Source organism: Candidatus Microthrix subdominans (assembly GCA_016719385.1).
Lineage (GTDB): Bacteria > Actinomycetota > Acidimicrobiia > Acidimicrobiales > Microtrichaceae > Microthrix > Microthrix subdominans.
The window spans coordinates 285,843-1,208,588 of record JADJZA010000001.1 but is presented as its reverse complement, the minus strand read 5'-3'; the positions used below and the strand labels follow the sequence as shown (position 1 = coordinate 1,208,588).

Genomic DNA, 922,746 nt, shown 5'->3' with positions numbered 1-922,746 from the left:
ACCTCGGGGGTGGCTTCGGTGGTCTCTCGGCGCGCCGGCCAGGTTCGTGGCCGGGCTTCTCGATCCGGTCACCATCGTCGTTCACGAACCCCGCCCCGTCGCCTCGAACCAACCCTCCCGCTCGACCAGCGCGCCCCGGTGGCACAAGCGACCAACCGCTGCGGCGACGTCGACCAGGCTGACGTCGACCTGGGCGGAATCCAGGGCATCGGCGATGCGCTCCAGGCTGACGCGCTGCCACCCCGCAGCATCCAACACCGCCGTTTCGATCGGGTCGAACCCCTCGCCGGTGGCATGCGAGCCATCGCCGGCGGGCACGGACCCCTGGCCAGCGCCGCTGCCGGGGTCATTATCCGGCTCGCCGTCCGTCTGAGCTCCGGGTTTGTCGCCGATCTCGGACGTCAGGTCGAACAACGGGGTTTGAGACGGCGGGCGGCGGCGGCGAGGAACGGGTGGGCAACTGCTCGCCTGACGAGACAACGCCGTCAGCACGTCGAGCACGTCGACGCACGGGTCGCAGCCTTCGGAGATCAACATGTTGGTGCCCTCCGAGGCTCGGGAGCGCACCGATCCGGGCACCGCCAGCACGGGCCGGGAACGATCGATCGCCTCCCGTACCGTGTGCATCGATCCGCCCGAGCGGGCCGACTCGACGACGACGACCACGTCGGCGAGGGCGGCCAGTAGCCGGTTACGGGCAGGAAAGCGCCACGCGTTGGGGGGAATGCCAGGCGGCCACTCCCCCAGCAGCCCACCTCCCGCCGCCACCTCCTCCCACAGGCGTCGGTGTTCGGGCGGATAGATCACGTCGGGGCCGCAGCCGATGACGCCGATCGCCACGGTGGCCTCGACAGCAAGGGCGCCCCGATGGGCGGCTGCGTCGATCCCGCGCGCCAAGCCGGACAGCACGGTGATCGAGCGACCGGCAAGCTCGGCCCCAAGCTCGGCCGCCACCTCCCGGCCCACCTGCGATGCGCGCCTGGTACCGATGATCGCGACGGTTGCGTCGTGTTCGTCCGGACCGGCGCCGCGCCCCCGCCGGAGGAGAACGGCGGGGGCGCGGGGATCGTCGGACAGTCGGGTCGGGTAGCCCTCCTCCCCGGGCATCACAGCCCGGGCATCGGCTGCGGCCAAACGCTCAGCCGTGCGGGCCACCGCGTCGCATGAGGCCACCTGTCCCTGCCAGGTTCGCCAGCGTTCGGGCTCGACATCACCACACACTGGCGAGCGCAGACGGCGAAGACGGTCGATGGCCTCGTGTGGTCCCGGGTCGGCACACCAGCGGGCCAACAGGCCCATGCCCATCCCCTCAAGGCCGGCCAGAGTGGCCGCCGCCAGCGCCGTCTCGCTTCCAACTGCCGCGTCGGTTGTCGACGGCTCGTGCGGGACGGCACCTGCATCGCCCATCACGCCACCGCCATCAGCTGGATGCCCACCTCGGCCCGCAACCCCAAGGCCACCTGCATCGTGGCCTCGTCGAGGGTGCCATCGGCGCCGCCGAGGTCGCGCAAGGTCAGGGCCACGGCCCGCAGTCGTGCCATGCCCCGCCCGCTCAACCGTCCGCTTCGCAAGGCCTGATCGAGCACCTCGCGCGCGCCGGGGGTCAGCCGGGTGTGGTGTTCGAGGGCCTCCAGGTCGAGCTCTCGGTTGGCCGCAACGCCGCGACCCCGGGCGGCTGCACGCGCCCGCGCCACCCGTTCGGCCACCTGCGCCGACGGTTCGCCCGCCGGGGCATCGACCAGCTCCTCCGGGGCGAGCGCCTCGACCCGCACCCGCAGGTCGAACCGGTCGAGCAGGGGGCCCGAGATGCGCCGGGCGTACCGCCGCAGCGCCGGTTCGCTGCAACGGCACCGTTCGGGCGTGCCCGAGCCGCACGGGCACGGGTTCATCGCTGCCACCAACAGGCAGCGAGCGGGAAACGACACGGTGGCATGGGCCCGGCTCACCCGGATTGCGCCGTCCTCCAACGGCTGTCGCAGGGCGTCCAGGGCATGGGCGGGAAACTCGGCCAACTCGTCCAGAAAAAGCACACCACCGTGGGCCAGGCTGACCTCGCCCGGACGCATCTGGCCGCTGCCCCCACCGACCAGCGACACGACGGTGGCGGTGTGATGGGGCGCCCGAAACGGGGCCACGACGACCAGTTCACCTTCGGCACCGCGGCGCAACGGACCGGCGGCTGCCCCGTTGCCGGCGGACGAGGCCCGACCGAACAACAACCCGGCCGCCGAGTGCACCCGGATCACCTCGGCGCCACGGTCGGAGTCGAGGTTGGGCAAAAGCCCGATGCTGCGCTGGGCCAGCATCGTCTTGCCCGACCCCGGAGGGCCGAGCATCAGCAGGTGGTGGCCGCCGCCCGCCGCCACCTCGATCGCCAGCTTGGCCACGCGATGACCGCGCACCTCGGACAGGTCGGGCCCTGGGGTGACCTGTGGCACCGTCAGCTCGGGGGGATCGGGCCAGCGCTCCTCGCCGGCCAGGGCTGCGACCACCTCAGCCAGCGTGGTGCCCACCAGGATCTGCCGGTCGGACAGCTGCGCTTCGGCGGCATTCTCCGACGGCACGACCACCCGGGGTGCAGCGGTGGCCTCGACCAACGGCAACACACCCCGCACGCCGCGCACCGTGCCGTCGAGACCCAGTTCGCCGAGCAGGCCGGTGTTCTCGACTGCGGCGGCATCGAGCTGACCGGAGGCGACCAGGTAGGCGATGGCGATCGGCAGGTCCAGCGCCGAACCGCTCTTGCGCAGGCCGGAGGGTGCCAGGTTGACCGTGACGACCTCGCTGCCGCTGAACGTGAGACCGGCGTTGAGGATCGCCGCCCTGATCCGATCGCGCGACTCCCGGCACGCCGCATCGGGCAGGCCGACCATGACGAACCGGGGAAGTCCCATCTTGGAGACGTGTACCTCGACCCATACGCCGCGTCCATCGACACCGAGCAGGGTTGCGGACGCGACGGTGGCCAGCATGATGCCTCGAGTTTCGTCAGGGAAGGTTTCGTCATGGAGTGGCGAGGTGTGGGCCACCTGCGAGCCGTGCACTGACCCTACGAACGATGGGTGACGCTGGGAACCCCCGGCGGCCGGGCCGCGCGACCCGCGTTGCGCCGCAGCGCCCGCCGCAGGAAGGCCCGCCGCAGGAAGGCCCGCCGCAGGAACCCGCCGAGCGGGGCGCACTGCCGGCTGGGCCGCCCTTCGGGCACACTGGTGCGATGGGATTCAATCCTCATCTCAAGTCCGACAAGACGCCCGCCGACTATCTGCTGGTGGCGGTGGCGCTGATCGTCTGTGCCGGCCTGGTGATCTGGGGCATCCTCGGGTGAGTGCTCGACGGCGGCGACCGGCGCCACCCGATCCGTTCGATCCCGGCGCCGTCGAGGTTCGTCGCGTCCAGCCGTATCAGGCCAACAAGGCCTACACCTGCCCATGGTGTCATCGCGAGCTGCCCCGGGGCCTGGGCCATGTGGTGGTCGTCCCCTACGGCGCTGCCGACCTGCGCCGCCACTGGCACCACGGTTGTTGGCAGAAGCGAGTGCGGGTCGGCTGATCCGCCCGGCGCTCAGCCGATGCGGTCCACCTGCACACTGTCGCCGTCCGGCTGCAGCACCATCGTGCCGTCCAGGCTGATCGAGGCCGGGCCGGTCGGGGCCTGCGGGCCCACCTCGACCACCTCACCGACGGTGGTGATCACGACCAGCTTGGAAGGCGGTTGGTCCTCGCTCGGCCCTTCGACATCGGCTTCGGCATCCGTCCGGTCCAGCTCGGCGACGCTGAGCAGCGCGCGATCGTCGCCTCCGCCGTAGAGGTCGACCAACGGCGTGTCGTAGGTGACCACCGACCGCTCCTCCGCTTCGCCGGTCACGGTATCGAGTTCGGCCAGCGTCACCTCGCTGCCTCCATCCTCGCTCGGCCCGACGGCCACATTGGTCAGTCGCCCATCACCGCACATCACTGCGCCGACCAGTCGGGCGTCGAAGCTGTCGATGTCCAGCTCAAAGAGTCGGGCCACGTCGCCCGCCTTGGCCCCAGCGGGGCTGGGCATCACCTCGACCGTGCGCGACGCGGGCTCGGCCGACCCGCGATGTTCCGGCGAGGACATCACGTAGGCGGCATCGTCACCGGCGCAGAACCGAAATCGAGGGGTGTCGTACTCGGCCTCCCCACCGGCGGCCTCGGCGGCGTCTCGGATGGCCGCTGCGTCATAGGGTGCCGAACGAAAGGCCTGATCGACCTCCTCGACCGTCGTGGCATCAACCCAGTAGGCGGTGACCGCCGCGTCGGTGCGCACCGAGACCAGCACCAGCGACCCACTCGAACCCACCACCTCGTAGGTGCCCGGCTCGTCCCACAGCTCCCCCGTCGCCTCCACCCGACCTTCCGGGCTCAGGACGATGCCACCGACGTCGCCGCAGACCCCTGACGTTCCCTGGCACGAGGAGTTGAGGACGAACCAGCTGCCGTCGTCCAGCTGAGTGCCACCGATCATGGCGCCGTCCTCGGGCCAGTCGAGCTGACCGTCGACACCGACTTTGACCAGGTGCGTGGGCCGCCCGGGCTTCCCGGTCGAGACCAGAAATTCGGAGTCGCCGGCCACGGTCGGCCCGTCGTTGGGCTCGACCGAGATCGGTTTCGGCTCGGGTGTCGAGTCCTCATCGCCCCCGCCGCAACCCGCAGCCAGAAGCGTGAGCCCAACGAGCACGGCGAGCGCACGAATGCCGAGCCTCCAACGCCGTTCCATCGCAGCGACGGTAGTTCGGTGCATCCTCAGACCGCCTCGACATAGACGTCATCTGCCCGCTCAGCCAGCGCGCAGATGTCGCTGCTGTCCCCGGTGACGACGACTCCGCCCGGTTCCGCCAGAGCCACGATCAGCGCGTCGACGGCGGAGCCTCGACCAGCCGAGGTTCGGAGCCGAGCCGCCCGTCGGGCCAGTCTCTCGGAGACGACCGGCTCGATTCGACACGACTTCAAAAACTGGTTGGTCGGCGCATCGGGCCCGGGTCGTCCTTGGAGCGCCTCGACCATCGTCATCGTCGAGACGACCGGTGGCCAGTGACCACGACGCTCGAGCAGAACAGCCACAGCCAAGCTCCTCACCGACCGCGTTGCGAGCAGCGTGAGGCCACCACTGTCCAGCACTGCGATGCGGCTAGCCATCGGATTTGCTGAGGTGCAGGTCGATCCGATCGACGATCTCCTCGGCCCAGGCCCAGTCCTCGGTGGACGGCTCCCCCACCTCCGCCCGGAGTTCATCGAGGTAGACCTCGAGCGCAGCCACCTTGTCCCTCCGGTCGAGTTCCTCCCGCACCGCGTTCTGGAACAGCTTCGATGCCGGCAGGTCATACTCCTTCACTTGCTGATACAGATCGTCAGGCAGGTACAGCTGAATCCGGGGCATGCGCCTAAGTATGCGCCTACCACCAAACCTGTCAACCGCCATCAGAACGCGCTCTCGATGACCGAGACCTCGCCCGCCAGCACCGAGGCCACGTCGAAGCGCACCCGACCGAGCCCTCCGCCGTGTTCGACCAGCCAGGCCGCACCGAGACGACGTAGCCGCGCCTGCTTGGCGTAGCCCACCGCCAACGCCGGCACACCGAAGCGATCGCTGGTGCGGGTCTTCACCTCGACGATCGCCACCTCGCCCGGGCGACCGACCACCAGGTCGATCTCGCCTCGGGCGCAGCGCCAGTTGCGATCGAGCACCTCATAGCCGCGGGCCTCGTACCAGCGAGCCACCCTGGCCTCGCCCCAGGCGCCGAGCGCTTGACGAGATCGATCGACCGTCTTGGCGGCGGGCTGCACATCGGAAGACTGCCCGACGGGATGACCGCCAGAGGGTGACACGTCGCTGCGGGGCATCACCCCAGCATGGGCGACTCTGACCACCGGCCGACATGGTGCGCGCACCCCGGGGAGTGCAGCCCGCAAACTGAAGACGCGAGCCTCAGCGGATCGCCGAGGCCGGGTTGCCGACGTCAGGTACGAGGTATCAGTTGCGCAGTTCGCGGATCTTGGCCCGCTTACCCACCCGATCGCGCAGGTAGTACAGCTTGGCCCTGCGCACGTCGCCGCGGCTGACCACCTCGAGGTGATCGATCGTCGGGCAGTGCACCGGCCAGATGCGCTCGACGCCGACGCCGTAGGACACCTTGCGGACGGTGAAGGTCTCGTGCACCCCGCCGTGCTCACGACGAATCACCGAGCCCTGGAACACCTGGATGCGCTCCTTCTGACCCTCAACCACCTTCACGTGAACCTTCACGTTGTCGCCGACGGCAAAATCCGGCAGGTCGTCTCGGACGGTACCGGCGTCGATGAAATCGGTGGCCTTCATAATGAGCTCCGGAGGATTGCGGCGTGGCGACGGGCGAGCCACGGAGTGGCTCGGGGGTTCGCAACGAGCGCCGCGGTCAGGCGAACGGGGAACCGGGAAATGGTAGCGGTCGTCGGGCCTCCGGACCAAGCGCAGACCGGCCCGGGCTGCGTCACGGTCGGGTGGGCGGCCGGCGACCCGAGCGGTCAGACCCGCTCGATCACCGTCGCTGCGCCCATGCCGCCGGCGGCACACATCGTGGCAACGCCCCACTGCTTGTCGGTGCGGGCCAACTGGTGCGCCATCGTGACGAGCATGCGGGCACCGGTGCAGGCGACCGGGTGGCCAAGCGAACAGCCCGAGCCCACCTGGTTGGTGATCTCGTCGTCGAGGCCCAGCTCCCGGGCGGAGGCGACCGCCATCGACGAGAACGCCTCGTTGATCTCGATGGCGTCGATGTCCTCGATGCCGATGCCGGCCAGCTTGAGCGCCTTGGGTACCGCCAGCGTGGGCGCGAGACCGTTGCGCTCCACGGTGTCGGCCACCGAGGCCCACGAGCGGACGATCGCCAACGGCGTCAGGCCGTGGCTTTCGGCGAACTCCCGGCTGCACAGCACCATCGCTGCGGCGGCGTCGTTAAGGCCGGAGCTGTTGCCGGGGGTGACGATCGCCCCTTCGAGCATCGGGTTGATCACGGGAAGCGAGGCCAGCTTCTCCAGCGAGGAAGTGCGCCGGGGATGCTCGTCGACGCTGAACTCGGCGCCGTCGCCCAGCGGTACACTCACCAGTTCGGCATCGAAGTAGCCGTTGTCGATGGCGGCGATCGCCCGCTGGTGGGAGTGGAACGCCCACTCGTCTGCCTGCTCGCGGGTGACGCCGGCGATGCGGGCGGTGTTCTCGCCCACGGTCATCGCCATGTTCATCGCCGGCGTGATGTCGGTCTCGGGATGGGCCGCAGGGAACCACGGCGCCTGGACCCCGTCCGGGCCGGGCTTCATCGTGGCGGGGGCGGTCGACATGGACTCGACGCCGCCCGCGATGCCGCACTCGACCATGCCGGCAGCGATGTTGGCCGCCAGGTAGTTCACCGCCGACATCCCCGAGGCACACCAGCGCTGGATCGCGGCGCCCGGCACGTTGTCGAGCCCCAGCTCGATGGCGGTGTAGCGGGCGATGTTGCCGCCACCCTGCATCGACTCCCCCATCACCAGGTCCTCGATCGCCTCGCCGGGAACACCGGAGCGTTCCAGAGCGGCCCCGACCGCCACCTGGGACAGCTCCAACGCGGAGGTTCCCACCAGCGAGCCCTTGTAGGCGGTTGCGATGGGGGTACGAACAGCGCTTGCGATTACGACGTCAGCCATCGGCGCAGCCTACCCGTCAGCCCAAAACAAGAACACGTTCTCGTTTCGGTGCGACCCGACGTTGTCACCGATCGGCGCGATGATTTCCGACGACGCGATCCGTCCATCAACCGGGCCCAACGACGAACAGCCCCTCCCGACAACAGAAACCGGCAACACCATGACCGCAATCATCGAGGCCACGGGGCTTCGCAAGACCTATGGCGACACCACCGCCATGGACGGCATCGACCTGGTCGCCCAGAGCGGCTGCCTGACGGCCCTGCTCGGACCCAACGGCGCCGGCAAGACCACCTTCATCTCGGCGGTGGCCACCCTGGTGAAGCCCGACTCGGGCACGCTGCTGGTCGGCGGCATCGACGCCGTGGCTCACCCCCAGCGGGTGCGGCCCATCCTGGGCCTGGCCGGACAGTATGCGTCGGTCGAACCGGCGATGACCGGCCGGGAAAACGTTCAGCAAATCGGCCGCCTGTTCGGGCTCAACCGCAGCGACGCCCGATCGGCTGCCGACGACGTCCTGGCCAAGCTGGGCCTGAGCGATGCCGCCGACCGGTTGGTCCGCACCTACTCGGGCGGCATGCGCCGCCGGCTGGACCTGGGCGCCAGCCTGGTGGGCAACCCACGGCTGCTGCTGTTGGACGAGCCGACCACCGGGCTGGACCCCGGCAGCCGCCTGGAGCTGTGGGAGGCGATCCGCCAGCTGGTGGCCGGCGGCACCGACGTGCTGCTGACCACGCAGTACCTGGAGGAGGCCGACCACCTGGCACGCGACGTGATCATCATCGACCACGGCAAGGTGATTGCTTCGGGCACGCCCAACGAACTGAAGAGCCGCTCGGGCCGCGACGTGATCGAGATCCACCCGGCCCGCCAGGAGGACCTGGCGGCGGTGGCCGCCATCGTTCAGTCGGTGATCGACCACGATGTCCACGTCGAGCAGGAATCGCTCGAGGTGACCGCCGCCATCGACGACGCAGCACAGTTTGCGGCGATCGTTCGGGCCGTCACCGACAGCGGCATCGATCTGGACGACATCGCCAAGCGGCGTCCCACCCTGGACGAGGTGTTCCTCGGAATGACCGGGCAACCAGCATCCGAGACCCCAACGACCGAGGGAGCAGCGGCATGACCGTCGACACCAATACATCCCCAACAGGCACATCCCCAGGTGGCACATCCCCCACCCGCACGACACCGAACAGCACGGCCGACCTCGCCCGTCCGCGGGCCGACCGACCGGCGACGACCGGTGCCGGATTTGTCGTGACCTCGATGGAGTCGGCCCGACGCACCGTGCTGCAGTTCTTCCGCACCCCGCAGGTGCTCGTCATGAGCACCGTCCAGGGCGCCATGTTTCTGTTCATGTTCCGCTACGTATTCGGCGGCGCAATCTCCACCGGCGGGGACCTCTCCTACGTCAACTTCCTCGTTCCCGGGTTCCTGGTCACCGTGATCCTGTGGACGGGCATGGGCGCCGCCTCGGGCGTGGCCGAGGACTCGGCCAGCGGCGTGTACGACCGCATGCGCTCGTTGCCCGTGCCCCGCTCCGCCGTCATGGTCGGACGGGCGCTGGCCGACATCGGCCTGGTCTCCTGGGGAGTGCTGACGACGGCCATCATCGGGTTCCTCATCGGGTTTCGTCCCGACGGATCGGTGCTTGCAGTGCTCGCCGGGTTTGGCCTGATCATCGTCGCCTCAGGTGCGTTCGCCTGGGTGTTCATCGTGCTCGGCCTCGTCTCCGGCAACGCCCAGGCCGCGCAAGGCATGTCGATGCTCATCATCCCCTTCTCGTTCATCTCCAGCGCCAACGTGCCGGTGTCGTCGATGCCCGGCTGGATGCAGCCCTTCGCCGCCAACCAGCCGATCTCGGTCATCATCAACGCAGTGCGGTCGCTGATGGTTGGCGGCACCGACGTGGTCGGCATCGGCCACACCACTACCTACTGGGTGGCACTCAGCCTGGTCTGGAGCGCCGGGATAGCGCTGGTGTTCGCCACCGTTGCAACCCTGCGCTTCGGCCGCCGCCGCTGACCCGCCATGATGCCGCCGTTGGTCAGAGGTCGGTCGGGCCGTCGGTGATGATCGGCTCGTAGGCGGCGGCGAACAGTTCGTCGACCGTCGTCCCGGCGGCGTCGATGCCGAGCTCGCCAAGGCGGGCCAACACCCGGTGGGGAGGGTCGGGCGCGGGCGACACGCGAACGTGGAGCGGCCGAGCGCCGGCGTCCAATCTTCCGGGGGTGAGGGGCCACCACGACGGCAGGCCGGCGCTGCCGCTCGCACCTTCTGCGCCGGCGGCTTGGAGGAAGGCCAGCACCTCGTCACGGCCACGGCCGTGCCACTCCAACAGCTTCCACGGGTCGTCGTCGAGCTGGTCGGCGAACACGTACAGCACCGCGGCAATGTGTTTGCACGGGTTCTCCCAGTCCGGACACGAGCAGGTGGCCCGCAGGTCGGACCAGGTGGCGGGAAAAAGGGAGAACCCGGCATCGGCGCAGGCGGCTTCCAGCTCGGGCGGCACCTCACCGGCCAGCAGACCCGCAGCGAAGCGCACCTGGGATCGCAGCGTCTGCTCCAACGCCAGCCACTGCGCGTCGGTCGGCTCGTCGCAGCGGACCGTGACCGCGTACGGGGTGCGGCGCGAACCCTGCACCTGGGCGACGATCATGCCGGGGTTCACCTCCACCGACAGCACCTGGCCGCTGCGGGCGTAGCGGCGACCCCGCTGCATGCGCCCGCCCAGCCCGTAGCTGTCCAACATGGTGACGAAGCGCCCCGACCACCACTGCTCGGCCATGGCGCCGCGCTGCTTGGACGTGGCGATGCCATCGGCGGGCAGCGGCTTGGATGCCGGATAGTTCTGCCAGCGATCGTCCCAACCCCGGCGTGCCATCAGCCGACCTCCCGGTCCCGCAGCGAGATCACGCTGCGCAACTCGGCGGTGCTCAGCTCGGTTACCCAGCCCTCGCCGGTGCCAACCACCGCTTCGGCCAGCGCCCGCTTCTCGTTGATCATGGCGTCGATGCGCTCCTCGATCGTGCCCACCGACACCAGCTTGTGCACGTCGACCGCGCTGGTTTGCCCGATGCGATAAGCGCGGTCGGTCGCCTGATCCTCCACCGCCGGGTTCCACCAGCGGTCGAGGTGGATCACGTGGCTGGCGGCGGTGAGGTTCAGCCCGGTTCCACCCGCCTTGAGCGACAGGAGGAAGATCGGCGGGCCGTCGGGATCGTCGAAGGCGGTCACCATCTCGTCCCGGCGTTTGCGGGGAACGCCGCCGTGCAGCCACAGCGGTTCGATGCCGTACCGGCGGGCGAAGTGGGCCGCCAACAGGTCGCCCCACGCCGTGTACTGGGTGAAGCACAGCACCTTGTCGCCGACGTCGATGATCTCGTCGAGCAGTTCCTCGGTGCGGGCGAGCTTGCCCGACCGCCCCCGCAGCGCCGACCCATCGCCCAGGAAGTGGGCCGGATGGTTGCAGACCTGCTTCAGCTTGGCGATCGCCGCCAGCACCATCCCGCGGCGGGTGATGTCGGAGTCGTCGGGCGGATCCTCCGGCGGCGCCGCGGCGCCGCCGGCCTTCGAGGGGCGACGCTTTTTGGGTTGTTCGGGCCGCTCCAGCCGCTCGTCCATCTCGTCCATCGATTTCAGCAGGTCATCGACCACCGCCTGGTACAGCGTCGCCTGCTCGTCGGTCAGCGTGCACAGCTGGGTCCGCTCGATCTTGTCGGGCAGGTCGTCGATGATGCTGCGGTCGGACTTCAGGCGGCGCAGCACGAACGGGCCGGTGATGCGTCGCAGCAGCGCCGTGGTCTCCTCGTCGCCGTCGCGTTCGATCGGCCCGGCAAAGCGCTTGGTGAAGCCGGTGATCGTCCCGAGCAGGCCGGGGTTCAGCACGTTCATCAACGACCACAGCTCGGCCAGACGGTTCTCCACCGGGGTGCCGGTGAGGGCGATGCGCCGGGAGGCGACCAGCGCGGCGGTGGCCTTGGCAGCGTTGGTTCGGGGGTTCTTGATGTGCTGGGCCTCGTCCAGCGCCAGCCGACCCCAACTCACGGCGGCGAGATGGTCGGCGTCTCGGGCGACCAGCGAATAGGTGGTGAGCACCACGTCGGTGGCCGCCGCCCGCTCGACAAATTGGGACTCGTGGTCGTGCCGGTCGCCGCCGTGGTGCACCAGCACCGACAGCCCGGGGGCGAACCGTGCGATCTCCCGCTGCCAGTTGCCCAGCACCGACACCGGTGCGATCACCAGGGTGGGCCCGGGCGCCGGGTCGGCCAGCACGGTGGCGATGAGCTGGGCGGTCTTGCCCAGGCCCATGTCGTCGGCCAGGCATGCACCCAACCCGAGCCGTCCGAGGAAGGCCAGCCAGCCCACGCCCCGCTGCTGGTAGGGGCGGAGGACGCCCTCGAACCCGGGCGGGTCGACCACCGGGGTGACCGTTCCCGACAGCGCGTCGTCGAGCAGTTGACCCAGCCACCCGGTGGCGGCCACGCCCTCGATCTCGAGCTCGTCGGGTGCGTCCAGGTCGCCGAGGCCCAAATGGGCTCGCAACAGCTCGGACACCTCGGCCTCGCCGACCGTGCCCGCTGCCGCCACGAGTGCGGCCACCCGGTTGGGGTCGATCTGCACCCACTGGCCCCGAATTCGCACCAGCTGCGACTTGGCGGCTGCGGCGGCCTCAAGCCGCCTCAGATCGGCCTTGTTCAGCTTGGTGTCGCCAAGCGCGGCCTGCCAGGTGAAGGACACCAGGGTCTCCAACCCGAGGCCCGACCCGGTGACCACGCCCGGCGGGCTCACCGCCTTGGCCCGCAGCCCGAGGCGCGCCCGGTTGGTCCACCACGAGGGCAACAGCACCGATACCCCCACCTCGGCCAACGGCTCCACCCGCTCGGCGAACGTCAGCAGCCGGGGCGTGTCCAGCGTGAGCGAGTTCGGGACGGCCTCGTCGAGCACGGGTGCCAGCTCGGGCGCCAACCTCACAGCCCGGCCAAGCTGGCCGAGCAACTCGACCACCCCGTCGGCACCGAACAGCGCCCGGTCCTCCCACAGCTCGGCCAGGGTGATCAGCAGGGAGGTCTCGTCGGTGTCCTGGGCCAGCAACTGCAGCCGCCACTGGCTCGCCGCCGTTCCGCGGGCGCCTGGGGGCGGCTCGTGTACCCGGATCGCCAGGCGAACCCGGGTGGCATGATCGGCGCCCGCAGCGATCCACCTATCGACCCGCTGGGCCAGCGCGCCCACCCGTTCCGGGTCGATGCCGTCGGCCAGTCGGCCGTCGTCTCGACCCAGGGCTTCCACCCACGCATGGGGCACGGTCCGCCGGCCGGGCCGACTTGGCACCAGCGCGTGCCCGCTGTTGGCAAGCCGCTCCCTCACCTGCCTGTCGAGCGTCCCGGCCAGTGCCAAAGCCGCCGCACGGTGCCCCTCGGGGGTGTCCTCCACCACGAGCGCGGCGATCATGTCACGGTCGCCGACGGCGGGCAGCGGCCACCACTCCGCCCTACCTCGGCCGTCAGCACTGCGGGTGAGGGCCGGGACGAACCTTCCGGCGTCCACCAGCGAACGCGCGACCGCTGCCGTCCGTTCCTCGTCAGGCAACAGCCGGCGAGCGCCCAGGTTTGGGCTCAGCGTCGCCGATGACTGATCAATAGCGGCGTCGCCGCGCTTTGGGCTGGACGCGCTCCGCCGCTCGTTCGAGGTCGCCCGAGTCGCCATCGCCCCTCGCTGTTGTCGTTGGGTGGTCGCCAGATTCGCGCTCAAAGTCTGGCAGGGAACAATCCTCGCGGGCGCATTGGGTGCTGGGTGACCTGGCGGCCTGGAATCGCGCACTGCCTGGCCACGGCACGCCTACTCTCAGCCTTTTCTCAGCCAATGCTCAGGCGGCGGTGGAAAGCTGTGGCGATGAGCGCCGAACGGTTGTTGCTGGTGGACGATGACGACAACCTGCGATCGATGCTCGATGCTGCGCTCAACCATCACGGCTTTGCGGTGACGGCGCTGGCGAGCGGACGCGACGCTCTGGCAGCGCTGCCCACGGTCGCCCCCGACCTGGTCGTGCTCGACGTGATGATGCCCGACCTCGACGGCTTCGAGGTGTGTCGCCGGCTGCGGGCCGACGGCTCCAAGGTGCCGGTGTTGTTCCTCACCGCCAAGGACGCCACCGAGGACAAGGTGCGGGGCCTCACGCTGGGTGGCGACGACTACCTGGTGAAGCCCTTCAGCCTGGAAGAATTGGTGGCCCGGGTCCAGGCGCTGCTGCGCCGCTCGGGCATGACCCGAAGCGACGGCTCGCTTCTGGAATGCGCTGACCTCGTGCTCGACGAGGACGCCCACCGCGTCACCCGGGCCGGCGCAGAGGTATCGCTGTCGCCGACCGAGTTCAACCTGCTGCGTTACCTGCTCGTGAACCAGGGCCGGGTCCTGTCCAAGGCACAGATTCTCGACCACGTGTGGCACTACGACTTCGGTGGCGACGGCGGCATCGTCGAGACCTACATCGGCTACCTACGCAAGAAGCTGGACAGCGCAGACCCTCGCCTCATCCACACGATCCGCGGGGTGGGCTACACCTTGCGGACCGGCTGAGGGCCCGATGTCGCTCCGCTCCCGGGTGATGGCGGGCATCGCCCTGATCGCCGTCGTGCTGGGCATCGTCACGGTGGCGATCACCAGGATCACCGAGAACAACCTGCTCGGCCAGGTGGATCGCCAGCTGGCCGAGGCGGTCGGACCGATCCGGAACCTCGGCGACTTCGGTCCCCCCGGGCGCGACCGGAGCGGACCCGGCAGCCCAGCCCGCGACGCCCCCGATGCGCCCGGGGGGCCATCCCGATCCCTCAGCTCGCTCTATATCGGCGTTGTCCGCAACGACCGGGTGGAGACAGTGCTCACCCCCGGGCTGCGGGGTGAGCAGGCATCCCCGCCCTCCATCGACGCAGGCACGGCGACGGCTGCAGCCGACTCGAGTCAGGCGTTCACCGTTATGGGCTCGGGAGCCTCCCCCGATTACCGGGTGCTCAGCTACACCGACGACCGGTCGAACACCGTGGTCACCCTGGCGATGCCGCTCGACTCGGTCGATGCCGCCGTCGCCGACCTCATCAAGGTCGAGGCGGCCGGGGCCCTGGTGATCCTCGCGGCGCTCGGCGCCCTTGGCTGGTGGGTCATCCACCTGGGGGTCCGTCCGGTGAAGACGATGACCGGGGTGGCAACGTCGATCGCCGCCGGGGACCTGTCCCAACGCGTGCCCGAAGCCGACGAGCGAACCGAGGCCGGCGAGCTGGCGGCCGCGCTCAACACGATGCTCGGCCACATCGAGACGGCGTTCGAGGAGCGGATCCGCAGCGAGGCCCGCCTGCGGGCCTTTGTGGCCGACGCCTCCCACGAGCTGCGCACGCCGGTAGCGACGATCCGGGGATACGCCGAGCTGTATCGGACGCGGGGCCTGGAATCGCCGGGCGCCTTGGACGATGCGATGGCCCGCACCGAGGCGGAGGCGATTCGCATGGGGTCCCTGGTCGAGGACCTGCTGACGCTCGCCCGCGCCGATCAGGATCGTCCGCTCGACGTGGCGCCCGTCGATCTGAGCGAGCTGGCCGCCGACGCCGCCGCAGACGCACGGGCGGTGGACCCGGACCGCCCGATCGACACCGCCCTGGCCGGGCCGCTTCAAGTGGCGGGCGACCAGGCACGCTTGCATCAGGTGGCGGCCAACCTGCTCACCAACGCGCTGGTGCACACGCCCCCGGGCACGCCGGTTCGGGTGGCGACCAGCCGTGACGGCGACACTGCTGTGCTGACCATCAGCGACGACGGCCCCGGCATGACGCCGGAGACCGCCGCTCGGGCCTTCGAACGCTTCTATCGGGCCGACCCTTCCCGGTCGAGGCACAGCGGCGGCAGCGGCCTTGGACTGTCGATCGTCGAGTCGATGGCGAAGGCACACCACGGCACCGTCGCGCTCGACAGCGGACCGGGCCACGGCACCACTGTGACCGTGCGTTTGCCGCTCAGCGGCCCGTTGAGCCCGGAGTAGACCGCGTCATGGCTGATTCTGAGGTGTGGCCTGGGGCGAGATCCCGGCCGGGGTCGCCGCCGTGCGCTCGTGGATCTCTGCAGCGAGGACGAGGATGGCCTTGATGTCGACCCGAGATGGCGCCGCCAGGTCGCCGTATGGATCCTGCCGCTGAATCGTCCAGTCCCGAACCCAGTCTCAACCAGGCGCTATGCGGACGGAAGGGACACGACCAGACGTGCGCCTCCCAGCGGGCTGTCGTCCACGCGCACCCGACCGCCCAGGTCGCCCACGATTTCGGCGACGATGGCCAGGCCCAACCCGGTGCCCTGATCGGCGGTTCGGGCCGCGTCGAGGCGCGTGAACGGTTCGAACACCCGTTGGCGGTCGGCCTCGGCAATGCCCGGCCCGTCATCGTCCACCGTGATGTCGACGGTCGAGCTGGCGGCGGTCACCGCCACCGCCGTCCGCGATCGGCGGTGGCGGGCTGCATTGTCGAGCAGGTTGGTCAGCACCCGATCCAGCTGGGGCCCGTCGGCCAGGACGATCGCAGGACCGACGCCGGCGAACTCAACGGCGGGCTCGATCCGACGCTCGATCACCGTCCGCGTCAGCGCCTCCACGTCGGTCGCCACCCGCCGGATGGCGGTCTGGGATCCGTCCAGACGGGCAAGCATCAGCAGGTCGGATACCAGGGTCTCGAGCCGTTGGTGATCGATCAGCGAGTCGCCGATGGCGGCCACCAGGTCGTCGACGGATCCCGGGTGCAGGGCGGCCACCTCCAGCACTGCCCGGGAGGATGCCAGGGGGCTTCGCATCTCGTGGGAGGCGTCGGCGACGAAGCGCTGCTGGCGGGTCGACGACGACTCCAGCCGTGCCAGCATGTCGTTCATGGTGGAGGCAAGCCGCGCAATCTCGTCGGTGCTGGCCGGTTGGGGCACCCGGCGGTGCAGGTCGGCCTGGGTGATGTCGGCCACCTCGTCGGTGATCGCACCCACCGGGCGCAGCGCCCGCCCCACCAACAACCTGGTGGTGCCGGCGACCAGCAGGGTCAGCAGCGGAATCCCCCACAGGAAGGTGCGCCACAGCGTCTCCACCGTGTCGTCGGCCGACTCGAGCGATGCAGCGGCCAGCACGGTGAGGTTGTCGCCCGACACCTCGGCGGTGGTCGCCACGATCACGTACCGATCGTCGTCCTCCAGCGGGACGTCGGTGAGGATCTCGGACTCGTGGTCGCCAACGTCGGGACGAAGCTCACTGAGGGCGGGTTCGTCCTCGAGGTTGCCGGTGGCGTCGATCACCGTCCCCTTCGAATCGAGGACCTGGGTGGCGCCCGATTCCTCGCCCGGATAGGCCAGTGGGTTGGGGAGCCTGCCGGTTCGGGCGAGGGCGACCACGTCGTCGGCCCGCACCCGGGCGGCCACCCGCTCGGCATCGACGAGGCGATGGCGAACCAGGCCGGTGAGACCAACCGCCGAGATGACGAGCACCAAGGCGACCACCCCGGCGGCCACCAGCGTGGTCTGGGTGCGCACCGAGCCCCGCCTCGGCGCCCGCCTCACGGCGCAACCATCTGGTATCCGGCGCCTCGTACGGTGCGGATCGTGTCGGTGCCGAAGGGCGCATCGATCTTGCGACGCAGCGCACTGACGTGCACCTCGACCACGTTGAGGTCGCCGTCATAGGCCGCATCCCAGACGTGCTCGACGATCTGAGACTTGGTCACGACGTCGCCCTTGGACCTCATGAGAAACTCGAGCACCGAGAACTCCTTGGCGGTCAGGTCGATCGCCATATCGCCACGGATACACGAGCGGGCCGCCGGGTCGAGCACCAGGTCGCCGACGCTGAGCTTGGCAGGGCGCTCGGTGGCGCCTCGCCTCAGCAACGCCCGGATGTGGGCGACGAGGACGACAAACGAAAATGGCTTCGACAGGTAGCCGTCCGCACCGGTGTCGAGCGCTTCGGCCTCGTCGTACTCACCGTTCTTGGCCGTCAGCATCAGGATCGGAGTCCACACACCGGCCTCGCGAAGACGGGCGCACACGGTGTAACCGCTGATACCCGGCAACATGATGTCCAACACGATGGCGTCGTAGGCCACTTCGGTTGCCATCCAGAGCCCCTCGTCGCCGGTGGCCGCAACGTCCACGGCAAAGCCTTCGGCCTCCAAGCCGCGTTTGACCGCGGCGGCCAGCCGAGGTTCGTCGTCCACCACCAGAATTCTCATGGCCTGCCCGGGTTCGTCGTCGTCAATTGAAGCATGTGACCCTGGAGTGTGACCGGTCTATCTGAGGTTGAGCTGAAGAACAGCAGCCGGTCCTGGCGGCACTGTCAGTCGTCGACCCTCCGGTGGTGGAGCAGGCCGTCCAGATGCTGACGAAGGGTGCGTGAGTGATCGCCCAACGGGCCTTCCAGGCCGGCGGCTTTCGGCAGCGCCTTGAAGGTTGCTGCATCCATGTCCAAGGCCACGTGGTCGTTGGACACCCGGGCCACGCTGCCCATGGGAACCAACGTGTGGTGCGCAAGACCCAGATGCCCTCGCTCGACCACGACGCCGGTCAGGTGATCGCCGTCGGCGACGAACCCGGCCACGTGGCCAATGCACTGGCCGCCGTCGACCAGCACTGCGCTGCTTCGACGAACCTCGCACTCACCCTTCGGTACCCGGTCCCACTGGATCATGGCCGCCGAGTCGTCGTAGCTGGTCATCGCCGTGGACCCCCACGAATACGGCATCGCCAGCACGTCCTCGGTGCCGATGTCCCAGTTGCCGTCCCGCCCCGCCCCCCCCCCCGCCCCGGCCCCGCCCCCCCCCCGCCGGCGCCCCCGCCCCCCCCCGCCCCCGCCCCCCCCCGCCCCCCCCGCCCCCCCCCCCCCGGCGGCGCCCCGCGCCCCGGGGCGCCGCCCGCCCGGCGGCCCGCCCCCCGCGCGGGCCGCCGCGCCGTCCGCAACCGCCGCCGGCCGTCGCAGTTGAACCGTATGGGCCTCCGGCACTGGCTGCTGTGTCTCGATGGGTTTCAACACTCCTCCAACGCTTTGGCGTACAAATCGTTCAGCTTGCGGTTTCCGGCGTCGGTTGGGTGCACCGAGTCCTCGGTCAGGGTGCTGTACGGCGGCACCTTGTCGTTGAGCGACGCCGCCGCCACCGAGTTCCAGTCGATCACCGAAATCCGAGGGTCGGAGGCCGCCAGTTCATCGAACGCGGCGTTGAAACGCTTGGCATCGTCGGTGGTGGCCTGGTTGGTCTGGTGATCGATCATGTGCTCGTTGATGTTGACGAGAAAGATGCAGCGGGCGGAGGGGTAATAACCGATCTCCCGCTTGAGGTCGGCCATTGAGCTCTCGACCTTGTAGTCCTGAAGCACATCGTTGGTGCCGATGTTGAAGATCACCTGGTCGTGGGGTTTCGACCCGACGAACTTGGCTTCCGGGTCGACCTCTGCGGTCGTGAACCCGAAATTGCCGGAGATCACCAGGTGGTAGTCCGAGCCGAGTTGCTCATGCAGATCGGTCTGGTCGAAGTCGGTGATGGAGTCGCCGATGATCGCAACCGAGTCACCCTGGTTCGGATTACCACAGGCGGCCAGACCGGCGCCCATCAATGCGACTGCCGCACACCGCCGAAATCCGCCTCTTCGCCCCATTCCGGCCACAGTACGTCCGCGTGGCCGGTTGTGGGAGCGATCCACCCCTCCGGTGTGCGCGCCAACCCGCCGTCGACACTAGGTGCTTCCGAGGGTTCCGCCGTGACTGAACCGAGCGGCACGACGGTGCACACGATGGGCCCGTCCGCGCCGGAGAGGCCGATCGGCCCTGGTTTCGTGCGCCCGGTAGAAGAAGTACTTCGCAACCTCGATGCTCGCCAGGTAAGCGATGACGAACCCGACCAGCACGGCGAAGAAGCCGAGCGGCAGCGACGAAAAGCCGAGAGGTGAGCCGAGCGGACTCTCAGGGATGGCGATCCCGATGGCGACGACGGCCAATACCGAGATCAACAACGGACGTGAGGGTCGGGAACGAAAGAAGGGTATGCGGCGGGTGCGGATCACGAACACGATGAGGCACTGCGTGGCGAGCGACTCGACGAACCACCCGGCGCGGAACAGCGGCGCCGCTGCGTGGAAGACCCACAGCATCACCGCGAACGTTGCGAAGTCGTACAGGGAGCTGATCGGGCCGAACCGAAACATGAACCGACGGATGAACGCGATGTCCCAGTGTGATGGGCGGGTGAGTTGTTCGGCGTCCACGTGATCGGTCGGGATGGCCAGCTGGCTCGTGTCGTACAAGAGGTTGTTCAACAGGATCTGGAACGGGAGCATCGGCAGGAACGGTAGGAACGCAGCTGCGACGGTGACGCTGAACATGTTGCCGAAGTTCGAAGAGGTTCCCATCAGCACGTACTTGATGGTGTTGGCAAAGATGCGCCGCCCCTCCTCGACCCCGTCGGCCACGACACCGAGGTCGCGTTCCAACAAGATGATGTCCGCAGCATCCTTCGCCACGTCGGTGGCCGAGTCCACCGAGATGCCAACGTCGGCGTGATGAATCGCCAGGGCGTCGTTGACCCCGTCACCGAGGAACGCAACGGCCGACCCAGCGCTGCGTTGTGCCTCCACCACCCGGGCCTTCTGAGCGGGGCTGACCCGAGCGAACACCGTCGTGTCGCCAACGGCGGCCTGCAACTGGTCGTCGTCGAGGGCGTCGAGTTCGGGGCCGGTCAGGGTGTTGTGCACCTCGATGCCGATCGAGGTGCACATCGTGGCGGCAACCCGTGGGTTGTCGCCCGTGACGACCTTCAGCCCGATCCCCAGTTCGGCGAGCCGGGCGATCGACGCAGCGGCCGATTCCTTCGGGAGATCGAAGAAGACGAGGAATCCCCGAAGCTCCAGGTCGTGTTCATCCGATGCGTGCACCTCGCTCGCTCCGGCTGCTGGTCGGGTGGCCACGGCGACGACTCGCAACCCGGCGGAGAACTGGATATCGAGCACGTCGCGGGCGGTGTCGTCGACCGAGGCGCACCGTTGAAGTACCGCTTCGGGCGCGCCCTTGGTGATGATCAACCGCTTTTCGCCGTGGTCCACCAGCACCGACACGCAGCGACGATCGTGATCGAACGGAGCCACAGCTCTCCGCCGGAAGTCGTCGATCGACACCAACTCCGCCGCCGGTGTCTCCCACAATGCGACGTCGAGCGAGTTCCCACCGACCGCCTCTCCCTCGGTCACCGTGGCCTCGTTGCACACGAGTCCCAGGGCGAGCACGTCGTCGTTTGGCTCGCCCGTTGCGTCCATTGCTCGGTCGAAGCTGATGTGACCGTCGGTCAGCGTGCCGGTCTTGTCGGTGAACAACACGTCCATGTCACCCAGGTCTTCGATGCACACGAGGCGCTTCACCAGAACTTTGCGCTCTGCCAGGCGTCGCGAGCCGGTGGCGAGGCTCATCGAGACCACCGCTGGGAGCAGCTGCGGGGTGATGCCGACTGCGATGGCGAGCGAGAAGAGCACGGCATCGATCAAGGGGCGACCGAGAGCGACGTTGCCGGCCAGGATCGCGACGCTGAGGACGCCGCCGACCTTGGCCAACAGGGCGGAGAACCTCCCGAGTCCACGCTGGAAGTCCGTGCGGGGCTGCTGCTCACCCAACCCGGCGGCAATCTCCCCGAACCGGGTGGACCGACCGGTTGAAACGACGACCGCCTCGGCCGACCCGCTGCGCACAACGGTCCCCATGAACGCACACGAGGCCAGCTCCGCAAGCGGCGCGCCGGTGACCGCCGGTTCGACCGACTTGACCGCTGGTTCGGGTTCGCCGGTCAGGATCGACTCGTCGCACTCCAACTCGACCGTCGACAACAACCGCACGTCCGCCGGAACGACCGACCCCATCTCCAGATGGATCACGTCGCCGGGAACCAGGTGGGTCACTTCGACGCTGACGGGAACACCATCGCGAACAGCGGTCACCACGTGCCGGATACCGGAATGCAGCGCCTGCGCAGCTCGCTCAGCGCGGAACTCGTTGACAAATCCCAGAGCCACCGACGCTGCCAGAATCACCGCAATGATCATCGCATCGAGGCCCTCGCCGACGAATGCAGAGATCGCAGCGGCTGCAAACAACAGCCACAGCAACGGACTGTTGAGCTGCCGGCCAAGCACCGACAGCGCGCTCGCGTGGTGGGAACGGATCGCATTCGGGCCAAACACCGCGACACGCCGATCCACCTCGGAGCGGTCGAGCCCCCCGCGACACGAGTCAACGGCCAAAAGCACTTCGTCTGCCGTCATCGTCGCGGCGGTATCGATCGTGGGCGCCGTCATATCCACAAAAATCATCATCGCACGCCGTTTCACCCGAGAACGTCACTTCGTGACGGGACTGGCGACTCCCGATTTCATGCCCTGGTTACGATGACTCTGGCGCCTCCGTTGTTGAGCGTGGGCAGGCGGAGATTCTCCGGACCTCGGTGTCGTCCCGCTGGGTCATGGTCGAAACAACATCTGCGGCCCGAGGGCCGCACCAAGGAAATGGAGCATCTCATGGCAGATCTCATCATGTTGAACTTCGATTCGGTCCACGGGGCCCAGTCCGCCTTGGGTGCGGTCCGAGCGTTGGAGGAACTCGACTACGCGTGGATCGACGACGTTGCCGTCGTCGAGAAGCACCAGCACGGCCACATCTCGTTGCACACCCCCCACGGGTCGCTCAGCGGCGGAGCGTGGGCGGGGGCGCTCGTCGGCATGCTGGCGCTGTGGTGGTTCCCGCCAGCCTGGTTTCTCCTCGGAGCCGTCGGTGGCGCAGCGGTCGGTGCGGGCGTCGGCGAGCTGATGAAGCAAGCCGGCCTGGACGACACCCTCGTCGACCGTGTGAAGGGCCAACTCACCAACGGCTCCTCTGCGCTCCTCCTCATCGGCGTCACAGGCGACGTCGACCAGATGTCTCGGGCATTCGAGAGTCACCACCCCACCAACGTGATCCGCGAGCCCATTCCCGAGGCCACCGTCGACCACCTGAAGGAGAAGCTGGCCGGGTAAGGGCCGGCGAACCGGCGGTGAGTGACGAACCAAAGGGGCACCGGCGTGCAGTGCTGGTCGCCCTCGCAGCAAACGTGGCCGTCGGTGTCTCCAAGCTGCTCGGGTTTCTACTGACCGGGTCGGTAGCCCTGTTGGCCGAGTGCCTGCATTCCCTGGCCGACTCCGGAAACCAGGGCCTGTTGTTGCTGGGCGCGCGTCGGGCTCGGGCTGCGCCGACGCAGGAGCGCCCGTTCGGCCGCGGCCGGGAGCGCTACTTCTGGGCGTTCGTCGTCGGGCTGATCCTGTTCGGTTTGGGCGGCGTCGTGTCGATCATCGAGGGTGTCCGCAAGTTGGGCGACCCGTCACATGGCGTCGACCATGCAGCGGTTGCGCTGACGCTCATCGGTGTAGCAGCACTCTTCGAAGCCTCGTCGCTACGTGTCGGGGTGCGAGCCGCTCGGCGCTCGATTCGCCCGGGCGCGGGTTTGTGGCAAGGGCTGCGGGAGTCTCGGGATCCAGAGGTGGCGGTGGTGGTGTACGAGGACACGGGTGCCCTGATCGGCCTGGCCCTGGCCGCATCCGGCATCGGTGCCAGCGCCCTCACGGACAACGGCGTGTTCGACGCAGCGGCGACCATTGCAATCGGCATGTTGCTGTGCGGCATCGCAACCCGGCTGACGATCGAGATGCACAGCCTCCTCATCGGCGAACCCGCCACCGCCCTGGACCTGGAACGCATCCGTTCGGCGGTCAGCTCCGTGGACGGAGTGGCGAGCATTCTCAACCTCCGGACCGAGCACATCGGCCCAGACGACCTGCTGGTGTGCGTCAAGGTTGCCTTCAGCGAACCGGTCGACTTCGACGGCCTGATTCGGGTGATCGACGAGATCGAAGCAGGTGTTGTCGCCGCGGTTCCCGCCACGTTGACGTGTTACGTCGAACCGGATCGCCGCGACTCACGGCGGATCGGCAAGGTCTGGACCTAGACAACCTGAAGGTGGGCTGAAGACCTGGTGGCATTCCGCCATCGCTTCAGCGTGGCCACAGGAGGCCCTGTGCAGAGTGGCGTCCTCGGAACCCTCCAACACCCACAAAGGAGCCGCAATGGCAACCACCAGCAAGGTCAAGAAAGTGATCTACTCGTCCCTCTTCGGGCTGGGCCTCACCGCCGGAGGCGTCACCCTGGCGTCGGCGGCCACCACTCAGGAGAAGCCCCCGACCACCATCGAAGCGCCGGGCAACAAGACCGACACCGAGTCAACGGATTCGAAGGCAACGGAGCACGACGAGGCCGATGAGAAGCCCGACTACACCAGCTCGGTGACCGTCCCGGTCACCAAGGAAGGCCCAGAAGGCAGCGATGCCGATGAAGCCAAGGCTGACAGGGCCGAGCAGGCCAAGCTGGAGAAGGTTGCCAAGATCGACGCCAAGGCAGCATCGAAGGCCGCCACCGACAAAGTGCCCGGCACCGTCGATGAGATCGACCTTGACGAGGAAGGCGGCAACGTGGTCTACGAGGTTGAAGTGACCGCCAAGGACGGCACCGAAACCGACGTGATCGTCGACGCCGGCAACGGCAAGATCCTTGCCCAGGAGACCGACGACAAGTCCGACGACAAGGGCGACGACGCCGATGACAAGGCCGAGCAGGCCAAGCTTGAGAAGGCCGCCAAAATCGACGCCAAGGCAGCGTCGAAGGCCGCCACCGACAAAGTGCCCGGCACCGTCGATGAAGCCGACCTGGACGAGGTCGACGGCAAGGTGGTCTACGAGGTTGAGGTGACCGCCAAGGACGGCACCGAAACCGACGTGATCGTCGACGCCACCAACGGAAAGGTGCTCAGCCAGCAGGCCGACTGAGCCTCCCGGCGCAGGAACGACCGGCCGGGCCTCGCCCGGTCGGTCGTTGCTTTGGCCGCAAGGCGCACGACGACGGCGCCGGAATCCCGGTAGCATTTCTGATCGAGGTCGGACCGACGACGGCGTGTCTGGTGATCAGGAGCGCCCTCGATGTCCACTACAACGCCGTAGTGCTCAAACTCGGGACCGCCGAACTTTGGCGCTGCTCAAACTCGGGGACGCCGCTTCCAAGAACGAGGACCAACACGACATGAACCTGTCCCCCAGCCACCTGGTTGACGCCTTCGGGCTGATCGGCATCGCTGCGATCATCTTCGCCGAGACCGGGCTGCTCATCGGGTTCTTTCTCCCCGGCGATTCGCTGCTGTTCACCGCCGGAGCAGCGGCGGCGGGTGCACTGCCGCAGCTGACGTTCCGCCCCAACATCTGGGTGCTGCTCATCGTGGTGGTCGTCGCCGCCATCGCCGGAGACCAGACCGGATACCTGCTCGGCCGCCGTGCAGGCCCGGCCTTGTTCGACCGTCCCGATCGACGGCTACTCAAAGCCGAGCACCGAGACCGCACCATTCGCTTCTTCGACCGGCACGGGCCGAAGGCCATCGTCCTCGCTCGGTTCGTGCCGATCGTGCGAACGCTGTGTCCCATGGTGGCCGGCGTCGGCGACATGGGATACCGGTCGTTCGTTCGCTACAACGTTGTAGGCGCCACGATGTGGGGCGCCGGGGTCACATTCCTCGGCTATCGGTTTGGCAACCTGGCGATCGTCCGCGATCACCTCGAGCTCAGTCTGCTGGCCATCGTGGCCATCTCGGTGTTGCCCGCCGTCATCGCCGTTGTCCGAGAGCGGGTTCGTCACGACGATCGACGCGTGGCCGAGCCGAAGCCTCAGCGCTGAGGGGAGCATCGACCGGTCGCCGCTCACCCGGCGTGCATCATGGCGACGTTCCGGTGGCCGGGGGAGGACCGTTGCGTTCATGGCCGCTGCTGCGATCTCGGGCGATCATGGACTGAGACGGGGTCTCGTCGGCACCCGCACCACGCTGCCGGCGGCTCGAGATCGATCGCCAGACGACGAGGCCGACGACGACCGCCACAGCGATCAGCATGCCCGCCCGCCCCAGCCACTTCTCGATCACCCGGTAGCTGTTTCCCGCCAGGTAGCCGGCGATGACCATGGTGGGCGCCCAAGTCAGGGCGCCGAGCACATTCCAGACCAGGAAGTTCCGGTAACCCATGGCGCTCATGCCGGCCACGCCGGGGATGAGGGCCCGCATCACGCTGACCCAGCCGCCCGGGGCCCGCGAGCTCTGCAGAAACTCCCAGCCTGCGGTGGGGCTGGCGCTCATGTGGGTCTCCGATGATCTGTTCAGCCCCGCAACGAGCGAGGCACGACGAGAGGACAAAACTCATGAACAAGCTGCAAAAACGACTGGCCGGCGTGGCCGCCGCCGGAGCGCTGGTGCTCTCCGGCGCCGCCGGAGCCTGGACGATGACCGGCATCGCCGGAGCTCAGGACACCACCGCTGCGACCGCTACGACCACGGCCGCCCAACCCGGCGAGACCTCGACGAAGGCCTCCGAGACCAAAACCAGCGACGACAAGGCAGGCGAGGACAAGGCTGGCGAGGCAGGCGGGCATCAGGCCGGCGAGGCTGGCAGCCGGCCGGAGGGCTGCAGCGGACCGGGTGGGCACCCGGGACGACCGCCACACCCGGATAACGGGATGACCGAGGAGGAGCTGAGCGGTGACCAGGCCGAGAAGGTAACCGCGGCCGTCGAGGCCAAGCTGCCCGGTGCGACGATCGAGCGGATGGAGACCGACGCCGAAGCCGGCGCTTTCGAGGCCCACGTCACCGACGCCGACGGCAAGCACCTGACCGTCACGCTGGACAAGGACTACAAGGTGACCGGCACCGAGGAAGGCCCAGGCCCTCGGCCGCAACGCGGCTCGTAGACCGATCCAGGCAGTCTCGGCCGAGTGACCCCTACTCGGCCGGGTCACCGGGCTCGAACTCGAACTCGAACTCGAATTCGGCGAGCAACGACCGGTCGGCGCCGGTGAGACCCCCTCTGGCGTCGATCAGGTCGGGGCGGTCGGCCAGGGTGCGGGCCAGAGACTGCGCACGGCGCCAGCGGGCGACCCGGGCGTGATCGCCGGAGCGCAACACCTCCGGCACCTCCCAGCCGCGAAACTCCGCCGGCCGGGTGTAGTGGGGGTACTCCAGCAGCCCGTCGGAGTGAGACTCCTCCAACGCCGACGTGGCATTGCCCATCACGCCGGGCACCAGCCGGGCGGTCGCCTCGATGATCGCCAGCGCCGCCACCTCGCCGCCGGCGAGCACGAAGTCGCCCAGCGACACCTCGCCATCGACCAGGTGGTTGCGCACCCGGGCGTCGATCGCCTCGTAACGCCCGCACAGCAGCGAGAACCCGCCGCCCTCGGCCAGCTCGGCGGCCATCGACTGATCGAAGGGTCTGCCCGCCGGGCCGAGCATCAACAGCGGCCGGGGGGGCGCCGTCGCCTCGACGGCCGCGAAGATCGGCTCGGGGGTCATCACCATGCCCGCTCCCCCGCCAAATGGAGCATCGTCGACGCTGCGATGAACATCGTCGGTGTAGTCGCGCAGGTCGTGGGTGGCCACGCGTATCAGCCCCCGCCGCTGAGCGCGCCCGAGTAACGACTCGGCGGCAAAGCTGTCGACGAGCTGCGGAAAGATCGTGAACACGGCCACGTCGAGGCCCAGCGGGTCGAGTGCCGGGTCGGCGTCGGACGTCGCCGGCCGTGTGCCGGTCCCGATACCGGTGTCAGGCGTAGAGCTCGAAGAGCCCATCGGGCACCTCAACGGTGACGCGACCGTCGGCGGGCCCGTCGACGATGAACGTCACCGGAACCAGGGCGCCGCCGTCGAGCACCAGCAGGTCGTTGGCCGGGTTGGCCTGCACCGATTCGACCACACCTCGCTCGACGCCGTCAGCGGTCACGACCGTCGCCCCGACCAGCTCGTGCACCCAGTAGCCGTCGGCGTCGTCGAGGGGCGGCGCAGTCAGCGTCCGTCCGCGCAGGGCATCGCACTGCTCGCGGCTGGACACCTCATCGAAGCGCACCAGATAACGGTCCTGGTGCGGGCGTGACGACCGCACGGTCAGCGCGCCACCCTCGTGGTACAGCACCGAGCCCTTGGCCACGCGCTCGGTGCGGTCGCTCAATAACTGGACGACCATCTCGCCGGCCAAGCCGTGCGGCTTGAGCAGGCGGCCCACCTCCAGACGGTCCCCACTTGGGGCGGGGGCTGCGGCGTCGGTCAGGAGTCGAACTCCACGTCCACCTGGGAATCATCCAGGTGAGCGGCGGCGCGAACGACGGTGCGGAAGGCGTTGGCCACGCGACCGCGCTTGCCGATCACCCGGCCGAGGTCGCCTTGGGCGACCGTGACGTCGATCTGTGGGGTGTCCCCATCGGTGTTGACCGCAACCGACACTGCGTCGGGCTCGTCGGCCAGCGACTTGGCGAGGTATTCGGCCACCTCGGAGGCGCGGGTGAGGTCGCTCACGCGTCGCTCCCGTCGGCCACGGCGCTGACCGGCTCGGAGGTCGGCTCCGGCGCTGCGGTCGGTTCGGGCACCTCAAACATCTCGGGCGCGTCGGCCCCGGTGGTGTGGGCGGCCCAGGCGCCGCTCAACTCGAGCAGCTTCTTCACTCGCTCGGAGGGCTGGGCACCGTTCTTGAGCCACTTGAGAGCGGCGGTGTTGTCGACCTTGATCGCCGAAGGCTCCGCCCGCGGGTTGTAGGTGCCGATGATCTCGATGAATCGGCCATCGCGGGGGGAGCGTCGATCAGCAGCGACGATGCGGTAGGTCGGCTGCTTCTTCTTGCCCACCCGGGTGAGGCGGAGGCGTACGGCCACGGTTGAACTTCCTGACGTTGACGTTGTTGAGAAGGGTGTAACAGTTCTTGCGGTGTCACGGTTCTTGCGGGGGCACCGTTGTTGACGCGGAGCGACCGTCCATTCTTGCCGCTGGTCGATGCCGGAACAACTCAGCCTCCCGACCGGGGCCAATTCAGCGGCGATCGACGGGCGGTGGACGCCCGAGGTGATCTCAGCCGAGCCCGGGGAAACCCTCCGGCAGTCCGCCGCCAACCGGATTGCCGCGCTCGTCGAGCTGGGGCAGCTGAAACGCGCCTGCGGGGATCTTGGGAGCGTTGGAACCCTTGGGCGTCGTGCGGCCACCACCCTTCTTGCGCACCTTCTTCTTGTTCTTCTTCATCTTGCGGGCCTTCTGTTTGGAGAACCCGTCACCCATCGACTGCATCATCTTGCGCATCTCGCCGAACTGGCTGAGCAGCTGGCTGACCTCGCCGGGCGAGGTTCCCGACCCCTTGGCGATGCGGGCCCGGCGCGACCCGTCGACGATGTCGGGTTCGTTGCGCTCCGCCCGGTTCATCGAGTGGATGATCGCCTCGACGCGGGCCAGGTGCGAGTCCTCCAGCTCGACATCGCGGATCTCCTTGGGCATGCCGGGCATCATCCCGACCAGGTTTTGCAGCGGGCCCATCTTCTTGATCGCCGCCAGCTGGTCGAGGAAGTCGTCCAGCGTGAAGGTGCCGGCCATCATCCGCTCGGCGGCGACCTCGGCCTCTTCGGTCTCGTAGACCGCCTCGGCCTTCTCGATCAGGGTGAGCATGTCGCCCATGCCGAGGATGCGTCCGGCCAGGCGGTCGGGGTGGAACAACTCGAAGTCGTCGAGCTTTTCGCCGGTCGACGCAAAGGCGATCGGCCGGCCGACCACCTCCTTCACCGACAGGGCGGCGCCGCCGCGCGCGTCGCCGTCCAGCTTGGTGAGGATGACGCCGTCCAGCTCGAGGGTCTGGTGGAACGACTCGGCGACGCCGACGGCATCCTGACCGGTCATGGCGTCGACGACGAGGAACGTGTAGTCCGGGCTGACCTCGTCGGAAATCCGGCGAACCTGGCCCATCAGCTCGGCGTCGATGGCCAGCCGACCGGCGGTGTCGACGATCATCACGTCGCGGCCGGTGCGGCGGGCCTCGGCCAGCGCGCCGGCGGCGACTGCGACCGGGTCGCCGACGCCCGAGGCGACCACATCGTCGGGGGCGGAGTACACCGGCACGTCCACCTGGGCGGCCAGCGTCCGCAGCTGGGCGACGGCGGCGGGCCGCTGCAGGTCGGCACCGACCAGCATCGGGTTGCGACCCTGGGCCTTGAACCAGCGGGCCAACTTGGCCGAGTTGGTCGTCTTGCCCGAGCCCTGAAGGCCGGCCATCAGCACGACGGTCGGCGGCTTGGAGGCGAAGCTGATGCGGATCGCTTCACCGCCGAGCGTGGCGGTCAGCTCCTCGTTGACGATCTTGACGACCTGCTGAGCGGGGTTGAGCGCCCCGGACAGCTCCTCGCCCACCGCCCGCTCGCGGATGCGGCCCTGCAACGTCTTGACGACGGACAGGTTGACGTCGGCTTCCAGCAGCGCCAGGCGGATTTCTCGCAGCACCTCGTCGACGTCGGCCTCGGAGAGCTTCCCCTTGCCGCGCAGCTTGGTGAAGATGCCTTCAAAACGGTCGGTCAGTGATTCGAACATGGGGGGACGATCCTAATGGGGGTGCGACGGTGACGAGCCACGGCGGCATGACGGTTGTGGGAATGCAGGTGGTGCCGCAGCGTCCGAAATCGGGGCGTGGGGTGGGCGAAGTGACGCTCCGAACACAAGACCTGGAAGCTTCAACTCGAGAGAGAGGATCACGTCGTCCGACCCGACTGGACGTACTGGACAGGTCGTCGGGAGGTGTTCGTCGATGGGGTCGACCACGTAACCGAGCGTCGGTCCAACCAGCGGGGCACCGACCTGCAGTAGCGCTCGAACTCATCCCCGAACTCCGCAGCCAAGGCATCCTCCTCGACGCGGATCTGGGAGCGGTCGATCGCCAAGACAAACGCAGCCGCAGGCAGCACCGCGACGGCAGATCGCCGCAGGATCGCATTCGCAATCAGCAGGCCGGCCATTCCGACGTACATCGGATTCCTCGTCAACCTGTTCGGGCCCCGGATCACGAGCGACCTGGCCCCAGCAACATCAACAGGATTGACGCTCGTGCGCTGTCGACGGAACTCCTGAACGCTCCCTGCGAGAAGCCATCCGGAAGCCAACGAGACAACCGCTGCTACCACAGCGGAAGCCGGCCTCACCGCACGGTGGCGAGCGATGAGATGCTGGCCGGTCGCCAGACCCGCAACCAGCAGTGCCGGGGGAACACGGAGTTGGCTCACTTCTTCCCTCCAAACGACAACCCACTTCGGAACCCCACGATAGAAGTCGGTCGCAACCTTGGCTACGTCCCTTCCAAGGAGACGTTCGAGGATGCTGATCACTGCGGTCGGTAGACGACGGAGCGGTGATCGATGCGGTGGACCGGCTGGCTTGAGCCGCTGCGAGCCGTCCCAGGCCATCTCCGATCCGAAGCGGCGCCTACCAGCCCGAGCGGGCGGTCGGCAGCGCGTCGAGCACCGACCTGGGGCCCCGACGCCGGTACCACTCCAGCCCGTACACATCGCCGAACTGTGCCCTTGCCAGACGCATGGCCGAGGAGTGCGCTGGCACCTGACTGGAGTGCGCAGCCATCGCCGCCCGCTTCAGCGCCAGGTGGGCCGACACGTCGACGGTGAGGTCGATCTCGACGCTCGGCGTGCCCAACGCTGCGGTCACCAGGCCCAAGTCAGAGCTGCGGTGGGCCTCCTCGACCAAGTGACTCTCGACGAAGTGGAGGTACTCCCGGTCGACCGTCGCCTCGTACACGGTGGAGCAGCCGACCAGCGTGGCCGCCGCGTGGGCCACCCGGCACACCGCCACGTGGTCGGGGTGACCGTAGATACCGGTTTCGTCGTAGCCGACGACGCAGGTCGCCTCGACTTCGACGAGCACCTCGCCCAGCCGCTGGGCCGCAGCGGCCACGTTCTGGTGGGCGAACCCCTCGGGGCCGGAGCCGACCGCCGAGGATTCATGAGACGGCCGGTCACTGCCCCCGGACGCCATGCCGCTGTCGGCAAAGCCCAACCAGCGGACGTCGGTGACGCCGAGCGCCCCGGCGGCCCATTCGGCCTCCGTCCGCCGGATCGATGCCAGTTGGGGGTCGTCGCCACCCAGCTCGCCGGCGGTGGCGAACACCAGCGTGACCCCGATACCGGCCTGGGCGAGGGCCACCATGGTGCCGCCGGTGAAGATCGCCTCGTCATCGGGATGGGCGTGCAGGAAGACCGCCTGGCCCGCGCCTTGGGCGTCAGGCCTCGAAAAGGGCATCGACGAAGGCGTCGGCGTCGAAATCGATCAGGTCGTCGGCACCCTCGCCCAACCCGACCAGCTTCACCGGGATGCCCAGGTCGGAGGCGATGGCGAACACGATGCCACCCTTGGCCGAGCCGTCGAGCTTGGTCAGCACCACGCCGGTCACCTCGACGGCCTCGGTGAACATGCGGGCCTGGTTAAGCCCGTTCTGTCCGGTGGTGGCGTCGAGCACCAACAACACCTCGACCACCGAGCCCTCGCCCTTGTCGGCCACCCGCCGCACCTTGGACAGCTCGTCCATCAGGTTGGACTTGGTGTGCAGGCGGCCGGCGGTGTCGGCCAGCACGACATCGATGTTCTGGGCGGCGGCCTTGGCCACGCCGTCGAAGATCACCGACGACGGGTCGGCGCCCTCGGCTCCCCGCACCAGTTCGGCGCCGCAGCGGTCGGCCCACATGCCCAACTGCTCGGCGGCCGCAGCGCGGAACGTGTCGCCGGCGGCCATCAGGACCGAGGTGTCATCGTCGATCAGGCGGCGTCCCACCTTGCCGATCGTCGTCGTCTTGCCGACGCCGTTCACCCCGACGAACAGCCAGATGCTGGGCGGCTCGTCCGCTCGTGCGAGCCCGACCGGCGTGGCGAGCCGCGCCTTCATCTCGTCCTTGACCGCCTCGATCAGTTGGATGGGCTCGGTGATCTCCCGCTCCTTGACCGTTGCGCGCACCGAGTCCAACAGCTCCTGGGTGGGACCAACACCCACATCGGCGCGGATCAACGCCTCCTCGAGTTCGTCCCAGGTCTCGTCGTCGATGGTGGACCGGGACAGGATCGAGCCCACATAGCCGGTGAACGCCGACCGTGCCCGACCCAAACGGTCGCGAAACGACGGCCGGACGGGTTCCGGAGGGGCCGTGACCTCGGGTGGAGCCTCCGCCTCGGGCGGAGCCAGATCCTCCGGAGGCGCCCTGTCTTCTGGAGGAGCTGCAACCAGCGTGTCGCCAGGCGGCCGTTCCTCCTCGGGGGTGCCGATCTCGGGTGTCGCGTCCCTCGCTTTGGGCCCGACGAAGGCAAACGCCACCGCAGCGGCGACGGCCACGAGGAAGACGACGAGCAGTATCCATTCGAGGAGATCCACGGCCCGACACTACCGCCGCCGCCTTGACAGCTTCCCGCCGGTTGCGCCGGTCGCTCGCGCCGCAGCGGAGGCCCGTCTGAGAACCGGCCCAGCACGGCTACGACCTGCACGTCGAAGCGCTGCGGGCCCCGTACGCTTGAGCTGCGCCACACCCTCGTCAGAACCGCCAAGCGATCAGGAGCACCGGTGGACCAACACACCCCCAACGACTGGACGGCCCCCTCGGGCCCACCGCTGGTCGGTTCGATCTCCCCCGAGCCGCCCAGTTTCACCGAGCCTCCCAGCTTCACCGAGCCGCCACGCTTCGACGCGCCGGAGCGGTCGACCCCCACCGGCACCCCGGCCGCTGCACCGAAGGGGACCGGCCAGGCCACCGCCCAGGCGGAGACCCTCGAACGTGTGCTGTTCGAGATCAAAAAGGTCATCGTCGGCCAGGACCGGGCGATCGAGCGCCTGCTGGTGTGTTTGATCTCCGGTGGCCACTGCCTGCTCGAGTCGGTGCCGGGCCTGGCGAAGACCATGTCGGCCGAGACGCTTGCCAAAGCGGTCGGGGGCACGTTCTCGCGCATTCAGTTCACACCCGACCTGTTGCCCTCCGACATCACCGGCACGCGGATCTACCGGGCGAGCTCGGAGACCTTCGACGTCGAGCTCGGGCCGGTGTTCGCCAACTTCCTGCTCGCCGACGAGATCAACCGGGCGCCGGCCAAGGTGCAGTCGGCCCTGCTCGAAGTGATGGCCGAGCACCAGGTGAGCCTCGGCGGCAAGACGCACACGCTGCCCGACCCGTTCCTCGTGCTCGCCACCCAGAACCCGATCGAGTCCGAGGGCGTGTACCCCCTGCCCGAGGCCCAGCGGGACCGGTTCATGATGAAGGTGGTCCTGGGCTACCCCTCCCCCGGCGAGGAGGTGGCGATCGTCGAGCGCATGGGTCGCACGCCTCCCAAGGCCAGCCAGGTGATCTCGCCCGACGCGGTGCTGGAGCTGCAGGCGGCCGCCCGCGACCTCTACATCGACCGCAGCGTGGTCGAGTACGCCGTCAACCTGGTGCTCGCCACGCGGGCACCGGAGAACTTCGGCCTGGGCGACCTGCGCCCGCTGGTCGAGTTCGGGGCCAGCCCCCGGGCCAGCCTGGCCCTGGTCAAGGCCAGCCGTTCATTGGCGCTGCTGCGAGGCCGGTCCTACGTGCTTCCCCAGGACGTGTTCGACGTGGCGCCGGAGATCCTGCGTCACCGGTTGGTGCTGACCTACGAGGCGCTGGCCCAGGACATCGACACCGAGGCGGTCGTCACCCGCATTCTCACCACGGTGCCCGCCCCCCGGGTGGCGCCATCGCAGTCCAACGGCCACGGCGACGCCTACCACGGCACGACCACCGACGCCGTCGCCTGGCCGGCCTGAGCGGCGCCATGGCCCGGAGTTCCCAACGTCCGTCAGCGACCGGCCCCGACCGGGCAGCGCCTGGCCACTCGCCGGCCGCCGGCACCCAGGAGGTGCTGCGGCGACTGGAGCTCAACGTCAACCGACGTCTCGATGGCATCCTCCACGGTGAGTACCGCGGATTGGTTCCCGGGCACGGCTCCGAGCCGGGCGAGACCCGCATCTATGCGCCCGGGGACGACACCCGACGCATCGACTGGAACGTCACCGCCCGCATGCAGACGCCCCACATCCGCGAGGCGGTCGCCGACCGCGAGCTGGAAGCGTGGCTGTGCGTCGACCTCTCCCCCAGCCTCGACTTTGGCACCCACACCTGGGAAAAGCGGGACCTGGCGCTGGCCACCGCCGCCGGGATCGGCTTCCTCACCGCACGCTCGGGCAACCGGATCGGTGCGGTGTTGAACCTGGGATCCGAGCTGTCGGTCATCCCGGCCAAGCAGGGCCGTCGCCACCTCCAGGCCATCCTGGGGCGCATCCAGTCGGCGCCTCGCGCCGCCCGCGGGCAGATCGGGCTGGGCGAAACCCTCGAGCGGCTCGGCCGGGTGGCACGTCGCCGAGGTCTGGCCGCCGTGATCTCCGACTTTCTCGATCCGTCCGAGCAGTGGCGCCAACCGCTGGCCGCCCTCGGGCTGCGCCACCAAGTGGTCGCCGCCGAGGTGATCGACCCGCGTGAGCTCGACCTCCCGCCGCTCGGCTACGTCGAGCTGGTCGACCCGGAAAGTGGACGCACCCGCGAGGTGCACGTCACCAAGGCGGTGCGTGCCCGCTTCGCCGAGGCAGCCCAGGAACAACGCCGGGAGATCGGCCTGACCATCCGCAACGCCGGAGCCGACCACCTGATCGTGCGCACCGACGGCGACTGGCTATTGGAGCTGGTCCGTTTCGTGGCCAAACGACGGCATCGGGCCGCCAACCTGGGTGCAGCCCGGGTCGCCCCGTGAGTTGTGATGATGCAACCACTTGAACTTGTGAGGAGTTCCCAAACGTGAGCAACTTCGTGAGCCCCTTGTGGCTCTTGGCCGAGCTGGTCGTGGTGGCGCTCGCCGTCGCCTACGTCGCCTGGTCGCTGTTTGGGCGCCAACGCTTTGCGGTGCGCTTCTCCAACGTCGAGCTGCTCGACAAGGTGGCGCCCAGCCGGGCCGGTTGGCGACGCCACGTCGTGTCCGGCCTGTTCCTCCTCGCCTTGGCGGTGATGGTCGTCGCCGTGGCCCGGCCTCAGACCGAGGTGACCGTGCCCACCGAAAAGGCGACGCTGATGCTGGCGATCGACACGTCGCTGTCGATGGAAGCGACCGACGTCGATCCCAACCGGCTCAAGGCCGCCCAGGACGCAGCGGTCAACTTCATCGACAACCTGCCCGAGAAGTTCAACGTCGGGCTGGTCGAGTTTGCCGGGTCGGCCCAGACGCTCGTGCCGCCGACCACCGATCACACCCGGGTGCAACGCTCGATCAACAAGCTCGAGCTGAGGGAGGGCACGGCGATCGGCGACGCGGTCGACGTCAGCCTGAAAACCATCGCCGATTTCACCGCGGACGCCGAGCTCTCGGGCGACAGTGCCCCGGCGGCGATCATCGTGCTCTCCGACGGCGAAACCACCGTCGGTCGCCCGACTGCGGACGCCATCCCGCTGGCCAAGGAAGCGGGAGTGCCCGTGTGGACCATCTCCTTTGGCACCCCCGACGGCGTCATCACCATGCCGGGAGAATTCGGCGGCGAGCAGGCGATCCCGGTGCCGGTGGCTCCCGAGCCGCTCGAGCAGCTGGCGAAGGACACCGGTGGACAGGCCTATACCGCCGAGTCGGCCAATCAGCTCAACGACGTCTACAAGGAACTCGGCTCCGCGATCGGCGACGAGACCGAGCTGAGCGAGATTGGCTGGCGCTGGACGCTGGCCGGCTTCGCCCTGCTGGTCGTTGCCGGTGGCCTGTCCACCTGGTGGTTCCGACGCATGATCTGAGCCTCGGTCAACTCACCAGCCAGGCGGACAGCAACAGCTCACCCGCCAACTCGTCCAGGTCGTCGCCGTCACAGCCGTCGACCTGAATCGGCTCGATGTAGCCCCGGCCGACCGCCTCCGAGCTCAGGCCGGTCAGGAACAACACCTTCGGGTCAGCAAGCGCTGCGGCGAGCAGCCGGTTCTCCGGCTCGTCGCCAACCAGTTCCGGATCTACGACCGCTCGACGCCCCTCGGCGGTGAGCATCACCGCAGCGCCGGCGTCGTCGGCACGCTCGAGGCAGGCCCGAATCCGGTCGGCGCGCGCAGACCCGTCCCCGGCGGTCGGCCGGGCGACGACGAAGCCGATCGGCTCGCCGACCTTCGGGGTGACGGTGGCGCCATCCTGCAACAGGACGTAGGGGGGATCGCCGTTGGCGGCCAGCCGGTGATCGCCGTAACCGGCCCGAAGCGCCTTGACCCCGCCGACGGTGAGGGTGCCGGCGCCGTGCTCCTCCATGTCCAGCATCAGCGCCGGTTGGAGGCCGCCGGCCGAGATGGGACCGACCGAACGAAAGCGCACCGGGCCCCGATCACCCCAGGCTCCGCGCACGGCGGGGGCCAGGGCTCGGGATCCGCCCAGCCACGGGTCGGCCACCGTCGGCTCGAGGGGCCGCGTGCCCACGAGCGCAGCGCTGCCGGCCAGCACGATCACCGCAACCAGCGCCCCGACCCGTCGACGGTTCCGGGCCTGCCCTGTTTGGCCTTCGGCCTGGCGTCTCACCCGATTGGCCATCATCCGCGACGAGCCCAGCGTCAACAACGCCCCCAGCCAAACGACCGCCCCCGCGATCACGATCCAGCGATTGTTGTTCGGTTTCAGGACGGCAAGCCCCCGCAACCGGCTGGCGAACAGGACGCCGATCAACGCCAACACCACGCCGCACAACAGCACCGTCGCCCCGCTGGTCAGCCGGCGCGCCGCCACCATCGCGTCGGCTCGATCCTCTCCGTCCGGGAGCTTCGTGGCCCGGCGGCCCCGGCGAAGACCGATCACGAACGAGGACAGACCCGCGATCACTGCTCCGGCGCCGACCGCCAAGCCGACGTTGGTCTGGGCATCGCTCCGATCGAAGTACCACACCCCCAGCGGCCGATCCGGCGGGGCCAGCAGAGCGGGGATGGGGCCGAAGACCGACGCCAGCCCGCTCGTCAGCTCGTCGGTTGGACGCTCCACGCCGGCCGCTGCGGTCCCGCCGCTAGCGGCGCTGAACACCTTGGCCATGTTGCCCGTGTCGGAGAACTGATCGATCAGCGGCGGCGCCCACATGGCGACGCCGATGACGACACCCGCGACCGCCCACGGGGCGAACCAGGAAGCACCGTCGCGGCGCGTCCGCCAGATGCCGACCGCGAGCGCTGCGACGAGCAGCGGAATGACCAGCAGCCCGTATCCAACCAGGCTGAGGTGTACCTGGAGCACGTAGGACGACACCGCCACCGCCAACGGAAACAACCGGAGATCGCCGGTGACGACCATGGCGCAGATCAGCACTGCGAAGAGGGCGGGGAGCTGGCCGTGGCTCGAGCTGATCACGGCGACGAGGGCACCGGCCCCCAGCTGCGCCTCGACGACGATGACGATCAGCGCAGCTGCTGCTGCGCCCAACACCCCGAAGCGACGCAGGATCACCCAGACCACGCCGACGGCGGCCGACGCCGATGCGACGGCCGCGAACAACAGCGACCCCAGGTCGCCCCCAAGCCACCCGACCCACGGCGCCTGGGCAAAGAACTGGGCCGGGCCGGGTTGCATGATCATGACGGCGGTCGCGACCGAGCTCTGGCTGCCGACCAGGGGAGTCGGCCCGGCAAACACGTCGCGGCTGCGAAGTGCCAGGTAGGCGGAATCGCCGAACGCGGTGAAGCGGGGCGCCGCTCCGACGAGCCCCTGAATGCGAAGAAACGCAAGAACCACCGGCGCTGTCACGCAGGCGACGAGGAACACAGCGGTCAACCGGGCCACGGGTGAAAGCGACCGGATGAGCACGACCTGGTCATCGGGCCGTGGACCCCTTCGGCGGGAAGCTGGAGCGATCCTCACGTCGTCGATCGCAATGCCCTCGATCGGTACGTGCTCGATCGGTACGTGCTCGATCGGTACGTGCTCGATCGGCATGTGCCCGATCGCTACGTCCTGAAAAGCAGTACCCCCCTCAGCCCTCCCGACATTTCCGGTTTCGAGGTCATCGTCCAGCCGTGCGACCAGGCGTCGGTCGCCGCCCGGCGGCACCTCGCGGCCCGGAGCCGGGCGTCCGCGGCGGGCGTTGCCGTGCGCGATCAGCTCTCCCAACAGCCCGAACGACAACAGCTGCACCGACATGATCGTGAAGAGCACCCCGGCGATGAGCGCCGGACGGGTGCCGATCGTCGCCCCGCTCAACCGATCGATCAGCATCCAGACGAGCAGCCCGCTGCCGACGAGGCCGCTGATCAATCCGATGCCACCGAAGAGGTGAAACGGGCGGCCGGTGTACCGGGTGAGAAACCGCACGGTCAGGAGGTCCAACAGGCCCCGCCAGAACCGGTTGACACCAAACTTGGTCTCGCCGGCGAGACGCTGGCGGTGGGTCACCGGCACCTCCCCCACCGAGAAACCCGACCACGCCGCCAGCACGGGGAGGTAGCGGTGCAGTTCCCCGTGGATGGTCAGGGCGTTGGCGGTCTCGCTTCGCATCACCTTGAACCCGCTGTTCATGTCAGCGGCGTCGATGCCGGTGACCGCGCGGGTCACCCGGTTGTACACCCTGGAGGTCGAACGCTTCACCAGCCGGTCTGCCCGATTGGCCGACCGGCTGCCGGTCACCATGTCCAGGCCGTCGTCGATCGCCGACAGCAGCTTGGGCAGTTCGGCCGGATCGTCCTGGCCGTCGGCGTCCATCAGCACGATTACCTCACCACCCGCCCGTCCCAGCCCGGCGTCGAGAGCCGCCGACTTTCCCAGGTTGGAGCCCAAGCGCACCTGGCGCAGCCCCGGCACTTCGGTTTCCAGGCGGTCGAGCACGGTCCGAGTGGCGTCGGTGGAACCGTCATCGACGACCACTATTTCCCAGGGCAGCCGGAGGCCGTCGAGCACGTCGCGCAGTTCGCTGAGCACGACGGGGAGGTTCACCGCTTCGTTGTAGGCCGGCATCACGACGGAGACGGCCAGCGGGTCCATGCGGGGCAACACTAACGACCGCTGATCGACCTTCGAACCCTCAAGCCGCCGACCAAGGTGTCGGCGGCAGCCGAGGGAATCAACCCGGGAGCAGGTGTTCTGGCACGTCGAGGTCCAGTTCCTCAGCCAGCGCCAGGCCCTTGCGATCCACCTTGACGCCGAGGGTGTCCAGCAGGCGGTTCATCATCTGGAAGGTGCCGACGCAGCCAGCGGCCCGAACGACGGCGTCCCGGCCGCCCAGCGCTGCCAGCGCCGCCCTCGTCGAAGCCATCGTCTCGGGATCCCGACCAATCGCTGCATCGGTGAAGGCCAGAAGCTCCCGTCCCCACCTCAGGTGCGAGTCGGTGTCCGGGTCAACGATCGCTTCCAGCGAGAAGCTGCGGTTGGTTTGGATGGCGCTCGCACGGAGCATGCCGGCATGTGCGAGCAGTCAAAAGAAGCACTCGTTCAGCAACGAGGTGCGTGCGGCCACCAGCTCCATCTGGGTGCGGTGCAACCCTCGCTGCACGTCAAGCTCGCCCATCTCACCTGTTGCCAGATAGAAGGCGGCCTGAAGCTGATGCATGGCCCGGTTCTCGCTGGGCACGGCCGAGAGCGCATTGGTTGGCCAGGCCGGTCCAACGGTCGGCAGCCAACCGCCGTTGCAGGCCGCAGAAGCGTCGACCTCTCCGTGAGGACCGGCCTCCACGTGAGCCCCACTGGGCGGGTCCGGGAGCGGCCATGCATCAACGCCGAGGGCAAAGCAGAACGTATCGATCGCCATGGTTCTCGCGACAACACCGAGCAGTTCGACCAGGTCGAGGGGCCCCACTCCCCGCTCTGACAACGACGCGATCCACTCGGGCCGCACGCCCTGCGCGTTCAGCGCCAGCTGGGCGATGATGTTGGATGTGACCCCGTCGGTGGAGACCGTGGCGCCCATGGCGACCTGGCGGGTCCCGGTTGCGACCGCCTGACGCCGAGACCCGGCGAACAGCGCGCCTGGGCCGCAGATCTGGTTCACCGTTTCGTCGAGGATCAAGGCCTCGGCGGGCGGAACGGAAGGACGGACCATGCTCAACCCTAGGAGAGGTGACACGACCGACCACTCAGGTCGATACCGTCGTCGTCGTGGACGAGCACACCTTCCGCCCGTGGATTGCGGCCGATGTGCCGTTCCTGTGGGACATGTTGCACCTGGCACTGTTCGTTCCCGTCGGGGCCGAACCGCTGCCGCGGTCGGTCCTGGACGAGCCGAAGGTCGCTCACTACCTCCGCAGCTTCGGCGAACGCACCGGGGACGACGCCCAGGTCTGTGAGGGATCGGATGGTCCGGTTGGAGCGGCCTGGTGTCGCAAGCTCGACTCGACCGACCCCGGGTACGGATACGTCGCCGACGAGGTGCCGGAACTGGGCATGGCGATCGTTGGCTCATGGCGAGGTCGGGGCATCGGCCGCCGCCTTCTGGGCGACCTGCTCCAACGCCACCCGGCGATGAGCCTGAGCGTCGACGATGCCAACACCGCCGCAGTCGAGTTGTACCGGTCGTTGGGCTTTCGGCCGGTTGCGAGCGCCGCCGGCTCCACCACCATGGCGCGCACCCAACGGGAGGTGCCATCGGCACTCCTGCTGGAACAGCCTCGGCCGCCCCAGACCAATCCCGACGAACAGGACTCATCATGACCAGCTACGGATTCCTGTTGTTCGATGACGCCGAAGAACTGGACTTTGTCGGACCGTGGGAGGTGATCACCGCGTCGTCGATGCTCCGCGTCCGCGATGGCGCCGACCCGGACACGACGGTGATGATCGCCGAGACCGACAGCCCGGTGAGGTGCGCCAAGGGCATGGTGGTCCTCCCCCATCACTCGATCGACGATCATCCGCCGCTGGACGTGATCGTGGTACCCGGTGGCCAGGGCACGCGGGCCGAGATCGACAACGAGACGCTTCTCGCCTGGCTTGGCAACACCGGCCCATTGGCGACGTGGGTCACCAGCGTGTGCACGGGCTCGCTGTTGTTGGTCGGTGCCGGGCTGGCCACCAACAAGCGGGTGGCCACCCACTGGTCGTTCGAGGGCACCCTGGCCGAGCGGGGCGACTGCACGGTCGTCCGTGACGCCCGCTGGGTGCGCGACGGCAACGTCGTCACCAGCCAAGGCGTCTCGGCGGGCATCGACATGGCGCTGTGGCTGATCGGCCAGATCCACAACCCGGCCCACGCCCGGGCCGTTCAGCGCTACATCGCCTACGAGCCGGCGCCGCCGTACCAGGCCGACGTGTGAACGGATCGGCTTTGAGGGCCACCGCGGTCACCGACCTGCCGGTGGACGCCGGGTGGTCCAATCAGGCTCGTCGGAGGGCGGGGGCGATCGTTGCCTGCCTCCTGTTTCTTATCGCCGCTTCAGGTTCCCTGGTCACAGCCAACCGCACCAACTACAACGATGAAGTCTTGTGGCAAGAGCGGTCTCAACAGTTCGCCACCGGTTTGATCACCGGCGACGCCCGCCTCTTGACCGCTTACAACGTCAACTTCGACACCACATCCGCGAGCATCACGATGCCGGGTATTCCAACGCTGTGGGTTGGCTCCGGGGTCATCATTGCGGAGTGCGCCACATCGGACACGCCAGTGTCACTGGGCGAGTGCGTCAAGCAATCCAGCGGACCGAGCCTGCCGAACGCCCATCGGGCGATGGCATTGTTTGGGGCGGCATCGGTTGCGCTCCTGTGGCTGGTGAGTCGTCGGCTCCTGGGCTCGATGACCGCGTTCCTTGCCTGCCTTCTGGTTGCAACAGAACCGTTCCTGGCAACCCTCCGCACCATGTTCCATACCGACTCGCTGGTGATGTCGTTCTCATTGATCGGTTTCGTGGCCCTCTGCCGAGCGCTCGAGTTGGCAGGCAAGGAACACAACCGGGTCGCGCTGGGTGCTCTGGCCGGTGTCACACTCGCTGGTGCTGCGCTGACCAAACTGTCGGCTGCAGCCGTGGTTCCTGCGCTCGTCGTCTGCGTGACCTGGGCAGCTGTGCGAGTGTGGCTCAAGCAATCCGGCTCCATGAGAACCCGGATCCGGGGACTGCTGAACAGCCATCTCACTGCGGTGCTCGGGGCCTGCCTGGTCGCCGGGCTGATCACGGTTGTGGTGGCCTGGCCTGCCCTTGCCGTGGACCCCACTCGACAGCTCGGAGCCCTCAGGTCCTCAGCGCTCCTGGCGGACGAAGGGCATATCCAGTTCTTCCGAGGGGCCGTGACCAGGTCGCCGCCCTGGTACTACTACCTCTGGGTGCTCGCATACCGCCTGACCCCGTGGTCGTTCCTCGGCCTGCTCGCGATTCCTGGAACGCTCGTCGCTCGGCGAGTCGACTCGAGGTGGCTGCTCTTCGGTGTCTTCAGCGCATCGCAGTTGCTCATCATCGGAGCGTCTGCGAAGAAGTTCGACCGCTACGGCGCAGCCTTGGTTGCAGGGTGCCTGGTTCTGATCGCCATCTCGATCGATCTACTCGTTGGCGACCGGGTCCGCCGCTGGGCTCGGAATCGACCAGCGGCGATCACCGGGGCCGTCTGCACGACGGTCGTGATTGCCCTCTGGGGTCACGTTCTGCTGGTCGCTCCTCGCGACATCACCTACTTCAATCCGTTGGTAGGCGGGCTGAGGTCGGCCTCTGGCCAACTGATGGTGAGTTGGGGCGAGGAACGATTCGTCGCAGACGACTGGCTTGACGACCACTTCGGAGACGGCGGCTACACCCTCTGCAAGGTACGCGTGCTCGGGGTGATCTGCCCGCCTGGGAAGGGCCCTCGCGTTGCGGTCACCTACATCTCCAATACCCAGCGCGGACTGCTGGTGATACCCCCTGAGGAGAAGGACCGCTGGACTCAGATCGGCTCACACCAGATTGACGGCGTTGAGATGGTTCAGTTCTGGCAGGAGCAATAGCGGCGACAGATGTCCGCTCGATGGCTGATGGCTACGGGCTCGCCGTTGGCTCTGGTGCGAACCGCCCGGTGAGCTCCGCTCGGATCTCGTAGTGGCGTGTCAGGAAGGTGGCCTCGTCGAGGCGTTTGCGCCGAAGCCAACCGGTCACCTCGTCGTTACACTTGCTGGCATTGCACGAGCGGCAGGCCGGAACGATGTTGTCCAGCGTGTAGCGCCCGCCCCGCGACAGGGCCAGCAGGCAGTCTTTCTGCATGGGCACGCCGGTGGCCCCGCAATAGGCACATCCGCCCCAGGCCGCCTGAACCGCGTCCCAGTGTTCGTCGGTGAGGTCATGTTCGACCCGATCCATGCGCCGTTTGCGCTTGCGGGACGCCCTGGCCCGGCGGCTGCGGTTCACTGCCATGGCCGACGACGGTAGGCGACCTGCGGGCCTACCTGGGCGATCCTCCTCGTCCGCACCGAAAGACGGGGTGAACGGCCGACCGGCGAGCTTTGGGATGATGACGGGTCACCCCCCGGCCCTTAATCGTCCCAAAGCGACCGAGCGACGGCTCAAAGACGTGGATGAGTGCCAGGAAGCCGAGGGAGCGGTGGGGTCGGTCCGTCGGGAGGGCCACAATAGGTGCTGTGAGTGAGACGGAGCGCACCAAACCGAAGGCAGCACCGAACCGCGTTGCCCAGGCTCAAGCACAACTGCGCCCGACGGTGGTGCTGGTCGCGCTGTTCCTGGTCGCCGCTGCGGTCGCCGGCGCCGTGCCCCACTCGACCGGATCGTGGTTGCCGTTGCACCTGGCCCTGGCCGGAGCGCTCCTTGTGGCGATCTCGGGCGTGACGCAGTTCCTCGGGGTCACCTGGGGAGCCGCTCCTGCACCCCGGTCGATCCTGGTGAGCTTTCAACGGGTCCTGATCGCAGCCGGGGTCGTCCTGGTGGCGATCGGACGCGAGGTGCCAATCGATGCTCTCACCGGGTTGGGCGGGACGCTGGTGCTCGCCGGGCTTGTGCTGCTCATCGTCATCCTGGTCGGCATCGGCCGGAGCGCCATCCAACGGAGGCTTCGTCCGGCGATCGTCGCCTATGTCACCGGCGCCGGGCTGGGAGCGGTCGGCGTGACCCTTGGGGCGGTGCTGGGCTCGGGCGGTGGCGGTGGGTACTACGGCCAACTGCGCGACGTGCATGCGACGATCAACCTGCTCGGCCTGTCCGGGCTGGTGATCGCCGGCACCCTGCCGTTCTTCGTCGCTACCCAGGCCAAGACGAAGCCGTCGCCCCGGGCCACCCAGCAGGCTCAGTTCGGCGTGCAGGCAACGATGGCAACGGGGCTGACGCTGGCGGTGATCGGTTCGTTGGGCGAATGGCCTGTGGTGACGACGGTCGGCCTGGCCACCTATGCGCTGACGCTGCTCGTCCTCGCATCGCTGCTGCCGGACTTGGGCGCCAAGCAGTTCCGGTGGGCCGGACCCCGGCTGATCCAAGCAGGAGCGTCGATCGCGTGGTGGGTCGGTGCCGTCGCACTGGCAGCGGTTCACGCCGCCAACGGCCATCCACCCTTCTCGGGGGCGGTGATCCCCGCGCTTGCCCTCGGCGCCTACGTGCAGCTGCTGGTGGCGTCGTTGTCCTATCTCGGACCGGTGTTGGTGGGCGGGGGTCACCGGCGCCTGACGGCGAACTTTGCCCTCACCCGCTCCTGGGTGGGGTTGATCGCCGGCAACGTCGCCGCTATCGCCGCCGTCGCCGGGTTGGGAACTCCGCTCTATGTCGGCGCAATCGCCGCCTGGACGCTCGACGGCGCGGTGCGGGCCGGGCTGCTGATCGCCTCCCGGGTGCGCCCGGCTCCAACCCCCGCTGCCTGAGCCAAGCGCTGCACCGGGCGTTGCCCGGAGGTGATCAGCCGGGCTGATTCTCCAGCTCCACCGTGTGCAGCAGGATCCGGGTGGATGTCTCGGCCAGAAACGAGTGACCCCAGTTGCGCACGATGTCGTCCAGCCGAGGCACCCCCGCCACCGCCATCAGGATCAGGTAGTCGAACGGGCCGGTGACGTGGGCTGCGAGGTCGACCTCATCGAGGGTGGCCAGGCCGGCCTCAAAGCCCTCGTGATCGCCGTCGGCCGGCAAGCGAACGTCGATCGCAGCCCGCAGTGTGCGCCCGATCGTCTCCGGGTCGATCACCGCCGAGTAACCGGCGATCACCCCTGCGCGCTCCAGCCGCTTCACCCGATCGGCGGTGGCGCTGGCGCCAAGGGCCACCTCCATGCCCAGATCGCGGTATGACATCCGTCCCGTTCGGCGGAGAAGTCCAACAAGAGCACGGTCAATATCGTCTAACTCCACGTTTTCCACGGTCATACACTCGTTCTAGCCGCTGTTGACCCCGATCGCCACGGGGTCGTTGTGGTCAGACTGCGGTCATGAACGGATTGATCGTGGGATTCACCAGTTCCCTCCCCTTGTTGTTGATCGTCGGCCCTGTCTCGCTGATGGTGCTCGACACCGGCCTGACCACCGGCGTGCGAGGCGGCTGGCCGGCGCCGTTGGGCGTCGCCGGCGTCGACCTGGCCTACGCCTCGGCCACCGCCGCCGCCGGGCTGGGCCTGCAGCGGCTGCTCAACGAGCATCAGCAGGCCCTGGGATGGGGCGGAGGTCTGGCGCTGATGGTCCTGGCCGCTTACCTGCTCATCCACGCCCGCTCCCAGCGGGGCGGCGCCGACAGCGTCGGGCCAACCGATTCGGCACCGGCGCCGATGGCGGTGCCGGTGCCGGTGCCGGTGCCGGTGCCGGTGGGCTCATCCGGACCACTCCCGACACCTTCGGCGATCGCCGCCGGACGAGCGGATGCGCCTCGGCCGGCCCCCGTCGGGCTGGCCGCCCGGTTCGCGGCGTTGTGCGCCATCAACCCGCTGACGTTGGTGGCGTTTGCCACGCTGGCGATGAGCGCCGGCGCCGCGCTGGGCCCCGGGTGGGTCCTCGGCATCGTGTCGGCATCCGTGCTGGTCCACGGCGGTTTCCTAGTGCTCGGCGACGCCCTCGGCCGGGTGCTCACCCCGCAGCTCATCCACCGTGGGCGGATGCTGGGCTGTCTCGGCGTGGCGGTACTCGGCATCCACACGTTGCTCGGGGTTGCCGTGTAGGAAGTTCGGCGGCCACTCGGCACGCAAACGCAGAGTTCGAACGGCGTTAACCGACGGGTTCTTCGACCTCGATGCTCGGCAGAGGGACGCCCGGACGATAGAAGGTGTACAGCTCCTCCATGATCGCCTTGGCGACGTCCGCGTCCGTTCCAAAGGACATCTCGACGGTGACCATGCCCCCGAGGATGTGGATCGACTCGAGGCCGCGCACCTGCTCAAAGAGCCGTCGGGCGAGGAGGTCGGGCGGCCGGTGGCCGGAGATCGGCGAGTCGGGAAGGTACACCTCGTGACCGGTACCCGTCAGCGTGCGGTTGAGCTCGTAACGAACCACACCCGGGCGACTGGAATTCTTCTGCGTAACGACGACCGGCTGACCCATGGACCGAGATCGTACCGGCTCAGGGGCGTTCCACCCCAAAGGTGTCGCAGCGCTCGGCCGCCCCGCTGTCGAAGCCCACCCGGAACCACCTCACCCGTTGCTCGGAGCTGCCGTGGTTCCAGGACTCCGGGTCGATGCGACCGGTCGCCTGCTCCTGGATGCGATCGTCGCCCACGGCCGCCGCCGCGCCGAGGCCCTCCTCGATGTCGCCGGGTTCCAGCCCGCGCTCCGAGGAGTCGTCTTGGTAGACGTTGCGGGCCCACACACCGGCCAGGCAATCCGCCTGGAGTTCCAACCGGATCGAGAGGGCGTTGGCCTCGTCGGGGTGCTTCCGGCTGAGCCGCTGCACTTCGTCGGAGGTACCGACGAGGTTCTGAACGTGATGACCAACCTCATGGGCGACCACGTAGGCCTGAGCAAAATCACCCGGGGCACCGAAACGGCTGGACAGCTCGTCGAAGAAGGTCTCGTCGATGTACACCTCGGAGTCCGCCGGGCAATAGAACGGACCCATCGCTGAGGACGCCCGGCCGCAACCGCTGTCGACCGAACCCCGAAACAGGTTGAGCTTGGCGTCCTCGTAGTTTCGACCGCCGTCGGCAAACTGCTTCGTCCACGTGCGCTGCACGTCGTTGAACACCCACACCACGAAACGTCCGGCCTCATCGGTCGGCGGGACATCGTCAACCCGTCCACCCTGCCCGGATGCCTGCGGCACCGAACCCGGAAGGTCCAAACCGTCGACGTTGAAGGGCAGCCCCTCCCCGCCCCCTCCCAGCCGGGGCAGCACGAACACCACCGCCAAGGCAATCACCAGGCCGAGGATGCCGCCGCCCTTGCCGATGGGCAGGCCACCCGACCCGCCGCGGCCGCCGGCACCACCGGGGAACGGAAACCGCAGGCCGCCACCCGAGCGGGGGCCATCGGCCCGCCGATCGTCGACGTTGGTCATGTCCGGCGAGGCCTCTTCGTCCCACTTCACGCCGTCACGCTACCGGGCCTCGTCACCCGAACAGGGAGAGCTGCGGGTCGGGACGCACGTAGCGCTGACCAGGCCACGGTAGATCGTCGCAGAACGACCAGCTGCGCCGGTGGATCGCAGTCGGGCCGTAGCCGAGCAGGGCAAGTTGGTGACGTGGGCACGGGTAGCCCTTGTTGTATTCAAAGTCGTAGCCGGGGTGATCGGCGGCCGCTGCCCGCATCATCCGGTCCCGGCTGACCTTGGCCAGGATCGAGGCGGTGGCGATCGACCGGCAGCGGGCGTCGCCCTTGACGAGCATCGTCGTGTTCTCGTGTCCGACGAAGTCCCACTTGCCGTCGAGCAGCACGGCATCGACCGGGAGGTTCAGCGCGTCGAGCGCCCGACGTGCGGCCAACCGCTGGGCGGCGGACATACCCAGCTCGTCACACTCTCCCGGCCAGGCGTGGCCGACCGCCCAACCCGCACACCGCTCGGCCACCCGGTCGAAGAGTTCCTCGCGACGTGCCTCGCTGAGCATCTTGGAGTCACGCACGCCGTTGACCCGCCGATCGGTGGCCAACACCGCCACCCCGACGGTGAGCGGGCCCGCCCACGAACCCCTGCCCACCTCGTCGATGCCGACGACGCATTCGGCGCCCTCATCCCACCAGCGACGCTCGAACTCCAGGCTGGGCGCCCGCTTGGTGCTGACCGCCCGCTTGCCCGACCGGCGCGAACCTGCCGACGCCGAGCGGGACGCCTTGGCAACCGCACCGGACCCGCCCGTCGGGCCCGGGCCCTCAGGCATCGCCATCGCCCGTTGTGCGCGCCGGCTCAACGGCGGCGATCGTGGCCACCTCATCGGCATCGGGCTCGCCGGCCAGAAACGCGGCAATGATCTCCTTGGCCACGTCCTCGGTGGTGAGCCGCTGCGACAGGGCGAGCACGTTGGCGTCGTTCCAGCGGCGAGCGCCGGTCGCCGTCGCCGCATCGACGCACAGCGCAGCCCGCGCGCCGGCCACCTTGTTGGCGGCGATCGACACCCCGGTGCCGGTGTAACACCACACGATGCCCGCCTCGCACTCGCCGTCGACCACCGCCTGGGCCACACCGGCGCCCACGGAGGGCCACGGTCGATCGATCATGTTGATGACCACCTCGTGCCCCTGGCCGCCGATCCACTCGGCGATCCGCTCGGTGACGAGGGTCGACTCGTCTGCCCCATAAGCGATGCGCATGTCCGTACGGTACCCGCCGCCGGCCTCGCCCCTCAGGCTCCGAACGCACGTCAACGGCCGACCTGTCTCCTTCGTGGCGGTGGCGCATCCGCCTAGCCTGAGGGGGTGATCGACGACACCGCCGGATCGGCGGCCGAACAGCTCAGCGCCCTGCGGGCGCTGGTGGCCGATGGACGAGGCGAGTTGGCGGTGATCCGGCTGCGTCGGCTGCTCCAGGGCGAACCGCGCTCGATCGAGGCCCAGGCACTGCTGGCGTCCACGCTCCTCAGCCTCCATCAGCCCGAGGAGGCGTTGCGCTCCGCCGATGCGGTTGTGGCGGCGGAGCCGAACAACCCGGAGGGCCACCACCTGCGAGCCCGGGTGCTGTTGCAACTCGGGCAGGCCTCACCGGCCCTGGCCGCCTCGGAAGCCGCCGTCGACCGCGAACCGCTGGTGCCCGCCTACCACAAGGCGTTGGTGCGCGCAGCCCTGCGCTGCGGCGACCTCGATGCGGCCCAATCGAGTTCGGCCGCCCTCGGCCGCCTGGCCCCCGAGGAGCCCGAGGGGCGCCTGGGTGAGGCCGAGGTAGCGCGCCGCCGGGGCCATCTGAAGCGGGCCGACGCCCTCATCGGCCACCTGGAGGTCTCCCATCCCGACCATTCGGGGGTTCGTCGACTTCGCCGGGCGATCGATGAAGCCAAGGCGGCGGCACCGCAGCGCCGGGGCTTCTTCGCCCGGCTAGCCGACCGCTTTCGCCGCCGCTAAGCGCCTCGAACTCTGACCGGCGCAGCGAGGCGCGGCCCGGGCGGCGCGGTACCCCCGACTCCTGCCAGCGGAACGGCGCCGCGACTCAGGCGCCGTCGGAGCGGCGCCGCGTGGGGATGCCGACGTTCATCGTCACCCCGCCGCCAGCCCGGCCATCACCGGTCTGAGGTTCACCAGCTGAAGCGCCGCGGTCGTCGGTCGACGAACCAGCCTCCTGCGGGGTGCCCGTCCCCGAGGTCTCCGCGGCGGCCTCGGCTGCCTGGGCGGCCTCGGCCCTGGCGGTGAGGAACTCGGCGGCTCCCGGGGGCATCGCCAGAAGGGCCTCGCCGTCCAGATCCTCGGCCGCAAACGCCGGGTCGAGCGCCGGTGCGCTCAGCCGGCGGCCCTCGGAGCGCTTCGATGCCCCTCGACCTGCGTCGGGCCTCAGCTCCCAGATCAGCGCCGGGCGTGCCCCGTGCCAGCGCAGGGCGCACGAGGCCGAGCCGCCGAGCACCGCCATCGCGCTGAACTGAGCGGGCTTGCCCCACCACTCGGGCGGGAACGCCGGAAACACGACCAAGCCATCCGCCTGGATCGGCGCCGACAGCTCGAAGGTGGCCGCCAGCAGGTGTGCCATCGTGGCCACCGATGCTCCGTCCTCGCCCACGCCCAACGGACGGATGGGGTGCACTGCGTCGGGCCAACACTCCAGACGGTTCAGCAGCGAGGCCACCGCAGCGACGGTCACCGCCCCGGCGGGGTCACCGCAAGCGATATCGGCTCGTGCCGCGGCCAGGGTGGCCGGCAGATCGAGATCGGCGCCCGGGGTTCGACGTACCCAGCGCACCTCGGTCGTCAGCCCGGACTGCAGCTCCTGATCCCCCGGGTCGGATACCCCGTCCACGGTCGCCCCGTCGTCGGCGCGCGCTGCCCCGACGGACGACCGTTCGGGGTCCACAGCCTCGGCGATCACAGGTGCCACAGGCTCAGTCTTTGCCCCCTCCACCAACAGCTCGGCCACCGCCCGGGCATTGTCCGCCACCCCGTCCTGGTCCCAGCCGTCGGCGAGCACGGTGGCGACGGCAACCAGACGCCGCAGCTCGTCGCGACCGGCGGCCGGCCACCACCCGACGCCGCAGCGGCGCAGCCGTCGCCGACATACGTGCAGCGCCCGCGCCAGGTGCACGAGCAGGTCTTCGGGCGCATCGGCGACCTCGTCGGCCGACATGGTGATGCCGAGGCCAACGCACGCCTCCAACACCGCTGTCAAGCCAGCCGGATCGTCGTCGGTCAGGCGGGCCACCTCGCCGACCACGCCCCGGGCCAACGTGCCGTGCCCGGCCCTGGCCACCGCCCCGGCGGCGATCGCCGCCGAGTGGGCGTCCGCCCCGGTGAACCAAGCGCCGTCGGACGCCGCCAACAGCTGGGCCAACGCAGCCCGCGCCACGGCGGTCAGCGTCGCGTCGGGCAACTCGATCGTCGGTTCGGCGGCCAGGTGCAGCGCCCATCCTTTGGCAACGGCATCAACGTCGCCCAGGCCGGTCAGCTCGTCGGGATCCAGCTCGACGCCAGGCTCCGAAGGCCCGATCGGCACACCGAGGCGAAGCGTGCTGCGATGCGCCATCGGCCAGATGAGCGCTGCGCCGGCCACACCGTCGGGCGACTGGGCCACCAACGTGCTGGCCGCCACCTCCCGGGCCGAACCCTCGCCCGCCGAGGCGGGTTGGTCGATCACGGCGAGCTCATCGACCAGCTCATCGGCCACCTCGACGACGTGCACGGCACGAGGAAGTCGCTCGGCGACCAACGCCGGCCGACCATCGACCGTCAGGAGGCCGTTCTCCACCTGCACGTGGTCGATCCGGCCCTGATCCCTCAGCGTCCAGGGTGTTGCGACGATCGCCAGACCAATCGGGTCCGGACCATCGACCTCGATCTCGATCGTCACCCAGGCAGCCCCCGGCGGGCCCGTCCTGGGGGCAGCTCCGTGACGCACGATCAGCTCGTTGGGCCCCACACGGACCCGTGTGTCAGCCACCGGTAGACCATCGGTGCGCCGCTGGCGGACACCACCGACGCTCGACGCCCGCTTCCAGGTGCCGTCGTGGTTGAACCACCAGTCGAGCACCCAGGACGCGTCCGGTAGCTGGAGCACGCCGCGCCGGTCCAGCGCCGCGGCGCCGGCCCCGTCGAGCGTGGACACCAACGACCAACCGACCTCGAGGCGGTTTCGGGCCGCCAGGGGTGTCGGCAGGTACAACGACGACTCGGGGTCGTGTTGGCGGACCCACCAGCCGGGGGCCACCCGGGTCTGGGGCGACACCGATCGAGCGGACCGTCCGACGGGGCGGAGGCGGCCCGTCACTCCCTTGGGAGTGCTCACTCGTAGCCCAGGTGCTCAACGCCAGTCCGGCCGCCCAGCAGGCCGCTGTAGGCGTCGGCTGCGGAGCGCCCCTCGTGGCATACCGCCTGCACCTGAGCGGTGATCGGCACATCCACCTCGTACTCGCGAGCCAACTCCATCACGACGTTGGAGGTCTTGACCCCCTCGGCCACCATGTTCATCTCGTCGACGATCTCCTCGATACTGCGGCCCTTACCCAGTTGCTCGCCGACGTGTCGGTTGCGGCTCTGGGGCGAGATGCAGGTGGCGATCAGGTCGCCCATGCCGGCCAGGCCGGCAAAGGTCACCTGCTGGCCACCCATCGCCACCCCCAAAGCGGTCAACTCGGCCAGGCCCCGGGTGATCACTGCCGCACGCGTATTGTCGCCCGTGCCAAGCCCGTCCGCCATGCCCGAGGCGATGGCGATCACGTTCTTGAGCGCGCCACCCAGTTCGCAGCCGATCACGTCCGGGTTGGCATAGACGCGAAAACGTTCGGTGGCGAACACCGCCTGCAGCGTCTCGGCAACCACCGGGTCCGGCGTGGCGATCACGGTGGCGGCCGCATCACCCACCAGGATCTCCTTGGCCAGGTTGGGCCCGGTCAACACGGCGGCCGGGTGACCGGGCAACACCTCGTGGATCACCTGGCTCATGCGCTTGCGGGTGCTCAGCTCGAGGCCCTTGGTCAGCGACACGACCGGCACCCATGGGCGCAGGAACTGCCCCACCTGCCCCAACGTCTCGCGAAACGCCTGGCTCGGAACGCCCATCACCAACACGTCGGCGCAGCGCACCGCCTCCTCCAGGTCCGAAGTGGCTCGCAGGCCCGGATGGAGGTTGTAGCCCTCGAGATACCGGAGGTTGGCGTTGTAGTCGTTGATGTCGGACACCGTCGCTTCCGAGCGCGCCCACAACAGGGTCTGGGCGTTGTGCGCCGCCAAGTGGCCCACCGTGGTGCCCCACGATCCGCCCCCGATGACCGATACCGAAACTGGTTTCATGTCTGGACCCCTCTACGTCGTGACCACGTTGACCGACGACAGCTCACCACCTGCGGCGACGTGGCCGAGCCGAGGTTGGCCGAGGGTACCTCAGCCAACGATCCGACCTCCGCCCAAACGTCGGTACCTTCGCCGCTACGATCGAGGTGGATGGCGAGCGAGCGAGCGAGATGACGAGCCCGCACGTGCGCACCGACGAGACCCTCGTCAACCTCCACGCTCAGGATCGGGTGTCGAGCGACATGGTCGTTCTGATCCCGGTGAAGTCGTTCGCCACCGCCAAGGCTCGCCTCGGGCCGGTGCTCGGCCCCGACGAACGTGCCGCCTTGGCCCGGGGCATGGCCGCCCGTGTGATCGAGGCTGCCGCACCCGCTGCGGTCTGGGTGGTCTGCGACGACGAGGAGGTGGCCGGCTTCGCCCGCCTCCACAGGGCCGACGTGTGTTGGACCCCGGGGCTCGGCCTCAACGGCGCCCTCGCCGAGGCGCTCTCCCGAGCCAAGCGTGCCGGGGCGTCCCACGCGGTGATCGCGCACGCCGACCTGCCCTTCGCAGCCGACCTTCCGTCGTTGGTGCACCCCGGCCGAGCTGTGCTGGTGCCCGACCGGCACCGGGACGGCACCAACGTGATGTGCCTGCCCACCTCGGTTGGGTTCCGGCCCGCCTACGGCCCCCGTTCCTATGCACGGCACCGAGCGGAGGCAAGGCGGCTCGGTCTGGGCGTCGACTCGATCGACGTCCCGACCCTGGCCTGGGACGTCGACCGCTCCGACGACCTGTGGCCGCCCCAGGAACTCGGGGCCTGGCCGCCCGAGCTGCCACGCCCCACGGCCACACCCACACCCACACCCACACCCACACCAGAGGTTCGCCCGTGACCCCACCAGAGGTTCCCCCGGCAGCGTCTCCGCCGCCGACGTCTCACCAAGTCACATCTGCCCCACCGGGGCAGTCCCCAGCGGCCCGGCCAGCCTCGGCTCTCGGGCTGCCCCGGCCCGACGTGGCGATGGCGATCGGCGCCCACCCCGACGACGTCGAGTTCGGCTGCGGAGCGACCCTGGCCCGCTGGGCCGCCGCCGGCACCCGCATCCATCACCTGATTTGCACCGACGGCTCGAAGGGCACGTGGGACCCGTCCGCCAACCTTCCCGAGCTGGTGCGCCGACGTCAGGAGGAGCAGCGAGCGGCCTCACGCTGTCTCGGCGGGACCGGCGAGGTGACGTTCCTCGGGCGCATCGACGGCGAGCTCGCCAACGATGCCGGTGCCCGGTCGGAGGTGGTCGCGGCGATCAGGACCGTCCGGCCCGACGTCATCTTGGGACACGACCCGTGGAAGCGTTACCGGCTCCACCCCGATCACCGGGCCGCTGGTTGGCTGACGATCGACGGAATCGTCGCCGCTCGGGACCCCCACTTCCTGCCCGAGCTCGGCCTGGAGCGCCACCGCCCGAGTGCGCTGCTGCTCTTCGAGGCCGACGAGGTCGATCACGTGGAACCGGCCGAGCCCCAACACCTCCGGGCGCGGATCGCTGCGCTGGAGGCACATCGCTCCCAGTTCGAAACCACCCACTACCACCGGGTGGGGGGCGCCGGGTCCGGACTGGACCCGGCGGAACTGCACGCCGAATTCGTCGACCGGGAACGCCGCCTGCTCGCCGAGGCCGGCCATCCGTTCGGGGTGGCGCTCGGCGAGGTCTTCAAGCTGATGGATGACCTGTGACGCACCGAGCGTCGGCGCTCTAGCCCACGGTGGTCGGTGGAGGGATGCCGTCGTCGGTCTCGTTGGCCGGGGCCTTTTCCAGCTTGCCGTCGTCGAGCTTGTTGGTCGATTGCGGCGGAAGCGGCGTCACCCCGGCGACCGTTGTCGACGTGTCGCCGAAGTCGTCGGGGCTGACCCGGGTGAGGATGGTCTCCTCGACGTCGGACATCAGGTTGCGACTGGGTCGCTCCGACCCGGCATAGTGAAGCGCAACGACCGATGAACCCACTTGGAACACGGTTCTGATGTCGTAGTTGCCGCCGCCCTCCACCTGAAAAACCCGACTGACGTAGTCGGTGATCGGCTGCTTGGTACCCAGATCGGTCACTTCGACCTTGACCTTCGACTTTCCGTCGAAGCCAGGCTCGAAGTAGCTCGGGCAGTCCAGCATCACCTCGGTGACGTCGCTCACGTAGTTCGCGGCGAACTGGGGACGATCAAAGCTGGCGACCTCGGAGACCAACACGCTGTTGTTCTCGGGAAACAGAAAGGTGGCCGTATCGATCGGGGAGGACCGCATGCCGGTCGTCTCCACCTCTTCACCGCACCAGGTTCCGCCGACCAGGCCGGGGAATGAAGGGGCGACCTTCCAGTCGGCGGGCAGGTCGCCTTCTTCCAACAGCAGCGTCGTCGGATCGATGCCGCCCAGGCTGAGCTGATCGAGCACGACGGCACCCTCGGTGGGGTCGGGCAGCTTGGAGATCGCCTGCCCCATCGCCTGGCCGATACCCAGGCCGACCGCGCCAACGATGACGGCCACCATCACCAACCGAACGGCCGAGCCGCTCAGTCGTTGCAAGATTGGGTGTTTGGGGGCTGAAGCGTCCGCCACGGGCGGAGATGCTACTCGCCTGAGGGGTTGAGCCCGGGCAGGCCGTCACGCTGGCCACTCGCCGCCCATGCGGCAGCCAGCCGCTGCGCCACCCCGGCGGCCTGCTCGTCGGTGTCGTAGCGGGTTCTCGGCCAAAAGAACCCGCGCAGTCCGTCCTTGGGTCGACGGGGCACCACGTGGGTGTGGAGGTAGGGCACCGACTGGCTGACTCGGTTGTTCATCGCCACGAACGTGCCTTTGGCGTCCAAGGCCTCTTCGACCACGTCGGCCAGGCGCTGCACGCGTAGAAAGAACGGGCCCACCAACGACGCTGGCAGGTCGGACAGCGTGTCGACGTGCGCCCGGGGGACGATCAGGGTGTGCCCGTGGAACAGCGGAACCCGGTCGAGAAAGGCGACGGCCACGTCATCGGAGAACACGACGTGGGCAGGGTCGGCGCCTGAGACGACACGACAGAAGACGCACGCCGCAGCTGCGCTCTCGTCGTCGCGGTGATCATCGGCACGGTTGGCGTCGGTCTGGCTGTCACTGGCCATGGCGATCATGGTGCCACGGGTCGGACTCGCCCACTCCCGGGTCTCGAAAACAGGTGGCGTTCGTCGCCGCCCCCCCATTCGGGAGTTCGCATGTCTTCAAACGACCAGACCCCAAACAATCAGTTCCCAGCGGTTCCGCCTCCAACCAAACCTGCACCGGCCGGCCGCCGGGTACTCCCGTTGTCCCCCGGTCGACAGGCGGCTTTGCCCCTGTCCAGCCGCTCCCCCGCCGCCTGGGCCGCAGCGCTTGTCGACCTGGGTGATCCCCGGGACGCACTGGTCGAAATCACCGCCTCCGGGCTGCTTCGCTGGTGGTCGCCCCAACCGGGCCGTCGCACCGCTGACGGCCAGGCCGGCTCGCCCGACCCCCTCCAGTTGGTGTGGTGCCGCCGAGCAGCTCCCGACGTCGAGCTCGTCGCCCTTGCCGTTGGTGCGCTGGTCGCTCCCGGCCCCAACTCTGCGGGCACCGGCGGCGAGCCGGGTGCGCCGATGTGCGTGGCGGTCGCCGCCACGCGATGCGGCGAGTATGCGGTCACCGTCGGCAACTGGCGTGAGGGCACGACGACGGTCGCCGGACGGGGCGCTGCCGTCGATGCCGTGTTGTTGTACCTGGGGCTGTCGACAGCGCCTGAAGCCCGCACCCCCGCCGACCTCGTCTGCTCGATGTGGGTGGACCGGTTGCTGGCCGCCGGTGCACTCCACCCGGGACGGGTCAGAACCTGGGCCGACGCGGTCCGCCATCACCCGCTGGGCGCGTCCGCCCCGACGTCGATGCAGCTCAGCGCCGCCTCCAGGGACCTGGGCCGATTCGGATGGGACCGGATACGTCTCGCCGTGGGTGCGGGGCGGGCCGAGTGGTCCGAGCTCAGCCCCTCCGCCGCCCGCTGGATGGACCGAGGTGCCTTCGCCCGCTGGCTGCTCGACCGCTACCCCGACCTGGACGACCAGCGTCTCGCCCTCCGGGCGGTGCTGCCGGCCAGGCTGGCCACCACCGTAGGCCGGACGATCGAGGCCTCTCTCGGCTAGCGCCGTCGCCCTGATTTCGCCGACACTGCGCCTTGACAGCGGCTACACAGGAGACATGCGACTCCACCTGACCAGCGACGAGCTTCTCGCCACCACGCGCGCCGTGCGCAAGCGCTTGGACTTCGAACGGGAGGTCGAGCCCGAGGTGATCGACGAGTGTCTCGATGCGGCGCTTCAGGCCCCGACGGGATCGAATGCCCAGGGGTGGCACTTTCTCGTCGTTCGGGATCCGAAGCTGCGTCTCGGTCTGGCCGAGCTGTACCGGGAGGCGTTCTCCGGGTACATCGCCATGCAAAAAGAGGCGGCGGCCAAAGCGGGTGACACCGATGACGGCTCGGTACAGAATCGCGTCCGTTCGTCAGCGGAGTACCTGGCGGAACACCTGCACGAGGTACCGGTGCACCTCATCCCGTGCATCTACGGCCGACCGGAGGGATTGGACCAGTCGATGATGGCCGGGCTGTACGGGTCGATCCTGCCGGCGACCTGGAGCTACATGCTGGCGGCTCGCGAGCGAGGCCTGGGCACGGTCTGGACCACGTTGCACCTGCCCTTCGAGAAGCAGGCCGCCGAGCTGTTGGACATCCCCTATGACCGGGTGACCCAGGTGGCCCTCATTCCGACCGCCTACACCCTGGGCACCGACTTCAAGCCCGGGCCGCGTCGCGACAAGTCCAACGTGATCCACCACGACCGTTGGTCGTGAACCGGAGCGACGCGGCGCTACCCTCGGCCAGGTGACCACCCGCGTTCGCTTTGCCCCGTCCCCCACCGGCTCGCTGCACCTCGGCTCGGCCAGGACCGCTCTGTTCAACTGGCTGTTCGCCCGAGCGGTCGGCGGCGAGTTTCTGGTCCGCATCGAGGACACCGACGCCGAGCGGTCGCGACCCGAGCTGGTGACGATGGTGTTCGACACGTTGGAATGGCTGGGCCTCGACTGGGACAACCGAGGCGAGGAGCTGCGCCAGTCCGAGCGCGCCGACGTCTATCGCCAGGCGGTCGGCCGGCTGCTCGAGGAGAACAAGGCCTACGCCTGCGATTGCCTGCGCAGCGACGTCGATGCCCGCAATGCCGAGGCCAACCGACCGCCGGGCTACGACGGGTTCTGCCGTGAGCGCGACCTGCCGGTCGGCGAGGACACCGTGGTGCGCTTTGCCACCCCCGATACCGGAACGGTCGCCTTCGACGACGTGATCCGCGGCAACGTCAGCTTCGAATGCTCCAACCTGGAGGACTTCGTCATCGCCCGCAGCGACGGGTCGGTGACCTTCCTCATCGCCAACGCCATCGACGACGCCGCCATGGGGATCACCCACGTCGTTCGCGGCGAAGACCTGCTCAACACCACCCCCAAGGCGGTGCTGTTGCGCCGGGCGATGGGCATCGAGGATCAGCCGATCTTCGCCCACCTGCCGCTGATCGTCGGCGAGGGACGTAAGAAGCTGTCGAAGCGGCGCGACGACGTGGCGGTGGAGAACTACCGGCAGGCCGGGTACCTCCCGGAGGCGATGGTCAACTACCTGGCCCTGCTCGGCTGGGGGCCCAACGACGGCATCGAGGTCCGTCCGGTCGGCGAGATCATCGAGCAGTTCACGCTGGAGGGCATCAACCCCGCACCGGCCGCCTTCGACCCCAAAAAGCTGGCCCACGTCAACGCCGAGAAGGTACGCGCCTTGAGCCCGGAGGAGTTTCTCGACGCGGCGGAGCCCTACCTGGCCCAGGGGCCGTGGAACGCAGACGACTTCGACCGAGACGTGTTTCTGGCGCTGGCCGGCGAAGTGCAGAGCCGGGTGAAGACCTTGGCCGAGGTTCCGTCGATGGTCGACTTCCTCTTTCTCGATCAGCCCGAGATGGACGAGGCATCGGTCGCCAAGGCCCTCACCGGCAACGAGGCGGCACCTGCATTGCTCGACGGTGCCATCGCGGCCCTCGCCGACATCGAGTGGACCGCCGAAGCGCTCCACGCTGCGACGCTGGCCCTCGGCGAGGCCAACGGGCTCAAGCTTGGCAAGGCCCAGGCGCCCATCCGCGTGGCGGTCACCGGCCGCACGGTCGGACCACCGCTGTTCGAGGCGCTCGCCCTTCTCGGACGCAGCGCCACGATCGACCGGTTGCAGCGCGCCCGTGCGCTCACCGGCGGCTAGCGGGTCGTGCCCCGCCCTCGCCGTGCTCGCTGGTGGGTCCTGCTCGCCATCCCGGTGTTGGTCGTCGGGTACCTGGGCATCACGTTCGTTCAGGTTCGCAGCGCTGCGGGACGCGACGATCGCACGCCGGTCGATGCCATCGTCGTGCTGGGCGCGGCGCAATACGACGGCCGGCCGAGCCCCGTGCTGAAGCGACGCCTCGACCATGCCCTGGAGCTCTACCGAGCGGATGTGGCCCCCGAGATCGTGCTGACCGGCGGAAAGCGGGACGGCGACCGGTTCACCGAGGCGTTCACCGGGTTCAAGTACCTGCGACAAGCGGGCGTGCCCGACGACGCATTGGTGATCATCTCCGACGGCGCCAACACCTGGGAGTCCCTGGCTGCCGCCGCCCGTCAGCTGAAAGCGCAAGGCGACAACCGGATCGTGTTGGTGTCGGACCCCTACCACAACGAACGGCTGCTCGGCACCGCTGAGGAACTCGGCCTCTCCGCCGGCGTGTCCTCGACCGGTGCCGAGGCCAGCCTGCGCCAGCTCGCCGGGGAGACTGCCGCAGTCGCACTCGGTCGCCTGATCGGGTATCGCAGGTTGCTCCGCCTCGGTTGAGGCGCCGCCCAACCGGGGCGGTGACCCGAGTGTGCGGCCGCGCGAGGTTGCCGCTAAGCTCATCGAGCCCTTCGGGGGTGGTGTAATCGGCAACACAGGTGGTTCTGGTCCATCTATTGGGGGTTCGAGTCCTCCCCCCCGAGCTCAACAACTACATACGGGCCACGCCCGCCAGAGCGACCGACCACAATGGTCGGCCGGGATGCGATTTTTCGCTCTCCCGGTGGCGTCGCTAGCGTGACCCGCCGTCCTGCCCCCATCGTCTAGCGGCCTAGGACACCACCCTCTCAAGGTGGCGGCACGGGTTCGAATCCCGTTGGGGGTGCCAGTACCGAAACCCTTGGTCTGGGCCGCTCTCGGCTCCAGACCAAGGGTTTCATCGTTTCCCGGGACGATCAACCGGGCCGCCCCTTCGATCATGGCGGGGTCTGTGGCCTCGGCTCACGTACCACGACCCACGCCTGTTCCGTTAGGGTCCGCGCATGCGCCTCGAGCCGGCTGGCTACCTGTGACTCGGATCCTCTCCTACGACGCCTGGGTTCCAGCGGAGGAGGGCCTGCGAGAAGCGCTGTGCGCGCTCGGCAACGGTGTGTTCGTCACCCGCGGAGCGGCCGCATGGGCGCAGGCCGATGAGGTGCACTACCCCGGAACGTACCTGGCCGGCGGGTACAGCCGTGCCACCAGCGCCGTCGACGGTCGCGAGGTCGAGAACGAGGACCTGGTCAACCAGGCGAACTGGCTCCCCATCACCTTCCGCATCGATGGATCGGAGTGGTTTGGCCTGCGAGACGTGGAAATTCTCGAGTACCGCCAAGAGCTGCACCTGAGACGCGGGGTGCTGGAACGACACGTTGAGATCATCGATCGGGCCGGACACCGGATTCGGGTCACCGAGACCCGGTTCGTCGACATGGCCAACGCCCACCTGGCAGCCCAGCGCATGGTCATCGAAGTACATGACCCATCGACGATCGAATCGTTGGAGGTTCGTGCGGGCATCGACGGCGAGATCGACAACCATGGGGTCGAGCGCTACGAGAAGCTGAACCACCACCACAACGAGGTCCTCGAAACCGGCGGTCACGAGAACCGGGTGTGGCTGCGAACCCGGACGTTGTCGAGTGGGCTGGAGGTGGCTCTGGGTGCCACGGTCCGCATCGACGGTCTCGACGACGTCGACACCCGCGCCCTGATCGAGGAGAAACGGGTCGACGTGGTGGCGATCGGCGCTCCCTCCGCACGCGTCCAGATCGACAAGGTCGTGACGCTGCACACCTCGCTCGATCCAGCGGGTTATCAGCCGTTGGTCGACGTGCACCGCAGCCTTGACCTCGCCGGGGATTTCGATGACCTCCTGTTGGGTCACGAGCGAGCGTGGGACGCGTTGTGGACGCGCAGCGACATCCAGTTCCACGCTGGCGACCACTGGGCCGATACCGTGCTCGCTCTTCACATTTTCCAGATGCACCAAAGCTTCACGGCGCACAGCACCGATCGTGATGTCGGGGTCCCCGCCAGGGGTTGGCACGGCGAGGCCTACCGCGGCCACATCTTCTGGGACGAGCTGTTCGTGCTACCGCTGTTCGACTACCAGTTCCCCGATCGAGCGCGTGCCGCGATCAGGTACCGGCACCGGCGTCTCCCCGAAGCGCGCCGAGCAGCAGCTGAGGAGGGCCGACGGGGCGCAATGTTCCCTTGGCAGAGCGGCAGCACCGGGCGCGAGGAGAACCAGCAGTGGCACCTCAACCCGCGATCCGGACGCTGGTTGGCCGATGTGACGCACCTCCAACGCCACATCGGCCTGGCCATAGCCTTCAACGTCTGGCACCACTGGAAGGTGACCGCTGACGACGAGTTCCTCCACGACGTCGGGGCCGAGCTGCTGTTGTCGATCGCCGACTTCTTCGCCGACCTCGCCCGCTGGGACGCCAACCGCGAGCGCTACGTCATCGAAGGTGTGCTCGGGCCCGACGAATACCACACGGGCTACCCCGACGCCGGCGAGCCCGGACTCGACAACAACTCGTACACCAACGTGATGACGGCCTGGCTGCTGAGCCGCGCACTTTGGATGCTTGACCAACTCCCGCCGCTGCGACGCCGCGAGCTGACCGAGAAACTCGGCATCAACGACGAGCACCTGGCTCGCTGGAACGCTGTGAGCACGACCCTGTTCGTGCCCTTCAACCCCGATGGGATCATCGAGCAGTTCGAGGGTTACGGTGCGCTGGAGGAGTTCGACTGGCAGGGCTACCGGGACCGCTTGGGCGACATCTCACGCCTCGACCGCATCCTCGAGGCCGAGAACGACACCGTCAATCGCTACAAGGCCTCCAAGCAACCCGATGTGGTCATGCTGTTCTACCTGCTCACGGCCGACGAGCTGGTGGGGGTATTCACCCAACTGGGATACGCCTTCGAACCCGACGACATCCCCCGCAACGTCGAGTATTACGTCGCTCGCACCTCTCACGGTTCCACGCTGTCGCGGGTGGTGCACTCGTGGGTACAGGCGCGCACCGACCGCGCAGAATCCTGGGATGCCTACCAGGAGGCGCTCGCCAGCGACGTCTCCGACATTCAGGGCGGTACGACCGCTGAAGGCATCCACCTGGGCGCCATGGCCGGTACCGTGGACATGGTTCAGCGAGGCTACAGCGGCCTGACCATCGACGGGCACATCGTCAGGTTCAACCCACGACTCCCCGAGGAGGTCCCATCGCTTCGTTTCTCCATCCGATTCCGGACCCACTGGATCCTGTGGGTGCACATCGACGATCGGACGCTCACGGTGCGCTGCGAGGCATCGGTGTCTGATCCCGTGCACGTGGCCGTCAAGGACGAAACAGTTGAGCTCAGCGCGGGTCAACAACACCGCTTTGACCTCACGGAGTTGAAGGGCTGAGGCCCAGCCCTCTAGCCACCCCCGCAGCGTCCATCTCGTAGTTTGTGATGATGGTGACGGCTCCACGACCCGGGCGTTCAATCCGGCTGTTCTCGAGTGGTTCGTCGGGGACCCGGGAACGCTCGGCCTCGGATCTGGCCCTGGCAATCTTCACGTTGGTTCCCACCCTTCTGCTGTCGCGCATTGCGGTACCCGAATCCGGTTTCGAGCGGTCGGTCGCTGCACTCTTCGACGCGGTACCCGGCGCCCTGGATGTGCTGTGGCGCCTCAGCCTCGTCGGGCTGGGTTTTTGGTGTCTCGTCGTGATCCTCGGAGCGATGCTTCAGCGACGATGGGGCGTCGTGGCCGAGATCGGGCTGAGCGCGGTCCTGGCCCTCGGCCTGGGGCTGCTGATGTGGCAGCGGGTCAACGGCGGATGGCCCAGCATCGATCAGGTGGTGACCGGCGGCCGAGGTGGGGCCGTTCCGTTAATGCTCCTGGCTGCGGCCACGTCGCTGGCGTCCGCCTCCTCCCCCCACCTCACCAAGCCCGTGCGCGCCTCCGGCCGATCGAGCGTCGCCATCGGCGTCACGTCGGCCGTGATCCTGGGGGCCACCACCCCCGTTGGGGCGACCCTCAGCGTTCTCCTGGGCGTGGCAGCTGCCGCCCTGGTGCACCTGGGCCTCGGAACCTCCGCCGGCCGGCCGACCGTCGAGCAGACCGAGACCGCACTGCGTGCCTTGGATCTGGTGGTCACGGGACTCGCCACCTCGCCCCGCCAGTCCTCGGGGGTGGTGGCCATGAACGGTGTCGACGCAGCCGGCGATCAGGTTCGCGTCAAGGTCTATGGGCGCGACGCCCGCGATGCTCAGCTGCTCAACGCCATCTGGCGGCGAATGTGGTACAGCAACGACTCATCGTTCTCGGGGAGCCGGGAACGACAGGTCGAACATGAGGCCTTCATCACCCTGCTCGCCGCCACCTCCGGCGTGACGGTTCCCAGCGTGGCGGTGGCCGGGATGACCGCCGAGGGCGACGCCGTGATCGCCGTCCGGGACGCGGGCCGACCGCTCAGCGCCGTCGAGGAGCTCAGCCGCGTCGACGCCGTGCCACAACTCTGGCGGCTGGTGCGCCGCCTTCACGGCGCCCGCATCGTCCACGGTGAGCTGAGCCTCGACGCGTTCGGCATCGTCGACGGAGCGGCGGTGTTGCGCGAGTTGGCCCCGGCCACCATGTCGATCAGCGATGAGGCGCGCACGACCGACTGGGCGCAGCTGACCTGCATCACCGCAACGCTGCTCGGGATCGACGCTGCGGTCGCTCTGGCGGCCAAGGAACTGGGATCGGCCGGCGTCGAAACGATGCTGGCGTACCTGCAACTCCCTGCGCTCGGCCGCGACCTTCGACGAGCCGTGAAGGCCTCCGACGTCAACCTGGGCGACCTTCGCGCCGCCTTGGCCGCGGAGGTCTCGGTCGAGCCACCCGATACCGCCAGACTGCGACGGGTTTCGCCCCAGTCACTCGCCACGGTCGGCCTGCTCGCCTTGGTCGCCTTTGCGCTCTTCAGCGCCTTTGGCGACCTCGACCTGGAGGAGCTCGCCGACCTGATCGCCGGCATGTCACCGGGGTGGGCGATCGCAGCCCTGAGCGTGGCCCAGATCGTGTTCGTGTTCAGGGCGTTCTCGGTCAAAGGGGCCTCACCCAAGGACCTTCCACTCGGCCCGCTGACCATCTTGCAGACCGCGGTTGCGTTCATCGCATTGGCGGTCCCCTCGACCGCCGGGCGGCTGGCCATGAACATCCGGTTCTTTCAGCGCCAGGGCATGACCGCCCCGACAGCGATGTCCGTGGCGGCGATCGACAGCTTCAGCGGGTTTCTCATCCAGATCTCGCTGTTGTTCCTGACGCTCGTCGTCGGGATCGGGCAGGTGGACCTCCACCTGGACCTGACGTCGACGAGTTCCAAACTGGAGTGGATCCCCACCGCGCTCGGGGTGTTTGCGGCGCTCGTGGCAGTGGGTGCCGTCGTCGCCGTTGCGGTGCCCCGACTTCGCACCCGCATCGGCGATCGCGTCGGGCCGATCGTCGCCGACGCCAGGTCGACCTTGGCCTCGCTGCGCACGCCGACCAAGCTGGCGCAGCTGTTCGGAGGGAACTTCGTGACCGAGCTGGTGCTCGCCGCCACACTCGGGTTGTCGCTTCAGGCCTTCGGCGCGTCGGCGAACCTGGCCACGCTGCTGGTCATCTCGGTGGGGGCCGCGCTCTTCGGCGGTCTCATGCCCGTGCCCGGCGGCATCGGCGTGATGGAGGCGGCCCTGGCGACCGGCCTGGTCGCCGCCGGAATCGAGGCGCCGACCGCAACGGCGACGGCGCTGCTGTTCCGGGCGACGACCTACTACCTCCCGCCGCTGTGGGGCTGGATCGCCATGAGGTGGCTTCAGCGCAACAGCTACCTGTAGGCGGTTACAACGCACCGCCACGATGTGACACCTCTCGCCGCCTGGCGACTTGGGGAGGCATATCGCATTACGATATTTTAAGGGAGTGCGACTCCCGGTCATGCTCGACGAAGCCTCCATCCGTGTCCGACAGGGGCTCGGACTCGCCATCGTCGGCGTAGGGATCGCCGGCGGTGCGATCGGGGCCGCCTACGTGGGGGCGCTGCACGTCCTCGGCCGGGTGATCGGGCCGGAGCACCACGCCGCCGGAATCCAACTCTTGATTTTCATCGCCGTGGGCGGGCTGGTCGCGCTGATCACCCGGCTGTGGGGAGAGACCGGCAACGTCGAGTTGCTCGTCGACAACATCCATGTGATGGGCGGTGCCGATGATGTCCGCTCGCTTCGACCGTTGATCCCCACCTCGTTACTGTGCGTCGCCTCGGGGGCCGGCATGGGCCCGGAGGCGCCGCTGGTCCAGACGACCGGCGCGTTCGGCACCTTGTTGGGCTCGCGCAGGGGGCACTCGACGACCGACGTCCGGGTGTTGACGATCACCGGCATGGCCGCCGGGTTCACCGTTCTGTTCGGCGCACCGCTGGGATCGGCGCTCTTCGCCCTGGAAATCCTCCACCGCCGGGGACTGCAGTACTACGAGGCCCTCCTGCCGGCGGTCGTCGGCTCCCTGTGCGGCTATGGCGTCTACCTGGGGCTCAGCGGCCTGGGCGTCAGCTCGATCTGGAACTTCCCTCCCGTCGGCGACCTTGCCGTCCACGATCTGGCGCTTGCCGCCGGCATCGGCCTCATCGGCGCGGCGGGCGCCGCCATCTTCACCGGTGCTACCCACCTCGGCAGATGGGCATTCGGCATGGTGCCGGTCTCGGCCCGCTACATCCTCGGTGGTCTGGCCCTCGGGCTGCTCGGGTGGTGGTCGCCCTACGCGCTCACCTTCGGCGAGGTGCAGCTCTCCGAACTCCTCGACGTCCGCATCGGCGTTGGGGCGCTGGCGGTCGCCATGGCGGCCAAGCTCCTCGGTACCACCGTGACGCTGGCAGCGGGCTGGAAGGGCGGCTTCATCATCCCGCTCTTCTTCATCGGCGCCGTGTTCGGCCAGCTGGCCCATCACGTGTTGAGCGGAACCAACGTCTCGGTGCTCATGGCATGTTCGATGGTGGCGCTGTGCGTCGGGGTGACCAAGACGCCGTTGGGCACCACCCTCGTCGTGACCGAGATGGCCGGCCTTCCGCTGCTGCCGGTTCTGCTGATCGCAGCGGTGACCTCCATACTGGTCACCAATCGAGTCACGCTGATCGAGACCCAGCGCGAACGCAGCGCCGAAGTTCGAGTTTCGTCGCCGGGAGGCCCATGAACGACCGTCCGCTCTCCAACGCCGACTATCAAGTGCTGGCAAGCTTTCGCCATGCGTTGCGGGTGTTCGCCCGATTCTCCGAGAACGCCGCCCGGTCGGCCGGCGTCACGCCCGCCCAGCACCAGCTGATGCTGGCGATCAAGGGCTGGCCCGAGGGCTCGCCGACGATCGCAGCGCTCGCCGATCGCCTCCAGCTGAAACACAACTCCACGGTCGAGTTGATCCAGCGTGCGGCTGCGGCGGGGTTGGTTGAGGGCGAGACCAACGCCGAGGATCGGCGCGAGCACCTCACCAAGCTCACCGAACGAGGTGATGGAATCCTGGCGTCGCTCTCTCTGGAGCATCGCGACGAGCTCCGACGCTTTCGGGCCGAGATGAACGACGTCCTCTTGGAGCTAGACTGACGAGCGCGGCTTGGCGGGTGAACGCACCGGGTCGACCCCCGGTGCAAGACTGACCCCTCCAGATGACGGCGCTGACGTAGGCGAGGACCGATGGCCAGTTTCCCTCCACTCCGACCGATGACGCCGCTGCGAGTTCGCCGATGAGCGCGATCCGCCGCAAGCAGGCGATCGCAGCTGCGATCGCCGTGACCGTTGTCGGCTTGGCCCTGGTGCTCGCCGCCCGGGGCGGCGCCTCCGATCGGGCTTCGGCGCCGCTGATCGCCCCCTCAAGCACCGGAACGCCACAGTCGTCGTCGACCACCAAGGCGACCACCTCAACCGCCAAGCCAGCCCCCAGCGCCAAGCCCGTCGCCGCCAAGGCAACCACGAGCTCAAAGCCGGCGGATGCTCCCGCGCCGACCGCCCCGGCCGGTCCCGCGCCGCGCAGCGGCGCAGGCCCCTACCAGGTGGCCACCGCCAAGGGTCCGGCGGTGGCCGTGCAGCTCGCCGCCCCGGCCGGGGTGGACGACGGCCCGCCCACGCTGGACGCTCGCCCCGCATTCTCAAGCGTTCAACAGGCCACGTCGCCGCTGCCGCGTATGGAGCAACCGGTGCAGGGGCGCTTCGCCACCGACACCGGCTACCGCTTCGACAACCCCCAGCCCTTCGGCGACGCGATGACCTTCCTCGTCGTGCGTCGGTCGGGCGACTGGCTGCAGGTGCAACTACCCGTCCGGCCCAACGGCACGATGGGATGGGTGAAGCGGTCCGACGTCCAAGAGTCCGAGGTGAGCTCCCACGTGGAGGTCAACGTGGCCGATCGGACGCTGCGGATCTTCCAAGGCACCTCGATGGTCGCCGAAGCCCCGGTGGCGGTGGGCACCGACGCCACCCGCACGCCGACCGGCCGCCATTTCCTGACCGACAAGCTCAGCGAACCCAGTGGCGCCAAGCGTCACCCGTGGAGCCTCGGCATCAGCGCCTACTCCGAACAGCTCGACACCTTCGACGGCGGCGCCCCACAGATCGCCATGCACGGCTGGAGCGACCCGTCGGTGTTCGGCCAGGCCAGATCCAACGGCTGCATCCGCGTGCCCAGCGCTACGGTCGAGCAACTGGCGGCGTTGCCCCTGGGCACCCCGATCGACGTCTACGCCAGCTAAGGCCTCCGCCGGTGCCGGCGCATCGCTGGAAACAGGTGAGGGTCAGGCCTGGCCAAGGTCGAAGAGCGAGCGCCAGTCGGCCGCGTGGGCCTCGGCGACCGCTCCAGGGGTCTGACGCAGTGAGGCCTCCGGCACCAGGTCGACCAGCGCCCGACGGGCCTGGTAGTGGTGGGGATCGGCGATGCCTTCGAAGGCCCGCCGACGCAGCTCGGCCAGCTCTGGGTCGACCGACGACGAGCCGAAGCCCCAGATCGTGACCGCAACGTCGAGGTCGTGGCGCACCGGGGCTCGGCCGTAGGACGCCGCCCGCTTGGCGGCCACCGCCGCCAGACCGGATGCCACGTCGTCGCGGTGCTCACCGGCCCCCAGCGTCAGCTCGTCAACGCAGCGCTCGACCAGCTTGAGGGCGTAGCCGGTGTCGGGGCCGGGGGTCCCCAACTGGTCACCCCACGGCTGCGGGCCGTTCAGCTCCCCCGGCCGACCCGGCTTCCACGGGGTGGGCACCCGAGGCGCCGACGTGTAGCTGCGGGCCGGCTGGACGGGATTCTCGACGATATAGGTGGGTGCTCCCATGGACGGCCCACCCTACCCGTCTGCGCGTTTGAGGCCGAAGACCAACGAGTCGATCAGCGCCATCCACGACGCCTCAATGACGTTGGGCGATACCCCGATCGTCGTCCAGGTGTCGTGGCCGTCGGTCGAGTCGATCAGCACCCGCGTGACCGCGCCGGTGGCCGCTCCACCGTCGAGCACCCGCACCTTGAAGTCGGTGAGATGGATCCGCTCGAGGTGGGGGTAGTGGCGTCCCAGCGCCGTGCGCAGGGCGGCGTCGAGGGCGTTGACCGGGCCGTTGCCCTCCCCCACCGCGGCGATCCGCTCGTCGCCGACCCACACCTTCACCGTCGCCTCGGTCGACAGGTGGGCGCCTTGCCGGGGTTGGTTCGGGTCGGCCCGGTGATAGCCCGACACCCGATAGGCCTCGGTGCGAAAATACGGCTGCTCCCATCCGGCCGCGCTGGCCATCAGCAGCTCGAGCGACGCATCGGCGGCCTCAAACACCCAACCGTCGGCCTCCAGGCCCTTCAGAGTGTCGTTGAGCGTGGCGGCCTCCGCAGCGTCGAGGTCGACACCGAGCTCCTCGGCCTTCATCGACATGCCGGTCCGACCGCCCAGGTCGGAGACCAACACCCGGCTGTGGTTGCCGACCAAGGCCGGGTCGACATGCTCGTACGCGGCCGTGCCCGCCCGGCGCAGCGCCGAGGTGTGGAGCCCGCCCTTGTGGGCGAACGCCGAGGTGCCCACGTAGGGCGCCGCCGGGTTGAGCGGCAGGTTGACCAGCTCGGCGACGTGCCGGCTGACCGGGCCCAACCGCTCCAGCCGCCCCTCGGGCAGCGTTCCCACCCCCAGCTTCAGGGTCAGGTTGGGGATCACGGTGATCAGATCGGCGTTGCCGGTGCGCTCGCCGTATCCGTTGATCGTGCCCTGCACCTGGGTAGCGCCGCTCAGCACGGCGGCGACCGCGTTGGCCACGGCGCAACCGGTGTCGTCCTGGGTGTGGATTCCCAGCTGCAGCCCATCGAAGCGATGGGCGATCTCGGCGGTGATCGCCTGCACCTCGTGTGGAAGCGACCCGCCCTTGGTGTCGCACAGCACGACGCAGTCGGCACCGGCGAGCGCCGCCGCTTCGATCACTGACAGGGTGAAGTCCGGGTCCTCCTTGTAGCCGTCGAAGCAGTGCTCGACGTCGAAGAACACCCGGCGGCCGGCCGCCTTGAGGTATCGGACCGAGTCCGACGTCATCGCCCGGCCCTCGTCCAGGGTCGTGTTCAGCGTCTTGCGCACCTGCCAGGCCGATCCCTTGCCGACGATGCACAGCGTCTCGGTACCCGCGTCGAGGAGGGTGGTCAGGGTGGCGTCGCTGTCGGTGACGCCCCCAGGCTTGCGGGTAGAACCGAAGGCGACCAGCCGAGACGTATCGAGCTTCAGCTCGCCGGCGGCCGCCCGACGAAAGAACTCGGCGTCCTTGGGGTTGGCCTGCGGAAAGCCGCCCTCGATCCAGGCGACGCCCAGGTAATCGAGCTGCTCGGCGATGCGCAGCTTGTCGTCGACCGACAGCGAGATGCCCTCGAACTGCGAGCCGTCCCGCAGCGTGGTGTCGAACACGTCGACCCGTTCGGGCAGGGCGATCTCGGGGGCCGCGCCGGGTGGCGCCGCAGCGCCGGACGGAGCGGTGTCACGCTCCTCGCTCATGGCAGCTCCACCCAGGACCGGTACTTGTCGTCACCGCCGCGGACGACGTTGGCATAGCGCTTGGCCAGCTCGGTGGTGATCGCACCCGGACAGGCAATTGGACGGTCGTCGACCGAGTTCACCGCCGACACCTCGGCAGCGGTTCCGACAAGAAACGCCTCGTCGGCGGTGTAGAGATCCGAGCGCACCAGGTTGTTCTCCACCACCTCATGACCCATATCGGCGAGCAGCTGGGTGACCGTGTGCTGGGTGATGCCCTCGAGCGCCCCGGCATGCAGCGGCGGGGTGGTGATCTTTCCGTTGGTGATGACGAAGAGGTTTTCACCCGAGCACTCGGCGATGCAGCCGGCCCGGTTCAGCAGCACAGCCTCGTCGTAGCCGGCGTTGAGCGCCTCCACCTTGGCCAGCGAGGAGTTGACGTAGTTACCGGTGGTCTTGGCCGCCGGCGGCATGGTGTTGTGGTCGTGGCGTTGCCACGAGCTGATCTTCAGCTTCACACCCTTGGTCACCGCGTCGTCGCCCAGGTAGGCGCCCCACGGCCAGCAGGCGATGGCGACGTCGACGCTCAGCCCGATCGTCGACAGCCCCATCTCGCCGTATCCGTAGTAGGCGATCGGGCGCACGTAGCAGCCGTCGAGCCCGGTGGAGGCCACGGTCTCCTTGGTGGCGGCCACTAGCTCATCCACGCTGTAGGGCAGCGGCATCGCCAGGATGTCGGCCGAACGCTTGAGACGGGCGATGTGATCGGTCAGCCGGAAGATGCCGGGCCCGTCAGGCGTCGGGTAGGCACGGATGCCCTCGAACACGCCGGTGCCGTAGTGCAGCGTGTGGGTGAGCACGTGGATCTGCGCCTCGTCCCAGGGCACCAAGGAACCGTTCATCCAGATGAAGGGCGTGGGGGTCAATGGCATGGCGCAACTCCTTGGCGGTGACCAGAGCCGGGATAGGTGGCCGGCGGCCGGTCGATGTGGTGGACGGCCGTCGGCGAGCGATCGGCGGTGTACTCGGGTGAGAACGGAGGGTCAGGCGGACACGGCGGCGACGAGGGCGTCGCCGATGTCGGAGGTGGAACCGCTGTAGCGCTGCGGGTCCGAGGTGGCGCCGGCGATTGCGTCGGCCACGGCATCGTCGCCGAGGAACCGGGCCATCAGACCGGCGGAGATCACCGCAGCGATCGGGTTGGCCTGGTTGGTGCCGGCGATGTCGGGTGCGGTTCCATGCACCGGTTCGAACATCGACGGGCCGGTGCGATCCGGGTTGAGGTTGGCCGAGGCCGCATAGGCGACCCCGCCGGCCACCGCCCCACCCAGATCGGTGAGGATGTCGCCAAACAGGTTGTCGGTGACGATGACGTCGTAGCTCTCGGGCCGCTCGACGAAGTGGATACAGGCGGCGTCGACGTGCTGGTAGGCGGTGTCGACCTGGGGATAGTCCACGGCCACCTCGTCGAAGGTGCGCTGCCAGAGGTCGCCGGCAAAGGTCAACACGTTCTTCTTGTGGACCAGCGTGAGGTGGTGGCGTTCGCTCGCCACCGCCTGGTCGAAGGCGTAGCGGATGCAGCGCTCGACGCCGTGGCGGGTGTTGACCGAACCCTGGGTGGCCACCTCGTACGGGGTGCCCCGGCGCAGAAAGCCGCCTTCCCCGGCATAGGCGCCTTCGGTGTTCTCGCGGATCACCTCAAAGTTCACCGCCGGCGGCAGGCGGAACGGCCGGTAGTTGATGTACATGTCGAGCTCGAAGCGCATGCGCAGCAGGATCCCCCGCTCGACCAGGCCGGCCGGTGCTGCCTGTCCCGGTGCCGGGTCGCCGACCGCGCCGAGCAGCAGCGCGTCGAGGCCCCGCCACTCCTCCATCACCGGGTCGGGCAGCACGGTGCCGTCGCGCAGGTAGCGGGCGGCGCCCAGGTCGTAGTGGGTCAGCTCCATCTCCAGGCCGGCCGCCTCGAGCACCCGCAGCGCCTGGGCGGTCACCTCGGGGCCGATGCCATCGCCGCCGATCACACCAATGCGGTGCGGTCGGCGGGCGGACTCCTGCTCGTCGGGTGTCTGCGCGTCGGGAGCTTGTTGGTCGGGTGCGCCGGTTGGCGTGACCTGGCTGGTGTTCATCATCAACTCATGTTCCGGCTAGTGGGGGGATGGGCGGCTGCTCGTACTGGCCGGCCTGGTGTTCGGGCGGACAGCATCGGCTTTGGGACAAGAAAAAACCGCCCACGAAGTGGACGGCTGGACGCACGCATCGGAAACCGATGCGTGCTAACGAATGATCGCTACGGCGGTGCGGAAGGCGGTCCGGTTCATCACGAGCGATGCTACCAGCGCGCCACCGGGCGGGCACGACCCGGTATCGTGGTCGGGCTATGGCCAACACCCACGAGCTGTCACAGGCTGCCTACGACCGACTGAGCGCCGAGCTGAACACCCTGACGTCCAGTGGACGCCTGGAGATCGCCGAAAAGATCGAGGCCGCCCGCGAGCTGGGCGACCTCAAGGAGAACGGCGACTACCACGCGGCCAAGGACGAACAGGGCAAGATGGAGGCCAGGATCGGTCAGATCGCCGGACTCCTCGAGGACGCTGTGGTCGTCGGCGACGACGGCCCGATCGACGCGGTGCGAACCGGCGTGACGGTTTCACTGCGCTACGAGGGTGACGACGAGATCGACCGCTACCTGTACGGGTCGATCGAGGAACAGTCGGGCGACATCGACGTCGTCTCCCCCACCTCACCGCTCGGTGTGCAGCTTGGAGGCAAAAAGGTGGGCGACACCGTCTCGTTCACCGCACCCAACGGCAACGTGTTGAACGTGGAGATCGTGGCGATCGACCTCTGAGCCTGCATGGGCGAGTACCGTGCAAAGCGATGTGAGACCTCCCATCGTTATTCCGTGAAAGCGCTCAGGAGTACAACCATGATCGAAGACTTCAAGAAGTTCATCAACCAGGGCAGCGTGTTGGACCTGGCAGTCGGCCTGGTGATCGGCGCCGCTTTTGCGGTGGTGATCAACTCCTTCGTCGACGGCCTGCTCAGCCCACTGGTCGGGCTCATCCTGCCCAATACCGACAGCCTCGCCACGGCCAGCTTCACGATCAGCGGAGCAGAGTTCATGTGGGGCTCGGTGATCATCGCTGTCATCAACTTCCTCGCCATCGCCGCCGCGGTGTTCTTCGTGGTCGTGCGCCCCTACAACCACTGGAAGGAACGGTCGGCCACCGACGCCGACGTCGAGCCGACCAACGAGGAGAAGATGGTGGCGCTGCTCGAAGAGATCGCCCGCCAGCCTCGCTAGCGGACTGAGGCTCGTCGGCGCTGCGCTTCTCGACGCACCCAAGTCCGAGGCGCTCCAAACCTCCGTCGCTCCGGTCCGGGTCCGTCAGTTCGCTGACGGTACCGGGCCGGTGACGTTCACGCCGCGCCGGAGACGCTGACGCTCCGGCCGAGCACCTCGGCCAGCAGGTTGGTGTTGGCCGCACCGGCGTACAGCTCCAGGTCGATATCGCCGCCCGCTTCAGTGGGGCTTGCCACCACCGACACCTCGTCGGCCGAGACCAGCACCTCGACGTCGCCCACCTTGTTGGCGTGCGAGCGGTCGAGGCCCACAGCCACCCGCAGGATGCCGGCCAGGGTGCGCACGACCGCCCGGTCGACCAGCGATAGGGCGCCAAACTCGGGGTGGCGCTGCTCGTCGGGGCGGGCCTTGCGGTGGAAGCGGGCCAGCTGGGCGACCATCTCGATCTCGCGGTCGTTAAACCCGGACAAACGGTCGGTGTTGCGGACGATGTAGTAGCTGTGCTTGTGGTGGGCGCTGTGGCTGATCATCAGCCCCACGTTGGCCAGCAGCGCACCGGCCTCGAGCAGCTCGCGGTGTTCGGCGCCCAGGCCGTGCACCCGCTCCAAGCCATCGAAGATCGCCAGGCTCAGGCGAGCGATGCAGCGGGCATGGTCGGGGTCCTCGTCGGTGGCGATCAGCAGGTGCTCCACCGAATGGCGACGAAGGTCGGCCAGGTGCGCTGTGTCGCCGCCGGTCAGCCGTGCCTGGGCCTCCTCCAGCACCCCCTCGCGCAGGGAGCCCTCCGAAATGGTCAGGCGCTCCCACCCGAAGGCGTCCATCGCGCCCTGAACGATCAGGGCCCCTCCAACGATGATGTCGGCCCGGCTTGGCTCCATCCCGGGCAGGGACTTGAGGTCGTCGAGCGACGTCGCCTCCAGGATGGCGTCGACCACGGCGTCGAGCTCGCGGCGGGTCATCGTCGACCCGTTGGCCGACCGCCCGTTCTCCCCCGCCTTGGCCCGCGCCATGGCCGCCAGCGTCTCGATCGTCCCCGAGCACCCGGCCACCACCTCGGCCGGCAGGTCCGCCACAGCAGTGGCGAACGGTGCCAGCGCTGATGCCACGTGAGCCTGGGCTGCCCTCATCTGCCTGCTGCGGGCCTTCTCGGGCCCCTCGCCGAACAATCCGTCAGGGAAGAACCGACGGGTGGTCCGAATGGCGCCCAGCTTGAAGCTGCGCGACGCGGTCACCTCGTCGCCGGTGCCGTAGAGCACCTCGGTGCTTCCACCCCCGATATCGATCAGCGCATGGGGCCGATCGAATACCGGCAGCGCACCCAGAACACCCAGGTGGATCAACCGAGCCTCCTCGACCCCTGAGATCACCTCGACGCTCACGCCGGCCTCGTCGCGCGCCCGACGGATGAACGCCTTGGAGTTGGAGGCCTCGCGCACGGCGCTGGTCGCCACGGCGACGACGAGAGCGTTGCGCTCGACAGCCAGCTGCGCCGCCCTGGTCAGGGCAGCGATGCCCCGGTCGATCGCATCAGCGTCCAGGGTGTCCATGTCGCCGCCGCCCGACCCGAGCCGAACGGTGGCCTTCTCGCGGGTCAACACCTCGTAGCGTCCCCGGTCGAGCACTCGCGCCAACACGGTGTGGATCGAGTTGGTGCCGATGTCGATCGCAGCGATGGCGCCGAGATCCTGCCCGGAGGTTTCGGTGGGTTCGTCGACGCTCACCAACCCAAGGTACCCGTGCTCGTCCCGGTGTCGGCACGGGGCGACGGACGCCACCGACGCACGACACAGTGCCGTCCGGCCAGACTGGAGGGGTGCAGCAACGCGAGCTCGGCTGGGATGACGCTTGGGAATCGACCTGGGCGGCGGCGGCAACCGACCACCTGATACCCGCCCGCATCACCCGCATCGACAAGGGCGGGCTCAGCGTCGACGGTGCCGGGGTGTCCTTCGGACGGCAGCTGATCGTCGCCAACAAGGAGGCCCGGGACGCGGTGGTCGGCGACTGGTGCGGCCTCAACCCCGACGCCGCCCGCATCGAGGTGCGCCTGCCGCGTCGCAGCGTGCTCGAGCGTCGGTCGCCCGGGGCAGATCGCGACGATCTCGCTTTGAGCGCCAAGGCGGTGGCCGCCAACCTCGACCACCTGTTGGTATTGCAACCCCTCGACACCGGGGTCAACCCCGCCCGGCTGGTGCGCGAGCTGGTGATCGCCTGGGAGAGCGGAGCCCGGCCGGCGGTGGTGCTGACCAAGTCCGACCAGGTCGACGCCACCCAGCTGGCCGCCGCCCGGTCGGCGGCAACGGTGGCCGCGCCCGGGGTCGACGTCGTCGCTGTGTCCAACCTCACCGGCAGCGGCCTCGACGAGCTGCGGCCGCTGTTGGCGCCGGGGGTCACCGTTGCGCTGCTGGGTGCATCGGGGGCGGGCAAGTCCAGCCTGGTCAACGCTCTGGCCGGGCGGCGGGTGGCGCTCACCGGCAACGTCCGCGAAAGCGACCTGCGGGGGCGCCATACGACGGTCACCGGGCAGCTGTTGGCGCTGAGCGGGGGCGGGCTGCTGATCGACACCCCCGGCATCCGCGGCGTTGGGCTGTGGCAGGCCTGGGACGGCCTGGCGCTCGCCTTTCCCGAGGTGACCTCGGCAGCGCGCTCATGTCGCTTCGAGGACTGCGCCCACCAGGGTGAGGACGGCTGTGCCGCCGAGACGGCCGTATCGACCGAGCGCCTGGAGCAGTACCGCTCGCTCGCCGACGAGCTCACCCGGCTGGACGAACAGCTCGAGGTGCGCTCCCGCGACCGGCAGCGGGAGACCAACCAGCGAGCCCGTCGCAAGGCCCAACGGCGCCGACCCAAGGGCTAGCCCGGCGCCATCCGCAACTCGGGAGCCCAAACGACCGCCAGACCGCGGTCCCAACTCCCCGCTTGCGCGCCACCCGCAACTCGGGAGCCCAAACAACCGCCAGACCGCGCCCCCCACTCCCCAGTTCGGCAAGAGGCGGGGTTGGACAGCACGTTGGACGCGGCCGGGTTGGTCCGAGGTCTCGTTCGCTAGGGTCCCGTGCCTATGGCACCGCCTGTTTCGGACCTGTTCGACCCGCAGCGCTGGGAGGACGTTCCCGGCTTCGATGACCTCAACGACATCACCTACCACCGGGCCGTCGATCAGGGCACGGTGCGGGTGGCCTTCGATCGGCCCGAGATCCGCAACGCGTTCCGGCCCGACACCGTCGACGAGCTCTACCGGGTGCTCGAACACGCCCGGACCACCTCCGACGTCGGCTGCGTGCTGCTGACCGGCAACGGCCCGTCCCCCAAGGACGGCGGATGGGCGTTCTGTTCGGGTGGCGACCAGCGCATCCGGGGGAAGGATGGCTACCGCTACGCCGAAGGCGACACCGCCGAGAGCATCGACCCGGCCCGCTCCGGCCGGCTGCACATCCTGGAGGTGCAACGCCTCATCCGCTTCATGCCCAAGGTGGTGATCTGCGTCGTGCCCGGCTGGGCCGCAGGCGGCGGGCACAGCCTGCACGTCGTCTCCGACCTGACGCTGGCCAGCCGGGAGCACGCCCGTTTCAAGCAGACCGACGCCGATGTGGCCAGCTTCGACGGCGGCTACGGGTCGGCCTACCTGGCCCGCCAAGTGGGCCAGAAGTTCGCCCGGGAGATCTTCTTCCTCGGCGACGAATATTCGGCCGACGATGCCCACCGCATGGGCATGGTCAACGCCGTGGTCGACCACGAGCGGCTCGAGGAGGTGGCGCTGGAGTGGGGGGCCAAGATCAATGGCAAAAGCCCGATGGGCCAACGCATGCTGAAGTACTCCTTCAACCTGATCGACGACGGCCTGGTCGGCCAGCAGCTGTTCGCCGGGGAGGCCACCCGCCTGGGTTACATGACCGACGAGGCAGCCGAAGGCCGGGACTCGTTCCTCGAGAAGCGTGACCCGGACTGGTCCCCCTACCCCTGGTACTACTAGATCATTCCGGCCTGATCACTCGGATTGCGCCGCCGCGGCGGGGGTCGCCGACGGCCACGTCCGGCGTGGCCACCAGGTGGAGCCCGCCGAAGTACAGGTCCCGGTGACCCCATTCGACCACCGGGTATCGGGCGGCGAGCGCCTCGAGCACCGCCGCCGGGAAGCCCGGCTCGGCCTGGAGCGACGAGCCGTCCCAGTGCAGACGGGGGGCGGCCACCGCCTGGTCGGCCGGTAAGGCCTCGCTGACCAGGTCGGCGGTCACCTGGGTGATCGTCGAGCGGATGCGCTCCGATCCGCCGCTGCCGAGCGCCACGGATCGACCCCCACGGTCGAGGCGCAGGGCGGTCGGCGCCATCATCGACGGGATCCGCGTGCCCGGCACCGCGGCGTCGAACCCGGCGGGGTGCAGGTCCTCCTCCCCCATCATGTTGTTCAGCTGGACGCCCGAGCCGGGTGCGAACTCTCCGGAGCCCGAGCCATTGGAGGCGGTCATCGACGCCAGGTTGCCCCAGCGGTCGATCACCGACAGGTGCGTGGTGCCCTGCACGGCGCCGACGAGACGCCGGCGGGCGTCTCCCTGGGCGACCAGCACGTCGGCAATGGCCAATGCGCCGTCGGGCGTGCGCCTGTCCGATCCCCTCGGGTCACCGGCCAAACGCTCCAGCCCGAGGGCCACCAGGCGGCCACCGAATGCAGGGGCCGGGTTGGTCCAGCCCGCGACACCGTCGAGGTCGAGCGTCAAGGGCCGTCGCTCCTCTACCCGGTACTCGTCCAGATCGGCGGAGGTGACCGCTCCCCCCAACTCGTCGGGGGCAAAGCCGTCCCGGCCACCCGCGCCCACCTCGCCGAGTACCGCCGCGAGCTGCGGGTTGTGGAAATGATCGTCCTCGGCGAGGGGACGGCCGTCGCGCAGGTACAGCTCGGCACCGGTGGGCGTCCGTCCCATCACGGGGGCCAGCAGACCGGCCACCCGCACCATCGCGCCCACCCGCTGGCCGATGGCGGCCGCCTCGATCGCCGGTGCCACCACCTGGGCAAGGGGCAACGTGCCCAGACGCCGGTGCACGGCCAGCAGACCGGCGAGCAGCCCGGGGACCGCCACCGACCCCGGCCCGACGTGAAAGGTCTGGGTGGCGGCACCGAAACGGATCGGCACCGGAACGGGCGCCTCGACCGGGCGGGTGCGACCCAAGCCCGGCACCGATACGAAAAAGTCGAACAGGATCGACCCCAAACCTGGCCCCGTCGCCAGCAGAAAGCCGCCGCCCGCCAGGCTGGTGTACAGGGGTTCGGCGGCGGTGGCAGCGAACCCGGCGGCGACCGCTGCGTCCCAGGCGTTGCCTCCGGCGGCGAGCATCAGCGCGGCGGCATCCGCGGTCACTTCGTGACCGGCCGCCACCAACCCGACACCGTTCGCCGTCGCGTCCGGTGAGCCGGCAGCGGACGCCCATCCCGGTTCAGCCATGGCGGGGCGGCACCCCGAGCGCCTCGGACAGCTCGTTGGCCGCAGCGACCACATCGGCGCCGAAGCGGGCGCCGGGATCCTCGCCCAGGCGGTCGACGGGGCCGGAGATCCCGACCGCAGCGACCACGCTGCCGGACGGCCCGAGCACCCCGGCGGACACCGATCCCACCCCGTCGGCCCGCTCACCGACGGTGGCCACCCATCCGGCCGTGCCGGCCTCGCCCTGAAGGGCCCGCCCGCCCGAACCGACGTCGATCGCCACACGGGACCCTTCGTCGACGATCGTGCGCAGCTCGTGAGTGGCTTCGACCGACAGCAAACACACGCGCCACTCCCCGTCGGGCAGCCACAACTGGGCGCTCTCGCCGGTGACGTCGCGCAACGCTGTCACCGTCGGGCGCGCCGTCTCGGCCAGCGCCGACCCGCCGAGCGCTCGGGCAGCCAGCCCCACCAGCCGGTAGCCCAGCGCAAAGCTGCCGTCGGTCGTGCGCCGCACCAGGCCATGCTCGTCGAGCGAGCTGGCCAGGCGGTGAACGGTGGCCCGGCTCATGCCGGTGCGGTCGGTCAGCTCGCTCAGCCGTGCGGGGCCGTCCTCGAGTGCGGCGACGATCGTCATCGACTTGTCGAGCACGCCGACGCCGGTGGCGAGCGCCGGCGCTAGCGCAACGTCAAGTGGCTCGCCCCCACTCGTCTTCGCTCGAGGCCGGTTGCCTCCGGTGTTGGGCATGGGTACCATCGTACCACGGAGCAAGACTCGCATCTCACTATGTGAGACAATAGTGCCCCGACGCCCTCCACATGCCGAGGACGGACTCCCGCAGCCGATCGCTTCGTGCAACTGCTGCCATCCGCTCGGCAGCCGTCCCTTCCCGCCCAGCATCCAAAGGAGCCGAAGTGTCCCCCACCACCAACCCCGCAGGCCCACGCACGATCAGCCAAAAGGTGTGGGACAACCACGTCGTCCACTCGGCCCCCGGCGAGCCCGACGTGTTGTACATCGACCTGCACCTGGTACACGAGGTGACCTCTCCCCAGGCGTTCGAGGGCCTGCGCATGGCCGGCCGCACAATGCGCCGCCCCGAACTCACACTGGCCACCGAGGACCACAACGTGCCCACCGCCGACATCGGCGCCCCGATCGTCGATCCGGTGTCGCGCAAGCAGATCGACACGCTGCGCAGCAACGCCAAGGATTACGGCGTGACCGCGTACCCGATGGGCAACAAGCTTCAGGGGATCGTGCACATCATCGGCCCCGAACAGGGCCTCACTTTGCCCGGGATGACGATCGTGTGCGGCGACTCCCACACCGCTACCCACGGCGCCTTCGGTTCGTTGGCCTTCGGCATCGGCACCTCCGAGGTGGAGCACGTCATGGCCACCCAGTGCCTCAGCCAGGTGCGTCCAAAGACCCTGGGGATCAACGTCGACGGCGAGCTGCCGGCCGGTTCGACCGCCAAGGACATCATCCTGGCCATCCTCGGTCGGCTCGGCACCGGCGGCGGCATCGGCTACATCGCCGAGTACCGCGGCTCTGCCATCCGGGCGCTGTCGATGGAGGGGCGCATGACCGTCTGCAACATGTCGATCGAGGCCGGCGCCAAAGCGGGGCTGATCGCCCCGGATCAGACCACCTACGACTACGTCGAGGGCCGCCCCCACGCGCCGACCGGCGAGGCCTGGGAGCAGGCGCTGGCCGACTGGGCGCAGCTGGTCACCGACGACGACGCCGTGTTCGACAAGGAGATCTTCCTCGACGCAGCCGAGATCCGCCCCCACATCTCCTGGGGCACCAACCCGGGCCAGGTGGTGCCGCTCGACGGCGCCGTGCCCGACCCGGCCTCCTTCGACGACCCGACCGAGGCGGCGGCCGCCGCGCGGGCGCTCGAGTACATGGACCTGTCCGCCGGCCAGCCGATGAAGGAGGTGGGCGTCGACGTGATCTTCATCGGATCGTGCACCAACGCCCGCATCGAGGACCTGCGCGCCGCCGCGGCCGTTGTGCGGGGGCGAACGATCGCCTCCAACCTGCGCACTTACGTCGTCCCTGGCTCCCACGCGGTCAAGGCTCAGGCCGAGGCCGAGGGGCTCGACGCCGTGTTCAGCGACGCCGGGTTCGACTGGCGCGAGCCCGGCTGCTCGATGTGTCTGGGCATGAACCCGGACACCCTCGCCCCCGGCGAGCGATCGGCGTCCACGTCGAACCGCAACTTCGAGGGCCGCCAGGGCCGCGGCGGACGCACCCACCTGGTGTCGCCCGAGGTGGCCGCCGCCACCGCCATCGCCGGGCACTTCGCCGAGCCCGCCGACCTGTAGGCCGACTCCTCGCTCCCAGGCCACGCCTTCCCACCGCTTGGATCCCGCCTACCCGCCGCCCAAATTCCGCTCACCTATCGGCCCGGTCCGGTCAGCCACAGCGCCGACCAGCGCCCTCACCTCCCGCCCGAATCAGTTCTCCGTTTCCCCGAAAGGACCACCACCATGGAACCCGTCCGCATCATCACCGGCCGCGCCGTGCCCCTCGACCGCTCCGACGTCGACACCGACCAGATCATCCCCTCCGACTGGCTCAAGCGGGTCGAGCGCACCGGCTTTGACCGGGGCCTGTTCTCCGAATGGCGCGACGACCGCAACTTCGTGCTCAACGACGAGCGCTACCAGGGGGCCAACATCCTCGTCGCCGGGCCCAACTTCGGCACCGGATCGTCGCGGGAGCACGCGGTGTGGGCGCTGCAGCAGTACGGCTTCGACGCGGTGATCTCACCCCGGTTCGGGCCGATCTTCGTCAACAACGCCACCAAGGTCGGTTTGGTGCCGGTCACGGTCAGTTTCGAGCTGGGCGAGCGCCTGCTGCGGGCGCTCGAGGACGACCCGTCCCTGATGTTGGAGATCGACGTCGAAACCGCCACCGTCGAGGTGCAGTCGCTCGGTGTCGAGGAGCGCTTCGAGCTGGAGCCGTCGGCCCAGCACCGCCTGGTCAACGGCCTGGACGACATCGCCCTCACCCTGTCCCACGCCGACGCCATCAGTGCCTTCGAGGCCCGGCGACCAGCATGGATGCCCAGCCTGGCGACCGCCGGGTGATGCCGCCAGGTTGGCCCGATTTCTCAGTAGGCTGAGCCGATGGCCAACCCAATGCTCAACGACAAATCGCTGGAGAAGGCGTCCACCTGGGGCCCCGGGTCGGCGGCCTCGGCCGACACGATGACCCAATGGCCGCCCCCCGGCATGGAACGCCCTGTAGGCCTCGACGGCGAGAGCCGGGGCATGACGATGCGGGGCACCGCGTGGGCCACCTCGGTGCTGATGGCGCTGCTGTTGCTCAGCGCAGCGTTCGGCTGGGTGCAGACCGCCTCGCCCACGACGGGCTTCAACGCCGCAGGCCAGCAGGTGACCAACTTCACGATCCCGATGCTGGCCTGGGTCGGCGTCGGCGTCGGGTTCGTCTGCCTGATCGGCCTGTGGTTCAGGCCTCGGATGGCCAAGTTCATCGCCCCCGTCTACGCGCTGGCCCAAGGCTTCTTCGTCGGCGCCATCTCCAAGATGTACGAGTCGTTCCAGGGCGGCATCGTCGTGCAGGCGATCGGGGCCACGCTCGCCGTGTTCCTGGTCATGTTGTTCCTGTACGGCTTCCGCATCATCAAGGTGACCGACAAGTTCCGTCGCACGGTCATCTTCGCCACCCTCGGAATCATGGTGTTCTACGGCATCAGCTTCCTGATCAGCCTGTTCGCCGGAGCCCAAGCGGTGAGCTTCCTCTCCAGCTCGACCCCACTCAGCATCGGCTTCAGCGTCATCGTCGCCGGCATCGCCGCCATGAACCTGGCGCTCGACTTCGACTTCATCGAGCGGGGCGAGAAGATGGGCCTCGACCGCGACTTCGAGTGGTACGGCGCCTTCGGGCTGCTGGTCACCATCATCTGGCTGTACCTGGAGCTGCTGCGGCTGCTCTCCAAGCTCCGCAACTGAGGCGGCCCGCATCCCTCAGCGTGACGCGCCGCCGACCCGACGAGCGGGCCCGGGCTGGGTTCGGGGCGCCCCCGGTCGGCCGCCAGGCCTAGGTTGAGGTGTGGCTGGCCATTCCAGCCCTGACCCGCAGGATTTTGGCCAGACGCACGAGCGTTGCCTCAAGGTCGTACTTCACCTGCCCCCAGGTGATGCGCACGGTCAGGTATCCGAACGAGGCCGCCTCGGCGTCGCGTTGGCGATCCGAGTCGAAATCACGCTCCCTGGTGTGCCAGCTGCGGGAGTCGTTCTCGCCGATCACCATCTCGTCGTCCCACAGGTGGTCGACCCGGGCGTGCCATGGCATCTGCACCTGTTGACGACCCGGCACGCCCCCGGCCGCGGTCCAGCCCTCCAGGAACAGCCGTTCCAGCTCGCTCTCCGAGCCGCCCTCGCTGCGTCGCGATGCCAGCAGATGACGCAGCGCCGGCGTACCGCGCACGCCGCGACCCGACAGCTCCTCCACGGAGAGCTCCAGCACCGACAACGGAAGTCGGCGCTGGGCAAGGCTCAGGTCGACGACCCGGTCCAGCTCTTCGACGGGCAGCACCGCCGCCAGATCGAACAGGGTCTGTGGCACCGTGGTGATGGCCATTCCGCCGAGATGCTGGAAGCGGGTACGATGGGTGCGGCGAAAGAGGCGCACGTCCGCAGGGCCGACGGCGCTGAGCACGGTCGTCGACAGGTCGATGGGCGCCCGGGTCGCCGGGCTCAGACCCGGGAGACCATGGAGAGCGCCTGCGGTTCGATGGCTGACCGTGGCGCTGGGCACCGCCAGCACGCCGGCCTGAGCGCGACCCCAGATGTCGGTGGGCACCGGCCCGAGCGCGACCACGTTCCGACCGATGGACACCCACCGTCCCGTTGCGATCCGGTGCCGAATTGCCCGAGGGGTGAGCCCGGCCTGTTGCAGCTGCACGCGTGACGCAACCCCGTGTTGGGTGGCCGCCAGCTCCCTCAGGGCCGCTTCGTCCAGCATGAGCGGATCTTCGGTCAGGGTTGGCTGGCCGTCACTGGGTGGAGATCCCCGGGGCCGGTGACCCGCTCGCCCCGGCGGCGGGCCGGCTGGGCTCAACTGTGTCCAGCAGCCGTCACAGCGGCTCCAAGGCACATTTGAGCATTGGCCACCGACGGACCGTCGGGCTGAAGACGTCGGCCCCGGCGGTTGTCCGGGACCGACCCCCGCTCAGCCGACCGAGCGGACCGACTCGATCCCCTCGCCCTTGCGCAGCGCCTCGACGACGTCGGGTGGTGTGGACTGCGTGGTGGTCACCACCATGAGCGAGCCTTCGCCCGAGGGGTTCTTGCCCACGTTCATGTCCTCGATGTTCACCCCGGCCTCGCCGAGCACACCCCCGACGAACCCGATGCGGCCCGGGACGTCTCGGTTGTGGATCACCAGCATGTGCGAGGCGACGGTGATATCGACGGTGTGATCGTCCATACCCACCACCTTGGGCACGTGCTGAAGACCGACCAACGCGCCCGAGACGGAGTGACCACCGCCGGACAGCGTGATGCGGCTGAGGTAGTCGACCGGGTCGGTGCAGGTGACCGTCCGCAGCTCGATTCCCTGCTGCTCGGCGATCTGTGGGGCGTTGACGTAGCTGACCGGCTGGCCGGTCACCGCCCCGAAGAACCCCTTTTGCGCCGACAGGGCCAGCAGGCGGGTGTCGTGCTCGGCGATCTGGCCGCACATCTCGATCTCCAGGGCCGGCGTGTTGTCGCCGACCAGGCCGGCGAAGATCCGCCCGAGATCGTCGGCAAGGCCCAGGTAGGGCCGAACGGTCTCGGGCACCTCGGCCGCTTCGACGTTGACGGCGAACGGCACGAAGTCGCCGGCCAACGCCAGCAGCACCATGTCGGCGATGACGTCGCCCGCCTTGTCCTGGGCCTCGGTGGTCGACGCCCCGAGGTGCGGGGTGACGATGACGTTGTCCAGGTCGAACAGTGGCGACTCGGTCGTTGGCTCGGAGGCGAACACGTCGAGTGCAGCTCCTGCGACGTGGCCGGAACGAACCGCGTCGGCCAGGTCGTCTTCGACGATGATGCCGCCCCGTGCAACGTTGACAATCCGCAGTCCGGGCCTGGCGGCCGCCAGGCGCTTGGCGTCGAGCATGCCGATCGTTTCGGGGGTCTTGGCAAGGTGCAGGGTGACAAAGTCGGCCTGCTGGAGCAGCTCGTCCAAGTCGAGCAGCTCGACGTTGAGCTGCCGGGCCCGCTCGACGGAGAGGAAGGGGTCGTAGGCGACCAGCCGCATGCCGAAGGCCATCGCCCGTTGGGCCACCAAGGTGCCGATACGGCCCAGACCGATGACGCCCAAGGTCTTGTCGGCTAGCTCGACGCCGTTCCATTGGCTGCGCTCCCAGCGGCCCTGGCGCAACGCTGCGCATGCCTGGGGGATGTTGCGTGCCAGCGCCAGCAGCATCGCCATCGTGTGCTCGGCTGCGGACAGCGTGTTGGACTGCGGCGCGTTGACCACCATGACGCCGCGCCGGGTGGCCGCCTCCAGGTCGACGTTGTCGAGGCCGATGCCCGCCCGGCCCACCATGACCAGGTCGGTGCCCGCCGCCAACACCTCGTCGGTCACCTGGGTCGACGAGCGGATGATCAGCGCCGCAGCGCCTGGGATGGTTGCGATCAGCTCCTCGGGGGACAGCCCCACCTGGATGTCCACGGTATGACCGGCCTCCCGGAGGCGGTCGAGGCCTGGATCGGCGATCTTCTCGGTAACCAAAATTCGAGCCATAGGCCTTCATCGTGACCGCGCCCCGGCCCCGGCGACAACGTGACGGGCGCTGCAGTGCGATCGGGCACACCCGCCGGGCGGGCGCTCGGGCGTGGACCGGCGGGGCATGGGGGCGGTGGACGCAGCAGTCTGGGCGGATGAAGATCCTGCTCACCGGAGCGACCGGCTACATCGGCGGACGGCTTGCGCCGCGCCTCATCGAGGATGGGCACGGCGTGCGCTGTCTGGTGCGAACCCCGTCGAAGCTGCGCGACGTGCCCTGGAGGGACTCGATCGAGGTGGCCGAGGGCGACGTCACCGAGCCCGAGACGCTCGAAGCGGCGATGGAGGGCATCGACGTCGTCTACTACCTGGTGCACTCGCTGGGGGGCGCCGACTTTGTCGAGGTCGATCGCCGGGCGGCCACCAACGTGGCCAAGGCAGCCGAGCACGCCGGGGTGAAGCGCATCATCTATCTCGGTGGCCTGCACCCCGAGGGTGAATTGTCCGATCACCTGGCCTCCCGCCTGGAGGTTGGGCAGGTGTTTCTCGACGGCCAGGTGCCCGCTGCGGTTCTTCAGGCGGCGATCATTCTGGGTTCGGGGTCGGCGTCGTTCGAGATGATGCGCTACCTCACCGAGCGCCTGCCGGCGATGATCACGCCCCGGTGGGTACACAACCGCATCCAGCCGATCGCTGTGCGCGACGTCATCTGGTACCTGGCCCAGGCGGTCCACCTCGACGACGACGCCAACCGCACCTTCGACATCGGCGGGCCCGAGGTGTTCACCTACGTCGAGATGATGCAGCGTTACGCCAAGGTGGCCGGGCTGCGCCGCCGCATCATCATCCCGGTGCCGGTGCTGACGCCCAAGTCGTCGGCCCACTGGGTCAACGTGGTCACGCCGGTGCCCAGGTCGATCGCTGCGCCGCTGATCGAGTCGGTGATCCACGAAGTGGTCACCGAGGAGCACGACCTGGCCGATCAGGTCGGCGAGCCCCCGTGGGGCCCCACCGGGTACGAGGAGGCGGTGTCGCTGGCTCTCGAACGCATCAAGCGGGGGGAGGTCACCACCCGATGGTCGGGCGCTTCGACCGCCGGCGCACCGTCCGACCCGCTACCCAGCGACCCGGACTGGACCGGCGGCAGCATCTACCACGATGAGCGGCAGCTCGACTGTGACGCCGGATCGGACGTGTTGTGGGAGGTGGTCGAGGGCATCGGCGGCGACCGGGGCTGGTACTCGTTCCCCCTCGCCTGGTCGGTGCGAGGCTGGATGGACCGGCTGGTCGGCGGCGTCGGTCTGCGGCGCGGCCGCCGCAACCCCAATCGACTCTTCGTCGGCGAGGCGCTGGACTTCTGGCGCGTCGAGGAACTCGATCGCGGCCATCTGCTTCGGCTGCGGGCCGAGATGAAGGTGCCCGGTCGGGCCTGGCTCGAGTTCCGGGTCGAGCCGGGGGCCGACGACGCGTCGGGTTCGACACTGCATCAGCTGGCCACCTTCGTGCCCACCGGCTTGGCCGGTCACGTCTACTGGTGGGCGGTGTGGCCGTTCCATGGCATCGTTTTTGGCGGCATGTTGAGGAACATCGCCAAGAGCGCCGAGCGTCATCGGGCGTCCATGAAAGCCGCCTGAGACGATCTCAGCCGTGGGTCGACGCAGCGGCCGTTCATGCGAAAAGCTTCCTGAAATGTTCGATGACGCCCGCTCCTCAAGCACCCCCGCAGGCGGCCCACGCACGCCCAGCCCGTCGAAGCCGGCACCCGCCATCGAGGCACACGGCATCACCAAGCGTTACGGCGATGTCACCGCCCTCGGCGGAGTGGACCTGTCGATCCCCACCGGCACGGTGCTGGGCCTGCTCGGCCCAAACGGCGCCGGCAAGACCACGATGGTGCGGGCGCTCACCACCACATTGATCCCCGATGAGGGGCGGGCCACGGTGCTCGGCCACGACGTCGTGACCGAGGCGGACGCCGTGCGCAAGGTGATCGGGCTGGCGGGCCAGTACGCCGCGGTGGACGAACTGCTCACCGGCCAGGAGAACCTGGAGATGATCGGACGGCTGGCCCACCTGTCCCGCAAGGTGGTCGCCCGGCGCGCCACCGAACTGCTCGACCAGTTCGACCTGGCCGACGCCGGCGGCCGCCCGGCGAAGACGTACTCGGGCGGCATGCGACGCCGGCTCGACCTGGCGGCCGCCCTCGTCCACAAGCCGCCGGTGCTGTTCCTCGACGAACCGACCACCGGGCTGGACCCCAAATCGCGCAGCGACCTGTGGGAGGTCATCCGCCAGCTGGTGGCCGACGGCACCACCCTGTTGCTCACCACCCAGTACCTGGAGGAGGCCGACCTGCTCGCCGACGAGATCGTGGTGATCGATCACGGCCTGGCCATCGCTCGCGGTACGGCAGCGGAGCTCAAGCGCCAGCTGGGCGCCACCGTGCTCGAGGTGAACCTCGTCGACTCCAGGGCGGCGACCGCTGCCCTGGCGGAGTTACAGGAGGTGCCCGGCGCCGAGGGCAGCCCGGAGCAGGACGGCACCATGGTGCGCCTGGCCACCGCCGACGGCCCGGCGACCGCCATGGCGGTGCTGCGCTCGCTCGACGCCGCAAAGATCGGCGTCGCCGGTCTGGCATTGCGGGAGCCGAGCCTCGACGACGTCTTCCTGTCCCTTACCGGTCACGCCGCCGAGGAGACCGCCGACACCCCCCAGGAGGCAACCTCATGACCAACACGACGGTTACCACGTCCACAGCCAACCTTGGGGGAAGCGAAGCGCTGCAGACCGAGGAACGCTCGGCGCTGGCCTGGGCGATCAGCGACACGCTGGTCCTCACCCGTCGCAACCTGCTTCACCTGGTCCGCCAACCCCAGCTGCTGGTGTTCACCTTCATCCAGCCGGTCATGTTCACCCTCCTGTTTCGCTACGTCTTCGGCGGGGCCATCCAGACGGGCAGCGTCGCCTACGTCAACTTCCTGATGCCCGGCATCTTCGTGCAGACCGTCGTCTTCGGTTCGACGGCCACCGGTATCGGCCTGGCCGAGGACCTGGCCACCGGGGTGGTCGACCGCTTTCGGTCGCTGCCGATGTCGCGCCTGGCCGTCCTGGCGGGTCGCACGCTGGCCGACCTGACCCGCAACACCTTCGTCGTGGCCCTGATGACCGTCATCGGGCTGCTGGTCGGGTTTCGCCCATCGGGTGGGATCACCGGCTTTGCCCTGGGTTCGATCATGATCCTGCTGGCTGCGTTCTCGCTCAGCTGGGTGTTCGCCCTCGTCGGGCTCAAAGCGGCCAACGCCGAGGCGGCCCAGGCGGTGGCGTTTCCGCTGATCTTCCCGCTCACCTTCGCGTCCTCGGCCTTCGTGCCGGTGCAGACGATGCCGGGCTGGCTTCAGGCCTTCGCCAAGCACCAGCCGATCACGGTGATCATCGACTCGGTGCGGGGTCTGATGGCCGGTCCCGTCGAGGCTGCGGCGCTTCGCAAGCAGGGTCTGCTCAACGCGTCGACCGGCACGTCGACCGTGCTGGCGCTGCTGTGGATTGCAGCGATCCTGGCGACCGCCGCGCCGACGGCGGTCCGCTGGTACCGCCAAGCCACCTGAGCCGCGTGACCCCACGGTGGCAGCTACCTGAAACGCGGAGCCACCGACAACGGCTCGACGGTTCCCGACCCGACCGGGGCCAGGCCACCTGAGCCGGGTTACCCCACGGTGGCCAGGCCACCGTCCACGGGAATGATGGCGCCGGTGACGTAGGCGCCGGCCCGGGAGGCCAGAAAACGGGCGACCCCCGCCATGTCGTCGGGACGGCCGATCCGCTTCATCGGGGCCTGATCGGCGATCGCGTCGCCGAAGCTCTCCAGGGTCGCCGCCATCATCTTGGACTCGAAAGGTCCGGGTGCCACGGCGTTGACGGTGATGTCGGGGGCCAGTTGCTTGGCGAGGTGGCGCGTCAGCTGGTGCACCGCCGCCTTGGACGCCGAGTACGAGTAGGTCTCCATGATCGGCACGTGGATGCCGTCGATCGAGCCGATGTTGATCACCCGGGCGGGCTCGTCGGCAGTGCCCGCCGCACGCAGCAGCGGTAGGCAGAACTTGGTCACGTGGAACACGCCGGCCACGTTGAGGTTGAGCACCCGGTCCCATGACGCCTGGTCGTGCTCCTCCAGCGGGACGCCCCAGGTGGCGCCGGCGTTGTTGACGAGCACGTCGAGGTGGTCGGTCTGCTCGGCGACCGCGGCGGCCAGCGCACGGGCACCCTCCTCCGAGCCGAGATCGGCGACGATCGCTGTGGCGCTGCCCTCGCCGGGCAGCGCGTTCAGGTCCGCTGCGGTCGCTTCCAACTCGGCCGCCTTCCGAGCTGCGATGATCACTCGGGCCCCGTCGGCGACGAAACCCCGGGCGATCATGGCGCCGATGCCCCGCGACCCACCGGTGATCAACGCCGTCTTACCGCTGACCGAAAAGAGCTCGTCGCTCATCTGTCTCCCCCATCGTCGTGGTAGCGGGCGAGTGTATCGAGACCATACCCAGGCCCAGTTGGGTAGCCGACGCCCCGACCGGGCCGAGACACGCGCATCCTCCTGCTGAATCGCCGTAGCGCGCCCCGGACCTTGCCTGGTTGTGGAGGTGTGCCGGGGTGTGGAGGTGTGCCGGTGAATTTCACCGGCACACCTCCACACCTTCGCTCCACACCTCCGCTCCGCACCTCGCCTCTGTTCCACACCCCGCTCGGCGGTCTCGCGAGAGGAGGCCAGGCGGGCGCGGCTGGCAGGATGATGCGGTGTCCCAGCGCCGCTCCGCCGCCAACGTGCTCGGCGACGCCCCGGTGGCTGCGTTCATCCTCGGTGGGATCTCGCTCTATGTCGGCGCCTCTCTGGCGGTCGGCATGTTCGACGAGGTCGGCGCCGGCAGCACCGCCTGGCTTCGGCTCGCCGGTGCCAGCGCCGCCCTGTTGGTGCTCACCCGGCCATGGCGGCGCTCGGTACGTTCCCGGGTGACCTCCCGGGCGGTGCTGGGCGCCGCCCTCGCCTTCGGGGTCACCTCGGCGGTCATGAACACGTCGTTCTACCTGGCCATCGATCACCTGCCGCTGGGGACGGCGGTGGCGCTGGAGTTCACCGGCCCGATCGGTGTTGCCCTGTGGGCCGCCCGCACCCGCCGCAACCTGGCCGCCGTCGCCCTGGCGTCGGCCGGCGTTGTGCTGTTGGCCCGCATCGAGTGGCGGGCCAACGCAGCCGGCTTGGTCTTCGTTGCCATCGCAGCAGCGTGCTGGGCCGGATATGTGGTTCTGGGCAAACGCCTGGCCCACCTTGGGCTGGGCACGACCGGGCTGACGCTGTCGACCGCTCTGGGCACGCTGGTGCTGGCGCCGGTGTTCGCCCCCGGGGCCGCCCGGGCGTTCACCCGCCCGCCGCTGTTGGCGACCGCCCTGGCGGTCGGGGTGTTCGCCAACGTCGTGCCCTACGGCATCGACCAAGTGGTGCTGCCCCGCTTGACCCACGGCCAGTTCGCCCTGTTGTTGGCCGTGCTTCCGGCCACTGCCACCCTGGTGGCGGCGATCACCCTTCGCCAGATTCCGACCGCTTCCGAGCTGCTCGGAATCGCTGCGGTGTCGGCGGGGGTCGCCCTACGCGATCCCCCACCGTCCGCGGACCTGCCAAGCGACGTCCCCCTCTGAGAACCGTCAGCGTCGGCTTGAGCGGCGGTCACACTCAACCGCTTCACCGCTCGAGATCGGGAGGTGCTCGAGTCGATCGCCCGGGGAGGCTCGAACGCCGAAATCGCCGCCGAGCTCTACGTCAGCCACGCCACCGGCACGACCCCCATCAGTCCTCGGCTGACGAAACTCGACGCGGTGGACCTCGCCCAGCTGGTGATGATCGCCTACGAGACCGGCGTCGCCGTTACCGGCGACGCGGATCGGCGAACGGGCGGGACGACCTACTCCGCCAGGGACGCGGCCTCGGGGTGCAGGGCCAGCCAGCCCTCCCACGCCGAACTCACCATGTCGTCCAGGTTGCGGCTGGTCGACCAACCGAGCACGTCGGTGATCCTGTCCACCGACGCCACCAGGGCCGCCGGGTCGCCGGGGCGGCGCTCGACGACCTCGACGTCGACCGGGTGGCCCAGCACCCGTCCGACGGCGTCGATCACCTCCTGCACCGACGAACCCTGGCCGGTCCCCACGTTGAGAACCAGGCCATCGACGGTCTCCGCTGCATCGGCCTCCGGCGCCACCTCGCCCCCAGTCGCCTGGAGGGCGTCCAGGGCCCGAATGTGAGCGTCGGCCAGGTCGGCGACGTGCACGTAGTCGCGGACGCACGTTCCGTCCGGCGTGGGCCAGTCGGCGCCAAAGATCCGGGGTCGTTCGCCACGGGTGAGGGCGTCAAACACCATCGGGACCAGGTTGAACACGCCGGGGTCACCCAGCTCGGGCGACACTGCGCCGGCCACGTTGAAATACCTCAGGGCGGCGTAGCGCAGGCCGGTGGCCCGGGCGACGTCGGCCAGCAGCCACTCCCCGATCAGCTTTGATTCCCCGTACGGGTTGATCGGTCGGGGCGGGTCGTCCTCCTCGATCACTCCTCCGCTGCCCATGCCGTAGGTGGCGGCCGAGGAGGAGAACAGGAACCGGCCGACGCCTGCGTCGACGCACCCTTCGAGCAGGGTGGCCATGGCGGTGACGTTCTGGCGGTAGTACCACAGCGGGCGGGCCACCGATTCGCCCACCTGCTTCTTGGCGGCGATGTGGATCACCGCCGTCACGCCGTGGTCGTGGAGCGCCGCCCCCACCACAGCGGCGTCGCCGACATCGCCCTCGATCAACGTCACGCCGTCGGGCACCCGGTCGGCCGTCCCGGTCGACAGGTCGTCGAGCACGACGACGCTGCGACCGGAGGCGGCGAGGGCGGCGGTGACGTGGGCCCCGATGTACCCGGCCCCTCCGGTCACCAGGATCGTCTCGGGTGAAGGGTCGCTCTGCGCGCCGGAGGAAGCCATGGCGCTTAGGTTAGGAGACGGCGCGGAGGGGCAACCCGAGCGCCCGCAGTTGGGCTCGCAGCCGCTGCGGATCGGTGAAGAGGATCGCCGGCAACCCGAAATGTTGCGCCGCCGCGACATTGTCGGCCCGGTCGTCGATGAACACCGCCTCCGATGGGTCGACATCGAAGCGCTCACAGGCGATGGCGTAGATCTCCGGATCCGGTTTGATCACGCCAACCTCACCGGACAACAACCAACCGTCGAGCCGGTGAAGCACCTCGAAGCGGGGGTCGTCCACGATGCGCTCGAAGGTGGTTGTGGCAAAGTTCGACAGCGCATAGCGGGGCACCCCGGCGGCGCCCAGCTCGTCGATGATCGCCACCGTTCCGGCAATCGGGTCGGCCAGCGTTTCGGGCCACCGGTCCCAGAAGGTCCAGATCAGCTCGGCGTGGTCGGGATGGGCCAGGGCGACCTCGCCCAACACCTCGGTGTGCGGGCGCCCACGGTCCATCTCCTCGTTGACCGCCACCGTGATCACCTCGGAGGTGAACCAGTCGAGCATGGCCACGTCGGGCATCAGCTCGGCGTACAACCGACGCGGCGACCACGGCATCACCACGTTGCCCAGGTCGAAGAACACCACCCGCGGGGTGCTCGACGCACCGTCGGCGTTGCCGGATCGTCGGTCAAGGAGCATGACCGGGTTCTAGCCCAGGCCCGTCGCCGTCGTCACAGCGGTACGATGATCCAATGGCATCGGGCCCGACCAACCCCACTTCCGGCAACGACCACCCCGCCTCCGATGGCGGCACCAGCACCGCGCCAGGCGGGCAGGCCCCAGCGGCGGGCTCTCGGGCCGCCTGGGAGGCCGCCTTCGCCGCCAGCCCCGGCGCCGACGCCCCGCACACGACCATGTCGGGCGTGCCGGTCGAGGGGGTGTACGGCGACGGCCCCTACCCGGGCGAGTTCCCCTACACCCGCGGCATCCATGCGTCGATGTACCGCAGCCGCAGCTGGACGATGCGCCTCTTCGCCGGTTTCGGCACGGCCGCCGACACCAACGCACGCTTCCACGAGCTGCTCGCTGCGGGCAGCACGGGCCTGTCGACCGCCTTCGACATGCCCACCCTGCTCGGCCGGGACTCCGACCACGAGTGGGCGATCGGCGAGGTGGGGCGCGCCGGAGTTGCCGTCGACAGCCTCTCCGACATGACCGAGCTGTTCGCGGGCGTCGATTTGGGCCAGGTGACCACCTCGATGACGATCAACGGGCCGGCCGCCCCGATCATGGCCGCCTACATCGCCGTCGCCGAGGCCAACGGCACGCCGCGGGCCCAGCTGGGCGGCACGATCCAGAACGACATCCTCAAGGAGTACCACGCACAGAAGGAGTACCTCTTTCCGCCTCGGCCCTCGATGCGGTTGGTCACCGACGTCATCTCCTTCTGCGCCGCCGAGATGCCGCGCTGGAATCCGGTGTCGGTGTCCGGCTACCACATCCGCGAGGCGGGCTCGACCGCTGCCCAGGAGCTGGCCTTCACCCTGGCGGACGGCTTCGCCTACGTCGAAGCGGCCCTTGCAGCCGGTTTGGCGGTCGACGACTTTGCCCCTCGCCTGTCGTTCTTCTTCAACTCCCACTCGGACTTCTTCGAGGAGATCGGCAAGTTCCGCGCCGCCCGCCGGATCTGGGCCCGCTGGCTTCGGGACCGCTATGGCGCCCGCGATGAACGATCGATGAAGCTGCGGTTTCACACCCAAACCGCCGGGGTGTCCCTGACCGCCCAACAGCCCAAGATCAATATCGCCCGGGTGGCCACCCAGGCGCTGGCCGCAGTGCTCGGCGGCACGCAGAGCCTCCACACCGACAGCTACGACGAGGCGCTGGCCTTGCCCACCGAGGAGGCGGCACGCATCGCGCTGCGCACCCAGCAGATCATTGCCGAGGAAACCGGCGTTGCCTCGGTCGCCGATCCCCTCGGCGGATCCGCCTATGTCGAGTGGATGACCGACGAGATGGAGCGGCAGGCCGAGGAGATCTTCGCCGACCTCGATCGGCTCGGCTCGGGCTCGATGCTGGAGGGGGTCTACGAGGGCATCGATCGCGGCTACTTCGTCGGCGAGATCGCCGAGGCGGCCTACACCTTCGAGCGGGCGGTCAATGCCGGCGAGCGCATCACGGTCGGGGTCAACGCCTATACCGACGGCGACGACCGCGCCCCTCGCCTCCTCTCGATCGACCCCGAGGTCGAGGCGCTGCAGTTGAAGCGTCTCGAGGGGGTGCGCCACAGTCGGCATGACGACCGGGTACGAACGTCCCTCGACGGCCTGGCCGCCCAGGCCGCCGACCCGTCGATCAACCTGATGCCCGCCTTGATCGACGCGATGTCCGCTCACGTCACGCTGGGCGAGATCACCACGTGCCTCGAGGGCGTGTTCGGGACCTACCGAGAGCCGGAGGTGCTGTGAGCGAACCAACGACCACGACGAGCAAGGCCCTACGCCCGGATGGCCAGCCGATCCGGGTGGTGCTGGCCAAGATGGGCCTCGACGGTCACGACCGCGGGCTCAAGGTGGTGGCCCGTACCCTGCGCGACGCCGGCTGCGAAGTGATCTATCTCGGGCTTCGTCAGAGCGCCGCCACGATCGTGGCCGCCGCCATCGACGAGGACGCCGATGCCATCGGCATCTCGATGCACAACGGCGGTCACCTCACGCTGGCACCCCGGATGGTGGACGCGGTCGTCGAGGCGGAACTCGACACACCGGTCATCGTCGGCGGCATCATTCCCGATGTCGATCGCCCCACGTTGACCGATGCGGGTGTGGCCGCCATCCTCAGCCCCGGCAGCTCGGACACCGACGTCATCGTTGCGGTCACCGAGGCGGTGAGGGCGGCCGGGTCGACCTAGACCTCAGAACCGGCGGGGTCCGGTCGCCCGGGCGACGAAGGCCGAACGGATCTCACGGCAGCCCTGCCGGTTGGCGGAAGCTCATCACCCTCCGTGACCTTGGACACCAACGCTCGACCTCGTAACCTGATCGACACGTTGTCATCACTTCGACATGTTGACCAGGGCTTGCTACGCGAGCCTCAACCAAGAGACCGAGGAGCCCCTGTGAAGATCCGCCCCCGCCAGTTCGCGCTCGCAGCCGTCGTGGCGCTGCTCGCGATCATTGTCGCCTCCTGCGACGAGACCACCAACTCCCAGCGATCCCAGGTGATCTCCCTGATCAACAAGGAACGCTCCAGCCGCAAACTGCCGAGGCTGGTCCAGGCCGGCGACCTGAACTCCAAGGCCGGCGGTTGGGCGGCAAAGATGCGCAACGAATGTCGGCTGAGCCACTCCAAGCTCAGCGACGGGGTCACCCTGAGCTGGCGGGCGCTCGGCGAGAACGTCGCCTATGCTTCGTCGATCCCCAAGACCCACACCAGCCTGATGAACTCGTCGCGACACCGGGCGAACATCCTCAAGTCGAACTACAACCGGGTGGGGGTTGGGGTCGCAACCGGTAAGTGCGGCGGTTACAACGTCGTCTACGTCGCCCAGGTGTTCGCTGACGCCCGTTAGCGAGAGCCGGCGCGCCCGTCGAGCGCTTCTATCCCGCCTGCACCAGCGGCAGGATGGCAACGAAGAAGATGGCGCCCGCCGCCACACCGAGCGTGTGCCACACCTCGTGATAGCCGTACCAGCGCGGAAGCGGGTTGGGGCGGCCGAGCGCGAACAGCACCGCTCCTACCGTGTAGGTCACGCCGGCCGCCACGACGAGGGCCAACAAGCGAGGCTGGGCCCAGAAGTAGGGCAGGAGGGCCAGGCCCGTCCAGCCGAGCCCGATGTAGAGCACCCACCCCATCGTTCGGAATCGTTCCATCGAGAGCACCTTGAGCACGATGCCGAGGGCTGCCCCGGCCCACATCAGGCTGAACATCAGCCAGCGCCACATTCCGGAGGCGGCCAGCAGGTACATCGGCGTGGCCGTGCCAGCGATCAGCACGTAGATCATGGCGTGATCGGCCTGGCGCCAACGGCGGCGCGCCCCGGGGGTGCGGGCATAGACGTGATAGGTGGCGCTGGTGGCGTAACAGGCGATCGCCGACAGCCCGTAGATCCAGGCGGCAACCTCGGCGCGCGGCGTGGTGGCGACCATCACCAGCCAGACGAGCGCAGCGACCGACACGACGGCGGCCGCCAAGTGGATGCGACCCCGCAGCCGTGGACGGGCATCGAGCTCCTGATAGTGGCGCACAGTTGTGAACTCGGGCCCCGTCTCGGCCAGGTGTTCACCTGCGATCAGCTGGTCAGGTGCGATCACGACTGACGACGCTACACCCAGAAGTTTGCGTGTGTCGGCGGTAGCTGAGCGTTCTGAGCAGAGCAGCCATCGCCCGCCCTGACGCCGCACCTGGCTCACCCTCGGAAGGGTTGCAGCGCTCCGGGCGGGACCGTTCCTAAACGCCCGGCCTCGTAGTCGGCAAAGGCGGTGGCCAGTTCGTCGCGGGTGTTCATCACGAACGGGCCGGCGTGGGCCACCGGTTCCCCAATCGGTGCCCCGCCCAGGATGACGACCTCAACTGCCGGGTGGCGCGACTCCTGAACCGGGTCGGCGCGCAACCGCATTCGGTCCCCGTCGCCGAAAAGGGCAAGTTGTCCGGTGGCGATCGGCGCCGCTTCGACGCCCGCACGCCCCGACCCGGCCAGCACGTAGGCCAGGGCATTGTGGGTGGGGTTCCACGGCAGGACCAACTGCGCGCCGGGCTGAAGCGTGGCGTGAAGCATCGTGATCGGGCTGCGGGTCGACCCCGGCCCCGACACCGCCCGATCGCCGAGCGACACCTCACCGGCGATCACCCGCACCAGCGCGCCGCCGTCGGCCGAGGACAGCAGGGTCAGCTCGTCGCCCTCGATCGCCTGGTAGGCGGGCGGGGTCATCTTGTCCTTGGCAGGCAGGTTGACCCACAGCTGCACGCCGTGAAAGAGGCCGCCGGCACGGACCAACGCCTCAGGCGGGGTTTCGATGTGGAGGATCCCCGACCCGGCGGTCATCCACTGCGTTGCGCTGTCGGCGATCAGCCCACCGCCCCCATGGCTGTCCTGGTGAACCATCTCTCCGTCGATCATGTAGGTGACGGTCTCGAATCCGCGGTGCGGGTGCCACGGGGTGCCCTTGGGCTCCATCGGCGCATACTCGACCTCGCCCATCTGGTCGAAGTGTACGAACGGGTCCAGATCGGCCAGCGACACGCCGGCGAACCCCCGGCGCACCGGAAAGCCCTCCCCCTCGAAGCCGGATGGGGCGGTGGTGATCGTTCGCACCGGGCGGTCCCGCTGGTCGTGTCGCTCGGGCGGCAGCTGCGCCAACGAGGCGGTTTCGGCGGTGATGGCGGGCATGGCGTCGCTCCTCGGTCTCGTCCAACCTGTTCCAGGTAGAACAACTTGCCGAGGCAGGGCCCTATTCCTTCGGCCGACACCCCACCGGTCAGCAACGCTCAGAAGTAGATGATCTCCTCGGCTTTGACAGCTGCAGCGTCGAGGTCGCCGCTGTAGGCGCCCGTCGACAGGTACTTCCACCCGCCATCACAGATCACGAAGACGATCGTGCCCGCCTCGATGCGCTTGGCCACCTTGATCGCTCCGGCCAGCGCTGCGCCGGATGAGATCCCGGCAAACACTCCCACATCGCCGAGGCGACGGGTCCAGATCAGCGACTCCCTCGGGCGAACGATCGACTTGCCGTCGAGCAGGTCGACGCCTCCCCACTTATCGAATACCGGCGGGATGTAGCCATCGTCGAGGCTCCGCAGGCCCTCGACCTGCTCGCCACTCGGCGGCTCGACGGCCAGCACTTTGACGTCCGGGTTGAGCTCCTTCAGGTACGTGCCGACCCCCAGCAGGGTGCCCGACGTGCCCAGGCCGGCGACGAAGTGGGTGATCTCGGGACAATCGGTTGCGATCTCCGGACCGGTGGTCTCGTAGTGGGCACGGGGGTTTGCCTCGTTGGCGTACTGGTACAAGAACACCCACTCCGGATGCTGGTCGGACAGCTCCAAGGCACGCCGTACCGCCCCGTTGGAACCTTCCGCCCCCGGCGAGTCGATCACCTCGGCGCCAAAGGCCAGCAACGCCGCCCGACGCTCCTCGGTCACGTTCTCGGGCAGCACCACCTTGAGGTGATAGCCCCGAACCCGGCAGATCATCGCCAGGGCGATGCCGGTGTTGCCAGAGGACGGTTCGATGATCACCGAACCCGGACGCAGCGTGCCGTCCTCCTCCGCCTCGAGGATCATCTGGCGAGCGATGCGGTCTTTGACCGACCCGGCGGGGTTGAGAAACTCGGCCTTACCCAGGATGCGCACGTTGGGGTTGGGACTCAGCTCGGAGACATCGATCAGCGGTGTCGAGCCGATCAGATCCAACACGCTGGCGACGACTGCCATGGGGAGACCTCACTGGATGGGAGCGGTGGCCGGGCCAATCCCGACTAATCCGACCACTTCGGTAGGGATTGTACCCCTGCCAACGCGTTCCAACCCAACGATGTCGCGCGTCGCCAATCTGCAGTGCCGCCAGCTCAGGCTGAATCGACGACGGTGACAGGCTCCTCGACCACCTGCCCATCGACGATGCCAAAGCTGCGCATCACCGGCTGGGGGCCGCGCAGCGACACGATCGGGTAGTGCCACTGGGGATCCGGCGCAGCGGCGATGTCGGTCGGTGAGGGGTAGGCGTCGGTGTGGGTATGGGTGTGCACCACCCCGATGATCGCCAGCCCGTCGTCGTCGGCGACCCGCTCGACGCGCAGGAAGTCCCGCCCGTCCACCTCGTAGGTCCGGCTCGACCGGGCTGCGTTGGGTGTCGGCTCGAAGCGGATCACCCGGTCGCCCTGCCACTCGCCGATCAGCAGCCCGCACGCCTCGAGCGGGTAGGCCCGCAGGCCATGTGCGCAGATCGCGTCCCAATGTTCGTCCCTCAGCTCCAGCACCGGGCCAATCTGCCACACCGGCCGAGGCTCGACCCAGCGGCGGGTAGCCTGCGGTGATGGGTGACGAGGAGAAGCTGATCGCCACCAACCGCCAGGCCTCTCGCCGCTACGAGCTGCGCGACACCTACGAGGCGGGCTTGGTGCTGGTCGGGTCCGAGGTGAAGTCGTTACGCGAGGCCAAGGGCGTGCAGCTCACCGAGTCCTACGCCGACGTGTCCCAAAGCGGGGAGATGTGGCTCCGCAGCCTGCACATCGCCGCCTACACCCATGCCCAGGACCACTCGGGCCACGAGCCCACCCGCCCCAGGAAAATGCTGTTGCACCGCCTCGAGCTGGACCGGATCGCCGCCAAGGTCGCCCAGGAGCGCTTGTCGATCGTGCCGCTCCGGCTGTACTTCAAGGGCAGCCGGGTGAAGGTGGAGTTTGCGCTCGGCAAGCCCAAGAAGACGGTCGACCGGCGGCGCGACATCGCTGAGCGGGACGTCAAAAGGGAAACCGAACGGGAGCTGGCCCGCTCGGCCAAGCAGCGGTGAGCGGCGCCCGACCTCGCCACAGGTCGGCCGAACGGGCGCGACGGTCGATGACTACGCCGAGGGCCCGCCTCCTCGCCGTTCTCGCAGCACTGTTGCTGATCGCCACCCCGGCCTGCGCCGAGGAGGTGGCGACGAACCCGCTCGACGAGCTGCTCATCGCCATCGACGCCACCCGCGCCGTCCCTACCGGCCGCTACTCGACCACGTCACCTCGGCAATCCGCCTTGGGCGAGTACGACGCCGACGGGGTTCGCCTGATGGCGGCGGCGTGCCCGGACATCCAACCGCCCTGCCCGGAGATCCGGTTGATCGGTCGGCTGGCCTACGTCAGGTCGTCGTCGCTTCCCGCCATCGGGGCCTCGACCGGCTGGTTGACGGTTCCGCTCGACGAGCTGGGGCCATTGGAGAACCGCTCGCCGGGGCTTGCCGACGAGGTCGCCGCCCTCGGCGGGGCGCCGCCGCCCGGCATCGGGCCGACCCTTGCGGCGCTCCGCACCTCGAGGCGAGCGCCACGGATGGACACCGGGCCGCTGCGGGCCGAACTCGACCTGACCGACCTGGACCGGCTGTCACCGCGCGACCAGGATGCGGTCGTCGCCTGGGCTGCGTTGTGGGCCCGGCGGGGCGGCGAGCGAAACGTCACCGCCGACGTGTCGATCACGTCGGATGGCCATGTCGAGATGGTGGTGTTCGATCCCGACGGCGACACCCCGGCCGGGCCGATGACGGTCAAGCTCTTCGACCTGGGCGCTCCGATCGAGGTGACCACCCCCTCGATCACCGAGTCGACCCCGCTCCGCTGAGGTCAACCGGTCACCTCATCACCCAGCGGCCAGTCCGACACGGCGATTGGGCGGCGGGCGAGTATCTTGGATGGCTGACACCAGGGGCTGATCGGTTTCGACGTTGAGACCAGGAAGTCGCTCGTGCGACCCGAGTTGCTCAGACTCGCTAAACGGGGCAACCAAAAGAACCGGCAAATCCGAGTTCGCTCTCGCAGCCTGATTTAGTTCAGTCTGAAGAGAGTCATAGTGACCGGCAACGGCGCACGGGGCCAGATCCTCACAGCCCGGCAACAGAAGTGGGGATGGACAGCAGGGAAAGACCGCTGACGGTGAGAAAGACCACTGACTCCGAGGAAAGACTCGGCGGTGATCGAAAGATCAGTTGACCCGCCAGCGTGGCAGCCGCAAGCCACAAGTCGGGAACGGTCGTAGCGCGGTCGATAACCACTTAGCGGACGGGGGTTCGATTCCCCCCAGCTCCACCAAACGAACCGAGCACGGCACAGTTGCAGTTCTCTCTCGATCCCGGAGGTTGAGCGTGATCAGCGATCGTCAACGCTTTCCCCAACAGGGCCTTCGATCGGCCCATAGCGGTCCCTCGCAGGACCACGCACGGCGCGTCCTCGCCGGCCGCGGCACCCGCGGGCTCGGCCCGATCACGATGCGGGTGGGCGACGAGGTCATCACCGTCCTTCCGGCCGACCCCGCCATCCTCGACGACCCCGTGACCATCGTCGATGGGCCAAGCGACGACGCCGAGGTCGTGGTCGAGTTCGCGAGCCCCGAGGCCTTCTCCGACTTCAGCCACGAAATGCGCACCGTCGCCGGGCTGCACGTCACCGGCGCAGTCAGCCACCCGGTCGGTGGATTCGCCGAGTTCGATGACTGGGAGCCGGCCCTTCGGGCGCTGTACCACGGGCGTCCGGTGTACGACCCCGCAGATATCGACCTCGCCGACGCTGAGCGCTCGTTCGACTGGGACGAGGTCGACAACGACCCCGACGTCGCCGACGATCTGGCAGCCTTCCTACGACGCTACGGCTGGGCTCACGTGCGCAACGTGTTCAACGCCGGGGAGATCGCCACGCTCAACGCCGAGGTTGATCGGGTCGAGGCGGCCGCCAGCCCGGACACGCCCGGATCGTGGTGGACCCACGATGGTGACGGCGATGAGCAGCCCTGTCAGCTGCACTACCTCGGCCTCGCCTCGACGGTGATCGGCGCACTCGACCACGATCGTCGCGTCGAACGACTCGTCGGGCTCAGCGGCGACGACCTGGCCAACCACCCGGACCGGGCACTCGGCACGTTTGCCGTGCTCAAACGACCGACCGCCGCGGAGGGGCTGACCAACCTGCCCTGGCATATCGACTGCGGCCTGGGCGGGCACCCCTTGACGTGTCCGGGTCTCCACCTCGCCGTCCAGCTCACCGCGTCCAATCCCGACCTCGGTGCCTTCAAGATCGTCCCGGGGAGCCACGACGCCAGCGTGCGACGCTCCGACGTCGAGGCAGGCCGCTGCCCGGTCGTCACCGCCGACACCCAGACGGGCGACGTGACGCTGCACATGACCCACGCCGTCCACGCCGCCCCGGCGCCGCTCAGCAGTTCGACCGGCCGACGCACCATGTACCTCGGGTTCGGCCCGCAGGACCTGGAGAACGTCATAGGCGCCGGTCAGTCCTTCGACGACTTGATTACGCAGACCAGCACCGACGGCCACGTTCGTTTCAATGCGGGGGCGCCGGGCGCCGTCTAACCGCTGAGCGCACCAGCGGGACGGTGCTTCGCTGACCCCCTGTCGGTGCCGGCGTGTGTCAGCAGGTGGTCTAGAGCGCCGGCGAACCGCTCATGGGTGAACTCGAACCCCGCATGGTCAAGCACGTTCGGGATGCACCGACGGCCGGTCAATGCCAGTCCAGGATCGGTCCGCAGCAGCACCGCACCGACGTGGACGAGCGGCGCCGGCATCGGTGGGGACCACGGTCGATGAACCGCGCGGCGCAGCTCGGTCATCATGTCGCGGTTGCGCACCGGGTTGGGCGAGGTCACGTGCACGACGCCGTCGACCGCCTGAGCATCGAGGAGAAACCTGACGGAGGCGAGGAAGTCGTCGATGTGGATCCAGCTGACCCACTGGTCGCCCGGGCCCATCCGGCCGCCGAGGCCCCAGCGGGCGAGGCGGGTCAGCCGGTTGAACGCCGGGGTGTCGTTGTCGAGCACCACCCCGGTGCGAAGCCGGACGATCCGGTCGGCGACCACGGCCTTGGTGGCCGCCTCCCAGGCCGTCGCTACTCCGGCCATCTGTGGTGGCCCGTCGGCGGGAGGATGGGTCTCGTCGATAACGTCGTTGCCCGCGTCGCCGTAGATGGCCAAGGTGCTCATCTGCAACCACAGGCGTGGTGGCACGCCGCACGCCCGTGACGCCGCCGCCAGCGCAGCGGTGGGCTCCACCCGGGACCGCCGGAGCAACTCGATGTTGGTGGCTGTCGGCCGACGGTCCACCAGTTCTCCGGCGAGGTTGACGACGATCGCCCCCTCCAACTCGGACGCCCAGTCGCCCACCGCCCTCCCGTCCCACAGTGCCTGGCGAAACCGTAGATCGGACTTCGGTGACCGGGTCAGAATCACCACGTCGTGGCCGGCACCCTCGAAGTCGGTGGCCAGCCGTCGCCCCAACGCACCCGCTCCGCCGGCGATCACCACCCTCATCGGGCCGGCTCCGCAACGTTGGAAACGTGCGTCGGGACCATGGACGGGACCGGTGTCCAAGTGACGTCGACGTGTTCCATCAGGTAGGCGTTCGCCGACTCGGCGGTGGCGAATCCGCCCAGAAAGGCCGACGTCAGCGAGAGGACGTGCACTGGACGAACATCTGTGCGGTTCGGCTGCATGCGCACGGCCTCCACGCCACCGTGCCGATCGGGGGAAAGGCCCACCTGGGCGCCGACGCACACCAGGCCCACCTCGGGCTGACGCTCGGCGACGATGCGGTCCGTGTCGATGTCGACGGCCAGCCCGAGCCCGGTCGCCAAGCCACCGGCATCGGCATCGGCATCGGCATCGGCATCGGCATCGGGCTGCTCAATGGTGCTCATGATCGTTATGCTATCATGTGCTCACGCATTATCCACCCATCGAACGGACAAGCAGTGACCGACGAGTTCCGTCTTGACGAACTGGCACGACGGGCCGAGGTGGCCTCCACCACCGTGCGCCTCTATAGAAACCGAGGACTGCTCCCGCCACCGCGGCTGGTTGGCCGGACCGGATGGTACGACGCTGGCCACCTCAACCGCCTGCGGCTCATCACGCGCCTGCAATCTCAGGGTTTCTCCCTCTCGGGCATCCGCGAACTCCTCGACCAATGGGAGCAGGGCCGAAGCTTGGACGCCATGCTGGGAGTGGAGGATCAGTTGGGTGCGCTACTCGGCGAACCGCAGGCCACCACGATCGCTCCGTCCGAGCTCGCCTCGCAGTTTCCAGACAACGCCCTCACCGTGGAGCTGATGCAACGGGCCACCGAGCTTGGACTGGTCGAAATCCTCGACCAGGACACCGTTCGAGTGGCCGATCGCCGATTTATCGGCGCCGGGGCCACCCTGGCCCACCTTGGCATTCCGTTGGCTGAAATCCTGGACGAGTGGCAGGCCCTGCGCTCCCAGACCGATCTGGTCGCCGACCGGTTTATCGGGCTGTTCGAACGCCACCTGGTACCCGATGAGTGGCGGACAGATCTGAGCACCGAGCGGGCCAAGGATCTGGCTGACGTGCTCGCTCAACTTCGGGCGACGGCGCAACAGGTGCTGGCGGCAGCCCTCGACGCCAGCATCGCCGGGCTAGGACGTGAACGCCTCGCCGAGCTGCTGCCCGATGGCTGAGCGGCGACAACGCTCGGCGGGTCACCGCCGCTCCCTACCAGCTGCCGCCTCCACCGCCGCCGAAGCCTCCGCCGGAGAACCCTCCCCCACCGAAGCCGGACATGCCGCCCGCTCCCCCGGCGCTGGAGCGCTGCACCGCCGAGAACGTGCCGGCGGCGTAGGAACCGAAGTGGTTGAGGCTGTGGGAGAAGATGATCCAGTCGAAGGGCCGCGGTGACACCCACCACCCCATCTGCTCGGACGGCACCACTCCCTCGGCGCTCAGCTGGGCGAAGGTCTGGGCCCACCGTTCGGTCATGCCGAACACCATCGCATAGGGCAGGTAGCGGCTAAAGAGGTTTTGTTCGGCGGCCCAGTTCTGACGGTCGCCCTCACCGGCGGCGAACATCTCGCGAAAGCCCAGCACCCGCCGGTACATGGCGGTTCCCTTGCCGGTCCGGGCCGGCATGTTGATCGACAGCGCCATCAGCGCAAAGGCACCGAGGACCAACGGTAGGCCGACCAGCGCCCAGCGGGTGAAGGCGATGAGCAGCACCCACAGGCCCCCCGCCGCCAGCAGCGCCATGACGCCGACGCCGAGCCAGCTGGCGCGGGTGCGATCGGGGCGCTTGCGATACCAACCGTGGGACACCATCTCGTCGTACATCTGCGACTGCACGATCTTCAACCGGGAGCTGAACGAGTACTTCAGTTCCGCCAGGGTCGTTTCGCTGCCGGAGGCGAACACCGACGTCAGCAGGGTTGTCTCGTAGGGAACCAGGCCGGTGTGGTCGGTGTTGAGCTGCACGAGCCGGTAGTCGCCATCGGTCAGGTCCTCGACCCGCAGGTAGCCCCGCACGGCCAGGTCGATCAGCGTGGCGGACACATCGATGTTGTCGGCCCGCTCGTCGATGATCGTGCCGGCCGCTCCCGGCAGGATCTGGTTGGGGGGAACGAACTCCACCGTGACGCCGTCGTGACGGGCAAGCCCCATGCGTTGCTCGTCCTCGGTATCGCTGCCAAAGCTCTGGTCGACCGCCGATCCGACGAACGTGCGGTCGCGTCCCACCCGGTACCCCAACAGCGCCACCACCGCCGCCACCAGCGCGCTCAGCAGCGCGCCGACGCCCACGGTGGCTGGGGTCAGCGAGAACGCCCGCTGCAAGCTCCACACCTCGTCGAGGATGGGCTCGGAGTTGGAAAAGGTCCCCTCGGGCACCTTCAGGTAGAGCGTGGCGCCCTGGCCGTTGCCCAGGCCGGACTGGCTGACCTTGGCCGTATCGCCGGAGAAGGTGGCCTGGTCGCAACCCTCGGTGCCGCCGTACCGACCGGAGAAGCAGTTGATGTCGTCGATCGTGCCCGGCATTTTCACCGTTGCGGTGGCGGCGTCGATCGGCACCCGCCACTGGTCCCCCACCAGGTTGAGCGGCACCTCTTCGTAGCCATCGAACGCGTTGACCACGCCCTTCAGCTCGTATCGGAGCACGTAGGTCTGGGGACCGGAGACCGTTTTGTCGGGGTCGCCGACCCGGATGCGCTCGATGCTGTCCTCGTGGATCACTTCCACGTCGCTGGGCGCACCGGTAGGGCTGCTCGCCGAGAGGTTGGTCAACGGAGTGACACGCTCCCACCGACCGGAACTGTCCCGACCATCCAGGATCGGGTCATCGGCGTTGAGTGAGGTTCGAACCTGGATGAAGCGTTCCAGGCCGTGACGCGACGCTGTCCCGAAGTCGTAGTCGATCGTCTCGGTGACCTTGGCGGTGCCGTCCTTGGTGAGCTCGGCCTCGAAGTTGTAGTCGGTGATGCGCTCGCCGAATTGAGCTCGCAGCGCTCCGCCCGACTGAACAGAGGACCAACCCCGGCCGTCCAGGTGGCCCGAGGCCCCCGCCGGCGCGGCCCCGCCACCGACGGCCACCAGGCCGAAGACGACGCTGAGCAGCCCGAGGACCACCGCTCGTCGCGAGCGTCCAAGCCAACCCGACTGGTACCGATCGATCATCGGGCCACCATACCGGGGCGAACTAGGTCTTCAGATACCAGGAGACCGACAGCGTCGAGCCGATCGCACCGACGACCAACGCCACGCCGATCAGAAGCAGCATCACCCAGGCGACGTTGCCGTCGGTCCACCAGATCGCCCCGAAGAACGACTGCACGTCCTTGTTGACGAAGCTGGTGCGCCACACCCAGGTGAGCCCCCACAGGCCGGCGGTGGCAGCCGCCCACCCGATGAGGGCGTGCACCACCCCCTCGAGGATGAAGGGAATCCTGATGAACCAGTTGGTTGCCCCCACCAGGCGTTGCACTTCTATCTCTCTTCGGCGCGCAAACACCGCCGTCTGGATCATGAACACGATCAACAGCGCGGTGGCGACCAACAACACGACCGCCAACACGATGAAGAACGTCGACAGGTTCGACAGGAAGCTCTCCATCTGCTTCACCGCGTCGAGCGCGAACTCCACCTTGTACACGCCGGGCTCGTTCTGAAAGCTCTGCCCCAGCTCGGACACCACGTTGGACTGCGGGTTGGTCGGGGTCACCCGGAACGACTGCGGAAGGTCCTGCGGCTCGACCGACGCGACGATGTCGGGATCGTCGCGGAACAGCTGCTGGAACTCCTTGAAGGTCTTCTCGGTGTCGACAAAGGTGATGTCGGACACCTGCGGCGAGGCCGCAAGCTTGCCCTCGACCTGATCGATCTTCTCCTGGTCGGCGCCGGGTTGCATGTAGACGATGAACTCGACGCCGTCCTTCCAACGCTCGAAAGCGTGGTCCACACCGGCCACGAACAGCAGTGCCCCGCCGAGGATGCCCAGCGACACCCCGAACGTGATGATGCTGGCAACCGTCAACAACAGGTTGCGCAGCAGGTTGTTGGTCGTCTCGCGTACGACGTAGTCGAGTCGCATCGCCATGGTTCAGCCTCGCTGAGGTTCGCGGTTGAGCAGGTGGGAGGGGGTGAGCATCATTCGTACACGCCGCGGGCCTGGTCGCGCACGATGCGGCCCCGGTCGAGCTCGATCACCCGGCGGCGCATCGTGTCGACGATGCCCCGGTCGTGGGTGGCCATCACCACCGTGGTTCCGGTGCGGTTGATTCGGTCGAGCAACTTCATGATGCCCACCGACGTCGCCGGGTCCAGGTTGCCGGTCGGCTCGTCGGCCAAGAGGATCAGCGGCCGGTTGACGAACGCCCGTGCGATCGACACCCGCTGCTGCTCGCCGCCGGACAACTCGTGAGGGAAGTTCTCCGACTTCTTTGATAACCCGACCAGGTCCAGGATCGCCGGCACCTGGGTGCGCACGACGTGGCGCGGCCGGCCGATCGCCTCCAGCGCAAACGCAACGTTCTCGGACACCGTTTTGTTGGGCAACAACTTGAAGTCCTGAAAGACCGCTCCGATGTTGCGGCGCAGGTACGGCACCTTGTACCCGGGCAGTTCCCCGATGTCCTTGCCCGCCACGAAGATGCGGCCTTCCTCGGGCCGCTCCGACTTGTTGACCAGGCGCATAAACGTCGACTTGCCCGACCCGGACGGGCCGACGAGAAACACGAACTCACCCTTGTTGATGTCGACGTTGGCGTCGCGCAGCGCCACCGAGTCGGACCGGTAGGCCTTGGTGACGCTTTCAAACTTGATCACGTAGTCAACCTCTCGGGCAGGTGGTTCCGGGCTGTGACAACCGGGTATCGGCGATGGTCGGGGGCCACGGTGCCGGAATGTGTCGCCAGACCAGGCACTCTGTGACCAGCCGACTGAAAGATGTTACAAAGCCGCAACACCATGCGGGTGACACCCCGTCCGAAATCGCCCGACATCGCGGGAAACCCGGGGCGGACCACGGTGTGCTGACGGCAGGCCGGCGAGCTCAGGATGCTGTTGCGCCGGCGTTGGCTGTGCGGTTCCAGCGCAACCAGGCCTCCATGAAGGCGTCCAGGTCACCGTCGAGCACCGCCTCTGGGTTGGAGGACTCCATGCCGGAACGAAGATCCTTGACCTGCTGATAGGGCTGGAGGACGTAGTTGCGGTCCTGGCTGCCGAAGTCGACCGCCGCCCCATCGCCGGAGAGGGCGTCGATCGCATCGAGGCGCTTGCGGCGTTCGAGCTCCAACAGCTTCGACTTCAGCAGCGCCATCGCCTTGTCCTTGTTCTGGAACTGCGATCGTTCGTTCTGCACCGCCACCACCGTGCCGGTCGGCAGGTGGGTGATCCGTACGGCCGAGTCGGTCGTGTTGACGTGCTGGCCACCTGCGCCCGACGACCGGTAGACGTCGATGCGCAGATCCTTGTCGTCGATGTTCATTTCCTTGTCGACGTCCTCGAGGAACGGGGTCACCCGCACCGACGCAAAGCTGGTCTGGCGCCGGGCATTGTTGTCGAAGGGTGAGATGCGCACCAGACGGTGCACGCCATGCTCGGAGTGGAACCAGCCGTAGGCGTTGCGACCCTTCAGCAGGAAGGTGGCCGACGACAGCCCCGCCTCCGTGCCCTCCGAGACCTCCTGGAGTTCCAGCGTGAAATCGTGGCGTTCGACCCAGCGCTGATACATGCGCAGCAGCATCTCGGTCCAGTCCTGGGCATCCACCCCGCCGGCACCCGAGTTGAGCTCCACGATGGCATCGCCCTCGTCGTAGTCACCCGTGAAGAGCGCCCGCAGCTCGAGCCGATCGAACTCCTCGGTCAGCGACTCGACGCCGGCCGAGATCTCGGGTTCCAGCGACTCGTCGTCCTCCTCGCGCGCCAGCTCGTGCAGGGTGGTCAGGTCCTCGAGCGCAGCGTCGAGACGTTCGAAGAGCTGGACGTCATCGCTCGCCCCGGCGAACTCCCGCTGGATCGCCTGGGCCTCCTCGGCGTTGTCCCACAGGTCGGGACGGGCCAACTCCACCTCCAGCTGGGGTAGGCGTCGACGAAGCTGCTCGACCCGCAGGTACTCGGCCGCCTCGTCGCGCTCTCCGGCGAGGCGCCGCAGTGCATCGGTGAAATCCTGCATCTACACCGCTCCCGAACTCGCCGCGCCGCCCGCTGGGTCGCCGATCACTGGGCTCCAGCGGGGGCGCCGTGACACTTCTTAAACTTCTTCCCGCTGCCGCAGGGGCACGGCGCGTTGCGCGGGGTCTTGTCCCAGTCGCTCTTCACCACCGGCTGCGCAGCCTCCGGCTCCGCAGGTGCGGCCTGGGCGCCGTCGCCGGAGTCCGCCTCCTCCTGGCCGCCCCCCATGAGCGCCATCGCCGGCGTCCCCGAGTCATCGCTGGGGTCGGTCGGGCCCTGGGTGACGATGTTGCCCACTTGAGCCTCCGGCACCTCGTCGCGCACCACGTTGACGTGCATCAGGTACTTGACGAACTCCTGGGCGATCGTATGGATCAACTGCTCGAACATGCCGTAGCCCTCGCGCTGCCACTCGGTGAGTGGGTCGCGCTGGCCCATCGCCCGCAGGCCGATGCCGTCCTCGAGGTAGTCCATCTCGCGAAGATGGTCGCGCCAGCGCCCGTCGATGATCCGCAGCATCACCTGGCGCTCGATGTCGCGCATCGTCTCCTCGCCCAGGGTTTCCTCCCGCGCCAGGTACTGGGCGTTGGCCTCGCCCATCAGCAGGTCGTACAGCTCGTCGGTCGACACCGCCTCGTCGAGGGTCGCCTCGGTCAGCTCGGTCGGCCAGAAGGTGCCGATCTCTGACAACAGGCCCTTGAGGTCCCATTCCTCGGAGAACTCCGACACGCAGTAGGTGCGGATGGTGGAGTCGAGCGCGACGGCCAACGCCTCGAGGGCCTCTTCACGCAGGTCGAGACCGTCGAGCACCTCGTCCCGGCGACGGTAGATCACCTTCCGCTGCTCGTTCATCACCTCGTCGTACTTCAGCACGTTCTTGCGGATCTCACCGTTGCGCGTCTCGACGGTGTTCTGTGCCCGCTCGATCGCCTTGGTGACCATCTTGGCCTCGATCGGCACGTCCTCGGGCCAGTCCTTGCCCATCACGAACTGGATGGCCCCGGTGGCGAAGATCCGCATCAGCTCGTCCTCGAGGGACAGATAGAAGCGGCTTTCACCCGGGTCACCCTGGCGACCGGCCCGGCCCCGCAGCTGGTTATCGATCCGACGGCTCTCGTGGCGTTCGGTACCCAGCACGTACAGGCCGCCGAGCTCGCGCACCTTGTCGCCTTCGGCCTTGACCTCGGCGGCCCAATGGGCCCGTCGTTCATCGAGGAAGGCCAGTCCCTCCTCGCTCTCGGGATCGATGTCCTCGCCGGCAAGGTCACGCTCGGCCAAGCCTTCCGGGTTGCCGCCCAGGATGATGTCCACTCCCCGACCGGCCATGTTGGTGGCGACCGTGACCCCGCCGATGCGACCGGCCTGGGCCACCACTTCGGCCTCACGGGTGTGCTGCTTGGCGTTGAGCACCTCGTGGGCGATCCCGCGCTTCTGAAGCTCGCGCGACAGCACCTCGGACTTCTCGACCGAGACCGTGCCCACCAGCACCGGCTGCCCGGTGGCGATGCGCTCTTCGATGTCGTCGGCAACCGCCGAGAACTTGCCCATCTCCCCGCGGAAGATCAGATCGCCCTCGTCCTTGCGGGCCAACGGCTTGTTGGTGGGGATCGGGACCACCTGCATGCCGTAGGTGCTCATGAACTCGGCGGCCTCGGTCACCGCCGTGCCGGTCATGCCGGCCAGCTTCTCGTACATGCGGAAGTAGTTCTGCAGCGTGACGGTGGCCAGGGTCTGGTTCTCTTCCTTGATCCGCACCCCCTCCTTGGCCTCGACCGCCTGGTGCAGGCCCTCCGACCAGCGGCGGCCTTCAAGCACGCGGCCGGTGAACTCGTCAACGATCTTCACCTGACCCTGGCCGACCAGGTAGTCCTTGTCGCGCTGGTACAGCTCCTTGGCCTTGAGGGCCACGGTGAGCTGATGCACGAAGTTGGCGGTCGGGTCGTCGTAGAGGTTCTCGACGCCGAGCGCCTTCTCCACCTTCTCGATGCCCGGCTCGAGGGGCGCCACCTGACGCTTCTCCTCGTCGACCTCGTAGTCGACGTCGCGCTTCAGCGCCCGGACCACCGCAGCAAAGCGGTAGTACAGCTTGGCCGCATCGGTGACCTGGCCCGAGATGATCAGCGGCGTACGCGCCTCGTCGATCAGGATCGAGTCGACCTCGTCGACGATGCAGTAGTTGAAGCCCCGCTGCACCTGTTCGCCACGGGACAGCGACATGTTGTCGCGCAGGTAGTCGAAGCCGAACTCGTTGTTGGTGCCGTAGGTGATGTCACACGCGTACTGGGAGCGCTTGAACACCGGGTCGTTCTGGTTGGGTAGCACCATGCCGATGTCCAGGCCGAGAAAGCCGTGGACCTGGCCCATCCACTCCGCGTCGCGCTTGGCCAGGTACTCGTTGACCGTGACGACGTGAACGCCCTTGCCGGTCAGCCCGTTGAGATACACCGGCAGCGTCGAGACCAGGGTTTTTCCCTCACCGGTCTTCATCTCGGCGATCCAGCCGAAGTGAAGCGCTGCGCCGCCCATCAGCTGCACGTCGTAGTGCCGTTGACCGATCACCCGCTTGGCGGTTTCACGAACGACGGCGAAAGCCTCGATCACCAACGTGTCCAGCTCCTCCCCGTTGTCGAGACGGTTGCGGAAATCGGTGGTGCGGCCGCTCAGGTCGCCATCGGAGAGCGTTTCCATCTCCGGCTCGAGCGCGCCGATTTCTGGGACGAGGTCGGAGAGGGCGCGGACTTTGCGTCCCTCACCGGCCCGAAGAATTTTGTCTAGGAAGCCCATAACGTCGACGAGTCTACCGATGCGGTGGTGGGTGGTAGGGGGTCGCTGCGACGCAGAGGGCGTGCACCGACCGGGCCCCGGCGCCACGAAGCGCCATCGCAGCCCGGGACAGGCTCGAACCGGTCGTCGTGACGTCGTCGATGACGACCACCCGGACGGGCGACGGGCCGGTGGGGCGCAGCACGGGGCCCGTCAGGCGCTGCGCTCGCGAGCGTCCGGTCTGCCCGTGGGGGCCGCCGCTCACCGGGGCCGGGTCACGGCGCAGCAGTCGGGCCGTGCCGGCTGACGGGATCGCCATCCGTCGCGCCGCCGCGGTCGCCGCCTGTGCCAGCAGCTCGGCCTGATCGAAGCCGCGCTCGGCACGGTTCGCCGGGGCTGCGGGCACCCAGCACACCGTGGCTCCGTCCAGCCACGTGCCGCCCATCACCGCCAGGGCCGCCCCCAAGGACCGCACCGCATCGCGATGGCGGCCGTACTTCAGCGACGTGATCAGGGTGGTGGCTACCCCCTCGTAGCGGCACAGCGCGGCGGCGCCGTCGAGCCCATCGGGCGGAGGGCACAGTTCGCCCGCCGCCAGCGGCCGCAGCGCATCGACGCACGCCGCACACGGGCTGGGGCCACTTCGATGACACACGACGCACGACGACCACAGCCACACCCGTAAGTGTGGCTGTGGTCGTGTTCGGTTGTCACCGGGCCGTGCGACCCGTTGTGTTGTCCGCTACTCGGGAGCGACGATGTCGACCATTTTGCGGTTGCGCCGCTGGTCGAAGCTCACCATGCCGTCGGCGAGGGCGAACAACGTGTCGTCCTTGCCGCGACCGACGTTGTTACCGGCGTGAATACGGGTACCGCGCTGACGCACGATGATTGATCCTGCGGTCACCTCGGTGCCGGCATACACCTTGATGCCGAGGCGCTGACTGTTTGAATCACGACCGTTCCGAGTAGAACCGCCGCCCTTGGTCTTTGACATCTATGCCCTCCGTGCTTCAGCGGCTGATGCCGACGATTTCGATGGTCGAGAAGCTCTGCCGGTGCCCATAGCGACGCCGGTTGTTGCTCTTGTTCTTGTACGTGAAGCCGTCGATCTTTTTGCCGCGACCCTCGCCGACCACCCGGGCCGACACGCTGGCGCCACCGAGTTGCTCCGGCGTTGCCAGCACGGTGTCGCCGTCGACCACCATGACCGGGGTCAGGGACAGGTCCTCGGAGTCGTCGTTGAGACGCTCGACGTTGAGCCGTTGGCCCTCTTCAACGCGGTACTGCTTACCGCCGGTCTTGATGACTGCATACATAGTTTGCCGATCGTAGCGTTCCCTCACCCAAACCGTCACGTCGGGGTCGAATGCTCGTTGCAGGAGGGCCGAAGCCGCCCCGGACGTGCGAGGCGTCATGGTACAGCCTGACGGGTGGCCCCCCTCAGCCCGAGACCCGCCGTCGATACGGGCCTCAGCCCAGCAACTCCTCGGGCAACGTCATGCCCCGTCCTTCACAGGAGGCACAGCGGTCGGCGAAGCTCTCCAACAACCCCTCCCCGATCCGCTTCCTGGTCATCTCGACCAGACCCAGATCGGAGATGGGCGCCACGTGCGTTCGGGTCTTGTCCCGGGCCAGGGCGGCCTTAAAGATCTTCAGCACCTCGTCGCGGTGCTTCTTGACGTCCATGTCGACGAAGTCGATGACGATGATGCCGCCGATGTCGCGCAGGCGCAGCTGGCGGGCCACCTCCTCGGCGGCCTCCAGGTTGTTGCGAAAGACGGTCTCCTCGAGCGAGGACTTGCCGACGTTGCGGCCGGTGTTGACGTCGATGACCGTGAGTGCCTCGGTGCCCTCGATGATCAGCGACCCGCCGGACGGCAGCCACACCTTGCGGTCGAGTGCCTTGTGGAGTTGCTCGTACACGTGATGGCGCTCGAAGAGCGACAGCCCCTCCGCAGCCGGGTCATAGTGCTCGATGCGGTCGGCGAGCGCCGGCGACACCGAGGTGACGTACTCGGAGAGCTCTTCGAAGAGCTTGCGATCGTCGACGACCACGGAACGGTGATCGGCGTTGAACTCCTCCCGCACGATCCGGGTGGCAACGTCGGGCTCGCGGTAGAGCAGCCCGGGCTTGGTCTGGGACTTGGCCAGCGCTTCGATCTGGTCCCACTGCCGCAACAGCCGAGCCACGTCGCGCTGAATCTCCTCGGCGGTGATGTTCTGAGCGGCGGTGCGCACGATCACGCCGTGTTGCTTGGGCTTCGCCTTGTCGAGGATCTTGCGCAGGCGTTTGCGCTCATCGTCGGGCAGGCGCTTCGAAATGCCATAGGTGGTCGAGTTCGGCACGAGCACGACGAATCGGCCGGGCAGCGAGACCTCCTGTGTGAGGCGGGCACCCTTGTGGGCGATCGGGTTCTTCGTCACCTGGCACAGGATGAGCTGCCGGGCCTTGAGCACCTCTTCGATGCGTGCCGAGCGCTTGTTCTGGCCCTCGGGCACGATGACGTCGCTGCGATAGACCACAGCGTTCTTGGGCGTGGAGATGTCGACAAACGCCGCCTCCATGCCGGGCAACACGTTCTCGACGCGGCCCATGTAGATGTTGCCGTGGATCTGGGAGGCGTCGTCGGCCTTGCGGGAGACGTAATGCTCGATCAGCTGACGACCCTCCATCACGGCGACGTGGGTGGCCTCGGCCGTGACGTGGATGTTCATTTGGAACCGGCCGACGGCCTGTCCGTTGCGGTGGCGACCCCGGCGGCTGGCCAGCGTCGCCTCGTCGAGCTCGATCGGATCGCCGTCGTCGGTGAGCACCGCCTCGATCGGCGTGGCGCTGGGGCCTCCGCCGCCGCCCTTGCCCTTACCGCCCCGACGGCGGCGCCGACGCTTGGGAGCACCCGAGCTGCCGGAGCCCGACCCTGACGCGCCGTCATCGGACACCTGGGATGCGGAATCCTGGCCACCGGACTCAGCAGCCGGCGCGTCCGAGGGCTGGTTGTGAGCGCCACCCGTGCCCGAGTTGCGTGGGCGCCGTCGCCGGTTCGGCGACTTGTTGGCCTCACCCGATCCTCCCTCGGAGGGCGGCTCGGCACCGCCGGGGCTTCGTTCAGCGACCACCTTGGCCGGGATCGAGTCCCCGATCTGTGGCTTGCGGCGGGGGGCGGGTGATGTCGTGGGGCCTTCTTCGGCCATGGTGGAGTCCTCTCATGACGCACGCCTCAAGGCGTGGCTCACTCGAGGGGGCATCGGCACCGGTTCGGTGCGGCTCCCCTCGGTGGTCGTCCATTGGTTGATACGCGTCACCCGGGCCGAGAACGTCAGCGGCTTGAAGGCCGCCAACAGTTCGGGAATCCGGATGCCGCGGGGCGCGGTGGCCAGCTCGATAACGAGCAGGGTTGCGCCGTTGTCGGGGGTGACGTCGATGCTGCGGATGATCGGGCGAAGATCCCAATCGACGTCCTTGCCCTTGCGGCTGACCGTCGCCGGCAACGCCGGCGCAGCCAACAGTTCGGCCGCACGGTCAGCCGCGGCCTGGGTGTCGACGTCGATGCTGCGCAGGTGCCAGGTGCAGGCGTCGACGATCGCCTGCAATGAGCCGTCGGAGCGCTGCACCGCCACGGCGGCGACGGCGTCGATCCCCTCGGGGAGGTGGTTCGACAGTTCGGGCGGCAGCTTGGCGGTGTCGACCGGCCCGGAGAAGTCGACGTCGACGTACTCGGCGAGCGATTCGTGCCCCACCGACAGCGCCAACCCGAAGTGCAGCTTGGGCCGGGGCGAGAAACCTTCCGAGTAGGCCACCGGCTGACCGGCACGGCGCAGGGCCCGCTCCCAGGCCCGCGCCACATCTCGGTGGCCCAGGAACCGGATCTTGCCGGTGACCGTATAGCGGATCCGCACCCTCATGAGCTGACCCCGACGCCCGCCCGGACCGGCGTGCCCAGGCGCACGGGCACGGCACCCAGGTCCGAGGTGACGTTCTGGCCGGTGCCCTGGCTGCCGCCGGCCGGCGGAACCGCCGAGGCCACCACGTGCTCGACGCCGTACCCGGTGCACGCGCCGCAGTCGTAACACGGCGTCCAGCGACAGTCGGGAAGGCCCACTTCGGCCAGCGCATCGGCCCAGTCCTGGGCCAGGAAGTCCTTGTGGAGGCCGGCCGACAGGTGATCCCACGGCAGCGTTTCGTCGGTGTCGCGGTGGCGGTTGGCGTAGTACTCGGGGCTGAGCTCGGCCTCGGCCAGGGCGCGTTCCCAGCGGTCGAGCTCGAAGTACTCGCTCCACTCCTGGAACGTGCCTCCGTCGCGCCACACCGACTCGAGCACCGCTCCGAGGCGGCGGTCGCCGCGGCTGAGCACGCCCTCGATCAACGTGGTCTTGGGGTCGTGCCACTTCAGCTGCACCCCGTGATCGCGACGTAGCTCGTCGCGCAGCAGGTAGATCTTGCGCTGGAGCTCGGTGACCGTGTTCTGTCCGAACCACTGGAACGGGGTGTTGGCCTTGGGCACGAACCCACCCACCGACACGGTCACCGACGGGAACTTGTGATACTTCTTTCCGATCTCGACGCAGCGCCGGGCCAGTTTGGCGATGCCCAGCGTGTCCTCGTCGGTCTCCGACGGCAGCCCGGTGAGGAAGTACAGCTTCATGCGCCGCCAGCCCTCCGAGTAGGCCGCTTCGACCGCGTCGTAGAGGTCCTCTTCCCGGATGAGTTTGTTGATGATCTGGCGCATCCGCCACGTGCCGGCCTCGGGGGCGAAGGTCAGCCCGGTGCGGCGGCCCTGGCGGATCGAGGTGGCCAGACCGACGGTGAAGGCGTCCACCCGGAGGCTGGGGAGCGACACCGACACCTGTCCCGCCGAGATCGGGTCGGACACGATGGCCTGAACCACCGGCTCGATACCCGAGAAATCGGCGGTTGACAGCGACGTCAACGCCACCTCGTCGTAGCCGGTGCGGGCCAGCCCGTTCGAGATCATCGAGGCGACCTGCTCGGCGGGCCGCTCGCGCACCGGACGGGTGATCATCCCCGCCTGACAGAACCGGCAACCCCTGGTGCAGCCGCGGAACACCTCGACGTTGAGGCGATCGTGGACCACCTCGGTCAGCGGCACGAGCTGGTTGCGCGGGTAGGGCCACTCGGCCAGGTCGGCCACCGTGCGTTTCTCGACGACGTCGGGCGCCGAGGCGGCGATGGCCACCGTCTCGATCAGATCGCCGCTACCCGAGTACACCGGCTCGTACAGCGACGGCACGTACACGCCCTCGACCTCGGCCAGCGCTTCGAGCAGCTCCTGGCGGTCGGCGACGCCGGCCCGCTTCGAGCAGGCGATCACCTCGGTGAGCTCCCCCACCGCCTCCTCGCCGTCGCCGAGCACGACAAAGTCGAGGAAGTCGGCCAGCGGCTCGGGGTTGGTCGTGCAGTGGCCCCCGGCGCCGACGAGCGGGTGATCGCCGGTGCGGTCCGCCGAGCGAAGCGGCACGCCGGCCAGGTCGATGCAGTTCAACACGTTGGTAAAGGTGAGCTCGGCCGACAGGTTGAAGGCCACGACGTCGAACTCGACGGCCGGCCGATGGTTGCCGACCGAAAACAGCGGCAGCCCGGCGGCGCGCAGCTCGGCCTCGAGGTCGACCCAGGGCGCATAGGCGCGTTCGGCGACGGCATCGTCGCGTTCGTTGAGGATCTCGCACAGGATTTGCAGGCCCTGGTTGGGCAGCCCGATCTCGTAGCTGTCCGGGTAGACGAGCAGCCAGGCGACCGTGTCGTCGTCGCGTCCCGCCTCGGGGTCGGGAACGATCGCCCCGTCCTCCATGCCGATATAGCGAGCCGGGCGCTGCACCCGCTCTAGCAGGGGTTCGAGGGAACTCCAGATCGACGACATGATCCAGTCAATCTACCGGAGCCGGGCCGGGTGGTGGGCCCGGACCGGGGACGGGCACGCTGGCCCGGCTACGCGACGTCCCACTGGCGCATCTGCACGTTGAGCACCAGACCGACGGCGGCGAACATCGTGATCAACGACGAACCGCCGTAGCTGATGAACGGCAGCGGAATGCCGGTGACCGGCATCATGCCGATCGACATGCCGATGTTCTCGAACAGGTGGAACATGCACATCACCATCACCCCCACGCAGATCAGGCGTCCTTGAGGGTCGGGCGCCACCATGGCGGCGTACCACATCCGCCAGATCAGCACGGCGAACAGACCGATGATCAGGGCCGAACCGGCGAAGCCGAACTCTTCGCCGGCGACGGTGAAGATGAAGTCGGTCTGCTGTTCGGGAACGAAGCGCCCGGTGGTCTGCGGGCCCCGGCCGTACCCGTAGCCGGTGAGGCCACCCGACGACACGGCGATCTCCGCTTGACGAACGTTGTAACAGGCGTCCTCGTTGCCCGGGCAGCGCTCCTGTACGAACGTGGTGAGGCGGTCCTGCTGGTAGTCGTCGAGCGCACCCGAGTTGAGGATGCCGACGACACCGAGCACGGCGATGGCGGCGAGCGCCACCAGGTACCGCCCGCGAATGCCACCGACGAACATCACGCCGGCCCCGATGAAGACGAAGACCAGTGCGGACCCCAGGTCGGGCTGCACCATCACCATCCCCACCGGAAGGCCGACCAGGGCCAGCGAGGCGACCAGCCGGAGAGGCCGGCTGGCAATGCGGTCCCCGCCCAACAAGGCGGCCAGCATCACGATCGTGGCCAGCTTGGCGGTCTCGGCCGGCTGGAAGGAGAACACGCCCAGGTCGAACCAGCCCTGGGTGCCGTTGACCGTTTTGGACACGCCCGGCACCAGCACCGCAACCAACAGGAGCAGTGAACCCAGGTACACCCACTGAGCCTTGGCGATGATCCGGCGGTAGTCGATGGCGGCGACCGCTGCCATGACGCCGACCGACATCAGGGCGAACACCAGCTGACGGGGCAGCATCGATCCGGTCTCGAACTGGCGGCTGGCCGAGTGGACCAGCGCGAAACCGATCAGGGTCAGCGCGCTGACGACCGCCACGATCACCCAGTCGACGTGGCGCCACGCAGCGGTCATGTCGCGGGTGCGAACCGACAACGGTTGCAGCGCCGGGCGGCGATAGTCCGACTGCAGGCTCATCCCACGTTCCCGATCCGTGCACACCTGACCACCGGACGTTCCAACACTGTGCACCTCATCACTTGACGTCCAACGGGGGAACGTCCGGCAACGTGCGATCCTCGCCGACCAGCGGCGCCGGTGGGAGGTTGCCGTCGACGATTGGCCGCATGATCCGCACTGCGGTGGGGCCGGCGGTGTCGCCGCCGAAGCCCGATTCGGGGATGATCACCGAGATCGAGTAGTTGGGCCCGAACGGAGCGTCGATCGGCCCGTACATGGCGAAGACCGATCCGTCGGCCTTCGGGTTGGACTTGGTGCCCGCCTCGGACGTACCGGTCTTGGCCGACCAACGGCCGGGCAGCCCGCCGTACTGCTCCCACATCTTGTTGGCCGTGCCGCGACCGTTGTTGATCACGCCTTCGAAGCCGGCCTGCATCGTCTGCAGGTGATCCTCGCTGAAGGGCACCAGGTCCTTCAGCACCGGGTTGAACACCTCCTGGGCTTTCACCGGGCTGTCCGGCTTGGGGGCGGTGTTGGCGTCGGTTGGGATGGTCACCTTCTGCACGAGCAACGGCTTGTAGTGCCGGCCGCCGTTGGCGATGGTGGCATAGGCGTTGGACAGCTGGAGCGGGGTGACCAGCACCTCGCCCTGGCCGATCGACATGTTGACGTTGTCACCGGCGGTCCAGTTGCGCCGTCCCCAGGGATTCTCCTCGTCGGGCCCCAGGTCCTTCTCGGCGGCGTCGTAGCGCTCGCGGAACAGCTCGGGCGTCGGCAGCCGGCCGGTCTGCTCACCCGCCAGCGCAATGCCGGTCGTGTCCCCCAGGCCGAACTTGGTGCCGGCGTCCTGGATCGGGGTCTCGCCCAGCAGGCCCCGGCCCTGCCACATGCGGTCGGCCAGCCAGTAGTAAAAGACGTCGGAGCTGATCGTCAGCGACGTCTGGGGGTCGGCGAAGCCCAGTGCCGTTCCACCCGCGTTCTGCCGGGTGCAGCCCGGACCGTTGCAGTCGGCGATCGTGTACCTGCCGGTACTGTCCTCGAAGCCGGTCGGGTTACCCGGCCCGAACAGACCGTTCTCCAGCGCTGCGTACAGCGTGACCAACTTGAAGGTCGACCCCGGGGGAAACTGCCCGCTGACCGCCCAGTTGTTGAGCGGATAGCCGTTCTGGGGATCGTTCAGCTCCTCCCACACATCGGTGGAGATGCCGCCCACCAGCGCGCTGGGGTCGTAGGTGGGTACCGAGGCCAACGCCAAGATCGAGCCGTCGTGGGGGGAAATGATCGACGCCGCTCCCTCGGGGGCGCGGTACATCCGGCCGTCCTTGTCGCGCTTGCCCCGCACGTCCGACATGTGCTGCTTCAACACGTGCTCGGCCCACGCCTGGGCATCGACATCGATGTTGAGCCAGATGTCCGACCCCACCTCGGGAGGCGTCTCGTCGCGCACCTGCACCACCTCGCCGGTGCGCGACACCTCCACCGTCGTGCTGCCGGGCGTGCCGCGCAGCTCGGCCTCCATCGACTGCTCAACCCCGCCCTTGCCAACCTCGTCGCCCGGTTCGTAAGGCTTGCCCACCTTGGCTGCCGCGCCGACGAGCGCCTCGTTGTCGAGTTCCGCCTCGTCGACCTGACCGATGTAGCCGAGGATGTTCGACGCGACGTGGCCGTACGGGTAGGTGCGCACCGTCTCGCGTCGCACGCGCACACCGGGGTACTCCTCGCGGTGTTCGGCGAAGAACAGCTCCATCTCCGGGGGTGCGTCCTGGTACAGCGGGATGAAATCCAGGGGCGCATACCGTTGATCGTTCACCCGGTCGGCGATGTCGGAACGCTTCAGCGCCTCGAGGTCGTAGCGGTTGAACTTGTCGGCCAGCGCGCCGTACAGGTCGTTGCGCTCCAATTCGCTCAGGGAGTTGACATCGTCGCGCACCATGCCGACAACGACCGACAGCCGGTTGTCGACCAGGATCTTGCCGTTGCGGTCGAGAATGCGTCCCCGGGGCCCCTGCTGCTTCACCGTCCGCAGGCGGCTGACCTCGCCGGTGGTGGCGAACTCCTCGCGGTTGAGCACCTGGAGGTACCAGAGGCGCGCCGTCAGCGACGCGAAGAGGGAAATACACACGATTCCCACAATCGAAAGCCGCAGGCGCGGGGTGTCATCCATGGCGATCGACCAGTTTGCCAGGCCCCGGTGTCGGAGCGGACCGCGCCCGGTGCAAAACTGTGGATCTCAACATGTCGCGTTCGTCACCTCGTCATCGTCGGTCGCCCCCGTCGATCGTGGGGGTTGGGGCGCCAGCGCTAACGGGCGATGTTCGAGCGGCCGTCCTCGGCCCACTCGATGACGGCGATCGTCGGCAATGCCAGCAACGCGTTGGTCGCCGAGATCAGGCCGACGATGCGCCCGACGTCGGAACCGGAGAGCGTCTCTGCGCCGAAGAGCTGTCCGACCACCGCGTAGAGCAGCGAGCCTCCGGCCGAACCTCCGAGGACGAACAGGGACAATCCCAGCGGGGTGTGGCTGTTGATCATCTCCTCGGCCATCCCCGCCATGAAGCCGACCATGGCCCACACCAGGGCGGTCATGCCGAGCGGGGTTGGCAGCACCGGGTCGATCAGCAGCCCAGCCCAGAACCCGATGACCACGCCACGCCGGGGGCCGGCGACCAGGCCCGCCACGACGGCGATCAACAGGGTGACGTCAGGGTGGACGCCGCCCAGGCGCAGGTCGGAAAACACCCCCAGCTGGAGGATGATCACGCTCGCCAGCACCAGGGCGTACCGCCCCCGCGCCATCCAGCTCATCGATGACCGCAGCGGTTGCTAGGGGCCAACGGGGTTCCCACCGGCACCGGTCGTCGAGTTCGCACCCGATTTGGTCGGATCGGCCGTGGTCGTCGAGGACCCCGGGTTGATCCCCACGTCGCTATCGCCCGGGTCGAAGGGGTCGGCGCTGGGACGCCCGGCCTCGGTGGTCGGGGTCGACGACTCTCCATCGCCGGTGGTTCCATCGCCGGTGCCGCCTGCGTCCGACTTGTCCGCCTCGGGCGTGGTGTCGGGCCGAGGACCGTCCGGGGTCCACTTGATCACCTGGACGAAGTCGAAGGTGGCAAAGTCCGCCGCCAGGTTCACGTCCAGCCGGGTCAGCTTGCGGGCGTCGTCGGCCTGGATTCGACCGACCGTACCCACCGGCAGATCGGCGGGAAAGCGGCTGTCGGCCACACCGGAGGTGACGACCTGCTGGCCCAGCGACACGTCCGCTCCGAGGTCGACCGCCGAGTCGATCACCCACGGCCGGTCAAAGGTGCCAACGCCGTGGCCCACGCCGGGCAGGCCTTGATCGCCGATGCGGACGCTGAAGCGCAGGTCCACCTCGGTGATCAGGCGGATCTGTGAGCGGGTCTCGTAGGCCTTCTCCACTTGGCCGAGCAGACCGTCGGCGTTGACGACGGGCATGCCCTCGGTCACCCCGTCCGCTCGGCCGACGTCGAGGTACGCGGTGTTGGAATCCCAGTTGCTGTTCGGCCCGGACGTCCGGCGGGCCACGACGGTGTCGTAGTCGGCGGTGAACGTGACCCCGACCAGGTCGGCCAGCTCGGTCAGCTTGCGCGACGCCAGCGCCTCGTCCCGGCCCTGGTTCTTCTGAGCGGCCAGTTCCTCGCGCAGCCTGCCGTTCTCCTCCTTGAGCTCGTCGTACTCCGAGATCCCGTGCCACATGTTGCGGAAGGGACGGGTCAGCGAGCCGAGCGCGCCGTCGCCGCCGGTGAGCCCATCGCCCATCGCCGACTTGGTCGTCTCGATCACCCCGACATCGCGCCCGTCGAGGGTGATCAGCGTGATCGAGGCCAGCACGACCACCGAGATGGTGAGGCGCAGGCGCGTTCGACGATCGAAGGATCCCACGGCGACTCCCGTACTACTCGGGGTCGGTCATCAGGACCGTGCCGTAGGCGTCGAACGCCTCCAGCGACTGGCCCGATCCCAAGGCCACCGCGTCCAGCGGGTAGGCCGCCAGGTTGACCGGCATGCCGGTTTCGTTGGCCAGCCTCACATCGAGCCCGCGCAGGTAGGCGCCACCGCCGGACAGCACGATCCCTTGATCCATGATGTCGGCGGAGAGCTCGGGCGGCGTCTTGTCCAATGTGACCTTCACCGCGTCGACGATGGCCGACACCTGCTCGGCGATCGCTTCGCGCACCTCCTTGGTCGAGGTGACGACGGTCTTGGGCAGCCCGGACACCAGATCCCGGCCGCGAATCTCGGCGTAGATCTCTTCTTCCATCGCGTTGGCGGAGCCCAGCTTGATCTTGATCTCCTCGGCCGAACGCTCGCCGAGGGCCAGGCTGTATTCCTTCTTGACGTACTGGATGATGGCATCGTCGAGTTCGTCGCCCCCGACGCGGACCGACTGGCTGGCGACAACGCCGCCCAACGAGATGACCGCCACTTCGGTGGTGCCACCGCCGATGTCGACGATCATGTTGCCGCGGGGCTCGTGAATGGGCAGGCCGGCACCGATGGCGGCGGCGACCGGTTCCTCGATGATGTACACCGGCTTGCGGGCCCCGGCGCGCTCGGCGGCCTCCTTGACCGCCCGCTGCTCCACCCCGGTGACCCCGCCGGGAACGCAGATCACCATGCGGGGCTTGGCGAAGCGACCTTTATGCACCTTCTGGATGAAGTAGCGCAGCATCTTTTCGCAGATCTCGAAGTCGGAGATCACGCCGTCCTTCAGCGGACGGATTGCCTGGATGTGGCTCGGGGTGCGGCCGATCATCTTCTTGGCCTCGTGGCCGACCGCCAGCGGCGAACCATCGATGGTGTTGACCGCCACCACGGAGGGTTCGGACAGGACGATGCCTTCACCCCGGACATACACCAACGTGTTGGCCGTGCCGAGGTCGATCGCGAGATCTCGGCCCATCGAGAAGGTGTTGCGCATGGACATGGGAATACCTCTGCCTCGCCGGCGCCGGTCAGAGCCGGTCAACGGACCAACACTAGACCAGACCGACGACAGCGAACGATCGGCGGGTGCATTTTTTTCGGGGTGTTTTGATGGCTTTTGTTACGACACAAGCGACATCTCGTAACCGAAACTCAATGTTACGGCCTGACGTTCCGCAGGTCTAGGGCGGGGGCAGGTCTTTTCGAGGAATCCCTGCCGACGGCCAGTCAGCGCCGACCCGCCCGCTGGTCCTGGCTACAGGTCGGGAAAGAAGATCCCGATCTCCCGCTCGGCCGACTCGGCCGAGTCCGAACCGTGGATCAGGTTCTCGGTGAACAACGTCGCCAGGTCGCCGCGGATCGTGCCGGGCGCAGCCTCAGCCGGGTTGGTGGCCCCCATCATCGAGCGAACCATCGACCACGTGTCATCGGTGCCCTCGAGCACGCCGAGCAGGCTCGGCCCCCGCGTGATGAACTCCTCCAGCTCGCCGTAGAAGGGCTTGTCGACGTGCTCGGCGTAGTGCTGCCGCGAGGTGGCGACGTCGACGGTGCGCAGCTCGGCGGCCACGAGGCTCAGGCCCTTCGCTTCGAATCGACGCAGTATCTCCCCCACGAGATTGCGTTCGACGGCATCGGGCTTACAGATGATCAGGGTGCGGTTCACGGCGCCCGACGATAGTTGACCCGATGAGGTCGGTCCCCAACCGAGGACGTCAGTCCGGCTCGTGGAACTCAGGCTCGACGGCGTCGGCGGCCACCTCGAGGATCGCCTCGATCACGTCGCGCGCCAGGGGCAACAGCGTCATCGAACCGGCGACGACCAGCAGGTCCTCCTCATCGGTGTGGCGCATCGCCCTGGCCAGCGCCGTCTCCGGGTCGGCCACCGACTCGACCGAGAGGCCGGCCGAAGTGAACGCCTCGACCACCGGGGCAAGTTCGGCCGCCCTCGGCGAGGGCGGTTGCGTGATGATCACCGAGTCGAGACGGGCCCCGAGCAGGGCCTGGGCGTAGGCGAGGGGATCCCGGCCGGCGAGCAAACCCACGACGGCCAGCCTCGCCCCGATGACGTCAAACTCATCGCTCAGCGTTTCGCCGAGGGCCTGCGCTGCGTCCGGGTTGTGGGCCGCGTCGAGGATCACGAGGGGTTGATGGGAGATCACCTCGGCCCGACCCCGAAGTTTGACGCCGGCGAACGCCTCGTCGATCACCTCGTCGGCCACCGCCCGGTCGAAGAAGGCCTCGGCTGCGGCGACGGCGAGCAACGCTGCACCGGCCACCCACGACCCGAAGGCCGGTACGAACACCTCCGGGTGGATTCCCCACTCGGTGCGCAACTCCGTCTGGTGCCCTCCGATGGCCACCAGGTCGCTGTCGACGCTCAGGCCGTCGCCCACCCGGACGGTTCGCGCCGGACCCTCGGCCTCGATCACCGCAGCCAAGTCGTCGCTCATCGGCCCGAGCACCAGGGTGGCGTCGGGGCGGACGATGCCCGCCTTGGCGGTGGCCACCGCCTGCTCCCAGCCCGCACCGCCGGGGTGATGATCCCGTCCGATGTTGGTCACGACCGCCACGACGGCGTCGGCCACGTTGGTGGCGTCGTCGCGACCCAACATGCCCACTTCGACAACGACGGCCTCGACGGCCGCGTCGGCGAAGGTTCGATAGGCCGCAGCGATCAGCGCCTCGAACCGGGTGGGCGGCGCGTCCATCGAGCGGGCGGCCAAGGAGACGGCCGCCAGCGCCTCGCCAAGCGTCTCGACCTCGACCGGCTCGTCATCGATCGCCACCCGCTCGAGCACCGAGCCCAGGTCCGGCGAGGTGGTCGTGCCAACGGTCAGCCCCGAGGCCATCAACAGTCGGGTCAGCAGCGTGGCGACCGTGCCCTTGCCGTTGGTGCCGGTGATCATGATCACCGGTGCCGCACGTTGGGGATCCCCGAGCAGCGCGCACAGGCGACGCATCGGATCGAGCGCGTCGTCGGCGCCGCCCGATCCTGCGACCGGAGGCCCCCCGGGTCGAAGCCTGCCCTCGGCGATGCCCGGCGAGGAGGTCTCGTGATCGACCAGGCCGTCGAGCCAACGGTACGGGTCGCCCAGGCCGACGCCGGCCGGCCCGCCCTTGGGCACGCGTCGGCCCGAGCGGCTCAGGAGGCGGCCCGACGGGGTCGGGTGGTGCGCGCCATCTCCTTGCGCAACACGAGCGTCGGGTTCACCTTGTCGAGCACGACCGCATCGTCGATCACGACCTTGCCGACGTCGCTGCGACCGGGCAGGTCGTACATCACGCCGAGGAGCACTTCCTCCATCAGCGCCCGCAGGCCGCGGGCACCGGTGCCGCGAGCCAGGGCCAGATCCGCAATCGCGTCGAGGGCCTCGGGGCTGAACTCCAGCTCGACGTCGTCGAGCTCGAACATGCGCTGAAACTGGGCGACCAGGGCGTTCTTGGGCTCGGTAAGGATCGAGGTCAGGGCCTCACGGTCCAAGCCGTCGACCACGCCGATCACCGGCAGACGGCCAACGAACTCGGGGATCAGCCCGAACTTCAGCAGGTCCTCGGGCATCACGTTGCGGAACAACGCACCCTCATCGCGCTCGTGCAGCGTGCGCACCTCGGCGCCGAAGCCCATCGACTTCTTGCCCACCCGGTTTTCGATGATTCCCTCGAGGCCGGCGAACGCTCCGGCGCACACGAACAACACGTTGGACGTGTCGATCTGGATGAACTCCTGGTGGGGGTGCTTGCGACCGCCCTGGGGCGGCACCGAGGCCACCGTGCCCTCGATGATCTTCAGCAACGCCTGCTGGACGCCTTCGCCGGACACGTCGCGCGTGATCGACGGGTTCTCGGCCTTGCGGGCCACCTTGTCGATCTCGTCGATGTAGATGATGCCGGTCTCGGCCTTCTTCACGTCGAAGTCGGCGGCCTGCAACAGCTTCAACAGGATGTTTTCAACATCCTCGCCCACGTAGCCGGCCTCGGTCAGGCTGGTGGCGTCGGCGACGGCGAACGGCACGTTCAGCATGCGGGCCAACGTCTGGGCCATCAGCGTCTTGCCGCAGCCGGTCGGGCCGAGCAGCAACAGGTTGCTCTTCGACAGCTCGACGTCGTCGCGTCCGGTCTTCTGGGCGTGCTTCACCCGCTTGTAATGGTTGTAGACCGCGACGCTGAAGACCTTCTTGGCCTGCTCCTGACCGATGATGTACTCGTCGAGGAACGCCGAGATCTCCTTGGGCTTGGGCAGGTGCTCCAGCGTGAACTCGGAACCCTCGGCCAGTTCCTCCTCGATGATCTCGTTGCACAGCTCGATGCACTCGTCACAGATGTAGACGCCGGGCCCGGCGATCAACTTTTTCACCTGCTTCTGGGACTTGCCGCAGAATGAGCACTTGAGGAGTTCGCTTCCTCCGTCGAACTTAGCCACGTTGCTGGCCTCTCCCTGATCGGTCGGCTGGGCTGGCCAGCGTAGGCGGCCGGCCATCGTGCTTCGGGGACCGTTGCCGGTGACACTCGCCGCCCACTTCGGCCACGACCTGGTGCCGCGACGCGTCGCATAGCGGCCCGACCAGCGGGTCCCCCGCTCTTCTGGTCAACATCCTAGGGCACCGCCCCGGCCACGGAGTCCCGGATGGCCGACGGCGGCCGAACGGGATGCGCGCCGCCACCGCCGCGGTCGTCCGGCCGACTACTTCGGTGGGGCGATCGGCCCGTCGGTGCGCTCGCCGCTGCGGATGTCGATGACCTCGTCGATCACGCCGTAGTCCTTCGCTTCCTGGGCGGTCATGATGAAGTCGCGCTCGGTGTCGGCGGCGATCCTGGCCAGGTCCTGGCCGGTGTGCTCGGCCAGCACCTCCTCGAGCGCCTGCTTCAGGCGCATGATCTCCCTGGCGGCAATCTCGATGTCGGAGGCCTGGGCATAACCCGACTGCCCGTGGGGCTGGTGGATCAGCACCCGGGCGTGGGGCAACGCCAGGCGCTTGCCCTTGGTGCCGGCCGCCAGCAGCACGGCGGCCGCCGAGGCCGCCTGACCGAGGCAGATCGTGTTGATCTCCGGCCGGATGTACTGCATCGTGTCGTAGATCGCGAACAGGGCATTGATGTCGCCGCCCGGCGAGTTGATGTACAGGTTGATGTCCTTATCGGGGTCTTCACCCTCGAGGAACAACAGCTGGGCGCACACCAGGTTGGCGACCGTGTCGTCGATCGGTGTCGACAGGAAGATGATGTTCTCCCGCAGCAACCGCGAGTACAGGTCGCTGTAGCGCTCCCCCCGCGAGGTCTGCTCGATCACGTTGGGCACCATGTAGTTGGTGGCGCTCAGCGAGGCCAGGCCGTCGGCGGGCTGGTTCACGCTGGCGGTCGGGGGCAGGTGCAGGGTCATCTAGGCCTCAGCTTCGGGGTCGCTCGAATCGGTGTCGCCGTCGGCGCTGTCAGCGTCGACCGGCTGACCAGTGTCGGGCGCGTCCCCCGTCGCTGCCTCGTCACCCGCGTGATCGCCGTGGTCGTCACCGTGATCGTGGGGATCCAGCTTGAGTAGTTCCGGATCGACCGGCGCGCCGGATGAATCGGTGATCGTGGCGGTGTCGATCAACCAGTCCATCGCCTTGCGCTTGGCCAGGTCGGCACGGAGCGCCGGCATCTGACCGTTGGAGGCCAGGTTGGTGCGGGCGACCTCGATGTCCACCTCGGCGTGGAAGGCCAAGTGCGCCAGCTCCTCGTCGAGCTCGTCATCGGTCGGCTTCAGGCCCTGATCGGCGGCGACCGCACGCAAAGCAAGATCGACCTTCGCCTGCCGTTCGCCCTCCTGGGTGAGCTGAGCGCGGAAGGCATCGGGCTCCTGCCCGGTCATCTGCAGGTACTGGCCGAGCTCGATGCCCGACTGGGACAAGGTGCGGGCCATCGATTCCAGCTGCTCCTGAGCACCGGACTGGACCAACGCCTCGGGGACGTCCTCGGTCACCAGGTCGACCAGTGCGGTCGCCAGCTCGTTGCGGACCTCGTTCTGGGCCCGCTCCCGCTGCTGTGCGCTCAACTTCTCGACAAAGTCGTCGCGCAGCTCGGCCACGGTCTCGAACTCGGTGGCGTCGGCCACCCACTCATCGGTCAGGTCGGGCAACTGGCGCTCCTGGACGCCGAGCACCTCCACCTCGAAGGTGATCGTCGGCGGCTCGGCCGCGTCCGGCTCGTCCGAATCGGCGTCGTCGTCAGGCTCGACCGGCGCGGCCGGATCGGCCGCCTCGAACGTGGTCGTCTCGCCGTTCTCCAACCCGATGAGGTTGGTGTCCAGCTCCGGGACCACACCGCCCGAACCCACCTGGTACAGGTAGTTCTCGGCGGTCATGCCGGCGATTTCCTCGCCGTCCCGACTACCCACCAGGTTGAGCGTGACGTAGTCGTCGTCCTCCACCGGACGCTCAGCATCGACCAGCTCGCCGAACTGGGTGCGCAGCTTGTCGATCTGGTCGGCGACCTCATCGTCACCCGCATGCGGGTTGACGATGCTCACCTCGAGGCTTCCGTAGCCCTCGATGGTGAGTTCGGGCCGAACCTCGACGGTGGCGGTGAAGACGACCGGACCCTCTTCGGCCCCCTCGTCAAGCTCGATATCGGGCTGATCGATCGCATCGACCTCGAGCTCGCGGATGGCCTCGTCATAGGCGCGCGGCACGGCCACCTGGATCGCTTCGCCCCGGGCATAGCCGGCGTCGACGTGGCTCTTCACCACCTGCTTGGGCACCTTGCCCTGACGAAAGCCGGGCAAGCGCGCCTCTTTGGCGATCTTTACCCAGGCTTCATCGAGTGCGGAATCGAACTCCGCGTCCTCGAGTTCGATGCGGACCTTGACCTTGTTGCCTTCGAGAGGCTCTACGACAGACTTCATTGGTCGGGCATCCTAGGGGTCAATTGGCCGGGACTCCGAACGGGACGGCGGGATCACGCCATTCTCCACCGCCGAGATCACCGGCCGAACCTTCAGCAGGTACCACAGCGAGAGCCCGACCCCGAGCACCGACAGGAAGGTCCCGAGGAGGATCATCGCCATCCACATCGCCTGTGGGCGTTCGGCCAGCGACCAGGCCCACGCCGGTCGTCGAGCCGCGTCCAAGAGGGCGAACACCGACAGCGCCAGCGGGGCGGCCGCTACGAGCAGCACGCCAAACATGGCCAGGAAGTCACTCACGATTCCAGTCTGCCCGACCGGGCGATCCGCTGCCGGGGCGCCTCGGGCCGCTCCGATAGTGTGTCCAAGGTCGGCCCTGTCGACGGGACGTGGCGCAGCCTGGTAGCGCACCTGCTTTGGGAGCAGGGGGTCGGGAGTTCAAATCTCCCCGTCCCGACCAACACATGTGAGCGTGCGATGTTTGGTCCCCCAGAGGTGGGGGGAAGGGCCGTCGACGCGTCTCCCACGCTTACCTGGGCGTCCGCCAGCTGGGCTAGGATCGTGGGCCTTGCGGGTGTAGCTCAATGGCTAGAGTCCCAGTCTTCCAAACTGGTTATGCGAGTTCGATTCTCGTCACCCGCTCTCTCCGCGTCGACGGCACGACCCTCAAGTCGTGTAGTCGGCGTTGATGCGGACATAGCCGTCGGTCAGGTCGCAGCCGTAGACCACCCAGGCGCCGTCGGCGATGGCCAGGTCGACGGTGATCAGCACCTCGTCGCCGGCCATGTAGTCAGACAGCGCGGTCAGGTCCACGTCGTCCGGAGGCTTTGGGTACACCTCGGCCTCACCGAAGCGCACCGACACCGCTTGCTGGTCGATGTCGTTGTCGTCGGACAGCTTGCCGATCGCCATCACGACCCGACCCCAGTTGGGGTCGGCGCCGTGCACGGCGGTCTTGACCAACGGCGAGTTGACCACCGCCTTGGCCGCCCGCCGGGCCTGATCGTCGTCGCGGGCGCCCTCGACCCGCACGACGATCAGCGTTTGCGCCCCTTCCCCGTCGCTGGCCAGCTGACGGGTCAGGTCCAGACAGACCGCTTCCAGGCCGACCTCGAACGACGCCGGATTGACCGGGCCACCAAGCCCGGAGGCGAGCACCGCCGCCGTGTCGGATGTCGAGGTGTCGGTATCGACCGAGAGCGAGTTGAACGTGCGGTCGACCACCCGGCCGAACATGCGGTCCAGTTCGGCGGCGGGCAGCTCGGCGTCGGTGAACACGAAGGCCAACATCGTCGCCATGTCCGGCTCGATCATGCCGACACCCTTGGCCACGCCCACGATCCGGCAGTCGCCCACCTGCGCCTCGGCCATCTTGGGAACGGTGTCGGTCGTCATCATCGCCTCGGCGACGGCGCCGGCGTCGGTGACCGGAAAGCGCTCGGCCCGACCGGCGTGGCTGGTGAGGTCGTCGAGGTAACGGCGCACCCGGTCCATGGGATAGGGCCGCCCGATCACCCCGGTCGACGTGACCAGCACGTCGGTGGGCTCCCCCTCGACCAGGTCCCCGACCCGCTGCGCGAGTTCCTCGGCATCGGCCAAACCCGCAGCGCCGGTGGCCACGTTGGCGTTCTTCGACACGACGACCACCGCCCGCAGCCGCTCATCGGCCAGCGCCCGACGAGAGACCTCCACCGACGGCCCGGCGAAGCGGCTGCGGGTGAAACGCGCCGCAGCGGTGGCAACCCCCGAGCAGGCGATCACCGCAAAGTCGGTGGTGTCGTCGCGAATACCGATGTTTCCGACGTGGGCGGTGAAGCCGGGAGGCAGTTCCATGACGACACATTAGATTCCGCACCACCGGTTCCACCCCCGATGAGCAATCGCTCACCGCCGGTACCGACCCCCGAGGAGCGCCATGGATCGCGACCTGTTCGATGACGAGCACGAACTGTTTCGGGCCAGCGTGGCCGACTGGATCTCGGCCGAGGTCACCCCGCACTACCTCGACTGGGAGCGGGACGGCCTGGCGCCCCGCAGCCTCTTCAGCGACGCCGGATCCCACGGTTTCGTCGGCATGGCCGTACCCGAGGAGTACGGCGGTGGTGGCAGCGATGACTTCCGCTTCAACGTGGTGCTCGCCGAGGAGTTGGCGGCGGCGGGCATCGGTGGGGCCGGCCTGGGCCTCACCCTGCACAACGACATCACGACGCCGTATTTCCTTGCGTACTGCGGCGAGGCCCAACGACGGCGTTGGCTGCCCGGGATCGCCTCGGGCGAGCTGATCACAGCGGTGGCGATGACCGAGCCGGGCATCGGCTCCGACCTGGCATCGATGTCGACCACCGCCATCCGGGACGGCGACCATTACCGGCTCTCCGGCTCCAAGACCTTCATCACCAACGGCATCAACGCCGACCTGGTGATCGTCGCCGCCAAGACCGACCCGACCCAGCGCCACCGGGGGATCTCGCTCATGGTGGTCGAGGCGGGGATGGAGGGCTTCGAACGCGGCCGCAACCTGGACAAGGTCGGGATGCACAGCCAGGACACCGCCGAGCTGTTCTTCAACGACGTCGCCGTGCCGGTCGACAACCTGCTGGGCGAGGAGGGGGCCGGCTTCAGCTACCTGGTGTCCAACCTGGCCCAGGAACGCCTCAGCATCGCCGTCACCGGGGTGGCAACCGCTCGCGCAGCGCTCGGCTGGACGCTCGACTACGTCCGCGAACGTCAGGCCTTCGGTCAGAACATCGGCTCGTTTCAGAACAGCCGATTTACGCTGGCCGAGTGCCACACCGAGGTTGAGGTCGCCCAGGCGTTCATCGACCGGGCGATCGTCGCGCTCAACGCCGGCAGCCTGACCGTCGAAGAAGCGGCGATGGCCAAGTGGTGGTGCACCGAGTTGCAGGGCAGGGTCGTCGATCGGGGCGTTCAGCTCCACGGTGGGTACGGCTACATGACCGAGTACCCGATCGGTCGGGCCTACGCCGATGCCCGCGTCACCACGATCTATGGCGGTACCACCGAGATCATGAAGGAGATCATCGGGCGTTCGCTCGGGCTGTAACCGCTCGGACCCGTCCGGTCCTCGGCACGCCAACCCGGCGGAATCGGTAGCGTGGCGCGATGCCCGACTCGGTTTGCAGCGATGCCAGCACCGCCGACACCGAGGGCGAGGCGTCTCCCGAGGCGGGAAGAGGAGCCAGGAAGGCAGCGCACGCCTTCCGGTCGGTGCTCGGCGTTGCCGTCGTGGCCGTCACCGGCGTTTTCATCGTCATCTACGCCTTGCCGGACGCACCGATCACCCGGCACATTCCGAAGTGGGTGTACAGCACCGGTGACGCCGTCAGCCTCAACCAAAACTGGGCCTTGTTTGCGCCCGACCCGCCAACCACCGATGTGCAGCTCGACTTCGTCATCACCGATGCCGACGGGAAGGTCACCGTCGAATCGTTGCCGAGCGGGCCCGCCTGGCTGCCGACCGCCCGGTCGGAGCGCTGGCGCAAGGTCCGGGAGCGGGTGACCCCAACGTCGGCGGCCACACGGTGGCCGGAGGTGCTCCAGTGGTCGCTGGCGCAGTTGAAAGCATCGGGGCGATCCTCAGAAGATCGAGCTCCGCCGCCGCTGGATCGACCGGGAGGCCGACAACCCGGACGACGCCGGCACCGAACGAGCATTTACGTTCGCCCGCTTGGACATCCCGACCAACGAGTACGTCGTGCTCGACCCGGAGGCTCCCGGTGCGGTCAAGGAAAAGCCCGCCGACGCCTCCCCCGACGGGCGGGTCGAGAAGACCGACCAATGACCGAGATCATCGGGTCACCGCAAACCGATCCAACGCCCAGTCCGCCCGAGCCCCGAGCAACCGACCCGGCATCAACCAACCCGGCGACGATCGAGCCGGCGACAACCGACCCGCCGACGATCGAGCCAGCGGCAACCGATCCTCCGGGAGATGGCGGAACGGCCCAGAAGGCCCGGCGCGTCAACCCCGCTCGGCGGTTGGCCCGTACGGTCACCGACCCGCTCCTTCGCACCCAACGGCTCGACAACTGGGTGCTGCTGCGCAGCGGCGTCGGCGCCTTGGTCATGTTCTGGGGGCTGACGTTGCTGCCCGACCTCGCCGACCTGTACGGCTCGTCCTCGATCGTGCCGTCCCAGGGACCCCGCGCCGGCCAGTTCTCGGTCTTCAGATGGTGGACCGGGGACATAGCGGTGGGTGTGGTGCTGGGCCTGGCCGTGCTCGGAGGCCTGGCGATGGCGCTCGGGGTGGCTGTCAGGCTGGCGGCCCCGGTGGCTTTTGTGGCGGTGACCAGCCTGATGGCCTCGGCGCCGCTGATGCTCAACGGCGGCGACGACGTCCTCCGCCTGTTGTTGTTGTTCATCGCCCTGTACGCCGTGATCGCCCCTGCCGATGGGCTCAACACGGCGGTGGGTCGACTCGGGCTGAGCGAGCCGCCGACGGGCCCCCCATGGGGCCTCGTGGTCATCCGCATCCAGATCATCGCCATGTACATCGTCACCGTCTTGGACAAGATGGAGGGCAGCACCTGGCTCGGCGGCACGGCAACCATCCGTGCGCTCAACCTGCAGTCGATGCGGCGTTTCTGGGTGCCTGAGTTCATGCTGACCTCGTCGGCGGCCCACAACCTGATGACCTGGGGCACCCTCGCCACCGAGGTGGCCATCCCGATCCTGTTGATCAACCGACGAACCCGCCGCTGGGGCATCGTGCTCGGCGTGGGGTTCCATGCGGCGCTGGGCTACGTGTTGCGGCTCGGCCTGTTTCCCGCCACGGTCACCATTGCGTATCTGGCCTTTCTCACGCCGGCGGAGGCCTCGGCCATCGTCGGCTGGGTACGGCGTGGGGCCGACCGGATCGTCGGGCTGAGGGCCAAGGTCCCCTCCCCCGGCACGGATCAGGCGGATGACCCGTAGAACGGTCCACGTGTTCCGCTTCGCCACCTTCGGGTCACCGTGCAACCAACGGTCGGGGTCGCAACTGGCCGGTCTTTGAAGCGGATAAGGCCGATGGAAAGCGCACTGATCCTCGCAGGAGCGCCTTCAATCCCGGCGACCCTCGGCCCTGCCCGGCGGCAGGTTCCAGCCTAGACTGGCAAGAGTCTGACTCGTCCGGGGGTTGATCATGACGGTGCTCGTTGGTTACGCCAGCGCCTACGGATCGACGAAGGGCATTGCATCGAGGGTGGGTGAGCACCTCAGAGCAGCGGGCTTCGAGGTCGACGTGCACCCAGTGGACGAGATCGATGCTGTGAACGCCTACGAGGCGGTGATCATCGGCAGCGCGATCCACAACCAGAAGTGGCTTCCGAGCGGCGATGAATTCATGCGGGCGCACGCTGAGGCCTTAGCGAGCCCTGTCTGGCTCTTCAGCGTTTGTTCCATCGGGGAGACGACCAGCTTCCTCAGCGAACGGTTGGCCCGGATAGCGACGACGCCGGAAAGTCCCACCGACCGTCTCCGAGGTCCAACGCCCAATCGATCTCCGTGACCATCGATACTTCGCCGGAGCGATTGAACGGACGCACTGGTCGGCGGCAGGCAACCTCTTTCTTCGGCTCTGTGGCGGGACGTATGGCGATCACCGCGATTGGATGGACATCGAACGGTGGACCGCGGGAATTGCGACGGCCCTGGGAGCGCGAGGAACTCCGGCCAATCAGGGCTGACACTCCGACGGCCTGGTGGGTCCAGTCCCCTTGTGCGTCAAGATCCCTTTGCCCACACGGGTTCTGGAAGTGCCCCTCATCGACCAGCTCTCTAACCCTGTTGTACAGGATCGGGTGCAACGTGTGGCGCGCTGAAGCGACGGTCACGCGCGAAGTATGACGACGTACGGCGGAGTACTACTGGATGTCATTGGAGACTCAGCGCTTGGGCTCACCCAGCTCCTCAACGCGGACGTCGTAGAGAATCCCTAAACGGCTGAGTAGCTCATCATAGGTAATGACAGTCATACTAAACAGTCCCTGCCGGAAGAAATTGAACGAAGCCTTCTTTCGCTCCGTGAGACCCGACGAATCGCCGACAATCAAAACGCCTTTGGGATGGATCTGATTCAGGTCCTTGAACTCATCACCGATTACTGATTTGAAGTGGTCAACCGCTACCGCCATCTGATTCCGCGTTTGGACAACTCCGCCGCTAAGTCCGGGAGAGGCCGAATAGATCTCTTGGGCATCGCCGCTATCTGCCCCTACCTCGATGCAGCCCACCAACGAGCTTCTCTCCAGGTGTCTTAATCTCGACGACCGCGAAACTTTTGTGCTTTCGTCTGAAAAGAGGAAATCCGTTGCTACGCCACCGCTGCCCTGTCGACCAGCGGCTCGTTTCCCGCCTACGTACGCCTCGCCCCGTAGCATGAATACAGGGGAGGAGAATGCAGCTTGGAGCATCCACGGATGGGTCTCAAAGAACTGTTGCCAGTGATCCTCGTCGCTAACGTAGGTGGCAATATCATCGGCAAACTGCCGTATCGCAGTTTCTCGGACAAGCTGGAGCTGACTAGCAGCAAGGCGAGATGCAAGATCGGCATCCTTCTTGGCAAGTTCGTTCCAGAACTCCTCGGAATGGTCTCCGTCAACCAGTTCCTTGATCGCCTTCTGTCGCGTGGCACCGGTTACTAGAACAACCTCATCGCTCCCGGCGACAACATAGCTATGGTCACCAGGCGCAGCCCCTTTCTGCTTCTGGACTTCGTATAGCTGCGTGAGTTTCGTGTGTAGAAGAGCGGTGGCTTCGGTGCTTAGCTCAATCGCCACACCGCAATCAGCCGGAAGCTTTCGGAAATCGACATCATTGATGTCAGCCCAATTGCCCTCTTCTCCGATCTTCTGGCGAATGACCTCCCCTCTGACGCCACCAGCGTGAAGCGCAGGGCGGAGCACGGTACGCGTGGTCGGCGTCTGGCTCAGCACAATGTCGTCGGACGTTGCGTACCCGCTCTTCACGTAGTGAGTCGATATATGGTCAGCCATAGTACTCCTTCCTCATGAAGCCGATCAGAGCTAGCGCTTGGAGCCGAGATGAGCGGTTTCTAAGGGTTCCTCTCAAACCTGGAAAACGGCGATTCAGGGCGACCGTCTAGCATCTTGTCCGCTAAGTCCCACGGATCTCGTCATCTGGCACTTTGGCGAAGATCGAACCAATATCATCCCACCCTTCGAGCCGCCCAACTGTCGACAGGATGCTCTCCTCGGCTTCGCGCAGCAAGGACTTGTCCTCGCCGCAACGAATGACCATTCCGAGCAACTGAGTCGTCGTCATTAGGCAATGGCTGCGCGCCGTACTGAAGCCAACCATCTGATTTGGAAAGACTGGCGAGCAGCGACTCGACAACGGTCGATCTCTCCATCCATTGACAATCAGGATACCCTTGCGTCGCTCGTCGGCATCCATGGCCTCTAGCACCCACTTCTCAAGCTGGGCCGCATTCCGTTCACTTGCGCTCTTGGAAACCCCTTTGACCTCGACAAGAACTCTGTCGCCGCTACTGCCAGTGGCATAGATATCGGCTCGACGCCCCTCGCGCTCTTCTACTTTGAAGCCTAGAAAGCAAAGGGCTTCAGAAACAACTTCCTCAAGCGGCTTTCCAGTCGCGGCTATGAGCTGTTTAAGACGATCATCCTGCATCTGGGAACTTGCCAATGCCTCAAGGTTCTTTGAGGCGTTGCTACGCTGCTCTTCGAGTTTCTGCCGCGTAGCGTCTCGTTTCAGCTCTGACGCAAACTGATAGATTTTAGTCCAGTCTGGTAGCTCATTTGGCTCTTCTGTGAACGTTTCAGCCAACCAACGATTGAACTCGTCGGCTAGTACATCGCTGCCACGACTCGCTTGGTTCGACCCGCTATTGATGCCGGAACCCTCGCGCTGAACATCAGGCAGCAGTACTACCGTGCCTCTTTCCTCACCCTTAACACGCCCGCCTACTACCCGCTGGGTGCCTTGGATTCGCAGTCCCGGCGCCAGCGTGGCTACAGGCGCCGTGATTGATCGATGGTAAGTCAAGTGGCCGTCCCAAGCCGCAGCCAGCCCTGAAAATCTGGGGTCAGTTATCTCAATCATGCGACCCGTTCCTCCAAGGACGTCTTCACGCCGAGCGGGATGGCCGTCAGAATGTCCAACGCTGTATTTGGAAGGATTCGAATTGCTCCACGAGTTGCGCGCGATGCGTTCGAGGTCTCTCTCCAGCATCAGCCTGACGTCATCAGGGAGCAAAACGACCAGAATGCCACCGTCCACCATATATTCCCGAAATCTCTTCCGCCATTCGTTTGTAAGGGCGCGAAGCTTGCCCCTATGTCCACCGACAGCGCAGGACGGCCCTTCTCCAAGTTTCCATTTGCGCGATCTTCGTAGCGTCGGAACGTGTGGTGCGGCTCCCAGACGACCACGTCGTAGTCGTGCGGTGACACCGAGGCCTCAAAGACCGACCGATCCTGTACTGGACCAAGGTAGCTATCCAGGTACAAGGTGCGCATGTGATGGATGACCTAACAGAGGAGGATCACTGGTTGTGACCAGCTGGAGGTGGTAGCTCAAGACTACACGGCTGCAACTTGAGCACCTCTTGGTGATGCGGTGACCGTCAGTACCTACCCCTTCGCGCGCATCCGACCTACGCCCAGCGGCTGAAGCGAACCCCAACGGTGCCAGACTTGAGTTTCAGAATGAGCGTGGCGTTGCCGCAGATACTTCACGGTCCAGCGTCCAGACGAACGCCACGCCTGATCGTGGGAAGATCCAGCCGTCGAGGTCGACTCGGATGGTGCGGTTGGGTTGGGAACGCTGTCTGGGGAGTGTTCGATGCGCGTGGGTCTGACGGACGGGATGAGGTCGAGGGTGCTAACGGTGTCGATGCCGCAATCGGTGTAGTCGAAGTCGACCTTGAGGTCTCGGGTGGGTTGCTCGATATCGAAGAACAGCAGATGGCCATGCTGGCGCGTGATGGTCTGGTAGGTGTACGAGATGGTTACGGGTTCGGCTGCGTCAATGAGGCCTTGGCCGACGTTGGCGGTGTAGGTCTGACCCGTCTTCTTGGCAGAGCGTCGAATAGCACGCTCTTCCCCGTTGACGGCAAAGCGAAGTAGCTGGAACGAGTCCGGCTTGCTGGCGTCGACTCCATCCACCGGCTTGAGGAACCAGGCTGAGGTTGCTCCCCGCTGGCCTGCCAGTTCGGCGTACTCGTCTCGGTCAGACAGGCAGACGAAGCGGCGTTGCGGATGCTTGGGAATAGCGGTGTACTCCCAGCGGACCGTAACGGTGAAGAATCCGCTGGTATCGGCTTCGGTGGTGTTGGACTTGGCGACACCACTTCCCATGGGAAGTGGACTGAGTTCGATGGATAGATGGGCGTCATGCCACCGTTCGCTGGCGCCGACGGCCTGCTCGCGGATGTCGGTGTAGATCTCGCTGGCGAACTGCTGGTCATCCAGACGCAGCGCCAGGCTGTTGGTGATGACGTGATCCAGCATGTGGGGTGGCCACTCGGGCCAGGTCTTCATGATTGGCGGCGAAGGCTTCCAGGACGGCGTCCCGCATGGCAGGCGCCTGCTCATGGAGGATGGTGCGCAGTCGAAGCTCCTCGATTGCCGCTTGCTCGCGGTTGAGGAAGTGGTCGAGCCAGACCGAGAGCAGACCAGCACCGATCAGGATGCCGCCCAGCTCGGACCATGGGAGCAGGGCGATCCAACTGGTTGCGTCGCCGTCCAGGCGTTTGCCGATGACCATGAGGAGGACGCCAGCCATGACCAAGACGACGCTTGAGAGGAGCGTCTTGGTGCGGTAGAGCCGGGTCAGTAGGTCTTGCATTGCTGTACTTCATTGTACCAAAGATTGTGAAAAATGCAGAAGGCTCCAGGGGTCCACCGTTGAGTGGTCCTGGAGCCTTCGTGGTTGTCTCGGACCGACCATCGGGACAGCGGTGCTGCCGGGCTGGTCGGTGTAGAGACTGGGATCTGCGGCTGGTCTAGCCGTCGCCTCCTCCGATCATGGCTCACCTCCTTCTGCTGGAGTGCCGATCGGTCGATCGGCGCCCTTGCAGACTATATGCTGTAGATAGATGTTCTGCACGGCCCGACGATGGGCGGGTGGCAGACGAGCTGGAGGCAGCGTTCGGGCAAGTGGTGCGTCAGCTGCGCGAGGCCAAGGGGATGTCCCAGGAGGAGCTGTCGTTTGCCTGTGGGCGGCATCGGACGTACATCTCGCTGATTGAGCGAGGCAAGAACAGTCCGAGCATGAGGACGCTGTGGATGTTGGCGGAGGCGTTGGGAGTGAGGCCGGATGAGTTGGTGCGGGTGACGGTCGATCGCCTTGGAGCGTAGGGCTACCCCCGCCAGTAGCGGGCGCGCTGATGAGCGACTACGACGCGATACGGAGGTGCTGAAGGTTGCGGCGAAAGCCAAGCACCTGTTTGCCAGAGGCAAGCCCTTTGGGAAACAGTCCGCTTTCGTACGCCCTATCCTACTGAGCCATGGATACAGGCCACTTTCCAAGTGAATCCGACCTCCTAAGCCTCATTCAGCATGTGTACGAGACGGATGCCAACAACGAGTCGTACGCCCTGGAGTGGAAGTCAGCACTGGTCTTCAAGGGTGATGGGCTGCTTCCCATAGTGACGAACATTCTGGGCTTCGCGAATCGAGACCCCAGCAAGGCTGGACGGTTCTACGACGGCTACGGACACTTCGTAGTCGGAGTGGAGCCCGGCAGTGTCTATGGGATCGATGATCCCTTGGATCCTGCCGATCTCACCAACAAGATTGGTCCCTACGTCGGCGACGACGGGCCGTTGTGGAAACCAACCTGGTTGACCTATCCAGGTACAGATCATTCGATTCTGGTCATCACGGTGGCACCCCCACGAGATGGTGATCCAATCCACACGATGAGGAAGCAGCTCGGAACCAGCACCAACGGTCAGGTCTATCTGCGGCGTTCGGGCCAGACGCGGCAGGCAAACTCGGCAGAGCTGCGGGTGCTCCAAGAACGCTTGTTGTCGGGCCGTAAGAATCTCAGCGAGATCACTGTGTTAGCAATCGGAGAGGCGCTGGAATCGGTGGACTTGAGTCAGGTCTCGTCGGATCACTGGCGCACGAAGCAAGAGGCGATCCTCTTGCAACCACTTGAGCAATGGGAAGCCGCCGCGCAGCGTCGAGGTCAAGTGGCAGACGAGGAACGCAAGACCATTGACCTTGATGCCTTACGTGCATCGATCAAGGAACCCGAGAGCGACGCGAGTAGCGAAGAAGCAGCCAACAGAGCCAAAACCCTGGCTACCCGAATGATGGAGGAGGCCTGGTCAAAGCGGCCAGAGGATCGAACCCCAGAGAAGTACCGCCGCGAGGTGACAGAATATTTGGATGAGTGTATTCGGGTACTCCCCTACGCAATCATCGCCAACCAAGAATCCAATTGGTCCTCAAGCTTTCAGCTGGAGTTGTCGAACCCTTCTGACCGCAATATCAAGGGTCTGGCGATCCGTGTGGAATTCACCGACGCAGTAGTCGCCGTTCCGCCTGACGTCGACCTAGTGGATCTTCCCAAGCCACCACGATCGTGGGGTCCACGAGACTTCAAACTCAATCTGGGAGGATCGATCTTGCCCTCAGCACTAACAGCATCGATTTCGCCCATGAACTTTGATTGGTTGCCTGGCTACGAGGTTCTACAGAGCTATCCAGTTGAGATTGACTTTGACCCTGTTGACCTTCGACCGTACGAGACCGCGGCGCTTCCAGAAGTACCCATGATCATGATGCGGCCATCAGACAGCATGAGCGTCACCGGCACATGGGCCGCCACCTCAAGTGAACTCGATGGGATACGGACAGGTGAGTTCCAAGTCACTTCCAGGCACCTCTCGATACTGAGGAAGCAATCGAAAGGTGTAGACGGCAGTTAACCTGAAGATGTGATGACATGCCGATCGCTCAAGCGAGCTGATGCACGGCATTGCTGATATCACAGCAGCCTCCTCTCCCTCACTCTATGCGATACGTGCGAGTAGTCAGGCTGGTCTGGCTTTCTCCGATTTCGCTAACACATACGAGGTGGCGACTCTCGTTCCTCCAAGGTTCCGTTGGCCTGTCGCATCCAGTGCACTCCCTCCGAATCCGTGAAGGCAACTTGGGCGACGAGTCCAGGGAAGACAATCAGCTCTGGGTTGATCCAGTCCCGAGACACTGTGTCGCTGATCGTCTCACCTGGCGGCAAGGTGCCAATGTGCACTTCCCAGCGGGCGTGGTCGGGATGCTCAGGATCATCATTAGGACCGCCAATCGGATGGAGAACATGCGCGACGCAGTTGTCGACAGGTGAACCGCTGACGTTTCGGATCTTGACGATCGTGCCACCGTTCTCCTGCGAGCCATCAGGCATCAGCTCACCTTCGATCCAGACTGCGATCGACTGTGCCTGGGCACGCCGTCGCCGCGCATCTTCCTCGCGACGACGCAATGCCTCCAGCTTTCTTTCAACCCGCTCCCGATTGATAACCCATAGCGCCGCACCGAAGGCAAGAATCGTTCCGATGGCGGCAGCCCAGTCGGCTGCTGTTCCCCACTGGATATCGGAGGGGTTCATGAATCCCCTGGGCCTGTCAGCGAGAGACCTGCTTGGAGGGTCCAGATCGTCGGATTGCAGAACACCAGTCCCCACTGGGCGGTCTCGCTGAGCGGGGCAGGAGTGCCGTCATCCTCTTCGAGAATCCAGCGACACTTGAAGGTTCCTGGCTGCCCGTTGACCGTGGCTGTCCCGTGCACGTTGTAGATGACGGGCGCTTCGTTGTCTATCTCCGAAAGCTCGTACTCGGACAGGTGGAAGAAATCGAACAGGTCACGCATCTGGCCTGCCTGAGCGCCCGGTGAATCACCAGCCACGAGCATGCGCCGTTGGAATGTGGCGAGCATCCCGTAGTTCCCGGACTCCCAGGCGTTCATGAAATCTCTGGTCCGCTCAGCAATCTCGTGCTCGTTGAAGCCCGCGTCTGATTGAGAGAATGACTGCGGCTCCCACGCTTCGGTGCCTTGCTTCAGCCGCTGCGTCTTGGCCAGCTGAGCAAACACCTCTCGCAACTGCGGCTCAGGGTCGGCTGGACGCTGAGCCTTGATGGTTGCCTTCGCCCAGTCATCCAGAGCGAAGAGAAGGTTCCAAGCTTTGGAGGCCACGATGACGTTGTCGAAGTTGATAACCGAACCATGGACAATGCCGTGACGGAAGACGTCGTGGACCTCCTTGTCGATCCGCTTCTTGATTGTCTTGGTGAACGGCTTAAGCGCGTTGGACAGTCCGAGGCTGTGGCCGACAACGCTGTCCCAAGCGACCATCTCTTCAGGGTCGCGAGCAGCCAGGCCCTGTCGCTTCTCAGGCTCGAAGTCGTTGACGAATCCGTCCATGACAGCGATCAGTTGGAGTACGCAGGAATCGAACTGGTCAGCTTGGTAGTGATCCATAGCACGCTTGATCTGGTGCATCCGTTGGCGCAAGCCATCGGTACCTTGGAGCCGCATCAGCCAGAACTTGGTCGTTTCGGGGTTGCGGTGGAGCTCGATCAGCTGGGCCTCAGCAGCTTCCGCGTCATCGGTCGAATCGAGGATCTTCTCGATGTCGTCGACGGAGAAGCAGTCAGTGAAGACCCAGTGGCGGGCGCCCAGCAGATTGTAGAACTGGTCGACGGTGCCCATGAGTCGACGCAGCTCGGCTTCCAGGTCGACGAGCTTCTGTCGCTGATCACGAGCAATGACCCGCGTGACCAGCTTGCCGCCCTGCAGGAGCTTAAGTTGTTTTTGGACGCTCGGGAGATCCATGGCAGAGCCGTACGGCGACGGTTCGGGATGGACGACGGCTGATTTCCTAGACATGATGTTCATTGTAACAACGAACGTGCGTTCGTTCCAGGGAGTTACCGCTGCAACGTCAAGCGCCGCGGGTAGGGGGGCTATCGGATCCTGCTCTTGTTGTTCATCCATTCAGCTCAGGGACCACAAGCATTGCCCCGCCCTCCGTGCAACGCTTGTGGGTACGCCAGCCAGCACGAGTGATCAGATCCCGCAGCCACTGGACGATCCATGGCGGATCGTCCGACTCCAGTCCCTCGGCTCTGCGCAGACGTTCAGCGTCGTCCGCTAGTCCACTCAACCGATTCGTGCCCTTGCGCCATAGCCAGTCCCAACAGCCACAAGAATCGCCACTCGGCAACCGCGAACTACGTATGCGCGCTGCCGCGAGGCCACTAGAGTCACAGGCCGTGAAGAACTCTCACCTGGTCTTGTTGGTGGCACTGCTCGTTCTCGTGTCAGGTAGTTGCGGCGGTTTCCCGCCTGAACCGATCCCAGTCTCGGCGTTCGCCGACACCATCCAGGCTACATCGTGCTCCGATGACGCAGCCCGAGCGGTATTTGAGGACCTCACGACCTGTTGGGACCTCGTCGAGTCCACCGGCGTGGAGCGCGACGACAATTCCGGGGCATGGGTACTTCACATCGGGGTTACGGACGTGATAGCAAACCCCCCTAACTCCTTCGTCGAACTTCAGGGCGACGCTTTGTGGGCAAGTTGCCGTTGGCGACTATGGCGGCGCGGCAGATGTAGCGGTCAGCAGCGAAGACGAAGCGGCGATGCTGGCGCAGGGGACGGTGTTGCACCCAAGCGGACGGTGGCGGAGAACAGGTTGCGTCGTGCCAGCGCCCGTCGGCTCGGATGGCTTGCTCGCGCATTTCGGGGTAGATCTCCCGAGGGATCTCCTCGTTGTCGAGCCAGGTAGCCCAGAAAGAGGCGGAGTAAATGTCGGCTACCTGCCGCCTACTGAACCCAGGTGGCGCTTCCTTACAGCCTTTCGGGAAGCTCGATCCGCGGAACCGCACGAGCCGAAACATTGTGCCTTGCAATGGACCGCTGGCGGGAGAATAATGACCGGGCCAGAGCTAACGAGTGGACATGTCGAGCCCACTACAGCTGCCGCGGCGGACCATTCGAGCAGATCGCCTTAGGAATTCCCCCGCACCGTGCCCAGGCAAAGGCTCTATTTCGGGCTGCAAGGACGGCACTGTGTACGAATTTGCTGGGAAAATCGCTTGCGTTCGAACAAGGCGTGAATTACGCTGCTCATCCGTGGGGCACCCCTCGCACAGAGCAGAATCCCTCCAAGAAGGGAGGTGATAATATGAACGATCTCACCATTGCCTCCTCCGTCAAGACGCCCGAGAAGGGCTCGCTCTTGGCTGAGTTTGAAATGGACGAAGACGTTGCTGAGCTGGCAATCGTCGACGACCTGTGGTACTTCATCAAGAAGAAGGGCAATTGGATTGCCGGTTCCGGCTAGTCCGGCCAACTTCAAGAAGTGTTAAGCACACGACTGTCTGGGCGAAGGGGTGCCTCATCTCAGTCGTTTGCCACCAATAACACGCCTATCACTGGAGCCCCCGTGACTAACCGACCAAAGCAGAGCATCGGGCTCAACTTCGACGCCCGTTGCAATGCGGAATGCGCACACTGCTGCGTCTCTAGCTCACCACGGGCCAAGAGCCGCCTCAACGAGGAAACCATCTGGCGTATTGTTGACGATGCCGTCAATCATCCAGACGTGATAGAGGTAGGGCTCACTGGTGGCGAACCGCTGTTGCGAGTCAATCTTGCGCTAGACATCATCCGAACCGTCTCGAAGGCCGGGAAGCGCGTAACCTGTGTTAGTAATGCGTACTGGGCAAGAACCCCAGCAACTGCAAGTGAGATGTTCGACAAGCTAGGACAGGCAGGTCTTGACTCCCTGACCATTAGCTATGATGAGTTCCATGCCGACGACGTACCGTTGGACACAATAAAGAATGCTCTCAACGCGTCGAAGGCCAGCCACATCCCGGTGATTCTCAACATGGCAGTAAGCCGGACCCGCGACTCTTTCAAAATTATCGAGAACCTCGGGACTGCCGCCTATTGCGTCCCCATCACTCGTTTCCCTATCGTTCCAGCCGGGGCCGCACGCGACTTGCCAGACTCTGAGTTTGAGCGGGAGCCGATCACGGAGTCAAGCTACCGGTGCCCCGGGTTTGAACTGATCCTTCACCACGATGGAAATGCTTACCCATGTTGCTCGCCGGTCATCTTTGATACTCCCCTAACGTTGGGAAAGGTAGAAACCGAGTCGATCGAGACACTGATCACCAAGGTCGAAAGAAATGCCGTGCTGTCGATCATCCAGCGAGAGGGCTTGGGATGGTTCAAATCCCGCATAGCTGAAGCCCTACCAGAAAGCGATGTTGCTAAAGTCGACTCAGTGGTATCGGCATGTGAACTTTGCGGTATCATTTTTCAGCGATGAATCGTATGTCCGAGCCATAAAATCGGAGATCTTGGATTACGCTAAGGTCGTAGCTTGACTGTCTTAGCACTTCGAACACCCGATCTAGAGGTAAGCGTCGAAAACCGCATTGCAGTCATTTGCCATAAAGAATCCGGCCGCTACTTCCAATCGAACGTCGAGGTTCTTCCTCACGATCTGCGAACGGCCCTGCAGGTTCGTCAGCCACGTGTGTCGAATCGATTTGGCATAGGGTTGCTGTTCGTCGTGATGTCAGCCCTTGTGGGTCAGCTCCTCTTCTTAGGACTGGCTTCGCCTGGCCAGGCGGGACTGGATTCCATCCTTCCCTTGGTCATGTTCGCGTTCCTCACGATCGCAGTGCATGAGGCAGGTCACGTTTTGGCGCTGCGATGGTTTGGCCGGAAAGCCGATAAGGTCGGCTTCAAACTTCACTTTGTGGTGTTGCCAGCATTCTACGTACGGATGAATGAATCGCTTCTCCTTTCCAAGTATGAAAAGGTTGTTGTGCACAGTGCGGGAATCGGTGCAAACGTGATTCTCAACTCGATTGCGATCGTGGTGAACATCGCAGTCCTACACTCCGATGGCCTTCTCTTTGCAATCCAATTGATGGTGCTTAGCCTCGTCTTCAACGCGGTGCCGTTCTTGAACTCGGACGGGTACCGTGTCATCCTAGCTCTGACGGGCACGAACGAGTTGAAGTCAAAGCTGGCGAACCCCTGGTGGGTTAAGGCCCTGAAGCTCACAAGCGTGGTACTCGTATTGTGGTACACTTGGAGTTGGGTATCGCCATTGCTTAACCGCTGAAAGGAGGCTGACTTGGAACCTATAATCGCACTCAATGAGCTTACCTTGAAGTTTGGCAAGAGTCTGGCCCTCGACCAAGTCTCTCTGGATCTGCCGGACGATGCAGGCCTGGTCGGTCTCTTTGGAGTGAACGGCGCTGGCAAGACTTCTCTGCTTCGATGTTTAGCGGGTTTGATTTCGTCATTCGATGGCCGCATCAAAGCGCCCGATCCGGGTTCGATCACCTTTCTTCCAGACAAACCTTTCCTCTATCAGTTTCTTACACTGAGGGAGTGCCTGCAATTGTTTTCGCGTCTCTATCCCGATTTTGATGAGCCGCTGGCCAGCCAAATTCTTTCGCGCTTGCAGCTCGACTTGGATAAGAAAGTTGGTGAGTGTTCTCGCGGCATGTCGGAACAGCTTCATCTCGGCCTATCTCTCGCGCGGCGCTCGAATGTTTACCTATTTGATGAGCCACTCGCTGCCGTCGACCCTCTTACACGGGACGCACTCAAGGACATGATCCAGGAATACCGAACTCCGAACTCCTTGGTGATTCTGAGCACTCATCTGATCGACGACATGGATGGGCTTTTCGATTGGGTGGTCATACTAGGCCATGGCAGGCTCGTAGCCAATCAGTCGACGGATTCGGTTTTGGAGACAGGTGTCTCATTGGAAGTATTCTTTAAGGAGACGGTACGTGCCCTGGCGAATTGAGGCAAGAAAGCACTTTTGGCCGTTCGCGTTTGCGGCATTCGCGAATGTGTCACTTGGTATAGCGTGGCTCGTTCTACGTTCGGATACTATGCTTCTCCTCTACTCCCTGACCAAGATGTTGGTTTGGTTCTTCGTGGCAGGGTACTGCATTTACGTGCTATATTCGTTCTATTATTTGGGATCAGATGTGCTGATGCATCTGAGTCCCCTTCCTCAGCGAAGGGTGCTTCTGGCCAAGGCGGCCGTGCTGGGGGCATATCTTTATGTCTTGTTCTTGATTGCACTCCCGGTGGACGTGGTTCAACTCGGTGACGCGCGGCATGGTAATCTTTTAATCGTCGTAATGTACTACCTTGGCGCTAAGGCGATTTCGATCGTCTCCTACCTATCGTTGTGCATGGTCGCTGTCTGGCTAGCGAAACGCTTCCGGAACAGGGTGCTCAGCGTTGCGGCGATGGCTTTGACGTTGGGAGTCGTTACGATCGTGCTTGGTGTTCTGCTTTTCGCTTTGGTATCGAGCCCTGGTTGGCAATGGTCTATAGGTGTAAGTGACATGCCTGACAGTGTCAATCAGTATTCGAGCCTCTTGCCAATTACTGTGGCGAGTATTGACCCTCGTCCTCTGGACGCTACCTTCTCCTTCGGATCTTTCGCTCCCAATGTGTTGTTGCTGCTCGTTTCGTGTATTTTTTGGGCGTTCTTGGTCCCTCGCTTCAAGTTTGACTTCTATCCGAGATAGGTGCCGGTCTGTCAGACGTGGGCCAATGAGCGGCGTAGCCACTTGCGGGTCCTATTCCGATCTAGCCAGATTGGCACTCTGTTCCTCTGTCCATTCAAGTGGCTTCCACCTTTAGGTTGCTCGGCTAGCTGTCGACAGAGCTGAGGTGGTTGTAGAGATTCTGATGACCTTTGGCAGTGGCAGGTGGCGGCTGAACCTCGGTGCATCCGGGCGGTTGAGGACGTTCGACAACGTCATGTTCGGCGCAGCTGGGGCAGCCGCAGCCGGCTCGTATATCCCTGAGCCCTCGGTGAGCAAGGCCGTAGCGGCGATCCTGGCAGTCTTCTCCGGCTATGCGGGCTGGGCGTACAACCGTGGCGGCTGTCTGGCGGTTCACCGTTCATGGACCGGCCAGTACTGGGTTTGGCACTACTACGGTGGTTCCTGCCGCTGAGCATGGCGCACAAACGGCGAGAGATACTAAATAGCTCGCCGTCGAGAGGGAACGGAGGGATCGCAGTTGCGATCTCACCGTTCCCTCTTTCGGGGGTCAGCTGTCAGTTTGTGGTTGTGTTTTGTCGACATCTTACGTAGACTAGAAACAATATGAACAAATCTACTCGAAACCGTCGTTACGTTATTGCTACAGTAGGACTGGTTATTGTTGTCTTGCTATACCTACTCAACTGGAGCTGGTTATTAGTGCCGGTGGTTGTGCTGGCCATCCTTCTGGCGTTCTGGAGCTGAGAATTCAACGGTTGCCAACTCTCGTAACAAATCGCTCGCCAGAGGAAGTTGGTGGCGAATTTGTAAGCGCTTCGCCGCCAATTCCGACCCTCACCTGCTCCTCCAACCCATACCAATCCGCAATCCTCCTCCAGTCCTCATCAACCAGCAGCAAGAAGTCGGTGCAGGCTCGGATGACCTGGTGGGGCTGGCAGTCGGCCTGGATGCATGGGTGGGTTCGGCTGGTCGGGAAGTGCTCTCGGTCTGTCTGGCTGTCGTCGTGCGTCCAGGTGCATTGGCAGGTTCGTAGCCAGTCTTGCCACTCGTCGTGGGTCACCATGCCGACCTGCTTGTCGGCTGCCAGCAGAGTCAGGAACTGGTGGATCTCGCCGCCCGCTTTTTGGTGCAGGCTGCGTAGGTACGAGTCATCTCGTTGGTTCATCTCACTGACGTGCCAGCCGATGCGGTAAGTGGCATCGGCAACGTCTTGCTCTGCTTCCCCATCACTGAGGAGCCACTGCCCACCGAAGCGTGTCATGAAGCCATCCAGCCGCACCAGAAACGTCGCGTAGTGGAAGAGCGCTGAGCGGCCGTAACCTTCGGCCTGGAACTCTTGGGTGTACCCGTCGGGCCAGTCCTCACTGGGCGGCTGGTCCCACGGTCGGTCTTCTTCGAGCAACGTAGATCGGTAGGCCGTCAGGTCGCCGCCCAGTCCCGAGACGGTGCTCCAGATGCGGTAGTAGGCCTCGAACCGCTCCAGCCAGTTGACGGCCAGGCGTGAGTCGGTCGGTAGACGGCGGGCCATCTCAAGGTGTGTCAGGTGCATCGACCGCCGTTGGATCTGGGCGAGGATCATCTCAGCAGTCTGGGACAGCACTTGAGTCTCGGGCTGTCGACGGAAGTGCTCCAAGCTGACGCCCCATTCAGCGGCTGCCAGGCGGCGTAGCTGGGCGGGTTCTCGGTCTCGGTCGCCTTCGGTCAGTCCGAGGAGTACCCGCGCCGTCAACCCGATCCTCGACTCGCCTAGCTCGACGACGGCGCTTCGGATTAGCTGCTCGATGGATGGTGCGGTGACCGCACGGTCCATCTCAACCAGGTCGAGAGCGCGGACCGACTGGGCCAGCGCAGGGAGGTCCAGCTGACGGAGCTGGAGCAGTCCGTTACGGCGCAGTTGTTTCAGGTCGCTCAGTAGATCATCGAAGAGCGGCGGTTCGACCTGGGGTGGCATGACGCAGCCAGTTCAGCAGAGCCAACCGAGGAACCACCAGAAGACCACCTGAGGGACCACCAGGGCAACCACCACCTGCGGTGCTGTGGTGACGCTCGTCAGGCAACGGAGGACGCTCGAAGGTTTCGGGTGGCGGTCTGGCATCAACCACGGAGGTTGCTCATGTCCGAACTCATTCCCTACTCCCAGCAGTCCAGCGAGGTGGTACCAACCGGTGTCGGTGCACTGGTGGAGCGCAAGGCCGACCGTCTGGCTCGCAAGCAGGTCGAGCAGTTGCAGCGCACCAAGCGGGTCGGGCTGGCTCGGCTGGAGGTGCAGGCACAGCTGGAGTCGGCTCGGGCTCAGGCTGTCGGCTACGTCGGACAGCAGGCGATGCAGACGGTGGCCATGGTGTCGCAGTTGGAAGGACAGCTCGGTATGGCGTGCCCGTTGGCGGTGTCCAGGTTGCAGGGCATTGCTGACATGACGGCGTTGTCGCTGGCTGAAGTGGTGTCCGATGCTGCTCGGAAGATGGGGCGGTGAGCGGGATGATCGTCTTTCTCATCGGAGTGGTGCTGGGCATGCTGGCACTGGGTGGTCTGGTGGTGACCTGGGCGGTATACGCACCTTCGGCTGCTGAGCTGGCCGAGAAGGCTCGGCTGCACGACGAAGCCCAGAAGGCGTCCTGGCGGATGCATCAGCAGGCCACGCAGGCCTTTGCGCAGATGCTGGAGGTGTCACGGCAGCGGCTGCCTGGTGCTTCGCCTGGCGGCGACGGCACCGAGTGGTCCTCCACTGACGAGCAGTGGGAGGACTGAGCATGGCTGAGCCTGGCCCACTGCGCCAACTGTTTCGGTCGGCGTGGTGGGTGGTGCTCAACCTGGTCGGGTTGGTGTTGGTTGGGCAGTGGCTGTGGGAAGTGGTGCAGGGACTGCAACCGCTGCTCCTGGTGGCAGCGGGGTTGGTGCTCGTGCTGAGCGCCCTCGTGGTCTGGCAGCGCTGGCGCTGGAGGTAGGGACGCCCTGCCCTTCGGGCATGGCTCGGATCACAGTGCACAGAGATCAGGGAGCAGACAACAAGGACGGCTCGGTGTCCCGTTTCCCTGTTCGCCACTTTCGTCCTCCGCCCTCCGTCATGTCGACAGTGCCGTCCACGGCGTCAGCAGATCGTCAGCGACGCGGAGACCGCCGGCACCAGCAGGACGAACGAAGCTAATTCCACAACGTCGAAATTTCGAATCGACCAGCTCTGGTAAATGACGAGATTGGACGGTTTGTGGTGGTTGGAGAGCTTGACTGTCGCTTGCAAGCGACGCATAACAATAGATAGGGGTTTGTGGTGAATGGTTGGAGATTTAGAGCTGGGTGGATGTGGGATGTCGCTGGGAAGCATCGCCTAAGAATCAAATATCGAGCGCGGATGCAAAGCAAGGTCAAATGAACGAAAGGAGCGAGGCAATGAGTAAAAATCGGAATAAGGACGCCGGAACAATGAAGCAAGTGGCGAGCAAGCCAGGGGTTCGGATTCGTGCTGTGCGGCGCTCCAAGCCAGATGTGCAGCGGTTGGCGCAGGCGCTCATTGAGATCGCCATGAGTCAGGCGGAAGTAGTGGTGGATGAGCCTGAGGACGACGCTGGTGAAGCGACCAAGGCGGCATCGTGAGACGCCCCGACTTGGTGTGGTGCGAGCTGCGCTTCCCCGCCGAGATGGAGGCAGAGCTGGCGGTTGCCTGGCTGCGCTCGCTGGCGGCACGGGGTCGGGCTGGCTGGTGGTCGGTGGTGCAGCCACTGGTGTTCGAGCTGCGACTGGATGCTGCCGGAGCGAGTTGGTGGGTTGGACTGCATAGGAGCGAAGCGACCGCCCTGCGGCGTCAGTTAGAGGACTGGCTACCTGGTGTGGCGGTGCTGCCCGAGGAAGCAGCGAAGGCGTCTGTGGGCTCTCCGACTGCTTCAGCGGGCACGACGCTGGCCGTTGAGCTGGGGCTGCGCTCCAAGCGACGCACCTTGCGAGCGGAGCTGCAGGCCGAGATTGCACGCGGGCTACTTGAGATCGGGGTTGGGCTGCGTGGCAAGGAGACGGTGGTCGTGCAGTGGCTGGTTGGCGGCTGGCTGGCTCGCTCACCTGTGGCGCCGCCCGCTCATGGGCGGGCAGATGACTCTCCTATCTCAGCTGCTTGGGGATTATTGCGGGGCGAAGCTGCGCCTGTACTGGACAGCGAAGCCACCTTGGCAGCGCGCAAGAAGCAGTCCGAGCAGCTGTTTGCCTGTGTTGGGCGGGTGGCGGTGTGGGCTGCCAGTGGTGGTCGGCGGCAACGTCTGGTGTCCCAAGTGGTCGGCGTCTTCAAGGTGGCCCAGGTGCCTGGTGCCAGCTTGCAGCCGCGCTGGTTGACGTCGTGGTGGGTGCGGTCACGAAGCAATCGGCTGGTGCTGCCACAACTGGATCCGCCGGCAGTGCTGCAAGCAGATGAGCTGGCAGCGGTGCTGGGTTGGCCTCTGGGCCTGAGTGCTGAGCAGGCTCCGAGTGCGGACATGCCAGCGACGCGGTTACTGCGACCGAGCGCACGTGTATGTCGACCACTGGTGGATGAGTCGGTGGACGGAGCGGTTGTCAGCAAGGCGGAAGTCCAACGGCGGTTGCGTCAACGAGTGGTTGCGGTGTCTGCGTTCCCATCGGTCAACGGCACGTTGGTGCTCGATGAAGTATCTGGTCTGCGGCATTTGCATGTGCTGGGACCGTCAGGCGTTGGAAAATCCACGCTGTTGGCAAACCTCATCCTGCAAGACATTGCGGCGCAGCGCGGCGTTGTGGTGGTCGATCCCAAGGGCGATCTTGTCGACGACGTGCTGCGCCGCTTGCCCAGCCATGCGCTGGAGCGAGTTGCGGTGTTGGATCCGACCGACCGAGCGCCGTTGGGTATCAACCCGCTGGCGGGTGGGACTGGTGGCCCGGGATCAGGGCTGGCGGTGGAAGGACTGTTCGGGGTGTTGCATTCGCTGTGGGCTGAGTCGTGGGGACCACGGCTGGGAGATGTGCTGCACGCTGGGTTGCTGACGTTGGCACTGGAACCTGGGCACAGCCTGGTGGAGCTGCCGCTGCTGTTGACCAACCCTGGCTTCCGTCGTCCGTTGGTGGCGCTGGCACGACAGCGAGACCCGCTGGGACTGGCCGGGTTCTGGGGCTGGTTCGACGAACTGTCACCTGGGCAGTCGGCTCAGGTGCTGGCGCCGGTCATGAACAAGCTGCGCAGCTTCTTGTTGCGACCTGACCTGCGGGCGGTGCTCGGACAGACCGAGCCACGCTTCGGCCTCAGCGAGATCTTCGGAGCGGAGGCGGCGCTAGGTCGAGCATTGTTGGTTCGGCTGCCGCGGGGTGAGCTGGGGGCTGAGGCTGCCACGCTGCTGGGAAGCTTGGTGTTGCACCAGGTCTGGCAGGCCAGCCAGGCCCGATCAGGAATGCGCAGCGGTAAGCGCTCGCCCGTCTTCGTCTACCTCGATGAGTTTCAGGACCTGCTGCGACTGCCGCTGGCGCTGGGCGAGGCGTTGGTGCAAGCGCGGGGTCTGGGGGTCGGGTTGGTGCTGGCACACCAGCATCTCGGACAACTCAGCCCAGAGGTGCGGGCAGCAGTGTTGGCCAACGCAGGCAGTCGGGTGGTGTTTGGACTGGACCACGACGACGCCGTGCTCATGAGTAAGCGCTCGGGCGGAACACTTCAGCCGAGCGACTTCGCTGGCTTGCCTGCCTTCGAGGCCTACGTCGACCTGGTGTCAGGCAACCAGGCCAGCGGCTACGCCTCGGCACGAACGGTGCCGCTGACCGCCGCCCAGCGTTCGCTCAGTTCGGTGCTCAGCACCAATCGTCGACGGGTTGGAGTGGATCGGCGGGAAACCGAGCGACGGCTGAGCGAGTTGGTTGAAGGTTCGGGTGGTGGCAGTGACGTCAATGGGCGATCCACGACCGCCGCTGGCGGTCCGAGTGCTGACGCTTTCGGGGACTTCGGGACCATCCCAGGTAATGACGATGGGGGTCGGTCGTGAACCGCCTGTTGAGCGCGCTTAAGTCGGGAGTTTCTCGCTCTTGGGGGCTCTTCTGCCACCTGCTCTCTGCTTCCTGCTCCATGCCCCTCCGGGGCGTTCGCGTCGGTCTTCGCGTCCCTGCGCTGAGCCAGGGGTCGCTTCCCATTGGGGCGACTGCGTTCTGGCACCGAGAACTGCCGTTGACTGTCTCCCCTTCTTGGGGTGAGCAGGCCGTGAGGTGGCGCTGGGAACCGGTGCTGGGCGTCGTATTGGGTGGTTGGTCATGAGTCGGCGCCGAGCACCAGTGGCCGAACCGTCGAAGCGTGACCTTGCGGTGCTGCGAGATGTTGGGCGACTGGGCCATGCCAGTGCCGACCAACTGCGCCGACTGCACTTCGCTGAAGGGTCTGAGGTCGGTCGGCGACGCCGAGCGCAGGCGGTGCTGCGAAGACTGAGCGAGGACGGCTACCTGCACCGACTGCCGCGGCGGGTCGGTGGCAGCGGAAGCGGTTCGGCCGGGTTTGTCTACTGCCTCGGCTACCGAGGGCAGCGACTGGTCTTCCCTGCGCTGTTTCCAGGCCGACGGGCCCGAACGCCCGAGGAGGTTGGCACCAGCTTCGTCGGGCACAGCCTGGCGGTGGCCGAGCTGGTAGCGGCGTTGGTGGAAGCCGAGCGGGAGGAGCGCTGCTCGGGTATGGCGCTGGAAACCGAACCATCGTGTTGGCGGGACTACCTCGGGCTCCATGGGGCCAAGCGGAGTCTGCGCCCTGACCTGGGCGTGCGGCTGAGTGTCGGCGGGCAGCAGCTGGTCTGGTTCGTAGAGGTGGATCGAGGCACCGAAGGGCTGCGACGGATCCGAGCCAAAGGACGGCAGTACCTCGAGTACTGGCGCACTGGCCAAGAGCAGCAGCAGCTCGGTGGGGTCTTCCCCAAAGTGCTCTGGTCGGTGCCCGACCGACGGCGGAAAGAGCTGTTGCTGCGCACGCTGGCGGAGCTGCCGCCACCTGGAAGCGAGATGTTCGAGGTGAGGACGGCGAAGGGCAGCGCATCGCTGCTGCTCGGTGACGAGATGGAAGCAAACGAAGGAACGGAAGGAGACGAAGCATGACGAAGAACGAAGGACGAATGGAGAAGGCAGACGGCCAGGGCGCAGAGCTGCAAGGGGCTGCAGGTCGACCAACGAGCGGCGCTGCCGCTCGGACAGATAAGGAAGTGGTTGAGCTGGTCGAGGCAGATGAGGTCGGTGGTCGGGGTGGTTGTGGGCGGATTCTGCTTGGTGACGCGCTGGAACGGCTGCAGGAGCTGTCGACGGGATCGGTCGACACTGTGGTGACCTCGCCTCCCTACTTTCTGCTGCGCAACTACGGAGTGGATGGACAACTGGGTGCGGAGCAGACGGTTGCCCAGTGGGTGTCAGGGCTGCGGGCGGTCATGGCCGAGGTGGCACGAGTCCTCAAGGAGGACGGGTCGGTCTGGTTGAACCTGGGTGACACCTACTCCCGCCATGACAAGCACGGTGCCCCGCCCAAGAGTCTGCTGCTGGGGCCTGAGCGGCTGCTGGTGGGACTCATTGAAGACGGCTGGGTGGTCAGAAACAAGCTGGTCTGGGCCAAGCCCAACCCGATGCCCGCCTCGGTACGGGATCGGCTGAGCTGCACCTGGGAGCCGATCTACCTGTTGGTGCGTTCACGCAGCTACTTCTTTGACCTGGATGCGGTGCGGGTGGCGCCAACTGAGGGGACGACTCGCAAGAAGCCATCGGGCAAGCGTGGATGTGCCGCCAAGTACGAGGCGGCAGCTGGTGGTCGGCCGAGCTGGTCGGGACCGCTGGCCGGGGACAATTCAGGGCTGAGTGCGATGAAGCGGGCTGGGCGGTCGTCGCATCCGCTGGGCAAGAACCCAGGTGATGTCTGGACACAACCGACTGCCGCCTACCGCGGTGCCCACTTCGCCACCTTCCCCGAAGGGCTGGTCGAGCGCCCACTGCTGGCAGGCTGCCCGGAACGGACCTGTCTGAGCTGTGGGACGGCTTGGCGGCGACCGCCACTGGAGCAGCGGCTCGGTTCGTTGGCAGTACGAGCGGTGGTCAGAAAGTCCTGTAGTTGCGCCAAACGAGACTGGCAACCAGGGCTGGTGCTCGATCCGTTCATGGGGGCGGGCACGGTCGGCGTGGTGGCGGAGCGGCTGGGACGGCGCTGGCTGGGAATTGAGCTCAGTGAGGAGTTCATCGGGCTGGCTGAGCAGCGGATCGCTGGCGCTCGCGCCGAGCGTGAGGCAGCAACGGAAACGGTGGTCGACACCACGACGGTCGTCGACGGAGAGAAACAAGCACGTAACGGGCGCGGAGCGACCCGAGAGGAGGTGGAACATGAGGATTGACGAGACGAGCGGAGCACAGCAAGCAGAGGGTGCGGTGGACGCGGCAGATGACGAGGTGGTCCAGGCTGCTGTGCATGGAGAAGAAGGGCGACTGAGTCGAGAACGGCCTCCGACTCCGCCCCGCATCTACCTGGCATCGCTGACCGACTACAACGCCGGGGTCCTACATGGGCGCTGGGTCGATGCAGACCACGAGGCTGAGATTCTCGGTGAGGTTGCCCAGGAGATGCTGGCAGAATCACCGACGGCTGAGCGGTATGGGGAGGTTGCTGAGGAGTACGCCGTCCACGACTACGAGGGTTTCGGCAACGTGCGCATCGGTGAGTACCAGTCGCTGGCGGAAATTGGCGAGCTGGCGCAGGGCATTGTCGAGCACGGCGCTGCCTTCGGGGTCTGGTGGGATGACATTCGGGACATGGCGCCCGAGGATGATCCGTTCCACAGCTTCGAGGAGCGCTTTGAGGGGGAATTCAGCTCCACCACTGAGTGGGCTGAGTCGATGCTCGACGACATGGGGGTGTCGATCGACCACTTCCCTGGCGTACCCGAAGGACTGTGGCCGTATGTGCAGCTGGATGTTGAAGGCTGGGTACGAGACATGGAGATGAATGGGGAGATACGGGTGGTTGAGGGAGGACGTGGGGTGTATGTGTTTGGGTTGTTGTAGCTCACCGTTCGTGGTTGCGCCGCCCCTTGGTACGCTGGCCGGTTCATCCATGCGGCGGTTGGAGGCTCAGATGAACGACGTGACAGACGAACCGCAGCAGAGAGAATCGAACGATCCGACCTTCTGGTCTCGACAGTTGGAGATTCTGTACAGCGTGCTGCTCAGTGCATCGCTCGGGGTGGCGCTCGGAACCGGGCTACCCGACGCAACTTGGACGGAGTTTCAAGGAGCCCGAACCGTTTGGGCGGTGACCATCCTCGGCGTCACGGCCGTGTCGATCGACGCATGGTACAACCTCAATCAGATCATTCGGAGCGCAAAATTCGGTAGAAGCCAGGGAGTGCAAACAGGCATTCTTGCGTTGTCGTTCCTCGTCTTTACGTTCTTCCCATTTCAGTTCCTGGTCCGCCAAACTGCTGGCACCAACATTTGGATGGCGGTCGTTCCTATCTCGGCGTTGGTCATCAACCTGATAGCAATCTGTCTTCTCCAAGCCATCTTCATGAAGGTGGCAGAGGTCAAACGACGTAACCCGCCGACAAAGGGCGCAACTGTGGACATCGAACTGTCGCAGGATGCCCGGTCGATGTTTGGAGACAAACAGCTCGACCTGCTCGCCTTCTCACGGTTCCTACTAGCTGTCGCATTCGCTGTGCTGTACTTGGCAGCCTTCTCGCCAGTCAACGCGAAGGCATCGGCCATGTCGACTTGGCCCGCATTTGCGGTCGTCGGACTTTGGGCGATTTGGCGCGTTCTGGAGCACACGGTCGGCCTATGGGTGATTGTCCAATATTGGCAAAAGTTTACTAAAAGGACTACAATTGATGTAGAAGGTACGGAAAAGCCAAATGAGTATTGAACGTCTCGCGTTAGTTACGGATGGGCCGATTGAACGCCAGGATGGCGTGCAACGCTACACGGCAACAGTCGGTGAATGGATGGCCGACCAAGGCATCGACGTTCACTACTTTACGAGTGGACCGCGCTCCGAACCCTACGAGGCGCACTCGGGAACCGTTCACACCCTCGCACGCACAGTGTCGATGTCTGGAAATGGTAATGAGTTCGGAGCTGCAGTCTTCCCCCGGCGTGCGCAGCGAAGTATGGATCTGCTCCGTGAGGGCGGATTCGATATTGCCCATGTGCAACTGCCCGATGGGCCCTTTGTAGGGGCTCGGGTTAGGCGAGCGCTGGGAAGGACCGCCACTGCGGTGGTCGGCACCTATCACTTGATGCCTATGGGAAAGTCGGACGAGGTTCTACTCGGGGCTGTCGGCCGACTGAGTAGACACCTTGATCGCAAGCTCGACGGCCTAACGGCCACTTCGGGGATGGTTGCCGAGTTTGCCTCGTCGGTCACTGGGCGAGCGTGCGACGTCGTGCCCCCACCTGTTCAGTTGGGATCGGTTACCAAAACCACTCACACGGATCCGGTCATCACCTACACCGGTCGTCTCGCGAAACGAAAGGGAGTTGAGTCCTTGCTGCACGGCTACGCCGAGCTTGCGAACCAATGGAGCGATGCTCCTCCCTTGCAGCTAATTGGCGATGGTCCAGAGCGGCACCGCCTGGAACGGATCACGGGCCAACTCGGGCTGCAATCACGGGTGTCTTTTCTAGGCCGTCTCTCGGATGACGAAATGGTTGACCATCTGCGTCGATCCGCGATGGCCGTCTACCCAGCCATCGGCGGCGAGAGTTTCGGTCTCGTTCTAGTGGAAGCAATGAGATCCGGCGTCCCAGTCATTGCTGCTTCCAACCCAGGCTACGCAAGCACCTTGCAGGGGCATGAAAGCCAACTCTTTCCGCCATCCAACCCCGGAGCTTTCGCTGAGGCTGCCCGAAGGGTCCTATCTTTAGATAATGCAGAACGCAAAGAGCTTATTACGAAGCAACACGTCACTGCAGAACAGTTCAGCCTGAACCAGGTCGGACCAGCACTAATCGAATCCTATGAGCAAGCCATGGTATCCCTACATGCTGTTGTAGAATGAACAAATACTGTTTACCATTCGCGACGTGGAGCGTACAATTGTAGTAGAACGAAAGGAAGTGGAGATGGCAGATAGCAATACGAAACAGATTGAACCAGATGGGGTACGTCTCGGTGACGCGATTCGTAGGGCACGAGAGGCTCTGGCACTGTCGCTTCGTCAGCTGGCGCCACTGGTGCAGCTGCACCACTCCTTCCTGGCACGGCTGGAGGCCGGGGACTACCAAACGGCCAAGCCTGCGGTGCTCCAGCGACTCAGCCGGGTGCTGGAGCTGGACGAGCGGGACTTGTTCGCCCTGGCAGGGCTGGATGCTCCCGAAGGACTCCCGGCCTTCACACCGTATCTGCGAGCCAAGTACGACATGAGCGACGAGGCAGCCCAAGCCTTGCATGAGTACTTCAGCTTCGTCAGCGAGAAGTACGAGGTCAAAGAGCGAGGCAAGCCTGGCGGCGACCAGCGGGCTGCGTGAAACTTCGAAAGAAGTATCAAGGGGCAGGAAGGATGCGAATCGACCACCATCAATGCTGGATGGTTGGAGCTTCGCCCCTCCCTACTTTCTACCAACTATGAACTACCAACTAACAACGACTTCCACGAAAGGGGGCACTATGACAACACAATCTACGACACTGAACCTGGCAGCTCTGTCGACAGCGGCCTTGCCTCGTCACCAAGTCTTGGCAGCGGTGCGCGCCCTGATGCCGCCCCGCCCGCTGGAAGTTCACGAAGCTCGCTCTATTGCTGAGCGTCAAGCGGGACGGCTGCGCAACTTGCTGGATCTGGATGGCCCGATGGTCGACCTCGATGCGGTGGCGTCGTTGCCACGGCTCCACGTGCGTTCCCAGGTTGGGCTACCGGTGTCGGGGTTCTCTGAATGGAGTCGCAGTCGTTGGGTGATCGCCATAAACGGCGATGACCACTGGACGAGGCGACGCTTCACGCTGGCGCATGAACTCAAGCACGTGCTGGACAATCCGTACATTGAGATGCTCTACCCAGGACGGGATGGAGCACCGTCGGGTCAGCGAGCAGAGACCATCTGCGACTACTTCGCCGCCTGCCTGCTCATGCCACGACTATCTGTCAAGGCAGCCTGGGGGCAGGGCAACCAGCGACCTGACGACCTGGCGGCACACTTTGGGGTGTCCCGAGCTGCCATGGGACTGCGGTTGCACCAGTTGGGACTGACCAGCACCAGGCGACGTTGCGGCGGGGTTGGCAGTCTGGCGAAGGGGCGCCGCTACGAACGAGCGGCAGCACCTGCTGTCTGGCCTTCCTTTGGGCTGGCGACAGCGCAAGGATCGCTGACATGACCGCCACCACGACCAACCAGACCGACCCAGCAGCCCGCCCGACGCGGGCTGTTTTGTACCTGCGGGTCAGTACCGCTAAGCAAGCTAAGACTGATCTGGACCCTGAGGGATTGTCGCTGCCCGCCCAGCGGGAGTCATGCCTCCGCAAGGCCGAGGAGTTGGGGGCTGAAGTGGTCGATGAGTACGTCGACCGTGGTGAGTCGGCCAAGACAGTCGACCGGCCACAGTTTCGCAAGATGGTCAGTCGAGTGCAGGCCGACCGAGATATCGACTACGTCATCTTGGACAAGATCAACAGGTTCGCTCGGAACCGTCGAGACGACGCCAACATGCTGTTCGAACTACGAGCGGCTGGCGCCACCGTGATCTCGGTCAAGGAGAACATCGACGACACGCCTGCAGGCATGCTGATGCACGGCATCCTGGCAACGCTGGCCGAGTACGAGTCGCGCAACAACGGCACCGAAGCGCTCAAGGGAATGACCCGCAAAGCCCAGGTCGGTGGCACGCCGGGGAGAGCCCCGATCGGGTACCTCAACGTCCGACTGCCCGTACCTGGACAACCCAGAGGTATGGCAGACGTTGAAGTTGATCCTGAGCGGGCGCCGCATGTGCGCTGGGCATTCGAGCAATACGCCACCGGGGAATGGACCACGCAGTCACTGGCCGATGCCCTCGATGCACGGGGCCTGCGCTCGGTGTCAGTCGGCAAGCGACCATCCAAGCCGCTACTCAAGTCGCGGGTGGCCCACATGTTGGGGAATCGGTACTACGTCGGAACGGTGACGTTTCGAGGAGTGCAGTACAAGGGACGCCACGAGCCGATCGTGGACAAGGCACTGTTCGAACGAGTCCAGACGGTGCTCAGGGTCAAGGCAACCACTGGCGAGAAGACGTCGAAGCACCACCACTACCTGAAGGGCACGGTGTTCTGCGGGGAGTGCCATTCTCGGTTGGTGTTCTCCCGCAACCGTGGCAACGGTGGCAGCTACGACTACTTCAAGTGCATGGGACGACAGAACGGTGTCGCCTGCACGGTCGGGTACGTCCGAGCCGACTGGCTGGAGAGCCAAGTTGATACCGAGTGGCAACAGAACGTCTTCCCCACCGAGCTGGCAGCCGAGCTACGTGGGGCGGTGCTGGCTCGGCTCCAGGTCATGCACCAAGGTGCCAGCGAGCAGCTGGGAGTCCAAACCAAGCGGTTGCAGGACCTGGATGGTGAACGGTCGACGCTGCTGAAGGCCCATCTGGCGGGAGCGGTGCCACTGGATCTGTTGAAGTCGGAGCAGGATCGGATTGCTCGGGAGATGAGCCAGGCACAGGTGGAGATAGCGGCGGCGTCGATGGAGTCCGCCGAGGTGGAACGGACGCTCAATGCTGCGTTGAAGCTGGCCGAGGATTGCCAGGAAACCTACCTGGATGCCAAGCCAGTCAGACGGCGGGAGCTGAACCAGGCGTTCTTCGAGCGCATCGAGGTGGTGCCAGATGAAGGTGTTGAGCTGACGCTCAACAGTCCATTCAGGGAACTGCGGGAGCTACGGGGACTCCGAGACGGCGACGAGGAAGCCACTGGACGACTGGATGGCGTGCTCGGTCGTCAGGGTTCGGCCGGGAATGAAGAAGCTCCAGCCGAGTGGGCTGGAGCTGAAGATGAGGTCGTTGGATGGGAGCCGACGGACGGCTGGGAGAGCGATGTCCAACGGGGGCGACGGTACTGCCGTACCGATGGTTGGAACATGCGTGATTTGGTGCCCCCGGCAGGACTCGAACCTGCAACCGTCGGATTAGAAGTCCGATGCTCTATCCAATTGAGCTACAGGGGCCAGCACGGGATCGGCGACGGGCATAGGCCCAGCGCCGCCGGTACCCACGCACTTTATGGGCTGACCCGAGGTCGAGCCCCACGTGGGCACGATGCCGGTCCCGTCGGACCATCGGCGATCCGGCAACGTTGCGTCGCTGGTGGTGCGTCCGTCGCCCAGAGGGTGTTTGCGCCGAGTCCAGTATGCTCAGCGCCGATTCGTACACAGAAAGCGTTCAAGTCGCCACCGATGGCGGCGAGAGCTCCGGAGCGAAAGCGCAACTCACGACCATGTCTCAAGCGAACGGGCCCCTGTCGACGACGATCGCGACGAAGCGCTACCTCAGGCTGAGCCTGATGGCGACAGTGTGTGCTGCGCTGCTTGCGCTGGCCCCGATCGGCACCGCCGGCGCCCAGGACGAACCCGCCTGGGATGCGTGGGACCAGGTGACCGGCAACAACGGATCCGAGTACATCGCCGACAGCCAGGGTCGGGCGCTGCAGTTGCGGGGTGTCAACATCAAGACGGGCAATCCCGCAGACGGCGCTCGCGATGAGGTGCTGGACGCCATCGCAGCTCGCGGCTTCAACCTGCTGCGGCTGTCGCTCTTCTGGGAACAGTTGGAGCCGCAGCAAGGCGACTTCGATCAGGCCTACCTCGACGACATCGACGCCGTGATCACTGCGGCCGAGCAGCGCGGCATCTGGGTGGTCGTCAGCTTCCACCAGGACACATTCGGGTCGGCCTTCGGCGGCCATGGCATCCCACCGTGGGCCACCAAGGATGACGGCCTGCCCTTCGAGCCCACGGGCAGCTTCCTCACCGACTACCTCCAGCCGGGCGTGCAGGCGGCCTGGGAGAACCTGTACGAGGATCCCGAAATCCGTGCCGCCCAGGCCAACGCATGGACCCATGTCGCCGCCGAGTACGCGGATCACCCCAACGTGATCGGTTACGACCTACTGAACGAACCGTTCGGGAAGATCCGAGAAGGCGAGGACCTGCTCACGGCCGCCAAGCGGGTCGAGTCGGTGCAACTGACCGCCATGTACCAACGCCTCACCGACGCGATCCGCACGGTCGATGCTCGGTCTTGGATGTTCATCGAGGCCCCCAATCTGGCCTCCCTTGGCATCTCCACGTCGCTCGGTCGGGTCAACGACGAGCGGGTGGTGTTTTTCCCTCACTTGTACAACACCGACATCGAGTTCGAGATCTACAACGGTTCCGGCGACCCCAGCGGCTTCAACCCAGACTTCTTCGAAGGTTGGGCGACGGCAATCGCCACCTATACGGACACGTATCCGGTGCCGATGATGGTGGGCGAGTGGGGTGTCCCCACCCCCTACCCCGGCATCGACCGCTACATCGCCGAGGTGCTTGAGACGATGGAGGCGACCACTTCCGGGTGGGCCCAGTTCAACGGCTGTTTTGGTGAGGGATACTGCACCTTCGGGCCCGAGGGTCAAGATCGCGAGCAGATCGACCAGATCGTCCAGCCCTTTGCCCGGGCGATCGCCGGCGCACCCGACGATCACCACTTCGACCCGGCGACGCGCACCCTTCGGGTCACCTTCGCCGACAACGATGCGACGGGCCCCACCGAGATCGTTGTGCCGGCGGCCAAGCGCTACCCCGACGGCTGGCGTCTGGATGTCGACGAGACGACGGTGGAGCCCGCCGTCGAGCGGCTGGCGCCCGGACTGGACCTCATCTCGGTCGATGTCCCCAAGGACGGCTCGACTCACACCCTGTGCCTCACGCCCGAGGAGGCCCCGCAATCGTGCGCACCGCCAGCGCCGGAGATCGAGCCAGCCCCGTCCACAGACAGCGACCCAGCCCCAGACAACGGTCGACCGTCGACGGCCAATGTGGCCGACCCGTTGGCCGCCAGGTTCACCGGCTGACCCGCTACTGGCGCAACCAACTTCCACACCGACGGGCCCAGGGCCTAGCATTGGGTGCACTTGGTGGGCGTAGCTCAGCTGGTTAGAGCGCCAGGTTGTGATCCTGGAGGCCGGGGGTTCGAGTCCCCTCGCTCACCCCACCGACGACCGCCCGGCCCTGTGGGTCGGGCGGTCGTTTCGCGCCCGGCCTGCCGGTGGACGACGAGCCATTCGCCACGACAGTTTCGTTGGTGGCGCGTGGCGCTCGGGCTGTACAGTGGTCGGTCTTGCGCCTCTAGCTCAATTGGTTAGAGCGTCGGACTCTTAATCCGTAGGTTCCGGGTTCGAGTCCCGGGGGGCGTACAAAACCGAGACCCCAGGTCACACCGGACTTCCGGGAGACCTGGGGTTTCGTTTGTCCCGGCGAGGCGTGGGTACCGCTCCTCGACCCTCTGGCTCTTTCGGCCCTCCCCACACCTTTCCCCTGAGGAGCCATCCGTGAAGCCACTGCGTCCCTACTTACTCTCGATCACGTTGGTTGCGTCGATCGGATTGGCCGCGTGCGGCGGCTCCGACGAGGCCGACAGCACGGGCGACTCCGTGAGCGCGACGACCGCCGAGGCCACGACGACCACCGTCGCAGCCCCGACTTCGGAGCCACCCGAGACGAGCGAGCCGAGTACCACCGTGCCCAGCAGCCCGACCACGGCCACCCCCGGCCCGCCGACCGACGCCCCCGCCGCCTCGGAACTGGCCGGCTTCGAGGAGTACGCCGTGCTCCAAAGCACGATCGGCAACCTCGACTCCCTGACCCCGGAGATCGAGACCGATAACCCGAACACGCGGGTGATCCTGTACGCCGACGCCGACGGGCGGAAGGTGTACAAGTCGATCTACGTCAAGCGCAACAATCGTCTGAAGGTCATCGACCTCAACGGTGGCGGCCCGCCTCTGTACAACGACACGATCTAGTCGCCAGCGCCGCCGAGAAGCCCGGTCATTCCAGCTGTGATCCGTCGGGCCGGATCGTGTGCCAGTTGCCGGTGGGGTCTCGGTGGATTTGGAAGCCCTTCTGTTTCCAGCGGTTGTGTTTGCCGCACAGCGGGGCTGCGTTGGAAGGACTGGTCGGGCCACCACGGCCGTATTCGGTGAGGTGGTCGACCTCACAGGCGCTGGCCGGGACGGTGCAGCCCGGCCACACACAACAGGTGTGCCCGGCGGTGGCGGCTGTGCGGGCCGAACCGGTGAACCGTCGGGCCCGGCCGAGGTCGATGACCACACCGGCGGCATCGACGATCACGCGGCGGATCTGGGCGGCGAGACCGTCGAGGCTGTTGGTGGCCGCTTCGGTCGGGTCAACGCCGTGACCGTCACCGGTGCGACACATGAACGTGTCCGGATCGAACCTCGGGGCCCGGTCGGCGTCGAGCGCCCTGAGCATCTCTTGATAGGCCGCGGCCGACCAGTGAATGTTGTGGACGAACCCCGGAGGGACGGCCCCGGCCGGTGAGCCGGCTGCGTCTTGGAACAGCCGGTGGAGCGCGTCGGCGCGCCGTTGGGGTGCGGTCCGCTCCAGGTCGGCGTTGGTGACGGCGTCGCCGAAAATGGCCTTGGCCTGGTTCCAGTCGGTTTGAAACTCGGCATCGACGTAGTGGTCGAGGATCTCGCGCATCTCGGCGCCCTGCAGCGACGCGTAAAACCCGGTGAGGTCCCACGAGCCGTCCCACGGGTTGGGGACCAGTTTGGCGTCACGGTTTGTGTGGTTGCGTTCGTTGGCCGGTTCGGGGCCGTCCTCGTCGATCAACCGCTCCCACTGGCGGGTTTTCGACTCGAACTGCTTCGCCGACATCGTTTCGGCGTCAGCCAGGAACTCATCCTGGCGGGCCTCCATGGCCGGCGCAACACGCTCGTTGGCGTGGACCCGCCCCAGCAGGTGCATCTGGTCGGTGCCGATCTCACCATGGGCCCAAGCATCGGCCAACTTCGGCAGGTCACGACATGCCCGCGCAGTCTTCTCACGGGCTGCCGCCTCGCCACCGGACAGCTTGGCGTGGTGTTTGGCCATCACCGTGGCCGAGGCGTGCCCATCGTCGACGTACAGGCCGTCACGGTCGATCGCACCCACCAGGCCGGTGGCCGCAGCGTCGACCCGACGGCGCAACACCTCGAGCTCACGCAACCACACGATGGCGTCCTTGCCGTCGATCGGCACCACCCCGGCCGCAAACAACCGATCGAGACCGACATTGATCCCGTCGATCGCAGCAACCGCATCGTGTGCCAACACCATCGAACCCATGTACCCCAGTATGAGGCGACACAGGGACAACCAACCCTCGAATCCACCTGCTCCTCAAAGAAATCTCGTCGATCCTGTCGATCGCTGCCGGTTCGTTCGTTGTACTGGTGTCTGGCAGAGTGCCGGACACCAAAACGATGGAGACGACAACATGGCGCAGTACCTGCTTTCGGTGTGGCACGCTGAGGACGACGAGGTCTACCCGGACGACGAGACGATGCAGAGGGCCTTCGCCCAGGTCGACCGGTTCAACGAGTCGCTGCAGGCCAGCGGATCGTGGGTGTTCGCCGGCGGGCTGCAGCCGGCCTCGTCCGCCAGCGTGGTGAGGGCGACCGAGGCGGGCATGTCGGTCACCGATGGTCCCCTCGCCGAGGCCAAGGAGCAGATCGGTGGATTCTGGATCATCGATGTCGCCGACCTGGACGCCGCCCTCGAGTGGGCACGCAAGGGCTCCGAGGCGTGCATGAACCCCGTCGAGGTTCGCCCGCTGCAGGGCGAATAGACCGACAGCGCCCACCGCTCCAGTCGTGACCCACCTCCGCCCGTCCGATGCCCAACCGCCCAACGGTCGACCTCGCGATACTCGGCCGCTGCGGTCGAAGCCGTTCGACAGCGGCGCGTTCGACGCGATCTACCGGGCGGAGGTGGGCCGGTGCACGGCCACGATGGTGCGGGTGCTCGGCGACATCGACCTCGCCGAGGACGCCGTGGGCGAGGCTTTCGCCATCGCTGCGCAGCGATGGCCGGACAGCGGCATCCCGCCCAACCCGGGCGCATGGATCACCACGACGGCGCGCAACCGGGGCATCGACCACGTCCGTCGCGAGGCCAAGCGACCTCAGCACCACCGGGCCGCCCACCACCTGGCGACGATCGCGACCGACCAGCCGGATCCACCGGTGATCGACGAGCTGGGCGACACCGACGTGGTCGCGGACGATCAGTTGCGGCTGATCTTCCTGTGCTGTCACCCGGCCCTGGCGCCCGACACGCAAGTAGCGCTCACCCTGCGGTTGCTCGGGGGGTTGCAGACCGACGAGATCGCCCGGGCCTTTCTGGTGCCCGCGGCCACCATGGCCCAGCGCCTGGTGCGGGCCAAGCGCAAGATCCGCCACAACCACATCGCCTACCGGATACCGGCCGACCACGAACTCCCCGACCGCCTCGGCGCCGTGATGGCCACGATCTACCTCATCTACAACGAAGGGCACACCGCCACCTCCGGCCCCAGTTTGGTCCGAACCGAGCTGGCCGCCGAAGCGATCCGGCTGGCCCGGCTGCTCACCGAGCTGATGCCGGACGAACCTGGGGTCGTCGGCCTGCTGGCATTCCTCCTGCTCACCGAGTCACGTCGGCCTGCCCGCACCGACGTCGACGGATTGCCGGTCCGTCTGGGCGACCAGGACCGCGACCGCTGGGATCGTGGGATGATCGACGAGGGCCACCGCCTGGTACCTCGGTGATCGTGCGTGTCGAGATCGACCGGCTCGGCGGCGGCGGACCCTGGATCAGCGCCTGACCACTCTCATCGACCCAGTGCTGCCCTCTCTCGCATCTGAAGCCCGCACGCCGCCCACCTCGGCGCGCATCCGACGCAATGTTCAGAGCTGGAGCGGCAGACAGGCCAGGCGAGCCCCGGCCATCCCGTTTGGCATCCTCGCCATCGCATGGATCACGATCGAGCGCGCACCGGGCGGGACGACGAAGGGAACCAGCGCGACTGCCAACGCGGTCCCGTCGGGCCGGACTGTGAAGTCCAGCCAGACCTCAGTGGACGGTCCAACGACCGCACCACCCGTGGAGTTGTAGTGCGGTCCTGCGGCCGCTCCGTCGCCGGCGACACAAGGTCCGGCATGGACGTGCGCGCCGGTACCTCGTCCCCGCGACCGCTCGGTCGATACCCCGCACCTGAAACGCCACCAGCGACCCTCGGTTCCGCCGGCTGACGACCAGTGCCGCAGCGGTTGAGCCATCGGTTGGATCGACCGTCGACGGCGCCAAATCTGACATCGTCCCCGCACGACGACGCCGCCGGACGGGCGATTGACCAGGTGCCGACCGGTCGGGGCATGGTCCGAGCGACGATCGTGATGTCCAGCGCCTGAACCAGCCGCGACAGCACGATAGACAGCTCCATCTGAGCCAACGCAAAGCCGAACCACATGTGCGGTCCCCGGCCGAAGGGAACCCACGCCTGGCGGGCGAGCCCGCGCTGGTGATCGGTCGGGTCCTCGAACCGGTCCGGATCGAACCGCTCAGCATCGGGCCACGAGCGTTCGTCGCGCCCAGCGAGATAGGCGACCACATCAGCAGGCTGGGCCTGGCGATCCCAGCGTCGCTGCACGTCTACCGCGGTGCCCACGACGAGGCGGACGCCGACATCGAGGCCGGCCTGGCCGACATCGACGACGCCGACAGCATGAACTTCAGGCCTTACTTCCTGGCGCTGCGCTCACGGCTGGCGCTGCGCTCACGGCTGGCGCTGCGACGAGGCGGCCTCGAGGGTGCCCGGTCCGAGGTGGAACACGGAAGGGCGATCCTGGCGTCCGGCAGCACGCTGTTCGGAACCGACTGGCTTCTCGATGCTCAGGTCCAGTGCCTGTGGGCTGACGGTGATGAGGATGGCGCGCTTCCCTTGGCGGAGACGACCTGGGAGCAAACCGCCTTCATGCGCTGCTTCCACGGCGGCCTGAACGTGGCGTCGAGACAGCATTCACTTTGCCCACCATCGACGGGCGAGTCAGCCGCCGGAATGGACGCTCACCGGATCGCCCGGCTCCACCCGCCCGGGGGTGAGGACGCTGGCGTACCAGCGAGCGCGACCCGGGCTGACGTCGTGGCCCAGGCGTCGGTGATCCCGATCGGAAAACCAGCGGCTGTTCTTGGTGCATGGCACCGCCGGAGCGGACACGCGGGCCGTCATGTCGCCAACCTGCACGATGAGACCGGCCCGAATCTGTGACCAGTCGAGACCGCTCAGGCTGAGGTTTTCCCCAGCGGCACCGGGGAAGATCGGATGCCCCTCCGCGGCCCACGCCTCGACCACTTCGGTGGACCACAGACACAACGCCTGCCACGGCCGCCCGTGATACTGGCGGGCCGCCTGGGCATCGCCGACAACCCCGCCGACATCGATCTCGGCCGACGGAATCTCAGGTTTGGGCACACCACCACCGCTTGCATGCAGCGATGCCACCGTGCCTCCCCCAAGCGTCAACACGTCGCCCAGCCGCTGGCGCACACCAGCGATGGCCCACAGGTGGTGCATCACCTCGTGAGCGCTGTGGCGCACGCCCCAGTCCAGCGAGAACGACTCGCCACCGACGGTGATCGCGTTGGCCCAGGTCGCTTCATCGACCGACCGCAGGTACGCACCGTGACGGCTGGCCATGACCCGCAACGCCTCCAGCGAGTTCGCACGATCGAGGTTGGCACCATCGCCGATGATCGGCTGCTCGGGAGACTCGGCGACATCGATTCCGAGCGCATCGACCAAGAGCTCGGCACGCATCAACCAGGTCGCCATCACCGAGGCCAGATGGTCCACGTGTTCGCCGATCGCCGGCATCGACCGATCGGGCCGGGTGAGCCAGACACCATCCGGCAACCGCTCCACGGCCAAGGCCGTCAGCCACTCGGCCTTTTCGACGGTGCGGATGGCATCCTGGCGAGACCAACGCATCGAGTCGAACCCACAGTCGTCACACGTTTCCCGGGGGGTGACCAGCCCTGCGCTGGTCTCGGCGGCGCTGACCGATGGTGCCATGGTGCGAGGGTATCCCGCGTCCATGCCAGGACGGGCCGGGCCGAGCGCCAAACCCGCCGGTGACCGAGGAAGTGCTTCCCCCTTGGATGTGACCGGCGTAGCGTGACGCACGGCGCTGGGACTCCCGAAAGGGACGTCCATCACGACAGCAACGCCAAAGGAAAGCACGTGACCGCACCTACCGATCCATCGCTGAGCTTCCGCAGCAGGACCGAGCAGCCTCGTGCGACATCGGACGGTCTGGGGCCACTGTTGGTGGCGACCGGGGACGTCACCGGCGGCGAGTTCGGGTTGTTCGAGGTGGACATCACCCCCGACGGCAGGGCTGGGGCGCACTACCACACCGGTTTCACCGAATCTTTCTACGTCCTTGAGGGATCGGTGGCGCTGACGCTGGGTGACGAGGTGGTCATCGCTGGGTCGGGGGACTTCGCCTTCGTGCCGCGCCACGGCGTTCACGGGTTCGCCAACGCCAGCGAGGACGAACCGGCTCGCATGCTGATCCTGTTCACTCCCGGGGTGGCCCGGGAGGAGTACTTCCGGGAACTGATCGAGCTGCACGTGAACGATCCCGATCCGACCCCGGAGCAGATCGACGCGGTCGCCGCCCGCCACGACCAGGTCAACCTCCGCGACCGCGACGGGTTCCTGGCACCTGGGAGCTGACACCGGCCTCAGGAAACCCGCAGCTTCGGCGTTTCGGAGGCGTCAGATTTGTCGCTTGCGGCGAGCCGCGCTGGGGTATGGTCCCAACCATGAGCATCACCTTTGACGAGATCCGTACCGACTGGCCCGAAGACGACACGATCGTTGCCTCCACCGATGGTGACGGCGACGGGACCGACCCCGGTGACGGCGACGGGGACGCCGGCGACGATGGCGATGGGGACGGCGACGCCGGTGCGGGCGACACCGACGGTGGTGACACCGACGGCGGGGACGCCTGAGCCTGCCCACCGAACGCGCCGCTCCCAGCGGCGACCAGAACAGGGTCGACACCGCCCCGGCGGCCGTCGGCGCCACCGGGAACGCATCGGTCGACGCCGCACGTTCCGGCGCTTATCCGATCAGCCGGCGCGAGTTTCACCCCGACGCGGCCCGCCTATCCGACCTGAGCGATCAGCAAGGGGTCGCCGCCGGCGAGCCGCTGGGCACGATCCCTCGATACCTCGCGGGCCGCGTGGCCCAAGCGCACCTCGCCGACCCCGAGCGCTGGTGGGACGATCTGTTGACCCGCTCTGCCAGGGCACCGGCGTTTCGCATGGTCCGCGACGGCGCCACCCTGCCCCGCACCCAGCTGTGCCGCAGTGCCGGCGTCGGCCATCAGCGCCTTGACGATCTGATCGAACCCAACCGGGTACTCGAGGCCTACGACGAGGGGGCGTCGCTGGTGCTCCAGGGCCTGCAACACAGCGACCCGGCGATGGCACGCCTGTCGACCAACCTGGCCCTCGAACTCGACCAGCCCGTCCAGCTCAACGCCTACCTCAGCCCCGCAGCAGCCCGCGGCCTGGACCTGCACTTCGACTACCACGACGTGATCGTCGTGCAGCTCAGCGGAACCAAGGCATGGCGCATCTGGGCGCCACTCGTGCGGTCGCTGTTGCCCCAAAAGCGTGGGCCGGGCATCGCCAAACCTGGCTGGGACGAGGTGGGCGAGCCCGTGATCGACGTGGTGGTGCAACCCGGCGATGCGTTGGTGATCCCGCGTGGCCACCCACACGCTGCGTCGACGATCGACGATGAATCCGCCCACCTGACGATCGGGATCATGTCGCTCACCTGGCAGGCGCTGATCGGCAACAGGCTGAGGGACACCGTCGGGGGTTCCTCACTGTCCGCCACCGCAGCGCCCACTCATCCTGGGCACGAAGGGGGTTGGGCTGCGGCGATGGCCGCCCTGGCCGAGAACCTCGACGAGCGCTCCCTGCTGCGCGCCCACCGGCTCGAAGTGTGGCGGCGCCAACCGCGCACCCGTCTGCGACCCCGAAGAACCGCGTGGGATCTGGAACGACCGCTGCACGTCACCCCCGGACCGCTGTTGTGGTTGGACGAGGAACGCTCCCCCACCGAGTCGACGGTGGCGCTGCAGCTCGGGGACCGGGCGATGACCCTGCCCGCTGCGGCCGGGCCGCTGCTGGCCTGGGTGCTGCGGCGCGAGGGGGAGTTCACCGCCGAGCCGGACCATGGCCTGGATGCCGAGTCGGTGCGGGCGATACTGACCGCCCTGTACCGGGAAGGAGTGGTGGCACATGGCCCCCTTTAGCTGCGCCCGTGCGGCGATGGAACGTTCCGAGGCGATCTTCGCCACCGCATCGGGCGTTCGGCGCTGGCTACTCGTCGAGGTGCGCGGCCCGTGGGGACACAACGCTGCGCTCGACTCCGACCTGGGCGACTTCGTCGACAAGGCATGGCTGGCGACAAACAAGGAGCGCGGCATACGGACGCTGAACGTGCGCCGCAACCTGCGCCGGGCCTCGGCCGGCGACAGCTCCACCAATGGCCGGGCCGGCGACGGCGGCGTCGAGCTGATCTATATCGACCCGGCGGTTCCCGGAGGGCGGGCGGGACGAACCTGGCATCGGGTGGTCGACGGCCTTCCCGATGTGGCAGCCGCCACCGCCGATCTGCCCGGGGTCGCCCGCAGTGGCGAGCCGGAGGGCTGGACGTCGTGGGACCGTCCGCTGACGCTGGTGTGCACCCACGGCCGCCACGACAGCTGCTGTGCCACCTTTGGGCGGCCCACGATCCGTCACCTGCGCGAGAGCCGCTGGGCCGACAGTGCCTGGGAGACCTCACACGTCGGCGGTGACCGGTTTGCCGCAAACCTCGTGCTGCTGCCCGACAGCCTGTACTTCGGCCGCTGCGACCCCGAGTCGGCCGAGGCCGTACTCGAGGCCTACGAAGACGGTCGTATCCACCTCTCCAACTACCGGGGTCGGTCCACGCTGGGCTTCACCCAGCAGGCGGCCGAGTACTTCGTCCGCACCGAGGTGGGGCTGGACCGACTCGACGCCGTCGGCGGCGTTCACCGGTTGGAGCAACCCAAGCGAGGCGACGGGGCGAGCACGCTGAGGTTCCGGGTCGCAACCGGGCGGGGCACCGCTGACGGTCACCCCCGTTCGATCGACGATGTGGTCGGCTATGACGTCACGCTCGAGCGGACGACGCAGCCAAGCCCGACGCCCCTCACCTGCAAGGGAAACGATGGCGTGTCCTACCCCGTCTACCGGCTGGTCGACCTCACCGAGTCGAGCGAGAACGATGCGGCTGACCGGCCGGCCGGCGAAGGCTCCACGGCACCAACGGGTTGAGGGTCAGCGTGCCGGGCAGCCGAGGAATGGTCCACCGGCCGCGACGCTGCCAAGCCAGAATCCTGGCCACCTCGTGGGGCCGGGCCGCCGGCAGCTCCAGCCGCTCCCGCACGACGGGCGGCAACAGGTCGCACGCCAGCACCGCACCGAAGCGCTTCGCCGACCCGGGCACCCAACGCAAAGGCGGGTCGAGGATCGATCGCGCCGAGCTGCGGGATCGATCGTCGGGCTTGAGCGTGTCCGCCCGCTCGCCAAACCATTGACGGAACCCGGCGGCGTCGATGGGGAACTCGTCGAGATCGACGTTGAATGACCGCGCCAGCAGCCGGGTTTCGACGACCGAGCGGTCGCGATCGGTTTCGGTGAGCCGGCCGACGAAGCGGCGCTCGACCTCCCACAGGCTGTCGATCAGGGTGGCCAACACCCAGGCCTGGGCGTCGGGATCGGTGGCGTCGTAGGCCACATCGTCGGCGGTCCGCCCCACGATCGACCCATGCACCCGGCCGAGCGCCTCCGATTGGGCGTGCGCCGCTGACGCCGACCCGAAGGACAGCCTGAGCATGGCGGTCAGCGTCGACACCAAACGGTGCAGGCTGCGCGCCTCCCAATCCGAGTGCTCGGCGACCGCTGCGGCCACCTCGGGGTGGGCCACCTGCAACAGCAGGGCCCGCTGACCGCCGAGCACCGCCCACCATCGGGCTGCGGTCGCCCAGGCCACCGAGGTGTCGTCGAGCAGCGCTCCCGGCGCCGGCGCGGCGATCGGGCTCACCGGTCCCCCTCGATAGGCTCGAAGTTGACGACGAACGCCGCCGGCCACAGCTTGCCGGTGAGGAGGAATGACCCGTCGGGCAGCGCTGCGATGCCGTTGAGCACATCCGCCTCGGCTCGCTCGTCCTCGGTGAGTAGACCCGACGCATCGACGGTGGCATCGAGCGAGCCGTCAACCGGGTCGATCACCACGATCGTGTCGGTCTGCCAGACGTTGGCCCACACCCTGCCGTCGACGCACTCCAGCTCGTTCAGCTCGCTGACCGGCGCCCCCCCGTCATCGATCACGTCGACCGAACCCTCCACAGCGAAGGTGTCCGGGTCTCGGAAGGTCAGCGTGGCCGAGCCATCGCTCATCACCAGGCGGTCGTTTGGTTCGTCCATGCAGATCCCCCACCCCTCCCCCTCGTAGTCGAAACGGCCGACCTCGGCCAACGTGTCGGGGTTACGCACGAACGCCGTACCTTCCTTCCAGGTGAGCTGCACCAGGCGGCCGTCGGGCAGCGCGGTCACCCCTTCGGCGAAGAACTCCTGCGGGACATCGACCTGGTCGACCGTTCGCCCGGTGTCGAGGTCCCAGCGGCGCACGCTCGACTCACCGTAGAGCCCGGTGGACTCGATGACTTCGCCATCGACCACCTCGAGGCCCTGGGTGAACGCCTCCGGATCGTGGGGCAGGCGCCGCTCGACGACCGGCCGAAGCCCTCCCTGAGCGGCCGGTCCGGTCTCCCGACCGGCCCGCACCCACACGGCCGCCGCCAACAGCCCGACGAGCACCACGCCGATGGCCACCAGCACGAGCGCCCGACGTGCGCGACGGTCCGTCGACCCCGCGACGACCCGAGCGGACGCGCCGTCCTCGGTCTGGTGCACCCGGTCGGCGCCCGGGGGGAGATGATCCACGCCCGCGACGATAACGGCCGGCGGCCTGCCCTCAACCCCGGTCTCGCGAGAGGTGACAACCCCCACACCGATCGCCTTTCAACGCCCAGTGACATTGTCTCAGCTCAGGAGTAACTTGATCGGCGGTGGGCGATTGGCGGGTCGCCCACCCACAATGCTGGCGGAGGCGCACATGGGACATGGGTCGAGAACGCGAAGGCTGTCGACGGTGCTCGTCGTTGCAACGATGGTGGTCGGCTTGGCCGGGATCGTTGAGGTAGGTGCCCAGCCGGTGCCCTATGCCGACACTCCCGTCGGCGGTTGGGCGGTCAATGGCAGGGTGATGGCCACCGAGATCATCGGCAACACCGTCTACGTCGGCGGCACCTTCACGTCGGTCAGCGGGCCCGGTGGCTCCGTCGCCCGTCAGAACCTGGCCGCATTCGACTCCCGCACCGGTGCCCTCCGCACCGAGTTTGTGGCCAACGCCAACCAAGCGGTTCGAGCGCTCGACACCAACGGAACCAGCTTGTTCGTTGGGGGGAGCTTCAGCTCGATCGCCGGAGTCACCAGGCAACGCGTCGCTTCGCTCAACCCCACCAGCGGTGCCGTCAACGCTGGGTTCACCGCCAACGCCAACGGCTACGTCAATGCGTTGAAGGTGTCGGGCAGCCGGCTCTACGTCGGCGGGACGTTCTCCACGCTCGCCGGACACAGCATCAGCCGGGCGGGCGCTGTCAGCCTGGCGAACGGCGCAGCAATCACCTCCTTCGCTCCACGCCCCAACGGCACGGTCCACGGGCTGGAAACCACGCCCGACGGCTCCCAGGTGTTCGTCGCAGGGGAGTTCACTTCGATCGCCGGGGTCGGTCGGCGTTACATCGCCGCTGTGACGCCCAACGGCGCGTCCACCGGCCCCAGCTACGGATCGGTGGTGAAATACGCGGTCCTTCAGATGGCCTACGACCCCCACACCGGCCTGCTGTTCGCTGCGGTAGCCGGATACGGCAACCAGGTGGCCGCGCTCAACCCTCTCACCGGAGCGCGACCGTGGCACCAGTACGCGGACGGCGACGTCCAAGCGGTGGCGGTCGACGGAGACAACGTGTACTTCGGTTTCCACGAGGGGTTCAAAGGTGACAGCAAAGTGAAGATGGTGGCCGCCAACTCGAGGACCGGAGCGATCGTGGCCGGCTGGAAGCTGCACGCCTCCAGCTACATGGGCGTCATGTCGATCAGCACCAACGGATCAACCCTCGTCGCCGGAGGCGAACTCGGCTGGATCAACGGCACGAATGCGGGCGGCATGGCGATCCTGCCCCGCCCGGGTCAGCAACCGCCGCCACCTCCCCCGCCGCCGCCACCGCCGCCGCCACCCCCACCCCCACCCCCACCTCCACCCCCGCCGGCCGGTGGCGTGCTGGTGCCCGCCGGGGCCGACTGGCACTACCGAATGGGTGATGCCCCGGCCAACTGGGCCGATCCGGCGTTCAACGACGGCGCCTGGGCCCAGGGCTCGGCCGAGCTGGGCTACGGCGACGGGGACGAAGCCACCGTGATCGGCCCCGCTGCCAACACCGCCTACTTCCGCAACTCGTTCTCGCTCACTTCGGTTCCGACCCAGCCGATCACCTTGTCGGTCGTCTCTGACGACGGCGCGCTCGCCCGCCTCAACGGGGTCGAGGTGATGCGCGACAACCTGCCGGCCGGAACGATCGGTTCGTCGTCCTTCGCCTCCGCCTACAAGAACGGCGCCGCCGAAACGCGATGGGTGAGCGTCACCGTCCCACCGTCGGCGCTGCGCGTCGGCACCAACACGCTGGCGGTCGAGGTTCACCAGGCCGGGGCGTCGTCGGACCTCAGCTTCAACGCTTCGCTGAGTGCGCCGTAACGAGCGCTATCTGGAGAACACCGCCACCGACTCGGTGTGGTGGGTGTGGGGGAACAGGTCGACCAGGGTGACCGAGTCGAGGCTGAAGCCCCGCCTGACGAGCAGACCGGCGTCGCGCCCGGCAGAGGCAGCGTCGCAGCTGATCAACACCACCCGTCCGGCCCCGGTGGCCTCGACCTTGCCGACGCCCTGCTTGCCCAGGCCGGCGCGGGGCGGGTCGGCCACGACGGCGTCGGCCTTGGAGGGGCGCCACTTGGCCATCGTGGAGGCAATCACCCGCGCCTGTCCCGTCTCGGCGGCACCTGCGAGGTTGACCTTGGCGTCGGCGACCGACGACCGGGCCGATTCGACCGCAGTCACCCTGAGACCGGGCGTCCGATCGGCCAGCGTTGCACCAAAGAGGCCCACACCGGCGTAGGCGTCGACCAACCGATCGCCGGCCGACATCGGACCCAGGCCATCGGCGACCAGCTGCACCAACGCCTCAGCCCCGTCACGGCGGGTCTGAAAGAACGATTGGGCCGAGATACGAAAACGTCGCCCGGCGACCTCCTCGTGGATCCACGCCCGGTTCCGTTCCAGCTCGTCGAGACCCACCACCCGCACGTTGTCGATCGGCACCGACACCCCGGTGGCGTTCGGCGTCACCATCACGAGCGCCTCGCCGGTGGCCGCACCGACCCGAGCCATCACCTCGGTGGCCGGTCCAAAGTCGCTCTCGGTCACGATCTGCTCCAACAACGGATGGGCCACAACGCACACCGACAGCGGCACCAGCTCGTGGGTGCCCAGCTCGAACAGCCCGGCCCGGCCGTCGGTCACCCCCAAGCGCAGGGTGGTCCGGAAGTCAGCGGTGGGCAGATCGGGCCCGGGCTGGATCTCCGGCGCGTCGATCTTGCCCAGGCGACGGATGGCATCGGCGAGCACCTCGGCCTTCATGCGTCGAAGCAGGGCAGGCTGGGCATCGGCGTGATCGCAGCCACCGCATCCGTCGGCGACGTGGGGGCAATGCGCCACCTCGACCCGCTCGGGGTTGGCTTCGAGCACCTCGGTCACCTCGCCAAACGTGGTGTGCTGCTCCTCGCTGAGCGTCACCCGTACCAGCTCTCCGGGCAGGCCGCCGTCGACGAGCACCACCCGGCCGTCATCTCGACGGGCCAGTCCCATACCGCCGGCCACCGGTCGTTCTACCCGCAACTCGATCTGTTCCACGAACAATTCGTAGCATGACCCCGTGACCTCAACTGCTTCACCCCCAACCGCTGCCTCCTCGTCGAAGCCGGCACCCGGCACCGACCGGCCGATCGAAATCGTGCCGTCGGTGCTCCCCGCCGACTTCTCCAAGCTGGGCGAGGAGTGTGCGGCCCTCGCCGACGCCGGGGTCGACCGCATCCAATGGGACGTGATGGATGGTCAGTTCGTCCCCAACCTGACCTTCGGTCCCGACGTGATCGCGGCATGCCGAAACGCCACCGACGTGCCCTTCGAGGCCCACCTGATGGTGGAACGGCCCGAGGAGCTGGCCCACCTGTACGTCGAGGCCGGGTGCCAGATGCTGATCGTGCACGCCGAGTCGACCAAGCACCTCCACCGCACGCTCGGGTCGATCCGCGAGTTGGGCGCCCAACCGGCGGTGGCCCTCAACCCCTCGACCCCGCCCGAGGACGTGCGCTACGTGCTCGAGCTGTGCGACATGGTGCTGGTGATGACGGTCAACCCGGGGTTTGGCGGGCAGGCCTACATCGCCGAAATGGAGCCCAAGGTCGCCACCCTGCGCCGTTGGATCACCGAGGCCGGACTCGACTGCGACATCGAGGTCGACGGCGGGATCGGGTCTGCCACGATCGCCGGGGCGGCGAGCGCCGGCGCCAACGTGTTGGTCGCCGGCAGCGCCCTGTACCGGGATCCCGAGGGCCTGGCCCACGCGGTTTCTGAGCTACGGGCCACCGCCACCGCTGCCGCCACCACCTGACCGCAAACCCGGCCTCCGTGGCCCGAACTGCCTCAGCGGAGCGGTCAACCTGGCCTAGCCGCGATCCGGCACGTTTTTTCGCTGGTGGCGGCTTGAAGGCTGTTTTATTGTGATGGTGGCTGGTTGCGGGCTCGGCGGGGTGCTCTCGGAGGGTTTGGGGTGTGGCTGACTTCCTTCACGGTGCGGTGAGGGTCGTTCGGGTTGGTGTGTGGGGTCGGTGAAACAGCCCGGCCGAATGTTCGGGCGGGCTGGCTGGTTGCTCGGCGTGGCGCTCGGTCAGATCCGGAGTGGTGTGGGGGTGTTCATGGTCCGGAGGCGTCGCCCGGCGGCGCGGAGGTGGGGGTTCCATGGCCAGCCTTTGGGCCACATTGTCCAGGTCTGCCGGTTCTTAACGCGCAGGATTGCTGGGGTGCTGAACAGGCAGCGTCTCAGCTTTTTGGGGTGGGCGTGTTCGAACTCGCTGCCTGCGAGGAGGTCGAGTTGGAACCATCGGCAGAGGGTGTGGGCCCAGCCGACCATTGAGGTCCAGACCTTGTTGCGGGCGGTGTCGGGGAACGGGAACCGGTCAAGGCCGGTGGTCTTGAGTCGTTTGATGTTCTCCTCGACGTGGGCGTGTTCGCGTTGGAGCCGGTCGATCTCCAACGGGCTGTCGTCGGGGAGATCGGAGACGATGATGGTGTGGCGCCAGCCGTTCGTGTCGAACATCCGTTGTTGAGCACCGGGGTGTAACGGTTCACGTCGGATGATCATCCGGGTGCCTGGCGGATAGTGGACATCGAGGTCGTCTTTGGGCCGATTCTTCAGGCCAACCCAGTCCGTGATTGCCGGGTCATGGGTGACCTCAACAACCTGCGCGTTGCGGGCGTCGACATCAGAATCGTTGCCGTCCCAGTCGATGTTGCGGGGCCGCAAAGCGTTCTCCCAGTTGGTGTTTTCGTCGAAGGCGAGGATCACCGAGCTCACGATGTTGTTCGACCGGCCGGTGACACAGAACCGCAGGTTGCGGTTCCACATGTCCCACAAGAATCCGAGGGTGTGCCCGGCCGAATCGGAGCGGACAAGGATCTCGTTGGTCGCTTCAGCGGTGTTAGCGCCGGGACGATGGGACCGGGCGACCGTGTCGGGAAGCGCGTCCAGTCCGGCGTCGATGATGCCAACCAGATCGACGATCGTGTTCGCGCCGGCGTTGCCGGGGCGGTGCTCGATTGCGAGGGCCTCTCCTGAGCAGTCAGCGAAACACGCGACCGGGTGGAACCCGAAACCGCGTTTGTAGTTGCCTTTGGCGTCTTCCTTCTCCGAATGTGCGGGTGTCAGGGTGGCGTCGATGTCCAGGACCACCCGGCAGCCGGGGTTGGACCAGCCGTGTTCGGCCCACACCCTGGTGCGGACCTCGCGCATCACGTCATCAACAGCGCCGACCGATCCGGGTGTCTTGGCCATGTCGGTGATCATCCGCCGGAACGTCGTCTCTGAACCAACCGAACCCAGCACTCCTCCGGCTGCCTGGAGCATTCCAAGATCGGTGCAACAGTCGCCACCGGCGTTCAACATCAACAGACTGTGGACCAACAGCCCACCCCGATCGACCACCGGCATGGCGGCACCCCGATAGGGCACCGCCGAGGCGAATCCGTCGGTCAGACCAAGGCGGTCCGCGTACTCGGCGAGCGGCCCCAAACCGCCCAACGCGACGATCTTGTCGGTCTCATCGACGCCGTCATATCGCACCGAAGCCGACGCGCTAGATTGCACCTGACGAATGCGTTCCAAACCAGCTCCCTTGTGGTCCTTAACACCCTCAAGTTTGCTGGAACGGAGCGCATTTGTCGCGTCCGAACCTAATTCTTCACGATCTCAGCGTGCCGGATCGAGGCTAGGCCAGTTCGCCCTTACCGATGATCACGTTGTCGATAATGCCGTACTCCTTGGCCTCTTCGGCGGTGAACCAGCGGTCACGGTCGGAGTCGGTGTTGATCTGCTCGGGCGTCTGACCGGTGTGGTGGGCGATCCGATCGGCCAGCATCCGCTTGACATAGATCATCTGCTCAGCCTGGATGGCGATGTCGGCGGCCTGACCCTGAATGCCGCCGAGCGGCTGGTGCATCATGATGCGGCTGTGGGGCAGCGCAAAGCGCTTGCCGGCGGTGCCGGCGCACAGCAGAAACTGGCCCATCGAAGCCGCCAGGCCAACGCACACCGTGCCGACATCGGCATTGACGAACTGCATCGTGTCGTAGATCGCCATGCCGGCGGTCACCGAGCCGCCGGGCGAGTTGACGTACAACATGATGTCCTTGCTGGAGTCCTCTGCGTCGAGGTACAGCATCTGGGCGGTGACGAAGTTGGCCAGCTCGTCGGACACCTCGGCGCCCAGGAACACGATCCGGTCCTTCAACAGCAGCTTGTAGATGTCCGCCGAGGGGTCCATGCCCGACAGCGGGCCCGAGCGGGGGGCCTGGTGGCTGGTGAATGCGGACAACGCGTCGCTCATGGATCTCCTCGAAAGTAGGACTGACGTCAGACTGGCTGTACCCGGGCATGATGACGCCGTTGTGAGGGCGCCATCGGACCGGTGGGTGAGGCTACCCGGTGCTCACTCCATCGCCTTGCCGGAGACACATCGGGTGTCGAAGCACGGTCGACCCCACGTCAACGACGACCTCACGCGACGGGTAGCGTGACCTGCGCAGCGAGCACCGCAACGCGGACGTGGCGGAATTGGCAGACGCGCCAGGTTTAGGTCCTGGTATCCGAAAGGTTGTGTGGGTTCGAGTCCCACCGTCCGCACCAGGGTTTTGCGCCCCAAGAGAATGTTGGTTCGACCAGATCGTCGCGGCAATCGTCGCGATTCTCCCAACCCGACGTGCAGGAGACTCGCTAGCGTTATCCCTATGGCACGCACGGTCGGTTGGGTCCCGAAGAAGGGCGGGAAGGCCGGCGAAGGCTCGTGGCGAGTCCGCGTTTCACACAAGGACGACAGCGGCAAAACGAAGTGGGACTCAGCGACGATCAAAGCCGCGGACCACGGCGGCAAGCGGTCTTCGAAAGTCATCGCTGAGAAGTTGGCGATCCGAATGGAAGACGACCGGGCAGCGTCCGCTATGGCACCAGTTCGCCCAGAAACGATGACCGTCGCCGAACTTGCTCACCGCTGGCTTGCTGCAACCGCTGAACGTCGCGTCCCAGACGCGCAAGCAACTGAGGTGCAACGCACCAACGATTACATCATTGCGGCGATCGGTCCGGTCCTCATCGTGCACGTCAACGCAGCACACATCCGGAGAGTTCACGAGGAATCCCGCACCGGCACCCGCGGGCAACCGCTGTCACAAACAACCCGCCGCCACGTCCATATGACATGCGTCGCGATGTTCCGATGGGCAGTCCGACAAGGGTTCCTCGAAGCAAACCCGACAGACAAAACCGATCCACCAAAAAAGGGGTTCATCCCCCGATTTATCATCCCGGCGACCCAGCAAGCTGCCGTCGTGAAGGCGGTCCAAACGATGGGACCGCAACGGGAGAGTACCGAATGGTTGATGTCCGCTGCTGTCAGAATCTCGCTGGCAACCGGTGTCCGACAGGGAGAACTTGTCGGATTCCAGTGGGGAGACTGGAACCCGAAAAGCCAAATCCTCACAGTCGCGCGGTCGATCACGCGACAAAACACGATCAGAGAAGGCGGCAAATCACAGCGCATCCGCCATGTCCGCCTAGGCGATGCGATGACCGGATGGATGGGTCGCTGGCGTGACACTCTCGATGCACTGGGCGACGCTCACGGACTCCCCCGCACCACCGGCGAAGACCCGATCGTTACGTGGGTGACGCCCCGAGGACCGCCAGCGTGGCGCGGCCACATCCGTCCCCAGGTGCTTAGTCGTTGGTGGTCTCACAACCGTTTGGAGGTTGCCGAGATTGTTAATGACCCTGCGATCGCCGACGTTGTTTGGCACGGCCAACGGCACAGTTTTGTGACAGCGGCCATCGAGGCAGGCGCGTCCCCGCATGATGTCGGAACGGTCGTCGGACATCACGCAGTCGAAACAACCCGAGATTATTGGCGCGACCATGGGGCGTCTGCTGGCCGCGTTTCGGATGCTCTGCCCGATTTTGGATGAAGATATTTCGGTGACGAATCAGCAACTCTTTCCGCTCGCACCTAACCCTTGAAGCACCCCAGCTACTACCCCAACTGACCCACGCTGCCGCACCCACTCGACCCCCTCCACCACTCTCTATTGGTTTCTTCTATTGGTTTCTTCTGGTGGGTGTCTGTATCTGGACATCCTGTGTTGGGGCTTTTCAGCTCAGTCGGATGGTTCGGTTCAAATGCAGTGCAGAGCGGGGAAGGTGGGCTGGCGGAGGTGGGTGAACTGAAACGCGGCTGTCTGGGTCTGGGGTTCGTGGCGGCGCTGGTGACTGATGAGTGGAGTGACTAAACGGGGAAGGGAAGTGAGGCACCAGCGGAAGGAAGAGCGGCTGGACGGTGGTGGGGAAGACCAGACGTTTAGGCAGATGAATAAGGTCTCGGTAGACACAGCTCACCATTCGGAATCGACCACAACTTCTAGCACATCATCCTGACAGCAACGAGCGGCTCAGAGTGCTACACGGTAGTCTCAGTTGCCTGTCACACCCTGCTGGGAGTCTGGAGCCATGCTCATCGACGTAGTGCAGGATAATGACACCGGCCAAGTCGGGATCGTGGTCACAGCCGATGCTCTGCCTGCTGCAGTTCATCACCCAGAATGGTTCGCTTGGCAACTAACTGTTGACGAAAGCTTGGAGTTCTGTGCGATCACGATGCCCACGCATCCGATCGGAGATCCGCCTCAGTGCGTGATGAGGTTTTCGGACGTGGGATCGAACGTTGCTGACGGTCGTGCGTGGGCGCTTGCCCTGCTTGTTAGTGGACCGGTGATGGTCACTGTGGTTGATCCCACTGGCCACACGTTTTGTTTCGAGACGATCCCTCACATTGGCACCGGCGATCACGGGTGGCGGCAAGAACTGCTGGGGCGGCCGTGAGCGGGCAGGTTGCGTGTCGTGTCGATTCTGACTCTGATGGCAGTGGGTGGTCTTTGGTGGTTGAGGCGCCGGCGTTGGCGACGATCGAGCATCGTCTCTTCCGTGGCCCTTGGTCAGCTTGCTGCGCTCTAGCCCGATCCCGGGTGTTCAAGTTCTAGGTAAAGCTGGGAGTGCGACTATCGATTGCTCCGGATGGTCGGCGTGGGGTGGGTGATCCGGCGGCTCCCTCGCGGAGGACTGGGAGTTCATTTCGTCGTTGACCTGGATGAGGAGGGCGCCGACGAGGCAGATGACTGATTCGGTGTTGAGGAATTTTTGGACGACGTCGGTGCGGCGTGTCAGTTGGCGGTTGAGTTGCTCCTTGGGGTCGTTCGGCCAGACCTTGCTCCAGTGGGCTTCTGGGAAAGCGGTGTAGGCGAGGAGGTCGTGCTCGGCGCCTTCGAGTTTGGTGGTGACGGGGGGTGCGACCGGCTCGATCTGGTCGACCACGTTGCGGTGCTGGGCTCTGGCGCCTTCCGGGTCGGGTTGAGCGATGATCGTGCGGTTCAACGCGGCGACGACAGCGCGGTGTTGGTGTTTGCCGGCTCAACGGGCGGCGGGTTGCCCACGCTGGCATGTGTCCGGCACTGTAAGGGGCCAGCGGCAGGGCTGAATCTGACCGGGCGGACGGGACTCCCCATTAGAGCAGGCGTCGAGAGCGCACAGGCGGCGTGGATGTGCCGCATGAATGCCCTTCCCCAACCAAGAGCCCTCATGCCGACGTCGGTTTGCGTCCCACCTGTGGGTCCTCCAACGGCACGTGGCGCTCTGATACCTGGGCGGCGTGAAGCTGCCGGACGTGGTCAACAATGCTGATTCGTAATGGTCCGGGCAGCTCGTCCATCAACCGAAGTAGCTCAACTGCCGAAGCGAAGGGTCCGGGCGCCTCCCGGATGGTTGCGGCTGCGTCGGGAATGCTGGCGGGATCTTCACCCGCCAAGATGCGGTGAAGGGCTGTGTCTGGCCAGCGCAACGTCCGCGAGGCTGCGACAAGGGTGGACGCTCTTGGAACTCTGGCTCCGAGTCGCTCCAGGCACTCCCACGTGGGGTGCGACAGCGAGGAACGCTCGCAGGCCTCCTTGACCGTAAGCCCGAGGAGCTCGCGCCTGCCCCGTACTGCCTCATGCGGCTCAACCATGCTCATAGTTTAACCCACATCTAGGCAAACCTGCGAACGTTTGAAAGAAACTTGCGTGAAAGAGGTTGCCACCTGTGGATAACCGTGATAGCCTGTGGATATGAACCTGAAGAACCGACCACTCTCGTCTCCTCGGGGAGACCCTCAGGTTTTCGATAAAGCGCGCCCGGCGCTCACTCGTTCCAAGGGCGCTCCCGCTGAGTTAGACGAACTACTCAGCGGAGATCAGCAATGCGGAGTTCCCATCACCTAGCTAGCGCTGGGACTGACCTTGTCCTCTCTACGAGAGATGACCTCAAGGCGGCCCTGCGCGAAGTCCTAGACGAAGCAGCGGCTACGCAGGCCCCGAGCCTGCCAGCTGTCATGACCACCAGCCAGGCCGCGAAGCACCTGTGCGCTACCGACGCTTGGGTTCGCACTCAAGTTAGAGCGGGGAGCCTGGCGGAGGCTCCCCCGAGCAACAGCCGCCGGCTCCTGATCACGCGTGAGTCAGTCGAACGGCTGCTCCGAAATGGGTAGCCGCGAAGATGGGAAGCGGGCAGGAGTGGCTAGCGGGAGCCGCCGTGCCGTGCGGACCAGGACCGCATCCGAGCGCGTAGAACGTGTCGGGATGGCGGACGGGTGCAGCGCCTGCGTTGTTGGGAGGTGGCCCCGATGAGCGCGCCGACTCTCACCTACGACCAAGACGAGCTACTGGCCGCCCCTGAAGGAAGCCCTTCACACGACCCCACCGATCTGCCGCTATCTGACATCTCTCCTCCGCCCGAGCCTGACCCTGAGGCTCTTCGCTGGTGGCTGCACCATCTGTTCGACAGGTGCAACCCGAACGGCTGGGTGATCGCCTCAACCCTTCCGCGCGGTGACGATAGATGGCGTGAGAACGTGCACGCCTTCACCGTGGGCGAGCGAGCCAGCGCTGTCGACAAGTTGTCCTCACTGGCTCGTGGAGGTGACTTGTACGTGACCTGCTGCCCCCGGGCTAAGCGCCCACCACGAATGAAGCGTGGAGGTGCTGACACCGTAGGAACGCTCCCCGGGCTCTGGGCAGATATCGATGTGCGCGGACCCCGCCACGCCGCCACGAACCTCCCGCCGACCGATGCAGAAGCCCTCGCTATCGCGTATGACGTGGGTAAACCGCCGTCTCTAACGCTCTACAGCGGTGGGGGGCTTCAGCTCTGGTGGCTCTTTGAAGAGCCGCTAGTGATCAACGACGACAACCGCGCCAAAGTAGCCGAGCTGGTTGAGGGCTGGGGTCGGACGATGTTCAACGCTGGAGCACTGAAGGGGTGGCACGTCGACAAGGTGAGCGACCTGCCCCGAGTGTTGCGCCCCGCCGGGACCGTCAATCGCAAGAGCGACCAGAACGGGCAACCCTTGCCACCACTCGCCGTAGAGGTGGGCGACGGCCCCGACGTTCCGACTCGCTACAGCGTCAGTGAGCTGAGCACCCTCATCGTGCCCGAGAAACCGAAACCGAAACCGACAGCGCTGCGCCGACCACTGGACAACCAGCCGCCTCCTCTCGGGGTGCCCAATGGACCCGCCGACCTAGTCGCAGCGCTTCCCTGGTCCGCCATTTTAGAGCCGTTGGACTGGCAGTTCGTCCGCATGATCGATGTTCCCCCGGGGTAGGGCCGAGCAATGGCGCCGACCTGGATCGACGAGCGACCACAGCGGCAACTTCTGGGAGTGCTACGGCGCGATCCACAGCGACAACGCTGGCACCGCTCTGACTCACGTGGCGCTCAGCAAGTTCACGATCTACGCCGAACTCTATTACCAGGGTGACACAGCTGCCGCCGGTCGGGCGGTGTGGGAAACGACCGTGGCGCGCTGGGGAGTGGCACGATGAGCGATCTAGTAGCAGCGGCAGCCGCTGACACCGAAGCCGCTCGAAAGCTAGTAGCGCACCGACAGAACTATCGGATCAAGGCCCCTCAGACAACCTCCCCCGATACCACCGAGGCCGATCGATTCTTCGGGCAGGAGGCCGACAACCCGTACGCCGTCGCACGGGTGGACCTTGACGCACTTATTGAACGGGGCCCGCCGCCCGCAAACTGGCTCATCGAGCCCATTATCGCCGTAGGCCGTTCCCATGCACTGGTCGCTCCGTCGAAGGCCGGAAAGTCGCTGTTGACGCTCGGATTGTGCTCTGCTTGCCTCGGCATTCACCCGCTCACTGGGCAATCTATGACACCCCTCAAGGTCCTCTACGTCGACTACGAGATGACCGAGGGCGACCTTTTCGAACGCCTGGAAGCCTTGGGATTCACAGACCCTAAACACCGAAAGCTACTTGGAGATCAGCTGGTCTATGTCCAGCTGCCCGCCTCCTCGCCGCTCGACACGGCTGCCGGGGGGGCTCAACTGCTGGCCTACGCCACCGCCGAGCGTGCCGACCTGGTGGTAATCGACACTCTGAGCCGAGTCACCGAAGGTCCCGAGAACGACTCAGATACCTACCGCAATCTCTATCGGCACACATGGCTACCGCTTAAACGCGCAGGCATTGCCGCCGTCCGCCTCGATCACACGGGCCACGAAGGCACACGAGCGCGCGGTTCATCCGCAAAGGGTGACGATGTAGACGTGGTGTGGTTACTTAAGCCGACCGACAAGGACTTCGGGTGGAAGCTCACCCTTGCCGCCGCTCGTATGGGCTGGGTGCCCGAGTCGGTATCTATCGAGAAGGTGCGAGGCAAAGCTCTCACCTTCCAGCGCGTGTCCAAGGGGTGGTTACCTGGAGTGGCCGACGTGGTGGCTGACCTCGACGCCATCGGCTGGACCACCGGCGCCGGCACCGGCACCGGATACCGAAAGGCAAAGACAGCACTAGTCGAAGCCGGAAAGTCAACCGCATCGACCGCCGTGATGGGTCAAGCGTTACGCTTTCGCCGAGAGCGGAGCCAAGGGCGGGCTTAAAGCGATCTCCTGTTAGCTGGGAGCACCTCAAAAGCACCTCCGGCGAGCCTGCCACGAAGCACTCTTGGAAGCAGCGTCTAGAACCCTAGGCGTGTCTGGCAGAAGCACCCCAAGAAGCAGTTAGAAGCACCCTATCCAGGCACCCCGGAAGCAGTGCTCCCCCCTTAAGGGGGAGCACCGGCGCCCATGTCAGAGCCTCGACGATCATGTGAGGCAACGCCGAAGCACGCCTCGTCCCGGTATGCCCGATCCCTTGTGCTGACGACGCGCTGCAAGTGCTCGCCCGGCAATGCCCACCCTCAAATTACCTGGCCCTCCCTCGTCCCCAACGAAAGTGGTGCCCAACAACATCTAGCCATCTAAACTCAGATTAGCCCGGTGGAACGCATCTTGGCATGACGTCAGGGTGATTCGACCTCGATGAATGCATGCAGCTAAAGGAGGCGTCGATATCGAACCTGCAAACAGCTAACTTCCATTCGATGGATTCCGCCAAGCGTGTAGTCATCGACGACGGATCGTTGATGCCCCATCCAACAGGTCCGTAAGGCGAATCCACGGCTGCTTCGCGACTTCGGTTCCAGAAACCACAATGGCGCGTCTTGAGTAGCGTCGGAGTTGGCGTGTTGAAGGCGTCATGCTTGTGGACTTTCAATGAGCCGTCGCTGTGCCCCGACTGTTATGTCCTATCGTCCCGCCTCTTCGCCCGATCGCGTCGAAACGAACTCCGGACCTCGACGAAATGCCAGCACGACGAGCGTCTCCCGCTCTGGCGAGGACTGCGAGGGCAGGGCTCAGGCATCGTGCTCGGCAGAGCGTCCTCCACCGCTACAACATCTATTTCAGGGCAGTTCGAGCCCACGCCGAGTAGGACCCCCAAGCCTGCCTCTCTGTGCACAGCGTTGCCGGATCAGGGGGTCAGCGTGGGCTTCGTGAAGCACCACCGTGGGTGTGAGCACTTCACCCTTGCTGCAACCCAAGATCACCAAGCGCTGCGCCAAGTAGAGGGAGCGCGCACCCTCGGAGTACAGGAGACCTCCCTCTAACGGAACCTGCCGGACAGACAAGGTGCCACCAGATCATGCAGCAGTCCCGTTCACCAAGTCGAGCGTTGATGACGCGAGCCAAGATTCATAGCGTTCCTCCATCGCTGTCACAGCCCGATGCCACACTTCTTGACATGCTTTCAGCAAGATTCGATCTCGATGAAACGACACGGACGATGGCTGTGTCGATACCGAACCTGCCAACAGCCATCCTCTGTTCGGTCGGCTTCGCCTGGAACGTGGTCATCGACGAGTCTCTGCTGTTCTGTTCTTTCTCCGTACGAGACTCCCAGACACGACCACCCTTCATCTTCCTGTTCGACCGCACAGAAACGACCACCAAGGCGGACGCAAGGTCTACGGCGCTACAGCTCTTGGATGGCCCAATCGACGTAACACTCACAAATTCACGTGGCAGATCGGAAACCTGGGCGGTGACACCCCAGCTCGGACCGGGACCCGATAGCCCTCCCTGGCGTAGCGAGCTACTTCAATCACTCAACCAAGGCAGCGGTACGGCGGGATAACACGACCTTCACAGGACCGAATCACTCGACACCGATACTCGCCCTCTTGGACCAGCCAATCGCCCGGCGCCCGAGGACCCAGGAGCGGTGGAAGTCGGTGCGTTCATACCAACGCTGTGCCCGTCTGGATCAGTACGAGGGGCTCAGCTCACCATCATCGGAACTCATCTGCTTTTCGAAGGACTGGCGGACGAGACCCATCACGTAACTCAAATCATCGGGTGAAGAGAGCCCGATCTCGACATCTCCGTTGCCCCAGCGGCCCATGCCGGTCACGTCTCGGGCGAGTCCTCGCGGGTCGACCAGCTCATGGAACTGCATGTTGAGCGAGAGGAGCAGCCGACCCATCTGAGGAACGACGTCGACAAAGTTGGTCTCCGCCTTGTAAGCGACATAGAGCTTCAAGAACCCCTCGGTCACCGTGGGGTCCAGAGCAAGCACCCGAACTCGTACCTCGTCGAAGAGCTGACGCATTGGGGCGCCCTCCGCCAGTTGCTGGTGGTCGTCGATGGTGTAGGTGGCGACCGTCTTCTCGGCCCTCGGCGGCCGATAGTCGGCGAGTTCCGCCGGGTCGAGCCTCGGCGCCGCCCAGACTTCTGTTCCGCGCTTTGCCAGCCGTAGAGCACGCTCGTCGATTGCGGATTCGTTCCAGTGCTCGATCGTGCCGAGGCCTTCGTTGAGTCGGAGAGGACTCTCCTTAAAGCCGCCTGCCATGTCTCGCTTCTGGACGAACGGTCGGTCACTGTACTCGCTGTTGTAGCCGGTCAGGGTGAGGTTGCCGAGGGTGTGCAGCTTGGTCTCATGCACACGCTCCCAGTCGGCCCCAAGGTCCTCTCTCCACTCACGGGAGAGGTCCTCGTTCTGCGGCATGATGTGCTCGATCGTGTACTCATCGACGGGCACGCGTTCCTTGCGGCCGTCGTTCTCCAAGCGGCGGAGCCAGTAGCTCCGGCTGCGGAAGCTGTACAGGTCACGCACCGCGAACTCCCGCATGAACTCGTCATCGCTCGGGAAGCGGCGGTAGGAGGGAAGGAGCAGGTAGGCAGCCTCGATGCTCTCCAGGAAGCGGTCCTTCTTCAGGCTTCGCCCGAAGTTGGCGAACGTCTTGTTCATCGAGTTCGTCGGAATCGCGCAGATGGCGCGACGGAACACGAAGGCTTCGGTCAGGCGCACCGCCCGGATCAGATCGTCCCGGCTGAGGACACCCGACGAGTAGTCGTCGTAAAGCTCAAGCAGGAACGGGTACGCGACGTCGACTTTCAGCTCACGAAGATCCTGGAAGGTGTCGGCCAGCGCCGTGTCTGGCTCCTTACCGAGCGCCATCGCGCAGTAGTGGCTTGCGAACTCGTGGATGTCCCGGACCAAGTCATCGACCCCGGCCACATCCACCTCGGGCTGACGGGCGTAGGCCTTGAAGGCCTCGTACACAGCCCGGACGTTCGGGATTTCTCCCGTCTTGAACGTCAGGTAGTGCCGCATGAACTTGTCGAAGTGAGATCCGTAGGCTTCTTGACCGAACTGGACCTCCATCGGGCGCCAGTGGTCCTCGTACAGCTCGGACTGCTGTCTGGGTTCGAGGCCCATCAGGATGAAGTTGCGGATCAGGTCGGCCTGGCTCAGCTCACGACCGGTTGAGTTCATGCTCTCGAAGATGAGCTGCGGGTTGTCCTGGTCCCGGTTGAGAGCAACATCCACGATGACCAGCTTGCTTAGTCCCCTGCAGAGGGCCTCAACGTTGCCGTCAAGCGCTGCCACGAGCCCATCGAACAGCTCGAAGTTCTGCGTAATGCGCACCGAGATCTCAGCCGGGAGAGCCTTCTGCTGGACAATCGCAGTCAGGCTGTCCTTGTCCGTCTGGGTCAACACAAGCTTGAAGTGACGCTCGCCGTCCTCCAGCGGGTTAAGCAGGAAGTAGTTGCGGATCTTCTTGGCCGAGAATCCATCGACCGGCTCTCTGTCACCAAGGTGGCGGGCAAGGGCCTCAAGGAGCAGCGTCACCGACGTGAGCCGCTGCTGACCATCGATGACCAGCAACGGAGCCTGACTGGAGACCTGGGAAAGCCCCTTCTCGATGTAGACGACCGAACCAACGAAGTGGGCGCTGACTTCGTCGTTGCGTCCTGCCCTCATGATGTCGTCCCACAGCTTCTGGCACTCCCCTTCGGTCCAGCTGTAGGTCCGCTGGTAGATCGGGATCACAAGCTGCGGCGATGTCCTCAAGAACTGAAGCAGCGAGGCCTCGGTCGCCTTCATTGGTTCAGTCCTTCAGCGGGTAGTGAGCCGATGATGTCGAGGGTGCGGAGCGAGAGGGTGATGACTCGTCCAATGAGGTCGAGGATGTAGCGGGGGTCGTTGTGTCCGTCGGCCCATGCGTTGGGGTCGTTGACGATGCCGGAGGCTTTGTCCGTTTTGATGTAGTAGCGGTCGATGATCCAGTCGATCCCGCTGCGCGTGCCGAGCTTGTACTCATGCGTTCGTTCGGGGATACCCGACAGGGTCAGATATTGGTTGTAGATCAGCTGGGTGCGGTCGGTGACCTTGTCGCCGGTCTCGGGGTCGGTGACCTTCGGGTAGCGCATCTTCTTATCGCCGACGCGCAGCACTTTCGGGTCGACCCCGGGGTCGGCACCATGTGCCCAGTGCTCTTCGATGGGGTACGGCTCGACGGTTTCGTACCCGATGTGGAGTTCCATGAGTTCGGCGCCGGCGTCGCGGTAGGCGTCGAAAGTGACCCGATCGGGCGCCATTGGAACCCGTGATGCTTCCTTCTTCAAGTTCGATTCATACCGGGAGCGGAACTCGGGTGAGTGCAAGGCGCCGTAGACGTAGTGGAACACGTCATCGTCAGTGATGTCCGCGCCCAGTTCGGTCTGGAACTGGCGGAAGGCTGTTGGGTTGAGGTTCGAGACCCTTTTCCACCTGTCATCGGTGCCGTCGTCGAGAAGGGTGGGTTCAGTGCTGGGTTCCTCGTATCGCCACCTGGCGAAGTGGTATGTCGGATTGCCAGCACCGACCAGCACCAGGTCGGTGATGGCGTCGCTGGCGAACACGCTGAACGGTGCCGGACCAGTTTGCTGAACGACTATGGCTCGGTTCACGGCATGAGGGGTTGGGTACAGTTTGGGGAGCCGGTAGGTGCGGTGATTGAGAGATCCATCGAAAGCGACCTCTTGCTTGAAGAACGGTCGGTACAGACTGGTTCGGACCATCTCATGAGTGAACTGGTGTCGCTCTCCTCGCACCACCCGGGGGAAGTCGCTCGATGCCCAGCTGTACTTGGTTGTGTCTCTGTCTACGAACTCCGCCGCCGCCTTGGCGTCGCTTGCAGCGTCCCCGGCTGTCGAGTGTCGCCGGAATGCGTCGGCCTGACCGTTGTAGTGGTGGACCATCCGCTCGACGTTCTCGGTTAGTTCAGTCGACGAAGAGTTGTAGACCCAGGCGTCGCGGTTGGTTTGGAGGCCATTGGATCTAATCTGGAAGATCCCGTTGGCACCGGACAGCGGCAGATGCTGGTCGTAGGTGACGTCTCGTTGGTTGATCCAGTCGCCGGTCTCGTTCGGTACAAGGGATGCCCATGGCATGTTTTCGACGGTTGAGGCTTCGATGGCGGTGAGTTTGTTCTCGCGGTTGAGGTAGTCGCCGATGTCTCGGTAGTGGATCCGAGCCCCACTAGCTGGGACTGGGCCGGGTTGTTTGACGAGGAGGGTGATGGCGATGGTGTTGCGGCTGCCTTGTCCGAAGACTTTGCCGCCTTCGCGGCGTGATTGTTCGCCGCTGGTTCGTTGGTTGCCTCGGAGGTTGTAGATGTAGATGTGGTGGAACTCGTTGGGGAGTGTGAGGCGGATGCCATCGGCAGTGTTGCCGTCGATCCAGCCGCCGTTTGAGACGAATCCGATCACGCCGCCGTTGGGTGCATCTTGGATTCGGTTTGATGCCCAGCGGATGGCCCGGATGTAGGAGTCGTAGAGGGAGTTCTTGTTGGTGGCGGTCGAGCGCTTGGCGTAGGTCTCCGCTATCGATGTGTCGAGGGTGGGATAGCCGAGGTTCTGGTTGTCGTCGTTCTCTGAGGTTTGGCCGACGGAGTAGGGCGGGTTCCCGACGATGACCCGAATATCGAGGCCTTTTTGGTGGTCGGCTCGTGCGTTGTTGCTGGGGAAGAAGACTGCGTCCATGGGGTCGCCGTCTTCGGAGAGTTGGAACGTGTCGGTGAGCACGATCCCTTCGAACGGCTGATACCCGTCGACCCCCGCCAGGGTGTTGTAGGTGGTCTCGATGTTGATTGCTGCGATGTAGTAGGCGAGCAGCATGATCTCGTTGGCGTGCAACTCGCTGGCGTATTTGCGGGCGAGGTCGGCGGGGTTGATCAGCCCGGTTTGGAGGAGCCGGGTGATGAACGTGCCGGTGCCGGTGAACGGATCGAGGATGTGGACCCCTTCGTCGGACAGGGTGGTGCCGTCGAAGTGCTCGATGAGGAGGTCGTTGACCGCTCGGTTGATGAAGTCGACGATCTCGATCGGGGTGTAGACGATCCCGAGTGATTCGACAGCTCTGGGGAGTGCCCGTTTGAAGAACTTCTCGTACAGCTCGGTGATGACCTTCTGGCGGGCCTCGGCGGTGTTGATCCCGCCGATGAGCATCCGGATGTGCTTGTAGAACCCCTCCAGGGTGGCGGTTTCTGATTGGAGGTTGGCGTCGTCGAGGGTGTCGATCATGGACTGCATCACCTGGGACACCGGGTTGCTGGTTGTGAACTGGTCGCCGCCGAAGAGCGCTTCGAACACCGGCCGGGTGATCAGATGCTGGGAGAGCATCCCGATCGCGTCGTCGCGGGTGACGCCGTCGTTGAGGTTGTTCCGCAACGCGGTGAGGAACTCGTCGAAACGTGCGACGGCCTCCGGGTTTTGGTCGGCGTGTTCGAGGAGGGTGCGGATGCGGGTTTCTTGGGCGGCTGCGATTTGGGCGATGTCTTTCGCCCAGGACTCCATGTAGCGCCGGTTGCCGACCTTCTCGACGATGCGTGCGTAGATGGCGTCGTGGACCACCTGAAGGTCGGGCAACTCCAGCTGGGTGCCAGCAGATTGGGCGCTTGTGGTGGTGATCTTCTCGCCGGGGTTGGCCGGGTCGTCGCCGCCGTTGCCGAGGCCGATCCCGATGACCTCAACTTTGGAGGAGGTCTTGTTGATGTCGATCTTGTTGATCTCAGCGGCGAGGCGTTCGTCGTGTGAGCGCAGCGCCTGGAGGACCTGCCACACCACCTGGTAGCTCTTGTGGTTACGGAGGGCGTCCTCGGGGGCGACCCCTGCTGGGATGACGACCGGTAGGACGACGTAGCCGAACTCTTTGTCGGGGGCGAGGCGCATCACCCGGCCGACCGCCTGGACCACATCGACGATGCTTTTGCGCGGTTGGAGGAACAGCACCGCGTCCAACGCGGGAACGTCGACGCCTTCGGTGAGGCATTTGGCGTTCGACAGCACGCGGCAAACACCCTGACCAGGTGGTTCCTCGAGCCACGCGATCGCCTCGGAGCGAACTTTAACGTTGGTTTTGCCGTCGACGTGTTGTGCTTCGATCTTCACCGCGTTGCGGTGGGCTCGTTCTTCGAGCGCCTCGTTGACGATCTGAGGGAATGCCGTGGTGAAGGCCTTGGACTGGTCGATCGTCGAGGAGAACGCGACCGCCCTGCGCATCGGGGTGTTGTCACCCTCGAACTGGGGGCCTCGCTTCGACAGACCGTGCCAGCAACCCACGATTTTAGCGACGTCATCAAGAGCGAGGTCGCCATCGGTGCCGGCGAGTTGCCGTTGGAACGCCGACGAGACGGCATCTTCGTTGACCGCAAGGACAAGCACCTTGTAGTCGGTCAACAGCTGTTGGGCGACAGCGTCGCCGAACCCGAGTTCGTGGAACACCGGCCCGAACGTCGAGCGATCGTCCATCGACGCCACCAACACATCGGCATCCGCGGCCTTCGCTTTGGCCTGATCCCCGTACACCCGCGGGGTGGCAGTCATGTAGAGGCGTCGGTCGGAGTCGACGAACTCGTTGAAGTGGACCTTGGTGAACATCGACTGGTCATCGATGTCGGTGAACGCACCCGTGGTCCGGTGGGCTTCGTCGCAGATGACCAGATCGAACCGACCCAACCCAGCCTGCTGTTGCGCTTGGGTGATCACGTCGATCGACTGGTAGGTGGAGAACACCACCGACATCGACGACTTCGACGCCCTCGCGTCGATCGCTCGCATCAACGTGTCGGTGTTCGTCGACGCCGGGACTGACAGGTCGTTTGCGGACATGTCCTCGTCTTGGCGACGCCGGCCGGCGTGGGTGTCCGAACACACCGCAAACGTCGCCAATGGGACGGTGGCATCGTTCGCCCATGCCTTCACCGACTGGGACAACAGGTTGATCGACGGGACCAGGAACAACACCCGCCCGCCAGCACCCACCACCCGCTCAGCGAGACGGAGCGATGTGAGGGTCTTGCCGGTGCCGCACGCCATGATCAACTGACCACGATCCGAACTTTGGAAGCCCTCGGTCACGTCTGTGACTGCTGCCTCCTGGTGAGGGCGCAGCGTCAACGGTGGGCGGATCCGCAGCTGCGACGGGCTCGACAAGGTGAACTGGTCCCAATCGATCGCAGACCGCTCGAAGTCGTCGACCCGCCACATCGTGGTCGCCTTGGCGTGCTTGTCGAGGTTCACCTCGACCTTTGGTGACTCTGACCCCGCAGTCGACACGATCATCCCCGAGGTGAACTCGGGCTGACCCAGCATCCCCACAAATGTCGACACACCAGACCACGACAACGTGGCGGTCGGCGCGTAGAACTTGCACTGGATCGCTACCAGAGCCCCGGTGCCCCGCTCACGAGCCACCAAGTCGATCCCTGTGTCAGCCTGACCATCACGGTCCGGCCAGTCCATCCACAACCACACCTCATCAAAACGCTCAGCCCAAAGCGGATCGGTCTGAAAGTAGGCACGGCAGAACTTCTCGAACCGGGTGCCCTTCGCTGCGGTCGTCTTTGCCGAAGCGTCGAACTCCTCCAACAACTGGCGGAACGTCGTCATATGAGCCGCAAACCTCCCCGGGGTTGACGAAGGTGAGGGTAGTTCCGTCAGGTCCGTGGTTGCGGATTGGCGTGGTGTCGTCGCGTCGTCGCCCGGCTCGGTGTTCAGAAACGACCGTATTTGAGGCATCCGTCGATCCCTGCCAAGAGCGCCAGTCTCGACGTTCAGAACCCGTGTTCAGGTTCAACGTCTCAAGTCCACCCGTATCGACCGTTTTTGGTGCAGCCGACGCATGGGTGCGTCACCCGCACTAGCGGCCTTCTCGGCTCCCCGCCTCAGACTCTGACCGGGCTAGTACCCAACTAGATCGGATCGAATTGAGCGGGGCTTGGTGAAGAGACGTAGTCAGTCCACGCGTTGCCGTCCCAGTACCTGTACTCGTATCGCTCGGCTGGGTCGGAGTGCCAGCCCTCTGGTGCCAACTGATCATCGGTCTGACAAGCGTAGAGCGGGTCGAAGTCTGCAACGCCTGCGGTTGCGACGTGGTCAGTCCACCCGTCACCGTCCCAGTACCGGTGCTCGTATCGTCCCGCTGGATCGTCATGCCAGCCCTCGGACGGCGACTGATCGGCTGCCCGCCGAGCCAATTTCCGGCCACGACGCTCACCCAGGAATCCGGCGGCGTCATACATCAAATCCCCAATGACAGCGCCCTGTATGTAACCTTCAGTGAACGGACCGAGAGCCATTCGATCACCCTATACCTGGCAGCGCCTCGCTCACATCGGCGAGAAAAGATCGTCCCACCGGTATCTTCCGGCCTGCTCCCAGCAGCCAGTGCGTCAATCAGGGCGTACCTGAACGCACACCTAACGATTCCCCTTTCGACCGTCCAACCGGGTTCGGCTAGGGTTTCGTTAGACACATATGCAGAGGGGTCTAGAGGTGAATGGACACAAGGGCCAGATTGTCGGTTATGCGAGGGTCAGCGCTGCCGATCAGAATGAGGCGCGGCAGGTCGAGGCATTGTCCGACGTCGACCGTCTGTTCTGCGAGAAGGTCTCAGGCAAGAATGTCGAAGACCGAACACAGTTGCGTGAATTGTTGGAATGGGTGCGCGATGGCGATAAGGTGCGGGTGAAGTCGCCTGACCGTCTCGCGAGATCGACGAGAGACCTCCTCGATCTCATCGAGCAGTTCCATGCGAAGGGTGTCGCTCTTGAGTTCGTCGACAACCCAGCGCTGAACACCGACACTCCGCAGGGCGCGTTCATGCTGACGATCCTCGGTGCCGTCGCCCAGCTCGAACGCGCCACGATCCGAGAGCGCCAAGCTGAAGGCATCGCCATCGCCAAACGGAACGGCGTCTACGAACGGGCCCCGAAGCTCTCCGCCGAGCAGATAGCGCACGCTCGAGAGCGGGTCGAGGCCGACGTTCCAAAGGCAAAGGTCGCTTGTGACCTTGGGGTGTCTAGGCAGACCTTGTATTCAGCTTTGGGTGGCAAAGGCACGTACGCCTAGGCGAGCACCTGAGTGACGGCTGCCACCGGGAGTAACTCACGCTAGATGCCGGGATCTAATTGTCGTGCGCCTAATTGGCAATGCCAGTAGCTACATTGGTTCACGCACGACGGGCGATCTTGCCAGGAATGCGGTGATCGACCACCAGACGCACCGCCTTCGCGCGGGTCTCTTCGTCGTACTTGCTTGGCATCGACACAACCTCTCAGGAAAGAGGAGTGCACCGAACCCGGGGTGGTTCAGTGATATCTCCGGCAGGTGTGGAGAGGAGCTTGTTGCGGTGCCCGTTCCGCAGGTTCGTTCGGGCCAGCGATCGTTCGTTGGGTTCGCTGCCGATCCGGGCCGACAGTTCCGCTTCTATCGGCTCTTGGATCGCGTCGGTGAGGATCTCGGCCAGGTTCGCCGCCAACGGCGAATGAACCGAGGTGAGTGACGTCGACAGTGCGTTCAGCGCAGAATCAGGTGTGGTCATCGTGCGGCGTTCCTCTCAGGTACTTAATCGTTTCTGAGAATCGCACGGTGACCACCACCATCACGGTGATGGTCCCGAACTACACCACCAGGCGGGACTCACCCTGCTCCCGCTTCCTGCGGAGCGGGTTTGCTAGTAAAACGACACCACTTTGCCCGAGTGGCTTGCCGGGGTGTACTTGATCGCGACCAGATAGCGGCGGGCTTTGCCGGTGTCGTCGGGGAATTCCACTTGCACGTCAAACATCAATGCGTCGTTCTCGGGAGCGGGATCGTCGTCTCGGGTCCCACGAACGAATCGCAAGTGGAACACAAGGCCACTCCGGATCTTGGTCTCAATAGCTTGGATGAGCTCCTCGCGGCTTAGCCCGTCGAGCCGGGCACTGCGCACTGACCCCAGGTGACCATCAGGCTCGGCGGTCTTCAAGTACGCGAATCTTCGTTCATCGAGATCAAGCTTCAGTTCCCTTAGCGGGCTCTGTCCGCCACCCAGAGCGGTCAAGGTGAGCACGCTGTCTTCATCGGCCCACGCCGGAACACCGTTGTCCATGCGGTGGTCGAGCAGCACTCCGTAGAGCGCTTCTTCTACGCCAACGAGATTGAACCGATGACCCCCGGTGGGCGGCGTGATGTACGGTGAACCGTCCTCGTCGGCTGCAACGACGAGCGCATCGCCATCGCGGAACGCATACTGTGGGAGCAGCATGAACGACTTAAGAGGGGTCCACGTCGAACAGTCGATGTACCCCAAGTATGCAGCCGTCGAATCTCGCAAGGCGGCATCTATCGCGCTGACATGTGTTCGCGCCATGTTCGTGAGATAAAGGACGTAGTAGTGCTCGGTGTGCAACCGAGGAAAGTCGTTCGTCCGAACGAGGTGCTCCTCAAGTTCCCTCCAAACCCAAGCGGCCGGTGCCTTGAGGATGTCGCCCTGACTGATAGCGGTCCGTTGGGGCCCGTCGCGCCAAAGCGCCGACAGCCACACCTTCGAGAATTCAAGCCCGTAGTGGTCGCTCCCGGCAGCCGTGGAGTCGAAGATGAAAGCAATCTCCTTATGCGTTCGTCGAGGCATCAGAGCCCACTTCAGCTTGGCATACTCCACGCCGCCCGTAGCGAGTTGTCGGGTCACCTCACGATGCAACGCGCGGATCAGATCACCGACATTTCTGCTGTCGAGATCGAGGGCTGCCACACTCGATGAGAGGTAGAAATTGGTGTAGTTGTTCAACGAGTGAATAGCAAAGGCAGACTCCTGCGAGTCTGAGGGAAACTTGGAATAGCGAGCCATACGGCAATCCTCTCATGCGGCGCCCCGCTTCCTCCGAGTCGGCTCCTTACTAGGAGGCGCCGCTGTCGTCCCGTTGTCGAACTCTGTTTGACCGCCGCTGGCGGGTGTTGAGCGCCACGTTCGTTGGTGACGGGTGGGTTGGGGTCATTGATGGTGGGCACGACTGGAGTGGCGTTGCTGGTGTCGCTGGGGTGAGGCTCGCGTCTTTGTAGACGCGCAAGAGCCCTCCCGCAATTCTCTGGGTGAGTGATCTGGAGGGCTCTTCCTGATGCCTTGGGGGCACTGGTGAAGTTCGTAGAAACTGACGCGGTGGAAGTCGAGCGCGCGATATTGAACGGCGTGTTGGATTGTCCGGGTTGTGGTGGGGATTGAGGGGGTAGCTGGGGGTCCAACACTGGTGGGGCCATCGGCGTGATGCTCGGTGTGTACGTCCAAGTGCACCCCAAGGAGAACACACCGATGGCTCTTTCCCAGTCTGCCGTTTCTGACCTGCTCGACGCGCTTCGTGTCGGGGAAGGCACCGACCTGGTCCGCGAACTCGCCGAGTGGGCGCTCCAGCAGCTGATCGAGGCCGAAGCAACCGAGAAGATCGGCGCCGGCCCATACGAACGGTCCGACCAGCGCTCCAAGGAACGCCACGGTCACCGCCCGAGGATCGTCTCGACGAAGGCCGGCGATTTGGAGGTCGCGATCCCGAAGCTCCGCAAGGGCAGCTTCTTCCCGGAGGTCCTCGAACGCCGCCGCCGGGTCGACCAGGCGTTGTATGCGGTGATCATGGAGGCCTACGTCAACGGGGTCTCCACCCGCTCGGTCGACAATCTCGTCGCGGCGATGGGTGTCGAGGCCGGGATCTCCAAGTCGGAGGTCTCGAGGATCTGTGAGCGGCTCGACGAACGCGTCGCAGCGTTCCGGGGTCGCACCCTCGGCCACGTCAGGTTCCCGTACGTCTATCTCGATGCCACCTACATCCATGTCCGTGCCGACGCCTTGGGTCAGGTCGTCTCCCGTGCGGTTGTGATCGCAACGGGGATCACCGCCAACGGGACACGGGAAATCCTCGGTGTCGACATCGGCGACTCCGAAGACGAAACCTTTTGGACCCGGTTCCTCCGGTCGCTCCGCACACGCGGGCTGGCTGGTGTGCGGCTGGTGATCTCCGACGCGCACGCCGGCCTGAAAGCCGCAATCCGTAAATGCTTCGCCGGGGCGTCGTGGCAACGATGCAGGGTCCACTACGCCCGCAACCTGCTCGCCACAGTCCCCAAAGCCCATCAAGAGATGGTCTCTGCAGCGTTCAGGTCGATCTTCGCTCTCGGCACCGCCACAGAGGTCATCGCCCGCTACGACGAGGTCACTACCACCCTCACCGACCGGTTCCCCAAAGCCGCCACCTCGATGGCAGACGCCCGCACCGACGTCCTCGCATTCGCCGCGTTCCCCAGATCCCATTGGCGGAAGATCTGGTCGAACAACCCGCTCGAGCGGCTCAACAAAGAAGTGAAACGCCGCACCAACGTCGTCGGGATCTTCCCCAACGACACCGCCGCAATCCGCCTCATCGGCGCCGTCCTCGCCGACCAACATGACGAATGGGCCATCGCCCGCCGCTACCTCTCCGAAGCCTCGATGGCCGAACTCAACAAACCATGCGACACTGAACCCGAACAGCCAGCAATCACTGGCTGAACACACCGAGGATCACCCTCGAAACCCCACCACCACGCGGGACTCTGTCCGACCGGGATCAGATCGGCTGCCAGCCGCTCCCGCTTCCGGCGTTTGCGAAGAATCCAGCAACTCTGTCGGCGATTTCCCCAAAGAATTGCCCCCTATATACCCTTCAGTTATCGGACCGAGACCCATGCAACAATGCTACGCCTGACAAGACCGACGTGAGATCGTCCACGACCGATCCCTGCGCCCTCCTGCCTCTTCAAGCGCTGAGCACAGGGATGAGCCTCATAGGCCCGAGCGACGCCAGAGCGGAGACCCGATGCGTGTCGAGGATCGGCAGTATGAGTTGCCACCAAGCCCGACATGTTCGATCGCCGATCAAGAACATAGCGCTGGCACTCAGACAGATGAGAACGGCGCACTACCGAGCCTACTTGAGCGACCACAATGGTGACCGACTCAGGTATCAAGAGTCCAGCAATCCTCGCCCGCATCAGATCCGGCGCGGTTCTCAAAGTGGGGTGACCCCTTACACCCCCCAAAAGCAAGCCCCGGTCTGCATAGCAAGTGCCATCGTGTACGAGTTTCGAGCTTCGTGGGATGCTCGTGGACATGTTCCCACGAGTCAGGCTCTTCCTCCATGTCTACGCTTTCATCATCGTCGGACTTCTCGGCTTCGGTTTCCTTCAATCCGGAGCCGAAAGAGAAGACGTAGCTCGGGTAGAGGTTGGCGGCGCTCTCGTGAGCGGCGTGGTCATCTCCCTCGGGTTGCTCTCGTTAGAACGTCATATCGAACAAGCCGTTACGGAACGTCAAACTCGGGAGCAGTACCAACTGGCGCTGGCCATGGAACGCGACTTGACGGACCGGGACTTCTCCGGCCTGAAACTATCCAACCTCAGACTTGAAGGAAGAGACCTGCACGGGAGTCGATTTCGAGGTGCTGACCTATCCAGGGTTGACCTCTCACTCGCGACACTGAAGGAATCTGACTTCTCCTACGCCGACCTGAGACATGCCGTCCTTAGGGGAGCGAATCTGTCAAATGCAGAATTCGATGGAGCAGACTTGTCGGAAGCGGATCTCCGGGGTGCGGACCTCAGTGGGGCCGAGATGGGCACTGCGAAACTCAGCGGCGCATCTCTTCCAGAAGTAACCATTTCTGGCTCCAACATGCTTCTCACAAACCTTGGGTCGTTCAAAGGCGATTCCACACAATCTGGTTGGTACTTGGCGGCCAAAACCAATCGGCTCGCAGCCTCGCTAATCCATGCGAAGTGGGACCCCGCTAACCCGCCGATCTGGCCTGATGGGTACACGCCACCTGACAACAACTGGCCGGTGGATGCCACACCTCAGTAGGCGTGACCTAGTTCGTGGGATGATGGTCGGGTGGAGAAATGTACTCGGATTCTGTTTTGGTGCCTGGTAACCGGAGTTGGTGTTTTCGGGGTCGTCTTGATCCTGTGGTCCTCAGGTGCTGTCGTTGACCCGCCGACCTTCTTGCTCAGCGACATATTTGACCGGTACTTTGACTCCGACATTGACCTAGCCGTGGGAGAGATCGGATCGGCGTTGGTTAGCGGTTCCGTCATTGCGGGACTCTTCTTGCTCATCGAACTTCGCGAACGAGGACTCACGTAAGGAAGATCGCGCGATCGCTGACTCTGCACGGGAGCAAGATCGTACGATCGCTGAGGATGCCCGCAAGCAGGACCGTGAAATCGCTGAGGCCGCCCGGACACTTGATCGCCAACTAGCGTTAGAAGCCCGCAAGCAAGACCGGAAGCTCGCTGACCGTCAGGCGCTCCAACTGTTCATCTGGTCTGAACGCGACCTGAACAACCGCTCTTTCCATAGGGCGGATATGTCGGAACTCCAACTCAGTGGACGTTCACTGCATAATACGGACCTCGAATGGTGCGACATGACGGATTGCGGACTCGTAAAGGCTGACTTAAGCGGGGCAAAGCTCTTTCAGGCGATTCTGAACGGTATTGAGGGGACGGAATGCCAGTTCGTGGCAGCCGAGATGGAGGCGGTGGTGATGCGGAAGGCCCGCTTCATGCGTCGATCGAACTTCCGGAAGGCCAACCTGAGCTATGCGACCTTAACCGATACTCGATTTATCGAGGCCAGTTTCGAGGGAGCCAATCTGACCGGGACGGATTTCACCGGATCGACGCTCGAAGAAGAAGCGTTCGCCGGAGCACATTGGGATTGGGATAGGAAACCAATATGGCCGGAGGGTTTCTGCCCTCCGGACAATGCTCGCCCCCTGGAGGAAGAGGGCTAGGACTCGCCCTCCTGCCTGTGTCGTCTTAGCTGAAGCGTGGTGTTTCTTAGTCCACACGTAGCGAGATGGAGCAGTTGGTAGCTCGCCGGGTTCATATCCCGGAGTCCGCAGGTTCGAGTCCTGTTCTCGCCCACCAAAGCAAGCGGATAGCCCGAACCCCTGGAGGGTGGTGGCGTCCTGAGCCCTGGAGGCATCATGGAGGGAACACGCGGCCCGGTGGGCAAACGCGACGCGGAACGGCGTCGACGGAACAAAGACTCAGGGTGATGACGTTGTTACAGCGTCGGGCAAAGTGAAGCAGCAGGTCGCGTTGTCCGAGTGGCCTCCTGCGATGAAGCGTTGGGTACAAGGGACTCAGCTCATAAGAGCTTACGACAAGCAGTCAGGCACAGTTCTACGAACCATCCGACTGGGAAGCCGCTCGGTTCAGGCGGATGTTGGCCAAACGGCCTTCCCAGACGCCGGGACAAACAGGACGTGTGCAACGTTGAGCAGACTGACAGGCGGGATAATGCAGCGAAGTCCTGGCAGGAAGAAGTGCTTGACGATTTCACAGCCCAGCTTGCTGCTGCGATCAAGTAGTCCGACAAGGATTGCCCCACAAGAATAGAGTTGATCCGTCTCGGTAGGCAGGTCGAGATCGACGGACTGAAAGGCCGGCAGGGCGAGCTGTTGCTCTCTCTCGCTGACGCTGGACGTTGGGCGCACTGCTCCTGGCGGGCTCGCGAGCGGGCTATCAGTCTCGGTGCGACCGTCCCTGAGATGTACGGACTGTGACATTCCGCTGGCGAAGATCGACGCAGAACAGACCGCGACTGAAGAGCGTCACGTTTCCGGTTGGAACAGCAGGATCTCAAGGAGCGCTAGCACAACGACGGTTGCTTCCCATTGTTGAATCGGGCGTTCGGCCAGTCCGTGGAGGATCTCGTTCCGCAGGTTGAACCCCTGGATGTCGTCGGTCAGCAAGAAGTCGATACGGCGCGCGAGTTCCTCCGGAAATGTGTCCGGCGATGCCTTCCTTAGATTGCGGAGCAATCCTCCGAACGTGGACACGCCGCCACGCTCGTCACCTTTGGGTTCCTTGATAATCGGCACGTTCGCTTCGACCGCGGTACGTCTGACCAGCTGCTCGATTCGTGGCAGCAGGGTGCACGCGGATGATTCCCAACGCTGTTCCGTGTAGAGCACAAGTCCGTCGATCAATGCTTCGATGTTCGTTTCGTCGATGTGTGGGTGAGGGTCTAGCAGCCGTCGAAGTTCGTCCGTGTCGGGGTCGTAGTGGGTGAAGATTTGTTTAAGGGAGGGCGCAAGGAAGTTGGCGGTTAGAGACGCGTTGATATTGCGAGACACTGCATTGCTGGAGTGTCTCGGCGGTTCTGCGTTGGGGTCACCGCAGTCCTGAGCATCCGTGTTGCGGAGGGTGCTGTTGTATAGCCCGAAAGTTCGAACGGGCAAGTAGTCAAGGAAGCTCTGGCGTTCGGTGTCTGGTTCCCCGTCCCCATTGACGGCGGACCGTCCGTTGGTCACGAGCCGTCTGAGCGATGATTGCAGGTCGTCCGACCCGACAGTTTCGGCGATCCATTGGTGTACCGCTTCGGCGGGAACCGTTCCTCCGATCCGTGTCGGCACGGTGCCCTCCCAAACGTCGATGTGTTGGATCGCAGCCTTGATCGCAGCTTGTCGCGGGTGTCCAACACGGGTAGCGATGCCCAATGCGTTTTTGGCTGCGGCGTAACTTCTCATTCCAATACTTGACTCGGACTCGTCCATGAATGCTTGGATTGCCTTGTCGTAGTTGTCCCACGCATCGGGGCAGAATTTGTTCCGGACATCAGCAAGCACTTCCAGATCGTGTGGCCCGGCGAACCTGTTCTCTACCTCATCCAGTAGCCGAACTGCTTCCGGGGATGGGACAACAACATCGGCCCAAATCCGGGTTGCAGCACAAAGAGAGTCGTCGGGACCTCCCAACCCGCCATGAGTGATCCCTTCCATGATGTCCCGCATTAGCTGCTCGGTCTGCTGAGCCGCTTCACCGTTCCGCTGACCCATTCTGCGAACCAGTTCCGCTACCCGTTCAGCGCCTCGGATGCGCTCCATGACGTGAGCGTCAGAATCACTGAGCACTTCGAAGTGCGCGTCAAGTGACGCGGGACCGTGAGGCTTGCTGCCGTGGATGTGCTCGGTGAGCCAGAGCGTGTCTTCTATCCAAGACTTCGCCATCGGGTTACTGACCAAGGTTGCGACGGTCACAACGTCTGACCATTCGTCCGCATCGAAGTCCGTAACAGATGCCCGAAGCTCCCTCGGCAGCATCTCCGGTTTGTCGAAACTGCCCGCCGGCGCGTGATCAAGGACGGCCACCATCGTCCGTTGGCTAGCAGACAGTTCATCCCATCGACCCCACTTCCGGAAGAGCGCCGATGGGATGTCGTGTCGAAGCTCCACCTGCCCGCACACCTCGTCGATGTCTGCTGCTGCCTGCTTCAAATCTTCCATCCGTTCAACCCTAGGGAACCGCCGGTGGCGGCACCGGCGCAATATCTCGACCCAGAATGCGTGAACTATCTATGGAGCTCCAGGACGGAACCTTCAGCCGCAACCATCATCGGAAAGGGCCCGAACGAGCTTGATGCCCGTACCGTGGTCCAAGCTGTCGTCGGTGCTAGCGGCATCCTCGTCGGTGTCCTGCCGGTCTTCGCACCGCTCGGCGTTGCCAATTTGCCGGAGCTTTTGGGTGCGTTGACACCGTGCAGAGTGGTGCTCACATCGACCGTTCAGAAGGTGTTGAACGGTGCCCGGTCGGACAGTTAGCTGACCGGAGAATCGTCGCGAAATCGTCGCGCTTTTCGGTTTCGGGGGGTCGGGCCAGGTTTAGGTCCTGGTATCCGAAAGGTTGTGTGGGTTCGAGTCCCACCGTCCGCACCAGCAACCTCGCCGCAACAGCTGGGCTTGGCGAACTAGTCGGTGAGGCGGCGGGCCTGGCCCACCCAGTCGCCCTGTCGAAGCCGACCGCGCAGGCCCTCGATCGAAGTCGGCAGCGGGCCGTCGAGGTCGAGGCCGGCCAGGTCGGCGAGGGTGACCACCCCGGCCTGGCGGAGCTGGTCGGCGATCTTTGGCCCGATGCCGACGATGTCGATCAACTCCTCGCCCTGCCGGGAGGCGGGAGGCACGATGTCGGCTGCCGGGGGTACCCGGCGCTGATCGCGCAGGTCGATCACCTCAGGCTCCTCTCGGGTCAGGCCAGGGGCGATGAGGCGCACCGACAGCTCGGCCGAGGAGCCGGCGTCGGGCACGTCGGCCTCCGGACCCGGTGGGCGGGATTGCCCCCCGTTGGAGTGGGCGCTGCCGACGGGGTCGTCGCCTGACGACGGCTTGGGTTTCGACTCGGGGTTGATCGGCTGACCGGTCGCCGGGTCGATGACCGCTCGCCGACCTCTCTTGGCGGGTGCCGGAGCGGCACGGGCCAATCCGGAGACGGCGGGGGCGGCGCCAGTCGATCCGGAGGCGGCTGGGGTCTCTGCGGTGGCCGGCGGAGACGAAGTGGGCGGCGTCCTGGGTTCGGCCGGTTCGGCCGGTTCGGTGGACGGGCCGACGGGCCGTTCGTTGCGGCGCGTTGGTTCGGCTGTCGAGGGCTCGGGCTCCTGTCGCCCGGGGGCGGAGGGCACCGGGGTGGGGGGCTGGCCGTCCGACGCCCCTTCATCGCGCAACTCGGCCAGCTCGCCTTCCCGCTGTCGGAGCTGCTCGACCACCTTGCGACCGGCGGTGATCAGCTCGGCCTCCCGCTTGGAGAACACCTCGACCCGCCGGGCGTAGTCGGCCTCCAGACGAGCGACGCGCTCATCGACATCGTCCGAGCCGGGCTCGGCCCCATCCGCGTCGGAGCGCCCTTGCGCGACCCCGTCCGGCCCCCGCCCGGCCCTGGCGAAGAACCAGCCGACGACGAAGCCGATCGCAGCGGCGACCACCAAGGGCACGACGAGACCGCCGATCGTTCCCAACTGCCCCCTCCTTCGAGTTGGTCGACCCCGCCGTGATGCGGAGGAAAACCGCTGCCTACGCTACGTGCCCGCCGGGTGCGCCGCTGACCGTTGGTTCAGGCGGCGACCGGGAGGAAGGGGCGCCAGGCCACCGGCACGTCATCCAGGTCGAACAGGGGCGTCGCATGGGCCGGGTCAACCCGGTGCAGTGACCAGCCCAGCTCCCGCAGCGTGCTGTTGGCTTTCAGCTGGTTGCAGGGCACGCAGGCCGCCACCAGGTTGGTCGGCTCGTCGCCACCACCCCGAGACCGAGGGACGACGTGATCGACCGAAGCGGCGCGGGTGGCGCACACGGGACTCGACGCTCGATAGGCACACAGAAACCCATCGCGCCGCAGCACCGACCGTCTCGAGCAGCCCAGGGAACTCGCCCGGGTCGCCGGCACGTACCGGCGCAGCCTGACCACAGCCGGATAGGGAAACTCGGCGGTGGCCGAGCGAAGCGCACGGCCTTCCTCGACCGCCTCGACAGTGACCTTTTCGGCCATGACCAAACAGATCGCTCGGTGCCAATGGATCAAGATGACCGGCTCGTAGGAGACGTTGAGTACGAGCACCTGATCGTTGGCCACGGCACTCCTTCGTGCTCGTCGTTCGCTGAGCGGCGTCCCGTGGGCGGCGACCGCAGCAACCAGCATTGCCGATTGCGGACGCGTGCGTGCGGTATTTCCGCTCAGGTGTCCTCGGGCCACCCCGAGGCCTCAATGATCCTGATCAGCTCCGCCAGGGCGCGGCCCCGGTGGGAGATCGCCGCTTTTGCATCGGAATCCATCTCGGCGAAGGTCGATCCGTCGCCGTCGTCGGGCACGAACATCGGGTCGTACCCAAACCCGCCATCGCCCCGCTGCTCGGTGATGATCTCCCCCTCGACCGCACCTTCGGCCCGGAGCGCCACCCTGCCGCTCGGGTCGGCCAGCGCCAGGGCACATCGGAATCGAGCGGAGCGCCGGAAGCCGACGCCGGCCTCCGTGAGGCGGTCGCTCAGCGCCCGCCGGTTGGCCTCGTCGGTCGAATTGCCCGATGACGGCGTCCCGCCCCGCTCGGTAGTGGCCATGTCGGCGGCGAACCGGGCCGATCGCACCCCCGGCGCCCCGTTCAGGGCGTCGACCTCGAGGCCCGAATCGTCGGCGAGCGCCCACTCACCCACGGCATTGGCCACGGCGATCGCTTTCAGATCGGCGTTGGCGACAAACGTGGTTCCGGTCTCGTCGACATCGTCGAGCCACTCGGGCCGCGGCAGAACCTCGACCGGCACCGACAATGCGGCCAGCAGGCTGCTCAGCTCGGTCACCTTGTGTGGGTTGTCGGTGGCCAGGACGATCGTCCTGGAACGCTCGGCGATCACGACGGACCCGCTGCTCTTCAGTCCGACCGACCGATCGTGCGCGGCTCGGGCGGGGTGGCGGTGTAGCTGCGCTGCAGGTCGAACAGCGTGGCGGCGCCGCCCTCGGCCAACACCATCAGCTCGTCCAGCTGATTGCGGCTGAACGGTTGGCCCTCGGCCGTGCCCTGCACCTCGACAAAGCGGCCGTCGCCGGCGACGACAACGTTCATGTCCACCTCGGCCCTGGAGTCCTCCTCATAGGGCAGGTCGAGCCGGGCCTCGCCGTCGACGAGCCCCACCGACAGCGCCGCCAGCGGCTGAAGGATCGGGTTGGCGGGAACCAGGCCGGCCGCCACCAGGCGCTCGCAGGCGTCCCACAGCGCCAGCCAGGCTCCGGTGATCGAGGTGGTGCGGGTGCCACCGTCGGCCTGGAGCACGTCACAGTCCACCAGCAGCTGGCGTTCGCCCAGGGCCTCGTGGTCGACCACGGCGCGCAGCGAGCGACCGATCAGGCGCTGGATCTCCTGGGTGCGACCCTTCGGGCCTTTGGTCTCGCGACGGATCCGTTCGGGCGACGAACCGGGCAGCATCGAGTACTCGGCGGTCACCCACCCGGACCCGCGGCCCCGCATCCAGCGGGGAACGTCCTCATCGAGGCTGACCGTGCACAGCACTTTGGTACGGCCCGACGAGGCCATCACCGAACCCAACGCAAACTCGGTGGCGTCGCGCTCGAAGGTGACGGGGCGCAACTCGTCGGGGGCACGGCCGTCGGCTCGGGGGGTGGGGCTCATGTGGGGATCACGCTCACAGTTCAAATCGAAGATGGGGGGTGGCCAGGTGCACTTTCCCGCCGAAGGCGGAGGTGGCCGCCCCCAGGATGGCATCTCGATCCTGTCCGGGCACGATGTGGGTGGCGGCCAGGAAGGACACACCCGCGTCTCGGCACATCGCACCGGCCTCCGCAGCCGTCAGGTGCATGCCGCCGGTGTCGCCGGCCTCGACGTAGGACGTCTCGCACAGGCCAAGCGTCACCGGGGCGTTGAACTCCTTGTAACTCCAACCGGGGCCGGTGTCCGCCGAGTACCCGATGGCGACGTCGCCGGCGGACAGGTGGAACCCGAGCGTCACGCCCGGATGATCGGTGGCCGAACACCGCAGCTCGATCGGCCCCAGTTCAAACTCGTCGCCATCACCCGCCTCCTCCAAGGCGAAGGTGGGGCTCGTCGACCCACCCAGCGCCGCCTCGACGCAGGCGAGCGCGTCTGCGGGCCCGAGCACCGGGAGGTCGTCGCGGCCGAGCACGTAGCGGTAGGCGTTGCACAGCGTGGGCAACTCGCCCCAATGGTCGGGGTGAGCGTGGGACAACAACACCGCGTCGATCCGGTCGAGGGGCAGGTGCCGCTGAAGGTTGGCCAGGGTGCCGGGGCCGACGTCCATCACCAACCGAAACCCGTCGTGCTCGACGAGGTATCCGGAACAGGCGTCATCCGGGCCGGCGAAGGTGCCCGACGATCCAAGGACGGTAAGGCGCATGGGGCTGGGGTTCCTCCCGCTCGGTGCAGTTGTTCCAACCCGGAGCGTAGTGGCATCCGGGGTGGCGCTCAGCCCCCTCCGGCGACGGTGGTCCCGGTGGACGCCGCAACCGGTCGACCGAGTGAAACGTTCACCGGGGTGGCCGCCCCGGCCGACGATGGGCGGCCGCCCGAGGCGAGCGCCAACGCCTCGATCAGCACCTGGTTGGCATCAAAGTTCGACACGGTCGCCAGGTGGGCGATGTCGTCGGGGTGCGGTTGGAACGGCGCCTCGCTGCTGCCCTGCAGACCGACGCCGTAGTGGCGGGCATAGGACCCACCGACGAAGCGGTAGGCGGCCGCCATCATCGGCGAGCTGCGCCTGATCTGGGCCCAGGTTCGGCGCCGACGGGCGCTGGAGGAATAGAACGCCCCGTACGCCCAGCGGGCGCCGGCATCGAGCATGGCCACCGACATCTGCGCCGGCTCGAAGAGTGTCCGGTAGGCGTTGTAGTGCGACCAGTCGTAGTCGAAGATTCGACCCTCGCCATGGAGACGGGAAAACGTCTGTGTGCCCGGCAGCGGGGTGAGGATGGTGAAGTGGGCGGTGTCGACGCCGATCTCGTCGGCAGCGCGTACCGTGTCGGCAAACGCGCCGGGCCCGTCGGAATCGAACCCGAAGATGAAGCCGCCCTCGACGGCGATGTGGGCGTCGTGAAGACGCTGCACCAGCTCGGCGAACTCGGCAGGACGGTTCTTCTTGTTGGCCTCCTTGAGCGCCTGGCGGTTGACGCTCTCGAAGCCGATGAAGAACAGGGCCGCTCCGGCCGCCTCGGCCAGCCGGAGCAGCTCGGGGTTACGGGCCAGGCCGATCGACGTCTGCGCAGCGAAACGAACCGGCAGGTTGGCCGAGGCCATCGCCTCGAACAGCGACCCGCAGTACTCCTGGTCGGCGGCCAGGTCGTCGTCGGTGAAAAACACGACGATCGGGGTTCCCGGCGGCCGGCCGGGCATCTTCACCCGGATGCGCAGCTCGTCGACCACGGCGGCCGGGTCGCGGTGGCGCTGACCTCGTCCGTTGATGCGGATCACCGAGCAGAAGTCGCAGTTGAAGCGACACCCGCGGGTGGTCTGGGTGGTGTGGGTGGGCAGGTATCGCCCGCGCGGAAACTGTTCGTAGCGGGGCATCAGCTCGTCGATGGTCGGCGCCAGCGACAGGTCCTCCCACGACCCCTCGTAGAACTGCTTCAGACGGTTGGCGGCGGCATCGGCGAGCACCCTGCCGAAGATCGCTTCGCACTCCCCCACCACGACGGCGTCGGCATGACGGGCGGCCTCGCCCGGCAACATCGATGGGTGCACGCCGCCCATGACCACCGGGATGCCTTTGGCGCGATAGGCCGCTGCGATCCGGTAGGTGCGGGGAGCGTTGGCCGTCCAGGTGGTCATCGCCACCAGATCGGTCGGTGCGTCGAGGTCGAGCTGTTCGGCGTCCTCGTCGATCATGGCGGTGTCCCAGCCCTCGCGGCGGGCGAGCGCCTCGATGGTCATCGCCGCCAGCGGGGGGAACCGGTGCAACGACACATGGTGCAGCCCCACCGAACCCCAGCGGGCCTTGATCACGGTGACGTGAGGTCGATTGCCGCGTCGAGCTACTGCGCACATGAGGTTCTCTCCCCGTCGTCGGGAACGCCCGGTGGCCGAGTCAGGGTACCAGCACGGATTGAAACAAGATTCGTGTCGCCGGGGACCACCGGGAGGGTCGACGGGCTCGGATCGGTCAGATCGACAGGAAGAAATTCAGCTCCGTCTCGAGGGCGTCGATGATCGTCTGCGCGCGCCGCCAGCCGTGGGCCTCACCCTCGTAGCGCCGTTCCTCCACCCGGCCTCCCCGGCTACGCAACGCGTCGACGAGAGCGTCCGCCTGGCTGGGCGGCACCACGGGGTCGTCGGACCCCTGCAGCACCAGCACCGGTACGTCGATGGTGTCGACGTGGAAGAGCGGCGATCGGGCCGCGTACACCTGGGCCTGCTCGGGATAGGGGCCGACCAGCCCATCGAGGTAGCGGCTTTCGAACTTGTGGGTTTCGGCGGCCAGCAGGGCCAGGTCGGCGATGCCGTAGCTCGAGGCCGCCGCAGCGAAGGTGTCATGAAAGGTGACGGCGGCCAGCGCTGTGAACCCGCCGGCTGAGCCGCCCCGGATGAACAACCGGTCCGGATCGGCAAGGCCCCGTTGGGCCAGGCCCTCAGCCACCGTCACGCAATCGGCCACATCGGCGACCCCCCACGCTCCCCGCAAAGCCTCCCGATAGGGACGGCCGTATCCGGTCGAGCCGCGATAGTTGACGTCGGCGACGGCGAACCCGCGCGTGGTCCAAAACTGCACGTCGGCCCGGTAGCGCCACTCGGCGGCAGCGGTAGGGCCGCCGTGGATGCGCACTACCAACGGCGGCGGCTCCGACACGTCGCCAACCTCAGGGTTGCGCGGCGGGTAGTACAACGCAAAGGTGTGCCCGACCGCCGCCCCACCCTGTATCCCAGAGGCTTCCGCTCCCGCTTCCGTCGCGCTCTCGGTCGAAAACGCCAGATGCTGCGGCTTGGAGACCCACTCGGGTGCCAGGGACACCAGACCCTGCGACGTGCCCGGTCCGCTCAGGAACCGCCCGTCGGGATGCCGTTGCGCTCCCGCGCCTTCCTCGGGACGGTTGCCGGCCGCCTCGGCGGCCGTCACGGTCAGATCGTGTTCATGCCACCAGCGGACGTGCGGCGAGCTGTCGGCGCCGGCGACGACCGCCGCCACGATGAACGCGCCGGCCGGCCCGGACCCGACCGAAAAAGTCTCCACCTGGGTGACATCGTCGGCCAGGGTGGGGGCCGGCAGTTCGACGGCCACCCCACCGCCCTGTCCGCCGCCGGGCGGCGCCGCCAACAGCGTCAACACATCGCGTCCGTCGATGCGACGAGCGCTCAACGCCCCGCCGCCGGGCAGCGGCGCCAGGCGGCATCGACCGAACACCCAATGGGGTTGGGCCACCTCCCACCGGCCCAGCCCGACCGGGCGGCCCGATCCGGCCTCGGGTAGCCCCGGCGGGCAGGCCATGGCGTTCCAGTAGCCGTTGAGGTGGTCGCTGGCGAACCACAGCGCCCCGTCCGGGCCCCAGGCCGCATCGGAGACCGACGCCGGGGCTCCGCCGGCCTCGAGGGCCGTGCGGCCGCCGGCCACCACGCGCGGCTCTGCGATGTCCAACATGGCGGTCCCGGTGATCGCCAGGTCGGCGGCCCACAGAGTGGTGGCGTCCCAGGGCATGTCCGGATGGCTCCAGGACAACCAGCAGATCGTGGCCCCGTCCGGCGAGATCCGAGGATCGGCGACAAAGCTCGACCCCGCGGCGAGGATGGAGACCCGCCCGTCGGACACCCTCACCGCAACCAGTTCCTGTACCGGCTCGAGGCCGGGCACCGGCCGCTCCCGCACGCAGACCAGGAACTGACCGTCTGGGGTCAGCTGCAGGTCGGCGTACCGACTGACCGCATCGGGCGGGCACTCGGCGGTGATCGGTCGGGGCTCGCCCGCCACCCCGTCGGCGTCGATTGGGATGGCCCAGACGCGGGCGTCGGAGCGCAGCGAGGCGTAGACGACACCCGGGGCGGCCCGCCAGGCGCCGCCGCCGTATTCGTTGACGCGCGTGCGCACGTCGGCGTCCACGGGCACGACGTCGACCGCGCCCCGCTCCGGATTCCAACGAACGACCGCCACCCGGCCGTCCTCGTCGGGGCGGCTCTCCGACCAGAAGATCGAACCGTCGGCCACCTGCACTTCGCTCGGGCGCGATCCGGGCGCCGCCACCTGGGCCGCGCTCAGCGGGCTGGGCCACCACCCCGGGCGATACCCGTCAGGCCCACCCTGCCCGGACGAGGCGTCGGCGGAGGGCGCTCCGTCGGTCATCCTGCGGCGACCAGCCGGGCGATGCGAGCGATGCCCTCCTCCATGTCGTCATCGGCCAGCGCAAAGGAGAAGCGCCCGTAGCCCGGGGCACCAAACGCCTCACCCGGCACGAACGCCACCTTGGCGTGCTCGAGCACCAGGTCGGCCAGCTCGAGCGAGGTCGCCGGCACATGGCCGGCGAGGGGCCGGCCCAACAGCCCGGCGAAGCTGGGGAACGCGTAGAACGCCCCCTCGGGCTCCAGGCAGGTCACCCCAGGGATCTCGTTGAGCATGCGATGGATCGTCACGCGGCGCCGGTCGAACACGTCGCGCATCCCCGCCACCGCCTCGAGGTCACCGCTGACCGCAGCGAGGGCGGCGCGCTGGGCGACGTTGCAGACGTTGGAGGTGGAGTGGCTCTGCAGGTTGGTGGCCGCCTTGATCACGTCGGCGGGGCCGATCATCCAGCCGACACGCCAGCCGGTCATCGCGTAGGTCTTGGCGACGCCGTTGAGCACCACGCACCGGTCGGCGAGCTCGGGGACGACCACCGGCATCGAGTGGAACTCGGCATCGCCGTAGACCAGGTGCTCGTAGATCTCGTCGGTCACCACCCAGATGTCGTGCTCGAGTGCCCACCGGCCGATCGCCTCGATCTGGTCGCGTGGGTACACCGCCCCGGTTGGGTTGGACGGCGACACGAACACCAACAGCTTGGTGCGCTCGGTGCGGGCGGCCTCCAGCTGCTCGATGGTCACGCGGAACCCGGAGGTCTCGTCGGTGGCCAGGTACACCGGGGTGGCGCCGGCCAGCCGAACCGGTTCTGGGTAGGTCGTCCAATACGGCGCCGGGATGATCGCCTCGTCCCCCGGGTCGAGCAGCGCCAGCAGCGTCTGGTACACCGCCTGCTTGCCGCCGTTGGTGACGAGCACCTGGGAGGCCTCCACCTTGTAGCTCGAATCGCGGGCGGTCTTCTGGGCGATCGCCTCTTTCAGGTCGGGATGACCGGCCACGGGCGAGTAGCGGTGCCACCTGGGGTCCCGGGTCGCCTCGGCGGCGGCCTCGACGATGGCCTCCGGGGTCGGGAAGTCCGGTTCGCCGGCACCGAAGCCGACGACCGACTCGCCGGCGGCTCGCAGGGCCTTGGCTTTGGCATCGACCGCCAGGGTGGCCGACGGAGATATGCCGCCGATCAGTGCGGAAACTCGTGAGTTCGTCATCAAAGTGGTCCTCGGTTGGGTCGTCGTGGCCGGTGCGAGGGTACCTGGGGTTCGGTGCGTCCCCACGATCGGTTTCTCCACCGCCCAGATTGGCACCGACGCCCTTGCTCACCCACACTGAGCAGGTGACCAACTCTCCCATGCCCACCATTCCGGACGACCTCCGCCCCTCCGACGGCCGCTTCGGCGCCGGCCCGTCCAAGGTCCGGCCCGAGGCGATGGCAACGCTCGCCTCGCTGGGCGGCGACCTGATGGGCACCAGCCATCGTCAGCTGCCGGTGAAGTTTCTTGTTGGCGAGCTTCGTAACGGGCTGTCCGAGCTGCTGTGCCTCCCCGACGGCTACGAGGTGCTGCTCGGCAACGGTGGCACCACCGCCTTCTGGGACGCCGCCACCTTCAACCTGATCTCCGAGCGCAGCCACCACCTGAACTTCGGCGAGTTCAGCTCCAAATTCACGACGGCCGCACGTAAGGCCCCCCACATCGGCGAGCCGTCGGTGGCGACTGCCGACCCCGGTTCGGCCCCGTTGCTGGAGGCCGTCGCCGGCGTCGACCTGTACGGGCTGACCCACAACGAAACCTCGACGGGGGTGGCCATCCCCTTGGCTCGCCCTGAGGGTGCCGACGATGGCGCCCTGGTCGCCGTCGACGCCACCTCGGCCGCAGGGGGCATCCGCTTCGACGCCGCCGCCACCGACGTCTACTACTTCGCACCCCAGAAATGCCTGGCCGCCGACGGCGGCCTCTGGCTGGCAGCGTGCTCCCCCGCCGCCATCGAGCGCATCGAGTCGTTGTCCGGCCGCTGGGTGCCCGAGTTCCTCAACCTGGGCACCGCCCTGGACAACTCCCGCAAGGATCAGACCTACAACACCCCCGCGCTGGCGACGCTGGTGCTGGCCAATGCCCAGGTGCAGTGGATCCTGGAGAACGGCGGGCTGCCCTTCTCGGCCGGCCGCTGCGCCGACTCGGCCGCTCGGCTCTACGGCTGGGCGGACGCCCACGCACTGGCGGAGCCCTTCGTCACCGACCCGGCGCTGCGCTCGCCAGTCGTCGGCACGATCGACTTCGACGACTCGGTCGATGCGGCCGAGGTGGCGGCGGTGCTGCGGGCCAACGACATCGTCGACACCGAGCCCTACCGCAAGCTGGGCCGCAACCAGCTGCGCGTCGCCATGTTCCCGGCGATCGAGCCCGACGACATCACCGCCCTGACCGGCTGCATCGACTGGGTCATCGAGCAGCTCGCCTGATCCCAGCGAGGCCGGATGGCCTTGGCCGCCCCATCCAGGGCGCAACCGTCGGCGCGTCGGCCGCTCCCCCGGGATGCCCGGTCACTGCAGTGCGATGTAGGGCTGCTGTTCGACCTTGACGATCGTCCCGCCCTCGATCGTAAAGAACAGCACCGACGAGTCGCCGACGGCGAAGCCGGTGTCCTTCTTACCCATCGTGTTCCACAGCTCCCGTTGGGTGGCCGGACGCAGACCGCCGCCCTCGGTCGGCAACAACAGGATCTCGGTGTCGCCGTTCGTGGGGCGATCGACGAGCCCCAGCGGGTCCTCGTCGGTGGCGATGGGCACGCCGCCCTGGTCGCTGACCGTCACCAGGTTAAGGCCAAGCGACGCGTTCTCTGCATCGACGCTGTTAAGCGTGGCGGCGTAGATCCCGTCCGGAAGCCCGGTACCCACGGCGCTCTCAGGTCCCAGCGCCGGAAGCTGGAACGGAGCGGGCGTGGTCGGCGCTGCCATCGTCTCGTCGGTGGTAGGTCCAGCGGTGCTCGAAGGTGCCGAAGCGCTGGTTGCATCGGCACCGGCGTCCTCGGACGGGCCATCGTCGCCGGCGTTGCACCCGGCCAGCACCACCCCGGCGACGAGCAGCGCGGCCGACCAGCGTCGCGCTGAGCGGCCCAGGGTCGCAACGGTCACCGGACGGTCGGGGGTCGAGAGGTCACATGACGAACGAGCACGCTGGGTCACGGCCGGACCTTACCGGGCCCTCGTGGTCGCTCCGAGCCCCTCGTATCGCCGACGCGCAACGCTCGCCGGCCCGAGCGCGTTGGAACCCACCCCGCAATCACCGAACGACTTTTCCAGTTTCGCGTGGGTGACGTTGACCAGAATGAGACCTATGACACAGCCGACCAACCCATCCACCGCCCGATCGGATGCTGCGGGCCCGGCGTCTCCGGCGACGGTGATCGCCGACGTGCGAGAAGAACTCACCGGGGCGGGCGGAACCTTCGAGGTGATCATCGACGACGTGGCCGGGATCGGAGGGCCCGAGCCGCTCCCGATGAAGGTGTATGCCAGCCGGATGGCCAACCTGCGCGAGGTGTTCGCGTTCGCTGCGGCACATGGCGACGCCACCTTCATCGTCTACGGCGATCGCCGGATCACCTTCGCCGAGTTCGCAGCCGACGCCAACCGCATTGCCGCCAACCTGGCTGCGGCCGGGGTGCAACACGGCGACCGCGTAGCGGTGCTCAGCCAGAACAACCCGGAGTGGTGCCTGACGTTCTGGGCAACGGTCAACCTGGGCGCCGTCCTCGTCGGGCTCAACGGCTGGTGGAACACCGACGAGATCCGCTTCGGGCTGGAGGACAGCGGCGCCAAGGTGCTCGTCGCCGATGATAAGCGCCTGGCACGGGTGGTCGATCACCTCGACGAGCTTCCACAGCTCGAACGTGTCTTCGCCATCGACGGCGATCACGCCCACCCGCTGGTCTCGCAGTTCGCCGAGCTGACCGCCGGCGACGATCCGGGCCCGCCCGAGGTCGCCCTCGACGAGGGGGATGCGGCGGTGATCTTCTACACCTCGGGGACGACCGGCCGACCCAAGGGGGCCATCTCCACCCATCGGGGCATGGTGGCCAACCTGCAGAACACCGTGTTCCTGCTGACCGCCAACGCCGCCGTGCTCGATCGCCTCGGCGAACCTGCCGCTGCGTCGACGGGCGGCCAGACCGCGGCGCTGTTCACCTCGCCGCTGTTCCACGTGTCCGGATGCCACTCCACGCTCGTCGTCGGACTGCTCGGCGGCCTCCGGCTGGTGATGGTGCCCGGCAGGTTCACACCGGAGCTGGCCCTCGAGCTGATCGAGCGCGAGCGGGTGAGCATCTGGTCGACCGTCCCCACGATGATCTGGCGCACCTGCGAGTTCCCGGGCCGCGGCGACTACGACACCTCGTCGGTCACGTCGGTCGCCTTCGGCGGTTCCCCCTCCGCGTTGGAACTGCAGCGGATGATCAGGGACACGTTCCCCAACGTGCGGGCCACCTCCAACGCCTATGGGCTGACCGAGTCGTCCTCGGTGGCCACCGTGCACCTGGCGGGATCGCGCGTCGACCGACCCGATTCGGTCGGGCTGCCCATGCCCGTCGTCGACGTTGCGATCGCCGGGGCCGACGGGGTTCACCTGGGACCCGAGGAACAAGGCGAGGTGTTGCTGAGAGGGCCGATCATCATGCCCGGTTACTGGAACCGGCCCGATGCCACCGCCCAGGCCATCCGCAATGGGTGGCTTCACACCGGCGACCTGGGGCATCTCGACGCCGAGGGGTACCTGTTCATCACCGATCGAGCCAAGGACATGATCATCCGAGGGGGAGAGAACGTCTATTGCGTCGAGATCGAACAGCGCCTGGTCGAGCACCCCGAGGTGGCCGACGCAGCCGTCGTCGGCGTGCCCCACCCGGCCCTGGGCGAGGAGGTGAAGGCGGTGGTCGAGCTCACCGAGGGAGCCGCTGTGACCGACGCCGAGCTTCAGTCCTGGGTGGCCGAGCGGCTGGCTGGGTTCAAGGTGCCGTCCATCATCGAGCGCTGGCCGGAGAAGCTGCCCCGCAACGCATCCGGCAAGCTCCTCAAGAATGTGCTGCGCGGCGAGGGACCGGTCAGCTTCGCCGAAACGATGTAGGACCGCCGACGCCATGACCCAGCGGGTGCGAGTGCGCTTTGGAACACGATGCTCATTCGCGTCCGATTCTTGAGGCGGATGCCTAGCAACGGGCTGATTGTGTGACTAGCGTTCGTGAAATGCGACACACCATCTCCATCAAAGCGGTCATGGCCGCCACCCTCCTCATCGCCGCCGTGTTGGCCACCGGCTGTCAACCGGCCCCGGTTCCCGGACGCAATCCGGTCATCATCGTCGCCGGCACCTTCTCACCCAGCTTCGCCAACGAGATCCTTGCCAACCGGCTGCGGGCCGACGGCTACGACACGACCATCTTCGAGCTGCCCACGTTGGGCGCCCAGGACATCAGCCTCACCGCTCAGGCGCTGTGTTCGGAGATCGACGTCGTACAGGCCAAGACCGGCGCAACCAAGGTCGACCTCGTCGGCCACAGCCAGGGTGGCCTGGTGGCTCGCGACTGCGTCAAGAACTACGGCGGCAACACCAAGGTGGACACGCTGGTCATGCTGGGTGCGCCCAACTACGGCACGGTGTTGACCAACCTGCTCGCCGCACTCACGTTTGGTACCTGCCTCGGCCACACCGCCTGCTTGCAGATGGCCATCGATTCGCCGTACCTCAACGCGTTGAACGCCGGCCCCGACGTCATCGCACCGGTGAAGTACGTCAGCATCTACTCCGCCATTGACGAGTTGGTGATCCCGCCCAGCAACGCGGCGCTCAAGGACGGAGCCACCAACGTCGAGTTGCAGAGCCAATGCCCGCAGCGGGCCATCGAGCACCTCGGGCTGATCATCGATGCGACGGTGTACTCGGGAGTCGAAGATGCCCTCGCCGGTCGAGAGATCGACATGAACTGCTCCGCCTTCTGACCTTTGAGGCTCTCCGGCTGCTCTTGGGTCACCCCGACTACGGGAACGACTCGCAACTCGGGGCACCCGCAACTCGGGAGCCCAAACGACCGCCAGAGCGCGCTCTGCACTCCCGACTACGGGGAGCGCCCGCAACTCGGGAGTGCACACGACCGCCAGAGCGCGCTTTGGGCTCCCCAGTTCGGGTGGGTCCTGTAGGTTCGCCCCCATGTCCGACGCCGCTGACTCGACGAAGGGTGGGGCCGAGGACGCACCGCCGGACGCCGCTCCCCTTCCCGACGGCAGCTACGACGTCTTCGTCATCGACGCCGATCAGGATCCGAAGGATGAACGCACGGTCGTCATCGAGGTGACCCTGCTCGACGGAGAACACAAGGGCGAGGTGCTTGCGCTGGGTTGCCCTGCGAGCGAACTGGTGCCGGGGGGAGCCGATCCCATCGAACTGTTGGGCGAAACCGGGGTGCTGGCCGTCGTCGACGGCGCACCCCGGTTCCAACTCGACCGCTGAGCCGCCGCTGCGCTCAGGCTCGGTCCCCCGCTGCGCTCAGGCTCGGTTCCCCGCTGCGCTCAGGCTCGGTTTCCCCCTGCGCTCAGGCTTGGGCCGCAGCGGCGAATCCAACCTTGAGGTCGGCGATGATGTCGTCGATGCTCTCGAGGCCCACCGAGAGGCGCACCAGGCCGGGCTCGACACCCGCCGAGCGCTGCTCCTCGTCGTTGAGCTGACTGTGGGTGGTCGACGCCGGGTGGACCACCAGGGAGCGAACGTCGCCCAGGTTGGCCAACTGATAGTGCAGCTCGAGTGCGTTGGCGAACGTCTCGCCGGCGGCGCGGCCGCCCTTGATGACGAAGCTGGGTACCGACCCGGCGCCGGCGGGCACGTACTTGGCGGCGTGCTCAGCCCACGGCGAGCTGGCCAGCCCCGCGTAGTTCACCCGCTCCACCTGATTGTGGGCATCGAGGAACTCGACGACCGCCTGGGCGTTGGAGACGTGGCGCTCCATGCGCAGCGACAGCGTCTCCAGGCCCTGCAGCATCATGAAGGCGTTGAACGGCGAGATCGCCGCGCCGGTGTCGCGCAGCCACTGCAGGCGTGCCTTGAGGATGTACGAGCCGTGGCCCAGCGAGGGCCAGAACGTGAGGCCGTTGTAGCTCTCGTCGGGCTCGTTGAACCCGGGGAACTTCTCGGCGTCGCCAAAATCGAAGCTGCCGCCGTCGACGATGATGCCGCCGATTGAGGTGCCGTGGCCGCCGATGAACTTGGTGGCCGAGTGCACGACGATGTCGGCACCGTGCTCCAGCGGGCGGCACAGGAAGGGCGAGGCGACCGTGTTGTCGACGATCAGCGGCACGCCCGCCTCGTGGGCGGCGTCGGCCACGGCCGAGATGTTGAGGATGTCGTTGCGCGGGTTGCCGATCGTCTCGCCGTAGAACGCCTTGGTGTTGGGCTGCACCGCGGCCTTCCACGCCTCGATGTCACCGGCGTCCTCGACGAAGGTCACCTCGATGCCCATCTTGGGCAGGGTGTGACGGAACAGGTTGTAGGTTCCGCCGTACAGCGAGGCGGCGGTGACGATGTGTGAGCCGGCCTCGGCCAGCGTCATGATCGCGCAGGTCTCGGCGGCCATGCCGCTGGCGACCGCCAGGGCGCCGGGGAGTCCGACAGCCGTGGTCACGCCACCCTCGAGCGCCGCCAGCCTCGCCTCGAAGACGCCCTGCGTCGGGTTCATGATGCGGGTGTAGATGTTGCCGATCTCCTCGAGGGAGAACAGCGCCGCACCGTGGGCGGCGTCGCGGAAGCTGTAGGCGGTCGTCTGATAGATCGGGGCGGCGCACGCACCGGTCGTCGGGTCGGGCTCCTGGCCGGCGTGGATCTGACGGGTCTCGAAGCCCTGCTGACGGTCGGGGGTCTGTTCGCTCATGTGGGGTACGCCTCTTCTGTGGTGACTCGAAGTTGGAACGGGCAGAGCCTAGAAGGACCTAATCCCGACTTACAAGGTCGGGATTAGGTAGAGGCCGTCGCAGCCCTCCCGAGCCGCCGGTAGCCTGGCCCGATGGGGAGACTTGGACAGGTTCCACTCGACGAGGTGAGCGACCCGCGGGTGGCGGCAACGTACGCCTACATCTTCGGCGACAAGGACCCGGTGTCCGACCCGGGTACCGCCACCGGCTCCCCCGGGGACTGGTGGACGACCTTCGCCGCCTCCCCCGACGTGTTCGCCCACTGCCTGGCAGGGTTCGCCCTGTACCGGGACCCGGAGCGCCGTCTGGACCCCGTCCTGCGGGAACTGGGCCAGACCCGGGCCGGATGGCTGCGCCAGAGCAATTTTGTGTACAGCCAGCATCGCAAGTCGTGCCGCGGGCTCGGCATGGACGAGGCCAAGATCGACGCTATTGCGTCGTGGGAGGTGTCGGCGTTGTTCGAGCCGGCCGAACGGGCCGTCCTCGCCTACACCGACGGGCTGGTCGGGGCCAACGGGCGGGTCAGCGACGCCGTGTTCGTCGAGCTCCGGGCGCACCTGAGCGACGAGGAGATCATCGAGTTCACCTACATCACCGCCTGGTACGCCATGCACGCCGACATCTCCAAGGCCCTTCGCCTGGAGTGGGACGACGTCGACGACCCGATCCGCGAGATCGACGGCGGCGAGGGTGCATCCGACGTGATCGAGCCCGGCCCGGGCGGCGGCCGACCACCGGGATGAGCCGTTACCGGCCGGTCATGGGAACGCTGGGCTTCGTCTGGGATCGGGCCAACGACCTGGTGCTGCTCGTCCACCGCACCAACCGGCCGGACCAGAAACACAACGGGCTGGGCGGCAAGCTGGAGCCCGACGAGGACGTCGCCACCGGCATGGCCCGTGAGCTGCACGAAGAGGCGGCAATCGTGCCCCTCAAGATGCGGCTGCGAGGAACCATCTCCTGGCCCGGCTTCGAGGGCCCTGGGGGCGACGACTGGTTCGGGTTTCTGTTTCTCATAACCGAGTGGCGCGGCCAGGTGCCCGCCGCCAACGACGAGGGCGAGCTGGCCTGGGTGCCCCGCAGCGCTCTGATGGCCTGGTGCGATCCCGCCACCCGCCCCGACAGCGGACTCGACTTCCACGAGGGCGATGCCCATTTTCTGGCGTTGATGTTCGACGATGACCCCCGCCAGTTCCACGCGCTGATGCCCTGGGATGACGGCCGCCCAACCGGCTGGACGGTCTCGCGGCTGTAACACCCCCCGGCCCCCCCCCCCCCCCCCCCCCCCCCCCCCCCAACGAGGGGCCCACAGCACAACAACCCCCCCCCCGCCCCCCCCCGCCCGGCACGGCCCCCCCCGGACCGGGATACAGCAGGCCAGTGAGCACCTCGCGGGTGCCGGCACCCTCCTCACCGGGGAGGAACTCGACCGCAGCAAAGTCGGTGACGCCGATCTCGGCCAGCTCGCCGATCCGCTCGCCGACCTCCCCAGCCGAGCCGATGATCGCCACGTCTGCGGGGCCGTCGGCACCCTCCCGGTCCAGCATGGCCCGGTATGAGGGCAACATCCCATAGATGCTGAAGGCCTTGGCGGCCCGCTCCTTGGCGCCGGCGACGTCGGCGGTCACCGCAACCGGCAGCGCCGCCGTGACCCGTGCAGGCCCCTTGCCCAGCTCCTCGCGAGCGGCCGCCAACGTGGGGATCGTGTGGCTGGACAGCGTCTTCGGCCCGGTCATCCAGGTGATCGTCCCATCGGCGTACTCGGCGGCGAGCCTCAGCATCCTCGGGCCGAGGGCGGCGACGAGCAGCGGCACCGGGTCGGCGCCGATCTCCAGGCTGGCATGGGCCGAAATGCGCTCGCCGGAGGCGTCAGCAGCCTCGCCCCTCAACAGCGGGGTGAGCGCCGCCAGGTACTCCTCCATGTGGGCCGCCGGGCGGTCGAAGGACAAGCCGAACATTCCCTCGATCACCATCTGGTGGCTGAGGCCGATGCCGAGGTGCAGCCGTCCGCCGGAGATCTTCTGGGTGGTCAACGCTTCGGCGGCCATCGTGATCGGGTGGCGGGGGTAGGTGGGCACCACCGAGGTGCCGAGCGCAATGCCGGGCACCTCGCGGCCGACGACCGCCAGCAGCGTCAGCGCTTCCATCCCGAAGATCTGGGGAAGCCAGTAGCTGTCGAAGCCGGCCTCGGCCGCCGCCCGAGCATTGGCCACATAGTCGTCAACCGTGACCTGTGGCCCGGAGTTACCGTCGAAAATCCCCAACTTCATGGTGCGCCCCCTCGGCGTCGTTCACGGGCGGCAGTGGCCCTGATGATCAGAAATGCAGTCTGGCACTCCTGACGACCAGCGGACCGACCGTCCCCGAAAACGACGCTGGGACCGCCGACCCCGCCATGGCGGTGTCGACGGTCCCAATGCGCAGAAAACGGACGGAGGCGACTAGTCGCCGCCGGAGATGTCCTCGACCTTCGTCTTGCCCTGGGAGATCCACGGCATCATCGACCGCAGCTCGGCGCCGACCTGCTCCACCTGGTGCTCCTGGCCGGCCTTGCGCAGCTCGGCGAAGCGCGACCCGCCGGAGCGGACCTCGTCGATGAACTCGGTGGCAAACTCACCGCTGCGGATCTCGTCGAGGATCTTGCCCATCTCGGCGCGGACCCCCTCGTTGATCACGCGGGGTCCACGGGTGAGGTCGCCGTACTCGGCGGTGGTCGAGATCGAGTAGCGCATACCGGAGATGCCCTGCTCGTACATGAGGTCGATGATCAGCTTCAGCTCGTGCAGGCACTCGAAGTAGGCCGACTCGGGCTGATACCCGGCGTCGACGAGCGTCTCGAAGCCGGCCTGGACCAGTGCGGTCAGCCCGCCGCACAGCACAACCTGCTCACCGAACAGGTCGGTCTCGGTCTCCTCCTCGAAGGTGGTGTCGAGCACGCCGGCACGGGTGCCACCGATCGCATCGGCGTAGGCGAGGGCCAGGCCCCGAGCCGAGCCGCTGGCGTCCTGGGAAACGGCGATCAGGCAGGGAACGCCGCCGCCCTCGGTGTAGGTGCGGCGCACCAGGTGACCGGGCCCCTTGGGTGCGACCATGGCGACGTCGACGCCCTCGGGCGCTTTGACGTATCCGAACCGCACGTTGAACCCGTGGGCGAAGAACAGGGCATCACCGTCGTTGAGGTTGGGGGCAACGAACTCCTCGTATGCGGGACCGATGTCGGTGTCGGGCAGCAACATCATGATCAGGTCGGCCTCGGCGGCCGCCGAGGCCAGGTCGGTCACCGCCAAGCCGGCCGACTCGGCCTTGGCCCGCGACGACGAACCCTCGCGCAGGCCCACGCGGACGTCGACGCCCGACTCGAGCAGGTTGAGGGCGTGGGCGTGGCCCTGGGACCCGTAACCGAGGATGGCCACCTTGCGGTCGGCGATCAGCGATCGGTCAGCGTCGCGTTCATAGGACACGGTTGCCATGTCGGGGGCTCCTTGTTGGTGAGTGATCGGTTGGTTGGAAAGATCCGTTGGTCGGGAGGGAACTCCGCAGCGGTGGCGTAGCGACCCGGGACCGGTCAATGTTCGGCCCCCCAGCGTAGGCGCCCACGCCCAACCGTCCCGCAGGGACGGGCGAGGAGAGACGGTCGCTCGGCGAACGGTGCCTTCACCCGAGGCGGGATCCTCGCCCCTAACGCAGCGCGATCCGAGCTTTTCTCCCCTCGGGGATGCGAAGTCGCCCATACCGGCGGTAGCCTCTCCCACCGTGAGCACCGTCTTCAGTTCCAAACGTGGCCATCGCCAATCTGCCCGGTCGGCGCTTGCCGTCATCTCCGGCTTGCTGTTGCTGGCAGGCTCGCTGAGCGCCTGCGGCAACGACATCGAGGCCGCCAGCTCGACGACCAAGGCGAGCACGACCACGAGTGACGAGGCGCAAACGACCACCTCCGATGCCGGTGGGCTCACCGGTGGCAACGTCGGCCTGGGGTCGAAGCTGGGCGAGGAGGCGGTGTCGCTCCCCGGCCTCAACGGCGGGTCCTCCGACGAGACGTTCGGGCCGGACGTGGAGTCCTGCCTGGACGAGGAGGCCGCCGATCTCTCGGAGGCCGATTACGACGCGGTGATCAACGACGACGATTTCGCCGGGCTCTCGCCCGAGGGCACCGAGATCGTCACCGCAGCGATGAACACCTGCATCCCGCCGGAAGAGATCGCCACCGTGTTTTCCGAAGAGTTCTCCAAGGAGCTGGGCAGCGAGCCCAACCCACAGTTCACCGCGTGCCTCAGCACCGAACTCGAAGGCCAGGTCGGCGACCTGCTCGTCGAAGCGTCGCTCGCCGAGAATGCTGGAGGCGACGAGATTCCCCAGCCGGTCATCGACCTGCTGGACGCCTGCGGCGACATCATCATCAGCGACCTGTTTTTCCAGCAGTTCAAGGAGAGCGGGCTGCGCGACGAGGTCGCCCAGTGCATTGCGGACGGGCTTGAGGGCAAGGTGACGATGTCCGACCTGATCGAACTCGGACAGGGCGGCGAACTCCCGGCCTCCCTGGAGGCCGATATCGAGAAGCTGGCCAAAGAGTGCGAGGCAGCCGGATAGCTCCACCGGGCTGGTGGCACCAGGTGGTCGCAGCGCCACCGACACTCGATATCCTCGGGCGGTGTTCCATTGCCGACGCCCTCGCGTCTTGTCCGGTCATGTTGCGGCGCTGCGCCGGACCCCGACGCAACCCAGCTCCGCAGCCCTGATCGGCGCGGCCGCGCTGCTGACCGTGCTGTTGGCGGGCCCGGGGTGCGCGTCCGGTGGCGACGAGCGCGCACGCCGGGCCGGCAGCTCCGATGCCCCCGGGACGAACGATGAGGTCGCCCAGCCCGGTTCGCAGGACACCGGCGTGGGCGCTTCGACCGGTGGGACCAGGGTGATCGCCGGGCTCGGCGGACCCCTCGCCCAGTTGGTGGATCGGGCCGGCGTGCCCGGCCTGGGTGAGACCTCGACCAACGGTGTGGCGGTCTCGTCCGAGCAACGGACCTGCCTGGAACGTCAGGCATCGGCTTTGCCCCCGCAGGACCTCAGCGTGGTGACCGCCGGTGGGGGTCTCGGCGAGCTCACCCCCACCGGCGGGACGATCGTCGCCGACGCCATCAGCCGCTGCGTCGACGCCGGGTTTCTGGGTGAGCGGCTCGGCGAGGAGTACGTCATCCGCCTTGGTCTGGACGCCACGTTGGACCCCGGCTTTGCCACCTGCATCGCTGGGGAACTCGACGGCGCAACCGGCGCGCTGGTGACCGAGGTGGCGCGGCAGTCGACCGGGACAACCACCGAGCTGCTCGGACCGGTCGCCGAGGCGGTCGACCCGTGCGGAGCCACCCACCTCGTACAGCTGTTGACCGACCACTACGCCGCCCAGGGCCTCAACGCCGAGGCTGCGTCGTGCGTCGGCGTCGGTCTCGCCGAACGCGTCAGCCTGTCCGAGGTTCTGAACAGCGGCAGCGTCGCCAAGTTGGAAGCCGAGTTCTCTCCCACCCTTCAGCTCGACCTCGAGGATCTCTTCGAGCAATGCGGGGCACCGCCACGCAACGGCACGTAAGCGACGTCGGTGTCAACCGACCGGTCCGCTACGACCTGCCGGGCTCGTCGTCGATCTTGGGCAGCGCCACCCTGCCGGTCCGCTGGAGCGAGGCCACGCCGTAGGGCGTGAGCAACCGCTCGAAGGTGTCGAGCCGGTCCGGGCGGGCATCGAGGGCCACCGTCACCGCATGGTGACCGACGTCGAGGATCCGCCCGTTGAACACCTGGGTGAGCTCGATCACCTCGCGCCGACGGTCGGGTTCGGCCCGCACGGTCACCAACATCAGCTCCCGCTCCACCGAGTGCCGGGGAGCAAGCTCGGTGATCTTCAGCACGTTGACCAGCTTGTTGAGCTGCTTGACCATCTGCTCGAGCGGTGCCGTGTCGACGTTGACCGTGATCGTGATCCGGCTCAGGCCCGGATCCGAGGACGGGGCGACCGCCAGGGATTCAATGTTGTACCCGCGCTGGGCAAACAGCCCGGCGACCCGGGCGAGCACGCCCGACTTGTCCTCGACGAGCACCGACAGCACGTGGTGGTGGTCTTCATCGATCATTGGGTGATCCCTTCGGCTTCGTCGGAGTCCTGCGACACCACAATCTCGTCGTTGCCTTTACCGGAAGGCACCATGGGGAACACCTTCTCCGAGCTGTCGGTGCGGAACTCGATGACGACCGGGCGGTCGTCGATCTCGTTGGCCTTACGGATCGTCGGCGCCACCTCCTCGGGTGACTCGACGCGAAACGCCACGCAGCCCATCGCTTCGGCCCACTTCACGTAGTCGGGCAGGTCGGGGCTGAGGTAGACCTCGCTGTAGCGCTCCTCGTAGAACATCTCCTGCCACTGGCGAACCATGCCCAGATAGGCGTTGTTCAAGATGGCCACCTTCACCGGGATGCGTTCGGTTGCGGCGGTGACCAATTCCTGAGCGGTCATCTGGAAACAGCCGTCGCCGTCGACCGACCACACCGTGCGGTCCGGCATGCCGACCTTTGCCCCGATCGCCGCCGGCACCGAGAAGCCCATCGTGCCCAGGCCCCCGGAGTTGATCCAGGTGTAGGGGTGCCGGAATGTCCAGAACTGGCTGGCCCACATCTGGTGCTGGCCCACGCCCGACACGACGATCGTGTCCTCTGGCGACAGGTCGCGCAGCTGCTCGAGCACGTACTGCGGCTTGAGCAGCTCCCCCGGCTCGGACTGGTCGTAGGCGAGCGGGTACTTCTCCTGCCATCCCGACACCGTCGAGCGCCACGCCGTGATGTCGGTGGCCGCGTCGGCGCCACCCAGATGGATGAGGTCGGCAAGGATCGCATCGATCACCTGCCGGCAATCCCCGACGATCGGGACATTGGCGTTGCGCACCTTGCCCAGTTCAGCCGGGTCGATGTCGACGTGGATCACCTTGGCAAGAGGTGCAAACTCGGCCAGTTTGCCGGTGACCCGGTCGTCGAACCGGCTGCCCAACGCGATCAGCAGGTCGCTCCGCTGCATGGCGGTGACCGCGGTGTAGTTACCGTGCATGCCGGGCATGCCCAGGCACAACGGATGGTCGTCGGGAAACGCCCCCCGGGCCATCAGCGTGGTCACCACCGGGATGTCGAGCAGCTCGGCCAGCTCGCGCAGCGACTCGGCCGCCCGGGCCTTCAGCACTCCCCCGCCGACGTAAAGCACCGGCCGCTCGGCGGCGAGGATCATTTCCGCCGCCTCGCGCACCTTACGGGGGTGGCCAGTCGTCGTCGGCCGGTAGCCGGGCAGGGACGCACGCACCTCGTCGTCGGTGGGCCAGACCCAATCGAACCAAGCGTCGGGGTTGTTCGGGTCGACGATGTCCTTGGGGATGTCGAGCAGCACCGGACCCGGCCGCCCGGTCGTCGCCAGGTGAAAGGCCTGACGAACCTTCAGCGGGATATCGGCCGCCGAGGTCACGAGCTCGTTGTGCTTGGTCACCGACCGGGTGATACCGACCGTGTCGGCTTCCTGGAAGGCGTCGGTCCCCAGCGATGCGGTGGCCACCTGCCCGGTGATGCAGATCATCGGCACCGAGTCCATGTAGGCGTCGGCCAGCGGGGTCACGATGTTGGTGGCCGCCGGGCCGGAGGTCACCATCGCCACCCCCGGACGTCCGGTGGCGTGGGCGTAGCCCTCGGCCATGTGCCCGGCGCCCTGCTCGTGCCGGACGAGGATGTGACGGATCGGGCTGTCGAGGATCGGGTCGTACACCGGGAGGATCGCCCCGCCCGGCAACCCGAAGATCGTGTCGGTTCCTTCCAGCTCGAGCGAGCGGATCAGCGCCTGGCCGCCGTTGATCCGCTCGGGGGCGGCGCCGACGGTGGACGAACCATCAGCGGGGGTGGCGGCCGGGTCGTCGCCGAGGTGCGGGGTGGGGTCCATGATCGTTCCTGTGAGGGTGGGCTAATGGGGAAGGCTGGGCTGGGCGGTTGGAGCGGTGATGCTTGGTATGAGCCTGGCTCGACGGTGTGCGGCGCCGCCGTGGTGTGCTTCGATAGCACGGTGACGTGCGCACGACCGATTCGGGCCGAAAACTGCGATGACCTCCCACCTGGGGAGGTCATCACGCACGCCAACGAACTGAATCGGGTGTGCGCGTCAGCGCGGTACTACAAGGATGGGGAGACACAAGGGGGAAGGGATCGCTGTGGCCACGTGCCCAGTCTGTCTCGCGCCCGGCGGCTTTCACAACCACTAGGTTCCAGACAACAGGCCGCGCACCGGCTCGGGTGTTGCTGGAGGCACAGATGTTGCTCGGACTTTTGATGTGCGGTCAGGTGGCACCGGCCGCCCAAGGCCCCGGCGGCAACTATCCCGAGCTGTTCGCCTCGTTCTTCGCCGAACACGACGTGACCCTCCTGCGGGTGGACCTCGACCGCGGCGAGGTTCCGGACGATCTCGACGCCGTCGACGGCTGGATCACCACCGGCTCGGCCCATTCGCTCGTCAGCGATGAGCTTCCCTGGCTACCGAGCGCCCTCGAGCTGGTGCGCACGTTGGTCGACGAGGACCGGCCCTACATCGGCGACTGCTTCGGCCACCAACTGCTGGCCGTCGCACTGGGGGGCACCGTGGAGCGGGCCGCCGTCGGTTGGCGGGTCGGCGTCCAGACGTACCGGGTGACCCGGCCTCAGCCATGGATGGTGCCGGCGGCTGAGGAGTTCAGGCTGATCGCTTCCCACCAGGACCAGGTGATCGTGCCGCCCGAGGGCGCCGTCGTGTTCGCCGAGGGGCCGGGCTGCCCGGTCGCCGGCATGGCCTACGGCTCCGCCATCTCGTTCCAGGGCCACCCCGAGTACACCCCGGAGTTGTCGCAGTTGCTGACGCTCGACCGATGGGAACGCATCGGCGACGAGGAGACCCGCCGTGGGCTCGCGTCGCTGGATCTGGGGGTCACCCAGGGGTTGACCGCCGACTGGATCGTCGAGTTCGTGCGTCGCGCCGCTACGCAACGCAACGTCGGCTGAGTGGCGGCGGATCAACCCCGTCGGGGGATCTACCCCGGGTCGTTTCACCCTCTGACCGTCGCCCACGTGGCGGTCATCGACGCGGCGCTGGAGCAGCGCCGGCTGGATCGACTCGACCTGGCGATCAGCCAGGCCGCCTTCGACAAGGCCCACCTCAGCGAACAGATCGAACAGCGCGTCGCTGCGCTGCACCGCTTCGCCGATGGGCGCAGCGACATCGGGATCGTCGTCTCGCAGCATCGGCTGATCGCCGACCTGGCCGTCGGCTACGACGCCGTGGTGATGGGCGCCGACAAGTGGCACCAGCTCCACGAGCTGCGCTTCTACGGTGGGGACCAAGCTGCGCAGCGGGCCGCCCTCGCCTCGCTGCCCGAAGTGGCCGTCGCCCCTCGCCAGGGATGGTCCACCCCCGGCGAACACCGCCTGTGGCTTCCGCCGGAGTTCGCCGAGGTGTCGGCGACGGCGGTGCGAGCGGGCCGCACCGACTGGCGCGCCCACTGATCCAACGAGGCGCTCAGGTGGGCGTCACCGCGTCGAGCACCCGGTCGGCACGGCCGGTCAGCATCCGGGTGGCCGTGCGCTCGGCCAGCGCCCCCAGCGCAACGTCGACGGCGAGGGAGACGGCGACCAAGGCCACCACCAACGCAGGCCGCCCCGGCCCGAAATACCCGATCACCAGCGCCGGCGGGATCGTGACGATGCCCATCAACGCCAGGCTGAAACCGAGAAACAGGCCCGACAGGCAACCCTGCCCGGCGTCCGCTGACGCAAACGGATTGGAGGATTCGGGCTGGGCCATCGGCGCGTTCACGCTGACGAACATGGCCACACCGGAGGCGAGGACGGCAGCGCCGGCACCGAGGAGCAGCCCGATCGGCACCAGCGACCACCCACCGGTGAGCGCCGCCACCATCGGTGGCACCACCACGACCGGCGGGACCCCGGAGAAGAGCGCAGCCAGCCGCTTGCCCCGCACGAGGTGGGACAGGTCGCCGTTGGCGATCAGGTCGGCGCCGAGCGCCCGACCATCGGTGCCGAAGACGTTTTGGTTGTCGAAGATCACGGCAAACTGGGCGGCGGTCCCCAGCAACACCATGGTGGGGTTGCGGCCATCCCCGGAGGACAGCACGACGGCCAGCGACCCACCGATCGCCAACGCCAGCGCGGCGACCAGCCCGGTCAGGAGGCGCGGTTCCCGCAACTTCAGGCGCACCGAGCGCACCGCCACTGTCCAGGCGGGCGACTCGGGCAGCCATCGCGGGTAGGGCCGCCGCTGCCGTCGAGCACGTTTCGAGGCTGCGCCGGCGCCGGGCGTCGCCACCAGAAACAGGCGAAAGGTGCGTCCGTGCAACACGAACAGCACCGGCAACACCGCCAGACCTGCCAGCAGGTGCGCCGTCGCCGCCCCGGGACTGGTGCCGGCCTGGGTGACCGCACGGGCGAGCTGGGCGGTGGGCGTCCAGGCCATTGCGTCGGCGGCGTTCTCCCACCACCCGGTGGGCCGCGTCATCAGGAAGCTGATCAGCTGCGCACCCGCCGCCAGCAACAGCCCGGCGGAGGCGGTGAGGAGGTTGGCGAAGCGCCGGCCCCGACCCCCGGCCAGCATGCCCAACACGTTGGTGGCCAGCCGGGCGCAGGTAACGGTCAACGTCGCCAGGCCGACGACGCCCGCCACGACGATCAGCGCCCCGGGACCCGCCGGTACGTAGCCGGCCACCGTGCCGGCCGCCAGCAACATGCCGGCCAGCCCTGCCGGTCCGACGAGCGCTGCGGTCAGCGTGCCGGCCGAGAGGGCCGAGTTGGACAGCGGCAACACCGCCAGCCGCCGAGGGTCGATCGTGCCTTCGGCCCCGACCATCGCCCCGAAGAGAACCGCCACCACCGGCAGCGCGGTGGCGCCGACGACGAGCACCGGGTCGAGCCAGTCCACCTGGCGGGCTCCCACGGCGATCCCCACGCCCATGGCTCCGCCAACCACCGCCGCCACGGCGGTGCCGACCGCCAGCCCAACCGCATGCATGATCGAGGTGCGGGCCAGCGCCGTCAGCAACGCCACCTTCAGCTCGACGATGCGCCGGGCGGCGAGTGCCGGGCCCAACGGCGGCGGCGCCGAATGGGCAGCCACCTCAGCGGGGGCGGGCCGCACCGAGGTCCGACCGGCCACGACGCCCGGCTCGGTCACGTCGGCGCGTCCAACCAGTCCAACAAGCGTGCGTCGGTGGGCGACTCGCCGACGATGGCGATGAACGCCTCCTCCAGGGTGGTGCTGTCGCCGGCCAGCTCGTCCAGCGGTCCGGCGGCCAGCACCTGGCCCCGGTCGATGATGGCCACCCGGTCGCAGAAGCGCTGCAAAACCTCCATCACGTGGCTGGAGACGACGACGGTGCCGCCGGCGTGGCGATAGCGGTCGAGCACCCGCCGCACCGTGAGCGCCGAAACCGGATCGACGCCCTCGAACGGTTCGTCGAGCAACAACAGTGCGGGGCGATGCAGCATCGCAGCGGCCAGCGACAGCTTCTTGCGCATGCCGTGGCTGTAGTCGCCGATCACCTCGCCGGCCGCACCGGTCAGGCCGAGCACCTCCAGCAACGCCCAGGACCGCTCCTCGGTCACGGCTCGACCGAGGTTGCGCAGCAGGCCGGTGTGCACCAGTTGCTCGATGCCGGACAGGCGCTCGAACAACAACAGCGGATCGGGCACGACGCCGATGCGGCGGCGGGCCTCAACCGGGTCGACCCACACGTCGACGCCATCGACGCTCGCCCGTCCGCTGTCGGGACGCAGCAGCCCGGCGCACATCCTCATCGTCGTCGTCTTGCCCGAGCCGTTGGGTCCGATCAGCCCGAAACAGCTCCCTTGGGGCACCACGAGGCTGAGCCCGCCGACCGCGACGTTGGCACCGAAGGCCTTGGCCAGATCCTCGGTGACGAGCGCAGCGGGCATCGGTGGAGCGTAGCGACGCCCCGCAGCCGCGGCGGCGCAGCCCGGATGTCTAATCGACGGTGCCTTCGTGCACCGAGAGGTCGTCGTCGCCGTCGTCGCGTGACACGTAGCGGGCGATGCTCACGCAGAAGCTCCCCAACGCCGCCCGCAACGCCGTCGCGCCCCCGGCGGATTGCACCCCGTTGACCGGTACGAACGATCCGGCCCACGTCAGCAGGCTGCCGTCGGTCACCTGCTCCACCATCACCGACGCCTCGTAGTCCTGAAGTGGGAGGCCGGTCAGCAGCTTGTAGCTGAGCGATCGGGGCGGATCGAAGGCGGTGATCTCCTCGCGGCTGGCGACCGGCGCTCGTCCCACCTTGCGGATTGCACCCACGCCATCGGGATGGTCGTGGCCCTCCGCCTCGCGTTCGGATTCGAGGCCGATCGCCCACCTCCCCCACGCCGAGTTGTCGGCGATCAGGTCGAAGACCACCTCGGGTGGCGCAGCGATGAAACGGCGGACGGTGACGGTGCGGCGGCTCATGGGTCCATCTTCGCGCTCGGCGCCACCGTCGCGCGCCGCTTCGGCGTTTGCGGCTTCGAACCGCCTCAGCGAAGCCCGACGGGCCGACCGACCAGAATGGGGCGATGGCCACCGACTGGAACCCGCTGCTGGGTCGTGAGCTACAGGACCCCTATTGGGCCGAGCTGATGACCTTTGTCGATGCCGAGCGGGTTCGCGGGCCGGTGTACCCGCCCCGCGCTGAGGTGTTCGCCGCCCTCCACCTCACGTCCTACGCCGACCTGCGGGTGGTGATCCTGGGCCAGGATCCCTACCACGGCCCCGGCCAGGCCCATGGCCTGGCGTTCTCGGTGAGCGACGGCGTTCCGCCGCCCCCGTCGCTGAAGAACATCTTCTCCGAACTCACCGCCGATGTCGGCTGCCCCAACCCGTCGGGCGGCAACCTGTCGGCGTGGGCTACGCAGGGCGTGCTGTTGTTGAACACCTCGCTCACCGTGCGGGGCGGCGCAGCCGGCTCCCACCAGGGAAAGGGCTGGGAGCGCTTCACCGACCGGGTCATGACCACCGCCGCGGCCAAGCCGGAGCGGGTGGTGTTCGTGCTGTGGGGTGCGGCGGCCCAGAAGAAGCGTCCCCTCATCGAGGGTGGACCGCACGTCGTGATCGCCTCGCCGCACCCCTCGCCGCTCTCGGCCCACCGTGGGTTCTTCGGATCAAAGCCGTTCAGTCGGGCCAACGCTGCGCTCGTCGAGGCCGGCCGGCCGCCGATCGACTGGTGTCTGCGGTGACGGTCGGAAGGCCGACCCAGCCGGAACGGTGATGAGCAGCGAGCGCCGCTGGGATGGTGAGATCGTTGCTCTGGCGGTGCCCGCAGCCGCCACGCTGGCCGCCGAGCCCGCCTACCTGCTGACCGACACCGCCCTGGTCGGCACGCTCGGGACCGAAGCGCTGGCCAGCCTGGCGGTGGCCAGCACGATCGTGATGGCCGCCTACACCATCTTCATCTTCCTCACGTTCGCCACCACCGCTGCGGTTGCCCGACTTCTCGGCGCCGGGCGCCAACGGGATGCGGCCGAGGAGGGCGTGACCGCCACGTGGCTCGGCGCCCTGCTCGGCGTGGCGGTGGCGCTGGTGGTGCTGCCGTTGGCACCGGCGCTCGCCCGGCTCTTCGGTGCCGAGCCCCAGGTGGTCGACGGCGCCGTGACGTATTTGCGCATCTCCACCGCCGGATTTCCTGCGCTGTTGATCGTCATGGCGGGCGCCGGGTTTCGTCGGGGTCACCACGACACCCGCACACCGCTGTACGTCGGGCTGGTGACCGCCCTGATCAACCTCGTGATCGAGGTCGCCCTCATCATCGTGCTCGACTTTGGCATCGGCGCCTCGGCGCTGTCGACGGTGATCGCCCAGTGGTGCGGGGCCCTCGTTTACGTCGCCCTGGTCGGCGCCGAGGCCCGGCGCCACCAGGTGGGGCTCGCCCCACATCTGGGGCGCATCGCCATCCAGCTGCGGGTGGGCTCAGCGCTGATCGTGCGCACGGTGGCCCTTCGGTCGATCTTTCTGATGGCCGTGGCGGTGGCCGGCCGGATGGGCACGGTCGAGCTCGCCGCCTACCAGATCGGAATCGGGGTGTGGACGTTTCTCGCCTTCGCCTACGACGGCATCGAAACCGCCGGACAAGCGCTGGTGGCCCGTGAGTTGGGCGGCCGGCGGAGCGATGAGGCGCGATCGGCAGCCGGCCGGGTGTTGCTGTGGGCGATCGGCGCTTCGGTCGTGCTGGGCGTCGTCACGCTGCTCGGTCATCGGGTGCTCGCCAACCTGTTCAGCTCCGACGACGTCGTCGTGGCGGCGGCCGCCGGTGCGCTGTTGTGGGTCGGCGTCGGTCAGCCGATCGCCGGTCCTGCCTACGCGCTCGACGGAGTGCTCGTCGGCGCCGGCGACCTGCGGTTTCTGGCCGGGGCGATGCTGGCGGTCGCCGTCACCTTCGGGGCCGGAGCCGCGCTCACCCTGAGCACCGGGGCCGGTCTGTGGGCCCTGTGGGCCACGCTGCTCGTCTCGATGGCCGTGCGCACGGCGCTGATGAGCCGACGGTTCCGGTCGGGGGCGTGGGTCCGCACCGGCCTGCCGGCCGGCAGCGCGTAACTCGATCGAGCTATGACGGGGCGGGCCTGCGCCGGACACCGTTCAGGTTTGGAGGCTTCCCGAGCTGTGGGTGCGCCGGTGACGCTGGCGAGGGATCATGGTGAGATGACGTCCCGCACCCGTCCCTTGGCGGCACTGGCCCTACTGCTCACCATGTCGCTGCTGGCGGCGTGTGGCGACGGCCTCGGCGGCGAGTCGGCCTCCTCGACCTCAGCGGCCGACGGCACCGCACCTCCTCCCGCTGGAGGTGCCGCTCTCGATTGGGACGGTGTTCGGTACGACTTTGGTCGCATCACCGGCCTGAGCAGCAATGAGAACCAGGACCTGATGACGTTCGACCGCTACCAGCTCTACGGCGACAACGGCAAGCTGCAATCGGCGCCCGACTTCACCGAGGAGCCGATCGTCGTCGGCAACAGCGACGTTCCGTGGGTGAACGAAAACCCGAAGGAACGCACCTACGCGCTGGACCCGGAGGCCGAGGTCCTCAACCTGGCGAATCGGGGCGAGATCCAGTGCGGCGGCAACGACAAGACCGAACGACCCGCCTGGAAGTCCTCCACGGTCGACGACCTGTTCGCTGCGGGTATCCCGGACAGCGATCAGGTGTCGCTCACGTTCAGCGATGCCGGCAAGGTCACCCGCATTCGCATCTCACAAGGATGCTGAGCCGACAAACCCCTGCGCAGCCTTGAGCATGGTCACGGCCTGGCGAATTGCTGGATGCGCCGATCACGACTGCGAGTCATCATGGGGCCATGCCCAACATCCCTCGTCCCTTGACGGCAGTTGCCCTACTGAGCACGGTGTTGCTGTTGGTGGGTTGCGGCAACGACGTCACTGACCAATCGGCCTCCTCGACAACGGCCACCCCGACGACGATCGTCGTCGTCACCAGCGTCGTCACGGTGCCCGACACGAGAGCGCCCACCACCGTCCGAGCAACGACCACCGCTGCCACGAGTCCCTCGGCCAGCCCACCCCCCACTGCGCCGCCGGGGGCCAGCGCTCTCGATTGGGATGGCGTGCGCTACGACTTTGGTCGCATCACCGGCCTGAGCAGCAACGACAACCAGGACCTGATGACGTTCGACCGCTACCAGCTCTACGGCGACAACGGAGAGCTCCAGTCGGCGGCCGACTTCACCGAGGAGCCGATCGTCGTCGGCAACAGCGACGTGCCATGGGTCAACGACAATCCCCAGGAGCGCACCTACGTCATCGCTCCGGATGCCGAGGTGCTGACGCTGGCCAATCGCGGCGAGTTCGAGTGCGGTGGCAACGGCCAAAGCGGCAGTCCAGCCTGGCAGTCGAACACCGTCGACGACCTGTTCGCCGCAGGCACCCCCCAGAGCGATCAGGTGTCCCTGATGTTTGGCGATGACGGCAGGGTCACGCTGATCCGCATCTCGGAAGGCTGCTGAGGGAGCCAGAGCGGGAGGCGCCGATCACATGAGCGGTTCCCCCCCCTCAAGGCGCCAGGGTCGACGCTGACCACCCACGACCGGTGCCAACACCAGCCCCAGCCCCAGCGGACGATGCGGCGCACCAAGCGCGGTGTTCCCGACGCAGCTCCACCGGCATGCGTTCCAACTGTCGCGTGGATACCGACGGCATCGTCGTTCGGAACTCCACCACCGACTCATCGAGGCGGCGGCCCAGCTCGAACGTCTCCAGCCTCATCAGGCTGCGACGCAGGGGCGACTGTCGAGCGGTGCCTGCGCCCAGCCCGATGCGGAGGGCCAACTCATCCGAGCCGACAGTGAAGGGCACATACTGTCCCTCACGGCGTCGGTCTTCCAGCTCACGCTGCACCCAGCGCAGCAACCACAGGCTCGATGGCCCGATCACCGGCAGCCAGAACCGTTCGGCGTAGTCGCTCTGCGGCCGATGCGCCTCCGGCGTCGGTCGTGGCCATGGGTTGATGTTGAGGGTGGCTGAGAGGTGCATGGCAGTTTCGAACGTACCGAGCACTCGGCGAGAATTCGATGGGGAGCGCGACCCGCGAGCCCTACGGTGGGCGGGTGAGCGCCGACCAGCCACACCGGTGGCGACCGATGACATCCGCCCCCACCGATCAGCACCGCTGGGAGCGGGCCGCCGCTCTCGGCTTCGGTGAGACCGAGCCGGTCGACCCGTGGAGCATCGAGCAGGTCGAGGGGCTGGGCCGCCAGGCGTGGGTGGTCGAGGACCGGGACACGATCGTGGGCACCAGCGCCGACCTGACGTGGCAGCTCACGCTGCCCGGGGGCACCACCACGCCGGTCGGCGCAGTCATCGCGGTGACCACCCGGGCGTCACACCGGCGCCGAGGGGTGCTGACCGCGCTGATGGGCGCCCAACTGGGCGCCATGACCGCCGGGGGCATCGCTGCAGCCGTGCTCACCGCTTCGGAGGGCACGATCTACGGTCGCTTCGGCTTCGGCGTCGCCGCCTCGCAGCATCAGCTTGTGGCGCCAACGGGTCGGCACGGGCTCGACCATGTTCCGCTGGGACGCATCGACCTGGACGAGGCGTCGGTATTCCGCGCCGAGATCGTGGCTTTTCGACGGCGCGTCGAGGGGCAGCGGCCGGGCACACTGTCGCGACCGGAGCTGTGGTGGGACCATGTGGTGTTGGGCGAGCGACGCTCGTTTGGGGGCGGCGGACCGCAGTTCGTATCGCTGCACCGTGACGCCGACGGTTCGGTCGACGGCTACGCGCTCTGGCGTCTCGACGGAGAAGGGGGCGAACGCACCATCGCCGTCCGTGAGCTGCACACCCTCGACCCTCGGGTCGAGCTGGCGTTGTTTCGTCACTGCGCCGAGATCGATCTGTCGAGCTCGGTGCGTTGGGACACGGCACCGGCGGATTCGCCCATACCGGCGGCAACGACCGATCCCCGCAACTGCCATGTCGCCGGCATGCGCGATCAGCTGTGGCTGGGCCCGCTCGATCCGGCGGCGCTGCTGGCAGCTCGCACCTACGAGGCGCCGATCGACCTCACCCTCCGTATCGTGGGAAGCGCGTCCGGCTGGTCGGCTCCGACCGTCACCGTCCGGCTGCGGTCACGACCCGGGGAGCCGGCGGAGGTCATCGTGCTCGACCAATCGTCGTCGGACGCGCCGGGCACACCCTCGGCCGGTCGGTCCCGCGAAGCGGCGCCGCCGAGCGCACCGGGACCGACGGCGTCGAGCGAGTCGATCGCCTCAACCCAGCCAGGCGGGCCACACGTGCCCGACCTCACCTGTGACCGGGCCACCCTGGGCATGGCCATCCTGGGCACCACCCCGTGGCGCACCCTCGCCGCCGCCGGAAGGGCGCACGTCACCAACCCCGACGTGCTGTCCATCCTCGACGCCGCCTTCGCATCGCACCCGGCACCCAACAGCCAGGACTACTTCTAGGGCGACACCCCGCCTCCCACCCGCCCACCACTCCCGCACCACTGGCAACTCGGGAGCCCAAACGACCGCCAGACCGCGCTCCGCACTCCCCAGTTGCCGACCACCTACCCACTACTGGCAACTCGGGAGCCCAAACGACCGCCAGACCGCAGTGTGCACTCCCCAGTTGCCGACCACCTACCCACTTCTCGCAACTCGGGAGCCCGAACGACCGCCAGAGCGCGCTCCGGGCTCCCCACTTCGGAGGGCGGCGGGCGGGCTGGACGCCCGGCTCAGGCCTCGGGGGCGGCGAAGCGCTCGACCAGGCGCAGCAGGGTGCGGACGCCGAAGCCGGTGGCGCCCTTGCACGTCTCTGCGGTGTCCTCGTCCGACCACGCCGTGCCGGCGATGTCGAGGTGGGCCCAGGGAAGACCCTCGGGCACGAACTCGGACAGGAACAACCCTGCGGTGAGAGCACCGCCGTAGCGATCCCCGCCGATGTTCTTCAGGTCGGCGACCGGGCTGTCCAGTGCGGAGCGGTACTCGTCGGGCAGCGGCAGGGTCCACACCGACTCACCGGCCCACTTGGCGGCATCGGAGACCTGGCCGGTGAAGTCGTCGTTGTTGCCCATCAGCCCGGCGATTCGCTTGCCCAGCGCCACCATGACGGCGCCGGTCAGCGTGGCCAGGTCGATGATGGCGTCCGGCTTGGCGTCGGCGGCCACCGACAGGGCGTCGGCCAGCACCAGGCGACCCTCTGCGTCGGTGTTGAGCACCTCGACCGTCTTGCCGTTGTGTGCTCGAAACACGTCGCCAGGGCGTTGTGCGTCCGGGCCGGGCATGTTGTCGGTTAGCGGCACGAAGGCCGTCACCCGCTGGCGGACCTTCAGCGCGGGAAGGGCGCACATGGCGGCGAGCACCGAGGCCCCACCGCCCTTGTCCATCTTCATCGTCATCATGCCGTCACCGGTCTTGAGCGACAGGCCGCCGGAGTCGAACGTGATGCCCTTGCCGACCAGCGCCAGGTGCGCCCCCGCCCCATCGGCGCTCTTCGAGGTGCCGCTGGGCTGATAGGTCAGCTGGATGAACCTCGGCGGCTGAGTGGATCCCTTGTTGACGGCGATCAGCCCGCCCATGCCGGCCTTGGCGATCGCCTTCTCGTCCATCAGCTTCACGCCGAGCCCGGCGGCCATCGCCCGTTCGGCCACCGTCTTGGCCAGCGCGGCCGGGGTCGCCGACCCGCCCGGCTCGTTGACCAGGTCGCGGGCGAAGGCGACGGCCTCCCCCACCACGCGGCCCCGCTGCACGCCCGACGACAGCTCCCGACCCAGCTTCGACACGATGACGATGTCGCGCAGCTTCACCTCGGAGGTCTTGTACTCGTCGTAGCTGTAGGCGCCCGACACGAGCCCCTCGGCGAGCGCCTGGCCCATCGCCCGGGGGTCGAGCAGCTCGGAGGAGGCGTCGGGAAAGTCGACGTTGATGCGCTTGAACTTGGCGCCGGCCTTGGCCGCCACCGCGCCAGCTCGCCGGAAGGTGTCGGGCGTGACCTCGGCCCGGTCGCCCATGCCGACCAGGATCCGCACCAGGTCGCCGTCGCCGGGCACCATGACGTGCGACCCCACCTTGGCCTCGAAGCCCACCCGTTCGAGGTAGCCCCAGTCGATCCCGTCGGTCTCGGTGCGTCCGTTGTCGACCAGCATCACCAGCGCATCGGTGCGGATCGGCGGCTTGGCGCTGACCTTGATCTGGGGCACATCAGCCATCGGTGGAGGCTCCTGGGTTCTCGTCGGTCGGATCGGGGTCGTCGCCCAAATCCCGGGTTTCGGTCGGGTCGGGAGCGTCGCTCGGCACCGAACGGGTGGTCAGCGAATCGCCCTCCACCCAGCGGGCCAGCGTCCAGAGCAGGTCGGACAACCGGTTGAGGTAGGCGATCGCCTGGGCACCCACACCCTCGATTCCCAGGGCCGATCGCTCGGCGCGCCGGATGACGGTCCGGGCGACGTCCAGTTGGGCAGCCACCACCGACTCGCCGGGGACGACGAACTCGCTCGGCGGTTCGAACAGGGCGGACGTGTGGTCGATCAGCTGCTCCAGACGCTCAACCATGGCGGCCGTCACCCGGGTGCCGCCGTCCTCCAGCTTGTGGTGGTTCTCGGGGGCAGTCGCCAGCTCGGCCATCAACACCCACAGGTCGCGACCGACCGAGACGAGGATCTCGTCGAGCAGCCCGTGACCACCGGGCACCTGTTGAGTCTCCGCCGCTTGGGCTCGGGCGACGCCGATCTGGGCCTGCGCCTCGTCCACGTCGCCGTAGGCGGTCCCCCCCCCCCCCCCCCCCCCCCCCCCCCCCCCCCCCCCCCCCCCCCCCCCCCCCCCCCCCCCCCCCCCCCACCCCCCCCCCCCCGCCCCCCGCCCCCCCCCCCCCCCCCCCCCCCCCCCCCCCCCCCCCCCGCCCCCCCCCCGCCCCCCCCCCCCCCCCGCCCCCGCGGGGGGGGCCCCCCCCCCCCCCCCCCCCCCCCCCCCCCCCCCCCCCCCCCCCCCCCCCCCCCCCCCCCCCCCCCCCCCCCCCCCCCCCCCCCCCCCCCCCCCCCCCCCCCCCCCCCCCCCCCCCTCCCCCCCGGGGGGCCCCCGGGCCCCCCCCCCCCCCCCCCCCCCCCCCCCCCCCCCCCCCCCCCCCCCCCCCCCCCCCCCCCCCCCCCCCCCCCCCCCCGGCCCCCCCCCCCCCCCCCCCCCGCCCCCCCCCCCCCCCCCCCCCCCCCCCCCCCCCCCCCCCGCCCCCCCCCCCGCCCCCCCCCCCCCCCCCCCCCCCCCCCCCCCCCCCCCCCCCCCCCCCCCCCCTCCCCCCCCCCCCCCCCCCCCCCCCCCCCCCCCCCCCCCGCCCCACCCCCCCCCCCCCCCCCCCCCCCCCCACCCCCCCCCGCCCGCCCCCCCCCCCCCCCCCCGCCCCCCCCCCCACCCCCCCCCCCCCCCCCCCCCCCCCCCCCCCCCCCGGGGGCCCCCCCCCCCCCCACCACCCCGCGCCCGCCTCCGCGTTTGGGGTCCGTTTTTCACGCTTGGTGGACCTCGACCGGCACAGAATCGAGCAACGTCCGGAGATGCAGTTCATGTCGGTAGATGCCGTCACTTCCAGTGTTCGGATGACCATTCTGGAGACCACCCGTCCGCCGGGCGCCGACGATGACACGGTTATCTCCGAGGCGAGCTTCACCGGTGCGCAGCCGACGTAACACGTTGGCCTGACGTCGGAAGGCTGACCCCTCCGCAGCGCCCCAGGCGATGGCCGGATAAAACCGATCGGCTTCGCGGTAATTTGCCCCGAGGCAGTAACCTTGCGCTTCTTATGACTGACAGCTCTTACCTTTCGGCCATCCGCGAGCGGGTCGTCGTGTTCGACGGCGCCTCGGGGACCTGGTTGCAGGGGCACGATCTGGGGCCCGACGACTTCGGGGGCGATGCGCTGGAGGGCTGCAACGAGATCCTCTGCGACACCCGTCCCGAGTTGATCACCCAGATGCACCGGGAGTACCTGGAAGCCGGGGCGGACGCCATCGAGACCAACAGCTTCGGTGCCTTCGGCGTGCCGTTGCGCGAGTACGACATCGCCGACCGGGCCCACGAGCTGTCGCTGAAGGCGGCGCAGCTGGCTCGTGCCGCAGCCGATGAGTTCTCGACCGACGAGCGTCCCCGCTGGGTGGGCGGATCGATGGGCCCCGGCACCCAGTTCGCCACCCTGGGCAACATCTCCTACGAGGACCTGCGGGCCAGCTACTACCAGTCCGCCCTGGGCCTCATCGAGGGCGGCATCGACCTGTACGTCATCGAGACCCAGTTCGATCTGCTGGGGGCCAAGGCGGCGATGACCGCCTGCCGGGACGCCATGGCCGAGGTGGGTCGTGAGGTCCCGATCCAGGTGCAGGTGACCATCGAGCTCACCGGGCGCATGCTGCCCGGCACCGAGATCTCTGCGGCGCTGGTTGCGCTCGATGCGATGGGTCCCGACGTCATCGGCATCAACTGCGCTACCGGCCCGGTGGAGATGGCCGAGCACGTGCGCCACCTGGCCCAGACCAGCCGGGTGCCCATCGTCGTCATGCCCAACGCCGGGTTGCCCTCGGTCGTCGACGGCAAGATGCACTACGACCTCACCGCCGAGCAGTTCGTCGAGCACCAGACCCGCTTCGTCGAGGAGCTGGGCGTCAGCGTCGTCGGCGGCTGCTGCGGCACCACGCCCGAGTACATCCGCGGTCTTGCCGAGGCGGTCGGCGGCCGCAAAGTCGACTGGAAAGAGGGCGAGTTCGAGCACGGCGCCACCTCGATCTACAGCCTGGTGCCCTTCGAGCAGGACGCCAGCTTCATGATCATCGGCGAGCGCACCAACGCCAACGGCTCCAAGCGGTTCCGCGAGGCGCTGCTCGAGGGCGACTACGACACCTGCGTCAAGATGGCCAAGGACCAGGTGAAGGAGGGTGCCCACGTCCTCGACGTGTGCGTCGACTACGTCGGCCGCGACGGCGTCGCCGACATGGAGGAGATCGCCAGCCGCTTCGCCACCCAGTCGACCGCACCGCTGGTGTTGGACTCGACCGAGCCCGAGGTGATGGAGGCCGGCCTGCGCTGGATGGGCGGTCGGGCCATCCTCAACTCGGCCAACCTGGAGGACGGCGAGGCCGAGGGCAGCCGCCTCGACCGGGTGATGAAGCTGGCCGGTCAGTACGGCGCGGCGGTCATCTGCCTCTTGATCGACGAGAAGGGCCAGGCCCGCGACGTCGAATGGAAAGTGCAGATCGCTCACCGCATCCACGACCTGGCGATCAACCGCTACGGGCTGGAGTCGTCCGACCTGATCTTCGATGCCCTCACCTTCCCGCTGTCGACCGGCGACGACGACCTGCGCGGCGACGCGATGGCCACGATGGATGCGATCACCCGCATCAAGGCCGAGCTGCCGGGCGTGCACACGGCCCTCGGCGTTTCCAACGCCAGCTTCGGCCTCAACCCCGCCGCCCGTCACGTGCTCAACTCGGTGTTTCTCAGCGAGTGCGTCAAGGCCGGACTGGACTCGGCGATCGTTCACGCAGCCCGCATCATGCCGCTGGCCAAAATCCCCGAGGAGCAGAAGGAGGTGGCGCTCGACCTCATCTACGACCGTCGGGGCGCCGAAGGCACGCTGTCGGACGGCGACAAGGACTACGACCCGCTGGTGAAGCTGCTCGAGATCTTCAGCGACGTCAGCGCCGCCGAGGCCGTCGTGGAGGACCGCACCGACTGGACGCTGGAGGACATCCTCAGCCACCGCATCATCGACGGCGACAAGGAGGGCCTCACCGAGGACCTCGACAAGGCGATGGCCCAGGGCATCGCACCGCTGGCCATCATCAACGACATCCTGCTGGCCGGCATGAAGATCGTCGGCGAGCGCTTCGGTGCCGGCGAGATGCAGCTGCCGTTCGTGCTGCAGTCGGCCGAGACGATGAAGGCCTCGGTCGCCCACCTCGAGCCGCACATGGAGAAGGACGAGAACGACACCGGCAAGGGGTCGATCGTGCTGGGCACCGTCAAGGGCGACGTGCACGACATCGGCAAGAACCTGGTCGACATCATCCTCACCAACAACGGCTACACCGTGCACAACATGGGCATCAAGGTGCCGATCACCGAGATGATCGAGAAGGCGCTGGAAACCAAGGCCGACGCGATCGGCATGTCCGGCCTGCTCGTGAAGTCCACGCTGATCATGCGCGACAACCTGCTCGAGCTGGCCAGCCGCAACCTGGAGCGCATCCCGGTGATGCTCGGCGGCGCCGCCCTCACCCGGGCCTACGTGGAGCGTGACCTGCGCGAGAACCATCCCGGCAGGCTGTTCTACGGCAAGGACGCCTTCGAGGGCCTGCACACGATGGACCGCCTCATGAAGATCAAGGCCGAGGGCGAGACCGACGAGGACAAGGGGTGGGGCATCGAGCCGTCAGGCCGTGAGATCCCCGGGCTGTCGGCCCGCCTGGCCGCAAGGGCCGGCGAAGGCCCCGATGCGCCCACCGACCTGCCCGCCCGCTCCCCCGAGGTGGCGACCGACAACCACGTGTTCGTCCCGCCGTTCCTCGGTACCCGAGTGGTGAAGGGAATCCCGATCGACGACATCGCCGGCTGGGTCAACGAGACCGCCCTGTACCGCAACCAGTGGCAGTTCCGCCCCGAGGGCGACGAGGACGACGCCGCGTTCAAGGAGCGGGTGCGCAACCGCTTCCGCTCCGAGCTGGCCGACGCCCGCGAACAGGACCTGCTCATCCCCACGGTCGCCTACGGATTCTTCCCGGCCAACGGCGACGGCGACGACCTGGTGATCTGGACCGACGAGAACCGCAACGTCGAGCGTGCCCGCTTCCCGCTGCCCCGCCAGACCAAGTCGCCGTACCTGTGCATCGCCGACTTCTTCCGCTCGGTCGAGTCCGGCGAGCCCGACTACGTGGCCGCCCAGATCGCCACGATGGGCTCCAAGGTGTCAGAGCGCACGGCCGAGCTGTTCGCCGCCGACAAGTACACCGAGTACCTGTTCCTCCATGGCCTCGGCGTCGAGATGGCCGAGTCGCTGGCCGAGCGCTGGCACCGCCGCATCCGCGAGGAGTGGGGCTTCGCCGACGAGGATCCGCACTGGGCCGGCCAGACCCCCGACAGGACCGCCCTCACCGGCCTGTTCCGCCAGAAGTACCGGGGAGGCCGCTACAGCTTCGGCTACCCCGCCTGCCCCGACCTGGAGGCCAACGCCATCCTCGGCGAGCTCCTCGGCGCCGAGGCGATCGGCATCGAGTGCAACGAGGACACCGGCTGGCAGTACCACCCCGAGCAGACCACGTCGGCGATCATCTGCCACCACCCCCAGTCCAAGTACTTCGTCGCTCGCTGACCGGCCGACCCCAACAGACGAACGATCCCCCTCGACAGGCTGGCCTACAAACCGGAAACCCTCCGGCGCTGCGGCCGAGGTACACGTCTTCCCCGAGACCGGGGACGCCCTCGGGTCGTCATCTGTCGCCTCCTGCTCTTTCGAAACGACGGAACGCCCGGCAAGGCGTGGCGCTGCTCAGATCGGTCGGCGACCATTCTAAGCATCTGTAGGTGGTCGCGTCAGGGCGGCCGCCAAGCATGCACGGTGGATGGCCGTGAGGCAGAGCCAGGGATATGTGCACGGTGAAAGCCGCAGCGACCACTCACCTCGGATCCATCCAGAGATGAAAGCGTACGAATCACTCGACGCGGAGCTACGGGAGTTCGACCGTCGTGCCATTCGAGACCTGCCACTTCTTCTCCGTCGTGTTCGCTTTACGGGTGCGCCAACGGCACGCGCAGGCAGCTCTTCGACAGCACCACTGGCTTCGCTGCCCAGGGCTTCGCTGCCGACGGATTCGTCGCCGATCGTGCCAGCCGTCGGCGCCACCCGAATTCAGCCCTTCGGTTAACTTGGACCATGGCTATACCGGCACACATCAAAGCGTTGCTTGACGGCCCAGCGGATTGGAATGACCTCCGTGTGGGGGTCTCCAAGCCCGACCTATCCACTTCGAAATTGGCTGGCGCGAACCTTCGCGATATGAACTTGCGTGACGCAGACCTTCACGGGGCAGACCTTCACGGGGCAGATCTGCGGGGAGCAGATCTGCAAGGAGCGAGTCTGCGCGGGGCCAACTTAGGCGTCGCAAACTTGTCGGAAGCCCATCTAGTCGGCGGGTCGCTGGCCGGAGCGTATCTGGGCGGATCAACCCTCAGCGGAGCGAACCTGAGCCGGGCAGACCTTGGGAGCGCGAATCTCTACAAGGCCCACCTGACCGGCGCGAAGCTGTCCGGGGCAAACCTCCACGGCGCCAACCTCCAAGGAGCGACGCTGAATAGCGCGAACCTGCCCGGGGCCAATCTGTCTGGGGCCAACCTGCGCGAGGTCAACGCAGCCGGCGCCAACTTGGACCGCACCAACCTGTTGGGCACCAACCTGTTGGGCGCCTACCTGGCTCGGGCTCGATTACGAGGTGTCACCTGGGACTCGTCGACAGAATGGCCCCTGGGATTTCGGCCACCAGCAGCACCTTCCGCCACGGCCCCCCCGGGCCAGAATTTCGAACGTGAGGCCCTTCCCTCCGTTGCAGAGTTGCGACCGATACGGGTAGACCGGCTCGATCTCGACGATCTCGCTGCACTGGGGAGAGACCTAGAACCCTTTTTGACCGACGTTCGGCAACGCCTGCATAATGATGAGTTCTCGGAGTTCGAGGCGCTGAGCGTCGAACACTCCCTGAACGGGCTCGACTCTGAGATGTGGCGAAACCCAGGCGAGCGGTCACCAGGGGTGATCGCAGGCCATACCGCACAACTGTTCCGCCTGGTCGGTGGACAATTGCCACCGCGCTCCGGAGCCAACGACGCTGCAACAGCGGCCGCCCGACAAGCCTTGGAATATGCGGGCCAACTCGACTCCGCCACCGCAGATGACTCAGCGTCCGAGGTTGAGGCAACAGTCGATGCGCTGACAGACGTAGTCGAGGCACTGATGGATGCCAAAGCCTCCGACGATGACACCGAGGACACACCTCACCCGATCGGCCAACCCGCCCACATGCGTGCATGGTCAAGGGTTCATCAAGCGCTCCGTTGGGGGATTGCACCCGGAGGTGCCGCTGGAGTCGGCGCCGCCACGAGCCAGCAACTCATCACAGCACTCTTCAAGGGATTCTCGCCAGCATGGGCCGCAGCCCTTGGTGCCGTAGCTGGCCTCGTTGCCAGCACCTTCTTTCCGTCACAGCAGGGCCCGATGGCCCCCCAAGCTCCGACTACGAGAGGCCCGCAGTGACGCCATCCTAGTGTTTCAGCCCGTTCACGAAGCATGGCGACCGGACCCCAGCACCCACAATCCGTAGAGGTCCCCGCCGCCGAACCCAGAGATATCCGGGCCTGAAAACGGGAACATGATCTGTCGAGCATCCTGCACGTGGCCGAGATTCATCGCGTGCCCGAGCTCGTGAAGCAGCACATTTCCAACGCCTTGAGGCCCGAAGCCTTCGTCGTAGTCGAGGAAGGCACGGACGGTTGCCACCCCGCCAGACAGAACGGCACCGGTGCTCCGCGGGCCGCCGAGTCCAATGACCTTGCCCTCCACCATGCGCCCGCTGTCGTCCTCCTCGGGGAAAATCCATCCGATCCAGAGACCCCTCAGATGCTGGTCGAACCCCGGAAAACGATCGTCCATTCCTGCGTACTTGAAGCGAAAGCCCGTGGCGTCCGCGATGCGCTGGAGACACTCGCGCACCAACTTCAGTCCATCGGCAGGCCCGCCGGTCTCCCGAACCTTGAAGGGGATCGGCTCACCTAGGTCGAATCGGTGTGGCTGACCATCGACCTGGATCATAAAGTCGTACGGTCCGTCAGGGCTCGGCGGGATGATCGCGCCCGAGGGGTTGACGAAGGTCCCGACTGGAAAGGTGTCGATCGGCTCGATCACTCGTTGACGGAGCGAATCCATGACATCATCGCTGACGCGAGGAACCGGAGTGTTTCGCCGCTCTGCCGACGGCCTAAAGCGTGTTGGATCCACCTCGCGTGCGGCGTCAGCTGAGAGAAGGGCGCTTCGCTCTCGGTCGATACTTCCAAACTCGATGGCGACCGTCTGGAGCATCAACCGTTGTTCTTCCCTCCGAGCGACACGGACTGCAACCCCTTCGTGCTCGGCCAAGCCGGCTGCGACTATTGACTGAGGGCCAATGCGTGCGGCCGTCGTCACCGCCACCTGTTCTCGGTGGAAGCCCGCCAAGTTCGTCCGGATGAACGGCACCTCATTCTGTTCGTAGGCTTCAGCGAGGAAGCGCACGCCCGCAGAGGCGTCTGTAGCCGCTGGCGCCCTGAGGTTGACCAGACCATCGATCAGCTCATCGGGTGGTTGCTCCGCTAGCCATCTGAATCCTTCACCCGCCCACTTCACCCTCACCTCACTGCGTCGAGCAGCATTCTGAGCGTCCTGCAAGAGTGCGGTGCGAGCGGTGTCGGTCATGTCCGGCGGGCTGTCATCGGCGTCGGGGTTGGCACGCTCACGGACGATGCTCTTCTGATCAGCGAACCTGTCCATCGACGCGTCCAGCAAGTCGTCGAAAGCAGCCCTCAACCAACCCGGGACGAACTTCTGTTGACGAAGCCCCGCAGTCAGCCGCCGAATTCTGGGTTCGCCCACCGCACCGATTGCGACCTGATGGGAATGCAACTCCTGCAAGGAAACCGCTCCGGCGGCAGGCTCCGATTCGAATGGTCCACCGAGCGGTTGAGCGACGAAGGCCCTCAGCCCTCCTGACCATTCCACAAAGATCTCATAGACATGGTACAGCCGAACGAGTTCGGCGACCGACAGGTAGATAGCCCGCGACGCGAAGCTCCGCTCCGACTCCCCCTTCGGGAGCCGGACGCTCCGTTCCCAGCGGCGTCGGATCCAACGTGCTGCCCAAGCCGTCAGCGAAATCAAACAGCCGATGACGTAGACGGTCACCAGCGCGACCAGCACGGCACCAGCCAGCGGGAGCAACACCAGCGCCATGATGCCGACGACCGCTACAACGAGCGCCGCCACCGGCCGCCAAATCCGTCGTAAGACGCCCCGTCGACGGTGCTTGGATGGGTCGTCGCCAGGGGCCGCTGGGCCTCCATCCGACATCGCTTTAAAGAACGACGTCGACCGCTGCTGTGCGAGGTCGATCTCGGAAAGGATCCGTTTCGACACCTGTCCCACAAACGACGACCCGAGCTGGCTCTGAACAGTCCGCAAGCGATCCAGCTGCTGGGTCGTCAGCTTGATCAGGCGGTCGCGTTCCTCAGGGTCGTCCGGCAGTTCGGTGCCAGCCGGAAGGGCTCGAGCTGCCTCAAGCCGGAGTTCTGCTGCCGAAGCAACCGCGGGCGCGGCGGCGCGGCTGTGGGCCCAACGAGCGAGACCAAACAGAACCAGCGAGGCGATTGCCGCCCCGGCCGCCGCTGGCGCCCGTTGTGATTCAGTCGCTTCCCACCCAAACCATGCCCACACCCCCGCCCCGGCGGTCAGGAGGCCGCAAATCACGAGCAATGGCGCCAGTTTCCCCTTGATTCCCCCTGAGGTTGCTGCTCGCCCGGAGGTTGCTGCCTCCCCCGCTTGGGGCATGCCGATCATCAGGAAACGGAGGTAGGCCGCAACGAGGTCGACCACGTCGGCGAGTCCAGCAGCATCACCTGGCCGCAACAGCTCGTCAGGAGGCATCAGGGTGGAGCGAAGCTCTTCGTTGAGGAGATGAGGCCCGATATCTGGCCCCATCACTACGTCGGGCGTTCTGGCCAACGGCCGCCTGGATGGCGCCGCGCCGGCAGCAACCCCGGGAAGTTGTCCGCTATCGAGGAGACCAAACGCAATTGACCGGAAGTCCGACCAGTCCTGTTCACAGTCGCCGGGGCCTTGCACATCGCTGTATCCCTCGAACCAGGTGACGAAGGTGTCCCGGAGCGTTGGCATCGAACCCAACCCGTGGTCGTCCCCGACTTCGATCTCGTGAAACCTGTCCCTACTTAGGGTCAGTCTGTACCTGGCGTCCTCACCAAAGATGACGCGGTCGGCCTTGTGAGCGAGCCGATCTTTGGCTCGAGCAACGTTGTTTTCAACGCTCTTCTCTACTTCGCGTGGCAGGTCGCGACGGAGAAACTTCAAAATCATGCGAAGCGTTCCCATTAGCCCGCTCCACTCGGGTCGTGGAGGAGGCGGCGGCTTGGGGTCGGCAAAGCGGAAAGGGTGCTCACGCAGAGGATCGGAAATCCAAGCATCGACGATGCTCTCGCTCCATGTGGCGACCGTCGCATCCTGAGCCGTCGCAACCTGCAGCCCATCTCGGAGGACCACCAAATCATCCGGCGCGCCGTCATGTAGGGCGCCCCGCACAGCCCGCTCAGCGATACGGTCAACCATCAAGGTCCGGCTGAATGAACGGGCCACCAGCAGCTGAGATTCGGTTCCGTCGTGTTCACCAACCGGTATGGGCACCTCCCCCTGCGCTACCCACAGCCCGCAAACGCTGAGGACCGAAGCGGCGGCATGCGCGACGTACCGGTCTCCCACCTCGATCGTCACCACCCCGGAGGGTGAGTGGTCCTCTGGCGACACGAGCACGTTTCGCCAACCCTGCCGACAGGACAACTGCGTCAGGGTCGGCGACTCGGGGTCCTCCGTAGGGATGTGGAGCGTCACGAGCTCAGGCGATTGTCCCTTGCCGATGACGCGCAGCCGGTGCTCCAGACGCTCGAGCCGTGGGTCCTCTCCGTCAACGGCATCGTCGCCGGGGACGAGCAGCCGGACAAACCAGACCTGTTCTCCGCGTTCACGGAGCGCCAGGTGTTCGTCCAGCGAACGAATGTCCAGCCCGTCGTCAATCCGCTGGCACGGCGGCGACTCCTCATCAAGGTCGTCGCCCCATATCCAGTAGAACGGACGTGCCAGATGCCCGGCTACCAACTGGGAGAGTTCCTCGTGAACCCAGCGCGCAACCTGGCCGTTTCCAGCGATGACAACGACCGTGCCCATCACAAGCGAATCCCCCGTTCCCTCGTCGAGAACGAGGCATTTGCCCAGGTTCTTGCAGCCTCCGCCAGCAATGGAGCGAAGTCGGCCCTACGGGCGACGTAGCCTTCGCCTTCGCTTAGCGAGATCTCGGCCATCTCCTCGCCGAGCTGCGCATCGATCCACTTCTTAAACTGGTCCCGACGCTCACCGTCAGAGTCAGCCTCACCGGCACCGACAACGCCGAGTCCCCCGGACGGCAACGTACCGTTGGCGATCCACTTCTGGCACGCACCATCGATGTCGCCCATCTCATAGAGAACATCGAAGGCTCGGAGCGAGTCTTCTGCTTGCCCGGTTTCTGCGTGGCGCAGCAGTTCCATGCCAAAGGCTTCCATGGCGACGTGGAAGTACTCACGGCTATCGTGCGCAGCCCCCTCGGGGCCGCGAACGGGGAGGGTCCGCCAGCGGTCGCCGTCGAGTAGCTCGGCCCCGTCGCTGGACGGGATCTCGCGAACTAGTCCAGCAAATCGGGCCCACTGCCAACCTCGGGCCATCTGCACGATTCCACGACGGGAGATGGGGATCGTCTCGGTACGGGAACGAGCGCGTCGTGCAAAATCGAACGGATTGTCCCGGTCCCCGGAGCGGAGCCACTCCTGATACACCCCCGACCTGAACCCGGGCATGACCGCTGGGTGCACCGGGGCCGACGATGTGAAGATGGACACCGACCGGATTCGATCCTCCGCCAACTCTGCCACCGCGCCCTTGGCAAAGTACTGTCCGACGTTGGCTGGCGGCACCCCGGTGCTGATCAACACCTCCTCGGCCTTCTGTCGCCCTCGGGTGCCCTGCGGGATCGGCAGCGGGGTCATGGTCATTCCGCTCTCACCGGGTCGTTCTTCGTACAGCCGACCGAGCGAACTCGGGTCGGTCTCAGCCAACGGGCTCGAAAGCAGGATCGCGTACTTCAGACGATTGCCGAAGTGATCGATCTGGTCGTCATCGGCTGTCTCCAGGAACCCGGCAAGGTCGGCGGACAGATATTGGCCCAACCCGCTGGTTGGGTCCTTTCGCATCCATTCCTTAGACCGACGTCGTAGGTCGCGCACGGACAGGCGGACGTGTTGGAGTGGCGTCTCGGCGGAGCGACCTCGCTGCCATTGCCACTCACCGAGTGCCAGCAGCTGAGAGTCTTCCTTCCGAGCGCCCCTCGCTGTCGCTTCGGGCATTTCGGCGTCGTCCAGCATGCGGCTCGACGCGTCAGACACCGGATCGGCGGTGTTTCCGATGGTGGCACGCAGGAGCTCGTCGAGAACTTCCGGATACTCGTCGACGTCAACCAGCAACACGTCGGTTGGGTTCGGGCGAAGCCGGTCCGCCACCGGCCCCGACGACAGGTCGCGAAAGTCCGCCGACTCGCGGTATTCGGTCAGACGGGCCATCTCGTTGGTGAAGAGCGACCGGAACGGTCGCAGGACATTGGTCACCAGATCCGACAACACCGAAACTGCGGTCTCATGCCGCGCCGCGCCAAGCTTCCCGCGGATCCCGAAGTCGAAGATGTAACTATACCGATCCTGCAGGGCCGAATGGTCGCCACGCACCTGGCTGCCGCCACGGAACCGCTTGCCACCTTCTTCGAGTCCCTGTTGAGCAGACCCGGCAGCACCCGCCGACTGGTCGAGGCGGACCTGCCGTTCGCTCGGCAGCTCGTGGGTCAACACATACGTGAGCTCCTCGTCGAGCCGCTTCAGTAATTCAAGAACCACCCACCCGCCGCGCCGTCGCACGTAGTTGCTCACCACCTCGCTAAACGTTGCCGGGAACTGCTCCGAGAAACGCCGTGCGTTGGCGTCGAACAAGAGGCTCATCTGGGCTAGGAAGTCCCCCTCCCGGGTGTCGCTCAGCCGAGCGACACGCTTCACCCACGCAGCCGGCGAGAGCATCTCAGCACCGTCGACTCCGCTGTTGGCGAGGACCTCCTGTCGGAACGCTAACGCATGACCTTCAAACTCATCGGTCGGGCACACCGCCTCCAACATGTCATTGCTCTCTTCACCCCGCTCATTCAGCCCCAGATCGGTGATGAACTGCCGGATCAGCTGCCCCTGGTTGGCCTCGACGACGTGCTGGACGTCCTCCTCCCGGGTTCGGTCGACGCTCGCTGTAGTGTCCACTTCGCCGAGCACCTGGCGGGCCTGACCCTTGTGTGCCAGCACGACGTGGTTGATCGCCGACCGGCACAGGCGATCGGAGGCAAACTCCTCGAACCGCTCGCGTCCGAGCCCAAACCGGCAGAACCCGAACGACGCCGTCGGCACCGGCTCCCTGAGCATCAGGGGTCGGAGCCTGGCCGACGATGCCCCAAAGTTGCCGGTGATGTGGCTGTTGTAGTTGGTCGCAAAGCTGTCGTCGAGCGCCAGCTGGGCCAGCAACTCACCGACCGCAGCGAACACAGCGTTGGGCTCGGTCAGCGTCAGGTTGCTGTTGCCACGTCCGATCAGAAAGTTGTAGCTGGCACCCCGTCGATCCAACCCATCGACCGCGATGCCGGCGCCCTTATGATGCGGCAGGCTGGGCGAAGTATCCCATGCCGCGTTCAACAGCTCGCTGATCGCCCAGTAGCTGTTGTGTTCCACCCCACTACGAGCAGCGGGGGGTAAGGCGTCGAACACGCTCGGAAGGTAGAGGATCGACGAGTGTGTGGTGGCCCAGGCATGCCCGATTGCGGTGCGAAGGAGGTCGGAGACATCGAGGAAGATGCCTGAACCCGAACCGCCAGCGACCGACCCGACCACTACCACCAACGGGTCCTCCTCGTCACCACCTCCGCCCATCAGTTGGCACAGATCGGTGAACTGCTTATTGGAGTCGGTGCTGGTGAGGCTCTCGACCGAGTTATCGAACGCTTGCCGGACGCTCGTCATCTCATCGACCAACACGGTCCGGCCGACCGCCCGAAACTGCCCAGCGCCGAGCCACGGGGCTTGCCAAACGCTCGAAACGTCGGGACGCCAGGTCGCAAACTCGCGGTTTCCACGAGCCTGCATCAGGCTGGCGTCATAGTCGCGGTATGGCTTGCCCTGCGGAGCAATGCCGAAGTACTCCCGCCGGTGAACGAGATCGGAGCTCAGCGCCTCGTCGGTCTCGGTGGCGGGGGGGAGGTCCAGGTTGAGCAAGCTCCACCCTGACGGGAAGTGTCCGCGATAGTTCAAAGATTCGAGGCGCCGTTCCAGGGTCGCCTTCGCATATCGGAGGGTACGCGCCCCCGAACCCCCGACGCCGATTAGCCATACCTTTCTTGGCATATTTCTTCACCTTTCCCTGTGAGCTTGCGGATTCGAACTGTTGGGTGACGAGCTACGCCGGCGGAGGCGTTAAATCAAGATCTTGCGACGGCTCGTCGTCGCCACCACCTCGCGTGTGTGATCGATCGATCGCAGCTTTGAAGCGGTCGGCGATTCCGCTGCGGGTGTCTTGATCCGGCGGCAAGTGGCTCACCGCAGTTTTGATGCGGGAGGTCGTCAGTCCGTGGCGAAGCTGGGCGGCAAGCTTCTCGACCGGTTGTTCCAAACCCGGTCCGGATGCAGCGAAGGCGATCAGCAGGCCGTCGACCTTGATCGGGTCATCCTCGACCTCGCCGGGCGCGGCGTGAGTGACGACCAGCGCCCACCCACCGAGGAGTTCGAGCGGCACACACCCCGAGGTTCTGCGACCACGTCGAGAGACCAATCCGTCGTGGCTACCCACCACCTCGCCCAGATCAGAGCGCACCTGGGCTTGAGGTAGCCCAAACAAACGCGGTTTGGCTACGACGTTCACGCGTTCGCCCGCCAACACGCCATCACGCTTGCGCAAGGACTCCTTCACATAGGACGAGAAGTCCGCGGGTACCGGTGATACCAGGCCTTCAACGACCGAACCATGCAGTTGGAGTTCTTGCGGGATCGCCGCAAACAACACCGTGGTTTGCAGGTCTGAGGAGAGCCTGCCGGTTCGGCGAGCGACGATGTACAACACCAACAGGCCGAGGAGCATCACGCCCATCACGATGCCGACCAGGATCAGAATCGCCACGGCTTGGCAGGTCGCCTCGCTCCCAGCGAAGGAGATCGGCACTTGAACCCGACGAACCCCCTCCTCAGAGCTCGACCGAAGTTCGATCTGGAGGAAGCCGTCGTACTCACCCGACCGAACATCGTCGACCACGATGCCAACATCGACCTCCGCCGGCTTTCCCGCCGTCAGCTCCGAGCATGTCGACGGCTCCAAGCCGTCGACAACGGCATCTTCGGGCACCTCGCTCATCTGGACCGACTTCAGACAGATCTCGCCGCCCTCGTTTCCCGCAAGCGCCTTGAGGGTGCCACGGGCAATCGGTTCGCCGTCACTCCCGCCACTCACGCCGGAGAGCCGTAGCCCGCCGGGGGGCACATCGAGGACTCGAAAGCCTTCGCTACGAAGCAGCACCGAAGTAGTGGCCCGGCCGTCCGGGCGGAGAACCTCCGTCGGGGGTGTCCCAACCGGCGGGAACGCCCCAGTCACCGTGAATTCGGCTGTGACCGCCGCTTGCTCCAGATCTGGAACCGCTGGCACCGTGAGCTCGACCGTGCCATCGGCGTTCGGGCCCGCGCTCGTCGACGACATCTCGGAGGACTGTCCCGGCACGACGACGCGCCCGTCGACGTCGACCGTTCCGGCCACTTCGGCCAACGTGATCGGCAGCCCATCACCGACGATGAACTGGCCGGTCACCCGGCCGGGCTGGCCGATGGTCCACTCTGCCCATCAGGAAGCTCGAGTGAGAGGTTCGAGTTGACGGCCGCGACTAGGCCGACGCCGCTGTCTTTCGCCGCTGCCAGCGTCCACTGTCCGACCTGCGCGTCTCCGGCCTGATCGAAGTCGATCGTCAAGGTGGCGAGCTTGGCGGATTGGGGTCGCACACGTGCTTGTCCGCCCAGGACGCTAAAGGACGTCTCCTTGCTGAGCGGAACCGCTTCGACCCGCCCCGTAGGATCGGTCACTTCAAGCTTGCCATCGGGCGTCGCCAGCACTGTCTGCACCACGATCGACTCGACCGTCCGGTCAACGGTCAGGGGGTCTGACAGCACGCAGTGCTGAATCATGCAGAAGATCTTGATCACTATCTCGCCGAAGTCGTCTGCCGTGACGACGGCGCCGAACTTCCCGGAATCTGGGTTGCCACAGCTGAACCCGCCGCCCTGCCCCATCGCCAAGGCGTTGAAGAAGTCAACCGGAGCCACATTCTCAAGTTCGGCGTCGGGATGAATGTCCTTTTTGAGCTGAAGACCCATTCCCAACGTGACGGTCTCGGTGCTTCGCAGTTGGTCGGCCAGGCCACCCGGACGACAAAGCTCCTTCAAGCCAATCTGCACCGCCTCCCTTTGGCCTTTCAGCGACGTGAGCGACACCGACTCCGCATACGGCTTCCTGTCGGTGCGGGTTCCCAAGGAATATTCACCATCGCTGAGGATGACCATCAGCCGGCAGGCCTCGCCGGCCGCAGAAGTTGCGGCTGCGCGCTGATCCAATGCGTCCTGAGCTCCTTGCAACGCCAGGACATAGTCGGTGTCGATCGCCTTGTTCCGGTCCCTGAAGCCTTCAGCGACACCAGCTAGTTCGGGAGTATCCGTCTCGTTGACCGTGACCCAATCCGTCGCCGGAAGGTATTCCTCACCGAAGCCAGCAACCAAGACATCAACGTCCAAGCTCGTTCCCCCGGTTGTCACCAGTTGGGAGAGCGTGTCCAACACCGAATCGAGCGCACCAACGCGCTCATTGTCCGGGTCGGTTGCAGCGCGCACCCCGTAGCCCTTGAGGCTCGCCGATTCATCGACCAGCACAACCGCCATCAATCGCTTCTTCTGAACAAAGCAATCCTGAAGCGTTGCAACACCACCTTCAGTCGGAACCTGCGACTCCGACGCTGCTGCGGAACTTCCCATCGAGATGACGCAGACCACCGCTACGGCGATGAGAAGCGCTCTTTGAATACGCCCGTCGGTCGCGGAAGCCCTCAGTTGCATGCCCGCGTCGCTATCTCACTGGCGATCGGCCACGTATGCAACGCTGCAAGGAGCAGGCTCGCTGATAGCAGTGTGACAACGGTGGGGTTGGTTCTCGTGGAGCGCACGAAGTTGGGATCGCTGGACATCCTCACGATGTGCTGTTTGAAGAACAGCAGAGCGAGCAGCCCGACAACGGCGAACGCAAAGCCGATCTGGTGGATGCGCAGTGACCCGCCGAGCACCAACAAGACCGCCGAGACACAGACGGGCAGAGCAGCTACAGCGAGCAGCAGGGAGCTGGCACGCGGCCCACTGACTTGGGCGCCGAAATCAAACTGATTCAACGGAACGAACTCTGTTCTCGGCGCCCGGTACCAAACGAGCTCACGTCTCGGGGTGCTGTCGAATTGACGGATCCACGATGCCTGACCACACGACCAACCATCACCTGTCCCCGAGCATGATCCGAGTATGTCGGGTGTCGCTGGGCACACCTGAACTGTAGGGCTCGGTTCGAGCTGGTAGCAAAACGTCACCGTCGAGCTACCGTGCGCGAGAAACCATGCGCACCCTGATCACAACCAGAGGCCGTTCGCCGGCCGCTGCGCCGCGTTTCGGGGTGCTCCCGCTCCGCCAGGTCCGCCCCCTATCGCTTCCGAGGGCCAAGATGGGGCCGGCCCCCACGCTTGAACATGAAGATGCGAGACGTAGGCTGAACGAGATACTGTCGGCGTTCATGCAAATCCAGCAGGAACGATTGCGCTGACCATGCATTCAGACCGAAAACCGGTGGATGCAGCGCAGGTGCCATCTACTGAGCTGCCGACTTTGACCCGACGGGCCGGCAAGCCATGGTCGGCGCGAACCACCCGATTGTTCTGCAGCGGAACAATGATGTTGTTCGGCCTGGCCCTTCCGTGGTTGGGTCCTTCGGTGCTGACCAGCCCGGGCGTCATCTACCTCTGGGAGGTTCCGGTCGCAGCAGCGATAGCGATGGCAGCGGCAGCTGCGATCGGTGTAACGGCGGTAGCACCAGTTGCTGCTGCCTCGCCTGACGGCCCTCCAATTGCCAAGAGCCGGACGGTCACGATTGCAGCGCTGGTGGCCGCGTCAATAGTGCTGGGTACCAACATCGTCGCCGAGTTGTTTTCAGTGGTTTCGATCGGCCGATCGGCTCTCGAGCTGTTCGATGGGGAGCCGTTGCGCCTACTTCCGGGTCCTGGCCAGCTCCTTTTTGCCGGCGCGGCCGGGGCGGCATTGATGAGCGGTGCCGGCCTACCCCCCATATCGACCTTGCGTGACCGCGTAGCCAGAGGGCGCATGGGCAGCTTGCGGGGTTGGACAGTTCTTGCTGGCGTGCTGTTGGTGGTGCTGTCGCGCCTCGATGCCTGGCTGACCGTCGGCAATTATTCCTTGACCGGAGCCGAGCTCCCAGTTCTGGGGCAGATCCTGGGCACCCTGACCTTGGGGATAGCGATCGCCGCCGCCTGGCTGATGTGGCGAGGAGGAGCGTGGCCCAGGTTGTTGGGCAGCTTCTGCGGGTTCTTCATCGCACTCCTAGCCGCTGGGACGATGCTTGTTAGCGGCTTTGTTGTCGGCCACCTACCTACCGACCGGATCGAGGCTCAACTGGTTTCAGTCCTGCCGGCCGAGCTCGGTGCGGACGCGGCCCATACGGCGGCCGACGAGATTCGAGACGCCGGTGCGGGGAACGGGCCGTTGTGGTCCCTCATTGGGATCGGCCTGCTTGCATCCGCAGCGGCGCTTCCCTCCCGCAGGCTCGCTAGTCGTCGAAGGTCCAGTGACTCGGCCGGCCCGTACCTGAAGACTGATACCACGGAGCAACAGCGATGACCGCTCTGACATGGGCGCTCAACGTCGTGGCTGTGGCGGGCGCTGCATGGGCGGTGACCTGGGGTTCCATCGGTTGGTCCGCCGGTCGCCGGGCCGGCGTCGACCCCGCAAAAGCAGCAGTGCTGTGTTGGCTCATCGGTCCGATCGGACTACCCATCCTCAAGAGATGGCAACGAGCTCGAACTGGTTCTGTTGCCTTTGCCGAACGCGTCGGGAAGGGCGCCCAACTCGGCGCCGCGGCGATCAGAAAGCCCGCTGAGCGGCGCAACAACGACCGGTAGATCAGCTGTCGTTGGCGGCTGACGGCAGACAAGCGCCCGCACGCTTGCGCAGCTCTACCGCTCGTGGGAAGCCAACACGATCAGCGCGTCGCCCTCGTTCAAGACGAACTCGGCACTCTTGGGCGGGTTGATCAATACTTCGTTACCGAGGGCCGCCTCATGCCGTTTCCGTCGGTATCCGATTGCAATCTCATCCCGACGCTGCGCTGCCAGCGTCAAAGTCGCAAAGGTAGCTGTGTGGTCGACTCGCCCATACCAGTGGATAGGCTTGCAGTAGATTTCAGTGCCTTCAGCATCCAAGAGGTCGTCGAACACCGGAGCAAGGTTGACATTCTCGGATACCTGGGTGAGGAACAGACTGCTCAAGTGCTCGGTGAGCACAAGCTGGTCCGACCAGTCCGCCGGCACCAGAGCAATATCGGCGGCGTCGAGCAACTCAGCGACCACATTGGTTTCCATGTTGGCCGTAGTGATGGCCCCGCCAATCTCCAGGAAGGCCATCAGTGTGCGGGCATCCGCATCGGTCGGAGTGAGAGAACCCCGACAACACAACACGATCACGTAGTCCGGGTCCGTTTCGGCGAGAAGCTTCGGCCCCGGCGCCGGGGCCCGGGGGGCGCCGCCGTCGCGGTGGCGGGTCGGGGGCCTGGCCGGCCGACCCGGGGGGGGCCGGGCCGGCGGGCGCTGGGGGCGGGGGGGGGCCGTGGTGGGGGGGGGGGGGGGGGGGGGGGGGGCGGCGGGGGGGGGGTGGGGGGGGCGGGGGGGGGTGTGGGGGGGGGGGGGGCGGGGGGTGCGGGGGGGCGGTGCCGCTCTTCTGGCTGGGCAGGGTGGGGGGGGGGTTGGTGGGTGGGGGGGTGGTGGGCGGCGGTCGCCGCGCCCGCGCGGTGGTGGGGGGCTGCCGCCGTGGGGTGTGGGGGGGGGGGGGGGCCGGGGCCCGGCCCCCGCGGGGGGGGGCCCCCCGGCGCCACCCCCGCGATAAAAGGGGGAGGTGAGGATGCCCTGGTTCCTACACCACCGGGCCTGGCTCGACTGATACCGAGATTGGCCAGGTTGGTTGGCAGGCGCCCTTCCAAGTCGCCGACCAGATCGGGGTCTGCCACCACGGTGATGGTCGAGCCATGCGGCACATAGTCGTTGAGCTCCTCCAGCACGAGCGGAGCGAACTCGTTGAATCCGAACATCAATGCCCGTTCGGGTTCCCGTGTCGCGCTTGGTCGCTCGGGCACCGGGCCGGAGGCGCTCACGTCGGGCGCAGGTCGGAAGTGGATGCTCGAAGCATCCTCGGCGATGACAACTAGCTGGTCATCCTCGGCCACAACCGTTGACCCCGGCGGCCTCACGCTAACCCTCCCGTCGGCCGTGATCAGTCCAATCGGCACCGAGCGCTCAAAGCACAGCGCCGTGTCGGCAAGGCTCATGCCGACCACCTGGGGTATCCGCCGTGTGTAGATCTCGGAGCCTGAATAGTCGAACAGCTCAGCCAGCACACGGTCTACCCCTGGGTGGCGGCAGGCTTGGGCGATCACTCGCGCAGCGAGATTGCCTGTTTCGACCACCACGACCCGATCGCCCACCACGCTGCGCAAGGCTTCGGCAGATGCCCCGGTGCTCAGCTCTGCGACGATCGGTATATCGTCAGGGACCTTGAGGTCATAAAGCAGCGCAAGCACCGTCTTAATCACGCGTGCGTCACCGTCGATGGTCCCGTTGCGCATTACGACGACCGACCGAGCGAGCTGCGGATTGACAATACGCAGGTCGTTCGCGACATGGGGTTCACCCGTGCGAGTCACCACGCGAAGTCGCGGCGCCGCCCGCGTCCAGCCAGCGACATGCTCGTCCATCTCGGCCTTTTCACGCCCTGCGAGGATTACCAGCGACGCGCCCCGGTCGCCCTCACGTCCCTTCGCCAATTCGGCCACTAGGGTTTGTACCTTTGGAGACCAGCCCAACACCAGTGTGTGTCCGCTCTCAATCATGGGTGCCCTACCCCGCCCAATCCGACCCAGACGGGCGCTGATGCCGGTAGCTGTGATACCGATGACCGTGCTGACCAACAGCACGCCGAATAGCGTCACAGCCAGCGACGTCAGCCGCAACGGCCACGCCTCATCGCTGGCCATGGTGCCCGGGTCGAGCGCTCGGAGCAGAGCCTGCCAGAAGCCCTCGACGTAACCGAACTCGCGGCCCGACTCGTCGGTCAGTCCGAGCGCTCCGATCAACGTTGCCATCAGCAGCAGGAACCCCAGAATCAAGGCGGCCAGCCACACGATGACCCACCACACATCCCCGGTCGTCAGAGCGTTGTCTACGCGATAGCGCAGACGATCCCTGCGAGTGAATGACGGTCTCTTTCGCATCAGTTCGTTCCGATGCTGCGCTGCCGCCCGTTACTCATCGGTCAGTTCCAGCGCTCGTGCTCGGTCAAGCCGAGTGCGCGCTTCGTCGGCGAATGCTGCGTTGGTGAGACGGTCCGCATCGACGCTTATCCGGCTCATGCGACCGCCGCGGTCCAACACCAACAGATCATCGCTTCCGTCGACAGGAAGCACGGTTCGCACCCATGTCACAAGCATCGTCAGTCGGATAGTCGTTGGTTGAGAGTGTCTGACTGGTCGCAGGATGAATCGCCGACTTGTATGTGGGCACCGGTTCTTGGGGCTTTAGGGCCGTAGGTTCCGGTAGGTCGTCGGCCGGGGTGGCTCGTGAAGCGCCTGCCGCCTCCGGGTTGGCTCACCCAGGGTGTGCCTTCCCGGTCGACGACCGGCTGCGGTCTGGCTCAACAGAGGCGTGATTCCCATTGCAGCTGGTCTCGAAGCCGGCATGCCGACTGTGGTCTTCCATGTCAATGAGACCAAGGGACCAGGACCATGATCATTGAGTAGACCCGCACAAAGCCAGCCACACCGCAACGGCGTTGGATCCGGCGACGAACACGCCGGTGTCGTCGATCAGGATCGACGCCAGCATCGCCGGCTATCGCCAGCTGATCCGGTGGGCAGCCCAGTTCGAGAGCGCCGCTGGGCGATCGAGAACGCCAAAGGCCTCGGATCTCATCTGACCCAATGGCTGATCGCGAGGGATGAGGCAGTCGTCGACGTTGCGACGACAGCGACGTCACGGGTCCGCGAACTTTCGCGTGGCGGCCGCCGAAAGAACGATGTGATCGATGCGTCCGCTGCTGCGAGCGTCGCTGCACTCCATGGTGACGCGACCGTTGCGACCGCAGACGACGAGACCACAGTGTTTGCCCTGTTAGAAGAACGACGAGCAAACCTGGCTGCGCAGCGGGTGCGGACGGTCAACCAGCTGCACGCCCTCATGCGAGACCTGACGGCGGGTGGGGCCCGAGTTGCGTTGAGCGCCAATGTCGCGGCGGCGAAGCTTCGATCGGTGCGACCATCGACTCCGACAGGCAAAGCCCGCAAAGCAATCGCTTGGGACCTCGTCCGCGACATCCGTGCGCTCGACCGTCAACTCGCCGCAATAGCCGACCAGATGACGGTTGCGCTTGACGACTACGAGACCAGCCTCCTCGAGGTCGACGGGGTCGGACCGGTCCTCGCAACCAGATTGCTGGGGCGAACCGGCCGGCCCTCGCGGTTCCGGAGCGCGGACGCGTTTGCCAGCTACACCGGATCCGCGCCCATCGAAGCGTCCAGCGGTGAACGCGTTGTACACCGGCTTTCACGCAGCGGTGACCGCCAGCTCAACTCAGCGCTCCACCTCGTCGCGGTCACCCAGGTCCGCATGCGCAACAGCGCCGGGCGCGCCTACTTCGACCGCAAGATCGCAGAAGGCAAGACCCGCAATGAAGCAATGCGATGCCTCAAACGCAAGCTCGCCGGCCACATCTGGCGGCGCATGCTCGCCGACGAACGCACCCGCCTCAACCGCCACGACCCCGTCACCATCGCCGCTTGACAGAACACAGAGGCACCCTGGGTTTGATGGAGGCTCGGGCCATTTGGTTTCGACCAGCTCGCCGGTGTTGCTGAGCTGACGGTAGTGGTGCTCTTCGAACTCTGCTGGTGGGATGTCGCCGAGGGAGCTGTGGAGCCGTTCGGTGTTGAACCAGGACCCACCCGAGGGTGGCGAGTTCGACGGCGTCGACGTCGCGCCACGCACTTAAGGTGGATCAGTTCGGTCTTGTAAGACCGTTCACGGTCTCGGCCAGGGCGCTACCGTGGAGTCGGCGACCGAGCCGATTGACGGTGTGGCGCCGATCTCGGCGAGTCGTTCGGTGTAGCGAATCGAGGTGTATTGACCAGGTTCAACCAGTCGTTGCAACACTTGCCTGTCGGAGGGGCCGAAGTTGTTCGTCGAGGGCTTCGGCGGGGGTCTTCCAGCCGAGGATCTTGCGGGGTCTGTTGTTGAGGGCGTTCTGGACTGCGAGGAGTTCTTCAAGACTCCAACGGGAAAGGTCAGTTCCCCTGGGGAAGTATTAGCGGAGCAGTCCGTTGGTGTTCTCGTTCGTGGCGCGCTGCCATGGCGAGTGCGGCTCGGCGAAGAAGACCTTGAAGCCGGTGTCGATCGTGAACTGTGCGTGGGCTGACAGCTCTTTGCCTCAGTCCCTGGTGAGCGAACGACCGAAGCAGCCCTGCAGGCATGGACCCCATGGTTGATCCGAGGGCGTCCTTCATGGCAGTGGCGCCGTAGCCGCCGAGGGCCGGACCGTTCTTGACTGGTGGCTGGACGCCGTAGCCCTCGAGTCGGGGCACGTGGACGAGGACGGTGTAGCGGCAGGTGCGTTCCACGACAGTGCCGGTCGCAAAGCGGCCGCAGGCCGATGATGAGATCACCTTCCTTACGTTGGTGGTGGGGCCGGTGCGCTGGTTCGTAGCGTTCTGGTCACCCTTCGGCTAGCGGGCATGTGAGAGGGCCCGATAGTTGGTCCAGGGTCTTTGCGGGTTGGGGTTGGTGGGTGGTGGTCCAGTGGTGGGCGAACTCGGTGGGGGTGAGCCCCCGGTGGGCGGAGTGGGGTCGGTTGATGTTGTAGTCGATGCGGTGGTCCTCGATGAGGACTTGGGCTTCGAGGAGTGAGTCGAATTGCCAGCCGTTGAGGAGTTCGTCGCGGAGCCGGCTGTTGAACGATTCGATCCAGGCGTTCTGCCAGGGCGAGCCGGGGTCGATGAGCACTGCGTCGACGCCGGTGTCTGAGCACCAGTTGGCGATGGTGTGCGACACGAATTCTGGTCCGTTGTCGAACCGGATAAACGCTGGGGCTTGGCCCCGCTCGAGGGCGAGGCGGGCGAGGGCTCCAACAAGGCGTTCGGCGTCAATGGAGTGATCGACCACGATCGCCTGGCATTTGCGTGTGTATTCGTCGATGATGTTCAACAACTTGACCTGCTGTCCGTTGATCATCTGGTCGAACTGGAAGTCCATGGCCCACAGGGCGTTCGGTCGGATGAGGCTCATCGCCCCGATGCGGGTGCCGACCCCGGTGAGGCGTTTCTTCTTGCGTCGGGTTGGCACGCGGAGTCCTTCCTCGCGCCACAGGCGGCGCCCACGCCTGTTGTTGATCGGGTGGCCGTTGTTGCGAAGGTCAGTGGCCGCGCGGCGCCACCCCCAGCCGGGACGGTCTTTGCCGAACTGGCGCAGATGGGCCCGGATCTCGGCGTCGTCATCAGCTGGGACGGGCGGGGTCAGTCGTTGGGTTGAGCGGTGTTGGCCAACAGTGCGGCATGCGAATCGTTCTGAGACCGCGAAACGGGTTTGGGCCATCTCGACGGCGGCCCGTTTCCGGTTCGGGGTCAGAAGTTTCCAGTGATGATGTGAGGACCGGAATCTCCGGTGATGATCGAGCTGGGGCCTGCTGGTGTGACTCCGAAGTTTCCTGATCCGAACGGTGTCTTTCGAAGGACCTGTCGACCACCTGGATCCCCAGCTCGATCGTCTGAACCAACGCAGCCGTGCGTCGAGTGTGCCTCATAGGAGCCGGCCCCGACACTGTTGGCGGCCCATCACTGGCCTGTCCATCGAAGCCACGTCTGCCTATCGACAGGGAGAAGGACCATGGTTGGCATCATTGGTGGCGTCGATACTCACGCGGCCACACATCACGCTGCGATCATCGACGACGTTGGCCGCGCTCGAGGCGGCGAGTAGTTTCCTGCAACAACGCAGGGCTACTCCCGGATGCTCCGCTGGATGAAACAGCACGGCACCCTCACCGTTGTTGGTGTTGAAGGCTGCGGGATCTACGGGGCAGGGCTGGCACGACATCTCGACCGCAAAGGCATCGCCGTGGTCGAAGTACCTCGCCCTGACCGGCGTCTACGCCGTAACAGCGGCAAGTCCGACCCGATCGATGCAGAAGCAGCCGCCAGGGCCGTACTCGCTGGGACAGCCACTGTTCAGCCCAAGCTCGGCGACGGACCAATCGAAGCAATCAGAGCCCTGCGGGTCGCCAGAATCGGTGCTGTCAAAGCCAAAACGGCTGCCACCAACGCGCTCAAAGCGCTGGTCATCACCGCCCCTGAACCTCTCCGATCCCAGCTGGCCGGCCTCACCACCATCCAGCTCGTCAACCCCTGCGCCCGGTTCAGGTCCGAGCTGAGCGCACCCTACGATCCGACTCAAGCAACCAAGACCGCAATGCGTTCGATCGCTGTCCGAGCACGGCACCTGATCGACGAAACCCGCGCTCTCAAACGCCAACTCGACACACTCACCCAACACACAGCCCCGGCGACCACCTCCGTATTCGCAATCGGCCCTGAGACCGCAGCGGCACTGCTCGTCACCATCGGCGACAACCCGGACCGGCTCCGTAGCGAAGCCGCTTTCGCCCACCTCTGCGGCGTCGCCCCGATCCCCGCATCGTTAGGGAAGACCGACAGGCACCGGTCCACCGCGCATCGATAGTCCTTCCATGCCTGTACCACGATGATGCAGACGATCAGACCACACGAGCCCTGCACCAGTTGAAGGGGCTCAGCTCAACGCCGCCAAACAGCTCTCGGCCGATTGACCCCAATCGAGTACGAGACCATCATCGAACCAGGCGCCACCCAACAGCCTACCCCCAAATCCGAGCTCACCAGATCACGCGGCAGTCCCCTCCTAGCCAGCTGGGCGCATGGACCTAGCCGAATGGGACTAACAGGAGCCGGTGATCAGCCTCAATCAGAACGTCAGGCTGAGGAAAGAAGGCATCCATCTGCAGTCGACCCGATCCTGGCTCGTTCTCGACGCGTTCCACTCGGCGTACCTTCGCCAACCCCAGAAGTTGGAGTGGCGGCTGGGACCTCTGCCGAACCGCCAGGCAGGCCTCGTCAAAGGGTAGGCCGACCAACGCACTACCGGGACTGAGACCGCCACCAATAAATGGATCCGCACCCCGCCGAATTTCGTAATGCCGAAAGTGTTCTGCGTATTTGACAGCGGTACAGAACTCATCAAACTCGAGTGCGGACGACGTGCCTTCACTCTGTTCGACCGTTCGAAAATAGCTATCGACAAGATTGCGAAAAAAGTTGCGTCTTGGGACCTCAGTGTCAAAGATCCTATCCACAAACAGTTGCTCAAAGAGGAACCGAGAACTCTGGTGACGCGACTCGACGGCCACGTAAACACCGTCATGGGTAACAGACCCACCGAAGCCTGACGTATCGCCCAAGCCAGCATCCAGATTCTCAATGAAGCGGAGAGAATCCAAGTCCGTGACAGAGCGTCCTTCCCGGGGCGAAAACACATACACACGCTCACCAGGTTTAAGACAATCCACCGACTCAGGGTCACAGAGAGCTTTCACAATATCAACCATCTCCCGGTTCCGGCGGACCGTCACCACGTCGATACGCGCCTCCAAAGCGCTGGGTATTTCGGCACCGTGTTGGACATGCAAGATCAAGCCAATACCTTCGAGTAGATCTTCATCCAGCTTTCGAACAACGGACATCGCAAACGCCAAGGAGTCAGGTGTGGCGTAAACTATGTGGACTCGCGGGCCACCCCGGGAATCACCGGTGCGCGTCTCGCTCTGTTGAAGAATCCCGACTCGAAGCACGTCTCCGCACTGAAGGCTCAAAGCTGCAGCTGGCACACCGAGGAGGGCGTTGGAACCGCCGAGTGCCACATCAAGGCAAACTATTTGTGAAGCCCTGCATTCAAGCCGACTCGCCAGCTCTTCAAGCACGTCCTCTAGGTCAAGACGAAGCTGAGCGGCGTGCGTCCGGCCGAGGTCAGTTGCGGCCTGACCGACAACATGCCGAGCGAACTCGGCAAAAAGCTGACGTTCTTCAGGGGCCAGGACCACCAGATTGAGCCGCCATCCTGCCTCGCCTAAACCTCGCGCCGCCAGACCCTCGCGATACAACCCGGTAAACGCATAGAGACGCTCGATCGATTCAACAGTTGCAGACAAGTCGGCGCTGAGGTGATCCCCGAGGGCATCACCCGAGGTAGCCACCACGATTCGCTGGACGAGGTCATTGCTGATAGATCTTGCCAAAAGCCCTTCAACTCGCCTATTGCTGCACTCAAATAGAATCTTTGGCAACCTCGACTGAGTTCCGCCGTCAATTGATTCATGGACTAGGTTATCTAAAGCTCCAAGGTACTGAAGATTTGCATAGTCTGCTGAACTCGTACCATCGGCCAAAAAGATGATTTCCTGCGCTTCTATCACTCGAAACGAAGCCATGTCGTCGTGGACATCACCGCTAAGGACTTTGAGATGTAAGCGATCTCGTTGCTCAGCAGATTCGAGGACTGACGACGCTAGTCCTTGGTCTCGTGTCATGACAACTACAAATCTATCACTATGCTCCAGCAATTCCGAGATCACCGCAATATCATTGATCGTGGCTCCGATCAAGACACAGCGTGAAACTGGCGCCCCTCCCCGCGCCAGAATCTCCCCAAATTTCTGATGGGATGCACTTGATGGAGCACGCAGAATCTGAATGATCCCAGCAATCCCGACGAGCGGGAGCAGTCCAGCTAGCATAATACCTAAGATGGAATTGGGAAAGAGCTCACTCTCGTATCCCGATCCCAAAAAGGCTACGATCCAGACCAGAAATTCCTTCAGCGACTGATATTCAGGCTCGCCGCCATAGAGTTTAGTGTGGAATCCCTCCGACCAATATAGAAAACCGGCTGCGGACCCGATGAATAGCATGACGCTGAGGACTGCGTACGCAATCTTGTGCTTCAGAGCGAGGAGGGACAGGCGGTTGAACACAACGAAGGCATCTCTAAAGTGGGACAGAACTACTTGGCGGCGCCTTAGCTCGCGTCGGAACATGACGATGGAGGCCACTGCCACGCCAACTCCGATCATCGCCAAAATGGCGCGTGCGGGCGTATCATACATAACTATGGGCGTATCAAGTCCTGTGATGACGTAGGCCAGAGCACCATTTAGACCATAGATGACGGCACCAAGTGCCAGACCCACCGCTGCAAAGGTGAACGTGCCGAACCTCACAAGATCACCTCGGTCCGGAACTTCAATGACCAACTCTGCACCTCTGGTACGTCGCAGACGATTTACCTCACGCTGAATCACATTGAACCAAAGTAGGCCGGCTAGCGCTCCGACAGGAGTGACGTAGGTGCTGATGTTGACCCCGACCAAGCTTGCCTGCTTTGAAACGTTACGCGCCAAATCATTCTGGAAATTGATTTTGGGTAGCGCCTCATTCACCAGGGCTGAGGCCGGGAGATCGTTGAAGAGGTTAACTAATGCTCCAGTGCCACCGATCCCGATAAATGGCGAGAGTGGGTCCCCGTTGGCGAGGCGCGCATTTAACCAAGGGACGATTTCGTTGGAGAACACGGAGAGGCTCGAAAATGCATCTGCCAGAACGAAAAAGGCCATACCGAAAAAGAATATTCCGGCAGGCATTGTCAGGAGGAGGGAACTCACTTTGCGCTTCGGAGCAGCGGATGAGCTTGATTCGGATCCTCGCCGAGCGAGCGGACGGACCCAAAGCCAAATCGCGAGGCACGCTATCGGCAAGGCCGCTAAATAGAGTGACAACCGGAGTTGTGAGACTAGCGCTAGCAGTACAACCGACGCTCCGAATGCAGCTACCCACTTCAGCATCTCCGGTGTAAGATTTCGATACTTGCTGAACTGCGGCACGTCGTACGAGGCGTCATACTCCCAACCACGAGTGAGTCGTTTGAATATACGCCCACCCGGAGTTTCGACCTTTCGCACCAATACGCTGATCGCAAGGTATGTAAGAAAGAAGGCAAATAGGGTGACCGGGGCCATGATGAAGAGATACGACCCGAAACTCAAATTCAATCCATCTGCAACAATAATGTTCGACGGCGAGCCAATAAGCAGACCCATAGCGACCGTATTTGCAGCGATGAACTGAGCGAGGAGTATGAGCTTTACATTTCGTATACGCGCCTGCACGCAAACCGAAAGTATAATCGGAGTGAGGGCCAGGATGACTATATCGTTTGATGTGAAAAATGTTAGCACTGAAGTGAGGATGAAGAAATACAGTATGAGGCGTGATGTCGACCCCCTGCACCGTTCGGCAACCTGGAATGCCACGAAGTGGAAGAAGCCGGACTCGCCGAGTCCTTCGGAGATGAGAGCGAAGGAAAGAATAAACGCCACGATTCCTCCCTTAGAAAGTAGCGCTGACGTCACCGATCCAAAGGGAAGTATATTGAATGCAAGGCCGATGGCGACAAGAGCGATTGGAAGCCAAGCCTCCCTTGAAGGTAAAGATCGTGCCTCCAACCAGCGTTCGAACGGTAGTCGTCCGGACGAAACGATCGCTACGATAGTTGTAAAGGCTCCTAGGAGAATGAACGCAGCGCCGGTTCCGTGGGTTGACAGATGGGCTGCAACGGGGGCGACTAGCGCAAGTGCCGGAAGAGCCAGGTCGCCGGGTACGAATTTTCTTGTCGTGCCTACTGAGTCCATGATGGGTCAACGTTAGTTCGGCGACTTTCGCAGTCCCGAATTGACAGATTCATAGGGTCAGGGGTGCGTCAGTTATCTGGCGTGACCCACCGCTGGCCGCGCATTGAGCCCAGGAGCAGCCGGGCACACGGACCAAAGCTGCTGTGCTTGAAAGATTCAGCGAATCGTCGGGCAGCGGGTCAGCCTGTTCAGAGATTCGGATCTTCCAAATCCTGCAGGATGCGGGCGCCTCAGAAGCGATGTCCAGCTATTCATCGTTGCGACGACCGCCGGACGACTAGCACCCGACGCTAGCTCCCGATGTCTTGAGAACCATGATCCGCTCGACCGAGCGATCGACTTGGGATTCGCTCAGGCGGCCATCGGCAACTGCGGCCTCCAGTTGGTCGAGCACCTGGTTCATCTGGTCGACATCGCCGAAATACAGGGCCAGGTCGTTGCCGGCGACGAGCGACGCCTCGACAGCATCGGGCACGGAGATATCACGGGCGGTGATCGCCCCCATCTCGGCCAGCTCATCGGTCACGGTCACCCCCTGGTAGCCGAGGTCGTTGCGCAACCAGGCCATCGCCTCGGGGTTCATCGAGAACGGTTCGCCGCCGTCGGTCAACCCGGGAACGTCAAGGTGGCCGGTCATCAGCATCGACCGATCCCCCATCTGCTCGAACATGCCAGTGAACGCCACGATGTCGTTCCCTTCGAGCGAGCTCAGCTCGGGCGTCTCGGCCGGGGCGTCGTCGCCGTGGGCGTCCGCCCGGCCATGTCCCGGAAAGTGCTTGAACGTGGGCAGAACGCCGGCCTCGCACAGCCCTTCGGCGAACACCCCGGCGGTGGCGACCACCTCGGCCGGGTCGTCCGACCAGGTGCGGTCACCGAGCGGGTTGGACCCGCCGGCCACGTCGACCACCGGCGCAAAATCCACGGTGACACCCAGTTCGGCCAGGCCGGCGCCCCGTGACCGGCCGGCCTCGCGGATGCGGTCCGCCTCCCACGCAGCCATCTCGCGTGCGGCCGGAAGCGGCTCGAGGATCGAGGCCAGCAGGTCGACCTGTCCCCCCTCGGCGTCCGTCGCCACGAACGGCGCCACCGGCCGGTCGGCGGCGTTGACGAACACCGGCGATGCGAAGACCTGTGTCTCCTTGCGCCCGGCGAACACTCCCCCGGCTCCGGCATCGATCAGCTCCTGGATTTTCGTCGGATCGGTGGCGCTGTCCTCCGGCGCATTGGTGCCGGTGAACAGCATCTGAGCCAGCTTCTGGCGCAGGGGCCAAGTGGATGGGGCGCCGTCGTCGGTCGGGGCCTCGGTTGCGGGCTCCGAGTCGGGTTCGGTGACAGCCGAGGTGTCCGGGGCCGCTGACGACGGGGTTGCCGCTGACGACGAGCTTGCCGCTGGGACCTTCGACGAGGCCGGCACTTCGGACGACTCCGCGTCATCGCCGCAGGCACTGGCGAACACCAGCGTCGCCACCACGAACGCGGACCAGCCGGCAGACCGTTTCGACCTACTCATCGTCGTTCGTTTCCTCACGTGTTCGGGGCTCAGTTTCGTTTGGGAAGATGCTGTTTCAGGGTGAGCGTGTCGGCGAACAGGTCGCCCAGTCGCTCGACCCGGGCCCGCACGTCGTCGATGTCGAAGGTGAGCGGTTCGCCCTCGGCGCCGGCGGTCACCTCGTCCCAACCGATCGGTGTGGACACCGTAGGCCGGTCTCGTGCCCGGGTGGAATAGGGCGTAATCGTCGTCTTGTGACGGCTGTTCTGCGACCAGTCGACCAACACCTTGTTGTTGCGCTTGGCCTTGGTCATCTCGGTCAGGACTCGCTTGGGCTCGCGCTTGGCCAGCAGCTGGCCCATGGCCAGAGCGAAGCTGGAGGTGTGGTCGTAATCGTGGGGCGTGTTCAACGGCACATACATCTGCAGGCCCTTGGACCCCGAGGTCTTGGCGAACGCGACCAGGTCGACGGACTCGAGAATCTCCCGCAGCCACAACGCCACCTCGCAGCAGCCGGACAGGTCGACGCCGGGGCCCGGGTCGAGGTCCAACACCAACATGGAGGGTGCGTCGAGGTCGCAGCCCTTCGACATATGGGTGTGCAGCTCTAAGGCCGCCAGGTTGGCGGTCCACACCAGCGACGCCGGCTCGTCGAGGGCGCACGCGGCGATTGCGCCCCGCCGGTCGCCAGGATCGTCCACGGTGCCCAGCCAGTCGGGACGGTGCGAGGGACAACGCTTCTCGAAGAAGCCATCGGTGCCGACGCCGTTGGGGTGGCGCACCAGGGTGACGCCCCGGCCGGCAAGGTGGGGCAGCATTACCGGGGCGATGGCGACGTAGTAGGCGATCAGGTTGGCCTTGGTGGTGCCCGTAAGCGGGTACAACACCTTGTCCAGGTTGGACACCTTCAACTGGCGCCCGTCGATGTCGACGGTCTGGGAGGTGGGCTCGGGCACCGTTCGATCCTGGTGAGCTAGGCCGACTCGGCAGCGGGCTCGTCCGCCTCGTCCTTCGGGGCCTTGCGGGCCTCCTTGGCCGCAGCCACGCTGGCCTCGAGCGCCGCCATCAGATCGATCACCTGATCCTCGCCGTCGTCGGTGGGTGCGCTGACCGATGTTTCGCTTCCGTCGGCCTTTCGCTCGATGAGCTCGAGGACGGCCTCACGGTAGGTGTCGCTGTATTTGGACGGGTCGAACGCCTCGGTGAGCGAGTCGATCAGCGACGAGGCCATCGCCAGCTCCTTCTCGGACAACTCGACGTCGGCGGGCTTCTCCATGCCGGGAATGACCTCGGGGGCGTTCACCTCGTCGGCCCACACCATCACCGACAACATCAGCTTGGTCTCAACCGAGCGGACGACGACCAGGTGCTGCTTGGAACGCATGACGAAGCGCCCCAGCCCCACCTTGTTGGCGTTCTCCAGCGCGGTGGCGAGCAGGGCGTAGGGCTTGGCGGCGTCGGCCGGAGCCGCCCAGTAGCTACCCGAGAAGTACACGGGGTCGATCTCGTCAAGGTCGACGAACTCCTCCAGCTCGATCAGCCGGTTCTGTTCGGGCATCAACTGCGCCATGTCGTCGTCGGTGACCACCACCCAGCTGCCCGAGCTCAGCTCGTATCCCTTGACGATCTCGTCGTAGGGCACCTCTTCGCCGGTCGATTCGTTCACCCGCTTCTGGCGGACACGTGCGTGGTCACGGCCGTCGAGTTGGTTGAAGCGAACCGATTGCTCGGACACCGCCGAGAACAGCTTCACTGGGATCGAGACCAGCCCAAAACTGATCGATCCGCTCCAGATTGCGCGTGGCATGGCACTCCCAGAACCGCCCGAGGACCTACATCCTACCGACCGCAGCGCGCAACCGGCGGACATCGGGCTCCGCCCACCGAGCTCGTCACAACCAGAGCGATGTTGCGAAAAGGTTACGAACGCGAAACACTTGTGCTGTCGCGCGTCGCCTGTCGACCGCTTCCCACGCAATCTCCCCCCCACCTGGAGCCCAGCCTTGGACGCCGAACGCTTGCACGACCTCTCACCCGAGCGACGTGCCCGCATCTATCGAGCCCGTCGCATTCGGGTGCTGATCGGGGCGATCGCCACCGGCACGCTCTTGGCCGGCACTGCGGTGGCTGCCGCCAGCACCTTCAGCAAGTCCGAGACGACGACCGCAGCAGCTTCGACACGGCGCAGCGACGACGGCACGCGCCGTCGGATGACCGATGCTGCAGGCCGCAAGGCCAGCGCGAACCGCGCCGAACAGGAAGACTGGGAGTTCTCCCGTCTGGTCGCCGAGACGCGTCGCGAGACCGAGCGCCGCACCGCCGAAGCCGAGGCCGCCGTGGCGGCGGCCGAGCAACGACAGGCCGATCAGGCTGCAGCCAAGGCCAAGGCGGCCGAGCAGGAGAAGGCAACTGCAGCCGCCGAGGCGGAGCAGGCGGCAACGGGCGCCGAGCGCATCGCCAAGGCCAAGCAGGCCGCCAAGGCCGAGAAGGGCGCCGAGCTTGCCGCTGCTTCTGGCCGCGACTCGACACCACCAGCCGACGCCGCCGCCGCCACGCAGCAGGCCAGCGCAGCCGAACTGGCAGCCGCCAAGAAGGCCGCCGATGGCAAGGCCTGGATGGAAGCAGCCGCCCGGGCCGAACAACAGCGAGCGGCTGCACCGGCGCCATCGGTTTCGGGGTCGATCGGTGAACCTTGGGTGGCACTCGCCGAGTGCGAAGCGAGCGGCAACTGGGCGATGAATTCCGGCAACGGTTACTACGGCGGCCTGCAGTTCAACCTGGGCACCTGGAAGTCCCACGGCGGCGTCGGGATGCCCCACGAGAACAGCCCTGCCCAGCAGATCGAGATCGCCAAGCGAGTGCAAGCCTCTCAGGGTTGGGGAGCCTGGCCCGCCTGCTCTCGCAAGATCGGGCTGCGCTAACCCGAGCCCGCATCCATCATGCGGGCTCGGCGATCACGCGGTTCTCAAGTCGGCCGATGCCGTCGATCTCGACGGTGACGGTGTCCCCCGGCACCAGCCAGCGAGGCGGGTCGAACCCGGCGCCCACCCCGGCGGGCGTCCCGGTGGTGATGACGTCCCCCGCCTCCAACGTCATCGACTGCGACAGGTACGCGATCTGCTCGGCGACGGGGAGCACCATCTGCGAGGTCGACCCGTCCTGGCGGAGTTCGTCGTTCACCCAGGTGCGAATGCGCAGGTCCTGGGGGTCGGGTACCTCGTCAGGCGTGACGACCCAGGGACCGATCGGCCCGTGCGTGTCGAACGACTTGCCCAGGGTGAAGGTGGGGCTGCGGCGCTGCCACTCCCGAACCGACACGTCGTTGACGACCAGGTAGCCGCCGACCGCCCCAAGCGCCTCCTCGACGCCGACGCGCCGGGTGCTCCGGCCGATCACCACGCCCAATTCGCCCTCGTAGTCGACTGACGCTGCATCTCGAGGCACCCAGATGTCGTCGGTCGGACCGGTGACGCAGGTGCTCTGCTTGTTGAAGAACAGCGGAGCGTCGGGCGCCGGCATGCCCATCTCGGCAGTGTGGGCGGCGTAGTTCTTCCCGATGGCCAGAAACTTGGGCGGCCGCGCAATCGGTGCCAGCAGGCGCACCTGCGACCGGGCCCAACGTCGCCCGGACAACTCGAGTGGTTGCCCCAACGGCACCCGGTCGGTCGGATTCGCCAGCTCGGCGATCTCGTCGTTCTCCACCACGCCGACCGCCACCACACCGTCGCCGGTGCTGAACCTCACCAACCGCATCGTGTCCCCCTCCTCGGCCAGCCCGTGTCACACGAGCGGGATCAGCCGACCGCAGCTACGCACCCGACAGCAGCGCACGAGCGACCAGGTCGGTGCCGAATGCCGTGAGGATGGCCAAATACAACAACCCGGTGGCCGCCATGACCGCGGCGTACTGGCGCTCCTTGAGTGCCGCCCGGGTGACGATGACCAGCACGATCGTCGTCACGGCGCTCGCCGCCCAGAACCAGCCGAGCATGCCCCCGTAGGCATCGTCGATCGTGCCGTTGAACACCGACACCATGCCGACGGGGACGAGGAACAGCGCCACCTCGACCGGCCAGGTGTACCCGACCCAGCGCACCAGCTCGAGCAACGGGGCCCGCGGCAAGCCAGGCTGCACCAGGTACCAGTGGCCAAGCAGCATCCCATCGGACACCGCGCCGAGGAACGCCGCCCCCGCCAGCCATCGGGCCACCGACAACACCGGGGCGTCGCCCCCCGAAGCCACTCCGCCGGCGATCAACGCAACGATGCCGAAGGCCACGGGGATGAGATCGAGCATCGGGGGGAACTCGGGGACCAACTCGTCGAAGACCTGCTCGTCCTTCTCGATGCCGGTCATCTGGGCGACCCGCTCCGAACGGGCCTGGCTGCGCTCCCGCTGGAGCGCCACCCCGGCGCCGCGGCGCTGCCACGACACAAAGGTCACCCCCACGGTGGTGATCAAGGCGAGCGCAGCCGCAACGTCGCGCACGGCGTTGGGTTCGTAGCGCAGCCCGACGACGACGGCGCCGGCGAACAGCACGCCCGTCGTGCCGCGGATCGTCCAGCCGTATCCGATGCCCACCTCGCGCCGGCGGCCGGTCAGGGCCAGAAAGGCGCCCATGCCGGTCGCCCAGGCGACCATGAACGTGGCGGCGTCCAAGGTGATCATCGACGCAATGCCTTTCGCTCGGGCGAGGGGGGGGTCGCAACTCGATGTGAGTTGCGACGGTGCAGTGCCCGGACGCTAGCCCGGTTGGGGTTGGAGGTCGCTTCGAGCGCGTGGCCCGGCTGTGCTGCGCGCCCCGCCGGCCCCATGAGCGGCCGCGGCGTCGGCCGCCTGGGCAGCATGGTGGGAGCTGCGGGTGAACGGGGACGACTCGGCGTGGGCGATGCCGGCCTCCCGTGCCAAGGCGCCGAACCGGTCGAAGTCGGCGGGGGTCCACCAGTGCGACACCGGCAGGTGGGCTGCGGTGGGCCTCAGGTACTGGCCCATCGTGACGATGCTGACGCCGACCCCGGCCAGATCGGCGAGGGTGGAGGCGATCTCCGCCTCGGTTTCGCCCATGCCCAGCACCATGCCGGACTTGGTGACCAACCCAGCGTCGGCCGCCCGGGCGAGCACGGCGAGGCTGCGGGTGTAGTCGGCGGAGGGCCGGGCGGCCCGCTGGAGCCGGGCGACCGTCTCGATGTTGTGGTTGAGCACGTCGGGGCGGGCGTCGAAGATGAGGTCGAGCGACTCCGGGTCGCCTTTGCAATCCGAGATGAGCACCTCGACCCGACATCCCGGCCGGGCCCGACGGATCGCTTCGATCGTCGCCGCAAACGCCCCGGCGCCGCCGTCGGGCAGGTCATCGCGAGCCACCGTGGTGACGACGGCGAAGTCGAGCCCCATCGAGACGACCGCCTCGGCCACCCGCTGGGGCTCGCCGTCATCGAGCGGGCCAGGGCGGCGGGTGTCGACCAGGCAGAACCCGCAGGCGCGGGTGCAGCGCTCGCCGTTGATCATGAACGTGGCGGTCCCGTCGGACCAGCACTCGGACAGGTTGGGGCAGCCGGCCTCCTCGCAGACCGTCACCAGGTCCAGCCCGGCGATCTGACGCTTGAGCGCCGTCACCTCGGGGCCGTGCTCGACTCGGGACCGCATCCACGAAGGCTTGCGCTCCCGGTAGGGCACCGCCTGGTCCACCCCCGCATCGGCCAGACGCTTGGATCGCCTTGGCGACAGCGTGACCGGCGAGGTTGTTGCGCCTCCATCTACGGGGTCGGCGGCAACCGATCGGGCTGTCGCTCCCCCTCCGGCGGATGCACCGGCCATGCTGACCCCGGCGTTGGCACCGGCTGCACCCGGGTCGGAGACGGGGGCGCGCCGTTGCGGCTGAACGGGGCCAGATCGTCGACATGATGGCGCCACACGACGTCGGAGCGGTCCCACGCCCGGCCATGCCCAAACGCCTCGGCGGGCGGCGCCCAGCGCTCGACCGCCCGGGCGATGAAGGCGTCGGTCGCTTCGGCCAGGCCGGCGTCGATCCCCTCGGCGGCCAAGGAGGTGATCCCGTACTCGGCGATGCCGCAGGGCACGATGTGGTCGAAGTAGCTCAGGTCGGGGTGGACGTTGAGGGCTACGCCGTGCAGGGTGCGGTTGCGCACGAGGCGCACGCCGATGGCGGCGATCTTGCGGGGCCGTTCACCCTCCGGCGCGATCCACACGCCGGGGTAGTCGTCCATCCGGGTCGCGCCGGGCAGGCCCAGGTCGGCCAGCGTGTCGATCACCACCTGTTCGACCGTGCGCACGTAGGCGACCGTGTCGGGCTTGTCGCCCCCGCCCCTCCCCGGCAGCGTCAGCACGGGATAGGCGGTCAGCTGCCCGGGCCCGTGAAAAGTGACGTCGCCGCCGCGGTCGGCCCGCACCAGCTCGGCCCCCGCCGTGGTGGGGTCGACGAGGATGTTGGCCGGGTCGGTGCGCACGCCCATCGTGTACGTGGGCTCGTGCTCCTGGCAGAGCAGCCAGTTGTCGGCGCCCCGCTGTGACAGCGCGTGCTGCAGGGCGTAGGCATCCCGGTATCGGGTGCGGCCCAACCAGCGGACGTGCAGGGGCGCCGGCTTCATCGGCGGGCGCTCACAGCTCGCCCGTCCAGTCGCGGGTTTGGAGGATCTCCTTCATGCGGGCGAGGAAGGCGGCGGCGTAGCCGCCGTCGAATGCCCGGTGATCCCAGGACATGGTGAGGTTGCCCACGGAATGGATGGCGATCGACTCGTGGCCCCGCTCGTCGGTGATCGCCACCGGGCGGCGGGTGATGCCGTCGGTCGAGAGGATCGCCACCTGGGGCTGGTTGATGATCGGCGCCACAAACAGCGTGCCGAAGCTGCCCGAGTTAGACAGCGTGAACGTGCCGCCCACCAGATCGTCCGGGCCGAGCGCCTTGGTGCGGGCCCGGCCGGCCAGGTCGGCGATGTCACGGGCGATCGCCCGCAGACGCTTGTCGGAGGCATGACGCACCACGGGGGCCAGGAGCCCCTCGAAGTTGAGATCGACCGCCACCGACAGGTTGACGTTGCGGTGAACGACCAAACCGTTCTCGTCGACCGAGGCGTTGATGTAGGGGAACTCCTCGATGGCGTCGACCGCCGCCCGGGCGATGAACGGCAGGTAGGTGAGGCTGTAGCCCTCGGTCGCCTTGAAGTCGGCGCCGAACAGGCTGCGGGCCGTCTCCACGCCCTCGAAGTCCACCTCGACGGCGGTGATGGCGTGGGGAGAGGTGGCCTTGGACGCCACCATGTGATCGCCGGTGCGGCGACGGATGTTGGTGAACGGAACCTCGGTGTCGTCCGCGCTGAGCGTGACGGGCGCCGGGGTGGGCACCGACGACTGAGGCTGGCTCTGCGGGGCCGGGGCGGGCGAAGCGGGCGCACCGAGGGCGAACGCCGGGGCCTGAGGTGCCGCTGGCGGAGCCTGGGCGCGGGCGGGCTGTGCAGCCGCGCGGCCGGAGCGCTGGGCGCCTGTGCGGGGGGTGCGGAGGCTGGCGCACCCTGACCGCGGGCCTCGATGGCGTTGACCGCGTCCTCGCGGGTGATGCGCCCCCCGGGGCCGGTACCGGTCACCTCGGAGGCGTCGAGGTCGGCCCCGTCCAGCAGCCGACGAACGAGCGGCGACAACAGCACGCCACTGTCGCTCGCCTCGGCCGCCGAACTCTCCGGCTTGGCCTCGCCGCTGGGTGCCGCCTGCTGGGGCTCTTCCTTCGGCTCGTCCTCGGGCTGAGCAGCCTCATCAACCGGGGTCTCTTCGGCTTCGGCCTGGTCCTCCGGCTGAGGTTCTGGCTCCGGCTCGCTGGCCTGCGCCACCTCGGGCTCGGCGGGCGCCTCTTCTTCGCCGCTGCCGGCGTCCTCGTCGGACGCGCTGGGCGCCGCTCCCTCGCCGACGACGGCGATCACCGTGCCGACATCGACCGTGTCACCCTCGGCGGCGCGCAACTCCTGCACCGTGCCGGCGATCGGGGAGGGCACCTCGGTGTCGACCTTGTCGGTCGACACCTCCAGCAACACTTCGTCCTCGGCCACCTCGTCACCGGGTTGCTTGAACCAGCGGGTGATCGTTCCTTCGGTGACGGACTCGCCCAGCTGGGGCATGGTGACGTCGGACATGGTTGCTGCTCCTGTGATGTGCGAACGGTGTGATGGCGAATTCGTTGATCTGGGGACGGGGCGCTACCCGTGGAGGCCGCGGCCTGTGAGGGTCATCACCGTCTCGCCGAAGAGCTCCGACAGGCTGGGGTGGGTCTCGAGGTAGTGGGCGATCTCGTCCACGGTCGCCTCCCCAGTTGACCGCCAGGTACCCCTGGCCGAGCTGTTCGGTGACCCACGGGCCGACCATGTGAACTCCGAGCACGCGACCGCCGGTGCCGTCGCCTTGATCCTCGGCGATGATCTTCACCAGACCATCTGTCTCGCCGATGATCTGTGCGCGGCTGTTGCCCATGTAGCGGCTGCTCGACACGACGACGTCGAAGCCGGCCTCCTTGGCCGCCTCCTCGGAGTATCCGGCGAAGGCCACCTCCGGCTTGCAGTAGATCGCCCAGGGAACAGCGTGGTAGTCGACCGGCACGGGGTGCTCACCGAGGATGTCGCCGATGGCGCAGATGCCTTCGGCGAAGCCGACGTGGGCCAGCTGGGGCGTGGCGATGCAGTCGCCGATCGACCACACCCCGTCGGCACTCGTCCGGCGCAGCTCGTCGACGGTGACGAATCCGCGGTCGTCGAGGTCGACTCCGGCGCCGTCGTCGACCAGCGAGTCGGTGTAGGGCCGGCGGCCGACCGAGACGACGACCAGATCGGTCTCGATCGTCTCGCCGTCGCCGAAGCTGACGGTGGTGGCACCCGAACCGTCCGGCTCGTGGCCGGTGACCTTCACCCCGGCGCACGTCGATCTTCTTCTTCTTGAACGCCCGCAACACCTGCTTGGCGACGTCCTCGTCCAGGCCGGGCAGGATTTTGGGCAGCGCTTCGAGAATGGTCACGTCTGCGCCCATGTCGGCCAGGGTCGAGGCGAACTCGCAGCCGATGGCACCGCCGCCGATGACGACGGCGCGACGGGGCAGATTGGCCAGCTCCAGGAACTCGTCGGAGGTGCACACGACCGAACCGTCGGGCTCGAAGCCGGGGATGGTGCGTGGCACGGACCCGGTGGCCAGGATGACGGCGTCGCCCTTCAGGGTGCGGGTGCCGCCGTCGGACAGTTCAACGGTGACCGAATGGTCGGATTCGAGGCGACCGGTCCCGGCGACGGTTTCGATCTTGCGCTGCTTGATCAGCCCGGACAGCCCCTTGTGCAGCTGATCGACAACCTTCTGCTTGCGGCTCTGGGTCACCGACCAGTCGACCTCGGGAGCATCGGTGGTGATACCAAAGGTCCCGGCGCCGAGCACGGTCTGATGGACGTGGGCGGTCTCGAGCAGTTCCTTGGCCGGGATGCACCCGCGGTGCAGGCAGGTGCCACCGACCTTCTCCTTCTCCACCATGGCGATCCGCAGACCGGCGCTGGCGCCGTAGAGCGCAGCGCCGTAGCCCCCGGGGCCTCCACCGATGATCACCACATCAAAATCGTCGGCGCCCTGCTGCGACCCTGACCCCTGCTGCGAAGCGTTGCTCACGCCGATCTCCTCACCACCGCGCCGTTCGGCCCCGGTGCCCATCCGAGACTACCCCGGTGTGACGCCGACACCGGCCGGTCGTCGCCCGCTCCATCGAAAGGACGGTCGCCAGCCGGCCGAACGGGCTCAGGTGTTGCCGGTCGCCATGACCACCTGGGTGACGAACGCCGCCACAATCAGGACCCCGCAGATGACGGCGGCGATGATCAAACGCTTGGTGCTCACGCCGAGGCAGGTTAGTCAGCGGTCGGTTCGGCAGCTGAACCTCGACGGCGGTTGACTAGGCGGATGGATATTGCGATCACCGGATCCGGCGGGCTTATCGGCACCGCTCTGAGCAAGGCGTTGACCGATCGGGGCGATCGGGTGCTGTCGCTGACCCGGTCGGCCGATAAGGCCAAGGGCGACCCCGACGCCGCCTACTGGTCGCCCTCCTACGGCAGGATCGACGCCGGTGCGCTCGAAGGCCTCGATGCCGTCATCCACCTGGCGGGTGAGCCGATCGCCGACAAGCGCTGGACCGACGATCAGAAGGCCAAGCTGCTCAACAGCCGCACCGAGGGCACCACGTTGATCGCCGAAACGCTCGCCGGGCTGGCCCGCCCACCGGCCACGCTGCTGTCGGCGTCGGCGATCGGCTACTACGGCGATACCGGCCAGCAACTGGTGGATGAGACCTCGCCGGCGGGGTCGGACTTCCTCGCCAACATCTGCGTTGCCTGGGAAGCGTCGACCGCTCCCGCCGAGGCCGCGGGGATCCGCACCGTCCACCTGCGCACCGGCATCGTGCAGTCGACCCAGGGTGGCGCGCTGCAGAAGCAGCTGTTGCCCTTCAAGATGGGGCTGGGCGGCAAGGTGCTGCCCGGCACCCAATGGGTCAGCTGGATCACGATCGACGATGAGGTGGGCTCGATCATCCACGCTTTGGACACACCCGAGGTGACCGGCGCAGTCAACCTGGTGGCCCCCAAACCCGGTGACCAACGCCGACTACGCGTCCGCGTTGGGCAAGGTGTTGCACCGGCCGACGTTCATCATCCCGCTCATCGGACCGAAGGTGCTGTTCGGCTCGGAGCTGGCCGAGTCGCTGCTGAAGACCAGCCAGCGGATCGACGACGGCGTGCTCGAGCGGACCGGCTACCGCTTTGCCCATAGCGACCTGGAGGCCGGGCTGCGCAGCCTGATCGACGGGGACCGCTAGGACGGCGGGGCGCCATCGTCCAAACTGGGAGCGCCGGGCCGGGAAGCTCCCGCCGGGCAGGACGGAAACATGATGGTCGAGAAGACAGCCAAGGACCAGGTTTCGGTGTCGCGACAGATCGACGCCAGCCCTGAAGAGATCTTCGACGTATTGGCCCATCCGGCCCGCCACTCCGAGATCGATGGCTCCGGCACGGTGAAGGACAGCCGCGACGGCCAGCAGCTGCGCCTGTCCCCCGGCGCCAAGTTCTCCATGGACATGCGCCTCGGGTTGCCCTACCGGATCAAGAACACGGTGGTGGAGTTCGAGGAGGGCCGCCTCATTGCGTGGCGACACTTCGGCCGCCACATCTGGCGCTACGAGCTCGAGGCCCGTCGACGGCGGCACCCTGGTGACCGAGACGTTCGACTGGTCGGGCGTGCCGGTGAAGGCCTACATCACCCTGATGAAGTGGCCGGAGCGTCACGAGAAGAACATGGCCGCCACGCTGGAGCGCCTGGCCGAGGTCACCGAAGACGGGGCCACCAAGGGCTAGCCGGTGAGTTTACCGAGCGCCGGCACCGACCCGGCCGACCGGCCCGGGGTGGCCGCCTTCGACTTCGACGGCACGCTCAGCGTGCGAGACACCCTCGTGCCGTTCCTCGTCGGCCTGGCCGGCCGACGGGCGATGGCGTCGCTGCTGGGCGGCTCCGGCGCCGAGCTGGTGCGCGGCCGAGGCCGCAGTCGCGACGCGGCCAAAACGATCGTGCTGCGGCGCGTGATGACCGGCCGCCCGGCGGTGGACGTGGCGGCGGCCGGCACGCGCTACGCAGCACGGCTGTTGCCCAGGCTGCGTCCCGACGGCCTCGAGCGGGTGCGCTGGCATCAGCAACGCGGCGACCGGGTGGTGCTCGTGTCCGCCTCGCTGGGCGTCTACCTACGACCCTTGGCCGACGAGCTCGGCCTGGACGGGGTCGAAGCCGTCGAGCTCGTCGTCGACGCTGACGGCCTGCTGACCGGCGCCATGATCGGACCCAACTGCCGGGGCCCCGAGAAGGTGGTGCGCCTCGACGGCTGGCTGGCCGGGGCAGGACTGGACCGCTCCAGCATCGAGCTGTGGGCGTATGGCGACTCGACGGGCGACGACGAGTTGTTGGCGGCGGCCGATCACGCCCATCGCTGCGGACGTCCACCGCGCAAATCGGGCGATCGCCGGGGTGTCCGCATCACCGGGTGACGGCGGCTACTCGATCACCGGCTTGACGTCGGTCAGGCCGATGTACACCGGGCCCGATTTCAGAGCGATCGGGTTGCCGGCATCGTCGGTCAGGTGCCAGGTGTCGTCCGGGTTGGCGCGGGACCAGGTGCCGTGGATGTAGTCCCGGCCGGTCATCACCCACGCTTCGCCTCCGCCAGTGGACGCCGCCTCGGGCGACCGGTCGTCGGCCGGCGACGGTGGGTACCCGGTGCCCAGGATCACCACCGAGGTGCGCCCGATCTGGTAGCCGGTGTCCTTGTCGATGTGGGGGCGGCCGTGCTGGAAGCGAAGCCACATCTGGGAGGTGTCGTCCCACTGCCACCACGAGTGCGACTGGCCGATGTCGACCGACACCTTCACCGGTTGCCCACTCACCGTGTTCACCCCGGCGCCGGCACCAAAAAAGTCGGTCTGCCTCCTCGGTGGCAGGGCCTCTGCGCCACGCGCGGCGATCCAGCCCGGGCGGTGACCGTAAAAGTTGTGCGGCTGCTGTCGGTCGTCGCTGCGGAAGAAGGAGCCGACCGCGTTGCGGTTGAGCATGCGCACCAACGTGCCGTCCGTCTCCCGGGCCTCCATCATCGCCATCACGTAGTCGTTACCGCCCGAGAACACCAGCATCGGCCGGCCCAGGCTCTTGATGATCGGCGGATCGGCGGTGCGCCCCGATCGGATCGGCCCGATCACGTCGGCCGCCCGGGAGTGGTACACGGCGATGAACCGGCTGACATCCTCGGCGCGGAGCTCGTAGATCAGGTCGGCACGATGCAGGTTGGTATGAGGATCGACCTCGGGGGCGTTGGACACCTTCACCGCGACCGCCGGCCCGGCAGCGCCCTCCGGCGAGTCGAAGCCCAGGTTGGTCAGCGGAGCACAGCACCCCTGGGGCCACGGCTCGGGCGGCAACACCGGCAACAGCTGGGGCCCCGCCTTGCCGCCGGAATCCGTTCCGATCGGCACCACCTCGACGTCTGTGACGGGCGCGACGGCCTGGGTGGTCGACGTGACCTCCTCCGGGACGCTCGACGGCGCCGAAGCCTTCTTCGAGGTACCGCTGACGCCCTTGGACGTCGACACGATGCGTCGACGAGCGATGGGCGTCTCGTCATTGGTCGAGACGGTGGAATCATCGCCCGTGCGCAGGACCAGCACCCCGGCCACCGCAGCGACGACGACGATCGGTGTAAGGAAGGCCAGTTGCCGGGGTGACATCGAGCGGACGGCCGCCCACAGTCGACCCATCGTGTCGCCCACCGTCGAGCGAAGGCGATCGATCACTGGCTACGTGACGGTGGGGGCCGTGGTGACCAAACCGACGTAGATCGGGCCTCGCTGCAGGCCGATCGGACGCCCGTTGAGGTCGTTCATCTGGAACGTTGCCGTATCTGCGCCTCGGCTCCAGCTGCCTTGGGTGACGGTCTGTCCGGTCAGCACCCACACCTGTCCGGAGGCCGCGACGCCCGGCTGCGTGGGGTACGTGACCGCTTCCAGGCTTCCGAAAGACTGCTGGTAGGCGGTGGTCATCACGATCACGGAGCTGCGACCGATCTGGGAGCCGTCGGTCTTGTTGATATGGGGCCGCCCGGACTGGAAGCGCACCCACTGCTTTGACGCGTCGTCGAAGACAAAGCCCGATCGCTGGCCGGCCACCTGCAGGTCGACGCGGCGAGCGGGTGTGGCTCCGGCGTTCTGCTGTCCATCCGCGAGGAACGCAAACTGGGGGTTGGGCGGGTAGGTGTAGGGGGCGTACTTCTGCACCAGGTTGTTGCGGCTGACGAACAGGTTGTAGTCGGTCGCTTTGGGGGACGTTCGGAAAAACTGGGGCGAGCCGTCCTGGTTCTCTTGGGCGTGAACCAGCCATCCCTCCTGCTGGCGCAGGTCAACCCTGGCCTGCACGCCCTCGTTGGCTCCCGCGTAGGCCAGGATCGGGCGCCCCAGCGGCGCCAGCAGTGGCAGGTCGCCGCTGCGCGCCGACCGGACGGCGCCGATCGTGTCGACATTCCGGGAGTGATACACCGCCAGAAAGCGACTGGCATCCCCGATTTGGTGGGCTGGTTCCTCGTAGATCAGGTCGGCCATGTGCAGCCCGGTCTGTGGGTACGCTTTTGGGGCATTGGACACCTTGACCGCCAACGCCGGCCCGCCCTGACCGAATGGTGAGTCGACCCCCAGACCGGTGAGCGGGGCGCAGCGACAGCCCTCCGGCCAGGCGACCGGCGGCACCGGGCCGATCAGCCCCGCGGTGAGGTCGACAGGGGTCGGCTGGCCGGGCTCGGGCGCACGCAGTTGATCGGATTCGCCTGGCGGGGCTGTCGGCACCGGGTCGACCGGGCCCTGGTCCTGGGGAAAGACCTGCGCATCGGCCTTCGCCTTGGCGTCGACCTTCGCCTTCTTGGCATTGGCGGCCGCATCGGCCTTGGCCTTTGCATCCAAGGCGTCGCCCATGCCTTGGGACGTGGAGACCAAACGTCGCGCCGGGACGGCCACGTCGTCTCGGGTCTCCACTTTGGCGGGGTCGGTGCGGTTCGATGCCATGGCGATGCCTGCCACCAGTGCCACCGCCACCACTGGGCTGGCCGCGAGCGCCCGCCGAGAGGTGACAGCTGTCGCCAAACCCTTAGGAAGCTTGGCGATGAAGTCTGGCAGCGCCACCCTGAACCTCCTAGGTCGGACTAGTGGATGCTAGCCCGACCACCCTGGCATTGGAATGAACGAATGCGAGGGGGCCGGGCCGGCGTATCGCTGGTCCCGCTACTACTTGGGCTGCATCCGGGTGCCGGCGTCGAGGCGCACCGTCTCGGCGTTGAAGTACGAGTTGGTGATCATCTCGACGGCGAGCGAAGCGAACTCGGACGAGAAGCCGAGGCGCTTGGGGAACAGCAGGTTGGCCGCCAGCTTCTCCTTGAACTGCTCGGAGGCCTCGCCGGTGCCGTAGATCGGGGTGTCGAACAGACCGGGGGCGATCGTGTTGATGCGAATACCCGAGGCGGACAGGTCGCGTGCAACCGGCAGGGTCATGCCGACGACGCCGCCCTTGGAGGCGGAGTAGGAGGCCTGGCCGATCTGGCCATCGAACGCCGCCACCGAGGCGGTGTTGACGATGGCGCCACGCTCGCCGGACTCGTTGGGCTCGGTCTGGCTCATCGCCGTCGCCGCCAAGCGGATGGCGTCGAAGCTGCCGATCAGGTTGATCTCGATCACCTTCTTGAAGATGTCGAGGTCGTGGGCCGAGCTGTACTCGCCGTCGCGCCCGATGGTGCGGGTGGCCCAGCCGATGCCGGCACAGTTCACCAGCGCCCGGACGGGGCCGAGCTCCTTGGCGGCCTCGACGGCGGCGATGATCTGGTCGGTGTCGGTCACGTCGGTGGCGACATAGACGCCACCGATCTCCTTGGCCAGCGCCTCGCCGGCCTCGGCCTGGCGGTCCAGGTCGCAGACGACGACCTTGGCGCCCTTGTCGGCCAGCGCCTTGGCGGTGGCCTCTCCGAGGCCAGAGGCCCCACCGGTCACGAGTGCGGAAGCTCCGTTGATGTCAAGCATTCGAACATCGTAGGGAGCGAGGCCGCCCGCGCGCAGATTGAGGCCTCCGACGGTCGCCCCCGGACGCCCGGCTCGACCCCAAACCCACCGAACCGGGGAGCCCAAACAACCGCCAGACGGGCCACCCCACTCCCGAGTTGCAAGCGGGCTGCGAACCGGGGAGCCCAAACGACCGCCAGACGGGCCACCCCACTCCCGAGTTGCAAGCGGGCTGCGGACCGGGGAGCCCAAACGACCGCCTGACGGGCCACCCCACTCCCGAGTTGGCTGTTTAGGCGGGCGAGCCCCAGCCGGCGCCCCCGGGGGTGAGCATGCGGATCACGTCACCGGTTTCGAGCTGCAGGGTGCACTTGCCGGGGAGCCGTCGGGCCTGCGCCTCGTCGCCGCCGGGCAACAGCCAGTTCTCGCCCACGGCCCCGTCACCTCCGCCCGCCCTGCCGTGGGGCGCCACCTCTCGTCGCTCGCAGATCAGCGACACGGTGACCGGCTCGAGCACCTCCAGCTCACGCTCGATGCCCTCGCCGCCCGCAGCGAGCCCGGTTCCCCCACTCCCCCGGCGCAGGCGGTAGCGCCGCACCCGCACGCCCAACGCCCGCTCGGTTGCTTCCACAGGCGTGTTCAGCGTGTTGGTCATCGCCGTGTGCACACCGGACATGCCGGGTCGAGCCTTGGCGCCATCGGCCACCGGTCGACCGCCCTGTCCGCCACCGACCGTCTCGTAGCTCACCCAGCCGTCGCCGCCCAACAGGATGCTGTTCATCGTCCCCTGAGAGTCGGCGGGAACCCGATCGGGGAATGCACCGGCCAGCGCACCCAGCGCCACGTCGGCCACCCGCTGGCTCACCTCGACGTTGCCCGCCCCGACCGCAGTTGGCGCCAGCGCATCGGTCACCGTGCCGGGACGGGTGATCACCTGCAGCCGGCGGAGCGTGCCGCCGTTGGCGGGGAGGGTCGGATCGAGAATCGACCGCAGGGCCCAGAACGTCGCCGAGACCGTGACCGCCTTCGGCGCCCAGACGTTGCCCGGCGCCGAGGCACCGCATTGCGAATAGTCGAACGTGGCGCTGGAGCCATCCAAACGGAGCCGCACCCTCACCGGCACCGGTCTGCGCTGCGACGGCGCCGGCCCGGACGAGTCCATCACGTCGTCGTAGCTCCACTCCCCCAGGGGCGCCGCCGCCAAAGCGGCGGCCACCGTGCGCTCACCGTGGTCGAGCACCTCCTCGAAGGCACGAGCCGCCACGGCCGCGCCGCCCAGCTCCTCGACGATGACCGCCAGGCGCCTGGCCGCCACGCGGTTGGCGCCGACCTGGGCGTCGAGGTCACCCCGGCGCTCCTCCGGGGTACGACTGTTGGCCGAGATGAGGCGGGCCACCTCGGAGGTGAACACCATCGGCGGGATGCGCAGCCCCTCCTGGGCGATGTGAGTGGCCTCGGCGGGCAACGAGCCCGGTGCCGCACCACCGACATCGGCGTGGTGGGCCCGCGTCGCCACCCAGCCGACCAGCGTTGCGTCGGCATCGCCGGTCATCGAGGTGTCACCGACCACCCCCGCCCGAACCCCCTCGGAGGTGGTGGCCCCGGCGGGCCCTGCAACGTAGACGGGAGCAACCAGCGTCAGGTCGTTCAGGTGGGTGCCACCGGCGAACGGGTCGTTGACCACCGCCTGGGTGCCCGGGGGCAGCGGGCCCAGAGCGTCGATCACCGCCGCCACCGCCGCCGGCATCGACCCGAGGTGAACCGGGATGTGCTCGGCCTGCACCAGCAGCTCACCGGCTGCGGTGAACAGCGCCACCGAACAGTCGGCGCGCTCCTTGATGTTGGGGCTGAACGCGGCCCGCCGCAGCACGGCACCGGCCTCGTCGGCCACCCCGGCGAGCCGTGCCAACAGCACCGCCAACGCCGCACTGTCGAGGCTGCCGTGCCATCGATTGCCGGCCTCCGGAGCCGAGCCGCTAGGGCCGGCATCAGTGTCGGCAGCCACGCCAGCATCCGCACCGATACTCCCATCCGCTGTCACCGCAGCATCCGCTGTCACCGCAGCATCCGCTGTGTCCTCGGTGATGACCAGCGCGCCCAGGGGGCCGGGCCGACCGGTCCAGCCTTCAGGGATCCAGACGGTGTGATCAGCGGCCGGCACCGACACCGGGCCGGACACCACCTGATCGCTGACCGCATCGGCACGCTCCAGCAGCTCGATCGGGCCGACCGGCGATCGCCGCTCGCCGAAGGCCCGGAGGGCGATGACCTCCACCGGGGTCTGCGGCAGCGAAAAGCCGTTGCGCTCCTCGTGGACGGTCCCGAAGCGTTGGACGTCGTCGACCTCGATCTCGTGGCCCTGCCCGGCGTACCGACACGACAGCACCGAGGCAACCTCGATGGGACGGTCGGCTTCACCATCGTCAACCTCGGCACGGTCGACTTCGGCACGGTCGGTCGCACCGGAATCGTGCTCGAACTCGGCTCGAACCCGGTCCTCCAGGGCGCGCCTCGCCTCGGCGAGCCCGTCGTGGTCGTGAGGGGTCGGCCACGAATGAGTCAGGTCGTGACGCTCGGGAGCGCCCACGATGCCAACCGCCGACAACACCCCAGCGAGCGGCGGCACGATGACCGCCGCCATGCCCAACAATCGGGCCAGGTCACAGGCATGCAACGGCCCGGCGCCACCGAAGGCGACCAGGGCCAAACCAGACGGGTCGACACCGCGGGCCACGCTGACGCTGCGCAGCGCGCCCTCCATGTTGGCCGTGACCACCGCCAGGGCCCCTTCGGCTTCGATGCCCTCCCGGGCAAACGCCTGGGAGGCTCCCCCGCCGTCGAGCGAGCCCAGCGCACCGTGACCCTGAGCGGGGATGCGGCCCAGCACCACGTTGGCGTCGGTCACCGTCGGCTCGATGCCACCTCGTCCGTAGGCGACCGGGCCCGGCTGTGCGCCGGCCGACCGGGGGCCGACCGTGACCGCTCCGCCGGCGTCGGTCGACACGATCGACCCTCCCCCCGCCCCGACGGTGACCACATCCAATGACGGCATCCGCACCGGGTAGCCGACGAGGTCGCGGTCGACCGCAGGCGCCGGGTCGCCGTCGAGGATGAGGCAGACGTCGGTCGAGGTGCCACCCATGTCGAAGGAGATCGCATCGGGGAACCCACAGGCGCTCGCCACCACCGCTGCAGCCCGAACCCCGCCTGCCGGTCCGGACAGCGCCAGCCCGGCGGGGGCGGCGGCCGCGTCGCCCAACGGCCACAGGCCTCCCGCCGACGTCATCACCCACAACCGTTCGGCCAACGGCGCCAGCCCTTCCAGGTAGCGACGCACCCGGGGTCGCAACGCGGCGTTCATCACGGTGGTGGAGGCCCGCTCGTACTCTCGGAACAGCGGCGACAGCTCGTGGCTGGCGGTGACGTCCCAGCCCGCCTCCCGGTAGGCCTGAGCGACCAGTTCCTCATGTTTCGGGTTCAGGTCGGAGTGTAGGAGGCACACGGCGAGCGCCTCGACGCCACCTGGGATGTCGGGCAGCGCTGCGACCTCCGGGGCGAGCTCCACCTCGCCGGTCGGTGACAGGCGTTCGGCGACGTCCAAGCGGTCGCGTCGGGCGACCAGGGGCGGAGGCCGGTCGGCGAAGTGGTCGGCCAGGGAGGGGCGGTTCTGTCGGCCGATCTCGATCAGGTCGGCAAACCCGGACGTGCCGAGCTGGGCCACCCGGGCCAGCGTGCCCTCGAGCACCGCGTTGGTGGCCACCGTGGTGCCGTGGGCCAGGTGCAGGGGCGCCGGATTGCCGGGGTCCGCCCTGAGGTCGCCACGGGCGAACGCTTCGGCTCGCAGGCGCTCGACGCCCTCCCGGATGGCAGCGCCAGGATCGGCCGGCGTCGACGGCAGCTTGACGATCGACCCGTCGGGTCCAACCAGGTCGGTGAACGTGCCGCCGGTATCCACCCCGATGTGCCACGCCGACCGTTCCGCCACGCCTCCGAAGCTACTGCCGAGGACGCGCCGGCCGGTGCCCAGAGCGCCACCGGAACCCACCGTCAGACGGCTCAGGACCAGCAGTGTCCCCCATGCACAACGCGAAGTGAGGTTCAACGCACATGGCGCCACCGTGGGTTTGAATGGACCGATGGGGCTCTCCACCGCAGTGACCACCTGTCCGCTCTGCGAGGCGATGTGCGGCCTCGAGCTGTCGCTTGATGGCGGACGTGTGACCCGCATTCGCGGCGATCGCGACGACGTGTTTTCCGGCGGTTATCTGTGCCCCAAGGGCACCACCCTCGGGCGGCTTCACGACGACCCCGACCGCTTGCGTGCCCCGGTGCATCAGCCCAATGCCCGCAGCGCCGCCGCCGGAGCGGCCCAACCGGTCACCTGGACCGAGGCCTGGCACCTCACTGAGGAGTTGCTGCGCACTGCGATCGACACGCACGGGCGCGACAGCGTGGCGATCTACCTGGGCAACCCCAACGTGCACCACCTGGACGGCACCCTGTTCGCCAAGCCGCTGATCCGGGGCCTCGGAAAGCCCAAGGTATTCTCGGCCAGCACGGTTGACCAGCGCCCCAAGGAGGTGGCCTCCGGGCTGATGTTCGGTACCACCCTGTCGGTGGCGGTGCCCGATATCGACCGCACCGACCTGGTGGTGCTCATGGGGGCCAACCCGCTGGAGTCCAACGGCAGCCTGGCCACGGCACCCGACTGGCCGGGCCGGCTGGCCGCCGTACGCGATCGTGGCGGCCGGGTGGTGGTGATCGACCCGCGCCGCACCAAGACGGCGCGGGCAGCCGATACCCACCTGGCCATCCGCCCCGGGGCCGATGCGCTGTTGCTCGCAGCGGTCGTCACCGAACTGGCGCGAACCGGTCGGGTCGATCCGGGCCACGCTGGGGAGTGGACCGTCGACCTCGACGAGGCCATCGCCTCGCTGGCGGCGTTCACCCCCGAGTCGGTCGCCGTCCGCTCTGGGGTGAGCCCAGACGAGATCCGCTCGTTGGCGGCGCAGCTCGCCGACGCCAAGTCGGCGGTGGTCTACGGCCGCATCGGCACCACCACCCAACGCTTTGGCACGCTGGCCAGTTGGCTGGTCGATCTGGTCAACCTGTGCACCGGCAACCTCGACCGAGCCGGCGGCGCGATGTTCACCAAGGCCGCCGCCGGCGCCGCCAACACCCGGGGCACCCCCGGCGTCGGTCGTGGCGTGCGCATCGGCCGCTTCGCCTCCCGGGTGCGCGGCCTGGGCGAGACGATGGGCGAGCTGCCGGTGGCGGCGCTGGCCGAGGAGATCGACACCGACGGCCCCGGCCAGATCAAGGTGCTGATCACGGTCGCCGGCAACCCGCTGCTGTCGACTCCCAACTCGGCGCGCCTCGAGGCGGCGATGGAACACCTGGAGCTGATGATCTCGGTCGACCCCTACGTCAACGAGACCACCCGCCACGCCGACATCGTGTTGCCCCCGCCCTCGCCGATACAGCGACCCCATTACGACCTGGCCTTCACCCAGCTGGCCGTGCGCAACGTGGCCAACTACTCCCCACCCGTCATGGAGCGCGACCCCGACACGCCCGAGGAGTGGGAGATCCTGGCCCGGCTGGCAGCCTTTGCTCAGGGCTTGGGACCCGAGGCCGACCCGGCCGACGTGGACGACCTGATGATCACCACTCTGGTCGGCGCCGCCGTCGCCGACGAGACCGGGCCGGTGCACGGCCGGGACGCCACCGATCTGCTCGCCGAGCTGGCTCCCCGCACCGGACCCGAGCGCATGCTCGACCTGATGCTGCGGATTGGCCCGTACGGTGATGCCTTCGGCGCCGTCACCGAGCCGGTGCCGCTGGGGCTCGACGAGGAGGGCCGTCCCATCTCGGTTCAGCCGCTCAGCCTGAACGAGCTGGAGGCCCATCCCCACGGGGTCGACCTGGGCCCGCTTCAGCCTCGCCTGCCCGAGGTGCTGCGCACCCCGTCCGGGCGGATCGAGGCCGCACCTCCCGAGATCGTTGCCGACGTGCGGCGACTCACCGCACTGCTCGACGACGGGGAGGACGGCTCCCTCGTCCTGGTTGGGCGTCGCGACCTGCGCTCCAATAACTCCTGGATGCACAACGTCGAGGTGCTCGTCAAGGGCAAGGAGCGCTGCACCCTGCACATCCACCCCGACGATGCCGCGCCGCTGCGGCTGACGAACGGCGAGCTGTGCGTGGTGTCGTCGCGGGTAGGCCAGTTGGAGGTACCGGTGGAGCTGACCGAGGACATCGCCCCCGGAGTGGTGTCGCTCCCCCACGGCTGGGGCCACAACCAGCCCGGCACCCGGCTGGCGGTGGCCAACGAGCGCGCCGGGGTGAACTCCAACCTGCTCACCGACGAGGACGACGTCGAGGCGATCACCGGCACCGCCGTGCTGTCCGGCATCCCCGTCGAGGTCGCCCGGGCCTGAGGTCGATCCACGCTCGGACGGAAGGGATGGCCGCCCACAGCGATCGCACCCAAGCCGCCTCTGGGTGTGATTGCTGTGGCCCGTCCCACAGCAATCACACCCAGTTGGACCGTGGGTGTGATTACTGAGGGGGCCCGGGGGACGAAGCCAGACCGGAGATCGGCTACGGAAGGGCGGACAGGTCGAGGTCCCACACCTCGTCACCCAGACGGCCGAAGCGGCGCAGTAGCGCCCGACCCTCGGTCGTGTCGCCCCGTCGGACGAGCAGCGCCCCGTCGGCCACCTTGGCCAGCCAGCCGTCGCGTCGAGCCAGCGCTTGGCTGCGACCGTCGGCGTCGGACGGGGCCTTCGATTCGAGCACGACCGTGTCGGCCACCCGCCCCAGCAACTCGGCGAACGCGGAGCGGTCGGCCGAACGCAGCGTCGCCTGCGGGTCGGGCCACGGCAACACCGCCACCACGGCGATCCCGGCGTCGAGGGCCACCTGCGCTCCGATCGCTTCGGGCCCAGGGCGCAACCCGGACAGCACAACCAGGTCGGGATGAAACTCGCCCTGGGCGGAAAGGATCTTGGCCAGCTGGCTGCGCGCCGCCGCCAACGACCGGGCGTCGAGTCGACGGATGCCGGAGACGGCATAGCGATACCCATCGGGGGCGCGCCGATCGGCGCTGCGACCGGTCGGCGCCTCATCGGTGGTGACAGCCGTTGAGGCATCGACGCTGGCGGGATCGGAGCCTGCTCCGTCGGCGGAAGACCCGCCTCCCGATTCGGAGACCGCGATGATCGTTGCCACCGCGGCGGGAGCAGAGCCGGCGGCGGCGGAGTTGGCTCCGCCGGCGGAGTTGGCTCCGCCGGCGGAGTTGGAGCCTCCGGCGGCGACCGTTGCAGCCGCCTCGGTGGCCAACCGGTCGGCCTCCTCGTTCATCGGATCGCCGGCGTGGCCCTTCACCCAGCTGAAGGTGACCTGGCCGTGCGCAGCCACCTCGTCGACGAACGGCTTCCACAGGTCCTGGTTGGCCACCGGCTCCTTCTTGGAGTTCTTCCAGCCCCGGCGCAGCCAGCCGTCGATCCACCCCTCGTTGAACGCCGACACGACGTATTTGGAATCGGACACCACCTCGACCGCACCGGGGTGCGCCGCCACCGCCTGACGCGCCGCTTGGAGTTCCATGCGCTGGTTGGTCGTGCCCCGTTCGCCTCCGGAGTCACACTCGCCGCGCTCGTCCACCCACCCCCAACCGCCGGGGCCCGGGTTGCCGAGGCAGGCCCCGTCGGTCCAGACGCGAACCACGTCAGAGGGTCCAGGGCGGATCGACGTCGGCGTCGATGCCGAAGCGGTCGATCGCCTTCATTGCCAGCGAGGCCTCGATCGTCCCGCTGCGGGACATGGCCGACAGCACACCGACGACCACGTGGGCGGCGTCGGTCTCGAAAAAGCGCCGCAGGTGGGCGCGGTCGTCGGAGCGTCCGAATCCGTCGGTACCCAGCACGGTCAACGGCCGGGGCACCCAGCGGACCACCTGATCGGCCCACGACGACAGGAAGTCCGAGACCGCCAACACCGGCCCCTCGCCCTCGGACAGCAGCTCGGTAATGAGCGGCGTCCGCTCGGGCGACTCCGGATGCAGTCGGTTCCACCGCTCGACTGCCAGCGCCTCCCGACGCAGCTCGTTGTAGGAGGTGGCCGACCACAGGTCGACCCCGACGTCGTAGTCCTCCGCCAGGATCCGCTGAGCCTCGACGGCCGCCGACCAACCCGTGCCGGAGTACAGGACCGACCCGCGGTGGGTCGCTTCGGGGGCGGCATGGCTGCGGTACAACCCGCGAGTGACCCACTCGGTCAGCTGCTCGATGCCGCCCTCGGCCTCGGGGGCCGGCGGCATCTCGTAGTTCTCGTTGTACAGGGTGAGGTAATAGAAGACGTCCTCGCCGCCGGCGGGGTCGCCGGCGGTCGACGCCGGGTACATCCGTGCGAGGCCGTCCTTGATGATCAGGGCCATCTCCCAGGCGAACGCCGGGTCGTAGGCCCGGCAGTTGGGCACGGTCGAGGCGAGCAGTTGGCTGTGCCCGTCGGTGTGTTGGAGCCCCTCGCCCTCAAGCGTGGTGCGACCGGCGGTCGCCCCAAGCAGAAACCCGCGAGCCCGGGCGTCGCCGGCGGCCCAGATCAGGTCGCCGACCCGCTGGAAGCCGAACATCGAATAGAAGATGAAGAACGGCAGCATCGGCACGCCGGTGGTGGCATAGGAGGTTGCCGCGGCGGTCCACGACGCCATGGACCCGGCCTCGGTGATGCCCTCCTCGAGGATCTGGCCTTGGGCCGACTCGACGTAGGACAACAACAGGTGGTGGTCGACCGGCTCGTAGCGCTGACCCTGCGCGGCGTAGATCTCCAGCTCGCGGAACAGCGCGTCCATCCCGAAGGTCCGGGCCTCGTCGGGCACGATCGGCACCACCCGATCACCGACCGTCTGATCCCGGGCCAAGCTGCGCAGCAGCCGGGTGAATGCCATCGTCGACGACACCTGCTGGCCGTTCGAACCCGACAGCAGCTCGTCCCACGTGTGGTCCTCCACTGCACCGAGGCCGCGACGCACGGGCAGCGAGCGGGCGGGCAGCGGCCCGTCCAGGTTGCGCCGACGTTCCATCAAGTAGCGGTGTTCGGGCGAATCCTCGCTGAAACGCAGGTACGGCGGATCACCGTCGGCGATCGCCTCCTCCGAGACGTCGGACTCGAGGTGCAGACGTTGGCGCAGTTCGCGCAGCTGCTCGGTGTCCATCTTCTTGATCTGGTGGGTGGAGTTCCGGCCCTCGACCTTCGACCCGAGCGCCCAACCCTTCACCGTCTTGGCCAGGATCACCGTCGGGGCACCCGCCATCTCGGTGGCCGACCGGTAGGCGGCGTACACCTTGGAGTAGTCGTGGCCGCCGCGGGGCAGGCTCTGGAGTTCCTCGTCGGACAGGTGCTCGACCAGCTTGCGCAGCCGGGGATCCGGCCCGAAGAAGTGCTCGCGGATGTAGGCACCCGATTCGGTGGCGTAGCGCTGAAACTCACCATCGACCGTCGTGTTCATCTTCTCGAGCAACACCCCGTCGACGTCATTGGCCAACAGCTCGTCCCAAGCGGCCCCCCAGACAACCTTGATGACGTTCCACCCGTTCCCCCTGAAGACACCCTCCAACTCCTGGATGATCTTGTTGTTGCCGCGCACCGGCCCATCGAGACGCTGCAGGTTGCAGTTGATCACCCAGGTGAGGTTGTCGAGGCCCTCGCGTGCGGCCAGGTTGATCGCCCCCAGGGTCTCGGGCTCGTCGACCTCACCGTCGCCAAGGAAGGCCCACACCCGCGAGTTGGACGTGTCGTCGATGCGCCGGTTGTGCAGGTACCGATCGAAGCGTGCCTGGTAGATCGAGTTGATCGGCCCCAGGCCCATCGACACGGTGGGAAACTGCCAGAAGTCACCCATCATGTGGGGGTGGGGGTAGCTCGTCAGGCCCCGCCCCGAACGGTCGGGCGTGTCGATGTCGAGGCGGAAACGGTCGAGGTCGGCCTCGTCGAAGCGACCCTCGAGGAAGGCGCGTGCATAGATGCCCGGCGAGGCGTGACCTTGGATGTAGACGTGGTCGCCGGGCGTACCGTCGGCCTGTCCCCGGAAGAAGTGGTTGAAGCCCACCTCGTAGAGCGCAGCGGAGGATGCATAGGTGGCCAGGTGTCCGCCGATGCCCGGCGAGGCCCGGTTGGCGCGGATCACCATCGCGACCGCGTTCCAACGGATGAATGCCCGAATGCGCCGCTCCATCTCGAAGTCGCCGGGAAACCACGGCTGAACGTCGGTGGGGATCGTGTTGATGTAGGGCGTCCACACCGATGCCGCCACCCCCAGCTGACCGGCATGCGCCGCCTCACCCAGACGGGCAAGCAGGTATCGGGCCCGCGCCTTGCCCCGGTGCTCGACCACCGCCTCCAGCGAATCGAGCCATTCCTGGGTCTCGCCAGGGTCGATGTCGGGCAGCTGGTGCGAGAACGCATCGTTGAGCATCGGAACTCCTCGTCGTTGCGGGCGTGAGGCCAGACTACGGCGCTCGGCTTGGGAGTGGGTCCACGAACCAGAGTGTCGGAGGGTCCACCGCTGCGTTTGGTGTACCCGACTAGGACTGCAGCGACCGGGAGGTGCGCGACAGCCAGCCGGTGAGCATCGCCACCGCCCGGGGGTCGTGGCGCAACTCGTGCCCGGCCCCCTCGATCAGGCGAAACTCGGCGGTGCCGTGGGCGTCGGCCAGCGCCAGCGGGTCGACGGCCGGCACCACCTCGTCGGCCGAACCGTGCAACAAGAACAGCGGCCGGGAGGCCAGTTCGGTCACCCGGTCCAATGGGCGGGTGGAGCGCAGGGCACGCCCCCAGGCGTCCTCATCGGCGGGGAAGTCGTCGTCGCGGATCACCCCGACCAGCCGGGAGTGCTCCAGCAGGTCGCGGGGGTGTTTGGCCCAGTCGTCGAAGTCGGCCGGGGATCCGGCGGCGGCAACGCCCGCCACCTTGGGGTTGGACGCTCCCTCGCAAATGCACAGCGAACCGCCGGTGCCGAACCCGACGAGCCACACGTGGGCGATGCCCAAAGCGGCCACCTCGTCGATGGCGGCGGCAATGTCGTGCTGCCAACCGTCGAGGGAGAAGTCGCCCTCCGACTTGGCGCACCCCCGGAAGTTGATCGTCAACACCGGCCACCCGAGGGACTCGCTGAGGCGATCGGCCAGCTGGGGGAATGATTTACCGGAGTTCTCGGCACCGCGACCCTTGTTGGGGTAGCCGTGGCACAGCACGACCCCGTGATCCGACGGCCGTGGACCGGCCGGCGCTGCCAGATACCCGGCCAGCGACAGCCCTTCCGAGCTGAACCTCAGCCAGGCCACGGCCCAGCTCCGTTGACCGCCAGCCCGGCCCGGTCGAGCGACCTCGTGGCATCGAGTACCTGCGGGGAGGCCCGACTCCACGGGAAAGCGGCTCTGCTCGAAGTGCACACGGCAGCGGCTCCCCGACCGATCAGCTCGATGCCGTCGCCCTGCGTCCGCCGTAGGGGCGATAGCCCCGGTTGTGGGCCTCCGCCAACGTGTCGGGACCGAAACAGATGTAGGTCTCGGCCGTCATCAGCTCGGTGATCAACGCCTCGTCGGCGCCCGAGATGGCATCGACGTCGTACACGACCTGCGTGCGCTTGTCGCCGACGTACTGATTCTCAGAAAACTGCTTGGGACGCTCCATGGCGCAAGCTCCTCCAACGGTGCCGAGCGGGGTTTTGGGCGAAGGTTACTCGTCGCCAACGGGGTCGTCGCCGAGCGCCGAGCCGACCGCCCCGATGCTGCGTTGAAACTCCCCCTCGGCGCGCAGCACGATCACCACCTGTTCGTCGCTCAGGTCGCGGTCCTCCACCTCGCCGAGCACCCAGGCCAGCGGCTCGTCCTCGTCGACGACGACCAGGTCGTCGGCCACCGTGTCGAACGTGCGGGGCGAGGCCAACCCGCGCCGGGACATGTAGGCGATGTGGGCCTCGATCACCGCCCGCACGTCGTCGTAGCTGATCTGAGCGGCCACGTCCGGCGGCAGGTGATCGGCGACGTAGTCGACCGCGTCCTCGACCACGTACACCGCCCGCATCGGCCGCTGGGCCTGCACGCCGGTGACCGACCCGACCGCCACCGCGGCGATCACAAAGGACACCAGCGCGCACAGCACCCAAAAGAGGGCGATCATCGCGTTGCTCCCGTCGAAATTGGACGACCGGTGGGACCGAACACGTTCACGCGCTCACGCTACCGGAGCGTTCAGATGCCGATCGCCTGAGCGAGCAGTTCCCGGTGGTAGGTCGGGTCGCCGAAGAGCAGCTCGGAGCTTTTGGCCCGCTTGAAGTACAGGTGGGCCGGGTGCTCCCAGGTGAAGCCGATGCCACCGTGGATCTGGATGTTCTCGGCGGTCGTGTGGAAGTAGGCCTCCGAGCAGTAGGCCTTGGCCAGCGACGACACCGAGGTCAGCTCGTCGTTCATCTCCGCACCGCACCAGGCGGCGTAGTAGGCGGCCGACTTACCGGACTCCACCTCGAGCAGCATGTCGGCCAGCTTGTGCTTGATCGCCTGGAACGAGCCGATCGGCCGACCGAACTGCACCCGGTCCTTGGCGTACTGCACGGCGGAGTCGAGGCACTCCTGGGCGCCGCCCATCTGCTCGGAAGCGAGGGCGACCACCGCCAGCTGCAGCATCTTGGTGAGCGTGTGCCAGCCTCCGCCAGCGGCGCCGATCAGCTTGCCCGGCGTCGCATCGAAGTCGAGCTTGGCCTGCTTACGGGTCTGGTCCATCGTCGACAGCGACGTGCGGGTCAGCCCGGAGGCATCACCGTCGACCGCGAACAGGCTGACGCCCTCGGCGGTGCGGGCAGCGACGATGATCAACGAAGCGAGGTGGCCGTCGATGACGTAGCTCTTGGTACCCGTCAGAGTGTGGCCGTCGTCAGAGGCGGCAGCCTCCATCTCGATGCCGGACTCGTCCCAGCGGCCGTTCTCCTCGGTGAAGGCCACGGTGGCGATCGTCTCGCCCGAGGCGATCCCGGGCAGGTACTCGGCCTTGGCGGCGGCGTCGTCAGACTGCAACAGCGCGTTGGCGGCCAGGGCGACCGTCGAGAAGAACGGCGCACACAGCAGGCGGCGGCCCATTTCCTCAAAGATCACGCACAGCTCGACATAGGAATACCCCGACCCGCCGAACTCCTCGGGAATCGCCAGACCCTGCAATCCCAACTGCTCGGCCATCTGGCTCCACACCGCCGGGTCGTAGCCGTCCTCGGTCTCCATCAGGCGGCGGACCTCGGCCTCGCTGCTTTTGTTGGTCAAAAAGTCGGCTGCGACCTTGCGCAGTTCCTCTTGCTCTTCGGAGAAGGCGAAGTTCATGGATGTCCCCCTGGGTCACGACCCCTCGTCGATGGCGTGTTCGCCATCCGAGCGGTGCGGTGTGGTCATGTGGTGTTGGGACCAGTGTGATCGCGTGCCGGCCGCCGTGTCATCTCGGTGTGTGTACATCTGTGTACGCCATAGTCAGCCGGGCGGATAGCGTGACCGCATGGATCAGGGTGATGGAACCCGCCCCGCCGGGACGATCGAGATCGGGGTGCGGCGGCTGCGCAGCGAATTGGCGGCGCTGGTGCGGCGTGCCGGTGCGGGCGAGCGGGTGGTGATCACGGTGGCGGGACGGCCGGTGGCCCAGCTGGGCCCGGTCGAGCCGACCGCCGGCCCGCCCACGCTGGCCGACCTGATCGCCCGGGGCGACGTGGATGCGCCGCGCCGCGCCGACCGGCCCGAGCCGTCGATCACCGTGCCCACCTGGGCCGGGGTTCGCCTCGACACCCTCGTCCGCGAGGTGCGAGGCCGATGAACTTCACCTGGCATGCACAGCCCTTCTTGCAGGACGAGACCCGGCCGGCGAGGCCCACATGACGTTGGCCATGGACACGACCGGCCTGCTCGCCCGCTACCTGGAGGGCCCCACCCACGCGGTGGCGCTGCGTGCCATGGCCGCGGATCCGGACTGGTGCGCCTCGGCGCTGGTGCTGAGCGAGGCAATGATGCTGATCGACCGGCTGGGCCTCGACGGCGAGCGCTCCGACGAGCTGCGTCGCTCCCTGCGAGACGATTGGGAGCGCTGCGCCGTCGTACCCCTCGACCGCAAGTGCCTGGACCGCGCCGCCGAGCTGGGCCGCACCCAACCCCTGCGCACCGTCGATGCGCTGCACCTGGCCGCCGCCGACCGGTTGCCAAGGCCCATCACCTACCTGACGTTCGACCCGGCCCAGATCCCGGTGGCGCTGGCTCTGGGCTTCTCGATTCCCGAGGACTGAAGCTCCCCCAGGGACCGAAGACTCCCGAGAACCGAAGACTCCCGAGAACCGACTCAACCGTTGGGCGGGCGACGGCGAGCGGCCCGGCACGCCAGGTTCGGTCCGCCAGGTGCGGGTCGCCCGGGGCGCTCAGCCGTCTCCGGAGGTCCGCCGCCAGGTGGCCCCGTCGGCGGTGTCGGTGATCGCTACTCCCTCGGTCGCAAGCAGGTCTCGAATCTCATCCGCTCGAGCAAAGTTCCGCTCGCCGCGCGCCGCCTCCCGCTCGGCGAGCAACTCGTCGATCCGCTGGTCCGACCCGGTGGCGTCGGCGGCCTCGTCGGGATCGACCGCAGCGGCCAGGCCGAGGCCCAGGGCGCGGTCGGCGTCGGCGAGCAGCGCCCACCGCTGCGCTGAGCTCAGCGCCTCGTCCCGCACGGCCTCCCAGATCACCGCCAGCGCCCGTGGGGCCGCCAGGTCGTCGGCCAGCGCCTCCCAGATTCGGGTGGAGTACCCGGCCACAGCCGGGTCGTCCAGGTAGGCGGCGGCGCCGACCGGCAGCTGGACCGCTGTGAGATCGGACGGCTCCGCCACCGTGAGATCGGACGCATCCGCCGCCTGTGCCGTCGGCGCCCCCTCAGGCGGCGCCTCGCCTCCGCCGTCGGGGCCCAGCGCCTGGGCACGGCCGGTCGCCGCAACCTTGGACAACCGCCTGAAGGCGGCGGCCGCCTGGTCCATCGCCTCCCAGGTGAAGTCCTTTTGCTGGCGGTAGTGGCCGGTGAGAAACAGATACCGGAACGCCAGCGGGTCGTAACCCCGCTCGATGAGGGTGTCGGCGGTCAGCACGTGCCCCGCCGACTTCGAGAGTTTGGCGCCGGACAGGTTGAGGAACTCGTTGTGCACCCAGAACCGAACCCAAGGGTGCACGCCCAGCGCCGACTCGCTCTGGGCCACCTCGTTGGTGTGGTGCACGCCGATGTGGTCGATGCCGCCGGTGTGGATGTCGAACGAGTCGCCCAGGTAGCGCCTCGACATCGCCGAGCACTCGATGTGCCAGCCGGGGAAGCCCCGACCCCACGGCGAGTCCCACTCCTGTTGGCGGGTGACCCCTGGGGCGGTGAACTTCCACAGGGCGAAGTCGGCCGGGTTGCGCTTGGCGCCGGTGTTGTCCACCCGTCCGCTGCCGGTCTGGGCGGCCACGTTGAGCCCGGCGAAGTCGGCGTAGGTGGGGAACGTGGCGATGTCGAAGTAGACGCCGTCGTCGATGACGTAGGCGTGCCCGCCGGACTCGAGCATGGTGATCATCTCGATCTGCTCGGCGACGTGTGCAGCCGCCCGGGGCAGCTCGTCGGGTTCGAGGCAGCCGAGCAGGCGGCGGTCGGTGGCCCATTGCTCGGTGTAGTGGGCCGCGATCTCGGCGGCGGTCCGCCCGGTGCGCTTCGCCGCAGCTTCGACCTTGTCGTCGCCGTCGTCGCCGTCGTCGGTCAGGTGCCCGACGTCGGTGATGTTGGTGACGTAAGTGACGTCGTACCCGGCGACCAGCAGCACCCGCCGCAACAGGTCCGGCGTCAGTTGGCTGATCATGTTGCCCAGGTGCTGAGGCGCATACACGGTGGGGCCGCAGGTATAGATGCCGACGTGGGGGGCATCGATCGGCTCGAAGCGCTCGATGCTGCGCCGGCGCGTGTCGTGCAGGCGAAGGTCGGCCAGGGCAGCGGGCGCAGCGGCGCCCAACGGGGCGGCCGGGTCGGTGGGAGGGGCCATGGCACCATCATGGCCCAGCTCCCGCCGGTCGATCATCGACGGCAGGAGCCGGTTGAGCGACGAGGAACAGAGCGCTCTGGGTCAACGATGGGCACAGCTTGGCCGGGGACGCTGCCGCGGGGAACCCGACGCGACCGGCGGCGGTACCCTCAACACATGGCCCTCGAAACCGACACGACCCGCATCTGGTCCGACACCGCCGCCGAGATCCACCAGGTGGTCGTCGGGCCGATGGACAACAACGTCTACGTGCTGCGCTGTCGATCCACCGGCGACGCCGTGCTGATCGACGCCGCCAACGAACACGACCTCCTGTTGGAGCTGGCTCGAAGCCTCGGGGTGCGCCAAGTGCTCGAAACCCACGGGCACTGGGACCACATACAGGCGGTGACCGAGATGCGCGACGCCGGCTATTCGGTGGGTGTGACCTCCGAGGACGCGTCGATGCTGCCGTCCTATGACGAGATCCTGGCCGACGACGAGCTGATCGAGGTTGGTGACCTCCGGCTGCGCACGATCCACACGCCCGGCCACACGCCCGGTTCGATGTGCTTTGCCATCGAGGGCACCCCGGTGCTGTTCTCGGGCGACACCCTGTTTCCGGGCGGGCCGGGCAACACCACCTTCGAGGGCGGCGACTTCCCGACGATCATCGAGTCGCTCGAACAGCGGCTGTTCCGCCCCTTCGGTGGCGACACCCTCGTGCTGCCGGGACACGGCGACCACACGACGATCGGCGCCGAGGCACCACATCTTGACGAGTGGGTCGAGCGCGGCTGGTGAGCTCCAGCGGGCGCTGCCACGGTCACCTCGTCGTGCGGACCGAACGGTCCGACCAGCCTGTGGGGGCGGCCTCGCCCGGCGTCCTAAGGTGACGGGTCCCTCTTTCGACTTTCGATCTAGGAGAAATACACTGAAGCCCATGGCCAAGCTCTCCCATCATCCGGTGAGCGCATGAACGACCTGCGCAACCTGCCTGGCGACCCCCTCGACTCGGTTGCCATCCGGGCGCAGTTCCCCGTACTCCAGCGGGAGATCAAGGGCCATCGCATGGCCTTTCTGGACAGCGCTGCATCTTCACAGAAGCCCCAGCGGGTCATCGACTCCATGTCGCGCTTCTACGAGACGATCAACGCCAACGTTCACCGCGGCGTGTACGAGATCTCCGAACAGTCGACGACGGCGGTGGAGCAGGCGCGCCGCGACATCGCTCGGTTTATCGGTGCCGCCGACGCTGCCGAGGTCGTGTTCACCAAGAACGCCACCGAATCGCTGAACCTGGTTGCCGGCTCCTGGGGACGAGCCAACCTCGGGCCCGGGGATGCCATCGTGCTCTCGATGCTCGAGCACCACGCCAACATCGTGCCGTGGCACATGCTGGCCGCCGAGAAGGGCTTCGAGATCCGTTGGATCCCGCTGACCGACGACGCCCAACTCGACCTGAGCTCACTCGACACCCTGCTCGACGGCGCCAAGCTGGTCGGCGTCACCGCCGCCTCCAACGTCACCGGCACCCTGACCCCGGTTCGGCGCATTGCCGATGCCGCCCACCAAGCCGGCGCCGTCGTGTGCGTCGACGCCTGCCAGTTCGTGCCCCACAGCCGCTGCGACGTCGAAGAGCTCGGCGCCGACTTCCTGGCCTTCTCCGGGCACAAGATGTGCGGCCCGACCGGCATCGGCGTGTTGTGGGGCCGTCGGACCCTCCTTGAGGAGATGCCGCCGTTCCTTGGCGGCGGGTCGATGATCCGCGACGTCCGCCTCGACGGGTTCACCGCCAACGAGATCCCGCACAAGTTTGAGGCCGGCACCCCACCGATCGCCGAGATCATCGGCCTCGGCGAGGCGGTCGCCTTCCTCGAGGAGCTGGGCATGGACAACGTCTTGGCTCACGAACAGGCGATGTCGGCCTATGCCTTCCGGACGCTGACCGAACGCTTCGGCGAGCGGCTGACGATTCACGGGCCGGCGGAGCCCGGCCAGCGGGCGGGCGTGATGAGCTTCGCCCTCGGCGACGTGCACCCCCACGACGTGTCGCAGATCCTCGACGAGCACGGCGTGGCGGTGCGGGCCGGGCACCACTGCGCCAAGCCGCTCATGAAGGAGCTCGGAGTCGGGGCAACCGCACGCGCCTCCTGGTACCTGTACAACACACCCGACGATGTCGATGCCCTGGCGGACGCCCTGGACGCCACGGCCGAGTTCTTTCTGTAACCGTTCTTTCTCCACAACGTGCGCCGCAGCCTGCGACGCTCGCCACCCGCACCTGGCCGGGCCTTCGGGGCTCGACCGACCAACCCTCCGGAGCCACCATGGCCGGTCTTGAGGATCTGTACCGAGAGATCATCCTCGATCACTACCGCAGCCCCCGCCATCGCGGGCAGCTCGACACCCCACCGGCCGTCAAGGCCGAGGGGTTCAACCCGTTGTGCGGGGACGAGGTGGTCGTCTACCTGGCCGTTGACGACGGCGTCGTCACCGACGTCGCCATCGATGGGCAGGGCTGCTCGATCAGCCAGTCGTCCGCCTCGATGATGAGCGCTGCGATCAAGGGCCGTTCGGTCGACGAGGTGCGTGCCCTCGTCGGCTCATTCAAGCAGATGATGTCGAGCCACGAGACCGAACTGAGCGGCGACGACGACGACGCGCCGACCGAGACGGCGGACAGCCCCGATCTGGGTGACCTGGCGGCGCTTCAGGGGGTCGTGAAGTTCCCGGTCCGCATCAAGTGCGCCACCCTCAGCTGGAACACCCTCGTCCATGCACTCGACGAGGCAACCGCGTAACGTCTGAGTCTCGGGCCGACAGGCTGCGCTGGCGCCGCCTCGCCCTCAAGCCCGGGACGGCTTCGCAGGCTCCCGCGCAGACTCGAGGTCGCTCCAGAGCCGATCGAGCCTGGCGGCAACTACCCGGCCGGGCCCGCCTGGCTGGTCGGCGGAGCGGCCATGGGGGGCTTAGCGCCCGCCGGGATCGGCACCGGAGGCGCCGTCGTCGGCGCCACGCCGCCGGTGACGGTGGGCAGCGCTGCCGGGTCGACCTTGTCACCAAGGCGGGTCGATACCTCGGCGGCGACCGCCGGATCGCCCAGCGACAGCGCTTCCACCGGAAGCACCGTGCGGTTGATCAGCTTGATCCAGTCGTCGGAGCCGAGGCGGCCCAGCGTGTCCGAGCGGACCTTGCCCTCGGCCCACAGCGTGCGACCGAGTTGGTCGGGCAACACGAGCAGGTCTTGAGCCCGCACCGTGGGGGTGGCCCCGCCCTGACGGGCCTGGGCGACCGTCATGGCGAGAGCCTTGAGCATCGGGTACGGGTTGGAGGTTTCGCCGCCGGCGGGCTGCACCTCGAAGTGCAGGTGCGGCGGCGTGCCGATGGCGTTGCCGGAGGTACCAACCTTGCCCATCACCTGCCCGACCTCCACCTGCTGGCCGTCGATGCCATCCTCAACCGCAGAGAGGTGGGCGTAGTAGTAACGGTTGCCCGACCGGCCGTACAGGTACACCGTGTTGCCGCCCAGGCTGTTGGTCGCCACCCGCACGACGCCGTCCTCAACGGCCACCACCGGGTTGCCGTAGCGGGAGAACAGGTCGTTGCCCTTGTGCGAGCGCTTGCCGCCCGCCCGCTCGAAGCCCCATGAGTCGACGAAGTTCCAGTCGCCGGCGATCGGGTAGGTGACGGTCAGGTCGTTGCTCACCAGCGCGTTCAACGCCGCATCGGGCCCAGCGCCTGCGGTCGGGTCGCCGCCGGTCGTCGTCGATGCCAGAGCGCCCTCGGGCAGGTCGGGCAGCGCCGCCGGCTGCTCTGCGGGGGCCTCCTCGGGGGCGGCTGCTGGGGCCTGATCCAAATTCAGCGCACTCGCCTGGGAGACGACCTTGGCCAAGCTGGCCTCGGTCTCGGCGAGCGCCTTGCGGCTCTCCGCCAGCGCAGCCTTGGCGCTGTCGCGGTTGGCGGTGTTTTTCATGACCGCAGCCTTGGCCCCATCGAGGCCATCGGAGGCCGAGGCCTGGTTCTCGTCGGCGCCGACCAGGACGGTGCCCGAATACTCCCGCACCGCGCTTGCCCGCATCGTCTGGCCAGTGAGCGCCAGGATGTCGGGGTCATTCTCACCGTACAGGTTGGTATAGGAGGCGACGCTCATCCGGGCGAGCTGCTTGCGCGCCTTTTCGGCGGCCGACTCACGCCGCTCGAGTTCCACCCGGGCCTCGTTGAGCGCCCGCTCGGACTGCACCATGGCCGTCTCGGCCCCAATGACCCCGGCCTTGGATGCCGAGCGCTGTTCGTCAACCGTGAACGCTGCGGATTCGGCCTCCTTGCGCACCTTCGTGACCGTCTCGCGCAGGCTGACCCCCTGCACACCGGCCTGACCGCCGATGAGCACCGGGGTCTCCCACACGCCGGGTGCCAGCTCCCGGATCGGGTTCTCGCCGATGACCGCACCGCCGCCGGTGTTGCCGCCACCGGAGCTTTCCGAGTTTCCGGGCGGGGTGACCGGCTCGCCGACGTCGCCGCCGCCCTCATCTTCCGGTTCGTCCTGCTTGGGGGGAAGGGTGGCCTCCGGAAGGGTCTCCTGCGGGCCTTCGGGCTCCTGCGGGGCGGGGGGCGTCGTCGCCGGTCCGGGCGCGTTGGTGGTCGGCGCTACCGGCGGCGGGGCCTGCGTGGTCGGCGGCCTCGTCGTCGGTGCAGCCGACGTCGGCGCCGCTGTCGTTGGCGGAGCGGTCGTCGGGGGCGCGGTCGGCCGTGCCGTTGTGGGCGTCGTCGTGGGTGCAGCGGTGGTCGGGGGAGGCGTCGGGTCCTGTGCCCCGACGGGAGCGACGGCAACAACCGTGCCCATGAGGACCGCCCCGGCCATGACGGTGGCGCCCAGCGAGCGACGGCCAAACCGGTTCTTCAAGGTATTCAACAGGGGTTCCTCACCAGGGTGCCAGAGGGTCGTGACCGTGTGCAGAGTATCGGCCATGGGACTGCCCATGAGACGTCGCTAGACTCCATCTATGGAGACCCAGCACCGCCGCCCCGATCGCTCCGGGTCGAGCGGCCTACCTTACGCTTCGGAGCCCGCAAACGACAGCGGGGACGAAGAATCCGACTTCGTCGCCCGCTTCGGCCCACCCGGGCTGACCTTCGATGACGTCATGCTCATGCCCGCAGCCTCCGACGTACTCCCCCAAAACGTCGACACGTCGGCATCGTTCGCTCAGGACATTCGCCTGGCCGTCCCGATCGTGTCGGCGGCCATGGACACGGTCACCGAGGCGGGCATGGCGATCGCACTCGCGCGGATGGGCGGGCTTGGCGTGGTCCATCGCAACCTGTCGCCCGAAGAACAGGCCCACGAGGTGGACCGCGTGAAGCGGTCCGAGTCGGGCATGATCTCCGACCCGGTCACCCTGACGGCGAACCGTCCGGTGTCCGATGCGCTCGACCTGATGGCCCGGTTTCACATATCAGGGGTGCCGATCACCGATCATGCCGGGTTACTCGTCGGCATCCTCACCAACCGCGACCTGCGCTTCGAGACCGATGACACCCAGCTGATCTCCGAGGTGATGACGCCGCTGCCGTTGGTGACCGCTCCGGAGGGCACCACGCTCGATCAGGCCCAGGTGCTGTTCGCCCGCCACAAAATCGAAAAGCTTCCCGTCGTCGATTCGGGCGGCAGGCTGTGCGGCCTGATCACCGTCAAGGACCTGCAGAAGCGGATGGACCACCCCGAGGCAACCAAGGACGCCGACGGCCGCCTGCGTGGCCGCCGCGCTGGGTGTGGGGCCCGATGCGCTCGACCGGGCCAAGCTGCTCATCGACGTCGGCGTGGACGCATTGATCGTCGACACCTCCCACGGCCACTCCTCGTCGGTGCTCGAGACGGTGCGCAACCTGCGCGCCGAGTGGGCCGGGCCGATCGCCGCAGGCAACATCGCCACCGGCGAGGCCGCCCAGGCGCTGATCGACGCCGGCGCCGATGCGATCAAGGTGGGCATCGGCCCGGGTTCGATCTGCACGACCCGGGTGGTGACCGGCGTCGGGGTTCCCCAAATCACCGCCGTGTGGGAGTGCGCCGAGGTCGCCAGGCGCCACGGCATCCCCGTGATCGCCGACGGCGGCATCCAGTACACCGGCGACGTCCCCAAAGCGATCGGTGCGGGGGCCAACACCGTCATGCTGGGCAGCTACCTGGCCGGGGTGGATGAAAGCCCGGGCGAGATCGTCTTCTACCAAGGCGAGCGGTACAAGGAGTATCGAGGCATGGGTTCGATGGGGGCAATGAAGGCCCGCTCGTTCTCCAAGGACCGCTACTTCCAGGCCCACATCACCGAGGCGGACAAGCTGGTGCCCGAAGGCATCGAGGCTCGGGTGCCCTACAAGGGACCGCTGCGCAACGTTGTCGGTCAGCTGGTGGGCGGCCTGCAACAGGCGATGGGCTACACCGGGTGCGGCGACCTCGACCGGCTGCGCAGCGAGGCCAGGTTTGTGCGCATGACCTCCGCCGGGTTGCGGGAGAGCCACCCCCACGACGTGTCGATCACCGAGGCGGCCCCCAACTACCGGCTGCGCTGAGCCCGGCCCGGTCCTCCCACGCGAGCCCACATTCCGGTGCGGTGTCGCCGCCGAGTGCAACGATGGGCCGATGACCAGGCCCTTCCGCTTCGCCATCCAGCTCTCCCAGCCCCTACCCGGCACGTCCTGGGGTGACACCGCCCGCCGGGTCGAGGAGGCGGGCTTCTCGGCCCTGCACATGCCCGACCACTTCGGCGATCAACTGGCGCCCTTGGCGGCGATGACCTGGGCGGCGGCCGTCACCGAGCGGTTGCGGGTGGGCGCACTGGTCTTCGACAACGACTACCGCCACCCGGTGGTGCTGCACAAGGAACTCGCCACCATCGACCAGCTGTCAGGCGGGCGGGTCGAGTTGGGCCTGGGCGCCGGCTGGATGCGCTGGGACTACGAGAAGGCGGGCTTGGACTATGACGCGCCCAAGGTGCGGGTCGACCGCTTCGAGGAGGCGCTCATCGTGCTCAAAGGTCTCTTCCGCGAGAGCGAGTTCAGCCACGACGGCGAGCACTACTGCATCGATGCGCTGGAAGGGTTGCCCCGGCCACACGCGCCGGGCGGCCCTCCGCTGATGATCGGCGCCGGCGGGCCGCGCATGCTCGGCATCGCCGGCGCTCACGCCGACATCGTCGGGATCAACCCCCGGATCCCCTCCGGTGCGGTCGACGCAGAGGCCGCCCGCGACTTTGCCGCCGACCGGGTCGACCAGAAGCTGGAGTGGATCAAACGCGGTGCCGGGGACCGCTTCGACGACATCGAGCTGAACGTTCTCGTGTTTCTGGCCACCGTCACCGACGATGCCAGGGGCATGGCCGAGGGCATCGCCGCCATGTTCAGCGCGGAGCCCGAGATCCCCAAAGGGGTGGGCGATGCGGTCAACGCAGCGGCGACCGGCGGCGCCACCAACGACGATGCTTCGGGGGGCGACTTCAGCACCGAGACGGTCCTTGAGGCGCCCGCCATCCTGCTGGGGTCGTTCGAGGAGATGGCCGCCACCCTGCGCCAACGGCGCGAACGCTGGGGCATCAGCTACATCACGTTGCAGGGCCCCGACGCCATGGAGATGGCGCCGCTGATCGCCGAGCTGTCCGGCACCTAGCGCCGTGGTCGTGGCGACCCCGACGTGGTTAGGCCACCCGCTGGATCGCCTTGGCCAGGGTGATATCGCGGTCGGTGAGGGTGCCGACGTCGTGGCTGATCAGGTCGATCGTCACCGTGTTGTAGCTGTTGGACCAATCGGGGTGATGGTTGGCCTCCTCGGCCAGCGGTGCCACCCGGATCATAAACGCAAAGGCCTCGGAGAAATCGGCGAACTCAAAGGTGCGGTGCAGGGCTCCCTCGGCCAGCCGCCACCCCGGCAACTCATTGAGCGCCGCCCGGAGCTCGTCGTCGGTCAGCCCCTCGTCGCCCTCTGCCCGTGCGCCCATGATGTTGCCTTTCGTTCAAACTCGTCGTCAGGGGACGCCTGGGGCCTCCCCCAGGCCACCGTAGGGGCTATCTCCGATTCCAACCGGTTCCAAACCGGGCCAGGATCACTCCCATGACCACGCCCGACACCAGCGCCACCAGCGCCGCCCAGCCCGCTGTGGGCGCCTGTCCCCGCTGCGGCGCCCGCCTCAGCGCCGCCATCGGCACCCCCAACGCGGCCTGCCCCAGCTGCCACCTCGCCCTCGGCGGACCCCTCGTCGCCGAGCTGAGCGACCTCAACCGCCGCCATGGGGAGCTCCATCGGTACCGGAACGAGGTCCTGGCGATCGTTGCGCACGACCTGGAGGCCAACGAGCGGCGTCGTGGAGAAGTGCTCGCCGCCTTGGAGCCGGCCAGCCCGACGGCCGCCGGTCAGCCGCCTCACCAGGCCGCTGAGCGCGGACGACCGGCCGGCGGCAACGGCCGGGGAACCCAGGCGTTGCTTCTGGGCCTCGGCGTGTTGTGCCTGGCGATCGCCGTCGCCGTGTTTGCCGCCGTCGGGTGGGGTCGGCTCAACCCTGCCGGCCAGGCCGCCGTGCTGCTGGCCGCAACGGTGGTGGCCGGATTTGGCGGGCTGGCGCTGCACCGTCGGGGCCTGAGGGCGACGGGCGAAGCGGTGCTGTGCCTGGCCGCGGCCATGGTGCTGGTCGACATTGCGGTGTTCGGCGACGCCCTCGGCGCCGGCGCAGGCGATCTCCGGTTCTGGAGCGGTGGCCTGGCGTTGCTCGCCGCCCTGGGCGCCGCCACCCGGCGCTGGGGCGGAGCCGGCGGCCTGGCCCCGCCATCGTCCGGGGCCCTGATCGGCGTGGTCGCTGCGCAGCTGACCTTGCCGATGGCGGTGGGGGCGGCGCTCGGCCGCCACTCGAGCACCGGGTTCGACCTCACGCTGGGGGATCCGGGCCTGACCCAGGTGGGCATCGCCGGGGTGGCTGTCGTCGGCATCGTGCAGGCGATCGTCGTCACGCTGGGCACCCGTGAGCGACGCTGGTCGCCGGCCTCACCGGTGGTGGGCATGGCGCTGCTGACCGCGGCCGCCGGTTGGTTTGTGTCGGCGAGCATGGCGCTGGCGCTGAACGAGCCGACCGCCGCCGCGGCGATTCTGGCGGGGGCGGCGATCGCTGCGACCCTGGCGGCGTTGCTGCCGCAGCTCGGCTCGGCCTGGACCAACCTGGCGGCGGCCGGAACAGCCGCTGCGGCGCTCGGGGCGTGGACGGCGCTGGCCCCGGACGCACTCTCGCTCACCGTGTGGGTGGCCACCGGCGCTGCGTTGGCCGTGCTCGCCGCCTGCACAACCCCGCAGCGCTCCAGGTGGGGCGGGGCGCTCGTCGCCGGCCTCGTCCTGGCGGGGACGACGTGGGTGCTCCTCGCCGCCGGCGGCAGTGCTCTTGACGACTTGACGACACGCCTCGGCGGCACCCCGGAGGGCACCGCCGGCGCCGACTACTCCTGGGCCGAGGTCCTCGCCGTGGCGATGATCGTCACCGCAGCCGTCGTCGGCGCCCTGATGATCCTCGCCCGACATCGCAACCGAAGGGCCTGGATCGGACCTCTCACTGCCGCTGCGGTGGTGTTGATCGCTTATCTGGCCATGGCGCTGCCGCCGTTGATCGGCGTGAGCCAGCTCACCTGGGCGATCGTATTGACCCTGGCAGCCGCGGCCGGCGCGGCCGCCGTGACTGCGATCTCGATCAGCGGCGCAGCGGGCGCGGCCATCCGGGCCGCGGGATGGGCAGCGGCGGGCACCACCGCAGCCGCTGCGCTCGCGCTGGGGTTCGTCGGGGACGACCTGGACCTGTGGTGGGCGCTCACCGGCGTCGCTGCGCTCCTCGCCGTGCTGACCGGGCGGGCGGGACGGACCATCGAAAGCACCGGCCTGGCCGGCGTGGCCGGCCTGCTCACCGTCGTCGGCGCCGCCTCGACCGCAGCGCTGTTCGACGCCGGGCCGACCTGGGTGGCCATCGTCGCCGTCACCACCTCGGGCGTCCTCGCCGTGGCGGCTGCCGCCGTCGTGTGGGCCGCCGAGGAAGTCGCTGCGGCGGGCCGGGGTCCCCGATCGGTCGCCGGCGCCATCTGGAGCACCGTCGCCCGCCCGTTCATCGCCCTGATGCTCGGTGCCCAGGCGGTGGCCCTGGTCGTGGCGGTGGTCGACTCGATCGACCGCCAGGCAGCCGTCTCCGGCACGGTCAACCTGCTGATCGGCGCGATCTGTTGGTTCGCCGTCTCCATCCTCATCCGACAGGGCCTTGCCGCTGCGGTCGGCGCAGTGCTCTCCCAGTTCGCCGCCTGGCTGGCCCTGGGGATCGCCGGGGTGGGGCTCGTCGAGGCCTACACCGTGCCGGGCGCGCTGGTGCTGCTGGCGCTGGGCGCCGAGGCGATGCGGCGTTCCCCGCAGCGGGGCTCCTGGATGTCGTTGTCACCGGCGCTGGTCGTTGCCCTGGTGCCGTCATCGATGGTCGCGATCGCCGATGGCGGCGCCCGGATGCTGGCGCTCATCGCCGTCGGTGCGCTGCTCGTCATCGTCGGTGGCCTGCTCAGGCTGGGTGCCCCGGTCGTTGCCGGAGCGTGCTGCGTGGTGACGCTGTCGTTCGTCGAGGTGGCGCCGCTGGTCGGATCGCTGCCCCGCTACCTCACTTTCGGCACCGCCGGCGCGGTGTTGCTCGTCACCGGGGCCACGTTCGAGCGCCGCCGGGCCGAGCTGCGCTCGCTGCACCGTCAACTTCGGTCGCTGCGCTGAGGTCTCGCCCGGAAGGGCGCCGGGTTCCGGACGGCGTTACCCTCATCGAGTGTCCGACTTCAGCACCGCCGACGCCACGCCCGACCTGCCACTGATCCACTGGGTGGACGAGGCCCACGTCACGCGAGAGCCGGTTCCGGCCCAGACGCTGCTCGGCTGGATCGACGCCGGTCACCTGCCGGCAGAGACCCCGGCATGGTGGGATGGCCTCGACGGTTGGACGACCGCCATCGAGCTGAGGGCGATCGTCGCACCCCAGGCGGGCGCCGCCGCCGAGCCCACCGCCGATGCCCAGCCAACCGCCGGGGACACCCAACCGACAGCCGGGGATACACAGCCGACATCCGGGTACACACGACCGACAGCCGGGGATACACAGCCGACCAGCGGCGCCACCCAACCGGCCGTCCCCGCGATCGACGAGCCCGACGACCAGCCGCGCCCCGCTCCGATGACGCCGGGATCGCTGACCGAGCGCTTTGACGATCAGGATCTCGACGACACCTTCATGGAGCTGGTCGAGCGCAGCTCGGAGATCTATAAGGAGTCCGAGCAGGCCACCTCGGTGGACGAGGTGTTTCTGGGAGGCGTGATCGCCGCGCTGGGCGACAGCGGGTACGTGCTGATCGACATCCTCACCGGGGGTTCACTCCGCAACGCCGGTGCCACATCGTCGACCACCCAGGTGGCGCTGCCCTTCAACCGTCATGAGCTCCGCTTCGAGGATCCGGCCACCGGCGCTCGCGTGGCGCTCGTGCTCGATCACCTCACGCCCGACGTCGGCTCGGCCAAGGTGCTCGGCCAGCGCGCCCGCATCCAGCTCGGCTACGGCCAGCGGGTTCCCAACTTCGGCCAGGTGGGCCGGGCCCTGCGCCAAGAGATGGCTTCGACGTTCGTCGTGTCCCCCGAGCCGGGTCGGGTGACCTTCGACGCCGACCTCTCCAGCGGGTTCGTCTACTGCCAGGTCGACCTGCTGTGGGAGCTGGACCGCTATGTCGACGACTCGATGGACGTCGATGCCGATCTGCTCCGCAAGCACCTGGCCGCGACGGTCCACACCCTCCGCAAGTTTCTTCAGCTGCGCTTCGCCGGCTGATCATCCACCTTCAACGGGAGTCCTCCATGGGCCTGTTCGACACCGCCACCGGCTACCAACACAAGGCCGAGCTTCGCGAGTCCAAAGACGAGATCCTCGTCGGCGAGCTGATCCGAGGCCTCTCTGCGCTGGGCTGGAACCCCTATCGGCTGATCGCCGACTCCGACCGTCAGGCGGTGGGGTTCAAGGTGCCCGCCGACCCGGTGATCTCGGCCTACTCGCTGACCGTCGACCGCAAGAGCGGATCGGGCATGATCACCCAGAAGCTGGGCTCCCGGACGGTGCTCGGGTTCGTCGCCGAGATTCACAACAAGGTGGTCGACCCCGACGATCTGGCCACGATGTGGCGCACCGACATGGCCAACCTGTTCAAGTTGCCCGTGGCGGGCGAGGTGCGCATCAACCACCAGCTCAACCGCGTGGTCGCCCGCACACACCATCTGGTGGACATCGATTCCTACGTCGACGGCACCAACGTCAACCTGGGCGCCCTGGTCGAGTGGACCCAGACCCAGTTCCTTGCGCTCCGTGAGCAGCTGCTCCCGCTGAAGAAGGGCTGACCAGCGGACGAACTCGCTGGGGGCCGGGCCGGTCGTGCACCTAGGTTGACGCGATGTTGACTCAACCGGGGCTCACCTCTCCGGGCGTCGCTCCGAGCGGCTCCCACCCCCTCCGCCGGCTGTGGAACTTCGCCCAGGCGGATCATCGGGCGGTGATCGTCGGCACCGTCCTGTCGGTGCTCAACAAGTTCTTCGACGTGCTCCCCGAGCTGCTGATCGGTGTCGCGGTCGACGTGGTCGTCCGGGGCAACCAATCGCTGGTGTCCGACTGGTTCGGTATCGAGGACCGCTGGTCCCAGCTGCTGCTGCTGGCCGGGGTCACCGTCGTCATCTGGGTGTTCGAGTCGATCACCGACTACGCCTCGTCGATCGTTTGGCGCAACCTGGCCCAATCGGTCGAGCACACCGCCCGCTCCGACCTCTACCGCCACCTGCAGACGCTGGAGCTGGCCTGGTTTGAGGACCGGTCGTCAGGCGGCTTGTTGTCGGTGGTCAACGACGACGTCAACCAGCTGGAACGGTTTTTGGACGTCGGGGCCAGCGAGGTGATCCGCACCGCCACCAACGTCGTGTTGGTGGGCGCCTTCTTCTTCATCGTGTCGCCGACGCTGGCCCTGGTCGCCTTCTTGCCGATCCCCTTGATCATCGCCGGCTCGCTGCGCTACCAGCGCCGACTCGAGCCCCACTACGCAGCGGTTCGTGACAGCGTCGGTGACCTCTCGACGACGCTGACCAACAACCTGGGAGGCATCGCCACGATCCGGTCGTTCGTCGCCGAGGAGCGGGAGGCCCGCCGGGTCGACCGCCTCAGCGAGAACTACCGCGACGCCAACCGTCGGGCGATCAAGGTGTCCTCTGCGTTCGTTCCTCTCATTCGCATGGCGATCCTGGCGGCGTTCACCGTCACGCTGCTCGTCGGCGGCCGGGCGGCGATCGAGGGCGCCTTGGCGGTCGGGCTGTTCTCGACCCTGGTGTTCATGACCCAGCGATTGTTGTGGCCGCTCACCCGCATGGGCGAGGTGATGGACCTTTACCAGCGGGCGGCCGCCTCGGTCGTCCGCATCCTCGACCTGTTGGCGGTGCAACCCGGCATCCGCCCGGGAGCTCGGGAGCTGGCCGCGCCCGTGCGTGGCGCCGTGCGCTTCGACCGGGTGGACTTCGCCTACGGCGCAACCGCGGCGGCGCCGGGTGAGCGCCCCGAGGCACACCCGGTGCTGTCCGGGTTCGACCTCGACATCGCGGCCGGCGAAACCCACGCCCTCGTCGGCACCACCGGGGCGGGTAAGTCCACCGTGCTCAAGTTGCTGCTCCGGTTCTATGAACCGACCGGCGGCACGATCAGCATCGACGGGATCGACACCGCCGAGTTGGGCTTCGCCTCCCTTCGGGGCGCGATCGGCTATGTCAGCCAGGACACCTTCCTCTTCGACGGCACCGTCGCCGAGAACCTGGCCTACGGTCGCCCCGACGCGCCCCGGGAGGAGCTGGTCCGCGCCGCCGAGTTGGCCGAGGCCGGCGACTTCATCCGGGCGTTGCCCCACGGCTACGACACCAGGGTGGGCGAACGGGGCCAGAAGCTGTCGGGCGGCCAGCGCCAGCGCCTGTCGATCGCTCGGGCCATCGTGGCCGACCCGGCCATCCTCGTGCTCGACGAGGCCACCTCGGCGGTCGACAACGAGACCGAGGCCGCCATCCAGCGGTCGCTGGCCAAAGTGTCGGCCGAGCGCACCACGCTGATCATCGCCCACCGCCTGTCCACCGTCCGCTGGGCTCATGCCATCCACGTGCTGGAGGCGGGCAGGATCGTCGAGTCCGGCACCCACGACGAGCTGCTCGCCGACGGCGGCATGTACGCAGCCCTGTGGCGGGTGCAGACCGGCGAGGCGGCCCTCAGCGGTTGATGAGGGCTTCGAGGGCCTGCCACTGCTCGGGGGTGATCACCGACGGGTTGCCGATTCGGGGCACCCGCCGCACCTCGAGGCGGCGCAGCACCGGCACGCCATCGGTGCGCTCGACCTCCACCGGTCGAACGAGCACGTCCAACGCAACCTGCACCCTGGGCCTCGGTCGATCCCGGGCGGCCGTGCTGACCCAACGGTGGTCGTCCACGTCGCCCGGTTGCAGCTCACAGCGGTCCGGTCGCTCGATCACCGTGCCGGCGGCCACCACGCCGGCTGGGCCCGTCCACCCTCGGGTACGCCACAGCACCACCGGATCCCCGGGCTCGATCAGCTCGACCCGGTAGGTGGACGCCAGCCGCCAGGACGTCGGCACCTCACCCGCCGCCAACGCCCCCTCCAGGTCCCACACCCCGGGGGCCGCCTTGAGCAGCCAGCCGGCGATACGGGTGCCGTCTCGCAGCGTGCGCTTCAGCGGCGCTTCCAGAACTTCCAGCGGGGCCCCTTGGCCTTTCGGCTGCGGTCGGCGTCCACCTCGGAACGGATGCGGGGGCCGGCCTCGTTGACGATATCCTCGGCCTCGTCGAGCAGCGCACCGATCGACGGGTCCTCGCCGACGCTCTTGGGTGCAACGGGGGTGGGGGGCGTCACCAGCGAGCCGTGGGCCCAATTCACGTCGGCCATCCGCGGCGTGTACGACGAACAGTCGTCGGGGCAGCGCCACGGCGCCTCCGGCGCCAGGTCCAGGTCGCACTTCCGCACGGTATCGCCGTTGGGGTAGCTGCGGCTCTCGAAGTATTTACAGTTCTGCCGCATCGTCATCGTGGGCGTCCTCCCGGGGTCGACCTCAGGATATTGGCTGATCGCGTCGCTGGGTCGACACCACCGACGTCCCGGTGCGGGTGACGGCGCGCCGTCGACGGTCGCACCTCGGTCACTAGGGTGGGTTGCGTGCACCAGCAGTTCAGCTCCGTCACCCCCCGGGACCACCTGGACGAGGGCACGGCGACACCTGACGGCCAGGAACACGGCGCCAGGGAACACGGTGCTTCCGATCGTCGCACCATCTCCTCTGAGGCCACCGGCCATCACGCCGCCGACCCTGGCGCCGCCGCTGCGGCGGCGAGGTGGCGTCGGCTGGCTCCGCTGGCCGTCGGCGGGCTGACCGCTGCGGCCACCCTGGCGGTCACCTGGTGGAACCCGAGCGACACCGGGGCGCCACTGTGCCCGTCCAAGTTCGTGTTCGGCGTCGACTGCCCGTTCTGTGGCACCACCCGCGCCACCGCTGCGCTCGCCCGAGGCCAGTTTGGCCGGGCCCTCGACCACAATGCGTTGTGGGTGGTGCTGATCCCCTTCATCGGTGTGGCGTTCGTGCTCTGGGTGGTCTCGGCATTCCGCGACCGGCCGATGCCCACCGTGTCGCTGCCCCGCTGGGCCTGGATCGGGCTCGGGGTGGCGTTCGTCGCCTTCGGCGTCTCCAGAAACCTCGACGTCACCGCGTTCACCCGCTGGCTGGGTGCCGACGCCGGAGCGCTCTAAGCCGTTGGCACCCGAAGCGTCGTCTGAGGCTGCCGGGCACCCGCCCACCTCACGTCAGGGAGCGGTCGGCCCGATCACCCGCAGCGTCTCGTGGTACCAGCGGGCCTTCTCGACGTAGGTGTCCACACCGGAGGCCCACTGCTCGTAGGAGGCCACACCCTCGGTGCACACCGCCGGGATCCCGAGCGCCCGGGCCTGGGCGGGCACCGACTTGTTGTTGCCGACCAGGGCGCCGGCCCCGACCAGGGCCTCCTCCCCCACCTCGGCGTGGTGCAACACGATCGAGCCGGAACCGATCAGCGCCCGGTTGGCGATGCGACAGCCCTCGAGGTGCGCGTTGTGGCCGACGGTGACCTCGTCGCCGATCGTGGTCGGCGACGATGGGATGGTGTGCACGATCGTGCCGTCCTGGACCGAGGTGCGGGCCCCGACGATGATCGGCCCGTTGTCGCCGCGGAGCACGGCGGTCGGCCACACCGAGCTGTGCTCACCGATGGTGACGTCGCCGATCACCACAGCGTCGGGGTGAACAAACGCCGATGGGGCAATGGTTGGGGTCGAGTCGCCGATCGCATACAGCGTCATCGCGTCACGAACCCCTGAGTGTTTCGGCGTCGGTGAACCCGCCGTAGGCACGGCGGTGGAAGATCAACGGTCCCAAACCATGATCGGCGTTGGCCTCGAAGGCCTCCACCCGGCCGATAACCAGATCGTGATCGCCCGCCGGATGGATGGCGTCGATCGTGCAGTCGACCCACGCCGGTACGCCGTCGAGCACCGGCGCACCGCTCACCGGCGCGCTGGAGTGGCTCAGCCCAGAGAACCGGTCGCCGGGACTCGACATTTGCGAGGACAGCTCGCGCTGATCGGTGCCGAGGATGTTGACGCAGAACGACCCGACCAGCTTGATCGCCGCCCAAGTGGACGAGTTTCGTCCGGCGGCGAAGCCCACCAGGAGCGGGTCAAGCGACACCGAAAAGAACGAGCCGACCACGAAGCCGACCGGGCCGGCCTCGGTGCGCGCCGTCACGACCGTCACCCCGGTGGGAAAGTGCCCCAGGCACTCCCGAAACGCCGCAACGTCCGCGCTGGTGACCACTGGTTCCTCCCCTGCTGTCACGGCCCCTCGAGGGGCCGGGTCGGCCAGTGTAGTTGAGGGTCCCAGTCCGGCCGTGAGGGCCCTCAGCCGTCGATGAGCAGCGTCGGGGCCGCTGCGTCAACCGGACGTGGTGCGGTCTCGACGGGCTTGGGCGCCTCCATGGCGACGGTCAAGCCCTCGGCTGCAGCGAAGGTCTCCTCGACCCCCAGCTCGTTGCCGAGCAACCGGGCCGCGGCGGTCAGCGCATCGATCGATTCATCGTCGTGGCTGGGGTCGTGATGAAACAGCGCCAACCGTCGGGCACCGGCCTGCGCCGCGACGTGCACGGCGTATTCCACCGTGCAATGGCCCCAATCCGACTTGGCGGCGAAGTCGGCGGCGTCGAACTGGGCGTCGTGGATCAACAGGTCGACGTCGCGCACCAGCTCGAGCACACCGGGCGCCACCTCGGTGGCGTCGGGCCCGGGTTGCTGGTGATCGGGCACGTACCCGATCGACATACCGGCGACGTCGATGCGGTAGCCGAGCGTCCTCCCGCAATGGGGGACCTCGGCGGAGGTGACCCGGGCATCACCCACCGAGAAGGGCCCCTCCGGAGTCGAGCGGACGGTGATGTCGCCGCGCAGCGCGTCGAGCGAGACGGGAAAGAAGGGAGGGCCCAGAAACGTCCGAATGGCCGAATCGGCATCGAGGCCGCCGCCTTCGTGGTCCGTTGCCGGAGCGACGATCTCAAGGCGGGCACCCTCGGCGAGGACCGGCGAGAAAAACGGCAGGCCCTGCACGTGGTCCCAATGCAGGTGGGAGACCAAGGCGGTGCCCGCGAAGGGCGTCGTGTGGTCGTGCGTGCGCCCAAAGAACCGCAGGCCGGTACCCATGTCGAGGATGATCGGGGCAACACCAGGCCGTTCGAGCACCACGCAGGAGGTGTTGCCGCCGTAGCGCTGCACCCCCTTCTCACAGCTGGGAGTCGAGCCCCTCACCCCATAGAACGTGACGTTCAGCGTGGCGGCCCTCCTAGCCTCGTGCTGTTGATCGCCCGGAAAGCCCCGAGCGCATCGGTCCCCAACCCCAGTGTCGCAGGTGCTGAGGCGCCCCATCGAACCGAGTCATCCTCCAGTACCCCCATGCTGGGAGGATAAACGGGCGGACGTGACCAAGGGGTGTGACTTTCAGCACTCGGCGGTAGGGGCGGGCGGTATCCTACGGGCGACGAATCATTTCCGGCGATCGATGGCCCAGGGGGATCGATGACCCAGACCGACACCCTCACCGTCGTCGTCAAGGCGGACTGTCCCACCTGCGTCATAGCGGCACCAGCCCTGCGCACCCTGGCCGACGCCGGCGTCGAAATCGTCTCCCAAGACGATCCCGCTTTCCCGGGCGGCATCGATCGTGTCGTCGACGACACGACCCTCGAGCGATCGGCCGAGCTGGCGATCGAGGTGGTGCCGACCCTGGTGCGCTTCACCAATGGCATCGAATCGTCTCGGGTCGAGGGTTGGGATCGGGCCCGCTGGGCCGAGGTGTCCGGCATCGCCGGCCTGGGTGCCGACCTGCCCGAGCGGCGGCCGGGCTGCGGCTCGTTGACCCTCGACCCGAGAAGAGCCGATGAACTGCTGGTGCGCCAGCGCGCAGGCACGCTCGCCAGCCGCCGGGTGACGCTGTCCGCCCTTGAGGACGACGTCGATGCCTTCGACGCCCGGGGCTGGGGCGACGGCCTTCCGGTGGTCCCGCCCACCGAGGCGCGGGTGCTGCGGATGCTGGAGGGCACCGATCGCGCGCCCGACGAGGTGGTGGCCGTCGTGCCGCCCGACCTCACCCCGGCGACGGTCGAGAAGGTGGCGATCAACGCCGTGCTGGCCGGGTGCCGGCCCGAGTACCTGCCGGTGGTGCTCGCCGCGGTCGAGGCGGCGTGCACCGACGGGTTCAACATGCACGGGCTACTCGCCACCACCTGGTTTGCCGGCCCGATGGTGGTGGTCTCTGGGCCGGTCGCCCGGGACATCGGCATGAACGACGCCATGAACGCCCTGGGGCAGGGCAACCGAGCCAACGCCACAATCGGCCGAGCGCTGCAGTTGATCGTCCGCAACGTCGGCGGCGGACGCCCGGGCGGCGTCGACCGGGCCACCCTGGGCAATCCGGGCAAGTACACGTTCTGTTTCGCCGAGACGCCACCCGCGGATTCCGACTGGCCCAACCAGGCCGTCGAGCTGGGCGAGGACCCCGCCGGGTCGGCGGTCACCCTGGTGGCGGCCGAGGGCGTGCGGGGCATCATCGACCAGCTGTCGCGCACCCCCGAGTCGCTCGCCCGCTCGTTCGCCGAGGTGCTCGCCGGCGTCGCCCATCCCAAGCTGGCGATCGCCTTCGACGCCTCGCTGGTGATCTCGCCCGAACACCTGCGGGTGTTTCGGGAGGCGGGTTGGACCAAGGGCCGACTCCGCCAGGAGTTGGCCACCCTGCTCACCCTGGACGGGGCCCTGCTGGCGCGTGGCGCCCGGGGCATCGCCGAGGGCATGCCCGAGGCTTTCTGCACCGGCACCCTTCCCAAGTTTCGAGATGGGGGGCTGACGATCTTTCAGGCGGGCGGCGGCGCCGGCATGTTCTCGGCGGTCATCGGTGGCTGGGCCGCCGGCGAGATGGGCAGCTCGCCGGTGAGCCGGGCCATCGGCACCGCAGCGCCGGCCACCCGATGACCTCCACCCCGACGATGCAACCAACGAGCGAGGAGCGATCACGATGACGTCGACCCCACCGGCCACCGGCGAACGGACCGTCCTCGACCCCACCGGGGAACGATCCGAGGCCACGCGTGAACTCAGCGAGCGGCCACCCTCGCTCGACGGGCTCACCGTCGGGTTGCTCGACATCTCCAAGGCACGGGGTGACGTGTTTCTCGACCGGGTCGAGCACGCCTTCGGCGAGCGGGGCGTCACCACCAGGCGCTACCACAAGCCGACCTTCACCAAACCGGCGCCCACCGACCTGCGGGCCCAGATCGCCCGGGAGTGCGGGGCGGTGGTCGAGGCGTTGGCCGATTGAGGCAGTTGCACGTCGTGCAGTGTGCACGACCTCGACGACCTGGAGCGCCGGGGCATTCCGTCGGTGTTCGTGGCCTCCTCGGAGTTCATCGATGCCGCCGACACCCAGCGGGCCGCCCTCGGCTCACCGGTGCGCGGCGTGTTCGTCCCCCACCCGATTCAGGACCGCACCGACGACGAGATGACCGCGCTGGCCGACGCCGCCGTCGAGGAACTGATCGCCGCTCTCACCGCTACCACCGCGTAGTCGCCACTCCCGCGTCACGGAGCGGCCAGAGGCACTCCCCAACCAGGCGAGGCCAACCGGGAGAAACAATGACGGTCACCAGATGCAGTTGATCCGCCGGTGCTCGGTGGCCCAGCTGCAAATTCTGTCGTCCTTGGTCAGCAGTGGGACACCGAGCGACTGGGCGGTGGCGACCAGGACGCGATCGACCGGGTCTCCGGGAAACTCGGGCAGCTCTCCCGCCGCCACCGCGATCGCGGGCGTGAGCGGCGCTTCTTCGGTGGCCTCCTGAGCAAGCACATCGTTGGCCCACGTGGCCGTCGGCCGGTCGAGCTCGATCCGACCTTTGGTCACCAACGTGGCGACCTCCCAGAACGAGATGGGGCTGATGAGCAGCCCGTCCGCATCCACCATCGCCCGGGCGGCGGGTTCGGACAGCAGGTCGGGGTCGGTGAACCACCACAGCAACGCATGGGTATCGACCAGCATCCGCTTAGACATCTGAGCTCCAAACTTCGCCGGTCGAGAACAGCTCGTCCTCGTCGGGTGACACGATGGTGACCGAGCCCTGGAGGTCGGCGGGTGGATCGATGGGCACCAGCTTGGCGACCGGGCGGCCGCGTTTGGTCACCACGACCTCCCGCCGGGTTTCGGCCACCTCGTCCAACAACGCCAGGCACTTGGCTTTGAACTCGCTGGCCCGGATCTCGGTGTTCATGCACCTACTCAACCATGGTCATTGACCATGGTCAACAAGACTCGGTCAGCGACCGGTTGGGGGTGGGCCGATATAGCGGGAGCTGGGACGGATCAGCTTTCCTGCAGCCGCCTGCTCCACGATGTGGGCGCACCAGCCGGCGGTGCGGCTGACGGCAAAAGTCGGGGTGAACATGTCGCGCGGCAACCCGGCGGTTTCCATCACCACCCCGGCGTAGAACTCCACGTTGCTCGGCAGCGGACGGCCGGGCTTCAGCTCGGCCAGTGTGACGAGGATCTCGGCCTCGATCGCCACCGCCCGCTCCACCAGCGGACCGCCCAAACGTTCGGCCACCTCCCGCAGCAGGCCCGACCGAGGGTCCGATGCCCGGTAGACGGCGTGGCCGAACCCCATGATCCTGCGCCCTGTTCCCACCTCCCCCCGCACCCAGTCGGCCGCCCGCTGCGGATCGCCGATCTGGTCGAGGGCGTCCAGCGCCCGGCTGGGCGCTCCACCGTGCAGGGGCCCGGCAAGCGCGCCGAGGGCGGCGCTGACGGCGTCGGCCACGTCGGCGCCGGTCGAGGCGACCACCCTTGCGGTAAAGGTCGAGGCGTTGAACCCGTGATCCAGCGTCAGGATCAGGTACTGCTCCACCGCCCGGGCGTCGACCGGCGTCGGCACCACGCCCGTGGTTTCGTACAGGTAGGACGCAGCGTGTCCAAGCGACGGGTCCGGCTCGACCGGCGGCTCGCCCCGACCTCGGCGGTTGAGGGCGGCCACCACCGGTGCCACGATGGCGGCCAACCGCAGCGACTGCTCCCGACGGCCGTCATCGTCGAGGTCGATCACCGGTGCCAGGTTGAGCACCTGGCTGCTCGCCGACAGCACGGCCCGCAGCTTGGCCAGCGGCGGCGCGTCCATGGCGGCGACCACCTCGATCAGTGGCTTCAGGCCTTGCGGCACCCGTCGCTGCTGTGCCAGCGATCGCCGAAACTGCGCCAGTTCGTCCGCCGACGGCAGCCGGCCTTCCCGGATGAGCCACCACACCTCTTCGAAGGTGCGGGTGCGGGCCAACTCGATGGCGTCGTACGCGCCGTAGTGGAAGTAGCCCTCATCGCCATGCACAGCGCCGATGGCGGTGTCGGCCGCCACCACACCGTGAAGGCCGGGGGGAACATCGATCAGTTGCTCGGTCATGACGTCGAGTGTCACCCGGACCCGACCAGTAATCAACGTTGATTCGATCAACGTTGACCCGATCAACCGAACCGGTCAGGCTCGGGGGATGAGCACGTTGGTCAAGGCCGGCGAGGCCGCCCGCATCCTCGGGGTGTCCAAGGCCACCCTGTACGCCTACGTCAGCCGGGGCCGAGTCGGCCGCAGCACTGCAGCCGACGGACGCACCTCCCTGTTCGCCCTCGACGAGCTGGAGGCGCTCGCCGCTCGGGGCCGCCGGAGCGAGCCGGTGCCGAGGCCGACGATCGACGTCCAGATCACCTCGGCGATCACCGTCCTCGACGAATCCGGGGTGAGCATCCGGGGGCACGACCTGGGTGAACTGGTCGTCGACGGCCAGTTCGAGGACGTGGCCGAGCTGCTGTGGACCGGCGAGTGGTCGCCGGGCACCACGTGGCCGGCGGCCCATCGCGGCGACCTGGCACGGGTATCGGCCATGGCCGACTCGGCCCTGGCGCCCATCCCCCGATTGGCGGTCGCCGCCCACGTCCTCGATGCCGCCCACCCAGGAGACGACGCCCCCACCGCCGCCCGGCGGTTGTTGGCCGTGGCGCCCGGAATGTGCGGCTCCCGGCGCACCAGGGGCCGGTACGCCCACCGGCTGGCTGCCGCGTGGCGCACCGACCCCAATCCCGAACTGGTGCATGCGGTCGACCTGGCGCTGTGCCTGCTGGCCGACCACGAGCTGGCCACCTCGACGCTTGCCGTGCGGGTCGCCGCGTCGGTGCGGGCCAGCCCGTACGGGGCGATCGCTGCGGGCCTGGCCACCGTCGACGGAGCCCTGCACGGCTCGGCCTCCCGCGAGGCCCACCGCTTCCTGGAGGAGTGCTCGGCCGACGGCCCCGCTGTTGTCGTCGCCCGCTCCCGCGACGGGCGCCGACGGGCGCCCGGGTTCGGCCACCCGATCTATCGCGGGCTCGACCCCCGGTTCGCTTCGCTGCTCGCCGCCGTGCGGCACCTGGATACCACCGGCGAACGCATGGCCATCGTCGACGACGCCATCGCCACTGTTGGCCAAGCCATGCCCCAGCAACCCAACATCGACCTGGCTCTCGGCGCGCTCACCTGGGTGGCCGACCTCGATACCGACGTGCCCATCTTCGCCGTCGCCCGCATCGCCGGGTGGGCCGCCCACTACGCCGAGGAGCTCGACGAGCGGCCCGTCCGCTACCGCGGCCTCGCCCGGAACCCATGACGACCGCCGACCGGCATCCGGACGAGCCGCTTCGGCGGGAACTCTGCCGCTATCGCGCGCTCTACGACGCGATAGCGGCAGAGTTCCGGGAGTACACGCGATTCGGCGCAACTCCCCCCGTGGGGTAGGACCACGATATGGAATGGTGGAGCGCTCCGGGTGATGCGTTGGCCCGCCTGGCGTTCAGCCGGGCGCTCGCCGGCGTCTACCTGCTGGCGTTCCTCGCTGCGCTGAGACAGTTCCGACCGCTGCTGGGCGAGCGCGGCCTGATGCCGATCCCCCGCTACACCGCCTCCTCGCCGTTCGCTCGGTCGCCCAGCGTGTTCCACCTGCACTACAGCGACCGGTTCTTCGCCGCATGCTGTTGGGTGGGCATGGTGTTGGCCGGGCTGGCGGTGGTCGGAGTGGTCGACCGGGCGCCGCTCTGGGGCTGGATGATCATCTGGGCGGTGCTGTGGGCGCTGCAGCTCTCCATCCTCAACGTCGGCCAGCGCTGGTACTCCTTCGGGTGGGAGACGCTGCTGGCCGAGGCCGGGTTTCTCGCCATCCTTCTTGGACCCGCCGACGTGGCCCCTCCGCTGTTGATCATGTGGGCGCTGCGGTGGCTGCTGTTTCGGGTGGAGTTCGGCGCCGGCCTGGTGAAGATGCGCGGCGACCGATGCTGGCGAGACCTGACGTGCCTCGACTACCACCACGAAACCCAGCCGATGCCCAACCCGCTCAGTTGGCGCTTTCATCACCTGCCCACGCCCCTGCACCGGACGGAGGTGCTGGCCAACCACATCACCCAGCTGGTCGTCGTGTTCGGACTGTTTGCGCCCCAACCGTTCGCCACCGTCGCTGCGCTCGTCATGATCGTCACCCAGGGGTGGCTGATGCTCAGCGGCAACTTCGCGTGGCTCAACCTGCTGACCGCCACATTGGCCCTGTCGGTGCTCGATGACCGGTTGCTCGCCTGGATCCTGCCGATCGACCGGCCGGTCGACCTGGCCGAGCCCGTGTGGCTGGGCGTGCTGGTCGCCGTGGTGGCGCTCGGCCTGGCGGTGCTCAGCTACCAGCCGATCCGCAACCTGGCCTCGAAGCGCCAAGCGATGAACGCCAGCTTTGATCCGCTGCGGTTGGTCAACACGTACGGGGCTTTTGGCAGCGTCACCAAGGAGCGTCGGGAGGTGATCCTCGAGGCGACCGACGATCCTCAACCCGGGCCCAACACCGTGTGGGTCGAATACCGGTTCAAAGCCAAGCCCGGCGACGTGACGCTACGGCCGCCGCAGTTTGCGCCGTACCACCTGCGGCTGGATTGGCTGATGTGGTTTGTCGCCATCTCACCCAACTACGGCGCCGGCTGGTTGCGGCCACTGATGTCCCGCCTGGCCGCCAACGATGCCGGCGTGCAGTCGCTGCTGGCCTACTCCCCCTTCACCGACGAGGGCCCCACCTACGTGCGGGCCCTCGTCTACCGCTACCGCTTCACCACCGCCGAGGAACGACGGTCGACCGGCGCCTGGTGGCATCGCACCTATCTGGGCGAACTGATCGGCCCGGTCAAAGGTGCGAGCTGATCGCTCGCTACTCGCCCCGATAGTCGCCGAAGCTCCAGAGGTTGCCCTCGGCGTCGGCCACCGTGCCGCCCCGACCCCCGTAGTCCTGGTCCTCCATCGTTCGGAACGCGGTGGCACCGGCGGCAAGCGCACGGTCGAACGCAGCGTCGGGGTCGGCGGTCACCACGTAGACGGCGCCGCAGCCGGTCGGGCGCTGCGAGAACTCGTTGGCCTCGCGGTTGGCGGTGCCCAACATGACGCCGCCACCCTCGGGCCAGCGCAGCTGGCTGTGCTCGACGACCGTCTCGTCGTGCTCGTTGGGCACCACGATCGACTTGGTGAACCCGACGGCGAGGAGAAACTCGATCGCCGCCGGCGCATCGTCGTAGATCAAGGTGGGCCAGACCGTGCTCGACGGTTCGGTGGATGCTGGGTCGCTCGATGCGTTCATGGCCCCCACGATGTCAGCGTTGAGGCTCGTCGTCTTGAACAAATGGGATCGGTCGGCGGGCTCCGGGGTCGGCACTCAAAGGTCAGCGACCCTCGGAGGCGAGCATTACCAGCGTGTCGTCGCGCATCCACTGGGTTGGCGCCGACCCGGCCAGCGCCTTCCACTCGCGGCTCAGGTGGGCCTGATCGGCGTAGCCGCAGGTCGCAGCCACGCTGGCCAGGGAGGGGCGCGTGGGTGCCTGCAGCAAGCCCTTGGCGTGTTCGAAGCGCAGCACCCGGCTCATCACCTTGGGGGTGAGCCCGTACTGCGCCGCGAACCGCTGGGTGAGGTGGCGTCGGCTCCAGCCGACCCGGTCGGCCACGTCTCCAACCTGTGCCAGGCCCCGGCCCGCCACCAGCAGCGCCCAGGCGTGTTCCAGCTCGGACGGGATCTCGGCCTCGACGTTCAGCTCCCGCAGCAGGACGGCGTCGAGCGTCGTCCAGCGCTCCGCCCAGCATCCGGCCTCGGAGAGGCGTTCGATGAGCTCGGTGGCAAACCGGGGCACCACCGTCTGCAGGTGCACCGCCGTCGAGCCCAACTCCGCCGCCGGCACTCCGAACAGCGCCCCGGCACCTCGAGGGGTCACGTCCAGCTGCACCCCGTGTTGGCTGCCGTCATGGCGAACGAGCGCCGGCGACGCATGCAACCCGGCCAGCATCGCCCAGTAACGATCGCGCTGTTCGTGTTCGATCGTGGTGGTGACGTCCAGCGGCTCGTCGAAGGCGACGATGAACGTCAGGGACTTCGACGGCAGACCCATGTGGACGCCGGGCGCGGCACCCTCGATGCGGTAGCCGGTGTAGGTCGACACGTACGGGCGCAGCCGAGGGTGCGGCACCCCCGTCGCAAAGTCGTTGACCAGCGTCCCCACCCGGCCAGCCTACGACCCGATGCGCTTTCTGCGATGTCCCACGACGACGCTCCCGGCGAGAACAGCGATCACGACGAGGACCATCCCGGCGACGAGCCCTCTCGAACGGTCAATCCCGGTGTGACTCGCTGCGGACGTCGACGCTGCGACGGCAGCGACCGCTGCCAACGCGGCGGGCGGGGTCACGCTCACGCGTGACCATGGGATCGGCTCGACGACCGGGACCCAACCGCTGGTGCGGGGCAGCTGCACCTCGCTGGCGGTGAAGTAGGCGTCGCCGCCCGCCGACCAGGCCACCGCCTCGCCCTGGGGTTCGGGCCTCGACGGCGCCACGCAGGGGGCTCCCTCCAGTGCCTCGGCCACCGACTCGTCCCAGGATCTGGTGAAGGCCAGCACCTGCTGGTAGGTCCGCACCAGGATGATGCTGCCGTCTGGCGAGATGTCAGCGGCGGTCACCAGCGTGGAGGGAAGCGGTGCCACCGGGGTGGGCGCGTCCGCCTCCGGTGCGAGCACATCAAACACCCCGACCGTCTCCATGGCGACCGGGGTACCGGTGAGCAGTTGGTCGGTCTTGGCCGCGAAGACCGCCGACCGGCCGCTGACCTCCTTGGTGATGATGACCAGGTCGCCCGACCGCGGGTCGACGAGTAACGCTTCGGCGTCGGCAGGCCCGGTGCCGTAGCGCAGATCGATGGCCTCGGCGCCCTCGAGCGTGCCGTCGCCCGCCGGGACGACGTCCGGCTCGGGCACCCGGTACACCGTGAGGTGATCCCGAGCGGCGAGATTGTCGCCAATGTCGCCGATGTAGAGGTAGGAGCGGTCGCTGTCCGGCCCCGGACCGGCTGCGATGTCCTCCCAATCGACGGCCTCCGCACCGGCGACCGCCCACCGCCCGATCGCCTCGCCGGCCTCGTTCATCGCCAGCAGCCGGGGCACGTCGCCCGAATCGTTGTGGGCCCAGAGCATTCCTGGGAACGCCCGACTTGCGATGAGGCCGGAGAGCTCATCGAAGTTCTCAGCCTGGACAACCCCGGGGGGCGAGTCGAGTTCGAACCGATCGCAGGTGTCCTCCGAGGCGGACGCAGGACCGGCCGACGCTGCGCCGATGGCGACACCGATCACGACCGCTGCCACGCTCGCGAGGATCCGGCGCACCGCCGCTCGGGGCCTGCCCGCCGGGGTCAGGCCGCAACCGGTCGACCGGTTAGGCCGATGGCGGGTCCCGCCGATCATCAGATCGTCGACGTCCGAACGGGATCACCGCTCAGGTGCACGGCGTCACCGGTCGTCGACACCAGCCCTTCGGCCACCAGCTGTTCGAGGGCCTCGACCACCCGCAGGTCGTTCGTCGTCGGAAACGCCACGGGCTCGGGGGCGAGGAGTGCGGCGGCGCGGGCGGCCAGGTCATCGCGCTGGGTCGGGCCGTCGGCGAGTACATCGAGCACCCGGCCCCGGGCCTCGCGCATCGACCCCTTGTACGGAGCCTGGCGCACCGACACCCCGGCCGACTTGGCCGCCGGATCGGGTTCGGGCCAACCGTCGAGCGCCCACCGGCACTCGGCCGCCAGCGGGCAGGGCTCGCACGATGGTGCGCCCGGCCGGCACAGCAACGCCCCCAGGTCGAGCATCGCCTGGTTCCAGGCCCAGCCCTCCCCATCCGGTACCCAGCGGTCGGCCTCGGCCTGGGCCTCACGGGCACCGAGGCGAGCACCGCCCACCCGGGCGAGGATGCGACCCGAGTTGGTGTCGACTATCCCGACGTCCGCCTCGTGGGCGAAGGCGAGAACGGCCCGGGCGGTGTAGGGCCCGATCCCGGGCAGCGCAAGCAGGCCATCGAGGGTGGACGGCAGTTCGCCGCCGAGGTCGGGGTCGGCCACCACCGCCTGGGCGCTGCGGTGCAGGTTGGCTGCCCGACGCGGGTAGCCCAACCCCTGCCAGGCGCGCAGCACCTCGGCCAACGGCGTGGTGGCCAGCGCGGTTGGCGTCGGCCAGCGCCCCAGAAAGGCGTGCCACCGGGGCACCACCCGGTCGACCTGGGTTTGTTGGGCCATCACCTCGGCCACCAACACGGCCCACGGGTCGCGTGTGTTGCGCCAGGGCAGCTCACGCCGGTGCAGCGCCCACCACCCCAGCACTCCGCTCTGGTCGACCGGTGGGGTCATGCCCGTAGGCGGCACCAGTAGATCTTGGTGTTGTAGGGGATCGTGATGCGGTCCAGGCCCCGGGTGTCGGGGTGGGTCGCAACCAGCTCGGCCACCTCGTCGAGCACGTGTTGGTGCCGGTCGGGCGGCAACGCCGCGATGAAGCTGGTCGATCGGGTGCGCTCGACGATCAACTCGGGCGTCCCCGACTGTTCGTGGGGCACCGAGCGGTACTCGAGCGGCTCGAAGCTGCCCGACTCGGCCACCACGTCCTCCCACAGACGCTCGCGGTGGTCGGAGTACGGCCGGCCGCCTCCGAGTTCGGCCACCAGGTCGCCCCAGCGGTTCATCCAGTCGACGTCCTCGTCGCGGGCGTTCCACACCATCAACAACACGCCACCGGGCCGCAGCACCCGGGCGATCTCGGCCAGCGCTGGTTGGGGGTCGAACCAGTGGAACGCCTGGCCGACCGTGACCGCATCGACCGAGGCGTCCTCGAGCGGAAGGTCCTCGGCGGTGGCGTTGAGGATGCTCACGCTGGTGACCCCGGCCTTGTCCAGTTGCCGCTCGAGCTCCTCGCGCATGCTGAGCAACGGCTCGACGGCGGTCACGTAATAGCCGCTGTCGAGCAACTGACGGGTGAGGATGCCGGTGCCGGCGGCCAGGTCGCAGACGTGCGCGTCGGATGTCGGCGGCAGCAGGCCCATGAGGGTCTCCATCACCGCTGCGGGATAGGCCGGTCGCACTTTGGCGTAGGAGCCCGCCTGTCGGCCGAACCCCACCGCTGCCGCCGGTTCCACCCCGTCGCGGTGTAGGTCGTCGTCGTCCAACTCGGTGCTACCGGTTTTTTCGGTGCCGGTCACCCCAGTCCCCATCACCCGATCCTACGACGCCGCCCAACGTGGGTGGCCGGGATCGCAAGGCTTTCTTTGGCAGTCCTGCCCCGGGCAGGCCTTCGCTGACCTGGCGGCAGTCGCCGGGCGCTGGAAGAGGCTTTGCGTCTGGGAGCAAAAGGCTACCGCTCGGTAACATGGCGCCATGACCGACGTCGCCGCACCCCCCGTCACCCCCGACCTCACCGCCGCCGCTGCCGCCCTGGATGTTGGCCAGGCCGTCATCGACTCGGCCGTCGGCCGGTTGGCCGAGGACGGCATCGACGCCAACCAGGTGTTGGCCTACGACGTCGCCCACGCCGCCGCTGCGCTGATGTGCGGCCGGGGGCTGCTCGACTATGGCTCCAAGGGCGACGACGAGGGCCTGATTACCGCCGCGTTCATCGCCGATGCGCTGGCCGAGCTGGGTGCCAAGCTGTTCGGCCGGGAGGCCGAGTGGGGTGTCGCCCCCGATGCGCTCGACGGCGCCCGGGACTTCGTGGCCACCTACCGGGCAGCGGACTTCCTCGCCTCGCTGGCCAACACCGACGGCCCCCGCCACCTGGGCGACGACTTTGAGATGGTGCAGGACGCCTTTCGCCGGTTCGCCGAAGACAAGATCATGCCGATCGCCGAGGAGATCCACCGCCACAACGGCGACATCCCCGAGGAGATCGTCACCGGCCTGGCCGAGATGGGTGCGTTCGGCCTGTCGATCCCCGAGGAATACGGCGGCTTCGCCTCCGGCGGCGCCTCGGACTACATCGCCATGGTCGTCGCCACCGAGGAGCTGTCCCGCGGCTCGCTGGGCGCCGGCGGCTCGCTGATCACCCGCCCCGAGATCCTGGCCCGCGCTCTCGAGGCCGGCGGCACCGAGGCCCAGAAGCAGGAGTGGATGCCGAAGCTGGCCTCCGCCGAGGTGATGAACGCCGTTGCGGTGACCGAGCCGGACTTTGGCTCCGACGTCGCCGGCGTCAAGGTGACCGCCACCCAGACCGATGGCGGCTGGCTGCTCAACGGCGTGAAGACCTGGTGCACCTACGGCGCCCGCGCGGATGTGCTGATGGTGCTGGCCCGCACCGACACCGACCGCTCGGTGGGCCACAGGGGCCTGTCGATGTTCATCGTGCCCAAGGAGCGCGGCGACGGCCACGGCTTCGAGCTGACCCAGGAGAACGCGTCGGGCGGCGGCAAGATGGAGGGCCGCCCGATCGACACGATCGGCTACCGCGGCATGCACAGCTACGAGGTGGCGATCGAGAACTGGTTCGTCCCCGACGAGAACCTCATCGGCGGCGAGGACGGCAAAGGCCGCGGCTTCTACTACCAGATGGCCGGCTTCGAGAACGGCCGTCTGCAGACCGCAGCCCGCGCCGTCGGCGTCATGCAGTCCGCCTTGGAGCAGGCCCGCGAGTACGCCAACAACCGGGTGGTGTTCGGCGAGAACATCGCCGAGTTCCAGCTGACCCAGGCCAAGCTGGCCCGCATGGCGGTCATCATCCAGGGCGCCCGCCAGTACAGCTTTGAGGTCGCCAGGCTGATGGCCAAGGGCGAGGGCGTGATGGAGGCCTCGATGGTGAAGGCCTACGTGTGCAAGGCGGCCGAGTGGGTCACCCGCGAGGCCATGCAGATCCACGGCGGCATGGGTTACGCCGAGGAGTACACGGTGAGCCGCCTGTTCGTCGACGCCCGCGTGCTGTCGATCTTCGAGGGCGCCGACGAGGTGCTGTGCGTCAAGGTGATCGCCCGCCAACTGGTCGGCCGCCACAACGCCGACAAGTAGCCGTCCTTGGGTAAGCGTCGCTCAGCCGGCTCCTCCCACCCCAGATCGGGTCTGCAGATTGCGGGCGGACGCAGGTCGGACCCACCTCGCCGCATCATCAGATCGGGTCCGTCGCCTCCCGGATTCGCAGCCCGATAGTGGGCACATCGGTCAGCTCGCCAGCAGCAATCGCCATGATGAAGCCGTACGCCTCGTCGTTGCTCCACGTCAGCCGGTGCCCGTTGATCCCGAGGAACACGATCAGCGAGCCCAAGGCCAGCCGCTTGTTTCCGTCAACCAAAGCGTGATTGGCGCACACAATGCACCAGCGCCGCCGCCTGCTCCTCCAGCGTTGGGTATGCAGGCTCGCCAAATGGCGAAGCGGCGGGCCGGGCCGCAGCCGACTCAAGCAATCCAACGTCATGGATCGGCGGTGGCCCGCCCAGTGTCCGCTCAGCGATGCGAAGCAGATCCTCCGCTCGCAGAAACAACGTCACGCCGATGCCTACTCCCCCAGCCGCCTGAGGGCCTCGTCATAGCGGGGAAGCTCCTGATCCAGCACCCGCTCGAGCAGCTCGGCACGGCTGCGGTCCTCGATGTAGTTGCGGACGGCCTCGCGAGCCACCTCCTGCATCGAGCGTTGCTCCAAGTCCACTCTCGCCCGCAACGCATCTGATTCCTCATCGGTCAGTCGAAGCGTCATCGCCATGACGCCAGGGTACGCCAGCGGTATCACAGCCGATACCACTCGACACCACCTCGGCCTCAGCGAATTATCGCCAACCCGGCCGCTGCGAGGACCACCGGAATCTGGCGGATGGGGGCCAAGTCCTTCTCCTGCTCGGATGCGGGCAGCTCGTCCCACGGGAGCAAGCTGGGGTGACGCAGGTCTGCCCCTTCCAGAATCAGCTCCGGGCCGAAGCGGTAACCCTGCTCACGTTTCTGGTGTGACCACCGGTCATGTTCGGCGACGCCCATGTTGGCGAGGTCGACCTCCCCCAACTGGACGGGGTCGCTCGAGAGCAATCCGGCCGCCACGACGCTCAGCCCAAGGGAGTGCAGGTTCGAGATGTTGTCCCGCGCCTGGTCCCGGTTCTGAGCTCGAAACCTCTCGTCAAGCTCAGCCCAAGGCCGCAAGGCAGGAAGGTTCGCCTGCTCGGCCTGCTCGGCCAGATAGTGCTCGTGAATCGCTAGGGCCATCACCTCGATGGTCTCGTCCGAGGGCATCTCAACCGGGCCGACGTCCCCATCGGACTCCCACAGGGGCGGGATCGCCATCAATCCTTCGCGCTGCAACTCGTACAGCAAGTGCGAGGGGTCGGCCGCAAGGTCAGGCGACGTGCGGAGCACCTTGGCCGAACCCGAGTCGAAGTACTTCGGCAATCTGCTCCGTTCGGCGGGTCGCAGGTCCGATTCGGGCACCACCGCCCACCCTTGGTCGAGCAGGACCGCAACGGCTCGTCGGACCGACTCTGCGTCCGGCACCGGTGTCGGCCGCCCGGAACGCTGTGCTCGCTTCGCTGCGATTCGACCAAACGGTCCATGCAGCGCCCCCGCCTTGGCCACTGCCGACAACGAGACCTGACGAAGGTCCACCGAAGCCCCATCGCCGGGGGGAGCAGTCGCTGCCCACGGAAGAGCAAAACCGTGCGTCGTCCACACCACACTTCCCGGGCGCCGTAGAGCCGCCTCCGTCGCCAACGTCGCAGACCGCTCCTCGTCGTCGAGATCAATCACCAAGTGGACCGGCGCACCGGGTTCGAAGATCCGTCAACCGTCGGGTCGTACTAACGACGACCCGACGGTTGTCAACCACCTCGGCCGCTGGTTCCATCCCGGCGGACCGGACCCGCAAGATGCATGGTCTGACAGCACCTCCCCGAAGCGCTGACCGTGTGAAGGCCCGCACCATCTGCTCGGTCACCCGATCACACGTGGGGGTGTCACCCACGATCGAGACCGACCAACCCCGGCCCGACCCGTGTGAGCGAGCCAACTCATCGACGACACTGGTGGTGACCAACTGTGCGTCCAGTTCGTTGGGGCACACAAAGTCGATGTCGGCATCGGGTCGTTCGCCGGCCATAGCGACCGCCATCCGCCCGCTCAACTCAAGACTATGGAGCTCGATCACCAGGCTGGCGTCCGCTTTGGGGATGCCTTGGTCGAGAGCTCCCCGAAGCGCCGACAACGTGAGGTCGTCCCGGCCAAGCGCGAGCACGATACGGCGTGCCGCCCGTGCCGGAGTCAGGTCCACCCACCCGATTGGGGTGGGTGGAGACGGCAGCCCGATCACCGCCGAGCCCAGCGAACCACCGTCGTGTCCGATGTGCACTACCAACTCGGCGTCCGCGCCCAGCCCTCGATCGTCAGCAGAGCCCTGGAGATATGGACGCACCCGTTTCGCTGGACCCACGACGAGCACGTGGCCCGATGCCAGCGACGCAGCCCAGCGGCGAATCCGCTGGGCGAAGGCCGCCAGCAACACCTCCACCAACACGCCAAAGGTCACCAAGGGTGCCAACATCCGGGCGATGCCCAGTTGCCAAGGAACGGGCGCAACATCGGCGCCGTTAATGAACAGGTTCATCGTGCCGTACAGCCACTCCGGCCACCCCATGCCGGCATCGGGATACTGCCCGGAGTACCTGCGGAACCCCCACCACCCGAGCACCACTGTCAGCAACCCAACCAAAGCCAAGCCGGTCCGCCTCACCGAAGCCGCGTGGTCGCCCATGGAACTGACGCGAGCCAGCAGCACCGACCAGCCACCAACAGGCCGCAACGCCCACCCCGCCCTCATGGTGTCGCTTCCGTCGGCTGGCCCAGTTCGGCGCGTACGTGATGAGTTTCGATGGCGCCCAATTTACTCTCATAGTGTGCGGACAACGCAGAGTTGGCCGGTCGAGCATCATTAGAAGGGGCACCAGTTGGAGCCAGGGTATTCGTCAGTTACCGCAAGGACGGGGTGAGTCCCATCACGTGGTGTAGTTCGGGACCATCACCGTGAGGGTGGCGGTCATCGTGCGATTCTCGGAAACGACCAAGTACCTGAGAGGAACACCGCACGATGACCACACCTGATTCTGCCCTGAACGCGCTGTCTGCGTCACTCACCGCCGTTGATTCGCCGTTAGCGGCGAGCCTGGCCGAGATCGTGGCCGACGCGATCCAAGAGCTGATCGAGGCCGAACTGTCGGCCCTGATCGGCGCCGAGCCCAACGAACGATCCATGTCCCGGACGAACCTTTGTAACGGGCACCGCGACAAGCTCGTGTCCACACCTGCTGGTGACATCACCGTTGGGATCCCGAAACTCCGCAAAGGGTCGGTGGGTTCTATCGGTCACTGCCCGCGAGGGCGTCAGCGCAACGCTCGTCTGCTGATTGAAGGCCATGTTGACGGCGTGGCTGACTGTTGAGCACGGCGCACGCATGGTCGTATTCGGCCTGGCTGTAGCCGCGTAGGTCGGTGCCTTTGGGGAACCAGAAACGCAGCTGCCGGTTGGAGTTCTCGTTCTTCGGACGCTGCCACGGTGGAGAGCGTGCTGAGTGCACTGTTGCGGTGACACTGTGTTCCGTGGAAAAGGTCGATGACACCCTTATCGCTGACGCACTGGAACTCAACGAGGGGCCATTGTCAGCACGGTGACGGGGCTACCAACGCGCAGAGTTGACGCCTCAGTTCGCGTCGGGGTGGCCAGAGCTGAGCGCCATCGATTGTGAACCGTTCAAAGACAGGTTCATAGTCACCCGATTCGTCGTCAGACAGAAAGGCACCCCAGTCCCACCGGTATTCGCCAGCTACCGATGCAGTCGTCCTGAGGCTCGCTGCAGGCGTGATGTGAAGAAACGAATGGGGTATAGACAGCTCCACGGCGTTGGTGTGTCGGGGCGACATGAGCAGCGACCCATCGTTGGCATCAAAAACCAACATCTTCCCACCCTTATTCCCCTGGCCCGTGGCCAACGCACGTCCATCGAAGCTCAGCGCCCATGGCGAGATGTCCGGTGTGGGCGTTCGCCACGTCGAGACAACCCGAGCACGTCCGCCCTCCAACCTGAGTAGCTTCATCTGGTTTGTTGCGAGGTCACGTGCCATGAGCCGCTGGGGTGCAGCTGAGACCGCCACGCTGTCGGAATCAGCATCGAACGGAAGGGTGTACTTCCGCCAGATGCTGCGCTTGCGGTCGAAAACGTTGACCTCGCGAAATGACCGGGCCCAGGGGTCGCCAGCAACAGCGAATGCTGACAAATCACCGGCATCGCTGGTGGCCAAGACGAATCGATTGGGTGTGACGACCGATCCGTTCAAACATTTCTTCCACTCCTTGGTGGGGGCCAAGTCCTCGCCGAACTCCTTCCCGCCGTCGTAGTGGCTTACTGCGAACACGGCCTTGTCAAGCTGCGGATTGGAACGCGTATCGCCGAGCACGTAGGAAGAGGCCGTGCAATCTTCTAGGTCTGGCGTAGTCGACGGATAGAACGGCTTGCGAGCCAGGGTCGGCGGCTTGCTCGTGGTCGACGGGCTTTGGGTGATGAGCACGCTCGAGCCGAGAGCGATGGCCACCTCCCCGGGGGTATCCGACGCCGATACCCCGCCAACGTTAAGACCGAGCGCGAGATCGGGTCCATCCTCGAGTATCATCCCAGCGGGCCCCGTCTTTAGGCCGTTACTGAACCCGACCACCGCACCATCCAATTGGACAACGCCGGTCGTGTCGCCAGGCGCCACATCGACTGTACCGAAGGTGAGCGGTGTTTTTGCCAGACCGGAGACCACCGTGTCTGGCTTGGCGTCGTCGCTGGTGATCGCGACTATCTGTGAACGGTCGCCGAGAAGAATCAGCTTGTTGTCCGAGTCCAAGGGCGGCGAAAATGAATCCGACACAGCGTCACGAAAGGACCCAGAGGAGAAGGTCAACTCGACAACGAAACCCTTTGGCGGTGCATCGCCTGACGCTCCGGTCAGTGTGGCCGACTGAGCGGCGACAAGCGCAGCTGGGGCGAGAACGACCGACTCATCCGCCGTCTGCACCACAACTCGAGACCCGATCGCCTTTATGTCTAGAGAATAAATCGTATCCGACGAGCTCATCATCGGCATCTCGTCGAATTGTGACGAAGTGAACTCTTTGAGTCCCGTCGCAACGATGCTGCCGTCAGGCGACGTCACCGTCGTGTCCCGGTTGAGCACCCAGAAACCAGAACCCGAGCTTGGGAATGAAGCGGCAATTGCTCCGTTCAGTTCGTCGTGCAAGACAAGCGGGCCATCAATCGGCGCCACAAAGATGAACTGCCGCGATACTCCCGTCTTCGTCTCGCAGTCGCCGCATGAAATGAGGACGTCGCCAGACACGGACTTATCATGAATGGACCATTGGGATGAGAACACGTCTTCCATCGCGATGTCGATTCCCAGCGCATCGAAGTAGGACTGATCGAGATCAACCTCGGAGTTTCCCGAGACATCGGATCGTCCCCTCACGAGCTGTGGGTCGGCGTGCTTGACTGAGCCCGTCAAGTAGTCGCCAGTCCACCCCTTGACCAACGCTACGAACCCTTCGTCGCCAGCGACCCAGTCAACCGTGCCGTCGTAAGCGTCGATCACGTCGAGCTTGTCAGCGTTGTCGCGCAACACGACGACCGAATTCAGATCCTCGATCAACACGTAGGTCTTGTAGCGATGGATCACACAGACACCGCCGTACTCCTCAACCCTTTGCGAGTCGGTCCGTATCCGTCCCTTGTCGTATCGGTCGACGATCCCGGCCTCTCCAAGTAGGACGATGGAGTCGTCAATGCAACCGACTACCTGCGGGCGTCCCTTCTTGGATGTGCGCAATATGAAGCGGGGCTCCGACCATTGCGCCCGTTTCGGCAAGGCGATTGAAGCTATCGGACGGCCACGGTCGACATCCCAGACCTGGAAGCCCGTTCCATCGCGACGCTGCATCGACACGAACTTGCCGTCTGACGAAATCGACACCGAACTACCCACGAATCCGTCGCCTGTGTCGAGGATCGATCGGAAGCCTGCCAACTGATTAACAATTGCGTGGGCCTGGGCCTCAACGTTGGAACCATCGGTATTAAGCGCCTCGGTCATCTCTCCCACGGCATCGACCGGATCGAGTCTGGCGTTGTCGGTGGCGTGCGCTGCTGCGGATTGGGCCAGTGATATGCGTTGTTCGCGGGCGACTTGGCCCTGTCGAACGTACGCGACGAGCGTGGCCAACAGCGCAACTACCAACAGCACGGAAAGCCCACCCGTCGTGGACAGGACGCGGCGGCGTCGGCGACGCTCGTCGTGAACCTCTATCTGCAGAATCTCTTCCACTGGGCGCTGAAGAACGGACGCAACGAGTCGCGGCATCTCCCGTCGCTGTAGGTCGGCGGTCGACACGTCGGCCCAGATTGGCTCGGAGGGAACGCTCCGCGGAGAGGCTCAGGGACATTGCTGGCCGCCGTGAAGTCTTGGAGGTCGGAATCCCACCCAAGAACGGTGTCAGGCGACTGTTTGAGAAGGTGGAGATGGGACGCGTCGTGGTTGGCATCGGCCCAACTACGGATCTCAAGGTCCACCCACTTTGACGCTTGCGCCTCCGGTGACAACAAGACAACGAGGTTTGCCGACCGAGCGAGCGCATCGGTGAGTCGCTCGCTGAGCTCAGCACCAAGCGCCAGTGAAGTCTCGTCACGAAAGCACCTGATGGTCGTGCCTGCGTTCTTCGCAACCCGCTCTATCGAACGCTGGATCTGGGCAGCTTTGGGTCCCGCTGAGCTCCTAGAATAGGAGATGAACAGGTCCCATTGAGGCTCGCCTTCGTGCACCATACGCTGCTCCCGACTCACGACTGATCTAACGATTTAGGTTCCGGTGGGCGGTGGAGTCCAGCGTGGATCGTTAAGAAGGGCGATGAATAATCCGAGGACGCCGTGGCCGTATTCATCGGTGGTGCTGCTATAGAACCGGACGGATACGAAGCATTCAAGGTTGCGACCCGGAACGGGTCGAGACGCTCAGCGGCCACTCTTGGGACGCCCAAACGTTTCGCGGACACGCTGAGGGTGAAGGGAACCGCACAGTTTTGCGGCATCGTTCAGACCCGCAGCCCGATGCCGCAACGGGGCGGGACTGACCAATCCAGCGAACGCGGTGGCGCCCACTTCGCCTTGCTCTCCGCGACGGGCATTGCGGTCGATCATATGTCGGATGATATACGACGAACTTCGACTGTGATCTTATGACTCTCACGCAAATGACTCGCACTCTGAATCAGTGGCGGGTTGACAACACAACCCGTGGGAGGGGCTAACACCGGCACATCTCTATTACCCGTCCGCGCGGCCCCTAAGCCCGACGCCCTCATCCAATGGTGACCACGAAGCGGAACTCGCACTGCGAGCCTGGCGCGTTTACAAGTCGGGCATCCGCCGTCACCAACGGGCAGTCGAGCAGTTCTGCGAGTGCGACATAGGCCGCGTCATATGGGCTCAGGTTGTGTCGCAACTCCAGTGCTCGAGACAACATCGGGCGAGCGGAGTACCGCTCCAGCTCAAGATCGCACAAGGCATCGACGCTCTCGGCAATCTCTTCATCGTTCAGGTCCCCGGTCAGCCAGCGCTTTCGCAGGACCGAAAGCGTCTCCCAGTCCACCAAATCCGGCGCCGCCAGCTGCATCCTCGCGCAGCCGCGGCATCACCCGCCTCGTGTCCATCTCCAAGCGCATTCGCCAGCACCGAAGCGTCGACGACGATCATCGCTCCGCCCTGATGACACGAAGGTCGGCAACCGCCTCCTCAAGGCCGATCCGACCGGATGCTCGTCGGGCAACGCGTTCCAGAAGCTCGTCGGACGTTGGGCGTTCTACTACTCGGGCCAACTGCATGGATAGGTAGCTCTGGAGCGACTGCCCGCTTGCCTCGGCCCGTCGCCGCAGTTCTCGATGCACGTCGTCGGGAAGATCTCTGATCAGCACGTTTGCCATAGCTTGCATGTTGTAAGCACCCCTTGTGGATGTCAAGCAACCAGGTCGAGGCCGGCCGCACGCGCCTGGATCACGGCATCGGTCCGATCGAGCGCCGGCAGCTTCATCAGGATGTTCGAGACGTGGTTGGCCACGGTTCGGGGGCTGATCGTCAGCGACCTGGCGATCGTCTGGTTGGCCTCGCCTCTCGCAAGATGGCCCAGCACCTCAAGCTCGCGGTCGGTCAGCATCGGGAAGGGCCGCTCCGCCACCGGAGCCGGTCGTCGGTGTACAAGCCGTTCGACCATCCGGGAATCGAAGACGGCGCCTCCCGCTGCGACCGTCCGGATGGCGTGCGGCAACTGGTCGGTTGTCGAGGCCTTGAGGATGTAGCCCGACGCCTTGGCTTCGATCGCCGCCGCCAGGCTGGCATCGTCCTCGACCATCGACAGCACCAGCACCACCACCTCGGGATGCCGTTCCAGCACCAGCCGGGTGGCGGTGATCCCATCCATGCCAGCCATGTTGACGTCCATCACCACCACATCCGGACGGGTGGCATCGACGACGGCCAGCAACGCTTCGCCGTCGGCGGCGTCACCCACCAGTTCGAGATCGTCCAACGAGTCCAGCAACGTGGCGATGCCCGTCCGGATCAACGCGTGGTCGTCGGCGACCACCACCCGGATGGTGACGGGCTCGCCCATCAGCTGACCGGAACCGCGCACGAGACGGTCGCCCCGACGTCGCCGTCGACGATGCTGAACCGGCCGCCGAGGCGCTCGATGCGGTGCCGCATCGAGCCGACGCCCACACCGGGGGTGAAGCCGCTTCCCAAGCCGCCCCCGTCGTCGGTGATGGTGAGCAACAGGTCCCGGTCTCGTCGCAACTCGACGCAGCAGCTCTGGGCAGCGGTGTGTCGCAGCACGTTGGTCACCGCCTCGCAGGCGACGGCGAGGATGGCGGATTCGATCGCGGCGGACAACGCCCCGAGGTCACCGATCGTCACCCGCATATCGACCGGCCTGGCGCTGGTCAGGCTGGCGATGCGTTCCAACAGCGCTTCTCGTAGCCCGGATGCGGCCACCATCGAATCGCCCAACTGGTCGATGTAGGTGCGGATCTCGTCGACCCCGTCCCGCAGCTCGGCCCGGGCGTCGTCCGCCAGCACCCTGGCCGCGTCGGGTCGACCAGCATTCAGGTGATTGGAGATGGCGTCCAGCCTGAACACCACCGAGGTGAGCCGCGGCCCCAGCCCGTCGTGAAGATCCCGCTGGTACCGGGAGCGCTCCTCGTCTCGAGCGATCAGCAGGCGGTCCCGGGCCACCTGGAGGTGATCCGCCGCACGGCGCGCCGCCACGACTGCGGCGACGGCGTCGGCCAGCGAGTTCAGCAGCGGTCGGTCGGCCTCGGTCAGGCCGTCGGTACCCCGCCGCGCCGCAATCTGCAGTGTGCCGACCCGCTCCCCGAGGTGCCGGAGCTCGAGCCGGTCGGCGGCGGGCAGGTCGGTGTCACCGACCTGAGCGAGCACATCGCCGTCGTCGGCCCTCACTGCGGCGCCCGGCAGCCGAAGCTCGGCGCAGATCGATGCGAGCAGGCGGTCGAGGGCGTCATCGACGTCGGAGGCCTCCGCCTGTCCGCGGCCGACCGATGCCAGCACCGAGTACGGGTCGTCACGCCGCCCGTAGAAGAACCGGTTGACCCGGCGCCGGACCACCAACGACAGCGGTCCGAAGGCAAAGACGGCCACCATCGCCCCCACCGTCGCCGGCAGCGGTCCGAACCCACCGACGGCCACGGCCGTCACCACCACCACCGCGCCGTACACCCCCAGTGCGACGGCCAGCAGAGCTGCGGCCAGCGCCGATCGCCGCAGCACCACCCCTGCCTCGTAGACGTCCCACTTCAGGATGGCCACCACCAGGAACATCTGGAACGCGAAGGTTGTGCCCACGGCGACGAACGGGCCGATCCACACCGGGAACACGACAACCAGTGGTGCCACCAGCGAGCTCCCGATCGACAGCAGGAACACCCAGCGGTACTGCCGCCGCTCGACGCCCGAGGCCCTCCACCAACGGGTGGCGATCAGGCCAAGAATCACCAGGTTCAGCACCAACGTCAGGGCCAGGTAGGCGCCGCCGACCGAGTCGACGATGCCCCTCAGCCCGGGGACGCCGGCCGGGTTCAGCGTGTGCACCGGGGCACCGTCGGGATTGTCCGGCGTGGTCACGATCAGCCCGGGCCGCAACGCCGCCGCCACCATCGAGACGCCCGTCGAGACCGCGACGATCCCGATCAGCACCCGATCCAGCCGGCCGCGGGGCACCCGACGGGGGAACAGCACGACCACGACGGTGATCACGGAGTCGTGCACCAGCCACAGCCACGACACCACCCACATCGACCAGGCCACCAGCGCTGCATGGTCCGGGTAGGCCACTCCGGCGATCCCGGCGGCCATCCCGGTGATCGCCGTCGATAGGCCTGCGATCAGGTACAGCCGGCCGATCCACATGCCGGGTCGGCGGCTCAGCAGCCACCACCCGGCCACGGCGAAACCGGGCGTGAACGTGACGAAGATCCATTCGCCCACGATCTGATCCGTCCCCTGTTGGACGGTCACGACCGCCAGCGGGATGGTGGCCAACGCGCACACAGCCGTGACCGCAAGGGTCAGGACCCACGGCCACGGCAACGACGCGAGCGGCCTGCGCAGCGGAGCTACTCCATCACGCAGCGGAGCTTCTCCGTCACGCAGCGAAGCTTGTACGGCCGGCTGGCCGTCAATGGTCATGTCGTCATCGTCGCACCGGGCGAGCCCGATGTCATGGGAAAGGGTCACGACGCGGTCGTGCAGATCTCACGGGTGATCGGCACCGGTCGCCCATGACGGCGTGATCGCCACCGAGGTCCACTCGGATCATGAACAATCAACTCAAGCAACGCAGCCATCAACAACCAACCAAGATCCGTCGCGCCTCTCGGTGCGGCGCCGCCCTCGCCGGTGTGCTCCTGCTCACCGGCGTCGCAGCGTGCGGCGACCAGGACAGCCCCCCGCAGGCGGAGGCCGAAGCGACCGTGGCCAGGCCGAAGAGCGAGATCAGGCTGAGCGACACGGCAATCGACATGCCCGCTCAGATGCCGGGCGGCCTGGTCGACGTGCAACTCGACGCCTCGCCGAGCACCAAGCGCAGCCACCACCTGGCCTTCTTCCGCCGAAACGACGGGGTCAGCGTGAAGCAACTCGAGCAGGCCAGCGACGCCGAGTTCGACTCGCTGGTCACCTACGAGGGCGGCAACGCCCAGGTGAACGCCGGCGCATCGCAGGCGGTCACCTTCGACCTCGACCCCGGCAACTACACCGTGATCGACTTCGACGAGCAGCAGAACATGCTCATCGCAGAGACCACGGTGGGTGCCCCGACTGAGGGAGCCGCCGAGCCGACCGCCAAGGGAACGATCAAGCTCGGACCGGGCATGAAGATCACGCTGCCCAAGGGGTTCGACGGCAGCGGCGTGTGGAAGGTGGTCAACGACGACCCATCCATGCCCCACGAGGCGGGGGTGGGCAGGCTCGCTCCGAACAAAACGAGCGCCGACGCGGTCGCCTGGGCCAAGGACTTCAACGGCCCTCCGCCGCTGGAGACCGTGGGCGGGTTCGGGGCGATCAGCCCCGGCCATCAGGGGTGGGTCGACCTCGGCCCGAAGCAGGACCCGGGCAACTACCTCGTGTACTGCGCCCTGCCCGGCAGCGACGGCGTGCTCCATCTGGCCATGGGCATGGCCACCGAGTTCCCCGTCAACTGAAAGGACACGTCATGGTTCAACTTGCAGCACTGTTGCTCGGCTTTCCGGCCGGCTACCTCATCCGCAACAAGCACCTCGCTCTCGTGGCGATGGGGGTCCTCCTGACGGCATTGCTCGTCGTCCAGACGATCGCCGTCGGACACGACGACCGCATCGACGCCATCTACTGGGTGATCCAGGCGGTCACCTATGCGGTGGCGGCGGGCCTGGTCGTGTGGGGACACCACGTCTCGACCAACCGCCGTGGGGCGACGCAGCAACCGGTCGTCACCCATCGGTAACTCGGAGCGTCGCTCAGGGCCGGATCGGGGCGGGGCGAACGGCGGATGGTGAACCGGACGTTGCGGACGTCGGCGCCGCCAGAGGCTCAGACGCGCTGGCCCAGTTCGGCCTTGGCGACGATCGTTGCGATCCGTCGCCGGCGCGTCGAGTCCTGAGCGGCGCTGACCACCGACCACAGCATCATCTTGCGAGCGCTGGGGGGAAATCCGTCCCACGCGAGCCGGGCGCACGGATTGGCATCGAGCGCCTCACGCAACTGGTCCGGCTCGATCAGATCCTCCACCTGGTCGTAGATCGTCCACCAGCCGTTGTCCCGAGCCACCCGAACCGCCCGGCGACCGGCCTCGGTCATCAGCCCGGCCGCTTCCATCTCCGCCACCCGCCGACGGTTCAGCCGGGTCCAGGAACTCTTCGCCCGGCGCGGGGTCAGCAGCTTGAGCCCGCGGTCATCGTCAAGCGTGTTGACCGTCGAGTCGATCCATCCGAAACAGATGGCCTCCTCGTTGATTTCGGGGGACGGGCACCGGGGTCCCGCTGTCGGCGTCCGCCACGAACACAGCCAGACACCCTTCTCGGCGGCGTGGTTCTCCTCCAGCCAGGCACGCACCTGGTCCCGGGTCTCGGCGTGGTAGATCGGGTAGCCAAACTTCCACGTGGCCGGATGGCTCGACGACGACTGCGGCACGTTTGCCATCACCACAGGCTACGGCCCAGCCGTCACCACCGGGCCGTGTCCGGGGTAGTCACCGGCCGCGCAGGAGCTGGTTGACCCGGGCGGCCTGCCTGGTCAGATGCTGACGCTCCGGCACGCTGGGCGCCTGGCGCGCCGCTTCGGCATACAACTCAGCAGCGGTCGGGAGGGCTCCGTTGCATTCGTGCAGATAGGCCGCCACCGCGCTGCGTCGGGGCACGCCCTCGGCGACCTCCGCCAGCGCCGTCAGGCCCGAAGGCGCTCCGTCGGCCTCGCACACCACCACCGCCCGGTTGAGCCGCACGACGGGTGTGTCGGTGAGCCCGAGCAGCTCGTCGTACCACTCGACGATCTGGATCCAGTCGGTCTCCTCGACGCTTGGCGCGTCGGCGTGCAGCGCCGCGATTGCAGCCTGGGCCTGGTAGGGCCCAAGCCGGTTCTCGGCGAGCGCCCGCTGCAACAGCGTCACACCTTCGGTGATCACCCCGACGTCCCACAGGCTGCGGTCCTGTTCGGCCAGCGGCACCAGGCTGCCGTCGGCGCGGGTTCGGGCCGGTCGCCGGGCATGGTGCAACAGCATCAGGGACGCCAGCCCGGCCACCTCGGGGTCGTCGACGACGCGGGTCAACCGCAACGCCAGCGAAATGGCCTCGGCCGCCAGGTCGACGTCGCCGGAGTAGCCCTCGTTGAACATCAGGTACAACACGTGCATCACGGCGACGAGATCGCCGGGCTGGTCGAGGCTGACGCCGGACACCTTGGTCTTGGCCCGGCTGATGCGTTGAGCCATCGTCGCCTCCGGCACCAGGTACGCCTCGGCGATCTGGCGGGTGGTCAGCCCCCCGACCGCACGAAGCGTCAGCGCAACCGCCGACGCCGGCGACAGCACCGGGTGAGCGCACAGAAAGTAGAGGGCCAGCGTGTCGTCGGCACCCGACGCGTCGCCCGGCTGCGGTTCGGTGGCCACGCGACGTTCCCGGTCGCTGCGGGCCGATTGCGACCGCACCAGGTCGAGGTACCCCCGCCACGCAACGGTGGTCAGCCAGGCCGTGAGGTCGTCGGGCTCGGTCCGCTCCCACGCTCCGAGCGCTTTGATCAGCGCCTCCTGCACGGCGTCCTCGGCCGTCGCGAAGTCGGCTCCGCGACGGACGAGGACGGCCAGCACCTTGGGTACTGACGAGCGCAGCAGCGATGTGTCGACACCCACCGGCGTGGTCAGACGTCCGCTGACGAGGGGGCCGACATGAACTTTCGCAGCTCGAGCCATTCGTGAATTGGCTCGCCGCCCGCACCAAGCGCAGCGGAGAGCTCGCCGGCGATCTCGATGGCACGCTCCTCACTCTCGACGTCGATCACCAACCATCCGGCGATCAGGTCCTTGGACTCGGCGAACGGCCCGTCGGTGACGGGCGGCTTGCCCGCGCCATCGGAGCGAACCCACATCCCGTCCGGCGACAGGCCCTGGCCGTCGACGAACTCGCCCGTCGTCTCCAACCGCGAGTTGAGGTCGTGCATGAACTGAACGTGGGCATCCACCTCGTCGGGTGACCATCGATCCATCGCAACGTCGTTGATCGGGGCCGGCGCTCCCCGGTAATGCTTGAGCAGCAGGTACTTGGCCATGTCGTTCTCCTTGATGTGGAGCGACCGGGGTGGTCGCACTCATCTTGATGACGGAGCCGCCGTCGGGTTCTCGACATCGTGCGTCAACAAAATGCACCGATGCCCGTTCCACCTAACGACTTCGGCTGGAGGGGTGACAGTGTTGCCCAATGGCCGACCTTCCACCCCGCCCGCCAGCCCGGTGAGCGACGTTGACGTCGTCGTCGTCGGTGCGGGCATCAGTGGCCTGGCCGTCGCCGACGGGCTGATCAGGGCAGGCCGCTCCGTCCGGGTGTTCGAGGCCGGACCGTCGCTCGGTGGCCGGATCCGGTCGGTTGAGGTACCCGGCGGGCACGCCGACCTGGGCCCCACCTGGTTTTGGCCCGGCGAGCAACGGGTCGCCCGCCTGGTCGACGAGTTCGGGCTGCCGGTTCACGATCAGTGGACCACCGGCGACGCGCTCGTCGCCGCCGACGGGGAAGTTCGACGCATCGATCGTCCGGTTATGCCGCCGTCCTACCGGTTCACCAACGGCGCCATCTCGCTCGTCGACGGACTGGCGGGCCGACTGCCCTCCGGCGCGGTGACGGTCGACTGCCCGGTCACGCGGGTCGAGCGAGCCACCGCTCACCTCACCGTCCACACCTCCGGGGGAGCATGGACCGCCGGCGCCGTCATCATCGCCGTCCCGCCGTCGCTCGCCATGGACAGCGGGATGATCGACCCGGACCATCTCGAGCCGTCGGTCGCCGAAGCGGCGTCGTCGATCCCGGTGTGGATGGGCGGCGTTACGAAGGCTGTGGCCATCTATCCCGAGCCGTTCTGGCGACAACTCGGGCTGTCCGGAACGGCCTTCGGCCCAGGCCAGCCGTTCGGTGAGGTTCACGACATGAGCGGCCCGAACGGCACACCCGCCGTGCTTTTCGGGTTCGCCCAGGCGCCGCTCGCGGATCCAGCCGAAGCGTTCGTCGGACAGCTGACCGCCCTGTTCGGGCCGAAGGCCGCAGAACCGGCTCAGGTGCTGGCCGTCGACTGGGGCCGGCAACCGTTCACTGCGCCGACCCGCCTCGGACTCACCAGCCGCTACGACCTGTACGGATCGCCGCACCTCACCACGCCGAGCTGGGCGGGTCGGCTCCACTGGGCGTCGACCGAGACCGCCACCACCGCGCCGGGCCACATCGAGGGAGCCCTCGCCGCAGCCGAGCGAACCCTCGGGGCCCTTCTCGCTGGCTGACGAGCGGACCCTCGGGCCTAATTGGCCGCTTTCATTCGGAACCAGCCGAAGGCGGACGCCGCCAAGATCACGGCCACTCCGATGAGGGCGAGCCAGAGCACACCTTTGATGACGGCGCCCAAGACGCCGAATAGAAGCAGGACGATCACGATGAGCAGGAAGGCAGTCACGAAGACCCACTACCCGTTCGGTCGAGGAAGAAACCCTGCGACGCCCTGGGTTTCGATACGGGGCCGTCACCTTCAACTTGTGCGCCGATTGGATCTGGGGCCAACCGAAGACGATCGTGGGGCTCGGGAAGCCGGTCAAAGTCCGGCGCTGTGCCTGCGCACCCAACCAAAGGAGACCCTGCGAGGTCACCACATCGATTTGGCATCGGCCTGGTGACGCTGGTGTTTGCGGCCATCGGCGTTGGGTGCGGATGTGCATCCACGCCTCCACCACCCCCGCCCGGGCCGCACACCTGCCCGCCTGCAGCGGCGGGCCAGCTTCGCCACGCTGACCAAGCGGTAGCGCCTACCCCTCAGACGACGTCGCGCCGCTCGACGGCGACGAGACCGATCGCCGCCGGGACGAGCGCCCAGGTGGCGAGTGCCGCCAGAGCCGCCGGTGTGCTGACGTCGGTTCCGGCGCCGGCGAGCACGTTTGCGAGGATGTTGGGCATCCAGGATGCGGTGTCGTTCGCCATCTGCACGATCAGCGGTGGGGCGATGATGAGCGCGATGGTGGTGCCGGTGACGGCCCCGCCAACGGAGCGCACGATCGAACCAAACCCGGCGCCGAATACCGCACCGGCCGCTCCGGCGAACGCGGCGGCGCCGAGGAGTCGCAGCACGTTGCCGGCCGACAGGAGGAAGCCGTAGTCGGTGGTGGGCAACGCCAACGCAACGGCGGCAATCGTCAGTGCCGTGCCGACGACGCTCAGCACGGCTCCGCCGACTGCGACCGCACCGAGCTGCGCCCCGACCGCCCGGTGCCGTCGGGGCGAGGCGAGAAACATCGGAATGACGGTGTGATGCCCGTATTCGCGGGCGACGGCGATCGCACCGAACAGTGCGGCGAGGATGAAGCCGTTGGCGGCGAACGCAACCAGCGATTGCTGGTCGGCAGCGGTCGAGATGAAGGTTTTGGAACCGTCCATGTCGGTACCGGCAACGACGATGACCGCGTTGATGACCGCAAAGGCGAGCAGCACCCCAAGGAACGCCAACGGCATCTTGGTACTGGTGAGCTTGCGAAACTCCGATCGAACCAGTCGTCTCATGGTCATGGCGTGAGGCCCTCCTCGGCGGTGGTCAGGTCGGAGGTCCAACCCAGAAACAGCTCTTCGAGCGATTCCCCGTGTGGCGACAGCTCGTTCAGGGCGATGCCGTTGGTGAAGGCCCGGTCGCCGATCTCGTCGATCGGCATGCCGCGAACGACCAGCGTGTTGGTTGCGTGGGCCGACGTGGTGGCGCCCTCGCCCTCGAGCACTGCGGCGAGTCGATCCGACTCGCGGGCCCGGACGAGCGACGCCGGCTGCTGTAGATCTGCGAGGGCACCCTGGGCGACCAATCGGCCCTCGTTGATGACGATGACATCGTCGACCAGGTGCTCGACCTCCCCGAGCAGGTGGCTCGACACCAGCACCGTCCCGCCACCTGCGGCGTGGGCACGGAGCAGGTCGCGCAGCGTTCGGGTGCCCTGGGGATCGAGCCCGTTGCCCGGCTCGTCGAGGATGAGCACCTTCGGCTCACCGAGGAGCGCAGCAGCAAGGCCGAGGCGCTGACCCATGCCAAGCGAGTAGGCGCCCGCTCGTCGGTTCGCTGCGTGGGCGAGCCCGACCTGTTCGAGCATCTCGTCCACCCGCGAGTGAGGGGTACCGGTGGCATCGGCCAGAAACATCAGATGGTTGCGGCCGCTTCGGCCCGGGTGAAAGGCGTTGGACTCGAGCAGCGCCCCAACGGTGCGGGCGGGGTTCGCCAGATCGCGGTAGCGGCGACCGCCGATCGTGCACGTCCCTTGGTCGGCGGCGGCAAGATCGAGCATGACCTTCATGGCCGTGGACTTGCCGGAGCCGTTCGGCCCAAGAAATCCGGTCACCCGGCCGGGCGACGCCACGAAGGTGAGGTCATCGACCACCGTGTGGTCGCCGTAGCGCTTCGTGAGGTGATCAACGCGAAGGACAACGTCACCTTCGGCCGAAGCGTCCTCCGGGTTCCGTCCCGTCGGTGCAGCGGATGCGTGCGATTCCGGTCTCATAGGTCGTTACCTCGCTGAAACGTGTGCGTTCTTTCGTCGTGCGTTCGGTGCATGCGTCGTCCGCGCGTCACCCTAGGGGCCCACCTGTCGAAGTTCGGCAGCGTCGTTCGTCGCCGTTGGCGTAGGATCGCAAGACGTGGGGACGACAGCAACCGTCTTGGCAGCTGCAGCGCTGGTAGCGCTTGTTGCGGCCGTCGCCTGCCTGGTCCAACTTCATCGCGTGGCGCCCGACGTGGCACCGTTGCATGACCCGGTCAGCGACTACGGCGCCGGCCCGCACGCTGCGTGGTACCGCGCTCAGGTCGTTTTGGTCGGGCTCGCGTCCGTCGCCATCTGGGTTGGGTTGCGGTCGGCGGATCTCGACGGCGACGGCAGCACCTGGCTGCTCGTCTTCGCGATCAGCCGCGTGCTGATCGCCGGGTTCCCGACCGACCTGCCCGGGGCCGAGCGGACCAGCACCGGCATCATCCACAACCTGCTCGCGGCCACGGCGTTCGCGGCCATCGCGATCGCAGCCAGCAGACTCGGAGGCGGACTCGCGGACAGTCCGTCGTGGGTCTTTGCCGGCTCGTGGTTCGGGTGGCTGGGGGCCTTGGTGGCGATCACCGCCGTCGCGCTGGCGGTCGCCTGGCTTGCCCCCTGCATCTTGCGCACCTACTTCGGCCTGGTCGAGCGGTGTTGGTATGCGGCGATGTTCGCCTGGCTGGTGGCCACGGCGATTGGCCTGCTCGTCGGCTGAGCGGCCCTGAGACCGCTCGTTGACGCACGCCCATCGGTGATGACCGCCAAACCGCGTGGGCAGCGCCCCGCCACGATTGGGCTTCTCATACCCCCATGGGTATGGTCAGGACCCGACCTCTGAGACGCCCGCGACGGAGTGATCATGGCCGAAACCCCCACCACCGCCTGCCCCAATTGCGGGACGCCCGCCACAGACCAAACCCACTTCTGCGCCTCGTGTGGGACCGAACTGCCGATGCAGGTTGAGCCCCAGGTGGACGGCGCAGCGCCACGAGCGTGGTGGGTCATCGGCGGGGTCGCAGTGGCTCTCATCATTGCGGGGATCGCAGCGGTTCTCCTGCTCCGCAATGACGGGTCTATCTCCACCGAGGACGTGGTCGCCGAGCCCGGTGCCACCGAGACAACCCTTTCGACGACCACCGGGGTGCCGCCCGGCGACGCCCAGCCCGGCGCAGGCGACACCGAAGCGACGCAGGCGCCGACCTCCGAAGATGCAGCGGCGAGCACCGCCCCCAGGCAGTCGCCGACGACCAAGGGTTCGCAGGCGACCACAGCCGCGCCGAGCCCGACCACAGCGCCAACGACCGCACCCGAGGCGGCTCCGACCGACCGAAGCGAAGTGGCCGCTGGACTCGTCGGTGAGGCCATCGAGAACTGCGGAGGGCTTGGCTTTGTCGACACCATCAAGGGTTCCCCGACCGGCAACGACAGCATCTACAAGGTTGAGGCCCGCTTCGTGTGGGACGATTCCGACCCGTTCACCGCCTCCTACACCGTCGACGTCGACTCGGGCAGCATCACCGCCGCCGATTCGGAGGCGGCGTACCTGGCCTGCCTGTGACGGGCAGTTCCACTTCGGTCGCTCAAGTGCGATGATCGAATCCATGCTCGACCATCTCTCCATTCAGTGCTCCGTCAGCGGTCTGTGGCCGCGCCGAACCAGGCGGTAAGCGCCGCGTGCAGATCGTCCTGGCCGACGTCGCCGGTCCAGGCGACGTAACCGTCGGGGCGGATCAGCACTGCGGCGGGAGCCGGCACCTCGCCGATCACCGGCAGCTCCCACGCCCCGCTGTGCGTGGCGACGACCACGGTGACCCGATCGGCCCACACCCCGGGGTCGACGTCGCCCGAGCCGGCGAGATTCAATAGGACCGGCCGGGCCTTCTGGAGCAGATCGAACACCCGGATCCGTCCGTCGGCGGTGTCGAGTTCCAGGTCGGGCATCCGCCGTCCCACCAGCGGGTGGCTTCCGCCCAGGTCGTAGTGGACGTCGAGGCCGGACAACATGGCGGCCACGTGGCGACGTGGTTCGTCCATCTCGAGCAGTTCGCCCATCGCGTCACGCAGCGCCTGGTGCCGATCATCGGCCTTGGCGAGCGCCACCTGGACCATCGTGTTGCGCAGCACCCGGGTGCCGACCGGGTGGCGCTCGGCCGTGTAGGTGTCGAGCAGGCTGTCCGGTGAGATGCCGTCGACCACCTGGGCGAGCTTCCAACCCAGGTTGACCGCATCCTGAACGCCGATGTTGAGGCCCTGGCCGCCCTGCGGCGGGTGGACGTGGGCGGCATCGCCGGCCAGCAGCACCCTCCGGTCGCGGTAGGTCGTCGCCTGGCGGGTCATGTCGGTGAACCTGGAGATCCAGTCGGCGCTGCGCAGGCCAAAGTCGCTGCCGTACACAACCTTGAGTGCGGCGCGCAGGTCGTCAAGGTCGGGGCGGCCCTCGCCGAGCTCCCGTTCGGTCAGCACCACGCGCATCAACCCGTCGTTGCCGCTCGGGCCGATGCCATGGGTGCCGAGGCTGTCGTGGCGCATTCCCACCTCGGGTTCGCCGTCCATCACCACCTCGGCGATGACCCAACTGGTGGCTGCGTCCAACCCGACAAAGTCGATGCCGGCGGCCGTCCGCACCGTGCTGCGGCCACCGTCGCATCCCACCAGATACTGGCTCCGCAGCCGCCGACCGTCGGACAGTTCGGTCGTGACGCCCCCGTCGACCTGGACGAAACCGGCCACGTCGGTCTGGCGGTAGGACGGCACCCCGAGCTCGTCGATCCAGCCGGCCAGGATCGGCTCGAAGTCCTTCTGCCACAACGCCAGCACGTAGGGGTGACGGGTCGGGAAATCGGTGATGTCCAGCCAGAACCCGGAGTAGCCGAGGGCCGGGTGCGTCTGCCCGGCCTCGACGAACCGATCGACGATGCCGCGCTGGTCGAGCACCTCGAGCGTGCGGGCATGCAGCCCACCCGCCCGGGAGCCGTCCAGGCTCTGGTCCGCCCGCCGTTCGACGATGGCGACATCGACGCCCGCAAGGGCCAGTTCTCCCGCCAGCATCAATCCGGTCGGCCCACCTCCTGCAATAACCACCGCATGCTCTCGCGCCGACGCGTCGTGTTGGTTCATCAATCGCTCCCCTGTTCTACCGGCCGAGCTGACTGCCATCGCCCGGTGGCGCTGCTGGTCGGCGCGCCCGGATCGGGCTCGCGGTGAGGTTGACGAAACCAGAAATCTGCACTTGCTACAAGCCCCCCGATACGCCCTACATTGAGAATGGCGAGACCGGCCGACAGCGGGGCGCACCCATGGCATGCGCCGCGTGCAACGGGACCGGTCAGAGACCCAGCGCAGCCCGCAGACGTTCGGGGCTCATGCCGACGTCACCCGCTTCCAGCTCCGGGAACGTCGCCAGCAGCCGTATCAGCTCTTCGCGGGCGATCGGGTCGGCGGCCGCATCGCGAGGCGTCCGGCCACCCAGTGCCGGAATGGGGCTGTCGAGCCACTCCGCTTCGTAGTTCGCCATGTGTGCTTCCATCGCGGCCCGAATCTCAGGGTTGGCCAGCAACTCGGACTGATCGGGCAGAGCGGGTGCGTCGCTTGAGTCGATCTCGTCGAGATCGACCACCTCCGTGCTCAGATGGACGGCGTCCGGCAGGTGCTCGGCGACCAGCTCGACGAGTTCTCCGGCCCGTTCGGCTGAGTTGACGTTGCCCTCGATCGTGTCGCCGTCCAGCCGGAGCGATGCGACCACCGCACCCGATTGGTTGGCGGTGTCGCGCACGAGCGTCCAGGCCCCTCCTGCATCGGTGAAGCCCGCCCGGGTGAGCGCAACGGTCACGTCGGAGTCGTCGGGCAACGACCAGGTGATCGTGGTTGGCTCCATGTCCTGGCCGTCGGTGTTTCGCATGACGGGCGCTCGATGCATCGAGCCGAGTAACGCAACCAACGCATCAGGATCCTTCTCGTCCAGCACCGACAGGGCGTCCTGGACTAAGTCCGGCCGCAGTCCCATGAAGCCTGAAAAGGCGCGGTAGATATCGCCTACCGGCAGCGGACGGCCAATCAGGAGCGTCCCGGGCGTCGACGCCGGGCCATCCTCCACGTTGACGACTTCGATCGATTCGCCGGTGGCGAGGTCACGAACCACGATGACGTCCGGACCAGTCGACTCGACCTCAAACACGCTGCGGTCGACCAGTTGCCACTGCTGGGCCAGAAGCATCTCATCGTCTGGCAGGGTTGATCGCCGACCGTCGAGGAAACGCTGACCGAGGTGCTCCTCGTGAAGCACCATGTCGGGGATCATCGGCGCCTTAACCATCTCCACCCAGCGATGGGGCTCGTCCATGGCACCGGTCATCGCCCAGGCGAGCGAGTCGATCGATTCCTCTTCCTGCTCCCGAACGAAACGGACCATCTTGTGGTAGAGCCAAAGTGAGCGGTCTCCGATCGGGTGCAGCTCGCGCCCCAGGTGACACACCTTGTACTTGCGGCCCGATCCGCACGGGCAGCGTTCGTTTCGACGCGCCATCGGCCTCGGCTGGTTGTCGGCCCACACCTCCACCTCCTCGTTGAGCTCACCGATCAACTGCCGATACCCGAAGGACAACAGGGCCATCCTGGGGAGGTCGTCGGCCAGCCGCTCGGCCGCCGTCAGAAGCCGCCTGGCTTCCTTGGCCTGGCTGCGCTCGATGGCGAGCCGGGCCCGGTCGATCAACACCGGCAGGTGATCGATGTCGGAGGGCAGCCCATCGAGCAACACGGCCGCGTCATCAACGTCGCCGCTGACAAGCTGGCAGTGGGCGACCAGCCAACCTGCGGCCCAGCTGGTCGGGTCGTCCTCGAAGACCGCAGCGATCGACTCGGCCCATCCTCTGGCGGCGTCGCACATCTCGGCACCGGAGCATTCGGAGGCGACGATGTTGGCGACCGGCTTCCGCTCGAGCAGCGCCTCGAACAACGCAGGGGACATCTCCTGATCCTCGGAGGTTGTCCCAAACGCGATCGGGCTCCCCCCACCGTGAAGCCTGATCGCCCCCAGCAGTATCTGCGCCGCCAGCGCGTCCTCGGCATCGACGCCCCACCGAACCATGGCCAGACGTTCGGCCTCTGCGGCGGCGAAGGTCTCGGGATCAAGGTCGGCGGGCACGACCCAGGGCCGCTCGAAGCGCAGACCAGCTGCGGCGAGCAGGTCGGCCGACGGCGCCAGCGGGTCGCCCACAAACAGCGAACCGTCAGCGCGCAACGCCTCCTGGAGCAACGTCGACACCTCGCTCCGCGGGACGTCGACCAGTTCGTCGCGGTCATGGGGTTGGTACTGCTGAACCTCTGCAACAGCGTCGAACGCCGCCCGCACGGCAGCGGCACGAGCGGGTTCAACCGGGGGCGGATCGGCGAGCCGCTCGATGACGAGCGCTCCCTGTCGGACGCGAAACGCCACCCACGAGTCGGCGAACTGGTTCAGCCATCCTTCGGGGCCCACCAGGACGTCGGTGTCGACATCGTCGATGAGCCAGCCGTCGCTCTCGACGGCGCCGATCCGCTCACCGGTCTCATCGAACAGGTCGACCGGGCATTCCACGAGCCACCACCCGATCACGTCCAGCGTCGGGTACATCAGGAGGTAGTCCTCTGCGGCGGTCTCGGGGTCGATCCACACGCTGAACGCCACCCCCTCCGTCAGGCCGGGGAGATACCCCACTGTGTCGCCCATCTCGAAGAAGCGGGTGTCGCCCTGGATCCCGCGCTCGAGGGTCTCCGCTCCAATTCGATACCCCGCCTCGACCAGCCGATCCTTGAGCTCGGTGCGGGGGACCACCCCACCACCGATCACCTCGGCGAGGGCGGCACCAACATCTTCGTCACTCATCACCATCGGGCCAGCATGGCACCATCGCGAGCATGCCCACGGCACGTCGGCGCCCACCCTTGAGGCCTTTCGTACAACCGGGCAACAAGCGGCCCCTACCGCTACTCGATCTCGAGCATGCAGAGCTCGGGCGAGGCGTCCAGCCAGGCTTGGCCCCCGACCGGAATGGTCAGGATGGGGTCGGTGTGGCCGAAGTCGAGGTTGGCGACGATCGGTAGCTCGGCGAGACGCCGGTTGGAATCGATGATGTGTTGGAGCTTCGACCGCGTCATGCCCACCTCGGCTTGAAACCGGCCGATGAGTACTCCCCTGACGCCCTCAAATCCGGGTTGGTGGCTCAACGAGGTGAGCTGGCGATCGAAGTTCTCGGGGAACGACAAATAGTCGTCCTCGAGGAACAGCACTGAGCCGTCCAAACCCGGCATGTGTTCGGTGCCCTGCAGGAGACTGAGCGTGCTGAGGTTCCCGCCGATCAGCTGGCCTGAAGCTTCCCCAGATGTCAGGACCCACGGCCCGTCTGTCGAGCGCTCGGTCCTGTCGTCCTGATCGAGATACCAGGCGTCGTCGGTCCAGCGTGCGGAGTGGTCAACCTGACGGCGGGCCGGGTTGAACAGCGCGTCGACGAACCGCTGCTGCGTGCCCTCGAAGTGCCGCTCCATGCCGAACGTCGAGTAGTGCGGGCCGGAGTAGGTGACCAGCCCGGTGTGGGCATACATGGCGCAGGACAGCGCCGTGATGTCCGAGTAGCCGCAGAACACCTTGGGGTTCGCAGCGATCAGATCCCAGTCGATGAACGGGAGCATCTGGTTGCAGTTGTAGCCCCCGATGGCGGTCAGGATTCCATCAACCGTGGGGTCCGCAAACGCAGCGTGCAGGTCGCTGACCCTGTGGTCGATGGTCGTCGAGCCGAACTCGTCGCTCTCCTCGACGTGAGCCCCAAACGACAGGGTGAGCCCCATCTCGGCAAACCGTCGGTTGGCGATGGTGCGAGTCCCCTCCGAAATGATGGCCAGTGATCTCGACGGGGCGATCACGCGGACGTGGCTGCCATGAGCCAGCGGTTTGGGTTTCACGGACGCTCGATGCACGGCGTCATCCTCACACGCGGCATCGGCAGGCGGCACGCAATTTGGGAATCACTGAAAGGCGCCCGCCTTCGGCCAGACTCGTGCCGTGACTCAGTTCATCAAAGCGCGACGCCACGAGCGTCGCTTCAGCACGGAACGCGCAGGTGCGTCTGGGCGGGCGTTCGCATCCGAGCGGCTACGGGCATTCGTCCGGCGCGTGGCGGCACATCTTGCAATCACAACGGCGGTAGCGATCTCGCTCGGCGCGCTTGTCTTCCTTCTACCCAGCCAGTTCGACGCGGTGAAAGGGTTCGCGTTCGGGGCATGGACCGCCTTCGTCATCACGTCCGCCTACAACTGGTGCATGATCGCAAGTGGCGCTTCTCAATCGATGATGGGCGAACAAGGCGAGGTCTGGACCGATGGGGAACTCCGGTCACTCCGAAAGCGGGGGTGGCGGGTGGTGAATCACCTCACGCTGAAGCACGGCGACATCGACCACGTCGCCATCGGGCCAGGCGGGCTCATGGTCATCGAGTCCAAGTGGAACAGCTCACCGCTGGCACTCGACGGGACTGATCGCTGGGTCGGAAATTGGGCCGACCAGGCGAGGCGCAACACCGACGACGTGAAGCGGTTTATCGGCTGGGGCGCACGGGCAGACGCACCGATCAGCCCCCTCCTCGTCGTCTGGGGCCCTCACGTCCGGCCGACCACTGACGAATTTCATCGCGCCGACAACGGCGTCACCATCGTTGCCGGCAAGCGGCTACGTCAGGCCCTCGACGACCTCGCCGACGAGCGCACGGATCGAGACGAAATTGAGCGCGCCTACGCCAAACTCGCCGAGCACGCCGAGCGCCGAGATCGTGCGGACATCGAGCGCGATGGGCCCAGACCCCGCTCGGCTAACGAGATCATGACCCAAGCGGCGCTGCTGGCGTTGACGGGCTTGGCTTCAATGATGGCGTCCGCATTCGCCCTCCGTCTTCCTCTATGGGCGTGGGTTCCCGCCGCCATCGCCATCGTGGCTCCTGGCATCGTGGCGACCCGTCGTCCAAGCGTGAGGCGCTTGGGGGTCGCGTGGCTCGCCGGCTTCGGAGCGACAGTTGTTCTTCTGATTGCCGTCATCATCACCAACCTCGGATAGCGACTGGCCAGGGGCGCCACTTGGCGCCATCATTTGAGCTGCATCTAGGAACCCGGCAGGATTCAGAGACTCTGGAGGCAGCTTGAAAGCGAACGACACCTCTTCTTCTGCACGTGAGGATCAGGTGCAGAGGTGGCGAGTTATGTCACCTGCCGAAAAATCGGCATGCGTCGATGCGCTCAACCGTGACGTCCATCTGATGGCGGAGGCCGGAATACGTCGGCGTTACCCGACAGCGTCCGATCGGGAGGTCTTCCTTCGATTGGCAGCTTTGCGAAACGGCCGAGATCTCAGCATCGCAGCGTACGGCTGGGACCCCGACACCGAAGGCTGGTAGCGCTGGGCCCGTTTGAGCACGCTGTTGCGATCGGCGCGGCATTGGATGCGCTCGAAATCCCCTGGGTGCTCGGGGGTTCAACGGCTGGCTCGCTTGTGGACGAACCCAGGTCGACCAACGACATCGACGTTGCCGTCCGGCTGCCTTTGCGAGTGCACGGAAGTGTTCCAGGGCGGTACCGTGGGCTCATGTCGATTGACTCGGTCCTTCGTGAGGCGTTGACCCTGCCAAGCCGGGAGCGCTCCGAAGTTGTAGCCAAACTGCTCGCCAGCCTCGACGACGAGGCAAGCCATGACGATCTTGACGGCGTGCGTGCCGCGTGGTCAGAAGAACTCGAGCATCGGGCTCGCTTGGCCCTTTCAGGCGAGGATCCGGGAGAACCCTGGTCGGTCGTTCGAGACCGGGCTCAAGCCAAACTTGCACGGTGACGAGCTCCGATCTCTCGGTTTCCCTACCACGTTGCCTACATCGTTGCGGATGACCCAGCTCGAATCCTGGCCATCGCTCACGACCGTCGTCGGCCCAACTACTGGGCGTCTCGGGCGACCTGGTAGCAAGGTCACGTCGCCGGATCGGCCGTCGACCTGCCGCCTGACGACTGCAAGAAGTCCGATGAGTAGGTCTGGCGAGCAGGTCTACGCGAGCTACGCAGTTGCCCTCGCTGAGCCGACGAGCACGATTTGGGGACTGGATCAGCCGCGGCCAACTACCGTCCGATCGAGCTCGGCATTACCCATCACCTGAGCATGGAGCCGTGCGTCCTCGGTCAGTAGTCGATGTTCGACCGAGTCGATGCAGCACGAGCTCAAGCGTCTGTCTTCGCAACTCGACGCTCGCTGCGCCAACTGCGTCGGCCCGAGCGACGTGTTCACAGACCACGGCCGACGTGTCGAGCATCAACGCCACAGAGCGTCTCGGTCGGACCGCGCGACAACGTCGGCGGCTTTGGCCTCGAACAGTTCCTCGTACAAAAACGCAGGTGCTCCGGCAGAGAGTCGTACTCATCAGCTTGGCTTGCGTGGGAGCGGTCGCCCGCCGGGCGTTCTCGGGCTAGACCTACAGGTCTCATCCACCGACGAAGGACAGCCGTTGAGCGACAGCAACTTGAACGACGAGGGACCGAACCCGTTTGTCACGAACATCGAGGCCGACACGCTGGCCAACGACAACTACCGCACCACCCGCTGGACCGGGTCCAACATCCAGCTGACGCTGATGAGCATCGAGCCGGGCCGGGACATCGGCCTTGAGGTCCACGAACATGGCGACCAGTTTCTGCGGGTCGAAGCCGGGCGGGCACGGGTGCAGATGGGCCCGACCGAAGATGACCTGAACTTCGACCGCGAGGTCGGCGACGACTGGGCGATCTTCGTGCCGGCTGGGGCTTGGCACAACATCACCAACATCGGAGACGAGCCGCTCAAGGTCTACGCGATCTACGGACCACCCGAGCACCCCCACGGCACCGACCATGCAACGAAGGCCGAGGCCGACGCGGACGAGCACCACCACCACTGAGTCCGACCGACATGTCGGCTGTGCGCCTGGGCGCCCGTCTGCCGACCGCGGGTACCGGGCTGCTCGGCTGAAGCGATGAGGCTGAGATGACCGGGAACCGGCGCGGCTTCGGCGTCGAGCGGGGGTGGCGTCGGTGAACGACCCGGAGCGGGAGGGACGCGACGTGCAGATCCTGCTCGACCGGGTGGCCGAACAACCCGAGGCGGAGCTCGACGCAGCGGGTGACCCTAGGGCCGGCATGATCGGAGCGTCCTACGGCGGCGGCATCCAGCTGACGGTAGCCAGTATCGACTGCCTGGTGGACGCCCTGGTGCCCAACATGGCCTGGCACTCCCTCAAAACCAGCCTGTATCCGACAAGATGGTCAACGCGGGCTGGGCCGGCAAGCTGGTGAGCTGTCTCACCAGCGAGGGCAACACCGACCGGGTGACCGAAGCGACGACCGCATGGCTGGACCGCTACCTGAAGGACGACACCTCGGTCGACCTGGGCAGCCCAGTGGAGATCGTCGACCAGAACGACCAGCACTGGGTGGGCGACGACTATCCAACCGCCGACCAGCCCGGCTCTGGGACGGTCAGCGGTAGCTCCGACGGCTCGACGCTGAGGCTGACCGCCGACAGCCAATCCGGGCCGCTCCCGGACGGCGCGGGAAAGGGCCTGCTCGGCGGGCTCGTCACCCCGCTCACCCCGTATCCCGTGGCGGCCGACCAGGCGGTTGAAGCCAAGGTGACCGCCGAAGGCGAGGTGCTGGTCGTCGGTGCCCCCAAGCTGGCGATGACCTATTCGGGCACTACCCGGGCGAGGGCCTCCACCCACGTGTTTGCGCAGCTGGTCGACCCCGAAACCAACACGGTGGTCGGCAACCAGATCACCCCGGTACCGGTGACCCTCGACGGCGAGGAGCACACCGCCGAGGTGGACCTGGAGGTCATCGCCCAGCACATGAAGGCCGACTCCTCGCTCACGTTGCAGGTGGTGGCCTCGACGGGCGCCTTTGCCAAGCCCGAGCTCGGCGGCGAGATCGACGTGTCCTCGCTGGACGTGTCGCTTCCCACCACCACGGAGCTCACCGAGGCGTAGCGGGTTCAGACCGGTCGTCCGACGCTCCCAGCATACCAAATCCTAAGGCACTCTAACTTTAAACTTAGGATGCCTTAGGGTTCGATATACTTGCGGGATGGACCCGCGCAACAACCCGTACAACCCAGGGGCCGGCCTCCGACCAGTCGCTCTCGCTGGACGGGACAGGGACATTGAGGCGTTCGAGATTCTCGCTGACCGGGCACAGAGCGGGAAGTTGGCGCGAAGCGTCGTGTTCACCGGACTGCGGGGCGTGGGAAAGACGGTTCTGCTCGGCGAGCTCGCCGGCAGAGCGTTGAGTCGCCGGTGGCTCGTCGTCCAGATCGAAGCGGAACCAACCCGGTTCGATAAATCGTTGGCCACCGGGCTGGCCAACGGGGCCCGACGTAATCGGGGGTGGATGTCCAAGGCAACGGAGAACGCCACCAACGCTCTCGGCTCGATCACGTCGTTCCAGGCCACGGTCGGCGCTTCTGGGCTGTCCCTTGGCTTCGACCGTGTTCCGGGTCGTGCCGACACCGGCAATCTTGCACACGACCTGGTCGACCTTGTCGAGGCGATTGGTCAGGCGGCAAAGGACGACGGCACAGGAGTCTTGTTAGTCATCGACGAGATGCAAGAGCTCACGAAGAAGCAGATGTCTGCTGTGTGCAGGTCGTGCCACAGCGCCGGACAGCTGAACTTGCCGTGGTTCGTCATCGGAGGTGGCCTGCCCAACCTGCCCACTCAATTGGCTGAGGCAGAGTCATACGCCGAGCGGCTGTTCGACTACCGACTTGTCGACAAGCTGTCCCCAACTGACGCCCGAGTTGCCTTGCTGGATCCGGCAACAGCCGAGGGGGTCGAATGGGATCAAGGCGCCGAGCAGTTCGTCCTGGACGAGGCGCGTGGCTACCCGTACTTCCTGCAACAGTTTGGGAACACAGTGTGGAACGCGGCTGTCGGCCCATCGCTGATTTCATTTGACGACGCCGTAGTGGGTGTTACAGACGGGCAGGACAAGCTCGACGAGGGGTTCTATCTGTCGCGCTGGGAGCGCGCCACCAAGAGCGAACGCAAACTTCTCGAAGCCATGGCTCTCGACGATGGTGCGCCCTCAAGGATTGGTGACGTGGTCAAGCGGATGAAGAAGAGGTCCCAAAGCGACATCGGCCCGGCACGAGCAAGCCTTATCAGCAAGGGCATCACCTATTCGCCAGAGCACGGCATGCTGGCGTTCACCGTCCCGGGAATGGCCGATTACGTTCGACGCGTCAAGAGCAGCTGAATTCTCCGGCCCCCGCTTTGAGCGCCCACCCTGGCATGTGGCCAAGAACCGCGAAGACAAGACCGGCGTCATTCTGGCCGATCTCCTCGTCCGGACTGACGTCGACTCCTACGTGCTGGGTGGCCCTAGCCTGGGCGCCAGAGCGATGGCGGTAACGGCCCAAGCCCTTGGTAGCAATCCGGACGGCCCGAAGATTGAGGAAGCAAGCGAACGTCACGCTGCTTTGAGACTCGCCCTTCGCACAGCTTGCGCTCTGGCCGGATCATCTCGTCAGAGATCCGGATTGTGCCGCCGTGCCGCTCGTCTACGCGTTGGCTCCCGTTGGACCGACGAGCACGACTTGAGGGCTCGACCAGCCCTGGCCAACCACCGTCCGGTCGAGCTCGGCGTTACCCATCACTTGAGCGCGGAGTCTGGCGTCCTCGGTGAGTAGGCGATGTCCACCGATGATCGAAGCCGCAACGATCCACTTGTCGTTGTGTGACAGCTTTCTGCTGGTGCAGGCCGAGAGACGGCCGAAGCACTCTGCATCCACTTCGGACGGCCCCGGAGTTCGACCGAGCCGTTGCAGTACGAACTCGAGCGTCTGCCTTCGCTGATCGGTGCTCGCTGCGTCGACTGCCTCGGCCCGAGCGACCCCCTCTTCGAGCTCGGCAAGCGTGGCGATGTGGATCAGCGGAGTCGCTCCGGTCGAGCGGACAGCGTCGCTGACCCCGGGAGTCTTCCGTTCAAGCCAGCCGAGCACGGCCGACGTGTCGAGCATCAACGCCACAGAGCGTCTCGGTCGGACTGCGCAGCAACGTCGTCGTCCTTGGCCTCGAACAGTTCGTCGTACATCCCGGTGTCGACAGCGGGCAACCGGTCGGCGTCTGCGAGAAGCCGTTCGATCTCCTCGACCGGCTCGGGCACCCGTAGCTCTGCCACCCTGGCCCCGCGCCGCGTGATGAAGACCTGGTGCCCGGAGTCAAGGGCATCAAGAAGAGAGTTCGTGTCATTTCGAAGCTCACGTATCCCAAACTCTTTGACGGCCACCAACAAAATGTAGCACCTGAAGAGCGCAGGTGCTACCGCCGACGGAGGTGCCGGACGTCCTTCAGTAACGGCGCCGCAGCGCCACCTCACCGAGGATTGAGCGCCCAAACCGGCCGAGGTGCGTCCATGAGCTCTCACGACTTGGGAGCACGGCAACAGGATGACCTCGGGTGATTCGACCACCATCCGTAACCACGCCGCGTTCATCGGGTCGGTCGCCCACCTACAGCGCGGCGACCACAAGCAGTCCGAGTACGGCAAGGTGATCCTGCCCCTTACCGTGCTGCGACGGCTGGACTGCGCGTTCAAGCCCACCAAGCAGGTGGAAGCAGTTTCGATGGGCAGGTGGGCTCCGTCCGATCGTGAGCAAAGAAGCGCAATCCGAGCGACGACCTCCTCGCCTGCATCCGTCCTTCACACCCTCGACAGGTCAGCATCGGCCTTGGGCGGACCTTGTGGATTGTTGCCCAGGTTTCGTCCGTCACCAAGCTGGCATCGACGGTCCCCAGCTTCGGGTGCACGGCGGTCAGCGGCATGCCTGCACCCGCTTCCAAGCAGCAACCGACTCCAACGGAATAGTATTCACCTCAGCGTACCAAGGGGGAGATGGCGTGGAAGCCACATTGGAACGGCTCAAGCGGCCGACATCGGTCGATGACTTGCGACGCCTCGGCATGGAGGTCCGAACCCACGCCGAGATGCTGGACGAGGAGAGCCTCGCTCAACCCCACATCGACTACGAGCTCGCACAGAAGATCGCCTCGGCGATCAACAGCCTCATCGACGACGCTCCGGCCCTCGATCCGTCCCAGCGTGAGAGGCTCGGCGCGGTTGCGCGCTACTTCGTTCTCACGGAAGACGAGTCTTCGGACTTGGCCCCTGACGGGCTCGTCGACGACGCCTCGGCCGTTCGTGAGCTCTGCTTGGACCTCCAGCGTCCCGATCTGGCTTCCAGCATCTGAGCCAACCGTCAGGCCCGCAACAATTCGGCCAGGACGTCGGCGGTGCGTCCCCTGTCGAGGGTCTCGTGCCTGCGTTGATTGCCGTAGCTCCGAAGGCACGAATAGCACGAGGTATCGCGACCGCAGCTGCACGAGTCCGCTCGTCGGAAGGCATGTTGGATGAGCGCCGGCAGCTGACGGGCGATGCGCTGGCAGTGCCCAGCGCCGCCCGGCACCGCGTCGAACAGTACGATTGCTGGAGAGCTGCCTTTCGAGAAGACGTACAGGGTGCCGTCCAGCTCTTCCCGGTTGACGCCCAGGTCTCTGGACGACTCGATGAGCGAGTACAGGACGCCATACGCGGTATCCAGGTCGAAACGCGACGCGATCTTCAACTCCACCACGTCGGTCAGGAACTCATGCCCGAGATGGCGGTTGGTCAGGGGCCCTTCGCAGGTTCTGCCCGGGCGGCGAAGATCTTCGTGGCTTCGCTTTCCTCGAGAGCCACCGACCGGCGCAGAGCCGAAGCCACACCAGCTGCACACCTGGTAGCCAGCGCCACCGCCTCGATTGATCATGGTGATCCGGCCTTGCCGCGACATCCTTGAGGAGAGGATCGCACTCGCCAGGCCGTCCTCGACCTCGAACTCCGCGTCGTCATCGGTGCTGAAGTAAGGCTCTGCGAACGCGATCTTTCGGGGCCGACTCTCGCCCGAGTCACCTTCGGCCCGTCCCACAAAGCCGTAGATCGGCACGATGAACTTGCCACTTTGCTTCGTTTTGAGCGATCCGCAGACGTGGCATTCTTCCGGCCGTTCCGCCAACGCACGCCTGAACGACTGACAATCCTCACAGACCGCCCACCCGTAGACCGGCCAAGCGTGGCCGGGCCGGGTGGCCAGACCGGTGCTGATCCATCGGGTCTTGCCGGCTACTACTTGGTTGCCCGGCGAATAATCGGTGATCGCCAACTTCAGGTCCCGTGTGAGCTCCACTCGGCCAGCAAGCGGGTGGCCCGATCCACGCAGGTTGAGCTCGACGACATCGACAGGAAAGCCGTACTTGGGGAGCACGTTGCGTGAGGCCAAGAAGCCGACAAGCTGCCGATTACGGAGAGTCTTCTCCAGGTGCTTGAACCCGTTGAGGGCGGCGTAACGTTTCTCCTCAATCGCTTCGTTGAGCATCGTTTCGATCTGGTCGAGTTCACCGCTGACCTCCGCCCCGGCTCGGGCGTACCAGCCGTGGGTCGGGTCCTCCTCGTTCTCATCGAGGAGCGCAGGCACCCAGTCCCAGCCGTCGACCCCGATCGAATCGGTAATCGGGGCGGGCAACAGCCGCTTCAACGCCGTCTGCAACTCGTCTGGCCCCTCGCACAACCACGCTGCAAAGTCATCCGCCGGATTCGAATCGGTCGACTCCGGCGAGAAGAAGTCACCAACCGTGTTGACCCGTTGTCCAAGCTCCGCCAGCTGCCGAAGGTACTGGGCAAAGGCGACCGAGTGGCTGTGGCGACGCGCTATGTGCACGTTGTCCAACACGACCGAGGGCGTCGGCACCACCCCATCGATCATCTGGTCGGGGTGCTCGTAGAAGTTGCGATCATGATTTCGTCGCTGCGCAAACGTCACCACTAGTGCAGCCGAGTCGGTGCGACGGCCGGCACGTCCTGCGCGCTGCACGTAGTTGGCGACTCCAGGTGGAACGTTTCGCAGCAGCACGGCCTGGATATCGCCGACGTCCACACCCATTTCGAAAGTTGTCGAGCAACTGAGCACGTTGACGTCTCCGTCGACGAACTTGTCCTGGACGGCGCTTGCCTCCTTCGACGTCCACTGCGCAGTGTGCTCCTGGGCACTCAGCGAGATCGGCTGGAGGCGCCTGTACAACTTGGCGTAGTGCCCATCAAGAATCTCCTCGCTGTCCACAACCCGCTCGAGGGTCCCACTGCACCGCCAGGCCGGACAGATCTCGGCGACGTTCCACCAAGACACCTGAGAACAGCGGTTGCAGCGAAAGGGCTGCTTGCCCGGAGACAGCGGGATGAACTCAAATCTCGCGCTGTCCAATGTCCAGAGCGCTCCCTGCTTTCTGTCGGAACTCTCGATGAGCGTCTGCTTCCACGGTCCCTTCCGATCGCTGAGGTGAGCCCAGATCGACCGGATCACCTCAACGGGGTCGTCGTCGATGTTGAGCCGCTCGAACACTTTGCGGGCGATGTCCAGACGGCGGTTGAGGCTGGGTGCTGATGGCGCCCACCCCAGAACCCCAAAATCTGCGCCTTCGATTCTGAGGCTGACCGCACGGTTTCGAGGGGCGAAGCGTTCGTCCCGGATATCAACGCCCGGCGGCGCTGAGATCGCTCCGCCGGATCGGAGCGTGCTGAGTAGCAGCTGGATGAAACCGTCTGCCTGCTGCTGTGTCAGGCCGAGCGTTAAGAGCGGAGGGGGTGTCTCATACCTGCTCGGGACCGCCGTCGTGATGTGCACCAGGCCCGTACCCTCCAGGCTTTGGCGTCGGTCGATCGCCAGAAGCTCTTCGTGCAACCACCCCGCGACCTCGTTTCGATTGGTGACTCGCCCTTGATCGATATCGAGGACCTTGTGCTCCTCGGCGAGCCTCATCACCTCGTCCACCACGTTGTCGGTACGCAACGTGTCGCGAGCCTCCGAAACAACCTTCCAAATCAGAGCGCGGTGCAGCGCCCGTCCGTAGGTGCGCTCCAGGTATCCGGCGAAGAAGGCAGCGTCCTGCCGACTGTCGGAAAACGTCAACAGCTTGCGCCCTTCCCCCACCTGATCGGCGGCCTCATCATCAGCCGAGGGCGGGAGGTTCTGGTACAGCTCGGTCGCCACCACGGACACCGGAGCATCGGTGCCTGTCAGAAACCGGAACAGCACTTCGCCAGAGGAACGACCTGCGCACGAGGCACACCGCTGTACGGCCCCCCGATGGCCCTTCCCAGGCTCAACCAGCGTGACCTCCATTCGATGACTCGACCCGCCGCACGCGCACTGACCACCAATCTCCAACACGCTTCCGCACGACGTGCACAGCTCCAACCCACCGGTGGTGGTCTCAGCCGCAATGTTGGTGGACATCTGATCATCGTCATCGGCGTCCACCGCCTCACCGAGCAGGTAGTACCTCCGGTCACCATCAAATTCGTTGGCGCGCGCCAGTCGTTCGTATCCACCGCTCGTCGGCTCGGGAACGCCAACGATGTACTCGGCACGACAGTGCCGACACGTTGCAAGCTCGAGAAGCGCTGTCGTTCTGCCGGCCGCAGAGCACCCCTGGCAGTGGGCGAACCGCTGCAATGAAATCTTCGGAGTGGCCGGCGGATGGTCGGGATGCAGGCAGACGAACGCGCCCTCAAGGGATCGAACGAAGTGGTGGTACCTGGCGGGCAACAACGGTGTATCCGAAGCCTGGTGGCGGGCATTAACACACAAATCGATCAGTTGAACGGTGAGTGCGTCCCGCCCGGAGACGGCCGGGAAGGTCAACGCCGCAAGGCGCTGTAGCTCGACAGAGCCTTCGGCGAGCGCCTGTTGCAGCCGGAGAACGTTGGCGTCTTGGCCGAGCAGGTTGTGCAGTGTGGACGGCACGTCGTTGTCGACCACCAGATCCGTTCGATCTGCGATCTTTCCCAAACGCGCCGCCGCTGGCTCCTTCTGCCGGAAGCACTCGTGCAGGTGCTCGATGATGGTGGGAGTGAACTCATGGGCCGATTGCTGGTGAGTTGTCAACGGCAACCGCGTTGCCGAGACGACGTCCTGTCGGGACGGGTCCGCCTCGCTCCACTCGAACGACTCGCCAAAGAGCTGCTCGGCAAATTCCACGAGCTGCGGGTTGTCCTCCACCCCGCGTCCCAACGTTGCGCTTGTGGCGAAACATCGAAGCCGGCCCTGCTCGCTCTTCAGCACCCGGTCCTTCAGCCGCCGAAGTAGGTAGGCCACCTCGGTTCCCTGAGCACCGTTGTAGACGTGGGCCTCGTCGAGCACGAGGAACTTCCAGCTCTTGGCGTGCTCGCCGTCAAAGAACGGAGTGTCGTCCGGCCGGAGGAGGAGGTACTCCAGCATTGCGTAGTTGGTGAGCAACAGATGAGGCGGCCGTTCCTTCATGACCTGCCGCGAGATCAGCTCGTTCGGGTGCAGGGTGGCGCCCGGGTATCGCTGCTGGAAATCGCTCTCGGCCCGAAGTTGCGTCTCCTCGGTCTCACCGGTGTAGCGGCCAAATGTGATCTCGGGCAACGGAGCGAGCAGGCCTCGGAGGCGCTTCACCTGATCGTTGGCCAACGCATTCATCGGGTAGAGCAGCAAGGCCCGCACGCCGGGTTTACCCAGCGTTCCCGCTTCTCGTTCCCCCAACAGGTGCTCGATGATCGGGAAGAGAAACGCCTCGGTCTTGCCCGAGCCCGTCCCCGTTGACACCACCAGATTCCGCTCATGCTCAACCGATTTCAGGATGGCGGCTTCCTGGTGACCGTGCAGCGGACGGTCCAGCGGGAATGATTCCGCCAGGTCCCGCATGCCTGCGGAGAGAACGCCAGCCCGGATCAGCTCGTCGACGCTGCGCCCTGGTTTGAACGGAGCGGTGGCCTGAACGAACGGACCGCGGCTGAGGTCGCCACCTTCATTCAGCGCCCGGTGGTACGCGTCGCGCAACTCCGGCCGTCGTGGGCCGAATGACGATCGCAGGTAGCCGAGAAAGGCGTCGTCGATCCTGCGAGTGGTTTCCAGGGGGTCAAGCATGGCGATTCATCCGTTGGGTAGGGAGGCTGTCCAACTCGTAGGTGGCAAGCAGGTCGGCGGTGAGTACCCGGGCCAGAATCAGGTCTCGTCGAACTTGAAGTGGAGCAAACTCGATGGCGCTGTCCAGCGCCGCCTGGGAAGTCGTAGCCAGGTCTGTGTCGCCACAGACGTGCAGGGCAGCAGCAAGGGTGAGTTGAGGAAATGCACCCCATGGGGCAGCCCCGACGGCCGCAGCCCGAGACGACAGGTGCAGCACGATCCACTCCGACGTGGGTGCCGGATGGTTCAGCAGGCGGTGATGGGACGACATCCAGCTCGAGACGGTGGGACCGACGGAAGCCTTTTCAGCCCGGAGCCATTGCAGGTTCGCTTCTACGCCCCCATCAAGAGTCAGCGGCTTCGGGAGTAGCTCCTTCTGAAGAATCCCCGAGACTGCATCGAACTGCTCCAGTTCCATGCCGAGCCACAGCTGTTCAATCTTCGGGGCAACAGGTAGCGCTTCGACACCGGACGCCGGGGACCAACCGAGAAACTCCTCGGGATTTCGGGTATCGCTGTCCACTCCGAGATCGAACCCCACGATGGTGGCCAAGCCCGTCGCCAACTGCCAGAGTGGCCTCAGCTCCTCGTCCGAGCATTTGGTCCCACCCGGAACGACGAGCGGGGCAAGCGCAACAGCCAGGCGCAAAAGTTCACTCCTGTCGAGTTCCTCGATACCTGCCAGCTCATCAACAACGGACGGCAGCGAGCCGTGAGCGCGAGCGATCATCGCTACGAGGGCTGCAGCGGCCCGCTGCTCACGGGCTCGTCGGCTCCTTGAGCGGTTGATCACCGTCCAGCTCTGTACCGCTTCGAGGAGCACCGCCTCCAGCTCCGCCTCAGTCAGCTCTCGTACCGGCACGCCCCATGCGTTAATGGACTCGATCACCGTCAGCGGGTCATCGACGGCGCGCTGCTGAAGGTCGCTCCACGCTTCTCCGCCGCCGCCTAGACCAACTGCAACCACACCCCGACCCACGGATCCAGGCCGGACAGCGACCGTCCAACCGTCATCAATCAGGAGTTCCGCCAGGTATTCGCCGGGGGGCGGAGCCGGATCGAGCAGCAGCGTTGTGCCACCGATGGACTCATCGGGGAGCGAGATGCAATACGGCTCCTCCCAGAGACGACCTACTGACCAGAGCCGGAGCACCCGGCCTTTGACCGGACGACTCTCTTTGACCCTGATATCAAGAAGTCGCTGGCCGGAGTGACCGATCGATTCGATCTCTAGGTCGACAAACTCGTAATGCGGCACGATCTTGGCAATCGGGACAGACCGCCGAGCCCAGCCGATGAGCAGGTTCAGCTCAGCCGATTCAGCGAGCGAGCCGACGGTATCGGCGAAGCGGCCGAGATCGAACCGACACTGCCCGACCGCACTGGTCTTCATAGCGTGCTCTGAGCGCTGCCGCTCCTCCCCTCCAATCGACAGGCTGAGTTCAATTGGCAGGTCTCGTTCTCCAGTGGACACGGCAAGACCAGGCGGATTGGACCCGGTCACATCCAGCGCCGACATCGGGGCCTGGGCAGTTCCGAACTCGCAACGCCCTTCACGGATCAGGCCCCAACGGAGCCTGGGCACCCGGACCCGGATCGTGACGGCACCACCAGCGGCCTCAACTTTGAAGGTGATGGAGTTTCCGTCACCTTCGGGCTTCGCTACGAGTTCCTCACCGAAAGCCGCGCCAACCAGAGCGACAACGGGCGACGAGACCCGGATCGTCGGCGGCGGCTCGTTGGGGAGCGCCAGTCGCTCTGGACGCGACAGTGCGAGGCCCGGAACCCAGACGAACTGGCAGCGAAGGTCGGAGCCGAGGGCTCCTCGAGCCAGCAGGCTGACTGGCGCAGCCCGGTCGAGAGGTAGGCGGGTTGTCAGGTCAACCCGTTGCCCACCGGGATGAGCAGTGGTGATCGTTTCACCGTCAACCGTCAGCTTGACGGTCCATCCAATCGACGAGGCGGGCAGGGTCAGCGCTGCGTCGGCAACCAACACCTGTACGCCGTCGCCGGCGGTCGCGCCGTCCAGAATCTGACCCCCGAGGGTTGGGCGTTCGAAGGAGCGCACGCTCACTCGGCGCTCCCTCGCCCCATCTTGACCGCCCACGATCAGCGCCTCGCAGCCTCGGAGGTCGATGCGATCCATTCGGAAGCCGGACCACGCGCCGCTGAGCTCCGGGAGCTCCTCGATCACTCGCACGTCCTCAGCATCTCCAGCGCGCACCCATCGACACGCTTGGGAGTAGGGCCGAAGTACCAGCACGTCTTCGCCCCTGATGCTCCGCCCCTGAGGAATCAACGTCATCGACGTCGAGTCGATAAACAGCGCCGGGACGTCGTCAAGACCCTCGAACACGGTCTCCGAGCGAAGGTCACCATCGGAGATCAAGCGGACCTCCCATTGGCGGTCGGGTCCAACCGTCACCGACTTATCGGCGGTGCGCGAGGCCACCTCTCGCCGCACGCCGGAGGGCGACGAGATCGTCCAGTAGCTCGCTCCAGCCTGGCTTTCAACTGCAGGCAGCGTGATCGATGGACCACCCAGATCCCAGGGGTCGCAAACGAACTTCGGCCGCAATGAGGGGCGCTGAGCTCGACGTGAGGTGGCGGTGCCCGCCTTCAGCGCTCCAGCGGAAGCCAGTCTTCTGAAGCCGGTAAGAACGTACGCCGGAAGCCCGGCCTCGTCGGACGACAGCAGCGTCTTCGACCGAGACCACTCACGGAAGAGGTCGATACAGCGGTCGAGGAAGTCGTGGGCCAGCTCGCCGCCGAACAGAAGGAACCTCCGCACTGGCTTGCTGGCCCGAAATGCCTCGCCTCTGGCCCGCCAGAACGCCAACAGGTCGGTCGCATCGCCGGCACCTCGCGCAAAGCCTTGATCCATCAGCCCAAAAAAGTCGGGGAGGCAGCGTTTCGGGATGCCCCCGTGGGCCAGGATCGGCGCTACGTATCGGAGCGCCCGGTCTTCGGCGACCATGTCGGCAAACGTCTCCAAGTTGAGGAGTTCAAGCGCTCGCAAGAACGCTGGTCCATAACTTTGGGCGAGCCCCTTGACCGGAATGTCACCCCAGAAGCTGCCGAGTTCGTAGTAGTAGATGCCATGGCCGACGAGCCCCACCACCAGGAGCGCTCGTGCATCCCGAGCGACCTCCCCCGGCCCTGGGAGGTCCTGGCACGCCTCACCTAGACCATCCATCACCTCTTGATGAAGCGCTGCCCCAAGGCCAATTTCGGCCACCATGCGGCAGCCCCTCAATTGGGATCGAAGGTCCCGCTCCAGCTCCCTCCAGCCAGGTTGCAAGGATCTTTCTTCAGCGACCGGCTCTACTTGTTTCGTCGACGAGTACCGCCCCGGTGAGCTCTGCACAAAACGATCGCGTTGGGCCGTAAGCACGGTGTCAACAACGCTTGCACCCCGGACCTTCGACTGGGCGCGGCCCAGACGCTGGTACAGCTCATCCGGAGTTAGCCCCGGGTCGTCGATCAACAGGCGCTCAAGTAGGTCAGCAAGTGACATTTTTCACCCTCCCCCTCAGAAATGAACCATAGCGATCAGCTGTGACAGTGACCGTCGGCACGAGCCGTTTCGGCAACAACCCGCAGCTGGGAACCGGCTTTCCGGCGGCCCATCTCGAAACACTTCCCTTCCCCCATGAGGCCCGCGCCAACGCGCAGACCGGCACAGAGCCCGAAGGACGGAAGCCGGCCGCCGCCTGCTGACTTCAGAACACGTCCGAAAGCAGGTATTCGGCTCAGTAGTGTCGCGGTATGACCCCTCCAGACCCAGCCACCAAGTCCGATGGCCCGACGCAGCGTGAGGGGCTCCGCCTTCGACTTCGTGAACTGGCTGGGTCCGAGGAGGAGGGAAATCTGCTCGAGAGCGGCCGGGGAGACCTAGTCAACCGCTTGAAGAAGGCCAGTGGGTCCGCCGCAGAAGGAACACGCAAGGTCAGCGCTCGGCTGCCGCTTCCCGTTGCGGCCCAGCGCCGCCTCCACATCCAGTCGGAGCCAACACCCGACACAGCTGACCATGTTGCTGGCGACCAGGCCCCAGATGACGAAACCTGGACGCTCGCCTTGTCGATTGGCACGTACCTGGTCGCTGCCTCGATCGCATCGCTTACGACAGGCGACCGCTGCGTGAAGATGAAGCGCGTCGTGGACAAGCTTCGTTCATCGCTCACCCAACTGGCCGCCGAGGGCGAGCTTGGGTCATCTGAGCTGGAGGCCATCTTTGCGAATTTGGTCAGCGAGTGGCCCGAAGCGGACCGCATCCGCCTCCTCATCGATCTCAACTTCGGTGAGCCATTCTTTCCCTACTCCCTCAAGGTCAAGCCCGCCGACTTCGAGCAGGCCCTGCGATCAATCGCGACGCTGAGCGGGTTTGGCCGTGACGTGATCGGTGAGATTCAAGCCACCCGAGCAAGCGCGCAACGGGCTCACTCCTCCATGAACTGGGTAAAGATCGGGGTAACTGTTCAGGGGTCTGATCTGCTGGTATGACTTGGGCAGGGGGCCCCGCTTTTCCGCGGCGACCGGGGCCCCACCACTGCGCGCGGGGTGGGGTAGACCTTCGTGTGTGGCCGTAGACCCGTGGGAGATTGTCGCCGACCTGCAAGCAACGGTCGCCAAACAGGCGAAGCTGATCGACCAGTTGATGGTCCAGGTCGCCGAGTTGAAGGCCAAAGCGGGGATGAACCCGAGGAACTCCTCGAACCCGCCGTCGTCGGAGGGCTACTCGAAGCCGTCCCCGAAATCGCGGCGTGTCCGCTCCGGGCGCAAGCCCGGCAAACAGCCCGGTGATCCGGGCAAACATCTGGGTCGCCGTGACACCCCGGACCGGATGGTCACCCACGAACCGGAGGTGTGCTCCGGCTGCGGTGACAGCCTCGACGGGTCCGCACCGCTGGTTGGTGAGAGTTCCCGGCAGGTCTTCGACATCCCACCCGTCAAGTTGTCCTGTGTTGAACACGTTGCCCGTCGACGCCGGTGTTCGTGCGGGACCGACACGTCCGCCGGGTTCCCGCCGTGGGTGTCCGCACCAACCTGTTACGGGCCCGCGATGCGGGCCCACGTCTGTTACCTCGTCACCCACCAGCACATCCCGATCGCCCGGGTCGCCGAACACCTCAAAGAGACCTACGGGACCACGATCTCGCCGGGCACGATCGTGGCGATGGTCAACGAAGGCTCGAACATGCTCGCCGAGTTCCTCGCCGACACAACCGCGAAACTTGGCGGGTCACCGGTCGTGTGCGCCGACGAGACCGGGCTACGAGTCGCGGGGAGTCTGCACTGGGTCCACTCGGCGTCGACGGGATGGTTCACCCTCTACCACCTCGACACCAAACGTGGTGTCGAGGCCATGGGCAACGCCGGGATCCTCGACCTGCTCACCGGCGTGTTGGTCCACGACGGCTGGACCCCATACCGGCACTACACCGAACTTGAACACCAATTGTGTAACGCACATCACTTGAGGGAGCTTCAGGCCGCCACCGAAACCGGTGTCCAGCCGTGGGCCGCCGACATGGCCGGCCTGCTCACCAACACCTGGAAAGCCGTGCTCGCTGCGATGGCCGCCGGGAACACCACTTTCACCGCCGCCCAGATCAAGACCATCAACACCGACTACGACCAGATCATCGCCGCCGGATACGACACGAACCCCGAACCGGCGCCGACCGGGACACGAGGGCGTCCCAAACGGTCCAAGTCAGCGAACCTTCTTCTCCGCTTGGACACGTTCCGTGCCGACGTCCTCCGGTTCACCACCAACTTCGATATCCCGTTCGACAACAACCTCGCCGAACGCGACATCCGGATGGTCAAAGTCCACCAGAAAATCTCCGGCGGGTTCCGCACCCGCGAAGGCGCCACCGCCTTCCTCAACCTCCGCAGCTACCTCTCCACCGCCCGCAAACACCGCATCAGCGCCCTCACCGCACTCGACCACCTCTACACAGGCACCACCTGGGCACCCGCGCTACCCGCCGCCGGACCATGACACCTGAACAGTTACAGATCGGGATCTTCGGTGCCGGAGGCGTGGTGTTGGTCGGCACCGGCGCCTTCGCTCTGGCTCCGATCATCGGGACCGCCATCGGCGCACGCCGCCGGGCTACTCAGGGGCGGCAGCTACGTCCTATGGGATGGCGTTCTGGCGGCTCCCTTTCGGCAGCGCGAGGCGCAGGGATGGCGGTGGATTGTGGCTCGTCACCGGGGGCTGGCGCCACTGCCGGACTCCTGGGTGGCAGCGGAGCGGCAGCCATCTTCGAGCTTGGCGCCAAACAGGTACGGGTTGAACCGACCAGGCTCCAAGTAACCATGAAGATGACCATGCTGACCGGCCAGGTGGACCTGCTGAAGGCACAGTCGGTCCTTCGCTCCCTGGAAGGACAGGCGCGACGCACTTCAAACGACGCTTGAAGAAGAGCAGGTTGCTCAACGACGAAAGGAGCACGCGGATCAAAGACTCAACGACAAACTGGGCGCGTTGTCGCCGATGCCATCGGTTGGATAGAAGACGAGGAAGTCGCCGACGCATGACCGGCGAGAAGCTCACTGTCGGTCTCACCTACCAGGCAACAGGCTTCCAAGACCTTGCCGAGCTCTCAAACGAACTCGCCAACGATGGCCAAGCGGCAGATCAAGGACTCGAGGAAGCAGCCAGAAAGGTCGACAAGCTCCTGGCGGCTACCGGCGCAGTGCCAGCTGCCGCTACCCCCACCTCCACGACCCCCCGCACACGCCCGCGCCCGCCCAAGACGGTCCAAGAGCGGCCCTCGTGGCAAGACATGGTCGCCGAGAGTGAACGCCGCCTCCGAGCACGAGGTATCGACACTTCAGAAGTAGACATCGACGAACTTCTTGACCCCGCCGAGGTGAAACGCCTCAATCGTCAGACACGAAGGCGGCTTCAAGCGGTCCACGCCGACCTCGACGCCGCTGACATATCGATTTCCGATCGCAGCCGGGGCTGTGGCGGCCCCTCATCGACGTTCTTGTCGTGCGCATTCCTCAAGATTCCCAGTGGTGGACCCAGGGGACGGCAGCGCAGGAGAACACGCTTACGACCTGGCTTCAGTGCAATGGATGGCGATAACGCCCTCTCAGGCTGGGCAAAGACTGCCTACGACCGAGTAGCAAACTTGCCGGAACCAGTTGTAGGGCTCTCCGGCCGGACCCACCGTGTCCAGACCCTCGGCCACGACCCGCTGCTCGGCATGATGTTCGGCACGCTCGACATCATGGGCGGCACGATGACGGCGGTACCTCGCGGCGGGGGACTCCAAATCATGGACAACGGAGACCCGCTCACCAATCCCTTCCTGGCGCTCACCAAGCAGATCGCTCACCTGCTCTCCGATGTCTTCACCCACGACGGGCTGCCGCTACCGGGATGGGTTGGTCTTGCAACGGTCAAGGCTGGCAGCTTCGGACCAATGGATCAGTCCGTCGGCGGAATCGCTCAGAAGCATGTATATGAACGGCTACGACTCTGTGACCTACTCACCATGATGACGGGCGTCGGGGCGCTGAAAGTGTTGCGCAGCTACTGGGGGTTGCGCAGAAGGTTCGACGAGGAATGGGAAGCCTCGACCGACATCCAGGGCCACGTCGCCGGATCAACTGGATTGACCGATCATCCACGTTTCGCCGCAATGTCGCTCACCGCTCATGGGGTTGCCACCGCAGCCAACGTCGGCAAGATCGTATTCACGGACGGGAACCCGCTCGCGCTCAACTACGCACAGTGGGCGGCGTTCCTCAGTTCGTTTTCAAATGGGCTCAACTCCAGAGGATCACCCCAACCAGCATCGTGGATAGGCAAGATAGCGCCAACGCTATGGCCATCGCTAACGGCTGGGAGGGCCTTGATTTCTCCGATCCGAACTTCCCGCTTCCCGAGTGACGACGGGGACAAGTCCTCGTTCTACCCGAAGGGCTGGCTGAGCCAGCAGCGAGCGGAGAGGGAAAGGATCACCCAGGTCCACGGGGCGGATACATAGCCCGGTGGCTGCTGGTGAACAACGAGAAGGGCGCTACGGCGCCGTCGCCCACAGGATTGAGCGCACGAACCGGCCGGGGTGTCACGATGGGCTCTCACCAACTTGGGAGTATCGCCACCCCATGACTTCGGGTGATTCGAACACCATCCAGAACCACGCCCAGTTTTCATCTGGTCGGTCGCCGACCTGCTGCGCGGGGACTACAAGCAGTCCGAGTACGGCCAGGTGATCCTGCCGCTCACCGTGCTGCGTCGGTTGGACTGCGTGCTGGAGCCCACCAAGCAGGCCGTGCTCGACCGGGCCGAACAGCTGGCGGGCAAGGTGGACAACCTCGACCCGATCCTCGAGAAGGTCGCCGGTGAGCAGTTCTACAACACCTCCCGGTTCGACTTCGCCACGCTGATCGCCGCCCCGGACAAACTGGCCGACAACCTCAAGCACTACGTCGCCAGCTTCTAGGCCTCGGCCCGCGACGTGCTGGACAAGTTCGACGTCACCACCCAAATCGACCGGCTGGATCGCTCCAAGCTGCGCTACCTGGTGGTCTCCAAGTTCGCCGAGATCGACCTGCACCCCGACAAGGTCTCCTCGGGACTGTTGCGTCGTGTGTGTAAGCCGGGCGCCATCAAGACCATCTACGACAGCGCTTGTGGCACCGGTCAATCCAAATACCAAAGGGGGTTCGGCCTGTGTCCATCGAGGACGGAACCACCTGCAACCGAATGAGTTCCGCCGAGCTGGTGTCATCAAGCATCTTGACCTGAAGCGGCCGAAGACGGTGATCGCCACTTCGAAGAGCTATCTGCGACCACTCCTCGGAACACGATTCCCAGAACAAGCGACCTGCATCCGATGGCTCATGCCAGCACAGCAGGAAGATCTCCACCGAGTCGAGCGTCATCTCCACGAGTCTGTCCGTGCGCACGCCGATGGCGTACACAGAGTCTGAGATTTCTTCGTAGAGGTCCGGATCGCCCTCTGCGAGCCGTCGCAACGCTGCGACCAACGGCTCCGACACCGACTGAAGGAGGGCAGGATCAAACGCCGGACGGCTATGAATGAGCGCTATTCGCTGCCCGATCACGAGCCGTTTGGTCTCGTCCGTTGAAACCATCAATGGGTTCCCGGCCAAGCAGCCAGCTCTTCTCAAGCGGAAGCAGAAGCCGAAGGTCGGCTGCCCAGACGCCCTCAGTCTCGGGAATGTCGGGCACCCAGATGTAGTGCTGTAGGCGGCCCTTCTTGAGATGACCAACCTGGCCGGGATCCAGACCCCGTTGGGGGTCGTCCACCCGATAGACGGGGCAGCAGTGGAACCACGGCTGCTTCGGCTTCTTTCATCCTCTTCCCGTAGGTCGCAGGTTTGCGTCGCGATCATGCCGTACTGGAGGTCCTCGGCGTCCCAGACGAGTTCAGGGGAATCATCGTCAGCGGTCCGCCCTTGACCAAAAACCGGGTAGGCCGAGTTAGTGAAGTAGAAGAACGGGAGCCCGCTCACCAAGTGCCCTTGTTCGAACCGGCGCAGGTGATCGAGCACGCCAGGCGGCCACTCGTCTCTCCCGTTGGGTATCCCTGAGGGGATCATCCCGGAAACCGTCTGCCGGGTTCGTCGCGTCACGGCCCGAAGCCGTCGTTTTCCGGCGGGCTCTCCCGAGCTAGGTCCTTGGTCTTCTGCGATCTCGCCATCCTCTGGGTCAAGAAGGTCCTCTGCCGAAGGCAGGAGAGAGGGCGTTGGCGCCACTGCCCTCGAACTCTCGAACAGATGATCCAGGACCACTGCGGGGCCAGACGCTTCACTAAGTACGTCGATGAGGGGCTCGTCGAGACCGAGGCGGGTCTGAGCCCTCGCCGGGTCGAATTCGGCCTCACCTCCCATCGCATCTACCAGCAGGTCGACGGCGCCGAGCACATCGGCGAGGCGACGCAACGACCGTTCTTGCGGTGTCCTGCCCTGCTGCCAGTTCCAAAGGGACGGCCGGGAGACCCCCGCCATGCCAGCGACTTCTTCCTGGCTGAGACCAAGCAGTCGCTGGAGTCGTTGCACGGCCGCTAGTGCATACAGCCGTCGATCGTCTTCAGGAGTCGTGCTCTCGACTTCATAGTCAGCGACTCCTGAGATCAACCAGCGGGGCAACTCGGAGGGGGCTCAGCGACGTCACCATGGTTGCCATCGAAGCCTGGAGTTGTTCCGTTAAGGCGCTGATGCTCTCAGCAGCACCTGTGACAACCAGATCCCAGGTCGAGCTTCTGAATAGGGCACCGCTCGAAAGCAGGTCGCACTGCCAATGATTCGCCAGCAGCGGCGAAGGGCTGGAAAAAGTAGTGGTGTCCACATAGCGGCAGTCGATGTCATGGGCTGCGAATGGGGTGGACTCCACGAGGCTCATCTCCTTCACTCTGACACACCCCCACCCCTCAACTCGTTGTGGAGCTCTGGGGTGATGGCCTTCTGGAACACCTGCAAAGCCAGGGTGTGAAGCGCCTCAAGGGTCTCCACGATGTCCGCGCTCTCGAATGGTCGTCCCCGCTGACGTGAGCAGTCATGGTCGAGCCTGTAGGCCGTCCCACCGCCGCTTGCCAGAGGTTCACATCCGTGGCGGAGGGTGACCCTGGTCTGTTCGGGTCCCTCGAACTCAATCACCTGTTGGGCTGCTCTGACGGAGGGTCCGACCTCGGGATCGCCCAGCGGCCCCAACACCCCCGGTTGAATGAGCCCGGTCCAATCCGATGGCTCCTTTGCGCTTGGCCGCTCGATCTCGTCGAGATACCTCAGTCCGATCCGCTGTTGCAGCTTTGGGTTGTACTGATCGACAACCGCATCTAGGAGCTCCTGGAATCTCTCTCGAAAGTCGTCCCAATCGACGTACGCACTGGTCTCTAAGGAGAAGTAGCTCGTCTGCAGCGTGATGGTCCACTGTTCGTCATCCGACTTGAATTGCCATCCCGGCTGAGGCTGCTTGGTATTGGCGTTCGCCCGTTCAGGCCCGGCGGTGAAGATCACCTCGGCCTGTTTCGCCGCAATGTTGCTCACCGGTATGGGGTCACCGCAGCCAACGTCGGCAAGATCGGATTCACGGCCGGGAACCGCCTCGGCGCTCAACTACGCACAGTGGGTGGCGTTCCTGCCAGCCAAACGGGCCAACTCCAGAGGATCACCCCAACCAGCATCGTGTGATAGGCTGGGTAGCGCCAACGCTATGGCCATCGCTAACGCCTGGGAGGCTTGATTTCTCCGATCCGAACTTCCCCTTCCCGAGTGACGAGGGAAAGTCGTTCTACCGGAAGGGCTGGCTGAGCCAGCAGCGCGCGGAGAGGAAGGATCTCCCAGGGCCACCGGCGGATACATAGCCCGGTGGCTGCTGGTGAACAACGAGAAGGGCGCTACGGCGCCGTCGCCCACAGGATTGAGCGCACGAACCGGCCGGGGTGTCACGATGGGCTCTCACCAACTTGGGAGCACTGCAACACGATGACCTCGGGTGACTCGAACACCATCCAGAACCACGAAGTATTCATCTGGTCGGTCGCCGACCTGCTGCGGGGCGACTACAAGCAGTCCGAGTACGGCAAGGTGATCCTGCCCCTCACCGTGCTGCGCCGCCTGGACTGCGTGCTCGAGCCCACCAAGCAGGCCGTGCTCGACCGGGCCGCGCAGCTGGCGGGCAAGGTCCACAACCTCGACCCGATCCTCCAGAAGGAGGCCGGCGAGCAGTTCTACAACACCTCTCGGTTCGACTTCGCCACACTGGTCGCCGCCCCCGACGACCTGGCGGACAACCTCCGGCACTACATCGCCAGCTTCTCCGCCTCGGCCCGCGACGTGCTCGACAAGTTCGACTTCACCACCCAGATCAACCGGCTCGACCGCTCCAAGCTGCTCTACCTGGTGATGTCCAAGTTCGCCGAGATCGACCTGCACCCCGACAAGGTCTCCAATCTGGAGATGGGCTACCTGTACGAGGAACTGATCCGGAAGTTCTCCGAGCTGTCCAACGAGACCGCTGGCGAGCACTTCACCCCTCGCGAGGTCATCCGCCTGATGGTCGACCTGTTGTTCATCGAGGACGACGACCAGCTGACCAAGCCGGGCGCCATCAAGACGATCTACGACGGCGCCTGTGGCACCGGCGGCATGTTGTCGGTGGCCGAGGACCGCCTGCGCGAGCTCAACCCCGCCGCCAAGCTCCAGGTGTACGGCCAGGAGTTGAACGCCGAGACCTACGCCATCTGCCGCTCCGACATGATGTTGAAGGGCCAGGACGCCACCAACATCGCCTACGGCAACAGCTTCTCCGAGGACGGCCACGCCGGCCTCAAGGTGGACTACTCCATCCAGAACCCGCCCTTCGGCGTGGAGTGGAAGAAGGTGGCCGAAGCAGTCAAGGACGAGCACAACCAGCGGGGTTTCGCCGGGCGCTTCGGTGCCGGCCTGCCCCGCATCAACGACGGCAGCTTCCTGTTCCTCCAGAACGCCATCTCCAAGATGAAGCCGGTGGCCGACGGCGGCTCGCGGGTGGCCATCGTGTTCAACGGCTCGCCGCTGTTCACCGGTGCGGCCGGGTCGGGCGAGTCCGAGATCCGGCGCTGGATCATCGAGAACGACTGGCTGGAGGCGATCGTCGCCCTTCCCGACCAGCTCTTCTACAACACCGGCATCTCGACCTACATCTGGGTCGTGACCAACCGCAAGGCCCCCGAACGCCGGGGCAAGGTGCAACTCATCGACGCCAGCGAGTGCTTCGTGAAGATGCGCAAGAGCCTGGGCGAGAAGCGCAAGCAGGTGAGCGACAACCAGATCGCCGACATCGTCCGTGCCTACGGCGAGTTCACCGAGGTCGACGGCGGCAGCGCCGACGACAACGGCGACGGTCCCAAGCCCAGCGTCAAGGTCTTCCCCAACGAGGCGTTCGGCTTCCTGCGCATCACCGTCGAACGGCCGCTGCGCCTGCGCTGGGAGGTCACCGACGACGGCGTCGAGGCGCTCCGGGCCGACAAGAAGTTCGCCAAACTCACCGAGGACGACCAGAACTCGATCATCGCCGACCTGGGCCACAGCATTCGCTCCCACGAAACTGACGACGAGTTGCGCGATCTAGCCAAGACCGCGCTGAAGCGGGCGGGTGTCGACGCCAAGAAGCCGCTGGTGGATGCAATCGTCGCTGCGTTCGCCGTCCGCGACCCAGACGCCGACCCGGTGACCGACAGCAAGGGCAACGTCCAGCCCGACCCCGACCTACGCGACAACGAGAACGTCCCACTCCCCGCCAAGCCCGTCACCTACGAGGCCGACGTCGACGGCAGGCTCCAGAGCATCGAGTACCGCACCGCCATCGACGACTACATGACCGCCGAAGTTCACCCGTATGTGCCCGACGCCTGGGTCGATTACGACAAGACCAAGATCGGGTACGAAATCCCGCTCACCCGGCACTTCTACACCTACACCCCACCCCGCCCGCTCGACGAGATCGACGCCGAGATCAAGCAGCTGGAGACGGAGATCCAGGACCTCCTCGCCGAGGTGACCGAGTGACCCAGGTCCGACCGCTGCGGGCCTATGCCGAGGTTGCGCTTGGGAGGCAGCGATCCCCACAACACGCCGACGGCCCACACATGACTCCGTACCTGAGGGCTGCAAACGTAAACGACGGGTTCCTAGATCTCGATGACGTCGGCGAGATGAACTTCGACCCCAAAGAGCAGGAGACCTTTGCGCTGAAACGGGGGGACGTGCTCGTCACTGAGGGGTCCGGGAGCCTCTCAGCCGTAGGGGCTTCCGCAGTCTGGATGACCGACATCGAAGGCACCGTGTGTTTCCAGAACACGCTCCTGCGATTGCGGTCGCGACCATCAACGGACGGCAGGTTCCTTGCGTGGTGGTGTCGCCATGCTTTCGCGGATGGTCTGTTCGCCGGTATTGCAACGGGGGCGAACATTTTTCACATCTCAGCAGAACGGGTCCGGTCGCTCCCGATGACCTACATACCTATGGCGGAGCAGCGAGCGATTGCCGACTACCTCGACGCCGAGACCACCCGCATCGACGCCCTCATCACCAAGAAGCGCCGCATGATCGAACTCCTCGTAGAGAAGGTCGATTCCCAGATCTTCTCAGCGGTGAGCGGGACCGTTACTTCACCGGCGTCTTCTCGCCAGGGCACCCAGATTCCGTGGTTGGACACCATTCCCAGCCACTGGGACAGCCCGTGGCTGGGAGCGACCCACTCGACACAACTGGGCAAGATGTTGAGCGCCTCTGCGGCCTCGGGCCCAGAACAGCATCGGTACGTGAAAAACACCAACGTCCAATGGGACCGTCTCGACCTGACCGACCTTCCGACGATGACGTTCGATGCGAATGATCGGGCCCGATGCAGCCTGGAGAAGGGTGACCTACTCGTGTGCGAAGGTGGCGAGGTCGGCAGGGCAGCGGTCTGGCCGGGAACCCAAACAGATGTCTACTTCCAGAAGGCCATCCATCGAGTCCGACCAATTGGTGATGCCGAGCCTCGGTACACCATGTACGCGTTCTGGGCGGCTGCAAAGATGAATGTCTTCGCGGTGGAAGGCAACCAGGCGACCATCGTCCACCTTACCGGGGAGAAGCTGCGTGAGCATCGGTTCCCTTGGCCACCGATCGAGGAGCAACGCGAGATTGTTCGGCAACTTGACGCCACACGCAAGAAGATAGGCGCAACCACCTCGCAGTTGAACCAGCAGATCGACCTACTGAACGAACGGCGGCAGGCGTTGATCACCGCTGCCGTCACCGGCGAGTTGGAGATCCTGGGGGTGGCGGCATGAGCAACGTCGACGAGGCAGCGTTCGAGACATTCATCGCCGATTGGCTGGTCGGCTCCGGCGGCTACGACACCGTGAAGGTCGGCAACCCCAAGGATCCACAGCCGGACTTCGACGCGGAGAGGGCGCTGGACACCGCCGAGTTGTTCAAGTTCATCGGCAGCACTCAGGCCGCCGAATGGGACAAGTTGGTGACGCTCTACGGCGGCGACATCACCAAGGCCCAGAAAGGCTTCGCCGACCGGCTCGCCCAAGCCCTAAACACTCGCAGAACCGTCGACGTGTTGCGCCACGGCGTGGTCGACCTAGGCCAAACGATCAAGCTGGCGTTCTTCCGGCCGGCGTCGGGGCTCTCGCCCCAGCTGATCGAGCGCTACGGCAAGAACCGGCTGACCGTCACCCGGCAGCTGCCCTATGAGCCGGGCACTAACAAGTCGCTGGACCTGTGCCTGTTCGTCAATGGGGTGCCAGTAGCAACCGCCGAGTTGAAGAACGGTCTGACCGGGCAGACGGTGGCGCAGGCCATCGAGCAGTACCGCACCGATCGAGATCCAAAGAACACATTGCTGCGTCGGGCGGTGGTGCACTTTGCCGTCGACACCGAGCAGGCGGCGATGACGACACGCTTGGCGGGCAAGACCACCCGGTTCCTTCCCTTCAACCGTGGCCACGAACTGGGAGCCGGCAATCCGGCCAACCCCACCGGCCACCGCACCGCTTACCTGTGGGAACGGGTGTGGCAACGCAACGCCTGGCTGGACCTGCTGAACCGTTTCGTCCACGTGGAGCCCACGCCGAAGGGCTCGAAGAAGCAGGCGCCGGTCACCATCTTCCCCCGGTTCCACCAGTGGGATGCGGTGCTCGCCATGAGCGCCGCCGCCCGCAGCAACGGCGCCGGGGACGACTACCTGGTGCAGCACTCGGCCGGATCAGGCAAGAGCAACACGATCGCCTGGCTGGCGCACCGGCTGTCGTCGCTGCACAACGACGCCGACGAGAAGGTGTTCGACAAGGTGGTGGTGATCACCGACCGGCGGGTGCTCGACCAGCAGTTGCAGGACACGATCTATCAGTTCGAGCACGTGCACGGGGTGGTGCAGCGGATCGATGAGGACTCGACCCAGTTGGCCGATGCGCTGACCGGCCAGCGGGCCCGCATCATCATCACGACGCTGCAGAAGTTTCCGTACGTCACCGACAAGATCGACTCGCTGCCCGACCGCACCTATGCGGTGATCGTGGACGAGGCCCACAGCAGCCAAACCGGCGACTCGGCCACGAAGCTGAAGCAGGTGCTGGGGTCGGCCGACGGCGCCGCGGCGCCGGACGAGCTGACCGACCCGGCAGAGGACGCGCTGGCCGCAGCGGTGGCGGCCCGGGGTAAGCAGCCCAACCTGTCGTTCTTTGCGTTCACCGCCACGCCGAAGGCCCGCACGTTGGAGCTGTTCGGTCGCATGGACCACGGCACCGGGCGGCACGTGCCGTTCCACCTGTACTCGATGCGCCAGGCGATCGAGGAGGGGTTCATCCTCGACGTGCTGGCCAGCTACGTCACGTACCAGACCTACTGGAACATCGAGAGCACTACACCGGACGACCCCGAGTACGACCCGGGCAAGGCCAGGGCGGCGATCGCCAAGTCAGTGGGGCTGCACCCGCACACGCTGGGTCAGAAGGCGGAGGTGATCGTCGAGCATTTCCGGGCGCACGTGGCCCAGCGCATCGGGGGTATGGCCAAGGCGATGGTGGTGACGTCGTCGCGGGAGCACGCCGCCCGCTACGTGCTTGCGCTGCGCAAGTACGTCAACGACAAGGGCTACACCGACGTTGGGGTGCTGGTGGCGTTCTCCGGCTCGTTGGACCTGGACGGTGGCACCGAGACCGAGTCGTCGATGAACGGCTTCCCCGACCGCCAGACCCCGACCGAGTTCGACACTTCGGAGTGGCAGATTTTGGTGGTGGCCGAGAAGTACCAGACCGGGTTTGACCAGCCGAAGCTGTATGCGATGTACGTCGACAAGCCGCTGAACGGCCTGGCCACCGTGCAGACGCTGTCGCGCCTCAACCGCACCTACGACCGCGACGGGGTGCGCAAGGACGGCACCTTCGTGCTGGACTTCCGCAACGACGCCGACGACATCCGGGCGTCGTTCGAGCCCTGGTACGGCGAGACGGTGGCGCCGCCCACCGACCCCAACCTGCTCTACGACACCCGCCATGCGCTCGACGAGTTTGGGGTGCTGTGGCCCGACGAGATCGAACGCACCGTCGAGCTGCTGATGTCCAATGGGCCTGGGGTGACCGGCCGGGTGCACGCCGCGTTGGCGCCGGCGATCGACCGGTTCAAGCACAACTTGGACGAGGACGAACAGGAACGGTTCCGCGACACCCTCAACCGGTTCGTGCGCACCTACGCGTTTTTGTCGCAGGTGGTGGCGTTCACCGACATCAAGCTGGAACGCGACTACCTGTACTGCAAGGCCCTCGCAGCGTTTGTGAAGGCCGACGGGTCGGTGGCGGTGCACCCCGACGTGGAGCTGACCCACCTGAAGCTGGAGCAGACCTTTGAGGGGTCGGTCACCCTGGACGGCACCGTCGGCGAGGTGGTGTCGATCTTCGGTGGCACCGGCAAGATGCACGAGCCCGAACCCGAGCCGCTGTCCAACATCATCGCCCTGCTCAACGAGCGCTTCGGCACCAACTGGGACCCCCGCGATCGGGTGTTCTACGACACCGTCGCCGAGAAGCTGGTCGGTCGCAGCGACATCCAACAGCAGGCATCGGCCAACTCACCCGAGAACTTCGGGCTGATCCTGGAAAAGGAGTTCCAGTCGGGCGTGCTCGACCAGCTCGGCGTCTCCGAGGACATGGCGCTGACCTACATCGACAACCCCGACCTCCAGGCCGAGGTGTTGAAGGCGTACCTGCCGTTCATCCAGGGCAAGGCCAAAGTGGCCCACCAGGAACACTGCGACGTGACCGAACTCCTCGGCCCCGACCGCGAGTCATCGACCCTGGAGTACAAGGCCACCCTGCGCACCCACGCCGACTCGGGCGAGACGTTCAAGCCACTCGAGAGCGCCACACTGAAGACGATCGCTGCGTTCATGAACGGGCGAGAGGGCGGCACGCTGCTGATCGGCGTGGCCGATGACGGCACCATCCACGGGCTGGAGGCCGACTACGCCAGCCGATCCAAGCAAGACCGTGATCCGCGGGACTGGTTCCAACAGCACCTGTCGAACATCATCTCGACGTCGATGGGCGACGCAGCGGTCACGAACGTGCGGGCACAGATGCACCACGTCGACGGACACGACATTTGCCGGGTACAGGTCGACCCCTCCGGGTTCCCCGTCGACGCCAAGGTGATCAAGCAGAAGCCCGGCGGCCCCAAGGAGCAGCTCACCGAGTTCTACGTACGGAAGCTGAACGGCACCGTGGCCCTCGACGTCGTCGAGAAACAGAAGTACATCGCCCAACGCTGGCCCGCTAACTCTGAGAACAACTGAGAAGTACCCCGGGTCACTACTCAATCAACGGCTGTCGCTCTGGAACACAACCATACGAAACCGCCGAGACCTCATCTCAGATTCGACGATCAATCGCGCTGCCACCCGCACCCTGCGAGCCATCCCGAGGCAAATCCAAATTGGCCATTGACAGGGGTTCAAAGGGAACTTAGATTGCCTTCAACATTAGGCTCAGCTGAGCACGAATCAAGGAACCGGGTACCAACATGATCACGCGACTTTTACGCATATCGGCTATCGCCGCTGGCCTCACCATGGTCTTGGCAACGATGTCTATACCTGCATCCGCTGCGACCGCCAACGCCGGCGTCTACGGCATTGCCCCGCAGTCGGCGGGGTGGTGCCCCAAGGGACCAGGCCTTCTCAAGACCAACAAAGTCACCGAGGTTTGGTACGTCAACCACACGACTGGCAAGCAAGGTCGTGACGGTGGCGACGACATCATTTGGATCCCAGTGCGGACCGGCACCAGCAACAGCATCTCGTTCGGAGTCAGGTGCAGGTGGAACACACCTCAAGGATCCAACTACACAATTCGCCCCTCGCGAAACAAGCAGTCATGGTGGTTCACGTATCCCGCCGGAGCTCGTTCGAACTGACCAGTGATCCATCGCGAAGAGCCAGACGAGTCCAAGATTCTGGCCGAGCGGGCTAGTTGGTCCTGACCCGCCGGCAGAACTGGGAAGTTATGGTGAGCCCCGGAAACCGTCCGTAAGGCCAGTTTCCGGGGTTCGGCGCGCTTGGTCTCAAACCAGCCCTTAAGAGCTATCAGACCGCTTCGCCCAAGCCGTCAACATTGTCCCCACTCTACGCAACCGGTTGTTGAAACGGGTTAGCGGGCTCGTCAGGAGCAGTCATGTCAGCACGAAAACGTGACGAGGGGTTCAGTCGGATCCCTTCTTGTTCCCCGGCAACGCAGCTGTCGTCAAGCACGTCGGCGGTCACGAACGTGCGGGCACAGATCCACCACGTCGACGGCCACGACATCTGCCGGGTGCAGGTGGACCCATCCGGGTTCCCCGTCGACGCCACCGTCATCAAGCAGAAGCCCGACGGCCCCAAGGAGCAGCTCACCGAGTACTACGTGCGACGACTGAACGGCACCGTTGCCCTCGACGTGGTCGAGAAGCAGAAGTACCTCGCCCAACGCTGGCCCGCCACCCCCGACACACCCTGACCGATCAGCGGTTGAACTCCTTGTCCCACAGCATTGCGACGCCCTGCTCGGCCCAAAAATAGCCTTGTCGTTGGTAGTTGACGCGATATGATGCACCGTGATGCGAACGACCGTCGATCTCGATCCTGGAGCTTCATGCCGGAAGCCCAGGCCGAAGCTCGTCGTTGCCGCGTGTCGCTGAGTTCGCTCGTCAACGAGGCACTTCGCAAATCGCTCCGGCCCATGCCGCCGGTTGAGCGCGACGCCCTGACCGGCCTGGGCGTGGTCCAACTTGGCTACCCCGTGAGTTCCGATGACGTAGCGGATGCCCTCGACGACTGACGCGCTGCTCCTCGACGCCAACGTGTTGATCGCCGCCACCATCGTCGATCACGAACACCATGAGCGGGCGCGAAAGTGGCTCGGGGACAGCCGCCGATTCGCCACCTGCCCGTCGACCCAGGGTTCACTGGTCCGGTACCTGGTGCGAGTCGCGAGTGCTGAGCACGCACTCGACGCGCTGAGACTGCTGAATCAGAACGAGCGCCACGAGTTCTGGCCGGATCAACTTCCCTACAGCAACGACGTGCTTCTGGGCGTGGTCGGACATCGCCAGGTGACCGACGCGTACCTCGCTGCTCTTGCCGCCAGCCGAGGCACGAAAGTCGCCACCTTCAACCGCGGCCTGACGATCCTGCGAGATCAGCACACGTTTCTGCTTCCGTGACTGCCACCACAACGCCCTGGCTGCGTTCGTGAAGGTCGACGGGTCGGTGGCGGTCGACCCCGAGGTGGAGTTGACCCGCCTGAAGCTGCAAAAGAGCTTCGAGGGCTCGGTCACCCTGGACGGCACCGAGGGCGAGGTGACGACGAGCTTCCTCGAGTACACGGCGATGCTGCGCGCCCACGCCGACTCGGGCGAAACGTTCAAGCCGCTCGAGAGCGCCACGCTGAAGACGGTCGCTGCGTTCATGAACGGACGAGAGGGCGGCACGCTGATGATCGGCGTGGTCGACGACGGCACCATCCACGGGCTCGACAGCGACTACGCCAGCCGGTCCAAGCGACCAGGACTCGAGGGACTGGTTTCAACAGCACCTCTCCAACATCATCTCCACGTCGATGGGCGACGCCGCTGCCACCAACGTACGGGCCCAGATCCATCACGTCGACGGCCACGACATCTGCCGGGTGCAGGTTGATCCGTCCGGGTTCCCCGCCGACGCCACCGTCATCAAGCAAAAGCCCGGCGGCCCCAAGGAGAAGCTCACCGAGTTCTACGTGCGAAAGCTGAACGGCACCGTTGCCCTCGACGTAGTCGAGAAGCAGAAATACATCACCCAACGCTGGCCTACTATCCCCGAGCTTCAATAGCGGGAACGCGACCATCGACCCATTCAGTTCTCGGACGGAGACCGCCAATCCCCACACAAGCACGCCTGCTCAACGCTCTAGCTTCCACCCATCCAACGTCCTGCGCCTTTACGGCCGGATCGAGTGGAAGCCGCCCGCTCCCGGTGTGGCGCAAGCCTCCTTCGACCTACCAATTCAGCCGAGTCTTACGAGCCGACAACCGCGTGCCACCAGGAGATCTGAGTCGTTCAACGCCACGAAGAGACCCACTCCACACTCACCGGCCCCATCACCAGGCGTAGGATGCCCCTGTGAGCGACGAGCCAACATCCGGCGCCGACTGCCGCCAAGTCTTGGCCGAGGTCTTTGGCGCGTACAAGCAGGAGCGAATGAACCTCGACATGTTCGAGCACTTCATAACCCCGGGTTACTTCCCTGAACTCCGCACACGAACTCCTTGTGTAATGATCGGAGGCCGTGGGACTGGGAAGACCACGGCACTCTGGGGCTTAAGCTACGAGGGAACCTACATCCGGTCAGGGCGCAACGCTGGGCTCCTTGAGACGTCGGAGATCATCGGCGTCTACCTTCGGTGTGATCGCGCCGTGTCCCAAACCTTCTCTGGTTCCTCTCGGTCGGCCGAGGACTGGCAGAAGCTCTTCATTCACTACGTCAACCTCGTATTCTGCGACCTTGTCCTAGAGTTCATAGATTGGGCAGAACGGGAACTCGGTGACACTATACGCCTCTCGTCAGATTCACTTGAGGCTGTGCAATTGAACTTAGGCTTGACCTCTGAGACCATAGAGACAACATCACGAGGCCTCCAAAAGCGCTTGCGGACCCTCATCACTCAGCTGGAACTGGCGGTCAACAACAACCGGCCTTTGGCTGATCTCCAGCTATCGGTACTCGGCAAGCCGCTTGAGCCATTAGTCGCAGCTGTTTCGGCAGCCACGGCTAGCATCGTGCATGGCAAGGCAATAGCATTTCTGCTGGACGAATATGAGTCATACAGCGCAGAGCAACAACAGGTAGTCAACACCCTGCTGAAAAATTCGGAACTCGACTACACAATCAAGATAGCCGTTCGAGAACTCGGTTTCCATAGTCGATCCGTCATAGGCGGGGGCGAGCCCCTAATAGCGCCAGCGGACTTTTCTGTCATAGACCTAAGTCGCTTGTTGATTGGGTCACGTTTCAATTCCTTCGCGAAGGACGTCATACAAGCACGAATTGACGAATACTATCGCCAGACCGACACTTCAAACCCGCCCAATACCCGCATCCTCTTTCCCGACCTTACAATCTCCGCCGAGGCTGGTCTTCTGGGCGCATCTGGAATCGCCGCAGATGTCCGAAGTGAGATACTCGACAACACAGCTTCCTCTCGGGTCGAATCCTTTCTCGCCAGCTCGACCGACTTGGCGCTGGTGGTCCTAAAGTACTGGGCGGAGTCTGACGGAATCGGTTTGGCGACGGCGGCTGAACGGGCTGCAGCGAACTCAAAGAAGTGGGAATCTCGACTCGTCAACTATGCATACGCAAGCCTATTCACTCTCAAGTCACAGCGAGCCGCTAAGATTCGCAAATATTATGCGGGTTGGGACACCCTCGCCCTAATGTCAGCCGGTAATATCAGGTTCCTTCTTCTGATCGTCGCAGAGGCACTAAGGATGTCAAATGAAAACATTACTGCACCGGAGTTGGTGCCTGTAACTCCTGAGATCCAAACACTCGCGTCGCAAGCAGTTGGGAGCGAGCACCTGTTGGAGATCCGTGAGATTGACCAGGTGGGCCCGGATCTCCTTCGGCTTGCATTGGGCCTAGGACGCCTCTTCGAGACAATGGCTAGAGATCCTCATGGCCACACACCTGAGGTGAACGAATTCTATCTACCGCCCTCCGATCTCGAACAGATGAAGGCTGCCCAGCGCGCCCAGCTTGAGGATCTGCTCCGGGCAGCGGTCCAGCATTCAGTGGTTCTGAGGATCCCATCCAGCAAGAGACGAGATGTGCTTACAACACGCGAAGACGACTATTTGCTTCATCCAATTCTAAGTGCGGCGTTTGTATTCTCCCACCGCAGAAAACGCAAAGTATTGGTGCGGCCTCAAGAACTATTGGATCTCGTCACAGATCCGCGAACGGCACTTAGGGCGATCCTAACGCGCACGGGAAGAACCGGGCCTCCGACCACGGAGTTCCTACCTGATCAACTTGATCTGTTCAAAGATTATTTTGATGCTGGGATAGAGTAATGAATGTCAGCGCATTTAACGAAACAGCCGAAGACGGTGACATTTCGCAGCGAGCCTTCATCCTTGCTGATTCGGATGAGCCTCGTGGTAAACAAATTTCGGATATACTGCGAGCAGCTGCCGGAAACACGTTGGTCGTTCAACACGAGCAGCAGTCCAGACGGGAACTTCTCGATGTCGTCTCAGTAGTTGATGGCGCAGACCGGACCGACTTGGCGCTGCGTGACACGGCACAAGTGGCCGATTTCCTACGAGCCCAGACGTTTCCGGTCACAATCGACATTTCTTGTCTGCCTCATGCAGTTTGGTCCGCATTCGTCCGTGGTGCGGTCCATCATAAGGTTCCTCTCACTGCTTGGTATGTCGAGCCTTCAAGGTACGAGACCGAAGACGCTCAGATTCGCAATGGACGCTATTTGAGCCGGTCAGTGGGCGGAGCCGGACCGTTGCCGGGATTCTCGACGCTGGCAACTGGCGGGAGTGGCGATCGCACGATCGTGTTTCTTCTAGGGTTCGAAGGCTCTCGTCTTGGGCACATGGCGGCAGCGCTTGACGCTTTCGGGGCACGTGTACATGCGGTAGTGGCTGACCCAGGCTTCAAAGACGAGTATGTCGCCACAGCGATGAAAGGGAATCTTCAAGCACTATCCAGGCTAGGTATCGGCCCGAATGTACATTTGGAGCGGGTCCCAGCTAATGAACCACTCGAGGATCGTTAGGCTGCTCGATCGGTTAGGTAAAGACGATGGCTCCGAGATGATCGTCGTCCCGCTCGGGCCCAGGACGCATGCGCTCGGGGCCGTTATCTACTACCTACAGAGAGAACTAGAGGGTAACCATATGCCGAAACTTGTCTACGACCATGCGGTTCGCAATCCGCAGGGATCCAGCGGGATGGGCCGCATTTTCAGTTATAGCGTGCTCGGTCTAATCAGTGCAAGGGCTGATAATGTCGAGATTTGAGTCGCTGCCAGAGCCCCTTGTCGCGGCTGCGGCAAGGGGGGAACTCGTCCTGCTCGTAGGGTCCGGAATGTCCCGCCAAGCGGACCCTACTATGCCCAATTGGCGCCAGCTACTCGAGCGGCTTACCGACCATGCCGCATCCACGAATCGAGTTAGCGGCGAGGCGAGAGCTGAACTGTTGGAATTGATATCGGGCCAAAAGTACCTCGCTGTAGCTGAGGAGTTGCGCGAAGTCATGCCCCTGGATGAGTTCCGTGCTCAGCTCGAACTTGAAATCGAACATTACGTCAGGCCTTCTGAGGCCCACAAATTGCTCTGGGAACTTGAGCCGGAGATCGTTCTGACAACCAATTATGATCGTTTTCTAGAACACACATTTGCAGCAATTAGGGAGCGTTCTGTAAGAGTCTTGGACTATACACAGGCACCGCAGCTTCAGCGGCTGTTGCAGAGCTCAAGTCTCAGTTCCGAAGACCCCGTTGTGGTTCACCTACACGGTTCCGTCGCAGACACTGAGAAGGTCATTCTATCGGAACGAGATTATCGCCACCTGCTATATGAACAACCCGGCTATCGGATGGTGCTTTCTGCGCTCTTTATCACTCGCACGGTTCTCATGTTGGGTTTCTCTGTGGATGATAGAGAACTCCTTGCCCTTTTGGAGATGCTCAGACAGTCGCTCAAGGACGGAAGTTCGCCTGATTACGCTCTGATTCCAACTTCAGCAGGCTCGGTCTCGGCTGGGCGGCTTCGAAAGGACTTTGGAGTCGACGTGATTGGGTATGAGCCTGCTGACGATACCCATGCGGAGGTCATAGATTTTCTAACCACACTCAAGAGCGAGGCTGACGGATTGAGGGCGACGGGCCCGTAGATGGACCGCGACTTCTTCGAGACACCCAGTGCAATTGCTGGGGACCTCCATTTGGCGGTGACTGAGCCCGTCGGTGAGATGGTGCGCGGCGTTCTTGATCCGACTATTGGTTCAGGAGCCCTGCTCCTGCCCTTCCAGCGCCACCATCCCGACGTTCCATTGTTCGGGGTGGACGTGGATCCGAATGCTATCCGATTACTCGGGTCAAGCTTCCCAGGTCTTGAGCTTGATTGCTTTGACTTCCTCCATGCCAACTCCTCCAACATCCCCGCTGAATGGAAGACGTTTGGCGTAGATGCCGTAGTAATGAATCCGCCATTTTCCGAACGCGGGGCAGCGACTACGTCGGTTCGAGTATCCGGCCAAGAGATTTCCTGCGCCCGAAGTCTCGCCTTTGTGCTCCGGGCTACAGAGTATGTTGTAGATGATGGTGTTCTTGTATCAGTGCTCCCGTACAGTGTTCAGCACGCTGTTAAAAACCGCAAGGCGCTGGAGTATCTTCACTCTACTGGACAGATTGAATGGCTCACTTCTTACCCTCGCCGGGCATTCAAGGGGGCAGTCACTCAAACCAGAGTTCTTCGGTGGCGACGGGTTGCAGACACTGTTGCGGGGCCAAGTCTTGATAGACCCTCCGCGAAGTCCAGCCAAAGGATTCTTGTTCGTGGCTGGGTACCGATGCATTCTCGGAGAAATCGTCGAGGTCCGTGGCGTAGCCTTGTGCATTCAACAGATTTGAGTTCTCTCGTTCGTGAGCCAGAGATTGAAATGCGGAGGTGCCGGTCGGTGAGGTACCTCGCTGGACCAGCGGTTTTGCTCCCCCGTGTGGGCCGCCTCACTTCACAGAGCGTGGCCATTCTTTTAGCCGGCAGGACGGTATGCCTGAGCGATTGTGTTATCGCCATTGTGACGCCCAGCACAGACTCGGCCCGAGAACTCGCCTCCCTCATACGGTCTCGTCTCTCTTGTTTGAATGCTGAGTTCGAAGCTACCGGAGCGCCGTATATAACCTTGGAAAGACTGAATGGCTGGCTGGACCACCAGGGCTTTGGGGACCTCTTCCGCAAGAGTTGATCGATAGCAAGTCGCGTGGGACACCGTCCCGTTCGTTCGCATTCAGGCCGACAGTACCTACGCTCGGCGGAATTGTCTCTGAATCCTCGTTGAGGTTTGTTAGTTTTTTAGTGTTAAAAGACTTGATCCAGCGAGAGCTGATAACGCAAACGCTTAACAATCAAACGGATAGCATGATTTCCAATCCATCAAAGCACGATCGGGATGCGGGTGACTGGTTCCGATAGCGCCTGTCCAACATCATCTCCAGGTCGATGGGCGATGCCGCTGCCACCAGCGTGCGGGCACAGATTCACCACGTCGACGGCCACGACATTTGCCGGGTGCAGGTGGACCCCTCCGGGTTCCCCATCGACGCCACCGTCATCAAGCAAAAGCCCGGCGGCCCCAAGGAGAAGCTCGCCGAGTTCTACGTGCGACGACTGAACCGCACCGTCGCCCTCGACATCGTCGAAAAGCAGAAGTACCTCGCCCAACGCTGGCCCGCCACCCCCGACGCTCCGTAGGTAGGTGGCCCAGGCGCAGTTCGGCGCTACTCGGCCCGATCCGCGGCTCGACGAAAGTTGCCTCGTTCATACTCGTCAGCCTCAGCCTCGATCACCTGAATGGTGGCGTGTCGCCCGTCGAGAATGTCGGGCTCGCCAGTTGGCTTGTAGAGATAGCCATCGGCATCCGCCAGGTAGTCGCCGTAGGGGTACAGGGGGGTCTCGGGTGTTGGCCTCGGGGCGTTCCGTGGCGTCGTTTCGGGTAGAGCTGTGGTCATAGAAATCGGCCCGTGTGCTCGGCCTCAGCTTCATGGAGTGGATCACTCGATGTTCAGTATCGGACGGGATACAGACAATTTCCAGTAGCAGTCCTGACCGGGTTGGCCCGATCACAAGGACTCGTTCGTCAGGTCGGTCGGGGGGATCTGCCGCCAATGGCCAACTCCCGACTGCGTGGGAGAGAGCATGGAGAGTGTCAGCGTGCCCGACGCCGTGCCGCAGCGCCGACCCTTCCAACGCGTAGGTGACCTCCATAGGGCGAACCTACGAATGGACCGCCTGAACGACTATGGGCACCACTCCCCGGGGAGGACGATCTGCCCCAATCCGGCCAGCTCACCCACGTGATGCCCAGTATGTTGGCCCCATGAGCCGTCCAGCCCGAGTCACCAATGTGGAGTACCTCGGTGGCCGAGTGCTTCGGCTGTGTTCTCCGATGGCCTGGCTCGCGAATTGGACTTTGCCGGTTCGCTACCCGGCATGCTCGCCACCGTCGACGAGGACAGCGTTTTTGCGACCGCTTCGGTAGATCCGGTCGCAGGCACCGTCTCGTGGCCAACCGGTGTGGACCTCGATCCCGACGTCCTCCACGGAGACTATGAGTCAGCCGGTGCGGTGGACCCCCGACTGGTGTCGGAGTACCGACTTCAGGACGCTCGCTGAAGCTGTTCGGCAGAGCAGCCACGACTCAATCAACATCCGGCAGGATGGCGGCCGGCGTCAGCAAGTCCGAGCCTCGCACAGCCCTCGCCGGGCGCGACCTAAGACGCAGCTGACATCGGTCCGTACTTCTGCTGAGCGGCTTGCTTGCTCACGCCGAGCATGGTTGCGATCTCGGACCAGCTTCGGCCGTCCTGCCGAGCCGCTCGCACCGCCGCCCACAGCTCGTCGGCCACAGCGTTGCGCTGATCGACAACCTTCGCAATGGCTCGTAGCGAACCAGTTTCAGCTTCCTTGAGATCTTCGAACTCGACGTTTTCGGCCCACACTTCCAGCGCCGCCGCTTGTTCTGCTCGGGACTTGGTCATGGTTTCCACCATCCTCTCAGGAACTTGTCTCTGGCCGGCATGGCTTGAATCACGACAGCGTCATCGCCGTCAACCACAACCCCAACTTCCAGTGGGTCAGCATTGAATGTGGGGCCGATGTACATGGTGACCGCCGGATCTTCGGTCTCGAAAGACCGCCAGTGATTTCGATACGCGTGGATCATGTCGTCGTCGGAGACACCGTGCTTGCGGGCGCTCGCCTCGATGTCCACTAAGGCAGGGTATGTACGTCCACCTGATTCGTCAACACGTCTTGACGACTGCCGTCGACTCCAGCGGCAAGCTTCCGGCTGATCCTGGAAAGGGAGTTTCACCCGGGCGTACGCGACATGGCCTCGACGCCCCGGAGGACAGTCAGCAAGATTCGGTGGCTTGTCCTCTGAGGTTGAGAGGCGCAGACTGACGGGTGCCGAAGTCTTTGACGACGGAAGTGATTCCCGGAACCCGACCGGACGGTCGGTGTCCGGGTTTTGCGCGTCTACGCAGAGTTCTTCACTACTGCGGGCGCAACGGTGATTCGCTGTCGTTCTTCCACATTCATGGCGCTGCTCCTGGCCTCGGTGACGAGCCGATGTCCCCGGTCTCGTCCAGGTGCACCAGCTGCCGCGCGATTGCCCATCGCCGAGCCGCCGGCTCTTTGCGTTTCGACTCAAACACCATCGTCGTCACCGGCAGTTTCGCCATGATGGACAGCAGCTTGTGGCGACGAGACGGCTTCTCAGTGTTGAGGACCACCCCATCCCCACCCAAGCTGTCCCAAACCCAGGCCCCCATACTCACCTCAGCTGGCGGTCAACATCTTCAACGGGCCCAACTCACCATCAGCAACTATCTGAAGCAGGTGAAGGGAACCTTGAACGATCCCTCCATCTACGCCTACAGCGGCCTGACCAAGATGACCGTTCGATCAAGCGGTGCCTGCGCCAGCGAGCTGACACAGGTGCACAGGCCATAGCCGTCGATGTGATCGGCGCGCTCAAGGTAGAACCACCCGCATCCGATTCCGGTCGGGCCGAGCCGGAATCGAGGCCCTCTGCAATGAGCCCGCTGGGCCGACGGACGGCCTCGTCCTGCTGGTCGCGGCGAATGAGGTCGCGAAGGTGCTCGCTGGTGTTGCTGCTCACGCGGCCACGTTGATTCGCCCAACAACTGTTGTCAACCGTTCCGGCGCATGATGAGCGGTGGGGCCGGTCGCCGGGCTCAGGTGATCTTTCAAATGGACTGTTGCCGGAGTCGGCGACGTACACGGTGCCGTCGGCGCCAACCGCTACACCAAACGGTCGGTTGAACTTGGCAGCGGCGCCAGCTCCCTCGGCGAACCCAACGCTGCTGCGAACACGGCGGCGCCCACCGAGTCGAGCACGTGGGTGGCTGTGATGGCCGGGTCGTAGACCACCAACTCATCCCCCACCGTTCGGACGACCACGCCGTCGAAGCGCACCGGAGCGGCCTTCGAGTCGCTTGCATGCGAGCGAGCCAGAGAATGTAGAAAAATGATTCGTCGAGTAACGAGATGTCTTTAAATGCCCCCACGATCACTCGGGATCGGCGGCCCCTTGGTTCACGACGTCCTCCGGCGCCAACTGGCCGCCCCGTTCGTACTCGTGGGCGTAGTTGGCGCCGAGTAGCGCCTGTGCTCGCCTGCGCACGGCGTCCGCATCCTCGTGCTCCCGCTGTGCGGCCAGGGCGCCGCTCTTGCGCCGAAGCTGATCCGCAGCGCCGAGAAGCCGTGCGGCCCACCGCCCGTCGCCCGACGCAGCCGTCGCAGCGGCAAGGCCAACCAACGCTACGGCCAGGGCCCGGGGCTGCCCGGCCAGATGGGCGTGGCGGAAGCTCTGGCGCTGCCACTCGATCGCCCGAGAGGTATCACCTCGAGCGGTGGCGACGAAGCCAAGGACCGAGGTCGACGTGGCCAGGCCGACCGGAACGTCGAAGGCGGCCGTGGCACGGGAGAACGAGCCGGAGAACCGAGGCCCGGCCGCGTCGTAGAGTTCGAAGGCAGCCAGGGCGGCATTCTCGGCCTCGTCGAGGCGACCGCCACGTCGTCGCAGATCGCCCAGCGCGTTGAGCGCCATGGCCCGCACCGGCGCAGCCTTGAGGTCCGAGGCCAGCGACATTGCGGCCCGCAGGTGTTGTTCGGCCGCTGCGTCGGCTCCGACCAGCACCGACGAGGCACCCAGCCGGGCCAGCAGGGCAGCCTCAAAGCGGGCCATGCGCAGGTTGGTGACGATGTCGAGCGCCTCGGACCGCTGGGTGATCGCTGCGTCGATGGCGCCGGTGGCCTCGTCAAACTCGGCCACCAGGTCAAGGCAGACGGCGGTCATGAACTCGTCCCCGGCCAAACGAAGCTCGGGAATCACCCTGCGGAGCAGGGCCTCGTGCGAGGCGGCGTCGACATCGCGACGAAGGGCCAGGCCGGCCTGCAGCCAGGTGCGGAACGCTCGCACCCACGGGTCGTCCGCCGCCCCGCTGAGCACCTCGTGCGCGGCGGCGAGGATGGCAGCCGCGCGCCCGGTTGGCCCGCCTCGGTGGCGATCTGGGCCCGGAAGCTCATGGCATAGGCCTCGAAGACCGGGCCGGCGTGGGCTCGAAGCAGTGCAATGCCCTCGGCGAACTGGGCATCGGCGTCGTCGGCGTTGCCGCTGAGATAGCCGAGGAAGCCTCGCCACATCAGGGCCCAGCCGAGGGTGAACGGAGCGGTCGCACCGGGGCAGGCAAAGGCCGACTCGAGCCACCGATAGCCCTCGCCAACTGTGCCCGTCACCCAACGGTGCAGCGCCAGGTCGGCCGCGATGCCCAGCGCCACCTCCCGGTCGCCAAAGTCGATCGCCCGGTTGAACGCAACCCTGACGTTGTCCCGGTCGGACTGCATGGCGTGGTGCCAGGCGCGCTGATTCCGCCCCTGGAACGCCGCCCGACCCCCGGTGCACAGCCGGGCGTAGTGGCTGCCGAGGCGGTCGAGCGCCTCGTCCAGTTCCTCCCGCTCGATCAACCGCTCCCGCCCGTACTGCCGCAGCGTCTCGAGCATGCGGTAGCGGGGCTTGCGGCTGCTGCGGTCGACTGTGAGCAACGACTTCTGCACGAGGGCCGCCAGCAGATCGGCGATGTCATCGCGTTGCAGCGGGTCGGTGCCGCAGATGGCCTCGGCGTCATCGAGCACGCAACCCCCGGCAAACACGGATAGGCGCTCGAAGAGGCATCGTTCGTCGTCGTTCAGCAGGTCGTAGCTCCACCGCACGACGGCCTCGAGCGTCGCCTGGCGCGCCGCCGCCGTGCGGGACCCGCCGGTGAGCAGGTGAAAGCGGTCGTCGAGCCGCTCGGCGATCTGGGTGACGGAGAAGGCACGTGCTCGAGCCGCTGCGAGCTCGATGGCCAGGGGCAGGCCGTCCAGCCGGGTGCAGATGTTGTCGATGACGGCTGCGGCCTCGCCGTCGGGTTGGAAGCCGGGGTCGGCTGCGGTCGCCCGGCGGGTGAACAGCAGGGACGCATCCGCCGGGGTCAGCGGCGGGATCGGCCACACCTGCTCGCCCGGGACCAGCAGCGATTCCCGGCTCGTGGCGAGGACGTGGACGTGCTCGCTCGCCGAGAGCAGGTCGTCGACGAACGCCGCTGCCGCGCCCACCAGGTGTTCGCAATTGTCGAGCACCAGCAGCACCCGGCGGTCGCCACACCAGTCTCGGACGCGCTGCTCCGGGGCATCGGCAGACTCCGCGATGTCGAGCGCGGTTGCCACCACAGCCGCTACCAGAGCGGGATCGGCCACCGGTGCCAGCTCGACGACGAACGTGCCGTCCCAGCTTGCGTGCGTGGCCCGGGCCACCTCGACGGCCAGCCGCGTCTTGCCGGCACCGCCGGGGCCGACCACCGTCGCCAGGCGGGTCCGTTGGAGCAACTCGGAGACGTCGCTCACCTCGCGGTCGCGCCCGATGAGCGGCGTCAGCGACGCCCTGAGGTTGCCGTTGCTCCGGCCCGACGACGGCGCCGGCACGGGCGGGGCCGGATCGACGAGCAGCGCCGGGTCGTGTCGCAGCACGGCCGACTCCAGGCGTTGCAGCTCGGGTCCGGGTTCCAGCCCGAGTTGCTCGGCCAGCGATGCGCCCGTCCTGGTAGACCCGCAGCGCGTCCCGCCTGTCGCCCGGCCCGATACAGCGCCACCATCAGCTGGGCCCGCAGCCGCTCGCGCAGGGGATGCTCGGCGACCAGGGCGTTGAGTTCGGCGACGAGTTGTGCGTCACGTCCCATGGCCAGCTCGACGTCAACCCGCTCCTCCGCGAGCGCCAACCGAAGCTCGTCGAGGTGAACGATGTGCGACCGGGCAAAGTCGTCGGAGGCGAAGTCGGCGAGGGCTGGGCCACGCCACAGCCCCTCCGCCGCTGCGAAGTGTGCCAACGCCAGCGGGAGATCCCCGACGGCCACCGACCTCCTGGCAGTCGCTGCGAGCGCCTCCAGCCGGCTTGCATCGACGTCGACCGGGTCGACCGCCAGCACGTATCCGGACGGTCCCAGCACCACCAGATCCGGCGATCCGAGCGCCCTGCGCAGCTTGGACACCAGCCGCTGGAGTGCGTTGGTCGCCCCGGCCGGCGGGTCGTCCTGCCAGAGAGCCTCGGCCAGCCGGTCGGTCGACACAGCCCGTCCCGCGTCCAGGGCGAGCATCGCCAGCACGGCGCGGAGCTTGGAGCCGCTGATCGGAAGGGGCCCGTCCTCGCCCTCGATCTCAAGTGGGCCCAGGAGTCTCACCTGCACCAGCCGGACGCTACCGGGTGGGCGACGGAACGGGTCCTCGGTCGCCACGAGGCCGTGAGGTCAGCAAACGGTCAGCTGGGGTCAGCGGTTGGGTGCACCGTGAACGGAGACCCACGAGCAAGGAGTCCATCCCATGACCAACCTGATCGACGCAGCCCGACGCCCGTCCGAGCCCACAGGCGGACACCCCAGGATCGACGGGGCCCCTCCGAGCCGATTCGGATTTTGGTCCTCGCTGAGCTGGGGCCGAAGGGGTGGCCCTCGCCGGGGGCATCGCCTACCTGCTCACCTTCGTCTTTTCGATCCCGACCCTGGGCATGAAGGCGCCGCTGGACGACCCATCCTTCGTGCTCGGGGTCGGGTCGTCGACGTCGGTCGTCTGGGCCGGCCTGTTTGACGTGCTCACCGGGTTCGCCGGAATCGCCACGGCCGTGGCGCTCTACCCGGTGATCCGCCGCCAAAGCCGGCGGTGCTCGCTGGGCTTCCTCGCCTCCCGCACGCTCGAAGCGGCACTCCTCACCGTCGGAGCCCTCAGCCTGATGTCGATCGTTACGCTGCGTCTCGACGGCACCGGCACCCCCGACACTCTCGTGTCGATCGCCCACGCGTTGCTCGCATTCCACGACTGGGCCTTTCTCTTCGGGCCAGGCGTCATGTCGCCGATCAACGCCCTGCTGTTGGGCACGGTGATGTACCGATCCGGGCTGGTGCCACGCTGGATCCCCGCCCTGGGACTGATCGGCGCACCCCTCGGGCTCGCCTCCGCCGCCGCCACGCTGTTCGGCGTCTGGGAGCAGGTGTCCGGACCCGCCACGCTCGCCATGGCACCCGTCGCCATCTGGGAGCTCTCCCTGGGCATCTACCTCACGTTCAAGGGGTTCAAGCCCTCGCCGCTCACCGACGAGATCGTGCCCTCGGACGCCTGCGCCGTCGCAGCATGAGGACGCCACCCGCAGCCGAAACACCCAGCATGTCAGTCGTGCAGGTGGGCCAGGGCGCCATCGCGATCGAAAATCATCAGCACCTCGGCCGGGCGGTCGACCGCCACGACGGCGTGCGGCGTCATCGTGGAGAACTCGGCCGACTCCCCGGAGCTGACGACATGGTCGACACCACCGAGCGTCAGGCGGACCGTGCCGTCGAGGACGAACATGAAGTCGTGGCCGGGGTGAACCTGGGGCTCCGGGTCGGGGGCGTCGGGCTCGATGCGCATCTTCACCGCCTGCATGGCGCTGCCGGGGCGGGACAGCGTCCACACCGACATCCCTGGCGAGTGGTGCGGCTCGGGCCGAATCACGACCTCGTCGTGACGATCGTTGGCAATCAGCTCGTCGACACTGACGTCCAGGCCCGCGCCAGGGGACGAGCACGTCGAAGCTGATCGTGCGGCGCCCGGTTTCGATGCGGCTGATCGTCGAGGCCCCGACGCCGGTCTTGGCCGCCAGGTCGTCGAGCGACCAGCCGAGGTGTTGGCGGATCGCCCGCAGGCGGGACCGCACCAGATCGTCGACCGGTTGCGTCATGCGGTCCACACTCGCATCATCTTGCGAATACTGCAAGGTACTTTGCATTTATCGACAACCGACGTAGCGTCGGCGCCATGAACACAACGATCGATGTACTCGTGATCGGCGGAGGCGCAGCCGGATCTGCCGCCGCCCTGCAGTTGGGCCGGATCAGGCGCTCGGTGGTCGTCATCGACGGCGGCGAACCCCGCAATGCCCCGGCCGCGCACATGCACGGCTACCTCGGACACGACGGGCGGCCACCCGGCGAGTTCCTCACGACCGCACACGCCGAACTGGCCGCCTACGGCGTCGACGTCGTCGGCGGGCGGGTCACCGGCGTGGTCGAGGACGGCGACCACCTGGCATGCACCTGCGAGAACGGTGACGTCTACCGGGCCCGGCGGGTGGTGCTGGCGACCGGGCTGACCAACGTGCTGCCCGACATCCCGGGCATCGCAGAGCACTGGGGCGACCGGGTGATCCACTGCCCCTGGTGCCACGGCTGGGAGGTGCGCGACCAGCGGATCGCAGTGACCGACACCAGCGGCATAGGCACCCACCAGGCACTGCTGTTTGCCCAGTTGAGCGACGACGTGACGTTGATCCGCAACCACGACCAGCCGCTGACCGACGACGACGCCGAGAGGTTGGGCTTGGGCGGCGTTCGGGTGGAGCATCGGCAGGCGACCGGCGTCGCCGAGCACTCCGGCGCCCTGGAGGTGGCGCTGGAAGGCGGGTCGATCACCGTCGACGCCGTGGCGGTGGGACCGCAATTCGAACCGAACGCCTCGATGGTCGAGGCACTGGTCGACATCGGGGATCACCCCTCGGGCATGGGCCGCCACGTGCTGGCCAACGACCTGGGCCAGACGAGCCACCCGCTGATCTCTGCCGCCGGCAACGTCCTCAACCTGGCCCGGACACGCGAGGCGGAGCGACGCGAGTGGGACGAGCGCTACGCCGGCCACGACATCGCCATGTTCAGCGGTCGGCCCAACGCCGCCCCTGCTCGCCGAGGCCTCGCACCTGCAGACGGGACGTGCGCTCGATGTCGGATGCGGGGAGGGTGCCGACGCCATCTGGCTGGCAAAGCAGGGCTGGGACGTCACCGCCACCGACATCTCCGCCGTCGCCATCGACCGGGCCAGGGCCGCCGCCGACGAGGCGGACGTGGACCCAACCTTCACGGCCGTCGACTCGGTCGTCGATCGGCCGGCGCCGCAGGCGTTCGACCTCGTCATGCTCGCCTTCCCGCGCTGAGGCGGGCCCCCGGGCTTACGTCGTTCCCCGGGATCGCCGACGCCGTGGCCCCCGACGGGCGCCTGCTGCTGATCGGCCACGTTCACGACGAGGCAGCGCTGGCCGCGGCCGCTGGGCACGGGTTTAACCCGGACGACTACCTGTCGGTCGACGACATGGTCACCCTGCTCGGCGGCGAGTTCGACGTCGAAGTGGACGAGCAGCGCCCCCAGCCACGCTCACCGGACGGCGGCCACAACCACACCGACCGCGTCGTCGTCGCACGCCGACGGACGTCCTGAGGGAAGTGAGGATCCCTCCTCTCGCGTCATCCAGCAACGCGATAGGGGGGATCCTCGCGCAGGTGGTTCAATCCGCCAGACTGGGTCGGTGCGCGACGAACTCACCGAGGCCGGTGCGCGAACCATTCGAAACTGCACAATCTTTTGGTCGCGGTGCTCATCGCACAGGGCGCCTGGATCTCGCTCTTCGCCACCATCGGCCCACCAATCGGTTGCGCCCGCCCAGAGGCGACCGGTACACCGGTTGCATGAGCACCAACGCCGCTACTCCGATCCAGATCGTCATCGATGCGACCGACCCTCTCGCCCAGGCCCGCTTCTGGGCCGATGCCCTGCACTACGAGGTTGAGGACACCACCGATCTGATCAACCGTGTGCTCGAGGCCGGGCTGGCCACACGAGACCTCATCCACGAGGACGGCGGACGCCTCTACTGGAACGACCTCGTCGGCGTCGGCGACCCCGGCAAGGCCGGGCCGCGCCTGCTGTTTCAACGCAACCCCACGGCCAAGACCGGCAAGAACCGGCTGCACCTCGACCTCAACGTCGGCAACGACCGCAGGGACGGCGAGGTCGAGCGGCTCCAGCGGCTTGGCGGCGAGGTCCTGTACGAGATCGACGAGCCCGGGGGCCATCACGTGACGATGGCCGACCCCGAGGGCAACGAGTTCTGCGTGCAGTAGTCCCCTCCGACAAACCCATTGACATGTAACCTTTTGGTTTCCTATTGTTCAGGCATGGAACTGGTGTTCAAGGCGCTGGCCGACCCGACACGGCGGGAACTGCTCGACGAGCTGTTCCGGCGCGACGGGCAGCCGCTGAATGCCTTGGTCGAGCGTTTCGACATGTCCCGCATCGGGGTGGCCAAGCACCTGCGTCTGCTGGAAGAGGCAGGGCTGGTCGTCACCAAGCGACGGGGCCGCGAGAAGCTGCACTACCTCAACCCGGTTCCCATCCGGCTGGTCCACGACCGCTGGGTGTCCAAGTTCACCGAAGGCTGGACCGCCGGCCTCGTCGACCTCAAGGAAGAACTGGAGCACACCATGGAAAAGGTTTTCGAGATCTACATTCGAACCACGCCCGAGCGGCTGTGGGAGGCGATCACCGACCCGAACATCAGGGCGAAGTACAACTTCGGGGCCGGCGTGAGATCGGACTGGACGCCCGGCTCCTCGTTCACCATGGCCCACCCGAACGGCTTGGACCTGCTCGGCGAGGGCGAGAACCTGGAGGTGGAGCCACCCCGCAGGCTGGTGCAATCGATGCGGGCGCTGTGGGGGCCCGAGGTGATCGCCGAGGGAACCAGCCGGGTCACCTGGGAGATCGAACCCGTCGGCGACTCGTGCCGTTTGACCGTCACCCACGACCAACTGCGAGAGGGCGCCAACGACCAGCTGTTCGGCGGCTGGCCGATGATCCTCTCCGGCCTGAAGACCTGGCTCGAGACCGGCGAACTGCTCACCACCCCCGGCTCGATGATGTACCAAGGGAACGGGCACCCGGGAGCTCGCGCTGACAGAGCGTCGCCCTGATCAGCGGGTCTGTCGGGCTGCGAGCACTGCCTTCATGGCGCCGTCGACGGTCACGTGGAAGTGATCCGGCCCGAGGCGATCGACCACACCGTCCGCCGCAAGTACCGCTCGCACGTCGTCCTTCATGCGGGCGAAGTGGACCGTGATCCCCAGGTCGCCGTCGACACCCGCCAAGCGGTCGAGTTCGCCGACACCCTGTGAGTCGATGAAGTTGACGGCCTCGAAGTCCAAGATGACATCCTCGATCGGCGGGTCGGCATCGACCACCTTGTCGCGCAGTCGGTCGGTCAGCACCTCGGTCGTGGCGAAGTAGAGGCCGCCATCGAAGCCAAGCACGAGAACCCCGGGGTAGGTCTCGTCGTCCGGGTACTGCTCGAGCGGGCGGAACGTGGTGGTCCCAGGACGACGGCCAAGCTCGGGGGTCGGGGGGCGAGCGTTCACGTACACCAGCCACCCCAGCGACAGCACGATCCCGATGATGACACCGGCCAGCACTCCGCTGGTCAACACTCCCAGGATCGCGCCGATAGCGATCCAGAAATCGACACGCGCAACCCGCCAGAGACGGCGCATCTCGGCAACGTCCATCATGCCGAACACCACTGCGTCGATGATGATCGCCGCGAGCACCGGCTTGGGAAGGTCGGAGAACAGCGGTGCGAACACGAGCAGCGTCAGGATCACCATCGCACCCGTGACGACCGAGCTCATCTGGGTGCGCGCCCCGGTCGAGTCGCTGAGCGAGCTTGCCGACAGGCTCGTTGAGACCGGCATGCCTTGAAACAGGCCGCTCCCCACATTGGACATGCCCTGGGCGAGCGACTCCTGGTCGACGTCGATTCGATACTTGTGCCGGGAGGCGAACATGCGGGCGTCGCCGGCGGTCTGAGAGAAGCCGATCAGCAGCAACGCAATCGCAGCGACGGTGATCGTCGGAAAGTTCTCTGTAAACACCGACAATCCGGGGAACGCAGGCGCCGGCACGCCGCGAGGCACCTCACCAACCGTCGCCACGCCGCGATCCGCCAGGTTGAACACCTGGGCCGCCACGAGACCGCCCACCACCAACACCAGCGCTCCGGGCACCCGCGGCCAGATGAACCGCATTGCGAGGATGGCCCCCAGAGCAACCGCGCCGACCAGCAGCGTGGTGCCATGGAAGGAGTCGAGCGAGTTCCACCAACTGGCGAACTCGCGCCAGCTGTTCTCACCCGACGCCTCCGTACCGGTCGTCTTGGGCAGCTCACCGACGACCACCTCGATCGCAGCGCCAAACAAGAAGCCGGTGATCACCGCCTTGGAGAGGAACCGCGAGATCCACCCCATCTTGAGCACCGACAGCGCGAGGAACAGGACTCCCGCCATCAAGGTCACCGCCGCAACCAGCTGTGGGGCCTCGTCGGCCGGCAGCCCCGTCGTCACCACTGCGCTGGCGGCAACAGCGGCGATCGCCGAGCTGGGGCCGGTGGAGATCTGGCGCGACGTTCCGAAGATCGCGTAGATCAACGCACCCGCAGCCGCGGCGTAGAGCCCGTTCTGGATCGGAATGAGGGCGATCCCTGCGTAGCCGAGCGCTTTTGGCACCACAAGGGCCGACACGGTCACGCCGGCGATCACGTCGTAGCGCAGGTCGGATCGCTGATACCTGGGCAGCCACTCGAAGATGGGCAGCAGGCGCTTCACCGGTGGCACCCCACCCGGGTGGGTTTGAACGAAGCGAACGTGGACCACCACGCAGCCCAACCGCTGGGCTCTGATGTGGTTCCGTCATCCTCGGACATGTGCCACCATCCGCATCGTCGCGTCGCCAGCGGAGCCGACCGCGACCTGGAGGTCGATGTCGAAAAGCGTAGCCCACGACTTTCCCGTCGGAGCACGAAAAACCGACGTTGGGAGGTGGAAGCTCACGGGTGTTGCCGAACAACCTCGGGGGGGCGGTGCGATAGACACAACGGAACGGATCCGCAGGGTCGGAGGGCAGATGGGCATGACCGCATCGACCAACTGGAACACCTTCCACGTCACCGGCGGGGGCAGCGGCATCGGCCGTCACCTCGCCGGGATGCTGGCCGGGCGAGGCGCTGCGGTGGCGGTGTTCGACCGGAACATCCCGGCCGACGCCACAGCCGAGATCGAGGCGGCTCGGAGCGACGTCGACCGGCCGGTGCACACCGCCGAGGTGGACGTGTGCGACGCCGACGCGCTGGCTGCGGCGGTCGCCGAGGCCGTGACCGCCATCGGCCCGCCACGGCTGGCGATCAACAGCGCCGGGGTGAGCATCAACGACCGCTTCGCCGAGGCGCGGCGGGAGGACTTTGAGCGCACCGTGGCGGTCAACCTGTTCGGCAGCCGCAACTTTGCCGCAGCCGTGCTTCCCCACATGGGCACGGGCTCCCGGCTGGGGCTGATCGCATCCCTGGCCGGCATCACCGGCGGTTACACCTACGCCGGGTACGCCGCCTCCAAGGCGGGCGTGATCGGCCTGGCCCGGGTGCTGCGCCTGGAGTACGCGCCCGAGGGCATCGGCGTGTCGGTGATCTGCCCGCCGGAGATCATGACGCCGATGGTGCGCCAGTACGACACCACGATGCACCCCGCTACCCGAGCGCTGAAGGACGTCGCCGGCACGCTGCCGCTCGACGAGGCATGCCGGGAGATGCTCGAAAAGCTCGGTAGGGACCAGTTCACCATCATCCCCGGGACCAAGGCACGCCGCGCTGCCCTCATGACCCGGCTGCTGCCCGAACGGGTGTCCACCGCGGTTGCCGACCGCATCGTCGCCAAAGCGCTGAAGGGTGCACGGTGAAAGCACCAATCACCGTTGCCCCTGGCCCTTTGGCCCCGCGTCGTCCATCCTCTCATGATGGCCGATGACCAAACGATGATGACCGTGGGCGAGCTGATGGCGAAGTGCCTCCAGGCCGAGGGGGTGACGTTTATGTGCGGCATCGTCGACGGTGCGCACATTCCGCTCGTCTCCCAGTTGGGCGACTACGGCATCGAGTACCTGAACACGCACCACGAGGAGGCGGCCACCCACATCGCCGAGGCCCACGCCCGCATCAGCCACAGGCCGACCGTCGTCATCGGAAACCCGGGGCCGGGCGGGGCCAACATGCTGGCCGGGCTCACCAGTGCCCATGGCGAGGGACACCCGGTGGTGGCCATTGCGTGCACCCGGCGCAGCGCCACCACCCAGCCCGAGCGAGGTGGCGCCTGGCAGGCGACCGACCTGGTGGACATGGCCAAGCCGATCACCAAGTACTCGGCGCTGATCGCGCGGGCCGACCGGGTACCCGAACTGATCCGGGCGGCCTTTCGCGCCGCCACCACCGGCCGCCATGGCCCGGCGTTTCTGGCCATCCCCGACGAGCTGCTGGCCGAGGAGATCGACATCTCGACCATGCGCATCACCCCGGCCGACCGCAACCGGGTGATCAGCATGGGTGCCGGCGACCCGGCCGCCATCGAGCGGGCGGCCGACGCGCTGGCCAACGCCGAGCGCCCCTTTCTCTATGCGGGCAAGGGCGTGGCCTGGGCGGGGGCGGCGGACGAGTTCGTGGCGCTGGGCGACCACCTCGCCGCCGCCATGTCCACCAGCCTGGGCGCACGCGGCGTGGTGCCCGAGGATCACCCCCACTACTTCCACATCTTCGACATGGCCACCACCACCGCCGTGCGCAGCGACGCCGACGTTGTGCTGGTGGTGGGCGCCCGCCTGGGCGAGTACGACGGCTGGGGCATGCCCCCGGCCTGGGGCGACCCCGACGCCCAGCACACGATCCAGATCGACTGCGACCCGATGTCGATGGGCCTCAACCGCCCGGTGGACGAGGCGGTCGTCGCCGACGCCAAGGCTGCGCTGACAGCGCTGAGCGAGGCGGTGCGGGCCCGCTGCGAACCTCGCACCGAGCTGGTCGACGCCGAGCGGTACGCCACCATGAACGCCGAGACCGTCAACAACGCGGTGCCGTTCGTGATGGCCGAGGGCACCGACGGCGTGAACCCCGGCCAGATGGTGATGGCCGCCCGCGAGTTCTTTGCCCGCGACGCCATCTGCGTGGTCGACGGCGGCAACACCACCCTGTGGGCGGTGGCGCTCAACCCCATCTTCGGACCCGACTCGTTCCTGTACTCGGTGAAGATGGGCTACCTGGGAACGGGCCTGCCCTTCGCCATCGGTGCGCAGCTGGCCGCCCCCGAACGACGTGTCTACCTGTTCAGCGGCGACGGAGCCTTCGGGTTCAACCCGATGGAGGTGGAGACGGCGGTTCGAGCGGGCGCGCCGGTGATCACCATCGTGGCGGTGGACAGCGGCTGGGGCATGGAGCGGGCGGCCCACCGGTTTAAGGGCATCGACGAAGCCCGCTACCAGGGCACCGACATCTCCCCCGACGTGCGCTACGACCTGATGGCCGAGGCGATGGGCGCCCACGGCGCCTACGTCACGGCGATGGACGAGTTCGTTCCGGCGCTGGAGGCCGCAGTGGCCTCGGGCAAGCCGGCGGTGATCCACGTGCGGGTCGACGGCGAGCTGAACACCAACGCCATCGGCTACGAGCAGTTCCAGTACAGCCGGACGCTGTGACTGAGCTCCCCGATCTCGACGGGCGCCAGGTGTTCATCACCGGCGCCAACGGCTTCGTGGGCCGGGCGCTGGCCGACCGCTGCCGGGGCCTGGGTGCCGACGTGGTCGGCCTGGACACCGATGCCGCACTGGAACGGGGCGTCGTGGCAGGCGACATCACCAATCCGGCGCCGTGGCAAGGGCTGCTACACGGCTGCGACCTCGTGATCCACACCGCTGCGGTGATGACCAACAACGTCGACCCCGCGCTGGCGTGGTCGGTCAACGTGGTCGGCACCCGCCGGGTGATCGAGGCCTCAGCCGACGCCGGGGTCGGCCGGTTGGTGCACCTGTCCTCCATGGGCGTCGCCCGGTTTGCCCAGACGCAGACCGAGGCCGTGCAGCGATTCAACCCCGGAGCGCCGCTGGACGAGCGCTGGCCGCTGATGCCGACCGGCAACCCCTACACCGACACCAAGATCGCCGGCGAGCATGCAGTTTTGGCAGCGCATGCAGCCGGCGAGTTGGCCGCCACCATCATCCGACCGGCCGACGTCTACGGGCCGGGGTGTCGGCCTTGGGTGCTGGAACCGCTGGCTGCCATCCGGGCAGGCCACTTTCTGCTGCCCAACCATGGTGAGGGGCTGTTCACCGCCATCTATGTGGACGACCTGGTCGACGGCATCCTGACCGCAGCCACCACCGAGGCGGCCGCCGGGCACATCATTCACCTGGGCGGTGAGCAGCCGGTCACCACTGCGGAGTACTTCGGCCACTTCTACCGCATGCTCGGGCTGGAGGGCCCGCCCCGCAGCTATTCCACCCGCACCGCCGTCGCCATCGCCGAGGCGGCGCGGCGCAGCTACCAGCTGGCCCACAAACCCACCGAGTTGGGCCGGGGCGTCATGGAGATGCTCAACAAGTCGCGCCCCGTCTCCAACGCAAAGGCCCACCAGCTGCTGGGCTGGGAGCCGCAGGTGAGCCTGTCCGAGGGGATGGCCCGCACCGAGGCGTGGTTGCGAACCGAAGGTCATCTCGGCGACGCCGCCAGGTGACCCACCGGTTGACGATCCGGCGACGCAGGCCACGCCGACGAGCCCCGGAGGGCGATGCCAACTACCGGGTGCCCTGAGCCGTCGGTCAGCAGCCTTCGAGCGCCGCGGCGTACAGGTCGTTGAGCTTGCGGTTGCCCTCGGTGGTGGGATGGACCGAATCCTGGGTCAGCCTGCTGACCGGCGGGTCATCGTTGTTGAGCGTCGACGAGGTCGCATCCCTCCAGTCGATGACCGAGATCCGCGGGTTCTCGTCTGTCAGCTGGTCAAAAGCGGCGTTGAACCGCACCGCGGCATCGGTGGTCACTTCTCCGGTGCGACGGTTGATCATGTGTTCGTTGATGTTGACGAGAAACACGCACCGGGCGGAGTCGTAGTAGCCGATCTCCTCCCTCAGCGCGGCGACCGAAGTGTCGACGTCCAGGTTCTCGATCACGTCGTTGGTGCCGATGTTGAAGATCACCTGATCGAAGTCGCGTGCCCCAACAAACTTGGCCTCCTGTTGGACCGCTTCGATGGTGGACCCGAAGTTGCCGGAGATCACCAGTTGGTACTCGTCTCCCAGCTGCTCGTGCAGGTCGGTCTGGTCCAAGTCGGTGATCGAGTCGCCGATGACGGCCACCGAATCGCCCTCATTGGGGTTGGCGCAGCCAGCCAGCCCACAGCTGAGCACCGCCACCGCCGCCGCCGCCAGAGAGAGCCCACCACCTCGCCAATTCATCGGAAATCCAACCTACCGGTCGAGCGGAACTCCCCTTCAGTTGCGGGTCCGTGGTGGATCGATGCCACGGCACCAACGGTGCACGCACCACGACGGCAACCGAGGAAGTAGTGTTCGGCGGTCGTGCACTGACCGCAGCCACCGCCCGGTGCCGGCCAACGCGACAGGGGACCACGTGAACGACGACACCACGACCACCGCCAAGCCCGCAAAGGCGGCCACGGCCGCCAAGAGGGCGAAGACGGCCAGGACGTCGAAGACGGCCAAAGCTTCGGCGGGTCAGCCGACCGATGACACGGCGAAGCCTCTGAGCGATACCGAGCCCGGCGATGCCTCCCAGGATGCCGGCGTGACCGAGGTGGACCGGCTGCGCAAGGAGACCAAGCGCAAAAATCGGGAGCACCGGAAGCTGGTCAAGCGAGACCGGCGCGAGGAGGACCTCAAGCCCTACCAGGTGGAGTTGCTGAAGCTGCAAAGTCACCTGGAGCACACCGACAAGCGCATGATCGTGCTGTTCGAGGGACGCGACGCTGCCGGCAAGGGCGGCACCATCCGCCGGGTCACCCGCTACATGAACGAGAAGCACTACCGCGTGGTGGCGTTGGGCAAGCCCACCGACGAGCAGCGCACCCAGTGGTACGTGCAGCGCTACGTCGCCCAATTCCCCCATGGCGGCGAGATGGTGCTCTTCGATCGCAGTTGGTACAACCGGGCCATGGTGGAGCCTGTGTTCGGGTTTTGCACCCAGAAGGAATACGACGACTTCCTGCGCGGCGTCGGGGGCTTCGAAAAAGACCTGGTGCGCCAGGGCACAGCGCTGGTGAAGCTGTACTTCTCGGTGACCAAGAAGGAACAACAGCGCCGCTTCGAACGGCGCCGCGACGATCCGCTGCGGCAATGGAAGCTGTCGGAGATCGACCTTCAGGCCCAGGAGCACTGGGATGACTTCACCACCCACAAGTACGAAATGCTGCGGCGTAGCCACACCAGCCACACACCGTGGACGGTGATCCGCTCGGAGAACAAGCACAAGGCACGCCTCAATGCCATGAAGGTGATCCTCAACGCTGTGGACTACGAGGGCCGCAACCCCGATCTCGACTTCGTGCCCGACCCCAAGGTGGTGCTCTCGGGCGCCCATGAGGTGGAGCTGATGGAGGCCGACCGCCTCCGTCGAGGCAAGTTCCGGGCCTGAGCCCGCCTACGATCCCACCGGGAGCCATATGCCCAAGAATCGCATGTCCAAATCCGACTACGAGGACGAGCTGGATGCCCTCCAACGCGAGCTGGTGAAGCTGCAGGAGTGGGTGTACGAGAAGGGTCTGCGGGTGTGCGTCCTCTTCGAAGGACGCGACGCTGCCGGCAAGGGCGGCGCCATCAAGCGCATCGTGGAGCGCACCAACCCCCGCATTGTCCAAGTGGTCGCCCTCGACAAACCGACCGAACGCGAACAGTCGCAGTGGTACTTCCAGCGCTACGTCTCCGAACTTCCGTCGGCCAGCGAGGTGATGCTGTTCGACCGCAGCTGGTACAACCGGGCCGGGGTCGAACGCGTGATGGGGTTTTGCACCGACGCTCAGTACGAGGAGTTTCTGCGCTCGTGCCCCGACTTCGAACGCATGCTGGTTCGCTCCGGCATGATCCTGTTGAAGTACTGGTTCTCGGTGTCCGACGACGAGCAGGAGCGGCGTTTCCAGAAGCGCATCGACAACATCGAGAAGCGCTGGAAGCTGAGCCCGATGGACCTGGAGTCACGTGCCCGGTGGGTGGACTACTCCAAGGCGAAGGACCGGATGTTCGCCACGACCGACACCAAGGAGTGCCCGTGGTGGGTGGTGGACGCCGACGACAAGCGCAAGGCCCGACTCAACTGCATCCGACACCTGTTGAGCTCGATCCCCTATGAGGACCTCACCTCCAAGCGCCTGGAGCTGCCACCCCGCCAGCCCGACACCTACGTCCGGCCGCCGATCGACACCCAGACCTACGTGCCCGACCACTACTCCTGAGAGCGTGGGATTGGGACGGTTCGAGGGTTGACCCGGCGGTGACCGGCGGACGTCCACGCCGCTCACAGCCGCTCCGCAGGCCGATCTGTCGGTTGTCTCCGGCCGCTGCTCCGCCCGATGAGCACCAGGCCGGCGCAGACGATCAGCGCCAGCACGCTGATGGCTGCGCCGGCGATCAGGCCCGGCGGACGGAAGCGCAGCTCCACCGTGCCGGACCTGCTCACCGGCACAGCCATATGGGAATGATTTGCCCGCAGGATGCGGACAGGTTCGCCATCGACGGTGGCGCCCCAACCGGGAGCTTCGTTGACCCCGACCAGCAACCATGTCGGCCCCGACGTCTGCACCTCAACCCTCAGGCTGTTGATTCCACGATCGGCGATCTTCGCTGACGTGGCGCCCCCTGCCGAGCCGGTGCGATTCCACGCTACGACGTCATCGGCGCTGAGGTCCGAATCCTCAACGGCAGCCTTGCTGGTCAAAATTGGGCCGTCCGCAGCGGACGAGCTTGCCAAGGCTTCGAGCACATCGACGTCACCAGGGACCACCTCCACCCGGCCATGCACCGACACCAGCCCCACCGGCTTGGCACCCTCGATGTCGCCGAGCCGGAGCAGGTTGCCGTCGGGCCCCGAATAGGCCACCTCGAAGGGGCGCAGTGGTGCGAGGGCCGGGTCGTTCGGGTCGATCTCTGGCACGGTCACCACCGCTGAGATCCCCTGGGAGCGAAACGCGTCGTAGCGGGTGAAGCTCAGCTCCAGGTTGGGCGCGAACGCACCGACCAGCGGGTCGGCCAGCACCTGTATCGCCGAGCGACCGCCGAGGTAGCGCAGCGTCTGGGCGGCTTCGAGGGGGAGGGTCGAGTCGTATCCAGACGTCGAATCGAGCCCGAGCGCAGCTGCGTGGTTGGCCGGAAACACCAACGGCCCACCCTCGGCGATTCCCACGCGATCCAACACGATCGGGGCCAGGCGTCCGCCGCGGGGGTTGTCGCTCTGCAGCGCGCGGGCCGCCTCGATCAGCGGGGTATCGGGAAACCAGTCGGCGTCGTCGCGGGTCTGGAACGGCGGGTTGAGGTTGCGGCCAAGCGGCACCAGCTGGGCGACGGTCAGCACGGTGATCAGCACCCCGGCGATCGGCACGACCGGCCAACCAACCAGGCGGTCGCCGAGGTTGGTGCCACCGAACCACCCGACCATCGCGTCGAAGCCGATCGCTGCGGCCAACACCGCGCCGAGGGCGAACCAGCCGGCCAGGCGACCGTACGGGTAGAACACGTTCATGCCGGGGACGACCTCGTAGGCCAGCCGTCTCAGAGGGCCCACCGTGGCCACCCCGGCGGTGACCAACATGATCGTGCGGGCCAGCCCGCTGCCTTGGCGGCGGCTGAAGAACCCGATGACGGCCAGCACGGCGACCAGCGTGCCGACGAAGGCCAGCCGGTAGTTCATCACCTCGGTGGTCATCGTCTCGAAGGACGGGCCCCGTAGGAAGTCGGTGGTAAACGTGGCCGCCGGGGTCTCGAACACGCCCAACAGATCGACAGCGAACGCCTCGCGCGGCGTCTGGGAGAGGTTGATCCACGTCGGCACCAGCACGACGGCGGCGAGGGCGCCCCCCAGACCGAAGGCCAGCGGCGGCCGCCACAGGTGGCCCCACGCCGTGCTGCGGTCGCCGGAGCGCCAGGCCTGCAGTGCCGAAGTGATCCCCAGCGCAGCGGCGTACAGCGCCGGGATCATCCAGATGAGCACCTGCCACAGCAGGTGGCCCGAGATCGTCAGCAGTGCGAAACCGGCTGCGGTTGCCACGACCGACCCCAAGGTCCGCCTGCGCCACATGCGGTGCACGAGCAGCGGGCCAAGCGGCAGGGCGATCATCATCGACGTCACCACCTCGAGGTGGGCCCAGCCCAGGTTGAAGCTGCCCAGCATCCAGGCGGTACCGGCGATCACCCCGGCCAGCGCCGACCGCTTGAACTCGCGACACAACAGGTAGGTGACCATGCCGCCGACGATCAGGTGGAAAGCGACGTACAGGTCGTGGGACCAGCGCTCCGGTGCCAGCGCCGCCACCAGCCTCGGCGGGTAGAGCTGCCCGCTGGTCCCGTTGGAGTACAGCGGCGCCCCGCCGTCGAAGACGTCGGGTGACCAGAACGGCAGCGTGCCCTCGTCGATGGCGTCCTGCAACAGCAGCTGCCACTGATAGGACAGGTCGGCCGAGTCGAACTGGGCCGGCACCTGCGGTGGGCCAATCTGGGCGGTCCACGGGTAGACGTCGCTCTGACGGGACCCGACCACGGAGAACGATTTGCCACCGAACAGCGGTGCCAGAAACATCGCCGCCACGAGCATGAACCACGCCAGCGCCACCAAGTGTCCCCGGAGCGTTCCTCGGGTGTGGGCGACGCCCCAGGTGTCGAAGCGATTCACGTCAGGTTCGACCTGGTGCCCCACATCCGGCGAGGCGTTGCCGAAGGTGCGAGGGTGGCCGAAGTCGATGTCGTGCCCACTCATGTGGCTACCAGGAAGCAGAGGCGTCTGCGGGTTCGGCCCCCCAGCCGGCGAAGCACTTGACTGGTCAGGTGACCTTGCATGGCGAGCCCCCCGTCGAATGATCGCTGCTGAGAGCTCAAGTTTGGCCGCCACCAGCGATGAACGGCGACTCGCCATGTTTATCGTGGGCGCTGGCTCGCTCCTCATGTTGGCCTTCGTGACGCGTGGAGTGCCTTGGCATCTCTTCAGCCCCGGCGAGTACACCTCCGACTTCTACGACGAGCAGGCCCGAGCCTTCCTGGCGGGTCACCTGGACGTCGATCCTCGTGTTGCGACCATCGAGGGCTTCACGATCGACGGGAAGACGTACTTCTACTTCGGCCCGTTTCTTGCCCTCGTCCGCATCCCGGTTGTGGGCCTGTTCGGCGGGCTCGCCGGGCGGCTGACGGCACTGTCGATCGTCATCGCCTACGCCATCTCGTTGTTCGGCGCGTTTCACCTGGCGATCGCCGTGCGTTCCGTCGTGCGCCCAATCGCCGAAAACCTGCCGGGGGACCGGTTGCGGATCGCTGCGATGATGCTCGCCGTCGGGGTATCCCCGGCCCTCTTCGCCGGGGGCTGGTTGACGATCTACCACGAGACCGAAATCTGGGCGTTGGCCCTTGGCATCGTCGCCGTGGCGGCAGCGGTGCGGCTGTTGTCCGAGCCCCGTCCCGCCTACGCCATCGTGGCCGCAACCGCAGCGGCCGCGTGCGTGCTCACCCGGGTGACCGTCGGGCTGGGGGTCACGCTGGCGGTCGGGCTGATCGTGATCCTCGCCCTGCGGCACCGCCCGCGCCCGACGTTGGCGGCCGGCGGGATCCTCGCAGCCGGGGTGGCGGCCTCGGCCGCCGTGAACTACGCCAGGTTCAGCACGCTGTTTTCGCTTCCCATGGACCGCCAGCAGATGACCGGGCTCACCCCGGCACGGGCGCAATGGTTTGCCGAACATGGCGGCAGCTTCTTTTCTCCGGAGTTCATCCCCACCAACCTGTGGGCCTACCTGCGACCCGACGCCATCGCCTTAGAGCGATTGCTTCCCATCGTTCGTTTCGGCCCCCGGGCCACCGAGATCGGGGGCGTCAACCTCGAGAGCATCACCCCGACCACCTCGCTCACCGTCTCGGCCACGCTGCTGGCGATCCTGGCCGTCATCGGGTTCGTGGCGGCCTGCCGCACCCGCAGGTGGCTGTGGATCATCCTGGCCGGCACCCTCGGCGTCGGCGGCGCCGGCAGCCTCGCCATCGGTTTCGTGGCCAACCGGTACCTCATCGACTTTCTGCTGCCGTTGGTGCTGCTCGCTGCGGTCGCGATGGCCTCCAACGTGTGGCCGGCGTGGCTCACCCGTCGACGGGCGGTCGCCGGCCTCTCGCTGCTGACCGCCTGGGGACTTCTGGTCAACATCGGGCTTGGCCTGTGGGCCGGGCTGGCCCGGGAGCCGTCGTTCACCTCGGCGCGCTATCGCGTCGACGCAGCTGCGTTCCCTGCGCCCTCACCTGCGCTCGTCGAGATCAACGACCAGACCGACCTCGACGACCGCCCGCGCCTGGGCATCGTCGGGATCGACACGACGGGGGGCACGTGCGAAGGGGTCTACATGAGCACGTTCGACGAATGGACCGTGCTGGATCTGGGGGCAAGCCGATCCCTCACCGGTGACCTCGATGTGCCCGGACGGGGTGACGACCCGGTCCTCCTGGCCGGCCGCGACAACTGGCGGATCGACGTTGATCCAACCGGTCGGGTCACCCTCACCGACGACGGTCTCGAGTCGACGCTCGTCAAGCTCGACCTGCCCGTGGGCGATCCCCTCCCGGTCGAGGTCACGCTCGACCCGGTCTCAGGGTTCGCCGGCCTGAGGGTCGGCGAGGAGTTCACCTTTCTTCCACCGTCGCTGATCGGGAGCGCTTCCCCGTTGGACGGCGAGTTGGACGTTCAACCCTCCAACGAGCTCTGCACCTTGCTGCAAGAACGCATCGGGAGCCCCCAGGGGTGACGCCCGGGCGCCCTCGCCCCGCTGGGCTCAGGTTCCCACCGACGACGTCCCGACAGACGCCGAGCCGCCCGCCATGTACTTACGACCGGTCAAGAAGGCTGCGCCGTAGAGCAGGGCGACGATGATCAGCAACGCCCGGTATCCGGTGATCAGAGCCAGGTACTCGAGCACCCCACCGAACATCGCGCCCAGCAGGTTGGCACCAAAGGCGGTCACCGAGTCGCCGGTGTCCTTGAAACGCTGGGTAAACACCAGGTTGGCCGTGAAGATCGGGAAGAACGCCAGGACGACCGCCGCCAGGAACCTTGGGATGATCGGCAGGCTGAGGAGCGCACTACCCGGCAGCAGCCAGGCGACCACCAGCGAGACAAGCAGCGCGCCGTAGAGCAGTTCCGGGCGCTTGAACGTGACGCGTTGAGAGACAGCTACCGCCACGAGCACGCTCATCAACACCCCGGCAAAGACCAACGCGTTGACGAACCACGTGGTCCCGAACAGCAGGGCGAACTGCACGACGTTCTTGGTCTCCAGCAGCAGAAACGCGACGCCCATGAAGAAGAGGTCGCTGAAGCGAAGCATCGGCTTGAGCGGGCCTGCGGTCAGCCGGATGGCGAACAGTGAGACGACCAGGATCAGGGCCAGGCTGATGACGTAGAGCGACGGCAGCGTGCGCGTTCTCAGGTACGGGAAGGGGTGATCGTCGGTTGCCGCTTCGGGCACCGAATCGGAACTGGCGGCCCAGGTGCTCGCCACCGCCGGCGCATCGCAGTTGATCGAGGCCTCATTCTTGGCTGCGATGAACGCGTCCAAGGAGATGTCCTCCTCGCCCAACCCGGGTGCCAGCTCCTGGAAGCAGGGCTCATGACCGTAGACGTCGGTCAGGGTGGCCCCGTAGCGATCGATCAACCAGTCGTTGCGGTAGTAGTTGAACATGGCGAACACGCCGTCATCGTTCAACCGGTCCCGTGCCGTCGCCAGCGCCTCCTTGGTGAAGAGGTAGCTCTCGAGCCGCAGCGACGACTGGCCCGAGATCAGGGTGATCGAATCGGGCAACGCCAACAGGATGAGGTCGTACTCGGTCGTCGAACGTTCGAGAAAGGCCCGGCCGTCATCGATGTGCACGTCGACCCGGGGGTCGGAGTACGGCTGATCGGGATGATGGTCCCGACCGAGTTCGTACAGGACCGGGTCGATCTCGACCGCGTCGATGTGTTTGGCGCCCTTCTGGAGGGCCAACGCCACGTCGTTGCCGCCACCGGCGCCGATGATCAGCACGTTGTCGAGCTTCGGCGGCTGCGCCGTCTCGTACACGGCCTTCCCTTGGGCGTTCTCGCCTTCGAGGTGGGCCTGGTGGGGCACACCGTTGACGCTGATGAACAGGTTCTGGTTGTTCTCGGAGGTCTCGGAATAGGAGACCTTGTAGTACGGCGACCACAGGTTGCCCGCGGTGAACGACTCGACGGCCAACACCACTACCAGCGCGATCCCAGCGCCGACCTGGGTCAGCGACGGCCGCTGCGGCACCAACAGGGCTGCCACGACGATGACGGTCACGACACCCCAGACCACCGGGGAGAGCCGCAGAAAGCTGAGGATCGAGAACCCGAGGATGCCGGCGACGCTGCCGACCAGGTCCCACTTGTAGGCCTCCAATGCCTCAAACCTGCCGAAGGTCCGCGCCACCCCTTCGCTGATCAGGGCCATCACGGTCGCCGAGAAGAAGAAGACCACCGCCAAGATGACCTCCCGCGGGGGCCCCTTTGGCGTCAGCGTGGAGAAGAAGAAGACCGACGGGTCGTCCTGGCTGATGTTGACCGGGAACACGGCGACCAGGAGGACGAAGAGGGCCAGGGCAACCGGTGCGGCGCCCGACAGGTCAACCTTCTTTCGTGCCCGCAGGAAGCCCAGACCGATACCCAGAAAGCTCCCCAGCAACACGAAGTTGGAGAAGTACGACAGGTAGATGATGTTGGAGCCGGACCAGCGGATCAGCGCCAACTCGACGAACAACATGAGGAAGCTCAGGGCGATCAGCCGATGACGGTCGCTCAGGCGCCCGGAGGTGGCCAGAGACGGGATCTGACGGGTCCAGCGGGGCATGTCCGACGCTGACGCGTCCCCCTCGGAGGAAGGCACCGTGCCGGAATCGTCAGCTGCCATGGATTCTCCTCACGAAACGGTGAGTGGTTGGGGCGGGGCGTTGCGGGGGGGTGCCGGTGGAGGCGAGCAGACTCTAGTGGCGGCGGCCAGACGCCCTGAATGCGAGCGATCGTCCCCGGTTGGTCAGTCTCGGGCAGGCGGGGTTTCGACCGGGGTTGGGGGCAGCTCGTCGGGACAGCCCTCGGCGGGGCGCCGCTGCCACAGCTCGAAGCTATCGCCATAGGAGCGATACCGACAGAAGTTCTGACGCAATACCTCGTTGGGCCGGTCCGACCCCGGTTCGACGGATGAATTGGCCTCGTCCCAGGCGTCCCAAACGTGGGACAGGATGATCCAGTCGGCAGTGCCCACGTCGTCGGCCAGGCCGGAGTCGGCGGCGTCGGCGATGCCCGGGTCCATCTCGATGTAGCGGGTGGCGGGCGTGAGATCGCCGAAGATGTAATACCAATAGGCGTCGCTATAGGGGGTTCTCGACAGGTCGGCCGGCCCCACCAACAACCGCTGGCCGGGCTCGGACAGGGCGTCGAGGTCCTCGGTCAACTGTTGGGCTGCGACCGTGATCGCCGATCCGCCGAGCCAGAAGTTTCGGCCATTTCGGTTGAGCGACCATTCATCCGGGGGCGGCGACCCCGCCGACTCGGCCACGCGGTCGAGATACGGGCGCACCGTGTAGATCGGGGCAACGACCACCAGCGCCACGACCAGGCCGCCCCCCAGGGCGGCGGCCCACGTTCCGCGGAGCGGCGCTCGAAACCAGTGCCGCGTGAGCTGGAACAGCAACGCCGGCACCAGCGGGATGACGATGCAGCCGACCCACGCCAGGTGGGTCGTGTCGGCTCGCTGGAGGCCCTGGGGCAGGATCCCCACCACGAGCGGCGCCACCAACATGGTGGTGAGCACCGCCCGGTCGCCGCGCATCGCATCGGCGTTCCATGCCCAACGGCGGCCCGTCACGGCGGCGGTCACCACCGCCAGGGCCGTGCTGGCGATCAGCAACACAAACCACAAGAACACCTGCTGGGAGGGTGCCGGCATGGGCAGCGGCCAGCTGGGAACCTCGATCATGGCGACCCGCTGGGCGAACCCGTCGATGAACCCCCAGGATGGTGGCACGGGCAGGGCCCGACCGCCGCGCAGGTCGAAGACCGGCTGGGTGATCATGCCTTCGATGGCGGCGCTGGGCCCGGCCATCGCCACCTGCACCAGGATCAGCGAGCCCACTGCGGCGAGCCCCGCTGCGGCGCGCCACAACAGCCGGCGTCGCTCCCCCGCCAGCCAGACCGCCACGCCGGCGATCAGACCAACGGTCAACACCAGGTCGGGCCGAAACAGCAGCGCTGCACCGGCGAGCGCGCCGGCCGCCACCAGCCAACCGGTGCCCCGGACCTCGTTGTCCAGCGCTCGCCGCAGAGCGACGACCGAGCAGACCAGCAGCGCCAGGCCACCGTTCCACGCCATCGCAGCCAGGCCAACCGCCGTGAACGAGATGATGACGCACACCACCCCGGCTGCGACCATCAACCGCCGACCCCATGCCCTCGCCAGCGCGGCAACGCCGCCGACAATGCCGAGCAGCTGGATCAGACCAAACCACCGTTCTGCGGCCAGGTTGACCCCGAACACCTTGAACCAGCCGGCCAGGGCCCACAGGCTGCCCGGACCATAGAGGTGCAGGAAGTCGGCGTTGGGGACATCGCCCGAAAGCACCCGCTCCGGGAAGGCCAGCATGAAGCCCTCCTCCATCGGCACGCCCTGCCGCCGAAGCAGTTCCCGCAGCGGCGCGAGGACGGCGACGGCGATGATGGCGATGCCCACGCCGCTGCGCCACCCCGGGTGATCGGCCCACCAACGACCCGGGCTGGCCCGCCACCACGCGGCGACGGCGGCCGCCCTGGAGTGGTTGCCACCCGGTGGCTCCGGCTCGCTCGCCTCAGCCGGGTCGGTGTCCTCGACCGGGTCGGTGCTCTCAACCGGCTCGGCCTGCTCGGCGCCGGTCGGCTGCGAAGCGAGCTCGATCAACGCAGGCCCATCGCTTGCGAGCAGCCGGGCGGCCAACGGTGAGGTCAACAGGCGAGGCGCCGCCCACCTCGTGGCCGACGCCAGTGCGACTGCGGCGGCCACGATGACGGCCAAGTCCAACGGGGGACGGAATCGCACGTGCCCGTAGACCACGACGGTGACGGCCATCACCATCGTCACCTGCGACCACAGTGGCCACGTCCACACGCCGCGCCGGCGCAACAGCCACGACCCAGCCGCCGCCAACGGCAACATGGCCCACCACATCACCTGACCGAACTGGGTCCACCCCAACGGTCGTCCCTCGATCGACAAGATTCTGGCGCCCTGTGCCGGTCGGTACACCTCGAGCATCCGTCCGACGCGAGCCGCGACAACGACCGGCCAGCGGCTCTTGTGGCTCATCGCGTAGTCGATGCCCTTGTCGCGCCAGAACTTCACCCGCACCGCCTCGTCGCGGGGCTCCTGAACCACCTCGCGCTCGCGCTCCTGGCACGGGAAGGACCAGTAGCCGATGAAGTCGCCGTAGTAGCTGTCGACGCAGTTGGCGTAGTACAGCACCTCATCGGAATTGGACGAGATGGTGATCGGCTCGTCGAAGGCGGTCATGTTGCGGGCCACCCACGGCGCGATCGGCAGGGTGACCGCCAAGGCCGCCAGCACCAGCCGCAGCGATCGCTCGCGCCAGTTCAGGACATGGTCGTTGGCGCCACGCCCGTCCTCGCCGGACCGCTCAACCTCGTCGAACGCCTCACCCGCATCGTCGGCGGCGGACCGCTCAGCCCGGACTCGCCAGCGGGTCCGGAGATCCTTCAGCATCCGAAGCGGCCGTGGACCGAAGAACACCAGCGGCGCCACCAGCAGCGGCGCCAGGATGAGCGCCTCGCCCCGGGTGAGCACCGCCCCGGACACGGCCAGGCCCAGCCACACCGCACCCCACCGGCTGGGCCGGTCGTAGTAGAGGTAGGCCGCCCATACGGTCAAGGCGATGAACAGGGTGAAGAGGCCCTCGGACCACAGGATTCCGTCGACGATCCAGAACTGCGGGTAGAACGCAGCGATGGCGGCCGCGATCCACCCGGCCCAGTCGCCGCCCACCCGCCGGGCGATCAGGCCGATCATCACGACGACGCCCACGCCGGCGAGGATCGACAGCGTCTTGTGGGCCAGGTAGGTGTCGGCACCCAGAAACGATGAGATCGACAGGTACATCGAGTACAGCGGAGGATGGATGGCGGTCGGCTCCAACGTCCCGTCCTGCACCCACCTGAACGGCTCCGAGAAGCCCCGACCGGCGCTGAGCAGGCCGGCCTGGATGTGGTAGTAGAACGGGTCCCCGCCGTCGGGGAGCACCGTGGTGATGTGCAGTATCGAGACCAGGCGCCACAACAGCCCTGCGGCCCCGATCGCCGACAACCCCTTGGCGAACGTGCTGATGCGACGCGAACCAAGCCGCATCGCCGGCTGCTCCACCAGTTGGAACAGCAACCAACTGCTGACGAGCACCACCGGCACCACGAAGACGCTCATCTGCCAGATCGGAATGGCGAACTCGTCCTGCGGGCGGCGCGACAGGAAGATCCCGATCACCAGGATCTGCGTCAGGTAGATGCCATAGGAGATGCGCCCGAGGAACCGAAACGGCGCCGAGCCGAGCAGGCGGGGCCCAAACCAGTTGCTGCGCACCCCCACGACGGCGGAGACGACCAGCCCGCCGCCGATCGCGGTGTAGAGCAGGTGACGGGCCCATTCCTGCCCCGGCGAGTACAGCAGCGACTGAACGGAGAGATCCACCCAGCTCGACGACACCACAGCGAACGCAACCAGAGCAACGACCGCTCCGGCGATGGAGATCGCTCGCCCCGACGCCCCGGGCCACCCGTCGACGGTGACCTCGCCCCGATCGGACGCCGACCGGGACCGCTCCTCCCGTCCCGCCTGGATGAGGGCCAGACCCATCCCGACGGCGAACGTGTCGAGGTGGTTGAAGATCCACGCCTTCAGCGAGATGACGGTGAGCGGATCGACCACACCCTGCGAGCCGGTCTGGCCCGAGACCCGCACCTCCAGCGACACCAGCCAGGCTCGAAAGGCGAACCCCACGACAACCATGGCCGCCAGTCCAAACCACTGGTTTCTGATGCGGGCGGACCGCGACGATGCCGGGATGCGCGAGATGGCAAAGGCGAAGATCGGCAGGAACGCGTAGAAGGCCAGCTCGGTCGAGAGGCTCCAGGCCTGCGGGACCGGGTTGTCGAAGGTGGACGGGGTGTAGATGTGGGTCAGCGTGAGGTAGCGGGCCAGCTGCGACGCGGTCATCGGCATGCCGCGCCCGTAGATGAACGCCGAGATACCCATGACGACCAGGTAGGCCGGAAAGATCCTCAGGAGTCGGCGGCGCGCGTACCCGCGAACATCGGGACGCGAACGGTCCCCGGTCAGCGAGCGTGCAAACGGCAGGTAGAGCAGGTACGCGGAGATGACGAAGAAGATCGTGACGCCAACATCGAGCCGCCCGGTGAAACGCGCGTACCAGTACTGGTTTCCGCTCGCAGAACTCGCCAGGTGGGTCACGAGAACGGCGATGGCGCCGACCGCCCGCAGCCCCTCGAGTGGCTGGTTGCGCCAGCCGCGGGACCGTGTGGCCTGGCCCGTTCCGACCGACTGGCTGGTAGCTGCCGGCGCAGTGGCGTCGGAGGGGGTCACTGGCGCAACTCTAGTTGCTGCGGAAGATGCCCACTGAAGGTAGCGTCGGCGCTCATGCCACCGCCGCCGACCAACGAAAACGACCTTCGTTGGACCTCGCCGAGGTGGCGCAACTCGGACGTCACGCTGCCGATCGTCGCGCTGCTCGTGCTCATCCCGCTGGCCGCCACCGTGGTGGCGCTGGCATTTCGAGACTGGTATCCCACCGGCGACCTGGCCCAGGCCGCCATGCGCATGCTGAGCTTTCCCGATCATCCCCCGCTGGTCGGGGCGGCCGGCCGGATCATGTCCGACGCAGGCGTCCAGGGCAACCATCCGGGACCCGCGTTCTTTTGGGCGCTCTACCCCTTGTACCTGCTGCTCGGTCGGTCGTCGTGGGCGCTCGAAAGCGCCGTCGCCATCATCGGGACCATATGGATCGGTGTGGGCCTGTGGCTGGTGCGCCGGGTGGCGGGCACCAACGTACTGATCTGCATCGCCGTGACGTTCGCCGTGCTGCTCGGCGGGTACGGCCTCGACGCCGGCACGCAGCCGTGGAATCCCTGGATGGCGCTCTGGCCCTTCACCGTTCTGACGCTGGCCACCTGGGCGGCGCTGCAGGGGCATCGCACGCTGCCCCTGGCCGCCTTCGCCGCATCCTGGTGCGTGCAGGCCCACGTGGGATACGCCGTGGTGGCGCCGGCGTTGCTCGTGTTCGGTGTGGCCGGCCTGGGTGGGCAGCTGTGGTGGGCCGGGCGTCGCGACGATGACGCCTGCTCACCGGTTGTCGGCCGGTCCACCGCCTCGACGTTTGGCCGGGACATCGCCCTGACCTTCGCCGTCGGCCTGTTGGCCTGGTTGCCGCCGCTGATCAACCAGTTCACCAACGACCCGGGCAACCTCACCATCCTGTGGCAGCACTTCACGGCGCCGGAGGAGGCCGTTCTGGGCCTCCGACAGGCACTGTCGATCACCGTGCGCATGCTCGACCCGTTTGGGCAGTGGCTCAACGGAGGCACCGAGATCGAGGGGTCCCTGTGGATCGGCGCCGCTTTCGCGGCCGCCTGGGCAGCCACCGGTGTGCTGGCCTGGAAGAAGCAGTGGTGGATCATCCTTCGCCTCGACGCCACGATCGCCGTCGGCATCGTGGCGACCGTCCTCTCGATCTCTCGTGCGTTCGGCGTCGTGTTTCTCTACCTCTTTCGTTGGACGTTCACGTTCACCGCACTGATGCTGGTGGCCACCGCTTGGACGCTGGTGAGGGCGGCTCGTGAACGAGCGACCGACCGGGCCACCACGAGCGGGTGGCAATTGCCTGCCCCGCTGCTTCGGCTGACGCCCTGGATCGGCATCTTTGTGCTCGCCGGCCTCGCAGCGGCCAACACGGCACGGATGGTCGGCGAACCGATCCCTTACGCCGAGAGCTGGGAGGCCGTCGCAGAACTGGCGCAACCGACGGCCGCCGGCCTGGAAGAGGATCAGCTCTACGACGTGCGCTGGGACGACCCGCTCAACCTGGGGGGAATCGGCTTCGGGATGATGCTCGAGTTGGAGCGGCAGGGCTACGACGTGGGTGCACCCTCCAACTTTGCGGCCGCCGTTGAGCCCCACCGGGTCCTCAAGCCCGGTGAGGCAGACACCGACCTGTGGGTGGTGACCGGGCCGAGGGTCGCCGAGTGGCGCCGCAGCGCCGAAGCCACCGAGATCGCGGCGGCCGACCTTCGAACCCCGGCGCAACTGCAGCAGACCGAGCGCCTACAGCGCGAGATCGATAGCGAGCTCGCCGACCTGGGGATCGACTACGACCCGTCTGCGCCGGTTGCCGCCTACCTCTTCGGGGAGGACCTTCCTCGCGCTACCTACGACAAGCTGGCAACGTTGATCGATCTCGGCGACGAGACCGCCGTGTTTACCGCTCCTCCGGGCTTCCTTCCAAGCGACTGAGCCCGGCCCGCTCGGGCTCGTCGGCCGTGCCGGGCGGACCGAACAGGCTGGCGGCCAACAGGATGAGGAACGGGATGACCGGCACCTTGAACCGGGGGTCGCCAAAGAAGGCCAGCGGCACGACCGCCAGGATGATCATCGTCCACACGAAGATCTGACGGCGCGTCGTGTGCCACCACTGGCGACGCCAGAACAGGGCAACGAGGCCCCCGATGGCCACCAGCGCATAGGCGCCGTTGGCGGCGATGCGCAGCGCACCCTCCTGCCACGGCGCCAGCCACTCCTCGTCGATGTAGTTCTGGACGACCAGCACCGCATCGTCGTCGGCGTGGAACGTATGGTAAATCCGGCTCACCATGAGGCGGGGTTCCTCGCCTGGGTTGTCGATCGTCCAGCGGATCGCCCGCTTGGTCAGCTCCTTGTCGTGGGCCACCTCGGCTGCCGTGCCGTCGGCAACGTCCCCGGCCTCGGCGACGCAGCCGGGCCTCAGATGGAACCCACCGGTGGCCTGGCTGGTGTGGCCGATGCACAGGTTGTCGCCTGTGTTGGTCGAGATCAGCACCGGTTCGTCCATACGCACAACGTTGCGCACCGTCCATGCCCCGATCACCGCGCCGGTGGCGACGATGGCGACGGCGCTCCAACGCAGCGCTGAGCGGCGATCCCAGCTCCGGGCATCGCCGTCGTCGGCCCGGCCGTCCCGACCCCGAAGCCAGACGATGACCAGGACCACCAGCGCCGGAAGTGCCAGCGGTCGCACCAGCGCCGCCAGGCCGAACAGCAGGCCAAATCCCCCCGCCCGAAGCACGCCCTGGCGAAGTGACCAGGTCGAGAAGGGCACGGCCAGCAACACGTACAGCGCTGCGACGAGCAGGAAGATGTACAGGGTCTCGCCGAGCACGCCGGCGGTGTGCATCACCAGGTTGGGGTACAGCGCCAGGATCAGCGCGGCGACCAGCCCAACCTTGCGCGACCACAGGCTGCGACCGAGCAACCCGAGCAAGTAGATGCTGGCAGCGCCCAGACATGCCTGAACGAGGGCGACCGCCTGGGGGAGCCAGTTATCGAGCAATCCGAACGGGCGCAGTACCGCGGCGATCGCCCCGACGAACAGCGGGTAACCGGGCGGGTAGTAGGCGGTGGGCTGACCGGTGGAAAAGTCGACATAGCCGTTCCCCAGCGCGATGTCGCGGCCGGCGGTCAGGTATCGCATCGGGTCGGTGAGGCCCACGGGCTGACGCGCTGCGATGAGGACCCACACCAACCGCAGCACCAGGCCGGCGGCGGTGATCATCAACAACCGTCTGTGAAACGAGCCGTCCGACCCGGCGGTGCCGTCGGTGAGCGGGTCGCGAGACGAGTGATCGAGGCCCGCGTCACTCCCAGCCGGGGAGGCACCGGCGTCGCCGACCGTCACCGGCGCAACGCTCGGCTCCTGGACTGGTTCGGCCACGCCGAGAGCGTAGTTGTCGGGGACATCGCTGCTGGAGTGCCCCGTCGCGCCTGCGATCGCGACGCCAACGTGACGCCAACGGCGCTCCTGGGAGAAGCTGGCACGGTGCAACTCCTGCGTCGGCCGAAGGGCGACCTGATCGCCTGGGCCGTGTTAGCGGCGGCACTGCTCGCACCGCTCCCCGGCCTGATCACCTTCACCGGTCCGCCGATGGAGGAGGGCTTCATGCTGGTGTTCCCCCAGCTGGTCGTCGCCGGCAAGGTGCCTCACGTCGACTTCCTCCACCTGTACGGCCCGGGCAGCCTGTGGGTGCTGGCCGCGATCTACAAGGTGTTCGGCGCCACGCTGGAGGTGCAGCGCATGGTCGGCTGGCTGCAGCACGGGGCCCTGGTGTTCGGCCTGTTCGCCCTGATCCGCCCCTGGTCGCGGGTGCTGGCCACCGGGTTGGCCCTGACGGCACTGGTGCAGGTGATCACGCCGGTCGGCCTGACCGCGCTGGCCTGGGACGGCGCCATCGCCCTGGCCGTGTGGGCACTGGTGCTGGCCACCGCCTCGCTCGATGCCCAGGCCGCCGGGCCGCTGCAGCCCGACGGGAGGCTCCGAACGAGCAGCACCGACGAGGCCGGCCGCCTCAACTGGTGGCTGCGCTGGCGGCCGGCGGTGGCCGGGCTGCTCGCCGGCCTGGCCCTGTTGTACCGGCCCGACCTGATCGTGGCGATCGGCCTGGCGGTGGCGCTGATGTGGTGGCTGCTCGCCGGGCGCGACCGGCGGTTGCTGGCTGTGGGCACGGCGGTCGGCGTGGCGCCAATGCTCATCCACCTGGCCATCTCCGGGCCGTTTCGGGCGATCAACGGCATGGTGCTCGACCCGGTGCTGCGGCTGCGGGGCGGCCGCACCCTGCCCTCGCCGCCGTCGACCGACGAGCTGGCCTCCACCCTGCAACGGGCCGCCGCGCTGCGCACCAACGGTTGGCCCTTCCCCCAGCCGGGCGCACCGATGCAGGTGGTCGTCTGGTTCTACGCGCTACTGCTGGGCAGCCTGGCGATCATCGTCGTCGCAGCGCTGGTGTGGCGGAACCGCAGCCACCCGCTCACCGCCCGGTTTCTTGCCTTGGGGGCGCTCGCTCTGGGCGTGCTCCCCCAGGCGTTGCAGCGGCCCGACACCACCCACCTGGCCTGGGTGGGCTGCCTCACCCTGCCGGCGGCCGGCGTGGCGCTCGCCGAGCTGATCCGCACCCGGGGGTGGCTGTCCGGCCCCTGGGAGGTGCGTGGCCACCGCCTCGACGCCAATTCGACCAGCCGCTTCGCGCCGGCGCTGATCGCCCTGATCGTCGGCGGTGGCCTGGCGGTGTCGGCGCCGCAGTACACCTCGAGGGCCTACGTCGACCTGGTCGGCCAGGGGGTCGGCATCAACGACACCGTGGTCAAGGTCACCCGCGGCGACCGCCACTACTACTACGGCGACCCCCAGCGGGCGGCCGACCTTCAGGCGGCGATCGATCTGCTCGACGAGCGCTCCAAGCCCGGCGAAACCCTGGTGGTCGGCACCGGGGACCTTCGCTTCACCCCGTACTCCGATGCGATCGTCTACTGGATGTTCCCCGAGCTCAAGCCCGGCACGTTCTTCATCGAGATGGACCCCGGGCTGGCCAACCTGGCGGGCAACGGCCTGGCTGAGGACATCGCCGACGCCGACTGGGTGCTGCAGACCCGCTTCTGGGACGAATGGGACGAGCCCAACGACTCGGCCAACCCGGGCGATCCGCTGCCCAACCAGGTCTTGGCCGAGGACTTCTGCGTGGTCGGCGAGTGGCCGACCGTGATCCTGTCGGAGCGGTGCCGATGATCGGCGGACGCAGCTCCGGGGTGGGCGGCCCGGAGCCCACCGGAGCGACCGCGCCCAGCGGCGCCGAACCCGCCGGCGGCGCCCGGGCTCCGGTGGGCGGTGCGGCGCCGGTCCGTCAGCCAACGAGCGGCGACCGGGCCCGCCTGCTCGGCCTCGACGGCCTGCGCGGTGTGGCCGCCTCGCTGATCGTCGTGCATCACGCCGCCAACGTGTCCGGTGCGCAGCGCTCCGCCCCCTTCACCCAGCTGGCGGCGGTCGCCGACGTCGGCGTCGCCGTGTTCTTCGTGCTGTCGGGCTTCGTCATCTACCGGCCCTTCGCCGCCGCCCACGCCGACGGCGCTCAGGTGCCCGAGGCGGTCTCCTTCTGGTGGCGCCGGGCCCTTCGGGTGTTGCCCGCCTACTGGTTTGCCTTGTTCGGCCTGTGGGCGTTGGGGCTCAACTCGTTCGACTCGCTCGGCGAGGTCGCCGCCCAGGCATCGCTGACCCACGTCTTCAGCCCCGGCATGGCGTTCTCGGGCATCTCCCAGAGCTGGTCGTTGTCGGTCGAGCTCAGCTTCTATGCCGTCGTGCCGCTGATCTCCTGGGCGCTGCGGCGCCGCCGGGCCGGGGGCGCCGCAGCGGCGGTGTCGGCGCGGCGCGAGTGGGCGATGGTGGCGGCCCTGTTCGCCACCGGCTACCTGGTGCGCCTGGTGTTGTCGCTCGGTGAGGTCACCTGGGGCGACTCGACGCTGCGGGGCATGTCGTTCCTGTGGCTGCCGACCAACATCGACCTGTTCGCCATCGGGATGGCGGTGGCGGTGTTCCACGCCCGCAACTTCGATGGGCAGGGGCTGACCGAACACCTCCGGCCCCGTGCCCGTGCGGTGTCGGAGCGCCTGCGCACCCTGTCGCGGGCGGTGGGGCCCTGGTGGCTGGTCGCCGCCGCGCTGCTCGCTGCCTACGCCTACGCGGTCGGACCGGCCGACTTCGACGTTGGCTACCGGGGCTGGTTCTGGGAGCGGCGCCAGCTCACCTACGGGCTGATCGGCCTGGCGCTCGTGTTTCCGCTCAGCTGGCGTGGCGGCCGTGGGGTGACCCGCCGCGTGCTCGCCTCGAGCGTCGGGGTGTGGTTCGGCGCGTTCTCCTATGGGCTCTATCTGTGGCACAACAGCTGGATCGAGCGGGTCGGCACCGAGCTGGCTCAGCCCGTCCCCGGCCTTCCAGCGTTCCTCGGCACCGGTCCGGGCAACGTCTGGTTTCCCGCCACCCTGGTAGTGGGCTTTGGCCTGGGGCTGCTCTGCGGAGCGATCGGCTGGTTCGTCGTCGAGGAACCGACGCAGCGGTTTCGTTCGCCTCGCTGGCTACCCCGCCGCTCCGGGCGACGCCGGTAGTATGACGGGGACAGCCCCGACCGAATGAGCGCTGCCCCATGACGCCGTCCCCCCGATCGCAGAGCTGGTCCGTCGTCGCCTCGGACCTCGACGGCACCCTGCTCGACTCGGGGCGAGGCGTCACCAAACGGACCGCCAAGGCGGTCGAGCGGGTGCGCCGCAACGACGGTCGCTTCCTGATGGTCACCGGCCGGCCGGTGCGTTGGATCACCCAAATCGTCGAACAGCTGGGCACGACCGACCCGGTGATCGCCCTCAACGGAGCGGTCGTGTGGGACCCGGTCAGCGGTGACGTGCTCAGCTCACGGCCCCTCGACCTGGAGCTGGTCATCGATCTCGTCGAACGCCTCTCCGAACAGGACCCCGACCTGTGCTGGGCGATCGAACGACCGCTCGGGTATGCCCGTTCCCCCGAGTTTGCTCCCGGACACAACGCCGACGGCAGCGAGATCGCACCGATCGACGAGCTGCTGACCGGCGAGTTGACCAAGCTGCTGGGACGGTCCCACAACTTCAGCCCCGAGCGCTTCGAACGGATCCGCGCCTTGGTCGGCGATGCGGCCCAGGTGACCCACTCGGGCAACGAGGCACTGATCGAGATCGCCGCCCCCGGCGTGCACAAGGCGGCGACGCTGGCCTCGCTGGTCGACGGCTGGGCGCTGTCGCCCGACGACGTGATCGCGTTCGGCGATCAGGTCAACGACGAGGAAATGCTCGCCTGGGCCGGGTGGGGCGTGGCGATGGGCAACGCCGCCCCGCACGTGCAGCGGCTGGCCGACGAGGTCACCCTGAGCAACGACCAGGCCGGCGTGGCCCGCATCCTTGAGCGCGAGTTTCCAACAGCCTGACTAATACGCGCCACCCAACTTGGTGTGGTCCCAGGTGACGATCTTGTCGGCATGGATGATCACGCCGGCGCGCTTGTTGGCCATCGCCTCGGCGACCGCACGGCCCTCCTCCGGGCTCGACGTGTCGATGTAGCGGGTCACCACCGACTCGGCGATGTCGATCACCCGAGGGTCGCCCTCCTCGATCAGCTCGGCTCGACCGACGATCTGCACGCCGCGCAACGTCTCGTAGGTGTCGCCGTCCTCGACGAGCACGGTCAGGTTGGGGTTGCGGCGCAGGTTGAGCACCTTCTGGCTGCGGGCAAAGGTCTCGAAGGCCGGGCGCTCGCCGTCGAAGCCGTACCACATGGCAACCAGGTGGATCGTCCCGTCAGCACCGTGGGTGGCCACCTGCATCGTGCGTCGCCCGCCGAGAAACTCGGCCCGCTCCTCGTCGGTCATGCGAATCTGATCTCGACGGTTGTTGGCCACGCGTCCCCCTGGAACCTCGATCCGGCATGGCGGTGCGCCGGCCGGGTTGGGGCCCCAGTCTGTCAGGACCGACGTGGGCGGCCCGGCCCGGTTGGACCTGCCCGGTTGAACCCGTCAGGCCGGCGGGTCGGCGAGGACGACGCCGAAGCGTTCCAGCTCGGGCACCCGAGGGAAGTTGGGGGTGCTCGGAATCGGCGGCGCCGCAAGCGGACCCGCCTCGCACACCACCTTGTCGAGCAGCCCGACGGATAGGCGCTCCTCGTCCAACAGGATGAGGCGGTCCGGCCCCTGATCCCGATCCTGAGCATCGGACGTGCCCGGGTTGGCCACGTCCGATGATCGGAGCGCTGCATCACCGGTCGGGACGTCGGCGCCGTGTTGGGCGGCCCAACGGGCGGTGGCGGAGTCGTACAGCGTCTTCGGCAGGCGGTAGCCGACACCGGCGATCAGCCACACCGGCACTCCGAGGTGGGCCGCGACGGCGGCGGTGGGCACCGAACCGGTGACGCACAGCGCCTCGTCGGGCCCGGCGATCGTCGCTTCGACCAGCACCGCGTCGCTGCGCAACACCGCTGCGGCCATATTCTCGGGCGGCACCGAGCGGGCGTCGACGCCCCGCCGGCCCAGCTGACGGGCCAGCTCGTCGCCCTCCCCCATCGCATCGATCACCAAAACGGTCACGTCGCCGCGACGGACCAGGCCCTGGGCCGCCTGGATCGACCAGCCGACGACGGTGACGGTCGCACCATGGCCGAGCGCCGCCTCCAACTCGCTGGCCGTCCGGTCCTGCCTCAGCTCCGTCAGCACCTCGTCGATCTCCCGGCGCACGTCGTTACTGGTCAACACCCGTGCGGCCATCCACCACAGCGGCCCACTGGTGGGGCGGCGGCTGAGGATGCGCCGACAGGCGGTCAACAGCTCGGAGGGATCGACCTGGCCAAAGCGCGACGACAAACCGAGCACGGCGTCGGCGGTCTCCTCCACCAGCATGGCGGCGGGGACACCGCCGGCTCGGGCGACGTAGCGGAGGTGTTCGATGGGATGCAGAATCGCCAACCTACAGCGATCAGATTGCGTTGCGGGCGGCGGTACTCCCAAGCGCCACCGGGGCGACGCGATCGAACCAGGGAGCCCTCGGGCACCCGAAAGGGGCGGCACTCGATCGCGACGACTAGATTTCGCGCCGTGGATCAGCTGTCACCCGACCTGGAACTGCACCCGTTGCAGGGCAACCCCCTCACCCTCTCCGACCAGGTGGTCATGTTCCACCTGGTCGTCGTGGTCCTCGACCCCTACACGGTCGAGAGTTCGTGGCTGCTCGAGACCGCCGGCGAACTGTTGACCCAATTCTTCGGGGCCGACTGCCGGGTGGCGTTCGTGTGCACGGCGGATGAGTACGACACCCGAGCCTTCCTCGGCCCGTGGGCCGACCAGCTGCTCACCTACGCCGACCCGGAGCGCACGATCGCCAAGGCGGCCGAGCTGAAGGAACTTCCGGCGATCCTGCACATCGACAACGACTGCAACATCGTCGGTCGGGCCGAGGGTTGGCAGCCCGAGGAGTGGCGGGAGCTGGCGCACCGCCTGGCCAAGGACATGTCCTGGTCGGCGCCGCCCATCCCCAAGGTGGGCGACCCGGTGGCCTTCGCCGGGTCCCCGGCGAACTAACCCGAACCCGAGCCGGGGCGAAGCGGTAGCTCAGCCCGGCCCCCAACTCGGGAGCCCAAACAACCGCCAGACGGTCACCCGCACTCCCCAGTTCCCGGGAAAATCCGCCCGGCCCCCAACTCGGGAGCCCAAACAACCGCCAGACGGTCACCCGCACTCCCCAGTTCGCACATGGGTGGCGCCGGGCTTCCCAGTTGCCAGATGGGTGGAGCCGGGCTCGCCTTCGGGCGGGATGGCTGGAGGGCGGCTGGGGTGCCTCGGGTTAGGGACAGGCCACGCCAGGTGGGGGGTCGCCGATGGCCACGCCGACCGGATCCGGGGCGGGCGCCGATTCGACGGCGGGCGCCTCGGTCGAATCGGCAGCGCCACCATCATCGGAATCCGAGTCCTCTCCCGCTCCGTCACCGGGAGCCGAAATCTCGGTTGGCCCGGTGTCGCCCGTGGCATCGTCCGGGCGGTCGAAACGGTTGAAGTCGGTGCCGATCACCAGCTGAAGCTCGCCAGCGCCGATCGAATCGTCCTCGACCAGCTCGACCGGGGTGACGAAGTACCGCTCGGCCAGCTCGGCCAGCTCCCTGGATTGGGGTCCGTACCGAATTTCGGAGGTGTCGGTCGTCCCGCCGGGAGGATTGCCGACGCCGGTCGACACGAACCCGAAGCGCTCAAATTCGGTCGCCAACATGGTGGCCAGGCCGTCACGGCCGGTGCCGTTGAGCAGCTCGAAGGACACCTGCTCCGGCTGCGGGCCGGCAGCGGCCGGGGCACCCTGTGGCGCCTCGCCTCGGAACGGGGCCAGAACCCCCGGGGCCGCCGCCTCGTCCAGCATCTGCACCTGGGCCCCCGAGGGCATCGTGCGGTCGGTGGTCGGCACGACCGTGGTGGCCAGGTCGTCGGGCGAGAAGTCCTTGAACCGCTTGCCGAGGGCGATCAGCGTGCGCAGCGACAGGTCCTGGTCGAGCGTGACCGTCTCGGTCAGCGTCGTTCCGAGGGTGTCGAGCGCCCCCAGGTCGGTCAAGTTCAGCTGGGAGGCCTGACCGAGCGCCCGGCGCATGAAGATCTGCTGGCGGGTGACGCGGCCAAGGTCGCCGGTGGGGTCGGTGGCCCAGGAGCCATCGGGCTTCTGGTACTCCAAGTGACGGGCCCGGGAAAATGCGAGTGCCTGGTAGGGATCGAGGGTGATGCACCCCGCCTGCTCGATGTTGAGGCCCGAGTTGCGGTCCCGCACCGGCGACGAGACGTAGATCGGCACGCCACCGACCGCCTCGACCAGGCGCTGGAACGCAACGAAGTCCACCTCGACGTAGTGGTTGATCGGCACCCCGAGGTTGGCCTGCACCGCGTCGATGACCGCCTGCGGGCCGTCGTTGTAGGCCGCGTTGATGCGGTGACCCTCGCCGTCGATCTGCACCCACAGATCGCGGGGCACCGACAACACCGACGCCGCCCGCTTGGACGGGTCGATCCGCACGACCATGAGCGTGTCCGACCGGTGACCGGTCTGGTCCTCGTCCGTATCGAGGAACGCCCCGGCGCCGGCTTCGTCGGCGCCGATCCCGGCCCGGGTGTCCGATCCGACGACCAGGTAGTTGCTCGGCCCCTCCTTGGAGACCGCAGCGAGGTCCACATCCACCCGGTCGACGTTGCCGTAGCGGCCCCAGGCCCACGTTCCCAGGGCACCGACCAGCAACGCCAGCGTGATCACGCCGCCGCCCAGCACCATGCGCCTGCGGCGATAGTTGGGCTGTGGGCGGGAGGACCTGGTGGGCATAACGCTGAAACTCCGGGAGGGGTTGGCCGAGACCGGCGGTCCCCACGGGTCGGCGAGGGTGAAGCACACAATATCGGTGGGGATCGCCCAAGTGGCGGCAGTAAGATCGCGCGATGGTTGCCTCCGCCCCCGAAGCCGCACCTGCGACGAACGCCCCGGCCAAGCCACCCCGCTGGACCCACCAGTGGAAGGAGCTCAAGGCCGAGGTGATCGACACCAACCTGTGCACCGGCTGCGCGGGCTGCGTCATCGCCTGCCCCCACGACGTGATCGGCTACAACCACGAACAGGGTGGCTACAAACCGTTCCACCTCGAAGACGAACTGGGCCCCGACGACTGCATCCACGGCCAGAAGGGCTGCACGTCGTGCACCCGGGCCTGTCCCCGCTTTCGAGCCTGGGAGCCGCAGGCCAACGAGCACCTCTTCGCACGGGAACGCACCGACGACGAGGTCGCCGGGATCTACCAGGACATCGTGTTGACCCGGGCCAGCGACGAGACCGTGCTGAAAAACGGCCAGGACGGCGGCCTGGTGTCGGCAATCTTGTTGTGGGCGCTCGAGCACCACTACATCGACGCTGCGCTGGTGAGCTACCTGGAGGGCGACGCCAACAGCTGGGTGGCCAAGCCGGGCGTCGCCGCCAACCGCGAAGAGATCCTGGAGGCCGCTGGCAGCCGCTACACCTATTCGGCCAACACCTTGGCGATGGACGAGGCGCTCGCAGCCGGCCACGAGCGCCTGGCGCTGGTCGGCATGAGCTGCCAATCGTCGGTGCCGCCGGTGATGTGGAGCCGCAAGGTGGGCAAGATCTCCAAGCCGATCAAGTTCAACCTGGGCCTGCTGTGCTCCAAGACGTTCGACGACGCCATCTTCGAGGAGCTGTTCTGGCCCAAGTACGGGCTGGCCCGCAACAGCATCGCCAAGATGAACATCAAGGGCGTCTTCCAGATCTGGACCAACGATGGCACCTACCGGGAGATCCCGCTCAAGGAATGCCACGCCTGGACGCGTGAGGGCTGCAACCACTGCCCCGACTTCGCCGCCGAGCATGCCGACATCTCGTGTGGCGGCATCGGCGAGAACGCCGACTGGACGCTGACGATCGTCCGCACCGACCTGGGCCGGGAGATCATGTCCCGCATGATCGCCGACGGCACGCTGGAGTCGCGTCCGGGGGACTCCGATCCCGGGGCCATCGCGCTCATGCGCCGGCTGGCCGAGAACAGCCGGTCTCGGTGGCCGACGAGCGCCGCTCCCGAGGTTCGCCTGGGCCTGCCCACCAAGAAGTAGGTGCTAGCGGTGCCGCCCGGCTGACCCCGGGCGGGATCAGCCAAGCGTGGTGGTGGTCTTGTCGCCCTTGGCGGTGGTAGTCGGCCCGTCGGCCTTGTCGTCGAGGCAGGAGTCGAATGCGGCCTGGATGCCGGACGGAACCTTGATCTTGCGGCCCTCTTCATCGGCGGTCTGCTGGTCCTTGTCGAACTTGGAGAAGTCGCCCCACTTGACGGTCTTTTCCAACTTGTCCCAAACGCAGCGGCAGTACTCGGCCGAGGCGCCGTCCCTGCAGCCGACCATGAAGTTTTCCTCGGCGCGTTCGTTGTAGTTGGTCGGAACGTCGGCGCAACCGGTCATCACGACCAGGCCGACGGCGAGTGCGACGGCGGACAGGCGGCGCAGGACGGAACCTGACCGACCGACGGGGCGAGCGGAATGTCCGAATGGGTGGAGGGGTGTAGGCACGGCCGTGGAGCGTACCAGCGGGGTGACCAAAGGCCACTTCGACCTACGCCAAGCCGGCGGATGGCACACTGCGACGGACGCTGAGGCGGAACACGTCGCCGGTGGATGCACGCCGAAGGCGCAGCGACCTGACGGCTGCTGCGCCTGCGGTTGAAAAAAAAAAAAAAAAAAAAAAAAAAAAAAAAAAAAAAAAAAAAAAAAAAAAAAAAAAAAAAAAAAAAAAAAAAAAAAAAAAAAAAAAAAAAAAAAAAAAAAAAAAAAAAAAAAAAAAAAAAAAAAAAAAAAAAAAAAAAAAAAAAAAAAAAAAAAAAAAAAAAAAAAAAAAAAAAAAAAAAAAAAAAAAAAAAAAAAAAAAAAAAAAAAAAAAAAAAAAAAAAAAAAAAAAAAAAAAAAAAAAAAAAAAAAAAAAAAAAAAAAAAAAAAAAAAAAAAAAAAAAAAAAAAAAAAAAAAAAAAAAAAAAAAAAAAAAAAAAAAAAAAAAAAAAAAAAAAAAAAAAAAAAAAAAAAAAAAAAAAAAAAAAAAAAAAAAAAAAAAAAAAAAAAAAAAAAAAAAAAAAAAAAAAAAAAAAAAAAAAAAAAAAAAAAAAAAAAAAAAAAAAAAAAAAAAAAAAAAAAAAAAAAAAAAAAAAAAAAAAAAAAAAAAAAAAAAAAAAAAAAAAAAAAAAAAAAAAAAAAAAAAAAAAAAAAAAAAAAAAAAAAAAAAAAAAAAAAAAAAAAAAAAAAAAAAAAAAAAAAAAAAAAAAAAAAAAAAAAAAAAAAAAAAAAAAAAAAAAAAAAAAAAAAAAAAAAAAAAAAAAAAAAAAAAAAAAAAAAAAAAAAAAAAAAAAAAAAAAAAAAAAAAAAAAAAAAAAAAAAAAAAAAAAAAAAAAAAAAAAAAAAAAAAAAAAAAAAAAAAAAAAAAAAAAAAAAAAAAAAAAAAAAAAAAAAAAAAAAAAAAAAAAAAAAAAAAAAAAAAAAAAAAAAAAAAAAAAAAAAAAAAAAAAAAAAAAAAAAAAAAAAAAAAAAAAAAAAAAAAAAAAAAAAAAAACCCCCCCCCCCCCCCCCCCCCCCCCCCCCCCCCCCCCCCCCCCCCCCCCCCCCCCCCCCCCCCCCCCCCCCCCCCCCCCCCCCCCCCCCCCCCCCCCCCCCCCCAACCCCATTAGACGTGCGGTGCCAGGCCTGCGAGATGGCGGGCCCTGGCGAACGTGGCGTCCAACATGTCCTCGGTCAGCCGTCCGGTGAAGGTGTTTTGCTGGCTGACGTGGTAGCAACCGAGCAGCGTCGGCCCGCCCGGGATCGGCACCTCCACGCCATGACCAAAGCGGGGGCGGGGTCTCAGGTCGTAGAGCCGGCTGAGCACCGAAAACCCGAAGCCACCCAAGGCGACGACGACCGACAACCGGGGCAACGCGGCCAACTCCCGGCTGAGGAACCCGACGCAGGTGTCCCGCTCGACGACGGTGGGCTTGTTGTCCGGTGGGGCGCAGTGCACCGGCGACGTGATCCAGACGTCCGACAGCACCATGTCGTCATCGCGGGACGTCGTCTCGGGCTGGCTGGCGAAACCGGCCCGCCACAACGCCCGGTAGAGCCACTCCCCCGACCGATCGCCACAGAACATCCTGCCGGTCCGGTTGGCCCCGTGGGCCGCCGGGGCCAACCCCACCACCGCCACCGAGGCCAGCGGGTCCCCCCAGCCAGGTACGCCTCGGCCCCAGTACTCCTGGTCGGCGTAGGCGGCACGCTTCTCGCGGGCAACCCGTTCGCGCCACTCGACCAGCCGAGGGCACGCCCGGCACTGCGACACCTCGTCGGCGATGGTCGCCAGGGTGCGGGCAGCCTCGGCCTCGACGTCGGGGGTTGGATCCATATCGAGCCAGCTTGCCACCCCGATCCCGACGCCCCCATCAGGTCACACCGGTCAGCTCCACCCGGCGGGAGGATGACCGAGTCGTTGGGATCGCTGCCCGGCAGTATCCTGACGTCGAGATGACCCCCCAACCTTCCCGCGACGTCAGCGCCGATGCGGCGACCAGCGACCCCCCGACCGCCGCCGAGCCCACCGCAGACCCGGACCACGGAACGAAGCACACGTTGGTGCTGCTCGTCCGTCACGGGTTGACCGAAAGCACCGGTAGCGTGCTGTACGGGCGAACGCCAGGCAACAACCTGTCCTCGGCCGGGCAGGCCCAGGCCGAGGCGGTCGCAGAGCGCATCGCACCCCTCGGAGACCGGGTCCGTTTCGTCGTCTCCTCGAACATCGAGCGCACCCAGCAGACCGCCGCTCCGATCGCCTCGGCCCTCGGGTTGGAGGTGGCCTCCGACGATCGGCTGCTCGAGGCCGACTTTGGCGAATGGACCAACCAGAAGCTCGACGAGCTGCGCAAGCTGCCCGACTGGCCGGCGGTGCAGAACCATCCCTCGACCTTCCGCTTCCCCGGCGGCGAGTCGTTCCTCGAGATGCAGCACCGCATGGTGAACGCCGTCACCCACTGGGCGGAGCGTGCCGCCGGCGGTGCGGTCGTGCTCGTGTCCCACGCCGACCTGATCAAGACCTTCGTCGCCTTCGCTGCCGGCACCCACCTGGACGAGTTTCAGCGCCTGGTGATCAGCCCCACCTCGGTGACCCCCATCGTGCTGGGCGCCTCCACCCCGATCGTGTTGGCGGTCAACTCGACCGGCGGCGACCTGACCGCACTCGCGCCGGCATGAGCGACGAGTTCGAAATGTTCGACCAACCAGACGACTTCCTGCCCGGCTCGGTGGGCGAACCGGGCAATCGGGTGTTTTACATGCAGGCCCGCGACGGCCACCGGGTGACGTCACTGCGCTGCGAGAAGGAGCAGGTGCTGGCCCTGGCCCAGTTCCTGATGCGACTGGTCGGCGACGACGGCCCGGTCGAGCCGCTGGGCGAGCTGATCGAGCCGGTCACCGAGAGCTTCGTCGTCGGCAACCTGCTGGTCTCGGCCGAGGACGCCGACGGATCGGTCGTCGTCGTCGCCGAAGAACTGGTTTTCGTCGACGAGGATGACGACAGCCTGTTCCTCGATGAGCCCTCCTTCGACGACGCAGCGGCCGAGCCCAGGGAACTGCGGATCCGGATGAGCGCCGCCGCCGCCCGCGGCTTCGCCCAGCGGGCCGGACGGCTAATGGCGGGAAGCCGACCGATCTGCGAGCTGTGCGGGCGTCCGATCGACCCCGATGGGCACGCCTGCCCTCGACTGAATTAGAGCGGACCGGGCGTGGACGAGATCGAGCTGCGCTCCACGCTGGAGCCCGACGACCCGGCGGCGACCGCAGCGTTGCTCACCGGTGAGATCGACATCCTGGGCCGCATGCCGTGGAGCTCCAACGGAACCTTTCTCGTGCGGGTTCACGCCGGGGCCGACGAGCTGACCGCCATCTACAAGCCGGAACGGGCCGAGCGACCGCTGTGGGACTTCCCGGCCGGGTTGTGGCGGCGCGAGCGGGCCGCCCGCCTGCTCGACGAGGCACTGGGGTGGCGCTATGTGCCTCCGACCGAGGTGCGCCACGATGCCCCACTGGGCGTGGGCACCGTGCAGTACTTCGTGCCCAGCGACCTCAGCGTGTCTGCGTTCGACCTGGTCGGTGACGAGCGCTTCGACACCCACCTGGCCCGGCTGGCAGCGTTCGATGTGATCGCCAACAACACCGACCGCAAAGCCGGCCACTGCCTACCCGACGCCGCCGGGCGTCTGTGGGCCATCGACCACGGGCTGTGCTTTCACTCCGAGGAGAAGCTGCGGACCGTGCTGTGGGACTACGCCGCCCAGCCCCTCGATGTCGAACTGCGCACCCGGCTCGCCGGCTTTTCGGTCGCTGAACTCGATCCGGAGTTCGGCGAGCTGCTCTCCGGCGAGGAGCTGAACGCCGTCGTCGATCGAGCCCAGCGCCTGGCGCTGGTGGGTGTGCTGCCCAGTGACCCCAGCGGGCGTCGCTACCCCTGGCCGCTGATCTGACCCACCGCCGGTGCTGCGCCCAAGGGGGCCGGCCCGCTACTGAACCAGCGCCCCGCTTGGCGACGACGGTGCCGACCGTCGACGCTCACTCCGACCGTTCGGGGCCGCACGCGGCGACGAGCGGGGTCTCCCCCGCTCGCCGTCGACTTCACATCACGTTGTTGCCCAGATCGCCTCAGCGGCTCTGGATCGCCTCGATCAGCTTGGGCAGCACCTTGTGCACGTCGCCCACGATGCCGAGGTCGGCGACCGAGAAGATCGGCGCTTCGGCGTCCTTGTTGATGGCGATGATGTGCTTGGCGCCCTTCATGCCCACCAGGTGCTGGGTGGCGCCGGAGATGCCCGCTGCGATGTACACGTCGGGCTTGACGACCTTGCCGGTCTGCCCGACCTGGTAGCTGTAGGGCACCCAACCGGCGTCGACGATGGCCCGCGAGGCGCCGGGGGCGGCACCGAGCAGCTTGGCCAGGTCTTCCACCGCCTGAAACTTCTCGGCGTCGCCCATGCCACGGCCGCCGGCGACCACGATGGCGGCGTCGTCGAGCGACGGCCCCTCGGTCTCCTCGACGTGGATGTTGGTCACCTTGGCTGCACCGACGGCACCCAGCTCGGGCACGGCCAGCGCTTCCACCGTGGCGGCGTCGCCGGAGGGCGACTCGGCTGCGGCGAACGACTTGGGGCGCACCAGGAAGATGCCGGGGGTGGACCCGGTGAACTTGGTGGTGACGTTGGTGGTGCCGCCGAAGACCGGCTCGACGCCGACCAGGGCGCCGTCGACCTCGTTGAGCTCGACGATGTTGGTGATGACCGGGGCATCGAGGCGCACCGACAGGCGGGCGGCCACATCGCGGCCGTCGTAGCTGGTGCCGAACAGGATGGCGTCGGGCGCATCTGCCGCGATCGCGTCGGCCATGGCCGCTGCGAGGGGCGGGCCGGGCAGGCGGCCGGTCAGGTCGCCGGTCGCCAGCACCTTCGAGGCGCCGTGGGCGCCCAGGGTGGCGGCGAGGGAGTCGCCGGAGCCACCGACGACGGCAACGACCGTGTCAGCGAGCTCGGAGGCCTTGGCCAGCAGCTCCAGGGTGGTGGAGGTGGGCTCGCCGTGGCCCTCTTCGGGCTGGGTGAGGTCGGTATAGACCCAAATGGTTGAAACAGACATGTCCAGCTCCTCAGATGATCTTCAGGTTGGCGAGGTAGTCAACGACCGACTGGAAGGCTTCGCCCTCGTCCTCGATGATTTCGCCGGCCTCTCGGGCGGGGGCCTTGGCGATGTCGATGATCTCCTGACCGGCACCGGCCCAGCCCACCTGCGAGGCGTCGAGCCCCAGGTCCGCGACGGTCAGGTTCTCGACCGGCTTCGACTTGGCGGCCATGATGCCCTTGAAGGACGGGTAGCGGGGCTCGACCACGCCGGCGGTCACCGAGACGACCGCTGGAAGCGGGCACTCGACGTCGTTGAAGCCGGCCTCGGTCTGGCGACGGACCTTGACGGCACCGTCACCCACTTCGACCTCCTTGGCAAAGGTCACCGAAGGAAGGTCGAGCACGGCGGCGAGCTGCTCGGGAACGGTGCCCGTGTAGCCGTCGGAGCTCTCGGTGGCGGTCAGGATCAGGTCCGCGCCCTCCACCCGCTTGGCGGCGGCGGCGAGCACCTTGGCGGTGGTCAGCGCATCGCTGCCGGCGAGCGCTGGGTCGCTGATGAGGATGGCTTTGGCGGCGCCCATCGCCAGCGCAGTGCGCAGCCCGGACACCTCCTCGTTGGGGGCCATCGAGATCAGCGTGACCTCGCCCTCCCCGGCGTTGTCCACCAGCTGCAGCGCCATTTCAACGCCGTAGCTGTCGGACTCGTCGAGGATCAGCTTGCCCTCGCGCTTGAGGGTTTTGGTTTCGGGATCCAGATCCCCAGGCTCAGCCGGGTCCGGGATCTGCTTGACGCAGACGACAACGTTCATGTGCGCCAGTCTGCCAACAGGGCGACCCCCGAACAAAACCGGGCGGGCTCCCCCCACCCGTCCCGGCGTCGCTCCTTGAGCACTGGGCACCGGGCCAGGCCCGGTAGCTTCGGGCGCCTTGAAGATCCTGCTCATCGCCAACTCGACCGCCTCGTCGGTGACCGCCCGCAAGCGCGTCGTCATCGCCAAGCTGCTCTCCGGCGCCCACGACGTCAGCGTCGCCCTCACCGAGCGGCGCGGCCACGCCACCGAGCTGGCCCGCGCCGCGATCGTCGACGGCGTCGACATCGTCGTCGCCCTCGGCGGCGACGGCACACTCAACGAGGTGGCCAACGGGCTGGTCGGCAGCGACTGCGCCTGGCGGTGCTGCCCGGCGGATCGACCAACGTGCTCGCCCGCACGCTGGGACTGGCCGACGACCCGGTCCAGGCGTGCCTGCAGCTGCTCGACGCCCTCGACCTTGGGCTGATCCGGCGGGTGTCCCTCGGCCGGGTCGACGCCCTCACCCCCTCGAACCCGGCAGCGACCTGGGCGGGCGAGGGCCTGCATCGGTCATCACCGAGGCGCCGCGCTGGTTCACCTTTCACCTCGGTATCGGTTGGGACGCCGCCACCGTCGCCGAGGTGGAACGGCGGGGAGCGCTCAAGCGGTACCTCAACCACGTGCTGTTCATCTACGCAGGGCTGACCGCATTCTTCCGTGACACCGACCGAACCTCGCCGTGGCTGCGCGTCGACGTGGACGGTGAGATCGTCGAGGGGTGGCAGTGCCTCGTCCTCAACTCCAACCCCTATACCTACGTCGGTAGCCGGCCCTTCGATGTCGACCCGCAGGCCACGCTCGACGCGCTGCCCACGCTGGTGGTCGCCACCCGCTTCGGGGCAGGCGACCTGCTGAGCCTGTCAGGGGCGGCGCTGCGGCGGCGGCCTCGCCGACCACCCCTCGGTGAGATTGTTTCGGGGAGTTCTCCGAGGCGCGTGTGGAGGCGCTGCGCTCCCTTCCCTGGCAGGTCGACGGCGACTACCTGGGCGAGGTGGGCGGGCTGGAGCTCAGCGGCCGCCGCGACGCGCTGTCGCTGGTCACCCCGGGGCCCCAGCGTCCCCGCCGTCCAGAACCCGGTCGACGAAGCCGGCGGCGGCGAGGTGTGCCCGCATGGCTCCGGGGTGGTCGGTGATCAGCGCGCCGACGCCCAGGTGGGCAAGGTTCACCGCATGGTCGAAGTCGTTCACCGTCCAGGTCCACACCTCCAGGCCCCGATCGGCAGCGGCTGCGATCAGTGACTCGTCGACCTCGGGGTACCACGGGTTGTATGAGGTGCAGCCCAGCGAGGAGGCCACATCGAGGGCCAGATCCGGACGGGGCACGCCCATCGTGAGGTAGGCGGTCGGGTGGCCGACGCCCATCTGGGTCAACAGGACGAGGATGTCGAGGTCGAATGACGACAGCACGAAGCGCTGGGTCGCCGGCCGCCGGGCCAGGTCGTCGAGCACCAGCTCGATCGTGGCGATGCGCCGGGCGAGCTGCTCGGACGCTTCGTCGGACTTCACCTCAACGTTGACGACGCCGGGCGCCACCTCCAGGGCCGCCGGCAGCGACTCCAGCGGGGCCAGCTTGCGAAGGGCGGCAGCGCTGGTGCGGTCGATGCGGGTGCCGTCGCCGAGCTCACGGTCGTGCGACAGCACCAGCTGTTGATCGGCGGTGAGGCGGACGTCCAATTCGACGCCGTCGGCGCCCTGTTCGCCGGCTTCGATGAAGGCCGCCAGCGTGTTCTCCACCCGATCACCCGATGCGCCGCGATGGCCGAGTATCAGCGGCATGATCGGCCCGGTCGGCTGGGGCCCCGGCGACGGCGCCTCCACAGGGTTTGGCCTCGCGGCGGTCGGCTCTGCGAGGGTGGGGACACTGGTCGAGCGATCGGGTTTGGTCACGGTCGCTACGCTTGCACAACTCGGCGCGACCCGACCCACACACCACACGGGTGACCGAAGTCACATTTCACTTTGTGAAACTTTTCCTTTACAGCTCTGCCACTTCTGGATAGGTTGCTGAGCGCCCACTCAGTACATCCCCTCGTGGCTGCGCCAAACCCCCGGCGCTGCCAGCGAAACATTGTGCTGTCGACTTGCCAAGCGCGCACCTTGTGCGCGCACCCGTGCATACCCGGAGGACAAACATGGCCCTGACGCTCAAGCCCGGCAGCTTCACCGACACCGACAACTGGCGTTCGACCGCTGCGTGTCGCGACACCGACCCCGATCTGTTCTTCCCGATCGGAACCACCGGGCCGGCCATCGAGCAGATCGACAGCGCCAAGGTTGTGTGCGACGCCTGTGACTCCAAGGTGCAGTGCCTTGAGTTCGCGCTGGCCACCAACCAGGACTCGGGCATCTGGGGCGGAACCTCCGAGGACGAGCGCCGCAAGCTTCGCCGCCAGTGGGTCGCCGCCCGCCGGCGCGCCAGCTAGCCACCCCGAGGTGCATCACCGGTAGCTCCTGGGTGGGGTCGTCCCCACTCGGAGCACCCAGGTCCGGCACCTCGACGACGACCACGGCCCTCGTGCCCGGTTCGTCGGCCTCCGCTCCCCCACCCCACGCCTGACGCCGGGGACCGATCTCGATCGTGCCGCCGAGTTCCTCGGTGACGAGCGACGACACGATCGACAGCCCCAGACCGCCGCTGCTCGGATCGATGCTCCCGTCGACGCCGACCCCGTTGTCGACCACCTTCATGTGCAGCTCGGCTCCGCTTCGATCGAGCGTCACCCACACCCCTCGCCTGGGCTTGGCCCTCCTCCCCCAGGTTGGGGAAGGCGTGGTCGAGCGCGTTCTGGATCAGCTCGTTGACGATGATGGCCAGCGGCGTCGCCACGTCGGACGGTGCTCGCCCAGCGGTGCCGGCCAGCCGTATTTTCACGTGGGCGCCGGTGACCTGATCCATATTGCGAACGATCGCCGCCACGATCTCGCGCAGGTCGACGTCGTCGCGGTGTTCCCGACTGAGCAGCTCGTAGACGACCGAGATCGCCTGGATCCGCTGCACCGACTCCTGCACGGCGCGGATCGCCTCCGGTTGGGAGATGCGCCGGCCCTGCAAGCGGAGCAGCGAGGAGATCGTCTGCAGGTTGTTCTTCACCCGATGGTGGATCTCGCGGATCGTGGCGTCCTTGCTGAGCAGCAACAGGTCGAGCTGGCGGATCTCGGAGACGTCACGCAAAAACACGACCGCCCCGGTCACCTCGGCGCGCACCAACAGCGGCAAGACCTCGAGATCGATGACCACCGGACCGACAGCCACCTCCTCCGAAGTCGGGCGCTTGGTACGAAACGCCAGACGGGTGGCCAGCTGATCGAGCCCCGCCTCGGCCAAATGGGTGGAGCGCATCTGGCCCTCCACCCCGGCACGGTTGAGCGCCGAAGTGGCGTTGGGCGAGGCGAACTCCACCCGTCCGTCGCCGTCGAGCAGGATCAGGCCGTCCCCGACCCGTGGCGGCTCGCGCGGCACCCGGTCCTCGGGGCCCGGTGGATAGGGAAAAGAGCCCGCGGTGATCATCCGGGCCAAGCGACCGAAGATCGCCTGGTAGACGCGCTCCAGTTCCCCCGGTTGGCGACGGGGCGGAGGCGCCTGCTCGCTGGACATCACGGCGACCACCTCGCCGCGCCAGGTCACCGGGGTGGCCTGAACCGCCACCCAATCTTCGAGTTCCTCGACGAACAGGTCGCCGCGCTCGATCCGACCCGTTCGCCAGGCCCGATCGACCAACGGCCGCTCCGCAGCGCTGGCCCACACCCCCACCAGGTCGGACTCGTAGATCGTCTGGCCGGTGGTCGGCCGCACCTGGGACCGAACGAGATAGCCCTTGCCGGCCCGGACGTACAACAACAGGTCGGCGAAGGACAGGTCGGACAACACCCCCCACACAACCGCCAGGCGACGCAAATGATCCTCGACCGGATCGCTGGGCACCCGCGCTTGGTCGCCCGGGGCCTCGGGCACCTCGCTTAGGCGGGGTTCTCGTCCCACAGTCGTTTCCCGAGCCGCACCAGGCCGGCGATGTCGGTGATGTCCTCGGTGAAGTAGGGCACAGAGGCGACCGTGCCGGCGCCGACGGCCAACCGATCGCGCTCCTCCGCCTCGCGCCCGGCAACCAGCTGGAACCGGAGGAAGTTCTCCCCCAACTCCGGCAGCATGCGCCCGAGCAGCGCTTGCCGGTCCTGCTCCAGGCCCAGCGCCTCGCCCAGCGGCTCGGCTCGCTCGGCACCGTGCTCGACCAGGTCGTGGGCGGTCACGGTCGAGGCCTGGTCGGTCAGGGTCGACGGCAGCGTCTTGTTGAGCACCAGCGCCCCGACGTCGTAGTTGCGTTTGTTCAGCTCGGCGAGAAAGTACTTGGCCTCCCGTGCCGGAGAAACCTCGAGCGTCGAGACGACGATGAAGCTGGTGTCGTCGGAGGCGAGCAGTCGGCTGACCGCCTCCGACCGCTCGACGAACCCGTCGTACATCGTCTGAAACAGGATGAAGAACTCGGCGATGTCCTGCAGAAACTGGCTGCCGAGGATGCGGTCCGCAACCGTGTAGAACGGCTTGGAGGCAAGGGTGAGCACCCGCGACCGGCTCGGCGCGATCAACCAGCGCAGCAGCCGGCTGGAGAAGAAGTCGGCCATGCGCTGGGGGGCATCGAGAAAGTCGAGCGCGTTGCGGGTCGGTGGGGTGTCGACGACGATCAGGTCGTAGCGCCCCGAGGAGTGGATCTCGTAGAGCCGCTCCATCGCCACATAGTCGTGGCTCTGCACGAACCGCGAGCTGATGTTGGCGTACAGGGGGTTGGCCAGGATGGCGTCGCGGGTCTGAGCGTCGGGGGCATGCCGTCGCACCAGGTCGTCCCAGCTCTCCTTGGTGTCGAGCATCGCCGCCCACAGCTCGCCGGTCGGACGGACGCCGGCCCCCTGAAACGCCTCGTCGGGCACCCGGCTTTCGACGTTGCCGAACTGTTCCAGGCCCATCGCATTGGCCAGACGGCGTGCAGGGTCGACGGTGATGACCAGCACCTTCAGCCCCAGGGTGGCGGCCGCCATCGTCGCCACCGCTGCGGCGGTCGTCGTCTTGCCGACGCCACCGGACCCCGCCGAGATCAGGATCTCCCGACCCGACGCCAGGTTGCGAATGCTCGAGCCGGCCATCAGACGAGCTCGTCTTCGAGAAGGCCGGCGATGGCGTGGGTCGCCCGGGTGCCGTGGGTGCGGATGAACAACATCGGCAGGTTGAGCAACGGCACGCCTTCGGGCAGCCCGGCCCGTAGGCGCTTGAGGTGCGGCACGCGCGAGCGTCGCAACCCCACCGCCAGCTCGGCGGCCTCGACCACTCCGTCGAGCCCCGCCAGCGTGGTGGCGCCGGACCCCGATGCCACCTTGGGTTGAGCAACCGGCTGATCGGCGCCGCGCACGGCTGTGGCCAGCTCGTCGAAGAGCTCCTGCTCGGCCCGGCCGAACAGCTCGGGCAGCACCCGATTGGCCACGACGGCCGCCAGGTCGATTTCGGTCTCGGTGCCGAGCCGCCCGACCAGCTCCAGGGTTTCGTTCACCGGCATCTCCTCGGGGGTGGCCACGACGACCACCCCGGTCGTAGCGGGGTCCTTGAGCAGGTCGATCATCCACGCCGTCTGGGCCTGCACCACGCCCACGCTGATCAGCTCGCCGAGGGCGACCGGCGAGGCCAGCTGTCCGACGACGTGACCGGAGGCCGACGCGTCGACGACGACCAGGTCGTAGTTGCGCTCGCGCACCTCGTAGGCGATCTTGCCGACCGTGAGGATCTCCTTCACCCCCGGAGCGGCGGTGGCGACAAAGTCGAACATCTTCGCCACCGGTCCCAGCCGGGCGAGCAACGGCAGCTTCAGCTGCAACTTGAGGTACTCCCGCAGCGACTCCTCGGTGTTCATCGCCATGGCGTACAGGTTGGGCTGCACCTCGGTCGGTGCGAACTCCAGGGGGCCAACCCCGTAGAAGTCGGCCAGGTTGCCTTTGGCGTCAACCTCGCACACGAGGGTGCGTTTGCCCTGGCGCGCCCCGAGCAGCGCCAGGGCCGAGGCGACCGACGTTTTGCCTACCCCGCCCTTGCCGGTGACGAACAACAGCCTGCGATCGAGCAGTGGGATGTCCACCGGGTGATTAGCTCGAGAACCCGATCGAGCGGCCGCCCGTGTCGCGGCCCATCTCGAGGTAGGCGATCTTGGCCACCGGCACGGCGACCTCTCGGCCCGAGGTATCGGTCAGCCACAGCACGCCGTCGCCGGCGGCGACCGCTTCGTCGATCCGCTCGTGGATCTCGTCGCGCAGGTTGTCGTCGACGGTGAGGTCCAGCTCGCGTGGGGCCTGGGTCACTCCGATACGAATGTCCACTGAATACTCCTGAAGGTCGTCCGAGGCAGGCAGTGCCGCCGACGGCTCATGCTACGTGGCGTCGCCGTCGGGGCCGATTCGTCACCGGGGAGCTGACCCGAGGGAGCGCGTGCCTGCGAAGATGGAGCGATGTCGACCGACCCCACCAGCACCGAGCCCCCCGCCAACGAGCCCGGCACCACCGACCGGACCTCCACCGACGCCGATGAACGGACCGCAGCGCAGGTGATCGACGACGCCCGGGCCCAACTGGCGACCCACCCCCGCGAACACCTGGCCACGCTGCCCACCCCGCTCGAGCCGTGCGAGCGGCTGAGCGAGGCGCTCGGCGGACCGGAGATCTGGATCAAACGCGACGACTGCACCGGCCTGGCGATGGGCGGCAACAAGGTGCGCAAGCTGGAGTTCCTCATGGGCCAGGCGCGGGCCGCCGGAGCAGCGCGAGTGGGCACGTTCGGGGCGCTTCAGTCCAACCACGCCCGTCAGACCGCCGCCGCCGCCAACGCCCTGGGGCTGGGGTGCGACCTGATCCTCAGCGAGATGGTGCCCCGCGTCGACGGCGACTACCAGACCAACGGCAACCAGACGCTTTTTCGCATCCTGGGCACCCCGGTCCACCGGGTGAGCGACGATCAGGACACCGCCGACGCAATCAGCTCGGTCGAGGAGGCAGCGGCGGAGGCGGGCGAGATCGTCAGCTGGATCCCCACCGGCGGGTCCTCACCGGTCGGTGCGCTGGGCTACGTCAACGCCGCAATCGAACTGGTCGAGCAGGCGGTCGAATCCGAGATCGGGTTCCACCGCATCGTCAGCGCCACCTCGACCGCCGGCACCTACGCCGGGCTGCTCGCCGGCATGGACCTGCTGGGGGCCGGAACCGCGGTGACCGGCTTCGACACCTACGAGGGCGCCGCCCGCTCCCGGGCCGCCGCCCGCACGCTGCTCGATGCGCTGGGGCCGATGCTCGACCGCGAGCCGGTGCCCGAGGGCACGGTCGACATCCTCGACGGCTACTGCGGCGACGGCTACGGCATCCCGACCGCCGAGGCCACCGAGGCCATCGAGTTGTTCGCCCGCACCGAAGGCATCCTCCTCGACCCCGTCTACAGCGGCAAGGCTGCCGCCGGGCTGATCGACGTCGTTCGGCGGGGCCTGATCGGCGACGACGAGCGGGTGCTGTTCCTCCACACCGGCGGAGCCCCTGGCCTCTTCGCCTACTCGGGCGAGTTCGCCTAGGCGGCGGCGCCCTGAGGGCTTGGTCGACCGTCCACGGCCGCCCTGAACTCTCCTGCCGGGCCCTTCCACCCGGCCGGCAGTAGGGCTATCATTGGGCTATGTCTCGGACGCAGACGATGGTCCAGCTCAACGACGATCTCGTCGAACGCCTCGACGTCGAGGCCAAAAGGGCCGGCCAATCCCGCTCGGCGTTCATCCGCCAGGTTCTCTCAGAGCGCCTGGCCGAGCTGGATACCAATGCCAAGATCGAGCAGTGGGTTGAGGGTTACCGCCGCATCCCGCCCGGCACCGTCGACGAGTGGGGCGACCTGGAGGCGGAGGCCGACGATGCTGGTCGTCGAATGGCCCGGGATCTCGACGAGGAAGAACGGCGGGCCGGCTTTTCATGGTGAGACGTGGCGAGGTCTGGTGGTTCGAGCCTCCACGAGAGCGGCCTCGCCCTTACCTGATCCTCACCCGCAGCCAGGCCACGCAGGTACTCACGCGTCTTGTCGCCGTGCCCTGCACCGGAACCATCCGAGCGATCCCCACCGAGGTACGGCTGGGCCCGGACGATGGCATGCCCCAGGAGTGTGTCGCCACGCTCGACAACCTGAGACTGGTTGAGCGGGGCTACCTGACCCAGCGAATTACCGCACTGTCGAGCGATGCCATGGCCCAGGTGTGCCAGGCCCTGTCGTTCGCAACCGGGTGCGACTGACGCCCGGCCGTCCAGGGCACCATTCGCCACCAGGCGGTCTAGAGAATTTTGAGCTCCGGGTGGGTACGTCGGGTGGGGGCCAACTCGGTGTCCACACGAGCCGCCAGGCTCTCGAACACCTTCGACGCCTCGGAATCGGGGTCGACCGCCATGATCGGCCGGCCGTGGTCGCCGCCCTCTCGAAGCTTCGACACCAACGGGATCTGGGCGAGCAGTGGCACCTCAAGCCGATCGGCCAGTTCCTGGCCACCTCCGGCACCGAAGAGCTCGTAGCGCTTGTTGTCGTCGCCGGTGAACCAGGACATGTTCTCGATCACGCCCTTCACCTCGAGGTTGACCTTGTGGCTCATGAACGCGCTGCGCTGGGCGACCCGCTGGGCCGCCTGGTTGGGCGTGGTCACCACAAAGACCTCGGCCCGGGGGAGGAACTGGGCCAACGACAGCGAGATGTCACCGGTGCCCGGCGGCAGGTCGACGAGCAGGTAGTCGGGCTCGTCCCAGTACACGTCGGTCAGGAACTGCTCCAGCGCCTTGTGCAGCATCGGGCCGCGCCAGATGACCGCCTGGTCTTCTTGGGCGAAGAAGCCCATCGAGATGCACGACACGCCGTTGGCCACCGGGGGCACGATCATCGAGTCGATCACCGTAGGTGGCTGCTCGATGCCCAGCATGCGTGGGATCGAGAAGCCCCACACGTCGGCGTCGAGAATCCCCACCTTCTTACCCATGTTGGCCAGTGCGATCCCCAGGTTGGTCGTCACCGAGCTCTTGCCGACGCCGCCCTTACCCGAGGCGATCAGCAGCACGCGGGTGCGGTTGCCCGGCTGAGCGAAGGAGATCGCACGGCCCTCGGCGTGGCCGTGGCCCTGCTGGCTGCCTGCGGTCGCCGCCGGATCGCCCTGCAGCTGCTCTCGCAGCGCCGCCCGTTCGCCGTCGGTCATCGAGGTGAACTCAAGCTTCAGCTCATCCACGCCGGCCAGCGAGGTGACCGCCTCGGACACGCGTCGCTGAATCTCGGCCTTCAGCGGGCAGCCGGGGATGGTCAAGGCGATCAGTACCGAGACAACCGGCAGCTCGATCTGGATGTCGCGAACCATGTTGAGGTCGACGATCGAACGGTGCAGCTCGGGATCCTCCACGGGCCGCAGTGCCTCGATGACGTCGTCGCGGGTAATGGGAGATGCTGGAGCCATAGGGGCCAGTCTCCCCTTCCTGGGCGCGATCCGCCAGCAGGGCCGCAGCCGCCCGCGTCCGACGACGCGCCGTCCGGTCGACGAGCCGCTCCTAGACTGCGATCCACCATGGCAAATGTGACCGATCCCACGATGGCCACGTGAGCGCCCCTCGGGCCTACCTTGACGGAGCGTCGACCCAGCCACTTCGCCCCGAGGCCCGTGCCGAGCTGATCGAGGCGTGGGCCGAACCCGCGGGCGACCCGGGGCGTATGCACACCGAAGGCATGGAGGCCCGGGCCCGGCTGGAGTGGGCCCGGGAGCGGGTGGCGACGGCGGTCGGGGCCCGCAGCCGGTCGGTCGTGTTCACCTCGGGCGGCTCTGAAGCGATCGCCGCAGCCGCCTACGGCGCCACCGAGCGGGGCCCACACTCGGTGGCCGCCGCGGTCGAGCACTCGGCAGTGCGCTCCTGGGCCGAGCGGGGCCCGGTCACCTGGGTGGACGTCGACCGGTCGGGTCGCGTCGATACCGAAGGGCTGCTCGACGGGGTGAACGCATCCACATCGGCTGAGCCCACCGGCCTGGTGCACCTGCAGTGGGCCAACCACGAGGTGGGTACGCGCCAACGGGTCGCCGAGGTGGTCGCATCCTGCCGCGAACGGGATGTGCTGTGCCACATTGACGCATGCGGGGCGTTGGGACACGACCCGATCGCCTTCGACGACCTGGGCGCAGACCTGATGTCGGTCTCCGCCCACAAGCTGGGCGGACCGCCCGGCATCGGCGCCCTGCTCGTGCGTCGCGGACTGCGTCTCGACCCGCTGATCGTCGGTGGCGACCAGGAACGGGCGCGGCGGGCAGGCATGGAGGCGGTCGGTCCGGCCTGCGGGTTTGCTGCCGCTCTCGAGGCCGCAACGGCCGACCTGGACGACAGCGCCCGCTTCGCCCGCACCCAGACCGACCGGGTCATCGCCTGGGCCGAGGGCACCGAGGGGGTCAGGGTGCTCGGCGATCCGGTCGACCGGCTGGATCACCTGGTGTGCCTGGGGTTCGACGACGTCGAACCCCAGCCGTTGCTGATCGGCCTCGACCAGGCCGGCGTGGCGGTGCACTCCGGCTCATCCTGCGCCACCGAGGGCCTGGAGCCCTCACCGGTGCTCGCCGCCATGGGCGTGGACGACCAGCGTTCGATGCGGGTCTCGCTCAGCTGGTCGACCACCGTCGCCGACGTCAGCGCGTTTCTCGACGCCGCGCCCGAGGTGCTCGGCTCGCTGCGCTCCCTGCGCGCAGGCACCTAACGTCGATCGAGGTGCCGGCCGCGAACTCCGACGTGTCGGGCGGGCAGCAGGGCGGTCAGCGGGCTGATGACCACCGACCTCAGCGAGGAGTCCGCTCAAGCCGCGAGCATCGGCGCCCGGTGGTGGCCCTGCCGGCGCAGACGGCGACCTACAACCCGGACGGAACGGTGCCGGTCGGGCGGGGCACCAGTGCCAGCTGACGACCCTGGGCGACCAGGTGACCTTCGGAGTCCCAGATCTCGCCGTCCTCCTCCAGCAGGCCGTCGGTGACGAAGCGGGTGGTGAACGCGCAGGCGAGCCATCCCGGGGCCGGACGACGCCGGACGTGCACGGTCAGCTCGAGGGTCGGCGTCCATCCAACCGGAAGATCGAGGTTGAAGATCGTCGGGGGAAAGGCGTCGATCGCACAGGTCAACGCGATGGCGTCCATCGGCTCGCCGTTGCGCAGGCGGAACCATCCCCGAATTCGTGCCTCACCGGTCGGCTCCCCGCGGAAGAACCCGATGTCCTCGGGGTGGAGGCGCTGCTCGACCCGGGTGGCGAACGATGGCGGCTGCTGGATCGCCACGGCGGCCGCTGCCTCGGCCCGGTCGGGGTCGCCCGCGCAGTCTTCCGGCGGCGGCAGGTCGGGCGGCCCGCCGTCCACCCAGCTGGCGACCTCGATGTTCCCGGGCCCACCGCCCGGCTCGCCGAAGGTGCCCAGCGCCGTCAGCACCGGACGCCCCGCAGCGGACAGCGTGGCCGTCGCTGTGGCGAAGCGCCGTCCCTCCCGGATCACGGTCGTGTCGATGTCGAGCCGACCGGGCTGGCCGGGCGACAGGTAGTGGGCGGTCAGGCTCACCGGCGCGGGTCGGCCGGTCGCCGCCACCAGCGCCCGGGCGGCGATGGCGAGCAGATACCCGCCGTTGGCGTTGCCGCCGATGTCCCACCCCTCGGCGATCTCGGCCCGATACCGGCCCGGACGCTCGCCTGGTTCAACCGCGGTGGCTCGCTCGAATTCGCCCATGGTCGGCCACGCTAGAAGACGGTCTCGACGCGACGCTCCGACGGTGGGCCATCCTCGACGCGAACTCTGCTGCTATCGCGCGCTCTACGACGTTTTAGCGGCAGAGTTCGCCAACGGCGGCGCTCAGCCCGGCTCGTCTCGACCAACACGCAAGGTTCACCCCTCGCGGGATGGTCGGAGAGCGAGCGGCCGAGTTCGCTACCCGCCGGCGGCGGCGATGGCGTCGGCCATCGCCAGCACGCGCTGGGCGTTCTCCACGTGCAGGTTCTCGATCATCCGACCGTTGACCGTCGCCACGCCACGACCCTCGCGCTCGGCGGCCTCGAACGCCTCGATGATCTCCCGCGATGCGGCGATCTCGTCGTCATCGGGGGCGAACGCGGCATTGGCGGCTTCGAGCTGCCCCGGATGGATCAGTGTCTTGCCGTCGAAGCCCATCGCTGCACCCTGGCGACACTCGGCGGCAAACCCCTCCAGGTCGCGCACATCGTTGTACACGCCGTCGAGGATGACCTTGCCGGTGGCCCGGGCGGCGAGCAGGCACAGGCCCAACCCGGTCAGCAGTGGCTGGCGACCGGGCACGTGCTCGGCGTGCAACTCCTTGGCCAGGTCGTTGGTGCCCATCACCAGGACGGTCAGGCGCTCGGATGCCGCAGCGATGTTGGCGCAGTCCAGCATCGCCTGGGGCGTCTCGACCATCGCCCAGATCTTGGTGTGATCGGGCGCGCCACCCGAGACAAGGCCGGCCTCGATCGTCGCGACGTCGGCGGGCGAGTTCACCTTGGGCACCACGACGGCGGCGGGGCCCGCCCCTGCCGCTGCCGCCAGGTCGTCGGCGTGCCAGGCGGTGTCCAGCCCGTTGACCCGGATGGTCAGCTCACGACCGCCGTAGGCGCCGGAGGTGACCGCATCGACCACCCGGTCGCGGGCCTCTGCCTTGGCGTCGGGAGCCACCGCGTCCTCGAGGTCGAGGATCAGCGAGTCGGCGGCCAGGCCCTGGGCCTTCTCGAGCGCCCGGGCATTGGCGCCGGGCATGTACAGCACCGACCGGCGCGGGCGCAGGGCTGCCGATGACGAACCGGCCTGTGACGAACCTGCCTCGCCCATCAGTTCGACCCCCCGCCCATGACGGCATCGGTCGCCGCCTGGTAGCTGGCGGCCAGCTCCGGGTCGTTGGCGCTGAGCGCCTCTGCCAGCTCGACGACCACCTTGCACTGCTTGACGGTGGCGTCGTCCTGCATCTTGCCGTCGATCATCACTGCACCGGTGCCGTCACCCATCTGGTGGATGACGTTGCGGGCCCAGGCCACCTCGGAGGGCTCGGGCGAGAACACCTTCTTGGCGATATCGATCTGCACCGGGTGCAGCGACCACGAGCCGACGCAGCCCATCAGATAGGCGTTGCGGAACTGGTCCTCGCAGGCGACCGTGTCGCGGATGTCGCCGAACGGCCCCCAGTACGGGAAGATGCCATAAGTGGCGCAGGCATCGACCATGCGGGCCATCGTGTAGTGCCACAGGTCCTGCTGGTAGCTGGGACGGGGCGCCTCGGCATCGTCGGGGTCGGGGTCGGCGCGCACGACGTAGCCCGGGTGCCCACCCCCGACGCGGGTGGTCTTCATGCGCCGGTCGGCCGCCAGGTCGGCGGGGCCCAACGACAGCCCCTGCATGCGGGGGCTGGCACCGCAGATCTCCTCGACGTTGGCCACGCCTCGAGCGGTCTCGAGCAGGGCGTGCACCAGGATCGGCCGGTCCAAGCCGGCCTGGGCCTCGAGCTGAGCGAGCAGGCGGTCGATGTAGTGGATGTCCTCGGCGCCCTCCACTTTGGGCACCATGATCACGTCGAGCTTGTGCCCGATTGCGGGCACCAGGCGGGTGAGGTCGTCGAGGCACCACGGCGAGTCGAGGCTGTTGATGCGGGTCCACAGCTGCGTGTCACCAAAGTCGGTGGCCAGCGCGATCTCGACCAGCCCCTCGCGGGCAGCCTCCTTCTTGTCCGCCGAGATCGCATCCTCGAGGTTGCCCAGCAACACGTCGGCCTTCTTCGCCAGCTCCGGCACCTTGGCCGCCATCTTCGCGTTGGATGGGTCGAAGAAGTGGATCATTCGAGACGGGCGGGCGGGCACCTCTCGGATCGGCGTCGGCGCGCCGAGGGCGAGCGGACGGAAGAAATCCTTGGGGGGTTGCATCGAAACCTCCGGGTCGTCGAGTCACTGACCATACCGGCACGGCCGGGTGACCTGGAAGCCGCTTGCGGCGCTCGACGCGGCGACCCCGGAAGGAGCCGGCCGCCCCGAAATGTGCCGTGCGTTGTCTGCCCGCGACCGATCGCATGTGGGTTTTCACTGTTTCCGCCTTGTCTCCGCGGGTACTCAGCCCCACGGAGACGACAGAGTGGAACGGCCGGTGAGCCCGAGCGAACCGCCGAGGACAACAGAACGATGAGCGGACTATGACGATGCAGCCGAGTAGGGGGGACGGGACCGAAGCCACCCGTCGGGGGGCGATGTTGTGCCCTTCGAATCGAGCGGGAAACGAGCGGGCAGGTTCGGTCGTTTGAGCACCGCCACCTTGACAACCAGCACCGGCCAGCGGGTAGCCCTCAATGCGCAGCGCTGGTGGGACGACTGCTCGGCCGTCGATGAGAAGCTGCTGTCGCTGGCGGTCGGCCCCGTTCTCGACGTTGGGTGCGGGCCGGGCCGCCTGGTCGCCCTGCTCGCCCAACGGGGCATTGAGGCGGTAGGCATCGACGTGGCCCCCGGAGCGGTCGAGTCCACACGCCATCGTGGCGGCGACGCCCTGGTGCGATCGGTTTTCGAGCCCCTGCCCAACGAGGGTGGATGGCACACCGCCCTGCTCTTCGATGGAAACGTGGGCATCGGCGGGGATCCGGAGCAGCTCTTCGACCGCCTTGGCAGCGTGCTCGCACCCGGCGGGACGATCGTGGCCGAGCTCGAGGGCCCCGGCAGTCGGCGCCGGAAGGACCTGGTGCGCCTCGAAGGCCAGGCCGGCACGAGTGGCTGGTTTCCCTGGGCCTGGCTCGGCGTCGACGACGTCGAGGCCGCCGCCGCAACCGCTGGGCTGGTCACCACCTCCCACCATGCGATCGAGGACCGCCATTTCGTCATGCTCTCGATGCCGGCGGCGCCGAGGATTCTTCGCTGAGTGCCGGGCCTTTCGGGCGCTCGGTGTGGAGTCTGGACTGATACGATCAGCGCCCGCCGAGACCGGCTGCCCGCCGGTGCAACCGAGGGAGATCCCACGTGGACAAGCACAAGTTCCTGACACCCGAGTGGGTGGCTGCGGCCACCGCACTTCGCGACGAGATGGACGACGAAGTTCCCCCTCCCGCTCATTCGGTGCGCATGAACCAGATCGTCAACGAGGTTCCCGTCGAGGTTGCCGAGGGCGACGTCCTCGCCTACATGGACACCTCCGAGGGCGAGATGAAGATGGGTCTGGGGCAGTTGGACGATCCCGACCTGACCGTCACGCTCGACTACGCCACCGCCAAGGCCATCCTCGTCGACGGCAACCCGCAGGCGGGCATGCAGGCCTTCATGGCCGGCAAGATCAAGGTGCAGGGCGACATGACCAAGCTGATGGCGATGCAGGCCGGTCCGATCGACCCGTCGGCCCAGAAGCTGGCCGAGGCGATCTCGGCCATGACCGAAGAGATCGAGGACGCCTGAGCACTGCGGGCGACGCCGACAACACCGGCGGTATCGACAACGACGGTGACACCGGGCGGTGGGACCATCGGGTGGCGTTCGTGTTGGCGGTCCGCAACGAGGAGGCGGACCTGGCTGCCACCGTCGCGTCCATCCGCGCCCAGCGTCACGGTTCCGGGTCGTTGGCGATCGCTGTGGCGCCCTCCGACGACGACACCTTGGCCGTCGCCCGCCAACTCGCCGCCGACGATGCCGGGATCACCGTGGTCGACAACCCCCGCAGTTGGGTCAGCCACGGGTTGAATCGGGCGATCGCCGCCACGTCGGCCGAGTTCGTCGTCCGGGTTGACGGCCACTGCACGTTGCCGCCCGACTACACCTCGCTGGCGGTCGAAGCGCTCGACCGCACCGGGGCGGATGTCGTTGGTGGCGTCCAGTCGGCCACGGGTGCCCCTGGAACCCAACAGGCGGTGGCGATGGCGATGTCATCCCGGCTGGGCGTCGGCAACTCACGCTTTCACTACGGCGGATCGGCGGGGCCGTCGGACACGGTGTACCTCGGGGTGTTTCGCCGCAGCGCGCTCGACCGGGTGGGTGGTTTCGACGAGACGCTGCTGCGCAATCAGGACTACGAGCTGAACTGGCGCATCCGCGACAGCGGCGGCGAGGTGTGGTTCGAACCGGCGATGGTCGTCACCTACCGGCCCCGCCCGTCGCTGCGGGCGCTGGCGTCCCAGTACCGCCAGTACGGCACGTGGAAGCGGGTAATGCTCAAGCGCCATCCCCGCTCGCTCCGGGCCCGTCAGTTGGTCGCGCCGGTCATGGTCGTCGGCGTGACCGGCACCGCAGCGGTGGCGGCCTGGACCGAGGATCCGCGGTGGTTGCTGCCGGCGGTCACCTATGCGGCGGCGGTGACGGTCGGTGGTCTCGCCGCCGGTCGCAGCGCTCCGACCGTCAGCCGCATCCGGGTGCCGGCTGCACTGGCGGTCATGCACTGGGCGTGGGGGCTGGGGTTCCTGTTCGGACGACCGGTGCCGCCCCCCGTCGCCGAGGACTGACATCCGGAGGAGCGTCCCGCAGAAGCCGGCCGGGTCCTATGCGGTCACCAGCCGGACGGCGGTGCCCTGGGAGACCTCGGTGCCGGCGGCCGGGATGGTTCGAAGCACCGGGTTGCCCGGAGGGCCCTGAATACCCAGAACGTTCAAGCCGGCCGCTCGCAGGTCGGCATCGGCCTGCAGTGTCGACTTGCCGGCGACGTCGGGCACGATCGCCTTGTCACGCGGCGAGGACACCCGCACCTTGACCTCGGACTCGAACTCGACCTCGGTCCCGGAGGCCGGTTCCACCGAGACGACATAACCGAGCTGCACGGACGGATCCTGAACCCGCTCGACCACCGGCTTCAGCGAGACCTTCTCGAGTGCCTGAGCCACGTCCAGCGCGTTCTTGCCCGCCAGGTCGGCCGGAACCTTGCGGGGTCGCGCGCCATCGGAGATCACCAGGTTGACCTTTGAGCCCTTCGGGACCTTGCCATCCTCGCCGGGTGCGTCATAGGACAAAATGATGCCACCGCGCGTCTCGGCGTCGTATTGGTTCGTGACCGTTCCCAGCTTCATCCCGGAAAAGGTGATGATCGCTTCGGCCTCGGCACGGTCGAGCCCATCGAGGTCGGGCAGGTTCACCAGGGTCTGGCCGATCGACACGGTGATGTCGAGGGACTCCCCCGCCTCCAGCCTGGTGCCTTCGTCCGGTGATTGGGTGAGGATCTCGTCGACTTCGGTTCCGTCGCGCCGCACCTCGGTGACGTTGAGCCGCCACCGCTGCTCGGTCGCCTCCTGGCGAGCCTCCTGCTCGGTGGCTCCCACCAGGTTGGGTACGGTGCCGGCCTCCGCCAGCACCAGCCGTTGCACGCCGACAAAGAGGACCAGCACGATCGCCATCGCAGCCAGCAGGCCGAACACCCAGGTGCGACGGCTGGCCACCTGTTCGGCGGTGGGGGCGTCGGGGTTTGGGACGTCGCCCTCCGCCCCCTGGTCAGCGGGCATGGTGAGATGCCAACGGACGAGCAGACGGTTCAACGCCGCGCCCGCACCGGCCTGTGCGGTCTTCAAGCGCTCGGCGGCCGTTGGCCCGTCCTTCGGCCGTCGCCAGGATCGGGCCGGAGGCTCGGCGGTGTCGGTCCCACCGGCGGCGATCCCGGTTCCACCGGCAGCTGAGCCGCTTGCGCCCGGCGCTGCGCTCGCTCCAACTTCGGTGGGGTCGGAGCGGGTGGGACCCGCAGCGCGGCCAGTCGGCGGCAGGCCGGCGGACCCGGTCGGGTCGCGGGGGGCGGTCGTCGAGGAGCCCGGCGAGCCGGCGGGCCTGGTCGGGTCGCGGGGGGCGGTCGTCGAGGAGCCCGGCGAGCCGACGGGCCGGGTCGGGTTCCGGGGGCGGTCGTCGAGGAGCCCGGCGAGCCGACGGGCCGGGTCGACGGTTCGGCCTGCCGGGCGGTGGCTGGCTGCCCGCCGGCGCTGCGTTCCGACCGTGACGCCGGTCCGGGCACACCGGCGGGGGCCACGGCCGGTGCGCGACTGCGCACGATCAACCGCATCGCTTCCAACTCGTCGCTGTAGGCCGCCGGGTCCACATGCGGGAGGTCGACCCGGCTGCCGCCAAGCTGGTCGATCAGCGCCATCAGGCCCACGTCGAGCTGAGCCGCTGGCACCCGCCGGTTGGGGTCGGCCCGCCCTGCGGCTCCGATCGCCCGGCCGATCCGGCCCCAGTCCTGACCGACCCTCACATCGCGATCGTGGCGCATGCCCAGCGTGGCGTTGACGTCTGCGGCCAGCATCGGGATGTCCCCGCAGAGCGTCTCGATCATGATCAGGCCGAGCGCATAGACGTCGAGCGGGGCGCCGGCGCTCCCGCCGCCCACCTCGGGGGCCAGGTAACGGAAATCGGAGAACTGATGCCCCGAGTGATGGGCCAGGATCCAGGCGAGGCCGGCGTCGCCCACCACCACCCTGCCGTCGGCGGAGACGAGCAGGTTGGACGGGTGGAGGCGCCGGTGCACCAGGTTGCGCTGACTCAGAAATGCCAGCGCCCGCGAGGCGTCCACCGCCATCGCCGCCGTCTGTCCGGCCGACAGGCCCCCGCCAGGCCGCAAGACCGACCGCAACGGCCCCGCCATCAGCTCGGTCACCACGAACAGTTCCCGCTCCTCACCCCAGGCGATCACCCGCAACACGTTGGGGTGATCCATGGCAGAGGCCGCCCGCAGCACGTGGCGGAACCGACGCATGAAACCCACGTCGCTGGTGAGCGAGCTGGCGAGCAGCTTGATCGCCACCTCGTCGCCGGTGACGAGATCGAGCGCGGCGAAGACCAGGGTGGAACGGCCCCGCCCGAGATACCGGTCGAGCCGGAACTGGCCAGCGATCTCGCGACCTATGAGAGCTTCCGGCCGTCGTGGCGCCATCGGGGGCGATGCTACCGGTCTGGGCGAGGGCGGGAGGTAAGCGCCCCGTGGGAGACTGGTCGACATGCGGCCCTATGCCCCCAAGATCGCCATCCTCGCCATCATCGTGGCGCTCGTGGCGCTGATCGTCGTCGCCAACTCGGCGACGACCGGTTCGAGCGCCGCCAGCCAAAGCCTTCCCGACGAGGTCGACCGCCTCATCCCGGTGAGCGACGGCACGATCCTGCGTCAGGAGACGATCGGCATCGACGTGGCCGACGGCTACACGGCCAGCCTGACCGTCAACGGCGTGGCGATCACCAACCCGATCCAGTACCGCGAGGGCACCGAGGAACTCGTGCAGGACGGCCTGGTGATCAATGCCGAGACCGGCCTGTACACCTATACGCCTCGTGAAGACGGCCTGGTCGAGCGCTTCGAGACCGGTAAGAACTGCGTCGATGCCAACGTCTGGAAGTCCGACGCCGAGCCGACCAGCGGGCGTACGGTCAGCTGGTGCTTCTCAGCGGCTTAAGCGTCCAGCTGGTCCAGCGATCAGCCGCTGAAGTGATCACTCGGGAAGCGTCCCGGTCGCCAGCAGGGCGACGAACCCGGCCTCATCGAGGATGGGCACCCCCAGCTCCTGGGCCTTGGTCAGCTTGGACGCCCCCGGCTCGTCGCCGACGACCACCGCTGTCGTCTTCTTCGACACCGAACCGGGGGACTTGCCGCCCCGCTCCTTGATCGCCGCGGCCGCCCCGTCCCTCGTGAAGCCTGACAGCGTGCCGGTGACGACGACCGATGCGCCGTCGAGGGTCTGCTCGATCGACGGCCCGCCGGTGCCCTCGAAGTTCAGGCCGGCCGCCCGCAGACGCTCGACCAGGTTGACGTTGTCCTCCATGGCAAGAAACTGGGCTACCGACGCGGCGATGATCGGCCCGATTCCGTCGAGGGCGCCGAGCTGCTCGACGTCGGCGGACATGATGGCGTCCAGGTCATCGAAGTGGCGGGCCAGCACCTCGGCGCCGGCCGGCCCGAGGTGAAAGATGTTGAGCCCGACCAAGAGCCGCTCCAAGGGGCGGGTCTTCGAGGCCTCGATCGAGGCGGCCAGGTTGTCGACCGAGCGCTGCTGATACCCGTCGAGCTGGGCGATCGCCTTGTAGTCGAGCGAGTAGATGTCGGCGACGTCGGCGAGCAGGTCGAGATCGAGGAAGCGCTGGAGCTGGCGTTCGCCCAGCCCGTCGATGTCGAGCGCACCGCGCGACGCGAAGTGGGCGAGGCGGGCCAGGCGCTGAAAGGGGCATTCGGCGGTGACGCAGCGGTGCTTGGCCTCGCCTTCGGGGCGCACCAGGGTGCTGCCGAGCGGACAGGGGCAGCGGGTGGGGAACACCCAGGGCTCGGTGCCATCCGGGCGGTCGGCCAACACGGGAGCGACCACCTCGGGGATGACGTCGCCCGCCTTGCGGACGATCACCGTGTCGCCGGGCCGCACATCCTTGGCCGCCACCTGGTCCTGGTTGTGCAGGGTGGCCATGCCCACCGTCGAACCGGCGATGACGACCGGCTCGAGCACGGCGAAGGGCGTGGCGGCACCGGTGCGACCGATCGACACCTGGATGTCGGTGAGACGGGTGGTGCGCTCCTCCGGGGGCAGCTTGTAGGCGATCGCCCACCGGGGCGCCTTGGAGGTGGCGCCCAACGCCTGCTGGGCGGCCAGCTCGTCGATCTTGACGACGACGCCGTCGATCTCGTAGTCGAGATCGTGGCGGTGGGCGACCCAGTGCTCGATGTAGTCAAGGACGTCGTCGAGATCGTCGAAGGTCGAGGTGTTGGGGTTGACCGGGAACCCCATCGATCCCAGCCAATCGAGCACCGCCGCGTGGCCCGGCGGGCGCTCCGCCCCCACCAGCTCACCCAGCTGGTAGCACCAGAAGTTCAGGTGCCGGCTGCGGGTGATCGTGGCGTCCTTCTGGCGCAGCGACCCGGCGGCGGTGTTGCGCGGGTTGGCGTAGCGAGGCTGGCCCGCCGCATCGCGTGCCTCGTTGAGGCGCTCGAACACCGGTACCGGCAGGTAGACCTCGCCGCGCACCTCCAGCACCTCGGGGGCGCCGTCGCCCAGCTCGTGGGGGATCTCCGGGATCGTCGCCACGTTGGCGGTGACGTCCTCACCCACCCGCCCGTCGCCGCGGGTGGCCGCCCGCACGAACCGACCGCCCTCGTAGCGCAGTGACATCGCAAGGCCGTCGATCTTCAGCTCGCAGCTGTACTGGATCGGAGCGTCAGACCCCTCGGGCGGGTAGCCGGCCGCGTCGAGGCGGCGCCGGGCACGTTCGGCCCAGCCGCGCAGCTCGTCCGCCGACATGGCGTTGTCGATGCTCATCATCGGCACCGCATGGGTCACCGCTGCGAAGGTCGCGCTCGCAGCGGCGGCACCCACGTTCCGGGTGGGGCTGTCGGCGGCGGCCAGCTCCGGATGGGCTGCCTCGAGCCCGCTCAGCTCGCGCATCGCCTCGTCGAAATCGGCATCGGCCACCGTGGGCTCACCCGCGTAGTACTCGGCATTCCAGCGGTCGAGCTGCCGGCGCAGCTCGTCGACCCGTTCGGGTACTCGCTCGGGATCGACCGCTGCCCCGCCGACGCTCACGACCCGCCCTTCGAATCGCCGGTCCCCTTGGACGATCCGATCAGACGGGAGACCTGAAGTGGGACGCAGTCGACGTCCTGGTGACCGCTCAGCGCGTCGCCCAGCGCATAGATCGGCGCGCTGGAACCCGGCCCGGACAGGGACACGTTGTCGCTCGCCTCGGCCGCGGTCACGTCCTCGTCGCCGTCGACGAAGGCCACGAGCACCTGATGGGTGCCGGCGCGGCCCCCCTTCCCGAGGGTCATCGATCCGGCCACGGTCACCCGTCCGCTGTCGACGTCGACATCGCACTGGTCGATGTCGATCACGTAGTCCTCCTCGGGCACGACCACGGTCGCCTCGCGCACCTCCGCCTCTTCGGAACGATTGACCGCTGCCTCGAAATTGCCCGAGAGGTTGCGACCGAACCCGAAGGCCCAGACCGCAGCACCCACCACGAACCCCACCGCCACCACCGCGAGCACGATCAGGCGGCGGCGGCGCTGCGCCGGGGGCAACTCGCTTTGCTGCCAGGGGGCATCGTCGATCGGGTCCCCGTCGGCCGTGGAGACGCCGGCGTTGCCGCGACCCGTCGGCCGAATGTCCAGGTCCGCCTCTGGGGGAAGGCTTGGCGGATCGGCGAACTCGGACTCGGACGTGTCGACCACCTCCGGGGCAGCGTCGGCGTCGGCGTCGAACTCGGGGGTGTCGTCGCGATGGTTGGTCACGTGTCGGGTCGTCCTGGAAGGTGGGTGGCGATGAAGCGGGCGGGTAACCGTCTGGTCGGGCTCTTTGGGCGGCCGACTTCGACGCTAGCGGCCCCGGTGGGACAATCTGGGGCGATGGATGCCCCCGTGCCACTCTGGATCGTGCGACTGGCGTGGCTCGTCCTGCCGTTTCTGGCCTGGGCGGGGATCGGGGCGGCCCTCGACGGGGCCTCAAGCGGCGCTTCGATCGTCGTCGCCGCCATCGCCTGGGCGGTCTGGGCGGTCGTCCTCGTCGCCACTGCCATGGTGCGCCCCGTGGCTCTCGTCGTCCTGCGACTCCTCGTGCCGCTGGCCCCGGCAGCGACGGCGACGGCGCTGCTGCTCGCTGCCGGGGAAGGCTCCCTGGCCGCCGGTGACGGCGACACCATCACCGCCCTGCTCGGCTTTGCGGCCGGCGTGGTGGCCGCAGTGGCGGTCATGTTGCCCTCGACGGGCGACTACTTCCTCAACGGCGACAGCTACGGCGACGAGCAGCGCTTCGGCCTGCGGTGCCCCGGCGCGCTGGTGGTGACGCTGGGCCCGCTGTGGCTACTGGGCGTTGCTCTGCCCGCCGCAGGCATCGCCTGGTTGGCCGGAGCGCAGTGGGCCATGGGCGCGGCGGCGCTGATCGTCGGCGGCCTGGCCGGCGTCTGGCTGTGGGCGGTCGCCGGCCGCTTGGCGCAACGCTTCGTCGTCTTCGTGCCTGCCGGGCTCACCGTGGTCGATCCGCTGTCGCTGGCCGAGCCCGTCCTGTTCGCCCGCAACCGCACGCTGTCGATCGGGCCGGCGTTCGTCGATCCGGACCCGTCGGACGCCGACGTCGAGGGCGAGCGGGTCGATCTCAGTGGGGCGGCGCTCGGGCTGGCGATCGAGCTGCGCACCGATGGCCCAACCGAGGTCGTCACCCTCAGCCGGCCCTCCGAGCGGGATACGTCTGACGGCGGCGGGCTGGCCGACCGGATGAAGGCGGCCCGGATGGGCGTATCCCGGCAGGCCGCATCGGTGCTGTTCACACCGTCGCGACCGGCCGAGTTTCTGTTGCAGACCCGCCGGGCGAACTCGGCACGGGCCTAGCTCGGCGTCGAAACCGCTTTCCCCGCCTCGTGGCCTGCCGGGCCGCGGGCCAGGAACCTCAGCCGGGCGGCGCGGGCGTCCCAGTCGTAGACGACCGCCGACCCGGCCAGCATGTCGTGCAGGGCCCGACGGCGCCGGTCGACCAGCGCCCAGATGTACCCCAGCCCCAGCGTGACGAAGCCGAGCGGCAAGATGGCCGCCCGCAGAATCGACCTTCCGGGCGACAGCTCGGAACCGTCGGTAGCGACCACCCGGATGCCGACGAAGGCCATGCCCAGCGTCCTGCCGCTCACCGCCCACGGGTAGGCGAAGTACACCAGCCACCACACGATGTACCCGATCGTCGCCACGAGTGGCGGCACCTTGAGGCTGGAGGTCGGCCCGTCGATCGCCCGAGTGGCGGTGTCGAGCAGCGCCAGCGTCAGGGCGAACATGCCGTTGACCACGCCCTGATCCAACGCAAAGGCCAGCAGGCGGGTGACCGGTCCCGAGTAGTGGCCCTGCAGGCTGACGGCGGCGTCCTGCAGTTCCGACTCGCTCATCACCGTCGGTCCCGACAGACCGTGCCGGGCCCCCCTCCTCACCGGGTCGGGTGTCCCGGGCCGGGCGATCGTGGCGTCGTCGGCGCTCATCGGTGATGCCGTCCGGCCTCATCGGCGACCAACCGGGGAGGCCCGAGGGGCAGCGACGCCGGATCGCGTCGCAGCAGGCGACTGACCCACCGCTCGACGAAGCCGTCGAGGCCGACGCCCTGGGCTCGTCCCACGTCCAGGGCCCGGGAGGCGACACCGCTGGTCGACTTGGCGATGACGGCGCCCAGCTCGGTGTTCTGCACCAGCGAGTCGACGTCGATGCGGCCGATCATGGTGTTGATGTCCACCTCGGCCAGCAGTGCGTCGATGTCCACCCGCGCCATCAACCCGTCGATGTTCACCCGCTCCATCAGCGCATCGATGTCGACCCGGGTCATGATCGCGTCGATGTTCACCCGCGACACGACAGCGTCCACATCGACCCGAGCGACCACAGCATCGACGTCCACCCGGGCCACCACTGCGTCGACGTCAACCTGAGCCACCACCTGGTCGACATCAACCCGGGCGATCAAGGCGTCGACGTCGACCTTCTCCATCAGGGCATTGATATCGATGCGATCGATCAGCGCGCCGATATCGACCCGAGCCAGCACCCGGTCGAGGTCGAGGCGGTCCAGCAGCTCGTTCAGATCGATACCCGACAGGATCTCGTTGAGATCGAGGGCCCCGGTGACCCGAGAGGTCACCCGGCCGAACAGCCCACCGCCGGATTGGTGTTCGTCGGCCACGCCCGACCCTAGACCGGCTCGGCGATACCGCCGCCAAGCACCACCTGGGGTTCGGTCGCGTCGGGCACGCTGTAGAGCACGACCGACTGGCCCGCGGCCACGAAGCGTTGGGGTTCGTCGAACACGACCCGGTCACCGCCGACCCACCGGGCGGGACGCACCGCACCGTGGGCTGCGGTCTGCACCTCGACCAGCATCCCGTCGGCGGGCGGCTCTCCGGCCGCCCACGCCTGGTTGGACACCCCGAGCGCCCCGATGTCGAGGTCGGCGTCCGAGCCGACCGTCACCGTGCGGGCATCGAGGTCCACCCGGGTGGCGTAGCGGCGGGGCCCTCCCCCCGGGAGTCCCAGACCCTTGCGCTGGCCCGGCGTGATCATCTCGAGCGCATCGACCCGCCCCACCTCGGTGCCCTCGGCCGTCACCACCCGCCCGGGCGTCAGCTCCGTCCGGCGCTCGAGAAACGCCTGACGGCCGTCGGTTCGGGTGATGAAGCAGACGTCCTGGCTGTCGGGCTTGTCGGCGGTGCGCAGGCCCAGCTCGGCGGCCCGGCGACGCACCTCGGCCTTGTCCAGGTGGCCGATCGGAAATCGGGTGCGGGCCAGGTCGGCGGCGGAGAGCATGTGCAGCACATAGGACTGGTCCTTGGCCGCATCGGCGCCACGACCGAGGCGGGGGCCGTCGGCGGTGGTCACGATCCGGGCATGGTGGCCGGTGGCGACGGCATCGAAGCCCAACGCCAGCGCCCGTCGAGACAGCTTGTCGAACTTGATGTGCCGGTTGCACTCCACGCACGGGTTGGGGGTGCGACCCCGGCGATGCGCCTCGACGTAGGGGCCAACCACCGCCCGCTCGAAGTCGTCGCCCAGGGCGAAGACCAGGTGTTCGATGCCGAGACGGTCGGCCACCCGTCGGGCGTCGTCGACGTCGCTCACCGAGCAGCAGCCCGAGTCCGACGGGCCACCCCACAGCTTGAGGGTCACCCCGACCACCTCGGCACCGGTCGCCACCAGCTCCGCGGCGGCGACCGAGCTGTCGACCCCGCCCGACATCGCCATCAGCACCCGTTCGGGGCGGCGGGTCCCGTCAGCGGCGCCGCTCATGAGAACAGCTCCAGACGCTCGATGGCCGCCGGCACGGCCGCAAGGGCCGCCTCCACGTCGGCATCGGTGCTCGTCGTTCCCAGGGTGAGCCGCAGCGCGCCCGACGCGATGGCTCGCGAATGCCCGAGCGCCTCGACCACATAGCTGGGCTCCTGGGCGCCGCTGGCACACGACGAGGCCGCCGTCGCCATGATGCCCTCACGCTCCAGCAGGTACAGGAGGGCCTCGGTCTCCACGCCGGGCAGGCACACGTGGCAGTTGCCCGCCGCCTTGTGCAACCGGTCGACGCCACGATCACCGGAGACACCATCCGGGCCGCCGCCGGGCTCAACCGGGTCAACACCGGTCTCGATCAGGCCGGGGATTGCGGCTGCCAGGCCGTCGACCAGCCGGTCGCGAAGCGCGGCGATGCGGGGCAGTTCCTCGGCGCGCCGGGCGGCGGTCACGCGGGCTGCGGCCGCCATGCCGAGCACACCGGCAACGTTAAGGGTGCCGGCGCGCCGGTCGCGCTCCTGGCCGCCGCCGACGGCGCGCGGCGCCAGCTCAACCCCGCTGCGGACGATCAGCAGCCCGATGCCCTTGGGACCGCCAAACTTGTGGGCGCCCACCGACACCAGGTCGGCACTGCGGGCCGCGGCGGCCACGTCCACCCACTGGTGGGCCTGCACGGCGTCGGTGTGCAACCACGCCGTCGGTGCGTGGCGGCGCACCACCTCAGCGATCGCATCGAGGTTCGCGATCGTGCCGACCTCGTTGTTCACCAGGATCACCGACACCAGCGCAACGTCGGGCGTACAGGCCTCCACCAGCGCATCCAGGTCGAGGCGGCCGTGACCGTCGACGGCGACCTCGATGCCCCCGAGCCGACCAGCCGGCATGCGCACCGCCGGGTGCTCGATCGCCGAGCACAGCAGCGCTGCGCCCTCGCGGGGTGCGCCGGCGCCGACCGAGCCCAACACGGCCAGGTTGTCCGCTTCGGTTCCGCCGGAGGTGAACACCACCTCCGAGGGCAGCGCACCGAACAGCTCGGCGAGTTCGTCGCGCGCGTCGTCGGCCGCCCTCCTGGCCCGGCGCGCCAGCAGGTGCCCTCCGGAGGGGTTGGCCCACAGCCCACCGTGGGTCACCTCCGCCATCGCCTCGATCGCTTCAGGCAGCAGCGGCGTGGTGGCAGCGTGGTCCAAATAGTGCAGCGGCGTCTCGTTCGTCGCGCCCATCAAGCAACCCACCCCCCAAGATCGGGCGCCGCCGCAGATGGGGCGCCGTGCCACAAGGGAGGCCCGCTTGGCGCAGCCCACGAGCTGTTGGTCGATTCGTAGGCGCCCAGGCCGACGGCGGCCAGGCCCCCTTGGCGGCGCTGATAGGCGGTGCAGACGGCGGCGAGGAATTCCTCGGCGGTCATCCAGGTGGGCACACCAACGCCAATCCGGGCCACCACCCGGTGCCCGAGCTCGTTGGTGACGGCGTGCCGGGCGGCCGGATCGAGGGTGCCAAGGCGCAACAGCGCCTCCCGCACCACTCCGTAGCCCGCGTCGCCCAGCCGGGCGACATCCAACACATCGACGTACTCTGCATGGCCGGGCGGCGTGGGGAAGACCACCGGTTGCAGCCGCAGCAGGGCGGCGGGTTCGCTGACGACGAACGTTCCCGCCATCAGGTCGCCCAGGCGCTGTGCCCGGGGGCTGAGGAAGGACGCTGTGATCGCGAGCGCGCCGAGGGTCAGATAGATCTCGACCAGGCCGGCGATCGCACGCATCGACGATTCCGACCAGCCGACCGGACCGCCCTCGCCGGACACGACGCGCAGGCCGACCGCCACCTTGCCCGGCGTGCGTCCCCGCCAGAGCGCCTCGAAGATCGTCGGGTAGCCGACGAGGACGAAGAGGATCGACCCGAATGCCACATAGGCGGCCAACGTCTCCGACGCGTTGGCCAGGAACGCCGCCGCCACCAGCGCCACCAGGATGATCACCAGCTGCAACAGCAGGTCGATCACCCTCGCCAGCAGACGGCTGGGCACCGCGGCAACCGGCTGGCTCAGCAACACCGCCTCGGGCGTCACCACCGTGTTGGGGTCCGCGGCCAGCCCTCGGCGGCTGACGTCGGCGAACTGTGGGGCGGCACTCACCTCGCCCACGCTACCGCCGTCCGGCTCGGACGAGCGGCGCGCGGTTGCCCGCCGGCCGGACACCCCCGGCCTCGGGTGTTCGTCGCAATGGCCTCTACGCTGAGGTGGTGGACGTCGACCGCTACATCGCTGCCCACCGTGCCACCTGGAACCGTCTCGACGAGCTGGTCGGAATGGCCCGGGTCACCCCCGGCCGGCTGAGCTTGACCGAGACCGAGGAGTTGCTGCGCCTCTACCAACTGACCTCGGCCCACCTCAGCCACGTGCGGACCCATCACCGCGACCGGGCGCTGATCGGCGGGCTCAGCTCCCGGGTGGCGGCGGCGCGTCAGGTGATCTACGGGCGACGCGGTCGGGCCCAGCGCGTGGTCGTCTCGTTCTTCACCGTCGGTTTCCCACTGGCGGTCACCCGGGCGTGGCGGGCGATCGCCTTCTCCGCCCTGCTGTTCTTCGGTTCGGCACTGGCGACCGGCCTGTGGTTCAACAACTCTCCCCAGGCGCTCGACGTCACCGTGTCGCCCGAGCAGCAGGAGCTGATCGCCGGACACGAGTTCGAGGACTACTACAGCTCGCAGGGCGCAGGCGTGTTCGCAGCCCAGGTGCAGACCAACAACATCCAGGTCAGCCTGCTCGCCCTCGCCGGCGGTGCTACCGCCGGCGTGCTCACCGCAGCGGTGCTCGTCATCAACGGCTTCAGCATCGGGGTCGTGGGTGCGCTCATGCATCAGAACGGGGCCGCTGGCACCTTCTGGGGCTTGATCCTGCCCCACGGGCTGCTCGAGATCTCGGCGATCGTCGTCGCCGGCGCTGTCGGCCTGAAGCTGGGCTGGGCGGTCATCGCCCCCGGAGAGGATCGCAGCCGGGGCGACGCCGTCGTCGAGGAGGCCCGTCACGGGGTGACCATCGTCGTCGGCCTGGCCCTGTGGTTCGTCGTCGCCGGGTTCATCGAGGCGCTCGTCACCCCGTCCGGCCTGCCGACCGCGATCCGCATCGGTATCGGGGCGTTGGCCCTCGCAGCGGCGATCGCCCACGTGCTCGCCTTCGGTCCGGCGGCACTCGCCGCATCGCGCGCCGGCGCCGGCACCGACCCGTGGGAGGTCGAAAAGGCCGACCTGGCCCGTGCGGGCAGCCCGCCCGTCCGTCACCCCCAGCCCGCCGCCGGGCCATAACAGCGCCCTCAGGGCGGGTTACAGCGCGCCTCGGGACTTGAGCCCGAGGTAGGCGTCGGCGAGCCGGCCGGACAGGCGACCGACCGGGGCGTCGACCACCCGGGCACCCAAGGCGCGCAGGCGTCGCGCCGCCCGCTCCCGTTCCGCCAGCGCGGCGAGGGCGGCGGTCTTCCGGTACGCCTCCTCCAGGTCGGCCGGCTTCTCCTGGGACCAGGCGAGCACCTCGGGGTCCTGAACGCCACCGACGAGCACCAGGTGGGTCCGGGTGATCAGCGGCATCGCCGGGATCAACGCCTCGAGCACCGCTTGCTCGACCAGGTCGGTGAGCACGACGAGCAGCGCTCGACGACGGAACCGGGCAACGGTGGTGGCGAACGCCCCGGCGTAGTCCGACTCGGCCAATGCCGGCTTCAAGGCGTACATCGCCTCGGTCATCCGCATCGCCTGGTCGGTGCGGCCGCTGGCAGCCACCACCGAGCGCACCTCCGTGTCGAAGGTCACCAGGCCGCAGCGGTCCCCCACCCCGGTGGAGACCGCTGCGAGCATCATGGCCGCATCCATCGCGTGTTCGACGCGAGGGACGCCGGCCACCTTTCCGGCCATCACCCGCCCGTTGTCCAACAGGACGACGACGTTCTGGTTGCGTTCTATCCGATAGGTGCGAACGATCGGTTTGCCCATGCGGGCGGTCGCCCGCCAGTCGATGCGTCGAAAGTCGTCGTTGACCCCGTACTCGCGGAGGCTCTCGAAATCGGTACCGGCGCCCAGGCCCTTGGTGGTGCGCAGCCCAAGCTGCTGCGAGCGGGCCTGGTTGATCTTCAGCTCGGCCTCGGCTCGGGATCGGAACGGTGGGTACACCCGCACGTCGCCGGGTAGCTCGACCCGTTCCTGGCGGCTGAGCAGGCCCAACGGGCCCCGCAGGCGCAGCCCGACCGAGCCGAGCTCGAGGCGCCCGCGTCGCACCGGCTCGATCCTGGTGCGTACCTCGACGGTTGCGTTGGCAGCGACCGTCACGGTTGCCCGGCGGTTGGCTGGTCGCAGCGATGGTGGGAGCTCGTCGGACAGGGTGAGGCGCACCCTGCGACGAGCCGGGTTGGTCAGGCGCCACACCAGCGGCACCTCCACACCCTGGGTCACGGTGGCCGGTAGCACCCGGCGGAGCTCGACCCGACTGGGACGCGGGGTGACCAGAAAGTCGGCGACCGCCAGGACCACCACCACCAGGTTGCCGCCGAGCAGGAGGCCGAACGTCGCCCCCGCCGTCGGCGGGGAGACCACCACGACGACCGCAGACAGGGCGGCGAAGGCCAGCGCCAGGCGCCAGGTGGGGACGGGGGTCACGAGCTAGGTCGCTCCTGCGCACGCGTGCTGGACGGTGGAACCCACAGGTTCACCGCGGGGCCGGGACGGCAGCGAGCACCGCGTCGAGGATCCCGTCGGCGGTCGAGCCTTCCAGCTCGAGCTCGGGGCGCACCATGATCCGGTGACGCAACACCGGGCGCGCCACCGCCTTGACCTCGTCCGCGGTGACGAACGGCCGGCCGGACAGCCAGGCCCACGCCTTGGCAGAGGTCATCAGCGCCGCCGCGCCACGAGGCGACACGCCCAGCTGAACCGACGGCTGGTTGCGGGTGGCCCGGGCCAGCGCCACCACGTACGCCATCACCGGTGGTTCGACGGTCACCCTGGCCACCTCCTGGCGCGCCGCCAGCAGGTCGGCCGCAGTGGCCACCGGGCGCACGCCGGCGGCGCGCACGTCATGGGGATCGAGGCCGCGGTGGTGGCGCACCAACACCTCGACCTCCTGCTCCTCGCTCGGGTACCCGACGAGCAACTTCATCAGGAACCGGTCCAGCTGGGCCTCCGGCAACGGGTAGGTGCCCTCGTACTCCACCGGGTTCTGGGTGGCGATGACGATGTGGGGATCGGCGAGTTCGTAGGACGTTCCCTCCACCGAGACCTGGCGTTCCTCCATCGCTTCGAGCAGCGCCGACTGGGTTTTAGGCGGCGTGCGGTTGATCTCGTCGGCGAGGAACAGGTTGGTGAAGATCGGACCGGCCCGAAACTCGAACGAGGCATCATCGGGTTTCAACACCATCTGGCCGGTCACGTCGGCGGGCATCAGGTCCGGGGTGAACTGCACCCGGCTGAAGTCGAGGTCGAGCGCCGCCGCCAGCGTCTTCACCATCAGGGTCTTGGCGACACCCGGCACGCCCTCCAACAGGATGTGACCGCGCACCAACAGCGCTGTGACCAGGCCCGCCAGCGAGCCGTCCTGTCCGACGACCACCTTGGCCACCTCGGAGCGGAGCGCGGCAATCGCCTCGTGAGGGGTTCGTTCGGCGGGCTCGGATCCCGGGGGTGGCCCGGGATGGGACGGAGCCGCGTCGGGGTCGGGGCGATCAGCGGACGGTGGTTCCATGGATCAGTTCTCCTCTGAGGTCTTCAAGATCGTTGGCCAAGCGCACGAGCGCTGCTTCGGAGGTGACCGGCGCGCTGAGCAACACCGCGTCGACCGCGTCGGCGGGCTGGCGCAGGCGCTCGGCGACCGCTCGTGCGACCGCCCGGTCGTCCACCGTGGCATCCAGACCGAGTTGTCGCCGTGCGGCGAAGAGGATCTGGGACCGCAGCAACGCCGCCGTCCCGGCCGGATCGTGCCGCCGACGCAGCAGCTCCCCCACCGCTTCGGTGTGCTCGGAACCGGCGATCGACACCGGCAGGGGCTCGTCGACGTGTCGGCCGACCCTGCGAGCGCGGGCGATCGCCAGGATCAAGGCGGCAAGACCCAACTGAGCGAGGGCACCCCGTACCCCCGGACCCAGCAGTGCGAACGGGCTCTGGCCCTCGTCGTCGCCGGTCGCAGCCCCAAAAGGCCGCACGACCGCCAGCGAGGACCCCTCGCCCATCTCGGTCATCGCCGCCAGCAGCGGGCCGTTGTCGTTCAGGTTGTCGGCGGTCGGTTCCTCACCGGGCTGGATCCGCTCGCTGAGCGTGGCGTTGGTGAACAGCTCCGGGCCGCCCAGGGTGACGATCCGTCCTGCGCCCACCGGGCTGAGCACCACCTGGGCACCTTCGGGGTACCCGAAGCAGTAACGGTCCGACGGGCCGACCAGAACGGGGCGGCCGGGGTTGCGAGGTTGATCGAGTTCCTGCAGCTCGGCGATGGTGCAGCCGGGCTCCGCCGCCGGCGCCAACGGCTCGTAGTCGCCCTCCTCGGCCCCGATCCGCTTCGACGGCATGCCGAGAACGACGCTGGCCCCCGACGATGCCGCCGCCTCCCAGCGCGCCGCCATGTCGGCGTCGGCCGCGCGAGCGGTGGGCACGAGGATGGCGTCGTACCCCTCGACCGGATCCTCGGCGTCGATCACGGCGACCCGTGTGCCCAGCGCTTCGGCCAGGTCGACGGCGATCGACAGGCCGCCGGGCCCGGTGGTGTCCGGGTCGTAGGCATCACCGTCGGCGGCCTGACCCCCGGCGATGACGACCACGAGTACCAGGGCCACCACGCCGACGAGCATGCCGACACCGCGACGGCTCACAGCTCGACCACCTCGGCCGGGCGGTCCTCGTCCATCGGGGTGGGCGCCCTTCCGGCCGCGATGGCGGCTGCGGTCACGGTTGCACCGCAGCTGCCGGCCTGCTCCACGATGGAACGGTCAACGTCGACCGCGCCGAACCAGGCGGCTTCAAAGCTCGTCGTCAACGCTGCGAAGTCATCGGCAACGTCGGCCAGGCCGGCGCTCACGTCGCCACGCAGTTCGCCGGTGGTGCGCGCCCGGCTTCGCGGGACCCGGTTGCGGGCCACCAACTCGGCGACGGTCTGGCGATACGTCGCCAGCAGCGCTTCGCGGTACCGGCGCTCGGCCAGCAACGCCTCCGCCTCGGACGCCAGGGCGCCGGGATCGTCGAGTTCCTCAGTGACGATCGTCGGGCCGTCCTCGTCGATCCGATCCCTTTCCGGCAGCGACACCCAACGGCGCACCGCCAGAACGATCAGGGCGATCAACACCACGACGAGCACCCCGATGATGACGTAGCCGACCGCGCTGATTCCGCCGGAGGCCACGTTGGGGTTGTTGACGCTCGGCGACGGCATCCGATCGCCGAGCCAGTCGAAGAACCGTCGAAACGGATCGAGCGCCCGGTCGAGCAGCGACCGTTCGGGAAGCACGCCGGCCAAGGCCTCGCGCACCTCCCCTGCGGACGGCGGCGGACCGTCGCCGAGCACGCTCACGATGCGGTCCCGTTTGGTGGCGGAAACTCATCGGCCATGCGTGACAGCAGGTCCCAACCCTCACGCCGGCAGCGGAGGTCGACGTAGGTGGTGAGTGCGATCGAAACCGCCACCGTGCTGGCCGCCGCTGTCGCCAGCAGGCCGGCGGCCGCCTTGGGTATCCAATCCCAACCGGTCGGCAGCGTGGTGCCCGCCAACAACTCGACGATGAGATCGACCACGTTGGGCGGCACCGCTGAGAGCAGGGCGGTCAGCAACGTGGAGGCCACGACGACCCCCAAGATGGCAAAGAACCGGGTCTGGGTGAGCGACACCGACCGGGTGAACCCTCGGAAGCCCGCGTCCTCGACGCCGATCACAGGCCCGATCACCAACAACAGCGTCATCGGGACGAGCACCCCGACACCGCACGCGAGTAACCCGAACCCCAGGGCAACCAGGTGCAACGCCCACGCGCCCGCCCCGCCCCCGAGGCGTCGAAGCGTGCCATCGAGCAGCATTCGCACCGACACCGGCTCACCGGCCAGACGAGCCCGCAACAACAGCCCGGCGTAGATGCCCAACGCCAGGGTGCCCAGCGACAGCCACAGCGATGCGGCGACCGAACCGAGCGCCGACCACCCCGACCCGACGCCGGTGCCGGTCGGGTCGTTGTTCAGATCGGCGCTCAGAACGGTGAACATCGTCGCTTGGCGCGCCACCACCTGTGCGAGCAGCGACGGCGGCAACACGAGCACGACGGCCCCGAGAAGCATCGTCGACAGCTCGAGGCGAAGAAATCCGAACGCACCGTCCAGCTTCTGGACGAAGTTCATGGGGCCGACGACGAAGCCGACGGTCGTCGGCTCGGAGCCGGTCCGGGGCGGCGCTGCGGACGCGACCGGGCCCGGTTCGGCACTCGTGTCGGTGATCGGGACCGGAGCGTTCACGCCGTCCAAGTATGGCCGCTGGTCAACACGTTCTCGTCCACCAGGATCACGGCGGTACGTTGCCCGGCATGGGAAGCATCGAACTCAGCGTTGACGTCGCCGCCGACGCACGGACAACGTGGGCCGTGCTGGCCGATGTCGGACACCACCACCGCTGGATGGAGGACGCGGTCTCGATCCGCTTCGAGGGCGAGCAGCGCCAAGGTGAGGGCACCGTGTTCTTCGCCGACACCCGCGTCGGCCCGCTGCGCACCACCGACCGCATGATCATCACCGCCTGGACCGACGAGCGCGAGATGTCGGTCCGCCACGAGGGAGCGGTCACGGGCGAAGGCACCTTCACCCTCGAGCCTCGGGCCGACGGCGGCACGAGGGTGTTATGGCGCGAACGGCTGAACTTCCCGTGGTGGTTCGCCGGGCGTCTGGGTGAGGTGGTGGCCAAGCCGATCCTGTCGTGGGTGTGGCGACGCAACCTGACCAACCTGGCCCGCCTGGTCGACGCCGGCCCCGCCGAGTAGACGAGACGAAGCCACAAACTTGGGTGGATAATGATCCACCAGGTGAAGCAAAGTCCACCCAAGTCGGCGGGCAAGGGCTAGATCGCGCCTACCTTCGCCGACGCTGAGGCGATGGTCAGGCCGAAGAGCAGCACCGCACCGGCGCCGACGATCGCCACCCGGGCGGCGCGTGGCAGGTCGGCCCGGGGGGCGGCGAACAGCACACCGCCGGCGAGGATGCCGGCGGCGAAGCCGCCGAGGTGACCGCCGACGGAGATCGAGCTGCGGAACGCGAACGTGATGATCAGGTTGAGCATCACCAGGCCGCCCAGCCCCGAACTCCATAGGTTGGTGCGCTGGGTGATCTGCAATACGACCAGCGCGCCCATCAACCCGAAACCGGCCCCCGAGGCGCCGACGGTGATGCCGAGCGGGTTGGACAGCCAGACGACGCCCAGGGCGCCGCCCATCAGCGAAGCCGAGTACAGCGCAACAAACCCGGCTTTGCCCAGCCGTTGCTCCAGCGCCGAACCAAACACCCAGATGAACAACATGTTCATGCCCAGGTGGAACACCCCGTCGTGCAGAAAGGCGCCGGTGATGACCCGCCACCACTCGCCCGCCGCCACCGCCATCGTGGCGTCGCCGAAGCGCAACCAGGCATCGGTGCCGCGGGCGTTGCCCGAGAAGATCACCGAGGCGACGAAGGCGGCGACGTTGAGCCCGATGATCACCTTGGTGGCAACGGGGTCGCCCGCCCGACGCACGGGCACCGTGCGCTGGGCTCCGCTCTTCAGGCAGTCCGGGCAATGGAAGCCGACCGAGGCCGACGTCATGCACGAGGGACAGATCGGTTTGTCGCAGCGTTGGCAGGCGACGGCGGCGGCCCGGTCCGGGTGCCGGGTGCAGGTGGCGGTTGCTTCCATGGGTCGCTCCAGCTTGGCGCAACGCCGCTCCCGGCGCCCGTCGGCAGCAACACCGAGCTGAGAGCCGTGCCGGGAAGACCGGCGCTATCTACCCCAGGGGGATTCGTGGGTTTCGGGCATCACCCGGGTCAGCTGGTGTTCCAGCTCGAAAATCCTCAGCAGCGCATCCCGGGCCTCGCCGCTGCTCGGGAGCAGACGGTGCACCTCGTCCACCGAGGTGTAGCCCGCGATCAGGTGGCTGGCCGCCCTGTCCTCCCACGCCTCGGCCAGCACCTCCAGCTCGCGGTCGCGCTCGGGATCGTCCTCCAGGTAGTGCTCGGTCATCTCGCGGGCCGCCCACCCCAGCGACACGGCCAACCGGGCCAGGTCCCGCAGCGGCGAGATCGGCTGGCGCAGCTCGTCATAGGGGCGCCCGTCGCCCTCGAAGTTGTGGGGGATCCAACCGCTCGTGGTGCGGCCCATGTTGCCCAGGTGGAGGGCGCCGTGGGTGCGGATGGCGCGACCCAGATCGTCAGCGCCCCGCAGGCGAGCGAGCACGCCCTCCAGCCGGTCGAAGCGGATGCGCCCCGAGCCGAGGCGATACAACGGGGCCAACAGCAGCTCGGCCCAGGCGGCACCGTCGGCCGGCTCGCTGTCGAGCGCCACCGCCAGCGACACGTGCAGCTCGGCTGCGCCCACGCCGATCTGTTCCACCTCGGCTGCGGCGTCGTGGCGGGCCTGGCGGGGCGGGACCCGCAGGTCGAAGAGCTCCTTGAGGCTCTTGGTCGCCAAGTCGAGGCCGTCCATGCGGCTGCGCAGGGCAGGCCGGAGGGTCATGGCCACCTGCCCGCGACGGGTGACCTGATCGACGATCGGCGAGATTCGACCGACCTCGGCCTGGGCCATCGCCGCCGGCAGCTCGATGTCCGGGTTGGGCAGATCGCTCACCTGGCGGTGTGCCTTGAGCTCCCAGCGACCATCGATGAGCACCGTGGGCGAGATGCCGCCCCATGGGCCGATCTTCAGTGCATCCGGGGCGACGGCAACATCGATCACCTCGGGCATCAAGGCCCGCGCCACGCTGAGCGCGCCGGCTCGCCAGGCCATCGCCTCGAAAAGAACCAGCGGTCGACCGTCGAGCTCGATCTCCCCGATGACGGCATCAGGGTCGATGCCGGGCGGCAGCTCGGCGCGTACCGCAACGACCAACCGGAGAAGATCGCTGACATCCCCGGCGAACATGGCGCGGACATCGACCCACCCCACCGTCGGATCGCGCACGATCGATTCGGTGTCGAGCACCTCCACGCCCAGCAGGGTTGCCGCCGAGCGCGACAACCAAGCCTGGCGGCGCAGCCAGGTCGGCAGCACGCGTGCGAGCCCGGATGCGAACCCGGTGTCGACCACGGGCATCAGCGACCGCTGAACGCGGCCTTGCCGGGCCCGTGTCGTCGGAAGGACCCCACGCCGACGGCGGCGTCGTCGGTTTCGAAGACGTCGACGAAGGCCTGCTCCTCCACATCGAGGCCGGCATCCAGGCTGCCCTGTCCGCCATCGTTGATCGCCGCCTTGGCCAGCGCCATGGCCCGCCGGGGCCCGCCCGCCAGCTCGCTTGCCAGCTCCATGGTCCGCTCCCGCAACCGGTCGTGGGCCACCACCTCGTCGACCAACCCGATCCGGTGGGCTTCGGCGGCATCGACCTGGCGCCCGGTGAAGATGAGGTCCTTGGCCCGAGACGGGCCGATCAGACGGGTCAGGCGCTGGGTGCCGCCACCGCCCGGGATGATGCCAAGCAGGATCTCGGGCTGGCCGAATACCGCCCGGTCGGACGCGATCCTCAGGTCGGCGGCCAGCGCCAGCTCGCAGCCACCGCCCAGCGCATAGCCCGACACCTCGGCGATGACGGGGCAACCGAGGGACTCCAGGGCCTGGCCCGCACGACGGAACGAGCGGGCGATGGCCCGCACTGCGTCGCCATCGACCAGCGTGTCGGCACCGCTCGACCTCGCATCGTTCTCGCCGGACTCGTCGCCGGCGGCGGCGACAAACTGATCGATGTCGGCGCCGGCGGCAAACAGCTTGGGTCCGCCGGTCAGCACGACCGCCCCTGGCGGGTCCTGCGCCCACTCGGCGGCGGCGTCAGCCACGGCGTCGAGCACCCGGTTGGACAAAGCGTTGACCTTGCCGTTCCGCAAGGTGGCGATCACCACGTCGTCGTCGGTGCGCACCACCTCGAGGGGAACGTCGTCCGCTTGGGACATGTCATGGGCTCCTGAACTCGGGGACCCCGGAAAGCTACTCCCCCGGTGGGCTCGGGCGGCCACCCGGTCACTCTCTACCGTCGGTCACCACGCCCACCGAATCGGGCGAGTCGACGCCGATTGAGCACAACCAGCCCCGCGCCGACGCCGAACAGCACCGCTCCAACGATCAGAAATCCACGAGGTTCCGCACCGGTGCTCGCCAGCCCCGACCGGCCGGACTGGCCAAGCGTCGACTGATCCAAGCCGCCCGACGCGCCGCCCGGGTACGACTGACCGACTGCGCCCTGGGTGTTGGCCGCCGCGACCGGCTCGGCAACCACGATGGGAACAGGAGGAGGAGTCGGCGTGGCGGTCGGCCGTACAACGACCGCTCCGGTCACCGTTGGCCGGGTGGACGTCTTCTGTGGCACCAGCGACGGGGGCGGTGTCTGCACCGGCGCCGAGCCCGGGCCGGGGAGGCTGGGCGTCGTTGTCGCCTTCGGCACCTCGGGACCGGTGTCGGCTGTGCCGGGCGGCGCGGTGCCTGGCGGCAGGGTCGTACTCGGCGGCGCCGTCGTCGTGGTCGAGGTGGTGGCCACAGCCGCTTCGCACCGCTCGGTCAGCTCGGCATCGATCGCCTCGGAGACCAGCCCACCCATGGCGATCATGGCGGTGTCGGTGAGGTGGTACAGGGTGTAGACGGACACCCACGGGTCGCTTGAGCACGCGTCGTGGCCGATGCTGGGCGTGTAGGTATCCACGTAGTGCACTCGGGCGCCGGCCGCGTCGACCCGCAACTCGATCTCGGCATTGAGCGCCGCCTGCACCTGCCGCAGATCATTCCGCTCGGCGTCGGAGATGAACAACGAGGTCGGCTCGCAACTCTGCTCCCACGTCGATCCGGTCGGGGTGGCAGGAAGCAGGTCGGGGTAGCCGAGTACGAAGATGTCGGCGTTCGGGGCATGGGCGGCCGAATCCTCCATCGCCTGCTGGATGCTGTCGCCGACCGACCCGGCGATTTTGGCCGTCAGCTTGGGCATGCCCGGGCCGCCGTAGGCGTCGCGGCAGTCATCCATCAGTGCACAGATGGCGAGGATGCTGGTGAACCCCAGGTCGTTGCCGCCAATGGTGAAGGTGACCACGTCGGTGGTGTCCGACAACGCATCAAACTGCGGCGGGCTGGAGTCATTCTTGGCGGTGGAGAAGTGCTCGGTCTTGGCCCCGGAACAGCTGACGTCGGTGAAGCTGCCGAAACCCTGATCCTGCTGGATGCGGTTCGGGTAGTTGTAGCCGGTTGAACGGTTGCACTCGCCGGTGGCGTCGGGGAGGCCAACGCCGCTGCTGTAGGAGTCGCCCATCGCCACATACTCCAACGTGGCGGTCGGGTTGCACGGCGCGGCCGCAGCGCCGACGACCAGGCCGAACACGACGACGAGGGCGCCCAGGCCCATCGCACCCAGGCTGCTCAGCATCCGCCACCGCCCGGTTGGCCTCGAACGTCGCGCCGCATCGCTCATGCCGTTCGGTCCCCTCTTCGCGCTCGGCCCTGGTCGACCAGCCTTCGATTCCAACGTCAGTGTGACACCTGTTGCACCCGGCGACAGCGACAAATTGCAACCGGTGAGATTCCTCACTTCCGCCCTTCCCCCTCTCCCCCGCCCTCGGTGAGCGAGTGTTCGGTCAGTCTGGCCGCTCCAGTTCGGCAGGCAGCCGTTCGAGCAGTCGGTCCGCCGCACTCCACGGGTCGGTATAGGCACCTTCGACCTCGGTGCGCAGCGAGGCCCCCCACTCGGTGCGGAGCAGGCGGTCGAGGGCCGCTCCCACCCGACCGGCGGCCACCTCACGCAGGCGTTGGGAGCGGTTCGCCGCCCGGCGCCGGGCCAGCTCTCCGGTCGCCCGCTGGTGGGCGGCGTGGGCGTCGATCGCGTCGACCAACTCGGCCACCCCCTCACCGGTCGTGCCGACGGTGGACACGACGGGCGCCCGCCAGATCGGCTGTGGTTCGGCTCCAGGGCCGTCGTGCTCGTCCGGCCGGGACATCATGCCGGAGATGTTCAGCATCGACTCCAGATCGGTCACCGTTTGGCGGGCGCCATCGCGGTCGGACTTGTTGACGACGAACACGTCGGCGATCTCCATCAGCCCCGCCTTGTTGGCCTGGATGGCATCGCCCCACCCCGGGTTGACCACGACGACGGTCGTGTCGGCGGCGTCGACGATGTCGGTCTCCACCTGACCGACCCCAACGGTCTCGACGACGACCCAATCACGCCCGGTCGCCCCCAGGACGGCGACGGCATCGTTGGTTGCCCCGGCGAGCCCACCGAGGTTGCCCCGGGTCGCCATCGACCGGATGTACACGTCGTCGTCGCCGGCGACGTCGCCCATCCGCACCCGATCCCCCAGGATGGCGCCACCGGAGAAGGGACTGGACGGATCGATGGCGAGCACCGCCACCGACCGGTCGCGCCGGAGCAGCTCGCCGCACAGCGAGGCGCTCAGCGTCGACTTGCCCGCGCCGGGCGCGCCGGTGATGCCCACGGTGAAGGCCTGCTCCGGTGCCCCGTCGCCTCTGCCCTGGACCCAGGTGGCCCGGATGAGCGCCGCACCGCTGGGCCCACCCCGCTCGACGATCGACAGGGCTCGGGCGAGCGCCCGGCGGTCGCCGTCGCCGGCCCGCTGCAGCAGTTCGTCGGGGTTGGTCGGCAGTGGGGCCATGATCAGCGGTCCTGGGGCTCTGGGTTGGTCGGGGCGAAGGAGATGAGGGGGCCCGGGTCTCCCAGGCTGCTCAGACCGTCCAGGCAGGTCAAGACCGGGGGTCGGTCGGGCGTGCGCCTCACAGGGTGACGGCGGTGCCGCAGTCCTCGGCCGGCACCCCACACCCGCCCACCAACTCGACCGCGCGAACCTCCGGCACCCGATCGGCGAGGATCCGCTCGATGCCCCCGGAGCGGGCGTCAGGCTGGCCCGAGCATCCTGCGCAGGTTCCGCTCAGCTCCAACTGGACGACACCGGTGGTTTCGTCGACCGACACCAGCCGCAGGTCGCCACCGTCGGCCTGGATTGCCGGTCGAAGCACTCCGATCGTCGCTTCGACCGCTTGTCTCATCGCACTCCAGGAGGTTCGCCTGCCCCGCCGAGAACATCGACAGGAGCCTCGGGCAGCGATCGACGCCGACCGCCAACTCGTGCCAACCTACCGCGGCGAACCGCCGCCCTCGGCCGTGCTCAGCTCGCTCCCCCGCCCCGGTCCCCGACGACAGCGCAGCCATGTGAAAAGCCTCACGACGACCCGAACGATGTCAGCCGAAGACGCCGAGGCGTGGGCGGCGCCGCGCGACGATCTGATGGTGCTCGAGGAGGTGGCCCCGGACGGAACGCTCCGCGACGCCGAGGGCGCCTGGGAGCACTGGAACCGCAGCGTCACGATCCGGCCCACACACGATGACGACCGGGTCGAGCTCACCGAACGGGTGGACTTCACCCCGGCAATCCCGGTCTTCGGCCCGGCCTTCGCCCTCCTGATCGCGTCGAGCTTGCGCAAGGGGCCGCTGCGCCACGGAAAGGTGCCCTGGTGGAGCCCACCGGCGCGCATGGACACCGAGTCGATCGCCGCGCTCACCTCGGCCTGCCTGATCGGCATGTGCGCCGGGTTCCTCTCGACGGTGGTCACCCGGGTGCTCACCTTCGCCGCCGACGATTTCGGAGTCGCAACGGCCGGCCCGCAGTCCGCCGCCCTTGCCGTCATCCGCAGCGGGGTGGTCCTCACCCTGATCGTGTTGGCGCTGGCCGACCGCCAGGGCCGACGGCGCCTGGCGCTCGCCTCGTTGTGGGTGGCGGCAGGCGCCTGCGTGCTCACCGCCTTCAGCCCGGGCCTCGGGGCCTTCACCGGCGCCCAGGTGCTGACCCGCAACCTGTCCGGCGCCGCAGTGCTCCTTGCCAACGTGCTCGTCGCTGAGGAGGTTCCCAGCCGGGTTCGGGCCTACTCGGTCGGGCTGCAGTCGATGTCCTTTGCCCTCGGCGCCGGCGTGGTGCTGTTGTTGTTGCCGTTGGCCGACCTGGGCCTCTGGGGTTGGCGGCTGGTGTGCGGTGGCGCGGTGCTGCTCGTGCCCCTTGTCGTCGCCGTTGCCCGCCACCTCCCGGAGTCGAAGCGTTTCGAGCGCACCCACGACCGGCCCGACAGCGTGGCTGCCGAGCGCTTCTCCATGCGACGCCTGTGGATCCTGGTAGCGCTCGGGCTGGCGATCAACGTGTTCGCTGCGCCCGCCAGCCAGCTGCAGGCCGACTACCTCAGGACGGACCGGGGGTACTCGGCCTTGTGGGTCACCCTGTTCATCGTCGCCACCAACACGCCGGCAGGGCTCGGGGTGGTGCTCGGCGGCCGCTGGGGCGACTCCTGGGGCCGGAAACCCGTGGCAGCGATCGGCATGGTCGGCTTTGCGGGCACAGCGGTGATGTTCATGGTCTCGGGTGCGCCGATGTGGTTCGCCTCGCTGGCCTCGGCGGTGGTCGGCGGGCTCTCGGTGGCGACGATCGGCGTGTACGGGCCGGAGATGTTCCCGACCGCCCGGCGGGGGTTCGCCAACGGCCTTCTGTCCGCAGCGGCGTTGGCCGGCGGGTTGGTCGGGTTGCTGGTCGCCGGCCAGCTCGCCGACGCCTGGGGGTACGGGCCGGCGTTCGCGTTGCTGGCGATCGGGCCGCTCGTCGCAGCGGTCATCGTCGTGATGCTGCTGCCCGAGACCGCCGGCGTGTCGCTCGAGGAGCTCAACCGCGACGACCGCAGCCCCCGACCATCGCCGGAGCTCCCGGGTTAGCTTGGCCCGATGAGCGAGACCTTTGACCTGGCCTTTCACTGGGACCCGATGTGCCCCTTTGCCTGGCTGACGTCGCTGTGGATGGACCAGGTGATCGATCAGCGGGGCCTCAACGTCGATTGGCGCTTCATTTCCCTGCGGATCCTCAATGCCGACGTCGACTACGAGACGGAGTTTCCCCCCGAGTACATCGAGGGTCATGGCGCGGGATTGCGCCTGCTGCGGGTGGCCGCCGCCGTGCGCGACGCCGAGGGGCCGGCCCCGATGCGGCCGTTGTACAAGGCGATGAGCGCGCCGCTGTTCGAGTGTCCGCCGCCGACCGACAACAGGACGATCCCGCCCGCGGCCGAGCCCGACCGGGTGAGGGCCCTGCTCACCGCGTGCGGCCTGTCGGCCGACTACGCCGATGCGCTCTCCGACGACCGCTGGGACGCACTCGTCGAGGCGGATACCGAACAGGCGCTGGCCGCCACGGGTCGGGACGTCGGCACCCCGATCATCCGCTACCGGCCACCGGATGGGCCCGCCTTCTTCGGCCCGGTCATCAGCCGGGTGCCCGACGACGACGAGGCCGGTCCGCTGTGGGATGCCGTGTTGTACCTGGCCGGGTTCCCGGGCTTTGCCGAGCTCAAGCGCAGCCTGCGCGAACGCCCGCAGCTGCCGGTGTATGCACCGGCGCCTGAGGAGCCAGGCGACGGCGACGGTCGCACCGGGTGATGGGCCGGCGTTCGGGCCTCCGCGCCAGCGGCCTGCGTGCAGTCGACCGTCGCTCGGTCGGCATCCGCTTGGTCGGCATCCGCCCGATCGGGTTGACGGCCCTCGTGGTGCTGGCGTTCGTCGTGGCCGCTTGCGCCGGTGACGATTCCGGGCGGGACGCCGCAGGGCCGGCGGGCACCAACGACCGGGTCGAGAGCGTCTCGGCGGGCGCCGCCGCATCCGGCCTTCCCAGCTGGCGCAGCTACGTCGCCACCGGCGGGGACTCGCTGGCTGCGATCGACGTGTTCGAGTCGCCCGGCGGCCAGCCGCTGGCGGCGGTGCCCAACCGCCCTGCCGAGGGCCTCCCGGCCGTGTTCCTTGTGCGCCAACTCGATGTGGCCGACACCGAGGACGGCGGCTGGTATGAGGTGTGGCTGCCGGTGCGACCCAACGGTAGCCACGGCTTCATCCGGGCCGACGATGTCTCGCTGAGCTACCACGACTACCAACTGCGGGTGAAGCTCTCCGATCACGAGGTGGAGCTGTACACCGCCGGCGTTCGCACCGATACGTTCCCGGTCGGGGTCGGGGAGGAGCGCACACCCACCCCGGGAGGCACGTTCTACACCAAGGAGCTGCTCAAGCCGACCAATCGTGGCGGGCCCTACGGCACCTATGCCTACGGGCTATCCGGCTTCTCCAACACGCTGACCGACTTCGCCGGGGGCGACGGGGTGGTCGGGCTGCACGGCACCGATCAGCCCGACTCGGTCGGCCGCGACGTCTCAGCCGGGTGCATCCGCATGCGCAACGACGACATCGAGCAGTTGGTGGAGCGCCTGCCCCTCGGCGTACCGGTCGAGATCATCGCCTGACACGGTTCGGCACCACCCCGCTGCTCTCACCCGGCCACCCCCCAGTTCGGCACCACCCCGCAACTCGGGAGCCCACACGACCGCCAGACCGACCGCTGCACTCCCCAGTTCGGCACCACCCCGCAACTCGGGAGCCCACACGACCGCCAGACCGACCGCTGCACTCCCCAGTTCGGGACTGGGCGGGATGGTCAGCGCTCGAGCCACGCGGCGACACGGGCGGCGACGTCGGCGTTGTCGGCCACCCGGCTCAGCTCGTGACGTCCTCCGGTGATCCACTCGGCGGTCACCGGGCCGGTGACCAAGGCATGCGCAGCCTCGAGTTCGTCGGGGGTTCCGAACGCGTCGCGGTCGCCCGAGACGAACAGCGTGGGCACCGCCACGCCGCCCAGGTGATCGATCCGCAGCCGATCGGGGCGCTTGGGGGGATGGAGCGGATAGGAGACCAGCACCAGGCCGGCGGCGTCGATCGCACCCTCGGCGAGCGCCATCGACGCCATGCGCCCACCCATCGACCGACCCCCGATCACCAAGCGGGACGGGTCGCTCCCCCACTGCGCCGCCGCCCGCTCGACCGCCGTGGCCACCTCGGGGATCAGCTTGGGGGCGCGGTCGGGGAAGCGTCGGCCCTCCAGGCGGTAGGCGAAGTCGACCCGGCTGACCGGCAGCGGGTCGACCGCTGCTTCGATGGTGAACAGGCTGGCGTGGTCGGCACCGGACCCGGCGCCGGGGAACAACACCATGCCGTCAACCGACCTGCCGTCCAACGCCCTGCCGTCCAACCGCCCTGCCGCCAACCGCCCTGCCGCCAACCGCCCTGCCGCCAACCGCCATGCGGTCAGCCGGTGGTTGCCAGCAGCACGCGACGGGCTTCGGACAGGTCGCTGATACGTCCCGCCGCGCCGACGGTTGCTCCGCCATGATCGGGGTGGGCTGCGGTGACGAGCTGCCGGAACGACAGCTGCACCGAGCGGCGGGTGACATCGGCCTCGGGATCGAAGCCGAGCACGTGACGGGCCCAGCTCTCCGGATCGGCGAGGGCCTCCAGCTGCGTGCCGTTGCGGCGCCCGGTGACCAGCGCAGCGAAGCCTGCATCGACGTCGCCCGGCCAACGCAAGCCAACCCGGATGGCGGCAAACACCCCCCGTCGGTCCGCCAGCGGCAGCTGCGCCGCCGCATACAGCGCGCACAGCACGTGCTGCTCGGCAGTGCCGGTGTGGTCGTCGATCTCGAACAACAGCCGATCATCGACGACCGACAACCGGTGGTGACAGCGCTGCAGGCCGATCCGGTCGGTCTGGAAGCGGTGGCGCAACCGAGGCTGGGTGACCCGGTGGCCAGCCTCCAATTCGGTGATCAGGTGAAGCTGATCGTCGATCAGGTCGGGGTTGATGCGGTCGGAGAAGTGGGCGACCACGCCGGCGAGCAGCAGCCCGCCCGAACCCGGCGAGGGGTTGGACGGAAGGTGCGACGCACCGAGCGCTACGCGACGGGTGGGGGCATATGGGCGGGAGATGAAGATCTCCTGCTCGGCTAACAGCACCGGGTCAAGCTAACGCGGCCTCGCTCTCCCGAGGATTCGGGCGCGGCCGCTACACCAGACGAACGAGCCGGTCGCGCAGCTGCGCCGATCGGGCGGCAAAGGACTCCAGCGCCGCCTTGCGTTGGGCCGCTTCGTCCACCTCCGCATCCGCCGCGTCCGCATCGTCGACATCCGCTTCGCCGTCGTCGGGCACCGCGCCGGCTTTCCCATCGATGGTCATGGTGTCGCCATCGCCGTCGCCATCTGGGGATTCGTCCTCGATCGTCGCCGACGTCGTGCGGTCGATCTCGTCGCGCAGGTCGCCCGCCCGCTCGACCAGGTCACGCCACTGTGTGGCATCGAACCCGAAGGGCACGGCCAAGCGGTCCATACGATCGGCTGCCTCGACCACGTCGAGGCGCGCACCGGGGATCTTGGGGTTGTCCTTGAGGCGGTCCACCGCGGCGTAGAGCTGGGTCAACAGGTCCTGCACCTCGGTTCCCTCCGCCTCCTCGAACACCTCGTCCGGGTCGGGCATCGCTTCGAGGATGGCGTCGACCGCCGCCTCGTCACCGACGGCGATGTGCAGGTCGGCCAGGTCGTCCCATCCGGCGGCGATGCCGGCGACCAGCAACGATTCGGCCAGCGAGTCCCGCAGCACCCTCGGCCACTCGCCCACCTCGTAGACGATCTGATCGGTGTCGGCCGCAAGATGGGCCTGGCCGACGCCGAGGTCGTCGAAGGCCTCCTCGACCAGGTGCTCGTCGAGCAACCCCACCACGAGCTCGGGCCCCTGCCACACCCGATCGATCGAGGACCCACCCAGGGCGGCGTCCAGAGCGGCCCTGTCGTCCCGACTCCATGCGCTGCAGTCGAAGAGGAGCCGGGCGTCGCTCAGCTGCTCCACCGGCGGACGCGGCAGCATGTCGATGTGGTCATCGCCCCGGTCACCGCTCTCGCCGGCGACGCCGTCGGCCTCATCAGCCGGATCGTCCGCCCCGCCAGAGGCATCGTCGGCCTCGGCGGGAAGGTCGTTGGAATCTCGGGAGCCTTGACGTCGACGAAGCACGGGGACGAGTCTTCCAGTCGCGGGCTCTCCGTGCCGCACCGGCGCCGGGCTTCAGCACCCGGCCGTCCTCGCCACTAGATTGGCCGACCATGAGCGACGCACAGGCCCCCGATCGAAACCTCGCAATGGAGCTGGTGCGTGTCACCGAGGCTGCTGCGCTCGCCAGCGCCCGCTGGCTGGGGCGCGGCGACAAGAACGCCGCCGACGGTGCGGCGGTCGACGCCATGCGCATCATGTTGTCGACCGTTCAGATGCAGGGCGTCGTCGTGATCGGCGAGGGCGAGAAGGACGAAGCGCCCATGCTGTTCAACGGCGAGGAGGTCGGCAGCGGCCATGGCGCCGGGGCAGATATTGCCGTCGACCCGATCGACGGCACCACGCTGACCGCCCTCGGACGCCCCAATGCCCTCTCGGTAATCGCCGTGTCCGACCGGGGCTCGATGTTCGATCCGGGCCCGTGCGTGTACATGGAGAAGATCGCCGTCGGGCCGGAGGCCGCCGACGTGATCGACATCACCCAGTCGGCGACCGAGAACATCAACCGGGTCGCCGAGGCCAAGGGCGCCAAGCCCCGCGACCTGACGGTCGTCGTGCTCGATCGGCCCCGCCACGACGACCTGGTGGCCGAGATTCGCACGACCGGCGCCCGCATCCACTCGATCTCCGACGGCGACGTGGCCGGTGCCATCGCCACCGCCTGGCCCACCTCGACGGTCGACATCCTCTTCGGCATCGGCGGCACGCCCGAGGGCGTCATCTCCGCCGCCGCCATGAAGTGCATGCGGGGCTCCCAGCAGGGTCGCCTGTGGCCCCGCAACGACGCTGAGCGCACCGCAGCGCTGGAGGCCGGTTACGACCTCGACCAGGTGCTGACCCAGGACGACATGGTGCGGGGCGACAACTGCTTCTTCGCCGCCACCGGCATCAGCGACGGCGAACTGCTCGACGGGGTGCAGTTCTCGCCGGCCGGCGCCAAAACGCAGTCGCTGGTGATGCGCTCGACCTCCGGTACCGTTCGCCTCGTCGAGACCCACCACCGGGCCGACCGCATGCACGTCTAAAAATCGGCGCATGCGGGTACCCGCACGTCGGTGATCGTCACCATCCACGACCAGGGGGAACCGTCATCGACATCGCACCGTACCGCTACGACCCGTCTCAGCCCGTCGAGCTGTCCCAGTGGGACGGCGACGACGATGGCGGGTTGTCCAAGGACGACACCAAGGACGACACGGCCGAGCTCTCCGAGCGTCTCGTCGAACTCCAGCACCGCCTGTTCGCCCAGAAGGAACACCGCGTGCTCGTCGTCATCCAGGCGACCGACACCGGCGGCAAGGACTCGACGATCCGGCGTGTCTTCGGCCCGCTCAACCCGGCCGGGGTGAGGGTGACCGGGTTCACGAAGCCTTCGGAGGACGAGCTGGCCCACGACTACCTGTGGCGCGTCCACCCCCACGCCCCCGGCGACGGGATGATCGCCGTCTTCAATCGTTCGCACTACGAGGACGTGCTCGTCGTGCGGGTACACGACCTGGTGCCCGAGGCCCGGTGGCGCCGCCGCTATCAGCACCTGCGGGAGTTCGAGCGGATGCTGACCGACGAGGGAACCACCGTCATCAAGTTCTTCCTGCACATCACCGCCGATGAACAGCGCCAACGGCTCCAGGACCGCATCGACGACACGACGAAATGGTGGAAGTTCAACCCAGCCGACCTGACCGAGCGCGAGCGCTGGGACGACTACCAGGCCGCCTTCTCGGAAATGTTGTCCCAAACCTCGGACCCGGTCCCATGGTGGGTGATCCCGGCCAACCACAAGTGGTTTCGCGACTACCTGGTGTCGAAGGTTTTGGTCGACACCCTCGAGGGACTGAACCTCACCTACCCGGAGCCGGAAGAGGACCTCACCGGGGTCACGATCACCTGACCATCGAGTGACGCCCGGCGCCAACCGTTCGGCCTCACCGACGACGGCTCAGCCCACCGCTGCGCCACCAACCGGCATCTCGTCGATCACCGGCCGGTCGTGGTTGAGGTCAGCATCGACCTGCAGCGCATAGGTGCCGTCTTCGCCCAGGTTGGGTTCGCCCATCGCCGCCAGCGCTGTGTGAACCAGCTCGACCACATCGAAACGGCGGTGCATCTCCGTTTTCGCCACCATGTCCTCGATGATCGCGATCACGTGGCCTCGAATCCTGTCGTCCAGGTTGCCGACGCGCTCGGCCAGGTTGAGCTTGCCCCCGCCGTCGGTCTCCACCTCGATGTCGGCCGGATCGGGGGTCTCAACCTCCACGACCAGCGCCAGTGGGCGCTCCACTCGGCTGGTCAACATCAGCGGAAATCGGCCGGTGACGGTGTAGCTCTCCTTCTTGACCGCCAAGTTCAAGCGAAGCGAGAGGTTGAGCTCGACCATGGCCCGGTGGCGGCGAACGGTCGACATCTCGTCGGCGCCCTGCTCGACCGCCTCGATCGACCCGACGGTGGCGGAGCCCCGCACCGACGCCCTGACGACCGCGATCTGCTCGGTCACCTTGATCGCCTTGGGCAGCAACGCCTCCAACCGCGGGCCGATCACCTCGGGCACGAGCACCAGGCGAGCAAATTCGTAACCAAACTCGGCAAAGTCCATCGGTTCGCTGTCCGCCCGTTCGGGCGTGGCGGGCGTAGTAGCCATGGAACTCCTCGGACTGGCGCCGTGCGGGCGGCGAACTGACGCTCACGGTGACTGGCGTCCCATCGTACCGAGTTGTTCGCTCGCCGTACCGGCCTCCCGGTCGACGCGGTCGAGGTCCGCCATCTCGCCTACCCGTCTGACCGAGCGTTCATCAGCGGCAGCTGGAGCGCAACGCGCTCAGACGCCGAGTTCGCCTAGACCCCCAGCTCGGCAGCCTTGGCCTCGATGCCCGCTCGCTCGGCGCCGATCGTGGTCGACTCGCCGTGGCCGGTGTGCACGACGGTGTCGTCGGGCAGCGCCAACAGCCGGTCTCGGATCGACGCCACGATCGTCGGCTCGTCCGAGTAGCTGCGGCCGGTCGCCCCGGGCCCACCGCAGAACAGCGTGTCCCCGGTGAACACCACCTCGCTGCCGGCGTCGTAGAAGCAGCAACATCCAGGCGAGTGCCCGGGCGTGTGCATCACGCCCAGCTCGTGGCCGGCCACCTTGAACGACCCGCCTTCGGCCAGCTGACGGTCGGGCGAGTCGTCGGGCCAGACGACGTCCCACAGCATCGAGTCGGCATCGTGGAGCCAGATCGGGGCGTCGACGGCGTCGCGCAGCGGCACTGCGGCGTTGATGTGGTCGTTGTGGCCGTGGGTCAACACGATGCCCCGAACCTTGCGGCCGTTCGCCGCATCGACAATCGCCTGATGATCGTGGGCTGCGTCGAAGACGAGCACCTCTCGGTCGTCGCCGACCAACCAGATGTTGTTCGTCACCTCCCACTCACCCCCATCGAGCGCGAAGATTCCGTCGGTCGTGATCAGTTCGATGGCCATGCAACCCACCGTAGTGACGGGCTCGCGGGGTGCCCACACCGCACGGCCGACAGCTGACCGACCGAACTCTGTCGCTAGAACGTCGTAGAGCGCGCGATAGCGGCAGAGTTCGTGTTTCCGGTTGGCAGTTAGCGCTTGGTAGCGGCCTCGGCGACCAGGATGCGCACCTCGGCGCGACGCAGGGCGGCCGAGGCCACCTCGTCGTCGGCGTCGGCCCGCAGGGCCTCCTCGGCGCGATCCTTGGCGCCCTGGGCCCGGGCCAGATCGACATCCTCGGCCAGCTCGGCCATGTCGGACAGCACCGCCACCTTGGTGGCACCGCCGTCGGTCGGGGTCACTTCGACGAAGCCGGAGTGCACGGCGATCTGGCGCTCGGGCTCACCATCGGCGATCACCCGGACGATGCCGGTGGCCAACGCCCCAATCATCGGGATGTGGCCCTCCATGAAGGCGGCGTCGCCCTCGAGGGTGCGGGCGATCACCATGTTGGCCTCGCCCGACCACACGATCGCCTCCGGCGAAACCAGCTCGACCTGCATCGCCATGATCAGCCGTTCTTCTTCAGGTCGTCGGCCTTCTTCATGGCATCCTCGGCGCCACCGACGTTGAGGAACGCCTGCTCGGGCAGGTGGTCGAGGTCGCCGTTGACCAGCATCTCGAAGCTCTCGATCGTTTCCTCGACCGGCGTGAAGATACCGGGCAGGCCGGTAAACACCTCGGCGACGAACATCGGCTGGGAGAGGAACTTCTCGATCTTGCGGGCCCGGTCGACCGTCACCCGGTCCTCTTCGGACAGCTCGTCGAGGCCGAGGATGGCGATGATGTCCTGCAGCTCGTTGTAGCGCTGCAGCGACTCCTGCACCTGACGGGCCACGTTGTAGTGGCGATCGCCGACCACCTGCGGGTCGAGGATGGTCGAGGTGGACGCCAGCGGGTCGACCGCCGGGTAGATGCCCTTGGCGGCGATGTCGCGGTTCAGCTCGGTCGTGCCGTCGAAGTGGGTGAACGACGTGAACGGCGCCGGGTCGGTGTAGTCGTCCGCAGGCACGTACACGGCCTGCAGCGAGGTGATCGACTTGCCGCCGGTCGAGGTGATGCGCTCCTGGAGGGCGCCCATCTCGTCGGCCAGGGTGGGCTGGTAGCCCACGGCGGAGGGCATGCGGCCCAGCAGCGTGGACACCTCCATGCCCGCCTGGGTGAAGCGGAAGATGTTGTCGACGAACAGCAGCACGTCCTGGCCCTGCACGTCGCGGAAGTACTCGGCCATCGTCAGCGCCGACAGTGCAACCCGCAGGCGCACGCCCGGCGGCTCGTCCATCTGACCGAAGCACAGTGCGGCCTTGGTCAGCACCGACTGGTCGGTACCGCCCAGCATGGTCTCGCCCATCTCGATCAGCAGGTCGGTGCCCTCACGGGTGCGTTCGCCCACCCCGGCGAACACGGACACGCCGCCGTGGTTGGAGGCCACGCGGTTGATCATCTCGGTGATCAGCACGGTCTTGCCCACGCCGGCACCGCCGAACAAACCGATCTTGCCACCTTGAAGGTAAGGCGTAAGAAGGTCGAGCACCTTGATGCCGGTCTCGAACATCTGGGCCTTCGGCTCAAGGGTGTCGAAGGCCGGCGGCTGGCGGTGGATGGGCCAGCGGTCGGTCGCCTCGATCGAGTCGACGTCGAGCGGTTGACCGATGACGTTGAACACGTGGCCGAGGACGGCGTCGCCGACGGGCACGGTGATCGGGCCACCGGTGTTGCGCACCTCGGTGCCGCGGGTCAGGCCGTCGGTCGGCTTCATGGCGACCGCACGCACGCGGCCCTCGCCGATCTGCTGGGCCACCTCGGCGACGACGGTCACCACCTCGGTGTCACCGCCGATGGTGAGATCGAACTCGAGGGCGGTGTTGATCTCGGGGATCGCCCCGGAGGGGAACTCGACGTCGACCACGGGGCCGGCGATGGCGACGATCCTGCCCGACGGGTGATCGCCTGCAGAGGTGTCGTCGGCTGGGCTGTCGGTTGCGAGGGGCTCGGTTGCGGTCATCGTGGCTCCTGGGTGTTCGTGGGAGAAGGGTGTGTTGGGTGGGTGCACTGGGTCGCCGGTCGGCGACGCACTAGCGGTGCGTTGGGTGGTTGAAGTGCTCGTGAGCGACGTGCTCGAAGGACAGGTGCTGGGCGGCCAGGTGATGGGCGGTGTCGCCTTCATCGTCCTGGTCGTCGCTGAGTGCCTCGGCACCGGAGATGATCTCGGAGATCTCGGTGGTGATCGCGTCCTGGCGCACCTGGTTCATCTTGCGGGTCAGGCGCAGGATCATGTCTTCGGCGTTGTCGGTGGCCGACTTCATCGCCCGCTGACGGCTGGCGTGCTCGGAGGCGGCGGCGTCCAACAGCGCCGAGAACAGACGGCTCTCGACGTAGCGGGGCAGCAGTGCCTCGAGCACCCCGGCGGCGTCCGGCTCGAATTCGAATCCCGCTCGGGCCTGGGCGTCGCCGGCCGCGGCGATCGCCTCGCTGGGTTGCAGCGGTAGGAAGCGACGCACCCGCGGCTTCTGGGTGCCGAGGCTGACGAACTCGGTGTAGGCCAACATGATGCGCTCGACGCCCTCTGAGAGGAACATCGCCGCCACCTTGCCCGCCACCTCGCGGGCGTTGCTGTAGACCGGGGTGTCGGAGATGCCCTCGAACTCGGCATCGATCGTGTAGCCGCGGAAGCGGAAGTACGAGCTGGACTTCTTGCCAATGCACACCAGCCGGTACTCACGGCCTTCGGAGCGGGCCGCCTGCACCTCCCGTTCCGCAGCGCGGATGACCGAGGCGTTGTAGGCGCCCGCCAGTCCTCGATCGGAGGCCAGCACGACCACCCCGACCACCTTGGGGTCCTCGTTTTGGCGAAGCAGCGGGTGGTCGACCGAGGTGCCCTGCGCGGACAGGTCCTGAATCACCTTGGTGATCTCGGTCGCATAGGGACGGGCCTCGCGGGCCCGCTGCTGCGCCTTTGTCACCCGGGTGGCCGAGATCAGCTCCATAGCCCTGGTGATCTTTTTGGTGTTGCCGACGCTGCCGATGCGGCGTCGCAGCACTCGTTCCTGTGCGCCTGCCATGGATCAGCCGTCCCGCTTGGAAGGCTGGAACGTCGCCTCGTCGCGATCGACGTCCTCTTCGGGCAGGGTGACGTCGGAATCGACCACCCGTGAGTGCTGGTCGCCACTTTCCCCGGCGTCGGGCTCGTGGACGCCCTCGGCACCGGGATCGAACTCGCTAGCAAAGCGGGCGATGGCGGCCTCGAGCGCATCCTCGTCGGGGATCTTGCCGTCGCTGCGGACCCCATCGAGGATGTGGCCATGGCGGGCACGGAAGTATTCGAGCAGCTCGTCGGCGAAGCGGCCGACCGACTCGACCGGAATGTTGTCGAGGTGGCCGCGGGTGCCGGCGTAGAGCACCACCACCTGCTCCTCGACCGGCATCGGCTGGCCGACGCCCTGCTTGAGCAGCTCGGTGAGGCGGTAGCCCCGCTCGAGCTGGGCCTTGGACACGGCGTCGAGGTCCGAGCCGAAAGCGGCGAAGCTCTCGAGCTCACGGAACTGCTGCAGGTCGGACTTGAGCGTGCCGACAGCGGTCTTCATCGCCTTGATCTGGGCGGCGGAACCCACCCGGCTGACCGAGATGCCCACGTCGATGGCGGGCCGCACGCCCGAGCGGAACAGGTCCTCCTGCAGGAAGATCTGTCCGTCGGTGATCGAGATCACGTTGGTCGGGATGTAGGCCGACACGTCGCCGGCCTTGGTCTCGATGACCGGCAGGGCGGTCAGGCTGCCCGCACCGCGCTCGTCGGACAGCTTGGCCGCCCGCTCGAGCAGGCGGCTGTGCAGGTAGAACACGTCGCCGGGGTAGGCCTCGCGGCCCGGCGGGCGGCGCAGCAGCAAAGCCATCTGGCGGTAGGCCTCGGCCTGCTTGGACAGGTCGTCGTAGATCGCCAGGGCGTGGCCGGAGTTGTCCATCCAGTGCTGGCCCATCGCACAACCGGCGTAGGGGGCCAGGTACTTGAACGGCGCCTGGTCGGAGGCGGGTGCCACGACGACCACCGTGTACTCCATGGCGCCGGCCTCTTCGAGCCGGGCGACGGTCTGGGCGACCGTGGAGGCCTTCTGGCCGATCGCCACGTAGATGCAGTTCACGCCGAGGCCGGCCTGGTTGAGGATCGTGTCGACCGCAACCGTGGTCTTGCCGGTCTTGCGGTCGCCGATGATCAGCTCGCGCTGGCCACGGCCGATCGGGATCAACGAGTCGATCGACTTGATGCCGGTCTGCAGGGGCTCCCCCACCGGCTGGCGGCCGGTGATGCCCGGCGCCTGAATCTCCATGCGGCGCTGCACGACGTTGGTCAGCGGGCCCTTGCCGTCGATCGGGTCGCCCAGGGCGTTCACCACCCGGCCGAGCATGCCGTCGCCGACCGGCACCGACAGGATCTCGCCCGAAGCGCGGACGGCATCGCCCTCGGCGACCTCGTCGGCCTCGCCGAGGATCACCGCACCGATCGAGTCCTCATCCAGGTTGAGGGCCAGGCCGCGCACGCCGCTCTCGAACTCGAGGAGGGCGTTGACCGGGCAGTTGGGCAGACCGGCGATGCGGGCGATGCCATCGCCCACCTCGGTCACCCGGCCGACCTGGCTTTCGGTCAGGTCGGGCGTGAAGCCTTCGAGGTTGCTGCGAATGGCGTTGGTGATCTCGGCTGGATCAAAGAGCTGGGTCACTTCTGAGTCTCCTGGTGCTGCGGTGCTTGTGCTGGCGCTCTAGCGGGCGGCGGGCTTGGCGGGTGGGCGGGGGCGGACGGGTGTGCGCCGGGAGGCGCAGGGGCAGTGCCTTAGAACAGCTCGCGCAGCTGAGCCAAGCGGGACCTGACGGTACCGTCGATGACCTGATCACCGATCTCGGCGTGAACACCGCCGACCACGTCGGGGTCGACGAGGAACTTCGGGGCGATCGGGCGGCCGGCGGCCGCCTCGAGAGCGGCGGCCAGGCGCTGCTGCTGGTCGGGGGTGAGGGCCACCGCGGTGCGGATGGTCGTCAACGCCTGTCCGGCGTCGCCGGCGGTGCGCTCGGCCAGCTGCTGAGCGATGGCGCCCAGCTCGTCGGCACGCCCGGCGGCGACGACGGCGGCCAGGGCGGCCAGCGTGGCCGGTGCCACCTTGCCGCCCAGCACGTCGGTGACCACCTTGGTGCGGCGGTCGGCGGGCAGGGCGAGATCGGAGAGGGTGGTGCTGAGCTCGACGTTGTTGTCGATCTCGCGGGCCACCCGGTAGAGCTCGTCGGCCACGACGGCCTCGGCTCCCTCGGCTCGGGCCAGGCCCAACAGGGCTTCTGCGTAGTTCTCGGTGCGGGTGTCGCTCACGTGGTGCTCCTAGGACCTGGCGCCCAATTGGGCGATGTACTGGTCGATCAAGTCGGCCTGAGCGGCGTCGTCGAGCGACTCGCCGACGACGGCCTCGGCGGCACCGAGCGACAGGCGGGCCAGCTCGGCCTGGATGTCGGCGCGGGCCTGACGGCGGGCGATCTCGACGTCGCCGCCACCGCGGTGACGGATCGCCTTGGCCTCGGACTCGCCCTTGGCGATCAGGTCGGCCTCCACCTTGGCGGCGGTCGCTTCGGCGTCGGCGTGGATACGGGCCACCTCACGCTCGCGGTCGGCGAGTGCCGACTTGATCTGGTCCCGTTCGGCCTCGGCGCCCTGACGGGTCTCCGCAGCCTGGTCGAGATCCTGTTGGATCCCGTCGGTGCGCTTGGCCATTGCCCCCTTGATCGCAGGGCCGGCCTTCCACCAGATGATGCCGACGACGATGAAGAACGCGGCCGAACCGCCGAACACCTCTCCGATGTCGTGGGGAAGCCAGTAGCCGTTGCCTTCGGAGGCGAGCAGCAATGCGAGTTGGGTCATTCCAATCCTCAGTTCTCAGAAGGTGCGAGGTAGGTCTCGGCGATGCGCTGGGCGACCGCCGGATCGACGGTGCGTCCGAGCACCTTGGACGCTGCCGTACCGGCGAGCTCGGCCACCTGGGTACGGGCGCCGGACAGGGCCTCGGCCCGCTCGGCATTCAGCTCGGCCAGCGCAGCCGAACGGATCTCGGCGGCGTCGGATTCGGCGGCGGCGGTCAGCTCGGCCCGGCGGGCCTCGCCCCGTGCACGGGCCTCGTCGACGGTGGCCGACGCCTGCGTCCGGGCCTCGGCCAGGGTGGCGTCGTAGTCACGGCGCACCTTCTCGGCCTCCACCTTGGCCCGCTCCGTTCCCTCCTCGTCGGCCAGGCGCTGCTCGTCGCGCTGGCGCATCACGGCGCGCACGGGTGGCAGCAGCACGTACCGCATCAGGATCCACAGCGCCGCAAAAAACAGCGCTCCCCAGAAAAGCTCAGGGCCGGTCGGCAGGACCGGGTTGACCGTCTCCGCAGCTTCCTCGCCGCCTTCGGCGGCCAGGGACAGGATGGTTGCCAGCATTCAGGTACTCCTCACGTGGTGATCGACGAGGCGTTCCGGCGGGGCCGGAACGCGGGTGGTCCTCAGACGAACTTGAGGAGAATGAACACAACGAAGCCGATCAGTGCGAGGGCTTCGGTGAAGGCGATGCCGAGGAACATCGTGGTCTGCACCTGGCCGGCGGCCTCGGGCTGACGGGCGATGGCCTGGACGGCCTGGCCGACCAGGTAGCCGATGCCGATGCCGGGGCCGATGGCGGCGAGGCCGTAGGCCGCACCTGCACCGGTCGCACCGGCGATGGACTTGGCCTCATCGGGGGTGGTGCCCTCCGGGTAACCCTGCTGGGCGATTTCGATTGCGTGGTGTGCTGCCTGGGACAGAACGCTCATCTGGGTGTTCTCCTTGTCGGTGGGGCCTGAGGCCCATTTGTTGTGTCTCCGCTGTGCGGAAACAACATCTGTGGTTGGAACGAAACGGGGATCCGGTGGCCTGGTGGCCGGCCGGGGTGGTGATCAGCGGCCCTCGTGGCCGAACCGATCAGTGGGCCGGGTGCAGTGCGCCGCCGATGTACACGCCGGCGAGCAGGGCGAAGATGTAGGCCTGCAGGAAGGACACCATGATCTCGAAGGCGGTGAAGGCGACCAGCCCGAAGAACGGGGCGATCGACAGCGGCACCAGGGCGAACTGCATCGTCTCGGCGAGCAGCAGCGACAGGGTGAGCACCGAGAAGGTGACCAACAGGATGTGGCCGGCGAGCATGTTGGCGAAGAGCCGCACCGCCAGGGAGAAGGGCCGCACCAGGAAGGTGGAGATGAACTCGATCGGCGTCACCAGGAGGTAGAGCGCCTTGGGCACGCCCGGGGGGAACAGTGCGTCCTTGAAGTACTTCAGGCCGTTGTGCTTGACGCCGACGCCGATGAACATCGCCCAGGTCACCATGGCCAGCACGAGCGGGTTGGCCATGCGGGCGTTGGCGGGCATGTGGGAGGTGGGGATGACCTCGAAGATGTTGCCGATGAAGATGAAGAAGAACATCGCCGTGAGCATCGGCAGGTAGCGCATGCCGTCGGGGCCGATCGTCGGCAGGACGATCTGCTTCTCGACGAAGTCGACCGAGGACTCGACGACGTTCTGCACGCCGCGTGGCACCGGATTCTTGGCGCCCTTCCTGGCGGCGAGCCAAAACAGCACCGTCGGGATGATCACGGCGAGCAGCGAGATGAACGCAATCTTGTTGAACGCGAAGAAGGTGCCTTCGCCGAACCAATCAGGCCAGACGACGATTTCTTCGATCGATGGAAACTCAAGCGCGAACACGGGTAGTGGCTCCTAGGTTCAGGACGTCGCGGTGACGGACTGCTCGGGGTCGACGGGACTGGCGGTGGGGGGTGTGTCGGTGGCGGGTGTAGCGGCGGGCGGTGTAGCTGAGGTGCCGGAGACCGAGTCGGCTGCCGGGTCGAAGGCGTGCACCGTGACCTGTGCCGGGGACTTTCCGGGGCGGGGTTTGATGCCCGGGTAGGCCATCGAGCCGGAGACGTAACGCAGCTCCCAGAACAACAGCCCGAGGTGGGTCACGATCAACACGATGCCGAAGGCGACCGGGTCCAGCCAACCCTGATCCTTGACCAACAGGACGACGACGAGGATCAGGCCCAACCGGAGGAGATAGCCGAACAGCGCCGCACCGGCCATGACGGCGATCGAGATACGGCCGCCGACCTGCAGCATCCAGGCGGACAGCAGGAAGTTGACGACGACCAGGCCCAGCGCCACCGCTGCGGAGATCGCGCCGTTCGTGCCCCAGATGGCAGCGGAGCCGAACAGTGCGATCGGCGCCCAGATCAGCGCCCGACGCAGCAGGTCGACAGCGACCTCCATGGCGGGCGATGGGCCCTCCAGGCGGGTCATCAGGCCGTTGGAAGTGTTGTCGCTCACGCCGAAACCTCGGGCTTGGCGACAACCACATCGACGCTGGCGCCGGAACGGGCCGAACTGCGGGCAACGCCGGCGGCGACCATCTCGGTTCGATACGAGTTGATCACCTTGTAGAGCGCACCGCCGAGGCCGTAGACGCCACCGACGATCATGAGGATCGGGGCCCAGCCGAGGATTCCGTCGAGCCACCATCCCAGCGTGGCGAACAACGCCGGGGCGATAACCAAAAGGTATCCACCGTGGCCGCGGTCCATCTGCTCGCTCCAGCGCGCGCCGGACGGTGCCGATGCGCCGCTGGACGGCGTGACCTTGGGAGTCACCTGGAGGAACGACACGGAAGGACTACTCACCTTGGATCGGACGGCGCACGGGGGGGTGCGGGACGGAGGCGACGGCACGGGTGCGCCGACCGGACCAATGGGGCCGGAAAACCGCATGGATTCAGCTCGTGAATCCGTGCACGAACTCTAGGAAACCAACGCTAGGCACACAAGTTGACGCGCCGCACCCGCCCGGTAAAGCAGGTTGGAGACTGTTCAGAACCTAGTCGTTGCGGGCCGACATGCGATCGAGCGCCTCGACGACCCGGTCGGTCTGGGCGCGCTGCTCGTGGATCAAGCGGATCATCCAGAACCGCAGGTAGCGGCCGAGCGAGTAACGGATGAACAGTGCCGCACCGACGATCACGATGATGTTGCCCAGCCAGAACGTCTGTGAGGCGTAGGCCCGCTGGTCGGCAGCGTCCGACGTCGACATCACCAACAAGATGCCGACGATCGCCATGACGATCGGGATCACCAGGCCCGCTATCCCCAGCTTCAACGCCCGGGCCTCGGTGTCGGCCGAGGAGCCCGAGAGCTTCAGCTGGGAGATCTCCCTGGTGAACTCCTCGGCGCGGGGCCCCATCGAGGATGCGCCGTCGGCTCCCCCACTCGGCTGTCCGGGGACCGTGCCGGCATCGGCCGCCTCGGAGCGGCCTGAATCCTGTTGTGCCATGTTGTCTTCTCTCCTGGTTTCGATCACTGCCCACCGAGGTAGGCACTTGACAACTCCGCCTCGATCGCGGCCGGCTCGCCGACCGCGCGGATCTTTCCGTGCACCATGATGGCGGCCCGGTCCGAGACGCCGAGCACCGTTCGGGCGAACTGTTCGACGACCACGATCGACACCCCACCTTCGGCGATGGCGGCGACGACGCCGTAGAGCTCCTCGACGATCAGCGGTGCCAGGCCCATCGACAGCTCGTCGAGGATCAGCACAGCCGGGTCGGTGGCCAGGCCCCGAGCCATCGCCAGCATCTGCTGCTCGCCGCCCGACATCGTGCCGGCGACCTGACCCCGACGCTCGCCGAGGCGTTTGAAGCGTCCGTAGGCCGCCTCTTCGAGCTCGGACAACTTCTTCCCGGTGAACGTGGCCATCCGCAGGTTCTCCCGAACGGTGAGGTTGGGGAAGATGCCCGTCCCTTCGGGAATCATCGCCAGCCCCGCACGGGCCAGGTCCTCGGCCCGCGAGCCGGTGACGTCACGCCCGGCGATGATCACCTTGCCGGCGGTCGGCGGCATCAACGCGCTCAGCACCTTGAGCGTGGTCGTCTTCCCGGCGCCGTTGGGCCCGAGCAGGGCATACACCTCACCGGGTCGAACCGACAGGTCGACGCCGTGAAGCACCTCGATCGAGCCATAGGCGGCGCGGATGCCCTGCAGCTCGATGATGGGCTCGACCATCTCGATCGGCTCCGGTCCAGTGGGGTTCCCAGCCGGTGTCGTCATCATCCGACCTCCCCGGTCGCCGAGCCCAGGTAGGCGTCGAGCACGGCCTCGTCGGCCTGGATCTCCTCCGGCGTGCCGCGGGCGATCACCTGGCCGAAGTCCAACACGACGATCTGCCCGCAGACCCGCATCACCAGCGGCACGTCGTGTTCGACCATCAGGATCGCCAGGCCGTCGGCGGCCAACTCGAGGAGGAACTCGCCGAAGCGCTCGGTCTCGGACTCGTCCTGTCCCGATGCGGGCTCATCGAGCAGTAATACCTTGGGCTGGGTGGCCAGCGCCCGGCCGACCTCCAGCAGGCGGGCCATGCCGGTGGAAATGGCGCTGGCGCTGTCGTTGGCGATCTCGGTGAGCCCGACCAGTTCGAGGATCTCGTCCACCTGTTCGGCAGTGTCCCGGGATCGCAGCTCGGCCGCCATCTGGATGTTCTCGCGCACGGTGAGCGAGGTGAACACCTCCAGCCGCTGAAAAGTGCGCGCCAAGCCGTGCTGGGCCCGGCGAAAGGTGGGCCAGCCGGTCATGTTTCTTCCGTCGAGCGAGACCGAACCCGACGTGGGGGTCAACATGCCGGTCAACGCGTTGAATGTCGTCGTCTTCCCCGCACCGTTAGGCCCGATCAGACCAACGATCTGGCCGGCATCGACGTCGAGGTCGACCTCGCTGACCGCCAGGTTGCCGCCGAAACGCACGGAAATGTTGCGGGCCTCGAGCAGGCTCATGATGCAGCCCCCCGACCGGCGAGCGCCGCCTCTCGGGAGGCGTCCAGTTCCTGGTCGGTCAGCCCGATCTCGGCGTCGGCTTCGATGATGTCCCCTCGGTTAAATCCTGTGTGCACCCCGATCAGGTCGGGCGAGGGCGCCACGCGGGTGTCCTCCTCGGTGAGCGGGCCGTAGATGCGCGCCAGCACGGCGCCGACCACACCGGCGAAGGCGACGATCATGACCACCCGCCAGCCGTTGCTCTCGGTGATCGATGCGACCGGCACGGCCACGGCGATCACCGTCGCCACCGCTCCGCCGAGCATCAGCGGCACCCGCTGGGACGGATGCGGGCCTTCGAACAGCAGCGGGGTGAGCGGCGTCACCGCAAACACCCAGACGACGACCCCGGCGGTGAACTGCCATCCGGAGATGACGCCACCGGCGGCCAGCGTCCAGATGGCGACGACCCCGAGCACGCTGGCGATCAGCGCCTCGGTACGGTCGCCGACCGCACGGAATCCGGCGCCGACCTGGCTCATCGCTCCGCTGGGGTTCTGGCCCAGGCTGATGCCCATCAGGCCGGGGGCAAAGGTGGTGAGCTTGGCGATCGAGATGCTGAAGGCCGAGAAGTAGCCGAAGGCGTTGGACTTGAAGATCGGCCCGAGGATCGATTGGAAACCACCGAGCAACATGCCGCCGAAGAAGGCACCACCGATCAGTCCGACGCCACCGACCACCGCAAGCATCGTGACCGCCAGGCTGTTCTCGAAGGAGAACTGGTCGACCCGGACCGAGCCGGCGAGCAAAGCGCCCCCCAGGCCGGCGATGCCCGCCGACAGCGCAAAGACGGAAAGGTTGGTCTTGGTCAGGTTGAGACCCAAGGTGGCGCATGCGGCCGGCGAGTCCTTCATCGCCACCAGGCGACGTCCGAAGCCCGATCGTCGGACGGCGACGACGACGATGCCGACCAGGGTGAAGGCCACCGCCGAGACGATGATGCGGGCGGTGGCGGTGTTCCACGCATCGCTCAGGGCGGGAACGGCCAGGTTGCCTTGGGGCATCACCTTCTGTTGGGACAGCACCAGCTTGGACAACATCAGCGCAAACGATGCGGTCAGCAGCGCCAGGTAGATGCCGGAAAGCCGCAGGGCGGGCAGCGACACCAGAGCGCCGACCACCGCAGTGACCGCAACGGCGGCGACGACGCCCAGGATCGGATTGTTGACGCCGACATTGCCCATGACGACGGCGCCGATGCCGGCGAAGCTCATCTGGGCAAGCGAGATCTGGCCGGAATAGCCGGCGAGCGGCACCAGCGACAGGGTGACCAGCGCCAGGGCGTAGCCGCCGGCCAGCGAGAGCTGAAACGTGTCGGGCACGATGACGGTCAACATGACCGTGGCCAACGGGAACAGCACCGCCCCGATCAGCGTGACCCGCCAGGTCGGGACGCGAAACTGGTCGCGGGTGGTCGACAGGCTGTGGCTGCGTTGGCGGTCGGGCCGGATGAACAACATGACGATGAACAGCACGATCGCGGGCATGGCGGTCTGCAGGTTGGCCAGCGTCCAGCCCGTCGTGCGCTCGAAGCTGGACATCGCCCGCTCGAGCACGTTGGAGTCGCCCGCCTTGACGAAGCTGGAGACGTAGCTCTGGGCCAGGCCCAGCACGATGGCGCCGAGGAAGGTGAGCGGCACCGACTTGAGCCGGCCCATCACCGGTGCGGCGTAGGCGTTGAACACCAGCAGCGTGAGGGTGACCGCCTCCAGCGTGCTGATCGGGGCGCCGAGCACCCCGGCCAGCGCGGCCAGGCCGGCGCCGAGGCCCCATGATGCCATCGACGTCAGCCCTGGACGGGCACCGTTCAGCTTGGCGAGCGAGCGGTCGTCGACCACCGCCCGCATCGCGATGCCGGTTCGGGTGTTGTACAGGAACAGGCGCAACCCGATCGCCACCAGGATCGCCGAGCCGAAAATGATGATGCGGTGGATGCTGACACCGACGCCGGCGATCGTCACCGGTGGCGTACCGGCAAAGAACTCGGGCACCGATCGCCCGACGGTCGGGTCCCAGATGATCGGCGCCAGGCCGATCAACGCCAGCAGCAGGCTGACCGTGACCACCATCTTGATCAGCTCGGAGGTGCCCTCCAGGCCGCGCATCAACCCTCGCTCGACGATCGAGCCGAAAATCGGGGCGACCACGCCGACCACCAGCAGCAGGGCCAGCCAGGTGGGCAGCCCCCAGGCCTCGGTGAACTGCCAGTAGGTGAACGCCGCCATCATGCCGAACGCCCCGTGGGCGAAGTTGAACACCCCCGAGGTGGTGTAGGTGACGACCAGCCCGGAGGCGGCGATCGCATACAGGGCGGCGGTCACCAGCCCGGCCACCGTGGCGGTGAGGAACTGGTTCCACAGGTTGGGCGTCTGGGCCAGCAGCGACACGGTGTTCATCGCCGGGCGATCTCTCTCATCGGTCGGCTCACTCAGTCCACATCGATCTCGACGGTGGAGTTCTTCTCGGGGCAGTAGTAGCCGTCCTCGTTGGCATCCTTGCTGCCGACCTCGGGGAACTTCCGGGCGAACTTGTCGCCGTCGATCGTCATCACGATGACGCAGTCCGACGGCGTGTTCTTACCCGGGTTGCCCGGCGAGTGGAGGCCACCGCCGGTCCACTCACCGATGTTCTCCACCTCCTTGCGGACGCACTCGCGGCTGATGATGTGGTCGTCGGACTCGGCGCAGGCGGTGGCCGCCTCGGTGAAGAGCAACCACGACGACATCGACTGGATGCCCAGCGCAGCGGTCTTCGCCTTGGGGTCCACCTCCTTGCGGGCGTCCATCAGCTCCTCGAACTTCTGGATCGCCGGGTAGTCGTCGGCCTCCTCGAACGGCGGGTGGGGAATTCGGATCAGCACGTCTCCCAGCGGGTTCGAGCCCTTTTCGAGGAGCACCGGGTCGTACTGGTTGGCCTCGGCGAACATCGGGATGTCCACCCCGTCCTCCTTCAGCGAGCTGAGGAACAGCCCCGAGTTGCCCGGCTCACCGATGAAGCTGGTCATCGTGGCACCCGAGCTCTTGACGCTCTGGGAGGTGAGCTTGAAGTCCTGGCCCTGGACCGCATAGGCCACCTCGTCGCCGACCTTAAACGGCTTGCCGAGCTTCTCGAGCACCGCCACGGTCTGATCCTTGACGAACCGGATCGAGTCCAGGTCGCCGTAGGCGATGGAAATGTCCCCGGATTCCTTCGGGTAGGCCTTCGCCAGGTAGCTGAACAGCGAGGCGGGCCGGACATTCGCCGGGTTGGGGACCGCGGCGATGTACGTATCGGTGGCGTCGGCCTTGGCCTTGGTGACCGTGAAGCCGGGCATGTCCAGCTGGCCGCACTCCTTCAGGCTGGGCGAGCCCTCGACCTGCAGGTCGTCGAACGTGGACCCGCCGCCGACCGTCATGAAGGTGTCGTCGCAGGCGGTGGGGATCCACTGCTTCACATCGAACAGCTTGCCGTCCAGGTCGACCACCTCGATCTGCAGGCCGGCGATGCCGCCCTGGGCGTTGCACCAGTCGACGTAGGCGTTGGAGGCGTCCCACAGCTCGCGCAGCAGGCCGGGGCGCACGTCGGCCCCCCGGTCGTTGGGGACGCCGATGTAGAGCTTGTCGGTGCCCAGACCGGCCTCGGATTCCTCGACCTTGCCCTCGCCCGGCCCACACGGGGACTCGATCGAGCCGAAGTTGGCGTCCTCGGCACTGGCTGCGCCGCCGCTTTCCGAGCCACCCCCGTCGGCGCTTTGACCGCCACCCGAGTCGCCGCCGCCCTCACCCATCGACGAACCCTTGGCACCGCAGCTGACGGCGACGAGCAGCAGCGAGACCATCGCCAGCAGCAACGTCGAACGCGCCGTTCGGTTCGACTTCGATGCTCGGCTCATATGCCCTCCTCGTACGAACAGCGCCGGTGACCTCCGACACAGACAGTGCAGCAGCACCGAACGCCGCGCGCAAGATTCCACGCTGAGCGGTCATCGTTCGCACCGATCCCGCCCCGTGAAATCACCCTCGACCCCCGGTGACCGTCGCCATGATGGCACGTCGCCCTCCCCGTCGGGCCATCCCATGGGGCACCGGGCGGGATCGTCGGCGGTGACTGTGCCAGAATCTGACGAGGCGTCAGATTTTCGATCTCGGAGGAACGGCTGATGGCAGACCTGGTGATTCGAGGAGCGCTCATCGTCGACGGAACGGGCGACGAGCCCCGGACGGCCGACGTTGCGGTGACCGACGGGCGCATCAGCGCCATCGGTGAGGTCGGCGAAGCCGGTGACCGCGAGGTGGACGGCACCGGGCTGATGCTGGCCCCGGGGTTCATCGATCCCCACACCCATTACGACGCCCAACTGCACTGGGATCCCACCGCCTCGCCGTCCAACCTGCACGGCGTGACCACGATCGTCGGCGGCAACTGCGGCTTCACCCTTGCCCCGCTGCAGCCCGGCGACGGCGATTATGTGGCTCGCATGATGGCCAAGGTGGAGGGCATGCCCCTCGAGGCCCTCGAGCTGGGCCTCGACTGGGGATGGGAGAGCTTCGGCGATTTCCTCGACCGCCTCGACGGTGCCATGGCGATCAACGCCGGGTTTCTGGTCGGCCACTCGGCGCTGCGCCGGTACGTCGTCGGCGCCGATGGCCAGCGCGAGGCCACAGCCGAGGAGATCGAGGCGATGGCCCAGCTGCTGCGCAGCTCGATCGAGGCCGGCGGGATGGGCTTCTCCACGTCGCTGTCCTTCACCCACTCCGACGGCGACGGCGTGCCGGTGACGTCGCGCTTCGCCAACCGCGACGAGGTGCTCACGCTGACCGCCGTCGTCTCGGAGTACGAGGGCACCTCGCTCGAGTTCGTCATGGACGGCTGTCTCAACGGCTACACCGAGGAGGAGGAGGACTACATCCTCGAGATGGCCCGGGTGGGCAAGCGGCCCCTCAACTGGAACGTGCTCACCGTCGACTCCCGCAAGCCCGACGAGTACCTGCACCAGCTGGAGGTCGGCGCTCGCGCCGCCGAGGAGGGCCATGCCGTCGTCGCACTCACCATGCCCACCCTGCCCGGCATGACCCAGAGCTTTGGCACCCACTGCGGCCTGTGGCTGTTGCCGGGCTGGAAGCACATCATGGGCCTGCCCCTCGATCAGAAGAAGGAGTACCTGGCCCAGAGCGGGGTTCGCCACCTGCTCGCCGAGCTGGCCGCCTCCGAGACCGGGGCGCTGTCCCGGCTGACCACCTTCGCCCGCTTCGAGATCGGCGACACCTTCTCGGAGGCCAACGAGGGCCTGAAGGGCCGTGTGGTCGAGGACATCGCCGCCGAACGGGGCCAGGATCCCTTCGACACGCTGGTCGACATCGTGTTGGCCGACGACTTCCAGACGATCCTGTGGCCGCTGCCCACCGACGACGACGACGCCTCCTGGGAGCTGCGCCGCCAGGTGTGGGACGGCGACGGCGCCATGCTGGGCGGCTCGGACGCCGGGGCCCACCTCGACCGCATGCTCGGCTCCAATTACCCGACCAAGTTCCTGGGCGACACGTTGCGCGGCAAGCGCCTGGTCAGCGTGGAACGGGCGGTGCAGATGATGACCCAGGTGCCCGCCCGCCTGTTCGGGCTGACCGACCGGGGCACGATCGAGGTGGGCAACCACGCCGACCTGGTGCTGTTCGACCCGGCCACGGTCGATTCGGGCCCGATCACGATGCGTTCGGACCTGCCCGGCGACACCGAGCGGCTCTTCGCCGACGCTGAGGGGATCGTCGAGGTCTGGGTCAACGGCGAGTCGACCGTCGTCGACAACGCCGACACCGGGGCGCGCAGCGGCACCCTGCTGCGCGCCGGCGCCGACACGCACACCTCGCCGTTGGTGTGACCGCCACCCCACGTCTGCATCCGGTCGGACGCGCCGCACGGGTGCTCATCGGCCTGCTCGCCCGTCGGGGCGACGAGATCGTCCGCGACGGCCGCCGCCTCGCCCCCGAGATGCGGGCGGTGCTGGCCGTGGCCAAGCAGGTGGCCCCCACCAACGATCGGGACGTCGCCCGGGCGCGCATCGACATCCGCCGCTCGGTGATGGTTGGCCCGCCCGTGCCACCCGGCGTGCACACCTGGGAGCGGGACATCCCGGGCCCCGCCGGCGACGTGCGGGTGAGGGTGCGGTTCTATCGTGACGCCGACACCGAGCCCGGCGCACCGGCCATCTGCTTCTTTCACGGCGGTGGCTGGGTGGTCGGCGACCTCGACAGCCACGATCCACCCTGCCGGGTGCTGGCGCAGCGGACCGGCGCCGTCGTGATGGCGGTCGACTATCGGCTGGCGCCCGAGGCGCCCTACCCCGCCGCTGTCGAGGACTGCGTGGCCGCCTACGCCTGGTTGACGAAGCATGCGGGCGAGCTGGGCGTGGACGCCGACCGGCTGGCGGTCATGGGCGACTCGGCCGGCGGCAACCTGGCGGCGCTGGTGGCGTTGGCCGCCCGCGACCAGGGCCTGCGGGCACCGGCACTGCAGGTGCTCATCTATCCCGGCTGCGACTTCACCATGGGCCAGCCGTCGATCGACACCTTTTCCGAGGGGTTCATGCTCACCAGCGAGTCGATCCGCTGGTTCCGCAACCTCTACCTGCCCGACTCCGGCGCCTGGCGCGACCCGGCGGTCTCCCCCCTGTTTGCCGACCCGACCGGCGTCGCCCCCGCCCTCGTGTTCACCGCCGGGTTCGACCCGCTGCGCGACGAGGGCCGCGCCTACGCCGCCCTGATGGCGCAGGCCGGCGTGCCCGTCGTCGACCGGTGCTTCGACGACCTCATCCACGGCTTTTACAACATCGGTATCACCCGGGCCACGCTGATGGCCGCCGATGAGGTCAACCGCACCATCGCCGCCGCCCTGGCCGGCAGCCACCCGAGCCTGCAGAGCTGACGACAACTCCCCGCCGGTGGGCAAGACTGGATCGATGCGCTCCACCTCACGTCTGCACCCCGTCGCATCGATCGCCCGCTCGCTGCTCGGCGCCATCTCCGGGCGCAGCGACGAGATCGTCCGAGACGGCCGGCGCCTCGACCCCGAGGTGCAGGCGATGCTGAAGCTGTCCGACCGGGTTTCCCCGCTGGACAACCGCGACGTCGAATCCGCGCGGGCCGACATGGTTCGGGCGGCGATCCTCGGGCCGCGAGGACCGAAGAGCGTGCACTCCTGGGAGCGTGACCTGCCCGGTCCGGCGGGACCGCTGCGGGTGCGGTTCTACCGCGACGCCAACCTCGAGCCGAGCCCACCGGCGATCTGTTTCTTCCACGGCGGCGGGTGGGTGATCGGCGACCTCGACACCCATGACGGACCCTGCCGGGTGCTCGCCGCCCGCTCGGGCGCCGTCGTCATGTCGGTCGACTACCGCCTGGCCCCAGAGGCCCCCTACCCCGCCGCCGTCGAGGACTGCCTGGCCGCCTACGCATGGCTGTCCGAGCACGCGGTCGAACTGGGTGTCGACGCCGGAGCGATCGCCCTGATGGGCGACTCGGCGGGCGGCAACCTGGCGGCGCTGGTCGCCCTCGCCGCCCGCGACCAGGGCCTGCGGGCGCCGGCACTGCAGGCGCTCATCTACCCGGCCACCGACTTCACGATGTCGCTGAACTCGATCGACACGTTCGCCGACGGGTTCCTCCTGACCAGGGAGTCCATGGAGTGGTTTCGGGGGACCTACCTGGCCGATTCCGGGCGCTGGCGGGATCCGGCCGCCTCGCCGCTGTACGCCGACCTGGCGGGGGTGGCGCCGGCGTTGGTGTTCACCGCCGGGTTCGATCCGCTGCGCGACGAGGGCCAGGCCTACGCCGCCCGTCTCGCCGACGCCGGGGTGCCGGTCATGTCGCGGTGCTTCGACGAGCTGATCCACGGCTTCTACAACGTGGCGATCACCCGGGCGAGCGTCGCCGCCTACGAGGAGGTCGACGACGCCGTCGGCCATGCGCTGCACCATGGCCTGGCTGTTTCGCCACGGTGAGCCAACCGCCACAGTGAACCAGGGCGCCAGCGCGTCGTCCGGTCGCCCGGCGTCGACATGGTGGGCGTCGTCGACCGTTGCGTCCCCCGATGGCGACTGAATCGCCGGCTCGGCGGGAACTTGCGGGCCGTTGCGGCGCCGTTCCCAACGCAGCGAGGCCGATGGCCCCAGCACGCTGAACAGCGCCAGCAGCAGGGCGGCCACGCCGATCGGCACGATCGCATCGCCCCGACCCGTGAACACCGGGATGAGCACAAAACCGGACAGCAAGGCGGTCCATCCCCACAGGATGAACACGGCCCGGCGGTGCCCATGGCCCAGGTCGACCAGGCGGTGATGGAGGTGCTTGCGGTCGGCGACCGACACCCCGCTCCGGCCCACGGTCCGGCGCACGATCGAGAACACGGTGTCGATGATCGGCACGCCGAGGATGAACAGCGGCACGAGCAACGGGGCGAAGAAGAACCAGGCCTGGCCGGAGAACGGGTCGTCGGAGTTGCCGCCGACCGAGATCGTGGCCGTGGCCATCGCCGCACCGAGGAACAGCGCCCCGCCGTCACCCATGATGATCCTGGCCGGATGCACGTTGTAGGGCAGAAACCCAAGGCACACACCGAGCACGATCACGGCGATCAGCGGGCCGACGTTGCCCGGGTCGAGCACGCCGTTGCGTGACAGTGCGAACGAATAGGCGAGGAACGCCGCAGCGGCGATGGCGGTGATGCCGGCGGCCAGCCCGTCCAGCCCGTCGATCAGGTTGATCGCGTTGGCCATGCCGACGACCCAGACGACGGTCAGCAGCGCGGACAGGTCAGGCGACAGCACCAGCAGATCGAAAAACGGCACCCGGAAGAACAGCAGGCTCAGGCCCGACAGCGACAGCACCGACCCGGCCAGCACCAGCCCGGCCACCTTGGCGGGCGCCGACAGCGTGCGGACGTCGTCGGTCAGCCCGGTGGCGAAGGCGACGGCGCAGCACAGTGCGGCACCGGCCATCTCGGTGCCCGACAGCGTCGACTCGAAGCGGCCGAGCAGCGTGGACACGCCGAGCGCCACCGCAAAACCGATGAACATCGCCAGCCCGCCGAGGGCCGGCATCGGGGCGGTGTGCACCGTCCGCTCGTTGGGCTCGTACACCAGCCCCACCCGCAGGCAGAACCGTCGCACGAGGGGCACGGTGGCGGCGGTCACCCCGAAGGCGACCGCCAGCACGACCAGGTAGGCGAGCACTCAGCTCACCCCGACGCGTCTCACCCGGGGACCCAGCGTCACCCAATAAGGCCCGGGTACACGGGAAAGCGGGCACACAGCGCGGCGGTGCGTTCGGCAACCTCGGCCTGGACCGCCTCGTCCTCGGGCGCCGACAGCACGGCGGCGATCAGCTCGGCGATCTCGGGCATCTCGTCGGTGCCCATCCCCTGGGTGGTGACCGCCGGGGTGCCGATGCGCACGCCGCTGGTGACGAACGGCGAACGGGGGTCGTCGGGCACGGTGTTCTTGTTCAGCGTGATGCCCGCCGCGTCGAGCGACGCCTGGGCCACCTTGCCGGTCAGCTCGGCGTCGAAGGGGCGCAGGTCGACCAGCAACAGGTGGTTGTCGGTGCCGCCCGACACCAGGCGGAAGCCCTGCTTGGCCAGCGCCTCGGCCAGCGCTTCGGCGTTGGCGACGATGGCGGCGCCATAGTCGGCAAAGCTGGGGTCGGCCGCCTCCCGGAAGGCGACCGCCTTGGCGGCGATCACGTGCTCGAGCGGCCCACCCTGAAGGCCGGGGAAGATCGCCTTGTCGATCGCCTTGGCGTACTCCTCGCGGCACAGGATCGTGCCGCCTCGGGGCCCCCGCAGCGTCTTGTGGGTGGTGAAGGTGACGATGTCGGCCACCGGGACCGGGTTGGGATGGACGCCCGCAGCGATCAGCCCGGCGATGTGGGCAGCGTCAAACATGAACAGCGCCCCGACCTCGTCGGCGATGTCGCGGAAGATCTGAGGATCGATCTGCCGGGGGTAGGCGGTGGCGCCGGCGACGATCATCTTGGGCCGGTGCTCGAGGGCCAGGTCGCGAACCGCGTCGTAGTCGATGCGCTCGTCGGAGGGCGTCAACCCGTACCCGACGAAGTTGTAGAACAACCCGGAGATGTTGACCGGGCTGCCGTGGGTGAGGTGGCCGCCGTGGTCCAGGCTCATGCCCAGCACGGTGTCACCCGCCTGGAGCATCGCCAGGTACACCGCCACGTTGGCGTTGGCACCCGAGTGGGGCTGCACGTTGGCGTGCTCGGCGCCGAAGAGCGCGCACACCCGGTCGCGAGCCAGGTCCTCGATGTCGTCGACGATCGCGTTACCGCCGTAATAGCGCTTCTTCGGGTAACCCTCGGAGTACTTGTTGGTCAGCACCGTGCCGGTGGCCGCCATCACAGCCGGCGACGCAAAGTTCTCCGATGCGATCAGCTGCAGGCCGGTCTGCTGGCGATCGAGCTCGGCGGCCAGCAGCTGCTCGATCTCGGTATCTGGGCTTGAGGGCCATCCCACGTCGTGGTGCTCCTTGTTTGAAATGTACGAATGGTTCGAAACTGGGCGCGGCGTCAGCCGGGCAGCTCGTCGAGCTTGGCCACCCGGGCGCTGTGTCGTCCGCCCTGAAACTCGGCGGTCAGAAACGCCTCCAGGGCCTCGACGGCCACCTGGTGACCGACCAGGCGGGAGCCGATGCAGAACACGTTGGCGTCGTTGTGCTCACGGGCCAGACGGGCCGAGGTGACGTCGTGCACCGTGGCCGCACGAACGCCGGCGACCTTGTTGGCCGCGATGGCGATGCCGATGCCCGAGCCGCACACGCCGACGCCCAGTTCGGATTGCCCGGACGTGACGGCCCTGCCGATCGCCGCCCCGAAGTCCGGGTAGTCGCAACGCTCCTCGGAGTGGGTCCCGACGTCGTTCACCTCGTGGCCGAGGCCACGCAGCAGCTCGGCGAGGCCTTGCTTCAGTTCGAACCCGGCGTGATCGGCGCCAACGGCAATACGCATGGCTGCATCGTACGGGCACAACCGGGCCTGGGGCGAGCGCAGCAGCACGGGCGGTGACCACCCCGGTTGTGCCCGGCGGCGGCGCTGCGACACGCTACGGCGATGGCAGCGTTCCCCGTCCCGCCCGGGATCGACCCCCACACCCCGGTGCTCGTCGGCGTCGGCCAGCACGTGCAACGCACCGACGAGGGCGCGCCGGAGCTGTCGCCGGTGCAGCTGATGACCGAGTCGCTGCGCACCGCGCTGGCGGACACCGGCGCCGATTCACCGGGCTCGCTGGGCGCTTCGATCGCGTGGCTGGCCGCCGTGCCCGCCCTCACCTGGCGGTACGCCGATGCCGCCCGGCCGGTCGCCGACGCCCTCGGCGCCCGCTCGGCGACCACCGCCACCTGCGCGATGGGGGGCCACTCCCCCAACTATCTGCTCGGCGCCGCCGCCCGCGCAATCGCAGCCGGGCACCTCGACCTGGCTGCCGTCACCGGGGGTGAGGCCGGCCGGGCCCGCGTGGAGCATCGGCGGGCGGGTGTTCAACCCGACTGGGGCACCCAGCCGGGCGACCTGGCGCCCGACGAGGTCGTCGGCCCGGTCGAGATGGAGATGGCCCACCCGGCCGAAGTGGCCCACGCCCTGTACCTGCCCACCCAGATGTACCCACTGTTCGAGACCGCGCTGCGCGCCGCCGCCGGCCGCAGCATCGCCGACCACCAGGCTCACATCGGGCGGCTCTGGGCCGGTTACGCCGCCGTGGCGGCCGGCAACCCCAACGCCTGGGATCGCACCGCCTACAGCCCGGCCGAGATCGTCACCCCCGGCCCGGGCAACCGCTGGGTGGGGTGGCCCTATACCAAGCACCTCGTCTCCAACTCACAGGTCGACATGGGCGCCTCGGTCGTCGTCGCCTCCGCGGCGGCGGCCGCCGCCGCCGGGATCCCCACCGACCGTTGGGTGTTCATCCACGCCGGAACCGACGCCGTCGATCGGCTGGCCTCCGAGCGCTCCTCGTTCACCGGCTCACCCGCCATGAGGATCGCCGGGGGCAGGGCCCTCGACCTGGCCGGCGTGGCGGTCGACGAACTCGACTTCGTCGACCTGTACTCCTGTTTTCCGTCGGCGGTGCAGCTGGCCGCCGCCGAGCTGGGCATCGCCACCGACCGCTCGCTGACCACCTGGGGCGGTCTGTGCTTCGCCGGTGGGCCGTGGAACAACCCGGTGACCCACGCGCTGGCAGCGACGGTCGACGCCCTCCGGGAACACGGCAGGGGCACGGCGCTGGTAAGCGCCAACGGTGGCATCGTCCACAAGCACAGCTTCTGCGTGCTCGGATCCGAGCCTCCGCCACACGGCTTTCGCTGGGAGTCACCCCAGGCCGAGGTCGACGCTGCCGACATCGCCGTCCCGGTGGAGTTGACGCCGGGCGGAACGGCGACGATCGAGGCCTACACCGTGATGCACGACCGCACGAACCGGCCCGAGCGGGCCCACGCCGCCGTTCGCCTCAACGACGGGGCGAGGGCCTGGGCGCTCAGCGACGATGCCGACACGATGGCCGAGCTGATCGCCGCCGAGGGGGTCGGCCGCATCGTCCACGTCGATGATGGGCGGCTGCGCCTCGCCTCCTGAGCGGGGCGCGTCAGAGGATCTCGAACGAGTCGAGGAAGTCGGCATGGGCGTCGGCGTCGTCGACCTCGCCGACGGCGATCGCCTGGTACAACACCTGGCCGTCGACGACAAAGATGGCTTCCCCACGCCCCTCGGCCCCGCCCTGGGTGATCGAGAAGTCGAAGCGGCGGCCCGGCCGGCCGTCGACCTCGATGTCCTCGCTCTCGCCGAGTTCGGCGCCCTGCACGTTGGCGACCGCACCGTCGACCGCACCGTCGAGTACCTGATCGGCGTCGTCGTTCACCGGCGCGTCAGCGGGGTAGGTGATCGCTGCAGCGGTGTACTCGCTGGTTGCAGCGGAGGCGACCTGCAGCGGCACCTCGATCGTCTGACCGCCCGGAAGCTGAACGGGGGTGGGCTGGGCGGTCGGCTCGGAGGGGAACGTCACTGCGTAGTCGCCGTCGGGCGAGGTGAACTCGAATCCGTCGACACCCGAGGCCCTGGTGGTCGATTCGGTGTTGTCGGTATCGGCCTTCTCGTCGGAGGCGTTGCCGCACGACGCACCCAGCAGAGCGACGACCGCCACCAGCGAGGCCCCCGCTGCCATGCGACGGGAGCGGGACCGGGTTGGGCGATCGTTGTCAGGGGTGCGCTGGAACATGTGTCCTCCGTGTGGGTGGGGTGTCGGGGGCTCGTACCCGCTGGGACACGCCCGAAACCTTGATGCAGCGCTCAGGCGGCTCCGGCCAGCTTGGAGTTGAGGCTGCCCTCGTCGCCGAAAAGCTCGATGCGCCACCGCTCGACCAACTTGTCGGTGTCACGGTCGTTCGGGTGGAACCCGCGCCGGTCGTACTCCCGCAGTTGGTCCCACAGCGCCCGGTTGAGGATGGGCGAGGACCTCACCCGCTTCCAACTGGCCCGCAGCTCACCGGGCCGGTAGGTGCGTTTGTCGCCCGCCACCGAGCCGAGCACGGCGAGCCCCATGAACAGAACGAAGCTGAACCTGGCGGCCTTCATCGTCCAGATGCGCATGCGTTCGGTGCCGCCGACCGCCCGATAGACGTCGAAGGCCACCGCCTTGTGCTCGGACTCCTCCAACGCATGCCATTCGAACAGCTCGCGCACCACCGGGTGACCCATCTGTTGGCGGGTCTCCTCACAGGTCAACACATGCTCGGCGAGCGTTGCGGTGAAGTGCTCCAGCGCAGCGGTGCCCGCCAGGTTCGACTTGGCCGAGGCCACCTTGTAGCGGGTGGCGAGCCCGCGCTTGGTGATGCGGTCGAAGATCCGGGTCGGGTAGCCCAGCTCGGCCAGGCGTTCGTTGAACGCCCGGTGCTCGCGCCCGTGGATCGATTCCTGACCGATGAAGCCGGCCACCTGACGCTTGAGTTCGGGATCCTCCAGCTGGGAGCGGACGTCGCGCACCGAACGGACGAAGAAGTCCTCGCCCTCGGGAAACACCGACGACAGTGCGGCGATGAGGTGCCCCGAGATCAGGTCGCCGTCCTGGGCGAAGTAGCGGGGAACCTCCTGGAGTGCCTCGTCGAAGGAGACGCGCCGGGTGGGCACCCGCCGGGGTTCCGCGCTCGACCGGCCTAGTCCATGGGTGTTGGCTGCACGGGTGGAGGACATACCCCCATACTAGACAAATTTGAGGCTTTCGGTCAATCCCTCAACTAACGCCTCGTGGCGCTCTTACCCGTCGTCGGTGCGAAGACGCTCGGTCAGCGTCATCATCACGCGCTCCTCGGCCTTGGGCATCTCGGTCAGCAGCTGTCGAAACTGCCGGGAGTTGAACCGCAGCAAACGCATGTCGCTGGTGGCGACGACCGACGCCGTGCGAGGACGGTGATCGATCAGCGCCATCTCCCCCACCATGTCGCCGGCGGACAGCACGGCAACCTCCTCGTCGCGTACCCGCACCGACGCCGTCCCCTCGACGATCACGTAGCAGTCGACGCCGGTATCGCCCTGATCGATGACGACCGCACCCGACCCGACGGTGAGCTCGCCGGACAGGCTGGCCACCCTCGCCAGCTCATCGGAGGTGAACCCTTCAAAGAACGCGACGCTCGACAGGTAGTCGGCGCTTTCGGCGGGCTTCTTCCAAAAACTCATGTTCCCCTCCCGGAATCAGCCTGGAGGCTACTTCACGCTTCCCCGCCACAGGTCACCGATTGCCGCAGCACTGATCGGGCCGTTGCGCAGCACGCGCAACCCATGCGACCAGCCACCGGCCGCCGCCGGCACCTCGACCACCGTCGAGGCCGTGCCGGGAAGCGGCCCCCCGTCAACGACCAGCGACGCCTCGCTCAGCGCAGCCCACGCCTCGATCAGCGCCGACAGGGGCCCGAGGCGCACCAGCGGCTCCCCGCCGGCCGGGTTTGCCGACGTGACCGCCAGCGGGCCCACCGCCTCGGCCACACGGCGCACCAGCTCGTGATCCGGGCACCGGACACCGATCGTGCCCGAGGCGCTCACCACCGGCGCCGGAGCGCCGGTGGCTGCGGGCGCCACCAGGGTGAGCGGCCCGGGCCACAAGGCCGACGCCAGGCGGGTCAACGCCTCGCCGGGCCGGTCGAACAGCTCCAGCCCCTGGGCCGGGGAGGCGACGAGCACCGCCACCGGCTTGTCGGGGTCCCGCCCCTTGATGCGGGACAGCGCCTCGACGCCGCCGATGCCGGAGGCGAGCACCGCCAGCCCGTACACCGTGTCGGTCGGGATCAGCACCGTTCCGCCGGCGACGAGCACCTCGGCGACGAGCGCCACCGCCGCCTCGAGATCGATATCGTCGCCACCCGACGGATCGGCGACCACGCTGATCACCCGGGCCACCACGCTCATGTGGTCGACATCGCCCGGCGGGCGGCCAGGGTGCGGTCACGCCCGGCGAGATCGGGGTGGACGGCCACGTCGCCCAGGCCCACCTCCTGCGCCAGCGCGGCGGCTGCAACACCCTGGTCGTCGCCGATCTCGACGACGAGCGCGCCGCCCGGGCGCAGCCAGCGCGCCGCACCGGCGATGATCACCCGCAGGTCGTCCAACCCGTCCGTCCCGGCGCGCAGTGCCGCTGTCGGCTCCCAGTCCGCAACCGTCGGTGGCAGGGGCGCGTCGTCGGGCACGTAGGGCGGGTTGGACACGACCAGGTCGACCGAGCCCTCGAGCGTCGGATCGAGCGCCTCCCACCACGACCCCTCCGCCAGCCGCACCCGCTCGGCCCCCGCCCCCAGCCCGGCCAGGTTGGCCCGCGCCAGGGCCATGGCGTCGCTCGAGCGCTCGGTGGCGATCACCTGCACGCGCGACCGCTCAGCGACCAGCGACAGCGCAATCGCGCCGGTCCCCGTGCCCAGGTCGACGGCGAGCGGGGTGCGGCGTCCCGCGTCGATCGCACGGTCCAGCTCACCCAGCGCCACCTCGACCACCGCTTCGGTCTCCGGTCGAGGGATCAGCGCCCGGGCGTCGGTCGCCAGGTCGAGCTTGCGGAAGGCCCAACGCCCCAGCACGTACTGCAGCGGTTCGCCACCCACGCGGCGGGCGACCATCGCATCCAGACGACCGACCTGACCGACCGTGACCGGACGGACCGCCTCCAGCGCCTGCTCGGCCGGATCAAGCCCGGTCGCCTCCTCGAGCAGCCACACCGCCTCGACCCGGGCGTTGTCGAGGCCGGCCGAGGCCAAGCGGGCCTGGGTCTCCGCCCGGAGCTCGGCGAGGGACATGGTCGGCCCCGCCGGCCCAGCGTCGGACGGCCCAGCGTTGGGCGGCTCGGTGTCGGTCACGTCTCGGAGGTGAGCAGGCGGGCCCGCTCCTCGGACAACAGGGGGTCGGACACCAAGTCGAGCTCACCGGCCAGCACCTTGTCGAGCGAGTACAGGGTGAGGCCGATGCGATGGTCGGTCACCCGGTTGTCCTTGTAGTTGTAGGTACGGATCTTCTCCGAGCGCCCGCCGCCGCCGCCCTGGGCCCGCTTGGCGCCGGCGGTCTCCGCGTCCTGTTCGGCCCGGCGCAGCGCCAACAGCCGGCTGCGCAGCACCACCATGGCCCGCTCGCGGTTCTGGGTCTGGCTCTTCTCGTCCTGCATGGCGACGACCAGCCCGGTCGGCTCGTGGGTGATGCGCACCGCCGACTCGGTCTTGTTGACGTGCTGGCCGCCGGCGCCCGACGCCCGGTAGGTGTCCACCCGCAGCTCGGAGGGGTCGAGGTTGACCTCGACCGCGTCGGCCTCGACCAGCGCGGTGACCACCGCCGAGGAGGTGTGCACGCGGCCTTGGGCCTCGGTGACCGGTACCCGCTGCACCCGATGCGGTCCGGCCTCGAACTTCAGCCGGCTCCAGGCGTCCGGCCCGCTGATGCGCACCAGCGCGCCGGTCAGCCCGCCCAGGTCGGACGCGTCGGCGCTGATCACCTCGAAGCGCCAACCGTGAGCGGCCGCCCACGTTCGGTACATGTCGAGCAGCTCCCGTGCGAACAGGTTGGCCTCCTCGCCCCCCTCGGCACCGCGCACCTCGAGCAGCACCGGCCGGCCGGCGTCGGGATCCTTGGGCATCAGCTGTGCCCGCAGGTCCTCCTCCGCCACCGTCACCGCCGCCTCGGCGTCCCGGGCCATCTCGGCCAGCTCCGGGTCGCCGCCGCCCTCGGCGATCAGCTCCCTCGCAGCGGCCAGCTCACCCTCGGCCTCCCGCCAGGCGTCGATCGAGGCGACGATCGGCTCCAGCTCGGAGTGGCGCTTGGCCAGCGAGATCTGGCGCTCCCGATCGTCGTACACCGCCGGATCGGCCAGGCGCATGCCCACGTCGCCGTACTCGCGCGTCAGGGCATCGAGGCGGGCGCTGCTGAGCTGTGACACCCGAACAGGTTACCGGTGCCCGGCGACGGGCTCCCACGGCGGCACGACCGCCACGATCTCGGGTTCGGTGAGCGCCAGCGCCGCCACCCGGCGCGTGCTGGGCACGATGTCGTTCGGTGGCAGGGCCAGCACCAGACGCGCCGACGCGTCGGTCTGGGCGGCCAGCTCGAGCGCTGCGGGCACCAGGTCGGTGTCGACACCGGTCGAGCACACGACGATCAACGCCCGGCCGTCGACGTCGTTCCCGACGGCCGCCGCCGGGGCCGAAGCCCTCAGGCCGCGGCGCACCCACAGGCCGGGAAGGGCCGCCAGCTCGGCTGCGCCGATCACACCGGGATCGGCGATCAGGGAGGTGCGAAGCCAGCGTTCGCGAGCCAGCCGGGCCATCGGGTGGGTGGCGTTGGCGTGGGCAGTGTTGCCCATCGTGCGGGCCAACCGCACCAGGTCGGCCGCCCGCTCCAGGGCGTCGCGACGGGACAGGTCGGACTGGGCGACCGCGGAGAGCTCCTGGTCGAAGCGGCCAACGCCGATCGCCAGGCTGGGCACGCCGTCGGTCACGGTGATGCGGGCCACCTCGAGCCCGGCCACCTCGCCGAGGATCATGCCCGGCTCGGCACAGGGCTCCAGCCCCACGTCGCGCAACAGTTCGACAAGCTCGTCGGCCTCGACCCCGGGCGCGGCGGGGACGTCCGGCGCCGGTGCGGCGGTCACCTCGACGACATCGGTGCCCTCGACGACCCACACCCGCACGTCGGGTCGAAACAGCCCACCGATCCGCGCCAGTTGGGCCCCGATGGTGCGGGCGTCGCCCCCGTCCAGACCGAAGCGGTCGTCGGCCGCGGGGGACGACCCGGCGAGACCCGGATCGTGGTCGACCGGGTGTTCGTCGACCGGCACGGTCGGGTCGAGCACCAGGTCCACACGGGCCAATGCCTGGGCGTTGTCAGCGCCGTCGAAGCGCTTGGCCGCCCAGGACAACGCAGGGCCCAGGCTGCGGCGGCTGGGCCGGCCGATCAGCACGGCCACCCGATCAGCGCTCGCCAGGGCCGCGCCGTCGGCCAGGCCCTCGCCTTGGTCGACGTCGACCGTCAGGCCGAGGTGTGCCCCGGCAATGGCCCGCAGCTTGGCGGCGCGCAGTGCGCCCAGGCGGTCGCCCGACACCTGCCCGGAGGAGGTGCCTACGACTTGGAGTCCTCGGCACCGGCTGCATCGCCGGAGCGGGCGCGGCGGCCGTAGCGACGCTCGAAGCGCTCGACGCGACCGGCGGTGTCGACGATCTTCATCTGGCCGGTGAAGAAGGGATGGGAGTACGAGGAGATCTCCACCTTCGCCAACGGGTAGTCCTTCCCGTCGGAGAACGTCACCGTCTCGGTGGTCGCAATCGTCGACTGGGTGATCCAACGCTCGCCCGAGGAGTTGTCGTGGAACACGACCTGGCGGTACTCGGGGTGAATGTCTGGGCGCATAGCGATGTCCTGAAGGGTTGAAGGGTGCTGTGGGTGGGCAAACCTGTGGGCGGGCAAACGATCGCCCGGAAGCCCAACAGCGCTCAGCGACGCTAGCGGGCCGGGCCGCCCTTTGCGACTCAGCGGCCGGTGCGCCCGCTCATCGGGGCACCGCTGCGAGCAGCGCCGCGTTGTCGGGGGTGGCCTCGATCGCCTCGACCAGCCACTCCAGCCCGGCGAGCGGCGAACCGCTCTCGTTGAGCGCGGTCAGGTGACGGCGAAGGGCCCGCACCTGCTCGGCGGTCGACTCCTCGACCAGCTCCGCCAGGTGGCGGGTGGCGGTCTCCTCCACCTCGAGGGCGGGGAAGACCTGCCAGTCGGCGGCCCGCCGGTTGAGGTGGACCTCCATGTTGGCGGTGCCGGCGAACTCGGCCCACACCAGGTCGTCGGCGGCGGTCGCCGCGTCCGAACGGAGGGTGGCCAGGATGGTCAGCGAGCCCGGCTCGTTCAGGCTGCGGGCCGCACCGAGAAAACGCTTGGGGGGAAAGAGGGCGGCCGAGTCGATGCCGCCGGGCAGCGTGCGCCCGCTGGGTTGGCCGACCGCCGAGTAGGCCCGCACCAGGCGCGTGATCCCGTCGAGCAGGATCACGACGTCATTACCCAGCTCGACGAGCCGCTTGGCTCGCTCGAGCGTCAGCTCCACCACGTGGGTGTGCTCCTCGGGCGGTCGCTCGAAGCTGGAGGCGATCACCTCGCCCCGGGTCAGCTCGCCGAGACCGGTGATCTCCTCGGGCCGCTCGTCGATGAGCAGCATCATCACGTGGGCGTCGGGGGTGGCCGCTTCGATCGCCCGCGCCAGGCTGGCCAGCACGGTGGTTGCCCCCGAACGGGGCGGTGCCACGATCAGCCCCCGCTGCCCCAGGCCGATCGGGGCCAGCAGATCGATCGCCCGCGCGGTGGCGTCGTCGGAGTCGTCGCCCAGCGTGAGGTCCACCCGCTGGTGGGGGTACACCGGGGTGAGGTCGTCAAAGCGCGGCCGCTGACGGGCCTGCTCCGGGTCGAGGTCCATCACCTTGTCGACCCGCAACAACGCCGGGTTTTTCTCTCGCCCGCCGGCCGGACGGTAGGCGCCGGTGACGTGGTCGCCCTTGCGAAGGCCGTTCTGGCGGACCATCTTGGCCGAGATGTAGACGTCCTCCCGGGAGGGCAGGTAGCCCTTGACCCGCAGAAAGCCGTAGCCCTCGTCGCGCAGGTCGAGGAACCCGGCCACCTCGACCGGCTCACCCTCCCACTGGGCGTCGTCCTCGTCGCGGTTGCGGCCACGCCGGCGCCCGCGACGGCGGCGGTTGCCGTCGTCGTCCTCGTCGTCCTCGGCCTGGGGTGCCCCGCCATCGGCCCGGTTACCGTTGACGTCGTCGGCGCCGTTCCCCTGCTCGACCCTGCCCTGACCGTCCCTGGGCTGGTCGTCCCTGCCCTGATCGACCTTGGGCTGCTCGACCTTGGGCTGCTCGCCCTTGGTCCGGCTGTCGCCGTTGGCCTGATCCTCGGCGTTGGGCCGACCACCGGCCGGTGCCCGGGCGCCCCGCCGCTGTGATGCGTTGCCGCCCGATCGGTCGTTGCCTCGTCCGCCGGCGGCCTGGCCCGCTTGGGAGCGGTCGTCCTCGTCGGCGCTCGCCTCGTCGCTGGAAGCTGCCGCCGTCGAAGCGGGTGCCTTCGACGGAGCGCCGTCGTCGGAGGCGTCGTCCTTCGTCGGGTCGGCCTCGACCGGTGGGGCCTCGTCGACACCGGCCAGCCGCAGGATCAGGTCGACGATGTCGGCCTTCTTGGCCCGAGCGGGCGGCTTGGTGCCGAGCGCCGTGGCGATCGTGACCAGCTGGGCGCGGTCCTTGCCTTCCAACTTGGAGCGTTCCAGGTCGATCGAATCGTCCGCCATGTGGGGGATCCTCTTCATCGGGCGTCGAGCCACTCAGGGCGATTCGACACAACGTTCGCCCTCGCCGGGCGTCGTTTTCGGGTGAATCTGGCCGATGATGGAAGCGGACGCCACGGTGAAGTCACCAGCCTCTTCCAAGGAAGCGGTCGTCGCTCATCTTCGGCTCGGTGCAACCATCGTAGCGAGCACCCCCACTGCGATCACAAGCCTGCCGACGGTTCAGGCGTCGTCGGGCTCCGGGGCCTGGTCATCCGCCTCGGGGTGCAGCGACACCCACGAGTTCTTGGGCTCCTCCGGGTCGAGGTAGACCCGGATCGGGCCGTCGTCGTCGCCCTCGCGGGCCTCCTGCACCACCGGCGGCCGAGTGCGCTCACGGCCGTAGACGATTTCCTCAAGGGCCATCCCGGCGTTGAGAAACGCCGCCGACACCGCACCCTTCCGGGCTCGGCTGGGCAGCGCCGGCGCCTCGTGGCTGTCGGCCTCGTCGTCGAAGGTCGGCATCCAGTCGTCGTCGAAGGGCTCATCATCGAGCGGGCCGTCCGCAAATGCCCCCTCGTCGAACGACCTGGCTCGCGACTCGTCGGTCGACAGGTCGGACAGGTCGTCCATCCCCCCGCCGGCGTGCTCCTCGGGGTCGCTCACGGCGCCACCGAAGCGGTCGCCGAGGCCCCGGCCGGATCGACGGGCTGCGGCTCGCGCTGCAGCAGCTCGGCCATCAGTCGATGGCCGGCGAGCACGGGCTCGTCGGCCACGCCGGGCTCGCTGTAGGTACCCCCGGCGCCGTCCTGGGCCGAGTCGACCAGCAGGTACGGCACCGGCTCGGTCGTGTGGGTCTTCAGCGCCACCGGCGTCGGATGGTCGGGCAACAGCAACATGCGCCACGGCCCGAGAGCGTCGAGACGCTCGACCAGGTCGGTGAGGATCCGACGGTCCCAGTTCTCGAGCGCCTCGACCTTGGCGGCGACATCGCCGGCGTGCCCGGCCTCGTCGGTCGCCTCGACATGGATGACGAACAGGTCCTTGCCGGCCTCGAGCCCTGCCAGTGCCGCATCGCGCTTCGCCTCGTAGTCGGTGTCGTACCAGCCGGTGGCCCCCTCGACCTCGACGACCTCCATGCCCGACAGCACACCCAGGCCGCGCACGAGGTCGACGGCGGTCACCATGCCCGCCGAGACCCCCCACCGGCCGGCGAAGTCGTCGAGGGCGGGCTGGGTGCCCTGACCCCACAGCCACACATGGGTCGCAGCCAGTTCGGGAAACTCGGCCAGCACCTCGGCCGAGGTGTCCATGATTCGTCGAAGCTCGTCGGCTCCCGGACCGGTCGGCCACTGCAGCGCCTTACCGGACAGGTCGTGGGGCGGGATGCACTCGGCGTCCAACCAGTCGTCGGGGGCGACCATGATGTGGCGGTACTGCACGCCGGGCGTGAAGCCGAGGTGGCCATCGGTGTCGGGCACCGGCCCGCCGAGGCGCTCGTCGAGGGCGGCCATCGCCGCCGCCGCGATCTCGGAGTCTGGGTGACCGCCGGCGAAGTCGACCATCTCGGTGGCGTCGTCGTTCAACACGACCAGGTTGGCGCGGAACGCGATCTGTCCCTCGGGCAGCACCATGCCCAGCGCAGCGGCCTCGATCGGCGCGCGTCCGGTGTGAAACTGGCGCGGGTCGTAGCCCAACAGCGACATGTTGCCGACGTCGCTGCCCGGCGCCATGCCCTCGGGGATCACCGCCGCCTGCCCCACCGTGCCCCGGGCGGCGAGGCGGTCGAGGGTAGGGGTGTGCGCAGCCTCGAGCGGGGTCAGACCGCCCAGTTCGGGCACCGGGTGATCGCTACAGCCGTCGGGAACACACACCACGTACTTCATCTGTTCACACTCCCGCCACAGCTCGCGTCACGCCACAGCGCTCACGGCGCTGTCTCTCCAGTTCCATGTCACCGTTCACACTCGCGTCGCGGTTCGATCCAACCAATCGCATCGGCCCATCATCGCCCATCGTCGGCGTGCGCACGCATCAGGTTCTGCACGTCGGCCAGATCGGCCGCCACCGCGTACGCGTGCTCGGGACGCTCCAGCAGGTCGGCAAGCGCCTCGGGCAACTCGGGGCGCACCCCGGTGGCCGCCTCGACCGCATCGGGAAACTTGGCCGGATGGGCGGTGGCCAGCGCGACGATCGGCACGCCGGGGACCCTGCGGGCCTCGGCCGCACGCAGGCCGATGGCGCTGTGCGGGTCGACCAGCAGCCCGCGTCGATGCCAGGCCGCCATTTCCTCGTCCACCTCGTCCTCGCTCACCCGCACGCCATCGAAGTAGTCGGTAATGGTCCCGTGCACCTCGGGGAGCACGCGGTATTCGCCGTCGGCGGCGAAGGCCGCCATCGTCGCAGCACACGCCCCACCGTCGCGGCTGGTCGCCTCAAAGAGCAGGCGCTCGAAGTTGGACGACACGCCGATGTCCATCGACGGGCTGGAGGTTGCAACCACGTCGGCCGCCACCATCGCCCCCTGGTCGAGGAAGCGCACCAGGATGTCGTTGCGGTTGGAGGCGACGATCAGTCGTCCGACCGGCAGGCCCATCGCCTGGGCCGCCCACCCGGCGAACACGTTGCCGAAGTTGCCGGTCGGCACCGCAAAGCTCACCGGAGCGCCGTCGGGAGACACCGCCAGATGTGAGGTGACGTAGTAGACGATCTGGGCCATCACCCGCGCCCAGTTGATCGAGTTGACCGCACCCAGGTTCACCTCGGTGCGAAACGCCTCGTCGGCGAAGGCGGCCTTGACCAGGCGCTGGCAGTCGTCGAAATCGCCTTCGACCGCCACCGCATGCAGGCTGGGGTCGGCCAGCGTGGTCATCTGGCGGCGCTGCACCTCCGACACGCGCCCGTCGGGGAAGAGGATGAACACCTCCACCGCGTCGGAGTGGCGACAGCCCTCCATCGCCGCCGATCCGGTGTCCCCCGAGGTGGCACCGAGCACGGTCAGCCGCTCGCCGCGACGCCGCAGGGCCACGTCGAAGAGCCGGCCGACCAGCTGGAGCGCCACGTCCTTGAATGCCAGGGTCGGGCCCCAGAACAGCTCGGTCAGGTACAGCCCGTCGCCCAGGTTGCGCACCGGGCACACGTCGGGATGGTCGAACACCGCGTACGTGTCGGCGACGAGAGCGTCGAACTCGGCCCGCTCGAACTCCCCGGCGACGAACGGCCACATCACCTCGGCCGCCACCTCCGCATACGGGCGACCGCGCAGCCGGTCGAGGGGAGGCAGCTGCGGCCAGCGCTCGGGCAGGTACAGCCCGCCGTCGGGGGCCAGGCCGCCCAATAACACGTCAAAGAAACCCTGGGGTTCGGCGCCGCCCCGGGTCGAGACGTACCTCATCGGTTCCACCTCCCGGTTCACTCGGCCACCACGCGCAGTACCGAGGCCACTCGGGCGACCGTGTCCAGGCGCCGCAGATCGCTCAGGCAGGCCTGCACGTCGCGTTCGGTGGCATCGTGGGTGATGAAGACGATGCGGGCGTCGTCGCCGAGGCCCTCCTGTTCCATCGAGCGGATCGACACGCCGTGCGAGCCGAACACCGAGGCCACCTCGGCCAGCACGCCGGGACGGTCTCGCACCTCGACGTTGACGTAATACGGGCTGGACAGATCGTCGACGCTTCGCAGCTGCGCCTTGGCCAGGTGCCCCACCGAGGCGTGGGTGCCCCGGGCCAGGTTGGCCGCAGCGTCGATCACGTCGCCGAGCACGGCGGACGCCGTCGGTCCACCGCCGGCGCCCCGGCCGTAGAACATCAGGTTGCCCACCACGTCGCCCTCGACGAACACCGCGTTGTAGCTGTCGCGCACGCCGGACAGCGGGTGGTCGGCGCTCACCATCGCCGGATGCACCCGGGCGGCGATCGACCCGTCGTCGAACCGCTCACAGATCGCCAACAGCTTGATCGTGTAGCCGAGGCGCCGGGCGAAGCTGATGTCGGCGGCGGAAACATCGGAGATGCCCTCGTGAGCGACGTCGCCCGCCACCACCCGGGCGCCGAAGGCAATCGAGGCGATGATCGCCGCCTTGGCGGCGGCGTCAAAGCCTTCGACGTCGGCGGTCGGGTCGCGCTCGGCGTAGCCCAGGCTCTGGGCGCTGGCCAGCGCGTCGGCGTAGCTCACGCCCTCGGTATCCATCTGCGAGAGGATGTAGTTGGTCGTGCCGTTGACGATGCCCATGATGCGGCTGATCGGCTCGCCGACCAGCGACTCGCGCAACGGCCGGATGAACGGGATGCCACCGGCGACCGCCGCCTCATAGAGCAGGTCCACACCCGCCGCCTCGGCGGCGTCGGCCAGCTCGCTGCCCACGTTGGCCAACAGTTCCTTGTTGGCGGTGACCACCGGCTTGCCGGCCGCGAGCGCCGTCGCGATCAGTTCCCGAGCCGGCTCGATGCCCCCGATCAGCTCGACGACCAAGTCGACGTCATCGTCGCTCACAACCCCGGCGGCGTCGGTGGTGACGATCTCAGGGTCGAGGGCCACGCCGCGCTCCCTCGACATCGATCGGACCGCCACGCGGCCCACCCGCAGCCGGATGCCGGTGCGGGCCTCGATCGCGTCGCCGTGCTCGGCGATCAGCCCGATCAACGCCGCCCCGACGTTGCCGGCGCCCAGAACGCCCACGGCGATCTCGGTCGGATGGGCGGCGGTGGACTCGACTGCGATGGGGCTCACGGGCTGCCACGCTACCGGCCGGGAACGCCGACGTCCGAAGCGGTTTGGCCAACGGCCTCACAGCCGGTGGGTGGTTAGCCCACGTCGGTGGCCAACAGGTCGTCCATCGTTTCCCGGCGCACGACCAGGCGCGCCAGGCCGTCGGCGACGAAGACGACCGGAGGGCGCAGCACTTTGTTGTAGTTGGAGCCCATCGAATGCCCGTAGGCGCCGGTGACCGGGGTGGCGATCACGTCGCCCACCGCCAGGTCGGCGGGTACCGCACCGTCGACGACCAGCTTGTCCCCCGACTCGCAGTGCTTGCCCACCAGGGTGACCGTGCGAGGCCGCTCCGCCGCCACCGCCCGGGGCAGGAAGGTCTCGTAGCCCGACCCGTACAGCACCGGCCTGGGGTTATCCGACATCCCCCCGTCGACGGCCACATAGGTGCGCACGCCGGCGATCTCCTTGATCGTCCCCACCCGGTACAGGGTGATCGCTGCGGCTGCGGCGATCGACCGGCCGGGCTCGGCCGACACCGTGGCCCGGATGCCCGCCTCGTCGCACGCCCGGTGGATGCCGTTGGCCCACTGGGTGATCGTCGGCGCCTCCTCCCCGGTCACGTACGGCACGCCCAACCCGCCGCCGACGACGAACTCGGGCAGGTCCCATTCACCGACGATCGGGCCGAGCATCGCCAGCGCATCGGCGAAGTTCTCCGCCGAGAACACCTGCGATCCGATGTGCACGTGGATGCCCATCAGCTCCATCGCCGGGCTGGCGGCGGCCCGGGCCAGCGCGCCCGCCGCATCGCCGGCGGCGAGCGGGAAACCGAACTTGGAGTCGGGCACCCCGGTGGCCACCTCATCCAGCGTGTGCACCTCGATCCCGGGGTTGATCCGGATCAGCACCGCAGGGGACGGGGCGCCCCCTGCGACCAGCGCCTCGATCCGGTCCAGTTCGTCGAAGCTGTCGACGACGATGCGACCCACCCCGTCGCGCATCGCCAGGTCCAGCTCCGCCTCGGACTTGTTGTTGCCGTGCATCACCAGCGACGCGGCCGGTACCCCGGCGGCCCGGGCGACGTGGTACTCCCCGCCGGTGGCGACGTCGATCGTCATGCCCTCCTCGTGCACCAGCCGGGCCATCGCCCGACACAGAAACGCCTTGGAGGCATAGGCCACCCGGCCGTCGAACGCCGCCATCGCCTCGCGGCAGCGCTCCCGCAGGTGGGCCTCGTCGTAGACGAACAGCGGGGTGCCGAACTCCTCGGCCAGGTCGAGAACGTTGCACCCACCGATCAGCAGCGTCCCGTCCCCGTCGGCCTCGGCGGTCCGTGGAAGCAGCTGGGGTGGCACCGGGCGGGAGCGGTCGGTCGGCGACGGGTTCGATTGCACCCGGTCAGTTTGCCCGCCGGCCGGCGTCGACCCCGAAGTCGTTCCGACCATGGCCCATCCCTGAGCTACGATGCACCCGCTCGAAGCATGCTTTGAGACCCCGCTCCCGTAGCTCAGGGGATAGAGCATTGGCCTCCGGAGCCATGTGCGCAGGTTCGAATCCTGCCGGGAGCACAAATCGAGGCGGTCGAGCGCGCGGACTCACGAGGCCGCCGTGTTACGGAGTCGGCGTCATTCGTAACATTCCACCCCCTGGTATCGTTCGGACCGCAGCCAGGTCATCTCAAACGCCGCCTGATCGTTCTCGCTGCCTACGTTGCCGGACACGTTGGCCTCGGCGCTTTGAACCGTCCATCGATACGAGTCCTCATACTCACCAAAGTCAGGTTCGGCCGGACGATATTCCAGGGAAACTTGCGGGAATGCGTCCCGCACGATTCCAAGGGTCGCTGCCGGGTTGACACCATCCACTGACCCGAGCTCAGCCGGAAAAGACGCCGAAGCCAGGTTTCCCGCCTCATCCATGCTCAGGCGAACGTTGTCGGCCTCCCAGCGCGCCGACGTTCCCGGGGTGCACTCCGACTGCTCATTGACGGTTACCTCGTCCGGCGGGGAATCGAGCGCCGCACTCACCGCCTCGATCGCCTCATCTCTCTGCGTGCCGAACGGCAGCGACACCAGGCCCTCGGCCGACCACTCGAAGGGCAACTCCAGCGCTTTCGGCGGTGGCTCGGTGGTTTCCGGTGTTTCTTGGCTGGCCTCGTCGGCGGCGGCCTCGGTCGGCTCGGCTGTCCGCTCGGGCTTGCCGGATGCCGCTGCCGCGCGCCCGCTCGCAGTCACCTCACCGGACCCTGCGCCACTGCCGCGTAGCGCCAGGCCCAACACCAGCACCGACGCCGCCAGGAACACCAACGCCAGCGCCGTCAGCAACAGCCACCGACGACGTTTCTCTTCAGGTCCAGCTGATACCCCAGTGGGCGAAACCGTCAGTTGCTCCGCAGCTGTCGGGGTGTCCTCGGGCGTGTCGACCATAGGGTCGGAACCTAGTTCAAAGGTCGGTGCCGGTCCTTGCCGAAGCGCTCAGCGAGCCGTTAAGCGGCTCAGCCCGCCCACCATCCGCCCTCGGTCGGGGCCTGATCGGGAGCGCTCTCGACGGCGAGAACCTCCGCTTCGACGACGTCCTCACCGCCCGAGTGCGGAGCCCAGGGTGAGCTACCCGGAGTGGCAGCGGGCTGGTACGCCGCCGTCTGGCCGTACGCTTGGGTCTGCTGCAGCGGCGGCGCCAACGCCTGCGGCGGCGCGGGGATCGCCGTGGGCACGATCGGTGCGGGTGCCATCACGCCCGGAGACTGCGAGGTTACCGACATGGCTGCACCACCGAAACGGCTGTTGTATTGCGATGCGCCGAGGGCGCCCCAGATGATCGAGCCGATCCAAATGAAGGGGATCGGGATGAGCAACCAGCCGATCAGAACCGACGAAGCTAACAGCACCACGCCGCCGACGACCGACCCGTAAAGCGTTCCGAACGGCCCGAACATGAAGGCGAGAAAAACGGCGAGACCCACCGATTTCTGGGGGCCGGCGCTGCCCACCTGCATCATCGTGACGTTGGTGGTGTGCTGGGCAACCGGTTGGATCGGGGGAGCGCTGGCGCTCACGTGTGAGGTCCACTGCAGACCATCGAAGTACCGCAATTGAGCGGGATTCTGCGGGTCCGGGTACCAAGAAGCATCTGCCATCGACAAAACATAGTTCGCTGCCAGCACACTCCAAAGAATTTTTTCGATTACCTCGCGGTCCAGCCTCCGTCGACCGCCAGAGTTACCCCGGTGACAAAGCTCGATGCGCCCGAGGCCAGGAACAACAGCGCTCCATCGAGCTCGTCTGCTTCACCCGGCCGTGCCATCGGGGTTTCCCGCACGATGAACTCCATCGCCGCCGGATCGTCGAACATCGTTTCGGCGGTCATCTCGGAATGGAACCAGCCCGGGGCGATCGCGTTCACCCGCACGCCCTTGCGGCCCCACTCTGCGCCGAGCTGGCGGGTCAGGTTGACCACGCCGCCCTTCGCTGCGCAGTACGCGGCCTGTTGCACCGGGGCCGAGGCGACCAGCCCCAGCATCGAAGCGATGTTGACGATGCTGCCCGAACCGGCCTCCAGCATCACCGCTGCGGCCTGGCGTGACAGGGTGAACAGGCCCACCAGGTTCACCTCGAGGGTGGCGCGCACGTGGTCGTTGGTCTCGTCGATCGCCCGGACCGCCTCGCCGAGGCCGGCGTTGTTGACGAGCACGTCCACCGAGCCGAATTCGGCAACGGTCCGATCGACCAGCGCCTGGGTGGCCACCTCGTCGGTGACGTCGCAGGCCTGCACGACCACCCGGGCCCGGCCGGGCAGGTCGTTGAGTTCGGCGGCGAGCTTCACCAACCGGTCCTGTCGCCGGGCGGCCAGCACCACGTGGGCACCGGCGGCGTGCAGCACCCGGGCAAACCGGCGGCCCAGGCCCGAGGAGGCCCCGGTGACCACCGCCACCCGTCCGGACAGATCGAAGAGCACCTCGGGCGGCCGAACCTCCGGATCGACCACCACATCCGTTTCCATCTCCGAGGACGCTACCAGCGCCGACCGGTACGCTCGATGGGTGCTCGAAGCGCTCCCTCCGGTCAACGATGCCCGGCTCGCCGTGCGGGTCACCAGCGATGCCCTGCGCCAGATCCGCGGCGGTCACCCCTGGGTGTACGACGCCTCGATCACGTCGCTCAACCACCGGGGAGCCCCGGGTGACCTGGCGATCGTCTTCGACCAGAAGCGCAAGTTTGCCGCCATCGGACTGTACGACCCCGACGGCCCGATCGCGTTGCGCATCATCCACGTCGGCAAGCCCCGCCCGATCGACGACCACTTCTGGGCAGAGAAGGTGGCCGACGCGGCGCAGCTGCGCCGGCCGTTGATGGACGTTGAGCCCGGCGGCCGTCCCGCCTACCGCCTGATCAACGGCGAGAACGACGCGTTGCCGGGCTTCGTCGTCGACCGCTACGCCGACACGCTGGTGGTCAAGGTGTACTCGCCGGTGTGGTTCCCCCACCTGCGGCACCTGGTCGAAGCGCTCATCGACGAAACGGGGGCGGCGGCCGTCGTGCTGCGCCTGGCCCGCAACGTGGCGGCGGGCGACACGTTTGGCCTGGCGGACGGCGACGTAATCGCCGGGGTGCTCGCGCAGAACCCGGTCGCGTTCACCGAGGGTGGGCTGAGCTTCGAGGCCGACGTGCGCGCCGGGCAGAAAACCGGGCACTTCCTCGACCAACGGGCCAACCGCATGCGGGTGGGCGAGCTGGCGGCGGGATGCGACGTGCTCGACCTGTTTGCGTCCACCGGCGGGTTCACCGTGCACGCCGCCGCCGGAGGCGCCACCAGCGTGCACAGCGTCGACCTGTCGGCGCCCACCTTGGCGGCGACGAAGAGGAACCTGGCCCTCAACGCCCACCTCCCCGCTGTGGCCGCCTGTACCACCACCTCCGAGGTCGGGGACGCGTTCGAGGTGATGAGCGCGCTGGCCCGGGCCGGCAACACCTACGACCTGGTCATCATCGATCCGCCGTCGTTCGCCCAAAAGCGCTCCAGCGTCGACGGCGCACTTCGGGCCTATGCCCGCCTCACCCACCTGGCACTCCCGCTGGTTCGACCGGGCGGCACGCTCGTGCAGGCGTCGTGTTCCAGCAGGGTCTCTGCCGAGGCATTCTTCTCGGCTGTGCTCGATGCAGCCGACGTCGCCGGCGATGAACTGATCGAGCTGGCGCGCACCGGCCACGATCTCGACCACCCGGTTACCTTCCCCGAGGGCGCCTACTTGAAGGCGGGCTTTTGGACGGTGCGATGACCCCACACCCTGCCCCCACCAAGAAAGCGCTCTGAGATGGCTTCGATCAAGACCAACGGCATCACGATGGAGTACGAATCCACCGGCGATGGCGAGCCGCTGCTGTTGATCATGGGCCTCGGCGGCCAGCTGACCGACTGGCCCGAGAACGTTCCCGAGCTGCTGGCGAGCCGAGGCTTTCGCGTGATCGCCGTCGACAACCGCGACCAAGGCCTCTCGACGGAGATGGACTGGACCCCGCCGTCCCAAGCCAAGTCGGTCCTGGGCACGGTGGTCGGCCGACCGCCCAAGGCCGGCTATTTGCTCTCCGACATGGCGGCTGACACCGCAGGCCTGCTCGATGCGCTCGGCCTGGATTCCGCTCACGTCGTCGGTGCGTCGATGGGCGGGATGATCGCCCAGACCCTGGCGATCGAACACCCCTCCCGAGTGAGGTCCCTGACGTCGATCATGTCCAACACCGGGGACCGCAAGGCCGGCCGCCCCGCCGCCCGGTTGCTCGCCGCCATGGCCCGGCTGCCCGAAGCGACCCCCGCCACAGCGGTCGACCGGTCGGTGCAGACCTTCAAGCTCATCTCGGGCCCCCACTTCGACGAAGAGGTCCACCGCCGACGCGCCGCTCACAGCGTCGCCCGCTCATTCCGACCGGCGGGCACCGCCCGCCAGACCGCTGCGATCATGGCCAGCCCCGACCGCACCGGTGGTCTGCGCTCGCTGCGGGTGCCCACCCTGGTCGTCCACGGCCTGCTCGACCCGTTGGTGCGCCCCAGCGGTGGCATCGCCACCGCCAAGGCCGTGCCGGACTCCCGTCTGCTGATGTACCCCGACATGGGCCATGACCTCCCCGCACCTCGCCTCGGCGAGACGATCGAGGCCATCCGACGCAACGCCGAGCGGGCAGGCTGATCCGCAGCGCCGCCTGCGCGTCTCACCGGCGGGACCACGACGACCGTCAGCCTGGCCGACTGGCCGACTGGCCGAAGACTGGATCCAGCAGCACAGCGACAGCGGGCGTCGGCCGCACCCAAGCAACTTCTGGGAATTGCCCCGTTTGCGGCGCCATCGTCGGCTTGGTTGTCACAGGTGTTGATCAGACTGGTCCCATGGCTTCGATCACAGGTTTCGAGCCGGCCGGGACCGGTCCGGGCGATGGGGGTGGAGCGTTGGCGGCCCTGCGCCGGCGGTTGCGAAGCGATGAGTTGGCGGCCTGCTCGGCGGCCGGTTCGGGGGTGGCCGATCCGGCTGCGGCTGGGGCGTTGGCTCAGGCTGGGTTGGCGATCGATGAGTTGTTTGTGGCTGGGGTCGATCCGGAAGATTCTCGTGATGCGGTCGTGTGGATCGAAGAGCTGGAGCGTCTGGGGCGTCGGGTGGATGCGGCCCGGTCGGTGTTGGTGGAACGGATCCAATCCAAGGTGTTGCACACCGCTGATGGTCATGGGTCGGCCAAGATCATGGTCCGTCATGTCGCTCGTTTGACCGAGGCGGAGGCGTTGGCCCGCTCGAAGACCGCCAGGCTTGGCCGTCATCTGTCGAAGGTGACCGCCGCGTGGAAGGCCGGGGAGGTGTCAACGTGTGCGGTCCGTGCCCTGGGGCGGGTCGATGCGAACCCTCGGGTGATGGCGGCGATGTGTCAACGCGAGGACGAGTTCCTGGCTGATGCCCAAACGATGGGCGCCAAGAGTTTTGCGCACAAGGTGCATCGTTGGGCACGGCTGATCGATGAGGACGGCCCGACCCCGCCGAACGAACGCAACCATGCGAAGCGTGATGTCCGTTTGGTGCAAAACCCGTGGGATCTGTCGTGGGACCTGACCGGGTTCTTCGGCGCTGGGCAGGGTGCTGAGCTGCGGGAGATCCTCGACCGGTATGTCGATGCCGAGTTCAAGGCCGATTGGGAGGCCGCCGTTGCCCGTTTGGGTGAGGAGGTGTTGGCCCGCGGTGGGATTTCAAAGGAGGACCTGGACCGCACCGATGCCCAACGCCGCGCCGACGCCCTCGTGAAAATCTTCCGCGACGCCGCCGCTGCTGACGGCTCCGCGGTGCCCGTCGGCTGGGTGCACAACATCCACTGGTCAGCCGCCGCCTATGAGGAAATGCTCGCAGCGATGGACCACGATCGTGCGCCACGGTTCGATCCGGACACGTTCATGTGTCGCACCGAGGACGGCCACGACGTCGACCCGACCGAAGCCGCAGCGAACAGCCTGCTCCACAAAGTCCGACGGGTGATCGTCAACGCGGCAGGTGTGGTGATCGATTTGGGCCGGGCGCGACGGTTCACCGGATCGGCAAGAACCGCCGCCACCGCCACATATACGCACTGCATCTGGCCGGGATGCCACGCACCCGCCAGCCGCTGCGAGATCGACCACCTCCACGAACACGGCAAAGGCGGCTCGACAACGCAGGCGAACTCGGCTCCGTTGTGCGGCAAACACAACCGCTGGAAACAGAAGGGCTTCCGGATCCAGCGGGACCCGACCGGCAACTGGCACACCACCCGCCCCGACGGCAGCCAACTCGAATGAGCGAACCCCTCGTGGCAGTTACAAGCCGGAGGAAGAGCCACCCGAGCTGGCGTCGGTGGCGCAGCTGGTCAGCTTCAGCTCGTCACCGTTCGCTTGTATCTGGGCTTCGACCGGAGCCTTCTTGGCCCAGTCGTCAAGCCCGTCCTTCAGTTCCTTGGCATCGTCGGCGGAGTCCAGCTTGGAGTCGATGCGCACGCATGCACGGTCGGAGTCGTCCTGCCAGGTCACGAAGCTGTCGCCGGCCCAGCCTTCGGTGCCCGGCGCCGGGTCGTTGAGGCGGAGGCCGTTGGTCAGCAGCGTGGTGAATCCCAGCTGCCCGAAGACGCCCGACTCCACCACCTCGCCGTCGGCCTTCGGCTTTGGCACCTCGACCGAGCCCTCGCTCTTGAGGTACTTCTCTGGGGTCATCACCTCTTCCGACGTGGTCGGCGGCTCGGCGAAGGCGTCGCCGATCGACTGGACGCTCCCGTTGTCGACGATGGCCTCCACCAGGGGCAGTCCCTGGGTGTAGGGCGCCGTCAGCAGCGACAGGATGACGATCGGGATGTCGAAGATCGCCGGGTCCGACCCAGCCTGCAGCTCCTCGGCGGACGCCGCTTGCTGCTCGGACGACGTCATCTGCTCCCGGTAGGCGTCCTCGACGTAGCTGGCCGACCCCTCGGTGAGCACGGTGAACCCATATCCGGTCTCGTCGGTGGCGTCGTCGAGCTTGGGGCGGTCCAAGTTGTAGCGCTGATCATCGAACGCGTGGGTCAGCTCGTGGGCCAACACGGTGCGCACGTACGGGGTGATCTCGGTACCCCGTACCACCATCTCCTTGGTTTCCGGGTCGTAGTAGCCCACCACCCCCAAGCCGAGCGCCGACTTCATCGTCTCGGCCAGGTCGACGTCGGCCGGCAGCAAGCCGAGGGCGTGGTAGAGCACCTGAGCGTCCTCGAGGTCCTCACGCTGCTCGTCGAAGTCGGCCAGCAGGCCCTTTTCGAATTCGGCGTCGTCCTTGAATTCGACGTCGGGGCGCGTTGTGAACTTCGCCCCCCGCGTCTTCTCGATGAAGGCGACCACCTCATCAACGGTGGCCTCGGCGTTCGGATCGGCGTTGGCCGGCGGGCTGGTGGTCGGCGCTGTCGTGTCCGGCTGGGTCGTGCTCGGCGACGCCCCAGGGTCGTCTCCGCCGAGCACCTCGCCCAGGCCACCCGGAGGGGCGGTACTCGGTGGCGGAGAGGCGGTCGTCGGTGCGCTCCGGCGCGGCTGGGCCCCGATCCGGGCCTGCTCGTTGGAGTCGGCCAGCACGATCGCCAGGCCCCCGGCGAGCAGGATGACGGCAACCACTGCCGCAAGCGCTGCGATCAGGGCGCCGGTCGAAGGTCGTCTGGGTTCGCCCTCGGGTGTCGGTGCCGCCCAGGCGGGGGGTGCCTCGGTGGGCGGAACCGCCGAAGCCGCCACCGGCGGTCGGGCCGGAAGCTCTGCGCCGGGCCGCGACCCGCTCGTCCAGCCACCCAAGGGCGGCGTCTCTCCGGTGGGCGGGCCCTGCGGGGCGTTCGGGTCACTCATAGATCACCGGTCATCCTAGGTAGGCATCCACCCGGCGCTTCGGCGTGAGGGTGCTGCGCTGATGGAATGCTCAGCCCGCTGCGCCGGCATGGGCCCGAATCCAGGCGTGCATGGCAATGCCGGCGGCGACCGAAGCGTTGATCGAGCGGGTCGAGCCGAACTGGGCGATCGAATACGTCGCCGTTGCGCCAGCAACCGCCTCGTCGCTGAGCCCTGGGCCCTCCTGGCCAAAGAGCAACACCACCCGCTCGGGCAACTCGAACGATTCCAGCGGTTTGGACGATGGGGTGTTGTCGACGGCGACCACGGCCAGATCGTGCCGGCGAGCCCACGCGAGCAGCTCGCCAACGTCATCGTGGTGGCGCACGTGCTGGTAGCGGTCGGTCATCATCGCCCCACGACGGTTCCAGCGGCGGCGGCCGACGATGTGCACCTCGGCGGCCAGAAAAGCGTTGGCCGTGCGCACGATCGAGCCGATATTGGCGTCGTGCTGCCAGTTCTCGATCGCCACATGAAACGGGTGACGGCTGCGGTCCAGGTCGGCGCGCACCGCTCCGGTGCGCCAGTAGCGGTAGCGATCGACCACGTTGCGCCGGTCACCGTCGCGCAGCAGTTCAGGGTCGAACCACTCCCCCTCCGGCCACGGCTGCGGGTGGGGGCCCACGCCGACCTCGCGTTCGACCGGGTCGGGATGTTCAGCGTCGGCCACGCCGACAGCGTGGTGAGTGCCCGTGCCCGGATGCAACTGCGCCAACGTCTACAATGATTGGACAAGGGGGCGACCCGCTTCGGGCGTCCACCATTGAGTTTCCACCATCGGGAGGAACCACCGTGCGCCGTCGCATGCTCAAGTCCAAGATCCATCGCGCCACGGTGACCGACGCCAACCTGCACTACGTGGGTTCGGTCACGATCGACGTCGAGCTGATGGAGCTGGCCGACCTGCTCAACGGGGAGCAGGTGGCCATCGTCGACATCGACAACGGGGCCCGGCTCGAGACCTATGTGATCGAGGGCGAGCGTGGCTCGGGCACGATCTGTCTCAACGGGGCGGCAGCTCGCCTGGTGCACACCGGCGACAAGGTGATCATCATCAGCTACGCCGAATACGACGAGGCCGAGCTCGAGAACTACGAGGCCACGGTCGTGCATGTCGGCGACCACAACCAGGTGATCCTCGTCGACGACAACCCCGCCGGCGCCGTCCCCGAAAACGTCGCCAACAACTAACGGTGGGGCCGCCGAGTGAGATCGGCGTCGACGATGCCGACGACCCCCGCTTGGCGCCCTATCGACGCCTGACCGACCGGGCGCTGCGCAACGGTTCCTTCGGCGCGGGCGAGCCGGTCGCGGCCCGACGCCCCGCACGGCCGGTTTCTCGCCGAGGGCCACTACGTGCTCGAGCGTCTGATCGCCGTCGGCGCTCCGGTGCTGTCGGTGCTGCTCACCGACCGCAGGGTGGAGGCGGCGCGCAGCTACCTGGCCGGGTACGCCGGTCCGCGATACGTGGTCAGCGAGGCGATGGCATCCCAGGTGGCCGGATTTCCGGTGCACCGCGGTGTGCTTGCGGTGGTGGCGCGCCCGGCTCCGCTCAGCATCGCCGAGCTGGCCGACGGCGCTGCGCTGCTCGTCTACCTCGACGCTTTGACCGACACCGAGAACGTCGGTGCCATCTTTCGCAGCGCCTCGGCACTCGGCGTCGACGGCGTCATCGTCGGGCCTGGTACGGCCGATCCGCTGTATCGGCGCTGCGTGCGGGTGTCGTCGGGGGCCAGCGCCGTGCTGGGGTGGGTGAGCGATCAACACGGCGACGCCCTCGCCCGGCTGGGAGCCTCCGGCTGGCGCCGGGTGGGCCTGTCCCCCGAGGGGCCGACCACCCTGGAGGACCTGGCGCAACGCCCGGCCCAACCGACGGTGCTGATCGTCGGATCGGAGGGTCCCGGCCTGGGTGAGCACGGCAGGTCGGGCTGCGACGAGCTGGTGAGCATCCCGATCGCCGACGGTTCGGACTCGCTCAACGTGGCGGCCACCGCAGCGATCGCGCTCTATCGCCTGTCGATGCGGAAATTGGAGTAGCCGCGGGCACCGTTCCCCCGGCAGCATGGTGGCGATGGCCCACACCAACCTGCGCTGGAAGAAGTCCGACAAGCTGGCCGACGTGCTCTACGACATTCGCGGGCCCGTCCTCGCCGAGGCCCAGCGCTTGGAGGATGAGGGCCACCACATCCTCAAGCTCAACATCGGCAACCCGGCCCCGTTCGGGTTCAACGCCCCCGACGAGATCCAACAGGACTACATCCGCGAGTTGCCCCATGCACAGGGGTACTCCGACTCCAAAGGCATCCTGTCCGCCCGGCGAGCGATCGTGCAGCACTACGAGGAACGCGGCTTCGGCGGCTTCGACGTCGACCGGGTGTACCTGGGCAACGGGGTGTCCGAGCTGATCGCCATGGCGATGTCGGCGCTGTTGAACAACGGCGACGAGGTGCTGATCCCCTCCCCCGACTACCCGTTGTGGACCGCTGCGGTGACGCTGTCGGGCGGTCGCCCGGTGCACTACGTGTGCGATGAGGGCGCCGACTGGGCACCCGACCTGGCCGACATCGAATCCAAGATCACCTCGTCCACGGTTGCCCTGGTGGTCATCAACCCCAACAACCCGACCGGTGCGGTGTATCCGGAGGAGGTGGTGCGGGGCCTGGCCGACATTGCGGCGCGCCACGGGCTGGTGCTGTGCGCGGATGAGATCTACGACAAGGTGCTCTACGACGACGCCAAGCACACCCTGGCCGCAGCGATGGCCCCCGACGTGTTGACGCTGACGTTCAACGGGCTGTCCAAGGCGTACCGGGTGGCGGGATACCGATCCGGGTGGCTGGCGATCTCGGGGCCGGTCGAGCGGGCCACGGACTATCTGTCGGGCATCGACATGCTGGCCAACATGCGACTGTGCGCCAACGTGCCCGCCCAGCACGTCATCCAGACCGCGCTCGGCGGCCGTCAGAGCATCGCAGCGCTCGTTGCGCCGGGTGGCAGGCTCGCCCGCCAGCGCAACGTGGCCCACGACCTGCTGACGTCGATCCCCGGCGTATCGTGCACGATGCCCAAGGGGGCGCTGTACCTGTTCCCCCGGATCGACACGGCGATGTACGGCATCGAGTCCGACGAGCAGTTCGTGCTCGACTTTCTGCGGGCCGAACGCGTGCTGTTGGTGCACGGCACCGGGTTCAACCTGGTCACACCCGACCATTTTCGCATCGTGACCCTCCCGCCCGAGGACACGCTGATCGACGCGCTGGGCCGCCTGGAGCGATTCCTCGGGAGGCGACGCGGCGCACGATGATCGACGCCTGAGGCAGACTGGCGCGGTGCGCTTCAGCCTCGCCCTTGCCATGACCCAGCCCGGCCGCATTGTGGCCCTGTCCAAGGCGGCCGAGGCCGCTGGCTGGCACGGGGTGACCATGCCCGAATCGGTGTTCTATCCGGAGGAGGTGTCGGCAAAGTACCCCTACAGCGCCGACGGCCAGCGCTTCTGGCCCTCCGACGCCGACTGGGTCGATCCGTGGGTGGCGATCCCCGCCATCGCCGCCTCCACGGAGCGCCTCATGCTGGGCACCAACGTCACCAAGTTGGCGCTGCGCCATCCGCTGCTGATGGCAAAAACGGTCGGCTCGGCCGCTGCCATGTTTCCCGGGCGGATCGAGCTCGGCGTCGGGCTCAGCTGGATCCCCGAGGAGTTCGCCTGGCTCGGCCAGGACATGTCGACGCGCGGCGTCCGACTCGACGAGCAGGTCGACGTGATGCGCAAGGTGCTGGCCGGCGGGTGGGTGGAACACCACGGCCGCTTCTACGACTTTGACCGGATGCGCATGGACCCCGCCGCCGAGCCGAGCGTCCCGATCCATATCGGGGGCCATTCCAACGCTGGGCTGCGGCGGGCGCTGCTGCGGGGCGACGGTTGGATCGGAGCACAGGGCGACCTCGCAGCCGTGCGGGAGGTCATCGGACGGCTGGGCGAGCTGCGCGAGCAGTTGGGCGATGACGTGCGGGTGCCGGCGGAGCGTTTCGAGGTGAAGCTGACGCCGATCGTCGCCCCGACCGTCGACGCGATGGAGGAGCTGGCGGCGCTGGGCGTCACCGAGGTGATCACCGTGCCGTGGTACTTCTACGGCGACGACCCCGAGGATCCCAAGGCCCAGGACGAGGCGGTCGCCCGGTTCGGCGACGAGGTGATCGCCCCGATGGCAAAGCGATGAGCGAGCCGTTTGAACACCCCGCTCGGGCGGCGGCACAGGCCTCGATGGCCGCCGTGGCGGCAGGCGACCGCAGCGCTTGGCTGGCGCTGTTCGCCGACAACGCCGTCGTCGAGGATCCGATCGGGCCCTCGATGTTCGACCCCGAGGGCGCGGGCCACCGCGGGCCCGAAGCCATCGCCGCCTTCTACGACACGGTCATCGGCCCGAACCGGATCGACTTCGATATCCGCGAGAGCTATGCCTGCGGTAGCGAGGTGGCCAACGTGGGCACGATCACGACCACCCTCCCCGACGGCAGCCGGGCGATCGTCGAGGGCGTCTACACCTACCGGGTCCGCGATGACGGCCGAATTCTGGCGCTGCGCGCCTACTGGCAGGCCGACGCGATCGTCTTCGAGGCCGCCACCGCCTGAGCGGTCGGGTCGGTCAAACCAGCGGGGTCAGCTCCCGTGCAGTCCAGAACCCCGCCAACGGACCGCCGGGGACGGCGCCGACGGCGCAGTACTGGGCCAGGCGGGCCCGACCGTCCTCGTCGAGCATCTCGATGGCGTCGAAGAAGGCCTTCGGCCCGGCGGCCCGCAACGCCCGGTCGCCCTCGCTCTTGGGTCGGGGCACGCTGGTGGTCAACAGCAGCAACGGAATCGACGGCGTCGCCCCGCGCAGTGCGTGGGCCGAGCGTCTTCCACACCGTGTCGCGGCGCAACAGGCCGCCGCGGTGGGTGGTGTTGGCGCCGGGAACGTCGACGTACCACTCATCGCCGGCCGCATCGGCGACGACAAAGCTGATACTCACCCCCGCCCTGGCGATCCGCTTGTTGGTGGCGACCACCTCAAACCCGGCCCGCTCGAGCACCTCGGCCGCCAGCTTTGCGGCCGCCTTGCCCTCCTGGCCGGCCCGCCGGGCAAAATTGTCGGGTGCAGGGTCATCGGGTGCGGTGGCCGTCTTGGGTGGCGGCGAGGTAGGTGGCGGCTCCGTTGCCTGCCCGTCGAGCTCGGCGACCCGGCTACGGGCGATCTCAACGTAGGCCGGGTCGAGGTCGTAGCCGACATAGCGGCGGCCCAGCGCCGCCGCAGCGACCGCGGTCGACCCGCTGCCCAGGAACGGGTCGAGTACCAGATCGTTCTTGTAGGTGTACAAACGGATGAGCTGCTCGGGTAGCTCGACCGGGAACGGCGCCGGGTGGCCCACCCGCTTGGCACTCTCGGTTGGCATGTTCCACACGTCGAGGGTAAGGGCCATGAAGTCCTCGGTCATCAGGGTGTTTTCGAAGGGCAGGCCTTCGGCCTCGCGCTGGCTGGCGGTGCGGGCCCGGCTGAAGCGGCCCTTGCTGGCGACGATCACCCGCTCGGTGATGTCGCGCAGCACCGGGTTGGCGGCGCTGCGAAACGACCCCCAGGCGCACGAACCGGTGGCGCCCTCCGCCTTCTGCCAGATCAGCTCGCCCCGCAGCAGCAGCCCGAGCTCGGAGAGGATGCCGATGACGTCGGCCGACAGGCTGCGGTAGGGCTTGCGACCGAGGTTGGCGACGTTGACGGCGATGCGACCTCCGGGCTCGAGGGTGCGGACGCACTCGGCGAACACTGAGCGCAGCATGTCGAGGTATTCCAGGTACGAGGCGGGCACACCGTCCCGCTCCAACTCCTCCTCGTACTGCTTGCCGGCGAAGTACGGCGGCGAGGTGACGACGAGGGCCACCGAGCCGTCCGTCACCTGGGCCATGTTGCGGGCGTCGCCGCAGACGAAGGGCTCGGCCACCGGCTCGGGGGCGAGCACGGTGTCGTCGTCGGACAGCTCGGGGGTGCTGAAGCGCTCGTAAAAGGCCGACGCGTCGTGGGCCTCACGGGCACCCGAGCCGAAGTTGGATGTCGACGTCCGGCGCCGCTCCTTCATTGCTGTCTCCTCACGCGAACTGCTCACGGCGCGTTCGGAGGATCGTACCCGGTGGGGGCTCGGTCGAACACACGCGCGAGTTCAGGGGACCAGCGTGAGGAGCTCGGCGTCGGTGTCGACAACGGTCGGCTGACGGGTGGAGAGCCGGGCGAGGCGTATGAGGATGACGAGGGACATCGTCAGCCCACCTCCTCCGCCGACCACCAGCGCCGCGTCGCCCTGGTTGACGCCGTAGACCAGCCAGACGGCGGCCTCGGTGCCGGCCATCGCCCAGGTGGTCGGCGAGACGCCGTCGAGCCGGTCGGAGCGGAGCGCGGTCAGCGCCGCCGGTGCGAACTGCACGGCGTAACACAGCCCGACCACCACGCCGGCGGTCGCCCATCCGTCCAGGATCAGCGCCGGCAGGGGCACGATGCCGACGCCGACCATCCCGGTGACGCAGCCGCGCAGCGACGTCGTGCCGTTGATCCCGGCGTACTGCGCCGTCATCACCAGGTAGAGCAGGAACGCCACCGCCGACACCGGGATGATGCCCCACAGCCCGCTGGCCAAGCCGTAGGCCACCCACCACAGGTTCATCGCCAGGCCCACCCCGATCCACGACGCCGAGATCCCCCGGGTGTTGCGATACCGACGGAGCCGCACCACCTGCGGCACGATCATGCCGGCGCCCATGATGTTGGCCACGACCAACATGGACGACAAAACGATGGGCGACATACATACCTCTCGGAGGGGTCAAGATGTAAGGTGCTAACGACGGTTAGCCCTCAGAATAGCGTCAGGGTCTACCACGGGTTCACGCCTCACGTCGACCATCTCCCCGGGGACACCCATCATGGAACTCGCTTCAGCCACCCAGTCCGAGATTCGCCTGACCATCGAGGTCGCCTTCCAACTGGCCAACGCGCTGGCCGACGGCGCCCTCGACGTTCGGCGCACGTTGGACGACGCCGGTTTCAGCCGCGCCGCCGACGCTTCGGCCGCCTCGATCTATCGCATGATCACCCGCCTCAACGACCTCACCCCCCTCCTCGTCGAACTCCACCGGCTGGAGACAACCGCTGCGTCCAAGCGCATCAACGAGCAGCTCACCGAGCTTCCGATCGCCCCGTCGATCTCCGAGCACGACGGCCTGCCCGCCCACATTCACTGGACTCCCACCACGGCGACGTTCGACGACCAGGTGATCTCCGACATCGTCATGGCACTGGCCCAGGAGGTGTGCGAGCGCGGCACCGCCCGGTTTGGCCAATGTGACGCCTCGGGATGCGACTGGCTGTTCTATGACACCACCCGCAACCGGTCGCGCCGGTTCTGTTCCGATCCCCGCTGCGCCAGCCGCACCCACACCGCCGACCATCGGGCCCGTCGCCGCGCCAACGCCAGGTAGCGTCCACCACGGGGAAGGGAGCAGCTCATGGCCGTGCTGTTGGATCAGATCGTTGCGGAGCATCGCGACGAAAACGCGATCGTCGACAGCCGTGGTGCCACCACCTGGGGCCAGCTGAACGAACGGGTCGAGCGGCTGGTGCATGCGCTGCGCGACCGGGGGCTGACATCGGGCGACTGCGTGATGGCGATGCTGGGCAACCAGGCCGAGGCGATCGAGGTGGCGCTCGCCTGCGCCCACGGCGGCTGGCTGCTCGTGCCGGTCAACTGGCACTGGGTGGCCGACGAGGTGGCCTATGTGCTCGGCGACACCGCCGCAGCGGCCATCGTCGTCGACCGTCGTTGGATCGACGTGGTCGCCGACGCACTGGTGGCCGAGCACGCCAACCGACCCGGGGCGTTGATCGTCGTCGACGGGACCGCCGACGGGTTTGAGGACTACCGACGGGTCGTTGCCTCGGGCGCACCGGGCGAGATCGCCGACGCTGAGCGGGGCGGCCCGATGTTCTATACGTCGGGCACCACCGGCCGGCCCAAGGGCGTCCGGTCGGCGCTCGGCGCAGTCGGCGGCCCGCCGGAGGTGTTGACGCTGATCGCCCATGCGCTGGCGCCGGCGATGGAACTCTCGACCGCCGACGGCGGCACGCAATTGGTGTGCGGGCCGATCTATCACTCGGCCCAGTGGGTGTTCGCCCACTTCGCCCTGATCTGTGGCGACACGGTGGTGCTCCAGCACCGCTTCGACGCCGGAGAGTTGCTCGCGTTGATCGACGAGCATCACGTCACCAACACCCACCTGGTGCCGACGCAGATGATGCGGCTGATCGAGCTGCCCCGTACCCGGTGGGAGTCGTTCTCCGGCGCCTCATTGCGTTCGATCATCCACGGCGCCGCCGCCTGTCCGCCCCAGTTGAAGCGGGACATGATCGAGGCGGTCGGGCCGATCGTCACCGAGTACTACGGCGGCACCGAGGGCGGCTTCATCTCGGTGATCACCGCCGAGGAGTGGCTCGAGCGGCCGGGCAGCGTCGGCAAGGCCCTGCCCAGTTTCGAGCTGGCCCTGCTCGATGACCGGGGTGAGCCGGTGCCCCAGGGCCAGCCCGGCCAGGTGTGGTTCCGCAGCCTGCTCGGTAGCGATTTCGAGTACCACAACGCGCCGGAGAAGACGGCGTCGGCGCACCGCGACGGCTTCGGCACCCTGGGCGACGTCGGCTGGGTGGACGAGGACGGGTACCTGTATCTCTCAGGCCGCACGATCGACATGATCGTGTCGGGCGGGGTCAACATCTACCCCGCCGAGATCGAGGCGGTGCTGGCCGACCACCCGGCGATCGCCGACGTCGCCGTGTTCGCCGTGCCGGACGACGCTATGGGCGAGTCGGTGCATGCAGCCGTGTCGCTCACCGATGGTTCGAGGTGGAGCGAAGAGACGGAGGCCGAGGCGGTGGCGTGGTGTCGGAAGCGGATGGCCGGCTACAAGTGCCCGCGCAGCTTCGAGACCCACGACGCGCTGCCCCGCTCGGCCGCCGGCAAGTTGCTCAAGGCGCCGTTGCGCGCCGCCTGGTGGGACGATGCGGAGAGCCCTGCCGAGTATTGGGAAGGCAAGTATCTCGAACGCCCCCAGCTGTGGAGCGGCAAGGTGAACCCAGTGCTGGCCGCAAACGCCGCCGAGCTGACGCCCGGGCGGGCGCTCGATCTGGGATGCGGCGAGGGCGGCGATGCGCTGTGGCTTGCCGAACAGGGCTGGGACGTGACCGCCGTCGACATCTCCCGGACCGCCCTCGATCGCGGCGCGGCGCAGGCCGACGCACGAGGGCTGGCCGACCGGATCGACTGGCAACGACACGAGCTGGGCGACTCGTTCCCCGAGGGCAACTACGACCTGGTGTCGGCGCAGTTCCTCCATTCGGCGGGTGCGCTGGCCCGAACCGACATCCTGCGCCGAGCCGCCGGCGCAGTGGCCCCCGGGGGCACGCTGCTGATCGTGAGCCATGCCGAGTTCCCCCCGTGGGCCGAGGTGTCCGAGGATGCGCCAGGTTTGCCCGAGCCGGCCGACGACCTGGCCGACCTCGACGTCGACCCCACCGACTGGGACGTGCAGCGCTGCGACACCGCCGAGCGTCAGGCAACCGGGCCCAACGGCCAGGAGGCAACCCTGGTCGACGGCGTCATCGCCTTGCGGCGTCGTACAAGCTGAGGGACCGGCCTGGTGGGGCCGATCAGGGTTGCGCCATATCGAGGCGCAGCGCCGCTACTTTGAGTCGGTCGCCCCCTCTGCCCGGCGGTTGCTGGCGCAGGTGGGAGCGCCGCGGGTGCAGGAGATCACCGGCCTCACGCCGGCGGTCGCTGTTCAGCAGCGCGGTGGATCGCCCAGCTCCCGACCGACGGTCGGGTGATCGCGACCGGCTTACCGAGCCGGGTCGCGTCGGACTCCAACAGCGTCACCGGGCCATTCCTCGCCGCACGCCTGTCGCGTGTCAGGGGCGCTCGGTGAGCCGGTCGGTCTGCAGGTAGGCCCGATCGCGCCGGTGGCCAGGCCCAATGACGGGCCTGGCCACCGCAACGACCGGAGCCGTCGCCGCCGCTAGCGGCGGGTTGACTCGCCGGTTAACCCTTCTTCTTGCCCTTGCCCTTCTTCTTGCCCTTGGCCTTGGCCTTGAGCTTGTCGGCCTTCTTCTCCAGCTTCTTGAGCTCGGCCTTGGCCTCGCCCTTCTTGCCCTTGCCGTCGGACTTCTTCTTCGCCATATCGGCTTCCTCCAATGTCGTATGGCTAGGTGAGTCTAGAGGCCCCGTATGAATCATGCATCCGAAACCGCATGGCAGTGCTCCAGTGTGCCCGGGGCGGGATTCGAACCCGCACGGAGAGTGAACTCCCAGGGGGTTTAAGCCCCCTGCGTCTGCCAGTTTCGCCACCCGGGCCAGGCGGCCAACCGTACCGCCCGGCGAGACGCCGCTCAGGCGGCGGCCCGGTCGGTCGCGGTACCGGTGGCCGCCGCCCACAACACCCGTCGCCAGTGGGCGGAGGCGCGGGCATCGAGCGCATTGACCGCCAACACGCCGTCGATCAGGTCGGCACACACCGCCGCCTCGGGGCGGCCACCCAGCCGAATGGCCACCACCGGGCTGCCGTCCGGGCGGCGCTTGAGCGTGCGGTCGAGGCCGGGCGTGGCCGGCGGACTGCGAAACACGGGAACGGCGAGGCCACCGCGTCGGGCCTCCGCCGCCACCCGGCGGCTGGTTCGGGCGAAATCAAGCGAGGTCACGTTCACGAAAGCCATCATGGCGATCCGCTGTGACACTCAAGCCTGCGACCACGGACGAGACCTCGTGCTGAACAACACTGCGCGCATATCCTCTGCGATTGGAAGTCGGCGCGATGCGGCTCCAGCGGTGAGCGTCGCGATTTCATGATTCAAGGGCGGTACAGACGATGCAGGCACTCCCCCGGGCTCGACGGGGCCGCACCCTCGCGGCCCTGGGCGCAACCACCCTGTTGCTGCTGTCGACCTCGTGCTCGAGGAGCAAAGTGCGGGTCGAACGGGTGGAGCGCCAGGTGCAGCTCGACGCCGACGGGCGAGTGGTCGACAGCTCGGCCAGCTCGACGACGTTCATCGAGGACGACGCAGGATCGACCACGACGAACAAGACACCCAAGGCGCCACCGCTCACCGAGGACCTGGCCACCGACGGCACGGCGGCGGTCGACTGCGGGCAGGGCGCCAGGAAGGTCGAGCTGACCGACGGCGGCGCCGGTACCAAGTTGGCCGACGGCACGAGCGTGCAGATCGAGCGGGTCGGCACCGCCCGCCTGGACGACTTCGACGGGGACGGCTTGGACGACCTGGCGGCCGCCTATCGATGCAGCGAGGGTCAGGAGCAGGTGGCGCTGTCGCTCAGCTTCTGGCACGCCTCGGCAAAGGAGCCAACGCTCTCCGCCGTGTCGGTCGCACCGATCGAGCGGACCTCGACCGTGATCATCCCCGAGGCGACCGGTGACCGTCGGGTCGGCGTGTCGGTGCTGGCTCCGGACGCGCAGACACAGGATCCGCAGGGCCAACAGACCGTGCGCCAGGTGCAGGCCATCGTCGGCGGCGGTCGCTTGAAGCTGGTGTCCGACAAGCCCCCGACGAGTGTCGATGGCGGCGAATCCCTGCCGGTCACCGAGTTTCCCGATCGCCTCGACCTCACCGCCGCCGGCCTTGGCCCGCTGCGCCTCGGCGCCACCGAGGGCGAGCTGACCGAAGCGCTGTCGCTGGTCGTCTCTCAGGTGCAGTACCCAGCGGTGCCACCCTGCTTCGTCGGCGTCGAACGGGTGCTGCAGGTCGGACCGATCTATTTCGGGCTGGCCCAAGACAAGCTGCGGTCCATCTGGGTGACCGGGGCCTCGCTGACCACGACCGAGCGCGCCATCCCCATCGCCGTCGCGCCCGGGCCGGGTATCTCGGTGCTGACCGTCGGTGCAGTCATCGACGCGTCCAACCCGCCAGCGGGGCTGTCGGTGCTCGGCTTCGGCGAGGACTGGGTGGGGCTGGGCGCCACCGCACCGCCAAGCACCGTGTCGCTGGCGGCCGAAGCGGAGGCTCCCGGGGCCTTCGGCCGCAACGTCAGCGGCTTCGGTCTCGCCGAGCGGGTCTGTTTGAGGAGCGACTTCGCCGGCGCCCCTGGCTGACCCGAGCACGTCGCGGCACGGCGGCGCCCCCTCTATGCTGAGCTGATGACCCTCCCGGCGGGACCCAACTTCAACCGCTGCCCGACCGGCGCGCATCATGGCTGAGCGCCCCGGCGATCGGCCCGAGGCACCGGTGGTGTCGCTCGCCGAGAAACGGCATCAACATGTCGACGACCCGCTGACCGCCGGGCGGGAACTGGTGCACGTGCCGACGACCGAGAAGGCGATGGCACCCGACGACGACCCCCGCCTCGGCGACGTGGACGAATGGGGCCGTTCCGAACGAATGCGCGGGTTGGTCCGCAAGGCGTTTGACCCGGTCTACCGCCACTACTTCCGGGCGGAGTGGGAGGGGCTTGAGCACATCCCCACCGATGGTGGTGCCCTGCTGGTGGCCAACCACGCCGGCGCTGTGCCCTCCGATGCCCCGGTGATCATGCACGGCATCGAGACCGAGCTCGAACGCCCGGTCTACGGGCTGGCCGACAACTTCTTCCGCAAAATCCCCGTCGTCGGCACCCTGTGGTCGCGGGCGGGGGGACTGCCCGCCCACCCGGACAATGCCTACCGGCTGCTCAACGGACAGGGTCAGCTGGTGCTGGTGTTCCCCGAGGGCGTCAAAGGCACGTCGAAGACGATCGGCAACCGCTACAAGCTGGCCCGCTTCGGACGGGGCGGGTTTGTCGAGATCGCCATGCGGGCGGGGGTGCCGATCATCCCGATCGCCGTCATGGGCAACGAGGAGGCCAACCCGATCCTCTGGAGGCTTCCGGGGGCCAAGATGCTCGGCGTGCCGTACCTGCCGGTGACACCCCAGAGCCTCGTGCTCGGGCCGCTCGGCACGCTGGTGCCGCTGCCGGCCAAGTTCAAGCTGCGGGTGTTGCCGCCGGTCACCTTCGACGTGCCGCCGTCTCAGCACCGCTACTCCCGCACCCGCATCATGGACGGCTCCCAAGAGATCCAGGGCAAGATTCAAGAGGCCCTCTACGAGATGGCCGCCGAACGACGGAACTGGTGGGGTGGCTGACGTGGCGAAGCGAACCGGACCGTCCAACGTGCTGATCACCGGCCTGAGCAGCTTCTGGGGCGGGCGCGTGGCCAAGGCGCTCGAGGCCGACGACCGCGTCGACTACATCGTCGGCCTCGACGTCGAGGAACCGACGATCGAGCTGGAGCGGACCGAATACGTCCGCACCGACCAGAACTATTCGATGCTGTCCCGGATCGTCGAGGAATGCGGCATCGACACGATCCTGCACACGTTCCTGATCGTCGACCCGACCCAGTCGACCAGCCGCCTGATGCACGAGATCAACGTGATCGGCACGATGAACCTGTTCGCTGCCGCCAGCGCCCCCGGTTCGACGGTGCGCACCGTCGTGGTCAAGAGCTCCGCCATGGCCTACGGGACCGCACCCGAGGATCCCACCTGGTTCACCGAGAACACGCCCCGCAGCCGCAGCCCGAGCTCCAACGTCGAGCGGTCGATCGCCCAGGTGGAGGGCTACGTGCGGGACTTCAACCTCGACAATCCCGAGGTGGCGGTGTCGATGCTGCGCTTCGCCAACGTGCTGGGCGCCGACATTCGCACCCCGCTGACCCGGGCCCTCGAGTTGCCCGTCGTTCCGGCGGTGTTGGGCTTCGACCCCCGCCTTCAGTTCGCCCACGAGGACGATGTGGTCAGTTCGATCCTGTTTGCGATGAACCATCGGCTGGCCGGCACCTACAACGTCGCCGGCGACGGCCTGCTGCCCTGGAGCGAGGTGATCTCGATGGTCGGCAAACGCCCGGCCTTCCTCCCGGCGATCGGCGCCGACCTGGCCACCTGGCCGCTGCAGCGGCTCAACCTGCTCGACCTGCCCCCCGCCTACCTGGCGCTGCTGCGCTACGGGCGGGGCATCGACAACTCCAAGCTGAAAGCAGCCGGATTCGGCTACGACTACACATCGGCCCAGGCGGTCGACAGCTTCGTCCGGGCCCTGCGCTTGCGACGCACGATCGGGCGTCACCGGCCGAAGTATCGCTACGAACGCGACGTCGAGCAGTTCTTTCGCCACTCCCCGGCGGTGCTGCGCAACCGCGTGGCCCCAAGCGAGGAGTAGGCGAGGTGGACGACACCGAGGCTCGCCCGCTGGTGCGCGTCGAGCGGCGCGATCACGTGGCTGTCCTCACCCTCGACGACCCACGCCGCGCCAACGCCTTCACGCTCGCCATGTGCGATCAGATCAACGTGGCGGTCGACGCATTGGAGTCCGACCCGGATGTGTCGGCCCTGGTCGTCACCGGGGCCGGGCCCGTTTTCTGCGCCGGCGCCGACCTGTCGTCGCTCGGCGACTCCCGCGAGCACGGGCTGCGCGCCATCTACGACGGCTTTCTGCGCATCGCCCGCTGTTCATTGCCGACGGTGGCCGCAGTCAACGGCGCCGCAGTCGGGGCCGGGATGAACCTGGCGCTGGCCGCCGACGTCCGGATCGTGTCGCCGTCGGCCCGCTTCGACACCCGCTTCCTCACACTGGGTATCCACCCCGGCGGAGGCCACAGCTGGATGCTGCGGAGGGCGGTCGGCCACCAGAACGCATCGGCAATGATGCTCTTCGGCCAGGTACTTGAGGGCGAGGAGGCCGAACGGCGAGGGCTGGCGTACCACTGCGTCGAGGCGGGCAGCCTGACCGACGCCGCCGTCGAGTTCGCCGCAGGTGCGGGCGCCGCCCCCCGGGAGCTGCTGATCCGCGCCACCGACACGCTGCGCACGATCGACACCGCCGCCACCCACGACGAGGCGGTCGAACGCGAGCTGGTCACCCAGCTGTGGTCGATGGACCAGGGCGACTTCGCCGAGCGGCTGGCCGCGCTGTCGAAACGAATCCGGGTCGACCCGCCGACAGCGGCCGACTGACCCGACGATCCGAGGGGGCGCTCACCAGACCCAGGTGCTGAGCAACTCCTCGCGCCGACCGACCCAGTCCTCAGACAACAGTGCGAAACGCTGATGGTCCTCCCAGGCGCCGTTGATCTCCAGCATGCCCCGGGTGATGCCCTCGCACGGGAGGTCCAGCTTCTCCATCACCCGCAGGCTGGCGGCGTTGCGGGGTAAAACCCCGGCCTCCACGCGATGCAACGCCAGGTCCTCGAACGCGAAACGCAACGCGAGCACCACGCCCTCGGGCACCAGCCCCCGCCCGGCGCACTGCCGATCGACCCAGTAGCCGAGCAGGGCTGTCTGGGCCGGCCCGCGCCGAATGTTGGACAGGTTGACCTCGCCGGCAAAGCCATCCTCGTGAAACAGGCCGAACCCGTAACCGGTGCCCAGCTCGATCTCGCGCATCCTGGCGGCACAGCGGGCGGCGAAGGCCCCCCGATCCTCGGTCGGGTCCAGCTGGCCCGACGGAACGATCGGCTCCCAGGGCGTCAGCCAATCTGCGGAGCGACGGCGCACGGTGCGCCAGGCCTCGAAATCGTGGTTGGTCAACACCCGAAGGGTGACGTGCCGACCGACGAGCACCGCGGTTCCCCGACGCTTGGCGGTCACCGACCAACGGGCCACGGTCAGGCCCTGTCGGCGGCCACGTCACCGGAAAGGGCCCGCGAGGCCAGGGCGTCGCGCACCGACCCGGTCGACACGACGCAGTCGGCGAAGCCCATGCGCCGCATGATCGTGACCAGGATGCAGCACCCGGCGACGATGAAGTCGACCCGCTCGGCCGGCAGCCCCGGATTGTGTCGCCGGTCGTCGGCCGACTCGGTGGCCATCGTGCGGAACACGTCCTCCACCTGCGCTTTGGACAGGCGCAGGCCGTGCAGCGCCCGTTCGTCCCACCCGCCCAGCTCGACCGCCCCGACCGTCTCGGCGGTGCCGGAGACGATCACCAACGTGGCCGCCCCGCCGAGTGCCGCCTCGTCGCTGAGCGCCTCGTCCAGCGTGGCCTCGGCGACCGACAGGCAGTTGGACAGCTCCTCGGGCAGGGGTGGGTCGCTCGGCAGGTACCGCTCGGTGAAGCGCACCGAGCCCATCTGCAACGACACCGAGGCGGTGAGTTCGGGACCGGGCTGTGCCAGGGTGCCGACCGCCAGCTCGGTCGACCCGCCACCGATGTCGACGACGAGGACCGGCCCGTCGAGGGTGGCCTCCAGTCGATCCGCCGCCGGGTCGAGCGCCGCCGTCAAGGCGCCCTCGAAGGTGAGGAAAGCCTCGTCGTCGCCGCTGATCACCCGGGGCAGGGCGCCGAGCACTGCGCCCGCCCGCTTGAGAAACTCGGCCCCGTTGGCCGCATCGCGGCTGGCCGAGGTGGCCGTGGCCACGGTCAGGTCGGCCCCGGCGTCCGCAGCGGCGGTGGCGACCTCGCCAAGCACGGCGAGCGCCCGACCGATCGCCTCCTCCGACAACGAGCCCCGGACGTCGAGCCCCTCGCCCAGGTGCGTGTAGTAGGTGCGCCGAACCGGCGCCGCGTCCGGCACCAACAGACAGGTGTTGACCGTGTTGGTGCCGATGTCGACGGCCATGACGCAACGGGGTGTCTCTGCTCGCTCGCTCATCGTTCACCTTCCATGGGTTCGGGCCAGCCGACCCGGCCGGACGGGCCGATCAGCTCCACGCTCCGGCCTCGCTCGACCAGCCGCCGGGCCACCCAGGCGCCCGTCGGATCCTCGCCGCCCGCCAACCACCAGGCCAGGTGGGCGTGCAAGCACTTGCCGCCCCGGCGGGTGCCGCCAACGCCCCCGCTGGGACGAGGGCCGCCATGGCCCGCCGGCATGGCGGCGTCGCGCAGGGCCTCGTAGCGACTGTGGGCCACTGCCATGGCGTCCACACCCACTTCGTCCTCGGCCTGTCGCACCCCGCCCTCGGCCTCGATCGTGCCAACGCTGCGGTTGAGGTCCGGGTCGACCAGCCACCAGCGGGTGGGCATGGGGCGGCCGTCGGGCAGCACCGGTTCGTTTTCGATCACCGCCGGCGTGCCGCCGGGGCGCCGGACGACCACCTCGAACGCTCCCTGGGGGCGACGGCCGAGCAGCTCGGCCACCGCCGCCACATCATCGCCAGAGGCGGGGGGGTCGACCTCGGGCGTCACGGCGCCGGGGTGGGGTCGTCGCGTCGGCCGAAGTAGGCCACGAGCGCCGCGACGACGGCGAGCACGCCGGACGTTGCCAGGGCCCGCCGCAACGGCGATGGGGCAATCAACTCGGGATCTGAAACAACCACGTCTACTCCGAAGCGGGAAGGCTCAGACTACCGGGCCGTGCCCGCTCGGGGGCTCCGTCGAGTGGGCCGGCGATCAGGCTGCGTCACCGCCGACGGCCACAACAGCACCGCCTTCGGCGGCTACAACACAGAATCGCGAATATCGAAGCGGCGACGGATCACGTCGCCCAGGTAGTTCAACGTCAGCACGGTCAAAAAGATGAACAGCGACGGTCCGAAGATGATCCACGGCTGATCGAGGTTGATTGCGTTGCGGTTGGCGGCGATGATCGAACCCCACGACGTGGCCGGCGAGGACACGCTGGCCCCCAGCAGGGCCAGGCCGCCCTCGGCGACGATGGCGACGCCGACGCCGAGCAGCCCGATCACCAGCATCGAGGGCAGCACGTTGGGCAGGATTTCCCGCCACATGATCCGCAACGGCTTGGCGCCCATCGCCTTGGCCGCCGTCACAAACTCGCGGTCGGCCACCGCCAGCGTCGAGGCGCGCGCGATCCGGCCGAGCACCGGGATCGACACCACGCCCAGCGCACCGGCCAGCACGAAGATGCGCCGCGTGGGGTTGACCAGATCGGGGTCGGCAGGGTCGAACGCGGCGACGAGCGCCAGCGCCAAAATGATGGCGGGGATGGCCAGGAACGTATCGAAAAAGATCGACAACACCGTATCGACCTTGCCACGCAGGTACCCGGCGAAAATGCCCATCGTCCCGCCGATCACCATGCCGACCGACACGGCGACGAACCCGACCAGCAGCGAGACCCGGCCCCCGTAGAGCGTGAGGCTGAAGACGTCCTTGCCGATCTTGTCCAGCCCGAACGGGTGGCTGAGGCTGGGCCCGAAGTAGGGCTGGCCGGCGGCGTCGACCGGGATGTCGACCGTCTCGGTCGTCGTCGGGATCGGCAGGTAGGGGGCAAGGATCGCCCCGCCGACGACGAAGACGATCCAGGCCATCGCCAGGATGGCCGCCGGCCCGAACCGGCGCTTCTTGACGGGTGAAACGATGTCCTCCACCTCGGACGGAAACCCAAAGTCTGGTGCGGGTACGACCGCCCCGGGGGTGAGCACCGCCGGCATGCTGCCGATGGCGGACGGGATTTCGGAGGGCGTTGGCTCAGGCACGTCGTATCCTCGGGTCGACGACGGTGTAGGCCAGGTCGACGAACACGTTCACCGCCACGTACAGCACGGCGAAGATCGCCACGATCGACTGCACCGCCACCAGCTGGCGACCACCGATCGCGCTGGCGGCCAGCAGGCCCATGCCCGGCAGCTGGAAGACGACCTCGATCACGAGTGCGCCGCCGATCAGCGTGCCGATGTTGAGGCCGGCTGCGGTCAGCAGCGTGATCGAGCTGGGCCGCAATGCATGGCGCCACAGGATGCGCTGCGTGCTGATGCCCTTGGCCCGGGCCATCGTGATGAAGTCCTGTTGCAGGGTGGCGATCATGTCGGCCCGCAGCAACCGGGCGTAGATCGCCACCTGGCCCAGCGCCAGGCTGACCGCCGGCAGGAACATGAACTGGAAGTTGGTTACCGGGTCCTCCCACAGCGGGACATACCCGCCGCGGGTGCGAAACAGCCCCATCTTGAAGCGCACGTAGTACGACAACATGAAGCCGAGCACGAAGGCGGGCAGGGCCAGGAACAGGAACGAGCTGGACGAGATCACCCGGTCCAGCCAGCCGCCCGCCCTGTAGGCCGCGGCGACGCCGAGCGGGATCGCCAGCCCCAGGGCGATGATCTGGGCATACACCATCAGCGTCAGGCTGACCGGCAAGGCGTCGGCCACCTGGGTCGACACCTCGGTGGACGACGTGGGGCCCGAGTAGGTCTTGCCCAGGTCGCCGGTGACAAACCCACCCAGCCAGTTGACGTAGCGCACCGGCAGCGGATCGGAGATGCCGAGCTCGTCGGCGATCTCGGCCCGTTGCTGATCGCTGGCAAAGGGCGCCACCACGGCGGCGGGATCGCCGGGCAGAAAGCTGACCAGCAGCGACGCGAACAGCGTCACCAGGAACAGCACCACGACGAGACGCCCCAGCCGGGGCAGCAACGACCTCACCGACTACCTTCCTCGGTCGTCACGAGCCCCCACCCTCTACCCAGATCCCGTCGACCGGGGTGCCGGTGGCCAGCCCGGTGTAGGGCTTCATATCCTTCTGGTCCGGCCCGAGGATCCCGTGGACTTCGGGGACCGACGCGATGGTCCACAGGCTCCAGTTGAGCCACAGGTTGTGGGCCTGTTCGGCGAAGCGCTTGTTCATGTTCTCGTAGATCTCGGCCCGCTTCGCCTCGTCGGGCTCCGAGCGCCCCTCGTCGAGCGCCTTGTCGATCTCGGGGTCGTTGATCTTCCCGAAGTTCACCGGCGAACCCGTGTGCCACCACACGTACTGCGTGTCCGGGTCGCCGCCCGGATGGTTGCGGAACAGCATCATCTGGAAGTCGCCGCCGATCGCACGGTCGATCAGCGCGGCCTGGTCGGTCGAGGTCAGCTTGACGTCGATGCCGGCGTCGGCCAGCTGGCTCTGGATCAGTTCGGCGTTGGTCTTGGTCGAAGGATCGCTGGCATAGGAGAGGGTGAACGACAGGTCCTTGCCGGTCGCCTTCTTGTAGGCCGCTGCGTGCTCCTTGGCCTTGTCGACGTCGTAGGACGGGAACCCGGTGTCCTCGACGTAGCCCATGTTGCCCGGCGCAAACGGGCCGGAGGCGACCTCCTGAAGACCACCGGTGCGCAGCTTGGTGAACTCCTCGCGGTCGACGCCGTAGGCGACGGCCAGGCGGGCGTCCAGGTTGTCGAACGGCGCCTTCGCCTCGTTGTTCATCCCGTAGCTCACCTCGGCGGCATCCGAGTTGGAGATCTCGTTGATCTGGCCGCTGTCGGCGAGCGGGGCCAGCTGCTGGGCGGCCTCGCCGCCCGATGCGTGGATGATGTCGAACTGACCGGTCTGGAGACCCTCGACTCGGCTGTTGGTGTCGGGCACCGGCCGGTACTCGATCTCGTCCAGGTACGGCAGCGCGTTGCCGTCGGCGTCCGTCTGCCAATAGTCGGGGTTCTTGTCGGCCACGAACTTGTCGTTGACCTTCCAGTCCTTCAGCTTGAAGGGCCCGGTGCCGATCAGGTCCTTGTCGCAGTTGTCGGCGTTGTCCAGCTGGGCCTGGGCCATGATGCCCAGACGACCACTGGAGAACAGGAAGCTGGGCAGCGCGGGCCACGGCTTCTTGGTCGTGATCTTCACCGTCGAGGCGTCGGTGGCCTCCACCGTGTCGATGTTGTCGAGCACGAAGATGAACAGCAGCGGCTTGCGCCCTGCGTACTGGCCCCGGTAGGCGTCGAGGTTGTTCTTCACCACCTCGGCGGTCAGGTCGGTGCCATCGTGAAACTTCACGCCCTCACGGATTTTCAGGGTCCACTCGTCGAAGGCGTCGTTGGGCTCGATCGACTCGGCGAGCATCGGCACCATCTTGCCCGACTCGTCGGGCTGCACCAGCGTGTCGTAGATCGTGCGTGCCACCTGGATGCCGGCGATGGCCAGCTGGCCCTCGGGCAGGCACCAGCCGGCGTTGGTCTCGGCCTCGAGGGCGTAGATCACCCGTCCGCCGGGTACCGGGGTGCCCTCGTCACCAGGAGCGCTCGCGGTCTTGCCCCCCGAGTCCCCGCCACCTCCGCACGCCGCAGCGACCAGGCCCATGGCCAGTGCCGCTGCGATTCCACGCGTTCGTCGAGACGTTCCCATGCCTGCTCCCCCAACTCATTCGATCGGTCCACCAAGTGCCGACGCCGTGTGACGGCTGCCGCACGGCGCACTGTATACGCGAAACCTCGTGGCGCAAGGTGCAAACCGTTCCCCCCCCCCCCCCCCCCCCCCCCCCCCCCCGGCCCCCCCCCACCTGGGTTCCGGACGCCGACGGTCGCGCGCTGATGCGACCCATTGGACCAGGCCGGACACGGGCCTGACCGGCAAAGGCTGAGCCCGGGATCGGCTCCCCGCCGTCCCCCGACCTTGCGGGGCCCAGCACGCCACCAGAACGGTCGGGGCGCCTGGTTACGCCACACATCTGGACGCAGGTGATCCAGGATCACCGATGCCCGCCTGATCGGCAAAGCGGCGGTTGAGCCCCCCCCCCCCCCCCCCCCCCCCGGGGGGGCCCCCCGAGGCTTCTGTCCCGTGGCCTGCTCGTAGGCCGCAACGTGTTTCTTGGCGGCCGACAGGTCGAACGGCGGCATGGGGGTGTCCTCGACGTAGCCCATCGAGCCGGGCGCAAACGGCCCCGACGCCACCTCCGTCTTTCCCTGGTTGAGGGTTTGGTTGAGCGCCTCCCGGTCCAGCGCCGACGCCACCGCCAGCCGTGCATCGAGGTTGTCGAAGGGCGCCTTGGACTCGTTGAGTAACAGGTAGGCAACCTCGGCAAAGTCGAAGGTGGTGATCAGGTTGGCCAGCCCCTCGTCGACGATGGTCTCGGCCTGAGAGATGGCGTCGCCGTTCTCGATGTGGGCGGCGTCGTAGGTGCCGGTCGCGACGCCTTCGATCCGTTGGGTCTGCTCTCCCTGGGGCCGAAACTCGATCTCGTCGAGGTACGGCAGCGGCTTGCCGTCCTCGCCGTCCTGCCAGTAGTCGGGGTTCTTCTCGGCGCTGAAGTGGTCGTTGACCTTCCACTCGGTCTTCACGAAGGGGCCGGTGCCAACCAGGTTCTCGTCGCATGGTTGTCGAGCACGAACAGGAACAACAGCGAGCTGCGCCCCTCGTAGGCTCCCCGGTAGGCGTCGAGGTTGTTTTTCACCACCTCGGCGGTCAGGTCGGTGCCGTCGTGAAGCGTCACGCCCTGGCGCAGCAGAATCGTCCACGAGTCGAAGGTGTCGTTCGGCTCGACCGACTCGGCCAGCATCGGTGCCATCTCGCCGACGCGTCGGGCTGCACCAGCGTGTCGTAGATCGCTCGGGCCACCTGGATGCCCGAGATGGCCAGCTGGGCCTCGGGCAGGCACCAGCCCGAGGCGGTCTCGCTTTCGACGGCGTAGATCACCTGGCCGCCGCGTTGGGGTGTGCCGGCGTCGAGACACCGGCTACCCCTGCTCGATCCACAGGCCCGAAACCGGCTGTCCGGTGGCCAACCCCGGGAACGGGGGGTTTCCGTCGACCGGAGGGCCCATCACGCCGTGAACGGTCGGCGCGCTGATGACGCCCCACTTGGTCCAGGTGAGCCAGACGTTGTGGACCTCCTTGGCAAACTGACGGTTGAGGTCCTCGTAGATCTTGGTGCGCTCCGCCTGGTCGGAGGAGACCCGGCCCTCCTCGAGCAGCCGGTCGATCTCGGGGTCGTCGAGGCGACCGAAGTTGACCGGCGAGCCGGTGTGCCACCAGACGTACTGCAGGTCCGGGTCGCCGCCCGGGTGGTTGCGCCAGGTCAGGGCGCCGAAGTCGCCGGAGATGGCACGGTCGATCTCGGCCGACTGGTCGGTCGACTGCAGCTTCATCTCGATGCCGGCCTTTGCCAGCTGGGCCTGCCACAGCTCGACGGCGGCCTGGGCGTCAGCGCTGCCCGCATAGGGCACGGTGAAGCTGAGCTTCTTGCCCGCCTCCTTCTCGTACGCGGCCACGTGCTTCTTGGCGGCGGCGAGGTCGAAGCCCGGCATGCCGGCGTCCTTGAGATACCCCATCGTGCCGGGCGCAAAGGGCCCCGAAGCCACCTCGAGCAGTCCGTCGTTGAGGATCTGGTTGGCCGTCTCCGGGTCGAGTGCCTGGGCGACCGCAAGCCGGGCGTCCTTATTGTCGAACGGCGGCTTCGACTCGTTGAACAGGAAGTAGTTCACCTCGGCGTAGTCCGAGTTGTCCACCAGGTTGACCACCCCCTGCTCGGCCAGCGGCTGGGCCTGGGCGAGGGCCTCGCCCCCCTGGATGTGGGCGGCGTCGTAGGTGCCGGTCTGGATGCCCTCGATGCGCTGGGTCAGCTCCGCCTGGGGCCGGAACTCGATCGTGTCCAGGTAGGGCAGCGGCTTGCCGTCCTCGCCCTCCTGCCAGTAGTCGGGGTTCTTCTCGGCGGTGAAGTGGTCGTTGATCTTCCACTCCTTCTTCACGAACGGACCGGTGCCGACCAGGTTCTCGTCGCAGCCTTCGGCGTCGTCCAGCTGGGCCTGCCCGACGATGCCCAGGCGGCCGTCGTTCCACAGAAAGCTGGGAAAGGACGGCCACGGGGTCTTGGTCGTCACCTTGACCGTCAGGTCGTCGGTGGCCTCGACCGTGTCGATGTTGTCGAGCACGAACACGAACAACAGCGGCTGGCGGGCCGGGTACTGACCCCTGTAAGCGTCGAGGTTGTTCTTCACCACCTCGGCGGTCAGGTCGGTGCCGTCGTGAAACTTCACGCCCTTGCGCAGCAGAATCGTCCACTCGTCGAAGGTGGCGTTCGGCTCGACCGACTCGGCCAGCATCGGCTTCATGTCGCCGGACGCATCGGGTTGCAGCAGCGTGTCGTAGATCGCCCGGGCCACCTGGATGCCCGAGATGGCCAACTGGGCCTCCTGAAGGCACCAGCCCGAGTTGGTCTCGCCCTCCAGGGCATAGATCACCTCGCCGCCCCGTTGGGGTGGGCCCTCGTCCCCGTCGCCCTCGGCGCCGCTGGAGGCGTCCCCTCCCCCACCACCGCAGGCGGCGGCGCTCAGGGTCAGTGCCAAAACTGCTGCGATACTGCGCGTTCGTCGAGCTGTTCCCATCGTGTGCCCCTCAGGTGATCTGTGAATCATCGCGACCCTAGGTCAGCGATCTCTCCGTTGGAACCTTGGAGGAGCGGACCTACGGGTCCGTCGATGCCGGGGCCGCCGGGTCGAAGTCCCAGCCCTTGGCCACCCACGGCGGCACCTCGCCGCCCTCGGTCGGCGGCAAGACGACGTAGCTCTCCTCGCCGGGAAAGACCATGCCGTGGTTTCGGCGGGCGAGCACCTCGACCTGCTTGGGATCCTCGAGCTCGGCCTGGCGCCGCTCGAGCTCGGTCGTGTCGCCCTGGAGCTCGGCCAGTTCGGCGCGGGCCAGGCTCAGCTCCGAGCTCTGGCTGAACAGGTTGCGCACCGGAAGTGCGAGCAGGGCAAGAAACAGCGACACGACGGCCAACGCAACCACCCAAAACCAACGGCGACGGGTGGGCAGGCGGGCAGCCTTGGTGGCGGCTCCGTCGCCAGGTCGGGCCGTTGCGGCCCTTTTAGGACGGGGCGCCACGTCGCATCACCGGTCGCGGGCCCAGCGCCGCCCCGCCCTCGAAGACCGCCTCGTCGCCCAGCTGCTCCTCGATGCGCAACAGCTGGTTGTACTTGGCGACGCGATCGCTTCGCGCTGGCGCACCGGTCTTGATCTGAGCGCAGTTGGTCGCCACCGCCAGGTCGGCGATCGTCGCGTCCTCGGTCTCGCCCGAGCGGTGGCTCATCACCGACGTATAGGCGTTGCGGGTGGCCAGCTGCACCGCTTCGAGGGTCTGGGTGAGGGTGCCGATTTGGTTGACCTTGACCAGGATCGAGTTGGCGACGCCGGAGTCGATCCCCCGCTGGAGGCGGGCCGGGTTGGTGACGAACAGGTCGTCGCCGACCAACTGGATGCGGTCGCCGAGGCTGGCGGTGAGCTGCGCCCAGCCATCCCAGTCCTCCTCGGCCATGCCGTCCTCGATCGACACGATCGGGTAGCGGTCACACAGGCCGCTCAGGTAGGCGACGAACTCGCCCGGTGCCAGGTCCCGGCCCTCTCCGGCCAGGCGGTAGAGCCCGTCGGAGTAGAACTCGGTGGACGCGGTGTCCAGGGCGAGGGCGATGTCCTCGCCGGGCGTCCGGCCGGCGGCCTCGATCGCTTCGACCAGCAGGGCCAGCGCTTCCTCGTTGGAGCCGAGGTTGGGCGCAAAGCCCCCCTCGTCGCCGACCGCCGTCGACAGTCCCCGGTCGGACAGCACCGACTTGAGACCGTGGTAGCACTCGGTGCCCCAGCGCAGCGCCTCGGAGAACGAGGCCGCCCCGACGGGCACGATCATGAACTCCTGAAGGTCGACGTTGTTGTCGGCGTGCTCGCCGCCGTTGATCACGTTGAGCATCGGGAGGGGCAACACGCAGGCCGACACGCCGCCGACGTAGCGGTACAGCGGCAACTCCAGGCTGGACGCCGCCGCCTTGGCGACCGCCAGCGACACCCCCAGCACCGCGTTGGCTCCCAGACGTTCCAGGTTGTCGGTGCCGTCGCATTCCAACATCACCCGATCGACGCCGCGCTGGTCCAGCGCATCGAGGCCCAGCACCAGCTCGGCGATCTCACCGTTGACCGCTCCGACCGCGCCGAGGACGCCCTTGCCGGCGTACGCGTCGCCGCCGTCGCGTCGCTCGACCGCCTCGAACGCACCGGTCGACGCGCCGGATGGCACCGCCGCCCGGCCGACCGACCCGTCGCTCAGGCCCACCTCCACCTCGACGGTGGGGTTTCCTCGAGAGTCGAGGATCTGTCGGGCCAGTACGTCATCGATGAAGCTCACGTGGGAAACGCCTTTCGCTCATGACCGGGGTGATCAACGCTAGCGCCGGAGCGGTGCGCCGACGCGGAGGGCGCCGCCTGTCACCGACAGCGTTCAGCGCCGCCGGACCCGTTTCGGGACGGGCGGCCTCGGGTCGGTACGGTACTTGCGTGGCCGGATCCGAAGCGATGAGCACGACGGCGGCCGGATTGTTCGTCGAGATCTTGGGCCCACTGAGCGTGACCATGGACGGCCAACCGATCGGGCTCACCGGGCCCAGCCGGTGCGGCCTGTTCGCTCGTCTGGTGCTCGCGCACGGAGAGGCGGTCGGCTTCGACACGCTGATGGACGATCTCTGGCCCGGACGCGCCCCCGACTCCGCCAAGCGAAACCTGCAAACTCAGGTGCACAACCTGCGAGCACTGCCCGGCCTGGATCGGATCGAGACGATCGGCGGACGGGCCTACCGGTTGGTGCTGGCGCCCACCGAGCTCGATGCGGTGCTGGTCGATGACGCCTTTCACGCCGCCCGCAGCCTGGCAGCGGTCGATCCCGGCGCAGCTCTGACCCGAACGCGCGACGCCCTGGCGCGGTTTCGTGGGCCGCCCCTGAGCGAGTTCGCCAGCCAGGACTGGGCCCGCGGTGAAGCCGTCCGACTCGATCAGTTGCGCAAGGACGTACGGGCTCTCGAGATCGAGCTGCGCCTCGAGACAGGCGATGACGCCACCCTGATCTCGGAGCTCCGGGTGCTCAGCGAGGCCCACCCGGAGAACGAGCGGTACTGGGAGGCGCTGATGACCGCGCTGTACCGGGCCGGGCACCAGAAGGATGCCCTCGCCGCCTACCAGAGCGCACGCCGGCGCTTGGGCACCCAGTTCGGCCTGGAACCGGGCCCGGCGCTCAAGGCGCTCGAGCACCAGATCCTCAGACACGACCCCGGCCTGATCCGGGGAACCGCCATCGCCCCCACCAGCCCGCTCGAGGGGTGCAGCTGTTGGGTTGACGACGGTGCCACCCCACCGGTGGGTCGCACCGTCGAGTTGGCCCGCCTCGGCGCCGCCGTCGAGGCGCGAGCCCGGCTGATCGTGCTGAGCGGCGAGACCGGCAGCGGCAAGACCAAGTTGGTCACCGAGTTGGTTCGCGGCCTCCGAGCGGCGCCGCGCCACCGCACGGTGCTGTTCGGCTCATGCGACGACTCATTGAGTCGACCGTTTCCCGCGCTGGCCGATATCGCCGAACACGCCGAGATCCACAACCCCGGCCTGCTCACCGGCCTGGAGTCCAGCGCGTCGATGGAGACGCTGCGCCGGCTGATCGAACCCGAGGACGACGCTGCGGCGCCCCCGGCGACCGGCAGAAACGCGCTGGTGTCGGCGCTCAGCGCCCTGGTGGCGCGTGCCGGATCGTCGCCGGATGGTGACGGCACCCCGCCGTTGCTGATCATCGATCAGGTCCACGACGTCGACACCGACACGCTCGATGTGATCGGCCGTCTGCTCGCCCCAATGGCTGCGACGCCGGTGACCGTCCTGTTGATCACCCAACCATCGGGGTTGATCCCGACCGCCAACCTGGCCGATTGGCTGGGCACCCTGCCCCATCAGGTCGAGGTGGTCGAGATCGACCTCTTGCCGCTCGACGAAATCGCGGTTGGCGAGCTCGCCGAAGCTCTGGGCCGACCCGACGTCGATCGCGCCGAGTTGCTGTCCGGCAGCGGCGGCAACCCGATGTTCATCGCCCACCTGCTCGCCGACCGTGACGGAGCACCGATCACCACACCGCTCGCCCGGTTGGCACGGCGGCGGATCGCCCGCTGTTCGCCCGAGGCGGTCACCATGCTGCAGGCGGCGGCGGTCGACGGCGCGCGACCCCGCGGCTGGCTGACCGCTGCGCTGTCGGGCCTCGACGCCGATGCCGCTGCGTCGGCCCTCGGCGAGCTGCTCGACGACGGACTGCTCATCCGCCTGGCCAAGGCCCAACGCATGGACGATCGCAGCGACCCGGCCGCTGTCTCGGATCGGTATCGGTTCGTGCACGGCCTCATCCGACGTGTGATGTTGGAGGAGATCGGGCCGGCGAAGCGCCAGGCGATGCACCGGCGGGCCGCCGAACTGCTGGCCGATCGTCGGGCGGGCGGCGATGTCGTCGGCGCCGGTGACATCGCCCGGCACTACCTCGCGGCTGCGCCGCTGGTCGGCCGCGCCCCGGCGATCGACTGGCTGCGGACATCGGCCGATTCGGCGGTTCGCAACTCGGCCTACGAGCGCGCCGATGCCGAGCTGGCCGCTGCGCTGGCTTTGGTCTCCGACGATGCCGACGACGACGTGCTGGCGGCGGAGCTCTTGATCGAGCGGGGCCGGGTCTGGTCGACCTTCGTCCACGAGGGCGACGGACGAGCGCTGCTTCATTCTGCGATCACCCGGGCCCGGCGAGCCGGCCGCCTCGACCTCGCCGCCCTCGCGGCACTCCACGTCGGCGGCGTCCTTCCGATGGGCGACGCCTCCGACCCGTCGATCCCCGCCCTCGTCACAGATGCCCTGGACTGGCTGGTCGACGACGAGCCGTTCCTGCGGGCCGAGCTGACCGCACGCCTGGCCGAACTCGGCTATTGGGATCTGTCCGAGTCGGCCCGGCGGGCGCTGTGCGACCAGGCCGAGCGCTTCTGCGACGCCGCCCCACCCGAGATTCGGGCGCGGGTGGGGATCAACCGGTTCTGGGCCTGCGAGCTCGATGCCGGCCCGATCGCTGCGTGGCGGCTGATCGAGCGTCTCGACGATCTGGTCGCCCAAGCGGGCGACCAGATGCTGGCCCTACAGGTGATCAAGTGCCGGCTGCACGCCACGCTGACCTCCGGCGATCTGGAGGCGGCCGACGACATCGCCGCACGCTTCGGAGCCTCGGCCAACGAGGTTGGAGGCGCAGATCTGGCCCGCCTCGATCGCCTCTATCACGCCATGCGCGCCGGTTCACAGGGCGATTTCGATCGGGCCGAAGCGCTGGCCGATGAATCCAAGCGGCTGTTGGTTTCCACCGGCCGGGAGCTACATGCCGAGGTGGTCGACCACCTGGTCCGGCTGCCATGGCAGATCTTTCGGGGGGACCACGAGGAGGCCCGGCAGTTCGTCGTCGCCATCTCCGGGTTCACCACCAGGGCCGACATGTGGACCTTCCTCGATGCCTGGCTGTTGGCCATCTCCGGCGATGTCGACGGGGCAGATCGCCTCATCGACGGCTTCGACCTGGCCTCGTTCCTCGAGGGCGACGCTCGCTACAACGGCTCGGTGATAGCCGCTGCGGCAGCCATGGTGGCCCACGCCACCGGCCGGGCCGATTGGGCCGCACTCCTCGTCGACTGGTTCGCCGACCACGCCGATGCGGGCATCATCCTCGGACAAACGGTCTTCATGGGGTTCGGCTGGCACTACCTCGGCATGGCCGAGGCGACGCTGGGCGGGGCCGACCACAACGAGGCCGCGGTCGACGCCCTCCGCCACGCCAGCCGGCGGTCTGCGCGGGTGGGCGCCGAACCTTGGAAGTTGCTCGCCGACATCGAGCTGGCCCGGCTTGGCGCCGGGACCGACGACGACCGTCGGGCGGAGGCCCCCGAGGCGCTCGCAGCGCGAGCCGACCTCCTTGGGCTCAACTGGTTGGCCGGCCAGGCCCGGGCCCTGTCACCGACCGTGGTGTCGTGAACCGGACGCGCTGAACCGCCCGCCTGCATCGCCTGGGGCCGATCGCTACTCCTGTTTTGACTTGCCGCGCTGCTTCTGGGCCTGCTTCCACTGGCGCACCAGCGTCAGCTCGTCGGCGCTACCCACATCGGCGGCGGATCGCGGCGTGTCGTCGCCGAAGGCTCCGGCCGCCTTTTGCCAGCCATCCAGGCGCACGTCCAAACGCTTGGCCAGCAGGGCGACGAAGATCTTCGCCTTCTCCTCGCCGTACCCGGGCAGGGTCCGGAGGCGGCGGTAGAGCTCCGCTCCGTCGTCGGCGGTCTGCCAGAGCGTGGCCGCATCACCGCCGTATTCGTCGACCAGAATCCGGGCCACCCCGTGGGCGCGCTTGGCCATCGACTTGGGATAGCGGTGCAGGGCCGGCTTCTCGGCGAACAGTGCGATCACGTCCTCCTCGTCCAGGGCGGCAAGCCCCTCGGGGGAAAACGAATTGGGCTCGGCAGCCTCCATGCGCTCCCGCAGCCGGGCCGGCGACCTGAAGGCCCACTCCATCGGCACCTGCTGATCCAACAACATGCCCAGCAGCAGAGCGAAGGGATCCTCGAGCAACAGGGCGTCGTCGTCGGGATCGCCGGTGATCGGAAAGCTGAGATCGGCCATGGCCGGAGCGTAGACCGCCTGCTGACGGCCACAGAATGCCCGTCCCGGCGGTGACGCCTACCGGGCGTCGAGAAACTCGAGGATGTGCGGGAACACGTCCCGGTCGACCCGGCGGCCGATCAAACCGTCGAGGTGGGCGTAGCCGGGCAACTCCCGCCGCTGGTGCAGCTCCGGCCCATGGTGGGAGCGCAGCCACGCCAGGGTGCGCGCCGAACTCGAGGGCAGCACCAGGCGGTTGCGGGTGCCGGCCAGAAACAAGATGGGGAGGTTCAACCGCTCGACGTGGGGCAGGTAGGCGTCGCTCCCGTCGGCACCGACCAGCCGACCGGCGGTGAACATCGACCCGACATGGTCCATGCCGCGCAGGGAGCCTTCGCCGAACAGTTCGGCGATGCGGCTGTGGGTGTAGCGGTCGAGGTTGGCGTGGTGGTGGGTTGGCCCGTAGAAGAAGAACACCCACCGGCACACCGGCGAATCGCAGCGCTCGCCGTGCGCCAGCGGCGTGGGCCGGGCAGCCAGGTCGGCCAAGCGGGCGGCCAGGCCGGTGCCCCGGTCGGGGAACACCGAGGTCAACCCCAGCGCCTCCAGCTTGGGCCCGGGCCGAAGCCTCGCCCTCAAGCGGGTGAACGCCGGCACGTCGAAGTGGGCCGCCATCTGCGAGCACACGACCGCGCCGACGCCGTCCATGCCGTCGAGCAGCGCCATCAGCACGGTGGCTGCACCAACGCAGTGGGCTACGACCGACACCTCGTCGGCTTCGGTGATCGCCCGCACCCGGCCGACGGCGGCCGGCCAATCGATGGTGGCAACCTCGTCCAGGTCGGAGGGGCGCCCGGCCCCGGGAAAGCGGATCGACGATCGGTAGTCGAACAGCCACACGTCGTAGCCGGCCTCGACGAGCACCTCGGTCAGGTTGGGCGCGGCGCTGTCGAGCAGGTAGTGGTCGCTCGACATGCCGAAGCCGGGCGCCAACAACACCGGCCCGGCCGAGCCACCCCGGAAGCGGCGCAGCCCCACGATCGGATCGTCGGGTGGGAGGACGCTCCAGCGTCGGTCCCGGCCCAGCCAATGCTGCTCCATCGGGGGGAGCGCCAGCTGGCGGCGACGTTGGACGCCGCCTTGTGCGGCCCGAAGTTCGGCGCCGCCCACAGCAGCCTTGCCGAAGATGCGGGTCATCGGGAGTGCGAACGCCCCCAGGAACGAGCCGATGGCGCGGGCCTGCTCGGCCGGCGCCCCACCCTCCGGGCCTCGAAGCGACAACCCCATCCGCACCGCGTCGAACGGTGCCAGCCGGGCCAGCCCGTAGGCGCGTTCGACCGGCCGGTCGGGGGCGGCTTCTCCGTCGGGTGCGACCGGGCGAATCGAGACCGCCACCTCGGTGGCGTCCCACAGCCAATCGATGCCGGGCTGATCGAGGATCAGCTTGTCGGCGTCCAGCCGGTAGCGCGCACCGTCGGCGTCGCGCAGCCCCAGGCGATACTCCATCCGGTGTCCGACCGGTTGGTCGGGATCCTCGGCGACCAACCGGAGCGTTCCCCACGTGACGGTCATCGGCGCCGGATGCAGCAACGGCGCATCGACCGTGCCGGTCACCCGCAGCTCGGTCTGCTCGGGGTTGCGCCGCACCGCTGCTGGGTCCTCGACCGCCACCCGCAGGCCAAGGACGATCGGGCTGGCCTGACCGCCGACGATCACGTGGCCGCCCAGGCGTTCGGTGAAGCGCACCCTGGGTCCCGGCACGTCGGGTGCCGGGGCGGCGTCGTCCGGCGCCACGTCGCCCTGTGGGACCGAGTCGATCGGGTCGGCGTCGAGGCCCATCTCGGCCAGCATCAGCCGGGCGGTGCGCTCGGCCAGGGCGGCGATCGTCAGGGACGGGTTGGCTCCCAGCGACCGGGGGACGATCGACCCATCGGTGACGTACAGGCCGACGTAGGTGTGCCGACCGGCCGCACCGGCGAACACCCGACCCCGGTGATCGACGACGCCGTCGCCGGCGTCACCGCCCATCACGCAACCACCCAGCGGGTGAACCGACACCGGTCGGTTGCCGAGCCAGCCGCGATGGCCCGGGTTGCGCACCGGGCGGCCCCCGAGCTGGCGGGCGGCGTCGGCCAGTCGCTGGCCGCCCTCGGTCAGTGAGCGCTGCAGGCCGGCGCCGGGCCAGGTCACCTCGACGCCGGCCCCGGCCAGCTGCACCTGCCCCTCGCTGTCGTCGGCGGCCATGTACAGCGTGGTCGTCGTCCGCGAGACCGCGCCGTCGTAGGGACCGTCGAGGAAGGACCGCAGCCAGCCGGCGACGCGCTCCGGGCCCTCGTGCAGGGGCAGGCGGTCGAGCAGCGCCGAGGCCGCCAGCAACAGCGGCGTCAACACCGCGAAGACGCGCGGCACGGCGCCGTCCTCGATCATCCAATGATCGTCCCGGCTCAGGGGGGTTTCGGGCCCGTCTGCGCCGCCGACGGGCGGGGTTCCGTCCGCGGCGGGACCCGACCGGATCAGCCCGCTGATCGTGGGGCCGACGCCAAGCCAGCGGTCGTCGCCATCGGGTTCGGCGGAGTCGGAAGGGTCGCTGTCGCTGCGCACACCCACCCCGCCGACGGGCTCGTCGGTATCGAAGCCCCAGGCGATCAGGTCGCCGTTGCCCGAGAAGCGGTGCCCGAGCATCGGAGAGGTCTCCAGGCCGGCCTCCCGGGACCGCAACAACACCTCGGTCGAGCCCAGGGCCCCGGCGGCCAGCACCACCCGGTCGGCCTCCACCCGACGACGCACCGATGGCTGGCCGGTGTCGGTCACCACGACCGCCCAGCCGTGGGCGGTCGCTTCGACGTGGGACACCGAGCACGATGCAAACACCTGGGCGCCGCACGAGCGGGCTCGATGAAGGTAGTTGCGGTCGTAGCTGCCCTTGGCCCCGATGTTGCAGCCGGTGATGCAATTACCGCATCCGTTGCATGCCGCCACCTCGAGGCCGGCCGGGTTGGGGCCATCACAAAAGGACACGTTCAGCGGAGCACGCTCGGCGCTGGCGTCGATCCCCCGGGCGCCGGCCATCGCCTCGAGAGCGCTCAACTTGGGAGGGGTGCGGTCGGCCGGCAGGGTTGCGGTACCCGTCAGGTCACCCACCCGGCCGATGTCATCGGCCCACCCGGGGTCGTTGCGCAACTCGGCCGGCCAGCGCCGGTCGTCCATCACCTCGGCATCGGGCATCACCGACACCGAGGCGTTGATCAACGATGTGCCGCCCACGCCGCAGCCGGTGAGGACCATCACGTCGTCGAACACCCGCAGGTCGAAGAGGGCGTCAGCCGCGCCGATGCGGAGGCCGTTGCGCCACAGCTGGCTGTTGGTGACCAACTCGCCCGGGGCTTCGGGAAACGACCCTGGTCGGTGTTCCGTGCCGCGCTCGAGCACCGCCACCCGCAGCCCAGCGCGGGCCAATCGATAGCTCAGCACCGATCCCGCCGGACCGCTGCCGATGACGACCACGTCGTAGCGCTTTTTCAGCCGTCGGGGACCGCTGTGGATCGCGGTGGGTTCATCGGGGGCATCGATGACCTCATAATCCAACCGCCAAACCGGCCCGATCCACTCTGTTGACGGCCTTTTCGACGGTTTTAAGCAGAGATTAAGTGTGCGTTCACCGATGAAGAGACACCGTTGAGCGCCGTCGTGCACGCTGGGAGGAATGTCATTCGCCTCACCCGGGATATCCGGGTCGTCGGAGACAGGCACCATCAACACCACCCGGGGGCACATTCGCCCGCCGGCACTTCGACCATCGGCAGGCTGAAGGTCCCCATGTCCCATGCCATCGTGGATTCCAACGAACTCGAGCAGCACGCCATCGATGCCACCGCCCGCTCGGAGATCCCGATCGGTGGCGGTGCCGATCCCGGCAGACTCCAGCCCGGGCGCTTTCGGGTCGTGTTGGGCAACGGGTTCGCCCGCGACACGGTCGTCGTTCGCTACGGCGGGGTCGAGGTGGCCCGTCGCTGCGGGGTGACCACCCGGTCCGACGGCACCGCCGGCATCGTTTTCACCGAGGTGCCCGTCGGCGCGGCCGACGAACACCTCGGCATCGAGGTCGTGGGCAGGCTGTTGTCCGGCTCGGTCGAACTGGCACCGCCATCGGCCGGCGAGGTGACCGTCGAGGTGCACCTCAACCAGTTCGACGTGCAGGTGCTCCCGTAGCGGAGCGCTACTCGCCCTCGGCGTGGGTGATTGGATCCTCGCCCATCCACGAGCGCAGCGTGTTCTTCAACTTGAGCTGTTGGATGAAGATGTCGTGTTCGGGCGGCACACCGCCGAGCGCGTCGGGCGCCTTCCAGTAGAAGCTCAGCCACTCCTGCAGGCCCGATTGCCCCGCCCGCTGGGCCAGGTCCAAGAACAGCGCCAGGTCCAACACGATCGGGGCGGCCAGGATCGAGTCGCGGCACAGGAAGTCGACCTTGATCTCCATCGGGTACCCCATCCATCCGAAGATGTCGATGGCGTCCCAACCCTCCTTGTTGTCGCCCCGCGGCGGGTAGTAGTTGATGCGTACGACGTGATCGATGTTGCCGTACAGATCGGGATACACCTCGGGTTGGAGGATCGTGTCGAGCACTCCCAGCTTGGACATTTCCTTCGTCTTGAAGTTCTCGGGGTCGTCGAGCACCTCACCGTCCCGGTTGCCCAGGATGTTGGTGGAGTACCAGCCGCGAAGGCCCAACATGCGGGCCTTGAACCCGGGCGCCAGGATGGTCTTGATCAGCGTCTGGCCGGTCTTGAAGTCCTTGCCGGCGAAGGGCACGCCCCGTTCGGCCGCCAGCGTGGCCGCCCATGGCGTGTCGACCGCCAGGTTGGGGGCACCGTTGGCAAAGGGCACGCCCGAGCTGAGCGCCGCCCACGCGTACATCTGCGAGGGTGCGATGTTCTCGTCGTTGGCCTTCATCCCCGCCTCGAACGCATCGGGGTCGGAGTGGACGTCGGCCTTCACCTGGTAGGCCTCGGTCGAGCCGGTCCACACCATCACCATGCGCTCGCAGTTCTCCTCCTCCTTGAAGCGCTCGATGTCCTCGACGAGTTGCCGGGCCAGGTCCCATTTGCTGGCACCCTCCTTCACGCGAATGCCGTCCAGCTTCGATACCCAGCGCTGGTCGAACACCGCCGGCATCGATGCAACGCCCTCGAGTTCCCCGGAGATGGGCGCCAGGTCGGAGTCCTTGAGCACCCCGGCGGTGTGCGCCGCTTCCAGCGCGTTGGCCGAGATCGGGTCCCAGCCGCCGAAGGCCAGGTCGTCGAGCGTCGCCAGCGGAGCGAAGTCCTTGATCATCGGGTTGCGGCCCTCGTCGCGGCTTCCGAGACGGATGTGGGCCATCTGGGTCAGGCTGCCGATCGGCACGGCCTGACCTTGGCGGGCCGCCATGATGCCGGCGATGGCCGTGGTGGCCACCGCACCCATCCCGGGCGTGAGCATGCCCAATCGGCCGGTGGCTGGGGCGATGTCGAGCGCTGGCGGGGTGGCGGGGTTCTGGGAAGGCTGGGTCACAGGGGGTGTCCTCGGTAGGGGCGAATGCGGGATGATGCGGAGCGCGCTGGCGCTGCGTCGGACCGACGTGATCCGAGTGTTGTTGACAGTAACCCTATAGTCAACCCAATGTTCCATCGGTGTTACTTATGATTGAGGTCGCGTGAGACCCGGTGCGAGCGCCGACACCACCGTCCCGGCGCTCTCCACCCAGCAGCTCTTGTACCTCCGCGCCGCAGCGCGTGCGCCCAGCTGGACCGAGGCCGCTGCCCAGCTCGGGGTGACGCAGTCGGCGCTCAGCCAGGGCATCGCCGAGCTGGAGCGACGGCTGGGGATCACGCTGTTCGAACGGCTCGGCCGCAGGCGTGTGCTGACTTCGGCCGGGGCCGTCCTGCTACCCCACGCCGACGGGGTCGTCGCCCAGGCCGCCGATCTCGGCCGAATCGCCAACCGGCTTCGTTCGGGTGCCCGCGGCGCCTACCGGCTGGGGTTGATCGACTCGGCAGCGGTGGCCACGTGTCGCCCCGCTCTGGCCGCCGTGCGCGAGCTGGCCGGCGACGCCCTCCACGTCACGGTCGACACGTCGGTTCCGCTCACCCGAGCCGTCCAGCGGGGAGAGCTCGACCTGGCGGTGGTGGTCGGCGACAACATCGCTTTGCGCACCGGCGGACGGGGCGGCCCGTCGGAAAGCACGGTGACGACGACCACGATCGCCGATGAGCCGATGGTGGTCGTCGCCCCGGGCGGCGTGAGCGCCGACGACCTCGCCGATCCGCAGCGCTGGGGCCCGTGGGTGATGCCGCCGGAGGGCTCGACCACCCGGGTGTTGATCGAGGGCGCGCTGCGCTCCCGGGGGGCCGACCCGTTCACCACGTTGGAGAGCGCCAACCCCACCGTGTTGCAGTCGATGGTGACCCTGGGCCTGGGCTGGGCCGTGCTGCCCGACCACATGGGCGGGCCCCGCCCGGTGAAGCGCCAGCGGGGCGACGGCCTGGCGATCGGGGAGCAATTGGTCCGCCGGACGCTGGTGGCGGTCGCCCGAGCCGGAGCACCAGCCGACCCGCGTACCGAACTGTTTCTCAGCTCGATTCAGAGCTGAGAAACAGCCCCGATCGCTGGCCGCTGGTAGGTCGCGTGTGGAGCCGGCTCAGCGCTGGTCAGACCGGATCGAGCAGCAGGGTCTGGACGGCGCGCCCGAGGCGACCCTGTTCGTCGTAGAGGTCGGCCTCGGCCGTGCCGATGCCCAGGTCCTCGAAACGGGTCACCGCATCGACGGCCACCCATTCCCCCACCGGCAACCGGTGGACGGTCACGGTGAGATCGGGGTTGATGTAGGTAGCCTGCATCGGGTCGACCACGCTCGAGATGCCGTTGAGGAAGTCGGCGGCGGCCACCACCCGTTGGAACGGGCTGGGCTCCACGTCGGGCAGGACGGGAACGGCGAGGCGAATCCAGTCGGTGGCCGGGCCGAGCTTGCCGAACGATCCCTGCACGAGGCTGTGCTCGGTCCCGTCGGAGTGGAAGGCGACCTCGTCATCGGGGAACACCCAGTCGATGTCACCGCCGCCCTGTTGTCGATCGGTCGGTTGTCGGTCGACCGGCCGAATGAGGTCGTCCGCCAGTGTCACCTCACGGCGGCGGATGGCCAGCACCGAGGCCCGCACCAACCTGCGCCCGTCGTCATCGACGACGATGACCTCGGCCACCTGCACCTTGCGGCCGGGCCGCACGATTTCGGCGTGAACGGTCAGCGGAGCGAGCGGCACGGGCCGTTCGAGGTCGAGTGTCAACCGGACGGGCAGACGTGCGTCGGCGCCGCTGTCGGCCAAGACCTGCTCGGCGGCGTGGGCCACCAGTGCCGCCGTCGGTCCGCCGTGCAGCGCATGGGGAGACCATGGTCCCCGGCTGAACCCGGTGGGCTGGTAGCGCCCGTGGGCGTGATCGTGGTCGAGAACGGTGAACAGCGAATCGGCCATCCGTTCACCCTAGAAGTGGTGTCGCCGACGCCAAGGTGCCGGCGATGGAACCGCCATCAGCGTGAACCGACCATCACCGGCACACCCGGTCATCCGAGGCTCGGATCAGAGCAGGTCTCGGCGGAGGTCCTCCGGTGACCGAGGTGACAGCAGCCCGGGGGCCACATCGAAGGGGGTGTTTGCCCCGACGGCACCGGCCTGGTTCATCCGGTGAGCGGCCCGGGCGTAGGCCACCAGCACGCTGGCGGTGAAAGCCGGGTTGTGCTCGAGTTCCAACGAGAACTGCATGGTGTGGTTGTGTCCGTCGGCGGTGGAGGCGCTGCGGATCACAAACCCGCCGTGGGGCATGGCGTCGTGGTCGGCGGCCAACGTGTCGGCGTCGATGAAGGTGACCGTGGTGTCGTAGTCGACGAAGTAGTCGGGCATGGTGATGATGGCCTGCTCGACCGTGTCGGCATCGGCGCCCTCGGCCAGCACCACGTAGCAGTGGCGGGTGTGCTTCTCCCTGGTGGTCAGCTCCGGGCGTTCGCCGCTGCCGGCACGTTCGAGCGCCTCGGGCGAGGGGATGGTGTACTGCACGCCGGCGGCCACGCCGGGCACCCGGCGCACGGCGTCGGAGTGCCCCTGGCTGAGGCCCCGGCCCCAGAAGGTGTAGGTGACACCTTCTGGCAGGATGGCCTCGCCCATCAGGCGGTTGAGCGAGAACAGCCCCGGGTCCCAGCCCGTGGAGATCACCGCGGTGGTTCCGTTGGCCCGGGCGGGGGCATCGACCGACGCGAAGTAGTCGGGGATCTTGGCGTGGGTGTCGTAGCTGTCAACGATGTTGAACATCGATGCCAGCAGGGGCCCCTGCACCGGCAGGTCCTCCTTCGAGCCGCCGCAGCACAGCATCACGTCGACGGTGCCCCGGAGGTCGGCCACATCGTCGAGGCGGTACACCGGGGTGACCGGGTCGGCCGGGCGCACCGTCGCCGGATCCCGCCGGGTGACGATTGCTACCAGTTCGAGGTCGGGGCTTTGGGTGATGGCCGCCTCGGCTCCTCGTCCGAGGTTGCCGTAGCCGGTGATGGCGATCCTGATCTTGGTGCTCATGGTCGTCCATGATGCGGGGCGACCAGCGAGTTCTCCCAACCGACCGGCTGACCCGCAGCATCGGGTCGGCCGGTACGATGCGACGAAGCGCACCACCACACGACGCACAACCACACGACACAGGGGAACCATGACCAACCTGCACCACGACCGGCTCTACATCGGCGGGGACTGGGTGGCACCGGCCACCGACGCCCGCATCTCGGTGATCTCCCCGTTCACCGAAGAGGAGTTGGGATCCACCCCCGAGGGTGCTCCGGCCGACATCGACGCCGCCGTCGTCGCCGCTCGTGGCGCCCTCAACGGCGACTGGGGAAGCACCACGGCCTCCGAGCGGGCCGACGTGATCGACCGGCTCTATGCCCTGTTCCTGGAGCGGTCCGACGACCTGGCCAACCTGATCACCGCCGAGGTGGGCTGCCCACTGTTGTTCAGCCACTTCGGCCAGGTGGGGGCCACCGGCATGGTGCTCGACTACTTCGCCAAGCTGACCCGCAGCTTCGAGTTTGAGGAGGTGCGACCCGGCATGATGGGCCCGGCCCTCGTGCGCCACGAGCCGGTGGGCGTGAGCGCCGGCATCGTGCCGTGGAACGTGCCCCTGTTCATCTCGATGCTCAAGCTGGCGCCGGCGTTGGCCAGCGGTTCGACCATGGTGCTCAAGCCCGCACCGGAGACACCGCTGTCCGCCTACGCCCTGGCCGAGCTGTGCGCCGACGCCGGCGTGCCCGACGGTGTGGTCAACATCGTGCCTGCCGGCCGGGAGACCGGACAGCATCTGGTGACCCATCCCGACGTCGACAAAGTCAGCTTCACGGGGTCGACCGCCGCCGGACGCAAGATCGGTGCCGCCTGCGGCGAGCTGTTGCGCCGGGTCACGCTTGAGTTGGGCGGCAAATCCGCCGCCATCGTGTGTGACGACGCCGACCTGGACGCAATCATGCCCGAGCTGATCGCCAGCTCCACGATGAACAACGGGCAGGCCTGCGTTGCCCAAACCCGCATCCTGGCCACCAGGAGCCGCTACGACGAGGTGGTCGAGGCGCTCACCGAGGCCGTGGCCGCCATCCCGGTGGGCGATCCGGCCGACATGGAGACCGGTTGCGGGCCGCTGATCGCCGAGCGCCAGCGCGACCGGGTGGAGGGCTACCTGCAGATCGGTCGGGACGAGGGTGCTCGCATCACGACCGGAGGCGGTCGCCCCGACGGGCAGGATCGTGGCTGGTTCGTCGAGCCGACCGTCTTCGCCGACGTCGACAACTCGATGCGCATCGCCCAGGAGGAGATCTTCGGCCCCGTGCTGGCGGTGATCCCGGTCGACGACACCGACGACGCCATTCGCGTGGCCAACGACAGCGACTACGGCCTCTCCGGCACGGTATGGACCGGCGACCTCCAGGCGGGTCTGGATATCGCCCGTAAGGTGCGCACCGGCACCTACACGGTCAACGGGTTCGCCATGGAGTGGGGGGCGCCCTTCGGCGGCTTCAAGGACTCGGGCGTCGGTCGCGAACTGGGTCCCGAGGGCCTGGCCGCCTACCTGGAGTCCAAGACGATCAACCTGCCCGCCGGCACGGAGCCGACGCTCCGCTACTGAGGACCGTCAGGCCGAGTCCTGCCCGGCGGCGGTGTGGCCGACGATCGCCCCGATCACCGTGTCCCAGTGGGCCTCGGGGAGTTCGTGGCCCATGTCGGGGATCTCGAGCAGCTCGGCGCCGGGGATCAGCTCGGCGGTGCGCCGACCCCCGGTGGGCTGCACCAGGGTGTCGAGTAGGCCGTGGATCACCAGCGTGGGCACCTTGATGCCGGGCAGCAGCTCCTCTCGCGACCCGCTGGTGAGGATGGCCGCCAGCTGGCGGGGGGTGGCGCCCGGATCGAAGCTGCGGTCGTACTCACGCTCGAGGCGACCCCGCACCGCACGGTCGTCCCAGTGCTCGGGGGCCGACCACACCTTCCAGCGCTCCATCATCGTGGTGATGTAGCCCTCCCGATCCTCGGGCACCGGCGAGATGAGCGCCATGACCGCCTCATCGGTCGGCACGCCCACGTCCATCTCGCCGGTGGTCGAGAACACCGACGTCAGGCTGAGCGCCCGCTCCGGATGATCGATCACGAGCATCTGGGCGATCATGCCCCCCATCGACGCGCCGACGATGTGCGCTCGATCGATGCCCACGGCGTCCAACACCGCCACCGCGTCGTCGGCCATGTCCGACAGCGTGTAGGGAACCTCTGCCAGTTGCCCGCCGCCCATCAGGGCGCCGACCAGCTCGTCCAGGGCAACCGCAGCGTCGTGCAGGTGCGTCGAGAGCCCGGCGTCCCGGTTGTCCAAGGTGATCACGAATCGACCCCGGTCGGCCAACCGCGCCAGGAACTCCGGCGGCCAGCTGACCCGCTGGGCGCCGAGGCCCATGATCATGAGGATCGGAGGAGCGTCGCTGTCGCCCAGCGTCGCGTAGTCGATCGAGATGTCGCCATTGACGGCGACGCTCGCGCCAGCGTTGGATTCAGTCATCTTCGGAGTCTGCCCGAGTTTCCGCACCGGCGCTGGCGGGTATGAGCGAGCATGCTCCCCCTACGAATGACCCATCCCGCAGCGATGGCCGTCTCCGCCGCAGCGTCGACCGGCCCCGGCCAGCGACTCGGCTGGTCGGTGGTCTCCGGCCTGTCCGGCGTGGCGGCGGCCGTTGGTACCAAGAAGCTGTTGACCGTGCTGTGGACACGGACCACCGACCGGGAGCCGCCGACCAACCCGGCCGATCCGGACACCGGCTGGGGTGAGGCCCTCAGCTGGGTGGTGGCGATCAGCATCGGGGGTGCGGTCGCCCGGGTCGTCGCCCAACGTGCTGCCGCCACGGGCTGGGACCGGGCGATGGGCTCACCACCGCCGACCAAGGATTCCGCCCCCGCCAAAAACTCCTAGGAACCGGCCGGGTGGGTCGACTCGGGTGGATCGTCTGCGGGCTCGACGCCCGAAGCGCGGGCGGCGGCCACATCGGCGATTTCGGCCAGGCTGAACCAGCCGGCGCGCTCCGCCAGGCGGGCCGCTCGTGCCACACCGCCGAGCTCCCGCCCCAGGGCGTCGCACAACCGGTCGGCGCCATCGCCGGAGTCGAGGTCGAACGCCGCCAGGGAGTGGCTCACAGCGTCGGCCGACGCCCTCAGCTCGGCGCCGAGGGCAGCCGCCTCGGCGACCTCGGGCCGATGTGGTTGCTCACCGGCAACCGCCTCGGCCAAGCCCTGAATCGACGCCGCCACCGGCACGTTGAGGTGCGGCACCCACAGCGTCGTCAGATGGTCGGGCTCGTCGCCACGGTCGAGATCGGCCCAGGTGGTGACGCTCACCCGCTGATCGTCCAGCCCCAGGTGGTGCAGCACATGCACCTCGCCGTCCGGGTCGCTGGTCGGCTGGTCGAGCACGGCCAGCTTGATGTCGGAGAGGACCGCCCGCGCGTGGGTGTGGGCAACGAGCAGCGGGCCCCGCTCCCCGGCCGCATCGGTGGCGAAGCGGTGACCGTCGACCAACCGCACCCCAGCGGTCACGGGGTCCACACCCACCGCCGCCCATGCCAGATCGAGAAACGACATGGCCGGCAGCACCTCGAGGTCGATCTCGCCGCGCCGGGCGGCCTCGCTGAGCAGCTCGACGGTGCGCTCGAGCACCAGCGCCGAGCCGGGCACCGCATAGCCAACCGCCCCGTGCTCGGTGGCCTCCGCGATCAGCGCAGCAGCGATGCGCTCGTAGGTGTGTTCGAAGGTGTCGCTGTCGTCATAGAACGAATCGAACGAGCCGAGCGCGCTTACCTCGGAGGCGGCGGGATGGCGGCGGGTGCGCAACCACCACCGACCCGATCCCAGGCGGTCCCGCACCAGCGGGGGCATCAGGGCAGCGTCGGCCGGGCCCAGCCCGGCGACGGTGACCGTGGGGGCGGACCCCGACGGGGCGGCGCCCACCTAGGCGGTCGGGTCGCCGGTTGCCGGTGCCGCCGGCGTCGCGGCGCCGGATCCGTTGGGCTGCACTCGCACGATCTGCAGCCCGTCGGGGGGCCCGACGGTCAACATGTCGCCGTATCGGGGGTCGATCTGGACGTCATCGGTCTGAAGGGCCAGGAGATACAGCAACGAGTTGGCGTCGAGGGACGACACGAACTCGGCGGCTCCGGCGTCGGTCAGGGAGCGGCTGCCCTGGGGCCGGACCCAGCGAGTCTGTTCAACGGTCTCACCGCCGCTCGCCCCGGACGGGTCGGGGTTGGAAACCGTCGCAGTGATCGGACCGTCGACCTCGCCGATCGCGCCCGAGACCACCGCGTTGACCGTCGACCACTGGGGCGACGACACGGGCACCAACCCGTTGCTGGCAGCTGCGGTCTGGCACTGGTCGAGCGCACCAAACTTCTCGAAGGCGGCGTCCGGGTCCGCGGCCATCGCCTTGCGCACCTCGTCGACCTGATCGGGCTGGGCTTCAGCCACGTCGGCGCACAGCTCTCGAAACATCTGCGGGTGGGCCTGGCGGAACCGTCGCCGAGCGGCCGGATCGCTGGTCAGCGTCTGCTGGATTTGCAGGGGCAGCCCGGCCGCCTGGGTGCCATCGGGTCCGGGGGGCGGGGTGCTCAGCACGACCGCTGCGGACACCAGGTCGTTTTGCTCGCCTTCGGACAGCCTGGCAAATGCTTGATCGGCCTGGAGCTGGCTGGCCACCTGATCGGCCAACCCGTCCGGCTCGTCGAGGTTGAGTCGGGCCTGCTCATCTTTCAACAGCTGGGCGGCGACGAGAAAGCTGAGCGCCCGGCGCCGAACCTCGAGGGGCACCTCGTCGTCCTCGCCCAGTGCCACGTTGCCGATCGCCTGCACCCGGGCGGCCTGTTCAACCTGGGTGTCGGTGATCGTCTTGCCGTTGACGGTGGCGGCGGTCGACTCGGCGGCCACGCCACAGCCGCTCAAGACCAGCGCACCGATGGCGGCGACGATGGCCAAGGGACGGGCGCGATTACCGGCGGGGAACAAGCTCATGTGCGGGGGTTCCAATGCGATGAAGTTGCGTGGGCAAGCGATGCTAGCCCTGGGAGGGCGCCCAGCTCAGCTCGGCTCGGCTAGCGCCCGGTTCGACGGGCCCGTCGCGCCGCCACCCGGGCGGCACGTTCGTTGGCCTCGGCGATCGCTGCCGGATCCTGGGGCGACGGGGCGGGCCGACGACCGGCCGGAGCGGATGGCCGAGACCCGATGACGCCCGTGCGCCCGCGCGTCGCCGGAGCGTTGGGTAACGGAGGCGGATCGGACCCGTCCGCCGGCCACAGGTGGGCAAACAGGGTGCGCAGGTCCTCGGTAAGTTCCAGCCCGGATCGCACCGGCACCTGCAGCTGAGCGCCGCCCATCCCCGGGGTGCTCGTGGCGGCGGGCGTCGACTTGTACACCGCGCCGGGGAACACGCGGCCGAGGCGCATCTCGGCCGACGCCGACAGCTCGACCGGGGCCAACACCGCCCGCAGCGGAGGGCCGTCGAAGTCCGGGTTGCGGGTCGCGGTGCACTCGGTGATGCCGATGCGGGCACACTCTGCCCGCACCCGGGCCACCGCCAGCAGAGCGCGGGCCGGGTCGGGGATGGCGCCAAAGCGGTCGATCCACTCGGCGGTGATGTCGTCCACCTCGGACAGGCTGGTGACGGTGGCCAGGCGCCGGTACGCCTCGATGCGCAGATCCTCCTGGGCGACGTAGTCGTCGGGCAGGTGGGCGTCGACCGGCAGGTCCAGCTTGATCTCGGCCGGGGTGCGCACCGGCTCGCCCGACAGCTCGGCGATCGCCTGCGTGACCATCTCGACGTACAGGTCGTAGCCGACGGCGGCGATGTGGCCGCTCTGGCCGGTGCCCAACAGGTTGCCGGCCCCCCGGATCTCCAGGTCGCGCATGGCGATGCGAAAGCCCGAGCCCAGCTCGGTGCTCTCACCGATCGTCTTCAGGCGCTCGTAGGCCTCCTCGGTCAGCTCCCGGTTGGGTGGATAGAACAGGTAGGCGTAGGCCCGCTGACCCGAGCGGCCCACCCGCCCCCGGATCTGGTGCAGCTGGCCCAACCCGAGCAGGTCGGCGCGCTCGACGACCAGCGTGTTGACCAGCGGCATGTCGATGCCCGACTCGATGATCGTCGTGCACACCAACACGTCGTAGGCGCCCTCCCAGAAGTCGAGCATCACCTGCTCGAGGGTGCCCTCGTCCATCTGGCCGTGGGCGACGGCGATGCGGGCCTCGGGCACCAGCTCGGCCAGCTGGGAGGCCCGCCGGTCGATGTCCTCGACCCGGTTGTGAACGTAGAACACCTGGCCCTCGCGCAGCAGCTCGCGCCGGATCGCCTCGGCGACCGGGGCGTCGTCAAACTCGCCGACGTAGGTGAGGATCGGCTGACGCTCGGCCGGTGGGGTGTGCAGCAGCGACAGGTCGCGGATGCCGGTGAGGCTCATCTCGAGGGTTCGGGGGATGGGGGTGGCCGACAGGGTGAGCACGTCGACGCCGACCGACATCTCCTTGATGCGCTCCTTGTGGCTCACGCCGAAGCGCTGCTCCTCGTCGACGACCAGCAGGCCCAGCTTGGGGATCGACACGTCGGCCCCCAGCAGGCGGTGCGTACCGATGACGACATCGACCTCGCCGGCGGCCAGCGCGGCCAGCACGCGCCTGGCCTGGGCCGAGGTGAGGAACCGGCTGAGCACCTCGACCCGCACCGGGTAGTCGGCAAAACGCTCGGTAAAGGTGGTGAAGTGCTGGGAGGCCAGCAGGGTGGTGGGCACCAGCACTGCGGCCTGGCGGCCGTCCATCACCGCCTTGAACACCGCGCGGAGGGCGATCTCGGTCTTGCCGAAGCCGACGTCGCCGCACACCAGGCGGTCCATCGGGCGCTCCGACTCCATGTCGGCCTTCACCTCGTCGATCGCCCGGTCCTGGTCGGGCGTCTCGGTGAACTCGAAGCTGTCCTCCAGTTCGGTCTGCCATGGGGTGTCCGGCGGGTAGGCGTGGCCCTCGGTCTGGGTGCGCTTCTGGTAGAGCACCACCAGCTCCTGGGCCACCTCGGCCACCTGGCTGCGCACCTTGGCCTTGGCGCGGGCGAAGTCCGAGCCGCCCATGCGCGACAGGGTGGGTGACGAGCCGCCGGTGTACTGACGCACGGCGTCGATCTGATCCGACGGTACGTACAGCTTGTCGGCGCCCCGGTACTCCAACAACAGGTAGTCGCGGTCCACCGAGGTGCCGTTGGGACCGGGCAGGGTCCGGGTGACCATGCCGCCGTAGCGGGCGACGCCGTGATGGTGGTGCACGACATAGGAGCCCGGCGCCAGATCGGCGAAGAAGGCTTGGGCGTCCTGGGACGCCTTGCGCTGCTTCGGCTTGCGATGGGTACGGCGACGTCCGGTCAGGTCGGCCTCGCTCAGCACCGCCAGGCGGGCCGATGGGGCGATGAACCCGTGGTGCAACGGCGCGACGGTGAGGTGACCCCCGGGTGTGGTCAGACCGGCGCCCTCCGGGTCGCCGACGTCATCGTGGCGCCCCAGTGTCAGGCCGGCGTCGCCGAGCAGCGCATCGATCCGCTCGAGCGAGCCCGAACCTTGGGCGGCGACCACCACCCGGTATCCGTCGGCGAGCAGCGAGCTGAGCCGTGCGGTCAGCGCATCGCCCCCGCCCACCGCTGCGGGCCACAGGTGGGTTTCGAGGACGGGCACGGACGGGCCCGAGGCGGTGGCGGTCAGCGACCAGGCGGGTGCGGCCGTGTGGGCGAGCAGCCGGTCGAAGTGCAGGTGCAGGCGGCGCAGCGCCGCACCGTCGGTGCCCCAGGTTCGGGCAAGGGCGTCGGCCAGGTCGGCCTCCTCGGCGAGCAGGTCCGACGCCCGGTCGGCCAGTCGCTTGGGCTCGACCAACATCACCTGGGCATCGCCGTCGAGCAGATCGAACAGCACATGCTCGGAGTCGGTCAGCCACGGCAGCCACGACTCCATGCCGTCAAAGGTCTCCCCGTCGGCCAGGCGCTGCCACTGCGCGGCGCCCCACGGTTCGGAGGCGATCAGCTTGCGGGCCCTCCCGGCGACCTCCGCCGTGACGAGCACCTCGCGGGCCGGGTGAATCTCCACCTCGGAGATCGTGGCCACCGAACGCTGGTCGTTGACCGAGAACTCGGTGAGCCGCTCCACCTCGTCGCCCCACAGGTCGATGCGCACCGGCGCCTGGGCGGTCGCCGGGAACACGTCGACGATCGAGCCCCGCACCGCCACCTCACCGCGATGCTCCACCTGGTACTCGCGGCGGTACCCCCACCCGACCAGCTCGTCGACCAGCTGGGTGGAGTCGATCGTGTCGCCGGCGCCGACGATCACCGGTTCGGTGTCCTCGACGTGGGGGCCGAGGCGCTGAAGCAGCGCCCGGATGGGGGCGACGATCACCCGGGGGCTGCGGGCCGGATCGGCCAGGCGCCACATCACCCGCATGCGCCGGCCCATCGTCTCGGTCGACGGGCTGACCCGCTCGAATGGCAGGGTCTCCCAGGCGGGAAACCACTCGACCGCGTCGGGGCCGAGCCACGTGCCGAGGTCGTCGGCCAGGGTCTCGGCCTCGGCGACGGTGGGCACCGCCACCACGATCGGCGACCGGCTCGAGGTCTCGGCCACCGCTGCGATGTAGCTCGCACGCCCGGCCTCGGGAACGGCGACCGTTGCGGCGTCCCGGCCGAGAGCGTCGCGCAGCGCCGGGTCGTCACGAAGCAAACTGGCCAGAGCTGTCAGGGGCACCGATCGAGACTACCGGCGGGTTCCAGAAATCACCCAGCGGTCCCAGCCTCCTGGCGGGAGTGATGGGACAGCCCAAGACCTCCCACCGGTGAACGTGTTGGGTTCGACGTGAGGCGAACCGAGGCCGGGTACTCAGTCGGTGACGACGAGCAGTTGGCGGGCCCGGGCGGCGTCGAGGACACGACGGTCACCCAGTGGGCGTGACAGCTCGATCGAGGTGACGTGTACCGGCAGCACGCCCACCACATCGTCGCCCCGCGGCCCGCGCTGACCGCAGCCGGTTCCCTCCGACGTGGCGAACGGCTCGGCAGCGGTCACCTCGACCAGCACCTGCGACACCGACTCGTGCACGACGATCCTCACCCCTCGGCACGCCGCCGGTTCCTCCCAGCCCAGCCGGAACCCCTTGGCGGTCGGTTCCACACCGACGGTGGGGACGGTGACCAGGCGGCGCTCCATCACCTCGTCGTTGGTCGTCGACGCCTCCAGGCCGGCGTCGGTCACCACGGGGACATCGTCGGTCTCGATCAGCTCCCCGGTGCCCCATCGGTCGGCATCTGCTCGTCGGTCCCCGGGGCTTCGCAACAGGCCTGCGAGCGCGAGCGCGATCGCCGCCACGGCAACGACGATCACGAATGCGTACCAGCGGCGGCTCAGCACGCCGTACCACTCACCGCGTGCTCATCACCGGAGCAGCCAACTGGACCGTCGGCGCAGCACTCAGCACGTCGGCGCAGCGGTCACGATCGAGCGTTCACTCGGGCCATCGCTGCGTCCACGCCATCGGTGAGGATCAGCTCGACGGCATCGGCTGCCTCGGCGACCGCCACCGCCAACAGCTCCTTGGTGGCGCCCGACACCCGGCTGAGGACATGGCCCACGCCCCGCTCCTTGCCGCCGGGGGGTTTCCCCACCCCGATGCGAACCCGGGTGAAGTCCCGGGTGTGCAGGTGGGCTTCGACCGAGCGCAGGCCGTTGTGCCCGGCCAGGCCACCGCCCACCTTCACCTTCACCCGGCCCGGAGGCAGATCCAGTTCGTCGTGGACGATGACGAGGCGGGTGGGGTCGTCCTGACCTCCGCGGCGCCACAGCCGCACGACCGATCGGCCCGACTCGTTCATGTAGGTGGTTGGGAAGGCGAGCAGCACCCGATGCCCAACAAGGCGCGACTCGCTGACCAGCGCCTCGTCCTTCGATGGTCGCAACCGATCGCCGGCCCGCTCGGCCAGCAGGGCCACAGCGTCGGCGCCGACGTTGTGCCGCGTGCCCTCGTATCGGGACCCGGGGTTGCCCAGCCCGACGACGACCAACTCCGAGGGCGTGCCCCGGCGGGCCGGACGGATCACGGACGGGCCGCGTCGGCTCAGGCCGAGGTCTCGTCGGCGCCTTCGGCGTCGCCGGCCTCGTCATCGCCCTCGGTAACGTTCTGCGCAACGACCGCCGCACGGGTGAGGTCGGCGGAGGCGACCGCCTTGCGCCCCTCGGTCAGCACCTTGATCGAGTCGCCAAGATCGAGGTCCTTCACCTGGAGCGACTTGCCGATGCTCAGCCCGGAGATGTCGGCCTCGATGCGCTCGGGGATCGAGTCCGCCCGCACCTTCACCTTGATGTAGGACAGGTGACGTTCCACCATGCCGCCCTCGGCGACGACGTCCTTGGCGGTCCCGACGAGGTACAGCGGCACGTCGACGGTGATCTTCTGGGCGGCCACCACCCGCTGGAGGTCGATGTGGGTGACGGTGCGGCGCACGGTGTGGCGCTGCAGGTCCTTGACGATGACCGGAACGGTTTCGTCGCCGGCGGTCAGCGTCAGCAGGGCGTTCTCGCCGTGTTCGGTCGACAGGGCGGTGCGGAGGTCGGCCCGCTCGACGCTGATCGCCACCGGATCCTTGTCCGCGCCGTAGAGGATGCCGGGGATTCGGCCTTCGAGGCGCTCGCGGATGGCGGCACCGGAGCCGGTCTCGGTGCGAACCGTGGCGGCGAGCGGGATGGTTTCTTCTTGCTGTGACATAGCGGAGACGTCTCCTCCAGGTAGTTCCCCGGGGGGTTCCGGGGACTCCCGAGCGTCCTCGGGCCGTCGGTCATGCTAGACGCACACCGGCGACGGGCACTCATCACGGTCCCGCTCCCTGGCGGCATCGGGAGCGGACGCTCATGGAAGGATGCGGTGATGGCCACCTCCGCTGAGATCCGCTCGACGCTCGGCGACTGGTTCGACGCCCAGGGGACCAGCTGCGCAGCGCTGGGCTCGCCGCTCTACGCCAACCTGTTTCCGGCGGTGGGCGAGCACGTGCGCGCCGGTCGCTACGACGCCCTGTTGGCGCCGATCGACCGGTGGCGCTTTGGCGATGCGATGCCCCTGCGCGTGATGGGGGCCGCCCACTTCCTGGCCCTGTCCGGCGCCGCACCCACGCTGGCTGCGGCTTACCCGTCGTGTGGCGGGACGGTGCCCGACCCGATCCCGGCCGACGCCCTCGCCGAGTCGCTGCTCGACGAACTGCTCGGTCACGACGACGTCACCGCCGACTACCTGCGCCGAGCGGTGCAGACCAACGAGACCGGTCGCTCCGCCGCGCTCGTCCTGGGGCTGTCGGCCCTGGCCGGGGCAGCCGCGACGAACGCCGCGTCCGGCCCGGGCGGACCGATCTCGCTGGTCGAGGTGGGCACCTCGGCGGGATTGAACCTGCGGTTCGACCGCTTCGCCTACCTCGACGGCGACCGGTTGCTGGGCGGCGACCCCGCCTCGCCGGTGCGGCTGAACCCCACTTGGCTGGGCGGGCCGCCGACGCTGCAACGCTGGGAGGTCGACGACCGGGTCGGCATCGACCCGCACCCAGCCGACCCAACCGACGAGACCGTTGCCCTGCGCCTGCGCAGCTATCTGTGGCCCGACCAGAACGAACGCCGGGTGCGCTTGGACGGGGCGATCGCACTGGCCGGTGAGGTGCCCGCCGAGCTGATCGCCAGCGCCGACACCGCGGCCACCCTCACCCAGGTGCTCGCCGACCGGGTAGGCACCAAGCCGACGCTGGTGTTCCAGTCGATCATGTGGCAGTACGTGGCCACCGGGGCTCGCTGGAACATCACCCGGGCGATCGAAACGGTCGGCGAGCGGGCCAGCGCTGCCGCCCCGCTGGTCCGGGTGAGCTTCGAACCCGACGAGTTCCGGCGCGACCGGGTGGCCGTGCACGCCCGGCGTTGGCCCGGCGGATCGGGCACGCTGCTCGCCCACGCCGACTTCCACGGCCGCTGGGTCCAGGCGCTGCCAACCGGCGAAACCTGAGCGGCGTGCGGCCTCCAGCGTGCGGCCTCGCAGCGAGCCCCCGAACAACTCAGCCCGGCCGCTCGGCGGTAGAACCGCTCGAAAGCGGTCATGCAAAAGCCTCACCGGAGGGTTATGCACGACAGTCATGCATAAGCCACCGGTGAGGCTTTCGCAGGTCTCGTACCGGCAGAACCGCCGAGGTGCGACGCCGGCTGATCAGCCGAGGCCGATCAGCCGTGACAGACCAGTCGGGAGCAGTCGGAGCAGTGCTGATCAGCCGAGGCCGATCAGCCGTGAATGACCAGTCGAGACCGGTCAGCTGTGGTTTTGGCCGGCGAAGATGTCCGACACCGACTGATCCTCGAACACCGCGTCGAGGGCGTCGGCGAGGATCTCGGCCACCGACAGCACCACCAGCTTGTCGAAGTTCTTCTCCGGCGGGATCGGCAGGGTGTTGGTGATCACCAGCTTTTCGATCGGCGCGTTCTTCAGGCGGTCGACCGCCGGGCCGGACAGCACGCCGTGGGTGGCCGCCGCATAGACCTCGGTGGCGCCCTCGGCCTTGAGCTGCTCGGCAGCGGCGCAGATCGTGCCGGCGGTGTCGATCATGTCGTCGATGATCACGCAGGGCCGACCCTCGACCTGGCCGACGACGCCTTTGGCCTCGACGGTGCTCTGCTCGCCGTCGGGCCCGGCGCCCTCCACCTTCACCCGGCGCTTGTGCACCATGGCGATGTCGGTGTTGAGGTGGTTGCCGTAGCGCTCGGCCACCCGCACCCGCCCGGAGTCCGGGCTGACGACGACCACGTTGGAGGGCAGGTTGGCCTTCATCCAGTCGACGAGCACCGGCATGGCGGTGAGGTGGTCGACCGGACCGTCGAAGAAGCCCTGGATCTGACCGGAGTGCAGGTCGATCGACACCAAGCGCTTGGCGCCGGCGGTGGCGAACAGGTTGGCGATCAGCTTGGCGGTGATCGGCTCACGCCCGGTCGCCTTACGGTCCTGGCGGGAGTATCCGAAGAACGGCGCCACCACCGTGATCCGCTTGGCGGAGGCCCGGCGGGCGGCGTCGACCATGATCAGCTGTTCCATGATGGCGTCGTTGATCGTGCAGCCCTCGATCGTGTCGTGGGTCTGCAGGATGAACAGGTCGGCGCCGCGGATCGACTCGCCGTAGCGGCAGTGACGCTCCCCGTTGGGAAAGCTGGCCAGTTCGATCTGGCCCAGCGGCACGCCGAGGCGTTCGGAGATTTCGGTGGCCAGCTCGGGGTGAACCCGCCCGGCGACTAGCAACAGCTTCTTTTTGGTGACCAGCTCCACCGCGTTTGTCTCCCTTCGACCCGGGGGGGCCGTCGTTGTCGTTGGGGTTGTCGTTGGCGAGGTCGTTCGGCGGTCGGGACCCACATGAGCTGGCGGGGCAGGGATCGAACCTGCAACCTCCTGATCCAAAGTCAGGCGTTCTGCCGATTGAACTACCCGCCATCGCTCTGGCGCTCCCACGCTACCGGGCGCCTAGGTTCGGTGTCGCCTTGGTCCGCATCGTCAGGGCCCATTACGCTGTTCTCCCTCATGGGATCTTTGATTAAGAAGCGCCGCAAGCGCATGCGCAAGAAGAAGCACAAGAAGCTGTTGAGGAAGACGCGCCACCAGCGTCGTTCCAAGAAGTAGCTCTCACCTTCCCCCGCATCGGCCCCTCAGCCTGCCCTGTTCAGAGCGTCAGCTCGTCGGGGCAGGTACGGTGCTGACCAAGCGGTGGCCATCGCCGGGATGGTGGCCCTCGACAAACCAAGTCGAGCCACTTCCGGCCAAGCGAGGTAGCTGACCCGTGGCGTCACCCAAGCGGTGACGCCATTTCGCGAGTTCGGGCACTTCGGCCAGAGCCGCCGGCTCCAGATCGTTGCCATGCTCTCCCACCGGTCCGCCCAGCGCGTCCCAACGGGCGTAGACCGCCGGCGTGGACGCCCCGACCGGCGGCGTCAGCAACGTCAGGTCCGCAGCGAGAAACGGCAGCGGGTCGATCTCTTCGCCGATGCCCCGCACCCGTGCCCGGCCACCGACCAGGCAGAAGGGTACGTCGGCGCCCAGGCGGGCGGCCGCATCCAGGTCGGACCAGCCCGCCCAGCGCAGGATGGCCGCAGCGTCGGCCGAACCGCCCCCCAGACCGGCCCCGGCCGGGATGTTTTTGGTGAGACGCACCGCAGCGGTGCGTCCGGTGAGCGCCAGCGCCCTGGTGACCAGGTTGTCGTGGGTCCCTCCCACCCTGCCCACTGTGCCATCGATACTGAGACCAGCGACGGTGAGACCATCGCCGGGCGACACCTCCAGGCGGTCGGCCAGCGACAGGGTGACCATCTCGGCATCGAGGGTATGGAACCCGTCCCGGCGCACGCCGGTAATGCGAAGGCTCAGCGTGAGCTTGGCCGGGGCTGCCAGGATGACGGGCCCGTTCATGACGGATCGGTCCTGTGCGAGGCGGCGTCCCCGGTGGACTGGCCGGCGGGGAGCTGGGCGGCGAGGCGGGCGAACTCGGCCAGCCCGAGCTGTTCGGGCCGGTCGGTGGGCGACACGCCCGCCGCTTCGAAGGCGGCGGCGTCGATCAGCCCGACGAGCGAGCGCCGCAGCATCTTGCGGCGCCCGGCAAAGGAGGTGCGTACCACCCGCTCCAGGCGGGCATCGCCCACACCGTCGGCTGGGATCGGCGAGCTCGTGTGGCGGGTGAAGCGCACCAGCACCGAATCGACCCGGGGCTCGGGCACGAACACCGCGCGGGGCACCTCGCCGACGATGGACGCCGTGCCCCAACGGGCCAGCAACACGGTGGGGATACCGTAGGTGCGCGATCCCGGCCCGGCCTCCCAGCGCTCGCCGACCTCCCGCTGCACCATCACCAGGCCCCGCTCCACCATCGGCGCGCGCTGGGCGACGTCGAGCAGCAGCGTGGTCGCCACCGAGTAGGGCAGGTTGGCGACCAGGTCCCAGCCGTCCGGGGCGGCATCGAGCGTGGCGTCCCAGTCCACTTCCAATGCGTCGGCACCGACGATCTCGACGCCGGTGCCCTCGGTGACCTCGGCCAGCGGCTCGAGCAACGAACGGTCGGCCTCGATGGCCACGACGCGCCGGGCGGTCTCCGCCAGGCCGAGGGTGAGCGAACCCAGGCCCGGGCCGATCTCGACGACCGACGACGAGCCGGTGACGCCGGCCAGCGCCACGATGCGGCGGATCGTGTTGGGGTCGGCGACGAAATTCTGACCCAGGGTCTTGCGGGGCAGGTGGCGATAGCGGGCGAGCAGCTCGGCGATCGACGACCGGGTGAGCAGTGGACGTGGGGCGGTTGCGCTCACCCGCGGCCCAGACCCGACGTTCGTGTCCCCGACGAGGTGGGCGAGCTGGACCTGCGCGAAGCAGATGTGGGTGGCGCACTGGTGACCGCACCGGACTCCTCCAGGCTGATCACCCGTTGTTCGATGGTCGTCGTCGTGATGTTCACCCGAGCGGGAGGCACGTTCTCGACCCCTTCGACCAAGTTGCCCGACCCACCGGCCCGACGCTTGTTGCGCTCCGCCCCGGCGAATCGGGAGTGCCCACGCAGATTCCAGGACGGGTCGAGCTCGAAGAGCGGTGGGGGCATCGGGACGCCGGTCGTCGTGGTGGCGGTCGTCGTCGTGGCCGCCTCGTCCTCATTGCCCCCGAGTCTGAGCACGAAGCTGACCGCCAGCAGCGCCACGATCACCCCGGTCAGGATGGCGGCGATCCGGATGCGCGTGGGCGTGGTTCGGGCGGTATCCATCAGCCGGAGGAGGCTAGCGGCGCGCCGTTGGGGCCGGGGGTCGAGGGCCTCGATCAACCCCAGACACCCGGGTCGCAGCTCACACGTGCCCGATCCTCTCGCGCTAGGTTCCCGGTACCCGGCGGTCACCGGCCGCCATCGGATTCAGAGGAGTAGTCCCATGTCGACTCACCGTTCGGCTCTTACGATGGGCGCGGCCGCCCTTGCGCTCACGCTCGGCCTGAGCGGGTGCGGCGGCTCGTCGGTCGAGTCCAGCGACGTTGAGAAACAGATCTCCAGCGAACTCGGCAAGCAGATCGATCAGACCATTGATTCGGTCGACTGTCCCAACGATCTCAAGGCCGAGGTCGGCGAAGAGGAAACCTGCACCCTGACCGCCGACGGCGAGGACTACGACGTGGCGGTGAAGGTCACCAAGGTCGACGGCGACAACGTGAGCTTCGACATCAACGTCGAGGGCTAGCCAGAGGGCTGACCGTCCCTCAGGTGTTGGGAAGCTCCAGCCGATAGGCGCAGTGGGTGGCGGCCCACGCCGCGGCCTCCACCTCGGCGGGGTCCTCACCACGAACCTCGGCCAGCCCGGCCACGACATCGACCACCCACGCCGGCTGGTTGGGGCGTCCCCGGTGCGGCACCGGCGCCAGATACGGGCTGTCGGTCTCGACCAGATACCGCCCGGCGGGAACCAGCCCGGCGGCTGCCCGGACGTCGGTCGCACCCTTGAACGTCACGATGCCCGAGAATGACAGCACCGCCCCGGCGGCAAGGCACCGTTCGGCCTCCTCCGGCCCTCCGGTGAAGCAGTGCAGCACGGTGCTGGTCGGCCAGCCCTCCTCGTCGAGGATGGCGAAGGTGTCCGCCCATGCCTCCCGGGTGTGGATCACCAGGGGCAGACGGCGGCGGTGGGCCAGGCGAACCTGAGCGGCAAACACCTCCCGCTGGATGGGGCGGGGGGAATGGTCGTAGTGGTAGTCAAGGCCGCACTCCCCCACCGCGATCGCCCCGGCGTCCACCAGCTCCTCCAACCCGGCGACCATCCCGGCGAGGGCACGATCGTCGAGTACGCGGGCCCCGGTCGCATCGTCGGCGGTCCCATGGTCGGCCGCATCGTGGGGGTGGACACCCGCAGTGGCCCACGTTGCCTCGCGCCCGGCGGCGAAGGCCAGCGCTGCCCGGGACGACTCGACGCTGACGCCCACATCGATCATGGCGTCGACGCCTGCGGCACGGGCGGCCTCCCACAGGGCCGGGCCGTCGTCGAGCCCGGACAGGTGGCAGTGATGATCGAAAAACGCCATGGTCCAGCTTGGCCATCCAGGCGCGTCGCCGCCACCCCGCTGCGGGCCTTGTCACGCCCGGCAGCGCCCCGGTGAGTACCGTCGTGGCCGATGGGCGACGCATCTCTCACACTCGACACCGCCGGTTTGCGGGCCGCGGCGCGCACCTGGATGGCCCTCGACCCGGATCCGGTGACACGAGAGGCAACCAACCGACTGCTCCAGCCCGGCCAGGGGGATGCGCTGGCCGATCACTTCGGTCGGCGACTGGCGTTCGGCACCGCCGGGCTGCGAGCCCCGATGGGCCCGGGGCCCAACCGCATGAACCGACTGCTCGTTCGACAGAGCGCAGCCGGCATCGCCCGGGTGATCATCGAGGAGGGGGCGCCCAAACGCGCCATCGTTGGGCACGACGCCCGCCACCGCTCAGCGGAGTTTGCCGCCGACGCCATCGAGGTGTTGGAGGCGCACGGCATCACGGTGACCGTGCCCAACGGGCCGGTCCCCACGCCCGTGATCCCCTGGGCGGTCGCCAAACAGTCGCTGGGCGCGGGCCTGATGGTGACCGCCAGCCACAACCCCGCCGCCGACAACGGGCTCAAGGTGTACTGGAGCGACGGCGCCCAGATCATCCCGCCCATCGATGCCCGTATCGCCAGCGCCATCGAGGCCGCCGCCCGCGACCGCCGGGTGGCGCCGCAACCCGGTTCGGGCGGCATCGACACCCGACGGCTGCTGCTCGATCGTTACCTGGCCGACACGCTCGACCAGGTGGGCACCACCGGTGACGCCAAACTCAGCGTGGTCACCACCGCCCTTCACGGCGTGGGAGGGGCCCCGCTGGTTCAGCTGCTGACCTCCGCCGGGTACACCGATGTCACGCCGGTGGCCTCCCAGCAGGAGCCCGACCCGGACTTCCCCACCGTCCCGTTCCCCAACCCGGAGGAGCCGGGCGTCCTCGACGCCGCCATCGCCCTGGCGGCTGAGCGCGGAGCCGACCTGGTGCTGGCCAACGACCCCGACGCCGATCGGCTCGCCGTCGCCGTGCCCGACGCCAACGAACAGTGGCATGTCCTGACCGGCAACGAGGTGGGCGCGTTGCTCGCCTGGTGGGCGCTGCAGCGCAGCCAGGGCCTGCCCGACCGGCTGCTCGCCACGACCATGGTGTCGTCGCAGCTGCTCGAGAAGATGGCCACGTCGGCCGGGGTCCACTACGCCGAGACCTTGACCGGGTTCAAGTGGTTGTGCCGCCCGGCGATGTCCCGTCCGGACTGGTTTCAACTGCTCGCCTACGAGGAGGCACTCGGCTACGCGTTGGGGCCGACGTGCCGCGACAAGGACGGCCTGCTGGCGGCGCTCGCCGTGTGCGACCTGTGCGCCCGGCTGTTGCGCACCGGCTCCGATCCCCTGGCGGTGCTCGACCGGCTGGCGCTCGATCACGGCGTTCACACCACCTCCCAGATCGCGGTTCGTTTCGAACCGTCGGCCTGGCCCGAACGCCGCCGGCAATTGATGGAACGTCTCGAGGACGACCCACCCACCATGCTGGGCGGGCGACGGGTGGAGCAGGTGGACCGCCCGGCCGACGACCTGGTTCGGCTCTTCCTCGTCGGTGGCGATCGCCTGGCGTTTCGTCCGTCCGGCACCGAGCCCAAGTTCAAGGCGTATCTCGAGGTGGTCGAGCCGGTGGTGGGCGGTTCGCGATCGGGCGGCACCGTGCTCCGGGCGGCCCGGCGACGAGCCGGCACCCGCCTCGAATGGATGGAGCACGAGGTGCGCGCGGTCCTGGCGGCCGAGGCGGCCACCAGTTGAGCTGGACGAGGCGGCAATGAACGGTCCGGCCTCGCCTGGGAACGCTGGCCCCCCACCGGAGTCGAGCGGCGATGCGTCGCAGCCATCGGTCAGCAGGGTCGAGTCGACCAAGCTGATGATCGACCGGGCGATGGGTGGCGACCGCCACGATCGTCAACTCACCACCGCCCTGTTGGCGGTGATGGTCGCACTGCTCATCCTGATTCCGTTGGGGTCGATCGCCCTGGTGCTCATCGGCCTCGGCCCCTACCCCGACGGCTGGGCGGGCGCCGAGCGCATCGAGGTCACCACGGCCGCCGACGGCCGGCCTGGATCCCTGCGCGAGGCGATCGAACAGGCGGCGGCCGGCGGCTCCGACACGGTGATCGAGCTCAAGCCCAACACCACCTACCGGCTGACCACCGGCTGCACCAGGCGCGGAGTCCAACCCGACGACGATGCCGGGGGCGGGGTTCTCGAACTTGGCGAGGCCGGCGGGCTGTATCTCAAAGGCAACGGCGCCACGGTCCGCCAGGAGTGCGCCGGCCAGCGGGTGCTGCACGCCACCGGCGACGATCGGCTGCACCTGTCGGAGGTGACGCTGAGCGGCGGGCAGGCCAAGTCGTCGCTGGGCCATGGGTCGGGCGGAGCGTTGCTGTCGGAGGGTGGCGGCACGGTGACCATCGAGGACTCGATGCTCACCTCCAACCAGGCCGAGGATTCGGGCGGTGCCGTTGCGCTGACCGGCCCCGGCAGCACGCTCAAGCTCGAGCGGTCGGTCATCTCGGGCAACACCGCCGGTGCGTCCGGCGGCGGGGTGTGGGTGATCGGTAACCTCGACGCCATCAACGCCACGATCACCGACAACCTGGCCGGCACCAACGGCGGTGCGGTGGCGACCGCGATCTCGCTCACGTTCTCGACGGTGGTCGACAATTCGACCGCCACCGCTCGCGGGGCGCGTCAGCTGGGGGCCGGTGAGCTGACCTCGTTCGCCAGCTACGTGGCCGGCGGCTCCGGTGCTCCCAGCTCGTGTTCGGTCGAGCGAGCGACCAGTGACGGCTACAACGTCGGGGACGACTCCAGCTGCGGGTTTGGGCCCGGGCTGGGCGACGTGGCCAACGGCCCCCGCAACGCGGTGGGCCTGCTCGACTACTACGGGCGGCCGATCCCCGCCCGGGCACCGGTGCCGGGCAGCGTCCTGGTCGACCGGGTGCCGTCGCGGGCGTGCCTGGCTCGGACGACCGTCGACGGCCAGCGACGCAGCCGGCGTGCGGCGGCCGCCGGCGCCGGCTGCGATGTGGGTGCGGTCGAGCTGACCAACGGCCTCGACGTTCCCTTGACCGCGGTCGCCGGGCCCGTGGCCACGCCCGTGCCGGCCGAAGCCCGCTACACAGGCTGAGCCACCGGGGCGATGTGTGGCGGGATCAGACCCGCTGACCCGGATGGGTCCCGGCTGCCGACGCTGCGGTGGGCAGGTTTCGGCGCAGCTCGGCGTAGCGGGGCTTGATCGTCTCGTTGATGAGCGACAGCCGTTGATCGAAGGACAAAAACGCCGACTTCATCGCGTTGACGGTCAGCCACTCCAGCCCGCCGAGGTCGAAGCCCAGCTCGTCGACGAGCAGGCCAAACTCCTTGGTCATCGAGGTGTTGGACATCAGCCGGTTGTCGGTGTTGACCGTCACCCGAAAGCGCAGGTCGGTCAACAGCCCGATCGGATGGGCGGCGATCGAGGGCGCTGCACCGGTGTGCACGTTCGACGACGGGCACATTTCAAGCGGCACCCGGGTGTCGCGCACGTAGGCGGCGATCTGCCCCAGTCGCACCTGGGTGTCCTCGGTGATGCCAGGGGCGTGCTCCGGTCCTCGGTCCTCGGTTCGGGTCAGCTCGATGTCGTCGAGGATCCGCACGCCGTGGCCCAACCGCTCCGCCCCGCAGTAGTGCAACGCTTCGTGGATCGACGGTAAACCGAACGCCTCGCCGGCGTGGATCGTGATGTGGAAGTTCTCCCGCATCACCAGCTGGAAAGCATCCAGATGGCGCGTGGGGGGATAGCCGGCCTCCTTACCGGCGATGTCGAAGCCGACCACCCCGTCGTTGCGGTGGTCGAGGGCCACCTTGGCCACGTCGACCGAGCGCGCCGACGTGCGCATCGCAGTGCACAGCAGCCGCACGGTCAGTCCGGTGCCGGCCGACCCCTCGGCCAGCCCCTCCAGCATGGCATCGGTCGCCTCGTCCATCGACAGGCCGCCCTCGACGCACAGCTCAGGGGCCATCCGCACCTCTGCGTACACCACCCCGTCGGCGGCCAGGTCGGCGGCGCACTCGGCTGCGATGCGTTGGATCGCCTCGCGCCGCTGCATCAGCGCCACCACATGGGCAAACGTCTCCAGGTACAGGCCCAGGTCACGCCGGTCGGCGCCGCTGTGAAACCACTGCGCCAGCTCGACCGGGTCGGTGCTGGGCAGAGCGTCGTAACCGGATTGCTCGGCCAGCTCGATCAACGTGCTCGGCCGGGCGCCACCGTCGAGGTGATCGTGCAGCAGCACCTTGGGTGCGGCCGCAACCGCCTCGGCGGTGGGCGGGGCAGCGTCCAAGCGCCGGGCGCTGCGCAATAGGAGCGCCTGATCGAAGCCAGAGGGTGCGTCGCTGTCGGGAGTCGGTGCCATGTCACACGGTACGGCTCAGGGGTCCGAGTCTCAACGCTTCTCCGCAGCGCGAAACTCTGGGCATGGCCACCGATGCTCCCTTTCAACCGTTCGCCGAGGCGCTGGGGCCGGTGGAGTTGGTCGGCCTGGACGCCGACGACACCCTGTGGGAAACCGAGGGCAACTTCCAGAACATTCAGGCTCGCTTCGAGGAGCTGATGGCCCCGTATCTAGCCTCCGATGCGGTGGCGGCCGCCCACCTCGACGACGTCGAACGCCGCAACCTCGAGGTGTTCGGCTACGGCGTGAAGGGGTTCACCCTGTCGATGATCGAGACGGCGATCATGTTGTCCGACGGGGCGGTGGGCGGCGACGAGATCGCCCGCATTCTCGGCTGGTCCCGGGAGATGCTCACCAATGCTCTCGAGCCCTACCCCGGCGTCGTCGACGCGTTGGAGGTGCTGGCCGACTCCGGGCTCCAGCGCAGCATCATCACCAAGGGCGATCTGTTCGAGCAGGAAACCAAGGTGGCGGCCAGCGGCCTGGCAGAGTGGTTTGACGGCGTCGAGATCCTGCCCGAGAAGGACGTCGCCCACTACCGATCGTTGCTCCGCCGTTGGGGCGCAGACGGCGAGCGGTTCGTGATGGTCGGCAACTCGGTGCGAAGCGACATCCTGCCGGTGATCGAGCTGGGGGGCTGGGCCATCTGGGTGCCATCGGCCAACCAGTGGGCCCATGAGGTAGCCGAGCCACCGTGGGACCACCCCCGCTTCGCTGTGACGCCCAGCTTGGCGAAGGCCGTGGCGCTCTGTGCCTCACAACAAGCGATATGACGAGTACTGTGAGTGTTGTACGTGACGTCCACGATTCTTTGGGAGGGCTCGGATGACGTTCAATCGGTCCCGCGTCTTGATGTTCATGGTGTTGCTCGTCGGCACGCTGGCCGCGGTGGGGAGCGGCAGCCCTGCCAGCGCAGCTCCGGGCGCTCCGGCCGCGCCGCAGGGGGTGGGCGACGCGTCGTGTTCCGCACCGGCGCCGCACGGGTTCTCGGACGTGCCCACCAACTACTTCGCCAACACCGCCATCGCGTGGCTCGTCGAAGCCGGCATCACCACCGGCACCACACCCACCACCTTCTCCCCCAACAACAAGGTCACCCGCGCCGAAATGGCCGTCTTCCTCTCACCGCAACGCCGGCCAACCCGCACCCGCCGGCCCCCACAGCTTCACCGACGTGCCCACCAACTACTTCGCCAACACCGCCATCGCCTGGCTCGTCGAAGCCGGCATCACCACCGGCACCACACCCACCACCTTCTCCCCCAACGACCAGGTCAACCGCGCCCAGATGGCCGTGTTCCTCCACCGCAACGCCGGCGAACCCGCACCCGCCGGCCCCCACAACTTCACCGACGTCCCCACCAACTACTTCGCCAACACCGCCATTGCGTGGCTCGTCGAAGCCGGCATCACCACCGGCACCACACCCACCACCTTCTCCCCCAACGACCAGGTCAACCGCGCCCAGATGGCCGTCTTCCTCTGGCGCAACACCTGCGCCAGAGGGCTTGACTCTCCCACCCTCAGCCTGGCCGCCGGCGGGAGGCACACGTGCGCCGTGCGAGACGACGCCACCGTCGACTGCTGGGGCTGGAACACTTCGGGGGAACTCGGTGACGGCACCACCACCCAACGCAACACCCCCACACCCGTCATCGGCCTGACCGACGTCACCGCCATCACCACCGGCGACCACCACTCCTGCGCACTCATCAGCAACGGCACCGCCAAATGCTGGGGCACCAACGCCGACGGCGAACTTGGCGACGGCACCACCACCCAACGCCTCACCCCCACAGCGGTCACCGGGCTCACCAACGCCACCGCCATCACCGCCGGCACCAACCACACCTGCGCACTGATCAACAACGGCACGGCCAAGTGCTGGGGCTGGAACGATTCGGGGCGGTTGGGCGACGGCACCACCACCAAGCGCCTCACCCCCACAGCGGTCACCGGGCTCACCAACGCCACCGCCATCACCGCCGGCGGCACCCACACCTGCGCTCTTCTCGCCAACCGCACCGTCACATGCTGGGGCAACAATGCCTACGGTCAAATCGCTCAGAACACCAATGTCCCCCGCCTCGCTCCAACGCTTGTCGCCGGCCTGAGCAACGTCACCGCCATCACCGCCGGCGACACCCACACCTGCGCGCTCACTGTCGGCCGCACCGCCACGTGCTGGGGCGGCAACTTCGCCGGCGAACTCGGCGACGGCACGACCACCCAGCGCAACGTCCCCACAGCGGTCACCGGGCTCACCAATGCCACCGCCATCACCGCCGGCGATTACCACACCTGCGCAACCACCAACGGCACCGCCAAGTGCTGGGGCTGGAACGATTCGGGGCAGCTCGGCGACGGCACCACCACCCAGCGCAACGTCCCCACAGCGGTCACCGGGCTCACCGAGGTGTCCGCCATCACCGCCGGCACCTCCCACACCTGCGCAACCACCATCGACACCGCCAAGTGTTGGGGACGCAACAGCGAGGGCCAACTCGGCAACGGCACCACCAACGACCGCACCACCCCCTAACCAGGTGGCTGCCGTCACCGAATGCGGTTTGACATCACCCGATGTGGTAAATCTCTTTCACGTCTACGGGAGGACCCACGCATGAAAATCGGCCGGTCGCGCATCTGGGTGTCGATGGCGTTACTCCTTGGAATCGCCACCATGGAGCTCGGCGTACCTGCCGGCGCGGCTCCGGGCGCTCCGGCGGCGCTGCAAGGAGTCGGGAACGCGTCGTGTTTCTCGCCGGCCCCGCACGGGTTTTCCGACGTGCCCACCACCAGCTTCGCCAACACCGCCATCGCGTGGCTCGTCGAAGCCGGCATCACCACCGGCACCACACCCACCACCTTCACCCCCCAAGCCAACACCAGCCGCGCCCAAATGGCCGTCTTCCTCCACCGCAACGCCGGTGAACCCGCGCCGGCCGGGCAACAGAACTTCACCGACGTGCCCACCACCAGCTTCGCCAACACCGCCATCTCCTGGCTCGTCGAAGCCGGCATCACCACCGGCACCACACCCACCACCTTCTCCCCCCAAGCCAACACCACCCGCGCCGATATGGCCGTCTTCCTGTGGCGCAACGCCGGTGCACCCGCCCCGGCCGGGCAACAACACTTCACCGACGTGCCCACCACCAGCTACGCCAACACCGCCATTGCGTGGCTCGTCGAAGCCGGCATCACCACCGGCACCACACCCACCACCTTCTCCCCCCAAGCCAACGTCACCCGCGCCGAAATGGCCGTTTTCCTCTGGCGCTACAACTGCCCGGACCCCAACCTCGGCAACGTCACCACCCTCGCCGGAAACGGCACTCGAGGTTTCGCTGATGGCCCCGGCAACACCGCCCAATTCAACAACCCGTACGGGGTGGCGTTCGCCCCCAACGGCAACATCTACGTCGCCGACACCCTCAACCAACGGATTCGGGTAACCAACCCGACCACCGGCCAGGTCACCACCCTCGCCGGAACCGGCACCGAGGGTTTTGCCGACGGCCCCGGCAACACCGCCCAATTCAACTACCCCACCGGGGTGGCCGTCGCCCCGAACGGCACCGTCTACGTCGCCGACCAGGGAAACCATCGGATCCGGGCGATCAACCCGACCACCGGTCAGGTCACCACCCTCGCCGGCAGCACCGCCGGGTTTGCTGACGGCCCCGGCAACACCGCCCAATTCAACTTCCCCACCGGGGTGGCGGTCGCCCCGAACGGCACCGTCTACGTCGCCGACCAGGAAAACCAGCGCATCCGGGCGATCAACCCGACCACCGGTCAGGTCACCACCCTCGCCGGAACCGGCACCCCCGGGTTTGCTGACGGCCCCGGCAACACCGCCCAATTCAACGACCCGACCGGGGTGGCCGTCGCCCCCAACGGCACCGTCTACGTCGCCGACCATGACAACCATCGGATCCGGGCGATCAACCCGACCACCGGTCAGGTCACCACCCTCGCCGGCAGCACCGCCGGGTTTGCTGATGGCCCCGGCAACACCGCCCAATTCCTGTACCCGCAAGGGGTGGCGGTCGCCCCCAACGGCACCGTCTACGTCGGCGACACCGGCAACAACCGGATCCGGGCCATCAACCCCACCACCGGCCGGGTCACCACCCTCGCCGGCAGCAACCGCCGGGTTTGCTGACGGCACCGGCACCAACGCCCAATTCGACTTCCCGTACGGGGTGGCGGTCGCCCCGAACGGCACCATCTACGTCGCCGACTGGTTCAACCATCGGATCCGGAAGATCAGCTGAACCGCCCAGCCGTGCGGTTCGAGGTGGCCCGGTTGCAGCTCCGGTTCAGTGGCAGAGAGCAGCGAAGTCCTCTTGGCCCGGGTCGGTCGGACAGCCGGTGTGGCTGCCGTCACCGAATGCGGTTTGACATCGCCCGATGTGGTAGATCTCTTTCACGCCTACGGGAGGACCCACGCATGAAACTCGGCCGGTCGCGCATCTGGATGTCGATGGCGTTACTCCTTGGAATCGCCACCATGGGGCTCGGCGTACCTGCCGGCGCGGCTCCGGGCGCTCCGGCGGCGCTGCAAGGAGTCGGGAACGCGTCGTGTTTCTCGCCGGCCCCGCACGGGTTTTCCGACGTGCCCACCACCAGCTTCGCCAACACCGCCATCGCGTGGCTCGTCGAAGCCGGCATCACCACCGGCACCACACCCACCACCTTCTCCCCCCAAGCCAACACCACCCGCGCCGAAATGGCCGTCTTCCTCCACCGCAACGCCGGTGAACCCGCGCCGGCCGGGCAACAGAACTTCACCGACGTGCCCACCACCAGCTTCGCCAACACCGCCATCTCCTGGCTCGTCGAAGCCGGCATCACCACCGGCACCACACCCACCACCTTCTCCCCCAACAACAAGGTCACCCGCGCCGAGATGGCCGTGTTCCTCCACCGCAACGCCGGTGAACCCGCCCCGGCCGGGCAACAGAACTTCACCGACGTGCCCACCACCAGCTACGCCAACACCGCCATCTCCTGGCTCGTCGAAGCCGGCATCACCACCGGCACCACACCCACCACCTTCTCCCCCCAAGCCAACGTCACCCGCGCCGAGATGGCCGTTTTCCTCTGGCGCTACAACTGCCCGGACCCCAACCTCGGCAACGTCACCACCCTCGCCGGCAATGGCGTCGGCGGGTTTGTTGACGGTACCGGCACCACCGCCCGATTCCACGAGCCGGAGGGGGTGGCGGTCGCCCCCAACGGCAACATCTACGTCGCCGACGGCACCAACCACCGGATCCGGGCCATCAACCCCACCACCGGCCAGGTCACCACCCTCGCCGGAAACGGCACCGCCGGGTTTGTTGACGGCATCGGTACCAACGCTCAATTCAGCAGCCCCAAGGGGGTGGCGGTCGCCCCCAACGGCACCATCTACGTAGCCGACAGTACTAACGACCGAATCCGGGCCATCAACCCCACCACCAGCCAGGTCACCACCCTCGCCGGCAGCGGCACCGAAGGGTTTGCTGATGGCACCGGCACCACCGCCCAATTCCGAGCGCCGATTGAGGTGGCGGTCGCACCGAACGGCACCGTCTACGTCGCCGACCGGTTCAACCATTCGATCCGGGCCATCAACCCCACCACCAGCCAGGTCACCACCCTCGCCGGAAACGGCACCGCCGGGTTTGCTGACGGCACCGGCACCGACGCCAGATTTCACACCCCGAGCGGGGTGGCGGTCGCTTCGAACGGCACCGTCTACGTCTCCGACACCGTTAACTACCGGATCCGGGCCATCAACCCCACCACCGGTGAGGTCACCACCCTTGCCGGCAGCAGCGCCGGGTTTGCTGACGGCACCGGCACCACCGCCCGATTCAACTACCCGTGGCGGGTGACGATCGCCCCCGGCGGCACCATCTACGTCACCGACCGCTACAACTACCGGATCCGGGCCATCAACCCCACCACCAGCCGGGTCACCACCCTCGCCGGCAACGGCACCGAAGGGTTTGCTGACGGCCCCGGCCCCACCGCTCAATTCGCCTACCTCAACGGGATAGCGGTTGCCCCCAACGGCACCATCTACGTCGGCGACACCGACAACCAGCGAATCCGGAAGATCACCTGAACCGACCAGCCGCCCGTCGCACGTGCGGTGCGGTCATGACGACGACGGAACCGGAATCGCCACTACAAGGCTCGAACTCTCCAGGTCGACGGCTCGACGAGGTCGCCCAGGCTGACGTCGAGGCGAAGGGTCTCGCCCCGTGCGATCTGCTGGTCGAGGCGAAAGACGCGATTCCCCCAGCTGGTGACCGGTCCGAGGGGCGACGTCGACAGGGTCGTGTCGTTGTCAAAGCACGCTTCGAACCACACACAGCAGCCGTCGACGATGGTGTCCGCCGTCGCCGTCCGCTCGACGCGGCGACGCAGGGGTAGTTCGTCGGGGTGTTCAATCGTGTTCAGGTCGAATTCGAAGATCGGCTGTGGTCGTCCGATGGTTGCTTGTACCGAGTGCGGGCGCAGCCAGAACTCTTCGTTGCGGTAGGCGTTGAAGCGAGCGGCGACCGGTGACTGCTGGACGAAGCTGAGGTCGATGTCGTCCGGTAGGTCGATGTTCCAAAATCGACGAATCCGCATGTCGTCCCGCATCGAAATTGGTTCGATGAAGAGGCGAAACCGCGACGGCAGGATGCGCCCCGAAGGTGCCAGGACGCGATCGCGGAGGTCGAGAACGTTCTCGAGCATGTTCTCGTTGAACAGCTCGTCGCCCATCTGTTCGTGGAGTACCACATCGATCGGCTCCGGGGGCGTGAACTCACGGCTGTTTGCCCGGACGAACTCGATGTTGGTGAACCCGTTGTAGTCGGCAATTTCACGAGCGAGATCGATGAAGTCGGAGTGCTCGACGGCGTACACTTTCTTCGCTCCCGCCCGACTCGCCATGAACGCGAGCAGCCCGGTGCCGGTGCCCAGATCGAGCACGACGTCGCCCTTTTTCACGTTGCCGTGGATTCCGCGGTGGTACGCGTCGACCCGAACGCGGTCGGCCAACATCTCCTCGTGCGCCTCAAGCCCGGCGAAGTTCTCGCCGTTCATGAGGTCGTAGGCTTCTCTCAGCCCACCATCAAAGGCAGGATCCCAACCCTCGTCGCCTTCCTCTGCCCCATCGGCGCCACCCGGCCAACCTGCGTCAACGTCGCTCACGGTGCCGACCGGTCAGGCGTTCAGCACCGGGGCGGCCAGCTCGGCCAGGGACACCTGGGGGCGTGCGCCCAGGTGGCTGATCACCTCGGCGGCGGCGATCGAGCCGAGGCGGCCACAGGTGGCGAGGTCGAGCCCGGTGGCCAGGCCATAAAGGAATCCGGCGGCGTACTGGTCCCCGGCACCGGTGGTGTCGACCACCTCGGCGACCGGCTCGGGCTGGATGCGCACCCGCACGTCGGGCGTGATGATGAAGGACCCGTCGGGGCCGTGGGTGACGACCGCCATCGGGCAACGCTCGGCGACGATGTTGTGGGCGGCCTCGATGTCGTCGGTCTCGTACAGCGAGCACAGCTCGTCGCGGTTGGCGATGACGATGTCGACATGGTTGTCGACCAGGTCGACGAATGCCGCCCGGTGCCGCTCGACGCAGAACGGGTCCGACAGCGTCACCGCCACCTTGCGACCGGCGTCGCGTGCCAGCTTGGCCGCCACCTTGAAGGCCTCCTGGGCCTCGGGCGGATCGAACAGGTAGCCCTCGAGAAACAGCACCTCGGCGTCGGTGACCACGCTCGGATCGACGTCATCGGGCCCGAAGTGCACTGCGGCGCCCAGGTGGGTGTTCATCGTGCGCTGCGCATCGGGCGTGACCAGGATCAGACACGAGCCCGTCGGCGGACCATCGGCGGCCAGCGACGTGGTGTAGCCCACCCCGTTGGCCCGGATGTCGTGCACGAACACCTCGCCGAGCTGGTCGGCGCGCACCTTGCCTAGGTAGTGCGAGCGGCCACCGAAGGAGGCCACGCCCACCATCGAGTTGGCCACCGAGCCACCGGAGATTTCGGTGCCCGGACCCATGTGGTCGTAGATCGCCGCCGAGCGGTCGGCGTCGACCAGCCCCATCGAGCCCTTGGCCAAGCCCAGCTCGACGATCAGCGATTCGGGGGCGGCCGCCAGCACGTCGACCAGCGCGTTGCCGATTCCGGCCACGTGGACCGAGGCGGGCGAACGGGAATCATGAGTGGACATCAGGCTCCAAAGGGGCGGGAGGCAACGGGGGGACCCGACGATGTTACTCACGCTGCTTTGGTCGATCGGAAGCCAGCAGCAGGCGCTCGATGCCGACGAAATCCAGACGCCCGGAGCGTTCTCGTGTGCACGCCCCGGCCGCCGACGCCTATCGTCACGCCATCGCGGGGGGCCGACGAGGGACCAACCGAACCGATTGGAGATCCAGGTGACGACACGACGGAGAATGCTGGCTGCAACCGCCATGCTGGCTGTGCCCGCTTTGATGCTGGCATCGTGCGGCAACGACGACGGGGGTGATGAGGCGTCCGGCGGCGACAACGGCAAGATCGGACTGGTCTTCGACATCGGCGGCAAGGGCGACAAATCCTTCAACGATGCCGCCTCGAAAGGTTTGAACGAGGCGGCCGACGAGCTGGGCTACGAAACCAAGGAACTCGAGCCGGACGAGGGTGGCCAAAATCGCGCCGAGCTGCTCGAGAGCCTCGCCTCCGGTGGTTACAACCCGGTGATCGGCGTGGGCTTCCTCTTCGCCGACTCGGTGCTGGAAACCGCTCAGGCGCATCCGGACACCACCTTCGCCATCGTCGACAACGCCTACGGACCCGAGGACGAGGCCAAGACCAAGAACATCAAGCAACTGGTCTTCGCCGAGGAGCAGGGTTCGTTCCTGGTCGGCGCAGCAGCGGCGATGAAGACCGAGACCGACACGATCGGCTTCATCGGTGGGGTGGAGACCGACCTGATCAAGAAGTTCGAGGCCGGATACGAGGCTGGCGCCAAGCACGTCAACCCCGAGATCAAGATCGAAGCGCAGTACATCACCCAGCCGCCGGACTTCAACGGCTTTGACGATCCGGCCAAGGCCAAGACGATCGCCAAGTCGATGTACGACGGCGGCGCCGATATCATCTTCCATGCGGCCGGAGCTTCGGGCAGCGGACTGTTCGAGGCGGCCGTCGAGGCCAGGGGTGACAACGAGAACATCTGGGCGATCGGTGTCGACTCCGACCAGTACAAGTTGGTGCCCGAGGATCAGCAGAAGATCATGCTCACGTCGATGATCAAGAAGGTTGACGTCGCCGTCGCCGGTGCGATCACCGACTTTGACAACGGCTCGACCGAGGGCGGCGTCACGTCGTTCGACCTCGAGGCCGGTGGCGTCGACTACTCGACCTCCGGCGGCTTCGTCGATGACATCTCCGGTGACATCGACAAGCTCAAGGAGCAGATCATCTCGGGCGAGATCGAAGTCCCCATCACCCCGCAGGGCTGAGCCCTCAGGGCACGGGGAACAAGCACCATGATCGACGACGTGGGGGACGCCTCCGGCACAGCGCCGATGCGTCCCCCCGTCGCGTCCGGGCAGCCGCCGACCGGTGATGGCGCCCACCCCAGCCCGGCGATCGAGCTGCGGGGCATCACCAAGCGTTTCCCGGGAGTGGTCGCCAACTCCAACGTCAACCTCACGGTGGCCGCCGGGTCGATCCACTCGCTGATCGGTGAGAACGGCGCCGGCAAGTCCACCCTGATGAAGACCCTGTACGGCATGCACCAACCCGACGAGGGGACGATCCGGGTCGACGGGATCGAGCACGCATTCAAGTCGCCGGCCGAGGCGATCGCCGCCGGGATCGGCATGGTGCACCAGCACTTCATGCTCGCCGACCAGTTGACGGTCGCCGAGAACATCACCCTGGGCGCCGAACCGTCGACGTTCGGGGTCATCGATCGGCGCCGGGCCAATGCAGCGATCACCGAGCTGGGCGAGCGCCACGGCCTGCCGCTCGACCCCGACCGCCTGGTCGAGCAGCTCACCGTCGGCGAACGCCAGCGCCTCGAGATCCTCAAGGTGCTGTACCGGGGCGCCCGCATCCTCATCCTCGATGAACCCACCGCAGTGCTCATCCCCCAAGAGGTCACCGAGTTCTTCGACAACCTGCGGGCGTTGAGCTCCGCCGGGGTCACGATCGTCTTCATCTCGCACAAGCTCGACGAGGTGTTGACGATCTCCGATGCGATCACCGTGATGCGCGCGGGCACGACGGTGGCCACCGTCGACCCGTCCGAGGTCGACGGGCGTGCCCTCGGCAAGCTGATGGTGGGCTCGGAACTCCCCAGCCCCTCGTCGGAGCGCCACACCCCGGGCGAGCAGGTCGCCCTCAACATCTCCGGCGCCGTGCTGGTCACGGACGGCGGCCGCCGCCTGCTCGACGACATCGACCTGACCGTTCATCAGGGCGAGATCGTCGGTATCGCCGGCATCGAGGGCAACGGTCAACAGGAGCTGATCGAGACGCTGCTCGGCCTGCGACACTGCGCCTCGGGCACCCTCGAGCTGGACGGCATCGATATGGCCACCATGTCGACCCGCGACCGGCGCGACGCCGGGCTGGGCTACGTGCCCACCGACCGCCACCGCGAGGGGCTGCTGCTCAGCGAGCCGTTGTGGTCCAACGTCATGCTGGGCCATCAGGGCAAGCGCTACCGCTCTGGCCCGTGGCTGCGCCGGCGCGCCGCCCGCGCCGACACGGCAGAGGTCGTCGAGCGCTATGACGTCCGCACACCGGGCATCGATGTTCCCGCCCTGGCGTTGTCGGGGGGCAACCAACAGAAGCTGATCGTCGGCCGTGAGATGACCGCCGAGCCGTCGATGCTGATCGCCGCCCATCCCACCCGGGGAGTGGACGTCGGCGCGCAGGCGGCGATCTGGGACCTGCTGCGCCAGGCCCGCTCCAAGGGGTTGGGGGTGCTGTTGATCTCCGCCGACCTCGACGAGCTGATCGGGCTGTCCGACCGCCTGCTCGTCATCTTTCGGGGAGCGATCACCGCCTCCGTCGACCCCTCGAACGTCACCCCGGACGAGCTGGGCGCCTACATGGCCGGCGAACGCCAGAAGGTGACGCCATGAACGCCCCCTCCCCTGCACAAGCTGCGAGCCCCGCACCCGAGGCGACCGTCGGCCGAGCAGCGATGTTGCGGCTGCGGCTGGCCAGTGCCCTGCCGTCGATGCTGGCACCTCTGGTGGCGGTGGCTCTCGCCGCCGTGGTGTGCGGCGTGATCCTGGCGCTCTCGGGCCACAACCCGTTCTCGGCCTACGCCGAGATGATCTCGTTTGGCACCACCGAGGGTTCGCTGCTGGTCGCCGCCAACAAGGCGGTGCCCCTCTACCTGTCGGCGATGGCGGTGGCGATCGGTTTCAAGATGGGCCTGTTCAATATCGGCGTCGAGGGCCAGTACCTGGTCGCCGTCGTGGTCGCCGCTGCCGCCGGCGCTCAGGTCGACCTGTTTCCCCCGCTGCACGTCGCCTTCATCATCGTGGTCGCCATGCTCGCCGGCGCCTCGTGGGCGATCGTCCCGGCCGTACTCAAGGTGACCCGCAACGTGTCGGAGGTGATCTCGACGATCATGATGAACGCGATCGCCGCGGGCACGGTCGCCTACATGGTCAACCGCTGGCGCGACACCTCCGAAACCCAGCTGATCAAGACCAAGGAGATCCCCCCGTCGGGCTGGGTGGGCAACCTCTTCCAGGTGTCCGGCGCCGAGAAGCTCAGCGTGTTTGCGCTGATCGCGGCCGGGATGGGCGTGATCATGTGGCTGGTCGTCACCCGCACCCGCTTCGGTTTCGACCTGCGAATCTCGGGCGCCAACCCAACCGCTGCCGCGGTGTCGGGCGTGAACCCCAAGGTGATGACGATCAAGGTGATGCTGATCTCCGGTGCGGTCGCTGGCACGGTCGGCCTGCCGGTCCTCCTGTCGGAGAACATTTTTCACCGGTACACCCAGGACTTCCCGACCGGGCTGGGCTTCACCGGTATCGCCGTCGCCCTCCTCGGGCGCAACCATCCGGCGGGCATGGCGGCCGCTGCGCTGCTGTTCGGCTTCCTCGAGCGGGCCGGACAGGGCCTGCAGCTGGTCGACGTGCCGCCCGAGATCGTCACGATCATGCAGGGCGTCGTGCTGCTGGCTGCGGTGATCTCCTACGGCGTGGCCGAGCGCTTGGGCAAGGTGCAGCTGCAGCGGGCGACCGCCAGAGAGCTGCGCGCCGAGGACGGACCGCCGAACGAGGACGGCGAAGTGCTGCCGGTGACGGGGGCGACGTCATGACGATGGCACCCCCCATTCGCGACCTGCCCGAGGACATGCTCGAGCCGGAGGGCCCGAGAAGCCGGACCCTCAGCACCGTCGCCCGCTGGGCGTTGTTCGCCTTGGCCGGCACCTTCATCATGTCGGTCACCCGGGTGATGTCGGGCGCTACCGACCTGACCTCGTCCGGGCTGGTCGTCGAGACCCTTCGCCTGACCGTGCCCTTCGCCCTGGCGGCGCTGGGCGGGCTGTTCGCCGAACGGGCCGGCGTCGTCAACATCGGCCTGGAAGGCATGATGATCATGGGCACCTGGTTCGGCGCCTACGGCGGCTGGCAATGGGGCGTGTGGGGCGGCCTCGCCTTCGGCATGCTCGGAGGCGCGTTGGGCGGCGGGCTGCACGCCACGGCCACGGTGATCTTCAAGGTCGACCACATCATCTCGGGCGTGGCGATCAACCTGCTGGCCCCGGGACTGGCCCGCTACCTGTCGGCGGCGGTGTACGCCAACGCCGGCTCCGGTGCCGGGGTGCGCCAAAGCCCCCCGGTGAAGGGCGACTTCCCCACGATTACGATCACCCCGCTGTCCAACGCCCTCGGGACGATCGAGGACCATCACTGGTTCTTCATCTCCGACGCGGCCGGCATGGCCCGGGGCCTGGTGACCGGCCTGTCGCTGTTCACGTTGTTGGTCATCGTGCTGGCCCCGGCGGTGTGGTGGCTGCTGTGGCGCACCACGTTTGGCCTGCGGCTGAGGTCGGTGGGTGAAAACCCGTGGGCCGCCGAGTCGGTGGGCATCAAGGTGATGCGCACCAAGTTTGTTGCGGTGGTGATCTCGGGCGTGCTCGCCGGCCTGGCCGGGGTGTTCATCGTGACGGTCACCACGTCGACGTACTCCGAAGGACAGACCGGCGGCCGCGGCTACATCGCGCTCGCAGCGCTGATCTTCGGGAACTGGCGACCGGTGTCGGCCGTTGGGGCCGCCACCCTGTTCGGCTACAGCGACGCGGTGCGCCTGCGGGGCGCCAACGGTGTGGCGGTGCACGCCTTCCTGCTCACCGGGGCGATCGCCACCACCCTGATCGCCATCATCGCCGCTGTGCAGGGGCGCTGGAAGAGCGCCGCCCTGTCCGGCTCGGTGTCGACAGTGTTGTGGATCTGGTATCTGTCCACCGACTCGCTGCCCAAGGAGTTTCTGCCTTACACGCCCTACATCGTCACGCTGGTGGTCGCCGCCACCGCGTTGCGCAAGCTGCGCATGCCCCAGGCGCTCGGGGCCATCTTCACCAAGGGCGAAGCCCAGTGAGACAGTCGAAGCCCAATGACACGGGCGAAGCCCAATGACACGGGCGAAGCCCAATGACACGGGCGAAGCCCAATGACACCGGCGAAGCCCCATGAACACGGCCGAAGCCCGGTGAGCGACGGTGCGGCCGGGTCGTGGGATCGGCTGATCGCTGCGGCGGTCGAGGCCACCGAGCGCAGCTACGCGCCGTACTCGGGGGTGCGCGTCGGCGCCGCCGCCGAGACGGCCGACGGCCGCACGCTCGTCGGCTCCAACACCGAGTGCGCGTCGATCGGCCTGTCGCTGTGCGCCGAGTGCGCGGTGATCAGCGACCTGGCCCGCACCGGTGGTGGCCGGCTGCAACGCCTGGTGGCCGTCGGCGCCGACGGGGTGCCCCTGCCCCCCTGCGGCCGCTGCCGCCAGCTGATCGCCGAGTTTGCCGACGGGCTGATCGTCATGCTGGCCGATGGCCCCCACCCGATCGACGACCTGTTGCCCTGGGGCTTCGGCCCGGCCGACGTCGCCCGGCTTGCCGACGGCACCGGCGAGGACGACGGCCGCCACGCCGCGACGTCGACCTGAGGCGCGGTCCAGCTGGCAGACTGCCCGCCATGACCCCTACTCCGACGTCGACGGCACGGCGGGATCGCTTGGACCGTGACGGCTACCTGGTCGTCGAGGACTTCTTCTCCCAAGAGGAGGCGACGGCGCTCGTCGATCGCGCCACCGAACTGGTCGCCGCCTTCGAACCGGACGAATCGACCCGATCGATCTTCTCCACCAACGAACAGACCCGCACCTCCGACGATTACTTCCTGGCCTCGGGAGATCGGATCAGCTTCTTCTTCGAGCCGGAGGCCTTCGGTGCCGACGGTGGGCTGCGGGTGCCCCTCGATCGGGCGATCAACAAGTTTGGCCACGCCCAGCACGACCTCGATCCCGTCTTCGACGACTTCAGCCGCCACCCCCGCATGGCCGAGCTGGCCGATTCGCTGGGGGTGGGCGGCCATGCGCTCATCCAGTCGATGCTCATCTTCAAACAGCCCGGCATCGGCGGCGAGGTGTCCTCGCACACCGACCACACCTTCTTGTGGACCGAACCCCAGTCGGTCGTCGGGTTCTGGTTTGCCCTCGAGGATGCCACGCTGGACAACGGCTGCCTGTGGGCGCTGCCCGGCGGGCACCGCAGGGCCCCGGCCAGGCGGTTCCGGCGGGCCCCGCAGAGCGGCACCACGATGGAGGTGCTCGGCCCCGAGCCCGCACCCGGCGAGGGGTTCATACCCCTGGAGGTCGAGGCCGGCACGTTGATCGTGCTCGACGGGCTGTTGCCGCACTACAGCGAGGCCAACCGGTCGCAGAGCCGCCGGGCGGCCTACACCCTCCACGCCATCGATCCGGCCGCCGAGTACCCGGCCGACAACTGGCTGCAGCGGGGCGACCTGCCCCTGCGGGGGTTCCGTGACCGACGCTGAACCGCCGGCGGGGCGCGCCAGCGGCGGGTGGACGCTGCCCCGTGAGGCAGGCTGGCTGATCGCCGGATTTGCCGCCCTCGTCCCGGCCTGGGGCCTGCGAGGCGCACCGGGCCCCCTGTACGAGGAGGGCTTCAACGTGGTGCACGCCGAGCTGGTGCTCGGCGGGCAGACCCCCGGCGTGGACTTCCACGCCCTGTACGGTCCGCTCGGCCCCTGGTTGATGGCCGGCTGGTTCAAGCTGGTCGGCCCCTCGATCGGCGCACAGCGCGTGATCGGTGCGCTGTTGTTGATCGCCATCGTCCTCGGCGTCCGACAGCTGCTTCGACCGTGGGGACGCAACGTGGCCACCGTCGCTGCCGTGGTCACGTCGATCGTCGTGTACGCCCAAGGCAGCCTGATGGCGGTGTCCTGGTGGTACGGCTACGCCGCAGGTGATCTGGGGTGTGCTGTTGGTCAGGAGCGCCGGGCCGGCAACGAGCCCGGAAGAGGGCGACGTGCAGCCCACCCCCTGGGAAACCGTCCGGCTCGTCGCCGGCGGACTGTTGTTCGGGCTCGCGCTTGGAGCCCGGGTCGATCTCGCGCTCGCCGTGGCAGCCGCCGGGGGCGCCGCGCTGTGGGCACACCACGACCGGACCGCGTTCCGAAGCGTCCTAGGAAGGGTCGCCGCAGGTGGGGCCGTCGGCCTCATACCCCTGGCCGCCTACATCTGGCTTGCCGGACCGGGCCGGGCGTGGCGGGTGCTCGTCGTCGATCCGGTGTTCACGCTTCGGCCCTACCGAACCCTGCCGCCACCCTCGTTCTTCGAGCTCCAGGGGTTGAACCGCAGCCTGCGCCTCGCTCCCGACTGGCCGCTGCCCGCGCCGGGCCTGGCGGCCCAGCTGGCGCTGTGGTTCTGGATCTCGGTGGCCGCAGTCGCGTTGTTGGTGACGGTCGCAGCCATCCTCCGCCGGGAACAGACCGCGCTGGTTCCGGTGGCTGCGCTCGCCCTGGCGACCTTGCCCCAGCTCCTGCAGCGACCCGATCCTGGCCACCTGGTGCTCGTCACCGCCATCCCGCTGGCGGCGCTGCCGGTCAGTTGCAGCCTTGCGGTCGGACTGTGGCGACGGCGCCGTGCCGGGGCGACGGGCGGCACCGCGCCCGGAAGCGTCCCGGCCAGGCCGATGGGGTCCATCGGACCCGCATGGTTGGCCCTGACCCCGGCAATCGTGATCCTGTTGATTCCCGCCCTCACCCTCGGCCCCTGGCTGCGGGCGGTCACGGGTGAGCCCGGCCGATCGGCGACCGACGTCACCGTTGGCGACCGATCGCTGCTGGTGCCGACCAGCCTCGGTCCCCCGATCCAGCAGGTCGTCACCGAGTTGGCGGCACGAGCCCAGCCCGGCGACCTGATGATCGTGACACCGGGCGATCTGACGCGCGCCTACAACAACTGGACGGCGCTCTACACCCTGTTCCCCAAGCTCACCGTGGGCACCTACCACTCCGAGATGGACCCAGGTTTCACCAACGTGGAGGGATCGACCCTGCCCGACGAGTTGGCACGGGCCGACTGGGTGCTGGTCTCGCCGGCGCTGCCGCAGTTGCGGGAGGCCAACCGATCAGCCGAGGCGGGCGACCCTGCTGCGCAGCGAGTGTTCAACCGGCGGTTCTGCCCGGTGGTCGAAACCCAGGTGCTGTCGCTGTGGGGCGTCTGCCCCACCGAGGGCTGACCGATCACAGAGCGTCGAAGTCCAGCAGCTCGAACGTGTCGAAGTTGATCTCCTCGGTGGCCACGATCTCGGGGTTGGCCACATAGGTCAGAAACAACGGAGCGGGCCGAATTCTTTTGGGTAGCGGGGTTCCCACCATGGAGACATCCGCGTTGAGTCCGACGTGGATCACCGCGGGGGTGCGGTGCGCCCGGGCCAACGAGGCCACGGCCGACGGGCCTAGCCGGATCGGCCGGTCGGATCGCTCCCTCGCCCACACCTTCAGCAAGGCCACGACGGGAATGCCCGCTGCCTTGCGGACCGTGCTGACCACCCAGAACCTCGGATGTTCCGAGATGGTCAGGGCCGTGCCGGGAAAGCCAAGGCGCCAGCGCAACAGCTCGGCATTCCACCCGTAGCGAACGCCAAAACGGGACGCCACATCGGCGTCGGCGGCCAGACGTTCGGGCAACCCTCCGCCGAGCAACTCGGGCGTCACCGCCCGGTGAGTCCACGCTGGGTCGGGACGCCCGGCACTCAACAACGCGCGCACCGGCAGCTGCGCGACCACCTTGCCGCCGAGTCGTGTCGTGGCCCTCATCGACGCTTCGTTGGTCACGCCGTAGTAGGCCAGCGAGCCGGCGGCGAAGCCCCACGTGAGCATCTTGAGGGAGAGGTCGGCGTACACCCCGGTCCCGCGTAGACGGGCGGCGGCCGAACTGTTCACCGACAACGTCGCAGGCAGCGTGTTGTTCAGGGCGGTGCGCATCGGCAGCCACAGAAAGGCCTGGTGAGCCACGATCTCGCCATCGATCCGGGCCTGTACGCAGATGGGCGTCTGCGGCGCCGCCCCATACATCTGCTTCAGGTAGGCCGTGGTCTCGAACCTCGGCGCGTCCAGCACGGAGTGCAGGAACGGCGCCAACTCCCCCAGCAGGGCGTCGTCCGGCGGATCGATGGTGATGCGTGCCTTCATCGGTCCCTCACGGTCTCGTTGGCATCATCGTCCGTGCCCTCGCCCTGTAGGGGTCCCAGAACCGACAGCGTGGGTTGACGCCGCGACCACCAGCGGGCCAACGGCACGGCGACCAGAACGCAGGCCACCACATCCAGTCCCAGCCGATACCGAGGGATGCCCAGCGAAGCCGCAATCACGAGGACCACCAGCACCGTCACGGCGGCGAAGGGCCAGATCGGTCGTCGCCCTCGAAGCTGGACGGCGCCCAGCACCGCGACCGGGGCCATCACCCACCAGCTGATCACGCCAGCCCACGCCTGCCACGATTCGCGTCCCTCGACCAGCGTTTCCAGCTGCGCCGTTTGATTCGGTCTGTAGACACCCATGGCCCGCCCGACCCGTGCCGCCCCCAGCAATGGAAGGTCGTCCATCCGCTCGCCGTAGTAGCGCAGCGCGCGGGCGGTTGCCCCGGCGTCCAGCTCCACCTCGCTGAAGCCGGAAACCGGGTTGGCGTGGACCAGCAGATGCTGACCCGGTTCCAAGATCAGGTCCGGGTCGACCACCGGCTTGTCGTCCACCCAAATTCCGACCCCGCGCGAGCCATCGGGCAGGAACCCGGAGAGTTTGTCGTACTCGGCTCGGACCAGCTCCACGCTGGCAACCGGCGTGGTCGCGGTGCGCTCCGGGCGTTCCATGGCGTGGCTGAGCACCGGGTTGTCGGGGTCCATCACCGCCTCGGCGTACCCGGGCACCAACACCAGATCGTCCACCGCCTCGGTCAGCGGTATGCGCTCGGAGATCGTCGTCTCGGGCGTGCACAGGGTCCAGAACCCCTTGAACTCCCCGTAGGTCACCTTGTCGCACGCCCCGCTCCACAGCACCGATCCACCGCCGATCGAAACCCCCGTGCCCCCCTTGAACCGGGCGTTGTTCAGCGCCGACCATCCGACGAGCGGCACCGCCACGATGGCCAGCGACAACCCGGCCAGCAACAGCCGCCTGCCGAGCGACGGGGTCCTCGCCGCCATCACCAACCCGGCCAGCAACAGCGCCGCCAGAGCGACACCCTCCAGTCGGGTGAACGACAACACAAGCATCGCCCCTCCAAGTTGGACGAAGCGCAGCGGCTCGGGCCGGTCGGCCGCTCGAAGGGTGGCCAACAGCACCAACGGCAGTGCGACCACGTAGAGGGTCTCGACGTTCATCATGGTGGCGTTCACCCACACCGCCGGCACGACCGCTGCCAGGAATGCCGCCACCAACCCAGTGCGCTCGTCCACCAGCCGTCGGCCCAGGAGGCCCACGATCGGGATCGCTCCCAAAGCCAAAGCCGACAGGGCAACCCTCGCCAGCAGCGAGGGATTGCCGGCGAGCAGCGACACCACCACCAGGATGGGAACGGCCACCTCGGCGACTCGTCGCACCGGTTGAGCCACCCGGTGCCGGATGAACCAGGCGACCAACGCACCCACGACGAGGAAGATCAGCGCACGAACCAGCAGTGGACGCTCGCCCAGCCAGAGCACGCCGGCCAGGTAGGTGACCACCGCTGGGGGTTTGCCGACGAACGGTGCCGAGATTCCTCCGGCCAGTTCGTAGGCGATGGGGCTGGCCAGGCCATTGCCCCAGGCCATCAGCCGGGCCATGACGAAGACGCCCGCCGCGTCCCCGCCGATGGAGAAGCAGCCCGTCTGGCCCCGCGCCGGCGGACACAGCGGCCGAAACACCATCAGGTCCAGCAGCACGATCGCCGAGCCCACCGCCGTGATCCACGCCAGTCCCCGACGAAATCCGCTGCTGAGCGGCAGCTCGGCCGGGCACGACTCACGGTCGAGCGTCTCGGCTTGGAGGAGTTCCTCGTTGGTTGAGGTCACGATGACCGAAGTATAGGAAGCCTCATCGATCCGACCGGGGCGTCTGGGCGACGGACTCTATGATCGCTCGGTGACCAAATTGGACGCGGCCGGCGACACTCAAGCCGGGACGCCAGGGCACTCCTCCGGCGGGGTCGCTCGTTCGCCGCAACCCCCCCAGGCGCCTGCGTTGACGCGCTGGCAGCGAACGGTGGCAGCAATCTGGGCGGTCGGGCTGGCGATCCGCCTCTGGGACGTTTTCGGTTATCGCCCAACTTGCGCGCCCGGCTCGTCCATCGGCGTGCTCGGGGCGTCGTGCTACACCCTCAAGGGCGATGCAGCCGGCTTCTTCGGAGCGGCGCACCTCGTTCGGCTCGGCGAGGTGGGCATGAACCCGTTGCTCTACAACGTCTCCGGAGGGCGGCTGGTCGCCACCGCGTCCAAGCCGCCGTTGGGGGTTGCCTGGCTGGCGCTGGTGGGGTGGCTGGGCGATTCTCCGTGGCTGGGCCAGACCATCGTCTCGGTGCTGCTTGTCGGTGTGATTGCGCTGACGGTCAGGCACTTCTGGGGCCGAACCCGAGCGTTGATCGTCGTCGAGATCGGCACGGTCCTCTTTGTGGCGCTGAGGCTTCTCGACGGCACCACCGTCGCATCAGCCCGGTTCTACTCGGTGCTGCTGGGCTCGATGGCGGTGCCGCTGATGGCGGCCGTCGGTCGGCGCGCCGCCCCCGATGGGTGGGGTGGTCGGGTCGGCATCGTCACGGCAGCGATCGTGGCAATCCACCCCGCTATCTGGGTGGGCGACTCGATGCTGAACAACGAGACCGTGCTCGTCGTGGTCCTGCCGCTGTTCCTGTTGGCCTGCTACCGGGCGTTGGACATGCCGGGCCGAAACACCTCGGTGACGTTGGCGATTACCTTCGTCCTGGTCGTCCTGACCAGGGTGGAACTCGCCGGCCTCGGGGTCTTCGTGCTGCCGTTCGTGTGGCTGCGGGCCTCGCCCGACTGGCGCACCCGGCTCCACAGCGCGCTGGCCTTCGGCATGACCGCCGTGGTGCTGGTCGGCGTCTACTCCGGCTGGAATCGGCTCCGACTCGGAGGTGGCTCCCCCGGTCCCAGTTCGGTGGTGGGCTACGTGCTGAACGCCGGAAGCTGCGACCCGGTGTTTGTCGGGGACTATAAGGGCCTGTGGTATCCCTGTTGGTTCAATCCCCAGACGGCGACGGCCATCGAAGGCGACACTCGCGTCGCCGACGTGGTCGATCGACTGGTCGGCAAACCCGGCTACACCGACCAGCTCACCGATCCCGAAGTGGGTGCCGTGGGACTGGCCGAGGACCCACCCCCGGTCGAGCTCTTCGACGGCTTTGAGCGCCTCGAGGACATCCAGCCGACGTTGACGGCCAACTACGGGATGCTCCCGGACGGCTCGGCCGGGGTCGGAGTGTGGGTGAACGACCAACCTGTGATCGACCCCGATACCCCGGTCGAGCCCGGCGACGAGATTCGGTTCCGGTTCAACTTCTACTTCCTGATGACCGACGAGGCCCTCACCGCCGACACGCTGACGCCACCAACCTTGAAGTACATACGCGACCACGTGGACGGCCTCCCAACGGTCATGGCCGCCCGCCTTGGCAGGATCACCGGCGTCTATCGAACCAGCGAGACGATGGCTGCCGACCAACTGCTGGAGGACCACGGATGGCTGCCGTCCCGGCTCGGTTTCATCGGCCTGTGGTTGCAGACGCCGTTCGCGATCGCCGGCGCGGTCGTGTTGTTTCGCAGGCGCCGCCCACTGGCTCCACTCGTCGGGCCGATTCTCAACGTCGCCCTGGTGACCATGGTGGTGTTCGGGCTCAGCCGGTACCGACTGAGCGCCGACCTCACCATCGCGGTACTCGCAGCGATCGGCCTGATCGCCGCAACCCATCGCTTCGGCCCCAACCGGGAGACCTCCTCCCCACCCGACAACTAACCTGAGCGCCTCGCTCGCCGGTTTGAGTCGAAACCCCCGGCATATCGCAGGCGCCCCTAGGAGCACGAACCATGTCCAAAGAAGCTCGCCTCATTGCGGCCGTCGTCGCAGTGGTCATCGTGATCGTCGGGGCGTTGGTGGTCTTCGGGGGCGACGACGACGCGGAGGTGCAGGCCTCCGACACGAGCGCAGCGGCCGGGAGCGCTGCCACCTCCACCTCCACCTCCACCTCCACCTCCACCTCGGCCCCGGACGCATCGCAGGCTCCCGAAGCATCGACCACCACCGCCGCCGCGTCACCGACAACCGCTGCCGTGCCCAATACCAAGGCCCCCGCCCCCGAAGCTCCCGTGGAAACGGTGGCACCCGGCTCGGTGAGCGTCAGCAACACCGCGCCCTGGCAGATACGCCTCTCCGCCAGCACGGTTCGCAACCGCTTCGACGCAGCCGAGTCCAGCGACGACCTGTGCACGCAACTCGTCGCGCTCACCTCGCTGCCCGACCTCAACTCCCTCCCCAGCCAGTCCAAGGACGACCTGGCGGAGTACTTCACCAGATGGCAGGCGTTGGCCGCGAAGACCGCTCCCACCACCGAGGGCACGCTGGCCCAGCGTCTTCGGGCCGCCCAGGATGCGATGCTGACCGTCGAGCAGACCGTCAACGACAACGGTGGCACGTTCACCGAGGCCGCTGTCGACAAGCTCCTTGGCGAAGACAGCAGCGAACTCACCCAGCTGTTGGCACTCTTTGTTTTGGCCGGCGACCAGTGCCCGACCCCCGCCGACGCCTAACGGTCCCCTCCCAACGACAGCACCAGGTCGTACACCCGGCGCTTGGGCACCCCGAAGTCGGCGGCCACCGCCTTGGCCGTCCGCGACGGCGATTCCCCGCGCTTCAGGGCGGCCTCGATGGCGCCGAGCAGCTCAGCGTCGGTCGCTTCGGTGGGGGCCTCGGCCTCGATGACGAGCCACCCGGCCTCGTCGCCATCGGCAGGCCGGTCGGATCGCAGCTCGGCGACGCTGCCGAGGTGCCACCCATGCATCACCTCGACGGCAGCGCCCGCGTCGAGGCGCTGGTCGCCGTGCGGGTCGGCGACCCAGGCGGCGCCGGTGTTCGCGTTCAGCCGGTCGAGGACGGCGCCCAGGCCACCGGGGCTGACGGCGAGCACGGCGGTCATCGAGCGGTCGAGGACGGCCAGGTCTGCCCCGGGGTCGAGGAGCACGGCGAAGCGGGTGCTGTCCAGGCCGGATCCGGCCAACGCCGCCAGCGCCCGCTCCATCCGTTGACGCTCCCGATCACCCTCCGACCGGCGGCTCACGCTGCGGCCGATCCGCTGGGGCATCCCCACTCGATGTCCAACGGCGACCCTGGGGCCAGCCCGAGGCGGTCGGCCGCCAACGGGTGAAGCTCCAACGTGCACGGCGCAGCCCACGACCACCGGCCCACCTTGCCGGGGTTCAACACGTCGACGCCCCGCACCCGCAGCCCGCAGGGCCGGCCTCGGCGCGCTCCTCGCCGGGTGACCCCAGCGGTCACGACGGCAATCGGACCGTCCATGCCGAAGGTGTGTACCTGCGGGGTGCGCCCCAACCACAATGCCGTCGGCACTTCAACGTCGTTGAGCAACCCAGGCAGGGCGAGCAACCCTCGGGCCCTCCCCCACGGCCCGCCGGCCCGACGCAGCAACAGGTGTGCTCCGGTGGCGGTGATGGCCACGCCGGCCACCCGCTCACACGTTGAAGCGAAACTCCATGACATCACCGTCCACCACCTTGTAGTCCTTGCCCTCGATGCGCAGCGTGCCCTCGTCGCGTGCCTTCGACCACGATCCGGCCGCCAGCAGCACGTCCCACTGAATCGTCTCGGCACGGATGAAGCCGCGCTCGAAGTCGGTGTGGATCACGCCGGCGGCCTGCGGTGCGGTCGAGCCCGCCCGGAACGTCCACGCGCGGCTCTCCTTTTCGCCGGTGGTGAAGAAGGTGCGGAGCCCCAGCAGCTGGTAGGCGGTGTGCAAAAAAGTGGGCAGCGCCCCTTCGCCGAGGCCCAGTGCGTCCAGCATCTCGACGCGGTCCTCGGCGTCCAGCATGGCCGCCTCGGCCTCGAGCTGGATCGACAGACCGATCACCGGCGCCGTGTCGCCCACCAGCTCTCGCACCCCGGCCAGGTGGGCGTCGGGTTCCTCCAGCTGGTCCTCGCCCAGGTTGACCAACACGATCACCGGCTTGGAGGTGAGCAATTGCTCGGCCTTGAGCAGCGCCAGCGTGTCGTCGCCCAGGCCGGCCCGCCACACCGGGGTACCTGCGCCCAGCACGTCGATCGCCGCCTCCATCGCCGCCACCTCGGGCGCCAGCACCGGGTTGGATCGCGCGGCCTTGCGGCGCTTGTCGATGTGCTTCTCCATCGCCTCCAGGTCGGCCGTGATCAGCTCGAGCTCCAGGATCTCCAGCTGCTCGGCCGGATCGGAGGAGCCGGGCACGTCGGTGTCCTCGAAGGCCCGCAGCACGAACACGGTCGCGTCCACCTCCCGGATGTGGGCCAGGAAGCGGTTGCCCAGCCCCTCGCCTTGGGAGGCGCCCTTCACCAGGCCGGCGATGTCGACGAACTGCACGGCGGTGGGGATGACGTTCTTGGACTTGCTCATCTCAGCCAGCGCATCGAGGCGGCTGTCGAGCACCTTGGCCACGCCGACGTTGGGGTCAACCGTGGCGAAGGCATAGGGCGCCGCGAGGGCGCCGCCCCCGGCGAGTGCGTTGTACAGCGACGACTTGCCCGCATTGGGGAGTCCGACGAATCCGAAGCGTTCCATGAGGGGCGGCAGCCTACCGGAGCCCGCTTTGGCGTCCCATGGGCACCGCACCCCGGGGTCGATCACCGGCCATGTTGGCCGTCGGCAAACGACGGCCTACAGCACGTCGAAGTCCAACAGCTCGAAGCTGTCGAAGCGCAGGTCGCTGGTGCCGATGCGGCGGGGCACCGCCTTGAAGCACAGGTGCAGCGGCGAGGGCAGGTAGCGCTGGGGTACCAGCGCCCCGAACACCCGCACGTCGGAGTTCATGCCGACGTACAGCGCCAAGGGCGTGCGGTGGTGCGCGCACACCTCGCCGACCATCGCCGGGGTAAACCATGCCTTTCGCAGTCCGTCGGCCCGGCGCCGCTCGCCCCGTACGAGCACCTTCATGAGCACCGCCACCCTGACGCCCCGCCAGGTGGTGGTGGTCGACACCGCCACCATGTCGTCGGCCACGTGCAGGGTGTAGGTGCTCAGCGGGCTGGCCAACCGCCAGCGCAGCACGTCGAGGTGCCACCACAGCCGCACGCCCCGCCGAGGGGCCAGGTCGGTGTCGGCCAGCAGCTCCCCCAGCCGGTCGCTCTCCAGCAGCGCCCGGTCCACCGTGTGATGGCTGAACCGCGCCTTGGTCCACGGCGTCGGGCCCAACACCTTGGTGGGCAGTTCGGCCTCGGTGACCACCCCAAAGGCTTCCAGGGCCTGGCGGGACTGGTCGTTCATCACCCCGTAGATGCCCGCCTGGTCGAACCCCTCGATCATCAGCCACGCCTGGAGGCACATGCGCAGAAACGCACCCTCGCGCTGCGCGTCGGGCACCGAGGCGACGTTGGCGATCAGCCACATGTCGAGGGTGCCGTCCACGGTTCGCAGCCGCCGGGGCGCACCGGCCAGGTGGCTGATCGCCCGGCCGTCGCGCCGGACGATGCCGCTGAAGGTCTCCCCGAAGGGACACTGGGTGTAGAACCAGCGCAGGTAGTCGAGGGTCTCGAAGCGGGGCACGTCAAAGGCCGAGGCCAGCACCCGACGAATCTCTTCGAGGTCCTCGGGTCGGGTCAGCACCGACTCGGTGTGCTCGTCGCCGTCGTGGACGACCGCGTCGACGTCGTACCACCAGCCGGGCGGAACCCTCAGTGGGCTCGGCTCGATCATCGGATCATGTCATTCTCGTCAGAGGCGGGGTCGACGCGTCGCAATCGTTCGCCGGGCCAGGGTGCACGCCCTGACGCTACCGCCCGGTCAGCTTTGGGGGGTTGGCCCCGCGGGCGGTAGCCTCTCCGGATGTCTCAGCGGACCCAACGCAAGAAGAAGAACGCCCGGAAGAAGAAGGCCAACCACGGCCGCAAGCCCAACCTGGGCCGCAACTGATCCTGGAGTAGCTCGCCGTACGGCCCTTGTCGCTGTTTGAGCAGAGCAACCCAGACTGCGCCGACGAGTGCCCCTCGGGGCACTTTTCTGCGTCGTGGGACGAGTTTGCCCCCGGCTCCCGTCACCATGCCCCCCGAACATGGCGGGCACGGTGACACGCGGCGCACCGCAGCTGCAAGCAGTCGACCACCGTCTGGTTGCTGATCGAGAAGTCGGGAACGTGGTCGTATTCGAGGAGGTCGCTTCCCCCGCAGTCGACGCATCGGCGGTCGCGTTCCTTCACCACCCGCTTCTGCCGGGCGGACGGGTGTCGCTGACGCCCCGACGCATTCAGCGGCAGGCCCTCGGCGTTGTGGATCAGCGCCCGTACCCAAGCGTCGGGCAATGCCCGCATCACGGCCTGGCGCGTCACCGGGGTGCCGTCATCCATCGTCGTCCCGTCACCGCGAACGTGCAGGATCACCTCGGCGCTCAGCTGAGCTCCCCCGCCGCACATCACGGCGACCAGGGCGTCGGCCCGTTGCTGGGCCAGCGTGGGGTGGATCACCTGCTCGGCGGCCTGGCGCTCGGGCCACCCGGCCATTGCGATGGCGCCGACGACGTCGGAATGGCCGACGATGTCGGAGCCACCCCCGTTGGAGCCCACGCGATCAACCGATTCCTGCCGGGCGCGCATCACTGCGGCATCGATCACCGCCATCACGCCGCCGGCGACATCGGGGGGCAGGCGAAGCGTGCCGGTTGCCTGGCCGTCCGGCTCGACCCTCCAGCTGAGGCTACGGGACTCCCGATGTCGCTCGTCGCGCACGTCTTCGGTCTCTTCACGACGGGACCATGTCGCCAGCGCCGCACCCAGCGCGCCGGCGTTCACCGAACAGGCCAGGTCGATCAGCTCGCGCTCGTTCTCCATCGTCGCCGCCCGCACCAGGATCCGTACCTTGGCATAGGACAGCTCGCGCCGAGCCAGCGCCTCATCGAGCATCGGCAACCGCCGGAGCGCTCGCCCGACGGCGATCCACTCCCGGGCCGTTCGCACCGAGATGTCCAACCGCTGGCTGATCCACCGGGCCGCCGACGAGCTGCCGTCGCCGAACCACTCCGAGGTGCCGGCAAACTCCGCGGCCAAGCGCACCAGGTCGTGATGGCGCTCCGACGCACGCCATCCCACCTCGACCAGGCGTTCGCCCAGCGTGGTTCCCGCTGCGCCGACGCGTCGGGGGGTCGGTCGGTGCGCCGCCGAGCCGACCAGTTCCAATGTCGGCGCCCGGGTCGAGTCGTGAACGAGCTCGAGAGTCGGTCGGTTGGGTCGTTCGGGTGCTGGTTTGGGACGTATTGGTGTCGTGTGTCCGGGCGCCGAGTGTTCGGGTGTCATCGCCGTGCCTCCTTCCACCGGCGTCGCAGCGCTCAGCCGGCGGGTCGTCATCTGCGGGAGGAAGGCCCGAACCGAGGCCGACGACGGCGCCCACACCACCCGGGAGCGACGAGGCGGAGCTCGCCGATTCCGGGTCCTGAGCGGTTTCGATTCACGATAACGAGGGACTGTGACGTTCCAGCCGCGCACCTCTGCGCCGACCGAACTTGCCCCAAACGGCTGGGCTCGCTGCTTTGGGACGATGAAGGGCCAGCAGGTGACCGCTATCCATCCCAGACGTGATCGCCCCTCGGACCCGTGCGGTGCGCTGAGGGGATGCTTTGGCCCACGAGCGGGGCGGGCTCCGCATCGGGGGCGTGACGCGAGGCGGCAGCGGCGTGGGCTGCTGAGCGCTCCTTGCTGGGGCTGAACACGAAGGCCACGGTGACGGCGGCAGTGAGAGCAAGCAACGCCGAAATGGTGTTGGCGATGTTGAAAGCGCCGGTGAAGGCCACGCCGGCGCGGTCGGCCAACTCGGCTCCGCCCCCCGGCAGGGACCGGGCGATCTGGCTGGCGGCCCCAACCGAGTCCTTCGCCGCCGCCACCTGCTCGGGGCCCAACCCCAGATCGTCGATGCGCAGGTTGGCCTGATAGGCGCTGGCGATGATGCTGCCCAGCACGGCGATGCCCAGGGCGCCACCAAACTCGCGCGTGGTGTCGTTGACCGCCGACCCCACCCCAGCCTTGGCATCGGGCACCGCGCTCATGATGTTTCCGGTCGCAGGGGCTGCCGTGATGCCCATCCCGGTGCCCAACAGCACGTACGCGGCACCGAGGGGCAGGTACGGCCACGACGGCGCAGCAAACGCCAGGACGGCGAACCCGGAGGAGATGAACGTGAAGCCGACGGCGATCACCGGGCCGCTGCCGAAGCGTTCGCTCAGCGACGAGCTGCGGGGGGCGACGAGCACCTGCATGATCGCCACCGGCACGGCGGCAAGACCGGCGAACAGTGGCGAGTCTCCCCGCACGAACTGCAGGTACAGGGTGTTGAGAAAGAAAAAGCCGATCATCGCAAAGAACGTCACGGTGACGACGCCGCTGCCGACCGAGAAGCGGCGGTCGGCGAACAACTCGAGGGGCAGCATCGGGTGGCGGGCGTGGCGCTCTCGCACCACAAAGCCCACCAGGGTCACCGCCGCCGCTGCGAACCCGGCGAGCACCTCGGGGCTCGACCAGCCCAGGTTGGGCCCCTCGATGATGCCGAAGACCAACGCGGTGATGCCGACGAGCGACAGGGCGGTACCCGGCAGGTCGAGCGGCGTGTTGTGCGTGTCGCGGGACCTCGGGGCCAGCACGGCGATCGACCCCGCCAACACGATGACGATCGGGATGTTCACCAGCAGGGCGGCCCCCCACCAGAACCATTCGAGGAGGGCGCCGGAGACGATCGGACCGATCGCCGCCCCGGCACCGGCGAAACCGGCCCAGATGGCGATCGCCCGGCGACGCTCCTTGGGCGGAAACACGGTGACGACCAGCGACAGCGTGGCGGGCATGACGAAGGCGGCACCGGCACCCATCGTGGCCCGCCCGGCGATCACCTGGGCCGGGGTGGAGCCCAGGCCGCCCACCGTTGCGCCGACCGCAAAAACGGCCAGGCCGAACAACAGCGCGTTGCGGCGGCCGAAGCGGTCACCCAGTGCTCCGGCGGTCAGCAGCAACCCGGCGAACACCAGCGCATAGGAGTCGATGATCCACTGCAGCGCCGAGTTGCTGGCGTCGAGCGACTCCTGGAGGGTGGGCAGCGCAACGTTCAGGCCGGACACCGACATCACCACGACGGTGAGGGACGCTGCCATCACCCCGAGAATCCACCAACGGCGTTCGTGGATCTCGGGGATCTCGTAGAGGGGGATGGACTTGTCGGTCACGGGGTGTCCTTCGGACGGGTTTGGCTGGGAGGACCGGTCCGGGTCCTCGTGCGTTCGGTGGCGTTCACGACGGCTCGGCGAGGGCGGGCGAACACAGCAGCGCCCGCAGTGCAGCCTCGACCGGAGCGCGCACGTTGGCATCGCCCAGCTCGGCGGCGACCAGTTGGGTTTCGGCCTCGACGATCACCTGGTAGGCGTCGTCGAGCAGCCGCGTTCCATCGTCGGTGAGCACGATGTGGGCAGCCCGCCGGTCGGCCGGGTTCGCCGTTCGGTTCAGCAGGTTGCGCGCTTCGAGTCGATCGAGGCGCTTGGTCATCCCACCGGCGGTGATCATCACCGCGTGGCAGATCTCGGACGCCGTAATCGGCCCGGAGCGGCGCACCGTGGCCAGCACGTCGAACTCGCCAACGGTCAGCTCGAACGGTGCGAGCAACCTGGCCCGGGCCTCTTCCAAGCGGGCCGCCAGCCGCAGCACGCGTCCGGTGACCGCCAAGCCGCCCAGGTCGAGTTCGGGCTTGAGAGCGACAACCTGATCGATCAGCTCGTCGAGGTGATCACGACCCGGCGGCAGCTTGCCGGGTCGCCCCACTTGCTCAAGTTGCGTGGTGTGCTCGGGTATCACCCGGGCACGTTACCCGATGTACTTTCCCACGAAACTGTTTCCCGGCAAACCACCCGGCTCGGCGGTACCGTCGTGCCGGGACAGCACCGCACCAACATCGGCGCCGCGGCGCCGGCCTCAGCCGTAGTACTGCTCGAGTTCGGCGTTCATCTGCTCGTTGGCCTTGTTCAGCGCGTCCTCGGGCGATGCGCCTGAGCGGGCGGTGGACTCCATCGTCTTTTGCATGATGTCGGTGTACTCGGGATAGGGCCCGATCAGCGGTCCGGGCCGCTTGGGATCGATCAGCGCCATCTGCTCGTAACCCACCTTGAGCAGCTGACCGGCCCGGTCCTCCTTCCAGAACTTCTGGATCCGGGGGTCGTCGGCGACATCGCCGATCACCGGCAGGTACGAGCCGACGAGATGCCAGGTGACCACCTGATCGGGCTGCGACATGAAACCGAGGTACTTGGCCGCTGCGGCCTGTTGCACCTTGGGCACCCGGTTGGAGATGCCGAAGTAGCCCCCGGACACCCGCACGCCGCCGGGTTGGTCGAGGCCCGGGAACGGGGTGGCGGCCGGGTCGAGTCCGCCGGTGTCGACCGAGGAGGCATCCTGCCCGCCGGTGTCCAGGTCGCCGCCGAGGAACGCCTTGATCGACGTGGAGGCGGTCGACGTCTCGATCAACATCGACGACTTTTCCTGGGCCACGTTGAGGTATTGGTTGATCTGCCCCGGGGTGTTCGAGATCGGGTCGGCCAACCCGTCGGCCACCATGTCCTGGATCCACTGCAGCGTCTCGACACCGGCCTCGTTGTTCAGGTTGGCCTCCGTGACTGCGCCAGATCTTCCGTTGTCGGGCAGGACGATGTCCTCGCCGACCCCGTTCACCCAGCAGGTGAAGAACCACGGGTCCAGCTTCAGCGCCAAGGGCTTTTCGATGCCCGACGCCTTCAGCTTCTCGGCGGCGCTGCGCACCTCGGCCAACGTCTGCGGTGGCGAGTCGACGTCCAGGCCCGCCTCGCGGAAGTGGCTGCGGTTATAGAACATGATCGGCCCGGAGACGTTGACGTAGCCGGGGTAGAAGACGCCGTCGACCGTGTAGGCGCTGCGGACGGCGGGCTGCACCGAGTCGAGGTCGAAACCCACCTCCTCGGCACATGCTTCGGCGGGAAACAGCGTGCCGGTGTCGATGATCGTGCGGATCGTCGTGTCCTCGAGGTACACGACGGCGGGCACGCCTTCGCCGCTGGCTGCGGCGGCGTTGTACTTGCGGAACACCTCGGAGTAGTCGGCGCCCTGGTTCTGCAGGGTGACGTTCACCTCGTCCTGGCTGTCGTTGAACGCTTGGGTGACCTCCTCAAGCGCCTTGGCGGGCTCGGCGCCCAGGGCGTGCCACACGACGATGTTGGTGACGCCGGTGGCCTTGTCCAGCTCGCCCATCGGGCAGTCGGGCATGTTGTCGGCGGACACGTCGTCGCCGGCCAGGGTTTCGATCGTCGGGGGCGGACCGCAAGCGACGGCGGTGGTGCCCGCCAGCACGGCGACGCCCACCAACCCGGCCCGCAGCCGGCCGGGGCGTTTGGCGCCCGGTCGTCCATTCGATCGCCTTGACGGTGTCACATGCATCTCGTTCTCACCCCTTGACCGCACCGGCGGTCAATCCTCGCACGATCGCTCGCTGGAACACGATCAACAGCGCAAAGATCGGCAGCGCCGCCAGGACGGCACCGGCCACCCCGACGTTGAGCTGCTGGATGTTTTGGGCCGCAAGGCGTTTCAGCGCGATCTGCAGCGTCTGGTGGCTTTCCTGCTCGGTAACCACCCGGGGCCACAGGTACTGGTTCCAGGACGACAGGAAGGCGAGCAGGCCGACCGAGGCGACGACGGGCGCCGCCAACGGCACGGCGATGCGGGTCATGAACCGGAAGTGGCCGTAGCCGTCGAGAAAGGCGGCTTCGCGCAGTTCGTTGGGGATGCCGAGGAACCCCTGGCGCAGGAGGAAGGTGCCCAGCGCCGAAGCGAGGAACGGCGCCACCAGGCCTTGTAGCGTGTCGATCCAGCCCCACTGGCGGATCGTGAGGGAGTTGGCCACGAAGGTCACCTCGAGGGGCAGCATCAGGGTGGCGACGAACAGCACGAACAGCAGCTTCTTAAACGGAAAGCGTAGAAAGACGAAGGCGTAGGCGGCCAGCACGGCGGTGATCACCTGGGTCACCGTGATCACCGCCGACATGGCGAAGCTCCAGAACGTGGCCGCCGACAGGCTGCCGCCGTTCCACGCCCGGCTGAACACGTCCCACTCCGCCTCGACCGGCCAGGGCGGGTTGCCGGCCCGCGCATAGGCCGCCGGGTCGGACAGCGCCCGCATCACCGACATGTACAGCGGGTACAGGATGACCAGCGCCAACAGGGTGAGGAACAGGTACCAGCCCAGCTTCTTCAGCTGGGCGCCGGCGGGGGCCGCGACCACCGGCGCCGGACCGGACGGGGCGATCACGCCGGACCGGGCGGAGGTAAACCCGGTGCCGACGGTCGCTGCATCGGTGGTTGCGTCGGTCGAGGCTGCGTCAGTCACGGTTCATCCCCCGTTCGAGCAAGATGAACTGCCCCAGCCCGATGATCAGCGTGATGCCGAACAGGCCCACCGCCATCACCGAGCCGTCGGTGATGTTGGTCGGGTCGAGCTTCTGGGCGATCGTGTACACCAGGGTCGAGGTGCTGCCCTCCGGGCCGCCTCCGGTGATGATGTCGGGCAGAGCAAACTCCTGCATACCGAAGATGGTGAGGGCGACGACCAGGAAGGTGAGCACCGGCGTCAGGGCCGGCAGGGTCACTTTGAAGAAGCGGCCGATGGCGCCGTAGCCGTCGATCATCGCCGCCTCGGTCAGCTCGTCGGGCACCGCTTGAAGCCCAGCGAGCACGATGACGAAGCTGAGGCCGAGGTTCTTCCACACGGCGACCAGCGCCAGGGCGGGCAACGCAGTGCCGGGGTTGGACAGCCAGTCCACCTTGAACACGCCGACCGCGGGGTTGATCAGGCCGAAGAACAGCACGGCGGCCACAGCAACCGAGGTGGCGATCGTCGAGCTGAAGATCGTCTGATAGATCTTCATGCCCTTCAGACGTCGGTGGGCGGCCACCGCCAGCAGCGTGCCGAAAATCAGGCCGGCGGGCACGGTCAGCAGCACGAACTGCACCGAGATCCACAGCCCGTCGAGAAACTCCGATGAGGTGAGCACATCGACGTAGTGGCTGAAACCGACGCGCTCGTAGAACGAGCCTCGTTGGCGACTGTCGTAGAAGCCCCACGACACCAGGCGGGCGAACGGGAAGTAGAAGAACAGGCCGAAGATCACCAGCGACGGCGCCAGGAAGGCGGCGGCCAGGCCAGTCTCCCGCAGGCTGTGGCCAAACAGGCCACTCCGCTTGACACCCTCGGGCGCCGTGTCGTCCTTGGTGCCGGGCGCGTCGGGCAGGACCCCCATCAGCTTGGCCCCCCGATGACCCGCCGCATCCCGCTGCCGCTGCTCACAGGTGCACCCCGGTGTCGGCGTCGAACAGTTGCACCGCACCAGCCTGAGGCGTGGCTCGGATGATCTTGCCGTTGCGGGCATCGACACGACCGTTGGCCCGCAGGATCACCCGGCGACGGGTGGCGCCCACCTGCTCGGGATCGTTGGCGTCGACGACGGCGTCGCCAACCAGAGAAGCGGTGCCGATGGTCCCGCTGTCTTCATTCGTGTCGCCGTCGCCACGCGCCGAGCGCTGGGCGGCGCCAACATCAACCAGGTCGGCGGTGATCAGGCTCTCGTAGCCCAGCCATTCGACCGCCTTGACCTCCATGGCCAGGCCGTCGTCGGACAGCACCAGGTGCTCGGGTCGGATGCCCACGACCACCGGTGCGCCGGCCTCCAGCTGGTGGGTGGCGTCCAGCTTGGCGCCGGCCACCTCGACACCGTCGGAGGTGGCCACGCCGTCCATCAGGTTCATGGGCGGGGTGCCGATGAAGCCGGCGACGAAGGTGTTGGCGGGCCGGTCGTACACGTCGTCGGGGGTGCCCACCTGGTGGAGCGCACCGTTGGCCATGATCGCCACGCGATCGGCCATCGTCATCGCCTCGATCTGGTCGTGGGTGACGTAGACGACCGTGCCGCCGAGGCGCTCGTGCAGGTCGATCAGCTCGGCGCGGGTCTGGGCCCGCAGCTTGGCGTCCAGGTTCGACAACGGCTCGTCCATCAACAGCACCTTGGCCCGGGCGACGATGGCCCGGGCGAGGGCCACCCGCTGGCGCTGGCCGCCGGACAGGGCGCCGGGCTTGCGGTCGAGGTAGTCCTCCAGGTCGAGCATTCGGGCCGCTTCGATCACCCGCGCGTCGCGCTCCTCGCTGCTCAGCCGGCGGGGGTCGCCGCCGCCGTCGGGCGGAACGTCCTTGGCCTTCAGCGGCGACTCGATGTTCTTGCGCACCGTCAGGTTGGGATACAGCGCATAGCTCTGGAACACCATCGCGATGCCGCGCTTGCGGGGGTCGACGTGGTTGACCACCTCGCCGTCGATGCTCAGGGCGCCTTCGGTGATCGACTCCAATCCGGCGATCATGCGCAGGGCGGTGGACTTGCCACAGCCCGACGGGCCCAACAGCACCATGAATTCGCCCTCGACGATGTCGAGGGACATTGCGTCCACCGCCGTCGTCTTTCCGAAGCGTTTGGTGACCTGGTCGAAGCGAACCGTTGACACGCCGCCAACCTAGACGCTGGGCATCCCCGCGTGACGGTTCACTTGCGAGGCGCCGGTCCGGCCGCCGCACCGGCCGACGGCGCCCCTCCCCAGCCGGTCGCACCAGCGTTGGCGCAACGGCGAAACCCGCTCCCTGACCGAGACGGTTCATTCCCGGCCGACCCACCGGTCGCGCACGGTGTAGATCAGTGGGGTCGAAGCCAGGGCGGTCACCCCCTTGATGGCGATGTTGGCCCATATGATCGACCACACGACGGCGCCGGGGATCCGGCCGGCAAAAGCAATCACCGCAAAGATCACCGAATCGAGCGGGACCGACACCGCATTGGAGCTGATCACCCGACCCCACTGGTGGCGTGCCCCGAAGCGTGCCACCCAGGCCCGGTACACCTCGGTGTCGACCAACTCGGCGATCAACTGGGCGATGATCGACGCCGCGATGATGCGCAGCACCGGGTTGAGCACGTTGGCAAACTCGCTCTGGGCCGCTCCGGTGGTCGCCGGATCGCCGGGCAGCACGGCGGCCGCCCACAGCCCCAGGGCCAGCAGCGCGTTGAACCCGGCGGTGGCCACCACCGTCGTGCGGGCCACCGCGGTGCCGCCCGCCTTGTGCACGACGTCGCGCAGGGTGAAGGTCAGCGGGTAGGTGAGCGTGCCGGCGTCCACCGCCCAGCCGCCGAGCGACAAGATGCGCACCGACATGACGTTGGCCATCAGGGAGGTGGCCACGTAGGCGCCGCCGACCACCATCAGCACCATCACCGCACGCTCGCTGTACATCGTTGTTGCGTCGACATCGGTCCGACCGACGGCGACGGCACTGTCCACCCGTGGGTTGATCGTGCCCATCGCGGCAGCGTAGATGCGTTCGGCGAATCGATCCTCAGCCCATCTCGCTGGGGCCCACGTCGAATCTCACTCCGCCACCCGCTGCCCTACTTCCCCGGGCACCACAAACCGGCCACCGATTTCTTTGCCTGGCGGACCTGCGTACGCCCTCCCGCTCGGGGCGAGGCACCTTTGCCAGGGTGAGCCGGAACGCCTAGCGTCCGCGCGATGAAGCCCTCGATGGACTCGGGGATTTCTCACGACCTCAACCACTCGGTGGGCGTCGCTGCGGGGCACAACTCAGGCGGAATTTCATGACTATTGGCGGGCTCATGTCCAGCGGACCTTCTTCATCGGGCCGACCCTCGGGCAGTCGTCTTCGGGCGACGTCACTCAAGCGGGCCGGCATCACCGCCTTCCTGGTGGCCGCAGTGCTCGGCCCAAGTGCGGCCTGCGTTCCAGATGAGACGGTCCCTCCCCCGGTGACCGAGCCCACTGACCCGCCCGTCGACCCGCAGCCTGCTCAACCTGGTGATGGCACGACGGCGGAGACGGCGGGTGCGTCGTGCTGGGGGGTCAAGCAGAAGTTCTCGCAGTCGGCCACCGGTGTGTATTGGTTGCGCACCAGCACGCTGGTCGCTCCCGAGAAGTTCACCTGTGACATGACCACCGATGGTGGCGGCTGGGCCTTGATCGGCGTGGGCCGGGAGGGGTGGAACTGGTCGCCCGCGGCACAGGGCAACGTCGCCCGGTTGTTGACCGACCCAAACGGTCAGGCGTCCCAGGCCCCGGTGCACCTCTCGGCTGACAAGGTCAACGGGCTGCTCGATGGCGGTGCTGCGTCCCAGTTGCCCGACGGTATTCGCCTCCGCCGGTCCGCCAACGCTGCCGGCACGTCGTGGCAGGAGGTCCGCTGGAATCTTGCCACTGCCGAACCGTGGTCGTGGCACTTCTCCGCCGGCAAGCCACTGGCCAAGATGACGGTCAACGGCACCGGGTATACGAGTGCGGGCACGACGCGTGACACCAAGGGCAATGACGCTGTCACCAACTTGCCCAACGCAGGCACCGGGGTCGATGGGCTCAATCGTGTGTTTACCCATCGCAACTGGAAGGTCACGGCTCGAGGCAACCGCGCCGGGTTTGCGATGGGCGCAGTCGGAGCGTCGACCAGCGGCAACTGGTATGCGCCTGACGGCACGAACCCGATCCCGTTGACCCAGGTGTGGGTGCGGCCCCGCATCATGGACTCGGTCGCCGCTGCGTTGCCCAGCGAGGGCTCAACCCCGCGGCAGGTGCCGTGGGTCCCGAGCGATTTTTCCCAGGACTTGGCGTGGGGCGTGGACGGACCTCCCGACTGGACCGACAGCATCTCTGGCGCCGATCCGGCCCTGGCGTACGTGATGGCGATGCAGGAGGCCGGCGGGCGCATGTTCGTCGGCGGCTCGTTCACCAAGGTGGTCAACAACGCGGGTGGCTCGGTCGACCACAAGTTCCTGACCGCGTTCGATGTCAACACCGGTGAGTGGATCAGTTCGTGCACGCCCATCCTCGATGGCCGGGTGTGGGACATGGAGGTCTCCAGCGATGGCCAGCTGATCATCGCCGGCGACTTCACCAACGTGAACGGCGACACGGCGGTAGCCGGGTTGGCCAAGCTCAACCCCAACACCTGCGCTCTTGATCCCAGCTTCCAGGTGCGCGTCACCAGGAGCGGCGGGCGTGGCATGGTGCGCGGCATCAGCCTGCTCGGTGACCGTCTGTTCATCGGCGGTGCGTTCAACCAGGTGACGCCACACGGTGCACCGCTCACCGGGGTGTCGAACGCCGCTGAGGTCAACGCCATGACCGGACAACTTGGTACCTGGCGTCCGGTGGTCAACGGGCTGGTCATGGACATCGATGCCTCCGAGCGAGGCGACCGGGTGTACCTCGCAGGCTGGTTCACCACGATCAACGGGATCGCCGGTGAGCCCTACGCCACCCGCATCTCCGACGGCGCCCCGCTCACCAACTTCCACTGGCTCCTTACCGCTCCAGGCATAGGTGGGCCCTGGTCTCAGACGGTCAAGGAGGTCGGTGACCAGGTGTATGTCGGCGGACGCCAGCACGTGATTGCGTCGTACAACCGCGACTCTGCCGCTCAAACCTCATCCCACATCTCTGTTCCCGGTGGTGACTTCCAGGCGGCGGAGGCCGCCTTCGGCTACCTCTTCGGCGCCTGCCATTGCGGTGGCGACACCGGGGTAAACCTGTCGGGTCGCACCCGCTGGTACGGCAACATCGCCGACATGACCTGGGGCGCCACCCGCTCGGACCGCATCCAACAGGTAGGCCTCTACGATGCCGCCACCGGCGCCTACCTCGACTGGTGGCTCCCGTCGATCGCCTCGGCGACCGGTGACGGCCCATGGGTGATCACCAAGGACCACAACGAGTGCGTCTGGCAGGGCGGCGACACCAAGCGTGACGCCTACTCGGGCAACGCCGCGAAGGACTTCGCCGGCGGGTTCACCAAGTACTGCTCGGCGGTCGACCGCAGCGTGCCCACCGCACCGGCCCAACACGCCGCCTCGCTGCGCCCCGACGGGACGGTCGGTGTCACCTGGGGTCAGGCCAGCGACCCATCAAACGACCTGCGCTACCTGGTCCTCCGAGACGGCAACGCTGTCGGCTTCAGCTGGGGCACCAGCTACGTCGACACCAACGTCCCCGTCGGCAACCACCAGTACGCCGTGGCCGCCATCGACGAAACCGGCAACATCGGGCCGTCAACCGAACCAACCAACTTCAACGTCACCACGTAGATGATACCGGTCGCCGAAGGGACACCGGTCACCTACACAATCCCCGGCAGCGCCCTCCAACCCGGGGAGCAAGGTGCGTCGACTTCGCATCCAAGCACGTCTGCACCCGCGTGCGACGAATGTCACCGTCCGTGAGACTCACCGATTGTGACGGGCAAGAACCGTCTCCCGACCGCTTGGCGGTTGAATTTCACCACCGAATTATGGGACGCCGTCGGCCCCATATCGGCGTCGGATGAGCCACATGAGTAAATGCCGCTACCATCGCGACCGCCCCGCGTGAGATGATCTTCAAAGCACCTGCTGAACAGGGTGTTTCTCACGCTCTCGGCAGTCGACTCGGTTCGGCACGAGGTCTCGATTCAGGCGGAATTTCATGAATATTGGCGGGCGCTCATCTAGCGGACCCCTGGGTAGGTTTCGGCATCTCGGCACGCGCCTTGGGGCGATGTCACCCAAGCGGGCGGGCATCGTCACCGTGATGGTGGCGGCCGTGCTCGGCCCGGTGGTCGTTCCTACGGCCGCTCAGGCGGCCGGTCCCCCGGCCGCTCGTCCCGGTGATGGCACCACGGCGGAGACGGCGGGTGCCTCGTGCTGGGGTATCAAGCAGCGCTTCTCGCAGTCCGCCACCGGCGTGTACTGGCTGCGCACCAAAACGTTGGTCGCTCCCGAGAAGTTCACTTGTGACATGACCACCGACGGTGGCGGTTGGGCGTTGATCGGCGTGGGCCGGGAGGGGTGGACCTGGTCGCCTGCGGCACAGGGCAACGTCGCCCGGCTGCAGACCGACCCCAACGGTCAGGCGTCCCAGGCCCCGGTGCACCTCTCGGCCGACAAGATCAACGGGCTGCTCGACGGCGGCGCTGCGTCCCAGTTGCCCGACGGCATTCGCCTCCGTCGGTCCGCCAACGCGGCCGGGACGTCGTGGCAAGAGGTCCGCTGGAATCTTGCCAATGCCGAACCGTGGTCGTGGCACTTCTCCGCCGGCAAGCCACTGGCCAAGATGACGGTCAACGGCACCGTGTATTCCAGGGCGGGTACGACCCGTGACACCAAGGGCAACGACGCCGTCACCAAAATGTTCAACGCCGGCACCGGGGTGGATGGGCTCAACCGTGTGTTCACCCATCGCAACTGGAAGGTCACCGCTCGAGGCAACCGCGCCGGGTTTGCGATGGGCGCGATCAAATCGTCGACCAGCGGCAACTGGTATGCGCCTGACGGCACGAACCCGATCCCGTTGACCCAGGTGTGGGTGCGCCCCCGCATCATGGACTCGGTCGCCGCTCCGTTGCCGAGCGGAGGCTCGGCCCCGCGGCAGGTGCCGTGGGTCCCAAGCGACGTTGCACAGGAGTTGGCGTGGGGGGTGGGCGGACCGCCCGACTGGACCGGACGCATCTCGGCCGCCGATCCGGCCCTGGCGTACGTCATGGCGATGCAGGAGGCCGGCGGGCGCATGTTCGTCGGCGGCTCGTTCACCAAGGTGGTCAACAATGCGGGCGGCTCGGTCAACCACAAGTTCCTGACCGCATTCGACGTCAACACCGGCGCCTGGATCAGCTCATGCAAGCCCATCCTCGATGGTCGGGTGTGGGACATGGAGGTCTCACGTGACGGCCAGTTGATCATCGCCGGAGACTTCACCAAGGTCAACGGCGACACCGCGGCAGCCGGGTTGGCCAAGCTCAACCCCAACACCTGCACGGTCGACCCCAGCTTCCGGGTGCGTGTCAACAGGAGCGGGGGCCGCGGCATGGTGCGCGGCATCAGCCTGCTCGGTGACCGTCTGTTCATCGGCGGAGCCTTCAACCAGGTGACGCCAAACGGCAGACCGACCACCGGGGTGTCGAACGCCGCTGAGGTCAACGCGATGACCGGGCAACTTGGTACCTGGCGCCCAGTGGTCAACGGTCTGGTCATGGACATCGATGCCTCCGAGCGAGGCGACCGGGTGTACCTCGCAGGCTGGTTCACCACGATCAACGGGATCGCCGGTGAGCCCTACGCCACCCGTATCTCCGATGGCGCCCCGCTGACCAACTTCCGCTGGTTGCGTTCCGCCCAAACCGCTGGTGGGACCTACTCCCAGACGGTGAAGGAGTTCGGCGACCAGGTGTTCGTCGGCGGGCGCGAGCACACCCTCTCGGCCTACAACCGCAACACGGCTGCCAGAACCGAGGCCCACGTCTCCATTCCCGGTGGCGACTTCCAGGCGGCGGAGGCCGCCTTTGGCTACCTCTTCGGCGCCTGCCACTGCGGTGGCGACACCGGGGTGAACCTGTCGGGTCGCACCCGCTGGTACGGCAACATCGCCGACATGACCTGGGGTGCCACCCGCTCGGACCGAATCCAGCAGGTGGGCCTCTACGATGCCGCCACCGGGGCGTATCTCGACTGGTGGCTCCCGTCGATCGCTTCGGCGACCGGTGACGGCCCATGGGTGATCACCAAGGACCACAACGAGTGCGTCTGGCAGGGCGGCGACACCAAGCGTGACGCCTACTCGGGCAACGCCGCGAAGGACTTCGCCGGCGGGTTCACCAAGTACTGCTCGGCGGTCGACCGCAGTGTTCCCACCGCACCGGCCCAACACGCCGCCTCGCTGCGCCCCGACGGGACGGTCGGCGTCACCTGGGGTCAGGCCAGCGACCCGTCGAACGACGTGCGCTACCTGGTCCTCCGGGACGGCAACGCGGTGGGCTTCAGCTGGGGCACCAGCTACGTCGACACCAACGTCCCCGTCGGCAACCACCAGTACGCCGTGGCTGCCATCGACGGGACCGGCAACATCGGGCCGTCGACCAAGCCGACCAACTTCAGCGTCGCCGCCCCGATCGTGGAGACCGAGTTGATGCCCACCGGCGCCGCTTGGCGATTCACCGTCGACCCGGCACTCGCCCCGGAAAATTGGCAGGCGCCCGCATTTGCCGACGCCGGCTGGGCCGAGGGCCCCGCCAAGCTGGGCTTCGGCCGGTCCGACGTGGCCTCGGTCATCTACACCGCAGGCGGTCCGAACTACCCGACGGCCGGCTACTTCCGGGCCAAGGTGAACGTCCCCAACCCGTCCAAGTACAGCGAGCTCCGCGTTGAGCTGGTTCGCGACGATGGTGCGGCGGTGTCGATCAACGGCGTTGAGGCCTTCCGGGACAACCTGCCGGACGGGCCGCTTGCTCCCACCACCGGAGCGGTCAACGTCGTCGAGGGCGCTGCCGAGCGGACGCCGGTCGTCTACACGGTCCCCGCCAGCGCCCTGCAGCCCGGCGTCAACACGATCGCCGTCGAGGTGCACAACGCCAATAAGTGGTCGGGCGACATGGGCATGTCGATGCGCATCGTCGGCCTCAGCTGAGCCAAACCGCCCCCCCCCCTCGCCTCCTTCCGCGATGCGGCGGCAGCGACGTGACCGACCTCCCCAAGCGAGGTGAACTGTGGTGGTGCGAACCGCCCGGGATCGGGCGCCGACCCGTCGTGGTGTTGTCGCGCGATGCCGCCATCCCAAGATTGAGACGTGCGCTGATCGCACCATGCACGACGACCATCCGAGGTTTACCGAGTGAAGTCGTCCTCGAGCCGGGAGATGATCCGCTCGGACGTCGAAGCGCGGTCAACCTCGACTCGGTCGAATCGGTGACCGTGGCAGTGCTGGTCGAGCGTCTTGGCACCCTCAGCGGATCCCGAATGCGCCAGATCTGCGATGCCCTCGAGGTCGCCACCAACTGCGGATAACAGCCGTCAGCCTGGGAGACTCAGAGGTCGGCTCGGCCCTTTGAGAAGACCGCCCGCAGATCTTCGAGACCGGCAGGCAGCTCGATGGGCGGGTCCGGCAGCTGCTCGACGCCCCGTTCCGCGAGGATCCGTTCCATCGCCTCGGGCTCGTCGCTCCACGAGCGGGGATCGCCCATCATCACCTCGTACAGCTCGACCCCGTTCGGCCCGGCGACGAAGGGACCAAAAGCGGCGCCGTAGGGAAGCTCGAGGTGGGTGCCCACGCCGCACAGCTCGTCGCCACAGGTGAACTCGCCCGCCAGCACCGTGATCGTGTGCGGGCTGTGGTGCCCATGGCGGCGCACGATCATGCCCGGATCCCACTTGGCAAACAGCGCCAGGTACAGCGGGTCCACCGAGAACGCCACCCACCGCTCCCACACGTGCGACTCGGTGCCGTCGGGGTTGCGTTGGCTGCGCACCGCAATCCAGGGCACGTCGTTGTCGCCACCCGGGTGAATGATCGTGTGTGTCAGGAGCCGCCGCCCTCCACCCAGATGCCGGAGACCGGGTTGCCGGTCGCCAGGCCGGGGAACGGCTCCATGTCGGTCAGGTCGGGCCCGAGGATGCCGTGAACCGTCGGCACCGAGGCGACCGTCCACAGGCTCCAGTTCCACCAGATGTTGTGGACCTGTTCGGCAAAGCGCCTGTTCATGTTCTCGTAGATCTCGGCACGCTTGGCCGGATCGGCCTCGGAGCGCCCCTCTTCGAGGGCCTTGTCGATCTCGGGATCGTTGATCTTCCCGAAGTTTACCGGCGAGCCGCTGTGCCACCACACGTACTGGGTGTCTGGATCGCCGCCCGGGTGGTTGCGGAACAGCATCAGCTGAAACGCTCCGCTGATCGCACGGTCGATCTGCGCGGCCTGGTCGGTCGAGCTCAGCTTCACGTCGATGCCGGCGTCGGCCAGCTGGCTCTGGATCAATTCGGCGTCGGTCTTGGTTCCCGGGAAGGCGACATAGGTGAGCGTGAACGCCAGGTCCTCACCGGTCGCCTTCTTGTAGGCCGCCGCGTGCTCCTTGGCCTTCTCGAGATCGTGATCCGGGAACCCGGTGTCCTCGAGGTAACCCATGGTGCCCGGCGCGAACGGACCCGAGGCGACCTCCTGCAGTCCGCCGGTGCGCAGCGCGATCAGCTCGTCGCGATCCATGCCGTAGGCGACGGCCAAGCGGGCATCGAGGTTGTCGAACGGGGCCTTCGCCTCGTTGGTCATCGCGTAGCCCACCTCGGCGAAGTCCGAGTTGGAGATCATGTTGATCTGACCGCTGTCGGCAACCGGGGTCAACTGCTGGGCGGCCTCGCCGCCCGAGGTGTGGATGATGTCGAACTGACCGGTCTGGAGGCCCTCGATGCGGCTGCCGCTGTCGGACACCGGCCGGTACTCGATCTCGTCCAGGTACGGCAGCGCATTGCCGTCGGCATCGGTCTCCCAGTAGTCGGGGTTCTTCTCGGCCACGAACTTGTCGTTGACCTTCCAATCCTTCAACTTGAACGGCCCCGTGCCGACCAGGTCCTTGTTGCAGTTCTCGGCGTTGTCCAGTTGGGCCTGACCCATCATGCCCAACCGCCCGTTGTTGTACAGGGCGCTGGGCAGCGCCGGCCACGGCGTCTTGGTCGTGATCACCACGGTCGAGGCGTCGGTGGCCTCGACCGTGTCGATGTTGTCGAGCACGAAGACGAACAGCAGCGGCTTACGCCCCTCGTACTGGCCCCGGTAGGCGTCGAGGTTGTTCTTGACCACCTCGGCGGTCAGGGCCGATCCGTCGTGAAACTTCACACCTTGTCGGATCTTCAACGTCCACTCGTCGTAGGTGTCGTTGGGCTCGACCGACTCGGCCAGCATCGGCACCATCTCGTCGTTCTCGTCGGGCTGCACCAGCGTGTCGTAGATCGAGCGGGCCACCTGGATACCTGAGATGGCCAGCTGACTCTCGGGCAGGCACCACCCGGCGTTGGTCTCGGACTCGAGTGCGTAGATCACCTGACCGCCGGCCTCCGGCGTGCCCTCGTCGGTCGGAGCGCTCCCGGTCTCACCCTTGGAGCCACCGCCACCGCCGCCACCACCACAGGCCGCAGCGAGCAACCCCATGGCCATCACCGCTGCTGCGATGCCTCGCGTGCGCCGAGACTTGCTCATCGTGATCCCCCAACGGTCGGATTGTGCCATCCAAGAGGGCATCCCCACCGATGTCGGATGACGGAACAGCACCGTAGCCGCGCGCCCGAGCGATCTTTCTCGAGGTCGCTACGGACGGGCCTCACGAGCGTCTTGGAGGACTCGGCTGACGTCGAGACGTTCGACCCGCTGTCCAGTGATGTCAGCAGTCGGTGGTCGGCCACCGAACGGTCGAGGAGCCGATTTCCAGACGGGTGACCATGCAGATCCTCACCAGCGCTCCTCGTAGCCGCGGGTTGGTTCGGCACTTCAACCTAGGATCCAAGCGCAGCGCCTGCCGTGGGTTCGGACGGCGCCGGAAGGTGACCGCCGTGCCCCACATGTTCGTCAACCGTCCGAGGCAGCATGCCGTCCTCAACCCCCACGCAAGCGACCGCGACAACCGGAGGTGGGAGGCGATCAACACCGGGGTCTACCTCGTCGGTGGGGTCATGTTCGTCTGGGGCAGCGTGCTGTTCTTCCCGGCCTTCGAGAGCCGGGCCAACCGTGGCGCATGGATCTTCTTTATCGCATCGCTGATGTACATCGCTGTGACCGCTCACGACCTGCTCGAGGTGATCCGCCACCGGGAATCGCTCAAGGGGACGCCGACGATCTGGGAACGCATCGAGGGGTGGTCGGCCGCCGCCTATCTGGCTGGCAGCCTGTTGTTCGCCGTCGGCAGCATCTGCTTCCTGTCATCGGTCGGGATGTTCACCGCCGGCGCCGTCTTCTTCATCGTCGGCAGCCTGTTGTTCGTCTGCGGGGCGGTCATCAACGTGCTGCAGATCATCCAGGCCCGGGACCTGCGCATCCTCCAGTACATGAACCTCACCGCCATCACGTTTGTGACTGGATCGATGCTGTTCCTCGTCGCATCCGTTCCCTACCTCTTCAGCCTGCAGAGCGCCGCCGACACGCGGACCGTCGATGCCTTCCTCGCCACCCAGTACGTCGTGGGCAGCGCCCTGTTTCTGCTCGGCGGGGCGTTCAACTTTGTCCGTGCGCCTGGTCGACCGTGGCTCAGCCGCCCGGAGCGATCATGGTCACGCTCAGACGATGTAGTCGTCGTTGCTTGCCCGGATGGTGATGTCAGCGATGCTGATGCCCCAGGGCTGATTAATGGCGTGGATCACCTGGTCGGCGATCTGTTCGGGCGCCAGCGCGGCCAGCTCGATGCTGTCCTCGTCGGTGAGGCGGACCGGCGGGTCGTCGGAGAACACCTGGGCGAGCTTGTCGTAGAACTGGTCCTTGTTGGCGCCGAGTACCGGGTTGACCGCCTCGACGTTGATGATCCCGCCGGCCAGTCCGGTGCCGGGCACGCCGGTCGGGCGCACCGTGGTCACCTTGATCTTGCCGAGCGACTCCTGGCGCAACGATTCGGACAGCACGTTGACCGCCGCCTTGGTGGCGCCGTAGACGGCGGCGCCGCCGACCGGTGCGTTGCCGTACACCGACGAGATGTTCACCACCTGGCCTCGGCCCTGGCCGATCATCTGGTCGTGCACGGCGATGATGCCGTGCAGGACGCCCTTGATGTTGATGTCGATGCAACGGTCCCAGGCGCCGGCGGCGGCCTCGTGGTCGGCGTAGAACGCCAGGGCATCCCCCCGGCGGTGTTGATCATCACGTCGATGGCCCCAAAGCGGTCGACCACCCGGTCGGCGAACCCTCGCATCGCCGCCAGGTCGGTCACGTCCACCGTGCCGATCTCGATCCGCTCGCCGGCCAGGTCCGCCAGCGTGCGGCGTCGATGTCGCACGCACCGACGTTGGCGCCGAGCGCCGCAGCTTTCTCGGCGAGCAGGCGCCCGAAACCGCCCGCTGCGCCGGTGACGATCACGGTGCGTCCCTCGAGATGGTTCGTCGTGGCGCTCACAGCGGTGTCCCCAACTGGAACGTGGCGGTCAGGTGCTCGCCCCAACTGCAGAAGTCCGGCTCGGTGGCCAACCCGAGCGACGTCAGCTCATCGGCGATCGGTCCGCTGCCGATCGTCAGGTGCACGTCGCCGGGTTCGATGACCGCTGCCGACATGTCCATCGCCAGCGGTGTCCCGTGCGGAACGCCATCGAGGTACGAGTAGCTGGTCGTCTCGACCCGGACGGCGGTGTCGTCGGACCGGACGCGGGGAACGGTCACGCTCAGCGCAAGCTCACCGCCGTCGAACAGCTGAAAGGTCACCTGCGCGTCGGTGTAGTCGGCGTCGATCCGGGTGACGACCTTAGGGAAGCCCATCACCAGGTTGCCGGCCTCGCAGGTGAACGGCTGGTCGACCGGCATGCGGTAGATGAACGAGCCGATCACGTCGTCGCCCGCCCCCGCCGGTCGGGCCAGAAAACCCAAGGTTGACCTCGTTGTAGTTACCCCACGGGTTGTCGCGGTAGTCGCAGAGGCTGATGATGAACTGGGCGACGCCAGGCGCGATCTCGATGATCTCGAACCCGTCGCCGGGCAACAGGGCGGCCGCTGCCGCTGCGGGCACGCTGAAGCCCATCGTGGCGGCGTTGAAGTCGTCGACGTTCATCGGAAACGTGATCGGTTGGTCCTGGATCGTTCCCCAGGTCACTCGCTCGGCCATCGATCCCCCACTGGTTGTTGATCTCGGGTTCTCAGTTAACTCGAAGCGCTGCGTCCGAGGCGGCGACCGAAGAGGGCCTCGTCCTATTCGCTCGGCGGGAGACTTACCTGGCTGCGCCACTTCTCAAACCACTGACGCACACGGTCACGATCTGGCGGGGCGCACGGAAGCTCTTCGTCGCTCAGCCGGTCAAGGTGACCAAAGGCCCGGGCGATTTGTTGATTGTTCACCCCCGGCATCGATTTGCTTGGCCCACGAGATGGTCTCGGCTTTGCCGTGCTTCCGGGAGAGCGTCCACAGGTCAGTGAAGTCCCGACCTTCCGGTTGCGTCCGACACCAAGGGATCCCAGGCCGCCCGCAATGTCGCCGGCAGGACCAGGTCGGGCCAAGCCTCACCGAGGAGTACGCCATCGACCACACCCTCGATATCAATTGATGTGCCCTCCCGAAGCACGATCTCGTAGGCGCATGCGAGCGGGCCGCGACGCCAAGTCGAAACTTCGAGGGGGCCCACTCCACCAGAGGTGTTCGCCAGGCTGGAAGCGCCGGAGCGCTTGGACGGGTGGGAGCCGCCACAGCCGCGACGGCACTGCGTACGGACGTCGGCCGTCGGTCCACGTCCAGACCACCGGCAACTCGACGGCAACCTGTGCCCCCGCAGCATTCAAAAGGTCGAGCGCGTTGCGGAAGAGCGGCTCGCGCCGAGCGGACTCATAGGCGACGATGTTGGGGCGGGCCACGCCGCTGCGTTCGGCAAGGCCTGCCTGGGTGAGGCCGGAAGCGATGCGGCTGGCTCTTAAGTGGGATCCGAAGTCGTCCACCCAACGTATCGTAGTCGATACGTATCGAAGTTCTTAGTCAGCTCGCCAGCGGGTGCCGGGGCAATCACAGGCGGAGGATGAGCTGGGGACGCCCGGCGCTAACTTCGCGGCGCGCAACGCGGAGCCCGGGAGGCGGGGGCGAGCCGTTACCGTCGGCGCCGTGTTCGCCGCTTCGACCGTCAGCTCCCGCTTCGCCGGACTGTCACCCAACTCGCTTGGCGCCCTCTACATGATCGTGGGCTCGGTCGGCTACGTCACCAACGACACGCTTGTCCGTGCGGCGACCGAGGAGGGGCTCGACGTCTACCAGGCCCTCTGCCTCCGCGGGCTCGCTATGACGGTGATCTTCGCTGCGATCACCCGGCGGCGGGGCGGCCGAATCACCCGCCAGCAGTTCACGCGACCCCTCGTCGGTCGCGTGGCCGCCGAGCTGGCGGGAACGGCGCTGTTTTTCGCAGCGCTCGTCAACCTCGATTTCGCCAACGCGCAGACGATCCTGCTCCTCGTCCCGTTCGCCGTCACGCTCACGGCGGCGCTTGCGCTGGGCGAGCCGGTCACCGGGCGCCAGTACGCCACGGTGCTCGCCGGGTTCGCCGGGGTGCTGTTGGTCGTGCAGCCGGCAACCGACGGCTTCTCGCTGTGGTCGCTGGTCGTCGTCGCCAGCGCAGCGTTCATGACCGTGCGCGAGTTCGCCACCCGACGTGTCCACAAGGCGATCCCGGCCGCCTCGGTCGCCCTGATCACGGCGGTGGGGCTCACCATCCTCACCGGTGTCATCTCGGTTTTCACCGGTTGGAACACCGTCACGCCGCGCGCCGCGCTGCTCGTCGTTCTCGCGTGCCTGAGCCTCACCGTGGGCTACATCTTCACGATCCAGACCGTGCGCGTCGGCGACCTGGGCGTCTCGGCGCCGTTCCGCTACACGACGCTGCTCGGCGCCGTCGTCTTGGGCTACCTCGTCTTCGCCGAGATCCCCGATGCGCTCACCCTCGCCGGATGCGCGGTGATCGTCACCAGCGGCATCTACGCCATCCGCCTTGAGCGGCGACACGCTGCCAGCGGCGCAACCGCCCCCGCCACCGGTGACGCCGAGGGTGACGAACCGAGGTAGTCCACGATGATCGGGACGGTCTCATCGATCCTGAGCACGGGCCGCACGTCAAAGTCGAGCTACTCGGTGGAGCCCTACCGGAGCGTCCTCATGATGTCCTTCATCATCAGGACCAGATGAAGCTCGTCGGTGGGAGACGGTTCGAACTCCGGGATCAAGTGGACGTAAAAGTCTCGGGCTTGCGGTGACTCCGCATGAACCAGGAGGCCTCGGCAACCAATCTCCTGGCCGATCTCAACCGACCGCGAAATCACATCCTGAAGGAGGGCGGCCCCAAGTCCTCTTCCCTCGTGCGCCGCCGAGACCCCGAGTCGAGCGAGCAGCGCAACGGGCTGGGGGTGCCGGCCGGCGCCCTTCCTCAGCCGTGCCGGCACCTCGGTTGGGACGATCGAGGCCATCGCCCACGCGTAGTAGGCCACCACCTGATCGTGATCCGGTTCGGTGACGACGAGTACCCGTGCCGAATTGGAGGAGTTGGCTTGACGGGCGTGCCGCCTCAGCCACTGCGTCTGCTCGACGGAACGACATTCGAACGTTTCGACCACATCGTCTGGACCAAGCGCTCGCGGCGCCAGGTACCGACGGTTCATTCGTCGACGAAGGGCGACGGTCGCTCCATCAGCGACCGCAAGCCGCCAAGGTCCCGTGCTGGTCGCCGGTTGGCTGCGTCCCACGAACGAAACGCGGCGCCATCGAGTTCAAAGACCGTGCGGTCCGCCAGCACCCGCTGTGCCGCCACCCTGAGGTTAGATACCACGAAGTCGGTCAGGTCGGTCTCCGACGCCGCCACCGCCCGATTGATGAGTTCTCGATCCTCAACGGTCGTTCGCACCTCGAGCCGCTCGCTCCGTCTCCGCTTCGTCTCCATGGGTGTCCTCGTCTCCTCGACGCGTACGGCCATTGTACGGCAATGTGCCCCATCCTCAATCGCATGAGGGGATCCGAGCAAGCCCATAGAGAAAAGGGCTACCTCGCGTTGACCGCCGCTGAGTCCGGCCCCGAAGCAACGCCGCCTCTCGGAATATCGGTTGCATCCAACATCAAGGGATGCCAAGCCGCCCGTGATGTCGCGGGCAAGACAAGGTCGGGCCAAGCCTCACAGAGGAGCACGCCATCGACCACACCCTCGTCACTTGGGGTGCCCTCCCGAAGCACGATCTCGTAGGCGCGCGGGCGGGCCGCGACGCCAGGTCGAAACTCCGAGGAGGCCCACTCCGCCACAGGTGCCCACCAGGCTGGAATTGCTGAAGCGCTTGGGCGGGCGGGAGCCGCCACAGTCGCGACGGCACAGCGTACAGACGTCGACCGTCGGTGTACGTCCAGACCACCGGCAACTCGACGACGACCTGTGCCCCCGCAGCATTCAAAAGGTCGAGTGCGTTGCGAAAGAGCGGCTCGCGCCGTGCGGGCTCATAGGCGACGACGTTGGGGCGGCCACGCCGCTGCGTTCCGCAAGGTCGGCCTGGGTGAGGCCGGAAGCAATGCGGCTGGCTCTCGAGCGGGATCCGAAGTCGTCCGCCTAATGTATCGCAGTCGATACGTATCGAGGCTGCCCGGCAATGACCCAAGTCAGTGGCGTCGACGATTGAAGGTGCGTACCGCGGCTACCTCGACGCTGGTGAGGCGATGCTGGAGGTGCAGACGACCTCCGCGCCAACCGGTTATGCCATGTTCGTGGCATAATAGTTGCATGGCACGAACTCGGATCAGCACCACCGTCGACCGCGATCTTCTCGACGAAGCACGACGAGCATTCGCTGGCACGACCGATGCCAAGTTGATCGATGAGGCTCTCGCCGCACTGTGCTTCCGGTATCGCTCGGCGCAGATCGATGCCGCCTACGCCACTGCGTATCGAGATCATCCGATCGATGAGGCTGACGAGTGGGGCGACCTCGCATCGTTCCGCGATGCGGCTGCAGCGACGTGACCGATCTCCCCAAACAAGGTGAGCTGTGGTGGTGCGAGCCGCCCGATGTCGGGCGGCGACCGGTCGTGGTGTTGTCGCGCGATGCCGCCATCCCAAGGTTGAGGCGTGTCATGGTCGCACCCTGCACCACGACAATCCGCGGTCTGCCGAGCGAAGTCGTACTCGAACCCGGCGATGACCCGCTCAGCCTTCGAAGTGCGGTGAACCTCGACTCCATCGAATCGGTGTCCGTGGCAGTACTGGTTGAACGGCTTGGAGCGCTCAGCGGACTCCGGATGCGCCAGATCTGCAGTGCGCTCGAAGTCGCTACCGGCTGCAGCTAGGCATCGTCGACGAGCGCATCCGCCCAGATTGGTCCGGTTCGGTTCAGGACAAGACGACATCGCATCTGAGTTCGGCGGCGTGAACGAGCGACGCGATGTCGCCCGGATCCGAAGTGATGATCTGATCATCGTGATCCGCGAGCGCCACCACAGCGGCGTCGATGGCGTCACCCATGCCACTTCGAGCCAGCAAAACTCCGGCCCGACGCCCGAGCCCGTCATCGAGCGGGGTCGTTTCGATGGACTTCAGAGCCCGTGCGAGCGGCGCCTGACGACCTGCGCCCCCACGCCAGACCTGAGCGATCACGCCGCCATGGGTCCGGGGCGGCACTCCCGCGAGTTTCGCTGCCTTGAGCCGTCGCCACATCGCCCGGTCGTTGCGCTCGAGCGCGAAGAACGCTCCGGTGTCAAGGATGAGGGTCATCCGGCCCTACGCAGCTCGGCCCGCACGAGCGCTGCGGAGTCCCGGTCGGCCTGCGTTTGTTGCGCCAGCTCGTCGTCCGTGATTGTGCCGTGAACCGCCTCATACTCAGCGATGAGCTCGCCCAGGGCCTCCAAGCGCCGGTCATTGGTCTGTCGAGCGACCATGGCTTCACCAATCCAGGCACTGACCGACGAGGCTCGACCATCTGCGACGGCCTTGGTCGCATCTTCGATGAGATCCTCGTCCACCGTGATGGTTACTCGCCGCTTCTGCATACGATCATCATACTATGGACATCGTTTCCGAGTACTGGCGCGGCCACGCCTCGCCGGATCTTCATAGCGACCCTCTGGTCGCCCGCGGTCAGGGCGTGACGATCGCGAAGTCGGGGTTTGGCTGGTCGGTGTGCCCGATGAGGGTGGCGAGGACGGCGGAGTCACCGTCGATGGTGACCCCGTCGGCGTTGCCGGCCATCAGAAGTGCGACGAGTTGCTGTCGGGTCGCCGTGATTGTGGCATCGGCGGCCGGCAACGAGTCGGTTGGGTGGTGGATGAGCACGCCGTTGCTCAGCTCCATGCGGTAGTACTCGTCGGCGTCGGTGATGTGCCAGGCGATCGTGAGGTGTGCGTCCCATGCGGAGGGCCCGTCGATGCGGATGGCGATGGAGTCGAAGAGTTGGGTGACGGTCAGCGCAGGAGCGAGGCCCGCGCTGTTGATGTCGGTGTGGTCGACGGTGTTGGTCCGAAGCTCTTGGGCGCCGGTGAGGAAGCTGTTGCGCCAGGTCGCGTTCTCTGCGCCGTAGCCGAGCTGCTCGAGGGCTGAGGCGAGCAGCTCGCGGGCGGCGAGGTTGTCGGGGCCGGCAAAAACGGCGTGGCTGGCCAGCTCGGCGGCGAAGCGAAGATCGCCGGCGTCGTAGAACTCGTTGGCCCGGGCGATGGTGGCATCGATGCCGCCGATCGCCTGGACGTAGCGGGTCGCTGCGGCTTCGGGCGGGTGCATCCAGAGGTGGGCGGGGTTGGCGTCGTACCAGCCGAGGTAGCGCTGGTAGATGGCCTTCACGTTGTGGTTGACCGAGCCGTAGTAGCCGTGGGTGTGCCACGCCTGTTCGAGTACCGGGGGCAGCTCCATCATCTCGGCGATCTCGCTGTGGACGTAGCCCTGGTTGATCAGCCGCAGGGTCTGGTCGTGCAGGTAGCCGTACAGATCGCGCTGGGCGATCAGGTACCCGACGATGGCGTCGGTGCCCCACGTCGGCCAGTGGTGCGATGCGAACGACACGTCCGCGTCGCGGGCAAACAGATCGATGGCTTCGTTGAGGTAGCGCGACCAGATACGCGGGTCACGAACCTGAGCGCCGCGCAGGGTCAACAGGTTGTGCAGGTTGTGCGTTGCGTTCTCGGCCATGCACAACGCACGCCGGTCTGGGAAGTAGAAGTTCATCTCGGACGGGCACTCGGTGCCAGGCGTCATCTGGAAGACGATGCGCACCCCGTCGAGGACCTCTTCCTGGCCGGTGTGGGTGATGTCGACCGTGGGTGCGATCAGGCCGGGCGTTCCGGTCGAGCCGCCGGCGCCAAGCCCGATGCCGAGGGTGCCCGTGGGGCTCTTGTCGAGGTTGATGCCCGCGTAGTACATCGAGCGACGCAACATCGCAGTCCCGGCGTAGACGTTCTCCGAGACCGCATGCTCCAGGAAGTGCTCCGGAGCGAGGATTGGCACCTCGGTGTCGGCGTCGACCACGCCGAGGACGCCACCGAAGTGGTCCAGGTGCGCATGGGTGTAGATGACCGCAGTCACGGTTCGATCGCCACGGTGTGCGCGGTACAGCGCCAGCGCCGCAGCCGCGACCTCCTCGGAAATCAACGGGTCGATGACGATGACCCCGTTCTCGCCCTCGACAAGTGTCATGTTCGACATGTCGAAGCCGCGCACCTGGTAGATGCCGTCGGTCACCTTGTACAGCCCGTGCTTCGCGGTCAGCTGCGCTTGGCGCCACAGGCTCGGGTTGACCGTCGACGGGCACTCGGCATCGAGGAACCCCCAGTCCATGTCCCACACCACGCGACCGTCGTCGGCCGTGATCACCATGGGATCGAGCGCTGCGATGAACCCCCGATCAGAAGCAACAAAGTCGTCGCGATCCTCGAAATCGGCTGTCCCGGCACCAGACATATGCGCTCCCTCACGTAGCGGACCAGCATCCCGACCCGAAGCCGAAACTGTACGTGCATCCCAGCCACACGTCGACGCGCAGTGTCGAGGTGATCCGACATCGGGCCACGCTTGAGCGGACGCTGATCATCTGGGATCGCCTTGAGGCATGGGCTGCGCTCAGCTTCCTCATGGCCATCGCCTACGTGACGGGATCCGTGCTGTTCGGTTGGTGGCTCACCTGAGGTCGAGGCGCTCGACAGGCTGGCCGGTGACGTCAGAGATCAGGTCGAAGTCCTTATCCAGATGAAGCACGGTGAGCTCAGCAAGTTCCGCTGTTGCAGCGATCAACACGTCTGGAATCGACGGCGCACGATGCTGCCCCCGGGCTGCCAGCAGGGCTTGGACCGCCATGGCCCGATCCTCGATGGTGGGGGTCAAGTACTCCACCGGCATCGACGCAAACGGGGGCTGAGACGTCACGAGCCGGTGATCGGTCGCCGAACGGGCGGAGAAGCCAATTTCCAAACGGGTGACCGTGCAGATCCGGACCAGTCCGCGCTCAATCCTGGCCGCCCATTCAGGCGCGTTCTCAGCCAGATGGAGGCGCCCAAACGCCGACTTGTCAACGAGCCAAACGGTCACGACCAAGCGCCGGACATGACGTCAGGGTCGTCGAGGTCGGCCGTCAGCTCAGCCATCCGGCTGAGCTGGGCAACGCTCACGGGCCCAAAGCCCTCCTGACGTTCTCGTTCCAGCACTCGCCTGAGGTACTCGGAACGCGAAAGTCCCAAGCGCTTCGCCGATAGGTCGATGGCCGCAACGACGTCGCCTGCAACCCCTCGGATCAGAATGTCGGCCATTCGAACCTCTCACTGTGATATCTCATGATATCGCCATGCCAACCAGCATCGCCGCCATCGGTTGTGTATGCGGAGATGTCCGGCAGCGATCCAGCGACGCGTAAGTACACGGCTTGAGCGCCTACCACGATGATCGAGGAGCGCCTCGCCCTCTGCCGACATTCGTCCGCTGCCACTCAACCAGTCGACCGCCAGTTGTGGAAGGTTCACGAAACGGACGTCGTAGGTTGCCCTCCCGAAGCCCATGACAGCCCAGAAGCGACCCGCCGACCAGGATCAGCGTGTGCTGGAGACCGATCGGCTTCCACTGCATCGGCAACCTCACCGCGGTACTGCCGGATGTGGTGACCGGTGAGTGGTGGCATCACGCAATCTCGTTCCACCGATCACGCCACAGGCTGTTGGACGCGAGAACAAAGCCCCTGGCCGCCAGTTGCGGAGCCGTGGCGCTCTGCGCTGCCGCCTGCATCCGGGGTGTTGCGGGCGTGCACCATGGCCTACTCAGGCCAGGAATCTCAGCAGTCCACGACGGGCGTGGCAGCTCGGCGTCATCGCTGAGCTTCTCAGCCATCGCTGCCAGGAGATTGTCCATGACCTGCGATCCTGACGGGTCAGGCTTGTCGGCGATCGACGCCTGGATCAGCTCCGGATGGAGCCAGAGGTAGTCGAGGAATACCCTTAGCCGGGTCCAGTCCGGACGATCCGTGCCATCCGGATGGACCCGCCACGCGTCCGTCAACGCACCGAGCCTCCCCTCGTGCGAGCGACGAGCACGGAGTTCGAGGTCGTGCCCGGAAGCATCGAGGAGCCGGTCGAGCATGCCAACGGTTGGGTCCATGTGACGTCGCTCGACCCGCGAAACCGTCGAGGCAGCGACGCCTGCCCGCCCTGCCAGCTCCCGAACGGTCAGGTTGGCTTCCTCACATGCCGCTTTCACCAGCATCGCCGCATCCATGACGTAAGCATATACGCAACAGCTCGCCGACGGTCAGCCAGACAGGGATCAAAACGATGGAAGCCCTGGTGGCCACCGAAGCGAGCCATCCCAGGACTTATGGGCCAAGCGTACCGCCCGGTCCCGACAGGGAGCGGGCAACAGCAGTGGCAACGCCGCCGATGTGGATCAGGCACGCCGGGTCCTCGGCACCGCAAAGTCATCGCAGGTGCGGATCGCCGTATCCGCTGACCTCGGTCCCGACCTGCTGGCCCCATGGCGCCACCCCACGCTGACCATCGTCTACGCCGACGGCCAGATTCCGCTGGAGGAATCCGGGATGGTCCCAGCCGAAGGTCAAGCCGACGCCAGCCTCGTTCTACGCATCACCGAATAGTCGGCGGACCTTTCTGCAACGCCTCCTGGCCCGCCGAAGTAGAGGGTCTCCCCTGGCCGACCCAACCCAGCAATGGTGGGACCTCAAGGATCTCGGCGGCGAAGACCGGTACGAGGCCGCCGACCGCCTCCAGCAGGCCATCATCGATCGAGCCCTGCCGAGGGGCACATGAACGAACAGCGGGTCGGTCTCACGAGCGTGTCTGCCGCCCCTGAGCCAGAGCATTGCGTATCATAAAAGACACGCTATGCTGGCGAGCATGTCAACCGCGCGCACCGGAGCAGAGCGATACCTCGAAGCCCGGCGGGCGGATCCCGACTATGAGCGCGAGTACCAGGCCGCTCGGCGACGAATCGGTCAGATCGATTCATTCATCCGAATGCTCGACGAACGGCGGTCCAACCTCCACCTCAGCAAGGCCGAGTTGGCGCGCCGTGCTGATCTCCGCCCAGAGATGGTCAGGCGGCTCTTTTCCGCCCAGGGGCCCAACCCCACCCTCGCCACGCTTGTTGCGCTCACGGAGGCCCTCGAGCTGGAGCTTGTCGCTCAACCCAGGTCGACGAAAGGTTGAAGGGCCGTTTCGCCTCCGGTCAATAGGGGTCGATCTCGATCTCAATCAAGACGATGGAGCCGTCAGCCAAGAGTTGGCCAGTCACCAGCGCGGCCTTCGCCAAACTCCCGGTTGCGACCAGCAACCGGTAGTCATCGCGATCGGCAAACATCGGCTGAAGCTCGTCGAACCGTTCAGCGAACGCATCGGCGATAAGCGGCAGGTCGATCAGCAAGAAATCGGTCGACGACGGCTCACCGTTTGGCCCCCTGCCGGGCCCGAAGATCGCGTCCAGCTCGTCGAAGAAGTGTGGGGCAACCCGAACAGCTCGACGGGAGGGGTTCATCAGCCCGCTTGAGACCCCTCGGTGGCCGCAATCCGTCGCTCGACCTTCCGCCGAGCCCGATCGAGTAGGTCAGGGGGCACCTGGCTCGGGTCGGTAACGAATCCAGCCTTTACGATCGCGGCGCGCTCATCCGGTGAGAGCCGTTCCAACTCCGCTGCTGTCCAGATCTTCTCTCCAGCCATGCAAACCAGCGTACCGCGACATCAGCTGATCTCGACCCTCCAGTTCGGGTCGAGCGACCCGGTCAGGGATCGCCGGCTCCGACCGAAGCGCCATCCCCTGAATCCACTGCGGCTGACACCCCTCAGCCGCCGCCGCATCCGCCGAGGCCGCGGCTTCGTTAGAACCTCTCAGGGTATGAGTGTTCCTTGTTTCCATGAGAGAACACTTATACCCTGAGAGGATGACAGCGACCGACAGCCGAGTGCGCTCGGTTCGCAGCTGGGGTGCAGGAACCTGCGCGGTGGTTCGGCTCCTCATCGCGCTCGACCAACCGATCACCGGTATGGCGATCGCACGTGAGGTGGGCGTCACCCAACCTCGGGTCTCACAGGTACTGGCCCAGCTGAGCGACAAGGGGGCTGTCACAGCTTCCCCCCGGGGCTATACCGGCGACCCCGCTCGGCTACTCGTCCTCTACCAGGCCCATGCCAAACCACACCTCGCCGAGCCACAGTCCTACTGGTACAGCACCCGGCCACTCATGGATCAGGCACGCCGGGTCCTCGATACCGCAAAGATGTCGCAGGTGCGGATCGCCTTCTCCGCTGATCTTGGTCCCGACCTGCTGACCCCATGGCGCCATCCCACGCTGACCATCGTCTACTCCGACGGCCCGATTCCTCTGGAGGAGTCCGGCATGGTCCCGGCCGTTGGGCGAGCCGACGCCAGCCTTGTTCTGCGCATCACCAAAGAGCCGGCGAACCTTTCCGCGACGCCTCCCTGGTGCGCCGACGCTGAGGGGCTCCCAATGGCCGACCCCGCCCAGCAATGGTGGGACCTCAAGGATCTCGGCGGAGAGGACCGGGACGAGGCCGCCGACCGCCTCCGCCAGTCCATCATCGATCGAGCCCTCCCGAGGATTCCACCTTCTGTTGAACAGTCGGATCACGGACCTTCCGCCTCAATCACAAGGGACTGGATGTAGTTGCTGAGAAACTCGTCGTCCGGAGCGTGCGGATAGGCCTCCCGGAACATCGTTGCGGCGGCCTCTGGCGATACGAAACCCGTCCGAGACCAAATCGCTGCAAGATCCTCTCGGTCTTGTTCTCGTCCGGCATAAAGCTTCATGACGAACACCTGGGCCCACGGCGCACCGAGAACCTTCAGCCGTGGAGCTCAGCATCCAACCGTCGAACGCTGTCGACATCAAAGGTCGCCTCCCGAAGCCCATGCCAGGCCAGAAGCGACCCGCCGACCAGGATCAGCGTGTGCCGGGGACCGATCGGCTCCATTGCATCGGCAACCTCACCGAGGTAAAGCCGGATGTCGAGACCGGTGAGTGGTGGCATCACGCAACCTCGTTCCACCGATCACGCCACAGGCTGTTAGACGCAAGAACAAAGCCCCTGGCCACCAGTTGCGGAGCCGTGGCGCTCTGTGCAGCCGCATGCATCCGGGGTGTTGCAGGCGTGCACCATGGCCTACTCAGCCCAGGTATCTCAGCAGTCCACGACGGGCGCGGCAGCTCGGCGTCATCGCTGAGCTTCTCAGCCATCGCTGCCAGCAGGTTGTCCATGACCTGCGATCCCGACGGGTCAGGCTTGTCGGCGATCGCCGCCCGGGTCAGCGCCGGGTGGAGCCAGAGGTAGTCGAGGAATACCCTCAGCCGGGTCCAGTCCGGACGATCCGTGCCATCCGGATGGACCCGCCAGGCGTCTGTCAACGCACCGAGCCTCCCCTCGTGCGAGCGACGAGCAGTGAGCTCAAGGGTTTGACCGGCAGCATCGAGGAGTCGGTCAAGCATGCCAACGGTTGGGTCCATCTGACGCCGCTCGATCCGAGAAACCGTCGAGGCAGCGACGCCTGCCCGCGCCGCCAGCGCTCGAACGGTCAGGTTGGCCTCCTCACGTGCCGCTTTCACCAACATCGCCGCATCCATGACGAAAGCATATACGCAACGGGTCGCCATGCGGCCAGTAAGGGATCAAAACGATGGAAGCCCTGGTGGCCGCTGAAGCGAGCCATTCCAGGGCTTATAGCCAAGCGTACCGCTCAGCACCCATACCACCACCCTTGCTTGCTGGAGGACTATTCAATCGTCGCCGGTGACGCCGCGACGTATTCAGACTTGAGGTGAAGCCGTTGCGCGACGGCTCGTCTCCGGGGCTTGTGTTCCACACGTCGAAAGTCGATGAAGCAGTGGAAGCCATCATCGACACCGTCGCAACTGCTGTCGTCGACTACATCCATCGTGACGCCCTCAAGCTCGGCGGCATCAAGCACATCAGACACGTGGAAATGCGCCACTCCTACGGTCGTGCGGTTTCGTGTCCCCCACAGGTCAACGAAGTCCTGGAGCTCGATCTTGTGCGAGTCCACGCAGGAGTGCTTAAGGTCGTCTGAAGCAGGCATGAAGACATCGAACCGAAACTTGATGCCGGACGGATACATCTGGGTTGGCAACACATTGCGCCAAACCGCAGAAGGATGCCCCGTCATCGAAGCCTCGCAGGGCTCGTCACTCACTGGTGAGATCCTCGAGAACCCCGATCTGGGCAATCAGGTCGGGGACCGTGGGGTATTCCAGGATGGTTGATGGATGGCGGTCCTCATGGGTTCCGACGACCTCAACGATCCCGTCTTCAAACACATCCAGCGACGTCATCCACCCAGACCCCGACCAGCAGAGGCGGATGCTCTGTTCCCCAGTTGCGTACGCATCAGACGGAGGCGGAAGGCGTTCGTGGGAGAGGGCCTGCAGGACATCGAGAGCGCTCGCCCGTAGCTGTTCAGGTATCGGCTCTCCGCATTGCCCATCAATCCAGCCGGACTCGAGGCCGCTTGTTGCAACGATCGCATCTTGGGCGGCGTCAAAAGCACCAAGCTCAACTTCAACAACGCTGATCCCCAAGAGTTCCCCGACCCCCTTCCTTCCCCCATCGTGGCCGATTTTGAACTCGACTTCGACGGCCACGCGAGGGCCCAGTCCATCCGGACGCAGGTTGTCATGAAGCAGGGCCCAGTCGTTCTCGGTATATTCGACCGTGAAGAGTTCACCAGCTTCTGACTGCAGCGTCGCCTTATGCCCCTTTGAGTCGAGAGCCGCAATTCGGGCGACCTCCTCGGCAACCTCCGAATGGGTCCCGGCCAACGATGCCAAGAGAACCCTGCGAGTACCTTCGTCGAACCGGACCGGATCGGAGACTGCTTCGCCTGCTCGTGAGATGGACACCCACTCGTCGGGGCGAAGGTTGCGCCCGAAGTTCTTCAGCGCCACCGTTGCCGCCGAGGTCCGTAGCTCGGGAGGCAAGGTCTGCGCCCGCGCCGGTGACCTCAGCGCATCCTCGATCATCCGCTGAGAAGCCGCCAGCTCATCCTCAGTAAGCGGCAATTGGTCCCCATTGGTAACAAGCCGCTCCAGCACCGGAGCGACACTGCCGGAGTCCAACCGCCGAAGAACCAGGCCGAGATCATCAGCGAAGTTCCGCGGGATCCGCTGCCGGTGGGGACGACGGCTGAGGTAGACCTCCCGAGCGACGGCCACGAGGAGGTCTCGGTAGGCGACGACCTCGGGCAGCAGGTCAATCGGCAGCGCCGGCGGCCCGTCCGGCATCTCGCCAATCCGGCCGCCATCAAAACTCAGTCGAACGAAGTCCTCGAACTCGCTCATCTCCACCTCCACTCGGACCGGCAACGGTAACAGGAAGAAACTGGGGAATGGTTCACCAAGAACCACGCCATACCTGGGACGATCGCGCCGATCCTGACCGGCAGGATCGTCCCGAGTTCGGTAGAGCAAACGGCGCCGCGGCGCCGTCAGGGCTTGTCGGTGCCGACCACCCACATCGCAAAGAACTGTGTGGCACCGCCGTAAGCGTGACCCAGCGCACGGCGCACACCATCAACCTGATGATCCCCGGCCATGCCCCGCACCTGCATCGCCGCCTCACCAAAACGGATCATCCCCGACGCACCGATCGGGTTCGACGACAACACCCCACCCGAACAGTTCACCGGCAACTTCCCGTCCGGACCGGTCGCACCCGACTCGGTCAGCTTCCAGCCCTCCCCCACCTCGGCAAACCCCAAGTTCTCCATCCACATCGGCTCATACCAACTGAACGGCACATAAATCTCGGCCGCGTCGATCTCATCGATCGGGTTCGTGATCCCCGCCCGCGCATACACATCGGCCACACACTCTTGACCGGCGATCGGGTTCACCTGATCACGCCCAGCAGCCATCGCCGGCTCCGAACGCAACGCCATCCCCTGAATCCACGCCAGCTGACGCCCCTCAGCCACAGCAGCATCAGCGGTCGCCTCGTCACCGAGCACCATCGCAAACGCACCATCCGACGACGGACACGTCTCCGAATAGCGGATCGGATCCCACAACATCAACGACTCACGCACCGAGTCATAGGTGATCTCCGGCTCGTGCAGATGCGCATACGGGTTGCGCAACGCGTTCAACCGATCCTTCACCGCCACCTGGATGCCAATATCGTCGGGCGCACCCGACCGAGCCATGTAGTTGCGGATGTACGGAGCGAAGTAGCCGCCCGCACCCGCCACCAGCTGCTGCTGAAACGGGATCTGGAACGACAGCGCCCACATCGCCTCCGAACAGCTCTGCATCTCCCAGGCCACGGTCAGCACCCAGCGGGCCGCACCGGTGGCGTGGGCCACGCCCCGGTTGACCGACCCGTCGAAGATCCGGTTGGCAACCTCGCCGATGCGGATCATGCCAGCGGCCATCATCGGGCTGGCCCACCGACCACTTTGAAGGGTGGAGATCATGCGGTCGCCTGGGTCGAAAGCGATCACCAGGCCGACTAGTCAGTAGAGCACCACTTACGAGCTATATGAGTCGAAGGTGTGCTTGTAGTGACTAGAGTAACGATGTGCCCTCGATCGAGAGAAGCGTGCCACGTTCGGTTGCTCCGTTGCTCGAGGCGCTCGAGCTGGAACAGCCCACGCTGGTCACGCTGAGCCTTCTCGATGAGTTGATCGACCAGACCAAATCTTCGACCACTGCGGCCCACGGTGCTCGGATGCTTCGGGAGCGAGGCTGGCTGCTTCCACTGCGGTCACCGGGAGTATGGGAGTTCGCGCCCGGCGCAAGAGCCGGAGCATTTGGCGGTGGCGACCCCTTTATCGAGCTTCGAGCGCGACTCGCAACGCGACCATTCGACGGAGCAGTCGCGGCGGAGTCGGCCGCCTGGCTGCATGGGCTATCAACCCGTTCTCCGGATCCGCACGTCATCGGCGCGCCCCCGGAGGTGAACATCCCGAAGTCGCTCGACCATTTCCGGGTCGTGCGGTGGTCAGGTACGGAGACGTATGACGACCACGAAGGGCTTCCGGTCTGGTCGGTGTCGACGCTGCTGGCCTTCATGGGTGCACGACCTGAGCGTTACCGCGATTGGCCGAACGTGAGCGAATGGATCGCAGTAGCGGCGAAGCTGACGTCCGTCGAGGCGCTTCAAAACGAGCTGGCCGGACAGCCTCGGAGCGCCTGGGCTCGAATGAGCTACCTGCTGTCTATTGGTGAGCAGGACGAGATGGGCGAGGCGCTGTTCTCGGGGGCACCCCCTGGTGGCGGACCGTTCCACCTCGGTCCCCGGGACATGAAATCCAAGTTCTCGTCGCGTTTCGAGGTCATCGACCACATCTTTCCGACTTGGTGGTCGACCAAGGCAGCGGCCAAGCCGCCAACGGCATGAGGATCACCGAGGGCTACCTCTCCCAGCACTTCCAAGGTCGATCCGGCGGGCGCGATCCAGCACTGCTCGACATTGCTCAAGACCACGCTCTCGCTTTGCTCCACCAGCAAGGCGTGTTCGATCTCGATGTGGTGCTGAAAGGTGGGACCGCGCTGAGAAAGTGTCGGGCCGGGAATGCTGGCCGCTTCTCGACCGATCTGGACTTCGCCGTCGAGGACGAGGCAACGGCAGCGCTGGTACTCGACACGCTCGACGGTGCCGAGATCGACGGGTTTGGTTTGCTCTCCAGAACCGAGGCGGCAATCGACGAGCCGATCTCGTGGTTGACCACCCCGTTTGGTCGCCCGGGCATTGGCGCGAAGATCGACCTGTCGACTCGCGGGCTGTGGTTGCCGCCGGTCACAGCGCCACTCGTTCCGCTCCCGATTCACAAGCGTTACGACTTCGACCTACCGAGTACCCCGTAATGACACTCGAGGAGCAGATCGCCGAGAAGCTGGCCAGGTACCGCCGAACCAGTCTTGCCCGCGATCTCTACGACCTCGCCTGGTGCGCTGGGCGAACATTCGATGAGCCCCTCGTGCGCCGGATCTGGGTACTGAAGTGCTTTTTCGACATTGTCGATGATGGGCTCGGCGACAAGCCCGTCGCTGCGGCAGATGTGCTCGATGCGCGCGAGGAATCGTCGTTCACCGCTGAGCAGATCGGCTACCTCACCAAACCGGTCGACGTGGTCGGGTGGGTTCGCTCTATACGCCGACGGTTCGGCTTTCTCGGCAACATGGATGCCGAGGAAGCGGGCTGGGCCTCTGCCAATCCCGGTGACCGGTGGCATGCGCTTCAGGCGGTTGAGGTACTCGGGTAGGCCTCTGACAACGCCGCGCATCAGTTCGATTGGAGCGCTACGGGCGCAACACGAGCTGCTGACGTGACGGCGCCGCGGCGACGTCAGGGCTTGTCGGTGCCGACCACCCACATCGCAAAGAACTGTGTGGCACCGCCGTAAGCGTGACCCAGCGCACGGCGCACACCATCAACCTGATGATCCCCGGCCATGCCCCGCACCTGCATCGCCGCCTCACCAAAACGGATCATCCCCGACGCACCAATCGGGTTCGACGACAACACCCCACCCGAACAGTTCACCGGCAACTTCCCGTCCGGACCGGTCGCACCCGACTCGGTCAGCTTCCAACCCTCCCCCACCTCGGCAAACCCCAAGTTCTCCATCCACATCGGCTCATACCAACTAAACGGCACGTAACACTCGACCGCGTCGATCTCCTCGATCGGGTTCGTGATCCCCGCCTGGGCATACACATCGGCCACACAATCACGCCCGGCCTGCGGGTTCACCTGATCACGCCCCGCAGCCATCGCCGGCTCCGAACGCAACGCCATCCCCTGAATCCGCGCCGCCCCTCAGCCACCGCCGCATCAGCGGTCGCCTCGTCACCGAGCACCATCGCAAACGCACCATCCGACGACGGACACGTCTCCGAATAGCGGATCGGTCCCACAACATCAACGACTCACGCACCGAGTCATAGGTGACTTCCGACCTTCGTGCAGGTGCCCATACGGCTTATGCAACGCGTTCAGCCAGGTCGTCCGTGCGTCCTGCAAAGCGCCAGTGCTCGGGCGGAGGCCCGATTGACGGCCAGCGTACAACTGAATACTCTTCGCAGCCACACAATTGAACGGGGATCCTCATGTCACTACGACGCATCCAGCCAGGATTTGCCGCTGCTATGGCAGGGGTCCTTCTGACAGGCCTCGTAATCGGCCTCACCGGGCAGACCGCTCCGGCGTCTGCGGCCGAAGCAGATCCCGGCGCGGGCGAGTGGGCTCTAGATCGGCCGTGTACGAACGCAATCGTTCTCGGGGCGCGCGGAAGCGGTCAAAGCCTTGACGATCACTTCGGACTAGGGGCAGAGGTCTACGGCGTCTACGAAGGGTTGGCGAAGGCGCTGACCCCAAAGGGCCTCACAACCTCGTTTCTGCCGGTCCGCTACCCAGCCGTGCCAATGGAATATTGGTTGGGGGGGGATCCCAACATCCTCGATTCAGTCGACCAGGCAAGGACGGAAACTCGGGTTTGGGTAGCCGCCATTCACACGAAATGCCCCACTACGCGCATCGTACTGGCCGGCTACTCCCAGGGTGCTTGGGCGATCAAGGGGGGGCCGGGTTCGTACGCGGTTCCGACAAGGAGGCAATTGCCGCCCTTGTGCTACTTGCCGGACCCAACCTTCGACCCAGGTGGCGGTGGTCGGGTGCTCGGATTTCCAGAACCAGGGCGTGGCGGCATCGCCGGCAGGTCTTCTCCCCTGACTACATAAAGAACGCCACTTACAACTACTGCATGTATGCCGACCTTGTTTGCCAAAGCGACCGTGACGACGGCTTGTCGGCAGGCGACCTGGCCGACCTGGCACTCATAGGCGGTGTCGGGGTTCACAAGGAGAGCTATAAGCGGAGTTGGGTTGGACGACACGTCGGCTCGATGGTTGCCCGGGAGCAGTTCTCGTCGGAAAGTCCGGGTGGCGGGGGCACTCCGGACGTGTCTACCGCTCTGATCGTCGACTCGTCAGGATCGATGGGCTGGAACGACCCCGAAGATCGCAGACGCGACGCCGCACGGGCGTTTCTCGCTGCCTCCGACCCGACCGACGAGGTCGCCGTGATCGACTTCGATGGCTCCAGTCGCGTTGCTAGTCCTCCCGTACAAGTGGGATCGAACCGCCAAGCCTTGTATGACGCAATCGCGACGATCGATTCCGACGGGGGCACCGACCTTGGTGCGGGTCTCTCCGAGGGCTGCACCACTCTGGATGCGGCGCGTGGCTCCAAGCGGGCTGCCCTCTTCTTTACCGACGGTGACGGCTCCTACAACGACGAAGCTGCCTGCTTCGCGTCCAAGGGATGGAAGGTTTACACCTTCGGTTTGGGAACGGCGGTCGATGAAACGGTGCTCCAGGAGATAGCCGCTTCGACAGGCGGCTCATACCGCTCGTTGGACTCGGCTTTGAACCTGACCTGCGAATTCCAGCAGGTCCGAGCGGTTATTGGCGGTGGCACGGCTCAAGGGTGCACCCCTACCGCCACCATCATGCCTCGTCAGCTCATTTCTGAAGCCTTCGACGTGACGGAAAGGCTCCGCCAAATCACTTTCACCAATAGTTGGATCGGCAGTGATATCGAGATGCGGCTGACCGGGCCGTCGGGTAGGCAGATCCTCCGAGGAAACGAAGACTCGGACGTGACTTCTGACCGAGGTGCGTCCTACGAGACGGTGTCGGTGCTGTGGCCCGAGCCCGGCGAATGGACGGTTGAGTTCTACGGCCTTGACGTACCGCCCGAAGGAGAGCCGTTCACGTTCTCCACAGTGGAACTGAAGGATCCGAACGAGCCGCCGGTCGCCGCGTTTGAAGTGACACAGGGGGAGCCTGGAACCGTCATGGTTGATGGAAGCGGGTCGACCGATGAGTCTGAGGTGGTCGGCTACGAGTTCTTCTTTGCCGATGGCGCTGTCGCTGAAGGTCCACAAGCCACGCATAGCTACGAGGCTTCGGGCACCTACGAGATCGTGCTCATGGCGGTGGACGACGACCTCGGCACTTCGCTGGCGCGGCAGACCGTACAGGTTGAGGTACCCGAGGATCAGACCGGTACGTCCGGTGCGCCGACAACAACAACCCCGCCAGTTGTGACAGACCCGAACGCACCCTCTTCTGGCGATGATCCTGCTTCGTCAGCATCGACTACAGACCCGGTTCCCACGCCTGCGCCGACGGCCGCACCTAAACCAGTCGCTCCAGCGACGCGCCCCGGCCCAGCCAAGAATGAGGTCGCTGCTCCATCGCCACTTGGGACGTCGTCAACGCCGGCCGCAACAGTTGGCTCAAAGACTCAGCCGAATCAAACCGGGGGTCTCGCTGCCACAGGGGCACAGATCCGATTCATCTCGGCGCTCGCTGGGATGGCTTTAGTGCTCGGTGTAACCATGCTCCTGACCGCTCGGCGGAGGCGCCAAAATTCGGCCGAGTAGATGGCTGCCAGCCAGTTGATGACCTCCATGGGCTGGCAGGCGGCCGGGGGTTGACCTGGTTGCGCTCACTGAGACGGTCGATCTGGCACTCGTTGCGGAACCACTGCTGAATTCAGGACGATCGCGCCGGTCCTGACCGGCAGGATCGTCCCGAGTTCGGGTGTTATTGGGCTGGGTTGCTTGGCACGGTGCCGCTGCGCCGTCAGGGTTTGTCGGTGCCGACCACCCACATCGCAAAGAACTGTGTCGCACCGCCGTAGGCGTGACCCAGCGCCCGGCGCACACCATCAACCTGATGATCACCGGCCATGCCCCGCACCTGCATCGCCGCCTCACCAAAACGGATCATCCCCGACGCACCAATCGGATTGGACGACAACACCCCACCCGAACAGTTCACCGGCAACTTCCCATCCGGGCCGGTCGCACCCGACTCGGTCAGCTTCCAACCCTCCCCCACCTCAGCAAACCCCAGGTTCTCCATCCACATCGGCTCATACCAACTAAACGGCACGTAACACTCAACCGCGTCAATCTCCTCGATCGGGTTCGTGATCCCAGCCTGGGCGTACACGTCGGCCACACAATCACGCCCGGCCTGCGGGTTCACCTGATCACGCCCGGCCGCCATTGCCGGCTCCGAACGCAAGGCCATCCCCTGAATCCACGCCGGCTGACGCCCCTCAGCCGCCGCCGCATCAGCGGTCGCTTCATCACCGAGCACCATCGCAAACGCACCATCGGACGACGGACACGTCTCCGAATAGCGGATCGGATCCCACAACATCAGCGACTCGCGCACCGAGTCGTAGGTGATCTCCGGCTCGTGCAGGTGCGCATACGGGTTGCGCAGCGCGTTCAGCCGGTCCTTCACCGCCACCTGGATGCCAATATCGTCGGGCGCACCCGACCGGGCGATGTAGTTGCGGATGTAGGGGGCGAAGTAGCCGCCGGCACCCGCCACCAGCTGCTGCTGGAACGGGATCTGGAACGACAGCGCCCACATCGCCTCCGAGCAGCTCTGCATCTCCCAGGCCACGGTGAGCACCCGGCGGGCCACACCCGACTCGATGTGGTTGGCCGCCACGATGGCGGTCGAGCCGCCCACCGACCCGGCGGTATGCACCCGCAACAGCGGCTTGCCCACTGCGCCGATGGCGTCGGCCAGGGCGTACTCGGGCACCATGACGCCCTCGAAGAAGTCGGGCGCCTTGCCGACGACGATGGCGTCGATGTCGGCCATCGTCATGTGGGCGTCCTCGAGCGCCCGAAACACGGCCTCCCGCAACAGCCCGGCCAGCGACACGTCGCCCCGGGTGGAGGCGTACTTGGTCTGTCCGGTTCCGACGACGGCTACACGGTTGGAACTCATCGGCTGCCCTCCGGCTGGTTGGACGTACTGGACTGCCCAGCACTCGGCTGATCGGCGGACAGCACCGCCACCAGGTTGTGTTGCATCAGGTGTCCGCCGGTGGCGTGGGCCACGCCCCGGTTGGCCGACCCGTCGAAGATGCGGTTGGCCACCTCGCCGATTCGGATCATGCCGGCGGCCATCATCGGGTTGGCGGCCAGCGGCCCACCGGACGGGTTGACGACCACGTCGTCGGCCAGGCCCAGCTCGTTGCGCAGGATCGCCTCGTGGTGGGTGAAGCAGGTGTGCAGCTCGGCCACGTCGACCGGGCCGTCGCCAACGCCGGCGCCCTCGGCTGCCAGCCGGGCCGACGGGGCCCGGGTCAGGTCGCGCACGCCCAAAGCGTGGGCGTCGATGCGGTGGTCCAGCCCGGTGATCCAGGCGGGACGCGAGCACAGCTCGGCGGCCCGTTCGGGCGATGCCAACACGATGGCGGCGCCACCGTCGGTGATTGGCGCGCAGTCGTCGCGGCGCAGCGGGTTGGCCACGTAGTCGCCGGCCAGCACGTCCTCAGCGGAGCCGTCCCATGCCAGCTGGGCGTTGGGGTTGTTCCGGGCGCTGCGGCGGCTTCGGGCGGCCACCTTGGCCATCTCGGCCTCCGATGTCACCCCGGCCTCGATGCAGGCCCGGGCCTGTAGGGCGGCCAGCTCCACCGAGGTGGGCCACAGCGGGGCGGTGTAATAGGGCTCGCACATGCGGCTGAGCACCCGGGGCAGGTCGCCGGGGCTCGACTTGCCGTAGCCGTACACCAGGGCGGTGTCGGCGTGGCCCGAGCGGATCTTCAGGTACGCCTCGTACAGCGCCCAGGCGCCGTCCATCTCCACGTGGCTCTCGGCCACCGGCGGCCAGGCGCCGATGGCGTCCAGCGTCATCACAAAGCTGAACGCCTGCCCGGCCAGGTAGTCCGACGAGCCGGAGCAGTAGAAGTCGAAGCCGTGGTGGTCGAGGTCCACCTGGTCCATCACCTCGGCGATCACCGGTTGGATCAGCTCCACCTCGCTCAGCGTGTCCGCTGCACGCACGTGCTTGGTTTGGGCAAACCCGACGATGGCAACGTCGCGGCCTGCTGAAAAGTTCGAAGTAGTCACAGGCACCTCAGACGTGTTGGGCGTAGCTGGCAGGGTCGGCGTCTTCTTCGCCGTTGGGTCGCCACCACTTGATGTTCTCGAAGCTGGTGGCCAGGTCGTCGTCGTCCACCCACACCGCCTCCACCCGCATGCCGCTGTGGATCTGGTCGAAGGGGGTCTCCTGGATCAGCCCGTAGAGGGGCACGCCCGAGCCGTCGGGCAACACCAGGGCGGTCACGTACGGCAGGTCGTGGTCGCCGCCTGAGAACTGCACGTTCACCACGCAGTAGCTGGTGACCGTGCCCACATGGGCCAGCTCCACCTGCTCGCTGGCCGCCAGGCCGTTGGTGGGGATCACGCCGGTCGGCGGTGTGTACACCGTGCCCGACTCGGAGTCTCGCTCCCCCATCAGCCGCTTCTCGGCCATGCCTCGCAGAAAGCCCGATCGGGCGGTGCCCGGCGTGTAGCTGTAGGTCAGCGACGCCGGCGTGCGGATGCTGGCCACCGTCTCGGTGTCGGCCAGCACGTCGATCGCCGTCGTGTCGATGTCCGGCTGGATCCACAGGCCGTCGGGCAGGGTGGAGATGGTTCGATCGTCGCCACTCATGACGAAGCCTCCGTCGGCTCATCGGAATCCAGGGCGAAGTGGAAGTCAGTGATGGCGCCGGTGCGCTCCTCGGACCACACCACCCGGACCCGCTGCCCCACCGACACGTCGTCGGGGGAGGCAACGTCCAAGGCGTGCAGCATCGGGGTATCGGCGCCGTCCAGCCGCACCAACGCCCAGGCGAACGGCTGATCGAACGGCTGGCCCTCCCGGGGTTCGGTCACCCACGTCCACGATTCGACCGTGCCGGTGTCGCCCACCAGCACCAGCTCGGTCAGCGGCTCGGCGCTCACCGGGTCGTATTCCTGGGGCGGACAGATCACCGAACCATCGGCGGCCTTGATGCCCAACAGGCGACCTTCCCGCAGTGCGGTGAAGAACGCCCCAATCACCGGCCCCGTCGTCCGCCGAAACGGATATTCGATCACCAGCGGTGCACGCAGCACCTCGTCAGTCGTCGCTGCCATGTTCCCCCTTGGTTGATGCACGGCCAAACAAGCCGTCGCCGACCACCAGCGCCGGAGCGATCCGGCCGAGACTGCGCAATACTAGACCACGCTGTAGCTGGCCGGTGAAGCTGAAAGACCAGCAGAGCGATCCAATATCTCGGATAGTTCGAGCACTGCTACAAAGACCTCTACAGAAGGTGTTTAACCTCCAAGGGCAGCCCGGGTGGCCTGCGATAGGGCTGGGTCGTTGCCCTCAAGACCACAACATTGAGGCAGCCTTCGCCCGGCTTCCGCAATCCGACAGTGATGTCACCGACCGTCGCCGGAAAGAGCTCACCGCTGCACCCGTACGAAAGTTCGATTTGGAGAGCGCAGCGTGCGTCGGATCCGTCCTTATCCATGCAAACGGTCGGCTGCGCCAATTATCGGCCTCGATCTCGACCAGGTTCTCCGTGATGCATGGTCGACATCGCTGCGTACCGCCCGCGCAGCTACTTAAGCAGGAGGCACCTGAACATTGAACACTATCCCACTCATTGCAAGTCAGCCTGAGCGCCCGCCCTTCCCTGGGCCCAACTCTCCCCCTACCGTCCCGGAGTGGTCCTCGTCTTGCCGATCGGTCCAGATTTACCTCGACATACGAGTTCTAATCGTCTTAACTGATCAACAAGTTCAGAAACCCAACGTTCATCGGTCGCCAACGCCGTCGGTCGGAACCACCGGTCGAATTTGGCGCCGTGCGGGTTGACCCTTGAGTTCGACGCCACCCCGGTGGCGACCCCCAAAGGAGGCGTTCCCTTGGCTACAGCACCAGAACCTGGCGAGCCGGTCTCGGAGGAAGAACACCGTCGTAGGGTCTCTGCTGGCTTCGTCCTATTTGCCAGCCAACTGGCCGGTGCGCTCCAAGCGGCTCGGAACGCCTTCGGCCACGACCTCGCTCGTGGCGAGTATCTGGAGGGGATACTGAAAAGCGCACTGCGCGACATACTGCCGACAGGTTACAACCTCTTCAGCGGCCAGATCATCAGCACGACGTCGATCAGCCGTCAGCAGGATCTCGTAGTCGTGGATTCGAAGAACGTATCGTCGCTTCTACGCTCCGAAGACCTCGGGATAGTTCCGATCGAGTCTGTCTCAGGAACGATCGAGGTCAAAACCTCGCTTACAAAAAAAACCGTCGAGGAGGCCGTTCGCAATGTCGAGTCAGTAAAGGCACTAGTCAAGGATCGCCCACCCACTGCTACCGGCACCCCAGCAATGCCGTTCGGGGGCGTGGTCGGATACGCCTCGCGGCCACAGTTTCTTTCGATTGCGCAGTCATACGTAAACGCATGTAGACACATTCCGAACCGAGACCACCGGCCGGACGCTCTGTTCGTACTCGGTGGTGGCACCGTTATGCCGGGACGTAGGGTGGGGGACGATAATGCTTCATCAATTGCCCTCTGCTATTGGAACGATTTTGAGGCAGAAAGCCAACTCGTCTTCGCGGAGGAGGACGAGGACGATGCTGATGACAACACGCGACCAACGGCGATATTTATTCATCGACTTACGCAACACCTAACAGCCTACACGCCGCCGCCGATTGATATCACCAAGTATGGCAAAGTTGGACGCGGCGACTGGAATTTCCGTCTGTTCGAGCCTCTCCCCACCTCCAAGGAGCACTAATGGAATACGCTCCGAAAGAATCTGCGTCGCATCTGTCTGGACTGCTCCCACCTACGCCGGCGACTAGCCCCAGAGCAGTCGTGGCGACCTCGGGGTTCGGCATCGCTTGGGCGGCCGCGATCGGCTACGTGCTTGGAGGTCCTCACGACGGCTACATCTCCATGTTCACCGCGGTCATCGCCATCACCGTCAGCCTAATACTCGGTATCGCGCTCGGATATCTGATGCAAAGCGTTCGGGCGAACCAATTCAAGACTGATAACGCCCAGCTCGCAGCGGACAGGTGCGAACACAACTTAGAGGCGCAATTGAAACTACTTTCAAGCTCCTGCGGGTCTAAAGAGTTGAACTCGATCGCCCGATCACACGCTCTCGCCCTCGAAACCGACCTGGCGAGCGTGGGGCTGGGCTGGCTAGCAGGCCACCTGGCAGACGCCGTCGACCCTATGGGTGCCCGTGACGCGCCCCCTTACAGCTCACTAGATCCGGAGCTCATTTTCCGATACACACAGGACCTTCTCAGCGCCGGACCGTCATGCTCATCGATCATCGGCAGACTAGCCCGTCCCGAAGGGGACGGCGAGATTACCCGTGCGTTTGATCGGCCTACTCATTTGAAGCCTGAATAGTCGGTCCAGTAATTATGCGGGCCATGGTTGATAAGAATTGCGTGAGGTGAGGGGAACACGTAACGAGGCTTTAATGCCCGGCTCCTAGCAGGGCGACCTCACCTGGCGAACTGCCGCCATCAACCAAGTACGTCACCACAGGCTCAACCATCGAGCAACCAAGAACGGACCACCCCGCATTGGTCACCCAAGTGAGGTGCTCCAGTTCGCTGAGCAAAGTTGCGCCACCGCTTCATCCGATCTCTTGCACTTTGGTCTGCACATCGGAAGAGTCGATCCCGCCTCGTTCGTCATCAGTCGTGACGAGCAAGGTAGCGACATCCCCACCCCCTTCCTTCACACCACTCGATGCATACCAGGCCCTCTTACGCTCCCAGGCTTGGGCATACTCCGGGTTCGACAACAGACCCAGGTGCTCCCAGATATAGGTTTCACCCGTGGCCGCATCCTCGATCGTAAAGTCGGGAAGCCGGATGGTGTCGTCATGACCGCGGAACTGCTTCTCGTAGGCGAACTCGACGCCATCAGCCGAAAGCGCGTTCGCAACGATCACTTCGCTCTTCGATCTCACCAGCGTTCCGTTGGAGGTCCGATGAATCAGGTTTGCTTCGAGGAATCGACCGCCCCCGACATCCTGTGGCTGTGGGTCGCGGAACAGGTTCGTGTACCGCTGCGCAGTCACCGAATGATCAACCGAGGAGTAGGAGAGGAGGTCGTTCAGCGGTCCTTGGTGGAGCACTACAACACGTTTGGTTTGTCTGGTCAGTGCCGTGTAGAGGAGTTCCCTTGACAGCAGACGGCACGGATTTGGCACGATCAGGAAGGTCGTGCCGAACTCCGAACCCTGCGACTTGTGAACTGTGATCGCGTAGGCCAGTTCAAGTATCGGATCACCGCCGTCCTTTGGAAGGTACCTGGCCCCATAGCCGTACTCGGCGCCGAGCTGTGTTGAGAACTCGACCTTGAGGCGTGTGACCTTGAACTTCTGACCGCGACGCTTGAACTGCCCGACGACCATCCCGATCTCGCCATTGGCGACGAACTCGGCCGGCCCCGTGAATGGGCTCCCCTCAGCGAACTCCTCCGGGTACACGTCCTTGTGCCGGTGGTTCCGGTTGTTCATGACCTTGTCGCCGTAGACGATTCCTTCCGGGCCCATGGGCTTGGGCACTTTTCGCCCGTATTTAACGAATGCCTGCGCTGTCTCGATCAAGTCGGCTCGGAAATGTCGGTGGATCGACCGATTCAATTCGGTCACGCCTGCCCCCGTAGCATGAATCGGACTGAGGATCTGCCAGTTTTCGCACTTCGCACCCGCTCCTTCGCTGTTCGGACGGCTGTTGTTGAAGTACACGTAATCGCCGCTGATGACTCCACCGAGCGAAGCGCCAAAACCGGTCTGATCATCGACGTCCGAAATCTCATCGATCTCGTCAACGAGCAGCTCCTGGAGCCGTTCGAAGACGTCTGTCGACGAGTCCCATTGCTCGAATCGAAGTGTTTCGCTGGGGCTTCCAGACAGGACTTGCCCCCATGCTTCCTCGGCGAGGGCACTCGGAGCCTCTCCGCCGAACCATTGCGCCAGTGCTAGATCGTGACGGTATTCCTCCGGGTCTGCCCCAGGACGCTGCCGCCGGAGAATCGTCAGTTCGGCGAACGACGGGCCAACCTTCGGGAAGGGCGATATAACACCGTCCTTCAGGAACTCGACGATGTCGACGAACGGGCGGCCCGCGCCGATCGGGGGGAGCTGTCGCGGGTCACCGACGAGGATCAGCCGCTCGATCTGGCTGACGTTGTCCAGTACAGCGTCGAGCTGCTCCTCCGTCAGCATCGAAGCTTCGTCGATGACGACTGTCCCCCCAGTGACCGCCGGGGGTTCCTTTGATCGACAGTACCGAGCGGTAGCGGGGTCATAGCGGCCGGTCGGCACCAGGAATTGGGCGATCGTCCGGGCCCGAATACCGGTCAGACCCCCAAGCCCCCGCTCGAGCTGGACCCGAGCCTTGCCAGTTGGAGCAAGCAGCGTGACACCGGCGCCTTGGATCGATGGCTGCGTGCACAACGCTGCCAGCAAGGTTGTTTTGCCCGTGCCCGCTGCGCCGACCACCACCGAGAATCGCGCCGCAGCCATCTCCTCCAGAGCCGCTGCCTTCTCCTGACGGGCAAGTGTCTCCACCTCGTCAGGCACCGACGTGGATTGGAGCACGTCCTCCAATACTGCGCCCCAGTCGGCTTGAACTTGGTGGCGCTTTTTTGCTGTCGCCCTCTTTCGAACCTCGGTGCCAATTCGCGTGCGGGCGGCAGCAAGACGGTCGAGCTGGTAGCCCGGGCGGCCGTCAAACATCTTGGCGGTCTGAACAGTCGGTGAGAGATCGCTTTCGACAGCGGCCAGGGAATCCCCGTCGACAGGACACGGCGGCTCGACCGGCATCGATCGAACGGTCCTGATGATTTGGTCCTGTGGCAACAGCGTGTGACCGTCATTTGCCGAATCCTCGAGGGCCGAGACAAGCAGGGCACGAACACGTCGGGGATCCTGCCCCTCGGTCATTGCCGACGGCGCTGCCATGGGAAACGCCGACGTCACCGCTGGTGCTGGGAACGAGCCGCGATCGACGACAGTCACTGGCGTCGCATCGCGATTGACTCGGTCAGTTTCGTAGATCAGGTAGGGATTCTCGACCAGCTCAGCGTCAGCGAGATCAATACCGGCCTGGTGACGTTCCTCGGGCACGTAGAAGCGCGTGGCCTGGGCAGACGAAAGATCGAACCTTGCGAGCAGGTGCAGCAAAGCTCGACGTTCACTGGGTAGTTCCGCCAGCTTCTTTGCCATCGTCGGACCAACACGACCGACCCACTCCTCACCGACTGATGACGGGTCGTCGAGCGCAGCTTGGACGGCTGGCCATGGATCGTCTTCTTCGGAAAGGCCGTCGGCCACTCGAAACGCCAGCAAGTGCCCGTGGTTCACGCCGAACGCCGACAATGCCGAGCCGAGCCCCGGAAATGCTCCGCGGAGCTTCCAGAGCTCACCTAGCCGTTCCTGCGACCAACGGATCTCGGCTGCATAGCTGTTGCCAAGCGAATCTTGCGCCCGCTGCAGCCCTTCGATGATGGCGAGTAGCGATGCGATCGCATGATCGTGGGAGACGTGCTCCGAGCCGTAGGAGAACTGCTCGAATGCTTCGTTTGGAGCGAATACGACCACATCTTCAGGATCGTAGGAGGGGTCTGCGGCCGCCCGTTCCATCGCCTCGTGATACGGAAGCAGGAACCCGCCGTCAACTACATCGGGACGGATCGAATGATGAACGACGCGCTCCCAGATCATCGACCGCGTTGGGTGCCCCTCGCCGAGGTCGTAGTCGTACTCGATTGCCGGTCCATACTTAGTGACCCAACCGACGCCGACGAGAACCCGTCCAGCCTGCTCGGTATGAGGTACCTCCTTGGCGTAGAAGAACGCCAAGGAGCGCTGGGGTTCGATCGCAGAGAAGAACGCATCGAGCATCCGAGTTTGGTTGTTGACGTCCTGCACCCACGACGAGCCGAACTGCATGAGGTCCCGGACAGCCATCTCGGCATCATCGTGGAAGACGAGGTCGAGGGAATCAGCGATCTCAACGGCCTCGTTGCGCAGCATCCACTTGAATGGGACGGCTCCCGCTGTGAATGCGGGGAGTTCGATGGGCGTTGGTCGATAGTGCTTGTGCACCGACGAACTCTTGCTGTACGGGTGTTGGAACGTTCTCGTGATTGGAAAATCAGCCATGAACGTCGCCCGTTCGGCGACACACGGCGGCACCTCGAATTGATTGAGCTCGTCGATTCTGCGGCCTGAGACCTTGACCTCAACCTCATCATTGCGGCGCTCGTGAATATTGCCGAGCCGCAGGCAGGAGCCGTTGTTCACTGGGTCGTTACAGACGGTGCCGTTCCAGGCTGCGTCATGCCACGGCACGCGAATCGAGAGATGGCGGAGCGGAAGGTTCATAGTCACTGTCCTGGAAGCAGGGTGCTCGGGGTTCCGGATGAGGTCACGATGAGTTCGTCCCGAGCGCGGGTACAGGCGACGTAAAGGAGGCAGCGTTCTCGAAGAATGTCGATGTCGTGTTGTGCCTCGTCAACACCGACAGCTGTGATCGCCAGGGGGAACGGCAGGTTGTCGGCGTTGGCGGCCACGACGGCGAGACGTGCAAATTCCAGCCCCTTGCAGGAGTGCATCGTCGCCGTTCGGACCCCTGGCTTCTTCGTGTCGCTACCGATCTCCGACCAGCGGATATCAGCGTCATCCATTGCTGCCTGCACGGCACGCAGATCATCTCGGGTGCGAGCCGTAACGCCAATGGCGGCGTGGGCGACTCCCTCATCGAGCCACTCTCGGATTTGTGCGGCAACGAACTCTGCCTCCTCTGCCGGTGTGGCGAACTTCTGGATCGTCGGTGCGGGTCCATCGAACGCAGAGCGATAACCAACCTGTGGCTCGAGGTTGCCGTCGAGGTCGTCGATGTCTTGGCCGGTGAGGATGCCAGGCGTCCAACCGAGGATCTGCTGCGACGTCCGATAGTTGATCTTGAGTCGGCGCGACTTCCCCCTTGTGTCGATCCCGAGGCTCAGCAGGCTGACTCGGTAATCGTAGATGCGCTGATGGGCGTCGCCGGCAATGAAGAGGTCGTTCGGTCCGGCCGCAACTGCCTCGCGGAGGAGACGCCATTGAGCCGGGTGCAGATCCTGTGCTTCGTCGACGACGACGTGCACATACGGATGTCCAGAACGTGCGGCGAGTAGATCCGCCGCTTGGTCGGCGATCTGGAGAAATGTGGCCTGGCCCTTGTCTTGCAGATCACTGAGCATCCGTTCGAGTGCTGACCAGACTGCTTTTCGTGCGGGTCGGGTCAGCCGGCCGCCGCGACCGGGTCGTGGGCTCGTGCCGTAGTCGGCGAGACTTGTGAGCCGACGGGCGAGAATGACCTGTTCCCATTCGGTGATCAAGTACCGACCATCCAGACCGAAGTCATCCAGGCCGCTCATGTTGGCGGCCTGGTCGGCTAGATCCTGAAGCCTGTCCGTCTGAACGACCCGCACGCGGGTCTTCGAGACGGAAAGGGCCTTTCGTGCGAACGAGTCTACGGTCGACACTTGGATTCGGCGGTACTGCTCGGGGCTGCAGAACCCGCGGAGCGTCCGGTCGAGGTTGTCGGTGAGGCTGTTTGTATAGGTCGCTAACAGGACACGACCGTTCGAGTCGTCGGCGTCGATCAGCTGTTGGGCAAGGAAGCGCGCCCGGTGGATAGCGACGACCGTCTTGCCCGTACCGGCGCCGCCAGTCACCTTGGCGGGCCCTGGATACGAGGGGCGATACGCAAGGGCGCGCTGTGCCGGATGCAGGAAGGTTCGCCAGGCCTCAAAATCGCCGGACAGGAGCCCAACAAGTTCCTCGTCACTGGTCGTGACGACGAATGCCGACTTGGTGCCCGGCTGTTCGAGCGCAACGTCGATGTCTTCGGGATCGACCGGATCACCCGTGAGGTCGTAGTCCTGAGAGAGCGCCTCCCAGACCTCATCGGTGGTCTTACCGTCGGCAAGCATAAGCACGGCGTCGCTTTGCGCTGGCGGGAGATAGTTAGCGATGGCGTAGAGCTCAGCTTCGTCAACAATTCGACGGAGCACGGAGATCAGTTCCTCATCGATGCCGACGGCAGCGAATTCGCGATCGCGCCTCTCAGCGAAAAGGCTCGGGGCATTGACCGGCTCCGAGGCCGTGACCGCCTCCACCCGGGCAGCAACGGTAGGGATGTCGAGGATCTCGACGAGACCGGTGACGGGGTTGATCGCGAGCTTCTGCTTCTCCGCCCATTCGTATGCGTCATCGTGTGGAAGCACACGGAGGAGCGCGTACTTACCACCCCCGAGACGAACGACGACTCCTCGCACGGACTGGTCGACGCGAACGGTGCGGATTCGGTCATCCCGGGTTGCGTTTGGCTTCTCGAGGTGCACTCCGGTGTGTGTAGCGTCCTCGAACTTGCCTGGCAGTTTGCGAACCTTCTGTCGAACGGGGGTTCGAGCTTGACGAAGTCGTCCAAAAACTCCTTGGCGAATAAGAGCGTGGCCATCAGCGAACTCCTTGCTCGAGGGTCTCGACAAGAGACTCTTGTGTCCATCCAGCAGGGCTCCGAAGATCCCATTCCAGGAGGGTGGTCGGCCGGGCAACATTGCTTGGCAGAATCCCAACCTTGCTGGCTGGCCAGGCGACCTCGATCGGTGTGTCGTCAGCGTCCCCTGCAGGAAAGGCAACCTCGAAGTCGGACCAACCGGCATCGATCGCATGCTCGGCGAGAACTATGGCAGCGGCATCGAAGACGTCGGCGAGGAGATCCTCATCGGAAGATGAAAACTGTGTCGACGGAACCGGACCGGTTGAAGCTGACTCCGTGTGGCTGTAGGTCCGGGTGGTCGTGATCACCGCATTCTCATCGAGAAACTGGAGGATGTTTCCAAGATGGAGCCAGTCAGTCCACCTTGCCTTGTCGGGCTCAATAGATGTGTCGTGCGAGACGATGGCGGTCAGGATCTGAGCACGTCCACGTTCAAGGATGGAGCCGCCGTGCTGACCGCTCTGCGATGTCCACGTAACCGCTGCGATACCTGTTTCGTGATCGGAGGGCTGGACGACGTCGCCGAAGGCCAGCTCATCGACTGCTCGTCCGATGTCGTCCACCGGGAGCGTGTGACCATTCCCCGGGGCAAGGCTCGTGGTCAGGGCCAGGGCCCGCCATGCTTGGTCATCGGGATGAGCGAGGTAGTGCACCAGCTGGTCGAATGCACCGAGGGAATGAGCGCTGAATGCCGGATGGCTGGCACCGAATGCTTGCTTCGCTCCTTGTGCGGAGGAGTGGAGTACGGGGTTTGGCAACGGCGTTGCCGAACCGACCGTCAAACCCTGCGACACCGCCGTGAGCGTCGCCTTCACGTCGTGCCAGGTAAGCGCCCACACCCGGGTGCCGCCTGCTCGGACTGACGCGCGGCGGGTGGAGTCCTTATCGACCTGGTCGGGGTCGCTGCCGTGGAACTCCCAGCCGTCGAGATAGATGGCTACGGGAGCGGATCCGGTGGCGTCGACGCGGGTGGCGTAGAAGTCGGGCTTGGTGCCGTGGGCAGCGAGGTTGACCTGCTCCCGTAGCTCCCAATGGGGTCCATCCTGGAACCGCACGTCGAAGCGGGCGAGGCTCGCATGGTCGGGATCGGGTCTGGCGGTGACTCGGGCGGGCCCGTCCGTCGACCAACGATGCAGGAGCGCTTTGAACATCCGTTCCAGTTCGGATTGTCGAACGTTCGAGAGGTTGACACCGGTGATGGTGCCATCCTCGGCGGGCTTGAGGTCCCAACCAGTGAGGATCTCATCGAGCAACTGGAGGGCGACATCGCGCGAGACGAGCGGGATCTCATGGCGGCCCACGGCGGTGAAGAGGCAACGGTGGCAGCCGGGCTGGCCTCGGGTTTGGCACTCGCATGTAGAGATGAGTTCGACAGCGCGGGTCAGGATCTCGCGGAGTCGTTCAGGGTCGGCAAGTCGGGGGAGATAGCCGGTTCCGCCCGGAACCGTGTCATGGACGAGAACGAATCGGTTACGGTCATCCGGCTCGCCACCGGGAGCTGGGAAATCGGTCTGGATCACGCGGAGGTGCGACGGGTCGCCACCGAACGAATCCCGGAGGCCGAGGAGCAGAGCCGCCTTGAAGGACAGCACCCGTTCGATGGCCTCGAACTCCGCGACCGGAAGCAGAATTCTGACTGCCTCGGTAACGAGTTCGTGAGCGAGAACGAGGCTGTCCCATTGCTCCTTGCGCGCGCCAGACCGGACCTTGCACCACGTGCGGTGGTGGTTCGAGTCTTCCGGGTCGCGTGTGTCACCGCGGATGCCGTAAACGCCGCCACAATGCCGACAGACGGTGAAGAGTGAGACCGGGGCGTCGTAGCCATCGATACGGACCTGACGGGACTGACCGGAGCGAGACCCGTGCGGGCCGAGGTTGAGATAACGAATACGGGCGGCTCGCGCCGCCTCGACGCCGAACACGATCTTGGCGTGGAGATGAGCGGCGGTGATGTCGTCAGGTGCGATATCGACGGAGGTAAGGACCTCATGCCATTCCTTCTCGCGGTCTTCGCTGTCGTCGCCGACTCGCGCCGAGGTCTCCCGCTCCGTCGACGACACGACCCGCATCGGCAGGACCGTGAGCATGGCACCCTGGTCAGCGACTCCATTCGATCCGCATCGCGGGCAGGTGACGACGGTGGTGCTCACATCGGCTGATGCCCAAGCACAGGACGGGCAGAAGCGCCACGTTGCGTGGGCCGGTTCGCTCTCGGTGCCATTATCGACAGAGTCGATTCGCACCCGGTGCGCATCGACGTAGAAGTAGTTGCCCGGCGCCAACTCGCGAATGGCGATGGAAGCTGGCCTGGTGTATTCCTCCGCCCTTGACGTGAATCGTTTGCTCTGTTCGTCTCCGGGGTCGTAGCCGTCATTCGGACCCCAGAGGTTCACCTCAAGGGTGACGGTGTCGTCGAAAAGGGTGTAGTTGGGCAGCAACCCGAGACTCTCCAGTGCACCAAGAGTGTCCTGGCTCTTGGCTCGGATGATTCGACTGGCGGTGTACCGCAACTCGGCCACGACCCGTCCGAGCGTGTCCTTGTCCTCATCGGTCGGGTTCTCCAGGGCGACGAGTGGCTTCTCACGTTCGCGCAGCCGGTCTCGTTGGTTGGTGAGGGTTTTGATGTGCACCCACCATCGATCGATGACCCGTTCGACGTGAGGTCGCATGTCGACGGAGGCCCAGGAGGCCAGACGCGTAGAAACGGAAGCGTCGAGGTGTTGCCCAAAGAGGCCTACAAATCGCGTCACCAAGTCTCGGGCCCTACCGGCTTCGAGGATCTCGGCAAGCCAGCCGCCTGGTTGGAGCCCGGACGAAGCGATCTGCCCAATGGTTCGTGGCATCTGCCCTGCGCTGGGGATGAGACCGTCAGCGCCTTCGGCGGCTCGATCGAGCAGGAACGCCAGGTACTGGCGACGGAGGATCTCAATGGCGTCGAGATAACAGCTCGGTGCGGTGATGTCGCCGGCAATCATCAGTTCCGGGTCGTGGAGAAAGTACAGGCTTCGGGGATCACCCTCGGCGAATGTCGTAACGAACGCATTTCCCGTCTTTCGGCCGGCACGACCCACGCGTTGGATGTAGCTGGATTGCGTTGGCGGGACTGCGGTGAGCATCACGGCCGAAAGGTCGCCAATGTCGATCCCCATCTCGAGCGTGGGTGTCGCCGCTAACACGTTGGGGGCATCAGGCGTTCCCCCATCCTTGAAACCGGTCTCGATGAGCTCCCGCCGCTGGCGTGTGAGCATTCCGGTGTGTTCGGCGGCGACGACCCGCCGGATCTGCCCGGACCGGTAGAGGTGGCGGTAGTAGTTCGTCGGCAATGTCGACGCCGGTTTATAGGTGCCCGTGCACCGCAGCCGAAGGCAGGGTCGGCCATTCCAATCGTCGAATCGCTCAGGTGTGGCGTAGTGCCGGTGCGCACACAGCTCGCACCGGAGTTCAGTCCGGGGAAACCCGTCGACAGATGGGGCAATGTCTACGAACTCGATGCGATCGGCGGGAAGGCCCCACACCGTCCCTTTGGTGGAAGTCCGGGCGCCGAGGATCTCTTGCTCGGTGAGCAGGTGGAGAAGGTCTCGGAGCGCCTGGTCGGCTGCTGCTCCTTCGATTCCCAGCACCTTCTTCGACCAGAGACGGAGCCAGCTTTGCGGTCCGGTAACGGGATCGAACTCATCGGATTTGGCGGAGGAATAGAAGGCAGGCGCGGTTATACCCTTCGGGAACTTGGGTGCGAGACGGTCGCCACCACCCCAAATGCGCCAGCGGTTGCCATTCTCGGCGACGTACCGGTCGAGGAACGGGTGGAAGATTCCGCCGCGGAGTCTCAGGCGTTCGATGACTCCGTGGATCCACGTTTGGATGGTGACGGCGTCGGTGAGGAGCAGGCCGGTGTTGGCCTGCACTGCCTCGGTGGCGAACTGGACGAGGTTGGTCCACTCATCGTCGGTGATCAGCACCTCGGCAATGGCGGTGCCCGTGGTCTCCAGTGTTCGGCCGAGACGCGATCGCACCCCTGCTTCGAGAATTGCGTCGAAACCGAGTCGTTCGGCCAGACCGTCGCGGGCTTCCTGGGCGGCGTTAGTCCCGGGTGATTCCCATGACGCTGCCAACCAGCCCTCCCACAGAAGGTCGGGCGGGACGAGTGCGAAGACGTCGTCGAGCGGGCGATCACCCTGGTCGGCCTTGGTGAGGACGACCTCGGCGACGCGCTGAAGTGGCACGCGTCCCTTTGACTGGAGCGCACCGGAGAGGGTGGCCCGGAGATTAAAGCGATGCGTTCGGCCCGAGAAGAATGCGGCGCGGTGGGAGGCGTCCTGGACCGAGTCGGTGAAGGCGAGCAGCTTGCGTTCGTCGTCGGCGACGTAGTCGGAGCCGAACATCTGGGTGATGCTCACCGACGCGAGCGTCGTGACCCGTGACCCGAGGAACCGGATGGCGTCTCGGGTGCCGCACGACGGGCATTGTTGGCGTTTGGCGGCTTCGTCGCGCGATTCTTCGGTGGACTCTTCGCCGGTCATCCCGGCGACGAGCACAGGGATACGCGTTGCTTTGTCGTCATCGCCCTTGTGGACTTGACCGCTGGCGGGGTCGAGCCAGAGGACGTCCGGCTCGGGCGCGTTGGCTCGAAGCATCGTCCTAGTCCGTTCGCGGTCCCGCACCGACACGAGATAGGGGTCGGTATCGTGGTCATATACAAGACGTTCGATCGCCGCAGCACCCTGTCCCCCGGCTCGGTTCACGACCCCGAGCCAGCCGGACCGGCCGCATGAGGTGCAGTACACCGATGGCAGCTCGTGGGTAGCGTCGTCATGATCGTTTGGTGGTGAGTCCGCCCAGCGGAACCCGGGCGTGCCAGACACGAGACGCTTGAGACGCGTGACTTCTCGTATCCACAGCTGCACCTCGACGGAGAAGAGCGGTCGGATCCCACCAGTACTGGTGCGGCCCTTGGCCTGCGAAACCAGGGCGACAAACCGCTCGAGGCCTTCTTCGACTGCGTCCACGTCGCGCGTCAAAGCCTCGCCCCACTCGGGGATCTGCTGTGCCACGCCGGCGACCGCATCGGGCCACCGGCGGGGACGGTCAGCCGCGACGCGGAGCAGGCTTGCCGTGACTCGATGCCGTAGTAACCGATCGCCCACGGACTTGGCGTCGTCGAACCCCTCGCCGGTGAAAGCCTCGGCTAGCGCGTCGAGGTCAAGCGGATCGAGAGCGATCAGATCTTCCGGGCTAGGGACAGGCATCCCAAAGTCGATGTCGCCGCATACTTCCGCGACGGTTCGCCGCTGTTCCCCGATGATCGACGACGCATCGAACCGCACTCCGAACACGCGGGATGCGAAGCTGCACATATCGGCCGCTGCTGTCGGGGACGACCCGAGCGTGGCTGACGTGCCAACACATCCGACGCCGGTGAGCGGCGAAGCTGTGGTCGCTGTGTTGAGGCGATACCCGAGTCGCCGGAGCAGCATTGCCACGTCGGTGCCCTGTGCGCCGTCGTACGTATGGAACTCGTCGAGGACCAGGTATTTCAGGGGCTGCTCCCAACTGTCGTCGTCGGTTGGCCGGGTATTTGCCGCCCACAGGCGTTGCCGAGTCCAGTTCGTCAGGAGCCGGTCGAGCATCTTGTAGTTGGTGAGAAGGATGTCGGGTGGGTCGGCTTGCAGTTCTGCCGGGTCGGAGATGAGGTGCGATCCGTCCATCGCCCGACGTGGACGGATCGAGCCATCATCGCCGATCCACACCCCTCCGCGAACACCGGCGGCTTGAGCTTCCGGATCCGTGAGGAGCGCTGCGATACGTCGCTCCTGGTCTGTGACGAGGGCGTTCATGGGATACAGCACGAGCGCCTTGATGCCCCGCTGGCCCCGACCACGAGCAGAGATAGCGTGATCGATGGCCGGGATCAGGAAGCCCTCCGACTTACCAGAACCGGTCCCGGTGGTAATCAGGGTTGGCTTCGGCGTCCGCCCTCGACCAGAAAGCCGCTGCCACGCCAGAAGCTGGTGCAAGTACGGCCGAAACCCGGGAGGTGCCCACGCAAGGCCTAGGTCCGAATCGTCAGGAGCTTCGACAAACGGCAGCCGGACACGCAGGTACGGACCACGGAAGATCCCGTCTACCTCATCCAAGAGAAACTCGGTGAGTGTCTTGTAGGCCTCGTCCTCGGAGAGCGCGAACGTCGTTGCGAGGTACTCGACGATCGAGCCACGAAGCTCCCGAGCAACAAGAGACGGAATCACGACGCCAAACCACTGGGTGTCGCCGGGTCGAGGCCATATCGTTCGACGAAGACGTCGTAGGCACTCGTCATCGCTTCGACCCGATCGGCAGAAGTGAAGGGCGGTTCGAACGGCCCGAGATCAACGTCGCGATCTCCCCCGAGGTAAGCAGAGACCCGGTCCCACACCCTGACCCATCCCCGGGTTCCTTCCTCCTTGGCCTGTGCTTCAAGCTGCGCCTGAAGAAATCCGTGCTGGTGCCAGTCGCCGCAGAGCTGTCGACCTTTAGCGTCGAACACCATCTGATGCTCGTAGGCACGCAGCACTGGGAACTGGGAGTTGTAGACGGCGGTCAACCCAGCCGGGTCGACTCCCAGCACAAGTGCCCCGAGTGCATCAAGCTCGGTGAGAAGCAGCCACCTGTCAAGGTCTGTCCGGACCGGAACGCCCATGTCCCAGGTAGTTGGAGGCGAGGCGATAGAGCGGGTGGCACGTGCACTATCGGCGAAATCGTCCTCGGTCCAATGCTCGGAATGTAGCGAGCTCCAGAGATCAGCGAAGTCGTCGGTCAGGCAGTTGAGCCGGGCCACGCGGTGGAGCACAGGCGCCGAGAACGTACTTTCCTTTCGCATCGCCGGAAGTCGCCCAATTACGCCTTCGGTCACGTCGGTGGTATCGGTAATTCGGATGAAGAAGTCGGAAAGCAATCCCGACAAAACGCCGACAAGCAGGGCGGTGTCGGTCTCGTCTGCGTAACCCCCGAAGTAACAGATATTGGTAGCGATCGGCCCACGCGGGCAGAGTGACACAAACAGCGATCGGTACGTGTTGGAAGGAATGCGCTTTCGTACTATGGCTCGGAAGCTCTCCGAGTATGGAATGCCATCCCACGTTTCAAGCGATGTCGCCAACGCTGACCTGCTTGCCTTGCGTTGCCAATTTGTCCGTGGAATGTGTGACTCTGAAAGCTCGTTGAGATCAATCTCGTCGTAGTCCTGCTGATGCAGCCCACTTAGCCTGGGCTCCTTCTGGAACGGATTGGAGATACCGAAATGTGGGCCCTGAAGAACGACGTCTGTCCATGCAGCGGGCCGGTCCGTCCGTTGCTCAAGTAGCCCTGCGCGCTCGGCCGCAGACTCCTCGACTCCGCGTGTCCAGAAAAGGCCCTGAGATCCGAGCCTGTGCGAATGTCTGCCAAGGGCCTCGGCTGCCGCAGCCTCAGCTGACGTTACGTTCTTGATAACCGGCGATGAAGGCGGCTCGCTGTAGGCCAGGAGTGCTGCCCAGGACGAAAGCGTGCCAGCGTCGACCTCGACAAACCGTTCTGCGTGTGGCCGAAGGTCCCAGCCCCCCGCAGGCAGCTTGCGACCGGGAAGCTCTCCGGTACCGTCGTGTCCGATGCTGCGATCGACGACTGACGGGTGATACAGAAACGCTGCCTGCGTAAACGACGGATCCTCCCGCTCAGATGAGTAGACGTGGACCCCGTACTCACGCGTATCGCTGATCTCTGCGAACAGCATGAGTTCGTTGATGAAGTGGTAGTGACGCCGGTAACGCCGGTATGCCGTCGCACGAAGTTCCGCTGCCTTCGGGTCGCTCAAGAAGCCCTCTGGATGAAGCAGCGCTGTCACACCGCCGCTGGCCTGTCGACGCCAGGAGTTGGTGATGAAGAGCAGGTACAGGTTGTTCTGTTGTCCGACAAGGAGCGGTTCGCGGGACCCTGCACCCAGCAGATCGTTGAGACCTTCGTTCTCGGCGAGCTCCGTCATGTACTGCTTGCGGGCAGCTGGGGCAGCGAGCACGACGCCGCGGCGTTCAATCCGTTGCTCTTGCGTGATCGACGGCGCTACACCAAAAAACGGGTCGTACTCTGCGAGCACGAAATCATCCGACCATCGGGGCCGCACCCAGGGCGGGTTCCCGACCTGGAGCTCGAATCCGCCACCATCGAACACAGTCGGCTGCTCAAGCTCCCAGTGAAAGAACGCTTGGTCAGCTGCGATGTTCCGGCACTCCCGTAGCCATGGGTGACGTTGAATGACCTCCACCACCGAGGCCCGCCCGAAACTCTCGACCGACTCAAGGGTCCCATCGGCAAGCTCGTTCGGCGTGAACAGCTCGCCTGTGTCTGCCGAGTCCGGCTGCCCCAGAAGGAGCTCGCCGGCCTCAATCCACGCATCGACGCTGGGCAGCAATGATCCGTTCGCCGGACCCCACATCCAGAGCGCGCACCATGCGTCCATGAGGAGTCGGAGTCGAGCAGACGGACCTTCTGGATCGTTGAACCTGCCGCTTCCACCTGACGGCAACTTGGCCGAGTTCCTGCCCCAGAGGTTGACAGCGCGAGAGTTCGCCCGCAGGTAATTCCGTCCATCTTGAGCGGCGGTCGCCCACGCTCGGTCCACACGCCGAGCGAGGGCCTGCAACCGGTCGAGCTGGTGTTTGGTCGGCACGGCGTGGGCCCGCTTGCGCCAGGCCCGAACGGTCTCGGACCACTGCTCCGCCAGCCCTGGCCTGGGATGCTTACCGCCGACACCCTTAAGCTCGCCGGCGGACGCAGCTATGCCCCATCCTTCGCCCGGGAGAAGGAAGTGATGGATCCCGGATGCCTCGCCGAGTGGGACATCGTCAAAGGGAAATTCGGTCGGAGCGACGGCAGGCTTGCGGTTCGTCCCTTTCCACGGCTGCTTCTTCGCCTGCTCGACGGTGTATACGGCGCGGCGGGCACCGATCAAGCTGTTGCCACGACGGAGCCGGGCGCCAAAGTGGGGAGCACGGAGCCCGGGGTACATGCAGTTCAGCCACAAGCTGACCTCAGCGAGCTCGACCGCAGTGGGGTTGAGGTCGACGCCATAGCACTGGTTGATGGCGAAGTGGGCCTTCGTCTTCTGTAGTTCGAGCTGGTACTGATCGGGGTCGATAATCTCGCCCGCCTCGTCTTGGGCTGCCTTGAGATAACGCTCGGCGAGCTGGATGATCGCTTCGTTGAGGAACGCGCCGCTGCCGAGCGCTGGCTCACACACGGTGAGCTCGAGAACGTCAGCGGCAGCCAAGTCGGGATGTTCCTCCCAGTACACGTCGAGGGTATGGCGGACGGTGAACTCAGTGAGTACCTCGGGTGTGTAGTAGCTGGCTGACCGCTGACGGTCTCGGCCAGATAACCGGAACACAAAATCGCCTTCACGATACCGGACAGGTCGCTCCTGCCCCTCCGCTCCCTCGACGAGAAACACGTCGTCGGGGAACTCCTTGGCCCGGTCGACCGGGATGACCCAAGAGCCGTTGTCAGGGTCGCCATCATTGGCAATCTCGAAGAGCTCCTCAGTCGCGAGGAACCCCTTGTAGGCCATGAGGCCCTCGTACACCGCGCCCAATTGATTGATGCCAAGGGTCGCGTAGCTCAGGGCCTGCCGGCTACGACCGCGCTGTTCCTTCGAGAAGCAGAGGTTGGCGAGTACCTGCTGCAGTGTTTCGTCGGTGATCCTGGAACGGTCGAGCAGCGGGCAGGCTCGCTCGGAGAACAGCGTCGACCCCAGACCAGGGAAGGTCAATCCTCGAGCATCGATCTCCAAGGTCGCTTCAGGCTCATACCCGTCGTTGACGAGGCGGAACAGGACCGCTAGCGACTGCTGGAGATGGGTACTTTCACGAGCTCGATCATCATGAAGCTCGGTGAGGGCGGTTTCGCGGAGCCTGGCCAGGCTGTATCCGGCCTGGTAGTCCGGGTCGTCAACGGGGAGGATGCCAAGCTCGGGACGAGCTTCGGCGAACAAGAGCACGATCACTCGGTAGAGGTAGCGGAGACTCTGGAGGGTGAGGTCGTCGGGATCGATCTGTCGCCATGCGCCCTTCTGCCGGTGGCGGATGTCCCTCACGACGGCATTGGCGAGGAGTTCGACGCTGCGTCGGACGCCATGTCGCAGCTCCTTCGAGACTCCGGCCGACTCATTGGCGGCCTTGTCGAGAAGTGCAGTGAGAATCGACTGGGCGTCCTCATCGGGATCGATGGCGTCAGCACTGAACAGGGCGGCGATCGCAGACAGTTCACCTTTCGCTCGGTCATCGTTCCGTGCAACTGCGTTGTCGAGGTTGGCGGCAAGAAGGACGCCCTCCCCCCATCGATCGCGATCGAGCAGTGTGATCGACCCTCCTGAAGTAATGAGGAGGTAGTTCGGGGGGTCGTCGGCGGTAAAGATGAGCTGAGCTGCTTCGAGGGCGGTTCGTCCTTCCGCCTTGCCCCCAACTCGCACGGGGTCGAGCAGCGTTCCAGCCGGAGCCGTCTTGGTAGCGACGACCGTCGAGGGGTCCGTGGCGAAGACCCCGTCAAGAGCGAGGAGCAATAGGCCGGTTGATGTCTCACAGACGTGGGCAGTTGGAATCTCGAGCGTCTTGTCGCCGGACGTCAGCGTCACTACCTCGTCGCGATTCGGCATCCAGCCCAGAGCCAGCAACACCTCGTCGTTGAGGTCGCGGAGCGCCTCAACCGAGTCAGTCGACAAAATACCGAGATCGAGTCGTCCGTCGTCCGTCTCGCCATCGGGCGACGTGAGGGCGGCATCGACCCGAAACTTGTCGAAGGCGTTGGAGAGACCGCGAACGCGACTTCTCGCCGTACGGTCCCCCTTGCGTTCGGCGGCGTCCCATCGCTTATAGAGCTCGTCGAGACCGGCGTCGAGTCGGTACGAAAGGAAGTAGTCACTGAAGTAGGCCTGGTTGACGACCGAGGGCAGGCTCTTCTCAGCCGACGCTGCCTTATTTGTCCGAGGAGCCATGTCAGTTCCTCGGAACAAGCGCGCCAATGACGCGGATCAGCGGTGATGGGGCGGCTGTGTTATCGGCAATCAACCCTTCGATCTGACGGGTCACCCGATCGATGTCAGAGAAACGACGGTCGCGATGCGGGCCGGGCTTCATCTCATCGGCAACGGCCCGTGCGCTGATCTGCCATCGTTCGAGCCTCGTTCTCGTGGCCTCGAGCCGCTCGCTGACCTTTTCCAACGGCCCTTCCATATGCGCCGCAAGGTTGCTTTCGACGGCGGTGACGATCGGGCCGAGCTGTGCCTCAACCACGGCCATGTCGCCTTGCCAGACAGGGTTGACCATGCCTTCAGCAACACCGGCGGCCGCAAGGGTCGGGAACATGTCCGCAAATGTGACCATCTCGTCCTCGATCGTGGCGGCCAGCCATACAGAGGCGATCGGCTCACCGAGCTTGTTGGACCAGACACCGGAGACGAGAACGGTGGGGGCGTCGACTGCACATGCAATGGCGATGGCTTCGTTGCGTTGGACCCGGTAAAGGAGTTTGTCCGCAAGCCAGTCGAGTACCGGATGCTGAGGACCGAGGTAGTGGACTTCGGGCCAGGCGGTTCCGGTGTCTCCCGAATCGGCTTTGGCATTGACGGCGTCATCGAGCGATTGGGTGGCCACACGCTGGTCGGTGGTGAGTCGCAGTCGACCGGCCAGGTTGCGCTGACGCAAGTATGACTGCGGGAGCGCATCGAGTCGGCGCAAGAGATCCTGGGGCGGCTCGAAGCTCAGGACCTGACCGTCGGTCTCCCAGCCGATCTGGCTCAAGTCGCCGTAGACCAGGGTGGCTCCGACCCTGAGGAAGTCATCCGGGCAGTTGAAGAGCGAAGGGACCGGGCTCGTGGCAACCGGAGGCGCTGATGACTCTGCTTCAGGCGGGGTGTCGAGGCCGGCGAACGCCCACGGATCAAAGGTGTTGGCTGTCGGCACGGCTTCCTCAAGCGCCGCTTCTCGCTCGTCGGTGGTGCGCTTACGCAGGGCATCGATAATCGCGCTCTGCTCAGCCGATTCGCTGTAGAGCCCCATGACAGACGCTGCATCACCCAACGCTTTGTGGGCGGTGTTCTCCTTCTCGACGAGCTTCGACACGACACGAACGTCGCTGGCGGTCTCCTCATCGGCAGGGTTGTAGATGAGGTAGCGGATTTCCGGGCGGTGGAGTTGGCCATAGCGATCAATGCGGCCGTTGCGTTGTTCGAGGGTGATCAGCGACCAAGGGAGGTCAAAGTGGATCAGGTGATGGCACTGCTTGTGAAGGTTCACGCCCTCAGACGCGATATCGGACGTCACGAGGACACGGATCGGGGCCGAGGCCATCGAGAACGCCTCAACGATCTGTTGTTGCTCCTCGTCGCTCTTAGAGTTGTGGAACGTCTCGACCTGCTTGTCAGCCATCCCGAGTTCGTCCCGAACGGCTTCAGCGATCCAATCAAGGGTGCGAACACGCTCGGAGAAAATCACAACTCGGACGTTCGACTCCTTGTCAACCCCGATCTCGCGGAGCGTGGCGACAAGCTTCGCGAGCTTGGCTGGTGCGTTGTCCATCGCCTCCTGGGCCTTGACTCGGAGGCGGCGGAGCGCTTCGACCTCTGGGGAGTCAGTCGGGGTCGACGGATCAAGCGGAACCGCTGTCCCGTATTTGTTGAGGCGGTTATCGATCGACTCGGAGAGCGCGGCTGGTGAGGAGAGCGCTCCCTTCAGCAAGGTGTAAGGAAAGAGGCGATCCTCGCAGGGGGCGGACTTCTCGGGGTTCAGCCAGGTCTCGCTCAGTTCTGCAAAGACCGCTTCCTCATCAGGGCTCGGTATTACGGCGACCGGAACGGGCTCGGCGCGTTCGGCCCACCGGTCGCCAATGACCGCTTCGACGTCGGGTGACTTCTTGTGACGACGAATGACCAGGTGCTCGATGTCCTCGGCCGTGACCTCCTTTGGGTCCGGAACAGCCGTCGGATCGAGCAGCGAGATCAACTCGGCGAAGGACTCCGATTTTCCATTGTGCGGTGTCGCGGTCGTGAGGATGAGCGCGTCGGCATTAGGTGCGAGGACACGAGCGACCTGACTGCGGAGGCTCGCCCTATTGGTCGCGCTGTGGGCTTCGTCGATCCACACGGCATCCCAACGGACGCGCTCCAGATGGTGCCGGTATCGACTGGGATTCTTGATTGTGTCGATCGAGACGATGACACGGTTGAAGTAGGTGAACGGGTTGCGACCTGCCGGGATCCTCTGCCGGACCCGCTGGATTCCTTCAGAGTCGAGTCGAACGAGAGGAAAGGCACAGCGGCACCACAGCTCGTGTTGGATCTGATCGAGGATGTGCCGAGGTACGACGGCCAGCACCCGGTTGGCTCGGCCGCGTCGTTGAAGTTCAGCAAGGAGCATCCCAACCTCGATCGTCTTGCCCAGCCCGACGGCATCGGCGATCAAGAGCCGGGGCTGCAGCTGCGTCGTCGCCTTGCGGAACGGCTCACGTTGGAATGGCAGATCATCAGCGAGCAGCAGGTGGCCGACGGTGAGATCCGTATTCGACACGGGGACTGGGGTCCGGTGGAGAACGCTCTCAAGAACCAGCCTGGTCTCGACCCCGCTTGGGGAGGTATCTAGGCGAAAACGGGTTCGAGTCGGATCCTCCGGCTCGATAACATCGAGATCCGAGAAGAACGATGCAGCCTGATCGCGGACGAGTTCGCTCCGGCCGATGCAACGAACGATCGCCCGACTTCCCATCGAATGTCGTTCGAGTTCGATGACCTGCCAGTCCTGGTCACGCACGATCACGCGTGAACCCGCTGCGATGAGATCCAGTTGTTGCGCGCTTGTCGCCGACTCTGCCAAAACCCACTCCCCTAGGACTGCGATCTCTCACGGTAGCGACTAGCGAGACCCGACGATTCATTCCCGCCAATCTGCGAGCGTGGCTCGCAGCCCTTCACGGTTTCGCCCCCTCCGCCGGAAAGGTCGGAAGGACCGGAGGGTTGAAGTTCGGGAATAAGACTTGCAAGCGAGGACCGCGTCGCAGCGCTGGGAGCTCGTTGAGATGCCCTAATCAATTAATGGCCAGCAGGTTGGCGACGTCCAGCAAGCTAGCTGCGGTCTCCTTTTCGCCTTACCGAGGTTCCCTCCCTCGGGGGAGGGCAGTTCCTGCATCGCGACTCACTCCATGACAGGTCGTCAGCGATGGTGACCTGGGCCGAGCCTTGAGTACCACGCTCTTAACGACCGGAAGAACTGCTCAGCTCTGCATCCGCTGGAAGACAGCGCTCAGTGGCCGGACAGGGAACTCCGCAATTTGGGTGCATCGATGGCTAGTTAGTGAGAGGATGGCCTCTCGGTATCAGCCGCCATCGGGCATCTACGGGATGGGTACTCCGAATGAGGAAACGAAGAACTCAAGCAGTCGTTGTGATTCATGGTATCGGCGAGCAGAAACCCATGGGGACGGTACGCAGCTTCGTAGCGTCCGTACTACCTAGCGCCCCTGCTGGCCCACAGTATTTTAGCAAGCCTGACCCGCTATCGGGAACGCTCGAACTTCGTACACTCCAGAACCGTCAGCAGCCACGCACGCACTTTTTTGAGTACTACTGGGCTTCTCAAGTCGATGGAACCACATTGGCCCACGTAGCCGGATGGACAAAATCGTTACTATTGCGCAAGCCTAGCAAAATTCCACCTAACCTTAAAACGATCTGGTTTTTGTCTTGGGGCCTTCTCGTGGCCGGGCTGGCCTTCTGGTTTCAGTGGTTCCTTCGCAAAGCACCCGATACCGGAGTGGCGAGCAACATCTGGATTGGGTTTTGTCTCACCACCGTTTGGGCCATCGTGCAGGGTTTTTTAGTGAAGTCGCTGGGCGATGCCGCACGATACCTCAGTCCGATCCCCGAAAATATTAAGATGCGGCGAACAATTCGTGATGAGGGCCTACAGCTCCTCCGAAGCCTCCATGATGCAAAAGGCCCAAAGGGCGAACCGCTATATGAGCGAATTGTTGTCGTCGGACACAGTCTCGGCAGCGTAATCGCCTACGATCTCTTAAGGCAGCTCTGGGCCGAAATGCACTCGACCTATAGTAGACCTCAACCCTGCGAACAGTCAGCACTGGCCGAGGCGGAGCGGCTAGCAAATGCTTTAAGCGAACAACTCAAGCGGAATCCCAGTACCAAAGACTGCAGGATATCGCTGGTACAAGAATACCAAAATGCCCAGTGGGAGCTTTTTCAAGAAATGTCAAAGTTGGGAAATGCTTGGCGGATTACGGATTTAATTACAGTTGGCAGCCCCTTAACTCACGCACCGTTACTACTAGCGAAGGACTCAGACGATCTCATCCAACGACAAGTGGAGCGCGAGCTTCCTACCTGTCCACCAATTATCGACGAGGAGCACGGCTCTTTAGATCGCTTTTCGTATCAGATTTGGAAGCCTTTCGGCGCGCCCAGTGACTCTTTCCATCTCCGAGCTCCTCACCATGGTGCCCCTTTCGGCCCAACAAGATGGACCAACCTCTATATGCCAACATGGGCCGGAGTAGCTGGCGATCTCGTGGGTGGCCCCCTTGCTCCCTGTTTCGGGCCAGGAGTGCTCGACGTCGCGGTGCGCGGACCAAACTGGATTCGCACTCATACCCTCAAGGCCCACTCTTCCTATTGGTCCCCAGGCTCGTCTGAGTCAGGCAGCAACGACGAGCCGCGTCTCTCGCTTGACGCCTTAAGGGACGCTCTTGCTCTGGACTTAGACCCGGCGGAACTAAGTGACACGCCCCCAGTTTAGAGGGAATTTGGTTTAGATTTATGGACAAAATCAACCGTCTTTTAGTCATTATTGCCCGTTCTCCAGGCCTCGCATAATTGATGACAGAGTCGTCACTGACCGGATGATTAATTTCATATAGTCGTGCTGACGGTCGACGAGCTTCAAGGTCGACGTTCGAGTCCAGACGGTGGCAGTTGGGCGAACTGCAAAGCGCTAATCGGCACGCACTCGCCCCAATATGCGCCGTTCCGGATGCGAACTGGACGACCGAGCTGATTCGTGACTCGACGCCACACGGCGATACAGCCAGCTACGCCTTTTCTGACGTGGCGTTCGTCGCCCGTTCAGGCGTAATCGCCTAGCGGCTTGCCACCGTTGGTGTGGCTGCTCCGCAATGCGTTCTCGCTGACCTTCGTCTTGGTCTGCATTCGCTTCCAACAAGACCGTTTTCCACCGTGAGCGTTCGATCAAACTGTTTGAGTGATACACCGAACGGCAGTCGAACAATTCACCGACGAGCGGCCATCGCTCGATTCCTACTGGCGGGCGCAGATCCTGTGAGGCCGAAACGTCGCCTCGTACAAGTTGGCCTTGGGGCGGTCGCTGCTGGAGCTGGGCGCCCAGGATCGGGAGTTGGTCACCCTCGACGAACTGGCCGTTCCGTTTTCCCGACACGTCTGTCGACACCTTCGGATGGTAGATCGGCAAGGCACATCGCAGCGCAGCAAGTTCCTTGACGCGTGCCGGGCCCACAACGCCGGCGAGCTCGGCGAAGACGATCTGATCGAGACCACCCGCCGGTTGGGGTTCCAGAACGTCATCGACGCCTTCCATGTGCTCGACGGCTTGGAAATCGATCAGCGGTTCTTCCTCGACGAGCGTTCGAACCGTGGCGGAATCCGACTCACCGATCAGATGCACCGGCTCCTTGAAGAGGCAAAGCAAACCTCGTTGACCGAGGAGACCGAGAGCCGCTGGCAACTGGTCGAAGCGGCCTGGGAACTGAACCTTCCACGCCACCTGCTGACGGTCAGCTACGACCCCGACCTGCAATCGCTCAGGACCGTCGGACGGGGTCGGACTGCTGTTACCGGGATCCGTGGCGCCCTCAACGGCTACCAGAAGGGCGTCTGCTTCTTCTGCTACTCCCCGATCTCAACCGATGGCTCGACGGGCAGCCAGGCCCAGGTTGACCATGTCTTCGCCTGGTCGTTCGGCGCCGAAGTTGGCAACGCCCCGGTCGACGGGGTGTGGAACCTGGTTTTGGCATGTGCCCGGTGCAACGGCTGGCACGAGAAGTCCGACCGTCCGCCCGACGAGCGACTCCACCGACGCAACGAGTACCTGATCGCCAGCCAACACCCGCTCCGCCCGACGCTCATCGCCCAGACGGGGGGCACGGCGAACGCACGAGCCAAGACGCTGGAGCGAGCCCGCATCGAGGCAACCGCCGGAGGAGTCAGAACTCCATGGTTGGCCCCTGAGGAACTGCCACCGCTGTTCTGAACCCAACCATGGAACCATGGTCCGAATGGACACCGACGGGAAGCTCGTACGCGACCGCATACCGGAGATCATCGAGGCGGCCGGCGGTCAGGCCACCACCCGCCTGCTCGACCAGGCCGAGCGTCTACCGGCGCTGCTGGCGAAGTTGCAGGAGGAGAGCGACGAGCTCCGCACGGCAGCCTCTCCTGCCGAACAGCGCGAAGAACTCGCCGACGTGCTCGAAGTGCTCAAGGGGATCGCCTCGGAGCTCGGCCAGCCTTGGGGCGACATCGAAACGGCGGCTGGGAAGAAGCGGGCAGAACGGGGCGGCTTCGAGGCCGGGATCTGGTTGCATCTCCCCCCAGAGGCCTGAGCCGAAACGGGGCGAAGTAGCCGCCGAGCGTGCCAACTTCGATGAGACCTACGCTGCTGCGCGACTTGCGCTGGAGTTCGGAGAAACGGTCCGCGACGCACGCGAAACGGCTGGTGACCATGGGGAGAAGGTCAACAACTCGACGGGGCCGCCGTCCGGGTAAGTCACGACCAGGTGCATCTCGCCGTCGGTGGCTTGGACGAACCGCTTGAGGGTGGAGAGGAGCATGTCGCTGCGCCGCTCGAGCCGCGAGATTTTGGACTGGTCCATCTCGAGCAGCTCGCCGACCGCTGATTGGACGGAATTGCCGCCCAGTTGGCCGCTGCCCGCGCTGCGCGCCGGTCTGACGGCGACGTGATCGCTGGGGAACACGGACTTGGCCCCGAGACCGCCAGGCGCCTTGGCATCGCCTGAGTCTCCAGCGACCGACATGCCGGCGCTAGAACGTCACACCCGATACTTGCGATGTGATCAGCAGGGCGCCGCGGAGGTCACCATGAACTTTGGCGCCTGTTTCTCTGGATCTGCACGGGTCACTAAACAGAAACCCAAGTGCACGGATACCGAGTTTTAGGGGCATATGTTCTGTTTAGAGTCCTGTTGTGAGATGATGCAACTCATGGCTGCCGAACTGATGCTCGACCTGCCGTGGGTTGACGCGTCGAAGACGACGTTCGAAGGCCTTGACGTCCGGCGAGGGCGCATATCCAAGCTTCAGTTCGACGACGGGATCGTGCTCGATGTCCAGGTTGTCGATCCCGGCTCGTACCGAGATGCTCCAGCGTTGATCGCTGGTGCGACGGGCCAGGCCGGACCAGGTCGGGTTGTGCTGGTTGCCGGGTCTGTGCCACTCGAATGGCGGGCGGAGCTCCGCGAGGCGGGTGTCAGCTTTGTGGACGTTTCCGGGATCGCTGAGATCGCGTGGCCACGCGTCGACGTAAGCGCTGGTCGTTTCGGGCAACAGGTCAGGCGCCATCGAGCAGCGCTACCGCTGCAGAAGGGTCACGGGCTGGTGGCCCAGGAGCTTCTTGTGCAGGCGATGGACGAGTCGCGGCCCTCCATCGGCGAGCTCGCAGCGAGCACCGGGGTCAGCCTCCCGTCGGCATCCAAGGCCGTGTCCCAGTTGGAGGCACACGGACTGGTCGTCAAACATCGTGAGGGCGCCCGGGTGTCGGTCGAGCTGGTCGACAGCGTGGCGCTGGTGCGGCTCCTTGCGGAAGGTACGGGGTGGCCGGGCCCCGAGACGTTGAGAGGCTATCTCTGGGGACGCACCGTGTTCGACGTCGCCGCTCGACTGTCGGCAGCGGCCGATCGCTCTGAGGTTGAGCTTGCTGTGACCGGTCGTGTGGGCGCGGCATATGTCGGAGTTCTCGGTACGGCATCCCCGAAGCATCTGCGGGCTTGGGTAGCGGTTGGAGATCGCAGCCTCGTTGCTGTCGCGGCAGCGCTCGGCCTTGAACCGGCTCCCGATGAGGCCGCAAACGTCGTTCTCTCCAACGACAAGTGGCGTGTCGGCGTCACTCGGCGCCACTACGAGCGGTTCGACGACTTCAACGCCTGGGCGGCGCACCCGGTGCGGATCTGGTGCGATCTGCATGACGAACAACGAGGGGCTGAGTATGCCGCTCAGATGTGGAGTGTGGTGACCCATGGCGACTGACAACGCACGGGCGTCTTCGTATGACGACCCAATGAGCGAACGGCTCCTGGGCATCGCAGCCGACGTGCTTCGATCGTTTGGCAGCGGTTTCGGCGGGCACCATCTGGCGATCGTTGGCGGAGCGGTCCCAGGCCTCCTCGTTGAGGTGCCACCGACCGGCATCGAGCCTCACGTTGGTACTGCCGATCTCGACCTTCACCTGTCGTTGCATCTCCTCGACGGCGAGACGGCCGACTACTACGACTCGATCATCGACGGCTTGCGGTCTCTTGGTCTTGAAGCCGACATCGAGGGCGATCGGCACATCAAGTGGAGGTGGGTGGGCCGCCACCGGAATGCTCGGGTCCAGGTGGAACTGCTCTGTCCCGTTCGCACCCTGGCGGACGCCCAGAGGGCCCGGCGAGCGACACGCCGGCCATCGCGAACATGGGGCCAAGCGGCGAGATAGCAGCCTTGGCCGTCGGATTCGGTCATCTCGTCCCGGAGGACACCATCGCTGTCGAGCGACGCGTCGAGACCGCGTCCGGCAACCTGACCTACCAGTTTCCGCTCGCCGGTCTTGCGTCCTGGCTGTGTCTAAAATCCGACGCCATCATGCGTCGCGACAAGGCGAAAGATGCCTACGACGTCGTGTGGACGCTCGATGCCCTCGGCCCGGCAGCAGCGAGCGACCGAGTCGCGTCAAGCCCCTTGGTTGCGGGCGACTCCGCCGGGGAACTTGAAGCACAGCTCACGCTCCTCGTTGCTGACCAGTTCCGAGACATCGATTCGGTGGGTCCAACCCAATACGCAACGTTTCTCGAGGGCGACGCTGGCGAGAGCGAACGTCGTCATGCACTTGGGACCGTGTCCGAGTTCGCGCGGGCTCTCGCAGAGCGTGGGGTCATTTGAGGCGATACTCACCTGAGCGCATCAATCTGGAACCCCGGATCGAATCCGCCCAGGAGCGATGCTGCTCAAGGGCAACGATCAGGCATGATCGACCCTCGATTCAAGTGGGACGAGATTGCATCTGCGGCGGCGATGACGTCCTCGAGTCGTTGACGATCACTCCTCACAACGGAATGGCCTCGGCGAGCAACCGAGGCTCGATGCTGGCCTTCAGACTCGATGCGGGAACAACATCAACCGGCCGACCGAGCAACTCCGACAGCTCACGCTCCAACCCGACTAGACCAACGCCCGCTAGTCGAGGCGCTAGACGAACGAGCACCCAAGCGCGATACGGACGGCCTCGCACTCCTCATGCACCGCAGCTCGTGCGGCGGCCTGGTTCAGGCAGTGACCAGTCGCTCAAATCGCTGGCGAGCACCTTGGCGCGTCATTCCAAGCTGCGCCCCGATGACTCCCCAGGATGCGCCCTCCCGATGGGCTCGAATGGCAGCTGCCTCGATTCGGCTATCCGCATCACGCCGAGCCGCTGCCGCTGCCCGAAGCTCGGCCAGCGTGTCGCCGCCGCCGACGACATAGCCATCATCTGTCGCGTTATCGAACGACCCGACGATGGCCTCGGCGTCCTCATCGGTGAGGATCTGGGATGCTTGGTTGTCTTCATTGTGGGCCACCTCTTGGCGAGTCAATCATCTTCAGGTACCTAATTCGTGCTGTCATCGCATGGATCACGAAGTCCTGCTCCCCTGCTTCGAGAATTCCGACCTCAATCAGAGCAGCTCGTCGGTCGGGGCCGATCAGCATGGTGAAGTCAGGCTGATCGGGTTGTGTGATCCATCCCGTCGCGTTCTCGATGGCATGGCGAATATCGTCATCGGAGACGCCGTGCTTTCGGGCACTTGGCAAGATCTCCACACCGACAACCCTAGTTGTCGGTGTGCATGCTCACAACCCTCCCTCCGTCGGTATGGCGAGACAGGCGCACCATCTCGCCACCGACCCCGTGTGAGCGCGTCCAGTCACGGTCAGCGGGACCGCCGCGGGCGGACCCAACTCGAAAGCCAGGGCCGAGTACGACCCGGATGGAGTCGTAGAAGGCGTCGCCCGCAAGACCGTCGAACGGTCCGAACGCTGCACTTCCATTGCTCAAAGGGTTGCCAATGCGATCCGGTACCGCCAAAGACGCCACGGTTCAGCTGGGCATCGACGGGCCGGAGACCGGCGAGGAGAACCTCGCAGCGCTCCCGGTGGTCAAGCAGCGACCGACGGGCGATGTCTATCAAATAAGGAACGACCATTTCATAATTGTTCGCATCATGGTAGGTTTGAGTCGTGGACTTCGTTCGACCAATCGAGGCGATCGTTCCCGGCGCCCAAGGTCGAGTGCTGGCCACCCTCGTCGAAACCACTGCCGAGCTCAACCTTCGCGAAGTGGCTCAGCTCTCAGCCGTCAGCCCGGCACAGGCTTCCCGGATTCTGCCCGGGCTTGTCGACCTTGGTGTCGTCGAACGACGAGAGGTTCCGCCATCATCACAGTTTCGGCTCGTACGTGAGCACACTGCCGCCCGTTCGCTGATCTCGCTGGCCCATGCGACCGACAACGTGCTGGGCGAAATTGGCCGGATGGCTTCGGCCATGCCGAATCCACCCGCGAGCGTCATCGTCTTCGGCTCGTTCGCACGACGAGAGGCGAGGACGGGCAGTGACATCGATGTCCTCGTGGTACGCCCAACCGAGATCGATGAGGATGACGAGGGTTGGGCAAACCAGCTCGATGACTGGCGCAACGGGGTTGGTCGCCTCACGGGCAATGCGGTCGAGATCGTTGAGTACAGTCCCGCTGAAATTGAGACCCGGCTCGATGAAGGTAGCGACCTACTCCGTCAGGTCAGCACGGACGGGCTGCTGATCCTGGGTTCCGACCTTGCCTCCTACCGACGGAGCCGAAGTGCCTAAACCTGGCGATCCACGCAGGCATCAATTCGGCCGACGCGGTGTGTGGCGCGAGGCTTGGCAAACGGGCAGCGGGCGACGACCACCAGCAGGTACTCGTGCTGCTTCGACAGGCCGGGCCCGACGGCTCGATGGTCGAGCGAGACCTGCGGCGGCTCTTACCGCTAAAGAGCAAGGCCGAATACGACCCGGATGGCGTCGCCGAGGCTGTCGCCCGCAAGGCAGTCGAACGTGCTCAACGGTGCACCGCCATAGCCACCAGGGTGGCCTTGACGGTCCGGTGACACGGCCAAATTGGAACGAGCTTGGGGCGGTCCGATGGCGACTCGTTCGAGGAATGGGCGTTCATCCGCCGGGAGAGAGTCTGGCGCTGCCGCAGTCGCATGCCACCAAGCCTGACCATTGAGGCTCTACACCAAGCCAGCAACGCGTGCGGCACGGGCACGACGACGCTGATCGGCGGTAGCTGCCGCTTCGCGTGCCTCGGTCTTGACTTGTCCCCGGGCGGTCAGGATTCGCATGACCTCGTCGGACGAGATGCGCAGGGCATTGCCGACCTTGTAGCTCTCGATGCGTCCCTCGTCGCACAAGCGAACGAGATGGGTCCGAGACATTCCGAGAAGCCCCGCCGCCTCGGCTGATGTGAACGGAGATTCCCGTTGCCACAACCTCATGGGGACCGGGAGGAGCCGAAGTCTGGGTGTCGGCGCTGGTGATACACGGCCATCACTACTACCACGCCTTCTATTACCCGGTAACGGATGGCGTACGGGAAGCCCGACGTGGTCATTCGTCGCTCAACGATGGAACCTGACCGGCAGGGTCATTCCGTGGGGGCGGACCGCAGCCTGTCGACGCGCCCCGCCATGTGCTCCCACGTGGTGAGCCTTACTTCGCCAGAAGCGATCTGAGAGGCGCGCCTTTCGGTCTCCGCTGTCCACAGCCGTTCGACTTCGGCGCCGTCCGCGAAGTCCCCGTCGAGGCTCGCCAATAGCCCAGCCGCGAGCTCCGCTCGATCGGTAGGCGAGAGTTCGAGTGCTTGTTCCAGGAGCTCCTCAGGTAGAACGGCCATGGCGCCACCGTACCGCCGGCGAGAGGGTGCCGCCCCCCAAATGCTTCGATTCGACCTCACCCAGATGCCTGCACCTTGGGAGTGGCCATTGGTGGTTGAAACTGCTGAAGCAGTCGATCTCGTCAGACAGAGCCACGTCGAACGCTCAGCAATTTCGGTGCCCGATCTTCATCGAGCACGAAACACCTTGACAAGGTGGGCGGCCGCTTCCTCGCCACGTACTCCGAGGTTGCGCAGATCGACATAGAGGCGAGGCCAGGGGCGGCAGCGAGCCCGCCGATGCGGCGCCGCACAAGATCGCTTCGGCGACCGCCACGAGCGCAGGCGTCCACCTTCCCGGAACCACGGGTGACACCCGTTACGTCTCGACCGCGGCCTGGACGTCGACCGCACGGGCAACACGGCACACAGCGCATCAAACGCTCGCATCAGCGGTCACGTCGGTCGAAGTCGTATTGCCTCACTCAGCCGCAATACCTCACTGTGCTGGTGAGGTATTGCTGGTTCGGGCATCATGGCGAAGGCAGGGCCCGATTCGGATCGAACTTGGGACGATGTCGACATGCCAGGCAGCAGTGGCCCGACTCGAAGCAGGCGGGGTCGACTCGACCCGCACCACCTTGCAGAAAGAAAAACGGGCATCGCTCGCGCCCACACCGTCGATCTGACCGGCGACGTCCCACGGGCCACCATGCCCAGCCGTTACCCTAGGTAGTCACCGGTGTGATGACCAGCTCCTTGCGTGCAGCGCTGGCAAGCGTTGCCAGGGCGTCGGGATCGCTCGTCAGGATCTCGTCGCCAGACCGCGCACTGTCAATCAATGATGCGTCGACCACGTCGGCCAGGCCACACACACCCAGCAACACACCGATGCGACGTGAAGCATCGGGGTCGAGGGGTAGTTCGGCAACACCCCGGAGAAGGACCGCCAACCGAGCCGGCCTGGCTCCTCCCACCACACTTGAGCAACAACACCGCTGGTGGTCTTCACCGGGGTTTCATCGTCATGCTCCCTGGCGAGAAGCGCTCTCAACCCGGGCGCACCGCGTGCGTAGGCGATCAACGCCTGCGTCCAGCAACATCGCTATTCAGCCAGCTCCGGCCTCGTTGGTCGTCAAGATCGACGAGCTGCGAGCTTGGTCGATCAACTCATCCGTTTCAGCGTCCGTCAGCTCGCCAAGCTCTTCACCGAGACCGTGACTCCGCGTACGGCGTGACCGACGTAGGCGGGGTACCCCGCACCTCCAAGGCACCCATCAACGCTGTCACCTCCCCGAAGAGGTCGAGTTGCTCTTCGGAGTTGTCAGCCAGGTACGCCATTTCAAGGCTGCTCTTCAAACTTGGGGTGATCCTCGAGCCACGCCGCTGCCACGGCAATGGACATAACCTTCATGGCACTATGCCGGCAACGCCATGTACGTGCCGAGCACCTCGCCGCCACGACACCGATGCCGTGGAAGGCGCTGCTCCCACGAGCACTTGGTGCTGGTCGCTACGTTCATTGACCACGCCCGGCTTACGCGCGGGTGGTTGCAACTGCTGACCAGCGAACCAATTCCCGACATCGAGACGACCGCTGCCGAGCAAGCTGCCGCCACCTAGCAGTCGACCTTGACCGACGAGGCCGGTGTCTGAAGGAGAACTCGCCCGGACATGACTCCGGCGGCACAACGTCACACCGCCTGCGTAGGGTGTGGTCATCGATACGACGCAGAGGTGACCATGACGACGACGATCGAAACCCACGAGGAAGCAACCGAGGCCGAGGTCGACGAGATCGTTCGGACGACCCTCGCAGTCTTGGGCATCGGGTTGGACGACCTGAAGGAACAGGCGAAGTTGGGGCGGTTCGCCTCCGAGGCCCAGCGCCGTGCATGGTTCCTGGTGAGCGGCCTGGGTCGCGGCTGAGCCCCACCCCTCCGTGAAGGATGACCTGGGAAGCCAAGTACGTCGATTCGCGGAAAAGATGTCGCATCTTCTCAACGCAACGGTCACGAATGGAGTCAGAGTCTCGACGCTCACCACCTCGTCCGGGCATGCGGTCGTTGGGGTGAACGTCGGAAAGCTGCGCCCGGACCCCAGGCCTATCCCACTCGCCCCGGCGGGCGGAAAGGCCCTCGTCTACCTCTACCTTGCGCACTACTGCGAGCTCGACCCTGAGGGGCGTTACCTCACGATGACGCAAAGCACGATGAGCTTGTACACGTCGGCTGAGATGGCGGACGACGAGCTGCTTGTCGGGATCGACTACGTGCGAGATCCAACCAACCAGTTTCCGGGCTCGCACCTTCACGTGGCCGGTCAGCGGGACGACCTCGACGACATCTATCTCGGTGACGAGCGCAAGCGCCGCAAATTGCGGGACCTGCACCTTCCCGTTGGTGGCAAACGCTTTCGACCAACGCTGGAGGATCTGCTTGCATTCACGATCACTGAGGAGATGGTTGAGCCGCGAGATGGTTGGCGGGCTGTGATCGATGAGCATCGGGCGACGTGGACCCAGGTCCAGGTCAAGGCGGCGGCACGGCGTAACCCTGAGGATGCCGCAGCGGCCCTCGCGGAAGCGGGGTGGACCGTGACCCCGCCTACGGATCCCTGAGCGCAAAAGCGCCCTCGCCGGCTTTCCCTGCACAACGAACAACTACGGTGAGCGTTCGATCAAACTGTCTGCTTGACCGACCTTCAGCGGCCGTGAGCCTGCTCCCGTGATCATGCGGCTCAGCCTCGTGCTCGCTGTGCTCGCTGTGCTCGCCGTCTCGCTGGCCGGATGCGGATTTGGGCTGAGAAGCGAACAATCGGCGAATGTGAACGCCGTGGTCCACCGAGCGAGCGAAGACGCTGGGGACATCCTGAAGGCTTCGGTCGCAGGCACCACGTGGAGCAGGACGAGTCCGACCTCACCGGCATGACACCTTCTGGAGGGGCGGTTGGCACCGAGATAACGAAGGTCCGAAAACAGGTAGAGGCAGTGGCCGTCGACAACGCCCCCGACAACAACGCTGCGGATGAGGCGGAGGGACCGCCCGGTGCGTCGGGATGAGCCGGTGAAGGATCGCGACATGAACCAGCGATGCATATCCACGTCAGGCTGAGGCGTCGAGTGCTTGGATCGAGGTCACGGCGTATCGTCGCCTGTTCTTCGGTTGGCACGAAGACGCTCGCGCTGGCAGGGAAGTGTTCTTTCCGGCCGAGGGCTACAAGGGGAACGAGACGAAGCGCTACAACGCCGACCTGCGCTCGAAGCAAGCGGGTCTCGACTGGGAGCAGGCCCGATCGATGCTCGCCGAAGGTCACCAACGGCTCGTAGGTTTCATCGACGAGAGGTCCGACGCCGACCTGTACGGAGGCCCGATGGCGCCGGCCAAGAACCACTGGACCACAGGCCGCTGGGCCGAAGCGAGCGGGCCAAGCCACTACCGATCAGCTGCGAAATACATCCGGGGATGGCTTCGCAGCATGAGCTGATTCGATTCGGCTTGCACGCCGCGACGAGCCACGATCTTTCGAAATGTGGCAGTGTTGTCACGATGCAGGGAAACTCCAGCGCCGGCTTTATCGACGTGGCCGAGACATTCAGGAACCAACTCGGGCGCACCACAGGCGGGGCCTCGTTGGCCGTCTACCACCGAGGCGAACTGGTGGTGGACCTGTGGGGCGGGTTGCGCACCGACGATGGCGACCCATGGCTCGCCGACACCCTGGCGATGTGTTTCAGCACCAGCAAGGGCGTCGCCTCGGCGGCCCTGCACCTCCAGGCCGACGCCGGCCTGGTGGACTACGACGCGCCCGTGGCCACCTACTGGCCCGAGTTCGCCCAGAACGGCAAAGAGAACCTCACCGTCCGTCACGTGCTCAGCCACTCTGCCGGCCTGCACCGACTTCGCAGCATCATCGACAGCGCCCACCACATGCTGGACTGGGACCACATGGTCGATGCCCTGGCGCGGGAACGACCGGCCTACGAACCCGGCACCAAGACCGGCTACCACGCCGTCACCTACGGCTGGCTCGTCGGCGAGATCGTCCACCGGGTGACGGGCCGGTCCCTGGCCCAGGTGGTGACCGACGACCTGGCAGCGCCGTTGGGCCTTGACGGACTGTTCCTGGGATGCCCACCTGAGGAACGACACCGCGTCGCACCGCTGGTGCCGATGAAGAGCACCCGGTCGGTACTCCCCTCCGCCGCCTACCGGGCCGAAAAGGTGGTCGCAACCCAACTGGCCAAGGGGCTCAGCCTGGTGCGCTCACCAATCAACCCCCGCCGCGTCATCAACGCCCTGTTGCCCCGGGGAATGGAGGACGTCCTCGCCGGTCCCGAGATCATGGACGCCTCGGTGCCGTCGATGAACGGATTCTTCACCGCCCGCTCCCTGGGGGCGCTCTACGCCACCCTCGCCGGCGGAGGCACCCTCGGCGACGTGCGGCTGCTGTCACCCGAGACGGTCGAGAAGGTTGGCGAGGAGCAGAACAACCGGCCCGACCTGGTGCTGATCGTGCCCATGAAATGGCGACTGGGCTACCACCGCGTGATGACCAGTCGGGGAGGCGCCCCAAAGGCTTCGGCCACTTCGGTCTCGGCGGCTCTGGAGCCTGGGCCGCCCCCAGCCGAGAACTCGCGATCGCCATGGTCTGCAACCGCGGCGGCGGCACACCCGTCGGCGACCTACGCCTCATGCAACTGGGCGCCGCCGCAATCGCCAGCGCCGACCGGGTGACCGCAACGGCAGCAAGCTGACCCAGCAGCACATCGACACGCTTCAGCAGCCGGCACTTCGAACCTCCTGCGTTTTCGGGGTTTGAGTCCGGCCGCGCGTGCGGCGCTGAATACGTGACAGTTAATGGCATTCACCAGCGAACCGATGAGTATGGTTCGGCTATGAGAAGATTCGGACTCGCCGCCATGTTGCTAAGTGCCACCACCCTTGGACTCACCAGCTGCGAGTTCAAGACCTGCACCCAATTGAACAAGAGCTACCCCCATGGCGTGGGCAAGCCAGGAGCCGTCGATAGAACGTCAGGGACCCCTCGGGTCACGACTTTTCACCGCGACGCCAACCTGTACAAACTCAATGCCCGACTCGATCGCGATAAAGACAACATCGCTTGCGAGAAGCGCTGACGCCCAGCCGCTTGGAGCAGGGGCTTCCGCTGGACGCATTCGGGTTCGGGCCATCTGGCCTCGCAGTCCCGGCTGCTCAGCTTCGCTTGATCAGGGTGGACTCGAGCCGTCAAGTGCCGCTACGTTGTCCAGGCCCTAGATTGAGCGCTGTACAAGGCGGATGGCCGCCTGGGGAGCGACAGCCATGAGTGGCGAGCAGGGCAACATGGGTTGGTGGCTAGCCTCCGACGGGCGTTGGTATCCGCCGGAGCAGCACGCCGATTATGTCGGGCCGCCAACCGCGACCGGAACCCACGCAGCGTCACTGGCCACGCCACCGCCGTTTCCAGGGTCCCCGCCCGATCCCTCGGTGTGGAACGCGCAGCCACAAGGCCCAGGCGCCGGGGCAGGTGACCAACCTCCTCCTTGGTCTGAGCCAGCCTCGATGCACGATGGCGAGCCTGCGGAGCAACGTTCGGGTTGGTCGAGAACCTGGCCATGGCTGGCGGTGAGCACCGCCGGATTCTTCATGCTTGTTGCGCTCGTCGCACTGGCCGCAGGAGACGACACGACCGTCAACAACCGCACTCCCCAAGGGATCAGGGTCGCTGATGCGACCACAACAACCGAACGGGTTGGTCCCACCAGCACGGCCGCCCCGACAACCTCGGCGCCAACGACGACCACGGCAAGCACGACAACCGTGGCAACCACAACGACCGCGAAGCCCACCACAACGGTGGCGCCGACAACCACCGCGCCTCCGTCGCCACCACCGACGACCGCACCGCCACCGCCACCTCCTCCTCCTCCTCCTCCTCCTCCTCCGACAGTGGCCTATGCGCCGCCGCCTGCCCCGGTAGCCCCGCCCCTACCTGAGGATGGAAGCGTGAGCTACAAGAATTGCGACGCTGCGAGGGCCGCCGGCGCCGCTCCCGTGATGGTCGGTGAGCCCGGGTACGGCAAGCACCTGGATCGGGACGGTGACGGCATTGGCTGCGAAACCTGACCGACACCCCAACTGGAGTGACCTCCGTTCGCAGCACCCAGGTGTTCAGGCGATGGTCTGGCTGTTCGCGCTTCCGGTGGCCGTGTGGCTGTGGGCGGTGCACCTGCCTCATGAGCGCCGGGCGCCCGCGCTGACGTTTGCAGGCATGGTGACCGTGTTCTGCCTGGCAGTCCCGGTCGCTGCCGGAGTGGGCGAGCGCAGCACGTCCGAAGCCGTCGTCGAGACCGCCAACTCGACAGCCGCCGCCACTCGTCCCAATCCATCCGAGCCGGCACCCAGCACTGCACCGACCACCACAGCAGCGCCGCCAACCACCGCTCCTCCGACGACCCCCACCACGACCGCCCCTCCAACGACGGCGCCACCAACCGTTGCCGCTCCCACGTCGGCCACACCCACCACTGCGCCCCCGACGACTGCTCCGCCGGCTCCATCCGGCGATGTGAAAGCGCTGATCGGTCTCCTCCCGGTGGCAGCGGAAACAGACCAAGACAGCTACAGCCGCGACCTCTTCGCCGGCTGGTTCGACGCTGACAACAACGGCTGCGACACACGTTGCGAGGTGCTCGCCGCCGAACGCCACGACAGTCTCCCAGGGCTCCCAGAAGGAGGATGGCTCTCCGCCTACGACGGCTACAGCACACCCGATGAATCGGAACTCGACATCGACCATCTGGTCCCACTCGCCGAGGCTTGGCGCAGCGGCGCCTCGCGTTGGGATCCGGCCCGACGCGCAGCGTTCGCCAACGACCTCGACGCGCCCGAGTCACTCATCGCGGTGACCGCCGCGACCAACCGGTCGAAGTCAGACAGCGATCCGTCGGGCTGGCAGCCCCGAACACTGCCCACTGGTGCACCTACGCCACCGACTGGGTAACGGTGAAGCTGCGCTGGGGGCTGACCGCCGACCCGGCCGAAGTGACCGCGCTGACCAACATGGCTGCCAAGTGTTGAATCGCCCGGCCACCCTCGACGGCGTGACCTCACCCAGCGCTCCGTAGGATTCCTACGCGTCAGGAGGAGAAACCGTGACCGTTCACCCACCCGCACCCGAACTTGCCGTCTCGCAGTGGTTCAACACCGACACGGAGTTGAACCTGGCGGACCTTCGAGGCGAGGTGGTGGTGATCGAAGCGTTCCAGATGCTGTGCCCCGGCTGTGTCAGCCACGGACTCCCCCAGGCCCAGCGCATCGCCGCCCGCTTCGGCGACGACCTCACCGTCCTGGGGCTGCACACCGTGTTCGAGCACCACGCCGCCATGACACCCACCTCGTTGGAGGCGTTCCTCCACGAGTACCGGATCACGTTTCCGGTGGGCGTCGACCAGGCCGAACCGGGCAACACCATGCCCATCACCATGCGGCGCTACCAGCTTCCTGGCACACCCAGCCTGCTGGCGATCGATCGATCGGGTGCGCTGCGGGCCAATGCCTTTGGACAGGTCGACGACCTGGGTCTGGGCGCCCTGCTCGCACGGTTGATCGACGAACCGTCCCCTGACGGCGTCGCGGCGCCGCCTGGCGTGATCGATTCGGGATCATGATGCCGTCTGACGCGGTCGGTTTTAAGCCAGGTTCAAGGCGCGACGCTCTGGTAGCGAGCGACCGTGAAGGCGATCATCAGCGGCACGATCGTCGCAAACACCACAAGACCGGCGGTGAGGACCGCCAGTGGGCGTCCCGGAACATCGTTGATGATGAATGACCATTCGATGATTCCGCTTTGGAGCACATAGGCCAGCAGGGTCCAGCCGAGCACGAGAAAGAACCGATCCCATGCGAACGGGCGAATCGTCACGAGCATCACGATTGCCGCCAACTCAAGCACGATGGCGCCGACCATGAAGCCGGTCGGCACCGCGAGCGATTGCTTCTCCCCATCTGAGCGACGACGAGAACTCCCCCGGTGATTGCCAACGTCAACCCGACCATCGCGGCAACAACCACGGGTGGGAACTTGCGCTCGAAGGGACGCACGGGAGCAGCCGCAACAGAACTCATTGGGTCGCCACCCGGGTCATGATCAACAGCGTGGCAACCTGCATCAGTCCAGTTATTCCGGCGGTGTAGACGAATCGCTTCATCAACCGCTCGATGACGTCAACGTCGGGCGGAGCCTTCTTCATTTCGAACAACACGGCGATGTTGGCCGGCTCGAGGATGCCGAGCGCAATGACCGCCATGATTCCAACGACCACCATCGAGGCGATCAGCCATGGCCGATTGGCTGACACCGGATAGAGGTTGCCGAGGTTGATCGCCACCTGAAAACCGGCGGCGAGGGTCATCATGACGAGGACCGGCATCAACAGCACCATCTTTGGCATGAACTTCGACGCAAACTCGATGCGGGCGGGCGGAGAGAGGCCGCCCAGGATCGGCCCGATGACCAGACCCACGAAGAGATCAACTCCCGTCCAGAGCCCACCGCCTGCGACGTGCACCAGCATCAGCGCCCAGCTTGAGTTGGACGCGATCGCGTACACGACGAGCGCCACCGCAGCTGCGGCGAACGGTAATCCCTTCAGCGGCACAATCTGGATGTTGAGTGGCGCCGAAGACCGCGCCGCCATTGGCGCTCCGCCGCTAGCCGATGTGACGTCAACAGTTGTTCCCATCGGCTCCCCCGCCTCAGTGGATCAAGCGTACGCCTGTCGATGCCACCATGCACCTGGAGAATTGGCGCTGCGTCGGCAACCGGACATGTGCCGTGCACCGCTAGCATCCGGCAACCGATCAGAATTGCAAGGAACCCTCATGGCGCACCCTGCGCACCCGCCGCCCTCATCGCATCACTCCGGCAGCGAGACACATGGTGACGGTTCCCAACCAGCCGGAGTGGGACCTCCTTCGCCGGGCTGGCAGCGACCCGGCGAAACCGGCTCGTGACCGCCACCGTCGTCTTCTGTGTGACGGGCTGGATCCTCGGGTGGATCGTGTTCGGCCGCCCGCGGGTGTTGGCGCCAAGCGCTGATGTCATCGACGACGGACCAGCACCCGAACCTCCAGTGGACCAGCGACGGGCCATCATCGTCCCGGCCCGGAACGAAGCGCACCACATCGGCGGGCTGCTTCAGGACCTGACCGCCGCCACGGCAATCGCGGCGGCCGACAGCCCGGGTGCCGCTCCGACGTCGACGATCATCGTGGTCGACGATCACTCGTGCGACGACACCGCTGAACTTGCGGCCGCGGTCGAGGGTGTCGTCGTGGTCGCCGCCCCTGACCTGCCGAACGGTTGGACCGGCAAGAGCTGGGCGTGCTGGAACGGGGTAAGCGCTGCGCTGCAACGCTTCGACGTCGCGCCGGCTGCCAGTGACCTTCAACTCGTCTTCATCGATGCCGACGTCAACATGACACCCGAGGCGCTCGATGCGGTCACGAGCCAACAGCGCTTTCACGGCGGGCTGCTGTCCGTGCAGCCGCGCCACATCACGGTCAGTCCCTACGAGCAGCTGTCGGCGCTGTTCAACATCATCGCCGTGATGGGCGTTGGGGCAGGACACTTCCGCCCCCCGTCGGGTGCCTTCGGCCCCGTCTTTGTCACGACGCTCGCCGATTATCGGCGCGTTGGTGGCCACCGGTCTGTGCGCTCGGAAGTCGCCGAAGACCTTGCGTTGGCCCAGCGGTATCGCGATGCCGGACTGGCCGTAAACATCAGGCTTGGTGGGGATCTCATCAGCTTTCGGATGTACCCCAACGGCGTGCGCAGCCTTCTCGAAGGCTGGACCAAGAACTTCACCACCGGCGCCCTGTCGACCAGGTTGCTCACGTTGGTCGCAACGGTGCTGTGGGTGACAGCTCTCGGCTCGGCGGCGCTCGGGCTCGTCGATGCCATCGCCGGCCAGTCGCCACTGCTGTATGCAGGGCTCTATGCGGCCTTTGTCGCGCAGTTGGCGGTGATGCTTCATCGGGTCGGCCGATTCAGGTGGTGGACAGCGGTGCTGTACCCGGTGGGGCTGGCGACGTTCTTCGGCGTCTTTGCCTACTCGACCTGGCGCACGCTCGTGCGCCGATCGACGACGTGGAGTGGCCGAACCATCAACCTCACATCGACGGCTGCCACCGTCGAGGCCGAACCCGAGTGATCGTCCACCTGAGCGATCCTGCAGCTGTCGGGGTGTCCGTCGCCGCGTGGCTGTTGATCGGGTTGACGTCCGGGTACTACTTCAACCGATTGCCTGTCAGCCGGTTTGCCCACGACAACATCGTCACCCGCCAGCGTTCCTTTGAGGCCCACGGCGCCGTCTACCAGCGGTACCTGCGGATCCGACGCTGGAAAGACCGCCTGCCGGAAGCCGGTGACTTCTTTGCCGGCGGGTTCTCCAAGCGGCACCTGAACAGCCGCTCCGAGGAACACCTCAACCGCTTCGTCGCCGAGACCCGCCGGGCGGAGATGGTGCACTGGACCAACCTGTGCGCCGGACCGCTCTTCCTGATTTGGTGCCGTCCAACCGTTGGCGGGCTGATGGTGCTCTTCGGCGTCGTGTCGCAACTGCCGTTCATTGCGATCCAACGATTCAACCGAGCACGGCTTCAGCGGGTACTGACACGATGCAAGCATCGCCAACGAGCTCACCGCTAGGCGTTAGGGGCCTCTGAACCCTGGACTCGGCCGGACTGGACGGCGCCGGTGACAGGTGCCTCCGCTGCGGGCATCTGCACCTCGGACCATGACCAGGCGTGGCGGAAGAGCATCACCAGCAGGACGGCCTCGACGATGCTGCCGAGGACGTAGTAGTTCCACTCCCCGATCGCCGCGCCGATGATCGTGAGCCCGTAGAAGGCTGCGAGGACGATGTTGACGATCCGGTTGATCCGCCGTGGCATCACCAACGTGAGGTAGATCATCACGGCCGGGATGATGATGTACAGGGTGGTGAAGAAGAGGAACGGCTGGCCGATGTCGAAGACGAACACCTTGCCGGCGTCGATGTCGGCCCGCACATCGGGACGGTAGAAGGCGAATATGTCGACGTAGGCGAAGATCAGCATCGTGGCGGTCCACAGCGCAGCGATCTTCAGCCGGGTGTCGATCGGTCGGTCGGGGTGAGTGTCGCTGGTCATGAGCCGGTTACCGCCTGTCGTTGGAGCGCTCGCAGGTGTGGCGCCGATGAGTGAAAGGTAACGCACCGTTCTCCGTTGCGCAACGCCTGGTAGCGATACTCCGCCTAATCCTTCCCAGTACATGGGCTAGTTTGCCTATCTTCCGCTACGCTGTGCAGCGATATGGCACGACCCCGTAGCGAGAGCGCACGAAACAAGCTGATCGCAGCCACCGCTGAGATTCTCGCGACCCATGGTGTAGGTGCCCTGACAGCCGAGGAGGTGGCCCGCCGGTCCGGGGTCGCCAAGACCACGCTGTACCGACACTTCGGCACGGCCGACGCGCTGGTGTTCGCCACCGTCCAGGCCAACGTCGCAGCGCTGGAGCCGCCGGACACCGGAACGCTACGGGGCGACCTCTTCGAGATACACCGGACCTACCTCGCGGTGGCCAACGCTCGACAGAGCCGCGAGTTGTTCGTGTGGATGGTGGCCCGCGCCATCGAGGACCCAGCCAACCGGGAGTTGTTCCGACAGGTTCGTGTCCAGCCACGGGGACCGACCGTGTTGGCCCTCCAACGAGCGATCGCCAGGGGTGAGCTCGCCCCCGACCTCGACATGGACCTTGCAATGCACGTGGTCCAAGGACCGCTCATCTCGATGCGCATCGTCGACGACAGCGACGTCAGCAACGGGAACCTGGAGCACCTGATCGACATGACCGTGAAGGCGCTCGGCGCCGTCGAGTCGTAAGCGGGCTTCAACTCCGCCAGGTCAGACCTCGAAGAGCACCTTGATGGCTCCACCCGAGCGATCGCGTGCGGCGTCGAAGGCCTCGTGGGCTGCGTCGAGCGGGAAACGGTGGGTGAGCATCGTGGAAGCGATCGATGGCTCGGCGGCGAGGATGCCCGCCGCCCGTTCGAAATCGCTGAGGGCACCCTTGCTGCAGTACATCGTGGACGGAACGATCTCAACCTCCTTGAGGCACAGGCCAACGTCGATGATGGCCGGGGTCCACAACGTTCCGACCAACCCCACCCTGCCCTCGGGCCGACAGGCACGAACCGCCTCGGCGAGGGATTCCGTCGTGCCCACGGCATCGAGCACCACGTCGTAGCCGCCGGTCGTCCCGACCGAACCGCCCAGCCGCTCGACGGCGGCCCGCTGATGGTCGTGCCGAGCGCTGACGTCCGGGACCAGGCCCTCGGCGTGGCACACGGCCACCAGTGCGAGCCCGATGGGCCCGGCGCCGACGACGGCGACCCGGTCACCCACCGATGCACCCGAACGGTGCAGCCCGTGAACCGCCACCGCGAGCGGCTCGATGATGGAGGCGGTCGACAGGTCGACCCCGATGGGCAACGGATGAAGACACGTTGCGGGAACCATCAACTGTTCGGCCATGCCACCGTCGTCGAAGATTCCGAAGGCCACCATCGAGTCGCAGTGGTTGGCGTACCCGTCCTCGCAGTTATTGCAGTGCCCGCACCGGCCGACCGGTTCGACCGCAACCGCCCTGCCGTCCGGAGTGCGGCCGGCCAGCTCGTGGCCGAGGATGCGGCCCTCGGCGAGGCCGTTGTCGATGAGGTGCAGATCCGAGCCGCAGATGCTGGCCGACACGACATCGACGAGCACGCCGTCGCCGGTGGGCGCGGGCGCATCGACGATGGTCGGTGTCCCGTCGATGACGCGGACTGCTTTCATTCGGTGTCCTCTTGCTGGTGGAGAAACGGTTGGTTGCCGTAGCGGTCGAGGTGGACCACCTCGCCGATCGGGCGACGGGTGGTGGGGCCGTACCGGCCGCGTGGCCAACCGATCGGGATGATGCACACCGGGTTGACCTTGCGGGGCAGGCCCAGAATCCGTCGAGCCGAGGGGATGTGCCAGATGGGCAGCGTTTGGATCGACGCACCCAGGCCAACCGCACGGCACTCCAACAGCAGGTTCTGCACCGCCGGAAACACCGACCCGTAGAACGACGACACCGCAATCTGGGGACGGCCGACCGGACGGTGCTTCAGGCTGCGTCGGTAGCACGGGATGACGAACACCGGCAGCTCGGCGAAGTGCTTCGCCTGCCACCTGCCCGGAGCCATCTGCCGGAGCGCCTGACCGTCGCCCCGCGCCAGGCGGGTGACGACCGGGTCGAAGGCGCTGAACAGCGGCCGGTACAGCTTGGCCAGCCGCTCCTTCTGCTCGGGGTCCTCGACGACGAGATAGGACCAGTCCTGAGAGTTGCTGCTGGTCGGCGCCTTCAGCGAGAGCTCCAGCAACGGCAACAACACGTCATGGCTCACCGGGTCGAGGTGCAACCTGCGAACCGCCCGCTGGGTTCGCATCGCCTCGGCAAGCGGCATGTCGAGGCGCGCCAGCGCTTCCTCCGCCGATGGGATCTCGAACTTCGCCGCTTCGGGTTTGGCCGTCCGGCCGGATCGCGTCACTCGTTCTCCGATTCTGGTATCCGGCCAGCCAGGGCGGTGTCGACCAGGCCGTCCCCAGGCGGCCAGGGCCAACCCTTCAAACGAAGGTGCCTCACGCGGCGAACGCCGTGACGCTTCGATATCGTCGCGCTTAAGCGCGTCCCCTACAACGACGTTGACCCGAGTGCCAGCATCCAGTTGTTCGACGATCTCGACCTCTCCCGCTCATTCTGGCCAGCATGCCACGCAAGCGCCCCGCGATCGACCGCTATCAGGTCGGGTCACTCCAGCGTCTCAGCTTGACCTTGTGGCTTCAATGGCCGCCTGGCGCACGAACTCGCTGAGCGTTTTGTTCCTCGACCGAGCTGCGCTGAGCACCGCTTCGTAGTCCGCCGGAGAAAGTCGCACCTGGGCGACGCGAGACGGCCCATCACCAAGCGACGGACGCCCACCGCGACGCCGCGGCTCCCCAGTAAACGCTGGAGGGTTGGCCACGACATCATCAGCCATCGCCTCAAACTCTTCGTCGCTGATAACTCGACCGTCGAATGTCGGCTCTGTGGAGCGACGCGCCTGAACGGAGCGAGACGGCCCATCACCAAGCGACGGACGTTCACCGCGACGCCGCGGCTCCCCAGTAAACGTTGGAGGGTTGGCCACGACATCATCAGCCATCGCCTCAAACTCTTCGTCGCTGATAACTCGACCGTTGAAAGTTGGCTCTGTGCTCATGTTCAGACTCGATACTCTGGCGGCAAATGATGATGGAAGGTGGGCCGAAGCCGCATCGCATGGAAGACGACATCGTCACCGTCGTCAGACTCGCTCCCGATGAGTTCAAGAAGGGCCCCAGATCGATCCGGGCCCACGATCAGGAACCGCGGGGGCTCGTGGTCAGGTGGAATTTCGTAGGTGTCGAGAACGGCGTTGTTGATGGCGTGCGCTATGTCGAGATCTTTGATCCCGTGCTTCCCAGCGGACGGCATGATATGCACAGGCACGAAGCAATCGTACTACAGAACTACCGTCGGCGATACCCCCGTCGACGGTTGCGCACCGTCTGCGACCAACACATCCCGGTCGCCAAAACTCCGACGACTTGAGCCTTGACTACATACAGTCGGCCTGTTCGAAGTCGTTGACCATCTAGCGCTCTGGCCATGAACGCTGGTGGGGGTGCGAGGTGGCGTGTGAGGGAGTTATGCTTGCCTAACACAACGCCCTAGGAGTGGCTCATGACAATGACAGCGACCGAACCCATTCCCGGCAGCGAACTGGCCGTCGACCGCATGCCCGGCCACTGGCTGCTGGCCCGGATGGGCAAACGGGTGCTGCGCCCTGGAGGAAGAGAGCTGACCGACCAGCTGCTGGATGCACTGGCGATCGACTCAACCGACGATGTCGTCGAGCTGGCGCCTGGGCTGGGCTCGACCACCGAGCTGGTACTCGGCCGCAACCCGGCCACCTACGTGGGGGTCGACCGCGATCCGGTGTCGGCCGAACGGGTCGCCCACGTGGTCAACGGCCCGGGCCGCTCGGTCGTCAACGCCTCGGCCGCCGACACCGGCCTACCCGAAGCCTCCGCCGACGTCGTGTTTGGCGAGGCGTACCTGACGATGCAGCCGGCCTCCCAGAAGGCCAAGATCATGGAGGAGTTGGCTCGTGTGGTGCGCCCCGGCGGTCGCATCGGCCTGCACGAGGTGTGCTTCGCCCCCGACGACCTCGACCAGGAGCGCTGCGGGGCGATCGCCGACGACCTCCAGCGGACAATCAAGGTGAACGTCACGCCGCTGTCGCTGCGCGGCTGGACCGAGCTGTTGAACGAGGCCGGCTTCGATGTGGACACCACCGTCACCAACCCGCTTCACCTGCTCGAGCCACGACGGCTGATCGCCGACGAGGGTGCGCTGGGCGCCGCCCGCTTCGTGAGCCGGGTCGCCCGCGACTCGCAGGCTCGTGCCCGGGTGTTGGCCATGCGTGCCGCGATGCACGACAACGCCGACCATCTCCAAGCGTGCGTGGTGACCGCCACTCGCCGTTCACCCAACTGAGCCCGGCCGTATGAAGCGATCTGTGGTGCTGGCCGTGGCTGGCGCGCTCGTGGTGGTGGTTGTTGGCGCGGTCGTAGTGTGGCCCCGCGGCGCTACCCCCACCGACGAGACCAGAGTGCGCGAGGACTTCGAGGCGCGCACCAACGAATCGGCGGGTCCCGATGGCGCTGCGGGGACTCCTCCACCCGGGATCTACCGATTCGACACGTCAGGCTCCGAGGAGCTGAAGCTGGGCGTGCTGCCCACCGAGACCCGGCCCTACCCCGAGACGATCTCGGCGACGGTCGTCGACGCCGACCCGGGATGCTTCACGATGACGCTTCACCTGTTGGAGCAGCACAGCGAGGACAGCACCTACTGCGTTGGCGACGACGGCACAATCAGCCTCGCCGGGCATGAGAAGCACCAGCAGGTCGGGCCGATGAACCCGACCGCCGACATGACCTGCGACCCCGATGTGCTCGCCAAACCGGCGGACGGCAGCGTGCCGCTCAACTGCGAGCTGACGTTGGACGGCGGCCCGAAGCAGCTGACCGCCACGCTGAAGGGCACCAGCAGGTCGAAGCGACCGGTCACGGTCGACCTCGGCGACGGAACCCCGGTCGAAGCCACCGAGGTCGACCTCGATTTTGCGGTCACCGGTGACCTGACCGGCACGTGGCGGGAACGCCTGTGGTTCGCCGACGATGCGCTGCCGGTGCGCATCGCCCGCGACCTCGAACTCGAGGGGCTCGCCTCGTTCACCGAACACCGTGACTCCACCCTCGTCGGTCTCACACCAGAGGACTGACCGGGCGCGGCCGGTGACCACCAGCCGATACCCGCACCCCGGTCCGGGCCGTCCGGATCACAACTCCGCAGCGAGCGCGCGTAGGCGGCCGACAAGCGGACTGCGCAGCGCCGCGATCGAGTCGACGTCGCCGGTGGCCAGCGGGAGGGTCACCAGCGCGGACACGCCTGCGACGAAGGCCTCACACGCAAACCTGCCGTCCGGATCCTGTTTGCCGAGCAGGTCGGCGAGCGCGTCGATGACCGTTGCCTGAAGTTCCGCCCGCCGAACGAGCGCATCGGGCCCGGCGGCGTGAACCTCGACGACGTAGAGCCGGGCGAAGGCCGGGTGATCGGCGATCACCTCCAGGTACCGGTCGAATGCGTCGATCGCCCGATCGAGCGGTGGCCGCTCCGGGGCGAGCAGTGCGGCACCCATTCGGGCGATGATCACCTCGCCAACCAGGTCGAGCGCCTCGAGGAAGCACTCCAGCTTGTTGGCGTACAGCGCGTAGAACGTCTGGCGTGACACGCCGGCAAGCTCGAGCACGGCTGCGACCGGGGTGTCGGAGTAGCCACGCCCGACGCACGCCTCGGCCATGGCGACCGCCAGCCGCAACCGCTGGGACTGCGCGACCTGATCGCGGGTGAGGTCGTGGCGGCCCCGAGGCAACGACGCCGCTGTGGCGCCGATGGCCGTGGAAGGGGCCGGGTTGACCAATGACCCGGTGCCCGCTTCGACGCTCACCTCGACCCTGGTCCCCCACGCGCCCGTCGGGGCCGGTCGAGGGGGACGCGCAGCGTATTGATCGTCGTGGCCAACATCTCGTAGTGGCCGACCAGCATCAGAAATTCGAGGGCGGTCGGCTCGTCGAGATGGTGGCGCAGCTGGTCCCAGGTGTCGTCGCGCAGGTCCCGCCGGTCGTGCAGCTCGTCGACGGCGACGAGCAGGGCGTGCTCGCGGTCGCTCCAGCACGGGGCTGCGGGTCCCTCGACCACGCCGTCGATTTCGGCCGGTGTCACCTTGGCCCGCTTGGCCAGCTGCCGGTGGTGGGCCTGCTCGTACTCGCAGCCGGCCAGGTGAGCTACCCGCAGGATGATCAACTCGGTCTCCCGCCGGGGCAGCCTGCCGCCGGGCATCAGCCGCCCGGCAAAGCGCAGCCAGCCTCGAAACAGCTTGCGGTTGCGGCCCAGGGTGAGGAAGAGGTTGGGCGGGGTGGTGCCGGTGACCAGGCCCGACACCTGAGCGAACGCCCAGTTGACGGCGCCGACATCACGTCGCCCGCCCGGCGAAATCCTCGGGGTGGCGCTCATGCCCGTTCCCCCTCCGCCTGCTTCCCTTGGGGCGTGGTCAGCTCCACCCGTTCGTCACGGGCGATCGCCAGCACCCCGGCCACCTTGGCGCGCAGCGCCCGATCGACCACCGGCTGGGCGATCGAACGAACCGGCAGCACCGCACCAACCCACCACGGGGCGACGATGCGCCGCGACCGCCGGGCGATGCCCCGCTCCAACGCGTTGATCCCGACCTCCAGGTCGGTCACCTTGGTGACCGTGCCATCACCAAAGATCGACTTGGCCGCCTCGGTGCCGAACCCACGGCTGGTCATGTCGGTGTCCAGCTCGGCGAAGTAGGCGACACCGACCCGGGCCCCGCTGGGTGCCAGCTCGGCGCGCAGCGTGTTGCCCAGCGCCTCAACCGCCGCCTTCGATGCCGAGTAGGCGCCCATCAGCGGCACGCTGACCGCAGCACCCAGCGACGACACCGCCACGGCATAGCCGTTGGGGTGGGAGATGTGCGGTCCGGCGGCGCGGAGGGTGTAGTAGGCGCCGAGCACGTTGACCCGGTTGATCTGCTCGAATACCTCAGGATCACCGCCGACCAGGGGCAGCTGGGCGGCGATGCCGGCGTTGGCCACGACCACGTCCAATCCGCCCAGCTCGCCGACCGCTGCATCGACCGCCGCCTCGACGCTGGCCCGATCGGCGACGTCGCAGTGCCACCAGGGCGCTCCCGCCTTGGCAGCTGCTTGGGCCAACAGGTCGGGCTCAAGCCCGGCGAGCGCCACCCGGGCGCCCCGCTCGTGGAGACGTTCGGCCAATGCGGCGCCGATCCCCCGCGCCGCCCCGGTGATCAGAACCCGACGTCCGGTGAGCGAAGTTTGATGAGTGCGCATCCCACGGAGGCTAGCCTTGACAAACAATGATGTTTCTCAATGACCGAAAGCCAGCCCGAGTTGCAGCGGCGCTGGCGGCAACCGCAGTGCTGCTGGGCGCCGGTGCGTGCTCGGGCGACACCAATGCGTCGTCCGACGGAACAACAAACTCGGTTCAAGGCGGGCCCGCCCTCTTTGCTGGGGCACCGTTCACCGGCACCGACGAGGAGTTCTACCTGCCGCCCGACCCGCTGCCCGAGGGCGAGCCGGGCGAGCTGATCCGGGTGATGGACCTGGGCGAGTCCGGCGGGATGGCGACACGCAAGGTGATGTACCACTCCCGCGACGCCGCCGGCCGCGACCGGGCGGTCACCGGCCTGGTCACCTACCCGGCCACCACAGCGCCCGAGGGCGGTTGGCCGGTGGTGTCCACCGCGCCCGGCACCACCGGGCTGGCTCCTCAGTGCGGTCTCAGCCGACGCAACGGCGAGGCACAGGACTGGGGAGTCCCAGGCGTGCGGGTGATGACCGACTACATCGGGCTGGGCACCGAGGGCGGGCCCCTCCACCCCTACTTCTCCAAACCCAGCGAGGGCCACAGCGTGATCGACGGCGTGCGCGCCGCCCAACGGCTGCCCAACGCAGGCGCCGGCAATCGCTGGTTCTCGGTCGGGCACTCCCAGGGCGGTCACGGCGCCCTGGCCGCCAGCGAGCTGGCCGCCGACTATGCACCGGAGCTCGACCTGCTCGGCACCCTCTCGCTCTCCCCGGCTGCGATGTTTGAAAGCGTCTACGGCGGAATCGACCCGATCGTCACCGGCATCCTCACCGCGATGAGCCTGTACGGCGGGGCGGGGGAACACCCCGAGATCAAGCTTGAGGACTACGTGACCGACGAGCTCGCCAACGCGTCCGGCGTGTTTGAGGAGGGGTGCCTCCCCGAGATCACCGACACGCTGGTCCCCCTTGCCGTCGGCGGCCAACTGTTCACCAACGACCCGCGAGACACCGACCCGGCCAACTCCATCCTCCTCGACAACGACGTCGGTAACGTGGCCGTCGACGCTCCGCTGTTTCTGGTGTCGGGCACGGCGGATGACCGGGTGGCGACCGACCGGGTGCGCGACCTGTACGCCCGCCTGTGCGAGACCGGGCAGGTCACCGAGCTGCTGATCGTCGAGGGTGCCACCCACGACAACATCACCGCCGAGACGGCAACCCAGACCTCGGCGTGGCTGAACGCCCGCCTCGTCGGCGATCCGCCCACCAACAGCTGTGACGAGTCCCCCACCGCTCCCTGATCGCTGCAAACCCGGTGGGAGAGTCGGGACGACCCGACAAATTCCGATAGCTTCTGAAGTGCGGACCCTGCATCGTGGGGTAATAACAGGAGGTAACCCAATGGCGGGTCTCGGAGTCCCCATTCACTCGGGTCGCACGGCCCCTTGGCGACGGGTAAGCATCGTGCTTGCCATGCTCGTCGGCCTGACGGGCATCGCTGCCTGCGGAGACACTGGTGTTCGCGAGGTGTCCTCCACCGACCCCAGTGCCGGGCTTGCATCATCCGCCGCCGTTCAGGCGCCTCAACAAGTGGCTTCGCCAACCCTGGTCTACTTCGAGAAGAACGAAAACATCGGGACCGCCGGCAGGCCCGGCGTCCCGGCCACGCTGGAAGGCGCGATCGCCGCCCTGCTCCAAGGCCCCGACGACTTCGAGACCGACATCGGCATGGCTACTGCTATCCCGGAGGCCACCACGCTGCTCGGGGTGTCGGTGTCGGGCGGCACCGCCGTCGTCGACCTCTCCGAAGCCTTCCAGTCGGGCGGTGGCAGCCTGTCGATGCAACTTCGGGTTGCCCAGGTGGTCTTCACCGCCACGCAGTTCGATGAGGTGCAACGGGTGACGATCAAGCTGGACGGCCAGGACGTCGACGCCATCGGGGGCGAAGGGGTGCCAGCAGTCGACCTCGACCGCACCGACTTCACCAACGTCACGCCGGCCGTACTGGTGGAATCACCAACCCCGGGGGCATCGGTGGCATCGCCCCTGAAGGTCTCGGGAATCGCCAACACGTTCGAGGCGGTCGTGAGCTACACGATCGCCGACGGCGACGGCCTCATCGTGGACGAGGGTGTCACCAACGCAAGCGCCGGTACCGGCACTTGGGGCGACTTCGAGTTCACCTCGACCTTCGGGGCCACCAAGCCGGGTATCGGCGAGGTCATCGCCTACCAGGAGAGCGCGAAGGACGGCAGCCAGATCGACGTCTACTCGGTACCGGTTCGGTTTGGGGAGTCCACCCCATCGACCCCCGAGCCCCATCGACCCCCGAGCCCCCGTCTTCGGGAGAAGAACCCATCGCTGTGGCGCCGCCGGTGCCGCCGGTCTTCACCGGCTGAGGCTCACTTCCCGGCACAAGCGGGAACGCCCATGGCAAGGTGAGATCCTCTGATCGACCGGGGGCCACCGATGAACGAAGCCGACCTCACCCACCTGCGTCGCTGCGTGGACCTCGCCGCCGAGGCGGTTGAGCACGGCGACCAGCCGTTTGGCTCGGTGTTGGTCTCGGGCGACGGAACCGTGCTGGCCGAGCGACGCAACCGGATCGTCACCACCGGCGACCTCACCGCCCACCCCGAGCTGGCGCTCGCAGGATGGGCGTCCCAACACCTCGACCCATCCGAGCGGGCCGCTGCGACGATGTACACCAGCGGCGAGCACTGCACGATGTGCGCCGCCGCCCACGTGCGGGTGGGGATCGGCCGGCTGGTCTATGTGCTGTCGGCGCCGATGATCGCCGAGCTGGTCGAGCCGGACGTCAAAATCGGGCTGCGGGTGACCGACATCGTCGCCGCCTCCAACGTGGACGTCACCGTCGATGGTCCCTGCGACGAGCTGGTGCCGGAGGCCTCGGCGCTGTTCGTCCGGGCCTGAGCCCGGCGAACCGGGGAGCGCAAACGACCGCCTGACGGTCACCCGGACTCCCGACTTCGAGAAGGGCATCGAACCGGGGAGCTGAAACGACCGCCTGACGGTCACCCGGACTCCCGACTTCGGGAAGGGTGTCGCCCCTCCGGGGCGGATTTGCGCATTTCGGCTGTTGTCCTATGGTCGACGGCCTTGGGGGATACACGCCGGGAGGCTGACGTGAGTGGAGGTTGCACGCCGTGTTGAATGTTGCCGGAATGGGCGATGCGACCGGACGGGCCGAGTCGATGCTCGGGCGTCGGCTGCGGCCCTGGTGGGGACAGGCACCGAGCAAGCTGCTGATCGGTGGTCTCGTCCGGGCGGGCCTGTTCGGGTTGATCATCTACGGCTGCTGGCAGGTGCGCTACGGATCGGTCGACCTGACCGAGATCGACCTCGCCGATGGCAGCCTCGAAGACCATCGCAGCACCATCGAGACCGCCGCCGTGTGGGTGGCCGCCGTGTCGGCCGTGCTCGCGCTGTACAACCTCATCCAGGTCGTGATCGGCGCGTTCGATCTGTTCGTTCGTCGCAACGTCGATGGTCAACTTTTGGCAGCTCAGGAACGTCGCACCGGCGACTTCCTTCCGGGCATCGTTCAGCACTTCTGGTTCCGCAGCCGGGACCGCAGCGGCATGAACCGATCGGTGCGCCGGCGTCGTCGCTACGAGGTGGTGATCGCCACCTCTCGAGGGCCGAAGTCCTGGACCGTCAAGCTTCAGGACTTCTCCAAGGTGCGCTCGCGCCACGGCGCACGGGTTCGCCTGCGCGTCAGCCCCCTGCTCGGCTATGTCAGCCGCATCGCCGTGTTGGAAGCGCCCACGCCGGCCGAGCACACCGGCTTCGACCAGTACGCGCACCGGCGCTGACCCCGACAGCCGCCCCGGCCCTCGTCGCCTGGCCTCCGGCCACCTCGCTCACCGTCGCTCCCAACCACAACGGCCGCCGGACCCAGCTGCATCACCGGTAGCGTCTCGACGATGACCGACGACACTGCCGAGACCACCGGCCGGGACCGGCCCCTCGAGGGCCAGGTGTGCCTGATCGTCGGCGCAGGCGAAGGCATTGGCCGGGCGTGCGCACAGGCCTTCGCCGAGGCCGGCGCCGTCGTGGCCCTGGTCGCACGCGACGAGGGCCGGCTGAGCACCCTGGCCGACGAGGTCGGGGCTGCGTTCGGCGGCCGAGCCATTCCGATCGTCGCCGACCTGGGACAACCGGAAGCCGACCAGACGATCGTGGAGCGGGTTCTCGCCCAGACCGGCCGGATCGATTCGGTCATCGCCGTGGCGACCAGGGCCGGACGAGGGGCACTGGTCGACGTCGACCTCGCTCAGCTGAGGGAGGCCTTCGAGGTGAACGTGATCGGCACCCTCGGCGTCAGCCGCTGCGCCGCCCGGGCGATGCGCTCGGCCGGTCGTGGCGGCTCGATCGTGCACGTTTCCACCTTGGGCACCCATTCGCTGCCCGAGAAGCAGGCCCCGTACACGGCCACCAAGGCGGCGATGGTGTCGGCGTCGATGACGATGGCCAAAGAACTGGGTCCGGCTGGCATCCGGGTGAACGTCGTGACCCCGGGGTACGTCAACGGTCCACCACTCGAGACCTTGTTTGCGTCGATCGCCGAGCGGGAAGGCATCGAAGCCGCCGACGCCTCCCGCCGGATGGCCGCCACCGCCGCGCTGCGCCGCCACGTCGACCCGGTCGACATCGCGCAGGCCGCGCTGTTTCTGGCAGGGCCGGGGGCAAACAACATCACCGGCGTGGAGCTGCGGGTCGACGCCGGCCAACTCATCCAGGGATAGGAACCCCGCAGCGGTCGCAGGTCGCCGGCCGCAGGCTGGCGACGCTTGACTGCGCCGGCGCGGAAGGTCCTACGGTACCGACCATGACCTCAGCGACCGGAACCCGGACCACGCCCACCGTGGCCTTCGTCCAATCGAGTTGGCATGCCGACCTGGTCGACGGCGCCCGACGAGGTTTTCTTGAGGTCGCCTCGGCAGGCGTCGCCGAGGTGGAGACCTTCGAGCTGCCCGGGGCCTTCGAGATCCCGCTCCACGCCAAGCTGCTCGCCGAGACCGGTCGATTCGACGCCATCGTGGCCGCCGGTTTGGTCGTCGACGGGGGCATCTACCGTCACGAGTTCGTCGCCGACGCCGTCATCGGCGGGTTGATGAGGGTGCAACTCGACACCGGAGTGCCAGTGTTCTCCTGCGTCCTCACGCCCCACGAGTTTCATGAACACGACGCGCACCAGCGGTTCTTCGCCGAGCACCTCGTCGCCAAGGGTCGGGAGGCCGCCCACGCTTGCCTGGCCACGCTGGAGGCGCGCCGCGACCTGCTCGGCACCGACTGACCCGACCGTGCGGCCGAGGCCCGACGGCGCCCGGTGTCGGGGCCCGACGCAGGCAATCTCGCTATGGCCGAGGCGCCAAGCACGTCGGCCGGGGGCCCTGGCGAGGTCAGTCGCGCCAGTAGTTGTTGGCCGCTGCCACGGTGGCGAACTCGATCGCCACCACGTGCCCGGCGGCGGTCAACGAGTTGGGATCGTTGGCGTACAGCGGCCGCAGGCCGGCGCGTACGTCCGCATCGGTCTGGATGGCACCGATCGTCTTGCGGGCCATCATGATCGCCAGCTCACGGCCCTCTTCGGGGGTGGCGGTGATCAGGGTGTTGTCGGGCACGAGTGCCATCGGTGACTCCTCAAAGTCGCTGAGCAGGGGCAGGACGCGGCCGCTGTGACGGCCGTCAACGTTTGACCCTAGGCCCTGCAGGTCGGAGAACGATGGAATCCGCCGCGCGAGACTCGTCCCATGAAGCTGATCACCCTCGACAACGCTCCTGATTACGACCCCGAGCGCCTGGTGGCTCAGCCGTTCCTCGACGGTACGCAGCTGAACGCCCGGGTGATTCGCCTGAGCCCCGGCCAGGTGCTGCCGCCCCACACCCATGGGGTCTCCGAGCTGATGCTCTATGCCGCCGAGGGCGAGGGCCTCTTGGAGTCCGACCATGGGCCGGTGCGCTTTCGCACCGGATGCCTCGTCCTGCTCAGCGGCGACGAGGAACTGCGCATCTCCAACCCGGGCGACACCGGCCTGACGTTGCTGGCCTTCCTGGCGCCTCCTTTCCGCCCCCCACCGACACCTGATCCTCGCCGCACGGCCCGCCGAGGGCCCGGTTGATGGGAGGATGAGGGGCGGATGAAGAGCCTGGCGTTCGTTCTGAGCTATCTGGCGGGCCCGCTGCGGCGGCGCGACCGCCGCATGGTGGCGGTCCTGCTCGGCACCTTCGTGGTGCTCGTCGTCGTGTTCGCCGCCATCTTCCACGCCGTGATGGCCCAGGAGGGCCAGAACCACAGCTGGGCCACCGCCTTCTACTGGACGCTCGTCACGATGACGACGCTCGGCTTCGGCGACATCACCTTCACCTCGGACCTCGGCCGGATCTTCTCGGTGATCGTGTTGCTCACCGGCACCGCATTCCTCCTCATCCTGTTGCCGTTTGCGTTCATCCAGTTCGTCTTCGTTCCCTGGATGAACCGGCGCGACGCCAGCCGGGCGCCGCGCTCCATACCGGCGTCCACCTTCGGGCATCTGGTCCTCACCCGGCTGGGCCCCATCGAAGACGCCCTCATCCGCCGAGCCAAACAGGCCGACGTGGACTACGTCGTGCTGGTCGCCGACCTGACCGAGGCGCTCCGCCTGCACGACCAAGGGTACCGGGTGATGGTCGGCAGCAGCGACGTTCCGGAGACCCACCGCGCCGCCAGGGTGGCCAACGCTGCACTGGTGTCGGCGACATGGCCCGACACGACCAACGCCAACATCATCTTCACCGTCCGGGAGATCTCGACCAACGTCCCGGTGGTGGCCACCGCCACCAAGGAGGCGTCGGTCGACGTCCTCGAGATGGCCGGCGCCGATCAGGTGCTCCGGCTCGGTCAACTGCTCGGGCGGGCCATGGCAGATCGGACCCTGTTGCCCGACGGGCGAACGCACGTCATCGGTCAGTTTGCCGGGGTGCTGATCGCCGAGGCCCGGGTTGCCGGGAGCACCCTGCTCGGGCAGCGCATCGCCGATGTCGGGCTGCGCAAACGTCTCGGGGTGACCGTGATCGGCGTCTGGGACAAGGGGGTGTTCGCCATCGCCGTTCCCGACACCGAACTGACCGCCACCTCCGTGCTCATCCTCTCCGCGTCCCAGGACCAACTCGACGCCTACGACCGTTGCTACGGGACCGGATCGGACCTCCAGGGATCGGTGGTGATCATCGGTGCCGGGCGCGTCGGTCGAGCCGCCGCGGAGTCCTTCGACGAGGCCGACATCCCCTACCGGATCATTGACCAGCAGCCCGACCGGATACGCAACGACAAGTACGTCCTCGGCGACGCCGCCGACATCGCCGTGCTCGAGGCCGCCGGCATCCAATCGGCCACCGGGGTGTTGATCACGGCCCACGACGACGACGTCAACATCTACCTGGCGATCTACTGCCGCCGGCTGCGGCCCGACCTGCGGATCGTCGCCCGGGCCAACCTGGACCGCAACGTGTCGACGCTGTACCGGGCCGGTGCCGACGACGTGTTGTCCTATGCCTCGACCGGTGCCGCCGCCATGTGGAACGAGTTCCGAGGCAACGACACGCTGGTTGTCGCCGAGGGGCTCGACGTCTTCCGGGCACCGGTCCCCAAGCCGATGCGCGGCAAGACGCTGGCGGCGAGCGGGCTGCGCTCGAAGACCGGATGCAACGTCGTCGCCATCGAACGCGACGGCCAACTCGTTGGCAACCCGGGTGCCGACGTGGTGCTGAGAGCCGACACCAGCCTGGTGCTGATCGGCGACGACGCCGCCCGGGACCGGCTGGCCAACCTCGACGACGGGTGGCGGGCCATCCTGAACAACCGGCTGGCGAGCCTGCCCGACTGAGCCGACGGTCACTTTTTGGCGGGTTGCTTGCCTCAGCCCTCGAGCAGCTTGGCCAGGCGGGCGAGGGCGCCCAGCCCGCGCGACACGTAGCCGTCGGCGAGGACGAGGACGGGCACGATCGGCTCGGTGGCGGCCTGCCACGCCGCCCGCCACTGCCCGGCCAGGTCGGGGTCGGCGCTACCGGCGCCGAGGCCGTCGAGCGCTGCGGGGTCGTCGATGCCCCCGCCCCGTTGCCAATGGGCGTCAAAAATCCCTTGGCGCACCGCCGGGCGCGAGCCGGCCGGTGTTCCGGCGTAGCGCCGGGTGGCCAGCGCCGTGCTCACCTGCCGGACGGGCAGCCTGAGCCGGTCGGGCTCCCCCGGCGCGAGCAGGTCTCGAATCCGGTCGAGCTCCGAGGTCAACATGTCGGCCACATCTCCGGACACGTCGAGGCCGGCAGGTGGGATTCGGGTGTCGTGTTCGACGGCGCGCCACTCCCCCGACGCGACGCCGCGCCGCTCCAGCTCCCCGAGACGGGCGCTGGCCAGCGCGCTGAACGGGCAGTTGAAGTCGCCGTAGGCGGTCAGTTCGATCACGACGCTCCTTCGGCCAGCACTGCGGCGGCGGCAAGGTGCACGCCGGCCATCTCGTCCCATTCAGGTTCCTCGAAGTTGAACCTGGCGGCCGAGAACAGCTCCATTTCCTCCACCTCGATGTGCGATGCCAGCTCGTAGAACTCGCTGCGATCGAACCGGCCGGCGACCAGCGCCTCCCGTACCACCCGATGCTCCTCCTCGAGCGCTGCGCACGCGTCCTCGGCCAGTGCGCCGACTTCGAGCAGTTCCGGATAGAGCCCGGCCTCCTCTTTGATGACGTGCAGGTCGAGCAGCGCCAGCAGGCTGTCGAGCACCCCCGGGGTGGCCGGGTGACCCGTCCGGGCCGCCTCGGCCAGCTCCCAGGCCATGGCCAGGATCTCCACGTGCTCGGCGGTGAGCTCGGCGATCGGAGGGAACGCACGACAGCCGCAGTGATCACACATGGCCAGGTCCCCCACCGGCGGATCCCGGTGTGTGATGGCCATGGGTGCAGTGCATCTGTGCGACCGTCGCGTCGACCGCCACCATCTTGTGCTCCCACGACGATCGGTCGTCGCCGTGGAGGTGTTCGCTGACGATCGAGAGCAGTCGATCATCGGCGACACTCTCGTCATGATCGATGCGAAAGCACTGCTCGCCGATCGAACCGTTGACCGCAAGCACGCCCGGCTGGGCCATGAGCGACCGGGCCGTGTCGTTGAAGCACAACGAGCAGTTGGCACCGTCGAGCCGGATCTCGGTAGTGACCGGTCCGTCGTTCTCACTGATGGGGTTGCTCATGGGCCTCCCTCCCGGCGCCCCTACAACCGGGCAACGACTGCGTTCACCGGCCCGGCGGGCACCTCACGACCAAGAGTTCATATATAGCACGCGCTAGAACAACGGGAGCGTCGGAACACGGTGAGGCAGTGAGACGGTGAGACGGTGGGTGCCAGCCGGATGCCTCGGCCCGATCAGGGGGTGCCGAAGCCGTAGCCGGTCAGGATCTGCTGCCCCTCGTCGGACAGGACGAACTCTTTGAACGACTTGGCGCCGTCCCCGTTTGGCGCCCCGGCCAGCTGAGCGATCGGGTACTTGGCGACGACGTTGTCGTCGGCGGGGATGTCGATGCCCTCGACCCGGTCGCCGGCCGAGGTCACGTCGGTGACGTAGACGATGCCGGCGTCCAGTTCATCGCTGCCGATCTTGGTGAGCAACGCCCGAACGTCGGGCTCGTTGGTGTCGATCGCCGGCTCGACGCCGACGCCTTCGAGCGCCTCTCGGGCAAAGTCGCCGCACGGCACCTCCACGGCGCACAGCCCGATCAGCAGGTCGTCGTTGGCAAAGGCGTCGAGCCCCTTCACCTTGCCGGGATTGCCGGCCGGGACGGCGATCTGTAACTCGTTGGTCACGAAGATCTGCGGCTCGCCGGCGACCTCGTCGGCATCGACGACGTCGGCCATGTTGGACTCGTTGGCCGACGCGAACACATCGGCGGGGGCGCCGGACAGGATCTGCTCGCGCAGTGCCGAGCTACCGCCGAAGTTCAGCTGCACCTCGGCGTCCGGGTTGTCCTCCTCGAAGGCCGTCTTGATGTCGCCGAAAGCATCGGTGAGCGAGGCGGCGGCAAACACCAGCACCTCGCCCTCAACGTCGCCACCCTCGGCCTTCGGGGCCGCGTCGGTCTCGCCATCGCCGCTGCAGGCCACGACGCCCAACGCCATGATGCCCACCAGCATCGCCCTGCGAAGTTGCTTCATCATCAGGTACCCCTCGTTCGTGACCCACCGGTGCGAGCCGCAGTTTTAGTCTCATTGAGACTAGCGGTAGGGGCACAGTTCGGCGCATCCAACCTCCGACAGCGGAGCTACCCTGCCCGATGATGGGACCTCCAGACGCCTCCCACAACGGCCACCCCGAGCTGTCGCTGACCGAATGGGTGGTGTTGGCGGTGCTCGTCGAAGCCCCGATACATGGGTTTGCCATCGCCAAGGAACTTCGCCCGGACACCGACCTGGGCCGCATCCTGACCGTGCATCGCCCCCTGGTCTACCGGGCCCTCGACCGGCTGGTGGCCGCCGGGTTGGCCGAGCCCCACCACACCGAGCCCGGAGCGGCCGGACCCGCCCGCACCCTCCACCAACCCACCCTCACCGGCCGCCGGGCGGCCGACGCCTGGCTCGACCGACCGGTGACCCGCGTGCGCGACCTGCGCATGGAGTTTCTGGCCAAGCTTCGGCTCAACCAGCGCCGCAACCGGGATTTGTCCCACCTGGTCGACGCGCAGCGGAGCGCCTTGGCCGGCACCTTCGAGCGCCTCGAGGCACCCTCGTCCACCGACGTTGTCGACCTGTGGCGCAGCCATAACGCCGATGCGGCGAAAGCGTTCCTCGACGAGCTGTCCCAGCGCTGAGATCCGCCGCCGTCCGGCGACCATCCCGACCTCAGCCCCCGGCGTCCCCACCTGGATCGGCGGACGTAGGCGTCGAAGAGATGGTGACGCCCGGCGGTTTCGATGCGGTGGTCGATGGTGCGACCCCGTCGGCGGTGGTGGTCGGGGCCGTCGCGTCGGTCGTCGTCGTCGGCGAACTGGTCGTCGACGTGCCGAGGGGGCCGATGCCTTCGTCGACGTCGGAGCCGATGAAGTCGGCGTTGTCGCCGTTGCGGACCTTGTCGGTGATCACCCGGCGACGGATCTGCAGGTCACCGGCCGTGCCGACGATCTCGAGGTCGTCGATGGCGATCAGCTCGCCATCGCGGAAGCGCAGCAGCGCCGCGCTGGCCGGGGTGTCGCTGTCGACCAGCAGCGAGCCCAGCCCGGTGGCGCCGGTGGAACCGACCATCCACACCAGCGTGCCGTCCCGGGCGCCCAGCTGGGAGCGGTGCATGTGGCCGGCGATGGCGACGGGAACCTCGCCGACCAACTCGCGCAGGATCACCGGATTGTGCACGGCGAGCACGTCGGGCCGCTCGCTCCCCAACAGCCCGCTCACCTCCGGCGCTGCGGCCAGCTCGATCGACTCCCGCTCGTCCCTGGGCAGCGGGTCGGCCGTCGTGATCACCGGATCGTCAAAACCGGCGATCGTGACACCGTCGACGTCGACGACGGTGTTGTGCAGCGCGGTCACACCCGGCGTCGCCTTGATCGCCCGCCGGTTTGGGCGCGAGTCGTGGTTGCCGGCCACGAACAGGTACGGCACCGGGAAGTCGGCGAGCGCCTCGGCGTACACCCCCTCGAAGGACGAGCCGAACGACGTGGTGTCGCCGGTGTCGACCACTGCGTCGACGTCGAAGGTGGTGGCCAGGCGGCGGGCCAGCTGGGCACCGATCGGGTTGAGGTGCAGGTCGGAGATGTGCAGGATCACCACCTCACCCTCGGTGTCGGCGACCGACTGGGTGATGCCGGCGGAGTACAGCCCGGCCAGGCGGTCGGTCAGGGCGGTGACCCGCTGACCGAGCGGGCCGTCCGCCGTCGAGATGGACTGCATCATCTGGCGACCTGCGGTGAGCGGGCCCTGGTAGGTCAACTCGTCAAAGCGTTGACCGTTGAAGCCGGGCAGCGCCGACGCTGCCAGCCCCACCGCCACCGCGCCCCCGAAGACCGAGGCCCTCCCCGCCACCCCCCCCCGAGACCACCCCAAACGGATCACGGCGGCATCACGCACCCGCCTCGATCGGGCGCGAGCCAGGTGGGTTGCCTGGCGGCCCGGGTCGCTGCCCGAGCGGCGGCAGGCCCAGCGTGGTGCGGCCGCTCTGAGTAGGCCAGAACCCGATCGCCACCGACCCCGGACCCATGCGGTGGTCGGAGGTTCCCAGCCGAGGCGCCAACAGCAACACGGCAGCCGCCACCACCGCCAACGAGACGGTCACGCGCAGCCAGCGGCGGTACTTCGGTGGCTTCGACCGCCCCGGCGGCCCCGACGACTCGGTCGGGTTGAACGACTCGATCGGCTGCGGCGACGCGTCCGATCCCAGCCGATCCGGTTGCTCCGATGGGGCCACACCGAACGGTACCGCGCCACGGCGGATGGGCGATGCCCACGGGCCACGACTCGCCGGTGCCCAAAAGCGCTGCGGGACCTGGCAAGATCAACACCCGCCACACCCGAGGGAGCGCGAGCTGATGAAGCGAACCGGCATCGTGATGGGACTGCTCACCGTTGCGCTGCTGAGTGCGGCCTGTGGCGGCGGCGACTCGGCGGGCGAGACGTCGGCATCGACGACCAGCCCCGGTGACGAGACCGGCACCACCGGATCGGCCGAGCGCCCGGACGGTCCCGCCGCCACCTTTGGCGAGGAACTGACCGGCGGCAACGGCATGTCGCTGGTGTCGGCGGCCGAGGTGCCCGACCTGGCCGAGGCCGGCTACACCGAGACCGAATACGCCGTGGCGGGCACCGCGACCGCGTACGAGTCCGACGGGGACCTTCCCGCCGACGGCGCCTTCGAGCTGACCGAGACCGGGGAGGGCGAGTTCAACACCCGGGTGGTCGTTCGACGCCCGGAGAAGGCGGCCGATTTCAACGGCACCGTGATCGTCGAATGGCTCAACGTCAGCTCGGGCGCCGACGTCGCCCCGGACTACACCTACATGGCCGACGAGATTCTCCGGGGCGGATATGCCTGGGTGGGCGTGTCGGCCCAGCACATCGGCATCGAGGGCGGCGAGGTGGCGGTAGCCGCACCGGGTTCGGAGCTCACGGGCGCCGGCAAAGGGCTGGCCGCCTTCGACCCCGAGCGGTACGGAGATCTGAGCCATCCCGGCGACGCCTTCAGCTACGACCTCTACACCCAGGTCGGTCGGGCACTTCGAGCCCCGGGCGACGCCAGCCCGCTGGGCGATTTGAACGTCGAGCGCGTGCTGGCCGTCGGCGAATCCCAATCCGCCTTTGCGCTGACCACGTACGTCAACGGCGTGCAGCCGCTGACCCATGAGTTCGATGGCTTCATCATCCACAGCCGGGGCGGCGCCGCAGCGCCGCTGGGCGAACCGGACACCGGCATCGACATCGCCGGGACGGTGACGGGCGAGCCCACCACGATCCGCACCGACCTGGACGTGCCGGTGATCACCGTGCAGACCGAGTCCGACGTGCTGGGCGTCCTCAACTACTTTCCCGCCCGCCAGGACGACAACGACCGCTTCCGGTTGTGGGAGGTGGCCGGCTCAGCCCACGCCGACTCCTTCCAGATCGGCGCCGCCGAGCCGATGCTCGGGTGCCCGAAGCCGATCAACCGGGGCCAGCAGAGCTTCGTGTTGAAGGCGGCCCTCCGCGGCCTCGACGCCTGGGTGACCGACGGCGAGGCGCCCTCGAAGGCCGATCGACTCAACGTGGATGAGTCGGGCGATCAGCCCACCTACGTGCTCGACGAGGCGGGCAACGTTGAAGGCGGCGTCCGCACCCCGGCGGTGGACGCACCGGTCAACGTGCTGTCGGGGCTGCCCGCCGAGAACGCCACCGTCATCTGCATGCTGATGGGGTCGACCACGCCGATCCCCGCCGCCGAGTTGGCCGAGATGTACGACTCCCCAGCCGCCTACGACGACGCCTACGAAAAGGCGGCCGATGCCGCCGTCGAGGCCGGCTTCGTGCTCGACGACGACCGGGCAAGCCTCATCGAAGCGGCCCCGCCGCTGCCGGGCGAGGACTGACGCGCTGTCCGGAACGGATCGCTCCCATCGGGACGCCCAGCGAGACCACCGCATGTGACATTAATCACATCAGGAACCAACCGACCACCACGTTGCGACGGGTCGATCCCTGTCCGCTCAGCGATCGCGGGTCAATTCGTGGTTATCGAGCGCTCTCCAACCCCACGCCAAACGTGCCGTTGAGAGGCCCGATGACCGATTCGGGGTCGTTCCCGGGTTACGTTATGAGCTGCATCAACAATTTCGAGTTGGTGCGTACTACGAAAAGAGCAGCAATGACCACAGGTACCGTGAAGTTCTTCAACGCTGACAAGGGCTTCGGATTCATCTCGCGAGAGGGTGGCGACGACGTGTTCGTTCACTACTCCAACATCGCCGGCGAGGGCTACAAGAACCTCGACGAGGGCCAGACCGTCGAGTTCGACGTCGCCCCCGGCCGCAAGGGCGAAGAGGCTCAGAACGTTCGCGTCATCTGAGCAACCCCAAACCTCGGCTTCGGCCGTCGTTCTTCGAAATCGCCGGCCCCTCGGGGTCGGCGATTCGTCGTTTTGGTCGGCCGACGCTCCGACGGCGGGGGTACGGTCGGCCGATGGGCAACGACGATGACCAACCGCTGGTGCTGCGCTCCGACGAGGACCACGTCGCCACGCTGACGCTCAACCGCCCCGCCGCCCGCAACGCGCTGTCCGAGGCGATGCTCACCGCGCTGGCCGAGCGGCTGGCCGAGATCGACGGCGACGATGACGTCCACGTGGTGATCCTCACCGGCGCGGGGCCGGCCTTCTCGGCCGGACACGACCTGCGGGAGATCCGGGCCGACGACGACCCCGCCTTTCATGAGCGGCTGTTCGCCCGCTGCTCCGACGTGATGATGCACCTCGGCCACCTACGCCAACCGGTGATCGCCCGGGTGGGCGGCGTGGCCACCGCCGCCGGCTGCCAACTGGTGGCGTCCTGCGACCTGGCGGTGGCCGGCGCAACCGCCCGCTTCGCCACCCCCGGGGTGAACATCGGGCTGTTCTGCTCCACGCCGATGGTGGCGCTGACCCGGACCGTCGGCCCCAAGCACGCGATGGAGATGCTGTTGACCGGCGAGATGATCGACGCCGCCGATGCCCACCGCATCGGCCTGGTCAACCGGGTTGTGCCCGACGAGGCCCTCGACTCCGCAACCGCAGCGTTGGCCGCCACGATCGCCGCCAAGTCGCCGCTGACCATCGCCGTGGGCAAGGCGGCCTACCGCAACCAACGCGACCTGTCGGTGGCCGACGCCTATGCCCACACCTCCGGGGTGATGGTCGACAACCTGCAGGCCGACGACGCCGCCGAGGGGATCGCGGCCTTTCTCGACAGGCGTCCGCCCACCTGGACCGGCAGATAGGGTCCACCCGATGAACCGAACACTGCGGCGCCGAGGCGCCAACAGCCTGTGCGCCGTCGTGATGATCGCCGCACTGGCGCTGGTCGGCAGCACACCGGCGGGCGCCCAATCCGAGCCTCCCGAGATTGCGCCCTCGTCGCTCGGCCCGATCGGCCACGACGGCCGCTGGATGACCACCGCCGACGGTCGGGTGTTGATGCTGAACGGCATCAACTTCGTCGACAAGAACCTGTTGACCCCCGCCGGTTACGGCTTCGAGGACGATGACGGCGAATGGCTGGCCGCCAACGGCATCGACGCGGTGCGCCTGGGCTTCACCGCCGCAGCGGCCATGCCGACGCCCGGGGTGCTCGACGAGGACTACCTCGACGCCTTCATCGAGACCGTCGACATGCTCGAGTCGCACGGGCTGCTGGTGCTGATCGACCTGCACCAGGACGGCTGGGGCCCAACGCTTGGCAGCAACGGCTTCCCCGAGTGGATGACGCTGACGCACGGCGCCGAGAACACCGGCACACCGTTTCCGCTGTACTACATCACCAACCCGGCGATTCAGGCGGCATTCGACAGCTTCTGGGCCAACGAGAAGGGCCCGGACAACATCCCGCTTCAGGATCAGGTCGCAACGATCTTCACCGACATGGCGCAACGGCTGAAGGACAGCGACGCCATCCTGGGGTGGGACCTGCTCAACGAGCCCTGGCCCGGCACCAACTTTCAACCCTGCGGCGAGGTCGGCCCTGGGTGCCCCGACCAGGACGCCTCGTCCCTCGACCCCTACTACACACGCATGACCGCTGCGATCCGGGGCGCCGGTGCCGAGCAGTTGATTTTCGGTGAGCCGTGGGTGCTCTTCAACTTCGGCATGAACGCCACCAACATCGCACTGCCCGGCGGCGACGCCAACAGCGGCCTGAGCTTTCACGCCTACACCCTCGAGGACGCCAACGTCCCGGTGGTCATGGACCAGGCTCAGGCCTGGTCCAAGCGGACCGGTGGGGCGCTGTTGGGATCCGAGTTCGGGGCCGACCCCCGCCCGGAGTTCAACAACGGCATCATTGCGGAGTTCGACCGTGCGCTGATCCCGTGGATGTACTGGGCCTACAACGAGAACACGATCGGCAACCTCAAGGCGCCACCCGGACAGAGCGAGGCCGACGCCGTCGACGCGATCGTTCGTCCCCATCCGCTGGCGGTCGGCGGCACGCCCACCCGGCTCCACTACCAACTCACCGAGCGCGTGATGCGCTTCACCTGGGACACGACCGGCCCGGACGGCACGCAATCCCCAGCCGACACCGAATCGGTCTTTCAGGTGGCGCCGCGCACCTATCCCAAGGGCTACAAGGTGTTGACCGTCGGAGCGACGGTCACCTCCCCAAGCGACGCTGCGTCGCTGACCGTCGTGGCCGACGGGTCCGGTGACGAGCCGAAGGTGGTCGTCTACCCGGCCGACGCCGAGCCGCCCAGCCTCGACTTCCCAGAGGATCAGGCTGCTCCGTCCGACGACACGGCCCCGCCACCCTCACCCGACTCAAGCCTGTCGGCCCCCGATGTCGCACCGCTGACGCCGGTCTTCACCGGCTGACGCCCCCGGCCTCAGCCGGCGCCCCGCCCGGTCATCTCCTCGATGCCGGCCACGAAGGCATCGATGTCCTCGGGTGTCGTGTCCCACGCGGTCATCCACCGCACCTGGTGGCGGGCGGGGTTCCAGTCCCAAAAGAAGCTCCACGCCTTCAGTGGTTCGATCAGGTCTGCGGGCAGCGCAGGGAAGATGCTGTTGACCTCGGGTGACGCCCCGGCGTCGATACCGGGCAGCGTCGCCACGCGACGGTGCAACAGCTCGGCCATGGCGTTGGAATGAAAACCGAGCTCGAGCCACAGGTCGTCGGTGAGCAGGGCGCTGAACTGGGCGGCGAGAAAGCGCATCTTCGACGGCAGCTGCCCAACCTGTTTGCGCACGAACTCCGACCCGACCGCAACCTCCGGGTTGAGGAACACGACCGCCTCGGCGCCGAGCGAGCCCACCTTGGTGCCCCCAAACGACATGGCGTCCACACCGGCATCGATCGTGAACGATCGCAGCGCCGCCCGGGTTCCGCCGAGCGACGCGGTTGCGTTGGCGATGCGGGCCCCGTCGAGGTGCACGAGCATGCCCAGCTCGTGGGCGGTGTCGCACAGCGCCACGATCTCGTCGACCGTGTACAGCGTGCCAAGCTCGGTGGGTTGGGTGATGCTGACGACCCCCGGCTGAGCGTGATGCACCTGGCCCCGGTAGGCAGCCGCCTCCCGCAGCTGATCCGGCGTCAGCTTGGCATCGTCACTTGGAACATCGACCAGCTTGGTCGACAGGATGCGTTCGGGTGCCGCCGTCTCGTCGGTGTGGATATGGGCCCAACTGGAACACACGATGGCCTGGTTGGGACCGCCGTGGGTTGCCATCAGGCATGCCAGCGCTGCGACATTGGCGCCGGTGCCGTTGAAGGTGAGCCGGGTGACGACCTCCGCGTCGAACAACCCGACGAACATCTCCTCGCAATGGGCGGTGTGGGCGTCCTCGCCATACGCGAGGCAATGCCCCGCGTTGGCGGCGACGACCGCGTCGAGCACCGCCGGGTGCGCACCGGCCGCATTGTCGCTGGCGAAGGAACGGGACGGCGGATCAACGCTGGGACCTGGCATCCCCGTCGGTTTATCACCCTGCTGCTGCGACGTTGGGTGCACACCCGTCGTCGCCGACCCCCACATCAGAACTCTGGTAACTTGCCGCGGCGCGGGTCGAACACTTGATGTCGGGGGGCATGTTGGCGAACGTAACGACCAGTCCGTCGTTACGAGATGATCGAAACGATGCGCTTGCGCTGACCGATGTGACGGTCCGCTTTGGCGGCATCTCGGCACTGAGTGACGTCTCCCTCGGGGTGCCTTCGGGTCAGCTCTGCGGACTGATCGGGGCCAACGGCGCAGGCAAGACCACCCTGTTCGACGTGATCAGCGGACTGCGGAGTCCGTACTCCGGGACCGTGACACTGCACGGAACCGACGTCACCAAGTGGAGCGTGCAGCGGCGCGCCCGTTTTGGACTGCGACGCACGTTCCAACGGGTGCAGGTGTTCGGGTGGCTGTCGGTGGAGGACAACCTGCTGGTGGCGAGCGAGTGGCGTGGCGGGGGCGGCGGGGTCCTCGGGGATCTGGTTGCGTTGCCGACCCGCGGTGCGCGTGAACGTGACCGTCGGGAGAAGGCCGAGGCGGTGCTCGAGCGTTGTGGGCTGCTCGACATCAGGCACCGGCCTGCAGCGTCGCTGCCGATCGGCACCGCCCGCCTGGTTGAACTGGCCCGGGCGCTCATGGATGATCCGACCGTGCTGCTGTTCGACGAGCCCGCATCAGGGCTCGATTCGACGGAGGCCGAACGATTCGGTGATCTGGTTCAGGAGATCGCGGAGAGCCACGAGGCGGCGATCCTTCTGGTGGAGCACAACGTCGGCTTCGTGATGCAGCGTTGCCACCGGGTGGTGGTTCTGCACCTGGGCAAGGTCCTCGCCGATGGCACCCCCGAGCAGGTCCGCGAGGACCCGTTGGTGCTGAGCGCCTATCTGGGGGCAAGCACAAGTTGAACAATTCCTGACAGTCCCACAATCCAAGGAGTGACCATGCCCAGAAAACGGTACGTATCCGCATTGGCAGTACTCGCCACCACGGTGATGCTCATGTCGTGTTCCAAGTCCGTGGACGACGAAGGCGCGGCCACCACCACCGACAACAAAGAACCCACCGAGCGCACCATGCGGGGGATCACCGACACCTCGATCAAGGTGGGCGGTATCCAGTACGGCGTGTACTTCTCGGACGCAGCCATCGGGGTCGAGGCGCGGATCAACCAGGCCAACGAGGACGGCGGTGTCAACGGACGGAAGATCGAGTTCGTGGGCGCAAAGGAAAACGACAACGACTCGACCAAGGACCAGGATCTCGCCCGAGCACTCGTCGAACAGGACGAGGTGTTTGCCCTCCTGCCCGTCATGTCGGGCACCTTCGGAGCGATTGACTACGTGGTGGACAACAACGTTCCGATGTTCGGCTACGGCGTCAATCCCGCGTTCTGCGAGAACGACGTCGCCTTCGGGATCACCGGATGCGTGACCAACCCGTCCCTCGACGTCGGCTCGAACGCACTCGGAACGACGCTCAAGGACTACTACGACGGTGACTCCAACAAGTCGATCTCGTTCATCGCAGAGGACAACGACGCAGGTCGTGGCGGCCTCACCCTGCTGTCGGCATCCGTCGAGAACAAGGGCTTCAAGGTGCCCTTCGCCGAACCGTCGATTCCGGCACCGCCGGAGCAGGTCGGCGACGTGTCCCCGTTCGTGTCGGAACTGCTGAAGTCCGACGGCGGCGAAGCACCCGACGCCATCTACCTTCAGGCCACCCTGGTGGGCACGAAGCTGGCCGACGGCCTGCAGCAGGCCGGCTATGACGGCACGATCATCACGCCTTCCTACAGCCCGCTGCTCTTGGGCACTCCGGGCTACGACGGGGTCCTCGTCAACACCCAGTTCGGGATGGATCCGGAGCTGGCGCCCAACGCCGAGATGCTCGACGCAGTCCACAAGATCGATCCGGAGAAGCAGATGAGCCTTGCGCTGGTGTCGGGTTACCGCTCTGCGGACCTGTTCGTCAAGGCGCTCGAAGCCACCGGCAAGGACCTGAGCGTCGAGACGTTCCTGCAAACCCTCAACGACGGCTTCTCCTACTCCGTCGACGGGGTCGTGGGCAAGTCCACCTGGCCGGAGAATCATGGCAAGCCGGTTCCCTGCGCCGTGATGACCGAGGTGAAGGACTCCAAGTTCGTCACGATCCAGGATCTGGTCTGCGGCGAGAACATCGAGATCGGATGACGCTTCGATGATCGAGTTCTGGAGCCTGGTGCTGGCGGGCGCCGTCGCCGGGGGCCTGTATGCGATCATGGCCTCCGGCCTGGTGCTCACCTACCAGGCGTCCGGGGTGTTCAACCTGGGTCAGGGGTCGGTGGCCTTCGTCACCGCCCTCGTCTACTTCCAGCTGCACTCACCCGAGGGACTGGGGCTCCCGGTTCTTCCAGCAGCGATCATCGCCATCTTGATCGTGGCGCCGGCGCTCGGCGTCCTCCTCGACCTGGTGCTGTTTCGACGGCTTGCCAGCGCTCCGATCGCGGCCCGCCTCGTCGGCACGGTGGGCGTGCTCATCGCGCTGCCTGCGGCGGCCTTGATCGTCATCCAGGCGATCAACAACATCTTCGGGTCCACCATGCCCGACGTCTCCGGTGACGCCGGGGTGAGCCCGCCGGGCATCGGACCCGTTCCGCCCACGACCTGGTCGATCTCGCGTGGCATCGCGATCAACTCCGATCAACTGGCCGTGGTGGCCGTCGCTGCGGTGGCGGCATTCGGCCTGTGGTTCCTCATGCGCCGCACCCGTCTGGGACTCGAAACGCGAGCGGGGGTGGACCGCCCCGTCCTCGCCAGATTGCGCGGCATCGACACCGACCGTTCCTCCCGCATCATCTGGGCCCTGTCCACGCTGCTGGCCGGCTGCGCAGGAGTGTTGATCGCCCCGCTTTTCGATCTGTCGGCGATCACGTTCCACATGATCGTGTTCACCTCGTTCACCGCGGCGGTGGCGGCCCGTCTCAGATCGCTGCCGATGGCGTTCGTCGCCGGCATCACGCTGGGTGTGGTCCAGAACCTGGTCTACGGGTACGCGCCGGACTTCCTGACGGCGGTCTCCGGATTTCGCAGTTCGGTGCCCTTCATCTTGTTGTTCATCCTGTTGTTCTTCGTCCGGGACGGTGCAGGCCGCGCCGCTGGCTCGGTCGCCGAGGATGCCCCCGGGGAGGACCCACTTGCCGAGATGAACCCCTGGCGACGCCGCGCCCCCTGGATCGTCGCCGGGGTCCTATTGTGCCTGTATGCGCTGCTGATCGCCAGCGGCTACTGGGTCGCCATCCTCAACCGGGGGCTCGTTCTGTCGCTGGTCTTCCTCTCGTTCGTGGTCGTCACCGGCATCGGGGGGATGATCAACCTGGCGCAGGCGACCTTCGTCACCGTGGGGGGGTTCACCGCAGGCTGGCTCGTCAACCACCAATGGCCGTCGACCGTGCCCATCCTCATGGTCAACGGGCGGTTCGTGTTCTGGGTGGCGCTGGTGGTGGCGATCGTCGTCGCCGTTGCGGTGGGCGCACTCGTCGCCCTTCCGTCGATCCGTCTCGGCGGGCTGACGTTGGCGTTGGCGACCCTTGCGCTGGCGTTCATCGGCGACCGGTTGGTGTTCCAGCTCGAGGGGGTCCGCAACGGCTCCCGCGGGTGGTCGGTGCCGGCGCCAAAGCTCGGCCCGTTCGACCTCAGCGACGACCGCACGATGTTCGTCGCCCTTGCGGTGATGGTGATGCTGTGCGTCTGGGTGGTCGGCAACCTCTCGCGCTCCGCCACCGGGCGCTCGCTTTTCGCGTTGCGTTCCTCGCCCGAAGCTGCGGCGGCGTCCGGGGTCGACCCGGTGCGCACGAAGTTCGTTCTGTTCGCGGTTTCGGCCGGGCTCGCCGGGCTGGCCGGCGCCTGGTTCGCCGTGGTCAACAGTCCGATCACCAACCTGAGTGCTCCCCCACTGCTGGGGCTCATCTGGCTGGCCGTGGCGGTGACCTTCGGGATCCGTCGCCCGGGGGGTGCGGTCCTCGGAGGCATCGTGTACGCGGTCCTGCCGGTCGTCCTCCTCGGCATCGGGGAAACCTGGGGCGGCCCGTGGGAGGCCATCCCCGACGCCGTCCGTCAGATGATCGCAAGCCCCCAGCTCGCATCGCTCCTGTTTGGCTTGGGGGCCATCTCGCTCGCTCGGGAACCCGATGGTGTCCTCGCCCAGACCACCAAGGGCATCAGGGAACGACGCCTGGCCAAGCTCACCCGAGCCCGTGACGCATCAGACCCGGTCACCGATGCCCCGGCCACCGACACGACGACAAGTGCGACCGAAGCGGTGCCTCGGGTGCACTGCACAGCGGACGCGGGCGCGGGCACGGCCCCGATCCTCGAACTCCGCAACGTCAGCGCTGGTTACGGCGAGGTCGAAGTGCTGCACGGTGTGTCTTTTCAAGTCATGCCCGGCGAGGTCATCGCCGTTCTGGGCGCAAACGGCGCAGGCAAGTCGACGCTGTGTGGGGTGATCGCCGGAACTGTCGCCGCCGGCAGCGGTGAACTTCTTGTGGAAGCAACCGAGATGGCGGACATGTCGGCCCACACGCGTGCGCGCCGAGGCGTGGTGTTGGCGCCCGAAGCCAGAGGGATCTTCCCCGGGCTGTCCGTCGACGACAACCTCGCGATCAGGCTTCGCACCGAACCTGGCCGCACGGAGGCCAAGGAGCGGTTCCCGATACTCGCCGAACGTCACAACCAGACCGCCGGCCTGCTGTCGGGCGGAGAGCAACAACAACTGGCCATGGCCCCCATCCTGGCTGATCCACCAGCGGTGTTCATCGCCGACGAACCGTCGCTGGGGCTGTCGCCGATGGCCGCGAACAGCGTGTTCGACGCCTTGGCCGAAATGACCGAGCTGGGAACCACCCTGATCCTGGTCGAGGAACAGGCGGGCAAAGCCCTGGCGATGGCGGACCGAGTGATCATCATGGATCTTGGGGTCGTCACCTGGGATGGACCGGCGCACGAACTCGACGTCGACCGTCTCGAAGCGGCCTACCTGGGGCGATAGACCAGATCGCCAAACGGCTACTCCACCGGGGCCGGGGCGAGGTCACCGAGGATGCCGTCGACGAAGCCGGCCACCTTCTTCGACCACAGATAGCCGACGTGGTTGCCGGGAAACCAGCTGATCGTCGGATGATCCCAGTGCTGCCACAACGCCTGGGTCTGGGCGGGAATCGCCATGCGGTCCCCCAACCCGGCGAAGATGAAGCGCCGCTCGACGGGCACCAACGACGGCATGGCCAGGGGCGACACCACGCGGTGAATCACCTCGGCATGCCCCTCGAGCACCTGGTGTTCGGCGGCCCGTTCCCGAACGTGCCGGGGCGACTGATGGGCGAACAGCGCCGGGAAGTCGCAGATCGGGATTCCGGCGATGACCGCATCGAAATCGCCGTCCAGGCAGGTGGTGAGCGCGGTGACGTACCCACCGAGCGAGACGCCGTGAAGCACCAGCGACGTGGGCTCCTGGGCGCGCACCCAGCTGAGTAGCCGGCGGACGTCCCAGGCCGACTGGGCCAGCGCGTGCACCGAGTTGATCATGTCGAAACTCAGAAAGTGCTCGCCGCCCATCCGCGACGGGCTGCGGCTGCCGTGCACCGGCAACACGATCGCCGCCACGTTCCAGCCCAGATCGTGGTGCAGGTGCTGGGCGCGGAACGTGATCATGTCGGAGAACGGGGCCCCGGTGCCGAACCCGTGGACGCACACCACCCACGGCCTCGGGCCATCGTCGTGCTCCAGCAGCCACGCCGACGCCGTGTGGTTCCTCTCGAAGGCATCCCAGCGCTGCGCCCCGGGCTCCTCCGGGCGGGCGTGGTAGCCGCTGTCCCAGCTCATGCGACGGTACCGCTGCCCCAGCGCCCAACCGCTGCTGAAGCTGACGTCCACCAGCGGCTCGGGGTCGCGATGATACGAGCGCGGATCGTCCAGCCACCCACGGTCGTCAAACAACGCCTCAGCCTCGCGAAGTTCCGCCGACACCCGCTTGTAGTCGGCCCGGCGAGGAGTGCGATTTGGGCCTTGCATGAGCGCGACGACCGCCTCGTCCATCGCCACCTGCGCCGCCAAGGCAGCGGTCATGCGGATCTGCGGGGCGCCCGGGATCCTGCCCGCCTCGGTCAGGACCGCCTCGATCGCCCAGCGGGCGGTGCGCGGGGCGACCGTCGTCAGCCGGGCCAGCGGCATGCGGGCCAGGCTCTTCTCGACCCGGTTGATCAGCGTGATCGACCCGGCCTCGTCCTCCTCGGACAACAAGACGTTGGTGATGTCCTCGACGTCGGTCTCGTCCGGGTAGTCTGCGGCGGGCTGGGTCATGGCTACTTCGCCTTCTTGGCCGGCGGCTTCTTCATCGGCGTGTTCTTGGCGGGCGCCTGGGCGGCGGGCGCCTTCTTCGCCGGAGACTTCTTCGCCGGGGACTTCTTCGCCGGGGACTTCTTGGCAGCAACCTTCTGAGTGGGAGCCGGCTCGTCTCCGGCAGCGACGGCCGCCTGACGCAGCACCTCGATCGCGTCGACGATACCGTCGCTCACCTCCTCGACATCGGGGGCGATGTCAGGGCAGGCGATCACCCCGATGTCCATGTTGCCCATGTTGGACAACACCGAGATGTTCAGCCCCGAGCCCTCGATCAGCGGGCCGAACGGGTACATGCCCACCAGCTGTGCACCGGCGATGTAGAGCGGAAACGGCGGCCCGGGCACGTTGGAGATGACCAGGTTGTGGATCGGGGCAAGCCGGTCGGCCAGGTTGGCGGAGCTGTACAGGCGGCTGGCCAGGTTGAAGATCGCCGGCGGGGTCACTTCGGTGACATCGCCGATCATGTCGGCACCGATCGCGCCGTGCACCGCTTTGGCATCCAGGGTGTCCACCCGCACCGCACGGAGCTGGTCGACCGGATCGACCAGGTGCACCGGCAGGCGCACGAACATGTTGGACACCTGGTTGGCCGACCCCCCTGCGGTGGTCTTGCCCTTCACCGACACCGGAACGCTGACCACCAGCGGCCGCTCGAAGGTCTCGCCCCGCTTGGCCAGGTAGGCCCGAAGGGATTGGGTGCAGGCGGCCAGCACCACGTCGTTCACCGTGACGCCAAAGGTGGTCTTCACCAGCTTGAGATCGTCGAGCGAGCACTTGGAGAAGGCCACCGACCGGCGAGCGGTGATCGAGTGGTTGAACAGGGTGCGGGGCGCATCGAACGGCCGGGCCATCGTGGGGCCTTCGTCGCCTCCGCCGACCACGCCGGCCACCACGCGGGCGACCGAGGTGAGGCTGCGTCCGAGCGCCCGGGCGCTTCGGAACGGGTCGGTGATCCGGGACACCACCGCACCGGCAACGAGCTGGGGACCGCCGGGGATCGACCCCTCCGGCGCAGCCTGCGGCGGGTAGTCGGTCTCAACTTCGGGGGTGAGCTCCACCAGCTGGGCCAACAGGTCGGTGCCGCTGGTGCCGTCGACCAGCACGTGGTGCACCTTGGACACCATCACCGCCGTGCCGTCGGCCAGCCCCTCGATCAACACCATGTCCCACAGGGGTCGGTCACGGTCGAGCGGCTCGGATGCGTACCGACCCACCCACTCGGCCAAGTCGTCGCTGGTGGCGTCGTCCAGCAGTTCATGGTGCATGTGATCGTCGAAGTTGAAATTGGGATCGTCGACCATCACGGGATGGTCGATGCCCAGGGGCACCTCCATCATCCGGTGAAGAAACGCCGGGATGCGGGGCAACCGCGATTGAACGTGGGCTCGAAACTTCTCATAGGAGAACCCGCCCGCAACGGTGGACGGATCCATCACCATCACACCCGTCACGTGCATGTGCACCACCGGGTTCTCCATGTACCAAAACGACGCGTCTGCTGCTGTGGTGCGCTCCATGGGCCAAGTGTGCCACCCACCGCATCGATGCGCATCGTTTGAACCATCTTGCGGGCCGACCTGCACCCGCCACGGGCGTGGTTCGAGCACCGGCAGAGGATCACGCGGGGTTGAGGGCGACCTCGGTGGCCTTGATCGATACCCACACCCGGCCGCCGGGCGCCAACCCCAGCGCTGCGGTGGCCGCCGGGGTGACGTCGGCGAACAGCGGGATCGGACCACCGAGCGTGATCCGGGTGATGTCACCCAGCGGTTCGATCGTGACGATCGTCGTCGTCCAGCGATTGCGGGGGCTGCCTTCGGGAGCGGGCGCCCCGTCGCCGGCCGGATGGAGCGCAATCGCGTTGGGGTGGATCGTCACCAACACCGGCCCGTTGGTGACGGTATCGGCGCTGATGAGGGTCTGCCCGGGCTGGTCGTCCAGGTCGACCGTTCCGCCGCTGTTGGTGCCGCTCAGCAGGTTGAGCCCGGCGAGCGCCGCAACATAGGGCGTGGCGGGACGCCGCCGAACGTCCTCGACGCTGCCGGACTGGGTGATGACGCCCCCTTCGAGGATGTAGAGGTGATCGGCGAGCAGGAACGCATCGGTCGGGTCGTGGGTGATCAGCAACCTCGGCCCGTCGTAGCGCTCGAGGTGCCCGGCCAGGGTGCGCCGAAGCTTGGTGCGGGTGGAGATGTCGAGGGCGGCCAGGGGCTCATCGAGCATCAGCAGGTCCGGCTCGGTGGCCAGCGCGCGGGCAAGCGCCACGCGCTGGGCCTGACCGCCGGACAGCTCACCCGGTAACCGATGGGCCAGCTCGCCAAGGTCGAGGGTGTCGATCCAGCGCCGGGCGATGGCGTCGGCCTCCTTGCGGGGACGTCCGGATGAGCGCGGCCCGAAGGCGATGTTGGCGGTCACGTCGAGATGATCGAAGAGCAGCCCTCGCTGAAACACCACGCCCAGCCGCCGATCCTCGGAGGGGACGAACACGCCCGACCCGGGATCGTCGACGACCCGACCGGCCAGCTCGATGCGACCGGCGTCGAGCGGCAGGATGCCCGCCAGGGCGTCGACGGTGGTCGACTTGCCCGAGCCGTTGGGGCCCAGCAACGCCGTGGTACTGCCCGGATCGATCGTCAGGTCGACATCGAGCACGAAGGCGTCGCTGCGCCGAACAACGATCCGGGCGCGCAGGCCGACGCCTCGGTCGACCGCGAGGCGCGTCACCGGCCCCACCAGCGGTCGCGCAACGCCACGAGCACCACCAGCGACACCGCCACCAACACCAGGCTCATCGCAACCGCCGCATCCCGGTCGGACTCCAGCGCAATGAACACCGCCAATGGCAACGTCTGGGTCCGACCCTGAAGGTTGCCGGCGAACGTGATCGTGGCGCCGAACTCGCCGAGCGCTCGAGCCCAGGCGAGCACCACCCCCGCCCGCAGCGATGGAGCGATCATCGGCACCGTGATCCGCCGAAACACCGTGAGGCGCGACGCCCCCAGGCTGGCCGCCGCCGCCTCGTAGCGGGGATCGATCCCGCTGAGTGCCCCCTCGACCGTGATGACCAGAAACGGCATGGCGACGAACACGTTTGCGACGACCACCCCCCAGCCGCTGAAGGGCAACAGCAACCCGGTCGTCTCGTAGATGGGAGCTCCGACCAGGCCCCGTCGACCCAGCGCAAAGAGCAGCGCTGCGCCGCCCACCACCGGGGGCAACACCATCGGCAGCGTGACCACCGCCCGCAACACGCTGCGGCCGGGAAACTCGACGCGCGCCAGCAGCCAGGCCAGGGGCACACCGAGCAGGAGGGAGATCGACGCCGCGCTCAGCGACGTGATCAGCGACAGCTTGAGGGCATCGACCACCACGGGCGAGGTGACCAGCTCCGCCAGGTTGCCCCACGGGACCTTGCTGGCCAGCCCCGCCAACGGAACGACGAAGACCGCCGCCCCGAGCCCGCCGAGCGCAACGAGCGGCCACGGCGCCCGCTTCAGCGTTGACATCCTCCGGCTCCGTGACATGTCTCAGCGAGACTACCGACCCCGCAACGGGTCAGTCGGCGCAGTTCACGCAACGCACCGCCCAGGGCAGCACCTCAAGCCGCTCCGGCGGAATCTCCACGCCGCACTCGTCGCAGCGCCCCTCGCTGCCGCCCGCCAGCTTGGCCTGGGCCCGCCGGACGGTGACCAGCTCGGCGATCAGCCGGTCGTGCACGGCCACCTCACCGATCCGCTCGACCGCAATGTTGGTGCCCTCGCCGACCCGCTTGCCAAACCCGATGCCCCCGGCGGCGGTGACGGCTGCGGCCTCGATCTCGGCCATCTTGGTCTCGATCTCGACCGCCCGCGCCTCAAGCGACGCAGCCAGTTCCTCGTCGCTTCGTTCGCCCGCGGGTTCCATGGTCGTGCCAACCCGAAGCGCCACGCGACTGTTCCCGAATCACGATCTGGGTCGCTAGGCTAAGGGCACAGTTCCGATCCGAAGGATGAACCATGAAGCCTGTCGCCGTTGCGTTCGGAGCTCACGAACACGCACCACCACTGCGTTGGACCAGAGACTTGGCCAAGGCGCTCGGCGCTCCGCTGCGGGTGCTGAGCGTCGTGGCACCGACGTCCGCCGAGGCTCCTCCCGAATATTTCGAGGAGCTCGACGAGCAGCGTCGCACCCAGATCGCCAGCGATCTGTCGGAGGCCGGCATCAACGACGCCGAGATCGTTCTCATGAACGAACACAAACCGCTGGGGGCGGTGGCCGCCTATGCGGACGAGCACGATCTGGCGGCATGCATCGTAGGCTCGCCACAAGAGGGCGGCCTCGGCGAAGGCAACCCCGCCAACTACCTGCTGCACCACACCCATATCCCAATCGCCATGGTCGGCAACGAGTACGAACCGCTCGATGGTGGCGTGTTCGTCGTTGGCGTCGAGGCCACCGGCACGGTGTCACCGGCGTTGAGGATGGCGTCCGACCTGGCCTCTGCGACCGGCGGAAGCGTGCACGCGGTCCACGCCTACGAGTCGATCAGCGAGGACGAGGCCGAACGTTTCCGAGAGATGGAGGCCAGCCTGTCGTCGCAGGTGTCCGTGCCCCTGCAATTTGTTCCGTTGGCCGGGCACCCGGCCGGGGTCGTCATCGACCACGCCAAGGAGGCCGGGGCAGCCGCCATTGTGATCGGGACACGAGGCTCCGGCGGCTTTCTGGGGCTTCGCCTCGGACGGGTCCCGTCCCAACTCCTCAACCACGCAGCATGCCCCGTGATCGTCGTCCCCCATTCGGACGATGCAGCATGACCGGCCCCACCACCTCCGATCAGGACGACCCCACCATGAGCGATCAGCCAGACCCCGAAACCCTTGCCCATCACCTCGGGCACTTGGCCGCCGACGCCGATGACGTCACCGCCATGCTCACCTCCCAACACGCCGACGGTGGCGACATCCACCCCGAGGCGATGCACAAGGCCGAGCGGCTCCAGGCGAGCCTCCATGACGTGATCAATGCCCTGACCCACCACGACCACCTGGCAATGGACGCCGACGACGTGTGGGCCACCCTGTCCCGCAAGCACCACGACAACAGCGGCGACCCGGTCAACTAGCGCTTCGCCCACCGGACAGCGAAAATCTAGTCTGCCGGTCTGGACATGAGCGCCGCTTCAGAGCCGGGGCGTTCGTCAATGGTCGGCCCGCCTGCTGGGACCGTGCCCGACGGGCGTTCCGTCACGACCTGAGCCGGATCGACCCATCCATCGAGCACCGGTAGCCGCTGATGGCTGACCGCCACCACCGCCACGTCGGGGTTGGCCATCAGCGTGCCCAACGCTCGCTGGGCGGTCGCTTCGTCAAGGTGGGCGGCCGGCTCGTCCAACAGCACCAGGCGGCGGCGCGACACGACCGCCCGGGCGATCGCCAGGCGGGTTCGTTCCCCACCGCTCAACCCGGCCAGCGGCGTGTCGAGCCCGTCGGGCTGGCGGGCCAACCACCCGGTCAGGTCGGCGGCCGCCAGAGCGCCGCGTAGGGCGTCGTCGTCGGCCGATGGGCGGGCGAGCGCCAGGTTGGCCCGGATCGTGCCGGCGAAGGCGTGCGGCTCGTCGTCGACGACGGCGATGTCCGCGCGGGCAGCGCCCAGACGCACCTCGTCTGCCCGATGAGCGGCGAGCAGGTGGGTTCCGCTGACCGGGGTGAGCTGACGGGCGAGCACCGCCAGCATCGTCGACTTGCCGATGCCGTTGGGCCCCGAGATCTGGGTGCGGGTCGTCGCCGAGAGGAGCGGGAGCGTAAACGGGCCCAGCGGGGTCTGCTCGTCGCTCCACGCCGCCCGGATGCCCTCAGCCGTCACCGGCAGCACCCCATCGGGAAGCTCCAGGGTGCCGGAATCATCGACGGCCGGCCGCTGGTCGAGGACGCCGTCCAGGCGGGCCTCCGCCTGCTGAGCGCGAGCCCGGGCACCGCCGATCTCGGCCAGACTCACCCAGGCATCGGCCAGGGCGATCGGGGCCAACGCCACCAGGGCGGCCACCGGAGCGGAGATCACGCCCCGATTCAGGCCGTCCGAGGCGAGGATCATGACGCCGAGCACCGTGGCCGCCAGCACGGCCCACAGGGCGGCCAGCGTGACGGCCCGGGCGCGAATCAGACGCCGCTCGGCTGTGCCCTGGCGCCGCTGCGCCAGCTCGATCGAATCGGTGGCAGTTTCGGCAGCCCCGCCATCTGCCCCGACGACCGCCCGCACCTGATCGAGCCGATCCACCAGGTCGGTGGTCACCCTCAACGCCACCCCACGAGCGCGCACCGCATCGTCTTGCGCACTTCGTTCCCGGCGCTCCCCCAGCGCTGCCATTCCCATCGAGATCACCCCGCCTGTCGCCAGCACGATCGCCGCCGGCCACAGGACCAGTGCCACGATGGCGGCTGCACAGACGGTAGCGATCAGCGTCGACCACCAGGGGACCAGAACACGAACCTGCTCGTCGACCGCATCGTCGAGGTCGGCGACGACGGCGCTCAACAGGTCGCCGCGATGGCGGCGGCCCAGACGTGCCGGCGTGAGCGGGATCAAACGGCGGTACACGTCCACGCGACGGTCGGCCAGGGTGTCGAGGGCGGCATCGTGGGACACGACTCGTTCGCCGTAGTGCAGCACGGGCCGGGCGATGCCGAAGGTCCGCACGCCGACGATCGCCACCAGCAGGGTGAGCACCACGGGTTGGGTGGAGGCCTGAACGATCAGCCAACCCGACGTCGCCGTCAGCGCCACGCCGGCCGCCACCGACAGACCGCCGAGCAGGCAGGCCAGTCGCAGACGGTCGGCCACCGGCCGGCGCTGCCACCATCCGAGCGCCGCGTCGGTGGCCGATTGGCCCGAGGTGCGACCGATTGAAACGCCTGGGTCCGGCGTTTCTGCGCTCGGGGTCACTGCGGGGGGTGCTGCGGGGGGTGCTGCGGGGGGTGCTGCGGCGACCGTCGCGGTGACATCGGTCGAACCGGTGCTCGTCGCCGCCGGCGTGGCCCGCTCGTCCTCCGTGGTCGACTTCGCCCTCGGATCAGCGGACGCAATCGAGAGGTCCCAGCGATCGTCGGCCAGCTCAACCAACACCGGGTCGTGGGTGGCCGCGATCACCCGGCGCTCCTTGGCCAGCTCGACGACGACCGACCGCAGCGCGTCGAGGTCGTCGGCGTCGACGTGAGCGGTCGGCTCGTCGAGCAACAGCAACGGTGCGTCGCTCAGCCGGGCACGGGCCAGCGCCAGGCGGGTTCGCTGACCGGCCGACAGCCCAAAGCCGTCGTCGCCGAGTTGCGTGTCCAGCCCCTGACGCTCGGCAAGTGCCGGCCACAGCCCCACCGTTCGCAGCGCCTCCTCGCAGGCCGCCTCGCTCGCCGCCGGTGCTCCGAGACGAAGCACGTCGATCACCGGGCCGGGCAAAACGAGTGGGCGCTGGGTGGCCAGGTGGGCAGCGTCGGCGACGATCGCCCCCGCGGCCGGGGTACGAACGCCGGCGAGCAGGTCCAACAACGTGCTCTTGCCGCTGCCCGATTGCCCGGTCAGTGCGGTCAGGCCGGGACCGGTCGGGGTGGCGAAGCCGGCACGGTTGAGAATGTGGGCGCGGTCCGGGTAGCCGAACGACACCGCGTCGACGAGCACCCGGTCCGGAGCACCGGCATCTCGCTCGGGCTTCGCGACATCGGCACCGGTTGGATCGACGATCTTCGCTGCCCCTTCGGCAGCGGACGGGGTGGCAACCTCGTCCCGGGTCTGCACGGCATCCCGGTCGGCATCGAGGTAGGGCCGAACGGCGTCGAGTACTGCGGCGCCGTCGGCCGCGTTGTGAAATTCCTGGCCCACCCGCCGCACCGGCCAGTAGGCCTCGGGCGCCAGCAGAATGGCGGTGAGCCCAACGTGCAGGTCCATCGACCCGTTGGCCAGCCGGAGGCCCACCGACACCGCCACCATCGCCACCGAGATCGTGGCCAACAGCTCGAGGGCGGCCGACGACAGGAAGGCGGTGCGCAGGGTGCGGACCGTCGCCCGGCGGTGAACGTCACCGACCGCAGCGATGTTGGCGACCTGGTGGTCGGCCCTGCCGTAGGCGACCAGGGTGGGCAGGCCCCGCACGACATCGAGGAAGTGCCCGGCCATGGCGTGCATCGCGCTCCAACGCCGAGCGGTCTCCGCCTCGGTGTGCATGCCGATCAGAGCGGCGAAGAACGGCAACAGCGGCAGCGTGAGCACCAGGATGACGGCGCTCCAGAAGTCGACCCAGAACAGCACGAGCACGGCGAGCACCGGGACGACCACAGCCGTCACCAGCGCCGGGAGATACTCGGCGACGTAGGGCTCGACGCTCTGCGCCCCCGACCCGGCCAGCGCCACCGCCTCGGCGGACGTGGGGCGCCGCTCGGGCGGGCTGGCAATCCAGCGCCGCAGCAGCCGTAAGCGCACCTCTCCGCTCACCCGGTGACCGGCATCGCGGGCGACGATCTCGTCGACGGCCGCCACCAGGCCTCGCATCACCAGGATGGCGGCCAGCACGATCAGCGGTGTGCGCAGCGAAGCGGCGCGCACGATCGCCGTCGCCGCCCACGCCACCGTCACCGCTTGGCCCAGCGCCAGGGCGCCCGACACCACCCCCATACCGGCGAGTCGGGCCACCCGGCCGCGAGCGCCGGGCAGCGCACGCAACAGCGACGGATCGAACGGGGCCATCAGGCCTCGGGGCTGCCCCCGGCCGACGGGCCCGACGAGGATGCGACGGGCTGCTTGGGCTGGCGTCCGGCTTCAGGCCGGGCCGCCAGCGCCACCTCGGTGGGAATGTGATGGCCGGACACCCGCTTGCGGAACGTCCAATAACTCCAGCTTTGGTACAGGATCACGACCGGGGTGAACACGACCGCCACCCACGTCATGATCTTCAGCGTGTAATCGGTCGACGACGCGTTGGTGGTCGTCAGCGAGAACGCGGGATCGGTGGTGCTCGGCATCACGTCGGGGAACAGTGCAACGAACAGCGAGCCGACGCTCATCCCGATCGCCGCGAACGCCAGGCCGAACGCCCAACCTTCTCGACCCGATGGCAGCATCGCCAGCGCCCCGAGCAGCAAGACCGCACCGGCGCCGGCCATGATCCATGACTCCACCGAGCCGGTGGTGGCGTGGATGACCGCCAACCAGGCCACCGCCAATACGGCGGCCGCAAGGCCAACGCGCAGGGCGATCTCCCGGGCCTTGACGCGGATGGCACCGTCGGTCTTCAGCGCCAGAAACATCGCCCCGTAGGCGGTGAACAGCGCAACGGTCGTCACCCCGCCGAGCAGCGCTGCGGGGTTGAGCAGCGTGAACAGGTTGCCCGTGTACTCCATCTCGGCGTCGATCGGCACGCCTCGGACGATGTTGGTGAACGCAACGCCCCACAGCAACGCCGGGGCCAGGGACCCGCCGAAGATCGCCCAGTCCCAACGCTGGCGCCACACGGGGTCGTCCACCTTGCCGCGGTAGTCGAACGCCAACGCCCGCATGATCAGGGCGACAAGGATGAGCAGCAGTGGCAGGTAGAAGCCGGAGAACAGGGTGGCGTACCAGTTGGGGAACGCAGCAAAGGTGGCGCCGCCGGCGGTGAGCAGCCACACCTCGTTGCCGTCCCAGACCGGCCCGACCGTGGACAGCATGACCCGTCGCCGGATCTCGCCGGTCTCGCCGCTGTCCGGGTCGTCACGACCCAGGACGGGAAAGAGGATGCCCACGCCGAAGTCGAAGCCTTCGAGCACGAAGTAGCCGATCCACAGGACGGCGATGAGGATGAACCAAACGGTGGTGAGTTCCATGTTGTTGCCTCGGTGAGGGGTCAGCGGCCTTTAGTAGGAGAACACGAATGGTTCGTCGTCGTCGCGCTCGCTCGGGTCGAGCGACTCGGGCGGCGGAGCCGGCTCGGCACCGGTGCGTCCGTAGCGCAGTATCAGGCCCACCTCGACGACGGCCAGAGCGCCGTAGAGCAGGGTGAAGGTGCCCAGCGACGCCGCCACCTCCCAGGCCGACACCCCCGGGCTCACGCCCATCTTGGTGGTGATCACGCCGAAGACCAGCCACGGTTGGCGGCCCATCTCGGTGAAGATCCAGCCGAAGGAGTTGGACAACAGCGGCAGCAGGATCACCGCCAGGCTGGTCCAGAGCCAGCGCTTGGACGTCAGGCGGCGGGTCTCTCCCCGCAACGCCCAGAGGGCGAAGGCCCCGATCGCCATCGCAGCCATGCCGGTGCCGATCATCCAGCGGAAGGTCCAGTAGGTGACGGGGATGATCGGGCGGTAGTTCTCCGCCTCGGTCAGCGCATTGTCGCTGAAGGCCAACTCGTACTCGGCCTGCAGGTCGTTGATCCCCTCGACCCGGCCGTCGAGGGTGCCGGTCGACAGGAACGACAACAGCTTCGGAACCCGGATCGCCCAGGTCTCGTGCTGGCCGTCCGGCGTGCCCACCGAAATGATCGAGAAGGATGCTCCCTCACCCTCGGGCGAGGTGTCGTAGAGCGCCTCGGCCGCCGCCATCTTCATCGGCTGCACCTGGGTCATCACCCGGCTCTGGAGGTCACCGGTGACGGTGACGACGACCCCGCCGACCAGCAGGACGATCGCGCCCAACCGGGCGGAGCGTCGATACATGCCCAGATCACCCTCGGGAGTCTGCGAGCGCCACATCAGCCACAGCGCAATGCCCAACACGAAGGCCCCGCCGCTCATCCACGCAGCTGAGATCACGTGGGGAAAGGCGACCAGTTGCACCTTGTTGGTCAGCACGGCGAGAAAGTCGGTCAGTTCGGCCCGGCCGGTGAGGGGGTTGTTGGTGTAGCCCACCGGGTTCTGCATGAAGGAGTTGGCCGCAAGGATGAAGTAGGCCGACAGGACGGTGCCGATGTGCACCAGCCAGATCGCGCCGAGATGAATCTTCTCGTTGATGCGGCCCCAGCCGAAGATCCACAGGCCCAGAAACGTGCTCTCGAGGAAGAACGCCAGCAGCGCCTCGATGGCGAGCGGCGCGCCGAAGATGTCGCCGACGAAGCGCGAGTAGTCCGACCAGTTCATTCCGAACTGGAACTCCTGGACGATGCCGGTCGCCAGGCCCAAGATGAAGTTGATCGTGAACAGCTTGCCGAAGAACTTGGTCAGCCGCAGCCATTCGGGATTGCGGGTGCGCATCCAGAACGTCTGCATCAGGGCCACGATCAGCGACAGCCCGATCGTGATCGGGACGAAGAAGTAGTGGTACACGGTGGTGATACCGAACTGCCACCGAGCCAGGTTGAGGGACTCCATCGCGCATCCTTGCGTCGAGGTCTGGGGGTGTGAACTCCCGCCGACCGAGATGTAGTCCGGTCAATCCTAGGAGCGGCTTCCGCCCCCTGATGAATCGGTCGCGTGTGCTCTTGGCCACCGTCTCGAACCACGATATAAAACCGGGGTTGAAACCCGGTCAGGATCGCACAGGCGACCCCGAGCCGATTCCTCTTGGACAGCCGCAGTTCTCATCGGCGGTCGGTCCGTGCGACGATAAGGCGGATGTTGGATGCCTCGCCTACCGATCAGCCCGACGATTCCCAGCCCGGAGAGGACCCACCCGAGTCCCCCGAGCAAGGCAGATGGCGCCGCCTACCCCGCCCCCTCAAGGCGGTGATCGTTGCGGTGTGCTCGATCGTGGTCCTGCTGGCGCTGACCAAGTTGATCGTCCAACTGAGGGACCGTTCCGATCCGGTCGACACCGCCGCCGTGGTCAAACAGTTTGAAGAGGACGGTGCCTCCGCCGACGGGGATGGCGGGACGACCATTGCGTCCGGCGCCTTCGTCTACAACGCCAAAGGCACCGAGTTCGTCGACCTGCTCGGCGGGCCAATGCACGAGTTCCCGCCCGAGGTGGTCGCGACGACAACGAGCAACGACTGTGGCGGCTCGACCAACGTCCTCAAGCTGTTTGAACAACGCAACGACGAAATGGTCCTGTGCCCGACCGACGACGGCGCCATGTCGATGAAGTCGTCCGTCACCCGCCACGAGTTTGCCGGGCTTAAGGATCAGACAACCACGGCGTGCCCGGAGAACAACTTGTGGCCGGCCGGGCTGTTCGAGTTGAGCGCCGGACTCAAGGCGAGGGCGGAGTGCATCGCCACCGGCGACTCGGTGGGAACCATCCCGGCCATGCTGACCAGCCGCGTGTTTGGGCAGGAGGAGATCATCGTCGACGGTGACCCGGTCGACGCTCAGCACCTCCAGATCTCCACGGTGATCGGATCCAAGGGCAGCGAGACCTACGGCACCTACGACAACGACTTCTGGGTAACCGAGGACGGCGTCGTGGTGCGGCGCAGCCTCAACGCCGACGTCAGCGCCAAAACACCCGCCGGCCAGGTGGGGTTCAAGGAGACCTTCGGCCTCATCCTGCAGGAACTCCCCGCCTGAGGGACCGCCACGTTCTGAGCACCGTCACGCACAGGGCACGGTGCCCGTCCCGAAGCCGTCATGGGGTGCTTCCGCCCCATGGCGCACCGCTCGGCTCATCTGCTGCGAGAGTGAAGGGCATGAGCAAGCAGCCGTCGCGCCTCGAAGTGCGCGAGATGACCTTGGCTGATGTCGGCCTGCGGATCGACTACTTCCACGACGCCGACAACGCACACCTCGACCGGCTCGGCGTCGATCGCGCCCTGCTGCCTTCACGGCAGGAGTGGCATCGGCTCTATGAGATCGACGATGCCCGTCCGCTCGAGCAGCGTGAGTTCTACTCCCTGCTTTGGTTGGTGGACGGCAAGACCATGGGGTTCAGCTCAACCGACAGGATCGAGTTCGGCCGACACGCGTGGATGCACCTCCACATCACTGCGCCGAGCCTCCGCAGGACGGGGCTCGGCACGCAGTTCGTGCGGTTGTCGGCTCAGCGCTACTTCGAGATGCTCGGCCTCCAGCGCTTGTATTGCGAGCCGAACGCTTTCAATGTGGCACCCAACCGCACCCTGCAAGCGGCCGGTTTCCGGTACCTGTTCTCCCGGCACACCACGCCAGGTGGGATCAATTTCCCTCAAGTGGCCACGCGCTGGGTACTCGACCTGGGTGCCGTCAAGGCTCTGCCCACTATCCGAAGCTGACGCCCTACAGAAGCTCGAGATGGGGATAGTTGTGCTTGATCCCAGCACAGTTTCAAACCGACCGACCATCGGTGCGGCCGACCACGGCCATGTAGCATGCGGTGCTACAGTTGGGTCATGGCCCAGGAGATCAGCCAACGCGAACTGCGCAACGACAGCGGCAAGATCATGCGCGGCCTGGACGCAGGCGAGACCTTCACCGTGACCCGCAACGGCACGCCGGTGGGCGAGCTGACGCCACTTCGCCGCCACCGCTACGTTGCGGCCGAGGCGGCGGTCGAGTTGTTCGCCAGCGCGCCGGCCATCAACTACGACCACCTGCGGGCCGATCTGGACGCCCTCGCCGATCAGGACATCGCTCCGCGTGGATGACGGAGCCGTCGACGAGCAGTCACGCCCAGCACGGGGTCTCCTCGACACTTCTGTCGTCATCGACTTGGAGCAGATCTCTGCGTACGAACTCCCGCACGAGGTGGCGATCAGCGCGATCACACTGGCCGAGCTGGCCGCTGGACCACACGCAGCCGGCAACCACGAGGAACGGGCTCGTCGGCAGGATCGCCTGCAACGAACCGAAGCGGCGTTCGATCCCCTCCCCTTCTGTGCGGAGTCAGCTCGCGCCTACGGCCGCGTCTTTGCTGCGGTCAGCTCTGCTGGTCGCAAGCCACGAGGCGCCAGGGCGGTCGACCTGCTTGTGGCGGCAACAGCGGTCGCCAATCAGCTGCCTATCTACACCCGCAACCCCGCCGATTTCGCCGCACTCGATGACCTCATCGAGGTGCACGCGATCTGACCAGACGACTTCAGGGCCCGTCCAGAACCGCTGGTGCAGGTGGCGGGGTCGAGTCGACGCCGGGCTTGGGCATGGTGAGGGGTGGGAGGAACACCTGGACCAGCGGGCCGACCCCGATGGCAAACACCGCCGTACCCACGCCGATGGCACCGCCGAGCGCAACCCCGACCGCCAGCGCTGAGACCTCAACGACCGTGCGGGCCAACCGAACCGAGATCGGCCGACCCGCAATCGTGAGCTCCGCCAGGCCCGTCATCAGGCCGTCGCGTGGCCCCGGCCCCAGCCCGGCACCGATGTAGAACCCGGACCCGATCGCGATGACGACAACGCCGCCGAGCATCATCACGACCCGGGGAAGCAGGGTCTCGAACTTGGGCACGATCGGCATCAACAGATCAACAAAGACGCCGATCAGCACCGCGTTCAGGATGGTGCCGAGGCCCGGCCTGACCCGAAGCGGGATCCACAGGAGCAGCAGCCCCACACCGACCACCACGATGATGGTTCCGACGCCGATGCCGGTGAGCTCGCTGACGCCGGTGTGGAAGACATCCCACGGCGCAGCGCCCAGCTCGGCCCGGATCAACATCGTGATCCCCGCGGCGAACAGGAACAGTCCGAACACGCACCGGACAAGCCGCTCCGTCATGGTGCGTTTCTACATGCCGAGCGGCGGAACGATCGCCTCGATCACGTTGGGGCCGTCGTTGGCCAGCGCCCGCTCGAGCGCCTCGGTGAACTGCTCGGCGGTCTCGGCCCGCTCCGCCGTCACGCCCATGCCCTGGGCCAGCTGAACAAAGTCGAGGTCCGGGCCGTGCAGGTCGAGCATGCTCAGCGCCTTGGGCCCCGCCTCCTCGGCGCCGACGCGGGCCAGCTCCATGCGCAGGATGGCGTACGCGGCGTTGTTGTAGATCACGGTGGTGACGTTGGCGCCCTCGCGGGCCTGGCTCCACCAGCCCTGCAGCGTGTACATCGCCGAGCCGTCGGCCTGAAGGTTGATCACCGGCCGGTCGGGGGCGGCGATCGCTGCGCCGAGCGCCAGGGGCACACCGATGCCGATCGCGCCGCCGGTGAGGGTCAGCCAATCGTGCGCCGGTGCACCGGCGGTTGCACCCTGGTTGAAGATGCCGGAGGTCTGCGCCTCGTCGACGATGATGGCGTTCTCGGGTATCAACGCACCGAGGGACGCCGCCACCGTCTCGACGGTGAGCTCGCCGGTTGGCAGCTCAGGTCGGCTCGCCTCGGCGAGCGGCACGTCCTCGGGTGCCCCGAGGTGGTCGGCCAGTGCTTCGAGCGCGGCGACCGGGTCGTCGGTGCCGGTCGCCAGCGTGGACACAGCGCAGCCCTCGGGCACCAGCGAGCTGGGCTTGCCCGGGTAGGCGAAGAACGAGGCGGGCGCGGGCGCATCGACGAGCACCATCGAGGTGGCGTCGCCGATCTGCATCTGGGCGAACTCGGCCAGATACGTCAGGCGCTCGACGACCGGCAGCCCGGCGCCGCGGCGCTGGATGCGGGGGAAGACCTCGCCGAACACCTTGGCCCCGGTGGCCGCCGCGATGCGGACCGCCGCCCGCTGGCCCCGCTCGTCGAGGGTGCGGCCGCCGAGGAACAGCACCGAGTCGCCGTCGCTCTGCAGCGCCCGGGCCGCCGCCACAATGACCTCGTCGGGAACGATCGCCGCCGGCTGGGGCGTGATCGGCGCCGCCGGCGGGGTCGAGTCCAGCCAGCACACGTCGGCGGGCAGGATCAGCGTGGCCACGCCACCGGGCGCACGCATGGCCTCGGCCACCGCGCGGGCCCCGTCGGAGGGAACCGCAGCGGGGGTCATCGAACGGTGAACCCAGGACGAGACCGTGCCGGCGACTGCGTCGATATCGCTCTCGAGCGGGGCGTCGTAGCGCTTGTGGTACGTGGCATGGTCGCCGACGATGTTGACCATCGGGGTATGGGCACGACGGGCATTGTGCAGGTTGGCGAGGCCGTTTCCGAGGCCGGGGCCCAGGTGCAACAGGGTGCAGGCCGGCTTGCCGGCGATGCGGGCATATCCGTCGGCCGCTCCGGTGGCGACGCCCTCGAAGAGCCCGAGCACCGCCCGCATGCCGGGCACGTCATCCAGCGCGGCGACGAAGTGCATCTCGGAAGTGCCCGGGTTGGCGAAACACACCTCGACGCCGGAATCGACCAGCGTGCGGATCAGCGACTGGGCGCCGTTGGGGGTGGGGTTGCTCATCGACAGACCTTTCTGTGCTTCGTAGACCGAAGCCTGCGAGAACGTGTGTGTGTCTGGAAAATGTGCGAACGGGGCAGGCGCCCTAGAAGACCTTGCCGGGGTTGAGGATGCCGTTGGGGTCGAACGCCACCTTGATGCGGCGCATCAGCTCGATCTTGGCCGGATCCTCCAGCTCGAGGAAGTAGCCACGCTTGGCGGTGCCCAGCCCGTGCTCGCCCGAGATCGCTCCCCCGAGTTCCATGCCGATCGCATAGAGGCGCAACATGACGTCGGCGAGCACGTCCGGGTCGCCCTGAAAGACCGACATGTGCACGTTGCCGTCGCCGGCGTGACCGCAGCCGGCGATCCACGAGGCGGTCTCGGTTGCCAGGTCGCCCACCCGTCTCATGAACTCGGGCATCGACGAGCGGGGGACGACCACGTCGATGATCTCGTTGGCGTTGTTGGCCTTGGCCACCCAGAACGCCTTCTCGCGGGCGTCGATCAGCTCGGTCGCCGCCTTGGGCGGAAGGACGTAGATGTCCATCGCACCCAGCTCTGCGAGCTGCTCGGCCACCTTCTGGATATCGACCTCCAAGCGGTCGTCGTAGGCCGATTCGAGGACGACGACCAGGTACGCCAGCGCCGTGTCCTTGATCTCGGTGGGGATGCCCAGGTCGAGGCCGAGGGTGGTGCCCATCGCTGACAGTGTGAGCATGTCGATGTACTCGAGGATCATCGGATCGACCCCCGACGCCACCACCTTGGGGACCGCCTCGGTCACCTCGTCCATCGACGCAAACGGCGCCAGCACCGTCGCAGCGTGCGGCAGCCGGGGGCTGAGCTTCAGGGTCGCTTCGGTGACGACCGCCAGCGTGCCCTCGGACCCGAGGATCAGCTGGGTGAGGTCGTAGCCGGTGGTCGCCTTGACGAACTTGCCGCCGGTGCGGATGATCTCACCCGAGGCCAGCACCGCCTCAACACCCAACACGTGGTGACGGGTCACCCCGTACTTCACCGCCCGCATGCCGCCCGCGTTGGTGGCGACGTTGCCGCCCAGGCTGGAGGAGTACTCGCCGGGAAACACCGGGTAGACCAGCCCGTGCGGCGCGATCGCCTCGTCGAGCTGGTCGAGGCGCACGCCGGGGCCGACCACCGCCATCGAATTGTCGGTGTCGATCTCGATGATGTCGGCCATCGCATCGGTGCTCAACAGGATGCCGGCGGCGTCGGGCACTGCGCCGCCCGACAGGCCGGTGCCGGCGCCGCGGGCGGTCACCGTGGTGCCGCTCTGATCGGCCCAGGCCAGCACCGCCGCCACCTCGTTGGTGGAACGGGGCGACACCATCGCCGCCGGCCGCACTCCGAAGATGCCGATCGCCTCATCGTGCAGGTAGTCCTCGCCGATGTCGGCGGAGCTGGTCACCCGGTCGTCCGGCACGACGGCCCGCAGGGCCTCGACCATCTCGGCAACGGCTGCCGGATCGAGCTCGTCGCCGCTCACCAGGAACCTCCGCCGTCGTTCTTCTTCTCGGTCGGCTTGGACGCTATTGGCCGCTCCGACCGGCGCTGCTTCTTCAACCCGAGGCGTTGGGCTCCGTCGCCGGTCGGTTCGTCCGCCGACGACCCGCCGGTGCTGGTCGTATCGTCGTCGTTGTTGTCGCTGCCTCGGTCGCCCACGGCTCGCTCCCCTCGTCCGAGCGCCGACCGTAGTCGTTTGACGAGCGCGTCACCGCTCCGGGCCGGGCCGCCCCCGAAGCCCGGCACCACCGCTCCCAGGGCGGCAACGACTGCGCTCGGGCGGCGTCGTACCTCGACGGCCACCCCCCACCACACCCCTGTGCTGTAGGCGACGTCGTCGGCGATCGCCACCACCGACCGTCCGTGGATGGCCGACGCTGCCAACCCGGCGGCCGCCAGCACCCGGCCCCGGCGCCACCGACAGGCGGCGACCACGGTGACCGGCCACCAGGGACGGATCAGCGCTCGGGCCAGCTGGAATCCGGCGAGCAGGGTGCCCCGCCCGGCCAGCCTCAGCGCCTCCGCCGCCGGGTCGGCGACGTCGAGCCGGCGGGCCAACACCCCGGTCGAGCCCGCCGCCACCGCCAGGCCGGCGAGGGGATGGCCGACGACGACCAGCCCCCAGGCGGCCGCCGACCAAGGGGACACCACGACGGGCGACAATGCGCCAGGGTGGCGTACCGCCAGCGGAGCCGCCGAAGTGCCGTAGCGGAACCGCTGCTCGGCCCAGCCGGCCAGGGTGGGACGCACCCGGTGCTTCACCCGGCTGCGGGGGTCGTAACGGGCGACCCACCCGGCGTCGACCAGTCGCCAGATCAGATCGACGTCCTCCCCGTAGCGCAGACCGGCATCGAACCCACCCAACCGACGGATTGCATCGACACGGACCAGCCACGCCGCTGAGGGCGCATAGCTCAACCGGGTGCCCGCCGTGATCGTCCCACCGTCGGCCCCGAGATCGAGCGGCGAGTGAGCCCGCTCGTAGGCCGCCAGCTTTGCCATCGGGCTCCGAGCTGTTCGACGGCCTTCGACCATGCGATCACGAATCAGCCGATCGACGCCATGGCTCACCCCGGGCGTCACCCGCGGGGCGACGAGCGCGATCCTCGGCCCGGTGGACCCGGTCGATACACGATCGTCGCGAAGGTGGGCACCCGCTGTCGCCAGCCAACCGGTGGCCACCGTGGTGTCCGCGTCGAGGAACGCCACCCAGGGGGTTGTCACCGCAGCCAGGCCGATCGTGCGGGCCGCCCCGGGCCCGCCGCTGCGATCGCACCGGATCACCTCGGCACCGAACCGCTCGGCGACCCGTGCCAGGCGCTGGGGGTCGGTCGAAGCGTCGTCGACGATCAACGTCCGCATCGGCAGACGGTTGGATCCGGCGGCGAGGGAAGCGGAAGCGAGCAGGGCTGCGACGCCGTCGGCATCGTCGCGCACCGGCACGACGACGGTGAGCTCGCCGAGCAGGCCCCCAAGCTCGTCGGGCGACAGCGCAACCGGTGTCGCCACCAGCATTCCCCGTCGTTCCAGCCGGGCCAGCAACGCACGCTCTGCGACGCTCGCCACCGGAGCACCGCCTGGCGAGGCCGCTCGGCCCAGAGCCCGATCGAGGACCGCTGCGCCGGCCTCGGTGAGGCGCATGATCGTCATCGGCGAACCGCCGATGACGACCCGCCCGCATTCCACCCGGCGCACCCCGGGGGCAAGCGCCCACTGGGGGGCCCTCAGATCAGCCATCCGTGGTCACCACAACGGGCCCGGTGGGACCGGCGACGCCGACAACGCTCACGCCGCGGTCATGCCGCCGTCGACCGGAACGAGGGCGCCGGTGATGCCCGATGCGCCGGCCGAACACAGCCAGGCGACCGCATCGGCCACCTCCTCCGGTCGAAGCAGGCGATCGATCGGCTGTTGACGGCCAAAGTCCTCCGCCCGGGATAGCCCGTACACCCCGGCCGAGGCCTCAAGCATCGCCGTATCGGTCGAACCCGGCCCGACGGCGTTGGCCGTCACGTTGTCCGGGCCGAGCTCGGCGGCCAGCGACCGCACCAGCCCGGCCACGCCCGCCTTGGATGCGCTGTACGCAGCCAGCTGGGGCATGCCCCGGACGCTGGCCGCCGACGCGAGCGCCACGAACCTGCCGCTGCGAGGCTGCGGCCGTTGCAACAGCGCCGGGACGGCCGCATGGGCCAGCTTCCAGATGCCGCCCAGGTTGACGTCGACCATCAGGTCCCATGCGGCCTCCGGGGTGCGCCACTGCGGCTCGCCCCCCCAGATCACCCCCGCTGCGCCGATGGCCGCATCCAAGCCACCGAAGCGGGCCACCGCCAGCGACGTCGCAGCATCGAGCTGCCCCTGGTTGCGCACGTCGGCCTCGAACACGACGGTGTTCGGCCCGCAGTCGGCGGCCACAGCGTCGAGTTCCTCCCGGGTGCCCAACGCATAGGTGAGCAGCTTCTCGTGGCCGACCGAGTCGCTCAGCACCAGCGACCAGCCGTCGGCGGCCAAGCGCCGGGCGACCGCCGCGCCGATCCCCCGGGCTGCGCCGGTGATCAGGGCCACACGTGGGTGGTCGTCGGGTGTTGGGGCGTGCTGCATTCCGCTCAGGTTGGCATTGAGCGGCCCACAACGGCCACCCGCGCCGAGCGCCCTTTCAGCTTCCGAGCGTGTCGAGCAGTTCGGCGAGCGCACCGTGGGCGTCGAGCACCATGTGGGCAAAGAGCGCCGCACCCTCGCTGGCGTTGGCACCGGAGGGATCACCCAGCACGCCGTTGGGTGACACGGCCGCCACGCCGCCGGCGCGCAGCTGGGGCATCAGCTCGGTGACCGGGGAGGTGGCGCCCGCCTCCATGCGTTCGGCGCGCACCAGGTCGCCGAACAGGTGCAGGGCCAGCGACGTTTCGGTGAACCCGGCGTGTGCATCGGCCCTCGGCAACGATGGCGCCCAGGCCGCAACCCGGCGCCCCTCGGCGACGAGGCGGCTCACCGCAGCGACCACCGCTGCCGCGTTTCCACCGTGGCCGTTGAGGATGAGCACGGCCACGAACGGTCCACCACCGGGCTCGGTCGCCGAACGCACGAGCTCGACCAGCATCGCCTCGGTGGTCTCCGCACCGATCGACAGCGTGCCGGCAAACCCGCCGTGCTCGCCCGACGAGCCGAAGGGCAGCGCCGGTGCCACCAGCACCTGGCCCCGCACCAGCGGGGGCGCCGGGTCGGCCGCCACCGCATGGGCGACCGCTGCCGCGATCCGGGTATCGGTGTCCAAAGGAAGGTGGGGGCCGTGCTGTTCCGTCGAGCCCAGCGGCACCAACAAAATCGGTTGCGCCGCCACCTCGCCGCTGGTCAAGCGGCCGAGTGCGACGTCGCGTCTGTCGACGGTTCCGACGGCCTCAGGCATCGCTGGGCGACGCCGGGGCGGTGGCCGCCGGGCGGTTGACGTCCGGGTCGTCGATCACCGGCCGTTCGGTGGCGTCGACGCCGCTGGTCCCGGGTTCGGCGATCGCACCGTCGGGGTCGATGCCCTCCGGAACCGTTCCTCCGCTTGCCACCCAGGCGACCAGCAGTTGTCGTGCCGCCTCCTCGGGGGAGACGACAAGAGCCTGGGAGGGTGAGGTCGACGTCGACGCCATGCCGGTGAGCTGCTCGACCCGGGCGAGCGCGTCGCCGCCGACGGGAGGCGCCATCACCTTGGTACGCGGCGTGGGCGGGCCCACCTCGCCGACGCCCGCCGAGGGTTTGACCACCAGGTCGGGCGGGGCGGCCAGGCGCTCGACCCGCACCCGATCAGCGCCCAGCGTGCTGCCGAGGGGCGCCCGCCGCAGCCGGGCCACCGAGCCTTCGACCGACACCACCGCCGGCGGGGACACCAACAACTCCTCGCGGCGGGCACCATCGAGGCGACGTTGCACCCGAATGCGGGCGGGCGACGACGAACCATCGACGCCATCCGCAGCAGGCTCAGCCAACACGGCCGACACCAGCCCCAGCGCCTGGGGCAGGCCGGTCAGCGCCGCCAGTGCGGCCGGCACCGTGCCGCTGCCCCGGTCCGCCGAGTAGTCGCCGCACACGACGAGCGGATCGGCCAGCCCCGCCGACTCCATCCCCCAGGCCAGGGCCCCCGCCACGCTCAGCGAGTCCGGGTCGAGGCCATCGAGCAACACGAGCACAGCCCGGTCCGCCCCGACCGCCAGCGAGCGTTCCAGGCCGGCCACCGCATCGTCCCGTCCGGCGCTCAGTGCCACGACGCTGCGATCGAGGGCCTCGCCCATGCTGAGCGCCAGCTCGAGCGCCGCCTCGTCGGCTGCGGAGAAGCCTCGCGCCTTGCGGTCGGCGATGGCGTCGCCGGTGAAGGGGTCGACGTCAAAGAACAGGTCGGCCCACTTCAGCGCAACGACGATCACCCCGGGGACGGGCGTTGCGTGGATCGTCGGCATCGAGGCGTCGCTCATGCTCGGTGGAACACCACCCCGTGGCCACCCTCGGGGTAGGTCCACGTGATTGCGCCCTCCTCGTTGCACACCATGTAGCAGGTGCCGCACTCGAAGCACTGCTCGTAGTTGAACAGGATGCCGCCGTCGGAGGTGGGCACGAACAGCTGAGCGGGACAGGCGATCAGGCACCCCCGCACCGAGCAGTCACGACAGATTTCGGAGTCGACCGTGATGTGGGCGCGCTCTTGGTCGATGCGAAACTCGGTGTTGGCCATCAGCGACTCGAAGTTGAGCTCGCGGCTGACGATGGTGGGCGCGGTCATCGATACCTCACGATCATGAGCGTGTCCTCCGGCGGTCGGTCGTCCGAAAGTAGGTCATCCAAACGTCTCTCATCCGAAGGTCCGGAGGGCGGCGAGGCCGTCGCGGGCCAGGTCGGCCACCTTCAGGCCGCTGCGCCGCACCTCGTCGAAGATGATCTCGTGCATCTGCGGCTTGGGCCTGGGGTTGTCCACCCGAAACACCCGCTCGACCGTGTTACAGATCAGCTGCGGGTAGTGCTGCTGCATCCGCTCGCTCATCACCAGGTGCGGCGCCTGGCGCAGCCGTCGGTGGTCCGACAGGACGAAGCTGCGCTCCAGGCGATCGACGTAGCTGGCCAGGCCCTCGGCCGAGGTGTCACCCGAATCCAACGCCACCGCAGCGGCCCTGCCGGCGGCCGCCCCGGCGCCGATGGCAAAGTTGACCCCTTCCAGCCAGATGCCCGACGCCAGACACATGGCGGCGGCGTCGCCACAGACCACCATGCCGTCGGTGACCAGCTCGGGCATCATGTCGTAGCCCGCTTCGGGGATGACGTGGGCGGAGAACTCGCTGACCTCACCGCCGTCGATCAGCGGCGCTATCGCCGGGTGGGCCTTCAGCTCGGCGAGCAGTTCCTCCGGGCGGCGACCGCCGGCGGCGAGGGCGGGCAGCGACAGCACCAGCCCCACCGCCACCGAATCGAGGTTGGTGTAGACAAACCCGCCGCCCGGCACATCACCGGTGGCGCCGATGATCTCGATGTCGGTTCCGTGGCGACCCCGCACCCCGAAGCGATCCTCGATCACCGTGCGGGGAAGGCTCACCACCTCCTTGATACCCACCGTGAAGTTGGCCGCCTCGCCGTGCGGGTACATGCCCGCCTCCTTGGCCAGGAAGGAGTTGACCCCGTCGGCGGCGATCACAACGTCGGCGTACAGGTCGCCGTCGGGGCGGTCGGTGCGCACGCCGATCACCTTGCCCCGGCCCGCCGGGGCACCCGGACCCGCTCCGCGCCGGCTGCCGGCGCCGGGCGGCCCGGCACCGCGCGGCCCGTCCGACCCCTCGGCCTCGCCGGCCGGACCGTTCGGGTCGTCGCCCTCGAAGATCAGGCCGGTGGCGGTGGTCGAGCAGGCCAGCTGTGCGCCTGCGTCGGTGGCCTTGCTCGCCAGCCAGGAGTCGAAATCGGGCCTGAAGGCGGTCGCTCCGTTGTAGGGCGGCTTGCCCCAGGCCTCGGACCGGAAGTCGACGGTCATCGCCTGGGTCTCGGTCAGCACCATCGTCTGGCGGCGCGTCACCCACCGCTGGATCGGCATCTCGTCGGTCCAGTTGGGCACCAGGTCGTCGAGGATGCGGCCGTAGATCACCCCGCCGTACATGTTCTTCGACCCGGGAAACGGCCCCCGTTCCAACAGCACGACCGAACGGCCCGCACGGGCCAGCTCCAACGCTGCCGCCGATCCAGCCGGCCCGGCGCCGACCACCACGGCGTCCACTCGGTTGACCCCAGGGGGCACGGCGTCTGGGTTGTGCTCGGACGTCGCCACGACCCGAAGAGTACAGCGGACGCCCAGCCGGTCGGATTCCGCCCGGGCTTGTCGCTTGACCAGCCGGTCAAGTAATCAGTGGGCAGCGCCGACATCACACCTGGGGGAGACATGTCCGTGAGCACGATCCAGCCCACTCTGGAGGAATTCCGCGACGAGGCGGTCGCGTTCCTCGATGCCAACTGCGAAAAGTTGCCGACCGCCACCGGGTTCGTGTGGGGCGAGGGCGACGACGACGTCGCCTTGTTCGAAGAGCTCGACCCGGAGACGGAGGCCCGACAGCTCGCCGAGGGCAAAGCTTGGCTGGGCACCCGCAACGCCGCAGGGCTGTCGTGGATCACCGGACCGACCGAGCTGGGCGGTCGCGGCCTGCCACGGGCCTACGACGTCGCCTACCGCACCCTCGAGGCCGGCTACCGGACGCCCAACATGTCGTTCTTTGGCATCGGCTTCGGCATGGTGGCGCCGACGATCCTCGCCCACGCCACCGAGCCGGTGAAGGCCCGGGTGCTGCCGGGGATGTACCGGGGCGACCTGGTCGGTTGCCAGCTGTTCAGCGAGCCGGGCGCAGGCTCCGACCTGGCCGGACTGCAGATGCGGGCCGAACGCGACGGCGACGAGTGGATTCTGAACGGTCAGAAGGTGTGGACCTCGGGCGCCCACTACTGCGACGTCGGCGAGGTGATCTGTCGCACCGACCCCGACCTGCCCAAGCACCGCGGCCTCACCGGGTTCGTCGTCGACATGCATGCGCCTGGCGTCGAGGTGCGCCCGCTGCGTCAGATGACCGGCGGTACCGCCTTCAACGAGGTGTTCTTCGAGGACGTGCGGGTCCCCGACGACCATCGGCTGGGCGACGTCAACCAGGGCTGGACGGTGGCGCTGACCACGCTGATGAACGAGCGGGCGTCGATCGGCGGGGGCGGCGGTGGAGGCGGCATGGGCATGGCGTCGGCCACCCGGATGATCGAGATGATGCGCCACTTCGGCGTGGAGGACGACCCGGTGCTGCGCAACGAGCTCGCCCGCCTCTATACCGGCTTCCAAGTGGCCAAGATGACCTCGCAGCGGGCGCTGGCCAAGCTGCGCGCCGGCGGTCTGCCCGGGCCGGAGATGTCGATCGGCAAGCTGGCGCTGACCGCCAACCTCACCGCCACCGCCGAGTTCGCTGCGTCGGTGCTGGGCCCCCGACTCATCGCCGACACCGGCGAGTGGGGCACCTACGCCTGGTCGAAGTTCGTGGCCGGCACCCCAGGCATGCGGATCGCCGGAGGTAGCGACGAAACGCTGCGCAACATCGTGGCCGAACGCGTGCTCGGCCTGCCCAAGGAGCCGGGCATCGACACGACGAGTGCCTTCCGCGACCTGCCCAGGAATTAAGCCGAGGCTTCGGCCACCTCGAGGCCGAGCGCCCGGGCCAACGCCCGCAGGACCGCCGGAGCATCGGCGGTCAACGCCAGATCGGCCATCGCCATCATCGGTGCGTGGGAGTCGGTGTTGACCGACACGACCAGATCCGGGCTGCCCAACCCGGCGGTGTGCTGAACGGCTCCCGAGATGCCAAACGCCACGTACCGATCCGGGTTGACGACCACGCCGGTGGTGCCGATCTGGCGCTCGTGACCCAGCGTGCCCTGGTCGGTGACCACCCGGGTGGCCCCCACTGACGCACCGAGGGCCTCGGCCACCCGTGCGAGCAGCTCGTAGTCGTCCGCGCCGCCCAGCCCGGCGCCGCCGCCGAGGATGCTCGTCGCCTCGGAGAGGTCCATCGTCGAGGCATCGGGGGGATGGATCGCCACCAGCTCGGGGCTCCGGGTGGTGCCGCCGGGTCCATCGGCCGCCGACGGGCTCACCGTGTGGCGGCCCTCGGTGTCGACCGGGTGTCGAAGCGGTGCAATCGGCTTCGGCGTGGGGACGCTGCGCACCCCCGGCATCATCGTGGCAACGATTGGGCCCGACGTCATGGTGACGGTCAGCGACCGCCCGCCGTGGGTGTCCTGGGTGATGCGACCCGAACGGGCCGACGACACGCCGGCGAGCAGCGGCCGCCCCAGCCCCAGCGCCAGGTGAGGTGCCAGATCTCGGCCATCGGGCGTCGCCGGCGTGACCACCACGTCTGCGGGCCGCAGCGACGGGATCAGCACCGCGGCCACGGCGGGGGGCGACCACGGCCCCGACCACTCCAACGTCCACACCTCCTTCAGGCACCCGTCGAGTTCCTCCAGGGCCTCGTCGAGACCGTCCCCGACGAGAAACGCCTGCCCGCCCGCCTCGGCGACGCACTCCTCGGCGCCGGTGGGGAGCTGGCCGTCGCGCACGACGAGGACGGCGACCGACCCGCCGACGATCACGGCCGGGGCCTCACCTCCGGGTCGATCGGTCGCCGATGACCCCGGCGAAACCGCCGGGCTCACAGCACCACCAGGCCCAGGTCGGCCAAGCCGGCCTGCAACATGGCCTCCCGCACCTTGGCGGTGTCGTCGGCAGCCGCTCCCTGGTCGGGTGCGCTGCGCGGCGCCGCGTCGTAGGCGGTGGTCAGGGCATCGATCACCTCATCTTCGTCGGTGGAGCCCAACCATGCCACCGCCACCGGCATGCGTCCGGCGTGATCCCAGCGGCGGGCGAGGGTGGTCACCTCGGCGGCACCGCCGCCCACCGCACCCGCGGGCAACGCCAGCCTGACCGGAACCTGCGCCCACTCGGGCCGTTGCTCCTCGCCCGGCAGCACAAAGCCCCCGCTCCCCAGGACCACGACGGACGTCGACGTCCGCCCGTGCAGGAACATCACTGCGCCCGGACCCGATCCGGGCCGGCCATCCACCCCGCCCGGCGTACCGGCGACGAGCGCCGACAACATCGCTGTGACCGCATCCCCAAACGCCCGCCCTTCGGAGGCGGCCGGATCCTCCTCCAGAACCCGGACGAGGCTGCGCAGCTCTCGCCCGGCCAGATCGTGGCTGTCGTCGCTCCACCCGGCCGAGATCGCCCACCCGACCGCCGCAGTGCCGGCTGGGATCCAGCCGGCCGAGCCCCCGTCGACGCCGTCGGGACGCACGACGAGTGCCCACGACGAGTCGACCGTTCGTTCCTCGGCGCTCTGGCGGGCGGCGCTGGCCAGCGCCGCCTTGGCCAACGAGCGCTGGGGGAGGCGGGCCGGACGGTTCGCCCGACGTCGAGCCAGCATGTAGGCGGCGCCGGCGCCGAGGGCGGCGGCCGCAACGCCGCCGGTGATCGCCGCCGGTGCCCATGGGTTGGCGTCGAGGTCGTCCCGGGTGGTCTGCTCCGGCAACGGCGTCGCCTCGAAGCCAACCTTGCGACGGGTCACCGGCGGGGACTCGAACCCCGAGGTAGGGCTCTGCTCGTCGATCGCCGGCGGCAGACCCGTTCCGCCGGCCGCGGTGGTCGCGGTGGCGCCACCCGCAGCCGCAGCTGGGTCGAGCCGGGCCCGCTCGCCGTTGACCAGGCCCTGAAGGTCGGCCACGACATCGTTCATCACCGGATCGCCGGGACATCCGACGTCGGCGATCTCGCGGTGGCCGGCGATCGTGCGGACCGTCACCTTCTCGCCGGCCGGAAATTTGTCGCTGCCTTCCGAGATGAAGTTGGTGAGGTCACCGGGTTGGGTGGCCACGCCGTCGCGGTTGGCCAGCCAGGCGAGCAGGGACACCATCGCCTCCGTCGCCAACGGCGTCGGCGGCGCCGCCGAGAACTGCCCCAGAAAGGCGACGTGCTGGGTATGGCCCGGGTCGCCACCCTCGGTCTCACAGGCGATCGGGGCGTCGATGCTGCCCTGACGCCCCTCCCAGATCGTGCCGAACTCGTCGACGATGAAGTTGAACCCGATATCGGGCCAGGCCAGATCGCCGGAGGTCTGGAAGTTGAAGATGGCCTGGATCAGCGTCGGCACCTCGGAGGGCTGATAGGCACCCTCCGGTGCGTCGGTGTGGTGGACGATCAGGAGGTCGTCGTCGATGATGCGCAGGGTTCCGTTGGGCGGCGACTCCGAGCCCCAGTCGGCTCGTGGTCGGATCGCCGGCCGTCCCGGCGTCGCCTTGGCGTCGGCGTCGGGGTTGGCCACCGTGGTCGTCGTGTTTCCCACCGGCTCGTCGCCGCCGTCACCACCGTCGTCGGTCTGACGCCGTGTCCCGACGGTGCCGCCGGCCCGCTGTGCACGGCCAGCTGCCACGGCCAACGGTGCCGCAGCGAACGCTCCGAGCGCACGGCGGCGGCTCACGCCACGCGTCGACGCATCGGGCGCGCCTTGGAATTCGGGGCTACCCGGGAGACCTGCCATCGCCTGAGACACTACCGAGGGTGGCGAGACAATTGGCTGCACGGAGCACGGGGACAAAGCACGACCCCGGCCCGGAGCCAGATCACGGTCCGAAGTGGACCCGGCGCTCCGAGCGAGGCAGAGCCACCGCCCCGCCCTATCCGAACACCTCGACCGCTCCACGAAGCTCGGAGCGCACGTTGGGCCGACCGGCCAGCGCCAGCAGCAACGAGGTGCCGGAACCGCGTACCTCGGGCCCGTCGCTCGGGCCCACCTCAAAGCCGGCGTCGTCGGCCACCAGATGGGCCCCTCGCACGCGGCTCGGCACCCCGAAGTACCACCACAGGTCTCGATAGGCCTCGATCGCCAGCGCAGTGCGCTCATCGCTGCTGCGCGACGGGCCGTCGGTCACCCGGGTGATGTCGGCACGATGGGTGAGCACCTCGGCCAAGGCGACCTGGGGGCCGGCACCGGGCAGAACGAACCGACCTTCGGCGGCGGCGTCGAGGCGCTCGAGCAGCGACGAGGGGTCGGAGTCACCGAGCTTGCGGGCGATGCGGCCGATCGCCCGTCGCGGTGGACGGAACGTCTTGGCGACGTCGAACACCACCCTGGGGCGGCTCGATTCGGCCAGCCACACCAGGTGGGCCAGCACGTCACGGCACCGCCACGCGCCGCACAGGCTGGGCAGGTCCCACGCCGCATCCGAGATGATGCGCAGGTCACGGGCGATTCGTCGCCGCTCCTCGGCGGTCCATGCACGAATGACGTCATCATCCACAAACGGGAAGGTACCAGCAGGGCGCCCCGCGCCAGGCCCGCGTCGCTTCGGCGCAGTTCGGGCCGGGCCGCCAACTCGGGAGCCCAAAGCGCGCTCAGACGGTCCTCCGGGCTCCCCAGTTCAGACCCAGCAGCCAACTCGGGAGCCCAAAGCGCGCTCAGACGGTCCTCCGGGCTCCCCAGTTCAGACCCAGCAGCCAACTCGGGAGCCCAAAGCGCGCTCAGACGGTCCTCCGGGCTCCCCAGTTCGGGTTGGTTGACGTTGGCGACGGCCGAACTTCGCCCCTTTCGGTCTCACCCGGCACACTGGGCCGATGCCCACGCCCTCTCCCGCTCCTCGGGCCCAGCCGACCGGGCTGCCAATCGAGGGAGTGATCAGCCAGGTGCGCGAGGCCCTCGCCGGGCCCGGGACGGCGGTGCTGGAAGCCGAGCCCGGGGCCGGCAAGACCACGGTGGTGCCGCTGCGCCTGCTTGACGAGCCCTGGCTGGGCACCGGCCGCATCGTCATGTTGGAACCCCGACGGCTGGCCGCGCGGGCTGCCGCCGCCCGCATGGCCCATCTGCTGGGCGACCGGGTTGGCAACGTCGTCGGCTACCGCACCCGAGACGACGCCAAGGTGAGCCGCTCCACCCGTATCGAGGTGGTGACCGAGGGCATCCTCACCCGACGGGTTCAGGGGGACCCCGGCCTGGAGGGCACCTCGCTGGTGATCTTCGACGAGTTCCACGAGCGGTCGCTGGCCGCCGACCTGGGTCTGGCGCTCACCCTGGAGGCCCGGGCCTTGTTGCGCCCCGACCTGCGGGTGATGGTGATGTCGGCCACCCTCAACGTCGGCGATGTCGCCAACCTCCTCGGCGCCAGCGGCCCGGCCGCTGCGGCCGGCTCCCCCGTTCCGGCCCCGGTGATCTCCGCGCCGGGGCGCACCCACCCGGTCGCCGTCCGCTGGCGGCCGAGACAGCGCCGGGACCGCCTGGAGGCGGTCACAACCTCGGCGATCGAGACCGCATTGTCGGAATCGTCGGGCGACGTCCTGGTGTTTCTGCCCGGGATGGGCGAGATCAAGCGGACCGCCCAGGCGCTCGACCGCAGCGGCGCGCTCGGCCTGGCGGCGGTCGACGTCCACCTGCTCCACGGCTCGCTGCCCGCCGACGCCCAGGATTCGGCGGTGGCGCCCGCCCCGGCCGGCCGACGCAAGGTGGTGCTGTCGACCGACCTGGCCGAGACCTCGCTCACCGTCGAGGGGGTCACCGCCGTCGTCGACTCCGGCCTGGCCCGGGTGCCCCGCTTCGATGCGGGGGTGGGCATGACCCGCCTGAGCACGGTGTCATCGTCGCAGGCATCGGCCGAGCAGCGGGCCGGCCGGGCCGGCCGGGTGCAGCCCGGCATCGCCTACCGGCTGTGGTCCAAGTCCGAACACAGCACCCGTCCCCGTCACATCCAACCGGAGATCACCCAGGTGGAGCTGGCCGGCCTGGCGCTGGAACTGGCCGCCTGGGGGGCGGCCGACCCGGCCACCCTCTCGCTGCTCGACCAACCGCCCCGGCGCACCTGGGAGGAGGCCCGCACGCTGCTGGGCCTGCTCGGCGCCATCGACGCCGACGGTCGCATCACCTCGACCGGCAAGGCGATGGTGCGCCTGCCGCTGCACCCCCGGCTGGCCCGGATGGTGGTCGCCGCCGCCGACGGGGCCGATGGGCCGCTGGCCTGCGTGGTCGCCGCCCTTTTGGAGGAGCGCGACGTGTTCGGTGGACGGCCCCGACGAGCGCTCCACTTCGCTGGCCGAGCGGGTGGGCCTGATCATCGACCGGCGCCGGCACCACCCGCAGGCGGACGGCCGGGCCCTGACGACGGTGCGGCGCCGAGCCGACGAGCTGATGCGCCGTGCCGGCATCGGCGGGGCGATGAGCGCCACCGACGTTCCCATCGACTCCCTCGACCGCCTGGGGCCGCTGTTACTGGTCGGTTACCCGGACCGGCTGGGCCGGGCCCGCAGCACCGGCGGTGGCCGCTGGCGCCTCCGCTCCGGGTCCGGGGTCTCGACCGATGGCAGCGACCCGCTGAACGCCGCCGCCTTCATCGTCGTGGCCGACACCGACGGCCAGCGCCGCGACGCCCGCATCCGGGTGGCGACGCCGATCGACGTCGACGAGATCGCCGACGCACTTGCCGACCAGGTGACCCGCCGCACCTACCTGCGCTGGGATCGCACACGCAACGACCTCACCGAGCGCGTCGAGCGGGCGATCGACACGCTGGAGCTCGACTTCACCGAGAGTCGCCCCGCCCCCGGGCCTGACACGGTCACAGCGCTGATCGACCGCGTTCGCGAGGTGGGTCCCAGCGCAGTCCTCGGCCGCTGGAACCAGGCCGACGGGCTGCGGGCCCGGGTCGCGTTTCTGCGCGACCGTCTAGGTGATGCCTGGCCCGACTGGACGGAGGCGGCGCTGACCGCCTCGCTCGAGGACTGGCTGGCCCCAATGCTCGGCCAGGCGACCGGCCGCAGCCACCTGGAGGCGGTCGACGTGGCCGGTGCGCTGGCACTCACGCTGGGTTGGGACACCCAGATGGAACTGGCCCGCCTGGCCCCGAAGACGGTGACGGTGCCGTCCGGACGGGAGCTGACGGTGAACTACCAGGCCGATCCCCCGGCGCTGGCGGTGCGCCTGGGCGAGATGTTCGGCTCCACCGTCACCCCGTCCGTGCTCGACGGTGCCCTCCCGCTCCGCCTGGAGCTGCTCAACCCGGCCGGGCGGCCGGTGCAGGTCACCTCCGACCTGGCGGGATTTTGGGACGGGACCTGGGCCGAGGTGCGCCGAGAGCTGCGGGGCCGCTACCCCAAACACGATTGGCCCGAGCACCCGGGCATCGCCAAGCCCCGCCGTCGCTGAGCCACCGCCGCTCAACAGTGGCGGTCGAAGGCATCCCGGTAGCTGTCGGCCAACATCTGTTTGGCCCGACCCTTCTTCGGGTGCACCAGGTCCGCCTCCACCAGATCGGCGCCGACGGCGAGGTTGTCGTTGATCACGTTGGCCCAGCCGTCGTCGGTCATCGTGTTGGGCAGCCCGTCGACGATCACCTGCACCTGTGCGTTGTAGGCCGCGACGTCACGGTTGAACAGCTTGGGCAGCGTCAGCACCACCACGCACTCGACGTCGCTGAACTCGTCGAGCACCGCCTCGGTGGCCCCCAGGTCCTGCGCGTCGAGCAGCACGTCGTTGTAGCCCAGCAGCACGCCTACCCGGTCGGGGGTTGTGCCCATCATGGTCATGGCGCCGCGAACCCTCGGCGCCATGAGCGCCCAGGTTTGGCGGTTCTGGGCGACGACCTTGGCCCCGGTGGTCTCCTCGATCTCGATTCGTGACAGGTTGGTCACCGAGTCCCCGACGACGAGGGTGACCGGGTCGGCGAAGGGCCCGATCCGGGCGACCGCCAGCGCGCTCACCCCGACGGCGGCAACAACAACGACCCCGGCGAACATCCGCATCGATCGGGAGCGAGGGCGCTTCGTTGTCACGTCAACCACTTCGGGACGCTACGTCTCGGCCGATTCTGCCGGTCAATCCGCGGCCGTACCCGCCGCTACTCAGCGACGGCGTGGCGTTTGAGATCGGCGAGGTCCACCCACTCCAGCGTGCGGGCATGGGTGGCCTCGAGTACCACCTGCGGCGCTGCGTCGGCCTCGAGTGCCTCGGCCCAGCGGCTGGCGCACAAGCACCACTGGTCGCCAGGGGAAAGCCCGGCAAAACCGAACTCGGGGTGGGGGGTGGACAGGTCGTTGCCCACCTCTGCTGAGAAGGCGAGAAACTCGACGGTCACCCGCGCACACACGGTGTGCACGCCCGCATCCTCGCCGCCGGTGTCGCAGCAGCCGTTGCGGTAGAAGCCGGTCAGCGGATCGGTGGAACAGGTCTGTAGTTCGGTGCCGAGCACGTTGGTGGCCATCGCCCCATCGCAGCACATCGCCGCGCCGCTGTCGCTTCGGACGCTCAGGCCGTCGCCCGGCGAACGACTCCGCAAGCCACGGCCGAGCAGCCCACGACCGCCGCCACGCACCGATGCCGAGCGGCCGGTGCATGGCGCCGGGCGGCCCAGCGTGTTGGACTGGGTCACGCGCCGTCCGACCGCCGGGCCACCGCACCTGAGCAGATGAGCCCCAGGGGGAAACCGTGAGCCTTGCCGATACCGACGCGACCACATCGAGCAGCAGGGCAACGCCGGGCGACACCTTCGAATCGTTCGACCCGGGGTCGGGCGAGGTGGTCGGCACCTACCCGGTCGATGGTGTCGCCGAGGTGGCCGCAGCCGTCGAGCGTGCCCGCCGGGCAGCGCAGTGGTGGCGCGACCAGGGCGCCGAGGGACGCAGCCGGGTGCTCAAGAAGTGGCGCAGCCACCTGGTGAACCACGCTGACGACCTGATCGACGTGGTGCATGCCGAGACAGGCAAGCCACAAGGCGACGCCCAGCTGGAGCTGGTGCTCGCCGTCGAACACCTGGCCTGGGCAACCAAGCACGCCCCCAAGGTGATGAAGCGACGCAGCGTGTTTCCCGGCCTGCTCATGTCCAACATGGCCGCCACCCTCGAGTACCAACCGCTCGGCGTCGTCGGCGTGATCGGCCCGTGGAACTACCCGGTGTTCACGCCGATGGGCTCGATCGCCTATGCGCTGGCCGCCGGCAACGCCGTCGTGTTCAAGCCGTCGGAGTACACGCCCGGTGTGGGCCGATGGTTGGCCGACAGCTTCGCCGCCGTGTGCGGCCGGCCGGTGCTGCAAACCGTCACCGGCTTCGGCGCCACCGGCGCCGCGCTGGTCGACGCCCAGGTCGACAAGATCGCCTTCACCGGCTCGGCCGCCACGGGGCGCAAGATCATGGCGGCAGCCGCCGCCCACCTCACCCCGGTGCTCATGGAGTGCGGGGGCAAGGACGCCATGCTGGTCGACGCCGACGCCGACCTCGATGCAGCCGCCGACGCCGCCACCTGGGGCGGCATGTCCAACGCCGGGCAGACCTGTGCCGGGGTCGAACGCATCTACGTGCACGGCGACGTCTACGACAGCTTCGTCGACCGGGTGGTCGCCAAAGCCTCCGACGTGTCCGCCGGCAGCGGGGAGGACGATCAGATCGGCCCGATCACCATGCCCTCCCAGGTGGACGTCATCCGCCGTCACGTCGCCGACGCGCTCGATCGGGGCGGCCGCGCCGTCCTCGGCGGGCTCGATGCCGTCGGCGACTCGGTGGTGGGCCCCACCGTCATGGTCGACGTGCCCGACGATGCGCTGGCCATGACCGATGAGACCTTCGGCCCCACCCTGGTGATCACCAAAGTGGGCTCGATGGACGAGGCGGTCGAACGGGCCAACGACTCGGCCTACGGGCTGGGCGCCACCGTGTTCTCCAAGGCACGGGGGGCCGAGCTGGCCGCTCGGATCCGCTCGGGCATGACCTCGATCAACTCGGTGATCTCCTTCGCCGGCATCGCGGCATTGCCCTTTGGCGGCATCGGCGAGTCGGGGTTCGGTCGCATCCACGGCGAGGACGGCATCCGCGAGTTCACCCGAACCAAAGCGGTGGCCCGCCAACGCTTTGCCGCCCCGGTGGCGCTCACCAGCTTCGACCGCACGAAGAAGACCGACGAGCTGGTCGCCAAGGCGATCAAGCTGCTCCACGGCCGGGGCTGACTTCGGGGTCTTGCGGTTCTGTCCGGGTCCGGGCCGAACGACCCCCAACCGGGGCCGGGCCAAACGACGCCTGAGAGGCGCAACGTCAGCCTGAGTTCAGCGCGGGTCAGCCCTGGGGTGGGGCACCGGGGGCCGGCGGCAGAAACTGGCTGTCGATCTGGGCAAGCTGACCGTTGGCGGCCAGCGCGCCGTGCACGGTCTCGGCGATCGAGGCCATCTCCTTCTTCGCCTTGGACATGCCCAGCGCACCGCCGCCGATACCCGACATGGCGGGGGCGATTTGCGCAACCGTCGTGTCGGGCTGCACCCCCTGGGTCAATTGGTAGTTGACGATCATCCGGCGGACGAACCCGCCGCCGATGGCCCGCCCCACCTTGGAGCCCACCTCGGCCGTGCCCGACCAGCCATCGGCGTTGGGTGTGACGGTGTAGCCCAGCGACTGCAACGCCGTGCCGACGGTGGTCAGCACCGCACCGGCGTCGGCGGTGGTGGTCCAGCTCAACGGTTCGATCGCCATCGCTGCTCCCTCGGAGGTCGTCCGGAGGAAGCCTACCGGCGACGGCTGCTGTGAGAGCGGCCGTCGCCGGCGCGGCGGGGGTCGCGGATCACAGCGATGCGCGGACCTGTCGCGCAGCCTCCACCAAATGTCGCAACGAGGCCTCCGTCTCCACCCAGCCCCGGGTTTTCAGACCGCAGTCGGGGTTGACCCACACGCGGTCAGCCGGCAGCACCCGCATGGCGGATTCGAGCAGCTGCACCATCTCCTCGGTGTCTGGAATGCGGGGTGAGTGGATGTCCCACACCCCGGGTCCGATCTCATTCGGATACTCATAGGACGCAAACTCGTCCAGGAGTTCCATGTTCGACCGTGCGGTCTCTATGGAGATGGTATCGGCGTCGAACGCAGCGATCGCCTCGATCACGTCGGAGAACTCCCCGTAACACATGTGGGTATGAATCGAGACGTCGTCGGCGACGCCCGACGACGCCAGCCGGAAGGCTGCCACCGCCCAGTCGAGGTACTCCTTGCGGTCCGCTTCGTTCAGCGGCAGGCCCTCCCGCAGCGCGGGCTCGTCGATCTGGATGACGCCGATGCCCGCCTTCTCCAGGTCGCCGACCTCGTCGCGGATCGCCAAGGCGATCTGACGGCAGGTCACCGAACGGGGCTGATCGTCGCGAACGAAGGACCACTTGAGGATGGTCACCGGGCCGGTGAGCATCCCCTTGACCGGACGATCGGTGAGCGATTGCGCATAGGTGGCCCACTCGACGGTCATCGGTGCAGGACGGGCGATATCGCCGAAAATGATCGGTGGCTTGACGCACCTCGACCCGTAGCTCTGCACCCAGCCGTTCGTGCTCACGACCACCCCATCGAGGTGCTCGCCGAAGTACTCCACCATGTCGTTGCGCTCGAACTCGCCATGGACGAGCACATCAAGCCCGATCTCTTCCTGGCGCCTGACAACGTCGGTGACCCAACCCTTGAGCAGCTCGTGGTACTCGGCGTCGCCCAGCTCCCCGCGACGGTTGGCCGCCCGGGCCTTACGAATCTCAGAGGTCTGGGGAAACGAACCGATGGTGGTCGTCGGCAGAACGGGAAGCGCGTAGCGGGCCCGATGAGCCTCACGGCGCGCGGCATAGGGCGACAACCGCTGTTCCAGCTCGGGGCCGCCGGCCTCCAAGCGCCTCGCAACCGCAGGGTCGTGCACCCTGACCGACGCCCGACGGGCGGCCGCCGCCGACGACGAGGCGTTGAGCTGCTCGGCGATGGCGTCGTCGCCAAGCTCGAGTGCGGTGGAGATCACCGCAAGCTCGTCCAGACGCTGGACGGCGAACGCCAGCCATTGGCGAACCTCGTCGTCGATGCCCAGGTGGTCGCCGGCCGGGCCCTCGGTCTCGAGGTCCACCGGTAGATGGAGGAGGGAGCACGACGGGGCGATCAGCACCCGATCGGCGCCGAGTGCATCGACGACCCGCCGGGCCAGCGTCAGCTTCTCGACCAGATCGGAGCGCCACACGTTGCGTCCGTCGACCAGGCCAAGCGAGAGCGCCATCGAATCGGGGATCACGCCGAGTACCTCGTCGAGCTGGTCCGGTCCCTCGACCAGATCGAGGTGCAGGCGATCAACGGGCAGCGATACGGCGAGCGTCAGGTTGTCCCGCAGCGGCCCGAAGTAGCTGGTGAGGACGAGGTGCAGCGACGGAGCCGCCGACCGGAGCGAGTCATAGGCACCGGCGTAGGCGTCCCGGGCCTCGTCGTCCAGGTCGGTCGCCAGCATCGGCTCGTCGAGTTGCACCGATTCCGCGCCGGCATCGGCGAGCGCAGCGATCAGCTCCCGGTAGACGGGCAGTACCCGGCCGAGCAGCGTCAGGCCATCGGCCCGCCCATCGTCGGCTCCATACAGCTTGGACAGCAACAGGAACGACACCGGCCCGAGCAACACCGGCCTGGTGCGGACACCCGCCGCCGCGGCCTCGGCGAACTCCGCCAACGGTTTGGGGGCGCCGGCACCGATGAGCGATGTCAGCTCGAAATGCTGGTCCACCGCCAGCTCCGGCACGATGTAGTGGTAGTTGGTATCGAACCACTTGGTCATCTCGAGCGCGGCGATCGGGGTGTCGTCGAGCCGGCCACCACGTGCAGCGGCGAAGTAGCCGGCCAGATCGATGCCGCGTTCGGCCGTGCGGTAGCGCTCCGGCAGGGCGCCAAGCCAGACCGAGGTATCGAGCACGTGGTCGTACAACGAAAAGTCATTGGACGGGATCAACTCGATTCCGGCGTCGCGCTGAAGCGCCCAGTGCCGACGCCGAAGCTCGGCAGCTCCCGCAAGCAGCTCCTCCTGAGTGGCGTCGCCCCGCCAGTGCCGCTCCAAGGCTCGCTTCAGCTCGCGCTGGGCACCCATCCGGGGAAAGCCAAGGTTGGAAGCGAGTCGGGCCATGGTGGGCATCCTTTCTTCGAGCGCTTGATCGATAAAAGCGCGTAGCAGGCACCTTAGGAAGCCAATCCGCGTCCGTACACCCCCAAAACCGCTGGCGGGGTGCTCCCCATCGACACAACCGGCATCACCGAGCCGTCCCGACCCGGTTCGGAGCGGCCATTGGGTGGCGCCCTTGCCCCGATAGGGTCCCGAAGCATGCGCCATGCCCTGTCGGTCGCCCCGTTCGCCGAGCTCGCCGATCCGCAGGCCATGATCGAGGTCGCCCGCTCCGCCGACGATGCCGGGTGGGACGCGCTGTACCTGTGGGATCACGTCCATCGCGATCCCGCCGAGGTCACCGAGCTCGCCGACGTCTGGACCATGCTCGCCGCCGTTGCCACCACCACCGAGCGGATCCGCCTCGGCCCAATGGTGACGCCGCTGTCCCGCCGGCGCCTATCCGTGCTGATCCGCCAGACCGTCACCCTCGACCACCTCAGCGGTGGGCGCCTGACGATGGGGATCGGGCTCGGCGTCGACCGCGCCGGCGAGCTGACCCGTTTCGGTGAGGTGGTCGACGCCCGCACCCGGGCCGACATCCTCGACGAGTCGGTCGATCTGCTGATCGAAGCCTGGGCTGGGGAGACCGTCACGCATCGCGGCGAACACCGGCTGATCGACGGCATCGCCTTCCGCCCTCGCCCGATTCAGCGTCCGGGTATTCCCATCTGGTGCGCTGCGCGGGGCAGCGCGCTTCGCCCGGTTCGTCGAGCCGCCCGCTTTCAGGGCCTGTTCCTCATCGAGGCCGACGCTGAACAGCTCGGCCGGGCGATCGAGGAGGTCGCCTCGGCGAGGGGCTCGCTCGACGGCTTCGACGTGGCGGTGGTGGCCCCGGCGCCCGGAGACCCGCACTCACACGACACCGGCCTCCTCGACGTCCCCGGCGTCACATGGGCGGTGCACATGTATCCACCCGACGTCGCCTTCGACCGGGCGCTGGCCGCCGCCAAGGCAGGACCCAGGGCCGCCTCGTAACCGCAATCTGCTCGGTGCTGCAGAAACGACTCGGGGGATTCTGCGCATGGTGGTCGTGCACACAACATCCCGGGTCGGATCTGCACCAGCCCATGTGGAGGTTCGGCCGGTCCCTACGTCCGAGCCGGTGCGCTACCGGGGCTGGCAGGTGGGACAGAAGTAGCAGTTGCGCCCCGCCACCTCGGCGATGGCGATGTCGCTGCCGCAACGCCGGCAGTGCTGGCGCTTGTAGACGTAGAGCCGATCGTCGGCTTTCATCCTGCCGGGTGAGCGACCGATCTCGTCCGGTTCGGTGGTGATGATGTTGCCGAGGCGCGTACCGATGCGCATCAACTTGACCGTGTCGTCCCACAGCGAATCGAAGTCGGCCTCCGACAGTTCGTTTGCCGGGAGCTCCGGGTGGATCTCCGCACGAAAGAGCAGCTCGGCCCGGTACACGTTGCCGATGCCGGCGATGATCCGCTGGTCCAACAACACGGCGGCCACCGGGCGTTTGGTCGCCAGGAACCGGGTGCGTGCCGCTTCGACGTCGGGATTGCGCCGCAACGGGTCGGCCCCCAACCTGTCGGTGACCGCCCGCTGCTCAGCAGGGGTGATCAGCCGACAGGTCATCGGCCCGGTCAGGTCCCACACGTCTCCTTCGACTACCGAGCCTGTTCCGCCCTCGCCGGGGTCGCCGGGCCCGGTTCCTTCGAGACGAAGCCGGATCGTGTCCCGGGGGTCGGGGCCGGGAGCAGGGCTGAGGCGAAACTTGCCGATCAGCCCCAGATGCACGTGGAGGATCTCGCCGCCCTCCCAGTGCACGAACAGATCCTTGCCCCAGGCCTCGGTTCGGGTCATCCGCTGTCCGTTGAGCAGCGCCGCCGAATCGGCGAAACGCCCCTGGGGTGACGAGACCGCCACCGGGTCGTCGCCCAGACTTCGCCTGATGTGTCGAGCCAACCGGTGGATGATGTGACCCTCGGGCATGCCCAGAGTCTGGCCCAGATCGTGCGGGGACATGAGCGTGCCCAACAGGGAGTACGGGACCGAGCGTCCCGGACCGTAGAGTTCTCGACCATGCCGATCACCGACGACGCCATCCGGGCCGACCTCGCCCGCCGCATTTACGTCTCCTCGCACCTCACCGGCGAGTTCACGCTTCGCTCCGGCCGCGTGTCGAACGAGTACTTCGACAAGTACCGCTTCGAATCCGACCCGTTGCTTCTCGCCGACGTGGCCGAGGCGATGGCCACGCTGGTGCCCGAGGGCATCGAGGTGTTGGCCGGCCTGGAGATGGGCGGCATCCCGGTGGTCACCGCCCTGGCCCGCGTCACCAGCCTGCCCGCCTGCTTCGTGCGCAAGGAAGCCAAGAAGTACGGCACGGCCAAGTTCGCCGAAGGCGCCGACGTGGACGGCAAGCGGGTGTTGATCGTCGAGGACGTGATCACCTCCGGCGGCCAGGTCGTGCTGTCCACCGCCGACCTGCGGGGCGTCGGTGCGCAGATCAGCGACGTCGTGTGCGTGATCGACCGCTCCGAGGGCGGCACCGAGGCGCTCACCGCCGAGGGGCTGACGCTGGCCTCGGTGGTCAACCGAGCCGATCTGGAAGCCGCCGCCTGACCCGGGTGCCCACACCTCGCGCCCTCACCCGCAACTGCGCCCGCACCCGCAACTCGGGAGCCCAAACAACCGTCTGAGCGCGCTCCGGGCTCCCCACTTCGGGATGGACCCGCAACTCGGGAGCCCAAACAACCGTCTGAGCGCGCTCCGGGCTCCCCACTTCGGGATTGGTTTGAGCGGCGGCGGCCTCGACGTGTCGAGCTAGAGAGCGGCGCCGATGCGTTCGCCATCGACGACCGCAGCGTGGGCCCGGCGGGGTGCGACGGCGTCGCCCACCCGCTGCACGCTGACGCCGGCCTCGAGCAGGTCGAGGTACAGCTCCTCGGCCGGGGCGGGCGGCACGGCCAGGACCAGCCAGTCGACCCTGCGCTCAACCATCGTTCCGGTGGGGTGGTGCTGGAACGAAACCGTGCCGTCGTCCCAGCCCATCGGCGCCAGCTCGGTGGTCTGAACGATCCCCTTAGATTCGGCCCGCATCCACCAGGTCTCCAGGTCGAGCGTGATGCCCAGGTCCTGACCGACGACCATGCCAGGCGTCGCCACCTCCACCTGGCAGCCACGATCGGCCAGCAGCTCGGCCACCGACGTGGCGTGGTGGAAGCCCAGCTCATCGAGCACGAGCACCCGTCCCTCGGGGCTGGCGGCGCCGGTGAGCACGTCGACCACGTCGACGATGCGGTGGTCGTCGCCGGGCGCCCAGAACGGGCGGGCCGGGCGGGACCCCGTGGCGACGACCACCGCATCCGGCCGGCGGGCGATGACCGCTGCGGCGTCTAGTTCCACGCCGGTCTCGATCTCGACGCCCAACCGGGTGGCCTCGGCGAACTGGTTGCGCACCAGGTCCCCGAACTCGGCCCGATTCGGCACCGACGCCGCCAGGCGCACCGCTCCCCCGGTCAGCTCGTGCCGCTCGCACAGCGTCACCCGGTGACCGTTGCGCGCCGCAGCGATGGCAGCCTGAAGCCCGGCCGGGCCTCCGCCGGCGACGAGCACCCGCTTGGTCAGCGTGACCGGCTGGGCATCGCCGACACCCTCAGACTCGCGCCCGGTGCGCGGATTCTCGATGCAGCCCAGCCAGCGGTTGAGGCCCATGCGGCCGACGCACTCCTGGTTACACGACAGGCACAGCCGAACCGACTCCACCTTGCCGGCCCGCGACTTGGCGGCGAAGGCGGCGTCGGCGATCTGGCCCCGCACCACGCCCACCAGGTCGCAATGGCCCTCGGTGAGCGCCCGCTCGGCCTGGAGGGGGTCCTTGAAGCGGCCGACGCCCACCACCGGCAGGTCGACCACCTCGCGCAGCGCCGACGGGATGAACGACGCATACCCGGGCGGGATGTGCATCGACGCCTCGATCATGAACAGCGACGCCGTCGCCACCCCGATCGAGGTGTTGAGGTAGTCGACCGCACCGGTGGCCTCCACCATCTTGGCCACCTCGATTGCATCGTCGATCGTCGTGCCGCCCTCGATCAGCTCGTCGCCGCACAGCCGCACGCCCAGTGCCAGGTCGGGGCCGATGGCGGCGCGGACCGCCACGACCAGCTCGAGCAGCAGGCGGGTGCGGTTGGCCAGCGATCCTCCGTAGCCGTCGGTGCGGCGGTTGGTCGCCGGCGACAGAAACCCGCGCACGATCGAGCTGTGGCTGCACTGCAGCTCGATCCCGTCGAAACCGCCCTCGGCGCAGTTGGCCGCCACCAGTGCGTACCCGGCGATGATCTCCTCGATCTCGGCCTGGTCGACCGCCTTGGGCACCTCGCGGAACAGCGGGTCGGCCACCGCCGAGGGCGCCCACACCGGCAACCGCGTGTACATCGACGACGCCTGACCGCCGTTGTGGTTGATCTGGGCGAAGATCGGCGTGCGGTGGGCGTGCACCGCCTCGGTGATCGCCTTGTACCCCGGGATCACATCGCGGTTGAAGCCGTGGATCAGCTTCTCGTACGGCCAGTCGGTCGGGTGAGTGGAGTGCTCCTCGGTGATGATCAGCCCGGCCCCGCCCTCCGCACGATCGGCGTAGTAGGCGACGTGCTGGGGCGACGGCCGACCATCGACGGCGTAGTTGGTGAGGTGCGCCGAGAACACCACCCGGTTGCGCACGGTCACCGGCCCGAGCCGAAGGGGCGACCACAGCAGACGTTCGGTCATCGGTTCACCGCTTCGCTCGGGACGCGGGTCATCGCGTCTGAATTCCCAACGTCCGGGTTCACAGCGTCCGGGTGCGTCAGGGGTGGGTTCGCAGCTGCCGGGTTCGGCGACCCTGGGTTCGCCGTGCGGACGTTCACTGGTGCCTCAAGGACATGGCCTGCGCCCAGCGTCGACCTTCGAGCACCGCCTGGGCGATCGTGCGGGGGGCGACGCAATCACCGATCCGGGCGACACTGCGATCGACGGCGGCAAAGGCGTCGTCGGGCAGCCGGTGCCCGGCGTCGATCAGGGCGTTGGCGACGATGCGCTCCCGTTCACCCGTGAACTTGTTGTCCACCTCGACGTCCCGCTTGCGCACCTTACGCAGGATACGGCGCCGGTGCATGGTCACCCCCGCTTGGGCCAGGCGGGCGTTGGCCGGGGCCAGATCGCCGGTGCGCGACAGTTCGTTGCCGATGATCTGGTCGCCGGTGATCAGGTGCACGGCCCGCCCCTCCCCGACAAGCAGCTCGGCGATCGACACGGCGATCGGTCCGCCGATCGGGTCCCAGATCGCCACGGGCCCGGGCTCGAGGCCCTCGAGGCGCCCCGCCATCAGCTCGCCGGCCGGGATCACTTCGGCGGTTGACGTGACCTCGTAGCTGCGCTCGCCCGGCTGCGACCCGGTGGCCAGCACGACCCGACCTTCCCCGGCCAGGGCGGCCACCTCGTCGGCGCCCACCCGTCGGCTCAACTCGAAGCCCACCCCCAGCCGACGGCACTCCGACTCCATCCAGTTGACCAGTGCGACCAGCGGTTCCCGGCCGGTCGCCGCCGACCAGTCGGGGACCGCTCCGCCGGCGCGGTCGGCCGCATCGATGACGGTGACCTCGCAGCCGCGCAGTGCCGCCACCCGTGCGGCCTCCAGTCCGGCCGGCCCCGCGCCGATCACGGTCACCTTGGGGGCAGGCGATGGCCGGGTCGAGACGCTCACGAGCTGCCGGGGCGGTTCGACGTCGGTCGTCTCGTGGCCGGAGCGAGGTTCGCCAATGCAGCTGACGATCGGGTTGCGGTTGTCGCGCACCTTGCACAGCTGGTTGCACCTGACGCATGGGCGGATCTGGTCGCTCACACCGGCCGACGCCTTGGCGACCAGGTCGGGGTCGGCGATCTGAGCCCGGGTCATCTCGACCAGGTCGGCCGAGCCGTCGCTCAGCGCGCTGCCTGCCATGTCGACGTCGACAATCGACCCCTGGGCGATCACCGCCACCCGTTCGCCGTGGGCGGCGCTCATTGCGGTGCGCACCGAGGCGCACAGCCCCAGGTTGAAGCCGGCGGGCACGTGGGTGTCGGGCCGGGTGGCGCCGACGGTGTAGATCGACCCCGACACGACGACCAGGTAATCGATCAGCTCGCCCAACTCGGCGGCAAGGGTTGGGGCATCGTCGGGCGTGATGCCCGCCCACGGTGCGTACTCGTCGCAGCTGAGCCGCAGGCCGAGCACACCCTCCGGGCCCTGCGCGGCCCGGATGGCGCCCAGCACGTCGCGCGCGAAGCGGGTGCGGTCGGCCCACTCGTCGCCCCGCTGGTTGGTCAAGCCGGAGAGGAACTGGCGCACCAGCGAGTGCTGTCCGGCATTGACCTCGACACCGTCGAGGCCGGCGGCCCGGGCGTCGGCGGCCGCCGAGCCAAACCCGGCGACGACCGCCTCGATGTCGGCGGCCTCCATCTGCTTGGGCACCTCGCGGGTGTCCACCTCGGGCACCCGGGACGGGGCCCACAGCTCGCGTTGGCTCCAGTGCGAGGTGCCCTGTCCTCCGGAATGCCCGAGCGCAGCCAACACCAGTGCACCGTGGGGACGGCAGGCGTCCGCGACGGCCGACCACCCAGGACCGCACTCCGACGCCAGCGGTGACCGTTCGTAGGGCCAGTCGCTCGGGTGGACAGAGGCCTCCTCGACGACAATCGTTCCTGCCCCGCCCTCGGCTCGTCGTGCGTAGTAGGCGACGTGACGCTCCGAGATCGTGCGGTTGCGACCAAGGTTGGTCTCGTGGGGACCGAACAGGACCCGGTTCGGGGCCGTACGAGGTCCGAGTTCGATCGGGTCGAGGAGGGTCACGCCCCCCATGATCGCCCTTGTTCGCTTCCCGTGGCGAACGCCCGGGCCCACAGGGCGACTAGCTGCTTGTGATGGCAGGGTCGTCTACGGGCCGATGCACACATCCGTGTTGTCACGTCCGGACCAAGGCCGGTCGTGCCGCGGGCTACCGCTTGCGGGCCAGGAGCAGGCCGTCACCGACGTTCACGATCGTGACGTCGACCCGCTCGTCGGCGGCGGCATAGTCGTTGTAGGCCCGGATGGCCCGCGTGTTTCCGTCGTCGGCGCTGGGATCGACCACCCGGCCCGACCACAGCACGTTGTCAACCACGAGCAGCCCCCCGGCGCGGAGGCGGGGCACGATCATGTCGTGGTAACCGATGTAGCCGCCCTTGTCGGCGTCGATGAAGGCCAGGTCGATCGGCTCGTCGGGCAGGTCGGCGAGGGTCGTGGCGGCCGGGCCCAGCCTCAGCTCGATGCGATCGTTCAGGCCTGCAAGCCGCCAGCCTTCCCGGGCGACGGCAGTCCACTCCTCGCTGCGGTCGTGGCACAGCACCCGGCCGCCATCGGCGAGGCCCTCGGCCAGGCACAGCGCCGACAGGCCGGTGAACGTGCCCACCTCGACGATCAGCCTGGCGTCGAGCGTCTGGGCCAGCATCGTGAGCAGCGGCCCCTGCTCGGGTGCGATCTGCATGCCCGAAACGTCAGCCAGCGCCTCGTGGGTGCGCTCGATCATCCACGCCTTGGCGGCGGCCAGCGCGTCGGTCTCCGAAGCGAGGGCCGAGTGGTCCATCACATAGCTGCGCAACTCGTCGGTGAACTCGAACCCCTTGCCGGCCATGACAACCTCCAGTCGTCCCATCAGCCTGCCACGGCGGCTTGCGAGCCCGCCGGGGCCCACGGGCCGGAGCGAGCCCCCGGAGCGTGTCCTGGCCACTCTGGGATGATTACGGGCCGGGGGGTGACCTCCAATCGTCCCAAAGATGGGATAGTGCGGCCCGAGGGTGGAACAAGGCGACCGCCCGGCCAGGCCTACCCCCGGGTGGCGATGCTGACCGGCACGGTGGCGCCAGGCCGGCTGTGATCCTGGCTGGGGCGAGGCGGTGCCGAGGCGCCGACCAGCTGGCCCGAGGCCCGCTTCTGTTCCAGCAGGGTCTCGCCGTGGCCGAGCACGCACTCGGGATCGGGGTCGTCCATCTCGAGGCCGACGAAGAACTTGGAGGCCATGCAGCCGCCCTGGCAGGCGTCGTAGGCGCCGCAGCTGGCGCAGGCGCCGGCCGAGGTGGGCTCGCGCAGCGACGTAAACAGGTCCGAGCCCTTCCACACGCCGGTGAAGCCACCCGCATCGCGCACGTTGCCGGCGAGGAACTCGTCGTGAATCACGAAGGGGCAGGCGTACACGTCGCCGATCGGGTCGATCAGGCACACGACCCGCCCGGCCCCGCACAGGTTCAGCCCCGGCAGTTGCTCGGAGCCCAGGGCGTTGAGGTGGAAGAACGAGTCGCCGGTGAGCACGTCGGGCCGATCGAGCAGCCAGTGGTACAGGTCGCGCTGCTGAGCCTGGGTTGGGTGTAGCTCGTCCCACGTGTCCGCGCCGCGGCCGGAGGGTCGCAGGCGTGTGATGCGCAGCTGGGCGCCGTGCTCGTCGGCGATCGCCCGGAAGTCGTCGAGCTGGTCGACGTTCTGGCGGGTGACGACCACCGAGATCTTGAAGGCGCCAAAGTCGGCGGCCGCCAGGTGGTCCATGGCCGCCCGGGCGGAGGCGAAGCTACCGTCGCCGCGAACGTTGTCGTTGACCGCCTCGGTGGCGCCGTCGATCGACACCTGGATGTCGAGGTAGTCCATGCTGGCCAATCGCCGGGCGGCCGACGCGTCGATGTAGGTGCCGTTGGTCGAGAACTTGACGCCCACTTGGTGGTCGGTCGAGTAGTTGACGATGTCGAAGAAGTCGCGCCGCAGCATCGGCTCGCCGCCGCCGAGGTTGACGTAGAACACGCCGAGGCGCTGCAGCTCGTCGACAACGCCGAAGCACTCCTCGGTGCTCAGCTCCGCCGGGTTGCGGCGGCCCGATGAGCTCAGGCAGTGCCGACACGCCAGGTTGCAGGCGTACGTCAGCTCCCAGGTGAGGCAGATCGGTGCCTCCAGGCCGGACTTGAAGTCGTCGGTGAGGCTGCGCGTGGCCGACGGCGGCTGGTCGGCGACGGCCGGCGCGCTGCGGCCGAGGGTCATTGGGACGGTCAGGTCACTCATCGGATTCCCCACTCGGTTGAACTTCATTGGATGCGGGACGCCTGACCACCATGTCCGAAGCGGCCAGCGTGGTCAGTGCGCGCTGGAACGACGGCCAGCGGGCCTCGGCAACGCCGGCAGTACGGAGTGCCTCGGCGACGGTATCGGCATCGGCCAGTCCCTCGGCGACGCGGACCAGATCCGGGTGCCGAAGGAACGACAGCCGACGATTGCCGAAGTGATAGGCCAGTGCCCCAAAACGTTCGGGACGCAGCGATACACGAGGGTTGAGTGCCCAGGCGTCGTCGAGATCGACCTCGGTCTCGACGCCAGGGTCAGCGTCGGCGTCCCCAGCGACATCAACACCAACCTCAACGGAGTCGGCGGGGATCAGTACACCCCGCACATGCCGTCGATGGAGACTTCCTCCACCAACAGCTCGTCCTCGACCAGCGGCGCCGCTGCGCCGTCGATCGAGGCCTCCGCCACTGTGTCGGGGGCGGTGTGACCCGCAGACTGCTCGGTCGGCGTCATCGTTTCTGGGGCCACGGTGTCTCCCGGTCATCGTCGGCGGGTACCAGCCCCGCTGCGTCGGTTGCTTCGGGCCACTCTATCGGCGGCCCATCGGTGCAGCCCCACAGCGGTCGGCATCGAGCGAGACCTGAGGGTGGAAACTGTCACGCGTGTCACGAGCCGCAGCCGTGTGGGCTAAAACTGTCGCTGGCGGTCGCCGAGCGGGCGGCCTCAGAGAAGAATCCCAAGGGGGACCTATGAAGACTCGTGCTGCGGTGCTGTGGGGCGTTGGCGAGGAGTGGAAGATCGAAGAGGTCACGCTGGATGACCCGCGCGGCCGAGAGGTGTTGGTGAAGACCAAGGCCGCCGGCATGTGCCACTCCGACGAGCACGTGGTCACCGGCGACATGCCGGCACCGCACTTCCCCCTGATCGGCGGGCACGAGGGCTCGGGCATCGTCGAGGCGGTTGGGCCCGAGGTCACCCGCGTGGCCGTCGGCGACCACGTGTCGATGTCGTTCATCCCGTCATGCGGCAAGTGCCCGTCGTGCATCAAGGGCCAGAGCTTCCTGTGCGACGAGGGCGCCAAGCTGTTCAACCTCGGCATGCCCGGCGACGACCGCGTGGCGCACCACATCGGTGACGTCCCGGCGGCCCGCATGACGCAGCTCGGCAGCTTCGCCGAGCACATGTTGTTGTCCGAGGACGGGGTGGTCAAGGTGGCCGAGGACCTTCCCTTCCCGCAGGTGGCCCTGGTCAGCTGCGGCGTCGCCACCGGCTACGGATCGGTCGTCGATCGCGCCGGCACCAAGGCGGGTGACACCGTCGTGGTCATCGGCGCCGGCGGCGTCGGCATGAACTCGGTCCAGGGCGCAGCGATCGCCGGCGCCCAACGCGTCGTCGTGATCGACCCGGAGGAGTTCAAGCGCGAGCAGGCGATGGAGTTTGGCGCCACCCACACCTACGCCTCGGTCGACGAGGCCATGGGCGCCCTCGGCGAGATGACCTGGGGCCAGATGGCCGACCAGACGATCATCACCGTGGGCGTGATGAAGGGCGACCTGTTGGAGCCCGCCATGAACCTCACCGGCAAGGGCGGCACCGTGGTGGTCACCGCCGTCGCCCCCATGATCGATGAGGATGCGAAGCTCAACATGTTCATGCTGTCCATGATGAACAAGGAGATCAAGGGCACCGTCTTCGGTTCGGCCAACCCCCGCAACCAGATCCCCAACCTGCTCGCCATGTACCAGGCGGGCAAGCTGAAGCTGGACGAGCTGATCACCAACACCTACACCCTGGACGAGATCAACCAGGGCTACGACGACATGCGAAACGGCAAGAACATCCGTGGCGTCATCGTCTTCGACGACTAGGCGCCGATGACCGAGTTCCCCCCGCTGCGCCCGATCGAGGGGGGCGCCGACCCATCCTCGGGCCGCTTCGACGCCGCACTGCTCGACCGTCTCGACGGTCGAGTGGTGGGGCGGCGCCGCGAGCTCGAGGTGGTTGTCGCCTCGCTGGCCGGCTCCCGGCACCTGTTGCTGGAGGGGCCGCCCGGCACCGGCAAGTCCACCCTGCTGCGCGCCGTCGCCGACGAGGCGGGCCTGGGGTTCGAGTTCTCCGAGGGCAACGCCGAGCTGACCCCGGCCCGGCTGATCGGCACATTCGATCCTTCCCGCGTGCTCGACGAGGGCTACGCACCCGAGGTCTTTCTCGATGGGCCACTGGCCCGTGCGCTGCAGGCCGGATCGCTGCTCTACATCGAGGAGATCAACCGGCTTCCGGAAGAGACCCTCAACGTGCTGATCACCGTCATGAGCGAGGGCGAGCTGCACGTCTCGCGTCTGGGCATGATCCCCGCCTCCCCGGGCTTCCGTCTGGTGGCGGCGATGAACCCGCACGACACCGTGGGCACCGCCCGCATTTCGTCCGCGGTGTACGACCGCTGCGTGCGGGTGGCCGTCGGCTACCAGGACGCCGACGCCGAAGCGCAGATCGTCACCCGGGAGGCGGCGGCCGTGGCCTCCGACCTCGAGCAGCTGATCGCCGCCGAGCGGAAACTGCTCGACGGCGCGGTGGCGGTGGTTCGCGCCACCCGCAACCATCCCGAGCTGCGTAGCGGGTCGTCGGTGCGAGGCTCGATCGACCTGTTGATCGTGGCCGGCGAACTCGCCAAGCTGCGCGGCCGTCCGATCACGTCCGCCGACATCACCTTGGACGCAACGCTGTCGGCCTTGTCCGGGCGCATCCGCCTGGTCGAGGGTGCGGGCCGCAGCGCCGAGGAACTACTCGAAGAGCTGTGGGCGACCCACTTGGCCCATCTGTCCCCCGAGGATCGAGAGATCGCATCCGGCGACAGCGCCGACGGATCGCCCGGCGAACCGGACGAAGGGCATGAGGGCGATGCACCAAAACGCCCGGCCCCGGAGGGGGCGGCAGCGAAGGCCTGATCCGCGAGGGTGCCGAGGCCACCGAGGCGGTGGCCGACGCCGCGCGCCGAACAACCGGCCGGGCCGAGCTGTCCGGTCGGCATGGCTTCCTCGAGGTGAGCCCGGAGGTCGGGGTGCTCGACGAGGACGCCTTCGACGACCTGCTCGCCGACGACCCCGACGCCGCCCTCGGCCTGCTCGCCGACCTGGTCGGCGCCACCGACCCATCACTGCGAGCGCTGGCGGCAAGCCTGGCCGGGCGCATCACAACCGAGGTGGCGCGATCGGGCCCGGCCCCCCGCCCGGGACGCGGGGTGGGCCGACTGACCCGGCGACGGGCGTCGCAGGCCGACGGCGAGCTGGACCTCGACGCCTCGATGGACGCCGTCATCGCCGGTCGGGCGCTGGGCCTGGCGCCGTCGGCCGACGAGCTGACCGTGGCGGCCTGGGAGCGCCCGGGCATCGCCCTGTGCCTGGTGGTCGATCGGTCCGGTTCGATGCTGGGCCCCCGCCTGGCCACCGCCGCCGTCGTCGCGTCGGCGATCGTGCTCAGCCGCCCGGCCGATGCGTCGGTGCTGGCGGTGGCGAGGGAGGCCCTCGTGCTCCGCTCCCAAGGTTCGGATCGCTCGGCTGAGCAGGTGGTCGGCGACCTGCTCGTGCTGCGAGGGCACGGTGTCACCGACCTGTCGCTGGCACTCGACGCCGCAGCGGTGCAGCTCGCCCGGTCGAACGCCCGCCGCAAGGTGTGCGTTCTGTTGTCGGATTGCCGATCGACGGCCGGGCCGCCCCCAGCCGAGGCCGCAAGGCGGCTCGACGAGCTGGCCATCCTGGTCCCTGCCGATGACAGCGCCGACGCCGAGGCACTCGGCCAATCGACCGGCGCCCGCCTCGTGCCGCTCGACGGGCCCCTCGACGCAGCTGCGGCCGTGCAGCGGGCGCTCGCCTGAGCTCGGCGCGGCGCTAGCCGGCGTCGGCCAGGGCCTCCTCCGTGCTCTCGCCCTCGCCGACCGCCATCACCGTGTCGCCCGTGGCGTCGCGGAACCGCAGCACGGCGGCGTCGAGGAACTTTTCCACCCAGTTCAGCGTGCGGCGGGTGCGGGGTGACACGAAGATGTCGAACGCGTGCTGGGCGCCTTCGAGCTCGACGTAGATCACCGGCTCGTCCGATGCGGCCCGCAGCTCCTGGGCGAAGGTGCGGGCGCCCGCAGCCGGCACCAGCACGTCGATCGAACCCTGGATGACGAGGAACGGCGGAGCATCGGCGTGCACCCGCTCGATCGGCGAGTAGGCACGGTGCAGCTCGGGGTCCTCGGCCAGCGAGCCGGGAAACATGAAGCGGTCGAGCACCTCGAGCATCTCCTTGGAGTTCTCGGTCAGGTCGTACACCCCGTAAAAGGGGACCGCCGCCTGCACCGAGCAGTCGGCTTCCTCGAAACCGGGCTGGAGCGACATGTCGTCGCTGGTGAGCGCAGCCAGCGCGGCCAGATGCCCGCCGGCCGACCCGCCGGAGATGGCGATGAAGTCGGGGTCGGCGCCGTAGTCCTCGGCGTGCTCGCGCACCCACGCGATCGCCCGCTTGACGTCGATCACGTGATCGGGCGCCTTCACCTTGGGGCTGAGCCGGTAGTTGACGTTGAACCCGACGTACCCGTTGGCCGCCAGATGGTTGAGCATCGGGACGCCCTGCTCGCGCTTGTCGCCGATCACCCAGGCACCGCCGTGCACATAGATCACGCACGGACGGGTCACCCCCTCGGGCGGCGGCTCCTGCGGCTCGTACACGTCGAGGCGCAGCTTGACCCCGTCGACCTCCGCGAAGACGACGTCCTTCTGACGGCGCCGCTTCTTCGACCCCGAGAAGAAGGGCAGCAGGTCGCCCTTCGGGTCGGCGGGCACGAAGTCCGGCATCCCGTCCAGGCCATCGAGGTCGGCGTAGTCGCCGAAGCCCTGCTCGAAGGCCAGGCCGGCCTTGGTCGCCTGGCGCCACTGGAACAGGCTCACCCCGGCCGCAGCCGCACGCAATCCCACCGCCACTCGCCCCTTGGCCGAACCCAGCCCGCCCTTGCGAGCGAAGTTGGCGGTGTCCAGGGCGTCCGCGAGCAGCAGGGGGGCACCGAGTTCGGTGGTGAACCAGCTGGCGAAGAAGGAGGGTGCGGTCAGGAGCCGGCTGTTGCCTCGGGGCGCCAACGCATTGGCTCCCAAGACCGCACGGCCGAGCGATCGGGTGAAGTAACTCATCGCGCTCAGCCTAAGCATCCGGCGCCGACGACGGGCGAGCGCACCCTTCGACGACCGGCGACGACCACCGGGCACAACCGTCGACGGCGGCGCCAAACGGCCAGAGACCGAAGGCGGCACACTGCGCTCGCTCATGAAAGGATGCTGACCCATGCGACAATGACAGCTCTTCGCGGGCCTCGGCTTCGAGGTCACGACACCAGGGGGACACCATGGAACGTCTGTCGGGGATCGACGCCGCCTTCACGTACCTCGAAACGCCCAACGCCCACATGCACGTGGCGATGACGGCGATCCTCGATACCGAGACCATGCCCGGCGGCTACTCCTTCGAGGCCATCCGTCAGCTGGTCCTCGAGCGCATGCACCTGGTCGCTCCTTTTCGACGCCGGTTGGTGAACGTCCCGTTCAACCTCAACCATCCGATCTGGATCGAGGACCCCGACTTCGACATCGACTTCCACGTTCATCGCGTGGACGCTCCAGCTCCCGGAGGCCGTCGGGAGCTGGCCGAACTCGCAGCCCGCATCGCATCGGTCCCGCTCGACCGTCGACGCCCGCTGTGGGAGATCTGGGTGATCGAGGGCCTCAAGCACGACCGGATCGGGGTGGTCACCAAGGTGCACCACTCGGCGGTCGACGGCGCCAGCGGCACCGAGATCATGACGACGCTCTACGACATGGTTGCCGAGGGTGCAGACGTCACCCCGCCCGAGCCTCACGAGCCCGAGCACATTCCCAACGAGTGGGAGCTGATCGGCTACGCCATGTCGTCGCGTCTGAAGCGGTGGATGGACATGCCGGCTCTGCTCGGCCGGACGGTTGGCAACCTGAGCAACGTGGTCAGCAGCCGCCTGTCGGATGACCCGGCGCCTCACGGTGCGCTTCCGTTGACCGCCCCGCCCACCCCCTTCAATTCGGCGATCTCACCTCATCGGCTGGTCGCCTTTGCGCGCGTGCCCTTGGCGGGGGTCAAGGAGATCAAGGAAGCGTTCGGGGTCAAGGTCAACGACGTGGTGCTGGCGATCATGTCGGGCACGTTGCGCAAGTACCTGGACGATCGAGGCGACCTGCCCGAGGACTCCCTGGTCGCATGCATCCCGGTCTCGGTGCGCACCGAGGAGGAGAAGGGCAGCGCCAACAACCGGGTGTCGGCCATGTTCGCCCACCTGGCCACCCAGGAGCCGGATCCTTCGGAGCGTTTGCGTCTGATCGCCGAATCGACCCGGGGTGCCAAGGAGGAGCACAACGCGTTGGGCGCCCGCCTGATGACCGACTGGGGCGAGTACGCCGCGCCCCGGACCTTCCATCTGGCCTCCCGTCTGTACAGCCAGATCGGCATGGCCAACATGCATCGTCCGATCCACAACCTGGTGATCTCCAACGTGCCGGGCCCGTCGTTCCCGCTGTACTTCGCCGGGGCCAAGCTGATCGCCGCCTACCCGATGGGGCCGATCATGGAGGGTGCCGGCATCAACGTCACCGTGCTGTCCTATGAGGACAACATCGACGTCGGGTTCATGGTCGACCGGGAGCTGACCCCCGACGTGTGGGACCTGGCCGCCGCCGTCGAAGCGGCCTACGACGAATTGCTGGCCGCTGCACGCGCCAAGACGGGGACGGCGGTACCGGCCGAGGATGCGACGGCCGAGAAGGCCCCAGAAAAGACGTCGACCGACGGGCCTGCGACGGCCACGACAACGGCGTCCCGGAAAGCCACGGCCAAGAAGGCACCCGTCAACAAGGCAACCAAGAAAGCTGCGGCCAAAAAGGCGACGGGGAACAAGACACCGACCCGGAAATCAGCGACCAAGAAGGCTCCCGCCAAGAAGGCGACGATGCGTAAAACGGCCGCAAAGAAGGCACCGGCAAGAAAGACGGCCTCTTCAAAGAAGGCGGCACCTCGGAAGCCATCCAACACCCGCGTGACCGAGCGCGGCGCCACCGTGCGGACCGCCCGCAAGAAGCCGGCTTCGCCCTGAGGGACTGCTTCGAGCGCTGATCGACGCAGTCGCCGCACCGGTGGTGACGCCCGAGCGGCGGGCCCGCGCTCCGCTGAGGCCGTGGACCTAGACCTATCCCCGAAGGTGCGAGGCGTCGGCCACCCGCTCGATCCCTAGAGCGAAGGCCGCCTCTCGCATCGTCACCCCACGGTGTTCGGCCTTGGCGATCGCCCCCCCCCCCCCCCCCCCCCCCCCCCCCCCCCCCCCCCCCCCCCCCCCCCCCCCCCCCCCCCCCCCCCCCCCCCCCCCCCCCCCCCCGCCCCTCGCCGCCCCGCGGGATGATCAACCGGCTCGCCGGGCGCGGACACTCACCTGCGGCGGGGTGAGCGGCGCAGCGGTGTCGCGTAGGTTGAACCGCTCGGCAATCGCCGCCCGCCGGAGCCGAATCGTCCCGGTCATCGATCGTCACCCTCTCGCAACCACCCGCCTCTGTCCCGCAAGGAGCCCCCATGTCCGAGTCCGCATTCCGTCTTTCCCGGGCGATCACGCCATCGCATTATCGCCTGAAGATCTCACCTGACCTGGACGCGGCCACCTTCGACGGGACGGTGTCGATCGACGCCGAAACGACCGAAGGGACCGACTCGATCACGATCCACGCCGTCGACCTGACGATCACCAGCGCCGACATCAGCCAGGGCGGTACCACCCAAGCGGCCGACGTGAGCATCGACGCGGACACCGAAACGGTGACGTTGCGCGTCGCCGAAGCCCTCAACCCGGGCGCGCTGGAGGTCAACCTCGCCTGGAACGCCGACATCAGCGACGGGCTGGTCGGCTTCTACCGATCCACCTACACCGCTGCCGATGGCACCACGGCGACGCTGGCCGCCACCCAGTTCGAGGCCCCCCACGCCCGCCGGGCGTTCCCGTGCTTCGACGAGCCCGACATGAAAGCGACGTTCGGCGTGACGCTGCTCGTCGACCCCGATCACCTGGCCGTCGCCAACAGCGCCGAGGTCGAACGCTCGGAGCGGGACGACGGCCAAGTGCTGGTGCGGTTCGCCGACACGATGAAGATGAGCACGTACCTGGTGGCGTGGGTGGTCGGCCCGCTCAAGGCCACCGAGGCGACGATGGTCGGTGACACCCCCGTGCGCGTCGTGCACCAGCCGGGCCAGGCGCACCTCACCACCTTTGCGCTCGAGACCGCCGAGCATGCGCTGGTGTACTTCGAGAACTACTACGGCATCGCCTACCCCGGCGACAAGCTGGACCTGGTGGCGCTCCCCGACTTCGCCTTCGGGGCGATGGAGAACCTGGGATGCGTCACCTTCCGCGAGGTGCTGTTGCTGGTCGACCCCGAGCGGGCCACCCGCGCCGAGCAGCGCCGCCTGGCCACGGTGATCAACCACGAGCTCGCCCACATGTGGTTTGGCGACCTGGTGACGATGGCCTGGTGGGAGGGCCTGTGGCTCAACGAGGCGTTTGCCACCTTCATGGAGATGCGCTGCACCGATGACTTCCGTCCCGAGTGGGAGGTGTGGGCCGAGTTCGGGCTGGAGCGCTCCGCCGCTTTCACGGTCGACGCGCTCAGCACGACCCGACCGATCGAGTTCGAGGTGCACACCCCGGCCGACGCCGAGGGAATGTTCGACGTGCTCACCTACGAAAAAGGCGCCTCGGTCCTGCGGATGCTGGAGCAGTTCCTGGGCGAGGACACCTTCCGGGATGGCATCCGCTCCTATTTGACCGCGCACTCCTATGCCAACACGGTCACCCACGACCTGTGGGACGCACTCGAGTCGGTGTCCGACGCCCCGGTCGGGCGGATCATGGACGCCTGGATCCTGGCCGGTGGTCACCCGGTGTTGAACGTGGAGCGCAACGGCGCAGAACTGGCCTTGACCCAGCAGCGGGCCGTGCCGCTGGGGGCCGGCGAGGTCGAAGATCGCAGCTGGCCGATCCCGGCCCGCGTGGCGGTCGGCGCCAACGGCACGAGGACCGTGCTCGAAGCGCTCGTCGAGCCGTCACCCGGCAACGACGGCGCCACGGTGCTGTCCCTCCCAGCCGATGTGGACTGGGTGATGGGCAACGCCTCGGGTAACGGCTTTTGGCGTACCCACCACGGCGGCGAACTGTTCGCCGGCCTGCTGGGGTCGGTCGATCAGCTGGAGCCGATCGAGCGCTACCTGCTGGTCGACGACACCTGGGCCGACCTGCTGGCCGGCCGGGTGGAGCTCGAACGGGTCCTCCAGGTGAGCGAGGCTCTGTCGGGGGACGACCATCCGGCGGTGTGGCGGCGCCTCGGTCAAGTGCTCAGCGGCCTGCGCCGGCTGGTCGATCCTGCCGATCTCGATGACTACCGGGGCTGGGTCCGCCAACTGTCCACCCCGGCCCTCGCCTTCGCCGCCGAACGGGTCGACGGCGCCGATGCCGCCGGCCGGGACCTGCACGCCGTGCTGTTCGGCATCGCCGGGGTGGCTGGGGCCGATCCCAGCACCCGGCGAGCCGCACGGGATCTGCTCGCGCAGAAGGCCGGCGCGGTCGACGCCGACCTGCTCGCCTCAGCCACCGGCGTGGTCGCCGCCGACGCCACCGCCGCCGAGCACGCCGACCTGCTCGAGCGTTGGCGGGCGGCCGAGAACCCCCAGGAGGAGGTGCGGTATCTGTATGCCCTGGTCGATACGCCCTCGCAGGAGGACTTCGAGGTCTCCCTGGACCTGGTCGCGAACGAAGTGCGTACCCAGAATGCCCCCTACGTGCTCATGCGGGCCTTGAGCCACCCGACGCTGGGGGCGGTTGCCTGGCGCTACCTCATCGACCGGTGGGATGACATCACCGAGCGGTTCCCGACCAACTCGCTCCCCCGCATGCTGGAGGGCATCCGCTGGTTGACCGACGACGCTGTGGCCGATCCCGAGGCCAAGGCCGGGGCGCCGAGGTTCCTGGCCGCCCACCCCCTCGGTTCGGGCGATCAACTGGTGCGACAGAGCCTGGAACTCCAGGCGGTGCACCGGGCGCTGGTCGAGCGGGCACGCCCATCGATCGGCCCGCTGATCGCAGAGCGCTCCCCCAGCGGTGGGTGAGCTGATCCACTGCCGCCACAGCCGATGATGAGGCCAACGGCTCGCACCGAGGTACCCGGAGCACGACCAGCGCTGGGCCCGACCGGGCTGAGGCGTGGTCCGATGGTGTTCGCCGTCGAGGACACCACCGCCCAGCTGACCTGGCTGGGCTCACTCCTCCCCGCAGACGCGGGCCGACGGGGCGCCCGACACCATGACACGGCTCCCGCCGCGTCGGTCACCGCTCAAGGCCGGGGCGTTGCGGCCGATGCGACGATCACGGCCCGGGACCTGGCCACCGGGGATGTTCTGGGCTCGCGGCCCTACCTCGACGGAAGCGGTTCGATCGAGCTGGCCGGACTACCACCGGCGAGCACCAGCACCGTCACCCTGGACGTCGATGGCCGTCCGGCCGGGTGCGTACGGCTCACCACGACGGCAACCCTCGGTCCCGAGCTGAGCCGATTCGCCACCCTCTCCGACATCCACCTGGGCCTCGACGCGTTCGGCCTCCGGGGGAAGATCGTCGAGGGCGACCCGGCGACGCCCAGCAGAAGCGACCGGGCAGGGGACAGTGGCGGCCCCATCCACCTCCGGGCCGCCTCCCTGGCGCTCGACCAACTGAACGCCTGGGGCGCCGAGCACCTGTTCATCAAGGGCGACCTGGTCGACCGTTCCACCCCGGCGGCGTGGGCGCTGGCCGGCCGACTGCTCCTCCGGCCGCGCCCTCCGGTGACGGTGATGACCGGCAACCACGAACACAACCATGCCGGTCTCGTCTCGCCGCTCACCGGAGCGGTGTCGGCCGGTATCGATGTGGTCGACCTGGCCCGTCGGGTGGATCTGCCCGGGCTGAGCGTGCTGTGCGTCGACACGATCCGAGCAGGGGTCCACGGCGGCCGGGTGGCCAACACGGTCACCTCCGCCGCACTCGACCTGGCCCGGGCCGCCCCCGGCCCGGTGATGGTCCTGACGCACCATCCCATCGATCGTTTCGATCTGCCAGTGAGCTATCCGCCCGGGGTGCCCAACCGCCAGGGCGCAGCGCTGATCGGTCGATTGGCGAACGAGTGCGAGCTGCTGTTGGTCAGCTCCGGCCACACCCACGCTCACCGCCTCCGCACGATCGCTGGCGTCAGCACCACCGAGGTGGGCTCACCGAAGGACTTCCCTGGGGTGTGGGCCGGTTACTCGGTCGCCGAAGGCGGTGTCCGCCAAGTGCTGCGTCGGGTCGACTCGCCGGACATCAACCACTGGCTCGATCACACCCGATTCGCCCTCGGGGGCATCTGGGGGCGATGGTCGGTCGGCCGCCTGGCCGATCGAAGCCTGCAGGTGCGACGGGGAGCCCGCTGAGCCGGTCGACCGGGACCCGGACGGACGGACGATGATTACCCAGCGGTGGCCAACGCCAGCACCAGGCCAACCTGCCCCAGGTGGTAGGTGACCATCACCACCACTCGGCTGTGAGGGAAGTCGCGCAGGAAGCGGGTCCAGCCGATCACCGAATCGGAGAAGCCGAACAGCAGTGCGCCGACGATACCGACGATGATCCCGGTGCCGAACGACGTCGCGATCATCACCGCTATCACGACGACGTAGGCCATCACCGGCGCAAACAGCCGTCGGTCGGTCGCTCTCGCCCCAGCGATGACGCGGCGCCCAACCGTGACGATCACCAGCACGGCAGCCACCGTTCCGATCACGAGCCAGCCGCCGGACACGCCGAGCAGCACCATGCCGACGACGTACAACACATGGGCCACCAGGAACGATCCAAGCCCGGCGACGAACGACAGCTCGGGGTCCATGGCGGATTCGGGCAGCATGAGGAACACATCGCCGGCCAGGGACAAGATAATGGCGGCCAGATACCACCAGCGCAGCTGACCGCCGGGCAGGTCGAGGGCAAGCACGACGGCGCCCAGCGCCACCATCGTCGCCGGCTTGAGTACGTATTCGAGGGGGCGACGGTCGACGGCGACCGCCACCCAGTCGGCCAGCGCGATCAGCAGCGTCAGGGCCAGCAAAGCGCCGGCAACCGCGGTCATCGGGATCGTCCGAACGTCGAAGGGGTGGTCGGGGTCACGTGCTCGAAGCAGGGCTCGATCGTTGGATTCACGCAGTCACCGAAGGATTTGGGCATCAGGGTCGCAGGCTCATGGGAGGCTCAGCTGCCGAGGGCGTCGACGAGCGTCAACCCATCGGGTCGGTCCATGCGCATCCGAGTGCGCATCACCTTGGCGTTGCGGTTGTAGCCGATGACCGCTTTCACCATCGTGCCGTCGTGGGTGACACCGACCCAAGCCCGATCCTCGGGCGTGCCGTCGACCCACGTGAGGGCGTCGTCGGGGCTCACGTGGCCGGCCAGCTGAAACTTGGAACCGAACTGATCGGACCACAACCAGGGCACCGGCGAGTAGGCCTCGACTCCTGCACGGTCACCCGCCATCAGGCGGGCGCCCACGTAGCTGCCCATCTCGATCGCGTTGTCCCAGTGCTCCACCCGAACGAACGAGCGGGTGCCCTGATGCCACCACCGGGCGAGATCTCCGGCCACCGCGATGCCCGGCGCCGCCATGCAGGTGGCATCGGCGAGCACCCCGTCATCGAGCGTGATCCCCGGCGTGTCGCTCAACCAGCCACTGTTCGGTGCCGCTCCGACGGCGACGAGCACCAGGTCGGCGGCCAGCACCGTGCCATCGCTCAGGCGAGCACCCGCTACCGGGGCGTCGGCGTCGCCGCCCTGAGCGCTGTCCCCGCCCTCAACATCGTCGCCACCCGCCCCGACGAGAGCCTCGACCGACGTGTCGGTGCGCAGGTCGACGCCCGCAGCGATCGCCGCCTCGGCCAGCGCCATGCCGACGGCCGGTGGCAGCACGCGGCTCGCCGGGGTGCTGAACGCCTCGACGACCGTCACCGGAAGGCCAAGCTTCCGGGCCGAGCCGGCCACTTCCAGACCGATGAACCCGGCGCCCACGATCAGCACTCGCTTCGGCGCGACAGCCAGGCCGGCCCTCAGCGCCGCCGCATCCGCGCCGGTTCGCAGCACGTGGACGCCCGCCCGGTCGATCCCGGGGATCGGGGGCCGGCGGGCGGTCGAACCGGTGGCGAGCACCACCGCATCGGCCGAGACGATCGCATCATCGTCGAGCGACAGCGTGCGCGTGGCGACGTCGAGGCGGACCGCACGTCGGCCGAAGCGCAGGTCGACGTCGAGGGCGTCAAGGGCGTCGCTCCCCGGTTGACGGGCCCGTTCCAGCTCCCATTCGCCGGTGAGTACCTGCTTGGACAGGGGCGGCCGGTCGGGAGGCAGGTCGGCCTCCCCTTCGATCATCACGATCTCGCCGTCAAAGCCATGATCCCTCAGGCTGGACGCTGTAGATAAGCCACTCAGGGACGCACCGACGATCGAGACCCGGCGAAGCTCCCCAGTGGGGACGACCGGGTTCACCAGTTGGGGCTGACTCAACGCGGTGCACCCACCGCACACACGTGCGATGGTGTCGACTCCGGCGATCCAGCCAAGACCAGGCCAGCAAGGGTCTGCGGGGGTATCGACTCCGGGGATCCGGCCGAGTACAACCGGACAGCAGCCTTCAGCGGAAGGCCTCTAGTCCTCAAGGCTGATGGCCTGCTTGGGGCAGCGCCTGACCGCCTCTTCCATCTTGGAACGCAGTTCTTCGGGCGGGTTCTCGTCCAGCACGTAGAGGAAGTCGTCGTCGCGCACCTCGAAGACCTCGGGGGCGATGGCCATGCACACCGCGTTCGACTCGCACAGGTCGTAATCAACAACCACCTTCATGGGGCGCTCCTCCCGGACGGGTTTGGGTCGTCGGGCGATTCCGGTGACCCGCCCCGCCATGGTACCCAACCGCCCGTCGCGGTCGGGCCTCGCACCGACGGACTTTCGGCGTCTTCCGGGTACCGGCCCGTGGCCGCCGGCGGTTGGATGAGGTCAGCGCACCTGACGCCAGTCGCCCCCCGGGCTACGGCGGTGGGCCGATTCGGTCCGGGTCACCCCATGGTCCGAGATCACGCGGACCGCTCCGTAGCTGCGACCCTGGTCCGACGCGTCGCTTCGCTCGACGGTCATCGTCAGCTCGCCTTCACGCACCATCCGCTGGAGGGTGGCGGCCACCCGGTGCGGGACGGGGTGGGGCCGGTTGAACTCGTTGAGTGCCGCCTGTGTGTTCGCATCGTCGGCCGACAGCGTGGCCTCGAAGCGCACTTTGGCATCGCTGCGCAGGTCGAAGGTCGGACCGGTGCCGATGTTGAGCGCCCCGAGCAGGGCTGCCGCTCCCCCGCCGGTGGTCTCCAGCGACCACGTACCGCCGCTGACGCCGGCGGGCCCGATCGTGGTCGAAATCAAGCTTTCCCCGTTCAGGTCGACCCCGAGGTCGCCGATGACCTGGGCGGTGGCGCCAGCGCTGACGCTGGCCGTCGTCACCCAGGTGTCGGTCCCCGGGTAATAGCTCGCTCCGCGGGCCACCTCGGCGTCGATGCCAAGACGGTCGACCGCACCGGCAACCCAGGTGTCGGCTGAGCCCCCGACCGAACCGTCAACCTTGGTTGGAGCGTGGGCGATCAGCACGCCAGCGGTGTCGCTGATGACGTCATCGACGATCGCCCGCCCACCGCCCAGCATGACGGCCGGCAGCCCCAACCCGGCGGCGACGGCCCACGGGGGCGGCGCCTCGACATCGCCGAGGGCGGCGAGGTCGGGCACGAGAGCATCGGACATCTCCGACACGAAGCTTCTGGCCGTCGCCTCGTCACCGAAGGAGAACACCAGCTCGTTCGAACCGGTGAGCCCCACACCTGCTCCGGCACTCGCCTCGCCGAGCAAAGCGCCAGTTCTCTGATCGGTGCGCACGCTGACGTCAGCCGAACCGTCCTCCGACACGCTGAGCGTCAGGGTGGCCTCGGCGCGGGCGTCGACCGGCGTGGCGCCGGCCTCGACCCCGATGGTGTGGGTCTCGGTCAGGAGCGTCAGCGGGGGTACCCCAGGGCTGGGGGTGCCGACAGGGGCAGCATCAGCCGGAGCGGTATTCACCGAGGTAGTGCGGACCTCACCAGGCCGTTCCCCGGGGCCGGCCGGAGCATCACCGGAGGCCTGGCGCTGCTCAAGGGCCTGACCCTCCAGCCGGTCGGCCAGTGATCGGAGCCCGCCGACGGCGCTCGCCAGGTTGCGACGCACCCCGTCGGCGAAGGATGCATGAAGGTGCCGGGCGTCGCTGCCCCGCCAGGCGACCGCCGCCAGGCGCTGACGCAACCGGGCCTCCGCCCCCTCGAGCGAGGTGCCGCCGGCGCGGGCAACCACCGCCAGTCGTTGCAGCTCTTCGGGGTCGGCGCCCAACACGTCGTTCGTCGGCACCCCCTCACTTTGAACCCGCCATCGCCACATGGCACCGGGCCTCGCTACCCGGCCCGGTACCATGTGCACTGGGCACCCCACCTACCGGCCACCCTCACGCCCCCGAACCCGGGAGCCCAAACAACCGTCAGAGCGCGCTCCGGACTCCCCAGTTGCCAGCGACCCCCGAACCCGGGAGCCCAAACAACCGCCAGAGCGCGCTCCGGACTCCCCAGTTGCCAGCGACCCCCGAACCCGGGAGCCCAAACAACCGCCAGAAATCGAGAACTGGCCGGGGTGCGATCAGCCTCCGCTGACCCCCGCGGCGATTCGGTCGCCGATGGTGGCGTCGATGTTGCGCCAGTAGTCGAAGGCCCGTTGCAACACCGGTTCGGTCACCCCGTCGCTCAGGTGGCCGACCACGTTGTCGACCAGCCGGTCGCGGGCGGCATCGTCCAGGACGTCGCGCACGAGCGTGCCGGCCTGACCCCAGTCGTCGTCCTCGGCATGGAGGGTATAAGCGGCGTGGACAAACTCGCCGCTCGCCGCCCACTTCTCGGCGTACGGGCTGCGGGTGGCGTCGGCGGCCGGGCCGCCCTTGGAGTTGGGCGCATAGACGGGATCGGAGACGTTCTCCATTCGCATCGCCCCGTCCTTGCTGTAGCTGTTCACCTCGGCCTGAGGCCGGTTGACGGGGATCTGCATGTAGTTGCCGCCGATGCGGGCCCGGTGGGCATCGGCATAGGCGAACACGCGCCCGAGCAGCATCTTGTCCGGGCTGAGCCCGATGCCGGGCACCAGGTTGTTGGGCTGGAACGCCGCCTGCTCGATCTCGGTGTGGAAGTCGGTGGCGTTGCGGTTGAGCGTCAGCTTGCCCACCTCGTGCAGGGGATAGTCGCTGTGTGGCCACACCTTGGTGAGGTCGAACGGGTTGAAGCGGTAGTCCTCGGCCTCGTCGAAGGGCATCAGCTGCACCTTGAGCGTCCACGAGGGGTGCTCGCCGTCGCGGATCGAGTTGAACAGGTCGCGGCGGTGGTAGTCGGCATCCTGTCCCGCCATCTGATCGGCGTCGGCCTGGGTGAGGAACTCAATGCCCTGGTCGGTCTTGAAGTGGTACTTCACCCAGAACCGCTCGCCGGCGGCATTGACCCACATGTAGGTGTGCGAGGAGAAACCGTCCATGTGGCGCCAGGTCTTGGGGATGCCTCGATCGCCCATCAGCCACGCCACCTGGTGGGCCGACTCGGGCGAGAGCGTCCAGAAGTCCCACTGCATGTCGTTGTCTCGCAGGCCGGAGTCGGCACGGCGCTTCTGCGACCGGATGAAGTGCTGAAACTTCAGCGGGTCACGGAGGAAGAACACGGGGGTGTTGTTGCCCACCATGTCGTAGTTGCCCTCGGATGTGTAGAACTTGATCGAGAAGCCCCGGGGGTCACGCCAGGTGTCGGGGCTGCCCCGCTCCCCCGCCACCGTCGAGAACCGCATCAGCGTGTCGGTCGTCGTTCCCGGCTGGAACAGGGCCGCCTTGGTGTAGGCGCTGACGTCGTTGGTCACCTCGAAGTTGCCGAAGGCGCCCGAGCCCTTGGCGTGGGGCTGGCGCTCGGGGATCCGCTCGCGGTTGAACGCCGCCATCTGCTCGATCAGGTAGTGGTCCTGCAACAGGATCGGCCCGTCCGGCCCAACGGTGAGCGAGTGCTCGTCGCTGGTCACCGGAATGCCCGCATCTGTCGTGGTGGGCTTCACCTGGTCGTTCGCTTGATCGCTCGTGCTCATCAGTCCCCTGCTTTGATGGAGGTCGGGCGATCAGGGTACCGCCGCGCCGCCCGACGTGGTGGCCGTCACACGCCGAAGCGTCCTCGGTGCGGTCTCGCAGGCCCGGTTAGGCACTTTCTCACGCCATCTGTCACACTTACGCAACGTCACGTTTGTCCGGGGGGACATTGAAAGGGCCCGGTTCGATCTCGAACCGGGCCTTTCCGCGTCTTCGTAGGGTGCAAGCGCATCGAGGATCACCGACGAAAGGCACCGCAGATGAGCGAACCCACCGACCGCCCCTGGCTCGAACGGGACCGTCGGCCCTCTGGGGTCAGCGACGAGACGGTCTCAGCCGTCGGCAAGTTCAGCGAGGCCCTCGAGTGGGTGGAGCGGGCGAGGGGCCACCTCTATGACTTCCACCAGATGATGGGCCACGCCGACGCCCTCATCGGCGAAGCGGCCGACGAGTTGCGCGAGGCCGGTCATCAGGACCAGGCACAGCGCATCGAGGCCGAGTTGGTCGGCCGCAATGCGCTCGAGGGCCGCTGGTCGTTCCAGATGGTCGAGGAGTACGACGCCATCTACTGGTCGGTGGTGCGGGCCTTCGCCGACGACCTGCGCGGCGAACTGATGGGCGGACGACACCACGTGCTCGAATCCGAGATGAAGGAGGATCGCCGCACACACGGCGGCCGCTTCCACGAGCAACGCCCGACCGACGTTCCCAACTAAAAACGCACTTCCCGGCCACCGCTGTGCGGGACCGGGAAGTGAGACTTCTCAAGGCGAGGTTGGCAGAGTACGAACGGCCAACACACCGTCGGGAATTACTCGATGATGGGCTTATTCAATCCGGAGGCCGGAGATCGCCCGAGCGATCACCAGCTGCTGGATCTGCTCGGTGCCCTCGAAGATGTCGTAGATCTTCGAGTCGCGGTGCATGCGCTCCACCGGATACTCACGGGTGTAGCCGTAGCCGCCCAGGATCTGCATCGCCCGCTCGGTAACCCACACGGCTGTGCGTCCGGCCTTCAGCTTCGACTGGCTGCCCTCGGCGTTGATGTACTCGCCGTTGCGCGACAGCCAAGCGGCGCGCCACACCAGCAGTCGGGAAGCGTCGATCTCGGTGATCATGTCGGCGAGCATGAAGGCGATCGACTGGTTCTCGATGATCGCTTTGCCGAACGCCTTGCGCTCCTGCGCGTACTGCAGCGCGTACTCATACGCGGCGCGTGCCACGCCGACCGCCTGGGCGCCGACGGCCGGACGGGTGGCCTCGAACGTGGCCATGGCCGGCTGCTTGCCCGACGACTTGGGCTGCGGGTTGGTCTTGGCCTCGCGAGCGCGGGCCAGCTTCTCGTCCAGCTGCTCCTTGGTGCCCAGCAGGCAGGAGCCGGGGATGCGAACGTCGTCGAGGACGACCTCGGCGGTGTGGCTGGCCTTGATGCCGTGCTTCTTATATTTCTGGCCCTGGCTGAGGCCCGGGGTGTTGGGCGGAATGATGAAGCTGGCCTGACCCCGGCTGCGCAGCTCGGGATCGACGGTGGCGACCACGACGTGGATGTCGGCGATGCCACCGTTGGTGATCCAGGCCTTGGTGCCGTTGAGCACCCACTCGTCGTTGGCCTCGTCGTACTTGGCGCTGGTGCGCAGCGACGACACGTCGGAGCCGGCGTCCGGCTCGGACACGCAGAAGGCGCCCAGGGCGACCTTCTCCGGGGTGCCGTAGCACTGGGGCACCCACTCCATCACCTGGTCCGCGGTGCCGTTGCCGGCGATGCCGGCGGCGGCGAGGCCCGAGCCCATGATCGACAGGCCGATGCCGGCGTCGCCCCAGAACAGCTCCTCGAGCGCGATCGGCATCGTCAGCCCGGAGGGGTCACCCATCATCGCCTGGGCCATGAAGTCGAAGGAGTACAGCCCAATCTGGGCGGCCTCCTCGACGATCGGCCACGGAAACTCCTCGCGCTCGTCCCACTCCTCGGCGGCCGGACGCACGACGTCCTTGGCGAAGGTGTGGATCCAATCCCTCAGCTGCACCTGGTCGTCGTTGAGAGCCATTGAGAATTCACCCATCAGGGTTTACCTCCGGGAGTGCGCAGCGAACGCGGTCGCAGCGACGTCGACAGTAGAAGCCCTAAGTTACCCATCGGTAACCGGAGGGCCAAACCGCGAGGGGCAAATCGCGACGGCGTGTCGGTCGGGGCGGTCCGGCCGCTCCGCACCGCTACCCCGGGAGGATCACCCAGCGGGGCGATTCGGCGCACAGCGCCTCGATCTCGTCGGGATCGGTCGGCACCTCATCGGTCAGCACCTCGCATCCATTCGAGGTCACGACGACGTCGTCCTCGATGCGAATGCCGATGCCGAGAAACTCCTCGGGAAGCCGATGGACCATCTCGGGTGCCTCGGCCAACTCGGCCTCCTCGGCGGCCTTGGCCCGCTCGACGCCCAGCTCGACCCGGCGGCGCGCCCAGGCGTCGCGGTCGTGCGCCAGCAGCTTGAACGTCACCTCGCCCTTGGTGGGCGCCACGTAGATGCCGGGCTCGATCGTCAGCGCCATCGTCTCGGCCAACGGCCGGTGGTCGTCGTCGTTGCGGTAGGAGCCGACGTCGTGCACGTCGAGGCCCAGCCAGTGGCTGGTGCCGTGCATGAAGAACTCGGCGTCGAGGCCCATGCCCACGACATCGTCGATGCCGGAGGGGATCAGCCCGAGATCGACGAGCCCCTCGGCGATCACCGCCCGGGCCGCCTCGTGAGGAGAGCGAATGGTCGCCCCCGGTCGCACGGCCGCCAGCGCGGCGTGCTGGGCGGCGAGCACCACCTCGTACATCGCCCGCTGCGGTCCACTGAAGCGGCCGTTGACCGGGAAGGTGCGGGTGATGTCGGCCGAGAGCTGGTCCACCTCGCAGCCGGCGTCGATCAGCACCAGGTCGCCGTCGGCGACCACGTCGGCGTTCTCGGTGTAGTGCAGCACGCAGGCGTTGGCCCCGCCGGCGACGATCGAGGGGTAGCCGTTGCGGGGCGACCCGGCAGCGCGCCACACCCACTCCATCGCCCCCTGAAGCTGTCGCTCGGTTGCCTCGGGCCTGGCCAGGCGCATCGCCTCGCGGTGCCCCTCGGCTGCCAGGGCTCCGGCGCGCCGTAGCGAATCGAGGTCGGCGTCGTCCTTGTGGAGGCGGAGCTCGTCGAGCATGACGCCGGGATCGATCACCCCATCGGGCACCCGATCACCCAGCCGGTCGCGCCGGTTTCGCCCCCCGACGAGCAAGGCGGTGACCGTCTCGTCGAGGCGCTCGCCCAGCCGGTACCACACGCGGTCCCGGCCAACCGCGAGTGCTGGTAGCCGGTTGCCGAGTTCGGCGATCGGGTACGCACGATCTGCACCGAAGGTGTCTTTGGCGCCATCGACCCCGGCCCGGTAGCCGTCCCAGGTCTCACGCTCGGGATCGCGAGGTCGCACGAACAGGTGGTAGTCGCCATCGGCATGCCCCGGGGTAAGCACCGCCACCGCATCGGGCTCGCCGAAGCCGGTCAACCACCAGAATTGGCTGGCCTGGCGAAACTCGTGGTCGACGTCGTGGTTGCGGGGCGCCTCCACGCCAGCCGGCACCACCAGCAGGCCGTCGGCGCCGACGCGCTTGGCCACCCGATCGCGCCGTCGGGAGAACACATCCGGGCCGGGGCCTGATCCGGAGCTGACGACGTCGAGGGGCGAGCGGACGGAGGACGGGGTGCTCATTGCGCCAGTTTGCCGCGGGCCGCGGAGAGGTGTGGAGCAGAGGTGTGGAGGTGTGCCGGTGAATCTCACCGGCACACCTCCACACCTCTCGACGGACGACGGCTCGAACCGGGGGAGCAACGCCGCCGGGGGTTGGCCTCAGGGTCCGGCCGGCAGGCGCTGGTACCTTGGCGGGCCTATGACCGACGCCCCCCGACGCCGATCGACGCCGACCGTTCCCGCCAAGGCCGCCCTCGAGGGTCTCGAGGACAAGTGGGGTGAACGCTGGGAGGCCGACGGCACCTATCGCTTCGATGCCAACGCCCCTGCCGACGCCGTCTTCTCCATCGACACACCTCCCCCGACCGTGTCGGGGTCGCTGCACGTCGGCCACGTCTTCAGCTACACCCACACCGACTGCATCGCCCGGTACCAGCGGATGACCGGACGCGAGGTGTTCTACCCGATGGGTTGGGACGACAACGGCGTGCCCACCGAGCGCCGGGTGGAGAACTACTACGGCGTGCGCTGCGATCCCACCGTCCACTACGACGCCGCCTTCGTCCCGCCGGAGAAAGCGCCGAAGAACCGACGGGACTTCCTGGCGGTCAGCCGACGCAACTTCATCGAACTGTGCGTCCAGCTGACCGGAGAGGACGAACAGGTCTTCGAAGCGCTCTGGCGCCGCCTGGGCCTGTCGGTCGACTGGACCCAGACGTACACGACGATCGACGAGCGCAGTCGCCGTGTGAGTCAGCGGGCCTTCCTCGACAACCTGGCCCGCGGCGAGGCCTACCAGGCCGATGCCCCGTCGATGTGGGACATCACGTTCCGCATGGCGGTCTCACAGGCCGAGCTGGAGGATCGCCCCCGCCCCGGCGCCTACCACGACCTGGCCTTTCACCGCTCGGACGGGGAGGGCGATCTGGTCGTGTCGACCACCCGCCCCGAGCTGGTCGTCAGCTGCGTTGCCCTGGTCGCCCACCCCGACGATGAGCGGTACAAGCCGCTGTTCGGCTCGACGGTGACCAGCCCGTTGTTCGGCGTTGAAGTGCCGGTGGTCGCCCACCGCCTGGCCGACCCGGAGAAGGGCACCGGCGCAGCCATGATCTGCACGTTCGGCGACCTGACCGATGTGATCTGGTGGCGCGAGCTGGACCTGCCGGCGCGGGCGGTCATCGGTCGCGACGGGCGCTTTGCCGCCGACACCCCGGCATGGATCGAGTCCGACACCGGACGGAACACGTATGAGGCCCTGGCCGGTCTCGGGGTGAAGGCCGCCCAGCGCACCACGGTCGAGCTGTTGGAAGCCTCCGGCGAGCTGCTGGGCGAGCCGAAGGTGATCGAGCACCCGGTGAAGTTCTACGAGAAGGGCGAGGCACCGCTCGAGATCGTGCAGAGCCGTCAGTGGTACATCCGCAACGGCGGTCGCGACGCCGCCCTGGCTGAGCAGCTGATCGCACGCGGCGACGAGGTGACCTGGCATCCGCCCTACATGCAGACCCGCTACACCAACTGGATCGAGGGGCTCAACGGCGACTGGCTGATCTCCCGCCAGCGCTACTTCGGCGTGCCGATCCCGGTCTGGTACCCGGTCGACGCCGACGGCGAGGTGAACTACGACGCGCCGATCGCGCCCGACGCCGTCACGCTTCCGGTCGATCCCCAAAGCGACGCCCCGAACGGCTACGACGAAGCGCAGCGGGGCCAGCCGAACGGGTTCGTCGGCGACCCCGACATCATGGACACGTGGGCCACCTCGTCGCTCACCCCTCAGATCGCCGGTGGCTGGGACCACGACCACGAGCTGTGGGCCAAGGTGTTTCCGATGGACCTGCGGCCCCAGGCCCACGACATCATCCGCACCTGGCTGTTTTCGACCATGGTGCGCAGCCACCTGGCCGAGGGCACGGCGCCGTGGCGCCACGCAGCGCTGTCCGGGTGGATCCTCGACCCCGACCGCAAAAAGATGTCCAAGTCGAAGGGCAACGTGGTTGTGCCTACCGAGTTGCTCCAGCAGCACGGCTCCGACGCCGTGCGCTACTGGGCCGCCAACGGCCGGCCCGGCACCGACACCGCCTTCGACGAGACGCAGATGAAGGTGGGGCGCCGCCTGGCCCTGAAGGTGCTGAACGCCAGCCGCTTCGTGCTCGGCTTCTCCCAGCGCAACGACCAATCGGCGGACGGCGGCGACGATGCCGCTGATCAGGCGGCGACCGGCGCGAGAGCGACACCACTCGGAGCCGATGCTGTCACCCACCCGATCGACCGGGCGATGCTGGCTGAGGTCGCAGCGTTGGTCGAGACGGTGACCGCAGCGTTTGAGGAGTTCGACTACGCCCGGGCGCTCGAGCGCACCGAGGCCTTTTTCTGGAACTTCGTCGACGTCCACCTGGAGTTGGTGAAGACCCGCGCCTACCGCGACGACGACGGCTCGGCGTCGGCGCGAGCCTCCCTGGAGCTGGCGCTCTCAACCCTGCTTCGGTTGTTCGCACCCCACCTGCCCTTCGCCACCGAGGAGGTGTGGAGCTGGTGGATGGACGGGTCGATCCACCGCACCGGTTGGCCAACCACTGCCGAACTCGGCGGCGCCGGCGACGGTGCGGACGGCGAGCTACCCGCGCTCGCTGCACAGGTCCTCCACGAGGTGCGCCGCACCAAGACCGAGGCCCGCACCGGCATGCGCACCGCGGTGCGCCGCCTCGAGGTGAGCGCCCCGCCAGAGTTGCTCGATCGGCTTGAGACCGTACGAGGCGACCTGGTCGACGCCGGGGTGGTGCAGGAGTTCGTGACGACGCCAACGGATACTGGCGCCGACCTGACGGTCAGCGTCGAACTGGTCGTCGACGACCCCTAACGGCCTCAAAGATACATCCTCGGCCGACCGCATTGGCCGAGATCTGCTCGACGCCGAGCAGGAGCCAAGGCATCACCTCAGCCTCACCGGTGCACCCGACCGGACCTGGCCGTGCACACTCGGCCCGGTCGGCGGCGCCCACTCCGCCCGATCAGTCGTCGAGCGCTGCCCGGCCGGGGTCCGGCGGCGGAGTGTCGGGCCGGGCGCCGTCGTCCGACGGGCCGATCGAATCGGCGGGCGACGACCCTTCCCCTCGTCCTGTCGCCGGCGGTTCGGGCCGCCGCCGTCTCGGGGCCCCAACGTCCTGCACCGGGTTGGCCCTGGACGGGCGCGATTCCTCCCCGCGTCCGGGGCGGGGCACGGTCACCGTGCCTGGGGCCAAAGGGCCCTCAACGGTGACCGGCGGGCTACGCCGTGGTCTGGTGAGCAGCACCGTGTCATCCCCGCCACCAGCACCACCGCCGCTGCCGCCACCGCCGCTGCCGCCACCGCCGCTGCCGTCACCACCAGCACCGCCACCTCCGTCGTCGTCGTCGCCGCCACCACCGTCGTCGTCGGCACCCCAACTCACGACGTCGTCATCCTCCTCGCCGCGACCCCCTTCGTCGTCCTTCCGCGGCAAGTGGGTGATGCCATCCGGTCCCGGCACGCCCAGGATGGCGTGGATGTCCTCGGGCAGCGGCACCGATCCCTGGCGTTGGCTGACCATGTAAACGAGCACCCGCATCATCGTTTCCGGGTTGGTCAGGTTGGTCATCTTTCTGAACTGCGAGTCCTCGTTTGCCGACTCGATGCGTACGCTGCCGACGTTCTTGATCCGGTCCGGAATCGTCTGCTCCATCGACAGGTCGGTGACCTTGGCCCAGGGAATCCATTGGTGGGTGCGCTTCAGTACCCCCTTGAGGTAGATGATGCGGTTGGTCGTCACCACGTATCGGGTGTAATGCAGCTGGACCGCTCCCACGACGAAGAGGCCAATCGCCGTGACGGCCAGGCCAAGCGCCGCCATCGTCCAGATGACGCTGGTGCTGAAGAACGCCACGACCAACGACCCGATCAGCAACACGATCGACCGCTTCTGTTCGAATAAGAAGGCGATCTCGGCCGGCCCATCGATCATCACGATCTTCTCGTGGGGCAACAGCCGATCGAAGATGATCTCGTCGATCGTGTCCGTGCCCACCAAGCCCTGGAGAAAGGCAACCAGCCGATTAATCACTACCTTGGGCCCCCGGTTCGTTTCGGATGGGGTTTCAGTCCGTCAGCCCGTCGAGGAAGGTGGCGATCGTGTTGGCCAACCGCTCAAGAAAGCGGCCGATTGCACCGAGAACGTCGCCCAGCCACTCCGCCGACCCCGACGGAGAATTCCAGACCAAAAGCAGGACCACACCGACGATGATGCCTAGGGGGATCGCAGTTTTAGCGTTCATGGTGGCTACCTCGTTCAGCTGTCAGACCGCGCGAAGCGGCCCCGGTCTCCGCCCGTGGACCATGGTAGGGGAACGCCTGCTCCGCACCGCGGACACTCCAACACCCGCACCCCACAAGGAGGTCCCGCCGGTCCTGCTGCCTGCTCACTCCGACGGGTTTACCGGGGGCGGCGCCTGCTGGGGCACCGAGATGCCCGCCTCATGCAGACCATCGCGCAACCGCCGGCGCAGCTCGCGCTCCACCGCCCACTGCGATGCGGGCTCGGTGTCGACCACCAGCCGGAGGGTGGTCCCGTGGCTGTCGAGCGCTTGAACCCCGAGCATCGACGGCACGCCGAGCAGACGGTCGCTCCACTCCTCGTCGTCGGCCAACGCCGTTCCAACCGAGGCGACGATCCGCTCGGCCACCGCCAGGTCGGCGTCGTTGGCAACCGTCACGTCGATCAGTGCGCGGCTGAAGCGTTGCGACTGGTTACCGGCCCGGACGATCTCGCCGTTGGGAACGTGCCAGACCGTTCCGGCCACGTCTCGGAGCCGGGTGGATCGAAGGGTCACCCGCTCGATGGTGCCGGTCGCCGGGCCGACGTCGACCACATCGCCCACCCCGTATTGGTCCTCGATCAGAACGAACAGACCAGCGAGCAGGTCTCGCACCAACGACTGAGCGCCAAAACCGAGGGCCACCCCCGCCACCCCGGCGCCGGCGAGCAGTGGGCCGAGGTTGATGTTGAGCTCGCCCAGGATCATCAGGCCGGCGATCGTGAACACCGCAGCCGAGGTGATGGAGCCGAGCACGTCGGAGACCGTCCGAGCTCGGGCATCCGCCCGCGGCGATCCTGCGGCCGCGGCGTCTGAACTGGTGGGCCGTGCGCCTCGCACGGCTGCCGCTCGGGTTCGCGCCGCCACCCGCGCCACCAGACGTGCGGCGAACCGATTGACCAGCCAGGCCAGGATGACGATCATCACCACTTTCGCCGGGGTATGCACCAGCCAGTCGACCGCTTCGGCGGCTGCGGCGGACCCGGTGAGATCGAGCGTGCGCTCGCACCACCATCCCGGATCGGGGCCGCAGGTCTGCATGTGGTCTCCTCCCACCGGCGTGGTCGTGCCGGACGACCGTCAGGCCGGCCATCCGTTGGCGGAGCGTATCGAGCGCGGCACTCTCGTGGGACGACCGACCATGACCGGACAATTCCGCTCTCAGCGCACCCGCCATCACTCAACGTGAGATTTAGGTTGAAAGGCCTACAAGAATGACCACTCCGCGCAGTTGATCGGTACGATGGCTGCAGATGCTCGCCACCGGCGTGACGCATCGCACCGCTCCCGAGAGGGGCGATGCGGAGACCGGCGCCGACGTGAAGTGAGGAGGGGGGACGTGGCCAAAACCGAGCTCCGACCGATCGATCGTCCTCTACCCCGGCCGTCGCAAAACCCGACCCCGAGCGAGGCAGTGCGGCCGGAGGGTTATCCCGCTCAACGCACCCCGCCCGAAACGGGTCGGGCGGGTCTGGCCTACCAAATCCCCCGCCGTGTGGCCGTTGCCGTCGCCGCTGTGGCGGCGATCGTCATCGACCCTCCGTCGAACTCATTCGAGCTGGCCTTGCGTGTGGCGGCAGCCCTCACCGTCGTCGGGTTGGAGGCTGCCCAGGTAGGCGCCACCCTCCTGATGCGCCGCCGATCGCACCTGGGCTCCATGCTCAGCCTGGTGGCGCTCGTCGGGCTGGGGCTGACCAACCCGGCTGCGCTCGTGCCAATCGCCGTTGCGCTGACCGCCGGCTACCTGTGTTGTCTCGGTCCGAACCGGGTGCAGGCGTCCGCCGCCGTCATCCAACTTGGTGGTACCGCTCTGATCGGGGCGTTCTCCAACCGTCCCGAAGACCTCAGGCTGCTGCTTCCGATCATGTTGATCGCCGACGCCACCAAGGCGGCGGGGGTCCATCTGTTCACCGCCCGACTTCGGGCGATCGATCAACGCGTCGACACGATGCTCGAGCAGTCGCGCAAGGTCGCGTGGTCCCTCGCCGAACGCCTGCGCCACCAGAACGACCACGACGCTCTCACCGGCCTTCCCAACCGGGCTCGGCTGAAGGAATACCTGCGCGAAACGGCGGCAGCAGGTGTCCCGCCCGGCCACGGCTTCGCACTGCTGCTGATGGACCTCACCCAGTTCAGACAGGTCAACGACGCGCTCGGCCACCAGGGCGGGGACCGTCTGTTGGCGGCGATCGCAGTAAGGCTCCGGGCCGAACTTGCCGGCGAGTGCGGCATGATCGGACGCTGGGGAGGCGATGAGTTTGCGCTGGTAAGTCCCCCGGTCGGCGACGAGGAGGAGGCGCTCGGTCTCGCCCGGCGCGCCATCGGGGTGCTCGAGCGTCCCTTCGAGGTGGACGGCATCCCGGTGCAGTGCAGTGGCAACCTCGGCATCGCTCTGTTTCCGGAGCACGGCAAGGGTGACGAGGATCTGCTGAACGCCGCCGACGAGGCCCTGTACCGGGCCAAGCGGTCGGGCCAACCGGTCGAGCTGTATCGCGCCGAACGCCATCAAGGCTCGCTGCGTCAGGTCACCTTGTTGGGCGAGCTTGGCCGAGCGATGGACGCCGGGGAACTCGCGCTCTATTACCAACCGGCGCTCGGCCTCGGCACCGAACGGGTCGTTCAGGTGGAGGCGCTGGTGCGCTGGCAGCACCGGGATCACGGTCTGATGCTGCCGATCGACTTCATCGAGACCGTCGAGGGCTCCCACATGATCCATTCGCTCACCCGGTGGATCGTCGCCGAGGCGTTGCGGGACGCCGAAGCGATGCACCAGGCCGGGTTGGACCTCGGCGTCGCAGTCAACGTCTCGGTGCGAAACCTTCAGGACCCCGACCTGGTCGACTTCTTCGAACTGCTCTCCCACCGAGAGGATTTCCATGCCGAGCGCCTCCAGCTTGAGATCACCGAGACCGAACTGATCGACGACAACCCACGGGCGGTCGAGGTGCTCGCCCGTCTGAGAGCGCTCGGCATCTCGGTCGCGGTCGACGACTTCGGCGTTGGGAACGCTTCGCTGTCCTACCTGAAGCATCTGCCGGTCTCCCATCTCAAGATCGATCGCGGGTTTGTCACTGCGATGACCTCAAACAGCGACGACGCCGCCATCGTGCGCTCAACGATCGAGATGGCCCACCAGCTGGGGCTCACCGTCACCGCCGAGGGAGCCACCGACCTGACCACGTTGACGACACTGCGCGAGATGGGGTGCGACCTGGCACAGGGTTTCTACATTTCCGAGCCGGTGCCCTTCGACGACCTGGTGCCTCTGGTGACACACCTCGATGCCACCGCGCCGGCCTTGCTCCGCGGCGCCGGGCCCATCGAAGCGAGACTTGGTCAACCCAGCGCGCTGGCGGCGACCTCCCCGGCCCAGCGGTAGTCGGCCTTGCCGTTGGGACCGCGCATGACCGCAGGAACGACAACCACGTGTTGGGGCGCCTTGTAGGCGGCGAGCTGCTCCTTGACATGGGTGCGCACCAGCTCGAGCAGCGCCGCATCGGCGGGTACGCCAACGGCGTCTGACCCGAGCGCTTCGTCTGGGGTGAGGTCGCCCGGCGCGCCGTCACCGAGCGACACCACCGCTGTCACCGCGCTCCCCCAGGTCTCGTCGGGGACTCCGACCACCGTTGCGTCAACCACCCAGGCGAGCGACTTGGTCGCTTCCTCCACCTCCTCGGGAAACACTTTCTCGCCGGCGGTGTTGATCGATACCGAGCCCCGCCCCAACAGGTTGATCGTGCCGTCGAGCTCGACGGTTGCGAAGTCGCCCGGCACCGCCCAGCGGCGCCCCTCGTAGGTGGGATAGGTGGCGTCGGTCGCCGCCGCATCCTTGTAGTAGCCCAGCGGCAGGTGCCCCCCGGTGGCCAGCCGGCCACGCTCGCCCGAGCCGGGCTCGACCCGCCGTCCGTCCTCGGTGAACACCGCAGCGTCGTCGCCCAGTTGGAACCGTGCGGTTCCGGCGCTGCGTCCGCGCCGGGCCACCGAGGCGCCGAAACCGTTGCCTTCGGACGATCCGAGCAGGTCGATCAGCAGCGCCGGCACGCGGGCGAGCAGCGCCTCCTTCTGGGGTCCCGACCACATGGCGCCGGACGACGTGATCACCTTCAACGAGGTCAGGTCGTAGGGGCGGCCGGTCGCCTCGGCCGTCTCCAGCTCGACGACCATCGGACGACAGAACGGGTCGCCGACGATGCACAGGTGGGTAGCGGACCGATCCTCAACCGTCGCCCACAGCTCGGCCGGATCGAAGCTGCGCGAGGTCAGGGTGACGACGTGTCCGCCCGTGCTCAGCGCGCCCATCGTCAGCTGCGACGAGGTGCCGTGCATCATCGGCGCCGCCGGGATCAGCCGCTGTTCGGTCCCTCGCTCGCGCAGCTCGGCCGCCACCCGGGCCGCCTCCGCAGGCGTGTCGGGCAGCGCCACCTTGAGGCCCTTCCAGGTGGGCCCAAACACGCCGAGCAGCGAGCTGTGGGGCCACATCACACCCTTGGGCATGCCGGTGGTTCCGCCGGTGTAGAGGAACCACAAGTCGTCGCCGGACCGCTCGATGCGCGAGGCGGGGTCGCTCGCCGCCAACAGTTCCTCGTAGTGCACCCAGCCGTCGGGCAGGTCCCCCACCGGGGACCCGTCAATCTCATCGCCCACCGCCACCAGCAGGCGCAGGCTGGGGACATCTGCGCGAATCGCCTCGATGAGGTCGACCAGCTCGGGGTGGGCGACGACCACCTCGCAGTCGGCGTTGCTCAGCAGGTAGGCCAGCTCGGATTCCCGGTAGCGGTAGTTGACGTTGAACGGCACGGCCCGGGCCTTGAACGCGCCGAAGGTCGCCTCGGTGTAGGCGGGCCCGTTGTACAGCGCCATTCCCACCTTGGCCCCGCCATCATCGCTGCCAGCGCCGACACCGGCGTCAGCCATCGCCCCGGCAAAGCGGGCGGCCCGGTCGTCCAGCTCGGCCCAGGTGCGGGTCAGCGGTCCGTGGGACAGTGCGGGCGCATCGCCCAGCGTGTCGGCGATCGCCTCCCAGACGGTGGCGAAGTTCTCGTTGAGGGCCATGGCCGGAACCTACCCGTGCCGCTGCGCCGCCGCTGCCAACGCGCCATCGTCAGTTGGGAGACGCCAGAAGCCAGCCCCTTGGCCTTAACAGCCGGTGGCCGCTTGAAGCACGCGGCACGCCTCGGCCATCCGAGGTGGCGACAGCTCGGCCACGCGCCGCCTCATGAGATCTCGCGGGATCGTATGGATGTTGTCGAAGTTGACGACGCTGTCCGTCGGCACTCCGTCGGCTGACGTCAGCTCAAGTTCGGACACGAGGCCTCGACGGGTGCGGGTCAGTGCAACAACCACGACCGATCCGATGCGGTCGGCAACGGGATCACGCGTGAGGACAAGCACCGGTCGGTCGCCGCCGGGGGTAGCGGCAAACCACACCTCACCGCGCTGCATCGGCCCAGTCCGACCAGTCTTCGGCCGGACCCCAGTCGGCGACCTCCATCAGAGCCCGCTCGCCGTCATCAAGCGGTTGAGCTGCCCAGCGAGCGGCGTCACCTTCGGATGCAAGCCGGTCGAGATGGCGGCGTAAGGCCTCCCGAAGCAGCTCGGACCGATCGATCCCGAGCTCGGTCGCACGTAGCTGGGCATCGGCCGCATCACGCTCGTCGACCCGGAAGCTCAGCATCGTCATACACCGAGGATAACCCGTATGACAGCGATCGACCAGGGGCAGGTCAGCCAAGTTGCCAGCTGGTCATCCAGCGGTAGGTGTGGCCCGGGCGGAGGGTGACGACGACGGGGATTGGGCCGTCGGGGCCCGCGATCGTCGCCATGTTGGGCCCGTTGGGCACCCGCCCGGCCTCCAGGCAGACGGCCCCGTGGCGAACCAGCGATCCGTGTTGGCCGGGCAGACCGTCGAGGTGGTTGGCGGTGTACACCTGCACCGCCGGCTGGTCGCTGCGCATCTCCATCGTCCGGCCACTGCCCGGGTCGACCAGGCGGGCCACCAGCGGCAACTCGCCCTCGACCCCGGCGTCGACGAGAAACGTGTTGTCGTAGCCGTCGAGGTCCGCCAGCTCGGGCGAGCCCAAGCGGTCGCCCAGTCGCACGTCGTCGCGCAGGTCCCACGGTCCACCCGAAACCGGCAGTGCCGTCCCGGTGGGGATCTGCCCCGGCCCCAAGTCGAGCACCAGATCGGCGCTGAGCGACACCCGGTGATCGGCGATCGTCCCGGATCCCGACAGGTTCCAGTAGGTGTGGTTGGTCGGCGCCAGCACGGTCGCCCGGTCGGTCGTGCAGACGATTTGAAGCGTCAGCGTCCCCTCGGCGGCGAGCGAGTAGGTGGCGGTCGCCTCGACCCGTCCGGGAAACCCGCCCTCGCCGTCGGGATCGATCAGCGTCAGCGTCACCGATGCGTCGGCGTCGCCGGCGTGGAGGGACGCAATCCCCCACTGCCGTCGGTCCCACGGCGTCGACCCGCCGTGGAGGGTGTTGGGCCCCTCGTTGGCCTCAAGTGAATAGGTCACCCCGTCCAGCTCAAACGACGCGCCGGCGATGCGGTTGGCGTACGGACCGACGACGCCGCACAGGTGCGGGTTGACCGCCGGGTCGGCCAGTTGCCCCAAATCGGCCAGCGTCAGCACGCAATTGCCCGGCTCGCCATCGGGACCGGGCGCCTCGAAGCCGACCAGCGTGGCCCCATAGGACAACACCGAGGCGGTGAGCGTTCCGGCCGACAGCCGGACGAGCTCCGCCGCGGTCCCGTCGCACATCTCGACGGTCGACCGCTCGACGCCCGGCGCGGCAGGGGTGACACCGGTGGGGCTCACGTCACCTCGTCGCGTCCGCTCATGTCGGCGTTGGGGCGGGCGGCGTTGACGATCTCCTCGACCAGCGGGCCAACGCGGGTGGGGTCGTCGGTCGGGTCAACGGTCGGTCCTCGATGCCAGCCCTCGGACACCGACATCGCCCGGCCGGTGATGTCGAACACCCGGCCGGTCACCCCGCGGCTCTCCTCGCTGGCCAGCCAGGTGACCAGCGGCGCAATCCAGTGGGGCGACATCTGCGCCTTGTCCTCCTCGGAAGCCTGGCCCATGCCCAGGTCCTCGGTCATCCGGGTGAGCGCCGCCGGCGCGATGGCGTTGGCGGTCACCCCGTACCGGGCCAGCTCCTTGGCGGCGATGATCGTGAAGGCTGCGATGCCGGCCTTGGCGGCGCCGTAGTTGGTCTGGCCGACGTTGCCGTAGATGCCTGACGGCGACGTGGTGTTGATGATCCGGGCGTCCACCTCCTCGCCGGCCTTGGAGCGCTCGCGCCAGTGCTGGGCGGCGTGGTGGGCCGGGCCAAACGTGCCCTTCAGGTGCACGGCAATCACCGCGTCCCACTCGGCCTCGGTCATGTTCACCAGCATGCGGTCCCGCAGGATGCCGGCGTTGTTGATGACGACGTCGAGCCGTCCGTAGGTGTCGATCGCCAGGTCGACCATCGCCTTGGCCTCGGCAAAGTCTGCGACGTTGCCACCATCGGCGACCGCCTCGCCGCCCGCCTCGACGATCTCGGCGACCGCCTGATGCGCGGGACCATCATCCTCACCGCTTTCGCCCCGGCGATCGCCGCCGAGGTCGTTCACCACCACCTTGGCGCCGTGCTCGGCCAGCATCAGCGCATGCTCGCGCCCGATGCCTCGGCCGGCACCGGTCACCAGACAGACGCGTCCCTCACACAACTTTGCCATGGGCTCCCCTCCCGTCGTTATGTCGCGCTACGCCGCCGAGGCTAATCCCAGGCTGACCCCTCGGGCACGCAGTTCAGTGGAGCGCCAGAATCGATCGCAGGATGTCATAGATGGCATGTCGGTCCTCGACGCCGAGGCGGCCGAGACGCCTGACGAGTCGCCGCGATGACACCGCCCGCACCTGCTCCGCCTGAAATGCCGATGCCTCGTCGAGTCCATTGTCGGCGTTTGGTTGCACCACCGCGTGCAGCGACAGCCTCCGCAGCCGAGACGTCGCCGGAACGACGACGACCATCCGGAGCCGAGGGTGATGCAGCGCGTCGTCGCTCACGATCAACGCCGGACGCATGAACGCCTGCTCCGGGTCCGACGGGTCGTTGCCGAGGTCGACCAGCCAGACGTCGCCGCGCCGGTGCGTGGGTTCAGCGCTCACGAAGCCCATCGGCGGTAGTGACGTCGAGCGTCTCGGCATCGGCGTGATAGTCCGCCAGTTCGGCGGACGTCATGGTTTCCAATTCCTCATGCACCTGCGCCCACCATTGGTCTCGCTTCAAGCGAGCCACCGCATCGGCCACGACATCGAGCAACGTGGACTCGCGCTCGTCGGCGAGTCGAGCGATCTCGTCGCGCAGAGCTACCGGGAGCCGCAACGTCGTAGTCGGAGTAGGCGCCATCTACGTAGCCTAGCGAGGCGCTCGACGAACCCGGAGGCGATCGCTACTCCTGCGCGATCACGATCCATAGCCCGGCGCGGCCCAGCCGGCCAGGAATCGCTGCACCAAATCGTCGACCAGCGCGTCCTGGGACACCTCACTTCCCACCAACGTGGAGAAGGCGAACGGACCGAGCAGCTGCAGGGCCACCAGCTCCACGTCCACCCCGTCGGGCACAGCGCCCTCGGCAACGCCAAGGTTCAGCACCGATGCGAGCACGGCCAGCTTCTGGCTGGTGTCCGCCGTTGCGACGGAGTCGACCTCTGGCAGCTCCCGCCGCAGCGAGAGCAGCGCCGGGAAAACCCGTTTCCAGGCGGGATCGGCGGAGATTTGGCCAAGCTGGGTCACGAGGGCCCGAAAAGCTGTCGCGAAGCCTTGGTCCATCGGGGGCTGCGGGATCGTCGGCGCGTTGGTTTCCAACACGTCGGCGAGCAGTTCGGTGCGCGATGCCCAGTGGCGGTACAGCGTGGACTTGGCTACACCGGAACGCTCGGCCACCGCGTCGACCGTGACGCTGTGTGCGCCCGACTCGACGAGCAGGTCGAGCGCAGCGGCCAGCAGCTTGGCGCGGCTTCGACGCACCCGAGGGTCGACGTTGGACGTGGCGGAAGTGACGCATGACGCAAACATTTCGCCCCTCAGCCTAGCCGATCAACACGACAAACGCTACGCTACGGTCTCGTTTCGTTTCTCGGGCGATCCGTCGAATTCCCTCAACTCCCCAGCCCCGAAAGTTCTCAGTCATGCCTGTCACTCCCCCCGGCGCCGCTCGCGGCGCCAGCGCAACCTCCTACGGCCGGCCGGTGCCCGGACCGATCACCAACAAGGTGCTGCAACGCAACGTGCTGATCGCGGTCTGTACCGCGCTGATGGCCGTCATCGCATCGGTGTCGGGGCTCAACGTCGCCCAGCAGAACCTGGCGATCGACCTTGGCGCATCGCAGAACGCCATCCTTTGGATCATCAACGGCTACACCGTTGCGCTCGCCGGTCTGCTGATGCCGATGGGGGCCATCGGCGACCGCTGGGGTCGCAAGCCGGTGCTGCTGGCCGGCCTCGTGGTCTTCGGCATCGCCAGCCTGGGCGCCGGCCTGGCCACCACCACGGCGATGATGGTGGCGGCCCGGGTGCTCGCCGGCGTCGGCGCCGCCATGATCATGCCGGTGACCTTGTCGGTCATCACGTCGACGTTCCCCGAGGAGCAGCGTTCGCAGGCGATCGGCATCTGGGCCGGCGTCGCCGGCAGCGGCGGCTTGGTCGGGCTCTTCGCATCCTCGTTCATGGTCGACGTGCTCACCTGGCGCTGGCTCTTCGCCGTGCCGATCGTGCTCGTCGCCTTCTCCGCCTTCATGACAAAGCGGTACGTGCCCAACTCCGCCGACGGATCCGACCACCGCTTCGACGTGGGCGGCTCGCTGCTGTCGATGCTGGCCATCGGGTCGCTCATCATGGGCATCCACGAGGGCCCCGAGCGCGGCTGGACCGACCCCATCACGCTGGCCGGCCTCGGCATCGGCCTCGCAGCGCTGATCGGGTTCATCGTCTGGGAGCGCCGCCAGGATGAGCCGCTGCTCGACATCTCGGTCTTCAAGAACCGCGGCCTCTCCACCGGTGCGGTCACCCTCATGATCATGTTTGCCGTGATGTTCGGCATCTTCCTCGTGCTCTTCCCGTTCTTCCAGGCGGTCATCGGCTGGTCGGCGCTGCACTCGGCGGTGGCGCTGTTGCCGATGGCCCTGGTGATGATGCCGTCGTCCGCTGCGCTCGCCCCTCGGGTGAGCAAGGCGATCGGCTCTCGCAACACCATGTTGGTGGGCACCTCGATCTCCGCAGCGGGCCTAATCACGGTGGCGCTGCGAGCGTCGGTCGAGGGCGGCTACATGTCGGTGCTGCCCGGGTTGCTGCTGCTCGGGCTGGGCAACGGCCTGGCCATGACCCCGTCGACCGAAGCGATCACCGAGTCGCTCCCGTCCGAGAAGCAGGGTGTGGCCTCTGCGCTGAACGACACCACCCGCGAGCTGGGCGGCGCCATCGGCGTGGCGCTGCTCGGATCGATCCTCAGCTCGGGCTACCGGAGCGCCATTCAGCCGGCGTTGGAGGGCGTCCCCCGCCAGCTCGCCGAGGCGGCCAGCGACGGGATCGGGTCGGCGTTCGCCGTCGCCCCATCGGCGGGCGAGAACGCTCCTGCCATCCTCGATGCTGCCAAACACGCCTTCGTCGAGGGGTGGGTGCAGTCGATGTGGATCGGCGCCGCCATGCTGGGCATCGCCATCATCAACCTGGCGGTGCGCGGTCAGCGCCGACAGGTTGAGCCGGACACGGCGAGCGCTGCGACGCCCGCCGTCACCAAGACCGCCGCAGTGGGGTAGGTGCGACACCTTGGCGCATCTCAGTGTTACACTTTGCCCTGTGCCGACGATCAAGCAGCGCATCACCATCACCGCCACCGGTGACCTGGAACGCATCCTGGATGCCCAGGCGCGGCTGCACCCAGACCTCAGCCCCTCTGCGTTGGTGGCGATGCTGGTTGAGCGCGGCCACGCAGCCAGCACCGAGGCGATCGGGCGGGAAGCGCTCGTGCGAGGCCTTGCCGGAACACAGAGCTATCCCGTCGACTACCTGGGGGGACTGCGCGAGGAATGGCCGGATTGATCGTCGTCGACGCCAGCGCGTTGATCGCCTACTTGGACGCTGAGGACACGCATCACGACGACGCGATGCCGAGTTTGATCGCGGTCGACCGCTTCGTGGTGCACCCGGTGACGTTGGCCGAGGTGCTGGTGCACCCGGTGCGCAGGGGCACCGAGATGGACGTGCGGAACACCCTCACCACCATCGGACTACACGAGTCGCCGATGACCATCGACCCCGTCTCTCTGGCTCGGCTCCGGGTTGAGACCGGGCTGAAGATGCCCGACACCCTGGTACTTGCCACTGCAATCTGGCACGACGCAGCCGTGCTGGCGTTTGATGCTCGACTGAGGGCTGCCGCTGCGTCCCGAGGGCTACTGGCCGGATCCATCTGATCGTTCGGCGCCGGGCTCCACCCAGGACAAGGTGAGCGACAGCTGGTGTCGACCCGCCCGGATCAGGTGGCGGGCGGCGGCGTCGGGGCCGCACGACGCCGTGCCGACCCCGCGGTGGGCGGCATCGAGGTGGACGAACACCGCATCTTCGGGCTTGAGTTCATCGGCGTGGAGCGCCCGGGTGAGTTGCCCGTCGGAGTAGCGGTGGGCGGTGTGCACAAACGGCTGCTCCGCCGAGATGACCAGCGCTCCACGCTCGGGTGCGGCGGCGGACAGCCACCGGGTGCCGGAGCGTTGGCCGAAGCACTGCGGAACCACGTACGGGCTGTGCTCCTCCGAGGCCAAGCGCCGGTAGCGGCCAAGCACGGCGCCCTCCACCCGATCGGGCGGGCACTCGTGCGGGCCGAGGCCGTAGCTCTCGAGCTCGTCGAACGCGGGATCGAGCGCCAGCACCAGGCCGATCCGGGGCGGATCGGCCAGCTCCGCAGGGAGGCGCCAGGTGACGTCGACCGAGATGGTGCCGTCGTCGCGCAGCCACCAGCGCTCCGTGACCGGGCATTCGACGAGCGAAGCGTCGGGCTGGGCACTGGTGGGCTGGGAAGTGGTGGGCCGGGGAACCAGCGCCCCGCTCAACACCGCAGCGACGCCACCCTCGCGGCGTCGAACGGTCACCCGGTCGAGCCGTCGGGTCTGGGGGCCGTCAACCGAGTCGAGGCCCACCTGTCGCCAACGGTCCTGGTGGCCGAACCCGGCCATCCAGGCAGCTTTCAAACCGTCGTTGTCGACCGGCGCCCGCCACAGGCTGTGCCCGGGACGGTCCCTCAGCAGCGCGTCGCCGTTGCGTGACAGCCCGACCACGCCAAGATGACGGTCGATCTCCAGGTTCCATGCCCCGTCACCGATGGACCAACGGTCGACGGAACGTCCGCTCACCACCTCGCCCGGGCGCGGTGTGGCAACGTCGCGGCGCCGCAGCGCCGTCTCGCTTGGAATCGGGAACTGGTGGCGGGCAACCACATGACCCTCGTCGGCAAACGGCGTTGCAGCGGCGAGGGCGATATCGACGGTGAGGGCCAGCTCCTGATCGGACCATTCGCTCAGGTCCGTGGGCACTGAGACCGTTACCTCGGCCTCCCCGCCCGGGGCCACCGTCGGCACGTCCCAGGCACCGTCGGCGACGACGACGCCGTCGGCGAGCAGTTCCCAGGTACCGACCACGTCGGAGCTGTCCGCGAAGCTGCGCTCGTTGTACAGCCGAATGCGACCACTCCGAGCGTCGACGTCCTCAAGGTGCAGCGATCGGTGCAGGTGGGCCAGCTCGACGCAGGCCGGATGGGGCACCAGGTCGGGGCCGAGCAAGCCGTCGAAGACGAAGTTGCCGTCGTGGCGCTGCTCTCCGAAGTCGCCGCCGTACCCCCAGCGGGTCTCGCCGTCGCCCGCCGATTGCCCGGTGACAGCCGCTTGCCCGATCGTCTCCGACGATCCTTCGTTGGGGCGGACCAGCCCGTGATCGCGCCACTCCCAGATGAACCCGCCCTGCAACCCGTGATGGGTGCGGAAGGCCCGCCAATAGTCATCGAGCCCGCCGTTGGAGTTGCCCATCGCATGGGAGTACTCGCACAGGATCAGCGGCCGGCCCCGATCTGGACGGCCCTGCTCTTTGCGACTCTTTGCCCACGCGGTGATCTCCTCGACCGAGCGGTACATCGGCGCTACCAGGTCGCTCACCGAGTTCTCGGCGTCGAGGTCGAACATGATCGGGCCCTCGTAGCTGAGCGGACGGCTGGGGTCGAAGAACCGCAGCGCGCCGGCGAGCGCGTGGTGGGCGGTGCCCTCCCCCGCCTCGTTGCCCAGCGACCAGACGATCACGGACGGGTGATTGCGGTCGCGCTGCGCCATGCGCAACCCCCGCTGGATGATCGCGCCGGTGAACAGCGGGCCGGTGGTCAGCGACACCTGGCGCCCGTGGCTCTCCACGTTGGTCTCGTCAACGACGTACAGGCCCAGCTCGTCGCACATGTCATAGAACCACGGAGCGGCCGGGGCGTGGGCGGTGCGGACGGCGTTGACGTTGAGCCGCTTGGCCAGACACAGCTCAAACCAGGTGGTCTCGGGGTCGACGTAGCGACCCCGGGTGGGGCTGTGCTCGTGGCGGTTGACGCCTCGGATTAACGGGACAGCGCCGTTGATGCGCAGCTCCCGATCGCCGATCTCCACCGAGCGGAACCCGGTGAGCACCGCCGCCACCTCGACCAGCTCGCTGTCGGCTCCGTGCCTTTCACCGCGGGGCGGGCCGGCGTCGGGCGCGGTGCGCCACAACCGCACCAGCACCCGGTAACGGGTGGGACGCTCGTCGCTCCATGCCTCGATGCCGGGCACCTCAAGCCTGGTTCGCACCACCTGGCCGAGCCAGGTTTCCGTGGCGAGTATGCGGGCGAGCGCGTTGGCGTCGTCGAATGCGGTGATCTCAACCGGGTCGCTGTCGAGCAACGTGCTGCCGTCCAGGTCCTCGGCCGAGACGCCAACCCACCAGCGGGGCGCCGGCGCGTATGCGGTGGCCTGAGGATCACCGGGACCGGCGCGATGGCCAACGCCCCCATCACCGGCGACCCCATCACCGGCGACCCCGTCACCGGCGACCCCGTCACCGGCGCCGAGCTCACCGGTGGCCGCCTCGACCCGACCGCCGGTGAGGTCGCCGCCGACGGCGATGTCAACGTTGAGCGTGCCGGTGGTGCCGTCGGGGGCGAGGCCGGGCACCAGCCCGACGTCGGCCAGATGCACCGCCGGTCGCGACCACAACACGACCGATCCCTGGATGCCGCCGTGCCACCACTGATCCTGGTCCTCGATCCAGGTGGCCGCCGACCAGCGGATGACCACGATGGCCAGCGTGTAGGCCTGGCCGGGGGTCACGAACGGGGTGAGGTCGAACTCCGAGCCCAGCCGGCTGTCGGTGGCCAGCCCGACGAAGGCACCGTCGACGTAGACGACGGCCAGGCTCTCCGCCCCGCCGAGGCTGAGCACGACATCTCGCCCAGCCCAGTCGGCGGGCACCTCGATCGTGCGCTGGTACACCCCGGTGGGGTTGTCGGCCGGCACCCGGGGGGCGTCCCCCGAAAACGGCATCTGCACGTTGGTGTAGATCGGCGCATCCCAGCCCTGAAGGGTCCAGGCCCCGGGCACCTCGATCGGCGCTGCGACCTCGGCGCCGTCGTCGCCCTCAGCGGCGGCGGTGCGCGTCAACGCTGACGTTGGCACGTCCTCGGGCCGACCGAAGTGGGCAAAGCCCCACTCGCCGTCGAGCGAGCGGGCGAACCGTGCGCCGGGCTCGGCGGTATCCAGCCCAGCGGCCTGCCACAGCTTCGGCGCGGTCCGTGCGGCCTCGACGTCGTCGTGAGAGGCCAGCGGTGCGCGGGGCCGCAGACGGTTTCGCTCCGTGAGCGACGGGTCCTCCCAGAACCGGTCGCCGGGATCGAACAGCGGACGGTCGGGTGACTCGGCAGGGGCGGCGCTCATATCCAGAGGCTCCAGTCAGCTCAAGAGGCGGTGATGATGGGGATCCCGATAGATCAGGCTTGAAGCGAGATGCATCCACCGGGACCGACGCGATGCGGCAGAGCCGGAGCCGAAACGGGCGGGGCTCAAAACGTCAACTGGTAGTGCTCGACGGCTCGCACGAAGGCACCGGGTACATAACGGGGCGGAGCCTCCGCGCTGAGCGACCAGTCGGGAAGGCGCTCGAGCACCTGCCCGATCATCATGCGGATCTCCGTACGGGCCAGGCTGGCGCCCAGGCAGAAGTGCGTGCCCAACCCGAAGGCGATGTGGTTGTTGTGCTCGCGGGTGACGTCGAAGCGCTGGGGCTCGTCGAAGACCCGCTCGTCCCGGTTGGCCGAGGAGTACATCAGCAGCACCGTTTCCCCGGCGCTCAGCTGTTGGCCGCCCAGCTCGTGGTCCTCGGTGACCACCCGCGACATGTTGAGGATCGGCGTGGTCCAGCGGATGAACTCCTCAACCGCCGGCCCGTCGAGCAGCTCGGGGCGGTCCCGCAACAGCGCCCGCTGTTCCGGGTGTTCGGCCAGCGTCCACAGGGTGTTGCCCAACACGGTTCGGGTGGTCTCAGCGCCGCCGTCGATCACCAGCAGACACTCGGCGATGATCTCGCCGTCGTTCATCGGACGACCGCCAACCTCGGCCTGGGTCCAGAGCGACACCAGGTCGTCGGTGGGGTCCGCCCGGCGGGCCTCGATCAGCTCGGAGGTGGCGATCGCCACCTCGAAGGCACAGTTGGCGCCCTCGTCGGTCATGTAGCGGTCGCCGCCACCCAGCGGGATCGTCAGCTCGGACCAACGCTTGATGTCGCGCCAGCGCTCGGCGCCAAAGCCGAGGTCCTCGGCGATCATGATCGCTGGTAGGGGCGCTGCGAGGTGCTCGATGGCGTCCACCTCCTCGCCGACGGCGATGCGGCGCTCCACCTCACTGATCAGCTGATCGATCACCTCGCCGATGCGCTCCTCGCGCCGGGCGACCGCCCTCGGCGTGAAACGCCGGTGGATCAGCCGACGATGATCCTGATGTCGGGGATCGTCGAAGTTGATCATCGACGGGTTGCTCTCGGCGTCGCCGCCGTTGATCGGGCGGAACGCGCCGAGGCTGGAGTATCGCTCGGCGTCGCGGTCGACCAAGGCGACATCGCGGTAGCGGCTGATACCCCACAGGTTGTTGATGTCGTCCCAGTAGATGGGTGCCTCGTCGCGAAGCCATCGGTAGGTCGGCTCGGGATCGGCGGCATACAGATAGCCGTTCAACAGGTCGATCTGCGGCCCTGCACTCTGACTCGAAGCTGTCCCTTGATTCCCCACCGCCCCATCATGGCCGACCGACCACGAGCGCTGCACCGGTGGCTGCTACGCCGGCACCACCGGTGCCGACGGGCAGAGCCCTCGATCTAGCCCGGGCTGGCGCTGTGAGCCTGTTGGGCCACCTTGGCCCACAGGCGCGCACGGTCCACGTCGGAAGTGTGGGTGCCGGGTACGCGCACGTCACTGCGGATGCGGCGGTCGAGCCATAGCTCGCCAGAATGCTCCAGGGCCTCGGGAGCCGACGCCAGCCACAGCGCCGTGTCGGCACCCTCCTCCGGCGAGCGCAGGATGGGCCCCATCACCTTGTAAAACGTTTCCAGCTGCCCGGACACGCCCGGGGTATCGACCCAACCGGGATGGGTGGAGTGTGTCACCACCTCGTCGGCCGGCCACCGCTGGGCGAACTCGGCGGCCAGGTCGACCTGTGCCCGCTTGGCCTCGGCGTAGGCGAAGGTGCCGTTGTAGTCACGCTCCTCCCACTGGTCGTCGTCGGACTGGCTGCGCAGGTACATGCCACCGGAGGTCATCCAGATCACCCGCCCCGGCGCCGCCACGCTCAGGGGATGATGCAGCAGTTCGGTGAGCAGAAACGGACCGACCACCATCGACGCCCACGTCGCCTCGATGCCCTGGGCGGTTTCGGTGCGCTCGGCGATGATTGCGCCGGCGACGTGGGCGAGCACGTCGATACGGGGGTGATCGGCCATTAACGTCCGGGCCAGGGCGCCCACCTCATCGAGATCACCAACGTCGGCCCGGCGGAACATCGGCGGCGGCTGGTCGTCGGCGACCGCCAGCGCGGCCAGGTCGGACGCGATCTGCTCACCCTTCTCGGCGTTTCGACCGATCAGCTCCACTGTGGCGCCGCGCTGAACAGCTCCCTCGGCCAGCGCCGAGCCGATGCCCGACGTACCGCCGGTGATCACGACCACCTTGCCGTCGAGCCGGCCCGGCGGCTGCCAGCCGAAGAGACGGGAACGGACCTTGGGCCCGATCTCGGTGAAGCTGGCCACGACCGTCGCCTCGAGGAGGCCGTCAGCCGCCCGTCGGGCGGTTCGGGCTGCGGTGGCGACTGCGCTTGTTGATGAGGTCATGAGCTGATGTCTTCCCGGATCGATGTCACCCGTTGTGCGTACCCGAAGAGCGGCGCCGCAACACCTCCAGGGCCTCGTCGGCGTGCACCTCCATCTTCGTCTCCGAGCTGATCTCGGCCAGCAGGGTGCGATCGGTGTCGATGACGAACGTGGACCGACGGTTCCAGAGCGGGCCCGGGCGCTTGGCGCCGAGCTCCTTGGCGATCTTGCGATCCGGGTCGGACAGCAGCGGGTATCCCAGCGAGTTCTTGGCGTCGAACTTGGCTTGCAGCTCCGGCGAGTCCGCCGAGATACCCACCCGTTGCGCGCCGACGGCGTCGAACTCCGCCCCCAGGTCACGAAAGTGGCACGTCTCGGCCGTACAGCCACTGGTCATCGCCTTCGGGTAGAAGAACAACACCACCGGGCCGTGAGCGAGCAGCGACGACAGCGAGCGCTGCCTGCCGTCCTGGTCGGTGGCGGTGAAATCGCTGACCTGGGCTCCGACGTTCATCAATGCTCCTCGATGGGTTGGTGGATGCAGCCGGTGGCTGCGGTGGGCCGATGGCGCCAGCCCCGTTATTCGGTTCTTCGGAGCCGGTGGCAACCCTGGATGCGCGTCGCGGCGACCAGGCGCCCCGCCGTCACTCGTCGGTGTCGACAAACTCGAGCTGGGCGTCGATGCGGTCGGTGCCCACCGCCAGCGACGCAATGCGAACCGTCAGGTCGTCGACGTTGGGAAGGGGATAGGAGATCGGCAACCGGGCGACGATCGGCATGACCGACGCGCCCAGCGTGGCAGCGGCGCGGCCGATGCCATCGAAGACCCCCAGCGGGCCGGGCAGCTCCAGCCAGGCACCGGCCAGGCGAACCTCGAGGTGATCCTGGCGTCGCGTGAGGTGCACAGCCGTGCGAACCCCGGTGCGGAAGTCGGGTATCGGCGGGCCGAGCACCCGGGTGTTGCGCACCCCCACCGAGAGCGACCCGGGTGCGGCGGACAGATCGAGGTCGAAGGGGGCGGGGATCCCCCCAAGGGCCCGGGTGGCGAGAAACGACAGCACAGGGCCAAGCAGGTCAGCGTCGATCGACACGCCGATGCGGTCCTCGCGCGACGGGGGCGTCCGGTGCGCACTGGCCGTCTCGCCGGTCACGCCACCGATGGTGACGGTCAGCGCGCCATCGGTGCTTCGGATCACGGCCCGGCCCGGCGACAAACCAAGCTCGGCGACCGGGATACCGGTGAGGTCCATCCCGACCGGGCCGACCTCGCGGCCCAGCGAGGAGAACAGGGTGTCGCCGGTCTCGGCCAGCGCCATCTGGGCCATCTGTGCCATCGGATCGCTGGGCGCAGCGCCCTCCACCCCGATCACGCTCGCCCCGAGAAACTCCACCCCGGGCAGGTCGATGACCAAGCGAACCTGGTCCACCCCCAGGTCGAGCTGCGCCTCGACCAGCGCACTGACCTCGACGTCGAGCGGCGGCAGCGAGATGGGCAGCGGCTCACCGCTCGGGCGGCCGACCGTCACCCGGCCATGCACCCGCACGGGCACCCGGGCGTCGGCGCGCTCGACCAGATCGAAGTACGCCCCGACGATCGTGACCGTCAGCCCGACCTCAATCGAATCGATCATCGGCAGCGACACGGTGCGCACGACGGTGCCCGCCACGAAGCCGTCGCCCACCGCCGCTTCGACGGCGCGCTCCAGCATGGGCCCGGGTACGGTCACCATCACTGCCGGTTCTACCATGCGCTTGTTCTAGTTCAGCGCTGCGGCGTTGCGCCTACGGCGCCTCACCGAGCCTCGCTCAGACGGTCGACCAGCCCCGGCGCGGATCGGCCGTCGGCACACCACCCGTCGGCACCCACGGCGCTCACCCAGGCGGCGTCGGGTACCCCGGTTCCCCCGACCAAAACCGGGACGTCGATGGCCGAACGCAGCCCGGCGATCGTGCGTCTCGTTGCTTCCTCCTCGCCTTCGACCGCAACGCTCAGGCAGATCGCAGCCAGGTTGTCGACCTCTCGGGCCACGTCGATCAGCTCGGTTCCCGGCACGTCGGCGCCAAGGTCGGTGACGTCATACCCGGCCGCCCGGAAGATGTCGGCGACCACCGCCGATCCCAGGCTGTGGCGGTTGCCCTCGACGGCACCGACGATAATCCCGCCACGACTGCGACCGGGACGGGTGGCCGCCGGGCCCAGCCGTCCGATCAGCCTGGACGCAACGACGGTGGCCCGGTGTTCGTCGGCCACGCTCACCTCACCGTTGCGCCACCGGCGTCCGATCTCGGCCATCGCAGGCTCGATGAGCTCGCACAACACATCGACCGGGGCGATCCCGGCACGCCGAGATTCCTCGACGAGCAGCCAAGCTCCGCCCTGGTCGCCGCGCAGCAGCGCAGCGGTCATCGGCGCCAAGCGTGAGCCGTCGAACCTGGCGGGGCGATGACGACCGGCCGAGTCGGCCTTGGATGTGCCTCGAGCGCCCCCGCCGGTGAGGGCCTCCAGGTCGCCAAGGCGCACCTTCCAGATACCGCCCGACTTCTCGGCGGCCAAACGGGACGTTCTGACCCACCGATAGACGGTCATGTAGTGCACGCCGGCCAGCTCGGCGGCCGCGGGCAGCCCCAACAGCGTGTCCTCCGGCAGCGAATCGGACGACCTCGGATCGGCCGGCGACGAACCGGAGCGACCGTCGTCGGACTGCACTGGATCGGACTGCCTTGTTGCGGACTGCCCGCTCCCACCAGGGGGAACGCGGGCTCCGTCGGTCATGCGATGCTCGACAGCTTCCGCATGGCCCGCCACGACGGATGGGTCAGCTTGGCGAGCGCCCGATGCTCCAGTTGGCGGATCCGCTCACGGGACAGGTCAAGCTCCTCGGCGACCTCGACCACGCTGCGGGGCTCGCCGCCGTCCATGCCGTAGCGAAGCTCGACGATGGTGCGCTCCCGCTCGTCGAGCACCTCGAGCAGCGCCTCCAATTCCTGTGGGAGCAGCCGGGCGCCGACGTTGTCGACCTCGGCCTCAGCGTCAGGATCGGCCAGGAAGTCGCCCAGCTCGGCTCCGCCGTCCTCGCCGACGTTGGCGGACAGCGACACCGGGTCGGCGCCGACCCGCATCAGGTCGAGCACACGGTCCTCGGGAAGATCGAGCGCCTCGGCCAACTCCGGCACCCCGGGTGGGCGGCCGAGCGACTGCTCGATTTGGTTTTGGGCCTCCCGCATGCGCAGCAGGTCGTCGTTGGTACGCGACGGCAGCCGAACCGTGGTGCGGGTGGCCGCAATGCCACGAGCGATGAACTGGCGGATCCACCACACCCCGTAGGTGGAGAACCGGAAGCCCTTGTGGTGGTCGAACTTCTCGACCGCACGGATCAACCCCAGGTTGCCTTCCTGAATCAGATCGAGCAGGGGAAGACCGGAGGCCTGGTAGCGCTTGGCCACCGAAACGACGAGCCGGAGGTTGGCATTGATGAACGCCTGGCGGGCCCGTTCGCCCGAGCGAACCTTCATGCGCAGGCGCGTTCGTTCGCTGCGAGAGAGGCTGTCGGCCGCCTCGAGCGCGGCTTGGGCTTCCCGCCCCTCCTCGATGGCAGAGGCGAGTTCTCGCTCGCCGGCCGGGGTCAACAGGTCGTAGCGACCGATCTCGTCGAGGTAGGCCGCCACCGGGTCGGACGCGCTGTTGGGCCGGCCACGGTCGCTGCGCCGGTTCGCCTGACGGTCGTGTCGCCGGGTCAGCGCCTCACCACCGGCGTTGGTGGATTGAGTGGTGCGCACGTCGCCTCCTTGCTGTGACGGGTCGATCTGAGGGCTGCCGACCTGTCCGATGAATGGTACCTAATTTAGTGCTAAATGACAACCAGCGATCAGGTAAACCTGCCGGCGGCCCGATTTGTTCCCCTCCCAACCACAACTCACCGGCGTGTCCGGGGACCGTCCGGCCAGTCGTCGATCGTCCCAAACCGCAGCCGACCATCGCCTGAGCGCGCCGCAAGTACCCGTCCGTCGGGCGCTGGAAACAACCAAGCCGTGACATGGACCGCCCTTTGCTCCGATGCGTTCCCTCGATCCCCCGGCGCCGCCCAAACGTTGGAGGGGCCGGCACTGGCTTCGTTAGGCTGATGCCGCGTGGCTTCACCGATGCAACGCTTCGGGGCGCCACGACGGCGCGTCGGGAACGACCACAGATGAGGACCGGCCAGCCATGAGCCCTACCCCGTCACAAGCGATCACCCTCGACGGCGTCACCAAGACGTTTCCCGGAGCAACCGCACCGGCCGTCGACTCGCTGGACCTGGAGATCACCCCCGGCGAGCTGGTCGTGTTGCTCGGCCCCTCCGGCTGCGGCAAGACGACCACCCTGCGCATGATCAACCGGCTGGAGGAACCGACCTCCGGCCGGATCACCGTCAACGGCGTCGACATCGGCGACAAGCCGGTCGCCGAGCTGAGGCGGGGCATCGGCTACGTCATCCAGGACGTCGGCCTGTTTCCCCATAAGTCGATCGCCGACAACATCGGCACCGTTCCCCGGCTGCTCGGCTGGAGCGGGGCCGACATCGACGCCCGGGTCAGCGAGCTGGGTGAGCTGTTGGAGCTCGACTCGACCCTTCTACGCCGCTACCCCGCCGAACTTTCCGGTGGACAGCAGCAACGCGTCGGCGTGGCCCGAGCGCTTGCAGCCGACCCGCCGATCCTCTTGATGGATGAGCCGTACTCCGCCGTCGACCCGATCGTCCGCGGCCGTCTCCAGGACGAACTGCTCGGGCTTCACGATCGGCTGGGCACGACGATCGTGATCGTCACCCACGACGTTGACGAAGCCCTGAAGCTGGGCGACACGATCGTGTTGATGTCGGCCGGGGGCCGCATCGCCCAGTCGGGCCCACCGTCCGAGCTGTTGCGCAACCCCGCCAGCGAGTACGTCACCAGCTTCCTCGGGGGCGAACGCGCACTGCGCGGTCTGGGGTTGGTCCCGGTCAGCGAGCTGATGTTGACCCCACCCAACGGGTCGAAGGGCCCAGAGTTGGACGCCTCGGCCTCGGCCCGGGAAGCGCTCGACCTGTTGTTGGAGTCCGGCTCCGCCACGCTGGTGATCACCAACGACGGGAAGCCCCATGGTGAGCTGGGCTTCGACGACCTGGTGGCAGCCACCGCTTCGGGGTCCATGTCCTCCCGGAACGACCAGTGAGCATGACGTTCCCCCTCGGCGCCGCTGCGGTGACCCAACAGCCCGACGCCGGCGAGCCGCTGATCCGATGGGACTGGTTGGCCAGGCACCTCGACGACATCGCCGTCCGCACCTTCGAACACATCCAGCTCACCGCCATCGCCGTGGGCGTCGGGCTGGTGGTCTCGCTCGCCCTGGGCCTGGTCGCCGTGCGTTTCCGCTGGACCGCCACGCCGATCGGGTGGTTCTCCGGCGCGCTCTATGCAATCCCCAGCCTGGCGTTCTTCGGGCTGCTCATCCCGTTCTCGGGGTTCTCGATCTTCACCGCAGAGATCGCACTGGTCGCCTACACGCTGTCGACGCTGGTGCGAAACGTCATCGCCGGCCTCGACGGCGTACCCCCCGCCGCCCGTGCTGCGGCCGATGGGCTCGGCTACACCCCAACCCAACGCTTCTTCAAGGTGGACCTGCCACTCGCCGTGCCCACGATCGTCGCCGGGCTTCGGATCGCCACCGTCACGACGATCGGCCTGGTGACGGTGGCCTCGGCCGTCGGGTTCGGTGGATATGGCGTGTTCATCACCGACGGCCTCAACCGCGACTTCCCCACGCCGCTGATACTGGGATCGGTCCTGTCCCTCCTGCTCGCCATCGTGGCCGACCTGCTCTTCAGCGTGCTTCAGCGGTCCCTCGCCCCCTGGGACCGCGTGGGCCGGAGCCGCAAGCCCACACCAGGCCTGAGCGATGAGCTGGGCGATGAAGGGCTGCGCCAAGCGGCCATGGAGGACACCCGTGCGTGAGATGATCGACTTCCTCACGGCGTCGAGTTCCTGGTCGGGGTCAGCGGGTATCCCCGAGCGCCTGGCCGCCCACGTGTACGTGTCGATGCTCTCGATGGTGGTTGCCGGCGTGATCGCCCTGCCCGCCGGGCTGTGGCTGGGCCACCGCAACCGGGGCGCAGCCCTCGCCTCGGCGGTGGCCAACGCCGGCCGGGCCATCCCCACCCTGGCGCTGCTCGGCCTGGCCACCGTGGCGGTCGGCATCGGGTTCTGGCCGACGCTGATCGCCATGGTGGCACTCGCCATCCCACCGATGTTCACCAACACGTTCACCGGCATCCGGGGCGTCGACCCAAGCGTTCGCAGCGCTGCGGTCGGCATGGGCTTCGAGGACTTCGAACTGCTGCGCCAGGTGGAGATCCCACTGGCGATGCCGCTGATCCTCACCGGCGTTCGCATCGCCGCGCTCCAGGTCGTCGCCACGGCGACGCTCGGTGCGCTGGTCGGCTTCGTTGCGCTCGGCTCGTTCATCGAGGAGGGACGGCTTCAGCCCGATAAGGGCAAGCTGCTGGGCGGGTCGTTGCTCGTCATCGTGTTGGCGCTGGCCGCCGACGGGCTGGTCGGGGCACTCGCTCATCGATCAAGCCGCTGGCAGCGCCTGGGCCGCAGCCGTTGAGGCAAACGGGCCGCATCGCCCACCTCACCTGCGGTGAAGCGGGATCGACCGGGAATCGTTCGGGCGCCAGACAGACGGAGCGTCAAATGCTCGGCCCCCACGTCGCGCCTCGCTAGGTTGTTTCGACACCCACGAGAAGGGCGACCTACATGACACGAAATCGCACGATCAGACACCTCGGAGCGGGCATCGCCTCGCTCGTGATGGTGGCGGCCGCCACGGGATGCGGCAACGACGACGAGTCGTCCGCTCCCGACGCGGACAAGCCTGCCATCACGGTCGGCATCCAGGACTTCGGCGAGTCCCAGGTGGTCTCGCAAGTCTACGGCCAGCACCTGGCCTCCGTTGGCTACGACGTCGACTATCAGGAGCTGGGCGGCTTCCGCGACCTCGTGCTCACCGCCTTCGAGTCCGGCGACATCAACTTCACCCCCGAGTACGCCGCCTCGATGCTCGAGTTTCTCAACGACAACGCCGGCGAGGCCACCAACGACGTGGGCGAGACCGTCGACGCGCTGAAGCCTCAGCTGGAGAAGAAGGACCTGGTGGCCTTCGAGCCCACCGAGGCCGTCAACACCAACACGTTCGTCGTCACCGAGGAGACCGCCAAGGCCGAGAACCTCACCTCGATCGGTGATCTCGGTGACGATCTCAAGCTGGGCGGCCCCCAGGACTGTCCGACCAACCCCGGCTGTCTTGCCGGGCTGAAGAGCATCTACGGCGTCGACCTGTCCGGCAACTTCACGCCGCTCGACGGCGGCGGCCCCAACACCAAGCGCGCTTTGAAGAACGGCGACATCGACGTGGCGGTGCTGTTCAGCACCGACGGTGCCATCGCCGAGAACAACTGGGTGGTGCTCGAGGATGACAAGGGCCTGCTCAAGGCCGACAACATCATCCCGGTGGCGTCCAAGTCGCTCGCCGACGAGGGCGGCGACGACCTGGCCAGCGAGGTGGACAAGGTTTCGGCCACGCTGACCACCGACAAGCTGATCGAGTTGAACAAGAGCTTCGACATCGACAAGGAAGACGCCAAGGACATCGCCGAGGAATTCCTCGCTGACGAGGGCCTCAACTAACCGGCTCCACGGTTCTGGCGCCTGGTGCGCCCGCTGATCAGACGTTTGTGGACTCACCCAGCCGCTCGGCTGGGTGAGTCCCGTTTTGAGGGCGTTAGCCGCGCTCGGTGGTCTCCAGGTCGAGCGGCCCCTTGACGAACCGGAAGATCAACGGATAGCGGTACCACTCACCACGGTTGGCCGCCACCATCGCCATGATCGGCAGCACCAGCGCAACCAGCCCGATCGCCATCGTCAGGGGGAACAGAACGAAGAAGCCACCAAAGGCGACGCCCCGACCAAAGACGAACGTGCCGCCCATAAGGAGCGCCATCACCCCGAGGGGCAACGCAAAGGACACGATCGTCAGCGTGATCGTGAAGTTCAGCGCCTCGGCGGCGTGGTGGCGCACGAACTGCGACCGTTCCTTCGTCACCGCATAGAAGATGCCGGTGCCGATGAGGCCGCCGAGCATGGCCAGCAGGTTGGCGACCAGCCCCATCGACCGATCGCTCGCCGGGTCGTGGCTCCACGGCTGGTTGGAGTAGTCAGGCCTGGGCGCGGCCACACCGGGGCCGGCCGCCTGCCACGACGATCCGCCAACGTGCGCTGTCCATGCGGTGCCATCCCACCAGCGCGCCACCCCCTGTGGGTCGGCATACCACCCGGGAGCGGGCCCGGCGCCTGGTGCGTTGCCCTGCGATGTCTGGTCGGAAGTGCCGTCGGGGCTCAGTAGCCCTGACCCCCGTAGCCCTGGACGCCGCCCGGCTGGTCGAGTGGCCCCTTCACCAGGCGAAGGGTGGCCGGGTACCGGTACCACTCCCCCTTATTGGCCGCCACCGCCGCCAGGATCGGCATGATGAAGCCCCACAGCATGAGGAACGGCATGATCAAGAAACCGATCAACACGATGCTGAGGACGATGGTGGCCGCCCACGCGATCGCCAACGTGATCGTGAAGTTCAGCGCCTCGGTGACGTGGTGGCGTACAAAGGGCGACTTGTCGTTGCTGACCGCGTAGTAGATGCCGGTGCCGAGAATGCCGGTGAACAGCGCCAGCACCTGGGCGACCACCGCCGAGCCGGTGTCGTCGGCGACCCCGGCGCCCGCCATGTTGGCCATCGGTGGGACGGCCGGCGGCGGGGCGTAGCCCTGCTGGGCCGGGTCCGGCTGGGCGTAACCCGGCTGCGAGTAACCCGGCTGCGAATAATCGGGCTGGGCCGGGTCCGGCTGTGAGTAACCCGGCTGTGAATAACCGGGCTGGGCCGGGTCCGGCTGGGCGTAATCGGGCTGTGAATAACCGGGCTGGGCCGGGTCCGGCTGGGCGTAATCGGGCTGCGAATATTCGGGCGGCGCCTGGGCCGTCGAACCCTCGCCGGACGGCGGCGGAGGAACGCTGCCGTACCCACTCGAATCGGGCGGCGGCGGGGGTGATGGTGGCGGGCCATCGCCGCTCATGTCGGGCGGCGGCGGTGCCGATGGCGCCGGGGTTTCGGCTCCGATCGATGGGTCGGCCGCGGGTGGCGACGTCCCCTCCTCACTTGCGGAGGGCGTGCTCGGCTGGCCTTCGTCGCTCATCATGGTCCTTTGCCGGTTGGTGGTGCGGTCGTCGGATCGAGACGGTGAACCACAAGAAGTTACCATTCGACGAAATCGCCCGAGCCGAGTAATGCGGAGCGGGCAACGCCAAACGTCCGGCCGTCGGACTGGGAAATCGGCAAGACTGCACGACCGCGGCGACCCAGGGAGGCTGCACATCGACGCCGAGGCCCTGCTGGTCACCGCTATCTCATTGCGCTCCGAGTTGAGCGGCATCACGCTGCCGTTTTCCGCCCCCTCGACCGAAACGTCCCGCCACTCGGCCGCCACCGCCGTCCAGCAGTTGGACGACTACATCGTGCCCCGTCTCTCCAGCCTGGACGCACCTGCGCTGGCGGTGATCGGAGGCTCGACCGGGGCCGGCAAATCGACGCTGGTCAACAGCATCATCGGGGCCGACGTCACCCGTCCCGGTGTCCTCCGGCCAACGACCACCGCGCCGGTGCTGGTGCATCACCCGGACGTCGCCGCCGCTTTCGAGGGGGACCGCGTGCTCGGCGGGCTGGCGAGGGTCAGCGGCAGCGCTGCCACCGGTGCGGCCGAGTTGGAGATCGTGGCGTCGACAACGCTGTCGGCAGGCCTGGCCATCCTCGATGCCCCCGACATCGACTCGGTGGTCAGCCAGAACCGGCAGCTGGCCGGCCAGTTGCTCGAAGCCGCCGATCTGTGGGTGTTCGTCACCACCGCCGCCCGTTACGGCGATGCGGTGCCTTGGCGGTTCCTTCGTGACGCAGCAGCACGCGGGGTGGTCCTCGCTCTGGTGATCAACCGCATCCCGCCCGGCGCCACGGCGGAGGTCGTCGCCCACTTCACCGAGATGCTCGAGGCCGAAGGCCTGCACGACGCCCCGCTCTTCGCCTTCGAGGAGCAGACGCTCGACGACGGACGCCTGCCGGCGTCGGAGGTCGACGAGCTGGGCTCATGGCTGGAGCAGGTGGCGTCCGACCGGGCGGTTCGGGCCGAGGTGGTGCGCCGAACCCTGACCGGCGCCCTCGGTGCCTTGTCGGATCGGGCCGACGAGGTGGCGACTGCGCTGGCCGACCAGCAGCGGATCAGTGACGCCCTGCTGGCGTCGGCGGCCGCACCGTTCAACCTCGCCCGGGCGCAGCTGTCGACCGAGGTGCGCGACGGCACGGTGATGCGGGGCGAGGTCATGGCCCGCTGGGCCGACCTGGTTGGCACCGGCGAACTGCTGCGTCAGCTTCAGAGCAAGCTGGGACGTTGGCGCGACCGCGTGACCGCAGCCGTCACCGGGCGTCCTACCGAGTCCGATCGCTTCCAGGGTGCTCTCGAGAGCGGCGTCGAGACGCTGGTGCGGGCACGAGTGGCCGAGGCGACCGCCGCCGCATCCGAGGCCTGGCGTGCCCACCCCGCAGGTGCCGCCCTGCTCGACGAGGCCGACGACGACCTCACCCGCCCGTCACCCCCGCCCCAGCCGACGTGATCCCCCCGTGGCAGGAGGGACTGCTCGATCTGCTCCGTACCGAGGGCGCCAACAAACGCAGCACGGCCCGTGCGTTGAGCTACGGCGTCACGGCATGGCGCTGGTGTTGATGGTGGCCACGTTTGCCCACACCGGCGGCCTGACCGGGGCCGAGGTGGCGATCGCCGGCGGGTCGTCGGCCGTCGGCCAGAAACTCACCGAGGCGCTCCTGGGGGATCAGGCGGTGCGGAAACTGGCGGCCGACGCCCGCACCGACCTCGACCGACGCTTCGGCGTGCTCATCGACCGAGAGGCCAACCGGTACCGCTCCCAGGTGTTCGACCGGGGATTCGACCCGGGTGCGGCCGAACGCCTCGCCGGCTTGATCCAACAACTGCGTCGCGGGGTGAACCGATGAGTGCCCCCGACGTTCCGGCAACACCGTCCCGCCGGTCGCAGCGCTCGACCGCCAAAGCCGCCGATGCGCTGGCCGAACGCCTGGACGTCCTTGGCCAGGTGGTGGCGTTGTCGGATCATCGCCTCGATCCGGCCGCAGCGGATCACGCACGCGTCGCCCTCGACGCGGCCCGCGGTCGGCTTGGCCACGGCACCACCCACACGGTCGTGGCCCTCGCCGGCGCCACGGGCAGCGGCAAGTCGTCGATGTTCAACGCCCTGGTGGGCGAGGATCTGGCCGAGGTCGGCGTGCGGCGGCCCACCACCTCGTCGGCTCGGGCGGCGGTCGTCGGCGACGGGGCATCCGGTCTGCTCGACTGGCTGGGCATCGACCGCCGCCACGCTGTCGGCGGCCCCGCTGACGAGCTGGCCGGCCTGGTGCTGATCGATCTGCCGGACCACGATTCGACCGCCGCCGAACACCGGGCGGAGGTCGACCGACTCGTCGAAGTGGTCGATGCGTTCGTGTGGGTGGTCGATCCGCAAAAGTACGCCGATGCCGCCCTTCACGAGGGCTACCTGCGACGCTTCGCCGGTCACGCCGCAGTCACGCTGGTGGTGCTCAACCAGATCGACCTGCTGGCGGAGACCGACCGCGCCGCCACCCAGGAGCACCTCGGCCGGATGCTGGCCGAGGACGGCCTGGTCGGCGTGCGGGTGTTGCCGACATCGACCACCACCGGCGCAGGGGTGGACGCGCTGCGACGAGAACTGGCGGCTCGGGTGGCCGAGCGACGAGCGTTGCTCGCACGGCTCGACGCCGACCTCGACTGGGTGGCCACGGAGTTGGCGGCGGCTGTCGGCGACACGGTCCCCCGGCCGGTCGACCCTGCGTCGGCCAGGGCGCTGGCCAACAGCTTTGCCGTGGCAGCCGAAGTGGAGGTCGTCACCGACGCCGTGGCCGCGTCCCACCGGCGGCGATCGGCCCATGTGGCGGGATGGCCACCAACACGCTGGGTCGGACGATTGCGACCCGATCCGCTACGCCGGCTGGGGCTGGACAAGGAACGGCTGACGACGCGCCGACGCCACGGCGGCGACCACGACGACGCAGCCGGACCCGACCGCACCGTCACCGTGCCCCGTACGTCGCGTCCGGCGCCCAGCGCCGTCGCAGAAGCAGGTATGGACGAGGCGCTGCGAAACCTGAGCGACCATGTCGGCAACGGCCTTCCCCATCGCTGGCGCAACCGGCTCGATGACGTGGCCAGAGCGCGGCGCGACGAGCTCCCCGACGCGTTGGATCGCTCCGTCGGCGCGGTCGACCTGCCCACCCGACGCCCCGGCTGGTGGTCGGTGGCCTCGACGGCGCAGTGGCTCTTCACCGCTGCGATGGTGGTGGGTGTCGTGTGGCTGCTCGCCATCGGCGTCGTCGCAGCCTTGGGTCTGCCGGAATTGCCCACGCCGAGCGTGGGTCGGATCCCCTGGCCCACCATGCTCGCCCTGGGCGGCGCTGTCTGCGGGATTCTGGTGGCGCTCATCGTGGGGTGGGCAGCCGCCGTCGGAGCGCGACGCCGGGCAGCACTCGCCCGGCGAGCCCTCGTCGAGGCCACGGCGTCGGTGGCCGAACAGTTGGTGATCCGCCCGGTCGATGCGGAGGTGGCCGCCCTGGCGGAGCTGACCGCGTTGACCCGACGCCTGGACCGCTAGCTGAGGCGGCCGGGAACGCATCAGCAACTCGGGAGCCCACACCACCCCAGACCGCGCTCCTGACTCCCCACTACACCACCCTGTCGCAACTCGGGAGCCCACACCACCGCCAGACCGCGCTCCTGACTCCCGAGTACGGGTCCAGGCGGGGGTTCGGGACGGTGACCCCGACGCTGGGGCTCTCGCATGCGATAGACGTGGGGCATGCGTGCAGCGGTGTGTTCCCAACTCGGCCCGGCCCAGGACCTGACCGTCGGCGAGATACCCGACCCGACGCCTGGTCCAGGCCAGGTGCGTCTCGAAGTCCGGTCGGCAGGGGTGAACTACGTGGACGCCTTGTTCGTCGAAGGTCGCTACCAGATCAAGCCTCCCCTCCCCTTCGTACCTGGCAGCGAGGTGGCCGGCGTGGTCGTCGAGGTGGGGCCCGACACCGACGGCGCCCCCGAACCGGGTACCCGGGTACTCGCCTCGATCGGGCTGGGGGGATTCGCCGAACAGGTGGTGGCTCCGATCGACGCCATCGTCGCCATCCCCGATGGTCTGAGCGACAACCAGGCAGCCACATTGGTGCAGAGCTACGCCACCATGCGCTTTGCCTTCACCCGGCGAACGACGGTGCGGGCGGGCGAATGGGTGGCGGTCCTCGGCGCCTCCGGCGGCATCGGCATGGCCGCCATCGACGTGGCCCGCGACCTTGGGGCCCGGGTGGTCGCCGTCGCGTCGAGCGAACAACGCCTCGATCGGGCGGTCGCCCAAGGTGCCGAAGCGACGATCAACACCGCGACGCTGGGTTCGGCCGACCCCTCGACGCCGGTGGACGGCGTGGCGTTGAAGAACGCCCTGCGAGAGGCGGTCGACGGCGGCGTCGACGTCGCCGTCGACCCGGTCGGCGGGCCGGCGACCGAAGCGGCGCTGCGGGCGCTCAACGCCTTCGGCCGGTTGGTGATCATCGGGTTTGCCGCCGGCGATATCCCCGTGATTCCCGCCAATCAGGTGCTGTTGCGCAACCGGACGATCGTCGGGGTGGATTGGGGGGCGTGGGCCATGGCCAACCCGGCGGAGAACCTGGCGTTGGTGCACGACATCCTGTCCGACGCGGCAGCCGGACGGCTCCACCCGCAGGAACCCACCGAGTACCGGCTGGACCACGTCGGCGCGGTGCTCGGTGACCTGCTAAACCGCTCGCTGGCGGGCAAGGCGGTACTGGTGCCGTGAGCCCCCGCAGCGGTGGCGGCTTCGCCAGCGCGCTCCCCGGCCCCGAGCACCGGGCCAGCCCTCCCGGGCTCCCCGATTTCATCGCCGAGGTACGCGACGCGCTCGACGCCTCGGGGGTCCTCACCGATCCGGTCGACCGCGAGGCCTACGCCACACCGTGGCGGGGCACCCCCGGCCGCACCCCGGTGGTGGTCCGCCCTGCGACGACGGCGGCGGTGGCCGAGGTGGTCCGTTTGGCAAGCCGCCACCGGGTGCGGCTCATCCCCCAGGGGGCCAACTCTGGCCTGGTCGAGGCGTCGGTGCCCGACCGCTATGGGCACATGGTCGTGCTGTCGTTCGAACGCCTGCGCAGCCGGCTTGAGGTCGACGTCGATGACCGCACCGTGATCGCCGACGCCGGCGTGCGGCTGTCAACGTTGAACGAGGCGCTCGCACCACACGGGCTGTCTCTGCCGATCGACCTGGGCAGCGACCCGTCCCTCGGCGGCATGGTGTCGACCAACACCGGCGGGGCCCGGATGATTCACCACGGCGACCTGCGGCGTCACCTGCTGGGGCTCGAGGTCGTGTTGGCCGATCCCCCGGGGGCAGTGCTCGACGACCTCGGCGCCCTGCGCAAGAACAACACCAGCCCAAAGGTGAGCGACTGGTTCATAGGAGCGGCGGGTCGGTTTGGCATCGTCACCGCCGTCGCCCTCGAAGTCGCCGCCATCGACCGGGATCGGGCCACCGCGTTTCTGGTTCCGGCCGACGACCGGGCGGCCGTGACGATCACCGCCGCCCTGGAACGGGCGTTGGGCCACCGGCTGCGCGCCGTCGAGGCCATGGACGCCCAGGCGCTCGGTCTGGCCGCCGGAGAGCCCGGCGTGCACAACCCGTTCGGCGAGGACGCCCCGCCTCCGCTCACGCTTCTGGTCGAGGCTGCCGAGACCGACCCGGCACCCGATCGTTCCGCGGAGGAGGCGCTGGTGCGAGCGCTCGCCGAGCTGCCCGGCTCGGTATTGCTCGACGCGCTGGTCGTGCCGCCCGGCGACGCGTGGGGCCTCCGGCATCGGGTCAGCGAAGCGCTGGCGCGGTCCGGCACTGTGATGGGGTTCGACCTGTCGGTTCGCCGCAGCCGCCTCCCCGAGCTTCGGGCAGCGCTGGACAACGACGTCCGCCCGTACCTGCCCGACGGCGCCAGCCTGGTTGAGTTTGGGCACTGGGGCGACGGAGGCCTCCACGCCAACCTGGTCGTTCCTCACGCCGCTACCGGCGGACGACCGCCCCACCCCGAGACCATCGCCGGCCTGCGGCGACGCATCTGGGCGGTGGTCGCCGGCCTCGGTGGATCGTGGGCCTCCGAACACGGCTGGGGACCGACCAACGACGATGCGCTTGCCGCCCACGGCGACCCGGTGCGGATCGATCTGCTCGACCGCATCGAGGCGATGCTCGATCCGCAGGACATCCTCGGCCGCCCCCGCCACCCCTGAGCCCGCACACCCCTGAGCCCGCACGCCCAGCACACCCAGCACACCCAGCACACCCAGCACGCACCGAATGCGAACTCGGGAGCCCGGAACGCGCCCAGACGGTCGGTTCCACTCCCCGGTTCAGCAGAGAAACGGTTGCATCACCGAACTCGGGAGCCCGGAACGCGCCCAGACGGTCGGTTTCACTCCCCGGTTCGGTAAAGGGGTCGGTTCAGCAGGGCTCAGTTGTGCCTGCGGCTGCCACGGGCGACAGCGATCGCCCAGGCGATCAAGGGAAACTGCAGCGGCAAACGAGCCCAAGCCACGACTGGCGAGTCGAGGGGTGGCTCCAAGCCCGACATTCCCCCGTCCAGGGCAGACTGCACGTTTGCCGGGAACACGCCGATGAACGTGGCGGCGGCGAACCAACCACCGAACCGGCGGGTGCGGGGGTTGGCCACCAGCACTGCTGCGGCCAACTCAACGACGCCCGACACGTAAGTGGTCGTGCGGGCCGACCCCGGCATCCAATCGGGCACGATTGGATCGAAGAACTGCGGCCTGACGAAATGGGCTACCCCGGCGAAACCCAGCACCGCGGCCAGGCCAAGGGCCAGAGCATGACCTGCAAGCCCCTCGTTGGGTGCCGGCTGCTCCTCGGCCAGCGCCGCCGGGCCACTGTTGGCCGCCTGTGACGCACCGTTGGTGCTGGGAACGGCAGAGCTCTCGGAGGCGATCCGGTCGGTGTCCATGTCAGCGACGTTATCGGCTGTTCACACCCGATCCTGTGGGCCTCACCCACTCGCCGTGCTCGAGCCACTCCTCCTCGAGCCGCCCGGTAACATCGGAGCGGTGCCCAAGCAATCCCCCGGCGACGATTCCACCCAGCCTGAGCACCGTGCCTCGGGTCTGCGCCGCCTGCGCAGTGATCCGGGATCCCGCAAAGACCGCCGGGGCGGCGGTTCCGCACTGAGCGCCAGCCGTCTGAAACGCCAAGTCGAACCGATTGCCAGCCTGGGTATCCGTCGCTGGCCGGCACAGAAGACCCGACCGATCCGCAACATCCTGATCCTGGTCACCCTCCTGGGACCCGTGTTAGGACTGGGCATAGCAGTGATCACCATCCCGGCCGGTCCCACCGATGAGGTACTCAGCGCGGGCGACGGCGGGGACGAAGATGCTCGGCCTGGGGCCAACGAAATCGGGGCACGGGTCACGCTTTTAAACCCCGACCTCAGCCGCGGTGAGGTGACCGCTCGGGTGGTGCTCGAGCCCGGCTCAGACCTCATCGTCGGCAGCGACCAAACCCTCACGCGCACGATCCGAGTGTTGTTCAACGACATCGCCGGTAGGACCCAGACCGTCTTCGAGACAGGGTCGACGATCGATCCGATCAGCGGCACGCTCCAGCTCAGCGGCAGTCGACTGACCCGGTATCCTGTCGACAGTTACAAAGCGCAACTGGTGCTGCTGGTGCAAAAGGAGGTCGACCCCGGCGAGGGTCAGGCGATCGAGGGCGATCGGGAGTTCGAACCCGTCCCCATCGTGGCAACGGTACGGTCCAGCCTCAGCGATCTTCGGGTCTCCAGCACCAGCCCCGGCGACGGGGGTGGGGACGTGCTGGCCGCCGACTTCGACCTGGAGCGGCCCCGAACGGTTGTGGCCTTCGCCATCGCGCTGATGGCGTTGGCGTGGCTGTTGGCGCTGGGCTGCGTCGCCCTGGCCTGGGGAGTACTCGTGCAGGCACGCGAAATCCCCTTCTGGTGCTGGGGCTTCTATGCCGGGGTCCTTTTTGCGTTGCCGCAGTTGCGCAACGGGTTGCCCGGGTCGCCGCCGTTCGGCTCGCTCATCGACTGGTCGATCTACTACTGGGCACTGGGCATGGTTGCGGTCAGCCTGCTGGCGCTCATCCTCGCCGGCAACCTGGCGCTGCGTGCCGCTGTTTCGGACCCGCAACCGGACCACCCTGCGGACGCGGAAGGTGAGTCAGGCGACGACGCACCCACGCGCTGAGGGTGGCCCCTCGGCCGCCATCAGCGGATCTGTGATCGGCCGCATCACCCGGCCGGGCGTCTCACTTGCCGTCGGCCTGCATCTTCTTGACGGCGTCGCCGATCTTCTCCTGCGCCTGATCAACCTTGTCGGCGTGCTTGTTGCCAGTCTTGTCGTCGATGAAGTCGCCGGCCTTCTCGACGCCGTCAGCGATCTTGTCGCCGTGCTCGTCGACAACATCGTCCAGCTTCTTCTTCGCATCGTCGAGAAAGCTCATGGGTGGTTCTCCATCGGTTACTGCGGCCGCCAAGGGTGGCGGCCGCCCACCGAGCCTTGCCGTTGACCGCCGACCGCACAAGGCCAGCGGGTTCGGGAGGCACACACGATTCCGCACGTCGACCGCATCTGCTCCGAGCGGCGCGTGGCAACCTTGCGAACGAGACGTTGCAACCCCTGGAGCACCCACCATGTCCGATGCCACCTTCCAACTCGGTGCGTTTCTCGACGACGCCGGCGACCGAACCGACGAAGCGGTGGCCTACGAGGCCGACGACCTGACCACGCACGGGGTGATCGTTGGCATGACCGGCAGCGGCAAGACCGGGCTGGGCGTGGTGATGATGGAGGAGGCGCTGCGCCAGAACATCCCCACGTTGGTGATCGACCCCAAGGGGGACATGGGCAACCTGCTGTTGACGTTCCCCGACCTGTCTGCCGACGACTTTGCCCCCTGGGTGCCCCGCGACACCGACCCGGCGGAGACCGCCGAAACCTGGCGCAGCGGCCTGGAGGGCTGGGGGCTGGCGCCCAACCACATCGCCGAGCTGCGGGACGGCCACCGCTTCTGCGTGCTGACCCCCGGCTCGACCGCCGGGCTGCCGGTCAACCTGATCGGCAGCCTGGCACCACCCGTCGGCGCGGGCGCCGGCACTGACGGCGAGGCGGTCACCGACGAGATCGAGGCCTTGGTCTCGGGCATTCTGGGGCTGGTCGGCATCACGGCCGACCCGCTGGCCGACCGGGAACACATCCTGTTGGCCAACATCATCGCCACCGCGTGGGCCGCCGGCGAGACCCTCGACCTGGCGACGCTGCTGACCCGCATCCAGGACCCGCCGATGCGCAAGCTGGGGGTGATCGAGCTGGATCAGTTCTTCCCCAAGGCCGATCGCACCAAGCTGATGATGAAGCTGAACGGGCTCCTCGCCTCGCCCGGCTTTGCCCCCTGGACCCAGGGCGCCCCGCTCGACGTCGAGTCGCTGCTGTGGGACGAGAACGGTCGAGCCGCCTGCACCGTGCTCTACCTGGCGCATCTCTCGGAGAGCGAACGCCAGATGGTCGTCAGCCTGGTGCTCTCAAAAATGGTGACCTGGATGCGGGGCCAGTCGGGCTCGACCGATCTTCGGGCGCTCATCTACATGGACGAGGTGTACGGCTACGTGCCGCCGACTGCGCAGCCTCCTTCCAAAAAGCCGATCCTCACGTTGTTCAAGCAGGCGCGTGCGTTTGGCGTCGGCGTGGTGCTGTCCACCCAGAACCCGGTCGACCTCGACTACAAGGCCATCTCCAACGCCGGCACCTGGATGATCGGGCGCCTGCAGACCGAGCGGGACAAGGCTCGGTTGTTGGACGGCATGTCGTCCGCGGCCGGCGCCGTCGACCTGAAAGCGCTGTCGGAGACGATCTCCGGCCTGGGCAAGCGCCAGTTCCTCATGCAGCGCACCGGCGGATCAGCACCCCGCCGCTTCGGCGTCCGCTGGGCGATGAGCTACCTGGCCGGTCCGCTGTCCAAGGACCAGGTAGGGCGGTTGCCCGGCCAGGCCGAGGCTGCTGCTGCCCTTACCGCAAGCACCGGCGGCGCGGCCGCTGCCCCCTCGGCTGCAGCCCCAGGTCAGCCCGCAGCGCAGCCCGAACCAACGGCGCAGCCGGAGCCGGCAGCCCAGCCAGCACCTGTGGAACCGGGCGCGCAGCTCGAGCAGGCGGCACCCGCGACACAGGGCGTGCCAGCCGCCGCCAGCGCCCGCTGAGCCCGCCGAACAGGCCGTGCCCGTCGCTCAACCGGGGCCCCCGGCCGCACCCGCGCTTGAAGCGCTCGGCGACTTGGCCGACGACGAGACCCCCACCATGCCCCAGGTGGCCGACGGCATCCCGGTTCGCTTCGTCGACGCCGCCGCCCCGTGGGCCGCCGATCTGGGCGCCGTCGCCGGCGGGCAACGCTGGGAGCCGGCGGTCGTCGCACGGGTGGAGCTGCTCTACGACGAAGGTGAATTCCGAGCAGAAGAGACCTACGAAGCGGTCTTCTTTCCGCTGGTCGCCGAGCCCAGCGCCGACACGGCGAGGGCGGTGGACTACGACGATCGGGACCTGCTCGAGGCGGCACCCCATGCCGGTGGGTTCGCCCTGCCGACCGCCAAGACCGCCACCAAGACCTTCTTCACCAACCTCGAACGGTCCCTGAAGGACCGGCTGTATCGAGGACGCACCACCGAGTTGCTCACCAACCCCGAGCTGAAGCTGACCGGACGGCCAGGCGAGACCCGCGAGCAGTTCGAGGCCCGCGCCTCGGAGGCGGCAAGAGCGGCCGCCGACGCCGAGGCCGACAAGCTCCGGGTGCAGCTGACCACCAAGGCCGATCGCATCCGCACGGCGATTGCCAAGGAACAGGAACGCCTGCAAACGGCCCAGACAACTGCGTCGACGTCGAGAACCGACGAGCTGATCTCGGGCGCCGGCTCGGTGTTCGGGGCCCTGATGGGCGGACGCCGATCATCACGTTCAATCGCCACCGCGGTCCGTTCGGTGTCCGCCAAGAGGGGACGCACCACGCGGGCTGCCGAGAAGGTGGAGCAGTACGGCGCCCGGATCGAGGACCACACCGAGGACCTCACCGAGCTGGAGACCACGCTGGCCGACGCCATCGTGGAGCTGGACGAACGCTGGGCGCTGGTGGCGACGGCGACCCAGGTGGTGCCGGTGCCGTTGGAGAAGAACGACATCACGGTCAGCCAGGTGGCCTTGGCGTGGGTGCCGGTCACCCGCTGATCTCAAGGAGAGACGGCGTGGCCGCCGGTTACCGACGGGTAACTATCGAGTCCTAGATTGTCGTCATGCAGGATTACACACCTCCGCTCGATGACATCCGCTTCTTGCTCGACCGCGTGCTCGATCTACCCGCGCTGTTGGAGACCGAGAAGTTCTCCGAGCTGGACTCGGAAACCGTGCACGACGCCATCGAGGCGGCGGGCACGTTCATCGCCGAGGTGATCGCCCCTACCAACGCCATCGGCGACCAGGTGGGCACCCAGTTGCAGCCAGACGGCACGATGGTGACCCCGGAGGGGTTCAAGGAGGCCTACGCCAAGCTGGTCGAGGCCGGATGGGGCGCCCTCACCTTCGATCCCGCCTACGGCGGCGGTGGGTTTCCCGAAGCGGTCGGCATTGCGTTGCAAGAGTTCATGGTGAGCTCCAACATGGCGTTCTCGATGGCGCCGCTGTTGACCCAGGGCTCGATCCACGCCATCAACTCGGTTGCCGACGAGTACGTCACCGAGACGTACCTGGCCAAGCTGGTCTCCGGCGAGTGGACCGGCACGATGAACCTGTCCGAGCCCGAGGCCGGTTCGGACGTGGGGGCGCTGCGCACCAAGGCCGAACCCAACGGCGACGGCACCTGGTCGATCACCGGCAACAAGATCTACATCTCGTGGGGCGACCACGACATGGCCGACAACGTCGTCCACCTCGTGCTGGCCCGCACGCCCGACGCTCCTCCCGGGACCAAGGGCATCTCGTGCTTCATCGTCCCCAAGTTCATGGTGAACGACGACGGCACGCTGGGCGAGCCCAACGATCTCAAAGTGGTGTCGATCGAGCACAAGATGGGCATCAACGCCTCGCCGACGTGCACGATGAGCTTCGGCGACCAGGGCGGCGCCACCGGTTGGCTGCTCGGCAACGAGTTCGACGGCATGCGGGTGATGTTCGTCATGATGAACATGGCCCGCCTATCGGTGGGCGTCCAGGGCCTCGGCCTGGCCGAGCGCACCCTTCAGGGGGCGCTGGCGCACGCCGACGAACGGGTGCAGGGCAAGGTTGTCGGCACCCCCAAAGAGGACCGCACCAGCCCGATCGTCGGCCACCCCGACGTCCGGCGCATGCTGCTCGACATGCGTTCGATCACCGAGGCGATGCGGGGCATCTGCCTGATGAATGCCGTCGCCATGGACGGGGCCAGCGCACTTTCCGATGAGGACGACCGCCAGAAGGCCGAGGACCTCAACGAACTACTTATCCCGATCACCAAGGCCTGGTGCACCGACATGGGTGTCGAGGTCACATCCCTCGCCGTGCAGGTGTTCGGCGGCATGGGCTTTGTCGAGGAGACCGGCGTCAGCCAGTTCTTCCGGGACGCCCGCATCGCCCCCATCTACGAGGGCACCAACGGCATCCAGGCAATGGACCTCGTCGGCCGCAAGCTGCCGATGCGCGCCGGCGGCGTGGTGACCGACACCATGGCCAACATTCGGGCGACGATCGACGAGCTCAACGGCCAAGAGGAGCTGGCAGGCATCGCCAGCCGCCTCAGCGAGGCCACCGACGCTCTGGACGAGGCCACCCAGTGGATCTTCGCCAACTCCGGCGACATCCGCGACGTGCTCTCGGGCGCCACGCCGTACCTGCGCATGTGGGGCCTGGTCGTCGGCGGTTGGGTGTTGGGCAAGAGCGCCCTGGCGGCCACCGAGTGGGCCGCCGAAGGTGGCGACGAGGCGTTCTGCACCGAGAAGGTACGCACCGCCCGTTGGTTTGCCGACCAGCAACTGCCCGCCGTTGCGGGCCTGGTGCCCCGGGCCACCGCCGGCGCCGCACTGATGGACGAGGCCTCGCTCTAGGACGCCGGGTCGACTGGAGGCCCGCACCACAGCGCGGCCTCACGACAAACCGACCTCACCGAAAGCCCGGCGCCACCACGGTGCCGGGCTTTCCTTTGTTCACCTGGCAGACGTGGCCAAACGGTTCACCAGGTGAGGCACGGGCGAAGATCTACGCCTGGGTGCGAGCACCCTCGAGTACATCCCAATAGGTGGGGAACGTCTTGGCCACGCAGCCGGGATCGGCGATCGCCACGCCGTCGGCCACCAGGCCCAGCAGACCGAAGGCCATCGCCAGCCGGTGGTCTTCATAGGTGCTCACCACCCCCGATCGGACCTCACCGGGGTGCACGGTCAGCCCATCATCGTGTTCGACCGATGCGATGCCGAGGCGCTCCAGCTCGGTGATGACGGCACCGATGCGATCGGACTCCTTGCCCCGCACGAACCCGATGCCCCGAATGCGGGTGGGCGAGTCGGCGACGGCCGCCACCACCGCCAGCGTGGGGGCGGTGTCGGAGAAGTCGGCCAGGTCGACGTCGACGCCGCGCAGGTCGCGGCCGACCACCTCGGTCCAGTCGTCGCCCTGGCGCACGACGGCACCCATCTGCTCGAGCACGTCGAGGAACGCCATGTCGCCCTGAACGGCGGACCGGCCCAGGCCCTCGACCCGGATGCGACCCCGGGTCATCGCTGCCAGTGCAAAGAAGTAGCTGGCGGCCGACGCGTCGGGCTCGATGGCGTAGCGCTGGGCCGCGTAGATCCCGGGGGCGCATCCGAACCGGCGATAGCCGTCGCGCTCCACCGCCGCACCGAACCGCTCCATCACGTCGACGGTCATATCGATGTACGGGCGGCTCACCAGCTCGTCGGCCACCTCCAGTTGCAGCCCGTCGCCGAACAGCGGCGCGCACAGCAACAGCCCGCTGAGGAACTGGCTGGAGGTGGCGCCGCTCACCGTCACCGCACCGCCCCGCATGCCGCCGCCCGTCGAGGAGAGCGGCAAACGATCGTCGACAGCGGACAAGGTTGCCCCCAGCGACCGCATCGCCTCGAGCTGATCCGACATCGGGCGGGTCCGCAGCTGCTCATGACCGTCGAGCATTCCCCCGCCGGGCGCCAGCGCAATCAGCGGCGCCAGAAACCGCCCCGTGGTGCCGCTCTGACGGGCGTCGATGATTAAGGGCTCCGCCGGCAGGCGGCCGCCGATGCCGGTGATGCTGACGGTGTGGGCAGGCCGGTCCTCCTCGACCTGAGCACCCATGCCGGTGAGGGCGGCGAGCATCGCTTCGGTGTCGTCGGAGAACAGCACGCCGGTCAGCTCGGAGCGGCCCTCGGCCAGCCCGGCACACAGCAGGGCCCGGTTGGTCAGGCTTTTCGAGCCGGGCAGGACGACGGTGGCGTCGGGGGGCTCGGTCAGGCGGCGCAGGCGGAGGGGGTCGACGATCACCGGGCCACCCTACGAGGAGGGCAGCCGCCCACCTACCCGCTACCGGAAGCGTAATTCAACGCTAGCCTTGAATTACATGGCGCGAGATCAAGTTGAGTTTCCGGTTCGTCACTTCACCGAGCCTTCGCTTCCACATGTCTGCGCCTGGACCGGCGAACCGGCCACCGATTGGGAGCCGCTCACCGTCAAGAATCAGATCGGCGCCCAGTGGTGGCTGTTGCTCCTTGGAGTTTTCCCTCTGATCATTGTTCGTGCCGTCACGGTCAAGCAGGTGACCGGCTACCTTCCGGTCGCGACCGAGGCGCGCGAGGAACGCCGGGCGACGACCCGACGCGCATGGGGTGTCGACGACCTTCCCTCGTTGATCATCCTCGGGTTGGCGTCGCTCACCATCGTGCTCTGGGTGGTAATCGCTGGGGGCTGGTCCTTCATGGTCATCGTCGCAATGCCTCTGTTGTTGCTCGCCTTTATTCCCTTCATCCACGCCCGCCGACGGGCCCCACTGGTCGGGCCCGGCTACATCCAGCCCATGATTGAACTCGACCGACACGGCGGGATCATCACCGTCCTTCGGGCCAGCCCACAATTCGTCAGGGCCGCACGCGAAGTCGCACGACCCCAGATCTATCCCGCAGCCGGCGCTTCGTCGGGTGAAATCCATCCGGCAGCCCCGCCCAGCGGTTTTGGCCGTGTGGACCCGGCCGCTCGTTCACCTTCGGCTCGGTCAGCACCAGAAGGGTCTGGCACTGCGCCAGAGGTTCGATCGTGGTCGGTTCCCTCGGCCGAAGGCGCCAGCGACGATCCCTCGCCATGGTGGAGCGCCTAGCCGAGGCTGCCCGACAGCGCCCACGCTGCTCAGCCTCGGAGCAGCTGATCGGGGAGGTCGGCGATCACGGCCGCCAGCTGGGCGAGCAGGCCTGCGTGCACGCTGCTGCGTCGCCAGAACATGGCGATCTGACGGTTGGGGGCCGGCGCCTCGAAGGGGACGGTCCGGACGTGATCGGACTGGGTCACCGGTGGGCTCACCGACATCTTGGGCAACAGCGTGACGCCGACGCCGGCGGCGACCATCTGACGCAGCGTCTCCAGGCTGGTGGCCCGGAAGCCGTGCCGTTCGGCCGCCCCGGCCATCGAGCACACCTCCAGCGCCTGGTCGCGCAGGCAGTGCCCGTCGGTCAACAACAGCACGTCGGTGCCGGCCAGCACCTCGGGCGCTACCGAGGTGGCGTCGGCCAGCTCGTGGTCGGCGGGCACGGCGAGCACGAAGTCCTCGGTGAACAGCGGTTCCTGGTGCAGCTGAGGGGCGTCGATCGGCAGGGCCAGCAGCCCGGCGTCGAGGTGCCCACCGAGCAGCCCCTCGACAACCTGCTCGGTCTTCTCCTCCACCCACAACAGCTCGACCAGGGGGAAGCGCTCGTGAAGAGGGCCCACCACGTGGGGCAGGAGGTACGGCGCCAGCGTCGGGAACACGCCGATCTGCAACGTCGCTGCGCCGGGCTCGGCGGCCGCCTTGGCCAGCGCCTCGATCTGGTCGACCTCGACCAGCACCCCGCGGGCATGGTGGAGGATCAACCGCCCGACCGCCGTGGGCATCACGTTGCGGGGGGCCCGCTCGAACAGCGCCACACCCAGCTCGTCCTCCAGCTTGCGCAGCTGCGAGGACAAGGTGGGCTGGCTGACGAAACAGGCTTCGGCGGCGCGACCGAAATGCCGGTGATCGTCCACCGCCACCGCGTAGCGCAGGTCCTGAAGGTTCACGTCACGACGCTACGCGATGGCCGCTCAGACGAGGGCCGGTTCCGGCTGGTTCGACCCGTCGGCTGGCGCCGCCGGCTCGGTTGCAGCACCTGATTCCTTGGCGGTCGGGGTGCGGATCAGGTGGTCGAAGGCCGAGAGGGCGGCGGTCGAGCCGGCACCGAGTGCGATCACGATCTGCTTGTACGGCACGGTGGTGCAGTCCCCGGCGGCGAACACGCCGGGGACCGAGGTGGCGTTGCGGTCGTCGATGACGACCTCCCCACGGTCCGACAACGCGACGGTGCCTTTCAGCCAACCGGTGTTGGGCACCAGGCCGATCTGGACAAACACCCCGTCGAGGTCGACGTTGTGCAACGTGGCGTCGGCCCGATGCTCATAGGTGAGTCCGGTCACCGACGTGTCATCGCCGAGTACCTCGGTGGTGCGGGCGCCGACGATCACGTCGACGTTGCCCAGCGACGCCAGCTTGGCCTGGAGCACCTCGTCGGCACGCAGCGCATCATCAAACTCGATCAGCGTCACGTGGGCCACGATGCCGGCCAGGTCGATCGCCGCCTCGACGCCGGAGTTACCGCCGCCGATCACCGCCACCCGCTTGCCCTTGAACAACGGACCGTCGCAGTGGGGGCAGAACCCGACGCCGCGGTTGCGGTACTCGTCCTCGCCGGGCACACCCATCGTGCGCCAGCTGGCACCGGTGGACAGCACCACCGTGCGGGCCTGCAGGGTGGCGCCGTTCTCCAGCTCGACCGTCGCCAGCCCACCGGGCACCTCGGCCGGGATGAGCTTGGCGGCCCGCTGGTTGTGCATCACATCGACGTCGTACTCGGCCACGTGGGCCTCGATCGCTGCGGCCAACTTGGGGCCCTCGGTGTAAGGGACCGAGATCAGGTTCTCGATGCTCATCGTGTCGAGCACCTGGCCGCCGAAGCGCTCGGAGACCACCCCGGTGGCGATACCCTTGCGTGCGGCGTAGATCGCCGCCGACGCACCGGCTGGACCGCCGCCGACAACCAACACGTCCAGCGGGTCGAGCGCATCGATACGCGCAGCCTCCCGCTCACCGACGCCGGTGTCGAGGCGAGGGAGGATCTCCTCGATCGTCATGCGCCCCTGGCCAAACGGCTCGCCGTTCAGCAGCACGGTGGGGACGGCGAGCACGTTGTTGGCCTCGACCTCGGCGGGGAACAGGGCGCCGTCGACGGCCACATGACTGATGCTGGAATTGAGCACCGCCATGGCGTTGAGTGCCTGGACGACGTCGGGGCAGTTCTGGCACGACAGTGACATGTAGGTGACGAAGTGAAACTCGCCCTCGAGGTTCTCGATCGCCTCGGCCGCCTCATCGGACACCGCAGGCGGGTGTCCGCCGACCTGAAGCAGGGCAAGCACCAGCGATGTGAACTCGTGGCCCATCGGGATGCCGGCAAATCCGACCGACACGTCGGTGCCCACCCGGTCGATCGTGAACGAGGGACGTCGCCCGCCTGTGGCGTCGCTGCCTTCGGCAGTGTCGTCGCTGCCTTCGGCAGAGGCAGAGGCGGAGCGATCACCGACGTCGACAGGATTGCGAACCGCTGAAACGTTGTCCGAGAGGGCGGCGATCTCGGTGAGCAACTCCCACAGCTCGGTCGACTTGGGGCCGTCGTCGAGAGCGGCGACCAGCTCGATCGGGCGGGTCACCTTGGTCAGGTGTCCTCTGAGTTGTTCGGTCAGGTTGGAATCGAGCATGTCGAGGCTCCTCGGCGGGTTACGGGTTCGTACGGGTGGCCGCCGGGGTTGGCGGGGTAGACGAGACGGCGAAGCGACCGAGGTCGCTCCGCCGCCTCTCCATGGGGGGGGTGGGGGATTACATGTGGGCGGCGAGCCGCCCGGGTGGAAGGCAGGTCAGATCTTGCCGACCAGGTCCAATGAGGGGGCCAAGGTCTCTTCGCCCTCTTCCCACTTGGCGGGGCAGACCTCGCCCGGGTTCTTGCGCACGTAGATGGCGGCGCGCACCTTGCGCACCAACTCGGCGGCGTTGCGGCCAACGCCCTCGGCGGTGACCTCCATCACCTGGATGACGCCGTCGGGATCGAGCACGAACGTGCCGCGGTTGGCCAGGCCCTCGTCCTCGCGCAGGATGTCGAAGTTGCGCGAGACGGTTCCGGTCGGGTCGCCGATCATGGCGTACTGGATCTTGCCGATCGTCTCGGAGGATCCGTGCCAGGCCTTGTGGGTGAAGTGGGTGTCGGTGGACACCGAGTACACCTCGACGCCCAGCTCGCGGAGCTCGTCGTAGTGGTCGGCCAGGTCACCCAGCTCGGTCGGGCAGACGAAGGTGAAGTCGGCCGGGTAGAAGAACACGATCGACCAGGCGCCGAGCAGGTCCTCGTCGGTCACGTCGACGAACTCGCCGTTCTTGAAGGCGGTAGCGGTGAACGGCTGCAGCTTGGTGTTGATGAGTGACATGAGACTGGGGGTCCTTTCGGTGGGAGGGGCTCAATGACTTCGAACGCCCTCGTGACTTCAAGAGATACTCTACCTATTGATACCTCCATTTCGATAGTCATACTCGATCGTTTGTGCCCATCGCACCGATAGGTGTCGCCTATCGGAAGGTGCCGAGCTGTCACGCGTTCAGCGCACCGCAGGCGACAGTGCGGCAAACTGCACGGGCTGGCGCCGGGGGGCGGTGGCGAAGAGGGGGGACACCATGTACGACCTGTTGATCACCGGGGGCACGCTCGTCGACGGCACCGGGGCGCCGCCCCGGCGCGCCGACGTGGCGGTGAACGACGGCCGCATCGTGGCGGTCAGCGAGACGCTCGACGGCGAAGCAGCCGAGACGATCGACGCCACCGGACGCCTGGTCACGCCCGGCTTTGTCGACATCCACACCCATTACGACGGTCAAGCCACCTGGGACTCCCAGCTGGAGCCGTCCGCCTCTCACGGCGTCACGACGGTGGTCACCGGCAACTGCGGGGTGGGCTTCGCCCCGGTGCGTCCCGGCAAGGAGGAGTGGCTGATCCAGCTGATGGAGGGGGTCGAGGACATCCCCGGCGCCGCGCTGGCCGAAGGCATCACCTGGGGTTGGGAACGCTTCACCGAGTTCCTCGACGTGCTCGACACCCGGAGCTGGGCGATGGACGTGGGCACCCAGATCCCCCACGGAGCTGTTCGCGGCTACGTCATGGGTGACGCCGGCGCCCGCAACGAGCCGGCCTCGGCCGAGGACTCTGCGGAGATGGCCGCACATGTGCGGGAAGCGATCGAGGCCGGGGCCCTGGGCTTCTCCACCTCGCGCACGTTGGCGCACCTGGCCAAGGACGGCGAGCCGGTGCCGGGCACCTTCGCCGAGCGGGAGGAACTCTTTGCCCTCGGGCGGGCGATCAAGGCCGGCGGCGGCGGGGTCTTCGAGGTTGCCCAAGGCGGCCTCACCATGCTCGACCGGGGCACCACCACCGACGAGATGGGCTGGATGGCCGACCTGGCCGAGGAAACCGGCCAGCCGTTGGCGTTCATGGTGTTGCAGACCGACACCGACCCCAACCTGTGGCAGGACGTGTTCGAGCGCTTCGACAAGCTGCTGGAGCGGGGCATCCCGATGCGCGCCCAGGTGGCAGCGCGCCCCTTCGGCATGCTCGTCGGGCTGCAGACCAACCATCCGTTCGCCAAGCGCCCCACCTACGACGCCCTCGCCGGTCTGCCGCTGCCCGAGCGGATCGAGCAGCTCGCCAAGCCAGCGGTGCGCGACGCCATCCTCGCCGAGGCCGACGGCCCGCTCAACCCCGACAATCCGTTCGACGGCATCGGCCCGTTTCTGGCGATGATGACCGACAAGATGTTTCCGTTGGGCACCCCACCCAACTACGAACCGCTCGCCGAAGCCTCCCTCGGAGCGATGGCCACCGCCGCCGGGACCGACGCACTGGCCGCCACCTACGAGGCGATGCTGGCCGACGACGGCAAGGCGATGTTCATGTTGCCGCTGTTCAACTACGCCAACGGCAACCACGACGCCATCCGGGAAATGCTGCTGCATCCCGGCTCGGTGTCGTCGCTGGGCGACGCCGGGGCGCACTGCGGCATGATCTGCGACGCGTCGATCCCCACGTACCTGCTCACCCACTGGGCCCGCGACCGCAGCCGGGGCGCCGGCATCGACCTGGCCCAGGCGGTGCACCTGCAGACCCAGCGCACCGCCGAGCTGTACGGGCTGGGCGACCGGGGCGTCGTCGAGGCGGGCAAGAAGGCCGACCTCAACGTGATCGACTTCGAGACCCTGGCCCTCGCCCAGCCCGAGCTGATCCACGACCTGCCCGCCGGCGGCCGCCGCCTGGTGCAGTACGCCTCGGGCTACGACGCCACCGTCGTGTCCGGCGTGGTCACCCGCCGCCACGACGTCGACACCGGAGCGCGCCCCGGCCGGCTGCTCCGCGGTCGTCGCTGAGCAGCATCGACGGCAACCGCTCGTCGCTCCGTCCCAGAGCCGGATGATCTCGGACCTTTGGGATGATTGGAGGTCACCTGTTGACCCGTAATCATCCCAAAGGTTGGAGACTCCCCTTTTCGAGGGCGGACTCGGGTGGACTCTGAGCCACCTGTTGACACAAAGTCCACCCAAGATTGCGCCGTGACCACCCAACGGTCAACAAGCGAGCGGGTAGGCATGTGGTCGGAGGGCCGACGGGCGTCCCGGAGGTCCCCGAACTGTGCCCACCCCGTGTGTGGCACGCTGCCCTACGATCTGCTTGGTGAACCACGGGCGGCGAATGCATCGACGTCGGCCCCGTCCAGCACCGCTGCTGGCCCTCGTGGCCGCCTTGCCTGCATTGGTTGCAGGCGCCCGAGCCGCCGTTCAGCGCTGGTACCCCACCCTCGACAACGGCATCTACTCGACCCGGGCGTGGGATGTCGCCACGTCCAACAACCCGATGCTCGCCACTTGGTCGTCGCGCTCGACCGCCACCGGCATCATCATGAACCACCCTGGCCCCATGCCGTTTCAGCTGCTGGCACCGTTCCGCCGCCTGTTCGGCCCGGTCGGGGTACGGGTGGGATCCGCGATGATCAACGCCGGCGCCGCCGGTTCGGCCGTCTGGATGGCATGGCGGATCGGACGGCGCCGCGGTGTCGCCGTCTTCGGCCTCGGGGTGCTGGCGCTGACCGCCTCGATGGGCAGCGAGGTGCTGTCCGACCCATGGACCCACAACCTGCCGCTGCTGGCCTTTTTCGCCGCAGCGGTCGGCTTGTGGGCATCCATGGCGGGCGACCGGTGGGGGCCGACGATGACCGTGTTCTGGGCCAGCCTGTGCGCACAGACCAGCCTGGCCTACGTCGTCTTGTCGGCGGCCCTGGTCGGCACCTCGCTGCTGGCCGGCATCGGCTGGTGGTGGGCCGATCGCCGAAGGGAACGAGCGGAGCGACGCCCGCCGACGGGCTCGAAGCCGGCGGATGACGAAAGGGGCACCGATCACGAAAGGGACGCCACCCACACCGTCGAACCAGCCTCGGTCGGCGCCACGACAGAGCAGCACAAGGGCACCGGTCACGACGAGGTCCACGCCGCCGACGCCGGTCCGGTCCCGGCCGCCGTCACAGCCGGATCTACCAACACCGGGAGGCGCCTACCGACGCTGCTGGTTGCGGTCGGAGTGTTGGTGGCTCTGTGGACGCTGCCGGCATGGGAGCAGTTCGTCGCCCCGGACGGAGCGCCCGGCAACGTGACGGCCATGGCCGAGAACGCCGACCGACTCGGCGGCGGACGTGGCATCGGCTTTGCGGTTCAGACCTTCGCCGACACCGTGCTGATCCCACCGGCCTGGGCCTTCCCCGACCCAGCGACGTGGGAGAACAGCACCGGTGCCCGCTGGGACGTGGGCCCCTCGGTCGCCGTGTTCGGCGCTTACCTCGCCGTCCTCGCGGGTGCGGCGTGGTGGGCCCGTCGGCGTCGGTCGGTGCCGCTGATGGCGGTTGCGGGTGCCGCCGGCGTCGTGACGCTGGCATCGCTGGCCACGCTGGCCAACATCTCCGAGACGACGTTTGCGACCGCCGCCTACCTGCGCTGGCTGTTCCCGGTTGGGGCGTTCATAGCATCGGGGTTGGCCTTGGTCGCGCTCGACGCCGTGCTGACGGCCGTGCCGGGCACCGAACGACTTCCGGCCCTCGCCCGATCCGGTGCCGGAGCTGCGGCGGCCCTCGCCATCGTCGTCGGCCTCACCGTCTACTCGGTGGACGCCCACGGGCTGGAGAGCGGTAGCCCGTCGTGGGCCAACGGGCCGGCGTCCGAGCTGCACTCGGCGCTAGCCGATGCCCCCCGGAAGCTGGCCGAACGCGGGCCGGTGCTCACCATCGAGACCCCGTACCTCACGTCGCTCACCCTTTTTCCCGCCGTCATCGATGAGCTGCTCGCCGCCGGTGCCGACCTCCGCTTCGAGCCCGATACCCCGCTGCTGGCACAGTTCGGCGTCGGTCGCACGGCCACCGGCGACGAACAATGGGAACTGTCGACCCGCAGCGGCGTCGCTGCCAACACCGCCGCCGGCGAGCCCGGGATCGAGGTGCTTGCGAGGTTCGGGACCGCTGACCCGTCCGAGTTCGGCGACTTGGGTCAGCGCGCCGAAAACTTGGCTGCCCGCATCGATGCCACCACGCTGATCGCCGCTCCGGGGTTGGCCCGCACCGACACCGGGCTGTACTTCGACCAGGCGGCGGTCGGTCGTACCCTCGACGACCCGATCGTCTCCCTCTACGACGGGACCCTGATCGCGCTCACTCGCCGCAACGTCGTGGAAGTGCCCGACGATCTGCTGGCCGAGATCGAAGCCTTCGCCTCCGACCTGGAGCGTCGCGACCATGCGTTTGCCGTCGTCGTGCAACCGGCCGGCTACGACCCGCCAGTCCCCCAGGGACCAGTGATCGCATTGCCGGGGGGTGGCAACGATCCCGATCGGTGGACGCCGAACTAGCACCGGTCACCCGGTGGTGCTTGGCTTTCGCCCCGACCGGTGGCGCGTCCCGCCGGGGCCCCGCGGCGGCCTAGGTTTCCGCCATGCCCGGCGTTCGCTCTGCAACCCCCGACGACCTGCCGCGAGTCGGGGCCATCCTGGCCGCCGCGTTCGTCGACGACCCGGTGTGGAACTACATCACCTCGCCCCGGGCGGATTGGATCAGCCGAGCGGCAGCCTGGTTCGAGGCCGATGCCCGAGCTCAGATGCAGGGGCATGGCGAGGTGCTGGTCGACGAGGAAGTGCGCGGCGTCGCCATCTGGAGTCCGCCCGGACGTTGGAAACCCACGATGAAGGAAGCGGCGGCCGTCGCGTTGCCATCCGTCCGGCTGTTCCGTTCGTGACTTCCGGCGGCGATCCGCCTGCTCTCTCAAATTGAGCGTGCCCACCCCTCCGAGCCGCCACATTGGTTTCTCGCCTTGCTCGGCACCGATCCGGCGCATCAGGGCAGTGGGGTCGGTGGAGCCTTGATACAAGCGGTCACCAGCCGCTGCGATGAGCAGAGCATGGGTGCCTACGTCGAATCGTCCAAGGAAGAGAACGTGGCGTTCTATTCGCGGCACGGCTTCGAGCTGATCGAGACGCTCGCGTACCGCAACGCCCCGCCGTCCTGGCTGATGTGGCGCGATCCCCGTCTCAGCGGTTGACTCCACCGTCGTCCGCCACCTCGGTGACCACGATCGAGGAGCGTTCCAGCGTGAGGTGCACCGGGCAACGGTCGGCGATGCGCACCAGACCGGCCCGCTGATCGTCGGTGATGTCGCCATCGATATGGAGTACCCGGGTCCACTCATCGATCTTCGGGGTTGCTCCGGTCGCCGCGGCTTCGCAGTCCTCGCAGTGTGTCGTGGCGTGACGCACTGCGACCTCGACCCGTTCCAGCGGGATGCCCTTGTGTTCGGCGTACATCCGCATTGTCATCGACGTACATCCGCCGAGCGCCGCTGCCAGTAGGTCGTACGGGTTGGGCCCGGCGTTGTAGCCCCCGACCGAGATCGGCTCGTCCATCAGGAAGCGATGGGCACCGGCCACCACCTGGTTGAGAAACTTGCCCTCTCCCATCTCTGACACCACGACCCCCTCACCGTCCGCCGGCTTCGTCTCGGGGGCATCGTCCAGGTAGCGCTCCACCCAGGCCCGGATCATTGACGCGGCAAAGTCGGAGTCGCGCCGTTTGCTCAGCAGGTGATCCGCCCCGTCGAGAGCGATGAAGCTTTTCGGGTGACGGGCCGCCTGGTAGATCTCGGCGGCGTTCCCCACGCCGACGACGTTGTCGACGGGCGAGTGCATCACCAGCAGCGCCGCACCCAGGTCGGCCAAGCACTCATCGATGGTGCGATGGCGCAGGTCCTCCAACAGTTGGGCCTTGACCCGAAACGGCCGACCGCCGATATCGATCGTCGCCTCGCCATCGGTCTCGAGCCGTGCCCGGTCCTCGCCGAGCAACGCCTCCACGTGGCTCGGCTCGGACGGCGCACCGATCGTGACGACCGCCTTCACCGAGTCGAGCTCCGGTGCGGCGGCCAACACGGCCGCCCCACCCAACGAATGCCCGATCAACAGGCCCGGTGCCTGGAAGTGGTCGCTCAAGTACGAAGATGCTGCGATCAGGTCGGCGACGTTGGTGGAGAAGTTGGTATCGGCAAAGTCGCCCTCGGACGCGCCCAGCCCGGTGAAGTCGAACCGCATCACCGCAATGCCGGCCTCGGCGAGGGCCACCGAGATCCGGGAGGCGGCGGCGACGTCGGACGAGCATGTGAAGCAGTGGGCAAACAGCGCTGCGCCCCGGATCGGCCCAGCGGGCAACTCGACCCTGCCAGCCAGCTGGTCGCCACCAGCACCGGTGAAGCGGACGCGTTCTCGGCGAGATGCCATCTGGGTCTCCTGGGGGTGATCGGTCGGTTGGGGCGCTCCCGCACCCTTCCACACCGGTGCTGGTGCGGTCGCCAGCACCACCCGAACTCCAGGCCCGCGCCTCGCTGACAGCCCACGTAGCATCGCCGTCACGACGGGGAGCACCAACCCGGGGGTGCTGGTCCCAGCGAGTGAACTATCAAACTGGACGTTACCGGAGCGGGAGGGCCCTTGAGCGACATGACGGACGACGATCGGCGCGAACTGGTTGAACGGTTCTGGGACGCACTGAACCAGCGGGACTTCGCCGCTGTCGGCGCCATGATGAGCGAGCGGGGCCACTACGTCGATGTGCCCGTCATCGGCGTCGAGCCTGGCGCCCACGGTCCGGCCCAGACCGAGGCACGGCTGCGTCTGGGTCTGGAGCTGCTCAGCGACTACCGGCTCCACCCCGGCACCATCGTCGTCACCGGCGACATGGTGATCACCGAGCACCTGGAGGAGTGGTGGTGGCGCGACGGCGAGCACGCAGAGGTGCGGTTCTGCTCGGTGATGGAGGTGCGAGACGGCAAAGTGGACCGCTGGTGGGACTACGTCGACCTCAACTCCATCTTCAGCGTCGCCCCCCAATGGTGGACCGACCACATCGCAGCCGGATACCAGGGCGCGTAGCGGCCGATTTCCAGGTTGCACGACCCCGAATATCGCCCTGCTTCGACGGCTGACCATCCGTAGGCTCGCCAAATGCCGACGAACGCGTTCGACCAACCGATCGGTCCGTCCTTAGGCGACTGGCGGCCACCACCGTTCCCTGCCCCAATTGATCTGGCCGGCCGCACCGTGCGCCTGGAGCCGCTCGACCCTTCGGTACATGCGCCCCCGTTGTTCGACGCCTTCATCGACGCACCCGACTCGCTCTGGACCTACCTGCAGTACGGGCCTTTCGCCGACGTCGAGGAATTGCGGGCAGCGCTTTGCACTTTGTGCGACTCCCCAGAGCAGCTGCCGTTCGCCGCCGTGGTCGACGGCCGACCAGTCGGGTACTTGGCCTACCTCCGTATCGTCGCCGTCCACGGAGTGATCGAGATCGGCTCGGTCGCCTTCGCCCCTGAGTTGCAGCGCACGACCGCCGCCACCGAGGCGGTGTCGCTGCTGATTACCCACGCCTTCGACCTTGGCTTCCGGCGGGTCGAGTGGAAGTGCGATGACCTCAACGCCCGCTCCCGGGTCGCAGCTGAGCGGTTCGGGTTCCGTTACGAGGGCACGTTTCGCAAAGCGGTCGTCTACAAGGGCCGCAGTCGCGACACCGCCTGGTTGGCGATCACCGATGATGAATGGCCGGCGGTCGCCGCCGCCCATCGCTCCTGGCTGGCGCCGGAGAACTTCGACACAGCCGGGCGTCAGCGCACCCGACTCACAGCTCCGACAAAGCACTGATTGTCCATCCCGCTACGGTGGCCGGATGGATAAACCCGTTGTAGCCGTACCCGCTGGCGACAAACCCGCCGAATTGCAGATCTTCGACGACCAGGTGGGCGACGGCCCCGAGGCCACCGCCGGGTCGCGCGTGTCGGTGCATTACGTCGGCGTCGCCTGGTCGACCGGCGAGCAGTTCGACGCCTCGTGGGATCGCGGCGCACCCCTGGACTTCGGCCTCGGCGCCGGCCAGGTGATCGAAGGATGGGACACCGGTGTGCAGGGCATGAAGGTGGGCGGCCGTCGCACGCTGATCATCCCGCCGCATCAGGCTTACGGCAGCCGCGGCGCCCCCGGGGCGATCGCCCCCAACGAGACCCTCATCTTTACCGTCGACCTGATGGACGTTCGCTAGACGACCGCAGGGTCAGCCCTGATCGAGCACCCAACGGGCCGCACCGCCGCTGGCCTGCTGAGCCTCATCGGACTCGAGCTGCTCCAGAATCTCGCTGGCCAACTCCTTGCCCAGCTCAACCCCCCACTGGTCGAAGCTGTTGATGCCCCAGATCACGCCTTGGGTGAAGACGCTGTGCTCGTACATGGCGATCAGCTGCCCGAGGACGGCCGGGGTGAGCTCGGGCGCCAGGATGGTCGTGCTCGGCCGGTTGCCGGGGAAGGTGCGGTGCGCCACCTGATCGGCGGGAACCCCGGCCGCCTCAGCCTCCTCCGCGGTGCGTCCCTCGGCCAATGCCCGCCCTTGAGCCAGCACATTGGCCAGCAGCTTGCGCTGGTGATCCCCCTCGTCGTCGACCGACTCGCTGAACGCGATCAGGTCGACCGGGACGATCGAAGTGCCCTGATGGAGTAGTTGGTAGAACGCGTGCTGGCCGTTGGTGCCAGGCTGGCCCCAGACGACCGATCCTGTGCGCAGTGTGGCCGGGCTGCCGTCGAGGCGCACCCGCTTACCGTTTGACTCCATGTCCAGTTGTTGCAGATAGGCGGGGAACCGAGCCAGGTCGGCGGCGTAGGGCAGCACAGCATGGGTCGGGAAGCCGTACAGGTCCCGGTAGAGCACCCGGAGGAGCCCGACGAGCACGGGTGCGTTGTCGCGCAGCGGGGCGGTGCGGAAGTGCTCGTCCATCGTGTGGGCCCCATCGAGGAGCGCTCGAAAGTCGTCCTCGCCGACCGCGAGCATCAGGCTGAGCCCCACCGCCGACCACACCGAATAGCGGCCGCCGACCCAGTCCCAGATACGGAACATGTTGTCGAGGTCGATGCCGAACTCGACCACCGCCTCAGCGTTGGTCGACACGGCGACGAAGTGCTTGGCCACCCAGGCCTCGTCATCGTCATCGCCGTCATCGTCGGCGTCGGCGTCGGCGTCGTCGTCATCGTCGTCATCGTCTTCGGCGTCGTCGGCATCGGCATCGGCATCGGCATCGGCATCGGCATCGACATCGTCCGCATCGTCCGCATCGTCCGCATCGTCCGCATCGTCCGCATCGTCCGCATCGTCCGCATCGTCGGTCAGCTTGGAGGCGAGCTCTGCAGCAAAACCATGTTCCTGAGTGGGTGCCGGCTCGCCATCGCTCTCTTCGATGGTCCCCGCAGCGTCTGCGTCGCCCGTGGCAGCAGCGTCGGTGGGGCCTGCAAGCCCAGCGCGGATCCACTCCTTCAGCGTCTGCGCGTTCGTGAGGGTCTCGTCGGTCGTGAACGTCTTCGACACGACGACGACCAAGGTGGTCGCTGGGTCGACGCCATCGGTGGCCGCGGCGATCCCGGCCGGGTCGACGTTGGACACGAACCGGCACTCGATGCCGTCCTGGCGGTAGCTGCGCAAGGCCCGATAGGCCATTTCGGGGCCCAGATCGGAGCCGCCGATGCCCACGTTGATGACCGTGCGGATTGGCTCGCCGGTGGCCCCCACCCACTCGCCCGAGTGCACACGGTCGGTCAGCTCGGCCATCGCCTCGAGCACCTCATGCACCTCGGGAACCACGTCGGTTCCATCGATCTCGAAGGACGCATCGTCCGGGGCGCGGAGAGCGACGTGGCCGACCGCTCGGTCCTCGGTGCTGTTGATGTGCTCGCCGGCAAACATGGCGTCGCGCCGTTCACTCAGCCCCGCCCGCTCGGCGACGACCACCAGGGCGTCCAACAGTTCGGGCGTGGCCCGGTGCCGGGTGAAGTCCAGGTACAGGTCGCCGACTTCGAGGGTCATCGCAGTTCGGCGCCCGGACTCGGCCAGCAGGTCGCGCAGGTGGCGACCCCGAACTGTCTCGAAGACGTCGACGAGCGAGTTCCACTCCCGGGTGGTGGCGACGTCGATGGGCTGGTCAGGCTCGTTGAGATCGTCCCAGGCGAAGTAGTCGTCGGAGTCTCGGGAGCCGAAGAAGTCGCGTGGTGTCACCCCAACCAAGCTAGTGGTGAGCCCGATGCATTCCGTCGACCCTGGCCGGGCCAAGCGCCCGCCGGCCGCCGGCGCTCAGCCCGCCCAGCCCTTGACCTTCTCGATCAACTCCAACGGATTCTCGCCCACCGGGTGGACCTGCAAGCGGGTGACGCCGGCGGCCCTGTAGGCCTCGATGCGCTCGCGCACGTAGCCCTCGTCGCCCACCATCGAGGTGGCGTCGAGGAACTCCTGAGGCACCGCCGCCATCGCCTCCTCCTTCTTGCCGGCCAGGTACAGATCCTGAATCTGCTCTGCGGCCTCCTCGTAGCCGTACTTGCAAAAGATGTTGTTGTAGAAGTTCTTGCCCTTGGCGCCCATGCCGCCGACGTACAGCGCCGTCATAAAGCGGGCGCCGTTGCGGATCTCGGCCGCCTCCGCCTCGCCGCAGATCGACACGGTGCCGCCGGCGACCACCTCGAGCGGGGGCAGCGACGGGTCGCGTTTGGCGGCGCCCGCTGCGAGCGAGTCGCCCCACACCGAGGCGGCCTTCTCCGGGTGGAAGAACACCGGGAGCCACCCCTCGGCGATCTCGGCGGTCACCTCGACGTTCTTGGGCCCCAACGAAGCGATGTACACGGGGATGTTGGCCCGCTTGGGGTGGTTGATCAGCTTCAGCGGTTTGCCCAGCCCGGTGCCCTCGCCCTCGGGCAGGGGCAGGTGATAGCTGGGGCCGTCGTGGGTGACCACTTCGCGGCGCCACACCTTGCGGCAGATCTCGATCAGCTCACGCTGGCGCCCGATCGGCTTGTCGTAGGGCACGCCGTGCCAGCCCTCGATCACCTGGGGCCCGGACGCGCCGATGCCCAAAATGAAGCGGCCCTCCGACACCGCATCCAGCCCGGCGGCCGTCATGGCGGTCAGCGTCGGGGTACGGCTGTAGATGGGCAGGATCGCCGAGCCCAACTCCATCGTCTCGGTCTTGGCCGCCAGATATCCCAGGATGGACACGGCGTCGAAGCTGTACAGCTCGGCCACCCATCCCACGTCGATACCGGCCCGTTCCAGGTCGGCGGCCTCGGCCGCCGTGTCGCGTGGGTCGCCGGAGTAGTTGAGGGCCATCGCAAGCTTCATCGACACATCCTGTCAGCCCGTCCACCAACCCGGGCCTATCGTCAGGGCGATGGAAGCATCAACCATTCACCAGACCATCGACCGCTGGCATGCCTACCTGCAGGGCGACGAGCCGGACGGGCTCGAGTCGCTGCTGGCCGACGACGTCGTGTTCTACTCGCCGATCATCTATACGCCTCAGGCGGGCAAGGCGGTGACCGCCCTGTACTTGGAAGCGGCCAAGCAGACGTTGCCAGGATCGAAGCCGACCGGTGACGGCTCGGGCGGCACCGAGACGGCCTTCCGGTACGTCAAGCAGGTGCTCGACGGTGACACCGCCGTACTGGAGTTTGAGACGTCGCTCGAAGGCACCTACGTCAACGGCGTCGACATCATCCGCATCGACGACGACGGACGGATCGTGGAGTTTCGGGTGATGCTGCGCCCCCTTAAGGCCATCAACCTGGTGCATCGCCTGATGGGCGAGGCGCTGGAGGCGCTGACTCGCTGAGTAATCGGCGAGCGTGTTCCGCAGCGCGAGCGTTACGCCAGCACTTCAGCCTCCATCACCGCCTGGGCACCCTGGTCGCGGGAGTCCCAGCGGGCCACGAAGGCGAACGTGTCACCCCGCACGATGCTGTGGCGCCATTCGATCGGGTGTTGCCGGTCGGGGCCGTAGGTGACCCGCTCGATGGCAAACACCGGCTGTTTCGCCCCGATGCCCAGCAGGCTACGCTGCTCCGCGGTGGGCAGTTCGGGGTGGATGCGCTCCCAGCCCGAACACGGCTGAACACCGGTGCGCTCGGCCAACTCGCCATACAGGGCGGTGCGACTGAAATCGCAGTCGAGGATGGGGCGGGCAAGCGACGCGGGCAGCCATGAGCGGTCGAGCGCCAGCGCGCGACCGTCGGCCTGCCGCAATCGCTCGAGGTACACCAGCGCCTCGTCTTCGTCGAGGCCCAGCACGCCGGCCGCCTCGGCATTGGTGCGCTCATCGAGTGCCCGAACGACGCTGTGCTGTTCGTAGCCTTGGGCCTCGATCGATCGGTACAGGGAGTACAGGGTGCCCAGCGGTTGTTCGATGCCTGGGGAGGTCACGCGGGTTCCCCGACCCCGTTCCCGAACGACCAGGCCTGCATCGGCCAAGCGCCGCACCGCCTCCCGTGCGGTGTGACGGCTGACGCCGTAGGCCTCCATCAGCTCACCGTCGCCGGGGAAGTGCTCGGCAAAGTCGCCGGCGTCCAACCGACGCCGAAGGTCGTCCGAGACCTGGCACCACAGGGGCAGCGGACTGGATCGATCGACCGGGTTCACCATAGGTACGAACATACGGATCACCGACCACATCGCCCAAGTTGTCCGCCGGTCTCGTCACTTCGGCAGGTGAGCCAAACCGGGCGATCCCGGAGTTGCCGCGGGGTTGTCAAGCGACGTCTGCCACCTCACACTGACAGGGCAAGTCGCCGACGCTGCTCAGCACGGCTTGGGAATAGACGTACGGTCGGACGGTTGGTGCTAATGTACGGACATTCGTTTAACCGACTCGCCTGAGCGGTACCACCATCGAGGAGACACCGATGTTGTTCACCCAGTACTACCTGGACTGCCTGTCCCACGCGAGCTACATGGTCGCTGATACGGACGCAGGGGTGGCCGCCGTGGTCGACCCCCGACGCGACATTGAGGAATACCTGGCCGACGCCAAAGAGGCCGGAGTCGAGATCAAATACGTCATCGAAACCCACGTCCACGCCGACTTCCTCTCCGGCCACCTCGAGATGGCGGCCGCGACCGGCGCCGAGATCATCTACGGCGAAGCAGCCGACACCGAGTTCGCCATCCGCAAGGTGACCGACGGCGAGCGGATTTCGTTGGGCGAGGTCACGCTGGAGTTTCGAGCGACCCCTGGCCACACCCCCGAGTCGATCTCGGTGGTCGTCTACGAACATCCCGATGACGAGACGCCATACGGCGTGCTGACGGGCGACACGCTGTTCATCGGTGATGTCGGGCGTCCCGACCTGCTGAGCTCGATCGGCGTGACCGCCGAGGAGTTGGGCGGGCAGCTCTACGACTCGCTGCGCAACAAGATCATGCCGTTGCCCGACGAGACCCGGGTGTTCCCGGCACACGGCGCCGGTTCGGCCTGCGGTAAAAACCTGTCCACCGAGACCAGCTCCACCCTGGGCGAACAGCGCCAAAGCAACTACGCCCTCGCACCGATGAGCAAGGAACGTTTCGTCGAGCTGGTGACCGAGGGACAGCCAGCGGCGCCCAAGTACTTCTTCTTCGACGCCGTAGCCAACCGTTCCGACCGCGAGCTGCTCGACACCGATCCGCCCGCACAGCTCAACCTGGAGCAGGTGCTCGAAGCTCAGCGCAATGGGGCGGCCGTCCTCGACGTGCGTGACGCCCTCGACTTCGCCCAGGGGCACCTGGCCGGATCGCTCAACGTGGGCCTCGAAGGCCGTTATGCCGAGTTTGCCGGCATCGCCGTGCCCCACGATGCCGACATCGTCTTGATCACCGACCCCGGCCAAGGCGCCGAAGCGCAGCTGCGCCTGGGACGCATCGGCTTCGACAACGTCATCGGCGTTCTCGAAGGCCCCGAGGCTGCGTTCGTCACCCAACCTGAAGTCACCGCGCGGTGCTCCCGCCTGACCGCAGCAGCGTTCGACGAGGCACGCATTGCCAGCGACGACGTGCAGGTCATCGATGTGCGCAACCCGGGCGAAATCGCCCTCGGCTCCATCCCCGGGGCGCTTGAAATTCCCCTGGCCCAGATGCAGGACCGTCTCGACGAGATCGACCTCGACCGCCCGATCGTCGTGCACTGCGCCGGCGGCTACCGCTCCTCGCTGGGCGCCAGCTGGCTGCGCTCACAGGGCGCAACCGACGTCTCCGACCTGCTCGGCGGCTACGACGCCTGGGTTGCGCTGCACGCCCCGGCCTAACCCCGAGCGGCCCCATCGCCGCTCCTCCCCAACTCTCCCCCGAACAAAGGAACCTCCTATGCCCTCCCCTACCCTCACGACCACCCCGACTGCCGCCGAGTTCACCGGCGATCGACTCGATTGCGCAACCATGGCCGGATGGCTCGAGCGTGGCGACGACGTGAGGCTGCTCGACGTCCGTAGCCCGGCCGAGTTCGAGACCGCCCACATCCCCGGCAGCTACAACGTGCCGCTCAACATGTTGGGCGAGCACGCCGACGAAATCCGCGCCCACCTCGACGTGCCGGTGGTGATCATCTGCCGGTCGGGCGGCCGGGCAGCCCAGGCCAACCGCACGCTCGCCGGTTCCGGGATGTCCAACACCCACATCCTTGAAGGGGGGCTGATGGGGTGGGATGACGGCAGCCGCCCGCTCACGCGCGGCGAGGCTCGCTGGGACATCGAACGCCAGGTTCGCATGGTCGCCGGCTCGATGATTGCCGGCAGCGTGCTGGCCAGCGTCAAGTTCCCCAAGGCTCGGTTTCTGGCCGGAGCGGTCGGCGGCGGGCTCGCCTTCGCAGCCGCATCCAACACCTGCATGATGGGCAACCTCCTCGGGCGCCTGCCGTACAACCAGAGCAACTCGTGCGACATCGACAAGATGGTCGACGAGCTCACCGGGCGGGCCTGAGCCGATGCGCGGCCTGCTCGCCAGTCCCCTCGGTCTGTTGATCGGGCTCAGCTTGGGTGCCCTCGGAGGGGGCGGTTCGATCCTGGCCGTCCCCGCGCTGGTGTACGGGGCAGGCGAGACCGCCCAGGTCGCCACCAGCACCAGCCTGCTCGTCGTCGGCGCCGCGTCGTTCATGGGCGTCGGGTCGCACTGGCGGGCCGGCCGGGTGAAGTGGGGCCATGGGCTGTTGTTCGGCATCACCGGTCTGGGCGGCAGCTACATCGGTACCGCCGCGAACCAGGCGGTCGACCCCGATGTGCTGCTGCTGGCCTTCAGCGGCGTGATGGTGGCGGCGGCTGTCGCCATGTGGCGCCGCAACAAGAGCGTCTCCCCTGCGGCGACCGACCCCGCCGTGGAGACCCCCGAGGTTGTCGCGGCCCCGGCGGGTTCCGGTGCGTCGGTGACCTCCACGCGTTCGCCGGCGGCCCCGGTCCGTGATGCTGCGTTGGCTTCGCCGGCCGCAGACCATGCCGGGCAGACTGGCGACCCTCCTGCGGCCCCCAGAGCCGACGACCCCGAGAGCCTCAGCTGGGCCGCCCTGCCCAAGGTGCTGCTCGCCGGCACCGTCGTCGGCCTGATGACCGGCTTCTTTGGCGTCGGCGGCGGTTTCGTCATCGTCCCCGCACTGGTGCTCACCATGGGGTTCTCGATGCCCGACGCAGTGGGCACGTCGCTGGTGGTCATCGCCATCAACTCGGCCATGGCGCTCGGCCTGCGGGCCGGGTCGCTCGACATCCACTGGGGCGACGCGCTGCCGTTCCTGGTGCTGGCCATCGTCGGCACCGTGCTGGGCAAACGTATCGCCGATCGCGTGCCGGCCTCGAAGCTGACCACAGGGTTCGTGGTGTTGCTGATCGCCCTTGCCGCCTACACAGCGATCAGCTCGATCTCACAGCTCCTGTAGCCGAGCCGACGATTCGTCAGGTGGCGTTGTCGGCCATCTTCTGCTGGGCGTCGGCGAGGGTTTGGGGCACGGGGCCTGCCACCCCGAGCAGGCCGAGCCGCTCGGCGGCCGCCACCGCCTCGGAGCGCGACACGACACCCAGCTTCCGGTAGATCGCCGCCACGTGGCTCTTGACGGTATTGCGGCTGACGAACACGCGGTCGGCGATGTCCCCGAGGGACAGGTGGGTTGGCAGGTAGGCCAGCACCCTCAACTCGGCGGTGGTGATCGACACCGGATCACGCTGAGAGACGTCCGCTCCGCCGAGCACCGTCATCAGCGAGTCCAGTTTGACGTTGAGGTACGAACACGTCGGGTCGAGACGACGTGCGAGCGCCGCCTCGTGTGCCATCGCACGAGCGCCCTGTCGATCGCCGAGGGCGAGCGCCGCCTGCGCCAGGGCAAGATACCCCCGGAGCGCCGACCGGGCGGACAGGTCACCCAGCTCGGCCATCAGCCGACGGCAACGCAGCGCTGCAGTCCGCGATTCCTCGGCACGGCCATCAAGTGCGGCCATCAGTGCCTCGGCCGCGTAGGCGGGGATCACCCACGACACGCCCTCAAGGTTGTGGTCCCCACACAGCTTCATTGCTCGGCGGGCACGACGGCGCGCCTGGTCAAAGTCCTGATCGTCCGCCTCGATCAACGCCAAAACCCCGAGAAACGCAGCTTCAAAGGAGGGAGAATGAGCCACTTCGCCCACCCCTGCGTACATCAAGTCCCGAGCCACCGTGTTATCGCCGTCGAGCGATGCAACCGTGCCGGCCAGGCACGTTGCGTATCCCCACCACGGGTTGGTCCTTGGCCCTCCGCCGGCGCGAATGGTCGCCGTGTCCCGCAGGACGCCCACCGTACCCTCGGCGGCGATGAGCGACCGGATCGCCGCGATCGCCACGTCCAGCGACGGGCTACCGTCGGCCAGCGGACCGTCGTGTACCAGCGACTCGGCGGCCTTGATCGAGCGCGCGATCATCGTCGGGTCGGCGGTCCCGGCGCCGTACCACGCCCGGGCGAGAGCCAACGATGGGTTCCGCTCGGCCAGGTCTGGACCGACCAGTTCGATCCACTGGCCGAGCAGTGCGACCCGGCCATCGTTGATCAGCTTGAGCGAGTGGCCGAGGATAAGTTCGGCGGCCCGGCCCGATTCTCCTGCAGCGGCGGCCTGACGGATGGCACCATCGATATCGCCGCGTTCCTCGAGCGCGCGGCTGGCTCGCGAACGCAGCGTGCGGGCTTCGAGCGGGCGCTCGGACTGAAGACGGGTGCGCAGCGCATCCCCCACCAAATGGTGGAACCGAAACCACTCGTGACGGTCGTCGAGCGCAACGAGGAAGAGGTTTCCCGACCGGTCGATCCGGTCGAGCAGGTCGGCCGCCGAGGTACCGCCGAGCACCTCATCGAGCAGCGGCCCGTTCATCCGCTCCAGAACCGACGAACGCAACAGAAAGTCGACCGTGTCCTTCTCGGCGCCGCTCAAAACCTCGTCCATGAGATACCCGGCGATCGAGCGGCCGGTGTCGGGGGATCCGGTCCGGATACGTCCGGACTCCCGCAACGCAAGCACGGACAGGCCGAGCCCCGCCGGCCATCCCTCGGTGTGGTTGATGAGGCCGTCGGTCTCGGACTCGCTCAGGCGAAGCCCGGCCGCCGAGATCACCCTGCGCATCTCGTCAGCATCCATCGCAAGGTCGTCGGCGTCGATCTCGACCAGTCCACCCTCGAGGCGTCGTCGGGCCAGCTGCAGTTGCGGAGGCTGCCGGGAGATGAGCACCAACTGGGATCCGGCTGGAAGGTATCGCAGGAGTTCTTGGATCACCTCGAGCGCGCCATCGGAGGTTGCCAGGTGTGCATCATCGAGCACGATCGCCATCGGCGACCGTGCGGCCACGGCCCGGCCGAGCGTCGGGAGCAGCGCCGTGTCCAACGGACGCCCCGACCCCACCAGAACCCGAACCACCTCATCGTTCAGCGGCGAGCAGGTGTGAATCGCTGCGGCGATGTGTCGGAGGAGATACACCGGGTCGCCGTCGGGCGGGCCGAGCTGAGCCCAGGCAAACGGCCGTGGATCCGCCTCCGCCCACAGCTTCACAGCGATCGTCTTCCCGCACCCCGCCGGTGCAGCAAGGACGACCAGGGGCGACTCGATCGCCTTCACCAGTCGGTCGGTCAGTATCGGGCGCTGCACGACCCCGGACCGGAGGGGCCCTCGTCCCACGCTCGACGCCTCGACACCGAGTTCGGTCAAGACCGTGGAAAGGTCGGCCTCACCCGTCGGCGCTTGTTCCACGAGTTCACCTTAGCGACGACGCTCCTCCGCCGGGCTCCAACCCGGCCCGATCGACGACGATGACGAACGCGTCGATGTCCTGGGATTGACCAGCAATCGGGTGGGTCAGGGCGGCCGGGTCAGGATGGATCGAGGTAGCGAGCCACGGCGGTGATGTAAGCGGGAAATCCATCTCCCACGGTGCGTACCGCATCGGCGATCAGGTCCATCCGCAGGTCGACGTAGTGATGCACCAAAACGTTTCTGAGCCCTGCGGACGGGGCGAGCGTGGCGGCGAGCGCCTCGTCGAGCACACCGGCCTCGACGAGGTCGTGAAACGAGGCGCGGCCGGTCTCGGGTGAACGACCCAGGGTCTTGGCAACGAGGTGGGCATTGATGTCGAAGGCCAGGCCCACAATCACCTGGAGCAGCCGCTCGACCGCCGCTCGGGCGACAGGGTCATCGTTCAACTGGGCGACGTCCACCCCTCGAAACCCGTCAAGGGTGTCCAGCGCGTCGCGCATCATCCGGAGCCGGCGGATAACCACATCCGGGTTGGGTTCGACCGGTGTCATCTCGCCAGCAACTTGCGGTCGAGTTCGCGGAACTTAGCGGTGTCCCATAAATGGCCGATAGCTGCCATCTGTGCTTCAGCAAAAGCGCCCGAAACACGTTCGTACAGCGGAATCCCGCCCATCGCCTCGGCATCGAGCACCGGATGCTCCCCCGTGACCACGGCGACGTCGATGTTGTCGTAGCCGGTGGTGTCCACCAGCAGGTTGACCACCTCCAACAACCTGACGGGCCCATCGAAGCGGACCCCGATATCGAGGTCGGCTGGTTCCGAGTTCGCATCGCTGTGTCGACGCGCGACGCTGCCAAACGCGCTCATCAAGTCGACATGTAGCGCCTCAAGGTCCGGGTCGAGTTCACCCGCGTCGAGGGCGGCACGTAGCCGATCCAACGCCTCTCGAGCCCCGATGGTCACACGTCCAGCCTACGACAGCCCCTGGTCAGCTGTGGCCTTGGAGCCAGCCATCGGGCCCAACGGCGTAGAGTGAATGACACGCGTGTGGTTTGGGCACCAGCAGCGATCGCATCGCACTCCCGAATTACACCCCGGACCCGAGGCCCCGGCTTCGTTGTCACACCTGATCCGTAGGGTCGAACCACATGAAGTTCATCCACACCAGCGACTGGCATCTCGGGCGACGCCTTGGGGAACACGCGCTGATCGACGACCAGCGGGTGTTCTGCGACTGGCTGGTCGACCTGGCCGTCGCCGAGGGTGCGGAGCTGATCGTCATCGCCGGCGATGTGTACGACCGCGACGTTCCCCCCACCGAGGCGGTCGCGCTGTTCCGGTCCACGGTCAAGCGGCTGGTGTCGTCCGGCATCAAAGTGGCCGCCATCGCCGGCAACCACGATTCAGCCGAGCGCTTGTCGGCCTACGACGGCCTCACCGAACGCTCGGGCGTGCTGGTGCGGGGTGGCTTCGCCAGCGCCGGCCAACTGCACCGCTGGGAGTTCTCCGATGGGCCCCTCGCCGTCGCAGCAGTGGGCTTCCTCGCCCCCGCCGCCTTGCCGGCCGACCGGGCCGACGAGGTGGAGGCCGCTCATCTCGAAGCCGGCCGTCACGGTCCATGGCGCACGCACGACCGCGTCCTCGCCCACCACCTCGACCTGGCCCGGACGGCGGCCGAGGGGGCACCCCGTTCCCTGGTGATCTCCCATGCCTTCGTGTCGGGCGGGCTCGCAGGTGGGTCCGAGCGCCAATTGGCCGTCGGCGACGCCGGCCAGGTGGCGGCCCGGCGCTTCGACGGCTTCTCCTACGGTGCGCTCGGCCACCTCCACGTCAGTCAAAGGGTGGATGGACGCGACCAACTGCGGTACAGCGGCAGCCCGCTGGCGTACTCGTTCTCGACGGACGACCGCACGAAGAAGGAAGTGTTGGTCGTCGACATGGACCACAGCGGCGCCGTCAGCATCGAGGCGATCCCGGTGGAGGCCGGGCGGCCGGTCATCCTTCGCCGGGGGCGCTTGGACGACCTCGTAGCCAAAGCGCCGGAGTTGGACGAGCGCTCCGCGTACGTGCGGGTTGAGTTGACCGACCCCGTGCTTCCAGCTGATGCCCGACGGATCTTGGGCGGACACTTTCCCCACCTGGTCGAGATCGGGCACCTTCCCGACCGCACGGGCAGGGCCCCGTCGCAGGCCACCAGCTCCGAGGTGCGAGCCCTCGACCCGATCGAGGCAGCCAGATCGTTCTGGGACGAGCTCAGCACCGAGCCGCTCACCTCATCCGACGAACAGTTGCTGGGCGAGATTCTGGCCGAGGCGTTCTCCGCCGACGTTGATGACGCATCGCCCGGCGATCACGCCGCTGGCGTCCCAACAACCCCGTCGATGGCTGGGACTGGGGCTCAGCCATGAAGCCCAACCAACTCGTCATCGAGGCGTTCGGTCCCTACGCCACTCGGGCCGAGGTCGACTTCGATGCGCTGGCCGACACCCGGCTGTTCGTCGTGTCCGGTCCGACCGGCGCCGGCAAGACGTCCATCTTCGACGCGATGTGTTGGGCGCTGTACGGCGAGTTGCCCGGCAACCGGCTGCGGGAGGGCAAGGTCCGTTCCGACGCCGCCGACCCTGGACACCTCACCTCGGTATCGCTCACCTTCACGGTCGACGACACCGTCTATCGGGTGATGCGTCAGCCAGAGCAGGATCGACCAAAGTTGCGGGGCACCGGCAGCACCACCGAGAAGCAGTCGGTCGAGTTGCACCGGCGGGCGGCCGGCGCTTGGGAGCCGATGGCGCACCGGTGGGCCGAGACCAACCGCATCTGCGCCGACCTGGTCGGCCTGACCCCCGCCCAGTTTCAACAGGTGGTGCTGTTGCCACAGGGTCGCTTTCAGGAGGTGCTGCACGCCACGTCGGACGAACGAACCAAGCTGCTGCGCACGCTCTTCGACACCGCAGGCTTCGAGCGAGCCCAAGACCTGCTGGACCGACGAGCCAAAACCGCCGAGACGCGACGCAACTCGATGATCGCCGAGTTGTCCCGCTCGGAAGACTCCGCCGACGCCGAGCTGGATGCGTTGCAGGCACTCGTCGAGGCGCAAGGTATCGAGCTGCCGCCGTTGACGAGGTCCTCCCCGACGGAGGCCACGTTCACATCGATGGTCGAGGCGGCCGAGCAGCCGGAGCCAGTCGCCGCCCAGACCACCGAACCGGATGCCGGACGCAAGCGAAAGCGGCGAGGGGCCGCCGGGCCCGGCCAGCTCAGCCTGGTTCCCGACGACGGTTTCGGCGGCGCTGCGGCCGAGGACGGGGACGACACCGAGGTCGAGGTTTCCTCCGCTCTCGACGCGGCGACGACCGGCGACCCATCAGGCGGGCCGACTTCGTCCGCTCCTCAGTCCACGGCCAACGCGGGGGTGCCGGCGACCTTCTCGCTCGGCGACCGGGCAGAGCGGCTGGAACTCCATGGAGTGGCGCTGCTCGACCGGCGCCGCGACGAGCACCGGGCGGCACGCAATGACGCCGAAAGAGCGCTCAACGCAGCACACCAGCTCGCCGAGCGTCAGGCCGGCTTCCGCACCGAGCGTGCGCAGCTCGAACGGCGGATGGAGCGACTGGACGGGATGGAGGCGAGCAGGCTGCGACTCGATTCGGCGCTGCGCGCCGCCGGGGTCGCCGACGCCCACCAGGTCGCTCAACGGGCTTCGCTCCAGTTGGCCGATGCACAGACATCCGCCGAGACCGCCCTGCGGCAGACGGCCTCTGAGCTCACCGAACTGATCGAACTCTGGCCGAACGAGTGCGGAGCGCCGCCCGCCGCCTCGGTGCTGGCCGAGGCTTCCGCAGGGTCGGCGACCGCCCTACCCGGCTGGCTCATCGATGCGGGCCGCCTCGACCTGACCCGTGTCCCCACATCCGATCGGGCTCGGCTCGCCGATGGGCTCGAAACCCTGGCCCGGCGCGCCGACCGGGGCGCCGGCGAGCTCCGGGGTCGTGCCGGCGAGATCGCCCAGGCCCGTGAGTTGGCCCGGCAGGCCTCGGCCCGCCAAGACGAGGCCGACGCTGCGGCGAAGCAGGTGGCGCACCTGAGCGCAAAGCTGGGCGAGCTGGCGGCCGAGCAGCGCACGCTGGACGTCGAGCGCCAAGAACTCGCTGCGCTGGCCGGCGGCGCAGACCGGGCCCAGGCTGCGCTGACCCAAGCGACCGGGCTGCGCGACGCTCGGATTGCCCTCGATGGCGAGCGTCTCGCCTTGGCCGACATCGACGCCGCGCTCGCTGCCGTCGCTCAGCAGACGCAGGCGCTCACGGTCGAAGCCGACCGGCTCACTGCCCAGCGTGATGCAGCCCGTCAGGTAGCCGCATGCGTCGCAGATCATCGCGGCGATGCCGACCGGGCAGCGGCCGTGCTCCGCCTGGCCAAGCGGCGTGACCAGAACCAGTCCGAGCTGGCCGACGCCGTGGCAGCGCTACAGCGCCATGCAGACGTGTACGCCAACTTGATGACGGCCTTCACCGCCGATGCGGCGCCTCGTTTGGCGGCCGCGCTCATCGATGGCGACGACTGCCCGGTCTGTGGCTCGGCAGAACACCCGCACCTCGCGGCTGCGCCGGCCGGAGCGGAGCCCGTCTCCACCGCCGACCTCGAACGCGCCCACGCAGCCAACATGGCCGCTATCAGCAAGCATTCGGCGCTCCAGGACCGGCTCGACGAGTGTGTGGCCGAGTTGGGCGACGACGCGGCCGAATCGATCGCCGGGCTCACAGAACGTCACCGTGCGGCCCACAACCTGGTCGATCGGGCCGTCGCTGCTGCCGTGGCCGTGACCGACATCGAGCAGCGGTTGACCGAGTTGGTCCAGCAGCGCCAAGGACTGGAGCAGCGCGACCGAACGGCTCACGGCCAACAGGCCGCCGGGAGCGAGCGACTCACCGCCCTGCTGGAGCGGCTGGGCGACTCGGCAGACGAGGCCGCCGCCGACCTGGAGACACGAGTTGCGACCGCGGCGGACGACAACCGGCGCTGTGTCGCCGCCGTCGAGGCCGTCGTCGAACTGGACCAGCATCGGACAGAGCTGGCCGTCCAGATCGAGAACCTCACGTCTCAGCGCTCAAAGGCCGCCGAACAACAGCATGCCGCAGCTGCCCAGGCCGACCAGCTTCAGGTGCAGGCGACCGCTCAGCTGTCGTCGCCGGATGCCATCTGGCCCCATGCGCAGTTGGCGCAACGCTGCGAAACGCTGGCAACGGTTGGGCGACGGGCCGCATCCTCGCTCGGTCGCCTCGACGCTGCGGCCCTCACCGACCTTGAGTCCCAGGCTGCCCTTCGGTCCTCGTTGACCCGCCAGGGTTTCAACGACATCGACGACATCGCGGCCGCAGCACTCGAGGAGTCCGAGCGACGCAGGTTGGAGGCCTCGATCAGCCGCTGGGACGGCGAGGGTTTCGCCCTCACCCAACGGTTGGTCAACATCGTCGAGGGCGGGCTCAGCCTGATTGCCCCCGACCTCGACGGGCTGGCCGCCCAGCTGGCTGACGCCACCGACGCTGCCGACCGGCTGATCGAGCACGCCTCCACCGCACGCAATCACCTCGGTCGTGCACGCCGGGCCATCGCCGAGCTGGATGGCCGGGGTGATGAGCGGGCCGCTGCGCAGGCCGACTACGAGGCCACCGACCGCCTGGCGCGCATGTGCCGAGGCCACAATGCACAGCGGGTCACGCTGGAGGCCTGGGTGTTGGCGCATCACCTGCGCGAGGTGGTCACCTCGGCCAACCACCGCCTGGGAACGATGAGCCGAGGCCGGTTTCAGATTCATGTCGACGACGAGGCGGCCGACCAGCGGTCCAAGCATGGCCTCGACCTGTCGATCGCCGACGCCGAGACAGGCACCCGCCGGCCGGTGCGCACCCTGTCGGGCGGCCAGACCTTCCAGGCATCGCTCGCCCTAGCCCTAGGCCTGGCCGATACGATCGCCACCCAGCGGGTTGGCCGCGACATCGGTGCCACCTTCATCGACGAAGGCTTTGGTGGCCTCGACGCCGACAGCTTGGACACCGCAATCGAGGTGTTGAACAACCTGGGTGCCGAGGGTCAGATGATCGGCGTGATCACCCACGTCGAAGAGCTGAAGGCGGTGCTGCCGGTGGCGATCGAGGTCACGCCCATGGGTGGAGGTCGCAGCGAGCTGACCCAGCTGATCGGCAACCCGCCGGCAGGGGCATCATCGGCTGCGGGGTCGTCGGCCGAGGTGGCGTGAGATGGAGGGAAGCGTGGGCCAGCCAGCGTTGATCGTCGGAGAGTCGCTTCGTGACCTCATCGATCCGTTGGCCGACCGGCTCAGCCAGCCGCTCGACGATCCGCTGGCCTCCGAGGTGGTGGCGGTGGCCAACCTCGGCGTGCGGCAGTGGACCACCCGGCAGCTCTCCCGGCGGTTGGGTGCGAGCCACGACTGTGCCGTCCGGGCTGACGGCATCGTGGCCAACATCGAGTTTCCGTTTCCGGACGGCCTGCTCACCCGCCTGCTTGGCGCGCCCGACAGCGACCCGTGGGCCCTCTCCAACCTGGTGTGGGTGGTGCTCGATGAGCTCCAGCGGGGTGCCGGCGACGCCGCCTTGGGTCCGGCGGGACGGGTGGCGGCCGGCACCAAGCGCGCCGGCCAGATGCCCCAGCCATCGAACGGCACCTGGTACGGCCGTGCGCGACACCTGGCCGACCTGTTCGACCGGTACTCCCGCCATCGCCCCGAACTTGTCCGTCAGTGGGCAGCGGGCAACGATGTCGATGGCAGGGGGCACCCGATGACGCGAAGCCCCCGCTCGGGCGCCTCTCCCCTGTGGCAGTGCGAGCTGTGGCGCCGGGTTCGGGCCCGCATTGACGAGCCGAGCCCGGCCGAGCGGCTGTCCGAACATCTCGATGGCATCGACGACAATCTCGCCCGCATCAAGTTGCCACCGCGCCTGACCCTCTTCGGCCTGTCGGCGCTTCCGCCGGTGTGGTTCTCCCTGCTGCCCGCACTGGGCGAACACTGCGATGTGGCGGTGCTGTGGCTCACGCCCTCGCTGCCCCAGTGGCGCGCCATGCACGAGCGGGGCGCCGCGAAACAACTTGGGCCTTGGCTACCCGAGCGGCCACGTGCCCGAACGAGCGACGGCGGCAACCCGCTGCTCACCAGGTGGTCGCGACCGGCACAGGAAGCGGCGCTGCTCTGGGGAGCCGGCCACGCCAGCGCTGCGACCGCCGCAGTAACGAACGAGCACCCATCGGTTGGTGAGACGACCGTGCTCGGCCAACTTCAACAGGCCATCCGCTCCAACCGTCCCGTCGGAGAGATGACCGACACGCTCCCTCCATCGGGCGGGACCGATCGCAGCCTGGTCGTCCACCGGGCCCACGGCTCCACTCGGCAGGTGGAGATTTTGCGAAGCGCCGTCGCCCACGCGCTGATGGAGGATCCGACGCTCACGCTCGGCGACGTTCTGGTGCTGTGTCCGGACGTGGACGCCTACGGTCCGCTCGTCGCCTCCGCATTCGCTCCCGGTCCATCCGATCCGACGGTGGCGTCCCACAGCTCGGCGGAGGAGGCAGCCGGCCCCGGTGGCGACGGCCTCGCACCGTTTCCGGTGTGGTCGGCGGTTCGCTCACCCGGCACCGATCATCCGATCGCCCAAGCATTTCTCTCAATCCTCGGGTTGGTCGATGGTCGGGCCACCCTCGGCGAAGTGCTCGACTTTTTGGCGCTGCCCCCGGTCGCCGCCCGTTTTGGCCTGAGCGACGACGACGTCGACCAGCTCGGCGACTGGGCCAGACGCGCCGGCATCCGTTGGGGACTCGACGGCGAGCATCGGCGCGCTCACGGGTTGCCCGCCTCCTTCACCGCAACCACCTGGGCGGACGGCGTCGAACGGGTCCTGCTCGGCGTCACCACCGCCTCACGCACCTTGGTTCCCGGCCTGGGCAACGTCGTTCCGGTCGACATCGAGGGCAGCGACGTCCGGCTGATCGTCCGCCTGGCTGCGGCCGTCAGCCAGCTGCGGCAGTGCATCGACGAGGTTCGGGCGCTGGACGTCGGCCCGCCGGTGCGTTCCACCGAACGGCCCGGCACGCCGCTGCTCTCCCTCTCCACCTGGATCGGTTGGGTCCTCGAATCGCTCGAGGCGCTCACCGATCAGCAGTCCGACAACGATTGGCAGCGGCGTCACCTCTTCGATGTTCTGAGCGACCTGCAACCGGAGACAAGCCCGCTCATCCACGGAACGGCGCCCGATCCGGTGCTCAGCGTCGGGGAGTTTCGGGCTGCCGCCACCGAGAGCCTCTCGGCCGTGCGCCGCCGGGGCGGCCCGGCCGAGGGAGCGCTCACGCTGGGACCGATGCAGGCGCTGCGGTCGGTACCGGCCAGGGTCATCTGCCTGCTCGGCATCGATGCCGACATCCTCGGCAGTGGCACCGCCGATGCCGACGACCTGCTCGCCGCTTCACCGGCGCTCGGCGACCGGGACCCGCGAGCCGACGGTCGCCAGCTGCTGCTCGAGGAGGTGCTGGCCGCCGGCGACCGGCTGATCGTCACCACCACGGGACGCGACCCGGCCACCAACGCCGAAGTTCCGTTGCCGGTGGTGCTCTCCGAGCTGCTGGAGGAGTTGGAGCCGACCGGGCCCGGCGATGACAGCCTCCCCGGCGGCGGCGCGCTCATCACCCACCCCCGTCATGACTTCGATTCGGTCAACTTTCAACCGGGCGCGCTGGCCGCCGACGGTCCCTGGAGTTTCAGCCCGATCGGCCTGGCCGAGGCCAGGTCACGCGGCGGCACCGACGGAGAGCGCAGGTCGATGCCATTTCTCGACGGGTCACTCCCGCCGCCTACGGGCGACGATCACGATGGCGGCATCATCGAGCTCACCGACCTCCACCGCTTTCTCGATGGCCCCCCGGCGGCATTCCTGGCTCAGCGCCTGGGCGTGGGCCTGCCCAGGCAGGAGGAACTCGGCGACGAACTCCACCCGGTCGAGGTGGACCCCCTGCACAAGTACCAGCTCCACACCGAACTGCTTGAGGCCACGTGGAGCGTCGGCGACCTCGACGTTGCGCACGCCCAATGGGCGTCGGTCGCCCGCGCCTCGGGCGAGCTGCCGCCGGGTGAGCTGGGCGAGTCGGCCATAGCCGACGTCTTCACCTTCACCAAGGTCATCCTCGAGGAGTGCGAACGGGTCGGGGTGACCCGCCCCGGCACCGCATCGATCCCGATCGAGCTGGAGCTGTCCGGGGGGCGATCGCTACGAGGCGTGGTCACCGAGGTGGACCCAACCCGGCCCGGACCGGTCAGGATCGGGGCCCGACGGCTGAAGCCGAAGCACGAGCTGGGGCTGTGGCTCGACGTTTTGGTACTGGCGGCGCAGGACCCGTCGGTGGCCTGGCAGGGCGTCGCCATAGGCCGGGCGAACGACCGCACCCAGAAGGGTGTCAAGGTCCCCGCGGCGGCCACGCTGCAGCCGACGATCATCGGCGACGATGCCGCGCAGCGATCGGCCATCGCCGGTGCGGCCCTCGGCACCCTCGTCGACCTGTACCTCCGCAACCTGTCCGAACCGCTCCCCCTGTGGCCCGAGACCGCCGCCAAGCTGTGCGGCCGCAAGAAGCTGCCCACCGGTAACTGGGACATCACCCTTCCCGGCGGCGCCCGAATCGGCGACGGGTACGAGGCCGCCACGCGCGAGATATGGGGCGATCTGTCCGAACACGACTACGAATCGCTACCCGCACGAAGCGACGATCCGGGCAACCCGGCCGAGCCGAGCCGTGCCAAGCGCCTGGCGCACGTGATCTGGTCGGCATTCGACGCATCGGTCTCTGGATCGCTCAACTCCCAGACCCCTCAGGCGGCAACGTGAGCGACCGGCTGTTTACATCAGAATCGCTCCCGGCAGCGGGCGTCGGGGTGTTCTCACTCGACGACGCGCTGCCGCGCTCCAGCACCCTGATCGAGGCGTCGGCAGGCACCGGCAAGACCTTCACGCTCACCCACCTGGCCGCCTCCTTCATCGAGCGCGACGCGCTGCCCATCAGTCAGCTGCTGCTGGTGACCTACACCAGGGCGGCGGCGGGCGAGCTGCGAGACCGGCTGCGGCGGGTGCTCCGCGAACGGGCGGAAACGTCCACCGACACCGATGCCGGCATGCGGCTGCGGATTGCCGCCGAAGAGTTCGACACCGCCACGATCACCACCATCCACGGGTTTTGCCAGCAGGTGCTGACCACGCTCGGGGTGAACGTGCCACTCGACCCGGCGCTGAAGCTGCTCGCCGACGAGGAAACACTCATCACCCAGATCGCCGCCGACCTGCTGGCCGGCCAGGCACTCGCCGAGAGCACCGCCGAAGGGACGCTCCCCAAGCTCGCAAAGCTCACCGAGGCGATCCGGATGGGCTCGACCCACCCGGGCATCGTGGTCGCCGGCCACCCCGATGAGCCCGACCACAACCGTCTGGCTCAGCTGACCACCGACGGGCTCGACGAGCTCGACCGCCGCCTGGTCGCACGCTCGCTGATGACCTACCAGCAGCTGCTCAACCGGGTTGCCGCAGCGGTGAACGGCCCGAAGAACTCGGGCGTCGTCGACATCCTCAGGCGCCGCTTCCGGGTGGCCCTGATCGACGAGTTTCAGGACACCGACCCCGTTCAGTGGGAGGTGTTTCGCCTGCTGTTCGCCGGCGGCGAGCGAGCCGACAGCCCAACGCTGGTGCTGGTCGGCGACCCTAAACAGGCCATCTACTCGTTCCGCGGCGCCGACATCGCCACCTACCTCGACGCCAAACAGGTGGTCGAACGCCAGCGCCGACTGGACCGCAACTGGCGAAGCACCCCTCAGCTGATCGCAGCGCTCAACTCGCTGTTCGCCGGCAGCCGCTTCGGGTCGTCACCCGATGGCGCCCACACGATCGGCTACGACCCCGTCATCGCTGCCCGCCTTAGCGACGGAGCGAACGACGGCCACCCGGCTCTGACGTTCCGCTCCTTCGACATGCCCGCCTATCAAGAGGTTCACCCACCGGAGTACCAAAAGAACGGCAAGGCGATCCCGACACCCATCGGGCTCATCCGCCATCTCGTCGGGCTCGATCTCGTCGCCCAGGTTCGTTCCACGCTCGCCGCCGGCGTCCGCGCCGAGGAGATCACGGTGCTGGTGACCTCCAACAAGGACGCAGCGCGCATCCAACGCCTTTTGGCCGAGGCCGGACTGCCGGCGGTGCTCGGGCGGGCAGGCAGCGTGATGGACTCCCCCGCCGCCGACCAGATCCGTCGCCTCCTCTGGGCGATGGAACGTCCGGCATCGTCAACACGGGTGCGGGCAGCGGGGCTGGGCTGGTTCCATGGCCTGAGCGCTCGAGACGTCGACGCCCTGAACGACGAGCAGCTGGCCCAACTTCAAGTTGGGCTCCGGGACGACTCGTTGATCCTGCGCCGGCGAGGCGTGGCCGAACTCGCTCACCACCTGCGAACCCGCGTCTCCGGAGCGAACGCCTCCGCTGGGGGCGATCATTCGATCGCCTCGCATGGCGCCGGGTCCACCCTCGGCACTCGGCTTTTGGCGATGCCAGGGGGTGAGCGGCACCTCACCGACCTCAACCACCTGTGGGAGCTGCTCAGCGACCGCACCGGAGCACGTGGCACTTCGGCGTCCAGCGCGCTCGAGGCGCTCACGGCCTCAGCCAATCCCGAGGAGCAGGCGACCGAGGTGCTGCAACGGCGCACCGAGGCCGACGGCGGTGCCGTCATGGTGATGACCGTGCATGTCTCCAAGGGCCTCGAAAACCGGGTGGTGATGGTTCCCTACCTGTGGACCGCTCCCATGAACGTCACGGCCCCGGTCGTCACCCACGATCCGGTCTCCGGCGAGGCGATGCTGCGCGTCGCCCTCGAGACGAAGGGTGAGGCCCGCGACGCTGCCAAGGCGGCGGTCGCCGAGGAGGGTGACCGGCTCGCCTACGTGGCGCTCACCCGGGCGAAGGAACAACTCGTCGTCTGGGCCGCACCGGGGGCGCGGGAGTCACACAAGTCGCGTCTGATGTGCCGACTCGCTCAGTTGGCGGGGCTCGACACGCTCACGACGATGTCCGACCTGCGCGGTGCGGTCGGGCTGGTGCAGGCCAACGCTTCCGACGGCGCCGTTGCGCTGGAAACGTTCATCTCGGGACCCTCGTCCAGCGACGTATCCTCGGCGACTAGTCCGGTGCCATTCGACGATCTGACGATCGACGTGTGGGGCCGCGACATGGGGCCCCCGTCGCGACGTTGGTCGTTCTCCGCGCTGACCGCCGACCACGACGGCTCAACCATTCGCACCGCCCAACGGCCCGAGGATGCGACCGGCCGGGGCGACACCGCCGCCGACGATGAGGGCGGCGAGCCACCCCTCGACGCCGACGCCGCCACAGCGACGCTGCCGACCCCCGGGGCCGCAGCAGCCGATCTGCCGAACGCGTCCCCCGACCCCTGGGTCGACCTTGGAGCCGGCACGGCCTTCGGCAGCCTGGTTCACGAGGTGCTGGAGGAGGCCGACCTGCAGGCGCCGGACCTTGAGGGTGAGCTCGCCCGGGTGATCGCCGCCGGATCGCCTCCGGACGAACTCGACCAACCGCGCCTCGCCGTTGCGGTCGCTGCGTCGACGCTCACGCCGATGGGTGGCTCGCTCGGCTCGCTCACCCTGGCGGGCCTGCCCCGGGCCGATCAGCTTCGGGAGCTCGACTTCGACCTGCCGCTCGAAGGCGCCTCCCGCCCGACCGGCGCCGACCTCACCCGGATCGTCGATCACTGGCTGCCGTCCGACGATCCGCTGGCCGGGAGAACCTTTGCCCTGGGCACCGCAGCGACGCTGCCCCTGGCGGGCATGCTCACCGGCTCGATCGACCTGACCATCCGCGCCCGGGGGTCGGCAGGCGAACCGGATCGCTACGTCGTCGCCGACTACAAAACCAACCTGTTGGCGCCGTGGGGCACCGTCGACCCGGAGGCCGCCCATCCCGACCGGCTCGTCGACGCCATGGTCGCCCACGACTACCCGCTGCAGGCGCTGCTCTACGAGGTGGCCCTGCACCGCTACCTGCGCTGGCGGCTGCCCGGCTACGACCCGGACGTGCATCTCGGCGGGGCGGCCTACCTGTTTCTTCGCGGCATGGCCGGCCCCGACACGGCGACCACCGCCGACGGGCGCACCTACGGCGTGTTCACCTGGCAGCCGCCGACCGGCCTGATCCTGGCGCTGTCCAACCTGCTGGCCGGAGCAACGCTTGAGGAGGTGACCCAATGAGGCCGACCGACACCCGACCAGGCTCCTGGGTGACCCACCATGGTTCCCCGGTCGACGAGTACCTCGAGGCGGTCACCTCGGCGCTCGTTGAGTACGCCGCTGCCGGGGTGTTCGGCCTGGAGGAACATCAGGTGACGGCTGCGCTGTTGCGCATCGGCGGCGTTTCACTTGACGATCCCACGGTTGGTGACGTCATCCTGGCCATCGCGCTTGCGGTGCGTTCGCCGAGCCGCGGTCACATCTGCGTCGACCTGCGCACCGCCCCGGAGCGGCTGGTGGTCGACGGAGCGGACGGCGATGCGCTGGACGCTCTGGCCTGGCCCGAGGACAACGGCTGGATCGAACTGGTCGCCGCGTCGCCGCTGGTCGGGCGCACCCCGCTTCCGGCCTGGGCCGACCTCGACGGAGAGCAGCGCCGGGTTCCCCCGCTGATCCTCGACGAGAGTCGTCTCTACCTGGAGCGCTACTGGCGATATGAGTCCCAGGTGATCGCCGCCGTCGACCAGCGAGCCACCGCCAACCACGCCGAGGGCGGCGGCGGGGTCACGCCGAGCGCAATCGACTCTTCCCTGCTCGACGACCTGCTGCCGCTCGACGCAGCCGGCGCGCCCAGCCGGCAACGGCTGGCGGTGACCGAGGCGCTGAGCCGACCGGCCTCCCTGATCGCCGGAGGCCCCGGGACCGGCAAGACCTACACGATCGCCCGCCTTCTGGCGCTGCTGGTCGCCGGAGCCGCGGACCGGGAAGCGGACGGCGGGCGACCGCCACAGATCGCCCTCGCCGCACCAACCGGCAAGGCCGCTGCCCGGATGACCGAGGCGCTGCGTCAGGCGGTCGACAACGCCGGCCTGGACGAGGCCGTGGCCGACCATCTCAACGACCTCACCGCGACGACCATCCACCGGTTGCTCGGATATGACTTCGACAACCCAACCCGGTTCCGCCACGACGCCGACCGCCCGCTGCCCCACGACGTGGTCGTGATCGACGAGTCGTCGATGGTGTCGCTGCCCCTCATGGCCAAGCTGCTCGACGCCCTGTCGCCCCGAACCCGCCTGGTGCTGGTCGGCGACCCCGATCAGCTCTCCAGCGTGGAGGCCGGCACGGTGCTCGGCGACCTGACAAACCAGGCAAGCCCGCTGGCCGACGCCGTCGTGCGCCTCGACCGCAGCCATCGTTTCGGCGAACACTCCCCCATCGGCGAGTTGGCCGACGCGCTTCGGAGGGGCGACGCCGACGGCGTTCGGACCACGCTCGAGGCCCAGGATGGAGCCGTCACCTGGGTGCCGGTCACCGCCTCCGCGTGGGGCGACATGCCCCCGGAGCTTGAGCGCCTGGCACTCGACGCGGCCGAGGGCGTCTACGACGCCGCTCTGGAGGGCGATGCCCAGGCAGCTGTCGACGCCCTCGGTGCCATCCGCCTGCTGTGCGCCCACCGTCGGGGCGGGTCGGGGGTGGAGGCCTGGAACGAGCGCATCGCCGAGCTGCTGGGCCAGACCCGCCCGGGCTCGTTCGGGACGCGCGGATTTGCCGTCGGCACGCCCTGGCTGGTGACCGCCAACGACCAGGCCAACCGCCTGGCCAACGGCGATGCCGTGGTCATCATCGACTCCGATGGTCATCCCACCGGGGTTCTGGCAGGTCCCGAGCTGCGCACGGTGCCGCTGTCCCACCTCGACGCGGTCGAACCGTTTCACGCCATCACCATCCACAAGAGCCAGGGCTCGGAGTTCGATCACGCCGTCGTCATCCTGCCCCCTCCCGACTCGCCGATTCTCACCCGGGAACTGCTCTACACGGCTGTCACCCGGGCCAAGACGAGGCTGACCATCATCGGCGAGGCCGACGCCATCGAACAGGCGGTGCGACGCAAGACCGACCGGGCATCGGGCCTGATCGAGCGCTGGGAAGCCGGCCACTCAGCCACGTGAGTTGGCGCTACAATTTGGATATGAATGTAGCTACACAACGGGTTGAGGTCGGCGTACGGGACCTGAAGAACAACCTCAGCCGGCACCTGGCCAGCGTGAAGGATGGCGCCGAAATCACGGTCACCGAGCATGGTCGGCCCGTGGCACGTCTCATCGCTATCGACGCGTCAACCGACCGCTTGGCTCAGCTGATCGAGGCCGGTGTGGTCCGGCCTGCAAGGTCAAAGATCCGCAAGTTGCCGCAGCCCGTTCATGCCTCCGGGTCTGTCAGCGACCTGGTTGCTGAACAGCGGCGCTGAGCAACTGAATCGGGCGGCACCCATGACGACCTACGTTGACACCTCAATGCTCGTGAAGTTGATCGTCGCCGAAGCAGGCACCCACGCTGCCTACGCTGTTTGGGGGGACGCGCTGTCACTGGTGGCGGTCAGCCTGATCGAGGTCGAGGCCGCGGCGGCGCTTGCGGCGGCACACCGTCAAGGTCGACTGACGTTGGAGGCATTCCACGTGGCCGAGCATTCACTTGATGACTTGGTCGAGCAGCTCGACATCATCGAGGTCGACGTGGAGGTCATCGAGCGAGCCCGAAAGCTGGCGCCCCACTACGCATTGCGGGGCTACGACGCCGTGCACTTGGCCGCCGCAACGTTGGTCGGCGCAGACGTGTTTACCAGCGCCGACTTCGCACTGTGCGAGGCGGCCCACCAAGAAGGGATGCTCGTCGCCAACCCCCTCGACCGGTGACGGCAGATGGGGTTGGCGACGAAGCGCCTCCGGCTTGCTAAAGCTCAGCCAGCTCGTCGAACACCTTCGAGTGATGAAGGTACGCACCCTTGGCCTCATCGACGAAGGCCTGCCGCTCCTCGGCCGACCACTCCAACGCATCCAGGTTGTCCCGGTAGCGCTGCTTCCAAGCGCCCGGGCCGACGATGTCTGGGAAGTCGAAGACCGACGCTCCCCCGTCCGGGGTGAGGCCATAGATCTCCCGGATGCGCTTGCCGACGAAGAAGCCACCCGACAGGTCGCCCAGGTATCGGATGTAGTGATGGGCCAGCAACCGTGGCGCCGAGTAGTTCGGGTCGTTCGCCGCCGCCTCAATGTCGCCCAGGTACGTCCGGGTGGCGGGCAGGACGGTGGACGGTGCCTGCGCACCTGACGCGTCCAGCTCAAGTTCGAGCCAGTCCAAGTCGGTCTCGAGCGCCTGCAGACGCTCGAGACCAGGGTCGTGAAACGTCCCCATCACGTCGCCGTGGCGGTCATCGTTGACGATCCCTTCGAGCAACTCGTAGACGGCCCGCAGCTGTTGGAGATAGCCGACGTAGCCGGCGAGCGGCACATCGCCCCCCATGAGCGCAACGATGAAGGCGGAGTTCTCCGCCTCGGTGTGCTCGGTGGCCGTCGCCTCCCGCACATGGGCGGAGAGGCTCTCGGGGATGGTTGCGGTTGATTCGGTCATGAGTTCCTCACTCGTCGTGACAGGATTCGGCCGGCGATTCCGGCCAGGATCAGGGCCGCTGCGGCGAGCACCAGCAACCGGGCTGAGGCGCCGGTCGACGCCAGCGTCGTCGGGCTGGAGCCGCCCGTCACCGCGCCGAGTTGCGTCACGCCGGCCACCTTCGGGGCAACGGCGGTCGCAGGGTTTGGCGTGGCAACAGCCGCGGCGTTCGGCGTGACCGTCAGGGTGGTCACCGGCGTGCCGCCGGCACCCGCACCGGGGATGCTCGTCGTCGACACGGGCTGTTCCGATTCGGCCGGATCCTGCCCGGCCCAGCTGACCGGAACCCGGGCGTCGGCCGAACGATCCGCGCTCGCCGTGTGGTCGGCCTTGGTGACGACCGCGCAGCGAACCTCCAGGCAGTCGACGAACTCGTCGGCCGCGACCACGTTCAGGTCCACCTCAAAGGATCCGTCGGGACCGAAGGGCTCGGCCAGATCGACGCCGTAGGCGGGCGGGTTGGAGGAGATCCATACCGAGCCGCCACCGTCGGCGTCCGTCTCGGGTCCACCACCACCAAGGCACGGCGCCGGGGTCACGCCGGGCCCGTTGTCGACGCACAACGCAACGTAGATGCCCAACTTGGGGTCGTAGCCGGAACCGGTCACCTTCACCGTGTCACCATCGGGTCCAGCCCGGTGGCCGGATCGACGGTGAGCGACTGGCCGGACGCACCCTTGGTGGTGCGGGGTTCACGCACGAGCGGCGCACTCGTCACCGGAGGGTTCCCGGGCTTGGGGGTGGCGCTGGTGGGCGCCGTTGAGCCGCCGCCGCCCGGCTTGGTGGTGGGTGTTGTCGTCTGGACCGGCTGCTCGGTCTCGGTTGGATCCTGCCCGGCCCAGCTGACCGGCACCCGAGCGTCGGCGGAGCGGTTGGCGCTCGCCGTGTGGTCGGCCTTGGTCACCACTGCGCAGCGAACCTCCAAGCAGTCGACGTAGTCGTCGGCCGCCGCCAACTCGAGATCAACCTCAAAGGTGCCGTTCGGTCCGAACGGCTCAGCAAGGCCAGCTGCGTACGAGGGCGGATTGGACGAGATCCACACCGATGAGGCTGCGTCGGGTCCACCGCCGCCGACGCACGGTTCCGGGGTGACGCCGGGACCGTTGTCCACGCACAACGCCACGTAGATGCCCACCTCGGCGTCATAGCCGGAGCCGGTCACCTTCGTCGTGTCGCCCTCGGGGTTGAGCCCGGTGGCGGGGTCGACCGACAGCGACTGACCAGATGCGCCCGTGGCGCTGCGCGCTTCGCGCACCAGCGGGTCGATCGTAAGCGGCGGGGCCGCGCTCGTCGTGCTCGACGGCGAGGTTGTCGTCGACGTGGTGGTGGAGGTGGTCGTCGACGGCGGGGTGGTTGTCGACGTGGTTGTCGACGGCGAGGTTGTCGTCGACGTGGTGGTGGTCGTCGTCGTCCCGGGATCGGAGAACGTGATTGGGGTGAACGTCTCCTGGTCGGCGTTGACCGCACCAGAACCGGCGTAGGTCACGATGCCGTACTCACCGGTACTCCCCGAAACCGGAGCCACCTCAAGATCGACGGTGAACGACCCGTCCGCTGCAATCGTCACGAAATCCGGACTGGTTCCAGCCGGATCCAAGATCGCCCGCTGAGCCGCCGGCAACGCCCATACCTGCTTGATCACCCGACGAGCCGAACCCGGCGCACCAGCCGAGGGCGCCCACGGCTGATCGAACGTCCCAAACACCACATACACACCAGAGTTCTGCCCAGCCAACGGCGGACGCGTGCCCTGATGCGCAGCCGGATCAAACCCGGTACCCGTCACCGTCACCGTCTCACCCGTGTCGGCAACATCAGTCTTCGACACCGCCACCGACGCCTGGGGCGCCGCCCCGGCGCTGGCGCCGGACAGCCCGAAGGCCATGAGGCCGAACAACAACGTCGCCACGGCGACGAGTCCAGCCAGAACGGAGCTGGACGGCCGGCCGGGGCGTGGCGTGATCCGCCTCGGCGCTGGTGCGGTCACAAGTGTCATGTCGTCTCTCTTCACAGGTGAGGAACCACCACGGGGCGGCTGTCGGGACTTGAAGGTTGGGTACCCTAACAACATCCGTTAGGGGCACTCAACTCCCGAAGAAAAATGGCACCGGAGTGCCGCTCACCGGGTGAGCACCGATGACGATGCGACAGCCATAGGCGTCCTCCAGGCGCTCGGGGACGAGCACGTCGGCCACCGGTTCGGCCCCGGTGGTGGCGCCCCCCGGGGCCAACAACACCACGCGATCGCTGTATTCGGCGGCGAGCGCCAGGTCGTGCAACACCGCCGCAACCGCTGCCCCGGCTCGGGCGCGGTCCCGAAGCCGACGCATCAGCAGGTGCTGGTGGCGCAGGTCCAGCGACGCAGTCGGCTCGTCGGCGAGCACAACCGGTGCCCCCTGGAGCATCGTCCGAGCGAAGGCGACCCGAGCCCGTTCCCCCCCCGACAGCTGGGTCACCGGGCGCTCGGCCAGGCCATCCAGGTCTGCCGAGGTCAGCGCGTCCGCCAATTCGGTGTCGTCTCTTTGGCCGCCGACCGATGTCGGCGCCGCCCAGCGCCCCATCTCGACCACCTCGGTCACTGTGAAGTCGAAGGGAAACCGGTGGTGTTGGGTCATCACCGCTCGACGCCGGGCCAGCTCCACCGGCGCGAGGCTCTGCGGGTCGCTCCCAAGCACCGACACGGTGCCGCTGTCGGCCAGCACGTCCCCCGCCAGCACGGACAGCGCAGTCGACTTGCCGACGCCGTTCGGCCCGATGATCGCCACCAACTCGCCGCCGTGAAGCTTGAGGTTGAAGTCGGTCAGCACCTGCCGACCACCCCGGGCGAGGACAATACCGCTGGCCTCCAGCGCCACGGCACCCTGACCGAGGCGCACCGGGTCTGGCTCGCGTGCGGCGCTGCCGACCAGGCGTCGAACGTAGTTGGTCACGTCGCCTCCCCCAGCCGGGACTTGCGGATCTGACGAAAGAACACCGGTGCGCCCACCAGGGCGGTCAGCACGCCCAGCGGCAACTCGGCGGGAGCGACGATCGTGCGGGCGACGACATCGGCCAGCGCCACCAGCACCGCACCGACGAGCGCCGAACCGAGGATCAGCGCCCGATGCGACGGCCCGATCAGCATGCGGACCGCATGGGGGATGACCAGCCCGACGAACAAGATCTGCCCGGCGACAGCGGTGGCCCCGGCGGCGGCGAGGGCAGCGGCGAAGAGGCTGATGATGCGAATCCGTTCGACCGGAATGCCCAGGTGCTGGGCCTGCACCTCACCCAGCGACACCACATCGAGCGCCCGCCCGATACTCCAGGCAAGTGCGATGCCGCCGCCCCCCATGATCGTCACCAGCACGACGTCGGACCACGACGCCTGCGCCAGCGAACCGAGCGTCCAGAACACGATGCCCCGCAGTTGGGCGTCGCTGGCCAGGTAGGACAACAGCCCGATGATCGCCCCGGCGAACGCGTTGACGGCGATGCCGGTGAGCACCAGGGTGACGATGTCGGTCCGACCGGACCGACGCGAGGACGTATACACCAGCGCGATCGCCGCCATCCCGCCGAACAGTGCGGCGGCCGACAGGCCAAACGTGCCGAGCACCGCTGCGCCCGACACGATGTAGATCACAGCCCCAACGGCGCTGCCGGCGGTGACGCCGATGATGCCCGGCTCGGCGAGCGGGTTGGCGAAGCTGCCCTGCAGTACCGCTCCGGAGGCGGCCATCGACGCGCCGACCAGCATGCCGAGCACCACCCGCGGGAAGCGGATGTCGACGAGCACCGACCTGATGGTGGGGTCGAGGTCGGCACCGCCTCGGAGGGCGGCCCACACCTCGGCGATCGAGATGTTCATCGCACCCGAGGTCGCCGAAACCAGACCCACCGCGACGAGGGCCACCACGCCGCCGACGAACAGGCTTCGCCGCCGCCTCGCCCGAACCTGCTGGGTGGTCTCGGTCACGAGCGGTCTGGCTGCCCAGACTCGGCGAACGCGGCCTTCAGGGACTCGACGACCTCGGGGGTGCGGACTCCGAAGCTGAACAACAGGCCATCCTCCATCGTGACGACGCGACCGCTCTGTCCAGCCGGCGTTTGGGCAACACCCGGGATCTGCATCAACCCGGCGACCCCGTCGACCGACTCCAGCCCCGTCGTCGTCACCAGGATGACGTCCGGTTGGGCCTTCACAAGCGCCTCGCTGGTGAGCGGGGTGAACGGATCGCTCAGCCCAATCTTGGCGCTGGCATCGGTGGCGCCGGATGCCTCGATCAGCGAGTCGACCCCGCTGCCCGGCCCGGCCATCAGGTACACGCCTGCGCTGCCCCGCACATAGAGAAACGCCACCAGCGGCGCTTCGGCCCCCGCCGGCGCCGCAGCCTCCTCGTCGAGTTCCTCGTCGAGGCCGGCGGCCAACTCCTCGGCGGCCGGTGCCACCCCGGTCAACTCACCGACGGTTCGGATGCGGTCTCCAACCCCGTCCACCGCGACCACCGGGTCGATCGTCACAACGGGCACGCCGGCCGCCTCGATGCTGGCCTTGGCCTCCGGGGGACCGATCAGCTCGCTGGCGATCACCAGGTCGGGCCGAACCGACAGCACCGATTCGGCCGAGATGTCGTGGGCCTTCGTCAGCAGCGGGATCTTCTCGGCCTCGGCGAACGTGGTTGAGATGTCGCGACCGACAAGCCGGTCACCCATGCCAAGCGCAAAAAGGATCTCGGTGACGCCGCCATCCAGGCTGACGATGCGGTCGAGGGAATCCACCGTGACCGTTTCGCCGTTGTCGGACACAACCTGAAGCGGCAGCTCCGGCTCGATGGCTGCGGCCACGTCGTCGCCGAGTCCGGGCGTCGACTCCTTGTTTTGCCCGAGGGTCACGCCCCCGTCGCCGCACGCCGCCATCAAGAGGGCGGCACCCAGCACGATACCGACGAGCGTCGGCCTTCTCAGACCGGACCGGCTGGCTCGGCGGCTCATGGTGCCGACGCCCCGTCGGTGGGAGCGTTCATCCCCGGCCACCGCCCCGTCTTCGACCGGTAGATGCCGGCGCCAGCACCTCCGAGCAGCGCGACACCCCCGGCGGCGGCGAGTCCCCAACCCCAGCCGCCCGAACCCCCGTCATTGGATGTCACGGTGATCTTCGGTTCCTCGGCGCGTTCGGGTGCCGTCGTTGTCGTCGGCTTCGCACTGGTCGTCGTCGCCTTCGGCTTGGTCGTAGTGGTGGTCGTCTTCGGAACCGTCGTCGTCGACTTCTTCTTGGGCTTTGCGGTCGTCGTCGCCTTCGGCCTGGTGGTCGCCGGCTTATCCTCGACCGGTGGCGCCGGGGTGACCGGAGCCTCAGCGATCGTCGCCTGCACCGGCTCCTCGACTGGAGGGGCCGGCACGACGGGGGCTTCGGTTGGCTGAGGGGCCTCGGCCGGAGCACCGGCGGCAAAAGTCACCGGGATATAGAGGTCCTGGGACCGGTCGGTCGAACGGGTGTGATCGTTGCGAGTGGCGATGGCGCACTGCACCTGCCGGCAATCCAGACCACCACCCAGCTCGGGCGACACGGTGAGCTGGGCGCTCAAGGACCCACCCTGGGCGTAGGGCACCGCAATGTTGGTGGCGTAGGAGGGAGGATTGGACGAAAACCAAGCCGACGCCCCCGAGCTGCCGGAGCGGTCCTCACCTCCGGCGCACGGCGATGGCACTGCACCGGCCGGCGGCACGAGACACAGGCCGACGTAGACGCCCTTATCAACGTCGAACCCGACGCCGTTGACGGCGATTGACTGGCCCGGCTGGAGCTCGGCGGACTGAGACACCGTGACGGTCCGCACACCGTCGGACACCTGCGCGCCACCTTGGTAGCGAGCAAGCACGGCACCCGGTGGGTCGGCGACCGACGCACCGGCGCCGCCCACCCAGGCGAGCGTGATGGCGACGGCTGCCAGCAGCGAGGCCACGCCGCAGAGCCTGGCCCGAGCCGCCGGCACGGCGCCGCTCGGCCGGTCGGGCGGGCCGGGTTGCGCAGTCTGGTTTACGTGTGCTGTCCGCATCAGCAAAACTCTATGTTAGGCAGTCCTATCTATCCAACCGCCTCTGGCGAACCGGCGACCGCAGACCGGTAGGCAGTCCAGATCTCCGGACGAAGCCGCCCCCGGTCGGCGACTGTCAGCCCGGCGGCGATCGCCCACGAGCGGACCTCTGCGGTGGTTGGCTCCCGGGCCGGAACCGGCCCGGCTCCGGTCAGCCCATCGAGTCGTTGGGCGCCGGCCTCCTCGTTCAGACGGTGGTCGAGGGCCGCGCCAAAGAACCGGTACGTCCACTCCTGGGCCAGCTGGCGGGTCTCTGCAAACACGATCGGCACCGACGGATACCGCACCGCCGCTTCGGCCAACTGTTCGGCGATCAGTGCCGGGCGAACCCTGTCCAGCTTGAACACCGACGAGTAGCGCTCGTCGACCACCAACGCCGCGTGGGGAACATCGGCCAGCGCTGCGAGCAGCGTCCAGAGTTTGCCGCCGGTGATCGTCGACACGAGATCCTCCAGGCTCTTGCGTTCCACGACCGCAGCAGGCCGTCCGTCCACGCCATCGACCGCATAGTCCCCGGCCGGCAGTGCCCTTTTGGTGGTCGTGGCCTGCTGGGCCGAGAACTTCCACGCATACCGCTCGCGGGTGTCCACCACGATGTTGAGTCGGTGGCCCGAGGCTCGGGCGGAGGGGACAGTGACGTTGGGCCGCGCCTGCTTGCGGGTCCGAGCCGATTGCCAGAACACCACCTCGCGCCCGCGCGCCTTGGTGAACACGAACTGTGAGCGGTTCTCCCGACCCCGGTCCAGCACCAGGTCGATGGCGACACCGCGTCGCACGCACGACGCCACGGGAACGCGTTCGACGATGTCGAGCGTTGCCGGGTCCGGCCACTCGTCCGCCGGGTGGCAGTACACCTTGGCGGTGCGGGGCCAGGTGTCCTTCACCTTCAGCACCACCGGGCGCGTGCCCACCGGCAACCGAACGAGATAGGGCAGCGTGGAGTTGGGGTCGGGGTTTCGGGCGATCACGAACTCCACACGGCCACGGTAGGGGTTCAAACCTCCACCTGCATGCCAAGCTCCGGCCCGCCCCCGCTGCGGCGGAAAGTTCCCGCCCTCACGTCACAAACGCTGAGTACACTGACGAACATGCGTTCGACTATCGAGGCCGGCATTCTTCACGCCGACCTGGACGCGTTTTACGCCTCGGTCGAGCAGCGGGACCGGCCTGAACTTCGGGGTCGACCGATGGCGGTCGGGGGCGGGGTGATCCTGGCCGCCAGCTACGAGGCCCGCCGACGGGGTGTGCGAGGCCCGATGAACATCCGTGCCGCCCGGGCGCTGTGTCCCGAGCTGATCGTCGTCCCCCCGCGGATGGACACCTACACCCAGGCCAGCCGACGGGTGTTCGAGATCTTTGACGACACCACGCCCTTGGTGGAGCCCATCTCGATCGACGAGGCGTTCCTCGACGTATCGGGCCTGGGCCGGCTGGTCGGCCCGCCGAAGTTGGTCGCCGCCAGGCTCCGGGCACGGGTGCTGGCCGAGGTTGGCCTGGCCATCTCGGTGGGTGTGGCCCGCACCAAGTTTCTGGCCAAGGTGGCCAGCGGGGTGTGCAAGCCGGACGGGCTGCTCGTGGTGGAGCCCGACGGCGAACTCGAATTTCTGCATCCGCTGCCCGTCGGCCGGCTGTGGGGTGTGGGCCCAAAAACCGAGGAAAAGCTGGGGCGCAGCGGCATCACGACGGTCGGTCAGGTGGCCGAACTGGACGAGGTCCGCCTGGTTGCCATGCTGGGCGCCGGGTCGGGGCGTCAGATGCATGCGCTCGCCCACAACCGCGACCCCCGGCGCGTGATGACGGGCAAGCGGCGATCGTCGATCGGCTCCCAGCGGGCGCTCGGGCAGCGCCGCCCCGGCTTCGCCGAGCTGGAGGCCATCCTGTTGGAGCTGGTCGACCACGTCTCCCGCCGCCTTCGGGACGGCAACCGGGTGGGCCGCACCGTCATGCTGCGCTTTCGCTTCGGCGACTTCACCGCCGACACCCGCTCGCACAGCGTGCCCGAGGCCACCGGATCGACCGCAGCCTTTCTCGATGCCGGCCACGCGCTGCTCGTTGCACGCCGGGACGAGATCGAGCGCCGGGGGCTCACGCTGCTCGGGTTCACCATCGCCAACCTGTCGCCCGCCGACGCCGTTCAACAGAGCCTGGTGTTCAACGGGCGCTCGACGGTCGACCTGGACGGTGCGGTCGACGCCGTCCGCGACCGATACGGCTCAAGTTCGATCGGCCGGGCCACCCTGCTGGGGCGGGCCAGCGGCATTCACGTGCCGCTGCTTCCCGATCCGGGGGCAGCTCGACCGTAAGGGCCACCGACCGGGTGCGCCTCGGCCCGTTGGCGTGTGGCAACACCTACCGAAATCCGGACGTGCTGGCGAAGCAGGCGGTCACCGCCGACCAATCTCGAATGGCCGCATGGCGTTGGGGCTCGGTGCCGGGTGGCAGGACAACGAGCATCGGGCCCACGGCATCGAGTTCTGCTGTGCTCGGCGAGCACTGCGCGCGCCTCGGTTGGGACCCGGCCGAGATCGAGCGGTCGTCGGTGGCGCTGTTGTTCCTCGGAGAGCCGGTGGTTCCTCAGCCGTGATCGAGCAACGTGGCGATGTTGAAGGACACCTGGTCCATCACTTCCCACCCGGCCACCCCCAAGCGGTGCATGAGCAGCCAGGTTCGACCAGCCAGAGTTCGCTCATCCAGGCCGTCCGAAACCGAGGTGGCCTCGGACTCTGCCACGTAGTCACGCCACGCGACAGGATCTCGCCGGAGCAACTCGAAGTCGCGGGTGACCTGGGCGGCAAAGCGCTTGCGGCGCAGTGTGGTCATGCCACCGAAGTTACATTTTGCATGCACGGATGACCACGGCATCGACGCACATGTCGCAGACCGGTGCGGGTGGCAGAATCCACGCATGGAGCCGACTCCCCGAAACATCTGCGTGTTCTGCGGGTCGAGCAGCGGCATCGACCCGGCGTTCAGGACGGCAGCGTTGGCCCTCGGTTCTGCGATCGTGAGCGCCGGCCACCGGCTGGTCTTCGGCGGGGGCCACGTCGGCCTGATGGGCATCCTGGCCGACGAGGTGTTGGCGAGCGGAGGTGAGGTCATCGGCGTGATGACCGAGCAGCTCGTTGGGCTGGAGGTGGCCCACGAGGGGTTGACCGAGCTGGACGTGCAGCCCACCATGCATCGGCGCAAGGCGCGCATGGCCGAACTGGCGGACGGCGTGGTCGTCCTGCCCGGCGGATTCGGCACACTCGACGAGGCATTTGAGTTGCTGACGTGGAACCAGCTGGGACTGATTTCGGTGCCGATCGTGTTCCTCGACGTCGACCGGTTCTTCGCCCCGCTGTTCGACTTCATCGCAGGATCGGCTGCGGCCGGATTTATGAAGGATCACCACGGGACGCTGGCCCAACGCACCGAGAGCGCCGAGGCCGCCGTGAGCCTTGCCTCACGCGACGCCCCTGCCTTCACGCCCAAATGGGTCGACCGTTAACGGCGCCGCTCACGAGCCCTGTCGGGTGGTGCGGGACAGGTAGGCGGACGGGGACGTCCCCAGGTGTCGACGGAAATCCCGCGTCAGGTGGGCCTGGTCTGCGTAGCCGAGCTCGGCTGCGATCGCCGCCCAGCCCCGCCAGCTATTTCCGTCATCGCTGGCCCGACGGGCCGCCTCGGCGGCTTCGATGATGCGCCAGCGGCGAATGACGAACGACGGGCTGGCCCCGACGTGAAAGTCGAAGAGGCGCTGAAGGGTGCGGACGCTGGCGCCGGCAGCGCAGGCCAACTGCTCAATTCGGCAGACGCTGCGGTCATGCTCGGCCAGAGCGGCGACCGCCGCCACCTCCCGCGCCTCGGCGATCATGGCCGGGTCACGGCGGGCGACCAGGGATTCCAACCCCTCCCGCAGCGCGCCGGTTCGTGGTTCGTTATCACCGATCTTCGCCACCCCTGCCACCAGATCGCCGGGGGTGAGCCCCGGCAATCCGTCAATGAAGTTCAGCTCGGCGTCGGCCGCCGTCCTTGCCGACGCATCGAGCAGCACGCCCAACCCGCCCACCGTCGTGCGCGCCGCCACCGTCCATCCCTCGACGGTCAGGTGACGGTTGCTGACGCTGCTCATCACCCCGTAGACCCTGCCTTCGGCCGGATCGAGTGGCACCCCGGCGTCATCCAAGGTGCCGATGCTGATGTTGCCTGCCGGGTGGTTCAGTACCTGCTGATCGTGAAATGTCCCCGGGGGCATGCTCCACGCCACCGACCAGAACCACTCGACCAGCCCATCGAGCGCCTCACCCGCCGGATACCGGGCGAAGTCGACGTAGCGCATCATCTCCTGCGGGTCGACGATGCCGCGGGTGTCGTCGGGAAGCGCTGAAGGCACCCGCCGAGAATACCGGTGAAAGTTGGCGTGGATCTTCAAGCGCCGGTCGCGGCGCATTTGTACCGTGGCACCCATGACCGACGCGACCGCAACAACCGACGACGAACTCCCGCTCTTTCCCACATCCGCTCCCGCAGTGTTCTGCGATCCCGACGCTTCGGGCCCCCTCTTTGCGGAGGTGCTCGAACGGTTGGCGGCCGTGATCGACCTCGACGACACCCAGGTGGTGCTGCCAACACCCTGTGAGCACTACAACGCCGGCGAACTTCGTCAACACGTCCTTGGGTGGCTCGACTTCTTTGCCACTGCGTTGTCCGATCCGCCCGCCGACTCGCCGCGTCCCGACCCGGAAGCGTTCGTCCTGGAAGACGAGCAGGCAAGCGACGTCGTGCGTCGCTGCTCGACACAAGTCCAGCAGGCGATCACCAACGACGCCGCCTCGCAGGCGGTCACGATGACTGGATCCCGCATGCCAGGCGACGGAGTGTTGGGCATGGCGCTCGGCGAATACATCATCCACGCCTGGGACCTGGCCATGGCGACCGACCAGCGGTACGACCCTCCGACCGCAGCGGTGGCCCCGGCGCACGAGTTTCTGCTCGGCATGGTGAAGCCCGAGTACCGCGGTCCCGACACCGGCTTCTTCGACGCCGAGGTCAACGTCGGCAGCGACGCTCCAGCCATCGACCGCCTGCTGGGGTTCGCAGGTAGGGATCCGGCCTGGGTACCGGCGTCACACTGACCGTCCCTCACCGGCTTGACCCGCAAGGCGTGCGCCTACGTCGCCGGGCGAGGGTTGCGGCTCCGCCTGCTGCCCGACCACAGACCTCAACAATCGAGAGCGACGCAAGCGCCGTGCAGATCTCGTGGCGGCGCTCGTGTGACCAAGCTCCCAGGCGCTCTGCCATTGCCGACTTCGGCATACACCGCACCTGGTCGAACACGACGACGCTGTCATGGTTGATTCCCTCGGCTGCGCCGACGGGGAGGCACGTCGGAATGTGGCGGATCATGGAGGTGACGGGAGCAACGACGATCTCGTTGAGTACCGGGATCGCGTCAGAACGGGTGACCAACAACGTGTTGGGACTTGAATTGTCATACGCCCTGCGTCCTCTGGACACGAGCGGGTTCCTGTCAGGTGACCAGCGTCATAGGTTGGGGTGATCGAGCCAACGATCGACCATCTGGCAACCCTTCCTGCCCGACGCGCCGCCGAGCACCCCGGCGGTAGGTGCTTGGACGATGACCGCCTCGACCTGACCAACGTCGAGTTCGCTCAGCGGGTCGACGCTACGGCCGCCATGTTGGCCTCGCACAGCGTCGGTGCCGGCGACGTGGTGGCCACTGTTCTCACCAACCGCGTCGAGCTCGTCGTCGTCATGTTCGCCGCCTGGCAGGTCGGCGCCACGCTCACGCCGGTCAACCCCGCCCAGAAGGCCAACGAGGCCGAGTTTCAGTTGAGCGACTCCGCCTCGAAGGTCGTGGTCCACGAAGGGTCTGCGTTCCAGTTGGACGACGCCACCTTCGTCGATGTGGCGGATCTTCCCACCACTGGTGGTTTCGGCGGCGCCACCGTGCCCTCCGCAACCGATCCGTCGGCGTTGGCCCTGCTCATCTACACCAGCGGCACGACCGGGACACCCAAGGGGGTTGAGCTCGACCACGCCAACCTGATCGCCATGGTGACGGGCATCATCGAGGCGACCGGGCTCGGCGCGACCGATCGTTGCCTACTCATCCTGCCGCTGTTCCACGTCAACGGCATCGTCGTGTCAATCCTGTCGCCGCTGGCCGTCGGCGGGTCCACGTCGATCACCGCCAGGTTCTCGCCCTTGGCGTTCTTCGACATCATCGCTCGGGAGCGGCCGACCTACTTCTCCGCCGTGCCGGCCATCTACGCCATGTTGTCCACGCTGCCCGACAGCGTCGAGCCCGACGTGTCATCGGTTCGCTTCGCCGTGTGCGGTGCGGCGCCGATGCCCGCCGAGCTGATCGAACGCTTCGAGCAGCGCTTCAGCCTCCCGATCGTGGAGGGCTACGGGCTCTCGGAGGCCACCTGCGCCTCGACGCTGAACCCGATCGACGGCGTCCACAAGCCGGGCACCGTCGGCGTGGCGCTGCCGGGCCAAGAGGTGATATTGCTCGGCGAAGACGGTCGCCCGACCACAGAGGGCCGGGGCGAAGTGATCATTCGCGGTCCGATCGTGATGCGCGGCTACCTGGGACGCCCCGAGGAGACCCCCAACACCCTCGTCGACGGCTGGCTGCGTACCGGCGACGTCGGCGCGATCGACGAGGTCGGCTACCTGAGCATCGTCGACCGATTGAAGGACATGATCATCCGGGGCGGCGAGAACATCTACCCCAAGGGAATCGAGAACGTGCTCTATGGGCATCCCGAGGTGCTGGAGGCCGCGGTGGTTGGTCGCCCCGACGACGTGCTTGGCGAGGTGCCGGTGGCCTACGTCTCGCTGAGAAACGCAGGCGCCACCACCGCTGAGGAGCTACTGGCGCGGTGCGCCGATCGGTTGGCCCGCTACAAGGTGGCCGTACAGATCACGATCATCGACAACCTGCCCAAGAACCCGATTGGCAAGATGGCCAAGCCCGATCTGCGCAGCCGTTCGGCACAGGCAGCCGGCTGATCCCCGGTGCCGGCCCGCATCCTCACCTGGAACCTCGAGCGAACCCAGCCGCTACGCGGGCGCGGCAGCGCAGCGGTCGACCATGTGTTCTCGCTGGCGCCCGACATCGCGGTGCTGACCGAAACCCGGATCACGTTCCCCAAACGGGGCGGCCACACCCTCTGGAGCAAGCCGCCCCGAAAGCCACGCCACGACGCCGACGAGCGCACGGTCCTGGCCTGGTCCCGCCAGCCATTCTCAGACGTCGACCACGCTGGTGCGCCAGGGCTCGACACCAGCCGCTTTGTCGCCGCCACCACCGAGACGCCCATCGGGCCGATCCGGGTGTTGGCGGTCTGCATCCCATGGCACATGGCCGAGGTCACCTACCCAATCGACGTTAAGCGTCGCCCGTGGGAGCTGCACCTCGACTACCTGGCGATCCTCGCCGACATGATCGCCGGGGTAACCGTGCCGACGATCGTCGTCGGCGACTTCAACCAGCGGATCCCACGGGTTCGCTACGGTAACCATCGCGCCGCCCAGGCACTCGCCGCAGCGTTCCAACCACTGCAGATCGTAACCGAAGGTGTCCTGAAAGGTGTCTCCCGACCGGGCATCGATCACATCGCACTCAGCGATCACCTACAGGCCCAGACGGTGTGGGGCTGGCCCAACCAGGTCGACGGACGCCGCCTGTCGGACCATGACGGATCAGGCGTCGACATCGGCCTCGCCCCTGCGCGACCGACGACCCTGCCGAGGTCGGTGGAGCCGTAGGGTTCGGCGGATGAACGCCGACGACGTCAACGTCATGCTGGCCGAGCACTTCCCCGGCGCCGGCGCCAACTGCGTCGAACTGGGCGGCACCTACGCCGTTGCATCGACCGAGCTGAGCGAGCTGTCGATTCGGCCCGGCGGGTACGTCTCTGGCCCGACCCAATTCGCTATCGCCGATGCGGCCCTCTGGTACGTGACCTTCGTGGCGATCGGCCGCATCGAGCCGATGGCGCTCACCTCCGAGCTGTCGATCCGCTTCCTGCGCCCCGCGCAGGGGGAACGCATCTGGGCACGAGCCGACCTGGCCACCGCCACCCGTCGTTCGGTGGTCGGCTCGGTGTCGGTGTGGATGGATGATCGCTCCGACCGACCCACGGCCGTCGCCCAGGGCACCTATGTGCTGCCTCGGGCCAAGGACTAGACCGGGCGCTATGGACCCGTCTCCGCTCGAGCGCCTGATCGCCACCGACGAGATCCGCAATCTGGTGGCCCGTTATGCGATCGCCACCGACGCCCGCGATTTGGACACGCTGGTCGGGCTGTTTGTCGACGACGTCAACGTCGGCCGGCTCGGCACCGGACGAGAAACGCTGCGAGACAGCTTCGACCAGGCGTTGCGAGGCATCGGCCGCTCGTTTCTGTTCGTCGGCACTCAGCTGGTCGACGTGGTCGACGCCGACCATGCCGCCGGCCAGGTGTACTGCAAGGCCGAGATCCAGGACGGCGACCGCTGGATCCACCAGGCCATCCTCTACAGCGACACCTACGAGCGACGGGACGGCCGCTGGTACTTCGTGCGTCGGATCCACGAGCTGTTCTACGGCGCCGAGGTGGGAGTGAACCCGCTAACGCTGCCGCCTGCCGACTGGCCGAAGAACCACGACGGTCTGGGCACCCGACCGGAGGCCTGGGACACCTGGCGGGAGTTCTGGTCGAACGACGCGGCGGCTTCGTGAACCTCTCGTGACGGTTCCTCCTCCACCGCTTTGGTCCAATGCGCGCCCAGGGAACTCTGTCGCTATCGCGCGCTCTACGACGCGATAGCGGCAGAGTTCGCTGCCGGAGCCGCTCAGCTCAAGCGCCGAGGACACTCGCTAGGGCCTTGTGGCGGCTCCCGGCCAAGTGCCGTCAATATTCGCTCTGCATCAAATTCTCGTCCCGGTACCTTGTGCTCCATGACCTACGACGTGCACCTCGCTGACCGGATTCGAGCGCTGCTCGGCGACGAAGTCGGCGTCACCGAACGCAGGATGTTCGGTGGGCTGGCCTTTCTAGTGAGTGGGAACATGGCGGTAGCCGCCAACAGCAAAGGCGCGCTGATGGTGCGAACCGGAGCGGACCGCTTCGACGAACTCCTCGACGAGCCCGGCACCAGCATGGTGGTGATGCGCAACCGACCGATGACCGGTTGGCTCGACGTCGACGCCGACCACCTCCTCGCCACTGCCCGGCTCAGATTCTGGATCGAGGTGGGCGTCGCCTTCGCCCGCCGCCTGCCCGCCAAGCGCGCGACGTAATAGTCGCATTCACGGCCGAACCGGGCGGCTGTGCTGCAGGCTGTAGTAGCCAGACCGAGACCACGGCTAACTCAGAAGTTGGGGCAACCGATGACGGTCGGAGCAACTCAGCACGAAGAGTCCGGAGGCGGTACCCGGAGTAACGCCGACGCCATCGAAGTCATACCCCCATTTGACAATTTGGATGACACCGTCGCCCTCCATCGGGTGGACCAGGAAGAGGATGGCGGCCACGACCGACAACACAGCCGACGAAATCAACAAGAACCACAAAACGCCAAGTTTCATCGGCACCCTCCCGTTGCGAACTTACCCACATATCGGCAGGCCAGACACACAAGGGTGGAAGGTGTCAATCGGAGGCTGAGTTCGCCCGCACCCTTCCCGCTCGATAGCCGGTTTCGTTCGTCCCCCACCGGAGGGTGTCGCTGCCCGATGCCCGGCTCCGGGCCGGGTACCTTGAGGGTGTGCGATCGCTCGATACGTCTTCAGAGGCTCACGCCGTCCAACGGGCGGTGTTTCAAGCCATGACCGGCGAACAGCGGGTGCTGGCGGCACTAGCTATGGCCGACGAGGCCAGGGAGATTTCGATGTCGGGGATCCGGGCAAGGCGGCCGGAGTTGAGCGACGAGCAGGTGAGACTCGAATGGTTGCAGCTGCTTCACGGCAGAGAGTTCGTGGAACGCCTGACGACCCGATGATGAGCCAGTTCGGCTTTCTCGCCGAGGTCATCGCTGCCCTCGATGCCGCCGGGGTCACCTACATGGTGACCGGCTCGATAGCCAGCACCCATCACGCTGAACCCCGAATGACCCGGGACATCGACATCGTGATCGAAACGGATCATGTGGCGGTCAAGCTCCTCGTCAATCAGTTCGATCCCACGCGGTTCTATGTCGGCAACGCCCAGCAGGCCGTTGCCGACCGCGACATGTTCAACGTGATCGACACCACCGGGGGCTGGAAGGTGGATCTGATCATCCGCAAAGCGCGTCGATTCAGCGAGGTGGAGCTCGGTCGACGCCAGCACGCCCGAATCGGCGAGGTCGACCTGTACGTCGCCACCGCCGAGGACACGATTCTGAGCAAGCTGGAGTGGATGCGGATGGGTGGATCCGACCGGCAATTGGCCGATGTCGTGGCCGTGCTCGAGACGCAGGGTCCGGCGCTGGACCATGATTACATGGACCGCTGGGCGCCGGACTTAGGGGTCGAGAACCTCCTCCAACAGGCCCGACGTCTCGCAGAGTAGACCGCGCATCTGGCTTGGTCTCCGATCGATCGAGGCGTGCGGCTCGCCGTCGCGCTCGCCGAGTCGCTCAGGGCGCCCCTGCTGACAGCCGACCGGCACCTGGCGACAACTCCAGGCAACGCCAATTAGCCGCGAGGCGATACACGCTCCGATTTGGTAAGTCGACCCAGGTCGGGCGTCGGCTGACAGACTGGGGTCATGTCTCGCCGACGCAAGGGTCAACGCAAAGGCGGCGGTCGCGTCACCCCCAGAGGTGACGCCGCGCGCTTTCGACCAGGTACCACCGAGGTGTCGGGAGTCCCGTCGATCGGTGGGGTAGGTGGCCGCTTCGATGCACCCCCGCCGATCACCGGCCTGTTCGATCCGTTGGCCAACCACCTCATCCCCTCCCGTGACGACCACCCGGCGGAGGTCGAACGCCTTGCCTGTGAGCTGGTCGGGCTGACCCGGTCGATCGCCGACGACGAACCCATGCCCGGTGGCCCAGCGTCGTCGCGACCGAGCGAGTTGACCGGAATGGCACCGACGGAGGACGCCGAGGCGATGTTGACCTCGGCGGTCCTGGCTTTGGCCGAAAGCCAACAGTTCCGCCCCGAGGCCCGCTATGTCGACTGCATCAGGCCGATGCTTCCCTTTTGCGCCCCGGGCGCCCAATCGGACCTGTTGCGTCGCGTGAACCTGCTGGAATCCAAGATCGGGGCACCGCAGTGGGCCGACGCCGTCTGGAACGCCACATCGGTCGGTGGTTGGCGCGGATGGGATGACCTCGGCGATCTCGACACCATCGGGCTGGAGCTGAGCTGGCCCGGCAACTGGGAAAACCAGGTGCTGTTTGCCAGCATCGTCGTGCAGGACGGGCCCTTCGTCCAGGAGTTCGTCGTGACGACGATCGACGAGTACCGGAGGGTGTTTACACCCGGTACTCCATGGCCGGTTGGGCCTGACGAACCGCCATGCCGAGCCGACGTGATCCGCCACCTCGAGCCTCTTGAACCCGCTGAGGCCGCCGGCCGTATCAGCCACGCCATCGACCTCACCGAGATGATGATCGACGCGCCGGTGTCCGACGACTCGTACCTGTTCGTTCCACTTGCGCGCCAGATCCTCTCTGGACAGCCATCGGTTGCACCGCCCGATCCGATCGAGGCCTCCCATGACCAACGCGAGCAACTCATCCTTGAGTTCCTCAACGCCGACGGTGTGGCAGCGACGCTCGGGCTGGAGGACGACCCAGGTTCATCCCAGCAGATCGGCGAGTTCTGCGAGCTGTTCATCGACTACTCGGAGGGCTACGCCGGAGGCGACATCCATCGCTGGTCGCCCATGGTGGTGGAGGGCTTTCTCCATTTCTATGGCGTGAAGGTCATGTCCGATCCGGACACCGACGAGTTACTCGAGCCGGTCCTGACCGAGTGGATCGCCTATTGCCACCGGTTGAAGGGGTGGCCCGAGTCGGTCACCGTCGAGGCCCTGGAGGTGTTCGATCAGCACTACGAGTGCGCCATCGATCCCGACGCCCAAGATGCCATCACCCCGATGGTCGACCTGATCCGCCTGGCCGTGGAGATGGGCATCGACCTGGAGGACCCCATATCCGTCAGGGAACTCCTCGCCACCTGGGACCCCGTGCAGGTGGGGGCGACAGCCGAGCCGTGGCCAGCTGACGGCGCTGCCGAGATGATGTGGGACCTGGTGCCCGCGAAAGCGGTGCCCCACTGCGAGTCCGTGCTGGCGATGGCCGAACCTGTGCTGGACGACCTGTTCTCACCCGACCACCTCACGTCGGCACGACGGATGCTCGCCGATCTGGCCGAACGCCACACCCAACCCTTCCTGCGAGGTCGGCCCGACGTGTGGGCGGCTTCGATCACCTACGCAGTGGCGCAGGTTCATAGCGCCTTCGACTCCACAGGCAGGATATTTGGCTTCGACGAAAAACTCGCGCC

At 67.5% G+C, this 922,746-nt stretch carries 811 protein-coding genes, 12 tRNA genes, 1 other RNA gene and 29 pseudogenes (1 of these 853 cut by a window edge); 379 read left to right on the top strand and 474 right to left on the bottom strand.

The annotated features are described in order from the left end of the window. Window positions 1-81: 81 nt before the first annotated feature. Together IPN02_05680 and IPN02_05675 are read right to left on the bottom strand one after the other, a co-directional pair. Entirely contained in the window at window positions 82-1,407 is a 1,326-nt protein-coding gene (locus IPN02_05680) for a DNA-protecting protein DprA (protein ID MBK9296349.1), read from the bottom strand. Further along, window positions 1,407-2,972, bottom strand: a complete 1,566-nt coding sequence (locus IPN02_05675) for a YifB family Mg chelatase-like AAA ATPase (GenBank protein ID MBK9296348.1) — start codon at window positions 2,970-2,972, stop codon at window positions 1,407-1,409. The genes IPN02_05680 and IPN02_05675 overlap by 1 nt, the downstream gene beginning before the upstream one ends. A gap of 349 nt (window positions 2,973-3,321) precedes the next feature. On the opposite strand from IPN02_05675, the gene IPN02_05670 reads away from it, so the two are divergent. Continuing rightward, window positions 3,322-3,549 (top strand): hypothetical protein, encoded by a 228-nt coding sequence (locus IPN02_05670; GenBank protein MBK9296347.1) that lies wholly within the window; start codon window positions 3,322-3,324, stop codon window positions 3,547-3,549. A 12-nt stretch (window positions 3,550-3,561) separates the two neighbouring features. On the opposite strand, the gene IPN02_05665 is transcribed toward IPN02_05670, so the two are convergent. From IPN02_05665 to IPN02_05640, 6 genes are all read right to left on the bottom strand, one after another. Continuing rightward, on the bottom strand, window positions 3,562-4,740 hold the full coding sequence (locus tag IPN02_05665) for a hypothetical protein (GenBank protein ID MBK9296346.1): 1,179 nt from the start codon (window positions 4,738-4,740) through the stop codon (window positions 3,562-3,564). 26 nt (window positions 4,741-4,766) lie between these two features. After that, window positions 4,767-5,084, bottom strand: a complete 318-nt coding sequence (locus IPN02_05660) for a hypothetical protein (protein ID MBK9296345.1) — start codon at window positions 5,082-5,084, stop codon at window positions 4,767-4,769. 67 nt (window positions 5,085-5,151) lie between these two features. Beyond that, window positions 5,152-5,400, bottom strand: a complete 249-nt coding sequence (locus tag IPN02_05655; protein MBK9296344.1) for a hypothetical protein — start codon at window positions 5,398-5,400, stop codon at window positions 5,152-5,154. A 41-nt stretch (window positions 5,401-5,441) separates the two neighbouring features. After that, window positions 5,442-5,864, bottom strand: coding sequence for a YraN family protein (locus IPN02_05650; GenBank protein MBK9296343.1), 423 nt, complete (start codon window positions 5,862-5,864; stop codon window positions 5,442-5,444). A gap of 130 nt (window positions 5,865-5,994) precedes the next feature. Further along, the gene (gene rplS / locus IPN02_05645; protein ID MBK9296342.1) at window positions 5,995-6,339 is read right to left on the bottom strand and encodes a 50S ribosomal protein L19; all 345 of its coding nucleotides are present in this window, start codon (window positions 6,337-6,339) and stop codon (window positions 5,995-5,997) included. Window positions 6,340-6,524: 185 nt separating this feature from the next. After that, window positions 6,525-7,682 carry a thiolase family protein gene (locus tag IPN02_05640; GenBank protein ID MBK9296341.1) on the bottom strand — a complete coding sequence of 386 codons (1,158 nt, stop codon included), beginning with the start codon at window positions 7,680-7,682 and terminating at the stop codon, window positions 6,525-6,527. A gap of 160 nt (window positions 7,683-7,842) precedes the next feature. On the opposite strand from IPN02_05640, the gene IPN02_05635 reads away from it, so the two are divergent. Together IPN02_05635 and IPN02_05630 are read left to right on the top strand one after the other, a co-directional pair. Continuing rightward, a complete protein-coding gene (locus IPN02_05635; GenBank protein ID MBK9296340.1) occupies window positions 7,843-8,811 on the top strand; it encodes an ATP-binding cassette domain-containing protein in 969 nt (322 codons plus the stop codon). Then, window positions 8,808-9,713 carry an ABC transporter permease gene (locus IPN02_05630; GenBank protein MBK9296339.1) on the top strand — a complete coding sequence of 302 codons (906 nt, stop codon included), beginning with the start codon at window positions 8,808-8,810 and terminating at the stop codon, window positions 9,711-9,713. Before IPN02_05635 ends, IPN02_05630 begins: the two co-directional genes overlap by 4 nt. Window positions 9,714-9,735: 22 nt before the next feature. Here IPN02_05630 and IPN02_05625 read toward each other — a convergent pair whose 3' ends face one another. Together IPN02_05625 and IPN02_05620 are read right to left on the bottom strand one after the other, a co-directional pair. Further along, on the bottom strand, window positions 9,736-10,572 hold the full coding sequence (locus IPN02_05625) for an SWIM zinc finger family protein (protein ID MBK9296338.1): 837 nt from the start codon (window positions 10,570-10,572) through the stop codon (window positions 9,736-9,738). Continuing rightward, window positions 10,572-13,394 carry an ATP-dependent helicase gene (locus IPN02_05620; GenBank protein ID MBK9296337.1) on the bottom strand — a complete coding sequence of 941 codons (2,823 nt, stop codon included), beginning with the start codon at window positions 13,392-13,394 and terminating at the stop codon, window positions 10,572-10,574. The genes IPN02_05625 and IPN02_05620 overlap by 1 nt, the downstream gene beginning before the upstream one ends. Window positions 13,395-13,580: 186 nt before the next feature. Here IPN02_05620 and IPN02_05615 point away from each other — a divergent pair, with 186 nt between their 5' ends. Both IPN02_05615 and IPN02_05610 read left to right on the top strand, forming a co-directional pair. Beyond that, on the top strand, window positions 13,581-14,264 hold the full coding sequence (locus IPN02_05615; GenBank protein ID MBK9296336.1) for a response regulator transcription factor: 684 nt from the start codon (window positions 13,581-13,583) through the stop codon (window positions 14,262-14,264). Between the two features lie 7 nt (window positions 14,265-14,271). After that, window positions 14,272-15,714, top strand: a complete 1,443-nt coding sequence (locus IPN02_05610; GenBank protein MBK9296335.1) for a HAMP domain-containing histidine kinase — start codon at window positions 14,272-14,274, stop codon at window positions 15,712-15,714. A 188-nt stretch (window positions 15,715-15,902) separates the two neighbouring features. Here IPN02_05610 and IPN02_05605 read toward each other — a convergent pair whose 3' ends face one another. The 5 genes from IPN02_05605 to mgtA form a co-directional block, all read right to left on the bottom strand. Continuing rightward, the gene (locus tag IPN02_05605) at window positions 15,903-17,255 is read right to left on the bottom strand and encodes a HAMP domain-containing protein (GenBank protein ID MBK9296334.1); all 1,353 of its coding nucleotides are present in this window, start codon (window positions 17,253-17,255) and stop codon (window positions 15,903-15,905) included. Continuing rightward, on the bottom strand, window positions 17,252-17,923 hold the full coding sequence (locus IPN02_05600; protein ID MBK9296333.1) for a response regulator transcription factor: 672 nt from the start codon (window positions 17,921-17,923) through the stop codon (window positions 17,252-17,254). Before IPN02_05600 ends, IPN02_05605 begins: the two co-directional genes overlap by 4 nt. Before the next feature lie 104 nt (window positions 17,924-18,027). Further along, window positions 18,028-18,405 carry a hypothetical protein gene (locus tag IPN02_05595; protein MBK9296332.1) on the bottom strand — a complete coding sequence of 126 codons (378 nt, stop codon included), beginning with the start codon at window positions 18,403-18,405 and terminating at the stop codon, window positions 18,028-18,030. Window positions 18,406-18,713: 308 nt separating this feature from the next. Beyond that, window positions 18,714-19,295: an SGNH/GDSL hydrolase family protein gene (locus IPN02_05590; protein ID MBK9296331.1), complete on the bottom strand. Its 582-nt coding sequence runs from the start codon at window positions 19,293-19,295 to the stop codon at window positions 18,714-18,716. A 123-nt stretch (window positions 19,296-19,418) separates the two neighbouring features. Continuing rightward, window positions 19,419-22,037 carry a magnesium-translocating P-type ATPase gene (mgtA, locus tag IPN02_05585; GenBank protein ID MBK9296330.1) on the bottom strand — a complete coding sequence of 873 codons (2,619 nt, stop codon included), beginning with the start codon at window positions 22,035-22,037 and terminating at the stop codon, window positions 19,419-19,421. A 201-nt stretch (window positions 22,038-22,238) separates the two neighbouring features. Here mgtA and IPN02_05580 point away from each other — a divergent pair, with 201 nt between their 5' ends. From IPN02_05580 to IPN02_05565, 4 genes are all read left to right on the top strand, one after another. Further along, window positions 22,239-22,733, top strand: coding sequence for a DUF1269 domain-containing protein (locus tag IPN02_05580; GenBank protein ID MBK9296329.1), 495 nt, complete (start codon window positions 22,239-22,241; stop codon window positions 22,731-22,733). Window positions 22,734-22,750: 17 nt separating this feature from the next. Beyond that, window positions 22,751-23,698, top strand: a complete 948-nt coding sequence (locus IPN02_05575) for a cation diffusion facilitator family transporter (GenBank protein ID MBK9296328.1) — start codon at window positions 22,751-22,753, stop codon at window positions 23,696-23,698. A 118-nt stretch (window positions 23,699-23,816) separates the two neighbouring features. Then, window positions 23,817-24,572 carry a PepSY domain-containing protein gene (locus tag IPN02_05570; GenBank protein ID MBK9296327.1) on the top strand — a complete coding sequence of 252 codons (756 nt, stop codon included), beginning with the start codon at window positions 23,817-23,819 and terminating at the stop codon, window positions 24,570-24,572. A gap of 250 nt (window positions 24,573-24,822) precedes the next feature. Beyond that, window positions 24,823-25,467 (top strand): VTT domain-containing protein, encoded by a 645-nt coding sequence (locus tag IPN02_05565; GenBank protein ID MBK9296326.1) that lies wholly within the window; start codon window positions 24,823-24,825, stop codon window positions 25,465-25,467. 37 nt (window positions 25,468-25,504) lie between these two features. On the opposite strand, the gene IPN02_05560 is transcribed toward IPN02_05565, so the two are convergent. Further along, window positions 25,505-25,918 carry a hypothetical protein gene (locus IPN02_05560; GenBank protein MBK9296325.1) on the bottom strand — a complete coding sequence of 138 codons (414 nt, stop codon included), beginning with the start codon at window positions 25,916-25,918 and terminating at the stop codon, window positions 25,505-25,507. A 62-nt stretch (window positions 25,919-25,980) separates the two neighbouring features. On the opposite strand from IPN02_05560, the gene IPN02_05555 reads away from it, so the two are divergent. Continuing rightward, the gene (locus IPN02_05555) at window positions 25,981-26,526 is read left to right on the top strand and encodes a hypothetical protein (protein MBK9296324.1); all 546 of its coding nucleotides are present in this window, start codon (window positions 25,981-25,983) and stop codon (window positions 26,524-26,526) included. Between the two features lie 31 nt (window positions 26,527-26,557). On the opposite strand, the gene trmD is transcribed toward IPN02_05555, so the two are convergent. The 8 genes from trmD to ftsY form a co-directional block, all read right to left on the bottom strand. Further along, a complete protein-coding gene (gene trmD, locus IPN02_05550) occupies window positions 26,558-27,403 on the bottom strand; it encodes a tRNA (guanosine(37)-N1)-methyltransferase TrmD (GenBank protein MBK9296323.1) in 846 nt (281 codons plus the stop codon). Then, a complete protein-coding gene (rimM, locus tag IPN02_05545) occupies window positions 27,378-27,833 on the bottom strand; it encodes a 16S rRNA processing protein RimM (protein MBK9296322.1) in 456 nt (151 codons plus the stop codon). Before rimM ends, trmD begins: the two co-directional genes overlap by 26 nt. 41 nt (window positions 27,834-27,874) lie before the next feature. Then, a complete protein-coding gene (locus tag IPN02_05540) occupies window positions 27,875-28,123 on the bottom strand; it encodes a KH domain-containing protein (protein MBK9296321.1) in 249 nt (82 codons plus the stop codon). Next, entirely contained in the window at window positions 28,120-28,476 is a 357-nt protein-coding gene (gene rpsP / locus IPN02_05535) for a 30S ribosomal protein S16 (protein MBK9296320.1), read from the bottom strand. The genes IPN02_05540 and rpsP overlap by 4 nt, the downstream gene beginning before the upstream one ends. A gap of 193 nt (window positions 28,477-28,669) precedes the next feature. Then, on the bottom strand, window positions 28,670-30,166 hold the full coding sequence (ffh, locus tag IPN02_05530; protein MBK9296319.1) for a signal recognition particle protein: 1,497 nt from the start codon (window positions 30,164-30,166) through the stop codon (window positions 28,670-28,672). A gap of 158 nt (window positions 30,167-30,324) precedes the next feature. Next, on the bottom strand, window positions 30,325-31,032 hold the full coding sequence (locus IPN02_05525) for an isoprenylcysteine carboxylmethyltransferase family protein (protein ID MBK9296318.1): 708 nt from the start codon (window positions 31,030-31,032) through the stop codon (window positions 30,325-30,327). A gap of 19 nt (window positions 31,033-31,051) precedes the next feature. Beyond that, the gene (locus IPN02_05520; protein ID MBK9296317.1) at window positions 31,052-31,879 is read right to left on the bottom strand and encodes a PIG-L family deacetylase; all 828 of its coding nucleotides are present in this window, start codon (window positions 31,877-31,879) and stop codon (window positions 31,052-31,054) included. After that, entirely contained in the window at window positions 31,860-32,999 is a 1,140-nt protein-coding gene (ftsY, locus tag IPN02_05515) for a signal recognition particle-docking protein FtsY (protein ID MBK9296316.1), read from the bottom strand. The genes IPN02_05520 and ftsY overlap by 20 nt, the downstream gene beginning before the upstream one ends. Before the next feature lie 246 nt (window positions 33,000-33,245). On the opposite strand from ftsY, the gene IPN02_05510 reads away from it, so the two are divergent. The 3 genes from IPN02_05510 to IPN02_05500 are packed head-to-tail and all read left to right on the top strand — an operon-like array spanning window position 33,246 to window position 36,399. Continuing rightward, window positions 33,246-34,400: a MoxR family ATPase gene (locus IPN02_05510; GenBank protein MBK9296315.1), complete on the top strand. Its 1,155-nt coding sequence runs from the start codon at window positions 33,246-33,248 to the stop codon at window positions 34,398-34,400. 8 nt (window positions 34,401-34,408) lie between these two features. Beyond that, entirely contained in the window at window positions 34,409-35,380 is a 972-nt protein-coding gene (locus tag IPN02_05505; GenBank protein MBK9296314.1) for a DUF58 domain-containing protein, read from the top strand. A gap of 44 nt (window positions 35,381-35,424) precedes the next feature. Beyond that, on the top strand, window positions 35,425-36,399 hold the full coding sequence (locus tag IPN02_05500) for a VWA domain-containing protein (protein ID MBK9296313.1): 975 nt from the start codon (window positions 35,425-35,427) through the stop codon (window positions 36,397-36,399). 7 nt (window positions 36,400-36,406) lie between these two features. Here IPN02_05500 and IPN02_05495 read toward each other — a convergent pair whose 3' ends face one another. The 3 genes from IPN02_05495 to IPN02_05485 all read right to left on the bottom strand — a co-directional run bounded on the left by IPN02_05495 (window position 36,407) and on the right by IPN02_05485 (window position 40,649). Next, window positions 36,407-39,595: a glycosyltransferase family 2 protein gene (locus IPN02_05495; protein ID MBK9296312.1), complete on the bottom strand. Its 3,189-nt coding sequence runs from the start codon at window positions 39,593-39,595 to the stop codon at window positions 36,407-36,409. A gap of 79 nt (window positions 39,596-39,674) precedes the next feature. Then, window positions 39,675-40,007 carry a hypothetical protein gene (locus tag IPN02_05490; protein MBK9296311.1) on the bottom strand — a complete coding sequence of 111 codons (333 nt, stop codon included), beginning with the start codon at window positions 40,005-40,007 and terminating at the stop codon, window positions 39,675-39,677. 18 nt (window positions 40,008-40,025) lie between these two features. After that, on the bottom strand, window positions 40,026-40,649 hold the full coding sequence (locus IPN02_05485; protein MBK9296310.1) for a hypothetical protein: 624 nt from the start codon (window positions 40,647-40,649) through the stop codon (window positions 40,026-40,028). 17 nt (window positions 40,650-40,666) lie between these two features. Between IPN02_05485 and IPN02_05480 the strand changes: the two genes are divergently transcribed. From IPN02_05480 to IPN02_05470, 3 genes are read left to right on the top strand one after another with little or no spacing between them, the layout of a single operon-like run. Further along, window positions 40,667-41,257, top strand: a complete 591-nt coding sequence (locus tag IPN02_05480; protein MBK9296309.1) for a GNAT family N-acetyltransferase — start codon at window positions 40,667-40,669, stop codon at window positions 41,255-41,257. Then, on the top strand, window positions 41,254-41,859 hold the full coding sequence (locus IPN02_05475; protein MBK9296308.1) for a DJ-1/PfpI family protein: 606 nt from the start codon (window positions 41,254-41,256) through the stop codon (window positions 41,857-41,859). Before IPN02_05480 ends, IPN02_05475 begins: the two co-directional genes overlap by 4 nt. Before the next feature lie 11 nt (window positions 41,860-41,870). Then, window positions 41,871-43,514, top strand: a complete 1,644-nt coding sequence (locus tag IPN02_05470) for a glycosyltransferase family 39 protein (protein ID MBK9296307.1) — start codon at window positions 41,871-41,873, stop codon at window positions 43,512-43,514. Between the two features lie 31 nt (window positions 43,515-43,545). Here IPN02_05470 and IPN02_05465 read toward each other — a convergent pair whose 3' ends face one another. Further along, the gene (locus IPN02_05465) at window positions 43,546-43,917 is read right to left on the bottom strand and encodes an HNH endonuclease (GenBank protein MBK9296306.1); all 372 of its coding nucleotides are present in this window, start codon (window positions 43,915-43,917) and stop codon (window positions 43,546-43,548) included. A 224-nt stretch (window positions 43,918-44,141) separates the two neighbouring features. On the opposite strand from IPN02_05465, the gene IPN02_05460 reads away from it, so the two are divergent. Continuing rightward, window positions 44,142-45,365, top strand: coding sequence for a hypothetical protein (locus IPN02_05460; protein ID MBK9296305.1), 1,224 nt, complete (start codon window positions 44,142-44,144; stop codon window positions 45,363-45,365). A 34-nt stretch (window positions 45,366-45,399) separates the two neighbouring features. Here the strand turns inward: IPN02_05460 and IPN02_05455 are convergent, their stop codons facing one another. After that, a complete protein-coding gene (locus IPN02_05455; protein MBK9296304.1) occupies window positions 45,400-45,843 on the bottom strand; it encodes an Lrp/AsnC family transcriptional regulator in 444 nt (147 codons plus the stop codon). 77 nt (window positions 45,844-45,920) lie between these two features. Between IPN02_05455 and IPN02_05450 the strand changes: the two genes are divergently transcribed. Further along, window positions 45,921-46,640 carry a hypothetical protein gene (locus IPN02_05450; protein ID MBK9296303.1) on the top strand — a complete coding sequence of 240 codons (720 nt, stop codon included), beginning with the start codon at window positions 45,921-45,923 and terminating at the stop codon, window positions 46,638-46,640. Between the two features lie 46 nt (window positions 46,641-46,686). Here IPN02_05450 and IPN02_05445 read toward each other — a convergent pair whose 3' ends face one another. The 4 genes from IPN02_05445 to IPN02_05430 are packed head-to-tail and all read right to left on the bottom strand — an operon-like array spanning window position 46,687 to window position 49,218. Beyond that, on the bottom strand, window positions 46,687-47,019 hold the full coding sequence (locus tag IPN02_05445) for a hypothetical protein (protein MBK9296302.1): 333 nt from the start codon (window positions 47,017-47,019) through the stop codon (window positions 46,687-46,689). A gap of 19 nt (window positions 47,020-47,038) precedes the next feature. Next, window positions 47,039-47,971, bottom strand: a complete 933-nt coding sequence (locus tag IPN02_05440; GenBank protein MBK9296301.1) for a zinc metallopeptidase — start codon at window positions 47,969-47,971, stop codon at window positions 47,039-47,041. A gap of 52 nt (window positions 47,972-48,023) precedes the next feature. Beyond that, window positions 48,024-48,788, bottom strand: a complete 765-nt coding sequence (locus IPN02_05435) for a ribonuclease HII (protein MBK9296300.1) — start codon at window positions 48,786-48,788, stop codon at window positions 48,024-48,026. Next, complete coding sequence (locus tag IPN02_05430; GenBank protein ID MBK9296299.1) at window positions 48,781-49,218, bottom strand: RpiB/LacA/LacB family sugar-phosphate isomerase; 438 nt, start codon at window positions 49,216-49,218, stop codon at window positions 48,781-48,783. Before IPN02_05430 ends, IPN02_05435 begins: the two co-directional genes overlap by 8 nt. 105 nt (window positions 49,219-49,323) lie before the next feature. Between IPN02_05430 and IPN02_05425 the strand changes: the two genes are divergently transcribed. Next, window positions 49,324-49,962 carry a tetratricopeptide repeat protein gene (locus IPN02_05425; protein ID MBK9296298.1) on the top strand — a complete coding sequence of 213 codons (639 nt, stop codon included), beginning with the start codon at window positions 49,324-49,326 and terminating at the stop codon, window positions 49,960-49,962. Window positions 49,963-50,047: 85 nt separating this feature from the next. Here the strand turns inward: IPN02_05425 and IPN02_05420 are convergent, their stop codons facing one another. Both IPN02_05420 and IPN02_05415 read right to left on the bottom strand, forming a co-directional pair. Beyond that, entirely contained in the window at window positions 50,048-52,264 is a 2,217-nt protein-coding gene (locus IPN02_05420) for a hypothetical protein (GenBank protein ID MBK9296297.1), read from the bottom strand. Window positions 52,265-52,320: 56 nt separating this feature from the next. Beyond that, entirely contained in the window at window positions 52,321-53,328 is a 1,008-nt protein-coding gene (locus IPN02_05415) for an NAD(P)H-dependent glycerol-3-phosphate dehydrogenase (protein MBK9296296.1), read from the bottom strand. A 170-nt stretch (window positions 53,329-53,498) separates the two neighbouring features. Between IPN02_05415 and cofC the strand changes: the two genes are divergently transcribed. Further along, on the top strand, window positions 53,499-54,203 hold the full coding sequence (gene cofC / locus IPN02_05410) for a 2-phospho-L-lactate guanylyltransferase (protein ID MBK9296295.1): 705 nt from the start codon (window positions 53,499-53,501) through the stop codon (window positions 54,201-54,203). Window positions 54,204-54,325: 122 nt separating this feature from the next. After that, on the top strand, window positions 54,326-55,045 hold the full coding sequence (locus IPN02_05405) for a PIG-L family deacetylase (protein ID MBK9296294.1): 720 nt from the start codon (window positions 54,326-54,328) through the stop codon (window positions 55,043-55,045). A gap of 19 nt (window positions 55,046-55,064) precedes the next feature. Here the strand turns inward: IPN02_05405 and IPN02_05400 are convergent, their stop codons facing one another. Both IPN02_05400 and IPN02_05395 read right to left on the bottom strand, forming a co-directional pair. Further along, a complete protein-coding gene (locus tag IPN02_05400) occupies window positions 55,065-55,916 on the bottom strand; it encodes a hypothetical protein (GenBank protein MBK9296293.1) in 852 nt (283 codons plus the stop codon). Between the two features lie 11 nt (window positions 55,917-55,927). Next, complete coding sequence (locus IPN02_05395) at window positions 55,928-56,461, bottom strand: HIT family protein (protein MBK9296292.1); 534 nt, start codon at window positions 56,459-56,461, stop codon at window positions 55,928-55,930. 81 nt (window positions 56,462-56,542) lie between these two features. On the opposite strand from IPN02_05395, the gene IPN02_05390 reads away from it, so the two are divergent. From IPN02_05390 to IPN02_05340, 11 genes are all read left to right on the top strand, one after another. Then, a complete protein-coding gene (locus IPN02_05390; GenBank protein ID MBK9296291.1) occupies window positions 56,543-57,478 on the top strand; it encodes a hypothetical protein in 936 nt (311 codons plus the stop codon). 55 nt (window positions 57,479-57,533) lie between these two features. After that, window positions 57,534-58,184, top strand: a complete 651-nt coding sequence (locus IPN02_05385; protein MBK9296290.1) for a nitroreductase family protein — start codon at window positions 57,534-57,536, stop codon at window positions 58,182-58,184. Between the two features lie 31 nt (window positions 58,185-58,215). Continuing rightward, on the top strand, window positions 58,216-59,622 hold the full coding sequence (locus IPN02_05380; GenBank protein MBK9296289.1) for a glutamate--tRNA ligase: 1,407 nt from the start codon (window positions 58,216-58,218) through the stop codon (window positions 59,620-59,622). Window positions 59,623-59,628: 6 nt separating this feature from the next. Then, complete coding sequence (locus IPN02_05375; GenBank protein ID MBK9296288.1) at window positions 59,629-60,228, top strand: YdcF family protein; 600 nt, start codon at window positions 59,629-59,631, stop codon at window positions 60,226-60,228. 71 nt (window positions 60,229-60,299) lie between these two features. Beyond that, window positions 60,300-60,371 (top strand) — tRNA-Gln (locus IPN02_05370). Window positions 60,372-60,480: 109 nt separating this feature from the next. Next, window positions 60,481-60,556: transfer RNA gene (locus tag IPN02_05365), tRNA-Glu, on the top strand. Window positions 60,557-60,736: 180 nt separating this feature from the next. After that, window positions 60,737-63,133 (top strand): glycoside hydrolase family 65 protein, encoded by a 2,397-nt coding sequence (locus IPN02_05360; protein MBK9296287.1) that lies wholly within the window; start codon window positions 60,737-60,739, stop codon window positions 63,131-63,133. 155 nt (window positions 63,134-63,288) lie between these two features. Beyond that, window positions 63,289-65,571, top strand: coding sequence for a flippase-like domain-containing protein (locus IPN02_05355; protein MBK9296286.1), 2,283 nt, complete (start codon window positions 63,289-63,291; stop codon window positions 65,569-65,571). A gap of 100 nt (window positions 65,572-65,671) precedes the next feature. Next, entirely contained in the window at window positions 65,672-66,919 is a 1,248-nt protein-coding gene (locus IPN02_05350) for a chloride channel protein (GenBank protein MBK9296285.1), read from the top strand. Continuing rightward, window positions 66,916-67,323: a MarR family transcriptional regulator gene (locus IPN02_05345; GenBank protein ID MBK9296284.1), complete on the top strand. Its 408-nt coding sequence runs from the start codon at window positions 66,916-66,918 to the stop codon at window positions 67,321-67,323. Before IPN02_05350 ends, IPN02_05345 begins: the two co-directional genes overlap by 4 nt. A 140-nt stretch (window positions 67,324-67,463) precedes the next feature. Continuing rightward, window positions 67,464-68,465, top strand: a complete 1,002-nt coding sequence (locus tag IPN02_05340) for a L,D-transpeptidase (GenBank protein ID MBK9296283.1) — start codon at window positions 67,464-67,466, stop codon at window positions 68,463-68,465. A gap of 42 nt (window positions 68,466-68,507) precedes the next feature. Here the strand turns inward: IPN02_05340 and IPN02_05335 are convergent, their stop codons facing one another. The 4 genes from IPN02_05335 to IPN02_05320 all read right to left on the bottom strand — a co-directional run bounded on the left by IPN02_05335 (window position 68,508) and on the right by IPN02_05320 (window position 72,820). Beyond that, entirely contained in the window at window positions 68,508-69,038 is a 531-nt protein-coding gene (locus IPN02_05335) for a hypothetical protein (GenBank protein MBK9296282.1), read from the bottom strand. A gap of 12 nt (window positions 69,039-69,050) precedes the next feature. Beyond that, on the bottom strand, window positions 69,051-70,715 hold the full coding sequence (locus IPN02_05330) for a citramalate synthase (protein MBK9296281.1): 1,665 nt from the start codon (window positions 70,713-70,715) through the stop codon (window positions 69,051-69,053). Further along, window positions 70,712-71,626, bottom strand: a complete 915-nt coding sequence (locus tag IPN02_05325; protein ID MBK9296280.1) for a branched-chain amino acid transaminase — start codon at window positions 71,624-71,626, stop codon at window positions 70,712-70,714. Before IPN02_05325 ends, IPN02_05330 begins: the two co-directional genes overlap by 4 nt. Before the next feature lie 111 nt (window positions 71,627-71,737). Continuing rightward, window positions 71,738-72,820 carry a 3-isopropylmalate dehydrogenase gene (locus IPN02_05320; GenBank protein MBK9296279.1) on the bottom strand — a complete coding sequence of 361 codons (1,083 nt, stop codon included), beginning with the start codon at window positions 72,818-72,820 and terminating at the stop codon, window positions 71,738-71,740. A gap of 251 nt (window positions 72,821-73,071) precedes the next feature. Here IPN02_05320 and IPN02_05315 point away from each other — a divergent pair, with 251 nt between their 5' ends. Next, on the top strand, window positions 73,072-73,545 hold the full coding sequence (locus tag IPN02_05315; GenBank protein MBK9296278.1) for a transcription elongation factor GreA: 474 nt from the start codon (window positions 73,072-73,074) through the stop codon (window positions 73,543-73,545). 78 nt (window positions 73,546-73,623) lie between these two features. After that, on the top strand, window positions 73,624-74,001 hold the full coding sequence (gene mscL / locus IPN02_05310; GenBank protein ID MBK9296277.1) for a large conductance mechanosensitive channel protein MscL: 378 nt from the start codon (window positions 73,624-73,626) through the stop codon (window positions 73,999-74,001). A gap of 116 nt (window positions 74,002-74,117) precedes the next feature. Here the strand turns inward: mscL and IPN02_05305 are convergent, their stop codons facing one another. After that, window positions 74,118-75,722 (bottom strand): Ppx/GppA family phosphatase, encoded by a 1,605-nt coding sequence (locus IPN02_05305; protein MBK9296276.1) that lies wholly within the window; start codon window positions 75,720-75,722, stop codon window positions 74,118-74,120. 92 nt (window positions 75,723-75,814) lie between these two features. Between IPN02_05305 and rsgA the strand changes: the two genes are divergently transcribed. Beyond that, on the top strand, window positions 75,815-76,858 hold the full coding sequence (gene rsgA, locus IPN02_05300; GenBank protein ID MBK9296275.1) for a ribosome small subunit-dependent GTPase A: 1,044 nt from the start codon (window positions 75,815-75,817) through the stop codon (window positions 76,856-76,858). Window positions 76,859-77,062: 204 nt separating this feature from the next. Beyond that, entirely contained in the window at window positions 77,063-77,974 is a 912-nt protein-coding gene (locus tag IPN02_05295; GenBank protein MBK9296274.1) for a 1,4-dihydroxy-2-naphthoyl-CoA synthase, read from the top strand. Between the two features lies 1 nt (window position 77,975). On the opposite strand, the gene IPN02_05290 is transcribed toward IPN02_05295, so the two are convergent. Then, a complete protein-coding gene (locus IPN02_05290; GenBank protein ID MBK9296273.1) occupies window positions 77,976-79,439 on the bottom strand; it encodes a gamma-glutamyltransferase in 1,464 nt (487 codons plus the stop codon). Continuing rightward, window positions 79,432-80,166 (bottom strand): IclR family transcriptional regulator, encoded by a 735-nt coding sequence (locus tag IPN02_05285; GenBank protein ID MBK9296272.1) that lies wholly within the window; start codon window positions 80,164-80,166, stop codon window positions 79,432-79,434. The genes IPN02_05290 and IPN02_05285 overlap by 8 nt, the downstream gene beginning before the upstream one ends. Before the next feature lie 167 nt (window positions 80,167-80,333). On the opposite strand from IPN02_05285, the gene leuC reads away from it, so the two are divergent. The 3 genes from leuC (at window position 80,334) to IPN02_05270 (ending at window position 83,408) form a co-directional block, all read left to right on the top strand. Continuing rightward, entirely contained in the window at window positions 80,334-81,755 is a 1,422-nt protein-coding gene (gene leuC, locus IPN02_05280) for a 3-isopropylmalate dehydratase large subunit (GenBank protein ID MBK9296271.1), read from the top strand. Window positions 81,756-81,920: 165 nt separating this feature from the next. Next, the gene (gene leuD, locus IPN02_05275; GenBank protein MBK9296270.1) at window positions 81,921-82,523 is read left to right on the top strand and encodes a 3-isopropylmalate dehydratase small subunit; all 603 of its coding nucleotides are present in this window, start codon (window positions 81,921-81,923) and stop codon (window positions 82,521-82,523) included. A gap of 39 nt (window positions 82,524-82,562) precedes the next feature. Beyond that, window positions 82,563-83,408, top strand: coding sequence for a Bax inhibitor-1/YccA family protein (locus tag IPN02_05270; protein ID MBK9296269.1), 846 nt, complete (start codon window positions 82,563-82,565; stop codon window positions 83,406-83,408). Between the two features lie 88 nt (window positions 83,409-83,496). Here the strand turns inward: IPN02_05270 and IPN02_05265 are convergent, their stop codons facing one another. Together IPN02_05265 and IPN02_05260 are read right to left on the bottom strand one after the other, a co-directional pair. Further along, window positions 83,497-84,423, bottom strand: a complete 927-nt coding sequence (locus tag IPN02_05265) for a type IV toxin-antitoxin system AbiEi family antitoxin domain-containing protein (protein ID MBK9296268.1) — start codon at window positions 84,421-84,423, stop codon at window positions 83,497-83,499. Window positions 84,424-84,630: 207 nt separating this feature from the next. After that, entirely contained in the window at window positions 84,631-86,193 is a 1,563-nt protein-coding gene (locus tag IPN02_05260; GenBank protein ID MBK9296267.1) for a phosphoglycerate dehydrogenase, read from the bottom strand. Window positions 86,194-86,330: 137 nt separating this feature from the next. Between IPN02_05260 and IPN02_05255 the strand changes: the two genes are divergently transcribed. Genes IPN02_05255 through IPN02_05245 form a run of 3 tightly spaced genes read left to right on the top strand, consistent with a single transcriptional unit; the run spans window position 86,331 to window position 89,780 of the window. Next, window positions 86,331-87,809 carry an SDR family oxidoreductase gene (locus tag IPN02_05255; protein ID MBK9296266.1) on the top strand — a complete coding sequence of 493 codons (1,479 nt, stop codon included), beginning with the start codon at window positions 86,331-86,333 and terminating at the stop codon, window positions 87,807-87,809. Between the two features lie 55 nt (window positions 87,810-87,864). Beyond that, window positions 87,865-88,905: an ATP-binding cassette domain-containing protein gene (locus tag IPN02_05250; protein ID MBK9296265.1), complete on the top strand. Its 1,041-nt coding sequence runs from the start codon at window positions 87,865-87,867 to the stop codon at window positions 88,903-88,905. Further along, window positions 88,902-89,780 carry an ABC transporter permease gene (locus tag IPN02_05245; protein ID MBK9296264.1) on the top strand — a complete coding sequence of 293 codons (879 nt, stop codon included), beginning with the start codon at window positions 88,902-88,904 and terminating at the stop codon, window positions 89,778-89,780. Before IPN02_05250 ends, IPN02_05245 begins: the two co-directional genes overlap by 4 nt. Window positions 89,781-89,878: 98 nt before the next feature. Here the strand turns inward: IPN02_05245 and IPN02_05240 are convergent, their stop codons facing one another. Further along, complete coding sequence (locus IPN02_05240; protein MBK9296263.1) at window positions 89,879-90,658, bottom strand: SDR family oxidoreductase; 780 nt, start codon at window positions 90,656-90,658, stop codon at window positions 89,879-89,881. A 407-nt stretch (window positions 90,659-91,065) separates the two neighbouring features. Here IPN02_05240 and IPN02_05235 point away from each other — a divergent pair, with 407 nt between their 5' ends. Both IPN02_05235 and IPN02_05230 read left to right on the top strand, forming a co-directional pair. After that, window positions 91,066-91,857, top strand: coding sequence for an EamA family transporter (locus tag IPN02_05235; protein MBK9296262.1), 792 nt, complete (start codon window positions 91,066-91,068; stop codon window positions 91,855-91,857). A gap of 63 nt (window positions 91,858-91,920) precedes the next feature. After that, a pseudogene (locus tag IPN02_05230) lies at window positions 91,921-92,079 on the top strand (DNA-binding response regulator). Window positions 92,080-92,120: 41 nt separating this feature from the next. Here IPN02_05230 and galE read toward each other — a convergent pair. Further along, window positions 92,121-93,179, bottom strand: coding sequence for a UDP-glucose 4-epimerase GalE (gene galE, locus IPN02_05225; protein MBK9296261.1), 1,059 nt, complete (start codon window positions 93,177-93,179; stop codon window positions 92,121-92,123). A 10-nt stretch (window positions 93,180-93,189) separates the two neighbouring features. Then, a complete protein-coding gene (locus IPN02_05220) occupies window positions 93,190-93,858 on the bottom strand; it encodes an HAD family phosphatase (GenBank protein ID MBK9296260.1) in 669 nt (222 codons plus the stop codon). Between the two features lie 215 nt (window positions 93,859-94,073). Between IPN02_05220 and IPN02_05215 the strand changes: the two genes are divergently transcribed. From IPN02_05215 to IPN02_05205, 3 genes are all read left to right on the top strand, one after another. Then, complete coding sequence (locus IPN02_05215; protein MBK9296259.1) at window positions 94,074-95,627, top strand: methylmalonyl-CoA mutase; 1,554 nt, start codon at window positions 94,074-94,076, stop codon at window positions 95,625-95,627. A gap of 71 nt (window positions 95,628-95,698) precedes the next feature. Continuing rightward, window positions 95,699-96,070 carry a cobalamin-dependent protein gene (locus IPN02_05210; protein ID MBK9296258.1) on the top strand — a complete coding sequence of 124 codons (372 nt, stop codon included), beginning with the start codon at window positions 95,699-95,701 and terminating at the stop codon, window positions 96,068-96,070. 207 nt (window positions 96,071-96,277) lie between these two features. Then, complete coding sequence (locus IPN02_05205) at window positions 96,278-96,730, top strand: CAP domain-containing protein (GenBank protein MBK9296257.1); 453 nt, start codon at window positions 96,278-96,280, stop codon at window positions 96,728-96,730. A gap of 28 nt (window positions 96,731-96,758) precedes the next feature. Here IPN02_05205 and IPN02_05200 read toward each other — a convergent pair whose 3' ends face one another. From IPN02_05200 to IPN02_05185, 4 genes are all read right to left on the bottom strand, one after another. Continuing rightward, window positions 96,759-97,472, bottom strand: a complete 714-nt coding sequence (locus tag IPN02_05200; protein MBK9296256.1) for a hemolysin III family protein — start codon at window positions 97,470-97,472, stop codon at window positions 96,759-96,761. Between the two features lie 95 nt (window positions 97,473-97,567). Further along, window positions 97,568-98,548 carry a pirin family protein gene (locus IPN02_05195; protein MBK9296255.1) on the bottom strand — a complete coding sequence of 327 codons (981 nt, stop codon included), beginning with the start codon at window positions 98,546-98,548 and terminating at the stop codon, window positions 97,568-97,570. A gap of 98 nt (window positions 98,549-98,646) precedes the next feature. Further along, window positions 98,647-99,594, bottom strand: coding sequence for a cysteine synthase family protein (locus IPN02_05190; GenBank protein ID MBK9296254.1), 948 nt, complete (start codon window positions 99,592-99,594; stop codon window positions 98,647-98,649). Window positions 99,595-99,728: 134 nt separating this feature from the next. Beyond that, window positions 99,729-100,157, bottom strand: a complete 429-nt coding sequence (locus IPN02_05185) for a M67 family metallopeptidase (GenBank protein ID MBK9296253.1) — start codon at window positions 100,155-100,157, stop codon at window positions 99,729-99,731. Window positions 100,158-100,195: 38 nt separating this feature from the next. On the opposite strand from IPN02_05185, the gene smpB reads away from it, so the two are divergent. The 4 genes from smpB (at window position 100,196) to IPN02_05165 (ending at window position 103,216) form a co-directional block, all read left to right on the top strand. Further along, entirely contained in the window at window positions 100,196-100,672 is a 477-nt protein-coding gene (smpB, locus tag IPN02_05180; GenBank protein ID MBK9296252.1) for an SsrA-binding protein SmpB, read from the top strand. Window positions 100,673-100,719: 47 nt separating this feature from the next. After that, window positions 100,720-101,475 carry a hypothetical protein gene (locus IPN02_05175; GenBank protein ID MBK9296251.1) on the top strand — a complete coding sequence of 252 codons (756 nt, stop codon included), beginning with the start codon at window positions 100,720-100,722 and terminating at the stop codon, window positions 101,473-101,475. A gap of 83 nt (window positions 101,476-101,558) precedes the next feature. Next, window positions 101,559-101,942, top strand: a transfer-messenger RNA (tmRNA) gene (ssrA, locus tag IPN02_05170). 53 nt (window positions 101,943-101,995) lie between these two features. Next, on the top strand, window positions 101,996-103,216 hold the full coding sequence (locus tag IPN02_05165) for a phytanoyl-CoA dioxygenase family protein (protein MBK9296250.1): 1,221 nt from the start codon (window positions 101,996-101,998) through the stop codon (window positions 103,214-103,216). Here IPN02_05165 and IPN02_05160 read toward each other — a convergent pair. Together IPN02_05160 and IPN02_05155 are read right to left on the bottom strand one after the other, a co-directional pair. Then, window positions 103,213-104,169: a TIGR01777 family protein gene (locus IPN02_05160; protein ID MBK9296249.1), complete on the bottom strand. Its 957-nt coding sequence runs from the start codon at window positions 104,167-104,169 to the stop codon at window positions 103,213-103,215. The two genes, IPN02_05165 and IPN02_05160, sit on opposite strands and share 4 nt — an antisense overlap. Beyond that, window positions 104,166-104,555, bottom strand: coding sequence for a hypothetical protein (locus IPN02_05155; protein MBK9296248.1), 390 nt, complete (start codon window positions 104,553-104,555; stop codon window positions 104,166-104,168). Before IPN02_05155 ends, IPN02_05160 begins: the two co-directional genes overlap by 4 nt. A 54-nt stretch (window positions 104,556-104,609) precedes the next feature. On the opposite strand from IPN02_05155, the gene IPN02_05150 reads away from it, so the two are divergent. Continuing rightward, window positions 104,610-105,338 carry a MerR family transcriptional regulator gene (locus tag IPN02_05150; GenBank protein MBK9296247.1) on the top strand — a complete coding sequence of 243 codons (729 nt, stop codon included), beginning with the start codon at window positions 104,610-104,612 and terminating at the stop codon, window positions 105,336-105,338. A gap of 34 nt (window positions 105,339-105,372) precedes the next feature. On the opposite strand, the gene IPN02_05145 is transcribed toward IPN02_05150, so the two are convergent. From IPN02_05145 to IPN02_05040, 22 genes are all read right to left on the bottom strand, one after another. After that, entirely contained in the window at window positions 105,373-107,319 is a 1,947-nt protein-coding gene (locus IPN02_05145; GenBank protein MBK9296246.1) for a DUF2207 domain-containing protein, read from the bottom strand. A gap of 22 nt (window positions 107,320-107,341) precedes the next feature. Next, on the bottom strand, window positions 107,342-108,238 hold the full coding sequence (locus tag IPN02_05140; GenBank protein ID MBK9296245.1) for an ABC transporter permease: 897 nt from the start codon (window positions 108,236-108,238) through the stop codon (window positions 107,342-107,344). Between the two features lie 50 nt (window positions 108,239-108,288). After that, entirely contained in the window at window positions 108,289-108,966 is a 678-nt protein-coding gene (gene ftsE, locus IPN02_05135) for a cell division ATP-binding protein FtsE (GenBank protein MBK9296244.1), read from the bottom strand. Window positions 108,967-109,192: 226 nt separating this feature from the next. Then, window positions 109,193-110,314, bottom strand: coding sequence for a peptide chain release factor 2 (gene prfB / locus IPN02_05130; protein ID MBK9296243.1), 1,122 nt, complete (start codon window positions 110,312-110,314; stop codon window positions 109,193-109,195). 44 nt (window positions 110,315-110,358) lie between these two features. Then, window positions 110,359-113,097 carry a preprotein translocase subunit SecA gene (secA, locus tag IPN02_05125; protein ID MBK9296242.1) on the bottom strand — a complete coding sequence of 913 codons (2,739 nt, stop codon included), beginning with the start codon at window positions 113,095-113,097 and terminating at the stop codon, window positions 110,359-110,361. Window positions 113,098-113,110: 13 nt separating this feature from the next. Beyond that, window positions 113,111-113,731, bottom strand: a complete 621-nt coding sequence (locus IPN02_05120) for a ComF family protein (GenBank protein ID MBK9296241.1) — start codon at window positions 113,729-113,731, stop codon at window positions 113,111-113,113. Window positions 113,732-113,818: 87 nt separating this feature from the next. Then, window positions 113,819-114,073: a 50S ribosomal protein L27 gene (gene rpmA, locus IPN02_05115; GenBank protein MBK9296240.1), complete on the bottom strand. Its 255-nt coding sequence runs from the start codon at window positions 114,071-114,073 to the stop codon at window positions 113,819-113,821. A gap of 16 nt (window positions 114,074-114,089) precedes the next feature. Beyond that, entirely contained in the window at window positions 114,090-114,395 is a 306-nt protein-coding gene (gene rplU / locus IPN02_05110) for a 50S ribosomal protein L21 (protein ID MBK9296239.1), read from the bottom strand. 154 nt (window positions 114,396-114,549) lie between these two features. Then, window positions 114,550-116,271 (bottom strand): Rne/Rng family ribonuclease, encoded by a 1,722-nt coding sequence (locus IPN02_05105; GenBank protein ID MBK9296238.1) that lies wholly within the window; start codon window positions 116,269-116,271, stop codon window positions 114,550-114,552. A 12-nt stretch (window positions 116,272-116,283) separates the two neighbouring features. Further along, entirely contained in the window at window positions 116,284-116,982 is a 699-nt protein-coding gene (locus IPN02_05100) for a DUF2344 domain-containing protein (protein MBK9296237.1), read from the bottom strand. Further along, the gene (locus tag IPN02_05095; GenBank protein MBK9296236.1) at window positions 116,979-118,955 is read right to left on the bottom strand and encodes a TIGR03960 family B12-binding radical SAM protein; all 1,977 of its coding nucleotides are present in this window, start codon (window positions 118,953-118,955) and stop codon (window positions 116,979-116,981) included. Before IPN02_05095 ends, IPN02_05100 begins: the two co-directional genes overlap by 4 nt. Window positions 118,956-119,023: 68 nt before the next feature. Further along, window positions 119,024-120,184 (bottom strand): rod shape-determining protein RodA, encoded by a 1,161-nt coding sequence (gene rodA / locus IPN02_05090; protein MBK9296235.1) that lies wholly within the window; start codon window positions 120,182-120,184, stop codon window positions 119,024-119,026. Between the two features lie 58 nt (window positions 120,185-120,242). Further along, window positions 120,243-122,288, bottom strand: a complete 2,046-nt coding sequence (locus tag IPN02_05085; protein MBK9296234.1) for a hypothetical protein — start codon at window positions 122,286-122,288, stop codon at window positions 120,243-120,245. A 179-nt stretch (window positions 122,289-122,467) separates the two neighbouring features. Beyond that, window positions 122,468-122,962, bottom strand: a complete 495-nt coding sequence (gene mreD, locus IPN02_05080) for a rod shape-determining protein MreD (GenBank protein MBK9296233.1) — start codon at window positions 122,960-122,962, stop codon at window positions 122,468-122,470. A 27-nt stretch (window positions 122,963-122,989) separates the two neighbouring features. Next, window positions 122,990-124,069, bottom strand: coding sequence for a rod shape-determining protein MreC (locus tag IPN02_05075; GenBank protein ID MBK9296232.1), 1,080 nt, complete (start codon window positions 124,067-124,069; stop codon window positions 122,990-122,992). Window positions 124,070-124,082: 13 nt separating this feature from the next. Further along, window positions 124,083-125,108, bottom strand: a complete 1,026-nt coding sequence (locus IPN02_05070) for a rod shape-determining protein (protein ID MBK9296231.1) — start codon at window positions 125,106-125,108, stop codon at window positions 124,083-124,085. Window positions 125,109-125,369: 261 nt separating this feature from the next. Continuing rightward, window positions 125,370-125,777: a nucleoside-diphosphate kinase gene (gene ndk, locus IPN02_05065; GenBank protein ID MBK9296230.1), complete on the bottom strand. Its 408-nt coding sequence runs from the start codon at window positions 125,775-125,777 to the stop codon at window positions 125,370-125,372. A 49-nt stretch (window positions 125,778-125,826) separates the two neighbouring features. Continuing rightward, window positions 125,827-127,239, bottom strand: a complete 1,413-nt coding sequence (locus IPN02_05060) for a bifunctional folylpolyglutamate synthase/dihydrofolate synthase (protein MBK9296229.1) — start codon at window positions 127,237-127,239, stop codon at window positions 125,827-125,829. Window positions 127,240-127,256: 17 nt separating this feature from the next. Further along, window positions 127,257-128,534: an ATP-dependent Clp protease ATP-binding subunit ClpX gene (gene clpX / locus IPN02_05055; protein MBK9296228.1), complete on the bottom strand. Its 1,278-nt coding sequence runs from the start codon at window positions 128,532-128,534 to the stop codon at window positions 127,257-127,259. Between the two features lie 261 nt (window positions 128,535-128,795). After that, on the bottom strand, window positions 128,796-129,413 hold the full coding sequence (locus tag IPN02_05050; GenBank protein MBK9296227.1) for an ATP-dependent Clp protease proteolytic subunit: 618 nt from the start codon (window positions 129,411-129,413) through the stop codon (window positions 128,796-128,798). A gap of 78 nt (window positions 129,414-129,491) precedes the next feature. Next, the gene (tig, locus tag IPN02_05045; protein ID MBK9296226.1) at window positions 129,492-130,991 is read right to left on the bottom strand and encodes a trigger factor; all 1,500 of its coding nucleotides are present in this window, start codon (window positions 130,989-130,991) and stop codon (window positions 129,492-129,494) included. Window positions 130,992-131,003: 12 nt separating this feature from the next. Next, complete coding sequence (locus tag IPN02_05040) at window positions 131,004-131,291, bottom strand: hypothetical protein (GenBank protein ID MBK9296225.1); 288 nt, start codon at window positions 131,289-131,291, stop codon at window positions 131,004-131,006. Between the two features lie 83 nt (window positions 131,292-131,374). Here IPN02_05040 and IPN02_05035 point away from each other — a divergent pair. Both IPN02_05035 and IPN02_05030 read left to right on the top strand, forming a co-directional pair. Then, window positions 131,375-131,451 (top strand) — tRNA-Pro (locus IPN02_05035). Window positions 131,452-131,561: 110 nt separating this feature from the next. Next, window positions 131,562-131,633, top strand: a tRNA-Gly gene (locus IPN02_05030). Between the two features lie 24 nt (window positions 131,634-131,657). Here IPN02_05030 and argJ read toward each other — a convergent pair. Then, window positions 131,658-132,824 (bottom strand): bifunctional glutamate N-acetyltransferase/amino-acid acetyltransferase ArgJ, encoded by a 1,167-nt coding sequence (argJ, locus tag IPN02_05025; protein MBK9296224.1) that lies wholly within the window; start codon window positions 132,822-132,824, stop codon window positions 131,658-131,660. Between the two features lie 82 nt (window positions 132,825-132,906). Between argJ and IPN02_05020 the strand changes: the two genes are divergently transcribed. After that, complete coding sequence (locus IPN02_05020; protein ID MBK9296223.1) at window positions 132,907-134,055, top strand: acyl-CoA dehydrogenase family protein; 1,149 nt, start codon at window positions 132,907-132,909, stop codon at window positions 134,053-134,055. Between the two features lie 211 nt (window positions 134,056-134,266). Here the strand turns inward: IPN02_05020 and IPN02_05015 are convergent, their stop codons facing one another. Continuing rightward, a complete protein-coding gene (locus tag IPN02_05015) occupies window positions 134,267-134,530 on the bottom strand; it encodes a hypothetical protein (protein ID MBK9296222.1) in 264 nt (87 codons plus the stop codon). Window positions 134,531-134,789: 259 nt separating this feature from the next. Between IPN02_05015 and IPN02_05010 the strand changes: the two genes are divergently transcribed. Beyond that, a complete protein-coding gene (locus IPN02_05010) occupies window positions 134,790-135,926 on the top strand; it encodes an HTTM domain-containing protein (protein MBK9296221.1) in 1,137 nt (378 codons plus the stop codon). A 208-nt stretch (window positions 135,927-136,134) separates the two neighbouring features. Next, window positions 136,135-136,500 carry a flavodoxin domain-containing protein gene (locus IPN02_05005; GenBank protein MBK9296220.1) on the top strand — a complete coding sequence of 122 codons (366 nt, stop codon included), beginning with the start codon at window positions 136,135-136,137 and terminating at the stop codon, window positions 136,498-136,500. Window positions 136,501-136,876: 376 nt separating this feature from the next. On the opposite strand, the gene IPN02_05000 is transcribed toward IPN02_05005, so the two are convergent. The 4 genes from IPN02_05000 to IPN02_04985 all read right to left on the bottom strand — a co-directional run bounded on the left by IPN02_05000 (window position 136,877) and on the right by IPN02_04985 (window position 140,819). Next, window positions 136,877-137,986 carry a DUF4263 domain-containing protein gene (locus IPN02_05000; protein ID MBK9296219.1) on the bottom strand — a complete coding sequence of 370 codons (1,110 nt, stop codon included), beginning with the start codon at window positions 137,984-137,986 and terminating at the stop codon, window positions 136,877-136,879. A 121-nt stretch (window positions 137,987-138,107) separates the two neighbouring features. Next, window positions 138,108-139,250, bottom strand: a complete 1,143-nt coding sequence (locus IPN02_04995; protein MBK9296218.1) for a hypothetical protein — start codon at window positions 139,248-139,250, stop codon at window positions 138,108-138,110. Window positions 139,251-139,603: 353 nt separating this feature from the next. After that, complete coding sequence (locus tag IPN02_04990) at window positions 139,604-140,482, bottom strand: hypothetical protein (protein MBK9296217.1); 879 nt, start codon at window positions 140,480-140,482, stop codon at window positions 139,604-139,606. Continuing rightward, window positions 140,436-140,819, bottom strand: a complete 384-nt coding sequence (locus IPN02_04985; protein ID MBK9296216.1) for a hypothetical protein — start codon at window positions 140,817-140,819, stop codon at window positions 140,436-140,438. The genes IPN02_04990 and IPN02_04985 overlap by 47 nt, the downstream gene beginning before the upstream one ends. Window positions 140,820-140,998: 179 nt before the next feature. Between IPN02_04985 and IPN02_04980 the strand changes: the two genes are divergently transcribed. Beyond that, window positions 140,999-141,331 carry a helix-turn-helix transcriptional regulator gene (locus IPN02_04980; GenBank protein ID MBK9296215.1) on the top strand — a complete coding sequence of 111 codons (333 nt, stop codon included), beginning with the start codon at window positions 140,999-141,001 and terminating at the stop codon, window positions 141,329-141,331. 149 nt (window positions 141,332-141,480) lie between these two features. Continuing rightward, a complete protein-coding gene (locus IPN02_04975) occupies window positions 141,481-142,911 on the top strand; it encodes a hypothetical protein (GenBank protein ID MBK9296214.1) in 1,431 nt (476 codons plus the stop codon). A gap of 134 nt (window positions 142,912-143,045) precedes the next feature. On the opposite strand, the gene IPN02_04970 is transcribed toward IPN02_04975, so the two are convergent. Beyond that, window positions 143,046-143,591 (bottom strand): hypothetical protein, encoded by a 546-nt coding sequence (locus tag IPN02_04970; GenBank protein MBK9296213.1) that lies wholly within the window; start codon window positions 143,589-143,591, stop codon window positions 143,046-143,048. Next, window positions 143,588-144,976 carry a hypothetical protein gene (locus IPN02_04965; GenBank protein MBK9296212.1) on the bottom strand — a complete coding sequence of 463 codons (1,389 nt, stop codon included), beginning with the start codon at window positions 144,974-144,976 and terminating at the stop codon, window positions 143,588-143,590. Before IPN02_04965 ends, IPN02_04970 begins: the two co-directional genes overlap by 4 nt. 1,193 nt (window positions 144,977-146,169) lie before the next feature. On the opposite strand from IPN02_04965, the gene IPN02_04960 reads away from it, so the two are divergent. The 5 genes from IPN02_04960 (at window position 146,170) to IPN02_04940 (ending at window position 149,569) form a co-directional block, all read left to right on the top strand. Beyond that, window positions 146,170-146,328, top strand: a complete 159-nt coding sequence (locus tag IPN02_04960) for an epipeptide YydF family RiPP (GenBank protein MBK9296211.1) — start codon at window positions 146,170-146,172, stop codon at window positions 146,326-146,328. A gap of 102 nt (window positions 146,329-146,430) precedes the next feature. Continuing rightward, complete coding sequence (locus IPN02_04955; GenBank protein MBK9296210.1) at window positions 146,431-147,324, top strand: radical SAM protein; 894 nt, start codon at window positions 146,431-146,433, stop codon at window positions 147,322-147,324. Between the two features lie 54 nt (window positions 147,325-147,378). Next, on the top strand, window positions 147,379-148,131 hold the full coding sequence (locus IPN02_04950) for a hypothetical protein (protein ID MBK9296209.1): 753 nt from the start codon (window positions 147,379-147,381) through the stop codon (window positions 148,129-148,131). Between the two features lie 45 nt (window positions 148,132-148,176). Continuing rightward, a complete protein-coding gene (locus IPN02_04945; GenBank protein MBK9296208.1) occupies window positions 148,177-148,830 on the top strand; it encodes an ABC transporter ATP-binding protein in 654 nt (217 codons plus the stop codon). Window positions 148,831-148,918: 88 nt separating this feature from the next. Next, window positions 148,919-149,569, top strand: a complete 651-nt coding sequence (locus tag IPN02_04940) for a hypothetical protein (GenBank protein MBK9296207.1) — start codon at window positions 148,919-148,921, stop codon at window positions 149,567-149,569. A gap of 730 nt (window positions 149,570-150,299) precedes the next feature. Here IPN02_04940 and IPN02_04935 read toward each other — a convergent pair. After that, entirely contained in the window at window positions 150,300-151,130 is an 831-nt protein-coding gene (locus IPN02_04935; protein MBK9296206.1) for a hypothetical protein, read from the bottom strand. 534 nt (window positions 151,131-151,664) lie between these two features. On the opposite strand from IPN02_04935, the gene IPN02_04930 reads away from it, so the two are divergent. From IPN02_04930 to IPN02_04865, 14 genes and pseudogenes are all read left to right on the top strand, one after another. Further along, entirely contained in the window at window positions 151,665-152,024 is a 360-nt protein-coding gene (locus IPN02_04930; protein ID MBK9296205.1) for a hypothetical protein, read from the top strand. Beyond that, window positions 152,021-152,299, top strand: a complete 279-nt coding sequence (locus tag IPN02_04925; GenBank protein MBK9296204.1) for a hypothetical protein — start codon at window positions 152,021-152,023, stop codon at window positions 152,297-152,299. Before IPN02_04930 ends, IPN02_04925 begins: the two co-directional genes overlap by 4 nt. 2 nt (window positions 152,300-152,301) lie before the next feature. After that, window positions 152,302-152,496, top strand: coding sequence for a hypothetical protein (locus IPN02_04920; protein ID MBK9296203.1), 195 nt, complete (start codon window positions 152,302-152,304; stop codon window positions 152,494-152,496). Window positions 152,497-152,938: 442 nt separating this feature from the next. Next, window positions 152,939-153,142, top strand: a complete 204-nt coding sequence (locus tag IPN02_04915) for a hypothetical protein (GenBank protein MBK9296202.1) — start codon at window positions 152,939-152,941, stop codon at window positions 153,140-153,142. Beyond that, window positions 153,139-155,514, top strand: coding sequence for a hypothetical protein (locus tag IPN02_04910; protein ID MBK9296201.1), 2,376 nt, complete (start codon window positions 153,139-153,141; stop codon window positions 155,512-155,514). The genes IPN02_04915 and IPN02_04910 overlap by 4 nt, the downstream gene beginning before the upstream one ends. Before the next feature lie 283 nt (window positions 155,515-155,797). Continuing rightward, on the top strand, window positions 155,798-156,601 hold the full coding sequence (locus IPN02_04905) for a replication-relaxation family protein (GenBank protein MBK9296200.1): 804 nt from the start codon (window positions 155,798-155,800) through the stop codon (window positions 156,599-156,601). Window positions 156,602-156,618: 17 nt separating this feature from the next. Beyond that, the gene (locus IPN02_04900; protein ID MBK9296199.1) at window positions 156,619-157,872 is read left to right on the top strand and encodes a site-specific DNA-methyltransferase; all 1,254 of its coding nucleotides are present in this window, start codon (window positions 156,619-156,621) and stop codon (window positions 157,870-157,872) included. After that, window positions 157,862-158,539, top strand: a complete 678-nt coding sequence (locus IPN02_04895; GenBank protein ID MBK9296198.1) for an antirestriction protein ArdA — start codon at window positions 157,862-157,864, stop codon at window positions 158,537-158,539. The genes IPN02_04900 and IPN02_04895 overlap by 11 nt, the downstream gene beginning before the upstream one ends. Before the next feature lie 70 nt (window positions 158,540-158,609). After that, on the top strand, window positions 158,610-159,398 hold the full coding sequence (locus IPN02_04890; protein ID MBK9296197.1) for a hypothetical protein: 789 nt from the start codon (window positions 158,610-158,612) through the stop codon (window positions 159,396-159,398). Continuing rightward, a complete protein-coding gene (locus tag IPN02_04885) occupies window positions 159,388-160,533 on the top strand; it encodes a glycosyltransferase family 4 protein (GenBank protein ID MBK9296196.1) in 1,146 nt (381 codons plus the stop codon). The genes IPN02_04890 and IPN02_04885 overlap by 11 nt, the downstream gene beginning before the upstream one ends. A gap of 64 nt (window positions 160,534-160,597) precedes the next feature. Further along, window positions 160,598-161,002, top strand: a complete 405-nt coding sequence (locus IPN02_04880; protein MBK9296195.1) for a helix-turn-helix domain-containing protein — start codon at window positions 160,598-160,600, stop codon at window positions 161,000-161,002. 139 nt (window positions 161,003-161,141) lie between these two features. Further along, the gene (locus tag IPN02_04875) at window positions 161,142-161,846 is read left to right on the top strand and encodes an ImmA/IrrE family metallo-endopeptidase (protein ID MBK9296194.1); all 705 of its coding nucleotides are present in this window, start codon (window positions 161,142-161,144) and stop codon (window positions 161,844-161,846) included. Beyond that, window positions 161,843-162,349 (top strand): annotated as a pseudogene (locus IPN02_04870) (recombinase family protein). Before IPN02_04875 ends, IPN02_04870 begins: the two are co-directional and overlap by 4 nt. Window positions 162,350-162,598: 249 nt before the next feature. Beyond that, a pseudogene (locus IPN02_04865) lies at window positions 162,599-162,928 on the top strand (recombinase zinc beta ribbon domain-containing protein). 453 nt (window positions 162,929-163,381) lie between these two features. Here IPN02_04865 and IPN02_04860 read toward each other — a convergent pair. Further along, window positions 163,382-163,546 (bottom strand): hypothetical protein, encoded by a 165-nt coding sequence (locus IPN02_04860; protein MBK9296193.1) that lies wholly within the window; start codon window positions 163,544-163,546, stop codon window positions 163,382-163,384. 46 nt (window positions 163,547-163,592) lie between these two features. Next, window positions 163,593-163,669, bottom strand: a tRNA-Arg gene (locus IPN02_04855). A gap of 335 nt (window positions 163,670-164,004) precedes the next feature. On the opposite strand from IPN02_04855, the gene IPN02_04850 reads away from it, so the two are divergent. The 4 genes from IPN02_04850 (at window position 164,005) to IPN02_04835 (ending at window position 166,506) form a co-directional block, all read left to right on the top strand. Beyond that, window positions 164,005-165,555 carry a cellulase family glycosylhydrolase gene (locus IPN02_04850; GenBank protein MBK9296192.1) on the top strand — a complete coding sequence of 517 codons (1,551 nt, stop codon included), beginning with the start codon at window positions 164,005-164,007 and terminating at the stop codon, window positions 165,553-165,555. Window positions 165,556-165,618: 63 nt separating this feature from the next. Continuing rightward, a tRNA-His gene (locus IPN02_04845) sits at window positions 165,619-165,695 on the top strand. A 128-nt stretch (window positions 165,696-165,823) separates the two neighbouring features. After that, window positions 165,824-165,897: transfer RNA gene (locus tag IPN02_04840), tRNA-Lys, on the top strand. 135 nt (window positions 165,898-166,032) lie between these two features. Further along, entirely contained in the window at window positions 166,033-166,506 is a 474-nt protein-coding gene (locus tag IPN02_04835) for a hypothetical protein (GenBank protein MBK9296191.1), read from the top strand. Between the two features lie 25 nt (window positions 166,507-166,531). Here the strand turns inward: IPN02_04835 and IPN02_04830 are convergent, their stop codons facing one another. Continuing rightward, window positions 166,532-167,833: a DUF222 domain-containing protein gene (locus IPN02_04830; protein MBK9296190.1), complete on the bottom strand. Its 1,302-nt coding sequence runs from the start codon at window positions 167,831-167,833 to the stop codon at window positions 166,532-166,534. A gap of 151 nt (window positions 167,834-167,984) precedes the next feature. Here IPN02_04830 and IPN02_04825 point away from each other — a divergent pair, with 151 nt between their 5' ends. After that, the gene (locus tag IPN02_04825) at window positions 167,985-168,335 is read left to right on the top strand and encodes a hypothetical protein (GenBank protein ID MBK9296189.1); all 351 of its coding nucleotides are present in this window, start codon (window positions 167,985-167,987) and stop codon (window positions 168,333-168,335) included. Between the two features lie 163 nt (window positions 168,336-168,498). After that, window positions 168,499-169,296, top strand: a complete 798-nt coding sequence (locus IPN02_04820; GenBank protein MBK9296188.1) for a sigma-70 family RNA polymerase sigma factor — start codon at window positions 168,499-168,501, stop codon at window positions 169,294-169,296. A 209-nt stretch (window positions 169,297-169,505) separates the two neighbouring features. Here the strand turns inward: IPN02_04820 and IPN02_04815 are convergent, their stop codons facing one another. Together IPN02_04815 and IPN02_04810 are read right to left on the bottom strand one after the other, a co-directional pair. After that, window positions 169,506-170,195, bottom strand: coding sequence for a cytochrome P450 (locus tag IPN02_04815; GenBank protein ID MBK9296187.1), 690 nt, complete (start codon window positions 170,193-170,195; stop codon window positions 169,506-169,508). A gap of 378 nt (window positions 170,196-170,573) precedes the next feature. Then, window positions 170,574-171,599 carry an MOSC domain-containing protein gene (locus IPN02_04810; protein ID MBK9296186.1) on the bottom strand — a complete coding sequence of 342 codons (1,026 nt, stop codon included), beginning with the start codon at window positions 171,597-171,599 and terminating at the stop codon, window positions 170,574-170,576. Window positions 171,600-171,767: 168 nt separating this feature from the next. Between IPN02_04810 and IPN02_04805 the strand changes: the two genes are divergently transcribed. From IPN02_04805 to IPN02_04790, 4 genes are all read left to right on the top strand, one after another. After that, window positions 171,768-172,265: a cupin domain-containing protein gene (locus IPN02_04805; GenBank protein ID MBK9296185.1), complete on the top strand. Its 498-nt coding sequence runs from the start codon at window positions 171,768-171,770 to the stop codon at window positions 172,263-172,265. Window positions 172,266-172,354: 89 nt separating this feature from the next. Further along, window positions 172,355-172,546, top strand: a complete 192-nt coding sequence (locus tag IPN02_04800) for a hypothetical protein (GenBank protein MBK9296184.1) — start codon at window positions 172,355-172,357, stop codon at window positions 172,544-172,546. Between the two features lie 233 nt (window positions 172,547-172,779). After that, window positions 172,780-173,865, top strand: coding sequence for a hypothetical protein (locus IPN02_04795; protein ID MBK9296183.1), 1,086 nt, complete (start codon window positions 172,780-172,782; stop codon window positions 173,863-173,865). Continuing rightward, window positions 173,852-174,913: a sucrase ferredoxin gene (locus IPN02_04790; protein ID MBK9296182.1), complete on the top strand. Its 1,062-nt coding sequence runs from the start codon at window positions 173,852-173,854 to the stop codon at window positions 174,911-174,913. The genes IPN02_04795 and IPN02_04790 overlap by 14 nt, the downstream gene beginning before the upstream one ends. Here the strand turns inward: IPN02_04790 and IPN02_04785 are convergent. Together IPN02_04785 and IPN02_04780 are read right to left on the bottom strand one after the other, a co-directional pair. Then, on the bottom strand, window positions 174,843-175,682 hold the full coding sequence (locus IPN02_04785; protein MBK9296181.1) for a DUF2236 domain-containing protein: 840 nt from the start codon (window positions 175,680-175,682) through the stop codon (window positions 174,843-174,845). The genes IPN02_04790 and IPN02_04785 overlap by 71 nt on opposite strands. Beyond that, complete coding sequence (locus tag IPN02_04780; GenBank protein ID MBK9296180.1) at window positions 175,679-176,479, bottom strand: glutaminyl-peptide cyclotransferase; 801 nt, start codon at window positions 176,477-176,479, stop codon at window positions 175,679-175,681. The genes IPN02_04785 and IPN02_04780 overlap by 4 nt, the downstream gene beginning before the upstream one ends. A 313-nt stretch (window positions 176,480-176,792) precedes the next feature. Here IPN02_04780 and IPN02_04775 point away from each other — a divergent pair, with 313 nt between their 5' ends. Further along, window positions 176,793-178,454: a hypothetical protein gene (locus tag IPN02_04775; protein ID MBK9296179.1), complete on the top strand. Its 1,662-nt coding sequence runs from the start codon at window positions 176,793-176,795 to the stop codon at window positions 178,452-178,454. A 6-nt stretch (window positions 178,455-178,460) separates the two neighbouring features. Here IPN02_04775 and IPN02_04770 read toward each other — a convergent pair whose 3' ends face one another. After that, entirely contained in the window at window positions 178,461-179,666 is a 1,206-nt protein-coding gene (locus IPN02_04770) for a class I SAM-dependent RNA methyltransferase (GenBank protein ID MBK9296178.1), read from the bottom strand. A gap of 91 nt (window positions 179,667-179,757) precedes the next feature. Here IPN02_04770 and rpe point away from each other — a divergent pair, with 91 nt between their 5' ends. Next, the gene (gene rpe / locus IPN02_04765; GenBank protein MBK9296177.1) at window positions 179,758-180,426 is read left to right on the top strand and encodes a ribulose-phosphate 3-epimerase; all 669 of its coding nucleotides are present in this window, start codon (window positions 179,758-179,760) and stop codon (window positions 180,424-180,426) included. Between the two features lie 276 nt (window positions 180,427-180,702). Here rpe and IPN02_04760 read toward each other — a convergent pair whose 3' ends face one another. Next, window positions 180,703-182,196: an IS1380 family transposase gene (locus tag IPN02_04760; GenBank protein MBK9296176.1), complete on the bottom strand. Its 1,494-nt coding sequence runs from the start codon at window positions 182,194-182,196 to the stop codon at window positions 180,703-180,705. Window positions 182,197-182,299: 103 nt separating this feature from the next. Beyond that, window positions 182,300-182,854, bottom strand: coding sequence for an ATP-dependent Clp protease proteolytic subunit (locus IPN02_04755; GenBank protein ID MBK9296175.1), 555 nt, complete (start codon window positions 182,852-182,854; stop codon window positions 182,300-182,302). A 275-nt stretch (window positions 182,855-183,129) separates the two neighbouring features. Here IPN02_04755 and IPN02_04750 point away from each other — a divergent pair. From IPN02_04750 to IPN02_04740, 3 genes are all read left to right on the top strand, one after another. Beyond that, window positions 183,130-183,216 (top strand) — tRNA-Leu (locus IPN02_04750). A gap of 101 nt (window positions 183,217-183,317) precedes the next feature. Beyond that, on the top strand, window positions 183,318-184,547 hold the full coding sequence (locus tag IPN02_04745) for a site-specific integrase (GenBank protein ID MBK9296174.1): 1,230 nt from the start codon (window positions 183,318-183,320) through the stop codon (window positions 184,545-184,547). A 538-nt stretch (window positions 184,548-185,085) separates the two neighbouring features. Then, a complete protein-coding gene (locus IPN02_04740; protein ID MBK9296173.1) occupies window positions 185,086-185,457 on the top strand; it encodes a hypothetical protein in 372 nt (123 codons plus the stop codon). A 147-nt stretch (window positions 185,458-185,604) separates the two neighbouring features. On the opposite strand, the gene IPN02_04735 is transcribed toward IPN02_04740, so the two are convergent. After that, complete coding sequence (locus tag IPN02_04735) at window positions 185,605-186,006, bottom strand: transposase (protein ID MBK9296172.1); 402 nt, start codon at window positions 186,004-186,006, stop codon at window positions 185,605-185,607. Between the two features lie 1,282 nt (window positions 186,007-187,288). On the opposite strand from IPN02_04735, the gene IPN02_04730 reads away from it, so the two are divergent. Genes IPN02_04730 through IPN02_04720 form a run of 3 tightly spaced genes read left to right on the top strand, consistent with a single transcriptional unit; the run spans window position 187,289 to window position 189,562 of the window. After that, complete coding sequence (locus IPN02_04730; protein MBK9296171.1) at window positions 187,289-188,269, top strand: hypothetical protein; 981 nt, start codon at window positions 187,289-187,291, stop codon at window positions 188,267-188,269. Beyond that, window positions 188,253-188,489 carry a hypothetical protein gene (locus IPN02_04725; protein MBK9296170.1) on the top strand — a complete coding sequence of 79 codons (237 nt, stop codon included), beginning with the start codon at window positions 188,253-188,255 and terminating at the stop codon, window positions 188,487-188,489. Before IPN02_04730 ends, IPN02_04725 begins: the two co-directional genes overlap by 17 nt. Beyond that, entirely contained in the window at window positions 188,486-189,562 is a 1,077-nt protein-coding gene (locus tag IPN02_04720) for an AAA family ATPase (GenBank protein MBK9296169.1), read from the top strand. Before IPN02_04725 ends, IPN02_04720 begins: the two co-directional genes overlap by 4 nt. A 1,702-nt stretch (window positions 189,563-191,264) precedes the next feature. Here IPN02_04720 and IPN02_04715 read toward each other — a convergent pair. From IPN02_04715 to IPN02_04705, 3 genes are all read right to left on the bottom strand, one after another. Beyond that, the gene (locus tag IPN02_04715; protein ID MBK9296168.1) at window positions 191,265-193,388 is read right to left on the bottom strand and encodes a DUF262 domain-containing protein; all 2,124 of its coding nucleotides are present in this window, start codon (window positions 193,386-193,388) and stop codon (window positions 191,265-191,267) included. Further along, window positions 193,385-198,214, bottom strand: coding sequence for a DEAD/DEAH box helicase (locus tag IPN02_04710; protein ID MBK9296167.1), 4,830 nt, complete (start codon window positions 198,212-198,214; stop codon window positions 193,385-193,387). The genes IPN02_04715 and IPN02_04710 overlap by 4 nt, the downstream gene beginning before the upstream one ends. Window positions 198,215-198,516: 302 nt before the next feature. Further along, window positions 198,517-198,903: a DUF2510 domain-containing protein gene (locus IPN02_04705; protein ID MBK9296166.1), complete on the bottom strand. Its 387-nt coding sequence runs from the start codon at window positions 198,901-198,903 to the stop codon at window positions 198,517-198,519. Between the two features lie 178 nt (window positions 198,904-199,081). On the opposite strand from IPN02_04705, the gene IPN02_04700 reads away from it, so the two are divergent. Further along, a complete protein-coding gene (locus IPN02_04700) occupies window positions 199,082-199,675 on the top strand; it encodes a recombinase family protein (GenBank protein ID MBK9296165.1) in 594 nt (197 codons plus the stop codon). Window positions 199,676-199,880: 205 nt separating this feature from the next. Here IPN02_04700 and IPN02_04695 read toward each other — a convergent pair whose 3' ends face one another. Continuing rightward, entirely contained in the window at window positions 199,881-200,147 is a 267-nt protein-coding gene (locus IPN02_04695) for a transposase (protein ID MBK9296164.1), read from the bottom strand. Window positions 200,148-200,279: 132 nt separating this feature from the next. Then, a complete protein-coding gene (locus IPN02_04690) occupies window positions 200,280-201,434 on the bottom strand; it encodes a hypothetical protein (GenBank protein ID MBK9296163.1) in 1,155 nt (384 codons plus the stop codon). A gap of 459 nt (window positions 201,435-201,893) precedes the next feature. Here IPN02_04690 and IPN02_04685 point away from each other — a divergent pair, with 459 nt between their 5' ends. The 4 genes from IPN02_04685 (at window position 201,894) to IPN02_04670 (ending at window position 205,540) form a co-directional block, all read left to right on the top strand. Then, on the top strand, window positions 201,894-203,120 hold the full coding sequence (locus IPN02_04685; GenBank protein ID MBK9296162.1) for an IS256 family transposase: 1,227 nt from the start codon (window positions 201,894-201,896) through the stop codon (window positions 203,118-203,120). A 588-nt stretch (window positions 203,121-203,708) separates the two neighbouring features. Beyond that, window positions 203,709-204,470 (top strand): pentapeptide repeat-containing protein, encoded by a 762-nt coding sequence (locus tag IPN02_04680; protein ID MBK9296161.1) that lies wholly within the window; start codon window positions 203,709-203,711, stop codon window positions 204,468-204,470. Window positions 204,471-204,702: 232 nt separating this feature from the next. Next, the gene (locus tag IPN02_04675) at window positions 204,703-205,404 is read left to right on the top strand and encodes a pentapeptide repeat-containing protein (protein ID MBK9296160.1); all 702 of its coding nucleotides are present in this window, start codon (window positions 204,703-204,705) and stop codon (window positions 205,402-205,404) included. Window positions 205,405-205,463: 59 nt separating this feature from the next. Beyond that, window positions 205,464-205,540: transfer RNA gene (locus tag IPN02_04670), tRNA-Met, on the top strand. Window positions 205,541-206,229: 689 nt separating this feature from the next. Here the strand turns inward: IPN02_04670 and IPN02_04665 are convergent. Continuing rightward, on the bottom strand, window positions 206,230-207,903 hold the full coding sequence (locus IPN02_04665; protein MBK9296159.1) for a hypothetical protein: 1,674 nt from the start codon (window positions 207,901-207,903) through the stop codon (window positions 206,230-206,232). Window positions 207,904-207,927: 24 nt separating this feature from the next. Here IPN02_04665 and IPN02_04660 point away from each other — a divergent pair, with 24 nt between their 5' ends. Beyond that, complete coding sequence (locus IPN02_04660) at window positions 207,928-208,218, top strand: hypothetical protein (protein ID MBK9296158.1); 291 nt, start codon at window positions 207,928-207,930, stop codon at window positions 208,216-208,218. A gap of 146 nt (window positions 208,219-208,364) precedes the next feature. Here the strand turns inward: IPN02_04660 and IPN02_04655 are convergent, their stop codons facing one another. The 8 genes from IPN02_04655 to IPN02_04620 form a co-directional block, all read right to left on the bottom strand. After that, the gene (locus IPN02_04655) at window positions 208,365-209,405 is read right to left on the bottom strand and encodes a hypothetical protein (protein MBK9296157.1); all 1,041 of its coding nucleotides are present in this window, start codon (window positions 209,403-209,405) and stop codon (window positions 208,365-208,367) included. 95 nt (window positions 209,406-209,500) lie between these two features. After that, window positions 209,501-210,016, bottom strand: coding sequence for an HNH endonuclease (locus tag IPN02_04650; GenBank protein ID MBK9296156.1), 516 nt, complete (start codon window positions 210,014-210,016; stop codon window positions 209,501-209,503). Between the two features lie 101 nt (window positions 210,017-210,117). Beyond that, complete coding sequence (rdgB, locus tag IPN02_04645) at window positions 210,118-210,786, bottom strand: RdgB/HAM1 family non-canonical purine NTP pyrophosphatase (protein MBK9296155.1); 669 nt, start codon at window positions 210,784-210,786, stop codon at window positions 210,118-210,120. A gap of 20 nt (window positions 210,787-210,806) precedes the next feature. Further along, the gene (gene rph / locus IPN02_04640; protein ID MBK9296154.1) at window positions 210,807-211,562 is read right to left on the bottom strand and encodes a ribonuclease PH; all 756 of its coding nucleotides are present in this window, start codon (window positions 211,560-211,562) and stop codon (window positions 210,807-210,809) included. A gap of 13 nt (window positions 211,563-211,575) precedes the next feature. Next, entirely contained in the window at window positions 211,576-212,304 is a 729-nt protein-coding gene (locus IPN02_04635; protein ID MBK9296153.1) for an MBL fold metallo-hydrolase, read from the bottom strand. 68 nt (window positions 212,305-212,372) lie between these two features. Continuing rightward, window positions 212,373-213,947, bottom strand: a complete 1,575-nt coding sequence (locus IPN02_04630) for a B12-binding domain-containing radical SAM protein (GenBank protein MBK9296152.1) — start codon at window positions 213,945-213,947, stop codon at window positions 212,373-212,375. 115 nt (window positions 213,948-214,062) lie between these two features. Beyond that, window positions 214,063-215,589, bottom strand: a complete 1,527-nt coding sequence (locus IPN02_04625) for a S9 family peptidase (protein ID MBK9296151.1) — start codon at window positions 215,587-215,589, stop codon at window positions 214,063-214,065. 635 nt (window positions 215,590-216,224) lie between these two features. Further along, complete coding sequence (locus tag IPN02_04620; protein MBK9296150.1) at window positions 216,225-217,427, bottom strand: pyridoxal phosphate-dependent aminotransferase; 1,203 nt, start codon at window positions 217,425-217,427, stop codon at window positions 216,225-216,227. A 140-nt stretch (window positions 217,428-217,567) separates the two neighbouring features. On the opposite strand from IPN02_04620, the gene IPN02_04615 reads away from it, so the two are divergent. Next, the gene (locus IPN02_04615; protein ID MBK9296149.1) at window positions 217,568-218,677 is read left to right on the top strand and encodes a phosphoserine transaminase; all 1,110 of its coding nucleotides are present in this window, start codon (window positions 217,568-217,570) and stop codon (window positions 218,675-218,677) included. An 81-nt stretch (window positions 218,678-218,758) separates the two neighbouring features. On the opposite strand, the gene IPN02_04610 is transcribed toward IPN02_04615, so the two are convergent. After that, window positions 218,759-219,400, bottom strand: coding sequence for a hypothetical protein (locus IPN02_04610; protein ID MBK9296148.1), 642 nt, complete (start codon window positions 219,398-219,400; stop codon window positions 218,759-218,761). A 151-nt stretch (window positions 219,401-219,551) separates the two neighbouring features. On the opposite strand from IPN02_04610, the gene IPN02_04605 reads away from it, so the two are divergent. The 3 genes from IPN02_04605 (at window position 219,552) to IPN02_04595 (ending at window position 222,716) form a co-directional block, all read left to right on the top strand. Beyond that, the gene (locus IPN02_04605) at window positions 219,552-221,336 is read left to right on the top strand and encodes an acyl--CoA ligase (GenBank protein MBK9296147.1); all 1,785 of its coding nucleotides are present in this window, start codon (window positions 219,552-219,554) and stop codon (window positions 221,334-221,336) included. Between the two features lie 119 nt (window positions 221,337-221,455). Next, window positions 221,456-222,208: an alpha/beta fold hydrolase gene (locus IPN02_04600; protein ID MBK9296146.1), complete on the top strand. Its 753-nt coding sequence runs from the start codon at window positions 221,456-221,458 to the stop codon at window positions 222,206-222,208. A gap of 208 nt (window positions 222,209-222,416) precedes the next feature. Further along, entirely contained in the window at window positions 222,417-222,716 is a 300-nt protein-coding gene (locus IPN02_04595) for a hypothetical protein (protein MBK9296145.1), read from the top strand. A gap of 82 nt (window positions 222,717-222,798) precedes the next feature. On the opposite strand, the gene IPN02_04590 is transcribed toward IPN02_04595, so the two are convergent. Next, on the bottom strand, window positions 222,799-224,127 hold the full coding sequence (locus IPN02_04590; GenBank protein ID MBK9296144.1) for a bifunctional o-acetylhomoserine/o-acetylserine sulfhydrylase: 1,329 nt from the start codon (window positions 224,125-224,127) through the stop codon (window positions 222,799-222,801). A 132-nt stretch (window positions 224,128-224,259) separates the two neighbouring features. Between IPN02_04590 and IPN02_04585 the strand changes: the two genes are divergently transcribed. Both IPN02_04585 and IPN02_04580 read left to right on the top strand, forming a co-directional pair. Further along, window positions 224,260-224,910, top strand: a complete 651-nt coding sequence (locus IPN02_04585; GenBank protein MBK9296143.1) for a carboxymuconolactone decarboxylase family protein — start codon at window positions 224,260-224,262, stop codon at window positions 224,908-224,910. Continuing rightward, window positions 224,907-225,422, top strand: coding sequence for an 8-oxo-dGTP diphosphatase (locus IPN02_04580; protein MBK9296142.1), 516 nt, complete (start codon window positions 224,907-224,909; stop codon window positions 225,420-225,422). Before IPN02_04585 ends, IPN02_04580 begins: the two co-directional genes overlap by 4 nt. A gap of 115 nt (window positions 225,423-225,537) precedes the next feature. On the opposite strand, the pseudogene IPN02_04575 reads toward IPN02_04580, so the two are convergent. Together IPN02_04575 and ilvC are read right to left on the bottom strand one after the other, a co-directional pair. After that, window positions 225,538-226,437: pseudogene (locus tag IPN02_04575) on the bottom strand (TIGR03564 family F420-dependent LLM class oxidoreductase). Between the two features lie 171 nt (window positions 226,438-226,608). Beyond that, on the bottom strand, window positions 226,609-227,637 hold the full coding sequence (ilvC, locus tag IPN02_04570) for a ketol-acid reductoisomerase (protein ID MBK9296141.1): 1,029 nt from the start codon (window positions 227,635-227,637) through the stop codon (window positions 226,609-226,611). A gap of 283 nt (window positions 227,638-227,920) precedes the next feature. Here ilvC and IPN02_04565 point away from each other — a divergent pair, with 283 nt between their 5' ends. Both IPN02_04565 and IPN02_04560 read left to right on the top strand, forming a co-directional pair. After that, window positions 227,921-228,754: a hypothetical protein gene (locus tag IPN02_04565; protein ID MBK9296140.1), complete on the top strand. Its 834-nt coding sequence runs from the start codon at window positions 227,921-227,923 to the stop codon at window positions 228,752-228,754. Between the two features lie 88 nt (window positions 228,755-228,842). Further along, on the top strand, window positions 228,843-229,742 hold the full coding sequence (locus IPN02_04560; protein ID MBK9296139.1) for a hypothetical protein: 900 nt from the start codon (window positions 228,843-228,845) through the stop codon (window positions 229,740-229,742). A gap of 28 nt (window positions 229,743-229,770) precedes the next feature. On the opposite strand, the gene ilvN is transcribed toward IPN02_04560, so the two are convergent. After that, the gene (ilvN, locus tag IPN02_04555) at window positions 229,771-230,280 is read right to left on the bottom strand and encodes an acetolactate synthase small subunit (protein ID MBK9296138.1); all 510 of its coding nucleotides are present in this window, start codon (window positions 230,278-230,280) and stop codon (window positions 229,771-229,773) included. Beyond that, on the bottom strand, window positions 230,277-232,031 hold the full coding sequence (locus IPN02_04550; protein MBK9296137.1) for an acetolactate synthase large subunit: 1,755 nt from the start codon (window positions 232,029-232,031) through the stop codon (window positions 230,277-230,279). The genes ilvN and IPN02_04550 overlap by 4 nt, the downstream gene beginning before the upstream one ends. Before the next feature lie 449 nt (window positions 232,032-232,480). Here IPN02_04550 and IPN02_04545 point away from each other — a divergent pair, with 449 nt between their 5' ends. Continuing rightward, window positions 232,481-233,200 (top strand): type 1 glutamine amidotransferase, encoded by a 720-nt coding sequence (locus tag IPN02_04545; GenBank protein MBK9296136.1) that lies wholly within the window; start codon window positions 232,481-232,483, stop codon window positions 233,198-233,200. A gap of 66 nt (window positions 233,201-233,266) precedes the next feature. Continuing rightward, entirely contained in the window at window positions 233,267-233,701 is a 435-nt protein-coding gene (locus IPN02_04540; GenBank protein ID MBK9296135.1) for a hypothetical protein, read from the top strand. 13 nt (window positions 233,702-233,714) lie between these two features. Here the strand turns inward: IPN02_04540 and IPN02_04535 are convergent, their stop codons facing one another. From IPN02_04535 to IPN02_04525, 3 genes are read right to left on the bottom strand one after another with little or no spacing between them, the layout of a single operon-like run. Beyond that, the gene (locus tag IPN02_04535) at window positions 233,715-235,382 is read right to left on the bottom strand and encodes a hypothetical protein (GenBank protein MBK9296134.1); all 1,668 of its coding nucleotides are present in this window, start codon (window positions 235,380-235,382) and stop codon (window positions 233,715-233,717) included. After that, entirely contained in the window at window positions 235,379-236,143 is a 765-nt protein-coding gene (locus tag IPN02_04530; protein ID MBK9296133.1) for an ABC transporter ATP-binding protein, read from the bottom strand. The genes IPN02_04535 and IPN02_04530 overlap by 4 nt, the downstream gene beginning before the upstream one ends. Before the next feature lie 49 nt (window positions 236,144-236,192). Beyond that, window positions 236,193-236,669, bottom strand: a complete 477-nt coding sequence (locus IPN02_04525) for an SRPBCC family protein (protein MBK9296132.1) — start codon at window positions 236,667-236,669, stop codon at window positions 236,193-236,195. A gap of 104 nt (window positions 236,670-236,773) precedes the next feature. Here IPN02_04525 and IPN02_04520 point away from each other — a divergent pair, with 104 nt between their 5' ends. The 4 genes from IPN02_04520 to IPN02_04505 all read left to right on the top strand — a co-directional run bounded on the left by IPN02_04520 (window position 236,774) and on the right by IPN02_04505 (window position 240,211). Beyond that, window positions 236,774-237,433, top strand: coding sequence for a uracil-DNA glycosylase (locus tag IPN02_04520; GenBank protein ID MBK9296131.1), 660 nt, complete (start codon window positions 236,774-236,776; stop codon window positions 237,431-237,433). A 31-nt stretch (window positions 237,434-237,464) separates the two neighbouring features. Next, window positions 237,465-238,787 (top strand): MATE family efflux transporter, encoded by a 1,323-nt coding sequence (locus tag IPN02_04515; GenBank protein ID MBK9296130.1) that lies wholly within the window; start codon window positions 237,465-237,467, stop codon window positions 238,785-238,787. 105 nt (window positions 238,788-238,892) lie between these two features. Beyond that, window positions 238,893-239,456, top strand: a complete 564-nt coding sequence (locus IPN02_04510) for a hypothetical protein (GenBank protein ID MBK9296129.1) — start codon at window positions 238,893-238,895, stop codon at window positions 239,454-239,456. An 89-nt stretch (window positions 239,457-239,545) separates the two neighbouring features. Then, the gene (locus IPN02_04505; GenBank protein MBK9296128.1) at window positions 239,546-240,211 is read left to right on the top strand and encodes a hypothetical protein; all 666 of its coding nucleotides are present in this window, start codon (window positions 239,546-239,548) and stop codon (window positions 240,209-240,211) included. A 46-nt stretch (window positions 240,212-240,257) separates the two neighbouring features. Here the strand turns inward: IPN02_04505 and IPN02_04500 are convergent, their stop codons facing one another. Continuing rightward, on the bottom strand, window positions 240,258-240,737 hold the full coding sequence (locus tag IPN02_04500) for a hypothetical protein (GenBank protein MBK9296127.1): 480 nt from the start codon (window positions 240,735-240,737) through the stop codon (window positions 240,258-240,260). Window positions 240,738-240,844: 107 nt separating this feature from the next. On the opposite strand from IPN02_04500, the gene IPN02_04495 reads away from it, so the two are divergent. Further along, window positions 240,845-242,173, top strand: coding sequence for a GNAT family N-acetyltransferase (locus IPN02_04495; protein ID MBK9296126.1), 1,329 nt, complete (start codon window positions 240,845-240,847; stop codon window positions 242,171-242,173). A 272-nt stretch (window positions 242,174-242,445) separates the two neighbouring features. Here the strand turns inward: IPN02_04495 and IPN02_04490 are convergent, their stop codons facing one another. Further along, window positions 242,446-243,918: a leucyl aminopeptidase gene (locus IPN02_04490; protein MBK9296125.1), complete on the bottom strand. Its 1,473-nt coding sequence runs from the start codon at window positions 243,916-243,918 to the stop codon at window positions 242,446-242,448. Continuing rightward, window positions 243,911-244,459 (bottom strand): ATP:cob(I)alamin adenosyltransferase, encoded by a 549-nt coding sequence (locus tag IPN02_04485; protein MBK9296124.1) that lies wholly within the window; start codon window positions 244,457-244,459, stop codon window positions 243,911-243,913. Before IPN02_04485 ends, IPN02_04490 begins: the two co-directional genes overlap by 8 nt. 1,036 nt (window positions 244,460-245,495) lie before the next feature. Between IPN02_04485 and metH the strand changes: the two genes are divergently transcribed. Together metH and IPN02_04475 are read left to right on the top strand one after the other, a co-directional pair. Then, window positions 245,496-249,056, top strand: coding sequence for a methionine synthase (gene metH / locus IPN02_04480; GenBank protein MBK9296123.1), 3,561 nt, complete (start codon window positions 245,496-245,498; stop codon window positions 249,054-249,056). Window positions 249,057-249,740: 684 nt separating this feature from the next. Beyond that, window positions 249,741-250,991 carry a pentapeptide repeat-containing protein gene (locus IPN02_04475; protein MBK9296122.1) on the top strand — a complete coding sequence of 417 codons (1,251 nt, stop codon included), beginning with the start codon at window positions 249,741-249,743 and terminating at the stop codon, window positions 250,989-250,991. A gap of 24 nt (window positions 250,992-251,015) precedes the next feature. Here the strand turns inward: IPN02_04475 and IPN02_04470 are convergent, their stop codons facing one another. The 5 genes from IPN02_04470 to IPN02_04450 all read right to left on the bottom strand — a co-directional run bounded on the left by IPN02_04470 (window position 251,016) and on the right by IPN02_04450 (window position 261,072). After that, window positions 251,016-254,717, bottom strand: coding sequence for a hypothetical protein (locus IPN02_04470; GenBank protein MBK9296121.1), 3,702 nt, complete (start codon window positions 254,715-254,717; stop codon window positions 251,016-251,018). Then, window positions 254,717-258,007: a hypothetical protein gene (locus IPN02_04465; protein MBK9296120.1), complete on the bottom strand. Its 3,291-nt coding sequence runs from the start codon at window positions 258,005-258,007 to the stop codon at window positions 254,717-254,719. Before IPN02_04465 ends, IPN02_04470 begins: the two co-directional genes overlap by 1 nt. 52 nt (window positions 258,008-258,059) lie before the next feature. After that, on the bottom strand, window positions 258,060-258,776 hold the full coding sequence (locus tag IPN02_04460; GenBank protein MBK9296119.1) for a hypothetical protein: 717 nt from the start codon (window positions 258,774-258,776) through the stop codon (window positions 258,060-258,062). Between the two features lie 674 nt (window positions 258,777-259,450). After that, window positions 259,451-260,746 (bottom strand): hypothetical protein, encoded by a 1,296-nt coding sequence (locus IPN02_04455; protein ID MBK9296118.1) that lies wholly within the window; start codon window positions 260,744-260,746, stop codon window positions 259,451-259,453. Beyond that, on the bottom strand, window positions 260,737-261,072 hold the full coding sequence (locus tag IPN02_04450; protein ID MBK9296117.1) for a hypothetical protein: 336 nt from the start codon (window positions 261,070-261,072) through the stop codon (window positions 260,737-260,739). The genes IPN02_04455 and IPN02_04450 overlap by 10 nt, the downstream gene beginning before the upstream one ends. A gap of 550 nt (window positions 261,073-261,622) precedes the next feature. Here IPN02_04450 and IPN02_04445 point away from each other — a divergent pair. Beyond that, window positions 261,623-262,582, top strand: coding sequence for a hypothetical protein (locus IPN02_04445; protein MBK9296116.1), 960 nt, complete (start codon window positions 261,623-261,625; stop codon window positions 262,580-262,582). Between the two features lie 335 nt (window positions 262,583-262,917). On the opposite strand, the gene IPN02_04440 is transcribed toward IPN02_04445, so the two are convergent. Both IPN02_04440 and IPN02_04435 read right to left on the bottom strand, forming a co-directional pair. Next, on the bottom strand, window positions 262,918-263,364 hold the full coding sequence (locus IPN02_04440; protein MBK9296115.1) for a hypothetical protein: 447 nt from the start codon (window positions 263,362-263,364) through the stop codon (window positions 262,918-262,920). Window positions 263,365-263,420: 56 nt separating this feature from the next. Then, the gene (locus IPN02_04435) at window positions 263,421-265,133 is read right to left on the bottom strand and encodes a hypothetical protein (protein ID MBK9296114.1); all 1,713 of its coding nucleotides are present in this window, start codon (window positions 265,131-265,133) and stop codon (window positions 263,421-263,423) included. Between the two features lie 647 nt (window positions 265,134-265,780). On the opposite strand from IPN02_04435, the pseudogene IPN02_04430 reads away from it, so the two are divergent. Next, window positions 265,781-266,787 (top strand): annotated as a pseudogene (locus IPN02_04430) (IS110 family transposase). Window positions 266,788-267,178: 391 nt separating this feature from the next. Continuing rightward, complete coding sequence (locus IPN02_04425) at window positions 267,179-267,418, top strand: hypothetical protein (protein MBK9296113.1); 240 nt, start codon at window positions 267,179-267,181, stop codon at window positions 267,416-267,418. 296 nt (window positions 267,419-267,714) lie between these two features. Here the strand turns inward: IPN02_04425 and IPN02_04420 are convergent, their stop codons facing one another. Continuing rightward, window positions 267,715-268,776, bottom strand: coding sequence for an IS3 family transposase (locus tag IPN02_04420; GenBank protein ID MBK9296112.1), 1,062 nt, complete (start codon window positions 268,774-268,776; stop codon window positions 267,715-267,717). A gap of 240 nt (window positions 268,777-269,016) precedes the next feature. Here IPN02_04420 and IPN02_04415 point away from each other — a divergent pair, with 240 nt between their 5' ends. After that, a complete protein-coding gene (locus IPN02_04415; protein MBK9296111.1) occupies window positions 269,017-269,733 on the top strand; it encodes a transposase in 717 nt (238 codons plus the stop codon). Window positions 269,734-269,953: 220 nt separating this feature from the next. On the opposite strand, the gene IPN02_04410 is transcribed toward IPN02_04415, so the two are convergent. The 4 genes from IPN02_04410 to IPN02_04395 all read right to left on the bottom strand — a co-directional run bounded on the left by IPN02_04410 (window position 269,954) and on the right by IPN02_04395 (window position 277,065). Further along, on the bottom strand, window positions 269,954-273,769 hold the full coding sequence (locus tag IPN02_04410) for a hypothetical protein (protein MBK9296110.1): 3,816 nt from the start codon (window positions 273,767-273,769) through the stop codon (window positions 269,954-269,956). Between the two features lie 277 nt (window positions 273,770-274,046). Beyond that, window positions 274,047-275,279, bottom strand: coding sequence for a glycoside hydrolase family 3 protein (locus tag IPN02_04405; protein ID MBK9296109.1), 1,233 nt, complete (start codon window positions 275,277-275,279; stop codon window positions 274,047-274,049). 29 nt (window positions 275,280-275,308) lie between these two features. Next, window positions 275,309-276,214 carry a non-homologous end-joining DNA ligase gene (gene ligD / locus IPN02_04400; protein ID MBK9296108.1) on the bottom strand — a complete coding sequence of 302 codons (906 nt, stop codon included), beginning with the start codon at window positions 276,212-276,214 and terminating at the stop codon, window positions 275,309-275,311. A 17-nt stretch (window positions 276,215-276,231) separates the two neighbouring features. Continuing rightward, window positions 276,232-277,065 carry a Ku protein gene (locus IPN02_04395; protein ID MBK9296107.1) on the bottom strand — a complete coding sequence of 278 codons (834 nt, stop codon included), beginning with the start codon at window positions 277,063-277,065 and terminating at the stop codon, window positions 276,232-276,234. Window positions 277,066-277,873: 808 nt separating this feature from the next. Here IPN02_04395 and IPN02_04390 point away from each other — a divergent pair. Further along, window positions 277,874-278,179 (top strand): transglycosylase family protein, encoded by a 306-nt coding sequence (locus IPN02_04390; protein ID MBK9296106.1) that lies wholly within the window; start codon window positions 277,874-277,876, stop codon window positions 278,177-278,179. A gap of 16 nt (window positions 278,180-278,195) precedes the next feature. Here the strand turns inward: IPN02_04390 and IPN02_04385 are convergent, their stop codons facing one another. From IPN02_04385 to lpdA, 6 genes and pseudogenes are all read right to left on the bottom strand, one after another. Beyond that, window positions 278,196-279,011, bottom strand: coding sequence for a fumarylacetoacetate hydrolase family protein (locus tag IPN02_04385; GenBank protein MBK9296105.1), 816 nt, complete (start codon window positions 279,009-279,011; stop codon window positions 278,196-278,198). A 55-nt stretch (window positions 279,012-279,066) separates the two neighbouring features. Continuing rightward, window positions 279,067-279,927, bottom strand: coding sequence for a hypothetical protein (locus tag IPN02_04380; GenBank protein ID MBK9296104.1), 861 nt, complete (start codon window positions 279,925-279,927; stop codon window positions 279,067-279,069). A gap of 75 nt (window positions 279,928-280,002) precedes the next feature. Further along, window positions 280,003-281,073 (bottom strand): lipoyl synthase, encoded by a 1,071-nt coding sequence (gene lipA / locus IPN02_04375; GenBank protein MBK9296103.1) that lies wholly within the window; start codon window positions 281,071-281,073, stop codon window positions 280,003-280,005. Then, window positions 281,013-281,864, bottom strand: coding sequence for a lipoyl(octanoyl) transferase LipB (gene lipB / locus IPN02_04370; protein MBK9296102.1), 852 nt, complete (start codon window positions 281,862-281,864; stop codon window positions 281,013-281,015). The genes lipA and lipB overlap by 61 nt, the downstream gene beginning before the upstream one ends. A gap of 10 nt (window positions 281,865-281,874) precedes the next feature. Then, window positions 281,875-283,397: pseudogene (locus IPN02_04365) on the bottom strand (2-oxo acid dehydrogenase subunit E2). A gap of 63 nt (window positions 283,398-283,460) precedes the next feature. Further along, a pseudogene (gene lpdA / locus IPN02_04360) lies at window positions 283,461-284,902 on the bottom strand (dihydrolipoyl dehydrogenase). 300 nt (window positions 284,903-285,202) lie between these two features. On the opposite strand from lpdA, the pseudogene IPN02_04355 reads away from it, so the two are divergent. The 3 genes and pseudogenes from IPN02_04355 (at window position 285,203) to IPN02_04345 (ending at window position 287,319) form a co-directional block, all read left to right on the top strand. Next, window positions 285,203-286,103 (top strand): annotated as a pseudogene (locus tag IPN02_04355) (TIGR01777 family protein). 72 nt (window positions 286,104-286,175) lie between these two features. Next, a pseudogene (locus IPN02_04350) lies at window positions 286,176-286,638 on the top strand (SRPBCC family protein). Window positions 286,639-286,641: 3 nt separating this feature from the next. Continuing rightward, window positions 286,642-287,319 carry an HAD family hydrolase gene (locus IPN02_04345; GenBank protein MBK9296101.1) on the top strand — a complete coding sequence of 226 codons (678 nt, stop codon included), beginning with the start codon at window positions 286,642-286,644 and terminating at the stop codon, window positions 287,317-287,319. 6 nt (window positions 287,320-287,325) lie between these two features. Here IPN02_04345 and IPN02_04340 read toward each other — a convergent pair whose 3' ends face one another. The 4 genes from IPN02_04340 to IPN02_04325 all read right to left on the bottom strand — a co-directional run bounded on the left by IPN02_04340 (window position 287,326) and on the right by IPN02_04325 (window position 294,841). Continuing rightward, entirely contained in the window at window positions 287,326-288,615 is a 1,290-nt protein-coding gene (locus IPN02_04340) for a DUF3048 domain-containing protein (protein ID MBK9296100.1), read from the bottom strand. A gap of 3 nt (window positions 288,616-288,618) precedes the next feature. Continuing rightward, window positions 288,619-289,989 carry a DUF3048 domain-containing protein gene (locus tag IPN02_04335; protein MBK9296099.1) on the bottom strand — a complete coding sequence of 457 codons (1,371 nt, stop codon included), beginning with the start codon at window positions 289,987-289,989 and terminating at the stop codon, window positions 288,619-288,621. A 102-nt stretch (window positions 289,990-290,091) separates the two neighbouring features. Next, complete coding sequence (locus IPN02_04330; GenBank protein ID MBK9296098.1) at window positions 290,092-290,877, bottom strand: SDR family NAD(P)-dependent oxidoreductase; 786 nt, start codon at window positions 290,875-290,877, stop codon at window positions 290,092-290,094. Between the two features lie 271 nt (window positions 290,878-291,148). Next, on the bottom strand, window positions 291,149-294,841 hold the full coding sequence (locus IPN02_04325; GenBank protein ID MBK9296097.1) for a hydantoinase B/oxoprolinase family protein: 3,693 nt from the start codon (window positions 294,839-294,841) through the stop codon (window positions 291,149-291,151). A 151-nt stretch (window positions 294,842-294,992) separates the two neighbouring features. On the opposite strand from IPN02_04325, the gene IPN02_04320 reads away from it, so the two are divergent. Then, window positions 294,993-297,296: a molybdopterin-dependent oxidoreductase gene (locus IPN02_04320; GenBank protein ID MBK9296096.1), complete on the top strand. Its 2,304-nt coding sequence runs from the start codon at window positions 294,993-294,995 to the stop codon at window positions 297,294-297,296. A gap of 163 nt (window positions 297,297-297,459) precedes the next feature. Here IPN02_04320 and IPN02_04315 read toward each other — a convergent pair whose 3' ends face one another. From IPN02_04315 to IPN02_04290, 6 genes are all read right to left on the bottom strand, one after another. Beyond that, the gene (locus IPN02_04315; protein MBK9296095.1) at window positions 297,460-298,587 is read right to left on the bottom strand and encodes a ribonuclease HI; all 1,128 of its coding nucleotides are present in this window, start codon (window positions 298,585-298,587) and stop codon (window positions 297,460-297,462) included. 1 nt (window position 298,588) lies between these two features. Next, on the bottom strand, window positions 298,589-301,333 hold the full coding sequence (gene aceE, locus IPN02_04310) for a pyruvate dehydrogenase (acetyl-transferring), homodimeric type (protein ID MBK9296094.1): 2,745 nt from the start codon (window positions 301,331-301,333) through the stop codon (window positions 298,589-298,591). A gap of 109 nt (window positions 301,334-301,442) precedes the next feature. After that, window positions 301,443-302,201 carry an alpha/beta fold hydrolase gene (locus IPN02_04305; GenBank protein MBK9296093.1) on the bottom strand — a complete coding sequence of 253 codons (759 nt, stop codon included), beginning with the start codon at window positions 302,199-302,201 and terminating at the stop codon, window positions 301,443-301,445. 130 nt (window positions 302,202-302,331) lie between these two features. After that, window positions 302,332-302,550, bottom strand: a complete 219-nt coding sequence (locus IPN02_04300) for a hypothetical protein (GenBank protein ID MBK9296092.1) — start codon at window positions 302,548-302,550, stop codon at window positions 302,332-302,334. 45 nt (window positions 302,551-302,595) lie between these two features. Then, on the bottom strand, window positions 302,596-303,039 hold the full coding sequence (locus IPN02_04295; GenBank protein ID MBK9296091.1) for a hypothetical protein: 444 nt from the start codon (window positions 303,037-303,039) through the stop codon (window positions 302,596-302,598). Between the two features lie 71 nt (window positions 303,040-303,110). Further along, window positions 303,111-304,226 carry an acyl-CoA/acyl-ACP dehydrogenase gene (locus IPN02_04290; GenBank protein MBK9296090.1) on the bottom strand — a complete coding sequence of 372 codons (1,116 nt, stop codon included), beginning with the start codon at window positions 304,224-304,226 and terminating at the stop codon, window positions 303,111-303,113. 169 nt (window positions 304,227-304,395) lie between these two features. Between IPN02_04290 and IPN02_04285 the strand changes: the two genes are divergently transcribed. Together IPN02_04285 and IPN02_04280 are read left to right on the top strand one after the other, a co-directional pair. Beyond that, a complete protein-coding gene (locus IPN02_04285) occupies window positions 304,396-304,707 on the top strand; it encodes a type II toxin-antitoxin system prevent-host-death family antitoxin (GenBank protein MBK9296089.1) in 312 nt (103 codons plus the stop codon). Between the two features lie 58 nt (window positions 304,708-304,765). Beyond that, on the top strand, window positions 304,766-305,170 hold the full coding sequence (locus tag IPN02_04280) for a type II toxin-antitoxin system VapC family toxin (protein ID MBK9296088.1): 405 nt from the start codon (window positions 304,766-304,768) through the stop codon (window positions 305,168-305,170). Window positions 305,171-305,299: 129 nt separating this feature from the next. On the opposite strand, the gene IPN02_04275 is transcribed toward IPN02_04280, so the two are convergent. Next, window positions 305,300-306,910, bottom strand: coding sequence for a cysteine--tRNA ligase (locus IPN02_04275; protein MBK9296087.1), 1,611 nt, complete (start codon window positions 306,908-306,910; stop codon window positions 305,300-305,302). Between the two features lie 156 nt (window positions 306,911-307,066). On the opposite strand from IPN02_04275, the gene IPN02_04270 reads away from it, so the two are divergent. From IPN02_04270 to IPN02_04260, 3 genes are all read left to right on the top strand, one after another. Then, window positions 307,067-307,693, top strand: coding sequence for an MBL fold metallo-hydrolase (locus IPN02_04270; GenBank protein ID MBK9296086.1), 627 nt, complete (start codon window positions 307,067-307,069; stop codon window positions 307,691-307,693). A gap of 171 nt (window positions 307,694-307,864) precedes the next feature. After that, window positions 307,865-309,121, top strand: coding sequence for a SufS family cysteine desulfurase (gene sufS, locus IPN02_04265; protein MBK9296085.1), 1,257 nt, complete (start codon window positions 307,865-307,867; stop codon window positions 309,119-309,121). 98 nt (window positions 309,122-309,219) lie between these two features. Further along, window positions 309,220-309,693 (top strand): SUF system NifU family Fe-S cluster assembly protein, encoded by a 474-nt coding sequence (locus IPN02_04260; GenBank protein MBK9296084.1) that lies wholly within the window; start codon window positions 309,220-309,222, stop codon window positions 309,691-309,693. 119 nt (window positions 309,694-309,812) lie between these two features. On the opposite strand, the gene IPN02_04255 is transcribed toward IPN02_04260, so the two are convergent. After that, window positions 309,813-311,804: a peptidoglycan DD-metalloendopeptidase family protein gene (locus IPN02_04255; GenBank protein ID MBK9296083.1), complete on the bottom strand. Its 1,992-nt coding sequence runs from the start codon at window positions 311,802-311,804 to the stop codon at window positions 309,813-309,815. Between the two features lie 91 nt (window positions 311,805-311,895). Here IPN02_04255 and guaB point away from each other — a divergent pair. Both guaB and IPN02_04245 read left to right on the top strand, forming a co-directional pair. After that, a pseudogene (guaB, locus tag IPN02_04250) lies at window positions 311,896-313,459 on the top strand (IMP dehydrogenase). Window positions 313,460-313,529: 70 nt separating this feature from the next. After that, window positions 313,530-314,552: a TIGR03621 family F420-dependent LLM class oxidoreductase gene (locus IPN02_04245; GenBank protein MBK9296082.1), complete on the top strand. Its 1,023-nt coding sequence runs from the start codon at window positions 313,530-313,532 to the stop codon at window positions 314,550-314,552. A gap of 28 nt (window positions 314,553-314,580) precedes the next feature. Here the strand turns inward: IPN02_04245 and IPN02_04240 are convergent, their stop codons facing one another. Beyond that, on the bottom strand, window positions 314,581-314,880 hold the full coding sequence (locus IPN02_04240; GenBank protein ID MBK9296081.1) for a 4a-hydroxytetrahydrobiopterin dehydratase: 300 nt from the start codon (window positions 314,878-314,880) through the stop codon (window positions 314,581-314,583). A gap of 113 nt (window positions 314,881-314,993) precedes the next feature. Here IPN02_04240 and IPN02_04235 point away from each other — a divergent pair, with 113 nt between their 5' ends. Genes IPN02_04235 through IPN02_04220 form a run of 4 tightly spaced genes read left to right on the top strand, consistent with a single transcriptional unit; the run spans window position 314,994 to window position 321,211 of the window. After that, entirely contained in the window at window positions 314,994-317,654 is a 2,661-nt protein-coding gene (locus IPN02_04235; protein MBK9296080.1) for a DUF2157 domain-containing protein, read from the top strand. A 49-nt stretch (window positions 317,655-317,703) separates the two neighbouring features. Next, entirely contained in the window at window positions 317,704-318,750 is a 1,047-nt protein-coding gene (locus IPN02_04230) for a hypothetical protein (GenBank protein MBK9296079.1), read from the top strand. A 26-nt stretch (window positions 318,751-318,776) separates the two neighbouring features. After that, the gene (locus IPN02_04225) at window positions 318,777-319,310 is read left to right on the top strand and encodes a hypothetical protein (GenBank protein MBK9296078.1); all 534 of its coding nucleotides are present in this window, start codon (window positions 318,777-318,779) and stop codon (window positions 319,308-319,310) included. 53 nt (window positions 319,311-319,363) lie between these two features. Further along, window positions 319,364-321,211 carry an ABC transporter ATP-binding protein gene (locus IPN02_04220; GenBank protein MBK9296077.1) on the top strand — a complete coding sequence of 616 codons (1,848 nt, stop codon included), beginning with the start codon at window positions 319,364-319,366 and terminating at the stop codon, window positions 321,209-321,211. Here the strand turns inward: IPN02_04220 and IPN02_04215 are convergent. Then, window positions 321,201-321,620 carry a hypothetical protein gene (locus IPN02_04215; GenBank protein ID MBK9296076.1) on the bottom strand — a complete coding sequence of 140 codons (420 nt, stop codon included), beginning with the start codon at window positions 321,618-321,620 and terminating at the stop codon, window positions 321,201-321,203. The two genes, IPN02_04220 and IPN02_04215, sit on opposite strands and share 11 nt — an antisense overlap. Window positions 321,621-321,679: 59 nt before the next feature. Beyond that, a complete protein-coding gene (locus IPN02_04210; protein ID MBK9296075.1) occupies window positions 321,680-322,030 on the bottom strand; it encodes a hypothetical protein in 351 nt (116 codons plus the stop codon). Window positions 322,031-322,159: 129 nt separating this feature from the next. On the opposite strand from IPN02_04210, the gene IPN02_04205 reads away from it, so the two are divergent. Continuing rightward, window positions 322,160-322,747: a DUF2752 domain-containing protein gene (locus IPN02_04205; protein MBK9296074.1), complete on the top strand. Its 588-nt coding sequence runs from the start codon at window positions 322,160-322,162 to the stop codon at window positions 322,745-322,747. 54 nt (window positions 322,748-322,801) lie between these two features. Here IPN02_04205 and IPN02_04200 read toward each other — a convergent pair whose 3' ends face one another. The 3 genes from IPN02_04200 to IPN02_04190 all read right to left on the bottom strand — a co-directional run bounded on the left by IPN02_04200 (window position 322,802) and on the right by IPN02_04190 (window position 324,826). Continuing rightward, the gene (locus IPN02_04200; protein ID MBK9296073.1) at window positions 322,802-323,332 is read right to left on the bottom strand and encodes a gamma carbonic anhydrase family protein; all 531 of its coding nucleotides are present in this window, start codon (window positions 323,330-323,332) and stop codon (window positions 322,802-322,804) included. A 4-nt stretch (window positions 323,333-323,336) separates the two neighbouring features. Next, window positions 323,337-323,846, bottom strand: coding sequence for a flavin reductase family protein (locus IPN02_04195; protein MBK9296072.1), 510 nt, complete (start codon window positions 323,844-323,846; stop codon window positions 323,337-323,339). A gap of 83 nt (window positions 323,847-323,929) precedes the next feature. Continuing rightward, entirely contained in the window at window positions 323,930-324,826 is an 897-nt protein-coding gene (locus tag IPN02_04190) for a hypothetical protein (protein MBK9296071.1), read from the bottom strand. A gap of 267 nt (window positions 324,827-325,093) precedes the next feature. On the opposite strand from IPN02_04190, the gene IPN02_04185 reads away from it, so the two are divergent. From IPN02_04185 to IPN02_04175, 3 genes are read left to right on the top strand one after another with little or no spacing between them, the layout of a single operon-like run. After that, window positions 325,094-326,542, top strand: coding sequence for a thioredoxin (locus IPN02_04185; protein MBK9296070.1), 1,449 nt, complete (start codon window positions 325,094-325,096; stop codon window positions 326,540-326,542). A 43-nt stretch (window positions 326,543-326,585) separates the two neighbouring features. Next, complete coding sequence (locus IPN02_04180) at window positions 326,586-326,888, top strand: hypothetical protein (GenBank protein MBK9296069.1); 303 nt, start codon at window positions 326,586-326,588, stop codon at window positions 326,886-326,888. 21 nt (window positions 326,889-326,909) lie between these two features. Continuing rightward, on the top strand, window positions 326,910-327,134 hold the full coding sequence (locus IPN02_04175; GenBank protein MBK9296068.1) for a hypothetical protein: 225 nt from the start codon (window positions 326,910-326,912) through the stop codon (window positions 327,132-327,134). A gap of 75 nt (window positions 327,135-327,209) precedes the next feature. Here the strand turns inward: IPN02_04175 and IPN02_04170 are convergent, their stop codons facing one another. Genes IPN02_04170 through IPN02_04160 form a run of 3 tightly spaced genes read right to left on the bottom strand, consistent with a single transcriptional unit; the run spans window position 327,210 to window position 329,007 of the window. Continuing rightward, window positions 327,210-327,614, bottom strand: a complete 405-nt coding sequence (locus IPN02_04170; protein ID MBK9296067.1) for a type II toxin-antitoxin system VapC family toxin — start codon at window positions 327,612-327,614, stop codon at window positions 327,210-327,212. Then, window positions 327,607-327,831: a type II toxin-antitoxin system Phd/YefM family antitoxin gene (locus IPN02_04165; GenBank protein MBK9296066.1), complete on the bottom strand. Its 225-nt coding sequence runs from the start codon at window positions 327,829-327,831 to the stop codon at window positions 327,607-327,609. The genes IPN02_04170 and IPN02_04165 overlap by 8 nt, the downstream gene beginning before the upstream one ends. Before the next feature lie 45 nt (window positions 327,832-327,876). After that, a complete protein-coding gene (locus IPN02_04160) occupies window positions 327,877-329,007 on the bottom strand; it encodes a citrate synthase (protein MBK9296065.1) in 1,131 nt (376 codons plus the stop codon). 88 nt (window positions 329,008-329,095) lie between these two features. On the opposite strand from IPN02_04160, the gene IPN02_04155 reads away from it, so the two are divergent. Both IPN02_04155 and IPN02_04150 read left to right on the top strand, forming a co-directional pair. Then, window positions 329,096-330,241 (top strand): citrate synthase, encoded by a 1,146-nt coding sequence (locus IPN02_04155; GenBank protein ID MBK9296064.1) that lies wholly within the window; start codon window positions 329,096-329,098, stop codon window positions 330,239-330,241. Window positions 330,242-330,378: 137 nt separating this feature from the next. Then, window positions 330,379-331,803 (top strand): lipase maturation factor family protein, encoded by a 1,425-nt coding sequence (locus IPN02_04150; GenBank protein MBK9296063.1) that lies wholly within the window; start codon window positions 330,379-330,381, stop codon window positions 331,801-331,803. Window positions 331,804-331,810: 7 nt separating this feature from the next. Here the strand turns inward: IPN02_04150 and IPN02_04145 are convergent, their stop codons facing one another. The 5 genes from IPN02_04145 to IPN02_04125 form a co-directional block, all read right to left on the bottom strand. After that, on the bottom strand, window positions 331,811-332,233 hold the full coding sequence (locus tag IPN02_04145; GenBank protein MBK9296062.1) for a glyoxalase: 423 nt from the start codon (window positions 332,231-332,233) through the stop codon (window positions 331,811-331,813). Between the two features lie 82 nt (window positions 332,234-332,315). Continuing rightward, window positions 332,316-333,143 carry an AraC family transcriptional regulator gene (locus IPN02_04140; protein MBK9296061.1) on the bottom strand — a complete coding sequence of 276 codons (828 nt, stop codon included), beginning with the start codon at window positions 333,141-333,143 and terminating at the stop codon, window positions 332,316-332,318. A 9-nt stretch (window positions 333,144-333,152) separates the two neighbouring features. Continuing rightward, window positions 333,153-334,277 carry a hypothetical protein gene (locus IPN02_04135; protein ID MBK9296060.1) on the bottom strand — a complete coding sequence of 375 codons (1,125 nt, stop codon included), beginning with the start codon at window positions 334,275-334,277 and terminating at the stop codon, window positions 333,153-333,155. Window positions 334,278-334,375: 98 nt separating this feature from the next. Beyond that, window positions 334,376-335,305, bottom strand: a complete 930-nt coding sequence (locus IPN02_04130) for an A/G-specific adenine glycosylase (GenBank protein ID MBK9296059.1) — start codon at window positions 335,303-335,305, stop codon at window positions 334,376-334,378. After that, entirely contained in the window at window positions 335,302-336,159 is an 858-nt protein-coding gene (locus IPN02_04125) for a methyltransferase domain-containing protein (GenBank protein MBK9296058.1), read from the bottom strand. Before IPN02_04125 ends, IPN02_04130 begins: the two co-directional genes overlap by 4 nt. A 163-nt stretch (window positions 336,160-336,322) precedes the next feature. On the opposite strand from IPN02_04125, the gene IPN02_04120 reads away from it, so the two are divergent. Continuing rightward, window positions 336,323-337,939 (top strand): acyl-CoA/acyl-ACP dehydrogenase, encoded by a 1,617-nt coding sequence (locus IPN02_04120; protein MBK9296057.1) that lies wholly within the window; start codon window positions 336,323-336,325, stop codon window positions 337,937-337,939. Between the two features lie 97 nt (window positions 337,940-338,036). On the opposite strand, the pseudogene IPN02_04115 reads toward IPN02_04120, so the two are convergent. The 4 genes and pseudogenes from IPN02_04115 to IPN02_04100 all read right to left on the bottom strand — a co-directional run bounded on the left by IPN02_04115 (window position 338,037) and on the right by IPN02_04100 (window position 340,655). Beyond that, window positions 338,037-338,415: pseudogene (locus IPN02_04115) on the bottom strand (type II toxin-antitoxin system death-on-curing family toxin). A gap of 8 nt (window positions 338,416-338,423) precedes the next feature. Continuing rightward, complete coding sequence (locus IPN02_04110) at window positions 338,424-338,621, bottom strand: ribbon-helix-helix protein, CopG family (GenBank protein ID MBK9296056.1); 198 nt, start codon at window positions 338,619-338,621, stop codon at window positions 338,424-338,426. A gap of 62 nt (window positions 338,622-338,683) precedes the next feature. Further along, window positions 338,684-339,514 carry a hypothetical protein gene (locus tag IPN02_04105; protein MBK9296055.1) on the bottom strand — a complete coding sequence of 277 codons (831 nt, stop codon included), beginning with the start codon at window positions 339,512-339,514 and terminating at the stop codon, window positions 338,684-338,686. Window positions 339,515-339,647: 133 nt separating this feature from the next. After that, the gene (locus IPN02_04100; protein MBK9296054.1) at window positions 339,648-340,655 is read right to left on the bottom strand and encodes a hypothetical protein; all 1,008 of its coding nucleotides are present in this window, start codon (window positions 340,653-340,655) and stop codon (window positions 339,648-339,650) included. A 333-nt stretch (window positions 340,656-340,988) separates the two neighbouring features. Between IPN02_04100 and IPN02_04095 the strand changes: the two genes are divergently transcribed. After that, window positions 340,989-341,339, top strand: a complete 351-nt coding sequence (locus tag IPN02_04095; protein MBK9296053.1) for a transposase — start codon at window positions 340,989-340,991, stop codon at window positions 341,337-341,339. 218 nt (window positions 341,340-341,557) lie between these two features. Here IPN02_04095 and IPN02_04090 read toward each other — a convergent pair whose 3' ends face one another. The 6 genes and pseudogenes from IPN02_04090 to IPN02_04065 all read right to left on the bottom strand — a co-directional run bounded on the left by IPN02_04090 (window position 341,558) and on the right by IPN02_04065 (window position 348,684). After that, window positions 341,558-344,257: a hypothetical protein gene (locus IPN02_04090; GenBank protein ID MBK9296052.1), complete on the bottom strand. Its 2,700-nt coding sequence runs from the start codon at window positions 344,255-344,257 to the stop codon at window positions 341,558-341,560. After that, a complete protein-coding gene (locus IPN02_04085) occupies window positions 344,236-344,751 on the bottom strand; it encodes a toll/interleukin-1 receptor domain-containing protein (GenBank protein ID MBK9296051.1) in 516 nt (171 codons plus the stop codon). The genes IPN02_04090 and IPN02_04085 overlap by 22 nt, the downstream gene beginning before the upstream one ends. A gap of 535 nt (window positions 344,752-345,286) precedes the next feature. Further along, a pseudogene (locus tag IPN02_04080) lies at window positions 345,287-345,681 on the bottom strand (type II toxin-antitoxin system VapC family toxin). Continuing rightward, on the bottom strand, window positions 345,678-345,917 hold the full coding sequence (locus IPN02_04075; protein MBK9296050.1) for a hypothetical protein: 240 nt from the start codon (window positions 345,915-345,917) through the stop codon (window positions 345,678-345,680). Before IPN02_04075 ends, IPN02_04080 begins: the two are co-directional and overlap by 4 nt. A gap of 23 nt (window positions 345,918-345,940) precedes the next feature. Next, window positions 345,941-346,615, bottom strand: a complete 675-nt coding sequence (locus IPN02_04070; GenBank protein ID MBK9296049.1) for a response regulator transcription factor — start codon at window positions 346,613-346,615, stop codon at window positions 345,941-345,943. Further along, window positions 346,594-348,684: a sensor histidine kinase gene (locus tag IPN02_04065; GenBank protein MBK9296048.1), complete on the bottom strand. Its 2,091-nt coding sequence runs from the start codon at window positions 348,682-348,684 to the stop codon at window positions 346,594-346,596. The genes IPN02_04070 and IPN02_04065 overlap by 22 nt, the downstream gene beginning before the upstream one ends. Window positions 348,685-348,812: 128 nt before the next feature. Here IPN02_04065 and IPN02_04060 point away from each other — a divergent pair, with 128 nt between their 5' ends. Continuing rightward, the gene (locus tag IPN02_04060) at window positions 348,813-349,697 is read left to right on the top strand and encodes a hypothetical protein (protein MBK9296047.1); all 885 of its coding nucleotides are present in this window, start codon (window positions 348,813-348,815) and stop codon (window positions 349,695-349,697) included. Between the two features lie 11 nt (window positions 349,698-349,708). Further along, window positions 349,709-349,978 (top strand): hypothetical protein, encoded by a 270-nt coding sequence (locus IPN02_04055; GenBank protein MBK9296046.1) that lies wholly within the window; start codon window positions 349,709-349,711, stop codon window positions 349,976-349,978. A gap of 86 nt (window positions 349,979-350,064) precedes the next feature. Here the strand turns inward: IPN02_04055 and IPN02_04050 are convergent, their stop codons facing one another. From IPN02_04050 to IPN02_04040, 3 genes are read right to left on the bottom strand one after another with little or no spacing between them, the layout of a single operon-like run. Further along, window positions 350,065-350,673, bottom strand: coding sequence for a YdeI/OmpD-associated family protein (locus tag IPN02_04050; GenBank protein ID MBK9296045.1), 609 nt, complete (start codon window positions 350,671-350,673; stop codon window positions 350,065-350,067). Between the two features lie 49 nt (window positions 350,674-350,722). Continuing rightward, window positions 350,723-351,877 (bottom strand): sigma-70 family RNA polymerase sigma factor, encoded by a 1,155-nt coding sequence (locus tag IPN02_04045; protein MBK9296044.1) that lies wholly within the window; start codon window positions 351,875-351,877, stop codon window positions 350,723-350,725. An 8-nt stretch (window positions 351,878-351,885) separates the two neighbouring features. Then, a complete protein-coding gene (locus IPN02_04040; GenBank protein MBK9296043.1) occupies window positions 351,886-352,293 on the bottom strand; it encodes a hypothetical protein in 408 nt (135 codons plus the stop codon). Window positions 352,294-352,426: 133 nt separating this feature from the next. Between IPN02_04040 and IPN02_04035 the strand changes: the two genes are divergently transcribed. Continuing rightward, window positions 352,427-353,509: an FAD-dependent oxidoreductase gene (locus IPN02_04035; protein MBK9296042.1), complete on the top strand. Its 1,083-nt coding sequence runs from the start codon at window positions 352,427-352,429 to the stop codon at window positions 353,507-353,509. A gap of 17 nt (window positions 353,510-353,526) precedes the next feature. Here IPN02_04035 and IPN02_04030 read toward each other — a convergent pair whose 3' ends face one another. The 3 genes from IPN02_04030 to IPN02_04020 all read right to left on the bottom strand — a co-directional run bounded on the left by IPN02_04030 (window position 353,527) and on the right by IPN02_04020 (window position 355,750). Beyond that, window positions 353,527-353,679, bottom strand: coding sequence for a hypothetical protein (locus IPN02_04030; protein ID MBK9296041.1), 153 nt, complete (start codon window positions 353,677-353,679; stop codon window positions 353,527-353,529). A 353-nt stretch (window positions 353,680-354,032) separates the two neighbouring features. Beyond that, window positions 354,033-354,779 (bottom strand): hypothetical protein, encoded by a 747-nt coding sequence (locus IPN02_04025; protein ID MBK9296040.1) that lies wholly within the window; start codon window positions 354,777-354,779, stop codon window positions 354,033-354,035. Further along, window positions 354,776-355,750: an ATP-binding cassette domain-containing protein gene (locus IPN02_04020; protein ID MBK9296039.1), complete on the bottom strand. Its 975-nt coding sequence runs from the start codon at window positions 355,748-355,750 to the stop codon at window positions 354,776-354,778. The genes IPN02_04025 and IPN02_04020 overlap by 4 nt, the downstream gene beginning before the upstream one ends. 136 nt (window positions 355,751-355,886) lie before the next feature. On the opposite strand from IPN02_04020, the gene IPN02_04015 reads away from it, so the two are divergent. Both IPN02_04015 and IPN02_04010 read left to right on the top strand, forming a co-directional pair. Continuing rightward, window positions 355,887-356,489, top strand: a complete 603-nt coding sequence (locus IPN02_04015) for a DUF998 domain-containing protein (protein ID MBK9296038.1) — start codon at window positions 355,887-355,889, stop codon at window positions 356,487-356,489. Window positions 356,490-356,633: 144 nt separating this feature from the next. After that, window positions 356,634-357,332, top strand: coding sequence for a hypothetical protein (locus IPN02_04010; GenBank protein ID MBK9296037.1), 699 nt, complete (start codon window positions 356,634-356,636; stop codon window positions 357,330-357,332). A gap of 74 nt (window positions 357,333-357,406) precedes the next feature. Here the strand turns inward: IPN02_04010 and IPN02_04005 are convergent, their stop codons facing one another. The 3 genes and pseudogenes from IPN02_04005 to IPN02_03995 form a co-directional block, all read right to left on the bottom strand. After that, window positions 357,407-358,891: an FAD-dependent monooxygenase gene (locus tag IPN02_04005; protein MBK9296036.1), complete on the bottom strand. Its 1,485-nt coding sequence runs from the start codon at window positions 358,889-358,891 to the stop codon at window positions 357,407-357,409. A 208-nt stretch (window positions 358,892-359,099) separates the two neighbouring features. Next, a complete protein-coding gene (locus tag IPN02_04000) occupies window positions 359,100-361,634 on the bottom strand; it encodes an SEC-C domain-containing protein (protein MBK9296035.1) in 2,535 nt (844 codons plus the stop codon). A 101-nt stretch (window positions 361,635-361,735) separates the two neighbouring features. Further along, a pseudogene (locus IPN02_03995) lies at window positions 361,736-362,674 on the bottom strand (LD-carboxypeptidase). A 133-nt stretch (window positions 362,675-362,807) separates the two neighbouring features. On the opposite strand from IPN02_03995, the gene IPN02_03990 reads away from it, so the two are divergent. From IPN02_03990 to IPN02_03965, 6 genes are all read left to right on the top strand, one after another. Next, window positions 362,808-363,851 (top strand): NERD domain-containing protein, encoded by a 1,044-nt coding sequence (locus IPN02_03990; protein MBK9296034.1) that lies wholly within the window; start codon window positions 362,808-362,810, stop codon window positions 363,849-363,851. Window positions 363,852-364,376: 525 nt separating this feature from the next. After that, the gene (locus IPN02_03985) at window positions 364,377-364,616 is read left to right on the top strand and encodes an addiction module protein (GenBank protein MBK9296033.1); all 240 of its coding nucleotides are present in this window, start codon (window positions 364,377-364,379) and stop codon (window positions 364,614-364,616) included. Between the two features lie 661 nt (window positions 364,617-365,277). Further along, on the top strand, window positions 365,278-365,706 hold the full coding sequence (locus IPN02_03980) for a cupin domain-containing protein (protein ID MBK9296032.1): 429 nt from the start codon (window positions 365,278-365,280) through the stop codon (window positions 365,704-365,706). Window positions 365,707-365,839: 133 nt separating this feature from the next. Beyond that, entirely contained in the window at window positions 365,840-366,100 is a 261-nt protein-coding gene (locus IPN02_03975; protein ID MBK9296031.1) for a hypothetical protein, read from the top strand. Then, window positions 366,067-366,789: a hypothetical protein gene (locus tag IPN02_03970; GenBank protein MBK9296030.1), complete on the top strand. Its 723-nt coding sequence runs from the start codon at window positions 366,067-366,069 to the stop codon at window positions 366,787-366,789. Before IPN02_03975 ends, IPN02_03970 begins: the two co-directional genes overlap by 34 nt. Window positions 366,790-366,886: 97 nt before the next feature. Further along, window positions 366,887-368,056: an ATP-binding protein gene (locus IPN02_03965; GenBank protein ID MBK9296029.1), complete on the top strand. Its 1,170-nt coding sequence runs from the start codon at window positions 366,887-366,889 to the stop codon at window positions 368,054-368,056. Between the two features lie 304 nt (window positions 368,057-368,360). Here IPN02_03965 and IPN02_03960 read toward each other — a convergent pair whose 3' ends face one another. After that, a complete protein-coding gene (locus IPN02_03960) occupies window positions 368,361-368,819 on the bottom strand; it encodes a hypothetical protein (GenBank protein ID MBK9296028.1) in 459 nt (152 codons plus the stop codon). After that, window positions 368,819-369,088, bottom strand: a complete 270-nt coding sequence (locus tag IPN02_03955) for a type II toxin-antitoxin system Phd/YefM family antitoxin (GenBank protein ID MBK9296027.1) — start codon at window positions 369,086-369,088, stop codon at window positions 368,819-368,821. Before IPN02_03955 ends, IPN02_03960 begins: the two co-directional genes overlap by 1 nt. A 611-nt stretch (window positions 369,089-369,699) precedes the next feature. Here IPN02_03955 and IPN02_03950 point away from each other — a divergent pair. After that, window positions 369,700-370,050 carry a hypothetical protein gene (locus IPN02_03950; protein MBK9296026.1) on the top strand — a complete coding sequence of 117 codons (351 nt, stop codon included), beginning with the start codon at window positions 369,700-369,702 and terminating at the stop codon, window positions 370,048-370,050. A gap of 8 nt (window positions 370,051-370,058) precedes the next feature. Here the strand turns inward: IPN02_03950 and IPN02_03945 are convergent, their stop codons facing one another. Both IPN02_03945 and IPN02_03940 read right to left on the bottom strand, forming a co-directional pair. Beyond that, the gene (locus tag IPN02_03945; protein MBK9296025.1) at window positions 370,059-374,783 is read right to left on the bottom strand and encodes a DEAD/DEAH box helicase; all 4,725 of its coding nucleotides are present in this window, start codon (window positions 374,781-374,783) and stop codon (window positions 370,059-370,061) included. Continuing rightward, the gene (locus tag IPN02_03940; protein ID MBK9296024.1) at window positions 374,776-378,063 is read right to left on the bottom strand and encodes a hypothetical protein; all 3,288 of its coding nucleotides are present in this window, start codon (window positions 378,061-378,063) and stop codon (window positions 374,776-374,778) included. The genes IPN02_03945 and IPN02_03940 overlap by 8 nt, the downstream gene beginning before the upstream one ends. Window positions 378,064-378,380: 317 nt before the next feature. On the opposite strand from IPN02_03940, the gene IPN02_03935 reads away from it, so the two are divergent. The 6 genes from IPN02_03935 (at window position 378,381) to IPN02_03910 (ending at window position 383,560) form a co-directional block, all read left to right on the top strand. Further along, a complete protein-coding gene (locus tag IPN02_03935) occupies window positions 378,381-378,542 on the top strand; it encodes a hypothetical protein (GenBank protein MBK9296023.1) in 162 nt (53 codons plus the stop codon). A 48-nt stretch (window positions 378,543-378,590) separates the two neighbouring features. Next, complete coding sequence (locus tag IPN02_03930; GenBank protein ID MBK9296022.1) at window positions 378,591-379,325, top strand: hypothetical protein; 735 nt, start codon at window positions 378,591-378,593, stop codon at window positions 379,323-379,325. Between the two features lie 76 nt (window positions 379,326-379,401). Further along, entirely contained in the window at window positions 379,402-380,829 is a 1,428-nt protein-coding gene (locus IPN02_03925) for an IS66 family transposase (protein ID MBK9296021.1), read from the top strand. Window positions 380,830-381,367: 538 nt separating this feature from the next. Then, the gene (locus IPN02_03920; GenBank protein MBK9296020.1) at window positions 381,368-382,834 is read left to right on the top strand and encodes a hypothetical protein; all 1,467 of its coding nucleotides are present in this window, start codon (window positions 381,368-381,370) and stop codon (window positions 382,832-382,834) included. Between the two features lie 168 nt (window positions 382,835-383,002). Then, window positions 383,003-383,293 carry a type I restriction-modification system subunit M N-terminal domain-containing protein gene (locus IPN02_03915; GenBank protein ID MBK9296019.1) on the top strand — a complete coding sequence of 97 codons (291 nt, stop codon included), beginning with the start codon at window positions 383,003-383,005 and terminating at the stop codon, window positions 383,291-383,293. Window positions 383,294-383,308: 15 nt separating this feature from the next. Further along, on the top strand, window positions 383,309-383,560 hold the full coding sequence (locus IPN02_03910) for a hypothetical protein (GenBank protein MBK9296018.1): 252 nt from the start codon (window positions 383,309-383,311) through the stop codon (window positions 383,558-383,560). Here IPN02_03910 and IPN02_03905 read toward each other — a convergent pair. The 3 genes from IPN02_03905 to IPN02_03895 are packed head-to-tail and all read right to left on the bottom strand — an operon-like array spanning window position 383,460 to window position 385,931. After that, window positions 383,460-384,875 (bottom strand): helix-turn-helix domain-containing protein, encoded by a 1,416-nt coding sequence (locus IPN02_03905; protein ID MBK9296017.1) that lies wholly within the window; start codon window positions 384,873-384,875, stop codon window positions 383,460-383,462. The genes IPN02_03910 and IPN02_03905 overlap by 101 nt on opposite strands. 58 nt (window positions 384,876-384,933) lie before the next feature. Continuing rightward, window positions 384,934-385,218 carry a hypothetical protein gene (locus IPN02_03900; protein ID MBK9296016.1) on the bottom strand — a complete coding sequence of 95 codons (285 nt, stop codon included), beginning with the start codon at window positions 385,216-385,218 and terminating at the stop codon, window positions 384,934-384,936. Between the two features lie 5 nt (window positions 385,219-385,223). Beyond that, window positions 385,224-385,931, bottom strand: a complete 708-nt coding sequence (locus IPN02_03895) for a TIGR04255 family protein (GenBank protein MBK9296015.1) — start codon at window positions 385,929-385,931, stop codon at window positions 385,224-385,226. Window positions 385,932-386,300: 369 nt separating this feature from the next. Between IPN02_03895 and IPN02_03890 the strand changes: the two genes are divergently transcribed. The 12 genes from IPN02_03890 to IPN02_03835 all read left to right on the top strand — a co-directional run bounded on the left by IPN02_03890 (window position 386,301) and on the right by IPN02_03835 (window position 401,352). Beyond that, window positions 386,301-388,364, top strand: a complete 2,064-nt coding sequence (locus IPN02_03890) for an SAM-dependent DNA methyltransferase (protein ID MBK9296014.1) — start codon at window positions 386,301-386,303, stop codon at window positions 388,362-388,364. Further along, window positions 388,361-389,635: a restriction endonuclease subunit S gene (locus tag IPN02_03885; protein MBK9296013.1), complete on the top strand. Its 1,275-nt coding sequence runs from the start codon at window positions 388,361-388,363 to the stop codon at window positions 389,633-389,635. Before IPN02_03890 ends, IPN02_03885 begins: the two co-directional genes overlap by 4 nt. Then, on the top strand, window positions 389,632-393,144 hold the full coding sequence (locus IPN02_03880; protein MBK9296012.1) for a putative DNA binding domain-containing protein: 3,513 nt from the start codon (window positions 389,632-389,634) through the stop codon (window positions 393,142-393,144). Before IPN02_03885 ends, IPN02_03880 begins: the two co-directional genes overlap by 4 nt. 877 nt (window positions 393,145-394,021) lie before the next feature. Continuing rightward, on the top strand, window positions 394,022-394,342 hold the full coding sequence (locus tag IPN02_03875; GenBank protein MBK9296011.1) for a hypothetical protein: 321 nt from the start codon (window positions 394,022-394,024) through the stop codon (window positions 394,340-394,342). Window positions 394,343-394,477: 135 nt separating this feature from the next. Then, entirely contained in the window at window positions 394,478-394,663 is a 186-nt protein-coding gene (locus IPN02_03870; protein ID MBK9296010.1) for a hypothetical protein, read from the top strand. Next, window positions 394,647-395,048 carry a PIN domain-containing protein gene (locus IPN02_03865; GenBank protein MBK9296009.1) on the top strand — a complete coding sequence of 134 codons (402 nt, stop codon included), beginning with the start codon at window positions 394,647-394,649 and terminating at the stop codon, window positions 395,046-395,048. Before IPN02_03870 ends, IPN02_03865 begins: the two co-directional genes overlap by 17 nt. A 28-nt stretch (window positions 395,049-395,076) precedes the next feature. After that, window positions 395,077-395,523, top strand: a complete 447-nt coding sequence (locus tag IPN02_03860) for an ATP-binding protein (protein ID MBK9296008.1) — start codon at window positions 395,077-395,079, stop codon at window positions 395,521-395,523. Next, window positions 395,513-395,695, top strand: a complete 183-nt coding sequence (locus IPN02_03855; GenBank protein MBK9296007.1) for a hypothetical protein — start codon at window positions 395,513-395,515, stop codon at window positions 395,693-395,695. The genes IPN02_03860 and IPN02_03855 overlap by 11 nt, the downstream gene beginning before the upstream one ends. Before the next feature lie 290 nt (window positions 395,696-395,985). Further along, window positions 395,986-397,935, top strand: a complete 1,950-nt coding sequence (locus tag IPN02_03850; protein MBK9296006.1) for a hypothetical protein — start codon at window positions 395,986-395,988, stop codon at window positions 397,933-397,935. Between the two features lie 1,198 nt (window positions 397,936-399,133). Continuing rightward, window positions 399,134-399,772: an SIR2 family protein gene (locus IPN02_03845; protein ID MBK9296005.1), complete on the top strand. Its 639-nt coding sequence runs from the start codon at window positions 399,134-399,136 to the stop codon at window positions 399,770-399,772. Continuing rightward, a complete protein-coding gene (locus IPN02_03840) occupies window positions 399,773-400,846 on the top strand; it encodes a methyltransferase (protein ID MBK9296004.1) in 1,074 nt (357 codons plus the stop codon). It begins immediately after the preceding gene. 254 nt (window positions 400,847-401,100) lie between these two features. Then, a complete protein-coding gene (locus IPN02_03835) occupies window positions 401,101-401,352 on the top strand; it encodes a hypothetical protein (GenBank protein MBK9296003.1) in 252 nt (83 codons plus the stop codon). 26 nt (window positions 401,353-401,378) lie between these two features. Here the strand turns inward: IPN02_03835 and IPN02_03830 are convergent, their stop codons facing one another. Further along, on the bottom strand, window positions 401,379-401,609 hold the full coding sequence (locus IPN02_03830; GenBank protein ID MBK9296002.1) for a hypothetical protein: 231 nt from the start codon (window positions 401,607-401,609) through the stop codon (window positions 401,379-401,381). Window positions 401,610-402,036: 427 nt separating this feature from the next. Here IPN02_03830 and IPN02_03825 point away from each other — a divergent pair, with 427 nt between their 5' ends. Further along, window positions 402,037-402,273, top strand: a complete 237-nt coding sequence (locus tag IPN02_03825) for a DUF2442 domain-containing protein (protein MBK9296001.1) — start codon at window positions 402,037-402,039, stop codon at window positions 402,271-402,273. Window positions 402,274-402,371: 98 nt separating this feature from the next. Here IPN02_03825 and IPN02_03820 read toward each other — a convergent pair whose 3' ends face one another. From IPN02_03820 to IPN02_03795, 6 genes and pseudogenes are all read right to left on the bottom strand, one after another. Then, window positions 402,372-402,650: a hypothetical protein gene (locus IPN02_03820; GenBank protein MBK9296000.1), complete on the bottom strand. Its 279-nt coding sequence runs from the start codon at window positions 402,648-402,650 to the stop codon at window positions 402,372-402,374. Continuing rightward, entirely contained in the window at window positions 402,635-402,823 is a 189-nt protein-coding gene (locus IPN02_03815) for a hypothetical protein (protein ID MBK9295999.1), read from the bottom strand. Before IPN02_03815 ends, IPN02_03820 begins: the two co-directional genes overlap by 16 nt. A gap of 1,059 nt (window positions 402,824-403,882) precedes the next feature. Then, window positions 403,883-403,990 (bottom strand): annotated as a pseudogene (locus IPN02_03810) (hypothetical protein). 204 nt (window positions 403,991-404,194) lie between these two features. Then, window positions 404,195-405,019 (bottom strand): hypothetical protein, encoded by an 825-nt coding sequence (locus tag IPN02_03805; protein MBK9295998.1) that lies wholly within the window; start codon window positions 405,017-405,019, stop codon window positions 404,195-404,197. Then, entirely contained in the window at window positions 405,016-406,692 is a 1,677-nt protein-coding gene (locus tag IPN02_03800) for a hypothetical protein (protein ID MBK9295997.1), read from the bottom strand. The genes IPN02_03805 and IPN02_03800 overlap by 4 nt, the downstream gene beginning before the upstream one ends. Continuing rightward, window positions 406,596-407,405 (bottom strand): AfsR/SARP family transcriptional regulator, encoded by an 810-nt coding sequence (locus IPN02_03795; GenBank protein ID MBK9295996.1) that lies wholly within the window; start codon window positions 407,403-407,405, stop codon window positions 406,596-406,598. The genes IPN02_03800 and IPN02_03795 overlap by 97 nt, the downstream gene beginning before the upstream one ends. 254 nt (window positions 407,406-407,659) lie before the next feature. On the opposite strand from IPN02_03795, the gene IPN02_03790 reads away from it, so the two are divergent. After that, window positions 407,660-408,346, top strand: a complete 687-nt coding sequence (locus IPN02_03790; protein ID MBK9295995.1) for a DUF4386 domain-containing protein — start codon at window positions 407,660-407,662, stop codon at window positions 408,344-408,346. A gap of 32 nt (window positions 408,347-408,378) precedes the next feature. Here IPN02_03790 and IPN02_03785 read toward each other — a convergent pair. Continuing rightward, window positions 408,379-408,937, bottom strand: a pseudogene (locus tag IPN02_03785) (helix-turn-helix transcriptional regulator). A gap of 68 nt (window positions 408,938-409,005) precedes the next feature. Between IPN02_03785 and IPN02_03780 the strand changes: the two are divergent. The 4 genes and pseudogenes from IPN02_03780 to IPN02_03765 all read left to right on the top strand — a co-directional run bounded on the left by IPN02_03780 (window position 409,006) and on the right by IPN02_03765 (window position 411,986). Continuing rightward, window positions 409,006-409,515, top strand: a pseudogene (locus tag IPN02_03780) (NAD(P)/FAD-dependent oxidoreductase). Between the two features lie 286 nt (window positions 409,516-409,801). Beyond that, the gene (locus IPN02_03775) at window positions 409,802-410,173 is read left to right on the top strand and encodes a methyltransferase domain-containing protein (protein ID MBK9295994.1); all 372 of its coding nucleotides are present in this window, start codon (window positions 409,802-409,804) and stop codon (window positions 410,171-410,173) included. Window positions 410,174-410,702: 529 nt separating this feature from the next. Beyond that, window positions 410,703-411,137: a hypothetical protein gene (locus IPN02_03770; GenBank protein ID MBK9295993.1), complete on the top strand. Its 435-nt coding sequence runs from the start codon at window positions 410,703-410,705 to the stop codon at window positions 411,135-411,137. A gap of 54 nt (window positions 411,138-411,191) precedes the next feature. After that, a complete protein-coding gene (locus tag IPN02_03765; GenBank protein ID MBK9295992.1) occupies window positions 411,192-411,986 on the top strand; it encodes a metalloregulator ArsR/SmtB family transcription factor in 795 nt (264 codons plus the stop codon). Here the strand turns inward: IPN02_03765 and sulP are convergent, their stop codons facing one another. Further along, entirely contained in the window at window positions 411,987-413,678 is a 1,692-nt protein-coding gene (sulP, locus tag IPN02_03760) for a sulfate permease (protein ID MBK9295991.1), read from the bottom strand. 295 nt (window positions 413,679-413,973) lie between these two features. Between sulP and IPN02_03755 the strand changes: the two genes are divergently transcribed. The 3 genes from IPN02_03755 to IPN02_03745 are packed head-to-tail and all read left to right on the top strand — an operon-like array spanning window position 413,974 to window position 417,608. Then, window positions 413,974-414,792, top strand: a complete 819-nt coding sequence (locus IPN02_03755) for an SDR family NAD(P)-dependent oxidoreductase (protein MBK9295990.1) — start codon at window positions 413,974-413,976, stop codon at window positions 414,790-414,792. A 57-nt stretch (window positions 414,793-414,849) separates the two neighbouring features. Further along, window positions 414,850-416,574 (top strand): thiamine pyrophosphate-binding protein, encoded by a 1,725-nt coding sequence (locus tag IPN02_03750; protein ID MBK9295989.1) that lies wholly within the window; start codon window positions 414,850-414,852, stop codon window positions 416,572-416,574. Further along, window positions 416,571-417,608, top strand: coding sequence for an NAD(P)-dependent oxidoreductase (locus IPN02_03745; protein MBK9295988.1), 1,038 nt, complete (start codon window positions 416,571-416,573; stop codon window positions 417,606-417,608). Before IPN02_03750 ends, IPN02_03745 begins: the two co-directional genes overlap by 4 nt. Window positions 417,609-417,693: 85 nt before the next feature. Here the strand turns inward: IPN02_03745 and IPN02_03740 are convergent, their stop codons facing one another. Next, the gene (locus tag IPN02_03740) at window positions 417,694-418,326 is read right to left on the bottom strand and encodes an SGNH/GDSL hydrolase family protein (GenBank protein MBK9295987.1); all 633 of its coding nucleotides are present in this window, start codon (window positions 418,324-418,326) and stop codon (window positions 417,694-417,696) included. A 307-nt stretch (window positions 418,327-418,633) separates the two neighbouring features. Here IPN02_03740 and ppk2 (IPN02_03735) point away from each other — a divergent pair, with 307 nt between their 5' ends. Continuing rightward, the gene (gene ppk2, locus IPN02_03735; GenBank protein ID MBK9295986.1) at window positions 418,634-419,521 is read left to right on the top strand and encodes a polyphosphate kinase 2; all 888 of its coding nucleotides are present in this window, start codon (window positions 418,634-418,636) and stop codon (window positions 419,519-419,521) included. Window positions 419,522-419,549: 28 nt separating this feature from the next. Further along, window positions 419,550-420,335, top strand: coding sequence for a polyphosphate kinase 2 (gene ppk2, locus IPN02_03730; protein ID MBK9295985.1), 786 nt, complete (start codon window positions 419,550-419,552; stop codon window positions 420,333-420,335). A 62-nt stretch (window positions 420,336-420,397) separates the two neighbouring features. Here the strand turns inward: ppk2 (IPN02_03730) and IPN02_03725 are convergent, their stop codons facing one another. Beyond that, on the bottom strand, window positions 420,398-422,848 hold the full coding sequence (locus IPN02_03725) for a YfhO family protein (GenBank protein ID MBK9295984.1): 2,451 nt from the start codon (window positions 422,846-422,848) through the stop codon (window positions 420,398-420,400). Window positions 422,849-423,044: 196 nt separating this feature from the next. On the opposite strand from IPN02_03725, the gene IPN02_03720 reads away from it, so the two are divergent. After that, window positions 423,045-424,862, top strand: a complete 1,818-nt coding sequence (locus tag IPN02_03720) for a hypothetical protein (protein ID MBK9295983.1) — start codon at window positions 423,045-423,047, stop codon at window positions 424,860-424,862. Window positions 424,863-424,889: 27 nt separating this feature from the next. On the opposite strand, the gene IPN02_03715 is transcribed toward IPN02_03720, so the two are convergent. Together IPN02_03715 and IPN02_03710 are read right to left on the bottom strand one after the other, a co-directional pair. Then, window positions 424,890-426,962: a spermidine synthase gene (locus IPN02_03715; GenBank protein MBK9295982.1), complete on the bottom strand. Its 2,073-nt coding sequence runs from the start codon at window positions 426,960-426,962 to the stop codon at window positions 424,890-424,892. A gap of 183 nt (window positions 426,963-427,145) precedes the next feature. Then, window positions 427,146-431,747 carry an acyltransferase family protein gene (locus tag IPN02_03710; GenBank protein MBK9295981.1) on the bottom strand — a complete coding sequence of 1,534 codons (4,602 nt, stop codon included), beginning with the start codon at window positions 431,745-431,747 and terminating at the stop codon, window positions 427,146-427,148. A gap of 54 nt (window positions 431,748-431,801) precedes the next feature. On the opposite strand from IPN02_03710, the gene IPN02_03705 reads away from it, so the two are divergent. Beyond that, window positions 431,802-433,670 (top strand): hypothetical protein, encoded by a 1,869-nt coding sequence (locus IPN02_03705; GenBank protein MBK9295980.1) that lies wholly within the window; start codon window positions 431,802-431,804, stop codon window positions 433,668-433,670. On the opposite strand, the gene IPN02_03700 is transcribed toward IPN02_03705, so the two are convergent. Then, complete coding sequence (locus tag IPN02_03700; GenBank protein MBK9295979.1) at window positions 433,636-435,123, bottom strand: glycosyltransferase family 39 protein; 1,488 nt, start codon at window positions 435,121-435,123, stop codon at window positions 433,636-433,638. The genes IPN02_03705 and IPN02_03700 overlap by 35 nt on opposite strands. 105 nt (window positions 435,124-435,228) lie before the next feature. On the opposite strand from IPN02_03700, the gene IPN02_03695 reads away from it, so the two are divergent. The 3 genes from IPN02_03695 to IPN02_03685 are packed head-to-tail and all read left to right on the top strand — an operon-like array spanning window position 435,229 to window position 439,186. Continuing rightward, entirely contained in the window at window positions 435,229-436,968 is a 1,740-nt protein-coding gene (locus IPN02_03695; protein MBK9295978.1) for a hypothetical protein, read from the top strand. Beyond that, the gene (locus IPN02_03690) at window positions 436,932-438,338 is read left to right on the top strand and encodes an acyltransferase (GenBank protein ID MBK9295977.1); all 1,407 of its coding nucleotides are present in this window, start codon (window positions 436,932-436,934) and stop codon (window positions 438,336-438,338) included. Before IPN02_03695 ends, IPN02_03690 begins: the two co-directional genes overlap by 37 nt. Window positions 438,339-438,376: 38 nt before the next feature. Then, a complete protein-coding gene (locus IPN02_03685; GenBank protein ID MBK9295976.1) occupies window positions 438,377-439,186 on the top strand; it encodes an HAD family phosphatase in 810 nt (269 codons plus the stop codon). On the opposite strand, the gene IPN02_03680 is transcribed toward IPN02_03685, so the two are convergent. Both IPN02_03680 and IPN02_03675 read right to left on the bottom strand, forming a co-directional pair. Beyond that, complete coding sequence (locus IPN02_03680) at window positions 439,187-439,657, bottom strand: TIGR03618 family F420-dependent PPOX class oxidoreductase (protein ID MBK9295975.1); 471 nt, start codon at window positions 439,655-439,657, stop codon at window positions 439,187-439,189. Between the two features lie 114 nt (window positions 439,658-439,771). Further along, on the bottom strand, window positions 439,772-440,713 hold the full coding sequence (locus IPN02_03675; GenBank protein ID MBK9295974.1) for a hypothetical protein: 942 nt from the start codon (window positions 440,711-440,713) through the stop codon (window positions 439,772-439,774). A gap of 129 nt (window positions 440,714-440,842) precedes the next feature. Between IPN02_03675 and IPN02_03670 the strand changes: the two genes are divergently transcribed. Then, window positions 440,843-441,325 (top strand): hypothetical protein, encoded by a 483-nt coding sequence (locus tag IPN02_03670; GenBank protein MBK9295973.1) that lies wholly within the window; start codon window positions 440,843-440,845, stop codon window positions 441,323-441,325. A gap of 262 nt (window positions 441,326-441,587) precedes the next feature. Here IPN02_03670 and IPN02_03665 read toward each other — a convergent pair whose 3' ends face one another. After that, the gene (locus IPN02_03665; protein MBK9295972.1) at window positions 441,588-443,093 is read right to left on the bottom strand and encodes an LCP family protein; all 1,506 of its coding nucleotides are present in this window, start codon (window positions 443,091-443,093) and stop codon (window positions 441,588-441,590) included. Window positions 443,094-443,206: 113 nt separating this feature from the next. Here IPN02_03665 and IPN02_03660 point away from each other — a divergent pair, with 113 nt between their 5' ends. After that, on the top strand, window positions 443,207-444,385 hold the full coding sequence (locus IPN02_03660; GenBank protein MBK9295971.1) for a Coenzyme F420 hydrogenase/dehydrogenase, beta subunit C-terminal domain: 1,179 nt from the start codon (window positions 443,207-443,209) through the stop codon (window positions 444,383-444,385). Window positions 444,386-444,421: 36 nt separating this feature from the next. Here the strand turns inward: IPN02_03660 and IPN02_03655 are convergent, their stop codons facing one another. Continuing rightward, a complete protein-coding gene (locus IPN02_03655) occupies window positions 444,422-444,832 on the bottom strand; it encodes a hypothetical protein (GenBank protein MBK9295970.1) in 411 nt (136 codons plus the stop codon). A gap of 150 nt (window positions 444,833-444,982) precedes the next feature. Here IPN02_03655 and IPN02_03650 point away from each other — a divergent pair, with 150 nt between their 5' ends. Then, a complete protein-coding gene (locus IPN02_03650) occupies window positions 444,983-446,053 on the top strand; it encodes a hypothetical protein (GenBank protein ID MBK9295969.1) in 1,071 nt (356 codons plus the stop codon). Here the strand turns inward: IPN02_03650 and IPN02_03645 are convergent. Continuing rightward, entirely contained in the window at window positions 445,971-446,681 is a 711-nt protein-coding gene (locus IPN02_03645) for a uracil-DNA glycosylase (protein ID MBK9295968.1), read from the bottom strand. The two genes, IPN02_03650 and IPN02_03645, sit on opposite strands and share 83 nt — an antisense overlap. A 119-nt stretch (window positions 446,682-446,800) precedes the next feature. On the opposite strand from IPN02_03645, the gene IPN02_03640 reads away from it, so the two are divergent. Genes IPN02_03640 through IPN02_03630 form a run of 3 tightly spaced genes read left to right on the top strand, consistent with a single transcriptional unit; the run spans window position 446,801 to window position 448,791 of the window. Continuing rightward, complete coding sequence (locus tag IPN02_03640; GenBank protein ID MBK9295967.1) at window positions 446,801-447,523, top strand: MSMEG_4193 family putative phosphomutase; 723 nt, start codon at window positions 446,801-446,803, stop codon at window positions 447,521-447,523. Between the two features lie 14 nt (window positions 447,524-447,537). Continuing rightward, window positions 447,538-448,041: a DUF3090 family protein gene (locus tag IPN02_03635; protein MBK9295966.1), complete on the top strand. Its 504-nt coding sequence runs from the start codon at window positions 447,538-447,540 to the stop codon at window positions 448,039-448,041. A 12-nt stretch (window positions 448,042-448,053) separates the two neighbouring features. Then, complete coding sequence (locus IPN02_03630) at window positions 448,054-448,791, top strand: phosphatidylinositol kinase (protein ID MBK9295965.1); 738 nt, start codon at window positions 448,054-448,056, stop codon at window positions 448,789-448,791. Window positions 448,792-448,966: 175 nt separating this feature from the next. Here IPN02_03630 and IPN02_03625 read toward each other — a convergent pair whose 3' ends face one another. Together IPN02_03625 and IPN02_03620 are read right to left on the bottom strand one after the other, a co-directional pair. Further along, complete coding sequence (locus tag IPN02_03625) at window positions 448,967-449,947, bottom strand: electron transfer flavoprotein subunit alpha/FixB family protein (GenBank protein MBK9295964.1); 981 nt, start codon at window positions 449,945-449,947, stop codon at window positions 448,967-448,969. Window positions 449,948-449,957: 10 nt separating this feature from the next. Continuing rightward, window positions 449,958-450,911, bottom strand: coding sequence for an electron transfer flavoprotein subunit beta/FixA family protein (locus tag IPN02_03620; GenBank protein ID MBK9295963.1), 954 nt, complete (start codon window positions 450,909-450,911; stop codon window positions 449,958-449,960). On the opposite strand from IPN02_03620, the gene IPN02_03615 reads away from it, so the two are divergent. Beyond that, window positions 450,859-451,209, top strand: coding sequence for a hypothetical protein (locus IPN02_03615; protein ID MBK9295962.1), 351 nt, complete (start codon window positions 450,859-450,861; stop codon window positions 451,207-451,209). The genes IPN02_03620 and IPN02_03615 overlap by 53 nt on opposite strands. Beyond that, on the top strand, window positions 451,104-451,427 hold the full coding sequence (locus tag IPN02_03610; GenBank protein MBK9295961.1) for a hypothetical protein: 324 nt from the start codon (window positions 451,104-451,106) through the stop codon (window positions 451,425-451,427). The genes IPN02_03615 and IPN02_03610 overlap by 106 nt, the downstream gene beginning before the upstream one ends. A gap of 392 nt (window positions 451,428-451,819) precedes the next feature. Here the strand turns inward: IPN02_03610 and IPN02_03605 are convergent, their stop codons facing one another. Continuing rightward, the gene (locus tag IPN02_03605) at window positions 451,820-452,668 is read right to left on the bottom strand and encodes a glycerophosphodiester phosphodiesterase (protein MBK9295960.1); all 849 of its coding nucleotides are present in this window, start codon (window positions 452,666-452,668) and stop codon (window positions 451,820-451,822) included. 245 nt (window positions 452,669-452,913) lie between these two features. Here IPN02_03605 and IPN02_03600 point away from each other — a divergent pair, with 245 nt between their 5' ends. After that, window positions 452,914-453,204: a WhiB family transcriptional regulator gene (locus IPN02_03600; protein MBK9295959.1), complete on the top strand. Its 291-nt coding sequence runs from the start codon at window positions 452,914-452,916 to the stop codon at window positions 453,202-453,204. Here the strand turns inward: IPN02_03600 and IPN02_03595 are convergent. From IPN02_03595 to IPN02_03580, 4 genes are read right to left on the bottom strand one after another with little or no spacing between them, the layout of a single operon-like run. Then, entirely contained in the window at window positions 453,201-454,733 is a 1,533-nt protein-coding gene (locus IPN02_03595; protein MBK9295958.1) for a histidine kinase N-terminal domain-containing protein, read from the bottom strand. The two genes, IPN02_03600 and IPN02_03595, sit on opposite strands and share 4 nt — an antisense overlap. A 5-nt stretch (window positions 454,734-454,738) precedes the next feature. After that, window positions 454,739-455,914 carry an ArsA family ATPase gene (locus IPN02_03590; protein ID MBK9295957.1) on the bottom strand — a complete coding sequence of 392 codons (1,176 nt, stop codon included), beginning with the start codon at window positions 455,912-455,914 and terminating at the stop codon, window positions 454,739-454,741. Continuing rightward, window positions 455,914-456,888 (bottom strand): ArsA family ATPase, encoded by a 975-nt coding sequence (locus tag IPN02_03585; GenBank protein ID MBK9295956.1) that lies wholly within the window; start codon window positions 456,886-456,888, stop codon window positions 455,914-455,916. The genes IPN02_03590 and IPN02_03585 overlap by 1 nt, the downstream gene beginning before the upstream one ends. Window positions 456,889-456,901: 13 nt before the next feature. Then, entirely contained in the window at window positions 456,902-457,132 is a 231-nt protein-coding gene (locus IPN02_03580; GenBank protein MBK9295955.1) for a DUF3107 domain-containing protein, read from the bottom strand. A 129-nt stretch (window positions 457,133-457,261) separates the two neighbouring features. Here IPN02_03580 and IPN02_03575 point away from each other — a divergent pair, with 129 nt between their 5' ends. From IPN02_03575 to IPN02_03565, 3 genes are all read left to right on the top strand, one after another. Continuing rightward, window positions 457,262-458,368 (top strand): D-cysteine desulfhydrase family protein, encoded by a 1,107-nt coding sequence (locus IPN02_03575; protein MBK9295954.1) that lies wholly within the window; start codon window positions 457,262-457,264, stop codon window positions 458,366-458,368. Window positions 458,369-458,466: 98 nt separating this feature from the next. After that, the gene (locus IPN02_03570) at window positions 458,467-458,760 is read left to right on the top strand and encodes a CopG family transcriptional regulator (protein MBK9295953.1); all 294 of its coding nucleotides are present in this window, start codon (window positions 458,467-458,469) and stop codon (window positions 458,758-458,760) included. Then, window positions 458,757-459,068 carry a type II toxin-antitoxin system PemK/MazF family toxin gene (locus IPN02_03565; GenBank protein ID MBK9295952.1) on the top strand — a complete coding sequence of 104 codons (312 nt, stop codon included), beginning with the start codon at window positions 458,757-458,759 and terminating at the stop codon, window positions 459,066-459,068. The genes IPN02_03570 and IPN02_03565 overlap by 4 nt, the downstream gene beginning before the upstream one ends. A gap of 38 nt (window positions 459,069-459,106) precedes the next feature. Here IPN02_03565 and IPN02_03560 read toward each other — a convergent pair whose 3' ends face one another. Then, window positions 459,107-460,261 carry an Mrp/NBP35 family ATP-binding protein gene (locus IPN02_03560; protein MBK9295951.1) on the bottom strand — a complete coding sequence of 385 codons (1,155 nt, stop codon included), beginning with the start codon at window positions 460,259-460,261 and terminating at the stop codon, window positions 459,107-459,109. A gap of 140 nt (window positions 460,262-460,401) precedes the next feature. Here IPN02_03560 and IPN02_03555 point away from each other — a divergent pair, with 140 nt between their 5' ends. Continuing rightward, window positions 460,402-461,538, top strand: a complete 1,137-nt coding sequence (locus IPN02_03555) for an aminotransferase class V-fold PLP-dependent enzyme (protein MBK9295950.1) — start codon at window positions 460,402-460,404, stop codon at window positions 461,536-461,538. Between the two features lie 148 nt (window positions 461,539-461,686). On the opposite strand, the gene IPN02_03550 is transcribed toward IPN02_03555, so the two are convergent. The 3 genes from IPN02_03550 to IPN02_03540 all read right to left on the bottom strand — a co-directional run bounded on the left by IPN02_03550 (window position 461,687) and on the right by IPN02_03540 (window position 464,733). Continuing rightward, a complete protein-coding gene (locus tag IPN02_03550; protein MBK9295949.1) occupies window positions 461,687-462,544 on the bottom strand; it encodes a thioesterase family protein in 858 nt (285 codons plus the stop codon). Window positions 462,545-462,742: 198 nt separating this feature from the next. Beyond that, window positions 462,743-463,651, bottom strand: coding sequence for a CoA ester lyase (locus IPN02_03545; protein MBK9295948.1), 909 nt, complete (start codon window positions 463,649-463,651; stop codon window positions 462,743-462,745). After that, complete coding sequence (locus IPN02_03540) at window positions 463,651-464,733, bottom strand: CoA ester lyase (GenBank protein ID MBK9295947.1); 1,083 nt, start codon at window positions 464,731-464,733, stop codon at window positions 463,651-463,653. Before IPN02_03540 ends, IPN02_03545 begins: the two co-directional genes overlap by 1 nt. A gap of 322 nt (window positions 464,734-465,055) precedes the next feature. Between IPN02_03540 and IPN02_03535 the strand changes: the two genes are divergently transcribed. The 3 genes from IPN02_03535 to IPN02_03525 all read left to right on the top strand — a co-directional run bounded on the left by IPN02_03535 (window position 465,056) and on the right by IPN02_03525 (window position 467,273). Then, entirely contained in the window at window positions 465,056-465,709 is a 654-nt protein-coding gene (locus IPN02_03535; GenBank protein ID MBK9295946.1) for a class I SAM-dependent methyltransferase, read from the top strand. A 98-nt stretch (window positions 465,710-465,807) separates the two neighbouring features. Beyond that, on the top strand, window positions 465,808-466,236 hold the full coding sequence (locus IPN02_03530) for an SCP2 sterol-binding domain-containing protein (GenBank protein MBK9295945.1): 429 nt from the start codon (window positions 465,808-465,810) through the stop codon (window positions 466,234-466,236). 71 nt (window positions 466,237-466,307) lie between these two features. Then, entirely contained in the window at window positions 466,308-467,273 is a 966-nt protein-coding gene (locus IPN02_03525; protein MBK9295944.1) for a glycosyltransferase family 2 protein, read from the top strand. A 36-nt stretch (window positions 467,274-467,309) separates the two neighbouring features. On the opposite strand, the gene IPN02_03520 is transcribed toward IPN02_03525, so the two are convergent. Both IPN02_03520 and IPN02_03515 read right to left on the bottom strand, forming a co-directional pair. Next, window positions 467,310-468,260: a PASTA domain-containing protein gene (locus IPN02_03520; protein MBK9295943.1), complete on the bottom strand. Its 951-nt coding sequence runs from the start codon at window positions 468,258-468,260 to the stop codon at window positions 467,310-467,312. A gap of 62 nt (window positions 468,261-468,322) precedes the next feature. After that, window positions 468,323-469,672: a protein kinase gene (locus IPN02_03515; protein ID MBK9295942.1), complete on the bottom strand. Its 1,350-nt coding sequence runs from the start codon at window positions 469,670-469,672 to the stop codon at window positions 468,323-468,325. 64 nt (window positions 469,673-469,736) lie between these two features. Here IPN02_03515 and IPN02_03510 point away from each other — a divergent pair, with 64 nt between their 5' ends. Then, a complete protein-coding gene (locus IPN02_03510; protein ID MBK9295941.1) occupies window positions 469,737-470,186 on the top strand; it encodes a hypothetical protein in 450 nt (149 codons plus the stop codon). A gap of 36 nt (window positions 470,187-470,222) precedes the next feature. Here IPN02_03510 and ligA read toward each other — a convergent pair whose 3' ends face one another. Both ligA and IPN02_03500 read right to left on the bottom strand, forming a co-directional pair. Then, a complete protein-coding gene (ligA, locus tag IPN02_03505; GenBank protein MBK9295940.1) occupies window positions 470,223-472,331 on the bottom strand; it encodes an NAD-dependent DNA ligase LigA in 2,109 nt (702 codons plus the stop codon). Beyond that, the gene (locus IPN02_03500) at window positions 472,292-473,002 is read right to left on the bottom strand and encodes a hypothetical protein (protein ID MBK9295939.1); all 711 of its coding nucleotides are present in this window, start codon (window positions 473,000-473,002) and stop codon (window positions 472,292-472,294) included. Before IPN02_03500 ends, ligA begins: the two co-directional genes overlap by 40 nt. A gap of 126 nt (window positions 473,003-473,128) precedes the next feature. Between IPN02_03500 and IPN02_03495 the strand changes: the two genes are divergently transcribed. Then, window positions 473,129-474,094 carry a hypothetical protein gene (locus IPN02_03495; GenBank protein ID MBK9295938.1) on the top strand — a complete coding sequence of 322 codons (966 nt, stop codon included), beginning with the start codon at window positions 473,129-473,131 and terminating at the stop codon, window positions 474,092-474,094. On the opposite strand, the gene IPN02_03490 is transcribed toward IPN02_03495, so the two are convergent. From IPN02_03490 to IPN02_03470, 5 genes are read right to left on the bottom strand one after another with little or no spacing between them, the layout of a single operon-like run. Then, a complete protein-coding gene (locus IPN02_03490; GenBank protein ID MBK9295937.1) occupies window positions 474,091-474,726 on the bottom strand; it encodes an RDD family protein in 636 nt (211 codons plus the stop codon). The genes IPN02_03495 and IPN02_03490 overlap by 4 nt on opposite strands. Then, on the bottom strand, window positions 474,723-475,418 hold the full coding sequence (locus IPN02_03485) for a hypothetical protein (protein ID MBK9295936.1): 696 nt from the start codon (window positions 475,416-475,418) through the stop codon (window positions 474,723-474,725). Before IPN02_03485 ends, IPN02_03490 begins: the two co-directional genes overlap by 4 nt. Window positions 475,419-475,426: 8 nt before the next feature. Continuing rightward, the gene (gene mnmA, locus IPN02_03480) at window positions 475,427-476,518 is read right to left on the bottom strand and encodes a tRNA 2-thiouridine(34) synthase MnmA (GenBank protein MBK9295935.1); all 1,092 of its coding nucleotides are present in this window, start codon (window positions 476,516-476,518) and stop codon (window positions 475,427-475,429) included. Next, on the bottom strand, window positions 476,515-477,732 hold the full coding sequence (locus IPN02_03475; GenBank protein MBK9295934.1) for a cysteine desulfurase: 1,218 nt from the start codon (window positions 477,730-477,732) through the stop codon (window positions 476,515-476,517). Before IPN02_03475 ends, mnmA begins: the two co-directional genes overlap by 4 nt. Beyond that, window positions 477,732-478,643, bottom strand: a complete 912-nt coding sequence (locus IPN02_03470) for an RDD family protein (protein ID MBK9295933.1) — start codon at window positions 478,641-478,643, stop codon at window positions 477,732-477,734. Before IPN02_03470 ends, IPN02_03475 begins: the two co-directional genes overlap by 1 nt. Window positions 478,644-478,750: 107 nt before the next feature. On the opposite strand from IPN02_03470, the gene IPN02_03465 reads away from it, so the two are divergent. Beyond that, window positions 478,751-479,812 carry a stage II sporulation protein M gene (locus IPN02_03465; GenBank protein MBK9295932.1) on the top strand — a complete coding sequence of 354 codons (1,062 nt, stop codon included), beginning with the start codon at window positions 478,751-478,753 and terminating at the stop codon, window positions 479,810-479,812. Window positions 479,813-479,830: 18 nt separating this feature from the next. On the opposite strand, the gene IPN02_03460 is transcribed toward IPN02_03465, so the two are convergent. The 5 genes from IPN02_03460 to IPN02_03440 all read right to left on the bottom strand — a co-directional run bounded on the left by IPN02_03460 (window position 479,831) and on the right by IPN02_03440 (window position 484,975). Further along, complete coding sequence (locus IPN02_03460) at window positions 479,831-481,153, bottom strand: DUF58 domain-containing protein (GenBank protein ID MBK9295931.1); 1,323 nt, start codon at window positions 481,151-481,153, stop codon at window positions 479,831-479,833. A gap of 49 nt (window positions 481,154-481,202) precedes the next feature. Then, window positions 481,203-482,132: a MoxR family ATPase gene (locus IPN02_03455; GenBank protein ID MBK9295930.1), complete on the bottom strand. Its 930-nt coding sequence runs from the start codon at window positions 482,130-482,132 to the stop codon at window positions 481,203-481,205. Window positions 482,133-482,214: 82 nt separating this feature from the next. Further along, complete coding sequence (locus tag IPN02_03450; GenBank protein ID MBK9295929.1) at window positions 482,215-483,351, bottom strand: hypothetical protein; 1,137 nt, start codon at window positions 483,349-483,351, stop codon at window positions 482,215-482,217. After that, window positions 483,348-484,046 (bottom strand): DUF4129 domain-containing protein, encoded by a 699-nt coding sequence (locus IPN02_03445; GenBank protein ID MBK9295928.1) that lies wholly within the window; start codon window positions 484,044-484,046, stop codon window positions 483,348-483,350. The genes IPN02_03450 and IPN02_03445 overlap by 4 nt, the downstream gene beginning before the upstream one ends. Then, window positions 484,043-484,975 carry a hypothetical protein gene (locus IPN02_03440; protein MBK9295927.1) on the bottom strand — a complete coding sequence of 311 codons (933 nt, stop codon included), beginning with the start codon at window positions 484,973-484,975 and terminating at the stop codon, window positions 484,043-484,045. The genes IPN02_03445 and IPN02_03440 overlap by 4 nt, the downstream gene beginning before the upstream one ends. Before the next feature lie 68 nt (window positions 484,976-485,043). On the opposite strand from IPN02_03440, the gene IPN02_03435 reads away from it, so the two are divergent. Next, window positions 485,044-485,493 carry an SRPBCC family protein gene (locus IPN02_03435; protein ID MBK9295926.1) on the top strand — a complete coding sequence of 150 codons (450 nt, stop codon included), beginning with the start codon at window positions 485,044-485,046 and terminating at the stop codon, window positions 485,491-485,493. Window positions 485,494-485,570: 77 nt separating this feature from the next. On the opposite strand, the gene IPN02_03430 is transcribed toward IPN02_03435, so the two are convergent. From IPN02_03430 to IPN02_03405, 6 genes are all read right to left on the bottom strand, one after another. Next, window positions 485,571-486,398, bottom strand: coding sequence for a rhomboid family intramembrane serine protease (locus tag IPN02_03430; GenBank protein ID MBK9295925.1), 828 nt, complete (start codon window positions 486,396-486,398; stop codon window positions 485,571-485,573). 84 nt (window positions 486,399-486,482) lie between these two features. After that, window positions 486,483-487,790 carry a hypothetical protein gene (locus tag IPN02_03425; GenBank protein MBK9295924.1) on the bottom strand — a complete coding sequence of 436 codons (1,308 nt, stop codon included), beginning with the start codon at window positions 487,788-487,790 and terminating at the stop codon, window positions 486,483-486,485. Next, window positions 487,790-488,638 (bottom strand): enoyl-CoA hydratase/isomerase family protein, encoded by an 849-nt coding sequence (locus IPN02_03420; GenBank protein MBK9295923.1) that lies wholly within the window; start codon window positions 488,636-488,638, stop codon window positions 487,790-487,792. Before IPN02_03420 ends, IPN02_03425 begins: the two co-directional genes overlap by 1 nt. 74 nt (window positions 488,639-488,712) lie before the next feature. After that, on the bottom strand, window positions 488,713-490,092 hold the full coding sequence (locus tag IPN02_03415; GenBank protein ID MBK9295922.1) for an SGNH/GDSL hydrolase family protein: 1,380 nt from the start codon (window positions 490,090-490,092) through the stop codon (window positions 488,713-488,715). 208 nt (window positions 490,093-490,300) lie between these two features. Next, window positions 490,301-491,338 (bottom strand): methylmalonyl Co-A mutase-associated GTPase MeaB, encoded by a 1,038-nt coding sequence (gene meaB, locus IPN02_03410; protein ID MBK9295921.1) that lies wholly within the window; start codon window positions 491,336-491,338, stop codon window positions 490,301-490,303. 118 nt (window positions 491,339-491,456) lie between these two features. After that, on the bottom strand, window positions 491,457-491,729 hold the full coding sequence (locus IPN02_03405) for a NifU family protein (protein ID MBK9295920.1): 273 nt from the start codon (window positions 491,727-491,729) through the stop codon (window positions 491,457-491,459). Between the two features lie 190 nt (window positions 491,730-491,919). Between IPN02_03405 and IPN02_03400 the strand changes: the two genes are divergently transcribed. From IPN02_03400 to IPN02_03390, 3 genes are read left to right on the top strand one after another with little or no spacing between them, the layout of a single operon-like run. Next, window positions 491,920-493,434 (top strand): MFS transporter, encoded by a 1,515-nt coding sequence (locus tag IPN02_03400; protein MBK9295919.1) that lies wholly within the window; start codon window positions 491,920-491,922, stop codon window positions 493,432-493,434. A gap of 9 nt (window positions 493,435-493,443) precedes the next feature. After that, window positions 493,444-494,151, top strand: coding sequence for a hypothetical protein (locus IPN02_03395; GenBank protein MBK9295918.1), 708 nt, complete (start codon window positions 493,444-493,446; stop codon window positions 494,149-494,151). Further along, window positions 494,151-495,005 (top strand): L,D-transpeptidase, encoded by an 855-nt coding sequence (locus IPN02_03390; protein ID MBK9295917.1) that lies wholly within the window; start codon window positions 494,151-494,153, stop codon window positions 495,003-495,005. Before IPN02_03395 ends, IPN02_03390 begins: the two co-directional genes overlap by 1 nt. Window positions 495,006-495,196: 191 nt before the next feature. Here the strand turns inward: IPN02_03390 and IPN02_03385 are convergent, their stop codons facing one another. The 3 genes from IPN02_03385 to IPN02_03375 all read right to left on the bottom strand — a co-directional run bounded on the left by IPN02_03385 (window position 495,197) and on the right by IPN02_03375 (window position 497,596). After that, the gene (locus tag IPN02_03385) at window positions 495,197-495,748 is read right to left on the bottom strand and encodes a dienelactone hydrolase (GenBank protein MBK9295916.1); all 552 of its coding nucleotides are present in this window, start codon (window positions 495,746-495,748) and stop codon (window positions 495,197-495,199) included. A gap of 95 nt (window positions 495,749-495,843) precedes the next feature. Further along, entirely contained in the window at window positions 495,844-496,548 is a 705-nt protein-coding gene (locus tag IPN02_03380) for a hypothetical protein (protein ID MBK9295915.1), read from the bottom strand. A gap of 49 nt (window positions 496,549-496,597) precedes the next feature. Beyond that, window positions 496,598-497,596, bottom strand: coding sequence for a hypothetical protein (locus tag IPN02_03375; GenBank protein MBK9295914.1), 999 nt, complete (start codon window positions 497,594-497,596; stop codon window positions 496,598-496,600). A gap of 89 nt (window positions 497,597-497,685) precedes the next feature. On the opposite strand from IPN02_03375, the gene glpX reads away from it, so the two are divergent. Next, the gene (glpX, locus tag IPN02_03370) at window positions 497,686-498,657 is read left to right on the top strand and encodes a class II fructose-bisphosphatase (GenBank protein ID MBK9295913.1); all 972 of its coding nucleotides are present in this window, start codon (window positions 497,686-497,688) and stop codon (window positions 498,655-498,657) included. A gap of 65 nt (window positions 498,658-498,722) precedes the next feature. Next, on the top strand, window positions 498,723-499,523 hold the full coding sequence (locus IPN02_03365) for a polyphosphate kinase 2 family protein (protein ID MBK9295912.1): 801 nt from the start codon (window positions 498,723-498,725) through the stop codon (window positions 499,521-499,523). A 48-nt stretch (window positions 499,524-499,571) separates the two neighbouring features. On the opposite strand, the gene IPN02_03360 is transcribed toward IPN02_03365, so the two are convergent. From IPN02_03360 to IPN02_03275, 18 genes are all read right to left on the bottom strand, one after another. Continuing rightward, window positions 499,572-500,270 carry a hypothetical protein gene (locus IPN02_03360; GenBank protein MBK9295911.1) on the bottom strand — a complete coding sequence of 233 codons (699 nt, stop codon included), beginning with the start codon at window positions 500,268-500,270 and terminating at the stop codon, window positions 499,572-499,574. A gap of 194 nt (window positions 500,271-500,464) precedes the next feature. Continuing rightward, entirely contained in the window at window positions 500,465-501,091 is a 627-nt protein-coding gene (locus IPN02_03355; GenBank protein ID MBK9295910.1) for an MBL fold metallo-hydrolase, read from the bottom strand. A gap of 128 nt (window positions 501,092-501,219) precedes the next feature. Beyond that, window positions 501,220-501,636, bottom strand: a complete 417-nt coding sequence (gene atpC / locus IPN02_03350) for an ATP synthase F1 subunit epsilon (protein MBK9295909.1) — start codon at window positions 501,634-501,636, stop codon at window positions 501,220-501,222. 2 nt (window positions 501,637-501,638) lie between these two features. Beyond that, window positions 501,639-503,057, bottom strand: coding sequence for a F0F1 ATP synthase subunit beta (atpD, locus tag IPN02_03345; protein ID MBK9295908.1), 1,419 nt, complete (start codon window positions 503,055-503,057; stop codon window positions 501,639-501,641). 145 nt (window positions 503,058-503,202) lie between these two features. Then, window positions 503,203-504,189, bottom strand: coding sequence for a F0F1 ATP synthase subunit gamma (locus tag IPN02_03340; protein ID MBK9295907.1), 987 nt, complete (start codon window positions 504,187-504,189; stop codon window positions 503,203-503,205). A gap of 3 nt (window positions 504,190-504,192) precedes the next feature. Next, the gene (locus IPN02_03335) at window positions 504,193-505,839 is read right to left on the bottom strand and encodes a F0F1 ATP synthase subunit alpha (GenBank protein MBK9295906.1); all 1,647 of its coding nucleotides are present in this window, start codon (window positions 505,837-505,839) and stop codon (window positions 504,193-504,195) included. A gap of 110 nt (window positions 505,840-505,949) precedes the next feature. Further along, window positions 505,950-506,477, bottom strand: coding sequence for an ATP synthase F1 subunit delta (gene atpH, locus IPN02_03330; protein MBK9295905.1), 528 nt, complete (start codon window positions 506,475-506,477; stop codon window positions 505,950-505,952). A 9-nt stretch (window positions 506,478-506,486) separates the two neighbouring features. Next, a complete protein-coding gene (locus tag IPN02_03325) occupies window positions 506,487-507,020 on the bottom strand; it encodes a hypothetical protein (protein MBK9295904.1) in 534 nt (177 codons plus the stop codon). An 8-nt stretch (window positions 507,021-507,028) separates the two neighbouring features. Continuing rightward, complete coding sequence (gene atpF, locus IPN02_03320; GenBank protein ID MBK9295903.1) at window positions 507,029-507,574, bottom strand: F0F1 ATP synthase subunit B; 546 nt, start codon at window positions 507,572-507,574, stop codon at window positions 507,029-507,031. 62 nt (window positions 507,575-507,636) lie between these two features. Then, window positions 507,637-507,942 (bottom strand): ATP synthase F0 subunit C, encoded by a 306-nt coding sequence (atpE, locus tag IPN02_03315; GenBank protein MBK9295902.1) that lies wholly within the window; start codon window positions 507,940-507,942, stop codon window positions 507,637-507,639. A gap of 148 nt (window positions 507,943-508,090) precedes the next feature. Next, window positions 508,091-508,870, bottom strand: coding sequence for a F0F1 ATP synthase subunit A (gene atpB, locus IPN02_03310; GenBank protein ID MBK9295901.1), 780 nt, complete (start codon window positions 508,868-508,870; stop codon window positions 508,091-508,093). A gap of 18 nt (window positions 508,871-508,888) precedes the next feature. Next, complete coding sequence (locus tag IPN02_03305; GenBank protein ID MBK9295900.1) at window positions 508,889-509,488, bottom strand: ATP synthase subunit I; 600 nt, start codon at window positions 509,486-509,488, stop codon at window positions 508,889-508,891. Next, entirely contained in the window at window positions 509,485-509,838 is a 354-nt protein-coding gene (locus IPN02_03300) for an AtpZ/AtpI family protein (protein ID MBK9295899.1), read from the bottom strand. The genes IPN02_03305 and IPN02_03300 overlap by 4 nt, the downstream gene beginning before the upstream one ends. Window positions 509,839-510,031: 193 nt before the next feature. Then, the gene (locus IPN02_03295; GenBank protein MBK9295898.1) at window positions 510,032-510,484 is read right to left on the bottom strand and encodes a hypothetical protein; all 453 of its coding nucleotides are present in this window, start codon (window positions 510,482-510,484) and stop codon (window positions 510,032-510,034) included. Window positions 510,485-510,507: 23 nt separating this feature from the next. Continuing rightward, a complete protein-coding gene (locus IPN02_03290) occupies window positions 510,508-511,212 on the bottom strand; it encodes an ABC transporter ATP-binding protein (protein MBK9295897.1) in 705 nt (234 codons plus the stop codon). 44 nt (window positions 511,213-511,256) lie between these two features. After that, window positions 511,257-511,976 (bottom strand): ABC transporter ATP-binding protein, encoded by a 720-nt coding sequence (locus IPN02_03285; protein ID MBK9295896.1) that lies wholly within the window; start codon window positions 511,974-511,976, stop codon window positions 511,257-511,259. Beyond that, a complete protein-coding gene (locus tag IPN02_03280) occupies window positions 511,973-514,411 on the bottom strand; it encodes an ABC transporter permease (GenBank protein MBK9295895.1) in 2,439 nt (812 codons plus the stop codon). The genes IPN02_03285 and IPN02_03280 overlap by 4 nt, the downstream gene beginning before the upstream one ends. 32 nt (window positions 514,412-514,443) lie before the next feature. Further along, on the bottom strand, window positions 514,444-515,886 hold the full coding sequence (locus IPN02_03275) for an ABC transporter substrate-binding protein (protein MBK9295894.1): 1,443 nt from the start codon (window positions 515,884-515,886) through the stop codon (window positions 514,444-514,446). 267 nt (window positions 515,887-516,153) lie between these two features. On the opposite strand from IPN02_03275, the gene IPN02_03270 reads away from it, so the two are divergent. The 3 genes from IPN02_03270 to IPN02_03260 all read left to right on the top strand — a co-directional run bounded on the left by IPN02_03270 (window position 516,154) and on the right by IPN02_03260 (window position 519,987). Further along, window positions 516,154-517,869: an amidohydrolase family protein gene (locus tag IPN02_03270; GenBank protein MBK9295893.1), complete on the top strand. Its 1,716-nt coding sequence runs from the start codon at window positions 516,154-516,156 to the stop codon at window positions 517,867-517,869. Window positions 517,870-517,979: 110 nt separating this feature from the next. After that, complete coding sequence (locus IPN02_03265) at window positions 517,980-518,912, top strand: alpha/beta hydrolase (protein MBK9295892.1); 933 nt, start codon at window positions 517,980-517,982, stop codon at window positions 518,910-518,912. Continuing rightward, complete coding sequence (locus IPN02_03260) at window positions 518,851-519,987, top strand: alpha/beta hydrolase (protein ID MBK9295891.1); 1,137 nt, start codon at window positions 518,851-518,853, stop codon at window positions 519,985-519,987. The genes IPN02_03265 and IPN02_03260 overlap by 62 nt, the downstream gene beginning before the upstream one ends. A gap of 132 nt (window positions 519,988-520,119) precedes the next feature. Here IPN02_03260 and IPN02_03255 read toward each other — a convergent pair. From IPN02_03255 to rpiB, 3 genes and pseudogenes are all read right to left on the bottom strand, one after another. Beyond that, window positions 520,120-521,217: pseudogene (locus IPN02_03255) on the bottom strand (undecaprenyl/decaprenyl-phosphate alpha-N-acetylglucosaminyl 1-phosphate transferase). A gap of 38 nt (window positions 521,218-521,255) precedes the next feature. Beyond that, entirely contained in the window at window positions 521,256-522,509 is a 1,254-nt protein-coding gene (locus tag IPN02_03250; protein ID MBK9295890.1) for a serine hydroxymethyltransferase, read from the bottom strand. Between the two features lie 53 nt (window positions 522,510-522,562). Further along, on the bottom strand, window positions 522,563-523,000 hold the full coding sequence (rpiB, locus tag IPN02_03245; GenBank protein ID MBK9295889.1) for a ribose 5-phosphate isomerase B: 438 nt from the start codon (window positions 522,998-523,000) through the stop codon (window positions 522,563-522,565). A gap of 102 nt (window positions 523,001-523,102) precedes the next feature. On the opposite strand from rpiB, the gene IPN02_03240 reads away from it, so the two are divergent. Beyond that, entirely contained in the window at window positions 523,103-524,620 is a 1,518-nt protein-coding gene (locus IPN02_03240; GenBank protein MBK9295888.1) for a hypothetical protein, read from the top strand. Window positions 524,621-524,630: 10 nt separating this feature from the next. Here IPN02_03240 and IPN02_03235 read toward each other — a convergent pair whose 3' ends face one another. The 14 genes from IPN02_03235 to lysA all read right to left on the bottom strand — a co-directional run bounded on the left by IPN02_03235 (window position 524,631) and on the right by lysA (window position 538,954). Continuing rightward, window positions 524,631-525,260 (bottom strand): hypothetical protein, encoded by a 630-nt coding sequence (locus IPN02_03235; protein ID MBK9295887.1) that lies wholly within the window; start codon window positions 525,258-525,260, stop codon window positions 524,631-524,633. 71 nt (window positions 525,261-525,331) lie between these two features. Next, entirely contained in the window at window positions 525,332-526,231 is a 900-nt protein-coding gene (locus IPN02_03230) for a metal-dependent hydrolase (GenBank protein ID MBK9295886.1), read from the bottom strand. Window positions 526,232-526,294: 63 nt separating this feature from the next. Continuing rightward, window positions 526,295-526,717: a cyclic nucleotide-binding domain-containing protein gene (locus IPN02_03225; GenBank protein MBK9295885.1), complete on the bottom strand. Its 423-nt coding sequence runs from the start codon at window positions 526,715-526,717 to the stop codon at window positions 526,295-526,297. A gap of 27 nt (window positions 526,718-526,744) precedes the next feature. Then, window positions 526,745-527,443, bottom strand: a complete 699-nt coding sequence (locus tag IPN02_03220) for an L-threonylcarbamoyladenylate synthase (protein MBK9295884.1) — start codon at window positions 527,441-527,443, stop codon at window positions 526,745-526,747. After that, entirely contained in the window at window positions 527,440-528,378 is a 939-nt protein-coding gene (prmC, locus tag IPN02_03215; protein MBK9295883.1) for a peptide chain release factor N(5)-glutamine methyltransferase, read from the bottom strand. Before prmC ends, IPN02_03220 begins: the two co-directional genes overlap by 4 nt. Then, a complete protein-coding gene (gene prfA, locus IPN02_03210) occupies window positions 528,375-529,445 on the bottom strand; it encodes a peptide chain release factor 1 (GenBank protein MBK9295882.1) in 1,071 nt (356 codons plus the stop codon). The genes prmC and prfA overlap by 4 nt, the downstream gene beginning before the upstream one ends. A 9-nt stretch (window positions 529,446-529,454) precedes the next feature. Then, entirely contained in the window at window positions 529,455-530,606 is a 1,152-nt protein-coding gene (locus tag IPN02_03205; GenBank protein MBK9295881.1) for a hypothetical protein, read from the bottom strand. A gap of 17 nt (window positions 530,607-530,623) precedes the next feature. Then, window positions 530,624-530,911 (bottom strand): type B 50S ribosomal protein L31, encoded by a 288-nt coding sequence (locus IPN02_03200; GenBank protein MBK9295880.1) that lies wholly within the window; start codon window positions 530,909-530,911, stop codon window positions 530,624-530,626. A gap of 139 nt (window positions 530,912-531,050) precedes the next feature. Continuing rightward, entirely contained in the window at window positions 531,051-532,823 is a 1,773-nt protein-coding gene (gene rho / locus IPN02_03195; protein ID MBK9295879.1) for a transcription termination factor Rho, read from the bottom strand. Between the two features lie 219 nt (window positions 532,824-533,042). Beyond that, window positions 533,043-533,465 (bottom strand): hypothetical protein, encoded by a 423-nt coding sequence (locus IPN02_03190; protein MBK9295878.1) that lies wholly within the window; start codon window positions 533,463-533,465, stop codon window positions 533,043-533,045. After that, entirely contained in the window at window positions 533,462-534,685 is a 1,224-nt protein-coding gene (gene apgM / locus IPN02_03185; protein ID MBK9295877.1) for a 2,3-bisphosphoglycerate-independent phosphoglycerate mutase, read from the bottom strand. The genes IPN02_03190 and apgM overlap by 4 nt, the downstream gene beginning before the upstream one ends. 119 nt (window positions 534,686-534,804) lie before the next feature. Further along, window positions 534,805-536,193: a threonine synthase gene (locus tag IPN02_03180; protein MBK9295876.1), complete on the bottom strand. Its 1,389-nt coding sequence runs from the start codon at window positions 536,191-536,193 to the stop codon at window positions 534,805-534,807. Between the two features lie 17 nt (window positions 536,194-536,210). Continuing rightward, entirely contained in the window at window positions 536,211-537,482 is a 1,272-nt protein-coding gene (locus tag IPN02_03175) for a homoserine dehydrogenase (protein MBK9295875.1), read from the bottom strand. 119 nt (window positions 537,483-537,601) lie between these two features. Next, on the bottom strand, window positions 537,602-538,954 hold the full coding sequence (gene lysA, locus IPN02_03170; GenBank protein ID MBK9295874.1) for a diaminopimelate decarboxylase: 1,353 nt from the start codon (window positions 538,952-538,954) through the stop codon (window positions 537,602-537,604). Window positions 538,955-539,005: 51 nt separating this feature from the next. On the opposite strand from lysA, the gene IPN02_03165 reads away from it, so the two are divergent. Beyond that, window positions 539,006-539,077 (top strand) — tRNA-Arg (locus tag IPN02_03165). Between the two features lie 57 nt (window positions 539,078-539,134). On the opposite strand, the gene IPN02_03160 is transcribed toward IPN02_03165, so the two are convergent. The 3 genes from IPN02_03160 to IPN02_03150 form a co-directional block, all read right to left on the bottom strand. After that, window positions 539,135-539,935 (bottom strand): hypothetical protein, encoded by an 801-nt coding sequence (locus IPN02_03160; protein ID MBK9295873.1) that lies wholly within the window; start codon window positions 539,933-539,935, stop codon window positions 539,135-539,137. 68 nt (window positions 539,936-540,003) lie between these two features. Further along, window positions 540,004-540,645 carry a DUF2510 domain-containing protein gene (locus IPN02_03155; protein MBK9295872.1) on the bottom strand — a complete coding sequence of 214 codons (642 nt, stop codon included), beginning with the start codon at window positions 540,643-540,645 and terminating at the stop codon, window positions 540,004-540,006. A 47-nt stretch (window positions 540,646-540,692) separates the two neighbouring features. Further along, window positions 540,693-541,508 (bottom strand): glucose 1-dehydrogenase, encoded by an 816-nt coding sequence (locus IPN02_03150; protein ID MBK9295871.1) that lies wholly within the window; start codon window positions 541,506-541,508, stop codon window positions 540,693-540,695. A gap of 40 nt (window positions 541,509-541,548) precedes the next feature. Between IPN02_03150 and IPN02_03145 the strand changes: the two genes are divergently transcribed. The 3 genes from IPN02_03145 to IPN02_03135 all read left to right on the top strand — a co-directional run bounded on the left by IPN02_03145 (window position 541,549) and on the right by IPN02_03135 (window position 545,312). After that, window positions 541,549-542,784: a class I SAM-dependent methyltransferase gene (locus IPN02_03145; GenBank protein MBK9295870.1), complete on the top strand. Its 1,236-nt coding sequence runs from the start codon at window positions 541,549-541,551 to the stop codon at window positions 542,782-542,784. A gap of 36 nt (window positions 542,785-542,820) precedes the next feature. Then, entirely contained in the window at window positions 542,821-543,690 is an 870-nt protein-coding gene (locus tag IPN02_03140) for an alpha/beta hydrolase (GenBank protein MBK9295869.1), read from the top strand. Window positions 543,691-543,947: 257 nt separating this feature from the next. Continuing rightward, window positions 543,948-545,312, top strand: a complete 1,365-nt coding sequence (locus tag IPN02_03135; GenBank protein MBK9295868.1) for a DUF222 domain-containing protein — start codon at window positions 543,948-543,950, stop codon at window positions 545,310-545,312. A gap of 18 nt (window positions 545,313-545,330) precedes the next feature. On the opposite strand, the gene IPN02_03130 is transcribed toward IPN02_03135, so the two are convergent. Both IPN02_03130 and IPN02_03125 read right to left on the bottom strand, forming a co-directional pair. Further along, entirely contained in the window at window positions 545,331-546,863 is a 1,533-nt protein-coding gene (locus IPN02_03130) for a hypothetical protein (protein MBK9295867.1), read from the bottom strand. 70 nt (window positions 546,864-546,933) lie between these two features. Then, on the bottom strand, window positions 546,934-547,572 hold the full coding sequence (locus IPN02_03125) for an RNA methyltransferase (protein ID MBK9295866.1): 639 nt from the start codon (window positions 547,570-547,572) through the stop codon (window positions 546,934-546,936). A 122-nt stretch (window positions 547,573-547,694) separates the two neighbouring features. On the opposite strand from IPN02_03125, the gene IPN02_03120 reads away from it, so the two are divergent. The 5 genes from IPN02_03120 (at window position 547,695) to IPN02_03100 (ending at window position 551,532) form a co-directional block, all read left to right on the top strand. Next, a complete protein-coding gene (locus IPN02_03120; GenBank protein ID MBK9295865.1) occupies window positions 547,695-548,093 on the top strand; it encodes an aspartate 1-decarboxylase in 399 nt (132 codons plus the stop codon). Window positions 548,094-548,258: 165 nt separating this feature from the next. Further along, window positions 548,259-548,939, top strand: coding sequence for an RNA methyltransferase (locus IPN02_03115; GenBank protein MBK9295864.1), 681 nt, complete (start codon window positions 548,259-548,261; stop codon window positions 548,937-548,939). A gap of 34 nt (window positions 548,940-548,973) precedes the next feature. Beyond that, complete coding sequence (locus IPN02_03110; GenBank protein MBK9295863.1) at window positions 548,974-550,206, top strand: pyridoxal phosphate-dependent aminotransferase; 1,233 nt, start codon at window positions 548,974-548,976, stop codon at window positions 550,204-550,206. A gap of 49 nt (window positions 550,207-550,255) precedes the next feature. Continuing rightward, window positions 550,256-551,119, top strand: a complete 864-nt coding sequence (locus IPN02_03105; GenBank protein MBK9295862.1) for a TIGR03619 family F420-dependent LLM class oxidoreductase — start codon at window positions 550,256-550,258, stop codon at window positions 551,117-551,119. Then, complete coding sequence (locus tag IPN02_03100; protein ID MBK9295861.1) at window positions 551,116-551,532, top strand: nuclear transport factor 2 family protein; 417 nt, start codon at window positions 551,116-551,118, stop codon at window positions 551,530-551,532. Before IPN02_03105 ends, IPN02_03100 begins: the two co-directional genes overlap by 4 nt. Here IPN02_03100 and IPN02_03095 read toward each other — a convergent pair. Continuing rightward, a complete protein-coding gene (locus IPN02_03095; protein MBK9295860.1) occupies window positions 551,487-553,010 on the bottom strand; it encodes a site-specific DNA-methyltransferase in 1,524 nt (507 codons plus the stop codon). The genes IPN02_03100 and IPN02_03095 overlap by 46 nt on opposite strands. An 81-nt stretch (window positions 553,011-553,091) precedes the next feature. Beyond that, window positions 553,092-553,730, bottom strand: a complete 639-nt coding sequence (locus tag IPN02_03090) for a hypothetical protein (protein MBK9295859.1) — start codon at window positions 553,728-553,730, stop codon at window positions 553,092-553,094. Window positions 553,731-553,848: 118 nt separating this feature from the next. Between IPN02_03090 and IPN02_03085 the strand changes: the two genes are divergently transcribed. After that, on the top strand, window positions 553,849-554,403 hold the full coding sequence (locus IPN02_03085; protein ID MBK9295858.1) for a CGNR zinc finger domain-containing protein: 555 nt from the start codon (window positions 553,849-553,851) through the stop codon (window positions 554,401-554,403). 27 nt (window positions 554,404-554,430) lie between these two features. Then, a complete protein-coding gene (locus IPN02_03080; protein MBK9295857.1) occupies window positions 554,431-556,599 on the top strand; it encodes an AMP-binding protein in 2,169 nt (722 codons plus the stop codon). Window positions 556,600-557,009: 410 nt separating this feature from the next. On the opposite strand, the gene IPN02_03075 is transcribed toward IPN02_03080, so the two are convergent. The 3 genes from IPN02_03075 to IPN02_03065 all read right to left on the bottom strand — a co-directional run bounded on the left by IPN02_03075 (window position 557,010) and on the right by IPN02_03065 (window position 557,671). Further along, entirely contained in the window at window positions 557,010-557,147 is a 138-nt protein-coding gene (locus IPN02_03075) for a hypothetical protein (protein ID MBK9295856.1), read from the bottom strand. Window positions 557,148-557,235: 88 nt separating this feature from the next. Then, window positions 557,236-557,321: transfer RNA gene (locus IPN02_03070), tRNA-Leu, on the bottom strand. A 35-nt stretch (window positions 557,322-557,356) separates the two neighbouring features. Then, window positions 557,357-557,671 (bottom strand): hypothetical protein, encoded by a 315-nt coding sequence (locus tag IPN02_03065; GenBank protein ID MBK9295855.1) that lies wholly within the window; start codon window positions 557,669-557,671, stop codon window positions 557,357-557,359. Window positions 557,672-557,832: 161 nt separating this feature from the next. Between IPN02_03065 and IPN02_03060 the strand changes: the two genes are divergently transcribed. The 4 genes from IPN02_03060 to IPN02_03045 all read left to right on the top strand — a co-directional run bounded on the left by IPN02_03060 (window position 557,833) and on the right by IPN02_03045 (window position 561,967). After that, entirely contained in the window at window positions 557,833-559,071 is a 1,239-nt protein-coding gene (locus IPN02_03060) for a hypothetical protein (protein MBK9295854.1), read from the top strand. A 97-nt stretch (window positions 559,072-559,168) separates the two neighbouring features. After that, window positions 559,169-560,098, top strand: a complete 930-nt coding sequence (locus IPN02_03055) for an acyltransferase family protein (protein MBK9295853.1) — start codon at window positions 559,169-559,171, stop codon at window positions 560,096-560,098. Window position 560,099: 1 nt separating this feature from the next. Next, the gene (locus IPN02_03050; GenBank protein MBK9295852.1) at window positions 560,100-561,173 is read left to right on the top strand and encodes an NAD-dependent epimerase/dehydratase family protein; all 1,074 of its coding nucleotides are present in this window, start codon (window positions 560,100-560,102) and stop codon (window positions 561,171-561,173) included. A gap of 5 nt (window positions 561,174-561,178) precedes the next feature. Continuing rightward, window positions 561,179-561,967, top strand: coding sequence for an enoyl-CoA hydratase (locus IPN02_03045; protein MBK9295851.1), 789 nt, complete (start codon window positions 561,179-561,181; stop codon window positions 561,965-561,967). A 21-nt stretch (window positions 561,968-561,988) separates the two neighbouring features. On the opposite strand, the gene IPN02_03040 is transcribed toward IPN02_03045, so the two are convergent. The 10 genes and pseudogenes from IPN02_03040 to eno form a co-directional block, all read right to left on the bottom strand. Further along, window positions 561,989-562,600, bottom strand: a complete 612-nt coding sequence (locus IPN02_03040; GenBank protein ID MBK9295850.1) for a GNAT family N-acetyltransferase — start codon at window positions 562,598-562,600, stop codon at window positions 561,989-561,991. A 17-nt stretch (window positions 562,601-562,617) separates the two neighbouring features. After that, window positions 562,618-563,604: a hypothetical protein gene (locus IPN02_03035; protein MBK9295849.1), complete on the bottom strand. Its 987-nt coding sequence runs from the start codon at window positions 563,602-563,604 to the stop codon at window positions 562,618-562,620. Further along, a complete protein-coding gene (locus IPN02_03030; GenBank protein ID MBK9295848.1) occupies window positions 563,601-564,137 on the bottom strand; it encodes a DUF501 domain-containing protein in 537 nt (178 codons plus the stop codon). Before IPN02_03030 ends, IPN02_03035 begins: the two co-directional genes overlap by 4 nt. A gap of 251 nt (window positions 564,138-564,388) precedes the next feature. Then, window positions 564,389-565,390: an ABC transporter permease gene (locus IPN02_03025; protein MBK9295847.1), complete on the bottom strand. Its 1,002-nt coding sequence runs from the start codon at window positions 565,388-565,390 to the stop codon at window positions 564,389-564,391. Further along, window positions 565,383-566,333, bottom strand: coding sequence for an ABC transporter permease (locus IPN02_03020; GenBank protein ID MBK9295846.1), 951 nt, complete (start codon window positions 566,331-566,333; stop codon window positions 565,383-565,385). The genes IPN02_03025 and IPN02_03020 overlap by 8 nt, the downstream gene beginning before the upstream one ends. Before the next feature lie 19 nt (window positions 566,334-566,352). Continuing rightward, entirely contained in the window at window positions 566,353-568,005 is a 1,653-nt protein-coding gene (locus IPN02_03015; protein ID MBK9295845.1) for an ABC transporter substrate-binding protein, read from the bottom strand. Between the two features lie 422 nt (window positions 568,006-568,427). Further along, a pseudogene (locus tag IPN02_03010) lies at window positions 568,428-569,164 on the bottom strand (ABC transporter substrate-binding protein). A gap of 168 nt (window positions 569,165-569,332) precedes the next feature. Beyond that, window positions 569,333-570,979 (bottom strand): ABC transporter substrate-binding protein, encoded by a 1,647-nt coding sequence (locus IPN02_03005; protein ID MBK9295844.1) that lies wholly within the window; start codon window positions 570,977-570,979, stop codon window positions 569,333-569,335. Between the two features lie 79 nt (window positions 570,980-571,058). Next, window positions 571,059-571,478, bottom strand: a complete 420-nt coding sequence (locus IPN02_03000; GenBank protein MBK9295843.1) for a septum formation initiator family protein — start codon at window positions 571,476-571,478, stop codon at window positions 571,059-571,061. After that, entirely contained in the window at window positions 571,462-572,766 is a 1,305-nt protein-coding gene (gene eno, locus IPN02_02995) for a phosphopyruvate hydratase (protein ID MBK9295842.1), read from the bottom strand. The genes IPN02_03000 and eno overlap by 17 nt, the downstream gene beginning before the upstream one ends. Window positions 572,767-572,915: 149 nt before the next feature. On the opposite strand from eno, the gene IPN02_02990 reads away from it, so the two are divergent. Next, window positions 572,916-576,437, top strand: coding sequence for an AAA family ATPase (locus IPN02_02990; protein MBK9295841.1), 3,522 nt, complete (start codon window positions 572,916-572,918; stop codon window positions 576,435-576,437). A gap of 45 nt (window positions 576,438-576,482) precedes the next feature. On the opposite strand, the gene IPN02_02985 is transcribed toward IPN02_02990, so the two are convergent. Both IPN02_02985 and IPN02_02980 read right to left on the bottom strand, forming a co-directional pair. Continuing rightward, a complete protein-coding gene (locus tag IPN02_02985) occupies window positions 576,483-577,076 on the bottom strand; it encodes a Fe-S cluster assembly protein HesB (GenBank protein ID MBK9295840.1) in 594 nt (197 codons plus the stop codon). Between the two features lie 57 nt (window positions 577,077-577,133). Further along, on the bottom strand, window positions 577,134-580,640 hold the full coding sequence (locus IPN02_02980) for a GMC family oxidoreductase N-terminal domain-containing protein (protein MBK9295839.1): 3,507 nt from the start codon (window positions 580,638-580,640) through the stop codon (window positions 577,134-577,136). Window positions 580,641-580,886: 246 nt separating this feature from the next. On the opposite strand from IPN02_02980, the gene IPN02_02975 reads away from it, so the two are divergent. Next, complete coding sequence (locus tag IPN02_02975; GenBank protein ID MBK9295838.1) at window positions 580,887-581,264, top strand: hypothetical protein; 378 nt, start codon at window positions 580,887-580,889, stop codon at window positions 581,262-581,264. Between the two features lie 7 nt (window positions 581,265-581,271). Here IPN02_02975 and IPN02_02970 read toward each other — a convergent pair whose 3' ends face one another. Further along, window positions 581,272-582,720, bottom strand: coding sequence for an inositol-3-phosphate synthase (locus tag IPN02_02970; GenBank protein ID MBK9295837.1), 1,449 nt, complete (start codon window positions 582,718-582,720; stop codon window positions 581,272-581,274). A 25-nt stretch (window positions 582,721-582,745) separates the two neighbouring features. Between IPN02_02970 and IPN02_02965 the strand changes: the two genes are divergently transcribed. After that, window positions 582,746-583,681: a LysR family transcriptional regulator gene (locus IPN02_02965; protein ID MBK9295836.1), complete on the top strand. Its 936-nt coding sequence runs from the start codon at window positions 582,746-582,748 to the stop codon at window positions 583,679-583,681. 58 nt (window positions 583,682-583,739) lie between these two features. On the opposite strand, the gene IPN02_02960 is transcribed toward IPN02_02965, so the two are convergent. Next, window positions 583,740-584,558 carry a thioesterase family protein gene (locus IPN02_02960; protein ID MBK9295835.1) on the bottom strand — a complete coding sequence of 273 codons (819 nt, stop codon included), beginning with the start codon at window positions 584,556-584,558 and terminating at the stop codon, window positions 583,740-583,742. A 105-nt stretch (window positions 584,559-584,663) separates the two neighbouring features. Next, window positions 584,664-585,650 (bottom strand): diaminopimelate dehydrogenase, encoded by a 987-nt coding sequence (locus IPN02_02955; protein MBK9295834.1) that lies wholly within the window; start codon window positions 585,648-585,650, stop codon window positions 584,664-584,666. Window positions 585,651-585,780: 130 nt separating this feature from the next. On the opposite strand from IPN02_02955, the gene IPN02_02950 reads away from it, so the two are divergent. Next, a complete protein-coding gene (locus tag IPN02_02950) occupies window positions 585,781-587,244 on the top strand; it encodes an aldehyde dehydrogenase (protein MBK9295833.1) in 1,464 nt (487 codons plus the stop codon). Between the two features lie 6 nt (window positions 587,245-587,250). Here IPN02_02950 and IPN02_02945 read toward each other — a convergent pair whose 3' ends face one another. Further along, window positions 587,251-588,162 carry an alpha/beta hydrolase gene (locus tag IPN02_02945; GenBank protein MBK9295832.1) on the bottom strand — a complete coding sequence of 304 codons (912 nt, stop codon included), beginning with the start codon at window positions 588,160-588,162 and terminating at the stop codon, window positions 587,251-587,253. Between the two features lie 84 nt (window positions 588,163-588,246). On the opposite strand from IPN02_02945, the gene IPN02_02940 reads away from it, so the two are divergent. Beyond that, the gene (locus IPN02_02940) at window positions 588,247-588,570 is read left to right on the top strand and encodes a DUF4235 domain-containing protein (GenBank protein MBK9295831.1); all 324 of its coding nucleotides are present in this window, start codon (window positions 588,247-588,249) and stop codon (window positions 588,568-588,570) included. On the opposite strand, the gene IPN02_02935 is transcribed toward IPN02_02940, so the two are convergent. From IPN02_02935 to IPN02_02910, 6 genes are all read right to left on the bottom strand, one after another. Beyond that, window positions 588,567-589,601 carry a hypothetical protein gene (locus tag IPN02_02935; GenBank protein MBK9295830.1) on the bottom strand — a complete coding sequence of 345 codons (1,035 nt, stop codon included), beginning with the start codon at window positions 589,599-589,601 and terminating at the stop codon, window positions 588,567-588,569. The two genes, IPN02_02940 and IPN02_02935, sit on opposite strands and share 4 nt — an antisense overlap. Continuing rightward, window positions 589,602-590,657 carry a SurA N-terminal domain-containing protein gene (locus IPN02_02930; protein ID MBK9295829.1) on the bottom strand — a complete coding sequence of 352 codons (1,056 nt, stop codon included), beginning with the start codon at window positions 590,655-590,657 and terminating at the stop codon, window positions 589,602-589,604. Between the two features lie 80 nt (window positions 590,658-590,737). After that, the gene (mfd, locus tag IPN02_02925) at window positions 590,738-594,409 is read right to left on the bottom strand and encodes a transcription-repair coupling factor (protein ID MBK9295828.1); all 3,672 of its coding nucleotides are present in this window, start codon (window positions 594,407-594,409) and stop codon (window positions 590,738-590,740) included. Between the two features lie 132 nt (window positions 594,410-594,541). Further along, window positions 594,542-595,069: a hypothetical protein gene (locus tag IPN02_02920; GenBank protein ID MBK9295827.1), complete on the bottom strand. Its 528-nt coding sequence runs from the start codon at window positions 595,067-595,069 to the stop codon at window positions 594,542-594,544. 80 nt (window positions 595,070-595,149) lie between these two features. Next, complete coding sequence (locus IPN02_02915) at window positions 595,150-595,752, bottom strand: aminoacyl-tRNA hydrolase (protein ID MBK9295826.1); 603 nt, start codon at window positions 595,750-595,752, stop codon at window positions 595,150-595,152. A 20-nt stretch (window positions 595,753-595,772) separates the two neighbouring features. Next, window positions 595,773-596,420: a 50S ribosomal protein L25 gene (locus IPN02_02910; GenBank protein ID MBK9295825.1), complete on the bottom strand. Its 648-nt coding sequence runs from the start codon at window positions 596,418-596,420 to the stop codon at window positions 595,773-595,775. 159 nt (window positions 596,421-596,579) lie between these two features. On the opposite strand from IPN02_02910, the gene IPN02_02905 reads away from it, so the two are divergent. Then, window positions 596,580-597,692, top strand: coding sequence for a DUF2332 domain-containing protein (locus tag IPN02_02905; GenBank protein ID MBK9295824.1), 1,113 nt, complete (start codon window positions 596,580-596,582; stop codon window positions 597,690-597,692). Between the two features lie 297 nt (window positions 597,693-597,989). Here IPN02_02905 and IPN02_02900 read toward each other — a convergent pair whose 3' ends face one another. Together IPN02_02900 and IPN02_02895 are read right to left on the bottom strand one after the other, a co-directional pair. Then, complete coding sequence (locus tag IPN02_02900; GenBank protein MBK9295823.1) at window positions 597,990-598,994, bottom strand: ribose-phosphate diphosphokinase; 1,005 nt, start codon at window positions 598,992-598,994, stop codon at window positions 597,990-597,992. 89 nt (window positions 598,995-599,083) lie between these two features. Further along, window positions 599,084-599,156 (bottom strand) — tRNA-Gln (locus IPN02_02895). Between the two features lie 87 nt (window positions 599,157-599,243). On the opposite strand from IPN02_02895, the gene IPN02_02890 reads away from it, so the two are divergent. Then, complete coding sequence (locus IPN02_02890; protein ID MBK9295822.1) at window positions 599,244-599,342, top strand: AURKAIP1/COX24 domain-containing protein; 99 nt, start codon at window positions 599,244-599,246, stop codon at window positions 599,340-599,342. A gap of 48 nt (window positions 599,343-599,390) precedes the next feature. Here IPN02_02890 and IPN02_02885 read toward each other — a convergent pair whose 3' ends face one another. The 3 genes from IPN02_02885 to IPN02_02875 are packed head-to-tail and all read right to left on the bottom strand — an operon-like array spanning window position 599,391 to window position 601,461. Then, entirely contained in the window at window positions 599,391-600,125 is a 735-nt protein-coding gene (locus tag IPN02_02885) for a 4-(cytidine 5'-diphospho)-2-C-methyl-D-erythritol kinase (GenBank protein MBK9295821.1), read from the bottom strand. Then, on the bottom strand, window positions 600,122-600,991 hold the full coding sequence (gene rsmA / locus IPN02_02880) for a 16S rRNA (adenine(1518)-N(6)/adenine(1519)-N(6))-dimethyltransferase RsmA (protein MBK9295820.1): 870 nt from the start codon (window positions 600,989-600,991) through the stop codon (window positions 600,122-600,124). Before rsmA ends, IPN02_02885 begins: the two co-directional genes overlap by 4 nt. A 20-nt stretch (window positions 600,992-601,011) precedes the next feature. Next, window positions 601,012-601,461, bottom strand: coding sequence for a hypothetical protein (locus IPN02_02875; GenBank protein ID MBK9295819.1), 450 nt, complete (start codon window positions 601,459-601,461; stop codon window positions 601,012-601,014). 187 nt (window positions 601,462-601,648) lie between these two features. On the opposite strand from IPN02_02875, the gene IPN02_02870 reads away from it, so the two are divergent. Beyond that, window positions 601,649-601,924: a DUF4333 domain-containing protein gene (locus tag IPN02_02870; protein MBK9295818.1), complete on the top strand. Its 276-nt coding sequence runs from the start codon at window positions 601,649-601,651 to the stop codon at window positions 601,922-601,924. Between the two features lie 19 nt (window positions 601,925-601,943). Here IPN02_02870 and IPN02_02865 read toward each other — a convergent pair whose 3' ends face one another. Next, window positions 601,944-602,759, bottom strand: a complete 816-nt coding sequence (locus IPN02_02865; protein MBK9295817.1) for a TatD family hydrolase — start codon at window positions 602,757-602,759, stop codon at window positions 601,944-601,946. A 90-nt stretch (window positions 602,760-602,849) separates the two neighbouring features. On the opposite strand from IPN02_02865, the gene IPN02_02860 reads away from it, so the two are divergent. Next, a complete protein-coding gene (locus IPN02_02860; GenBank protein MBK9295816.1) occupies window positions 602,850-604,550 on the top strand; it encodes a phospho-sugar mutase in 1,701 nt (566 codons plus the stop codon). Window positions 604,551-604,566: 16 nt separating this feature from the next. Next, window positions 604,567-605,931, top strand: a complete 1,365-nt coding sequence (locus IPN02_02855; protein MBK9295815.1) for a hypothetical protein — start codon at window positions 604,567-604,569, stop codon at window positions 605,929-605,931. A gap of 25 nt (window positions 605,932-605,956) precedes the next feature. Here IPN02_02855 and IPN02_02850 read toward each other — a convergent pair whose 3' ends face one another. Then, window positions 605,957-607,198, bottom strand: coding sequence for an adenosine deaminase (locus IPN02_02850; GenBank protein ID MBK9295814.1), 1,242 nt, complete (start codon window positions 607,196-607,198; stop codon window positions 605,957-605,959). A gap of 62 nt (window positions 607,199-607,260) precedes the next feature. On the opposite strand from IPN02_02850, the gene IPN02_02845 reads away from it, so the two are divergent. The 4 genes and pseudogenes from IPN02_02845 to IPN02_02830 all read left to right on the top strand — a co-directional run bounded on the left by IPN02_02845 (window position 607,261) and on the right by IPN02_02830 (window position 613,361). Further along, window positions 607,261-608,010, top strand: coding sequence for an HAD hydrolase-like protein (locus IPN02_02845; GenBank protein MBK9295813.1), 750 nt, complete (start codon window positions 607,261-607,263; stop codon window positions 608,008-608,010). Between the two features lie 52 nt (window positions 608,011-608,062). Beyond that, window positions 608,063-609,779, top strand: a pseudogene (locus IPN02_02840) (S-layer homology domain-containing protein). An 81-nt stretch (window positions 609,780-609,860) separates the two neighbouring features. Further along, complete coding sequence (locus IPN02_02835; GenBank protein ID MBK9295812.1) at window positions 609,861-611,408, top strand: S-layer homology domain-containing protein; 1,548 nt, start codon at window positions 609,861-609,863, stop codon at window positions 611,406-611,408. A 288-nt stretch (window positions 611,409-611,696) separates the two neighbouring features. Then, window positions 611,697-613,361 (top strand): S-layer homology domain-containing protein, encoded by a 1,665-nt coding sequence (locus tag IPN02_02830; protein MBK9295811.1) that lies wholly within the window; start codon window positions 611,697-611,699, stop codon window positions 613,359-613,361. A 62-nt stretch (window positions 613,362-613,423) separates the two neighbouring features. On the opposite strand, the gene IPN02_02825 is transcribed toward IPN02_02830, so the two are convergent. Both IPN02_02825 and IPN02_02820 read right to left on the bottom strand, forming a co-directional pair. Next, the gene (locus IPN02_02825; GenBank protein ID MBK9295810.1) at window positions 613,424-614,440 is read right to left on the bottom strand and encodes a methyltransferase domain-containing protein; all 1,017 of its coding nucleotides are present in this window, start codon (window positions 614,438-614,440) and stop codon (window positions 613,424-613,426) included. 12 nt (window positions 614,441-614,452) lie between these two features. Beyond that, window positions 614,453-615,466, bottom strand: coding sequence for an adenosine kinase (locus IPN02_02820; protein ID MBK9295809.1), 1,014 nt, complete (start codon window positions 615,464-615,466; stop codon window positions 614,453-614,455). Between the two features lie 226 nt (window positions 615,467-615,692). Here IPN02_02820 and IPN02_02815 point away from each other — a divergent pair, with 226 nt between their 5' ends. From IPN02_02815 to IPN02_02785, 7 genes are all read left to right on the top strand, one after another. Further along, entirely contained in the window at window positions 615,693-616,742 is a 1,050-nt protein-coding gene (locus IPN02_02815) for a BMP family ABC transporter substrate-binding protein (protein ID MBK9295808.1), read from the top strand. 66 nt (window positions 616,743-616,808) lie between these two features. Continuing rightward, window positions 616,809-618,377: an ABC transporter ATP-binding protein gene (locus tag IPN02_02810; protein MBK9295807.1), complete on the top strand. Its 1,569-nt coding sequence runs from the start codon at window positions 616,809-616,811 to the stop codon at window positions 618,375-618,377. Next, complete coding sequence (locus tag IPN02_02805) at window positions 618,374-619,576, top strand: ABC transporter permease (protein MBK9295806.1); 1,203 nt, start codon at window positions 618,374-618,376, stop codon at window positions 619,574-619,576. Before IPN02_02810 ends, IPN02_02805 begins: the two co-directional genes overlap by 4 nt. Next, window positions 619,573-620,859 carry an ABC transporter permease gene (locus IPN02_02800; protein ID MBK9295805.1) on the top strand — a complete coding sequence of 429 codons (1,287 nt, stop codon included), beginning with the start codon at window positions 619,573-619,575 and terminating at the stop codon, window positions 620,857-620,859. Before IPN02_02805 ends, IPN02_02800 begins: the two co-directional genes overlap by 4 nt. Window positions 620,860-620,931: 72 nt before the next feature. Then, window positions 620,932-621,420, top strand: coding sequence for a cytidine deaminase (locus tag IPN02_02795; GenBank protein MBK9295804.1), 489 nt, complete (start codon window positions 620,932-620,934; stop codon window positions 621,418-621,420). 29 nt (window positions 621,421-621,449) lie between these two features. Next, window positions 621,450-622,310 (top strand): phytanoyl-CoA dioxygenase family protein, encoded by an 861-nt coding sequence (locus IPN02_02790; GenBank protein MBK9295803.1) that lies wholly within the window; start codon window positions 621,450-621,452, stop codon window positions 622,308-622,310. A gap of 494 nt (window positions 622,311-622,804) precedes the next feature. Further along, window positions 622,805-624,019, top strand: a complete 1,215-nt coding sequence (locus IPN02_02785; GenBank protein MBK9295802.1) for a hypothetical protein — start codon at window positions 622,805-622,807, stop codon at window positions 624,017-624,019. A 4-nt stretch (window positions 624,020-624,023) separates the two neighbouring features. Here the strand turns inward: IPN02_02785 and IPN02_02780 are convergent, their stop codons facing one another. Further along, window positions 624,024-624,974: a hypothetical protein gene (locus IPN02_02780; protein MBK9295801.1), complete on the bottom strand. Its 951-nt coding sequence runs from the start codon at window positions 624,972-624,974 to the stop codon at window positions 624,024-624,026. Then, window positions 624,971-626,830, bottom strand: a complete 1,860-nt coding sequence (locus tag IPN02_02775; protein ID MBK9295800.1) for a glycosyltransferase family 39 protein — start codon at window positions 626,828-626,830, stop codon at window positions 624,971-624,973. Before IPN02_02775 ends, IPN02_02780 begins: the two co-directional genes overlap by 4 nt. 70 nt (window positions 626,831-626,900) lie before the next feature. On the opposite strand from IPN02_02775, the gene IPN02_02770 reads away from it, so the two are divergent. Together IPN02_02770 and IPN02_02765 are read left to right on the top strand one after the other, a co-directional pair. Beyond that, window positions 626,901-628,787 (top strand): hypothetical protein, encoded by a 1,887-nt coding sequence (locus IPN02_02770; protein ID MBK9295799.1) that lies wholly within the window; start codon window positions 626,901-626,903, stop codon window positions 628,785-628,787. Window positions 628,788-628,858: 71 nt separating this feature from the next. Next, window positions 628,859-629,578: a hypothetical protein gene (locus IPN02_02765; protein MBK9295798.1), complete on the top strand. Its 720-nt coding sequence runs from the start codon at window positions 628,859-628,861 to the stop codon at window positions 629,576-629,578. Here the strand turns inward: IPN02_02765 and IPN02_02760 are convergent. From IPN02_02760 to IPN02_02705, 12 genes are all read right to left on the bottom strand, one after another. After that, window positions 629,575-630,129 (bottom strand): hypothetical protein, encoded by a 555-nt coding sequence (locus tag IPN02_02760; protein MBK9295797.1) that lies wholly within the window; start codon window positions 630,127-630,129, stop codon window positions 629,575-629,577. The genes IPN02_02765 and IPN02_02760 overlap by 4 nt on opposite strands. Continuing rightward, window positions 630,102-630,545 (bottom strand): hypothetical protein, encoded by a 444-nt coding sequence (locus tag IPN02_02755; GenBank protein ID MBK9295796.1) that lies wholly within the window; start codon window positions 630,543-630,545, stop codon window positions 630,102-630,104. Before IPN02_02755 ends, IPN02_02760 begins: the two co-directional genes overlap by 28 nt. Continuing rightward, on the bottom strand, window positions 630,517-631,593 hold the full coding sequence (ychF, locus tag IPN02_02750) for a redox-regulated ATPase YchF (GenBank protein MBK9295795.1): 1,077 nt from the start codon (window positions 631,591-631,593) through the stop codon (window positions 630,517-630,519). Before ychF ends, IPN02_02755 begins: the two co-directional genes overlap by 29 nt. Before the next feature lie 96 nt (window positions 631,594-631,689). Further along, window positions 631,690-632,724, bottom strand: a complete 1,035-nt coding sequence (locus IPN02_02745; protein MBK9295794.1) for a GNAT family N-acetyltransferase — start codon at window positions 632,722-632,724, stop codon at window positions 631,690-631,692. A gap of 337 nt (window positions 632,725-633,061) precedes the next feature. Further along, window positions 633,062-634,312: a DUF222 domain-containing protein gene (locus IPN02_02740; GenBank protein ID MBK9295793.1), complete on the bottom strand. Its 1,251-nt coding sequence runs from the start codon at window positions 634,310-634,312 to the stop codon at window positions 633,062-633,064. 263 nt (window positions 634,313-634,575) lie between these two features. Next, on the bottom strand, window positions 634,576-636,225 hold the full coding sequence (locus tag IPN02_02735; protein MBK9295792.1) for an MFS transporter: 1,650 nt from the start codon (window positions 636,223-636,225) through the stop codon (window positions 634,576-634,578). Between the two features lie 64 nt (window positions 636,226-636,289). Then, entirely contained in the window at window positions 636,290-636,847 is a 558-nt protein-coding gene (locus IPN02_02730) for a MarR family transcriptional regulator (protein ID MBK9295791.1), read from the bottom strand. A 117-nt stretch (window positions 636,848-636,964) separates the two neighbouring features. Next, complete coding sequence (locus IPN02_02725; GenBank protein MBK9295790.1) at window positions 636,965-638,449, bottom strand: ABC transporter substrate-binding protein; 1,485 nt, start codon at window positions 638,447-638,449, stop codon at window positions 636,965-636,967. Window positions 638,450-638,462: 13 nt separating this feature from the next. Then, entirely contained in the window at window positions 638,463-639,404 is a 942-nt protein-coding gene (locus tag IPN02_02720) for a carbohydrate ABC transporter permease (GenBank protein ID MBK9295789.1), read from the bottom strand. After that, a complete protein-coding gene (locus tag IPN02_02715; GenBank protein ID MBK9295788.1) occupies window positions 639,397-640,314 on the bottom strand; it encodes a sugar ABC transporter permease in 918 nt (305 codons plus the stop codon). Before IPN02_02715 ends, IPN02_02720 begins: the two co-directional genes overlap by 8 nt. 43 nt (window positions 640,315-640,357) lie before the next feature. Beyond that, the gene (locus IPN02_02710) at window positions 640,358-641,566 is read right to left on the bottom strand and encodes an ABC transporter ATP-binding protein (protein ID MBK9295787.1); all 1,209 of its coding nucleotides are present in this window, start codon (window positions 641,564-641,566) and stop codon (window positions 640,358-640,360) included. 147 nt (window positions 641,567-641,713) lie between these two features. After that, the gene (locus IPN02_02705; GenBank protein MBK9295786.1) at window positions 641,714-642,415 is read right to left on the bottom strand and encodes a queuosine precursor transporter; all 702 of its coding nucleotides are present in this window, start codon (window positions 642,413-642,415) and stop codon (window positions 641,714-641,716) included. Window positions 642,416-642,876: 461 nt separating this feature from the next. Here IPN02_02705 and IPN02_02700 point away from each other — a divergent pair, with 461 nt between their 5' ends. The 3 genes from IPN02_02700 to IPN02_02690 all read left to right on the top strand — a co-directional run bounded on the left by IPN02_02700 (window position 642,877) and on the right by IPN02_02690 (window position 648,927). Then, window positions 642,877-645,201, top strand: a complete 2,325-nt coding sequence (locus tag IPN02_02700) for a delta-60 repeat domain-containing protein (protein MBK9295785.1) — start codon at window positions 642,877-642,879, stop codon at window positions 645,199-645,201. A 448-nt stretch (window positions 645,202-645,649) separates the two neighbouring features. Continuing rightward, the gene (locus tag IPN02_02695) at window positions 645,650-648,550 is read left to right on the top strand and encodes a delta-60 repeat domain-containing protein (protein MBK9295784.1); all 2,901 of its coding nucleotides are present in this window, start codon (window positions 645,650-645,652) and stop codon (window positions 648,548-648,550) included. 50 nt (window positions 648,551-648,600) lie between these two features. Continuing rightward, window positions 648,601-648,927 (top strand): type II toxin-antitoxin system PemK/MazF family toxin, encoded by a 327-nt coding sequence (locus tag IPN02_02690; GenBank protein MBK9295783.1) that lies wholly within the window; start codon window positions 648,601-648,603, stop codon window positions 648,925-648,927. Window positions 648,928-648,947: 20 nt separating this feature from the next. On the opposite strand, the gene IPN02_02685 is transcribed toward IPN02_02690, so the two are convergent. Continuing rightward, window positions 648,948-649,403 carry a hypothetical protein gene (locus IPN02_02685; GenBank protein ID MBK9295782.1) on the bottom strand — a complete coding sequence of 152 codons (456 nt, stop codon included), beginning with the start codon at window positions 649,401-649,403 and terminating at the stop codon, window positions 648,948-648,950. A gap of 35 nt (window positions 649,404-649,438) precedes the next feature. Next, the gene (locus IPN02_02680; protein ID MBK9295781.1) at window positions 649,439-651,103 is read right to left on the bottom strand and encodes an ABC transporter substrate-binding protein; all 1,665 of its coding nucleotides are present in this window, start codon (window positions 651,101-651,103) and stop codon (window positions 649,439-649,441) included. 239 nt (window positions 651,104-651,342) lie between these two features. On the opposite strand from IPN02_02680, the pseudogene IPN02_02675 reads away from it, so the two are divergent. Then, window positions 651,343-651,909: pseudogene (locus IPN02_02675) on the top strand (YrhK family protein). A gap of 264 nt (window positions 651,910-652,173) precedes the next feature. Here the strand turns inward: IPN02_02675 and IPN02_02670 are convergent. From IPN02_02670 to IPN02_02660, 3 genes and pseudogenes are all read right to left on the bottom strand, one after another. Then, window positions 652,174-652,999 (bottom strand): annotated as a pseudogene (locus IPN02_02670) (SDR family NAD(P)-dependent oxidoreductase). Continuing rightward, window positions 652,996-653,698 (bottom strand): annotated as a pseudogene (locus IPN02_02665) (acetoacetate decarboxylase family protein). The pseudogenes IPN02_02670 and IPN02_02665 overlap by 4 nt, the downstream one beginning before the upstream one ends. Before the next feature lie 428 nt (window positions 653,699-654,126). Continuing rightward, on the bottom strand, window positions 654,127-654,519 hold the full coding sequence (locus IPN02_02660) for a helix-turn-helix domain-containing protein (protein MBK9295780.1): 393 nt from the start codon (window positions 654,517-654,519) through the stop codon (window positions 654,127-654,129). A 160-nt stretch (window positions 654,520-654,679) separates the two neighbouring features. On the opposite strand from IPN02_02660, the gene IPN02_02655 reads away from it, so the two are divergent. Continuing rightward, window positions 654,680-655,630: a DMT family transporter gene (locus tag IPN02_02655; protein ID MBK9295779.1), complete on the top strand. Its 951-nt coding sequence runs from the start codon at window positions 654,680-654,682 to the stop codon at window positions 655,628-655,630. Window positions 655,631-655,704: 74 nt separating this feature from the next. Here the strand turns inward: IPN02_02655 and IPN02_02650 are convergent, their stop codons facing one another. Both IPN02_02650 and IPN02_02645 read right to left on the bottom strand, forming a co-directional pair. Further along, window positions 655,705-656,220 (bottom strand): GNAT family N-acetyltransferase, encoded by a 516-nt coding sequence (locus IPN02_02650; GenBank protein MBK9295778.1) that lies wholly within the window; start codon window positions 656,218-656,220, stop codon window positions 655,705-655,707. Then, window positions 656,217-656,498, bottom strand: coding sequence for a DUF1778 domain-containing protein (locus tag IPN02_02645; protein ID MBK9295777.1), 282 nt, complete (start codon window positions 656,496-656,498; stop codon window positions 656,217-656,219). The genes IPN02_02650 and IPN02_02645 overlap by 4 nt, the downstream gene beginning before the upstream one ends. Window positions 656,499-657,320: 822 nt before the next feature. Between IPN02_02645 and IPN02_02640 the strand changes: the two genes are divergently transcribed. Continuing rightward, window positions 657,321-657,560: a DUF2191 domain-containing protein gene (locus IPN02_02640; protein MBK9295776.1), complete on the top strand. Its 240-nt coding sequence runs from the start codon at window positions 657,321-657,323 to the stop codon at window positions 657,558-657,560. Further along, window positions 657,557-657,883 carry a type II toxin-antitoxin system PemK/MazF family toxin gene (locus tag IPN02_02635; GenBank protein ID MBK9295775.1) on the top strand — a complete coding sequence of 109 codons (327 nt, stop codon included), beginning with the start codon at window positions 657,557-657,559 and terminating at the stop codon, window positions 657,881-657,883. The genes IPN02_02640 and IPN02_02635 overlap by 4 nt, the downstream gene beginning before the upstream one ends. 43 nt (window positions 657,884-657,926) lie before the next feature. Here the strand turns inward: IPN02_02635 and IPN02_02630 are convergent, their stop codons facing one another. The 3 genes from IPN02_02630 to IPN02_02620 form a co-directional block, all read right to left on the bottom strand. Then, window positions 657,927-658,307, bottom strand: a complete 381-nt coding sequence (locus tag IPN02_02630) for a hypothetical protein (GenBank protein MBK9295774.1) — start codon at window positions 658,305-658,307, stop codon at window positions 657,927-657,929. Further along, complete coding sequence (locus tag IPN02_02625) at window positions 658,304-658,582, bottom strand: hypothetical protein (protein ID MBK9295773.1); 279 nt, start codon at window positions 658,580-658,582, stop codon at window positions 658,304-658,306. The genes IPN02_02630 and IPN02_02625 overlap by 4 nt, the downstream gene beginning before the upstream one ends. 88 nt (window positions 658,583-658,670) lie before the next feature. Beyond that, window positions 658,671-660,479 (bottom strand): MBL fold metallo-hydrolase, encoded by a 1,809-nt coding sequence (locus IPN02_02620; GenBank protein MBK9295772.1) that lies wholly within the window; start codon window positions 660,477-660,479, stop codon window positions 658,671-658,673. A gap of 53 nt (window positions 660,480-660,532) precedes the next feature. Between IPN02_02620 and IPN02_02615 the strand changes: the two genes are divergently transcribed. Next, window positions 660,533-660,703 (top strand): hypothetical protein, encoded by a 171-nt coding sequence (locus IPN02_02615; protein MBK9295771.1) that lies wholly within the window; start codon window positions 660,533-660,535, stop codon window positions 660,701-660,703. On the opposite strand, the gene IPN02_02610 is transcribed toward IPN02_02615, so the two are convergent. From IPN02_02610 to IPN02_02600, 3 genes are all read right to left on the bottom strand, one after another. Beyond that, window positions 660,696-661,109, bottom strand: a complete 414-nt coding sequence (locus IPN02_02610) for a PIN domain nuclease (GenBank protein MBK9295770.1) — start codon at window positions 661,107-661,109, stop codon at window positions 660,696-660,698. The genes IPN02_02615 and IPN02_02610 overlap by 8 nt on opposite strands. Then, the gene (locus IPN02_02605; protein ID MBK9295769.1) at window positions 661,100-661,321 is read right to left on the bottom strand and encodes an antitoxin; all 222 of its coding nucleotides are present in this window, start codon (window positions 661,319-661,321) and stop codon (window positions 661,100-661,102) included. The genes IPN02_02610 and IPN02_02605 overlap by 10 nt, the downstream gene beginning before the upstream one ends. A gap of 364 nt (window positions 661,322-661,685) precedes the next feature. Continuing rightward, window positions 661,686-662,276 (bottom strand): helix-turn-helix transcriptional regulator, encoded by a 591-nt coding sequence (locus tag IPN02_02600; protein ID MBK9295768.1) that lies wholly within the window; start codon window positions 662,274-662,276, stop codon window positions 661,686-661,688. A 163-nt stretch (window positions 662,277-662,439) separates the two neighbouring features. On the opposite strand from IPN02_02600, the gene IPN02_02595 reads away from it, so the two are divergent. Then, window positions 662,440-662,652, top strand: a complete 213-nt coding sequence (locus IPN02_02595; GenBank protein ID MBK9295767.1) for a hypothetical protein — start codon at window positions 662,440-662,442, stop codon at window positions 662,650-662,652. Window positions 662,653-662,899: 247 nt separating this feature from the next. Continuing rightward, window positions 662,900-663,223, top strand: a complete 324-nt coding sequence (locus IPN02_02590) for a helix-turn-helix domain-containing protein (GenBank protein ID MBK9295766.1) — start codon at window positions 662,900-662,902, stop codon at window positions 663,221-663,223. A gap of 19 nt (window positions 663,224-663,242) precedes the next feature. Here the strand turns inward: IPN02_02590 and IPN02_02585 are convergent, their stop codons facing one another. Next, window positions 663,243-663,437, bottom strand: a complete 195-nt coding sequence (locus tag IPN02_02585; protein MBK9295765.1) for a hypothetical protein — start codon at window positions 663,435-663,437, stop codon at window positions 663,243-663,245. Window positions 663,438-663,951: 514 nt separating this feature from the next. On the opposite strand from IPN02_02585, the gene IPN02_02580 reads away from it, so the two are divergent. After that, a complete protein-coding gene (locus tag IPN02_02580; GenBank protein ID MBK9295764.1) occupies window positions 663,952-664,695 on the top strand; it encodes a winged helix-turn-helix transcriptional regulator in 744 nt (247 codons plus the stop codon). Between the two features lie 178 nt (window positions 664,696-664,873). On the opposite strand, the gene IPN02_02575 is transcribed toward IPN02_02580, so the two are convergent. From IPN02_02575 to IPN02_02555, 5 genes and pseudogenes are all read right to left on the bottom strand, one after another. Further along, the gene (locus tag IPN02_02575; GenBank protein MBK9295763.1) at window positions 664,874-665,059 is read right to left on the bottom strand and encodes a hypothetical protein; all 186 of its coding nucleotides are present in this window, start codon (window positions 665,057-665,059) and stop codon (window positions 664,874-664,876) included. Then, window positions 665,059-665,649 (bottom strand): helix-turn-helix transcriptional regulator, encoded by a 591-nt coding sequence (locus tag IPN02_02570; GenBank protein MBK9295762.1) that lies wholly within the window; start codon window positions 665,647-665,649, stop codon window positions 665,059-665,061. The genes IPN02_02575 and IPN02_02570 overlap by 1 nt, the downstream gene beginning before the upstream one ends. Window positions 665,650-665,798: 149 nt before the next feature. After that, on the bottom strand, window positions 665,799-666,236 hold the full coding sequence (locus IPN02_02565; GenBank protein ID MBK9295761.1) for a hypothetical protein: 438 nt from the start codon (window positions 666,234-666,236) through the stop codon (window positions 665,799-665,801). Then, window positions 666,229-667,380 carry a hypothetical protein gene (locus tag IPN02_02560; protein ID MBK9295760.1) on the bottom strand — a complete coding sequence of 384 codons (1,152 nt, stop codon included), beginning with the start codon at window positions 667,378-667,380 and terminating at the stop codon, window positions 666,229-666,231. Before IPN02_02560 ends, IPN02_02565 begins: the two co-directional genes overlap by 8 nt. 146 nt (window positions 667,381-667,526) lie before the next feature. Continuing rightward, a pseudogene (locus tag IPN02_02555) lies at window positions 667,527-668,390 on the bottom strand (thiolase domain-containing protein). Between the two features lie 227 nt (window positions 668,391-668,617). Here IPN02_02555 and IPN02_02550 point away from each other — a divergent pair. The 3 genes from IPN02_02550 to IPN02_02540 are packed head-to-tail and all read left to right on the top strand — an operon-like array spanning window position 668,618 to window position 670,304. Further along, window positions 668,618-669,439, top strand: a complete 822-nt coding sequence (locus IPN02_02550) for a hypothetical protein (GenBank protein ID MBK9295759.1) — start codon at window positions 668,618-668,620, stop codon at window positions 669,437-669,439. Then, window positions 669,436-669,906, top strand: a complete 471-nt coding sequence (locus IPN02_02545) for a nucleotidyl transferase AbiEii/AbiGii toxin family protein (protein MBK9295758.1) — start codon at window positions 669,436-669,438, stop codon at window positions 669,904-669,906. The genes IPN02_02550 and IPN02_02545 overlap by 4 nt, the downstream gene beginning before the upstream one ends. After that, entirely contained in the window at window positions 669,906-670,304 is a 399-nt protein-coding gene (locus IPN02_02540) for a nucleotidyl transferase AbiEii/AbiGii toxin family protein (protein ID MBK9295757.1), read from the top strand. Before IPN02_02545 ends, IPN02_02540 begins: the two co-directional genes overlap by 1 nt. A gap of 83 nt (window positions 670,305-670,387) precedes the next feature. Here the strand turns inward: IPN02_02540 and IPN02_02535 are convergent. Next, window positions 670,388-671,041, bottom strand: a pseudogene (locus tag IPN02_02535) (thiolase domain-containing protein). A gap of 149 nt (window positions 671,042-671,190) precedes the next feature. Between IPN02_02535 and IPN02_02530 the strand changes: the two are divergent. Both IPN02_02530 and IPN02_02525 read left to right on the top strand, forming a co-directional pair. Continuing rightward, window positions 671,191-671,781 carry a cutinase family protein gene (locus tag IPN02_02530; GenBank protein MBK9295756.1) on the top strand — a complete coding sequence of 197 codons (591 nt, stop codon included), beginning with the start codon at window positions 671,191-671,193 and terminating at the stop codon, window positions 671,779-671,781. Between the two features lie 23 nt (window positions 671,782-671,804). Continuing rightward, window positions 671,805-673,490: a VWA domain-containing protein gene (locus IPN02_02525; GenBank protein ID MBK9295755.1), complete on the top strand. Its 1,686-nt coding sequence runs from the start codon at window positions 671,805-671,807 to the stop codon at window positions 673,488-673,490. Window positions 673,491-673,692: 202 nt separating this feature from the next. Here IPN02_02525 and IPN02_02520 read toward each other — a convergent pair whose 3' ends face one another. From IPN02_02520 to IPN02_02505, 4 genes are read right to left on the bottom strand one after another with little or no spacing between them, the layout of a single operon-like run. Next, entirely contained in the window at window positions 673,693-674,862 is a 1,170-nt protein-coding gene (locus IPN02_02520) for a thiolase domain-containing protein (GenBank protein ID MBK9295754.1), read from the bottom strand. Further along, the gene (locus IPN02_02515; GenBank protein ID MBK9295753.1) at window positions 674,859-675,989 is read right to left on the bottom strand and encodes a thiolase domain-containing protein; all 1,131 of its coding nucleotides are present in this window, start codon (window positions 675,987-675,989) and stop codon (window positions 674,859-674,861) included. The genes IPN02_02520 and IPN02_02515 overlap by 4 nt, the downstream gene beginning before the upstream one ends. 7 nt (window positions 675,990-675,996) lie before the next feature. Then, window positions 675,997-676,575, bottom strand: coding sequence for an OB-fold domain-containing protein (locus IPN02_02510; GenBank protein ID MBK9295752.1), 579 nt, complete (start codon window positions 676,573-676,575; stop codon window positions 675,997-675,999). Then, entirely contained in the window at window positions 676,572-677,042 is a 471-nt protein-coding gene (locus IPN02_02505; GenBank protein ID MBK9295751.1) for a Zn-ribbon domain-containing OB-fold protein, read from the bottom strand. Before IPN02_02505 ends, IPN02_02510 begins: the two co-directional genes overlap by 4 nt. 726 nt (window positions 677,043-677,768) lie before the next feature. Here IPN02_02505 and IPN02_02500 point away from each other — a divergent pair. Then, window positions 677,769-678,698, top strand: a complete 930-nt coding sequence (locus IPN02_02500) for a hypothetical protein (protein ID MBK9295750.1) — start codon at window positions 677,769-677,771, stop codon at window positions 678,696-678,698. Beyond that, window positions 678,698-679,327, top strand: a complete 630-nt coding sequence (locus IPN02_02495; GenBank protein MBK9295749.1) for a hypothetical protein — start codon at window positions 678,698-678,700, stop codon at window positions 679,325-679,327. Before IPN02_02500 ends, IPN02_02495 begins: the two co-directional genes overlap by 1 nt. Window positions 679,328-679,559: 232 nt before the next feature. Here IPN02_02495 and IPN02_02490 read toward each other — a convergent pair whose 3' ends face one another. The 5 genes from IPN02_02490 to IPN02_02470 all read right to left on the bottom strand — a co-directional run bounded on the left by IPN02_02490 (window position 679,560) and on the right by IPN02_02470 (window position 699,302). Further along, window positions 679,560-683,324 (bottom strand): AAA family ATPase, encoded by a 3,765-nt coding sequence (locus IPN02_02490; GenBank protein MBK9295748.1) that lies wholly within the window; start codon window positions 683,322-683,324, stop codon window positions 679,560-679,562. Between the two features lie 2 nt (window positions 683,325-683,326). Further along, the gene (locus tag IPN02_02485) at window positions 683,327-685,213 is read right to left on the bottom strand and encodes a UvrD-helicase domain-containing protein (protein ID MBK9295747.1); all 1,887 of its coding nucleotides are present in this window, start codon (window positions 685,211-685,213) and stop codon (window positions 683,327-683,329) included. A 232-nt stretch (window positions 685,214-685,445) separates the two neighbouring features. Then, window positions 685,446-691,733 (bottom strand): DEAD/DEAH box helicase, encoded by a 6,288-nt coding sequence (locus IPN02_02480; protein MBK9295746.1) that lies wholly within the window; start codon window positions 691,731-691,733, stop codon window positions 685,446-685,448. Further along, window positions 691,730-696,514 (bottom strand): restriction endonuclease subunit M, encoded by a 4,785-nt coding sequence (locus tag IPN02_02475; protein ID MBK9295745.1) that lies wholly within the window; start codon window positions 696,512-696,514, stop codon window positions 691,730-691,732. Before IPN02_02475 ends, IPN02_02480 begins: the two co-directional genes overlap by 4 nt. After that, window positions 696,489-699,302 carry a DEAD/DEAH box helicase gene (locus IPN02_02470; protein ID MBK9295744.1) on the bottom strand — a complete coding sequence of 938 codons (2,814 nt, stop codon included), beginning with the start codon at window positions 699,300-699,302 and terminating at the stop codon, window positions 696,489-696,491. Before IPN02_02470 ends, IPN02_02475 begins: the two co-directional genes overlap by 26 nt. A gap of 2,565 nt (window positions 699,303-701,867) precedes the next feature. On the opposite strand from IPN02_02470, the gene IPN02_02465 reads away from it, so the two are divergent. Then, a complete protein-coding gene (locus IPN02_02465; protein ID MBK9295743.1) occupies window positions 701,868-702,782 on the top strand; it encodes an HNH endonuclease in 915 nt (304 codons plus the stop codon). 25 nt (window positions 702,783-702,807) lie between these two features. Next, window positions 702,808-703,134, top strand: a complete 327-nt coding sequence (locus IPN02_02460; protein MBK9295742.1) for a nucleoside triphosphate pyrophosphohydrolase — start codon at window positions 702,808-702,810, stop codon at window positions 703,132-703,134. Window positions 703,135-703,182: 48 nt separating this feature from the next. On the opposite strand, the gene IPN02_02455 is transcribed toward IPN02_02460, so the two are convergent. Together IPN02_02455 and IPN02_02450 are read right to left on the bottom strand one after the other, a co-directional pair. Continuing rightward, complete coding sequence (locus tag IPN02_02455; GenBank protein ID MBK9295741.1) at window positions 703,183-703,506, bottom strand: hypothetical protein; 324 nt, start codon at window positions 703,504-703,506, stop codon at window positions 703,183-703,185. A gap of 217 nt (window positions 703,507-703,723) precedes the next feature. Continuing rightward, complete coding sequence (locus IPN02_02450; GenBank protein ID MBK9295740.1) at window positions 703,724-704,110, bottom strand: hypothetical protein; 387 nt, start codon at window positions 704,108-704,110, stop codon at window positions 703,724-703,726. Window positions 704,111-704,302: 192 nt separating this feature from the next. Here IPN02_02450 and IPN02_02445 point away from each other — a divergent pair, with 192 nt between their 5' ends. From IPN02_02445 to IPN02_02435, 3 genes are read left to right on the top strand one after another with little or no spacing between them, the layout of a single operon-like run. Further along, a complete protein-coding gene (locus tag IPN02_02445; protein ID MBK9295739.1) occupies window positions 704,303-704,794 on the top strand; it encodes a hypothetical protein in 492 nt (163 codons plus the stop codon). A gap of 31 nt (window positions 704,795-704,825) precedes the next feature. Next, a complete protein-coding gene (locus IPN02_02440) occupies window positions 704,826-705,242 on the top strand; it encodes a hypothetical protein (protein ID MBK9295738.1) in 417 nt (138 codons plus the stop codon). Then, window positions 705,221-705,685 (top strand): hypothetical protein, encoded by a 465-nt coding sequence (locus IPN02_02435; protein MBK9295737.1) that lies wholly within the window; start codon window positions 705,221-705,223, stop codon window positions 705,683-705,685. The genes IPN02_02440 and IPN02_02435 overlap by 22 nt, the downstream gene beginning before the upstream one ends. A gap of 383 nt (window positions 705,686-706,068) precedes the next feature. Here the strand turns inward: IPN02_02435 and IPN02_02430 are convergent, their stop codons facing one another. Next, window positions 706,069-706,359, bottom strand: a complete 291-nt coding sequence (locus IPN02_02430) for a hypothetical protein (protein ID MBK9295736.1) — start codon at window positions 706,357-706,359, stop codon at window positions 706,069-706,071. Continuing rightward, a complete protein-coding gene (locus IPN02_02425; GenBank protein ID MBK9295735.1) occupies window positions 706,346-706,600 on the bottom strand; it encodes a hypothetical protein in 255 nt (84 codons plus the stop codon). The genes IPN02_02430 and IPN02_02425 overlap by 14 nt, the downstream gene beginning before the upstream one ends. A 417-nt stretch (window positions 706,601-707,017) precedes the next feature. Here IPN02_02425 and IPN02_02420 point away from each other — a divergent pair, with 417 nt between their 5' ends. Next, window positions 707,018-707,641: a nucleotidyltransferase domain-containing protein gene (locus IPN02_02420; protein ID MBK9295734.1), complete on the top strand. Its 624-nt coding sequence runs from the start codon at window positions 707,018-707,020 to the stop codon at window positions 707,639-707,641. A gap of 407 nt (window positions 707,642-708,048) precedes the next feature. On the opposite strand, the gene IPN02_02415 is transcribed toward IPN02_02420, so the two are convergent. From IPN02_02415 to IPN02_02405, 3 genes are all read right to left on the bottom strand, one after another. Next, the gene (locus IPN02_02415) at window positions 708,049-708,252 is read right to left on the bottom strand and encodes a helix-turn-helix domain-containing protein (GenBank protein ID MBK9295733.1); all 204 of its coding nucleotides are present in this window, start codon (window positions 708,250-708,252) and stop codon (window positions 708,049-708,051) included. A gap of 209 nt (window positions 708,253-708,461) precedes the next feature. Beyond that, on the bottom strand, window positions 708,462-708,710 hold the full coding sequence (locus IPN02_02410; GenBank protein ID MBK9295732.1) for an addiction module protein: 249 nt from the start codon (window positions 708,708-708,710) through the stop codon (window positions 708,462-708,464). A 707-nt stretch (window positions 708,711-709,417) separates the two neighbouring features. After that, window positions 709,418-709,642: a hypothetical protein gene (locus IPN02_02405; protein MBK9295731.1), complete on the bottom strand. Its 225-nt coding sequence runs from the start codon at window positions 709,640-709,642 to the stop codon at window positions 709,418-709,420. Between the two features lie 790 nt (window positions 709,643-710,432). On the opposite strand from IPN02_02405, the gene IPN02_02400 reads away from it, so the two are divergent. The 8 genes and pseudogenes from IPN02_02400 to IPN02_02365 all read left to right on the top strand — a co-directional run bounded on the left by IPN02_02400 (window position 710,433) and on the right by IPN02_02365 (window position 716,361). Next, on the top strand, window positions 710,433-710,618 hold the full coding sequence (locus tag IPN02_02400; protein ID MBK9295730.1) for a hypothetical protein: 186 nt from the start codon (window positions 710,433-710,435) through the stop codon (window positions 710,616-710,618). Window positions 710,619-710,760: 142 nt separating this feature from the next. Further along, window positions 710,761-711,309 (top strand): hypothetical protein, encoded by a 549-nt coding sequence (locus IPN02_02395; protein MBK9295729.1) that lies wholly within the window; start codon window positions 710,761-710,763, stop codon window positions 711,307-711,309. 509 nt (window positions 711,310-711,818) lie between these two features. Further along, window positions 711,819-712,175 carry a ClbS/DfsB family four-helix bundle protein gene (locus IPN02_02390; GenBank protein MBK9295728.1) on the top strand — a complete coding sequence of 119 codons (357 nt, stop codon included), beginning with the start codon at window positions 711,819-711,821 and terminating at the stop codon, window positions 712,173-712,175. Between the two features lie 62 nt (window positions 712,176-712,237). Further along, window positions 712,238-713,445: pseudogene (locus IPN02_02385) on the top strand (beta-lactamase family protein). Between the two features lie 141 nt (window positions 713,446-713,586). After that, window positions 713,587-713,829 (top strand): excalibur calcium-binding domain-containing protein, encoded by a 243-nt coding sequence (locus IPN02_02380; GenBank protein MBK9295727.1) that lies wholly within the window; start codon window positions 713,587-713,589, stop codon window positions 713,827-713,829. A 508-nt stretch (window positions 713,830-714,337) separates the two neighbouring features. Then, the gene (locus IPN02_02375) at window positions 714,338-714,817 is read left to right on the top strand and encodes an excalibur calcium-binding domain-containing protein (protein MBK9295726.1); all 480 of its coding nucleotides are present in this window, start codon (window positions 714,338-714,340) and stop codon (window positions 714,815-714,817) included. A 52-nt stretch (window positions 714,818-714,869) separates the two neighbouring features. Beyond that, complete coding sequence (locus tag IPN02_02370) at window positions 714,870-715,694, top strand: HNH endonuclease (GenBank protein MBK9295725.1); 825 nt, start codon at window positions 714,870-714,872, stop codon at window positions 715,692-715,694. 151 nt (window positions 715,695-715,845) lie between these two features. Then, window positions 715,846-716,361 (top strand): redoxin domain-containing protein, encoded by a 516-nt coding sequence (locus IPN02_02365; protein ID MBK9295724.1) that lies wholly within the window; start codon window positions 715,846-715,848, stop codon window positions 716,359-716,361. A gap of 32 nt (window positions 716,362-716,393) precedes the next feature. Here the strand turns inward: IPN02_02365 and IPN02_02360 are convergent, their stop codons facing one another. Beyond that, the gene (locus IPN02_02360) at window positions 716,394-716,675 is read right to left on the bottom strand and encodes a hypothetical protein (protein MBK9295723.1); all 282 of its coding nucleotides are present in this window, start codon (window positions 716,673-716,675) and stop codon (window positions 716,394-716,396) included. A 139-nt stretch (window positions 716,676-716,814) separates the two neighbouring features. Continuing rightward, on the bottom strand, window positions 716,815-717,390 hold the full coding sequence (locus IPN02_02355) for a hypothetical protein (GenBank protein ID MBK9295722.1): 576 nt from the start codon (window positions 717,388-717,390) through the stop codon (window positions 716,815-716,817). A gap of 312 nt (window positions 717,391-717,702) precedes the next feature. Here IPN02_02355 and IPN02_02350 point away from each other — a divergent pair, with 312 nt between their 5' ends. Together IPN02_02350 and IPN02_02345 are read left to right on the top strand one after the other, a co-directional pair. Continuing rightward, entirely contained in the window at window positions 717,703-718,905 is a 1,203-nt protein-coding gene (locus IPN02_02350) for a glycosyltransferase (GenBank protein MBK9295721.1), read from the top strand. Window positions 718,906-718,937: 32 nt separating this feature from the next. Beyond that, complete coding sequence (locus IPN02_02345; protein ID MBK9295720.1) at window positions 718,938-719,402, top strand: hypothetical protein; 465 nt, start codon at window positions 718,938-718,940, stop codon at window positions 719,400-719,402. Here IPN02_02345 and IPN02_02340 read toward each other — a convergent pair. Beyond that, window positions 719,399-719,884: a hypothetical protein gene (locus IPN02_02340; GenBank protein MBK9295719.1), complete on the bottom strand. Its 486-nt coding sequence runs from the start codon at window positions 719,882-719,884 to the stop codon at window positions 719,399-719,401. The two genes, IPN02_02345 and IPN02_02340, sit on opposite strands and share 4 nt — an antisense overlap. A gap of 162 nt (window positions 719,885-720,046) precedes the next feature. Between IPN02_02340 and IPN02_02335 the strand changes: the two genes are divergently transcribed. Then, window positions 720,047-720,616, top strand: coding sequence for a TetR/AcrR family transcriptional regulator (locus IPN02_02335; GenBank protein ID MBK9295718.1), 570 nt, complete (start codon window positions 720,047-720,049; stop codon window positions 720,614-720,616). A gap of 21 nt (window positions 720,617-720,637) precedes the next feature. On the opposite strand, the gene IPN02_02330 is transcribed toward IPN02_02335, so the two are convergent. The 3 genes from IPN02_02330 to IPN02_02320 form a co-directional block, all read right to left on the bottom strand. Next, window positions 720,638-721,567 carry an alcohol dehydrogenase catalytic domain-containing protein gene (locus tag IPN02_02330; protein ID MBK9295717.1) on the bottom strand — a complete coding sequence of 310 codons (930 nt, stop codon included), beginning with the start codon at window positions 721,565-721,567 and terminating at the stop codon, window positions 720,638-720,640. Continuing rightward, window positions 721,564-722,304 carry a nitroreductase family protein gene (locus IPN02_02325; GenBank protein MBK9295716.1) on the bottom strand — a complete coding sequence of 247 codons (741 nt, stop codon included), beginning with the start codon at window positions 722,302-722,304 and terminating at the stop codon, window positions 721,564-721,566. The genes IPN02_02330 and IPN02_02325 overlap by 4 nt, the downstream gene beginning before the upstream one ends. Window positions 722,305-723,017: 713 nt before the next feature. Continuing rightward, entirely contained in the window at window positions 723,018-723,269 is a 252-nt protein-coding gene (locus tag IPN02_02320; GenBank protein MBK9295715.1) for a hypothetical protein, read from the bottom strand. Between the two features lie 249 nt (window positions 723,270-723,518). Between IPN02_02320 and IPN02_02315 the strand changes: the two genes are divergently transcribed. Together IPN02_02315 and IPN02_02310 are read left to right on the top strand one after the other, a co-directional pair. Then, on the top strand, window positions 723,519-724,334 hold the full coding sequence (locus IPN02_02315; protein ID MBK9295714.1) for a methyltransferase domain-containing protein: 816 nt from the start codon (window positions 723,519-723,521) through the stop codon (window positions 724,332-724,334). A gap of 10 nt (window positions 724,335-724,344) precedes the next feature. Beyond that, window positions 724,345-725,124 (top strand): hypothetical protein, encoded by a 780-nt coding sequence (locus IPN02_02310; GenBank protein ID MBK9295713.1) that lies wholly within the window; start codon window positions 724,345-724,347, stop codon window positions 725,122-725,124. Window positions 725,125-725,181: 57 nt separating this feature from the next. On the opposite strand, the gene IPN02_02305 is transcribed toward IPN02_02310, so the two are convergent. From IPN02_02305 to IPN02_02295, 3 genes are read right to left on the bottom strand one after another with little or no spacing between them, the layout of a single operon-like run. After that, on the bottom strand, window positions 725,182-725,850 hold the full coding sequence (locus IPN02_02305; GenBank protein MBK9295712.1) for a TetR/AcrR family transcriptional regulator: 669 nt from the start codon (window positions 725,848-725,850) through the stop codon (window positions 725,182-725,184). Beyond that, window positions 725,847-726,416 (bottom strand): carboxymuconolactone decarboxylase family protein, encoded by a 570-nt coding sequence (locus IPN02_02300; GenBank protein ID MBK9295711.1) that lies wholly within the window; start codon window positions 726,414-726,416, stop codon window positions 725,847-725,849. Before IPN02_02300 ends, IPN02_02305 begins: the two co-directional genes overlap by 4 nt. Beyond that, on the bottom strand, window positions 726,413-727,279 hold the full coding sequence (locus tag IPN02_02295) for an SDR family NAD(P)-dependent oxidoreductase (protein MBK9295710.1): 867 nt from the start codon (window positions 727,277-727,279) through the stop codon (window positions 726,413-726,415). Before IPN02_02295 ends, IPN02_02300 begins: the two co-directional genes overlap by 4 nt. Before the next feature lie 29 nt (window positions 727,280-727,308). On the opposite strand from IPN02_02295, the gene IPN02_02290 reads away from it, so the two are divergent. The 6 genes from IPN02_02290 (at window position 727,309) to IPN02_02265 (ending at window position 732,578) form a co-directional block, all read left to right on the top strand. Next, window positions 727,309-728,559, top strand: a complete 1,251-nt coding sequence (locus tag IPN02_02290) for a hypothetical protein (protein MBK9295709.1) — start codon at window positions 727,309-727,311, stop codon at window positions 728,557-728,559. 289 nt (window positions 728,560-728,848) lie between these two features. Then, on the top strand, window positions 728,849-729,700 hold the full coding sequence (locus tag IPN02_02285) for a GerMN domain-containing protein (protein ID MBK9295708.1): 852 nt from the start codon (window positions 728,849-728,851) through the stop codon (window positions 729,698-729,700). Window positions 729,701-729,727: 27 nt separating this feature from the next. Next, the gene (locus IPN02_02280; protein MBK9295707.1) at window positions 729,728-730,192 is read left to right on the top strand and encodes a nucleoside deaminase; all 465 of its coding nucleotides are present in this window, start codon (window positions 729,728-729,730) and stop codon (window positions 730,190-730,192) included. Window positions 730,193-730,443: 251 nt separating this feature from the next. After that, window positions 730,444-731,094 carry a hypothetical protein gene (locus IPN02_02275; protein MBK9295706.1) on the top strand — a complete coding sequence of 217 codons (651 nt, stop codon included), beginning with the start codon at window positions 730,444-730,446 and terminating at the stop codon, window positions 731,092-731,094. Window positions 731,095-731,205: 111 nt separating this feature from the next. After that, complete coding sequence (locus tag IPN02_02270) at window positions 731,206-732,027, top strand: SDR family oxidoreductase (protein ID MBK9295705.1); 822 nt, start codon at window positions 731,206-731,208, stop codon at window positions 732,025-732,027. Between the two features lie 83 nt (window positions 732,028-732,110). Further along, window positions 732,111-732,578, top strand: a complete 468-nt coding sequence (locus IPN02_02265; protein MBK9295704.1) for a 6,7-dimethyl-8-ribityllumazine synthase — start codon at window positions 732,111-732,113, stop codon at window positions 732,576-732,578. A gap of 106 nt (window positions 732,579-732,684) precedes the next feature. On the opposite strand, the gene IPN02_02260 is transcribed toward IPN02_02265, so the two are convergent. After that, complete coding sequence (locus tag IPN02_02260; GenBank protein MBK9295703.1) at window positions 732,685-732,915, bottom strand: hexameric tyrosine-coordinated heme protein; 231 nt, start codon at window positions 732,913-732,915, stop codon at window positions 732,685-732,687. A 120-nt stretch (window positions 732,916-733,035) separates the two neighbouring features. On the opposite strand from IPN02_02260, the gene IPN02_02255 reads away from it, so the two are divergent. Together IPN02_02255 and IPN02_02250 are read left to right on the top strand one after the other, a co-directional pair. Next, complete coding sequence (locus tag IPN02_02255) at window positions 733,036-733,404, top strand: cupin domain-containing protein (GenBank protein ID MBK9295702.1); 369 nt, start codon at window positions 733,036-733,038, stop codon at window positions 733,402-733,404. Between the two features lie 18 nt (window positions 733,405-733,422). After that, window positions 733,423-735,147: an NAD-binding protein gene (locus IPN02_02250; GenBank protein MBK9295701.1), complete on the top strand. Its 1,725-nt coding sequence runs from the start codon at window positions 733,423-733,425 to the stop codon at window positions 735,145-735,147. A gap of 32 nt (window positions 735,148-735,179) precedes the next feature. On the opposite strand, the gene IPN02_02245 is transcribed toward IPN02_02250, so the two are convergent. From IPN02_02245 to modA, 4 genes are all read right to left on the bottom strand, one after another. Then, window positions 735,180-735,722 carry a hypothetical protein gene (locus IPN02_02245; GenBank protein ID MBK9295700.1) on the bottom strand — a complete coding sequence of 181 codons (543 nt, stop codon included), beginning with the start codon at window positions 735,720-735,722 and terminating at the stop codon, window positions 735,180-735,182. Beyond that, complete coding sequence (locus IPN02_02240; protein MBK9295699.1) at window positions 735,719-736,207, bottom strand: hemerythrin domain-containing protein; 489 nt, start codon at window positions 736,205-736,207, stop codon at window positions 735,719-735,721. Before IPN02_02240 ends, IPN02_02245 begins: the two co-directional genes overlap by 4 nt. After that, entirely contained in the window at window positions 736,158-736,502 is a 345-nt protein-coding gene (locus IPN02_02235) for a hypothetical protein (GenBank protein ID MBK9295698.1), read from the bottom strand. Before IPN02_02235 ends, IPN02_02240 begins: the two co-directional genes overlap by 50 nt. A gap of 173 nt (window positions 736,503-736,675) precedes the next feature. Next, on the bottom strand, window positions 736,676-737,464 hold the full coding sequence (gene modA / locus IPN02_02230) for a molybdate ABC transporter substrate-binding protein (GenBank protein ID MBK9295697.1): 789 nt from the start codon (window positions 737,462-737,464) through the stop codon (window positions 736,676-736,678). Between the two features lie 119 nt (window positions 737,465-737,583). Between modA and IPN02_02225 the strand changes: the two genes are divergently transcribed. Beyond that, window positions 737,584-738,114, top strand: a complete 531-nt coding sequence (locus IPN02_02225; GenBank protein MBK9295696.1) for a PadR family transcriptional regulator — start codon at window positions 737,584-737,586, stop codon at window positions 738,112-738,114. A 31-nt stretch (window positions 738,115-738,145) separates the two neighbouring features. On the opposite strand, the gene IPN02_02220 is transcribed toward IPN02_02225, so the two are convergent. Further along, window positions 738,146-739,366, bottom strand: a complete 1,221-nt coding sequence (locus tag IPN02_02220; GenBank protein MBK9295695.1) for a metallophosphoesterase family protein — start codon at window positions 739,364-739,366, stop codon at window positions 738,146-738,148. Then, window positions 739,359-739,703, bottom strand: coding sequence for a hypothetical protein (locus IPN02_02215; GenBank protein MBK9295694.1), 345 nt, complete (start codon window positions 739,701-739,703; stop codon window positions 739,359-739,361). The genes IPN02_02220 and IPN02_02215 overlap by 8 nt, the downstream gene beginning before the upstream one ends. 316 nt (window positions 739,704-740,019) lie before the next feature. On the opposite strand from IPN02_02215, the gene IPN02_02210 reads away from it, so the two are divergent. The 4 genes from IPN02_02210 to IPN02_02195 all read left to right on the top strand — a co-directional run bounded on the left by IPN02_02210 (window position 740,020) and on the right by IPN02_02195 (window position 744,323). Continuing rightward, window positions 740,020-741,354, top strand: coding sequence for a hypothetical protein (locus tag IPN02_02210; GenBank protein ID MBK9295693.1), 1,335 nt, complete (start codon window positions 740,020-740,022; stop codon window positions 741,352-741,354). Window positions 741,355-741,629: 275 nt separating this feature from the next. Further along, window positions 741,630-741,830, top strand: a complete 201-nt coding sequence (locus IPN02_02205; protein MBK9295692.1) for a cold-shock protein — start codon at window positions 741,630-741,632, stop codon at window positions 741,828-741,830. 113 nt (window positions 741,831-741,943) lie between these two features. After that, on the top strand, window positions 741,944-742,735 hold the full coding sequence (locus IPN02_02200) for an enoyl-CoA hydratase (protein ID MBK9295691.1): 792 nt from the start codon (window positions 741,944-741,946) through the stop codon (window positions 742,733-742,735). A gap of 10 nt (window positions 742,736-742,745) precedes the next feature. Further along, window positions 742,746-744,323 carry a cellulase family glycosylhydrolase gene (locus IPN02_02195; GenBank protein MBK9295690.1) on the top strand — a complete coding sequence of 526 codons (1,578 nt, stop codon included), beginning with the start codon at window positions 742,746-742,748 and terminating at the stop codon, window positions 744,321-744,323. A gap of 11 nt (window positions 744,324-744,334) precedes the next feature. On the opposite strand, the gene IPN02_02190 is transcribed toward IPN02_02195, so the two are convergent. Further along, complete coding sequence (locus tag IPN02_02190) at window positions 744,335-745,417, bottom strand: threonine aldolase (GenBank protein ID MBK9295689.1); 1,083 nt, start codon at window positions 745,415-745,417, stop codon at window positions 744,335-744,337. Window positions 745,418-745,536: 119 nt separating this feature from the next. On the opposite strand from IPN02_02190, the gene IPN02_02185 reads away from it, so the two are divergent. From IPN02_02185 to IPN02_02175, 3 genes are read left to right on the top strand one after another with little or no spacing between them, the layout of a single operon-like run. Beyond that, complete coding sequence (locus IPN02_02185; GenBank protein ID MBK9295688.1) at window positions 745,537-746,352, top strand: ABC transporter ATP-binding protein; 816 nt, start codon at window positions 745,537-745,539, stop codon at window positions 746,350-746,352. 36 nt (window positions 746,353-746,388) lie between these two features. Then, window positions 746,389-747,636 carry an ABC transporter substrate-binding protein gene (locus IPN02_02180; protein ID MBK9295687.1) on the top strand — a complete coding sequence of 416 codons (1,248 nt, stop codon included), beginning with the start codon at window positions 746,389-746,391 and terminating at the stop codon, window positions 747,634-747,636. Between the two features lie 7 nt (window positions 747,637-747,643). Next, window positions 747,644-750,472 (top strand): ATP-binding cassette domain-containing protein, encoded by a 2,829-nt coding sequence (locus tag IPN02_02175; GenBank protein ID MBK9295686.1) that lies wholly within the window; start codon window positions 747,644-747,646, stop codon window positions 750,470-750,472. Between the two features lie 17 nt (window positions 750,473-750,489). Here IPN02_02175 and IPN02_02170 read toward each other — a convergent pair whose 3' ends face one another. From IPN02_02170 to IPN02_02150, 5 genes are all read right to left on the bottom strand, one after another. Beyond that, the gene (locus IPN02_02170) at window positions 750,490-751,782 is read right to left on the bottom strand and encodes an alpha/beta hydrolase (protein ID MBK9295685.1); all 1,293 of its coding nucleotides are present in this window, start codon (window positions 751,780-751,782) and stop codon (window positions 750,490-750,492) included. Between the two features lie 2 nt (window positions 751,783-751,784). Further along, window positions 751,785-753,341, bottom strand: coding sequence for a wax ester/triacylglycerol synthase family O-acyltransferase (locus IPN02_02165; GenBank protein ID MBK9295684.1), 1,557 nt, complete (start codon window positions 753,339-753,341; stop codon window positions 751,785-751,787). Between the two features lie 100 nt (window positions 753,342-753,441). Continuing rightward, on the bottom strand, window positions 753,442-754,557 hold the full coding sequence (locus tag IPN02_02160) for an ABC transporter ATP-binding protein (protein ID MBK9295683.1): 1,116 nt from the start codon (window positions 754,555-754,557) through the stop codon (window positions 753,442-753,444). Beyond that, window positions 754,545-755,348: a molybdate ABC transporter permease subunit gene (gene modB / locus IPN02_02155; protein MBK9295682.1), complete on the bottom strand. Its 804-nt coding sequence runs from the start codon at window positions 755,346-755,348 to the stop codon at window positions 754,545-754,547. Before modB ends, IPN02_02160 begins: the two co-directional genes overlap by 13 nt. A gap of 31 nt (window positions 755,349-755,379) precedes the next feature. Beyond that, on the bottom strand, window positions 755,380-755,727 hold the full coding sequence (locus tag IPN02_02150; GenBank protein ID MBK9295681.1) for a TraR/DksA C4-type zinc finger protein: 348 nt from the start codon (window positions 755,725-755,727) through the stop codon (window positions 755,380-755,382). A gap of 92 nt (window positions 755,728-755,819) precedes the next feature. Here IPN02_02150 and IPN02_02145 point away from each other — a divergent pair, with 92 nt between their 5' ends. Together IPN02_02145 and IPN02_02140 are read left to right on the top strand one after the other, a co-directional pair. Further along, window positions 755,820-756,617: a universal stress protein gene (locus IPN02_02145; protein ID MBK9295680.1), complete on the top strand. Its 798-nt coding sequence runs from the start codon at window positions 755,820-755,822 to the stop codon at window positions 756,615-756,617. Continuing rightward, window positions 756,614-756,925, top strand: coding sequence for a hypothetical protein (locus tag IPN02_02140; GenBank protein MBK9295679.1), 312 nt, complete (start codon window positions 756,614-756,616; stop codon window positions 756,923-756,925). The genes IPN02_02145 and IPN02_02140 overlap by 4 nt, the downstream gene beginning before the upstream one ends. 26 nt (window positions 756,926-756,951) lie before the next feature. Here IPN02_02140 and cydD read toward each other — a convergent pair whose 3' ends face one another. Genes cydD through IPN02_02125 form a run of 3 tightly spaced genes read right to left on the bottom strand, consistent with a single transcriptional unit; the run spans window position 756,952 to window position 763,124 of the window. Beyond that, window positions 756,952-760,530 (bottom strand): thiol reductant ABC exporter subunit CydD, encoded by a 3,579-nt coding sequence (gene cydD / locus IPN02_02135; protein ID MBK9295678.1) that lies wholly within the window; start codon window positions 760,528-760,530, stop codon window positions 756,952-756,954. Further along, entirely contained in the window at window positions 760,530-761,645 is a 1,116-nt protein-coding gene (cydB, locus tag IPN02_02130) for a cytochrome d ubiquinol oxidase subunit II (protein MBK9295677.1), read from the bottom strand. Before cydB ends, cydD begins: the two co-directional genes overlap by 1 nt. 30 nt (window positions 761,646-761,675) lie before the next feature. Next, on the bottom strand, window positions 761,676-763,124 hold the full coding sequence (locus IPN02_02125; GenBank protein ID MBK9295676.1) for a cytochrome ubiquinol oxidase subunit I: 1,449 nt from the start codon (window positions 763,122-763,124) through the stop codon (window positions 761,676-761,678). Between the two features lie 243 nt (window positions 763,125-763,367). On the opposite strand from IPN02_02125, the gene IPN02_02120 reads away from it, so the two are divergent. From IPN02_02120 to IPN02_02105, 4 genes are all read left to right on the top strand, one after another. Further along, on the top strand, window positions 763,368-764,261 hold the full coding sequence (locus IPN02_02120) for a hypothetical protein (GenBank protein ID MBK9295675.1): 894 nt from the start codon (window positions 763,368-763,370) through the stop codon (window positions 764,259-764,261). Window positions 764,262-764,380: 119 nt separating this feature from the next. Then, window positions 764,381-764,941 (top strand): GNAT family N-acetyltransferase, encoded by a 561-nt coding sequence (locus IPN02_02115; GenBank protein ID MBK9295674.1) that lies wholly within the window; start codon window positions 764,381-764,383, stop codon window positions 764,939-764,941. 117 nt (window positions 764,942-765,058) lie between these two features. Then, entirely contained in the window at window positions 765,059-765,313 is a 255-nt protein-coding gene (locus tag IPN02_02110; protein MBK9295673.1) for a hypothetical protein, read from the top strand. After that, on the top strand, window positions 765,306-765,734 hold the full coding sequence (locus IPN02_02105; protein ID MBK9295672.1) for a type II toxin-antitoxin system VapC family toxin: 429 nt from the start codon (window positions 765,306-765,308) through the stop codon (window positions 765,732-765,734). Before IPN02_02110 ends, IPN02_02105 begins: the two co-directional genes overlap by 8 nt. 10 nt (window positions 765,735-765,744) lie before the next feature. On the opposite strand, the gene IPN02_02100 is transcribed toward IPN02_02105, so the two are convergent. The 9 genes from IPN02_02100 to IPN02_02060 form a co-directional block, all read right to left on the bottom strand. Continuing rightward, window positions 765,745-766,383 carry a hypothetical protein gene (locus tag IPN02_02100; GenBank protein ID MBK9295671.1) on the bottom strand — a complete coding sequence of 213 codons (639 nt, stop codon included), beginning with the start codon at window positions 766,381-766,383 and terminating at the stop codon, window positions 765,745-765,747. Window positions 766,384-766,392: 9 nt separating this feature from the next. After that, a complete protein-coding gene (locus IPN02_02095) occupies window positions 766,393-767,964 on the bottom strand; it encodes an acetolactate synthase large subunit (protein MBK9295670.1) in 1,572 nt (523 codons plus the stop codon). Window positions 767,965-768,046: 82 nt separating this feature from the next. Further along, window positions 768,047-769,408: an FAD-binding protein gene (locus IPN02_02090; protein ID MBK9295669.1), complete on the bottom strand. Its 1,362-nt coding sequence runs from the start codon at window positions 769,406-769,408 to the stop codon at window positions 768,047-768,049. A 35-nt stretch (window positions 769,409-769,443) separates the two neighbouring features. Continuing rightward, entirely contained in the window at window positions 769,444-771,201 is a 1,758-nt protein-coding gene (mftF, locus tag IPN02_02085) for a mycofactocin biosynthesis glycosyltransferase MftF (protein ID MBK9295668.1), read from the bottom strand. Window positions 771,202-771,249: 48 nt separating this feature from the next. Further along, the gene (locus tag IPN02_02080) at window positions 771,250-772,062 is read right to left on the bottom strand and encodes an SDR family oxidoreductase (GenBank protein ID MBK9295667.1); all 813 of its coding nucleotides are present in this window, start codon (window positions 772,060-772,062) and stop codon (window positions 771,250-771,252) included. Window positions 772,063-772,117: 55 nt separating this feature from the next. Further along, on the bottom strand, window positions 772,118-772,864 hold the full coding sequence (gene mftE / locus IPN02_02075; protein MBK9295666.1) for a mycofactocin biosynthesis peptidyl-dipeptidase MftE: 747 nt from the start codon (window positions 772,862-772,864) through the stop codon (window positions 772,118-772,120). Continuing rightward, complete coding sequence (locus IPN02_02070; protein ID MBK9295665.1) at window positions 772,857-773,915, bottom strand: putative mycofactocin-associated electron transfer flavoprotein; 1,059 nt, start codon at window positions 773,913-773,915, stop codon at window positions 772,857-772,859. The genes mftE and IPN02_02070 overlap by 8 nt, the downstream gene beginning before the upstream one ends. Then, window positions 773,912-774,220 (bottom strand): ferredoxin, encoded by a 309-nt coding sequence (locus IPN02_02065; protein ID MBK9295664.1) that lies wholly within the window; start codon window positions 774,218-774,220, stop codon window positions 773,912-773,914. Before IPN02_02065 ends, IPN02_02070 begins: the two co-directional genes overlap by 4 nt. Window positions 774,221-774,289: 69 nt before the next feature. Continuing rightward, window positions 774,290-775,744, bottom strand: a complete 1,455-nt coding sequence (locus IPN02_02060) for an FAD-dependent oxidoreductase (GenBank protein ID MBK9295663.1) — start codon at window positions 775,742-775,744, stop codon at window positions 774,290-774,292. Window positions 775,745-775,855: 111 nt separating this feature from the next. Here IPN02_02060 and IPN02_02055 point away from each other — a divergent pair, with 111 nt between their 5' ends. After that, window positions 775,856-777,124 (top strand): acyl-CoA dehydrogenase family protein, encoded by a 1,269-nt coding sequence (locus IPN02_02055; GenBank protein ID MBK9295662.1) that lies wholly within the window; start codon window positions 775,856-775,858, stop codon window positions 777,122-777,124. Here IPN02_02055 and IPN02_02050 read toward each other — a convergent pair. The 3 genes from IPN02_02050 to IPN02_02040 form a co-directional block, all read right to left on the bottom strand. Beyond that, on the bottom strand, window positions 777,121-778,095 hold the full coding sequence (locus IPN02_02050) for an electron transfer flavoprotein subunit alpha/FixB family protein (protein ID MBK9295661.1): 975 nt from the start codon (window positions 778,093-778,095) through the stop codon (window positions 777,121-777,123). The genes IPN02_02055 and IPN02_02050 overlap by 4 nt on opposite strands. 59 nt (window positions 778,096-778,154) lie before the next feature. Beyond that, window positions 778,155-780,038: an N-acetylmuramoyl-L-alanine amidase gene (locus tag IPN02_02045; GenBank protein ID MBK9295660.1), complete on the bottom strand. Its 1,884-nt coding sequence runs from the start codon at window positions 780,036-780,038 to the stop codon at window positions 778,155-778,157. A 136-nt stretch (window positions 780,039-780,174) separates the two neighbouring features. Continuing rightward, window positions 780,175-780,798 (bottom strand): maleylpyruvate isomerase family mycothiol-dependent enzyme, encoded by a 624-nt coding sequence (locus IPN02_02040; GenBank protein ID MBK9295659.1) that lies wholly within the window; start codon window positions 780,796-780,798, stop codon window positions 780,175-780,177. Window positions 780,799-781,111: 313 nt separating this feature from the next. Between IPN02_02040 and hrpB the strand changes: the two are divergent. Continuing rightward, window positions 781,112-783,686, top strand: a pseudogene (gene hrpB, locus IPN02_02035) (ATP-dependent helicase HrpB). Between the two features lie 11 nt (window positions 783,687-783,697). Here the strand turns inward: hrpB and IPN02_02030 are convergent. Both IPN02_02030 and IPN02_02025 read right to left on the bottom strand, forming a co-directional pair. Beyond that, window positions 783,698-784,321 carry a hypothetical protein gene (locus IPN02_02030; GenBank protein MBK9295658.1) on the bottom strand — a complete coding sequence of 208 codons (624 nt, stop codon included), beginning with the start codon at window positions 784,319-784,321 and terminating at the stop codon, window positions 783,698-783,700. Between the two features lie 56 nt (window positions 784,322-784,377). Next, window positions 784,378-784,740 (bottom strand): DUF2237 domain-containing protein, encoded by a 363-nt coding sequence (locus tag IPN02_02025; protein ID MBK9295657.1) that lies wholly within the window; start codon window positions 784,738-784,740, stop codon window positions 784,378-784,380. 224 nt (window positions 784,741-784,964) lie between these two features. Here IPN02_02025 and IPN02_02020 point away from each other — a divergent pair, with 224 nt between their 5' ends. Next, window positions 784,965-786,476: an aldehyde dehydrogenase family protein gene (locus IPN02_02020; GenBank protein MBK9295656.1), complete on the top strand. Its 1,512-nt coding sequence runs from the start codon at window positions 784,965-784,967 to the stop codon at window positions 786,474-786,476. Window positions 786,477-786,582: 106 nt separating this feature from the next. Here IPN02_02020 and IPN02_02015 read toward each other — a convergent pair whose 3' ends face one another. Together IPN02_02015 and metE are read right to left on the bottom strand one after the other, a co-directional pair. Next, the gene (locus tag IPN02_02015; protein MBK9295655.1) at window positions 786,583-786,993 is read right to left on the bottom strand and encodes a hypothetical protein; all 411 of its coding nucleotides are present in this window, start codon (window positions 786,991-786,993) and stop codon (window positions 786,583-786,585) included. An 88-nt stretch (window positions 786,994-787,081) separates the two neighbouring features. Next, entirely contained in the window at window positions 787,082-789,418 is a 2,337-nt protein-coding gene (gene metE, locus IPN02_02010) for a 5-methyltetrahydropteroyltriglutamate--homocysteine S-methyltransferase (GenBank protein MBK9295654.1), read from the bottom strand. Between the two features lie 195 nt (window positions 789,419-789,613). On the opposite strand from metE, the gene IPN02_02005 reads away from it, so the two are divergent. Beyond that, the gene (locus IPN02_02005) at window positions 789,614-790,432 is read left to right on the top strand and encodes an LLM class flavin-dependent oxidoreductase (GenBank protein ID MBK9295653.1); all 819 of its coding nucleotides are present in this window, start codon (window positions 789,614-789,616) and stop codon (window positions 790,430-790,432) included. 132 nt (window positions 790,433-790,564) lie between these two features. Here IPN02_02005 and IPN02_02000 read toward each other — a convergent pair whose 3' ends face one another. Further along, a complete protein-coding gene (locus IPN02_02000) occupies window positions 790,565-791,401 on the bottom strand; it encodes an Fpg/Nei family DNA glycosylase (protein ID MBK9295652.1) in 837 nt (278 codons plus the stop codon). A 90-nt stretch (window positions 791,402-791,491) separates the two neighbouring features. Here IPN02_02000 and pyrE point away from each other — a divergent pair, with 90 nt between their 5' ends. After that, complete coding sequence (gene pyrE, locus IPN02_01995; GenBank protein MBK9295651.1) at window positions 791,492-792,034, top strand: orotate phosphoribosyltransferase; 543 nt, start codon at window positions 791,492-791,494, stop codon at window positions 792,032-792,034. A gap of 201 nt (window positions 792,035-792,235) precedes the next feature. Here pyrE and IPN02_01990 read toward each other — a convergent pair whose 3' ends face one another. From IPN02_01990 to mftA, 6 genes are all read right to left on the bottom strand, one after another. Continuing rightward, window positions 792,236-794,182, bottom strand: a complete 1,947-nt coding sequence (locus tag IPN02_01990) for a mycofactocin system FadH/OYE family oxidoreductase 2 (protein MBK9295650.1) — start codon at window positions 794,180-794,182, stop codon at window positions 792,236-792,238. A 133-nt stretch (window positions 794,183-794,315) separates the two neighbouring features. Next, a complete protein-coding gene (locus tag IPN02_01985; GenBank protein MBK9295649.1) occupies window positions 794,316-796,289 on the bottom strand; it encodes a mycofactocin system FadH/OYE family oxidoreductase 1 in 1,974 nt (657 codons plus the stop codon). 136 nt (window positions 796,290-796,425) lie between these two features. After that, entirely contained in the window at window positions 796,426-797,100 is a 675-nt protein-coding gene (locus IPN02_01980; GenBank protein ID MBK9295648.1) for an O-methyltransferase, read from the bottom strand. A 191-nt stretch (window positions 797,101-797,291) separates the two neighbouring features. Then, window positions 797,292-798,488, bottom strand: a complete 1,197-nt coding sequence (gene mftC / locus IPN02_01975) for a mycofactocin radical SAM maturase (protein MBK9295647.1) — start codon at window positions 798,486-798,488, stop codon at window positions 797,292-797,294. Window positions 798,489-798,501: 13 nt separating this feature from the next. After that, window positions 798,502-798,879 (bottom strand): mycofactocin biosynthesis chaperone MftB, encoded by a 378-nt coding sequence (gene mftB / locus IPN02_01970; GenBank protein ID MBK9295646.1) that lies wholly within the window; start codon window positions 798,877-798,879, stop codon window positions 798,502-798,504. Beyond that, complete coding sequence (mftA, locus tag IPN02_01965) at window positions 798,879-798,977, bottom strand: mycofactocin precursor (GenBank protein MBK9295645.1); 99 nt, start codon at window positions 798,975-798,977, stop codon at window positions 798,879-798,881. The genes mftB and mftA overlap by 1 nt, the downstream gene beginning before the upstream one ends. Before the next feature lie 281 nt (window positions 798,978-799,258). On the opposite strand from mftA, the gene IPN02_01960 reads away from it, so the two are divergent. The 3 genes from IPN02_01960 to IPN02_01950 are packed head-to-tail and all read left to right on the top strand — an operon-like array spanning window position 799,259 to window position 802,380. Further along, complete coding sequence (locus tag IPN02_01960) at window positions 799,259-800,377, top strand: NDMA-dependent alcohol dehydrogenase (GenBank protein MBK9295644.1); 1,119 nt, start codon at window positions 799,259-799,261, stop codon at window positions 800,375-800,377. Between the two features lie 6 nt (window positions 800,378-800,383). Further along, the gene (locus tag IPN02_01955) at window positions 800,384-801,454 is read left to right on the top strand and encodes a MoxR family ATPase (GenBank protein ID MBK9295643.1); all 1,071 of its coding nucleotides are present in this window, start codon (window positions 800,384-800,386) and stop codon (window positions 801,452-801,454) included. 29 nt (window positions 801,455-801,483) lie between these two features. Then, window positions 801,484-802,380, top strand: coding sequence for a VWA domain-containing protein (locus IPN02_01950; protein ID MBK9295642.1), 897 nt, complete (start codon window positions 801,484-801,486; stop codon window positions 802,378-802,380). A 13-nt stretch (window positions 802,381-802,393) separates the two neighbouring features. Here the strand turns inward: IPN02_01950 and IPN02_01945 are convergent, their stop codons facing one another. Continuing rightward, window positions 802,394-803,671 carry an alpha/beta hydrolase gene (locus IPN02_01945; protein ID MBK9295641.1) on the bottom strand — a complete coding sequence of 426 codons (1,278 nt, stop codon included), beginning with the start codon at window positions 803,669-803,671 and terminating at the stop codon, window positions 802,394-802,396. 212 nt (window positions 803,672-803,883) lie between these two features. Here IPN02_01945 and IPN02_01940 point away from each other — a divergent pair, with 212 nt between their 5' ends. The 3 genes from IPN02_01940 (at window position 803,884) to IPN02_01930 (ending at window position 810,038) form a co-directional block, all read left to right on the top strand. Next, window positions 803,884-805,653 (top strand): wax ester/triacylglycerol synthase family O-acyltransferase, encoded by a 1,770-nt coding sequence (locus tag IPN02_01940; GenBank protein MBK9295640.1) that lies wholly within the window; start codon window positions 803,884-803,886, stop codon window positions 805,651-805,653. A 470-nt stretch (window positions 805,654-806,123) separates the two neighbouring features. Continuing rightward, window positions 806,124-808,703 carry a M1 family metallopeptidase gene (locus IPN02_01935; protein MBK9295639.1) on the top strand — a complete coding sequence of 860 codons (2,580 nt, stop codon included), beginning with the start codon at window positions 806,124-806,126 and terminating at the stop codon, window positions 808,701-808,703. 102 nt (window positions 808,704-808,805) lie between these two features. Beyond that, on the top strand, window positions 808,806-810,038 hold the full coding sequence (locus IPN02_01930) for a metallophosphoesterase (GenBank protein MBK9295638.1): 1,233 nt from the start codon (window positions 808,806-808,808) through the stop codon (window positions 810,036-810,038). Window positions 810,039-810,073: 35 nt separating this feature from the next. Here the strand turns inward: IPN02_01930 and IPN02_01925 are convergent, their stop codons facing one another. The 5 genes from IPN02_01925 to IPN02_01905 form a co-directional block, all read right to left on the bottom strand. Continuing rightward, the gene (locus tag IPN02_01925) at window positions 810,074-810,733 is read right to left on the bottom strand and encodes a lysoplasmalogenase (GenBank protein MBK9295637.1); all 660 of its coding nucleotides are present in this window, start codon (window positions 810,731-810,733) and stop codon (window positions 810,074-810,076) included. Between the two features lie 119 nt (window positions 810,734-810,852). Further along, on the bottom strand, window positions 810,853-812,154 hold the full coding sequence (locus tag IPN02_01920; GenBank protein ID MBK9295636.1) for an FAD-dependent oxidoreductase: 1,302 nt from the start codon (window positions 812,152-812,154) through the stop codon (window positions 810,853-810,855). 141 nt (window positions 812,155-812,295) lie between these two features. Continuing rightward, the gene (locus IPN02_01915) at window positions 812,296-812,487 is read right to left on the bottom strand and encodes a ferredoxin (protein ID MBK9295635.1); all 192 of its coding nucleotides are present in this window, start codon (window positions 812,485-812,487) and stop codon (window positions 812,296-812,298) included. Window positions 812,488-812,640: 153 nt separating this feature from the next. Further along, the gene (locus IPN02_01910) at window positions 812,641-814,059 is read right to left on the bottom strand and encodes a hypothetical protein (protein MBK9295634.1); all 1,419 of its coding nucleotides are present in this window, start codon (window positions 814,057-814,059) and stop codon (window positions 812,641-812,643) included. Window positions 814,060-814,341: 282 nt separating this feature from the next. Then, complete coding sequence (locus IPN02_01905) at window positions 814,342-815,811, bottom strand: catalase (GenBank protein ID MBK9295633.1); 1,470 nt, start codon at window positions 815,809-815,811, stop codon at window positions 814,342-814,344. Window positions 815,812-816,069: 258 nt separating this feature from the next. Here IPN02_01905 and IPN02_01900 point away from each other — a divergent pair, with 258 nt between their 5' ends. Next, window positions 816,070-816,525, top strand: coding sequence for a hypothetical protein (locus tag IPN02_01900; protein ID MBK9295632.1), 456 nt, complete (start codon window positions 816,070-816,072; stop codon window positions 816,523-816,525). A 111-nt stretch (window positions 816,526-816,636) separates the two neighbouring features. Here IPN02_01900 and IPN02_01895 read toward each other — a convergent pair whose 3' ends face one another. Both IPN02_01895 and IPN02_01890 read right to left on the bottom strand, forming a co-directional pair. Further along, complete coding sequence (locus IPN02_01895; protein MBK9295631.1) at window positions 816,637-817,869, bottom strand: acyl-CoA dehydrogenase family protein; 1,233 nt, start codon at window positions 817,867-817,869, stop codon at window positions 816,637-816,639. Between the two features lie 151 nt (window positions 817,870-818,020). Beyond that, on the bottom strand, window positions 818,021-819,535 hold the full coding sequence (locus tag IPN02_01890; GenBank protein ID MBK9295630.1) for an aminopeptidase P N-terminal domain-containing protein: 1,515 nt from the start codon (window positions 819,533-819,535) through the stop codon (window positions 818,021-818,023). Window positions 819,536-819,713: 178 nt separating this feature from the next. On the opposite strand from IPN02_01890, the gene valS reads away from it, so the two are divergent. After that, window positions 819,714-822,371: a valine--tRNA ligase gene (gene valS, locus IPN02_01885; GenBank protein MBK9295629.1), complete on the top strand. Its 2,658-nt coding sequence runs from the start codon at window positions 819,714-819,716 to the stop codon at window positions 822,369-822,371. A gap of 151 nt (window positions 822,372-822,522) precedes the next feature. Here the strand turns inward: valS and IPN02_01880 are convergent, their stop codons facing one another. The 3 genes from IPN02_01880 to IPN02_01870 form a co-directional block, all read right to left on the bottom strand. Further along, window positions 822,523-823,554, bottom strand: coding sequence for a PH domain-containing protein (locus IPN02_01880; protein ID MBK9295628.1), 1,032 nt, complete (start codon window positions 823,552-823,554; stop codon window positions 822,523-822,525). Between the two features lie 70 nt (window positions 823,555-823,624). Beyond that, window positions 823,625-823,801 carry a hypothetical protein gene (locus IPN02_01875; protein ID MBK9295627.1) on the bottom strand — a complete coding sequence of 59 codons (177 nt, stop codon included), beginning with the start codon at window positions 823,799-823,801 and terminating at the stop codon, window positions 823,625-823,627. Between the two features lie 144 nt (window positions 823,802-823,945). After that, complete coding sequence (locus IPN02_01870; protein MBK9295626.1) at window positions 823,946-824,881, bottom strand: mechanosensitive ion channel family protein; 936 nt, start codon at window positions 824,879-824,881, stop codon at window positions 823,946-823,948. Window positions 824,882-825,179: 298 nt separating this feature from the next. Here IPN02_01870 and IPN02_01865 point away from each other — a divergent pair, with 298 nt between their 5' ends. Continuing rightward, entirely contained in the window at window positions 825,180-827,219 is a 2,040-nt protein-coding gene (locus tag IPN02_01865; GenBank protein ID MBK9295625.1) for a bifunctional diguanylate cyclase/phosphodiesterase, read from the top strand. Here IPN02_01865 and IPN02_01860 read toward each other — a convergent pair. The 8 genes from IPN02_01860 to IPN02_01825 all read right to left on the bottom strand — a co-directional run bounded on the left by IPN02_01860 (window position 827,177) and on the right by IPN02_01825 (window position 832,906). Beyond that, window positions 827,177-828,892, bottom strand: coding sequence for an AMP-binding protein (locus IPN02_01860; protein MBK9295624.1), 1,716 nt, complete (start codon window positions 828,890-828,892; stop codon window positions 827,177-827,179). The genes IPN02_01865 and IPN02_01860 overlap by 43 nt on opposite strands. An 84-nt stretch (window positions 828,893-828,976) precedes the next feature. Then, complete coding sequence (locus IPN02_01855; protein ID MBK9295623.1) at window positions 828,977-829,282, bottom strand: type II toxin-antitoxin system PemK/MazF family toxin; 306 nt, start codon at window positions 829,280-829,282, stop codon at window positions 828,977-828,979. Then, window positions 829,269-829,520, bottom strand: coding sequence for an antitoxin (locus IPN02_01850; protein ID MBK9295622.1), 252 nt, complete (start codon window positions 829,518-829,520; stop codon window positions 829,269-829,271). Before IPN02_01850 ends, IPN02_01855 begins: the two co-directional genes overlap by 14 nt. Before the next feature lie 43 nt (window positions 829,521-829,563). Further along, complete coding sequence (locus IPN02_01845; protein MBK9295621.1) at window positions 829,564-830,658, bottom strand: galactose mutarotase; 1,095 nt, start codon at window positions 830,656-830,658, stop codon at window positions 829,564-829,566. Continuing rightward, entirely contained in the window at window positions 830,655-831,563 is a 909-nt protein-coding gene (locus IPN02_01840) for an SDR family NAD(P)-dependent oxidoreductase (protein MBK9295620.1), read from the bottom strand. The genes IPN02_01845 and IPN02_01840 overlap by 4 nt, the downstream gene beginning before the upstream one ends. A gap of 73 nt (window positions 831,564-831,636) precedes the next feature. Next, window positions 831,637-831,996, bottom strand: coding sequence for a type II toxin-antitoxin system PemK/MazF family toxin (locus tag IPN02_01835; GenBank protein MBK9295619.1), 360 nt, complete (start codon window positions 831,994-831,996; stop codon window positions 831,637-831,639). Next, on the bottom strand, window positions 831,986-832,237 hold the full coding sequence (locus IPN02_01830; GenBank protein ID MBK9295618.1) for a hypothetical protein: 252 nt from the start codon (window positions 832,235-832,237) through the stop codon (window positions 831,986-831,988). The genes IPN02_01835 and IPN02_01830 overlap by 11 nt, the downstream gene beginning before the upstream one ends. A 57-nt stretch (window positions 832,238-832,294) precedes the next feature. Beyond that, complete coding sequence (locus IPN02_01825) at window positions 832,295-832,906, bottom strand: TetR/AcrR family transcriptional regulator (protein ID MBK9295617.1); 612 nt, start codon at window positions 832,904-832,906, stop codon at window positions 832,295-832,297. A 113-nt stretch (window positions 832,907-833,019) separates the two neighbouring features. Here IPN02_01825 and IPN02_01820 point away from each other — a divergent pair, with 113 nt between their 5' ends. From IPN02_01820 to IPN02_01810, 3 genes are read left to right on the top strand one after another with little or no spacing between them, the layout of a single operon-like run. Next, complete coding sequence (locus IPN02_01820; protein ID MBK9295616.1) at window positions 833,020-834,645, top strand: MFS transporter; 1,626 nt, start codon at window positions 833,020-833,022, stop codon at window positions 834,643-834,645. A gap of 40 nt (window positions 834,646-834,685) precedes the next feature. After that, window positions 834,686-834,928: a hypothetical protein gene (locus IPN02_01815; GenBank protein MBK9295615.1), complete on the top strand. Its 243-nt coding sequence runs from the start codon at window positions 834,686-834,688 to the stop codon at window positions 834,926-834,928. Continuing rightward, entirely contained in the window at window positions 834,916-835,302 is a 387-nt protein-coding gene (locus IPN02_01810) for a type II toxin-antitoxin system VapC family toxin (protein ID MBK9295614.1), read from the top strand. Before IPN02_01815 ends, IPN02_01810 begins: the two co-directional genes overlap by 13 nt. On the opposite strand, the gene IPN02_01805 is transcribed toward IPN02_01810, so the two are convergent. From IPN02_01805 to IPN02_01775, 7 genes are all read right to left on the bottom strand, one after another. After that, entirely contained in the window at window positions 835,282-838,821 is a 3,540-nt protein-coding gene (locus IPN02_01805) for a DUF4981 domain-containing protein (GenBank protein MBK9295613.1), read from the bottom strand. The two genes, IPN02_01810 and IPN02_01805, sit on opposite strands and share 21 nt — an antisense overlap. Window positions 838,822-838,946: 125 nt before the next feature. Then, window positions 838,947-840,113 carry a cytochrome P450 gene (locus IPN02_01800; protein MBK9295612.1) on the bottom strand — a complete coding sequence of 389 codons (1,167 nt, stop codon included), beginning with the start codon at window positions 840,111-840,113 and terminating at the stop codon, window positions 838,947-838,949. Window positions 840,114-840,253: 140 nt separating this feature from the next. Next, the gene (locus IPN02_01795; protein MBK9295611.1) at window positions 840,254-841,261 is read right to left on the bottom strand and encodes an SDR family NAD(P)-dependent oxidoreductase; all 1,008 of its coding nucleotides are present in this window, start codon (window positions 841,259-841,261) and stop codon (window positions 840,254-840,256) included. A gap of 25 nt (window positions 841,262-841,286) precedes the next feature. Then, window positions 841,287-841,754: a peroxiredoxin gene (locus tag IPN02_01790; GenBank protein ID MBK9295610.1), complete on the bottom strand. Its 468-nt coding sequence runs from the start codon at window positions 841,752-841,754 to the stop codon at window positions 841,287-841,289. A 130-nt stretch (window positions 841,755-841,884) separates the two neighbouring features. Next, a complete protein-coding gene (locus IPN02_01785) occupies window positions 841,885-842,988 on the bottom strand; it encodes a hypothetical protein (GenBank protein MBK9295609.1) in 1,104 nt (367 codons plus the stop codon). Between the two features lie 44 nt (window positions 842,989-843,032). Next, a complete protein-coding gene (locus tag IPN02_01780; protein MBK9295608.1) occupies window positions 843,033-843,947 on the bottom strand; it encodes a B12-binding domain-containing protein in 915 nt (304 codons plus the stop codon). Between the two features lie 62 nt (window positions 843,948-844,009). Further along, entirely contained in the window at window positions 844,010-845,017 is a 1,008-nt protein-coding gene (locus tag IPN02_01775) for a sigma-70 family RNA polymerase sigma factor (GenBank protein ID MBK9295607.1), read from the bottom strand. A 427-nt stretch (window positions 845,018-845,444) separates the two neighbouring features. On the opposite strand from IPN02_01775, the gene IPN02_01770 reads away from it, so the two are divergent. The 4 genes from IPN02_01770 (at window position 845,445) to IPN02_01755 (ending at window position 848,944) form a co-directional block, all read left to right on the top strand. Next, window positions 845,445-846,431: an ABC transporter ATP-binding protein gene (locus tag IPN02_01770; protein ID MBK9295606.1), complete on the top strand. Its 987-nt coding sequence runs from the start codon at window positions 845,445-845,447 to the stop codon at window positions 846,429-846,431. Window positions 846,432-846,433: 2 nt separating this feature from the next. After that, a complete protein-coding gene (locus IPN02_01765) occupies window positions 846,434-847,210 on the top strand; it encodes an ABC transporter permease (GenBank protein MBK9295605.1) in 777 nt (258 codons plus the stop codon). Beyond that, entirely contained in the window at window positions 847,203-847,865 is a 663-nt protein-coding gene (locus IPN02_01760) for an ABC transporter permease (GenBank protein MBK9295604.1), read from the top strand. Before IPN02_01765 ends, IPN02_01760 begins: the two co-directional genes overlap by 8 nt. 149 nt (window positions 847,866-848,014) lie before the next feature. After that, window positions 848,015-848,944: an ABC transporter substrate-binding protein gene (locus tag IPN02_01755; protein MBK9295603.1), complete on the top strand. Its 930-nt coding sequence runs from the start codon at window positions 848,015-848,017 to the stop codon at window positions 848,942-848,944. Window positions 848,945-849,038: 94 nt separating this feature from the next. On the opposite strand, the gene IPN02_01750 is transcribed toward IPN02_01755, so the two are convergent. Both IPN02_01750 and IPN02_01745 read right to left on the bottom strand, forming a co-directional pair. Then, window positions 849,039-849,566, bottom strand: a complete 528-nt coding sequence (locus tag IPN02_01750; GenBank protein MBK9295602.1) for a DUF4870 domain-containing protein — start codon at window positions 849,564-849,566, stop codon at window positions 849,039-849,041. A gap of 86 nt (window positions 849,567-849,652) precedes the next feature. Continuing rightward, complete coding sequence (locus tag IPN02_01745) at window positions 849,653-850,501, bottom strand: DUF4870 domain-containing protein (protein ID MBK9295601.1); 849 nt, start codon at window positions 850,499-850,501, stop codon at window positions 849,653-849,655. 196 nt (window positions 850,502-850,697) lie between these two features. Between IPN02_01745 and IPN02_01740 the strand changes: the two are divergent. The 4 genes and pseudogenes from IPN02_01740 to IPN02_01725 all read left to right on the top strand — a co-directional run bounded on the left by IPN02_01740 (window position 850,698) and on the right by IPN02_01725 (window position 856,741). After that, a pseudogene (locus tag IPN02_01740) lies at window positions 850,698-852,363 on the top strand (ABC transporter). After that, window positions 852,360-854,051: a 50S ribosome-binding GTPase gene (locus IPN02_01735; GenBank protein ID MBK9295600.1), complete on the top strand. Its 1,692-nt coding sequence runs from the start codon at window positions 852,360-852,362 to the stop codon at window positions 854,049-854,051. Before IPN02_01740 ends, IPN02_01735 begins: the two are co-directional and overlap by 4 nt. Before the next feature lie 204 nt (window positions 854,052-854,255). Continuing rightward, a complete protein-coding gene (locus IPN02_01730; GenBank protein ID MBK9295599.1) occupies window positions 854,256-855,266 on the top strand; it encodes an NADPH:quinone oxidoreductase family protein in 1,011 nt (336 codons plus the stop codon). Beyond that, window positions 855,263-856,741, top strand: coding sequence for an FAD-binding oxidoreductase (locus IPN02_01725; GenBank protein ID MBK9295598.1), 1,479 nt, complete (start codon window positions 855,263-855,265; stop codon window positions 856,739-856,741). Before IPN02_01730 ends, IPN02_01725 begins: the two co-directional genes overlap by 4 nt. A gap of 221 nt (window positions 856,742-856,962) precedes the next feature. On the opposite strand, the gene IPN02_01720 is transcribed toward IPN02_01725, so the two are convergent. Continuing rightward, window positions 856,963-857,337: a hypothetical protein gene (locus IPN02_01720; protein ID MBK9295597.1), complete on the bottom strand. Its 375-nt coding sequence runs from the start codon at window positions 857,335-857,337 to the stop codon at window positions 856,963-856,965. 235 nt (window positions 857,338-857,572) lie between these two features. Between IPN02_01720 and IPN02_01715 the strand changes: the two genes are divergently transcribed. Further along, complete coding sequence (locus IPN02_01715; GenBank protein ID MBK9295596.1) at window positions 857,573-858,733, top strand: DUF4436 family protein; 1,161 nt, start codon at window positions 857,573-857,575, stop codon at window positions 858,731-858,733. A 61-nt stretch (window positions 858,734-858,794) separates the two neighbouring features. Here IPN02_01715 and IPN02_01710 read toward each other — a convergent pair whose 3' ends face one another. Further along, window positions 858,795-858,989: an antitoxin gene (locus IPN02_01710; GenBank protein MBK9295595.1), complete on the bottom strand. Its 195-nt coding sequence runs from the start codon at window positions 858,987-858,989 to the stop codon at window positions 858,795-858,797. Window positions 858,990-859,179: 190 nt separating this feature from the next. On the opposite strand from IPN02_01710, the gene IPN02_01705 reads away from it, so the two are divergent. From IPN02_01705 to IPN02_01695, 3 genes are all read left to right on the top strand, one after another. After that, entirely contained in the window at window positions 859,180-860,739 is a 1,560-nt protein-coding gene (locus tag IPN02_01705; protein MBK9295594.1) for an ATP-binding protein, read from the top strand. Window positions 860,740-860,755: 16 nt separating this feature from the next. Beyond that, on the top strand, window positions 860,756-861,754 hold the full coding sequence (locus tag IPN02_01700) for a hypothetical protein (protein MBK9295593.1): 999 nt from the start codon (window positions 860,756-860,758) through the stop codon (window positions 861,752-861,754). Window positions 861,755-861,819: 65 nt separating this feature from the next. Beyond that, a complete protein-coding gene (locus IPN02_01695) occupies window positions 861,820-863,601 on the top strand; it encodes an acyl-CoA dehydrogenase (protein MBK9295592.1) in 1,782 nt (593 codons plus the stop codon). Between the two features lie 151 nt (window positions 863,602-863,752). Here the strand turns inward: IPN02_01695 and aroA are convergent, their stop codons facing one another. Beyond that, window positions 863,753-865,030: a 3-phosphoshikimate 1-carboxyvinyltransferase gene (gene aroA, locus IPN02_01690; GenBank protein MBK9295591.1), complete on the bottom strand. Its 1,278-nt coding sequence runs from the start codon at window positions 865,028-865,030 to the stop codon at window positions 863,753-863,755. 76 nt (window positions 865,031-865,106) lie between these two features. Between aroA and IPN02_01685 the strand changes: the two genes are divergently transcribed. Then, window positions 865,107-865,856: a hypothetical protein gene (locus tag IPN02_01685; protein ID MBK9295590.1), complete on the top strand. Its 750-nt coding sequence runs from the start codon at window positions 865,107-865,109 to the stop codon at window positions 865,854-865,856. A 29-nt stretch (window positions 865,857-865,885) separates the two neighbouring features. On the opposite strand, the gene IPN02_01680 is transcribed toward IPN02_01685, so the two are convergent. The 3 genes from IPN02_01680 to ahpC all read right to left on the bottom strand — a co-directional run bounded on the left by IPN02_01680 (window position 865,886) and on the right by ahpC (window position 869,239). Then, entirely contained in the window at window positions 865,886-866,788 is a 903-nt protein-coding gene (locus tag IPN02_01680) for a LysR family transcriptional regulator (GenBank protein ID MBK9295589.1), read from the bottom strand. A gap of 24 nt (window positions 866,789-866,812) precedes the next feature. Further along, on the bottom strand, window positions 866,813-868,519 hold the full coding sequence (ahpF, locus tag IPN02_01675) for an alkyl hydroperoxide reductase subunit F (protein MBK9295588.1): 1,707 nt from the start codon (window positions 868,517-868,519) through the stop codon (window positions 866,813-866,815). 156 nt (window positions 868,520-868,675) lie between these two features. Beyond that, the gene (gene ahpC / locus IPN02_01670; GenBank protein ID MBK9295587.1) at window positions 868,676-869,239 is read right to left on the bottom strand and encodes an alkyl hydroperoxide reductase subunit C; all 564 of its coding nucleotides are present in this window, start codon (window positions 869,237-869,239) and stop codon (window positions 868,676-868,678) included. A 244-nt stretch (window positions 869,240-869,483) separates the two neighbouring features. Between ahpC and IPN02_01665 the strand changes: the two genes are divergently transcribed. From IPN02_01665 to IPN02_01650, 4 genes are all read left to right on the top strand, one after another. Beyond that, complete coding sequence (locus IPN02_01665) at window positions 869,484-871,223, top strand: amidohydrolase family protein (protein MBK9295586.1); 1,740 nt, start codon at window positions 869,484-869,486, stop codon at window positions 871,221-871,223. 304 nt (window positions 871,224-871,527) lie between these two features. Continuing rightward, a complete protein-coding gene (locus tag IPN02_01660; protein ID MBK9295585.1) occupies window positions 871,528-873,741 on the top strand; it encodes a hypothetical protein in 2,214 nt (737 codons plus the stop codon). 83 nt (window positions 873,742-873,824) lie between these two features. Further along, entirely contained in the window at window positions 873,825-874,124 is a 300-nt protein-coding gene (locus IPN02_01655; GenBank protein MBK9295584.1) for a hypothetical protein, read from the top strand. Between the two features lie 75 nt (window positions 874,125-874,199). Then, window positions 874,200-874,427: a GNAT family N-acetyltransferase gene (locus IPN02_01650; protein ID MBK9295583.1), complete on the top strand. Its 228-nt coding sequence runs from the start codon at window positions 874,200-874,202 to the stop codon at window positions 874,425-874,427. Here the strand turns inward: IPN02_01650 and IPN02_01645 are convergent. Beyond that, complete coding sequence (locus IPN02_01645) at window positions 874,417-875,655, bottom strand: OsmC family protein (GenBank protein MBK9295582.1); 1,239 nt, start codon at window positions 875,653-875,655, stop codon at window positions 874,417-874,419. The genes IPN02_01650 and IPN02_01645 overlap by 11 nt on opposite strands. A gap of 210 nt (window positions 875,656-875,865) precedes the next feature. Here IPN02_01645 and IPN02_01640 point away from each other — a divergent pair, with 210 nt between their 5' ends. The 3 genes from IPN02_01640 (at window position 875,866) to IPN02_01630 (ending at window position 877,465) form a co-directional block, all read left to right on the top strand. Next, window positions 875,866-876,306, top strand: coding sequence for a nuclear transport factor 2 family protein (locus IPN02_01640; GenBank protein MBK9295581.1), 441 nt, complete (start codon window positions 875,866-875,868; stop codon window positions 876,304-876,306). A gap of 72 nt (window positions 876,307-876,378) precedes the next feature. Continuing rightward, window positions 876,379-877,071, top strand: a complete 693-nt coding sequence (locus IPN02_01635) for a GNAT family N-acetyltransferase (GenBank protein ID MBK9295580.1) — start codon at window positions 876,379-876,381, stop codon at window positions 877,069-877,071. A gap of 25 nt (window positions 877,072-877,096) precedes the next feature. Further along, on the top strand, window positions 877,097-877,465 hold the full coding sequence (locus IPN02_01630; GenBank protein MBK9295579.1) for an FKBP-type peptidyl-prolyl cis-trans isomerase: 369 nt from the start codon (window positions 877,097-877,099) through the stop codon (window positions 877,463-877,465). Window positions 877,466-877,477: 12 nt separating this feature from the next. On the opposite strand, the pseudogene pgi (IPN02_01625) reads toward IPN02_01630, so the two are convergent. The 3 genes and pseudogenes from pgi (IPN02_01625) to IPN02_01615 all read right to left on the bottom strand — a co-directional run bounded on the left by pgi (IPN02_01625) (window position 877,478) and on the right by IPN02_01615 (window position 880,573). Next, window positions 877,478-878,398 (bottom strand): annotated as a pseudogene (gene pgi / locus IPN02_01625) (glucose-6-phosphate isomerase). A 300-nt stretch (window positions 878,399-878,698) separates the two neighbouring features. Further along, window positions 878,699-879,469, bottom strand: a pseudogene (pgi, locus tag IPN02_01620) (glucose-6-phosphate isomerase). 66 nt (window positions 879,470-879,535) lie between these two features. After that, a complete protein-coding gene (locus IPN02_01615) occupies window positions 879,536-880,573 on the bottom strand; it encodes an LLM class F420-dependent oxidoreductase (GenBank protein ID MBK9295578.1) in 1,038 nt (345 codons plus the stop codon). Window positions 880,574-880,622: 49 nt separating this feature from the next. Here IPN02_01615 and IPN02_01610 point away from each other — a divergent pair, with 49 nt between their 5' ends. Then, window positions 880,623-881,063, top strand: a complete 441-nt coding sequence (locus IPN02_01610) for a nuclear transport factor 2 family protein (protein ID MBK9295577.1) — start codon at window positions 880,623-880,625, stop codon at window positions 881,061-881,063. A gap of 32 nt (window positions 881,064-881,095) precedes the next feature. Here the strand turns inward: IPN02_01610 and IPN02_01605 are convergent, their stop codons facing one another. Then, window positions 881,096-881,839: a GntR family transcriptional regulator gene (locus IPN02_01605; protein MBK9295576.1), complete on the bottom strand. Its 744-nt coding sequence runs from the start codon at window positions 881,837-881,839 to the stop codon at window positions 881,096-881,098. Window positions 881,840-882,129: 290 nt separating this feature from the next. Here IPN02_01605 and IPN02_01600 point away from each other — a divergent pair, with 290 nt between their 5' ends. The 3 genes from IPN02_01600 to IPN02_01590 all read left to right on the top strand — a co-directional run bounded on the left by IPN02_01600 (window position 882,130) and on the right by IPN02_01590 (window position 885,119). Further along, a complete protein-coding gene (locus tag IPN02_01600; protein ID MBK9295575.1) occupies window positions 882,130-883,506 on the top strand; it encodes an MBL fold metallo-hydrolase in 1,377 nt (458 codons plus the stop codon). 130 nt (window positions 883,507-883,636) lie between these two features. Continuing rightward, a complete protein-coding gene (locus IPN02_01595) occupies window positions 883,637-884,176 on the top strand; it encodes a rhodanese-like domain-containing protein (GenBank protein ID MBK9295574.1) in 540 nt (179 codons plus the stop codon). A gap of 4 nt (window positions 884,177-884,180) precedes the next feature. Next, on the top strand, window positions 884,181-885,119 hold the full coding sequence (locus IPN02_01590) for a TSUP family transporter (protein ID MBK9295573.1): 939 nt from the start codon (window positions 884,181-884,183) through the stop codon (window positions 885,117-885,119). A gap of 16 nt (window positions 885,120-885,135) precedes the next feature. Here the strand turns inward: IPN02_01590 and IPN02_01585 are convergent, their stop codons facing one another. The 3 genes from IPN02_01585 to IPN02_01575 form a co-directional block, all read right to left on the bottom strand. Further along, window positions 885,136-887,445 (bottom strand): hypothetical protein, encoded by a 2,310-nt coding sequence (locus IPN02_01585; GenBank protein MBK9295572.1) that lies wholly within the window; start codon window positions 887,443-887,445, stop codon window positions 885,136-885,138. Between the two features lie 119 nt (window positions 887,446-887,564). After that, window positions 887,565-887,999 carry a DUF86 domain-containing protein gene (locus IPN02_01580; protein ID MBK9295571.1) on the bottom strand — a complete coding sequence of 145 codons (435 nt, stop codon included), beginning with the start codon at window positions 887,997-887,999 and terminating at the stop codon, window positions 887,565-887,567. Beyond that, window positions 887,996-888,412 carry a hypothetical protein gene (locus IPN02_01575; protein MBK9295570.1) on the bottom strand — a complete coding sequence of 139 codons (417 nt, stop codon included), beginning with the start codon at window positions 888,410-888,412 and terminating at the stop codon, window positions 887,996-887,998. Before IPN02_01575 ends, IPN02_01580 begins: the two co-directional genes overlap by 4 nt. A 185-nt stretch (window positions 888,413-888,597) precedes the next feature. Between IPN02_01575 and IPN02_01570 the strand changes: the two genes are divergently transcribed. From IPN02_01570 to IPN02_01540, 7 genes are read left to right on the top strand one after another with little or no spacing between them, the layout of a single operon-like run. After that, window positions 888,598-889,857, top strand: a complete 1,260-nt coding sequence (locus IPN02_01570) for an exonuclease SbcCD subunit D (protein ID MBK9295569.1) — start codon at window positions 888,598-888,600, stop codon at window positions 889,855-889,857. Continuing rightward, window positions 889,854-893,702 (top strand): SMC family ATPase, encoded by a 3,849-nt coding sequence (locus IPN02_01565; GenBank protein ID MBK9295568.1) that lies wholly within the window; start codon window positions 889,854-889,856, stop codon window positions 893,700-893,702. The genes IPN02_01570 and IPN02_01565 overlap by 4 nt, the downstream gene beginning before the upstream one ends. A 13-nt stretch (window positions 893,703-893,715) precedes the next feature. Next, window positions 893,716-897,330, top strand: a complete 3,615-nt coding sequence (locus IPN02_01560; GenBank protein ID MBK9295567.1) for an exodeoxyribonuclease V subunit gamma — start codon at window positions 893,716-893,718, stop codon at window positions 897,328-897,330. Next, complete coding sequence (locus tag IPN02_01555) at window positions 897,327-900,746, top strand: UvrD-helicase domain-containing protein (protein ID MBK9295566.1); 3,420 nt, start codon at window positions 897,327-897,329, stop codon at window positions 900,744-900,746. The genes IPN02_01560 and IPN02_01555 overlap by 4 nt, the downstream gene beginning before the upstream one ends. Further along, on the top strand, window positions 900,743-902,677 hold the full coding sequence (recD, locus tag IPN02_01550; GenBank protein ID MBK9295565.1) for an exodeoxyribonuclease V subunit alpha: 1,935 nt from the start codon (window positions 900,743-900,745) through the stop codon (window positions 902,675-902,677). Before IPN02_01555 ends, recD begins: the two co-directional genes overlap by 4 nt. A 20-nt stretch (window positions 902,678-902,697) precedes the next feature. Continuing rightward, the gene (locus IPN02_01545) at window positions 902,698-902,976 is read left to right on the top strand and encodes a type II toxin-antitoxin system prevent-host-death family antitoxin (protein ID MBK9295564.1); all 279 of its coding nucleotides are present in this window, start codon (window positions 902,698-902,700) and stop codon (window positions 902,974-902,976) included. Window positions 902,977-902,998: 22 nt separating this feature from the next. Continuing rightward, window positions 902,999-903,421 (top strand): type II toxin-antitoxin system VapC family toxin, encoded by a 423-nt coding sequence (locus IPN02_01540; GenBank protein MBK9295563.1) that lies wholly within the window; start codon window positions 902,999-903,001, stop codon window positions 903,419-903,421. A gap of 37 nt (window positions 903,422-903,458) precedes the next feature. Here the strand turns inward: IPN02_01540 and IPN02_01535 are convergent, their stop codons facing one another. The 8 genes from IPN02_01535 to IPN02_01500 form a co-directional block, all read right to left on the bottom strand. Next, complete coding sequence (locus IPN02_01535; protein MBK9295562.1) at window positions 903,459-904,133, bottom strand: biliverdin-producing heme oxygenase; 675 nt, start codon at window positions 904,131-904,133, stop codon at window positions 903,459-903,461. Beyond that, on the bottom strand, window positions 904,130-904,786 hold the full coding sequence (locus IPN02_01530; protein ID MBK9295561.1) for a hypothetical protein: 657 nt from the start codon (window positions 904,784-904,786) through the stop codon (window positions 904,130-904,132). Before IPN02_01530 ends, IPN02_01535 begins: the two co-directional genes overlap by 4 nt. Beyond that, window positions 904,783-906,081, bottom strand: coding sequence for a hypothetical protein (locus IPN02_01525; protein ID MBK9295560.1), 1,299 nt, complete (start codon window positions 906,079-906,081; stop codon window positions 904,783-904,785). The genes IPN02_01530 and IPN02_01525 overlap by 4 nt, the downstream gene beginning before the upstream one ends. A gap of 175 nt (window positions 906,082-906,256) precedes the next feature. After that, window positions 906,257-907,102: an ATP-binding cassette domain-containing protein gene (locus IPN02_01520; protein ID MBK9295559.1), complete on the bottom strand. Its 846-nt coding sequence runs from the start codon at window positions 907,100-907,102 to the stop codon at window positions 906,257-906,259. After that, a complete protein-coding gene (locus IPN02_01515; protein MBK9295558.1) occupies window positions 907,099-908,130 on the bottom strand; it encodes an iron ABC transporter permease in 1,032 nt (343 codons plus the stop codon). The genes IPN02_01520 and IPN02_01515 overlap by 4 nt, the downstream gene beginning before the upstream one ends. Next, window positions 908,127-909,146 (bottom strand): ABC transporter substrate-binding protein, encoded by a 1,020-nt coding sequence (locus tag IPN02_01510; protein ID MBK9295557.1) that lies wholly within the window; start codon window positions 909,144-909,146, stop codon window positions 908,127-908,129. Before IPN02_01510 ends, IPN02_01515 begins: the two co-directional genes overlap by 4 nt. Continuing rightward, window positions 909,143-910,210, bottom strand: coding sequence for a hypothetical protein (locus tag IPN02_01505; protein ID MBK9295556.1), 1,068 nt, complete (start codon window positions 910,208-910,210; stop codon window positions 909,143-909,145). The genes IPN02_01510 and IPN02_01505 overlap by 4 nt, the downstream gene beginning before the upstream one ends. 29 nt (window positions 910,211-910,239) lie before the next feature. Further along, window positions 910,240-911,226 (bottom strand): Lsr2 family protein, encoded by a 987-nt coding sequence (locus IPN02_01500; GenBank protein ID MBK9295555.1) that lies wholly within the window; start codon window positions 911,224-911,226, stop codon window positions 910,240-910,242. Between the two features lie 111 nt (window positions 911,227-911,337). Here IPN02_01500 and dinB point away from each other — a divergent pair, with 111 nt between their 5' ends. Both dinB and IPN02_01490 read left to right on the top strand, forming a co-directional pair. Then, on the top strand, window positions 911,338-912,552 hold the full coding sequence (dinB, locus tag IPN02_01495) for a DNA polymerase IV (GenBank protein ID MBK9295554.1): 1,215 nt from the start codon (window positions 911,338-911,340) through the stop codon (window positions 912,550-912,552). Window positions 912,553-912,566: 14 nt separating this feature from the next. After that, window positions 912,567-912,833: a hypothetical protein gene (locus tag IPN02_01490; GenBank protein MBK9295553.1), complete on the top strand. Its 267-nt coding sequence runs from the start codon at window positions 912,567-912,569 to the stop codon at window positions 912,831-912,833. On the opposite strand, the gene IPN02_01485 is transcribed toward IPN02_01490, so the two are convergent. Next, window positions 912,824-913,069: a hypothetical protein gene (locus tag IPN02_01485; protein ID MBK9295552.1), complete on the bottom strand. Its 246-nt coding sequence runs from the start codon at window positions 913,067-913,069 to the stop codon at window positions 912,824-912,826. The genes IPN02_01490 and IPN02_01485 overlap by 10 nt on opposite strands. Window positions 913,070-913,154: 85 nt before the next feature. Between IPN02_01485 and IPN02_01480 the strand changes: the two genes are divergently transcribed. Further along, window positions 913,155-913,739, top strand: coding sequence for a TIGR00730 family Rossman fold protein (locus IPN02_01480; protein ID MBK9295551.1), 585 nt, complete (start codon window positions 913,155-913,157; stop codon window positions 913,737-913,739). A gap of 9 nt (window positions 913,740-913,748) precedes the next feature. Here the strand turns inward: IPN02_01480 and IPN02_01475 are convergent, their stop codons facing one another. After that, window positions 913,749-914,624, bottom strand: coding sequence for an AraC family transcriptional regulator (locus tag IPN02_01475; protein MBK9295550.1), 876 nt, complete (start codon window positions 914,622-914,624; stop codon window positions 913,749-913,751). Between the two features lie 73 nt (window positions 914,625-914,697). On the opposite strand from IPN02_01475, the gene IPN02_01470 reads away from it, so the two are divergent. After that, window positions 914,698-915,366 carry a TIGR03086 family protein gene (locus tag IPN02_01470; GenBank protein MBK9295549.1) on the top strand — a complete coding sequence of 223 codons (669 nt, stop codon included), beginning with the start codon at window positions 914,698-914,700 and terminating at the stop codon, window positions 915,364-915,366. Between the two features lie 7 nt (window positions 915,367-915,373). Here IPN02_01470 and IPN02_01465 read toward each other — a convergent pair whose 3' ends face one another. Then, window positions 915,374-915,703, bottom strand: coding sequence for a type II toxin-antitoxin system PemK/MazF family toxin (locus IPN02_01465; protein ID MBK9295548.1), 330 nt, complete (start codon window positions 915,701-915,703; stop codon window positions 915,374-915,376). 99 nt (window positions 915,704-915,802) lie between these two features. Between IPN02_01465 and IPN02_01460 the strand changes: the two genes are divergently transcribed. From IPN02_01460 to IPN02_01440, 5 genes are all read left to right on the top strand, one after another. Beyond that, on the top strand, window positions 915,803-917,272 hold the full coding sequence (locus IPN02_01460; protein MBK9295547.1) for an AMP-binding protein: 1,470 nt from the start codon (window positions 915,803-915,805) through the stop codon (window positions 917,270-917,272). 6 nt (window positions 917,273-917,278) lie between these two features. Further along, window positions 917,279-918,031 (top strand): endonuclease/exonuclease/phosphatase family protein, encoded by a 753-nt coding sequence (locus IPN02_01455; protein ID MBK9295546.1) that lies wholly within the window; start codon window positions 917,279-917,281, stop codon window positions 918,029-918,031. 10 nt (window positions 918,032-918,041) lie between these two features. Next, entirely contained in the window at window positions 918,042-918,452 is a 411-nt protein-coding gene (locus IPN02_01450; protein ID MBK9295545.1) for a PaaI family thioesterase, read from the top strand. A 10-nt stretch (window positions 918,453-918,462) separates the two neighbouring features. Next, a complete protein-coding gene (locus IPN02_01445; protein ID MBK9295544.1) occupies window positions 918,463-918,987 on the top strand; it encodes a nuclear transport factor 2 family protein in 525 nt (174 codons plus the stop codon). 219 nt (window positions 918,988-919,206) lie between these two features. Further along, a complete protein-coding gene (locus IPN02_01440; protein MBK9295543.1) occupies window positions 919,207-919,548 on the top strand; it encodes a TfoX/Sxy family protein in 342 nt (113 codons plus the stop codon). A 66-nt stretch (window positions 919,549-919,614) separates the two neighbouring features. Here IPN02_01440 and IPN02_01435 read toward each other — a convergent pair whose 3' ends face one another. Next, entirely contained in the window at window positions 919,615-919,836 is a 222-nt protein-coding gene (locus tag IPN02_01435) for a hypothetical protein (GenBank protein MBK9295542.1), read from the bottom strand. Window positions 919,837-920,075: 239 nt separating this feature from the next. Here IPN02_01435 and IPN02_01430 point away from each other — a divergent pair, with 239 nt between their 5' ends. The 3 genes from IPN02_01430 to IPN02_01420 all read left to right on the top strand — a co-directional run. Continuing rightward, entirely contained in the window at window positions 920,076-920,249 is a 174-nt protein-coding gene (locus IPN02_01430; protein ID MBK9295541.1) for a hypothetical protein, read from the top strand. Next, window positions 920,249-920,800, top strand: coding sequence for a hypothetical protein (locus IPN02_01425; GenBank protein MBK9295540.1), 552 nt, complete (start codon window positions 920,249-920,251; stop codon window positions 920,798-920,800). The genes IPN02_01430 and IPN02_01425 overlap by 1 nt, the downstream gene beginning before the upstream one ends. 198 nt (window positions 920,801-920,998) lie before the next feature. Continuing rightward, window positions 920,999-922,746, top strand: partial view of a hypothetical protein gene (locus IPN02_01420; protein ID MBK9295539.1) — the 5' portion only. The gene runs 163 nt beyond the window's last position; the window shows 1,748 of its 1,911 coding nt (coding positions 1-1,748); it begins with the start codon at window positions 920,999-921,001; its stop codon lies beyond the right edge, outside the window.

Bases quoted from the DNA above. Each gene is read 5' to 3' on its own strand.
- IPN02_05295 (MBK9296274.1), top strand. From the start codon at position 77,063: ATGGCACCGCCTGTTTCGGACCTGTTCGACCCGCAGCGCTGGGAGGAC.
- metE (MBK9295654.1), bottom strand. From the start codon at position 789,418: ATGGCCCGACTCGCTTCCAACCTTGGCTTTCCCCGGATGGGTGCCCAG.
- IPN02_05595 (MBK9296332.1), bottom strand. From the start codon at position 18,405: ATGACCAGCTACGACGACTCGGCGGCCATGATCCAGTGGGACCGGGTA.
- IPN02_04810 (MBK9296186.1), bottom strand. From the start codon at position 171,599: ATGGCACCATCGGTCAGCGCCGCCGAGACCAGCGCAGGGCTGGTCACC.
- IPN02_05565 (MBK9296326.1), top strand. From the start codon at position 24,823: ATGAACCTGTCCCCCAGCCACCTGGTTGACGCCTTCGGGCTGATCGGC.
- IPN02_05430 (MBK9296299.1), bottom strand. From the start codon at position 49,218: ATGCGCATCGCTTATGGGGCAGACGAGTCGACCCTCGTCACCGAGCGG.
- sufS (MBK9296085.1), top strand. From the start codon at position 307,865: ATGAACGACCTGCGCAACCTGCCTGGCGACCCCCTCGACTCGGTTGCC.
- pyrE (MBK9295651.1), top strand. From the start codon at position 791,492: ATGCCGATCACCGACGACGCCATCCGGGCCGACCTCGCCCGCCGCATT.
- IPN02_03085 (MBK9295858.1), top strand. From the start codon at position 553,849: ATGGAACTCGCTTCAGCCACCCAGTCCGAGATTCGCCTGACCATCGAG.
- IPN02_04920 (MBK9296203.1), top strand. From the start codon at position 152,302: ATGGCTGAGCCTGGCCCACTGCGCCAACTGTTTCGGTCGGCGTGGTGG.
- mscL (MBK9296277.1), top strand. From the start codon at position 73,624: ATGATCGAAGACTTCAAGAAGTTCATCAACCAGGGCAGCGTGTTGGAC.
- atpF (MBK9295903.1), bottom strand. From the start codon at position 507,574: ATGCTGGCAACCATCCTGTCCCTGGCCGCCGAAGGCGGCGAGGAAGCT.
- IPN02_04930 (MBK9296205.1), top strand. From the start codon at position 151,665: ATGTCCGAACTCATTCCCTACTCCCAGCAGTCCAGCGAGGTGGTACCA.
- rpiB (MBK9295889.1), bottom strand. From the start codon at position 523,000: ATGCGTATTGCCGTTGGCGCCGATCACGCCGGGTTCGAACTGAAGCAA.
- IPN02_04155 (MBK9296064.1), top strand. From the start codon at position 329,096: ATGAGCACGTTGGTCAAGGCCGGCGAGGCCGCCCGCATCCTCGGGGTG.
- IPN02_04985 (MBK9296216.1), bottom strand. From the start codon at position 140,819: ATGCAAGACCTACTGACCCGGCTCTACCGCACCAAGACGCTCCTCTCA.
- IPN02_04200 (MBK9296073.1), bottom strand. From the start codon at position 323,332: ATGACGCTGTATGCGATCGGCGACTCGACCCCAACCATTGCCCCATCG.
- IPN02_02580 (MBK9295764.1), top strand. From the start codon at position 663,952: ATGACAGCGACCGACAGCCGAGTGCGCTCGGTTCGCAGCTGGGGTGCA.
- IPN02_01985 (MBK9295649.1), bottom strand. From the start codon at position 796,289: ATGGGGGGCGTGACCCTCCTCGACCCGATCGAACTCGGACCTCGTACG.
- IPN02_01830 (MBK9295618.1), bottom strand. From the start codon at position 832,237: ATGGCGCCTACTCCGACTACGACGTTGCGGCTCCCGGTAGCTCTGCGC.
- IPN02_04615 (MBK9296149.1), top strand. From the start codon at position 217,568: ATGCCCACCATTCCGGACGACCTCCGCCCCTCCGACGGCCGCTTCGGC.
- IPN02_04410 (MBK9296110.1), bottom strand. From the start codon at position 273,769: ATGGACTCAGTAGGCACGACAAGAAAATTCGTACCCGGCGACCTGGCT.
- IPN02_04965 (MBK9296212.1), bottom strand. From the start codon at position 144,976: ATGGATGAACAACAAGAGCAGGATCCGATAGCCCCCCTACCCGCGGCG.
- IPN02_04710 (MBK9296167.1), bottom strand. From the start codon at position 198,214: ATGACGACGTTCCGCCAGTTGTTGGAGGAGTTCGACGCTTCGGCAAAG.
- IPN02_03545 (MBK9295948.1), bottom strand. From the start codon at position 463,651: ATGGGCGAGGCAGGTTCGTCACAGGCCGGTTCGTCATCGGCAGCCCTG.
- recD (MBK9295565.1), top strand. From the start codon at position 900,743: ATGAGGCCGACCGACACCCGACCAGGCTCCTGGGTGACCCACCATGGT.
- IPN02_01925 (MBK9295637.1), bottom strand. From the start codon at position 810,733: ATGACCGCGGTTGCCGGCGCTTTGCTGGCCCTGACGCTGCTGATCGCG.
- IPN02_05100 (MBK9296237.1), bottom strand. From the start codon at position 116,982: ATGAGGGTGCGGATCCGCTATACGGTCACCGGCAAGATCCGGTTCCTG.
- IPN02_05140 (MBK9296245.1), bottom strand. From the start codon at position 108,238: ATGGCGATGCGACTCGACTACGTCGTACGCGAGACGACCAACAACCTG.
- IPN02_04885 (MBK9296196.1), top strand. From the start codon at position 159,388: ATGAGTATTGAACGTCTCGCGTTAGTTACGGATGGGCCGATTGAACGC.
- IPN02_01805 (MBK9295613.1), bottom strand. From the start codon at position 838,821: ATGAGCGCCGCCCCTGCCGAGTCACCCGACCGTCCGCTGTTCGATCCC.
- IPN02_05485 (MBK9296310.1), bottom strand. From the start codon at position 40,649: ATGGTCCGTCCTTCCGTTCCGCCCGCCGAGGCCTTGATCCTCGACGAA.
- IPN02_05615 (MBK9296336.1), top strand. From the start codon at position 13,581: ATGAGCGCCGAACGGTTGTTGCTGGTGGACGATGACGACAACCTGCGA.
- IPN02_04010 (MBK9296037.1), top strand. From the start codon at position 356,634: ATGGCCGAAACCCCCACCACCGCCTGCCCCAATTGCGGGACGCCCGCC.
- IPN02_04500 (MBK9296127.1), bottom strand. From the start codon at position 240,737: ATGCACCTCTCAGCCACCCTCAACATCAACCCATGGCCACGACCGACG.
- IPN02_05465 (MBK9296306.1), bottom strand. From the start codon at position 43,917: ATGGCAGTGAACCGCAGCCGCCGGGCCAGGGCGTCCCGCAAGCGCAAA.
- IPN02_04025 (MBK9296040.1), bottom strand. From the start codon at position 354,779: ATGACCATGAGACGACTGGTTCGATCGGAGTTTCGCAAGCTCACCAGT.
- IPN02_04225 (MBK9296078.1), top strand. From the start codon at position 318,777: ATGGGCCTGTTCGACACCGCCACCGGCTACCAACACAAGGCCGAGCTT.
- IPN02_04625 (MBK9296151.1), bottom strand. From the start codon at position 215,589: ATGCCCTGGGACGCCACCACTCTGTGGGCCGCCGACCTGGCGATCACC.
- IPN02_03080 (MBK9295857.1), top strand. From the start codon at position 554,431: ATGGCCGTGCTGTTGGATCAGATCGTTGCGGAGCATCGCGACGAAAAC.
- IPN02_03360 (MBK9295911.1), bottom strand. From the start codon at position 500,270: ATGGCTACTACGCCCGCCACGCCCGAACGGGCGGACAGCGAACCGATG.
- IPN02_02330 (MBK9295717.1), bottom strand. From the start codon at position 721,567: ATGAAAGCAGTCCGCGTCATCGACGGGACACCGACCATCGTCGATGCG.
- IPN02_04975 (MBK9296214.1), top strand. From the start codon at position 141,481: ATGGATACAGGCCACTTTCCAAGTGAATCCGACCTCCTAAGCCTCATT.
- IPN02_02600 (MBK9295768.1), bottom strand. From the start codon at position 662,276: ATGGATGCGGCGATGCTGGTGAAAGCGGCATGTGAGGAAGCCAACCTG.
- IPN02_03840 (MBK9296004.1), top strand. From the start codon at position 399,773: ATGGACCGCGACTTCTTCGAGACACCCAGTGCAATTGCTGGGGACCTC.
- IPN02_04935 (MBK9296206.1), bottom strand. From the start codon at position 151,130: ATGATCCTCGCCCAGATCCAACGGCGGTCGATGCACCTGACACACCTT.
- IPN02_03830 (MBK9296002.1), bottom strand. From the start codon at position 401,609: ATGACCACAGCTCTACCCGAAACGACGCCACGGAACGCCCCGAGGCCA.
- modA (MBK9295697.1), bottom strand. From the start codon at position 737,464: ATGATGAAGCAACTTCGCAGGGCGATGCTGGTGGGCATCATGGCGTTG.
- IPN02_02270 (MBK9295705.1), top strand. From the start codon at position 731,206: ATGACCGACGACACTGCCGAGACCACCGGCCGGGACCGGCCCCTCGAG.
- IPN02_04150 (MBK9296063.1), top strand. From the start codon at position 330,379: ATGGAATGGTGGAGCGCTCCGGGTGATGCGTTGGCCCGCCTGGCGTTC.
- IPN02_05070 (MBK9296231.1), bottom strand. From the start codon at position 125,108: ATGCGCAACACCTTCTCGATGGGCCGAGATCTCGCGATCGACCTCGGC.
- IPN02_05330 (MBK9296281.1), bottom strand. From the start codon at position 70,715: ATGAGCGAGGAGCGTGACACCGCTCCGTCCGGCGCTGCGGCGCCACCC.
- IPN02_04165 (MBK9296066.1), bottom strand. From the start codon at position 327,831: ATGAACACCGAGATCCGGGCCAGCGAGTTCAAAGCCAAGTGCCTGGCG.
- IPN02_04685 (MBK9296162.1), top strand. From the start codon at position 201,894: ATGGCTCTTTCCCAGTCTGCCGTTTCTGACCTGCTCGACGCGCTTCGT.
- IPN02_03035 (MBK9295849.1), bottom strand. From the start codon at position 563,604: ATGAGCGAGCGAGCAGAGACACCCCGTTGCGTCATGGCCGTCGACATC.
- IPN02_01785 (MBK9295609.1), bottom strand. From the start codon at position 842,988: ATGGTAGAACCGGCAGTGATGGTGACCGTACCCGGGCCCATGCTGGAG.
- IPN02_03750 (MBK9295989.1), top strand. From the start codon at position 414,850: ATGGCCGATGACCAAACGATGATGACCGTGGGCGAGCTGATGGCGAAG.
- rpmA (MBK9296240.1), bottom strand. From the start codon at position 114,073: ATGTCAAAGACCAAGGGCGGCGGTTCTACTCGGAACGGTCGTGATTCA.
- IPN02_03540 (MBK9295947.1), bottom strand. From the start codon at position 464,733: ATGCAACCCCCCAAGGATTTCTTCCGTCCGCTCGCCCTCGGCGCGCCG.
- IPN02_05210 (MBK9296258.1), top strand. From the start codon at position 95,699: ATGGGCCTCGACGGTCACGACCGCGGGCTCAAGGTGGTGGCCCGTACC.
- IPN02_02780 (MBK9295801.1), bottom strand. From the start codon at position 624,974: ATGAAGGCACGCATCACCATCGATCCGCCGGACGACGCCCTGCTGGGG.
- IPN02_05315 (MBK9296278.1), top strand. From the start codon at position 73,072: ATGGCCAACACCCACGAGCTGTCACAGGCTGCCTACGACCGACTGAGC.
- IPN02_04530 (MBK9296133.1), bottom strand. From the start codon at position 236,143: ATGCCCGCTGCGCTCGTCACCGAGGATCTGGCCAAGGCCTTCGGTGCC.
- IPN02_03280 (MBK9295895.1), bottom strand. From the start codon at position 514,411: ATGAACACCGTGTCGCTGCTGGCCCAGACGCCCAACCTGTGGAACCAG.
- IPN02_03140 (MBK9295869.1), top strand. From the start codon at position 542,821: ATGGCTTCGATCAAGACCAACGGCATCACGATGGAGTACGAATCCACC.
- IPN02_05245 (MBK9296264.1), top strand. From the start codon at position 88,902: ATGACCAACACGACGGTTACCACGTCCACAGCCAACCTTGGGGGAAGC.
- IPN02_03520 (MBK9295943.1), bottom strand. From the start codon at position 468,260: ATGCCCGCTGACCAGGGGGCGGAGGGCGACGTCCCAAACCCCGACGCC.
- IPN02_04680 (MBK9296161.1), top strand. From the start codon at position 203,709: ATGCTCGTGGACATGTTCCCACGAGTCAGGCTCTTCCTCCATGTCTAC.
- IPN02_04245 (MBK9296082.1), top strand. From the start codon at position 313,530: ATGACCAGGCCCTTCCGCTTCGCCATCCAGCTCTCCCAGCCCCTACCC.
- galE (MBK9296261.1), bottom strand. From the start codon at position 93,179: ATGGCTTCCTCCGGCGCGCAGAGCGACCCTTCACCCGAGACGATCCTG.
- IPN02_02890 (MBK9295822.1), top strand. From the start codon at position 599,244: ATGGGATCTTTGATTAAGAAGCGCCGCAAGCGCATGCGCAAGAAGAAG.
- IPN02_02100 (MBK9295671.1), bottom strand. From the start codon at position 766,383: ATGACGGAGCGGCTTGTCCGGTGCGTGTTCGGACTGTTCCTGTTCGCC.
- IPN02_05190 (MBK9296254.1), bottom strand. From the start codon at position 99,594: ATGGCAGTCGTCGCCAGCGTGTTGGATCTGATCGGCTCGACACCGCTG.
- IPN02_04620 (MBK9296150.1), bottom strand. From the start codon at position 217,427: ATGACGAACTCACGAGTTTCCGCACTGATCGGCGGCATATCTCCGTCG.
- IPN02_04505 (MBK9296128.1), top strand. From the start codon at position 239,546: ATGCCCAACATCCCTCGTCCCTTGACGGCAGTTGCCCTACTGAGCACG.
- IPN02_04405 (MBK9296109.1), bottom strand. From the start codon at position 275,279: ATGAGTAGGTCGAAACGGTCTGCCGGCTGGTCCGCGTTCGTGGTGGCG.
- IPN02_02375 (MBK9295726.1), top strand. From the start codon at position 714,338: ATGCTTGTTGCGCTCGTCGCACTGGCCGCAGGAGACGACACGACCGTC.
- metH (MBK9296123.1), top strand. From the start codon at position 245,496: ATGACTGACAGCTCTTACCTTTCGGCCATCCGCGAGCGGGTCGTCGTG.
- IPN02_02490 (MBK9295748.1), bottom strand. From the start codon at position 683,324: ATGAACCTTCCGCTCCGCCATCTCTCGATTCGCGTGCCGTGGCATGAC.
- IPN02_03435 (MBK9295926.1), top strand. From the start codon at position 485,044: ATGGGAAGCATCGAACTCAGCGTTGACGTCGCCGCCGACGCACGGACA.
- IPN02_02765 (MBK9295798.1), top strand. From the start codon at position 628,859: ATGTCCAAAGAAGCTCGCCTCATTGCGGCCGTCGTCGCAGTGGTCATC.
- IPN02_03920 (MBK9296020.1), top strand. From the start codon at position 381,368: ATGACCGGCGAGAAGCTCACTGTCGGTCTCACCTACCAGGCAACAGGC.
- IPN02_02960 (MBK9295835.1), bottom strand. From the start codon at position 584,558: ATGGCCGATTCGCTGTTCACCGTTCTCGACCACGATCACGCCCACGGG.
- prfB (MBK9296243.1), bottom strand. From the start codon at position 110,314: ATGCAGGATTTCACCGATGCACTGCGGCGCCTCGCCGGAGAGCGCGAC.
- IPN02_01915 (MBK9295635.1), bottom strand. From the start codon at position 812,487: ATGAAGGTGGTTGTTGATTACGACCTGTGCGAGTCGAACGCGGTGTGC.
- IPN02_02870 (MBK9295818.1), top strand. From the start codon at position 601,649: ATGGGCGCGGCCGCCCTTGCGCTCACGCTCGGCCTGAGCGGGTGCGGC.
- IPN02_04130 (MBK9296059.1), bottom strand. From the start codon at position 335,305: ATGACCCCACCGGTCGACCAGAGCGGAGTGCTGGGGTGGTGGGCGCTG.
- IPN02_02380 (MBK9295727.1), top strand. From the start codon at position 713,587: ATGAGAAGATTCGGACTCGCCGCCATGTTGCTAAGTGCCACCACCCTT.
- IPN02_02930 (MBK9295829.1), bottom strand. From the start codon at position 590,657: ATGAGCTTGTTCCCCGCCGGTAATCGCGCCCGTCCCTTGGCCATCGTC.
- IPN02_04040 (MBK9296043.1), bottom strand. From the start codon at position 352,293: ATGGCCAAGTACCTGCTGCTCAAGCATTACCGGGGAGCGCCGGCCCCG.
- IPN02_05385 (MBK9296290.1), top strand. From the start codon at position 57,534: ATGCGACTCCACCTGACCAGCGACGAGCTTCTCGCCACCACGCGCGCC.
- IPN02_02070 (MBK9295665.1), bottom strand. From the start codon at position 773,915: ATGAGCGACGCCTCGATGCCGACGATCCACGCAACGCCCGTCCCCGGG.
- IPN02_01610 (MBK9295577.1), top strand. From the start codon at position 880,623: ATGGAAGCATCAACCATTCACCAGACCATCGACCGCTGGCATGCCTAC.
- IPN02_03590 (MBK9295957.1), bottom strand. From the start codon at position 455,914: ATGGCCGGCTCGAGCATTCGCAACCTGGCGTCGGGTCGGGAGATCCTG.
- IPN02_05395 (MBK9296292.1), bottom strand. From the start codon at position 56,461: ATGATCGCCATGGCCAGTGACAGCCAGACCGACGCCAACCGTGCCGAT.
- meaB (MBK9295921.1), bottom strand. From the start codon at position 491,338: ATGGCCCCACTGCCGACCAACCCCGACGAACTGCTGCAGCGGGCCGGC.
- IPN02_02045 (MBK9295660.1), bottom strand. From the start codon at position 780,038: ATGGCAGGTCTCCCGGGTAGCCCCGAATTCCAAGGCGCGCCCGATGCG.
- mftC (MBK9295647.1), bottom strand. From the start codon at position 798,488: ATGACCCTCGGCCGCAGCGCGCCGGCCGTCGCCGACCAGCCGCCGTCG.
- IPN02_02225 (MBK9295696.1), top strand. From the start codon at position 737,584: ATGGGACCTCCAGACGCCTCCCACAACGGCCACCCCGAGCTGTCGCTG.
- IPN02_03110 (MBK9295863.1), top strand. From the start codon at position 548,974: ATGGCCCACACCAACCTGCGCTGGAAGAAGTCCGACAAGCTGGCCGAC.
- IPN02_02260 (MBK9295703.1), bottom strand. From the start codon at position 732,915: ATGGCACTCGTGCCCGACAACACCCTGATCACCGCCACCCCCGAAGAG.
- IPN02_03890 (MBK9296014.1), top strand. From the start codon at position 386,301: ATGACCTCGGGTGACTCGAACACCATCCAGAACCACGAAGTATTCATC.
- IPN02_03060 (MBK9295854.1), top strand. From the start codon at position 557,833: ATGCAGGCACTCCCCCGGGCTCGACGGGGCCGCACCCTCGCGGCCCTG.
- IPN02_05250 (MBK9296265.1), top strand. From the start codon at position 87,865: ATGTTCGATGACGCCCGCTCCTCAAGCACCCCCGCAGGCGGCCCACGC.
- IPN02_04020 (MBK9296039.1), bottom strand. From the start codon at position 355,750: ATGAGACCGGAATCGCACGCATCCGCTGCACCGACGGGACGGAACCCG.
- IPN02_01570 (MBK9295569.1), top strand. From the start codon at position 888,598: ATGAAGTTCATCCACACCAGCGACTGGCATCTCGGGCGACGCCTTGGG.
- IPN02_05600 (MBK9296333.1), bottom strand. From the start codon at position 17,923: ATGAGAATTCTGGTGGTGGACGACGAACCTCGGCTGGCCGCCGCGGTC.
- IPN02_03475 (MBK9295934.1), bottom strand. From the start codon at position 477,732: ATGGGCGCGACGAACGAGACGCCGCTGCACTATTTGGACCACGCTGCC.
- IPN02_02175 (MBK9295686.1), top strand. From the start codon at position 747,644: ATGATCGAGTTCTGGAGCCTGGTGCTGGCGGGCGCCGTCGCCGGGGGC.
- IPN02_02590 (MBK9295766.1), top strand. From the start codon at position 662,900: ATGCTGGCGAGCATGTCAACCGCGCGCACCGGAGCAGAGCGATACCTC.
- IPN02_01665 (MBK9295586.1), top strand. From the start codon at position 869,484: ATGTACGACCTGTTGATCACCGGGGGCACGCTCGTCGACGGCACCGGG.
- IPN02_04440 (MBK9296115.1), bottom strand. From the start codon at position 263,364: ATGGCCTTCCTGGAGATTGGCGGGGCCATCACTACGGCCAACATGGAA.
- IPN02_02145 (MBK9295680.1), top strand. From the start codon at position 755,820: ATGAAGCCTGTCGCCGTTGCGTTCGGAGCTCACGAACACGCACCACCA.
- IPN02_03240 (MBK9295888.1), top strand. From the start codon at position 523,103: ATGGCAGCGTTCCCCGTCCCGCCCGGGATCGACCCCCACACCCCGGTG.
- IPN02_05005 (MBK9296220.1), top strand. From the start codon at position 136,135: ATGACGGTGCTCGTTGGTTACGCCAGCGCCTACGGATCGACGAAGGGC.
- IPN02_04830 (MBK9296190.1), bottom strand. From the start codon at position 167,833: ATGGGTTCGATGGTGTTGGCACACGATGCGGTTGCTGCGATCGACGGG.
- IPN02_02745 (MBK9295794.1), bottom strand. From the start codon at position 632,724: ATGATCGAGCCGAGCCCACTGAGGGTTCCGCCCGGCTGGTGGTACGAC.
- IPN02_01505 (MBK9295556.1), bottom strand. From the start codon at position 910,210: ATGCGGACAGCACACGTAAACCAGACTGCGCAACCCGGCCCGCCCGAC.
- IPN02_01945 (MBK9295641.1), bottom strand. From the start codon at position 803,671: ATGAGTTACTTCACCCGATCGCTCGGCCGTGCGGTCTTGGGAGCCAAT.
- IPN02_03405 (MBK9295920.1), bottom strand. From the start codon at position 491,729: ATGAGACAAGCGGTCGAAGCGACGATCGGAGTGCTTCGACCGGCAATC.
- IPN02_03355 (MBK9295910.1), bottom strand. From the start codon at position 501,091: ATGGCCATCGAACTGATCACGACCGACGGAATCTTCGCGCTCGATGGG.
- IPN02_03260 (MBK9295891.1), top strand. From the start codon at position 518,851: ATGAGGTCAACCGCACCATCGCCGCCGCCCTGGCCGGCAGCCACCCGA.
- IPN02_04495 (MBK9296126.1), top strand. From the start codon at position 240,845: ATGACATCCGCCCCCACCGATCAGCACCGCTGGGAGCGGGCCGCCGCT.
- IPN02_05445 (MBK9296302.1), bottom strand. From the start codon at position 47,019: ATGGGTCAGCCGGTCGTCGTTACGCAGAAGAATTCCAGTCGCCCGGGT.
- IPN02_03845 (MBK9296005.1), top strand. From the start codon at position 399,134: ATGCCCCTGGATGAGTTCCGTGCTCAGCTCGAACTTGAAATCGAACAT.
- dinB (MBK9295554.1), top strand. From the start codon at position 911,338: ATGCGTTCGACTATCGAGGCCGGCATTCTTCACGCCGACCTGGACGCG.
- IPN02_03835 (MBK9296003.1), top strand. From the start codon at position 401,101: ATGGGCGATGCCGCTGCCACCAGCGTGCGGGCACAGATTCACCACGTC.
- ilvN (MBK9296138.1), bottom strand. From the start codon at position 230,280: ATGATCGATGAAGACCACCACCACGTGCTGTCGGTGCTCGTCGAGGAC.
- IPN02_02945 (MBK9295832.1), bottom strand. From the start codon at position 588,162: ATGACTGAATCCAACGCTGGCGCGAGCGTCGCCGTCAATGGCGACATC.
- IPN02_02940 (MBK9295831.1), top strand. From the start codon at position 588,247: ATGGCCGTCTCCGCCGCAGCGTCGACCGGCCCCGGCCAGCGACTCGGC.
- IPN02_02575 (MBK9295763.1), bottom strand. From the start codon at position 665,059: ATGCCACCACTCACCGGTCTCGACATCCGGCTTTACCTCGGTGAGGTT.
- IPN02_01450 (MBK9295545.1), top strand. From the start codon at position 918,042: ATGAACGCCGACGACGTCAACGTCATGCTGGCCGAGCACTTCCCCGGC.
- IPN02_03600 (MBK9295959.1), top strand. From the start codon at position 452,914: ATGGCCCTGACGCTCAAGCCCGGCAGCTTCACCGACACCGACAACTGG.
- IPN02_03765 (MBK9295992.1), top strand. From the start codon at position 411,192: ATGGAACTGGTGTTCAAGGCGCTGGCCGACCCGACACGGCGGGAACTG.
- cydD (MBK9295678.1), bottom strand. From the start codon at position 760,530: ATGGCCCCGTTCGATCCGTCGCTGTTGCGTGCGCTGCCCGGCGCTCGC.
- IPN02_01435 (MBK9295542.1), bottom strand. From the start codon at position 919,836: ATGAAACTTGGCGTTTTGTGGTTCTTGTTGATTTCGTCGGCTGTGTTG.
- IPN02_01615 (MBK9295578.1), bottom strand. From the start codon at position 880,573: ATGAAGCTTGCGATGGCCCTCAACTACTCCGGCGACCCACGCGACACG.
- IPN02_01595 (MBK9295574.1), top strand. From the start codon at position 883,637: ATGGCCGGATGGCTCGAGCGTGGCGACGACGTGAGGCTGCTCGACGTC.
- secA (MBK9296242.1), bottom strand. From the start codon at position 113,097: ATGGGCTTCCTAGACAAAATTCTTCGGGCCGGTGAGGGACGCAAAGTC.
- IPN02_03420 (MBK9295923.1), bottom strand. From the start codon at position 488,638: ATGTCCCAAGCGGACGACGTTCCCCTCGAGGTGGTGCGCACCGACGAC.
- IPN02_02820 (MBK9295809.1), bottom strand. From the start codon at position 615,466: ATGTCCACTCATGATTCCCGTTCGCCCGCCTCGGTCCACGTGGCCGGA.
- IPN02_04515 (MBK9296130.1), top strand. From the start codon at position 237,465: ATGAGCAGCGAGCGCCGCTGGGATGGTGAGATCGTTGCTCTGGCGGTG.
- IPN02_03055 (MBK9295853.1), top strand. From the start codon at position 559,169: ATGGCTGAGCGCCCCGGCGATCGGCCCGAGGCACCGGTGGTGTCGCTC.
- IPN02_03870 (MBK9296010.1), top strand. From the start codon at position 394,478: ATGCCGGAAGCCCAGGCCGAAGCTCGTCGTTGCCGCGTGTCGCTGAGT.
- IPN02_01940 (MBK9295640.1), top strand. From the start codon at position 803,884: ATGGAACGTCTGTCGGGGATCGACGCCGCCTTCACGTACCTCGAAACG.
- IPN02_05290 (MBK9296273.1), bottom strand. From the start codon at position 79,439: ATGGCTGAACCGGGATGGGCGTCCGCTGCCGGCTCACCGGACGCGACG.
- IPN02_03740 (MBK9295987.1), bottom strand. From the start codon at position 418,326: ATGAATTGGCGAGGTGGTGGGCTCTCTCTGGCGGCGGCGGCGGTGGCG.
- IPN02_03155 (MBK9295872.1), bottom strand. From the start codon at position 540,645: ATGGCAGATGCTTCTTGGTACCCGGACCCGCAGAATCCCGCTCAATTG.
- IPN02_04060 (MBK9296047.1), top strand. From the start codon at position 348,813: ATGAACAATCAACTCAAGCAACGCAGCCATCAACAACCAACCAAGATC.
- IPN02_02370 (MBK9295725.1), top strand. From the start codon at position 714,870: ATGGTCTGGCTGTTCGCGCTTCCGGTGGCCGTGTGGCTGTGGGCGGTG.
- IPN02_01905 (MBK9295633.1), bottom strand. From the start codon at position 815,811: ATGAGCACGAGCGATCAAGCGAACGACCAGGTGAAGCCCACCACGACA.
- IPN02_04075 (MBK9296050.1), bottom strand. From the start codon at position 345,917: ATGCAAGCTATGGCAAACGTGCTGATCAGAGATCTTCCCGACGACGTG.
- IPN02_02860 (MBK9295816.1), top strand. From the start codon at position 602,850: ATGGGCGACGCATCTCTCACACTCGACACCGCCGGTTTGCGGGCCGCG.
- IPN02_04850 (MBK9296192.1), top strand. From the start codon at position 164,005: ATGGCGACAGTGTGTGCTGCGCTGCTTGCGCTGGCCCCGATCGGCACC.
- IPN02_04470 (MBK9296121.1), bottom strand. From the start codon at position 254,717: ATGGGCACGGTCGTTGTCATCGCTGGAAACGGCCAGGTTGCGCGCTGG.
- IPN02_05265 (MBK9296268.1), bottom strand. From the start codon at position 84,423: ATGCTGGACGAAGCGGCCCTGAGGGAGCTGGCGGCCACCCAACACGGG.
- IPN02_05270 (MBK9296269.1), top strand. From the start codon at position 82,563: ATGGCCAACCCAATGCTCAACGACAAATCGCTGGAGAAGGCGTCCACC.
- IPN02_05325 (MBK9296280.1), bottom strand. From the start codon at position 71,626: ATGCCATTGACCCCCACGCCCTTCATCTGGATGAACGGTTCCTTGGTG.
- IPN02_04110 (MBK9296056.1), bottom strand. From the start codon at position 338,621: ATGACGCTTCGACTGACCGATGAGGAATCAGATGCGTTGCGGGCGAGA.
- IPN02_04210 (MBK9296075.1), bottom strand. From the start codon at position 322,030: ATGACGATGCGGCAGAACTGTAAATACTTCGAGAGCCGCAGCTACCCC.
- IPN02_02830 (MBK9295811.1), top strand. From the start codon at position 611,697: ATGAAACTCGGCCGGTCGCGCATCTGGATGTCGATGGCGTTACTCCTT.
- IPN02_04125 (MBK9296058.1), bottom strand. From the start codon at position 336,159: ATGGGGACTGGGGTGACCGGCACCGAAAAAACCGGTAGCACCGAGTTG.
- IPN02_04240 (MBK9296081.1), bottom strand. From the start codon at position 314,880: ATGGGCGCACGGGCAGAGGGCGACGAGGGGCTGACCGACGACGAGCTC.
- IPN02_04875 (MBK9296194.1), top strand. From the start codon at position 161,142: ATGACAACACAATCTACGACACTGAACCTGGCAGCTCTGTCGACAGCG.
- IPN02_01875 (MBK9295627.1), bottom strand. From the start codon at position 823,801: ATGAACGCTAAAACTGCGATCCCCCTAGGCATCATCGTCGGTGTGGTC.
- IPN02_02805 (MBK9295806.1), top strand. From the start codon at position 618,374: ATGAACGCCCCCTCCCCTGCACAAGCTGCGAGCCCCGCACCCGAGGCG.
- IPN02_04100 (MBK9296054.1), bottom strand. From the start codon at position 340,655: ATGGGCGACCACGCGGCTTCGGTGAGGCGGACCGGCTTGGCTTTGGTT.
- IPN02_04980 (MBK9296215.1), top strand. From the start codon at position 140,999: ATGGCTCACCTCCTTCTGCTGGAGTGCCGATCGGTCGATCGGCGCCCT.
- IPN02_05285 (MBK9296272.1), bottom strand. From the start codon at position 80,166: ATGCCCAACACCGGAGGCAACCGGCCTCGAGCGAAGACGAGTGGGGGC.
- IPN02_02255 (MBK9295702.1), top strand. From the start codon at position 733,036: ATGAAGCTGATCACCCTCGACAACGCTCCTGATTACGACCCCGAGCGC.
- IPN02_04970 (MBK9296213.1), bottom strand. From the start codon at position 143,591: ATGAACCCCTCCGATATCCAGTGGGGAACAGCAGCCGACTGGGCTGCC.
- IPN02_03900 (MBK9296016.1), bottom strand. From the start codon at position 385,218: ATGAGCCTCGTGGAGTCCACCCCATTCGCAGCCCATGACATCGACTGC.
- IPN02_04525 (MBK9296132.1), bottom strand. From the start codon at position 236,669: ATGAGCCGCCGCACCGTCACCGTCCGCCGTTTCATCGCTGCGCCACCC.
- IPN02_04745 (MBK9296174.1), top strand. From the start codon at position 183,318: ATGGCACGCACGGTCGGTTGGGTCCCGAAGAAGGGCGGGAAGGCCGGC.
- IPN02_04180 (MBK9296069.1), top strand. From the start codon at position 326,586: ATGACGTCGACCCCACCGGCCACCGGCGAACGGACCGTCCTCGACCCC.
- IPN02_02790 (MBK9295803.1), top strand. From the start codon at position 621,450: ATGACCCCTACTCCGACGTCGACGGCACGGCGGGATCGCTTGGACCGT.
- IPN02_04000 (MBK9296035.1), bottom strand. From the start codon at position 361,634: ATGAGTGACGAAGATGTTGGTGCCGCCCTCGCCGAGGTGATCGGTGGT.
- IPN02_03290 (MBK9295897.1), bottom strand. From the start codon at position 511,212: ATGGTCGAGCCCATCATCGAGCTGCAGGGCATCCGCGCCGCCTATGGC.
- IPN02_05175 (MBK9296251.1), top strand. From the start codon at position 100,720: ATGACTACGCCGAGGGCCCGCCTCCTCGCCGTTCTCGCAGCACTGTTG.
- IPN02_03930 (MBK9296022.1), top strand. From the start codon at position 378,591: ATGACCCCTCCAGACCCAGCCACCAAGTCCGATGGCCCGACGCAGCGT.
- lipB (MBK9296102.1), bottom strand. From the start codon at position 281,864: ATGAAGCCGGCGCCCCTGCACGTCCGCTGGTTGGGCCGCACCCGATAC.
- IPN02_03150 (MBK9295871.1), bottom strand. From the start codon at position 541,508: ATGGAAACGGATGTGGTGGTCGATCCGGAGGTTCGGCCGCCCGAGGTG.
- IPN02_03715 (MBK9295982.1), bottom strand. From the start codon at position 426,962: ATGCCCCGCTGGACCCGTCAGATCCCGTCTCTGGCCACCTCCGGGCGC.
- IPN02_04285 (MBK9296089.1), top strand. From the start codon at position 304,396: ATGGATCAGGGTGATGGAACCCGCCCCGCCGGGACGATCGAGATCGGG.
- IPN02_03160 (MBK9295873.1), bottom strand. From the start codon at position 539,935: ATGGTCGACACGCCCGAGGACACCCCGACAGCTGCGGAGCAACTGACG.
- IPN02_01930 (MBK9295638.1), top strand. From the start codon at position 808,806: ATGGTGTTCGCCGTCGAGGACACCACCGCCCAGCTGACCTGGCTGGGC.
- IPN02_02415 (MBK9295733.1), bottom strand. From the start codon at position 708,252: ATGTCTCGGACCCATCTCGTTCGCTTGTGCGACGAGGGACGCATCGAG.
- IPN02_05655 (MBK9296344.1), bottom strand. From the start codon at position 5,400: ATGCCCCGGATTCAGCTGTACCTGCCTGACGATCTGTATCAGCAAGTG.
- IPN02_02340 (MBK9295719.1), bottom strand. From the start codon at position 719,884: ATGACCAGCGACACTCACCCCGACCGACCGATCGACACCCGGCTGAAG.
- IPN02_03640 (MBK9295967.1), top strand. From the start codon at position 446,801: ATGACCCCCCAACCTTCCCGCGACGTCAGCGCCGATGCGGCGACCAGC.
- IPN02_03100 (MBK9295861.1), top strand. From the start codon at position 551,116: ATGAGCGAGCCGTTTGAACACCCCGCTCGGGCGGCGGCACAGGCCTCG.
- IPN02_02240 (MBK9295699.1), bottom strand. From the start codon at position 736,207: ATGGCCATCACACACCGGGATCCGCCGGTGGGGGACCTGGCCATGTGT.
- IPN02_04300 (MBK9296092.1), bottom strand. From the start codon at position 302,550: ATGGAGCGTCCCAAGCAGTTTTCTGAGAATCAGTACGTCGGCGACAAG.
- IPN02_03575 (MBK9295954.1), top strand. From the start codon at position 457,262: ATGTCGACCGACCCCACCAGCACCGAGCCCCCCGCCAACGAGCCCGGC.
- ilvC (MBK9296141.1), bottom strand. From the start codon at position 227,637: ATGGCAACCGTGTCCTATGAACGCGACGCTGACCGATCGCTGATCGCC.
- IPN02_05640 (MBK9296341.1), bottom strand. From the start codon at position 7,682: ATGGCTGACGTCGTAATCGCAAGCGCTGTTCGTACCCCCATCGCAACC.
- IPN02_02955 (MBK9295834.1), bottom strand. From the start codon at position 585,650: ATGAGCACCAAGATCAGGATCGCCATCACCGGCTACGGCAACCTCGGA.
- IPN02_01755 (MBK9295603.1), top strand. From the start codon at position 848,015: ATGACACGAAATCGCACGATCAGACACCTCGGAGCGGGCATCGCCTCG.
- rplS (MBK9296342.1), bottom strand. From the start codon at position 6,339: ATGAAGGCCACCGATTTCATCGACGCCGGTACCGTCCGAGACGACCTG.
- IPN02_04235 (MBK9296080.1), top strand. From the start codon at position 314,994: ATGACCACGCCCGACACCAGCGCCACCAGCGCCGCCCAGCCCGCTGTG.
- IPN02_04790 (MBK9296182.1), top strand. From the start codon at position 173,852: ATGGCCCCCTTTAGCTGCGCCCGTGCGGCGATGGAACGTTCCGAGGCG.
- IPN02_04380 (MBK9296104.1), bottom strand. From the start codon at position 279,927: ATGATCACCTTGGACGCCGCCACGTTCATGGTCGCCTGGGCGACCGGC.
- IPN02_02695 (MBK9295784.1), top strand. From the start codon at position 645,650: ATGTCACCCAAGCGGGCGGGCATCGTCACCGTGATGGTGGCGGCCGTG.
- IPN02_03570 (MBK9295953.1), top strand. From the start codon at position 458,467: ATGTCTCGGACGCAGACGATGGTCCAGCTCAACGACGATCTCGTCGAA.
- IPN02_02905 (MBK9295824.1), top strand. From the start codon at position 596,580: ATGGCCACCTCCGCTGAGATCCGCTCGACGCTCGGCGACTGGTTCGAC.
- IPN02_04445 (MBK9296116.1), top strand. From the start codon at position 261,623: ATGTTGTTCGGCCTGGCCCTTCCGTGGTTGGGTCCTTCGGTGCTGACC.
- IPN02_02630 (MBK9295774.1), bottom strand. From the start codon at position 658,307: ATGACCCTCATCCTTGACACCGGAGCGTTCTTCGCGCTCGAGCGCAAC.
- IPN02_02110 (MBK9295673.1), top strand. From the start codon at position 765,059: ATGGCCCAGGAGATCAGCCAACGCGAACTGCGCAACGACAGCGGCAAG.
- cydB (MBK9295677.1), bottom strand. From the start codon at position 761,645: ATGGAACTCACCACCGTTTGGTTCATCCTCATCGCCGTCCTGTGGATC.
- IPN02_02800 (MBK9295805.1), top strand. From the start codon at position 619,573: ATGACGATGGCACCCCCCATTCGCGACCTGCCCGAGGACATGCTCGAG.
- IPN02_03665 (MBK9295972.1), bottom strand. From the start codon at position 443,093: ATGCCCACCAGGTCCTCCCGCCCACAGCCCAACTATCGCCGCAGGCGC.
- IPN02_02435 (MBK9295737.1), top strand. From the start codon at position 705,221: ATGGGGCCAAGCGGCGAGATAGCAGCCTTGGCCGTCGGATTCGGTCAT.
- IPN02_03645 (MBK9295968.1), bottom strand. From the start codon at position 446,681: ATGGATCCAACCCCCGACGTCGAGGCCGAGGCTGCCCGCACCCTGGCG.
- IPN02_03075 (MBK9295856.1), bottom strand. From the start codon at position 557,147: ATGGCGAAGAAGAAGTCCGACGGCAAGGGCAAGAAGGGCGAGGCCAAG.
- IPN02_04755 (MBK9296175.1), bottom strand. From the start codon at position 182,854: ATGGACCCCTCGGCGGACATCTACAAGCTGCTGTTGAAGGACCGGATC.
- IPN02_04900 (MBK9296199.1), top strand. From the start codon at position 156,619: ATGGAGAAGGCAGACGGCCAGGGCGCAGAGCTGCAAGGGGCTGCAGGT.
- tig (MBK9296226.1), bottom strand. From the start codon at position 130,991: ATGAAGTCTGTCGTAGAGCCTCTCGAAGGCAACAAGGTCAAGGTCCGC.
- IPN02_02055 (MBK9295662.1), top strand. From the start codon at position 775,856: ATGTCCGTGAGCACGATCCAGCCCACTCTGGAGGAATTCCGCGACGAG.
- IPN02_01695 (MBK9295592.1), top strand. From the start codon at position 861,820: ATGCAGGATTACACACCTCCGCTCGATGACATCCGCTTCTTGCTCGAC.
- IPN02_04705 (MBK9296166.1), bottom strand. From the start codon at position 198,903: ATGGCTCTCGGTCCGTTCACTGAAGGTTACATACAGGGCGCTGTCATT.
- IPN02_05010 (MBK9296221.1), top strand. From the start codon at position 134,790: ATGACCGAGATCATCGGGTCACCGCAAACCGATCCAACGCCCAGTCCG.
- IPN02_05105 (MBK9296238.1), bottom strand. From the start codon at position 116,271: ATGGCCGAAGAAGGCCCCACGACATCACCCGCCCCCCGCCGCAAGCCA.
- IPN02_04730 (MBK9296171.1), top strand. From the start codon at position 187,289: ATGAGCGCGCCGACTCTCACCTACGACCAAGACGAGCTACTGGCCGCC.
- IPN02_05475 (MBK9296308.1), top strand. From the start codon at position 41,254: ATGACCAGCTACGGATTCCTGTTGTTCGATGACGCCGAAGAACTGGAC.
- IPN02_03390 (MBK9295917.1), top strand. From the start codon at position 494,151: ATGGGCCGGCGTTCGGGCCTCCGCGCCAGCGGCCTGCGTGCAGTCGAC.
- IPN02_03415 (MBK9295922.1), bottom strand. From the start codon at position 490,092: ATGCTGAGCAGCCTGGGTGCGATGGGCCTGGGCGCCCTCGTCGTCGTG.
- IPN02_01870 (MBK9295626.1), bottom strand. From the start codon at position 824,881: ATGCAGACCTGCGGCCCCGATCCGGGATGGTGGTGCGAGCGCACGCTC.
- IPN02_01795 (MBK9295611.1), bottom strand. From the start codon at position 841,261: ATGACCTCATCAACAAGCGCAGTCGCCACCGCAGCCCGAACCGCCCGA.
- IPN02_04320 (MBK9296096.1), top strand. From the start codon at position 294,993: ATGGGGCTCTCCACCGCAGTGACCACCTGTCCGCTCTGCGAGGCGATG.
- IPN02_03490 (MBK9295937.1), bottom strand. From the start codon at position 474,726: ATGAGCGCCGACGACGCCACGATCGCCCGGCCCGGGACACCCGACCCG.
- IPN02_04270 (MBK9296086.1), top strand. From the start codon at position 307,067: ATGGCCCTCGAAACCGACACGACCCGCATCTGGTCCGACACCGCCGCC.
- IPN02_03865 (MBK9296009.1), top strand. From the start codon at position 394,647: ATGCCCTCGACGACTGACGCGCTGCTCCTCGACGCCAACGTGTTGATC.
- IPN02_02640 (MBK9295776.1), top strand. From the start codon at position 657,321: ATGGCACGAACTCGGATCAGCACCACCGTCGACCGCGATCTTCTCGAC.
- IPN02_01705 (MBK9295594.1), top strand. From the start codon at position 859,180: ATGTCCGATGCCACCTTCCAACTCGGTGCGTTTCTCGACGACGCCGGC.
- IPN02_03985 (MBK9296033.1), top strand. From the start codon at position 364,377: ATGTCGATTGACTCGGTCCTTCGTGAGGCGTTGACCCTGCCAAGCCGG.
- IPN02_02885 (MBK9295821.1), bottom strand. From the start codon at position 600,125: ATGAACGGGCCCGTCATCCTGGCAGCCCCGGCCAAGCTCACGCTGAGC.
- IPN02_02410 (MBK9295732.1), bottom strand. From the start codon at position 708,710: ATGGCCGTTCTACCTGAGGAGCTCCTGGAACAAGCACTCGAACTCTCG.
- IPN02_04055 (MBK9296046.1), top strand. From the start codon at position 349,709: ATGGTTCAACTTGCAGCACTGTTGCTCGGCTTTCCGGCCGGCTACCTC.
- IPN02_04050 (MBK9296045.1), bottom strand. From the start codon at position 350,673: ATGGCAAACGTGCCGCAGTCGTCGTCGAGCCATCCGGCCACGTGGAAG.
- IPN02_02310 (MBK9295713.1), top strand. From the start codon at position 724,345: ATGAAGCGATCTGTGGTGCTGGCCGTGGCTGGCGCGCTCGTGGTGGTG.
- mftF (MBK9295668.1), bottom strand. From the start codon at position 771,201: ATGGCTGATCTGAGGGCCCCCCAGTGGGCGCTTGCCCCCGGGGTGCGC.
- IPN02_01485 (MBK9295552.1), bottom strand. From the start codon at position 913,069: ATGACCACACTGCGCCGCAAGCGCTTTGCCGCCCAGGTCACCCGCGAC.
- IPN02_02140 (MBK9295679.1), top strand. From the start codon at position 756,614: ATGACCGGCCCCACCACCTCCGATCAGGACGACCCCACCATGAGCGAT.
- IPN02_01565 (MBK9295568.1), top strand. From the start codon at position 889,854: ATGAAGCCCAACCAACTCGTCATCGAGGCGTTCGGTCCCTACGCCACT.
- IPN02_03945 (MBK9296025.1), bottom strand. From the start codon at position 374,783: ATGCTTGACCCCCTGGAAACCACTCGCAGGATCGACGACGCCTTTCTC.
- IPN02_02080 (MBK9295667.1), bottom strand. From the start codon at position 772,062: ATGCAGCACGCCCCAACACCCGACGACCACCCACGTGTGGCCCTGATC.
- IPN02_04490 (MBK9296125.1), bottom strand. From the start codon at position 243,918: ATGGCTGATGTGCCCCAGATCAAGGTCAGCGCCAAGCCGCCGATCCGC.
- IPN02_02810 (MBK9295807.1), top strand. From the start codon at position 616,809: ATGCGTCCCCCCGTCGCGTCCGGGCAGCCGCCGACCGGTGATGGCGCC.
- IPN02_02540 (MBK9295757.1), top strand. From the start codon at position 669,906: ATGACACTCGAGGAGCAGATCGCCGAGAAGCTGGCCAGGTACCGCCGA.
- IPN02_01425 (MBK9295540.1), top strand. From the start codon at position 920,249: ATGAGCCAGTTCGGCTTTCTCGCCGAGGTCATCGCTGCCCTCGATGCC.
- IPN02_02605 (MBK9295769.1), bottom strand. From the start codon at position 661,321: ATGGCCGACATTCTGATCCGAGGGGTTGCAGGCGACGTCGTTGCGGCC.
- IPN02_01645 (MBK9295582.1), bottom strand. From the start codon at position 875,655: ATGGCATCTCGCCGAGAACGCGTCCGCTTCACCGGTGCTGGTGGCGAC.
- argJ (MBK9296224.1), bottom strand. From the start codon at position 132,824: ATGGAACTGCCTCCCGGCTTCACCGCCCACGTCGGAAACATCGGTATT.
- IPN02_04895 (MBK9296198.1), top strand. From the start codon at position 157,862: ATGAGGATTGACGAGACGAGCGGAGCACAGCAAGCAGAGGGTGCGGTG.
- ahpC (MBK9295587.1), bottom strand. From the start codon at position 869,239: ATGTCACTCATCAACACCAAGCTGCAGCCGTTCACCGCTACCGCCTTC.
- IPN02_02000 (MBK9295652.1), bottom strand. From the start codon at position 791,401: ATGCCCGAGGGTCACATCATCCACCGGTTGGCTCGACACATCAGGCGA.
- IPN02_05345 (MBK9296284.1), top strand. From the start codon at position 66,916: ATGAACGACCGTCCGCTCTCCAACGCCGACTATCAAGTGCTGGCAAGC.
- IPN02_01990 (MBK9295650.1), bottom strand. From the start codon at position 794,182: ATGACCGAACGTCTGCTGTGGTCGCCCCTTCGGCTCGGGCCGGTGACC.
- IPN02_05440 (MBK9296301.1), bottom strand. From the start codon at position 47,971: ATGACCAACGTCGACGATCGGCGGGCCGATGGCCCCCGCTCGGGTGGC.
- IPN02_05675 (MBK9296348.1), bottom strand. From the start codon at position 2,972: ATGCTGGCCACCGTCGCGTCCGCAACCCTGCTCGGTGTCGATGGACGC.
- IPN02_05620 (MBK9296337.1), bottom strand. From the start codon at position 13,394: ATGGCGACTCGGGCGACCTCGAACGAGCGGCGGAGCGCGTCCAGCCCA.
- rplU (MBK9296239.1), bottom strand. From the start codon at position 114,395: ATGTATGCAGTCATCAAGACCGGCGGTAAGCAGTACCGCGTTGAAGAG.
- IPN02_05415 (MBK9296296.1), bottom strand. From the start codon at position 53,328: ATGAAACCAGTTTCGGTATCGGTCATCGGGGGCGGATCGTGGGGCACC.
- IPN02_02165 (MBK9295684.1), bottom strand. From the start codon at position 753,341: ATGGAGCGCACCACAGCAGCAGACGCGTCGTTTTGGTACATGGAGAAC.
- IPN02_02740 (MBK9295793.1), bottom strand. From the start codon at position 634,312: ATGACACCCGAACACTCGGCGCCCGGACACACGACACCAATACGTCCC.
- IPN02_03400 (MBK9295919.1), top strand. From the start codon at position 491,920: ATGTCAGCCGAAGACGCCGAGGCGTGGGCGGCGCCGCGCGACGATCTG.
- IPN02_01735 (MBK9295600.1), top strand. From the start codon at position 852,360: ATGAGTGCCCCCGACGTTCCGGCAACACCGTCCCGCCGGTCGCAGCGC.
- valS (MBK9295629.1), top strand. From the start codon at position 819,714: ATGACCGACGCCCCCCGACGCCGATCGACGCCGACCGTTCCCGCCAAG.
- IPN02_03705 (MBK9295980.1), top strand. From the start codon at position 431,802: ATGCCACCGCCGCCGACCAACGAAAACGACCTTCGTTGGACCTCGCCG.
- IPN02_04890 (MBK9296197.1), top strand. From the start codon at position 158,610: ATGAACGACGTGACAGACGAACCGCAGCAGAGAGAATCGAACGATCCG.
- IPN02_02625 (MBK9295773.1), bottom strand. From the start codon at position 658,582: ATGCAGAAGCGGCGAGTAACCATCACGGTGGACGAGGATCTCATCGAA.
- IPN02_02300 (MBK9295711.1), bottom strand. From the start codon at position 726,416: ATGAGCGCCACCCCGAGGATTTCGCCGGGCGGGCGACGTGATGTCGGC.
- mftE (MBK9295666.1), bottom strand. From the start codon at position 772,864: ATGCCTGAGGCCGTCGGAACCGTCGACAGACGCGACGTCGCACTCGGC.
- IPN02_01840 (MBK9295620.1), bottom strand. From the start codon at position 831,563: ATGGCAAAGTTGTGTGAGGGACGCGTCTGTCTGGTGACCGGTGCCGGC.
- IPN02_05000 (MBK9296219.1), bottom strand. From the start codon at position 137,986: ATGGCTGACCATATATCGACTCACTACGTGAAGAGCGGGTACGCAACG.
- IPN02_05560 (MBK9296325.1), bottom strand. From the start codon at position 25,918: ATGAGCGCCAGCCCCACCGCAGGCTGGGAGTTTCTGCAGAGCTCGCGG.
- IPN02_02190 (MBK9295689.1), bottom strand. From the start codon at position 745,417: ATGCCAGGTCCCAGCGTTGATCCGCCGTCCCGTTCCTTCGCCAGCGAC.
- IPN02_05450 (MBK9296303.1), top strand. From the start codon at position 45,921: ATGAACGGATTGATCGTGGGATTCACCAGTTCCCTCCCCTTGTTGTTG.
- IPN02_04960 (MBK9296211.1), top strand. From the start codon at position 146,170: ATGAACGATCTCACCATTGCCTCCTCCGTCAAGACGCCCGAGAAGGGC.
- IPN02_02970 (MBK9295837.1), bottom strand. From the start codon at position 582,720: ATGGAACATTGGGTTGACTATAGGGTTACTGTCAACAACACTCGGATC.
- atpC (MBK9295909.1), bottom strand. From the start codon at position 501,636: ATGGCGATGCAGGTCGAGCTGGTTTCGCCGGAGGCGATCGTGTGGTCG.
- IPN02_02195 (MBK9295690.1), top strand. From the start codon at position 742,746: ATGAACCGAACACTGCGGCGCCGAGGCGCCAACAGCCTGTGCGCCGTC.
- IPN02_01860 (MBK9295624.1), bottom strand. From the start codon at position 828,892: ATGGCCCTCAACGAGAACTTCGCCACCGTCTGGGAGGCGATCGCCGAC.
- IPN02_02015 (MBK9295655.1), bottom strand. From the start codon at position 786,993: ATGGCGATCGAACCGTTGAGCTGGACCACCACCGCCGACGCCGGTGCG.
- IPN02_02025 (MBK9295657.1), bottom strand. From the start codon at position 784,740: ATGGCCACCAACGTGCTCGGCACCGAACTACAGACCTGTTCCACCGAT.
- IPN02_03430 (MBK9295925.1), bottom strand. From the start codon at position 486,398: ATGGAAGCAACCGCCACCTGCACCCGGCACCCGGACCGGGCCGCCGCC.
- IPN02_04800 (MBK9296184.1), top strand. From the start codon at position 172,355: ATGAGCATCACCTTTGACGAGATCCGTACCGACTGGCCCGAAGACGAC.
- IPN02_01895 (MBK9295631.1), bottom strand. From the start codon at position 817,869: ATGGGTGAATTCTCAATGGCTCTCAACGACGACCAGGTGCAGCTGAGG.
- IPN02_03285 (MBK9295896.1), bottom strand. From the start codon at position 511,976: ATGAGCCTGCTCGAGGCCCGCAACATTTCCGTGCGTTTCGGCGGCAAC.
- IPN02_02210 (MBK9295693.1), top strand. From the start codon at position 740,020: ATGTCGCTGGTGTCGGCGGCCGAGGTGCCCGACCTGGCCGAGGCCGGC.
- IPN02_04520 (MBK9296131.1), top strand. From the start codon at position 236,774: ATGGCCACCGACTGGAACCCGCTGCTGGGTCGTGAGCTACAGGACCCC.
- IPN02_02650 (MBK9295778.1), bottom strand. From the start codon at position 656,220: ATGAACCGTCGGTACCTGGCGCCGCGAGCGCTTGGTCCAGACGATGTG.
- IPN02_01480 (MBK9295551.1), top strand. From the start codon at position 913,155: ATGGAGCCGACTCCCCGAAACATCTGCGTGTTCTGCGGGTCGAGCAGC.
- IPN02_01790 (MBK9295610.1), bottom strand. From the start codon at position 841,754: ATGAACGTCGGAGCCCAGGTCAGCGATTTCACCGCCACCGACCAGGAC.
- IPN02_02115 (MBK9295674.1), top strand. From the start codon at position 764,381: ATGAGCAAGCAGCCGTCGCGCCTCGAAGTGCGCGAGATGACCTTGGCT.
- glpX (MBK9295913.1), top strand. From the start codon at position 497,686: ATGAGCGACGCACAGGCCCCCGATCGAAACCTCGCAATGGAGCTGGTG.
- IPN02_04635 (MBK9296153.1), bottom strand. From the start codon at position 212,304: ATGCGCCTTACCGTCCTTGGATCGTCGGGCACCTTCGCCGGCCCGGAT.
- mgtA (MBK9296330.1), bottom strand. From the start codon at position 22,037: ATGATGATTTTTGTGGATATGACGGCGCCCACGATCGATACCGCCGCG.
- IPN02_03770 (MBK9295993.1), top strand. From the start codon at position 410,703: ATGAGCACCAACGCCGCTACTCCGATCCAGATCGTCATCGATGCGACC.
- leuD (MBK9296270.1), top strand. From the start codon at position 81,921: ATGGAACCCGTCCGCATCATCACCGGCCGCGCCGTGCCCCTCGACCGC.
- IPN02_05490 (MBK9296311.1), bottom strand. From the start codon at position 40,007: ATGCTCCGTGCGAGCGCCATCCAAACCAACCGCAGCTTCTCGCTGGAA.
- IPN02_03180 (MBK9295876.1), bottom strand. From the start codon at position 536,193: ATGAGGTACGTCTCGACCCGGGGCGGCGCCGAACCCCAGGGTTTCTTT.
- IPN02_03820 (MBK9296000.1), bottom strand. From the start codon at position 402,650: ATGGTGGAAACCATGACCAAGTCCCGAGCAGAACAAGCGGCGGCGCTG.
- IPN02_04725 (MBK9296170.1), top strand. From the start codon at position 188,253: ATGTTCCCCCGGGGTAGGGCCGAGCAATGGCGCCGACCTGGATCGACG.
- IPN02_04275 (MBK9296087.1), bottom strand. From the start codon at position 306,910: ATGGCCCCTCCCACCGACCCGGCCGCCCCGTTGGGCGCCGCTGCGCCC.
- IPN02_04990 (MBK9296217.1), bottom strand. From the start codon at position 140,482: ATGCTGGATCACGTCATCACCAACAGCCTGGCGCTGCGTCTGGATGAC.
- IPN02_04295 (MBK9296091.1), bottom strand. From the start codon at position 303,039: ATGATCGCCCTCTTTTGGGTGCTGTGCGCGCTGGTGTCCTTTGTGATC.
- IPN02_04820 (MBK9296188.1), top strand. From the start codon at position 168,499: ATGGTGCGGGTGCTCGGCGACATCGACCTCGCCGAGGACGCCGTGGGC.
- IPN02_05590 (MBK9296331.1), bottom strand. From the start codon at position 19,295: ATGGGCGCCGGTCTGGCCGCCTGTGGTAATCCGAACCAGGGTGACTCG.
- IPN02_03940 (MBK9296024.1), bottom strand. From the start codon at position 378,063: ATGGTGGCCGAAATTGGCCTTGGGGCAGCGCTTCATCAAGAGGTGATG.
- IPN02_01900 (MBK9295632.1), top strand. From the start codon at position 816,070: ATGAGCGAACCCACCGACCGCCCCTGGCTCGAACGGGACCGTCGGCCC.
- IPN02_01890 (MBK9295630.1), bottom strand. From the start codon at position 819,535: ATGAGCACCCCGTCCTCCGTCCGCTCGCCCCTCGACGTCGTCAGCTCC.
- IPN02_03515 (MBK9295942.1), bottom strand. From the start codon at position 469,672: ATGGCGCCACGACGGCCGGAAGCTCTCATAGGTCGCGAGATCGCTGGC.
- ahpF (MBK9295588.1), bottom strand. From the start codon at position 868,519: ATGCTCGATTCCAACCTGACCGAACAACTCAGAGGACACCTGACCAAG.
- IPN02_03685 (MBK9295976.1), top strand. From the start codon at position 438,377: ATGACGCCGTCCCCCCGATCGCAGAGCTGGTCCGTCGTCGCCTCGGAC.
- IPN02_02295 (MBK9295710.1), bottom strand. From the start codon at position 727,279: ATGCGCACTCATCAAACTTCGCTCACCGGACGTCGGGTTCTGATCACC.
- IPN02_04095 (MBK9296053.1), top strand. From the start codon at position 340,989: ATGACCACACCTGATTCTGCCCTGAACGCGCTGTCTGCGTCACTCACC.
- IPN02_02560 (MBK9295760.1), bottom strand. From the start codon at position 667,380: ATGAGCGAGTTCGAGGACTTCGTTCGACTGAGTTTTGATGGCGGCCGG.
- IPN02_02570 (MBK9295762.1), bottom strand. From the start codon at position 665,649: ATGGATGCGGCGATGTTGGTGAAAGCGGCACGTGAGGAGGCCAACCTG.
- IPN02_01445 (MBK9295544.1), top strand. From the start codon at position 918,463: ATGGACCCGTCTCCGCTCGAGCGCCTGATCGCCACCGACGAGATCCGC.
- IPN02_03815 (MBK9295999.1), bottom strand. From the start codon at position 402,823: ATGATCCACGCGTATCGAAATCACTGGCGGTCTTTCGAGACCGAAGAT.
- IPN02_04665 (MBK9296159.1), bottom strand. From the start codon at position 207,903: ATGGAAGATTTGAAGCAGGCAGCAGCAGACATCGACGAGGTGTGCGGG.
- IPN02_02400 (MBK9295730.1), top strand. From the start codon at position 710,433: ATGACGACGACGATCGAAACCCACGAGGAAGCAACCGAGGCCGAGGTC.
- IPN02_05340 (MBK9296283.1), top strand. From the start codon at position 67,464: ATGAGCGCGATCCGCCGCAAGCAGGCGATCGCAGCTGCGATCGCCGTG.
- IPN02_05155 (MBK9296248.1), bottom strand. From the start codon at position 104,555: ATGAGCACCATTGAGCAGCCCGATGCCGATGCCGATGCCGATGCCGAT.
- IPN02_01960 (MBK9295644.1), top strand. From the start codon at position 799,259: ATGAAGACTCGTGCTGCGGTGCTGTGGGGCGTTGGCGAGGAGTGGAAG.
- IPN02_05320 (MBK9296279.1), bottom strand. From the start codon at position 72,820: ATGAACACCAGCCAGGTCACGCCAACCGGCGCACCCGACCAACAAGCT.
- IPN02_03225 (MBK9295885.1), bottom strand. From the start codon at position 526,717: ATGAGTTTTTGGAAGAAGCCCGCCGAAAGCGCCGACTACCTGTCGAGC.
- IPN02_04605 (MBK9296147.1), top strand. From the start codon at position 219,552: ATGACACAGCCGACCAACCCATCCACCGCCCGATCGGATGCTGCGGGC.
- IPN02_05240 (MBK9296263.1), bottom strand. From the start codon at position 90,658: ATGAGCGACGAGCTCTTTTCGGTCAGCGGTAAGACGGCGTTGATCACC.
- IPN02_02315 (MBK9295714.1), top strand. From the start codon at position 723,519: ATGACAATGACAGCGACCGAACCCATTCCCGGCAGCGAACTGGCCGTC.
- atpE (MBK9295902.1), bottom strand. From the start codon at position 507,942: ATGAGCGTTCTGTCCCAGGCAGCACACCACGCAATCGAAATCGCCCAG.
- IPN02_01470 (MBK9295549.1), top strand. From the start codon at position 914,698: ATGACCGACGCGACCGCAACAACCGACGACGAACTCCCGCTCTTTCCC.
- IPN02_02125 (MBK9295676.1), bottom strand. From the start codon at position 763,124: ATGGAGTCCCTCAACCTGGCTCGGTGGCAGTTCGGTATCACCACCGTG.
- IPN02_01955 (MBK9295643.1), top strand. From the start codon at position 800,384: ATGACCGAGTTCCCCCCGCTGCGCCCGATCGAGGGGGGCGCCGACCCA.
- IPN02_02280 (MBK9295707.1), top strand. From the start codon at position 729,728: ATGAACGAAGCCGACCTCACCCACCTGCGTCGCTGCGTGGACCTCGCC.
- IPN02_02520 (MBK9295754.1), bottom strand. From the start codon at position 674,862: ATGAGTTCCAACCGTGTAGCCGTCGTCGGAACCGGACAGACCAAGTAC.
- IPN02_04005 (MBK9296036.1), bottom strand. From the start codon at position 358,891: ATGAACCAACACGACGCGTCGGCGCGAGAGCATGCGGTGGTTATTGCA.
- IPN02_04145 (MBK9296062.1), bottom strand. From the start codon at position 332,233: ATGAACGCATCGAGCGACCCAGCATCCACCGAACCGTCGAGCACGGTC.
- trmD (MBK9296323.1), bottom strand. From the start codon at position 27,403: ATGGGCTCTTCGAGCTCTACGCCTGACACCGGTATCGGGACCGGCACA.
- IPN02_04385 (MBK9296105.1), bottom strand. From the start codon at position 279,011: ATGCGGTTGGTGAGGTTCAGCACCGGCGACGGTGTGGTGGCGGTCGGC.
- IPN02_02760 (MBK9295797.1), bottom strand. From the start codon at position 630,129: ATGCCCCAGCGGATCGGCCGCAGCGTGAGCCGCCGGTCGGAGGGTGAT.
- IPN02_03325 (MBK9295904.1), bottom strand. From the start codon at position 507,020: ATGACCCAACTCGCATTGCTGCTCGCCTCCGAAGGCAACGGCTACTGG.
- IPN02_02335 (MBK9295718.1), top strand. From the start codon at position 720,047: ATGGCACGACCCCGTAGCGAGAGCGCACGAAACAAGCTGATCGCAGCC.
- IPN02_01580 (MBK9295571.1), bottom strand. From the start codon at position 887,999: ATGACACCGGTCGAACCCAACCCGGATGTGGTTATCCGCCGGCTCCGG.
- smpB (MBK9296252.1), top strand. From the start codon at position 100,196: ATGGGTGACGAGGAGAAGCTGATCGCCACCAACCGCCAGGCCTCTCGC.
- IPN02_04880 (MBK9296195.1), top strand. From the start codon at position 160,598: ATGGCAGATAGCAATACGAAACAGATTGAACCAGATGGGGTACGTCTC.
- IPN02_03560 (MBK9295951.1), bottom strand. From the start codon at position 460,261: ATGGCTCCAGCATCTCCCATTACCCGCGACGACGTCATCGAGGCACTG.
- IPN02_02835 (MBK9295812.1), top strand. From the start codon at position 609,861: ATGAAAATCGGCCGGTCGCGCATCTGGGTGTCGATGGCGTTACTCCTT.
- IPN02_01430 (MBK9295541.1), top strand. From the start codon at position 920,076: ATGACCGGCGAACAGCGGGTGCTGGCGGCACTAGCTATGGCCGACGAG.
- IPN02_01545 (MBK9295564.1), top strand. From the start codon at position 902,698: ATGAATGTAGCTACACAACGGGTTGAGGTCGGCGTACGGGACCTGAAG.
- IPN02_02005 (MBK9295653.1), top strand. From the start codon at position 789,614: ATGCGCCATGCCCTGTCGGTCGCCCCGTTCGCCGAGCTCGCCGATCCG.
- mreD (MBK9296233.1), bottom strand. From the start codon at position 122,962: ATGGCGCGGGGGCGGTACGCCCTGGTGCTGGCGAGCGTGATCATCCTC.
- IPN02_02620 (MBK9295772.1), bottom strand. From the start codon at position 660,479: ATGTCTGGTGCCGGGACAGCCGATTTCGAGGATCGCGACGACTTTGTT.
- rodA (MBK9296235.1), bottom strand. From the start codon at position 120,184: ATGAGCCTGCAGTCGGACTATCGCCGCCCGGCGCTGCAACCGTTGTCG.
- lipA (MBK9296103.1), bottom strand. From the start codon at position 281,073: ATGGCCGGTGCATCCGCCGGAGGGGGAGCGACAGCCCGATCGGTTGCC.
- IPN02_04465 (MBK9296120.1), bottom strand. From the start codon at position 258,007: ATGCCAAGAAAGGTATGGCTAATCGGCGTCGGGGGTTCGGGGGCGCGT.
- IPN02_02180 (MBK9295687.1), top strand. From the start codon at position 746,389: ATGCCCAGAAAACGGTACGTATCCGCATTGGCAGTACTCGCCACCACG.
- IPN02_05160 (MBK9296249.1), bottom strand. From the start codon at position 104,169: ATGAGGGTGGTGATCGCCGGCGGAGCGGGTGCGTTGGGGCGACGGCTG.
- IPN02_04065 (MBK9296048.1), bottom strand. From the start codon at position 348,684: ATGACCATTGACGGCCAGCCGGCCGTACAAGCTTCGCTGCGTGACGGA.
- IPN02_02910 (MBK9295825.1), bottom strand. From the start codon at position 596,420: ATGTCACAGCAAGAAGAAACCATCCCGCTCGCCGCCACGGTTCGCACC.
- modB (MBK9295682.1), bottom strand. From the start codon at position 755,348: ATGTCACGGAGCCGGAGGATGTCAACGCTGAAGCGGGCGCCGTGGCCG.
- mnmA (MBK9295935.1), bottom strand. From the start codon at position 476,518: ATGAGCGGCGCCGCTGACGGGACCCGCCGCCCCGAACGGGTGCTGATG.
- IPN02_04455 (MBK9296118.1), bottom strand. From the start codon at position 260,746: ATGCAACTGAGGGCTTCCGCGACCGACGGGCGTATTCAAAGAGCGCTT.
- IPN02_04390 (MBK9296106.1), top strand. From the start codon at position 277,874: ATGGAAGCAGCCGCCCGGGCCGAACAACAGCGAGCGGCTGCACCGGCG.
- IPN02_01510 (MBK9295557.1), bottom strand. From the start codon at position 909,146: ATGAGCCGCCGAGCCAGCCGGTCCGGTCTGAGAAGGCCGACGCTCGTC.
- IPN02_05335 (MBK9296282.1), bottom strand. From the start codon at position 69,038: ATGGGAGCACCCACCTATATCGTCGAGAATCCCGTCCAGCCGGCCCGC.
- IPN02_03395 (MBK9295918.1), top strand. From the start codon at position 493,444: ATGAGCGAGACCTTTGACCTGGCCTTTCACTGGGACCCGATGTGCCCC.
- IPN02_03385 (MBK9295916.1), bottom strand. From the start codon at position 495,748: ATGGTGTTGTTCCCCGGCGCCGGGTCCGGTGCCGACCACGCCAGCCTG.
- IPN02_04510 (MBK9296129.1), top strand. From the start codon at position 238,893: ATGACGTCCCGCACCCGTCCCTTGGCGGCACTGGCCCTACTGCTCACC.
- IPN02_05610 (MBK9296335.1), top strand. From the start codon at position 14,272: ATGTCGCTCCGCTCCCGGGTGATGGCGGGCATCGCCCTGATCGCCGTC.
- IPN02_05555 (MBK9296324.1), top strand. From the start codon at position 25,981: ATGAACAAGCTGCAAAAACGACTGGCCGGCGTGGCCGCCGCCGGAGCG.
- IPN02_04700 (MBK9296165.1), top strand. From the start codon at position 199,082: ATGCAGAGGGGTCTAGAGGTGAATGGACACAAGGGCCAGATTGTCGGT.
- IPN02_04600 (MBK9296146.1), top strand. From the start codon at position 221,456: ATGCGACACACCATCTCCATCAAAGCGGTCATGGCCGCCACCCTCCTC.
- IPN02_04415 (MBK9296111.1), top strand. From the start codon at position 269,017: ATGAAACAGCACGGCACCCTCACCGTTGTTGGTGTTGAAGGCTGCGGG.
- aceE (MBK9296094.1), bottom strand. From the start codon at position 301,333: ATGCTCAACGATGCGTTCTCGCACCAGCTGCCCGACATCGACCCTGGC.
- IPN02_01535 (MBK9295562.1), bottom strand. From the start codon at position 904,133: ATGACCGAATCAACCGCAACCATCCCCGAGAGCCTCTCCGCCCATGTG.
- IPN02_05350 (MBK9296285.1), top strand. From the start codon at position 65,672: ATGCTCGACGAAGCCTCCATCCGTGTCCGACAGGGGCTCGGACTCGCC.
- IPN02_04940 (MBK9296207.1), top strand. From the start codon at position 148,919: ATGCTTCTCCTCTACTCCCTGACCAAGATGTTGGTTTGGTTCTTCGTG.
- IPN02_02150 (MBK9295681.1), bottom strand. From the start codon at position 755,727: ATGGAACCCGCGGGCGAACGAAGCGACGAGGAACTGGCTGCGTCGCTT.
- IPN02_02355 (MBK9295722.1), bottom strand. From the start codon at position 717,390: ATGGCGGCGCGGTCTTCGGCGCCACTCAACATCCAGATTGTGCCGCTG.
- IPN02_04170 (MBK9296067.1), bottom strand. From the start codon at position 327,614: ATGTCTAAGCGGATGCTGGTCGATACCCATGCGTTGCTGTGGTGGTTC.
- IPN02_03200 (MBK9295880.1), bottom strand. From the start codon at position 530,911: ATGCGCCCAGACATTCACCCCGAGTACCGCCAGGTCGTGTTCCACGAC.
- IPN02_03235 (MBK9295887.1), bottom strand. From the start codon at position 525,260: ATGTTCCAGCGCACCCCTGACAACGATCGCCCAACCCGGTCCCGCTCC.
- IPN02_02850 (MBK9295814.1), bottom strand. From the start codon at position 607,198: ATGGCACCGACTCCCGACAGCGACGCACCCTCTGGCTTCGATCAGGCG.
- IPN02_03425 (MBK9295924.1), bottom strand. From the start codon at position 487,790: ATGCCCGTGGTCGACACCGGGTTCGCATCCGGGCTCGCACGCGTGCTG.
- IPN02_02530 (MBK9295756.1), top strand. From the start codon at position 671,191: ATGGCAGGGGTCCTTCTGACAGGCCTCGTAATCGGCCTCACCGGGCAG.
- IPN02_05390 (MBK9296291.1), top strand. From the start codon at position 56,543: ATGTCTTCAAACGACCAGACCCCAAACAATCAGTTCCCAGCGGTTCCG.
- IPN02_01655 (MBK9295584.1), top strand. From the start codon at position 873,825: ATGCCCGGCGTTCGCTCTGCAACCCCCGACGACCTGCCGCGAGTCGGG.
- IPN02_01630 (MBK9295579.1), top strand. From the start codon at position 877,097: ATGGATAAACCCGTTGTAGCCGTACCCGCTGGCGACAAACCCGCCGAA.
- IPN02_04290 (MBK9296090.1), bottom strand. From the start codon at position 304,226: ATGAACTTCGCCTTCTCCGAAGAGCAAGAGGAACTGCGCAAGGTCGCA.
- IPN02_03015 (MBK9295845.1), bottom strand. From the start codon at position 568,005: ATGGGAACGTCTCGACGAACGCGTGGAATCGCAGCGGCACTGGCCATG.
- IPN02_05235 (MBK9296262.1), top strand. From the start codon at position 91,066: ATGTTCGACGAGGTCGGCGCCGGCAGCACCGCCTGGCTTCGGCTCGCC.
- IPN02_05505 (MBK9296314.1), top strand. From the start codon at position 34,409: ATGGCCCGGAGTTCCCAACGTCCGTCAGCGACCGGCCCCGACCGGGCA.
- IPN02_02120 (MBK9295675.1), top strand. From the start codon at position 763,368: ATGTTGGATGCCTCGCCTACCGATCAGCCCGACGATTCCCAGCCCGGA.
- IPN02_03095 (MBK9295860.1), bottom strand. From the start codon at position 553,010: ATGAAGGAGCGGCGCCGGACGTCGACATCCAACTTCGGCTCGGGTGCC.
- IPN02_03340 (MBK9295907.1), bottom strand. From the start codon at position 504,189: ATGGCAGGCGCACAGGAACGAGTGCTGCGACGCCGCATCGGCAGCGTC.
- IPN02_05145 (MBK9296246.1), bottom strand. From the start codon at position 107,319: ATGATCGATCGGTACCAGTCGGGTTGGCTTGGACGCTCGCGACGAGCG.
- IPN02_03635 (MBK9295966.1), top strand. From the start codon at position 447,538: ATGTTCGACCAACCAGACGACTTCCTGCCCGGCTCGGTGGGCGAACCG.
- IPN02_02200 (MBK9295691.1), top strand. From the start codon at position 741,944: ATGGGCAACGACGATGACCAACCGCTGGTGCTGCGCTCCGACGAGGAC.
- IPN02_03105 (MBK9295862.1), top strand. From the start codon at position 550,256: ATGACCCAGCCCGGCCGCATTGTGGCCCTGTCCAAGGCGGCCGAGGCC.
- rph (MBK9296154.1), bottom strand. From the start codon at position 211,562: ATGAGCCCCACCCCCCGAGCCGACGGCCGTGCCCCCGACGAGTTGCGC.
- IPN02_04120 (MBK9296057.1), top strand. From the start codon at position 336,323: ATGACCGACGTCGCCGCACCCCCCGTCACCCCCGACCTCACCGCCGCC.
- IPN02_04585 (MBK9296143.1), top strand. From the start codon at position 224,260: ATGGGGAGACTTGGACAGGTTCCACTCGACGAGGTGAGCGACCCGCGG.
- IPN02_03090 (MBK9295859.1), bottom strand. From the start codon at position 553,730: ATGTCGCCCATCGTTTTGTCGTCCATGTTGGTCGTGGCCAACATCATG.
- IPN02_03970 (MBK9296030.1), top strand. From the start codon at position 366,067: ATGGTCAACGCGGGCTGGGCCGGCAAGCTGGTGAGCTGTCTCACCAGC.
- IPN02_02525 (MBK9295755.1), top strand. From the start codon at position 671,805: ATGTATGCCGACCTTGTTTGCCAAAGCGACCGTGACGACGGCTTGTCG.
- IPN02_04580 (MBK9296142.1), top strand. From the start codon at position 224,907: ATGAGCCGTTACCGGCCGGTCATGGGAACGCTGGGCTTCGTCTGGGAT.
- IPN02_05520 (MBK9296317.1), bottom strand. From the start codon at position 31,879: ATGCCCTTTTCGAGGCCTGACGCCCAAGGCGCGGGCCAGGCGGTCTTC.
- IPN02_05635 (MBK9296340.1), top strand. From the start codon at position 7,843: ATGACCGCAATCATCGAGGCCACGGGGCTTCGCAAGACCTATGGCGAC.
- IPN02_04545 (MBK9296136.1), top strand. From the start codon at position 232,481: ATGTTGCTCGGACTTTTGATGTGCGGTCAGGTGGCACCGGCCGCCCAA.
- IPN02_05050 (MBK9296227.1), bottom strand. From the start codon at position 129,413: ATGGTGCCCAACGTGATCGAGCAGACCTCGCGGGGGGAGCGCTACAGC.
- IPN02_04715 (MBK9296168.1), bottom strand. From the start codon at position 193,388: ATGAAGGCGACCGAGGCCTCGCTGCTTCAGTTCTTGAGGACATCGCCG.
- IPN02_04590 (MBK9296144.1), bottom strand. From the start codon at position 224,127: ATGAGCGAACAGACCCCCGACCGTCAGCAGGGCTTCGAGACCCGTCAG.
- IPN02_02795 (MBK9295804.1), top strand. From the start codon at position 620,932: ATGACACCGGCGAAGCCCCATGAACACGGCCGAAGCCCGGTGAGCGAC.
- IPN02_02705 (MBK9295786.1), bottom strand. From the start codon at position 642,415: ATGGGCACGATCAACCCACGGGTGGACAGTGCCGTCGCCGTCGGTCGG.
- IPN02_03755 (MBK9295990.1), top strand. From the start codon at position 413,974: ATGACCGCATCGACCAACTGGAACACCTTCCACGTCACCGGCGGGGGC.
- IPN02_01710 (MBK9295595.1), bottom strand. From the start codon at position 858,989: ATGAGCTTTCTCGACGATGCGAAGAAGAAGCTGGACGATGTTGTCGAC.
- IPN02_05255 (MBK9296266.1), top strand. From the start codon at position 86,331: ATGAAGATCCTGCTCACCGGAGCGACCGGCTACATCGGCGGACGGCTT.
- IPN02_02845 (MBK9295813.1), top strand. From the start codon at position 607,261: ATGGCCACCGATGCTCCCTTTCAACCGTTCGCCGAGGCGCTGGGGCCG.
- IPN02_01730 (MBK9295599.1), top strand. From the start codon at position 854,256: ATGCGTGCAGCGGTGTGTTCCCAACTCGGCCCGGCCCAGGACCTGACC.
- IPN02_03880 (MBK9296012.1), top strand. From the start codon at position 389,632: ATGAGCAACGTCGACGAGGCAGCGTTCGAGACATTCATCGCCGATTGG.
- IPN02_04330 (MBK9296098.1), bottom strand. From the start codon at position 290,877: ATGCTTGACATCAACGGAGCTTCCGCACTCGTGACCGGTGGGGCCTCT.
- IPN02_05625 (MBK9296338.1), bottom strand. From the start codon at position 10,572: ATGGCACGCCGGGGTTGGGACGATCGCTGGCAGAACTATCCGGCATCC.
- IPN02_05570 (MBK9296327.1), top strand. From the start codon at position 23,817: ATGGCAACCACCAGCAAGGTCAAGAAAGTGATCTACTCGTCCCTCTTC.
- IPN02_03625 (MBK9295964.1), bottom strand. From the start codon at position 449,947: ATGTCTGTTTCAACCATTTGGGTCTATACCGACCTCACCCAGCCCGAA.
- IPN02_04630 (MBK9296152.1), bottom strand. From the start codon at position 213,947: ATGTGCGCAGTAGCTCGACGCGGCAATCGACCTCACGTCACCGTGATC.
- IPN02_04720 (MBK9296169.1), top strand. From the start codon at position 188,486: ATGAGCGATCTAGTAGCAGCGGCAGCCGCTGACACCGAAGCCGCTCGA.
- IPN02_04825 (MBK9296189.1), top strand. From the start codon at position 167,985: ATGGCGCAGTACCTGCTTTCGGTGTGGCACGCTGAGGACGACGAGGTC.
- IPN02_05195 (MBK9296255.1), bottom strand. From the start codon at position 98,548: ATGCCCGCCATCACCGCCGAAACCGCCTCGTTGGCGCAGCTGCCGCCC.
- IPN02_03275 (MBK9295894.1), bottom strand. From the start codon at position 515,886: ATGAGCCGAGCATCGAAGTCGAACCGAACGGCGCGTTCGACGTTGCTG.
- IPN02_02755 (MBK9295796.1), bottom strand. From the start codon at position 630,545: ATGTCATGGAGTTTCGCTTCAACGTGTGAGCGGGTGGCCGGCGTGGCC.
- IPN02_02875 (MBK9295819.1), bottom strand. From the start codon at position 601,461: ATGGATACCGCCCGAACCACGCCCACGCGCATCCGGATCGCCGCCATC.
- lysA (MBK9295874.1), bottom strand. From the start codon at position 538,954: ATGGTCGGAACGACTTCGGGGTCGACGCCGGCCGGCGGGCAAACTGAC.
- IPN02_03725 (MBK9295984.1), bottom strand. From the start codon at position 422,848: ATGAGTGGGCACGACATCGACTTCGGCCACCCTCGCACCTTCGGCAAC.
- IPN02_02985 (MBK9295840.1), bottom strand. From the start codon at position 577,076: ATGGCCGATCTCAGCTTTCCGATCACCGGCGATCCCGACGACGACGCC.
- IPN02_02320 (MBK9295715.1), bottom strand. From the start codon at position 723,269: ATGCCGTCCGCTGGGAAGCACGGGATCAAAGATCTCGACATAGCGCAC.
- IPN02_02440 (MBK9295738.1), top strand. From the start codon at position 704,826: ATGAGCGAACGGCTCCTGGGCATCGCAGCCGACGTGCTTCGATCGTTT.
- IPN02_05525 (MBK9296318.1), bottom strand. From the start codon at position 31,032: ATGGCCTGGGACGGCTCGCAGCGGCTCAAGCCAGCCGGTCCACCGCAT.
- IPN02_04690 (MBK9296163.1), bottom strand. From the start codon at position 201,434: ATGGCTCGCTATTCCAAGTTTCCCTCAGACTCGCAGGAGTCTGCCTTT.
- IPN02_04915 (MBK9296202.1), top strand. From the start codon at position 152,939: ATGAGTAAAAATCGGAATAAGGACGCCGGAACAATGAAGCAAGTGGCG.
- IPN02_05630 (MBK9296339.1), top strand. From the start codon at position 8,808: ATGACCGTCGACACCAATACATCCCCAACAGGCACATCCCCAGGTGGC.
- IPN02_05020 (MBK9296223.1), top strand. From the start codon at position 132,907: ATGGATCGCGACCTGTTCGATGACGAGCACGAACTGTTTCGGGCCAGC.
- apgM (MBK9295877.1), bottom strand. From the start codon at position 534,685: ATGAAGTACGTGGTGTGTGTTCCCGACGGCTGTAGCGATCACCCGGTG.
- IPN02_03510 (MBK9295941.1), top strand. From the start codon at position 469,737: ATGCGGCCCTATGCCCCCAAGATCGCCATCCTCGCCATCATCGTGGCG.
- IPN02_02095 (MBK9295670.1), bottom strand. From the start codon at position 767,964: ATGAGCAACCCCACCCCCAACGGCGCCCAGTCGCTGATCCGCACGCTG.
- rho (MBK9295879.1), bottom strand. From the start codon at position 532,823: ATGGCGGACGATTCGATCGACCTGGAACGCTCCAAGTTGGAAGGCAAG.
- IPN02_05260 (MBK9296267.1), bottom strand. From the start codon at position 86,193: ATGGCTCGAATTTTGGTTACCGAGAAGATCGCCGATCCAGGCCTCGAC.
- IPN02_01770 (MBK9295606.1), top strand. From the start codon at position 845,445: ATGAGCCCTACCCCGTCACAAGCGATCACCCTCGACGGCGTCACCAAG.
- IPN02_03875 (MBK9296011.1), top strand. From the start codon at position 394,022: ATGTCAGCACGAAAACGTGACGAGGGGTTCAGTCGGATCCCTTCTTGT.
- IPN02_04395 (MBK9296107.1), bottom strand. From the start codon at position 277,065: ATGCCACGCGCAATCTGGAGCGGATCGATCAGTTTTGGGCTGGTCTCG.
- IPN02_01855 (MBK9295623.1), bottom strand. From the start codon at position 829,282: ATGCAGCGCGGTGAGGTGTGGTTTGCCGCTACCCCCGGCGGCGACCGA.
- IPN02_01825 (MBK9295617.1), bottom strand. From the start codon at position 832,906: ATGTTTGCGTCATGCGTCACTTCCGCCACGTCCAACGTCGACCCTCGG.
- IPN02_04160 (MBK9296065.1), bottom strand. From the start codon at position 329,007: ATGACCGAGCAACTGATCGATGTTCCCCCCGGCCTTCACGGTGTGGTG.
- cofC (MBK9296295.1), top strand. From the start codon at position 53,499: ATGACGAGCCCGCACGTGCGCACCGACGAGACCCTCGTCAACCTCCAC.
- IPN02_02495 (MBK9295749.1), top strand. From the start codon at position 678,698: ATGGAATACGCTCCGAAAGAATCTGCGTCGCATCTGTCTGGACTGCTC.
- IPN02_04740 (MBK9296173.1), top strand. From the start codon at position 185,086: ATGCTCATCGACGTAGTGCAGGATAATGACACCGGCCAAGTCGGGATC.
- IPN02_05665 (MBK9296346.1), bottom strand. From the start codon at position 4,740: ATGGAACGGCGTTGGAGGCTCGGCATTCGTGCGCTCGCCGTGCTCGTT.
- IPN02_04185 (MBK9296070.1), top strand. From the start codon at position 325,094: ATGACCCAGACCGACACCCTCACCGTCGTCGTCAAGGCGGACTGTCCC.
- IPN02_02265 (MBK9295704.1), top strand. From the start codon at position 732,111: ATGACCTCAGCGACCGGAACCCGGACCACGCCCACCGTGGCCTTCGTC.
- IPN02_02065 (MBK9295664.1), bottom strand. From the start codon at position 774,220: ATGACCGCGCCCACCATCGTCAGCCGCGAGCTCAACTTCGAGTCGCTG.
- IPN02_02510 (MBK9295752.1), bottom strand. From the start codon at position 676,575: ATGAGTGGCGACGATCGAACCATCTCCACCCTGCCCGACGGCCTGTGG.
- IPN02_05680 (MBK9296349.1), bottom strand. From the start codon at position 1,407: ATGGGCGATGCAGGTGCCGTCCCGCACGAGCCGTCGACAACCGACGCG.
- IPN02_05580 (MBK9296329.1), top strand. From the start codon at position 22,239: ATGGCAGATCTCATCATGTTGAACTTCGATTCGGTCCACGGGGCCCAG.
- IPN02_03130 (MBK9295867.1), bottom strand. From the start codon at position 546,863: ATGAGTGACCCGAACGCCCCGCAGGGCCCGCCCACCGGAGAGACGCCG.
- IPN02_03005 (MBK9295844.1), bottom strand. From the start codon at position 570,979: ATGGGAACAGCTCGACGAACGCGCAGTATCGCAGCAGTTTTGGCACTG.
- IPN02_02645 (MBK9295777.1), bottom strand. From the start codon at position 656,498: ATGGAGACGAAGCGGAGACGGAGCGAGCGGCTCGAGGTGCGAACGACC.
- IPN02_03295 (MBK9295898.1), bottom strand. From the start codon at position 510,484: ATGGCACAACAGGATTCAGGCCGCTCCGAGGCGGCCGATGCCGGCACG.
- IPN02_02250 (MBK9295701.1), top strand. From the start codon at position 733,423: ATGAAGAGCCTGGCGTTCGTTCTGAGCTATCTGGCGGGCCCGCTGCGG.
- IPN02_04220 (MBK9296077.1), top strand. From the start codon at position 319,364: ATGTTGACTCAACCGGGGCTCACCTCTCCGGGCGTCGCTCCGAGCGGC.
- IPN02_03660 (MBK9295971.1), top strand. From the start codon at position 443,207: ATGGTTGCCTCCGCCCCCGAAGCCGCACCTGCGACGAACGCCCCGGCC.
- IPN02_01685 (MBK9295590.1), top strand. From the start codon at position 865,107: ATGGCGCGAGATCAAGTTGAGTTTCCGGTTCGTCACTTCACCGAGCCT.
- IPN02_04280 (MBK9296088.1), top strand. From the start codon at position 304,766: ATGACGTTGGCCATGGACACGACCGGCCTGCTCGCCCGCTACCTGGAG.
- IPN02_01600 (MBK9295575.1), top strand. From the start codon at position 882,130: ATGTTGTTCACCCAGTACTACCTGGACTGCCTGTCCCACGCGAGCTAC.
- IPN02_04260 (MBK9296084.1), top strand. From the start codon at position 309,220: ATGGCCGGTCTTGAGGATCTGTACCGAGAGATCATCCTCGATCACTAC.
- IPN02_02950 (MBK9295833.1), top strand. From the start codon at position 585,781: ATGACCAACCTGCACCACGACCGGCTCTACATCGGCGGGGACTGGGTG.
- ppk2 (MBK9295985.1), top strand. From the start codon at position 419,550: ATGCCCAAGAATCGCATGTCCAAATCCGACTACGAGGACGAGCTGGAT.
- IPN02_01850 (MBK9295622.1), bottom strand. From the start codon at position 829,520: ATGACGATGCTGAGCTTCCGGGTCGACGAGCGTGATGCGGCCGATGCC.
- IPN02_03230 (MBK9295886.1), bottom strand. From the start codon at position 526,231: ATGTCCTCCACCCGTGCAGCCAACACCCATGGACTAGGCCGGTCGAGC.
- IPN02_04475 (MBK9296122.1), top strand. From the start codon at position 249,741: ATGAACTTGCGTGACGCAGACCTTCACGGGGCAGACCTTCACGGGGCA.
- ychF (MBK9295795.1), bottom strand. From the start codon at position 631,593: ATGGAACGCTTCGGATTCGTCGGACTCCCCAATGCGGGCAAGTCGTCG.
- IPN02_03550 (MBK9295949.1), bottom strand. From the start codon at position 462,544: ATGGGCGAATTCGAGCGAGCCACCGCGGTTGAACCAGGCGAGCGTCCG.
- IPN02_01635 (MBK9295580.1), top strand. From the start codon at position 876,379: ATGCCGACGAACGCGTTCGACCAACCGATCGGTCCGTCCTTAGGCGAC.
- IPN02_02170 (MBK9295685.1), bottom strand. From the start codon at position 751,782: ATGACCCAGCCCGCCGCAGACTACCCGGACGAGACCGACGTCGAGGAC.
- IPN02_01980 (MBK9295648.1), bottom strand. From the start codon at position 797,100: ATGGCCGGCAAGGGGTTCGAGTTCACCGACGAGTTGCGCAGCTATGTG.
- IPN02_02855 (MBK9295815.1), top strand. From the start codon at position 604,567: ATGAACGGTCCGGCCTCGCCTGGGAACGCTGGCCCCCCACCGGAGTCG.
- IPN02_05215 (MBK9296259.1), top strand. From the start codon at position 94,074: ATGTCGGGCGTGCCGGTCGAGGGGGTGTACGGCGACGGCCCCTACCCG.
- IPN02_01935 (MBK9295639.1), top strand. From the start codon at position 806,124: ATGTCCGAGTCCGCATTCCGTCTTTCCCGGGCGATCACGCCATCGCAT.
- IPN02_05095 (MBK9296236.1), bottom strand. From the start codon at position 118,955: ATGTCGTCGATCTGGAGTTCCCTCGAACCCCTGCTAGAGCGGGTGCAG.
- IPN02_02505 (MBK9295751.1), bottom strand. From the start codon at position 677,042: ATGGCAGCGACGACTGACGAGGTGCTGCGTGCACCGCTGGTGATCGAA.
- IPN02_01745 (MBK9295601.1), bottom strand. From the start codon at position 850,501: ATGAGCGACGAAGGCCAGCCGAGCACGCCCTCCGCAAGTGAGGAGGGG.
- IPN02_01440 (MBK9295543.1), top strand. From the start codon at position 919,207: ATGACCTACGACGTGCACCTCGCTGACCGGATTCGAGCGCTGCTCGGC.
- IPN02_01590 (MBK9295573.1), top strand. From the start codon at position 884,181: ATGCGCGGCCTGCTCGCCAGTCCCCTCGGTCTGTTGATCGGGCTCAGC.
- IPN02_01540 (MBK9295563.1), top strand. From the start codon at position 902,999: ATGACGACCTACGTTGACACCTCAATGCTCGTGAAGTTGATCGTCGCC.
- IPN02_02715 (MBK9295788.1), bottom strand. From the start codon at position 640,314: ATGGGGGTCCTGCCCGACGCGCCCGGCACCAAGGACGACACGGCGCCC.
- IPN02_03265 (MBK9295892.1), top strand. From the start codon at position 517,980: ATGCGGGCGGTGCTGGCCGTGGCCAAGCAGGTGGCCCCCACCAACGAT.
- IPN02_01810 (MBK9295614.1), top strand. From the start codon at position 834,916: ATGGCCGGATTGATCGTCGTCGACGCCAGCGCGTTGATCGCCTACTTG.
- IPN02_03220 (MBK9295884.1), bottom strand. From the start codon at position 527,443: ATGAGCGTGGTGGCCCGGGTGATCAGCGTGGTCGCCGATCCGTCGGGT.
- IPN02_02290 (MBK9295709.1), top strand. From the start codon at position 727,309: ATGTTTCTCAATGACCGAAAGCCAGCCCGAGTTGCAGCGGCGCTGGCG.
- IPN02_02275 (MBK9295706.1), top strand. From the start codon at position 730,444: ATGGGCGATGCGACCGGACGGGCCGAGTCGATGCTCGGGCGTCGGCTG.
- IPN02_04695 (MBK9296164.1), bottom strand. From the start codon at position 200,147: ATGACCACACCTGATTCTGCGCTGAACGCACTGTCGACGTCACTCACC.
- IPN02_05495 (MBK9296312.1), bottom strand. From the start codon at position 39,595: ATGGACCCGCTGGCCGTCTCCGTCGTGATGCCGGCCTACAACGAAGCG.
- IPN02_05435 (MBK9296300.1), bottom strand. From the start codon at position 48,788: ATGCCTGAGGGCCCGGGCCCGACGGGCGGGTCCGGTGCGGTTGCCAAG.
- IPN02_04595 (MBK9296145.1), top strand. From the start codon at position 222,417: ATGTCCGACGCCGCTGACTCGACGAAGGGTGGGGCCGAGGACGCACCG.
- IPN02_02680 (MBK9295781.1), bottom strand. From the start codon at position 651,103: ATGAGCAAGTCTCGGCGCACGCGAGGCATCGCAGCAGCGGTGATGGCC.
- IPN02_02090 (MBK9295669.1), bottom strand. From the start codon at position 769,408: ATGGTCGAGGCCCTGCGGGCCGTCGTGCCGGACGACCGGGTGACCAGC.
- IPN02_02815 (MBK9295808.1), top strand. From the start codon at position 615,693: ATGCTGGCTGCAACCGCCATGCTGGCTGTGCCCGCTTTGATGCTGGCA.
- IPN02_05650 (MBK9296343.1), bottom strand. From the start codon at position 5,864: ATGCCCCGCAGCGACGTGTCACCCTCTGGCGGTCATCCCGTCGGGCAG.
- IPN02_02450 (MBK9295740.1), bottom strand. From the start codon at position 704,110: ATGGCGCCTGACCTGTTGCCCGAAACGACCAGCGCTTACGTCGACGCG.
- IPN02_02545 (MBK9295758.1), top strand. From the start codon at position 669,436: ATGAGGATCACCGAGGGCTACCTCTCCCAGCACTTCCAAGGTCGATCC.
- IPN02_05220 (MBK9296260.1), bottom strand. From the start codon at position 93,858: ATGCTCCTTGACCGACGATCCGGCAACGCCGACGGTGCGTCGAGCACC.
- IPN02_02185 (MBK9295688.1), top strand. From the start codon at position 745,537: ATGTTGGCGAACGTAACGACCAGTCCGTCGTTACGAGATGATCGAAAC.
- IPN02_03965 (MBK9296029.1), top strand. From the start codon at position 366,887: ATGGACCCGCGCAACAACCCGTACAACCCAGGGGCCGGCCTCCGACCA.
- IPN02_01765 (MBK9295605.1), top strand. From the start codon at position 846,434: ATGACGTTCCCCCTCGGCGCCGCTGCGGTGACCCAACAGCCCGACGCC.
- IPN02_02205 (MBK9295692.1), top strand. From the start codon at position 741,630: ATGACCACAGGTACCGTGAAGTTCTTCAACGCTGACAAGGGCTTCGGA.
- IPN02_02460 (MBK9295742.1), top strand. From the start codon at position 702,808: ATGGACACCGACGGGAAGCTCGTACGCGACCGCATACCGGAGATCATC.
- IPN02_02865 (MBK9295817.1), bottom strand. From the start codon at position 602,759: ATGGCGTTTTTCGATCATCACTGCCACCTGTCCGGGCTCGACGACGGC.
- IPN02_02235 (MBK9295698.1), bottom strand. From the start codon at position 736,502: ATGAGCAACCCCATCAGTGAGAACGACGGACCGGTCACTACCGAGATC.
- IPN02_03270 (MBK9295893.1), top strand. From the start codon at position 516,154: ATGGCAGACCTGGTGATTCGAGGAGCGCTCATCGTCGACGGAACGGGC.
- ffh (MBK9296319.1), bottom strand. From the start codon at position 30,166: ATGTTCGAATCACTGACCGACCGTTTTGAAGGCATCTTCACCAAGCTG.
- IPN02_03960 (MBK9296028.1), bottom strand. From the start codon at position 368,819: ATGCTCGACACGTCGGCCGTGCTCGGCTGGCTTGAACGGAAGACTCCC.
- IPN02_01820 (MBK9295616.1), top strand. From the start codon at position 833,020: ATGCCTGTCACTCCCCCCGGCGCCGCTCGCGGCGCCAGCGCAACCTCC.